This window comes from Sphaerisporangium sp. NBC_01403 (genome assembly GCF_045040145.1).
In the GTDB taxonomy this organism is placed as follows: Bacteria; Actinomycetota; Actinomycetes; order Streptosporangiales; family Streptosporangiaceae; genus Sphaerisporangium; species Sphaerisporangium viridialbum.
The window spans coordinates 2,297,452-3,195,137 of record NZ_CP109534.1 but is presented as its reverse complement, the minus strand read 5'-3'; the positions used below and the strand labels follow the sequence as shown (position 1 = coordinate 3,195,137).

The window sequence follows — 897,686 nt, the reverse complement described above, 5'->3', positions numbered from 1 at the left end:
GCGACGACGTGAAACGGCTCAACGCCCTGCTCTCGGCACCTGTCGGCGAAGAGGACGTCAGCGAGGAGCTCGCGTCGAGCTACCTGCGGTCCATCGCCAGCGTTCACGGAATCACGGACTCTGAGGAGAGAGCATGACGGTCGAAGCGCCGGAGAGGATCATCGAGTTCCCCGCGCTGAAGGAAGCGCAGGGCAAGCTCGACGCGAAGCGTAAGGAGCTGCGGGACCTCCTGCTGGAGGCCGGGCCCGAGTACGACATGTCCAAGGTGAAGTCCGTCCAGGGTGACACCCACGCGAAGGTCGCCCACATCGGCTCGCTGAACGCCGCGCTGGAGGACCTGAAGAAGGACGTCGACGAGAAGCTCGTCATCGCCCGCGCCGCGGGGGCGGCCAAGGCGGCCGAGCAGACCGAGCACGGCGCCAAGGATGTCCCCGACGAGCCGCGCACCAAGAATGGGCAGCGCAAGAGCATCGGTGAGCTGTTCGTCGCCAGCCAGGCGTGCAAGGGCTACAAGTCCGGGTCGGGCATGGGCCCGTCGGCGCAGCTCGACATCGAGCTGAAGACCCTGTTCACGACCGGCGCCGGGTGGGCACCGGAGTCGATGCGGACCGGCCGCGTCGAGATGTTCGCCACCAGGCCGGCGCCGCATGTCGTGGAGTTCTTCCCGCAGACCACCACCGCGCAGGCGTCGGTGGTCTACATGGAGGAGACGACTTACACGAACGCCGCGCAGGAGACGGCGGAGGGCGGCACCTACCAGGAGGCGACGCTCGCGCTGACCGAGCGGGCGCAGCAGGTCCGCAAGGTGGCGGTGTTCCTGCCGGTCACCGACGAGCAGTTCGAAGACGAACCGCGCGCCCAGATGTACGTCGAGAACCGTCTGCCGTTCATGCTGCGGCAGCGCCTGGACCTTCAGGTCCTGGTGGGCGACGGCACCGGTCAGAACCTGCTCGGCACCGCCTCGGTCTCGGGTATCCAGACACAGGCCAAGGGCGCGGACACCACCCCGGACGCGATCTACAAGCTGTTCAGGAAGATCCGCGAGGACGGGTTCGCCGAGCCCAGCGCGCTGTTCATCCGCCCCGCGAAGTGGGAGGAAGTCCGGCTGCTGAAGACCGCGGACGGCGTCTACGTGTGGGGCCACCCGTCCATGCCCGGCCCGATGACCATCTGGGGTGTCCCGGCCGTGGAGACGGTGGCGGCGCCGGCGACCAGCGCGGTCGCGGGTGACTACGCCAACTTCGCCGAGCTGGCTGTCCGGCGTGGCATCGACGTGCAGGTGTCCAACAGCCACTCGACGTTCTTCGTCGAGGGCAAGCTCGCGATCCGCGCGGATGTCCGTGTCGCGGCGGTCCACTACCGGCCCAAGGCATTCGGGGTGGTCTCCGGTCTCTAGACCAAGTGCATTCGAGGGCTGCTCTGTAGCAACTGCAACACCATGGTCGGGCTGGCCAAGGACAACCCCGAGCGGCTCGAATCGGCAGCCCTCTACCTACGGCAATCCGGGGCCAAGGTCCCGTAGAAGGATGAGGACAAATGCCAGTCATGGAAGGCACCCGGGGCATCAAAGAGGCTCGGGGCGAGTACGACTTCGCCGTGGACGGCGGCGCGGTGTCCACCATCACCCTGCGTTCGGCCCCCGGCGACTCCAACGGCAACGAGATTCCGGCCGGGTCGCTCATCATGGGCGGCTACATCGAGGTCGACACCGCGGTCACCTCTGGTGGCGCCGCAACCGTCGCGGTCAATTCCGAAGGGGCAGGCGACCTGCAGGCCGCGGCTGCGGTGTCGGGCGCCCCGTGGTCGACCACCGGACGCAAGGCCATCACCCCGGTGTTCACCGTCGGCACCTCGGTGAAGACCACCGTGCGGCGGAACCTCGCGGTCACCGTCGCCGCCGCGGCGCTGACCGCCGGCAGGTTCCGCGTCGTCGTGATGTACAGGTAGGGGCCGGAGATGGCACTCGAATTCGTGACCGAGCCCGAGGGTGAGACCAACTACGTCACCGCCACCGCGCGGCTGTGCCTCACCGAGGACGACCGCCTGGTCAAGGACACCGACCCGGACGCGCGCTGGCTGTACTGCGTGCCGGGGGCTCGCATTTCCCGCAAGGACGCCGAACGGTACGGCCTGCTCGACTCCGAATCCGACCAGGAGGCGGACCCCGACGCAGACGGCAAGGCCGATTCCCCCGCCCCGAACAAGGCGCGGCCGACGCCGCCGAACAAGGCGCGCAGCCGACCCGCCGATAAGTGATCTGACCAGCGCAAGGGGGCCGTCCATCGGGCGGCGGGCGCAGGAGGTTCCGGAACGCGCGGCGTCGAGGTCACGGGCCGGTCGTACCCGCAAGAGCTGAACCAAATCGAAGGGGTCGTCCCAGCGGGACGGCCCCTTCCGCATGTTCGTGATCAATCAAGGAGGGGCCTGCCATGGCCGTCACTGTCACCGTCTACGGCAAGCTCCAGCAGAGCCTATGGGAAGCGAAGATCAATTTCGCCTCCGACACCATCAAGGCGATGCTGCTCAGCGCCTACACCGTGGGCAGCACTCCGGACACCGCGCAGTACATGTCCGACGTCCTAGCCGCGGCCACCGAGGCCATCGGCAGCGGGTACACGGCGCGTGGTGCGACGCTCGGCACCAAGGCGATCTCCTACACCGCGGCGAACTCGTGGTCCACCAGCCGCGCGAACTCGACGGCGTATGCGGCGGGCGATGTCGTGCGCCCGGCCACGGGTAACGGGTACGTCTACCAGGCCACGAACGCGGGCACATCGGGCGGCACGATCCCGACGTACCCCACGGTGATCGGCCAGACCGTCACCGACGGTGGTGTGACGTGGGCGTGCGCGGGCCGGGGTGTGCTGCTACTGAAGTCAGCGGACCCGTCGTGGACCACATCCAACCCGGGGACGTTGGCGGCTGCGTACATCGTGTTCTACAAAGACACCGGTACCGACAGCACGTCTCCGGTGATCCTGATGTGGGATCTGGGTGGGACGCAGACGGCGTCGAATGGCGGTGCGTTCACCGCGCAGGAGGACGCCGGCGAGGGCCTCCTGGTCATGTTCACCGGCTGACCGGGTGGTACGCCTGGAGGTCACGCGGTGGGCCCGCCCGGGCGGTCTGGTGGCGGCGGTGTCGCTGCCGGGTCCTGCGGGCGGTGTCCGGGTGCGCGGCGGGCAAGGTGCGATGGCCGGTTTCCCCGATGCGACGAACACCGGCTTCGTCGCGTGGCCCGGGTACACCGGGTCGTTGACCACCTACAGCGGGCCTGACCCGATCCCGTCGAGCGCCTCGGGTACCACCTACCAGGGGTATCGGTTCAGCGGCGGCGTCACCGTCGGTGTGGCTGGGTCCTTCCCCACGGGCGTGACGTTCCGGGGTTGTGAGTTCGTCATCACCTCGCCGAACGACTGGAACGTGCAGGACTACGGCACCGGGACCACGTTCGAGTACTGCACGTTCCGCCCGTCGGCCGTGTCGACGCCGCCGGTCAGCCTGGCGCAGTCGTACCAGTACGGCATCAACCATGTCGGCTTGTCGCTCACGGTGCGCAGGTGCAACTTCTGGGGATTCGGCAACGGCATCCAGCTGGGCACCAGCACCCTGGCCAACCCGGTGCTCGTAGAGGACTCCTACTTCCATGACGCCGCGGATCAGAGCGGGTCGACGTATCACCACGACGGGATCTTGAGCAACAACGGCGGGTCCCAGATGCAGTACATAACGATCCGCCGCAACACCATCGTGTCCGGCGGCAACACCAATGGCATCGCCCTGCAGGTCGATTCCGTGGGCGGCGCCTACTACAGCAACATCGCCGTCGTCGGGAACCTGCTCGGCGGCTGGGGTTACAGCGTGAACATCGGCGGCAACGCCACCGGCAACAGCAACATCACGTTCACCGACAACGTGTTGACCACCGCGATTCAGCCCGGGTTCAGCGAGTTGTACGGGTGGGCCGACGGGAACGGCAACCTGTGGCGGCGCAACAAATGGCGGGTTCCCTCGGGTGCCCAGTACGGCTCGCCCGCCGACGACGGCAAATTCTGGTGGCCGGACGGCACCAGGCGTGTCACGGACTACACCGGTTAGGGGGTCGCCGTGCCCGCCGCCATCGTCCGGTCCAACAGTGGTGCGCAGAACACCGGCTCGGCCACCCCCACAGCGGCCTTGGGCGGCACGGCAACGGCAGGGAACCTCCTGGTCGCCGTGATCGGTGCCGACGACTACTTTCCTGGTCCCACCAGTCCGCGTAACCCGACCCCGCCCACAGGGTGGACGCTGTCAGCAGGGTGCTGGCAGGAGACGTTTCTCGGCCACTACCTGATCTGGAAAATCGCGGCAGGCGGCGAAACCGGGGTCACCTACACCATCGGCTCGGCGTCGCCGTCGTGCTGGGCGATCGCCGAGATATCCGGGATCAACACATCCAGCCCTTTTGACGTCTCGGCGGGCGCGTTCGATCAGTCGTCGGGGACGACGTACGCGACACCGGCGCTCACCCCGACGTCGGGTGACCGGTTCGTGATCGCCACCATCGGCGGCGCATTGAACAGTGCGTTCTCCGGCATGTCCGGGTGGACGAACTCGTTCACCGAGATTCAGGACGTGTGGACGACCATCGCGACCGGCACGCGTGACAGCGTCGGCATGGCCACCCTCGCTGTGACGGCCAATGGGTCCACCGCGTACAGCACGGGCATCACCTGGGACGGCGCTGTCACAGCACAGGCGCGCACCGGGATCATCATCAGCTTCAAGGTCGCGGGCGGCGCCTCTCCGACCAGCGTCACGGTGTCGGGGGCGGGCGGAGCGATACGGGTCCGCTCTTCAGCCGGCGTGGTGTCACCCGCCAGGTCGATCGCCGTGGCATCTCCCGCTGGTGTGGCGCGGGTGCGGGCCTCAGCGGGGTCGGTGGCGGTCACCGAGATCCTGCCCGCGGGCGGTGAGGCTGCGGTCCGTTTGCGGGCCGGGTCCGGCGCTGTCCTGGCCGTGCAGGTCGCTGTTGTGACCGGCGGGGCCGGTGTGGTGCGGCTGCGGTCCGGTCAAGGCGCGGTCGCCGCATCCCAGGCTGCTCCGGTCGCCGGCGCCGCAGGTTCGGTGCGGGTGCGCGGGTCTGCCGGTGCTGTGGCTGTGGTGCAGGCGGCTCCGCTTCCGGGGCCGTCCGGTGTGGTCCGGTCGCGGGCGGGTTCTGCGGCGGTCGTCGCCGTTCAGGTCGCTGGTGCGACCGGGGCCGGGGGCGTCATCCAGGTCCACGCCGGGGCTGGTGCGATCACCTCAGGGGTGAGCGCCACCGTCTCGGGTTCGGCCGGTGGCGTCCGAATGCGAGCGGGCCAAGGCCAGGCGTCCGCGGTTCAGCACGTCACGGTGGCCGGTTTGGGCGGCCAGGTCGTGCTGAGGGCCGGTTCGGGTGCGGTGTCTGCGGTGTCAGGCGGCTCGTCGGCCACCGTGTCGGGCCCGGCGGGCGGTGTACGACTCCGAGGTGGCGCTGGCGCTCTCTTCGTGGTCCAGCGGCAGCTTCTTCCGGGCGCGGCCGGCGCAATCCAGGTTCGGGGCTCCGCTGGGCTGGTGGCTGACGTCCGGGTCGCCCCTGTGGCCGGGGTGGCTGGCACCGTCCGGGCCGGGGCGGGTGCTGGTCTGGCGGTGGCTGTCGGCCATGTCGCGGCGGCCGGTGGCGCTGGTGCGGTGCGGGTGCGTTCGGGTGGCGGGGTGCTGCTGCTCGGCGGGGTGACCGTGATCGTCCCCGGTGCCGCCGGGGTCGTACGGGCCCGGTCGACGGCCGGGCCGGTGGTCGCCGTGGCGACGGTCACGCTGACCGGTCCAGCGGGTTCGGTCCGGGTGCGCCGCGGCGGGAAGCCGCGCGACCCGTCGCTGAGCCGAGGGGTGATGACGCCCCGGATTCGGCGCGTGGCGGCGATGTCCTATCGGGCGAGAGCGGGAGGCTGACGATGTTCGACCTCGGGGACCTTGTTCCGCTGTCGATCCAGATCCGCAACGCAGCCGGGCAGCCGGAGGACGCGACCTCGGTCAGCGTGACCATCACGCTGCCGGACGGCACCAGCGAGACGCACGGCCCGATCCCGTCGAGTGGGGCCGGCGCCTACGACTACGACTACCCGACGATGCAGGCCGGCTGGCATGGGGTGCGCTGGCTGGCGACCGGCCTCAACGCTTCAGCATTCACCGACTCCTTCGACGTGGCACCAGCAGCCGGGGCTGCGTTCATCTCGGTCGGCGATGCCAGGCAGCACCTGCGTAAAGACGTCGACGACGAACAACTCCGCTGGTACGTGGCCACCGCCTGCCAGATGATCACAGATCGGATGGGGGTGGTGTCCCCGACGGTCGTGGTGGCCGAACGACGAGCCCACCGCGGCACGGTCGTGCTGCCCACCCGCCCGGTCATCGCGATCACCAGCGTGCAACGCCTGCCCGGCCTGGAGGTCGTCCCGGCGGACGACGCGGCGACCAGCGCGCGAGGCTGGACCCTGGAGTCGCCCGAGGGCCTGCTGTCGGTGTCCGGCAGCAGCCTGGTCCGGGTCACCTACCTGGCGGGTCGTAACCCGTTGCCGCCGAACTTCCGGATGGCCGCACTAGAGCTGGTGGCGCACCTGTGGCGCGGTAGCCAGCACAACCAGGCGGGCGGTCGCCCGCCGCTGGGGGACGGCGACGCCCTGTCGGCGTCTGTGCGCCCGTTCGCGATGCCATACCGGGTGCTGGAGTTACTCGGCTTGAAGAAGGACCAGGAACGCGATGAGCCGCTCGTCGGATGAGCTTCGTCCCCCTGGAGGGCCTGACTGATGTCCACGATTCCCGCAGCGCTCGCCGCCTTGGTCGCAGCCGCCAGACGAGCCTGGCCGGACGTGCAGGTCCTCGACGGCGGCCCCACGATCGACATCAACGCCGACGTCATCTCGATCGGGTACAGCGGCAGCACCACGGACGCCGACGTGCGCAGCACCCTGACCCGCGACCAGCTGGACGTGCAGCCGGACCTGGAGCGGTACGACGTCATGTGCATGGTGTCGGCCTGGCGGGGCGACGCCTACGACGCCGACGGCAAACCCGACGCGGAGACGACCCGGCTTCGGGCGTTCGAACTACTGGCCGGGTTCCGCCGCGAGCTGGCGCGCGACCCGCGGCTGGGCGGCACGGTGATGATGGCCCACCTGTCCACCCTGGACATGGTGGCCGACCAGACCCCCAGCGGCCCGGTGTGCACCGTGCGGTTCGTCGTCCACGTCGACGCGTTCACGGACGCCTGATGGCGGTCGGGGACCCGGCCGAGGAGATCCGCAAGCTCGCCAAAGACCTCGGGAAGATCCCGGCCGAGCTGCGTAAGGAGCTGCGACCCGAGCTGAAGAAGGCCGCCGAGCCGATCGCCACCGACGCCCGGGGCAGGGCGTCGTGGTCGGCGCGCATCCCCCGGGCGATCGCCGTGTCCATGCACCTGAACAAGCGCGACCCGGGGGTGTCCATCCGGGTGCGCGCGTCGATGGCACCGCACGGGCGGGCGTATGAGGGCATCACGGGGGCCAGTCATTTCGTGCATCCGGTTCATGGTCACCGGGACCGCACGGTGTCCGAGGAGACGCGGCCGTACGTGGCGCCGGCCGTGGACGCCGCGACCGATGAGGTGGTGGACGCGGTGGCGCAGACCGTGGACCGAGTAGCGCGGGAGCAGGGCTTCCGATGACCGAAAGGAGGGGCAATGCCCCTTAGCGCGAGCCTGCTGGTACAACTGGCGGCCGACCTGACCAGCCCGCTGGACCTGACCACAGTCGATGTGCCGCTGAGCATCGGCAGGCAGATCAGTCTGATCAGCGGGACCGGCGCGGGTGCGGCCGACCAGATCTGGTCGGCGACACGGTCCATCAACAGCGGGGCCACCGACAGCCTGGACCTGGCCGGAGTGCTGACCTCCCCGCTGGGCGGGACGCTGACGTTCGCCCGGATCAAGGGAGTCCTGGTCGCGGCGGCGGCGACGAACACCACCAACGTTGACGTGGCGAGACCTGCGACCAACGGTGTCCCTCTGTTCTCGGCGGTGAGCAGCGCGATCTCCGTCCGCCCGGGCGGGCTGCTGGTGTGGATGGACCCCTCGGCGGCGGGGGTGGTCGTGACGCCCGGCACGGGTGACTTGATCAACCTGGTCAACGGGTCTGGCGCGACCGCCAAGTGCGACGTCGTCATCATCGGCGCGAGCGCGTAGGAGGCCCGCATGGAGACCGTGTGGATCTCACACCCCAATCTGGATGACAGGAAGGTCGAGGTACCCGCCTCGGCGCTGCCGCATCACCAGCGCGCCGGCTGGGTGGAAACCGACGCGCCGCCCCCGCCGCCACTCCCGGAGCCGGACCCCGGCCCAGGCGAAGACCCGCCCAGCGAAAACCCAGATCAGACCTCAGGAGCCCCGGCAGACGCCGGGGCTTCTGCTTTGCCAGAGTCGCCGAGGCGTCGGCGCGCGAGCACCAAGGAGGACGAGTAAATGCCCGCAACGCCGATCACTCCCGCGTCCCGGTTCTTCCGGCCCGGCACGACGAAGTGCTACTGGGTCGTGTCCATCTCCAACATCAACGCGCCGAGCAGGCCGGAGTTGAACGCAGGCTCCGACCTGTCCAAGGACATCGCCGACATCGCCGGGTGGATGGTGTCCGGTCAGAAGATCGACACCCCGGACCTCAACTCCACGTTCGTCTCCAACATCCCTGGCCTGACCAGCGCCGACGAGTCGTCGATCACGTTCTACGCGGGCGAAACCGGTGTGGACGTGCGCAGCCTGATGCCGCGAAACACGGCCGGGAACATCGTGTGGCTGGACGGCGGCGATGTCGCCGGGCGGAAGATGGACGTCTTCCCGGTGCGCATCCTCAGCGTCGGCAAGCAGCGCAGCATGGGCGCTGAGGCGGCGCGGATCACCATCCAGTACGCCATCAGCTCCGTGCCCGCTGAGGACGTGACCATCCCGTGAGCCTGCGTGAGCGGCTGCTCAACCGGCCCCGGCCGATGGCCGCCTACCCGCTGCGGGTCGACGACGACACCCAGGCGCGCAAGGACATGGAGCAGGCCCGCACCCTGCTGCGGCTCCTGCAGCTCCAGGGCGAGTCGGCCGACGAGTCGGCCGTCAAGGCGGCCAAGGCGGACCTGGCCAAGGCTGAGGCCGCTCTGGCGGCCTGCTACGAGCCGGTCACCCTGCGGGCGATGCCCCCGGACGACTTCGAGGCTCTGATCGCGCTGCACAAGCCGCGGGAGGGCACCGAGGAGACGTCATGGAATCTGGACACCTTCCCGCAGGCCTGCTTGATGGCGTGCGTGGAGTCCGACCTGACCGAGGCCGAGTGGGGGCAGGTCTGGAAGGAGGTCCTGTCCCAAGGTGAACGCGGCGAGCTGTGCACGGCGGCCATCCGGGTCAACGTGCGGGTTCCGGAGTCCACGCTCCCAAAAGACTGGACGCAGATCCTGGGCTAGCTCTTGAGCTGGCCGTCTGCCACCACTACCTCATCCCGCACTCGGCCTTCCTGTCCTGGTCGGCCGAGGACCGGGACAAGGCGATCTGGCAGCACATCCGTAAGCGCCAGGCGTGCGGCTCCTGCGGCACCCGCCCGGAGGAGTGGGACGAGACCCGCGGCGGCGACCGCAACGCCTACATCGCCGAGCCCGAGCGGTGCCGCGGCTGCGAGGTGAAACAGGCGGGCGAGGAAGCACTGGCCAGCGATAAAGACCGCGGCCGGGGCGCGCGCATCGTTCTCATCCGCAACCGGAAGGAGGTGACCGGGCATGGCCGTCCGTGACCTGATCATCGACATCAAGAGCCGGTTCGACGAGAAGGGTTCCAAGGCCGCCGAGGAGGGGCTGAAGAAGACCGAGGAGGCCGCCAAGCGTTCCCAGCGTGAGCTGGAGCGGATGGAGCGGGCGGCGGCCAAGCAGCGCGACGCGATGGAGTCCTCGGGCCGGACCCTGGCCACGTTCGGCGTGGCCGCGGTCGCTGGGATCGGCATGGCGGTGAAGGCCGCCGTCGACTGGGAGTCGGCCTGGACTGGGGTGACCAAAACGGTTGAGGGCACCCCTCAGCAGCTCGCCGCCCTGGAAGGGGCTCTGCGTGGCCTGGCCCGGGAACTTCCGGCCAGCCACAAGGAGATCGCCGCGGTGGCCGAGGCCGCCGGTCAGCTCGGCGTCAAGCGGGAGAACATCACCTCGTTCACCCGGACGATGATCGCCCTGGGGCAGACCACCAACCTGAGCGCTGAGCAGGCGGCTACCGCCCTGGCGCGGCTGTCCAACATCATGGGCACCCCGCAGGCCGAGATCGGCAAGCTGGGCGCCTCCCTGGTCGCCCTGGGCAACGCGGGCGCCTCGACGGAGTCCGAGATCGTCGACATGGCGCTCCGTATCGCCGGCGCCGGCAAGACCATCGGCCTGACCGAGGGCCAGGTCCTGGGTTTCTCCTCCGCGCTGAGCTCGGTGGGTATCAACGCCGAGGCGGGCGGCTCGTCAATCTCCCGCGTGATGATCACCATTGCGCAGGCGGTCGACGCCGGCGGCCAGCAGGTGGAGAAGTTCGCCAAGGTTGCGGGCATGTCCGCCTCGGAGTTCTCGACGGCGTTCAAGCAGGACGCGGGCGGCGCCCTGGCCGCGTTCATCGAGGGCCTCGGCAAGGTGGAGTCCAGCGGTGGCTCGCTGTTCCAAACCCTGCAGCAGCTCGGGTTCTCCGAGGTCGAGGTCCGGGATGCCCTTCTTCGTACCGCCAACGCGGGGTCGCTGCTGTCCGACAGCCTGCGGGTCGGCGAGCGGGCCTGGGCGGACAACAGCGCCCTGGTGGAGGAGGCGGCCAAGCGCTACGAGACGACCGCCTCGAAAATGCAGGTCGCCCAGAACAACGTCACCGACCTCGCGATCACGATCGGCCAGACCTTCCTGCCCATCCTGGGGCAGGTCGCCGAGCACACCTCGGGCTGGATCGCGATGCTGAGCGACCTGCCCGCCCCGGTGAAGACCGCCGGGACCGTGGTGGGTGGCCTGGCCGGGACCGTCGCCCTGGCGGGTGGCGCGGCGATGATCGCCGTGCCGAAGATGGTGGAGTTCACCAAGACCCTGACCGAGATGGGGCCGCGCGGCGCAGCCCTGGCCGGACGGCTGTCCAGCCTGGGCAGCTTTCTGACCGGCCCGTGGGGGCTCGCGCTGGGGGCCGCAGCCGGGGTGCTGCTGCTGTTCGCCGACGCCCAAGCAGAGACCGCTGGCCGGGTCGAAGACCTCACCCAGGCGATCGTCGCCGACCACGGCGCGATCGCGGATTCCACCCGGGAGAAGATCCTCAACAACCTGGTGTCCGACGGCATGATTGCTCAGGCCAAGCAGCTTGGGCTGAACCTGGACCTGGTCACACGGGCCTTCGGCGGCAACAAGGACGCGGCCAGCCTGCTGAACCAGCAGTTGGACGACATGCTCGCCAAGAAGATGGACCAGGCGCCGGCGTTCGCGTGGCCGTGGGACGAAGCAGGCCGGAAGATCAAGGATGAGACCGACGCGATCACCGGTCTGAAGTTCTCGCTCGGCGAGTACGGGCGGCAGCTCGACGCGGCCAAGGGCAAGGCCCAAGAGCAGATCGACGTGCAGGACAAGCAGGTCGTCAAGGTCACCGACCTTGAGTCGGCGATGCAGGGCATGACTGCGGAGATGAGCGGTCAGGGTGTCGCGGCCGGCGACCTGTCGGGGTTCATGCAGGGGCTGGCCAGCGCCTATGGGCTCGTGGGTGACGACGCGGCCAAGGCCGCCCAGAAGATGATCGACTCCTGGTCGCAGGCGTTCTCCCAGTTCGGCAACCTGGTCGGTGCCATCCAGGACATCGAGTCCTCGGCGTCCCAGTCGAGTACCTCCAACGCCGACCGGCAGGCGGCTGCCGTCCAGCGGCTCGCCGAGGTGCAGCGCGACGGCGCCGAGAAGATCAAGCGGGCGCAACGCGACCTGGCTGATGCGCATCGCACCAGCACCGAGAAGATCACCAAGGCTCAGCGTGACTTGGCTGACGCGCACGAGAAGGCCGCTGATCGGACGGTGCAGTCCCAGGAGCGGATCCGCTCCGCCCAGCAGTCCCTCGCCGACGCCATCGAGCAGGCGGCGCAGCGCGGGGCCGCCGCCCTGCAGCGCGTGGAGGACGCGCAGCGGCATGTGGCCGAGGTGGCCCAGGACTCCAGCCGCAAAATCGGGTCAGCGGCTCAGCGGGTCGCCGACGCGCAGACCGAGGCGGCTCAACGCCAGTTGGACGCCGAACGGCGGCTCCAGGACAGCCACGCCCGCACCGCTCAGGCTGTTGAGGACTTGACCGCTGCCCGCGTGCACGCCCAGCAGCGGCTGGAGGACCTCGCCCGGTCGGAGGCGTCCAGCGCCCTGGACGAAGAGGGCGCGCAGATCGCGATCGAGCGGGCCCAGCAGCGCCTGGACGAACTCGGCGCGCCAGACTCCAAGGCGACGGACCTGGACCGGCGAGAGGCGGATCTCGCCTACCGGCGGGCCAAGGACCGGCTGAAGGAGATCCAGCAGCGCAACGCCGACCTCCGCAAGGAGATCGCGGACGCCAACAGGGCCGGCGTCGAGGGCAGCGCGGAGGTCGTCAAGGCGAAGGAGCGCATCGCCCAGGCGCAGCAGGCCGAGCAGGAGGCGGAGGCGGCCCTCGCCAAGGCGCGCGAGGACGGGGCCCGTTCGGTGGCCGCGGCCGAGCAGGCGTTGGCTGATGCCCGCAGCGACGCCGCGCGGCAGCAGGAGGAAGCCCAGCGCGCCCTGGCCAAGGCCGAAGCCGAACTGGACCAGTCCCGTACCGCGAGCGCCAAGGACGTGCTCAAGGCCAAGCAGGACATCGTGGACGCCGAGAAGGCGGCTGCCAAGGCGACCCGGGACGCGGCGCGTGATGTCCAGGACGCTGAGCAGGCTGTCCGTGATGCCCATCGGAAAACGGCGCGTGACGTCCAGGACGCCCAGGAGGCTGTCCGTGCCGCACGTCAGGCGGCGGCGCGTGATGAGGTCAAGGCGAATCAGGACGTCCGCGACTCCTGGGTGAATCTGGGCGGCACCGTCGCGGTGACAACCGACCAGTACCTGCGCGAACTGGAGAAGCAGGTCAAGGACCAGGAGAAGTGGGCCGACAACCTCATCTCGCTGGCCGGGCGGGTGCCCGGCGCGATGCTCGACGAGCTGATCAAGCTCGGCCCCGGCGGGGCCAAGGTCGTCGCCATGGCCTCCCAGATGTCGGATGTGGAGCTCAAGAAGTTCATCGAGTTGCACGGCCGCTCGGGCAAGCTGGCCGGCGACACCTTCGCCGAGAACCTCGCAACCGCCGGACCGATCCTGCGGTACATCGCCCTGACGCGCGGCCAGGAGGTGGCCGACAAGGTGCGCGAGGGCATGGACGGCGGCCGTACCAGTGTGTTCGAGGCGGCAAAGCGCATCGGCCTGGACATCATCACCGGGATCGGCAAAGACCACACGATCACGATCTTCGTGAAGACCGAGTACCAGGACGACCTGTCGCGTGAGGCGCTGCGCATGGCCGTCCAGAACCGCGAGGCGGGCGGCATCGACCGGTACGCGGCCGGTGGGATCGAGCGGTACGCCATGGGCGGGTTGCGCCGCCCGGCGGGGCCGACGATCGCCGGTAGGCCCACGGTGCTGTTCGGCGAGGGAAAGGGGGATGAGGCGTTCATCCCCTACGACCAGCAGTACAGGGCGAGGGCCGAGGGTCTGCTGTCGCAGGTGGCCGGCGACTTCGGCGGGGTGTTCCTCAAACCGCTCGGCGCACCGGCAGGGGGCGGGGACGGCGGGTCCGCGATGGCCATGGGGCGGGGCGGTAACACCTACAACATCACCGTGCAGGTCCCGCCAGGCGGCGACCTGGCGGCGGCCGGGGCGGTGACGGTGAAGGCGATCCAGGCGTATGAAAGCCGGTCCGGGTCGAGCTGGCGGCGCACACCATGAGCCTGCCCGTCATCACGATCGAGGTGATGTTCAACGGTGTCTCCTGGACCGATGTCACCTCGTGGGGTAAGCACGGGATCTCGACCCGGCGGGGTTCGTCCCGGGTGGAGTCGCCGATCATCCGCTACGAGGCGGGCACCGCCACGGTGACCCTGAACAACAGCGACCGCAGGTTCGACCCCACCAACCTGGCCGGACCGTACGTCGGTAGCGGCAAGAGCCAGGTCACCCCGATGCGGCCGATCCGGATCCGCGCCACCTGGGCGTCGACCACCTACGACATCTTCCGGGGGTTCGTCGACATCTGGGATGTCGACTGGGTCGCCGATATCTACAGCGAGGTCACCGTCCGGGCCACCGACGGGTTCAAGGTGCTGCGCAACAAGAAACGCGCGGCCGTCACCCCGGTCGGGGCTGGGGAGGACTCGGGCGCGCGGGTGACGCGGATCCTGAACTCGGCGGGCTGGCCCGCCGGTGACCGTGTCATCGCCACCGGTAGCAGCACGCTGCAGGCCACCACCCTGGAAGGGGACGCGCTCAGCGAGCTGCAGGCCACCGCCGAGTCGGAGATCGGCGAGCTGTACATCGACGGTGCGGGCCGGGTGGTGTTCCGTAGCAGGTCGGCCCTGCTGTTGGACTCCCGCAGCACCACCGTGCAAGCCACCTTCGGCAACCCACCGACCGCGGCAGCGCCGTTCGAGACCCGGCTGAACACCGACGACGCCACCTTCTACAACGAGGTACGGGCACAGCGGACCGGCGGGGCCGAGTTTGTGACGGGCGACGCGGCGAGCCAAGCCGAGTTGCTGACGCGGACGTTCCAGGCATCGAGCCTGCTGCTGACCAGCGACACCGAGGTCCAAAGCTACGCCGGGTGGATCTTGTACGTGTCCAAGGACCCCGAGGTGCGGTTCGACTCGATCGTGATCCACGCCCACGCCGACCCTGCCAACCTGTTCCCGCAGGTGCTGGCGCGGGAGATCGGCGACCGGATCCAGATCGTCCGCCGTCCTCCCGGCGGCGGGGCGGCGATCACCCGGGAGGTGTTCATTCGGGGCATCTCCCACCAAACTTCCGGCGCCACCTGGTTCACCACATGGGCGTTGCAGAGCGCGACGAAGTACGGGTCGTTCTTCGCGCTGGACCATCCCGTGCTCGGCCTGCTCGATCAGAACGCGCTCGGATTCTAGGAGGTGGCAATGGCGGTGATTCGCGCCCGTCTTCGTTTCGCTGAACACGCATACCCGGCACCAGCCCCGATCCGTCGCTGGGAACACTTCTGGGACTACCTCGATTCGCAGCGCGCCCGCGCGGGCGGCGCGCTGGTGCCACGCCCGACAGGCCACAACCCGACGATGACGGCCCACGCCCGGGTGGACGACGGCCGGTGGCTGGTCGACTGCCCGTGGGGGTGCGGGGCGGCGTTCATCGCCCCGGCCGGTGAGACCCGCATGTGGTGCACGGAGTGCGCCGGCGGCGGATTCGGCCTGACCTCCGCCCTGGTGTGGCCGGACGGCATCGACAGGCTGACGGTAAACCTGGAGTCGCTGCCGACGATGCTCCAGTACTGGCCGTGCGTCCCGTGCCGCTCCCGCCTGGCCGACGGGCGCGATCTGTGCCCGACGTGTCGGGGGATGCAAGGATTGGAGGTCTGAGTGGTTGCCATTCCAACGCCCCGGACGTGGGCGGTGGGTGAACTTCTGACCGCCGCCAAGTTGAACACCGACCTGCGCGATGGGCTCAACGTTCTGCTGACGCCGCCGCTGGCGATCCTGCGTTCGACGACCCTGCAGAACATGACCAATGGCGCCGACACGGTGTTGAACTGGGCGCTCGAAGACCTGGACACCGACAACGGGCACAGCACCGTCACAAACACCAGCAGGTACACCGCGCAAACCGCCGGATACTACCTGCTCAACGCGAACGTCACGTTCGCTTCCTCCGGCGCCGTCACCGGAACCCGGCGTGGGTCCTTCCGCAAGAACGGCACGACGATGTTCAGCCGAGTCCGTCAGGTGCCGAGCGTGTCGGCCTACACGGGGGTCGTGGTGGTTGCCCGCGTGTTTCTCGCGGTGAACGACTACGTCGAGGTCATCGGCTGGCAGGACTCCGGGGGCACGCTGACCACCGACAACGAGTCCTTCAACGACCCGCGCTGGGAAATCCAGTGGACCTCTAAGTAGCCACCGGTCCGCACCCAGACACCTGATCGTGCCGCCCGTACGCCTCCGGCGGGCGGCACCCCAACCCGAAAGGCGGCCCGTGTGGACCTGGCGACCATGCCATGGCTGGCCCAAGGCGGCATCATCGGAGGCGTCATCGCCGCCCTCGCCGGCACCATGGTCTACGGGTTCCGCCTCGTCTACAACGGGCGGCTCGTCCCCAAATCGACGGTGGACGAACTCACCAAGGCCGCCGAACAACGTGTCGCCGCCGCCGAGAAGCAAGCCGCTGAACGGGCCGCCGAAGTCGCCGAATACAAGGCCGCGTGGCTGGCCAGTGAGAAGACACGGCATGAGCAGGACGCACAGATCGGCGAGCTCATGGAGTCCAGCCGGACCACCATCACCATCCTGCGGTCTATCGCCCCCGTCCCTCCCGGAGAGGCCCGCGATGTGGTGGCCCCGTAGGCGCCGGCCCGCACCGGAGCCGACCCCCGAACCGGAGATGTCGCCGGAAGCCCGCAAGCGCATCGCCGCGGCGCGGGCTGCGCGCAAACAAGCCGAGCAGCGGTTGGAAAGGGTGCGCGATCGCAGACCCGAGGTGGATGAGATTGCTGCGTCGTTGCGGCGGGCTCGCGCGCGGAACGGGTTCGCGGAGCTGTTCGCCCAAGCGTTGAGGGGGCAAGACGGTGATCCATCAGGCGGGTAGCGCGCTGATAGTGCTGTCCGCGGTCGAACTGCTGGTGTGCGCGGTGTTCTACGGCGGCTGGTTCCGCTGGTGGACATCCCCGGAGGGACGCCACCTGTTCGCGTTCATGGCGGTGTTCGGAACCGTGCTCGGGTTGTGGACGGCGTTGCTGCTGTCCAGCGGCATGGCGTGGGATGCGCAACCGGCCGGGGGTCGGGAGTGGGCGCGGCTGGTGGGGTTCGCCGCGGTCGCCGTGGTGCTGGCCGACCGGCTGCGGTTGCTGGTGAAAGGCAAACGCGACGAACTGCGTCAACGGAAAGCGAAAGGGGTCCGATATGGCGATTGACCTGGTGTCCCGCAAGGACTGGGGTGCACGGGCGCCCCGCGGCTCCTACACCACGATCACGTGGACCAAGGGCGTCAAGGTGCACTACACAGGCGGCCGTGTCGACCCGGGTATCGCGAACGACCACGCCAAGTGCGTGGCCATGGTGAAGTCCTTCCAGAGCTACCACATGGACGGCAACGGTTGGCTCGACCTGGCCTACTCCATGGTCGCGTGCCCGCACCGCAAGGTGTTCGTCGGCCGCGGCCCCGGGCACCTGACCGCCGCGAACGGGCCCGGGATGAACACCGGGCACTACTCGGTGCTCGGCCTGATCGGCAACTCCGGCCTGGTCGAACCGCCGGACGACATGCTCCACGGGATCCTCGACGCCATCGCCTACCTGCGCGAGCACGGCGGCGCGGGCAACGAGATCAAGGGTCACCGCGACGGGTACTCCACCGACTGCCCCGGAGGGCCGCTGTACGCGTGGGTGCGTCGTGGAGCTCCCCGCCCCGGGGGAAGTGCGCCGGCGCCCAAGCCGGACCCGGAGCCCGCAGCGGCGAAGCCGATCACAGTCGTGTGGGACGGGGATGTTCCCCGCTTCCCCGGCCGTGTGCTCGCGTACACGCCCGGTAGGCCGTACATGCGAGGCGAGGACGTCAAGGCGTGGCAGGCCAAGCTCCAGCGGCGGGGCTGGAACATCGACGTCGACGGCCTGTACGGGCGGGAGTCGACGAACGTGTGCGCGGGCTACCAGCGCGCGACCGGCCTGGACGACAGCGGCCGGGTCGACAGGCCCACCTGGGACATGACGTGGGCGTGGAAGAAGCCCGCCACCGAGAAGTAGTGGACCCCCTGATCTCCGGCGCCCAGCTTCCCGCTTTGCGCCGTCAGCTCCGCGCCCTCGAGGGAGTGGAGCACCCCCCTGAGCTCCCGCGTGACGGGGGCGTCATGCAACGGAGGTTGCGCATGTCCAACAACGAGCTCACCGGCGAACCGGCGCTGTGGGCTGCCCTGATCGGCAGCTTCATCCAGTTCCTCGCCGCGTTCTTCCTGCCGCTCACCCACGACCAGGTGGCCGTCATCAACGCTCTGGTCATCGCCGCAGCGGGCGTCTACGTCGCGTTCGCCACCCGGTCGCTCGACAACGGCGGCAGCATCAAGTCCGCGATCCTCGGCCTCGCGCAGGGTGGGATCTCGCTGGCCGTGACGTTCGGCTGGCAGGTGTCCAACGAGCAGACCGCCGCCCTCATGGGGTTCGTCGGCCTCGCCGTGGCCATCTTCATCCGGCAGACATCGCGCCCGAAGAACGCGTACGGCTTGGCGGCCTGACCTCTGGTCGCGATGCTGTCCGCACGGTAGCCTGCGGGTCACCTGCGGTGGGCGAACGGCCCCACTCTCCTTCGGGAGGGTGGGGCCGTTTCGGCATGTCCGGGGTCAGGCGTAGGCGATGGCTAGGCCGGGTACCTCCTGCGCGATGCGCGCCACCACGGCGCGATGCCATGAAGCGGGGAACGGGATCTCCGGGTGTGCGGCGTGGTACTCCTCGTCGGTCCGGTAGGTCAGCAAGGCGGGATCGGGTACGTCCATCAGAGCCTTAACGCAGCCGCCGATGAACTCGCCGGTTCGGTCCTCCAGATCCTCCAGCGCCAGCCGGACCCCGTCGGGGATCGGGTACTTGCCGTGCTCCCAGTGGCGCACCGTGCGAGGCGACACCCCCAGGTGGCCTGCGAGCCAGTCCCCGGTCAGGCCGAGGAACTCGCGTACCACCTTGAACTCGGCGTCGGTCATCCGCTCGTCTTCGGGCATGTCCGGCGGGTCGGTGTACTCGGTCAAGGGTGCCTCCAAGGGGAAAGCCCCCGGCGCGCTGCCGGGGGCGACTGGGTGTGCGGCCCGTCTAGGAGACGGGCCAGGAGGAAGGTGTCAGGCGTTCTCGATCTCCGCGCGCTCGGCGAACAGGGTGTGCAGTCGCTCGATGTCGCGCAGTAGCGCAGGCACGTGCTTGAGTACATCGCAGGTGTAGACCCCCGCCGGTGGCTCCTCCAACTGCGCCGCCTCGTATGCGGCCTTGATGCGGTCACGCTGGTCTTCGGTCAGTAAGCCGCTTGCCGCCTCTCCCGCGCGAGCGGACGGGCCGCTCCACTCTGGCTCCGGGTCGGGGTCAACATCGCGGTAGTGCTCGTGGTTGAAGGCCATATCGGCTCCTTAAGCGGGGATCAGGCGGTGGTGTCGTGCTCGGCGGCGATGGCCCAGAAGTCGATGCCCTCGACGATGGCCTTGATGTCGAGGCGGTCGTCCTCGTCGGTGGGGTAGCCGTCGAAGTCGCGGTCCTCGGCGTAGTAGGGGCCGATGAACTCGTCGCCGCATAGGGAGACGCTGGAGGGGAGGGCGTCGTTGATGGCCGCGCGGTAGTCGGCGGCGACGGCGTCGAGGTCGTAGTCGTCGGCGTAGTCACCCAGCGCGACGTAGACGGACTGCTCGACGGTCAGCTCGCCGTCCTGGACGCGGTTGTTCCAGGTGCCGAAGGTGGTGGTGGTGGTCATCGCCGGTTCCTTCCGGTGGGGTCTGGGGCTGTTCCCCTGACCTCGTGATACAGACTCTAGCTTCCTAAATTAGGAAGCACAAGGGTTGTTAGGGATGGGGATCGGCTTCTTGTTCGCAGGCCATCCGTTCGGCTTCCTCGTGGAGCGCCCACACGAGAAGCAGGGCGAGGCGCAGGTCGGGGTCAACGGGAGCGTGCATGGTGGTGCCTCCGCATATGGGACGCACCGGGCAGGCGGGACGTTGACCTTCGAACACGACGAAGCCCCGCCACCCGGAGGTGACGGGGCGAGGGGGAAGGGCTACGGCCGCCACTCCTGCCGATAGTCGCGGTGGTCGGCGTACGGTAGGGCCAGCATCTCAATGACGTCTTCTAGCGTCTCCCTGCGGGTGTACTCGCTCACCGTCTCGTCAAGGCGGCCGAAATCCTCGACGAGCACGCGGTGCATGTCGAGGATGCGCCGCTTGGCCTCAACCTCGGCCACCAAGAGGGCTGGCGATCCGAGAGGTGACCCTGGCGCCACAGCGCTTCGCGGCCGGGCTCACCCGAGCACGGCCGCCACGATCGGGGACGGGTCTCGCCGACACCGTCACCGCCGACGGCCCTGCATGTGACCCGCCTGGTAACCCTCGCGGCGCCCCAGGTGGTAGGCGACGATCGGGACGACCGTGCCGATCACCGCCCGCAGGCCGGCATCGACGTCTCCGTCGCCCGTCTCCCACGCTGCACGCGCGACAGGCAGCATGCTGTCGACGTCGGCGGCGGAAACGCGCGCCGGGTAGTTCACTGTGAAGCCGCCCTTCAGGAGTTCCTCCAGAGCCGCGCTGGCGGCAGCGGCGGCCTTCTCGTGGTCGATGCCCAGCTTGTCGCGTAGGGCCACAGTGATGTACGTGGCGGCCATCGGGTCGTGTGCTTCCAGGTCACGCATTGAGCACTCCTCACTCGGTGATTGCGTTGTGCGCCGTGGGGCTGAGTTCGGGCACGTACCGGTACAGCGTCGCCCGGGACACCCGTAGGAGCTTGGCGACGCTGGACACTGTGGCATTCGGCGCGGTGAGCATGTGCCGTGCCTGCGCAACCATCTCGTCATCCATGGCGGGAGGGCGTCCGAGCCGCTTACCCCTCGCCCTCGCTGCCTGCACTCCCGCGATCGTACGGTCGCGGATGATGTCCCGCTCGAGCTCGGCGAAGGCGGCCATCATCGTGAAGAAGAACTTGCCCTCTCCCGTCGGGGCGTAGCCGCCGGCGAGGCGTCCGGTCAGGATGCGGATGCCGATGCCGGCCTCATGGAGGTCGTCGGCGATGATCAGTAGGTCTTTGACGGAGCGGCCGAGCCGGTCCAGCTTCCACACCACGAGCGTGTCGCCCGGGCGCAGGTAGTTCAGCGCGGCGGCCAAGCCGGGGCGATCGAGATTCCGGGTGGAGACCTTTTCTTCGAACACACGGATGCACCCGGCTTGGGCCAGGGCGTCGAGCTGAAGCTGGAGGTCTTGCTCGTCAGTGGAGACCCGCGCGAGGCCGACCAGCGCACCAGGTGTCGCAGAAAGGTTCGGCGCGACTTGTTGCACACGATGATTTTCTACACCGTTTCTGAGACGCGGTTCGTCCGTCGCAGTGATCAACTTGGCGTCCTTTCGATCATGTCTCACAGGGGGTCGATTCTCAACACGCCTCGCTGGCGGGCACTTCCTCGCCGTACTGCAGGACCGCCGGCACCGGTTCGCCTTTGGCGCGGTGCTCGGCGGCGTGCTTGCCGGCCGCAGTCCGGGCGCCGCGGTCGGTGGTGTAGTTGCTGCCGGTCCATCGGCAGTCGCCGCACCGCCAGGCGAAGTCGTAACGGTGCGGGTTGCCCCACACGTCGATGCCGTGCCCCCACACGATCGTGCGCTTGGGGATGTCGACGGTGGCGGCGAGTTGCTTGACCAGACCCTCGACGGCGTCGCGGCGGCCTTGGGTGGCGTGGTCGAAGTGGCGCCGGGCGGTCTGCAGGTCGCGGTCGTCGAGGGCGGCGGTGATGTCGGTGACCGTCTGGGTGGTGGTCATGGTGTTTCTTCCTCGTGAGGGCGCCCCGCCCATGCGAGGCAGACGGGGCGCGGTGGTTGGGGGTCAGGTCCAGGGCTTGAGGAGCTGGTTCAGCTCCTCGCGGGTGACGTCGCCCTTCAGGTCGGCCGCGCGGTCCAGCAGCTTCTTGGCTGCCTGCGGGGCGGGCGTGTAGTGCGACGCCTGGGTCAGCTCGTCCTGCGCCTGGCTCTTGGAGACCTTGTCCATGTCGTCATCCTCGTTGTGCTGGTTGGCGACGGGGTTCAGCGGGCGTGGCAGTCGCGGGCGTGGGCGTTGGCTGTCGCCTTGCTGTCGCCCAACTCTTGGCAGCCGTAGCACTCCCAGGTGCCAGTGCCGGTGCCGGTGTCGTGGTCCTCGGTGAAGATGACCCGGCCGCCGGCCTGGTTCCTGTACGTGGTGTCCTTGCCCATGTCGATCTCCTTCGTGGTGGTGGGGCGGGGGCGGTTAAGGGATCAGAACCATCCCTTCCGCCCGCCCTTTGCGATCGGTCGTCCTAGTTGTTCTTGCTCAGGTGGTGTTGGGTGTTCGGGGTCAGCGCTTGGTCTTCTTGCGCATGGACGCGGGCTTGCCGAGCTCGGCCATGGTGACCAGGCAGGCGTGGGTGAGCGGGTTGTTGTGGTCGGCGCCGCAGCGCTTGCAGGTGATCAGGGCGACGGTGACGTTGACGCGGACCTTCATGTCGGGCTTCTCCTGTGGTGGGGGGTTAGGGGACCTGTCGGCAGTTCTTGGAGTGGTCGTTGGCTGCCTGAGAGAGGGTGTTGCCGGTGGACCAGCCGCAGCCCCCGCAGGTCGCGGGGCCAACCCAGTAGCCCCCGCCTCCGCTGTTCCGCTGCACGTGGTCTTCCGTCCAGGTGACGAGGGTTCCGCCTTGGGTGCGGAACCGTTTCGTGTTTGCCATTGCTGTCTCTTCTCTCGGGGGTGGTGGAGCGGCTGCTCCGGGCTACTTGGTGGGGTGGGTGACGTACGCACCGCCAGGGACCCGCACGTGCCTGGTCCCGGTGGCGGGCTCCTGGTGGACGATGTGCCAGCCGTCGCGGCCGCAGGTGAGCGGGTCGCTGCCGTCGTCGGGGACGAACTCCAGGTCGCACTTCTTCACTTCGCACCTCCTTCGCTTCGGTGGGAGCGGCTGCTCCGGGCGTGGCCACGGCGGCGGGACCGAAGGGCACACCCGCAGCAGCCGCGCGTCACCAGGCGGTGGACCGGTCGCGCGTCTCCGCCTGGCCGTAGTGGTGCTCGGCAGCTTCCAGCGCGGGCTGGGGGCGGGACGCGAGGATCTCGGCGTGCACCCGCCGCGGCGCGGGCCGGGACTGGGTGCGCACGATCTGGCGCACCGGGTCGGCACGGCGGCGCAGCAGCAGGATCGTGGAGATGGACGTGGATCCGACGAGCACCATCCACACGTAGGCGGTGAGCGCGGTGCCAGCGACCGCGTACAGGGCGAGCCCGCTGGCAAGAAGCCCGCCGACGACGAGCCCGGCCTTGCTGCACACAGCGCTCGCGATGATGGCGCCGGCGGTGACTTTCGGTGGTGGTGCACACATGTTGATCTCCATTCGGTGGTGTTCGTTGGGAGGTAGCGGGCTTCGAGATAGGTAGCGGGCCGCTACCTGATGCCGCTACCGGGTCTAGCTGCGAAAACGGGAGAAGGTAGCGGGTAGCGGCACCCTCCGTAGGCGGCCTCCAGAACCCCTCCAGAGGGGGTTCGGACCCACCGGCAGCCGCTACCCGCGGGTCAGCTCCCGCTGCTCCGCTGCCGCCTGCACCTCGGCCAGCAGGCACCCCTTCAGCACCGCACCGCCCGCCTTGACGTTGATCGGTGAGACGCCCAGTCCGCGCAGCAGAGCGCTCAGCGACTCCGCCGTCAGATCGCCGTACGCGTCCGGACGGAACTCGTTGAGCAGCTCGGCCAGGTGCTGCCACTGGGCGCGGTCGCGACCCGCCGGCCACACCCGGACGACGTCCACGAGGATGTCCAGGCGCGGCGCCTCTTCCTCTTCGACCCAGGACGCCACGCCGCCGCGGAGTTGCGCGGCGCGGGCCAGGATCTTCTTGGCGTCCGCCTCTGTGGGGTACTGCGCGCGGACCGCGATCGGCTCGCGCAGTCCGGTCACCATGGCCCACCCGGCGTCGATCTCCGGGCGGAACGCGGTGCCGGTGATGCCCGCCTTGTAGGCGCCGGTGCCCAGGATCATGTCGTTCTCCTGGTAGCCGCGGACCGCCAGGCAGGCGCGCATGGTGACGCATCGGGTGATGTTCGGCGGGACGCTCTTGGCGTCGGGGATCTGCGTGGCCAGGATCACGATGAGGTTCAGCGCCCGGCCGCGGCGGATGAGCCGCTCGGCCGCGTCGGCGACCTCGGCATTCGGCAGTAGCTCGTGCGCCTCGTCGATCACGATGACGACCGGGTGCAGCCCGGACTTGGGCATCGCGGCGAGCTCGGGGGTGACCTTCCCCTCGGGGGCCAGCCCCTGCTCGCGGAAACGCTTGATCCGCTTGCCGCGGCGCTCGGCTTCGGCCAGACCCCACGAGATGATGCGCGCGCCGCCTTCCAGGGCCTCGTCATCGACGCCGCAGTAGTACTCCGAGCACAGGCCGGCCTCGTAGAAGTCGGTGAAGTCGCCGGTCCCCTTGAATTCGGCGATCTTGTATTCGGTGGCCGGGTCCAGGGCGCCGCCGAGCGCGAGCGCCCGCGCGAAGAACGACTTACCGGATCCTGGCACCCCTCCGATGAGCCAGTTCCGCTGGAACAGCGGAGCCGAAACGGGGCGCTGCCGCTGGTCGGCGCCGAAGTCCATCGGCTCGAACACGCTGGTACGGGCGCCGTCGGCGGTGAGGGACCAGCGTGGCGGCTTCATCTTCGAGGCCGGCTCATACCCGACCCACAGGTCCAGTTGGCCGTCATGGTCGGGGCCGACACTGGGCCACACCTGGTCGACCGGCAGCCGTAGCGCCGAGCTGAGCTTGCCGCGCGCGCCGACCACCGCGGACGCCTCGACGCCCTGCGGGAGGTTGACCCGGGCGAGCTGACCGGGGCCGTCGCGGTGGATGTCCTGCGGAAACTTGATGCGCGCCGGGTCCTTCAGCCCAGGGACACTCAGCGAGCACAGCGCCTCCCGCACGATCTCCGCGGTCAGGCGCCGGTACTTGGTGGTCGTCACCTTCGCGCCCTGCACGAGCGGCTTGTCCGCGGGCCGGCCAACGCGGGCTAGCGCCGCGACCAGCGTGATGGCGGCGGCGGCCTGCCAGCCCACGGGCACGACATCGACGGCGATGCGAACCGCCAACGCGCCGGCTCCCGCGCCCACCCCGGCGACGATCAGGCGCTGCTTGACCTGCTCCTTGTGGTTGGCCTTCACCTGCATGTAGCTGCCGACATCACCGGCCTTGGCCTGCTGGGCACCGAGGCTGATCTGCTCGGCGTCGAACACCCACCGGCACCCGGCGGCGAGCAGCCGGCACGCGCCGATCGGCGCCCACATGAGCAGCCGTCCCGCGTACACCGGCGTGCGCACCAGGTGGTACAGCACCTCGTGCTTGACCCGGCCGCCCCACCAGCGGGTGGCGGCCTCCAGGTCGCGGCGCGAGCGCGCCCACGCGGGGAGGATCGGCCGTAGCTCGTGGTCACGGCGCCCGGTGACGGTGGCGTACACCGGGACCAGCTCCCGCCCGTCGTCCTCGGGGCGGTCGACCGGCTGGTCGGTTTCGACTTCGCGGGGCTCGGTGAGGACTTCGGCGTCGTGCTCGTCGATGGTGGCGGGTAGTTCCGGGCGCCCCTCGCCGGTGTCCGGGCCGCCGTGAATGACGCGAAATGGCCTGCTCATGCGAGGGATTCCTCCAGTCGGGGACGGGCGGTCAAGGCGTCGAGCTGTTGTGCGAGGGCGAGGAAGATCAGGCCGGTCGCGCGGCAGGTGTGCCAGCACATCCAGCACGCGGCGGCCAGCACGTACAGGGCGGGCACCCCGGCCAGGAGCAGGACCCGGCCGGTGCAGCAGGCCCATCCGGCGGAGCGGGCGGCGTCGCGCATCTGGGCGGGGGTGCGCGCATCCGTGGTGGGCTCGCGCAGAGAGCACAGGGTGAACGCGATGGCGGCGAGTACGACGGTGAGCATGGTGGTCATCACGCACCTCCGGCGATGATGAGCGCGGCGACGAACAGCCACGCGACGTGCCATGACTGGTCCAGGGCGTAGGCACCGGTGCCCAGGTGCGGGGCGTCGCCGGTGCCGGGGCGAGGTGCGCCGAGCCGGTAGAAGTCGCCCTTGCCTACGGCGTCGGCGAGGCGGGCGAGGGTGACGCGGCGGTCGGCCCAGTAGTGGGAGACGGCGTCCACGGTGAGGGCGACGGTGAGGGCGACCGGGTCCAGGCGCAGGTGGGTCACGGTCATGAGCGCGGCAAGGGCGAGCATCTTGGTGCCGGTCAGGGTGATGACGTGGCCGATGCACGCGGCCCGCCCGGCCCGCCCGGGGGCGCCCTTGCTGCACGCCTGCTGGTGGCTTTGCACCCAGTGGTCGCCGACCTGGTGGGCGGCGTACAGCGCTGCGAACACGGCGGCGAACGTGGCGACTGTGGAGGTCATCAGGCGGTCCTCCTGGTCGTGGGCTGGTATTCGGTGTTCAGGTCGGCGGCGAACACACCGTGGCCGGTCTGGCAGGTGTAGAGCACGGGGCCGCCGTCGAGGGCGGTGCCGCAACGGGGGCACGGGCGGGTCATGGGGTCCTCCTGCACGGGATGAGCTGGGCGGCGCGCGCGCACCCGTCGCAACCGCGGGCGTGGCCCCGGCCGTGGACGGCGCAGACGGGCGTGTCCTCGGTGCGGTGGATGCCGTGGCAGAACGGGCACTGGTAGCGCATCAGGCACCTCCGGCGGCGAGCAGCTTCTGGACCTCGCTGGCCTTGTCGGCACCCACGCCGAGCGCCTTCCGGATCTTGTGAACGCCCGGGTTCGGGGTCAACTCCCCGGCCGCGATCATGTCGCGGACGTGGTCGGCCAGGACCTGTACCGGGGCTGTACTGAAGGTGTACCGGTCGGACACGTTTTCCCTGTACCGAGCGTGTACCGGGGGTGTACCGGGGGGTGTACCGCGCCACGGCACCGGAAGGTCCGCAATGATCTTCCAAATGGTCGGCAGCACCCACACCGACAGCACCGCGGCGACCGGCCCCAGCGAGTGCACGATCAGCTTCAGGAGGTCGAACGGCAGGGCGAACGCCGGCCAGCAGTTCAGGGTCAACGTGAGACCGAGGAGCACCAGCTCGACGCGGAACAGCCGCCGGCCTTCGGGGCTCTTACGGTCCACGACCTTGCCGCGGATCGCCGAGTACGCCTGCACGCCAACCGCGGCGAGCAGCGGGAGGGACAGCACGGCTTCGACGCCGTACGCCGACCACCAACCGGCGCTGTACTCGTCCAGGTCGAGGGCTTTGGCGACGCTGCCCTGCACGCCGATGGACGACACGGCGAGCGCGATCCCAGCGGCGGCCATGGTCATGCGCGTGGTGACCCGCCGGATCTGCGCGTCCCGGTGGGCGACCGCCGCCGGGTGCTGGGCGAGCTCGTGCAGCCTCGCCGCTTCCCAGGTGCGCCGACGCAGCTTGCGCACCTTCGCGGTGTCGAGGGTGAACGGCGTCTCGTCGTCCTGCAAGTCGGCGAGCAGGTGCGCTTCGGCGACCTCCTTACGCAGGTGAAGGACGCGCTTGGTCTCCCCGTCGACCTCGCGCACGGCGGGCAGCGGGGCCGACCGGGGCGCCTGCTCGGCCAGGTGGCCTTCGATCTCGGCGAGGCCCTGCGCGACCTCCTCGGGGGAGGGTTCGCGCGGGGGCTCCGGCGGCGGGAGGGCGGTGTGGCTCATCGTGTCTACTCCGGTCTCAAAGGTCTGTGGTGGTCTGGCGGCGGGTGAGCCGCACCTGCGTCGAGGCGCGGCCGGACGCGCCGTCAGATGAACAGGGCCTTGCGGGCGCCCTCGTCGCCCTCCTCGCACTGGACCTCGCCGTCCCAGAACGCGACCTCCAGCTCGTCGATCAGGGCGTAGGAGTCGGGGTCGTTGGCGTCGTCGTCGGCGCGGCGGATCGGGGTGTCGTCGGGCAGGTCGGTGAGCTGGTTGAGGGCGGCGCGCAGCCCGCCGAGGGTGTGGTCCAGGCCGATGTAGGTGTGGCCCTTGTAGGTCTCCATGGCGTTCTCTCCTTGCTGGCTGGGTGGTGGGCGGTCAGTGGTTGGCGGCGTAGTCGAGCGCGGCGCGGAAGCACTCCGGCTCGAAGAACTGCATGTAGGCGAACATCGTCCGCGTCTGCACGGGGGTCAGGTCGGACAGCACGTCCTGCATCGCGGTGAGGGTCAGGTCAGCCACGGCGGGTCTCCTTCCGCTGCTGCGCGGTGAGCTTCTTGTGGAGCTCGTCCTCGCTGAGCGCGTCGAGGGTGGCGGGGAAAACGGCGGGGACGGCGCTGCGGGTGGCGTACCAGCGGCCGTTGGAGGACTGCCAGATGGTCCAGCCGGGGAAGTCGGAGGCGGTCACGCGGCCTGCTCCTCTTCGATCTCCCGCGTCACCGCGAGCAGCGGCAGGTGGTCGCGGAGGAACCCGTACAGGCGCTGCTCCTGCTCGAAGCTGTCGAGGCCGTTGAGGAACTCGATGAAGTCCTCGATGGGGTCGCCGGACACGACGATGGTCCGCACGCTGCGGGGGGCGTTATCGTCGATGGGAGGGCCGGGCAGGAAGAACGGCTCCGGCTCGCCGCTGGCGGTACTGTTGGTCATGAACGTCTCCTGTTGCGCAGTGGGGCGGTTCACAGGGCTCGTCTGGTGGTGGTTCACCGGGCGAGCCCGCTCTGGTTTTCGGCAGCGAGCTGCTCTTTCACGTCGGACTCACGGAATCGGTACTGACCTCCGGGGGTCCTGGTCGAGCGAAGCCGGCCGCCGCGCGCCCAGGAGGTGACCGTCCGCGGTGCCACCTTGAACACCGCCGCGACCTCCAACCGCGTGAGAAGCCGCTCCATGGAGTCGGCCGACTGGGTGCCGGTCACAGGGCATTACCTCCTGCTTGTCGAGCGCGAAAACGGACATCCGACCCTGTCCGTACGGGACTGTGCGGACAGAGACTCATGCTGTCTCCATGGCTCGCATAAGTCAAGCATTGCTGAAGATATGCGAGACATAGGTTAGGGTAATGTCTCGCCAGGTTCCGCATCACCGCACATGAGCCCCGTCCAGCCATCTGCTGGGCGGGGCTCTGTTGCATCTATGCGAGCAAATTGCGAGCATGGGGGGCGGTGATGCACCCAACATGAAGGGCGGAACCATGCAGATCAGCTTTATGTGGAAGGACGACGCCTCAGGCGGCGGCGGATGCCCCGCCATGTACGAAGCACCAGGTGGATACGTCGTCCAAGGCAAGAAACTGGACGCGGAGACGCGCGCCCAACTGCGGCAGCTCGCCATCGACGAGGACGCCATCTTTGTCCCGGCGAACGTCCTCGACCGCCTCAAGGGCCTGGCGTGACCGGTCGCGTCCTCGCTGCAACCGAGTTCGGCAACGTGCTGCACGACTTCGAGCACACCGCCTTCCGCCTCGAACTGCAGCCCAGCTACCTCGAAGCCGAGGAGGCCGGACTCCTGGCTGCGTTCTTGCGCGGAGACCCCGAGCCGCCGACTACGGTCGGCGGACTTCGGGAGTGGTACGACCGGATCGCCCAGCACGTCAAGCAGGGGAAGCGCATCGAACGGGTGCGCGTCCAAGAGGAGCCGCCCACCGACTACCAGAGATTCGAACGGTGGCTCGATCGATGGAACCTGCGCGCCGGCGAGACGATGAGATACATGACCAGGCAGCGGGCGCACGAGGTCGGCCTGCTGCCAGCCGCGGGCACCACCGACTGGTGGCTGCTCGACTCGTCCCGGCTGATCGTCATGCACTTCGACGACGAAGGCCATCGCATCCACAACGAACTAGTCACTGACCCCGCGGTCGTGATTCAGGCGTGCACGTGGCGGGACCTGGCAGTCCACCACAGCGACCTGGCCCAAAGCCAGGACGCGGCCGCCTAAGCAAGAAGGAACGCACCGTGGAATCCCTCGAGGAATGGCTGACACAACCGGACGGTTTGGGGACCCGACTGCGCGCCCTCCGCGCGCAGGCGGGCCTGTCTGGCAAGCAACTCGCCGACGCGAACGGCTGGGCCCAGTCGAAGATCTCGCGCATCGAAAACGGCCCCCAGATCCCATCTCCCGACGACATACGCGCATGGGTCGCCACCTGTCAGGCGGAGCCCGGCATGGTGGAAGACCTGCTTCGACTGCGCGATGAGGCTCGCGTCGCCCACGCCACATTCCGCAGCCGGATGCGCCAAGGCCAGGACCGTGTCCAGGGCAGCTACAACGACCTGGTCAAGGGCTCCCGCCTGATCAGGCACTTCGAAACGGCATACGTTCCCGGCCTACTCCAGGTGCCCGACTACGCGCGCCGCGTGCTGACGGAGATGGTCACGTTGCACGACCTGGCCATAGACGACGTGGACGCCGCGGTCGCCACCCGCATGCAGCGCCAGCAGATGCTGTACGACCCGGCCAAGGGCTTCGAGTTCCTGCTCTGCGAGTCGGTCCTACGCTGGCTCATCTGCACTCCCGCCGTCATGCGCGCCCAGCTCGATCGCCTGCAGACGGTGATCGGCCTGGAGCGAATCCGCTTCGGAATCGTGCCGATGGGGGTGGAGCTGGCCACGACCCCACAGAACAGCTTCCAGATCTACGTCGGGGAGGAAGCGATCGTCGCCGTGGAGACGTTCATCGGCGAGACTTTCCATCGGGATGAGGAAGCCGATGCCTATGGCCGGGCGCTTGACCGGCTCTGGGATGAGGCGGTGACTGGCGAGGCCGCGCGCCGGCTCATCATCTCGGCAACACAAGCCCTGCCCACGGCCTGACGTATGTACCCCGGCGACGGCGGTCACCGTCCCGGGGTATGGCCAACCCTTCGCAGGAGGATTGACGTGCCCGAACGTACCATCTCCACCCCGTCCAACCATGGTCAGATCTATGTGATCGCTTTCGACAGCGGCACGCTGAAGGTTGGACGCGCAGCCGATGCCCAGGCTCGCCTGGCGATGCACCGGCGGGAAGCTGCTCGCCACGGAATCGGCGTCACCTCGCAATGGTGCTCGGCCCCCTGTAGCCAGCACGAGGCTGTGCTCTATGAGAGGCAACTGCTCGCGTTCTGCGCCAGCCGGGGGACCCTTCGAGCCGGGGCGGAGTACTTCGTTGGCCTTGAGTTCGACGAGGTTCAGGGTCTCGCCGAAACGCTGGCTGGTGCGCCCGAGCCGCCGCCCGCCAAGAGGGAAGGTGCATCCACCGCGACAAATAGCCCGCCAAGTCACTACCGACCTCCGTACTGGAAGGACGGGGTGGAGTACATCGACGAAGAGGACGAGTTTCCCGGAGACCTTTGTCCGCTGGTCCCAGGCGAATCGTTCGTGCGGCATCGACCAAAGCCTGTGAAGGTCTTCCTATGGTCTTCCACGGGCCCGGAAGAGCTAACTTGACCATTGATCCGGTCGTCGGCCTGCCTGGCTGACTCGTCCCCTCGGTGAGTCGTAACCGGTGACGCGCGCCATGCCGGGCGCGGGGCGAACCGTCGAGGGCGTGGCCAATGTGCCCCCGCCCAGCCGGGCGCGCGCCGTATCCTGTGCCCCATGCCCTACATCGAGGACCGGGTGTCCACCGTCGAGAACGACATCGCGGAGATCAAGGAGACCCTCGTGACCCATTCCGAGGTGCTCGCCGGGCACACCCGTTCCCTGACCGCCCTGGAGCGGAACACCGCGCTGATGCGCGACGACATCGCCGAGTTGAAGGCCGGCCAGATCGAGGTTCGTGATCTGCTCGCCCGCATCGTGGCCCGGCTCGAAGGCGTACAGGCGTAAACCCGATCGAAGCCCCGCGCCCGGCGATGGGTGCGGGGCTTTCTCCTGTCCGGCCGCAGGTACCCTGACCTGCGAGGGCCCCGGTGCGGGGAAGCTCCGGGGCTCTCGTCGTGCCGGTAAGGTCAGGCGTCGGCGAAGGTGTAAGCCGCGTCAATGCCGCAGCTCCGCGCCAGGGTCACCATCGCGCCCCGTACCGCATATGCCATCACCCGGGCCTCGGCGCTGCCCGCCGGGCTGTCGAGGTAGCTCTTCAAACTGTCCCTAGCCTTGACTGTCGTCTTGTAGATGTCGAGCCCCGCCGCGTCTTCCACCCGGCTGAGAAACAGCCACCATGTGCCAGCCTCTGCTCGGTCAAGCTGGGCCGTTCCCTTCAGGGCGAACGCCCCCTGCTTGAACGCCTGCTCAACCCCGTACAGGACGTCGGCCAACTGGGGCATGTCGCACCCGGGATCGGACGTCGCGGACGGCGTTGCCGCGGACGCGGTGTGAGAGGCCGGTGGCGCAGTGCTCGCCGGTTGGGTGGGCGGACGCCATTCCGATGGCGCTGGCGGAGGGTTGGCGACATCTGGCGGGTTACCGCACCCGGATAACAGGATCGCGGCTGTGGCCAAGGCTGCGATGGTGCGCACGGGGGCTCCACGGAGGGGTGGGCGGACGGGTCGTCTCGGTGGACGGGCGGCCAACCGGCTGGGGTTACCAGTTTCGGCAGGGGAGATCGAATCGAGACCGCCTGTGAGAGCCCGGATACGACAAAGCCCCGCATCCGGTAACGAAGCGGGGCATCCTGCGGTATGTGTAGTGTCAGATCACATCGGCTACTCGACTCTAACCCACTCCCAGAGGTTCTTATTCCAGACCTGCCGTTCCCGGCGCGCGGAGACCGGGCATCGGGGGCACAATGGTGCACCATGCTGGAGACCGAGCGGCTCGTCCTGCGCCCCTGGCGCGAGGATGACCTCGCGCCCTTCGCCGAGATGAACGCCGACCCCGAGGTCATGGAGCACTTCCCGGCCACCTTGAGCCGGGGCGAGAGCGACGCGATGGTGGGCCGCATCACCGCGGGCCTGGAGGAGCACGGGTTCGGGCTGTGGGCGGTGGAGGTGCGCGAGAGCGGGCTGTTCGCCGGGTTCACCGGCCTGGTGTGGCAGCGGTTCGAGGCCCACTTCACCCCCGCCGTGGAGGTCGGCTGGCGCCTGGCCCGCGAGGCGTGGGGGCACGGCTACGCCACCGAGGCGGCGACCGCGGCCCTGGACCACGGTTTCGGGACGGCGGGGCTGGCGGAGGTGGTCTCCATGACGGTGCCCGCCAACGTGCGCTCGCAGGCCGTCATGCGGCGGCTGGGCATGACCCGCGACCCGCGCGACGACTTCGAGCACCCGAGCCCGCCGGCCGGCAGCCCGCTGCGCCCGCACGTGCTGTACCGCCTGAGCGCCGCCGCCTGGCGCGCCCGCCGCGGGTCGTAGGCGGCGTCAGCTCGTAGCGGCGGCCTCAGGTCCTGGAAGCCCGGGTGGGGTTCAGGGGCCGCCGGGGCGCAGGGGGCGGGCGTCGGGCATCCGCAGCCGGTCGACGGCCTCCCTGCGGCGGCTCTCAGGGCGCCGGTCGTAGCGCGCGGTGGTGACGGGGGAGGCGTGGCCGACCAGCGCCTGGGTGGTGGCCAGGTCGACTCCCGCGTCCAGGAGCTCGCCGATGAACGTACGCCGGAAGTCGTGCGGGGTCCGCTTGGTGGCCCCGGCGGCGGCCAGGCGCCGGGCCAGGATGTCGGCGATCGCCTGCCCGGTCATCGCGGCGGGTCTTCCCCCCGGGGCCCGCAGCCGCCCGGCCCTGCTGATGGGGGCGAACAGAGCGCCCGCCGCCCGCCCGCGCACGGCGAGCCAGGCCTCGGTGCGGGCCACCGCCTCCGCCGTCAGGTAGACCAGGCGTTCCTTGTCGCGCTTGCCGCGCACGCGCAGGGACCGCGCGGCGACGTCGTAGTCGGCCAGCGCGAGCCCGGCGACCTCGGCGCGGCGGCAGCCGGTGGAGTACAGCAGGGCCAGCAGCGCGCCGTCGCGCACCCCGGCGGGGGAGTCGTCGCGGTCGCAGACGGCCAGGGCCGCGCCGACCACCTCCGGTGGGACGTGATGGCCGGTCGGCAGCCGGGTGTGCTGGAGGGTGGGCAGGTCGGCGGCGCGCTGGTAGTCCTCGGCGCTCATCTTGCCGAGCCGCCAGGCCTCGCGCATCACCCGGCGCAGCGCGACCAGGTGCTTGTTGACATAGGCGGGCGACCATCCCTGCTCGGTGAGGATCGTGCGGATGCGCACCGTGTGCTCGTAGCGCAGCAGGTGCCAGGGCTGCCCGGCGCCGGTGGCGCCGGGGTCGCCGGTGATGACGCGGGCGACCCGGTCGAGGCAGCCGCGCATCGTGCGCCGCGACTCGGCGCTGGCCAGCGCGTCGAGGTAGACCACGTAGGGGTCGGCGGCGGGCGTGACGGCGCCCAGGCCGGGGTCGGGTACGGCGGGCACGTCCACGGTGCGATCTTAGGCCGGTCTTCCCCCGGCCGTTGTTAATCTACATTGTAAAGGCCTCGGGCTGGGTGCGAAGCGTCATCGACAGGTCGGTCAGCCTGCGGCTCTCCGCCATCAACCCCGCGAGGAGGCCGAGGTCGTCGCACCTGTGCCTGACCAGGGGATACCAGGCCTCACGCAGCTCTCTGAGCGCGGGTTCCACGCGGGCGCGGTGGGCGACGCGGTCGGGGTGCACCAGCACCCGGTGGCCGTCGGCCTCGCGGCGGCGCTCGGCGTAGCCGTCGTGCTCCAGGTGGTCGACCACCTCGGCGGCCTCCTCGTCGCTGAGCCCCACCAGCCCGGCCAGGCAGCGCACCGACATGGGGCCCTGGCGGCACAGCACAGAAAGGCACCGGAAGTGGGCGGCCTCCAGCCCAACGCGCGCGGCGAGGGACTCCACGAGCCGGTTGGCCTGCGCGAACAGGGCGGCGGTCTGGCGTTCGACCGCCTCCAGGACGTCGATGTTCTCGTCGTGCGGCATGGTGGTCACTCCATTCACAGGCGGCGGCGGGGCCGGGGCGGCGGGTGGCATGCCCGGGTCCCGGCCCGGCGCGGCGGCGAGCGCCGGCCCGCCGCCGGGTCCGCCTTGCGTGGCCGGTGTCACAGCCGGGTGGGGTGGGTCTCGCTGGACGACTGCGTGACGCACCGCATCATCGAGTTGCGGAAGAACGCGGCGAACCCCTCGGAGGTGGCGGTGTCGCGCGCGTCGGCCAGGAACGGCACGATCTTGTCCTCGATGATGTGGACGTGCCGCTGGCCGGCGAGGTGCCGGGCGATGCCGGCGAAGTCGCCCTCGTAGTGCACCAGCCGCACCAGCACGTCGTCCTTGACGAACACCCCGGTCCCGAGCAGCCGGGCGGTCTCCTGGCCGTCCTCGTCGGTGACGACCGGCGACTCCAGCGGCGGGGCGCCGCCGAACAGCTCGGTGAGCTCCTCCTCGTGTCCGGGTTTGATGCGGAAAGTGATCATCGCGTAGGGCATCGGATACCTCCGTCGTCGGTCCGGCGCGTGCGCACCGGATGGGTGGCCGGGGGGAGTTCCCGCGGCCGGGGGAGGAGTCCCCGCGGCCGGCCGGGACCTCCCCCGGGCCGCGAGCGGCCTCCCCGGACGGCGTGCGCCGTCCGGGGAGGCGGGCGGGCCGGTCAGTAGGCGGCCACGACCTCGTAGGAGCCGAAGATCCCAAGGCCCTTGTCGTGGTACCTGGCCAGCGGCGAGGTGGTCGGCAGGTGCTCGGGGCTGCGCTCCCACTCGCGGTAGGTGGGGACGTCGTCCCACTCGCTCAGCACGGCGAACCGGCGCGGGTCGCGCAGCGAGCGCAGCAGCTCGTTGCCGCGCAGCCCGGTCCTGCCCGCCAGGGTCGTGCTGATCTGGTGGTAGGCGTTCTCGATCGAGCCCCTGTCGTTCTCCGGCTCGTTCAGGTAGAGCGCGACGCGCACCCGGCCGGGGCCGGGCTGGGGTCCCATCCGCGAGGCCACCACCATGGGGGTCATCGAGGTGCCGGCCGAGTCGCGGTAGGGGTCCAGCCGCATGCGGTTGGCGGCGTGCTCGGCGCTGTGCTCGAACTCGTGGAACCGTTCCTCGCTCTCCCAGTCGCTGACGATGTAGTAGATGCCGTCCTCGTCTGGGCTCTTGGCCATCGACTGGCCGACGTTCGCCGGGTGGCGGGCGATGGTGGCGGCGACTTCGCGCCAGGTCTTCTCGAAGTCCCGTTCCATGCCCGGGTGGATCCGCATCCTGACCATGACGCGGTACACGCTGTCCTTCTCGTTCATGCCCACTCTCTTCTTTCCGTCGGACTTTCTTGCGTCGAAGGGGGTCGTGTCGCGAGGGGTCACATGCGCACGGGGGACTGGTCGGCGGCCTCCTCGACGAGCTGCCGGATCCGGTTCATCTGGATCACGGTGTTGTCGTTGAGCCGCTTGGTCATCTGCTTGTCGCTGAGCGGCGCGTCCGGCTTCATCTCGAAGTCCTGGACCCAGCGCATGCGCACGGCGTCGGGCACCTGCGTGTACTCCCAGAACAGGTTCATGTACTTGAACCAGCCGGGTTCGACCCGGTGGGCGCGCACGGTCCTTGTGGCCGGGTCGGGCGTGCGCTCCGACACCCAGCTCCACTCGTTGCCGTCGGCGTCCGGGTGCATGGTGAGCCGGAACCTGATGGTCGGCCCGCGCTGCTCGAGGATCTCCGAGGCGGAGTACTCGCTGAACAGCGTGGGCCACGACTCGACGTCGTTGGTCATGTTCCACAGAAGGTCCATGGGACTGGCGATGATGATCTCGTTGTCCGCGTGTCCTGCCATGACGTTCCTCCGGTATCAGGCCGCGAGCCGGCGGTTGACGTAGTCGACCGCGGCCTGCGGGGTCTTCATCTCGTCGACGGCGTCGTCGGGGATGCGGACGCCGAGCTGCTGCTGGATGCGCGCGGCCATCTCCAGCACCGCGAGCGAGTCGTAGCCGAGGTCGACGAACGACATCTCGCCGATGTCGTCGGCCAGGTCGACGGTGTCGGGCACGCCCGCGCAGCCGCCCATGATGCGTCTCATGTCGTCGAGGGTGAATGTGGTCATGTCGGTTTCTCCGTTATCGCGAGGTGGGGTGGGCTAGACGTCCGTGACGAGCAGGGCCGCGTTGAACCCTCCGTGGCCGCGTGCGAGCACCAGCGCCCTGCGCACGGGGCCGTCCCTGGCCGCGCTGCGGACCAGGTCCAGCTCGTAGGCGGGCGCGGCGGCGCGTACTCCCACGGTCGGCGGGATGACGCCGTCGCGGATGGCGAGCAGCGCGGTGGCCACGTCGAGCGCCGCGCCGCCGGCGTACAGCCGCCCGGTCATGGTCTTGGGCGCGGTGACCGGCACGCCGTAGGGGCCGAAGACCGCGGAGATCGCCCGTGCCTCGGCCAGGTCGCGCTCGGGTACGCCGAGGGCGTCGGCGAACACCACGTCCACCTGGTCGGGGGTCACCTCGGCCTCCCTGAGGGCCAGCGTGATGGCCCGGTGCAGGTTGGACCTGCTCTCCTCGCCCTGCACGGGGCGGGGGTCGAAGGTCGCGCCGTACCCGGCGATCGCGCCGTAGGGCCGGGCGCCCCGGGCCAGGGCCGCGTCGTGGCTCTCGACGATGAGCATGGCCCCGCCCTCGCCCGGCACATACCCGCACGCGTCGGCGTCGAAGGGCAGGTAGGCCCGCTCTGGGTCGTCGCGCGGGCTGAGCAGGCCGGTGGAGATCTGCGCGACCAGCCCGTACGGGCACAGCGAGGCGTCGGTGCCGCCGGTCACCACCACGGTGGCGTCCTGGCGGAGCAGCCGCCTGGCCTGCGCGACCACGTCCAGCCCGCCGGCCTGCTCGGTGCACACCACCCCGCACGGCCCGCGCATGCCGTACCGGATGGAGATCTGGCCGGTGGTGGCCGCGTAGAACCAGGCGATGGACTGGTACACCCCGACGTACTCCGGGCCCTGGCTCCACAGCTTCTCGATCTCGCGCTGGCCGAACTCGGTGCCGCCCGAGGAGCTGGCGGTGACGACGGCCATCTCGTACTCGGGCAGCTCGCCGGGTTCGATCCGCGCGTCGCGCAGTGCCATGTCCGCGGCGGTGAGGCCGAGGTGGCTCCAGTGGTCGGTCTGCACGGCAAGGCGGCTCGGCACGTGCTCGGTGTCGTCGAACTCCGACACCTCGCCGGCCACGCGCACCGGGTAGCGCTCGGAGTCGAAGCGGGTGATCCGGCCGATGCCGCTCTTGCCGTCCAGCGTGGCCGACCAGTAGGCCTGCGTGCCGAGGCCGTTGGGCGCCGCGACGCCGATGCCGGTCACCACCGGGCGGGCGCCGTGCCCGCCGGTCCGCTCAGTCATGGCGGTCACCTCCCGGGCCGGTGAGCCCGGCCCTGTCGCGGGCGAGCAGCATGGCCGTCTGGAACCCGCCGAACCCGCTGCCCACGCTGAGGACCACCTCCACGTCGCGCTCCCTGGCGGTGAGCGGCACGTAGTCGAGGTCGCATTCGGGGTCGGCGGTGTGCAGGTTCGCTGTCGGGGGGATGACGTTGTTCCTGATGGCCAGCGCGCAGGCGGCGACCTCGATGGAGCCGATCGCGCCGAGCGAGTGCCCGATCATGGATTTGATCGAGCTGACGGGTATCCGGTACGCGCGCTCGCCCAGGGCGCTCTTGAACGCCGCGGTCTCGTGGCGGTCGTTCTGCCGGGTGCCCGACCCGTGGGCGTTGATGTAGTCGACGTCCTCGGGACGCAGCCGCGCCTGGCGCATGGCGGCCCCGATGGCCTCGGCCATCTCGCGGCCGTCGGGCTTCAGCCCGGTCATGTGGTAGGCGTTGCTGCGGCTGGCGAACCCGACGATCTCGGCGTACACCTGCGCGCCGCGCCGGAGCGCGGCCTCGCGCTCCTCCAGGATCAGCACCGCGGAGCCCTCGCCGAGCACGAAGCCGTTGCGGTTCATGTCGAAGGGGCGTGAGGCGTGTTCGGGCTCGTCGTTGCTGGGCGAGGTGGCCTTGATGGCGTCGAAGCAGGCGACGGTGATCGGTGAGATCGGCGCGTCGGCGGCTCCGGCGACCACGGCCTGGGCCGTGCCCTCTTTGACGAGCTGGTAGCCGTGGCCGACCGAGTCCAGCCCGGCGGTGCACCCGGTGGAGATGAGCGCCACCGGGCCCTCGGCCCCGCCGGCCCAGGCGATCTCGGTGGCGATGGTGCTCGGCACCATGTACCCGTACAGCTGCGGCACGCCGTAGGCCGGGTCGACGAGCCAGTTCCTGCCGCCGTCGCTGAGGACGACGTACTCCTCCTCCAGGCCCATGGTGCAGCCGACCGCGCTGCCGATGGTGACCCCGAGGCGTTCGGGCGGCACGTCCTGCGTGGTCAGCCCGCTGTCGGCCAGCGCCTCGCGCGCGGCGACCACGCCGAGCTGGGCGGCGCGGTCCATGCGGCGGATCTCCTGCGGGGACAGCCCGTGCGCGCTCGGGTCGAAGTCGCATTCGGCGGCGATCCGGGACCGGAACCCGGTGGCGTCGAACAGCGTGATGGCGCGCGTCGCGGTGCGCCCGGCGGTGAGCAGGTCCCAGAAGGACTTGACCCCGATGCCGCCGGGCGCCGTGACGCCGATCCCGGTGATGACGACCCGGCGGTCGTGACGCGTGCGCGATACGCGCCCCGCGCCACCTCGCGCCCGGGTGCGGCGCCGGGTGGTCGGACGGGTGTCCACGACGTTCACCGCGGGCTCCCTGCCGCGGCGTCGTTCGCTGCCGGTTCGGTGTCCACGTGGCCGAGGTCGGGCCTCGGGGCCAGGGGGCCGGCGTGGAAGACCATGCAGGCCTCCTCCGCGCCGGTGTTCTGGATCCGGTGCCTGACGGTCTTCGGCACCATGAGCCCGTCGCCGGGGTTCAGGACGATCTCCTGCTCGCCGTCGACGAGCGCGAGGACCGTGCCGCGCACGACGTACATGAACTCCTCGGAGTACGGGTGGTAGTGCTCGACGAAGTGCTCTCCCGGCTGCAGGAAGGCGACGCCCATGAAGCCGGAGGTGGAGCCGACGGTCTTCGGGCTGAGCAGGACGCGGATGTCGCCGCCGCGGCGCCGGTTGGGCGCGACCTCGCCGACGTTGACCTTGGTGAGGCGGTTCTCAGTCACGGCCGTCCGCCTCCCAGGTGTAGAACGGCTCGGCCATGGCGTCCTTGGGCTCGCGCCAGCCCGGGTCGTAGGGCCGGATGTGCTCGCTGAGCCGCTGGTTGATCTCCCCGTACAGCGGGTGGCTGCGCGCCTTGTACAGGTTGGGCGTGATGTCGTGGTCCGCCTCGACCAGGTGGAAGTACAGGTCGTGGAAGCGGAACAGCGTGCGCCTCGACACCCCGATGAGATGCGGCAGGTCGCTCGCGTCCGAGTCGGCGAAGATCTTGGCAACCGCCTCCGTCTCGGAGGGTTCCATCCTCGCCACGATTAGCGTCCGATGCACCACACGTCTCCTTTCGTCCGTAGACGCCATGGTGTCCGGAACGTCTGGATTGCCGCTGATGCAGCGCTAGTGCCGGGATGAGCCCGCGCCACAGCGCGCCACCAGGTCCCGCCGCGGAGCCCCGGCGGGCCGCGCAGGGGGCCTACGGGCCGAGCACGCGGGCCGCGCTCCCGTTGACGCACTCGGCGGGCGCCATCAGCAGCGAGAAGGACCGCTCCTCCGCGTCCTGGTCTGCCAGGACGCCGCCGGGCGCGGCCGGCGCCGGGGCCCCGTTGCCGGAGAGGCTCGGCGCGGGCACATGGGCCTGCGCGGGCGGTTCCGGCACGGGCTCGCCGTAGGTGTCCAGCTCCCTGTCCAGGCACTCCCTGGCGTACAGCCTGACCAGCTCGTGGATCGCGTACCGCAGCTCGCCGAGCGACCCCGCCTGGGCCTTCAGCAGCGAACAGTCGGCGAGCCGGGCGAGCAGCCGTTCGGCGTGGTCGACCTCGCACCCCAGCAGCGCGCACGCCTGCCGCACCGTCACGTACGGCGTCTGCAGCAGGCCGAGCAGCCGGAACAGGCTCCGCTCCGGCTCGCCCAGCCGGTCGTAGGTGCCGGCGAAGGCCGTGCGCACGTCCAGGTCCGCGACCGACAGGTCCGACAGGCGGGTGCGCGGGTCCTCCAGCCGCTCGGCGAACTTCGCCAGCGTCAGCCCCTGGCTCGCGGCCAGCCGCGAGCCCGCGCACCGCAGGGCCAGCGGCAGCCGCCCGCACAGGCGGACGATGCGCTCGCCCGCCGCGCGCTCGCTCTCCAGCCGGGTCTGGCCGATGATCCTGGCCAGCAGCTCCAGGCCTTCGGCGGGGCTGAGCGGGTCCAGCTCCACCATCTGCGCGCCGGCGAAGCCGTGCAGCCCGAACCTGCTGGTGACGATCACCGCGCAGCCGGCCGACCCCGGCAGCAGCGGCTGGATCTGCGCGGCGCTGCTCGCGTCGTCGAGCACGATGAGCACCTGGCGGTCGCTGCACCAGGTGCGGAACAGCTTGCTGCGCTCGTCGCGGTCCGCGGGGATGTCCGCGGGGGGCACCCCGGCGGCGCGCAGGAACCCGGCGAGCACCTCGCCGGGGTCGGCAGGGGCGCCCGCGCCGCCCAGCTCGGCGAAGAACTGTCCCGAGGGGAAGCCGCTGCGGGCGCGGTGCGCGGCGTGGACGGCCAGGGCCGTCTCCCCGACCCCGGGCATCCCGCTGACGCAGATCACCCCTACGGCGGTGCCGGACTCGGCGGGACGCGACAGCACCGCGGCGATCCGCTCGCCCACCTCCCCGCGCCCGACGAAGTCGGCGATGTCGGCGGGAAGCTGCGCGGGCTTGACCGCGCCCGCCCGCGCGGCGGGCCGGGGCATGGTCTCGGGCCCGGGGTCGAGGTCGCGCTGCTCCAGTCCCGGCTGTTCCAGGCCGGGGTCGGCCGACAGCAGGCGCTGCTGCAGGCGGCACAGGGCGGGGGAGGGCTCCAGGCCGAGCTGCCCGACGAGCACCTGGCGCAGGTTCTGGTACACCTCCAGTGCCTCGCCACGTCGCCCCACCTGGTAGAGGGCGGTCATGAGCTTGGCGTAGAAGTCCTCGTTGAGGGGGTAGGTGGCGATGAGCTCCTTGAGCTCGCTGATGAGCTCGCGGTGGCGGCCCAGCCGCAGGTCGGCCGTAAGGCGCAGCTGCAGGGCGCGCAGGCGGCTCTCCTCCAGCCGGGTGATCTGCGCCGACAGCAGTTCCCCCGCCGCCAGGTTGACCAGGGCGGGCCCCCGCCACAGGGCCAGGGCCTGGGAGAGGGTCTCGGTGGCGCGCTCGGGGTCCTCGCGCTCCAGCGCGCTCCAGCCGTCGGCGACCAGCCGTTCGAAGCGGAACACGTCGATGGTCTCCGGCGAGGTGGCCAGCAGGTACCCGTACGGCTTGGTGACGACCGTGGCGGGGCCGGTGGTGCCGAGCATCTTGCGCAGCTTGTAGACGTAGGTGTGCAAGGTGGGCAGCGCGGTGGCGGGCGGGCGCTCGCCCCACAGCTCGTCGATCAGCTCGCGGGTGGACACGATCTGGTTGTGGCGCAGGACGAGCATCGCCAGGACCGCCCGCACTTTGGCGGCGCTCGGTGTCAGGTCGGTGGTGTCGTCGACGACTTGCAGCGAACCCAGAACCCGGAATTCCATGTGATCTCCGCAGATGATCGGCAACGTCGTCCAAGCCGACCGGCGCTCGGCGTCGGCGTGACCTCGACGCCTGGTGGACTTCTCGAATTTAGATGAACCCGCTTATCGGAACTTCCGGAAAAATGGCTCCTCAGGACAAAATCTCCGAAAAAGTCCTGGTCTAGTACTATATTCTTTACCTCGCGTAGGATTCCCGAATAGTGAGTTACCTAGTGCGGCCGTCTAAACCCGGCCCACCCCGCGTCCGATTTGATATGAAATAGCACATAATTTCGGCATAAAGGCGGTAGTTCGTGGTGGGGGGCACCCCCACCGGCCCCTCCTCCGGCCACCGCCGCCCCGCCGGGACCAGACAGCCTCCAGCGCCCTTCGACCGATCGACCAGCGGCCCGAGGGATCGTTTCCGGACAGGAGGCCCGCCGCGCGACGCCAACGGCCGGCGCGCCCCCGGGAGTCACAGGAGGAATGCACATGCGATCAGACGCCTGCCACGCGGCCACCGGTAAGGCCGTCGCGTGACCGCGACCACCGCCGGCCCCTCCTCCTCGCTGTGGATCCGCTGTCCCGGCTGCGAGGGCCCGACGTACGGCGAGCACTACCAGCGGAAACTGCGGGTCTGCCCCAGCTGCGGGCACCACGACCGGCTCAGCGCCCCAGAACGGGTGCGCCAGCTCCTCGACCCCGGCTCGATGAGCCCGCTCGGCGCCTCGCCCACCGTGCTCGACCCGCTCGGGTTCACCGACACCCGCCCCTACCTGACCCGGCTGGAGCAGACCCGCCGCGCCACCGGCCTGGATGAGGCCGTCGTGTGCGGGACCGCCACCGTCCGCGGCCACCCGGTCGTCGCCGCCGTCATGGACTTCGGGTTCATGGGCGGCAGCCTCGGCTGCGCCGTCGGCGAGCGCGTCACCGCCGCCGCCGAGCACGCCCTGGCCACCCGCACCCCCCTTGCCATCGTCACCGCCTCCGGCGGCGCCCGCATGCAGGAGGGCGCCCTGGCCCTGATGCAGATGGCCAAGACCAGCCAGGCGCTGGCCGACCTGGACGACGCCGGCCTGCTCACCGTCTCGCTGGTCACCGACCCCACCTACGGGGGCGTCGCCGCCTCCTACGCCACCCTCGCCGACGTCATCGTCGCCGAACCCGGCGCGCACATGGGGTTCGCCGGGCCCAGGGTCATCGCCGGCACCATCAAGCAGACACTGCCCGAAGGCTTCCAGACCGCCGAGACCCTGCTCGCCGGAGGCCTGGTCGACGGGGTACGCCGGCGCGCCGAGCTCAGGCCGCTGCTGGCCCACCTGCTGTCGGCCGCCGCCTGGGCCACCGGCGGCCGGGCCGTACCCGCCGCCTGGCGGGGGAGCGCGCCCCCGCTGGTGCTGCGCCCCGAGGAGCTGCCCGAACGCGACGCCTGGCAGACCGTCGCCCTGGCCCGCGACCCCGGACGCCCCACCACCCTGGACTACGCCTGCTACCTGCTGGAGGACTTCCACGAACTGCACGGCGACCGCGTCTCGGGGGACTGCCCGGCGATCGTGGCCGGCATCGGGCGCCTGGACGACGTGCCCATCATGCTCATCGGCCACCAGAAGGGTCACGACACCCGCGAACTCGTCGCCCACGACTTCGGCATGGGCTCCCCGGCAGGATTCCGCAAGGCCGCCAGGCTCATGCGCCTGGCCGGCAAGCTCGGCCTGCCGATCGTCACCCTCATCGACACCCCCGGCGCGTACGCCGGCGTCGAGGCCGAGGCGGGCGGCCAGGCCCACGCCATCGCCGAGAACCTGCGCCTGATGTCCCGCCTCCCCGTACCGGTGGTCGCCGTCGTCACCGGCGAGGGCGGCAGCGGGGGAGCGCTCGCCCTGGGCGTGGCCGACCGGGTGCTCGCCCTCGGCGACGCCGTCTACTCGGTGATCAGCCCGGAGGGATGCGCCGCCATCCTGTGGCGCGACGCCACCGCCGCCCCGCGGGCCGCCGCCGCGCTGCGGCTCGGCGCGCGCGAACTGCTGCGCCACGGCATCGTCGACGCCGTCATCCCCGAACCAGACGGCGGCGCGCACCGCGATCCCTCGCTCACCGCCCGCCTGGTCAGGCAGGCCGTCACCGGAACGCTGTACGAGCTCGCGCGGACCGAACCCGCTCAACTGGTGGCCGAGCGCAAGCTGCGCTTCCGCCGCTTCGGGACCCGCGCCTAGCCCTCGCGGGCCCGCCACCGCCATCGCTCCCGCGACCTCGTACGACCGCACCCGGCACAGCCGCCGCCGAAGGAGGAACCGCATGACAGCCGAACCCGCACACCCCGACGAGCGCGAGCAGGTGCTCGACTGGGTCGCCGGGCACGCCGTCCAGCTCGGCCAGGCCTGCCCCGCGCCCCTGCGCAGGATCACCGTCTCGACCGCCACCCTGGCCGTCGAGGTCGAGTGGTCGCCCACAGGGACCCGCGACCCGGAGCCCCGCACGCCCGGCACCGCGCTCCAGCGGCGCGACGACCAGCCCGGCATCGAGCCGGGCACGGCGGGCACGGTGCTCGTCACCGCGCCCATGGTCGGCACCTTCTACCGCGCACAGGAGCCCGGCGCCCCGCCGTTCGTCGAGATCGGAGACGTCGTCGAGGCCGGCCAGCAGGTGGGCATCATCGAGGCGATGAAACTCATGAACGCCGTCCAGGCCGAGCACCCCGGCCGCGTCAGCGAGATCGTCGCCACCGACGGCTCGCCGGTCCAGTACGAGGAGCCGCTGCTGGCGCTCGTGCCCTGCGACGGCCACTGATCCTTTCTTCCTCGGAGCTTGGAGCCTGGCGCGATGTTCACCACAGTTCTGGTCGCCAACCGGGGCGAGATCGCCCTGCGCGTGCTTCGGACGTGCCGCGAGATGGGAATCCGCACGGTCGTCGCCCACTCCACGGTGGACCGCGACTCCCCGGCGGTGCGCCTGGCCGACGAGTCCATCCAGATCGGACCGGCGGCACCCAGGCACAGCTACCTCAACCCGGCCGCGATCGTCACCGCCGCCCTGCAGACCGGGGCCGACGCCATCCACCCCGGCTACGGCTTCCTGTCGGAGAGCGCGGAGTTCGCCGAGATCTGCGAGGCCCACGGGCTCACCCTGATCGGCCCGCCGGCGCACGTGATCGCCCGGCTCGGCGACAAGGTCTCCGCGCGGGAGTTCGCCGTCGAGGCCGGGCTGCCCGTGCTGCCCGGCGGATCGGGCCCCGCCCGCGGCCCGGTCGAGGCCGCCCGGACTGCCGGCGCCGTCGGCTACCCCGTCGTGATCAAGGCCTCCGCGGGCGGCGGTGGCCGGGCCATGACCGTCGTGCACGAGCCCGGCGACTTCGCCCGCGCGTTCGCCGCCACCCGCCGCGAGGCGGTCGCGCTGTTCGGCGACCCCCGGGTCTACGTGGAGAAGTACCTGGACGCGGCCAGGCACGTCGAGGTGCAGGTCCTCGCGGACGGCCACGGCAACGTCGTCCACCTGGGCGCCCGCGACTGCTCGGTGCAGCGCCGCCGGCAGAAGCTGATCGAGGAGACGCCTCCTCCCAACCTTCCCGCGGCGACCATCGAGCACCTCGGCGAGATCACCGTGCGCGCGGCCCTTCAGGCGGGGTACGTCGGGGCGGGCACGTTCGAGTACGTCCTGGACGAGCGCGGCGCGTGCCGTTTCATCGAGGTCAACTGCCGGCTGCAGGTCGAGCACCCGATCACCGAGATGGTGACCGGGATCGACCTGGTGCGCGAGCAGCTGCTCATCGCCGCGGGGCAGCACCTGTCCCACCGGCAGTCCGACATCGTGTCCACGGGCGTGGCCATCGAGTGCCGGGTGAACGCCGAGGACCCCGCGCGGGGGTTCCTGCCCACGCCGGGGCTCATCGAGGAGTTCGTCCCGCCCGGAGGCCCGTTCACGCGCGTGGACACCCATGCCTCCGCCGGGCTGCGCATCACGGCGGACTACGACCCGCTGATCGCGAAGGTGTCGGTCTGGGCGCCGTCCCGCGACCAGGCCCTGGCCAGGGCGCACCGCGCGCTGGAGGAGTTCACCATCAGGGGAGCGGGGCTCTGCACCGACCTGGCGTTCCTGCAGGAGGTGCTGACCCACCCGCTGTTCCGGTACGCCAAGCACACCACCTCGCTCGTCGACCAGATGATGCCCACCCCGATCACCTGACCCGGCCCCGCCGCCTGGGCTCCGGCCGTCCGAACTTATAAATCTACAAAGTAAAGGCGGTGGGTGGGTGAAAACCCACACCCGCCCACCGCACAAAACCTCGGCAGCGTCATCAGGCCTGCAGTTGAGGCCGAGCACCCGTACCCGAGTACGGAGAAGGGACGTCCAAACTGTCACCGCTCATCCGAGGGTCACCTCGCGGGCAGCGTGTTGCGAGCTCACCGGAGGAGATGCTCTGATAGGTGGCCGTGACGGCCACCGATGCACATAGCGCGATCGACGCGGTCTGGCGGATCGAGTCGGCCAGGGTGATCGCCGGTCTCGCACGCATCGTGCGAGACGTCGGCCTTGCCGAGGAGCTCGCGCAGGACGCTCTGGTCGCCGCGCTGGAGCAGTGGCCCGAGTCCGGCATCCCACGCAATCCGGGCGCCTGGCTCATGGCCGTCGGCAAGCGCCGCGCCATCGACCTCATCCGCCGCGAGCAACGGCTGGAACGCAAGATCGAAGAGCTGGGCCACGAGCTGCGGGCCGAGGGGGAGGGCGCCGAGCCCGACCTGGACGCCGCCCTGGACGGCGACATCGAGGACGACCTGCTGCGCCTGGTGTTCACCGCGTGCCATCCGGTGCTCTCCACCGAGGCGCGGGTCGCCCTCACGCTGAGGTTGCTCGGGGGGCTGAAGACCGAGGAGATCGCGCGGGCGTTCCTGGTCGGGGAGCCGACCGTCGCGCAGCGGATCGTACGGGCCAAGCGCACGCTCGCCGAGGCGCGCGTCCCCTTCGAGGTCCCCCAGGCCGCCGAGCTGCCCGACCGCCTGTCGTCGGTGCTCGAAGTCATCTACCTGGTGTTCAACGAGGGGTACACCGCGACCGCCGGCGACGACTGGATGCGACCGGCGCTGTGTGAGGAGGCGCTGCGCCTGGGGCGAATCCTGGCCGGGCTGATGCCGAAGGAGCCCGAGGTGCACGGGCTGGTGGCGCTGCTGGAGATCCAGGCGTCGAGGTCCGCCGCGCGGGTCGACCCTTCGGGGGAGCCGGTGCTGCTGCTCGACCAGGATCGCACGCGCTGGGATCGGCTTCTCATCCGCCGGGGGCTGGCGGCGCTGGAGCGTGCGCAGGCGCTGGGCGGTCCGGTCGGGCCGTACGAGGTGCAGGCCGCGATCGCCGCCTGCCACGCGCGGGCGCACACTCCGGAGGAGACCGACTGGGGGCGCATCGCGGTGCTGTACGAGGGGCTGGCCCGGCTGGTGCCCTCGCCGGTGGTGGAGCTGAACCGCGCGGTGGCGCTGGGGATGGCGTTCGGGCCGGAGGCGGGGCTGCGGCTGGTGGACGAGCTGACCTCCGAGCCGTCGCTGAAGGGGTACCACCTGCTGCCGAGCGTGCGGGGTGATCTTCTGGCCAAGCTGGGGCGGCTGGAGGAGGCCCGCGCGGAGTTCGAGCGCGCGGCGTCGCTCACGCGCAACGAGCGCGAGCGGGTGTTGCTGCTCGATCGCGCGGCGGCCTGCGCTACTCCTGGGACAGGGCCAGGCGCAGGCCGAAGGTGATCAGGACCGCCCCGGTGAGCCGGTCCACGGCCCGGCGCACCCGCGCGTCGGCGAGCCGGCCGCGCGCCAGCTCCGTGCCGAGGATCAGCAGGGTGAACCAGGCCATGCCCTCGATGTTGTGCACCAGCGCGAGCAGGACGCCTGTCAGCAGGTGGGGGGCGCCTTCGGGGATGAACTGGGGGAGCAGGGCGACGTAGAAGACGCCGACCTTCGGGTTGAGCAGGTTGGTCGCCAGGCCACGGGCCCAGGCGCGGGCGGCGCCGCCTTCGGTGGTCGCCTGGGTCGTGGGCTCGGAGCCGGGGCCGGTGTGGCGGGCGCGCCAGAGCATGGCGGCTCCGTACCAGAGCATGTACGCGGCGCCGGCGTATCGCAGGAGGGTGTAGGCGAGTTCGGAGGCGGTGAGCAGGGCGGAGATCCCCACTGCCGCCGCGGCGCCCCAGACGAGCACGCCGGTGTTGATCCCGAGAGCGGTGGCGAAGGCCTGCCGTCTTCCGCCGGTGACCGCCGCCCGCAGCACCAGGGCGGTGTCGAGCCCGGGGATGATCGTCATCAGCCCGGCAACCAACGCGAAAGACGCAATCGATGAAATCACCCACCCATCATGCACAATCACCTACTCGCCGGAGGCGGGGCGTCGCAGGAGGGGGTGGGTGCGCATCGCCACTTCCAGCTCGCCCGGGAGCTCGTCGCGGTAGCGGCCCAGAGTGGACAGGTCGCTGTGCCCGAGCACCCGGCGCACGGCGTCCATGTCGACCGCGTCGGCCAGCAGGTGGGTGGCGGTGGTGTGCCGCAGCCCGTGTGGGGTCACCGAACGCCGCTGCGCGGGATCGACCCACCGCTGAACCCGGTCGATCACCGCCTGCACGTCGCCCCGGGCGAGCCGCCTGCCCCGCCAGGACAGCAGCAGCGCCTTCTCGGCCGTGGCGGGCCGGCTGCCGGAAAGGTAGGCGTCCAGGACCTCGGCCACATCGCTCGGCAGCGGCACGTCGCGGGTCTTGCCGCCCTTGCCGAAGATGCGCCAGTAGCGCACGCCGTCATTGGTGTAGAAGTCCTCGACGTTGGCCCGCACCAGCTCGGACACCCTGGGGCCGAGCGTGGACAGCAGCAGCACGATCAGCGCGTCACGCACCTCGGTGCGCTGGTCGCGCCGCCCGCCCTCGGGCTCGGCCACGGTGAGCGACCGGGCGGCCCCGACGAGCCCCTGGGCCTGCTCGCGGGTCAGCGCCCGCCGCTCGGCCCGCAGGCCGCCGCGCTCCTTGGCGGTGACCGTGGCGGCCGTCATGGGGTCGACCTGGACCCAGCCCGCCACGGTGGCGTACTTGAAGAACGCCGAGACCGACCTGCGGAAGCGCGACTGGGAGGAGGGGCTCTGCGACTCGCCGCCGGGGGAGGAGCGGCGCCCGTCGGGTTTGCGGGCGAACGCGAGCAGCACCGCGTCGACGTCCTCACCGGTGAGGTCGTCGAGCACCTGCTTGGCGCCGGCCAGCCGTACGAAGGTGGCCACGTCGCGCGCGTACACCTCGGCCGTGGCGGGGGACAGGGCCCCCGTTACGGTCTTGGCGCGGACCAGCTCGACGTAACGGTCGGCGGACTCCTCGACGGTGAGTCGCTTCAGCTCAGCGGGGCGCATCGATCAGCTCAGTCCTTTCGGCCATGATCCTGCCGACCGTACCGGGTCCCACCGACATTTCCGCGCCGCCGGTGGTGGCCGGTGAGCGGGATCAGGTGTGGGTGGAGCCGCGTGGCGGCGGGAAAACCAGGTGACACCGGGTGAGCGGCCCCTCGATGATGGCCGGTCGTAGGAGCTTCGCACCCTGGAGGAGACCGATGGTCCAGCGGACGACCGTGCCTAATCTGCTCTCGCCCCCCGGCTACGCCCATGCCGCGGTCGTCGAGGCGGGGGAGAGGCTCGCGTTCATGGCGGGCGCGGTGCCCATCGACGCCGAGGGCAACCTGGTCGGGGCGGGGGATCCTGTCGCGCAGGCCCGGCAGGTGCTCGCCAACCTGACCACGGCCCTGCGCGCGGTCGGGAGCGACCTGCGGCACGTGGTCGCGAGCACCGTGTACGTCGCGGCGGCCGAGCACCAGGATCTGATCCGGGTGTGGGAGGTGGTGGAGGCGTCGGAGCTGACGGACGGCCCGCACACCTCGACGCTGCTCGGCGTGTCCTTCCTCGGGTACTCCGGGCAGCTGGTGGAGATCACCGCCACCGCGATCGTCCCCTGAGGTCCCGCGGGTACGGCCGGTGGTTTGACCTCAACCAAGGTTCACCCCCCGACCCGCGGCCCGGGCCGGGGCAGGTCCGCGTACGGGTCAAGGCGGCGGGGGTCCAGCCGTACGACTGCGCGGTGCGGGCCGGGTGGACGCCGCCCGGCCCGCCGACCGGCTTCCCCCGCATCCCCGGCAACGAGTTCGCCGGCGTGATCGACGTGCTCGGCGAGGGCGTCACCGGTTTCACCGAAGGGCAGCACGTCCTTGGGTTCACGGTGGGTTCCGGCCACGCCGAGTACGTGGTCGTGGAGACCGGCCAGGTCGCCCCCCGGCCCGCCGCCCTGCCCTGGGAGGTGGCCGGCGCGCTGTCGGCGGCGCACACCGCCGACTCCGCGCTGCGGGAGCTGGCCGTCGGCGCCGGAGAGGTGCTGCTGGTGCACGCCGCGGCCGGCGGGGTGGGGTCGGCCGCCGTCCAGCTGGGCGTGCGAGGCGGAGCCACCGTCATCGGCACCGCCCGGGAGGACAACCACGACTACCTGCGCTCCCTGGGAGCCCTTCCCGTCGCCTACGGCCCCGGCCTGCTGGACCGCGTACGCGAACTGGCCCCCGCGGGGGTGGACGCCGCGCTCGACGGGGCGGGCGGGGACGCCCTGGAGGTCTCCCTGCTCCTCGTCCAGGACCGCGACCGGATCCTCACCCTCACCGAACACCGCAGAGCCCAGGAGCTGGGCATCCGCGTCGTGCGGACCGGGCACACCGCGGCCAGGCGCGCGGAGCTGGCCGAACTGGTGGCGCGCGGCGAGCTCGCCGTCCACATCCGCCGCACCTACCCCCTGGCGCAGGCGGCCGACGCGCACCGCGACGTCGAATCCGGGCACGGCCGCGGACGCGTGGTCCTGACCACGGAATAACCGGTGCGGGCGACCGCAGGAGCGTGCCGAGTTCGGAGGCGGTGAGCAGGGGAAGATCCCCACTGCCGCGGGCGCGCGGCCGGGCGGCTCATGGCCCGGTCGCGTCGTCGCCTCCGCGCGGGCGCAGCCGGTCCAGCACGCCGTACGCCGGATTGCCCCGCGCCGCGCTGCGCACCTCACGGGCCGTCGAGGCGATGTACGCCTGGCCGGTGACGATGGAGGAGTGGCCGAGCAGCTCCATCAGCTCGTGCGCGGAGGCGCCGCGCTCGGCCAGCCGGGTGGCGAACTCGTGCCGCAGCGCGTGCACGAGCGTGCCCTTCTGCACCTGGTCGTGGATCCCCGCGTACCGGTAGCACTGGCGCACCAGGTACTGCAGGCCGCCGCGCCGCAGGGGCTCGTTCCTGGTGTCGACGAGCAGCGCGGCCGAGCGGGGGAGCGTGGTGAGCCCGAACCGGCGCAGGCGGCTTTCCAGGTAGTCGCCGATCAGGTGCTCGATGGGCGGTTCGATCGGCAGGGAGCGGGTTTTGCCGCCCTTGCCGAGGACCTGGATCCTGCGGTCGCCGGGGGCGCCGCCGATCGAGCCGAGGGTCACGCTCAGCAGTTCGGCCGACCGCATCCCGGTGACCAGGGCCAGCGCCAGGACGACCAGGTCGCGTTCTACCCAGGGGTCGCGGGCCTCGCGGGCGCCCTCGGCGATCCGTTCCAGGAGGGTGGCGGACGCCGAGCCGTCGCCGAGCAGGGGTTTGGGGGCTTTGGGGGGCTGCTTGGGGCGGGGGACCGCGGCCATCGGGTTGCCCTCGAGCATTCCTTCGGCGACGCAGAAGGTGAGGAACTGGTTCCAGGCGCTCCAGGCGCGGTTGACGCTGGCAGGTGAGCGGGGTTCGGCGAAGTCGGCGAACGCGGTACGCACCAGGCGCCCGTTCAGGTGGCGTACCTCCAGGTCGTCTTCGGGTACGCCGGTCAGGTTGGCGGCGATCCCGGAGACGAGGTGGAGGTCGCGCTCGTACCCCGCGACGGTGTGGGGGGAGAGCTTCTTGGTGCGCAGCGAGGAGAGGAACTCGGTGACGGCTTCGGGCATGCGCATCAGCACCAAGGGGTCACGGTCCCTCATGACGCCCTCCGCGCCTGGCGTGCGGAGCAAACTCGAAAACGTGTCATAAGTGCCTGTGATTATGCATGAGAGCCATGAGACCGGCCCGCTGACACGCCGTACAGGCGACGGGGACCGCGACGGGGCTGTGGGTGCCGGCCTTCACCGCAAAGCGGCGGCCCGGCCCGAACGGCCCCGCCGCCGCCCGGTCGGCGGGAGAAAGCCCAGGAACGGCTCCGCCGCGCCGCCGGCTGACCCGCCGCCACCGCGCCGCACGCGGTCAGCGTTCCCGCGTACGTGTCGAGGCCGCACCCGCACAGCAGCAGGCGCGGCCTCGAGTGCCCCGGTCGGGGGGCTACGGCAGGGTGGCCAGGTGCGGCTTGACGGTGCGGGCGAAGTTCCAGTTGTTGGACGCGTCCCAGTTGATCGACCAGGTCATCGCCCCACGGATCCCCGGGTAGGCGCGCGGCGGGACGAAGGTCCCGCAGTTCACCAGTTTGGCCAGGCAGTCCAGGGCGTTGTTGACCAGGGACGGCGCCACGACCCCGCCGCCGGCCGCGCCGGGCCCCGCGGGCAGGCCCAGCGCCACCTGGTCGGGACGCAGCCCGTTCTCCAGCTGGATGCACGCCAGCGCGGTCATGAAGTTGACGCTGCCCTGGCCGTAAGCCTGGGCCTGGTCACAGCCCAGCATCGCGCCGGAGTTGTAGAACTGGGTGTGGACCACCGTGAGGATGTCCTTGATGGCCAGCGCGAGCTGGAAGTACCCCATCCCGGTCGACTGCATGTCGATGGTCTGCGGCGCCATCGTGATGATCAGGTCGGCCCCGGCCTTGGCCCGCAGCTTGCGCAGCGCGTCCGCCATGTAGGTGGGGTTCAGCCCGTTCTCCAGGTCGATGTCCACCCCGTCGAACCCGTAGCTCTGCATCAGGGCGTACGCGCTGTCGGCGAACGACGTCGCGGCCTGCGAGCTGGACACCTGCACCCGGCCCAGCTCACCGCCCACCGACAGGATCACCTTCTTGCCCCGGGCGTGCAGGGCCTGGATGTCGGCCTTGAACTGGTCCTCGGTGTAGCCGCCCACCGCCGTCGACAGCCCCTGGTCCAGGTGGAAGGCGAGCTGACCGGCGGTGGAGGTCGCCTCGGCGAACGCGATCGCGATCAGGTCGTACTCGGCCGGCACCGCGCTGAGCTTGAGCTCGACGGCCGGGTTGACGAAGTTGTGCCAGTAGCCGGTGAGGAAATGCTTGGGGAGAGGCCCGCCTCCGGTGCACCCGGTGGTCGTGGCGGTCACCGGGTCGCTGGCGGGGGACTCACCCTGGGCGTTGTACGCCTTGACGGTGTAGGTGTGGCTTTCGCAGGTGCCCAGCGAGCCGACCGTCGCGGAGGTGCCGGTGACCGTGGCTTTGACGGTCGCGCCCTCGTACACCCGGTAGCCGGTCACGGTGCCGGTGGAGGCCGCCCAGGACAGCGCGATCGACGAGGCGGCGGCCGTCGCGGTGGGCGTGCCCGGCTTGCCGGGACCAGTGGGAGTGGTCACCCCGCCGCAGGACGCGCCGTTGAGCGTGCAGTTCGCCGGCACGGCCGAGCCGGGAGCGGCGATGAACCCGAACGTGACCGAGGCGCCCGGCGCGATCGTGGCGTTCCAGCCCAGGTTGGTGAACGTGAACCGCTGGCCGTTGCGGGACATCGCGGCGTCCCAGGAGGAGGTGACCGCGGCGCCGGAGGGCAGGTCGAAGGCGACCGACCAGCCGTTGATCGCGGTGGCGCCGCCGTTGTTGATCGTGTAGGCGCCCTGGAACGCCGACCCCCACTCGGAGGTCTTGACGAAGGTCGCGGTGGGGGAGGCCGCGCTGGCGGCCGCGGGCGTGAGGAGCACGGCCGCCGCGGACAGCAAGAGCGTGAGGAGCAGGGCGATGGGATTTCGTCTGGGGCGCATGGGGGGTCCTCAACCTGTGGGGGGATGGGTCGCGCGCGCCTGGGCCCGCTTTCTCTTAGGAAAGTTTCCTAAGAGTTGCCGTGATCGTAGCTTTGACACCCGGTCGGTAACAAGACCTGAAAGCGCGCCGCCGCGGCCGAACCCCGCCACTCAAAGCCCATCCGGCCGGCCCTGCCCGCAAGCCCCGCAGGGGAGAAGGCGGCAGCACCCGCCGCACATAATGCGGCACATGACTCAGCAATCCGGAGCCCGCAGGGTGAAGCCGCACCCGAGGTGGGCGGTCTCCGCGCAGGCTGGGAGGCGCGGGCGGGCGGCCCGTTGGTGCTGCTCTACTCCGCCGACCTGGACGGGTCTGTGCAGACCGTGAAGAACGCGGGCGGTGACGCCGGTTCCGCTTCACCGATCCGAGCGGAACGAACCGGGCGTCTGGGCCGAGGCGTAAGCGGTATCCGGCGCCTCACCGTTGGTCACGGCAATGTGCAGGGGGTGTGGGGCAGTCGCTCGCCGGCCCGGGTGTGCTGTCTCATCCGGTCGGTGAATTGGCGTTGGACCGCATTGGATGAGACGGGCCACCCGGCCGGTTGCCGGCCGCTCAACGGGCGGCCGGGGAGGCGTTCGATGTTTGCTGCATAAGTGCGATTATGCAGCAAACAGTGGTAGATGGATCTTGAGAGGCCCTCTGGCGTCGGCTGTTCCGTATCGCAATGGATCACCGCGATCCGCGTTCCGCAGCAGCCGCGCGGCGCCCGGCGGGCTTGGGCGTCCCGGGTTCGCCCGGCGATCATGCGTGGCCGGCGACAGGCTTGTGTGGATCTTCTGTCGAATGGATCTTGGCGAGCCTGAGATCATGGATCTTGGTACCCCCATGGATCTTGGTGCCGCCGCCCTGGAAGGTCGCCCAAGGACGAAGGATGCCGCCTTTCGTCCTGATGCGTCGATTCACCGTTCGTCTCGGCCGCCGCGGGCCGCGCCTGCGGCCATCGCCCCTATCAGGCCCTGAACCACTCTCCCTCTTTAACCGTTCAGAAGCTCCATTCTGTATGGTTACAAGCGCTTATGTACTGTTAGGGGCGTTCTGTCGTATGGGGCCGGACTGGTCCCTGCCTCGACAACGTGGCCGCTACGCACGATCTTCGGCCCATACTGTGATGCTCGCAGCCAACGTCCCCTCTCTCCCCCGGCCGGATGCACAATGTGGACGCGGCAGCACGCCGAGCCGCCGTTCGGGTGTACGCGGCCAGGCGGAGGTCATTGACCATGGCTCAGGCCTCCCCCGGCGCTGATCAGGCGACTGATTTTGCCAATGCTCAGTGAGGCGATACGCGGCTCCGGCCGGCGATTTTTGTCAATCGGATCGATTTGGTCGCCATTGGAGTTGCCGCGCGCACAGAAACCCGCGGAATGGTTCAGCGTTCGGCTCATTCACCCCTGGAATGTCGATTACCGCTAGACCCTTCGACCGGTCGGGCCGTCTACAGGACGGCGGCGACGAGCTCGGCGAATTCTTGTGGCGTGGCGATCCGCACGCCCAGGGTCTCGGCCTTGGCTCGCTTGGAACCGGCCTTCTCTCCCGCGACCAGCAGGGAGGTCTTGGCCGAGATGCTCGAAGAGGCTTTGCCGCCCGCGCGCTCGATCAGCTCGTTCATCTGGTTACGTGACAGTGTCTCCAGCAGCCCGGTCATCGCGCCGGTGACCACGACGGACATGCCTGCCAGCGGCTGCTCGGCCGCACCGTCCGGTTCACCACTCGATGCGCCCCCGGTGTGTCCGGGCTCGGTCATGTTGACCCCCGCGATGATCAGCTTGTCGATGAGCTCCGCCAGCTCGGCCAGCTCTGCCACCACCACGGGAGCCTTCTCCGGGCCGATGCCGTCCACCGCCTGGATCGCCCCGGCGTCGGCGGCGCGGATCTCGGCCATGCTGCCGAAGTGCTTGGCGATCCGGCGGCTCATCGAACGACCGGTGCCGCGCACACCGAGCGCGCAGAACACCCGGCTCAACGGCTGGGACTTGGCGCGCTCGATGGCGTTCAGCAGGTTGTCGGTGCTGACCGCGCCCATCCGCTCCAGACCCAGCAAGGGGTCACGGGTGAGGAAGAACAGGTCGGCGAAGTCGGCGATCAGCCCGGCGTCCAGCAGTTGCTGGATGCGGTTGTCGGCCAGGCCCTCGATGTCGAGTTGACCACGGCCTGCCGCGTAGCTGATGGACGCGATCGCCCGGCACCCGCGGCCGCGCACGCACCGCCACCGCTCCTGGGAGGTGTCGATCGCGTCCCCGCACGACGGGCAGACCTCGGGGAAGACGATCGGCTGCTCGGCTCCGGTCCGCAGGTGCACGACCGGCGCCTGAACCCTTGGGATCACATCTCCCGCCTTGTAGACGGTGACCGAGTCGCCCAGCAGAAGGCCGCGGCGGGTGATGTCGGCGACGTTGTGCAAGGTGGCGTAGGTGACGGTGCTGCCGTCGAGCTCGACGGGCTCCAGCACGGCGCGCGGGGCGATGATCCCGGTACGGCCGGTGTTCCACTCCACCGCGACAAGTTTGGTGATCTTCTCGGTGGGCGGCAGCTTGTAGGCGATCGCCCATCGCGGCGCGCGTGAGCTGAACCCCGCCTGCTCCTGGTCGAGGGCGGAGTCGGCCTTGACGACGATGCCGTCGATGCCGAATGACAACTGCGCGCGGGCCGCGGCGATGTGCTCGATGCGCTGCCGCACCTGCTCCAGCGTGCCGGCCAGGATCGCAGCGACCGGCGTGCCGGCGGTGGTCTGCACGCCCTGCCCGGCGACCCAGCTCATGATCTGGCTGTGCGGCCAGGTGCGCAGCCCTGCCGCGAGCTCGGAGGTGTCCTCCAATGGGAACGGGAGTGCCCCGTAGCCGAAGAACGTCAGCTCGCACACATACGGCCGGTCCTGGGCGCGCAGCGTCCCGGCGGCCGCGCTGCGGGGGTTGGCGAAGGTCGTGCCGTCGTGTGCGCGACGCTTGCCGCAGGCTTCCTCGAATTGGGCGGTGGTCATCATCACCTCGCCGCGCAGCTCCACCGTGACCGGGTCGGCCAGCCGGCCGGGAAGCCCGACGATGGTGCCGATGGCGTGGCTCACCTCCTCCCCCGCGGTGCCGTCCCCGCGCGTGACCAGCTGGACCAGGCGGCCGTGACGGTAACGCGCGGAGATCGCCAGGCCGTCCAGTTTGGGCTCCACGCTCCAGACGGTGATCGAGCGGCCGAGTCTGCGCTCCAGTGCGGCGGCCCAGTCGTCCAGCTGCTCAGCGCCGAAGACGTTGTCCAGACTGAGCATGGGGACGGTGTGCGGGACGTCGCCGATCACGGCGCCCCCGGCCACCTTGCCGGTCGGCGAGGTGGGCAGCACATGGTCGGGGTGGGCCTGTTCGTAGGCGGCGATGCCGCGCACCAGCCGGTCATAGGCATCGTCATCCAACGTGGAGGTGCCGTCGCGATAGTAGGCGGCGGAAGCGTCCACGGCGAGCTGGACGGCTTCGGCGTAGGCGGTGGGATCGGTGAGAAGGGTGATCGGGGGCGCATCGCTCATGACGCCATCATGCCGGGCCGCACCGACGATTTCGCTACGAGAACAGGGTCCTGACCTGGGGTTGCTTCTGGGGTTGTCAGCCGGCCCCCGTGAAGACCCTGGTCGATCGCAGGCTCGATCAGGTAGGTGCGGCGGACGATGCTCGTTGCCGGATCGCCGGTGGGAGTGATCAGGTGGATGGTCTCCCCCGCTGCTCGGCGTACCGGGGCTTGGTCGGCGGCCGGATGGTCGGCGGGCATCGCACGCGCGGGCTGCGGCCGCTGTGACGGATCCCTCAGCGCGGCTCGGCGGCCGGTCGGGCGTCGACCGGCGAGGCCGGCGATGGGCCTCGGGGAGGGTCGGTACGGATCATCGGTGAAGGTGACCGTCAGGTGCGGTCCGGCCGCTGCGCCGTGGACGACGGCGGCCGGCAGGTGGGTGCGTACGGAGAAGTCGATCTGGTCGGCCGGGAGTGGGGCGTGTTCAACAGGGGCGGGTGACTCCGTTGAAGCAGTTGCGTGGTTCCGGGCCGGCGCTCGCGCTGGTCCTTGCGATGTGGCACGATCTCGCAGGTGACCAGCAGACCCGCCGCGGCGCAGCGCCTGAACGACCTTGCGCGGCTGCGGCGCGTCCGCGATCGGATCGACCGGGAGTACGCGCAGCCGCTGGACGTCGAGGCGCTGGCACGCGGGGTGAACATGTCGGCCGGGCATCTCAGCCGCCAGTTCCGGCTCGCCTACGGTGAGTCGCCGTACGCCTATCTGATGACGCGGCGCATCGAGAGGGCGATGGCGCTGCTGCGTCGTGGCGAGCTCAGCGTCACCGAGGTCTGCTTCGCGGTCGGCTGCTCGTCGCTGGGCACCTTCAGCACCCGCTTCACCGAACTGGCCGGCATGCCGCCCAGCGCCTACCGGCGCCGCGCGGCGGGCGCTGCGGCGGGGCTGCCGTCGTGCGTGGCCAAACAGGTGACCAGACCGGTCAGGAATCGACAAGCGCGGTCACCGGCCCGCACCTAGCCTGACCGCCATGGACATCACAGGAGCCGACCGAGCAGCCGTACGGGATTCGCGACTGCGCCTTCCGCGATCCCGCGGGCAACCTGATCCGCATCAACGAGCTTCGCTGAGCCGTCCGGCGATCGCAGCCATGACCTGCACAGACGGCACGCTGTAGCCGGCCGGGAACCGCGGCGGGGCCCGCACCCACGGCTCCGGCGCGTCCGGGGTGCGCAGGTTCAGGTACCGCCGCTGGTCTCGGCCCCGTGCCGGGTTGCCGGTTGGGCCCTGACCAGCACTAACGCAATCCGGTGTGCCTGGTGGGGCCAGTCTTGCCGACTGCCCGGGCGGCGGGGCCTGGGTTCGGCAGGATGGTCACATGACTGTGAGGAACGGCAAGCGGTGGAACCACAACATCCATTACCACCCCCGCATCCTGCGCGCGGTCCCCGATGGCGCCCAGCGCGCCCTGGATGTCGGCTGCGGCGAGGGCATGCTCGCCCGCGAACTCCGGCAGGCCGTGCCGCATGTCACCGGCATCGATCTTGACGCGCTCAGCATCGACCAAGCCCGTGAGTACCCGGACGACGTCGGCTACATCCTCGGCGATTTCCTCACCCACCCCTTCGAGTCCGCCTCGTTCGACGTCATCGCGTCGGTGGCCACCCTGCACCACATGGACGCCGCCGCTGGGTTGGCCCGCATGCGCGACCTGCTGTGCCCCGGCGGCGTCCTGGCCATCGTCGGCTTGGCCCGTAGCGCCATGCCCGACGACCTGCCGCGCGACCTGGCCGGCGTTGTCGCCGGTACCTTCCATCGCGCCACGAAGGGCCACTGGGAGCATCCCTCCCCCACAGTCTGGCCGCCGCCGGTGACGTACCCGCAGATGCGAGCGTTGGCCGCCGAGATCCTGCCCGGCTCCGAGTATCGCCGGCACCTCCTGTTGCGTTACAGCATCATCTGGCGCAAGCCGCGGGACTGATGTTCGGCTTCTGAACCGCCTAGTCTGGAGCGGTGCAGGGACTTCTGCTGCGCCTGTCGACGCTGGACGCCGACGCCGCGAGCGCCGTGCGTGTCATCGCCTACTTCGATTCCCTGGTGCGCGACCACGGCAGTGTGCCGGTGCTGTTGCGGGCGACGGCGCGGCTGGCGCAGTGCCCGGTGGGGTTGCTGGACGCGGCGACCGGGGAGCATACGCGGGTGTCGGCGGCCGGGGTGGTCGACCATCCTTCCGCGCCGGCCGCGCATGCTTTGGCCCGGGGGTTGAGCCCGGCGATGGGCACGGTGTGGATGGAGCGGGAGGGGCCGGCCCACGGTCTGGATGAGATCGTGCTGGAGCGGTTCGCGGCGGCGGCAGAGGTGGCGCTGGAGCGGGCGGTCGCGGGCGCCCAGGCGGTGAACGACCCGGCGCTGGTGGAGCTGGTGTTGTCGGCGCGGACCGGTGAGGCCGAGCGTGCGCGGGCGTTGCGGTTGCTGGGTTTCGCTCCGGCGGCCCGGGTGCAGGTTCTGGCGGCGCCGGCGGGTCAGGGTGCGGCGTTGCTGGCGCACCTGCGGGCCGGGGGGCATCATGCGCGGTCGGCGGTGATGGGTGAGACGGCGGCGGTGATCGTGACCCCGGAGGTGGAGGCGGTGCCGCGTGCGTTGCGCGCCGGCGTGGGCCCCTTGGGTGGGGGTGCGGAGGTCGCGGGGTCGTGGGCGGGGGCGCGGGTGGCGTTGCGGTTCACCGCGCAGGGCACCGGTGATCATCTGGTGAGGTGGTCGGAGCTGGGTGCGCTGGCGTTGTTCGCCGCGCATGTGCCGGGTGAGGCGATCGAGGGTCTGGCCGATGTGCGGGCGGTCCGGGAGCTGGCCGCCCGGCCGCGTGGTGGTGAGGTGCTGGAGGCGGTGCGGGCCCTGTGCGAGGAGGGTTCGGTGCGGCGGGCGGCGGTGGCGGTGCATCTGCATCACAGCTCGATGGCGGCGCGCATCGCGCGTGCGGAGGCGGCTTTGGGGTTTTCGCTGTCGGATTCGGCCGGTCGGCTGCGCGCGCAGCTGGCGCTGGCGTTGGTACGGCTGGGCGGTGAGGCCGCCGGGGCCGGTGGGGTCAGCGGGCCAGTGCCCGGCGCAGGGCGGCCGCGAGCTCGGCGGCGGAGCGGCGGCTGATGGTGGCCTGGGGCACGAGGGTGTCGAAGCCGTGGAAGGCGCCGGGGTACAGGTGGAGTTCGGTGGACACCCCGGCCCTGATGAGGCGGTGGGCGTAGTCGATGCATTCGTCGCGGAAGACCTCCAGTTCGCCGACGTTGATGTAGGCGGGCGGGAGTCCTGACAGGTCGGTGGCGCGGGCGGGTGCGGCGTACGGTGAGACCTCCTCGGTGCCGGCGGCGTCGCCGAGCAGGGCCTTCCATCCGAACAGGTTGGCCGCGCGGTTCCAGATGACGGCGTCGGTGAACTCGTGGCTGGAGGGGGTGATGTTGCGGTCGTCGAGCATGGGGTAGACCAGCAGCTGGAAGGCGATCGCGGGGCCGCCGCGGTCGCGGGCCAGTAGCACGGTGGCGGCGGCGAGCCCGCCTCCGGCGCTCGCACCGCCGACGGCGATGCGGTCGGCGTGGATGCCGAGTTCGGTGGCGTTCTTGGCGGTCCACACCAGTCCGGCGTAGCAGTCTTCGACGGGGGCGGGGTGGGGGTGTTCGGGGGCGAGGCGGTAGTCGACGGAGACGACGGCGCATCCGGCCTGCAGGACGAGCTCGGTCATTTTGGTGTCGTCGGCTTCGGGCATTCCGATGATCATGCCGCCGCCGTGGATCCAGTACAGGCAGGGCAGGTCGCGGGTTTCGCCGGCGGGCCGGTAGACGCGCAGCCGTACGTCGGGGCCGCCGTCGGGGCCGGGTACGTGCCGGTCTTCGATGGTGACGCGGGGGTCGGTGGGGGGTGCGGCGGCCAGTACGGCGTTCATCTGGGCGCGTACGCCGGGCAGGTCTTCGGGTGACAGGGTGGACAGGTCGAACGCCGGGAGTACGGCCTGGCCGAGGGCGGCGGCGAGTTCGGGGTCGAGGTTGGGGTGGTGGGCCATGTGGTCCGCCTTTCGCGGCAGGTCAGTGTGCTGTGCTGGTTCGATCCTTTCTGTCCTGTGGTGGTCTCACAACAGCAGGGTGGCCGCGATGAGTGGCCGTTCACCCGCCAGGTGGCGGTGTGGGCCGGCTTCGGGCGGCGGTGATCTCGGCGTGGCTGGACTCCACGCAGAACTCGTTGCCTTCGGGGTCGGCGAGTACGGCGAATCCGATGCCCAGCGGGCCGCGGATGTCGTCCAGGACGGTGGCGCCGAGCCGGGTGATCCTGGCGATCTCCTCGTCGAGGGTGGTGTCGGCCTGAAGGTCGAGGTGGACGCGGTTCTTGACCGTTCTGCTCTCGGGGACGCGGATGAAGGTGAGGGTCCGCGGGTGGTGGTCGTCCGGCAGGCGTACGCTCGACCATTGCTCGCCTTGCGGGCCGTCGGCGGGCCGGCCGCCGGTGACGGCGCTCCAGAAGCGGGCCAGGGTGGCGGGGTCGTGGCAGTCGAAGGTGATGCTGCGGACGGCGGCGCCCATGTGGGTCTCCCGGGGGTGGGTCGTCGGGCTGAGCGGATGGTGGCGCCGCCAACGTAGTCGGCGAGCGGGCCGGCCGGGTAGGCGACGGCGATCTCCTGCGGGCGGCCCATGTCGCGGGTGGCGGCGGGTGCGAGGTGTCTGCCCGGTCAGGGCCGGATCGCGGGTTCCGGCTTGTCGTCGGGGGCCCGTAGCATCGGGCGTCATGCGGGTGCTGGTTTTGGGTGGTGGGTCCTTCGTCGGCCGGGCGATCGCGGAGGACTTCCTGCGCGAGGGCCACGAGCTGACCCTGTTCAGCCGGGGCAGGACGGGTTCCGGGCTGTTCCCCGGTGTGCCGCGGCGGGCCGGCGATCGCGACACCGGGGACTACGCCTCGCTCCGCGAGGGCGCCTGGGACGCGGTCGTCGACGTCAGCGCGTACGTGCCGCGCCACGTGGCGCAGGCGGCGGGTGCGCTCGGTGAGCGGGCCGGGCGTTATGTGTTCATCTCCAGCAACGCGGTGTACCGGCCGGGTGGCGGGCCGGGGGCCGATGAGGACGCGCCGCGGCTGCCGCCCGAGCGGGGCACCGAGGAGATCGGCCGCGACACCTACGGTCCGCTCAAGGTGGCCTGCGAGGAGGAGGTGCTGTCCCGGTACGGGCGGCGGGCGACGATCGTGCGCCCGGGGATCGTGGCCGGCCCGTACGACCAGCAGGACCTTTTCACCTACTGGGTGCGGCGGGCCGCGCGCGGCGGGCGGGTGGCGCTGCCGGGGGATCCCGGGCAGCCGGTGCAGGTGCTGGACTCACGTGACCTGGCCCGCCTGGTGGTGCTGCTGGTGACCGGTGACCGGCCGGGGGTGTTCAACGCGGTGGGGCCTGCCGAGCCGGTCACGCTGGGCGGGCTCATCCAGGCGTGCGCGGCGGCGGCGGGCAGCCGCGTGCGGGTGGTGCCGGTGCCGTCCGGCGCGGTGCCGGGCGGGTTCCCGCTGGTGCGCGCCGACCCGGTGTGGGCGCTGAGCTTTCAGCGGAGCGCGGCGCGTGCCCGGGCGGCGGGCATGCCGGCGACGCCGCTGGAGGTCACGGCGGCGGACGTGCTGGCCTGGGACCGTGGGCGGGGTGAGCCGCCGCTGGCGGTCGGGCTGTCGCCGCGGGAGGAGGACGCGTTGCTGGCCGGCGCGGGGCGGGAGGGGCGGGGGTGAGCGTCGTGCTGCGCGCCGCCGCGAGCGAGCGGGGTCCTGCGCTGCTGTTGCGGCCGTGGGAGGAGCGGGACATCCCCGAGCTGATCGAGGCCTACCGTGATCCGGTGATGCTGCGGTGGACCCGGATGCACGTCACCGATGAGCAGGACGCGCGGCGGTGGGTGGAGGCCCAGTGGGCGGGGTGGAGCGGTGGCGGGCGGCTGAGCTTTGCGGTCCTTGAGCCGGGGCCCGTGGCCGGTTCCCTCCGGCTGGTCGCCAACGTGGTGCTGAAAGGGGTCACCCGGGGCGGGCCGCGCGCTGAGGTCGGTTACTGGACGGCGGCGTGGGCGCGGGGGCGTGGTGTGGCGGCGCGGGCCGTCGACAGGGTCACCATCTGGGCTTTTGAGACGTTCGGTGATGACGGGCTGGAGTGTGTGCGGTTGCTGCACCAGGTGGACAACCTCGCCTCGTGCCGGGTGGCGCACAAGTGCGGGTACGTCTTGGAGGAGGTGCTGCCCGCCCGTCCCCCGTTTCCCCGTGAGGGTCACGTGCACGCCCGGTACGCCGGTTGACCTGCGTCCCCTCCCCCGGTGGCGTCGCGGGGCGAAGGGGGCGGGCGGGGGCCGGTATGGTGGGGCCAGGTGCGCCGGGAAGTCTGGTCGGCAACGGATCCGCCTATGGACTGGAGCACCCATGACCGAAGCCCCGCGACGCATGCCCGCCCTGCTCAGCCGGGGGTCGTGGGCCGAGGCCCGGCGGATCGCCGGCATCCTGCGCGAGGAGACCGTCGGCGGGGCGTTGCTTCTGGCCGGTGCGGTGCTGGCGATGGTGTGGGCGAACTCCCCGTGGTCGCAGGGCTATGAGGCGTTGCGCTCGTTCAGGGTGGGGCCGGCCGCGCTGCATCTTGATCTGAGCCTGTCGGCGTGGGCGGCCGACGGGCTGCTGGCGGTGTTCTTCTTCGTGGCCGGCCTGGAGTTGAAACGCGAGTTCGTGGCAGGTGATCTGCGGCACGTGCGCCGGGCCGTGGTGCCGGTGGCCGCCGCGGCCGGCGGGGTGGTCGTTCCCGCCGTGCTGTACCTGGTGGTCGCCGCGGGGGCGGGTGGGGGCGCGGCGCGGGGGTGGGCGATTCCGACGGCGACCGACATCGCGTTCGCGCTGGCGGTGCTGGCGGTGGCCGGCCGGTTCCTGCCTTCGGCGCTGCGGACGTTCCTGCTCACCTTGGCCGTGGTGGACGACCTGATCGCCATCGTGATCATCGCCGTGTTCTACACCGCGCACCTGTCGGTGGTGGCGCTGGCGGCGGCCCTGGTGTCGCTGGGGGTGTTCGCGTTGCTGGTGCGGCGCGGGGTGGGTTCGTGGTGGGTGCTGCTGCCGCCGGCCGCTGTGACCTGGGGGCTGGTGCACGCCTCGGGGGTGCATGCCACGGTGGCGGGTGTGCTGCTGGCGTTCGTGGTGCCGGTCGCGGGCTGCCGGGCCGGGGACAAGGGGCCGGCGGAGCGCTTCGAGCACCGGTTGCGGCCGATCTCGGCGGGGGTGGCGGTGCCGGTGTTCGCGTTCCTGTCGGCGGGGGTGGCCGTGGGCGGGCCGGGCGGGCTGGTGGAGGCCCTGACCGACCCGGTGGCGGTGGGCGTGGTCGCCGGGCTGGTCGTCGGCAAGCCGCTGGGCATCATGGCCGCCACCTGGGTGGTGGCCCGGTTCACCCGTGCGAGTCTGAACGAGGGGCTGGGATGGATCGACGTGCTGGGCCTTGCGGTGCTCGGGGGTATGGGGTTCACGGTGTCGCTGCTCATCGGGGAGCTGGCCTTCGGTGACGGGGCGCGCGGCGACCATGTGAAGATCGCGGTGCTGGCGGGTTCCCTGGCGGCGGCGCTGCTCGCCGTCGTGGTGCTCCGGGTGCGCGACCGTGCCTACCGGCGCATCCACCAGGCCGAGATGGCCGGGCTGGGTGAGGAGGCGGCGTGAGGGGGCGGGGGCCGTGGTGAGGGTCGGGCAGGCGCGGCGGGTGGCGGCCCGGTGGGTGGCCGAGCACGCCGCCGCGGCGCCGGGGTTCGCGGGCGCGTTCCTGAGCGGGTCGGCGATCTGGTTGCCGGCGCAGGCCGAGCTGCCCGCGACCTCCGACGTGGACGTCATGGTGGTGACCTCGGGTGAGCGGGCTCCGGTCAAGCTGGGCAAGTTCCTCCGCGAGGGGGTGGTGGTGGAGGTCACCTACCTGCCGTGGGACCAGATCCGGTCGGCCGAGGTGGTGCTGGGGTCCTACCACCTGGCGGGGAGCTTCCGCGGCGACGGCGGTGACAGCGGTGGGGTCGTCGTCGCCGACCCCACCGGCCGGCTGGCCCGGTTGCGGGCGCAGGTGTCCGCGGAGTACGCCCGGCGGGCGTGGGTCCGGCGGCGGTGCGATGACGCCGAGCGCAGGATCGTGGCGGGGATCGGGTCGGTGGAGGCGTCGGCGCCGCTGCACGACCAGGTGATCGGCTGGGTGTTCCCCGCCGGGGTGACCACGCACGTGCTGCTGAGCGCGGGGTTGCGCAATCCCACGGTGCGGTCGCGGTATGTGGCGGTGCGGGGGCTGCTCGCCGAGTACGGGCTGCTGGAGGTTCACGAGCGGTTGCTGGAGCTGCTGGGGTGCGCGGAGATGACGCCCGCGCGGGCGGCGCACCATTTGGAGGCGATGGCGCGGGTGTTCGACGCCACTGTGCCGGTGGCAAGGACGCCGTTGTCGTTCTCCTCCGACATCACCGCGGCGGCCAGGCCGATCGCGGTGGACGGCGGCCGTGAGCTGATCGAGGCGGGTCTGCACCGCGAGGCGGTGTTCTGGGTCGTGGTGACCTATGCCCGGTGCCTGAAGATCATGGCCGGTGACGCCCCGGCGGCCGTCGAGGTGTTCTCCCCCGGTTTCCTGCGGTTGCTCGGCGACCTGGGCGTCGGCTCGCCGCGGGACCTGCGCGAGCGCGGGCGGGAGGTGCTGGGTTTCCTGCCGCGCCTGCGGGAGGTCGCGGGGGCCGTGATGGCGGCCAACCCGGGCATCCGCGACTGACCTTCGCGGCTCATCCGGACGATAACGATCTTTGCCCAAGGCGGTAAAGTCCGTATACTTCGTCAAGTACGTACTTTACGATGTGCTCGGAGTTGACGAGATGGATCCCCAGGAGAGCGAGTTCGTCGACCGGATGGGCCTGGTCATGGATCGTCTCGGCGCGACGCGGACGATGGGCCGTCTGTACGCGTGGCTGATGATCTGCGAGCCGCCGCACCAGTCGCTCACCGAGCTGGCCACGCAGCTCGGCGTGAGCAAGACCGCGATCAGCACGGTCGCCCGGCAGTTGGAGATGGCCGGGATGATCGAGCGCGTCCCCACGTCGAACCGCGAGCACCGCTACCGGGTGGTCAGCGGTGGATGGGCGCACGTCATGCGGGTCCAGCTGGCCGCCCTGCGACCGGCCCTGGAGGCGTTGGACTTCGGAATGTCGGTCATCGGCGACGCTCGGCCCGGGCAGCGGGCGCGGCTGAAGGAGACCAGGGACTTCTTCGCCTTCACCGAGCGCGACGCGGACGAGTTCCTCCAGCGCTGGCAGGAGTACCGCAAGAAGGAAGACGACAACCGGAGCGCCGGATGAACGCGGAAAAGGTCGACTTCCGCGGCCTCGCCGACGAGGGTGTGGCCTGGACGCTTGTCGGCACCCTCTACCTGCGGGCGTGGGAGAGCCGCCTGCCGGCGCCGATTCTCGGCGACCACTACGCGGCCGAGGCCATTGAGCGGATCGACTACGACATGGAATCCCCGCCTCACCTGCACGGAACACATGCCCTTCTCTACGCACTACCGCAGGATCCCGGTACGGCGCTACCGCGTCCTCTACCGGCTCATCCATGCCCTGCCGGCGCTGCGGAACATGGCCACGGAATACCGGTTCACGTTCTGAGCGCGTGTCTGCCGCGGTAAACCACGACCAAGGAGAGACGATGACCGACATCGTCAAGCGCTACAACGTCCCCGAACAGCTCTTCTGGCTGCGCGGTCCGCGATCGGGCCCGCCGGTCGAGTACGACGCCCGCGCCGGAATGTGGAACGTCTACGGCTACCCCGAACTGCAGGAGGTCCTCGGCGACCCCGCGACGTTCTCCTCCGACACCATGCGCGTGGTCCCCAAGAGCATGAAGCCGTCCAGCGAGGACTTCTCGCTGGACGGCTTCATCACCCAGATCGACCCGCCGGGGCACGGCAAGCTGCGCAAGCTGGTCAGCAGCGCCTTCACCCGCAAGGTGGTCGCGGATCTCGAGCCGAGGATCGCCGCCCTCACCCACGAACTGCTCGACGCGGCGCGCGATCGCGGCCGGTTGGAACTCGTGACCGATCTGGCCTACCCGCTCCCCGTCATCGTCATCGCCGAACTGCTGGGGGTGCCCAGCAGCGATCGCGCCCTGTTCAAACAGTGGGCCGACGCGCTGTTCCAGCGGGACGCCAAGGTCTCACTCGCCGAGCCCGCCGACGCACAGAAGGTGGACATCCAGGCCACGCTGCGACCGTGGAAGGAAATGTCCGGCTATCTCGCCGCCCACGCCACGGAACGCAAACGGCAGCCGCGCACCGACCTGCTCACCAGGCTGGTCGAGGCCGAGGTGGACGGCGAGCGCCTGCCCGACGACCAGGTGGTCAACTTCGCGATCGTCCTCCTGCTCGCCGGACACATCACCACGACGATGCTGCTCGGCAACACCGTACTCTGCCTGGACGCCTACCCCGAGCAGCAGGACAGGGCACGGGCCGACCGCGCCTCGATCCCGGCCGTCATCGAGGAATCCCTCCGCCTGTTCACCCCGTTCGCCCTCCTCGGCCGCGCCACCACCCGCGAAGCCGAACTCGGCGGCGTGACGATACCGGCCGATCAAATGGTCATGGTCTGGCTCGGATCGGCCAACAGAGATCCTCGGCAGTTCCCCGACCCCGTCGCCTTCGATCCCGGTCGCGCCCCCAACCCGCATCTCGCTTTCGGCCACGGCATCCACTTCTGCCTCGGCGCACCCCTGGCCCGGCTGGAGGGACGCGTCGCGCTGAACATCCTGCTCGACCGGTTCAACCCCCTGCGCACCGATCCGGACGACCCCGTGGAGTTCATGCCCGCACCGACCATGACGGGAATACGCCGCCTTCCGTTGGTCTGACTCCTCGCGTTCACAGTCAGTTACCAGGGGTCGCACGGTCAGCGGCTGCCCGCTGAACAGATGTGCCACCGTCTCCCAGGTGAGCGCGGTGGCACATGTCCGGGCCGTGGCCACCATCTTGGCCAGCGTGGCCACACCCGGCCGGATCGTCCTGGCCGCCATCAGATACTCGGTGGCCAGGTTGAACGGCAACGTCGGCGAGTCGTGCTCCATCGCCCGATCCTGCAGGAACCGCTCCAGCTCCTTCATCGCCGTGCTCCCGGCCGCCGGCGTCGCCCTGGTGGCCTCTGAGGCGAAGGATGATGCGCCCGAATTCGCGCGACCCGTAAGCACTTCAGTTGACGTACTTCAAACACAGTGCTTTACTTGAAGTACTTCAAGGAAGGAAGTGCGAGATGCGTCAGAACCCGGACCGTCGGGCCGCGCTGCTCGACGGCGCCATCGCGGTTCTCGCCCGCGAGGGGGCGCGCGGCCTGACCCAGCGCGCCGTTGACAAGGAGGCGGCGGTGCCCATCGGCACCGCGTCCAACTACTTCCGCAACCGCGACGATCTGCTCGTCCAGGCCGGCGCCCGCGTCTACGAGCGGCTCAGGCCCGGAGAGGACGCGCTCAGCGAGATGTTCGACCAAGCGCGGGACGCCGCGTCGTATGGCGCGATGCTGCGGGAGAGCGTCGGCAGGGTCGCCGCCTTCCAATCCGGGTACCTGGCGCTGCTGGAGCTTCGGTTGGAGGCCACCAGAAGGCCGGAGCTGCGTACGCTGCTCACCGAACGGGTCCGCGCCGACATCGACGAGAACGTCACCCAGCACGAGGCCGCAGGCCTGCCCGGCGGCGCAACCGCCGTCCTGCTGATGTACCTGGCCATGAACTGGCTGGTCGTCGAGCAACTCACACTGCCGGATGTCTTCACAGACGCCGAACGCGACGAGCTGGTCACGCGGGCAGTGGAGCGCATCGTCGCTCCGTTCTCCACCGCCACGAAGTGACACCCGGTGGCGCCCGGCCCCGGGCGGCGTACCCCATCACCGTCCACTGCGACCGATCGACAAAGGACTCATTTTGCGCAAGCTTGTGTACTTCATCGCCTCCACGCTCGACGGTTTCATCGCCGGTCCCGACGGCTCCGACCCCAGCGGCCCCAGCGGCTTCTGGTCCCCGTCCGAGGACTACATCCAGCACCTCATCGAGGAGTACCCCGAGACCCTGCCAGGGCCGGCCCGGGCCGCGCTCGGTGTCACCGCCGAAGGCATCCGCTTCGACACCGTCGTCGAAGGCCGCAAGAGCTATGAGATCGGCCTCGCGGCCGGCGTGACCGACGCCTACCCCCACCTCAAGCACCTGGTCTTCTCCAAGACACTGACCGAAAGCCCGGACCCCGGAATCGAACTCGTCGCCGACGACCCGGTGGCGACGGTACGGGAGCTGAAGCGCGATGGCGGCAAAGACATCTGGCTCGTCGGCGGCGCGGAACTGGCCGGCGTACTCTACGGCGAGATCGACCGCATGATCGTCAAACTCAGCCCGCTCACCATCGGCTCCGGCATACCCCTTTTCGGACGGACCACAGTCTTCGCGCCCAACGCCTGGGAGCTCATCGACCACACCATCCTCAAGAGCGGAGCGGCCTTCCTCACCTACGACCGGCGCCCCGGCACTCCGCAGTCCTCCAGCAGGTAGCGGTATGCCTGCCGGATCTGGCCCCGGCCGCCGTGAACAGATCGCGCGGGCCAGGCGGTGGCGGGACTCCTGGACGGTGAGCTGCCGGTTCATGCGCGCCGCTCTCCCTTCGGACCCGAAGAACATCTCCTCCTGGCCCACCTACGCCCGGCTGCTGCCGCACGCCCGCGCCGCCCTGCCCCAGGCTCACCGGGCATGGGCGCCGTCATCGACTACCTGAAGGCCAGCGGCGACTATCGCACCGCCAAAACCCTGCAGCAGCACCGCACCACCGCCCTGCGCACCACTCTTGGTCCCGAACACCCGGGCACATTGATCGACCGGGCCAGCCTCGCCTACTGCACAGGCGAATCGGGGGACTTGGGCGAGGCGCGGGACCTGTTCGCGGAACTGGTGCCGCTGATCGAGCGGGTGTTTGGCCCACAGCACCCGAACACGTTGATCGCCCGGTCCAACCTCGCCTACTTCACGGGCCGGGCGGGCGATGCGGCCAGGGCGCGGGACCTGTTCACGAAATTGGTGCCGCTGATGGAGCGGGCGTCGGGCCCACAGCACCCATTGACGTTCATCGCCCGGTCCAACCTCGCCATGTGGACGGGGGACGCGGGGGATTTGGCCGGAGCGCGGGACCTGTTCGCGGAGCTGGTGCCGCTGATGGACCAGACGTGGGGTCCGGAGCACCCATTGACGTTGATCGTCCGCCTTGCTCAGCGGGCGGAAGAGACGGGCGACGCGGCGGTCGCGCGGGACCTGTACACGGAGCTGGTGCCAGTGCGTGAGCGGCTGTACGGTCCGGAGCACCCATTGACGTTGATCGCCCGGTCCGACCTCGCCCAGTGGACGGGGAAGGCGGGGCAGGCGGCGGCCGCGCGGGACCTGTACGCCCCGCTGCTGCCGCTGATGGAGCGGGTGTTGGGGCCTGAACACTCGGACACATTGACCGCCGGGTCCAACCTCGCCTACTGGACTGAGCGGTGGGAGGGGCGTCCCTGAAATGGCCGTTTCCAGGACGCGGAAACGAGAACCGGCCACGCCCGGACATCGGGGCGCGGCCGCTCACCCGTCTATCGTCGCGCAGTCGAGGCCGCTGGGTCGTCACCGAACCGAAACGAAGATCAACTCTGTACCGCTTGCCCTCAAGGTAACGTGAGCTGGGAAAACGGCTCAGCTTCGATCGCTCACCGACTGCTCGTTGCCACCGCGCATCTCCTGGCAGGGTGCCCGTGATCAGCTCGCCACCGCGTGGGATGCACCGCGCCAGGCGGTCGCGGCCGAGTGGCAGCTTGCCCCCGTCGTAGCCGTGCAGACCGCCCCGCTCGGTGCCGCGCACGCTCTGGCTGTCGACCACCCCCGCACTCGGGGTGAGATCACGGCCCTGGCGGACGCGTTCCCGCTCCCGCAGCACCGTCAAGATCTGCTCCCAGCGGCCTTCGTTCCGCCATTGGCGCCAGTAGTGGTACACCGTCTGCCAGGGCGGAAAGTCATGCGGCAGCAACCGCCAGGCACAGCCGGCGCGCAACCAGTAGGCGATCGCGTTCACGATCTCCCGTCGGGGATGCAGCGCAGGGCGGCCACCACTTTTGGGAAAGGGATCAACGGCTCCAGCAGCGCCCACTCCCGATCGGTGAGATCCGTCGCGTAAGAACGTCGATGCTCAGGCACGGGGGTACCTCCCGCACCAGCACCTCACGCCACAACCGGCTTGACCAGCTACCTGAACGACAGCTTTCAGACACCCTCTAGTTGGTTCAACGGAGGCGCGACCTCTGGAAGGACTCGCTAGGACGTCATGGTGATCTTCGGGCAGATGAACCTGTTCGCCGCGGCCACGATGTCCTGCGCCTGATCCAGGCCCACGATCACCCCGTTGGATAACTGCTTCAACGCGTTGTCTTCCACCTTGGGTTTGGGCAGGCCCTCGGCGATGTCCAGGCACAAGTTCTGTCCTAGGCGCACCGCACGGTCAGGGTTCGAGGCGAACTGCCGGTTCATCTCTTCAAGGGTCTTGAGGAATGCGGCGCGCTGCTCCAGGTTCGGTTCGAGGATCTCCAGGAGGGCGGAAGTCGCAGTGGTCGGCTGGGCCGACGCTGCCGAGGGTGCTGCCGCCTTCCTGGCAACCGTGACGCCAGCGGCGAAGCCGGTCAGCAAGATTGCGATACCGAGCACCGCCAGACCGACCAACATACCGGAGTTCCTCCGCCGCTTCCGCGGCGGGTGCTGCTCCCGGGTGTGCCATTGCGAGGGTTGCCGCGTCGAAGGCTGCATGCCTTGGCATGGTACAGGCGCACATCGGCCAGTTCTCAAGTGGCTGCTTGGGCCGTTGGGACTGATCCGCGGGTAGGGGTCCCGGTAGAAATGGCGCAGGATTCAACGGATATGCCTCTGACCGTGTGCTTATGCAGAGGTTTCGAGCTGGTGGGCCAGACCTGAGCCCTGCCTATCAATGGAGGCCAGAGGCATATCTGTTGGATTTTCGGCCGAAGCTACGGGACCCCGGAGAGCTTGTTCAGATCGCCCAAAGAGAACTTCACGGTGTTGCCGGGCAACGAAATCGGATTGCCTGCCGCGTCCATGTCGCTGGTTCGGATTGAGAAGGTTTCCCGGTGCCGAGCTCGGCTGCCGGGCGGCCGGGGATCATGGACGGGCGTAATCTCCCTGGAGACAACCCGGAAGGCAGGAGATCCCCGGGAGGCGGGTGACAGGGCGTGCGCCGTCTTCCCGGGCATGGTCGATGTCGCCCGGTGTTCACGGCAGATGCTCGCTCGCGTGGTGCGTCACCTGGCCGGCGAGGCCGGTATCCGCCAGTTCCTGGACATCGGCACCGGACTGCCGACCGTGAACAACACCCATGAGATCGCCCAACGGGTGGCGCCGCAGGCGCGCATCGTCTAAGTGGACAACGACCCCTTGGTGCTGGTGCACGCCCGGGCGCTGCCCACCAGCGCACCCGAGGGAGCCACCGATCACATCGAAGCGGACGTACGCGACCCCGAGCTCATCCTGGAACAGGCCGCGAAGACGCTGGACTTCACACAGCCCACCGCGCTCATGCTGATGGGCATCTTGGGCCTGGTCAGCGACTACGAACAAGCGCGGTCGATCGTACGCCGGCTGATGCAGGCCCTGCCCTCGGGCAGCTACCTGGCGCTCTACGACGCCACCGACACCGACCCGGCGTACCTCCAAGCCATGCAACGCCACAACGCGAGCGCCGGCGTGGTCCCCCACACGCCCGCAGCCCAGAGCTGATCACCCGCTATTTCGACGGCCTGACGTTGCCGGACCCCGGCGTCGTACCGGTGCAGCGATGGCGGCCGGAACCCGGCCCCTCGGGCGAGGCTCCCGAGGTGGCCTGCGCCGGCGGCCTCGCGCGCAAACCCTGACCGCGCCACCACCCGCCGTACCGCCTCAGTGGTCGACCTGGTCGACCCCGCCCGCCCCCGGCACGCAATCCCAGCCGTCCCCTGCCCACGAGCCCCCCTCGCTCGCGCGAACCAGGTCGCGTCGACGCACCGCGCATGGGCATGTGCATCGAGTCCGTCACCACAGTGCGGCTCCTGGCCAGCGGCCTGGCCGGGCCCGATCTTCGCCGAGCACGGGGCGACGATCGGCCAGCCAGCGACCCGACGTACTCCGAGCCGATCGTGCGCGCCTGGAACCAGAAGGCTAAGGAGGCCGATGCCTTCATTGTCATCCCCCGGAATACGGCCGCAGCGTTCCGGATGGCCTGACGAACGCCATCGACAGCGTACGGCGGTCGTTCGGATCCCGGAACAAGATGGTCGCTGCCGTCGGATACAGCGGACTGGCGGGCGTGCGAGGCTCGAGATCGCGGATCGTCACGTCAGGGGCGCTGAAGTAGATCGACCAGCGCCAGGCGTGACATGGCCGTCATCCCCGACGCATCCGGGGTCTGCCAGGACACCGCGATGAGGTCTGCCCACTGCCGGGGGTCTACCTGATCGACGTCATCAATCGTCACCTCGGCCGGCCAATGGTTCGGGAGCCGTACAACGTCGCACGGAAGGCATTGGTACAGGCGCACCGGCCAGCCCCTGCCCTAAGGAGGCAGCGCGCGTGGCGAGCTGGATTCACGGCCCTGACGGCTCTGATGGCCGACCATCCCAATCTGGCGCACGTCCGGCTCGGCACAGCCGACTCGTCGTCTGGCTGCGCGAACGCGGCGGCCGTCGAGATCTCCTGAGCTCCGTCTGTCGGCGTACCGGCACAAGTACAAAGCCAGGTACGGCTCGAAGTGCAGACCCTGCACCAGGTCGGCCTGCCTCCAGTGATCGGCCACCTTGCCGACTGTGAGCTCTGGCGACGGTCCCGGTCGGTAACCGTACGTGGCAGATGTCCCCGAGTACCGCGAGCCGCTCGGCTTCCGCATCTGCCGAATTGAGTGCGCCGAAGGATTCACCATTTGCGGCCAAGCGCTTCCCGGACCTGGCTACGGTCCGTCCGCCGGTCGATGGCCCGCCGCGCCGGCATACCGACCTGGTCGCCCTGTCGTTGTGCTGTCAGTCCTCCATGTCCAGCCAGGATTCGATGAGGAGGTTGTCGATCGAGTCGAGGTTGCCGAGGTGACCGCGGGCTCGGCGCCGCTCGCGGAGCTCGGCCCGGGTGAACCAGCGAACCTCGATGAGTTCGACACCGTCGACGTGTGTGGTGTCGCTGGCCGCACGGGCGCGGAAGCCGACCATCAGACCGGCGGGGAATGGCCACGCCTGGGAGGCCTGGTATGTCACCTCATCGACGATGACGCCGGCCTCCTCGGCCACCTCGCGCCGCACGGCGTCCTCTAGGTCCTCGCCGACCTCGACGAAGCCGGCCAGGAGTGCGTACGAGTCAGGTCCGGCTCCGGCATGGCGGGCGAGCAGGCAGCGGGCTGGATCGTCGGGCGCCTCGACCAGCGTGATGACGGCCGGTTCGATGCGAGGGAAGTGCTGGCGTGGGCAGGCCGTGCACAGCCGCACGTGACCGCCGTCGCTGGGTCGGGTAGGTGCACCGCAAGCGCCGCAGTACCGCTGGCTGCGGTGCCAGTGACACAATCCGCGGGCGTAGCCGAGCACGGCGGCCTCGGCGTTGGCGAGGCGCCCGACGAGTTGACGCAGGTCCACGGCCGTGTCGGCAGCGGCCGTCGCGAGCGCATCCGCCTCGGTGAGGGCAGACAGGTCGACGGCGAAGACCGGCGCGTCACCATCTAGGCCGAGAAAGACCGGCTCGCCGCCGGCGTCGGGCAGGCTGAGCACGTCACGGTCGCGCAGATTCAGTACTTCACGGTCGCGTAGCAGGCACCGGTCTCGCCACAGCGGAATCATTCTGCGGGTGGGGCTGGCCATCTGGTCGCCAAGCCATCTGGCGTCGCGGCGGTTGCGGACTGCCCGATCCAGTCGGCCACCGCTGTAGGGCAGTGTGCGGCACTCATCCATGAGTGGTCGGGCTCTGCGGGTATCGGGCGCCGGTGACGTTGAGGCGCAGGGCGTAGAGCGAACTGGACGCGGTGATGTACAGGTCGTTGCGCTTCGGCCCGCCGAAGGTGAGGTTGGAGACGATCTCCGGGAGGTGCAGCTTGCCGATCAGGGTGCCGTCCGGGTCGAAGCAGTGCACGCCGTCGTGGGCGGCGGCCCAGACGCGGCCGGCGTCATCGAGCCGGATCCCGTCGAAGGTCCCCGCGTCGCAGGTGGCGAAGACCTGTCCGCCTGAGAGCGTGGCGTCCTCGGTCACGTCGAAGAGGCGGATGTGCTTGTTGCGGGTATCGACGATGTAGAGCCGCCGCTCGTCGAGGGAGAACGCGAGCCCGTTGGGGCGTAGGAAGTCGTCGGCGACGATGCGGACCTCGCCGGTATCCGGTGCGATGCGGTAGACGTGGCAGGCGCCGATCTCGCTGGCTGCCTTGTGTCCCTCGTAGTCGCTGTCGATGCCATAGCTGGGGTCGGTGAACCAGATTGAGCCGTCCGCGCGCTCGACCACGTCGTTTGGGCTGTTGAGGCGTTTGCCGTCGTAGCAGTCGGCCAGCACGGTGATCGAGCCGTCATGCTCGGTGCGGGTGACCCGCCGGGTGCCCTGCTCGCAGCTGATCAGGCGTCCCTGCCTGTCCACGGTGTGGCCGTTGGTGTATCCGGCCGGCGCCCGGAACACGCCGACCGTGCCAGTGGTTTCGTCGAAGCGCAGCATCCGGTCGTTGGGGATGTCGCTGAAGACGAGATAGCGGCCGGCGGGAAGGTAGGCGGGACCTTCGGTCCAGCGGCAGCCGGTGTACAACCGCTGCGTCCACTCGTCGCCGTTGCAGCGGCGGAACCGCTCGTCGAGCACCTCGAACGTCGTCTTGATGACATCGACCATGAAGGACCCTTCCCCGAACATCGTTCGTTAATACGCTAGCATGACCATATGAGGTATGGTCAACTAGCAAGAATTGCGAGCCGACATCACCGAGGGTGGGGCGATCGTGGATGAGGTCGACCGTGCGCTGCTGACCCAGCTCCAGCGCGATGCCACCCAGGCGTACGCGGCACTTGGCCAAGCCGTGGGACTATCCGCCGGATCGGCCCATGAGCGCGTCCGTAAGCTGCGCGAACGTGGCGTCATCCGGCGCACCACGGTCGAAGTAGACCCGGACGCTGTGGGCCGGGGCGTGCTGGCGTTCGTCATGCTCGATGGCAACGCCTGGATGGGAGGCGCGACCACCCGGGAGTCTCTCGCGGCTATTTCCGAGATCGAGGAGGCGCACATCGTCGCAGGCGCCGCCTCCCTGCTTGTGAAGATCAGAACTGGCACCACCAAAGGACTACAGGCAGTGTTACGCCGCATCTTCGACATCGACGGTGTCACCGGTACCCACACCATCGTTGTCCTGGAGACCGCCTTCGAACGCCCGATCAACCTCGACCACGACGCGCCCAACTAGAGCCACCGCATCCCCGAACATCCTCATCTGCCGCGATTCGCGCGCATCCCTCCGTCCTGCGGTGACCGAACGTAGTTAGATCAAGCAGCCGTCCTGGTGGACGATGGCAGTCCTCTATCCGGCCGACGTCGATCCGTCGCCATGTGGATCTTTTATGTCAGCGTGTACCTGGCTCTGCACTCCAAGCCGTACCCCGACACCGTCCCGGGAGACCTTCGGGATGTCAGCCGGTGGCGGTCAGCAGGGGCCCGAAGATGTGCTGCCCGAGCTCCAAGGCCTCTGCCTGGTTGAGGACCGTCCCGGTCACCTCGGCATGGTCTTCCGCCCAGGCGGCGGCACTCGTGCCGCTAGTGAAGAAGTTGATGAAGCCGCAGCACACATCCGCGGCGACCGACGGCACCGCGGCATCGGGCTCGCCGCAGGCTCTGCGGCTGTCCTGCTGGCCGGTGAAGACGACGGTGCTGGCCGGCTCCCAGACCGCCCGTCCGCCGTTTGCGGGGACGATCACGGTGATCGGTTGGCCAGTGCCGGGCTCGGCTGAGGAGATCGTCACGGCGGTGCCGAGCATCGCAGCGATCCCGAGCGCGTCGATCGCGCACATCGAGAACACCGTCGGGCCGTCCTGGATCCGGACAACGTGCGGGGTGGGCGCGGCGGAGAAGGGGTAGGCCGCGCTGATCGCTCCACCGGAGTCCAGGCGCAGGAAGTCCGCGGAGTGCAGCAGGGCCAGGACTGTTCGGCCGTCAGTGCCGAACGAGGCGGCTGCCTCGTCCAGTTCGGCCGTCGACGGTGGCTTTCCGGTCTCGGCGAAGGCCCGCAGCACCCGCTGATGGACCGCGCGCAGCCCGCCCTCGACCGGCGCGAGTCGTCCCAGTCCGGCACGGCCCACCGCGTCCGGGAGTACCGGGCCGGAAGGCTCGGCGGCCTGTCTGAGTGCGAGACGCAGGGCCGCCACCGAGGGAGCGCCCCCGGTGTTCCCGGTCTCGTCGCGGTAGATCCGGCAGGACACGCTGGTCAGGGCGCCCGGGGCGGCGAACGGGTCGACGCCGTTGACGAGCAGGGTCGGGGACCCGTGCATCTCAAGTCGGGCGGCGTCCGCCTCGTCCCGGACCACATGGCGGACCAGGTGGGCGTCCGGGTGATCGGCCAGGGCCTCGGCGAGGCGTTCCAGCATGACCGGATCGTTCGGGCAATCCGGCACGGTCAGGACCGTCAACTCCAGCATGATCGCCTCCCCAGTGGCTCGTCCAGAAATCTCGACCTCGACCATAGAGGTTCCAGCGCACTGGAAGGTCAACCGTAGGCTGGGAGCATGCGTATCGGCGTTCTGGCCGCCCAGGCGGGTCTCACCGCCAAGACCATCCGGTTCTACGAAGAGTCCGGGCTGCTGGCCAGCCCTCCCCGGACTCCGGCCGGCTATCGGGACTACCCGGCCGAGGCCGTTGCGCGGCTGGCGTTCGTCCGCGATGCGCAGGCGGCAGGACTCACCCTCGCGGAGATCCGGAGCGTCCTTGTGATCCGCGACAGCGGTCAGGCACCCTGCCAGCACGTCACCGACCTAATCGACCAGCACCTGGCCCAGGTGGAGCAACGTCTCGCCGAACTCACCCAGGCCCGCACCGTCCTGGGCGACCTGCAACGCCGTGCCTCGGCCACGGACCCGGGCGGCTGCTTTGCGGACCAGGTGTGCAGCATCCTCACCGTCGCGTCCCACGACTGACGGCGGGACTCAGCGCCCGGGCGCCGACCACTGGATCAGCGGTGGCCGCACAGCCGCGCACAACGGATGGCCGTGGGCGTCGGTCAGCCCCAGACGTGCCACCAACAGGCCACTCGTCAACGCGGCGGCCAGGACGTCCGGGTCGATCCCGTCGAACCACAGTTTCGCTCGCCGGAACAGCGTGAACGTCCCGGGGTCGCCCACCGTGCCCACGACAGGTAGACGAACCGGCCTCCCGGACGGCCCTGCACGTAAGGGCCGCGAAGATCCCAGCCCGTCTCGGTCGCGGTGGCGGTGACCGCCGCCGACGGCCGGGTGGACGTGATCGGGCCTGGCCAGAGTCTCGATCATCTTGCCGACGAGCATGCTGACAACGCCTCACCGGTCATATATAAGGGGCTGAATGGCGAGATTTCGGCCTTAAGTCGCCATCAGCGAGGCGGTCAGGTGGTCGCGGAAGCGGCGGGCCGCCTCGGACACGTAGGCCCCCTCCCGCCAGAACAGCCGCAGTACCCGCTCGGCGCCGGGAGCCGCCAGCCGTACGGGAGAAAACGGCAGCTGCGATGCCGCCAGCGGCGAGTGGAGATACCACGCGGGCCCGAACCCCACGCCGAGCCCGGCGATGACCATCTCGATGCCCGTGGTGGGCTCGTCGATCTCACAGGCGACCACCAGCTCCAACCCGGCCTCGGAAAACAGCCGCTCAGCCAGCGTGCGCTGCCAAATCCCCGGCCGGGTGGTGACAACGGGTTCGCCCGCGAGGTCGGCCATGGTCACCTCCCGCCGGCCGGCGAGCCGGTGCCCGAGCGGCACGGCGAGCAGGACTTCCTCGCGGAGCAGCACGTCATGGCCCAGCCCCGGCCCGTCAAGCACCTCGGAGGCCAGGCAGAAGTCGACCTGTCCCTCGCTCAGCCGCTCGGCCATGACCTCCGGTGTCGCCTGAAAAAGACGCACGGCGACACCTGGATGCTCGGCGATGAAGCTCTTGACCGGTTCGGTGATCGTGAGCAGCGTCTCCGAGGCGAGCGAGACGCTGCCGCGGGCGAGGCCGGCGGCGTCGGAGAGTTCGCGTCTGGCGTCGTCCAGCTCGGCCAGGGCCCTGTTCACCCGGCGCAGGAATGCGGCGCCGAACTGGTTGAGGCGGATCCGCCTGCCGTGCCGGTCGAACAGCGGCACGCCCACGTCGGCCTCCAGCCGCGCGATGGTCCGGCTGAGCGAGGGCTGGGCGACGCGGAGCTCCTCAGCCGCCCTGCTGATGTGCTCGTGGCGCGCCACGGCCTGGAAATAGCGCAGCGACAGCAGATCCATTATGCCTCTACAGCTATGAATATATGGAAAAACTAGTCTTGGACAGCATATAGCGACCCTTCTAGGATCATCCGCGAGGATGCGATCTTTGGAGGTTCCGTGCCCTTCGGGTATCTGTTCACTGTGGCGCTCGTCGCTATCGGCACGCTGTTCGCGCTACGGCCGGTGCCGTTCTCGCGCCCGCTCGGCCGCGTGAGCTACTACTTCGGCCTGGCCGCCAACGAACTGCCGTTCGCGGCCTTCTTCTGGATGCTGCTGCTCCCGACGTCGCTGGCGTTCGCCGAAGGTGACATCGACTCGGCGGGCGGCTGGGCGGCCGTCGCCCTGGCCGCCGTGACCGCGATCGGGCTCGCGGTCATCGCCTACCGCGCGATGGGCGAGCGGGCCAGGATCGAGCGCGCCATGGACGAAGGGCTGGGCGCGGGGTGGCACGCCGCCATCGACGCCGACCTCAGCGTTGGACTGCGGCGCCGTCCCCCGTTGGCCCGCATCCTGCTCCTGCCCATCTTCCGGCGCCGCCTGGACGTCCGGCGCGTGGCCAACCTCGCCTACGGCGACGCGGGTCGCCGCAACCTGCTTGACCTCTACCATCACCGCTCGCGCCCGGAAGGCGCGCCCGTCATGATCCACATGCACGGCGGCACCTACTCCGGCGGCCACAAGAACAGCCAGTCACTTCCCCTGCTCTACCACCTCGCCGGCCAGGGATGGGTGTGCATCAGCGCCAACTACCGGCTACGGCCCGAGGCCCAGCACCCGGACCACCTGATCGACCTCAAGAAGATCATCGCCTGGGTACGCGGGCACGCCCACGAGTACGGCGCGGACCCGTCGACGCTGTTCGTCGCGGGCAGTTCGGCGGGCGGGCATATGGCGGCGCTGGCCGCGCTCACCCAGAACGACCCCGCCTTCCAGCCGGGCTTCGAGGCCGCCGACACCTCCGTGACCGGCGCCATCTACTTGAACGGCTGGTACGGCACCTACTTCGGCCAGGGCCCCGAGTCCTCGCCGCTGGCCCACATCGCACCGGACGCACCGCCGTTCCTCGTGGCCCACGGCGATCTGGACCCGCAGGTGCCCGCGGCAGACGCCCGGCACTTCGCCGAGCACCTACGCCAGACCTCGGCCGCCCCCGTCGTCTACGCCGAGCTGCGCGGCGGGAACCACGCCTTCGACCTGTACCACTCGGTCCGCTTCGAGGCGGTCATCGACGCGATCGAGGGCTTCACCGCCTGGGTGAGATCACGGGAAAGAAGAGCCGTAGCCGGCTAGCCGGGACGTCCGCTAATGGGTCTTCTATCGGGTGCGCGTCGTACGCCGTGGTTCCGACGGCTCATCCCAACCACGCGCCCATGTACGTGATAATTGCCTATTAGCACGTACATGAGCCATTCCGTTCATGGCTGAGCTGCGAATCTGTCCCGCCGAGCGATGCGCGGCTCGGGCACGTTATCCGGTGCATCGCGCGCGACGGACGCGTCATGACCACGGCCGTGTCCGGGCGGAAGGTCACCGCGCCTACGCCTCCGCGATCGACCGGACCATCGCCGAAGTCGGCGGCGCCGACCGACTGCTGGCCGAGGTCTCCGACCACGAGATCGGCGAAGCGCTCCTGGCCTTGTGGGGCGGGTACACAGCGGCGACGTGGAACCGGAATCGGGCCGCGGTCTCCTCCTGGCTCACCTGGTGCCGCACCAAGAAGCGGTGGGTCGCCCCGTCGGTGCCCTCCGACGCCGAACGACGCCGCGAGAACGTCGACGAAACCAAAGCCGTCGGCAAGGCGAAGATTGAACGGCTGCTATCGCGGCGCGACCTCCCACTGCGGGAACGCACCCTGTGCCCCGGGATCCGGCCTCGGGGATCAATCGAACCGTGGTTATCGGTGAGATTGATCACGGCCTCGGGGGTCGATATCACGGAAGGGATCTTCCGCGCAGGGGTTCGAAGGACGGCTCACTGATCGGGCGGAGGCCCCGCTAGCCTCGCCACGTGCCGGTTGAGTTCTTAACTGATGAGCAGGCCGAAGCGTACGGGAAGTTCACGGATGAGCCCACGCGCCCTGAGCTGGAGCGGTTCTTCTTCCTGGACGACGTGGACCGGGACCTGGTCGCGCTGCGGCGAACGCAGCATCACCAGCTCGGGTTCGCGGCGCAGATGTGCACCGTCCGGTACGTCGGCCGGTTCCTGGTGGACGACCCGCTGGACGTGCCCTGGTCGGTGATCGAGCACCTGGCCGCTCAGTTGGGGATCGAGGACCCGTCGTGCGTGAAGCGATACGCCGAGCGTCGGCAGACGGCGTACGACCACGCCTGGGAGATCCGGGACGCCTACGGCTACCACCTGTTCGAGGACGCCGAGTGGGGCCGGAAAGTTCCGGGCGTTCCTGCATGGGCGGGCCTGGACGCACGCTGAGGGGCCGGTGGCGCTGTTCAACCAGGCGGTCGGCTGGCTGCGGCGCAACAGGGTGCTGTTGCCGGGCGTCTCGGTGCTGGCCAAGCAGGTCGCCACGGTGCGGGCGGTGGCGGAGAAGCGGCTATACGCCACGGTGGCCAACTCCGCGCGGCGGGCGGACCGGTCGCTGTCGGCGGACCTGGTAGCTCTGCTAAAGGTCCCGGAGGGACGGCGGGTGTCGGAGCTGGAGCGCCTGCGCCGGCCGCCGACGCGGACGACGGGCACGAGCCTGGCGAAGGCCCTGGAGCGGGTGGACGAGATCTCCGCCTTCCAGCTGGGCAGGGTGAAGCTCGACAAGGTGCCGCCGAACCGGCTCGCGACGCTGGCCCGGGTCGGGCTGGGCTCGAAAGCGCCGATCCTGGAGCGGACCCCGGAGCCGCGCCGCACCGCGCTGCTGACCTCGGTGGTGCGGCACCTGGAGGCGTCGGCGATCGACGACGCGCTGGACCTGTTCGCGCTGCTGATGCAGGTGAAGCTGATCAGCGTGGCGAAGCGGGCCACGGACCGGGACTGGCTGGCCGCCCGGCCGCGGCTGGCGAAGGCGTCGCGCACCGTGCGGTCCGCGTACCGGCTGTGGAGCGGGCAGCTGGCCCAGGTCGCCTCGGTTGGTGCCGACCTGGACGCGGCTGCGATGTGGCGGGCGCTGGAGGAGGAGGTCGGCCCGCGCGAGGAGGTGGAGGCCGCCGCCGCGCTGCTGGATGAGTTGCTGCCGCCGGGCGACGACGAGAGCGAGGCGGAGATGCGCCGCCAGCTGGCCGGCCGCTACAACACCGTGCGCCCGTTCCTGTCCCTGCTCGGGGAATCCTCGGCGCTCGGCGCGGCCTCCGGCGGCCAGCGGGTGCTGGAGGCCGTGAAGGGGCTGCCCGCGCTCTCGCGGCGCAAGGTGAAGCTCAAGCCGCTTCTACCGCGCGAGATCGACAAGAAGCTCGTGCCGCCGGCCTGGAAGAAGGCGGTGTACTCCAATCCCGAGCTGCCGCCTAGCGCGGTGGACCGCGATGCCTACTCGGTGTGCGTGTTGGAACAGCTCTACCGGGCGCTCGGGCGCCGGGACGTGTTCGCCTCCCGTCGAACCGCTGGTCCGACCCGCGGGCCCGGCTGCTGGACGGCGCGCAGTGGGAGGCGGTGCAGGCGGACGTCCTGCACGGGCTGAGCCTGCAGGAGCCAGTGGCCGAGCACCTGGCCGGCCGGGTGCGGGCATTGGACGCGGCCTGGCAGCTGATGGCCGAGCGGCTGGAGGAGGCCGGGCAGGACGCGAAGCTCTCCTTCGAGGTCCAGCCGGGCGGCCGGCTAAAGCTGAACGTGGACCGGCTCGGGGCGCTGGGGGAAAGCAAGTCCCTGAAGTGGCTGCGCAAGACCACCGCGGCGATGCTGCCGAAGGTCGACCTGCCGGACCTTCTGTTCGAGGTCGACGGGTGGACCGGATTCCTGGACGCCTTCGTGCACCTGGGGGACGGCCGCACCCGGATGGAGAACCTGAAGACGTCGCTGGTGGCACTGCTGGTCTCCGAGGCGTGCAACATCGGCTACACCCCGGTCATCGACGCGGACGAGGAAGCCCTCACCCGGGCCCGGCTGGTGCACGTCGACCAGTACTACCTGCGGGCCGACACCATCGCCACGGCGAACGCCCGGCTGATCGCGGCCCAGGGGCGGGTGCCGATCGTCGGTCACTGGGGTGAGGGCCTGCTGGCCTCGGTCGACGGGCTGCGGTTCGTAGTACCCAGCGGACGATCAACGCCGGGCCGTCGCCGAAGTACTACCACTTCAAGAGAGGTATTACTTGGCTAAATGCCGTAAATGACCAGGTTGCGGGCATCGGGCAGATGGTCGTGCCGGGCACCCCGCGCGACTCGCTGTTCATCCTGGACACCCTGCTGAACCTGGACAGCGGGGTGAAGCCGGAGATGGTCGCCACCGACAACGCCTCGTACTCCGACATGGTGTTCGGCCTGTTCAGCATGCTCGGCTACAACTTCTCGCCCCGCTTCAAGGATCTGGCCGACCAGCGGTTCTGGCGGGCCGAGCTGCCCGGGGTGGGGAGTGGCGGGTACGGGCCGCTGGAGCCGCTGGCCCGCAACAAGGTCAACCTGGGCAAGGTGGTCACGCAGTGGCCGGACATGCTGCGGGTGGCCGGCTCCCTGGTGACCGGTCAGGTCCGCGCCTACGACCTGCTGCGGATGTTCGGCCGCGAGGGCCGCCCGACCCAGCTCGGGCAGGCGTTCATGGAGTACGGGCGCATCGCCAAGACCCTGCACCTGCTGCGGGTGGTCGACCCGGTGGACGACACCTACCGGCGGCAGATGAACCGCCAGCTCACCGTCCAGGAGTCCCGCCACAAGCTCGCCCGCGACATCTGCCACGGCAAGCGCGGGCAGATCATGCAGGCGTACCGCGACGGCCAGGAGGACCAGCTCGGCTCGCTCGGCCTGGTGCTGAACGCCGCTGTGCTCTGGACCACCCGCTACCTGGACGCCGCCGTCGCCGCGCTGCGCGAGCTGCCGGCCGACCAGCGCGAGCACGACGTCCTGGACGAGGACGTCGCCCGCCTCTCCCCGCTCAAGCACGCCAACCTCAACGTGCTCGGCCGCTACAGCTTCCGCGCCTCCACCCCAGCCGGCGGGGGCCTGCGGCCCCTGCGCGACCCAGCGGCCGGCGACGACGAGGAGAGCGAGGACTGATCCGCGGCCGGGAACATCGGAAACCGGTGCTTGTTCAGTGGCCGATGCTGTCCAGTTCGGCCACATCCTCGTCGGAGAGGGACAGTCCGGCGCCCGCGGTGTTCTCGCGCAGGTGGGCGGTGGACGAGGTGCCGGGGATGAGCAGGATGTTCGGCGAGCGCCGCATCAGCCAGGCCAGCGCGACCGACATCGGCGTCGCCTCCAGCCGACTCGCGACCTGCGAGAGGGCTTGCGACTGGAGGGGCGTGAAACCGCCCAGGGGGAAGAACGGCACGTAGGCAATGCCGTCAGCGGCGAGCTGGTCGACGAGGTCGTCGTCGTGGCGGTGGGCGAGGTTGTACATGTTCTGCACGCACACGATCGGGGCGATCCCGCGCGCTTCAACGACCTGCTCCGCGGTGACGTTACTGACCCCGATGTGGCGGATCAGACCCTCTCGCTGGAGGTCGACGAGCGTCTCGAACGCCTCGGTGATCGAGCCGGGCTGGGGGCCCTGAGCGTCGCCCATGCGCATGTTGACCAGGTCGAGGGTCTGGACGCCGAGGGAGTCGAGGTTCTCGTGGACCTGCTTGCGCAGGTCTTCGGGACGCCGCGCCACGGGCCAGCCGCCCTGCGCGTCGCGGGTCGCGCCCACCTTGGTGGCGATGAACAGCGACGACGGGTAGGGGTGCAGCGCTTCGCGGATCAGCTCGTTCGTGATGCGCGGTCCGTAGGCGTCGCTGGTGTCGATATGGGTGATCCCGAGGCTGACCGCCTCGCGCAGGACGGCCAGGGCGCCGTCGCGGTCGGCGGGCGGGCCGATGACCCACGGGCCGGCCAGCTGCATCGCACCGTAGCCGAATCGGGTGACGGTCGAGTCACCCAGCATCCAGGTTCCGCCGGGAAGAGTGGAGGGCGTGATCATCGTGGTGCCTTTCGCTTCCTGCCAGGGGTGGTGCCTCCGGGCTTCTTGCACCAGTATTCGAGACATACTTCCTTTCGGGAAGTAGGCACCCTGAAGTGCGTAACTAACCCCAAAGGGTGAGAGGCGAGGCCAGTGGCGACGACGAAGGCCGCCGAGAAGGCGCAGGCCAAGGCGGAATACAACGCGTTCATGGCGGTGTGCCCCAGCCGTCAGCTCCTCGATCGGATCTCGGACAAGTGGGTCGTCCTGATCCTGTGCGCACTGGGAGGTGACGTGCCAGACGCATCCGACCAGTCCGGCGCATCGCACGCCCCGAAGGCAATGCGCTACTCCGAGCTCTCCCGACTACTGGCTGGCGTCAGCCAGAAAATGCTGACCCAGACCCTACGAGCCCTCGAACGCGACGGCTTGCTCACCCGCACCGTGACACCCACCGTGCCCGTCACCGTCACGTACCAGCTGACCGACCTCGGCCTCTCACTCCACCACCTGACACGCGGGCTCAGACACTGGGCACAGACCCACATGGACCAAGTCCTTGCCAACCGCGAGAAAAACGACGCACGAGCTTTCTAGCGTGAACAGCGCTCTCGTCTCTGCGGAGGGGAGCGGTCCGGGCACGCCGGGCTCGGCGGCGCCGAGCTGCAGGGGCCCCTCCCTGGAGCCGGTGCTCGCCCGGGATCACCGTGTACTGCCTTCGACCTGGGCCGGGACGCGGGTGGCCCGCAGCTCCTTCAGGTCCGGGATGTGGTTGTACAGCGTCCCCGGGCTGACGCCGAGCAGGCGGGCGATGGAGGTGATCGAGTGCTCGGGGTTGGGCAGCATGTCCCGGGCGGCCCGGATGATGTCCGCGTTGACGACGGTGGGCCGACCTCCGACCTTGCCGCGGGCGCGGGCGGCGGCCAGTCCCTCGCGGGTGCCGGAGACGATCAGCTCCCGGATGAACTCCGCCAGCGCGGCGAAGACGTGGAAGACGAGCCGGCCGCCGGGCGTGGTGGTGTCGAGCCGCTCGTGTAGCGAGGTGAAGCCGATCTCGCGCCTGCGCAGTTCGCCGACCATGGTGATCAGGTCCTGCAGGGAGCGGCCGTAGCGGTCGAGGGCTGGTACCACCAGGGTGTCGCCGGCGGCGAGGAAGGCGTGGCACGCCTTCAACTCGGGCCGCAGGTCGTTTTTCCCGGATTTCTTGTCCGCGAAGATCCGGCGGCAGCCGACCGCGTTGAGGGCGTCGAGCTGGCGGTCGAGCTTCTGCCCTCCAGTGGACACCCGGGCGTAGCCGATGCGGATCTCAGTCCGGACGGCGGGCTCGGCAACCAGGAGTTCGAACTGGGCGTCTTCAAACGGCGTACTCACGCCCGGAATCCTGTCAGAAAACGGCGAGCGGAGGTTATTGAACCGCCCAGGTTTCTGAAGGAGTTTTTGAAGGCTCAGGGGTCCTCCCGGCGGGCCACCCGGCGGTCTTCAAGAAACGTTGGTTTCTTGAAGATCAACCGCATGAGGAGTCGCCTCGAGCGCCAAGATCAATCTCACCGATAACCACGGTTCGATTGATCCCCGAGGCCGGGATCCGGTACGTGGAGGCGTCTGTACCCGCAAGGCGAGGGTGAACGCGGCGATCGCGAGCGCTACCGGGACGTTGATCCAGAACACGGCACGCCAGCCCATCTGCGCGACGAGAACTCCCCCGAGTACGGGGCCGGCCGCAGCGGCAACCCCGATCGCGCTGGTACGGATGGCGACCGGCGTACCGAGCCGGTCCGGCGGGTACGCCAGCCTCAGCAGCGCGAGTGTCGCCGGTTGTAGAAGTGCGCCGAACACGCCCTGTACGGCGCGCAGGACTATCACCCAGCCGGCTTGCGGCGCGAGCGCGATGCCGGCCGAGGCGGCCCCGAAGCCGAGTACGCCGACGAACATCAGCCGCGGGTGGCCGTATCGGTCACCAAGCCGCCCGCCGATGACGAGAGGCCCGGCCACCGCGAGCAGGTAACTGGTGCTGGTCCACTGGACCTGCACCACGCTCGCGCCGAGATCGCGTCGCAGGCTGGGCTGCGCCACGAGCAGTGCCGTGCCGTCCAGCGCGACGATCACCGCACCGGCCACGCTGACCAGGAGCGCGAGGTGACGCCTTAGGGTTCTGGTCATGCGGCCGCCGGGCCGAGATGAGCGTCCAGGGCCGCCGCGACGAGCTGTTCGAGACCACCAGGTGCTCCGCCTACCGACGGGGCGTCCAGAGGCCCGACATTTGAAGCCGAGTCTTTTGGATTGAGGCCGGGGGGATGCCGAGGCGGCCCGGATGTCGCTGTCGGGGGTGGGCCGTGCTCGTGGCGGTCCCGGCTCGTCTGGAACATGCGGTCACACCCGCCGACGGTTTTTATTGGCAAGCACATTTGAATCGTCGGCAGTCCGGAGTACGGATCGCCCGATAGTGCGACATATCGTGATCTTCATTGCCATGGGATGGTGAATCTCCCGATGGCCTCCCGCGTGTCCCGGTACAGGTCACGGGGCCAGGGGTACGGCTCGGAGCATGGATCGTTCCGAGGGCCACGGCCTCGAGCCCGGGGCCCCGCCACAGCACCGAGACCGCCTCCGCCGGGACGACCGGCTGCCCTCACCGGGCCCGGGCGGCACCGGCACGCGCCACCGGCCGCCGAACGCCCGGCTGATCGCCGCGTGCGCCGGTGTGCTCGTCTTCGTGACCCTGGCGGTCTACGGGGCGGTGCACCAGGTCTGGCCGCTGTTCTTCGCCTGCTGCGTGCTGACCGCGCTCACTTCGGCGTTCACGATCGTGGAGGCCGAGCGGTGGCGGCGGGGCGACGACGGCCCCGAGCCGGGCGACCGCCCGATCTGACCCGACCGGCGGTCAGGGGGTCTTGGCGGACGGGGCGGCGAGCATCGCGCGGTTGGCCTCCTCGACGATGTCGCGCATGGCGCGCTCGGCGGCCTCGCCGTCGCCCGCCTGCACCGCCTGCGCCACCTCGGCGTGCCAGCGGATGGCCGCGGGCTCGGGGTGGGCGGGCATCAGGTCGTGGTGGGTGCGGCCGGCCAGTACCTCGGCGACCACGTCGGTGAGCGCCCCCAGCATCTCGTTGCCCGAGGCCGCGAGCAGGGTGCGGTGGAAGGCGATGTCGGCGGCCAGGTAGGCGTCAAGGTCGCCCGAGCGGCCGTGCACGGCCATCTGCATGACCGCGCCGGTGAGCGCGCCGCACTGCTCGGGGGTGGCGTGCCGGGCGGCCAGGGCGGCCGCCACCGGCTCGACGCCGCGCCGCAGCTGCCCGAGTGAGGCCAGCAGCTCGTCGCGGTCGGCGCCGTCCAGCCGCCAGCGGATGATGCGGGGGTCGAAGAGGTTCCACTCCGGCCGCGGGGCGACGGTGACCCCGACGCGGCGGCGGCTGGCGACCAGGCCCATGGACTCAAGGACGCGGATGGCCTCGCGGATCACCGAGCGCGACACCCCGAAGCGGTCTTCGAGCTGCTCGATGCGCAGCACGTGACCGGGTGGGAACGCGCCGGAGGTGATCAGGGTGCCGAGTTCGTCGAGGACGCTGCCGTGCAGGCCCGCACTGGTCTGGTCTTTGGCTCCCACGGTCGCCAATCTTCCCACGGCACGCGGCTTCGTCGTCCCTGCGGCCTGAAAGATATGATTAATTGGGCGTTACCTCTTGATTACGGATGATTATTCGTGACACCCTGTCGGGCAGTTCCACCCGAGAGGCGCCCATGAACCCCACCGATCCCCCGCCCCCGACTCCCCCGGCCGCGCCGCGTCAAACCTTCGCGGCGCCGCTGCTGGTCGTCATGGGGGTGACCGGCTCCGGCAAGACCACCGTCGGCGCGGCCCTGGCGCAGCGCCTGCGGGTGCCGTTCGCCGATGCCGACGACTTCCACAGCCAGGCCAACGTGGACAAGATGTCGGCGGGCGTCCCGCTGGACGACGCCGACCGGCTGCCGTGGCTGCGCTCGATCGGCGCCTGGCTGGCCGGCCACGTGGCCGGCGGCGGTGTGGTGAGCTGCTCGGCCCTCAAGCGCTCCTACCGCGACGTGCTGCGCGAGGCGGCGCCGGGGGTGGGCTTCGTCCACCTGCACGGCGACCAGGAGGTCGTGCGGCGGCGGGTGGCGGGCCGTCCCGGCCACTTCATGCCCGCCTCCCTGGTGGCCTCGCAGTTCCAGACGCTGGAGCCCCTGGAGGATGACGAGCGCGGCGTGGTGCTGGACCTCGGCCGCACCGTGGACGAGCTGGTGGAGGACTACCTGGCCGCCGCGCCCCCGCCCAAGACCCTGCCCGAGACCCCGCCGCCCCCGGCGGGCCCCCGTCCCCTCGCGGGCGAAGGAGAGTGAGATGAGCAGTCAGGTGAGCACCGCGCTGTTCGCCCTGGCCGCGCCGGAGGCGGCGGCCCCCACCGGGCGGCTGCTGCCCGCGGCGCTGATCGGCATCGCGCTGATCGTCTTGCTGATCACCCGGTTCAGGCTGCACCCCTTCCTCAGCCTGACGCTCGGCTCGCTGGCCGTGGGCGCCGTCGCGGGCCTGCCGATGGCCGATGTGATCACGAGCTTCACCAACGGGTTCGGCAGCACGGCGGCGGGCGTGGGCACGCTGATCGCGCTCGGCGCGATGTTCGGCAAGCTGCTGGCCGACTCCGGCGGGGCCGACGAGATCGTGGACACCATCGTCGGCCGCTCCAGCCCCCGTTCCCTGCCGTGGGCGATGGCGGCGGTGGGCGCGCTGATCGGCCTGCCGATGTTCTTCGAGATCGGGCTCGTGCTGCTGATGCCGGTGATCTTCCTGGTGTCGCGCCGCTCGGGGCTGTCGCTGGTGCGGGTCGGCATCCCGGCGCTCGCCGGGCTGTCGGTCATGCACGGGCTGGTGCCCCCGCACCCGGGGCCGCTGGTGGCCATCGACGCGCTCAAGGCCGACCTCGGCATCACCCTGGGCCTGGGCGTGCTGATCGCGGTGCCGACGGTGGCGATCGCCGGCCCGCTGTTCGCCCGGTTCGCGGCCCGGTGGGTGGACGTCCCGGCGCCGGAGCTGTTCGATGCCAGGCGCGATGAGGACGACGTGCGGCGGCCCTCGTTCGGCGTCACCGTGGCCACCGTCCTGCTGCCGGTGGTGCTGATGATGGGCAAGGCGGTGGCCGACCTGTTCGCCGCCAAGGGCACCGTGGTCCGCTCGGCGCTGGACTTCCTCGGCACCCCGCTGGTGGCGCTGCTCATCGCGGTGCTGGTCGCGATCTTCACGCTGGGGCGTGGGGCGGGCATGGACCGCAAGGCGCTGGCCACCTCGCTGGAGCGGGCGCTGCCGCCGATCGCGGGCATCCTGCTGATCGTTGCGGCGGGCGGCGGGTTCAAGCAGACGCTGGTCGACACCGGCATCGGCAAGCTGGTGGCCGACTGGGTGCAGAGCAGCGGGCTTTCGGTGCTGCTGCTGGCCTGGCTGGTCGCGGTGCTCATCCGCCTGGCCACCGGGTCGGCCACGGTGGCCACCGTCACCGCCTCGGGGATCCTGGCCCCGCTGGTGACCACGCTGGACACCGGGCAGACCTCGCTGCTGGTGCTGGCCATCGGCGCGGGGTCGCTGTTCTTCTCCCACGTCAACGACGCGGGGTTCTGGCTGGTGAAGGAGTACTTCGGCCTGAGCGTGGGCCAGAACCTCAAGACCTGGTCGGCGATGGAGACGGTGATCTCGGTGGTCGGGCTGGTGCTGGTGCTCGCCCTGAGCCTGGTGGTGTGACCAGCCGGCCGGGCAGGGGTTTCCTCTGTTCGCTCCATGCTAATCTCACTGGTCGTCCCGTATATGGGTACAAATCCGTTGTCGGGCGAAGGCAATGACCGTCGTACAGCTGAATGGGGCGAGAGCTCGGTGGAGATCGAACAGACAGCGCTGCCGGGCATAGGGCTCAAACATGAGTTCACCACCCAGTCCGGCCGCAGGATCGCCGTGGTGTCCCACCGCGGCGGCCGGCGCGACCTTGTCATATACGACCGGCACGACCCCGACCGGGCGTGCGAGGCGGTCCAGCTGAACGACGAGGAGGCCGACGCGCTGGTCGAACTGCTCGGCGCGCCCCGCATCGTCCAGCGGCTCAACGCCCTGCACCGCGAGGTCGAGGGGCTGGTCAGCGTCCAGCTGCCGATCCTCGACGACTCCCCGTACGCGGGGCGGCCGATGGGGGACGCGCGCGTGCGCACCCGTACCGGAGCCTCCATCGTGGCGGTCGTGCGGGGCGGTCAGGTCCACGCCAGCCCCAACCCCGACTTCCCGCTCGCCAGCGGGGACGTGGTCGTGGTGGTGGGCAGCCCCGAGAGCACCTCTGCTGTCGCCGACATCCTGTCCCACGGATAAGCCGGCGTGCACACGGCAATACTTTTCATCGAACTCGGCGGTATCGTCCTCGCGCTCGGCGTGCTCGGAGCGCTGGCGCTGCGTGCCGGAATCTCCCCCATCCCTCTGTACCTGCTGGCCGGGCTCGCGTTCGGCCAGGGCGGCATCCTGCCCCTGGCGACCAGCGAGGACTTCATCGCGGTCGGCGCCGAACTCGGGGTCGTACTGCTGCTGCTGACCCTCGGCCTTGAGTACAACGCCGACGAACTGGTCACCAGCCTGCGCGGCAACGCCCGCGGCGGCCTGGTGGACCTGGTGCTCAACGCCGCCCCCGGCGCGGTCGCCGCCCTGGTGCTCGGCTGGGGCCCGGTCGCGGCCGTGGCCATGGCCGGAGTCACCTACGCGACCTCCTCCGGCATCACCGCCAAGGTGCTGTCCGACCTCGGGTGGATCGGCAACCGCGAGACCCCCGTGGTGCTGTCGCTGCTGGTCTTCGAAGACCTCACGATGGCGCTGTACCTGCCGATCCTCACCGCGATCCTGGCCGGCGTCAGCCTCATGGGCGGCGCGATCACCGTCGCGATCGCGCTGGCCACCGTCAGCGTGGTCCTGCTGGTCGCGCTGCGCTACGGCCGGTTCATCGAGGCGTTCGTGGCCAGCCCCAACTCCGAGGTGCTGCTGCTGAAGGTGATGGGCCTCGCCCTGCTGGTGGCGGGCGTGGCCCAGCAGCTGCAGGTGTCGGCCGCGGTCGGCGCGTTCCTGGTCGGCATCGCCCTGTCGGGCGAGCTCGCCCACGAGGCCCGGGCGCTGCTGATCCCGCTGCGCGACCTGTTCGCCGCGGTGTTCTTCGTGTTCTTCGGGCTGCAGACCGACCCGGCGGCGATCTGGCCGATGGCCGGTACGGCCGCGCTGCTCGCCCTGATCAGCATGGTCACCAAGCTGACCACCGGCGTCTACGCCGCCCGCCGCGCGGGCATCGCCAAGGCCGGGCAGGCCCGGGCCGGCATCGCGCTGATCCCGCGTGGCGAGTTCAACATCGTCATCGCCGGGCTCGCCGTGGCGGCCGGGGCGCACCCGGACCTCGGGCCGCTGGCCGCGGGGTACGTGCTGATCCTGGCGGCGTTCGGGCCGCTCGCGGCCCGGCTGCTGCAGCCGCTCATCACGGCCGTCGCCCGCCGGGCCTGACCCCTGCGCACCCGGTGACCGGGGCGCGCCCGCCTAGCCGGCGGCGCGCTCGGGCACCGGGCGCCGCCGCTGGGCGGGATCGGTCAGCGCCGGCGGGCGCCAGGCCCCGTCGGGGTTGTACACATCGGTGCCGGGCGGCACGATCTCGTCGATCAGGTCGAGCGTCGCGTCGTCCAGGGTGAGCGAGGCGCCCTTCAGCAGGTCCTCCAGCTGCTCCATCGTCCGCGGCCCGACGATCACCGAGGTGACGGCCGGATGCGCGGCCGCGAACGCCACCGCCAGCTCGGGCAGCGAGCGGCCGATGCCCTCGGCCACCTCCACCAGCCGCTCGACCACCTCCAGCTTGGCGGCGTTGCGCGGGATGGAGGGGTCGAAGCGGGCCGGGGTGAGCGCGGCGCGGCCGGTGGACAGATCGACGGGCCGGCCCTTGCGGTACTTGCCGGTCAGGAAGCCCGAGGCCAGCGGGCTCCAGGTCAGCACCCCCATCCCGTAGCGCCGGCACACCGGCAGCACCGAGGACTCCACCCCCCGGGCGAGCAGCGAGTAGGGGGGCTGCTCGGTCCTGAAGCGCGGCAGGCCGCGGCGCTCGGCGACGTGGTGGGACTCGGCGATCTCCTCGGCCGGGAAGGTCGAGCAGCCGAAGGCGCGGATCTTCCCCTGGCGCGTCAGGTCGCCCAGGGCCGACAGCGTCTCCTCGATGTCGGTGGTGTGGTCGGGGCGGTGGACCTGGTAGAGGTCGATCCAGTCGGTGCGCAGGCGCCGCAGGCTCTCCTCGACCTCCTTGACGATCCAGCGCCGGGAGTTGCCGCCTCGGTTGGGTCCTTCGCCCATCGGGAAGTGCACCTTGGTGGCCAGCACGACGTCGTCGCGGCGGCCCTGGAGCGCCTTGCCCACGATCTGCTCGGACTCCCCCGCCGAGTACATGTCGGCGGTGTCGACGAAGTTGATCCCCTGGTCGAGGGCGGCGTGGATGATGCGGGCGCACTCGTCGTGGTCGGGGTTGCCGACGGCGCCGAACATCATGGTCCCGAGGCAGTGGACGCTCACCTCGATGCCGGTGCCGCCGAGGACGCGGTAGCGCATGGTCATGCTCCCTTGCTGGTCGTCGCGGGCGCCGCCCGGCCCGGCCTTTCTGGGGCGGCCGGGGCCCGGCGGCGGCTCGTACCCTAGGAGCTGGAGTCGGCTCCAGGTCAAGCCGGTCCCCGGGTAATCGGACGCCGCACCGCATTTCCGGCGTTCGGCGTGGGTACACCGACCACATGGCCGAGTTTCTGACGGATATCCAGGCCTTGCGGGATCGCGCGCGGGCGGAGATCGACAAGGGCCCCGTGACGGCGGCGTACGGCGCCGACCTGCCACGGGTCATCCAGGTGTGCAACGAGGCCCTGGCGACCGAGATCGTCTGCGTCCTGCGGTACAAACGGCACTACTACACCGCCACGGGCATCCACGCGGAGCCGGTGGCCAAGGAGTTCCTGGAGCACGCCGCCGACGAGCAGCGGCACGCCGACATGCTGGCCGACCGCATCTCCCAGCTGGGCGGGGATCCGGACTTCGACCCGGCCAGGCTGAGCAGCCGGGCGCACACCCAGTACGACGGGAGCCTCAACCTCGTCGAGATGATCAAAGAGGACCTGGTCGCCGAGCGCGTCGCCATCGCCTCCTACACCGAGATCGCCCAGTGGATCGGCGACGGCGACCCCACCACGCGTCGGGTGTTCGAGGAACTGCTGGCCGACGAGGAGGACCACGCCGACGACCTGGCCAACCTGCTGGACCGGCTCCCGTCGCAGATCGGCGGGCGCGGCAGCTCCTGAGCCCTTCCCGCCCGGCGGGGCCGGAAGGGCTCGGCGGCGCCCCTAGTGGGGCCAGGTCCAGTCGCGGATCTCCGGGGCGTCCTCGCCGTGCTCGCGGGTGTAGGCGCGGGCGCGCTCCCGGGCGTCGGTCATCTCCTGCCGCAGGTGGGCGCACCGCTCCCCGAGCCCCGGCACGCGGTCGATGACGTCCATCACCAGGTGGAACCGGTCGATGTCGTTCATCATCGCCATGTCGAACGGGGTGGTGGTGGTGCCCTCCTCCTTGTACCCGCGCACGTGCAGGTTGTCGTGGCCGGTGCGCCGGTAGGTGAGGCGGTGGATCAGCCACGGGTAGCCGTGGAAGTTGAAGATGACGGGCTTGTCGGTGGTGAACAGGGCGTCATAGGCGGCGTCGGGCAGCCCGTGGGGGTGCTCGGTGGAGGGCTGCAGCCGCATGAGGTCGACGACGTTGACCACCCGCACCTTCAGGTCGGGCAGGTGGCGGCGCAGCAGGTCGGCGGCGGCCAGGGTCTCCAGGGTCGGCACGTCGCCGGCGCAGGCCAGCACCACGTCGGGTTCGCCTCCCTCGTCGGTGCAGGCCCACGGCAGGATGCCGAGGCCCCGGGCGCAGTGCGCCACCGCGTCCTCCATCGTCATCAGGTCGAGCACCGGCTGCTTGCCCGCGACCACGACGTTGACGTAGTCCCGCGAGCGCAGGCAGTGGTCGGCCACCGACAGCAGCGTGTTGGTGTCCGGCGGCAGGTACACCCGCACCACGGTGGCCTTCTTGTTGACCACCACGTCCAGGAAGCCGGGGTCCTGGTGGCTGAACCCGTTGTGGTCCTGACGCCACACGTGCGAGCTCAGCAGGTAGTTGAGCGAGGCGACCGGGCGCCGCCACGGGATGTGCCTGCAGGCCTCCAGCCACTTGGCGTGCTGGTTGAACATCGAGTCGACGACGTGGATGAACGCCTCGTAGGAGTTGAACAGCCCGTGGCGCCCGGTGAGCAGGTAGCCCTCCAGCCAGCCCTGGCACAGGTGCTCGCTGAGCACCTCCATCACCCGGCCGTCGGGGGCGAGGTTCTCGTCGGTCGGCAGCCGCTCGGCCATCCACGCCCGGTCGGTGACCTCGAACACCGCCGACAGCCGGTTGGAGTCGGTCTCGTCGGGGCCGAGCAGCCGGAAGTTGACCGGGTTGGCGGCGATGACGTCACGCAGGAACCCGCCGAGCACCCGGGTCGGCTCGGTGGTGGCGGTGGCCGGCGCCTTGACCTCGGTCGCGTAGTCGCGGAAGTCGGGCAGCACCAGCGGCTTGAGCAGCTCGCCGCCGTTGGCGTGCGGGTTGGCGCTCATCCGGCGCGGCCCTTGTGGCACCAGGGCGTCGATCTGCCCGGACGGGGCGCCGTGCCGGTCGAAGAGCTCCTCGGGCCGGTAGGAGCGCATCCACTCCTCAAGGGCCACCAGGTGGTCGGGGTCGTCGCGCACCCCGGTCAGCGGCACCTGGTGGGCGCGCCAGGTGCCCTCCACCGGGTGGCCGTCGACCTCCTTGGGCCCGGTCCACCCCTTGGGCGTACGGAGGATGATCATGGGCCAGCGGTCGTCGGACCCGGCCTTGACCTCGGCGATCTGGTCGAACACCGTGTCCAGGGTCTCGGCCATCAGCCGGTGGGTCCGCGCCGGGTCGTCACCGGCGACCACGTGCGGGCGGTAGCCGTACCCCTCCATGAGCTTGAGCAGCTCCGGCTCGGGGATCCGCGCCAGCACCGCCGGGTTGGCGATCTTGTACCCGTTGAGGTGCAGGATGGGCAGGACCGCGCCGTCCCTGGCCGGGTTGAGGAACTTGTTGGAGTGCCAGCTGGTGGCCAGGGCGGCGGTCTCCGCCTCGCCGTCCCCGATGACGCAGGAGACCACCAGGCCGGGGTTGTCGAACGCGGCGCCGTAGGCGTGGGCCAGCGAGTAGCCGAGCTCGCCGCCCTCGTTGATCGACCCCGGGGTCTCGGGGGCGGCGTGGCTCGGGATGCCGCCCGGGAAGGAGAACTGGCGGAACAGGTGCGCCATCCCCGTCTCGTCGCGCGAGACGTAGGGGTAGATCTCCGAGTAGGTGCCCTCGAGCCAGGCGTGCGCGACCGTGGCGGGGCCGCCGTGCCCGGGCCCGGCGATGTAGATCATGTCCAGGTCGCGCTGTTTGATCACGCGGTTGAGGTGGGCGAAGCAGAAGTTCAGGCCCGGCGTGGTGCCCCAGTGCCCGAGCAGGCGCGGTTTGATGTGCTCGGGCCGTAGCGGCTCCCGCAGCAACGGGTTGCCGAGCAGGTAGATCTGGCCGACCGACAGGTAGTTGGCCGCGCGCCAGTAGGCGTCGATTCGCTCCAGCTCATTCATGTCTATGAGGCTTCCCGCCTGGCGGGGGATATGCCAGAGACCTTGGTCCTCAGCTCGGCTGGGACGCTCCCTCGGCCGCGGTGTCCAGGGCGGCGGTGACCCGGCCGAGGACGCGGCGCAGGTGGCGCAGCTCACCCTCGTCCAGGCCCGTGGCGGCGAACACCCGGGCGGGCACCTGCGCGGCGCGCCGGCGCAGCGCCGTCCCCTGCGGGGTCAGCCGTACGCGCACCGACCGTTCGTCGCCGCCGTCGCGCTCGCGGCGCACCAGGCCCGCCGCCTCGAGCCGCTTGAGCAGGGGCGACAGGGTGCCGGAGTCCAGCCGCAGGGCCGCGCCGAGCTCCTTGACGGCCGGCGGGTCCCCCGGGCGCCTTTCCCACAGCACCAGCATCACCAGGTACTGGGGGTAGGTGAGGCCGAGCTCGCGCAGCTCGCGGCGGTACAGGCCGTCCATGGCGCGCGAGGTGGCGTGCAGGGCGAAGCAGACCTGGTTGTCCAGCCGCAGCGACTCGTCCTCCATACCCGTATCCTACAACTTGACTGCGCACAATTGAATTGTGCACAATCAATAGGTCGTCTTCCACGAGAGAAGGACCCCTGATGAGCGCGCTGTACACCGCGATCGCCACCGCGTCGGGCCGGGAGGGCCGCGCGGTCTCCTCCGACGGGCTGCTGGACGTCACGCTCGCCCCGCCCGCCTCCCTGGGCGGCAGCGGCCAGGGCACCAATCCCGAGCAGCTGTTCGCCGCCGGATACGCCGCCTGCTTCGCCAGCGCGCTCGGCCTGGTCGCCCGCCGGATGAGGCACGATGTGTCCAACGCCTCGGTCACCGCCGAGGTGAGCCTGGTGCCCGGCGAGGGCGGCGCCTTCGGGCTCGCGGTGACCCTGCGGGTCGAGCTGCCCGACGAGCTGCAGGGCGAGCCGGGCCGGGCGCTGGTCGAGGCCGCCCACCAGGTGTGCCCCTACTCCAACGCCACCCGGGGCAACATCCCGGTCGAGCTGGTCGTCGAGTGACACCGGGCTCGCCTCCCCCGCACGGCGCGGCGGGCGAAAACCTGTTGCGAGAATGTCGGTGAGGTTCGTTAGGGTTTTGCTCCGTGTCTGAGCAACCTCTGATCCATGCGCGTGGCCTGGTGAAACGCTTCGGCGACTTCACCGCGGTCGACGGCATCGACATCGACGTGGCCCCCGGCGAGGCGTTCGGCTTCCTCGGCCCCAACGGCGCCGGCAAGTCCTCAACGATGCGCATGATCAGCTGCGTGTCGCTGCCCACGGCCGGTGAGCTGCGCATCCTCGGCATGGACCCCGTACACCAGGGCGTCCAGATCCGCGGGCGGCTCGGCGTCTGCCCGCAGCTGGACAACCTCGACCCCGACCTCACCGTCCGGGAGAACCTCACCACCTACGCCCGCTACTTCGGCATCCCCCGGCCCGAGGCCCGCCGCAGGGCCGACGAGCTGCTCGACTTCGTGCAGCTCGCCGACCGCGCCGGCAGCAGCGTCGAGCCACTGTCGGGGGGCATGAAACGCCGGCTCACCATCGCCAGGGCCATGGTGAACGACCCCGACATCGTCCTGCTCGACGAGCCCACCACCGGCCTCGACCCGCAGGCCCGCCACCTGCTGTGGGAGCGGCTGTTCCAGCTCAAGCGGCGCGGCACCACGCTGGTGCTCACCACCCACTACATGGACGAGGCCGAGCAGCTGTGCGACCGGCTGGTGGTCATGGACGGCGGGCGCATCGTCGCCGAGGGGTCGCCCCGATCGCTCATCGCCACCTACTCCACCCCCGAGGTGGTCGAGCTGCGCTTCGGCGACGAGCGCCCCGCCGAGCTGGCGGACAAGCTCGCCGGCATCGGCGAGCGCATCGACCCGCTGCCCGACCGCCTGCTGGTGTACGCCGCGGACGGCGACGCGGCCACCGCCGAGGTCCACCGGCGCGGGCTCACCCCCTCCAGCGTGCTCGTGCGCCGCTCCACCCTTGAGGATGTCTTCCTGCACCTCACCGGCCGCACCCTGGTCGACTGATGGCCGCCCTCACCACCCAGGTCTCGGCGCGCTCGACGCTGGCGGTGCTCGAGCGTGCCCTCACGCTGTACCGCCGGCTGTGGCGGGCCTCGGCGTTCTCCTCCTTCGTCCTGCCGGTGCTGTTCCTGGTGAGCATCGGCGTCGGGGTCGGCAGCCACGTCGGGCTCATCGGCGGGGTCGACTACCTGTCGTGGATCGTCCCGGGCGTGATGGCCTCCACGGCGTTCCAGATGGCGGTCGGCGAGTGCACCTATCCGGTGCTCGGCGACTTCAAGTGGGTGCGGGCCTACCACGCCATGCGCGCCACCCCCGTCGAGCCCGGCGACATGGTGTCCGGCTGGCTGCTGTACATCCTGCTCCGCGTCGAGATCTCCGTGGTGGTGTTCCTTGGGATCACCGCCCTGTTCGGCGCGCTGCACTCGCCCTGGGCCCTGGTCACGCCGCTGGTCTGCGGGCTGGTGGCGCTCGCCGCGGCGGCGCCGACGATGGCCTTCGCCGCCACCATCCAGCACGACAGCTACTTCGCGCTGCTGTTCCGGTTCGTCCTGATCCCCTCCACCCTGTTCGCCGGGGTGTTCTTCCCGGTCGAGCAGCTCCCCGTGGCCGTCCGGCCGCTGGCCTACCTGTCGCCGCTGTGGCACGGGGTCGAGCTCGACCGGGCCGCGACACTGGGCACCGCTCCCCCGTGGCCGATCGCCGCGCACCTGGCCTACCTGGTGGTGTTCGCCGCCGCCGGGGCGGCCTTGGCCGTCCGCGCATTCCGCAAGCGACTTCAGGACTGACACATGGTGACCACGATGCTCGCCACCCGGATCTCCCCCCGCCGGGTCGGCGCGGTGATCAGCCGCAACGTGGGGGCGCTGCGCTCGGGCCCGTCCTACTGGCTGGTGCTGGTGTCGGGCCTGCTCGAGCCGCTGCTGTACCTGCTGTCCATCGGCGTCGGGGTGGGCGCCCTGGTCGGCGACCTGCAGGTCGGCGGGCGCACCCTGCCGTACGCCACGTTCGTGGCCCCGGCGATGCTGGCGGTGGCCGCGATGTCCGGCGCCCTGGCCGAGACCACCTACAACTTCTTCTTCAAGATGAAGTACATGAAGACGTTCGACGCGATCCTGGCCACGCCGGTGCGGCCGTTCGAGATCGCGCTCGGCGAGCTGGGCTGGGCCATGTTGCGCGGCTCCCTGTACACCGGGGTCTTCGTGATCGTCATGGTCGTCCTCGGCCTGGCCGCGCCGCTGTGGGCGCTGGCGGCGTTCCCCGCCACGATGCTGGTCGGGCTGGCGTTCGGGTCCCTCGGCATGGCGGTCAGCACGCTGATGCGCGGCTGGCAGGACTTCGACCTGATGTCCACCGGCCAGTTCGCGCTGTTCCTGTTCTCCGGCACCTTCTCACCGGTCGGCGACTACCCGGTGGCGATGCAGGTCCTCATCCAGGTCACCCCGCTCTACCAGGCGGTCGAGCTGGTGCGCGGCCTGGCCATCGGCGACCCCGGCTGGGGCCTGCTCGTGCACGCCGCCTACCTTCTGGCGATGGTCGCCGGCGGCCTGCTGTTCGCCGCGCGGCGGCTGCAGCGGGTGCTGTGCGTGTGATGTGACCTCAGCCGCAGCGGGTGACCTGACCTCGAAGCAGCGCTTGAGGTGTCAAGCTCACGAGCGGGCGGCCGGGCCCGTCCCTTGGACGGCGGCGCCCGGCCGGTCGCGGGTCAGCGGGCGAAGGGGGACACCGAGACGACCGCCTCCACCGGCAGCGGGCCGTAGATGTGCGGGAACGCCTCCTCGGCGCCCGGCGGAACCTCCAAGAGCACCGGGCAGCCCAGACGGCCCTGGTCGACGGTCAGCACGACCAGCGGCTCGGTGACCCCGGTGTAGTACCGCTCGGCGACCCCGCGCAGCTGGTCGAGGTCGGCGCACGCGTGGATGAACCCCTCTTCCGCGAGGGTGCGTCCCAAGGTGGACACGCGGTACTCGCCGGCCCGCGCGGCCTCGGCCCAGTCGCCGGCCAGCGCCAGATGAAGAATCGTCACCGTCCCCAGCGTAGATCAGCCCCGGGCCCCCGGCACAACGGCTTCGTGTGCCATCCCGGCGTGGCTCGCCGTGCTGACGGTCTTCGAGGCGGCGCGGGCGCGCACCCGCCTGCAGATCGACGGTTCGGGCGTCACGGTGCGGCCGCCCTGGCTGCCCGCCCTGCGCCGGATGGTGCCGTACTCGCTGGTGCGGTTCGCTGAGGCCAGGGACGAAGCTCCCCCCAGGCGGTACAAGCTGGACGACAGCGCGGCGGGCTGGGGTGTGGTGACGCTGGCCGAGCGCGTCGCGCAGCGTGGCCGGGTGGAGGCGCGTCACTCCGGGTCTGGTCACGCTATCGGGGGGTCAACACACAGAACTCATTGCCATCGGGATCGGCCATCACCACCTGACTGACCTCGCCCTGGCCGATGTCGATTCGAGTCGCTCCGAGGGAGATGAGACGGTCGACCTCCGCTTGCTGATCACCGTGCGCAGGTGGGGCGAGGTCGAGGTGCAATCTGTTCTTCCCGGTCTTCGGCGCCACTGGCGGACCGCCCCACGTGATCTTCGGACCGCCGTGCGGCGAGCGGATCGCGGTCTCTTGGTCCTGGTCCCAGACCAACGGCCAGCCCAGCGCTTCGCTCCAGAAGTACCCGACCTCCTGCGAACCGTCGGACGCGAGCGCGCCGATGAATCCGCAGTCAGCGAGGAATTTGTTGTCCGGCCCGATGACGCAGAACTCGTTGCCTTCGGGGTCGGCGAGCACCACATGACCCTCCTCCGGGCGTTGCCCGATGTCGATGTGCCGCGCACCGAGTTCGAGCGACCTCGCCACCGTCTGCCACTGGTCCTCGAGGGACGTGCTCGTCAGATCGAAGTGCATCTGGTTCGGGCCGGTCTTCTTCTCCTGGGACGGAAGACATCGGATCCGGAACCCGGTGTCATCGCCCGGCAGGAGCGTGATGCCATCGCGGGGGTCGTTGACCATCTCCCAGTCCAGGACTCCAGCCCAGAAGCGCGCGAGACGGAGCGGGTCGTTCGCATCGAAGCAGAGCGCGACGAGCTGAGAAGTCATCCCGCACCTCCAATCTATTGACTCACAGGCGCAGACAGGGCACGTCCTCCTGCGCATGACGGAGGCCAACGCTAGCCCGCTCGAGGACTGCGACGCCAACGCATTTGGGTCAGAGGGCGACGTTTCCGGCACGATCCGCGATCAGGACAGTGGACGACTGACCCAGGCGCCTTCGACCGCTTCACCCCCGACCTGAAGGCCGGAGCACTGCGGACGAATCGGGTAGCGCCTTGGGCGAGAGCGGCCGTACCGGTTACTCCGCGCCGGGGAGGGCGCGCAGGGTGCGGGCGAGGAGCGCGTGGGCTTCGTGGGTGGCCTCGGGGCGGCCCTCGACGAGGTACTCCATCCACAGCCCGGCCAGCAGTACGCCGACCGTCCGGGCCGCGTGCCGCCCGGACGGGTACCCCGCGCGGCGCAGCGTCTCGGCGACGACCGTGTCGCAGCCGTCGGTCCAGTCGCGGGCGATCGCCTGCAACGCCGGGTCGCGGCCGGCCTGCAGGTACAGCTCCCACAGGCCGAGCTGGCGCAGCCGGTCGCCTTCCGGGCCGGCCTGCGGTCCCATCGCCGCCGCCAGCGTGGCGGCCAGGTCCTCAGGAGTGGGCCGGCCCGCGGCCGTGGCGGCCTCGGCACGGGCGCGCATGCCGTCCAGCTCGCCGGCGACCAGCATGGCGAAGGCCTCGGCCACCAGCTCGTCGCGGGAGGTGAAGTAGTAGGTCGTCGCGGCCAGCGGGAGACCGGCCCGCGCGGCGACCGCCCGGTGGGTGACGGCGGTGAAACCGCCCTGCTCCAGCAGGCCCGTCGCCGCCGCCAGCAGCGCGGCGCGACGCCGCCGTCCGCGTTCCTGCGCCGGCCGGGTCGCCTGCGGGGACTCGGAAGCGGTCCTGGGGGAGGTCAATGCGTGCCCGCCAGGTTGAGCAGCACGACACCGCCGATGATCAGCAGGATCCCGGCGACCTTGACCAGGCTCATCGCCTCGCCGAGGAACAGCGCCCCGATCACGGCGATGGCCGCGGTCCCGACCCCGGCCCACACGGCGTACGCGACGCCGACCTCCATCTGGAGCTTCAGGGCGCGGGCCAGCAGGACGAACGAGGCGAGGTAGCCGATCATCACCACGACCGTCCAGCCCTTGTTGGCGAAGCCGTCACTCAGCTTGAGCGCCGAGGTCGCGAGCACCTCGGAAGCGATCGCGCCGACAAGCAGCAACCACGGCATGAACGGGCCCCCTATCATCACGACCGGCGGCACAGACCGGTACACACGTACCACTTTAGCCGCCCGCGGATCGGCTGGCTTCCCGTCCGAGCGTGGCGAGATCGCTTGCCACGGGTATCGAATGCGTGTTCCACTGTTGGTCATGCGTTTCGACGCCCTTCCCCTTGTCGAGAACACCCCCGCGGCGCGGCCGAAGATAGAGCGGCAGGCGGTCCGCCGGGCATCTGGTGACACGACCTTCTACGAGGTGCGGGCGCGCACGATCATCGACCGGGTGCCCGCGGCCATCGGGCTCGGCGTCCCCTGGGCGGTCAGTCCCTACCGGGGATGCGCCCACGCCTGCCTCTACTGCGCGGCCCGCCGCTCCCACCGCTACCTCGGGCTGGACGGCGAGCGCGACTTCGGCTCGGCCATCGTGGTCAAGACCGACGCCGCCAGGCGGCTGCGGATCGAGCTGGCCTCTCCCCGCTGGGCGGGCGAGGCGGTGGGCATCGGGCTGAGCGGCGACTGCTACCAGGAGGCCGAGCGGACCTACCGGCTGATGCCCGACATCGTGGCCGCGCTGCGCGACGCCGGCAACCCCTTCCGGGTGATGACCAAGAGCGCGCTGATCCTTCGTGACGCCGAGCTGCTCGCCGAGGCGGCCGAGGTGGCCGAGGTCGAGGCCCGGGTCTCGATCGGCTTCGTCGACGACCGGCTGCGCCGCGCGGTGGAGCCAGGGGCGCCGAGCGCGCAGAAGCGCCTGGAGCTGTGCGCCGAGCTCGGCGAGCGCGGGGTGCCGTGCGGGGTGCTGATGGGCCCCATCCTGCCGTGCCTGACCGATTCCGAGGACCAGCTGCGGGCGGTGGTGCGGCGCGTCGCCGAGGCCGGCGCCGTGAGCCTGACGCCGATGGTGCTGCAACTGCCCGCCGGGGCCCGCGAGTGGTACCTGCGGTGGCTGGCCGAGGAGCATCCACGTCTGGTGCCGCGCTACGAGGAGCTGTACGGGCGCGAGCCGCTGGCCGCCGAGGACTACCGCCGGCGGGTGGTCGGGCGGGTGGCCGAGCTGGCCCGCCTGTACGGCATCGGGGCCCGGCGCGCGCCGTGGCGAGCGCGCCGTTCGGCCGACCGCCAGCTCGCCCTGCTGTGACCGCCCCGGCCGTGCGAGCCCACCCCTAGGGGTGCGGCGCCGGGGTGGGGTCAGCGCAGGCGGGACTCGATGGCCTCGATGATCCGTGGGCGCAGTTCCGCGGTGCGGATGACGGCGTCGACGGAGCCGACCTCGACCGCGCGCTGGATGTTGTGCACGCGGTCGAACTCCGTGGCCACCTCGCTGAGCTTCTCCGCGCGGACCGACGAGCGGAGCTCGTCGAGCTCCGCGGCCAACGCGGCGCGGACGGCACCGGAGGCTGCCGCCACGCGGGCCTCCAGTTCCCGCACGCGCGGGTCGGCCGCGGTGCGGGCGTTGACGTCGCCGGAGAACACCACCGCGGCGGCGGGGGCGCCGCCGAGCACCGAGGCGAACGAGCCTTCCAGCGCGAGCACGGTCATGTTCGGGTTCAGCGCCTTCGAGAACACCACGAACGCGCCGCCGTGGTACCGCGAGATCACGCAGAACACAATGGGCCCGCGGAAGTTCACGATCGCGCGGCCGATCTCGGCGCCGTACTCCAGCTGCAGCTTCCGCATCGACTCCGGCGAGCCGTCGAAGCCCGACAGGTTCGCCAGCACCACCAGCGGCCGGTTGCCGCTGGCCGCGTTGATCGCTCGCGCGGCCTTCTTCGACGACCGCGGGAACAGCGTGCCCGCGGTGTAGGTGTCCGGGCCGTCGGTGGGCGGGAAGCCGCGCCGCGGCACCGCCCGTGACTCGATGCCGAGCAGGCACACCGGCATGCCACCGAGATGCACGTCCTGCACGACTGCGGTCTCCGCGTCGGCCATGCCCGCCCAGCGTTCCAGCACCGGGTGGTCCTGGTCGGAGAGCGCCCGCATCACAGTCCGGATGTCGAAGGGCTTCTTGCGGTCCGGGTTGGCCTCGGCGGAGAAGATCTCGCCGACGGTGGTGAAGTCACTGCCCACCACGGCATGCGGGAAGTCGGAGATGTCGCGGTCGACGGGGTCGGTGGTCTTCGCCCGCCTCGGCGCCTCCTCGCCGGGTGCGATGTACGTGTGGTCGTAGTACGACATCAGCACGCCCCGCGCGGCGGTCAGGTTCGGCGCCCAGTACTGCGCCTGCCCGTTCGGTCCCATCACCCGGTCGTAGCCGCCGATGCCGAAGTTGTCCTCGGCCGACACGCCACCGGAGAAGTCGAGCGACTGCTTGCCGGTGAGCACCATCGCCGAGTCCGGCGTCATCACCAGGATGCCCTTGGTGTGCATGAGCATCGTCGCCTCGGCGTTCCAGTACGGCTGCGCGCCGACGTTGATGCCCGCGACCACGATGTTGATCTCGCCGCCGTCCTGGGTGAACTCGACGATTCGCTTGAGCGCCGCGGCCACCCAGTCCATGTTCTCCGTGCCCGACTCCATGGAGATCCGGGCGCCTGCGGACAGCGCGTACCACTCCAGCGGCACCCGCATCCGCTCGGCCAGGTCCAGCGCGGCGATCACGCGGCGGCACTCCGGCTCCGACAGCGCGCCGAGCGACTTCGTCGGGTCGCCGAGCAGCACGACCCTGGTGACGCCCTGTGGGTGCCGCCGGGTCGGCGTGGTGACCACGCCCGCGACGATCGCCGCGGTGTTGCGCCCCTTCGGCCGGTCGACCGGCACCAGCGCGTGGCCGTCGTCGAGGTCGTGCTCGACGAAGTCGCCGAGCAGGCCGGTCAGCTCGTACGGGTACACCGTGTTGCGGCTGCTCGCGCGCAGCACCTTCTGCCGGTAGTCGTCGAGCGGCTCGACCGGCTCGTCCGACGGCTCGCCGACGGTCAGCTCGGTGCCGCCGGCGGCGTCGAAGGAGACGCGCACGGCGATCTTGGTCAGCTCGCCGGTCCTCCGGTCGCGCTGCCGCCCGATGAGCAGGATCTCCTCCAGCCCGGCGCCCGCGGTCGTCGGTAGCACGCGCCCGGCGATCATCTCCAGCTCCGCGCGGGTGATGCCGCTCGGCGGCCAGACGTAGATCACGATCCGGTTGGTGTTGAAGTGTTTCTTCGACGGCCGCCGCGACCGCGCGCGGCGGATCGAGTCGAGGCAGGTGGCGATGGTGTCCTCGGCCGTCGGCAGCGCGACCAGCCTGCCGTCGTGCTCGCGCAGCTCGGTCAGGTCGCGCACCTGTGCGAACGCGACGAGGCGGTCGTCCGACGGGTTCTCCCGCGCCACGCACTGGAAGAGGTAGACCTCCTCGTCCGACGACGGCAGCCGGGTGAGGTCGAACTCGCTCAGCCGCTCCAGCTGCATCCGCTGCGCGATGTACGGGTGCAGGCCGCGGATCAGCCGCTCCTCGGTCATCCCGGTGGTCGACGGGCGGAACGTGAAGTGGTGGTGCATCACCGCGCCGCCGCTGCCCGCGACGGTGGCGGTGAGTCTGCGGACCTGGTTCGGCAGCGGGTGCGCGCTGACGACCTCGTGCAACGCGGCCGCCATCGCGTCGGAGTCCTCCGGCTGCATCTCCCAGGCGAGATAGATGTCGGCGTCGATGGCCTCCTCGCCGCTCGCCAGCTCCGCGAGCCCGCGAAGCGCGCTGCCCAGCGCTTCGAAGCTCACCGCGGAGGAGACCACGCACGAGCCCGCGCGCTCGGCGACCACGAACGTGCAGCCCGCGACCTCGCTGGTGCGGACGCCGGTGAGACCCTTGTTGCCGTAGTACCGCCGGGTCAGCACTTCCAGCATGATCGCGTTGTCCAGGTCGTCGCGGACAAGCCGCTGGCCGAGCAGCCGCACCAGCGGCTCGGTGCTGCGCACCATCTCGGCGATGCGCTCGGCGCGGTCCGGCGCGTCCGGGTGCGCGTCCAGGTGGCGCAGGTGCTTGCGGACGTCGGCGTAGACGCGGGCGCGGTTGCGGCGCAGCAACGGCTGACCGAACCAGGCGAACACCACGCCGCGCGCGAGGTCGGAGACCACGGGGAAGCGGACCTGCGTCGCGGCCACCAGCCGCTCCAGCGCGAGACCGGCGGGCTCGCGCAGCGTCTCGTCCGGCGGCGGCTCCCGCAGCCACGCGCCCAGCAACGTCGTGACGACCGTGGCGTCGGCGGACGCGCGTTGCTGGGCGAGGAAGATCCGGAACACCGCGGCTTCGAGCTCGGCGGAGGGCTCCAGCTCGGTGACACCGTAGTGCCCGAGCGCCTTGGCGAGCTTGGCCTGGAACGCCTCCGGCAGCCCGGCGCGCTCGACGTCGAGGCTCTGCAGGTAGGTGTGGAAGTACTCGCGGGCGCTGTGCAGGTGGCCGTCACCGCCTCCGTCCTCGCCCGCCGGCCGGTTGCGGCTCAGCTCGGCGAGGTCGGCGAACACGTCGATGAGTTCGAGCTCCTCGGCCAGCGGCCGGTGGCCGTCCTCGGTGGCCGCCCGGCGCGCGGCGAGGTAGTCGTCGAGCACCCGGCGTTCGTCGTGCGGGTCGACGTCGAAGCCCAGCAGCAGGCTGCGCAGGTCCTCCTGGCCGCGCGTGCTGCGCTCCCGCGCCGGGATCTTCCCGGGCGCGGCGGGCAGGTCCAGTTCGACGGACTCGGCGGCCGAGGTGTCCTCGGCTTCGGCGTCGTCGTCGGCGAGCGGCTCCAGCCGCATCAGCGGCGAACCGGTCTCCACCTGGCTGCCCACGGACACGACGCATTCCTTCAGCCGCGCCTTGAACGGCGCCCGCAGCACCGTCTCCATCTTCATGCTCTCCAGCACCAGCACCGGTGCGCCCGCCTCGACCTCGGCGCCGACCTTCAGCGGCGTGGCGACGACCAGCGCGGGCGCGGGCGAGCGGACGACGCCGCCCTCGTCGCGGGTGACCCGGTGCGTCACGCCGTCCACCTCGGCCAGGTGGATCGGCCCGTGCGTGCCGGTGAGCAGGCGGTACCGGGTGCCGTTGACGACGATCTGCCCGGTGTGCCGGTCGAAGCGGTCGAGTTCGACTTCGGCGGTGCGGACGACGTCACCCGCTTCGACGCCGACGCGGAACCGATGCGCGCCGACCCGCGCGACGCGCACACGGTAGCCGACGCCACGCAGCTTGAGGTCCAGCGGTCGGCCGCTCTCGTGCTGCACCTGCGGGCGTCCGCCGAACGCCGTCGACAGCAGCCGCTGCCGCTCGACGCGCTCCTCCTCCTCGTACGCCTCGATGGCGGCGGCCGTCAGCGCGACGGCGGAGTGCCGGTGCGAGACGAGCCTGCCCTCGCCGCGGACGCGGTCGATCCAGCCGGTGTCCGCGCTGGCGTCGATCACCTCGGGCTGGTCGAGCAGCTCGAGCACGAAGCTCTTGTTCGTCGCGCCGCCCTCGATGATCACCGTGGTCTGCGCCATCGCCCGGCGCAGCCTGCCGAGCGCCTCGTCGCGGTCCCGGCCATAGGCGATGATCTTCGCGATCATCGAGTCGAAGTCGGCGGGGATGATGTCGCCCTCGCTGACGCCGGTGTCCACGCGGATGCCCGGCCCGGCGGGCAGGTCCAGCCGCACGATGCGGCCCGGGGAGGGCGCGAAGTCGCGGTCGGGGTCTTCGGCGTTCAGCCGGGCCTCGATGGCGTGCCCGCGCTCCACCGGTGGCTCGCCTTCGAGCCTGCCGCCGGATGCCACCCGCAACTGCGCCTTGACCAGGTCGAACCCGGTGGTGGACTCGGTGATCGGGTGCTCGACCTGCAGGCGGGTGTTGACCTCGAGGAACGCGAACAGCTTGTCGCCGGGGTGGTAGAGGAACTCGACGGTCGCCGCGCCGCGGTAACCGACCGCGATGGCCAGCCGTTCGGCCGACGCCTTGAGCTCGGCTGTCTGCGCAGGACTGAGCACCGGCGACGCCGACTCCTCGATGACCTTCTGGTTGCGCCGCTGCACCGAGCAGTCGCGGACGCCGAGCGCCCACGCGGTGCCCTCGCCGTCGGCGATCACCTGGACCTCGACGTGCCGGGCACCGGTGACCAGGCGCTCCAGGAACAGGATGCCGCTGCCGAACGCCCGCGCGGCCTCCTGGCCGGTGCGCTCGTAGGCGTCGGCGAGCTCGGCCTCGTTGGTGATCACGCGGATGCCGCGCCCGCCGCCGCCCGCGGTGGCCTTCAGCATCAGCGGGTAGCCGATCTCGGCCGCCGCCGCCAGGGCGGCGTCCAGGGTCTCGACCGCACCGCGGCTCCACGGTGCGACCGGCACGCCGACCTCCTCGGCGATCAGCTTCGAGCCGATCTTGTCGCCGAGCTTGCGCATGGCCTCCGCGCTCGGTCCGACGAAGGTGACTCCGACCTTCTCGCACAGCTCCGCGAACGCCGGGTCCTCTGCGACGAAGCCCCAGCCGACCCACGCGGCGTCGGCCCCGGTCTCCACCAGCGCGCGCTCCAGCACCTTCAGGTCGAGGTACGGGCGCGCGGACGCGGGACCGAGATCGTAGGACAGGTCCGCTTCGCGGACGAAGGTGGCCGTGCGGTCGATGTCGGTGTGCAGGGCGACGGTCTCGATCCGTGTCCCGGTCTCCGCGGCGATTTCCCGTACGGCGTGGATGAGCCGCATGGCGGCCTCACCACGGTTGACGATGGCGACACGTTTGAACACCCGACCGAGCCCTCCTGTAGACCAGCAATGTGCGCGCCGCGACACGGCGGCCTCCTGCAGTGTTCACCTTTCCCTGTAACGGCTCGCAGCGGCATGTCGCAGACAGTGCAGGCTACGCTGCTCCAGTTGTGGAGAACGACCAAAAGCCGTCGGCCGCCCGCGCCTGACCAGGCAGGTGCGAACGGAGCAGCGGCGCGCTTCGCCGCACTTCGACGGTGACACGAAGCAGGCTCGATGCGCGGTCGCGGTCGCCTTCCCCCTGCCGGCCCTGACCATCTTCGCGGCGTGGGCCCGGCCCACCGCGATGACGCGAGCTCAGCGGAACGTGCGCCGGTAGGTGTGGGGGCTGACGCCTGTGACGCGCTTGAAGCGGTCACGGAAAGCGGTGGAGGAGGCGAAGCCGACCTGAGTGCCAATGCGTTCGACGGTGTGGCCGGTGGTCTCCAGCAGGTGCTGGGCTTGGCGGACGCGGGCGCGGTGCAGCCATTGGAGCGGGGTCGTGCCGGTCTGCTCCCGGAAGCGGCGCATCAGCGTACGGGTGCTCATGCCGGCGTGGGCGGCGATGTCGGCCACCGTCAGGTCGCGGGCCAGCGAAGCCTGCAGCCAGGTGAGCAGGGGCTCGAGCGCGGAACCTCGGGTCCTGGACGGGAGCGGCTGGACGATGAACTGGGCCTGCCCGCCCTCCCGCTCCAGCGGCATGACCGACAGCCGGGCGGCGTCGGCCGCCACGGCGGACCCGTAGTCACGGCGGATCAGGTGCAGGCACAGGTCCAGCCCGGCCGCGGCACCCGCGGAGGTGAGGATCTGCCCGTTGTCGACGTAGAGGACGCCGGGGTCTACCTCGATGTCCGGGTATGCGGCGGCCAGCAGGTCGGCCGCGGCCCAGTGGGTGGTGGCACGCAGGCCGCCGAGCAGTCCGGTGGCGGCCAGAGGGAAGGTGCCCGAACAGATGGAAGCGATGCGGGTGCCGTGGGCGGCGGCGGCCGTGAGGGCGTGGTGGACGGCCGGTGACAGCAGTCCCATCGGGCTCGCGGTGCCGGGGACGATGATCGTGTCGGCGCCCTCCAGCCCGTCCAGCCCCCAGGGGGCGCGCAGGGTGAACGCGCCGGCGTCCACCTCCGGACGCTCGGCGCAGACGCGCACCTGGTAGCCGGGACGGCCGTCCGGCAATCGCGTACGGGTGAAGACCTCGATCGGGGTGGACAGATCGAAGGGAATCACCTGGTCGAGCGCGAGGACGGCCACAGTGTGCATGGCGGAACGCTACCCGTCCGCGTATATCCCGCCAAGGCTCTGGATCTGCTGCTACGGAGGAGTCTGCTGGTCAGCCGTATGGCGGTATCCCGGTGATAGGTGTCAGAAATGCCACTGGGAGATGAGTCGGCGGCCGGTTAGCGTCAGTGGCGCTTTCCAACATCGACGAGAGAAGGAACATGCGCCCGTTCGTCTCCCCCGGCACCGGCCCGGTCCAGGTACGCATCGGCTTCCGGCGCACGGGGGCCATCAGATGATCATGAATGTCGTCCCGCCGGTGCTGATCGGCCTGCTCTACGCCGTGGTGACGTCGCTGATCCGCGAACCGCACCGGCGCCGCTTCAACGCCGTCATGGTGGCCGGGGCGGGAGCCGCCTACCTCAGCGGCGGCGGCCTGGGCGGTTGGGAGTTCGCCTTCACCGCCGCCGTCACCTACTGCGCCTACCGGGGGCTGGAGTCGTGGACGTTCATCGGCATCGGCTGGCTGCTGCACACCGCATGGGACGTCCTGCACCACCTCAAGGGCAACCCGATCATCCCTTTCGCCCATGACTCGTCCCTCGGCTGCGCCATCTGCGACCCGGTCATCGCCCTGTGGTGCCTCCGTGGCGGCCCCTCGCTCGCGGACCTCATCCGTTCCCGGCGGGGACCGCTCAACCGGTCTCCAGGCGGCGCGGCATGAGGCCGTCCGGTTCGGCGCCGCGCGCCTCTTCGTCGAGCCGAGGGCGGCGCGCCGGATGCGGCCGGATAATTCGGTGGAGCGGGCATCGGCAGGGCGGGTAGCGTCGGGCGCCGTAGACGAGGGCACTGACCGGGAGGCCGCGTGCGGGTTTTCGACGACGCCGACATCGAGCGTTTCATCGAGGAGGGGTTCCTGCCGCTGCGCGAGGCCTTCCCGCGGGAGATCGCCGACCAGGCGCGGGCGATCCTCTGGGACAAGATCGGCCTGAGCCCCGACGACCGGTCGGGGTGGACGCAACCAGTGATGTGGGCGGCCGACGAGACCGGCGAGGGCCCGTTCAGGCCGGCGATCGACTCGCCCCGGCTGCGCGCCGCCTACGACGAGCTCGCCGGGCCGGGCCGCTGGCTGCCCCGGGGCTCCGTGGGCAACTTCCCCATCCGCTTCCCCGGCCTGCCGCCGGCCGACGACACCGGCTGGCATGTGGACTCCTGCGTCCCCCGGGCCGACGGCTCGTGGGGGGTCGCGCTGTACCCCCACACCATGCTCCTGCTGCTGCTGTTCTCCGACGTCGGCCCCGATGACGCGCCCACCCGCATCCGGGTCGGGTCGCATCTGGACGTGCCCGGGGTGCTGGAGCCGTACGGCGCGGCGGGGCCGGACTTCGCCGGTCTGTACCCCGCGCTGGTGGACGCGAGCGCCGCGCGCCCGCTGGCCCTGGTGACCGGCTCCGCCGGAGACGCCTTCCTGTGCCACCCGTTCCTGGTGCACGCCGCCCAGGCCCACCTCGGTACGGTGCCGCGGTTCATGTCGCAGGGCCCGCTGCTGCTGAAGGAGCCGCTGCGGCTCGACCGGCCCGACGGCGCGTACTCGCCCCTGGAACTGGCCGCCAGGCGGGGGCTCCGCCCCGCCGCCTAGGTGTGCCCGGCCCGCAGACCACGACGGCCCGCCGGCGGTGAGCCGGCGGGCCGTCGCATGAGCTGGTCGCGGATGGCCTCAGGCGTCGAGCGCGCTGCCCTTCTTCCACTGCTTGAACGGAAGCTGCCAGTAGCCCCAGCCGTTGTTCCACTCCAGCGCGCGGTTCGTGCCGACGATGTTGACGACGTCGCCGCGGTGGAAGTTGTCGTAGAACCACTTGGCCTGGTCGGGGCGGGCGTTGACGCAGCCGTGGCTGACGTTGGCGCGGCCCTGCGAGCCGACCGACCACGGGGCGCTGTGGACGTACTCGCCGCTGTTGGAGATGCGCACGGCGTGGTCGACGATCTCCTTGTAGTAGCCGGGGTCGCCTTCCTTCTTCCCGGGGGAGATCATGGTGACCGGGTTGCCGCGTTCCATGGTGAGGTGGACGCCGTTGGTGGTGGTGTACTCGCGGGAGGTGGCCTTGCCCGCGCTGATCGCCATCTTCTGGACGACCTTGCCGTCCTTGCGGACGACCATCGAGTGGCTGCGGACGTCGACGCTGCTGATCCACGCCGCGCCGACCTTCATCGTGGTGGCGTAGTTCTTGACGCCGTACATGTCCTTGCCTGCGCGCACGCCCTCGAGCCGGGCGGCGAACCGCACCTTCTGGTGGGCGGGCCAGTACTTGGCGGGCCGGTAGATGGCCAGCGAGTCGTCGATCCAGCGCCAGGCGCCGTCGACCGGCTTCTCGGCGGTGACCTCCAGTGACTCCTCTACGGCCTTCTTGTCGCCGACCGGCCGGCTGAACCTCACCATGATCGGCATGCCGACGCCGACGGTCTCGCCCTTGAGGTTCGGGGTGATGTCGGCGATCCGCAGTTCCTGGGCGGGCTTGAGCGTGGTGAAGGTGCTGGTCACCTCGGCCGGGCCGCCGTCGCCGCTGGCCTTGGCCGAGACGGTGTAGTCGCTGGAGAGCTTCAGCGGGCCCTTGGAGACCCACTTGGTGCGCGCGGCGTCGAACTCGCCCTTGAGGGTCTTGCCGCCGGCCTGGACGGTGACCTCCTCCAGTTCCCCGTTGCTGGCGGTGACCACGACGCTCTTGTCGGGACGGACCTTGTCGGCGCCCTTCGCCGGGCTGATCTTGATCAGGGGGGCGGGCTTCGCCGGCGCGCTCGTGCCGCCCCCGCCGGGGCCCGACGAGGACGGCCCCGCGCCGCTGGAGCACGACACCATCAGCAGGCCGGCGGTGACCACGGCCAGCCCGGCGATCGGAGTCCTCAGACGATGACGAAAGTCCCGCACAGACCTCTCCCCCACGGCGGCAAAGTGCAATGAAAAAACCCTAATAGGGATTGCCACCCGAACGTACATCTTTTGGGCGAGATAGATCACATTTCGGTCACCTTGAACTGGGAATGCGGACCAGGAAAGCCATCCGAGGCCGTCAAGAAGATCCAATGGGATTGTCAGGGTATGAGCCGGTCAAAGGGTGCACACGCGCGTGCGCGGATGGTGTTCACGCGTGAAACCGCCCCGTCTCGTGAACCGGCCGGCGGCCGGGCACGGACCCGCCACCGGGCCGGTGTGGGAGACCCCGCTCCCGGTCAGCCCTGGCTGAGCCGGTGGGTGAGGCTGGTGTGCCGGCGCCCCGCCCCGCGCGTCCGTACGGCCTGGGCCAGCGCGCGGCGCGAGCCGACGAGCACCACGAGTTTCCTGGCGCGGGTGACCGCGGTGTAGAGAAGATTGCGCTGCAACATCATCCACGCGCTGGTCGCCAGGGGGATCACCACGGCGGGATATTCGCTGCCCTGCGAACGATGGATGGAGACGGCGTAGGCGTGCGCCAGCTCGTCCAGTTCGTCGAAGGCGTATTCGACGCTCTCGTCCTCGTCGGTGAGCACGGTGAGTTTGCTTTCCTCAGGACGCAGGTCGGTGACGACGCCGACGGTGCCGTTGAACACCCCGGCGACGCCCTTGTCGTAGTTGTTCCGCAGCTGGGTGACCTTGTCGCCGATCCTGAACACCCGGCCGCCGTAGCGGCGTTCGGGCATGCCCTCCCGGGAGGGGGTCAGCGCCTCCTGGAGCGCGTTGTTGAGGTTGCCCGCACCGGCCGCGCCGCGGTGCATCGGGGCGAGCACCTGCACGTCGCGGCGGGGGTTGAGGCCGAACTTGCGCGGGATGCGCCGGGCCACCACGTCGACGGTGAGCGCGGCGATCTCCTCAGGCTCCTCGCAGGGGAACAGGAAGAAGTCGCCCATGCCCGAAAGGGCCGGATGCAGGCCGCTGTTGATGCGGTGGGCGTTGACCACCACCCCCGACTGCTGGGCCTGGCGGAAGATCTGCGTCAGCCGTACCCGGGGGAGGGTGCCGGCGGCGAGCAGGTCGCGCAGCACCTCGCCCGCGCCGACCGAGGGCAGCTGGTCGACGTCGCCCACGAACAGCAGGTGGGCTCCGGCCGCGACCGCCTTGACCAGCTTGTTGGCGAGCAGCAGGTCGAGCATGGACGCCTCGTCGACCACCAGCAGGTCGGCGTCCAGCGGGTTGTCGCGGTCGAAGGTGGCCTCGCCGCCGGGACGCAGCTGCAGCAGCCGGTGCACGGTGGTGGCCTCGTGGCCGGTCAGCTCGGCGAGCCGCTTGGCGGCCCTGCCGGTCGGGGCGGCCAGGATGACCTTGGCCTTCTTCGCGCGGGCCAGGGTCACGATGGAGCGCACGGTGAAGCTCTTGCCGCAGCCGGGCCCGCCGGTCAGCACGGCCACCTTGGAGGTGAGCGCCAGCCGTACCGCCTCGGACTGCTCGGGGGCCAGGTCGGCGCCGGTGCGGGTGCGCAGCCAGTCCAGCGCGGCCGGCCAGTCGACCCCGTGGAAGGCGGCGAGCCGGTCGTGACCGGAGTCCAGCAGGCGACGCAGGCCGCCCGCCAGCGACAGCTCGGCGCGGTGGAACGGCACCAGGTAGACCGCGGGCACCACGCCGTCGCCCGCCGGGACGTCCTCGCGGACCACGCCCTCGGCGGCGACCAGCTCCTCAAGGCAGCTCGTCACCAGCTCCGGCGGGACCTCGAGGATCTTCACCGCGTCGCCGGCGAGGTTGGGCGCGGGAAGGTAGCAGTGGCCCCCGTCCGCCGCCTGCGACAGGGTGTACCGCAGGCCGGCCTTGACCCGCTCGGGGCTGTCGTGCGGGATGCCGACCGCCTGGGCGATGGTGTCGGCGGTCTTGAAGCCGATGCCCCACACGTCGTCGGCCAGACGGTACGGCTCGTTCCGCACCACCGCGATGGAGCCGTCGCCGTACTGCTTGAAGATGCGCACCGCGATCGAGGTGGACACCCCGACGCCCTGCAGGAAGATCATCACCTCTTTGATGATCTTCTGTTCCTCCCAGGCGGCGGCGATCATCTTGGTGCGCTTGGGGCCGAGCCCGGGCACCTCCACCAGCCGCCCGGGCGCGGTCTCGATGACCTCCAGCGTCTGGACCCCGAAATGGCCGACGATGCGCTCGGCCATCTTGGGGCCGATGCCCTTGACCAGCCCGGACCCGAGGTACCGCTGGATGCCCTGCACGGTGGCCGGCAGGACCGTGGTGTAGGACCACACCTCGAACTGCCTGCCGTACTTGGGATGGGAACCCCACCGGCCGGTCAGGCGCAGGCTCTCGCCCACCTGCGCGCCGAGCAGCGGCCCCACCGCGGTCACCAGGTCGGCGCCGCCCCGCTCGACGGCCACCCGCGCGATGGTGTACCCGGTCTCCTCGTTGGCGTAGGTGATGCGCTCGAGGACGGCGGACAGCTCGACGCCGGGGGGACGGCCTGCCTCCTGGGTGGTCATGGCCGGTATTCTCCCGCAGCCCGCGCGTACCCGGGCGAGGGCAGGCCCTGGTTGATCCCCGGTAATGTGTCAGCTGTTTCCAAGCGGCTTACCGATTCGGGGAGGGCGGCCGGATGCCGGCGGTTCTGGAGGGTACGGCTCGCGCGCTGCTGCGCCGCGTGGCCATCGAGCAGGCCGAGACGCGGATGCCCTCGCTGGCCGCCATGGTGCTGCGCGACGGCGAGCCGGTCTGGTTCGGCGCCCGGGGCAAAGCCGAGGGCGCCGCCCCCACCCCCGCCACCCAGTACCGCATCGGCTCGATCACCAAGACCATGGTCGCCGTGCTGGTGATGCGGCTGCGCGACGAGGGCCTGCTCGACCTCAACGATCCGCTGTCCAAGCACGTCGCCGCGACCCCGGTCGGCGACGTCACCATCGCCCAGTTGCTCTCGCACACCGGAGGGCTCACCGCCGAGCCGCCCGGCGGGTGGTGGGAGCGCACTCCCGGCGTCGAGATGGACGCCCTGGCCGGGGCCCTGGACGTCCAGACCGCCCGCCACCGTCCCGGCCGCCGGTTCCACTACTCCAACCTCGGCTTCGCCCTGCTGGGCGAGCTGGTCGCGCGGCACCGCCGGGCCGGCTGGGCCGAGGCGGTGCGGGCCGAGATCCTCGAGCCGCTGGGCATGCGCGACACCACGACCCGCCCCCGCGAGCCGCACGCCCGGGGGTACGCCGTGCACCCGTGGGCCGACGTGCTGCTGCCCGAGCCCGAGCACGACGCGGGCGCCATGGCCCCGGCGGGGCAGCTGTGGTCCACCCCCGCGGACCTCGCCAGGTGGGCGGCGTTCCTGTCCGGCGGCGACGACAGGGTCCTGCGCGGCGCCACGCTCGCCGAGATGCGCGAGCCCGCCGCCGTGGAGGACGCCGACACCTGGAGCGTCGGCCACGGCCTTGGCGTCCAGCTGCTGCGCCACCGGGGGCGGCGCCTGGTCGGGCACGGCGGGTCGATGCCGGGGTTCCTCGCCGTGGTCTGGGCGGACCCGGCCGACCGGGTCAGCGTGCTGGCGATGGCCAACGCCACCTCGGGGCTGCGCGCCTCGGTGGCCACCGACCTGCTCGACATCCTGGACACCCACGAGCCGCCCATGCCGCGCGAGTGGGCGCCCTCCCCCGCCGACGCCGACCTGCTGGAGATCACCGGCCCCTGGTACTGGGGGCCCGCCGCCTACCTGCTGCGCCTGCTGCCCGGGCGTGACGTGTCGCTCACCCCCGTGGGCGGCCCAGGCCGGGCCTCCCGGTTCGCCGCGCAGGCCGACGGCACCTGGCTCGGCCTCGACGGCTACTACGCCGGGGAGACCCTGCGCCTGGTGCGCCGGCCCGACGGCTCCCCCGGCCACCTCGACCTCAACACCTTCGTGTTCACCCGCGAGCCGTACGACCCGGCGGCGCCGGTCCCCGGGGGCGTGGACACCTCCGGCTGGCGCTGACCTCCGGCGCTCACCCGGGCGTACGCGCGTGCGACTCCCGGCCGCTTGGGGGTACGTGCCGGAGCAGGGCCAGGGTGAGGACGGCGGTGCCGAGCAGCAGCACGGCGCTGCCCCAGGCGGCCACGTGCATCCCCGCGGTGAAGGCCTCGCGCGCGGCGGCGAGCAGCCGGGCGTCCAGCGGGCCGGCGAGGTCAGAGGCGGCGGTGAGGGCGCCCGCGAGGGTGTCGCGGGCGGCGGTGGCCGCCTGGGCGGGCACACCCTCGGGGACGGCTCCGGCGATGTGGGCACGGTAGACGGCGGTGCCGAGGCTGCCGAGCGTGGCGATGCCCAGGGCGTAGCCGAACTCCGAGCCGGTCTCGTTCATCCCGGCGGCGAGGCCGGCCTTGGCGGGCGGGACCGAGCCGATGACCAGGTCGAGGCTGAGCACCACCATCGGCCCGCCGCCGAGGTTGGTCAGGGCGAACCCGAGCGCCACCGCCACCAGGCCGTGCTGTGGCCCGGCCTGGGTGATCGCCAGCAGGCCTGCCACGCCGACGGCCATGCCGCCGCTGATGAGGTAGGCCGGGCGGACGCGGCGGGCGAGGATCGGGGACAGCAGGGCGCCGGCGATCGAGGTGGCCACCGCCGGCAGCATGGCGAGCCCGGCCCGCAGCGGCGACAGCCCGGCGACCAGCTGGAAGTACTGGGTGATGAACAGCATGATCGCGCCCATCAGCAGGGTGCCCGCCATCATGCCGCCCATGGCGGCGGTGAAGGACCGGTTGCCGAACAGCCTCAGGTCCAGCAGCGGATCGGCCAGCCGTCGCTGCCTGCGGGCGAACGCCACCCCGAAGGCCGCGCCGGCCAGCACCGCCGCGACGGGCAGGACCTGCAGGCCGTCTCTGGCCAGCTCCTTGAGGCCGTAGATGGCCGGCAGGATCGCGGCCAGGGACAGCGCCACGCTGGTCAGGTCGAGCCGGCCCGCGGCGGTGTCGCGGTACTCGGGCAGCAGCACCGGCCCGAAGACCAGCAGCAGGCCCATCGCCGGCACGCCCAGCAGGAACACCGACCCCCACCAGAAGTGCTCAAGCAGTGCCCCGCCCACCAGTGGGCCGACGGCGGCGCCTGACATGAAGCACACCATCCACACGCTGATGGCCACGGCCCGCTGCCGGGGGTCGCGGAACATGTTGCCGATCAGCGCCATCGTGGAGGGGGTCATTGTCGCCCCGGCGACCCCCAGCAGCGCCCGGGCCGCGATCAGCATCCCCGGGCCGGTGGAGTACGCCGCCAGCACCGAGGCGGCCCCGAACGCGGCGGCGCCGATCAGCAGCAGGCGGCGGCGCCCGATGCGGTCGCCCAGGGTGCCCATCGTGATGAGCAGCCCCGCCAGCATGAACCCGTACACGTCCATGATCCACAGTTGCTGGGTGGCGCTCGCGCCGAGGTCCTCGCTCAGCCGGGGCAGCGCCAGCAGCAGCACGAACACATCGATCGAGACCAGCAGGGCCGCCAGTGCCAGCACGCCGAGCCCCACCCACTCCCGCCGCCCGGCCCGAGAGCCGGTGACGCGCGGATCCGCCGTGGTCGCGGTATTGGTATCCATGGAAAGACCGCTCCTGTTTCGAGAGACGGCGAGGCGCCCCGTGCGGGCGCCTCACGCTATTGGGTCGGAGCGGGCGGGCGGAATTCGACACCCTCTCGCATGGGAGAGGATGGGGAACCGTCCGCGGCCCTCACCTGGTTGACTGCGAGGACCGGCTGGTTGACCGCGAGGACTTGGTCGACCGGACGACGCACGACCGGGCCGGCCACGACCAGGCCACCGAGGCCCACCGAGCACGCGGGACGGAGATGTGAGTACGGACACCCAGGTCGAGAACCTGCTGCGCGAGCTGGCGCCGCAGGTCGTCGGCGTCCTGGTACGGCGGCACGGGCACTTCGACACCGCCGAGGACGCCGTGCAGGAGGCCCTGCTGGCGGCCGCGGTGCAGTGGCCGGAGCAGGGCATCCCCGACAGCCCCAAGGCGTGGCTGGTCACCGTGGCCTCGCGCCGGCTGACCGATCTGTGGCGCAGCGACCACGCGCGCCGGGCCAGGGAGGTCGCGGTCGCGGCCATGGTCCCGGACGCCGACGCCGCGACACCGGGCCCGGGAGAGGACGCTCCGCCGGATCAGGACGACACCCTGACGCTGCTGTTTCTGTGCTGCCATCCCGCGCTGTCGCCGGCCTCCCAGCTCGCGCTCACCCTGCGCGCCGTCGGCGGCCTGACCACCGCGCAGATCGCCCGCGCGTTCCTGGTGCCAGAGGCGACCATGGCCCAGCGCATCAGCCGGGCCAAGCAGCGCATCAAGGCCACCGGCATCCCCTTTCGCATGCCCCCAGAGCCCGAGCGGGCCGAACGGCTGCGCGTGGTCCTGCACGTGCTGTACCTGATCTTCAACGAGGGGTACACCACCAGCTCGGGCCCGGACCTGCACCGCGCCGACCTGACCGGGGAGGCGATGCGGCTGACCCGGGCCGTCCACCGGCTGCTTCCCGGCGACGGCGAGGTGGCCGGGCTGCTGGCGCTCATGCTGCTCACCGACGCGCGGCGCATGGCGCGCACCGAACCCGACGGCACGCTGGTCCCGCTGGCCGAGCAGGACCGCGGCCGGTGGAACCGCGAGCAGATCGAGAGCGGCATCGCGCTGATCACCGGCGCGCTGTCGCACAGGGCGCTCGGCCCCTACCAGCTGCAGGCGGCCATCGCCGCGGTGCACGCCGAGGCGCCACGGGCCGAGGACACCGACTGGGCGCAGGTGCTGGCGCTGTACGAGCTGCTGGGCCGCGTCGCGCCCAACCCCATGGTGACGCTCAACCACTCCGTCGCGCTGGCCATGGTCAAGGGGCCGGAGGCCGGGCTGGACCTGCTGGCCGCGCTCGACGGCGACGAGCGGCTCGCCGGGCACCACCGTCTGGACGCGGTCCGCGCGCACCTGCTGGAGATGGCCGGTGAGCACGACGCGGCCCGCGACCGATACAGGGCCGCGGCGCGCGGCACCACCAGCATTCCCGAGCGGCGTTACCTGGAGACCATGGCCGCCCGGCCGGCGCCCGGGGATCCCGGCGCCGGGGACGGCTGAACCGACCGCGGAGACGACAGGTGCCGAACGACGAACCCCTCATCCGCCCGGCCGTGCCCGCCGACCTGGAGGCTGTCGCGGCGATCTACTCCCACTACGTGACCGGCAGCCTCGCCACCTTCGAGGAGGTCCCGCCCACCGTGCCCGACTGGGAGCGCAGGCTGGCGGACCTGGCCGGGCGGCGGCTGCCGTTCCTGGTCGCCGACGTGGCCGGCCAGGTGGCCGGGTACGCCTACGCGGGCCCGTTCCGCCCCAAACCGGCCTACCGGCACACGGTGGAGGACTCGATCTACCTCGCCCCCGGCTCGACCGGCAGGGGGCTCGGCCGCGCGCTGCTTGCCGCCCTGCTGGCCGGGTGCGCCGAGGCCGGTGCCCGGCAGGTGATCGCGGTCATCGCCGACACCGGGGAGACCGCCTCGGCGGCCCTGCACCGGCGCTTCGGCTTCACCGACGCCGGGCTGCTCAGGCAGGTGGGCCACAAGCACGGACGCTGGGTCGACACGCTCCTCATGCAACGCGACCTGTCCCCCGGCACGGGCTGACGTACATCCCGGCCAGGCTGCCCGCCGATGAGCTGGCCAGTACTGCCCGCACATCGTCGCGGCGGCGAGTGAGCTGCCGTCCAAGGAGCCACGTCACGGCCTCATGCCTTCGGGGAACCCGGTCCAGCGCAGGTCGGGCGGGAGGTGGCTCATGTCGTTGAACATCACGATCGTAGGCGGCAGGCCGTTGCGGTACTCGATGACCGTCAGTGCGGTGTTGGCGCTGTTCAGTCCGAGCCACCGGGATGGCGGCGCGTCCAGTGCGTGCCGCACCAGCCACGCGATCTGGTACGCGTGCGTCACCAGGACCTCGTGTGTGTTGGGTTGCGTCCCTTTCGCGGTCGCGTCGGGGGCCTTCGCGAACCGGGCAACCAGGGCCTCGGCGAGCCTCTGGCCCGAGGCTGCCTCGGTGTCGTCGTAGCCGTCGAAGAAGCCGGCCCAGGACGGGGGTGTTTCGGCCGCACCGGGAACGTAGGGCACGTGGTCAACGAGTTCGGCGGCCTCAGCCACGGGCACGTTCGGTAGATGCCGGGCGAGTTCGTGCGCGCTTGCTACCGCGCGTGGTAGCGGAGAGTGCCACACGGCGTCGACCGGTACGCTGGCGAGCCGTTCGCCCAGCAGGCCAGCCTGCCGGCGCCCAATGCCGATGAGCTCCCCGAACGCGTCGGCCGCGCCGTGGCGTGCTAGGTAGAGGTGTCGCGTTGTCATTAGTAGTTGGGGGCGCGGTGTCCGTGCGGGCCCGCTTCCCATCTCCTTTCGATCCGTGGCTGTGGGTTCGGCGGCGGGATGCTTGGGTGGGGTCGGCTCTTGATCTGGCAGACACCGAGGAGGCCGTGCGCGGCCGGGCGGCGCATCATCGTCAGCGAACGGGGCGGGGTCCGTGCCGTTGCGACTGCTGACACTCTTGCCACGTCGGCGGCGTGCGACTTCTGGCGATGACTCCCGGCCAGGGACGGAAGTGATCAGTCACGCGTTTGTCGCCGTGACGGTGCCGGTGGTGCCGTCGATGGTGATGATGGTGTCGTCGTGGAGCCTGCTGGTCGCGTTCGGGATGCCGAGGACGGCGGGGATGGCGTGCTCGCGAGCGACGATCGCGGCATGGGAGAGCACGCCTCCGGTTTCGGTGATGACGCCGGCGGCGATGCGCAGCAGTGGCGTCCAAGCGGGGTCGGTGAAGGGGCAGACGAGGATGTCGCCCGGGTGCACGCGTGCGAAGTCGCCGGGACCGCGGACGATTCTCGCGGTGCCGGTCACAGTCCCGTGGCTGCCTGGTGTTCCGGTGAGTGTGGCGGCTGGGGTATCCGAGGTGCCGGAAGGCGATGTTGGTGGCGGGGGTGCGGCGGTGACCGGCCGTGCTTGCAGAATCCAGGTGCGGCCGTCGACGATCGCCCACTCGATGTCCTGCGGTCCACCCAGTAGAGCAGCAATCTCCTTGCCCAACCTGGCCAGCTGTGTGGCGGTCGCGTCGTCGAGCGTCGGTTGGTTCCGGGTACGGGCGGGCACGTCGCGAATGACGAGCTGCGTGCCGCGCCGGTCGAGGCGGGTTCGTTTGTCGGCGATGGTGCGTGTGACCGACCCGTCGTCGGCGACGCGGTAGGCGTCAGGCGTGACCTTGCCCCCGACGATGCTGGGGCCGAGGCCCCAGGACGCCTCGATCTGGGTGGCGTCGTTTGGGTCTGCGGGTGTGAACATGACCCCGGATACCTCGGCGTCCAGGTGGCGTTGGACGATGACGGCCATCACAAGATCGTCGGACGGCTGGTCGTCGCGGCTGGAGGCACGCCGGTAGTCGATGGCACGTGGAGAAAACAGCGAGGCCCAGCAGGCACGTACGGCATCGGCGACCTCGCTGACTCCGTGTACAGCGAGGAAGCTCTCGTGCTGACCGGCCGCCGATGCCTGACCGGTGTCTTCATTTGCTGCCGATGATCTTACCGCCACGGGCGGATCGCCGAGCTCGTCGAGTGCGCGTCCCAGCGCATCGATCACGGTGGCGTGGACCGGGCGGGCCTCGATCACCTGCCGCGTGGCGTCAAGATCGTCCGACTCGCCAGCGAACCGCCCGAGGTCCAGGTCGCGGACAGCGGCGAGGTAAGCGGCGAACGAGACGACGTAGCCGTCAGGAACCGGCAGACCCGCGCGGAGCAACGCGCCGAGTGCGCCAGCCTTGCCCCCGCAGGTATCGGCGACAGCCTCCATGAGGGGTACGATCACCCATCCGAACCCTTCAACAGATGATTGACAATATTTTGTTGATTATGCATCGTGAGTTGCATGCAACGCAAGCACGACATCGCTCACACCGTGCACACTGACCACGACCAGGCCCACCGTGAGCAGGACGCGCGTGAGCGTCTCCTGAGCCTGGGCGCAGATGCGCTCGACGCCCGCCCGTGGCGACCCTCGCCCGCCCCGCTGTCGGCGGTCGACCTCGCGCAGTTCGCCGTCTGGCGCTGGGCCGACCTGGGCCCGGAGGACATCCTGAGCGCGCTCGCCCTCCTGCCCGCCGCACGCGCCGAGGTCGAAGGACTCGAAGCCGCCCTGCTGTTCACGGCCCGAAGCGCAGGACTGACCTGGGCACAGATGGCGCACGCGATGGGGTTCAACTCCCCGCAGGCGTGCCAGCAGCGGTACACCCGCCTGGCCGCACGACAGGACGCCGGCTCGTGACGCGGGACTCTCAGCCCGACCTGCTGGTCCTGCACGCCGTGCGCATCACCGGGTTCGCAGACACACCGGTGATCGCTCATCGGTACGGGCTCGATGCGGCCAAGACGAAAGGGATGCTGCGCGACGCCGAGGCACGTGGCTGGGTTGAGCACACCGCCTTCGCCGGCACCGGAGGTTGGTCGTTGACCGAACCGGGCCGGGCCGAGAACGAGCGCCAGCTCGCGGCCGAGCTCGCACGCGTCGGCGGTGCCGACGAGGTCCGTGACGTCTACCGCGAGTTCCTCCCGCTGAACGCCCTCCTGTTACGAGCCTGCACCGACTGGCAACTCCGGCCCACCGCCGGCGATCGGCTCGCCGTCAACGACCACTCCGATCCCGCCTGGGATGCCGGAGTCCTCCACGAGCTCGCCGGCATCGACCGCGCACTCACGCCATTCGCAGACCGGCTCGGGAGCGTCCTCACACGGTTCCGCGGATACGACACACGATTCACCACAGCCCTAGCGCGCGCCCGGGCCGGGGAGGGCGCCTGGGTCGACCGCACCGACGTCGACTCCTGCCATCGTGTCTGGTTCGAGCTCCACGAAGACCTCATCGCCACGCTCGGCCTCGACCGGCACGCGGAACCCTGACCCAAGGGTTGTAAATCCCATGGCGTGTCAACAAGCTGGGGGGTCGGCAGCGGCGGTCGTGGTGGTGTGGTACCTGTCTTCTTCGAGTGGACAAGAGAGGATCCGCATGGCGTGCCGGTGATCGGAAGCGCCGGCGGTTCCCGCATCCGAGGAGTGGTGGCGTGAGAATCCTGGTCGTGGGCGCCGGCGCGACCGGCGGCTACTTCGGTGGCCGCCTGGTCCAGGCCGGCCGGGACGTGACGTTCCTGGTACGGCCCGGGCGGGCGCGCCTGCTGCGCGAGCGCGGGCTGCGCATCGTGGGCCTGGGCGAGAAGACCGTGCTCACCCCGCCCCTGGTCGTGGCCGGGGAGATCGGCTCGGCCTTCGACCTGGTGCTGCTGACGGTGAAGGCCACCGGGCTCGGGCAGGCGATCGTGGACCTCGCGCCCGCGGTCGGTCCCGGCACCCTGATCCTGCCCGTCCTGAACGGCATGCGGCACATCGACGCCCTGGCCGAGCGGTTCGGCGACCGCACGGTGCTGGGCGGCGCGGTCAAGGTGGTCACCACCGTCGACGCCGACGGCGACATCGTCCGCCTCGCCGACCTGCAGACCCTCACCTACGGCGCCCGCGGCGCGTACGCCCCCGAGCCTCTGGCCGAGGTGGGACGCGTGCTCGACGGCGCGGGGTTCGACACGGACCTGTCCGGCGACATCACCGGCGAGATGTGGGCCAAGTGGGTGCTCATCGCCGCGACCGGCGCGGTGACGTGCCTGATGCGCGGGACGGTCGGCGAGGTCGAGGCCGTGCCCGGCGGCGCCGTGTTCGCCGAGGCGGTGGTCGCCGAGTGCGCGGCGGTCGCGGCGGCGGCCGGTCACGCCGTGCCGGAGAGGGCGCTGGCGTTCACGCGCGAGACGGTGAGCACACCGGGATCCCCCTTCGTCTCCTCCCTGTACCGCGACCTGGTGGCCGGCAAGGCCACCGAGGGCGAGCACATCGTCGGCGACCTGGTATCCCGGGCGCGACGGCTCGGCGTCACTGTCCCCCTGCTGGACGTGGCGGCCATGCACCTGCGGGTGCACGAGAACCGCGTCGCGAGGAACCGGCCGGAACCCGCTCCGGCGGCGTGACCGGGCCGCCTGCCGGGCATGCGGTTCGCGCGATGGCGGGGCGGCGCGAAATGATGCCCTGATGACCTGGACAGCACCGGAAATCACCCGCACCGGCGGCTCTCTCGTCGCCGGTGAGCGCGAGATGCTCGAAGGCTATCTCGCCTGGCATCGCAGCACCTTCCTGCTCAAGTGCGCGGGCCTGACCGCGGAGCAGCTCGCCCTGCGGGCCGCGCCGCCGTCCGGCCTGTCGCTGCTCGGGCTCATCCGCCACCTGGCCAAGGTCGAGCGCACCTGGTTCCGTCAGCGGTTCGCAGGCGAGCCGGTGGAGCCGCTGCACGCCGAAAGGAGGGACGCCGACTTCGACGACCTGGACCCCGCGCGCGCCGCCGAGGAGTACGCGTTGCTGGTCGAGGAGATGCGGCTGGCCGACGACGCCGCGGCGGGCGCGTCCCTGGACGACACCTTCACCTTCCGCGACGAGGTCTACTCGCTGCGCATGGTCTACCTGCACATGATCGGCGAGTACGCGCGCCACAACGGGCACGCCGACATGGTGCGCGAGCGCGTCGACGGCGTCACCGGCGCCTGACCGGGCCGGGGCAAGTTCGTCGGCCCGCGCGGCATCTGCCCCGGCACTGGATACGCCAGGCCGCCGTACGGTGGGTGCCGTTAAGAAACGTGCGATCAGCCGCCAAAGCACGCCTGAGCTGGGATCCCGCTATTAAAGGACGCCATCGGGCTCCCGTGATGTGGTCGTCCGGTACAAGCGATCTAACCATCGGGAATGCTCGGTCGCCGATGCCGACAAGCTGACCGACTGGCTGGCGGTCAACGTTGCGCACGCCGAGCGGCAGCCGGATCGGGTACGTGAGGAGTTGCTCAAGCAGTGCCGGTCCGAGCGGATCGAGCCGCCCTCGCCCGGCCAGATCAGCAGGATGGTCCGCTCGGCGCTGCACAACGCCGAGCGGACCTGGTTCGCCCGGCTCGCGGCACGGCTGGACGCCGAGACGATCGCCCGCATCCTCGCCCTGGTGGCCGCCGACCAGGCCCAGGAGACCGAGGAGGAAGACCGCGACGATGACCTGGACGAGGACCAGAGCTCGGTCTTATCGCTGATCAAGGCGATACCGGGCAACGTAGTTAGGGCGCGGGCCGCATCGCCGCCGGCTCCTGACCGGGTCGCGCTCAGGGTTGGTACGGCAGGACCTGGTCGTACTCGACCAGGAGGTGGCGCGGTCCGCGCAGCGTCGAGCCCGGGCGGTAGGGCGGCGGGTCGGTGACCAGGCGCGGGTTCACCAGCCGCTTCGCCAGCTCGCGGAGTGCGATCTGGGCCTCCAAGCGGGCCAGCGGCGCGCCGAAGCAGTGGTGGATCCCCCCGCCGAACCCGAGGTGCTGGATGTAGGGACGGTCGGGGTCGAACCGATCGGGATCGTGGACATGCGCGGGGTCGCGGCTGCCCGACGCGAGTGCCACGATGATGTTCGACCCCTTGGGAATGGTGACGCCCGCGATCGTGATGTCGTCGAGGGCGACGCGCTGCGGCAGGAAGTGCACCGGCGGCTCGAAACGCAGCAGCTCCTCGATGGTATGGATGATCAGGTCAGGCTCGTTGCGGATCCGTTCGATCAGCCCGGGGTTGCGCAGGAGGGTGAGCATGCCGTTCGTGATGAGGTTGACCGTGGTCTCGTGCCCGGCGACCAGCAGCATCCTGGCGGTGGTGACCACCTCCGCCTCCGACAGCGCTCCGTCGGGGCCTTCGTAGGTCACCAGTTGTGACAGCACGTCGTGGCCCGGGTTCTGGCGGCGGGCCTGGACGAGCTCCCCCAGGTAGGTCGCCAGAGAGAGCACGGCGGCCGTGCGGCGCCGGGCTCGCTCGTCCTGGTCGCCCTCGCCGGGGCCGAGGGTCTCGGCGATCTCCTCGGCCCACGTGTGGAACTTGGGCTCGTCCTCGCGCGGCACGCCGAGCAGGTGGCAGATGACCGTGACGGGGAACGGGTAGGCGATGTCCTCGACGATGTCGGCCTGCGTCCTGCCGGCGATGCCGTCGATCAGGTCTTTGACGATCTCGTGCAGTTGTCCGCGCATGCTCTCCACCACACGCGGGGAGTGGGGCGGCCCGAAGTGCCGCATCGTCAGCCGCCTGAGCTGGTCGTGCTCGGGCGGGTCGATGCCGATGAAGGGGGGTGGCAGCGGTTCGGCGGGCGGCGGGTGGGCCAGCTTCCGCTTGTCAGAGCTGACGCGCGGGTCGTGCAGCAGCGCGACGATCTCCTCGTAGGTGCTGACGACGTAGCTGCCGTCCTCCAGCCGCACCACGGGGGTCTTGCGGAGCTCGGCGTACAGCGGGTACGGGTCCGCCCGGTTGGCGAACTGGTGGATCTGCTCGTAGATGCTTGCCGGCTCCACGAAGGTGCCTCCCCTGTCTGGTCGTTCGAGGGTCCTACTGCCGATGCCGTAGGAGGGAGACGCGGCGTTCGGCCGGGTCATGACCGGTCACCACCACGGTGGCGCCCGAGGCGGGAGCCATGCGCTGCGGGACTTCGGCGGGGACGGGCCGCAGTTCGTCGGGCCTGCCGACCATGCGGTAGTCGGGCGGGAACGGTGTGGCCCGCTCGACGAGGTCCCGGTAGAAGTCCAGCCACATCGCCTGGTCGAAGGTGACGGCGGCGGTGATCCTTCCCTGGTAGCCATAGACGGCGACGAACCGGCGCTCCTTCACCGAGCCTTGCGCGATCACGACCTCGTCGGCGATGCCGGGCACGCCGACCGACTTGATGTTGGTGTTGAACTGGTTGGACCAGAAGACCGGCAGCGACAGGTGCGGCCAGCGGTGTGCCTGGTCGCTGAGCATGTTGTGGGCGGCGATCTCGGCCTGGGCGACGGCGTTGCCCCAGTGTTCCAGCGACATGAACTGGTAGTGGTAGACCGGATGCGGGAAGCGTGCCACGTCGCCCGCCACGAAGATGTCGTCGGTGACCAGGCCGTTGACGTCGAAGGCGCGGCAGCCCGCGTCGGTGGCCACCCCCCAGGGGCCTGCCGCGAGGCCCGAGCCTTCCAGCCATTCGACGTTGCGGATCGCGCCGAGCGCGACCACGGCCATGTCGGCCTCGACCGTGCTGCCGTCGGACAGCCGCGCGCCGGACAGCCGCCCTTGCGCGTCTCCTTCCAGCGCGGTGACCGTGACCCCGCAGCGCAGGTCCACGCCCGCGGCGCGCTGCATGGTCGCGGCGATGTCGCCGATCACCTTACCGAGCGCGCCGACCAGCGGGGCGGGCCCTGCCTCAACGACGGTCACCTCCAGGCCCAGGCCGCGGCAGACCGACGCCACCTCCGAGCCGGTGAATCCCGCCCCGACGACCAGCACCCTGTTGACGCCGGCGGCAAGCCGCTTGCGCATCCGGTCCGCCTGGTCGAGCGTGCGCAGCACGTACACGCCGTCGAGCTCCGCCTCCGCCTCCTTCGGCCACGGCCTGGCGCGCGCGCCGGTGGCGATCAGCACCTTGTCGAACCCGATCCGCCGGCCGTCGGCGAGGCTCACCTGCTTGGCGGCGATGTCCAGCCCTGTCGCGGGCGTTCCCGCCAGCCATTCGACGTCGATCTCGCGCAGGTGGGGAAGCATGGTGTGCTCGGCGTCGACCATGCCTGTCAGCACCTGCTTGGACAGCGGCGGCCGGTCGTACGGCTGATGCTTCTCGTCCCCGATGAGAGTGATCGTGCCCTTGAAGCCGTCCCTGCGCAGGACGCCGGCGGCCCGGCCACCGGCGAGGGAGGCGCCGACGATGACGATGTGGCCGTTGCGCTTGAACTCCCCCTCGCCGTCACTGGTCGGGTGGGACAGCTCGGGGTCCACGGTCCTGTGCTGGGTGACCATCCTGTCGACGTGGAGCGCTTGGACAGGACAGGCCGCGGCGGCTTGCAGGACGTGCTCGCGCTGGGCCTCGTCAGGGTCGGTGTCGTACATGAGCGCTTCCTGGCCGTGCATCGTGAAGACGTCCGGCGCCAGGAAGGCGCACTGCCCGTAGCCCTGACAGCGCGTGAGATCAACGACAACTCTCACAGCCACCCCCCCCGCCGATCTGGGCCCGGGATACGCCGACAGGCCGATCTGACACCCCCTTACCCGCGCTCCTTCTCGGCGATAAACGAGGAAGAGCATGGATTGGGTATTTTCGCGGCCAGGCCGACCTCCACCGTCGCCGGTTCCGGCGCTCACAATCCGTCGGTACGGAACAGGCGGGCCAGCGTTTCTTGATCTGAACACCAGGTCAGCCAGGAGCCGATCGCCGCCCGGTTGCGGTTCCAGGAAGCCGGCGCGCACTTGCCCCACAGTTCGGTGAGCGCATCCGCAACCTCGGCATCGGCGACCTCGGCAAGCAGGCGGTCACCGCTTGGATCACATCAGCAAGACCACGGTGCCGGCGATCGCTGAGGTCACCGGCCTGCTGTTCAGGCCGCCGCCCGATCTACTGGCAAGTGCTCCTGCGGAAAGGCGGCACACCGCCATGGCCAGGGTCAGCGGGTGTAGCGGCGGAGCACAGAGGCGTAGCGGTCGACGAAGAACCGCTGCGCCAGGGCGGCCATCGGCCAGGCGAGGCGCGTGTACCAGCGGCCGGGCCGGGTGAAGGAGGTGACCGTGAACGACATCGACCCGTCGCCCGCCACCTCCAGGAGGAAGGACTCCTCGCCGGACTCCGGGTGGCCGGGAAGCGTGCCGTACGCGAACCCCGCGCGGCGGTCCTCCTCGACGGTCCACACGACGCGGCAGGGCGCGACGATCGCGAGCGGGCCGAAACCGAGGCGGGAGACCACCACGACGCCCGGCGCGGCCCTCGGCGCTGTGGCCTGCGGCGACAGCCCGAGAGCGGCGTGCATGCGCCAGGTCAGCAGGGCGTCGGCCGCGCGGCCGAGGGAGGCGCCGTCGCCCATGGGATAGCGGCGCCTGAGGTGCCGGTACCCCTGCGGCAGCTCGCCCGCGCGGGTCGCCCCCGCCTCGGGGTAGGTGAGCTCCGCCTTGTCGTACCGTTTCACGTCCATCGTGCTCCTTGCCTGATGAGTCGTCGGATCACAGGGGCCGTGGCCGCAGCCTGCGCCAGGCGGCCACCCCGCACAGCGCGAACCCGGCGGCGTTGCCGACCCCGTGGGTGGCGGCCATCCACTCCACCGTGGGGTGGGGCAGCCCGGTCGCCTCGCCCAGCGCCCAGCTCAGCGCCAGCACCATGGTCGCCGCGAGGGTCGCGGCGGAGACGCACAACAGGACACGGGTCAGCCGGTCGGCGACGCCCCGCCGGACCTGGGTCCACGTCAGCCACCCGACGAGCCACATTCCCGCTGTGAGCACCACCGCACCCGCCAGCTCTGCCCAGTCGCCGGCGAAGTAACCGAGCAACACCAGCGCCGTGCCGCAGGGCACGGTGAGCGCGGCGGCCCTGGAGAGGGCGCGCTCCCCGGTGGCGCGGCACACCAGACCGGCGACCAGCGCGGCGGCGAATCCGGCGAAGTGGAAGTGCGCCACGGTGAGGGCGAGGATGGCGGGCTTGAAGCCGAGCAGGGCGTGACCGGCGCGCTCCCACACCAGGGCCAGGCCCGCGACCGCCGGTGTCACCAGTGCCGTGAGCACCGCCACCTCGCGCGGGGCGACAGACCGGTGCCGCCACGCCCGTACGGCCGCGTGGAAGGCGAGCACCGCGGTGGCCACCGCGTAGGCGACGGCGAGCGCCGCCGCGGCCGTACCCCGGGGAAGCCACAGCGAGAGCGCGCCCGGCACCGCGCCCACGACCCACACCAGCCTCACCAGTCGCGGCGTGTAGATCAGCCTCAGCCCGGCCGGCACCACGACCAGCATGCCGATCATGACGATGACATCGACCAGGGGGGTCACGGCGCCTCCGATTGAACGTGTTCAATTGGCTCCTGGTCGCAGGCTACCAGGCGGCCGGACGCGGGCAACGGGGGGCCACCGGTCCCTGGATAGGTGAGGCCTTCATCCGGTTCCCGGCGTTATCCAGGCTGGGGTGCGGTTCACCTCCTCGCTGCGCGATGCCTACTCGCGCCATGGAGCAGGCTCTCGCGCCGGCCAGGTCGCCGACGCGCTGCTGGAGCGGAGCCACGAGAAGCTCCGGCTCCTGTCGGGGTGGGACCGGAATACGCCAGAAACCTGCCGCGGCCGCCGGTAGCTGCTGGTCAGCCGCGTCGGCGTGGGCTGGACAGCGTTTCGGTGGCCTGGTGCACGGCGGCCTGGCCGGGTTTGACGTAGCGCTGCACGCTGCGCAGTGACTTGTGCCCGGTCTTGGCCATGATGACGTTGGCGGAGGTGTTGGCCTCGCCGAGGTGCGTGGCTGAGCTGTATCGGAGTTGGTGCAGCCGGAGCCCGTCGGCGTAGTGGGCGAGCAGGATGCGGGCGCGGTCGTAGCCCAGCCGGACCCGGCCGGTCTCCGGACAGATGTCGCCGGGGTCGGTGGTGGCCAGGCGGTGCGGGCCGGGCCGGTACTCGGACAGGAACAGCGGGCCGCGTTCCCGGCCGGAGATCAGCCGGGGCAGCAGATGCGCATGTCGGTGCCCCAGGTGATCCACATGATGTCGCCGCTCTTGGCGACGATCCGGGCCTGCTTGTTGGGCAGGTCCAGGTCCTCGAGGTTCAGCGCGAGCACCGCGCTGGCACGAAACGTGGCCTCCTGGTACTTGGCCCAGGTCCCGCGCTCTGCGACCGCCATCTTTCATTGCACTGCCGCGCACCCCTTCGCGACGTCAGAGTCGTACCATGATCATCTTGGTGGACAACAGAGCGTCACCACCGGATTCGCGCAGAGCCGAAAACCGTACAGTCCCGATCGGACGGGTTATCACTCCGCCAGTTGGTCCGGGCAGGGCAGCCGAAGGACGGGACTTCCGTGTAGGAGCTGGGACTCGGGGCGGGGTATGACCTGGGGGTATGCGGAAGGGAGGCGGACTCGATGGTGATCAGGGGCGGTCCCGGCTTCGCTCCGCAGGTGCTGCGGCTGTATGCCTTCCTCGGTGACGGGTATCGCGGGGCTTTGATCGGGCCGAGGGGAGACATCGCGTGGCTGTGCGTGCCGGGGTGGGATTCCGGCGCCGTGTTCAGCAGCCTGCTGGGCGGACGGGGCGTGTACGCCGTCACCCCGGCGGACACGCGTTTCGTGTGGGGAGGGTACTACGACAGCGGCTCGCTGATCTGGAACAGCCGCTGGGTGACCTCGTCGGGAGTCGTCGAGTGCCGCGAGGCTTTGGCGTTTCCCGGCGATCCGGACTGTGCCGTGCTGCTGCGCCGCGTACGGGCTGTGGAGGGCCCGGCGGAGGTCGTGGTGGTCCTCGACCCTCGGGCGGACTTCGGCAGGCAGGACCTGTGCGGGCCACATCGTGGGTCAGGGGTGTGGAGCGGGCGTACCGGCGACCTCCACATGCGCTGGACGGGCGCCGAACATGCCCGTCAGGGGGCGGAGGGTGAGCTGCGCGCCACCCTGCGCGTGCCCCAGGGAGGCCACCACGACCTCGTCCTTGAACTGTCCCGCCGGTCGTTCGAGAAGCCGCCCACCGATCCGGTGGACGCATGGCGCGCCACGGAATGGTCGTGGTCCAGTGGAACGCCCCACCTGCGCGGATGCCTCGCCCACCGCGACGTCGTGCAGGCCCACGCGGTGTTGCGCGGTCTCACCGCGCCAGGCGGCGGCATGGTGGCCGCGGCCACCACTTCGCTGCCGGAGCGGGCCGAGGAGGGCCGTAATTACGACTACCGTTATGCCTGGATCCGCGACCAGTGTTTCGCCGGCCACGCCGCGGCGGCCGCCGGCAGCGACGCCCTGCTGGACGCCGCCGTCGCGTTCATCACCTCGCGACTGCTGGCCGACGGCCCCCATCTGGCACCCGCCTACACCACCACCGGCGGCCGGGTGCCAGAAGAGCGCGAACTGCCGTTCCTGCCCGGCTATCCCGGGGCGCCACCCAAGATCGGCAACTGGGTGACCGGGCAGTTGCAGTTGGACGCGTTCGGCGAGACGCTGCTGCTCCTGGCCGCCGCCGCGCGCCGGGACCGGCTGGACATCGACCACTGGCGCGCTTTGGAGATCGCGGCCGAGGCCATCGCCGGGCGGTGGCGGGAACCGGACTCGGGAATCTGGGAGCTGCCCGCGCGGCAGTGGGTGCACTCCAAGCTGACTTGCGTCGCCGGGCTGAAGGCGGCCGCCGCCGTGGCACCCGCGGCGCAGGCGGGTCGTTGGGGGGCGCTGGGCGACACCATCCTCGCCCACACCGCACGCCACGGACTCCACGCTTCGGGGCGGTGGCAGCGCGGCTTCGAAGATCCGCGGGTGGACGCGGCATTGCTCATCCCCGCTGTGCGGGGCGCCCTGCCGGCGGACGATTCGCGTACCGTCGCCACCCGCGCGGCCGTACACGCCGAGCTCGAGTCCGACGGGTACCTCTATCGCTTCCGCCAGGACCAGCGACCTTTGGGCGACGCGGAGGGAGCCTTCGTGCTGTGCGGGCTGGTCGCCGCGCTCGCCGCCCGCCAGAGTGGCGACCAGGTGGGGGCGGTGCGCCTGTTCGAGCGTAACCGGGCCGCCTGCGGCTCGCCGGGCCTGTACGCCGAGGAGTACGACGTCGATCAACGGCAGTTGCGGGGCAACCTGCCCCAGGCGTTCGTCCACGCGCTGCTGCTGGAGTCGGCCATGACCCTGTCAGCGCCGGACTGAGACGGCGCGGGTGCCATCTGCCTTGGCGCTGTCGTCTGCCTTGGCGCTGTCGCGCAATCCGGTCAGGCTCCAGCCGAGGGCGACACCCGCGTCGGCCAAGGCGACGTGCCGCCACCGATCGTCCACTAGCCCGAGCGCCAGAGCGGTGCCCGCGTGTACGAGGTCGATCACGGCGCCACCGGCCAGCAGGGGTCTGCTGGGACGGAGCCCTGACACGGCCGCCTGGCCCAACTGCCGGGCTCCCAGCAGGCGGGCGACGATCTCCGTGGTGCGATCCCGTCTGCCTCCGAGCACACGGACCACCCGCGAGGGCATGGTGAGCAACGCCAGCCCCCACGCCGCGCGACCGGCCTCGATCGCCCGCACCGCCTGGGTTTCCTCGCGAGGACGACCAGCGGATGGCCCATGCCACGTCGTCCTGGTCGTCCTGGTCGCCTTGGTCGCCTTGGGCCGGTGGGCCCAGGCAAGGGCGCCCAGCCCCGTCGCGAGGGCCGCCGTCACCGCGGTGAGCAGTCCGTGGTGCTGGGAGGCCCAGAGCTGGACGCTGCGGGACTTGGCCTTGTCGTCGAAGGAGCCGTGAGCTCCCTCGTCGGTACCCGGCTCGGCGTCGGCTGGCCGCCACAGGTTGGGAGGGTCCCGATGCGTCACATCCTTGGTCTGCTGAGAGCGGTATCCCATCCAGGCCAGATACCGGTCGAGGACGCCGGGGGCCACCGCGTTGGCAAGGAGTGTCGCCGCGGTCGAGCCGCCCACCCAGTACTCACGCCGCCGCGGGTGGTCCGCCGCGTAGACGACCGCGTCGGCGGGGATCTCGGGCTGGTAGATCGGGGGAACAGGCTGAGGATGGCCGGGCAGGCGCGACAGCACCCAGTCGAACTGCGGGGTGTTGACCGCCGGCATCTGCACCATGGTGACCCGCACCTTGCTCTTGTCGTGGAGCAGTTCGCAGCGCACGGACTCGTTGAACCCCTGGATGGCGTGCTTGGCTCCGCAGTAGGCGCTCTGCAGGGGGATTCCCCGGTAGGCCAGTGCCGAGCCGACCTGCACCACCACGCCATGGTCGCGGGGGATCATCCTGTCCAGCGCGGCGCGCGTGCCGTTCACGTAACCGAGGTAGGTCACCTCGGTCGCGCGGCGGAACTCGTCCGGTGTGATCTTCATGAAGGGCGCGAAAACCGAGGCGAAGGCGACGTTCACCCACACGTCGATCGGGCCGAGCTCGTTCTCGACCCGGCCGGCCGCGGCGTCCACCTGCTCATGATCGGCGGTGTCGACCTCGATGGCCAGCGCCTCCCCGCCCGCCTGCCGCACGTCGTGTACCGCGCCTTCCAGACCGTCGGCACCACGGGCCAGCAGTGCCACGGCGTCTCCCCGTTCCGCGAAACGGCGCGCTGCGGCCCGGCCGATGCCCGCACTGGCTCCGGTGATCACCACGACGCGGCGTCCATCTGCTGTCGTCACAACTCGATCTTCCGTCCTGCCTGGGGCCGGGCACCGTGATGGATCCACACGGCGGAACCGGCCCGATGACGGCGCGGCGGCCTCGCGTACGCTCGGGTGTGGCCGCGTGAGGCGCGGCACATGGCACCCACGCATGACCCTTACCCAGCACAGACCGGCGACCATTACAAACGCCGCAATCTTCTGGCAGGGCGGGGTCAACTCCGCTGACGCGCGAAAGGGAGCCCCTTAGGAGGTGATGCGCTCCTGAGGCGGGGCATGACGAGCATCGGAACGAAAAGTCCCGTTAGCAGAGCTGAATTAAGCGGCTTACCGTGACTTTCCGCTCCGATGCGCCTCATAAGAGCGTTTTCGCAGTTCAGCGCTCGCGAGTAGGCTGGTGGCGTTGTGATGTGCGGCTTGGGCGGAGTGGATCCACGCGGCACGCGGCGACCTCACCGACCCTGGACTGTGGGGTCTGGTAGGAACGGAACGGTGAGCCCGGGTTGGTGTTCAGCCCTTGATGTAGCGGCGTGCCATGTAGCGGCGCACCGGGCCCAGGGATGCCAGGCGCAGGGGTACCTGGCTCAGCCACAGGACGAAGGGGTTGGCGGGGGCGTAGACGCCCTTGACCCGGCGGCCCAGCTTCTGTTTCCTCTCCACTTCCGGGCGGAGCCCGGCCTCCCATTGGGCCAGGGCCGCGTGGATGTCGCCCGGGTTGCTCTCCAGTGCGGTGCCCAGCAGGTCGGCGCCGCCGACGGCGAGGGAGGAGCCGTATCCGGCGAACAGTGTGACGCACCAGGCGGCGTCGCCGAGCAGGACCACCCGGCCACGGCTCCACGTGTCGAGGACCATCTGGCTGATCGTGTCGAAGTAGATGGAATCAGCCGTCTGCAGGCCCGCCAGAACCTCGGGCACCACCCAGCCCATGTCGCCGTAGAGGCGGGGCAGCGCCTTGTGCGGGTCGTCGGCCGGTGTGCCGGCGCTGCGATCGGTGCGGTATCCGAAGAAGGCGACGTTCCTGCCGTCCGCGACGCTGATGACGGCAACGGTGCGGCCACCTGCGGAAAGGGTGCCGGTGGTTCCCTGCGCGATGGCTGCCGGCCGCTTTTTGAGCATGTAGACGGCGACCATGTGGTCAAGGTCGAGGCGATAGTTCTCTTCGGGGCCGAAGGCCAGCGCGCGGGTGGCCGAATGCAGGCCGTCGGCGCCGATGAGCAGATCGGCGTGTTCGATCGTGCCGTCGCTGAGGGTGACATGCACCGCCTGCTCGTCCTGGTCGACGGCATCGATGGTGGTGGCGAAGCGGATCTCGGTCGTGTCGCGGACCGCCTCGTACAAGACGGTCTCCACGTCTCCGCGCAGAATGTTCATCGACCGGTTGCCCATGGTGGCCGCGATGGTTTCGCGGGTCAGGGAGAAGCTGCGATCCCCGTTGGCCTTGTGGTAGACGAGCTCTTTGGTGATGAAGGCCTTGTCCTTGAGCGCGGGCAGGATGCCCATCCGCTCGGCGGCGTCGTAGCCGATGCCGCCGAAGGAAACCCCGTAACCGCCGCCGCGGCGCTGGGGCGCACGCTCGATGACGAGGCTTTCCCAGCCGATCTGGCGCAGTCGCAGAGCGGCGGCCAGGCCGGCGATGCCTGCTCCGATGATGATGACGCGCATGAGGCTCCTTAGCTGTTTATCCGGGTGGCGATCTGGGGTGGCGTCAGAGCCGGTTGAGAACGTGCTGTTCTTTGACGGGATCGAGCCAGGTATCCGGTGAGGGTGCGTCGGGGCGCGGTGTGGGATCTCCTTCGGCCTGCAGCCAGGCCCAGGTGTCGGTGATCGTGTCCCGCAGCGGGCGGCAGGTCAGTCCTGCGGCGAAGGCGGCGCTGACGTCGGCGTCGTGCAGGCCGGTCGGCGCGGGGTCATGCGGGAATCGGAGCCCGAACTCCATACCCAGTGCCAGGCCCTCCGCCTGCAGCAGTTCTGCGGGCGCCCACACCAGTTCGGCGTCGGACCCGGTCACCTCCAGCGCCGTCTCCAGCAGGTCTCCGATCGTGACGGCACCCGGGTGGCCGGTCACGGTGAAGGCGCCCCCGATGCCGCGCTCGGCGGCGGTGAGCATCCAGGCGGCCATGTCGCGGGCGTCGATGTACTGCAACGGCGTGTCGGCCGGGCCCGGGGCCAGCACCCGGCCGCCTCTTTCCAGGCGGCGCAGCCACCACGGGACGCGGCCGACGTCCTCGTACGGTCCCAGGATCATTCCGGCCCGGGCCAGCAGGGCGCGCTCGGCGAACGCCTCGATGGCGGCCAACTCCCCGCCGCGCTTGTCGGCGGCGTAGTCGCTGTTGTCTTCGCTGGCCGGGTCGCCGTCGACCAGCGGAGCGTGTTCGTCCGCGGCCGGTGGCCAGGGCCAGCGGTGGACTCCGCGGCTGGAGACGTACCCGTAGTGTCCGGCCCGGTCGGCCAGCAGGTGCGCGCTGTCTTGGACCACGCGCGGCGCCCACGCCCAGGTGTCGATGACGGCGTCCCAGTCTTGTTGCCCCAGCACCGTGCGGACGGCTTCGGTGTCGGTGCGATCGGCGACCAGGGCTCGGATGCCGGGGGCCGGTGGGCGGCTGATGCCCCGGTTGAGCACGGTCACCTCATCGCCACGGCCGAGCGCGGTTTCCACGACGGCGCGTCCCACGTGATGGGTACCGCCGAGGACGAGTAGTTTCATGACACTCCAGAGAGATGGGAAGCCACAGCGCCGAGAGGCGAGCGTGGCCGGGGAAGGTTTCGTGGCGCGATGAACACGGCGCTCACATGGTCGCCAGCGGCTCGCGTTCACGGAGCGGGGCCGAGGCGAAGGCCGGCACCGCTGGAGATCTGCGGCCTGATCCGGTTGCCGTATCCGAAGCGGCGTGCGAGTGGCCGAGCGGTGGGAGGCGCTCCAGCGCCGTTGACGCCGTATGTGGTGCGGGCCGCCGGGCTGGTCATCGGGGTCATCTCCTGGTCGAGGCGGTTGTATCTCCATCGCCGACCAGGCTTCCCGGCACACCACTGGTCTTCCTCACGAAGCCCGGCAGTGAGCAACATAGCGAACTTTCGGAAATTTCTGAACACTAATGTTTCTCCGCTACCCTGTGATCCACAGGAGGTGGCACGTGGACGACAGGAAAGAGCAGTGGCAGGCCGCGGAACGGCTGGCCCTGGCCCTGACCGAGGGCGGATTGCAGCGCATGGCCGCGCGGACGCTGGCGGTGTTCCTGTTCACCGACCAGGAGACGGTCACCATGGGCGAGATCGCCGACCAGCTCGGCGTCAGCGCCGGCTCGGTCTCCGGTGCCCTCAAGTCACTGCTATCGGTCGGCCTGCTTGAGCGGCTGCCGGCCCCCGGCAGCCGCCGCGAGCACTACCGGATGCGCGACGACGCCTGGGCCACCTTGTTCTCCACCCAGAACACCCTCACCCAGACCATGCTCCACGCCGCCGAAACCGGGATCAAGACCACCGCGCCGCAGGACCCCGCCCACCGGCGACTGATCCAGATGCGCGACTTCTACCAGTTCATGCTCGGTGAGATCCCCACCCTGCTGCACCGCTGGCAACAGCAACAGCTCGGCTGATCAGACCCCCTCCGCGTCCTGGCATGGTCATGCCGACCTGAGCGGGTATGCGAGCATGACGATTCATGGCGGCCTCGGAGCAAAACACGATCACTGCCCGCCTGGCGGCAGGTGTGGTGGAGTACCGGCTGGACGGCGAAGGACAGCAGGTGGTCCTCGTGTTCCACGGGGGCCACATGCGGGCCGGACTGACCCTAGGTGAGGAGGTCTTCACCACCTCGGGGCATCGGGTACTCATCCCCTCCCGCCCCGGTTACGGCCGAACGCCCCTGGCCACCGGCATCACCCCGGCCGCCTTCGCCGACGTCACCGCCGACCTGTGCCACACCCTGGGCATCGGCAGGCTCGCCGCGGTGGTGGGCATCTCGGCGGGCGGGCGCACCGCGCTGGCCATGGCGGCGCGTCATCCGCACCTGGTGGATCGGGTGATCCTGCAAAGCGCGGTCGCCTTCCTGCCCTGGCCGGACCGACGCACCCGCCTGGGGGGCCGCCTGGTGTTCAACGCGAGCGCCGAGGCCGCGACCTGGGCGGCGGTGAGGCTGCTGATGCGCGTCGCACCGCAGGCGGGGTTGCGGTTGCTGTTGCGCGACCTGTCCACCCGGCCCGTCCGCCACGTCATGGCCGCCCTGAACGAGCACGACCGGGCCGAGCTGATCGCGTTGTTCACCCTGATGCGCTCAGGTGCGGGTTTCGTCAACGACATGCTGGCCGTACCGTACTGTGCTGATCAGGTCACCCAACCGGCTCTGGTCATCGCCAGCCGCACCGACCGCTCGGTCCCCTTCACCCACGCCGAATCCCTCGCCGCGACCATCCCCCGGGCCGAGCTGGTGGAAAGCCGGGCCGATGGCCACATGATCTGGTTCGCCCCCGACTACCCCGCGATCGCTCAGAGGATCAGGGACTTCCTCGCCACGATCTGAGCAACTGCGGAACTCTTCTGGCGGGAACATGCCGGCCCGCGCTGCGGCAGAGCGCTCAGCGCGGACTGCGCCGCTGGCCGGGGTCGGCTTCGGCGGTGACGCGGGCGGCGTAGGCTCGGTGCGCTTTGCGCTCGGCCGGTCCGGCGCCGTCGGCAAGGGCGGCGCTTTGCTCCAGCACGGCGCGGTGGAGCGCAAGCGGGGCCGCGAGGCGAACCGAATAACCGTGGCCGCGGCGGATGATCTGCCCGGACGCGAGGGCCTGGCGGACGGCTTCGTCGCCGATGGTGCGCAGGTGGTCGACCAGCAGGCCGGGCAGGTCGAGGATCACGTCCGGGTCGGGTGCAGGCTCGCCGGTGTCGGCCGGAGCCATGGCGAGGTGGTCGGGCAGGGCGCGAGCGCCGACGGCGTCCAGGACACGGCGGATGGTCTTAGGGGCGACCCGGTGCTGGCGAGCCAGGGCCTTGACGGCGCTGCCCTGCCCGTAGGCCTGTACGACGGAGGCCGCCTTGTCCTGGTCGAGGGCCGCGGGGCGGCCGAGGGTCTTGCCGGCGGCTTCGGCGGCGGCGACGCCCTCGCGGGTATTCTCGCTGATCATGTCGCGCTGGAATTCCAGCACGGCGGCCAGGACGGAGACCATCATCTTGGTGCCGGGGTCGTCGCTGGCCAGGTCGATGCCGGACAGTAGCCCGGACTCCACGCGCAGGTGCAGGCCCCGGCGGATGAGCACCGGGCGCAGGGCGAGGATGTCGGCGACGGAGCGGAACAGGCGGGCGGCGTCGGCGATGCGGATGGTGTCGCCCACGGCGGCCTGGTGCAGCAGCGTGGTGAATCCCGCGCGGTCGAGGGAGAACTGACGGCTGGAGGTCGCCGGGTCCTCGTAGACGAAGGCGCCCGCGGCCAGCCGGGCGGCCAGGACGTGCCGCTGACGGGCGTCGGTCTGCTTGTCGGTGGAGTGCCGCAGGTAGATGCGGTCAGCCATGCCCGACATCTCCGGAGCGGGTGCGGGTGAAGGCGCGAGCGATGAGCAGGGCTCGGCGCGCGCCGGTCGGGGCGTAGCCGCTCTGCTCGCGGGTGTCGTTCCGCGGGTCCAGTTCGACCGAACCGTCGGCCTCGTTGGCCCGGTCGAGTTGCAGGGCCTCGCGGTCGAGGAAGGCGGCGACCTCCTCAAGGAACGCGCCGCCCTCTGCGCGCATCACGCGTGCAGCGGCGCGGATCTCGCCGACCTCCACGCGATCCCGGGCGACTCGCTGCTCGTGGCGGGTGACGTCCGCCGCAGTGTGGGGGATCTCGTGGTCGTTCCAGTCGGTCTGCTTCAGCAGGGCCATGGTGTCCCCCTTCAAGATGGGCCAGGTGGCGTCCGGTGAGTCTCTGCGTCCTAACCTAGGGGGCGAAAAGGGGAGGCGTAAATCTGGATCAGATCCCATTGGATCGGCCTGCCGTTTCCGCAGGTGACGAACGTGTCCTGATTGGCTCCGAGCATGGGGGCGAAATCGACCATTTCCGCCCCCGCCTGGTCTTGACTTCACTCTTCGGGCGCCCGGGTGACTGCGACCATGATCTACAAGTTGTCCTCTTCCCAATCCGGCTCATCGGGGTTGCGGAGCTGCCGGACGCCGGTGGGACCAAGGTCAGGTTGGGCGAAGGAGTAGGTGCCGATCACGTTGATGTGCTGGCGGACGAAGGGCGACAGGCGCGCGACGTCTTCCTCGGCCAGGGGGTAGTCCTCGGCTTTGAGCTGGTCAAGGGCCCGGTCCATGTAGAAGGTGTTCCACAGCGTGACGCAGTTGAGCACCAGGCCGAGCGCGCCGAGCTGGTCCTCCATACCCTTGTGATAGCGCTGGTAGAGTTCGCCCTTCTTGCCGTGGAAGATCTTCCCGGCCAAGGCGTGGCGGGATTCCTGCAGGTTGCGCACACCCTTGATGTCGCGCCGGTAAGGCTCCTCGACCGCGTAAGTGAGAATGTGGAGGGTCTTGAAGATGCGTCCGTAGTGGGCGATCGCCTCTCCGAGCGGGGTGGGATTGCCGTCCCGTTGGATCATGCGCATCAGGTCGTAGGCGCGGATCTCGCCGGTGTAGATCGACACCACGCCGCGCAGGATGTCACCCCAGTGCCGCCTGATCTTGTCCAGATCGATCTTCCCGCGAGCGAAGCGGGACAGGCTGCCGTAGTCGGCGTCCTGGATGCGCCAGCCCTTCTGGTCGGGGATATCGGCCAGCGCGGGCCGGTACTGCATGCCCAGCAGGTGGACCAGGCCGAAGACGACGTCGCTGTAGGAGCCGGTATCAGTCACCAAGACCTCCGGGCGCGGCCCACCATCAGGCCGGAACGCCACGTCGATCATGTGCAGGGAGTCGCGCACGGTGCCGGTGACGACTTTCGCCCCGAGCCCCACTCCACGGTCATTGATCATGTTGAGCCAGGTCACTCCGTGCGAGCGGCCGAAGTACTTCTTGTTCGGGCGGGTATAGATCGAGGGCACCGGGACCACGAACCGCATCCCGTCGATCGCCGCGACCAGCCCGCCGCCGAGCGTGTGGGCGAACCCGATCCGGTCCTGCTCGTCGATGAGCGGGCCGTTGGCCAGGGTGTAGGTTTCGGCCGACAGGTAGTTCTGCGCCACGTGCGACAGCCGGCCACGCTCCAGCGCGGCGTCCCGGCTTTCACCACCGGCGCGTACCCGATGTTCAGCGCCTGGGCCGTCAAGCAGGCCGCAACTGAGACGGGGAAGTCGGCCAGCTTGCTCACCCCGCCGGCGACCGAGATGAACGCGGCCTCGAACGCCGGAACCCGGCCCATCACCTCCAGCAGCAGCTCGGGCAGGTCGACCCGCGGCAGCATCGCCAGAACACGCTTGCGCAGGTCAATCAGGGACGGCGGCTCCGGCAGGGCGCCCAGCTTGGCCACGTGCAGCCGTCCCTCCGCATCCACGCTCACGTCCACCCCGTCGCGCCCTGCCCGGCCCGCGACATCGTTCAGCGCCAGATGCAGTACCAGCGCGTGCTCGGCGAGCAATTGCCCAGGGTTCTCAGGCAGCTGCAGATCCACCAGCGCAGGCCCCTTGGCCGCCTCCCATCGCGCACCGTCCAGCAACTGCCCGCGCGGATCACGCCAGCGCGCCGAGGCCTCGGCGTAGAGGTCACGGCGCTTGAGGTGGCGGTGGAACTGGGTGAGCACGCACATGGCGTAGGCGTTCTTGTCCACGGTGCTGCCGTTCGGCAGGCGCTTGAACACCAACCGCTTCCAGGACCCGGTCACCAGCGCGGGATCGATGTCGGCATCGGTGACCTTCTTCTTACGACCGTCCAGCAGCCGGGGCAGCTGTTTCATCGCCGCCAGCGCCCGCGCGCCTTCGGCGTTGGTGCCGAACTCGATCACCGCGGTCAGCGTCTTGAGGAACCCCGACACGGTCGCGATCCGGGAGGCCAGCAGTGCCCGCATCTCGCCATCGGAGTCGGCGTCGGGCGGCGGCACCATCTCGGTCACCGCCGCGACCGCCTCGCGCAGCTCCCTCCTGGGCACGATGGCGTCGATGGCTTCCCACACCTGATCCAGCCGAAGCTCCTCACCGTACTCGGTGACCTCCAGCAGCATCTCCACCGCCGCGGCGAGCGTGGCCGAGTGCTTGGCCAGCTTCGGATGCTGGCGGGCCCGCTCCTTGCCTGCCGCGCTCTCGGCCTTACCGAGCAGCTCGGTGCTGACCAGCAGGTCCAGCATCTCCAGGCAGTCGTCGACCGCCTTGCTCTCCAGGTAGATCACCGTGGCCAGCAGCGTGGCGAGCTGGCGGGAAGGGCCGTGGCGGCGCAGGGTGGTCGCGGTGGCCTGCATGCCGTAGCGGGCCAGGTCCACCATCCGCCGGTGTGGCACCTGCGGTGGCAGCACCATCGCCCCCAGCCTGACCCCGAGGATCTCTGCGGCGCGCTCCAGCGCCTTCTCCAGGTTCCTGCCCGAGGGCACCGCCGGGCTCTTGCGCCAGCGTTCCAGGTCTGAGGCCCGCCGACTTTCGGGTACCTCCAGCAGCACCTCCAAGATCACCCGCTGCTGCGGCGACAACACCTCGTGCAGGGTGTCGTAGAGCCGGTCGGTGGCCTCATCACGCACCCGCGCGACCAACCGGGCCAGCGTGGTCACCCCCGGCAGCAAGACCTTGTTGGTGCGCAGCCACGTCACCCCGTCGTAGAAGATCGTCTTCTTGCCGTCGCCGGTGTTCCACGCCCGCGCGTCAGCCCAGGCGACGAATTCGGCTTCCGCCTGGGAGAACTCCTTCAACACGTAAGCGTCCCGGATCACCTCCTGGTGCTCGAACGGCGTGTTGCGCCGCTCGGTATATCGGCTGATCTGCGAGATCTCCTCGATCCCGAGCTGATCGCCGAGGTAGTTCAGCACCTCGTCGGGCACGTCCAGCGGATCGGTCAGAAAACGCCCGATGAACCGAGCGGTGGTCAGCTGGAGAGCGAAACCAAGGCGGTGGTGCGCCCCGCGCCTCTCGGTGACCAGCGCCCGATCCGCGTCGTCCAGGAAAAAGAACCGCTCCAGCTCCGCCTGCGACGGAGCCCCGGAGAACCGGCCGTACGCGGCCGCCTCATCATCACTCAAAAACTCGACTGGCATAGCCGCCGAAAAGTAGGGCACTCCCAGCAACCAAGGCGAGCAGAAGATCGAATAGTTAGCTGGAGCGGCTGCTAACGGGACTTTTCGTTCCGATGCTCGTCATGCCCCGAGGCCGCGACTGCGTCCAGACCATTTGAATTTCACAGAACGCCGACAGGGTAGACCCATGCGACTGAGGTGCCGGCTGGGCGCCTCTTCTCACAAGTGGGAAGACTCGTGGCTGCTCTCACCTCGCCCGTCGTGTCGCTCTTCGTTGAGGCGGGGACAGACGCGGGGGGCCGGTGGGGAGGCGGCGTGGGGCCCGGGCCCGGACGACCACGGCGTGAACGCGATCCTTGACGCGCTGGTTGGGGATCCCCAGCGCGCCCTGCATGCCGCCGTCAAGATACTGGCGTTGTTCCTCACCGCGGTGGTGGTGTTCCGGCTCAGCGGCCGTCGCTCGCTGGCCGAGTTCTCCCCGGTTGATTTCGTCACCGCCATCTCGGTGGGGGCGATCATCGGGCGTACCGCCACCGCCACCGACGCCTCGGCCATGACCGGGGTGGCAGCCCTGGTCACGTTGTTGCTCGCGCACCGTGTGGTCGTCCGTCTGCGTCTCTTTCCCGGGGTCGCCCATCTCGTGGACCCACCGCCGCGGGTACTGGTCCATGACGGCGTGGTGCAGCGGCTGGAACTGCGCCGCTGCCGCATCACCGGCCCGGATCTGGACGGCGTGCTCCGTCGGCACGGCGTCACCGACCTCGCGAACGTCCACCTGGCGGTTTTCGAGCCCGGGGGCTCGATTTCCGTCGTCACCCGGACAAGGCACCAGGCGGCTCGCGGTGGGCCCAGCCCGGCGGAGCCGGACGGCCCGGCCGGCGGGCAGGCCGACGTCTGATCCTCGACGGCACGGCCGGACCTTGACGACCGCCTCATGCCTCCCGCCGCGACCGGTGCGCCCGTACCACGTGACCTCGTCAATCCTCGGCAAGGACCGCACAAGGGCTGCGTACGCTGCGGTCGCCCCCTGGTTTGGCCGCTCCTCCGCAGGGAAGGGCGACGCGGGAACAGGTTCCAGAGCACGCCAGGTGCGCGCCGGTCAGCCGCACCCGAGCCCCCGCACCCCCCTGTAACGGCCGAAGCGCTGGCGAGAACAGGGACGAGATGACAGATCATTTGCTGAGTGGCGACGGGCCGCGCGAGCGTTTGACCTCAGCGCTGGGCAGTCTCGCGGGTTTCGTGGCCGATCCCAGGCAGGGGTTGGCCCGGCTGAGATCTGAACTGTCCTGGACCAAGGGCCTCATGCTCGGTGCGGGACTGCTGGCGGGCTACCTAGTCGGACGCCGCCGCGCCCGGCCGGCGCCACATGCCGCTGGCCGAGCCTGTGCTCGCAGTTCGCGGATCGGAGGGCACCGATGACGGAGATCGTAGGCGCGAGCGTTGCCAGAAGGCTGGTGGAGTGGGGAGTCGACACGATCTTCGGTCTTCCGGGCGACGGGATCAACGGCCTGATGGAGGGTTTCCGGCGGGAGCGGGCGAGGCTGCGGTTCGTGCTGGTCCACCACGAGGAGGCGGCGGCGTTCATGGCGACCGGGTACGCCAAGGCGACCGGGCGGCTCGGCGTGTGCGCGGCGACCTCGGGGCCGGGGGCGATCCACCTGCTCAACGGGCTGTACGACGCCAAGCTCGACCACGTCCCTGTGCTGGCGCTGACCGGCATGCAGGAGACCTCGGTGCTCGGCACGTACTACCAGCAGGAGGTCCATCTCGATCGGCTGTACCAGGATCTGGCCGCCTACAACCTGATGGTGACCAATCCGCAGCAGGTGCCCGGGGTGGTCGACCTGGCCGTGCGCGCGGCGCTGTCGAAACGGACCGTCGCCCACCTGACCTTTCCCAACGACATCCAGGTGGCGCCCGCCGCCGAGGATCCGTACCGGCACGTCAGCCCGGGAACTCCACCGAGCAGCGTCCCGACCTACTCCAAGCCGCCCCTGCGCCCGGCGGAGGAGGACCTGGACAGGGCGGCCGAGGTGCTCGACGGGGGCGGCAAGGTGGCCATGCTCGTGGGTGCCGGCGCACGGCATGCCCGGCAGGAAGTGCTCGCCATCGCCGACAGGCTCGGAAGCCCGATCGTGAAGACCCTCCCGGGCAAGGCCGTCGTTCCCGATGACCATCCCCTGACCACCGGTGGGCTGGGGCTGCTCGGCACCCGGCCGAGCGAGGAGCTCATGGAGGAGTGCGACACGCTGCTCATGGTCGGCACCTCGTTTCCCTACGGGAAGTACCTGCCGGAACCGGGCCGTGTCCGGGTCGTGCAGATCGACAGCGACCCCAGCTTGATCGGCCTGCGGTTGCCCGTCGAGGCGCCCGTGGCGGCCGACGCGAAGCTCGCCCTCCAGCGACTGCTCCCGCTTCTCAAAGCGAATCCGGATCGGTCGCTGCTGCGCCGGTACCAGCGCAAGACCGAAGCGTGGCGCGCCGACATGAAAGCGCTGGAGGACCCCTCGCGGCATCCGATCGCCCCGCAGTACCTCATCAGCTGTGTCGACCAGGCCGCCGCGGACGACGCCATCATGACCTGTGACTCCGGCACGATCGCCACCTGGGCGGCCCGGCACTGGATGATACGTGGCGACCGTGAGTTCTACCTGTCGGGCAACCTCGCCACCATGGCGCCCGGCCTGCCCTACGCGATCGGCATGCAGCACGCCTATCCCGGCCGTCAGGTGATCGCGTTCGTCGGGGACGGCGGCTTCGCCATGCTGATGGCCGATTTCCTCACCGCCGTACGGTATGGGTTGCCCATCAAGGTCGTCGTCAACAACAACAACGCCTACGGGCAGATCCTGTGGGAGCAGATCGTGCTCGGTTTCCCTGAGTACTCCGTGCGTCACCAACCTCCCGAGGCCGATTTCTCCGCCTGGTCCAGGGCCTGCGGCGCGTACGGGGCCAAGGTGACCGAGCCGGGGGAACTCCCGGAGGCCGTCCGCGGGGCGCTCGCCCACGACGGGCCCGCCCTGGTCGACTGCGACGTCAACCCCAACGAGCCGCCGATGCCGGGAAAGGTCAGCTACGACCAGGCCAAGGCGTTCACCGAGGCCTTCCTGCGGGGGCAGCCGCACAAGGCGACGATCCTGGCCACCGTCGTACGCGACAAGATCAACGAGCTGCTGTCATGATGGCGATCCGGGATCTCGCGCACCCGGTCACCCGGGCTCGTGAGCCGGTTCGCGAGGTTGATCTCGCCCGCCTGGAGCGCGACCTGGCCGCCGCCGTCGACGGCGAGGTCCGCTTCGACGACGGGACGCGCGGCGCGTACTCCACCGACGCCTCCAACTACCGGCAGGTGCCGCTCGGCGTCGTGGTCCCCCGCACCGTGGAGGCGGGCGTCGCCGCGGTCGCCGTCTGCCGGCGCCACGATGTGCCGTTGCTCTCCCGGGGCGGCGGCACCAGCCTGGCCGGGCAGTGCACCAACACCGCCGTGGTGATCGACTGGACCAAGTACTGCGACCGGTTGCTGGAGGTCGACCCCGGCGACCGGACCTGCCTCGTCGAGCCCGGCATCGTCCTGGACGTGCTCAACGAGCGGCTGCGCGCCACCGGCCTGGAGTACGGCCCAAGGCCCGCCACGCACAACCACTGCACTCTGGGCGGCATGATCGGCAACAACTCCTGCGGGGCGACCGCGCAGCGCGCGGGCAAGGTCGTCGACAACATCGTCGAGATGGAGGTGCTGCTCTACGACGGCACCCGGATGTGGGTGGGCCGCACCACCGAGGAGGAGTACGCCGAGATCCAGCGGGAGGGCGGTCGCCGGGCCGAGATCTACGAGCAGCTCCGCGCGCTGCGCGACGCCTACCTTTCGCCGCTGCGCACCCGCTATCCCAAGATCCCGAGACGGGTCTCGGGGTACAACCTGGACAGCCTGCTCCCGGAGAAGGACTTCCACGTCGCGCAGGCGCTGGTCGGCTCGGAAGGCACGCTGGTCGTGGTGTTGCGGGCCCGGCTCAAGCTGCTGCCGGTGGTCAAGGCGAGCACCCTGGTCTACATCTCCTACCCCGACATCGCCACCGCCGCCGACGCCGTCTCCTCGATCCTGCCGCATCGGCCGGTGGCGCTCGAAGGCATCGACGACAAGCTGATCGGCTTCGAACGGAAGAAGCATCTGAACCCGGAGGCGCTCCCCGAGCTTCCCCCCGGCGGTGCGTGGCTGCTCGTGCAGATGGGCGGCGAGGACCGGTCCGGCGCCGAACGGGCGGCCGAGGACATGCTGCGCTCCCTGGGCAAGAGACGTGGAGAGCACGGTGTGGGCTTCTTCGACGACCCCGAGCGCGAGAAACAGATGTGGGCGATACGGGAGTCCGGGCTCGGCGCCACGGCCCGGGTGCCGGGACTGCCCGACACCTGGCCCGGATGGGAGGACTCCGCCGTCGCCCCCGACCGGCTGGGGGACTACCTGCGCGACCTGAAGAAGCTGTTCGAGGAGTACGGCTACCAGCAGGCCTCCCTGTACGGGCATTTCGGGCAAGGGTGCGTGCACACCCGTATCCCCTTCGACCTCCAGACCGCCGGCGGGATCAGCAGGTTCCGGTCGTTCATGGAACGCGCCGCCGACCTGGTCGTCTCCTACGGGGGCTCGCTGTCGGGCGAGCACGGCGACGGGCAGGCCCGCGCCGAACTGCTGCCCAAGATGTTCGGCCCCGAACTGATCCGTGCCTTCGGGCAGTTCAAGGCCATCTTCGACCCGGGCAACCGCATGAATCCCGGCAAGGTAAGCGACCCCTACCCTCTCGACGGGTTCCTGCGGCTCGGCGCCGACTACAACCACGGCGACGTGGCCACCCATTTCCGTTACCCCGATGACGACGGCAGCTTCGGCCGGGCGGTGTCGCGCTGTGTCGGAGTCGGTCTCTGCCGCCGCCACGAGAGCGACGACGGCGGAGTCATGTGCCCGTCCTACATGGTCACCCGCGAGGAGGAGCACTCCACCCGCGGCCGGGCCCGGCTGCTGTTCGAGATGCTCGACGGCACCTCACGCGGCGGCGCGGTGAGCGGCGGCTGGCGCTCACCCGCGGTCCGTGACGCGCTGGACCTTTGCCTGGCCTGCAAGGGCTGCAAGTCCGACTGCCCGGTCAACGTCGACATGGCGACGTACAAGGCGGAGTTCCTCTCCCACCACTACCAGGGGCGGCTACACCCACGCGCCCACTACTCGATGGGCTGGCTGCCGCTGTGGGCGGCGATCGCCTCCCACGCCCCTCGAACGGTGAACGTTCTGTCCCGCACACCCGGGCTGGACCGGCTCGCCAAGAAGGCGGCGGGCGTCGACCCGCGGCGGGAGCTGCCGCTGTTCGCGGCGGGGACGTTCCAGGAGTGGTTCGGCCGGCGCCGCCCCACGGGCGACGGCTCCCTCGGTGAGGTGGTGCTGTGGCCGGACACCTTCACCAACCACTTCCACACCGGAGTCGCCCAGGCCGCCGTCGAGGTCATGGAGGCGGCGGGATGGCGGGTGCGGGTGCCACACCGAGCGGTCTGCTGCGGGCTGACGTGGATCTCCACCGGTCAGCTCGGTATGGCCAAGAGATCGCTGCGCCGCACCGTTGACGAGATGCGGCCCCACATCCGGGCCGGCACCTGGATCGTCGGACTGGAACCCAGCTGCACCGCGGTGTTCCGGAGCGACGCGGTGGAGCTGCTCCCCGACGACATGGACGTCCGGCGGCTCAGCCGGCAGACGCTCACCCTCGCCGAGCTGCTCCACCAGCACACACCAGGCTGGCGACCCCCGCGGGTGCCCCGGGCCGCGCTGGTCCAGACCCACTGCCACCAGCACGCCATCCTTGGATACGACACCGACCGGGCGCTGCTTCGCGACGCGGGCGTGGACGCTGACGTGCTCGACTCGGGCTGCTGCGGGCTGGCCGGCGACTTCGGCTTCGAACAGGGTCACTACGAGGTCTCCGACGCGTGCGCCGAGCGGGTGCTGCTGCCCGCCGTACGTGACGCCGGCGACTCCACCGCCATCCTCGCCGACGGGTTCAGCTGCCGCATCCAGGTCGAGCAGAGCGACTCCCACGGCCGTACCGCCATGCACCTGGCGGAGCTGCTGCGCGCCGGGCTGCACGGTGACACGGGACGATCCCCGCTTCCCGAGCGCGAGTACGCGTGCCGGCCGGTGTCCCCCTCGATCGCCGCCCGGGTCGCGGCCGGGGCGGCCGTGTTCGGCCTGTGCGCCGCCGTGGTCGCCACGCTACGACGCAGGCGCGAACCGTCCAGGTGAGTGTGGCGTCGTACGAGGCGATCACATGACGACAGTGCTGCTGGCCGCACGCGCCTACGAGGTCCCCACCGACGAGCCGGAGGCCGACGGCACGCTGAGCTGGTCCAGCACCACGCTCGTCGTCGTACACGCCACCTGCGACGACACCACAGGACTGGGATGGACCTATGGCCCCGCCGCCACGGCCGCCGTCGTGCGTGAACTTCTCGCACCGGCCGTACGGGACCTGGACCCCGACGACGTCCCCGGCGCCTGGCTCGCGATGCAGAGGCGGCTGCGCAACGCCGGGCGGCCCGGCATCGCCGGCATGGCCCTGTCGGCCGCGGACTGCGCCCTGTGGGACCTCAAGGCCCGCCGCCACGACCTCCCACTGGCCCGGCTGCTGGGAACCGCGCGAACCACCGTGCCCGTCTACGGCAGCGGCGGCTTCACCACCTACACCGCCGAGCGGCAGCACCGGCAGCTCGACCGGTGGACCCGCGAAGAGGGCATCCCACGGGTCAAGATCAAGATAGGGGAATCCTGGGGCCGGCGCATGGACCGGGATCTGGACAGGATGACAGCGGCCCGCCAGACGATCGGGGACGACGCGGAGCTGTTCGTCGACGCCAACGGCGCCTACACCCGCAAACAGGCCATCCGGCTCATGCACCAGGCAGATGACCTGGACGTGCGCTGGTTCGAGGAGCCCGTCTCCTCCGACGACCTCCAGGGCCTGGGCATCGTCAGGGACGCCGTTCGCGCCGACGTGGCCGCGGGCGAATACGGCTACGACCTCACCTACTTCGCCCGGATGGCGCCGTACGTCGACTGCCAGCAGATCGACGTCACCCGATGCGGCGGGATGACCGAGTTCATGAGGGCCTCCGCCGTGGCCGCCGCGAACGGCCTTGAGGTCTCCGGCCACTGCGCACCACACCAGCACCTCGCCGTGGCGGCGGCGATCCCCAACCTTCGCCACCTGGAGTGGTTCCACGACCACGTACGCATCGAGACGATACTGTTCCACGGAGTATCCACGGCCCGCGGTGGCGCTGCCCAGCCGAACCTGGACGCCCCGGGCAACGGCCTCACCTTCGACGACACCGCCGCCGAGCGCTTTCGCGTCGACTAACCCCACGATGCCGCGCTCCCGCAGATCAGGGATGTGTTTGTAGAGGGTGCCAGCGGAGACGCCGAGCAGCTTGGCGATGGAGGTGATGGAAGCTTTGTGGTGTCGAGCATGGTCGTTCGGCCCATACGCAGACGACGCCGAGTTCGACGCCGAGGAGGGGACTGTCCAGCGGAGGATTAATGCTCGGCGATCACATCGGCGGGGATGCCGTCGGTCAGCAGGTTCGGAGGGAGTGGGTGTTGAGCACGGCGTCGGACTTCAGCCGGCGGGGGCGGCTGTGCAGCACCTGGTCGCGGTAGGTCAAGGTGAGGGGATTCCCAGGTAGGCGCGGCCGATGCCGTCGTGCCAGGTGGGGTGTATGACGGTGGCGTCGGCATCGATGCACCAGGCGTGCTCGAAGGCCGGCTGCCCGTCCAGGTCAGGGACCGCGAACCCTCCACATAGCGCAGGCCAGGCACGGCGGCGGCCAACCGGCGCGCGTTGTGGTAACACGCCTGGTCCGGCCCTCGCCACCGATGGAGGCTGCTGGGGAACGCGGCGGGCCGGCACCACTGTCCCAAATCCAGGACGATGGCGTACGCGGACCCGTACCGGCGGCCGCGCACGGCAGGATGGCTTTTCGCCCACGCCCAAAGCGACGAAGCGAGTTCCCGCTCCGCCTTGGTCGCGGCGAATACGGGCTGTTCACCGCTCAAGATGGCCGACCGGCCCGGGGATGTCCGGCTCGGGGCGCGCCTGCGCCTTGCCCGGCAGGTGCCCGCAGACACGCCAGGCATCTACCGCCTCCTGCACCAGTCGGCGGCTCTGGTTCCTCGCCTCTGGGCGGCTGATCTGCGCCGAGGTCCGCCTCGTCGCCCCAGCCTGCCCGAGGTACCGGTGGATCAGGGCGTCCACGTACCCGAGCCCGGGTTGTTGCACGCCGGGGTTACTGTTTTCCTCGCCCATATAGGCGAGCATTCCACCCGAGGCACAGCCGCCACGCTGATCTGCGGCTATGTGTTCAGGAAAGGGGCGATCAGGCTCTGTCCGTCTCAGGGTCCGCGAACGTGACGGCGGTTGCATCGCTCTGGCCGGCCAGGCCGAGGTCGAGGTGATTGGTCATGTCGAGTTCGAAGCGTCCGTACAGGTTCAGATGCGTCCAGAACAGAGCCGGCAAGCCGCGCCGGTCAGCGTCGGTGAGCCTGCTTTCGCCACTTCGGCTCGGCCAGAACGATCTGCACCATCCTGGTGTTCAGGTAGACGATTGCGGACTGGACCAAGTGGAGGGCCAGGGCGGAGGCTTCGACGTGTTCGCGGTCGTCGCCGGTGAGGTCGCCGTCCTTGCCGAAGATGTCCCTGTTGGCCGAGTTCCAGTTCTCCACCACATTCAACCCTTCGTGGATCTCGCGGCGCAGTTCCTCCTCGGTCGGGCGTTTGGGCATGCGCGAGGCTCGTAATCCGCAGGGTGGGTGTCAGGAGTTGATGTCGCGGCGGTTGAACCAGATCAGTCCGGCTGTGATCAGGACCGCCGAGATGCCGAGCATGGCGCCCGCGTCGGCCCACCGCATGCCGTTCTTCAGCGGCTCGCCGCCGATGTAGTAGTGAAAGGAGGACAGGTACCTCAGGCCCTCGGCGCCGAGCCGAGCAGCCCCGCCCGCGAGCCGGTGACCGAAGACATGGTGTAGCTGGATAGGCCGGACTGGGGTGTCCGGAGCGAGCATCGGGCGACGCCGGTGCCGAAAAGATCGCGACTGAGGCGGTGCCGCCGACCCTGAGTCGTGTTTACGCTGGTAAAGACTGCATGATGAGTGGTATGCGGGGGAAGTGGGCTGGGTTCACCGCACACCACCGTGGCGAGATCGGGGACGTGCTGCTGGCTGCTGCCGTCCTGGCGTTCACGATCCCGACGACGCTCATGGGCGAGTCCTTCTCGCTGGTGGGTCGCGCGCCGCAGTGGCTGCTGATCCTCGTCGGCGCCGTCACGGCCGTGACCATGCTGCTGCGTCGTCGTACGGCCTGGCCGATGATCGTCGGCGCGGTCGCCTGCGCCGTGCTCGCCGGGGCGACCGTGCCGCTGGCCCTCGCCGCCTACTCGATGACGGCGGAGGCCAAGGTGCGCCGCTGGCGGTGGGTCGCCATGGCCATGACGGGCGTCTACATCGTCGTCGACTACGTGAACCCCCACACCGACCAGTTCCTTTACCTGACCACCGTGCGGGCGCTGACGCTGGTGTACCTGCCCGCGCTGGTCGGCACGTGGGTGCATGAATACCGCAGCATGAACGCCGAGCTGCGTACCGGGGTCAGGCTGCGTGAGGAGCACGCCGCCTCCCAGGAGCGGCGGTGGATCGCGGCTGAGCTGCACGACACCGTGACCCACGCGGTCACCACCATGGTGCTCAATGCGGGGATCATCCAGGACACCGAGGACCACGCCGAGGTCCGCAAGCTGGCCACCACCATCGAGGACAAGGGCGTGCAGGCGCTCACCGAGCTGCGCGGCCTGCTCACGGTGCTCCGGCGCGAGGAGGTCTACCAGTCGTTGCAAGGGATGGAGGCGATCCCCCAGCTGGTGGAGGAGGCGAGGGACATCGGCCTGCGGATCGACCTCCACCTCGACGTCCCGCAGGGCGCCCTGTCCCGGCAGCTGGGCCACGAGTGCTTCCGGGTGGTCCAGGAAGGGCTCAACAACGTCCGCAAGCACGCGCCCGGATCGCAGGTGCGGGTCGTCTGCGAGGCCAACGGTGACGTGGTCAACGTCTCGGTGGTGAACACAGGGGAGGGCCGGACGGAGACCGTCCGGGACTGCCCGGTGCTGGAGTCGGGCTTCGGGCTGGCCGGCCTGTGGGAGCGGATCACCCTCGCCGGAGGCCGGCTCGAATCAGGCCCCACGACCGAGGGCGGTTACGCCCTGACGGCCCAGGTCCCCTTCCAGCCCGTACGAGAAGACCAGACATAGATCAACTCGCGTGGCGCCCCGAGACGCGGTGTGGCGAACGACGCCGGTGTTCCCTCGGCCCGCCCGCGATTCTCAGGTCGGAGGAGATGCTCACCCGCCGGCCGAGCTGAGCAGAGGGACGGATACGGGCGCGATCGTAGCCGAGGCGGGCGCGGCCGGTGTGCGGGCAGACGTCAGCGGTCGCAGGCCGCCGGGCGGGGACCGGACGGCGGGGAGGGCATTCATGACGAAGAGCGTTGCCGGCGAACTCGCCGGCCTGGAACTGCCGGTCGAGATCCGCCAGGCCTAGCAAGGGGCAGGAGGAGCAGCTCGCCGTCCTCGGCCTGGTCGTGAACGCCGTCGTGTTGTGGAATTCGACGTACCTGTCGGCGATAGTCGACCACCTGCGGGCCCAGGGCTGGAAATCCACCGGGGGCGCTGGCGTGACCGACCAGGACGTGGCGCGCCTGTCCCCGCTCGGTCACGCTCACCTCAACTGCCTGGGCCGCTATGCGATCACCCCGTCGGGCCCCAGCCAGGGGCTACGGCCGCTGCACTCACCCGGCAGCGGCCCAGGCCGAGGAGGAAGACTGACCGTGAACCGGAGCGGTGGCGCTACGGGACCGCCGGTTCGGTCGCGGTGCCGGAGGCCTGGCGCATGACGTCGGCGAGCCTGGTGTTCTTGCCCGCGAGGATGGAGCTCACGTAACCCTTGACGAAGGGCACCCGGGTCAGCCCGAGCATCACGCGCCGGACCCGTAGATCGGTCGGCGAGGAGGGCAGGAACCAGCGGGCCATCGACCGGGCGTTGCGCTGCTTCTCCTCGACCACGGGCCGCCACAGGCGCTCGAACCCGGCGGTGGCCTGCTCGACGGCCGGGGCGTGCGCGAGCCGGTCCGCGAGCAGGAAAGCGCCGGAGATGCCGAGCGAGGCGCCCTGCCCGGCGAGCAGCGACACGGCGTAGGCGGCGTCTCCGAGCAGGACAACCCGGCCGGTGTTCCACTCCGGAAGCTCGATCTGCGCGACCTGGTCGTAGTAGATTTCCTCGGCCGGGGGGCACTGCTCCAGCGCGCGCGGCGTCACCCAGCCCAGGCCGGTGTAGGCCCGCTGGATCGCCTCCCGCGGGTCGTCCGGAATCGTGGGGTCGGCGCTGCGGTGGACCGCGAACGTGGCGACGCGGCCGTCGCGGAGAGCGTAGAAGCCCAGCTGCCGGTTGACGGAGTCGGTGAGGCAGAACGCGCGCTTGGTGGCGGCGTGCACGTCCGGCGCGTCGAAGGTGAACGCCGCCGTGTGCAGACCCAGGTAGCGCAGGTAGCGATCCTCCGGCCCGAACACCAGCCGGCGGACGGTCGAATGGATCCCGTCGGCGCCCACGAGCAGATCGGCGTCCAATACGGTGCCGTCCTCCAGCGTCACCGCCACGCCGTCGGTGCGGTTGGCCACCTCGGTCAGCGCCGTGTCGTAGCGCAGCTCGACCTCGGCCGGCAGGTTCTCCCGCAGCACGGCCTCGATGTCGGGGCGCATGAGGCTCAGCAGCGGGCCGCGCGAGAAGCTCTTGGTCCGGAGGGTGGCGCGGCGGCGACCGTTCCGGTCGACCAGGTGCCCCTCGTCATAGTGGTAGGCCGCCCGTTCGAACGCGGGCAGCAGCCCCATAGCCTCGACCGCCTCCAGCCCGGGGCCGAAGAAGTCGATCATGTATCCCTGGGGGCGGGGCCCGGGGGCCCGCTCGACCACCACGACCTCGCCGCCATGGGCGGCGAGCCGGTGCGCCAGGGCCAGGCCGCTGATCCCGGCCCCGCAGATCACTGTTCGCACTGTCATTCCTCCCTGGGGGACATGGAAACGAGCCTGCGCAGCACCGCCGAGGGGTCGTTCGCCTTCAGGCCAAGGCCGCGGTGCAGCAGAACGCCGTCCAAGGAGGCCGCCAACACGGCGGCGGTCGCGAAGGGGGCGGGCACCCCGTGCCGCTCCAGCCACCCGCCGAACCGCTGCCCGAATCAGCGACCAGCCCGGCGATCCGCTCGCGCAGCTCGTCGTCGCGGGTGCTCGCCAGATACGCCTCGATGAACAGCAGCGAGGTGGCGTCGGCGCCGGTGCACTCCTCGACCGACGCGAGCATCGTCTCGATCGCGTCGGCAGGCGACCGGGTGTTTTCCAGCAGATCGTTCAGCCCGGCCAGCAACTCCCGCATCCGGCTGGTCGCGGCCTCGTTCAGCAGACTCGACAGCGAAGGGAAATGGTAGTGCACCACGCTCGGCGTCACCCCGGCGCGCTCGGCGAGGATCCGGGTGCTCACCGCCGCCCAGCCGCGTTCGGGGATGAGCTCCGCCGCCGCGTTCAGCAGCCGTTCCCGAACGGCGCGCCCACGCTCGGCCGCTGGGGAGACCATCATTCACTCCCAACTAGGGCGATCGCCCTGTACGACTGCCCTGATCGTAGACCACACCCGACCACGCTCAAGTCGAACCGCGTTCAGGCAGGTCACGCGCGGGTGAAGGTGCGCTCAGACGGGTGGAGTCCGCGTTCGGGTGTGGCCGGGGACGGCGGGTTCAGCCGAGAATGACCTACTGGCCGATGTCGCCGCTCTTAAGAAATATCCCGTGAGTTCCTTGGAGCCTCTTCGGCCTCTATAGCCCCAGGACCTGGGCGACACGATCTCGCTCGCGACATCGACAAAAGTCCGTGGGTTCCCCGTGCGCATGTTCATTGGCGCTGAACCCGCAGGGATTGCGCCAGCAAAATATGTCATCCGGCGTCTGATCCCTTTCGGGGTCTCCCGCTCGGATGAGCTGCCCTCCTACCTTCGGAGGGGAGATGTTGCGCCGCCGGGCGGGGACGTCGGCTCCGGATGGAGGCATGCCGGGTGAGATCGGACGGCCGCGGGAGCGAGGGCCAGGAGCAGAGCGACACCAGCGCGAAGGAACGCCGCCCGGCGTTGTGGCGGAGACGGCAGGAAGGCGGCCGGCCACACAAGCACAGCGTGCGGCTGTCGGCCGTGGGAGTCAGCCCAAATAGACCAAAACCCAGGGGCCCGGTGATCGCACCTCCGTCATGCGATGCCGCCGGCGAGCCCCGCGAGCCAGCGGTGCGGGGCCGATCGGCTGCCAGGCGCCACCACGGTAGACCCGGGCGGTCACGGCCAGGCGGCGGCGCAGCAGTTCGAGGGCCGCCTGCGCGCGGCCTTTCTGCACCAAGCTCAGGCCGGCAACCTGGTCGAGATCTTCCAGCCCGCCACCCGGCCCGACGCACTCACACCCTGAGCCGCAGCTCACACAAGTGATCGGTGGCTGTCCCTCAGCGGTGCAGGCGTGCAGCTCACCCCGTCGCCGTCTTCATGATGTGACGCGGGGCCACGGGATCCTCGCTAGATGACGACGCGCCGTGACACGATGCCGCTGCCGATATCGTGTCCGCACCAGAGGTCGAAATGCTCGCCTGGGCGGAGGTATTCGGCGGCTTTGTCGTCGGTGACGACTATGGTCACGATGTGGTCTTTGTCCCCCGGGGTCAACGGCTTCCAGTCGTCGGCTGTGATCGCCGCGGCGAAGGGCCGGCTGCGGATCACGCCTTCCTCCTGATGATGTGCGCAGACGGTCAGTGACTGCGTACGGTGCGGCAGAGCGTGGGGTAGGCCGCCCTTCTCGGACGGCAGGAGTGTGATCAGCGCTCTTACTTTCATCCTGTTCATCAGCTACGACCTTCCCTTGCCATGTCGGCCCGTCCGGGCCGTGGTCGTGTTCTGCTGGCACATCGGTGATTCCATGGTCATCGTGGTCGTCACCGGCCGGCATCGGGTTGAACGGCGGTGACGGGTCCGTAGCGGGCCAGATCCACCAGCCGCCGCGCTGGAACCGCCGGATCCAGAGCCACCCGGCCCAGACCGAGGTGAGGATCTCCTCCACCAGGCCCAGCGCCTTCACCATCCCCGGCCCCGAGGCCTTCGACGGGCCGGGTCCGCCCCCGCTCCAGCTCCGACTTCCGCCTCCCCACCGGCACCTCCAGCAGTGCTTCCAGCCGCTCCACCTACTCAGGGGTCGGCAGCTCCGCCGACCTCTCATACAGCCGCTGCGTCGCCGCATCCCGCTCGCGGGCCACCAGCCGGGTCAGCGTGGTGACCCCGGGCAGCAGCACGTCGTGCTCGCGCAGCCACCGCACCGCCCACTGGAAACGCCGTCGGGCCGTCCCCGGAGTTCCACGCGTGCGCCCATCGCTCGGGCGGTCGCCGCGCCGACTGCCGAAGAAGCACCTGTGATGAACACGCGGGGGCACTGGCAAGTGCCCCCGGCCCTCGACGCTAAGTGGACGCCGGGCCGGCAGACCTGGATGACATCCCGCTCATCGCGGCTCCACCGCCTTGCGGCGAAGATCACCGGCTCCGGCTGCTGCCCAGGCCGGATACTACGGTGGACGGAGAGCTGTACGACACGCCCTCACGGAGCCTGCGGTACGGCGGCCTCCGGCTCGATCAGCGCGTTGACCAGAGGAGCCAGCCGCCGGAGCTCTTGCAGGTGGGTGGCGCCGAGCAGGGCCAGCTTGCCCTCGCCGGCTCTGGTGAGCTTCAGGCGCACGACGCGGCGATCCTTGCCTTCCCCGCGGTTGCGGGCGACGAGACCGAGCTGCTCGACGCGATCGATCAGCTGCACAGTGCTGTGATGCCGGGTGCACAGGTAGTCGGCGAGTTCTCCGATGGTGGGCCCACGCGAGTCGTCGTGGCCGCGGATCGCCAGCAGCAGCTGGTGCTGGGTGCCCGTCAACCCCACTTCGGCCGCCCGCTCCTCGCTCCACCGCAGGAAACGGCGTACGCCCACCCGGACCGCGAGCAACCTCGCATACTCCCGGTCGTCGAGGCCTTTGAACGGTGGCACCATGGGCCTACACCTCCTGAAGTGATATTATCATAATACGATATATGAGTAAGGCGAACTGCGGGACCGCGCTTCACCGCGCCCCTGGAAGCGGCCGTCTTGCTCGAAGCCACACGCACATACTGCGTTCGAGAAGGTGGTGGAAGACATGGCGGGTCAAGCCATGAAGCTGCACCCCGACATCGAGGAGTTGCGGGCGAAGTACGAGCTCGCCGCGGAGGCACCGGCCGCCAAGGCGGTCGCCGGCCTCACGTTCCTGACCGGGCTCTACCTGGCGATCTCTCCCTTCGTGGTCGGGTTCAATCGATTCGCGACCTTGACCGGGAACAACCTGATCGTCGGGATCGCCTTGGCGATGCTGGCCCTCGGGTTCGCCTCGGCCTACGGCCGGACTCACGGCATCACCTGGGTCGCACCGCTGATCGGCGTCTGGACGATCATCGCTCCCTGGGTCGTCAGCGGCGACGTCGCCTCCACGGCAACGATCTGGAACAACGTGGTGACCGGCGCGGTGGCCGTGCTGCTCGGGCTGGGCGCGATGTTCCTTGGGGGAAGCCGGGCCCGGTGACTCGCGGGACGACGCCCCTTTCTCGGCTGGAAGCCGGACCTGGCAGCCCGGCTTCCAGCCGAGGCCGGATCTCCCGGAGGTGAGGTGATGAAAGCGTTCGTCTTGTGGGGCGCGGGCAGCCTCGGCGCCGCTCAGGTGGGGATGTTGCGAGCGCTGACCGAGAATGGGATCCGGGCCGATCTCGTCGTCGGCGCGTCGGTCGGGGCGCTCAACGCGGCGCACTACGCGACCCACCCGAGCCCCGCAGGCGTCGAGGAGTTGGCGGGACTGTGGCTACCGGTGGGCCGTCACGACGTCTACCCCCTCAGCCTGCCCGAGATGGCGCAGGTCTTGGTCCAATCTCTGCCCTGGCACCCGCTGCACGGGGCGTTGCGCGCACTCGGCGCATTGAACTACGCCTTTCCGGTCAATCCGCTCACCATCGAGGCCGCGATCCAACTCGTACCCGTGTTCGCGCAGCTGGGCAGCTGGGGACTTCGCCACCGACCCACGAGCAACGCGCTGAACGCTCGCGCCGTGATGCTTGAACAAGGCGGCCCCCCGCTCTGGCAAGAGTTCATGACGAGCTTCGCCGCGAGCACCCTGGCTCCAAACTCCCAGCGCGATCACCGAGTATTCGCGAGCGCCTGAACGCGGCCTACCTCGCTGCCACCAACTCCCCGTAGCTGCCAGGCCGGCGGCCATGTCCCAAGGCGCCAACGGACGTCGCCCGAGATGATGGCTCACAAAGGAACGGCATACGGGACACTCCGCGCGGCCGCCCGAGTGCGCAAGATTCGTGTCGATGTCCTCAGTCGTGTGCACGGCTGTCGCGGAACCTTGGTTTGAGAGTGGCCGCTCGGCCCGTCAGGCGGAGGGTCCGCCGGGGAACAGGGCGCGCGGTTCGAGGTCCAGCCGAGTGGCCGGCACCGCGTCGGGTGGGTCCAGGTCGAGCACGAGGTCGCCGAGCCGACGAATGGTATGCGTGATGTACGGGGAGATGGTGGCCAGGTCGTCGTGGTCGACCGGGTGCCCCTCGGCGGCCAGCGCGTTCGCCGCGTCGGTGATGTCCAGCGCGGTGGAGTAGATGGCGCAGTTGGCCATCAGCTCGTTGAACTTCACCACCAGCTCCTGGTGCTCGGGGTCGTTGTGGCCGATCAGCTTCCCACCGACCATCAGCCATTCCGAGTAGCCGTGGAACGCCTCGGCCTTGTTGGTGATCGCGGTGATCTGCTCCCTGAGTTCGGGTTCGGACAAGTACCGCAATAGCGTGATCGTGCGGATGACGCGGCCCAGCTCACGGAACGCCCGGTACAGGCGGTTCTTGCGCGAGTGGTTCCCCAGGCGGCGCAGCAGCGTCACCGACGACACCCGGCCCTCGCGGATGGAGATCGCAGTGCGCAGCAGGTCCGTCCAGTGCTTCTCGATCAGGCCCCAGTCGATGGCATTGTCGCCGAACAGCGCGTCAATGTGCTGGTAGCGGGTGCGGGCGTCGGGACGGTAGAAGATCAGGTCGTGCCAATTGCGGATGCGCGGGAGAAGCTCGAAACCCAGCAACGTGGCCAGGCCAAACACCGGCAGCGACTGACCCTGGGTATCGGCGTGGATGGTAGCCGGCTGGATGTCGGACTCGTTGCGTAGTAACCCTTCGATGATGTAGACGGCCTCCCACACCCCACAGGGGATGAAGTGGGAGAACAGCGCGATGTAGGAGTCGGCGACGTGCCGCATGGCGATGCCGCCGTAGCCGCCGTAGCGGATGTGCGACTCGGCGAGCAGGTTGTTCTCCCAGGTGTCCACCTGCGATCCGTCGACCGCGACCACCTGGCCGTCGCCCCAGACCCCGGCCACGTCCAGCTTGGCGAACTCGTTGATCACGTCGGTGGAGCCGCGGTAGACCTTGCCGGGGTCGGAGTGCTTGTTGCCCGCGGTGTAGATCTCGTGCGCGGACACCTTGCCGCGCATGTGCCGGGCGACCTCGGCCGGGCCGAGGTTGGTGCCGTAGGCGTAGGTCGTGGTGACGTAGCGCCCCAGGGTGTCGCGGATCTTCGGGTCCGACCCGGACGCCGGGCCGAAGTAGCGGTGCCAGCCGGTCAGATACGCGGTGCGGGTGAGGATGTCCAGCAGGCTGCGCTCGGGCATCCGCTGGTGGATCGCGGCTTCCAACGCGATCGCCGAGGGCTGCCGATCAGCGCCCTTGCGGCGCTTGAGCACCGGTCGGTCGCCGTCCAGAACCAGGTCGGTGTTGGCCGGATACCCGGTGTCCACCTCGACGGCGGTGCGGGTCAGCTCGTGCCGGTAGTGCGCCACCAACTCGGCCGCGTCGGTCGGGATGCTGGCCTGGGCACAGAAGTCCACGGCGAGCGGCCGGCACTCGTCCCAGGTCATGAGCTGGGCGTGCAGGTTGGCGTAGGAGTCCGAGCCGGCGACCGCGATGTCCCCGGACCGCAGCTCGGCGGCCAGGTAGGAGAACACGCAGACCTCCAGGTGCCGACGGGCCAGCATCCCCGGCCGCTGCCGGTCACGCAGCACCTTGCGCCAGGCGTCGCTGGCGAAGCCGTCGACGTTCACGCTGACCGTGGTGTTCTGGCCGTCCACCTCGATCGGGGTGGTCTCCGGTATCCAGTCGCTGCGCCGGTCCCGGTTGGCGCGGATGAACTCCACCGCGTCCAGCACCGACGCATCCGCGCTGGTCGCCTCCAGTTTGATGGCGTCGACCAGGGTGAACAGCACCGGTCGGTGCGAGCGATAGAACCGCTCCAGCAGCGGCAGGTAGTTGTTGCCGTGGTAGGCCGACACGGATTCGGCTGCAGTGGCCAGGTCGTCGATGCCGCCGGCGTCCTCCAATGCCTTGAGCACCAGCCGGCCCGTTCGTTCTTCCACGCCCTCGGTGCCCGGACCCCGCCCATCCTCGGCGTTGGCCGGCGTTCCGGCGGTCGGATCGGTAGGCGTGGTGGCCTCGCGCGCGGCGGCCAACACCTCGCCGAGCACGCCGATCAACCGCTCGGTCTCGGCGCGGTTGGCCGCCTGGATCTCCTCCAGCCGATCCCGGCCCTTCTTGTGCAGGGCGGCCATGCGCTTGCAGAACATGGTCACCACCTCGTCGCGCGCCGTGGTCCGGCACTCGTGCACGAGGGTGATCAGCAGCGTCAGCCGCTTGTCGTTGTTGAGCACCTTGCGCATGTCCGCCGCGTCGGTCACCCGCGCCTCGCCGGCGAAATGCGCGATCTTGCCCGGCGGGATGCGCTCCAACCACGCCTCGGTCGGCCCCAGCGCGTCCAATGCGGCCAGGTGCGCCAGACGATCCTTGAACTTGCCCAGCGTCGCGGCCTGCGCCGACTGCTTCAGCCGATCGAACTCGCTGCGCCGGGTCGCCGGGTCAACCCACAGCAGCCGCTCCAGCCGTGCCCGCTGCATCCGGTCCGGCCGGGCCACCACCGCAGCGAACATGCCGCCGTTGACCTCGGTGCGGATCGAGGCGGTCATCGCGTCCAGCGTGGTGTAGCCGGGTAACTCGCAGCTCTGCCGCACCAGCTCGTCCAACGCCACGTTGATCAGGTCCGCGGGGTTGTCCTTGGACTGCACCGCCTTGCGGATCGCCGCCTCGGCCACCTTCCGAACCTTGGCCGGCGTGTACTTCACGCCCAGCCGCGTGCGCACGAAGTCCCGGTGCCGCCACAGCGTCCGGTTCGACTCGTGCGCCGCCTCCACGGCTTCGGCCAGCTCCAACCTGCCGCGCACGTGCTCGACCACCACCGCCGGCACCTCGGCCAGCTTCGGGAAGTACCCCAAACGCTGGTAGCACTTCAGCAGCACCATCAGCGCCAAGAAGTGCTGCTCCGTCGTGGTCTTCGGACGAGCCCACTCGGCCTCGTCCGAGGTGGGCGTGAACGCCTCCGCCAGCTCCCGTGCCGACACCACCCTCTTGAACCGCGGATACGCGGTCCGATCAATCGACGCCACCCAGAACCCCGGAAGATCACCCCATAGGACGTGATCACCATACCCGCACGATCACCGGAGACGGTGTCAGTGCCGTTGACCAGCGGCTACCGGCCTTCGCGGCAGGGTTCTGGCGTATTCCGGTCCCACCCCCTGTCCGTCGTCGGCGACCGGCGACCTCAGGCCTGACGGCTCCCGGACCGGTTACGCCATGTCCCAGAGCAGGCGGTAGTAGGCGATGCGCTCCGGGTCCGGGGCGATCCCGTACGCGTTGTACAGGACGCCGTCGTATCCGGGGCCGTAATTCCAGTCTGTGCTCCACGCCGCGACCGCGAGGTCGGCCCACCGGTCGGCCACCCCGAGCGAACCGAGGTCGACGTGCGCGGCGAACGTGCCGTCGTCGTGCAGCAAGGTGTTAGGAACGCACGCGTCGCCGTGACAGACGACGAGGCGGTCGATCGCGGGCGGCTCGCCGATGCGCGCCCGGGCCTCCTCAAGCTTCAGATGCCGGTGCTCTGGGAACCAGTCAGCCGGTCCCTCGCCGCCGGTGATGCGCTCGTCGGCGCGTGCGAGCCGTCGATCGATGCTCCAGTCGTACGGGCACCGCTCCACGGGCAGGGTGTCGTGGAGCAGGCGCAGCCCTCGGCCGATCGCGGCCGTCGCGGTCGCCGGGTCGGCGATCCACCGAGGGTCCACCGCCGAGAGGCCGGGGACCGCTGCCGTGACCAGCCACGCGCCGTCGGCGTCCGCGCCGTGCTCGATGACCCGCGGGACGGTCACCCATCGCCGCGCCCAGGCCAGGCGCTCCGCCTCGCCGGGAAGGTCGATCTCCGGGGTGCCGGCGGCGACCCATTTGACGTACCTGGTGCCGCCGCGCCCGTCCTGGAGGCGGAACGTCAGGCCGCCGAGCTCGTTGCGCCACACCGGAGTGACGATGTCGCCGCCGGCGAGCGCCGTGACGACGTCGGGAACGGTCACGGGGCCGGTCGGGATCTCGGAGATGGCGGGGCGGCTCATGGGGACGTAACCCTCCCAGGGAGCGGCGCCAGTAACAAATTGTTTCTCGAGCCCGAGCCGAAGAGGGCCTGTCGGTGAGAACTCGCGCCGGTAGGCCGGCTCTCCAGGACGTACAGCGAGTCGCGCGGGGTACCGGCCACGACCATGCCGATCATGCCGGACGCCTGGTCGTTCAGCAAGGTCGCGCCGCGGCCCCTGCCGAAGGACTTGGGGTTACGACAAGACCCTTGAAGGCTTCCGGTAGCGATCATTAGCGGTCAAACCGATGCTCACCACGACAAACGCTTAGCTCACGATCCGCTTCCGATGTTCCTCAGACCCCGACTCACCGAGGATTCAAGGACAGCTCGTACTCGACCTGGGCGATCAGGTTGCCGTCTCCGAAGTCGTAGCCGCGAGCCGCGCCCGACTGGGTGAAGCCGCTTTTGGCGTAGAACCGGCGCGACTGGGGCGTGTCGCGCAGTGTCCACAGGTGCACCTGGGCGAAGCCGTCCTCGCGCAGCCTGCGCAGGGTGGCGGCCATCAGGGCGCCCGCGACGCCGGTGCCCCAGCCGCGCGGGTGGCCGAAGAAGCTGAAGATCTGCGCCGAACCGGGGCGAGCCGGCGAGGAACCGAAGAAGGAGAGGGCCAGCGGCCACCCGTCCAGCGCGGCCAGCATGACGACGTCCTCCCCCTTGGCGAGCACGTCGTGCCACTTGACGCGCCGGTGTCCCACCGCCTCGGCGAAGAACTCGGGGGCGAAGAAGCCGGCGTAGGCCGCCTTCCAGGACTCAGCGTGGATCTCACCGAGCGCTTCCCCGTCGCCCGCGGAAGCCTGGAAAACCGTGAAATCTTGGGCCACAAGGTCACACTATGCACCCCTGCGGCGATCAAGCCAGAGTGGCTTTGGGGTGGTTTCTCCCGCGTCCATCCTGTCGCTCGGTGGCGCGATATGGCCCCGGACTCCTACCTCTGACCCAGCGAAGTGGCGGCCGGGACTTCGTGACCGCGGTCTTCTTTGGTCCTGCGGGTAGTGATCACGGGCCCGGCAGACGGTCGTTCCCTTGCGTGTCAAACGCCCAGGCCCGCGTCGATGGCGTCGAGGAGTTTGCCCAGGTCCATCAGTTGTTCCCGCTCCAGCATTCCGAACACCTCGCGCAGGACGCGCTCGCCCGCTGCCGTACCGGCGGCCAGCGCCTTGGCGCCCTCCGTAGTGAGGCTGACGAGCTTGGAGCGCCCGTCCTCCGGATCTGCCGTCCGGTGGACCAGCCCCTCGCGCTCCAGCGCCTCGACGGACTGGGTGACCGACCGAGGGGCGTGACCGAGTTCTTCCGCCAGTGACGACTGCCGCATGGCACCGCGTCGATCGAGCACCTGCAAGACCTTCGTACGGGCCAGCGACAGCCCTCCGGCTGTCATGCCGTCGTCGACGACTCTGCGCAGGCGGTATCCGAGCGACAGGTACCGCAGTCCGATCTCTACGGGCGTCGCCATCCGATCACCCATGGTCATCACTCCTTGCCTCCGCCCAACTGGTGAGGTACCTCATCGAGTGTTACGTTAATGAGGTACCTCAACATTAGCCTCCAGGGGGAACTCATGGACACTCGGCCCGTCATCGTCATGACCGGCGCAACGAACGGCTTGGGCCGCCTGGCCGCTCTCGACCTGGCCCGCACCGGGGCCCGCCTCGGCATCGTCGCCCGCAGTCGGCACAAGGCTGACACGCTGCGGCAGGAGATCGAACAGGTCGCCCCCGAGACCCCGGTCGATGTCTTCTTCGCCGACCTGTCCCTGCTCACCGATGTCCGACGGTCCGCAGAGCAGATCGATGCGCACTACCCGCGGATCGACGTACTGATCAACAACGCGGGTCTGCATGCCTTCTCCCAGCGGGTCACCTCCGAGGGATTCGCCGAGATGACCGCGGTGAACTACCTCGCGCCGTGGGCGCTCACCAACGCTCTGCGCGACAAGATCACGGCCTCGGCACCCGCCCGGATCGTCACGGTCGCCTCCCGGGCCTCACTCCGGGCCGGCATCATCGACCCGCTCAAAGACCTGACCGACACGGCGGACTTCACCCGCCGCGAGTCGAGTCTGCTGTACGGCCGGACCAAGCTGATGGACATCATGTTCACCCAGGAACTCGGCCGACGGCTTGAGGGAACGGGCGTCGCGGTCACCTGCCTGTGCCCGGGCTTCAATGCCACCGGGCTCGGGCGTGAACTCCCCCTCGCCGAGACCCTGGAGAAGGTCCTCACCCGGCTGAACATCGGCAACCCCCAGCACGGCGCCGACATCATCGTGAAGCTCGCGACCGACCCCGCCTTCGCCGGCATCACGGGAGGCTACTTCGCCGCCAAGACCGCCAGGCCATTGGAGTGCCCGGAGATCGGCCGCAGCGAAACAATCCAACGCGCGCTGTGGGATGCCACCGCCGAACTCCTCCACGACATCCGGCGGCCCAACAGCACTTGAAAGGCTCAGGCCGTGGCCGACCCTGTCGCCTCGCTGCAGACACGATCGACGCCGTAGAGGCCCCATCACGGGCCGTCCTGGGCCGATATCGCCTACCGGACGGAGCGATCGAGGCGGCACCGACAAATCTCCGGCGAGATTTTCGTTGGGTGGGCCAGGTGTTCGGGTTGTGTGTGTGCTGGGAGCGTTGGGTGGTGGTCTGAGGGCTTTCCAGGGGACGAAGGGGGTCGTTATGGCGGACGGGATGAAGGTGGGCGCCTCGGTGACGGGGCTCGGGGCCACGACGCCACTGGGCGGGGACGTGGCGTCCACATGGGTCGGGATGCTGGAAGGGCGGTCCGGCATCACCGTCATAGAGGAGGAATGGGCGGAGGACCTGCCGGTACGGATCGCCGGACGGATGCGGGTGGACCCCGCCGAGGTGCTGGGCCGGGTGAAGGCCCGGCGGCTGGACCGCTGCCAGCAGGCCGCCCTGATCGCCGCGCGCGAGGCATGGGCCGACGCCGGGGCCCCCGAGGTCGACCCCGAGCGCCTGGCGGTGGTCATCGGCACGGGAGTCGGCGGGGTGCTGACCACGCTCGCCCAGGACGACGTGCTCGAGGCGTCCGGGGCGCGGAGGGTCTCGCCGTACACGGTGCCCATGCTGATGCCCAACGGGCCCGCGGCCGTGGTCAGCATCGAGCTCGGCGCGCGGGGCGGCGCCCACACGCCGGTGAGCGCCTGCGCCTCCGGGTCCGAGGCGATCGCCATGGGGCTGGACCTCATCCGCCTCGGCCGCGCCGACGTGGTGATCGCCGGCGGGGCCGAGGCGTGCGTGCACCCGCTCACCATGGCCGGGTTCGCGCAGGCCAGAGCCCTGTCCACCCGCAACGACGCCCCGCAGGAGGCCTCACGGCCCTTCGACGCCGGGCGCGACGGCTTCGTGCTCGGCGAGGGGGCCGCCCTGGTCGTCCTGGAACGGGCGGGATTCGCCGCGGCGCGTGGAGCCCGGGCGCACGCCACGCTGGCCGGTGCGGGCACCACCTCCGACGCCCACCACATCACCGCGGCCGACGCGGGCGGGCAGGTGCGCGCGATGCGGCTCGCCCTGACCTCGGCGGGGCTGGACCCGCTGGACGTCGGGCACGTGAACGCCCATGCCACCTCGACCCCGACCGGCGACCTGACGGAGGCCCGTTCGATCACCGAGGCGCTGGGGACCCATCCCACGGTCACCGCCGTCAAGTCGATGACCGGCCACCTGTGCGGCGCCGCCGGGGCGTTGGGCGCCATCGCCACGATCCTCGCCGTCCGCGACGGGGTCATCCCCGCCACCTTGAACCTGGACGACCTCGATCCCGAGGTGAAGCTCGACATCGTCACCGGGCGGCCCCGCCAGGGCCGGTGGGCGGCGGCGGTGGCCAACTCCTTCGGCTTCGGCGGCCACAATGCGTCCCTGACGTTCACCGCAGCGGGTGCAGGGGACCAGCCTTGATCCAGGCGGGTGAACGCTCAGGCCGGTGATGCCTGGGGTAGGCGGAGGCAAAAGCAAGCACCTGCTTCCTCGCCCGGTTCGAAGTAGGCGTCTCCGCCGTTGGCCCGAGAGAGGCTGCGGACGATCCACAGCCCCAGCCCCGAGCCATCGGTCTCTCGTACGCGATGCGGGCTACGGCTGAAGCGCCCGAACAGGCTCGGCACGAACTCCTCGGGCACGCCGGGCCCGTGGTCGCACACCTTGATCTCCACACCACCGGGCTGCTCGGCCACATGTATCTCGATCGGCGGGGCTCCGTAGGAGAAGGCGTTCTCCAGGTAGTTGACCATCATCTCCGACAACTCGCCGCGATCTGCCAGGACCCGGACTTCGGGATCGCACGATACGTACACGTCTCGGGGCCGGTCAGCGAACTCGGCCAGTCGCTCGAGGATCATCTCCAGCACCGGCACCGGCTCCACATAGGCGCGCGAGACCTTCGCGTCGATCTTCGCCACGGTGAGGAGCTTCTTGACCAGGGACTGGAGACGGGCCGTGCGATTCGCGATGCGGCCGAGGACGTCGGCTCGCTCCTCCTCGGTGAACGTCTCCCGGGGGTCACGCAGCATGTCCACCAGCTGGCCGATCCCCGTCAGCGGGTTGCGGACCTCATGAGCCGCCACGGCGATCACCGAGCCCTGGCGTTCGAGTTCGGCTTCGAGCTGTTGTTCGGCCTGCCGCCGGAGGGTGACGTCGCGCAGCGCGGCGACGTGCAAGCGTTCTCCTGCCACCGTCGTGGTGGTGGCTCGCATCTCGACCACCCGCGTCCGGCCGTCGGGCAGCACCAGGTCGATCTCGGTCGACTCGCCGGCGACGATCGGGTATCCGAACGGGGTGCCGAGGAGTTCGCCCGTTGGCCGGCCGAGCAGCTCCTCGGCGGCGGGGTTGCAGATCCGGATCACACCGCGATCGTCGACCGCGAGGATCCCGTCCGCCGACGCCGACATGACCATCTGCCCGGCGTCGCGCTCGAAATTCGCGGGTCGTGTCGGTTCGGTGTCCGGCCTCCGTCCGCCGTCGTGAGGCTCACCCATCAGGCCTCATCCGGGTGGTTCCGTCCAGTCCTCGGCCGTTCCGCGGTCTGGGTCGATCGGCCCCCGTGGGTCGGGGGGCGGCACGGCGGTGTCGGAGAGCACGCGGAAGACATCGGGGCAGGGGCCGCCGATGTGCATGCCGGCGCTATCGATGCTGACCTGGCGGATGGCGTGGTCATGTGCCGACCCCCGCGTCTGCAGGACGGTGATGGCACGCTGGACCGCAGCCGCCCCCTCGATGTAGCGCAGCACGATCGTCACGTCGGTGAGGCTGGCGATCTCCGTGATCGGCGCCGTGAACATCGACATTCCCATGCCGGTCGGTGCGCAGGTGAACAGGGTCGTGATCTCGTGCTGCCGCACGACCCCGCCCAGTGCGATCACGAAATCGAGCAGCGTGCGTGGCGTCGCCCTCCGCTCGAGGGCGGAGAGACCGTCGACGACGAGGCGGGCGGGCGCGAAGTCCGTGATGCCGCTGCTTATCCGGAGGAAATACTCCTCCACCGAGGCCACTTCCGGATACCCGGCGGCGACCTGGAGCAGTCCCGAGGCCTCCATGACGTCCAGGTCCAGACCCCAGCCGGCGGCGTCACGGCTGAGTTGCTCGCGAGTCTCGTCGAAGATGTGGAACAGGCAGCGTTCGCCCGCCCGGAACGCTGCATCCGCGAACTGGAGGGCCGACAGCGTCTTTCCGGCGCCGAGCGGCCCGGTGAGCAGGACGACCGCGTCCCGGAAGATGCCGCCGCCCACCATGGCGTCCAGTTCGAGGTTGCCGGTGGAGACCCGCTCCCGCGACGCATGCTCGCGTGGGGCGAGGAACGCGAGGGGAATGATGACCAATCCGTCTTTCGGGTCGATGGTGAACAGCCACTCCCCGGTACGGTGCGTGGTGCCGCGGAACTTGACGATCTCGATCGTCCGGCGCCGTCTTTCACTCCGCATGACGTTCCGCATGATCAAGACATTGTCCATGACGAACTCCTCGACGCCATACCGGGAAACGTGGTCGTACTCGTCGTCGCGTTCGGTGGTCAGGACCGAGGTGACGTCGAGCGAATCCAGGACCCGGGCGAGCCGATGCAACTCGTGGCGAATGAGCTCGCGGTCGTGGAAGCGGACGAAGACCGCGCCGAGCGAATCCAAGGAGAGCCGTTTGGCGCCGACCTCGCGCACGGCGCGATCGACGCGGGCCATCAGCGCGCCGAGGTCGTACGTTCCGACGGTGAGCGTCTCCTCACCGGTGTCCGCCGAGGCGTCGACGAACATCCACTTTCCCTCGGCCTCCCAGCGCGCGATGTCAAAGCCCAGGGAGCCGGCGTTGCGGCGGATGTCGGCGGGCGTCTCGTCGAAGGCGAGGAATACCCCTGGTTCGCCGAAGCGCATGATGCCCCGGGCGAGGAACTCCAGGGCGAACAGCGTTTTCCCGCTGCCGGTCGTGCCGGTCACGAGCGTGGACCGGCCGGCGGGAAGCCCGCCGATGGCGACCTCGTCGAAGCCGCTGATACCGGTAGGTGTCCTCTCGATCGCGGCGCCGCCCGTCATGGTGCCCCCTCTTGGGGGGACGATCTGTCCACGTCGGGCAGGTCGAGGAAAGCGGCGACCTTGTCTTGGTCGGACAGATCCCCGATGACCCGGAACCTCGGGAGCGGCGTGATCCTGATCACGGTGGGGGTGGCCAGCACCCGTTCCTTCTCCGCGAGATCCGGCCTTGCGGCGGCATCGATGACCTCGATCTCATGGCAGCCGGGCAGATAGGTCTCGCACAGGACTCGCAGATTCGACACCGCGGTCAGCGACCGCGGTGTCTGTCCGACCACGTACAACTTGAACGAGTAGGTCGCCACCGACCTCAACACCACCATGTCGTCGATAACTCGTGATCCGAACCGAGCGGGTCCCCCTTATCGACACCTCCCACGTCCCGTCGACCTGTGGCGGCCGCCACGCTCATGACGCCCTTGGCCACGTTCGCCCGGCGCCTTTCCGACCGGTCGTTCCCGGCCGGTCCAGGCCCCCTTCAGTACCCGACATACCCCCGCTGACCGGCCCGGATACCATGGCCCGCCAGTGATCTCCGGCTGTGCGTTCGGAGGGGCTTACTTGGTCTGGCTCCTAGGTCAGCCGGTGGCGGTGAGGCTCTTGGCGATCTTCTTCAGCTCGCGGTCGATGGCCTTGGCACTGTGGAGCTTCTTGGCGTAGACGGGGCTGAACATCACCTCCGCCCGCCGTCCCTCGCCGACGTCGACGATGATGGTCGGGGTGCCCTTCATGCCGTCCTCGCCGACCCACTGCCTGATCAGGAAACCGGTGGCGTCGCCGACGGGCACCTCCTTGCCCTTTCCCTCGGCGCTGTAGGAACGTACGCGGTCGTCGACCTCCTGGACGGCCTCGCCTTCGTAGACGTAGATCTGGACGCAGTAGAAGCCCTCCGCGTCACCGTCGTAGTTCCACGAGGTCGTGTACCTGTCACCGAAGTCCACCGACCAGTGGGACCACTGCAGGCCGTCGGGCAGGTAACCCACCTTGACGCGCCCGAACGCCTTTCCGTCGCCAAGGTCCCCGAGGTTGGGAGGCTCGGACGGGATGGGCGTCGCGGGGTCGTCGATGGCGGGCGGTTCCGGCACGGCCTGGCTGGTGAGGTCCGGCCGCGGGGTCTCGGAGGCCGCCACCGGCCCGCCCGCGAGAACCTGCGGTACGGCCGCCGAGCCTGGGGCGAGGACCAGGTAGGCGGGGGCCACCGTTCCGACGACGGCGACCGCGGTGGCCACGGCGGTGAGCCTGATCCGCTTGGTCCTGTTACGACGCGAGGACCGCATGACCCGGTCCACCAGGTCGGGGGCGGCGTGCAGCCGCGCGGTCTCGTCCGCCATCATCTGGCGAAGGTCGTCCTCACTAAGCATGGACATTCCTGATCACTCCTTCCGCTGATTCCTCGCCGATCGCCAGGCGGAGCTTGGCGAGCGCCTTCGACGCCTGGCTTTTCACCGTGCCCGCAGAGCAGCCGAGGACCTCCGCGGTCTGTGTCTCGCTGAGGTCCTCCCAGTACCGCAGGACGATCACCGCACGCTGCCGGGGAGGCAGTGCGCGCAGGGTGTCCATGAGCATGTGGCGCAGGTCGACATCGGTCTCCTGCGCCGACCGTTCGGGAGGGGTGTGCATCGGGATGATCCGCAGGATCGCCCGGCGCCTGGCACGGCTGATGGCGCCGTTGACGATGATGCGGCGGATGTAGGGCTCGGGGTTGTCGTACCGCACCCGGTCCCAGTTCTGGTACGTGCGCTCCAGCGCCGTCTGCAGCAGGTCCTCCGCCTCCCTCTCGTCGCCGCACGCGAGGTAGGCCACCCGCAGCAGGCTCGTGCCACGTGCGGCGACGAACGCGGCGAACCCGTCGTCCTCGCCGCCGCTCACGTCTGTTCGTCCAATTTCATGACCTCTAATACGCGTGGGCCCCGCCAGGCGTTGCCCCGCGGCGGCGGCCAAGGATCCCGATGCCGGACCGACGGCGAGCCGCGCCTGTCAACCCAGCTTTTTCAGCCTGACAGCCTGCTTGAGGAAGACGATGCCGTCGATCATGTCGAGCTGGGCCGGGTCCAGCGGGAAATAGGCGAAATCGTGGGAGGTACGCCGGGCGGGCTTCGTGATGGCCTCGGCCAGGCGGCGGGCGTCGATGAGAGAGTGGTCCCACGGGAGCGTGGACAGGATGCCCTCGACGGTGTCCGGGGACGGAATGTCGTCGCCGACCGTGCCGAGGGCCGAGGCCAGGAAGGCGTACCGGTCGCCCAGGTGCGCTTCGGCGATCGCCCCCGCGCTCCACCACTCCAGCGTCTGGTCACCGAACGGCATGAGGCTCTTGTTCCGCTGCAGGTGAAGGTTGCTGGCGAAGACCAGGGCCGGGCCTTGCTCGGCGACGGCACGCAGGTTGGCGGCCATCATCGCGTCCCGCAGGGCCGACAGCCGGGTCCACCGTTCCGGGGAGGCGTCGGCCAGCCAGTAGTGGTAGCGGAGCAGGCCGACGGCGGTGCGCCCGTACAGCGCCGCCCGCTCCCTGTCCTTCGCGCTCAGCCGCGGCACCTGAGTGTCGAGCAGCGCCACCAGATCGTCGGCGAGCAGCCGCAGCCGCTGGGCGTCGGCGGACTGGCCGATCGACTGGGACGGATCCATGGCCGTGGCCTCGTTCGACCACCGGTCGTCCGGGCCCAGCAGCGCGTCGAGAGTTTCCATCGTGCACGGGAGCGGGCCGTCGAGGAGGGCGTAGAGGGCGGTGAGCGCCTGGCGCGGGCTCTCGGCCCAATACTCCAGCGGGCCGTCGAAGCCGAAGAACCGGAGCTTTTCGTCATGCTCCTCGTTGTACGCGCGCATCCAGCTCACGAGCTCGCGGTTGGCCGGGGACGCGCCGAAGCCGTGGCTGAAGCCGCGCTCCATGACGTCATCGAGCGTGCCCGCGCCCGTCGTGATGTAGTCGTCCACCACGAGGCCCCTGAGGCAGTCGCTCTCGATGGCGAAGGACCGGTAGCCCTCGTGCTCGACCAGATTCCGGAAGATCTCGTTGCGCAACTCGCCCAGCTCCCCCACGAAGTGCCTGGCCTCGCCCAGGCCGAGCAGCAGGGGCTTGGCGGGAAGCGACCGGAGGAACGCCGAGACGCCCGCGCCATCGAGCGGCCGGGCCGTGTCCTTGATATCCATACCTTCAACGGTATCTCTGAACACTCGGTGTAAACTTTTCCCGGAAAATGCCCGCTCTCGTCGCGACGGACCTTCAATCGGTGATGCATCCATGAGGCCAGTGGACCTGGCGCGCGAGCACGGCCTGTCCACCCAGGCGATCAGGAACTACGAGGACGCCGGCATCCTGCCCGCCGCCCAACGCACCGTCCACGGCTATCGCACCTATACGCCGCTGCACGCGCAGGCCCTGCGCGCGTTCCTCGCCCTCGTGCCCGGGCACGGTCACCAGACGGCCACGTCGATCATGCAGGCGGTCAACCGGGGTGCCACCGAGGACGCGCTGCGGCTCATCGACGAGAGCCACGGCCAACTCCTCGACGACCGCCGCACCCTCCAGGCCGTCGAAGCCGCGCTCCGCGATCTGGCGCCCGTGCCGCAGGAGCGCGGCGACACGTTCATCGGCCCGCTGGCCAGGAGGCTCGGCATCCGCCCTGCCACCCTGCGCAAATGGGAGAACGCCGGGCTGGTCCGGCCGCGCCGCGACCCGCAGACGGGCTACCGGATCTACAGCGCGGCCGACGTACGGGACGTCCGGCTGGCCCACCAGCTCAGGCGGGGCGGCTACCTGCTGGAGCAGATCGCCCCGCTGATCGCTCAGGTCCGCTCCGCCGGAGGCGTCGCCCCGCTGGAGTCGACCCTGCGCGACTGGCAGGCCCGCCTGTCCGCCCGGGGCCGCGCCATGCTCAAGGGCGCCGCCCACCTGGACGCGTACCTCTGCGCCCGCGAACCCTGAGGCCGAGTCACGTCCACCACAGGAAACGGCATGGCCACGGAAGGAAACCATGCATGAGTGACGGGGCATTCCGCCTGATCAATGGTTCAGCATTCGCTCAAAAGCAGCACGTGGTGCCGGAGAATGTCGCGCGGTGGCGTCGTTGAATACTCGCACGGTCAAGAGGCGGGCAGGCCGGTCGCCGGGTCCACCAGGGCGGTGAACACGTCGCCGTTGCCCGGTGCGGTGGCGCCGGCCGGTGTCCCGTAGGTGAGGCCGGTGACGAGCACCCTGCCGTTCGGCCCGGGGGCGGCGAACAGGTCTGGCTCGGCGAACGGGTCCACGCCGTCGTCGCGCGCCGACCCGAACTGCGCCGCCGCCGCCTGCTTGCCCTTTCCGGACAGGCGCACGGTCAGGACGTCGGCCTGCCCCGCCATCACACCGACCCGGCCGCGGGTGTACCCGATGACCTCGGCCTCGCCGCCGGGCAGCGGCACGACGGCCGCTCCCGCGTCCGTGGCCGGGGTCGCGACGGTGGTGGTCCACTTCTGCTTGCCTGCGGTGGTGTAGGCGACGGCGAGCAGGTCGCCGCCGACGGCGCCGGTCGCGACCACGAGCCCGCCGGTCGTGACCGTCACGGCGTTCAGGCGGTCGTCGCCGGCGCCGCCCGCCGTGGTCACCCAGCGCTTGGTCCCGTCGGCGTCATACCTCGCGATCCAGCCGTCCTGGCCGCCGAGCGCCGTGGTGCCCGGCAGCCCCGCCGGTCCGCCGCCGACCACGTACGCGCCGGTGGCGTCGGCCGCCACGCCGTACGCCTTGTCCTCGCCGGGGCCGCCGAGCTGGCGTACCCAGGCGACCTGCCCGCCGGGCGTGACGCGGGCGAGGATGGCGTCCTTGTCGCCGCTGTTCGCGCCGGACAGCGCGCCCTTGGTGTACCCGGCGAGGTACGCCCCTCCGTCGGAGGCGGCCGTCAGCCCGTAGACCCGGTCCGCGGCGCCGGCCGCGCCGAACTGGGTCAGCCACCGCACCTTGCCGTCCGCGTCCAGGCGCACCGCGAAGGCGTCGTCGGTGGTGTTGCCCGGGTGGTGACCGTCCAGGTCGCCCTTTGTGTACCCGGCGGCGAGGACGCCGCCGTCGGGCAGCGCGGCCACGCCGTACAGGCGCTCGTCGGCGGCCGTGCCGAACTGCCGGGTCCATCGGGCCGCCCCGTCGGGGCCGAGGCGGGACAGCACGACGTCCAGCCCGCCCGCGTGGCTCTGGCCGTTCACCGCGCCGCTCGCCGCGTACCCGAGGGTCGTCGAGCCGTCGGCGTGGGAGGCGGCGCCGCCCGCCCAGTCGGTGCCGGGGGTCCCGTGCAGCGGAGCGGGCAGCCCCGCCGGGGGGACGACGCTCAGCGCGGGGCCGAGATCGGCCATGCCCTGCTCGAACGCCGGTCCCCAGACACTCCAGTCGTGGCCCCCGTCGAGGATGCGCATCTGGGCCGAGACGCCGGGCACCCGGCGCGCGGCGTTGTAGAGGGCCTCGGACTCGAAGTCGAGATCGTGCCGGGCGTCGGCGGGGTCGGGGTTGGCGTACTCGTCGTCGCCCACCGCGATGAACAGCCGCACGGGCAGGTCGGGGTCGACCTCGGTCAGCAGCCGCGGGTAGTTGAGCCGCTGGTACACCTCGTCGTCGAACTTCTCGCCGCCGAGCCCGAACGCGCCGTAGTCGCGGGCCGAGGAGTCGCCCGGCGGCAGCGGGGTGTAGACGGCCGGGCTCAGCACCAGGGCGCCGCCGAACAGGTCCTGGTGGGCCAGCGTGTACCGCAGCGCGCCCGCGCCGCCCATGGAGTAGCCGCCGACGATCCGCGCCGTGCGGGTCGCCGCGGTGCGGTAGGTGGCGTCGACGTGGTTCACCAGGTCGCGGGTGAGCGCGGTCTCCACCGGCCTGCCGGGAATGTCGCCCCCGGTGTACCGCGAGTCCACGTACCAGTTGCCGCGCTCGCTCCAGGGGGCGTCGGGCATCACCGCGATGAGCGGGGGGATCCGCTTGTCCTGGATCATCTCGTCCAGGGTGTCCTTGGCCTGGGTCCAGGACTGCAGCGAGTCGCCTCTGCCGTGCAGCAGGTACAGCACCGGATAGCGCTGGCCGCCCCGCGCGTAACCGTCGGGCAGGTACACGTTGTAGGCGACGGGCTCGCCGAGTGCGGCGGAGTACGCCGAGGAGGCGGTGATCGTGCCGGTCTTCGCCTTCCCTCCCCGCGCCTCGGTGGGCATCACCGTGTACGCCGTGCACACCGCGAGCACCAGGGCTGCCAGAACGCCGAGCACCCGCCATCGCGAAACGACCATCTGGCCACTCCTTCACCGGGGCCGGAGGGGGTCCCCAGTCTGAGGGCCGGAGTGCTGTAAACGTTTACAGTCACGCTCCGGCCCGACACGTCTTGGGTTAAGAGGTTTCCGGTGAGTTTCGCGGGCCGTTTCGGCCGTGTCAATAGGGCAATTCAGTCACGACACCTGAAAACAGACCCGTCGATATCAGGCCCGGATCGGGGTGGCCTCCGCTCGGTCTGTTCACCTCGGAGGGAAAACCGCACTTCAAGAGTGGTTAAAGCGGGCCCGGTGGGTGATCGTCCGGCGATATCCGTAGCGTATGCCTGTCGCATTCCCGCAAGGTCTCGCCGCCGCCTGCCTGCCGGCACTGTTGCTGGCGCCCGCCGCCGGTCCGGCGGCGGCCCCGGCGCCGCTGCCCGAGCCGTCGCCGGCCTCGGTCGCGCGGGCCGAGCTCGCCGAGCTGGTGGTCCGCCGGCCGGGCTCCCTGAAGGGGTACTCCCCCGCGCAGTTCCCGCACTGGGTCGAGCAGGGCGGGAACTGCGACACCCGGGAGGTCGTCCTCGACCGCGACGGCGAGAACGTCAGGGAGGGCCGCCACTGCCGGGTGGTGTCGGGAATCTGGCACTCGCCCTACGACGGCACGACGCTGAGGTCCGCAGGGCGGGTGGACGTCGGGCACATGGTGCCCCTGGCCGACGCGTGGCGCTCCGGAGCGGACGCCTGGTCGATGACCCGGCGGCAGGAGTTCGCCAACGACCTGGTGCACCCGCAGCTCATCGCCGTGTCCAGTGCCTCCAACCGGGCCAAGGGCGACCAGAGCCCGGCCCAGTGGCGTCCGCGGCGTTCGTACTGGTGCGTGTACGCCAGGGCGTGGACGCACGTGAAGCACCACTACAGGCTGACCGTCACCGCGAAGGAGAAGACCGCGCTCGACCGCATGCTCGACACCTGCCCGGACCGCCAGCATCCGTGAGAAACCCGGCGCCGCCGGTGCTAGACGCCGCGCTCGGCCTGGCTGCGCTCGATGCAGAACTCGTTGCCCTCAGGGTCGAGCAACGTGACCCAGCCGGGCCCCTCCGCGGTGCGGTGGTCCTCGTACAGCTTGGCGCCGAGGGCGATGGCGCGCTCCACCTCCTCGTCGCGGGTGCGCTCGGTGGGCACCCAGTCGAGGTGCATCCGGTTCTTCACCGTCTTGCCCTCGGGCACCTGGATGAACAGCAAGCCGGGCACGGGCGAGGGAGCCTCGACGAGGACCTCGGGGTCGCCCGGCGCGTCCTCTCCGGACACCGGCCACCCGGTTACGGCACTCCAGAAAGTCGCGAGCTCGAAAGGATCGGCGCAGTCAATGGTCAGATGGCGAGGCATCATGACGCCGAGCCTAGTGTCGTGACCCGGCAGGCCGTCCGGGGCGGCGCGATCGGCCGCCGACGAGGCGGGCCCTACCGGAAGCGCGCGACGAAACGGCGTTGCCAGGGTGTCTCCACCGCGTGCGAGGAGTAATGCCTCCTGACGTAGGCGACCGCCTCGCGGTTGGGCACCCCGTCCAGTACGGCGAGGCAGGCCAGCGCCGTGCCGGTCCGTCCCGATCCCCCGGCGCAGGCGATCTCGACGCGTTCGGTCGCGGCGCGTGCCCATGCCTCGCGCAGCGCGTCCCCGGTGGCGGTGCGGTCGGACGGCAGCCAGAAGTCCGGCCAGCGAAGCCAGCGAGACTCCCACGGGACCGGGGGTGGTTCGCGGCCCAGCAGATACAGCGCGAAGGCGGGCTGCGGCCCTGACGGCAGGGGGCGGCGGAGCCCGCGGCCGCGGACGAGCCGGCCCGAGGGCAACCGCAGCACGCCCGCCATCGTGGGCTCCCAAGCAGCGATCATGGAGCGAGCCTAGCCCTCCCAGCTGTGCGGACCGGGATCCCAGGGCCGGTCGATCAGGCCTACCCGTTGAAGCTTCGCCGGGTTGACCACCAGGTTCATCTCGGTGATCTGGCCGGCGGACATCTCGATGCCGACCACGCCGATCACCTTGGTGTCCAGGCTCAGCAGGTACCCCTCGCCGCCGGCCAGCCGCACCGGCCGTACCTCCACACCGGCGTAGCGGCGAACGAGCCCGGCCAGCAGGGTCGCGACCCGTTCCGGGCCGTGCACCGGCACGCGCGCCGCGAGAACCTCTCCCCCGCCGTCGGAACGCAGCACGACCTGGGGATCCAGCAGGGGGAGCAGCTCCGCCAGATCACCGTCCGCAGCGGCCTTGAGGAATATGGCGGTGATGTGCCGATGCTCCTCGGCGGAGACCGGTACGCGTGGCGGCGCCTCGCCGCGTACCCGCCGGCGCGCCCGTGACGCGAGCTGCCGGCATGCCTGGGGGGTACGGCCGACCACGGTCGCGAGCCGGTCGAAGTCCATGCCGAACACGTCGTGCAGCACGAACGCGACCCGTTCGGCGGGTGTCAGGCTCTCCAGCACCAAGAGCACTGCGGTGCGCACCGACTCCCGTAACGCGGTGGCCTCGCCCAGATCCGAATCGTCGTACCCCGCCAGCGGTTCGGGCAGCCAGGTGCCGATGTAGGTCTCGCGGCGGGCGCGGGCCGAGCCGAGCATGTCGAGGCAGATGCGAGACGTCACCGTTGTGAGCCATGCCCGCGGGTGTTCCAGGTCGACGGGCGCGGAGGTGCGCAGCCGTACGAACGCCTCCTGGACGGCATCCTCGGCGTCCGTGGCGCTGCCCAGCAGGCGGTAGGCGACCGCGAACAGGTACCGGCGGTGCTTGCTCCAGTCGTCCATGTCACACGATTGTGGCCTACGTCGTCACCCGGTCATGCAGAGGATCATCACCGTTGCCGGCGGCGGGCTCGCCGGACTGGTCGCCGCCATAACCTGCGCCGAGGCCGGAGCGCGGGTCCGGCTCCTGGAGGCGCACCACTCTCTCGGCGGGCGAGCCCGCGCCACCGCACCGCCGTACGTGGCCCACGACGGCCCGCATGTGCTCTACTGCGACGGGCCCTGGTGGCGTTGGCTCGCCGAACGCGATCTGCTGGGCCCGTTCTCCGGGGTGCCGCTACGCGGCCTGGCCGGGTTCCGGTTCCGCCACGACGGCCGGATGCGGCGCACCCCACCGGCGGCCCTGCTGCGGGTGCTCGCGCGGCGCCGTCGACGCGCACCGGCCGACGTCGACTTCCATACCTGGATCCGCGGCCACCACGGTGAGCGGGCCGCGTCTGCCGCGTCGAACCTCATGGGTGTCGCCACCTTCGACGCCGATCCGGGCCGGCTCTCGGCCGCGTTCGTCTGGGAGCGGCTGCTGCGGGTGTTCGCGCCGAACCCGCCCGCCCGCTACCTCACGGGCGGCTGGACGGGTCTCGTCGACCGGCTCGCGGGCCGCGCCCGTGCCCTCGGCGTCGTCATCGAGACCGGTGCCCGTGTGACCGGCTTGCCCGCTTCGCCGGTCATCGTGGCCACCTCGCTGGACGCCGCCGGACGCCTGCTCGGCACGGCGCTGCCCGGAGTGCACAGCGGCCGGACGCTGCTGCTGGACCTGGCCGTACGCGCCGACCGCCGTGACGCCTTCGTCGTGTCGGACCTGGACGCCGCCGGCTGGCTGGAGCGCTACACCCTTCCCGACCCGAGCCTCGCGCCGCCCGGCGAATCGCTGATCCAGGCACAGCTACCCCTGCGGGAGGGTGAGGGCAGGGCCGGCGCGCTGGCCCGGCTGGAAGGCCTGGTCGGCCAGGCGCTCCCCGGCTGGCAGGAGCGGGTCACCTGGCGGCGCCACAGCATCGCCAACCGCCGCACCGGCGCGCTGGACCTGCCCGGCCGTACCTGGCGTGACCGGCCGGCCGTGGAACGCGGTGACGGCGTGTTCCTCGCCGGTGACATGGTCGCGGCGCCCGGCCTGCTCAGCGAGGTGTCCTTCCACAGCGGGATCGCCGCCGCCCGTGGCGCGCTCGCTCACCGGCCCTGAGCGGGGACCTGGCCCCGCTCCACCACGGCGCCGAGGTGCCGCAGGCCTTTGTCGCCGCGCTCGGCCCGCGCGTTGCTGCCGCCGGCGCAGGGCTCCCCCGGGCCCGCCGACCGGCTGGTCGCCGCGCTCGCCGGCCGCACGGCCCTCCTGGTCGTCGACAACTGCGAGCACCTCGGCGGGAACCCAGAGATTATTTCTTGACTGCGGCTGCCGGGTCTTCGGCATGCCGGTTGCGCAGACGAGTGAGCGCCTGGGGAGACAGGTGTCGCGCGAGCTGCTCCAGCAGGGAAACGACCTCGGCGACCAGGTGAGGATCGGCGGCGCCCAGGACTTTGGCCAGGGCGGTGTCGATGGAGGTCGAGCGGACCTGTTCCACCCGGCCGGAGATCTCAGGAGAGGGCAGGATACGCAGACGGCGGCGGTCGCGCGTATCGGGTTCGGTGACCACGGCGCCGGCCTCACGGAGCCGGGCCACCGCCGCCGACACGGCGCTTTGCGGCAAGCCGGTGCGGGTGACGATCTCGCTGATCGCACTGCCGGGATGTGCGCGGATGTCGCTGACCACGATCAGCACGCCCCGGATGCTGCCCGGCTGGTCGCCGAGTCCCTCGGTGGGCAGCGCCTCCTCGCCGATCTTCATCAGCGTGCGCCCCAACAGGAAGAGATCCACTCCGTTCATGCCTCAACTATACATCGGATTTGATGTATCAAAATTGATGGAATATGGTCGAAGCCATGAACTCCCTCCACCACGAGGTGCGTGGCACCGGTCCGATGCTCCTGATCTCCCAGAGCGGCGAAGGCGACGCCGACCGCACCGTCGACCTGGTCAACCAGCTCGCCGACGCCTTCACCCTCATCACCTACGACCGCCGCGGCCTGTCCCGCAGCCCGTCGAGCCGGGGCGTGGCGATGGCCGAGCACGCCGAGGACGTGCACCGCCTGCTGGCAGGGCTGACCGACGAGCCGGTGGCGATGCTCGGCTGCAGCCTAGGCGCGGTCATCGGCCTGCACCTGGCCGTCCGCCACCCCGGGCAGATCAGCACGCTCATCGCGCACGAACCGGTCGCCCCCCGCCTGCTGCCCGCCGGCGAGCGTGCCCGCCACGAGGCGGAGCTGGCCGAGATCCAGGAGCTCTACCGCCGCGACGGGCTGGCCCCCGCGCTCAAGGCCGTCGCCGCCGTGCTCGGCATCGATCCGGCCAACCCCGACGCCGAGCCCGGCCTGGCCCCGCAGCCGATGACGCCGGGGCGGATCGCCAACTTCGACTTCTTCATCGAGCACGACTTCACCGCGGTCCTTCAGGACACGCTCCCGGCCGGCGAACTGGTCTCCTCCCCGACGCGGATCGTGCCCGCGGCCGGCCGTACCACGCCGCGGACCGTCTTCGATTACCGCTGCGCCCAGGAACTGGCCGCACTGCTGGGCACGGAGCTCGCCGAGTTCCCCGGCGGGCACAACGGCAACACCAGCCACCCCCGCGCTTACGCCGCCCGCCTGCGCGAGCTTCTCGGGTGAGCCGGACTTCGGCCCTTCGCGCGAGTCAGGTGGCCGGGAGCGGGTCCTGGCCGCGTGTTCGCCGAGTTCGAGGTCGACCTCCTGCGGATGAGGACCCGGGAGGGCATGGCCGTCGCCAAGGCCAAAGGCAAGCTGCGCGGTAAGCAGCCCAAACTGTCAGCCCGCCAGCAGGCCGAACTACGCCGCATGCGCGACGCCACCCGCGACGGCGCGGAGTACACCACGGCCCTGCGCGCCGAACAGGCCGGGCTGACCGTCACGACGGGCGATGAGCTCGGCGAACCGTTCTGTGACGAGGACGTCATCAAGAACGGCCTGTCTGGCCTGGAAGGCCCTGACACAGCCCCCGGTGCCCGCTGGATCACCTGGAGCACCCCCTGAGGCCGACCGGCTGCGCGACGAGCGCGTCCCCGGGCCCGGCCTGACGGGGTCAGGCCGGGCCCGGGTGAGAGCTGGGGTCGGCGGCGCCGGTCTCGCGGCTGCCGTCGAACTGGACACCGCGGACGCTGAGGACCATCAGGAGGCCCGCGGCGCCGACGAGGAAGATGTCGGCGACGTTACCGACGAAGAAGCCCTTGTAGTCGATGAAGTCGACGACGTGGCCGTGGGCGAAGCCCGGGTCGCGGAACAGGCGGTCAAGGAGGTGGGAGGCGGCGCCGCCGAGCGCGAGACCCAGGCCGAGGGCCCAGGCGGGCGAGCCGAGTCGGCGGCCGTAGTAGAGGATGCCGGTGACTATGCTCGCGGCGGCCACGGCGAACACCCAGGTCGAGTCACGGCCGATGGAGAACGCGGCGCCGGGGTTGTAGAGCAGGCGGAAGTCGATGAGGCCGGGGATCACCGTGATCGGGGCCCGGTCGGTGAGCGCCGACACGGCCCACAGCTTTGACAGCTGGTCCGCCGCGACGACCGCCAAGCCGACGGCGACCATCCACAGCCACAGTCCGTGCGCCCGCGCCGGGGTTCGCTCGCCCGCCTCACCTGTCATGCCGCCTCCACCGTCGCGGATCCGTCACGCCCTGATCCTCCGCACCCGATCCTATGAGGAAGCATGACTTCGTCGACGCGGCACCAGATGACGAGAAAGGTCTTCACTGGAGCGACAGAGCAAAAGTAGTAGCTGTGAGTGATCGGCTCCCATCATCCGACGGAGAGTCCGGACCGCATCGTGGCTGTTCATCGGCCTCGCGAGAAGAGCGGTATCCCAGACGACTGCGGAGCGCTATGGCTTCGCATCCACTCGACGATTGGCGCGATGGCCTTTTCGACCGGCTGGGCGGCGAACCTGGCCAGCAGCTTGACGACGGTCTTGGCGGGCTGCTTGAGGCTGTCGGTGCCGCTGTTGGTGAAGCCGGGGTGGCGCAGCAGGTAGCGGGTGCGGGCGTCCGGGTGGTCGGCGGCGTACGCGACGCCCAGGAGGTCGGCGGCGCGCCCGCCCTACAGCATGGCCTTGATGCCGCCGTAGCCCTGCTTGAGCGACAGGTCGTCCCAGTGGATGCGGCCCTTGGTGACGCCGACGCCGCAGATGTTCACGATCACCGGGTGACTCGGACGCTCGCGCGGCGGCCTGACCAGGCACGCTCGCCGTTCAAGATCATCCCATTGCCCCTTTGGCGCGTATCTGGGTCACACCCCGAGCTGGGTGTCCAGGGACTGGCGGACGGTCGAGGCGCGGGCGTATCCGATCTGTACGTGCCCGGCCGGCTCAACCTCTGCCGCCGCGGGCCGGGGCGGCCGCGCCCGTGCGGTGAGCGTCGGCCGGGTCAGGCGTACAGGCCGGTGCCGGTCTCCAGCAGCGTCTTCAGGTCGCTGAGCACCTCCGGCCAGCCGCCGCCGGCGTTCTCGACCGCGCCCGCGACCTGCGCCCCCGTCTGCGGCGCGTCGTGCACGTCGTGGGTCAGGGTCAGCGAGCACACGCCGTTCTCGCCCTCTTCGATCTCGTACGTGAGCCGCGTGTGGACCTCGTCGAGCCAGGTCGGCCGCCAGGTCTGCACGAGCCGGCGCGGCGGGTCGGCCTCGACGACCTCGCCCTCCACGACGCAGTCGGTGGGGTTCATGCCGGGCATGTGGTCGCCGGCGAGCGCCCGGAAGCCGCCGCCGGGACGCAGGTCGTAGTCGACCGGGCTGCGGTAGCCGTACCGCCGCGTCCACTCCGGGTCGACGATCGCGGTCCAGATCGCCTGCGGGGTCGCCTTGATGTAGACGCGGTGCACCTGGACGGTCGTGCCGGTCTCGGTGGTGATCATGGTGTTCTCCAACTCGGTCTTCAGATGGGCGAGCGCCGACACCTGGAGCTCGGTGTACTTGTCGATCCAGCGGTCGTGGATGAGCCGGATGGGCACCACGTTCAGGAAGTGCAGCTTCTCCCGGCCCGACCTGCGCGTGATGACGAGACCGGCGTCCTCCAGCAGCCGGAGGTGCTTCATCACGCCGAACCTCGTCATGTCCACGTCGGACTCGAGGTCGGACAGTGTCCGGCCGTCGCGCGTGAACAGCCTGTCGAGCAGCCGCCTGCGGGTCGGGTCGGCCAGCGCCTTGAAGACGCGGTCGTCGTCGTTCACGCCTCGAAGATAGGTGACCAAATAGTCACATGTCAATCATCGCGGCCCGTAGGCGATGGGCATCCGACGAGCGCGCTACCGTGACCAGGGGCGATACCCTCGGAAAGGGCGGTCAAGGGTGCGGGTCGAGTTCGGGGTGCTGGGACCGGTAGAGGCCTGGGACCACGCCGGAGACCCGATCGCGCTCAAAGGGCCGAGGCACCGCGCGGTGCTGGCCCGGCTGATCGTCGCCCGCCGCCGCGTCGTACCGGTCGGCCACCTCGTCGAGGACCTGTGGGACGATCCGCCGCCGGGGGCGGTCAGCGCGGTGCGCACCTTCGTCGCCGCGCTGCGCCGCGCGCTGGAACCCCGGCGCCCACCCCGCACTCCGGCCCGGCTGCTGGTCACCCAGGGCCCCGGATACGCGCTGCGCGCCGAGCCGGACGCGGTGGACGCCTGGCGTTTCGAGCAGGCGGTGGCCGCCGCCGCGACGCTGCCGCCCAAGGACGCCCTCGCCCGGCTGGAGGAGGCGCTCGGATGGTGGCGCGGCCCCGCCTACGCCGAGTTCACCGAGGAGCCCTGGGCCCGCGCGGAGCGCTCCCGCGTGGGCGAGTTGCGGCTGCACGCCGTCGAGCGGCAGGCCGAGGCCCGGCTGGCCCTCGGCCTCGCCGCCGAGGCGGTGCCCGACCTGGACGCGCACGTGGCCGAGCATCCCTGGCGCGAGGACGCCTGGCGGCTGCTGGCCCTAGCGCTGTACCGCGCCGGCCGCCAGGGCGACGCGCTCGCGGTGCTGCGCCGTGCGCGAACTCTCATGGTCGAGCAGCTCGGGGTGGATCCCGGCCCGCCGCTGCGCCGCCTGGAGGCCGACATCCTCGACCAGGCCCGCCACCTCGACCCCGCGTCCGGTGCGGCCGGCGCGGCGGGACGGGTGTGGGCGCGGGCGGCCGCCGCCTACGACCGCACCGTGGCATCCGGCGCCCGGGCCCGGCTGGAGTCGACGGTGGGCCTGCTGCGCAATCTCGCGGTGACCGGAGGCGGCGGCCTTCAGGCGGCCCGCGAACACCGCGTGGCGGCCATCACGGCGGCGGAGGAGCTGGAGGACACCGAGCTGACGGCCCGCGTGATCGGCGCCTACGACGTCCCGGCGATCTGGACCCGCGTGGACGATCCGCCGCAGGCCGCGCGTGTCGTGGCGGCGGCCGAGCGCGCCTTGGCCCTGCGGCCGCCTGGCGCGCACCCGGCGGCGCGGGCCCGCCTGCTGGTCACGATCGCCCTGGAGTCGCGCGGCACCCGCTCACCCCGTGGGCCACAGGTGGCCAGGCAGGCGGAGGAGATCGCCCGCCGCCTGGACGATCCCGCGCTGCTGGCGTTCGCCCTCAACGGCGTGTTCATGCAGACCTTCGACCGGACGGGGCTGGCCCCGCGCCGGGACGAGATCGGAGCCGAGCTGGTCGCCCTGTCCGCCCGGCACGGCCTGGTCACCCACGAGGTGCTCGGGCACCTCATCCGGCTCCAGGCCCGCAGCGCCCTCGGCGACTTCCCCGGAGCCGACGGGCACGCGACCGCCGCCGACCGCCTGGCCGAGCGCGACGAGCTGCCGCTGGTGGGCGTCTTCACCCAGTGGTACCGGGCGCTGCGGCTCGCGGCTACGGGGCGGGCACCGGTGGCCGTGGTGGAGGCGGCCTATCGGGACGCCGCCGCGCGGCTGGACGGCGCGGGCATGCCCGGGCTCGAACGCGGACTGCTCCCGCTCGCCCTGCTGTGCCTGCGCCTGCGGCACGCGCTGCCCGTACAGGCCGCCGAGGACACCGACTGGGGGCCGTACGAGCCGTGGGCCCGCCCGCTGGCGCTGCTGGAGCAGGACCGCCCCGGCGAGGCCGCGGCCGCGCTGCGCCGGCTCCCGGACCCGCCCCGCGACCTGCTGTCGGAGGCCCTGTGGTGCCTCGCCGCGCGGGCGGCGGTCGCCGTCGGCGACCGGGAGACGATGGAGCGCGCCCGCACCGGGCTCACCCCCGCGGCGGCGGAGCTGGCCGGGGCGGGCAGCGGCCTGCTCACCCTGGGCCCGGTCTCCGAGCACCTCGACGACCTCGCCACCGCCCTGCGGCACCCCCGGTGAGCCGGATCGAGTGCTCGGGGCCGGCCGGCAGGATGAAGTCCCAGCTCGGGCCGTGGTGCCGGCCGAGGCGGGATCTCGTTGAAGTCGTACTCCCGTCTCCCTTGAAGAAGATCGTACGCGAGCTCCCAAGGAGCATGGCAGGCCGGAGCGAAGGCGGGGAGAGCCGGCTCCATACCCGTTTCGCAGGGTCACTTCACCGGAGATCAGTCCAGGCCGCCGACGACCAGGAACACCAGCAGGGCGGCCATGGCGAGAGCGAAGGCTCCGAGGGCTGTGACGGCGGCCACCGTGACGACGCTGGTCAGGCCGGCCCACCTGTCGAGATCGTGTTCCGCGACGCCCGCACCTTCGCGCTGCTCCACGATCGCAAGCTAACACCTGCAAGGACCCCGGACAACGGAGATCGCCTGCGCCGTGTGGCCGGCAGTGGTTCAGCCGCGGCCCTCCCGGTCGGCCAGGTGATCGCCGCCCACCGGCCCGCGGGTGCCGAGGGCGCGGTATCTGGCGTTGAGGGCTCAGTGCCCGGTGGCGCCGTCGATGCGTTCGCGTAGGAGGTCGGCGTGGCCGTTGTGGCGGGCGTATTCCTGGATCATGGCGGAGTAGACCCAGCGCAGGCTCATCTCGGCCTCGCGGCGCGGGTCGATGAAGGTCTCGTCCAGTGAGCGTCCCGAGGTGGTCTGGCGGACGAGCTCGATCTCGCGGGTGTAGGCGGCGAGGTCCGATGGCGCGTCGGCGGTCTCCACGTCGAACTCGGCGTCGAGGTCGTCGTCGCTGCAGTACAGGTAGCCGACCCGCTCTCCGGCGAAGCGGGTGCGGAACCAGTCGCGCTCGACCTCGGCCATGTGGCGGACGAGGCCGAGCAGCGACAGCCGCGACGGCTCTACGCAGCGCAGCTTGAGCTGCTCGGCGGTGAGCCCGGCGCACTTCCACAGCAGTGTCTGCCGGTGGAGGTCGAGCCACGCGTCCGCGAGCGTGTGCTCGTCGCCTGTCAGCGCGGCCAGCGGTTGGTTGACACGGGTGATCTGCGGAGCGGTCCAGGTCATGGCGATATCATGCCTTCGCGTCCCGCCCATCGCCTGCCGGATCAGAGCGTCTCAGGACCTTGGCAGCACCGGGGGCTTGGTAGTCGATCATCGCCTCGAGCGCGTTCGGCAAACGCTTGACGCCGGAGGCTCCGTTGGCGGCCGAGGGCATCGCTCGTAGGCGTGGAACGCGGTCCAGCACACCAGCAGGGCCAGCGCGAACACCGGCAGCCAGGCCAGGCGGGCGAGCAGCCAGCCGGGATCGTCAGGGACGGTGTGCAGGCCGGGCAGCGGGCCGTCGGCGAGCAGGCCGATCGCGGTGACCGCGATCAGGGCGGTCTGGTGCCACAGGAAGATCGTCATCGCGGAGAGGTTGACCAGCGCCACGACGGCCCACGCGGCGGGGTGGCGCGTCAGCACCCGCCGCAGCGGGCCGAGCAGGAGCAGGGCCGCCCCGCACTGGGTGAGGCCGAAGGCGACCGCCGCCAGCGTGGGCGGCGACTGGTTCGAGATGGGGGCGCCGGGCACGCCGACCATGGAGGCCGGGTAGCCGGCCCACAGGACGAGCGCCGCGGTGGCCGCGCCGCCGCCGAGCAGCAGCGCCCACCCCGTCGTACGGCCGCGCAGGTCGCCGCGGGCCCAGGCCGCGCCCAGGCAGTACGGGACCAGCCAGCCGGCCGCCACGTTGGTCCAGCCCAGCCAGGCGGGCCCGCCGAGGCCGTAGCGGACCAGGTCGACGAGCGCGACAACGGCGAGCGGCCACAGCGGATGCAGCCTGGCGACCAGCGGGGTCGCCGCCGTCAGCGCCGCGAAGACCAGCAGGAACCACATCGGCGACAGCACCAGCTTGACCAGGACGCGCACGGTGTTCGGGTCGGCCCCCGACGCGAGCATCGCGCCCGCCACCACGCTCCACACCGCCGCCACGACGATGACCGGCCGGAACAGCCGGGCCATGCGGGCAGTGAGCCACCGGCGGTAGGTCCGGCCACGGCCGAGGGCGTTGATGTGGCTGCGCGCCGCCATCTGCCCGCCCACCAGGAAGAAGACCGCCATCGTCTGCAACAGCCACGAGACGGGCGCGAGCTGGGGCATCTGCCGGAGGGGGCTGCCGACGCGTACCGTGCCGCTGTCGGCGACCAGGGCCGTCACCAGCCAGTGACCGAGCACCACTCCCAGGATGGCCACCGCCCGCAACGCGTCGGCGGCACGGTCGCGGTCGGGCGGAGTCGCCGCGTCGATGCGCCGGACGAGGTCACGCACTGGAGGGGGCCCGTCCGGAGATGATCCTGGCGATGTTCGCAAGGGCCACGCCGGGTCTCAGGTAGTCGCTGTGGCCGCCGTCGCCCGCCGCGAAGACCCGGGCGCCGAACTCCGGCGAGACCGGATCGGCGCCGAACCCGACGGTGGCGAAGGGAAGCCGGAGCCGCGCGTGCGGCACGCCGGCGATCCAGTCACCGGAGGCCCGTCCGGCCCAGACGGTGGCCCGGGTGCGCAGTCGCGCGGCGGTGCCGGCACCGGTGCCGGCGCTCGCGCACAGGATGATGTCGGCCACCTCCAGCCCGGGCGCGGCCCGCCCGCAGACCACGCTCCCGTAGGAGTGACACACGAGGGAGATCCGGGCCGCGGGCCTGACCGCGCGCAGTTCCCGCACGAACCGGCGCAGCGCTGGGGCGGCCTCGTCGGCGCGGCCGGGCGTCAGCGCCTGGAAGCTCACGGTGCTCGGTGTCCGGTAGCCGAGCCAGGCGATGACGGCGGACCGGTCGCCGAGCTCCTGCCGCAGCCTCATCGCGCCGCCCCGCAGGAGCCCGTACCTGTCGAGGTCGGTGTCGGCGCCGGGGACCACGACGGCGATCCGCTCGGCCAGGGACAGGTCGCCGAACACCTCGGTGGCGCGCCCGCCGTCGCGTCCGTCGAAGGACAGGAAGGTGCGCGCCGGGTCGGCCATGGCGCGCAGCATCGCGGCCCGCCACCGGTCACCATGACCTGCCGCGATCAGCTCAGCCGCCCGCATGTCCTCTCTGCTGGCGGCGTACCGTCCGGCCAGAGCCGCGGGAGTGGCGGCCCGCAGCGGGGCCAGTGCGGCGGGGGCGGGCGCCGGGACGGCCGAGGGGCGGGCCGCGCCCGCCACCGGCACCACCACCGAGGTGGCGACGAGTGCGGCGAGCAGGGCGCGGCGCGGAGGGGATTCGCTGACTTCCATCACCTGGCCGAAGGTGCCGCAGGCCGCATCCGCGCCGCATCGGACCGCCGGTGGCATTCGCCCGGGCGCGGGTGGACCGCAGGTGTACACCCGTGGTCCGATGCCCGGGCACGGGGCACGCCGTTACCCTCTGACCATGCACGTCACACCACCGCTGCCTCTGCTGAAGCGTGTGCCGCCCGGGGCCTGGACGGCTCTGGCCTGGTGTGCGGGCCTGGCGTTCACCTTCCTCGTGCGCGTCAGGCTGCCCGGTGAGTGGGAACCCACCGTGAATTCCGGGCCATTCTTCTACCGGTGGGACGGTTTGGCGTTCCTGGCGGTGGCCACTGCCCTGGTGCCGGCCGGCAGCGCTCTGCTGCGCCATCGGCCGCTGCCGGCTCTGGCCTTGTTGCTCGCCGCCTCGGCCATCGCGTGCGTCCCCCTGGGTGTGGGAGAGATCCCCCTGGCTCAGTTCCTGGCGGTCGATGTCGCGCTGTACTTCATCGCGGCCACCCGGCCGCGCCGCACCGGGATCGTCGCCGTCGCCATGGCGCTCGCCGTGCTCACCGGTTACCTGGCCACCCGGCTGCTGGCCGGGTGGAGCGTCGGGACCTCGGCGGAGCTGGCCGTCGCGATGACGGCCCTCATCGCCTGGCTGGTCGGCGGCTCGGTGCGCCAGGCCCACGAGCACGCCGAGAGGCTGGCCGCCCAGGCCGCCGCCCAGGTGGTCACCGACGAACGGCTGCGCATCGCGCGCGAACTGCACGACATGGTCGCGCACAGCATCGGCGTCATCGCCCTGCAGGCCGGCGCGGCACGGCGGGTCATCGACACCCAGCCCGTACGGGCGCGCGACGCGCTGGGCGAGATCGAGACGGTGGGCCGGGAGACGCTGTCAGGGCTGCGCCTCATGCTCGGCGCGCTCCGTACCCCCGAACCGGGACGGGCACCACAGGCGGCGCCGCTCGACCCGGAGCCCGGCCTGGCGGACGTCGACCGGCTGGCCGCGACCACGACGGATGCCGGTGTCCGCGTCGACGTGCGGTGGCTGGGCGAGCGGCGTCCGCTGCCCCCGGACATCGACATGTCCGCCTACCGCATCGTCCAGGAGGCGCTCACCAACGTGGTGCGTCACGCCGGCGCCTCGTCCTGCCTGGTGTCCGTCGACTACCGGGACGAGGAGCTGTCCATCGAGGTCCTCGACGGCGGGCCGGGGCGCGGGCGCGGCGGCGGGGAAGGATACGGCCTGGTCGGGATGCGCGAGCGGGTCGCCCTGCTGCACGGCGCCTTCTCCGCCGGGCCGCGTCCGGACGGCGGCTTCCGAGTGGCGGCCCGCCTGCCCGTGCCGGTGGTCGTGCGATGACGGTCCGCGTCGTGCTCGCCGACGACCAGCCGCTGGTCCGCGCCGCCCTGCGGATGGTCATCGCGGACGCCCCCGACCTCGAACTCGCCGGGGAGGCCGGGACCGGCGCGGAAGCCGTGCGGCTGACCGAGGAGCTCCACCCCGACGTGGTGGTGATGGACATCCGCATGCCGGGCATGGACGGCATCGAGGCCACCCGGCTGATCACCTCGGGTCCCGGCACGGCGCGCGTCATCGTCCTGACCACGTTCGACGACGACGACTACGTCTACGGCGCGCTGCGCGCCGGCGCGTCCGGGTTCCTCGTCAAGGACATGGCCCTGGACGACATCCTCGCGGCGGTCCGCGTGGTCGCGGCCGGCGACGCCCTCATCGCGCCGAGCGTCACCCGCCGCCTGATCGAGGAGTTCGCGGGACGGCCCTCCCCCGTCCCGCGCCACCGCGGGCTCGACGGCGTCACCGCGCGCGAGCGCGAGGTGCTGACCCTCATCGGGCGTGGGATGTCCAACAGCGAGATCGCCGCCGAGCTGGTCATCAGCGTCGCCACCGTCAAGGCGTACGTGACACGGCTGCTCGCCAAGCTCGACGCCCGTGACCGGGTGCAACTCGTCATCACCGCCTACGATGCGGGCCTCGCGTCACCGTCCCGCTGACCCGCGGCCCGCAAAAGATCATCGCCACCTGGAACGGATCCCCGACGTGGGACGCGACCTGTGCTCGTGAAACGGTCGTCCAGGGCATCAAGCCTGGGCGCCGATGCCTTCCAGCGCGTCGAGCTTCTTCCCGCGGGCCTTACGGCTTGGCGGCGACGCCGCAGAACGCCGTGACCTCGTCGGGCAGCCCCCAGGGGGTGGGTTCGGGCCGCCAGCGTGACACCGGCACCACGCCCGGCTCAAGTAGCCGCAGGCCGTCGAAGTAGGCGGCGATCTGCTGGGGAGTGCGCAGCTTGTAGGGGTCGCCCGCTTCGGCGCGGGTCTTCTCCGCCTGGGCCGCGGCCTCGGGGTCGACGGCGTTGGTGCCGTCCTCCAGGGCCAGATAGCTGCCCGGCGGCAGCGCGGCCACCAGGTGGTCGCGGATATCGGTCGCCTGCGCGTCGTCCCACACGTTGCCCAGGATGCCGAGCATCATCAACGCGATCGGCCGGGTGAAGTCCAAGGTGCGGGCCGCCTGCTGGAGGACGTACTCGGGATCGCGGACGTCGGCGTCCACGTAGTCGCACTCGCCCTCGGACGTGCTGGCCAGCAGGGCGCGGGCGTGCACCAGTACCAGCGGGTCGTTGTCCACGTAGACGATCTTGCAGGCCGGGTTGACACGCTGGGCGACCTCGTGGGTGTTGTCGACCGTCGGCAGCCCGGTGCCCAGGTCCAGGAACTGGGTGATCCCGGCCTCACCGGCAAGGTGCCGCACCGCCCGGCCCAGGAAGACCCGCGAATGCCGGGCGACGTCCACGATTCCCGGGTACACCTCGCGAACCTGGTCGCCGACCTGCCGGTCGATGGCGTAGTTGTCCTTGCCGCCCAGCCAGTAGTTCCACACCCTGGCCGAATGGGGGGTGGTGGTGTCGATGTGCGCAAATGTCGGTTCATCTGTCATGGGAGCACTCTTTGTCGTGGAGTCGGGGATGCCACCGGTGAGCGGGTGCTGGTGGTATGCGGACGAGTTCCCACAGATCATTTCAGGCCGCCACAGATGCCGCACGGTCCGCGAGGTTTCTATTGACTATTTCGGCAACCCGGTGCTGTCCGGCCTGCTCCAGCAGACCCGGGCGTTCAGCGACGCGGAGCGCTACGACTTGACCGTCCGGCTGCTGCGCGAGCGAGCGCCGGACAGCCTTCAGGCTGGGGAGCGCGTCAAGCCGGCCAGCAGTACGCCCCCTGATGCGAATGGTCCTGCCCGAGCCCGTCCAGTGACCGGTGCGTCCGTCAACGGCCGCCGGTGCCCGGGTGGCCGAAGGCGACGGTCACTTCGAGGCCGCCTTCGGGGAGGGCCCGGGCCTCCAGCGTGCCGTGGTGGGCCTCCACGATGGCGGCCACGATCGACAGGCCGAGTCCCAGACCGTCACCGCTTGCCTTCCTGCCGGTCTCCAGTCGCTGGAAGGGTCGCAGGAGCAGGTGGACCCGGTCAGGCGGTATCACCGGGCCGCTGTTGGAGACCCTCAGAGAGGGCCGCCCGGACCATACGGCGGTTTCCACGGTGATCCGGCCGCCGGGCACGTTGTACCGAAGGGCGTTGTCCAGCAGGTTCGCGACCAGGCGTTCGATCAGGGCCCGGTCGCCGGAGGCGGGCGCCGGACGAAGGGAGGACTCGACGCGCACATCCAGGGCGCCACGGTGGTCCAGGGCCTGACCGGTGATCGCGGCCAGGTCGAGGGGCTGGCGGTGGTGCAGCCCCTGCTGACTGCGGGCCAGCGTGAGCAGGGCCTCGATGAGCCGCTCCTGGTGCTTCCCCGCGGCCAGCATGCGTTCCAGTACGGCCCGCAGTGACCGGGCATCGGCCGCCGGATCGGCGAGCGCGACCTCGGTCATGGCCCGCTGGAGCGTCAGCGGGGTGCGCAACTCGTGGGAGGCGTTGGCGACGAACTGCCGCTGCGCGGTGAACGCGGCCTCCAGCCGGTCCAGCAGCTCGTCGAAGGTGTCGGCCAGTTTCTTGAGCTCGTCGTCCGGCCCGGAGGCGGCCAGCCGCCGATCGAGCCGGTCGGCCGTGATACGCCGGACGGCGGCCGTCATCTCGTCCAGCGGCCGCAGCACGCGCCCGGCCATGAACAGGCCCAGCAGCATTGCCGCGAACGCCATGACCGCCAGCGCGATCAGGGAGTTGACCAGCAGCCGCCGCAGGTGCTCCGACTGCTCCACCCGAGGGGTCTGGACGGGCGGACCGGCTCCGCCGGGCGCCATGGGAGCGGCCGGTGGCCCGGGGAAGGGCGAGTACTCGACCAGTACATAGATGAGGGCGACCAGCAGCACCCCGGCCAGCAGGAACAGGCCGCTGTAGAGCAGGGTCAGGCGCAGCCGTACGGTCTGCCTCATATGCGGTATCCGGCCTGCGGGACCGTCTCGATCAGCGGCGGATCGCCGAGCTTGCGGCGCAGCCGGCTGATCGTCACCTTCACGGTCTGCGTGAACGGGTCGGCGAACTCGTCCCAGCCGCGTTCCAGCAGCTGCTCGGCCGAGACCACCGCGCCCCCGGCCGCCAGCAACAGCTCCAGCACGGCGAACTCCTTGGGACTCAGCGGCAGCCGGTGCCCGTCACGGGTGGCGATGCGGGTGGCCGGGTCCAGACGCAGGTCGCCGTGGACCAGCACCGGCGGGAGGGCGCGGTGCGACCGCCTGGCCAGCGCCCGGATCCGGGCGACCAGCTCGGCGAAGGCGAACGGCTTGGAAAGGTAGTCGTCGGCGCCGACGCCCAGCCCGGTCACCTTGTCGTCGATCGTCCCGGCGGCGGTGAGCATCAGCACCCGCGCCGGGTAGCCCGTGCCGGCCAGCTCCCTGCACACCTCGTCCCCGTGCAGGCCGGGCAGGTCCCGATCGAGGACGACCACGTCGTAGTGGTTGGCCGAGGTGCGGTCGAGCGCGGCGTGGCCGTCCAGCACCACGTCGACGGCCATGCCCTCGCGGCGCAGCCCGCCGGCCACCGTCAGGGCCAGCTCCTCGTGGTCTTCGACGATCAATACCCTCATGATCTCCCCAGAATGCCCCGCCCCCGGTTACAGCGGGGTAACCGCCGTCGTTCCCGCCCTGTTACCGGCTTCCGGCTTTTCTGGGTCCCACGACAGAAGCGGAGGAACCATCATGTACGGCTTATCGATGCGGAACGCCATCCTCGTCGCCGTGATCCTCGCGGTGAGCGTGGGCGGGATGGCCGTCTCGGCCGCGAGGTCCAACGGCGACGGCAAGGAATTCACCGCCTGCATGCGCTCGCACAGGCTGCCCGACTTTCCCGAGGTCACGGTCTCCACGGACGGGCTGGTCAACTTCGACGTCAACGGCGAGCACGTCGACGTCCTGTCCAGTAAGTACGGGGCGGCGGTGCGGGCCTGCGAGTTCCTGTTACCCAATGGATTCCGGCTACCAGGTAGGCCCGCGGCACCGGCCGCCCCGTCACTTCCGTCCTGATGTCTGGCCGTCACTGAACTTGACAGCGGAACCTGTGACCGAGCTGGGCACTGTCATTTAGCTAAACATCCAAGCAATATGGCCGGACGGCATTCAAAGTGACAGTGCGGTCCGAACACGGTTCGGAGGAAGCTCTGAATGGTTGTGGGCCACTGCGTCGCCACACTACTGACTCTCTCCCGACCCTCTATTCCGTTCGATCTTGTCAGTCTTGGGTGGTCCTCCTCGACCTCGCCGCCCTGAACTGTTACCGGCACCGGAGCAATTTCTCCGGGGCCGCTGTCGAAGCCGGCTGTTCTCGTTCGTCGGGTGATAGAGAGGATGACCATCAAGAATGAGGAGGGCCTGATGCCCCAGTACGGAGTCCTGATCTACATGCCGGCGCCGGCCGACCCGATGAAGCTCTCGCCCGAGTACGAAGCGGCGCTCGAACGGTACCCGGCGCAGGTCGAGGAGCTGGGCGGGCGCGGTGTCGCGGGGTATGCGTTGCAGCCCAGCGTCACGGCCACGTCCGTGCGCGGCGGCGACATCGTCACCGACGGCCCGTTCATCGAGGCCAAGGAGGTCATCGCCGGGTTCTTCATCCTGGAGGCGCCCGACCTGGACGTCGCTCTGAAGATCGCCAAGCTCAACCCGGTTCACCTGGACGGCGGCGGCGTGGAGGTCCGGCCGCTGTTCGTCCCGCCGGCGGAGTGAGCGACGACAGCAGGGCCGCGGTCGAACGCGCCGTAGCGGACGCGCACCGTCGCGAGTGGGCCTTCGTGCTCGCCGCGACGGCGCGCGTCGCCGGCGATCTCGATCTGGCCGAGGAGTGCGTCCAGGACGCCTATCTCGCCGCGCTGGCGGCGTGGGCGCGCGACGGCGTGCCCCGCAAGCCCGGTGCCTGGCTCACTACCACCGCCAGATGCAAAGCGCTGGACGTGCTGCGCCGGGACCAGGTGTTCCGGGCGAAGATGCCGCTGCTGGCAGAACCGGACGAGGTCGACATGGACGAGTCTGACGACGAGGTGATCCCGGATGACCGGCTGCGGCTCATCTTCACCTGTTGCCATCCCGCGCTGGCCCGGGAGGCCCAGGTGGCGCTGACCCTGCGCCTGGTGTGCGGGGTCGGCACCGGGGACATCGCCAAGGCGTTCCTGGTCTCCGAGCCGACCATGGCGGCGAGGGTCACCCGGGCCAAGAAGAAGATCTCCGTAGCGGCGATCCCATACCGGGTACCGGACGCCGGCGAGCTGCCCGAGCGGGTGGACGCGGTGCTGACCGTCATCCACCTGCTCTACACCACCGGGCACACCGCCTCCACGGGCGCCGATCTGGTCCGCGCCGATCTGGTGGAGCGCGCGCTGGGTCTGGCCCGCATGCTCATGGCCCTGATGCCCGATGAGGCGGAGGTGCGCGGGCTGCTGGCGCTGTTGCTGCTCACCGATGCCCGCCGGGCCACCCGTACCGACACTCAGGGCCGGCTCCTGCTGCTGGAAGAGCAGGACCGCTCCGCCTGGGACCGGGCTGCCATCGGCGAAGGACGCCGCCTGGTCGAGGGCGCGTTCCGTGCCGGCCGGGCCGGCCGGTACGCGTTGCAGGCCGGCATCGCCTGCCTGCACGCCACCGCCGCCAGCTACGCCGCGACCGACTGGCGCCAGATCTTGTGGCTCTACGACGAGTTGCTGAAGGTTTGGCCCTCTCCGGTCGTCGCGCTCAACCGGGCTGTGGCGATCTCGATGGTGTACGGTCTCCAGGCCGCCCTCGATGAGATCGACGCCCTGGCACGAGATGACCGGCTCGCCGCCTACCACTACCTTCCGGCCATCCGGGCCGACCTGCTGCGCCGGCTCGGCCGCCCCCGCGAGGCCGCCGTCGCCTACCGCGCGGCGTTGGACCTCGCCGACAACAAGGCCGAACGGGAGTTTCTCGCCGCCCGCCTCGACGAGGCCGTCGATTCCGGATCCGGTCGCTCGTCGGAACGGTAGACGACCGACCGGAAAGGAGTCTCGCATGGACACGGCCACCGACGCCGGTTGTGATGTGCGAGCCGGGCGACAGGAGTGGACGGGACGCCGGCGCCGATCAGCGTGTCCGCGAACTTGGCGAACAGGGTGAGGTGCTCCGGCAGGTTCCGGCCCATCTCCTGGATGTGGGTGCGGTAGTTGAGCCCGGCGCAGACCACCTTCGACGGTCTGGGGACCACCGGCGCGAACTCGGCGCCGTCCACGGCGTATACCTCGCCGCGCCGGCCCGGCCCTCCTCTGTCAGCAGGGCGCCACGTCGGTGGCGCCGAGGTCGACCAGAACGTCGCCGTCGACCTTGACGGCCCTGGTCGTGCCGTTGGTCCGGATGGTGGCGAGCTTCATCGGGTGGTTCCCTCTACATGGGTGCGGTTGAGCTTGAGGGCTTCGAAGACCGGGGAGTCGCTGAAGCGGAACAGATCGAGGGCGCCGGAGTCCGAGTCGGTGGCACCGGCCTCGGAGCGGACGGAGAACGGCTGCCAGGACGGCACCACGAACAGGTCGCCGCGCGTCACGGACCAGGACGTGTCGCCGACCGTGACCGTGCCGGAGCCGTCGAAGACCTGGTAGACCGACGACCCCGTCTCGCGGACCGGCGCGCTCTCCGCGCCGCGCACGATGCGGTGCATCTCGGCGCGGATGGTGGGCAGCACGTCGGCGCCGGTCGCCGGGTCGGTGAACCGGACGGCGGCGTGGCCGGGCTCGACTGTGCCGCCGAACCCCTCCGCCTCAACGGTGAGTTGGTCGGCGAGGGCGCGGTCGGTGTGCTCCCAGCGGTACGCCAGCAGCGGCGAGCCGGGGGGCAGCGCCCCGGCCGAGACCGGCCGCAGGCCCGGGTGACCCCAGAGGCGCTCGGCGCGCGACCGCTCCGGGGTGATCCGCTCGGCGTCGCTGATCGTGTCCCGGCCGAACTCGAAGAACTGCGTCTCGGTGACGTACTGGAATGGGATGTCCAGGCCGTCGATCCACGCCATCGGCTCGGCGGTGGCGTTGTGGTGGGCGTGCCAGTTCCAGCCCGCCTGTGGCAGGAAGTCGCCGCGCCGCATCGCCACCGGGTCGCCGCCGACGACCGTCCACACGCCCTCACCCTCGACGACGAACCGGAAGGCGTGCTGGGTGTGCCGGTGCTCCGGGGCGTCCTCCCCCGGCATCAGGTACTGAATGGCGGCCCACAGCGTCGGCGTGGCGAACGGCCGGCCGCTCAGCGCCGGGTTGGCCAGCGCGATGGCGCGGCGCTCACCGCCGCGGCCCACCGGGACCAGATCGCCGGCCTGCGCGGCGAGCGCCCGGAGCTGCTCCCAGCGCCACAGGTGCGGCACAGCTTGGGAGTGCGGCCGGGCGGGCATCAGGTCGCCGATCTCGGTCCACAGCGGGATGAGCAGTTCCTTCTCGAACTCCCGGTACAGCTCTTCGAGCGCCGGGGTGACCTCCGGTTGGCCCTCCGCCGAAACGGCCTGCAGCCGGATGGGGGAGTCCGAGGCGATGTCTGGGGCGATGGGGATCTCAGTCACAGCGCTCAGTGTGCGTCCCGTCCGCCAGGAAGACATGTAGATTCTGGACAGCAGAATCAGGAGGTCCGCCATGGACAAGCCGCTCAAGACGCCGCCGCCGTACGCGATCGCCAGCGTCGACCACGCCCTCCGGGCGGCCGCCATGCTGCAGCTGGAAGGCGGGCTCACCGTCTCGGAGATCGCCGAACGGCTGGGCGTCGCCCGGTCGACCGCGCACCGGCTGCTGGCCATGCTCGTCTACCGCGACTTCGCCGTGCAGGACGAGCGTCGGGTCTACCACGCGGGCCCCGTCCTGGAACTCGCCGCGCATTCCCAGTCCGAGGTGTCCCAGCTGCGGGCCGCCGCGCTTCCCCACCTGGGCAGGCTGGTCGACCTCCTCAACGAGACCGCCAACCTGACCATCCGCACGGGCGACACCGCCCGGTTCATCGCCAGCGTCGAGTCCACCCGGGCGCTGCGCATCGGCTCCCGGGAGGGCATGGTCTTCCCCGCCCACCGCACCACCGCCGGCCTGCTGCTCCTCGCCCAGCTCGGCGAATCCGAGCTGGACGAGGTGTACGCCGCCGAGCGCTACCGAGACCGCCCGGCGGACCGCCCCGACCTCGCCCGGCTGCGCGCCCAACTGGCGCGGATCGGCCGCAGCGGGTTCGCCGTGAACCAGGGGCGCTCCGAGCGCGGGCTCGTCGCCGTGGGTGTCCCCGTGTACGGCCGGGACGGCACCGCGCAGGCGGGCCTGTCGGTGTCCATGCCGGGTGTGCGGCATGATCCGCGCCGGCTTCCGTTGCTGGTCGCCGCCCTCAACGCGGCGGCGCGCGCCCTGGAGGCCGACTTGGCGGCGGCGTCCTGATCCCGCCGGGCCCCGGGGCCGGGGTCAGTCCTCCGGCGTGTCCGTGCTCAGCAGGCCCGCCCAGCTCTCGGCCGGCACGTCGACCACCTGCTCGCGGTCGCTACTCCAGCGGCCCGGGGTCCGGCCGCGCAGCTCCGGGTCGACCGCGGCCGCGTCGAAGGCGGCGTTGAGGTAGGGGCGGATCGAGTCCCAGCGGCCAGCGGTGTTGCGCAGCCACCCGGTGATCGCCTCGCGGCTGCCGTCGTTGACGACCGCGACGAGCGCCCGCGCGGTGGAGCCGTGGATCGGCGAGGAGATGCGTTCGAGTGGTCGGCCAGACCGGGGGCGACGGTGGTACCCGAACCCCCGCCCCCCGGAGGCCGGCACCCGCGAAACCAGGTATGTTGACATAGGTATCTGAAGGTATCTATTGTGTGGGCATGCCCGCCTCTAGTGCGTCCTTCCAGGACACCGACCGCGTAGCCTCCGTGCTCGTGGCGATCCTGCCCGCACTGAACAGGGCTCTTGAGCGGCAGGTTGCCCGGGAGTTTTCTCACCCCAGGCTCCCGGAGGGCCAGCTCGCGCTGCTGTGGCTCGTCGAGGAGCGCGAGGGGATCACGGTCCGCGAGGCTGCTGACGCGCTTCTGATGAAGCCGAACAACGCCAGTGCCCTGGTCTCCCAGCTCACCGAGCTGGGGCTGCTGGAACGCAGGCAGGACACCGTCGACAAGCGGGTCGCCCATCTGCACCCGACGGCCACGGCCCGGCAGCGACTCGCCGAGGCCCAGCAGCTCAAGGAAGCCCACGTCGCGCGCGCTCTCTGCGCTCTCACCGACGGGGAGCTGGGCGCCCTCGGCGCGGCCACGGGTGCGCTGACGTCCCTGACCCGGCATCTCCACCCCACCGCCGACTGATTCCACGCCCTGTCTCCGTACAGGAGCCAGGTCCGCGTGCTGCGTACGCAGACCGAGCCGTCGGCCGATGGCGGTTTCCGACGTTGCTGAACGATGCCGCGCGCCCGCTGCTGCGACGCAGTCACCGGTCCGTCTCTACGAAGACCTGAAGTCATCTCACAGACAAGGCACTTCCATGCCCTCCACCCCGGTGGAACACGCCGCCCTGCCCGAACACTCTCCGCCGGACACCCCGCAGGGTAGGCGCTCCAACCCATGGCTGACGCTGATCGCCGTCGCGATCGGTCTCTTCATGGTCAATCTCGACGGGTCCGTGGTGTCGATCGCGAACCCGGAGATCGGCCGTGACCTGAACGCGTCCACCGCCGACCTGCAGTGGGTCACCAACTCCTATCTCATCGCGATGGCCGCCGCCTTGATCCTGGGCGGCAAGCTCGGCGACCGCTTCGGGCGGCGTATGTACTACATGCTCGGTACCGCCGGGTTCACCCTTGCCTCGGTCGCGATCGGCCTGGCCGGGTCGATCGAGGGCGTCATCGCCTTCCGCGCGGCGCAGGGCTTCTTCGCCGCGCTGCTGATCCCGAACACGCTCGGCTTGCTGCGCGCGGTCTTCCCGCCGAAGAAGTTCGGCATGGCGGTCGGCCTGTGGGCCATGGTGGCGTCCTGCTCCACCGCGCTCGGCCCGATCGTCGGCGGACTGCTGGTCGAACACGTCAACTGGGAATCCGTCTTCTCCATCAACGCCCCTATCGGCATCATCGCCCTCGTCATCAGCGCGCTCGTGCTGCCGCAGAGCAAGAATTCCACGGGCCACCACCGCTTCGACATCCCCGGCGTGATCCTTCTCGCGCTCGGCCTGGTAGCACTGGTCTTCGGCGTGATCAAGGGTGAGACGTGGGGCTGGACTTCCGGGAGAACGCTCGGCGTACTCGTCGCGGGCGTCGTCATCCTGGTGGTCTTCGGATGGTACGAGACCCGCGTCAGGCATCCGCTGCTGCCAATGCGGCTGTTCCGCAGCCCGGCACTCACCATCGGCACGATCGTCACCGCGATCAATTTCTTCGTGCTGCTCGGTGTGATCTTCTTCCTGATGATGTATCTGCAGAACGTACGCGGCTTCACGCCAGTCGAGGTGGGCGTGCGCACCCTGCCGCTGAGCCTGGCCACCGTGGTCGCGTCGCCACTCGGTGCGGCGCTGACCGAGCGGTTCGGCGCTCGCCTGTCCATGCCGACCGGCATGGTGCTCCAGGCCGTCGCGTCCTTCTGGATGCTGACATGGGACGCGCATTCCCCGTACGCCGCCATGTGGCCACCGTTCATCGCGCTCGGTCTTGGCGTCGGGATGGTGATGTCCGCCTCCTCCGACGCGATCGTCGGCAACGCGCCGGTCAGGGACGGGGGCGTGGCGAGCGGTCTTCAGGCCACGTCGCTGCAGATCGGCGGGGCGCTCGGCACGTCCGTGCTGGTCTCCCTGATCAGCAGCCGGGTCGGCTCGACACTCACGGGTGAACTGACCCGCGCCGGGGTTCCAGCCTCCGCGGCAGGCGGCTTCGAGAAGGCCGCGGACGCGGTGGCGATGGGCATTTCGCCGGTCTCGGACGGCATGGCCGCGCAGTTGAAGGCCGCCGTCGTCGAGGGCAGCGGCAGCGCGTTCATGAACGGTGTCCACTCAGCCGTGCTCCTCACCGGCGTACTGTGCATCGTGGGCGCGGTCCTGGCCATGGCCGGCCTACGACGCAGCCCCGAAGGCGCTCGCCACTGAGAACTGACGGGCCGGATGTGGCCCCGCCGGGAGACGCGGCATCACACGGAGTCAGCGTCCTCGCATCCGGCCGGGCCGGATTGGCTGCGAGGCGCGGCGGCGGACGGGCCGGCGGGTGGTGCTGGCGGTGCGGGCCAGGTCCAGGAGGTGGGCGCGCTCGTGGTGAAGCGGTACACCGACCCGGCGGCAGACGCTGTACGACCACGCGTGGGAGATCCGGGACGCCTACGGCTACCACCCGTACGAGGACGCCGAGTGGGGCTCCTGGCGCTCGGCGTGCCGCAAGACCGGATCTACATCGACCGCGGCTTCTCCGGAACCACCCGCCGCAACCGCGCCGGCCTCGACCAGACCCTGGCGGCCGTGTGGGACGGGTCGATGTTCACCGTCACCAAGTTCGACCGGTTCGCCCGCAACATGGCCGAAGCCAACGACCTGCTCACCGACCTGTCCAGCCGCGGCGTCCACTTCGGCCTCGGCGCATCCGTCTACGACTGGAGCGACCCGTTCGGCCGGCTGTTCCTCCAGACCCTCGCCATGCTCGCGGAATTCGAAGCCAACATCCACCGCATCATCCACGGAGCCCAAGAAAACCCCAGGTAGAACGCGGGATCACTGCCTACTCTGCCCCTCGCCGTAGCTATAGGAGTACCGAGCCGACAAGTCCCGGATCGCTAGATTCTTCCGCAGATCCATTCGACGATAGTGAGGGTCCCGCCTCCTACGCTGTTCGTCTGGACCGGCGAATGTTCAGGCTGGGATTCGTCCGGCAGAACGAACGTCGACCCGGCCCGTGTGCAGGTAGCGGGCACGGCCCGTACCGTCGTCGCCCAGGAACGCCACGGGGCCGTGACCGGGCTCGACGGGCAGCAGCGCATCACCGCGCCAGGCGACCAGCTCCGTCTGGTACGGCTCGTCGCCGAGCTCCGCCGTGATCCCGAGGGGAACGTAGTCGAGCCACAACCGGCCCTGGCCGTCCTCGCTCACCGTGGTCTCGTTCGTGCTCGACAGATAGGTGCCGGCGCAGCGCCGGGCGTTCAGGCGCGCCGCCGGATCCGGGACCGGCTCCTCGGGCGACTCGAGCACCCGGTCGATGATCTCCTTCATCAGCGGCTTCCGGTTCCCGCCGTTGGTGAAGATCGCCACGGCCAGATCGCGGCCGGGGTCGACGCGCAGGACCGCCGACTGGCCGATGGTGTTGCCATCGTGGCCGAAGACCAGGCCACCCGGCAGGTCGTACAGCGCCCAGCCCAGGCCCCAGGCCGTTCCCCAGCCGATGTCCGGCAGGACGACCTGCGGCTGCCGCATGTTCTTGAACGTGCCGTCGGCGAGGTGCATCCGGGCGAAGGCCAGCAGATCCCGGGGGGTCATGGCGAGCATCGACCCGGCGGGGGCGTTCGAGCGCGCCATCGCCCAGAGCCGGCTCGGAGTCCGGCCGAGGTGGCCGACCGCCGCGCGATGGATGATCGCCTCGTACGGGTCGTTCGCCGCCTGGGTCATGCCCAACGGGGTGAACAGGTGATCGCGCATGCACGCGTCGAACGGCTTGCCCCGCACGACCTCGACGATCCGTCCCAGCACGCAGTAGCCCGCGTTGTTGTAGGAGAACATCTCGCCGGGCTCGAAGACCTGCGGCACGTCCGCCAGGAGGTCCACGTACTTCTCCAGGCAGTCGTCGCCTTTGCCGGTGTCGGTGAAGACATCCCCCTCGAACCCGGAGGTGTGGCACAGCAGCTGGCGAACGGTCGCCTCCCTGAACCCCGGAAGGTACGTCCGCACCTGCGCGTCGAGGTCCACCTGCCCCTCGCCGACCAGCTGCATGACCAGGGTCGCGGTGAGCACCTTGGTGACCGACCCGATCTGGAACACCGAGTCGACCGTCGCCTCCACCCCCGTGGCGGTGCTCAGCACCCCGGCCGCGGCCTCGACCGTCTCCCCACCTGCGCTGATGGCGACGGCCACCCCCGGCACACCGTTCTCCGCCGACAACTCCGGCAGCCGATCGCGCAGCCACGCCCCGATCTCATCCAGCTCAGTCATCCGACCAACTGTAGGCCGCCCGGCCCCCTGCCCGTTTGTCCGCCTCGACCATCCTTCAGACCCTCGCCATGGTCGCGGAATTCGAAGCCAACATCGGGCACCAGCGCACCCGCGAGGGCATGGCCCTGGCGAAGAAGAACGGCAAGCTCAAGGGCAAGCAGCCCAAACTCCCCGAACCGGCGCGGCGCTCGATCCGCCGCCGCTACGCCGACGGCGAGGTCTCTCTCGCCGACCTGGCCACCGAGTACAGCGTCGGCCGCTCCACCATCCACCGCACCATCTACGGAGCCCAAGAAAACCCCAGGTAGAACGCGGGATCACTGCCTACTTGCGGCCCGCCGTGGCTATAGGAATGCCGGGCCGTCAAGTGCGGTCGGGTGGTAGAAGGGCGTCGGCTGGGGTGTGGGTGGCGGCCCAACTGGCGAGGAGCTTGAGGGCGTCGTCGTCGGGGTGCCGGGCGGCACACCGAAGACCACATCGTCGTGCACGGCTACGTGGTCGGCATGGACGGCCAGCTCCCGCAGATGTGGGTGTTCTTCGAGCACATCGAGCCTGCGCTGGTGTTCGGCCGCGCCGGGCGGATGTCCGGCTATGACATCAGCGGCTACGGCGTGTACGAGGCCGCGCGGGAGGTCCGCTACGACGAGCGCAGCCAGCGCGAGGTCCACACGCTGTACGTCGCCGGCGAATCGCTGGACCGCCGCGACGGCGAGGCGAAGGTGTTCAACCGGTGGGTGCGCGGGTGCGATCCGGAGTCATCGCAATTCGAGCCGCCCCGCCGCCAGGCCGCTGGCCCAGGATGAGAAGTCGTGCGCCTTAGCGCTAGGTAAGGTGATTGTCTGGGAGAGAGACCCAGCCGATCTCCGTGGCAAGAGCGTTCGGCTGAGTCCCCGCAACGGCCCCCTAAAGGGGGCCGTTCTCCTTGATCATCTGAATTAGGAGCGAGATCGCCTGCCCAACGCAGTGCACTCCGATGATGATCAGGTTCGTGCGGTCGTCGCCGTGCTTACGACGCCGCTTCCGATAACCCCGGTTCAATGTCTTCATCCACCTCCCTTCCTTCAGGCGGGCCGGCACTGCGTCGGTGAGGGCGTGCTTCACAGGGCATCCAGCCATCCGGCGTAGGTCCTCATGTCGTAGCCCTCTCGCCGACGTCGATGCTGCTCTTCCTGATGCGGCCGCCCGTAGCGCCACCAGAGGGCGTCCCAGGCGGCCATGGCCGCCTCACCCTCACCGCAGGCCTGCACGATGGCGGCCACCATCTCCGGTCGTGCGCTCCGTTCCCCCCGTAAGACGGCGCCGACCGTCGATCGCCGCAGTCGTCCGTTGGAGTCGTGGGCGAGCTTCCGCTGAGAGATCCCGTGCTGGCTGAGCAGGTCACGGAGCGCGCTGAGGAAGTCGGTGTAGCTCGCTATCCCGTTCGGAGGTCCTCCCCCGGCCTTGCTGACCCGGCCCTTCCGCCTGAGCGCATCCGCGGCCTTCCACCGACGCATCGCCAGGTCGACATCGGCTCCCAGTACCTGGGCTATCTGCTCGATGCGGTGACGTGGGGGGACCTCACGGCCGGAGAGCGCCCGGGACACCCTCGACCGTTCGTACCGGATCAGAATCCCCAACCGGGCATGGCTCATCCCGGACGCTTTCAGTCGTTCACGCAAGGGTGTGACCATGGCGCGCAGGACCGGCTCATACTCCGCCGCCCGGAGGTTCATCCGACCGCTCACGCAGCCCTCCTAACTCCTGCCTCGGGACTATGTGTCAGCCCGGATGCACCGAGCATGTGGGGTTGACGTGCCTGATGTCGAACGGAGGAGACCGCCGTTGTGCGGTTTTGGCCACAAACCCTCTTTGACTTCGTGCCCGCGAATCAGGCCAGGTCAAAGGGCCTCATAGAAGAAGCCGTGCTTATTCCGGCCGCGCCTCCGCCGGATGCCTTCCCACGCCGCCCGCCCCCGCCGGGCCCGCGGCGACGGCGGCGAGGTGCCCGGCGCCGACGTCGACACCGCCGACGCGCTGCCCGAGGCCGAATGGCGCACCGTCGCCGCCTGGCTGAAGGCGGGCAAGTCGGCCACCACCCGCCGCGCCCGGCTGGCCGACACCGCCGCCTTCCTGCGGTGGCTGGCCGCTGAGGCCCCCGGTGCCGGGTTGCTGGCGGTGAGCGAGGACCACCTGGTGCACTACAGCGACGGCCTGGCCACCGGGACCGCGCGCGCCGGCCTTGCCCGCCCCGGGGTTCCGCTCGCCCCGGCCACCGTGGCCCGGCGACTGTCCACCCTGTCCAGCCTGTACGGCTACGCGGTGCGCCGCCGGATCATCACCGCCAACCCGGCCGACGTCGTGGAGCGCCCCGAAGTCTCCGCCATCGGCACCACCCCGGCCCGCACCGTGGAGGAAGCCACCGCCCTGATCGACGGCGCCGAGGCCATCGCCGCGCGCTATCCGGCCGACGCCGCCGCGGTGGCGCTGCTGAGCGTGTGCGCGGTGCGCGTCGGCGAGCTGGTCGCGCTCACCGTCGGCTCGGTGGCCGTCGATGCGGGGCACACCGTCATCGTGTTTCGCCGCAAGGGCGGCAAGACCGACCGGATGCCCGTCCCGCCCCGGGTGCGCGCTCTGCTGCAGTCGCTGCTGGCCGACCGCTCCCCCGGCGAGCCGCTGCTGGTCCGCGACGACGGCCGCCCGTTCGACCGGTGGCGTACCACCACCGCGCTGCGCAGGGCCGCCACCGCCGCCGGCGTCGACCCCGCAAGGCTCACCCCGCACACCGCCCGGGCCACCGCCGCCACCGTTGCCCTGGATGCCGGGGTGCCGCTCGCCGACGTCCAGGAACTGCTGGGCCATGCCTCCCCGGTCACCACCCAGCGCTACAACCGCGGACGCCGCAAACTTGACTCCCACGCCGCCTACCGGATGGCCGCCCTCCTGGCCGGTGGCAGCTGATGCCCGGGCCAGCACGGCATGGCCACCCCGGCGACGGACCTCAGGCGGGCCTCCGGTGACGGGCGTGCATGAGGCCCTGGCCGTCATCGCCGCCTCCGCGCGGGCGGCCTACGACGGCACGCACCTGCGGGTCCGCTCCTCGGGCATCGTCCACCAGGTCGCGATGACGCGATGGCTAGGTGGAGAACTTATGCCGGGCCCGGCGTGCATGGTCGGAGTTAGCGGCTGGGATCCGGGCGCCGCTCACCCCGACCGCGGCGAGGTCACCTGCAGGCGATGCCCGAAGCTCAACAAGCTCGAACCGGCGATCGATCAAATGGAACTCTTCGACCTCCCCGGCCTGGACCGGGCACCGGCGCCAGAGCAACTTCCCGCCTGGTAAGCCGGTTCCTGAGCGCAGTATGTCCGGTAGTACAGCCCCGCCACTCTCTGGCCGGGCGACCCCGCGCCGGGCCGTGACCGGCGAACTCGCCGACCGCCTGGCCGCCCTGGCCGCCGGCACCCGCCCCGGCCCGGAACCCGCGCCCATCGGCCCCGGCCCGGCGCACCCCGCTGGAGGCTCGCTTGGCCGCCCTGGCCGACGGCCACCAGCGCAGGACTTTCCCCGCCTCCCGCGCCCCGCAGCGGCCCGCCGCGCCGGCCGGTCACCCTCTGAGCAGGGGCGCGTGGAGCGGCTCAGCCGCCCGCGTTGGTGTAGCGGGGGAAGGCGACGTCGAGGAGCTCGGCCAGCGCCGCCGCCTCGGTCACGTCGAGCACCTGCGGCGCGTTGCGGATCCAGCGGCGGACCGCGCGGGCCCGCATGAGCATCACGCCGCCGACGACGAGCGGGCCGCCCCACCGTGGCAGCCGGGCGCCGTGCACGGCCACGAGCGCCTGAACGCGGACGGGCCGACCGGTCACCCGGGCCAGCGCGGCGGTAACAGCAGAGGTCTCGAACTCACAGGCCCGCACGAGGGAGGTTGCCGGGCAGCCGCCGATCCAGAGCTTTGCGCCGTGGCCGGAGATGCTCGTACGGCGATGCCATGCCTTGCTGTCGACGACCCAGACGCCGGAGGGCCCGATTACGAGGTGATCGATGTTCGCGCGGGATCGGGGGATGGCGCGGTCGTGCATGACGGTGTATCCCTCGGCCGCGAGCGGCGCGAGGAGCCGCCCGGTACGGCGTTCACCGCCGGCGCCTTTGCGCCAACTCGCCGCGCTCGACGTCCGGTAACAGTAGGCCCAGTCTCCCGCAGCGACGCTCAGGCCGAAGATGAGGCCCGTGCGCCAGTCGAGCAGGACGCCGACGAGGAGCGCCGGGGCCGCGGCTTTGACCGCGCGCCAGATGAGCCGCGAGCGTCGGGTGAGAGCGAGCTCGGCGCGGTACTGCTCACGGGCCGAGGCGCCGGCGACGTCGCGGCCGCGCTCGCGGGTGTGGTGCTCGTGGGTGGCCATGGGGCGACTCCGGGAGCGTGGGGGGAAGGCCTCTTACGGTACGCGGGCCGGGCGACATTTTCCGGACGATCCCGCCGACCGCGCCGTGATCGGCGCGCGGCCTGAGCGGGCACCGTGGACATTGCACATAGCTCGTCTCGATCCACGCTAAGGATCAGGTCACCGGCCGCCATACGGTGTGCAGGAAACTACACACGCCGGCGCCACCGATCGTTCCATTCCTCCCCGAGGGCCGTTTCAGATGTCGAGCCGTTTGCAACAACCCATGAAGCGCGAAGAACCTGGACGATCGTCGGGCGGCGCGGTGTTTCACGAGTGACCACCTATGAAACGCGGGCGCTGCGCCTGGCCGCAGTCGGCGTCGGGTCACCACTGGCTGATGAGTGGCGTGTCCGGTCCGTGCTGCCGCCAGGCTTCGGTGAGGCGGACAAGGCGGGTGGGGGCGGCGATGCCGCGCACGGTTGCGATCTTGCCGCCTGTGATGTCGAACGTCACGGCGCCGATGACCTGGTCGCCGATCACGAAGAGGATGGCGGGGGCGCCATTGACGAGCGCGTAGTGGATGGCGGGCGTGCCGCCGGCAAGTCGCCGCTTCGCGGGTGTGGGTTTGAAGCCGGCCCGTACGACGGCGGCGATGCGCTGCGGAGTGTCGTACCGCAGCAGCTTCTCGGCCAGGCCGGCGACGTCGGAGATCGCGGTCGCGTCGTCGGTGAGCAGCGCCACCAGCCGTTCGGTGCGGCCCGAGGAGGCAGCGGCGAGAAATTCCTCGACGACCCTGCGGGCGGCTGCCGGGTCGACTTCGCCGCCGCCGCGGCGCGCGGCGGTGATGCGGCGCCGGGCCCGGTGGAGGTGCTGCTGGCTCGCGGACTCGGTGATGTCGAGGATCTCTGCGATCTCGGCGTGGCTGTAGGAGAACGCTTCGCGCATGACGTAGACGGCCCGCTCGAGGGGCGACAGGCGCTCCATGAGCGTCAGCACGGCCAGGGAGACCGATTCGCGCTGCTCGAACGAGTCGGCCGGGCCGAGCATCGGGTCGCCGTCGAGGAGCGGTTCGGGCAGCCAGGCGCCGGCGGTGCGTTCGCGGCGGGCTCGCGCCGAGCGGAGCCGGTCGAGGCACAGGTTGGTGACGACCTTGGTCAGCCATGCTTCCGGCACCTTGATCCGTTGCCGGTCCGCGGCCTGCCAGTGCAGGAACGCATCCTGCACGGCGTCCTCGGCGTCGGCGGCGGAGCCCAGCAGCCGGTAGGCCAGTGAGGCCAGCCGGTTCCGGCTGGCCTCGAACCGGCTGGTGTCGAAGCGATCCGTGGTGGTGCTGTCCACGTGGACCACCCTAGGCGGCAACGCGACCGCCTTCTCGGCGGGCGACCGCCTTCTCGGCGGTCGCGTCCGGCGCAGCGGCCAGGGGGTGCTTGCGCTTGGGCATGCCGAAGGTCGGGTGCGAGGTGGCCCACAGCGACATCTTGAGGATGCCCGCCTTGATCCGCGCGGGCTTCCGGCCGCCCATGTACTTCGGCTTTGCTTGCCCTTCGTCGTCGACCATCTGCAGGATCCCGTCCCGCCGCCCGAGGCTGATGTGGTTGTACGTGTAGACCAGCTTGGTGTTCGCGATCTTGCGGCCGGTCAGGCGTCCCACGATCGCCTCGATAGCCTGCCGGCCGGTGTAGCCGGCCGAAGCGCAGGACATCGGCAGCGGCCGGCCGTTGTCGCCGATGGCGTAGGCGCTGTCACCGATGGCGTAGACGTTCGGGTGCGAGACCGACCGCATGGTGCGATCGACGACGATCTGACCGTTCTCGGTGACCTCCAGCCCGCTGGCGGCGGCGATGGGGTTGACCGCGAACCCGGCCGTCCACACGGTTGCGTCGGACGCCAGGGCGGTGCCGTCGGCGCACAGCACCCGCGTCGCTTCGACGGCTTCGACGCTGGTGTGCTCCAGGACGGTGATGCCCAGCCGGTCGCAGGCCTGGCGCAGGTGGCTGCGGGCCCCGGCGGAGAGCCGAGCGCCCAGCTCGCCGCGGGCGACCAGCGCCACCGACAGGCCGGGCCGGGATTCGGCGATCTCGGTGGCGGTCTCGATGCCGGTCAACCCGTCGCCGACGACCACCACACGCCCGCCTTCGCCCCGCCTGCCCAGGCTGTCCAGGCGCTCGCGCAGGCGCAGCGCCGAGGGCCGGGCGGCGACGTCGAAGGCGTGCTCGGCCGCGCCTGGGACGGCGCGGTCGGCGCCGTGGCTGCCGAGCGCGTACAAAAGCGTGTCGTAGCCGAGTTCGCCGCCGCCGTCGGCATCGGCCACGGCGACGACCTGGCGCTCGGGGTCGACGGCGGTGACGCGGGCCACGCGCAGCCGTATCCCCGGGCCCGCGAAGACGTCGGCGAGCTTCGGAGCCTCGATGTCCTGGCCGGCCGCCAACTGGTGCAGCCGCATTCGCTGGACGAAGTCCGGCACGGCGTTGACCACGGTGACCTCGGTGTCCGCCGGGGACAGTCGGCGGGCCAGGTTCCCGGCCACGTAGGCCCCGGCATAGCCAGCGCCGAGGACGACGATGCGGTGCTTCATGTGATGCTCCTGTCGGTTCGCTTGCTCCCGGTGACTTGAGCGGAACAGCGCCCCGATCGCTGACAGGAACTGCATGTGGCATGGGTCACAGAGCGGCAGGAGCGCCGCCCAATGATGCTCGCGACGCCGAGGCGGCGCAGATGCAGGCCGAGCTGAACGAGGTGATCTGCCGATCACCGTCGACATCGACGTCATGCGCGCCAAGCGAAAGATGTCCGTGCGAACTCGCCGAAACATCCGCATCAGGTCGTAGGCGCGGACCTGGTTGGTGATGAGCGATCCGGCGACGCGGGGGCTGTACGCGGCGTGGCGGCAGATGGCCGACCGCCTGGAGGAGGCACACCACCCCTTCCGAGCACGAGCTCAACCAGACGGCGTGACCGAGGACCACACGCCGAACCACTGCTCGGCGCCGTACTCCTCCAACCGCTCCACCTCGGTGAACCCCAGCTTCGCCGCGAGGCGCATCGAGCGGTCGTTGGCGGTCTGGGTGCAGAGCACTACCGGCTCGCTGGGAAGCGTGGCGGCGAACCAGTCGAGTGCCGCCGCGCACGCCTCGGTGGCGTACCCGCATCCCCACGCCTCCGGCAGGAACATGTAGCCGAGTTCGGCCTCACCGCCATCCGGACGGACGTGACCCGGACGCTCCGCGTCGCGCCGGTCGAGCGTGATGATGCCGATCATCGCTCCGTCCAGATCGACCACGAAAAGGCCGGGGCGCCGCTTGGGCACCTCAGGCACCGCACGCTCGAACTCATCACGCGGTCGAGGGCCACCAATGTAGGTGCCCACCTCTGGCGAGGTGAACAGCTCGATGATCGCCGCACGGTCCCGGGCCTCGGGCTCACGGAGCACGAGCCGCTCGGTCCGTATCTGGGCAGGTGGCCAGGCAACGGATCCAAGCTCGGTCATGGCGGGCAACCTATCGCACGCCCGCCGAGCAACACGCGCTCTCACAACTCACGAACAAAGCCACGGCTCCTCTTGCTGGCCCCTCGGTATCGTGGCCAACGAGGGCCTGGCTGCCCCCCGCCACCAGTTCGTCCCCGCCTGGTGGCAGTGGAGCGGCGGCCACTGGGAGGTGCAGTACGGCCCGGCCGACGAAGCGGCCTGGCTGGACGCCGCCTACCGGGACCGAACGCTCGTCACCAAGATCGGCACCCTCCACGCCGACCAAGCCAAGGCGCATGACGAGCCGAGGCGCATGACGAGCCGACCGGACGGCCCACCTCCTCCTCCACGCTGCCGGGCCTGGTCCTGCAGATGTACCCGGCACGCCAGGATCGGCGACAAGCACACCATCCTCGACGTCGGCACCGGCACCGGCACCGGCTACGGCACCGCTCTGCTGTGCCACCTGTTCGGCGATGAGCAGGTGACCAGCATCGACGTGGACGACTACGTGACCTCCGTCGCCGCGTGGCGACTGGCCGAACTCGACCACAGCCCGCGAATCGCGCCGATGGTCGCCACCGGGGAGATCCCGTGGACGTTCGACCGGATCGTGGCGATGGTGTCGGTACGGCCCATCCCCGCATCGTGGTTGACCGCGCTCAACCCCGGCGGCCGTCTGACCACGACGATCAGTAACACCTCGCTGATCGTGTCCGCCGTCAAGACCGACGACGGCGGCGCGGTCGGTGTCGTCGAGCGGGACTGGGCGATGTTCATGAAGACCAGGACCGGCGCCGACTACCCGCCGGGCCTGGCCGGCCTGATGGAGACCGCGCGCACAGCGGACGGTGAGCACTTCTCGATCGGCCGGTTCCCCGTCATCGACATCGAGGAGAACGCCTGGGAGCTGCGTTCCATGCTGGAGGTCATGGCCCCCGGCATCGAGCACAACTACCGCGAGACCGGCGACGCCCGGATCGCGCTCATGGTTCACGAAGACGGGTCATGGGCGCGTGCCGAGCAGATCGGCCGGGAACTCCCGGCCGTGCACCATGGCGGACCCCGCAGGCTGTGGGACGTGCTCGACGAGGCCCGCGACTACTGGCTGCAGAACGGCATGCTGCCGCTGTACGGCGCGAACGTCCGCATCACCCCGGACGGGACGATCCAGCTGCAGCGCGGCCGGTGGAAGGTCACCATCAGCTGACTCTGTGCCTCCCCCGACATCTAGTCAGGGGCAACTGTCCCCTGTGAATAGCCATTACTACATCAGCGCAGTTCAGCAGCATAAGGAAGCATTTTGCCCATGTCAGCCCTTCCTGGGCATCAGATCTACGACGTGTGATCTAGAATCAGGGTGTTCCGTCGCCGTTCCGCCAGATCACGAAAGACAGCAGAACCACGACGAAAGCTGATCAGTCTCTATGATCATTCCTCCCGAGACCCCGCGATGGCGCGATTACCTTGCGACAGGCCCAAAAGCTTGGTGCTTTGCTCTACTCATGATTATTTTGGCGATCGTTGCCGGTGCGGTTGCCGTGAACGGCATCTGGCCGGACTTTCGCGCGTACCGCGGAGAGGCCTTGCCGGGGGTCTTCGAGCCGCAGTACACGGCATGCCCCAATGGGCGCCATTTGACGGTGTGCCATTGGTACGGCGAGTTCCGTTCCGACGACGGTTCGACCCAGCGTTCCGACGTATGGATAGACGGCATCGATCCACATGATCAGCCTTTGCTTGGCCGGATCCACGCAATCGACGCCGGTGCCGACGAGAAGGTGTACGTGCCCCGGCCCGGCAGCGAGAGCCTACTTTCATGGGGCGCCCTGCTCCTGGTCGCGATTGTGTGCTTAGTCGCAGGGCTCACCCAGATGGTGGATCGCCCGTTCGGTTGGAACTGGCGACGAGAATGGATCGGCGGCCCACTTGAAAATAACCGCCAACCGACCGCCCAACCACGAAAGAAGCGCAGAAGAGCAAGACGCCGGCGCTAGGCCGGCTGCCGAGGAAGTCAGGGGTGCGTGCCAGGTCGACGACCGGTAAGAAGGACGCCGCCTACTGCGTAACGAACTGCGCCACAACGCCGACAGAGCTACGGCTGAACAGGTCGAGGAACGGTTTGGTATTGCTGATAAGGAAGAAGTCCCAGGTTCAAATTTGCACAATCAGTCGTCGTTACAGGTCAGAACCGGAGTGGTAGGTTACGAGCCCGGCTATATCGTTGCGGTATCGCCACGGGTACGCCGCAGACTTCCCCATGGCCTCCCAGGCGACCAACTGATTGATTGAGAGGGCCAGCGCAGGGAGGCGGTGAGGCTGCCGCTCAGGCACAGGTGATGCCGCTGATCCGGGCCATACACTTGAAGTGCCCGTTCACCTTGGCCGCTGCGTCAGTGCCGGACGAGACCGCGGGCGTGGCGTTCCAGCCCGTGGCCTCTCGGCCCGAACCCGCCGTTCGCGTTGCCCCCGCATACGACAAGGATGTCATCCAATCTCATGGAATCCAGGCGAAGATGGCAGCGTCTGCCGGGTGGCGTGGTGGGCACATCGGGGTGGCGGGTGCCGGCGGGGATGGGCTGCTTGGCCCTGGTGGTCGTCGTCGTGAGCACGGTGGATGTGCTGGTGGGTGGCCCGTTGCGGCGGTGGGACCAGCATCTGATGCTGGGTGGCCACGGGCTGGCGGTGACGGGCTGGCCGTATGCGGTGTGGCGGGTGGTCGTGGTGGGCGGCCAGTTCTGGCTCGTCGGTTCCCTGGTGATGATCGCGGCTGCAGTGGCGGCTTGGCGAAGGCGCGATCTGGTGCTGGTGCCGGCCGTCGGCGGATGGCTCGTGGTGACCAACGCGGTGGTCTGGGTGCTGAAGCAGGTGATCGGGAGGACGCCCCCGGGGGCGGGCGTAGATCTGCTGGCCGGTGCCGGGCAGTCTTTTCCTTCTGGTCATGCCGCCCTGGGGGCGTCCTGCCTGCTGGTGATCGCCGCTTTGATGGCAGGCACCGCCGGGCGGTACGTGATCGGTGCGGTGCACGCGCTGGCCGTGGGGGTCGCGACGGCGACCGTGGCGTTGGGCTATCACTGGCCCAGCGACGCGATCGCCGGTTGGGCGGCCGGAGTCGTGCTGGGGCTGCTCGGCCAGTGGGTCGTCAGGCGCAGGGCTGAGCCAGGCCCGCGCCTCGCCTCCTGCGCTGAGGCTTAGAAGATTCTGGCCAGGACGCCGGATTCGGCGACGATGAGTCCGCCGATCAGCATGAACACCACCGGGACGATCCAGTGCCCGTAGCGTTCGACAACGTCGATGATCTTCTTGTGCGAGCTGAGCAAGGACCCGGCCAGGCACCACACGGCCACTGCGACGAAGAACACCGCGATCGTCACCACGGTGGACCCGGTGCCGATGGTGCGGAACACCGGTGTGTAGACCGAGATGTTGTCGGCGCCGTTGGCGATGGTCACACCGGCCACCGACAGCAGGCCGGAGGCAACCGCCACCGAGGCTTGCTCGCCGTCGTTGCGGGCGCGGATCGCCTTGATGAGGCCACGCACGCCGAGGGCGAATGGGACCAGGCCGAGCAGGCCGACCCAGTCGTCGGGAATGATCGTCAAGCCGAGCGCCGCGATCACCGACACGGCCACCAGAACGGCGATCCCGGCGTACTGCCCGGCCCAGATCTGCCACGCCTTGGGAGTGCCACCGGCCCGGAAGGACAGGAATAACACCGTGAGCACGATGATGTCATCCACGTTGGTTCCGGCCCACATCCCGGCGGCCGCCGCGATAGTGCCCATGACTTGGTCCATGGTCGCCGAATCTAACGAGCAGGACGACCACTGCGCGAACCCGAACAAGAGGGGGGCCCGGGCGAAAGCCCGGGCCCCCCTGCTTCCCTAGTCCTGATCACGATCGGCCTGCTCATCCAAGGTGACACCTTGGGCCTTTGACGGCCGGCGCTGAGGTCACCTGGCGGACCAGCGCGGGCTGCCGAATGGGTGAGGCCAGGGGAACCCGCGATTCGTGGGTCGGCGTGAACGGGGGACGCCTCAATCGGGCAGGCGGTGGATGGCGACCATGGCGGCATCGTCGCCCAGGTGCCCGCCGACGTGGGCCAGAAGGTCATCGTGCACGTGGGTGACCAGCGCGTCGGGGTCCTCTCCGGGGCAGGTGGTGACCCGCTCGGCCAGCGGGTAGAACACGCCGGAGGGGCAGCGGGCCCTGGCGATGCCGTCGGTGTAGAGCAGCAGGGTTTCGCCGGCCCTGAAGTCGAAGGTCTCGACGTGGTAGGCCGGTTCGCAAAGCTCGCCCAGACCCAGGGGTGGCGCGGGCTGGGAGACCTGCAGAGCGGTGACATGGTGGTCGCGGATCAGCAAGGGCGGCGGGTGCCCGCAGTTGATCACGTGGACGACCGGCTTGTCGTCAGGGATCTCCAGTACCACCGCCGTGATGAAGCTTTCCCAGGCCTCGGGCGATTCCCAGTCGCGTTCCTCCAGGTCGGCCCGAACGCTTTCGTCCAGGTGGGTCACCACGTCCAGCAGGATCGCACGGCGGCGGGCCGCCTCACGGAAGGCCCCCAGCAGCAGCGCGGCGTCGGAGATCGCGGGCAGGCCCTTGCCACGGACGTCGCCGATGAGGATGCGGGACCCTGAAGGGGCATGGACAGCGGCGTACAGGTCGCCGCCGATGTGGGCCTCTTGTTCGGCAGCCAGGTACATGCAGGCGAGCCTCAGCGGCCCAAGGCCGGCCGGCAGAGGCGGTAGCAGAGCCTGTTGCGTGGCCTTCGAGACCAAACGGACCTGGACCAGTTGCTGCCGGTTTCGGTCCCGGATGAAGGAGAACGACACGAGGAACGCCGAGACCACCACCAGAGCCGCCAACTGCCCCTGGATGACGTCGGTGCCCAGCGCGTGGAAGTGCAGGCCGATCAGCACCTGGTCGATCACGGTGATCGAGCCCACCACGGCGGTCAGCCTGGGGCCGGCGTACGAGGCGGTGATCGCGGGGGCCGCCACCAGCAACGGACTCAGGTGGACCTCGCTCGGAGTCAGGACCTCCGCCATGGTGATCGCCACGATCAAAGCGAGCGGGGTCGCCACCAACGCAGCCCCCGACCGCCACGCCCGGTACCAATCTGCCAGCCCCTGCCGACCTCTCACCCTTCCTGGATACACCTGCAGCCTCCCAGCCGAGGACACCGGTGCACCCACAGGGCCCGACGGACAACTTCGTGCGCGAACCACTGCCACTCTCACGCGGCTCGGTACAACTGCCGCAACGCGCCGCGCCCCCTCCGCCTCCGTACGATCCCTAGCAGTGGCCAGGCTTCAGCGGGTCCTGCAGGCCACCGGGTGTGAGTCACCGTGGTGAAGCTCACCGGTGAACGCTTCGGAGCCGTGAGCCGTGAGCCGTGAGCCGTGAGCCGTGAGCCGGCGCGGGGCCGGTCGGCCCGGAACGGCCAGGGGCTTTAGGCAAGCTCGCCGGTCGACTTGGCCCCCCGGCTGGCCAGCCAGTCGGCCAACTGCTCGGCACCGCTGCGGCGGGCGGCGTCCAGCGGGGTCAGTCGGTCGTAGCCCACCCAGTTGAGGTCGGCGCCGACCCAGGCTCCGCGGCCCGCCGAGTCCTCAATGATCTCAATGTCGCGCCCGGCGGCGGATGAGGTGCGGGGTGCCACGCCGCGGAGGCACAGCCCGGCCACCTCGCCTGGTGGGTGACGCCTCGTGGACCCGTCCGGGTGCCGTATCCACCATGATGGGGACGTGGACTTGGAGCCTTACCGGGGTGAGCTGGTGACGTACTGCTACCGGATGCTGGGCTCATTCCACGAGGCCGAGGACCTGGTACAGGAGACGATGCTGCGCGCCTGGAAGGCCCGCGACCGGTACGACCGCACGCGCGCGTCCGTACGGACCTGGCTGTACCGGATCGCGACCAACGTGTGTCTGACCGCGCTGGAGGGGCGTGCGCGGCGGCCATTGCCGTCAGGACTGGGCACGCCGAGCGATGATCCCGGGGCGCCGCTCACGCCGGCGTTCGACATCCCCTGGCTCCAGCCGTTTCCCGACGCGCGGTTCGACGCAGGGGTGCGGGCCGACATGCGGCTCGCGCTGGTGGCAGCGATACAGGTCCTGCCGCCGCGCCAGCGGGCCGTGCTCGTGCTCCGCGAGGTACTGGAGTTCAGCGCCGCCGAGGTCGCCGCGCAGTTGGAGACCACGGTCACGGCCGTCAACAGCGCTCTGCAGCGGGCCCGCGCCGCCCTCGCGGACGTGGGCGACGTGGGCGAGGTCACCGAGCCGGACGATCCCCAGGTGCGGGCGGTGATCCAACGGTACGTGCGGGCGTTCGAGGCGGCCGACGTCCCCGCGCTCGTGCGTCTCCTCACAGACGAGGCGGTCCTCGAGATGCCGCCGGTGCCGCTGTGGTACCGGGGCAGCCACGACTACGGCCTGTTCATGCGCCGCGTTTTCGAGATACACGGGACGGGCTGGGTCACCAGGCGCCTGACAGCCAACGGCCAGCCCGCGCTCGCCGCGTACGCTCCGGAGCCCGGCGGCGGCCATCGGCTGCACACCCTCCAGGTCTTCACGGTCACCGGCGGCCGGGTCACGCACAACGTTGTGTTCGCCGATCCACGCGTGTTCGAGGCCTTCGACCTGCCCCAACGGATTTCTTTCGACGAGTTTCGCCAGCCGCGATGAGTCGGGCCGATGCCGCCGGTATGTACGGGTGAGTATCGACCGAAGGGACACCCATCGTGAGCGTCATCGTCATTGAGTTCATCACCCTGGACGGGATCGTGTCCGACCCGGATGGGTCCACGGCCACGCCGACCGGCGGCTGGGCGTTTCGTCATGGCCCCGAGACGGTCGCTGGGGACAAGTTCCGGCTCGGGAGCACGCTGGACGACGGGGTCATGCTGCTGGGGCGTACGACCTGGCAGTTGTTCTCACGGCTGTGGCCGGGACGTGATGACCCGTTCTCCGCGCGGATGAACGCTGTGCCCAAGCTGGTCGCCTCCCGGACGCTGACCGACGCATCGGCGTGGATGAACTCGCAGGTCATCGACGGCGATCTGGTCGACGCCGTCAAAAGGGAGCGGCGCGATGTGATCATCACCGGCAGCCTGAGCGTTGTGCACGCGCTGATGGCCGCGGACCTGATCGATGAGTACCGGCTCCTGAGCTTCCCCACGATCCTCGGCACCGGCGAGCGGCTCTTTCCCGCCGGAGGCCCGCCCACATACCTGGAATGCCTGTCGGCCGAGCAGGCCGGCGCCGCCGTCCTGACGCAGTACGGGAGAGCGACACGATGACGGTTCGCTTCCTTGCCCTGTACGAGAGGCCGGCCGACCCCGAGGCGTTTGATCGGCACTACCGCGCTGCAAGGTCACCGCGCTGCACGGCAGTGACGTCACCCTCGCCGCGGCGGCCGATGACTTCCTCTCGACCCACCGGATGGCCAACGCCAACACCCACCGCGCCTACGCCTCGGCGATCGACCGGACCATCGCCCGGCCCGGCGGCCGCTGACCCCACCAGTACCTAGGCCGTACTGCCGTTGCCCGGCATCCGTGCGGTCTGCCTGACGCTGCGGCTATGGACCTGTCAGGACAGGCGGCGGCTGTCTCAGCAGGGCGCGCAGTTGCTCTTCTGCCGTGCCACCAGCATGTGAACTGGAAGTCCTGGTCGATCGAGACGGCATCGTACGCGGGGCCACAGCGTCGTACGGGAGAGCCGGCAACCGCAGGGTCGGGACGGGGTGTAACCGCGTCGCCGCGTTGTCGGGAAACGATCGCGGCCGTCTCGGCCGGGGATCTCTGGGCCCACGCCGGGTCGCAGGTCAAGACTCGTGAACGCCCCGATCATCCAGAGCCGTTCCTGAGGTGGCTGGGCTGGAGTTGACGGTGTCGCGTTCGCCGATCAGTCGCACGACGGCGGTGACAGCCGCGAAAAGCACCAGCAGCGCGACGATCGCGGGCCATGGCAGCTCCAGCACGACGTCCGGCGTGGCGGTCCCGCCCTGCCAGGCGCGTACGGCCCAAGGCACGGTGGCGTAGCAGAGCCCCAGCCCGAGCCCCAGCCCCAGCACCATGCCGCCGGCGGTGCGCCACAAGACCCGCCGACGGCCCGTGGCGGCGGAGGCGAGCAGGAGGCCGAGGGCCGTCACCAGTGCCAGGCCGAGCGCTTCGGGCAGCAGGCCAGGCGGCGGAGCCTCCAAGCCGAGCGGGTCGATCAGCGTGACATCCCAGCCAGATGCGGCCACCGCTGCGCGGACCCGGTTCCCGTCGGCGGCGAGCCACCAGTCGGTGGCGGGAAGCGGCGGGCGTGCCGCGGCCAGGTTCCACGCCTGCAAGGACGGCAGGTCCACGAGGGCGCCGGCCTCGTCGAGGGGGATGCCGGGCATGCGCTCGATGATCCCGACGAGTTCGACCTGGACCCGCTGACGGCCCAGCCCGAGGGAGCCGGTCCGGCCCGTGGTGAGCTTCGCGGATGCGGCCAGCTCGGCCGTGAGGACGATGGGCAGCGGCCGGTCAGGGGCGGTGCCCACCGGTACGGGCCGCACGACGGTCGCAGCGGCCTTCACCTTGAGCGAGAACAGCCCCACGCCACTCTCGGCATGTTCCGACCAGCGCTGATCCACCGGCAGGGTCACCTCTCGGCCGTCGGCGCGCAGCGCGGTCACGGTCAGTGCATGGGGGGAGTCGTCGATCGAGCCCCCCAGGAAACCGCGGATGGAAAGCGGGTAGGCGATCTTCCCGTCCCGGCCCGCCAGGCCGGCGAGGTCCACATCCACCTTCGTGACGCCCGGGCGCAGCGGTGCGACCGGCATGTCGTGCCAGACGCCGAGGGCGTCGGAGATCACCACACGCAGCTGCGGAGGGTCCGCGGGGGCCTCCACCTCGACGGTGAGCGTACGCGGGGCGCCGGGAAGCGGCATGGCACCGATCTTCGGCCGACCGGCGGCCATCGCGGCCGCCATCTGCGTAACCGTCCGGTCCGACAGGTCGGGTCGCAGGTGGAACACCTCGGGGAGGCGGGTGGCGTCGATGCCGAGCAGGGTGCTGTAGCGGAGGTCGACCTCGGTCCGATCGCGGTGGCCGGGTACGGCCGCGGTGACGCCCGGAAGAGCGGCGAAGGCGGTGCCGCGGCCGAGGACGTCCGGCGTGCCTCCTGCCGGAGGGCCGGTCAGCCGTAGGTCGGCGCCGGCCTGATGGCCGGCCTGATCCGCCCGCGACGTACGCCAGGTAGTGGCGCCGCAGAGCGCGGTCACGGCCACTGCGGCGGCGATCGCCACGGAGAGCACCCGGATGCCCGGCCTCGGTACCTCGACGAGTAGCAATACGGCCGCGAGCAGCGCCATAGAGATCGCCGCCAAGAGCGCCCCCGCGTCGAAGGCGGCGGGCGGCCTCAGTCCCGAGGTCGGCCACCACGGAACCGCGTCTGCCAGGGAGAGCAGTAGGCGGGCCGCGAAAGGTGCCGCGATCGCACAGCCTGCGACCACCGCCACCGTGCCCGGCGACCAGCCCGTCCCCTTGGGCCGAGGCAGGAGCAGCAGCGTGAGAGCCAGGACCGCCGCCAGGCCCAGGACCGTCCAGCGGGCCGCCGACGAAGCGGCCTCCAGCCGCGCCAGCGTGGCGGGCAGGGCGCTGAGAGGCGTGCATTGCGGGCACCCGTTCGCCTTGAATCGCTCCCGCAGGTCACCCAGCCGGGCGACCGCCTCGCGCATCTGCCCGACCGACATGCCGCGCAGGTCCGGCGTGACGGTCCAGGTGGCGTTGACCGTCGTCGCGAAGCGGTCGAGGAAGGTGGCCTGATCCACCATGAGTGGGCCGTAGGTCGTGTAGCCGTCCCGCTCGACGCCCCGACCGAACATCAGGTCGCCGGCCCAGCGCGGGCCGAGCGGGTCGTTCGGCGCGAAAACTCCGGTGATCTTGACCTGTACCGGTTTGGCGTCGATGCGGCCGATCGTGGTGAACACCTTCCCGACCTCAAGATTGCTGAACGAGGCGGCGGCCTCTGAGATCGCTGCCTCGACCGGCTCGGTACGCGACCGCGGCCACGAACCCGAGATCAGCCTGGCATGCCGTTGAAACCCGTCGAAACTGTCGAACCTGAGCCGCTCCGGCCGCCGGAACCGTACCTTCTCCTGGCCCGGCATCGCGTAGCCGTCAGAGCGGAGAAAGGTGGTCACTTCGATGGGCACGCCGCCGAACGCCACGGCCGTCTGCTCCCGCACGACCCGGTCATGCGTGGCGAAGTTTCCTGCGTTGATCACCCCGGCGACCGTGACGCCGACGGCCTGCGGCGGAGCGGTCTCCACGGCATGGCGCACTCCCGCATCGCCCAGGGAGAAGGCGCATATCCCTAGCCCGGCGAACAATGTGGTGACGAGCAGGAATAATGGGACCAGTTTCAACGTGGCCGGCTTGCCCCCGCCTTCCTGAATTCCCATGACGAGCCTTTTAGTTGTCGATGTCCCCGTGATCACCTCGGCAATCATGCTGAGGGCTTCGAGCCGGAGTCAAGCGATTGAGAGGGCGTTGCGTGGGTTGATGTCCGTAATGTCGTAGTGTGATCGGATGGATTCCTAGCGTTACCCCCTGTCGATGCGGTCTGGCCGGGCTGTGATGGCCGGGTGAGTGAGCGCAAGCCCTACCCGAGCGACTTATCCGATGAACAGTTGGGCGTTGATCAAGCCGGTCATCACGGCATGGAAGGCCGCGCACCGCTCCGTCAGCGGCCATCAGGGCAAATACGAGATGCGCGAGATCATTAACGCCATCCTCTACCAGGGCCGGACCGGTTGCCAGTGGACCTCCCGCATGACCTGCCACCCGGCAGCGCGACCTTCTATGTCTGGGGGTTGTGTCCATGCCGGGGTCGTGGCGGCACGCCGCCCCGGCGATCCGCCCGTACACCCCGGCGCCGTTCCGGCACGCCTACTGCGGGGGGGACGCGGTCGCAGTGCTATCCGCTTCGAGGGCGATGACCTGTTCCAGAGCGCGCCGCAGCATGGTGACCTGGTCCCTGCCGAGAAGCCGAGACCATCGCTGCTCGACGTCCGCGAGGATCCGGGCGGCTGCGGCCTGGGCCATCCTGCCTTGGTCGGTGAGCCGGATGATCTTCGCGCGGCGGTCGGCCTCGTCGACGACCCGCTCGAGGTAGCCGTGTTCCTCTAGTTCGCCGACAAGTTCGCCGATCGACTGCTTGGTGAGTCCGGAGCGTTCGGCGAGCGTGGTCAGCCGCGAGCCTTCGGCGTCGATGTATCGGAAGACCGAGCCGTGGACGTACCGGATCCCCTCGAACCCTTCGTCGGCCAGCTGCTGGTGAAGTCCCTCGAGCGCGATGTCCCTGACCTGTGTGAGCAGGGTGGGGAGTGGCAGTTTCGGCTCGTGTTGCCGCTCCCGCGTTCCTGAACGGGTCGTCATCGTCGTGCGGTCCTTCTTCCAGGCGAGTTCGTCAGGCTGCTTGACAGTATCAGCCGAGATGGTAAGGTCACCTGACTGTCAGGGAGCTTGACTAATTCCTGGAGGATGAAATGCCCAACATTGCCGAACGGCGCGAGCAGTTCGCGGCGATGTTCACCCGGCCCTTGCCTGCGGATGTCGGCTCGTCGGCGACGACACTCGGCGGGCGGCCGGCACTGGAGCTGCGGACCACGACGCCCGGCACGGCGGGCGAGGACGTGCTGCTGTATCTGCACGGCGGTGGGTTCGTGGTCGGGTCGGCGCGTGTCACCGCCCACGTCTGCGCCGCGCTGCTGCGGCACCTGGACGGCCGGGCGGTCTCGCTCGACTACCGGCTGGCGCCCGAGCATGCGTTCCCGGCCGCGCCCGATGACTGCCTGGCGGCCTACCGCGAGCTGCTGGACTCCGGTGTCGATCCGCAGCGGTTGGTGGTCGCGGGCGACTCGGCCGGTGCCGCTCTGGCTGTCGTCACAATGATGCGCGCCCGGGACGCGGGCCTGCCGATGCCGGCGGCGGCGGTTCTGTTCTCGCCGGCGGTCGATCTGACCCTCAGCGGCGCGAGCATGCGGTCCAAGGACGGGGTGGACCCGATCTTCGCTCCGGCCGATCTCGAGTGGCTCTTCGATCGGTACCTCGCCGGCGGTGACGGTGCGGCGCCTGAGGCGAGCCCGGTCTTCGCCGATCTCACCGGGCTGCCGCCCCTGCTGATCCAGGTCGGCTCGAGCGAGCTCCTGCTGGACGACGCCGTACGGCTGGCCGGACGTGCCGGGGCCGACGAGGTCGCGGTGACGTTGGAGGTGGTTCCGCGTCAACCGCACGTGTTCCAGCTGGACGACGCATCGGCCGAGGCGGCAGCGGCGCTGGAGCGTGCCGGCCGGTTTCTGGCCACCCGGCTCGGCGAGAAGGAGGAATCATGAACCGGCTGGCCGATCAGGTGATGGGGCCGGTACTCGCGCCCCGCGACGAGGGGTACGACGAGGAACGCGCCGGTTGGCAGACCGCCCGTCGGCATCGTCCCGACCTGGTGGTGGGCGCCGCCAGACCCGCCGACGTGCAGGCGGCGGTGACGCACGCGAGCGGCCGCGGGCTCCCGGTGGCGGTGCAGGGCACCGGGCATGCCTCGGCCGCCGTCGCCGCCGAGGGCGGAGTGCTGATCACCACCGCGCGGATGAGCGCCGTCCGGGTGGACGCCGATGCCGGCACCGCGTGGGTGGCCGCGGGAACACGCTGGGATCAGGTGATCCACAGGGCGGCACAGGCCGGGCTGGCACCCCTGTCCGGCTCGGCCCCGCACGTGGGCGCGGTCTCCTACACCCTCGGCGGCGGCCTGGCCCTGCTGTCCCGGAGCTTCGGTTACGCCGCCGACCACGTGCGCAGCCTCGACGTCGTCACGGCGGACGGCCGCCTGCGGCACGTCACCCGCGACTGCGAGCCGGACCTGTTCTGGGCTCTGCGCGGCGGCCGGGACAACTTCGGCGTGGTGACCGGAATGGAGATCGATCTGATGCCGGTCACCACGCTGTATGGCGGAGCACTGGTCTTTCCCGTTGAGAAGGCCGCCGATGTGTTCGGCACCTACCTGCAATGGGCCGCCACAGTGCCGGAGGCGATGAACTCCTCGGTCGCGCTGATCTCCCTGCCGGACGTTCCAGCGATCCCGGAGCCGTTGCGCGGCCGTCACACCGTCCATATCCGCATCGCCTGCGCGGCCGGCGATCCCGGAGCCGGCGAGAGCCTGGTGGCACCGCTGCGGGCCATCGGCCCGATGAGCGACACCCTCGGTGAGCTGGCCTACGCCGAAGCCGGGTCGATCTACAACGACCCCGTCGCACCGGGCGCGGTCGAGTCGGGCACGGCCATGCTCGGCGAACTCGACGCCACTGCCGTGCAAGCCATCCTCGACCTGGCAGGCCCCCATGCGCCGGTGCCGCACATCGTCGAACTGCGCCACCTCGGCGGCAGGCTCGCCCACCCGCCCGCCGTGGACAATGCCGTCGGCAACCGCGATGCGCGATACCTGTTCAACGTGGTGTCCCGGCTGGAACGCGCCGACATCACCCAGATCCGGCCGGCGCACGCGCGCATGTTCGAGGCGATCGCGCCATGGAGCACCGGCGGCCAGTTCCTCAACTTCATGAACGGCGAGAACGCCGCCACGCAGGTGCGCTCCGCCTACAACGCCACGGACTACCGGCGGCTGACCGGCCTCAAAGCCGTCTACGACCCGGAGAACATCTTCCGTCTCAACCACAACATCCCGCCCGGCCGAGGGCCAATCCGGGATTGAGGGGACAACTCATGCTCAGCAACATCGCCACTGTGCTCGCCGGACTGATCGGCGCGGGCATCATCTTCATGGGCGCCAGCGCCTTCTGGGCACCGCAGGCCGCGGTCGGCTTCGGGATCCCCGACACGCCGACCGAGGACCCCAGCTTCCACGCCTGGCTATCGGTCAAGGGCGTGCGCGACATCGCCGCAGGGCTGTTCATCTTCATCCTGCTGGTCGGCGGGACAACCCACCTGCTGGGCTGGTTCTTGCTGGCCGCCAGCGTTATACCCGTCGGCGACGCGGTGATCGTGCTGCGCAGCAACGGGCCCAAGGCGGCCGTCTACGGCATCCACGGCGCTACTGCAGTGGTGATGCTGGCGATCAGCGCGCTCCTGCTCATCGCGTAACCACTCGTCAAGCCGCCTTGGCCGGGGTTTCCGGTCCGCAGACGGATCGGTGAGGTCCAGGCGCCGCGGGCAGCCACCGCTGCCCGCGGCGCCGACCGCGTTTCTCCGCAGCCTTGCCGCGGGGCGCGACACAGACTGCGACGCTTCGCGACGGTGGGGTGCTGACCTCTCGCCGCGAGTGGAAGGCCGTGTACTACCGGGCCGATCCGGATCGGATCGGCCGCGCGCTGGCCGATCTGCAGATCAGCCTGCGCGCGTGCTGCCCACCGGACGACTGCACGCCGGCAACCGGGTGCGGCTGAGCCTCAGCCGGTAGGCGTGGGCATGAACACGGTCGTGCCGCAAAGGTCGGTACGGTTCGGTCACCATTCGGGCGCTCCCCACCCAGCTTTGCCCGCTGACTTCACACTCGTGCGCTTCGCCGTTCCATGAACAGCACGTCGCGCCATCTGCCGTGGTGCTGGCCGATGTGCTGCCGGGTGCCGACGACCCGGAAGCCGCAGGCCTGGTGCAGGAGCAGGCTGGGGCCGTTCTCGGGGAAGATGCCGGTCTGGATGGTCCAGATCCCGGCTGCCTCGCTGGCGCTTACCAGGGTGTTGAGCAGGTCGCGGCCGATGCCGCGCCCCTGGCAGGCGGGGTCGACGTAGACGCTGTGCTCGACCACTCCGGCGTAGACGGGCCTGCTGGATACCGGTGAGGCGGCGACCCAGCCCACGACGCGGCCGGTGTCGAAGTCCACGGCGACGTAGCGGAGCCGCTGCAGCTTGCCGTGGTCGAAGTTCTCCCAGGTGGGGGCGGTGGTCTCGAAGCTGGCGTTCCCGGTGTCGAGCCCGGCCTGGTAGATGGCCAGCACCTGGGTGGCGTCCGTCGCCCGCATCGGGCGGATGGTGATGCCGGGCGAGGAGGCCGGTTTGGTGGCCTGGACGATGGCCGAGTGCACACCGCCCCCGTGGTCGGCGGCCAGGGTGAGAGCGCCGCCGAGGAACCCGCAGTCCAGCAGCAGATCGCGGTACTCGCCGACGGCCAGGACGCCGGCCGTACACCCCACGCGTTGCGCGGCGGCGGTGCGCTGCGCGGGATCGGCGTCGTCTTCAGCGACCACGTCGCTGATCCCCAGACGCCCGCCGGGCTTCAGAACCCGGAACGCCTCGGCGAACACCGCGGGTTTGTCGCTGGACAGGTTGACCACGCAGTTGGAGACGATCACGTCGGCGGACGCGTCCGGTAGCGGGAGTTCCTCGATGGTTCCGTGGAGGAACTCGACGTTGGTCGCACCGGCTCGCGCGGCGTTGGCCTGGGCGAGCCGCAGCATGTCGGGGCTGGCGTCGACACCGTAGGCCTTGCCGTAGGGGCCGACCCTGCGTGCTGAAAGCAGCACGTCGAGGCCTCCGCCCGAGCCGAGGTCGACGACCGTCTCACCGGCGCGCAACTCGGCGACCGCGATCGGGTTGCCGCATCCCAGGCTGGCCCGCAACGCCTCCTCGGGTAGTTCGCTGGCGTGGTCGTAGCCGGCGCTGCCGAAGTTTCCCTGGGCGAAGGCGTCCGCTTGGCAGTCGATGATCGTCTGACCGGACAGCGCGGCCCTTGCCAGGCTGGAGTATCTCTGGACGATCGCTTCGTGGGCCATGGTGGGCTCCTCAGTCGCAGGTGGGTGCCACCGGAACGGGGTTGCCCATGACCACGTCGGCGGCGCTGGGGAAGCAGCTGACGCAGGCCTGGTTGATCCGGTACAGGCTGGAGGTGCCGCGATGCTCCACCAGCACGAACCGGACCTCGGACAAGATCTTCAGGTGGTGGGACACGGTCGACTGGCCGATCTGGACGGCCGAGACGATCTGCCCGACGGTCATCGGTTCGCGGTGCCTGGCAAGCAGCGACACGATCTGAATGCGAGTGGCGTCGGCCAGGGCCTTGAACCAGCTCGCGTACTCCTCGGCTGAGTCCCGTTCGAGCGGGACGGCATCACGCTTCATTGACAATCGACGATAGTCGATGAACCATGAGTTGGGAAGCTTCCGTCTGCGGGCGTCCCTGAGACCTGGACGCCGAAGCAGGCAGGCCTGTGGTGGCTGATTAGACAGTGACCTAACTTGACACTCATCTAATCAATGGGCCAAGCTACAGCCACTTGCTTAGACAGACTTCGAACCTGAGGTGTGAGATGCGCGCACTGTTCCGCCGTGTTCGCCCGATGCTTCCCGTCGTCACGTTCGACGAGGCCCGCTCGCAGGTGTGCGACGCGGCTTGCCGCAGGCACGGCCTGGTGGACCGCGCCCGCACCGACAGCCTGATGTCCCGCTAGCCCTTGACGATCGACACATGACTTCCAGGAGAGGCAATCATGAGTGATGGATGCTGTGGCCCGGCCGCCCTTGAGATCGAACCCTTCACCGCACAGCAGGACCCCAGTGCGCTGCCCATAGTGGTGATCGGTGCCGGTCCGGTGGGGCTGGCCGCGGCCGCGCACTTGGCCGAGCGCGGCCTGGACTTCCTCATCTTGGAGGCGGGCGAGCGGGCCGGCGCGTCGGTCGGGCAATGGGGGCACGTGCGGGTGTTCAGCCCGTGGAAGTACAACATCGACGCCGCCGCCGGCCGCCTGCTGGAGGCGGCCGGCTGGGTCGCGCCGGATGCCGACTGGCTGCCCACCGGCGCAGAGCTCATCGAGGACTATCTGGCTCCGCTGGCCACGCTGATGGGGACGCGGTTGCGCACCGGCGCGAAGGTCAGCGCGGTCAGCCGGCTCGGCTACGATCGGGTCCGCACAGCAGGCCGTGAGCAGGCGCCGTTCCTGATCCGGCTCGCGGACGGCAGCGAGCTGCACGCTCGCGCGGTGATCGACGCCTCCGGCACCTACACCAGCGCCAACGTACTCGGCGCCAGCGGCCTGCCCGCGCACGGGGAACAGAGCGTGGCAGAGCTGATCGACCACGCCCTGCCTGACGTGCTCGGCGCCGATCGGGAACGCTACGAGGGCCGCCGGGTGCTGGTGGTGGGCGCGGGCCACTCGGCCGCCACCACTTTGCTGGCGCTGGCCCAGCTGGAGAACACCCCGATCACCTGGGCGATCCGTGCGGGCAACGCGAGCCGTACCTACGGCGGCGGCGATGCCGACGCGCTGCCGGCCCGCGGTGCTCTCGGTACCCGCCTGCACGACCTGGTCACCTCCGGCCGCATCCAGCTGGTGACCGGGTTCTTCACCCACGCTGTCGAGCGGGATGGCGACCAGGTGCGCGTGATCAGCCGCGATCCCTCCGGCGCCGAGCACAGGGTGCTGGCGGAGAGGATCGTCGCCGCGACGGGCTACCGGCCCGACCACTCCATCGCCGCCGAGCTGCGCCTGGACCTTGATGCGATTCTCGGCTCCACCCCGGCGCTGGCCCCGCTGATCGACCCCAACGCGCATTCGTGCGGCACCGTCCCCGCGCACGGCGTCGACGAGCTGGCCCACCCTGAGCCCGGCTACTACGCGATCGGCGTCAAGAGCTACGGTCGTGCGCCGACCTTCCTGATGGCCACCGGATATGAGCAGGCCCGGTCGGTGGTGGCGGCGCTGGCCGGTGACTGGCAGGCGGCCCGCGAGGTGCACCTGGAGCTGCCGGAGACCGGCGTGTGTTCCTCGAACCTGGCCGAGGCGCAGGAGCAGGGGGTCGGCCTGGCCACCGGTATCAGCGGCGGCCTGCTGTCCACGCCGCTGCCGCTGGCAGGTGTCTCCGCCTCCGATGGCGAGGGGAGCTGCTGCGGCTGACCGCCGGGACAACGCATCGAGAGAGGCCGACATGTCTGAGGGACACCCCACCGCGGCGCAGCGGGAGGCCCTGCGCCTGATCTGCGCCCACGAGCCGATGCCCGCCGGCCGTTTGGCCGCCGAACTTCTCGCCGCCCGGCGGCCCAGCACCAACCCCGGCTACGGGTCGGCCGTTGCCCGCCAGGCCGACATGCTGGCCTGGCGGCTACAGGCTCAAGGGTTCATCGCCGAGGCCGCCGATGGGGTGTGGCGGACGACGGCGGGCGGCCGCGAGCTGATCGCCTGCCCGGGGGCAGCCGGGTGAGCGTGACCGCCCAGAGTGGACTCCCCGCCGCTCCCACCGACGGGAGCGGCGGCCGGCGGCGTTTCAGCCAGGGCTGGCGTATGCCCTCACCGCAGGGGAGGTGAGCGTGACCGCGTCGAGGCCGCTGCGGACGGTCACCGCCGGCGGGGTCAATGTCCACGCTCACCTGCCGATCGGGCTGGAACAGGGACTGGCGGGCAGCCCGCGGGTGCTGCTGACCGCGCACTTCGACGGGGTGGGCGATGACCCGGGCCGCCGATTGCCCGCCGCCGCCGCCGACAACGCCTCCGGAGTCGCCGCCGTGCTTGAGGCCGCTCGCGTCCTGCGCAGCGCCCTGGCCGCACCAGTGAACCTGGCGGTGTCCTTCCTGGACGCCGAGGAAGCCGGCGCACGGGGATCGGCCCACCATGCCCCCACCGTGCCGCCAGGTACGCAGGTGATCAACCTGGATGGGGCGGCGCAGCTGCACCAGGCCGCCTCCGTCGAGGCCCGCGGCCCGGCCCATGCCCTGCTTGCCGCGTTGGATCAAGCCGGGCGGCTGACCGGGGTGCCGCTGCGCGCCGGTGCGATGGCCCCCGACAACCGCCGCTACGCCGCCGCCGGGCCGGCCGCGATCGGCGTCGGCATGGGCATGCCGGGCTACCAGACCCGCGCCGAAACCGCCGACCGCGTCGAGCCGGGCACCCTGGTCGCCGCGGCCCACCTGCTCACCGCCACCGTCTGGCTGCTGGCCAGCGCCCCGGCCGAGCGCTCCTCAGCAGCGCGATCCGCTCGGCCGTCCTAAGTTGACAGACCTACCCCCGCTGGAACCACCCGGCCGAGTTCGGCGATGAGCGTGTCGGCCCGGTCGCCGATCTCATGGAGTTCGCCTTCGGAGTGCAGAGCACCACCCGTGCTGCACCTCCCGTCGAGGTACGGCCGGGTCGGGGCGGGGTGCGGCTCAGGATGGTGGGCTTCGCGGGCGACTAGGTGCTCGTCGGGTTGGCTTCACTTCCCCGCCATCGCGTATCATTTCGATATATGTCGAATCAGGGAGTGGTGTCATGACCGCCGGTGCTGAGTGCTGCGCGCCGATCACCCGCGAACCGCTGTCGGGGCCAGACGCGGCCGATCTGGCGGTGCTGCTCAAGGCGGTCGCCGACCCGGTCCGGCTGCGCCTGCTGTCGCTGATCGGCTCGCATGCGGGCGGAGAGGCCTGCGTGTGTGATCTGACCGACGCTTTCGACCTGACCGCTCCCACGATTTCCCACCATCTGAAGGTGCTGCGTACGGCGGGGCTGATCGACTGCCAGCGCCGTGGCACATGGGTCTACTACTGGATCGTCCCGGCCACCGTTGCCAGGCTGGGTGCGCTGTTCACCCCGCTGGCCGAGCCGGCAGCTCTTTGACACCGGTGACGCCGAGACAGGCCGACGTGCTGGTCATCGGCGCAGGGCAGGCAGGCCTGGCGGCCGGCTACTACCTGCGCCGAGCCAAGGCGGACTTCGTCATTCTCGACGCCCAGGACCGCCCCGGCGGTGCCTGGCGGCACGCGTGGCCGTCGCTGCGCCTGTTCTCCCCGGCCCAGTACAGCTCGCTGCCCGGCCGCATGATGCCACGCCCTGCCGGTGGCGGTTACCCCAGCGCAGCCGACACCGTCGGCTACCTCACCGACTACGCGCAGCGCTACGCCTTACCGGTGATCCGGCCGGCGAAGGTGCACGCCGTACGGCGCAGCGGCGCGCGGCTCCAGGTGGAGACCGACGCGGGCGTGTGGCGCCCTCGGGTGGTGATCAGTGCGACTGGCACGTGGTGGCGTCCCTATGTGCCGTACTATCCCGGCATCGGTCACTTCAACGGACGCCAACTCCACACCGCCGGCTATGACGGTCCCGGGTCCTTCCGTGGTCGCAAGGTGGTCGTCGTCGGCGGCGGCAACTCTGCCGCCCAGATCCTCGCCGAACTGTCCACCGTCGCTGAGACGACCTGGGTGACGCGGCGTCCACCGCGCTTGCTACCCGACGAGGTGGACGGCAAGGCACTGTTCGACTTGGCCACCCGCCGCCACCGAGCGGTCCTGGCTGGCGAGCCGGCCCCCGGCATCGGCGACCTGGGTGACATCGTCGCGGTGCCCGCGGTCCGCGAGGCCCGCGATCGCGATGCGCTCAAGGCCGAGCCCATGTTCAGCCGGATCACCCCCGAAGGCGTCACCTGGAGCGATGGCACCGCTCTCCGGTGCGACGTCATCGTGTGGTGCACCGGTTTCCGGCCCGCCCTTGGCCACCTGGCCCCGCTGCGGCTACGCGGCACTGACGGCATCATCCCCACCCGCGGCACCCGCGCCACCGCCGAGCCGCGCCTTCACCTGCTCGGCTACGGTGACTGGACCGGACCGGCCTCAGCCACCCTGATCGGCGCCGCTCGTACTGCCCGCGACGCTGTCACCGAGGTCATGGCACAGCTCTACACCGACCGCGCCCAAACCGTGCCCTAGTGCCAGCCGGCTTGTCGGTGCGCTGCAGAGGGCGCAGCACGCCGCAGTGGTCGCCCTGGCTCTGAGTGACTTATGCGGCTCGGCATTCGGCATGCCTGCCACCGTCGAAATGCTTGGCGACCTGGGGCCAGCGCCGTCGACGCCTGGCGCGGATAGGCCTGGGGGTTACCTGTGGACGTTGACCACGCCCGGCGCTCGTGGGGCTGGCCGGCCTCCGATCTGTCATGAGCCGGTCGCATCTGCCTTGCGTTGGGCGGTGTGCCACCGCCGTGCTGCTTGTTGCAGGGCGTCCCAGGGGCTGCCGAGCGGGGGTGTGTAGGCCAGGTCCAGGTCGGTGACGTCGTTGACGGTGATGCCGTGGTGGATGCCCGTGGCCAGGATGTCGACGCGTTTGGCGATCTCGGCCCCGAGGTGTCCGAGTAGTTGCGCTCCGAGCAGGCGCCCGGTGTGCCGGTCGCCTGTCAGGCGCATGCGAATGTGACTCGCGCCGGGATAGTAGGCCTTGTGGTCGTCAGCGACCGTCTCCACGGTCAGCGGGGTGAATCCCTCCTGGGCCGCTTCCCGTTCCTTCAGCCCGGTCGCGGCCGCGATCATGTCGAAGACCTTGACCACCTGAGTCCCGACCACACCCGCGAACAGCCGCTCACCCCCGACAGCGTTCTCACCCGCGACACGTCCCTGCTTGTGTGCCGTGGTTCCCAGGGGAAGGTAGCTGTTACGGCCGAGTAACCGGTGGTAGGTCTCCACGCAGTCCCCGGCAGCGTAGACGTCGGGCAGATCGGTCCGCATCCGACGCGATCGCGCCTGCTGCCCCGATCTGGGCTCCGGCCATGGTGGCGAGTTCCACAGCAGGAGCCACGCCGGTCACCACCAAGACGGCGTCGGCTCTGCGTGTCTGCCCGTCGGTGCTGGTCACCATCAGTTTGCCGTTCTCGCGCACCACCGAGGTGACCGTGACCCCGCAACGCAGTTCGACTCCGTGCCGTTGGAGTTCGGCGGCCAGGTGGGCGGCCATCTGCGCGTCGATCGAACGCGCCATCACCTGCTCGTACCGCTCCAGTACGCACACGTCCAGGTCTCTGGTCGACAGAGCCTCGGCCATCTCCAACCCGATGTAACCCGTTCCTACGATGATGACCGACTGGGTGCCGGGGTGATCCAGCTGCTCGGTCAGGCCGAAAGTGTCATCCATGCTGTGCAGCTCATGGACGCCATCGTCTGGACCGAGCTCGTCGATGCAGCTGGTGCAGCGACCAGCCGGCCCCGTGCGGGTCGAGCGCGGCGGAGGCCTGCTTGAACAGGTACTCGGCGCGCGGATAGGACAACCGGCCACGTCCGGTGGCCGAACAGACGTCGGCCGCTGCGGGGGCGCGTGGCCCGGAGACGGGAGCGCGCTGGCCGGCGAGGAACACCGGACCTGAGCTGCGTCCGCGCAGCAGGTGGGGCAGGAGCCGGGCGGTGCCGGTGGCCCAATGCACGTACTCGATCGCGCCGGTGAGATCGTTCAGCCCTAGTCCGAGGGCCATGCCGTCCATGAACGGGACCGTTCGTTGCGTGCCTGCCATGGCCATCAAGCTAAGCCTGATCACCCCTGTGCGCCCAGAGCACTCCCCTACTCAACCCCGCGAATTCTTTTCAAGATTTCTCTGTTCAGAGGGGGAGATTCGGGGGTCATCCCGCACCTATAGGCGAGTGGTGCCAGAAACGGCGCCGTGGTCGAGTCGGAGGCCTCGCCATGCGGGTGTTCGTGGTGTTCAAGTGGATAGCGGGAATCGCGCTGCTAAGCGTTTTACTCATGGGCTCGGGGCTCATTCCCGGGCCGCCGATCGCTGGGCTGAGCGACTGCCCGCCCTTGCGGGCAGGCCAGGCCGACCCGATCGACGGGAAGGACTGCGTGCGTATGCTCCAGCAGAAACTGCGCGACAGCGGCTATCCGGGCCAGCAGGTGGACGGCAAGTTCGGGCCGCTTACCAAGGCGAACGTAGTGGCCTTCCAGAAGGCCGCCGGGCTGCGGCCGGACGGCGTGGCCGGTAAGCAGACCCTTGCGGCGTTGACCCGCGGCGCCACGCCCGCGATTCCCGCCGGGCTGGACCTGGGCCCGCCGCACTGCGCGGACAACGTCTGCGATTTCTCCGTGCCCCAAGGTGCCACCCATGAGGTGGGGATCTGGCTGGCGGACCATCCCGGTCTCGCTGTGGACATGTCCATCAACCTGCTCGCAGACGGGGTGTGTGGCGCGGCCAGGATCTCGGCGATTGCCAGGTTTGGCTGCAAGAAGCTGGTGGAGAAAGAAATCAGCGATTTCATCGCAACGCTGAAGTCGGCTGCCCGGCAGAACGCCTGTGTGCGGATCTCTGTCGGCCTTCCCGGTCCCGGGAACTCGGAATTCCTCAGGTTCACCTCCGCGAAATGCCGGACCTGAGGGCATTGTCGCGCCTGCCGATCGGCCGCTCCCGAACAGGGCGGCCGATCATGGTCAGCGTGGGCCAGGCGGGGCACGTACCGTGACCTGCGTCTCCACGAAGACACCTGGCCCCTTGGCCGTGATCGTGTAGGTGCCCGAGGTGGTGAGCGGGGGCGAGTTCACCGTGAAGTCCCCGGAGCAGCAGCCGGTGCCGGGGTACCGTGGCTCGGCGTATGGAGTGAACGTGAGCGTGATCGGCGTATTCGCCGGGAAGCCCAAGCCGGTGATCGCGACGCTTTCCCCAGCAGCGCCCTCTCTGGGCGAAGTCCTCAGGACCGGTCCGACGGAGACGACCCCCATCGCGATCGTGCCCGACGTCTTCCCGGTGGCGGTGATGGGGTACTCGCCTTTGGTGACCAACCGCCCCACGGCCAGATACACGGTTCTGCTTCCGTCCGGGTTCGCCCGCACCGGCCTCGTGCGGGGGAAGGGGTCGCCTTGGATCTCGATGTCCTCATCCGGCCTGAACCCCGTCAAGGTGACGTCGTACTCCTGGCCCGGGACGAGTGTCAGTTTGGAGAACGTCATCGTGCCCGCAGGCGGCGTCGGAGTCGGCGTCGGGGTTGGCGTCGGGGTTGGCGTCGGCGTCGGCGTCGGCGTCGGGGTGGGGCTGCCCGGGATCGCGGCGGAAGGCACGACGACAACGGTGTTCGTCGCGGTGATGCGCGAACTCCGCCCGGTGGCGGTGACCTTGTACTCCTTGGCGTCGACGTCTGATCCGACGGTGAGGCGGACGACAACCCGGCCTGTCTGGTCGGCTGTCACGTCGTCGGCGGTGAAGCGGTACGGGTCGCCCTTGATGAAAATCTTCTCCCCGGGATCGAACCCGGTCAGCGTGATGGCGTAGGCCTGGCCCCGGCTGAGTCGATTCGGCGTGATCGTCAGCTCGCCTTGCTTCGGCGCCGTCGGGCGAGTGGGCTGGGCGGACTTCGTTTCCGTGCCACTGCTGGGCACAGTCGGGTCGGTGGAGGACGGGTCGGTGGAGGTCGGGTCGGTGGGGGCCGGCTCGGCGGGGCGTGTCTCGGCCGGGGCCGCGCTGTTGGGAGATCCTGACCCTGCCCACGCGTACACGCCGCCGGCCAGCAGGGCCAGGGTGAGAGCCGCGGCCAAGCCGTTGCCGAGCATCCGGTGCGACCGTCGCGGCCGGGGTGCGCGCCGGCCCGGTGCGGGAGAGGCCGCCGGCGCCGTGACGTCCTTCTCAAGGCGGGGCAGGGTTCTCGCCGGTACGCGCTGATCGGCGTACCCAAGCTCCTCCTCGGCCGAGACCCGCGCGAACTTCTCCCACATGCGTTCGGACAACGCCGGGAGGAGCAGCACCGGAATGAGACCGGGCAGGTACGGCCGGATCCTGCGTCGGCGCTCGCCCGAACAGTCGGCGCAGTTGCGCACGTGCTGGGAGACCTGGTGCCGCAGCGTGACGGGAAATGTCTTCGCGGTCCACAGGCCGTGCTCCTGGTTCCACTCCCGGATGATCTTTAAGAGACTCCGGCAGACCTCGGCGCCCCGGCCGGCCCGCCACTGGAACTGGGTGTGGTCCGCGAGCAGGAAACTGCCGAACCCATCGGTCATGACCTTCCTGACCTCGTTGCTCAACCGGCTGGCTTCGGCGGGGCTGGTCTCCAGGGCGGTCGCGAGCGCCTGGCCGCGCAATTCCTCTCGTACCGTCAACTGGTAGATCCGCCGCTGCCGTTCGGTGAGACCAGACGCCACGATGTCCAGCAAGCGCAGCACCTCCGCGCGCCGGCGCGCCTCGTCGGCCTGGTCGTGGGCCGCGCCGATCCATTCGGGGGACGCGTGCGCCTCCTTGGGCAGGTCAATCGGCGTCAGTCGCTGGTCGCGGTAGGACTCCCGCACCTTGTTGCGCGCCACCCCGTAGAGCCACGGCCCGAGCTTGCCCGATTCCGGCCCGCCGCCGCGCCCCACGGCGTCTATCATGACCAGGAACGACTCCTGCGCCGCGTCCTGGGCCCGCTCCGGATCGAGATAGGCGAGACATACTCCCAGCACGCGTTTTCCGTATCGCGCGTAAATGCGCTCGTGCGCCTCTCGCCGTGTTCTCGTGGATTTGGCCAACTCCACGAGTTCCGTGTCCGAATAGTCCCCCCGCATCGCCATCCAGTCCGCTCCTCCCTGGATTGTCAACGAGCATCCTCGCGCGTGCGTGCCGATCCCCCCGGATATCGCCAAACGCCTCTTTGCAAGCATGACGAGCAAATCCGACCTCGTCGATGAACACCGGGGGCACCCTGGCCTAGCCATCCCCGCCCTGCCCGCATCGAGTGGGGGCCCGCCGCCGGCCGGCAGTTGATCCCGGGTGTCAAGCGGACCAGAGTGTCGTCGCATCCGCGCACCCAGCTAGCGATTGCCCTGTCGCAGTAAATGCCGGATTTACTGCAGCCGAGCCTTTACCGTGATCAACGCCAGCTGCGGAGACCCGTTCCGGCCGCCGAGGTGAGGTGTACGCATTTACTACGGCCGCGCTTTCCACTGTTGCCAGGCGCCGTTGTGGCAGGACCACTGCAGGGCCTCGGCACCGTTCCCGAGGCCGCGAGACCCTTCCGCCTGGTGGATCTCGAGGCACTTGCCGCTGCGCCTGTTCTGGAACTGGAAGAAGCCGCCGCCCTTATAGATCTGCTTCCACTGTTGCTGGGCGCCGTGGTGGCAGGGCAACTGCAGGACCCCGGCACCGTTCCCGAGGCCGCGAGACCCATCCGCCTGGTTGACCTCCAGGCATTGCCCACTGAGTACTACCCTGAATGAGACGTATCGGAGATTGCCGTTCCCGTCCAACTCCTCGGCCCATAATGTCCACCGTTGGGCGCCGCTCTTGTTCAGGTTGTTTGCTTGCCACTGCTGGTCCTTGCCGCTTTGGCAATCCCACTGCTGGACCTTCGCCCCCTGGGCAACAGGAGGGCCCCAGTTGTACCTGCCGACTTCGAGACACTTGCCGCTGCGCCGGTTTTCGATTCTGATAGGGGCCGGGGCCGTTGACGTCATCGCCACAGATGGTGCCGCCGCCCAGGCGGGGCTAACCGCCGCTTCAGTGGTCGCGGCGTTCGCCGCTGTGGCTCCGGTCCCGAGCAGGAACGTCGCCGCCGTGAGGGCGCCTACGAGGCGACCTCTCATGATTGATTTCACTGACTCTCCTTCTGCTTACCGTTGATTGTCAGGCGCCGAGCGGACATGCGAGGGGATCGAAATACGGGAGGATCCTGACGAAGTCCGGATGCTAGTGAGGTGGCCAAGCCGATCATGGCCTTCCTTAACGGGTGACTTTGTTCTACGCGCATCGGCGGAGCGCGACCCCCTCCTCGTTCCAATGAGGAATCAGGTCTTGACAACTGCCGGAGACTTAAAGCAGCGACCACTGATTGATGTCCCTGACTCGGCGTCTTGGATCGGTCGCCCGGCTCATCCACCACGCAGGGGTGCGTATGGATCTGGATCTCGGTTTGGTCACTGACTTCTTGGTGCTGGTGCAGGAGCGGCACTATGGGCGTGCGGCCGTGCGGTTGCACATGACCTCATCGGCGTTGACCAAGCGCATCCAACGTCTGGAAGGACAACTCGGGGTCGCCGTCGTCGAGCGGGGCCCTGCGGGTGTGCTCGCCGTGACCTCCGCAGGCCGGCGGTTCGCGATCGCCGCCGAACCCTTGATCGCTCAGGCCCACGCGGATCCTGCTTTTGTCTGTGCTCGTGGCCGCTCGGTGTCCCCGTGTTATGGGTGTGAGCGCTAGAGGGCTAAGGGTGTGGGGGCGCCGTTCTTTTGTTTCCTGGCGGTGACGGACGGTCGGATATGTCGGAGGTATGAGGTATATCGATGGCGGCGGGTTGACTGCTCAGGAGCGGATCCGCCGGGAGCAAGTGCGGCTCCAAGCCACCGAGGGGTTCGCCGCCGGGGAGGGATTGAGAGGCGACGCGTGAGTTTCGAGTGTTCCCCACAGCGCTGAGGACAGACGCTCAGCCGCACCCTGACGTCCCGCACTCCGGCCTGCTGAAGGTCGCCTTCCACGCCTTCCAGTTCTCGGTGCGCTCGATCTGGCTTTTACGCCGGTCGCTATTCGCAGCGGGTCGTGGTGTCGGTGTCAGGGCCGCCGTTGCAGGAGTCGGTGCCGGCACCGCCGTCCAGTTGGTCGCGGCCGTTCCCGCCGTTCAGTTCGTCATCCTCCGCGTCCCCGCGCAGCTCGTCGTCGCCGGCACCGCCGTTCAGCTCGTCGGACCCGGTGCCGCCGCGCAGCTCATCGGTTCCCTTTCCGCCGGTGAGTTCGTCGGCGCCGGCATCGCCGCGCAGATCGTCGTCGCCCGCATCGCCGCGCAGGGTGTCGTCGCCGCCGTTGCCGCGGCGGCCGCATCGTGCAGGCGGTAAAAAGTAGGCGCGACCTGCTCGAGGGTGACTACATTGGCGACTCCGGGCTCCGCGGTGTAGCGGAGCTCCCCGTCCGTGAAGTCCGCGCAGATGCCGGCATCTCCTGGGGAGGCCGCCGCCGCGGCGGGAACCCCAGGACGGGAAGGAACATTATCGCGACCCGCAATCCCTTGAGCATGAATCGCGCAGGCACGGCTCGTTTCATGGATGAACCTCCCCTCACGCGTAAGGCGGCCGTCGATACGGCCGGTATGGATGCCGGGCGAGCTGGCAGAAGATGGCGCCAGGAGCCAGTCGGGTGAAGGCGTGGGGGGTCGTCATCATCAGGAGTTCCTTCTTTACACGGGTAGGGAAGGGCGGGGGTGGGGCAGTTCGAGGGGCGGGGATCACGGGGATGCCGCCACGCCATCGCGATTACGGCAGAGCACCGGAGCTTCGTGTTGGGCCGCGAATGCGGCCGCTGTGTTTAGTTCGCCGCCGAGTGGGGTGAGCCGTGTGCATTCCGCAGGTTTTCCGACCGCGCGAGTAGCTCGATCTTGCTTTCGCGTCTGATGGTGATCGATGGATAATCCTGCGTTATCGTCTCCTATCTTTGACGTGCAGTTTTTCGAACGCATCGGCGGCGATGGCGGCGTCTGCGGCAGCGCCTAGTTGTCGCCCCACCTGGGCGGCCCGCTCCCGCATGCCCATCGCCGCGTGGACGGCGTGGCGTAACCGGTGCGGGTTCAGCCGGTTGGCAGGCAGTCTGGTGCCGACGCCGGCGATCTGTACCCGGCGGGCCACTTCGGGTTGGTCCCGACCAAACGGCACGGTGCACACAGGCACACCGGCCAGCAGCGCGGCATGCACGGTGCCCATCCCACCAGGACAGACCACACAGGCTGCCCGGGGCAGCAACGTCCCGTGCGGGATGAAGCGCTCCACTCGCGCGTTGTGGGGAACATCCCCCGGTACCGTGTCGGCCCCGGCGGTGGTCACCACGACGTAGACGTCCTGGTCGGCGAACACCTGGAGAGCGGTCGTGGCCAGCACGTGGTCGGCCTGTCGTTCGGTGGAGCAGCTCACGAGGATCAGCGGCGCGGTGACCTCGGCCAGCCAGTCGGGTGGCGATGCGGGCGGCGACCATACGCCGGGGCCGACCAGCGCCACGGTCGCGGGCCAGTCCGAGCGCGGGTACTCCAACGGTTCGGCGGTGTAGACGACGGTCAGCGGTGCACGGGCGGACCACAACTCGGTCATGCTGGCGACCGCGGGCAGGCCGAGGCTGCCGCGCAGCCCGTTGAGCTCGGCCAGTACGGGTCGCCAGAACCGCTGCGAGACCAGGCCGACCGCGGCGTCGCGGAGCGTGCCCAGTAGGCCGGCTTGGGGGGCCAGCCCTAGTCCCGGTGGTGGCAGATCCCGCGACGCGATGCCGACCGGCCAGGGCGCCACCCACGCCCACGGCAGGCCGGAGGCCTCCGCGGCGGCGCCGGCACCCCAGGACAACGCGTCCACGACGACCACGTCCGGGGATTCAGCGGTCAGCGCCTCACGCAGGTCGGCGACCTCCAGTACGGCCCGGTCAAGGAACGTGCGCATCGAGAGGCGGCCGGCCGCGATCGGGTTGCGCGCCTTCCAGTCGTCCTGCTCCCGGGCGACAATCGCAGGGGCGACCGGGCCGGCGGCCACGCCGAGACCGGCCAGCAACTCGACGTGCTGCGGCTGGCACCGCACCGCCACCCGATGCCCTCGCCCGATCAGCTCTTGCCAGGTGGGGACCAGCGGGAACACGTGCCCCGTCTGAGGCGTGAGGTAAAACAGGAAACTGGTCACTGCTGGTTCTCCCTTGCTAGCACGCCTTCTACAAGGCCGCGGATGGCCTGCCCGGTCCGCGGCGAGGACAGGCCAAGGTCGTTACGCAGGACCTGCCACACCGCCAGGTCGGTAACCGTGAACAGTTGCGCGAGCAGCAGTTCACGGCCGGTGCCACGGCGCTGGGCCAGAAACGGCGCGAAGGTCTGCTCCACCCAGCGGCGGTGCTCGTCCCTGGCCATCTCCACGCCCGCGGCGATCCACGGCGAACGCTGCGCCTGGACCAGGTTGCGCAACGCCATCTGCCCCCACCGCTCGTAGTGCGCCATCAGGTTCCGCACGGCGGCGTCGATATCGCCGACCGGGGCCTCAAACCGCTGTTCGGCGATGCTGGCGGAGATCGTCTCGCCGGCCGCGCGCAGCAAGCCATCCCGGTTGCCGTAGCGACGCATCAATGTCTTGACCGACACCCCCGCCCGCTCCGCCACCCGCTCCAGGGTGATCTCGTCCAGCCAGTACTCCAAGTACAGGGCAAGGGCCGCCGCCATGATCCGCTGACCGGTCTCGGCCGCCGCCTCGGCCCGCGCGACCATCCGGTACGGGCGGGCGCCCTCCTCTTTCATGTCCACAATGATGGACATGAAATCTGGGCGGCGTCAACCCATCGTGCGGAACGGCCGCCGATCGCCGGCAGGCTGACGCGCTGCTGGCTCGCGTGCCGGGCCTGTCCGAGCGAGCCGCCGCCCACCCGGTCTTCGAGCACCGCCTGGACGAGGCGCTGACCGGCCTGTGCGCGCGCCATCCACGGGTCACCGCCGAGCCGGCGATCCAGGTGGTCACCCAGGTTGAGGCTCCCGGCCCGCTGCTGGCCGTACTGCAGCACTTGCTCGATGACCGCACCACCACCCCGGCCGACCTGGTGCGATGGTCCGGTGAACTTCCCCGCACCAGTTACGCGCTGGCCGGATGGGCTGCCGATCTGAGCACCCGCTTGGTCGACCACTACCGGGGACAAACCGATCCATCCGACCTGCCCGACCTCGCCGCCAGCCTGAAGGGTCCCAGTAGTCCTGTCGAAGAATCCAACGGATATAGCTTTGACCTGCAACGATTCGAGCGGCCTGTCGCTTGGGGTGTGAGATCGCTTACGGTGTGGTGATGAGCCAGGGCAAGCCGGAGTTCGGGTACGGCGAGGGCAGACGGCCGTTGTGGACGGTGCGTGACCGGGACACCGAGGCCGTCCGGAAGGCACTGCACAAGGCGGGGCGGCGGGAGTTCGGCCAGGGTCATGGCGGGTTCGTCGTTGAGGGTGGGGGCGAGGGGGTGCCGTTCCTGCTTGCCTGCGCCGATGACGCTGAGATCTCCGTGCAGGAGCTCGCGCAGTACGAGGCGGCGCTGATCAAGGCCCATCAGCCGCGTGAAAGGACCCCGCCGAACGTGCCGGGGCGGGGTCTTGGTGTGCATTGATGCCCTCAGGCCAGGAGGCCCAGGGTTTCGGGCGTTTCCCAGGCTGTCAGCTGCCGCTCGGGGTCGGTTTCCTCCTGCGCGCACTGGTTGATCAACTCGGCGAGGGCTTACCGGTCCTACTCGCGGGCGCGGACGGGGCCGCTGCCGCTCCCTGGTGCCCACTGCGTCGCGGCCCTGGGCCGTTTAAGGATTGGCTGCGTGCGGTTGATGCCCAGTAGGGTGCCGATCATGGCTTGTCGCATTTCTGAACTGATAATCCCTTGCCGAGATCCGCAACGGCTGGCGGCGTTCTGGTGCGAGGTGCTGGGCTTCATCGTGCTCGACACCGAGGACGAAGGCGCGGTGGAGATCGGACCACGGGAAGGGTTCGGCGGATTGCAGCCGACTCTGATCTTCAGCCCCACTACCGAGCCCAAGGCGGGCAAGCTGCGGCTGCACTTCGACGTCAACGCCACCGACCGCGACCAGGACGCCGAACTCGAACGCCTCCTGAAGCTCGGGGCGCGCCCGGCTGACGTCGGTCAGACCGGCGAGGAGCCCTGGCACGTCCTGGCCGACCCCGAAGACAACGAATTCTGCCTCCTGCGAGCCCGCCTGAGCTGAGCATCGGCCCGCATCGGCAAACGACCCCAACATGAGGACTTCGCGCGCATGACGCCGCCTGCTCTTTAGACCTGACACTTCCCTGCGCATCGGTCCGCCGACGACGCCGTCGGCGCTGTTTCCCGTGCTCTTCGTCAGGTCTTCAGAGAGATCATGTCTTCACATCCTCATATCGTGCTGCCCTGGGCGGTGCGGCGCACCCGCCTGCCTCTGCTCGCCCTCCAGTGCGTGGCCTCCCCTTCCGGCCGCGCCACCATCGGCAACGGCAGGTTCCGCGTCAACGCCAACGGCAAACTTCTCGACGTCTGGCTCCTGGTCAACTGCGTTTCCTGTGACCGGACCAGCAAGCTCACCGTCCACGATCGCGTCCCGGTCCGCTCACTGCCCGCTGATCTCCTGGACGGTTACTCGGCCAACTCGCCGTCCCTTGTCGTGGATACCCTTCTCGACCCGCTGATCGCCCGGCGCAACCGGTTCGCGCTCGATTGGGACGGGTGCTGGGAACTCCACGCACCTCCCGTTCCCGAGGATCCGTGGCCCCTCCAGATCACGGTCACCTTCGACGATCCCGTGCCAGTCCGTCCCGAACGGCTCATCGCTCATGGATTAGGCATCAGCCGCAATGAGATCGCTCACAGAGTCAAGATCGATATCCCGCTGAACCGCAGGACGAAACTGGATTTCTCATTCGTCCTGGTGTGGTCGGTTCAGTAGGTCCAGGTGTCCGGTGCGACGCTCGGCCAAGGCAGAAAAGGGCTGTGCCGTGTTCTGCCTTGGTCAGGTCGACGCGGATCCAGCTAGCTGTTGATCTTCTTCCAGGATGCTTGAGCAGCGATGTCCTTAGGTCAGGAGGCCCAGGGTTTCAGGCATTTTTCAGGCTGTCAGCTGCCGCTCGGGGTCGGTTTCCTCCTGCGCGCACTGGTTGATCGGCTCGGCGAGGGCTTGCTGTCTTACATGCCTGACTACCAAGAGTCACCCAAGATAACTGGTCATCCCGCCGGACCATCATCCTGCGGCTCTGTGCGCGCCGTCGGCCGGAGTGTTCGCGACGGCTTCGCCCGTGGCTTCGGCGGCCGTTTCGGACAGGCTGACCTGAGCCAGCAGTCCGTCGAGTGACAGTTCCAGAACCCCCGGCGACGGCGACGACCGTGAAGAAGGCCGGTGTAGGGATACGGCCCCTCTCGATCTTCCGCAGCGTCTCGGGGGAGATCCCGGCCCGGAGTGCCACGTCGGTGATGCTGCGTGAACCCCTGGCCTCGCGCAGCAGGTCGCCCAGCCGTTCCCCGCGCAGGCGGTCGGCGATCGACAACGGTTCGCGTACCATGAGCCCAATACTAATACCGGTATAGTTATCGGAATCTAGAAGGAGGCAGGAGTTGATCGAGCTCAAGACCGCTGGCGAGATCGAGATGATGCGTGAGGCCGGCCGGGTCGTCGCGGCGGTACACACGCAGGTCCGCTCGCACGCGACCGTCGGGGTGTCTCTGCGCGAGCTCGACGAGCTGGCCCGCCAGATCATGCACGAGGCCGGGGCCGGATCGTCCTTTCTCGGCTACCACCCGGCGTTCGGTGCCACTCCCTACCCTGGCGTGATCTGCACCTCGGTGAACGAGGTCATGCTGCACGGCCTGCCCACCGGCTACCGGCTCCGTGACGGCGACCTGCTGAGCATCGACTGCGGCGCCCACATCGACGGCTGGCATGCCGACGCCGCGGTCAGCTTCTGCGTCGGCCGGGCTCGCCAGGGCGACGGCGACCTGATCGCGACGGCCGAGCGCATGCTGGCCGCCGGCATCAAGCAGGCCGTGCCGGGCGCGCGGCTGGGCGATATCGGCCAGGCCATGTCCCCCATCGGCCGCGCGGCCGGTTACGGCATCCAGAACGACTTCGCCGGCCACGGCATCGGGCGGGCCATGCACGAGGACCCGTGGGTACCCAACGAGGGCCGTCGAGGGCACGGCCTGAGGCTCCGCCCCGGCATGGTCATCGCCATCGAGCCCAGCCTGATGGCCGGAGGCGGGGACGACTACGCGATGGCCGAGGACGGCTGGTCCCTGTGCAGCGGAGACGGCAGCCGCACGGTCCACGTCGAGCACTCAGTGGCCGTCACCGACGACGGACCGGTCATCCTGACCCTCCCCTAACGCCCGATGAGAGGGGGCCGGAGTTCGGTTGAGACCGGGTTCGAGGTCAGGGCCGGGCTGGGGTGAGGGCGAGTCTCACTCCGAAGGCCAGCAGGCCGTGCCGGAGGTTGCCTGGGTGGCGTGTTGAGGTCGGCCGGCCCGCCGACGTGTTCATATCGATCTCAGGTGTCGTCTTCGTCATCGTCTGAGGCGTCGGGGTCTCGCAGGTCGCGGATGGCGCCTGGGGCCAGGTCGGGCAGCAGGAAGTTGTAGGCGCCATGCACCCCGAGGTGTTTGTGCATCCTCATGGGACGCCACCGGGACCGCACCGACTCGGCCGGAAGTTCGGCGCCACGTCGTCTCCGCCCGCGGCGACGAAGGCATCGCCCAGGTCCGTGACCTCACGGGCGGTCGCGGCTCGCACGTGGTCATCGAGGCCGTCGGCCACATGCCCGCCTACGAGCAGGCAGTCGGAGTCGTCCGTGCAGGCGGCGTCATCAGCCGCGTCGGCGTCCCGCAGTACGAGGACGCGCCGATCGGCATGGGCAGCCTCTTCCGCCACAACATCCGGCTCGCCGGCGGACCGGCACCGGTCCGGATGAGGTCGGCGACCGCGGCGGGCTGTGAGACGTAGACGGCGTGGCTGCCCGCAGAAGTTCCGCGACCGGCGGGTCTTCGTATCGTCAGCGGGCAGCGGTCGCCAGGTCGTGGCAGCGGCCGCTCGCCTCGGCGTCGCCGATGGCCTCGTACACCTCGGCCGCCCGCGCATAGGAATGGCGGCTCTCGCCGGTCCGGCCCTCGTCGGCCAGCAAGGCCGCCAGCGTCTCCAGGGAGCGGGCCTGCGGGACGGGCAACTGAGCCTGCTCCATGAGGCTGATCGCCTCGGTGAGCTTGATGATCGCTTCGGTCCGGTGGCCGAGCGATCCCAGACATTCGCCGACGCGGGCAAGCGCGATTGGGCGGGTGAACGCCGCGATGCTCGGCGTAATCCCCGACCGGTCGTCGTTCAGCAGGCCCCACAAGTCGAGGTACTGCTCCAGTGCCTCGGCGTAGTGTCCGGCGTCGCGAAGGCAGGTGCCGAGGGCGCCGAGACACTGGCAGTACGCATCGATGTCGTCGTTGGCCTTGAACATCTCCGCCGCCTGGGTTTCCGACGCAGTGGCCTCATCGAGCCGTCCGAGCCTTCGAAGCGCGCCTCCCGCGTTGTGGTGGGCCCAGGCAATCTGCGCCGTGGCGCCACTGCGGGTGGCGAGGTCCATCGCCTGGGCTGTGTACCGCAGTGTGGTCTCCGGGTCGTCTCGCGGCACCAGATGGACCCAGGCCAGCAAGTTCAGCTGCGTGGCCTGCCGGGCCGGATCGCCCAGGGCGGCGGCGGCCTCGGCACCGAGGGTGAAGACCTCGTGCCAGTGCGGCGCGTGCATCCACCGGTCGGAGAACCAGTGCATCGACTCGGCGCAGTCGAGGACGACGGAGTGCTGGCCGCTGCTCGCCGCATACCGCAGTGCGCCCAGCCAGTTGTCCGCATTCACGCGGAGCCAGTGGTCGGCCTCCTCCGGGGAGGACAGGCCGGCGAGGTCGGCGTCAGGCCGGTCGGGACGGCCGTGGGCGGGTTCGAACCACCGCCCGGCGGTCGTGGCCATCCGCAGTAGCCACGACGTCATCCTGCCGGTGAGCGCGTCACGATCGGCCGCGACTTCCTCTGCGTGAAGCCGGTCGCGGGCGAACAGCCGCACAAGGTCGTGGAAACGGTAACGGCCCGACGTGCTGTCTTCCAGCAAACCGAGATCGACGAGCTCATCGAGGGCGTCCCAGGCGTCCCCGACCGAGATCCCGCCGAGCACCGCGGCGAGGGCGGCGTCGAAGTCCCGGCTGGGCACCAGGGCCAGCCGGCGGAAGACCCGCCGTGCGGATGCCGCCAGTTGGTCGTAGGACATCCCGAACGCGGTCGCGATCTTGAGGTCGCGGGCTCTGAGCTGCTCCAGGCGCCGCTCCTCGTCCGCCAACCGGCTGACGAACTCGGCGGCTGGCCAGCCGGGCCTGCTGACCAGCCGGTTCCCCACGATCCGCAAGGCCAGCGGCAGGCCCCCACAGAACTGGGCAAGCTTGCTGATCGCCGCTCCGCCGTCGGCCGACCCACGCCTTCCCAAGATCCCGGTCAGCAGCTCGGCCGCTTCCACCGGTGGCAGGGGGCCGAGGCTCAGCCGGTGCACGCCCTCCAAACCGGCCAGCAGCCGACGGCTTGTCACGAGCGCTCTGCTGGGGCCGCCACCTGGGAGGAGCGGGCGTATCTGCTCCTCCGACCCGGCGTTGTCGAGCACCACGAGAACGCGCCGATCCCGCAGCAGCGACCGATACAACGAGTCGCGCTCCAACGTGTCGTGGGGCATGTGCCGCTCGGCGGTGCCGAGCGCGCGCAGCAGTTGCGTCAGGACGTCGTCGACGGTGAGCGGCTGGACGGACATGCCGGCCAGATCGACGAAGAACACCCCGTCCGGAAAACTCGGCCGCAGCACATGGGCGGCGCGAACGGCGAAGGTGGTCTTGCCCAGACCGGCCGCGCCGGTGATGAGCACGACGCCGGCGGCTCCCGGCGCATCCCCGGCGTGCACGAAGTCGTCCGCCCAGGCCAGCTCGGCGGCGCGGCCAGTGAAGTCGTCCACCGATCGAGGCAGCTCGCGCAGACCAGAAGCACGCGTCCAGTGATCCCGCAACCGGCCCTCTCGAGCCAGGTCGATCAGCTGCTGACGGTCGTCCTCCCCCAACGAGAGCGCCTGCGCCAGCGCGGCGACGGTACGGTGCTGGGGTCCGCTGCTGCGCCCACGCTCCATGTCCGACAAGGTCCGGGCACTGACCCCGGATGCCTCAGCGAGTCGTTCCAGCGTCAGACGTGCCGCGTGCCGATGCAGGCGCAGCAGCTCCGCGAAGCTGGATGGGGCGGTGATGGGTCGCTCCTCGTCGTGTTGTGCCGCGGGCGGCTCCAAGATTGCCAGCCGGCCTGCTCCTCGCGGTGACCGCTAGAAGCGATGGGGTCCGGGGTGGTGCTCGAAGGGCAGACAGTAATCGGGGTCGTCGGGGTCTTCCTCGATCCCGGGCACGGGGTCGTCGTTGGTGGTGACCGGGCAGGACGGCAACTCCACCGGCTCCCGGGTACGGTCCTGCCAGCGGAGCCAGAAGTGCTGGTCGCCGCCCAGGATCCGCACGTGCGCCACGTGAGCGCCGGGGTGCTCGAACCGGCATCGTCTATGATCACAGCGTCGTTGTGGCTGAGGGGTACCTGGCTGAGCTGGTCGGCAAGCAGCTGCACGTGGGTGGCGAAGTGCCGGCAGGCGCCTGCCGGCACGGCCACCGGGTCGATGCTGTCCCCTTGAGGAACGCGTTGTCCCCGTAATCGGTCAGCCCGCCCCAGTGCGTGAAATCCTCGTTAGTGGCATCGACGAACGCCTTGAGCTCGTTCACGCTACCGTAGCCATTTCTGCGAATCACACACCGTCACCGTCGTCACACAGAGCTACTTCGATCTGGATGGTGCCGTACAGATCGGCGTGCGACCAGAATAGAGGACTGAGCGCGCGCCGGTCGGCGTCGGTGAGCCGATCTGCCCAGGCGGGATCTTTCAGAAGCGACTGAACCAACACGGTGTTGACGAACACCAGGGCCGATCGCAGCAGGCGTTCGCGGATCACCTCCCGAGGGGTGTTCTCCCGGGTGTCGACGGTGGAGAAGTCATCGGTGAACTGGGTGACGAAGTCGGACTCCTTGAGGAAGTCCAGCAGGTCGATGACGCCCCGGCGGGCCGCGACCCCGGCACGCAGCGCGCGCAGATTCTCCGGTGTCTTCAGTTTGCCCAGGTCCGGTACATGCCACATCGGCGCACCGCGGTGGGTCTTGACCTTCGTGCCGCACGAGGCCGTTGTTTGTACAGTCCCCGGCTCGGCAGGCCGTTTGACGAATCAAATGAACGGTCTTTTAATTCACCCATGGGGCGTATCGCCGGCGTCACCGCCGCTGAGACGCGCGAGCGGTTGCTGCGGGCGGCCGCCGACGTGTTCGCCGAGCGCGGGTACGACGGCACGCGCGTGGCCGACATCGCCGCAGCCGCGGGAGTGAGCAACGGCGCGCTGTACGCGCACTTCGGCTCGAAGGCCGAGCTGATCGTGACCGCGCTGCGGGCGCACGGGCGGCAGCTGCTGGCCACCCTGTTCGCCGCCGATCCCAACCGGTCGATCACGGAGCTGCTCCTCGTCATCGGCCGCTGGCTGCCGCGCCGTCGCGACGCTCCCGGCTACCTCATCGTCGAGGCGCTCGTCGCGGCCCGCCGCGACGAGGACGTCGCCCGTCCGATGCGCGACTACGTCGGCGAGCGGTCCGACTGGATCGCCGAGCTGGTACGCGCGGCCCAGGGCGGCGGCGAGCTGGATCCCGCGCTGTCGCCGGACGCGCTGGCCCACTTCTGCCTGCTGCTGGCGATGGGCAGCGCGCTGATCACGCCCGACCTGCACGCCGTCGACGATGTGGAGTGGTCGGCGTTGCTCACCCGTGTCGTGGGCGCCCTCGCCCCACCGACGACATCCCCGCACAAAGAGCGGAGCATCCCGCAGTGAAAGTACGAATCGGTCCTGAGCGCTGCCAGGGACACGGCCGCTGCTACGACCTGGCCCCCGGCCTGTTCAAGGAGGACGACGAGGGCTACGGGCAGGTCATCGGCGACGGCGTCGTGCCGCCGGGTGAGGAGCGGGCGGCACGCCTTGCCGTGTCCAACTGCCCGGAACGAGCGATCGACATCAGCGAGGAGGCGTGAGATGACCGTCGACGACCGCTTCACCCAGGACTTCCGGGAGACACGCGCGGACGCGCCTCTCGGCACGCGCAATGAGGTCATCACCGGTCCGGTCTCCGACTGGGCGACCGGCTTCTCCCACCTCGAACCCGAATGGGCGGCCGACCCGTACCCCATCCAGGACGACCTGCGGCAGCGCTGCCCCATCGCGCACACCGACCGCTTCGGCGGTGGCTGGCTCCCGACCCGCTACGGGGACGTCGCGGCGATCGCCTACGACACCGAGCGCTTCTCCTCGCGGTCGGTCATCATGAGCAACTTCCGGCCGCCCCGCGAGCTGGCGCCGGTGGGCGGCACGCCGCCGATCTCCTCCGATCCGCCGTTCCACCACGACGCGCGCAAGCTGCTGCTGCCCGCGTTCACCAAGGCCGCGGTCGCCAAGCGAGAGGCCGCGACCAGAGCGTTGTGCCACAGCCTCATCGACGCGTTCGAGGGCCGGAATGTCGTCGACGCCGCCCGCGACTACGCCCAGTACATCCCCATGCGGGTCATCGCCGACATGCTCGGGTTCCCGCCTGAGGACGGCCCGCGGTTCGGTGAGTTCATCGAGAACGCGCTCGAAGGCGTCAACCTGCCGACGGAGGAGCGCATCGCGCGCATGGGGCAGCTGTTCGACTACCTGCTCGCGCAGATCCGCGACCACCTCGACAACCCGCGCGAGGACCTCACGACGTACCTCATCAACGCCGAGCTGTACGGCCGCAAACTCGATCCGGCCCACCTGGCAGGCACGATGGCGCTGTTGCTCATCGCCGGCATCGACACCACCTGGAGCGCGATCGGCGCGTCACTGTGGCATCTGGCCAGGACCCCGGGCGACCGGGAGCGCCTGGTCGCCGAGCCCGAGCTGCTGCCGACCGCGATGGAGGAGTTCCTCCGGGCCTATGCGCCGGTCACGATGGCCCGGCTGGTCAAGGAGGACATGCACTGGAACGGCGTCGACATGAAGGCCGACGACTGGATCCTGCTGTCGTTCCCGGCGGCGAACCGCGACCCCGAGCAGTTCGACCGGGCGGACGAGGTCGTCATCGACCGCGAGGTCAACCGGCACGCCGCGTTCGGCCTCGGCATCCACCGCTGCGTCGGCTCGCACCTGGCGCGCATGGAACTGCGGGTCGCGCTCGACGTCTGGCTGGAGCGGATCCCGGACTTCAGCCTGGCGGACCCGGCGGAGGTGACCTGGGCCGCGGGCCAGGTGCGCGGCCCCCGCACGCTCCCCCTCCGCATCGGCTGACCACGGCCCCGGGTCTTCAGATAGTCGTCAACCCGTCGAAATACGCCTTCATCGCCGGATAGTAGGAGTCGAAATCCGGCTTGGGGGAACCGTCGAACACCATCTGGACCTCGATGGTCTTCCCGGGGGCGGCGTCGCCTGTTCACGGCCCGAACCACAGGGCCGTGCGATCGGACTCGGTCAGGCCGGCCCACACGTCCTCGGCGGGCGCGTGGAACGTCCGGTACAAGATGAGATCGCTTCCGGCGCTGGTGCGGAACAGCTGGCCCGTGGGTAACCGGCTCATGCCGTGGTCTCCTCAGTTCGAGAATCGGTGATCCTGGGCAGAACCATCTTTCCCGCCGGCGGATCAGGTCATCACACTCTTCGACGTTGCGGTGGTCCCCTGCCACCGTGGACAGGCGCCTGACCATGCAGGTTCTTCGACAGCGTGAACCGGAGCGCGCCACCCGATCCCGTGCTCAGGGGAAGCAGCTCGCGGGTGTGTCGCTCAGCGGGGAGACGCGGCGATCCGTACGCGGTGGCTGTCGTTGCCGGAGAGGAACGACGCCAGCGCCCGCCCCTGCTCGGCTACGGTGGTGCGGTCGGCTCGAGAGAAGCGGCGCAGCGGGGTGACGATCACGGTGGCGGCCTTGACGCTCCAGGTCGCGGCGACCCGGCCGTCGACCAGGACAACGCGAGCGCCGGCGACCGACAGGCCGCGGTGGACGTCGTCGATGATCCGGCTGCGGTCGTGGTAACCGAGGAGCGCGTTGTCGAACGCCGGCAGGAACCGCACCGGGGCGGGTGTGTCGGGGTCGGGGCGCGGCGCGTCGGGGAGGTCCAGCAGTTCCCGGCCTCGCTCGTCGCGGAAGGTGACCAGCTCCTCGCGTATCGCGGCCACCGCGGCCGGCAGTCCGGCGAGGCCGCACCAGGCGCGCAGGTCCGCCGCGGCGGCGGGGCCGAACGCGGCTAGATAGCGCCGTACCAGCGCTTCGCCGACCGGATCGGAGCCCTTCGGGGCCGGCGGGTCGATCTCGCGCCCCAGCCAGGAGGAGAGCAGGACGTTGCGCACCCCCGCCTTCGTGCGCCACAGCCCGCGCGGCGGCAGCTGCGCCACCGGGACGAGGGCGGCGATCAGCATCTCGCCCAGCGCCCGCGGTTCCGGCGCCGGCCAGCGCTCGGCCAGCGCCCGCGCGAGCTCGGTCATCGAGCGGGGCTCGTCGTCGGACATCACCGCCCGGCCTGCCGTCGCGAGCTCGTCGAGGTCTACCCCGGCGAGCTCGCGGCGGTAGTTCCCGAGTACCCGTTGGCGCAGCATGATGTCGTGGCGGGCCCGCCAGGCCAGGGTGTCGTCGGCGGTGAGGAGGTGGACGGTGCGGCGCATGAGGTGGGTCCGCACCACGCTCCGCCGGATCAGCAGGTCCGAGAGCACCGCCGGGTCGAACGCGCGCAGCCGCGACCAGAGCCCGACGAACGGTTCCTGCGGTTCCTGCGCCTGCAGGCCGCACAGGTGCGCGACGGCGTCGAGGACCGGCACGTCGGCGTGATCGAGCAGCAACTGCCGGGCGAGCGTCGCGCGGTTGAGCGCCTGGGTGTCGAGAACGGTCATCGGCTCATCCCGCAGAGCGCTCGTCGGCCGCTCGCGGGCGTGGTGCCGCTCGCGTGATGGCCGGCGGAGTGCGGAAGAAGTTGATCCCCGAGTCCGGTGCCCGGAGGATGATCCGGACGCGGTCGTCCTGGTCGGTGCTGGCCACCGAACATCATGGTGCCTAGGCAGTAGGGGCTGACCTCAATACCGGTCCGCCCCAGCTCGCGCCTCTTCACGGTGCCGCAGTTCCCTTCGATTTTCATGCAGGACCCGAGTGGGTGGTGAATCTACGGCCCGGGATCCACTGGGTCCGGTGGGTGACACCGGTCGGGACGATGCCCGATCCGGCAGGGCCCCCTCACCGCTCAGGTTGATTTCTGCCCGTCGAGCGTCTCGCGCAGGATGTCGGCGTGCCCGGCGTGCTGGGCGGTCTCGGCGATGACGTGCATCAGCACCCGGCGCACGCTGCGCACCGCTCCCGGCTCGTGCCAGGGTGCCTCCGGCATCGGGTGCGTCGCCGACAGGTCGGGGACGGCGGCGACGATCTCCTCGCTGCGGGCGGCGACCCGCTCGTAACGCGCGAGGATCCCGGCCAGCGTCTCGCCGGGCAGCATCCGGAAGTCGTTCTGGTGGTCGATCGCCCACCGCGGGATCTCGCGTGCGGTACCGGCCGCGAGGTCGGCCCAGGTGACACCGTCGGGCAGGTCGTAGCGCATCGCCGACGGGCCCTCGACCACGAAGCGCATCCACCCTTCCTCAATGGACGCGACGTGCTTGATCAGCCCGCCCAGGCACAGCTCGCTGACCGTCGGGCGCTCGCCGAGTCGCTCGTCGCTGAGCCCGCGGATGGTGCTGGTCAGGGCGGATCGCGCGCTCGCGAGCGCGGCGAGCAGGTCGCCCCGCTCGGCGTCGAGGGTTGAGGGAGGCGTGGTGGTAGCGGTCACGGCGTGCGGGCCCTTCGGATTGTTGTCGTTGACTGGCACGCGACAACAGTCGCAGGAGAAGCGGCCAGGGAGTGGCCGCTTCTCAGCGGGGGCGGCACTGAATACCCCAGAAAGGGGCCGCGGGCTGCTGTAGTCGCAGCTCAGCGGGTGCGGTGGTAGACGTGATTATCCCCAGTGGTTCAGGGTCAGCGGGCGCGGCGACGTTGGGCGGGGTCGGTTTCGGCGGTGATGCGCGCGGAGGTCTGTTCGCCGAGTCGCACGTAGCGGCCGAGGCCGGCCAGGTGCTGGTGGCGGCTCTTGGCCTGCAGTTCGGGCGCTGTCCGGCTTGGGCGAGATGCTGGAGCGCCGAATGGCGAAGCTGGTGCAAGGTCCACCCTTGCCGGTGCGGGTCGAGCTTGGCGGCCAGGCCGAGCCGGTGGTGATGCCGCACGGTCTTCACCGTGACACCGGCGAAGGCCGCTGCCTGGCTGATCGTCAGTCCGCTGGTCAGGTCTTCAGCGCCCCCCGCGGGTCGAGGGCGGCGACCTCGCGTACGGCCTCGGCGATGGCCGGGGAGTCCTTTTTCAGGATCGCACCGGACACCACGCGGCCAAACCGTGGATACGCCGTCCGATCGACCGAGGTCACAGCCAATCCCCGCAGACGCGGCCAACAAGACGCCTCCCGCCCTAACGATCACCTCAGCCTCGCGGCCCCTTTCCGGCGCACTCCGGCCGCCCTCCCTCAGGGCAATATGGGAATCATGCCGAAGACTTCAGCGCGACTGCTGTCGTTGCTCTCGCTGCTCCAGGTGCGCCGGGACTGGCCGGGGGCGCTGCTGGCCGAGCGGCTGGACATCAGCCCGCGCACCGTGCGCCGTGATGTCGACCGCCTGCGCGAGCTCGGCTATCCCATCGTGGCCTTCAAGGGGCCCGACGGTGGGTACCGGCTCGACGCCGGCACGGAGCTGCCCCCGTTGCTGTTCGACGACGAGCAGGCCGTCGCTCTGGCCATCGCACTCCAGATCGCCACCACCACTGGTGCCGGCATCGAGGAAGCCGCGGCGCGCGCGCTGAACACCGTCCGGCAGGTCATGCCCGCACGGCTGCGCCGCCGGATCGACACCCTCCAGGTCACCGCCGTCGAGCGGCCCGCGATCCGGCCGGACCCACAGGTCGACAGCAGTGTGCTCATGGCACTCAGCGCCGCCGTCCACGCCCGCGAGGTGCTGCGCTTCGACTACACCCCCGCATCCCCACCAGGGGTAGACGACAACGGCGTGCAGACCCCGCCGCGCCGGGTGCAGCCCCATCACCTCGTCACCTGGGGCGGGCGCTGGTACCTCGTCGCCTGGGACCTCGACCGCGAGGACTGGCGCACCTTCCGTGCCGATCGGATCACCCCGCGCACCCCTCCAGGGCCCCGCTTCACCCCGCGCGAGCTGCCCGGAGGTGAGGTGGCCGCCTTCGTGGCCAGCAGGTTCCGGGGCTCCGACGGCTCTGGCGACTGGGACTGGCCCTGCCGCGGCGAGGTGATCCTCGACCTGCCCGCCGCCGCCGTGTCCCGCTACACCCGCGACGGAGTCGTCGAGGAACTCGGCCCGAACCGCTGCCGGCTCGTCCTGGGCTCGTGGTCATGGCCTGGCCTGGCCGCCACCATCGGCAGGTTCGACGCCGACATCGAGGTCGTCGGCCCGGCCGAGCTCAAGGACGCCTTCGCGCGCCTGGCCCGCCGCTACGCCAGCGCCGCAACCGGCACGCCGCCCCCGATCCAATGAGCCAAGCGCACGTCAGAGCATCCGGTAGGGACTCGCAGCCGGCGCTCGGGGAACCGCTTGGACACCACGCGCGCGAAGAAGGCGTTCACTCCCGCCGGGCAACGCCGGCTGTCCGTCCTCCTGGCGAAGATCCAGGCCGCCTCGAACCCCTGAGCGGCCTTCCCCGCCGCCGAGATCACGGGGCGTCGCGACCTCGCCGCGGTGGTCCCCGAAGGAGCGGACCGCTCCGCCGTACGCCCCCGGGGGCTCAGACGGCGGTCAGGCACTCCCGTAGCGCCGCGATGAGCCGGTTGGCGCGGGCGTCACCATGGCCGATCATCCGGTTGGCGACATAGGCGAAGCCCACCCCGAACTCGTCGTCCCCGAAGGCGAACTGGCCGCCCGCGCCATCGTTGCCGAAGCTGCGCGCCCCGAGCATGGGCCGGAAGCGGGGCCCGTCGAGAAGGAAACCCGACCCCCATCGGGCGCCCAGGTCGGGGAAGCCCGACCACGACGCCCCGGAGGACAGTTCGCGCACGGCGTCGGTGACGGTGTCCGGCGTGAGCAGCCGCGCCGAGCCGTCGACTCCGGTCACGGCGGCGGCGTACAACCCGGCCAGGCCGCTCGCCGAGGAGACCGCGCCCGCCCCGGGGATCTCGGCGCCGAGCAGGGCGAGGTCGTTCCAGCCGTGCGGCTCCGAAAGGCCGGGGAAGACGAACGCGCCGTTCATCGTGACGATGCGCACGGGCAGGGACTCGGGGCCGGGCATCGGCGGGCGCCCCTCGGCCTCGGCGAGCCGGGCCAGGCGGCCGGCTTCGTCCTGCGGCAGGCCGATCCAGGTGCTAAGCCCCAGGTCGTCGGCGATGGCCTTGCGGAAGTACGCGCCCGGGGTGAGCCCGGTGATCCGCCGGATGACCTCGCCGACGAGAAAGCCGAAGACGTGCCCGTGGTACTCGTGGGCGGTGCCCGGCTCCCACAGCGGCTCCTGCTCCTCGATCGCCCGGATCACCGGAGTCCACTGGACGATCTCCTCGAAGCTGAGCACGCGGTCCAGGACGGGGAGCCCGGCGCGGTGGCCGAGCACCATGCGCGTCGTGATCGCCTCCTTGCCGCCCCGCGCGAACTCCGGCCAGTAGCGGGCCACCGGCGCGTCGAGGTCCAGCCGTCCCCGCTGCGCGAGCAGGTGGGCACATATGCTGACGACGCCCTTGGCGCACGAGAAGACCGGGACGATGGTGTCCTGCTCCCACGGCCGGCCACTGCGCTCGTCCGCGACGCCGCCCCACAGGTCCACGACCTCGCGCCCGCCGGCGAACACGGTGACGGCCGCGCCTAGCTCATCGAAGTCGGCGAAGTTCCTGGAGAAGGCGTCCGCGACCGCTCCGAACCGTTCGTCCGCCCATCCGCCGTGCTTGACCATGTCTCTTCCTCTCCTGACGCGTCACGCCATGACCTTGTTCAGGAACGCGGACAGCTTGGTCCTGGTGCGGTCGATCTGCTCCTCGACCGTCAGGGACTCCTCGAGACGCCCTCCGAGGTCCGGGATCTTCTTGCCTCGCACGTACAGCGAACAGGCGAGGTCGGTGCACACGTACAGGCCGACCGAGTTGCCGTCCCGGCCGGCCTGACCCGCTCGCCGGGCGGTCATCAGCGAGACGCCGCTGCCGGGGTGCGTGGTCAAGCACAGGGAGCACATGCCGCGGTGGAGCCCGCCGCGATGCTGGGCGGACAGGCGGAGCGCCACGCCGACGACCTCGCCGCCGCGTTCTGTGACGAGATAGCCGCGATCCGGCGCTCCGGGGTCGCACCAGCCCAGGAAGTCCAGATCGTCCCAGGGCTGCTCGGCCAGGCCCCGAGGGAGCGCCATCCGCGTGGCCTCCCCCTTGGAGCAGTTGACGAACGACGCGCGGATCTCCCGCTCACTCACTGCTTGCATGGCGCGGAACGCTACAGTTCCTAGATGCACTAGGCAAATGTTTTTAGACTGTAGGAAAAATGTGGGGTGCGAATGGCTCGTGCGGGACTGACGGCACAGCGTGTGACGGAGGCCGCCGCGGACCTGGCGGACACCGTCGGGTTCGAGAACATGACCGTGTCCGCGCTGGCACGGAGCTTCGGGGTCAAGGACGCGAGCCTGTACTCGCACGTCAGGAACCTCAAGGATCTGCGCGAGCGGGTCGCTTTGCTGGCCGCGGGCGAGCTCGCCGACCACATCGCCGCGGCGGTCGCGGGCCGGTCCGGGCGGGACGCCATGGCCGCCTTCGCCAACGCCTACCGGGAGTACGCGCTGGCGCACCCCGGCCGTTACGCGGCGACCCAGGTCCAGCTCGACCCCGCCGTCCTCGCCGAGTCCACCGCCTACGCGCGCAACATCGAGCTCACCCACGCGATGCTGCGCGCGTACGACTTCGCCGAGCCGGACCTGACCGACGCGGGCCGCCTGCTGCGCAGCGCCTTCCACGGTTACATCACCCTCGAGGCCAACGGCGGGTTCGGCCACTCCCGCGACGTGCAGGCGTCCTGGGGCCGGGCCCTCGACGCCCTCCACTTCACGCTGGAGCACTGGCGAACAGGGTGTACGACGGATCCCGGGGGTCCGGCTTCTGGCTCAGCTTGATCCGGAAGTTCTCGTGCCGCACTGCCCGGTAGGGCGCTCATCGGATGCTCATTCGAGCCCGGCAGGCTTCAGGGCATCCAGTCACCTACCAAGAAGGGCCAGACCATGGCGCCCGTCATCGCCGGTTTCACCTACCACCAAGTCCCTGTCGCCGACGGGGTGTCCCTGAACGCGGCCGTCGGGGGGTCGGGCAGTCCGATCGTGCTGCTGCACGGCTTCCCGCAGACCCACCTGATGTGGCGGCACGTCGCCGCCCGCCTGGCGGCCGACCACACCGTGATCTGCCCCGACCTGCGCGGCTACGGCGCAAGCGGCAAACCCGCCGAAACCGATCCCACCGTCTACGCCAAGCGCACCATGGCCGCCGACATCGTCGCCCTGGCCCGGGCGCTGGGGCATGAGCGGTTCGCGCTGGCCGGGCACGACCGCGGCGCCCTGGTCGCCTTCCGCGCCGGCCTGGACCACCCCGGCACGGTCACCCACCTGGCCTGCCTGGACGTGCTGCCCACGCGGGACATGTGGGCGGCGATGCACGGTGTCGGCGCCTCGGTCGGCTTCCACCTGTACCTGATGGCCCAGCCCCCGGGCCTGCCAGAGCAGCTGATCGCCGCGAGCCCGGACGCCTTCTTCGGGCACTTCCTGGACCTCTGGGCCAACGACCCGCAGGCGATCCCCGCCGAGGTCCGCGCCGCCTACCTGGAGGCCTGCCGCCAGGCGGTGCCCTCGATCGTGGCCGACTACCGCGCCTCCGCCGGAGTCGACGTCGAACACGACCAGGCCGACCTGGACGCCGGCAACCGGCTGCGGATGCCGGTCACCGTGCTCCAGCAGGACTGGGGCGCCGCCCTGGGCTTCGACGCGGCGGCCCTGTGGAGCGCCTGGGCACCGGACCTGCGGCACTCCACCGTCGGCTTCGGCCACTTCATGGCCGAAGAGGCCCCGGCCGACATCGCCGAGTCCCTCCGGGACCTCCTCACCCGCTGAGGCCGGCAGCCCCGCCGGCCGTACGGTGCCGAAGTGCGGTCACCGGGGGTCGTAGGCGAGGTTGGGGCGCAGCCAGTGCTCGACTTCTGAAAGGTCGACGCCTCGCCGCAGGGCGTAGTCCTCGGCCTGGTCTTTGCCGATACGTCCCACACTGAAGTACCGCGACGAGGGGTGAGCGAAGATCAGACCGCTGACGCTGGCCGCGGGGGTCATCGCGAAGGATTCCGTCAGGCCCATGCCGAGTCGTTCGGCGTCAAGCAGGTCGAACAGCTCCTGTTTCTGGCTGTGGTCCGGGCTCGCCGGGTAGCCGGATGCGGGACGAATGCCGCGGAAGCGCTCAGCGTGCAGGTCCTCGAGTGAGGGGTCGGCGTCCGGCTCGAACCAGGCGCGCCGCGCCTGGAGGTGGATGTGCTCGGCGAATGCCTCGGCGAAGCGGTCGGCCAGGGCTTTCACCATGATCGCCCGGTAGTCGTCGTGGCGCTCCTCGAAGGTACGAGCGAGTTCCTCGGCGCCGTGGACGGCCACGGCGAAGCCGCCGAGGTGATCCCCCGCCGGGGCCACGTAGTCCGCGAGGCACCGGTTGGGCCGGCCCGCGGGCTTGGCCGTCTGCTGGCGCAGCATCGGCAGCCGGAGAACGCGGTCACCCGCACCCGACCGGCCCGTGGTGATCAGGATGTCGTCGCCCTCGGAGTGCGCGGGCCAGAAGCCATAGACGCCCCGGGCCTGGAATGATCCGTCCGCGATGATCTGGTCGAGCAGGGCGTTCGCATCGTCGTAGAGCTCGCGGGCCGCCGGCTGTTCGAGGATCGCCGGGTACTTGCCCTTCAGTTGCCAGGCGACGAAGAAGAACTGCCAGTCGATCATCGCGCGGAGGGTGGCGAGATCCGGCTGGACGAAGCGGGTGCCGGTGAAGGCGGGAACGGCCAGGTCGTCGAACGGTACCCGCTCACGGTTCGCGCGGGCCCGCGCGAGGGTCAGCAGGGGACTCCGCTCCCTGGTCGCGTGCTGCTCGCGCAGGCGCTCCTGCTCGGCGTGGTTGCTCACGGCCAGTTCCTCGGCCCGTCCGGGATCGAGCAGGTCCGAGACCACGCCGACGACGCGGGAGGCGTCGAGCACGTGGACCGTCGTGCCGTCATAGGCCGGGGCGATGCGGACGGCGGTGTGCTGGCGCGACGTCGTGGCACCGCCGATCAGCAGGGGCAGCTTCAGCCCGCGGCGCTTCATCTCGGCAGCGACGGTGACCATCTCGTCCAGCGACGGGGTGATCAGGCCTGACAGGCCCACGGCGTCGGCGCCTTCGGCGACCGCGGTGTCGAGGATGACGGCGGCGGGGGCCATGACACCCAGGTCGATGACCTCGTAGTTGTTGCAGCCGAGCACGACGCCCACGATGTTCTTGCCGATGTCGTGCACGTCGCCCTTGACGGTGGCGAGCACCACCTTCCCGTTGCCGCGGCTGACCTCGGCTCTGCCCTCCAGCCGCGCCTGCTCCTTCTCGGCTTCCATGTACGGCTCCAGATAGGCGACCGCGCGCTTCATCACCCGCGCGCTCTTGACCACCTGGGGCAGGAACATCTTCCCGGAGCCGAACAGGTCGCCCACGGTCTTCATGCCGTCCATGAGCGGCCCCTCGATCACCTGGAGTGGGCGCGCCGCCCGCCCCCGGGCTTCTTCGGTGTCGGCCTCGATGAAGTCCACGATGCCGTGGACCAGCGCGTACGCCAGGCGCTGCTCGACCGGCGCCTCGCGCCACGACAGGTCCACCGTACGGCGGGTGCCCGTCCCGCTGACCGTCTCGGCGAAGGCGACGAGCCGGTCGGTGGCGTCGGCGCGACGGTCGAACAGGACGTCCTCGACGAGTTCGAGCAGGTCCGCGGGGATGTCCTGGTAGACCGCGAGCTGTCCCGCGTTGACGATGCCCATGTCCAGCCCGGCTCGTACGGCGTGGAAGAGGAACGCCGAGTGCATCGCCTCGCGCACGATGTCATTGCCGCGGAAGGAGAACGACAGGTTGGAGATGCCGCCGCTGGTCCGTGCTCCGGGGCAGCGCTGCTTGATCAGCGGCAGCGCGTCGATGAACGCCTTCGCGTAGCCGTTGTGCTCGGCGATGCCTGTGGCGACCGCGAGCACGTTGGGGTCGAACACGATGTCCTCAGGGGCGAACCCGGCCCGCTGGGTGAGCAGGTCGTAGGCGCGGGCGCAGATCGACACCTTGCGCTCGGCGGTGTCGGCCTGCCCCTGCTCGTCGAAGGCCATGACGACCACACCGGCGCCGTAGTCCCGGATGCGTGCGGCCTGCTCCAGGAACGGGCCCTCACCCTCCTTGAGGCTGATCGAGTTGACCACGCCCTTGCCCTGCACGCACTTGAGCCCGGCCTCCAGCACGCTCCACCGCGAACTGTCGACCATGATCGGGATGCGGGCGACCTCCGGCTCGGTCGCGACCAGATTCAGGAACGTGGTCATGGCCCGCTCGCTGTCGAGCAGGTCGGCGTCCATGTTGACGTCGAGCAGGTTGGCCCCGCCGCGCACCTGCTCCAGCGCGACGTCGACGGCGGCCTGGTAATCGTCCGCTTCGACCAGGCGCCGGAACCGCGCCGACCCCGTGACGTTGGTCCGCTCCCCGATCATGACGAATCCCGTGTCCGGGCCGATCGCGAAGGGCTCCAGACCGCTGAACCGGGTGCGCGCCGGAGGCGCCGGGACCGGGCGCGGCCGGAGATCGGACACGGTGGCCGCGATCTGCGTGATATGCCCCGGTGTCGTGCCGCAGCACCCGCCGACGATGTTGACCATGCCTGCCGCGGCGAACTCGCCGAGCAGTTGTGCGGTCTCGTGCGCCGTCTGGTCGTAGCCGCCGAACGCGTTCGGCAGCCCGGCGTTGGGATGACACGCCGTGTAGACGCCGGCGAGCCGCGACAACTCGGCCACGTGCGGGCGCATCTCCTCGGCGCCCAGCGAACAGTTCACGCCCACCACCAGGGGCTCGGCGTGTTCGATCGCGTTCCAGAACGCCTCGACGGTCTGCCCCGACAGCGTGCGCCCGCTCAGGTCGACGATCGTCACCGAAATCCACAGCGGCAGGTGCGGAGCCACGTCGCGTGCGGCGGCGATCGCCGCCTTCGCGTTGAGCGTGTCGAAGATCGTCTCGATCAGCAGCAGGTCGACCCCGCCGTCGGCCAGCGCCTGGACCTGCTCGGCGTACGCGGCGCGGACCTCGTCGAATGACACCGCCCGGTACGCGGGGTCCTCCACACGCGGCGACAGCGAGAGCGTGACGTTCAGCGGCCCGATCGAGCCGGCGACGAAACGCCCGCCCGCTTCGTCCGCGGCCTGCCGCGCCAGTTGGGCGCCCCGCAGGTTCATCTCACGCACCAGCGGCTGCAGCAGGTAGTCCGACTGGCCGATGCTCGTCGCCGTGAAGGTGTTGGTCGTGGTGATGTCCGCGCCCGCCGCCAGGTACTGCCGGTGCACGTCGAGGATGACATCCGGCCGTGTCAGGTTCAGCAGGTCCGGGTTGCCGGTCACGTCACGCGGATGGTCCTGGAAGCGCTCCCCGCGATAGTCGGCCGGAGTCAGACCCGCGCCTTGCAGCATCGTCCCCCAGGCCCCGTCGAGCACCGCGACCCGCTGGTCCAGAAGCCTCCGCAGAGCTTGAGCCCCGCCGCCTGCTCCGGCGTCGGGTGCCCGCCGGACAGTGTCACGCCCATGGTCGTCGCCGTGGTTCACGAAGCTGCTCACCGGACCGCCTTCCGTTATGGAAGGCGCCCTTGGGAACTGTGCTGGCCGAGCGTGGCGGACCTCGGCCCGTCGCAGCGCCTCTCGGCTTAGATCAAGGATATAAGAGCAAACGGTGGGACGAAACTTCTAGCGTGCTGGGCCGAACGGTCCCGGCAACGATCTTCACCCGAGCCGGCCAGGAGCCGAGGCGCTCATGACGCAGGTGGCGCGCACTGTCCGCGATCGGTCGCGTCACAGGTGAACCGGCGATCAGTGAGGTTCTTCAGCGTTTCATGCCGGGTACCGTGACAGGTCGCCGGAGCGTCATGCGAAGGGTCTGGGATTCATTGACCTTACAGCTCGGCGTTCGGAGAGCGATCATGCGCAGGACCTTGTTGACGGCGGCCGCCAGCGCGCTGGTGATATTCGGCGGGACCGTGGCCGCGTACGCGGGTGGCGGTTCCGACCATGACGGCCACGGGGACGGTGGCAAGAAGTACGAGATCGCGCTCATTGGCGACATGCCGTACGGCGACCTGGGACGCACCCAGTACCCGCGCGTCATCGACGAGATCAACGCCGACAAGCGCATCGCCTTCACCATCTTCGACGGGGACATCAAGAACGGCAGCGAGCGGTGCGACCAGCCGCTGTACGACCTGTCGGCGAAGAGCTTCGCGACCTTCCGCGACCCGCTGGTGTACGTGCCCGGTGACAACGAGTGGACCGACTGCGACCGGCCCAGCGCCGGCGGCTACGACCCGAACGAGCGGCTGGCCCTGGTGCGCCGCATGTTCGCCGCGACCCCGAGGTCCTTCGGCCGGCAGACGCTCGCGCTCCAGCGCCAGTCCGCCGCCTACCCCGAGAACGTCCGCTGGAAGTACGGCAGCGTGACCTACCTCGGCCTCAACGTCCCCGGCAGCGACAACAACGCGCCGCAGTTCGACGCCACCGGCAAGCAGATCGACGGCGACCTCGCCGAGTACACCGCGCGCAACGCGGCCAACCTGCAGTGGCTGGATCAGGGCTTCGCCGCCGCCCGCGCCGCCCGCTCCGCGGCGATCGTCATCGTCCTGCAGGCCGACATGTGGAGCACCGAGCCGACCGCGCACTTCGCCGACACCAAGCGCAAGCTGGCCCAGCTGTCCATCGGGTTCCCCGGCCAGGTGCTGCTGGTCAACGGCGACAGCCACGTACTTCGGGTCGACAAGCCGCTCAACGACGCCAAGGACCAGACCATCCAGAACGTCACGCGGGTGCAGACCTTCGGCAGCGGCCAGAGCCACTGGGTGAGCGCCGTGATCGACCCGGAGGACCCCCAGGTGTTCACCTTCCGCCAGCACGTGGTGAAGGCCAACCTCCCGGCCTACGTCAGCCCCTGAACTCCCCCGCCAACCTTCCGCCTACGTCAGCCCCTGAGCACCCGCCCGGACTCCCTCGCGCGACGCCCGATGACCGCGGTCATCGGGCGTCGCCCCGTCTCCGGCTAGGAGCCCACGCCGGAGATGATCCGGCCGCGCCAGCTCCTGCCCGTGATCATGCCCAGCTCCCGCAGTTCCCTGAGGCGCTCGATCCGGCCGCCGATCTCCACCATCCCGAGGCCCGACGCGCGCAGGCGGCGGGCCTCGGCCTCCAGATCGAGCCCGCGCAGATCGGCGAGCACGCCGGGGTCGAGCGGCCTGTCCAGATAATTGGTCACGAACGGGGATCGGATGGCGGATTCGGAGGAGGTCGGGCTGCTGAGGGCGTGGTCGTAGAACCTCAGCGCTTCATTCCGGTCGGTCAGGAAGTTGTTCCCCCGGTCCAGATTGCCGATCACGTAGTCGAAGGCGGCGCCCCGCTGCCGCTCGACCTCGGTCCATCGCCTCCAGCCGCCCCTGCCGTCCACATACAGCTGCACCGAGCCCAGGCCCCTCGGGCCGATGGCCATGCCGATGAGGCCGGCTCCCCACGGCGAGCGCCCGCCGCCGGAGATCGCGGTGAGCAGGGCGTCGGTGTGCCCGCCGAACAGCTCGGCCGAGTCCTCAAGGACCCGTGCGGCCGTGATGTACGAGCCCTCGTCGGCCCTGAGCTCCTGCTCCACCTTTGGGATGCTAGCGAGCCGGACTCGCAGGGAAGATCGACAAGGATGAACATTGGCGGACATCCCGAAGATCATCCGGTTACACCGGCCATGTCGCGGCGGATAGAAGGCCCGTTGCCCCTTTTATCCACTTTTGTGGGTCATAACCGGCTTTTTGTGCTTTTGGATTATGACGTAACGGTGAACGGAAGCGGAATTATCAATACTTCCTGGAAGCCTCGCTGCACCCTGTCGTGATAGCTCACATAATTCGGTGGGGGACGCCGATTTATGGCGATACGGGGCGAACTTTCGAGGAATCAAATGAAGCGTTGGATCGGCGTCGGGCTGGCGCTTCTCCTCGGCGCCGCCGTGGTGGCGGCGATCGTGATGGGCAACCGCGGCGGCACGGAAACGCGGGAGCTCACCCTGGTCCGCGGGGTGATCGGATCGGAGAAGAAGCCGTTCTTCGACGACCAGAGGGTGCGGGCCCTCTTCGCCCGGCACGGCCTCCGGGTGGAGGTCGACACCGCCGGCTCGCGGCAGATCGCGGCCTCGGTGGATCTGAAGAAGTACGGCTTCGCGTTCCCCTCCAGCGCTCCGGCGGCCGAGAAGATCAGGCGCGACCAGGGCGCCACCCGCACGTTCGCGCCGTTCTCCTCCCCCATGGCGATCGCCACCTTCGGCCCGATCGTGGACGTGCTCGCCAAGGCGGGCGTCGTACGAGATTCCGGCCAGGGCTACCAGGTGCTAGATATCCGGAAATATCTGGATCTGGCGGCCAAGGGCACCCGGTGGGACAAGCTCCCGGGCAACACCGTCTACCCGGCGCGCAAGCGCGTACTGCTCACCACCACCGACGTGCGCACCTCCAACTCCGCGGCGATGTACCTCTCGATCGCCGGCTACGTGGCCAACGGCGACGACGTGGTCACCTCGAACGCGCAGGCCTCCAAGGTCGCGGAAGCCGTCGCTCCTCTCTTCCTCGACCAGGGTTACTCCGAGACCTCCACCGAGGCCCCGTTCGAGGACTACCTGTCCCTGGGGATGGGCAAGACGCCCATGGTCATGGTCTACGAGGCGCAGTACGCCTCGCGGCTGTTCGCCGGGGACGGCGCGATCCGCCCCGACATGCGGCTGATCTACCCCTCGCCCACGGTCCTCAGCAAGCACACGCTCGTACCGCTCAGCCCGCAGGGCACCGAGGTCGGCCGGCTCCTGCAGGAGGACCCGGAACTCGGGCGCCTCGCCGCGCAGTACGGCTTCCGCACCGCCGCGGCCAAGGCGTTCGACGAACTGGCGGCCAAGGTCAAGGCGCCGCTGCCGGCCGGCCTGATCGACGTGGTGGAGCCGCCCGACTACGAACGGCTGGAGGGCATGATCGCCGCGATCGACCGGCTCTACCGGTCCGGTGCGGTCCCCTCCCCCACCCCCTGACCTCACCTTCCCCCCTTCGAGGAGAGACCACCGTGAGCGATCTCGTGCTCAGCCCGCCCGAACCCGTGGCCAAGGTGCCCACGGAGAAGGCGGCCACCATGCTGCCGGTCCCGGAGGGACGCACCTCCGAGCTGGCCGAGAAGGCCGAGGGCTTCGCCGAGGAGCTGAACGGCCTGGACCCCCGGTCGCCGGAGTTCACCCGCAAGGTGCGCGACATCACCTCCATGGGCGACTCGGAGATCCGGGCGTCCTCGCAGGTGGCGAACCGGATGCTGAAGCGCCCGGTGGCCGCGCTGGCGTCCGCCAGGGGCGAGGGCAAGGACGCGCAGGCGGCGGTGGCGGGGCAGTTGGTCGCGCTGCGCCGCACGATCGTCGACCTCGACCCCAAGCAGGCGTCCAACCCGGCGAAGAAGCTGCTGGGGCTGATCCCGTTCGGCGATAAGCTGCGCGACTATTTCGCGAAATATCAGTCGGCGCAGCGGCACATCGACGACATCATCCGCGCCCTCAAGTCCGGGCAGGACGAGCTCCTCAAGGACAACGCGGCCATCGAGGGCGAGAAGACCAACCTGTGGGAGTCGATGAAGCGCCTGCAGGAGTACGCCCTGCTGGCCGCCGCCCTCGACTCCGCGGTGGAAGACAAGATCATGCAGGTCGAGGCGGCCGACCCGGAGAAGGCCACCGCGCTCCGCTCGGACGCGTTGTTCGGCATCCGGCAGAAGCACCAGGACCTGCTCACCCAGCTCGCGGTGTCCGCCCAGGGGTACCTCGCCCTGGACCTGATCCGCAAGAACAACCTAGAGCTGATCAAGGGTGTGGACCGGGCGACCACGACGACGATCGCGGCCCTGCGCACGGCCGTGACCGTGGCCCAGGCCCTCGCCAACCAGAAGCTCGTGCTCGACCAGATCACGGCGCTGAACGCCACCACCTCCGACCTGATCGTGGCGACCAGCGAGATGCTGCGCACGCAGGCGGCCGACATCCAGACCCAGGCGGCGTCCACCACGGTCAACATGGACGCGCTACGCAAGGCGTTCGACAACATCTACAGCACCATGGACATGATCGACACGTTCAAGGCCCAGGCGGTGGAGAACATGGCGATCACCGTGGACAGCCTGACCGTCGAGCTCGACCACGCGCGCACGTACCTGGAGCGCTCCCAGCGCGGCGACGAACAGGCGCTCCCCCGATGAGCGAGCCGTCGCCCGGCGTACGGGCGGGTTCGCGGCCCACCAGGCGGGCGCTCGCCCTGCTGGCCGTGCTGCCCATGCTGATCGCGTCGGCCGCGTGCGGCGGGACGGACACGCCCGCCACCCCCGTGGACGCTCCCGACGCGCTGCGCGTCCTCGCGGGAAGCGAGATCAAGGACCTGGAACCGCTGCTCAAGCGAGCCCAGGACGCCGTCGGCGTGCGGGTCACCCTGTCGTACGCCGGAACGCTCGACGGGGCCGACCAGGTCGCGAGCGGCGGCGCGGATGGGACGTACGACGCGACGTGGTTCTCCTCCAACCGCTATCTGTCGCTGATCGACGGGGCGAACGCACGGCTCTCGACCCAGACCAAGGTCATGGTCTCGCCCGTGCTGCTCGGGCTGAAGGCGTCCAAGGCTCGCGAGCTCGGGTGGGACGGCAAGCCCGTGACCTGGAACGACATCGCCTCAGCCGCCCGCGCCCACAAGTTCACCTTCGGCATGACCAGCCCCGCGGCGTCCAACTCCGGATTCTCGGCGCTGGTCGGCGTGACGGCGGCGCTCTCCGACGCCGGGGAGGCCGTGGACAAGGCCCAGATCGACGCGGCCACCCCCAAGCTGAAGCGGTTCTTCTCGGCGCAGACGCTCACGGCCGGCTCCTCCGGATGGCTCGCGGACGCGTACGCCAAGCAGGGCACGGTGGACGGGCTGGTGAACTACGAGTCCGTGCTGCTCGGCCTCAACGCCTCCGGCAGGCTCAAGGAACCGCTCACGCTGATCTACCCGAGCGACGGGGTGGTGACGGCCGACTACCCGCTCACGCTCCTGAGCTCCGCGACGCCCGGCAAGAAGGAGCTGTACGGGAAGCTCGCCGCCTGGCTGCGCAGGCCCGAGATCCAGCGGGAACTCATGACCACGACCTACCGCCGGCCGATCGTCCCCGAGGTCAGGCCGGACGAGCGTTTCGGGACCGCGCCGCTGGTGGAGCTGCCGTTCCCCAACCGGCGCAGCGCGGCGGACGAGCTGATCGGCGTCTACCTGAACCAGGTGCGCAAGCCGTCGCGGACGCTGTTCGTGCTGGACACCTCCGGTTCGATGACGGGCGACCGGATCGACGCCCTCAAGCAGGCGCTCACCGCGCTGTCCGGTGCCGACACCTCCGCCAGCGGGTCGTTCTCGCGCTTCCGTGACCGCGAGACGGTCACGATGATCCCGTTCAGCACCGCGCCCGACGCCCCGCGGACGTTCGCGCTGCCCGAGCGCGACCCCGAACCGGTGCTCCAGCAGATCCGCTCGTACGGCGAGGGGCTGCGGGCGAGCGGCGGCACGGCCATCTTCGACAGCCTGCGGGCCGCCTACGAGCAGGCCGGGTCGGCGGCATCGGGAGACTTCACCTCTATCGTGCTGATGACGGACGGCGAGAACACGGACGGCAGCTCGTACGACGACTTCGCCACCTTCTACACGTCGCTGCCCGTGAAGTTCCCGACGTTCGTCGTGCTCTTCGGCGACAGCGACGTCGGCGCGATGCGGCAGATCGCCCAGCTCACCGGTGGAGCGACCTTCGACGCCCGCAAGGGGTCGCTGGCCGCCGCCTTCAAGGAGATCCGTGGCTACCAGTAGCCCCGGCGGGCGGATCCTCGCCTACGCCGGGTCGACCAAGAACATCGCCGGGTGCGCCCTGGCGCTCGCCGGGGTGGTCCTGGTCTTCTTCGGCCTCGCCGGGGCGTTCTGGCCCGTCGTGGTCGCCGGGCTGTACGGCGTCGGGGCGCTGCTGGCACCGGCGGACCGGGTGCGGCTCACGATCTCGCACGCGGAGGTGGAGTCCCGGCGGCTGTACGCCGACCTCGACACCCTGCTGGTCAAGGTCGGCGGCACCCGGTTCCCCGAGGACGTGGTGGCGAGGGTCGGCGCGCTCGCCGAGGTGCTGCGCGACATCCTGCGGCGCGCGGACGCGCTCACCTCCTCCCCTGACCACCTGCACATCGTCTCCCAGACGATCAGGGACTACCTGCCGTCCAGCCTGGAGGCGTACGCGAACCTGCCCCGCTCGTACGCGCTCACGCGGCGCGGCGAGCGGGAGCGCAGCGCCCACGAGGAGCTGCTCGCCCAGCTCGACCTGCTCGCCGCCCAGCTGAGCAAGGTGGCCGAGTCGGTCTACCGGGGCGACGAGCAGGCCCTGCGCGACCAGGGCAGGTTCCTGCAGGACCGGTTCGGCGGCTCCGGCCTGGACCTGTGACCATCCAGGCACTCGGGGCGTTTCGGCGCGAAAACCACGGCCGAGGCGGTCGAGCGGTTCCGGCGATCGCCGCGGGGATGAGCAGCCTTGCCCGGTGGCGCCTGGTGGTGGTGGGGGTGGTCATGGCGGTTCCTCGCGTATCAGGTAAGGGAGGGAGAAGATCGTGCGGCCACCGGCTGCGGAAGGGATGAGCTACGGGGTCAGTACGATCTTTCCGGCGACGGTGCCGGATTCGGCCAGCCGCAGAGCGTCGGCGATGTGGGTCAGCGGGAGCCGGGCGGCGATCTGGGCGGTGAGGTCACCGCGCTGGAGGGCTGCGAAGACCTGGGTGAGGTCGGCGTGCAACCGGGCGCGGAACCGGTTCTTTGTCAGCGCTCGCCCGGCCCAGATGTTGAAGAAGTAGGCGCGGCGGCGGTTGGGCAGCGCGTTCCACAGCCACACCCGGCCGAGCAGCTTGAGCATGGGCCACTGCTTGGACCCCTTGTCGTCCCGGGTGGAGGCGCTGCCGTAGGAGACGAGCGTGCCGCCGGGCGCGAGCAGGCGCCAGGAGCCGACGACGCTGCGGCCGCCGACGTGGTCGAAGACGGCGTCCACCCCGCCGGGGGCGAGCTCGCGGACGCGCGTGGCGACGTCCTCGGTGCGGTAGTCGACGGGGATGACGCCGCGTTCGCGCAGGGCGTCGTGGTGGCGCGCGGATGCTGTGCCGATCACCTTCACGCCTGCGGCCTGGGCGAGCTGGATCAGGACCGAGCCGACGCCGCCGTTGGCGCCGTGCACCACAATGGTCTGCCCCGTGCGGACCCGTGCCTTGCGGTGCAGCATCTGCCAGGCGGTGATGCCGTTGACCACCAGGGTCTCCGCCTCCGCCGCGCCGATCCCGTCAGGCACCCGCACCACGTCCGCCGCGTCGACGAGCACGTGGGTGGCCCAGCCGCCGACCTTGACCAGCGCGGCCACCCGGGTGCCGGCCAGGCCAGGCTCGACACCCTCGCCAGTTGTGAGAACCGTGCCGACCAGGTCGTACCCGGGCACGAACGGGAACGCCGGCTGGTCGTAGTAGCGGCCGCGGCGCATCTGCTGCTCGGCGAAGGAGACCCCGGTCGCCTCCATCCTGATCACGACCTGGCCCGGGCCCGCGGCGGGGACGGCTCCGTGCCGGATCTCCAGCCCTTCCGGCTCCACCTTGCCCGGCAGAACGACCTCGACGAGTCCTTCGGCGTTCATGACGACCTCCACTGCGTGGTGCATCGAGTTACGCATTTTCGCGTTCGTTATTAGTTGTAACGCAGACGAGAAGTGAGTGTCAATAGCTTTCGTGATAGCCTCTAACTAAATCTTGAGGATGTAGCCGTGCAGGCGCGGAAAGGTGGCAGGCCATGGCGGAAACGGGCACGAAGCCCCCGCGTGAGCGCTACCGCGTCCAGGTGCGTACGGAGATCAAGGAACGCGCGTGGGAGCAGATCGCCACGACGGGGGCGTCCGCGCTCTCCCCCAACGCGATCGCCAAGCAGTCAGAAAGGTGCAACACGCACACCAGTTGTCAGGGATTCCCTGACGGGCTAAGGTGTCAGGGACATCCTGACGCCTAAGGAGTGCGCTGTGACACCGCCTGACACTCTGACCGAACTCGCTCGGTGTTCCTTCTGCAGCAAGCCGGACACCAAGGTCGACAAGCTGGTCGCCGGCCCTGGAGTGCATATCTGCAACGAGTGCGTGGCTCTCGCCGCGTCGCTCATCGACGGCAGCCTCGGTAGCCCCGCAAGACCGCGCGTGCCCGTCTGGGAGTCGTTGACAGACGGCGAGATGCTGAGCCACATTCCGCGCGTAGCCGCGCACATCGACCAGGCCGAGGCCGACCTGCGCTCATGGGTGCAGGAACTGCGCCGACGCGGCGTCACCTGGATCAAGATCGGCGAAGCTCTCGGGATCACCCGCCAGTCCGCATGGGAGCGGTTCTCCGGCGAGGAGTGACACGACCCGGGGCCACCCGCCCGCATCTCGTGGTCTTCTATAACGTTTCAGGTTCGCCACGTAGCGATCACACTTGAGTGATACCGATCGGTAGCCGTGTGGTTACAGTTCATTTTCTTCCGACCTTCGGTGCAGATCGGAAGAAGACGTTCCCCGCGCTGCGGTGGACTTCGCGACGGCCTCGGTCTTGTCGTCGATGACGAAGACGGCGATTTCGTGGGCCCGCACCGTGGCGGTCTCGCCGTCGACCTCGATGACGAGGTTGGACTTGTTGTGCAGGGTGCGGACATACGTGCCGTGGCCCGAGCGCACGAGTGCGATGAGCGCCTCGATGCCGCGGGCCTCCCCGCGCGGGGACTTGACGACGACGTCCTCGGTGAAGAGCCGGTCGGTCTCGTCGTAGCGGCCCTCGTCGATCCACAGGCTGTGGCGGGCGACCAGGTCGGCAAGTTCGGCGCGGTCGGCGAGCGCGCGGATCAGGGTTTCGGTGCTGGTCATGACGGTCTCCTTCGAGTAGTTGGATGCCGCCAGTGACCGACGGTGAGCACGGCAGGTACCGGTATGCGAGACACCAGAAGCCCGCAGCATCGAGTTTCCTTGCGACACAACAAAACCAACTGGAGGCTTCCGCAATTCTCAAACACTGCCTTTGGAGCGGGTGGCGACCCGGTAGTCCTACTTGACGTGGGTAAGGAAGAAGTCCCGGACGTCCTCGGCGAGCAGCTCCGGCACCTCCATCGCGGCGAAGTGGCCGCCGCGCTCGAACTCCGACCAGTGCCTGATGTCGTACAGCCGCTCGGCCAGCGGTCGCACCGACTGCGTGATGTCGTGCGCGAACACCGCCACGCCAACCGGTACCGGGCACGGCTCGATCCGCCGCGGAGTATCGTGGTGCAGCCGCGCCGAGGAAGCCGCAGTGGCGGTCAGCCAGTACAGCGAGATGTCGGTGAGCATCCGCTCGTCACTGATCTGCGAGCGAGGGTCGGTCCACTGTGCGAAGCGCTCGGCGATCCAGACCAGCTGGCCGACCGGCGAGTCGGTCAGCGCGTAGCCGATGGTCTGAGGGGTGAGGGCCTGCAGAGCCTGGTACGGCGGACGATTCGCCATCATCTGCCTGACCTTGTCCAGCCGGGCTTCATCCGTTTCGGACAGTTCAATGTCGGCGTCCGGGACCGGCCGGGTCGGCAGGTAGTTGACGTGCACCCCGACGACCCGCTCGGGTGCCACCGCGCCGAGCGCCATTGAGATGCCCGAACCGAAGTCGCCGCCCTGCGCGCCATAGCGCTCGTACCCGAGACGGCGCATCAGCTCGGCCCAGGCCCGCGCGACCCGGACGATGTCCCAGCCGCGCTCGTGGGTCGGCCCGGAGAAGCCGTAACCCGGGATGGACGGAATCACCAGGTGGAAGTCGCGCGACAGCGGCTCGATCACGTCGAGGAACTCCAGGAACGAACCGGGCCAGCCGTGGGTGAGGATCAGCGCGAGCGCGTCCGGCTTCGAAGACCGGACGTGGACGAAGTGGATGTTCTGGCCCTCGATCTCGGTGGTGAAGTGCGGAAGCTCGTTGAGCTTGGCTTCGTGCTCGCGCCAGTCGTAGCCGGTGCGCCAGTATTCGGCCAGTTCCTTGAGCCGCGCCAGCGGGAAGCCGTAGTCCCACCCGGCGTCGGCGACCTCATTGGGCCAACGGGTGCGGGAGAGCCGGTCGTTCAGGTCGTCGAGGTCGGCCTGGGGGATGTCGATGCGGAACGGCTTGATCATGGTCCTGACTCCCAGGGTGGTTCATTCGGTGGCCGAATGTTCAGTCGACTAACGTTTACTCCACAAACGATAGCACGATCATTAGTGCATCCAACGATTCGTTAGACTTGTCACATGGAGAACCCATCCGAGGAGACGCCCGCCAGGTGGGAGAGCCTGCCCAGCTGGCTGCTCACCCAGACCGCCAACCACGCGCACCGCCTAGTGGCCGACGGGTTCTCGTCCGTCCGCGCCCGCGGCTACCACTACCGCCTGCTGGCGACGCTGGAGGAGTCCGGCCCGGCCAGCCAGGCCGCGCTGGGCCGCCGTAGCGGCATCCACCTCAGCGACATGGTCGCGACGATCAACGAGCTCGCCGATCGCAAACTGGTCGAGCGCGCCCCGGACCCCTCCGATCGGCGGCGCAACATCATCTCGCTGACCGCCGCGGGCAAGCGGCAGCTGCGGCGACTGGAGAAGCAGCTGGCCGAATGCCAGGACGAACTGCTGGCTCCGCTGTCACCCGAGGAGCGACAGTGGTTGACCGAGCTGCTGTCCAGGCTGTTGGACCACCACAACCGGCGAACCGGCACCCCCGAAGAGCCGTGGCGCTGACTGGGGTCGCCGTAGTACTCGCCGTAAATCGGGCGGATATGGCTGAATGGCTTCTTTGCTGGTGGTCTTGGGGCCTGGCTGGAGGTCGTTCGTGGCGACGCGGGTGTTTGCGGATGAGGAGCTGGAGCGTCTACGGGGGTTCCCGGAGATCGGCCGGGAGGAGTTGTTTCGGTTCTTCACCCTGACCTCGGCTGATGTCGCATTCGTGGATCCTGGCCGGGGGCGGGGGCCGGCGGACCGGCTTGGGTTGGCGGTCGCGTTGTGCACGTTGCCGTGGCTGGGGTTCGTCCCGGACAAGGTGTCGTTGGCGCCGCCGGTTGCGGTGGCCAGGCTGGCCACCCGGCTGGGCGTCGATCCGGGCGAGTTACGGTCCTACGGCCGGCGGGCGAAGACCCGGACCGAGCATCTGCGACTGGTGGCGAGATATCTGGGGTGGCGGCTGCCGACGACGGTGGAGCTGAAGGAACTGGATGAGTTCCTGCTCGCGCGGGCGCTGGAGCACGATTCGCCGACGCTGCTGTTCCGACTGGCGTGTGAGTATCTGATCTCGGCGCGGATGATCCGGCCCGGTCCGGTGACCGTGGTGGAAAGGGTCGCGCACGCCCGTGCCGAGGCGCAGCGGGAGACCTTCGACCGGCTGGCGCACGAGTTCACCCCGCAGCGGTGCGACCAGCTCGACGGGCTGCTGGTGACCGACCCTGAGGTCGGTACAACCCGGTTACGGTGGTTATCCACCGGCCCGGTTGAGGCCTCCCCGGCCGCGGTGAAGGCCGAGGTAGCCAAGCTGGAGTTCCTGCGCGCTGTGGGCGCCGATGCCCTTGACCTGTCGGTGCTGCCAGCCGAGCGGCGCCGGTTCCTGGCCACGGTCGGCCGCCGGTTGACCGCGCAGGCGCTGCAACGGCGCGATCCGCAGCGCCGCTACCCGATCCTGCTGACCTTGCTGGCGCAGTCGGCGACCGAGGTGCTGGATGAGGTTACCTGCTGACGCTGCGGCAGTGGTCCTCGCAGCGGGCGGAGTTCTGCCGGCTGGTCGGCAAACCCGCCCAGGCCGCCGGCGCCCTAGCCGAGGCCGAGCGGGAACTGGGTGAGGCGCTGGGAGAACTGGAGGAGGTCTTGGCCGCCGGGGACGGCCCGGTGCGCCTGGACGAGGAGGGCGACCTGGTGATCTCGCCGTTGACCGCGGAGGACGTGCCGGCGGAGGCGATCGCGCTGAAGGCCGAGCTGACCGAAATGCTGCCGTTCGCGCCGATCGTGTCGCTGCTGATCGAGCTGGACAAACGCACCGGATACCTGGATTGCTTCACCCACGCCGGCGGCAAGCAGGCCCGCAGCACGGAGTTGAGGCGCAACCTGATCGCGGTGCTGATCAGCCACTCCACCAATCTTGGGCTGACCCGGATGGCGGATGCGTGCGGGATCTCCTATGACGTGCTGGCCTGGACCAGCGAGTGGTACGTGCGGGAGGAGACCCTGCGCGCGGCCAACCTGACGCTCATCGGCTACCACCAGCGGCTGCCGCTCATCCCGATCTTCGGCGCCGGCACCTTGTCCTCCAGCGATGGGCAACGCTTCCCCACTCGCGGCAAGTCGGTCACCGCCAGGGTATTTCGCCCACGAGGGCCTGTCGACCTACACCCATGTGACCGATCAGCACACCCACCTACGGCACGAAGATCATCGTCGCGACGAACCGCGAGGCCCACTACGTGCTGGACGAGATCTTGGGCAACGCGACCGACATCCCGATCACCGAGCACGCGACCGACACCCACGGGGTGACGCTGGTCAACTTCGCGCTGTTCGACCTGCTGGGGTTACAGCTGTCGCCCCGCATCCGCGACCTGGGCAAGATCACCCTGTACCGGGCATGGCCACGGGCACGGGCCGAGGCCGACTACCCCCGCGCCGCGCCGCTGCTGACTCGGCGGCTGAACACCGGTCTGATCACCGAGCACTACGACGACCTGCTCAGGCTGGCCGGGTCGCTGAAGTTCGGCCACGCCACCGCATCCCTGCTGGTCGGCAAACTCTCCGCATCCAGCCGGCAGAACGCGCTGGCGGCGGCGCTGAAGGAGTACGGCGCGCTGCGCCGCACCATCTACGCCGCCCGCTACCTGGCCGACCCCGCCTACCGGCGCAAGATCTCCCGCCAGCTCAACAAGGGCGAGTCGCTGCACGCGCTCAAACGCGACCTGCTGTACGCCCACGAGGGCACCATCCGCGGCCGCCATCTGGAACAGCAGAGTGAACAGGCGTGGTGCCTGACCCTGGTCACCAACGCGGTGGTCGCCTGGACGACCGAGTACTACGGCCTGGCGGTGGAGTCGATGCGCGAGGCCGGGCGGCGCATCGATGATGAGGTCCTGGCGCACATCTCCCCGGCACACAGCGAGAACATCAACTTCTTCGGTTCCATCGAGGTCGACATCGAAGGCGAGCTGGCCCAGCTCGGACCCACGGGGTACCGGCCGTTGCGCGTGCGCGACACCCTGTTTTGACGCGCAGGGGCCCATCCGGGCAGACGGGCGACGAGGCCCGAAGCACCGGCCACCTGTTAGGCGGGTAGTGAAATGATCTTGGGGTGGTGGCCGGCCTGGTCGGGGCCGGGAGCAGATGCGATCACGATTCGGTTGTTCACTCGCGTTGATCTATCCGCAGTGGAATGATGACGTTATGTCACCGCGTGGAGCGAGGTGGGCCGGTGGGGTTGTGGCTGTTGTGGCCGTGGCCGGCCTGGTGGGCGCGCAGCCGTGCGCCAGGCCTGGGAATGGGCGGCTCCCATTAAGGCGTAGCCGACAATTCCGATACCCAGGGTGGGGCAGGGAACTCGTCGTCATGTGAAAGGCCCGTCACTATCTCTGCTCCGGAGTCAGGACGTGTCGGGTCCGGTCCCCGATCCAGGCCGCTTCGAGGATCGCGGTCAGGCTGGCGGTGTCGGTCGGGCCTGGATGGTTCTGGATCAAGCGGGTGACGCCACTGGCCATCTCCGCGAAGCGCGGGAGGTCGGCGCGTGCCACGCCGATGTCCGCCAAGGTGGTAGGGATGCCGATGTCGGCAAGGAGCCCGTCGAGCCAGGTGAGGAATGTATCTGCGGCCTCGGCATCCGAGGCGTCGGTCACGTCGAGCCCGCACACCCCGGCGAGGATGGTCAACCGGTCGCCGATGGCATCCCTGGCCGCGTCCAGCGCGTAGGGCAGCAGCAGCCCGACGCCCAGGCCGTGCGGTGTGTGGGTGGCTGCGCCGATGGGGTACTGGAGGGCGTGCGGAGCCGCGTTGCCTGCGTGGGAAAATGCGAGCCCGGCTAGCATGGACCCATAGGACATGTCCGCGCGCGCGTCCTTGTCGCCTCCGTCCCTGACGACACGGGGCAAGCTGCGGGCGATCCGCTCCGCGGCCAGGAGCGCGTAGTGATCGGTGATCGGGTTGCGGCCGAGGAAGACCTGCTCCACCGGGTCGCGCGGTCCGTGGGCCCGGGGTCGCGCGGTGTAGCTCTCCACCGCGTGACAAAACGCGTCGATGCCGGAGTGGGCAGTGACGGTCGCAGGGCAGGTGTAGGTGAGCTCGGGGTCGACGATGGCGAAGTCGGGCACGATGTGGACGCTGGAGACCCCCACCTTCAGCTCGCGGTCCGGGTCGGTCAACACCGAGACGGGCGTGAGCTCGGAGCCGGTGCCTGACGTCGTCGGGACCGCGACGAGAGGAATCGTCGGCCCCGGCACCTTCGACTCGCCGTAGAAGTCGCGCGGCGTCCCACCGTGGCGCCGGATGACGCCGACGATTTTGGCGAGGTCGATCACCGTGCCACCCCCGATGGCGAGGATTACGTCGGCGTCCACCTCTGCGGCGACCGAGACGGCCAGGGCGACATCGGCGAGTGGCACGTCCGGAGTCGCGTCGGCAAACACCCCGACGACTTCGACCTTCTCCCGCACGGCGGCCACGATCTCGGCCACGCCCGGCTGCCCCAGAAGAACCCGGTCGGTCACGATGAGGACTCGCGAGCCACACTCGGCCACCACTCGTGGGATGTTCTGCGCGACCCCTTCGCCCACTATCAGCTGGCGTGGTCCGCGGACGGTCTCAAGCATGTCAGTGCCTCTCTGGAACGTCGGCGGTGATTTGCTGGGCGGACGTCCAGGTCACCTGCGAGACCGGGACGGCGTCGGCAAGGTTGGCTGCCGGGTGGCGCAGGCGCGCGCCGGGCTCCCAGACTCGGTCGTGCCCGGGCGCCCTCGGGTCCATCGCGATGAAGACGTCGCCCTTGGTGGGCGGGTCAGTCGGGTCGAGGGTCCCGCGGACATCGTCGCCAAGGGCGGTACGAGTCAAGGTCGCGACCAGCACCTCGATCATGAGCCCGAGGGCGTAGCCTTTGGGACCGCCGAAAGGGCTGATCGCCCCATCCACCGCCGCGGCCGCCCCTGTGGCGCGCACACCGGCGGAGTCGACGGCGTCCCCGGGTGCCATCGGATTCGTGCCGACCATGGCCCGGGTCCCGCCCCACGGGTGGAGGCCGGTCAGGTCATGTGTGCACAGGGCGCGGTGATCCTCGGCGGGCACCCGGAGCAGCAGGCCGGTCACGGTAGGTCGATCGCCGCGTAGGTGACGTCGAGGTACTCAAGGATGCCCTCGTGCGACCCCTCCTTGCCGATCCCGGACTGCTTCACGCCTCCGAACGGAGCTGACGGGTCCGAGATCAGACCACGGTTGATGCCGAGCATCCCCGTCTCTAGCCCCTCGGTGAACCGGAGCGCCCGCTGGAGGTCACGGGTGAAGACGTATCCGACCAAGCCGTGCTCGGTATCGTTGGCCTTCGCCATTACCTCGTCGTCGGACGTGAACGAGATGATCGGCGCCACCGGGCCGAAGATTTCCGCCTCCAGCATCCGCGCGTCTTCGGGCACGTCGACGAGGACCGTAGGCGGGTAGAAGTGGCCCGGCCCATCCGGACGCTCGCCGCCCACCAAGACACGGGCGCCGCGATTGACCGCGTCGGCGACGAGCTCGTCGATCTTGGTGACCGAGGCCTCGTCGATCAACGCCCCGACGTCCACGCCGTCGTCGAGACCATGGCCCACCGAGAGCGCGCCCATCCGCTTGGCGAAGCGCGCCGTGAACTCCTCGCGCACCGGCTCCTCGACGTAGATTCGGTTGGCCGCGATGCAGGACTCCCCGATGTTGCGCATCTTGGCCACCATGGCACCGTCGAGCGCGACGTCCAGGTCCGCGTCGGCACACACGATCAAGGCCGCGTTGCCGCCCAGTTCCATGGAGGTGCGCAGCACGTTGTCCGCCGCCTGTCGTAGCAGCACGCGCCCGACCTCGGTCGACCCGGTGAACGAAAGCTTGCGGGTCCGACGGTCGGCTAGCAGTGCTGAGACCACCTCGCCGGCACGCTTGGTTGTCACGACGTTGACGACGCCCGGGGGAACGCCGACCTCCTCCATGATGCGGGCTAGGAACAGCATGGTGAGTGGCGTCTGGGATGCTGGCTTGGTGATCGTCGTGCAGCCCGCCGCCAGCGCAGGAGCGATCTTGCGGGCACCCATGGCCAACGGAAAGTTCCAGGGCGTCACGAAGACGCACGGTCCGACCGGCTTCGGCACGGTGAGGATGCGATACCCACCTGCGGGAGCGGTGCTGTAGCGCCCCTCGACGCGCACCGCCTCCTCGGCGAACCAACGGAAGAACTCGGCGCCGTAGGCCACCTCTGCCCGAGCCTCGGCGAGCGGCTTGCCCATCTCGAGCGTTATCAGCCGGGCGACCTCCTCGGATCGCTCGGTCAGTGCCCGGTACGTCGCGGTCAACAGCTCTGACCGTTTCCGCGGCGGGGTCGCCGCCCACTCCGCCATTGCCTTGCTCGCCACGTCCAGAGCGGCGAGCCCGTCAACGACGTCGGCGTCCGCCACCTCGGCGATGGTCTTGCCGGTGGCCGGGTCCTCGACGGCAAAGGTGGCTCCGCTGGCGGCGTCGCGCCAGGCGTCGCCGATCCGGAGCCGCCGGTGCTCGGGGGCCAGGACGTTCATCGGGTCACTCATTGCGTCGCCTCCTGTGATGTTCTTGGTGATGTCCAGCGTGACCTCAGCGATCGCGCCACGCGCGTTGACGAACGGGTCACACGACCTCGTCGGGATCGAGGTTGCCGAGCGGGTCGAACGTGGCCTTGGCCCTGGCTGCAGGGCGACGCCCCGCGCCACCGATCGCCTTCTCGGGCCATGGCTGCTTCAGCGTCGTCAGGCCGTGCTCACCGGTGACGGTCCGCCGAGGCTCGATTGCCACGTGCGGGCGCATGTTGACGTCGCCGCCCTGCGCGGTTACCTCCCGGCCTCGGACAGCGCCAGCCCGGTGCCCGCATCGAACAGGTGCGCACGGTCCAGGTCGACCGTGACATGCAGCCGCTCGCCCGGCGTACCGGTGACGGTGGGTCGTGCCTTGACCTTGAGGATCTCCGTCCCCACTCGGACGTCGACCACCGTTCGGTCACCGAGCGGCTCAAGGCCGTAGAGCTCACCCGACAACGACGCGTTCCCACGCTGCTCGACGGACAGGTCCTCCGCGCGCAGGCCCAGCAGCAGCGGACGACCGTCCTCAGCCGTGGTCCAGCGGGGCCGCGGCAGCGTCCAGCCTTCCGCCCCGACCAGACGATCTCCCTCGGCGTGGCAGGCGAGCAGGCTGATCTGCGGGCTCCCGACGAATCCCGCGACCCACTGGTTGGCTGGACGCTCGTACACCTCGGTCGGCGTTCCGACCTGTTGCACCTTCCCCTCCTTGAGGACCGCGACCTGGTCGGCCATGGACAGGGCCTCGACCTGGTCGTTGGTCACGTAGACGAAGGTTGCTCCGAGGCTCCGGTGGATGCGGGTGAGCTCGGTGCGCATCTCGACGCGGAGCTTGAGGTCGAGGTTCGTCAGCGGCTCGTCCATGAGAAACGCGCGCGGGCGACGGACCAGCGCCCGGGCCAGGGCGACACGCTGCATCTCACCGCCCGACAACTGCGCCGGACGACGCTGCAGCAGACGTTCGATGTGCAGCAGGCTCGACATCTGCTCGACGGCAGCGGCGATCTCGCTCGAAGAACAGCGGCGTGCCCGCAGCGGCGAAGCGATGTTCTCGTACACCGTGTGTCGCGGGTAGAGGGCGTAGTTCTGGAAGACCATGGCCAGGTCGCGTGCGGCCGGGGCGTCACCGGTCGCGTCCCTCCCGTCCAGATGCACCGACCCGGCGTCAAGCTTCTCAAGGCCGGCGATCGCTCGCAGGGTCGTCGTCTTGCCTGCCCCGGAGGGTCCGAGCACGACGAAGAACGATCCGTCCGGCACGTCCAGCGTCACCCCGTCCAGGGCCTGGACTTTACCGAAGGACTTGCACAGCCCGTGCACTGCCACGGTTCCCATCAGGCCACCAGCTCTTCCGTGCTCACGTCGTAGACCGCCGGGGGCCCGCCGGTGTGCCGCAGCCCGACCGGTGCGTCAGCGGCGAAACGGACAGTCGGTGGCATCCGAACCCGTACGTCGCGCTGGCCGCCGTGGTCAACCACGTAGATGATTTCGTCGCCCAGCCACTCCGCCGAGACCACGCGGGCCGGGACCGAACGTTCCGCCCCTGGTTCTGTGACTTCCAGCGCCTCCGGCCGGACGCCTGCGACCAGGCGACGGTCGCGCGGCAGGCCTGGCGGTGGCGTGAGGACCAGTCCGCCCTGACTGCGCAGCTTCCCGTCGGCCACCTCCGCCTCAATCAGGTTCATCGGCGGGGAGCCGATGAATGCGGCGCAGAAAAGACTCGCCGGACGGTCGTAGACCTCCAGCGGCGTGCCGATCTGCTCGACGCGGCCCTTGTTGAGGATGGCGATTCTGTGACCTAGCGACATCGCCTCGACTTGGTCGTGGGTGACGTAGACCATCGTCGTCCCCAGCTCCCCCTGCAGGTGCTTGATCTCCGTGCGCATGTCCGCCCTCAGCTCCGCGTCCAGATTGGTGAGAGGTTCGTCCATGAGGAATGCGCGCGGTCGTCGCACCAGGGCGCGAGCAAGCGCGACGCGCTGCTGCTCCCCGCCGGACAGCCGGCGCGGTCGCCGGTCCAGGAGCGGACCAAGCCGCATCAGCCGGGCGGCCTCGTCGACCCGCTCGTCCACCTCCGGCTTGGGCAGTCCCTCGGCCCGCAGTGGGAACGCCAGGTTGTCGCGGGTTCTCAGATGCGGGTAGAGAGCGTAGAACTGGAACACCATGGCGATGTCGCGCTCGGCGGGCGGCAGGTCGTTGACCAGCGTGTTGCCGATGCGGATGTCGCCCGTCGTCTGCCTCTCCAGGCCGGCTATGGCCCGCAGCGTGGTCGTCTTGCCGCAACCCGAAGGGCCGAGCATCACGAACAGCTCGCCGTCGCCGATGGACAGGTCCACGTGATCAACTGCGACCGTCCCGTCCGGGTAGCGCTTGTGCAGGGCGGTCACCTCGATGCCCGCCATCAGCGTCGCACCGCCCCGAGCGTCACACCGGCGACGAGGTGCTTGCGCACCAGGTAGGCGAAGACGAGCACCGGTAGGGCGAACACTACGGAGGCGGCGGCCACGAGACCCCAGTCCACAGTGGTTCCACCGATGAGGCCGGCGATGGCGGGTGGGGCCGTCCGCACGGTGTCACTGGAGGTAAGGAAGATGGCGAACACGAACTCGTTCCACGAGAAGATGAGTGCGAAGACCGCCGTCGCGGCGATGCCGGGCACGAGCAGGGGAAGGGTAAATCGCCAGAACGCCTGCAAGCGGGTGTAGCCGTCGAGCATGGCGGCATCCTCGTACTCTGCGGGCACCTCGTCGACGAACCCCTTCATCATCCAGATCGTGAACGGGACGTTGAACGCGGCGTAGATGAGGATCAGGCCGAGCTTGGTGTCGATGAGTCCGACTTGGCGGTACATGAGGAAGATCGGGATCACGACCACCACGGGCGGCATGAAGCGGGTGGACAGGATGAAGAACAGTTGGTCCTTCTTGGCCTTCACGGCGAAGCGCGAGTAGGCCCAGGCCGCCGGGACCCCCAGCACGGTGGCCAGCACCGTGGAGACCCCGGCGACCACGACGGAGTTGAGGAACGCGACGGACAAGGTCGAACGACCGCCGCCGGAGGCGACGAACACGTCCTTGAAATGGTCCAAAGTGACCTTGAAGTCGAAGAACTTGGCCGGGATGGCGTAGACGTCCCGGTTCTCCTTGATGGACGTCTCGATCATCCACAGCACCGGAAAGAGCATCACGACGGCCAGCACGGTCAGCAGCGCGACCTCCAGCACGGAGCGGCCCCGGCCGCCGAAGCGGCGCGCGGGGGGCGTGTGATCCCGGACAGGACCTGTGGACACGGCCTCGTCGACGGAGACGGCCATCAGTCCTCCTTGAGCTTGTTCAAGTAGCGCAGGTAGAGCTGCGTGAGGACAATGACGACGAGGACCATGAGGATCCCGTACGCCGAGGCGGTTCCGGTGTTGAAGCCCAGGAACGCGACCTTGTAGACGTGGAACGACAACGTCTCGGTGGAGACCCCCGGACCTCCGCTGGTGAGGATGTAGACGAGGTCGAACAGCCGGAAGGCCTCGATGGCCCTGAACAACACGGCAATGAGGAGCAGCGGCCACACCAGCGGAAGAGTGATGGTGCGGAACCGGAACCACTCGGACGCCCGGTCGATCGAGGCGGCCTCGTACAAGTACTTGGGGACCGCGGTAAGGCCCGCAAGTGCGATGAGCATGATGAACGGCGTCCATTGCCAGGTGTCGACCACGATCAGGGAAATCAATGCCGTTCGCTGCCGGGTGAGCCACTCCACCTGCCCCAGGCCGAGCGAGCCGAGCATGCTGTTGATCACGCCGAATTGCGCGTCGAGCATGAATCGCCAGAACAGCCCGACCACGACCTGCGACAGCATCATCGGAACCAGGAACAGAGTGGTCAGCAGTCCTCGCCCGTGCGTGCGCCGTGAGATCAGGTAGGCGATGGCGAAACCGAGCACGGTCTGCAGGGCGACCGCGCCGAACACGTAGATCAACGTCGTCAAGGCCCTCAGGTGGACCTGCGCCGAAGTCAGGATGGCGGTGTAGTTCTCGAACCAGACGAAATGGGCCGGCCCCCCGCGGGTGGCCGAGTAGTCGGTGAAAGACAGGTACAACGCCCACAGCAACGGGAACACCGACATTGCGAGCAACAGCAGCAGCGCGGGGGAGATGAAGGCCACGGCGAGCCCGCGGTCGCTCAACCGGCGGGACCGACCCGGTGCAGGCGGCGTCGCGGACGCCACCTGCCCGGGGTGGTCGGTCGTCAGAGGGACGGGGCCACTCACAGTCCGCCGCCGCCCTTGCGGCTGCCGGAGTCGAGTACGCCCTGCTGCTCCTTGGCGATGTCGTCGAGCGCATCCTTCGGCTTCTTCGCGCCGTTGAGAGCCGCGTTCACGTTGGTGTTCTCAATGTCGACGAGGCGCGCGTACTCGGGCACGTTCCACATGTCCCGCATCCGCGTAACCGAGTCGGTGTACACCTGGTTGAACGGCCCGGCATTGAGGAACTCGGGCGACTCCAGGGCGTCCGTACGCGATGGCACGCCACCAGCCGCGGCCCACTTCTTCTGGATGTCAGCCTGCTCGAACCACTTCATGAAGTTCAGGGCCTCCGCCTGGTTCGCCGCGGGGGAGTAGGCCGACACGTGCATCCCCATGCCGCCGAGAGGCACCAGGTTCGTCTTCTGGCTCGGCAGGGTGGCAAAACCCAGCTTGTCGAGAATCTGCTCCCGCGTGGTGCCGAGCGTCGACTGCTTCGGGTCAAGCAGGCCGCCGCTCGCGGCGATCCAGTTGAACGCGATGCATGCCTTGCCCTGGGCGACCGCCGCGTTCACCTCGTCGATGAACCAGTTGCCGGAGCCCTTGGCGGTCAGCGGCTTCATCTTGTTGACCAGGACGTCCATCGCCTCCTGGCCCGCAGCGTCGTTGATGACGCCCTCGATCTTGCGCGTCTTGGAGTCCCAGAGGTTGCCGCCGTAGACGCCGTTGACCGTGTTGTAGGTTACGGCCGCGGCGTCGGAGCCGTTGGCCTGGTGGAAAGCCAGCCCGCTGACGCCAGGGTTGTCCGCCTGGCACTTCGCGGCGACTGAGATCATCTCGTCCCACGTCTGCGGTGGCTTGTCGCCGATCAGGTCCTTGCGGTAGATCATCGTCCAGGTGTCGCCGAGCAGCGGCAGTCCGTACAGGCTGGCGTTTTCGTCGCGCTTGCCGGTTTCCGCCTGGGGGTACTGGCCGTAGGCCGCCAGGAGGTACGGGTTGTAGGCCTTGACGTCGATGTTCTTCTTGACGAAGTCGGTGATGTCGAGGATGTTGCCGTTCGTCACGGCCTCGCCGATGTGTTGCGAGTCCAGGATCGGGATGTCGAAGTCGGTCTTGTGCGCTGCGAACTGGGTGAACATCGCGTCGTGCCAGTTCGCGTTCGGTACGGTGTTGACCTTGATGGTCACGTTCGACCGCTCCTTGGTGTACTCCGCGTTCGCGAAGTCTTCCAGCGCGTGGGCGGGGGGCCAGTCGAACCAGATGAAGCTGAGGGTCAGCGGGTCCTTGGTGAGCTCCGGGATGGTCGCCGGTGCCTTGGGGGCGCTCGCCTTCGCGCCGTCGTCCTGGCCGCCGCAAGCCGCCACGGTCGTGGCCACCAACATGGCCGCCGTCGCCAGCTGCACCTTTCGACCGGGAACGGACAGTCGTCCTATTCGCTTTGGATACCGCATCTTCTTGCCTGCTTTCTGGGGGGTGGACTTCTGGAGCCTTGCTGCGTGCTTCGCCGAGCAGTTGCTGGGTTCAGGCGTGTTGCCGGCTGTCGCACGGGCTGACCCGCGGACCGGCGTCACGAGTACGCCGCGACGTAATGGGGCTTCAGGCAGTCGAGAAGTCCTTCGGTCCTTGTGCGGCCCGGTAGCGAACCGAGTACGACGTCGAGCATGCTCATGGGAGCTCCAACTGATCGAAGCGGAGCGATGGTGGGCGGTTCCTCGATGGGTGAAGGATGGCTGGCATCCGTCACCTTTCCTATACGATCTGAGTGGGGGCGTCAGCATCCCGCAGCGTTGCGACCGATGTCAACAGGTTCCCGAAGACGCAAGAAAGGACCTCACGTCACGATGGACGACGAAGCGATGATCGCGCGGCGCCGTGGGGCCATGACGGGCGGAATGCCGCCGGGAAGATCTCGCGGCCGGCTTGCCGACGAGGTGTACGACACGCTGCTCGGACAGATGATGTCGCTACGGATCGAGCCTGGCTCCCGCGTCACGATCGACGTCCTGGCGCGAGAGCTGGGGGTCTCGCAGACGCCGATCCGAGACGCTCTGAACCGCATGGAGGCCGAGGGCCTGGTCGTGCGTGTGCCCCATGCTGGCTATCGCATTCCCCCCCAAATCACCCGTCACCGATTCGAGGACATGCTTGAGGTCCGCCTGCTCCTCGAGCCGGCAGCGGCGCGCAGATCCGCCGAACGCGCATCCTCGAAGCAGGTGGCCGGTCTGCGACGAATGCTGGAGGAGATGGCGGAGCTGGAGGGGGGCAACGGGCCCATGGCCTATGGCGCCTTCGGGCTACGCGACGCCGCTTTTCACGATCTCGTCGCCCTGAGCGCGGAGAACCAGGTCATCCGCGAAGCGCTCGCTCGCCTGCACACGCACGTGCACCTGTTCCGGCTTCTCCACGACACCCAGGTCACTCACTTGGCCATGGCCGAGCACGAAGAAGTTCTGGCCGCGATCGCCGCGCGTGACCCCGACGCCGCCGCCTACGCCATGCGTCGGCACATCCTGCTGTCCGGCGAGCGGTTCCGACGATTGTTCGACGAGGCCAAGGGCGCGGACGGAATGGCGGTAAAGGCTTGACGGGCGGGCTGGGCCCAGGAATGCTAACCCAATCGGATCGGATTGGATCGGATTGGATCCACCTCACCGCCCCAGATGCGAGGAGAAGCAGGTGCCCAGAGCGCTGCTCCTAACCGGCGACGCCGCCGAGGAGCTCGACACCATGTATCCCTACTATCGCGTGCAGGAGGGCGGCTGGGACGTTGACGTCTCGTCACTGACGATGCGTGACATTCAGCTGGTCATCCACGAGTTCGACCCCAACTCCGACGCCTACGTGGAGAAGAACGGCCGAAAGTTGCCGGTCGACGTGCCCTGGGCCGAGGTCGACGTCGAGCGCTATGACGCCCTCATCATCCCTGGGGGACGTGCCCCCGAGTGGATCCGGGTCAACGCCGACGTCAGGCGCATCACCGAGCACTTCTTCGCGCGCGACCTCCCGATCGCGCTGGTGTGCCACGGCGCGCAGGTGCCAGCTGTGTACGGGCTGCTGAAGGGTCGAAAGACGGCGTGCTTCCCCCCCATCACCGGTGACATGGAGAACGCGGGCGCGACGGTCATCGACGCTCCCGACGTCGTGGACGGCAACCTCGTCTCCTGCCGGGGGTGGCCGGACATGCCGCAATTCGGCAAGGCGATGATGGAGCTCTTTTCGAAGTCCATCAACTCCGCATCGGCATGAGCACACCTGGCCTGTCTCGGTGACGGCACTTCGGACCGTCACAGTCGACGGCTCCCCCGTCCACGTCCTGGAGAGCGGCACCGGGCCCGCGGTGCTGATGCTGCACGGCTCCGGACCCGGTACGACCGGATCCGGAGCCTGGGCAACGACGGCACAGGCGCTGGGCACGTCCTGGCGCCTGGTGGCTCCTGACCAGGCGGGGTTCGGCCGTACACCAATCCCGGCGGGCTCCAGGGGTGGGCTCCGGCTGTGGACGGAGCAGGCCGCGGGCCTGATGGATGCTCTCGGTGTCGAGCACTACGCCGTGGTGGGCCACTCCATGGGCGGTGCCGTGGCGCTGGCGTTGGCGGCCGCGCGTCCCCAGCAGGTCACCCGTGTCGTGGCGGTCTCGACGATGGGCGCCCCCGGGGCGCCGCTGTCCGCCGAGCTCGACGCGATCTGGGCCGCCCCCGCCGGCCCGCTCGGGGCACGAGACATGTTGAGTCGCCTCGTCCTCGACCAAGCGCTCGTGACCGAGTCGGCCGTCGCTGCCCGTGCAGCTGCGATGCGAGCGGGGGCGGCCGCATTCGCGTCGTTGTTCCCTCCACCTAGGGCACGTTGGGCCGACGAGCTCACCCTCTCGGCGCAAACGCTGGCAGGGGTCCGCGCGCCCGTGCTGCTCGTCCACGGCGCCGAGGACCGAGTCACCCCGCTCGGAACGGCAGCCCTGCCCCTGCTCGAACACCTGGCCGATGTCCGTCTGTACGTGCTCGGCCGATGCGGGCACGTGCCGGCGCTCGAGCACCCGCACGACTTCAGGCGACTCCTGTCGTGCTTCCTCGGCCGGGAACGAGGTCACTAATTGCTGCGACAGGTCCGCAGCCCGTGCCTGCGTTCTCCCTGGTCGCCGCCAAGGGCGGCGTTCGCCGGGTATCGGTTTCCGGCCGAGGTGATCGTGGTCGCGGTCCGCCGTATTTCCTGGTGGTCGGGCTGGACAAGGCCGACAAGCTCGGCAGTGCGATCGGCGCGGTCCTCGGCCTGGCCGGGTTGTGCCTGTCGGTCTACGGCATGATCACCGGCCGCCCGAAACAGCCACCTGCCGGCCCCGGCGGTGGGTCAGCCGCTCCCGTGGCCCCCTCCCAGTCTCCTCAGCCGCTTGCCTCGGCCTCGCCGAGCCCGGGGGCCGGCCTGGCCAGGGTGCGCAACGACATCAGCGGCGGGGACTTCCACGCCCGGTGATCCAATCCGGATCGGTCGGCCCGGTCACCTTCGGCCCCCCAGTACCGAGGTCGCCGCAGGCCGGAGACACTGCGCCAGATCCCGCCTCCGGGCCTGAGGGTCCGGCCGGGTCGTGAGCAGCACGCCGGGTACGCACAATCAGATCACCGGCGGGTTGTTCCTGGCACCGGTGATCCAGGGCCAGCACGTCGTCCTTCACCTACCCGCACAGATCACCCCGGCGATGGCCGGGTTGCCGGCCGCCTCGGCGTCGTTCACCGGCCGCACCCAGGAGGTGACCGCCCTGCTGGAGATCCTGGCGCCCGCGCCGCCGGTGGGAGGGGCGGTTCCCGGGCCGGGCGGGGTGGTGCTGGTGAGGGCGGTCGGGGGGATGGGCGGGATCGGTAAGACCGAACTGGCCGTGCAGGCCGCCCGTACCGCCCTGGCCCGAGGCTGGTTCGCCGGCGGGTTGCTGTTCGTGGACATGTTGGGCTACGACCCCGCCCGCCGGGTGGACCCCGACCGCGCGGTGGAGGGGTTCCTGCGCGCGATGGCCGTCCCCGGCGAGCACATCCCCACCGGCCCGCATGATCGCCTGGCACTTGTACCGGTCGGTCCTGGAGGGGTACGCCGCCGCGGGCCGCCCGGTCCTGGTGGTCATCGACAACGTCTCCACAAAGGACCAGGCCACCCCGCTGCTGCCCGCCCACCCGGCCTGCAGGGCGATCGTCACCTCCCGCGAACGCCTGGACCGGCTCGGCGCCCGCCTACTCGATCTCGACATCCTGGACGAGCCCGAGGCGGCCGCCCTGCTCGACCGCGCCCTGCGCGTCGCCCGGGCCGGTGACCGGCGCATCACCGCCCACCCCGACCAGGCCCGGGAGCTGGCCCGGTTGTGCGGCGGGCTCCCGCTCGCCCTGCAGATCGCCGCCGCGCTCCTGGCCGAGAACCCCGCTCTGCAGCCCGCGGAACTGGTCGCCCAGCTTCAGCCCGCCGGCCGCCGGCTTGAGGAACTGCGCTACGGCGATGAGACGATCACCGCGGTGTTCGAGCTGTCCTACCAGCGCCTCACCCCCGACCAGCGCGCCCTGTTCGCGCTGCTGCCCCTCAACCCCGGCCCTGACATCTCCACCGACGCGGTCGCGGCGCTGACCGGCCTACAGGAGACCACCGCACGCCACACGCTGACCGAGCTGTCGCGCACCCACCTGACCGAACCCGCCGCCGGACGGCAACGATGGCGGATGCACGACCTCATCCGCCTGTACGCCGACCACAAAGCCAACCCCAGCGACCTGCCGGCCGGGCGGGACCAAGCCCTCACCCGCCTCCTGGACCACTACCAAGACACCGCCGAGCAGGCCGCCCGCCACCTCGGCAGGCCGAAAGCCGCAGCCTCTGCGCGGTTCCCCGACCGAGACAGTGCCCTGCGCTGGCTGGACACCGAACTGGCCAACCTCACCGCGACCATCCAGCACGCCGCCACCGGCACCTCCCACCACCAACGCGCCCTAGCCCGCGACCTGCCCCTCACCCTCGCGACCTACCTGAACTGGAGACGCCACTTCACCGACTGGATCACCCTCACCGCCATCTCCCTGCACAACGCCGAACACCTCAGCGACCGGCACGGCGAAGGCCAGGCGTTGAACAACCTCGGGAACGCACTGAGGCAGGTGCGGCGGTTCGAGGAGGCCATCACCGCCCACACCCAGGCCGCCCTGATCTTCCGGGAGACCGGCGACCGGCACGGCGAAGGCACCGCGTTGAACAACCTCGGGAACGCGCAGCGGGGAAAAGGCGATTGATCAAGGCGCTCAAGGCCGCCGACCACGCACAGCTGGTCCTGTGGGACCTTCAGCGTTCCGGGGTCGATAGCCGTCCCCGCGTCCTGGCTGTATACGCGAGGTGCAGGTTCCGTTCTGGCAAACGACCTATTCTGAGAGCAAGATCAACATTGCGTCGCCGATGGGCGGCAGGCACCGGATCTCTTCTCAGAACCCGTTCTCACCCAACAACCGGTGCAGGCTGTTCTGCGAATGGTTGGTGAGACGATCTCGGCATGAGCAAGCCAGGACCCGCCGCCGTGTCCGACGCCGATGAGGTGGAACGGCACCCGTGCCCGCGCTGCGCGGTCGAGCCCGGCTCGCCGTGCCGGTCGCGCTCCGGCACGGTCGCCGGCACCTACCACACCGGCCGGTTCACCAAGGTGCCGCAGCTGGCGAAACTGCTGCGCGTGCCGACTCCGGCCGACCGCGGGCCGGGGCAGCTGTGGCGGCCGGGCACCCCGCCGCCGGCGCCGATCGCCGCCGACACCCCAGCCACCGACATCCGCGTCGGCTACGCCCCTGCTCCCACCTCACCCAGGAACTCCAGTCCCAGCTCGACGCCTTGGCCGCACACGGGATCCCCCGCGACAAGATCTTCGCCGAGAAGGTCTCCACCCGCGTACGGGTCCGCCCCAAGTTCGAAGCCGCCCTGCAGGCCTGCCGCCAGATCAAGGCCCACGCCCCGCACTGCCGGGTCATCCTCACCGTGTACGAGATGAAGCGACTGGGACGCGACTCGGCCGAGCTCACCGCGCTGGCCGACCACCTCACCGCGCACGGCATCGCCCTGGAAATGCTCGCCGGACCGCTGACCGGGATCTACGACCCCTCCGGCACCGGGCGGGTGCTGTTCGCGTTCTTCGCCGCGATGGCCGAGACCGAACGCGAGAACATCCGCGAAGCCACCCTCGAAGGGCTCAACGCCGCTGCCCGCAAGGGAAACCATGGTGGCCGGCCGCCGGTCATCACCGACGACATGCTGCACACCGTGCTGCGCCGGCGTGCAGGCGGTGAGTCCGTCGAGGACATCCGCTCCGACCTGATCATCCCCACCGGCAAGCGCAGAGGAAAGAACCCGAGCCTGGCCAGCATCTACCGCGCACTCGCCGACCACGCCAAGACGCAGGCCTACCCTGACGCCGTCGACCAGGCCCACGCCGAGTTCGCCGCGCTCCCGACCAGGACCTGACACAAGCTCACCGCGGGTCAGCGATATCCGCCCGATTCCCGGCGAGTACTACGGCAACCCCGACTGGGAACGCGCCCAAGAATTCCTGGAAGGCCCGCCGGTAGTAAACGGCAAAAGGCCGGGCCTCAGTCGGGGATGATCGCGCCGGGTGTCGGGGTCGAGGTCGACGCGCGGATGGCCGAATGGGCGCGACAACGGGGGCTCGAGGTCGAGGTGGCGGCGTTCGAAGCCTGGGATCCCGCCGGCCGGCTGTTCGACGCGGTCGTCTCCGGGCAGACCTTGCCGCACAGGCCAGGCCCTGCTGCTGACGGGTGAGGACGACCCGGCCTGCGGGCGCTGGGGGACGCCTGGGCGGATCGAGTGAGCGTGACCACGGCGAAGTCAGGCCCTTCGATGCTGGTACGTCCCGATGGTCACGTCGTTGGGACCACCGACCCCGCGCCCGCCGAGCAGGCCCTCCGTACCTGGCTGGGCACACCAGCGCTCCACATCTGATCACACGAAAGGACGCTGCTCAGGAGCAGACCCCGACGAGGGACATCTCGCCGGAATCGGTTTCGACGACTTCGACTGGATCTTCGCTGTCAAGCACATCGGCGAGCGCGATCTGTCCCTGATCGGCCTGCTATGCCTTCGCCGTGGCACACCTGATTGCCATCCCTTGACCTGTTTCAGTCCAGATTCATGATCGACGGCTGGATAGCGTGGCAGCGGTCACAATCAGTGACTGCAATCGGACAGGAGGATACACAAGCATGATTCGCCAACTACTTCTGGCCAGTTCTGCCTGTGCCGCTCTCGCCGTCATGGCACCCGTCGCCGCCTCGGCGGACACGTCCACCCCGCACCACTCGGTCAACGCCGCTCAGGCCGACAGCGCCGCGGTCGGCGCCGACCGCGGCCCCGGCGGTGGCTGGGGTCGCGGCGGAGGCTGGGGCGGAGGCTGGGGCGGCGGCTGGGGCGGTCGTCCGTGGGGCGGCGGCTACTGGGGCCGTCCCTGGGGCGGGGGCTACTGGGGCCGTCCCTGGGGCGGCGGCTACTGGGGTAGCGGTTACTGGGGTAACGGCTACTGGGGCGGCGGCGTGGTCCCCACCGGCGTGGTGACCACGGGCCTGGTCCCCACCGGCGGTGTGGTCGTCGTCAACGACGGCACCACCTGCGGCGGCGGCGCCGGCTACTACGTGTCCCCCTGCGGCTGATCCAGCGCCAGGTCGTGGACGATCAGATCAAACGACTAATGCCCTACAGCAGGGCCTATCGGTAGGGCGGGTACGACCAGGTACACGCGAGGATGACCAAGCCAACCACGCTCACAGCAGGCCCGGAGGTCTCAATCCGGTTCCAGTGACGGGCGCGCGCCTCGTGCCTTCCGTAAGAGGGCGAGGAGTCGGTTGCGTTTCCCTGTCGCCATCGGCTCCGCGAGTGGCTCAATCATCTTCGCGTTTACCTGCGTTTCGCGGTGGTCGGCGTGGAAGCGCGGACTACGGCCTGCTCTGGGGGCGTACGACGCCCGTGGCGCGCCCGTCAGGTGGCCCCGTACGACGAACGTCCACGAAGCAGCGCCCGGTCATCCAGCGCGCGACCAGAGGGCCGGTTCCGGTGCCGCCCGTGGACGCACCCACGGGTCGCGGGGCTCTCAACCAGCACGAGTCATGCGCAGTTCCTCAGGTAGATCCGTTTGCGGGTCGACTCGCGGACCGCCGTCGGAAGCAGGTAAGCATCGGCGACCTTCCGGTCGTTCTCGGCCGAGTGGGGATCATTTCGACACGGCAATGGTCTCGGGGTGCGCGCCGATCACCGTTAGAGTGTGCACGGCAGGCGGTGATCTTCCTCGGCTGTGTCGGCGATGACGCGGATGCCCGCGGCACGCAGACGTACGTCGTCGATATCCGTGGAACACCACGCGGAGAGTTCCAGGTAGCGACCATCCGGGTGAGCCCGGCCCTCCATGGGGTCACGCCGGCGCCGTGAGCAGCGCCATCAGCGGTCTCCCCGCCGGTGCACGTTCGTCTTGCGGCTCCCCTTCGTTTCCTTCGCCGGCGGATGAGGCTCCTGGTCATGGATCGCCGTGGCCGAGAAGCGTGGAAACAGAATCTTGGACGTCACGGAAGAGACGTTCAGCAGGACCCTCCCGGAGCAGGGCCGACTGCGATGAACAGGGTCATCGCAGCCGGCGGCTCTGCCTTCACGCCAGAAGACCTCACCGGTCGTCGCGGAGCAGGAAGGGCACCGGGGCAAAGCCCCAGCCGCTGCGCTAAGGCTTCTCGGCGAGGCTTCGGACACAGATCGCAAGCATCTCGAGAAGTTCCTGTTGCTGTGCGGGGGTCAGATCGGCGCACATGCACGCGCTCGGCCGCGCCGCGGCCCAGGGCTCGCTCGACGCGCACGCGCTGCGCAGCCGGCCGCCAGAGGAGGCGCTCACGCACCTTCGGGCCCTTCCAGGTATCGGCCCGTTCTCGGCCGAGCTGATCCTGCTGCGCGGCGCCGGTGACCCCGGCGCGTTCCCCGCCCACGAGAAGCGGCTGCACCGTGCGCCCAAGGCAGACGTGCGGACACCCTCCCCAGCGAGATCAACCCGAACCCCGGTGACCCGCACTTTTCCCGCGTGCGCGACGACATCCGTGCCGGCAGGACCTGAGATGAGTAGTGACTGCTCATCCGGAGGCGGCAGGCCGGCGGCGATGATTCTTCACGTCGTCGACGCCGTTCGGGTGTCGCCATATCACACGATGGGCGAGAGAGATGTTACGTCGTACTTCCTGGCTGGGCCGGTGCACGAGGCTGGCGATGGGGGTGCTGGCCGCCGCCGGCGCCACCCTCCTCCTCCCCCTGCCGCCGGCGAACGCGGGTCCGGGGCATGGCGGGCCGGCGTCCTCCACCCGCGATGCGGAATGGGCTCGCCGGCAGGCGCCGATGCTCGCCCTGGCCGACGGCCTGGAGGCCTCCGGCGGAGCCGGCTTCGCCGGTGTGGTCCTGGACGTGCCGGACGGCATCGTCCACCTGTACTGGAAGGGTGCCGCGCCCAAGGCGGTCGACGCCGTGGCGGCGAGGGCGCCGCGTGGCATCCGCGTGCGGGTGCACCAGGCGGCGCATTCGGCCGTCGAACTGCGCGAGCGGGCGGAGGAGATCATCCGGACGCGGGGGCTCAGCGCCGGCGGCGACGTCCATCGCGTGACGCCGCTCCCGGACGGCAGCGGCCTGGAACTGGGGGTCACCCGCGAGGCGGGAACGGCCGCCAAGGCCCCGGCCGATCCCCTGGTGGTGAGCACCGAAGTGGAGCCGGCGCCGACTCCCTATGACGGCCGATGGGGCGGCGCCTCGCCGTTCGAGGGCGGCATCCAGATCAACGAATGCAGCACGTCCTTCGGCGGGCTGATGTCCCCGGCGGGTCCCGATTGGGTCTACCCCGCGAAGCTCATCACGGCGGCGCACTGCTACTCCGTCGGAGACGAGGTGCGCACCGGGAGCTCCTCCACGGGCGGCCCGGTGGTCATCGGCCATGTCGAGGCGGTCAACCCCGCGCTGGACTCCGCGCTCATCGCGGTGGACTCGGGCAAGTTCGTCACCGGCTGGATGTGGGACGGTGGCGTGCAGGACGGGTCGGAGTTCGCCAAGCCGGTCGTTGGGACCTCGGCGCCGCGAAAGGGCTCGCTGGTGTGCGCCTCGGGCGCGTGGAGCGGCGTCCACTGCGATATCAAGATCACCAAGACCGACTCGACACTCGACTGGGGAACCCACGTCTCCCGGGCGGTGTCCGTCGGCGACCAGTTGCAAGGTCAGCTCGCCGCGGGCAACGGCGACAGCGGTGGGCCCGTGTTCACCCTCACCGACAACTCCAGCAGCGTTCTCGCGGCCGGAGTGATCATCGGCGGGGATGACAGCCGCCCGGCGGGTTGCACCTTCAAGTCCAACCGCTGTTCCAGCAGGCTGTTCTTCACCGACTTTCGTACGGTGCGCTCCTTCTGGGGCCTGTCCTGGATGGCGGGCCAGGGCCCGGAAGGCCTCTGAATCGCTCAGGTAGGACCCACCGCCCACACCTGCGGTCCGAATGCCGCGCTCGCAGTGGTCTCCACGGTGAGCGCGGCTTTTCGCATCCTTCGCGGGACCGCGCATCTCGGCGCGGTGTCGCCGACGGGGCCCGGCCGTTGCTTCTCGGAGGAGGAGCAGGCGCGGCTTCGGGCCGCCCGGTCGTCCGGCGTCAGAGCTTGCCTCTGAACCAGTCGAGCAGGTAGGTGCGCAGTCTGGCGGCGTCATGCAGTGCCACGGATGTCACCTGGAAATCCTGAGCGTCACGCCGGCGGCCGGGCGAGTTTGGCGGCCACGGCGTCGAGGACCCAGTCCAGGCCGGTCGCGAAGGACGCCTCGGCGTCCACCTCCGTGCCGTCGTGCACGACCTTGGCCAGCGCCGGGAAGCGGCCCGTGGCCAGCATCCTCCTCACATGCGGGCCGGAGGCGCGCTGCCAGTCGCGCTTGGACAGGCCCGTGGCGCGCTCGGCCCGCAGGTTCGCGATCTCGCGCCTGATCGCGCCAGTGAAGTAGGCGCTGACGGTCTCCACGGCGCGCATGACGGTGTCGAGGTCGGCGAGGCCGTCGAGGGCGGCCAGCGTGGCCTCAGTCACGGCGAGGGCGTTTGGGCCCAGAGTCGGACGGCCGCCGAGCAGGTCGGCCAGCCATTCGTGACGGAGAGTGGCCTGCCTGGTGCGGTCGGCGCGGATGCGCAGCACCTCCCGCCAGTCACCGGGCTGCTCCTCGGGGAGGATCTCGGCGTGGACCTCGTCCACCATGAGGTCGAACAGCTCCTCCTTGGTGGAGATGTATCCGTACAGCCGCATCGGGCCGACGTCCAGCCGGGCGGCGACCTTGCGCAACGACACCGCCTCCAGCCCGCCCTCGTCGGCCAGCGCGATGGCGGCGGCAACGATTCGCTCCCGGTCGAGCGGCGCGGGGCGAGTCGGCGGCTCCGGCCGGTCCCACACAGTCATGGATACATCGTACTGTTGCGATACACCGTCTCAGCAAAATACAGTGTATCTACATGAGACATCGTATCGCCGTGATTGGAGGCGGCCCCGCCGGCCTTACCTTCGCCCGCGTCCTGCACCGCCACGATCACCCCGTCACCGTCCTCGAACGCGATCCCGCCCCCGACGCCCGTCCCCCGGGCGGCACGCTGGACCTGCACGAAAACCTGGGCCAGCTCGCGCTGGGCAAGGCGGGGCTGCTGGCGGAGTTCCAGGCGCTGTCCCGTCCCGAGGGGCAGGCCATGCGCATCCTGGACTTGGACGGGACCGTGCTTCGCGACTGGCAACCCCGTCCGGGTGACCGGGCCAATCCCGAGATCGACCGCGGGCAACTCCGTGACCTGCTGCTCGGCCCCCTGGACGTTCAGTGGGGGCGGGGCGTGACGGAGGTGGTGCCGGGGACCCGGGACGGCGTGCTGGTCCGTTTCGCGGACGGGCGACAGGAGACGTTCGACCTCGTGATCGGCGCGGACGGCGCCTGGTCCCGGGTCCGCCCGGCAATCTCGTCCGCGACGCCGCACTACACCGGCGTCACCTTGGTCGAGACCTCCCTGGACGACGTCGACACCCGCCACCCCGACCTCGCCCGGCTGATCGGCGACGGTTCCATGGCTGTGTACGGCGTGAACCGCGCCCTCGTCGCCCAGCGCAACAGCGGCGGTCACGTCAAGGTGTACGCCCAGTTCCGCGCGCCGCTGGACTGGCACACGAACCTGGACCGGCATATGGGCCTGAACCGGCGCGCGGGCCTGGACGCAGGCATGGACGCGGGCCTGGACCTGGCCGACGGCGAGGCCATGCGATCAAGCCTGCTGGCTCTGTTCGACGGCTGGGCCGCTCCCGTCCTCGACCTCCTCCGCCACGGCACCGCTTTCGTCCACCGCCCCCTCTACGTCCTGCCCGTGTCCCACACCTGGGCCCACGCCCCCGGGGTGACGCTACTGGGCGACGCCGCCCACCTGATGCCCCCATTGGGGGTGGGCGCGAACCTCGCGATGCTGGAAGGCGCCGAACTCGCCGAGTCCGTCGCCGCCGCCCCCGGCCCCGGCGATCTGGACGAGGCCGTCCGCGCCTTCGAGGAACAGATGTGGGCACGGGCCGGCAGGTGGGCGAAGATCACGACGGCCGGTCTGGAACGCCTCGTGAGCCCGGACCCCACCGAAGCCCTCGCCCTCTTCGACGAAGTTCAGCCATCCTGACTGCCAAACGCGAGAGCACTCAGCGCCAACGGCTGTCCACCGGTTCCTCGCCCCCGGGGGCTGCGCGGCGGCACCCTCGCTCGTGACGAGGGTGCCGCCGCCGGTCCGCGATCCCGGGCGCGTCACCGCGCCGTCACGGGGTCAGGAGGCGCTGCAGGTGAGGGTCGGTGTGGCGGCGGTGCCGTTGGCGGTGAAGCCGAAGGTGGTGGTCGCGTTGCCGGTAAGGCTGCCGTTCCAGGATTCGTTGCGGACGGTGACGCTGGCTCCGGAGCCGGAGCGGACGCCGCTCCACAACTGGGTGATGGCCTGGGATCCGGGCCAGCTCCAGTTGACCGTCCAGCCGTTGATGGCGCTGTTGCCGGCGCGGACGGTGACGGTGGACTGGAACCCGCCGGACCAGGCGTTCACCGTCTGGATCGTGGCCGCGCATCCACCGGGCACCGGTGTCGGGGTGGGCGTCGGCGTGATGGTCGGGGTGGGCGTCGGTGTCGGTGTCGGGGTGATGGTCGGGGTGGGCGACGGGCTGGAGTCGTTGAGGGTCGGAGTCTGCCAGTCTCTCCACTCAGACAAATTGCCCTGCGCCCTGGACGAGATTCTGATCGCGCCGGGAGCATTGCCCGTCTTCAGCAAGAACTTCTGGATGTTCTGCTGCAGGGGGGTCCTCCATTCAGGCCTGTTGGCGCAGTGATTACCGTCCTGGATGTCGGACCAGTAGGTGATATTGTCTCCTGCGCCGAGCGCCTTGTAGACCTCCGCTCCGCCCAGGGCCGCCACGCTCGCGGACTTGGGGCCCAGATTGGCAATGTGGGGATTATCCATGATGAATAGTCCCCGCGGCGCGACCATTGCCACCATTTCATGCGTGTCCACCGGCAGCCTGGTCGGGCTGCTCGTGAAGGAGCCGAACGCGTCGCCCAGCCACGGCTGCTCACCGTAGGCGCTGCTCAGACTCTGGGCGCCTTCTCCGGGAATCCCGCGGAAGATGGGAACACCAGCGCTACCCGACTCGATCGGCATGGTCAAAGCGATGCGCTGATCGAACGCACCGATCACGAAGGCGCCCTTTCCGAACCGCGAGCATCCCGTGACGCCGGTCGAATCCGCTTTGAGAATGCCGCCTCCCGACTGCTCGATGACGTCGATGATTCGGCTCACACCCCAGGCCCAGGCGAGGAGCAGCCCCGTGCTGCTCGAGGAGCCGTAGATGCTGTAGAACGCGCCTTGTTTGTTATTTCGTGGCGTGCCCTCTTTTCCAACCGCGTAGGGGTCGTAGTTGATGACGGCAGCACCAGCCGCCTTGATGGCGGCCGTGTCCGCTCCGAATCCTCCCAAGACGACGACGGCCGGGAAAGGTCCGGAACCACTCGGCAGTTCGACGCTAGCCGAGAAGCTGGAGCTCCTGCCGTTGTGCGTCACGTTCACAGTGATGCCGGTTCTCGAGACCGTCCCCGTGACACTTGCCGGCTTTCCGGGCTTCTCGCCGTAGACGAACTTCTCCGCCAGCTTCTTGATCTCTTCCCGTCGGCACCGCCAGTCGGACTTGGCGGAGATGCGCGTACCATCCAGCTTCTTGAAGGGATCGGGGAGGCGGGAGTTGGTAGGCAAAGATCCTGAGTCGGGCAGGCCGGGCACCGCGCAGTCGGCACCCTCGTCTTCAACACCGGCTGCAAGAGGCGCGGCGGCCTCGGCTCCTACCGTTACCGCTCCACCGACCGCGAGCGTCGCCGCTGCCGCCAGCACGGCGACCGTCGAACGGATCTTAGAGCGGACCGAGCTGATGATCACTAGGGCTCTCCTTCCGGGTACGGCGACGGAAGCGACGATCGGCGATCGATGATCACGGATGTCGAGTACGTCAGGCGTCGAGCAAGATCTTGCGGAGCGTCAATACCGCTCCAACGCTGTCGGTTCATCTCGCCGACCATCACTTGGTGACCGCACTCAGTGTGAGAAACGCCACGAAATGTGTCAACGATATCGCTGAAATGTTTCGGGGCCAATGCCACTCTCGGTGGCCTTGACTAGGGCATATCAAGAGGCTGGGCTTTGAAAGTTTCGCAAGCTCGGAGCGGAACAACGACAGCCAAGCCTGTTCTGACCTCGTTCCGAAATATTTCGAACTCCTGGCCTCCCCGAAGGACGCCGACTCGACGAGGTCGGCTCGGGCGCGCACGCCCGCACCGTGGCCCAGGCCGCGCAGCAGTAGCGGCAGTGCGGGGCGCGCGTTTTGATCTGCCGTGCGGTGGCCAGGGCCTTCTCGAATTCGGGCCGTACCTTGAGGCGGGTGGAGATCTTCTCGGCGAAGATCTTGTCGCGTGGGATGCCGTGGCCTTCGAGGGCGTCCAGTTGGGACTGGAGCTCCTGGGTGAACCGGCCGGTGTGGTAGATCCCGGCGACCGCCCCGGAACGGGACCGGCACGGCGATCCGGGCACGACGTCGCCGTTTATGAGAGGTGTCGCGGTCGGCGCATAAGGGGGAGGAAGATCGTGTCGACGATCTCTTCGAGGACGCGGTCGGGCACGGGGGCGAAGGTCGTGAGGATTTCGTGGCGCAGCAGGTCGAAGGGGAGGGACTTGATGCGTTCGCTGAGGTGTTCCGGTTTGATCTCGCCGCGTTCGACGGCGCGGTCGAAGAGCACGTCGGCGGTGTTCTCGCGTCCTGTGGCGAGGAGGTCGCCGGGGCGGGTGCCGGTCTCCTGGTAGTAGTCGGCCAGGTGCACGCTCATGACGGTGATGAGCTGGACGCGGGTGGTGTTGATCGTCCGCATGAGGGTGAGGAGGTCCTCGCGCAGGCTCCCGGTGTCGGGGACGTCGACTCGGGACTGCTCCAGGACGTGGGCGATGGCCGCTCGGACGAGTTCGTCGCGGTCGGACCAACGGCGGTAGAGCACGGGAGGGCTGGTGCCGGCGCGCTGGACGACGGCGTCCATGGTGAATCTGGCGTAGCCGTTGGCCGTGAGTTCTTCCCAGGCTGCATCGAGGAGCGCCTTCTCCAGTGCCGCTCCGCGGCGTCGCTCGGGCATCCGCACACCTCCATTGGATAGATTTGTCTATCTTATCTCAGCGACCTACTCTGGGAATCGCAAGATAAGACTCTCTATCTTAAGGAGGTGCTCGTGAGCGCTCCCAACCGGACCGGGACCGTGCCTGCGGCGCTGGATCCCGACCGCGTCGACCCTGCCGTGTGGCGCCTGGCGTTCACGGTCATCGTCGGTGCCCTCGCCGTCGTCTTCGACACCACCATCGTCACCGTCGCCATCAACGACCTGGCCAAGGACCTGGGCGCTTCGCTGTCCACGATTCAGTGGGTGAGCACCGCCTACCTGCTGGCCGTGTTCGTCGCCATCCCCCTCGCCGGATGGGCCCAGTCCCGGCTCGGCGGCAAACACCTGTGGATCGCCGCGCTGGGCATGTTCCTGCTCGGCTCGGTCCTGTGCGCCTCGGCGTGGAGCGCGACCAGCCTCATCGTCTTCCGCGTCGTCCAGGGCATCGGCGGCGGCAGCATGATGCCGCTCATGGTCACGCTGGTCATTCAGGCCGCCAAGGGCCGCAACATCGGCAAGGTCATGGCCACCGTCACCCGGCCCACCGCGCTCGGCCCCATCCTTGGCCCGGTCCTGGGCGGCATCATCCTGAGTCTGGCTGACTGGCGCTGGCTGTTCTTCGTCAACATCCCCTTCTGCGTCGTTGGCGGCTGGCTCGCCTGGCGCAACCTGCCCGACGACCGTCCCGCACCCGACCGTCCCCGCGCCCGCCTGGACATCGTCGGCCTGCTCCTGTTCTCCCCGGGGGTTGCCGCCATCATCTACGGACTGTCCCGGGTCGAGGGCAGCGCAGGCTTCACCAGTGCCGAGGTGCTCGTGCCGCTGATCGGCGGGCTCGCCCTGGTCGGCGGCTTCACCGCCTGGGCACTGCCGCGCGCCGGCGCGCTGGTCAACCTGCGGCTCTTCCGCCACCGCGCGCTGGCCTCCTCCTCCGCCCTGGTCTTCCTGGCCGGCACCACCCTGTACGGGGCGATGCTGCTGCTGCCGCTGTACTGGCAGCAGGTCCGGGGCGAGGACGCGCTCGGCGCCGGACTGCTCCTCATCCCGCAGGGCGTCGGCGCACTCATCGCGCGCACCCGGGCTGGCGACTACACCGACCGCATCGGCCCCCGCTGGGTCGCCTTCGCCGGATTCGCTCTCGCCACTGCGGCCACCGTGCCGTTCGCCGTCGCCACCGCCGACACCAGCAAGGTGCTGTTCATGGCCGCACTGCTCGTGCGCGGCATCGGCATGGGCGCCGCCATGATCCCGCTCACCGGCGCCGCCTACTTCGGCCTGGGACACAAGGAGATCCCCGACGCCAGCATCATCACCCGTGTCGCCCAGCAGATCGGCGGCTCGGTGGGCACCGCCGTGCTCGCCGTCATCCTCCAGCACACCACCGGCGGCCACACCCCGGGCACCGTGGCCGACGGCTTCGGCGACGCCTTCTGGTGGTCAGTCGCCTTCACCGCCGTCGCCGTACCGCTCTGCCTGCTCCTGCCCGGCCGCCCCAAGCCACAGGCCCCGGCTGACAAGGCCGAAGCCGAAAGCGCTGTCTAGGGTGTGTCTTTCCGATCATCTGCGACGGGACAGCGAGAATCGCGTCGGTGCAGTGCCGCAGCACACCGTGCCGGACCTAACAGCGCTATGACAGCCTCCGTTCGGCACGTGTTAGGGCCTTTTCCGTACAACCGAACGCATGCAAGCAACCATCGAAGTGTCCGGGCTGCGCAAGCGGTTCGGCCACACCCTGGCGCTGGACGGCATGTCCTTCACCGTCCAGCCGGGGCAGGTCACCGGGTTCGTCGGGCCCAACGGCGCGGGAAAGTCCACCACCATGCGGGTGATCCTCGGCTTGGACGCGGCCGAGGAGGGTCACGCGCTGGTCGGCGGCCGGCCGTACCCGAGTCTGCGCACCCCCCTGCGCCACATCGGCGCGCTCTTGGACGCCGCCGCGCTGCAGCCCGGCCGCAGCGCGCGCAACCATCTGCTGTGGCTGGCCCACTCCCAAGGATTGGGCGTCAGGCGAGTGGATGAGGTGCTCGAGCAGGTCGGGCTAACCTCGGCCGCCCGGCGCAAGGCGGGCGGCTTCTCGCTGGGCATGCGCCAGCGGCTCGGGATCGCCGCGGCGCTGCTCGGCGATCCACCGGTGCTCATGCTGGACGAACCGGTCAACGGGCTCGACCCCGAAGGCATCGTGTGGATCCGCGGCTTCCTGCGCTCGCTGGCCGCCGAAGGACGCGCCGTGCTGGTCTCCAGCCACCTGATGAGCGAGCTGCAAGATGCCGCCGACCATCTCGTGGTGGTCGGCCGCGGCCGGGTCATCACCGACACCAGCGTGGCCGACCTGCTCAACGCCAACGCGGTGCCGTTCTCCGAGGTGTCCGCCTACCGCGCGACGCTGGAGGAGGCGTACCTGGAGCTCACCAGGGACGCGGTCGAATTCCGGGCTGACCCGCTCCGGTGACACCCTCACCGGGTACGAGTCCACCGACGGCACGAACTGGGCCGAGGTCGGCACCGCCCGCCTGTCCGGGCTGCCGGCCACGGTCGAGATCGGGCTGTTCGCCACCTCCCCCGGCGATCTGACGGTGACGCAGGGAGATCTCGGCGGGTCCATTGACCGGGCTGATCGTAGTGATCGTGGTGGCGGTGATGTTCGTCACCGCCGAATACCGGCGCGGGCTCATCCGCACCACCCTGATCGCCATCCCGCGCCGCGGCCGGATGCTGGTGGCCAAGGCCCTCACGATCGGCACGGTCACCTTCGTCGCCGGACTCGCCGCCACCGCGATCACGCTGACGTTCGGTACCCAGATCTTGCGCGCCAACGGCAACTACATCCTTCCGGTGTCCTGGCTCACCGAGGTGCGTGTCGTCGTCGGCACGGCGGCACTGCTCGCCGTCGCCGCCGTGCTCGCCCTCGCCCTCGGCGCCCTGTTCCGGCGCAGCGTCGGGGGAGTCATCACCGCCATCGTGCTGATCGTGGTCCCGCACGTCCTCGCGACAACCTCCGTCCTGCCCGACACCGCGGCGCGATGGCTGCTGCGCCTCACCCCGGCCGCCGGTTTCGCGATCCAGCAGAGCATCCCCGAGTACGCCCACGTGCTCGGTCACTACGCGCCCATCGCCGGCTTCTACCCGCTGGCGCCGTGGGCCGGCTTCGCCGTGCTGGCCGGCTATGCCGCGCTCGCCCTCGGCCTGGCCGTCGTCCTGCTACGCCGGAGGGACGCATGACACAGCACCTGTACGCAGAATGGACGAAACTCCGCACGCTGACGGGAACCGGCTGGCTCCTGCTCGCCCTCGTCATGCTGACCGTCGCTGTGAGCGTCGCGGCAGCCGCTGTCGTGTCCTGCACCTCGTCGGGCTGCGGCTACGACCCCGCCAAGATCAGCCTCTTCGGCATCCAAGCAGGCCAGGCGGTCGTCGCCATCTTGGCCGTGCTGGCGATCAGCGGCGAGTTCAGCACGGGGTCTGAGGAACATCGGAACCGGATCGTGCGCTAAGCCCTCTCAGAGCAGGTCAGCGCTGCACAGCTTCTCCCGGCTCCCCTTTGGAAGCAGCTAGCCGCAGATACTCCACGATTATCTGCGATAGTGTCGGCGCCGTCCTGGGAAAATGGCCTCGCTGTAGTCCCGGGGAAATTTCCAACGGATTTGCCTGACCTGCGGCGATACACAGGGCCTGGACGGCAGTCGCGAGGCGTCTACGGTGGGATCATGGGCGATGACGAGCCGAGGTTCGGCTACGGCCAAGGACGGCGGCCGCTGTGGAGCGAGCGCGATCGCGATGCCGAGCGAGTCCGGGACGCACTGCGTGCTGCCGGGCTGATGGAGTTCAGCGACAGCCGGGCCGGGTTCGTGGTGGAGGGCGGGGGCGCGGAGCGGCCCTTCCTGGTGGCTTTCGCCGGGTCTGCGAGCGGGGCCGGGGAGCAGGTGGCCGCGTATGCGGCGGCGCTGAGGGCGGTCGGGATGCGGGTCGAGCCCGACTCCCAATGACGAGCAGGTTCTGCGGGTGTGGCCGGCATGCTGAGCGGTCGGCCGCCCTGGTGCGGTGCGGTCAGCGAGGGCGGCGCCGCCGGATGGGGTCGGCGTCGGCGGTCTTGCGGGCGGAGGTCTCCTCGCCCAGGTGCACGTAGCGGCCGAGGCTGGCCAGGTGCTGGTGGCGGCTCTTGGCCTGGAGCTCGGGCGCGGTGCGTCCGGCTTGCGCGAGATGCTGGAGCGCCGAATGACGCAGCTGATGCAAGGTCCACCCCTGGCGGTGTGGGTCGAGCTCGGCCGAAGCGGTCTTGAACAGGTATTCGGCGCGTGGGTAGGACAGGCGGCCCCGCCCGGTGACGGGACAGACGTCGCCGGATGCCGGCGCGCGGCGGCCGGAGGAAGGAGCGCGCCGGTCGGCCAGGAACACCGGCCCGCAGGTGCGGCCGGCCAGCAGACGGGGCAGCAGCCGGGCCGTCGTGGTGGCCCAGTGCACGTATTCGATGGCGCCGCCCTTGGACACGACCCGGGCGCGGCGGAACTCCAGGTCGAGGTCCTCGACGTTGAGGGTGAGGATCTCCTCGGCGCGGGCGGCCGTGTCGTACAGGAGCCGCCACAGCAGGCGTTCCCGCAGGGCGTGCGCGGGGTCGGTGAACAGCTTGTCCAGCCGGGTGGCCGGGATGGCGCGGTCGCCGCGGCGGGCGCTCTTGCGGCGCTCCAGCCGCCGGGCGGGGTTGGTGGCCAGCAGGTCCTGGCGCTGGGCCCAGGTGGTGAAGGAGACCAGGGCGGACAGGTGCCGGTTCCAGGTGGCGGCGGCCGCGGTCGTCCAGCGCTCCATCACCGCGGCGTACTGCTCGGGCGTCAGCGCGGCGACCGGATACGAAGGACACGACGGACACGGACGTCCTCCGGGCAGGCGATGTGACAGATAATTCAAGTTCTGTGTCACAGATGTGCGGCGCCGTGGGCAGAGGCTAGGTGGTCGTTCGCAACCGGGCCTCGGCGGCCCAGTGGGGTGCGTTCCAGTGGTCGGCGATGGTGGCGGCCTGGGTGAAGTCGGCGGCGGCCTCGTCGGTGCGGCCGAGGAAGACGGCCAGTTCACCGAGGGTGTGGGCGACCGGGCGCAGCGCCAACGACAGGCTCGCGGCGCCCGCCGGGGGGCCGTTGCGATGCGGAAGCAGCGTCGCGTAGATCTCCTCGGCGGCATCGCGGTCGTTCAAGGCGACGATGGCCATCGCGCGCAACGTTGTGAGGAAGGTGAAGAAGAAGTCGGGGCGGATCGGGCTGGGTGACGCGCGGACCTCGCGAGCTTCGGCGTCCAGGCCGTTGGCGTGGAGGGCGAGCGCGAGCAGGTCGGAGACCATGGGGCCGAGCACGGCGTGGAGGGCGCGAACGTCGTCCAGGTGCGCACCGAGCGTGCCCTCGTTCAGCCAGATCGTAGCCAGGGCGAGTTGGAAAAAGCCCGTGGCGTGCACCGATCCGATGCGCCGCATGCCCTCGTCGGCCTTGATGTAGAGGAGCTCGGCATCGGCGAATCGGCCTTCGATGAGCGCCAGGCTCGCCAGCGTGATCTCGGCGACGGCGATCGCCTCGCGCATTCGGTAGGTACGCGCGAGTTCCAGGGCCTCGGTGATCACCTGGTGCATGGTCACCGGGTCATTGGCGGCGGCGGCGACGCCGGCATGGTTGAGCAGCCCAGTGACGCGGTAGACCGGCAGGTCGTGTTCGGTGCCGATCTCCACGAGCTCCCGGCAGAGCTCCGCGTCGCCGTGGACTTCGGCCAGGATCTCGAGTGCCGCGGCCCGCAACCGGGGTTCGGTGGCGAGGTCGAGTGCCTCCTGCGCTGCCTCTACAACCGTCGGGTCGTCCTCGCCGACCAGTTCGTGCGCGTACGCCGTCAGGAGCCGGGACCGCACCGAAGGGGTCAGGTCACGCTTCAGCAGGCGGCTCAGGCGGTCGACGATGGGCCGGTCCACCGTGCCGTACGTACGGGCCTGCCAGGCGGTCGGCTCTGTCCACGCGGTGAATGCGGCGATCATCAGGTCGTCGCGGCCCAGAGACTCTGCGTACTCCACGGCTTCACGGCGCGTCTCGCGGGCGGCTCCGACGGCCCCCGCCCGGATCTGCGCGCGCAGCAGCCTGCCGAGCAATTCGACCCGTTCGTCCGGTCCGGTCGAGTTGGTGACGGCATCGGTGAGGAGGTCGGCCGCCACGTCGTGGGCGTAGCGGGCCTCGGCAAGCTCGGCGGCCTGGACGCAGTAGCCGACGGCCTTCGGTGAGCCGGCGCGCGCGTAGTGGTGGGCCAGCGCCGCGATGTCGTCGGTTCCTTCAAGAGCGGCGGCGATCCGGGCGTGCATCCGGGTAGCACGCAATCTGCTGACGTCGGCGATGAGCGTGTCCCTGACGAGGGCGTGGACGAAGCGGATGAGGCCTGGGCCGGGCTCGTCGAGGAGCCCGGCGATGACGCCCGCGTCCAGCGCGTCCATCACCCCGTCCTCGTCGGTGTCGGCGGCCTTGACGAGGACGTCCACTGAGCTTTCCCGGCCTGCGACCGCGGCCAGCCGGAGGACGGACACGCCTCCCTCGGGCAGGCGCGCGAGCCGTCGGCGCAGGACGTCCCGTACGCCTTCGGGGACCTCGGAGAGGGCGACCAGCACGCCTTCGCCGTTCAGCAGCCGGGCGCTTTCGCGCACGTAGAACGGGTTGCCGCCGGTGCGCTCGGCGATCCCTGCGATGGTCTCCTCGTCGGCCTCGCATTCGGCCCGTACGAGCTCCGCGACGGCCTCGTCGTTCAGCCCCGGCAGCGCTAGGCGGAGGGGCGTGGCGCGCGCGAGGGAGGCCAGCGTTTCGGTGAGGTGCCCGCTCTCGTCCGCGCGGTACGCGGCGACGACCAGGATCGGAGCCCGCATGCCGAGGCCGCCGCCGAGCAGTTCCAGCGTGGCGGCGTCCGCCCAGTGCAGGTCGTCCAGCACGACGGCGACCGGGCGTTCCGTGGCGACCGCCGCAAGCCACTTCCACACGGCTTGGCGCAGGCGGAACCGTCCAGCGGTGGCATCGGCGTTCACCGGCCCGGTGTCGGTGAGCAGCGGCGCGAGGTCGTCCGCGAACTCGCCCGGGGACCTGGACGCGGCGACGGCTCTCAGCGCCTCAGTCCAGGCCCACGCGGGCGGCGCGCTGTCGACCTCGGGGCAGCGGCCGACGGCGACCAGCCACCCGTCACGTTCGAGCCGCCTGCCGAGGTGTTCCAGCAGCGCCGACTTGCCGAGCCCGGCCTCGCCGGTGACAAGGGCGATACGGGCTCCGTCGGTGGCAGCCCCGGTGGCGGCCGTGACCAGTGCCGACAGCTGTGCCTCGCGTCCGACGAACGGCGCCTCGACGATCGGAGCCGCCCCCGGGAGAGGGGCCACCTGCGGCAGCGGGGCGGTCAGCAGGGGCGGGGGCACGGTCGCGCGTAGGACGTCTGTGCGCTGGGTGAGGATCGCCTCCTCCAACGCCGTCAGGTCCGGGCCGGGGTCGAGCCCGAGCTCCTCGGCGAGGATGCCGCGGGCGCGGCGGAGCGTCGCCAGCGCGTCGGCTTGGCGGCCGCTGCTCCACAGTGCCAGGGCGTGCAGCCGCCAGCCTTCCTCGCGGAGGGGCTCGTCGCGGGTGAGCCGGTCGGCCTCGGGAACCACCGCGGCGGGGTCGCCGATGCGCAGACCCGCCGCGACGTGCAGCTCGGTGGCGACCAAGCGTAGCTCGTTCAGCCGGGCCGTCTCGGCAGCGGCCCACGGCTCGTCGGCGACCTCGGCGAACGCCGGTCCCTGCCACAGCCCCAGCGCCTCGGCGAGCCGAGCCTGCGCGGCGCGTAGGTCGGTGTCCGTACGCGCTTGGCCCAGCAGGCCCTCGAAACGCCACGCGTCCACCGCCTCCGGTGGCAGCCGCAGCGCATAACCCGGCGCCGCGCTCACCAGCAGCCGGGCCGGCGTGCGCGGCGGACGTCCGGGCTCCAGCAACCGACGCAGGTTGGACACATACGCCTGCAGGGACATCAGCGCCCGCGCGGGCGGCTCCCCGCGCCACAGATCCTCGATCATCCGGTCGACCGGCACGACCTGCCCACGCGCCGCCACCAGCAACGCCAGCACGCCCCGCTGCCGCGGCCCGCCGAGGTGAACGGCCGCACCGTCTACCTCCGCTGCGAACGCGCCCAGCACCCGGATGAAGACCATGATCTGCACATCGTATGTGGACGTTCCAAATCGGCTCCAAGCCCCCTCCAAATACCCGGGAGCAGCCTGAACACGTCGCAACCGATGAAGGGCGGGAACAGATGAGCGTCAACACCCAGGACATGGAGATCGTCCACCGCGTGCTCCGCCGTGAGTCACGGCTGCTGGTGGAGCTCGTCGCGGCCGTCGCCCCGGGTGACACCGCTCGCGCCAAGGTGATCGCCGACCACTTCCGCGTCTACCGGCTGGGCCTGCACAACCATCACGAGGGCGAGGACGAGCTGCTGTGGCCGCCGCTGCTGTCCCGGGTGGACCTGGAGGCCGACATCGTCCTGCGCATGCAGGCCCAGCACGAACGCATCGCGGCCACCCTGAGCAGGCTGGACGCCGCGGTCCCCGCCTGGGAGGCCACCGCGGGCGCCGACGAACGCGACACCCTGGTGGCCGCCCTCTCCGAGCACCGCGCGGTCCTGCTGGAACACCTCGACGACGAGGAGGCCACCCTCCTCCCGCTCGCGGCCAAGCACATCACACAACAGGAGTGGGCCTCTCTGGGCGACCACCTGGTAGCCAACACGCCCAAGTTCACCCTGCTCACCCTCTTCGGCCTCGTCCTGGAGGATGCGAACCCGGCCGAGCGCGCCACGCTCCTGTCCGCCCTTCCCGCTCCGGTACGCGGCATCTGGCACATCATCGGCCGCCCCCGCTACGCCCGCCACATCAGCCGCGTCCGCGCCGCCTGACCAGACCCACACGACTCCCAAGCCCACCAAGCTCCACGAAGCTCACAAAGACTCGCAAGGAGAAGAACAATGTCGCTGAAGAAGATCAACACCGTCCTGGCCGCCGCCTTCATCCTCTTCATCCTCTGGTTCGGGGTGGAGTTCATCCTGAGCCCGGAGACGACGGCGCCGGGCTTCGGCCTGCCGAGCTGGCCGTCCGGCGACGGCGACGGCTTCCTGATCATCAAGGGAATCCGCGACGTCGTCTTGGCCCTGGTCCTGGGCATCCTGCTGGTGACGGGCCACCGCCGGGCGCTGGGCTGGGTGCTGCTGGTGGAGGCCCTCGCCGCGTACGGCGACATGACCACCGTGCTGGCCCACCACGGCTCCGTGGCCACCGCGCTCGGCGTCCACGGCCTGACCGCGACGCTGATGGTGGTCAACGGCCTGCTGATGATGCGCGAGACCCGCAAGGTCGCGGCCGCTCCGGCGACGCCCGCCCCGCAGCCCGCCTGACGCCACCTTGGCGCGTGTCGGCGTTCGCGTGCGCGACATCGCCTCAGGGCTGTTCATCTTCATCGTGCTGGCCGGCGGGACGACCCACCTGCTGGGCTGGTTCATGTTGGCCGCCGGCGCCATAGCCGTCGGCGACGCGGTGATCGTGCTGCGCAGCAACGGTCCCAAGGCGGTCGCCTACGGCATCCACGGCGCCACCGCCGCGGTGATGCTGACGATCAGCGCGCTCCTGGTGATCGCGTAAACCACGCGGTCCGGCGGCCGGAGCTCTTTGAAGCGTCCCGCCATCCAGCAGCCGGTCGAGCTGGACCAGAACAGCGCGGTCAGGGCGCAACACGGTGTTCCTTCGCATTTGTGAGAACTCAAAAACGGGAGACGACGATGACGATCAACGATTTGCGCGGTGTCCTGAAGGGGCGCGTGCTTCTGGCCGGTGAGGACGGCTTTGAACAGGCGGCCACCGCGTGGAATCTGACTGTCAGGCAGCCGGTGGCGGCCGTGGTGGAAGCCGCGGATGCCGATGACGTGGCGGCGCTCGTGCGTTACGCGCGGCGGGCGGGTATGACGGTGACCGCGCAGCCGAGCGGGCATGGCGCCTCCGGTGATGTGGAAGGCCTGATCCTGCTGCGTACCGGCCTGCTGAACGAGGTGGAGGTACGCGCGGAGGAACGCGTGGCCCGGGTGGGCGCGGGCGCCAAGTGGGGGCAGGTGCTGGCGGCGGCCGGTCCGCTGGGTCTGACTGGCCTGTCCGGCAGCGCGCCGGGGGTCAGCGTGACCGGCTACACCCTGGGCGGTGGGGTCGGCTGGTTCAGCCGCAAGTACGGCTTCGCCTCCGACAGCGTGCGGGCTATCGACATCGTGGACGCCAATGGCGAGCCGGGCCGGGTGACCGCCGAGTCCGATCCCGAGCTGTTCTGGGCGCTGCGCGGCGGTGGCGGGGACTTCGCGGTGGTGACCGCCCTCGAACTCGAGCTGTATCCCGTGCCAGTCCTGTACGGCGGGCGCGTGATCTGGCCGGAGCACCGGACCAGGGAGGTGTACGACGCGTTCCTGGAGATCACCGCCGAGGCGCCGCGTGAACTCAGTGTCTGGATCAACCGGCTCCAGCCACCCGGCGCGCCGCCGATGGTGGCGCTGGATCTGGCCTACCTGGGTGAGGCGGCTCAGGGGGAGGACCTGCTGGCGCGCATCGACAAGATCGAGGGCGCGATCTCCGACAGCCGCGGCGTCGTCCCGGTTGCCGACCTGGGTGGCATCGCCGCCGAGCCCACCGATCCGGCCCCGTCCATCGCTCGTGCGGAGCTGCTCACCGGCCTGGACGCGGACGCGGTGGAGCTCCTGCTGGCCAAGCCGGTCGAACCGCTCATCAACGTGCAGATCAGGCACCTGGGCGGGGCGCTCGCCGAGCCGGGCGGCGGGGCCGGTGCGAGCGGCGCGGTGGCTGAGCCGTACCTGCTCGGCCTGGTGGGTCTCGGCGTGCCGCACGCGGCCGATGCGACGCGCGCCAAGCAGGCCGAGGTCGTGGCCGACCTGGAGGCCTACATCAGCGGCCGCAAGCCGTACACCCTGCTGTCCCCCGGTGACACGGCGGCGAAGTCCTTCTCCGGCAGCGCGCTCGCGCGGCTGCGGGAGATCAAGCGGGCCCGTGACCCGCACAACGTGTTCCGCGCGAACTACCCGGTGCTCGGATAGATCGGTTCCCAGCAGGTCACGGCCCCTCCGCCCACCGGGGCGGCGGGGCCGCACCGAACCCGCGTGACAGATGTCGCCGCGAGCACTGTGAAGGGCACACCCACACAGGAAGGACTCGCACAATGAGAGGTATCCGGTGCACCGTGGCGATCAGCAGATCCGCCGGCGCATCGGTGACCTCCCGCTCCCGCTCCACCAACAGCGCGGCCAGCAACGTCACCGCGGACGCCTGCGAACTGCGCGCACGGCGCCGCAGATGCGACGGCGACTCGACCGCAGCCCGCGCCCGCCAGGACGCCAGCACCTTCGGTGCCACGTCCGCGAACAGGTTCTCGGGTAGCCCCGATCGCGCGGATCGCGGTCAGCTTGTCGATCTCACGCAGCATCGACTCCAGGCTGATGTTGCCCGGCATCGCCTTGATCAGCGCCACCACCGAATCGCCCGTCCGCAGTGACCGGGCCCCGCACGAGGCTGGGCGGGGGACACCGGCGCGGCGCGCAGGCCAGGCGCCGGGAAGTGTGGCAGATCTCACCGATGAACGCCGGGCTCGCCGTCCAAGCAACCACCCACCTGTCCAGCCTGCCCCTCAGCCCCTGGGCCGGCCTGAGCGTACTGGCCGCATGGGCCACCGCGGCGCTCCTGGGCGGCGGGCTGCTGCTGCGGGCACGCGATGCATAAGGATAAGAGGTCCCCATCGAGCATTTTGTTAGGGGCTCTTGAAGGCCTTGCAGATGATTAACCCGTAGCTTTCGGGGATATCGCTGGTTGATCTGGTGTGGGCGTAGCAACTGGGACTGTGGCGTTGCTGGCGGCGAAGTTCGAGGCGATCTTTCCGCATCTGGATGAGCGGCAGCGTCGGTTGCTGATGGGTGCCGAGGCGCGCGCTGGACGACGCTGTCTACCCGCCGCCTGGCCAGGGAGTTGACGGGTCAGGGGCGCCGGATCTCCGCGGACAGCGGACCTGCTGCGCGAGGAGAGTTTCAGCCTCCAAAGCGACGTCAAGACCTTGGAGGGCAAGCAGAACCTCGACCGGGACGCCCAGTTCTGTTACCTCAACGAGCAGGTGATCCTCAACCCGCTGGTTGGGGCCAGGGCCTCCCACGGGACGGTCAGTCCGGCCGGCAGCCGGGGGTCGGCGGGAGGCCGACGAGCTTGGCCAGGAAACGATCGACCTGTACCTCCAGTGGCGGCCACGGCAGGTCGGGCTGATTGACCCGCATCGACACGGCCCCGTGCACCGCCGCCCTCAGATCCAGTGAGACCGCTGCGGCGTCGTCGGCCGGGGCGAGCCCGGCGTCGATGCACCGCTGCACCGCGGCGGTGGTGCGCTCGGCCAGTTCTTGCTTGAACGACATGGCCACCCGCTGGTTAAGCGTGCTCTCGTGCAGCACCTTGTACAGACCGGGGTGCCGTTGGACCCACCTGCCCAGCAGCAGGACGCGGGCACGCAACTTCGCCGCCGGATCGGCGGCATCGGTCTCGGCCTCATCGATGGCCTCCACGAGTTCGCGATGGAACCTCTCCAAGGCGGCCAGTACGAGCGCGTCCCGGTCGGCGAAGTGAATGTATACAGACGTCGCCGCGACGCCGACCTCCCGGGCCACCGCGCGCATGGACAGAGCCTGGTCGTCGCCGAGTTCGTCCAGCAGCCGCAGGGCGGCGCCGACGATGTCCTCGCGCAGCTGCTCGCCCTGGCCGCGTGGGTTGCGGCCGCGCTTGACACCGCGAGGGCCGGCCGGGGCGGAAGAGGTCTTGTCCATGGTGGCCCAATTGTAGGCGAACGACCGTTGCACTACAGTTGTAGCGCTACATGCATTCACATACGGAGGAGTTCCCATGGAAAACCAGGTGAAGGTACTGGACTCGGTGTTCGCCGAGATGAGCGCCGCCACCGACCGCCTGCTCTGGGACGAGATCCCGGAGCTGACCATGCGCGAGAAGGTCCTGCTGTGCCTCACCGCCGACGTCTGCCAGCAGACCCTCGGCCTGCCCTTCCAACAGCACGTGACGATGGCGGCAGACTGCGGCTTGTCGGCCGACGACCTACGCGAAGCGCTCCGCTTCGTCGCCTACGACAGCGGCTACCCCGCCACCCTGGCGGCGCTCGCCCGCCTGACCGACCTGGAACGGGAGCACGCCCTACCCGCCCCCACCGGCCAGGGCCACGAGGTGAACGCCAACGGAACGGGCAGCCCGCTCCCCGACCCGATGCGGCAGGCCGTGGCCGCGCTCGACGCACCGTTCGGCATCTACATGGATCTGCAGTCGCGGATGCGCGCCGACATGCGGCTCCTGTCGGTCCGTGAGCGCGCGTTCATCACGATGACCGTCGACGTGCTCTTCCAGACCCTGCAGGAGAGCTTCCGCGCCCACGTGACGCGCGCCCTCGGCGCCGGCGCCACACCGGACGAGGCCCGTGCCGTCGTACGGTTCTCCGCACAGTTCGGCATGACCAAGGCATGGCGCGCCATGCACGTGCTCGACGCCCTGCTCACCGAACTCGGCGCCGCCCGGATCTGACACGCAAGGGAGGCGCTTTCGGCGGACCGTGGACGACGCGCCGGAGGTGCTGCGCCGGATCCGGCGGCCGCTGGCCCACTACCGCGCCACCGAGCCGGCGCTTCCCGCCTGGTGCGAGGCGGGGCAGCCTGGCCTCGGTGGACGCGTGGGTACCTCCATGGAGGGCGCAGTCGGCACAGTCGGCGTCCGAAGCCACGCCACGTCCGGCCCAGGTGCCCGCGGGGCCGGTGTCCGAGCTGCTGGTGGGGCATTCCGCGGCGTGCGACGCGGTGGCGGAGCTGCTCGGGTGCGACGGAGGGTGGCAGGCTCCCGTGGCCCGCGCGTCCGATCACCCGGAGGTGAGCGCGCTGCTGGCCGGGCATTCCTAGCCTGCCCTGGCCGTGGCGAGCTCCTCGCCTAGCCCTGCCTGGATCCAAGCAAGTTCCGGAGCTTCGGGAGCATATCGGACAATGATCTATGATTCTGGCTGAGTTGTTTGGGGGTTAACGGGTGGGACTCGAACTGGAAGTCGATCAGGTATCGCTGACCGGTGCCCGGCAGCGCATGCAAGACCCGGTTGACCTGTTCGGACGGCACACGGATGCGTTGATGAAAGCCGTCACCGGCGGTGCGCGCTCGCCATGGGGCATCGGTGTCATCGGCATGGCCATGGACCAGATCAACGAGACGCTCAGCGAGGCATGCGGTCACCTTCATGCGAATCTCGGTGAGACCGGCGCGTGCATCCAGGAGATGGCCGACCGGGGGCATGCCACGGAGCTCGCCAACACGGCCGCCATCCAGGCCGTCGGCCACGGTCTGGACCCCTCCACCCAGCAGCGCTCGGTATGAGCTGTTCATCGCGAACACCGCTGAGGTGGCGTGAGTAGTGGGCGGGGGCCGACCCGGTGGCGGTGATGCTTCCGGCCGAGCTGGAGACCGCGTTCCAGATGCTCGGTGCGCCGTGGCCCACCGAGGACGAGGACGGGCTGCGCGAGTGCGCCACCGCGTACCGATCGTGCGCCACCGCGCTCGCCACCGACGTCATCCCGGGCGCGCAGGGAGCGATCTCGTTCGCCGCCACGGAGAACATCGGCGGCCACATCGACGCGCTCACCTCCTTCTGGGCCGACTACCACCGCGACGGCGACGATTCGGCACACCTGCCCAGCCTCGCCACCACCCTGCACGCCCTCGCCGACAGCCACGACGCGGCCGCCACCCTCGTCGAGGCGCTCAAGATCGCCCTCATCGCCGCAGCCGGGATCGTGGCCGCCATCCTGGTGTGGGCCGCCGCGGCGGCCACGGTCACCGCCGGTATGGCCCTTGTCCAGGCGCGCACGGCCATCACCGGCTCGCGGGTGTTCGCCCAGCGCTCCGTGGCCGTCTTCCGCCGTGAGCTCGAACGGTTCTTCGGCAAGACCCTGATCCGAGGCGTCGAGAGCCGCCTCCGCCGTATCCTCAGGGCCAAGGCCCCCATCCAGCTGCGGATGCGGCTGGCCCGCCGCCCGGACCCGCTGAGGGCGGCGGCCAACCGGAACGTCGACGTCAAGGCGATCACGCCCACTCCGGTGTGGCGGACCGACCGGCTCATCGTCAGACGCGCCGACGACCGCCACCCCGACGAGGTCTTCGGGCCGGGCTTCCACCCGCGTAACCCCGGCAACACCGATCTCGAGTCCCATCTGCGGTTCGAGGAGTCGGCGTTCGTCGGCACCACCCGGCTCGACAATCCGATGGACATCTTCCCCATGAGATACCTGTACGACGTGGACGCGCCGGGAGGCATCGACATCGTCGAGACCATGGGAAGCGCCCTTCGCACCGGGCACCAGCGGGAGGTGGCGTTCCCCGGCGGCATCGAGGGACGGTTCATCAGAGGGGCACGCCCCTACGACGCCGCGACGGAGACATTCGGGGACTACGTGAACAACCCCCACTACAGTCCCTGATCACAGCCGGTGCCTCAGGGAGGAGCGATCTGCAAGCCGGTTGAGAACGATCTACAAGCCGGTGGAGAACAGGTCCGCGATTTCGGCCGCGCTCAGCGCTCGGCTGTAGACCCGCAGTGAGTCGACCGCTCTTGAAGCGTATGGGGTTGAATCAGCTCGCGCTGCTGGTACATGTCGATCCTTACCTCATGTCCTGCGCCGTTCAGGATCGGGTGCGCTCACCATTACTGAACGGCGGGATGTTGTGGTTGATACGGAATAGGTGGTTCGGGTCGTACTTCGTCTTCAGCGCGGCCAGCCGCCGGTAGTCCGCCTCGGTGTAGGCCCGCCTGACCCGCTCGGGAGCCGAGTCGTGGTCGAACAGGAACCCCGGAAGCATGGCGCCGGTGTCCCACCGCCGGAGCCGCTCCAGCATCTCGTCGGCGGCCTTGCGCACCGCGTCGGCCTGCTCGGCCGGAGCCGGCATCCGCATCCACAGGTGGAAGGCCGCGCCCTGGGTGCTGACCGCGTGCGAGCGGCCGGGCGGCCGGTTCAGCGCCCCGCCTAGGTGACGTAGCTCGATGCCGGGGAACGGGCCCCCGGGCGTCGACGGGTCGATGAACGAGACCAGCTCCTCCACGGCCTCGTCATCCAGTTCGTGCAACAACGCGCCGCGCAGGTGCGCCATGACCGGGTTCTTGGGGTCTTGATAGATCTCGGTGATCTGCGTGTACGGCATGGCGCCGCAGGTGTCCTTCTCCGGGCCGAGCGCACGCAACGGCTCCACCAGCCGCGCGCCCTGCTCCTCGTCCCCCATGTAGACCACCCGGACCTGCACGAACGAGCGGCCACGGAACCCCTCGGGCAGCTGCGGCGCGTCGGGGAAGCGCAGCAGCGTCACAGAGGACGACATCTCCTCCGGCTGCTCCTTGACCCAGGCCAGGTAGGAGCCGAGCACGTGGGCGGCGTGCCTGGGGTCCTCGCCCGGGTAGTAAAGCTCACCACCGTAGATGGTGCGCAGCGGCAGCAGCTCGATCTCGGCCGCGACCACGACACCGAAGTTGCTCTTGCCACCCCGCACCGCCCAGAACAGGTCGGGCTCCTGGGTGGGCGAGACGGTGCGGAGCAGGCCATCGGCGGTGACGATGTCGAGCGAGGGGACGTAGTCGGCGGCGAAGCCGTACGTACGGCAGGCCAGCGGGAGCCCGCCGCCGGTCAGGTAGCCCATCACCCCGACCTGGTCGGAGGAGCCGCACAGGGGCGCGAGGCCGTGCTCGGCTGCTGCGGTGAGCACTTCACCCCACCGCAGCCCGGCTCCGATCCTTGCGGTGCCGGCACGCGGGTCCACCGACAGCTCGCGCAGCTCCCCGGTGGCGATGAACACGGCTTCATCCGCAGGCACCGACTTGCCGTGCCCGGTCGACTGCACCGCGACCGGGCGTCCTGCCTCCGCCGCGAACCGGACGGCAGCGGCCACGTCATCGGCGTCGGCGGCGACCACGACCGCCGCGGGCCGGTGCTCGACCGTCAGCAACCAGCCGGAGCAGGCCTCCTCAAAGCCCTCGTCACCGGGGTAGAGCGTGCGCCCCCGGATCGGCGCGCGCAGGCTCACCACGCCGTGCCAGGCCGCCTGCCCGCCGGCGAGGCGGTCGCCGGTGAACGCGGCCGAGGTGGTGGTGTGCACCAGCACGCCGTCGGGGGTGTACACCCTGGCGGTGCCGATCCCGCGATATACGGCCCCCTCGAGGTGAGCCTCGACATGGATCCGCACGCGGCCCGAGTGGCCTGCGGCCGGAGTGAAAATCTCGGTGAGCTCGTAGGAGAACCGGCCGGGCTGCCATGCGCTCCAGACCCCGGTGCCCACGCTGAGGAGGGTGCGCAGCGCAACTGTGCCGTCGGGCGCGAACGAGATGGTGAAGGAGTCGGTCTCGTCGTCGCGGTGCATCAGACCGGTCCAGACCCCCACGAGGGTCTGGACCGCGTCGGCTGCGGGGTTCGTGTCCGGCATGTCAGTTATCCGCCTTCTCGAAGGACTTCGCCTGGTCGTCCGCGGGCGGCGGAGGGCTCGGCATCCGGGCGTTGCGCAGCAGGGTCGCGGCCGCGGTGGCCAGCAGCACGGCGAGCACCGCCCCAACGATCGCGGTCGTCTGCAGGCCGTGCACAAAGGCCTCACGGGCCACCGCCAACAGCCCGGAGCCCTGGGCGGCCGGTAGCTCGCGGGCGACGTTGACAGCGGTGGCGAGGGTGTCCTTGGCCATCTCGACGACGCGGGCGGGCAGCCCCTCGGGGATCCTGTCGGCCAGGTTCGCCCGGTACACCGCGAAGCCGACGCTGCCGATCACCGCGACGCCCAGCGCGCTGCCGAGCTCGGTGCCGGTCGAGGCCATCGCGGATGCGGCACCGGCCCGCTCGGGTAGGGCGGCTCTCACGATCAGTCCGGTGCCCAGCGAGACCATCGGCCCGAGCCCGAGCCCGATGACGGCCGCCCCGGCCACCGCGACATACAGGTCGGAGGGACCACTGACCTGGGTCAGCACCACCATGCCGACCGCGGCGACCACCAGGCCGCCGGCGAGCAGCGTGCTCAGCTTCATGCGGCCCGTGAGGGCAGGGGCCGACATCGCGCCGATCATGACCGCAATGGTGGTGGGCAGCGACCAGAGCCCGGCCTGGAGCGGGGTAAACCCGCGCACCAGCTGCAGGTACTGCATGACGAAGAACTGCGAGCCCGCGGAGAGCAGGGTCGCCAGCACGAGCATGCCAAGGGCGGTGCCGAACAGGCCGTTGCGGAACAGCGAGAGGTCGACCAGCGGCTGCTCGAGCCGGCTCTGGCGATAGAGGAAGAGCGCCGCCAGCGCCAGGCCGACGACGATGGCGATGCCCGACTCGGGGCGCAGGCCGTCCTCGGCGATCCGCTTGAGACCGAAGATCAGGGCAAGGATCCCGACGATGGACATGATCGCGCTGGTGAGGTCCGGGCGGGAGACCGACTCGTCCCGATACTCCGGCAGCACGAGCGGGCCGAACACGATCAGCAGCAGCATGACCGGGACGCCGAGCAGGAAGACCGAGCCCCACCAGAACAGCTCCAGGAATGTGCCACCGACCAGCGGTCCGATCACCGTGCCGAGGCCGAAGAAGCCGGTCCAGGCCCCAATCGCAGCACCCTGCTGCTTGGGGTCCTGGAACATGATCCGGATCAGGGAGAGGGTGGAAGGCATCAGCGTGGAGCCCGCGATGCCCAGCAGCGCCCGGGCAGCGATGAGCATCGCCGGGTTGACCGCGAACGCCGAGAGCACCGAGGCCGCGCCGAACGCGACCGCGCCGATCAGCAGCAGCCGCCGGCGGCCGACCCTGTCCCCGATCGCGCCCATGGTGATGAGGAAGCCGGCGATGACGAAACCGTAGATGTCCACGATCCACAGCAACTCGGTGTTGCCGGGCCGCAGGTCGGCGGTGAGGGTGGGCAGCGCCAGATGCAGCACGGTCAGGTCCATGGCGATGAGCATGGTGGGAAGCGCCAAGATCGCCAGCCCGAGCCATTCTCTTCGGGTCGCCCGCGGTGCGGCCTCCGTACCGACGTCGGTACTCAAAGGAATCTCCTTGCATTGTGGTTGAAGGTTGAGGTCTGGCCGGTGGCCACGGTGCCGAGCGCCATCCAGCGACGTGGTGGCGGCGCGCTGTCCGGCGCCTTGATGGTGGCTGTGCTCATGGGAGATCACACCTCTACACGACAAAAATGTTGGACTGGCCAACGTTGGCTCGGCCAACAATAAACCTAATCGTGGGCGCGGCCAACAACTTGCTAGATTGCTTCTGTGGACACCGCAGAGGGAACGCCACCGCCGCAGCGGCTGCGCACGCTGCCGAGCAGGTTGACCAACCAGGCAGCACTGACCGCCAACCGGATCGTGGATCAAGCGCTCGCCCAAGCCGGCGTTCGGCGCTACCACTACTCCCTGCTCGCCGCGCTAGAGGAGTACGGCCCGGCCAGCCAGGCCGCCCTCGGTCGCCGCACCGGCATCGACCGCAGCGACATGGTGGCGACCGTCAACGACCTCGCCGAACGGCAACTCCTCAAGCGCGCACCCGACCCAGAAGACCGAAGACGCAACATCATCACCATCACCGCGGCGGGCCGAAGGCAACTCACCCACCTCGACCGGCTACTCGCCGCCGCCCAAGACGAGTTCCTCGCCCCGCTGCCCGCGGCCGACCGGCGGAACCTGATCGACCTGCTCACCCGCCTCGTCGAGCACCGCGGCGACAAGCACCACTGATGCAGCCTTCCTCCAGGCCGGCCGAATGGACGTCCGACAGACGCTGCGCGCCGTTACCGTGCCGCTGAACGGCTTGTCTCGCGGATGGTTGAAACTCCGCCTTCAGAATCCGACGCCCGACTTCGATTGATCCATTCGCGAGTCCCCAGAGTCCTGGATGACCCATGTCGGTCCGAGGACTTCATGATCAACAGTTTGGCCCCTGGCCGCAGAGTTCTTAGTAGCGCCTCTCCAGTCCGGCGTCTGGTGCGACACGGCGTGGATCGCGGTACGGCCATTCTCGAGGGTCCAGATCTGCTCGTACCAGGGGTCATCGTTGATTGCGGCGATCTCAAGAAGCCACTCGTGATCCCAGGTAAATGCTGAAAGGGGGTCGGTGACACCGGTGGGGAGATGCAGCAAGGTGACGGGACGGGGAACCTCCCGCTCGGGGAGGCCCGGCCGTACCGTGACCCAGTCCCCCACGCCGTCCCCAGGTTGAGATCGGCTTCATGCGAGGTTCCAGCGCCAGCGCGCCACCGTCTCGGCGACCCTTTCGGACACAGTCGGCCGTCATGGGGTGCGACCGTGGGCCAGGGCGGCGGCCTCGCCTCGCGAGCTCACGCCGAGCTTGCTGAGGATGTTGGCGACGTGGAACTTGACCGTGTTCTCGCTGATGCTCAGCCGTGTGGCGATCACCCGGTTACGGTGGCCGAGCGCCAGTTGGTGAAGGACGTCGCGTTCGCGCGGGTTGAGGGCGTCCAGCGGGCCCGGGGGCTGGGGGCGTACCGGACCGAACGGAAGGTCTGCGGTGATCGTCGTGCCCCAGCCCGGGACCGCGTCCACGCCGAGCGTTCCGCCCAGCACCGCCACCCGGTCGCGCAGGCGGTGCACTGACAGGGCGTCGGCCGCCAGCGAGCCGGGACCGTCGTCGCGCATGGTCACCCGCAGCAGCGAGTCCTCCACCTCCCAGGCGAGCCTGACCCTGCTCAGCCCGCCCTGCTGGAGCATCGCCAGCACCGCACCCCGCACCACGGACCTGGCCGCTCTGGCCACCTCGTAGGGCAACGGCCTGCCCCGCTGATCCGGCCCCGCCAGCTCCAGCGTGAGATCGTGATAGCGGGTGAGCAGAGAGAGCTTCTCCGCCAGCACGTCGAACGCCCGGCCCGCCGCCTCCTCCCCCAGGTCGCGCTCGCCGCCCGCCCTGGTCTCGAGGAGCGCGGGCACGGCCAGTTCGATCGCGACGCGCCGGGCCGCGGCGTCGTCGAGCCGCCTGGATCGCAGGACGCCGAGCAGCGAGGTCAGCGTCGTGGCGTGGGCGTCGGCGAGGTCCTCGACGGCCGTGACAGACGGGCCCGTCACGTCATGCGGCTCGGCGTGCGACACGCGGTCGGCCAGGTGCACGGTCGTCAGCTCGACGAGCTTCGTCACGATCTCCCGCACGTCAGGTTCCGGTGGGCCGGTGCCGGTCGTGACGACGGCGAGCAGGCCGCCCGTGGTCTTCGGCGGCTTGACGGCCACGGCCAACACCGGCCGCTCGACCCCCGCCAGCGTGAACGGGCCGAACCAGGGACGATCGACGGCCACCAGGGGGACCAGGCGGCTCACCTCGTCGGCGCTCACCCCGTCGATCCCGTGGATGAGCAGCGGGGACATCAGCAGGCAGTCCCCGGTGAACAACACGAGCCCCTCGTGCGGCACCAGGGCGGACAGCACGGCCGACAACTCCGGCAGGACGCCGTCGAGCGGCGCCCGCACCACCCTCAGCGCCGCCGTCAGGGCGGCCGACCACGACTCCGCCATGGCCCCGATGGTAGTAGGTCCCTTCCCCTGGTCCGCCCACTCGTTCGGGTGGGTAGGCCCACCCGAACGGCCGGTCCGCGAAGGGGCCGTGGCGGCCAAGCTGTGCGCGTACGTCCTGACGAAAGGAATCGCAATGAAGAACGAGTCGACGCTGGTGGTGGTGGCCTACCACAGTGGGTACGGGCACACGGCCCGGCTGGCCGAGTCGGTACGCACGGGAGCGGCGTCCGTGGACGGCACCAAGGTGGAGCTGGTCTCGGTGGACGGCATCACCGAACAGGAATGGTCGCTGCTGGACACGGCGGACGCCATCGTGTTCGGGTCGCCGACGTACATGGGGTCGGCCAGCCCGCAGTTCCACACGTTCGCCCGGGACTCGGTGCAGCGCTGGACGGAGCAGGCCTGGACGGAGCAGGCCTGGACGGAGCAGGCCTGGACGGAGCAGGCCTGGACGGAGCAGGCCTGGACGAACAAGCTGGCCGCGGGGTTCACGAACTCGGGGTCCAAGAGCGGGGACAAGCTGCACACACTGGAGTACATGGCGCTGCTGGCGGCCCAGCACGGCATGCTCTGGGTCAGTCTCGGGCTGGTGTCCGGGTGGAATTCCAGCACCTCCGACGAGAACGCGCTCAACCGGCTCGGCGTCTGGCTGGGAGCGGCGGCGGCCTCGAACATCGACGAGGGTCCGGAGCTGATGCACGACTCGGACCTCCGGACGGCCGAACACCTGGGCCGCCGGGTCGCCGAGCAGGCCCGCCGCCTTTGCCAGGACCCGGCGCTCCCCACAGGGCGGGAAGCCCGGATGTGAATGGGAGTGGCGTTCGGCCCGGATGGGCGCACCCTGGCCAGCGGCGGCTGGGACGGGATGGTCCGGTTGTGGCGCATCGAGACCGCGTAGCGCAGCAGGGCACGCCCAGGCGCCGATACGAGTCCAGCCGAGATAGGGGTACGGCGCAGCCTGGATGTGATCATGGGTCGAGCCCGTCTTCCCGCGGTCGACTGGGCTCGGACCAGTGTTGGGCCTGCTGGGCTATGCGATGCCAGCTCATCACGACGCCACCCTCACCATCGCATCACTGCAGATGGCGGCCGTCACCCGGGCGGGAACGTGCTCAGCTGGAGTCCGGCCAGCGAGGCCGAGGAGCGCGCCGACATGAAGCAACTCCAAGCTCAGCGCGACGCTGTGACCGCGCCACCGCTGGTCTGAACCGTCGGTTAGGCGTCCTGTCCGACCTCGGCGAGGCCGCGCGGGTGACTGACCTCGCCGAGGCGGCGTCTGGTTTGGCATCGCGGTCGGAGGCGCGCCGATGCGGCCCCTAAGTAGCAGGCGCCGAGAAACAACGCTTAGCCGTGCTGGCCCCACCTCGACATCGAGGGTGTGCCCGACCCGGAGCACGTTCCCTGGATCGACCCCGACTCATCCGGCCTGGCGAACGGCCCGGTGTCAGCGGCTTCACCGATCAGAAATCCTCCGCCACGTCGTCAGTTCTGTTAGCCCTCGCACCGGTGGAAGGATTGATGACCATGACCGACACCAGACCGCTGGGCGCCGACGAGGCCACGTTCCTCGCGGCGGTCCGCTCAGGCGACACGGCGCGGTTCGCACTCATCACGGAGCGCCACCGGCGTGAGCTGCAGGTGCACTGCTATCGGATGCTCGCGAACTACGAGGACGCCCAGGACCTGACGCAGGAGACGTTCCTGCGAGCTTGGAACAAGCGGGAGTCGTTCAAGGGCCACGCGGCCCTGCGGACCTGGCTGTACCGGATCGCGACGAACGCCTGCCTCGACTTCCTGGAGAAGCGCAACGACCGCACACCCGTACCGTCCGAGCTGCCGGACCCCGGCTCCGAGGTGCTGTACCTGCAGCCCTACCCCGACCGGATGCTCCCCGAGGACCCGCAGGAATCGGTGGTGGCGCGGGAGACGATCGAGCTGGCGTTCATCGTCGCCGTCCAGCACCTGCCGCCGCGGCAGCGGGCGGTGTTCATCCTGCGCGACGTCCTCGGCTGGCCGGCGTCGAAGGCCGCCGACGCCCTCGAGCTGACCGTCGCATCGGTGACCAGCGCACTGCAGCGGGCGCGTGTGACGATGCGCGAGCAGCTGCCCGACCGCCGCCTCGACTGGCGGAGCCCCGCCACCCACGAGCTGTCGAATGACGAGCGCGGCGTGGTGAAGTCGTATATCGACGCCCATGAGCGCAACGACCTCGACGGGCTGATGTCCCTGCTGCGCGACGACCTGCGCTTCGCGATGCTGCCCGAGCCGGGAACCTCGGTCATCACGGCCAAGGACGCGGTGGACGGCTGGGTCTCCGGTGGGCTCTTCCAGCGCGGCCACGACGACTGGCGCTGTATCACCACGACGGTCAACCGCATGCCTGCCGCCGTGCTGTACCTCCGCACCCCCGACGACCCGGAGTACCGGCTATTTACCATCGCGGTCCTGCACATCGTCGACAGGAAGATCGCCGAGCTCACCGGATTCGACGCCACCGACAAACCATGGCTGGGCCTGCCCCCGACACTGTCATCAGACAAAAGCCCCATCGTCGACGAGTCCAGCGCACGGGCCGCCGTCACCGAAGTCACCGCGGAATGAGCACCCCGACCAGCTGAACACCAACGCGACACCGCGAACACCACCGCCCCGCCGGCGTTGCCGGCGGGGCATCTTCATGCCCGAAGAACATCGTCACAATCAACGACGCCGTCGCCCTCATCTCCAGCAAGTCGGTCAACAGCTCACTCGGAACGCAAGGAAGGGCCCGGGGAAGGTTCCCTCATAGCCGAGGGTCACGGTGAGCACGCCAGGAAGGATTTCGACCTGGCCTCACGAGCCCAGGACCTGGCCCCACGAGCCGAGCATCTGGCCCGTGCTCATCGCCTCGTCTCGTATCGGGTCAGCACCACGCCGCCGGGAAACGTCCGCGTCTCCACCAGGTTCAGGTTCACCCAGCTGTCCAGGGCCGTAAAGAACGGCGTGCCGCCGCCCACCAGGACCGGGTGGGTGACCAGCACGTACTCGTCGATCAGCCCGGCCCGCATGGCCGCCCCGGCGAGCGTGGCGCCGCCGATGTCCATCGGGCCGCCGTCCTCGGCCTTGAACCGGGTGATCTCGGTGACCGCGTCGCCGGTGACCAGGCGGGTGTTCCAGTCGACCGTGCTGGTCGTCGAGGAGAACACCACCTTCGGCATGTCCCGCCAGCGGCGGGCGAACTCGATCTCCGCCGGGGTGGCGCCGGGCTGCTTGTCGGCGGTCGGCCAGTGGGAGCTCATCGGCTCCCACAGTTTGCGCCCGTACAGCGCCAGGCCCGTCGCCCCCACCCGGTCGGACCACCACTGGAACAGCTCGTCGCTCGGTACGCTCCAGCCGAGGTCGTCGCCGGGCGCGGCGATGTAGCCGTCCAGGCTCAGGTTCATGCCGAAGATCAGTTTCCGCATCGTGCCAGCCTCTCGTGAGTCGATCTCACACGTACAGACGGGCACGGCGCGGAAACCTAATCGGTGCGCGATCTGCGTCCGCAGGTAGTCCTCGCGTTCCGGACTCGGCACGGCGTACTCGGCTGGGCTCGAGCACTACCCACCGGATCTCGACTTCACCCTCGTACGGGCAGCGGCGCACCCATGGCCAGCTCTCCCCGACCGCTGCTGCCGTCTGCCCGGACGGGAAGGCCTTCCACGGCCACCTGCAACAGAGGCTGTCTACTTTCGCAGAGGCGTTGCGGTAGCGCTCGACGCGCTCGCTGCGCGAGCAGGAGTGTGAGCGATCTGGGTCCCCGAACGCCTGATCACACAGCTATAGCGCCAGCCAGGCCCTCTCACCGCGCTGGAGATCGCCAACCAGTTCCCGACGCTTGGGCATCTCGCTCGGCGACCAGCGGCCGCACGTGCCCGGCAAGATCCGCGAGTACCTACCTCTCCCAGCGCCGACGCAGCTAAGCGTTGTTTTTTCGGCGCCTCCTACTGAAGGGGCCCCTGAGGGGGCAATGCCCCCGACACCGAGTGCGCCCCGTGAGGGAAGCCCGTCAGAACAGCGTGTCGCGGACGCGCAGCGGCCGATAGCCGGTGGGACCGAGCTGGGCGAGTTCACCTTCGATGTCGACCTCGATTGCGCCGAAGAAGTTGATGTTCTCGCTGTGCGCCGGGGAGATGTGGGCCAGGACCTCGTCGTCGATGCGGCGTCCCGCCCTGCGCATCGACTCGACCGCGAGGCCGTAGTACTCGGTGGTCCAGGCGACCACGGCGTTGGTGGCCAGCGTCAGGCACCACGCCTGCTCGGTCTGAGCTTCGAGGTGCCGCGCTCGGATGGCGCCCTCGTGGGCGTAGAGCAGGTCTCGCTTGAGCGCGTGCAGCGACTCGCCCTTGTTCAGCTGCCGGGAGATCTTGCGCCGGTAGGCCGGGTCGGCGAGGTATCGGGCGGTTATGTGGAATCTAATTTGTCAAGCGTGGCACTACGGCTCGGCGGTGGATATCGACTGTCCAGTTTCGCGATGAAACTGGACAATCGCCTGTCGTGATGGGTATCTCCGGCTTCGAGCCGACCTTTCTTGTCGGACTTGAAGCCATCCGCGATGAACGCGGACCGGGCCTGGCCGCGCTTGGTGGTCGGCGTCTGACTGGCTTCGCGATCGTACGTTTCATCGAGGACGGGGACTGGTATGCCGAATGCCCCGTCGTCTTGGACTTCGACGGCGTCCAGGTAGAGATCAGCCACTCGAAGTTCGATGAGCTGTCGATCAGCTGGAACACCATCGACACGACGGCTGCGATCACCGGCTGGGACTGGTTCGAGCTGACTCCGGCGTGGTCCAGCGCCGATGAACGGCTTAAGCCGTTCATCGGCCAGGAACTGTGCGAGGTGGCTCTACTCGAGTGGCGGCCATCACGTCGCGACGTGGCGGCCGGCACCCTCGCTGTCGAATTTGTCTTCGACACGGGCCGCTTCCACATCGCCAATGCTCTTGATGAGAACAGCATCGACCTCGGCGACGCCCATCCAGAGTTCGTGCGGCATCCACTCGGCTGTGGCGCAGCCTGACCAGTGCCGCGTCAGGCAACGTTTGCGACGTTCGTCGTTGGCCCTGAGCCGACGGTAGGTGACGTGGCACCGTGCATCGAAGTCGAGCGTTATGGGCGCCGTCCCGTTGCGAACCTGAACGCCCCGAGCGCCCGAATCGGTCGCGCGCTCGGTCTGCGGTCTGGTTCGCATCACGACGGTGTTGAGCAGGTGGGATCGGGCGCCGATGAGAAATGGCGCCGACAGCCGTCTAAGTAGACGTCCGGTGAAAACGCGCTGCGCGCATCAAGAGAGAGCAACGAGATGAGACCACTTCGATACTCGATCAACGTCACGCTCGACGGCTGCTGCCATCACGAGGCAGGGCTCCCCCCGGACGAGGAGTCGATGCGTTACTGGACCGCTGAGATGGAGCGAGCCGATGCCCTGCTATTCGGCCGGGTGACCTACGAGATGATGGAGTCGGCGTGGCGGAAGCCGGCCACGGACACGTGGCCTGACTGGATGGATGAGTGGCAGATCCCGTTCGCCGAGACCATCGACCGGGCGAAGAAGTACGTCGTGTCGAGCACGCTGAGCGCGGTCGATTGGAATGCCGAGCTGGTGCGAGGCGACTTCGGGCAAGCGGTTCAGCGGCTCAAGCAGGAGTCAGGCGAGGGCCTGTGGGTGGGTGGCGTGACGCTCCCCCTGGCGTTGGCAGATCTGGGACTGATCGACGAGTACGAGTTCCTTGTGCAGCCGGTCCTTGCCGGACACGGGCCGACGTTGCTCGCCGGTCTGCGCGAGCGCATCCAGCTCGAGCCCGTGGACCGCCGTGAGTTCCGGTCGGGGGCGGTCGCCCTGCGATACCGGCCCACGCGAGTTACGGCTTGACGTGATTTATCCTGGCACGTTGGCCGCTCCCTCGCGACGGAACGACGGCCCGGGGTCGCGTTGGCCGCGCTGGCCGTGCCCCCGAACGCGCGGACATATCGACGGGGGGACATCGCCCTGAGGTGCCGGTAGCGGACAGGGCAAACGTTGCCTGACGTGGCACTAGGTCGGCCTCCGGTTGATCTCGATGACCGGCAGCAGGGTCGCCTGGGCCGGTGTGCTGATTTCCCGGGGTGTGGGCCCCGCGGGGGTAGGGACATCGGCAAGTTGGCCGAGCAGCCGGTCTAGGGCCGCCTGGCCGTCGTCGACCGCGGCGCGTTCGTCGTCGGTGAGCGGGATGTTGGCGAGCATGTGCTGCAGGTTGTCCTTGGCTTCCAGCAGCAGCGCTTTGGACGAGGCCTTCGGGGTGTAGAAGTCGCAGCGGGCGCAGGCCATGCGGTGCGGGCACTGTTCGAAGAACGTGTATGTGCAGTAGCCGTGGCCCATGTCGTAGTACTGCCAGGGCTCGCCGGCCGCCGCCGCACCGCTGGTGACGGCGTCGCGGTCGACGAGGACTTCGATGGTGCGGACGTTGCGGGCGAAGTACCCGGCGTCCTTGTATGCCTGCGCGAGCTTGTTCGGGGTGATCTTGGCGTAGTGCTGGGTGGTCTCGGGCGAACGGTGGCCGAGCCATTCCTGCAGCTCGAACAGCGTCATAGGTTCCTTGGCGTTGTAGAGCTGGGTCGCGATGGTCGCCCGAGCCCGGTGGCTGGTGATGTTGCCGCGGACGTCAGCGGTCGGGACGCCGGCCTTGCGGCAGAGCGTCGGGATGATCGTCTCGTTGATGTATGCCTTGGCGACCCGTCGTGCCCGAGTCGCGAACAGCAGGTCGACCGGCTCGCCAGTCTTGTGGTCGAGCATCTTCGGCTGGTCGGGCCGGACGGCCTGCCATGCCTCGATGGCCTGTCCGAGGAGCGGGTCGACCGGCTTGGTGAACGCGGTGCCGGTCTTGTGGGTGGGAATGTCGAGCAGACATACGGCGTCCTCAGCGAGGACATCGCGGGAGTCGCCGGGGATCGATGTCCCGTCGTGTTGCCAGCGGATGCAGCCGATGCGAAGCCGGACGATCTCGTCGCTGCGCTGGCCGCTGAACAGCCAGGTCAGCGTGATGGCGCGGATGAGTTCTATCGGGTAACAGGGACCGCTGGCGTTGGCCGGGAGGTCGTCGGCTTCGATGTTGAGACCGGCCCAGAGGAGCTTGGCCCAGATGTCGTCGGCGATCACCCGGGGGTTCGGGCCGATGAGTGCCTGGATGGTGCGCGGGGTCGCCAGCGCCCGGGCGGGATCGAAGCGGCGTGGGAACCACTCCCATTCCTGACAGTCGCGGAAGAAGGTCCTGGTGGCGGCGAGGTAGCCGGCCTTCGTCCGAGGGGAGATCGGATCGCCTTTCCTCTTGTCCAGACCCGCGTGGCGTTGGACGTGTTCGCCAACGGTCAGCCGGTCGATAGTCGCGACCCAGGCAGCGCAGGTCTGGCGGGTCCACTCGCTGGGCTCGGTGATCTCCGGGTGCTCGGCGGCCAGCCAGCGGCCGGCCTTGGCTATCACGCTTCGGAAGATCGCCTGGACCTTCGGCGTCAGCGTCGAGGTCGAATGCCATCGGTCGACCCAGGTCGCCCATGACTCCGCGGTGCCCTCGATGGCGGGCAGGCCGGCGTGGATCGACGACGGCGGGTCGCAGAACCCGAGGCCGGCGGCGGCGCGTTGGATGCCGTGGATCTCGGCGACCTGCCAGCGACGCCGCATCCTCGGACGGAGCTGGATGAACGCTTCGGTGGTCAGGTCCGCCAGCAGTGGGCTGCCGTTGAGGAGCAGCAGTTGACTGAGCACGGTGGTCATCCGCTCGCGTTCGGAATCGCCGATGCGGTAGCCCCAACCGCCGAGGATCTCCGACACCTGCTGATAGGCGTGGTCGACGAGTTCGATGCCGAAGATGCGCCGGGCGAGGTTCACCCGTCCGAACGGCCCCATCCGGTCGAAGTCGGTGAACCCGCCGAGCAGGTAGGCCAGGGCGACGAGGTGAGGGCGTGCGGTTGGGTCGATGGTGTCCGGCCACGGGCGCTGGAACTCGGCGATGCTGACGCCGATCAGCCGGAGCCAGCCCTGCGCTGACCAGGCCCAGAACGAGGTCTTCTCCTCGGCACAGCGCAGCAGCACCAGGCCGGTCGCGTCAGCGACCGCCCGCCGGTGCAGCTCCGTGTCCGCGTGGTGCAGGGCCGCTGCCGCGTCGTCGAGCGGCCGGGTCAACCGTCCGAGCATGTTCCATTCGGCCAGGTCATCGATTCGGCTGGTGCGGTGGCGCAACCTCGTGTCGAGGCGCCGCATAACAGCCAGCTCAAGATGGCTGAGAGTAGTCCGGCGGTCGTAGCAGGTCACGTCCACCGGCCAGACCCACGAGCCTGCCGATCCGAGCTCGGCGGGCCGCCGCGACGCGGCGGTCACCGCCCCGCTCCAACCGGGGTGCCGTCGGCGGCGAGCTGGGCGAGCATGCCGATTCGCCAAGCGTGGATATGCTCCATCCCGCGGGCGAGCTTGTCGGCCAGGTCCCGGCCGGACAGGTGGATGTAGCGCATCGTCGACTCGGTCGACCTGTGCCCGGCGAACGTAGAGATGGCATGCAGTTCCCAGCCCATCCGGGCCAGATCAGTCAGGCAGAGATGGCGGGTGGTGTGCGTGGCGAACCGCGGAACTCCGGCGGCCAGGGCGATCCGGCGGACCACCTTCGACCAGGTCCACAAGCTCAACGGCTCACCGAAGTTGCGGCGCGACTCCGACAAGAACAACGGCCCCCTCGCCCGGCTGATCGCCGCCCGACGCACCAAGTAGCCCGACAGCAGTACTCCGGTCGCAGCCGAGTACGGGACGATCCGCTCGAGCCTGTTCTTCGTGGTCTCCGCTCGTACCCGCAGTGTCCGGTGCCCCGGATCCAGATCGTCGGTGCGCAGCAAGCACAGCTCCTCGCGGCGCAGCGCCGCGTCGTAGGCCAGCGCGAGCATCACCCGGTTACGGGCCGGCTCAAGCGCCGCGACCGCCAACACATCCAGCCACTGCCGCTCGTCCGGGATCCACGGCAACTTCGTCAACCGCGGAATCAGACCCCGATCGTGTCCACCGAAGTCACGGCCGGGCGTGTAGCGGCCCCGCCCGACCGGGTTGGAGTCCCGCAACCCGTCTTCCATCAGGAAGTCATAGAACAAGCGGACCGGCACCAGCCGCTGCTGCAACGTCGCGTTCGCCAGCCCCACCCCGGAGTCGATCGACACGACGTTGACGCCGCGCTTGCTCGGCCGACTCGTCAACTCCCGGACGTAGACGGCGACGTGCGCCCGGTTCGCCGACACCGGGTCGACGCCCTCCCGCTCGCACGCCTCCAGGTACTCGGCCAGCCCCCGGGCGTACGCATCGATCGTCCGAGGCGCCCGGCCCAGGTCCGCCCACACCTGCAACCAGCCGACGGCCAGCTCGTGCCGCAGCAGTACTGGCCACTTGCCTTCCAACACCTTCGAGATGCTCAACAGATCCCCTCAGCTCGTGGCGACGCCCCAGAGCAAGGATCATCCCTGAGGCGAGATTCCACGTAACTAATACGTAGATGGTGCGCCGCAGCGCGCCGTACTCCTTCAGCGCCGCCGCCAGCGCGTTCTGCCGGCTGGATGCGGAGAGTTTGCCGACCAGCAGGGATGCGGTGGCGTGGCCGAACTTTAGCGACCCGGCCAGCCTGAGCAGGTCGTCGTAGTGCTCGGCGATCAGGTGAGTGTTGAGCTTGCGGGTCAGCAGCGGCCCGGTGCGCGGGAAGTCGGCCTCGACCTGCGCACGCGATCCGGCCCGGTAGAGCGTGATCTTGCCCAGATCCCGGATCCGCGGAGAGAGCTGCAAGCCGAGCAGGTCGAACAAGCCGAAGTTGACCAGCGTGACCCCGTGGGTGTCCGTCGCGTGCTCGGTGACGGGAATGTCGGTCGCGTTCCCGAGAATCTCGTCGAGGACGTAGTGGGCCTCGCGCTTGGTCGCGACGATGACTTTCGTGCCGTAGGTGGTGTGCTGGTCGGTCACGTGTGTGTACGTCGAGAGCCCCTCGGACGCGAAGTACCGGCTCAAAGCCCTTGCGGTGACTGACTTTCCGCGCGTGGGGAACCGCTGTCCGTCTGATGAGGACAGGGTGCCGGTGCCGAAGATCGGGGTGAGTGGCAGGCGCTGGTGGTAGTCGATGATGGCCAGGTTCGCCGCGCGCAGCGTTTCCTCCCGTACGTACCACTCCGACGTCCAAGCGAGCACGTCGTAGGAGATCCCGCACGCGTCGGCCATCCGCGTCAGCCCGAGATTGGTGGAGTGGGCCCGGTTCTCCCGAAGCTACGGCGAAGTGACAAGTAGCTCTCTGTAATCAGAGGGACGCTCGGTCAGGTAGAGCGAGGCGGGGCCCGGGGAGTTCGCTGGCCAGGAGGGCAGCGAAGTCGGCGTGCGCGGCCTCGACGGCTTCGGGGTACGCCTCACGCTTGGCGTGCTCGGAGAGCGCCCGGTAGATGCTGGCCACCGATGGGCTTTGTCCCTTGCGCTTGCCGGTGGGGATGATCAGGTCGGGCTGGATCTGCTCGACGGACTCGCCGAGGGCCCGGCGGCGGAGCACGGTGTGGAGCATGTCGTCGGTGATGACCGGCGGCCGGCCGCCGTGTTTGCCCTTGCGGGCCGCGGTGTCGAGCCCTTCGAGCGTGGACTCCCGGATGTTCTCCCGCTCGGTCTCCGCCATCGCTGCGAAGAACGCGAACAGCAGCTTCCCCGGCCCGGTGGGGTCGTAGATGCCGGGCAGGGGCCCGGCGAGCATCTCCAGGACCAGGCCGTGGGCGGTGAGGTGGTCCGCCAGTGCGGTGAGTTCGGCGGCGTCGCGGCCGAGGCGCTTCATCTCGTACACGGTGAAGATGACCCGGCAGTGCGGGGCGTGGGCCTTGACCTCCCGCGCGGTCCGCAGCGCCTCCTCGAACTTGGGCCGCACGCGGATGCGGGTGCTGATCTTCTCGCTGAAGATCTTGTCGCGGGGGATGCCGTGCCCCGCGAGCGCGTCGAGCTGGGAGTCGAGTTCCTGCCCGAGGGTCGAGCAGCGGGCGTAGCCGATGCGGATGTCCGCGCTCGGCAGGTCCGGGTCGATCGGCGCTGGCGGCGGGGTGCCAGGACGCCACGGCCGGCCTGGGCCGCGGTCGGCCGGGGTCGGCACCCGCAGCGCCTTCTTCAGGCGGGGCACCATGGTGAAGCGGCGGGTGTGGTAGGCGGAGGTGACCGCGCCGGCGCGCGAACGGCAGGGCGAGCCGGGCTGGGCATCACACTTCGGACAGGTGTGTTGTTCAACGTCGTCGGCGTCCGACCGTTCGGCCGGGCAGGGCTGCTGAGGGTCCGTCATGGGGCCGGATTTTCGCACAATGCAAGTCTCAGAAGGGCCCCGTCCTGCTTCTGATTGAGAACGGGTTCTGAGAACCGATCGGGGGCCGGTAGGGGTCCGGCAGCCCGTTGTTGATCTTGCTCGCGCAAAGGACCGTGTGTGAGAACGCTAGCTGCGTACCGCAGCCAGGCCTTGGTCGTACAGGTCAAGGATGTCGCCCTGCCCGTTGCTCTCGAGCCACGTCGCAGTGGCGGCATCGAAGCACGCGAACGCTGTCGCCACGATGGCGCGGGCTTGCCCCCTGTCCGTCCCCGAGGGCGCCAGTCTGGCTTCGAGCAGTGGCAGTAGCTCCTCCTGGCAGCGCACGCGCTTCCCAAGATAGGCGGCGCGCAGCGAGTTGGTGTGGTGCACCAAGCGGAAGCGCTCCAGCGCCTGCTCGGGACTTTCATGGAGGGAGAGCGCGGCCTTGAACGCGGCACGCAACGCCTCCCAGGCGCCGGCATCGGCGGGCTGCTTGCGGACGGTTTCCGTCAGGAGGGTGGCGAACTGCTCCTCGGTGCCGCCGATGAGGTCTTCCTTGGTGCCGAAGTACCGGAAGAGGGTGCGCTGGGAGACGCCGGCCTCGCGGGCGATCTGCGCGATGGTCGTCTCGTCGTACCCCTGCTGTGTGAACAGGCGCAATGCGGTCTGGAGGATCTCCTGGGCGGCCAGCTGCCGCGTGCGATCCCACAGTGTGGACGTAGTCGCCCCTTTGCCTTGTGTTCCCTGCGTCATGCCATCAGCTTAGCGCGGCCTGCCAGCCTGACACCTGCAGGAGGTTTGGCAGTCGCTGCCAATCGGGCGTACGCTGTCATGGAAGCGAGACCGGGCGCCTGCACGGCGCTTTGCCTCTCAGTTCCTCTCTGCCCGTGGCGACAGGGCTGGAGGCGCCCCCGCGCAATCAGCAAGGAGAACAACCGTGGCAACAAAGACAGCACTCATCACCGGCGGAACCAGCGGGATCGGCAAGGCCACCGCAGAACTGCTCCACTCGCGCGGCTACCGCGTCATGGTCACCGGCCTCGGCGACCTCGACAACGCCGTCCTTCCCGCAGACGTCACCGCCGTCGAGGCCAACATCGGCTCCCTGACCGACATCGACCAGGCCCTGGACCAGGCGCGCGAGCACCTGGGCTCCCTCGACCTGCTCTACCTCAACGCGGGCCTCCCCCGTCCCGGCCTCTCGATCGAGTCCACCGACGAGGCCACCTTCGACGCCCTGTTCAACATCAACGTCAAGGGCAACTTCTTCACCCTCCAAAAGGCGCTCCCCCTGCTGAACGAAGGCGCGTCCGTGGTGTTCACCGTCGGCGCCGCAGAGGGACTCGGCGCCGCCATGACCGCCGCCAAGGGAGCCCTGCTGCCCCTCGTGCGCTCCCTGGCCATCGAACTCGCCCCCCGCCGCATCCGGGTCAACGCGGTAAGCCCCGGCGTGGTCAACACCCCCGCGTACAGCAAGATGGGCATCTCCCCCGACACGATCGCCTCCTGGGGCGAAGGCGTTCCCCTCGGTCGTGTCGGAGCCCCCGCGGACATCGCCGAAGCCGTCGCCTTCCTCGCATCCGACGCAGCCAGCTACATAACGGGCGACAACCTGCTCGTCTCCGGCGGCATCGGCGTCCACGCCCGCGCCATGTAGGTGATGGGGCCGCAAGCCGATCAGCGCCCTCGTAAGCTTCTGACGCTCCGCCGGGTCTTCAGACCTAGCCTTCCGTGGCGCCCACCGGCTGGGCAGTGGGCGCCACGGTTGCGCTACGGGGGCCGGGAACCGTGACCGCCGCGGCGACGGCCAGTTCGAGGTGGGAGTTCATGTCCAGCTCGAACCGGCCGTAGGGGTTCACGTGGGTCCAGAACAGCGGTGACAGGGCCCGCCGGTCGGCGTCCGTGAGCCGCTTCTGCCACTTCTCCTCGCTCAGGATGTCCTGGAGGAGCAGGGTGTTGACGTGTACCAACGCCGACTGGAGCAGGTGCAGCGCCAGCATCGAGACTTCCTGGCTCTCCTTGTCGGAGCCGGTCAGGTCGCCGTCCTTGCCGTAGAACAGGTCGTGGTTGGCAGAGTTCCAGTTCTCCACGACCTGGAGCCCGTCGTTGATCTCGCGCCGCAGGACCTGCTCGGCCTCGGCGGTGCCCAGGCGCAGGGCGGTGGTGTACTTCACGATCTGGTCGTACTGCTGGCGGATCAGGTCCCAGTCGATCGTCTTGGTCGACAGCACCGGCGCCAGGCGGGGCCAGGTGTCGTCCTCCCCGGCGGCCGGCCTTTACAGCCGCGCCGAGCCGACGTTCTTCAGCCTGGATGAAGCCGAGCATGTGGGCGAAGGCGAACCCGACGATGGAGGCGCCGTGCGTGTCGGTGTACTGCCGGTCGATCTCCACGTCCGTGCAGTGCCGCAGCACGCCCTCGATCATCGCGGCGACCTCGGAGGCCGAGCAGGACTTGAGCTGGCTGTAGACGCACAGCGATTTCTTCTCGACGTGCCAGTAGATCATCACTCCGGGGCCGCGGTACCGCTGGTGCCACTCGGTCATGAAGTTCGAGGACCAGGAGCCGAACTTCTTGGAGTCGCTTGCGCAGGCGGTGCCCTCGCCCCACCACGCCGCATCGCGCGCAGCGAAGGTGGCGTTGACCAGCCGCACCAGCGCTGAGCGCAGGTTGGCCCGGTTGACGAACAGGTGCCGTACCCGGCGCAGGACGGCCTCGCTCTCGCCGTGCTTGCCGGTGACCGCGACCCGCTTGATGCCCATGTTCGTCCCCAGCGCGAACAGCACCAGCAGCAGTCGGCGCCGCAGCACCGCCTTCGGTACGGCCTCCCTGCTTGCGACAACTCGCCGGTGAAGCCGGTGGCGAACTCGGCCTCCTTGAGGATGTCGATCAAGTCGATGGTGCCCCAGCGGCGTTCGATCTCCGCCTTCAGGGCGACGAGGTTCTCCGGCTCCTCCTGCTTGCCCAGCGGCGAGACCTTGATCCATGGCTCGCCGTGCTTCTTGACGATGTCCACCCCGCCCGTGGTGCCCAGTTCCAGCGCGGTGTTGAAGCGGGTCAGCGTCTCCCGCAGCCGCTTTTGAAGCGCCTCGATGAACTTCTCCGGATCCTGCGGCCGGCGGATCGCGTCGTAGTGCACATCGCGGTTGTCCTCGAAGTCCGGCGGCAGATCGTCCTCCGGGTTGCGCCACCGGTTCGCGCCCGGCACCCAGATCTCCCGCCGCCGCAGCGCGTCCCGTAGCGAGACAAGCACGCACAGCTCGTACGGGATGCGCTCGACCCGGCCGCGCTCGTCGACGACCGCCTTGCGCCACTCCTCGCGCACCACCCCGCCCAACGGGATCTTCTCCGCCTCGTCGAAGAACGCGCCCTCCTTGGCGATGGGCTGGTCCAGATACCTCTTGAGCAGGTCGATCGCGTCCATCACCGGCCGGTAGGCGGTGTTGTTGCACTCCAGCTCCAACGCGTTCAGCAGCGGCGAGAGCATCCGCCGCCAGTGGTTGGAGTACGACGAACGCAGCACCGTGCGCACCCGGGCCCGATAACGCGCCTCGTTCGCCGCGGCCTCCGCCGCCAGTGCCTTCAGCGTGGACTCCCCGGCCACCGGATAGATCACCTTGCGGACCGTGCCGCCCGGTTCCGCGACCGCTGCCTCGCCAGCCGCAGCAGGATGCCCTCCTTGCCCCGGACCCGCTTGAGCTCCTTGCTGAACTCGCCCTCGACCTTCTTCTCCGCCCGCGTGTTGATCTTCTGCACGAGCTGGATGAACAGCTCCACCAGCGAGTCGGTGATCTCCGTCTCCCGCACATGGCACAGCGTCGACAGCAGCGTGTACCGCACCGGCCCAGCCGCCGCCCGCAGGTCCGAGGGGTACTCCTTCGCCGCCCGTGCCCGCCAGGCCGCCACCAGCTTCTCCGACACGTCCGCGAACAGCTCCGACGGCAGCTGAAGCCCGCGGACCCGCTGGAGCTTGTTCACCTCCGCCAGCAGGCTGTCCAGCCCCAGCGCCCCGGGGTCCGCCTTCAGCTCGGTGAAGAACGTGCCCCCGCCGCCCGCGCTCTCCGCATCCGTGCCGGCGTCCTCGGCGATCAGGTCGTCCAGCCGCGACCGGGTCGCCGCCGACAGCCGGCCCACGGTGGCCGCGCAGAACCGTTCCTCGAAGGTGCTGACCGCCTTGCCCACCAGCCGGGCGATCTGTCCTGGGGCCGGCGGCTCCAGCCGGTCCTTGCGGCAGCGGGCCACCACCGCCTCCGCCAGCCGGTCCCGGTTCAGCTCCACCCCGCACAGCTCGACCGCCAGCCACTCGGCGAGCTGGGCCTGGTCCTCCTCGGTGCACTCACGGAAGCCGAACGCGCCCCGGATCTCCATCCGGTGCCGCTTGATCGCCCGCCCCGACCAGTCGTAAGCGGCCCACTCCTCCGCGGGCACCCTCACTTGCTGGGCGACGTACGACACCGCCGGCACCGGGATCTCCCCAGCGTCCTCCGGGAACCGGGCCTCCACCTCGAAGAACTTCAGCAACAGCGCGAACCCCAACCGGTTCGCCCCCGATTTGTTCCGCAGCCGCTCCTGGTCCTCCTCCAGCAGCGTCCAGACCTCGATCAGGTCCTCCGGCTCCCACTCCTGCCGCACCTCGCACTCCCTCCGGTCATCACGACCGGACCAACCTCGCCGAGCACAACCCCCGATGACCCCAGAAGATCAAAAACGCTGACAAGCACACCCCATATCCGCTAAGAGAGCTACTTGTCACTTCGCCGTAGCTTCGGGAGAACCGGGCCGAGTGGGCCAGCAGCACCGCGATCAAGTTCCGCTTCAGCTCGGGGCTGCGGGCCTGCTTGCCGCCGGCGTGGGTAAAGCAATCCAGGTAGCCGGTGCGTGTCCAGCTCGATCAGCAGCGACACGATCGGCGCGAACGGCAGCATCTCGGTCAGCTCCGCCTTCAACGCAGTCGCCTCGGCCGGGACGTCCTCGGCGGTCAGCGGCGAGATCACCAGATCACCGCCGTCGTCCAGACGCACCGAGCCATCCCCAGCAGCGAGGACTCCCTCCAGCTCGCCGAGCGCCTCACCCAGCTCGTCGGCGGCCGCAGCCAGCGCGCGGTCGGGGTCGGGGTCCCCGTAGTACTCGCCGAGTCGTTGCAACACTGCCTGCCGGCGCTGGGGCGTGGTGCGGTCGATGGGCAGGGTCGGCTGCGCGCTGGACAACGCCGCAGCCGAGTCGTTCAACTCCACCCTCAAGGTGGAGTTCGTGCACCGGCACTACTTCGCCACCAGGGCCGACGCCCGCGTGGAGATCGCCACCTGGATCGCCGATCTCTACAACACCCGCCGCAGGCACCGCCGCCGACGGGCTATCCCCGATCGACTACGAACAACGAATCATGACCGCCAGAGCAAGGCCTCAGAAGGCCATCGCCGCATAGAGACGTCTCCACGATTTCAGGGGATTGCCAGTTCAGGCGATCAGCAGGCGAAGGCCAAGCTCTGCCGCGTCGAGATCGACGAGGTCTCGGTTGCGTTCGGCCCACCGACCGGATGCGAGGTCATCGCGGAGGCTGTGCACTGCGCGCTGCTCGGCGTCCGGCCCGACTCTGGCCCAGACCGATATCCCGCGACGGACATTCTCCTCCAGGTATGCCTCGGGCCGACGCCAGTAGGCCTCGAAGAAGCCGTCAGCGCAGTCCCACGGGATGAGCACCGGTTCCATCCGGGCTCCGATCGCGCGGGCCTGCTCGGTCACCGAAGGCCGGCCGACAAGGAGGTCCGCGACCTCGGGCAGATAGTCGCGAGTGAGCCAGAACCGATGACGCCATCCGGTGTCACTGGTGTCGTGCGTGAACACCACCACGCGGCGAGCGACCCGCCGCATCTCACGCAGGCCGGCAATCGGGTCCTGCCAGTGATGAACGGAGGAAACAGCCATCGCGGCGTCGAAGGACTGGTCATCGAACGGCAGGTTCTCGGCAGATCCAACCAGGCACGGCGCCGCGTCCGGAAGGCGCTGCGAACGCATGAGCGCCGACGGTTCCACCGCGAGGACGTGGCGGTCGGGGGGCTCGTAGGACCCGGTGCCCGCCCCGACGTTCAGTATGGTCCGGGCATCGCCGAGCGCAGCCCAGATCCGCGCAGCGATGCGCGGTTCAGTGCGCCGTGTCACGGTGTAGGTGGCTCCGATGGTGTCGTACAACTGCGCGCTGGACATTGACACTGCCTTTCTGGCTGTCACCCATCGTCCCCGCACAGTGCCTGTGGCCTGGGTAACGTGTCACTACGCGGGATGTCGCTTGATCGCTATTTCACCATATTGATCGGCATGTGAGGAGCTGTCATTGAGTGGCGCTCATGTCTCGCGGTGGACGATGTCACGGGGCGAATCCGCGTAGGCCGTCAGGTCGAAGCGTCGCGGCTCATGACTCCTCCATGTCCGGCACCGGTGAGATCGTTGCACCGGCCATCAGCAGTCTCTCCGCCAGCGCGCGACAGCGCCTCCCGAGCTCCGGAGGGTCGAGTACCTCGAAGTCGTGCCCCAGCAGGAGCACGTGCATGAGCACGAAGTCGAGGCTGCCGGCGCCACTGAGCACCTCGCAGAGCTCGCTCCCTCGCCGTCGTACGACGGCCGCCGACGCCGGAATCTGCGCGCGCACCGTGTCGGCCGACGCGTGCACGAGGAAGCGCGCCTGGTGCGGGTAGACCCGGCTCGCCACGCCCTCCTGCACGTACGTCGCCGCGTCGGGCACCGCGCGCGGGCGGAAGCGCCAGGTCCGTGCAGACACATCGGTCATCCGGTCGACGCGGAAGCTGCGCCAGTCGTCGCGATCGAGGTCGTAGGCGAGAAGGTACCAGCGCCGGTCGGAGGCGACCAGGCGGTAGGGCTCGACCCGCCGCTGTCGCACCTCGCTCCCGGTCGGGTAGTCGAAGCCGGCCTCGACCTCGTCGCGGCAGGCTCTGGCCAGCGTCATGAGCACCTCGGGGTCGACCGGCGTGCGGCCTCCGCCGAAGGACTCCACCGAGCCGGAGAGCGCGCGCACCTCGTGCCGCAGCCGGGTGGGCAGCACCCGGTCGAGCTTGGTCAGCGCCCGGAGGGCGGCGTCGCCGGCGCCGGCGACCGCGCCACCCGCGCCGGCGAGCAGCGAGACCACTGTGGCGATCGCCTCCTCGTCGTCGAGAAGCAGCGGCGGCAGGTCCTGCCCCGGGCCGAGCTGGTAGCCGCCGCCGACACCCTGGCTGGCATGCACCGGATAGCCGAGCGCGCGCAGCCGCTCGACATCACGCCGCACCGTGCGCGGCGTGACCCCGAGCCGGTCGGCGAGCTCGGGGCCGGTCCAGATCTGGCGCTGCTGCAGCAGCCCGAGCAGGGTGAGCACCCGCTCCGTCGTACCCCGCTCGTCACCCCTTGCCACGTCCATGTCGCCCACCCTGCCAGAATGGCGGACCGATCCTGTCCGCTAGAGGTGTCAGGGTGGCTCCATGGATGCAGACGAACTCGACTGGAACCGGACGCTGCGCGAGCAGTGGGAGTTCCACTGGAACCATCAGCTCCGAGCCCGGCTCGACGGCCTCACCGACGACGAGTACTTCTGGTCGCCGGTGCCGGACGCCTGGAGCGTGCGGCCGCGCGGCAGCTCGACGGCGCCCGTGCGGCTCGGTGCCGGGGACTTCACGATGGACTACGCCTTCCCCGCGCCGGTCCCCGCGGCCTTCACCACGATCGCCTGGCGACTCGGTCACGTCATCGTCGGCGTGCTCGCCGCGCGCAACGCGGCGCACTTCGGCGCGCCGGCGGCGTCGTACGAGACCTGGGAGTACGCCGGCAGTGCGGCCACCGCGCTCGACCAGCTCGAGGCCCAGCTCGACCTCTGGCTGGCCGGGGTGCGCGGCCTCGGCGAGGCCGGGCTCCGGGTCCCGGTCGGCGCGAAGGAACCCTTCCCCGAGGCGCCCATGGCCGATCTGGTGCTGCACATCCACCGCGAGCTGATCCACCACCTGTCCGAGGTCTGCCTGCTGCGCGACCTCTACCTGCACACGAAACCCGGCACCTCTAGGGGAAGACTCATGACCGCAAGGACGACACACCTCGACCCTGAAGAACTCCACAGCAACCCTGCCTTCACGCAGGGCGTGATCGCACCCGCTGCCCGGACGCTCTATGTCGGTGGCCAGCTCGGCACCGATAGCACCGGAAACCTGCTCGACGGTATTGAGGCGCAGACCACTCAGGCAATGCGAAACGTGCTGACTGTGCTTGCTGCCGCGGGTACCGGTCCCGAGCATGTCGTCAAACTCAACATCTACCTCGTCAATGGGGTCAACGCACAGGTGGGATACGCGGCGTCGCGATCAGTGTGGGGCAATCACCGCACAGCCATCACGGTCGTTTCCACCGCAGGACACGCTCGCCCAGGCGCGCTCGTGGAGATCGACGCAGTAGCGGCCATCCCCGAATAGGACGAACCCACGGATCGAGGCTGCAAAGGCGCAACTCGCCGCGTGGCCGATGACAGCGCCCTAGCACGACCTCGCCGATCTTGGGTAAGCAACAGTTCTCGAGTTGAGGGCGCTGAATCCTCCTCACCGTGCACGCTCACTGCCTGCGAACTGCGTCTTCTCCCGTTTGCCGGATCGATCAGCGCACTCTGAAGTAGCTTCACTCTCCGTGAATAATCTGTCACCGAAGTGATGAGACGGCGGCGCTGGTGAAGTCGGGAGGCGCGGGTTGGCGCTGGGAGTCGTACGAGATCTACGCGAGCACCGAGCCCCTGGCAGCGAAGAAGATCTTGCCGCCTTTGAGACCGACGTCCTGGCGGGTTTCGTGCTGGCTCGGGCGTCGGCCGGGCTGACCGACAGCACCATCCGCAATGACGCCAATCATCTGGAGCTGATCCGGGATTGGTTCGGCCGGCCGCTGTGGGAGATGCAGCCCGAAGACGGCGACGTCTACTTCGGCAAGGTGTTGCGAGAGGCCAAGCCCTCCACTCGCACCGGGCGAGCGGCCGCTCTGACGGTGTTCTTCCGGTTTCTGGAGCTCCGGCACAAGGTTGAGCTGCACAACCTAACCGGCCGGGTCGTCGAGTGCCCTCTCGATGAGGTCAACCGGCCGCGGTTGTCCGTGGATCCGCAGTTGCGCGTCCCGCCGACTGTCGAGGAGATCGAGCAGCTGTTCGCCGGGTGGCGCGAAGAGCTGCTGAGCTGCCGCAAGTTCGCCCCGGCGGCCCGCAATTACGCCGTGGCCCGGCTGGTCGCCGATATCGGGTTACGGATCAACGAGGCCCGGATGCTGGACCTGGAGGACGTGCGCTGGGAGCTGGGCCGGTTCGGCAAGCTGAACGTCCGCCATGGGAAGGGATCTCGCCGCAAGGGGCCCAAGCCGCGGCTGGTGCCCCTGATCAACGGCGCCGATCGCAGCCTGCGCTGGTTCATCGAGGACGTCCTCGGGCTGTTCGAGCTCGACCTATCCAGCCATCGCACGCCGTTGTTCCCCTCGGAGCGGAAGAACGCCGAGGGCACCTGCACCCGTGCCACGGCGGACGTATTTCGCCGCGCCTTGATCGACGCCGTCGACCGGTATCTGCCGACGTGGTCGGGACGGCTAACGCCGCACGTGCTGCGGCACTTTTGCGCCTCCCAGCTCTACCTGGCCGGGATGAACCTGTTCGCGATCCAGGAACTGCTCGGCCATGCCTGGACCGGCACCACGGCCAGGTACATCCACGTGCATGCCACCCATGTCGAAGACGCCTGGGTCACCGGACAGCGCCGCGTCGCCGACCGATGGAAAGGACTCACCCGATGAAATGGAACCTGCGCCTGGCGGCCGCGAACCGTGGGATCTGGAAGGCCAGCGAGTTCCAGCGGATGCTCGCCGAACGTGGCCTGGTCATCAGTGCCGGGAAGATGTCGGGACTGTGGTCGGGAAGCCCCAACGTGGTCAAGCTCGACGAGCTCGACGTCATCTGCACCGTGCTGGGCTGCGGCGTCGACGAACTGCTGATCCCACAACCCGAGGCTGTCGCCGAACCACGGCACCACAACGATGACCAGACCACGGCGGTTGGCCAGGATCGGCCGGTCACCCCGCGCACCGGGGCCGGGCGGTCGCTTCCCCCACGATGAACTGCGCACACTGCGACACCCCGTTGCCGGAGAAGCGACGCCGGAATCAGGTCTACTGCAGCAACTCCTGCTCAGCGTTAGCCTCCTACTACCGGCGCAAGAACGGCCAGCCGGTCCCGCCACGCTGGCAGCACCCGGCGTTGACGGCAGATGATCCGGTGCTGCGTGCAGCGGCGCGTCACGCCCAGGAACTTGGCCAAATCGGCGGCTGGAACCCTTCGACCACCAGATGCGTCCTCGACGGGCTGGTCACGATGTTAACTGGCCTCCCCGCAGGTGAGTGCGTCCTGCTCAGCGAGGTCCGGACCCGGCCGCACCGCTGGGTGTCGCGGCCTCGGCTCATCGAAGTGCTCACCGATCTGGACCTGCTCCAAGATGACTCCGCTCCGGCGATCAGATCCTGGATTGACCGCGGCACAAGCCAGCTCGCACCCGGCTTCATCACCCCCGTCCGTCAGTGGCTGCTGGTCCTGCTCGACGGGGACACCAGGGCACGGCCCCGGTCCGCATCCAGCATCTATGTCTACTTCGGTTGCATCCGGCCATTCCTCGACGACTGGGCGGCGAGCTACGACCACCTGCGGGAGGTCACCCGCTCCGACATCAGCGCAGCGCTTGGACCGCTCAGCGGCTCACGACGCGCCACCGCGACCAGCGCGGTGCGATCGCTGTTCGGATTCGCCAAGAAGCACGGCCTGATCTTCTTCAACCCGACTACCGGGTTGAAGGCCCGCCCAGCAGACTTCGCCCTGCTCCCGATGGCCGATGAGGAGATTCGGGCCATCGAGCAACAGGCCGACGACCTCGCCGGAAGAGTCATCATCGTCCTGGCCGCGGAGAACGCCGCTCGCACTGGAGCCATCCGGCACCTGACGCTCGACGACGTAGACCTCGCCAACCGGCGAATCACTCTCGCCGGCCGCCGCCAGCGACTCGGCGACCTCAGCCATCGAGCACTACGCCGCTGGCTCCGCCACCGCCGCGCAACCTGGCCGCACACCAACAACCCACACGTCCTCATCAACGACAAGACCGCCCACGGCACCACCCCGATCAGCCAACAATTCGTGACGCTGCGGATGAACCACACCGGATGCAGCGTCGACCGGATACGCAAGGACCGCATCCTCCGCGAAGCGCTCACCGGAGGACCGGACCCGCTCCACCTGTCGCTGGTCTTCGGGATCTCCCACAGCACCGCCGCCAGATACTCCGCCGTCGCCGAGCACCTGCTTGCCGACGAACTTGAGCAGGCATGAGCGTGAGTGATGATCGCTAAGGTGATCGCCATGGCGCTGCTGTCTCACCTCGATCATTTCAACCGGCGGCACCCGTGGAGCCACAACGACCACTACGGCCGCTGGGTCGCCGACCGGGTGGCCGCATCCGGGGCCCGCCACGTCCTCGATGTCGGGTGCGGCACGGGCAACCTCGCCGCTCTGCTCCGCCGCCGCGCCGCCACCGTCACCGGGCTCGAACCCGACCCCGCGACCGCCCGCGCCGCGGCCGAGCGCTTCGCCGACGACCCTGCGGTCACCATCGTCCAAGCCGACTTCGCCGGGCGCGACCCGCAGCGGCGCTGGGACGCCGTCACCCTCGTCGCTGTCCTGCACCACCTCCCGCTGGTGCCCACCCTGCGCGAACTGCGCGGCTGTCTCACCCCGGGCGGGCGCCTCGTGGTCGTCGGCTGCTACCGGGAGGCCGGGCCCGCCGACCTGCTCGCCGCCTTGCCTGCCATGGCCGCTAACCCGATCATGGGGCTGGTCAAGCACCCGGCCCGTGCCGAAGCGCTGCCCTTGCACATGACGGCGCCTACCACCGATCCCCAGGAGACCCTGGCCGACATCCGAGCCGCGGCCGCACGGGAACTGCCCGGCGCCCGGATCCGGCGTCGCCTGTTCTGGCGATACACCCTGGTCTATGACGCCCCCAATGGACGCGGCGGGGCCTGACGCCCCGCCCGCGAGGCCCCCGAAGGCCACTAACCAGCCGGAACACGCCTCCAGCCCCCCTTTCCGCTGAATTCTGGCCATACCCTGCTTGACTGCGAAGCCCCGACGCTGGTCGAACTCCCCACGTTTTCGGATTTCACGAACCGAACTGGCGTGGGTTCCCGATGGAAGTCCTTCAGTCCGGCTGAACTCACGGCGGTCGTGCCGGTAAGAAACGTGTCATGAGCCGCGAGGTCGGTGAACGGTGGCTCATCCCCTTGCTCCGGTAGCGGTGATGTCAACCGGTGCGGACGCCGCGAGGTTCGGCGCGGAGGATTTCGATGGCGGTGTGGGCGCAGCTGCCGCAGATCCACACGCCGGGCCCGGCGACCAGCGGGCCGAGGTCTTTGCAGCCGCAGAACGAGCACGCGCGCTCGGTGCTCTTGGCCTTGCCAATGCGGCGGTGCCTGCGTTGGACGGGCGGGATCCACTCCTGCAGTTGCTTTTTGATCCTCTCGACGTCGACGCCGAGGTCGGCCAGGACGCGGCGGGCGGACGACCCGGGGTCGGCGGCCAGGCAGAACAGCAGGTGTTCGGAGCGGACCTGGGTCTGGCCGCGGCGGGCGGCCAGGCGGCGAGCCTGGGTGAGGGCCTCGTCGGCTTCGCCGTCCCCGACGACGCGGCGTTCCTCGCCATCGCCGCCTGCGATCACTACGGGTTCGAAGAGGCGGGCGTTGGCCTGGCGGACCTTCTCGCGGGTGACACCGAGCTGGTCGAGGATGTTGGCGGCAACGCCGACGTGGAGCAGCCCCAGGAGCAGGTGCTGGGTGCCGGGGACGCTGTCATCGGCGTCCGCGGCGGTGTGGGCGACCCGCAGGCAGGCCGACAGGCGCGGCACCATGACCATGTGTTCGGCCGCATCGCCGATGAGGTCGCTGACCTCCAGGCGGTGCGCGAACTTCTGCCGGGCGGCCTGCTTGGACACTCCAAGCCGCTCTCCGATCAGCGTCCACGATACGTTCGCCGCCCGCGCGGCACCGACGAAGTGTTCGATCACCTCGTCGGCCGCGGTGCTGGTCTCCCGGGCGACGACGATCGCGGTCTCCATCAGCACGAGCGGGTCGTTGCCGGCGGCGCGCTCCTGCACGGCCGCGACCAGCTCCCGTACGCCCACCTCAGCCATGCGACAAGCGTAGATTGTCGAAGTGGTATCGACAACCCTTGGTTGTCGATTCGGCCTATGGGAGGGGCTGGAGGAGCGGGCCGAAGATGGCCAGCGCGTAACGTCCGCCAGTGGATCAGCCCGTGGAGGCGGACCACTCCACCAGCGGCGGGCGCACCGCGGCGCACAACGGGTGACCGCGCGAATCCGTCAGCCCCAGCCGGGCCACCAGCATCCCGTCTTTCACCGCAGCGTCCAGCACGGCCGCGGGGATGCCGTCGAACCACAGCTTCGCCCGCCGGAACATCGCAAACATCCCGGCGTCATCGACTGTGCCCCATGACAGGTATACGAACCGGCCGCCCGGCCTGCCTTGCACAAACGGGCCCCGAAGATCCCATCCGGTCTCCCCGCGGGTCGCGGTCACCTCCAGCTCCCAGGCCGCCGAGGGAGCATCTCCCGGATGCGGGTTGAGCAACTCGTCACGGCGGTCGCGCCGCTGCACACCCACGTGGATGTTGCCGTAGCCGGGGAAACCGGGCGTCTGCCCGCATTCCCACCCTGGCAGGTCGGACGCCTCGATACGGATCAGCACGCCAGCATCATCCCCCGGACTCACGGCGGGGCGACTCCGCAGGGCATGGCGAATGCGGCTTCTGTTGGCCGATGAACGAATCCCAAGCGGACGGCAAGCAATCGCCAATCCATCTCTCGCATCGTTGGGAGCGTCCACCGCGGAAAGGCGAAGCGCAATGACCAAGGTCGCGTACCCTCGGCATCCGGTCGCTCTGGCAGGCCGCGGGTCGATGGGCGGAACGACGAGCCAAAGGACCCGCGATGCCACGGGCGAGACGGCCGCGGACCCGCACCCGCTGACGGGGCGCTGGCCGTTCGTCGGCCGCCACGCCGAGCTGACGCGGTTCTCCCAGGTGCTCGCGGACCGATGGAGTCAGGGCTTCGTGGTGTGCGGCCCACCTGGTGCCGGGAGATCACGGCTGGTGGAGGAGTGCCTGATCTCGGCGGTGGACGAGGGATACCACGCCGTGCGCGCGGCGGCGAGCGCGGCGGCGTCGACGGTTCCGTACGGAGCGATAGCCCACCTGCTCCCGCCCGACGTGGATCCCGCCAACCCCGTGGCGGGATTCGTCTCGGTGTCCAAGGCGCTCGCCGGAACGGCGCGGAACAGGCTCGTGGTGCTGGTGGACGACCTGCATCTGCTGGACGCGGCCTCCGTGGTACTGACGAGGCAGCTCATGGACGTGGGCCTGATCTTCCTCATCGGGACGATCCGTACGGACGGGTCCGTCACCGAGGCCATGGAAGTGATGCGGCGGGAGGACTCGATACACCGGGTCGACCTGGCCGAATTCGACCAGGACACGGTCGAGGAGTTGCTCCGTACCGTGTTCGGCGGACCCGTCGGGCGGCGCACACTGCACGAGCTGTTCAGCATGTCCGGCGGGAACGTGCTCTATCTGCGCGAACTGGTGCTCGGAGCCCTCCAGACCGGGGCGCTGGCGAGCGATGGAACGTTATGGGAGCTGGCCAAGGGCGCACGGCCGCTCACGCCACGACTGACCGAGCTGATCAACGCCCGGCTGGCGTCCGCGGGCGGCACGGGGCGCCCTCTGCTGGAGCTCCTCTCGCTATGCGAACCGCTGGGAGCCCTCGACGTCGCCGCCCGCCCGCAGACCCTGATCGATCTGGAACAGGCCGGGCTGATCCGCGCGTCCGGTGATGGGCGGCGCGTCAGCCTGACTCTGGCCCACCCGCTGTACGGGAAGGTTCTGCGAGCACAGACGCCCCTGATCCGGCGCCGGGCCATGCTGCTACGCCAGGCCGAGCGGATCGAGGCCCATGGTGCCCGCCGCGGCGACGACGCGCTGCGCGTCGCCTCATGGCGGCTCGCGGCCACCGGCACCGCCGACCCTGCCCTGCTCGTCCGGGCCGCGGCCACGGCTCACCGCGCCCATGACCCTGCCGGCGTCCTCGCCCTGCTGAGCAAGGTGCCCGCCGAACACCACACGACCGGATCCCGGCTCCTGTACGGCGAAGCGCTCATGGAGACGGGCCGGTGCCACGAAGCCGAGGCAGTGCTGGCCGGCGTGTACGAGCAGGCGTCCACCGACCGGGAACGGCGGGTAGCGACCAGGATGCGGACCCACAACCTGTTCTGGATGGGCGCGCGGACGAAGGAGGCCCTTGAACTCAACGACGAGGCACTCGCCCGCGCCCCCCATGGAGCCGATCGCGAACTCCTGCTCATCGACAGGGCAACCATGATCACGATGTCCGGCAGGCCCGCCGAGGGGGTGGAGCTGCTGGACCCGCTTCCACGGGAGGCACTCAGGACCCAGGACGTGAACGGGTGGCTGATGGGTACGTCGTCGAAGGCGACAGGGCTGGCGCTGCTCGGCCGTACCCGTGAGGCGTGGTCCCTGGCCGAGGCGGCCGAGCGGGCCCACCGGGCACATCGGCAGGACGAGCAAGCCCTGCTTCCCCCGGCGTTCACCTACGTGCTCCCGCTCACCCACGCGGCGGCGGAGAACGGCCGGCTGGCCCTGGCCCGTGAGATCGGAGCGCGCGGCACCGACGACCTGCTCACCGGGCGCGGCGGAGGTTACGGGGCGACGTGGAACGCCTTGAGCCGGGCACGGGTGGAGTGGCTGGCCGGAAGGGTGGCCACGGCGCGTCACTGGTATGCGGAGGCGGCGGCGCCGGCCCGAGCCCACCACCATCTCCGGCCCCTGCGTCTCATCCTCTCCGGGCTGTGCGCGACCAGCGCCGTGCTCGGTGACGTCGAGGTGGCCGAGGCGGCCCTGGACGAACTTCACACCTACCCGGGTCAGCAGCTCTTCGCCGGCGAAGAGCTGCTCGGGGAGGCCTGGCTGCTGGCGGTTCGGGGGCAGCTGGCCGAGGCGCGGAAGACCCTCGTTCGCGCCGCCGCGACGGCGCGGGACACCGGCCAGCTGACCTGCGAGGCGCTGCTACTCACCGACGTGGCCCGCCTCGGAGGGGCCAGGCAGGTGGCCGGTCGTCTCGCGACACTGGCCGGGATGTGCGACGGCCGCCTCAGGACGGTCCGGGCGCGAATGGCGGCCGCCCTGGCCGCGAACGACCCGGAGAGGCTTGTCGAGGTCGCCGACATGCTCCAGGACATCGGCGCGGACCTCCTGGCCGCCGAGGCCGCCACCACCGCCGCCCAGGCCTGGCGACAGAACGGCGCCCTCCGCCAGGCCGCCGCGGCGGTCGCACGCGCCGTGGAGCTGAGGACGCGCTGCGAAGGCGCGGACACGCCCCTTCTGGCCACCGGCCACGAGGCCGTTCCCCTGACCGCGCGCGAGCGCGACATCGCACTGCTGGCCGCCGGCGGCACGGCCAGCAAGGACATCGCCCGGACCCTGGTCCTGTCGGTGCGCACCGTCGACAACCATCTGCAGAAGATCTACACCAAGCTCGGGGTCACCACCCGGCGTGATCTCGCCCATGCCCTTCGGGGAAGGCAGGCTCAGCGGATCCCCACGCCCGCCCCTCCCCCTCGGCTCCCCCCTCTGCCAGGGAGACATCGCACGACCTGTCCGAACCCGGAGAGCCCGCAACGACTCCCACAGGGCCGGAATCGACAAGGGTGATCGTGTTCCGCTCCAACATCGTGTACGTGCGCACCCGGTCCCGGCTCGCCTGTCTCCAGGCGAGGCGGGCCTGACCCGGCAGTACTTCGTCGGCACCTCGCGGATGAACGCCCTCCGCCGCGCCGAGATGGACGAGGCGTTCCCGGCCTGCTCGACGCCCTCACCAGAGCGGCGGGGGAGGCCGGTGGTCTCCCCCGCCGCGATGGCACGGGCTATGGGCCGTACGCCTTGACCTCCAACATTCCGACCGAGAAGCCGGCGGCGCTCTGCAGCAGCACGCGCAGCCGGGTGGTGTTCACCGCGGTGAAGGTCACGGTGTTGTACTGGCCGGCGGAGACGGGGTAACCGCTCGCGCCGGCGACGTCGACGTAGGCGCTGCCGTTCCAGGACTGCAGCTTCCAGGACGCGGGCAGGTCGATGCCCTGGTCGTCGTCGAAGAAGTACACCTGCGCCTTGTTGAGCGTCACCGCCGACGGCCAGGTCAGGGCGCCCCACTGCTCGCCCTGCTCAGGCCAGGTGCCCCAGCGCGGGTTGACCGTGTCGTTGGAGGAGGACGGCTCGATGCCGTCGTTGAGGGCCGCGACCGACTCCCACGCCGAGGTGGTGGAGGCGGACGGCGTCGCCGACAGGGCGAGGTTGGCGCCGGCCGGCGGGGCCGTCCCGCCCCGGTTGTAGATCTTCACCTCGGTGAGGCCGCTCTTCGCGCCGGAGGCGTTGGTCATCAGCACGCGTACCCGCTGCGCGGTGATTGGGGTGAACCGCACCAGGTTGTAGTTGCCCTGCGGGGTGCTCGGCGTCTGCGCCTGAGAGCCGGCGTTGGTCCAGGTGCTGCCGTTCAGGTACTGGATCTGGTAGGAGGACGGCGGCCGGTAGGTGCCGCTGGCCGGGCGGCTGTCCTTGAAGTAGAGCCGGACCTCGTCGAGCGTCTTGGCGCTGCCCAGGTTCAGCTCGTACCAGTCCTGGGCGTTGGGCGAGCCGCCCGCCCCCCAGAAGGGCTCGTTGATCGGGTACCCGTCGACCGCGGAGCCGGTGCTGGTGCCCGAGCCGGTGTAGGAGGCCGACACGGTGGCGCCCTGGGCGAGGTTGGTCAGGTTGCCGGTGAGGTCGGCCCCGGCCTTGGCCAGTTCGTCGACCACGCGCGGGTCGGACTGGACGACCTGCTGCGGCGCCTGCATCCCCGGGACCGCCGTGTTGAAGGCGACCGTGCCGGCGGTGCCGGGGAAGGTGACCGCGCCGGTGCCGGGGTCGAAGACGAACGGCACGAGCTGGTTGACCGTGGCCGCCCGGCTGCCGTTGACGTAGATGGAGTACCCCTGGGGCACGCCGGGGTACTTGACCACGCCGTCGGCGGGGTCGTCCCAGACGATGGACAGGTCGGAGTTGCGGTAGCGGATGTTGTTGACCGCGAAGTTCGACCAGCCGATGTTGATCGGCGAGAGCTCCACCTTGTTGTCGTTGCGCGGGCGCAGCCCGGCGACGTCCTCGATCAGCGTCCAGTTGCTGCTGCCGAGGATGTTGTGGTGGATCCAGGACCGGTAGGTGATGGACGAGCCGTTCCAGTTGGCCCAGAACTCGTTGGCGTCCGGCCACTGGGTGTTGCCGCCGACGTACTGAGCCCAGGTGTTCCAGTAGAGCAGCTTCTTGTAGTCGTCTGTGGTGATGTACGAGCTGGGGTAGTTGCGAAGCGCCGAGGAGAAGAGCCGGAACTGCACGGTGGAGTTGATGGTCGAGAAGTTGTTGCTGCCGGGGTTGCCGGCCGCCGCGGCGGCGGCCTTGTCCTTCTGGTTGGCGGTGTAGAAGGGGAAGACCGGGTATTCGGCCGGGTCGGCGAACAGCCGCAGCGCCTCGCGGTAGGTCGCGGTGTTGGGCATGAGCCCCACCGCGTACGGATAGAAGTTGTTGATCTCTTTCCACGGGTCGAGCGTGTTGGTGGCCACGTGGCGGTGTTGCAGCACGCGCGCGGTCGGATTCCACAGCACGTTGACGACCGCGTTCTGCACGCGGGTGGCCAGCGCGCGCATCTCCGCCGCCTTGGTGGCGTTGCCGATCGCGTCGTAGGCCTGCGCCGCGGCGAGGGCTCCGCTGTAGACGTAGGCGGACTCGGTGCGGTCGAGGTTGCCGCTGCGCCAGTGGAACGAGACCGCGTCGGCGTCGTTGCCGGTCAGCGCGCCCCAGTCGTACTCGATCAGCCCGTTGTTGTCGTGGTCGTAGTAGCTGAGCTGGCCCTTGGCGTCGCCCTCGGCGTACTTGGCGAGGTTCGCCGCGATGGCGGGCTGGCCGCCGTGGATCTGATAGCTCCGCCAGGCCGCCTCGCCGATGTACTGGGTGTAGCTGTTGGACCAGTTGGCCGGGTCGCCGGGATTGTCGAGGAACCGGCCGCCCTTGGAGACCTGCCCGACCGAGAGCCAGTCACCGTAGGCGTAAAGCGGGGTGCGCAGGTACTTCAGGTCGTCGATGTGCATCGGCTGGGTGAGCGCGATGGCGTTGTTGTACCCGAGCGCGCCCTCGACCGAGGTGGGGAACTGGTAGGTCTGACCGGGCAGGTTGGCGTCGAGGTTGTTGAACCGCATCAGCCACCAGCGGTAGTAGTAGTTCTTCTTGATGGCCGGCTCGGGCGAGTCGAAGTACGGGATGTTCTGCGCCCACCACAGGTTGTACGCCCGTACGTGGGTGGCGAACGCGGTGGCGTTGCTGTAGCCCTTGTAGGCGTTGTACTCGCTCAGCGACTCCGGGATCTCGTTGGTGACGAAGCCCATCACGACCTTGGCGGTGACGGTGGCGCCCGCGGCGACGGTGACCGACCGGTTGAGCCCGCCGCCGGTGGCGGTGAACCCGTCGCCCGACAGGCGCGGGTATAGGGTGGTGAGGTTGTTGAACGCGTTGACGGTGCCGGTCAGCTCGTTGCCGCTGCCGGAGGTGGCGTACGGCGAGGTGGCCCGCAGTTGCAGGGTGGCGGCGGCGGACCCGTTGTTGGTGATCGACAGGTTGGCCACGGCGACGTTGTTCTGGGTGATGAACTTGGTCTGCTCGACCCGCACGCTGCCGCCGGTGTGCACGCTCCTGAAGTAGCCCGGCGCCTGCCAGCGCTGGCCGGCCTGCTCGGTGAAGGTGCCCGGCGTGATCGCGACGGTGAACGCGCTCTGGTTGTTGATGCTCTCGATGTAGGCCACGTTGCCGGCGAAGCCGAGCGTGCCGGGGTTGTGGGTCTTCATGAACAGCGCGCGGCCGCGGGTCATCAGGATGCCGCCGTCGGCGTCGGAGGGGTCGCTGCCGGAACGGCCGAGCAGCCGGTCGATCCAGAAGTCGGTGCCGGAGCTCTCGGAGTCGTAGATGGCCTTCATCATGTTGCCGGTGTTGTAGCCGACCGGCGGCGCGGGCACGGCGGGCCCGGTGAACGTGGGGTACCCGATGGTCTGCGCCGCGGACGCGTCCTGTCCGAGGGTGATCAGCGCGCTGATGACGAGACAGAGCACCGTCCCCACGGACAATGATCTCTGTCTGGATCGGGCGAAAGACGGCATCACGTCACCTCCTTTGAGGGTGCGGTCGCGGCCGGACGCCGCGCCTGAGTTCACGATCGGCTCCGAAAAGGTTTTCGGCAATGTTAACTTTCGGTAACGGGAGATCGCGTGGGCATGACGTTCAACCATGTAAGGCATCCGGCATCAGCTCAGGGCGTCCGCGCGCCCTGAGCCGATGCCCGGTATCTCGAAAAACTTCCCAAAGGATTTCGGTGAGGCGCCGCGCTCCGGAATGGCCGGCCGCCGGGAGCCTCAGGCGAGTACGACCGTCACGAGCCCTCAGCGGGCCTCCGGGAGCCAGACGCGCATGGTCGCGGGCCCGCGGTTGCCCCACCGGTAGTACGGGACCAGACCCAGGTCGAGCCGCTCCCCCGCGCCGCCGGCGAACGCGCCGTACGGCCAGCCGTTCCGCTCGGTCTCGACGCGGCGCGCGGCCACCTCCAGGTCGGGGCCGCGTTCGACGGGCAGGGTGGCGGTGCTGACCTCGATCTCCGACAGCGACGGGGCGTCACCGGGTGCCTCGGCGCAGTAGACGAGGGGGCCGCGCTCGACGGCGACGCACCCCCGTACGCCGTCGATGCGGGGATCGGGGCGGACCCAGCGGGGTCTCATCGGCAGGTCCACATGGATCTCGTCGCCGGGCCGCCAGGAACGTTCCCATTCGCGCACACCGCCGCCCGCCCACGCCGGGGTCCGCATGGTGATCCGGCGGGGGGCCTCGGGGGCGGCCTCGACGCGTAGGGTGACTCCCCCGGACCACGGGTAGCCGGTGTCCATTCGCAGCGACAGCCCGTCGTGGGCGACCGTGGCTGGGGTGATCTGGTGGATCTGGATGCCCCGGTCGTCCCCGGTCGCGATGTACGCGGCGAGGCTGGCGAACGTGCGGGCGATGTTGTTGGGACAGCACGACACCTCACGCCAGGGGGCGCGCAGGCCCCCCTCGGCGCGCGGACTGACGCCCTCCACGACCTCTCCGGCCACCCGGACCTGCAACGGATTGGCATAGAAGAACGAGTGGCCGTCCAGCGCCGGCCCCGCGGCGACGACGTTGTAGAGCGTCCGCTCGATCAGGTCGGCGTAGCGGGGGTCGCCGGTGGCGAGCAGCAGCCGGTGGGCCAGCATGACCGAGGCGACCCCGGCGCAGGTCTCGTTGTAGGCGCGGTCGGGCGGTAGCTCGTAGTCGTCGCCGAAGGATTCGCCGGAGTGCCGCGAACCCATCCCGCCGGTCAGGTAGGTGCGCCGGGCGACAGTCCGCTCCCACTGCCGTTCGACGGTCTCCAGCAGGTCCTTGTCGCCCGTCTCCACGGCCAGGTCCACCACGGCGCAGGCCAGGTAGAGGGCGCGTACGGCGTGCCCGCGGAAGACCTCGGCCTGCCGTACGGGAAGGTCGTCCTGGAAGTAGGCGCGGCCGAACTCGACGTCGGCGAGCGCGGGACCGCCGCGGCGCTCGACGAAGCGGCGGGCCATCTCCAGGTAGCGTTCGGCGCCGGTCTGGCGGTGGAGCTCGATGAGGGCCATCTCGATCTCGGGGTGGCCGCAGACCTCGTTTCCCTCCATGAAACGCGCGCACACGTGGTCGGCCGCCCGGCGGACGACCTCGGCGAGCTCGTCTTCGCCGTGGACGCGCATGCGGGCGACTCCGGCCTGGATGAGGTGGCCGTAGCAGTAGAGTTCGTGGCCCCATTCCAGGTCGGTGTAGCGGGCGGCGGGCCAGCGCGTGTTGAGGTAGCCACCGGGTTCCTGGGCCGCCGCGACGACCCGGGTCAGCTCCTCGACGCGTGGGTCGCCGGCCCAGGCCATGGCCTCCATCAGCTTGTACACCTCGGAGTCGCTGAACTCCCGGCCGCGCCGCGGCGCCCCTGCGAAGTTGGCGATCCAGCCGACCCGGTCCATCCACTCGTAGCAGTGATCAATGATCGTCTGTGTCGGCTGCGATCCCCAGAACCCGGGCAACAGGCGGACATCGGACAGGCCGAGGGGCGTGAGCGGGCCGGAGGACGGGACGACGGGACTAACCACGCAAGGCTCCTGACATGAATCCGCGGACGTAGTGGCGCTGCAGGACGAGGAAGAGGACCAGGCAGGGCACGGCCATGACCATGACGCCGGCCTGAAGCATGCCGTAGTCGATCGCGCCGAACGTCCGCTGCGTCATGCTGACGACGGCGACCGGCAGGGGGAAGCTGGACCCGTCGTTGAGCAGGATCAACGGGGCGAAGAAGTCGTTCCACGAGGCCAGGAACGCGAACAGCCCCACGGTGACCAGGCCGGGCCGTACGGCGGGCAGCAGGATGCGGGTGAGCGCGCGCAGCGAGCCGCACCCGTCCACCAGGGCCGACTCCTCGATCTCCCGGGGGATCGCCTCGAAGGAGTTGCGCATCATGTAGATGGCGAACGGCAACTGGAACATGACGAAGACGAGGGCCAGGCCTGCCAGCGAGTTCTGCAGCCCGACGTACCCGAGGAGTACGTACAGCGGGATGAGGATCGTCGGGTAGGGCACCATGAGGATCGCGAGCGTGGCCAGGAACAGCAGGTTCTTGCCGGGGAAGCTGAACCGGGCGAACGCGTAGCCGCCGAGGGTGGCCACGGCGAGGGTCGCGGCGACGGTCATCACGGAGACGGCCAGGCTGTTGCCGACGTAGCGGGGCAGGCCCTCGCCGAACCTCGCCATCTGCGCGTAGTTGCCGAGCGTGTAGCCGCCGGTCTGGTCGCGCACCGATGACCAGCCGCTCCACAGCAGCGGGAACAGGAAGAGCACGGCCAGCGCCGACCGTGAGGAGTAGTACCTCATTTGAGCACCTTCAACTGGATGGCGTTGAGCGCGACCAGCACGACGAGCAGCACGGCGGAGAGCGCCGCCGCGCCGCCGAGGTCGAATCGGAAGAACGCGTTGCGGTAGATCACCATCACCATCGACACCGTGCTGTTGTCGGGGCCGCCGTTGGTGAAGATGAAGAACTGGTCGAAGGCGAGCAGGGACCCGGTGACGCTGAGGATCAGCATCAGCGCGATCGTGGGGCGCAGCAGGGGCAGCGTGATCCGGGTGAACACCTGCCAGCGGGTCGCGCCGTCGCTCCTGGCCGCCTCGTAGACGGCGACGGGAATGGCCTGGAGGCCGGTGAGCAGGATCAGCATGTTGAACCCGGCGAACCGCCAAAGGACCAGCATGATCGTGGAGAACAACGCCATGTTCGGCGTTCCGGTCCATTTGACGCCGAGGAAGCCGAACGGCCCGACGTCGTTGTTGAGCAAGCCGTAGAACAGCAGGGCCGCCGCGGCGAAGCCGACCGCGCCGGGCAGGAAGAACGCCGTGCGGAAGAACCCGACGCCTGGCCTGCGCTCCTGGACGAGCAGTGCCAGGCCCAGGGCCAGCGCCGAGAGCAGCACCGTGATGATCGCGGTGTACTTCAGCGTGAACCAGACGGAGTCGAGGAACAGCGGATCCTCGGTGATCTTGGCGTAGTTCTTCGGCGCGTTGAACGTGGGCGAGCCGATCAACGGCCACTTGTTCAGCGACATCACGCCGACGAGCACGAGGGGGGCGACGAACAGGGTCGCGACGATCACGGCGGTGGGTGCCGCGTACACCAGCCCGGCGAGTTTGCGCAGGTCCCGGCGCCTGGCCACGGCGTGACCGCCGTGGCCAGGACGGGTGGCCGTGACACCGGTCATGCCGGTCACTGCTGGAGAGACTGGTTGACGGCGTCGTTGAGCCGGACCACCTTCGACGGGTCTCCGAAGAGGGCCTCGCGGGCCAGGCGAAGCCACGGCCCCTGCGGGTCGTTGAAGGTCTGGCCGAACTTCAGGGCGTAGGGCGTCTGCCCCTTGGCCACCAGCGAGTTGATCAGCACGACCCGGGGGTCGGCGGCGGAGTACTTGTTGCCGGACAGGTCGGTGCGGGCGAGCACGTCCTTGTTCTTGGCCATGACCTCGACCTGGGCCTCGTCGGAGACCGTCCAGGCGAGGAAGTCCCAGGCCGCGTCGGGGTGCCGCGAGGTGGCGGAGATGCCGACGGAGTCGCCGCCGACGAACGTGGACCCGCCGCCGTCGGGGCCGGCGATGGGCGCGACGCCGATGTCCATGCCGGCGGGCATGGATCCGAGCGTGGTGGACGGCATCGGCATGACGCCGATCTCCCCCTTGGGGAAGAAGCCGGTCCAGGTCGGGCCCTGCTCCTCCTTGGTGGTGGGCCCGGTGGCGCCCTTGTCGTACAGGTCGCGGTAGATCGAGAAGACGTCGGTCATCGGGGACCTGTCGACGAGTGACTGGGTGCCGTCGTCGTTCATGACCTGACCGCCCGCGGCCCAGACCGAGGGCCAGAAGGTGAAGACGTAGCAGCCGCCGCAGTTGCCGCCGAAGAACGTGCCGTGGACCTTGCCGTCCTTGCCCAGCTTGTTCTGGATCGTGGTGGCCTGCTCGGCGAACTCCTTGAGCGTGGCGGGCCCCTTGTCCGGGTCGAGTCCCGCCTTCTTGTACAGGTCCTTGTTCCACAACCAGACCGACAGGTCCAGGGTGTGCGGCAGCGTGTAGAGCTTGCCCTCGTAGGTACCGAGGCGCATGTGCGAGGGGGCGAGCGAGTCCTTGAACGGCAGCTTGTCGACACGGTCGGTGACGTCGAGGAACAGGCCCTGCGAGGTGTAGTTCGGGACGAAGATGACGTCGGCGGCGAAGATGTCGGGAAGCTGCCCTGCCCCGGCCGCGGCGGCGATTCTCGGCTGGTAGTTGTCGGTGGGGATGACGGTGAGCTTGACCTTGTTGGCGTGGCCGGCGTTGTAGGCGTCGACGAGGCGCTGGCTCTGCGCCTGGGTGGCGGCGCGCGTCCACATGGTGACGGTGACCGGGCCGCTGGAGGCATCCTTCCCGGAGGTTCCGGGCTTGTCGCCGCCGCTGCCGCAGGCCGCCAGGGCCACGGCCAGGAGCGCTGCGGCCGTGATCGACGGCAGTCTCGTGAACATCGGTGCTCCTTGTCAGGGGGGGTGTGGCCGTAATCGGCGAGGGCTGGTCTCTCCTCGAAAAGCCTGCAGGAGGACACGTAAAAGGTTTTCGGAAACGTAACCGCAACGTACGCCACCGTCAATGGCTGTGGAAGGACTTGTCCCGTTACGAACTGGCGACTATCTTCAGCAGCACCAGGACTTCTCAACGGAAAAGGCTTTCGTCGAAATGGAACCCCAACGACCCGCCACGATCACCGATGTGGCCGCCCGCGCCGGGGTGTCCATCGCGACCGTGTCCAAGGCGCTAAACGGGCGTGGCCAGGTGCGCGCGGAGACCCGCGAGCGCGTCTTCCTGGCCGCGAAGGAGCTCTCCTTCCAGCCGAACGCGCTGGCCCGCAGCCTGCTGTCCGGGCAGACCCGCACCGTGGGGCTGCTCACCAGCGACAGCGTGGGCCGGTTCGGCATCCCGGTGCTGCTCGGTGCGGAGGACGCCTTCGGCTCCGGCGAGATGGCGGTGCTGCTCTGCGACGCCCGCGGTGACGCGATCCGCGAGCAGCACTACATCCGCACATTGCTGGCGCGCAGGGTCGACGGCCTGATCGTGGTGGGCGAGAGCACCGACGCCCGCCCGTCGATCAGCCGCGACCTGGCGGTGCCCGTGGTGTACGCCTACGCGCCGTCCGACGACCCCGGCGATGTGTCCTTCGTGCCCGACGACGTGGACGGCGCCGCGCAGGCCGTCCGCCACCTGCTCACCCTTGGCCGTCGCAGGATCGCCCATGTCACCGGCCCGATCCACTACCAGGCCGCGCGCGACCGCGCCGCCGGTGTGATGGGCGCGCTGGAGGAGGCCGGGCTCCCCCTGTCGGGGGGCCAGGTCCTGTACGGGGAGTGGTCCCAGCGCTGGGGCCGGCAGGCCGCCGAGGTGATCTTCCGCAACGATCCCGAGACCGACGCGGTCGTGTGCGGCAGCGACCAGATAGCGGCGGGCCTGGTAGAGGCCGCGCGCGAGCGGGGCCATCGGGTGCCGGAGAACCTCGCGGTCGTCGGCTACGACAACTGGGAGGTCCTGTCCACCGAGACCAGGCCCCCGCTCACCACCGTCGACATGAGCCTGGAGATGCTGGGCCGCACCGCGGCGCAGCACCTGTTCGCGGCCATCGACGGCCGGGCGACCCCGGGTGTCCACCGGATGCCCTGCCGTCTGATCATCCGCGACTCCACGGTCTGACCGGCCACGGCGACGCCGCCCGCTTAGGCGAGGACCATCCCGCCACGCCGGTCATCCGGCGCCGCCTGGCCAAGGCCCGTCACGTGCCGAAGGCCTTGACCTCGAGCAGGCCGACCGAGGCCGCGCCGCTCTGGATCAGGACGCGCAGGCGGGTGGTGGTGACCGGGGTGAAGGTGACGTGGTTGTACTGGTTGAGAGCTCTGCCGTACGCGCTCGCGCCGGGCAGGTCGGCGTAGGCGCTGCCGTTCCATGACTGGAGCTTCCACGAGGCGGGCACGCGCACGCCGCCGTTGTCGTCGAAGAAGTAGACGTCGGCGGAGCTCAGCGTCTTGGCCGAGGGCCAGGTCAGCTCGGCCCACTGCTCACCGGTGTTGGGCCAGGTGCCCCAGCGCCGGTTGACGGTGTCGTTGGACGACGGCGGGTCGATGCCGTCGTTGACCGCGGCCACGCTCTCCCAGGGCGAGGTGTAGGACGCCGAGGCGGTCGCGCCGGAGGCCTGGTTCACCGGCGAGGGCGTGCCCGTGCCAACGCTGATCTGGAAGGTCTTGGTGACCGGCGTGCTCAGCTTGTCGTAGTCGCGCAGTTGCACGGTGAAGGAGTAGGACCCGGCGGACGCGGTGACCTGGCCGCTGATGGCGCCGGTGAAGCGGTCCAGGCTGAGCCCGGCGGGCAGCGTGCCGCCGGTTACCCGCCAGTCGTAGAAGGGCACGCCGCCCTTGGCGGCGAGCGTCTGCTGGTAGGCCTGCCCCGGCGTGGCCTGCGGCAGGCTGCCGGTGGTGATGGACGGCTTGAGGAACGGGGTGAGGTCGTGGTTGAGCTTCCATCCCGCGTTCTCGGCGATGAGCAGGGACAGCTTGGTCGGCATCCACCTGCGGGTGGGGAACATGTGCATCCAGCCGCCGTTCTGCCCGCTGATCCTGTCCCAGTAGGGCTCGGTGCCCGGGATGTGGTAGCTGGTGTCCAGCGGCACCGCCCGGCCCTGGTAGTCGATCACCTCCTGGTCGCCGGCCCCCGAGGCGTTGACGTAGGCGCGCATGCCGGCCCAGTCGCTGTGGTAGGCGACGGCGTGGCCGTACTCGTGCATGACCAGGCCGTAGACGTCCAGCACGGAGCCCTGGATCTCGGTCTTGTACCAGTCCTCGTCGGCCAGCGAGGTGAAGAGCTGCTTGCCCGCCTCGTCGTACTCGAAGATCATCGCGGTGGAGCGGTGCAGCGGCCCGGGGACCTGCTGGCCGTTCCTGGTGCTGTACTTGCCGTTGGCGGCGGGATACCCGGTGGAATAAGGGCTCTGGATACCCCGGAAGAAGACCCACATGCCGTTGTAGGCCTGGTCGTTGGTGACGGTGATGTTGTTCGCCCAGTCGTTGCCCGGCAGGTGGTTGTTCTCGGCGCCGGCGGCCACGGTGTCGAACGGCTGTACGTCGAAGAACCGGTACCAGTCCTTGACGGCCTCCTCGGCGGCGGTGCGGAAGGCCGGGGCGTTGAAGTAGCCGGTGATCGTGTCGTACCGGTAGTCGAAGTGGAGGGGGATGCCGGGTTCGATCGCGGTCTTCTGGTCTTGCTGGACCCTGATCGGCATGGTCTGCTGGTAGGTGGCGTTGCTCGCGTCCTTGCTGGTGAGCCTCAGCGTGTATTGCTCGTCGGAGCCGGGCGCGCGCTTGGAGTGGATCGCCAGCCGGAAGACCTTCTGGTCGCTCGCACTGGCGAACGTGAGGGTCTTGGTGGCCCCGGTGGCGGTGAGTTGGCTGGGCAGGTCCATCATGAGCCGGGACGTGCCCTCGGCCTTGAGGTTGATCGTCACCGGGTACGGCACACCCTGCGGGGGCTTGACGGTCAGCTCGACGTAGGGGTTGGCGATGTAGCCCTCCCAGTCGACCAGCTTGACGCCGTAGTCGTTGACGGTCCGGCCGAACATGTCGACGACCTGGGCGGCGGGCGCGGCCCCCGCGGCGGGGGTGCTGATCAGGAACGGCACGGCGAGCCCGGCGAGGGCCACCGCTATCGCTGATCTCCTCATTCCTTTACGCCTTTCTGAGAGGGGACGGTTCTGGGGTGGTCAGTTCTTGATGCCGGTGAGGGTCACGCCTTCGATCGGAGATCTAGGGTGCGGACCCCTGGCTTCAGCCATGGGGGTAAGCCCTTCTGTCGAATCTTTGAGCGATAGTCAGACCCCTGCTGTCTAGAGATCTGTGTGGCTGTGACCTTGCGCACGAACAGCGCAAGGGCCGCTCCTCCCGCGTCCTGCGCCAGGAGGCCGGGGGCGCCGGTCCGCCGCGCGGCGGGCCGGCGTCCACGTGCCGGTTCGGTGGTCAGTAGCCGTAATGGCTCTTGAGATGGCGCCACCAGTCCCGGAACATCCAGGCGTCGAAATCGGTGATCTGGGTGGCGCTGCCGGCCTTCATGAGGAAGCCGCCGACACCGGTGGGCGTCCAGTCGTAGAAGTCGTCCAGCCCGAAGCTGTGGCCCATCTCGTGCAGGAGTATGTGGATGTTGTCGGTGTTCAGCGCGCCGACGAAGTACTCGCTGCCGATGCGCTGCCCCCAGTCGCCGCCCGCTCCGCCGCCCATCCCGGCGGTGAGCCACAGGGACATGTCGTAGTGGCGGGCGGCCCCGCCCGGGCAGTTGGGATACTGGCCGTTCTGGTGGAAGAAGCGCCCGCACGGCTCGGAGCACTGCGGGGCGCCCTCGCGGATGTCGTTCACGTAGACGTCCACGGAGTTGTCGCTCCACTGCAGCGTGGCGCGGTCGCGCACCGCCCAGCCGACGACCTTGACGGGGACGCTGGTGTAGGGCCAGCCGTTGTGGCCGGCCATCAGGTCGGTCCACTTCTTCATCTGGCGGGCCAGGGCGGCGTGGATCTGGTCGCGCAGCGCGGAGGAGACGGGCGCGCTGGAGTCCCAGCGCACGCAGTAGTTGAGGCTGCCGCCGTTGGCCATGACCTGGTCCCACCCGTAGTTCCTGAAGGTGTTCAGTTGCGGGTAGGTGTCCACGTAGTGCTGCCACACCTCGTTGAGCGGGGTCACCAGGTTCGCGGGCGGGTTCCACCCGGTGGAGCCGCCGCCGGGGATGGTTCCGTTGGCCTTGACCTCCAGCAGTCCCACCGAGGTGGTGCCGCCCTGCAGGAGCACCCGGAGCCGGGTGGTGGTGACCGGGGGGAAGGTGACGTGGTTGTACTGGTTGAGCGCCCTGCCGTACGCGCTCGCGCCCGCAAGGTCGGCGTAGGCGCTGCCGTTCCATGACTGGAGCTTCCACGAGGCGGGCACGCGCACGCCGCCGTTGTCGTCGAAGAAGTACACGTCGGCCGAGGTCAGCGCCCGGCCGGTCGGCCAGGTGAGCAGGGCCCACTGCTCACCGGTGTTGGGCCAGGTGCCCCAGCGCCGGTTGACGGTGTCGTTGGACGACGGCGGGTCGATGCCGTCGTTGACCGCGGCCACGCTCTCCCAGGGCGAGGTGTAGGACGCCGAGGCGGTCGCCGCGGGCGCCAGGTTGGGATCCGCCGCCGCCGCCGGAGTCACGCCGGCGGGAGACAGCAGCAGGCCGAGCACCAACGCGGGGACGGCCGCCGCCCACCATCGTCTCATCGGGAACCTCCGTGATTCGTCGTGCCGCACCTTGGGTGCGACGGGAACGGGCAGGGTGGCGCGGGGTCAGGGGTGCTAGAGCGCCATCCACTCGAGGACGCCGGTGGAGTAGCCCGGCCTAGAGGTGATGTTCAGCCGCAGTCTGGTCGTGGAGACCGGGGTGAACGTGGTGACGTTGTAGGTGCTCCCGGCGACGCCGCAGGAGGACTGGCCGGGCACGTTGACGTACGCGCTGCCGTTCCAGTACTGGACCTGGCAGGAGGCGGGGAGGTCGATGCCCTGGTCGTCGTCGAACCAGTAGGTCGCGACCTTGCCGAGGGTGCGGGCAGTGGGCCACTGGTACTCGATCCACTCGGTGCCCTGGTGGCTCCAGTTGCCGTAGGCGCCGTGGCTGTGGTCGGCCGAGCCGCTGGGGACGTACCCGTCCTTGATCGCGCCGAGCGTCTCCCACGGGGAGACGTAGGAGGTGGACGCGGTGGCCGTCAGCGCGTGGTTGGTGCCGGACGGGGGCTGGCCGCCGCCTCCGCCGATCGGGCCGGTGGTCTGGACGACCTTCTGCATGGTGCCGTCGGCGTTCCAGTACAGCTTGTCCAGGGTGACCGACCGGCGGAAGTTGCCGCCGCCGGGGGCTCCGGCGTTGTGGTAGACCATGTACCACTGGCCGTTGAACTCGATGATGGCCGGGTGGTTGGTGGTCGAGGTGACCTGGTCGAGCACCACGCCCCGCTGGGTCCACGGCCCCATCGGGTTGCTCGCGGTGGCGTAGCGAACGCAGGCGTAGCCCGGCGCCGAGCAGCCCGAGTCGTTGGCCGCGTAGGCCAGGTAGTAGGTGCCGTTGCGCTTGAACATCCAGGGCGCCTCCCAGAAGTTCGAGACTCCCTGCGGGGTGACGACCGGGCCGTTCAGCGAGATCATGTCCGAGTTCAGCCTGGCCGCGCGCACCCCGTAGTAGGAGCCCCAGTACATGTAGACCTGGCCGTCGTCGTCGGTGAAGACGGTCGGGTCGATGTTGAGCGGGGACGAACCGGGGGTGCTGTCGCTGATCAGCGGGCCGCCCTTGGCGTCGGTGAACGGGCCGGTCGGGGAGTTGCCGACCGCGACGCCGATGTCCATCCATCCCGGGCCGTTGCCGTTGACCGGGGCGTACCAGTAGTACTTGCCGTTGTGCGGCTCGACCTCGCCGGCCCAGGCGTCGGCGCCGGCCCACGGGAAGGTCGCCAGGGACATCTTGGCCCCCTGGTCGGTGAACGTGCTCGCGTCGGTCGAGGTGAAGACGTGCCAGTCACGCATGACGAAGTTGGTGCCGCCGGCGGGCGCCTCGTCGTGGCCGGTGTAGAGGTACAGGGTGTTCCCGACGACCAGGGCCGCCGGGTCGGCGGTGTAGATCGCGGTGGTGATCGGGGCGGCGGCCTGGGCCGGCCCGGCGGTGGCGGGAACGAGTGCGGTCAAGGCGATCGCGGCCAGGGCGGTCGTCCATCGTCGTCTCATGCGGCGCTCCTAAGGGTGACTGGCGTTATCGCCTTTTGTTAGCGCTAACAATTCTTTTCGATCGCGCTCCGAATTCTTCTCGCGAAGGAACCGCCGCGCGTTTCGCCTGAGGCTGCACCGAGTGTTTTCCATAACATGAAGCCTGTCAAGCATTCGACTGTCAGTGTGCCGCGAGCTGCGCGAACGGCGAATAGTCACCGCGATTTTCCGGCTAACAAATATGTTATCGATAACATCAAATGGAACGCGGCATTTTCTATCCGGCATACCGCCGGACGGCCGCTAGGGCGCCCGTCCGGTGCTTCCTCTGACGACCAGTTCCGTCTTTATGATCTTGAAGCTCTGCACGGCCCCTCCTTCCATCCGCTGGAGCAGCAGGCGGAATGCCTGACCGCCGAGGTCGCGGAAGTCCTGGCGGACCGTGGTCAGCGACGGCCACAGGTAGCCGGCCTCGGGGATGTCGTCGAAGCCCACCACGCTCACGTCCTCGGGAACGCGCCGCCCCGCCTCGTGCAGCGCGCGCAGCACCCCCACGGCCATCTGGTCGTTGGCCACGAAGATCGCCGTGATGTGCGGATCGCCCGCCAGGTGCCGGCCGAGCCGGTAGCCCGACTGCGGGCTCCAGTCACCGGACAGGACCTCGGGCACGAGCCGGCCACCGGACTGGAGGGCCGAGCGCCACCCCTGGATGCGCCCCTGTGCGGCCATCCAGTCGACCGGGCCCGATATGTGCCACACCGTCTCGTGGCCCAGCCCCAGCAGGTGTCCGGTGGCTCTGGCCGCGCCGCCGGTCTGGTCGGCCATGACGACCGGCACGGGCATGCCCGATCCGGCGTCCACCGCGATCAGGGGGAGACCGGGGTGCAGTTCGCGCACACCGTCGGCGGCCGCTTCGTGCGGCACCACGACGATGACGCCGTCGACCTGCTGGGTGCGCAGCCGGCGCACTCCCTCGGCGATCGAACAGGGGTCGGGCGAGCCGAGGCCGGCGACGTCGACCGCGTAGCCGGACCTCCTGGCGGCCCGCTCGATCGCGTACAACGTGGCGGCCGGGCCGTACAGGTTGGTGTCGACGCCGACCACTCCCAGCACGCCCGATCGGCCGGTGACCAGTTGGCGGGCGGCCTGGTTCGGCCGGTAGTCGAGCCTTTCCACCGCCGCCAGGACCCGCGCCCGGGTGTCCGGGCGCACCCGTTCGGGGTCGTTGAGCGTGCGCGACACCGTCATGGTCGACACCCCGGCCAGCGCCGCGACGTCGCGCAGTGCCGCCGACCTGGTCCGCACGTTGCCCGTCTGGCCGGATGCCGTGCCGCCGCGCCGGGGCATCCCGCCTTCCATGATCGTCTCCTCTGCAGCCCTCGCGACGCACCGAAACCCGCATAAAACCTTTTCGGAAACGTAGGCGCAACCTGAGAGGCTGTCAATAGTCCTGATCATCTGGATGTTCTCCGCCGGGACGGAGGTCAGGGCCCCTTCTGCGGAAACCGCCCCCTGGGCACGGGGGTAACGATTCCGTTTCCCGTGAAAAGGATTTCTGTCTGCCGGTCATCGGCTGGGTGAGGGCGGGCCCAGGGCCTCCAGCCGGACACGGCCGGTGGCGATATCGCCTCTCCCCCACGCTTTCGGGGGGCGCCGGCTTCATTGACCCGGCGAACCAGAGCGCCGGTGCGGGCTCGCCCGGCGCTCTGGATTGATCACCTCGCACGGCCTGAGGGAAGTTCGCTCAGCCGGGTGGGGTCGCCGTCAGTTGTCGGAAATCCCGTCACGGGCGTTGCGGGTCTCCGCCGCGTCGAAGAACGCCTGCGCGACGGCCCGCCACTGGGCCGTGCCGTCGTAGAAGCCGGGCAGCGTACGGAACTCGGCGACCAGGCCGCCGCGGGTGTTCGCGCCGCCGCCCACGTTGCCGGCCGGGACAGTGGGCAACCCCTGAACCGCCGCGTTGCCCATGCGCCTGCCGCCGACTCCGGTCGGATTGGCGACGGGCTGACCGGCCAGCGCGACGCCGGCGACGCCGGCCGCCATGTTCGACAAGGTGGCGGCGTCGGTGTCGCCGGGTGCCGCGGCGAAGACGTCGACCGCGGCGAGCGGCGTGCCGACGTCGGCGGCTCTTCCTGTGGCGGTGAAGAGCGAGTTCATCAGAGCGGTCTGGTTGGCCGTGAAATAAGCCTGCTCAGCGGGGGTCATCCCATAGGTGGTGATGACGCTGTTCGGGCTCTTGATGAGCACCGGCGCGAGGTTCTTGGCGGAACCGCTGAGATCGCCCAGCGTCAGCGTGCCGCGGCGGAGGTAGAGCGCGAGGTGGGTGAGCCATCCGCGCAGCCCGCGGAAGTTGCCCGCCTGCGCGCGTTGAGCTGTGGTGGCGGCGTTGTACGCCTGGTCGGCGAGGTTGCGCCCGATGTCGACCGCCTCCCGGATGTGGTCCTTGATGTCGCGGTAGATGCTCTGCTCGGTAGGGGTCGGCACGCGGGTCGCGACGGCGTACTGCGATTCGGCGTACCACTTCAGAAGGCTGTGGTATTCGCGCAGGTCGATGCCGATGTTGACCTGGATGCTGCCCTCGAGGTTGTGCTGCGGTACCCGGATCGCAGGGTAGGCGCCGGTGTCGGTGTAGTCGAAAGGCCCCAAGCTGACCGGGAGGGGCATCGCGGGGGCGCCGAGCGCCGGAAACGCGCCGACCCAACGGGTGGTGAGCTGGTTGGTCTGAACACCGATCTGGGTGATGAAGGCGTCGATGTTGTTCATGGCCGCGGTGAGCTGGGCCTGGCCGACCGCCGGAGGGTCCATGACGATCTCGATGATCGAGTCCCGGCTACCCTGGCGGATCGGCCACCCCGCCCCCATCGGCTCCGGCGGCAGCACGCGGTCGTCGTGGTCGGCGTCGACCCGGTAACCGTTGGCGGGATTACGTATGGTCCCGTAGTTGACCCTGCCGTTCATGTCCCGCATGCCGACCGCGGTGATGCGGTGCCCCTGCTTCTTCGGAAGCCCCGCGACGGACTCCTTGGCGACTTCGGCCTTGATCTGCGCCACCTCGGCGGGGGTGAGCTTGTCGATGGGGATGGACACCTCGATCTCCAGGCCGATCGCCCGCTGGAGGACGAGGGCGCCACCGCCCCGGAGACGGTGGGCGGCCCGGTGCGCCAGGCGTGCGCGGCCGGTGCCGATGCCGGCTCGCTCCCCGCGGGCGAGGGCGAGCAGTTCGCCCGCGCAGATGTCGGCCATCGTCTCGTCCGGGTCGTCCGGACGGCCGATGACGAGCCCGCGCCCCGCCTGGTGGGCGCGCGCGCCGGCGTGCTGCTGTGCGACGTGCGTCGCCTCGTGGCACAGCAGCCGCAGCCCGTCGAGCGTGCCGGGGTCGTAGGCGCCGGACCGGAAGTACATCTCGCCCCCGGCGGCGAAGGCCCGCGCCCCGGCCGCGCCCGCGAGCCGGTCGGCGACGGGACCGGCATGGTATCGGACGGCCGAGAAGTCGACGCCGAAGTACGCCGAGAACAGGCGCGTCAGCCAGTGCGGCAAGAGGCTTCCGCGGCCGTGAGCGGCGTGTATTTCTCCTTCCAAGGCGGCGCGGGAAATCGGGCGGGACGCTTTTTGGGAAGTGGACACACGGGCTCCAGAGTGTGGTGAGCGGGTATGCGGTCGGGCGGCCTACCCGAAATCGCGGCCACACGGCTCACCGTTACAAACCCACAGCTCACGGCCCAGATGGCAATATCATGCGCTCCATCTCGTGTCCAATGCCCTTTTCGCTTCGGCCGCGTGTGCCCGGGTGGAAGGCCGCGTCGGCCCGCCGTTCTTTTCTCGCCATCAGGAGCCATGCAAATCTGTGCGAAAAGGCCAAATCATCTTATGTCAGCATTCATGGCACTATTCCATGAAAGTCGGGATCGGCTTCCGTAGGGACACGGTGGAGCGACGCGGAGTCGTGGGGCGGCCGACAAGCTGCCGTCGAGCCAGATTTAACCTGCTGGTTCAGTACAACTGTTAATCTGGTTCGGTTCGGACAACCAACCGGTTCACAAGTCGTGGCCTGCCCGCGCTGTCGTGCGGACCTTCCCGCAGGCCATGAACGCACCTGCGACCGCGGACTAAGGACACTGACTTGACGAAGACATTCGTGATCACGGGTGGCACCGATGGAATCGGGGCGGCCGTCGCTCGCGCGCTGATCTCCCGGGGAGATCACGCCGTAGTGATCGGAACGGACTCGAAGAAGGCCGACCGTCTCATCCGCGAGGCGGCCGATGCGCCAGGAAGTGCGGCCTTCTTCCCGGCGAACCTCAGTCTGGTGTCGGACACCCGGCGCGTCGTCGGCGATCTGCTCGAGGCCTACCCGAGAATCGACGGCCTCGTGATGTGCGCGCGCTTCTTCCGGACGTACCGGTCGGTGACCCCCGATGGCTTCGAAGACAACTTCGCGCTCTTCTACCTGAGTCGCGTCCTGTTCAGCTACGGGTTGCTCGGCGCCTTCGAGAAAGCGGATGGCGCGGTGGTCGTCAACGTGGCCGGCCCGGGCCACGACACACCGATCGACTGGGACGATCTGCAGAGTGCCCGGCAGTACGACGGCGTGCGGGCGATGTTCATGACCGGGCGACTCAACGATCTGCTCGGGGTCACCTTCGCCGAGCGCCACGGCAAGGGCCAGGTCAAGTACGTGCTGTTCCACCCGGGGACGACATCGACGGGCTTCGTCGGTGAGTTCGACCCGCCGACGGCGGCGTACATCGAGCAGCAGAAGGCACTGGCGAAACCCGCCACCGCCGTCGCGCCTCCGATCCTCCGGCTTCTCGACGACCCGCCCAAGGAGCCGCTCAGCGCGTTCAACATGTACGACGAGCTGAGCGTTCGAAGCAGGCTCTTCTCACCGGAGTCAGCGGCTCGCCTCGCGGACATCACGGCAGAGCTACTGGACCTCCACGCGAAATAGCGGGTCCCGGCGGACCTTGGCGGCCCGCCGGCCATCGCACACCCCGCCGTCCCGACCGGCCAGGGGCCCTGTCACACGGAAGTTCGCGTACAGGAGGTTCAGGGCCGCTGTCCGGCCACCCTCGTTTTCAACGGCGTCTCGGAGGTCCGCACCTCGCCTGCGGCAGGTTCGCCGGGAGACTGGTATCGCGTCTCGATGTAGACCCACTGGTCGGGGCGGGGGGCGGTGAACGTACGACCATGGGCAGCTCCCGTGTCACCGGAGCCATGGGGTGGGCTTTCGTGTCATCGCCTGCCTTCCGCGGTGTGGATGGTCACCCTTCCTTCACCGATCGGCCCGAGACTGTTCGGGCCGTCGGACAGCGCGCGCCGAACCTGCCGCATAAAAGGGGCAGCGCCCGCAGGGGTGCGGGCGCTGCCGAGGGTGTCGCGAGGTTGTGGTGTCAGCGGGTGTGAACGGGGCGGCCGATCTGGCGGAGCGGCCAGTTCCTCGTGGAGTCCGTCAGGGCGGATGGTTGCGCCGGGTACTCCGGGGCGCAGCGGGTGCCGTGCGGCGGCGTCTTGAGCTCGATCAGGTAGTTCACGATCTTGTCATGGGCGCAGACGCTGTTGCGGAACTGGCCATGCCCGACGCCCTCGTACTCGAGCAGGACCGACCGCGGGATCTGCTGCGCGGCCGCGTGGTTCCACGCCGCCGGGGTGCCCACGTCATGGCGGGCCGTGGCCAGCAGGATGGGCGGGTTGCCACTGATCTTGAGCCGGTACTGCGGATTGGACACCGGCCCCTGCCAGTTGAGGCAGTTCACCACGTCGGACCAGAACGGCGAGAGCTTCGTGTGCGGGGCGACCGTTTCGAGCCACCGCCGGTACTGGTCGAGCTGGGCGAAGTCCTTGACGTCCCACTTCCAGTCGGAGCACCAGATGGCGGGGTAGGGGTTGTTGACCACTGCCGCCTTGGTGGTGGCCGAGGGTGCCGGGGGCGTGCCCTCGGCGAGGGCCTTCAGCCAGTCGGCGGCCTCGAACCAGCCGCTCGGGTCGTACATGTAGTCGAACAGGCCCACCCGGAGCTCCTCGGCGGAGATCGGATGGCCGTCGGCGGGGTCCGTCAGGTCACCGGCCGTCGCCTTCGCGTGCAGCCCGTCCCACAGGCCGACGACGTTCTGGTCGTGCAGTGCGCAGGCCGTGGTCTCGTCGCACCACTTGCCGAACTCGAGGAAGCTGCCCTCGAAGTCCTCCGTCGTGGTCTTCAGGTACTGCCACGCGGAGGTGATGCTGTGGTCCATGTTGGAGTCGATGGCCATCGCGCGGATGTTCCCCGGGAACAACTCCGCGTACTGCTGGCCGACCTGCGTGCCGTAGGAGATCGCGAAGAAGCTGATCTTGCGCTCGCCGAGCGCCATCCGGATCGCGTCGACGTCACGGGTCGCGCTGGTGGTGTCGACGTGGTCGAACAGCGGGCCGGTCTGCTCGCGGCAGTCCTTCGACAGGTCCGCGTTGAACCGCAGGAACGCCTGGTACTCGGCCTCGCTGGCCGGGTAGGTGACCGGCGTGCGGTCGACCAGGTCCTCGCTGCACACCGCCTCGGTGCTGCGGCCGACGCCGCGCGGGTCGAGGCTGACGAGGTCGAAGTACTGCCGGATCGGGTCGCTGTCCGGGATGGCGCGGTTGAGGATGAACGGTCTGATCCCCGAGCCGCCGGGGCCGCCCGGATGGACGACCAATACGCCGATCCGCTTGGCCGGGTCCAGCGCCTTGAGCCGGCCGATCGCCAGGTCGAGGGTCGGCCCGCTCGGCTTCTTCCAGTCGATCGGCACCTTCAGGGTCGCACATTCGGCCGGGTGAGTGGTGCCGCACTCCGCCCACTGGATCGGTGCGGAGGGCCGCCATCCTGAGGCCGCGGCCTGCGCGACCGTCGGCTCAGCGGGGGCCGGCTGCGCGAGGACCGGCTGCGCGAGCAAGGTCGTCAGCGTGAGTCCCGCGAGTGCAATAGCGAGTAATCGCCTCTTCATGTGTTCCTTTCACAAATGCGCTTCGCTGCTCTTTACCGGTCGACAAGACCAAAAGTCGTAATATCTGTCGACCGGAATGATCATAGTCGCCGAATGGTGACCATGCGGCTATTTGTGCATCGAAGCCGAACATGCCGCCAAGCTCGCAATCCGGATCGGCGGCGGTAGCATTCCCTGGTCAACCGGCCATGTTCGTTCCTGTTGCCTTATGCCAGGCTGTCCAGCCAGGCGCGGTGGAGGCCGGCGAAGCGGCCGGCTTCGGCGATGAGGCGGTCCGGGGGGCCGTCCTCGACGATGAGGCCGGCGTCCATGACGAGCACCCGTTCGGCGATCTCGATGGTGGACAGGCGATGGGCGATGATCAGGGCGGTACGGCCGGCGAGGACGGTGCGCAGGGCGCGCTGGACGAGGCGTTCGCTGGGGACGTCCAGGCTGGAAGTCGCCTCGTCGAGGATCACCACGGCCGGGTCGGCGAGGAAGACCCTGGCGAACGCCACCAGCTGCCGCTGCCCGGCCGACATACGGCCGCCGCGCTTGCCGACCTCGGTCCGGTAACCGTCCGGCAGCGCCGCGATGAACTCATGCGCGCCGATCGCGCGGGCCGCCTCCTCGATCTCGGCCGGGGTGGCGGCCGGGCGGCCGAACCTGATGTTGTCCGCCACCGTTCCGGTGAACAGAAAGTTCTCCTGCGTCACCGTCACCACGGCCCGCCGAAGCGTGGCCTCGTCGAGGTCGCGCAGATCGACGCCGTCGAGCAGGACGCTGCCCGCCGTCGGGTCGTAGAAGCGGGCGATCAGTTTCGCCACGGTCGTCTTGCCCGCGCCGGTCGCGCCGACCACCGCGACGATCTGCCCTGGGGGGATCTCCAGGTCCAGCCGGGGCAGGACCGGCACGCCGTCGATGTAGGAGAACTCGGCCCCCTGGAACCGCACCGCGCCGCGCGGGCGCGGAAGCGGCACCGGATGCTCGGGCTCGGCCACCACGGGCCGCTCCTCCAGAACGCCGGAGAGGTTGGAGAGCGCCGCGCCGGCCGACTGGAGCGTGTTGTAGAACTGGGAGATCTCCTGCATCGGCTCGTAGAACTGCCGCAGGTACAGCAGGAACGCGGCGAGCACGCCGACCGTGACCGCGTGGTGGAGCGCGAGCCAGCCGCCGTACAGCAGGACCGCCGCGACCGTGACGTTGCCGATCAGCTTGATGCCCGGCATGAACACCGCGACCAGGCGCATGCTGCTCGCGCTGGCGTCCCGGTAGCCGGTGTTGAGCTCCTCGAAGATCTCCTGGTTGCGTGGCTCTCTGCGGAACGCCTGGACCGCCCTGATCCCGGTCATCGACTCCACGAAGTGGACGATGACCAGCGCCACCGCCTCACGGGTCCGGCGGTAGACGATGCTCGACTCACGCCGGAACCACCGGGTGAACAGGAACAGGATCGGCAGGGGCACCAGCGCGACCGCGCCGAGCGGGAGGTCGAGCACGAGGAGCAGGACGGCGGTGCCGAACAGCGTGAGGACGGCGGTGACGATGCTGTCGAAGCCCGACTGCAGCATCTCGGCGATCGCGTCGATGTCGGAGGTGAGCCGGGCGATGACCCGCCCCGAGGTGTATCGCTCGTGGAACGAGAGCGACAGTCGCTGGAAGTGGTCAAAGACGCGACGGCGCAGCTCCAGCAGGATGTCTTGCCCGATCTGTCCAGATATCTGGAGGAACGCCCGACGGGTGAACGCCTGGGTCAGCGTCGCGGCCAGGATCGCCGCGACGGTCACGAGCAGCGTCCTGGCGTCCTCGTGCCGCAGTATCGGCGGGATGCCGGTGTCGATGCCGACCTTCACCAGGTAAGGGATCGCGAGGCCCGCCGCGTTGGAGACCACGATGACCGCGACCAGCAAGGCGATGGGCCGCCGGTGCGGACGCAGCAGGTCGCCGAGCAGCCGCCGGGACCGCGCTCGCAGCAACACCGACACCTTGTCCGGCAGCTCTTCCTGCTTCTCCGTGGCGACGCCGCGCCAGCGTCCCGGTTCGACGGCCGTGCTCGGTCGCTCGCCGTCCTTCGTGCCGGTGGCCGTGCGGCTCATCGCAGCGCCTCCTCGTGGTCGAGGTCGGCGTCCTGCGCGAGCAGTTCCCGGTACTCGGGGACCTTCGACAGCAGCTCGCGATGCAGGCCGACGTGCGTGATGGTGCCGTCGCGGAGCAGCGCGACCTTGTCGGCGAGCAGCACGGTGGACGCGCGGTGCGCCACGACGAGGCCGGTCGCGTCCGCGAGCACCCCGCGCAGCGCTTGCTCGACCAGGGCCTCGGTCTCGACGTCGAGGGCCGACAGGGTGTCGTCCAGCACGAGGATCCTCGGCTTGCTGAGCACCGCGCGGGCCAGGGCGAGCCGTTGCCGCTGGCCGCCGGACAGCGACATGCCCTGCTCGCCGATCCGGGTGTCGAGCCCCCACGGAAGGTCGTAGGCGAAGGCGGCCTGGGCGATTTCGAGCGCCTCCCGCAGTTCCTCCTCGGTCGCCTCGCCCCGGCCGAGTGTGAGGTTCTCCCGCACGCTCATCGAGAACAGCGTCGGCTCCTCGAAGGCGGTGGCGACCACCGACCGCAGCGCCGGCAGCGCCAGGTCACGGATGTCCCGCCCGTCGATCGTGACCCGGCCCTCGGTGACGTCGGCGAGCCTCGGCACCAGGGCGGTCAGCGTCGTCTTGCCCGAGCCGGTGGCCCCCACGATCGCGACCGTCTCGCCCGGCCGCACGTCCAGCCAGACGTCCCGCAGCACCGGCCGTTCACCGCCGGGGAAGCGGAAGCCGACGCCCTCGAACCGCAGGTGCCCGCGCGGCCGCTCGATCACCTCCGCGCCGCCGACGATCTCCGGCTCGGTGTCGAGTACCTCCATGACCCGGTCGGCGGAGGTCATCGCCTCCTGCGCCATCGCCAGGATGTAGCCGAGCGACGCGATCGGCCACACCAGTTGGAGCATCAGCGTGGTGAAGGCCACCAGGGTGCCGAGCGTCAACGAGCCCGCACCGACGGCCAGCGCGCCGAGCAGGAGCACCATGGCCAGGGTGACGTTCGGGATCACCTCCAGGAAGGTGAAGAAGCGGGACGCCAGCCGCACCTTGTCCATCGAGACCCGGTGGACCTTGCGCGCGACGGCGTCGAACTCGGAGAACACATGCGGCCTGCGCCCGAACGCCTTGACGGTGCGGATGCCGACCGCCGCCTCCTCGACGTAGGTGGCGATGTCGCCTTGCATGTCCTGGACCTCACGCGAGATGCGGCGGTACTTCTTCTCGAACCGCAGCGACACGGCGAAGATCGGCACCGCGGCCGCCACGATGAGCAGGCCGAGGGGCCAGTACATCCGCAGCAGCAGCACGGTCACCGTGATCAACTGCAGGATGTTCATGACGAGGAACAGCAGGCCGAACCCTGAGAACCGGCGGATCGTGGACAGGTCGGTCGTCGCGCGGGACAGTAGTTGGCCCGACTGCCAGTCGCCGTGGAAGCTCATCGGCAGCTGCTGCAGGTGCCGGTAGAGATCGTCGCGGATCGCCGTCTCCAGTCCGAGCACGGCCTTGGTCTGCATCCACCGGCGTACGAAGGTCAGGAACGCCTCGGTGACGCCCAGGGCGAGTGCTAGGAGTCCGAGCGGGAGAAGGGCGGCGCTGCGGCCGTGGCCGACCGGGCCGTCGATGATCTCCTTGCCCACCAGCGGGATCGCGGTGGTGGTGGCGATGCCCGCCATGGTGGCGAGCCAGATGAGGAGCAGGCGGGGGATGTAGGGGCGCAGGTACGGCGTGAGCCGTCGCAGCGACCGGGACCTCCCGCTACGGGGTTTGTCTGGGGAGTCGGGGGCAGGGCCGGAGTCTTTACCGTCGGGAGGCATGAGGAAGCAGGGCATTCCTTACGAGTCGGCGCGATCGGCGCGATGGACAGGGCGGAGGGCGCTAGGTGTCGCGGCGGCGTCGGGGGCGCGCGTGGGTAGCCACAGCCGCAGGGGTTACCTTCACCTTCCAAGCCTGTTGCTCCCCGATCAACCGATTTTCGGGCGCTGGGATGCTCCCCGGCAGGTGTACCGAGTTGGCATACCCACTGCGCGGACGGGGCCCACCTGACCGGACGGCGAGCAGGACGAATGGCCCAGGCCGGACAGCGGTCGACCACGCGCCGCCACGCGCCGGGCGAGTCACAAGCACGATGGCTCCCGCGCCGGGCCGTACGGAGCCCGGCGACGGGTCACGGCCCTTTCACAAAGCGACGCCTGAACCACCCCGACTCGGCGTACGTTTCCGGGAGGGAAGTCTCCCCTTTCCCCCCAGGAGCGGAGGTTGGCATGTCGGCCGATGAGACAGGGACGACACGCCGGAAGGTGCTCTTCCGGAGCGTTGCCGGCGGGTTCGCCGCCATGCTGGGTCTGGTCGGCATCCGGCCGGCACAGGCGTCAGTGGACACGGCGTCGGACGCGACCGATGAGGCGGCCGGACCGATTCTCGCCAAGACCAGGAGCATCCCGGTTCGCGGCGGAAAGATCATCAAGGGTAAGTACGTCATCACCCAGCCGAAGAAGGGAGTGTTCCGGGCGTTCAGCGCGAAGTGCACCCATCAGGGCTGCACGGTGGCGAGCGTCAGCGGCGGCACGATCAACTGTCCCTGCCATGGAAGCAAGTTCAACTTCTCGACCGGAGCCGTGGCGCAGGGCCCGGCCGGCAAACCCCTTCCGCGTAAGAGGATCACGGTCTCCAAGGGCGTCATCCGCCTGAAGTAAGGTCGGCTTCCGGCGCTCCCACAGCGGCAGGGAGCGCCGGACCCCGCGCCGTCCGAGCACCTCGATCTGACGGGCCGGGGCGAGCGCGACCTCGAACCGGGACCGGCCACCCGGCTACGCCCGCACCGCGACGCAGCGGATCGGGGCCGGCGCGCGTTCATAGGGCATGAACCATGAGACGGTCGCTCGCGCGTCCGCGCCGCCCCGGGCTGACGCGGTGCTCGCGAGCCTGTATGGCGAGTACCGGCTCGCCCTGGTGCGCCTGGCCATGCTGCTCGTCGGCGACAGGGAAAGCGCCGAGGACATCGTGCAGGATGTCTTCTCCAGGCTGCACGGCAAGCGCCCCGAGACGTTGACGCCGGCGTACATCCGCGTCTGCGTGCTGAACGCCTCCCGCTCGGTCCTGCGCAGGCGCCGCGTGGCCACCAAGGCGGCACTGGGGCGGACGGCGGACGAGCCGGTGGACTCCGCGGAGACGGCCGCGCTACTGGGAGAGTCGCGGCAGGAGATGCTGACCGCCCTGAGCCGGCTGCCCAGGCGGCAGCGCGAGGCCCTCGTCCTGCGCTACTACCTCGACCTGTCCGACGCCGACATCGCGCGGGCGACGCGCGTCAGGGAGAGCACCGTGCGGTCCACCGTCTCCAGGGCCCTGGACCGGCTTCAGCGCGAACTGGGAGGAAAGGCATGACTGGCATCGAGGACCGGCTCAGAGACGCGCTGGCCGCCAAGGCCGAGACCATGCGGGACGATGGGCGGCCCCGCGCCCTGCCCGCGCCGCGTGGGCGAGAGCTCAGGTGGTGGGCGCCGGTGGCGGTGGCGGCCGCACTCGTGGTCGTGGTGGCGGGTATCGTCGCCGGGACGCGTACGGTCACGTCGCCCGCTCCAGCGGTACGGCCGACACCCTATATCGGCCCCTTCGCGCCGCCGGCCAAGCAGGTGTGGCCGGCCGCGGTGCACGAGATCCCGGCCACGGGGCCGGGCGGCAGGGCGTTCAAGCCGGACGTGTTCGTCACCGACCGGGTGGTGGTGGGCCGGGGGCTCACCAGGAACCGGCTCGACGGGATCTGGTCGTACGACGTGGACCGGCGGAAGTTCACCGGCATCGCGCCGCTCAAGGACCCGGACGTGGTGAACGAACCGGTGGTCTTCGGCGACGGGTACCTGGCGTGGTCGGCGTTCCGCGACCGCCTGACGGAGATCTGGGCGGTGCCGGTCACCGGCGGCGTCCCGCGCCGGATCGCCTCGATCACGGGCGTGCTGACCAGTGAGAACAGCTACTACGGGATCGACCTGGCCATCGCGGGCGGCATGGCCGTGTGGTCGCCGTTCGACGGCGGCGTCTACCGGGTCCCGCTGAAGGGCGGGAAGGCTTCCCTGGTCTCCGGCACGAGGGGCCACTACCTGGTCGAATGGCCGTGGGCCGGGTGGCCTCGGCTGGAGATGACGGACCACCCCATCCCCCGTCCCATGGAGCACCTGAAGAACGTGCTCACCGGCGAGCTCAGGAACGTGGCCCCTCCCACCGGGCGAGCATCGTGGGACGACTGCGGGGTCACGTGGTGCTTCAACGGCCTCGACGCGTGGCGACGCGACGGAACCGGCCTGCGCAAGCTTCCGGGGATGGCCCGCGGGGAGCTCTACTCGGGCCGCTTCGTCCTGCTCCAGCAGAAGGACCGTGACGGGAACCAGGCGAACGCCGCCGTACACGACGTCGCCACGGGACGCACCGGCCTGCTGTTTCCCATCCCGTCACGCTGGGGCGACAAGGCCTCTCCCACCCTTCACCTACAGGAAGGCATGTGCTGGTTCCTGACAGGGCGGGGTACGCAGGTTCTCGTCAACCTGGCCGCCGCCGGCCGATGAGACGTCGGCGATGCGGCGCGGCAGAGGGAACCGGCCCCCTGCCAGCCCCAGCATCGCGGGACCCGGCCGCCCGTCCGCCCTTGCGCGGCCTCGCGGGGACCGACGCTCAGCGGCGGAGTAGCGGTTCTTGCCGCTCGGCGCCGATGGGGTCCGGAGTGAGCAGGCTCCGGGCGTGGGTGATGGCCGCGGGGGTGCCGGGAAAGATCAGGCCGTCTCTGCGCAGGTGGGCGGCTACTCCGAGGGTGGCCAGGACCTGGTCGTGGGCGGGGCGGATGCCTGACAGCAGCACGATGATCCCGCGGTGTTCCAGGCGGGTGATGGCGTCGCCGAGGACCTGGGCGCCGGTGGCGTCGAGGGTGGTCACCCGGGACATCCGCAGGATGACCACGCGGACGTCGGCGATCTCGGTGAGCTCCAGCAGGAACCGGTGGGCGGCGGCGAAGAACAACGGCCCGTCGAACCGGTAGGCGACGATGTGCTCGGCCAGCAGCCGCTGCTCCTGCTCGCTGTGGTCGCCGGCCTCGAGCGGCACCTGCTCCAGCTGGGAAGTCCGGGAGATCGCCCGCAGTGCCAGCACGATCGCCATACCGACGCCTACGGCGACCGCGGTGACCAGGTCCAGGACCACGGTGACCGCGAAGGTCACGACCAGGACGACGCCGTCGCCGCGCGTGGAGCGGGCGATGGCGCGCAGCGAGCCGACCTCGACCATGCGGATCGTCGTGGCCAGCAGCACCCCGGCCAGCGCGGCCAGCGGAATCTGACCGACCAGGCTCGCGGCGGCGTACACGATGAGGGCGAGCACCGCGGCGTGGGCGAGGGCGGCCAGGCGCGAACGGCCCCCGGCGCGGACGTTCACCGCGGTCCGGGCGATCGCCGCGGTCGCGGGGACTCCGCCGAACAACGGGACGACGAGGTTGGCGATGCCCTGACCGAACAGTTCCCGGTCGGGGTCGTGTTTCTCACCGACGCTCATGCCGTCGGCGACGCTCGCGCACAGCAGGCTCTCCAGCGCGGCCAACGCGGCCACGGCCAGCGCCGAGGGGACCAGGGCCGCGAGCGATCCGATGTCGACGAAGCCCAGGGACGGGGCGGGCAGCCCGGCGGGCAGCGCTCCGATCCGGGCGACGTCGATCGGCCACACCGCGGCGACCACGGTCGCCCCGACGATCCCCACCAGGGAGAAGGGGATGGCGGGCCGGACCCGGGCACCGGCCACCATGAGCGCGGCCACCGCCAGCGCCATGATCAGCGGAGCGGCCCGCGGGTGTTCGACATAGCGGGCCAGTGCGTCCGCGGCGACCTTCCACACCTTGTCACCGTGCGCGCCGGTCACCCCCAGGGCGGCCGGCACCTGTTGGAGGGCGATCACCACGGCGATGCCGGCGGTGAACCCTTCGATGACCGGGGTGGGCAGGTAGCGGGCGTAGCGGCCGGCCCGCAGCGCTGCCGCGATCACCAGTACCAGCCCGGCCATCAGGCCGACCATGAGGACCCCGCCGGTGCCGTAGTGGGCGACGATCGGGACAAGGACGACGGTCATCGCACCGGTCGGACCGGACACCTGCAGGTTGCTGCCGCCGAGGACGGCGGCGAGCGCGCCTGCCACGATCGCGGTGACCAGGCCCGCCTGGGCTCCGAGTCCGGAGCTGACGCCGAACGCCAGCGCCAGCGGGAGGGCGACGACGGCGACGATCAGTCCGGCGAGCAGGTCACGGCCCGGGTTGCGGCGTGCGGCATGCCAGTCCGCCCGTACGGGCAGCAAGCCGGGAAGCCGTTTCAGCACGGTCGCTCGGTGGGCTCGGCTTCGGCTTCGCGCGCGGTCGTGTCCGCGACTCCCAGTTCGTGCCTCAGACGGTCCAGGTCGGTGCCGCCGCCGCTGTACTTCAGCTCACGGGCGACCTTCGTCTGCTTGGCCTTGGCCCTGCCGCGTCCCATTGACCTCGCCATTCCTGTCGATGTCGCTATCTATGCAATTGCTAATCTTAGCAACTGATGGACAGAGCCATGCGGGAAGCGGGCGCGGTCGGGCCGCTGGGCGCCGGTTGTGCTCGGCGCCCGGGCGATCACCGTGACGGGAGGCGGACGAATGCCACCTCCCGTCACGCGAGGACACCGGGCGCCGCGCTCCTGGCCGGCCGACTCCCGTGGGTGTCCCGACCTAGAAGTCCATGTCGCCGCCGGGCATGGCGGGAGCGGCCGGGTTCTTCTCGGGCTTCTCGGCGATGACCGCCTCGGTGGTGAGGAACAGCGCCGCGATGGAAGCGGCGTTCTGCAGCGCCGAGCGGGTGACCTTGGCGGGGTCGATGATGCCCGCCTCGAGCATGTTGACGTACTCGCCGGTCGCGGCGTTGAGGCCGAAGCCCACCTCGATGTTGCGCACGCGCTCGACCACGACGCCGCCCTCGAGGCCGGCGTTGATGGCGATCTGCTTCAGCGGCTCCTCGAGCGCCTTGCGGACGATCGCGGCACCGGTGGCCTCGTCGTTGAACAGCTCCAGCTTGTCGAACGCCTTGGCGCCCGCCTGCAGCAGAGCCACGCCACCGCCGGGCACGATGCCCTCCTCGACGGCCGCCTTCGCGTTGCGAACGGCGTCCTCGATGCGGTGCTTGCGCTCCTTGAGCTCGACCTCGGTCGCCGCGCCGGCCTTGATGACGGCGACGCCGCCGGCCAGCTTGGCGAGGCGCTCCTGGAGCTTCTCGCGGTCGTAGTCGGAGTCGGTGTTCTCGATCTCGGCGCGGATCTGGTTGACCCGGCCGGAGATCTGCTCGGGGTCGCCGGCGCCGTCGACGATGGTGGTCTCATCCTTGGTGATGATGACCTGGCGCGCGCGACCGAGCAGGTCGAGCGTGGCCGTCTCCAGCTTGAGGCCGACGTCCTCGCTGATGACCTGGCCACCGGTGAGGATGGCGATGTCACCGAGCATGGCCTTACGGCGGTCGCCGAAGCCAGGGGCCTTGACGGCGACCGACCGGAAGACGCCCTTCATCTTGTTGACGATCAGGGTGGCCAGAGCCTCGCCCTCGACGTCCTCGGCGATGACCAGCAGTGACTTGCCGGCCTGCACGACCTTGTCGAGCAGCGGAAGCACGTCCCTGTTGGCGGAGACCTTGCCGCCCACGATCAGGACGTACGGATCGTCCAGGACCGCTTCGAGCCGGTCGGAGTCGGTGATGAAGAGCGGCGCGATGTAGCCCTTGTCGAAGCGCATGCCCTCGGTGAGCTCGAGCTCCAGGCCAAAGGCGTTGCTCTCCTCGACGGTGATGACGCCTTCCTTGCCGACCTTGTCCATCGCCTCGGCGATCATCTCGCCGATCTGGGTGTCGCCGGCGGAGATGGAGGCGGTGGAAGCGATCTGCTCCTTGGTCTCCACGTCCTTCGCGAGCTTCGAGAGCTCCTCGCTGACGCGCTCGACGGCGACTTCGATGCCCTTCTTCAGGGACATCGGGTTGGCGCCGGCGGCGACGTTGCGCAGGCCCTCGCGTACCAGCGCCTGGGCGAGCACGGTGGCGGTGGTGGTGCCGTCACCCGCGACGTCGTCGGTCTTCTTCGCGACCTCCTTGACGAGCTCGGCCCCGATCTTCTCCCAGGGGTCCTCGAGCTCGATCTCCTTGGCGATCGAGACGCCGTCGTTGGTGATCGTGGGAGCGCCCCACTTCTTCTCCAGCACGACGTTGCGGCCCTTGGGACCCAAGGTCACCTTGACGGCATCGGCGAGCTGGTTCATCCCGCGCTCGAGACCGCGCCGGGCGTCCTCGTCGAACGCAATCATTTTCGAAGCCATTACTGCTCCTGCTCTTGATGGGGCTTGCCGGGACGGCGCCCGCGACGGACGGCCTGCCGGCGGGTGGATGACCCGCAGGCGGACCTCGCCGTCCCGGCACACGCCTTGCGGTTGGCACTCTCCAGGCGTGAGTGCCAGGCGTCCCAGCGCACTCTACCCACAACTTGCGTGGCACGCATATAGTGCGTGCCGCGCAATATCGGGTAGGGTCGGCCCATGAACGACGACGCTATGGACCTCCGGGCGCGCAACCGGCAGGCAACCCGGGAGGCGATCAGCCACGCCGCGCTGCGCCTGGCCATCGAGCAGGGCCCCAACGGGCTGGCCCTTGTGCGCGTCCACGACATCGCCACGGCCGCGGGAGTATCACCCCGCACCTACAACAACTACTTCTCCAGCAGGGAGGAGGCAGTCTGCGCCTTCCAGGCCGACCAGTCCAGGCGCGCGGGGCAGGCGCTGCGCTCCCGGCCCACCGGCGAGCCGCTGGACCAGGCCGTCATCGCGGCCATGATCGAGCTCTACACCGCCCCCGAGCCTGACAAGGCCGGCCTGCGCATGATCATGTCGACGCCGGAGTTGGAGGGCGAGGCGCTGAAGGCGTTCACCATGGCGGAGGGCCCGCTCGCCGAGGCGATCGGGGCGCGCACCGGCACCGACCCAGGACGCGACTTGTTCCCCGCCGTCATGGCCGCCGCGGTCGCCGGCGCCATCCGCGTGGCGGGGCGGCACTGGCTCGAACCCGGTAACACCGAATCCTTCGCCACCGTCCTGCGCAGTGCCCTGTCCTGCGTCATTCCCGCAGCGCCGCCCGAAGGCCCGCGGGGTCGGTGACCAGAACGCGCAGGCCCGGCGTTTGAGACATCGCCGAGCGGGAGGAACGGCTCAACCCTCAGCTCAGGACCCGGGCGAGCCAGTCGTTGCGCGTCCGGGGTGCCGCGGTCGCGCGCCATCAGTGTGAGTCCGGCGGCGAGGCCACCGCCGGCGCCGGCGCCCGCGACGACGATGCGGGCGGGATCGATGCCCAGGTCTGCCATCAGGCCGAATCGATGAAGGATTGACCTATTCACCAGCGATCTCAGAAGGCGGCCTTGCCGCCGACCGGCACCTCGTCGATGTACTGAGGCTCGCCGGCGAGCAGCGGCTGGAGCTTCGCGACCAGCGCCTTCGCCTCCTCGGTCGCGAAGAACCTGCCGTGGGCCTCTTCGCTGGTCCAGCCTTCGGTGACGTAGACGATGTCCCGGTCGCCGGCCGAGCGGCTGACCAGGAAGACAACGCAGTCCTCGTTCGGCAGGGACGGCGCGTTGAGCAGAAACTCGACCAGCTCGTCACCCTTTCCGGGCTGCGCGGTCATGGTGGCGTGAAAACCGTGGTTGACGGCCATGGGGGTATCTCCTCATTCGTGGAGCTGTAGTGCGCTCCTGGGATATCGACCAGCCCATGTAAGCATCGTGAACAGCGGAAATGCTAGAAAGATACTCCCGACCTCTTGCCTGATCCTATCGTTGCAGCGATTATCGGTTCGTGCTTCAATCGAATCATGGACCTTGATGAGCTGCGTACCTTGCTTGTCCGCCATGCCCGGCCCGACATGACCACCGCCATCGACGGTGTCCTGATCTCGAAGGTCGAGCAGTCGACTCCGCCGTCGCCGTCGATGTCGGGCACAGTGCTGGCACTCATCGCGCAGGGCGCGAAACGGATCGCGCTGGGCGACCGCGTTTACGAGTACCGCGCCGGGCAATACCTCCTCGCCTCGGTCGACATGCCGATCACCGGCCACTTCACCGAGGCCAGCCCCGAGCGGCCGGCAGTGGGCTTCGGCCTGATCCTGCACCCGGCCACCGTCGCCGAGCTGCTGCTGCAGGCGGCCCCCGGAGACCTCCCACCCGCCGGCGGCGGCGCGCCGTCCGGCATGGCCGTCAGCGACGCCCCTGACGCGCTCGTCGACGCGGTGATCAGGCTGCTGCGCCTGCTCGACCAGCCACGCGACATGGCGGTGCTCGCACCGCTGATCAAACGGGAGATCCTCTGGTGGCTCATCACCGGTGAACAGGGCGCCGTCGTACGCCAGCTGGGCCTCGCGGACAGCAGCCTCACCCACATCGCCCGGGCGGTCCGGTGGATCCGCGACCACTACACGCAGTCCTTCCGCGTCGAGGACGTGGCGCAGCTGGCCGGTATGAGCGTGTCCGCCTTCTACCGCAACTTCCAGGCCGTCACCGCGATGAGCCCCATCCAGTTCCAGAAACAGATCCGGCTGCAGGAGGCCCGGCTCCTGCTCGCCACACACCCCAACGACGTCACCGGCGTCAGCCACCGCGTCGGCTACGACAGCCCATCACAGTTCACCCGCGAGTACCGCCGCCAGTTCGGCGCGCCTCCCAGCCAGGACGCCGCCCGCCTGCGCGGCTCGACGCTCAGCACCGCACCATCCCTGGTCTAAGGCAGGGCGGCCATCGGTGCTGAACCCTGATGAAGTGCTTAGCACCCGCCGGTCAGCAGGACGGCGAACCCAGCGCGAGGGCGCTGACCAGACCGGCCGTGATGAACAAGCCGACCAGGCACAGCAGCATGCGCTTGCGCTGAGGACCGTAAGGAGCGGCGCCCCGACGACCATGCCGAGCGCGTAGATGCTCATTGATCTTCTAGTCGGTGTCGTGGGAGATCAGCAGGGTCAGCACGTTTCCGCGTGGGCTGAGCGCGCCGATCGCGAGCTCTTGATGCACCCAGTACGGCTGCCGCCTGGTGGTCCTGAACGCCATCCATCGCCATCGGGCGGCGAGCTCGTTGACCCGGTGGACGGACGCCTCGGCGGGGGCGCGCACGAGGCCCGCGACCGACTGCCACGCCCGCAGTCTGCCGTACCCGCCGCGGAGCCCTTGGGAGTGGCTGGCGTCGCAGTAGGCCATGGTGAACAGCTCGTCCACCACCGCGTTCAGGCTGACCCGCTCGCCGTTCAGGGCGACACGGGCGCGAAAGGTGTGCGGTAGGAACGTGTTCACCCCCAGGGGCACCAGTCCCTGGGGCTCGAAACACCGGGGAAGCTCGATGACCATCGCCTCCCCCGGCGAGCTCCAGTGTCGCACCGCGGCGGTGATGAGCCGCCCGTCCTCCCGGGTGCTCACGATCTCGGGCCCGCGGCCCGCAGACCCTCCGCGCGCGAGCCAGGCGTCCCACAACGGGGTGGGGCCATCCCCGTCTCCCCCGGTCGGCGGACCTTCCGGACCGGCCGGGCGCTGAAGGAGCCGCGCGATCTCCGGATGCTCCGGGGCGGGGAGCCGGCGGTAAGGCGTCCAGCCGGGATCGAGGAAGGCCGCGTCGATCCAGCGCTCTGCCCGGGTGCGCTTCAGGGGCAGCCCGGCCAGAGGATGCCCCAGTTCCAGCAGGACGGCCGCGCACCGCACCGCTGAGGGCACCCGGGCCAGGTTGACGCGGCGTACCACGAGTTCCTGCGTCAGGCAGGCGATCAGCTCCGCCCACGCGTCCGGCTCGTCGGGCACGCGCTCCAGCAGGGGCAGCAGATGGTGAACCGGCCGCCGCTCCGCCAGCAGCGCGGCCAGGTCACGGATCCGGCCGCGCTGCCGGTCGCCGCCGTACTGGTCGCCGCCGTACTGGTCGCGCACCAGCTCGGCCAGCGCTCCAGGGTCGCCTGGGACGTGCGACAGGGCTGGCGTGTGCAGCCCACTCATGATCTCGTGCGAGATCATGCATACCCCTTTGGCGATCCCGCCGTCACGATCGTTCCTCTCATCCCCGCATGGGCTGGACTCTCACCCCCATGAATAGACCGGTGGCCCTGCGCACCGGTTGCGGATGACTGGTGGACCCCACCTGAAGAATTCCTCCGCCTTCCATCTCGGTTTCGCGCATGCCCAGCGCCCCCGGGGAAACGCACAAGACACCGAGGCCACATCCACTCCGATGTGGGTGGTTCGGCCTCTTACGCTCTCGTCGGAATTCGGCACGTAGCACGAGGCCTCAAGCACGTAATGCGGTGGACGAGTCCCAAGGCCTTTCACTATCGTGTGGCCATGTCCAGTCCTGAGGCGTCAAGACGCTAGCCACCGGTCCTGAGGTGGCTTCTTGTGGTGTCACGCGGCAGCGCCATCGCTGAGGCCGCGCGTCTTTCGCCACCCTCGCCGCCGGATCACCGTCGTACGGACTGATTCTTCCCGGTAGTTCCGTCACCTTCGTCGTGTCGCTGGTGGCGGCCAAACCGGGTCTCCTTCACGCGGTAGCGCCCCCGTGTGCCCCGGATGAACGCACGCTTCGTGCGGCCGGTTCGGGAGTGCCGCGGTGGTGTGCCGTGTCCTTCGTGATCCCTTTCGACGCGGCTGCGGAGTGCTCTGCTCATGCCCTTTGCCATCTACATCCTCGGACTGGCGTTATTCGCCCAGGGAACGTCCGAGTTCATGTTGTCCGGGCTGGTTCCGGACATCGCCAGTGAACTGAATGTGTCCGTCTCGGCCGCCGGCGCGCTGACGTCAGCCTTCGCCGCGGGAATGATCGTCGGAGCCCCACTGATGGCGGTGCTCAGTCTGCGCTGGCCGCGTCGGCGGGCGCTGCTCGTCTTCCTGGTCGCGTTCATGCTCGTGCATGTCGTCGGCGCGGTCACCACCACCTTCTCCGTGCTCCTGCTGACCCGGGTCCTCGGGGCGTTGGCCAACGCCGGTTTCCTGGCCGTGGGCCTCGCGGCGGCGACCAGCATGGTCGCGCCGAACGCCAAGGGGCGGGCGACCTCCATCCTGCTCGGGGGCGTCACGCTCGCGTGCGTCGCCGGTGTGCCCGCCGGTGCCGTGCTCGGCCAGGCGTTCGGCTGGCGGGCGGCGTTCTGGGCCGTTGCCCTGATCTCCCTGCCGGCCGTCTTCGCCGTGCTGTGCTCGGTGCCCGACGCGGTTCAGGCGACCGGCGACCCGGACCAGGCCCGTCCCAGTGCCCGGCGCGAACTGCGTGCACTGCGCGGCCCGCGGCTGCTGGTCGTACTGCTGCTGGCCGCGCTGGTGAACGCCGCAACCTTCTGCACCTTCACCTATCTGACCCCGCTGGTCATCAACGTCAGCGGATTCTCCGAGCGCTGGGTGCCGGTGATGCTGGCGCTGTTCGGTCTCGGATCGTTCGCCGGCGTGACCATCGGCGGTCGCCTGTCGGACACGCGGCCGATGCGGGTCCTGATTCCGGGCGGGATCGCCTTGTTCGCCGGATGGGGTCTCTTCACGGCCACAGCAGGCAGTTCGATTGCCACGATCCTGCTCGTCTTCGTCCAGGGGACCCTCTCGTTCGCCGTCGGTTCGACCCTGATCGCCCAGGTGCTGTATGCGGCGACGCAGGCGCCCTCGCTCGGCGGCTCTTTCGCGACCGCGGCCCTCAACGTGGGTGCGGCCACCGGCTCCGCCATCGGTGGCCTCACCATCGCCGCCGGACTCGGCTACCGCTCGCCGCTGTGGGTTAGCGCCCTGCTGGTGGCGGCGGCGCTCGTCACAGCGGGCCTCGCCCAGGTGATACCCGGGCTCAACGGGTGCCGACGGCCTCCACGATCATCTCGCGGCGGTCGGCGGCTGCGTCCAGCCGCCTCTGGTGACCTTGTGCGCGTCCGGAGACGCGGGCGCAGCCGATCCGGATGTCCAGTCCGGCACCAAGGGACAGATTGAAAGAATAGGTAGATCGGTCTATTTTTGTGTCATGGGACAGAAGGGCGCCGAGACGCGGGACCGGCTACTGGATGCGACGCAGGAGCTGGTCGAGACCGGGGGATACTTCGGTGCCGGGCTCAACCAGGTGATCGCGGTCAGTGGCGCGCCCCGCGGCTCGCTCTACTTCCATTTCCCCGGCGGCAAGGACCAACTGGTCGGCGAGTCCGTACGGCGGGCAGGCCGGGCGATCGGCGATGCCTTGGAGGGCCTGGCCGACTCCAGTCCGTCCGTGGCGGAGTTCGTCGAAGGAGTACTGCGGCACCTGGGCGACCGGCTGGAGGGGTCGGGCTGGCGCAAGGGGTGCCCGGTGGCCACCGTGGCGCTCGAGATGGCCGCCACCAGCGACCCGCTGCAGGAGGCCTGCTCGGAGGTCTACACCTCGTGGGAGAGGGCCCTCCGTGCGCGTCTGGACGGCCATCCAGACGCCGACGACCTCTCGGTCACGATCCTGGCCCTGGTCGAGGGAGCGCTCCTGCTGGCCAGGGCGCACCGCAGCAGGGAGCCGCTGAGTCGTGTCGCCCGCCAGATCACCGCCTTGCTGCGCTGACACGGCCCGCCGCAACCGGCGGGCCTCTTTTCGGGCCTAAAAATATGTAGACCGATCTATTTGGAGCCTCATGGACGCGATCGTCTTCGGCGCAACCGGTTTCATCGGCCGTTCCCTCGTCGCCGAGCTGCTTGGCAGGGGGCAGCGGGTGGCGGCAGCCGTACGAAACGACACCCTCACCCCCTGGCTGACCTCCCAAGGCGTCGACACCGGCGGGCTGCTCATCATCGCCGCCGACATCACGCGACCGCTCACGGGCCTGCCCGAAGCGCGCGACGTCTACAACGCCGCCGCGCGCTTCGCGTTCGGCCTCGGAGTGGAGGAGGCGCGAGCGACCAACGTGATCGGGGCGCTCAACGTGCTCGAATGGGCCGCCGCGCTGCCCGGACTGCGGCGGCTCGTGCACATCAGCGGGTACCGGGTGAGCGCGTTCAGCGGTCGCCCCGACTACGCCAGGCTTGGAGCGTACGAGGCGTCGAAGCTCGAGGCCGATCTCGCGGTGCGGGCCCGGGCCCGCGAGCTGGAAATCCCGCTGACCATCGCCAATCCCAGCACCGTGATCGGGCCGGGCCAGTACATCGGCCTGGCCACCCTCGTCGAGGACCTGTGGAACGGGCGGCTCCCCGCGATCCCCGGCGGCCCCGACATCTTCCTGCCGATCGTCACGATCGACTACTTCGCGCGTTTTCTGGCGGAGATCCCCGAATCACCTGCGGGTGAGCACTACTGGGTGCTCGACGACACAACTCCCCTCCTGCCCGAACTGATCAGCACGATCGCCGAACACACGGGCGTGCGGGCGCCTCGCCGTACCATCCCCGTCGGCCTCGTACGGCGCCTGCCGCGCAAGATGACCGGCGCCGACCCCGAGACGCTGTCGTTCTTGTCGGCCGACCGCTACCCGACGGCCTCCGCCCGCGCCTTCGCCGCGACCGCCGGCTTGGAGATGCCCCCGGCCGCCGACGCCCTGCGCGCCTGGGCCGACGACCTGGTGGCCACCCGCTTCGGCGCCGGGTCGCCCTGGCTGAGCCCGTACGGCTTCCGCACAGTGGCGGGCAGCCGTACGTGGGTGAGTGGAGAGCGTCACCGCCCCGCCCACGTCCTGCTGCACGGGCTGCCGATGAACGCCGACCTCTGGGCGCCTCTGGCCGCCCGCCTCTCCGGCCCGATCCTGGCCCCCGACCTGCCCGGCTTGGGACGCTCGGCCGCCGCCGTCCAGCCGGTGGACGCGTGGCTGGCCGACCTGCTGAGCCCGGTGCGGACCCGCCCTGCGCTGGTCGCGCACTCGCTGGCCTGCGGGCCCGCGCTCCGCTTCGCCGTCGAACATCCGGAACGCATCAGCAAGCTCGTACTCGTCTCCCCGGCGTTCCTGCAGGCCCCCAGCCCACGGCTCCTCCGCTCGGGCCTGGCCGTGCCGATGATGCGCCGCATGTCCGCCGCTCACCTGGCCGGGGCGCTCGGCCTCCCGCAGGGGCCGGAGGTGGCGAGCGCCGCAGCGGACCTGCGCCGTCCCGGGGTGGCGCACCGGGTGATCACGGCTCTGCGCACGGCTTTCGCCGAGCGCGAGCGGTCGCGGGCGCTGCTGGACCGGGTGAGCGTTCCGGTCGAGATCGTCGTGGGCTCGGCTGACCCGCTGGTCGTGGGCGTCGACCACCCAGTGGCCGAGATCGCCGGGGCCGGGCACTACCCGCAGCTCACCCACCCGGCCCAGGTCGCCCGCACCTCGGCGTGGCATCCCACCCGATCGGCGGATGACTCCAGGAGCCACTGTCAGTCGCCGAGGAGCGCGGCGATGGCGTCGTTGCTGGAGGCGCTGATGGGTGATCGGATGGGCCCGCGCGAGCGCGATTCTGGTCAGCCGGTCTTGGTGGCGAATGGGCCGCCGGCGCCGAACGCGAGCCGCGCGAAGTTCTCGCCGATGCGGCGGTGTCCTGCGGGGTCGGGGTGGACCTCGTCGGGCAGCGGCAGTTCGGCGTAGTCCGTCTCGCCGTAAAGGTCACGGCCGTCAAGGTAATGCAGGTTCGGGTCGTCAGCCGCCCGCTGTTCGACGATCCGGGCGAGTTCGTCGCGGATGACGTTGAGCGTCAGGCGCCCGGCGGCGCGTTCGGCTGGGTCGCCCGTGGCCTTGAACCGCAAGGTCCCGCCGTCGAATTCGGGTGCGAGGGGGCCGGGGGTGTCCTCCTGGACCGGGCACAGGATGGAGGACGCGACCAGCAGCGGCGTGGTCGGATGCCCCTCGCGGATGGTGTCGAGGAAGCCATGGACCGCGGGGGTGAAGGCGCGCAGGCGCATCACGTCGGTGTTGACGACATTGATGCCGATCTTGACGCTGATCAGGTCCGCGGGGGTGTCCCGCATCGCGCGGGCGGTGAACGGGTCGAGCAGCGCGCTGCCGCCGAAGCCCAGATTGACCAGCTCCACTCCGCCCTGGGCGGCGGCCAGGGCCGGCCAGATGGCGGTCGGGTGGGCGGCGTTCGAGCCGTGGCTGATGGAACTTCCGTGGTGCAGCCACACCCTGCGCCCGCTGTCCGGCGCCGGCTCGACCGGGGCGTCGGTGCGCAGGGCGATCAGCTCGGTGATCTCCGTATGAGGAAGCCAGATCTCGACGTCCTTGTCACGCGCGGGCAGATCGGTGAACCGGGCGGTGCCGGGAGGCCCTTCGCGCAGTTCGACGGACTGGGTGGCCATGTCGATCGTGCGGAGTTTGCCGCCGGTCACCGTGGCCTGGGCAGCGAGACGGCCGTCGACCAGCAGGTCGTATACGCCGTCCGCCGGGGTCGGGAGACCTCGGTAGGCCCTCTTGGTGGGCAGTGTGTCCAGTTCGATGGTGGTGGCCCGGGTGCGGAAGGCCAACCGCACGCCGGACGGCTGGGCCTCGGCCACGGTCAGCTGGTCGTCAGGGATCTGCCGGCGAGCCCGCGCGGGCAGCCGGTGCGGCAGCAGGCCGTGCGCCGTGCGTTCCACGTCGAGGACGCCGCGCAGGATGTCCGCGGTGACGGGTGTGGTGATCCAGTCGTGCTCGTTGTTCATTGCCTCAGCCTGTTGATCAAGATTTACTGTTCAGATGCGCCGGTGCGCGGCGCGGCCGGCCGCGTCCGGCGGTGTGGCCCCCGATGGTCGGGGTGTGGTCCAGCTCCGCAGCAGGGCGTCGAGGGAATCCACGATCCAGGGCCAGGATTCCTGCGGGTCGACGGCGGTGTGGCTGAAGCCTCCGCCCATCTCCAGGCTGACGTAGCCGTGGAAGACGCTGCCCAGCATCCGGACCGCGTGCGTCTGGTCCGGCTCCGTCAGGTCGTAGCCGCGTAGGATCGCCCGCGTCATCTGTGCGTGCCTGACGCCGGCGCTGGCGGCCGCCGTCTTGGGGTCGAGCCTGAGCTGGGCGGCGGCGTAGCGGCCGGGGTGCTCCCGGGCGTAGTCGCGGTAGGCATCGGCGAAGGCGGCCAGAGCGTCCTTGCCGGCGCGCCCGGCCAGGGCGGCGGCGACCCGGTCGGCGAGTTCCTCCAGGGCGAACAGGGCGATCCTGGTCTTGAGGTCCTGGGAGTTCTTCAGGTGCGAGTACAGACTCGCGACCTTGACGTCGAACCGCCGGGCGAGCGCCGAGACGGTCACCTGGTCGAAGCCGACCTCGTCGGCCAGTTCCGCCCCCGCCTGGGTCAGGCGTTCCGTGGTCAGCCCTACTCGAACCATAACCTTCCTCCCATCTAGCGACAGCCATTATGCAATTGCCTAAGAGCTTTAGGCAAATCAGCCTGCCGTTCCGCTGCGTCGCCCCGGTCCCGCTGTTCGGCGGCGTCGGCACTGCTCGAATTTCCGTTCTCGCGCAACACGGCACCCCGAACGCCCTCGGTGCGGCGTGGGGGTGCACCAGTGGCGGCCGAAAAATCTGTCGCCGGAGGGCTCGACCCTGGGTATGGTCACCAGGTGCCTGACGCGATCTTCGCCCACCCTCGCCTCGCACCCGTCTATGACGCTTTTGACGGAGATCGCGACGATCTGATGGCCTACCTCGACATCGCCGATGAATTGAGGGCAGGCCGTGTGCTCGATGTCGGTTGTGGGACAGGATGCCTGGCGGTCCTGCTCGCGGACAGCGGCCGCACGGTTGTGGGCGTCGACCCGGCCGGGGCATCGCTTGAGGTCGCGAAGTCGAAGGATCGCACCGGAAGAATCACCTGGGTTCACGGCGATGCCACGACGGTGCCGGCGATCGGTGCCGAGCTTGCGATGATGACAGGGAACGTGGCGCAGGTCTTTCTCACCGATGACGGCTGGAGACGGACTCTCCAGGGCATCCACACCGCACTTCGCCCAGGTGGTTACCTCGTGTTCGAGATCAGGCGTCCTGAACGTCGGGCATGGGAGGAATGGGCTGTCAACGCCGCCCAGATCACTCGCGATGTTCCAGGGATCGGGTCAGTGGAGCGGCGTCTTGAGGTCACCGACGTGAGCCTTCCGTTGGTGTCCTTCCGCTATACCTACAGGTTCCTGGCGGACGGCGCCGTCGTCACCTCGGACTCGACCCTCCGGTTTCGCAGCCGCGACGAGGTGGAAACAAGCCTGGTCGCCAACGGCTATCGAGTGCTGGACGTGCGAGAAGCCCCTGATCGCCCAGGCCGCGAGTTCGTGTTCATCGCGGAGCGCGCGACCTGAAGGCGCCGGGCCGCTTCTCCCCTACTCGGCCATTTCTCAACGACGAGGTTTCACCCGTCGAACGAGACCAATCACCAGCACACAACCCACCCGTCTCGATGACGAGCGGCTGATCGAAGGCTCAAACCCGGTACTTGACACCTTGTCCTCCAGCGATGGGCAGCGGTTCCCGACGCGGGGCAAGTCGATCACGGCCAGGGCACTTCGTTGGATGTGGTGTTCGGGCTGTCGGCAGGGTGGGAGCCCGCAGGAGGTGGCGCCAGTCGGCGGGCCAGTTGGCCAGCGCGAGGATGCCCATGATGACGAGATGGGTCGGCGCTGCCCAGCTTTCCACCGCCGGGTCGTGGTTGACGATGTGGGTGGTGACAGCGCCGGTGAGCACGAACATGAGGGTCGTGGCGCCCAGGAAGCGTGTTCGCCGGTTGGGGATCACGAGCAGGACGGCGGCGACACCTTCCAAGGCGCCGACCACGAAGCGCATCCAGGACGGGTAACCCCAGTCGACGAACTTCGCGGAGTACGCCGTGCTGAATATCGTGTCTCCCGGCCAGTACTTGGTCACGGCGCCCAGCGCGAACTCAAGGGCCAGGAACCAGTACAGACCGGTCTTTAGGCGTTTCGACATATTTGTCCCTTCCGGGGGGTTGGGCAGGGCCAGGCCTCCGCGCGGCGATTGCACTGCCGACGGAGTCATTTCTTTCGGGTTTCAGCCCCGCAGGGCCAAGTCACCGCCGACGCCGACCCCGCCGCCCGCCGACGGCCCCGCTGACCGCTCCAGCGCGGCGACCTGCATCGGAACGGTGAACGGCGATAACTCCGCCCGCCCCGGCCCACTAACGCCGTTTCCGTTCGGTTGCAGCTCAAGCCCCGTGTCACGCATGACCATGGGAGGCTCGGCCGGGTTGATCAGCAGCTGACCATGTTCAGGTTCGGGGCGTCGAGGTGCCGGTCGAGATTGACCGCGGGAAGCGCAGTGGCACCTGGCCCGATACATGGACGAGGGCACCGGACCGTACAGCCGGCCACCGGCGGCACGACACCTGGCACCGCCAGCCCTAGCGCCGCGAGGCGCTGCTCCGGGTTCGCCATTGCGTGCTCTCTTCTCTCTCGCTCCGCGCGCCTGCGGTTCACACCGCGCCGGGTGGCAGCGGGCCGCCACGCCAGGTCGGCATGGGCTGCTCGCCGACGGCGACGTCGTAGGCCGCACGCGCCAAAAGGCGGGTGGAATCGAGTGTCGGAAGAGGGGCGATGCCGGGCGTGACCAGCAGCGGAATCTCCGTGCACACCAGGGCGACCGCGTCACATCCTCGCGCCGCCAGGCGTTCGATGACGCGGAGGTACGCCTGACGCGACGCCTCGGTCACCACGCCGTTCACCAGCTCATCGAAAATGATCCTGTTGACGATGTGGCGGTCTTTCTCATCTGGCACCTCGGCGGCGATGCCCCGCGCATTCAGCGCTCGCGGGTATAGCGGACCATCCATGGTGAACTTGGTGCCCAGCACCCCGACCCGCTGGTGACCGTCGCGGGCTGCCCGCTCGGCGACCACGTCGGCGATGTTCAGGCCGGGAAGGGCAAGATCGGCTCCCGGCACTTCGAGAGCCATGTGCGCCGTGTTGTCCGGGCAGACGAAGAAGTCCGCGCCCGCGTCGGCGAGCCGCTGCACGCTTGTGGCCAGGGTGGTCCGGATCGAGGCGTGATCCCCCGCCTCCCACGCCGGCATGCTGTAGCCGAAGGCGATGTAGTCGAGGGTCACGTCAGGGTGCTCGTGGCGGCCCGTCCGCAGGAACCCTTCCTGGCAATAGGTGAGAAAGCACAGCGCGGCCCCTTCAGTGCTGTGGGCAACGATGCCGAGGTGGCTCAAGACGGCTCCCGCGATAGAGAGGACGGATGGCTCCATCCTGCACCGATCAACCGCCAAGCCTTACTCTGAGGTATCAGTAGGTATCGAGCCCATGCCTTGGAGGTATGGATGGATCTCCGGTTGCTCGGTTATGTGATCGCCATCGCCGACGAGGGATCGATCAGCGGCGCGGCCCGTCGCCTCCACGTGACCCAGCCGACCGTAAGCCGGCAACTACGAGAGCTGGAACGGCGGCTGGGCACCGACTTGTTCACTCGGGCGGGTCGCGGACTCATCCCGACAGCGGCCGGTCAGGCGTTGCTGCGCCGGGCCGTGAAAGTCCTGGCCGAGGCCGAAGCCGCCGTAGACGAGGTACGGCTGGCCGCCCAGGGCAAAACCGGATGCCTCACGATCGGCTTCGCCGGATCCGGCATCAACGGCGCGCTGGGCGAAGCCCTCGGGCGCCTCCGGGTACAACTGCCCGACGTCGATCTCCGCTTGGTGGAGCTGTTCGACGACGCCGAGATGTCGGCCGGTGTCCTGGACGGACGTCTCGATGTAGCAGGGCAGCGGCTGCCCGTGCGCGACTCCAGGCTCGCCACCCGAGTCTGGACCCGCGAACCACTCACTCTTTTCCTCCCCACCGCCCACCCGCTCGCGATGACGCGCGAGGCGGTGCCGGTATCGGTGCTCGGCGACATCCCCTTAGTGCTGTGGCCAAGAGAGTCCGCACCCCACTCCCACGACGAGATCATCGCGATGTGCCACCGCGCCGGCATCGTGCCCCGTGTCGACGCCCAAGGACGCAGCGTGCAGACAATCCTGGCGCTGGTGGCCGCCGGCTTCGGCGCGGCCGTCATGGCCGATTCCTACCGGGTGCTGCACCGAGAAGGCGTGACGCCACGCCGGATCACAGGCACGGTCACCACGCTCCACCTGGTCTGGCGGGCCGACGACATCAGCCCACTCCTCGCCCACTTCCTGACCTCACTGGACGGGCACAAGCCTCTCGGCCGAGGGTGAAAGACGAGACCGCAGGTGCCGCCTCAGCCTGGAGGCCGCGAGGCCACACTGGAGGGCCTGGACGCGGCCGCCCGCAAGGGCGAACACGACGGCCGCCCACCCGTCATCGCTCGGGAGGAACCCGGTCACAGCACTCCTGGCGGGAGGCGTGGGCTCAATGGATGCGCTGGGCCATCGCGTGGATCGCAGGGTCGGCGAGGACGATGTCGAGCAGGCCGGGGAAGCGGGCGTCGAGTTCGTCGCGGCGCAGGGTGAGGTAGAGCTTGCGGCCCGCGCGGCGCTGGCGGATGACGCCGTTCTCCCGGAGGGAGCGCCAGTGGTGGGTCATGCTCGACTTCGGGACGTCGGGAAGAATTTCGCCGCAGAATCTCTCCTTCCCGTCCGCCAGCGCCTGAGCGATCTCCAGGCGGAGAGGGTGCCCCAAGGCGGCCAGGACCCCGACGAGCTCAATGTCGTCGATGTTGGGGTGATGCAGCACGGCCATCTGTCCACTGTACGTGATTCTCGTACGGATGGGGGTCGCCGTAGTACACAGGAAGAATCGGGCGGATATGGCTGGGCAGGCGCCTAGGCTGGGGATCTTCGGGCTCTGGCGGGGAGGTACCTCGTGGTCGCTCCGGTGTTCACGGACGAGGAACTGGAGTCCCTGCGGCGGTTCCCGGAGATCGGCCGGGACGAGCTGGCCCGGTTCTTCACCCTCGCTCCGTCTGACGTCGCGTTCATCAATCCTGGCCGGGGCCGCGGTCCGGCCGACCGACTCGGGCTCGCTGTAGCCCTGTGCACTCTGCCGTGACTCGGATTCGTGCCCGATGACGTGGCCTCCGAGATCGCGAAGCTGGGGTTCCTGCGCGGGGTCCGGGCGCCGCATCGACGGCGACGTGCTGGCCCACATCTCCCCAGCACACAGCGAGAACATCAACCTCTTTGGCTCCGTCGACGTCGACATCGAGGGCGAGCTCGCCCAGCTCGGCCCCACCGGGTACCGGCCGCTGCGCGTCCGCGACACCCTCTTCTGAGCGTCCCGCCTGGCAGGGCCGGAGCGCGTCCGATAGCGGAATCGGCTTGCGTGCGTGCGGGCGGGTTCTCGTTCGGCGGTGTGGGCACCCCAGGGAGGTGACGGCCAGAAGCAGGTCCCTAGAACTCAGCACGTTTCCGGGTGTCGAGAATGTGGCGCTGGCTCCGTCCCAGGTACACCAGTGGCCACGACGGGCCGCGCGACGAAGAAGGAGAACCACCATGACGATTCAGCGGATGGACAACGTCGGCATCGTCGTCGACGACCTTGAGGCCGCAATTGCGTTCTTCGTAGAACTCGGCATGGAGCTGGAAGGCAAGGCGCAGATCGAAGGCCTTTGGGCGGACCGCACCGTCGGACTCGACGGCGTCCGGAGCGACATCGCGATGATGCGGACCCCGGACGGCCACAGCAAGCTGGAGCTGACGAAGTACCACACCCCCGCGGCGGTCAGCGCCGAGCCGGAGAACCCGCCGCCCAACACGCTGGGCCTGCATCGTGTCATGTTCGCCGTCGACGACATCGACGACGTCGTCGCCCGCCTGCGCGCCCACGGCGCCGAACTCCTCGGCGAGCTGGCGCAGTACGAGGACAGCTACCGGCTCTGCTACGTCCGCGGCCCCGAGGGGATCATCGTCGCGTTGGCCGAGCAGCTCAGCTAACGGCCCGTCGCGGCCGACCTGCGACCAACCAGAACGATCCGCTGGATGGACCGAGAACGACAACGGGAGGAATAACCGTGCAACCGAACGAGATCACCGAGGTTCTGAACCGACCGATCAGTCAGGAACTGTTGGCTCGCGACGTGACCCGCTTTGGCCTACGTCGCCAACGACGGCACATCCCGCAATGTCCCGATCATCTTTACATCGACTTTGAGACGACTCTGCCGAGCGCGGTCGAGGAGCTGGTCCGGCAGCGGGAGGAGCTTCGGCGCGGCTGAGCGGCGGGCGGTCGCTCGCATTGGGTGGATCGCCCACGCCTCAACCCCACCGCGGTACGCGGAGTCTGTGAAGTCCGCCAGGAAATGTCGCGGTGGGATGTCGAGAACCCGCGCGCGGCTCCGTCCCCGACAGTGAACACGGCCACAATGGGCTGTACCGCACCAAGGAGAAATACGATGGCCAAGTACCTGCTGCTCAAGCACTACCGGGGCGCGCCGGCACCGGTCAACGACGTGCCGATGGACCAGTGGACGCCGGAGGAGCTTTCTGCCCACGTGCAGTACATGGTGGACTTCGCCGCTCGGCTCGAGGGCACGGGCGAGTTCGTCGACAGTCAGGCGCTCTCCCCGGAGGGGACGTTCGTCCGCTACGACGGCGAGGGGCGGCCGCCGGTCACCGACGGCCCGTTCGCGGAGACCAAGGACCTGATCGCCGGCTGGATGGTGATCGACGTCGAGACCTACGAGCGGGCGCTCGAGCTGGCCGGTGAGCTGTCCGCGGCTCCGGGCGCGGGTGGCAAGCCGATCCACGAGTGGCTCGAGGTGCGCCCGTTCATGGCCGAGCAGCCAACGGTGATCGAGTGAAGGAGCCGCTGCTGCGGGAGCTGGTGCCCGTGGTGATCGGTGTTCTCGTCCGTCGCGGAGCCGACTTCGCGGCGGCCGAGGATGCCGTGCAGGACGCCCTGGTCGAGGCCGTACGCGTGTGGCCGGAGGACCCGCTGCGAGATCCCAAGGGCTGGCTGATCACCGTGGCCTGGCGTAAGTTCCTCGACGCCGCCCGCGCCGAAGCCTCGCGACGGCACCGCGAGATACGCGTCGAGAGTGAGCCCGTGCCCGGCCCGGGCGAGGCGGCCGATGACACGCTCCAGCTGTACTTCTTGTGCGCGCACCCGTCCCTGACACCGGCTTCGGCCGTCGCGCTCACGCTGCGCGCGGTCGGCGGTCTGACCACACGTCAGATCGCGCAGGCCTACCTCGTGCCGGAGGCGACCATGGCCCAGCGGATCAGCAGGGCCAAGCGAACCGTCTCGGGCGTGCGGTTCAACCGGCCAGGTGACGTCACCACGGTGCTGCGCGTGCTCTATCTGGTCTTCAACGAGGGCTACTCCGGCGACGTCGACCTCGCAGGCGAGGCGATCCGGCTTACTCGCCAGCTTGCCGCAATGACCAAGCATGAGGAGGTCGCGGGCCTGCTCGCGCTCATGCTGCTCCACCACGCGCGGCGTCCGGCGCGGACCGCTCCCGACGGCAGGCTCGTGCCTCTGGCCGAGCAGGACCGCGGGCTGTGGAACACCCGCCTGATCGTCGAGGGCGTCGACGTGCTCCAGGCGGCCCTCGCCCGCGACCGGCTGGGCGAGTTCCAGGCCCAAGCCGCCATCGCCGCGCTCCACGCCGACGCCAGGACGGCCGCCGAGACCGACTGGGTGCAGATCGTCGAGTGGTACGACGAACTGGTGCGCCTCACCGACAACCCGGTGGCCCGCCTCAACCGGGCCGTCGCCGTCGGCGAGGCCGACGGCCCGCGGGCCGGCCTGGCCGCACTGGCGGAGCTCGACCCCGCCCTGCCCCGCCACACCGCCGCCGCGGCGTACCTGCACGAGCGTGACGGCGACCCAGTCACCGCGGCACGGCTCTACGCCCAAGCCGCCCGATCAGCGCCCAACCTCCCCGAACGCGACCACCTCACGCGACAGGCCGCACGACTCAACGCGCAACTGCGCAGTTGAGCGGCGGGCGCCAGGCATTCACCGCCCCGACCGGATGTCCGCCCGATTTTCCCGCGTACTACGGCGACCCCGGATGCTTGGGCAGCCGCTTGACATGCATCGTTCGACTGTACGAGTATCTCGTACAGTGATTGTACGAACTTCTCGTATAGTCGAACTGTTTCCGCGTGACGGCAAGGATGGCCTCATATGAACATGCTCACGGTCGACCCGCTCGGCGACGCCGCGCTGGCGCACTCGCTCGACGGCGACTTCACCAGCCACTACGCCGACGTCAACGACGTCCGCCTGCACTACGTCGAAGGCGGCTCCGGACGGCCGCTGCTGCTTCTCGGCGGGTGGCCGCAGACCTGGTGGCAGTGGCACAAGGTCATGCCCGCGCTGGCCCGCCGCCATCGGGTGATCGCCGTCGATCTGCGCGGCATGGGCGGCTCGGCCAAGCCCACGGGCGGCTACGACAAGAGGACCATGGCCCGCGACATCCGCGAGCTGGTGCGGCACCTTGGCCTGGAAAGCGTCGGCATCGCCGGCCACGACATCGGCGGCATGGTCGCCCAGGCCCATGCCGCCGCCTACCCGGAGGCGACGACCAGGATCGCGCTGCTGGACGTTCCCCACCCCGACGAGAGCTGGTCGGACATGAGGCTGCTACCCGAACCCGACCAGCACATCAACACGATAATCGAGAACGGCGCCCGCTCGTACCTGTGGTGGTTCGCGTTCAACCAGGTCCGCGGGCTGCCGGAGAAGCTGCTGGACGGCCGCAGCCGACTGGTTGTCGACTGGCTCTTCGAACGCCAGGCCAAGGATCCCGCCGCCATCGACGAACAATCCCGCCAGCGCGTACTCCACCGCGGACGCCATCCGCGCGGGCAACGGCTGGTACCAGACGTTCAACCTCGACATCGCCGACCAGCGCTCGCACGGCGAGCTCGTCCTGCCGATCCTCGCCCTCGGCGGGGACATGAGCAACTATGCAACCCTGCGCGACAGCCTGTCCACCAAGGGCACCCACGTGCGCGTGGTCGAAGTCGCCGACTGCGGTCACTACATCCCTGAGGAACGGCCCCAGGTCGTCATTGACGAGTTGACCGACTTCTTCGCCTGACCCCGAACCCCATGGCGCCGGTGCGGATGGGCACCGAGTTTCTATTAACGACGGTGGACTTTCGTCGCTGAATGAGAGAAGCGTCGAGGAGTCGACCGTAATATCTAGACAGTTTGTACGTAACATTCTAGGCTCGCACCAGAATGACCCGCAAAGTTAGCGAAAGTCAGCGAACCACCTCATCCATGGGGCTTGGCACCGTACGGCGGCGGCCGGGGCAGGCGCGCGCCGTACGGATCACCGGGGTTCCGCGACCCCGGCTCACTCCGTATCCGCACGACCGCACCTGATCATGCCGCTTGCCCCGGCCCCACAGCGCTCGAAGGCGAGGTGACTCACAACCCCTGACAGAGACCTGTTGACTGTTCCACCTGCAGCAGTTTGTCCGAACGACGTCGCTGACGGATTCCCACACCTCGCCGCGTCGTTGGCGTGATCGGCGCACGCCTGTCTGGACTCGTACGACAGGAAGCGAGACCACCGATCATGTTACGAAAACTAGCCTCATGCGTCGCCGTACTCACGGCCGCCCTCAGCCTGGCCCCTCCAGCACCCGCCGCGGCGCTCGCGGCGCCCGGCTACACCCAGGTGACGCTGGCCAAGGGCGTGGCGGAGACCGGCGAGCCGATGGGCCTGACCGTCCTGCCCAACCGGGGCGTGCTGCACACGTCGCGTGACGGCACGATCCGCTACACCGACGTGCTCGGCAACACCAAGGTGGCGCTCACCATCCCGGTGTACACGCACGACGAAGAGGGCCTGCAGAGCATCAAGGCCGACCCGAACTTCGCGTCGAACCGGTGGGTGTACGTCTACTACGCGCCGCCGCTGTCCACCCCGGGCGGTGACGCGCCGGCCTCGGGGACCCCGGCCCAGTTCGCGCCGTTCAACGGGGTGAACCGGCTGGCCCGGTACACGGTCAACGCGGACTACACCATCAACGCGGCCTCCGCGGTCACCGTCCTCGACGTCGCCACCAGCCGCGGCATGTGCTGCCACGTCGGCGGCGACATCGACTTCGACGCGGCCGGCAACCTCTACCTCTCCACCGGTGACGACACGAACCCGTTCGAGTCCAGCGGCTACACGCCGATCGACGAGCGGACCGACCGCAACCCCGCCTACGACGCGCAGCGCACCGCCGGCAACAGCAACGACCTGCGGGGCAAGGTGCTGCGGATCAAGCCGAGCGCGGCGGGGGGCTACACCATCCCGGCGGGCAACATGTTCGCGCCCGGCACCGCGAACACCAGGCCCGAGATCTACGCGATGGGATTCCGCAACCCGTTCCGGATGAGCGTGGACAGGGCCACCGGCACGGTCTACCTCGGTGACTACGGGCCCGACGCGGGCACCGCGAGCGGGACACGCGGCCCCGCCGGCACTGTCGCGTTCGAACGCATCACCCAGCCCGGCTTCTACGGCTGGCCGTACTGCTCGAACTACAACGCGCCGTACGTCGACTTCACCTTCCCGAACGGACCCTCGGGCGCCGCGTTCAACTGCGCCGGCGGGCCGGTGAACAACTCGCCCAACAACACCGGCATCACCCAGCTCCCGGCCTCGCGCGCGGCCTGGCTGCCCTACGGCGGCGGCCAGGACCGGCAGGAGCTGTGCTGCGGCAGCCTGTCTCCGATGGGCGGCCCGGTTTACAACTACGACGCCGCGCTCAACTCGGACGTGAAGTTCCCGGCGTCGATGAGCGGCAAGGTGTTCATCGGCGAGTTCGGCCGGCGGTGGATCAAGGCGGTCACCCTGGCCGCCGGGGGCGGGGTGGGCACGATCGAGGCCTTCCCGGCCTACACCGGCACCCAGGTGATGGACATGGAGTTCGGGCCGGACGGCGCGTTGTACGTGCTCGACTACGGCACCGGCTGGTTCGGCGGCGACGCCAACTCGGCCCTGTACAGGATCGAGTACAACACGGGCGGCAACCGGGCCCCGATCGCGGTGGCCAGCGCCAACCCGACGTCCGGGAACGCGCCGCTCACCGTGCAGTTCAGCTCGGCCGGGACCACCGACCCGGACGGCGACCCGATCACCTACGCGTGGGACTTCCAGACCAACGGCAGCACAGACTCGACCGCGGCCAACCCGACGTTCACCTACACGGCCAACGGCACGTACACGGCGACGCTGACGGTGAGCGACAACACCGGCCGCAGCGCCACGGCGAGCGTCACCATCGACATCGGCAAGCCGACGGTCACGCTGAACCTACCGGTCAATGGGCGGGTGTTCAGCTTCGGCGACGCGATCCCGTTCCAGATCACCGTCAACGACCCGAACGCCCCGACCGTCGACTGCAGCCGGGTGAAGATCACCTACATCCTCGGCCACGACAGCCACGGCCACCCGATCACCAGCGCGAACGGCTGCTCGGGCACCATCCAGACCACCGTGGACGGTGAGCACGACTCCGCCGCGAACATCTTCGGCGTCTTCGACGCGGAGTACACCCCCGTCGGCTCGACCACGGCCGTCCACGCGCCGCAGGCCGTCCTGCAGCCGCGGACCCGCCAGGCCGAGCACTACAGCGCCCAGCAGGGCGTGACGGTCGTGGCCAAGCCGTCGGCCAACGGCGGCAACGCGGTCGGGTACATCGAGAACGGGGACTGGATCTCGTTCACGCCGTACAACCTGAGCGGGGTCACCTCGTTCACGGCGCGGGTCGCGTCCGCCGGCGTCGGTGGCACGATCACCCTGCGGGCAGGTTCTGCGACCGGGACGGTGATCGGCACGGCCACGGTCGCGCCGACCGGTGGCTGGGAGACCTGGGCCAACGTCACCGGCACCGTGACGCCGCCGTCCGGGACGACGAACCTGTTCCTGGTCTTCACCGGTGGCGCGGGCTCGCTGTTCGACATCGACTCCTTCACGTTCGCCAGCGGCACGCAGCCGCCGCCCACGGGGACGAACCTCGCGCTGAACAAGCCGGCGACGGCGTCCAGCGTGGAGTCGGCCGCGTACCCGGCCTCGGCCGCGGTGGACGCATCGGCGACGACCCGGTGGTCCAGCGCGTTCTCCGACCCGCAGTGGATCCAGGTCGACCTGGGCGCCACGTACACCATCAACCGGGTGCGCCTGGTGTGGGAGGCGGCCTACGGATCGGCGTACCAGATCCAGACCTCGCCCAACGGGACCACGTGGACGACGGCCCGGTCCGTCACCGGCGGCAACGGCGGTGAGGATGACAACACCGGCCTGAGCGCCTCCACCCGGTACGTGCGCATCTACGGCACCACCCGGGCCACGGCGTACGGGTACTCCCTGTTCACCTTCGAGGTCTACGGAAGCTGAGCACCACGGCGGGCCGGGCGCCTCGCGGCGCCCGGCCCGCCCTCTCACGTACCGCCGCCGCGGGGCCTCCGAGCGATGGACGCCCCGCGGCGCCGCTCATCGCCTGGGCTTCTGCGGGATCCTCGGCAGGACGTACGGCGGGCCGGCGTACGCCAGGTCGGCCTTGACGGCGTTGTAGGCGCGCTTGGGCTGGTAGGACTCGTCGTACAGGGTGGCCATGCCCTCCGGGGGGTCGGAGAACCAGCCGGGCACCCAGGAGTGCCTGTCGGTGAATCCCCAGACGGTGTAGGACAGGCAGTGCCGGTTGGCCAGGCATGCCTGCAAGAGCACGCTGTAGTTCGACGCCGACGCCTGGAGGCGGGGGTTGATCTCGTTGGAGTCGCCCGCACGCACGCCGTCGGTCATCTGGCTGCGCACGTCCACCTCGGTGAACGCCGTGGCGAGCCCGAGGTCGGAGAAGGCGTCCAGCACTTCGCCCACCTGGAAGGCGTCGTAGTTGCCGTACTGGGTGCCAAGGTGCCCCTGGCTGCCTACGCCGTCGATGGGGACGCCGCTCGCGCGCAGTTGCCTGGCCATGGTGTAGACGTACCAGGTCTTGTCGGAGGGGCCGCGGTCGCCGAACGCCTCGATGTTGTAGTCGTTGTAGAACAGCAGGGCGCCGGGGTCGGCGGCGCGGGCCCAGCGGAAGGCGTCGGCGATGTAGCCGGGGCCGAGGTGCTGGGCCCAGAAGCCTTTCAGGTGGATCGACGACGGGCTGTCCCACGGGTCGCTGGCCGCCTCGTTGACGACGTCCCACTGCCAGATCTTGCCCTTGAAGTGCTTGACGACGGTAGTGATGTGGTCGCGCAGGATGTCGCGCAGCTGCGCGTCGCTGATCGTCCCGTCGTTGACGCCCTGGGTGAGCCAGGTGGGCAACTGGTTCTGCCAGACCAGCACATGACCGCGGACCTGCTGCTTGTTCCTGCGGGCGAAGTCGATCAACTCGTCGGCCGGACCCCACTTGTACACGCCCCGGGTGGGTTCGAGCGCCTCCCACTTCATGACGTTCTCGGCGGTGACGGTGGAGAACTGCGACGCGGCGAGCGCCCGGTACTGCGGATCGGCCGCGTCGCGCAGCGCGTCCATGTCGATCGCGGTGCCGATGGCGAGCTCGTGACGGGCGGCGAGCGCGCGCAGGCTCTGCTCGGCGACCGTGGGGTGCCGCTGAGCCGCGAAAACCGGCACGGCGGTCAGCGCGCCGGCCAGCGTGAGCACGGCGGCGCCGATGGCGAAGAAACGTCTCATTGAACTCCCTTGGGATCCGCCCCCGAAATTTTCGGCTCAATTGCGAAACATGATGGTAGTCAAGCGCTCAATCCTAGAAAAGACCCATGTTGCAAACCCGAAATATTTCGGTAACCGGGAAAACCCGCGCCACCACGGGCGGGGCGCGATCTAGCGCGCCTGCCTGCTGATCCCTCCCATTCACGGGTCGCGGCCGGTTCCCACTCGGCATGCCGCCGGTGGAACGGGGCTTCGACGCGTTGCCGAACGAGGCGGCGGGCGTGGGCGAGCCCGGAGGCTTGGTCGATCGAGCGGCACCGGGCGCAGATCCGCGCCGCGCTGGGTTTCCGGGAGTCGACGCGGGCCGATGAGGACGAGCCGATCGAGTGGCGGGCGGCCCCGATGGTGCTGACTGATGAGGGCTTGGGGCGGCGTTGTTGCCGCGGTGCTGCCGCAGTGGGCGCTGGTGTTCGTCAACACCAGCCTGGTCCAGTCGGTCCTGAACGACCCCGCCTGGGCCGACGGTACCGGCGTACGCGGCGCGCCGCCGCTTCGCGAGGAGCTTGTCCGTCCGCAGCGGACGACGAAGGGAAAGGAGAGTATCCACTCCTTTCCACTCTCAACGTATAGCGCACCGGGGGACTTGCGGCAAGACCCGGGTCATGCCGCAGAATCGTCGGCCGAGGCCAGCACCTGATCGCTGGCCGAGGCCAGCACCTACGAAAACGGGGAACGCGGAATGCGTGTGTTGTTGTCAGCGTATGGGTCGCGCGGGGACGTCGAACCGATGGTGGCACTCGCGGTGCGGTTGCGGGAACTCGGCGCGGAGGTGCGGGTGTGCGCGCCGCCGGACAAGGAGTTCGCGGAGCTGCCGGCCGGTGTCGTGCACCACGGCGGCGCGGGCACGAGTCACCGCCGTGGCCGGCACGATCCGACGGGGCGACGGTGGCCGCGACGCTGCTGCTCGACGCGATCAGCCGAGAAAGGCTGCCCGCGTCCGCGTGAACCACACGGGATCGTCGAGCCGGGAAAGTGCCTCGTCCACCTCAGATCGGAGCCGATGACGTGAACCCCCTGACTACCAGCGCGTTTGACCTTCCCGACCACCTCTCCCCCAAGGCCGACCCGACGCTGATCGCCGGCGACGAGCAGCACTTCGCGGTCATCGCGGAGAGCCTCGAGCAGTCGATCGCCGACCTGTCCGACCGCCTCGATGCCGAGCGCAAGGCGCCCGGCGGCATAGGCCGGCAGGCGATGGACCGTGACATGCAGATCCACCGGCTGACCGCTCGCCTGCGCGCACTGCGTCGCTTCGGTTTGGACCTGTGCCTCGGACACATGGTCACCGCAGACAACCCCGAGCCCGTGTACGTCGGACGACTTGGCCTCACGGACAGCGCGGGTCGTCGGCTGCTGCTCGACTGGCGCTCCCCCGCGGCTGAGCCGTTCTTCGGAGCGACCCACGCCAACCCGATGGGTCTGGCAAGCCGCCGCAGGTATCGCTGGACCCGCGGCCGGATCAGCGACTACTGGGACGAGGTGTTCACCTCGGACGGCTTGGTCGGGCACGCCGCGCTCGACGACCAGTCCGCCTTCATCGCCAGCCTGGGAAGCAACCGGTCGACACGGATGCGAGACGTGCTCAGCACCATCCAGGCCGACCAGGACGCCATCATCCGCGCGGGATCCCGCGGCGCTCTCGTCGTCGACGGCGGTCCGGGTACGGGGAAGACCGTCGTCGCTCTGCACCGCTCCGCCTACCTCCTCTACTCCGACCCTCGCCTCGGTCACCGCCGGGGCGGCGTGCTGTTCGTCGGTCCGCACCAGCCCTACCTGGCCTACGTCGCCGACGTCCTCCCCAGCCTCGGAGAGGAGGGGGTGCAGACCTGCACCCTGCGGGACCTCGTCGCCGAGGGAGCCGCAGCAGCGATCGAGGCCGACCCGAACGTGGCCCTCCTGAAGTCGTCCGCGAACCTGGTGAAGGAGGCCATCGAGACGGCCGTCAGGTTCTACGAGAACCCGCCCACCAAGGGGATGACGGTCACGACCCACTGGTCCGACATCTGGCTGAGCGCCGACGATTGGGCCGAGGCGTTCGAAGCACCAGAACCCGGTACTTCGCACAACGAGGCGCGCGACCAGATCTGGGAGGAGCTGCTCACGATCCTGGTGGACAAACACGACGGCGACGCCTCGGCTGGCCTGCTCCGCAAGTCGCTGCTGCAGAACAGGGAGCTGCTCACGACCTTCAACCGCGCGTGGCCGCTGCTCGAAGCCACTGACCTCGTCGGAGACCTGTGGTCGGTACCCGCCTACCTGCGGAAGTGCGCTCCCTGGCTCAGCCCCGATGACGTTCAGCAACTGCAGCGCGGGGACGCCCAGGCCTGGACGGTGTCCGACCTGCCGCTCCTGGACGCAGCACGGCAGCGGCTCGGCGACCCGGAGGCGTCGCGACGTAAGCGTCGGCACAACGCCTCTGTCGCAGCCGAGCGCGAGCACATGGCCAAGGTCATCGGCGACCTGCTTGAGGCCGATGACGACGGTGAAGGTGCGGTGACGATGCTGCGCGGACAGGACCTACAGGACACCCTGGTCGACGAGACCGCACCGCCCAGCACCGAACCGGACCTGCTCGCTGGCCCGTTCGCGCACATCGTCGTGGACGAGGCTCAGGAACTGACCGACGCAGAGTGGCAGATGTTGCTGCTCCGGTGCCCGTCCCGGAGCTTCACCATCGTCGGGGATCGTGCCCAGGCCAGGCACGGGTTCACGGAGTCGTGGCAGGAACGGCTCGAGCGGATCGGGCTCGACCGGATCAACCTGGCCACCCTGAGCATCAACTACCGGACGCCGGAAGAAATCATGGCGGAAGCCGAGCCGGTCATCCGGGCCGTGCTCCCGGACGCCAACGTGCCGACCTCCATCCGCAGCAGCGACGTCCCCGTCGTACACGGATCCGCTTCGGATCTGGGCTCGATCCTCGACACCTGGCTCGCCACGCATGCCGAAGGGATCGCCTGCGTCATCGGCGATCCCACGTTCCGGACGACGTCCCGCGTCCGGTCGCTGACCCCGGAGCTGTCGAAGGGGCTTGAGTTCGACCTGGTCGTCCTCATCGACCCAGAGGCGTTCGGCAAGGGCATCGAAGGAGCGGTCGACCGCTATGTCGCGATGACCCGAGCGACCCAGCGACTCGTCATCCTCACGAGCTCCTGACGTCGGCCAAGGCCTCCTCGAGCTTGTGCGGGACAACCTCACCACCATCCACCTGCACCAAACATCGGAGGCATCAATGGCCTTCGAGGAGGATCGGAACGGATTTTGGCGGTAGCGGGGTTGATGTAGCAGCGGAACGGAAAGTCACGGTAGGGATGTAGGTTCCGCGGCTCGGTGAACAATTCCGCGCTACCTGAACAGCATCGGCCGCGTGGTGTCCAACCTTGATCATTCATGGGGTGGGGCGTGTTTCGGGGATGCGTATCTTGCGTTTGCGTTGCACGCCGGATTCGCCCTGCAACCGCACGGGCCCGTTTGGAGTCATGATCACGTGGCCAGGAAAGGATTGGACGGGGTGATGCTCGGGCTTGTAGCTTGCAGTTGACCGTGACACCGCCCGAGGAGGTGAGACCCATGAACGCTGTATCGATGTGGGTGCTCCCCCTTCCCGTCACGGTCGGGCGATTGACGTAGGTGTCGCCGGGAGCGCCTCGCCAACCAGGCACTCCCGAAAGGCAACACCTATGCACTCTCAGCAGGTCACCGCCGAGCCGCCGTCGAACGGCAGGGTCGAGCGCGACTTCACCGTGGGCGACGTCCCCGAACTCTGGTCGCCGGCCTCCGGCGCAGATCGCGCGCCCCTCATGTTCGACGTGATCATTGCCGGGTGCGGGCCGACCGGTGCGATGCTGGCCGCCGAACTGCGGCTGCACGATGTGCGGGTACTCGTTCTGGAGAAGGAAACCGAGCCCGCGTCGTTCGTCCGCATAGTCGGTCTGCATATTCGCAGTCTCGAGCTGATGGCAATGCGCGGACTGCTGAATCGCATTCTCCAGCATGGAAGACAGCGTCCGGCCGGCGGTTTCTTCGCCGCCATCCCCAAACCCGCGCCCAAGGGCCTGGATTCCGCGTACGCCTATCTGCTGGGCATCCCACAGCCGGTCATCGATCACCTGCTCGAAGAACATGCGATCGAACTGGGTGCGCAGGTCCGGCGCGGTTGCGCGGTGGCCGATTTCGAGCAGGACGACGAGGGTGTGACCGTCGAGCTGGCCGACGGGGAACAGCTGCGTTCGCGCTACCTCGCCGGCTGTGACGGCGGGCGCAGTACGGTGCGCAAACTGCTCGGCGTCGGCTTCCCCGGCGAGCCCTCGCGGACCGAGACGCTGATGGGCGAGATGAAAGTGGGTGTACCGCAGGAGGAGATCGCCGCCAAGGTAACCGAAATCAGCGAGACCCATCAGCGATTCTGGCTCAGGCCCTTCGGCGAAGGGGTCTATAGCGTCGTAGTCCCCGCCGCGGGAGTCAGCGATCGCGCGGAACCGCCCACCCTCGAGGATTTCAAACAACAGTTGCGCACCATCGCCGGAACCGATTTCGGCGTGCACTCCCCGCGCTGGATGTCCCGCTTCGGGGATGCCACCCGGCTAGCCGAACGTTATCGGGTCGGGCGGGTGCTACTGGCCGGCGATGCGGCACACATCCATCCACCCACCGGCGGACAGGGCCTCAACCTGGGCGTTCAGGACGCATTCAACCTCGGCTGGAAACTGGCCGCACAGATCCGCGGCTGGGCGCCGGAAACACTGCTGGACACCTACCAGGCCGAACGTCATCCGGTCGCCGAGGACGTGCTGGACAACACCCGCGCCCAGATGGAACTGGTGTCCACCGAACCGGGCCCGCAGGCCGTGCGCAGGCTGCTCACCGAACTGATGGACTTCGACGAGGTGAACCGCTATCTGATCGAGAAGATCACCGCGATCGGCATCCGCTACGACTTCGGCGAAGGCCCCGACCTGCTCGGCCGCCGCCTGCGCGACATCGACGTGAAACAGGGCCGCCTCTACGGTCTGCTGCATCGCGGCCGCGGCCTGCTGCTGGACCGCACCGAACGCCTGACCGTCGGCGGCTGGTCAGACCGGGTCGATTACCTCGCGGATCCCACCGCGGAACTGGATGTCCCGTGCGTCCTGCTACGCCCCGACGGCCACGTCGCCTGGATCGGCGACGATCAGCAGGACCTGGACGACCACCTCTCCCGCTGGTTCGGCAAGCCCGCCAACTGATTTCGCCTGAGCAACCGAAAAGGCCCGTGAGGAGGATCGGAACGGCCAGTAGCGACTGACCATCGGAAGGCTGGAGGCAGCATTAGCCGTGGTGCTCTGGCGCCAGGGTCGGCCTGCGAGGAGGGTTAGCCTCCGAGTGACGACCGGAAGACGGCGGAAGAGCACCGCGGGGTGGATCGGCGCAGGCGGCGTCGTGCACAAGACTCTGACCGAGACCCGGGCGGAGGCCGAGCGGGTACAGCGGTGACGGCCAGGCCGCCGAGCCGTCAGCGCGGGTTGGTCAGCGTGCGTTGTCGGGCGTGCAGACGAGCCATCGACCGTTCGCAGCAGGTTGAATCTCCACCCTGATGAGGGTGAGCAGCGAGAATCGCTCGCTGAGAATGCCCTCGACCTGCTGCAGGGCCTCATGGGGCGGGAGTGGTTCCCAGGTCGGTCTGCCGACCAGCGGCTCGTCTTTGCCGGGTCCACGAACCGCAGCCCAGCGGCCGAGGCGATCTGCCCGCCGCCCCCGCAGTTGACGATGTCGATCCCGGACTGGGCGGCGATCAGGCGCGCGTTGGCCGCCGAGATCGTCTCGGCGCGCAGGTCAGCGTCGGAGCCTTGGACGCCATCCCGTACCGGGCCAGCGACGCCAGCTTCACCGCCGGTACCGGCTCGGTCTCGACCCGCCCGGCCCCGATCCCACCGATCTCGGCGACCCGGTCCAGCTCCCGCACCAGCACCCGCCCCGACGCCTTCACCGGCGAGGTCCGCAGCCGCTCCAGCTCCGACACCCGCCGGTCTTCCGGGGTGACCGGGTGAGAGCCGCGAATGATCCCTGGCGTGAGTCAGGCGCTCGCGTAGACGCGGTGGACGAACTCAGCGAGCTTGCTGTCGGGCAGCTCCTTGGCGATATCAGCCTCGCTGATCATGCCCACGATGCGGTGATTGCCGATCACGGGTAGACGCTTGATCCGGTGCTCTTCCATCATGTTCAGCGCTTCCTCGGCGCTGGTATCGGCGTCCACCCACACCAGCCCATGCGCCAGATCGCCGGCTGTGGTCTGGTCGAGGTCCTTGCCCTCGGCACAGCATTTGACCACGATATCCCGGTCGGTGATGATGCCCTTGAGCCGATCGTCATCTCCGCAGATCGGCAGCGCGCCAACGTCCAGATCGCGCATCATCCGCGCGGCCTCACGCAGGCTGCCGTGCTCGCCGATGCACTCGGCCCCTTGGCGCATTATGTCCCGGGCCCGCTTGCCGGCGCCCTCTGTGGTCATCGCAGCCTCCCCGAAAAGATCGATGAACACGTACTGGGTTTATACCCACTCTGACCTGGTCGCCCACCAGTTCTCACGCCGTCATTAGCCGCCGGCTGTCACCCACGTGAGCGCCCGCGAGCGGTTCCCGGATACGTCTCCGTTCCGCTGCTCCGCGAGGCCGTGCCCACGGGCAAGCGCCGGTCGGCGTGTGCCCGTGGGCATAGCGCGGACACACATCGTCATCGACCTGATCCACGTGCTGGATTCCCTTGGCGGCGCCGGACTGATCGCGGTACACGGTGCCGTACGGGTCGGCAAGGGTAGGGTGGCGGATCGTCGTGGGCGGGGTGGAGGTCGCCGAGCAGTCGGGCACAGGCGGGTCGCGAATCTCGGTCGCCTTCCAGCCAGCGGCTCGTCGCTTCTGTGGCCATGGTGATCAGGTCAGCGGTCTGCCGGAAGTCGATCGGCAGTACCTCGATCGGACACAGCGGCGGGAGCAGGTGCAGCCTGGTGTGGTGCTCGACTCGGGCGATGGAGGCCGCCATGCGCTGCTCGGCCAGGAGGTTGTACGCATGCAGCACCATGCCGATCACGTTGGACGGCAGGTTCGGTAGCCGGCAGGAGAATCCCGGGCTGAGCACGTACACCTCGTCGGCGCCGCACTTGACCGCGGCGTCCAGTGTGGTGTCTCTGGCGACGCCCCCGTCCATGAGCACCTGGCCGTCGACCTCCACGGCCGGGTAGAGGCCAGGGATCGCCGTGCTGGCCAGCAGGGCGGGCAGCGCTGGTCCGCTGGACAGCAGCACCGGGTCCCCGTTGCCCGCGTCGGCCGCCAGTACGGCTAACCGGATCTTCGTGTTCTCCAGGCGGTCGACGGGGAGGACCCTGTCCAGGAAACGCGCCAGCGCCTGGTTGTCGAAAAGGTAGCTGCGCCGACCGGTGGCCACGGCCTCGATGGTGAGCGGATTGACCGGAAAGGCGTAGTTCAATGCGCCGAGTGCGCGCAACGCCCCGTGCAGCGGGTGCCAGGGCAGAGATTGGACCAAGACCTGCGCCATCTCGGGCAGGCTGAGGGGGTAGACGTCGTGACGGCCCACCGGTAGCCACAGTCCCGCCAACTCCTCGACGCCTGCGGGGCTCGGGTGGGTCGCGTAGTGCGCCGCGTTGAGCGCCCCGACCGACGCGCCGACGACGAGATCGGCCCGGATCCCATTCTCGGTCAGCGCTCGCAACATCCCCACCTGAGCGGCGCCGAGGCTGCCCGCGCCCCACAAGACGAACGCTTTCATCACCTCACCTCCGGGAGATCCGGCCTCGGCTGGAAGCCGGGCTGCCAGGTCCGGCTTCCAGCCGAGAAAGGGGCGTCGTCCCGCGAGTCACCGGGCCCGGCTTCCCCCAAGGAACATCGCGCCCAGCCCGAGCAGCACGGCCACCGCGCCGGTCACCACGTTGTTCCAGATCGTTGCCGTGGAGGCGACGTCGCCGCTGACGACCCAGGGAGCGATGATCGTCCAGACGCCGATCAGCGGTGCGACCCAGGTGATGCCGTGAGTCCGGCCGTAGGCCGAGGCGAACCCGAGGGCCAGCATCGCCAAGGCGATCCCGACGATCAGGTTGTTCCCGGTCAAGGTCGCGAATCGATTGAACCCGACCACGAAGGGAGAGATCGCCAGGTAGAGCCCGGTCAGGAACGTGAGGCCGGCGACCGCCTTGGCGGCCGGTGCCTCCGCGGCGAGCTCGTACTTCGCCCGCAACTCCTCGATGTCGGGGTGCAGCTTCATGGCTTGACCCGCCATGTCTTCCACCACCTTCTCGAACGCAGTATGTGCGTGTGGCTTCGAGCAAGACGGCCGCTTCCAGGGGCGCGGTGAAGCGCGGTCCCGCAGTTCGCCTTACTCATATATCGTATTATGATAATATCACTTCAGGAGGTGTAGGCCCATGGTGCCACCGTTCAAAGGCCTCGACGACCGGGAGTATGCGAGGTTGCTCGCGGTCCGGGTGGGCGTACGCCGTTTCCTGCGGTGGAGCGAGGAGCGGGCGGCCGAAGTGGGGTTGACGGGCACCCAGCACCAGCTGCTGCTGGCGATCCGCGGCCACGACGACTCGCGTGGGCCCACCATCGGAGAACTCGCCGACTACCTGTGCACCCGGCATCACAGCACTGTGCAGCTGATCGATCGCGTCGAGCAGCTCGGTCTCGTCGCCCGCAACCGCGGGGAAGGCAAGGATCGCCGCGTCGTGCGCCTGAAGCTCACCAGAGCCGGCGAGGGCAAGCTGGCCCTGCTCGGCGCCACCCACCTGCAAGAGCTCCGGCGGCTGTCTCCTCTGGTCAACGCGTTGATCGAGCCGGAGGCCGCCCGCCCAAGTTCGACCCGGCCGACTACCGCGACCGGCACGCCGTGAAGTGCGGTATCAACCGGCTCGAACGCCATCGCGCCGTAGCCACCCGGTGCGACAAGCTCGCCGTCCGCTATGAGGTCACCGTCCACATCGCGGCCATCAACGAATGACTCTGACCTCCCCCAGAAGACAGCGCCACCAGCCCTTCGACGTCGCCCGCGTGAGCCGCTCCACGATTAACCGACCGAGATCCTCCGGTCGGGCAGCACGCTCCCGCCGGCGCAGCGTCCGGCGCGGCCGTCGGAGTCATCGGCCGGTTCCACGTCCTGGCCGGCGACTGCGTCGGGAATGGGAGCCTGAAGAGCTGATCGCGGCGTGGACGCTGTTGTGCGTGATGTCGGCGTACACGTGAACGTGCCTCATAACGTCACGCACGTCTCATCTGACTTGACAAGCACCGAACGCGGTGGACAGAGGGTGCCTGGTGATCTCGCGGCCTGACCCCGCTTGACCTTGACACAGTGACAAGGTCTTCACTGTAGCCAAGGAGGTGGTCCCGATGGCCATGCCGAAACAGGACACGGATACGATTCGAGCTTTCCAGGGGCTGGAGGACAGCCGCTCGTCAGTGCGGCTGCGGGCAGCGCTAGCGGTCGGCACGACCCCTGACCCGCGGTTCATCGACAAGCTCCTCGAACGATGCGCGATCGAACCCGAATTTTACGTGCGCGACATGCTTACGTGGGCACTCACCCGCCACTCAGCATCAATGACGGTCCCAGAGCTTCTCAATGAAGTCCGCTCGGAGCGTGCGCAGGCACGAAGCCAGGCGTTGCACACGCTGTCCAAGATCGGGGATCGGCAAGCGTGGCCGGCGATCACACGGGCGCTTCTGTCCGACGCCGACGATGAGGTGGCGCGGAGCGCTTGGCGGGCAGCGGTCGTGCTCGTGCCCGAAGGTGAAGAGCCCGAGTTGGCCGCAGTGTTGTCGACACAGCTAGGGCGCGGCGAACGTGAGATGCAGCTGAGCCTCAGCCGGGCGCTGATCGCGCTCGGCGAGGTGATTTTGCCAACTCTGCACGCTGCGATGACGGATCTCGACCCTCGCGTGCGCGCGCACGCGATCGCCACGGAACGGCTGTTGCGCGACCCGGATGCCGGATTCGAGTTCGCGATCGAGGAGGCGAAGCGCGTCGTAGCCCTCGGCAGGACCAGCCAGGAGGGGTGATAGGCAGTGTTGATCGGTGATGTGGCACTACGGTCCGGGGTCAGCGCCCGCATGCTCAGGCATTACGACTCGCTCGGCCTGGTGCGGCCAACGGGTCGTACCGGCGCTGGCTATCGAGAGTACTCCAGCGAGGACATCCGGCGGATCTTCCATATCGAGAGCCTGCGGTCATTGGGGCTGTCGCTGCGTGAAGTCAGGCGCGCGCTCGATGATCCCGGCTTCACGCCCTCAGAGCTCGTCGACGACCTCATCCGCCAGACGCGAGAACGCATTGCAGGTGAGACGGAGCTGCTCACGCGACTCCGTCGGATCGGTGCCGCAAAACCCGCCGGCTGGGAGGACGTCCTCCAGATCGTTGCACTCCTCCAGGCGTTGGGGTCAAAGAGCGCTGGGAAGCGCCAGCGCGCGGCCTTGTCCTCAGTCGAAGAGGTTCCGGTGCCAGTGGAAGCACTGGTCGAGGCAGCGCTGAGCGAGACGGACCCGAACGTCGCCGGAGCCCTTCGATGGGCTCTGGCGCAATTGGGCGATGGCGGATTGGCGCTGCTGGCGGAGGGCCTCGGCTCACCAGTAGCCGAGGTGCGGAAACGTGCCGTCCAGTCCATCGCTGAGATTCCGAACGGTGAGGCGACCGCACTGCTGCAGGACGCCTTCGCGAACCCCGACATCGTGGTCCGCAGGTATGCGGCTCTGGCGCTCGGGGCACGTGGAGTGGCCGACGCGGTCCCGACGCTCATCGATATGGTCGTCGAGGGGACGAATGACGTCGATGCAGCCGATGCACTGAGCGCGCTGGCGAGTCGTCCCGCGTTGGCGGATCAGATCGCTACCAGGCTCGTTGATTGCCTCGCCCACGCCACCGTTGAATCGTCTGCACGTCGACGGCTGACACAGGCGCTCGCGGATATCCCGGGAATCACAGCGTCACGTGCCCTCGCAGATCTGTCACATGACGAAGACCGTGCCATTGCGCTTACCGCGACATACATTCTCGGGATACGCAACGCACGATAACGGATCTTTCCTGGGGTGCTGTGTGCGTGGGGCCCAGTTGTTGCTGGTCACCGCCGACAGGGCCACGGCATCGCCGAGGACCCCGGCTGTACCGCGCTTCACCGCCGCGCGGTACAGCCGGGTGCCATCCGTCACGTCCCGGCCGGATTGGGCACGGCCGGGCCGGAACCGCTGGAACCTACCCGGGCGTGGACACCCCCTGGTCGAGCCGGTGCCTGACCTGCGGCGAGGCCGCCGGCCCCACCTTGAGCTCCCGGCGCCGCGGCCAGGGGTCACCCATGCGGTCGACGCAAGTCCGGCGCCGCCATCCGCCTGGACGCCGGCCAGGCCGCCGCGGAGATGCGCCCGGCGCGAGGGAGGCCCATTCGGAGGTCAGCGGGCCTTGCGCAGTCCCATGATCTGCAGTTCGGCGAAGATCCCGACCACGATGGCCTGGAGGACGGCCCAGACGGCGCCGAGGGTGGTGAACCCGGCAGAGCCCGTGACGACGGCGATGACGCTGCCCAGCGCCCACGCGAAGTTGAGCGTGATCACCGCCTTGACGGCGCCGGCGCTGATCGCCTTGCGGCGGGCGAGGACGCCGACCGCCGCGCCGTACAGCAGGAGGAAGGCGCCGATCCCGCGCAGCGGGCCCGCCCCGGGCCCGAGCAGATCGCTCACAGGGGCGGTGGCGGCGAGATAGACCAGGCCGTTCACACCGGTGACGGCGGCGTCGAGGGTCAGCGCGATGCGGAGGAATCTGGTGTGGTCGGTGGTGACGGTCAGGGTGGTCATCTCACGCTCCTCGATGTCTGTCGGCATGAGAACCATGGCATCCCGGCCGTGCCCGCGCGATTACGTGCCAGGTCATGCGCCCGCTCACCCGGGTCGGCCGGTCAGTGGTGGCGGCTCGGCCCTTGCGGGTGATGTTCTGCGGGTTCTTGTCGGCGCGCAGGCCGCGGCAGGAAGGGTGACGCAGCGGGCGGCCTGGCCGATGCTCCGCCCGGGGCACGCCACGGCGAAACAGCCTTCGACCAGAGTGAAGCGGCGGTCGGGTAGCAGGTCGGCGTACCGGTGGACCAGTTCGGCGCCTTTGGCGGGGCGGGATTGATCATGCGAGCCCAGCTTGCTGACCGAAGGCACCGCCCCGCCGGGTTAGGACGCCGCCCTTGCCCATGCCGAGCGGGAACCCGCTGAGGGCGGCACAGGGCCGGTAGTACGGGGAACTGTAGGATTTCGGGCGGTCACAGCGCCTCAGCCCCTGGAGTGCCGGCTTGCCCTCTATCTCTCGCGAACGACTCCGTGTCTTCGTGGACGCCCCGGCGTTCCAGCGTGCGGTCATCGCCGTCATCACGCTGAACGCGATCGCGCTCGGACTGGAGACCTCGCCTGAGTTCGCCGACCAACACGCCACGGCCCTCCTCGTGACAGACCGCCTCATCATCGCGATCTTCGTTGTCGAGATCCTTCTGCGGATCGCCGCGTATGGAAAGGCATTCTTCCGTGACCCGTGGAACTGGTTCGACCTGATCATCGTCGGTGTCGCCCTCGTGCCGGCCTCGGAATCGCTGTCGATCTTGCGCCTATTCCGGTTCCTGCGCATCCTGCGGCTGATCTCCGTGGTGCCGGGGATGCGGCGGGTGGTCTCGGCGCTGTTCACCGCGATTCCCGGACTGGCCTCGATTCTGGTCCTGCTGCTGCTGGCGCTTTACATCGCCGCCGTGATCGGCGAGCGGCTCTTCCACCAGGCGGCCCCGCAGCACTTCGGAGATTTCAGCACGTCGCTGTTCACGATGTTCACTGTGCTCACGGTGGAGAACTGGCCGCAGGTCGCCCAGGATGTGATGGCCACGGAGCCGCTGGCCTGGATCTTCTTCGCCGCCTTCATCGTGATCACGGCGTTCTTCATCCTCAACCTGCTCATAGGCGTGATCGTTTCCGCGATGGAGGCCGAGGTCAACGCGTCGCACTGGAAGGCGGACCAGGCAATCGAGTTGGAGCAGCACATCGCGGTGATGAACGAGATCCGGGCGCTCAACGAAAGGGTCGACCGGCTGACGGCCGCCCTGCCGGCCCCCGCGAACACCCGGCCGCCAGAGGGCTCCAGCTGAGCCCTGTTCGGCGCCGATGCCGAAACCCGGCGGATGGCCGGTGCCGGCACACCCGCGGCCGAACGTCCTTCACCTGATCTCGCTGACCGTGGCCATGGGGATGCGCCGCTCCGGGCGGTCCGATCTCATCGTGGTTGATCGGCCGGCGGCGTCGTCTCAGGCAGGCACCAGCCGCCATTGCTGGTTGACGCCCCCGGTGGCCGTCCACTGGACGACTCGGGCGCCGTCCTCCGTCGCCAGGCCGTACACGTCCGCCACCAGGCCGCTGTCGCGGCTGACGATGGTGAAGTATCCGTCACCGGTGGGCCGCAGGTACCACAACTGGTTGTTGCCGCCGTTGGCCGACCACTGCTGGAGCTGCAGCCCCACGGTGGGGTCGCCGCCGTTGACGTCGAGCACCTTGCCGGTGCCGGTGTTGGTCAGGGTGAAGGTGTTCCCCGGGGCGGAGTTGATCCTCCATGCGGCGTTCCCGGTCTGCTGGACGATCCCCGCGCCGTCCGCGGCCGAGTTCCCCGCCACGGCGAGGGGCTTGCCGCTGTTGCGGTTGACGATGCGGTACACCGTGCCGGAGACGGGTGCGTTGGTCACCTCGAACCGGTCGATGGTGGCCCAGTTGTGCGTCGCCTGTGCTCTCTTGTCGCCGGTGGCGCGCACGCGGATCGTGTGCGTGCCGGAGGCCAGCCGGGGGCTGCTCCACACCGCGACGTCGCCGGTCCGCGCCGCGGAGTACTCGTCCACCAGCGCCTCGGGCCCCCCGTCCACGGAGACGCCCACGATCCCATGGCCGGGCGCCGTCACCGCGCGCAGGGTGACTCCGGTGCCGAGGAAGTTCAGCGTCGCCGTGGCCCCCGCGACGTCGCTGTAGGAGTTGGTGCCGGCGAAGACGCCCTGCTCGCCGGTGGCGTGACCCCAGGACCCGGCGTAGGTCACGGCGGCGTCGGCGTCATCGACGCTCGTCGAGCCCTGCCCCAAGGTGAAGTACTCCGCCGTGTCGGTGAAGGTCGTCCCGCCCGGCTTGGTGGTGGACAGGACCAGGTACACCTTCGCGCCGCTCGCCGGTGTGGTGAACGAGATCGGGCGGGTCACCCGCGAGCCGAGCGGGATGGTGAGATCGGTGTTCCCGGACGCGATGACGGAGCCGTCGGGCCGGTCGAGCCGGGCCGTCCAGGCGAAGGCGACGGAGGTGTCGCGGAGGTCGTCGTTGAAGACGGTGATGTTCCGGGTGACGGGGGTGTTGTGGGCGTAGTTGTCCACGGCCTGCGGCAGCGGGAAGCTCCCGTTGGCGTCGGAGGGGCCGGACGCCGACCAGTAGGGCAGGTCGATCGCGGCCACCGGATGGAAGGCGGTCTGTATCCGCTGGATCTGTGGGTTGCTCCAGGGATCGGGCAGGTTGTCCGCTCCGTAGACGGGGTGGCCGCCCTCCTCCGGGACGAAGTCGGTGGTGCGCACGCCGGGCACGAAGCCCGCCCAGCCGGACAGCAGGGTGTACGGCCGCAGGTCACTGGCGTCCTTGCCGCGCTTGGCGGCGACCAACGTGGCGAACCATTCGAAGCCCTGCTTGGTGTTGCACTTCGGCCAGATGAACTCGCCCTCGCCGTCGGGGCGGCCGGCCACCACCTCGACCTTCTCGCTGTACGCGCCGAGGCCGTCGAGGTAGTGCGGCAAAACGTTGAAGTTGGGGTAGCTCATGTTCGGGTACTTGTTGGCCGGCTCGCCGTCCACGTGGATGGGCCGGGTGCCGTCATTGCCGTTCATGGCCGCGTACAGGTCCTGTTCGAACTGCTCGTAGTCTCCGCTGAGGCCGGGTTCGTTGCTCTGGCTCCACCGGATCACCGCCGGGTGGTTACGGTCGCGCAGGGTCAGCGCGCTGGCGTGGTCGACCATGTTGTCGTGCCCGGCGTAGAAGTCCTCTCCGCCGTTGGAGCCGCGGATGGCCGTCTCGTCGATGATCATCAAGCCCAGCTCGTCGGCCACGTCGAGCATGTACGGGCTGGCGGGCTCCTGGTGCACCCGGACCACGTTGTAGTTCAGCCGCTGGTAGTTGTCCACGGCCAGCGGCCAGCCGCCGTTGCCCGCCGACGGCGGAAGGAAGCCCGGCAGCGTGTCGTACGCGTCCCCCTTGCCGCCGTTGTCGATCCGGTCGTAATCCGCGCCCTGCAGGTTGTCGCCGCGCACGTTCAGCCGCACGCCGTTGAGGTAGTAATACTCACCGTTCTGGGTGCTCTGCCGGAACCCGAACCGGTAGGTGGCGTCACTGGTCCGTCCGTCATCGGTCGTGGCGTGAACCGCCAGGCGATGCAACTGGGCGCGGTACCCCGGCCGATAGGGGACGTTCGGCCACCAGTACGAGTCGGTGCCCAGGTTCCAGGCGAGGGGACCGACCGTGACCTTGGCCGTCGTGCGCGCCGCCACCGTGACCGTCCGGCCGGGCAGCGCCGGGTAGGCGAACGAGCCACCGCCGTCCGGCGAGAGCGCGCCGCTCAGTGTCACCGACCGGGCGCTGCCCGAGGTGTTCGTCACGTACACGTCGTAGGCGAGGGTCCGATCCGCCACGGACGTGCGGACGAACGCATCACTGATGTACACGGCCGGATACACGCGCAGGAACGCCGAACGGAAGATGCCCTGGGGAATCGCCTCGGACCACTCGGCGGCCGTGGGAACGACGTACTTGCCATTCGCCGGATTCTTCAGGGCGCCCCGGCCCTTCACGCGCACCGTGATCGTGTGAGTGGTCCCAGGCGCGGCGTAGGCGCTGATGTCGAAGTTCGAGGGCGTGAAGGCCGTGGTGCGGGTCGCGACCACCTGGCCGTCCACCGACAGCGTCGCCTGGTGGTTGACGGCCCCGAACTCGACCCATGTGGACTGCGGCTGCCCCGAGTTCGGCACTGTCACGCTGCGCGAGTACACCGCCTCGGTCACGTCGGTGAAACCCAGCTTGTACCAGCCGCCGCCGGGCACGGTGATCGAGGTGGCCGCTCGGCCCGCCGGGGTGAAACTCCACGTCCCGGCGAGGTCGACGGAGGTGATCGCGGCGTTGCCCGCGGTGAAGCCGTTGAGGTCCGGTGCCGCGGCGGCGGACGTGGTCGGCGCGTGCGCCGTCGAGGAGGCGGGCCGGTCTGCCGCCGCAGCGGGGGGACCACCGAGGACCGCGGTGAGGAGCGCCGCCACGGCCACCAGCGTGCGGGCAAGGCGCCGAGGGCTGTTCTCGTGCATGGAAAACCTTTCAATGGGGGTGAGGCCCCCCGCCGGTCGTGATGTTAGCGCTAACACAGCGGCCAGGGGCGTGGCGGAGCAGCAGGTTTTCGGACACGTCGACGCGGGTCCGCGCACGTGACGTGGGGCGAGCACTCCTGAGGGTCGGCGGACGAGATGATGTACGAGTACGGTCAACGAGCGGAGCCGCTCAAGACCAGGGATGACGCGTTTCCGGCGCCGACTCCGGGCGAGTCGCGTCATCCAGGTGAATCCGTTTTCGAGGCTAAACCGGCGCACATGTCTCGTCAAGGACGCATGCACGTTAAGGGCTTGGTCGTCCGCATCCAGCCGTCGCGTCTTCCGCCTCGAACAGGAAGATTCAGCGGGTGTCGAGCAGGCGGGTGATGCGTGCGGGCGAGTACACGTCGTCGAGCACGAGCCTTGCCAGGCCGTACACACCCGCGTGCTCGGCGAGGGTGCTGGGGACGATCTCGAGCTTGCGCGTCGCGAGAGGGAGGGAGCGCCGGTAGACGACCTCTCGTATGCCGGCGAACAGGAAGTCGTCGACGGCGGCGAGCCGGCCGCCGAGTACCACGATCCGTGGATTGAGCACGTTGACCAGGTCCGAGATCGCGGTTCCGAGGATGTTCATCGCACGCCTGAACAGCCGGGTCGCGTCCGGGTGTCCCTCGCGTGTCAGCTGTACGACGTCGCCCATGGTGGGAACGTGGTGTCCGAGCTCGCGCAGGTCCCGTTGCAGGGCCCAGCCGCCGGCGTACGCCTCGACGCACCCGACCTTCCCGCATCGGCAGACGGGCGGATCACTGCTTGCCTCGTGGGCGATCTGAATGTGCCCCACGTCCCCCGCGGCGCCGTCCGAGCCGCGGCAAGTCAACGCTGATCAAGTGTCTGACCGGCGCCGAGATCCCCGATGCCGGCAGGATCTACGTCGACGGCGCAGGGGCGCACTTCCGGCGGCCGCAGGACGCGCGCGAGGCGGGCATCGAGACCGTCTACCAGACCCTCTCGCTCACGCCCGCGCTCGACATCGCATCCAACCTCTACCTCGGCCGGGAACGCGGCCGCGCCGGTGCCCTGGGCCGGGTGTTCCGGATGCTCGACTACCGCGGGATGCGTCGCGACGCGCACGACATGGTCAGCGGTCTCGGCATCAGCACGATCCAGGACATCGGCCAGATCGTCGAGACGCTCTCCGGCGGCCAGCGCCAAGCAGTCGCGGTCGCGCGCGCGGTCGCCTTTGGCAGCAAGGTGGTGGTCCTCGACGAGCCGACCGCCGCCCTGGGGGTGCGCGAGACCGGCCAGGTGCTGCGCCTCGTCGAGGAGCTGCGCAGCCGCGGACTCGGGGTCATCCTGATCAGCCACAACATGCCCAACGTCTTCCAGGTGGCCGACCGCGTCCAGATCCAGCGGCTCGGCCGGTGCGCGGGCGTGGTGACGCCGCGGTCCCACACAATGGAGCAGGCCGTCGCCATCATGACCGGCGCGATGGCGCTGGAAGCGCACTCCGCAACGAACGCGACGAACCCGCCCGATCCTGCGACGCGCGCGGAAAGGAAGAGGCCATGACACGCCGAAAGGTCATCCTCGACACCGACCCGGGCGTGGGGATCCCGGGCACCGACGCCGACGACCCGCTCGCGCTGATGCTGGCCCTCGCCGATCCGCGTGTCGAACTCATCGGCGTGACCACCGTGTTCGGCAACTGCCCTCCCGATCTCGGCGCCCGCGGCGCGGCCGCCGTCCTGCGGGCCGCGGGCCGGCGTGACGTCCCGGTCGCCGTCGGTATGGCGCGACCGCTCAGTGGACGGCTCCCGGCGCAGCTCGTCGACGCCTACGCCGGCGCGCGCGGCGCGCCCGGCCGGATCCCGCTCCCGGAACTCGGCGAAGCCGGGCGACACGCCGTCGACTTCCTGATCGACACCGTTCGCGCCAACCCGGGAGAGGTGACGGTCGTCGCCATCGGGCCGCAGACCAACCTCGCGATGGCGTTGCTCAAGGCACCCGATCTCGCCGAGCTGATCGCCGAGATCGTGTTCATGGGCGGCGCGCTGGGCCTCGACCAGCAGTACGGACGCGGCAACATCACCCCCGTCGCCGAGTGCAACATGTGGTTCGATCCGCACGCCGCCGACATCGTGTTCGGCTCGGGCGTCGACCTCACGATGGTCAGCCTCGACGTGACCAACCCGAACAAGGGCGTCGTCCTGACCGACACGCTGCTGCGGTCGGTCGATCGCGGTGCCTCCCGGCTCGCGCCGCTGCTGCTGGACATCTGCGCCACCTACATGGAGTCGCCGATGTTCGACTGGGCCGACCACGCCGGCTGCGTGCTGTACGACCCGCTCGCCGTCGCCGTGGCCGCCGACCGCTCCATCGCCGACTTCGAGGCGATGCCGCTCGGCGTTGAGACGCGCGGTGAGCTCACCATCGGGCAGACCGTGCCCGTCCGCCGTGAAGAACCGAACGTCCAGGTCTGCGTCGACGTCGACGGGTCGCGCGTTGTCGAGGACATCCTCCGCACCATTCTCTCCGCCTGACATCTCCCCCCCGATGCGTTCATCCCTGCCGCGAAGGTACGGCGGGACGCCGGGGATCCGACGATAGGAATGACATGATCGAACGCGCACCCAACCCCCTCGGCGTCCACGCCCTGGTCTGGGCCGGTGACACATCAAGGGAATCGGTCAAGCGAGCCGTCGCCGAGACCGCTGCCGCCGGCTTCGACCTGCTTGAGCTCTCGCTGCACGACCTCGACAACCTCGACGTCGCGCACGCACGGCACCTCCTGGAGTCCGAGAGTGTCGCCGTGGCCTGCTCCCGTGGTCTCGCCTTTGACGCGGACGTCTCCAGTGACGACACCGCCGTCGTCGAGCGTGGCGCGCGGCTGCTCGCGGACTCGCTCGCGGCGACCGCCTCGCTGGGGGGTCGCATCCTCACCGGTGCGCTCTACAGCGCCCTCGGAAAGTACGCCCAGCCCGTCACCGAGCGTGGCCGCGCCAACGCGGTCTCCGTGCTGACCTCGCTGGCCCGCGAAGCGCAGGGCCACGGCATCACGCTCGGGCTGGAGATCTGCAACCGGTACGAGACGAACGTGGTGAACACCGCGCGGCAGGCGCTGGCCCTCGCCGACGCCATCGCCGAGGACAACGTGATGATCCACCTCGACACGTACCACATGAACATCGAGGAGGACGACCTGGTCAGGCCAGTACGTGACGTCGGTGACCGGCTCGGCTACGTACACATCGGCGAGAACCACCGCGGCTTCCTCGGCTCCGGTCACCTCGACTTCACCGGGTTCTTCCACGCCCTCGCCGACATCGACTACCGCGGGCCGATCACCTTCGAGTCGTTCTCCTCCGCGGTCCTGGCTCCCGGCCTCTCACACGACCTCGCCGTCTGGCGCGACCTGTGGGACGACGGCGCCCCCCTCGCGGCGCACGCGCGGCAGTTCCTCGCCGCTCACCTCGACTCCGCCGCCTTGGCCGCCCATGCTTGACGAACTCATCGCCCGGGCCCGCGGACTGAGCGGCGGCGACGGGCGGGCGATCCTCGGGATCACCGGTTGTCCCGGGGCGGGGAAGTCCACCCTCGCCCACCACCTCGTCCAGGCTCTCAGCGGCGACGGTTTCCCGGCCGTGTGCGTTCCCATGGACGGCTTCCATCTCGCGGACGCGGCGCTTGACCGGCTCGGCGCGCGCAGCCGCAAAGGCGCGATCGACACGTTCGACGGCCATGGCTACCTCGCCACGCTGCGGCGTCTGCGCGAGGAGCTCGATCACCCCGTCTACGCGCCGGACTTCGACCGCGAGATCGAGCAGCCGATCGCCGGCAGCATCGCCGTCGAACCGGCGACCCGCCTCGTCATCACCGAGGGGAACTACCTGCTGAGCCGTACGGAGCCGTGGCCGGGGATCCGCGCGCAGCTGACCGAGGTCTGGTACGTCGACGTCGACGACGACCTCCGCCGGACGCGACTCAGCGCACGTCATGTCAGGTACGGCAAGACTCCGGCCGCCGCGCGGCGGTGGGTGAAGGAAGTCGACGAGGCCAACGCCCGCCTCATCGCGGCGACGCGTGACAGCGCCGACCTCCGCATCGACCTGTCCCAGACCGAGATCGACTCCGGAGACGCCACCGGCGTCTCCGGCTAGCGCACCATCGGAGGACCACAATGGGCGTATTCCGTCGTCCGTCTTCCGGCGTCCCCGCCGGTGACGCCATCCCGTTCGAGCACCAGGGAACCACCCATCTGTTCTTCCTGTCCTCGCCGCCGGACACGTTGGACTACCCCGCCCGGGTACGCACGACGTGGCAGCATGTCGCGAGCGAGGACCTGGCCACCTGGCGGGAGCTACCGCCGGCGCTGGAGCCCGGCCCATCAGGCAGCGTGGACGGTGACGGTGTCTGGACGGGCTCCGTCATCGAACGCGACGGCACGTTCCACCTCTTCTACACCGGCCACCGCGTCGGGGTGCGCAACCCGCAGAGCATCTGCCTCGCCACCAGCACCGACCTCGTCACGTTCACCAAACACGAGGGCAATCCGATCCTGTTGCCGCCTCCCGGTTGCGAGCCCGTCGACTGGCGCGACCCGTACGTCTTCTTCAACGAGGCCGAGTCCCGCTACTGGATGGTCATAGCGGCGCGTCTCGCCGAGGGACCGCGCTGGCGACGCGGCTGCCTGATGCTCGCGACCTCCGACGACCTGCTCACCTGGACGGTCGAGCAGGAACCGCTCTACGTTCCCGGCTCCACGTATTGTCCTGAATGCCCGGAGATCTGGGAGCTGGACGGCCGCTGGTACCTGGTCTACTCCCGCTTCTCCGAACACGTGGGCACGATCTACCGCGTCGCGGACAACCCGCGCGGTCCGTTCCGCGCGCCGGCCGACGACGAACTGGGCGGCCGGCGGTGGTACGCGGCCAAGTCAGCACCGTCGCGGGACCGGAACGGCCGGGTGTTCTTCGGCTGGGTCCACGACCGCGCCGCGACCGGACGCTGGTGCTGGGGAGGTGACTTCGCCGCGCCGCGCGAGGTCCGCGCGGACGGCGACGGTATGCTCCACGTCCGCCTCGCGGAGTCGGTCGCCCGGCGCTTCGACCGCCCGGTTCCCCTTGACGGAGCCGACACGGCAACGATCACGCTGGATGCCGTCGGATCGTCGGCGGACCACATTCTGACGCCCGCCACCGTTCCGTCCGCCTACCTCGTCCGCTGTGCGTTCTCCGGTGACGACGCCCCCGCCGCGTTCGGCCTGACGCTGCGCACCGACGCCGACCTCGCCGGCTGGTACGTCACGTTCGACCGGATACGCGGGAGCGTTCACCTCTCCCGATCGCCGTATCCGCTGGACGACTTCTGGGCCGATCTCGTCGGACGGGGCGCCGAACGGCGCGAGGTGGACGGGGCACTCGCCGCCGAAGCCCGTGTCGCGCTCGCCGAGGGACCCGTCCGCGCGGAATGCGCGATCCTCGTCGACGGAAGCGTCGTGGAGGTGTACGTGAACGATGAGGTCGTGCTGACTCATCGCATCGATGACTCGGGTGACGACGAGCTCGGCCTGTTCGTCGTCGATGGCGCGGTGACCTGCCAGGTGGCTCTGGCGAGCGCGGATCAGGAGTGGTGAGGCCGGGCGGTCAGCGGTCAAGGAGGCGGTCGCCGTCGGCGGCGGAGTGGGCGGTGTCGAGGTACTCGCATCCCAGTCAGAGATGCGCCGCCTTGGATCGGGTAGTGCGTCGCCGCGTGCCGAAGCCCGGCCGCCCGGGTGGCGGTGGCGGCGGGCGTGTCGGTCTATACGCAGGGTGGCTGACTGGTCACCGTCACAGCCGGTGGACGATCTTCTTCGCGGAACGGCCGGGGTAGACGACGATCAGATGCTCCTCGACGGGCGCGTCGGGGTCGTCCTCGTCCCACTCGGACGCGCGGGCGTAGACGCGCATCCGGTAGCGGCCGGGGCCGTCGACGGCCAGGTTGGGCAGCGGCTGGATCGTCCCACTGTCGCCGCCCTCGGGGTACGGCGGTACGACCAGGCGGCCGCTGCGGCTGACGACGCCGACCTCGACCACCCGGTCCCAGCCCTTGAGCCGGAGCGGCGGGGCGGCGCCGAACGCCTTGACCGTGAGGCACATCGGCTCGTTCTCGCCGTAAGTCGTGATGGCGGCACTGCTGCCGGCGGCCTCGAATTGATCATCACCGGCGTCAAGGCTCTCTGTCGCGGCGTTCCCGCTGCCGGCGACGGCGGCTGATCGCTGTCCACCCAAGACTTCCGAGAACGACGCCTTCTCGTCCCCCCGCTCGGGTCGGCGTCACCAGGGGCAAAACTGCGCGCTCAGCTGACGGCAGCGCCGAACCACCTGGGCAGCCGGCTGAGCAGATCCTGCTGATCTTCACCGACCCACGCCACGTGGCCGTCCGGCCGCAGTAGCGCCGCGGGCACGTCCAGTTCCTCGCTGCCGTCGACGACGTGGTCGACCCGGTCCGCCCAGCCCGCCACCGAGAGCCGGCCGGTCTGGTCGAGCAGTAGCCCGCGGCCGCCGTGCGTCAGCTCGTAGAGGCGACCCCGCTTCAGCCCCACGTCCCGCATCCGCCGGCCGAGCAGCTCATGTCCCTCGCCGAAGTCGTAGTGGACCCCGATCGCGGTGATCTTCTCGATCAGGTACCGGTTCACCTCCTCGAAGTCCATCAGTTCCGCTATCAGCCGGCGCACTGCCTGGGGGCCCGGCTCGAGAGACAGCAGCTCGGACTGCGCGCGGGTGTTGTTGAGCACGTCGGCGGCCACCGGGTGCCGTTCGGTGTGGTAGCTGTCCAGCAGCCCCTCCGGTGCCCAGCCGCCGACCTCGGCGGCCAGTTTCCAGCCGAGGTTGAACGCGTCCTGGATGCCGAGGTTGAGCCCCTGCCCGCCCAGCGGCGGGTGGACGTGCGCCGCGTCGCCGGCCAGCAGCACCCGGCCGACCCGGTAGCGCTCGGCCAGCCGGGTGGCGTCGCCGAACCGGGAGAGCCAGCGCGGTGAGTGCGCGCCGAAGTCGGTGCCGGCGAACACTCGCAGCCGCTGCTTGAACTCCTCAAGGGGCGGCGGGACCGTGCGGTCCTCGGCCACCTTCTCGGCGGGCACGACGACGCGGTACACCCCGTCCCCGAGGGGCCCGGCGCCGAACCCACGATGGGTCTTGCGGACTTCCGCGACGATGGCGGCAACCGTCGCAGACTCCTCGGTCACCTCCATCTCGCCCAGCAGCCACTCGGCGCTGGCGGGCTCGCCGGGGAAGCCGACACCGAGCAGCTTGCGCACCGTGCTGCGGCCGCCGTCGCAACCGACGAGGTAGCGCGAGCGCAGCTGCGTGCCGTCGGCCAGCTCGGCGGTCACCCCGTGGTCGTCCTGGCTCAGCCCGACCAGCTCGCAGCCACGCCGGATCTCGACGCCGACCTCGGTGGCGCGCTCGGCCAGCAGGCGATCGGTGACGGTCTGCGGGATACCGAGGATGTACGAATGCGCGGTGTCCAGCCTGTCAGGCCGCGGCTTGTTGATACCGGCGAAGTAACCACCGAGCGCGTACTTTTGGCCGTGCGCGAGGAACCGCTCCAGCAAACCGCGCTGGTCCATCACCTCGATGCTGCGCACGTGCAGGCCGAGCGAGCGGACAATTCTGGCCGGCTCCGCGTCCTTCTCCAGCACGAGCACGTGCACGCTGTGCAGCCGCAACTCGCTGGCCAGCATCAAGCCGGTCGGTCCGCCACCGGCAACGATCACGTCAATCATGAAAACCCCCCGTTCAACAAGGTGCATTTTCGGCCGGCTGCTCCGCGCAGTCGCGCGACGGGCACACCCGCACCTCCGCGCCGAGTGCCGGCAACCGCACCGCGAGTCGGCGGTTCGACGTCCCGCGAGACCCACACGTCGACAAAGCACACGTACTTCGCGAACCTCTGATTTCCGCAGGTTCTGGCTTCGGTCGGAGATTCTGCAGCACGACCCGGGTCTTGCCGCAAGCCCCCCGGTGCGCTATACGTTGAGAGTGGCAAGGAGTGTGTAACCTCCTTGCCTTTGCCTTTTGCCGTCCGCTGTGGACGGACAAGCTCCTCGCGAAGCGGTGACGCGCCGCGTACGGCGATGCCGCCGCCAGCTGAACACACCTGGGGCTCATCCCTCCTCGTCCTCGTCGTCGTTGTCGGTGGACGGGTCGCGCAGTGGCCGCAGGCTGCCGCCGGCCGGGGTGGAGGCGCGGAAGCTGTGGCGGCCCAGCACGTCGAGGTTCGCGTGCTCGAGCGGGGAGAGCCGGGCGACGTCCTCGTTCGGCACGTCGTGCTCGCGTGCTTCGGCGGGCAGCGCCCGTAGCTGCTCGACGGCGGCGTCCATGTAGCGGGTGGTCCAGAGCGCGGCGTCGCTGAGGACCAGACCGAGCGCGCCGACCTGGTTTTATCCGAAATGATCTTCAGGTTCTCATCACCCGTGGGGCCGGTTTCGTCTTCACGCATTGTGGCCGGAAAGGATCTTGCCCTGCCCGTGGCAACGATGACTTGCTGTCGAGGAAAACGGAGTTGACGCTCCGAGGTGTGCTCGGGTTTCCTTCTGCGATGTCTGACATTCGCATCGAACGGCCGGACGACGACACCGAGCTCGAAGACTGGCGGTACGTCCACAACGTGATCATCCCTACCCACGTCCTGTCTCTGGACGAGGTACGGGAACGCGGTCAGCGGCACCACCTGGAGGTCGCATATCTCGGTGACGTTCTCGTGGGCTGCAGCACCGTGCGCCCGCCGACGGGTGATACGTCGACGGCCACGGTGATCGCCCGTGTGCTCGCCGATCACCGTGGGCAGGGGTTCGGCGAGGAACTGTATGTACGCGGACTGAAACGGGCGCGGGAGCTCGGTGCCGAGGTGATCGAGACCGTCGTCCTGTCCTCCAACGAGGACGGTGTGCGGTTCGCACATAAGCACGGGTTCGTCGAGACCGAGCGCTACCTGCTCCCGGGAGACACCATCCCCTGGATCGACTTGCGGCTTTCCCGACCCTGACTTGCCTGCGGCTTGCTCCGGAGGTGGAGACAGTCGTCCGGCTGGTGCCGGATGGATTGTGAAGCAGGACATCCTGATCAAGCAGGCTCCCGGGTTGGCGGTGGTGGCGGTTCGGGTCATGAAGGTGGGCATGCCGAGGCTGACCGGTCGATTCCTGCGGGGCTGGTCGGCGTCGAGCTGAGCGAGTTCGTCCTCGGCGCCGGCGAGGCTAGCCTGCAGGCCCTCGACTTCGCCGAGCCAGCCTTCGCGCTGGGCCTCGGCGATCCGGTCGAATGGGTTGTCGCGGATCTCCACCAGCCGTGCCCGCTGGGCCGGGTCCGGTCGGAGGAGTGCGCATCTGACACAAGCTTCTCTGAACTAGCGATAGCCCGGGCGAACGGACGGGAGGGAAGATCGTGATTCTCTCGGCTCGCCTCAGCGCCAGGAACTACTGTCGCGAGCATGGTCGAACACGATGCCCTCAGTGCCACCCGCGAGGCTTACGACGCTGCTGCCCCCACCTATGCGCAGCTGTTCCGCGACACGCTGCGTGACAGTCCCCTGGACCGCGCGATCTTGGGTGCCTTCGCCGAGGTCGTAAGTGCGAGTGGGGACGGTCAGGTCGCGGACCTGGGGTGTGGGCCTGGCCATATCACTGCTTATCTGGACGAGTTGGGGCTGGCGGCGTGTGGTGTCGATGCCTCTCCTGCGATGATCAAGTTGGCTCGACAGGCCTATCCGGGCCTGCGGTTCGACGTGGGCTCGATGGCCGCGTTGAACATCGCTGACGGCGTGCTGGGCGGCGTACTCTCACGTTGGTCCATCATCCACACTCCGCCGCAGGAACTCCCCGTCATCTTGGCGGAGTTCCATCGTGTGCTGGCACCTGGCGGCCACCTTCTGGTCGGCTTTTCGGCAAGCGATGATCCGTCTCACCCGACGCAGGTCTTCGATCACACAGTCGCGCCGGCCTATCGGTGGTGGCCTGATCACCTCGCCGCGATGCTGCGCAAGTCCGGGTTGGCCGAGGTAGCCCGGATGGTTCGCGAGCCTCAGCCCACCGACCGACGGCAGTTCCAGGAGATTCACCTGCTCGCCCGCAAAGCCTAGGCAGGGGCTGTCCGACCGAACACATCCAACCTGCCGGACGGGGAGCCGTCAGGCTCCAGGCGTCGACTCATGATCAGGGCCCACCGCCCGTTCGAGCTCCGATTTGTTCTCTGAACTTGCGCTTGAGTGGTGATCGAGTCAGGAGCTTCCTTGGTCGCGGTTGAGTTCGTGGCAGACACGAAAATCGAAGAACGCAGACCGCCGTTCACTGCTCCAGACTCGATTTCCCGCAGGGTCCAGGGGTGGGCGGAGCAGGCGGGGCTCGAACCTTGATTTGTCAGGTAATACGTTGCTATCTGACAGACTCCTGGCCATGGCAAATGCGACCGAGTCGCGCGGCACTAGTGGACGGGTGCGCGTCGGCGTCCTCGGTTCCCTGGTGCTGGACACCGCTACCGGCCCGACGCGGGTCGGGGGCGCGCGGCTGCGGGCGTTGCTGGCCCGGCTGGCGCTGGACGCCGGGCGTGCCGTCCGGCCGGCGACCTTGGTCGAGGCACTGTGGGGCGAGGCGGCACCAGACGCCCCCCTGCACGCGCTGCAGTCGCTGGTGTCCCGGTTGCGGCGCGTCCTGGGCGACCCCGGGCTGCTCACCTCGGGCCCGGCCGGGTACCGGCTGGCCGTCGAGCCGGACGCAGTCGACGCTGTCCGGTTCGAGCGGCTGGCCCGCGCGGGTCGGCGCTCCCACGCGGAGTCCCGGCCTGCCGAGGCTGCCGCCATCTTGCGCGAGGCCCTGAGCCTGTGGCGCGGCCCCGCCTTGGCGGACGTGCGGGAGGCACCGTTCGCCGCCGCTGAGGCCGAACGGCTTGAGCGGGCCCGGTTGGCCGCCCTGGAGGACCGGGTCGAAGCCGAGCTCGCGCTGGGCGCCGACCTCGACCTGGTCTCCGAGCTCGAGTCGCTGACCGCCGCGCACCCGTTGCGCGAACGGCTGCACGCCCAGCTGATCCGAGCCCTGGCGCTGAACGGTCGCGGCGCCGAGGCGCTGGCCGCCTACCAGCGGATCCGCGGCCTGCTGGCGGACAGTTTCGGCAGCGATCCCGGGCCGCAGCTCCAGGAGGCCCACCTGGCGGTGTTGCGCGGTGAACTTCCCCGATCCCGGCGATCGCCCGGCAACCTGGACATCCCGCTCACCAGCTTCGTGGGCCGCGACGACGACGTTCGCCGCGTGGTCGAACTGCTCGGTCGAGTTCGGCTGGTCACCCTGGTCGGTCCCGGAGGAGCGGGCAAAACCCGGCTGGCCAACACCATCGGCCGGCAGCTCACGCCGTCCGGCGGGGTGTGGTTCCTCCCGCTGGCCCCGGTCAGCGCGGACGATGTGCCCCGCGTGGTGCTCGACCTGTTGCGGGTGCGCGAAGAGGGCGCGCAGTCGCGACCTGTCACCCCGGACGAGGTCCTGGACCACCTGGTCGGGACACTCGCGGACGACGACCTGGTGCTGGTGCTGGACAACTGCGAGCACGTGATCGAGGCCGCCGCGGCGCTCGCCGGGTTCCTGCTCGGCCGGTGCCCGGGGCTGCGGGTGCTGGCCACCAGTCGGGAACCCCTGCGGATCGACGGTGAGACCTTGCACCCGGTGCTCCCGCTGGAGCTGCCAGAACCGGGGTCGACGGTCGAGCGGGCCCGTGCCTGCGCGGCGGTCCGGCTGTTCCACGACCGGGCCGCCGCAGTGCGGCCGGGCTTCACTCTGGGAGGCAGCGCGCTGACGGCGGCGGTGGAGATCTGTCGCCGCCTGGACGGCCTGCCGCTGGCGATCGAGCTGGCCGCGGCACGGTTGCGTGCCCTGCCGGTCGAGGTGGTCGCGGCACGGCTGGACGACCGCTTCCGGCTGCTCACTGGGGGCAGCCGCACCGCATTGCCGCGACACCGGGCCTTGAGCGCGGCGGTGGCCTGGAGCTGGGACCTGCTCGACACCGACGAGCGAGCGCTGCTGGAACGGCTGGCAGTCGTGACCGGCACCTTCACCGAGGACGCGGCGGAGGCGATCGGCCGGTTGGGCGACGTCCGGGAGCTGCTGACGGCGTTGGTCGACAAGTCCCTGCTGCACCCGGTGGAGCCTGCCGACCCGCTCGAGCCGCGCTACCGCGTGCTGGAGACCATCCGGGAGTACGGCCTCGAGCAGCTGGCCCGGCGTGACGAAGTCGACGTCGTACGCGGGCGGCACGCCAGGTTCTTCCTTCAGCTGGCCGAGACCGCGGACCCGTACCTGCGCACGTCCGACCAACTGCGCTGGCTGGTCCGCCTGTCCGCAGAACGGGACAACCTGTCGGCCGCGATCCGCTGGGCGGCCGAGTCCGGCGACGCCGACCTGGCGGTCCGGTTCGGCGTCGCGCTGTGCTGGTTCTGGTTCCTGCGGGACCACCCGCCGGAGTCGCTGGACCTGCTCGGCCGGGTGCTCCAGGCTCGCGGCTCGACCGAGCCGCAGGCACGCGCGCTGGTGGTCGCCGCGCACGCGCTCGCCACCACTGAGGCCATCAGCCGACCGGACGAGTCGGAAGCGGCCTTCGATCGGATCAGGAAGGCGCTGGAGCGCGTCGGCCCCAGCACCCACCCCATTCTGGAGATGGCCAGGTTGGCGCTCGCCGTAGGCTCGGGACGCGATCGAACCGCACCGGACACGCTCAGTCCCCCGGATGAGCGGACGGATCCCTGGAGCCGATCGTTGGCTCTGCTGGTTCGAGGCGTACTGACCATGAACACCGGGCACGCCGCCGAGGCGACGCACTTGTTGTCGCGCGCGCTGACCGGCTTTGAGGAGCTCGGCGAGCGGTGGGGCCTGGGGATCACGCTGAGCACCCTGAATTCGGCGTTGCAGCGGGCCGGCGACCCGGCCGGTGCGCTGGGGTTGGCCGAGCGCGCCAGCCGGTACTTCCGGGAACTCGGCATGCCCGAGCACACGATGGAGAGCGAGGTGGCGGCCGCACTGCATCTGGCCCAAGCCGGCGATGTGGATGGCGGGCGGCGGCAGCTGACGGACTTGCTCGACCAGGTCGAGCGGACCGGGTCGGCTGAGTCGCAAGCTCAGGTGTGCCTGGGCTTGGCACGACTGGAGTGGCGGGCCGGGCGGCCGGGGCCGGCCCGCGAACATGCCAAGGCCGGCTTGGCCGAGGCGCCACCCGGCCGGTCGACCCCGCACCTGTCCGCGTTGCTGCTGGGCGTGCTCGCCCAAGTGGACGTCGCGGAGGGTTTCCCGGACAAGGCGGCACGCCGGCTCGACCACCCGGCGGTGCACCTGACGCTGACCTGGCATACGCCGGTCGCGGCCTCGATCGCGGTCGTGGTCGCCGCGATCGAGCTGTGCCGCGATCGGCCGGAGCGGGCGGGACGGCTGCTCGGGGTCGCCACCGTGCTGCGGGGCTGCGACGACCTCGGCTACGTCGACGTGCGGATGATCACACAGCGGGCCACGGCTGCCCTGGGCGCTGACGGGTTCGCGGCCGCGCACGCCGCGGGTGCGGCGATGTCGCGGGCCGAGGCCGAAGGCCTGGTGTCCGCGATCATCACCGCACCCGTGGCCGGCCGCACCGGTCAGCCAGTGTGAGCCGCGGTCGGCACGGGCTTGCCGAACATCGTGCAGGTCACGGCGGTCTGGAGCGCGTGGGCGGCCTTGGCGATCTTCGGGTCGGCCTCGAACTCGGCCCAGAACTCCGTCGAGATGAGGACGGTCGCCGTGCGGCTGCCGGTGCGGTCAGTGAGGTTGGTGGTCAGGTAGCCGGGCATGCCGCCGTCGTGACCCCAGAACGTGCCGCACGGGGTGGCACCGGTCTGGATGCCCAGCCCGTAGCCGGGCCCGTCCGGCTGCCGTGAGTCCACCGGCACCGTGGTGCGCATCTGTGCCATCTGGGCGGCGGGCAGCAGCTTGCCGGACATCAACGCGGTGTAGAACCGGGACCAGTCCTGCGTGGTGGACACCACCGCCCCGGCCGCCCCTCCCCACCCGGGGTCGTTGTCGGAGACGTTCACGTGACCGTGGTGGCGCGGCCCGGCGAAGTGCCTGAACTCGGCCGGCACACTCGGTGGCATGCGGGCGGCATCCAGTTCGTAGCCGTGGGCCTGGGGGCCACGCCAGGTGGAGTCCGTGGCGTAGTAGGTGTGTTTGAGGCGGAGCGGCCGGGCGATCCGGCCCTGGACCAGATCGGCCAGGCTCGTCCCGGTGACCTGCTCCAGGACGGCGCCGATGGCGGCGTAGCCGGTGTTGCTGTACGACCATTTCGTGCCCGGCGCGAACAGTGGATCGTGCTTCACCCCCACAGCGAGCAGCTTCGCCAAGGTCCACCGCCGCCGATCTTTGCCGAGTATCGAGGGCCGGACCGCGGCGTCCTCGGTGTAGTCGAACAGGCCGCTGGTGTGGTTCAGCAGCATGCGCAACGTGATCGCCTTGCCGTTGGGCACCTTGCCCGGCAGCCACTTCTCCACCGGGTCAGTCAGGACGAGCTTGCCCTCGGCGACCAGTTGCAGCACGAGCGTGGCCACCACGGTCTTGGTGTTGGACCCCATCCGGAACTCGTCCCCCACCTTGAGCAGATGATCCCGTCTGGTCCAGGTTGCCTGCTCGGCGATCTCGACCGGCCGGCCGTGTCCGTCGTCGACCCGCACGATCACGCCGGGTGCCCCGGCCTCCACCAGCTTCCGCGCCAACTGCTGTAGCTGAGCGCGCTGCGCCTTGGTGCCGCTCCAGGTCGCGGACGGCGTGGCCGCGGCGGCAGCCGGGAACGCCGTGGCCACGGCCAGACTCACGGCCAGCGCGGAAGCCGTGAGCGTGCGCAGCCAACGTGGCCGCACCGAACGATCAGACGAAAAATCACGTTGGGACATTGACCCGTTCCTCCGGGTGACAGGTGACGCGGACGACCTCACCCTCCAACCCGCCGCTCACAAACCGCACACAGCACGCTGTCAGCCACCCGACCGGTATCGCCCTGACCCAGCACACCATCGCTGCCGCCGCAAGGGAGCTGCGGCCTGCCGGGCCCGATCCTGCGTACGCCGCTCACACTCCGCCCGCTCGGCCACGGACCGCAGACCCCGTATTCTCGCGCCCCGCCGACCGGGAGGCGTTCGCCGCCGAGCTGCGCAGCCTCGCCGGCGAACTCACCCAGGACCCCGGCGGGCTCTGACAGGGTTGCGTCACGGCGACCTCGGCGCGACCGCCGTGACGCAGCTATCGGGGCTTCGAGCTGGGGCCACCTCGCCGGCTGAGTGCGCTGATCGGCCAGCTCAGCGGACTCGGTCGTAGACCATGGCGATCTCCCCCAGCTCGCCGGTCTCCTGATGTGTGAGCGTCCACTTCGACGCCGGCAGGCCGTCGTCGAACAGTCGCTGCCCACCCCCGGCGATCTCGGGGAAGATCATGAGGTACAGCCGGTCGAGCAGGTCTGCCGAGAGGAGCCCCTTGATGACGCTCGCGCTGCTGTTGACGAGGATGTCGCCCTTGCCGGTGGCCTTGAGTTCGGCGACGACGTCGGCAGCGGGGGCGTTCACCACGCGGGTGCGTTCCCACGGCGCTTGGGTCAAGGTGGTCGAGAGGACCACCTTCTCCGTGTCGACCAGCCACTTCGCGTATCCGCGATCACGCGGATCGGCGTTCTCCTCTTCGGCGACCGACGGCCAGTACCCCATGAATCCCTCGGCATTGAGCCGGCCGAGGAGCGCCGTCGTCGCGCCCTCCCAGATGCGGGTCATGTGGTCTCGCGCGACCTCGGTGGTCACATACGGGGCGAACGCCCCGAAATCGCCGGGCCCGCCGGGACCGTTGTAACGCCCGTCGAGGGTGAGGCTCAGGTTCGCGGTCACCCTGCGGCCGGTCGAGTCGGTCATTTCGTGCTCCTTGTGTCGGTGTCGTGCCCGGTGTCGTCGGTGCTGTCGGAATCCGCGACGAGGGTCGCCGCGAGCTTGTCGAGGCTCTGGCCGAAGCCGATCTCGATGCCTGCGATGAAGTCCGCGGAGTCGACTGTGCTGTCGGTGATCCGGAAGTGGACGTCGAGGTCTGTGCCGGTGTCGGTGGGCCGGAGGCCGAGGTCGAGGTGGGCGGTGAAGGCGAAGCCGCCATCGGGAAGCAGCGGGGAGAGCCGATAGGCGAGGCGCTCACCGGGGCGTACGTCGTCGACCACTCCCTGCGCGCGCCCGGCGACCAGGTCGGAGCCGTCGGCGTCCTCGGCGTCGCGGTACTCGTGGACGATCCGCCCGCCCGGTCGCGCCTCGAAGACGAGCTCGGAGACCCGCAGGTCGTCCGGCGTCCACCATCGGGCGAGCAGGGAGGCCTCGGTCAGGTGGCGCCAGACCAGCTCGGGACGTCCTGTCAGCGACCGGAGGAATCTGAACGAGCGGCCGTCGGCCCACCCCGGCTCCTTCGCGGCGAGCCGCTCTGTGTGGAGGCTGAGCCCGTAGCGGTCGTAGGTCTCGCGCAGGCCACCGGCCTGGTCCGCGGTGTCGGCGAGCCGACTGAGCGCAGCCGCCAGGTCCCGCAGTGGAGCGGGCCGGAGCGCGTAGATGCGGCGCTGGCCGGTGCGCTGGGAGACGACGACGCCGGCGCGCTCAAGGGCCTGCAGGTGCTTGGTCGTCTGCGGCTGGCGCGCCTCGGCGAGCTGGGCGAGGACACCGACCGAGCGCGGCCGCTCGGCCAACAGGCTCACGAGCCGCCAGCGGGCCGGGTCGGCCAGTGCGGTGAGGAGTTCGTCCATGGACGTTAGTATTCTCCACAGAGAATATTCGTGTCAAGGAATATCTATAGATTGGTGAGGCCGCGTCGGGATCGGGCAGGCCGGGTTCGGGTGGAAACTCTCCTAGCCGTCACAGAACCATGCCCAGGGCGAACGCGGAGATCTCCTCCATCCGCTCCATCGTGCGGGCCATCGCCGTGCCCGTCGACTTCGTCGGCGGCGTCCGCAGCCGCTCCAGCTCCGAGACCCGCTTGCCCTCCGCCGCGTCCCCTCCGGCTCGAGCCAGCGCCCTACCTGGATAAAGAGCGACATCAAGCGGTGCCGGACGCCGAGCGGTTCGACACCGCTCCGAGGTCCGTTCGAGCTGCTCCTCCGCCGACACCGCCCGGATTCATGCCTCGGGACGCTATGGACCGGGCAGTGCGGCGGGGCTCATCGACTCCGTCACCACCCAAGTCGTCGGGCTGTCAGCGCCGGAATTCAGGACTCAGACGCAAGTCCAAGCACTACTCGGATACGCCTCCCTCGACGCCAGCGCCCGCTACTTCCGCTCCGGACCCGCCGAGAACGCCGCCGTCGTCGAGCGCGTCTTCGATCAGTAGGCCGTCTGATCTTCCCACTGGATTCACCGGCGCAGGCTTGGGCCTCGTGTCCTGGTGGCGTTTGTCGCGAGCGTAGATGACCCCCGGTTTTCCGTCGCCTGGCGTACGGCGTTCCAGCTCGAACAGTGTCGTTGCCGCCATCAGGTCACTCAGCTTGGCGTAGCCGTAGTTGCGGGAGTCGAAGTCCGGGCGTTGCTTGGTGATGATGTGGGGACGGGGTTAGAAGAACGTGGGCAGGCGCGTGACGTAGGGTTCTTCGAGGGAGTCAATCTCCTCAGCGGTGAGCTTGATGTCGAGCGCGGCGACGGCGTCGGCGAGGTGGTGCGGCTTGGTCGCGCCCACGATCGGGGCGGAGACCACCGGGTTTTTCAACACCCAGGCCATCGCAACCTGCGCCATCGACACGCCACGGGCCAAGGCGATGCGCTGGACGGCCTCGACGATGGCCCGGTCGCTGTCGAGGAATATCGGCCGGTCATGCAGGTCGACTGTCCGGTTGGTCTCCGCGCGCTGCGTGGAGCGTTCGCCCCAGGGGCGGGTGACCATTCCCCCAGCCAGAGGGCTCCACGGGATGCTTCCCACGCCCTGGTCGGCGAGCAGGCCGAACATCTCGCGTTCCTCATCGCGGTGGATCAGGCTGTACTGGTCCTGCATGGAGGCGAATTGGGTCCACCCGTGGGCCTGCGCGGCATGCTGCATCGTAGCGAACTGCCAGGCCCACATCGACGAAGCACCGAGATAGCGGGCCTTGCCTGCCTTGACCACATCGTGCAGCGCCTCCATCGTCTCCTCGACCGGCGTCTGCGGGTCGAAGCGGTGGATCTGGTAGAGGTCAACGAAGTCGGTGTCCAGGCGCCGCAGCGAGGCGTCGATCTGCTCCATGATGGCCTTGCGGGACAGACCCGCCCCGCCCGGGCCCTGGTGCATCGGCGCCCACAACTTGGTGGCCAGAACGATGTCCTCACGCTGGGTGTACTTGCGCAGCGCCCGCCCGACGATCTCCTCCGAGGTGCCCAGGCCGTAGATGTTCGCGGTGTCCCAGAACGTGATGCCGAGCTCGATGGCCTGGCGGAAGATCGGCTCGGCCGCGTTGTCGTCGAGCACCCAGGTCAGCCTTTTGGCGGGGTCGCCGAAGCTCATACAGCCCAAGGCGATCCGGCTGATCTTGAGCCCTGACGTTCCCAATCGCGTGTACTCCATGGCTTACTCCTCCTCGGTGATGCGGACCTGTGTACTTGCTCCAGAAGGCGGCTGCCTTCGCTCCCCACCGTGGCACGAACTGCTGCCTATGGCCTCCCACCAGGGGATTCCTGCTGTTACAGGTACTGCCAGCCCCCCCCCCCCCACGCACGCAGAAACGGACGTACCGTCGTAGGCATGGACGCCCGCACCGAGTTCCGCGACTTCCTCACCTCCCGCCGCGCCAAAATCACCCCCGAACAAGCCGGCCTGCCCGCCAACGGCGGAACCCGCCGGGTGACCGGTTTGCGCCGCGAGGAGGTCGCGCTACTGGCCGGAGTCAGCGCCGACTACTACATCAAACTCGAACGCGGCAACGCCCGCGGCGTCTCCGACAGCGTCCTGGAAGCCCTCTCCCGCGCCCTTCACCTCGACGAGGCCGAACGCGCCCACCTGTTCGACCTGGCCCACGCCGCCAACAGCAGCACACGGACACCCACGCGCACCCCCAAACCCCACGTGCGCCCCAGCATCCAGCGCGTCCTGGACTCCATGTCCACCACCCCCGCCTACGTACGCAACCGCCGCCTGGACATCCTGGCCACCAACCAACTCGGCAAAGCCCTCATCAGCCCGATCCTCGCGGCCCCACGCCGACCGCCCAACGTAGCCCGCTTCATGTTCCTGGACCCCACGGCCACCGACTACTACCCCGACTGGGAACGCGTGGCCGCCGGCACCGTCGCGATCCTGCGCGCCGAAGCCGGACGCGACCCCCACAACAAAGCCCTGACCGACCTGGTCGGCGAACTCTCCACCCAAAGCGACCTATTCCGCACCCGCTGGGCTACCCACAACGTCCACTTGCACCGCGGCGGCGTCAAACGCCTCCACCACCCCGTCGTCGGCGAACTCACCCTCGAGTACGACGCCCTGGAACTACCCGCCGACACCGGACTGACCATCATGGCCTACAGCGCCGAACCCGCCACACCCGCACGCAACGCCCTTAACCTGCTGGCCAGCTGGGCCGCGACCATCGACCAGAACAACATCTCCGATTCGGAGACTCATCCCACTTCCACTCCGTGGCCTGGACCCTCCGCCTAGTACTTCAGCCGTAGAGCGTGGTCGTCATGCCTGGGCGGCTTGTCGCTGGTAGTGGCTCGTCTGGGATCGGGCCTGGTGGCGGCGTCGCCAGATCGACCAGCGGAGCCGGTGGGCAGCGGTGTGGGCGCTGAACGACGAGGGTGGTGAACAGGCGCCGGATCTCATTGCAGGTGAGCGGCGTGAGTCCGTCCCACCCTGGGTGGCGGCGTGTTCGTCGGCGCGGAAGGCGTGCGCGAGCATGGCCAGGGTGACCCAGCGGGACCAGGACCGGTAGCGGCGGACCTGGTGCTCGTCCCGTGCTGCCAGGCCCTTGCCGGACTGGAAGAACTCCTCCACCCGCCATCGTGATCCGGCCACGCGCACCAGCGTGGTCAGTGGCACGGTTGTGGGCGATTTTGTTCGTGGGAACTGACCGCACTTGCTCGTGAGTTTTGACCGCGCTTGGTCGCCGTAAGCATGATCGATGTTCGCGAGAAGTAACCGCACTTTGGCGGCTGGGTTCCGCAGGCCCGAGTGCTGATGTCCCGTCTCTGGTAAGTCAGCCCTGTCTCATTTAAATCGGCCTATTACGGCCCGCGTCTTAATTAAGACGGCCCGCTGCGGTTGAGTGGGCAGAGTCAGCCCTGTGACCTCGCCAGCACCTCGTCGGCTAGCTCCGCCGGGGTGAGCTTGTCCGAGCGCAGCATGAGCGTCCCGACCGGCTGGCGGGCAGCGGCAGCCACCATCTCATCCACGCCGGTCATGCCGAACTCGCGGGCTGCCTGGTCCCACTCCTTGTCGGGGTGAGTCACGCGGGCATTAAGCCGCTCCCGGAGCACGTCGGCGTCCGCCTCAAGGAAGACGTGCAGGACCTCCTCGCCCGCGTCGGCCAGGCCACCGAGGATCTCGGCCCGGTAGGCGTCGCGGATCAGCGACATCGGGACGATGAGCGTCTCCGAGTGGTGCCTGCGCAGCGACAGCGCGGTCGCGACGACCAGTTCCCGCCAGCTCGGCAAGTGCTGGAAATCGCCGGCGGGCCGCATCCACTTCCACAGCATGAGGCCGACGTCTTCCGGGTTATACATGACCGCTTCCGGGAGTCGGCGGTGCAACTCCTCCGCCAGCGTCGTCTTGCCCGCCCCGAACGCCCCGTTAATCCAGATGATCACCGGCCCTAAGCTAGCTGGGAAGTCCCTGTTCCACTTGACATTGACGGCAATCGGATGCCCGGCGCTCCCCGGCCCGTTGTTGCCGGTGGGCCATGGCTGCGGTAGACCGCGTTCGCGGACCAGGTTCTCGCCCGTTGTCGCCGCCGAGGAGGAAGGCACAGCGGTTCAGGTCACAGCGGAGGGCGTGGAATCCGGAGGCTGATGGCGGGCATGGCCAGTTCTGATTAGGCTTGATGGGCTGCGCGGGTCTGGGCGAGGCGGTAGGAGTCGGTGCCGGTCTCGATGATGTTGCCACCGAAGGTGAGACGGTCGACGATGGCGGCGCACAGGCGGGGGTCGGTAAAGGTCTTGGTCCAGCCGCTGAAGGACTCATTGGAGGCGATCGCGACGCTGGCCTTTTCTTCGACGAGCTCGTTGACGAGTTTGGTCGCCAGGGTGTAACGGACGCGGTAGCCGGCCATCGCGGGTGCCCAGGGCGATGAACAGGTGGGCTTGCCGGTTCCCGAGTCACCGATCAGGCACAGCGGAAGCCCCTTTTTAACCCAGTCGCAGGTGGCGAGGGTGTTGATGACGGCAGGGTCGATACTGGGGTTGGCGTCGAAGTCGAACGAGCGCAGCGATTTCTCCCGGGAGAACCCGGCGGCTTTGATGCGCCGCTCGGAGCGTCGGCGCGCGCGATCGTCACACTCGGCCATGAGCAGCTTGGCGAGGTAGCCGCGGTAGGACATCTGCTCGCGGGCGGCGGCATCGGCCATCTCGGGGAACTGGGTGCGGATGGTGGGCAGGAGGCGTGCGGGCCCGCGGTCGGTGGGGGTGCGGACGTCGAGTTCGGCGCGTAGCCGGGGCACCAGCATGAAGCGCGGCGTGTGGTACTTCGGCGCGACCTCGCCGCCCCTGGTTCGGCAGGCGCTGCCCGCCGGCGCCGCACACATCGGGCAGTCGAAGCGTTCGACGGCGGCTGCCGGGTCCGCGAGCTCGCTCATGTCGCAAGACCTATCGCAACCTAGGTTCTGAGAGAGAGGTTTTGAGAGTGACGATCGGTGATGAACCGGACGCCGCGCGAGCAGTGGTCGCGTCTCGCAGAACTCCTCGTTTCTGAGAAGTGCGTGCCGGGTTCAGTGGTACAGCGCGTCCGCGATCACGTCGTCTCCGCCGGACGACCGGTGCCGCAGGTGAAGGCGTGGATGGCCGTGGTGAACGCGTCGGGTTGTTCGAGGTGGCCGAGGTGGCCGCTGTCTTGGAGGAGGAGGAACTGGGAGTGGGCGATGCCTTCGTGCAGCAGTCGTCCCCAGCCAGGACCGCAGATGAAGTCGTGGGCTCCGCTGATGATCAAAGTTGGCGTGGTGATCTGGCCCAGGTTGTCGCGGACGTCGAAGGGCGGTTGCTCGGCGCGCATCGGGTCGACCCAGGCGCGCAGGGAAGCCCGCAGAGGGGCCAGGTCGGCTTCGCGGGCCCAGTAGTCGGCGAAGTAGGCGGGCAGGACGGCACGCAGTGCCTGGGTGTAGGAGGCGTTGTCGGGGGCGGCGAGAGCTTGGCGGAACAGGTGCGGGATGGTGGCGGCCTCGGGCTGGTCGGCGTGGCGTTGCGGGAGGCGGTCGAGGTTGTCGAGCGCCTGATTCCAGAACTCCTGGCCGGTGCACGGCGAGGTGTCGTAGAGGATCAGGCCCGCCACGGCGGCAGGGTGGGTCAGCGCGTAGTGCTGGGCGACGAAGCCGCCGTGGGAGTGGCCGAGCAGGAACACGCTCGGCATGTTCAGGTGTTCCACGACGCTGTGCAGGAAGCGGGCGTAGGTGTCGATGCGGTAGTCCTGCGGCCGGGGCAGGTGCCCGGACCCGCCGGTACCGATCGGCTCCAGATAGACCAGCGTCAGATGCTGTTCCAGGTGCGGCATGCGCAGGTATTCCCAGCCCAGGCCGGGCCCGCCCGGATGGACAAGGCAAACGGGCCCGGTGCCGGCGACGTGGAAGCGCTGCAGGACTCCCCGGATGCTGATGGTGTGGCTGCCGGGTGTTAGCGGGTCGGAAGGGGGGCTCACAGGGTCCTCCTGAGTGCGAGAGTGCCGCCCTCGGGTCGCCGGGGCGGCACTCAGGTGGTGCAGCGGTGTGGGCTGTCGATCAGCGCGGGGCGTGGTTGCCGATCGGTGGTCCTGGGTGGGGCGTCGTGCCGGCAAGAGCGCGTCGTGGGTCAGTCAACGGCGCGGGCGGCGTCCTTGATGACGCGGGTCACCAGGCCGGGCTGGCTCATCATCGGCACGTGCGAGGCGCGCTTTGCCTCGTACACGTGGGACTTGGCGCGCTTGTAGAAGAAGCGCTCCAGCGCGGGCGGGATGGCCTTGTCCTCGGTGGCCACCACCGCCCACGAGGGGATGGTCCGCCAGGCCGCGCCTGCCGTCACATCGGTGTAGGAGGAGGCGGCGAACGGGCGCTGGGTGGCCTGCATCAGGCGCGTGGTGGAGACGGGCAGGTCGGCGGCGAACGCGGCACGGAACTTGTCCGGCTTGAGGTACAGGTCGACGCCGGTGCTGCCGTCGGCGTTGGTGTAGGGCACCTCGCGCACGGAGTCGGGGATCTGGCTGCCGGGGAACTTGCCGAACAGGTCGACGAGCTTCTCGCCCTCGTCGGGCGCCATGGCGGCGATGTAGACCAGCGCCTTGACGTTGTCGACGCCGACTGCGGCGTTGGTGATGACGGCGCCGCCGTAGGAGTGTGCGACCAGCACGATCGGTCCGTCGATCGACTTCAGCACGCTGTTGATGTACGCAGCGTCGGTCGGGATGCCGCGCAGCGGGTTGGCGGGGGCGATCGTCTTGTAGCCGTCGTGCTGGAGCCGGTCGATCACCGCGTTCCAGCCGGAGGCGTCGGCGAAGCCGCCGTGCACCAAGACGATCGTGGGCTTGGTGCCATCCTGCGTGGCGGCAGCTGTGGTCGCGGACGCCGACGGCACGGTGAGCAGCGCGGCGGCCAGGCCACCGGCAGCAGTGGCGAGCATGACGCGGCGAGGCATAGGACGGTTCATATCTGTCTCCAAGGGAGCTTCAGGGGAGAGTCGTTGACGCAGCGCGGTGCCGTCCCTTGAGGTCCAGCACCTCAGGGGTGGGCCCGCCCTGGCGATGACGCGCACCGCCAGGGCGGGCAGGATCAACTGGCTCGGCGTGATCTGCCGAGCGCTGTGTTCAGGCGGCGGCCTGGCGAATGAGGTCGGCGACGGTGGCGGGCTGGGAGACGTAGACGGCGTGGCTGCCGACGGCTTCGACGACGGTGGCTCCGGCGCGCTCGGCCATGGCGCGCTGGGCGGGCGGCGGGATCATGTGGTCCTCGGTAGCCACCAAGTACCAGGACGGCTTGTGTCGCCAGGCCGGTTCGGTGACCGTCCCGCCCAGAGCGTCCACGCCCCACGGGACCTGGGAGTCGGCCATGAACCCCGCGGCGTGTGCGGGCAGGTCGGCGGCGAAGGCGCCATGGAACTTGTCGCGGTCCAGGAACAGGAAACCGTTCACCGGGGGCAGGATCGGCGGCACCGGAGCCCCGGGCGGCGGGTCGGCGATCAGGCTGCTGACCGACTCGCCCTTGTCAGGGGCGAACGCGGCGATGTAGACGAGCGCCGCCACGTTGGGGTGGCTGCCGGCCTCGCTGACGACCACGCCGCCGTAGGAGTGACCGACGAGTACGGCGGGGCCGTCGAGGGAGTCGAGAACCTGGTGGGTCGCGGCGACGTCGCCCGCAAGCGACAGCGTCGGGTTCTGCACGATCCGGACCTGGAAACCGTCCTTGGCCAGGTCGTCGTAGACGCCCTGCCAGCCGGATCCGTCCACGAAACCGCCGTGCACCAGCACGATGTTCCTGATGGTCGTCATGGTCACTCCTGACCTGGGAGAACAGGCCCGATGCCTGTCCGACACCTCCTCATTCAAGCCGCGCCCAAGATCACCGGCCATGCAGAACAGCATGCAGAAGTTCTGCGTAACCAGTCCGTGGGCTCAGCGCAGAGCCGCCGCCAGATCGCGGCACCGGCCGGCAGACTCGACCTCACCGATCGTCTCGAACACCTCGGCCGCGCGAGCGTAGGTGTGGCGGCTTTCGTCGATCCGGCCCTCCTCGGCCAGAACGCCCGCGAGATTCTCCAGAACGCGGGCTTGTGAGCTGAACGCCTGGAATTTCTCCAGCAGCACGGCGGCCTCGCTCAGCACGTCGATCGCTTCGGCCGGGCGGCCGAGCAGGCTCAGACAGTGGCCGATCCGGGCCAGCGTCTGCGACCGGGTGAAGGAGGCGATGCTCGGCGACATGCCTGAGGCCTCGTCATCCAGCAAGGACAACACCTGCAGGAACTGCTCCAGCGCCGCCTCGCGGCGTCCATCGGCGACAAGGATGTCGCCCAGAGCATTCAGGCTCTGGACGTAGGCGTCCATGTCGGCGTCGGCTTGGAACATCCGCGCCGACTGCGTCAAGGAGGCGGCGGCCTCCTCGAGATGGCCGAGCTGTCGCAGCGCCGTACCCGCGTACTGGTGCGCCCAGGCGATCTGCGCCCTGGAGCCGCTGCGGGTGGCCAGCTCCAGCGCCTGATTCGCCAACCGCAGCACCCCCTCCAGATCCGTGGGCGGCACCAGATGCACCCAGGCCAGGTAGTTGAGCTGGGTGGCCTGCTGAGTCACATCGCCCAGGGCGGCGGCCGCCTGAGCGCCGAGCGTGAACACCTCCTCCCAATGCGGCCAGTACATCCACCGGTCGGAGAACCAGTGCATCGATTCGGCGCAATCCAGGACGAGGGCGTGCTGCCCGCCGCTGGCCGCGGACCGCAAGGCGGCCAGCCAGTTGTCGGCATCCGCGCGCAGCCAGCGCTCGGCCTCCTCCGAGGAGGTCAGGTCGGCCAGATCGGGGTCGGGCTGGCCGGGACGCCCGTGGGCGGGCTCGAACCAGCGCCCGGCCGTGATGGCCATACGCAGCAGCCACGACCTCATCGTCTGCAGGCTCGCCCCGCGATCGGCTGCGGGCTCTTCGGCATTCAGCCGCTCGCGGGCGAACAACCGCACCAGGTCATGGAAGCGGTAGCGGCCCGACGCGCCATCCTGCAGCAGACCAAGGTCGACGAGCTCGTCGAGCGCATCCCAGGCCTCCGCGATCGAAACCGTCGCGACCACCGCGGCCAGGGCGGCATCGAAGTCCCGTCCAGGCACCAAGGCCAGACGGCGAAACACCCGTCTCGCGAACGTCGCGAGCTGCTCATACGACATCCCGAACGCGTTAGCGACCTCCAGGTCGCCCGCCCGCAGCTGACCCAGTCGCCGCTCCTCATCAGCCAGCCGGACAGCGAGCTCGGCGGCGCTCCAGCCCGGCCTGCTGGCCAGCCGGTTGCCCACGATCCGCAACGCCAGCGGCAGACCACCGCACAACTGGGCGAGCTCACCGATCGCCGCCTCGCCCTGGGAGGAACCCCGCTGGGCCACGATCCCGGCCAGCAGCTCGGCCGCTTCCACCGGCGGCAACGGGCCCAGACTCAGCCGCTGCACCCCCTCCAGCCCAGCCAGCAACCGCCGGCTCGTCACCAGCACCCGACTGGGACCACCACCCGGCAGGAGCAGCCGGACCTGCTCCTCCGATCCGGCGTTGTCGAGCACCACCAGCACCCGCCGCTCCCGTAACAGCGCCCGATACAGCGAGGCCCGCTCCCGGACCTCGCGGGGAATCTGCCGCTCCGCGGTCCCGAGCGCGCGCAGCACCTGCGTCAGAGCGTCATCGACAGCCAGCGGCTGGGCCGACATACCGAACAGATCGACGAAGAACACCCCATCGGGAAAAGCGGAGCCCAAGACATGAGCGGCGCGCACAGCGAACGTCGTCTTGCCCAGACCCGCCGCACCGGTGACAAGCGCGACCCCGCCGGCACCCGCCGCGTCACCGGCATGCACGAAGTCATCCATCCACGCCAGCTCGGCGGCACGGCCAGTGAAGTCGTCCACCGACCTGGGCAGCTCACCCAGACCTGACGGACGCGCCCAGTGATCCCGCAACCGGCCCTCACGAGCCAGATCAACAAATTGCTTGCGCTCGCTCTCGCCCAACGAGAGCGCGTCGGCCAAGGCAGTAACCGTCCGCTGCTGCGGCCTCGTGCTACGCCCGCGTTCCATATCCGACACAGTCCGGGCACTGACCCCCGACGCCTCGGCAAGCTGCTCCAAGGTCAGACGTGCCGCACGCCGATACTGGCGCAGTAACTCCGCGAAACTCGACGGAATGGTGATGGCTCGCTCCTTCTCCGCGCCTTGACGCCGACAACCCCGAGCTTACGGATCAAGGCAACCGAGCCCTAGAAGATCGGCTCCGGCGCCGTCGCCGGACGATCCTCCCAGCGGCCAACAACTCCAGCCGGAGTCGTCGCGCTCCGCTGCATGTTGACCCCCGCGGCCAAGGCCTGACGGAACGCCTGCGGGAGGCCGATCGCCTCGGCATGGTCGGGGCGTCGCTCTGGGAGGTGGTCGAGGGCATGCGGCCGAATCACCGCTGTCCCTCCGGTAGCGGCGTGGCTCCCTGTACCGGGTTGCCGTCGATGGCGGTCACCGTGTACGGCGTGCCGCCGATGTGCAGCCGGTGCGGTTCCTCCGAGCTGTTGACCAGCCGCAGCAGCACCGGCTTACCTGCGTCGATCGCTTCCTTGGCCGGTTGGTCGGCGGTGCCGAACGCGGCGATTGGATCGTCGGCGGGCATCGCCGAACGATGGCCCCTGAGCGACACATATCAGCACTGCCATCACCCGCCTGCAGGCACTACCCACACCAACCTGACCAGCATTAACCCACCCCGACGACCAGGAATGGACACCAGCGGGCCCATGTAACCCCGCCTACCCGGCGCGACAGCCGGGCACTCGCGCTGACCACGACCGCGGAATCAACCCCAGCCGAACCGCTCAACCGACCACACGAAGATCGCGAAAGATCGAGGCTTACATCCGTAGCGGATCGTCTGGCAGGCGTCGATCTAGTACGACGGCTTATGCGGTAATTGTGGCGCCGCATTCATGCTCAGCTCTGAGGATTCTCAGGTGATAAATTCCGATTTGGGGAGTAATTCGCCGCCTCTCGCTATGCCGCTTTCTATTTGCTCACTTGTGGGATGGCCTGTCGTGTTGGTATCCGGAGGCGTGGGTATTCGTGCCTCGACAGGCCATCTCTGATGATAAAAGGCCGAATTGCAGATATATCGGACGTTGGCCTGGAAGGGAAAAGCAAGTGATCGTTCGTAATGCCACCGGCCATGACGTCATCTCGGGCGCCTCGGCCGTTTCGGCGGACTCCAGCGTCTCGGCGGATGAGGGCGGCCGTTCGCGGATCGCGCCGATATTGGGTCCGGCGTTCGTGGCGGCCATCGCCTATATCGACCCAGGCAACGTCGCCACCAATCTCACTGCCGGCGCCACGCACGGATACTTGCTCGTGTGGGTGGTCGTGGTCGCCAGCCTCGTGGCCATCCTCGTCCAGTTCCAGGCCGCCAAGCTGGGGATGGCGACCGGCCAAAGTCTGCCGCGACTGTGCCGGGAGCGACTCCCGCGGTGGGGGACCCGACTCCTGTGGGCCCAGGCCGAGATCGTCGTGCTCGCGACTGACTTGGCCGAGTTCGTCGGCGCGGCTATCGGGATGAGGCTGCTGTTCGGGATGCCCGCAGCTCTCTCCGCCGCGGTGACGGCCGCGGTGTCGCTCCTGCTGCTACAACTGCGGCGGCAGGGCCGTACCCGCCGGTTCGAGCTGATGAGCGCGGCCGCACTCGTGATGGTGGGCGCGGGCGTCTGTTATGACATGGTCGCGGTCGGCCACCAGTCAGCCGCCGGGCTCGCGGCCGGGCTCGTCCCGGGCTTTGACGGCCCGGGCTCGCTGGTCCTCGCGATGGGAATCGTCGGCGCCACGGTCATGCCGCACGCCGTCTACCTGCACTCGGCGCTGGTCCAGGGCCGCGGGCTGTCGACGGACGCCGCGCGCCGGCAGCCTGGGCTCGTGCGTCGTGCGCTGGGGCTCGACTGCGTGCTCGCCCTAGGCATCGCCACCGGCGTCAACGTGTCGATGATCGCCCTGGGTGCCGGGTTCGGTGCCGCGACGGGCGGGACGTGGACCGGCGACCTTATCGACGCACACTCCGAGTTGGCCGGCCGGGTCGGCGGCTTCGCCGCCCTGGCGTTCGCCGTGGCACTACTGTCTTCCGGGATCTCGTCGGCCGGGGTCGGCACGTTGGCGGGAGATGTGGTCATGCACGGATTTCTCGGCTGGCGGGTGTCCCCCCACGTGCGCAGGATCGTGACGATGGCGCCGTCCGTGCTGGCGTTGAGCATCGGCGTGCCCCTCACCGGCTTGCTGATCGCGAGCCAGGTGGTGATCTCGCTGGGGGTACCGGTGGCGTTGTTCCTCCTCGTCTGGTTCTGCCGGGACCGGGCGTTGATGGGCCCGCTCGTCAACGCCCCGCTCACCACGCGGGTCGCCGGGGTGACGGGCACGATTGTGGCCGCGCTCGGCGCCTGCCTGCCGTTCACGCTCCTTTTCTGAAGCCCCCGTTCACTTCCGAAACAGCGCGGAAAGTCGCTGCCAGTCGCCCTTCACCCGCGCCATTTGTCCATCGCACCAATACAAAGGATGAGCTCGCATGCGTGACCGTACGTACAAGAACATTCCGCAACCCCAACGAGACGGCCAGGGAGGCGTCGACACGGGCCCCCGGAACATCGAGTTGGACATTCAGAATCCGGATCTGCTCACGCCGCCGGTCACCGACCACGGCACCGTGCCCAACATGAAATTCTCCTTCTCCATGGCGCACACCCGGATCGAGGAGGGCGGATGGACCCGGGAGGTCACCGCGCGTGAGTTGCCGATCGCCACCACGCTGGCCGGCGTCGACATGCACCTCAACCCGGGCGCCTACCGTGAGCTGCACTGGCACAAGGAGGCGGAGTGGGCCTACGTACTGGAAGGCAGCTGCCGGATCGGCGCCGTCGACCAGGAGGGCTGCAACTTCCTCGACGACGTGCAGAAGGGCGACCTATGGTTCTTCCCCAAGGGTGTGCCGCACTACATCCAGGCACTCGAGGAGGGTGTGGAGTTCCTGCTGGTCTTCGATGACGGATCGTTCTCCGAGAACTCCACCTTCATGATCAGTGACTTCTTCGCGCACACGCCGAAAAGCGTCCTGGCGAAGAATTTTGGCTGGACGCTCGAGCAGATGGAGAACATGCCGGAGAAGGAGAAGTACATTTTCCAGGGCCAGGTGCCGCCTCCCCTGGAGTCCGACCGGGTGGTCAGCCCCACGGGTGACGTGCCGCGGACGTTCAAGCACCGGATGCACGCACAGGAGCCGATCCGGTTCGACGGCGGCACGGTGCGGATCGTCGACTCGAGGACCTTCACGGCGGCCACCACCATCTCGGCCGCCCTGGTGGAGATCGAGCCGGGCGGCCTGCGTGAGCTGCACTGGCACCCGACCGACGACGAGTGGCAGTACTGGATCTCCGGGTTCGGCCGGATGGGCGTGTTCGCCAGCTCCGGCCTCGCGCGGACCTTCAACTTCCAGGCCGGGGACGTCGGCTACGTGCCGTTCGCCTACGGGCACTACATCGAGAATCTCGGCAACGAGCCACTGGTCTTCCTCGAGATGTTCCGCAATCCGCTCTTCGAGGACATTTCAGCGATGCAGTGGATGGCCAACACTCCGCCGCAAGTCAGCGCCGATACGCTCAACGTCCCGAGGTCGATGATCGAGGCACTCCCGAAGACCAAGCACAGCGTCGTCAGATGATCTCGTTACATCGGACGTGTCCGCTGGGGGCCGGGACGGCGCCAGTCGCGCCGTCCCGGTGGGTTCGGTTGAGGCCAGAACAGGGGGCGGCGGCGGGTCCACCCCGGCGGATGGTGCAGCGCCGAACTCTGGGACTTCCTGTCCGGTCTGCTCAAGTCACCAGGTCACAAAGAGGGTTTTGTGGCCACCAGGCGCCCTCTGGGTTGAGACGGTCGAAGCACAGTAGAGGATGTCTATGGACTGGGTCATCGCGACGCTCCTTGAATACAGGGCCTGGCCGCTGGGATGGGCATGCCGCGCTCGACGATGGTCATCTCATGCGCCGCCGGGTGCAGAGCTTGGAGGATCACCTGCGCGGCGGCCTCGGGGCGGGTCTGACGTCCGCAGGTGAACACATCCACATAGCAGGCGCCCTGCTCGGGGATAGGTGTGCACGGCTGCGTGGGATTCGGACAGAATCGCCGCGACGGTCACGCCGTGCGGGTGGAAGCGATGGCTGCGCATGTCCAGCAGCGTCGCCTTGGCTTGGTTGACTGCTGTTTCTAGCAGCTGGCGCAAATAGCTCTCATCGTTGAGGAGGTGAGCGTCCACACCTGCCAGTTGTGCCATCACGTGCCGCCCCCAGAACTCCCCGACCTGCTCTGCGGCGTTCATGCGCCCTGCCCAGAGTCGACGATGAGGACCGGCAACGGCGGATGCCCTTGAAGCCGGCTGAGCTATAGGAGGCGGTGTAGGCGCCGGCGTTGCCGATGAGCACCCGGTCGCCCTCGGTGAGGTTCAGCGGCAACCTTGGCTGATGGTGGCGGTAACAGACGATGTCCCCGTCGGCGGTCGGGCCGGCCAGCACCACCGGCCCGGTTGCGGTGGCGTGCTCCGGTACGGCGGATGAAGACCCTGTCCGCCTATGGCGCGGGCAGTAAGGCGCCGGCGTTGGACCAGCTGGTCGAACCGCGGCGGACCGCGACGCTGCTGGCGGTCACCCGGAGCCTGGAGGCTGAGGCGATCGATGACGCGCTGGATCTGTTCGCGCTGCTGATGGCCACCAGGTTGATCAGCCCGACCCGCCGTAAGTCCGCCGAGGAGCGGCTGCGGATGCTGCCCCCGTTGGAGCGCGCCGCCAAGCTGGTGGCCAAGGCCGGCCGGTCCTGGTCGACCAGCTGGACCTGGTCGATCAGGAGGACGCGGACCTGGATGTCGCGGCGGTCTGGGTCGCGGTGGCCGAGCGGGCCGGGGCCGGCAAGGAGCAGGTGCGCGCGGCGCTGCAGGTGGTGGAGGAGCTAGGGACTGTCCCGTGGATCTATGACAGTTGGTTGTTTAACCTTGTTCGATGTCGGTTGAAGGTACGGCAGCGTATGCCGATCTGGTGGGATTGCCGCCATTGGTGAGGCGGGCGGTTCAAGTCGCGCGGCGGGTGGGCTTTGGGCCTTCCTGTCGTCCTGAGCAGGGTCGGTTGCTGTACGCCCTGGCGGCTGGTGCCGAGGCGGTTGGGGAGACCGGGACCGGGTGTGGGGTGGGGCTTGCCTGGCTGGCATCAGGAGCCCGGCCAGGGACCCGGTTGGTCAGCGTTGAACTGGATGCTGATCGGGCGGCGCTGGCCGCTCAGGTGTTCTGTGGTCACCCACAGGTGTCGGTGATTCAAGGTGACTGGCGGGAGATTTACCGGGACGGGCCGTATGACCTGCTCGTGCTCGATGGAGGTGGGCAGGGCAAGCGCGGTGAGCAACCGGCCGATCCGCACCGGCTGCTCAGGCCTGGGGGGATCGTGGTCATCGACGACCTGGCCCCGGCTCGGCACTGGCCGCCGCGGTTTGACGGCGCTGTCGATCAGGCTCGGATGCACTGGCTGGATCACCCCGGTTTGGACACGGCGGAACTTCGGCTCGCGCCCGACCTGGCCGCGCTCGTGGCCACCCGCCGTTTCGCTGACGCGCCCAGCTCGGTAGATCACTGAACGGGGTCGCGGAGCCAGATCCTGATCGAGGCAACGTCCACGGTGCCCCGATAGATGCGTTCGCGCTTGTCGGTGCGAAGGGCCGACCGCACGGTGGCCCTTCAACATGTTGATGCACCGCTCGGCGGTGTTGCGCTGCTTGTACCACTCGGCGTTGAAGCCGGGCGGCCGCCCGCCTTTGCGCCCTTGTATAGGTCGGCGGCGATTTTGCGGATGGACTCAGGAGGTGCCGGCGCGTACGGCGGTCGCGGCAAGCGTGGTGTAGTTCATCGTGAAGCGTCCACCCAGGGAGTCGATGGCGCCCCCGACCGCGTCCAGTATCTCGGCCAGCTGATCGGGACGGAGTTGGGTGAGGCCGCCGGTGGTGGGTAGCAGGTCCAGCCATTGGTCGCGCGTGTAGGACTGCTCCCAGTCGAATCGCCACTGTTCGGGATCGTTGAACTGTTCGGTCTCGCGGATCTTGTCGGCGAACTTCGCGTATGCCGCCTGGTAGAGGTCGAGCGGACGTCGGGCCGGTTGGCCGTTGAGCGGGGAGTCGGGCGCCGCCCGCCGGTAGGCAGCGGCGAACGGTTCGGCCACCTCGGCAGGCGGCTCGTACACGTGCCCGAAGATCGCCAGCCGTCCCCCTGTACGCAGCACACGTGCCGCCTTCACGGCGCCGACGACCGGATCCACCCAGTGCCACGACTGGGCGGCTATGACCGCGTCAAACGTCCGGCCGACCGGCTGCCAGGCTTCGAAGGCCGCCACCTCGACCTGCAGGCCACGTGATCGCGCGAAGTCGGCCATCCGCGCATCGGGCTCGACGCCGAGCACGGCGCAGCCGGCGGCCTGGAACTGGCAGGCTGCGATGCCGGTACCGCAGCCGACGTCGAGCACGTCAGGCCCGGGGCTCCCGGCGACGATCCGCGCCACCAATGCATCGGGGTAGCCGGGCCGGGCTTGGTCGTAGCGTTGCGCGTCCACGCCGAACGACTCGGCCATCCGCCGGGCCTTGTGCGGCTCCGCTGGGGACGGTTCTGGTTGCTCTCGCGGTAGTATGGGCATGCGCCCACCTTAGTGGGCGTGCGCCCACTGGGCAATGGATGCCAGCGGGTTGACGCACGAAAGGATCTCTTAAGTGCCGACTGGGGTACACCTTCGCGACGCACGGCGGCAGCTATTCGACGCTGCCGAACGCGTGCTTCTGCGGGACGGGCCGAACGGGCTGACCAGCCGGGCCGTCACCGACGAGGCGGGCTGCGCCAAAGGCGTCCTGCACCGGCACTTCACCGACTTCGACGCCTTCCTCACCGACCTCGTGCTCGACCGGGCCGCGCAGCTCGAGACGCAGGCGAGTGCGCTGCGCGAGTCCGCCGGTACCGGCACAGTGGCCAACAACCTCACCAGCGCGCTGATCACCCTGTTCGGACCGATTCCCGTGGCAATCATCCCGCTCATCACCTTCCGGGACGAGCTGCGCGCACGGCTACGGCAAGCCAGGCCCGGAGGCGGCATCGCGATCCTCGCCCAGGCCACGACCGCGATCTCGGCCTATCTGGCCGACGAGCGTGAACTGGGCCGCATCGCGGCCGACGCCGACGTCGACTCACTCACCCTCTCCCTGGTCGGTGGCGGGCATCTCCTGTTTGCAGACCGCGACCCCGGCCCGCCGGCCACGGCAGTGGTCAACAAGCTCGTGACAGCGGTCATCGCCGACGCCGTGCAACGACGACCGGCCTAGGGACCCCTGAGTGTCGGCAAACGATCGTTATCTTGAGCCGCCCGAAGGGTGTCCTTCACGTCCGGTAAGGGCGTTGAAGGGCCCGTGATCTGCCTGGTGGACGCGGTTATCTACCGCCGTCCATGAAGCAGATCCCCCGAAAAGGACTGGTTCACCTTCCTTGGCCTGGGTGGGCTGGACTGGCGCGAGGTCCGCCTGGAGGACGTCGGCGAGTTCGTCGCCTGGCTGCGCCTGCCTCCGGCGGGCCGTGAGAGCGCGGTCACGGTCTTGCCGTCGGTGGAGCATCACTGTGCTGAGAGCACGAATCGGCAAGCTCAAGAGCCACCGCGCTGTGGCCTTACGCACCGACAAACGCCAGCGCATCTACCAAGGCACCATCGACGTCGCCTCAATCAGAATCTTGCTCCGCGCTCCCGTCCCGTGATCCACGGGACACGCCTTCCGACATAGCGGACCTCGGCTACAACCGCGGCTGGCGCACCCTCACCGTCACCCGCAAGGGCGGCAAACGCCAGGCACTCCCCCTGGCCCCGCCCGTCGCCGACGCCCTCGATCACTACCTCGCCAGCAGGGCCGACAGCAGCCAGCCGCATCAAAGCCGGCTACAGGGGCCACTGTTCGTCACCGGAGCATCCGGCCCCCACCAGGGCGGAAAGCGCCTGGACCGCTGGGCCATCACCAAACTCATCCGCCGCATCGCCCAGGCTGCGGCCATCCCCTCCGCGGCCAAACTCACCCCGCACTCGCTGCGGCACTCCCTCGCCACCCTGTCCCTGGACGCCGGCGCCGCCCTACGGGACGTCCAAGACACCATGGGCCACGCCGACCCCCGAACCACCCGCGCCTATGACCGCGCCCGCTACGCCCCCGACCGCCACCCCGCCACCCGCCTGGTCTCCTTCGTCGCCACCATCGACACCGACATCTGAAGACCGCCGGATCGTGAACGCAACGCCGCTCCGCGGTCTGATCTCGAAGACACGGGCAGCGACAGCGGCAACCGGTCACCGAAGCATCACCGCAGAGCGACGGCGTTCGCTCCATCATGTTGGTATGGGGGCGCTGTGTGGAGTGCCTCCAGGCATGAGACCTTCCCCGGCCTCCGCTGCAGCGGGGCAACAGGCCCATGGCCGGACGCCACTGACAAAACTCTGCGTTTCCGCTGGTAGACCGGGCGCCGAGTTACAGAATCGCGATCACACGCGCACGCTCTCTTCGGCGGGGCTCAGTGACCGTCCGTTACCGCTTCACAGACTTTGCGCCAGAATCGCAACTCACCTACAGAGCCAGGCGGCCAGGGAACAGCCAGGCCGAGGCCGGGGTCGGATGGATACCTGCCCATTAAGTACGTGTGAAGAATGTCACTTTGGCCTTACCGAGCAACCTGGACGGTGGGTTGTGCATGGAAGAGGTATGCCATCTGAGATTCAACGAGTGGTAGTGGAACCACCGCCACCAGGGCGGCCGCCCGCTGAGAGCACGGGTGATGCCGTCGTGGCCGAGGTGTTTTCGGCCCACCGGCTTGGCCTGGTCCGTTTGGCGTTCCTGCTGGTAGGAAGCCAGGAGACTGCCGAGGACGTCGTCCAGGACGCCTTCGCGGCGCTCCATCGTCGGTGGAGCCGATTGGTCGACCACGATCGGGTGCTGCCCTACCTGCGGACGGCCGTGGTGAACGGGTGCCGCATGGTCCATCGGCGGCGGGCGATCGTCGGCAGGTTCGTCGGCGACCGGGAGACACCGTTCTGGTCGGCGGAGGCCGCCATCCTGCTGGGCGAGACGCGCCGGGAGGTGTTCCTGGCCGTGCGTGCGCTGCCGCGCCGCCAGCGCGAGGCCGTGGTACTGCGCTATTACCTCGACCTGTCGGAGGCGGAGATCTCTGAGGCCATGGGGATCAGCCGCGGAACGGTGAAGTCGACCGTCTCCCGAGCCCTTAAGGCACTCACCGCGAAACTGGAGGGGAACCGATGAGCCCACGGATCGAAAATCGACTTCGCGATGCCTTCGCCGTCGGCGCCGAACTGGTCCGCGCCGAGACTCTGCGCCCGGCCGAAGAGACCGTGCGGGCGAAAGTCATCGCGCCGCGGCACAAACTCGTCCTGGCGGTCCCGCTGGCGGCCGCCCTTGTCGTCGTCGTCATAGGCGCGGTCGTCGTCATGGTGGCCGGGGTACGCGCTCCGGCCGGGCCTGCGGCGAAGGCCCTCTTGGGCCCGCGTTTTTTGCTGGCCGCCGACAATGACGGGATGACGGTCCGCGACGCGCAGACCGGGAAGATCACAGGCCGGGTCGGGTTGCCCCGAGCCCCCGAGGGGAGCCTTCGGGAGCCCGGTGGATACCTGCTGGCCGGGACCGGCGAAGGCACGACGTTCTACGTCGCCCAGAGCGTGACATCCCGCCAGACACAGGTGAGCACCACCTGGTTTCATCGGGTGCGGGTCGATGAGCGGGGAAGAGTGGCCGAGCTGGCCCGCGACGTGATTCCCGCGGTGACCGGTACGACCGCGAGTTCCCTCGCCGTCACCGGTGACGGCACTCAGCTGGCCTACAGCCTCGACGGCAAGGTGTGCGGTCAGGACAAAACGCTGCGCTTTTGTCCCGGAGCACGGCTCACGGTCGTCGATCTGCCCGCGGGGACGAGACGCACCTGGACGACGAACGCCGCGGGACAGATCAGGAACCTCTCATGGGCGGCTGATCACCGCGTGCTCGGTTTCGTGGTGAAATCCGAGGCCCGGGTCCTGGACACCGCCGCCGCCGGTACCACGCTCGCCATCAGCCGCGTCGTGGCCCCAGGGCAGGAGGCCACGACTTCAGCGATCAGTCCGGATGGCCGAAGCATGCTGATCGGCCGCACCCATCTGTCCGACGGCCGGCAACCGCATCGCTACACCATCGATGAGTACTCCGTCACAGACGGCCGCAAGATTCGCACGCTGCTCAGCGCGGACCGCTACGGCATGACCATCGCCTGGTGGAACCTGATCCGCTATGACGCTACCGGGCGCCACCTGCTGGTCGTGGGTAACTTCTACCCGCTGAGCAGGCTGGACGACGGACAAGTCACCCCCTTGCTCTACCACGGGCCTTCAGATCCGCATCTCTCGGACTCCTCGCCGCCGGCAATAGAAGCGGCCTGGTGAATGACTACCAGTTGGCCCTCCACTCGGGTCCGTGCGATGAGGCCTAAGTAGCTCTGTGTAATCGTGAGTCAGTGTCGACAGGCCCTCGTTTGCCGACACACTCGCACTGCGAGGAACATTCCAGCCGAAACGTGCTCCTACACTCCGAGTAATCAAAATCACGGAGAGTACTACCACTGATGGTGGTGCGGCATCCTCAGGCACCGGGCGCGTCAATCAAAACGCCCTACCTTGCGGCTCGCCGGAGCCCAGGGATTTTGTCCGCCAGCCACCCGGCCAGCACATCCTCATCTTGTTCCCCACCAGCTCCCAGTCGCCGTCCAGCAGCGTCCACGCCGCGATCAGCTCCTCCGGCTCCCACTCCCGACGCACCCGAACCCGCCCTCCATCCGACCGTCTCCGACACGAACACGATCAAGCAGAAACTCCACCCAACCAGCCACATTCACCGCTCCGAAACGATCACGAACCGCAATCGTGGCCTCTCACTCCGCTACCTGGCGGCTGGGGACATGTTCGGGAGCGGAGGGCCGTGTCCATGGTCGCGGGCGGCATCGGCGATCGTCGCGGCGAGTCAGGAGCAGTCGCGGGCGGCCTGGGCCAGGGCCTGCTCGGCGCGGGCGCGGGCCCGGTGTGGGGGTGTCGGTAAGACTCGTGCAACCAGGTACACGCGATTGAGTTCGCCCAGCTCAGCAGTAGTGCTCAGACAGCAGTGAGGGATCTTTCACCAATCGTCGGACGCCGGTGATCGTGCGCGGCCAGTATTGATCCGGATTCGTGGGGTTTGCGGCGGCATGGCTGCCCGCTTCGTGAGAGAGCCGGATGCCGCGTGGCGCGTGTGCTGGACGAGGATGAGCTCACTGCGGTCAACTCGGCCTTCATAAGGTCTTGTGCTTCATCCACCAGCAGCGCGAGGCCGTGCCCGTCCTCGGCAGCAGCGGCGGCGAGGTCCCGCCCAACTGGCCGAGGTCAAGCGTGTCGGCTCCTCCCAGCTGGTCAGCAAGATCCACCTGCGTTGGAGCGGGCGCCGCTGGACGGCGACACCCGCCGCGCCTACGACTCCCGGGTGCGGACCTTCCTGGCCTGGCTGGATGGCAGCGGCCTGGACGGCGACCCGCTCACCGACGGCCACGACCGCGACTTCGCCGTCCGCGACTACAAGACCCACATGAAGACCGTCCTCGGCCGTACAGCCAACACGGTCAACGCCCACCTGACGGCCCTGGACCACTTCTTCACCCAGCTCGGTCTCGGCCCCGCGATCGTCCGACGCGACGACGCCCCCAAGCTCGCGCCCCGCGCCTTGGACGCCCGCCAGCAGAAGCGCTACCTGCGCGCCGTCGAACGCCGCTCGCACGCCCGCGACCGCGCCATCGGCCGGCTGCTGTTCTACTCCGGCCTGCGCATCGCCGAACTCGTCGCCCTGGACGACAACGACGTCCCCCTGTCCGCCCGCAAGGGCAAGGTCATCGTCCGCTCCGGCAAAGGCGAGACCTCCCGCGAGGTCCCGCTCCTGGACACCACCGCCCGGACCTCCGTCACCGAATGGCGGACCGAACGCGCCTCATGGCCCGGCGCCGACAGCCCGGCTCTGTTCCTCAACCGCCGCGGCGGACGCCTGTCCACCCGAGCTGTCGACCAGCTCATGGACGAACTCGCCGCCGACGCCGACATCGTCGACGAAGCCGGTGCCCTCGCCCTGTCTGCTCACACCCTGCGGCACACCCTGGCCACCAACCTGCTCCGCGCCGGCGTCGACATCGTCGTCGTCGCCGAGATCCTCGGCCACGCCAGACTCGACACCACCCGGCGATACACCTTGCCCACCCGCGCCGACCTCGAAGACGCCGTCAGCCACCTCCCGAGCGATCAGTAGGACACCGCTGAGCTGGCGAATTCAATCGCGTGTACCTGGTTGCACGAGTCTTACCGACACCCCGCCTGCAACCGCTTGATCTCGGCGGTGAGCGGCGCCCGCACCGCGACGGAGAGCTTGACTTACAGCTCGTCCATCTCCGTGCACTCCGCTGCGGTCAGGTAGTGCGCGGCGCCCTCGGGGACGCGCTGCAAGGGCTCGCAGAGGGTGCCGACGTAGTGCTCGGCGGCGGCGGCCCACTCCGCCCGGGACGGCCACATCCGGGGCCCGATCCTGTCGCTCATCGGCGCCGGACTCCCCGCATGTACTCGTCGACGCTCTGTCCGCCGAGCCAGTCCGGGTCCGCGCCCAGCAGCTCCGACACCGGGGCCCGGTGCATGCGGTCCAGGTTCCGCCACCCATCCGGGATGGGCTCGTCCCGGATGAGGAGACGCGAGGCCTCCAGGGCGAACCGGCCGACGCCCATCGTCCACTGGTCGAGCTGGTCGTGATTGGGGTTGCCCTCGGACGTCGGCCAAACGCGCCGCCACTGCGGCCGGCCGTGCTCGACCCACGCCTCGTCGAGGTGCTCCTCGACGTCGGCTCCCTGCTGAGCCGGGTGGTACTCCAGAAGGGTGAGCGGCACGCCGTACTCCAGCGCGGCGTAGATGTCCTCCATGCCGTTGGTGACGGTCAAGCCCTCGCCGATGTCGGAGACGACAGCGAGGTACCCGAGGTGGGCGTTCCCATAGTCGGCGGTCCAGACGCTGAGGTGCGCCGACTCCCTGGTGGGCGATCCTCGATCTGGTAGAAGGTCTGTTCGTCCGGCGAGATCAGCGGAACCTCCATCGGGAGCGCTGCCACGACTTCCGCGAGCTGCTTGGCCATGGCACTCGCGGCCGCGCTCGTGGCCGCCTGTGCTCCCGCCGCGTCCGTGACGGCGAAGCCGGCGATCGAAATCTCCGGCGGGCTCACGCAGCCCGTCTTCTCCTACAAAAACGCCATCCGCGAGCACGTCTGGGTGCGGTCGCCGGTCGACGGCGACGGCGCAGTGTGGCCAGCTCGGCGGGGCCGACCACGCGGGGCCAGCCAGCCGGCGGTGCTACGCCTGGCCCGGTGGCCATCCTGCGGCGTCGAACACGGCGACCGGGTCGAGGTAGTCGCGCCAGTGGGCCACCTTACGGTCCTTGACGGTGATGACGGAGACGAAGCGGTTGTCGTAGGGCCGACCGGTCTGCACCGACCTGCCGTGGACTTCGTACTCCAGGACGACCACCGAGGTCTCCGCGGCCCGGTGCACGCGGAGGTTGCCGGCGCTGTGTACCTCCATGAAGTCGCCGTAGCCGCCGTACAATTCGGCGATGTTCCGCCGTCCTTCGACCTGGCGGGGGTACCCCGGCACGGAGATCACGAACTCGAAGACCACGTCGTCGGCGAGGAGGTCGAAGAAGTCCTCCCCGTCGGCGAGGCCGTCCAGCCCCTCCTTGATGATCAGGAAGAACGGGCTGAGCGCGCCGAACGGAGCAGTGTCGGCGACGGTCTTGCTCACTTCGCCTCCCGGGTCCAGGAGTGGGCGTTGCGTTCGGCGAACTCGCGGAAGGTGCCCGGTGGCCGGCCGGTGACCTTCTCGATGTCGTCGGTGGGCGTGGCGCCGTTGCCGGAAATGATGGCGCCGGTTAGCCAGCGCAGCATCACCGCGTAGTTGGCGGGGACGCCCGCGGCGAGCGCGCCGCTGATCCAGGCTTGCTGGTCGATGTCGTGGTGGACGACGGGCCGGCCGCTCACGGCGGCGATGATGTCGGCGACCTCGCCGAAGCTGAGGGCCTGCGGGCCAGTGAGCGTGTACTGCGCGCCGGCGTGGGCGCCGGGATCCAGCAGCGTCTCGGCCGCGACCGCCGCGATGTCGTCCGCGTCGACGAAGGCTTCCGTGCCGCCGCCGCTGGGGGCCGTGATCGCTCCGTCGGCGAGCGGGAGGTGGTCGTCGGTGAAGTTCTGCATCACCCATGCGGGGCGCAGGACGGAGCGGGTGAGGTCGTGCCGGGCGGCGAGGTCGGCCTCGACGGCGGCGATGTCTATCTCCTGCGGCGCCTGGTCGGCGTTGTGGGTGCTCAGGAAGGTGACGTGGCGTACGCCGGCGGTCTCGGCGAGGTCCAGGAAGCCGGCGACCTGGTCGGCGTACCTGACGCGCAGGACGGGGGTCACCAGGTAGAGGCGGTCCACGCCGGCCAGGGCGTCCGCGTGGGTGGCCGGGTCGTCCCAGTCGAACCGGATGTCGGCTCCTCGGCGGGCCGCGGTACGGGTGGCGATTCCTCGTCGGGGGAGCTTCCCGGCCAGCAGCGAGCCGGTCCTGCCGGTGCCGCCCAGGATGAGTGCGGTGGGTGCTTCGTTGCTCATGACTCGATGATTGGCGCTCTAGGCGAGTTAATCCATGCGTATTTCGCTCGAATTTTTATGTGAAGCTCTCGCTGCCTTGACCCTGACGCTCGTTCTGTTCAGTCTGCTGCCATGGACCTGCTGTATGACTACCTGGTGCGGGCGCGCGCCACCGGCGCCGTCTTCGCGCGGACGGTTGCCGAGCCGCCGTGGGGGCTGCGGCTGGGCGGTTCGATCCAGCTTGCGGTGCACACGGTCGTCCGAGGGCGGGGATGGCTCTGGCTGGACACCCCTGGGAGTGCTGTGGAGCTCTCACCGGGAACCGTCACGCTGGTGCGCGGCGGGCCGGACCACTACATCGGGCACGAGCCGGGCGCCGACTGCCTGGGCCCGGAGGAGTTCCGGACCCGGCACGCCCAGGCGGGCCCCGGTGACAACCCGCAGGCCACGGTCTTCTTGTGCGGCGCCTACCAGTTCTCCGGCGATGTCGGCAGCGGACTCCTCGACGCGCTGCCACAGGTCATGACCCTCTCGGCGGCAATCGACGATCCCCTCCGGGACGTGGTCACCCTGCTCTCACGTGAGCTGGTCCGTACCGAACCGGCCCAGCAGATCGTGCTGGACCGCCTTCTGGATCTGCTTCTCGTGCTGGCCATCCGCAGCGACTTCCGCCGGAGCGCGACCGCACCGCGCTGGTACCGGGCGTCCGCGGACCCGCGGCTGAGCGCCGCGCTGCAGGCCATGCACGAGAACGCGGCCCACCCGTGGACGGTGCCCGAGCTCGCCGCGATCAGCGGCCTGTCCCGGGCCGCCTTCGCGCGGGCCTTCCGGGAGGTGCTCGGCCAGGCCCCCATGCAGTACCTGACCGAATGGCGGATGACCCTCGCCCGCGACCACTTGCGCGCCGACGATCTCAGCCTGGCTCAGATCGCCGACGCCGTCGGTTACGGTTCGCCCTTCGCCTTCGCGGCGGCCTTCCGCCGCCACCACGGAGATCCGCCCGGAGCCTGGCGGCAGCGGGAACGGGCAGCCGCAGACACGCGTCCGCTCGCCACGCACCCCGGCTCGTGAGTCGTTGTCTGACACCGCTCGTGCCTTGGAGTACGCCGATGCGGTCGACGCCCACGTGAAGGCATCTGACTCTGCGTGGAGTAAGGCGCTGGTGCGGTTGGATGTGGCCAGTTCGGTACTTCAGGGCGCGGCTCCAGATGTTGAGCGCGCGATGCAACTGGGGCATGAGGCGTTGGATGCCGCTGCCGGCAAGCCGTTCCCGGTGGATCCGCCGCCTGATCTGGTCGCCCCGCAGGTGATCGCCGCGCATGACTGGTCGGCTTTCCAGGCGTTGCCGCGGATGGCTGATCATGAGCGGGCCGGTGAGGGGCTAGAGTTCAGATTCAAGATGACCGAGGCCGCGCTGGAGGCACCGACCGAGACGGTCGAGGACGTCATCTATCCCGCGGTGCCCGGCGGCTACAAGACTCTGGTGACGCTGCTGCACGAGTACAAGGCCAAGGGATCTTCGTACCGGCAGCACAAACAGCGCGTGTTCAAGGCCTCCTACACAACCACTACCGCACGGGCTTGATTCAGATCATCGAGGCGCTGGAGTTCGGGTCGACGGGTGTTACTTCTCGGCCGTGCCGGGTTCCCCTCTGATGGACTCCTGATAGATGTCCGCGTAGGTGCGCGAGTCCTTGACCAGGTCGTCGCAGAAGGCAGCGACATCGTTGCCGATGAGTTCCAGGACTCCCTTGCCGGCCGCGACGCCCTCCTCGAAGAAATCGATGATCCCTGAGAGCAGGGACCCGTCAAGCAAGTCGATCGGTCCAACCTTGAAGATGTACCTCTGAATCTCCTTGTAGACGATCTGATAGTCCGGCGGGAGCGCCTTGACCCGCGCCATGTGCGCCCGCCACTGCTTCTTGCCCTCGATGATGTCTTGGATGCCCACGTCAGCCTCCTAGCCGGCCCAATTTCCTTGCGACGTTCCTGTTCAACTGCTCGCGCCACCGGTCGCGAAAGCTCCGACCCCCTTCTCCGCCGGCCAGCGCCGCGCAGAAGCCCTCGATGTCGTCACCCAGCACCTCGTGAATGCTCCGCCCATCGGCCGCTGTCTCTTCGAGCAGCCCCAGAGCATTGTCGAGAATCGGCATCAGGTTTCGACCTGTGAAGTCCGAGTAGGGAGAAAGATGACCCTTGATCTCTTCCCACGCCGCCCGGTAGTCGGCCGGCAATGCCTCGGCCCGAGCTTCGAACGCCTTCCATTCCCTGGTGAGATCGCTGCCTGTCATGGTCTCCCAGAAGTTCATCTCCCGCCCTCCTTGAGCTTGTCGATCCGTGATGTGATGTACTCCCATTTCGCCCAGAACGTCGCGAGTTCCTCGCGCCCCGCGTCGTTGAGCGCATAGAACTTGCGCGGCGGGCCCAGCCCGGACGGTCGTTTCGTCACCTGGACGAGCCCGTTCTTCTCCAGTCGCAGCAGGATGGTGTAAACCGTCCCCTCGACGACGTCGGCGAAGCCGAGTTCGTTCAGCCGACGCGTGATGGCGTACCCGTAGGTCTCCTCGCTGCCGATGATTTCAAGCACGCAGCCCTCAAGCGTGCCCTTCAGCATCTCCGTCAGGTCGTCCATCGTGGGTCCTCTTCCGCCCTCCTGGTACTCTGTGGTACCGAGTACCACTACACGGTACCACAGAGTAGTGGACCGTGCCCAGCAAGCGGCGAGCACAGGCCACGGAAGGTGTGGCGCGGCCGTTCGCCGTCGGGACTGCACCGTGTCATGCGAGTTGGAGGTCAGGTCGGAGACGCGCCGCCTGCCTCCCGGTCGATGGAATCGTCGGCCCGCGCACGTTAGCTGTGACCCTCGACGCATGACGGCGAGGCCCTGCCTTGCGTGATGAGGGGAATGTGTTCAGGACGCACAGGCCGGAGTGTTTCAGGACATCGTCGGGTTTACTCACCACTGCTTTCCCTCGAACAGTCACTAGCCCTACTTGAGGCCGAGTCCTATGGTTCTGGACATTCGACGCCGAAACTCATCAAGACCTTTACCTAGCCCCATCGGCGAGACGCAGATGGGCGTTGAGTTGAGCTGGATATGCTTGCGAAACTTCAGTGCTTCCTCGAAGTTGTCGAGGGAGGTGCCCGAAAAGGGGAATCGTATGCTCATGAATAAAAAGGTTCGCGCATCTATCTGGATGAGCGCGGCGGTCAGTCTAGTCGCGGGGGTTGCGTGGACAGGCATCGCAGGGGCGGCTATCCCTGCCGTGACCAGGGCAACGGCCCCGTATGCGCAGGCGGCTGCTGTGGTCAACTCCGACGGGAGTATCAACCGTGCCAAGGGAATCAAGGCAGTAACGAAGCCTGCCGTCGGACATTACTGTGTCGAGCTGGAGGACACGGACCTGGACATCACGAAGCTTGTTCCGGTGGCCACCCTGCAGTACACGTCCTTCGAGTATGGAATCCGTGTGTCAATGTGGCCGGATCCCAGCTGCGGAACCCGAAAGGACACGTTCCTTGTCATCACCGGGATACCAAACAAGTGGGAAGACCGGGCATTTTCGATAGTCATTCCGTAACCCTGAGGCCGCTTCATGGAGGTGGCCACCCGGCCGAGGTAGTTACCCGGCCGGGCATAGATGAGGCCGAACACGAAGCGTCCCTGTTCTCCTGGTCCAAATGGACACCGGAGGAGACGGGGGCGCTTCGTGCTGCGTGGGGTCAGACGCCAGCCACGGCGTCCTTGAAGGCCTTGGCCGCCCGGAAGGCCGGCACCCTCTTCGCGGACACGGGGACGGTCTCGCCGGTCTGTGGGTTGCGGGCGGTGGTGGCCTTCCGGTCCGCAGGGACGAACTTCCCGATGCCGGTCTCGACGGTCCCCCCGGACGCGACGGTCGTGACAATGGCCAATTCTCGAACGGCAGGGTCACGGTGCGCGCTGGGCGCGAGATCGTGGCGGAGCCGGCGTAGTAGTCCGATGCTGCGGACAGAGCTGACGGATGCAAGCCTGGTCAGCGTGCGTCGGCCCACGGCGACGGCCTGGTCGAGATTTCCAGCGTGGGTGTAGGCAAGGCTGAGCCAGGCGCCGTGACGGAGAGCCGATCGTTGATAGGCGTCGGCGTCAGCCAGGGCTCGGCCTGCTAGCAGGGCCGGGGCCTGTCCTGGTACCGCGCCGCCGCCCGGGCCCGCACCGACGACGTGCTCGCCGAGGTTGGCCTCCGCCGGCTCTGACCTGGCGCACCGCCAGGCCATTGTCGAGAACGGCGACGGGCCGCCCTTGCCGAGCCCTGGCCAGCGCGAACTGTACGGGCCGGGTGGGGCGTACCGATACCTCGCGCAGTGGACCGGGCGTTCGGGCGGCCAACGCGCCGAGGCGGCCGGGTAGGTGCGCGGGGCCCGCCAGGAGACGAGCATCAGGCTCGTCGCCACGACGGCAGCCATCGCAGTACACAGCAAGACCGAGACGGCACGCTCAGAGAGCATCTGAACCCTTCCTCCGTTGACATCGGGGTGTTTGCAGAGCCCTGCGACATCATCGGTCTCGGGGAACATCGGTACAGCGGTTGGCGCTGAGATTGATCATGGCCGGTTAGCACACCGGCTGGGGGCTGCGCTGGGGTTCGCGAAAAGGCCGCCGTGCGGGTGCCGGGGCTGGTTACGGTCCGCCTCGTGCCGGTGGAGTTTCTGACTGATGAGCAGGCCGAGGCGTACGGGAAGTTCGCCGAGGAGCCGACCCGCCCTGAGCTGGAGCGGTTCTTCTTCCTGGACGACGTTGACCGCGATCTGATCGCGTTGCGACGCTCCCGCGCACCACCAGCTCGGCTTCGCGCTCCAGATGTGCACGGTGCGCTACATCGGCCGGTTCCTCCCGGACGACCCGCTCGACGCGCCGTGGCCGGTGGTCGAGCACTTGGCCGGGCAGCTCGGGATCGAGGACGCGTCGGTGGTGAAGCGGTACACCGAGCGGCCGAAGACGGCGTACGAGCACGCGTGGGAGATCAGGGACGCCTACGAGTACCACGAGTACGAGGATGCGGAGTGGTCGCAGCGGTTCCGCACCTTCCTGCACGGGCGGGCGTGGACGCATGCCGAGGGCCCGAAGGCGCTGTTCGACCACGGGGTGGGCTGCATGCGCCGCAACCGGGTGCTGCTGCCGGGGGTGAGCGTGCTGGCCCGGCAGGTGTCGGAGGTGCGGAAGGTCGCGGACAAGCGGCTGTACGCCACCGTCGCGGGCGCCGCCCGCCGCGCGGACCCGGCGCTGCCCTGTGACCTGGTGGCGACGCTGAAGACGCCGGAGGGCTCCAGGTTCTCGGAGCTGGAGCGGCTGCGCCGGCCGCCGACGCGGACGACGGGGACGGCGTTCGCCCGCGCGCTGGAGCGGGTGGACGAGATCGGCGCGTACCGGCTCGGGCGGTTGAAGCTGTCGCAGATCCCGCCGAACCGGATGGCGGCGCTGGCCCGGTACGCGCTGGGGTCGAAGGCGGCGTTGCTGGAGCGGGCGTCGGAGCCGAAGCGCACGGCGATGCTCACCGCGGTGATGCGGCACCTGGAGGCGAAGGCGATCGACGAGGCTCTGGACCTGTTCCAGGTCCTGATGGCCACCCGGCTGCTGAATGTGGCGAAGCGGAAGACGGAGAAGGAGCGGCTGTCCACGCTGCCGCAGCTGGAGAAGGCGTCGCGCACGCTCGCGCGGGCGGCGAAGGTGCTGCTTCAGGAACTGGAGCTGGTCGAGGAGCACGGCGCGGATGTGGACGTGGCCGCGCTGTGGGCGGTGCTGGAGGAGGTCGCTCCGCGCGCCGCCGTGTTGACCGCGGCCGCCACGGTGGTGTCGCTGGTGCCCGAGGACGAGGGCTCGGCCGAGGTCGCGATGCGGGCCGCGCTGGCGACCCGGTACGCCACGGTTCGTCCGTTCCTGTCGCTGCTGGGCGAGTCGAAGGCGCTGGACGCGGCGAGCGCCGGCAAGCGGGTCCTGGCCGGGGTGCGCGGCCTGCCGGCGCTGGCGCGGAAGGTGGGGGCGAAGCCGCTGCTGCCGCGCGAGGTGGACGACAAGCTCGTGCCGCCCGCGTGGCGCAAGGCGGTCTACGCCAACCCGGATCTGCCGCAGGGCGCGGTGGACCGGGACGCGTATGTGGTGTGCGTGCTGGAGCAGCTGCCCCGGGCCCTGAACAACCGTGACGTGTTCGCCGCCCCGTCGCACCGCTGGTCCAACCCGCGGGCCCGCCTGCTGGAGGGCCCCGAGTGGGACGCCGTGTGCGAGGACGTCCTGGCGGCCCTGAGACTGGACATGCCCGTCACGTTGCTGGTGTCCGAGGCGTGCAACATCGGCCTGGCCCCGGTGGTGAACCCTGCTCACGAGGCCCTGACGCGGGCACGGCTCGTGCACGTCGACCAGTACTACCTGCGCGCCGACACCATCGCCGCGGCGAACGCGCGGCTGGTCGAGGCCCAGGCCGCCGTGCCCATCGTGAAGTTCTGGGGCGAGGGCCTGCTCGCCTCGGTGGACGGGCTGCGGTTCGTCGTGCCCGTCCGCACGGTCAGCGCGGCGCCGTCGCCGAGGTACTTCGGGTTCAAGCGGGGCATCACCTGGCTCAACGCCGTCAACGACCAGGTCGCGGGTATCGGGCAGATGGTCGTGCCCGGCACCCCGCGCGACTCCCTGCACATCCTGGACGCCGCGACTCCCTGCACATCCTGGACGCGCTGCTGAACCTGGACGGCGGCGTGAGGCCGGAGATGGTGGCGACTGACAACGCCTCGTACTCCGACATGGTGTTCGGCCTGTTCAAGATCCTCGGCTACAACTTCTCACCCAGGTTCCGCGACCTGGACGACCAGAGGTTCTGGCGGGCCACGATGCCCGGCGTCGAGACGGGCAGCTACGGCGCGGTGGAGGACCTGGCCCGCAACCGCGCGAACCTGAACAAGGTGATCACGCACTGGCCGGACATGCTGAAGGTCGCCGGGTCCCTGGTCACCAACCAGGTCCGCGCCTACGACCTGCTGCGCATGTTCGGCCGGGACGGCCGCCCGACCCCGCTGGGTGCGGCGTTCGCGGAATACGGGCGGATCGCGAAGACCGAGCACCTGCTGCGGGTGGTCGACCCGGTGGACGACACCTACCGTCGTCAGATGAACCGGCAGCTCACCGTGCAGGAGTCCCGCCACAAGCTGGCGAGGGACGTGTGCCACGGCAAGCGCGGCACCATCCACCAGGCGTACCGCGACGGGATGGAGGACCAGCTCGGCGCGCTCGGCCTGGTCCTCAACGCCATCGTGCTCTGGACCACGAAGTACATCGACGCCGCCGTCGCCCGGCTGAAGGCCGAGGGCCACGAGATCCGTGAGGAGGACATCGCCCGGCTCTCCCCGCTCAAGCACCGCAACCTGAACTTGCTCGGCCGCTACAGCTTCACCGCCAGCGTCCCGGCCGCCGGCGTCCTGCGCCCGTTGCGCGACCCGGACGCGCCGGAGCTGGACGAGGATGACGACGGGGACGGGGACGGGCCGGACTAGTCGTGGCCGACCAGGGCGGTGAAGAGCTTGCGGGCCCTCGCCTTGGCCGGCCTCCGGTGTCGTGTCTTTGACCCACGGTGCAAAGTCCCAGACCTACCGACGGGCCCGGGTCGGTGGTGCGCTCATTGCTGCCGTCAGGAACGTGATCGCCCAGCGCCGGGCCTCCTCGCCCGCCGTCACCGTCGGGCAGGCGGGGGAGGGCCGGTGGTAGACCTCGACGCGGTCCACGGCCGTCACGGCGAAGATCCCCCGCATCCGGAACAACAGCTCCTGTGGGGCAAGGCCGGGCAGTGCGCGCGCGAAAGCCGCCAGGTAGCGCTCACGGACCGTGTCCTCGTCCGGGCCGGTCCAGCTGCGCGCCTCCTCGGCCGGGTCGCTGAGGATCGTCACGATCAGCCGGGACGTCCGGGCTCCGCTCTCACTGCCAGCGGGCATCTCGTCGAAGAGCGGCCCTGCGAATGCTTCCACCAGTTCGGCGACCTGCGGGTCCGCAGTCCGGGCGAGCAGTTCGTCGAGCCCGGCGCTCTGGGCGGCGGTGATGGGCTCGGTCACGCGGCGGGCGACCGCGGCCAGGAGTTCCGCCTTCGAGCCGAAGTGATAGCCGACGGCGGCCAGGTTCGCTCCGGCGAGGTCGGTGACCGCGCGGACCGAGGTGCCGCTGTAGCCGTGCTCGGCGAAGAGGTGTTCGGCCGCGTCGAGGATCCTGGTCCGGGTATCGGGTAGCGCCATGTGCCGTATTATACAGACGTTCGATTGAAACGAACGTTTGACTCTGTGGAAGAGGCTGTCATGAAACTGCTCGTATACGGCGCCGGGGTCTGCGGCAGCCTGTTCTCCGCCCGCCTGCACGAAGCCGGGCTCGACGTCTCGCTCCTCGCCCGGGGCGAGCGCCTGGCCTCCCTGCGCCGGCACGGCGTGCAGCTCGCCGACGGAGACGGCACTGCCGTCAGGCGGGTACCGGTACCGGTGGTCGAGCACCCGGCAGGCGGGTACGACCTGACCGCCGTCCTCGTGCGCACCCATCAGGTCGACGCGGTGCTGGAGTCGCTCGCCGGCCTCGAAGGCGACGTGCTGTTCCTGCACAACTGGGCGGCCGGCGCGGAGCCGCTGGGCGAGGCGATCGGCCACGAGCGAGTACTGCTCGGCTTCCCCCCGGCACTGGCCGCCGGCACGATGGACGGCGACGTGGTCCGCCCCCGCGCGACCACCTTCATGACCAGCCGGGTCCCGATGCCGATCGGCGAACCCGACGGCCGGACCACCCCGCGACTGGAACGGATCGTCCGGGAGTTCCGCACCGCCGGGATCAACGCCAAGGCCGAGCCGCGGATGGATGCCTGGCTCAAGACACACGCCGCGTTCGAGGTGCCACTCGGGCAGGAGGTGCACGCGGCGGGCGGCCCGGTGGCGTTGGCCGACGACCCCGACGCGGTCCGCGGCATGCTCCACCTCGTGCGGCAGAACCTGGCCGCCATGCCGACGTCGCCGGTCCCCCGCACGTTCGCTGCACTGCAGACCCTGCCGGAAGGGCTGCTCGTGGCCCTGCTGCGGCGCTTCCTGCGCAGCCCGACCGCCGTAAACAGCGGGCTCAGCAACGCCTCCCCGGCAACGGTCGCCGAACTCGGACGGCTGGCCGAACAGATGCGCGCCCATGCGAAGGTCCGGTAGACCAGCGGCGGCAGTAGCTCCTCGGCCGCACCGCAGCCGAGTGCGGTCCGGGGACTTCCACCGGACCTCCGGCACCCTTGCCCTCGGTCGACGACTGGCGAACCGACACCTCGGACACCCCGCACGCACAGCACTTCGAGCGCAGCTGCCGCACTCTGTCTCTGTCGGTAAACGGTCGTTTGACGACAGGCAGGTGGCGCGTCCAATGAACCCGTGCAGTCCGTGCCCCGCACCGGAGAACTGCTGTCCACCGTGAAGTTCATGGTGCAGACCCTCGCCGCCGCCGGCGAACTCCAACGCGACCTCCAGCGCGAGCTGACCTACGACGGGCTGCGCGCCGCCGAGGCCAAGGGCAGCAAGGGCGGCCGCCGCCCCGCCGTCCCGGCCGACCAGACCGGCGACGTGCGCACCGCGTACCTGGAAGGCCGCCCCATCGCCGCACTCGCCCGCGACCACGGCGTCAGCCGCGGCGCCATCCGCACGGCCGTCGCCGACCTCCTGCCCGACCACACCGCCACCGAGCAGGACGCTCCGGCCCCGGAGCTGCCGGTCACCCTCGACATGCCGGGCAAGGTCGCCGACTTCCTCCGCACCACCGAACTGCACGACGCCGAGCGCGCCGCGCTCGACCAAGGGGTGACCGTACGACGCGGCCAGGGCTACACCCTGCGCGTCACCGCCGCCCCAGCCGTGCACCGCCAACTCCTCGACCGCTGCCAGCCCCTCGACGGCAGCCAAGGCGTCCCGGTCATCCCGGCCCAACGTAAGGCCCGCCGCGAGTACGAGAACCGGGTCAGCACACTCACGCCCTGACCATGATCGTTCTCAGCGCCAACCGCTGTACCGATGTTCCCCGAGGCCGGACGAGCCGCAGTTCTTCCAGTACGGCACGGACGGGTTCCAGCAGGCTGGATGGCACGGCAGGCACGGACACCCCGGTGATCACTGAGCGTAGACAACTCCATGATCACTCAGTCCGTGCCTGTTCGCATCTCACGTCGACTCGCAGGCGAACCGCCGTCCCTTTCGCCGGGCGCTCTAACATCTAAATCATATATAGCCAAAGGCGAAAATCCGGTACCATCTGCCTTGATGGTGATCCCACGCCACTGAGGAGAACCCGGACAAAGATGACGGACTGGCAGCTTCTAGCCCCGGACGAGGACACCCTCGCCCTCGCCGACACCGCCCGCGCCCAGTTCCGATCGCTGCACGGCCCGGCGGCCATGCGTGCCGCCCTCGACGGCGGCGTGCCGGACGGGTGGAAGACGGTCGCGGACGGCGGCTACGCCGACATCGGGATACCCGAGGACCTCGGCGGGATCGGCCGGGTGATCGACCTGGTGGTCATGCTCGAAGAAGCCGGGCGCGCCCTGCTGACCGCTCCCCTGCTGGCGTCGGCGCTCGCGTTCCGGACGCAGGTCGCGGCCGGGGTGCACCGCGAGGACTTCCGGCGGGCGCCCGCGGGCTTCGGGATCGCCGAGGGGGTCGTCGACGGGGACGGCCGGTGCCACGTCGAGCGGGCGCACGTCCTGGGCGGCCCCGGTGCCGCCGCGTTCACCCTGATCGTGAAGGGCCCAGACCGGGCGTGGGTCGTCGTGGTCGATCCGGAGGCCGAGGGGGTCGAGCCGGTAGGGCAGGCGACCCTGATCGACCCCTCCCGGCCGCTCCCGGCGTTCCGGCTCGGGGGCGAGGCAGGCGTGGCCTGCGCCGAGTGCCGGGAGCTGCCGCTCGGCGACCTGGACCGGGTGCTGGCGGGAGCCCGCGCCTGTGTCGCCGCCGACCTGGTGGGGACCGCCGCGGGTGCCCTGGACGCGGCCGTCGGGCACGTGCTCCAGCGCAGGCAGTTCGGCCGGGCCATCGGCACCTTCCAGGCGGTGAAGCACCAGCTCGCGGACGCCTACACGGCGGTCGAGCGGGCCCGCAGCCTCGCCTACGGCGCGGCCCTGAGCCTGGCCGGGGAGCCGCCCGGCGACGCGGCCACCCGGGACTGCCTGCTGGCCAACGCGGTCGCGGCCGAGACGGCCGTCCGGGTCGCGTCGCTGTTCACCCAGCTGATGGGTGCCATGGGGGTCACCTTCGAGGCGGACTGCCACCTGTTCCTGCGGCGCGCCCACCAGACGGCCTGCCTGCTCGGGGAGCCGGACGACCTGTACCTGGCGGCGGCGCGGATCGAAAGGCGGATCTCCCGATGACGGATGTGACCTCCGAGTTCGAGGCGTTCCTCGACGGCTTCCTGCCCGCCGACTACGCCGAGAACTACCGGCGCTACCGCCGCGACGTGAAGCTCCGCACCGAGTACCAGGCCGCCGCGTTCGACGCGGGCTGGCTGATCCCCGAGTGGAACTTAGGCGAGGGCGGGCGCGACCTGAGCGTCCCCGACGCGCTGGCCGTCAAGCTCGCCAGCGCGCGCCGCCGGGTGCCGCGGCTGATGAACATCCAGGGCGCCGGGGTCGCGGCGCCGGCCATCCGGGCGTTCGGCACCGCCGCCCAGCGGGAGCGGCTGCTCCGGCCGGCCGCGCGCGGGGACGAGTGGTGGGCGCTCGGCATGTCGGAGCCCGGCGCCGGGTCCGACCTCGCCGCGCTGCGCACGACGGCGACGCTCGCCGACGGGGTGTTCACCGTCAACGGCCAGAAGGTGTGGACGACGCAGGCGGATGAGGCCCGGTGGTGCGCGCTGTACGTCCGCACCGACCCGGAGGCCAGGCCGCACCGCGGCATCTCCTGCCTGGTCCTCGACCTGCGCAGCCCCGGGGTGGAGGTCCGGCCGATCCGCACCGCCGGGCCGGCGGTCGAGTCCTTCGGCGAGGTCTTCCTCGACGACGTGAAGGTGCCCGAGGAGGCGCTGCTGGGCCCGCTGCACGGCGGCTGGGGCGTGGCCATGTCCAGCCTCGAACACGAGCGGGACATGATCTGGATCAACACCTGGCTGGAGACCACCCGGGCGCTGGAACCCACGCTGACGGCGCCGGAGCTGTCGGAGCACCAGCTCGTCCGGCTGGGCCGGTCGCTGGCGGACGCGGAGGGGGTGCGGCTGACCGGGCTGCGGACCGCCGCCCAGCGGTGGGCGGGCCTGCCGTCCCCCGCGTCGTCGATCCTCAAGCTGCTCGGCTCGGAGTCGGTGCAGCGCGCGGCCCTACTGTCGCTGGAGACCGCCGGGGCGCGGGCGTTCGACGACCCCGCCCTCTTAGACGAGCGCCTCGAATCGCTGGCCGCCACCATCTACGGCGGCACGTCGGAGATCCAACGCAACATCATCGCGGAGCGTACGCTCGGACTACCGAAAGGCACGCCATGACAGACACCCACCCCCTGCTGGGCAGGACAGCCGTCGTGTCCGGGGCCGGGCGCGGACTGGGCCGGGCGATCTCCACCGCGCTGGCCGGGGCGGGCGCCGTGGTGTGCGGCGTCTCCCGCAACGCGGAGGAGCTGGAGAGCCTCGCGGCGGAGATCAAGGCCGCGGGCGGCCAGGCGTACGCCTTCCCCGCCGACATCCGCAGCTCCGCCGACCTGGACCGGCTGCGCGACGCGGTGCTGGCCGAGGTGGGTGGCGTCGACATCCTGGTGAACAACGCCGGCAACCTGGTCAAGCGGCCGGTCGTCCCGCTGCCCGTGGACGAGGCGTCCGGGGAGAAGGTGGGGCAGCCCGGCTCGGGGCCGGCCGGCGTCGCCATGACCGACGAGGACTGGGACTCGGTGCTGGACACGCACGTCCGCGGGTCGCTCCACCTCGTGAGATCATTCGTTCCGGGGATGCTGGAGCGGGGGCGCGGCCGGGTGATCAACATCGCGTCGAGCAGCGTCGCCCGGTCGGCCAACCTGACGGTGAGCTACCAGGTCGCCAAGGGCGCCATCGCCCAGCTCACCCGGGCGCTCGCCAAGGAGTGGGCGGCGTTCGGCGTCACCGTCAACACCATCGCTCCGGGGCACTTCCGCACCAGCATGACGCAGGCTCTTCACGACAGTCCCGAAGGTCAGGCCTGGCTGAAGGAGCGCATCCCGATGCGGCGCACCGGCGACCCCAGGGAGCTGGGGGCGCTGGCCGTCCACCTGTCGGGGGACCTCGCTTCGTTCATCACCGGCCAGACCATCTTCATCGACGGCGGTGAAACACTCTGATGACCGAGTCCGAGATCCCACCACGCCCCCGCCGCATGCCGTTGCGGACACCCCGGGTGGCCGAGGCCCTGGCGGCGCAGCTCAGGCTGCGCATCCTGGAAGGTGATCTCGCCGACGGGGCGGAACTGCCCACGGAGCCGGTGCTGCTCCAGGAGTACCCGGTCAGCCGGCCGAGCCTCCGCGAGGCGTTCCGCATCCTCGAGACGGAGGGGCTGGTGGTCGTCCGCCGCGGCAAGCGCGGCGGCACCGTCATCAAGGCCCCGACCCCCGGGTTCGCCGCGTACCACATGGGGCTGCTGCTGCACGCGCGCGCCACCCCCATGCGGGACCTGGCGGCGGCCCGCAACCTGCTGGAGCCGCTGTGCGCGGAGCACGCGGCCCGCCGCGACGACCACTCGGCCGTCGCCGAACGGCTCCGGCAGCTCAACGACGAGGCCGCGCAGGTCGTGGAGGACGGGCCGGCGTTCACCGGGGCGTCGGTCAGGTTCCACGAGGGGCTGGTGGACGCGGCCGGCAACGAGACGCTCCGGGTGGTCGTCGGGATGCTGGAGAGCGTCTGGAGCGTGCAGGAGCGGGGGTGGGCCCGCCGGGCGTCCGACGAGGCGAGCTACCCGGCGGTGGACCGGCGGCACGCGGTGCTGCGGGCGCACGGCGCCATCGAGAAGGCCATCGAGGCGGGGGACGCGGCGCTGGCCGGCAAGCTCATGCGGGCGCACCTGGAGGCGTCGCAGCTGTACGTCTCCTCGGACGACGCCCCGCCGGTCCAGGTGCTGGACGAGTACGGCAACCCGCGCATGGATCCCCGGGACTGACCGGAGACCACGAACCGGTACGCGAAGGCCGGCCAGGTCCTGGACCTGGCCGGCCTTTCCCTTTGCGGGCTACCGCCACGCGGCCACCGGGTAGATGCCGTCGAACCCCTCCGCGGCGACGGCCCGCGCCAGCAGGTCGGTCGACCTGATCCGCCCGGCCGGCCGGTGCAGCACGCTCTGCAGGTGGCGGTCGATCACGGTGAGGTCGTGCTCCTCGCACAGGCCCATGGCGCCCAGCACCTGGTGCCCGTTGGCCAGTATCGTGTTCGCCGCCTCGATCATCTGCACCCGCAGCGCCAGCAGGTCGGCGGACCGCGCCTCGCCCCGGCGGACGAGCCACCACGCGTGCAGCGCCAACTCCTCCAGCCCGTCGAGCGCAAGGGAGATGTCCGCGACGCGCCACCGGATCTCGCCGAACTTGCCGATCGGCTTGCCGAACTGCTGCCGATCCCGGGCGTGCGTCACCGCCAGCTCGGCGGCGGCGGCGAGCGCGCCGGCGACCCAGAAGGCGTCGAGCAGCATGCGCATCGCCGTGACCCGCGCCGCGTCCACGCCCGGCACCTCGGCGCCGAGGACGACGTCGGACGCGAACGGGTCCAGCGGCGCCGGGCGCGGCGCACCGGCCGTCACCCGGCGGGCGACACCCCGGTCCAGGTCGACGGCGACCGCGTCGCGCAGCAGGTCCGCGTGGTTCAGCCGTTCGGTGTCCCCCGAGGTCAGGTGGACGCCGCCGACGTCACCGCGCAGGTCCGCGGGTACGGCCAGCTCGTGCGCCAGTGGCCAGGGCAGCACGACGGCGCCCGCCGCCCGGGCCGCCAGCATGACGGCGGCCGACTCGTCCTCCTCGCCCCACGGGTCGAGGCCGTGCAGGTCGAGCCGGTCCAGGGCGGGCGCGACGAGCGCCTCCCGCCGGGTCCGGTCCGCCTCGGCGGCGCGCGCGAGGTCCACCCCGCCCAGCGCGTCGAGGGCCCTGGTCACACTCTCCTGGTAGGCGACGGCCGCCTGTGGCCAGTCACGACGCACGCCGGTCCCCCTCGATCGACGACCGGGCGACGAGCATGCGCTGCACCTCGATGGTGCCGGACGCGATGGTCGCCGAACGGGCGTACCGGAACACGTCCTCGACGTGGCCGAGCAGGCCGGCCGACGGGTCGGGAACGAGGGCGTCGGCGCCGGAGACGTCGAGAGCCAGCTGAGCCACCTCCTGGTCGAGTTGGATGGAGGCCAGCCGCGCGGTGGAGGCCTCCCGGTCGGTGAGCCGGCCGGCGTCGTTCAGCGCGACGGCGCGGTAGTTGAGCAGCCGGGCCACCCGGGCGTGCACCAGTGCGCGGGCGTACTCGTGCAGCGCGGCCGGTTCGGCCAGGGACGGGTGGCCCGCCAGCGCGGCGAGCACCCGCTCGTCCCGGGCGTACCGGGAGATGCCGATCCGCTCGTGCTTCATCACCCGCCGGATGACGTCCCAGCCGCGGCCGACCTCACCGAGCACCGCGCCGGGGCCGACCCGGACGTCGTCGAAGAACACCTCGTTGAGGTGCTGCTCACCCATGATCGAGTCGATCGGGACGACCCGGATGCCGGGTGAGTCCATCGGCACCAGGAAGACGGTGATGCCGTCGTGCTTGGCCGTCCCCCTGCCGCTGCGGGCGGCGAGGAAGCACCACTGTGCCAGTCCCGCGTACGAGGTCCAGATCTTCTGGCCGTTCAGCACCCACTCGCCGTCATGGAGCTCGGCGTTCAGCTGCAGCGAGGCGAGGTCGGAGCCCGCGCCGGGTTCGCTGAACCCCTGGCACCACACGGCCGTGCCGGAGGAGATGGCGGGCAGGTGGACGGCCTTCTGCTCCGGCGTGCCGACCTCCATGATCACCGGTCCGACCCAGTTCAGGCCCATGTACTGCGGTCCGCGGGGCTCGAAGTGCGCCCACATCTCCTCCCGCAGGACGGCCTGCTGCCAGATGTCGGTTTCGGCGCCCCCGTACTCCTCGGGCCAGCTGAGCGTGAGGAGCTGCTCCTCGGCGAGACGCTCGACGACCCTGGTCACCACCGACTGGACCGCCGGGTCCGGCGAGAACGACGTCGTCCAGTCGTCGGGGAGGAGCTCCGCCAGCAGGGCCCGCAGGCGGACGCGCAACGCGTCCGCCCGCGTTCCCAGCCGGAGATCCACTGAGGTCTCCTCGGGCATTACTCCCCCGCACTCACGGCGGCTTCGACACACTTGCCGTCCGGGCACGGCTGAGCGGGTACGAAGACGCCGAGCTGGTCGGCATCGATTCCGATGCGCTTGTCAGGACCGAACGTGTACGTGCCGTTGGCGCCCTGGAAGGTTCCCCCGGAGACGAGCGCCTTCTTGATCGCGTCGGCGTCGGTGGACTTGGCCTGCTGTGCCGCCTGGGTCACCAGCAGCGCCCAGTCGAAGGAGACCGCGCCCACCGAGTCGAGGGCGTTGAACTCGGTCTTGCCCTTGGCCTTGAGGTAGAGCTTGACGAAGTCCGCCGTGACGCCCGAGGCGTCGCCGGCCGAGGACGACAGGAACGTCTTGGCGATGGGCCCGGCGGCGAGCGTCTTCTTCATCCCCTCCGGGATGAGCTCGGTGGTCGCCGGGTCGCCGATGCCGAGCACCGCGGACATCTGCGGGTTCCAGCCGATCTTGTTGAGGCTGGACATGGTGGCGACCAGCGGGGCGCCGTACGACCAGACGATGAGCGATTCGGCGCCCGAGTCCTTGAGCTTGGTGAGCTGCGCGGTCACGTCCGAGGCCGTGGACGGGAAGCTCTCGTGCACGATCTTGACGTCCGGGAGCCTGCTCTGCGCGATGGCGAGGGTGTCCTTGGTCTGCGCGGTGCCGTAGGCGGAGGAGTCGTCGAGCATGGCCACCGTCTTGCCGGCCGACGCCGCGTACTCCAGCAGCGGCGTGATCGAGGTCTCGCCGGAGGTGCCGGCGCCGGTGCTGAACGCGTACTTGTACCGCTTGGAGTCGCCGACGTCGGCCGCGATCGAGCCGATGCCGCCGGCGGTGTCGCCGGGCACCTTCACCTGGTTGAGCACGTCCTGCACGGGCGGGAACGCCTCGGTGGTGAAGTACAGCGCGGACACGCCGTCCTGGGCGAGCGCCCGGGTGGCGGCGACGGCCGCGGTCGGCTCGCCCTTGGTGTCCCGCTGCTCGATCACGATCTTCGTGCCGGGGTTGTGCTGCTGCACGTACTCGGCGCCGGCTTTGAGCCCGGCCAGCGAGTTCTGACCGCTCGGGGAGAGCGGGCCGGTGAGCGCCCCGACGAAACCGATCTTGATGGTGGAGCCTTCGGCCTGGTCGCCGGAGGATCCGCCGTCGCCACACGCGGCGAGCGCGAGCAGCGCCGCGCACACCATGGCTGTGCCCACTGTGGCACGTGTCCTCATGGGGGTCGTCCTTCCTGGGGGTTTCCGTGGGGGTGGGTCAGGAGAGGTAGGCGGCCTGCAGCAGGTCGGGCAGTTCCGGGTCGGTGCCGCGCACCCGGTGCGCGACGTGCCCGTGCCGCAGCACCACGACCTCCGCCTCCAGCTTCTGGGCGACCTCGACCCGCTGTTCGACCAGCAGGACGGCGAACCCGGCGTCGCGCAGGTCGGCGAGGATCTCGATGGTCCGGCCGACCAGCTTGGGCGACAGGCCGTTCGTGGGCTCGTCCAGCATGATCACGCGGGGTGCGCCGGCCACCGCGCGGGCGATGGAGAGCATCTGCTGCTGGCCGCCGGACAGGCCGCCCGCGAGGCGCTGCAGCATCGGGCGCAGCTCGGGCAGCAGGTCGAGCGGGTCGAGTTCGGGCTTGCGGGCCGCGCGGGCCGCGGCGACCCGGAGGTTCTCGGCCACCGACAGGCTCTTGAACACGTGCCGGCCCTCCAGCACGTGGCCGAGCCCGGCCCGGGCCCGCTTGCTCGCCGGGAGGTTGTCGAGGCGCAGGTCGTCCAGCCAGATCCCGCCGCCGGCCGACTCCAGCCCGCCGATGCCGCGCAGCGTGGAGGTCTTCCCGGCGCCGTTGGCGCCCAGCAGGGCCAGGCAGGTGCCGGGCTCGACGGTGAGGGACAGGTCCTCGACGGCGGTGACGCCGCCGTACCGGACGCGCAGCGCGTCCACCTTGAGCCGGCTGCCGTTCACGCGACCCCCATGTACGCGGCGCGGACGCTGTCCACGCTGTGCAGGTCCCCGGGCTCGCCCTCCCACAGCACCTTGCCGAGGTCGAGGACGACGACCCGGTCGACCAGGCGGCTGATCATGTCCAGGTGGTGTTCGACGATCACGACGGCCACTCCCGCTGCGGCGACGTCACTGACGACGCGCTCGAATCCTTCGATCTCCACGGCCGACAGCCCGGCCGCGGGTTCGTCCAGGAGGAGGACCTCCGGACAGGTGCCGAGAGCCATGGCGGCCTCAAGGAAGCGGAGCTGGCCGTGGCTCATCACCCGGCTCTCCCGGGTGCCGGCGGCCGGGTCGTGCGGGTCGAGGCCGCCGAGCTCCAGCAGGGTGAGCGCGCCGCGCCGGCAGGCGTCCCGCATCGCCTCGTCACGTTCCCCGTGGACGGCCGGGAGCGCGAGGTGCTCCTCGATGCTCATGCCGGGGAACGTCTTCGGGGTCTGGAAGGTGCGGGACACGCCGCGCTTGGCGACCGCAGCGGCGCCCAGGCCGCCGAGGTCCGTCCCGTGCAGAGTGATCCGGCCGGCGGCCGGCGGGTAGTGCCCGGACACGACGTTGAGCAGCGTCGTCTTGCCCGACCCGTTCGGCCCGATGAGGCCGACGATCTCGCCGCGCCGCAGCTCCATCGACACCCCGCCGAGCGCGTCCACGCCGCCGAAGCTGCGCCGCAGGTCGGTGACCTTCAGGATCGGCTCGCCGGGCCCGCGCTCCGGCACCTCCACCTCCGGAGTGGCGGCCAGGTCGCGCAGCGCCTGGGGGGCGGGCGCCGCGGTGCGGCTGAACAGGCCGCGCGGCCGCAGCCGCATGAGCACGATAAGCAGCGCGCCGTACAGCAGGTTGTTCAGGTGCGGGTACGCGTCGAGGCGCAGCGGGATCAGCACGAGCAGCACCGCGCCGACGACCGGGCCGAGCCGGGAGCCGCTGCCGCCGAGCACCACCATGACCAGGAACAGGATGGACAGGTTGGAGGAGAAGGCGTCCGGCGAGATATAGGCGGACAGGAACGAGAACAGCCCTCCGCTGAGCGCGCCCAGCGCGGACCCGGCGGCGAAGGCGACGACCTTGGTGAGGTAGCCGGAGACGCCGAGCGCGGACGCGCCGATCGGCTCGTCGCGGACCGCGACGGTGGCCCGGCCCAGGCGGGACGTCCGGTACCGGGCGTGCAGCCAGTAGCTGACGCTCGCCACGACAACGATCACGATCGCCACGACCCACGGGGTCGAGACCGGCTCGCCGCCGAACCAGAACCGGGCGTCGATGCCGGCCAGGCCGTTGTTGCCGCCGGTCACCGACTGGAACTGGATGAGCATGTCGTTGACGACGAGCATCAGGCCGAGCGACATCATGGCCAGGCCGATCGCGCCCAGCCGTCCGGCCGGGAACCCGGCCAGCGCCCCGGCGGCGAGCCCGGCCAGCGCGGCGACCGGCAGCGCCGCCCAGATCGGCCAGCCGTACGAGACCACCAGAACGGCGGTGACGTAGGCGCCGATGGCGAACGACGCGCCCTGCCCGAGGGACAGCGCGCCGGCGTAGCCGGTGGTGATGTTGAGTCCCAGCGTGGCGACCGCGTACAGGCACACCAGTTGCAGGACGTAGCCGTTGTAGGACAGCGGGCCCCACAGGGCCAGCAGCGCCGTCGCCATGACCAGCAGCGCCGCGCCGTGCGCGGCGGGCCTGGCGAGCACCCGCCGGACGGGCGCGGGGGTGGCGTCGCGGCCGCGTGCCGCCGCGGCGCGCAGGGTCCGGGACAGGGCGGAGAGCCGGTACGACATCACACCGCCCGCACCGGTGCCGCGCCGAACAGGCCGTGCGGGCGCACCACGTAGACGACGACCAGCAGCAGGAACACCGCCAGGTTCACCGTGAGGCTGCCGACGTGGACCCCGGCGAACTGGCTGACCACGCCGATGACCAAGCCGCCGACGACGGCGCCGCCGATGCTGCCCATGCCGCCGATCGCGGTGGCCACGAACCCGTAGAAGGTGTACGACAGCCCCAGCGACGGGGTGACGAGCTGGGTGGAGGCCACCAGCACCCCGGTCACCGCGGCGACCAGCGCGGACAGCACCGTGGCGATCTGCGAGGCGCGGGCCCGGGAGATGCCGATCGCCTCCGCGCCGTCGAGGTCGTCGGCGATCGCGCGCAGCTCCAGCCCGATCCGGGTGCGCCGGTAGAACACGACGAGCAGCCCGGCGACGACGAACAGCGCGGCGACCGCGGTCAGCTCGGCGGGCGACACCGCCAGGCCGGCCAGGTCGAACCGGTGCTTGCTGACGCCGTACGTGAAGTTGCGGGACTCCCCGCTGTAGGGGACGGCCAGCAGTTCGGCCAGGACCACGCTGACCGCGAGGGTGGACAGCAGCCAGGAGACGGACTGGCCCGACTGCACGAACGGCCGCACCGCGGTCCACTCGACGGTGAGCGCCACCACCACCATCACGGCGAGCGCGGCCACGTAGGCGAGCCAGACTGGCAGGCCGGCGCCCACCGCCACCAGCACCGACATGGGCATGAGCATCACCATCTGCCCGTGGGCGAAGTTGATGACGCCGGTCGTCGTGAACAGTGTGGCGAAGCCGACCGCGACCAACCCGTAGATCGCGCCGTCCGCCAGACCCGGCACGAGCACCGTCTGGAGGAACTCATGCATGGGGGGACCCGCTCCCGGCGCGTGACGTGACGTCTCTCTTCACCATGGCGCGAAACGTATATATGATTTGGATGACAGTCAAGAAGGGCGTCTCGGCGCCCGTGGGGAGGCGCCCGTGTCGGGGAAGAGCGGCCGAGCAGGCCTGGAACGTGCGGATGGGGTGCTGCTCAGCACGGTCGTCGGCGGGACGCTGGTCGTGACCCTCAACCGTCCGAAATCCGCCAACGCCCTCGACGACGAGCTCATGGACGGGCTGGCGGACCTGTGGCGGGCGGCGGCCGGGGCGCCGGAGCTGCGCGCGGTGCTGCTCACCGGCACCGGCAAGGCGTTCTGCGCCGGGGCGGACGTGTCCATGCTCTCGGTGCCGAGGGTGAAGGTGGGCGACACCGCGGCCGAGGAGCTCAACTTCCTGCCCGGCCCGCGCCTGGGGATACCGGTGATCGTCGCGGTGAACGGGGTGTGCGCCGGAGGCGGCCTGCACTTCGTGGCGGACGCCGACATCTGCATCGCGTCGCCGGCGGCCCGCTTCCTGGACCCGCACGTCAGCGTCGGCCAGGTGTCCGCGCTGGAACCGCTGCAGCTGCGGATGCGGATGCGGCCGGACCTGCTGACCCGCCTCGTCCTGCTCGGCCGGCACGAGTCGCTGTCGGCCGAACGGGCCGAGCGCGCCGGTCTCGTCTCCGAGGTCGTCGAGCCGGACGCGCTCGTCGACCGGGGGATGGAGCTGGCCGCGATGATCGGGCGGAACTCGCCGGAGGCGATGCGGCTCAGCCGCCGGGTGCTGCGCACGTTCGAGGAACGGCTCATCGCCACCGACATGGACCTCGGCTGGGAACTGATCCGGCGGCACCGGTACCATCCGGACGCCGTCGAGGGCCCGGCCGCCTTCCTGGACAAGCGCGAACCGAAGTGGACGACGTCGTGAAGACAGCCGACTGGAACCGCAGGCCGCGGGTGGTCACCCCCGAGCTCGCGGACGTCTGGCGCCGCCGGGGCTTCCTCACCGAGGAGCGGATCGGCGACCTGCTGGACCACGGGGCGACGCGGTGGCCGGACCGACCGGCGATCATCACCACGCACGGTGAGACGAGCTTCGCCGAGCTGGCCGCGAAGTCCGCCGCGGTCGCGCGGACCCTGATCGCCGGCGGGGTACGGCCGGGTGACGCCGTCTGCTGGCTGCTGCCGACCGGCCCGGACGCCGTCGCCGTCGCGGCGGCGATCTGGCGGATCGGGGCGATCAGCAGCCCGATCGTGCCGCTGTACGGCCCGCGCGAGATCCGCACCGTGCTGGACCAGATCCGGCCCGCGGCCATCGTCACGTACGCCGACGACCGGCGCCGGGCCTACCCGGACGAGTTCGACGAGGCGCTGCGCGACCTCTCGCACGAGCCCGCCGTACGGCTGCTCACCACCGGCCGGTCGGCGGGCTGGCGGGCGGCGGACCAGGCCGGGGCCGGTTCGCTGCCGTCCGGGATCGAGCCCGCCGCCCCCGCGGACCCCTGCCTGGTGCTGTTCACCTCGGGCACCGAGTCCGAACCCAAGGGCGTGGTGCACTCCGTGGCAGGGCTGCGGCACGAGCTGCGGACGACCATCGTGGAGTGGGGCCTGACGTTCCGCGACCGGATGGTGATGGCCTCCCCCATCACGCACATCACCGGCCTGCTGCAGGGCTTCATGATCCCCTGCCGGGTCGGGGCCACCGCGGTGCTGATGGAACGCTGGGACCCGGCCGCGTGCGCCGAGCTGGCCGACCGGACCGGCGCGACCTACATGGCGGGCGCGACGCCGTTCCTGCGCGAGCTACTCGACGTGTACGCCGCCGACGGGCGCGACCGGTCGCCGCTGCGCCAGTACTGCTGCGGCGGCGCGGCGGTGCCGCCGGACCTCATCCGGCGCGCCGACGAGCTGGGCATCGCGGCGTACCGGGCGTGGGGCATGACCGAGCTGCCCACCGCGACGCTGCCCAACGAGCTGGACCCGCTGGATTTCCGGGCGGAGACCGACGGCCGGCTCGCGCCGGGCGTGGAGCTGCGCGTCGTGGACCCCTCGGGCCGGGACGTCGAGCCGGGCGAGGTGGGCGAACTGCTGCTGCACGGCCCGGAGATGATGCTCGGTTACGTGCGCGAGGAGCTGAACGCGCACGCGTTCACCCCTGACGGCTGGTTCCGCACCGGGGACCTCGGCTCGCTGGCCGCCGACGGGCAGGTGCGGATCACCGGGCGGCTGAAGGACGTCATCAACCGCGGCGGCGAGAAGTTCTCGGCCAGGGAGATCGAGGACGCCATCGTGAGGCACCCCGACGTGGCGGCCGTGGCGATCGTCCCGGTGCCCGGCGGCCGGCTCGGTGAGCGGATCGGCGCGGCCGTCCTCTCGGACCGGGAGGACCTGACCCTGGAGGAGGTCGGCCGCGCGGTGACCGGCCAGGGGCTGGCCCGGCACAAGCAGCCGGAGCTGCTGCGGGTGGTCCGCTCGCTGCCGACCAACCCGACCGGCAAGATCAACAAGGCCGCGGTGGTCGAGCTGTTCGACCCGGAAACCGACTGATGGGCGGCCTGCTGGACGGGCGCTGCGTCGTCGTGACGGGCGCCGGGAGGGGCCTGGGCCGCGCCTACGCGCTCGCGTGCGCGGCCCACAGCGCCGGGGTCGTGGTCAACGACGTGGACGGGGCCGCCGCGCACGCCGTGGCCGCGGAGATCGCCGCCGCCGGCGGGCACGCGGTGGCGGAACCGGGCTCCGCCGGGTCGTGGGACGTGGCGGCCCGGCTGGCCGGGACGGCGGAGCTGGAGTTCGGCCGGCTCGACGGCCTCGTCGCCAACGCCGGGATCACCCACCACGCCCCGCCGTGGGAGGAGGACGAGGCGCGGCTGCGGCGGATCACCGAGGTCAACGTGCTCGGCGTGCAGTTCGCCGCGGTGCACGCCATGCGGGCGATGGTCCGGCGGGGCGCCGGCGGGTCGATCGTCACGGTCGTGTCCGGCGCCCGGTTCGGCATCCCCGGCATGAGCGCCTACGGCGCCACGAAGGGGGCGGTGGCCGCGATGACCGCCGGCTGGGCGCGGGACTGCGCGTCCGCCGGCATCCGGGTCAACGCCGTGTCGCCGCTGGCCGAGACCGGCATGGCGGCGCTGGACACCCGGCCCGACCGGCCCGCGATGGGCGCGCCCGGGGACGTTGCGCCGGTGGTGGTCGCGCTGCTCAGCGACGCCACCCGCGGCGTGACCGGCCGGATCGTCCGCTTCGACGGCACCGATCTCGGCGTGTACACGCCGGAAGCCCTCACCCCGGTCACCGGCTGGACGGCCAGGGATCCCGCCGAGTCGATCGCGGGGGTCCTGGCCAGGCTCGGCGGCCCCGCCGCGGCCTGAACCCCCCCTGTCCACCCCGGCCCGGGTCCGCGGCCGGACCACCGTTCGAGACGAAAGCCACCGCTGAAATGATCACTACTGCCTTCACCGAGACCTTCGGCGTGCGGCACCCACTGCTGTGCGGCGGGATGACCGGCCTGGGCCGGGCCGAACTGATCGCGGCCGTCGCCGAGGCCGGCGCCCTCGGGTTCCTGACGGCGCTGACCCAGCCGACGCCCGAGGCGCTCACCCTGGAGATCAAGCGCACCCGCGAGCTGACCGACCAGCCGTTCGGGGTGAACCTCACCATCCTGCCCACCATCCGCCCGGTCCCCTACGACGAGTACCGGGCGGCGATCATCGAGTCGGGGATCACGGTCGTCGAGACGGCCGGTGGCAACCCGGACGCGCACCTGCCCGACTTCAAGGCCGCCGGGATCAAGGTCGTCCACAAGGCGGTCGCGGTACGGCACGCCGTCAAGGCGCAGGCGCTCGGCGTGGACGCGGTCAGCATCGACGGCTTCGAGTGCGCCGGCCACCCCGGCGAGGACGACATCGGCGGCCTCGTGCTCATCGCCGCGGCCAGCCGGGCGCTGGACGTCCCGGTCATCGCCAGCGGCGGCATCGCCACCGGCGCCGGCCTGGTGGCGGCGCTGGCCCTCGGGGCATGCGCGGCGAACATGGGCACCCGGTTCATGGCGACGGCCGAGGCGCCCGTTCACGACAACGTCAAGCGGCAGATCGTGGCGAACTCCGAACGGGACTCGATCATCGTCTTCCGTGAGTTCCACAACTCGGCGCGGGTGGCGCGCAACTCGGTGTCGGAGGAGATCGCCGAGATCTCACGCCGGCCGGGCTCGTCCTTCGAGGACGTCGCCCACCTCGCCTCGGGGGTACGGGGACGGGAACGCGTCCTCGGGGCGGGCGACATGGAGGACGGGCTGTGGTGGGCCAGCCAGGCCCAGGGGCTCATCACCGAGGTGGACAGCTGCCGGAACGTGGTGGACCGGATCGTCGCGGACGCCGAGGAGATCATCCGCCACCGGCTGCCGGGGTTCCTGCCGGCGGCCTGACCCGGGTCGGCACTGCGGTGTGGCCGCTCCCGGCACCGGAGGCGGCCCCCGCCCATGGCCCACCCCTGCCACTGGCCCGCCCCGCCTACCCACCCCCCGGCGCCGGCTCACTCTGCCGCCAACGCCGCCTTCAGTGGGTGGGTACGCGCCCGATCAGCCACGACGCACCCGCACGGGTGGGAATTACGGCGCGCAACCGAGCACGCCCGCAGAGCCGAGCTTGCGCAGAAGGCCACCGGTCGCGTCCTTGGCGCGTTCTTTCTCGCTGGTCCCGGACAGCAGGGCCATCTCCCCATGATGGTCGAGACGACCATCGCGCCGAAGTTGGCCAGAAATGGCAGGGGGTCCCCCAGCGGCTCGGCGGCCGGTTCCGGTGCCACCGGGCGGTCAGTTCCCCGGCTGCCCCCACTCGCGCAGCACGTCCGCCGCGTCAGCCGCCGTCCGCGGCACCGGGGCCACCGGGGCGGCCGGGGTGCGGGAGAACCTGGGCGCCGGGGCCGCCTGGACCACGCCGTCCGCCTCGGCGTACGTGCCGCGGGCCGCCAGGTGCGGGTGGCCGGGGGCCTCGGCGAAGCTGAGCACCGGGGTGACGCACGCGTCGGTGCCGGCGAAGTGCGCGGCCCACTCGTCGCGGGTGCGGGAGGCGAACGCGGCGGTGACCCGCTTGCGCATCGCCGGCCAGTTGGCCGGGTCGTTCTGCTCGCCCAGTTCGGCCGGGTCGATGTCCAGCCCGGCCAGCAGCTCCGCGTAGAAGTGCGGCTCCAGCGCGCCCACCGCGACGAACCCGCCGTCGGCGCAGGTGTAGGTGTCGTAGAAGGGCGCGGCGCCGTCGAGCAGGTTGCCCTCCCGTTCGTCGCGCCAGGCCCCCATGCCGCGCAGGGCGAGGGTCATCTGGCTGAGCAGCGCGGTCCCGTCGACCATGGCGGCGTCGACCACCTGGCCGCGGCCGGACCGAGACCGTTCGAACAGCGCGGCCAGCACGCCGACGAGCAGCAGCATGGACCCGCCGCCGAAGTCGCCGACCAGGTTGAGCGGCGGCGCCGGGGCCCGGTCGGCGCGGCCCATGGCGTGCAGCGCGCCGGTCAGGCCGATGTAGTTGATGTCGTGGCCGACCTGGCCGGCCCACGGCCCGTCCTGGCCCCACCCGGTCATCCGGGCGTAGACCAGGCCGGGGTTGCGGGCCAGGCAGGCGTCCGGGCCCACGCCGAGCCGTTCCACCACGCCGGGGCGCAGGCCCTCGATCAGCACGTCCGAGCGTTCGGCGAGGCCGAGGACGACGGCCCGCCCGTCGGCGGACTTCAGGTCGGCGTGGACCGGGCGCCGGCCGCGCAGCACGGCGTCGGTCGCGTCCGGGGCGCCGAGCCGGAGCCCGCGGCCCGCCGGCCGTTCGATCCGGACCACGTCGGCGCCGAGGTCGGCGAGCACCATGGCCGCGTGCGGGGCCGGGCCGAGCCCGGCCAGTTCCACCACTCGCAGTCCCGCCAGGGGGCCGTCCTTCATCGGGTTCCCGCCTCTCTACTTACGCTTGCCGTTCACGAACGCGTCGAGCCGGGCCCCGGCCGCGGCGGACGCGGCGGCCTCGGCGATCGTCGCGGCCTCGATGCCGAGCTGGTCGGCCAGCGACCGCGCTGGGGCGTTCCGGAGCAGGCGCCGGGTCCGGCCGAGCGCCGGGAACGGCCCGGCCGCGATCCGCGCCGCGGCCTGCCGGGCCGACTTGGCGAGCTCCTCGTCCGGGTGGACGTCGGTGACCAGCCCCCAGTCGGCGGCCTCCCCTGCCGTCAGCCGGCGATCGGTCAACGTCAGAGCGAGCGCCCGGCGCAGCCCCACCACCTGCGGCAACAGCCAGGACGTGCCGCAGTCCGGGGTCAGCCCCGCCTGGGCGTACGCGGTCAGGAACGTCGCCGACTCGCCGGCGAGCACCACGTCGGCCACCAGGGTGAGGGCCAGTCCGGCGCCCGCCGCCGCGCCCTGGACGGCGGCCACGACGGGGACCTCCAGCCCGGCGAGGGCCAGCACCGCGCGGTGCGCCGTCCGGGCCAGCTCCAGCACGTAGCCGGCGCGGTCCGCGGCGCCGTACATCGCGGTGACGTCCCCGCCGGCGCAGAAGTCGCGGCCGCGGCCGAGCAGCAGCACGCAGCGCACCCCCGGGTCGGCCGCCGCGGCCTCGGCGGCGTCGCCGAGCGCCCGCGCCATGGGCAGGTCCAGCGCGTTCGAGGACTCCGGCCGGTCGAGCTCGATGGTCGCCACCCCGTCGGCGACCTCGTACAGCACCGAGGTCCCGGTGACCGCCTGCTCGTCCACCGGTGCGGTGGACAGGCCGGCGAGGACCAGGTCGGCGAGGTGCCGGTAGGCCTGCGCGGCGTCGAACCCGGTGGCCGACTGGATGGCGCCGCGCTGGATGGAGTTCATGACCTCGGCCACCGCGGCCCCCACGAACGACGCGTGGATCGGGCGCAGCACCCCGGCCCTGACCCCCTCCGTCACCAGGCTCTGCACCCGCTTCGCGGCGTACCGGGTGTTCTCCTGGTAGACCTCGTTGGCCGGGCCGAAGGCGGCCACGTCCGCGAGGAACGCGGCCGAGGTGGGCTGCAGCTCCGCGGCGACGGCCTCCAGGTAGACGGCGAGCTGCCGGGCCGGGTCGCCGGAGGCGGCGACCCGGGCCTCGATGCGCTCGGCCGCCGCCTTGAAGAACGAGCCGACGGCGGCCACCACGATCTGCTCCTTGCTGGGCGCCACCGCGTACAGGGTGGTCCGGGAGCAGCGCAGCCGCTCGGCGAGGTCGCCGATGTTGAACGACGCGAATCCCTCGGCCAGGAACAGCTCGCGGAGCTGCGCCAGTGTCTCCTCGCGCCGGGTGCGAGTCCTGTCGGGCGACGGCATGGCACCGACTCTACGGCAGCCCCTGGCAATCAGTACAGTTTCTGATACTTTGGTACTTGATTTCGTACTCCAAAGGAAGCTTCGATGCCCGCATCGCGTGTCATGCCAAGCGAAGAGAGTGCCGACCTGATCGAGATCGTCCGGGACCTCGCCGACGTGAAGCTGGCCCCCCGGGTCGCGAAGGCTGAGGCGGACGAGGACTTCCCGCGCGACGTGTTCCGCACGCTCGGCGCGATGGGCGTCCTCGGCCTGCCGTACCCCGAGGAGTACGGCGGCGGCGGTCAGCCCTACGAGGTGTACCTGCAGGTGCTGGAGGAGGTCGCCCGGGTCTGGTCCAGCGTCGCCGTCGGCACCAGCGTGCACGTGTTGTCGTGCTTCGGGCTGTTCAACTTCGGCACCGACGAGCAGCGGCGGGCCTGGCTGCCCGACATGCTCGGCGGCGAACTGCTCGGCGCGTACTGCCTGAGCGAGCCGCACGCCGGCTCCGATCCCGCCGCCATGAGCACCCGCGCCGTCCGCGACGGCGACGACTACGTACTCACCGGCGCGAAGGCGTGGACCACGCACGGCGGGCGCGCCGACTTCTACACGGTGATGGCGCGGACCTCGGACGACCGCAGGGGCATCTCCTGCTTCCTCGTCCCGGCCGGCGCCGAAGGCCTGAGCGCCGACCCGCCCGAGCACAAGATGGGCCTGACCGCCTCTCCGACCGCGACGATGCGGCTGGACGGCGTGCGGGTGCCGGCCGAGCGCAGGATCGGCGCGGAGGGCGACGGTCTCGGCATCGCGCTGGCCGCCCTCGACTCCGGCCGGCTGGGCATCGCCGCCGTCGCCACCGGCCTGGCCCAGGGTGCCCTGGACCACGCCATGGCGTACGCGAAGGAGCGCTCGACGTTCGGCAGGCCGATCATCGAGCACCAGGGCCTGGCGTTCCTGCTGGCCGACATGGAGGCGGCCGTGCAGACCGCCCGCGCGATGACGCTGCACGCCGCCCGGCTGAAAGACCTCGGCCTGCCGTTCGGCCGGGAGGCGTGCATCGCCAAGATGGTCGCCACCGACAACGCCATGAAGGTCACCACCGACGCCGTCCAGGTGCTGGGCGGCTACGGCTACACCCGCGACTTCCCGGTGGAGCGTTACATGCGCGAGGCGAAGGTCATGCAGATCTTCGAAGGCACCAACCAGATCCAGCGCATGGTCATCGGCCGCTCGCTCGCCGGGAACACCCCACCCGTGATCACCGCAGTCAACAGGGAGAAGCACTGATGCAGGTCGCCGACAGCGCAGTCATCGTCACCGGCGGGGCCTCCGGCCTCGGCGCCGCGACCGCCGAGCTGCTGGCCAAGGAGGACGCGCACGTCTTCGTGTTCGATCTCAAGCAGAGCATCGACGCCGTGGACCCGGTGCCGGGGGTGGAGTACCTCCCCACCGACGTCACCAGCCCCGAGGAGGTGCGGGCCTCCGTCGCGACGGCCGCCGCCGGCCGGCCGCTGCGCGCGGTCGTCAACTGCGCGGGCATCGGCACGTCGGCGCGGATCCTGGGCAGGAACGGCGTGCACGACCTCGACCTGTACGCGCGCGTCGTGCAGGTCAACCTCGTCGGGACCTTCAACGTGCTCGCCCTGGCCGCCGAGGCGATCGCCCGCACCGAGCCGGACGAGCACGGCCAGCGCGGCGTGATCGTCAACACCGCCTCGGTCGCCGCCTACGAGGGGCAGATCGGGCAGGCCGCGTACTCCTCGTCCAAGGGCGGCATCGTCGGGCTGACCCTGCCCGCGGCGCGCGACCTCGCCCAGTACGGCATCCGGGTCAACACCATCGCCCCGGGCATCGTGGAGACGCCGATGCTGGCCACGGTCTCCGCGGAGTTCCGGGAGGGTCTGGCGGCCGGCGTTCCGTTCCCGCGGAGGCTGGCCCGCCCGGACGAGTACGCCCACCTGGCGATGACGATCATCCACCACGACTACCTCAACGGCGAGGTCATCCGGATGGACGGCGCGCTCCGGATGGCACCCCGCTGACCTCAGCAGTCACGAACCCGGCAAAACTCTCCAGAAACCAGAGATGGCCCGATAGAGGCACATCCAGCCACACAGCACCCAAACCGACCCTCTACCCTGTGCCTCGTGCCAAGGACAACGAGCGAGGACCGTGACTGGATCGCCGAGGCCGTCCGCGTGCAACGGGCGAACGACAAGCGGAGGCTGATGTGAAACGCGGCAGGCAGGACGCGTCGTCGGCCGTCGTGGACGAGGACGGCGTCTAAACCCTTGCAGTGATCTCGGTGCAGCGGTCGTCGGCCCCTGTGAGAGGTCGGGTCGAAGCCTTCCGCGTGGCTCGTGGGCCGTGCTTACGCCGGTCTGGGTGAGTATCTGTTCCCGAACCGTCGATCTTGCCCTTGGTGATCAGCAATGGTTCTGCGGCACCTCGCCCATGAGGTCGTCAATCACCGGGGCGGCACGGATGGCGACCAGTGCGGCCTGCAGGCGTGGCGGTCCACGAGCCGAAAGCGGCAGTGGCTGGTGAACATGGGCCGGTAAGTGGGTCTGTGCGGACTTGTGGTAGCACCCTCTGATCCGTCGGTCAGATGCGGGGCGGAGCATCCCCGCTCCAAGAGGGCGACACCGTGTTGTGCTGGGCTGTTGCCGTGGCGATCGCAAGAGTCGGTTTGCCGCGGTGGATCCATAGGAGGGCTCCTGTCAGCAATACGGCTCCTCCCAGCAACCAAGGAATCGGGCCGGGCGGCAGGACACCTATGAGTAAGCCAGTGAGGGCGCCGGCAAGTTGCAGGGCGAGAGACTGGACGGATAAGGCGGTAGCGCGGCCCGCGCTTGTGACACGGCGGTGCAGGAGGTCATTTTCGCTCGGGCTTGCCGAGCCGCGCCCGAGGTACACCAGGCCGTAGCCGGTGGCCGCGAGGGCCGTCGCGGGTGCGCCGGTGGATGCCGCGGTGGCGCCGAGGAGTAGCAGGCCGCTGGCGCTGGTCCCAAGACTTGCCAGGACCGCGCGCTCGCCGCTGCCTGCGAGGCGGGCGATGAGCGGTGCGAGGTGGCTCCCGAGGCCCGAGCAGAGGAAACCGGCACAGGCAAGCGAGGCGAAGACCACCGCGCCAGACTCGGATGCGCCGGTCAGGGTCGCGACGCGGCCCGGTGTGAGCAGTTCGATGACGGCCAGGGCACTGCCGGCGGCCGCCGCGCTGAGGAGGATGCGGCGGGCCAGCGCGTCGCGTGCGCCCAGGCGCAGTCCGCCTGCGATGGTGGTCGGGATACCTCGCAGTACGCCGTACAGAGTGGCCGCCGGCCGAGGTGGCTCGCGCAGGGCTGTCAGGACGTACAGCACGAAGGCGATCTGGATAGCAGCGGCCAATAGCAGCGGGACCGACAGAGGAAGAACCAGGCCGGAGGTTGCTTCACTCAGCCGCGTACCCACGTCCGGGCCGGTTGCCAGCAGCCAGGGCACGGCGCCGCCGAGCAGGGTGCCGGTGGCGAGCGCAGCCGATGTCGCGGACTTCCCCCGGGCTAGACCGGGACAAAGGTCGGCGCCAGGGCCAGAGTGCGCATGAACGATGTCGACGTACCAGGCCTCGGCCGGCCCGCTGGACAGGGCTCGGCCCGCGCCCATGAGGACCATGCCGCAGGTGAGGACCCAGGGCGTGGTGCCCAGACCTTGGAGTAGGAAAGCGGCCAGATTCAGCAGACCGGCGGCGGCCAGGACGGTGCGGCGTCCCAGGACGTCGGACAGCCCTCCTGTGGGCAGCTCCAGCACGGCAGCGGTGAGAGAGTGCGCGGCGAAGAAGCTGGCGATGGCCGCGAGGGGCATGCCACGTTCGGTGAAGAGCAGGATCAACGGCGCGATGGCCAGCCCGGCCGGAAGCCAGAAGAGCACGCAGGCTGTGACGTAGCGGCGACGGGCGGAGCGCATGTCCGGCGGCTCGGTCACGATGCGTCCTCGTCCGCAGACACGGGAACGGAGGCGTCCGGATCCAGGGGATCGTACGGTGCGAGGGGCAGCCCGGCGATGAGGAAGACGACCTGCGCGGCGCGTGGGTCGCCCGCGTCGCGGGTGGTCAGTTCCTCCACTTTTCGATCGAGCACCTGTCGCAGCTCGGTGAGAGACTCGGGGGTCAGCCGGAGCAGCAGGTCTGTTATGTCTGACGGTTCCAGCCACTCTTGGCCGAGCCGCCCGGCGGCGACGTCGGCCTCATGCCGGACGAGAGACGCCTCCAAGTGCTCAATCTGGCGCCTGCGTGCGAAGCTGACGAAGGCGCGGCTTTGCGGCGCAGCGTCCATCGCCTTGTTGCTCCAGGACGTCACCAAGTGCACCGCCCGCCAGCGGCGCTCTCGCCTGTCGCGGTGCTCAGCCTCGGCGACGAACGCATACTTCGCCAGAACCCGCAGGTGATAGCTGGTGGAAGCGGATGTCTCTCCAGTCCTGACCGCGAGTTCGCTCGCGGTGGCAGGTCCGTCCTGGCGCAACAACCCGAGCAGCCGAATGCGCAAGGGGTGCGTGAGCGCTTTCAGCGCTGCGGCATCGTGCTCAGGATCGAGAACGCGCTTGTGCTCCTCGCCGACCATGACAGGAGAGTAGGCCCATCGACAGTCTTTCCCAAAGTGTTTTTGCAAAAATTCTTTGGGAAAGTGCGGTAGAGCTCAACGCAAGGGCGGGGTGGCGAGGTTCTGTTGACCCGGAAAGCGAGTTTCTGGACGCTGCGGTTGCGGCAGATCTACCGCCTACGCCGCACTCGCAGGCCACTGACCAGCAATTACCTCAATCCGCGGCCCGTTTCCGCCGTATTCCGGTGGCACCCCTTGAGGGCTCCCTTACCCAGACCCTCATGGGCTGGTGTAGCGGGCGGCGAGGGTGGTCTCCGCGGCGAGCAGCGCTTCGATGCGGGTAGCAGGGTGCCGCCCTCGCGCAGTCGTTCCCTGACGTTAAGGATGGTTCGGATGAGATTCGGGCGCGAACTGCACGGTGATGGACAGGCCGCCTTCGGGGCGTGCGCTGGTGGCGAGGGTGGCGCGGTGAGCTTGGGTGACGGCGTTGACGATGGCGAGGCCGATGCCGTAGCCGTCGCGGCGGCCATGACGATCGGGCGCCAGTCTCTGGAAGGGTTGAAAGAGGCGCTGGATCTGGTCGTCGGGGATGACTGGCCCGCTGTTGGTGACCGTAAGGGCCACCTGCGTGCCGGAGGTCTGAGTGGTGATCTTTACGTGCCCGTCTGGGTGGTTGTGGCGGATGGCGTTGTCGATGAGGTTGGCGACGAGGCTTTCGATCAGTCTCGGGTCCCCGACCGTCACTGCGGGCGTTAGGTGTTCGGCGAGGTCAATGCCTTTTTCCGTGGCTTGGCGGCGGCGGGAGGCGAGCACTCCTTCGACGATGTGGGCGAGGTCGAGGGTGTCCCAGCGGGTGACGCCGCGCTCGCTGGTGGCCAGGGCGAGCAGTGCTTGGACGAGCCGCTCCTGGTGTCCGCCGAGAGCGAGGGCCTCCTGGCAGGCCGAACGCAGGGTGTCGGTGTCGGCATCGGGGTCGGCGAGGGCGACTTCAAGGAGGGTGCGCAGGCCGGCGAGAGGGGTGCGCAGCTCGTGGGAGGCGTTGGCGACGAAGTGGCGTTGGGCGTCGAAGGAGGCTTGAAGGCGGGCGAACAGGTCGTCGAGGGTGTGGCCGAGTTCGGTCAGCTCGTCCGCAGGCTCGCCGAGGTCGAGGCGCCGGTGGAGGTTTCCGGCGGAGATGATTTTGGCGGTGGTGGTGATGGCGCGCAGCGGGCGCAGGAACCGGCCGGCGACGTACCAGCCGAGAGCCAGGGCGACGGGAATCAGAAGGATCAGGGCGACGGCGGATCCCGTGAGGAGTTGGGGCAGGCTGATCCCGGGCCCGGTTTCGGTGATCGCGCTCGATGAGGGGCGGCCTATGGGTGTGGCCGCATTGATGCTGGCGAGCGGGAGGTCGACGAATACGACCACCAAGATCCCGGCGGCGTAGATGCCCGCCGCGTAGGCGAGCGCGAGCCGCGTCTGCAAGGATTTTCTGGCGAGCTGCTGGGAGGTCATGACGGTCCGATGCGGTAGCCGCCTTCGCGGATGGTCTCGATCACGGGCGGGTCGCCGAGCTTGGCCCGTAACCGGTGCATGGTGTGCTTGACGGCGCTGCTGAAGGGGTCGGCGGCCTCGTCCCAAACGCGTTCGAGCAGTTCCTCGGCGGAGATGACCAGGCCGGGTACGGCCAGCAGGCATTCGAGCAGGGCGAACTCCCTGGGGCTCAGCTCAAGGCGCCGGCCGGCCCGGAACGCGGTACGGCGGGCCGGATCGAGGGTGATGTCCCCGCATGCCAGGGTGGGCGGTAGCGGCGGGGTGGCGCGGCGGGCCAGGGCACGGACGCGGGCGACCAGTTCGGTGAACGCGAAAGGCTTGGGCAGGTAGTCGTCGGCGCCGAGGCTGAGTCCGTCGACGCGGTCCTCGATCGTGCCGGAGGCGGTGAGCATCAGTACGCGGGTCTCGCAGCGGCCGTGGGCGAGTCGCCGGCAGATCTCGTCCCCGTGGACGCCGGGCAGGTCGCGGTCGAGGATCACCACGTCGTAGCGGGTGGCGGCCAGGCGGTCGAGGGCGGCGGTTCCGTCCAGGACGACGTCGACGGCCATGCCCTCGCGGCGCAGCCCGGTTCCGATGGAGCGGGCGAGGACCTCGAAGTCCTCGACGACGAGGACCCTCACCGCCACTCACCGCCGGTCGTCGTGCGGGCGGGGCGGCCGAACCGGCTGCCGGGTCGAGGTGCCATGGCTCAACGATGCCAGATCCCCGGTCGCAGCCGGGTCGCAGCGGCTGCGACCGTGCTGGAACCGGGTGCCGCGTACAACCGTCGGCATGAGTCCATTTACGGCTTACCGATCCCGCCGACGGGTCGGGCGGGACGGCTTCTCCCAGGTGCTGCGCGCGGAGTGGACCAAGTTCCGCTCCGTGCGGGGCTGGGTGCTCGCCATGGCGGCCTCCGTGCTGGTCACCGTGTCGCTCGGACTGCTGATCGCCGGGGGTGCCCGCAGCACTTGCGTGACCGGGAAGGGCGAGGGCCCCTGCCCTGCGCCTTTGGTGGGTCCCGATGGCACGGCGGTGATGGACAAGTACTACTTCGTGCACCAGCCGCTTAAGGGGAACGGCGGCATCACCGCCCGCGTGTCGGACATGACCGGGCAGATGCGGCTGCCGGACGCCGTACCCGGGGTGCGCAACATCAAGGAGGGGGTGGTGCCGTGGGCGAAGGCCGGCCTCCTGGTCAGGCAGAGCCTCAAACAGGGCACACCGTATGCCGCCGTCATGCTCACCGGAGATCACGGCGTGCGGATGCAGTACAACTACATCCACGACGTGCCCGGCGGTCCTCACAATGGCCCGCAGTGGCTACGGCTGACCAGGTCGGGCGACACCATCACCGGCTACGAGTCAGACGACGGCAAGACGTGGACCGAGGCCGGCACGGTCAAGTTGACCGGGCTGGCGGAGACGGTCGAGATCGGGCTGTTCGCCACCTCGCCAGGCGCCTTGTGGGGCATGGCGCAAGCCTTCGCCCAGGCCACCGCCACCTTCGACCAGATCAAGCTGCAGGGCGCGAACGGTTCGTGGCGCCGCGACGACGTCGGCGTCGTCATGGAGTCCGACGGCAAGACCCCCCATCACCCGGGCGGGGTCGTCGAGTCCGGCGACAAGCTCATCGTGACCGGGAGCGGTGACATCGGGCCCGCCACGGCAGAGGGCGGTCTACGCGCCGACCTCATGCTGATCGGCGGGGCCGTGGGACTGATCCCGATGCTCGTGGCGGCGGTCACGTTCTTCACAACGGAACACCGGCGCGGACTGATCAGGACCAGCCCGCCGGCCGAGCCGCATCCAGCGCGGCTGCTGGCGGCCAAGGCCGTGGTGGTCGGCGTGGTCGCGTTCGTGGCGGGGCTGGTGACCTCGGGGGTCGTGGTCCCTGCCGGCCTGGCGATGTTGCGTGCCAATCAGAACCCGATCCAGCCGATCACCCTGGGTACCGAACTGCGGGTGATCGTCGGCTACGCGGCGCTGACCGCAGCCGCCGGCGTGCTGGCTCTGGGCCTGGCCGCGCTGGTCAAGCGGGCCGTCGTCGCCATCGGGCTGGCCATCGCGCTGGTCGTCGTGCCCTACCTGCTGGCGACCGCGGGTCTGGCGCCATGGCTGCTGATGATCACCCCTGCCGCCGGGTTCGCGATCACGCAGAGCGTCCCCACGTTCGCGCATGTGGACGTGGACCTGTCACTGCTGGGGGGCTATTACCCGCTCCCGCCATGGGCAGGTTTGACCGTGACCTGCGGATATGCCGCCTTCACCCTTGGGGTGGCAATTGCCGCATACCGCAGGAAAGTGCGGTAGGTACGGGGTCCTGGGGAACCCCGACGTACCCGATCAAGCCCCATGCTCCTCAGAGGGGCCGGCGGCGACCCGCAGGGCCAGCTGGGTGCGGTCGCGAAGCCCGAGCTTGCGTAGGACGCTGGAGATGTGGTTCTTCACCGTGCCCTCGGTGACGAATAGCGCCTCGGCGATCTCCCGGTTGGCCGCGCCGATCCCCACCAGCCGGGCGACCTCGCTCTCCCTGGCTGACAGCAGCGCCTCGCCCCGGAAGTCGGCCCGCGAGGGTGAAGCGACGCGCGACAGCCGGGCGATGACCTTGGTCGCGGCCGGATCCTCCAGCACCGTCCCGCCCAGGCCGACCTTGCGGATCGTCTCGACCAGGACGCTTGGCGAGGTGTCCTTGAGCAGGTAGCCGCGGGCTCCCGCGCGCAGTGCGCCGAACAGGTAGTCGTCCTCGTCAAAGGTGGTCAGCACGATGCAGGCCACCTCGGGATGGTCGCGCGCGAGCTGCCTGATGAGCTCCACCCCGTCCATCCGGGGCATTCGGGCGTCGACCAGGGCGACCTGCGGCGCGCAGCCCGCCACCAGCTCAAGCGCCTCGACCCCGTCGGCGGCCTCGCCGACGACCTGGAGATCCGGCTCGAACTCCAGGAGTTTGCGTAGGCCCTGACGCATGAGGAGCTGATCCTCCACCAGCATGATGCGCAGAGACTTCACGGCACCTGCACCCGTAGCGTGAGCCCCCGGCCCTCCGCGCCGTGCACCGTGAACGTCCCGCCTACGTCCTGGGCGCGCTCAGCCAGCGCGGAGAGCCCGAACCCACGGGCCAGCGCCGCCTCGGAGGCACCCTTGCCGTCGTCGCCCACGGTCAGGGCGACCCATTCGGCGTCGAAGTCCAGTACGGTCCACACCTGGCTCGCCCCGGCGTGACGCAATGCGTTGGTCAGCCCTTCCTGCAGCGCCCGGTAGAGCACCAGCTCGCTGGCGCGCTCCAACGGCCGTTCCCTGCCTTTCACCTCGAACCGCACGTCGATGCCGGTGCCGTCGAAGGACAGCGCCAGCTCGCGTAGCGCCGCCCCGCCCGCCCCGTTCTCCAGCGCCAGCGGGCGCAGGGCCCTGACCCAGCGATGGGCTTCGGCGTAGGCCTGCTGGGTCAGCTCCTTGGCCTGGCCCACCTCCTGCCAGGCGGCCTCAGGCCTCAGGTGGCGGAAACGTTCGGCGTTCTCCAGCCCGATCTTGATCACGGTCAGGTGGTGGCCGAGAGAGTCGTGCATGTCACGAGCCATCCGCGCGCGCTCCTGGGTCACCGCGTTCTCGCTGGCCCGCTGAGAGTGCCTGCGCAGCTCACGCAGCAGGCCCTCGGCCTTCCTACGTTGGTTGCGGGCCTCCAGCACCGCCGCCGACACCGCCAGGACGAAGCCCGCCATCAAGGCGGTCACTCCGCACTGACGCAGAACATCGAACCAGGTGGCGTCGTAGAGGAGGATCATGCTGCCCGCCATCACCCCCGCCGCGGCGGCCGACAGAACCGCACCCGTGGTTACGCCGTACATCAAGGTCACGTTCGCCAGGGCGATGAGCAGGATCGGCGAGGCCACGCCGTACCCATCGAGCACCGCCGCGGCGAAGGCAGTCAGCAGGAACAACGGCGGTAGCAGCCTGCGGCCGCCCATGATCGCCGAGTCCCACGGCAACCGGCGCCAGAGCACGACCAGCACAGCCAGCGTGAGCCCGAACGGGACCGGCTCCCAGCCGAGCCTCGGTCCCATCCCTATCGCGACGACCGCGGCGACGTCCACCCAGAACACCAGCCCGAAGAACGGCGGCCGGGCCCCCATTTCCATCACCAACCGAACATTAACCGCCCGGACCGACCCACCACATCATCCTGCGGGCGTAGCACCGGCCATGACCGCAGTCATGGTCGAAGACCTGTCGCAGGCTCGATGCGCCGCCCACCCGCCCTCCCTAGCGTTGCTGACATGACGATCTTCCGTACGGCAGGCGGACGATTGAGGCCCGGCTGGTACTGCCTCCTAGCCTTCTTCGCGCTCATGGCCACCACCCTCGTCGGCATCACGCTCGATCTGCTGCTCCGATTAGTCCCCGGGCTACCCGAGACACTCCACTTCACGATCCCGGTGCTGGCCGTCGCCGCCATCGCTCCATTCCTGGTCGCCGGCGCCCGGCGCTTCATCGACCATGTGCCCGGCTTCGAACCCGGCCTCACCCGCCCCCGCACCGCCCTGCCCCACTTCCTCACCGGCCTGGCCATCGGCGTCGGAGTGATCATCGCCGCCGATGCCGTCTGCGTGGCCCTCGGTGTAGCGGCATGGCACCTCAACCTGCCAGCAGACCGGCTGATCCCCTTCGTGCTGGGACCACTTCTGGCCCAGGCGGTGCCCGAGGAGCTGTGGTATCGGGGCTACCTGTTCCGCAACCTGAGCGCCGCACTACCGCCATGGACCGCTTTCGCGCTCACCACCCTGGCATTCGGCGCCATCCACCTCATCTCCAACAGCGACGCGACCGGCATCGGCGAAAAGCTCCTGTACATGGTGCAAGCAGCCGCCTTCGGTGCCCTGCTCCTCGCCTGCCGCATCATCGGCAAGAACCTATGGCTGCCGATCGGCGCCCACGCGGGACACAACATGGCGATGCAAACCTTCATCACTTACACCCCCGGCCTCTACACCGTCCTCCTTCTCACCGAAACCACCATCATGATCATCACCGCGGGCCTCCTCCTCTTCAACCGAAGAGCCCCCGCCCTCACCAAATCCATCCCCTTTTGAACGGAGGTGCGCGATGTCCTCTGCCGTCCCCTGCATGGCGGCCGGTCAGGCTGGGCGCACGCACAGCGGCAGGGGGCCGCGCGGGGATGTGTCGCATAGCTGCGCGGGCTGGCAGGGGAAAGTGATGGCGCCATGACCGGGTACTCGCGGGTGAAGTTCCCGCACTGGACCGATCAAGGTGCCCCACTGCGGCACCCGGGAGGTGGTGCTGGAACGCGACGGTGCGGGAGTTCAGCGTGACTCCGAATGCCGGGCGATCGCCGGTTCGTGGCATTCGGAGTACGACGGCAAGCAGCTGACCGCGGCGGGCCAGGTCGACATCGACCACATGGTGCCCCTGGCCAACGCCTGGCGGTCCGGCGCGGACGCCTGGTCCACGGCCAAGCGCAAGGAGTTCGCCAACGACCTGGCCAGCCCGCAGCTCATCGCCATGTCCGCCGCGAGTAACCGGGCCAAGGGCGATCAGTCGCCGGCGCAGTGGCGCCCGCCGCTGCGGACCTACTGGTGCACGTACGCGCGGGCGTGGACGGACGTCAAGTACCGTTACGGGCTCGCGGTGACCGCTTCGGAGAAGGTCGCGCTGGGTGAGATGCTCGACACCTGCTCAGATCCGCAGCATCCGTGATGACGAAGCGATGCGAGTCTCAGGTGGAGGCGGGCGCAGGTGGGGTCATGACCGACGAGGTCGGCGTCGTCACCGGAGATCTCACCGTGGTCACCGAACTCATCGGAGACCAGGCCCATATCCGCGTGCAGTACACCGGAGCCGAGGAGTGGTACACGGTCACCGGAGGGCCGCTCAAGGGAGTCGCCGGCGATCAGAGGCGGCTGCACGCGGCGATGGTGCGAGCTGTGCAGAACGGTCTGCCCGAAGGGCTGGAAGGGGTCGAGCTCGACTGACATGTGCCCCGCCATCCAGGGGGATGCCGGCCGCTCGACATGTGTACGGTCCGGCACGGTGCCACCGCCCGCGCGGTGGCACCGCCCGCGCGGTGGCACCGGCGGGATGTAGGTGCCGTTGAGCTGGCGGTTCGTCGACTTGGCATCCAGGGGTGAGCCGTGCAAAGGATCACGGGCAATCCCATACTGCAATGGGTTCTACTAGCGTTCCGCTGAGCTAATGTCCTTCTCGGGCGTCTATATCTCTGGCTGGGATGTGGCGCTAGACGAAAGACGGTCCCTTTCGGAGGTGGAAGCCCGAAGGGCCGTCCTTCGTCATGCCCCTAACCATTTGGTTATAGATGGGCTTCTCACCCTTCTTCCGAAGCGTCCGCGTGAGCTACCGTCCCGATCAACTCGGCTGTCGGCCAGCGCGGGGATCGAAGGTTCCACTGAAGCCCGTTCAGGGCCTTCACCTTCGTCTCTGAGCGTGCCGGTTGCGGAGCAAGCCCACATCCCAGCCACGAGGTCGGCAAGGAGACGCTTCGATGCAACAGGCTTCCTCGATGATGACCATGGCCGGAGCCCTGGTGACTTTGGCCTTATTCGTCCTCATTGGCTACGTGGTACACACGCTAGGTACTTCGCACTCACGGCTGGCGGGCGTACTCGCCGCGATAGCCAGCCTTATCATCGCCTTCCCGGCAGTTCTGTACGCGTTGCACGGCGGATGAGCTGAGCATGGCGGGGCGTTACACGGGGCCGGCGGTGGATACTCATGGCCCCATCCCGCTCGCTGAGGACCGCAGCACCGCGACGGTCGGGGATCTCGCCGAGCCCAGGGCAAGAAAAGTCCCTGTCACAGCTGACAGATGGCCATCGGGCACTCTGCTCGGCGGTCTCAACGAGGTTTCCAGAGAGCGGCTTCTCACCGAGGGAGTACTACGCCAGTTCCCCGCCGGTGAGAATCTGATCTGGGAGGGAGACCCCACCACCACCGAGGTCTTCGTGCTGCTTGAAGGATGCGTAAAGGTCATCGCTAACACCGAGGACGGCAAAGTGGTCTTGCTCGGGATACGCGTGGGGGGCGACCTGGTGGGAGAGCTCTCCAGCCTGGATGGCCAGCCACGGTCATCCACGGTCACAGCGGCCGGCCCGACGTTAGTGCGGAGACTGTCCCAGTCCATCTTCATCGAGCTCCTCAGTAAGGACCCGGGCCTATCACTGGCCGTCCATCGCGCCGTCGTCGGAAAGCTCAGGGCAATGACCCGGCGTCGCATCGAGGTGACGAACTACCCTGTCCGGACCCGGCTAGCACGCGTTCTCGTCGAGCTCGCAAGCTCATACGGGGAGAGAGTCAGTGAAGGCATCATGATCGGCGTAGCGCTCACCCAGCCGGAGTTGGCGGCGCTGGTGGGCGCAACCGAGCCAAGCGTGCATAAGGAGCTGAGCCAGCTACGACGTGAAGGGATCATCGGCACTGGTTACCGACGCATCGTCGTCCACGACATGCCCGCTCTGTTATCCATCACTGGTCTAGGACCGAGCAGGCAAGACGAAGCAATCTCCTGATTGCCCGGCCACCTGGGCACGGTTTGACCGTCCGAACGCTTGGGCTCCCGCTCGGACGGTCACCGATGACCAGCACCGACCACACCATGGGCGAGCAGCTGCGCCGCAACGGGGTTCTGCTGGACCTCTGACGGCGTGCTCGACGGGTGCGCCAGGATGAACTGGTCGCGCTGCTGCGCCGCCACCCCAGACGAGCCGCAGGCCCTGGCGGGACCATCACCGCCGCCTCCCCCGGCGCGCGCCGCCGTACTCCCTGTGCCCGTCTCCAACCACCCCACCCGGCGTTCCCCTCGCCCGGTGGTGTTGGCCGTCTCGTTATCGATTGCGGCTGCCGCTTGCCGCCACTCAAGCGCTCCCTACGCTCACGCCCCGGGCCTTGACCGGCGGCGGACGCTGGCGGCCGGGAGAAGACCCACGAGAGACGACAGCAGCGATGATGGCCCGCTTCACCGAGCACCATGACGAGCTGGTGCCGGCAACGACTGCGAAGTCCACCAAACCATCGACAGCATGCACACAGCCAGCGAGCCCATCTAGCGACGGACACACCAAGATCAAACTCTAGTGCTAAGACATCCGATCTGCCTAACCTGGGTCACGTCCAGCGAAGTGGTGTATGAGTTATCTCTGCGTGATCCCGTTTCTGCAGGTTAAGCGGTAAGTGTCTGTGGGAGCGGGTTCTGATGGGGTGTGTCGCCGGGGATGACGCGTAGCCGGGTTTTGGCCAGCACATCCAGCCCCATGTAACGGCGGGCTTCGGTCCACTCGTCGGTCTGCTCGGCCAGTACCGCGCCGACCAGGCGGATGATCGAGGTGCGGTCGGGGAAGATGCCGACGACGTCGGTTCGCCGGCGGATCTCCTTGTTCAGCCGTTCCTGGGGATTGTTGGACCAGATCTGTTTCCAGATCTCGCGGGGGAAGGCGGCGAAGGCGAGTAGTTCCTCGCGGGCGGCGTCCAGGTGGTCGCAGGCGGCCGGGTATTTGGCCGACAGGGCTTCGATGACCCAGGCGTGCTGGGTGCGGACCTGCTCGGCGGTGGGCTGGTCGAAGATGGTACGCACCAGGGTGGCCACCCACGGCTGAGCGGACTTGGGCACGCAGGTCAGCAGATTGCGCAGGTAGTGGGTTCGGCACCTTTGCCAGCACGCGCCCGGCAGCGCGGCGGCGACCGCGGCCACCAAGCCGGTGTGGGCATCGGAGATCACCAGCTGCACCCCGTTCAACCCGCGGGCCACCAGACCGCGCAGGAAGGTCAGCCAGCCCGCGCCGTCCTCGGCCGAGGTGACCTCCAGGCCCAAGATCTCCCGGTTGCCGTTGTTGTTGACCGCGGTGGCGACCAGCACGTGCACGTTGATGATCCGCCCGCCCTCGCGGACCTTCTGGGTGAGGGCGTCCAGCCACACGAACGCATACGGCCCGGCGTCCAAGGCACGGGTACGGAACGCCTCCACCTGACCGTCCAGCACCTTGGCCATCTCCGAGACCTGGCTCTTGGAGATGTGCTTGATGCCCAGCTGCTCCACCAGCTTGTCCACCCGCCGGGTGGACACACCCAGCAAGTAGCTGGTCGCGACCACGCTGATCAGGGCCTGCTCGGCCCGCCGTCGACGCTCCAGCAGCCAGTCGGGGAAGTAGGAACCGGTCCGTAGTTTCGGGATCGCCAGCTCCACAGTCCCGGCGCGGGTGTCCCACTCGCGGGTGCGGTAGCCGTTGCGCCGGTTGGTCCGCTCGCTGGTCCGCCGGCCGTATCCGGCACCGCACAGGCCGTCGGCCTCGGCCGACATCAACGTCTCGGCCATGGTCTGCACCATGGATCGCAACAGATCCGGATCCTGGGTCTCCAACTGCTTGGCCAGCCAGCTCGCAGGGTCCACACTGTCGTTCACGGCCATCGCGTGATCCTTCGATCTTGAACTACGCACTCGAAGGATCACGCGATGGCCGTCCTCATTTCACGACGCCACGCTGACTACCAGCGGAAACTCGTACACCACCTCCGTGGACGCAACCCCTAACCTGTCAAGTCATGTCCGACTGGTTGCTTCTGCAGGTCCTCTTCAGGGAAGGTTGCGGAAGACGCCTGAAGCTTTGCCGATCAGTCCGGTGGCCAGGAGCGGGCCGCCGGGGACGGCCGACAGCAAGGTCAGTTCACCGCCGGACGGAACGCTGGTCCAGTGGCCGGAGGGGTCGCGGTGGGCGAGGGCGGAGTCGTAACCGTTGATGTCGGTGGAGCCGAGAAACCAGTGGCCGCCCCTGCCGTCGGGGACGGGTGGGAGGTCACGGATCATGCGTCCGGCCTTCGCGGAGGTGTCCTCGCTGCGCCAGCCGGAACCGGTCTGGGAGAGCAGGAACGACGACGACCCGATCTCCCCTGTGATCCAGATGCCGGATGGGTCGGCGGTGATGGCGGTCAGCCGAGGACCGGTCGGGTCGGGCGGGAAATCGTCGGACGGGGGCGGGGCCTTGGGCAGAGCCGCGGTCACGTCGACTCGGGTCCAGGCCTTGCCGTCGAAGTGGTGGACCCAGGGGGCGTCGCCATCGAGGGCCCAGATGTCGGAGGCGGAGCGGGCGCTGGCTTGGTAGGCGGAAAAGGAGAGGCTCTGTTCGGACCAGGTGGCGCCGTTGTAGTGCCAGGCCTTGTAGTCGCCCAAGACCCACACGTCGTTGTCAGCGGTGACGGCGAGGCACGTACCGGGCAGCTTCTGGGCGATCGCCCAGGTGTGTCCGTCCCAGCGCAGGACGGAGGTGCCGCTCTCGTCGTTGGCCAGGGCCCACACGTTGGAGGGGGCGGACGCGGCGACTGAGCTGATGTTGCCGCGTCTCACTGGGAAGTCGCTTTTCGTCCAGCGGTCGCCGTCCCAGTGGAAGACCGTGGGGCGGTGCGGGCCGTCGGCCATCGGCAGCCAGGCGCCGATGCCGAGGATGTCCCAGCCGAAGGCCCAGGCGTCGTGCTCGCCGGTGGCGATGACCTGTCCATAGGTGACCGACGGCTGGGCGGCCACCACTTTCCAGCGGTCGTTGCCGACGTCCCGAGGGGGCGTCCACCGGAGCCAGAGGCCAGCGGCGGCTGCGACCGCCGCGACGGCGGCTGCCCACCCGAGCCATCGCCCGGTGGCGGTCAGCTTCACAAGCATGATCGAAGCGTATGAAGGCCGCCAGAACGGCGCATGAGTATTCGTACTCAGTTGCGTGAGCGTAGGGCCGAGCCGTTCGTGGCGATGGGGGCGTTGCCGAGGAGCCGACGGCCGGGAAGTCCACGAAGACAGAGCGGGGCTACGCCAAGGCCGCGGTCAACGTCTGCCGAAAGGTGACCGCCGCTGCAGCAGGAGGCTGATGTGTTACACGTGATCGGCGCGGGATTCCCGCGTACCGGAACCAGATCGATGAAGGCCGCGCTGGAAGGCTGGGATTCGGTCCCTGCTACCACATGGCCGAAATCGGGAGCAATCCCGACCACGTCGACCGGTGGCTGCCCGCCGCCTCCGGCCTGCCGCTGGACTGGGACAGCGTGCTCGACGGCTACCGATCCACCCAGGACTGGCCGGCCAGTTTCTTCTGGCGCCAGCAGGCGGAGGTCTACCCGGACGCGAAGGTCGTGCTGACCGTCCGCGATCCGCATCGCTGGTATGTCAGCATGCAGGCTCTGATCGCCACCCGCCGGGACATGCCGCCGGATCTGCCTGAAGCGGGGGCCGCGGTACTCAGGACGATGGAGAGGCTCCGCCCGGTTCTCGATCTCATCGGAGAGTCCACCTTCGGCGACACCTGGGACTTCCAGCGGGGCATGCCCGACGAAGAGATCGCGGTAGCGGCGTTCCACCGTCACGTGGCCGTTGTCCAGAAGAGCCTGCCCGCGGATCGCCTCCTAGTGTCCGACGTCCGCGAGGGCTGGGAGCCGCCCTGCCGGTTCCTGGGCGTCGACACTCCCGCCGGCGAGCCGTTCCCGTACCTCAACGACTCCGAGACCATGCAGCGCGCGCTGCAACAACGGCACCGGCACCGGGAGAAGGAGGGGCATCGTGGCCCTGGCTGCGGGGCTGGCCTGCACGGTCATCGGCGGGCTGGTTGTGGCCGCCGCCGACGGTGGTCCCGGCACCGGCTACGGAATAGTAGGGGGCTACGTGGACCTGGTGGTCGGGCCGATCGCCATGGTCCTCGGTGGGCTGGCTCTGGCCCGCTCCCGCCGCACCGCCTGACCCGGCCCCGGCGCCGGGCCAGTGCCCATGCCGTTCACCAACGGCACCGCCTGGTTCGTGCTTGGTCCCGGACGTGCCGTATCAGGAGGTCTGCCGTAGCGGTTCGGCTGGAGCGTCTGCAGGCCATGCACCGCCGCTTGGGGTGGTGGCGGCGGGGCACGAGCTGAGCCGGCCTACCTGCGTGCCCCATATCCGTTGGATTGCGACGAGGCCGAACTGGGACAGCCTCATCAGGCGCTCCTTCGGTCAGCCGCTCATCTCCTGCGTGCGGTGCGGCGGCCTCGCACTCCTCATCGAACGGGGGCCCGCCGTCGGCCGTGACGTTAACGCCACGGACATCAGAAGCGCAGCCGCCCTGCGTCGTTGATCCCGTATCAGGTATGGGCGACTGCCGTTGATGATCGGCGTGGGTTCACCGCGCTGGTTAGCCGGATATTCAGGCGGTTTTCTCATGGGGCCTGGGATCCATGGTGAAGGCGGCACGGTCGGGTGCCGGCAGCCATTGGTGTCTCGGGTCGAACGGCCGGAAGTTGCTCTCGATGAAGCGGGTGAGCAGGGCCAGCACCGGGTGATGGTTCTGCCGGTGGTGGAGCAGTGAGCACGGGTACATGGGCGCGGGGTCGACAATCGGGATTTGGACGGTGCGCGGATGGCTGGGCAGGCGGCACCACTCACCCGCGAGCCCGATGCGTTCGCCTGAGCCGATCTCCTCCACGAAGTACTCCCAGCCGAAGTCGGGGCCGGAGGTGTCGATCCGGATGTCGAAGGCGGCGCCGAAGAAGTCCCAGAACTCGGCCCACTCGCTGCCGGTGGCGTTGCCGGGCATCCACACGGTCATCCCGGACAGCCGCGCCGTCTCCACCTGTGGCAGCCCGGCCAGGGGGTGGTCGCGCCGCACCAGCAGGTGCGCCTGCTCCAGATAGGCCGGCATGGACACCAGATCGTCCTCCAGTGTCCCGCTGACCCGAGCGAAGGCGGCGTCGACGGACCCGTGGGCGAGTGCGCTGCGCGCGGATCTGAGCCCGTTGGAGGTGATGATGTCGATCTCCACGTCCTCGACGGTCCGGTGGAATGCCCGGATCACATCGACGGACGCCAGCCGCGTGTCCAGTACGTCGACGCGCAGTGACCGGCGCCGGCCGTGCAGCATCTCGAGGGCCTGGTCGGCGATGCCGACCAGGGCACGCGCGTGGTGGAGGAACGCCCCGCCGTCCTTGGTGAGCTCGGCCCCTGTGCGCGTACGGGAGAGCAGCCTCACGCCGAGGTCGGACTCCAGCTTCGCGATTCGCTTTGAGACGGCCTGCTGGGTGATGCCCAGGGTGGCCCCGGCCTCGCTGAAGTAGCGGTCCTCGGTGACGGCGACGAAGGCCCGGACCGTGGCGAGATCCAGGTCGGCGGGTTGGACCACCGTTGGTTGTGGATCGTCGGCGTGTCGATTGTTGGACAACCGCTCCTGCTCTCGGGTCGAATGCTCGGGTTCGCGGCCGAGCCTACAACCAGGGGGCGTGGTTCCCGGTGGGATCCTTCGTGCATCTCCACGTGCACACCGAGTACAGCATGCTCGACGGGGCGGCCAAGGTCGGCCTGCTGATGGACGAGGTGGCACGGCTGGGCATGCCGGCCGTGGCGATGAGCGACCACGGCAACGTGCATGGGGCGTATGAGTTCTACCAGACGGCACGCAAGACGGGGATCAAGCCGATCATCGGCATCGAGAGTTACGTCGCTCCCGCCTCGCGGCACCATCGCAAGCCGGTGTACTACAGCGACAACCTCTCGTTGCGCCGGTCCAACGAGGACACCGGCGAGGGTGGGGACGTCTCCGGGCGCGGCCTGTACACGCACATGACGATGTGGGCGGCGAACGCCCAGGGCCTGCGCAATCTCTTCCGCCTGCAGTCCCGGGCCTGGCTCGAAGGGCACGTCCAGAAATATCCGCGCATGGATGATGAGCTGCTCGCCGAACACGGCCACGGGATCATCGCCACGACCGGCTGTCCGTCCGGGGAGGTGCAGACCAGGCTGCGGCTCGGCCAGTACGCACAGGCCGTCGAGGCCGCCGCGCGGTATCGCGACATCTTCGGCAAGGGCAACTACTTCCTGGAGCTGATGGACCACGGCCTCGCGATCGAGCACCGGGTCCGCCAGGAACTGCTCAAGGTGGGCAGGGAGCTCGGCCTGCCGCCCCTGGCCACCAACGACTCCCACTACGTCACCGAGAGCCAGGCCGGGGCGCACGACGCGCTGCTGTGTGTCGGCACCGGCAAGCGACTGGCCGACACCGACCGCTTCCGCTTCAGCGGCACCGGCTACTTCATCAAGCCGGCTGAGGAGATGCGCGCACTGTGGGACGGCGAGGTGCCGGGCGCGTGCGACAACACGCTCCTGGTGGCCGAGCGCGTCGGCGACTACGGCGAGGTGTTCGCCCACCGGGACCTGACGCCGCGCTTCCCCGTGCCCGAGGGCGAGAGCGAGTCCAGTTGGCTGCGCAAGGAGACCCTGCAGGGGGCACGCCGCCGCTACGGCGGGCACCCGCCGCAGGGGGTGTTGGACCGCATCGACTACGAGCTGTCGGTCATCGACACCATGGGCTTTCCCGGCTACTTCCTGGTGGTCGCCGACATCTGCCGATACGCCCGCGAGAACGGAATCGGCCTGGGCCCCGGCCGCGGGTCCGCCACCGGCTCGATCGTCGCGTACTGCACGGGCATCACCCAGCTCGACCCTATCGAGCACAAGCTGATCTTCGAGCGGTTCCTCAACCCCGAGCGGATCTCCATGCCGGACGTCGATCTCGACTTCGACGACCGGCGGCGCGACGAGATGATCGACTACGTCACCCGCAAGTACGGCGAGGACCGGGTCTGCCAGATCGTCACGTTCGGCACCATCAAGGCCAAGGCCGCCATCAAGGACTCCTGCCGGGTGCTGGGCCTGCCGTACGCCCTGGGCGACCGCATCACCAAGACCTTCCCCGCGGCGGACGGCGGCAAGGAGATCCCGCTAGCCGCTATCCACGACACCCGCCACGCCCGCCACGGCGAGGCGGCCGAGCTGCGCCAGCTCTACCAGCAGGATGCCGACGTCAAGCGGGTGATCGACACCGCGGCCGGCCTCGAGGGCCTCACCCGGGGTACCGGCATCCACGCCGCGGGCGTGATCCTCTCCAGCGAGCCTCTGGTCGACGTGGTCCCGCTGGTCAAGCCCAAGGCCGACGGACCGGTCATCACCGGCTTCCCGTTCACGCAGGCCGAGGACATGGGCCTGCTGAAGATGGACTTCCTCGGCCTGCGCAACCTCACCGTCATCGGTGACGCGATCGCGAACGTCCACGCCAACAAGGGCGTCGACATCGACATCCTGGAGATCCCGCTCGACGACGCGACGACGTACGAGCTGCTGGCGCGCGGTGACACGCTCGGGGTCTTCCAACTGGACAGCGGCGGCATGCGGGTCTTGCTGAAACTCATGCAGCCCACCACGTTCACCGACATCGCCGCGGTGAACGCGCTGTACCGGCCCGGCCCGATGGAGATGAACGCGCACACCAACTACGCGCTGCGCAAGACCGGCAAGCAGCCGGTCGAGCCGATCCACCCCGAACTGGCCGAGGCCCTGGAACCCATCCTCGGCGACACCTACCACCTGGTGGTCTTCCAGGAGCAGGTGATGGCCATCGCCCAGCAACTCGCCGGATACTCCCTCGGCGCCGCCGACATGCTGCGCCGGGCCATGGGCAAGAAGAAGAAGGAGGTCCTGGACGCCGAATGGGACCGGTTCTCGGCGGGCATGCGCGGACGCGGCTTCTCCGAGGAGGCCATCAAGGCGGTCTGGGACGTCCTGCTCCCCTTCAGCGGCTACGGCTTCAACAAGTCGCACACCGCCGGGTACGGCCTGGTCTCCTACTGGACCGCCTACCTCAAGGCCAACCATCCCCAGGAGTACCTGGCCGCGCTGCTCACCTCGGTCGGCGACGACAAGGACAAGATGGCCGTTTACCTGGCCGACTGCCGGCGCCTGGGCATCAGGGTGCTGCCCCCCGACGTCAACGCCAGCCGACTGGACTTCGCCGCCGTCGGGTCCGACATCCGCTTCGGACTGGGAGCCGTCCGCAACGTCGGCACCGGCGTCGTGGACGCGATCGTCACCATCCGGGAAGCCAAAGGCCACTACACCGACTTCAACGACTTCCTCACCAAGGTGCCCTCCATCGTCTGCAACAAGCGCGTCATCGAGTCATTGGCCAAGGCCGGCGCCTTCGACAGCCGGGGACACCACAGGAAAGCCCTGGTCGCGGTGCACGAACCCGCCGTGGACGCGGTCATCGACGTCAAGCGGAACGAGGCCCACGGCCAGGACTCGCTGTTCGGCGAGGCAGCGCGTGGCCAGAGCAACGCCTTCTCCGTCGCGATCCCCGAAGGCGAGTGGGACAAGGCCACCCTGCTCGCCTTTGAACGCGAGATGCTCGGCCTGTACGTCTCCAGCCACCCGCTCGACGGCGCCGAACGCGTCCTGTCCGCCAACCGCGACACCACCATCGCCGACCTGCTGGCCTCCGGACGCCAGGACGGCGCGACCCGGATCAGCGGCATCGTCTCCGGCCTGCAACGCAAGGTCACCAAACAGGGCAGCCCATGGGCGATCGTCACCCTCGAAGACCACGACGCCTCCGTGGAGTGCCTCGTCTTCCCCAAGACCTACACACTGTACGGCGAGGCGCTGTACGAGGACCGCGTGATCTCCGTCCGCGGCCGGATCAACGTCCGCGACGAGACGATGAGCGTCTACGGCGAGGAGATCACCCTGCTGAACGTCTCCCACACGGACGCAGAACCACCCGTGGTGATCTCGGTCCAGGAGGCCCAGCTGAACCTACGGGTCGTGCAGGAGTTCAAGCACATCCTTACCACCCATCCTGGACGCGCGCCCGTGCACCTACGAGTGCACCGCCCCGGCGCCGCGAGCGTGCTGTGGAACCTCCAGCCGTTCCAGGTGGCCCCGTCGCCGGCGTTCTACGGCGACGTCAAGGCACTGCTCGGCGCCGGCGCGATTGGCGGCGCATGACCGGCAGGTGGGCCTGTCCGCGCTGCCGTACCGGCGAGGTCCTGGCCGTCGTGCGCCTGCCGCACACCTGGACGAATGCGGCGGGCGACCCGGTCCGCGGCAAGGTTTGACGGCGTTCCTGGGACGGGTGATGATCAACGCGTGTTTCCTCGCGCAGCCGTTGCCGCGGCAGGGTTGCTGGTGCTGACCCTGGTGGGAGGCTGCGGCGACTCCCCGGCCGCCGAACGCGTCTCCATCCTCCCCCGTGGCGCCGCGGCGACGCCGTTCCCGGTCCCGCCCTCGTCACTACCGCCGACCCCGTCACCGTGGGGCGGGTCGGCGGGACCGTCGGCCACGATGCCGGCGCGGCCGGACCTCGCATCGTCCCTGGCGGTGCCGATGGCGACCGCCGCTCCCTTGGCCGGGACCGGGCCGCCGCGCTTCTTCGTCTCCGCGAGGGTGCCGATCGCCCGGTTTTCCGAGCGTTCCAAGACGCCGATCGGCACGCCGGTGCCGCCTTCCGTAAACGACGCCAGGACCGGGAGGTTCATAGCGGCCGTTCCGCTGCCGCCGGGGATCGAGTCGTCGTGGAAGCTCGCGGCGGCGGCGCCGGACAACCGAACGTTCCTGCTCTCCGGCACCTGCGGGCAGGAGTCCGGTGTCCGATTCTTCCGGGTCCGTCTTGACGAGAACGGGCGGCCGGGCACACCCGAGCTGGTGCCGGACTCCGGCGGCTGCGTGCCTGGGACGCTGCCGGTGCTCACCCTCAGCCACGACGGAACAAGGTTCGCCTTCGCCGACACGCTGGTCGGAGGGACGATCGTTTCCGTGGTGGAGATCGCCACCGGGGCGCGACGCGATTGGTTCGCCGGGAACATACCGGTGACCGGCCTGTCCTGGGCCCCGGACGGGCGGCGGATCGCCGTGGCGGTGCACAACTGGGGCCTCGGCGTCATGGACCTCGCCGCCCCTGGGCCGGACCTGCTCGCATCCACCCGTCTCGTCAGGCCGATGAAGGGTTTTCCCCTGGAGTCGGTGGCCTACACCCCCGACGGCGGCTTCCTGATCTACTCGGCCGGCCACGATATCGAGCGCATCCCCGTCGGCGGCGGGACGCCGGTGGTGCTCGCCCGGCTGTCGCCGCCGAAAAACGCGTCGCTCACCATCCGGTTCGACCTCGACGGGACCGGCCGATATCTGCTCTACACGCACGACTGGCGGCTCTATCGTGCTGACCTGCACGACGGCTCCACCAGCTCGGTGCCGGTCGAGACGGGCGACCTGCCGCTCGGCGGCCAGACGCCCGACGCCGCCTGGTGAGGATCACGCTGCTGGGCGCCTGGTTCGGCTTGCCACAGGTTGCCCAGGAACGGAACGGTCGCAGGCAGACGCTGCCCCTTGGGTGGCTCACTCGCTGGGGTCGCACCCCTCCCGCCCTCGCGATAGGAAAGTGCTTTGTCACCTGGTGTAGTAGAGGAACTCACTGACGATCGGAGTGTCTGGGTGGTCGGCGAGCTTGCGGCGAAAGTTGGTGAGGGTACCGCTGCCGCGAGCTGAGGTAACAACCTCCCATGTGATCCACAGTGTTTTGTACGGCTGGTTGGTGCGCGTCAACTGCTGCTCTCGGTAGGCGGTTACGCGTGTGCTGAGTCGCAGGAGGTGACGAGGCCGGTAGTGCCGTCGACGATGACGTGGGCTCCCTCGGGGGATGGTCAAGGCGTTGGCGACAGCGGTGATGCAGGGGATACCGAACTCGCGGGCCAAGATCGCGGTGTGGGATAGCGGGCCTCCCGTCGTGGCCACGATGGCGCTCGGCTGGTGGGACAGCACCAGGACGGCCTCGGGGCCGAGTGGGCCGCAGACGATGACCGCGCCCGTGGCATCGCTGGGGCGCAAGGTATGTGCGTTGGCGGTAGTGAGGTGCAGCACCGGACCGCTGCCCAAGCCCGGGACTAGCGGTATGCCGCGCCTGAGGATGCTCGCGTTTGGGGTCATCAGAGCGGATGCGCGCTCCATCGCGGCGGAGGTCGTGCCCAGCAGGTCGGTGAGGAACCGCTCCCAGGCGCTTTCGGGCAGTAGCCAGTTGACGATGTGGGTGGACATGACGGCACACCGCCGGACCCTCTGGTCTTCCGGCCGCCACGGCGGCTGGCCGCCCTGGCTCTGGTGCCCTTCGCCCTGGGGTGCGCCATCGTCTGGTGGGGCGTCGAGTTGTACGCATGGTCGGCGATGGCCGCCGGGGCCTGGCTGATCCTCCTGGGATCACTGACCGCCACGGCTATGTTCAGCTCGGTCGAGCTCAGCCGCGACGGTGTCCGGACCTTTCCTCTGCTGTCCACCCGGGTGTGCTGGCCGTCCGTCCTGGCGATCGACGTGCGGCCGACACCGACCGGACGTACGGTCGCGCTTCGCCGTGCCGACACGAGCCTGTCGCGCCGTCTCCTGCTCCCGGCTCCGCGGACGCATTTACTCGCCCGCAATGTGGAGTTCGACGAGCAGGTGTACTCCTGACATCATGAGCGCTGTGCTGTCGAGTGCGACAATCACGTGAGACATCACCGACCTCGGCTACAACCGCGGCTGGCGCACCCTCGCCGTCACCCGCAAGGGCGGCAAACGCCAGGCACTCCCCTGGCCCCGCCCGTCGCCGACGCCCTCGATCACTACCTCGCCAGCAGGGCCCGACAGCAGCCAGTCGCATCAAAGCCGGCTACAGGGGCCGCTGTTCGTCACCGGAGCATCCGGCCCCTACCGCGGCGGAAAGCGCCTGGACCGCTGGGCCATCACCAAACTCATCCGCCGCATCGCCCAGGCTGCGGCCATCCCCTCCGCGGCCAAGCTCACCCCGCACTCGCTGCGGCACTCCCTCGCCACCCTGTCCCTGGACGCCGGCGCCGCCCTGCGCGACGTCCAAGACGCCATGGGCCACGCCGACCCGCGAACCACCGCGCCTATGACCGCGCCCGCTACGCCCTCGACCGCCAGCCGTACCGGCCGCTCTGCGCCTCGGTCGACTCCCGGAGACGTCGCAGTCCGCGAGTCGACAGAAGACAGTCACTGGCGCTGCGCCATGCGAACCCCCAGGTCACCGGCCCTCTCGCTAGGCTTCACTGTCGAAACCGTGCGCCTCCAGTGACAGACACGCTGCGCTCAACACGGGTGTGGCCTACTGACATCTGATGACCAAGCCACTGACACCAGTGACGAAACCCCAGGTCAACGAAATGACCATTCACAACTCACAGTGCTGAGCGTTCGCCGGTGAGGCGTGGTGGAGTAACTTGCGGGAAGTCTCCTTCTCGTGAGTTACTCAGGCTCACAGACACGCAACAGATCTTCTTTTCTGATTTTGAATTTCTGGAAATTCGAAATCTGTTAGAGTCCGGCTGTGGCGGTGAAGGCGCGGAGTGGCGGGCAAGGCGCGCGCGGTGGCGGCGCGGAGGATGCGGCCGAGGGCGGCGATACGGCGGGAGTGACGCCGTGCAAGCACTGTGGCGCGGCGATCGAGCGGCGGCCCGGTCGCGGCCGGCCGAAGGAGTACTGCCCGCAGAACGACTGCCAGGCGGCGGCCAAACGTGCGCGGGAACTGCGCCGCGCCACCCCGGGCCTCGAAGGCACGCTCGCCCGCGCCGAGGATCTTTACGACCGGATGGAGAAGGGCCTGGCGGCGGCCATCGCTCCCCTGGCGCAGGTGCTCGCCGACGAGCTCAGCCCGGCGGGGGTGGAGGCCAAGCTGAGCGCGGTTCAGGCCGAGGCGCACACCCGCGTGGCGATCGCCCGCACCGAGCGGGAGCAGGCCTTCGAGCAGGTACGGCTGGCGCGCGAGGCCACCGAGCACGCGCGCAGGCAGCGCGAGAACATGCGCGAGCAGGTGCGCGACGCCCTCGCCGAACGCGACACCGCCCTGTCGGACGCCGAGAACGCGCGCGAGCAGGCCCTGGCGGCCCTGCGGGAGGCGGCCACCACCGAGCGGCACGCCAAGCAGGCGGCCGAGGAGGCGAACCGGCGCGCCACCAGAGCCGAAGCCGCCCGTGACCAGGCGACACGCGAGATGAACGAGCGCGTGGAGGCCGCCGTCGCCGAGGCCAAGGACGCGCGTGCCGAGGCCCAGCAGGCCCGGCAGGCCGCCGAACAGGCCTCGGCCGAGCGGGACGCCGCGCGTACCGAGGCCGAGCTGGCCCGGCGCGCCCGGGTCGAGGCCGAGCAGGCCGCGGCCGGGGCGATCGCGCGAGCGCAGGCGGCCGACGCCGAACGCGGGCGGGCGCAGGCCCGCGCCGAGGCCGCCGAGCAGGCCCGCGCGGAGGCGATGGGCGAGGCCGCCCGTTCCGCGGCCGACGCCACCCAGGCCGCCACGCGAGCCGTGGACGCCGAACGCCAGGCCGCCACCCGCGTCCAGGCCGCCGAGCAGAAAGCGGAGGCGGAGACGTCCGAAGCGCGGGAACGCGAGCGTTCCGCGATCGCCGAGCGCGACCGGCTGGCCGCGCTGCTCGAGGTGGAACGAGCCCGGGTGGCGGACCTGCGAGCGCAGACCGAGACCCTTCGCACCGAATCCGCCCAGCTACGCGAGCGGGCGGTCACCGCCGAACTCCACGCCGCCGCCCAACAGGGACCCGGCGCCCCTACGCCGACCGGAGCCGGCCAGTGAGTTCTCACCGGTGAAGACGGGTCGGGCAAGAAGGAGCGACCTCGTTCACCCGACCCAGCGGAGACGCCCGCATGGCCGTTCCACATGACCTGGCCGACCCACCCGATCTCCGGGACGGCTTCGAGCAGATCTTCAACGCGCACTTCGCCGAGATCCACCGCTACATCGCCAGGCGGCTGTCCGAGGCCGCCGGGCCCGCACCCGTGCTGGTGCCCCGAAGGAACATGGCGAACTCGACGCAGAGGACATGGGCTGTCCAGCTGAGGATCAGCCGACCGGGGGCGGCACTCGCGTCACAGCGGGTGATGCGCCACCCAAAGGGGTCATTTCGGCGCCCCATGCCCATCATCTCTCGCTACCAGGACCCCCCATACACGGCAATTGGCCACCAAAATCGCAGGTCCGCGTCTTGCGTGGTGATCGTGAGCTTCTTAGCGTGAGGGCATGTCCCACTCATATTCTCGGCGCTCGTTCATGGGAGGGACGCTGGCCACCGGGCTGATCGGCGCGGCGGCCGGAAAGCCGGTGCGGGACGCCCGGGAGCGCTCTCCGATCGCCGGTGACGTCGTACCCTTCCACGGGGTCCACCAGTCCGGGATCACGAGTCCGCCGCGCGCGCCGCAGCAGCAAGGGATCTTCGTCACCTACGACGTGACGGCCGGCAACCGCCGGGAGCTCACCGAACTGTTCCGCGTCCTGACCGCTCGCGCCCGCTTCCTGACCAGCGGCGGCCCCGCGCGACCCGCCGAGGGCTCCTCGGGTTCCGGTCTTCTCGGCAGCACCCTGGTACCCGACGGGCTGACCGTGACCGTCGCCGTCGGGTCCTCGCTGTTCGACGATCGCTACGGGCTGTCCGGCCGCAAACCCGTCGAACTGGTCCCCATGACCGCCTTCGCCCACGACGACCTCAACCCGGCCGAATGCCACGGCGATCTCCTCCTGCAACTTTGCGCCAACCACTCCGACGCGCTGGTGAACGCGCTGATCGACTTGCACACGCGTACCGAGGGCCTGATGCGGCAGCGGTGGCGCATCGACGGATTCCGCAGCCCGCAGCGGCCGAGCGGCACTCCACGTGATCTGCTCGGATTCCACGACGACGTGGCCAATCACTTCCTGACCGACGTCAAGGGGCGGATCGACAAGTTCGTCTGGGCCCACCCGCCGTCCCCCGAGCCGTCCTGGACGACCGGCGGCACCTACCAAGTGGTCCGCATCGTCCGGTTCGACCTGGACAAATGGAACCGGGTACCGATCGAACAGCAACAGCGGGTCATCGGCCGGCACAAGGCCACCGGCGTACCGCTGAACGGCGGCACCGACGAGAACTCACCGGTGGTCTACGACCCTGCGGGCGCGGTGATGCCGTTCAACTGCCACGTCCGCCTCGCCAACCCGCAGACCACCGACTCCCGCTTCGCAGCGCCCAACCCGTACGTCCCGGCCAAGGTGCCGCCGGTGCACATCTGGCGCCGCAGCTACCAGTACATGCGCGCCCCCGACGTCGACGGGCACATGGACGCCGGACACGCCTTCTGCTGCTTCCAGCGCGAACTGCGCACCTACGTCGAGATGCAGCGGCGGCTGGAGAACGAGATGCTCGTCCCCTACATCACCCCGACCGGTGGCGGCTATTTCTTCGCCCTCCCGGGCGTGACCAACGACCAGGACTTCTACGCCCGCGCCCTGTTGAGCTGACTCGCGGACTCCGCAGGAGAGTAACTATCCCAATAGTCAGCAAATGGCCGCATCTGTACCGATTCAGGTAGGTGCTCATGGTGACGAACCGACCGGACCGCGGCGAGGACGACGCCCTCCAGGAGAGCCCATCGACGGCACAGTGCTCGCGGCGGCGGTTCCTGGCCTGCTCGGTGGCAGGCGCCACGGCGCCGTTCCTCGTCGGCGAGGGGTCCTCCGCCGCCGGCACGGCCGCTCCTCCGTCCACGGAGGCGACGAACTTCGTCGTTCAGCCGACGCCGTCCTGGTACTTCGTTCACCGGGAGAACGGCTCGGAGGAGATGAAGTGGGGCCCGGTCGGCCGGGCACCCCTCAGCGGCCAACCCGAGGGACACGGAGAGCTGACACCCAACGACCGGCTGTATATCCACAACAGGGCCCGCCCTCCACAGCTCGACCGCCGGACCTGGCGGCTCAAGCTCACCGGCGACGCGCTCACCCACCCCCGGTCGTTCACCTACGACGAGCTGCTGGCAATGCCGTCGGTGACGCTGAAGCGTACGATCGACTGCGGCGCCAACTGCGCCGCCTTCTTCCCCAAGCTGCCGCCCGGCGGAGCCGACAATCGCTGGCTTCCGGTCGGCTACACCCAATGGCACTTCGGTGCGGTGGGGGCCGCCGAGTGGACGGGGGTTCGGGCCAAGGACGTACTGGCGGCGTCCGGAGCCCAATCGCCGGTGGACGTGAAGTTCATCGGCCTGGACGTCATCGTCAACCGGAGCTTCCCCGGCGGGAGGATCCACTACTCCCAGGTCGCCCCCGCCGACAAGGTGCTCAGGGACGACACCCTGCTGGTGTACCGCATGAACGGACGGGAGCTGCCCGTCGACCACGGCTACCCGTTCCGCCTGCTGCTGTCGGGATGGAGCGCTGTCACATACGTCAAGTGGCTCGGCGAGATCGAGGTATCAAAGCATCACATTCCGCCGACAGGCCTGCAGACAAGACACGTGCTCACCGGTCCCGCCTATCCCAAGCCGGTCCCCCTGATCGTCAGCCCCATCCGCAGCGCCATCGAGCACGACCCGGAGATCACCCTGTATCCCGGCGACATCACCCTGCGCGGACGGGCCTGGTCCGGATCCGGCGCGATCGACCGCGTCGACGTCTCGGTACAGAAACTGGCCTCACCCGGGCGATGGGTCACCGAGATGCCATGGCGTGCGGCGAGACTGCTCAGCACGCCCGAACCCTACATGTGGGTACGCTTCGAGGTGCCGTGGCCAGGGGTCAAACCGGGACAGTACCGCGTGATGTCGCGCGCGAAGGACAAGGCCGGCAACATCCAGCCCCGCCCGGAGGACGTCGTATGGAACCAGCACGGCCTCGGCTACAACGGGCACTACCCACTGGACCTGATCGTGGTCCCAGACAGCGACATGCCATGACAAGCACGAACCCCGTGACGCTCCGCGCGAACTACTGACAACAACTCCGCACGCAACACGTCTCCTGTTCAGCGGGTGGGCGTGACCGGGGCAAGCAGCAGGCCGACCAGCGCGTCGACCAGGCCGGCCGCCGTGGCGTCCCAGGCGGCCCGGGGGTCGGCGGCCTCCTCCTGCAGGGCGCGCTCGCGTTCGGCGCGTATGCACGATCAGCACGCGCGGAATCGCTCCCCCCGGTTTATGAGAACCATGGAGCATTCCACGCGGGGTTCACCGTCCTCGCCGGGACAGGCCGACCGGTCCGTCCCATTACCTCTGCCTTCCCGCCATCCCTCAGTTGGCGGCGGGCCAGTCCAGGAGATCGCCAGGTGTAGCGTTTTGACACCTCTTATGGCTAACCGCTATCTATTGGCTAGCCGTTAGGGGGATGGAGTGCAGGACGCAGTGCTGGCGATGCTCGCCAAAGAGCCGACGCATGGATACGGTCTACGCGCTCGGCTGCGGCGGAGTCTTGGCCCGCTGGGCGAGTCGATGAACCCCGGTCAGATCTATGTGACCCTGGCCCGACTGGAAAGAGCGGAGCTCGTGGTCTGCGAGCGGGCTGATGGCCTGCCCGAGCGGCCGGAGCGCAAGGTGTATGCCCTGACACCGGCCGGGCAGCAACGGGTGGCCGCCTGGCTGGCCGAGGTGGGCTGGCCGAAACCGGACCTGGCGGAGTTCCATCTCAAGCTCGCCGCGGCCGCCGCGGCCCGGCTGGCCGACCCGGTGGAGCTCGTGGCGGCGCAGCGCCGTGAGTTGCTGCGCCGCTTGCGTGAGGCGCAACACGCGGCGCTGGCCGGGCCGGCGGGATCACCCGCCGGCCTGCTGCTGGAAGGGGTCGTGCTGCGGCTGCAGGCAGACCTGCGCTGGCTGGATGCCTGTGAGCGGGCCTGGTCCAAGGTCGATGACGAAGTTGAGGGTGGATGAACGTGTCAAGTGCGGTCCGGGCCTGCGGCCTGGTGAAGACGCATGGTCAGGGGCAGAGCCGGGTCCGCGCGGTGGACGAGGTCAACCTGGAGGTGCCTCAGGGGCAGATGCTGGCGGTGATGGGGCCCAGCGGCTGCGGGAAATCCACTCTGCTGCACCTGCTGGGTGGCCTGGAGCGGCCTACCGATGGAGAGGTGTGGATGGCCGGGCGTCGCATCGACACGCTGAGCGAGCGAGCTCTGGCGCGCATGCGGCGCCGGTCGGTGGGGTTCATCTTCCAGGCCTTCCATCTGGTGGAGGAGTTGTCGGCGGCCGAGAACGTGGAGCTGCCCGCGCTGCTGGCCGGGCGCTCGCGCCGCCAGGCCAGGCGGCGCGCGAGCCTGCTGCTGGAACGGGTCGGGCTCGCCGCGCGCGCCCGGCACCTGCCGTCGCAACTGTCGGGCGGTCAACGCCAGCGGATCGCCATCGCCCGCGCCCTGGCCAACGACCCGCTGATCGTCCTGGCCGACGAGCCCACCGGCAACCTCGACACCGCGGCGACACTCGACGTGCTGCGAATCTTCGAGGACCTGCGTGCCGCGGGACAGACCTTCGTGATCGTCACGCATGACGAGCGGGTGGCGGCCACCGCGGACCGGCTGGTCTCGATGCGCGACGGGATGTTCGTCGACGACACCCGGCTGGCCGGCTCCCACACGCGCGGGCTCGGCGGGCTGATCGGGCTGGAGGGCTGAACGTCATGGGCTCCATCGTGCTCGTCGTGCGCCTGGTGCTGGCTGACGTGCGCCGGCACAAGGTCCAGGCCGCGATGCTCCTGCTCGCGGTCACCGTGGCCACCGCCACGATGGCCCTGGGCCTGTCCCTGCGTGGCATGAGCGACGCACTGTACGAGCAGACCCGTGCGGCCACCGCCGGGCCGGACGTGGTGGCACTCTCCGGCGACACGGGCCCCGCCGTGACCTCGGCCCTGGCCTCGCTGGCGGACGCTCCCGAAGTAGTCGCCCACCATGGCCCCTATCGCATCGTCTACGCCACCCTCACCACGCGCGATTCCACGTCGTCCCCAGTGGTGGTGCACGGCTTCGCCGAGAAGCCCGGCGCGGTCAACCGCCCGCTGGTGACCTCGGGTCATTGGGTACGCTCCGGCGGCGCGGTCCTCGAACGCGGCTTCGCCACCGCGCTGGGCGTCGGCGTCGGCGACCACGTCACCATCGCCGGCCGGTCGTACCCCGTCGTCGGGATCGCCGTCACCGCGGCCACCTCCATCTACCCCTGGGCGGCGCAGATCGGCCCGTACGGCGGCCCCAGCGACAACAGCGGCCTGGCCTGGATGACCCGATCAGATGCCCGGGCCCTGGCGTCGTCCCAAGATCTCCCGGTGACCTTGGCCCTGGACCTCAAGCTGCGCGACCCCGCCGCCACCGAGGTCTTCCGCGACGCCCACCACGTCTCCACCATCAGGATCAACTTCCGCTCCTGGCAGTTCACAGCCGAACAGGACATGGTCATCCTCAGGGGCAGCCAGCCGATCCTGGTCGTCGGTAGCTGGCTGCTCAGCTTCCTGGCCATCACCGGAGTGGCGGCGCTGGCCGCGGGACGCGCCGTCGAGCAGACGCGCCGGGCCGGGCTGCTCAAGGCCGTCGGCGCCGCCCCGGGTCTGATCGCCACCGTCCTGCTCACCGAGTACCTGGCGCTGGGGCTGGTCGGCGACGCGCTGGGGCTGGTGATCGCCCGCCTGACCGTGCCCGCCATCGCCAGCCCCACCGCCAGCCGGATCGGCGACGCGGCCGGGCCCGGCGGCGCCACCGTTGCCACGGCGACCGTCCTCGCCGTAGCGGTGGCGGTGCTGTCCACGCTCCGTCCAACGCTGCGGGCCATGCGTACGGCGACCGTCACGGCGCTGGCCGCCACCGCGCACCAGCCCCGTCACCGCCCCTGGCTCACCGCGCTGTCCGCGCTGCTGCCCACGCCGCTGCTGCTCGGGCTGCGGCTGACCGCCCGCCGACCGGGCCGCGCCGTGCTGCAGGCGTGCTCCACCGCCACCACAGTGATCGCGATCGTCGCCGTGCTGACCCTCTACGCCCAGCCGGAGAGGGGCTACGGCCTGGATGGCTCCTCCGCCCTGCCCAACCTGCGGGGCGAGCACGACCGCCGGCTGATGCTCGCCGTCACCATCCTGCTGATCGCACTCGCCGTCGTGAACACCATCACGTTCACCTGGACCACTGCCATAGAGGCCCGGGCGAACATGGCCATCGCACGTACGCTCGGCGCCACCCCAGGGCAGATCTCCGCAGGGCTGTCCACCGCCCAGCTCCTGCCCAGCCTGCCCGGCGCCATCATCGGCGTTCCCCTGGGCATCGGCCTGTGCTCGATGTTCGCTCTCGGGAAGTGGACCGAACCCCCCTCCTCCTGGCTGCTCGGCGCCGCACTCGCGACTCTCCTGGCGACGGCGGCACTCACCGCCCTGCCCGCACGCCTGGCGGCCCGCCGGCCCGTGGCACAGGCCCTCAGCGCCGAAACAGCGTGATCGGACCGGAGCGCCGGTCGTCGCCGGGCTGATCGGGCTGGCGCTCGGGGCGCTGTTCCTGCCCGACGCGGTCACTGCCGAGCCGGTTCCGCCCAGCGCGGCCGACGCTGAGCGGGCATGATCCGAGTCCTGTGCCTCGCCGCCGCCCTGGTGCTGGTGCTGGCCGCCCCCGCCGCTGCGCACAACGTCACAGCGGGGGCGGACCTGCGGATCGCCCAGACAATCGCCGGCTCCGAGGTGACAGTGGTGGTCAAAGGAACAACCCGGGTGCCCGGGCCGCTGCGGATCGGCGTCATCGCGTACCAGCCGGTGTCCGGGCTGCCCATCGGCCTCGAGGTCCACTCGGTCGAGGACGGCCACACGGTAACCGGCACCGCCCAGGCGGCGGCGAACCCGCAGTACACGCAGCTCCAGGTGGAGCGGACCGGGCCGCACGAGCTGAGACTGAGGACCGGGAACGAGACCGCCGTCATCCCGTTCCGCGTCCTCGTCGAACGCGAGTCGGCCGGAGACTTCCTCATCTACGGCGGCCTGTTCGTGGCCGCGCTCCTGCTGGTGGGCGGCCTGCTCAACGGGGCGCTGACCCGACCGGGACCGGCGATGGTGCTGGCCGCGGGTGCCGCGGCAGGGGTGACGGTCGCCGCCATGGTCATCGTGTTCGAATCGCAAGTACCTGCGCCCCCACCTGACGGCGCCGCCCCCACCCCCACGACATCGACCGCGCAAGGGCGGCCGTACGTGCAGGTCCGCATGGATACGGTCCCAGCCCGGCCGGCGGCGGGAGAGGAGTTCGCTCTGCGCGTCGATCTCATCGACGGCTCCACCGGGCGGCCCGTCGACGACCTCACCGCGCACCACGAGGCGCTCGCGCACGTGATCGTCACCAGCGAGGACGGACGCTACTTCCGCCACGTGCACCCTCTGCGCACGGCGCCCGGGCACCTGGAGGTCAGACTGAGCGCCGACCGCCCCGGCCGGTACCTGGCCCACACCGAGCTCGAACGGGAGGACTCAGGCGGGCAACTCCTCGCCGCGGACTTCACCGTCGGAGGGACAGCCAAAGCATCGCAGAAGGCCGACACGGTCAAGCGGTCCGGTCAAACCGGCGCACCCGCCACACAGGCCGGCACGACCGTCACACCGCGACTACAACCTGCCGTGCCCGTCGCGGGCCGCCCCACGACCATCGAACTGGACACCCCCGCCGGCGTCCGGACCTGGCTCGGCATGACCGGCCACCTGCTCATACGCAGCCAGAACGGCGAATTCTTCGGCCACGTGCACGAGATGGGCGCCCCGGGATCCCGGGTGCGCTTCACCTTCAACTTCCCCGAACCGGGCCGCTACCTCGCCTGGGTCCAGTACGCCACCGCCAACCGCATCGTGACCGTACCCTTCACCGTGAACGTGACCGCATCGGAGACCCAGTGATCACGAGGCGGCACGCGGTGGCCGCGGCCACGCTCGCGACCGCGGCAGTGGCGCTGTTCGTCGTGGGCAGGAGCACGGCCGCCGAACCGGTCAACCTGACCACCACGGGCACCCGCTACGCCGCCACCGTCCTCATTGCGGACCCGGCTCCCGGCCAGGTCACCGTGGAGATCAAGGTGAGCAAGGGCGACGCCGACACCGTGGCCCTGTCGGCGGTCATGGCCGAGATGGGACACTCCACACCCGAGATCTCCGCCACCAAGCGTGAGCCCGGCCGCTTCGTGGCCGTAGGCGAGCTGTTCCCGATGAGCGGCGCCTGGGAACTGTCGATTCGCCTCGACGGCCCCACGGGCGAGGAACAACTCGCCGTCAAGACGCTGATCACAGAATAGACAACGGCAGGACGATCGATACGAAGCAATCGCAAAACCGGCAGGCGCTCGGATGTTCCTACAGGCGTTTCTCCTCACCGAAGCCTCGGGCCAACCGCCGATTCCCAGGCCACGACGTCAGCGGGCCGCCTCCGCCACCGACGAGGTGAACTTCTTGCGCCAGGCCAGGGAGACGTAGACCAGGGCCACAAGGACGGGGACCTCGATCAGAGGCCCGACAACACCTGAGAGCGCCTGCCCGGAGGTGACGCCGAAGGTGGCGATGGCGACCGCGATGGCGAGTTCGAAGTTGTTGCCGGCCGCGGTGAAGGCCAGGGTGGCGGTGCGATCGTAGGGCAGACCGATGACTCGGCCGAGGGCGAAGGAGCCACCCCACATCACGGCGAAGTACACCAGCAGCGGCAGGGCGATGCGTACCACGTCTGCGGGCTGGTTCGTGATCGTCTTCCCCTGCAGGGCGAACAGGATGACGATGGTGAACAGCAGCCCGTACAGCGCCGCGGGGCCGATCTTCGGCAGGAATCTGGACTCGTACCAGTCGCGGCCCTTGGCCTTCTCACCGGTACGGCGGGTGAGGTAGCCCGCCAGGAGCGGGATGCCGAGGAAGACCAGCACATTGATCACGATCTTGGTGACCGAGAAGTGCAGGTCGTCGGTCTGCAGACCCAGCCATCCCGGCAGGACGTCAAGGTAGAACCAACCGAGCACGCCGAAGGCGAGAACCTGGAACACCGAGTTCAGCGCGACCAGGACGGCGGCCGCCTCGCGGTCGCCGCAGGCCAGATCGTTCCAGATGATGACCATCGCGATGCAGCGAGCCAGGCCGACGATGATCAGTCCGGTGCGGTACTCGGGCAGATCGGGGAGGAAGATCCAGGCGAGCGCGAACATCAGCGCCGGGCCGACGATCCAGTTGAGCACCAGCGAGGAGACCATGAGGCGCCGGTCCCCGGTGACGGTGTCCAGGCGGTCATACCGAACCTTGGCCAGCACCGGATACATCATCACCAGCAGGCCGAGGCCGATGGGCAGGGAGACCCCGCCGATCTCGACCTTGCTCAGCACGTCGTTGAGGCCGGGAATGGCTCGTCCAAGCCCGAGGCCGATGGCCATGGCGGCGATGATCCACACCGGCAGGAAGCGGTCCAGGGTGGACAACTTGCCCACCAAGCCCGCTTCGGAGGCGATGGTCGGTTCGGTGGTCACGTACAGGGCCTCTTCTTCTCGGCGGTAGCGGTCTCGTAGGCAGCCGCGGCCAGTTCGCCCAGTGCGGCGGCGAGGGCTTCCACGGTGGCGGGGCGGAGCTTGTAGTAGGTGAAGCGTCCGCACGGCTCGGTCTCCACCAATCCGGCCTGACGTAGCACCTTCAGGTGGTTGGAGAGGTTGGTCTGCTTGGCGCCGGTCTCTTCGGCGAGGTGGCAGACGCACAGCGACTCCGTGGCCAGCAGAGTGATGATCTGCAGACGCAAGGGATCGGCCAGGACCCGCAACGTATCACTCACAACTGATATCACGCCAAAATGATACGTTGCCCGGGCGCTGCCGACACCTGCCAGTCGCCGGCCCCCTGCCTTAGGTGCCGCCCGCCATGGGACCGGTCCGCAGGCTGGCCGTTTGAGTTGCTCCGAGACCGTCCGGTCACAGCGCTGAGGTCACCACAAGGCATGAGCGGCATCTGGGCGGCTGGGCACCTGGGGCCACCCCTAGGACTCGGCCATAAGTTGACAGTAGCTGGACGACTCAATAGATTTTGAGTCAATGAATGATGAGTGGATTTCTGGGTGAGGGTGCGAGGCCCGGGAGGGCCACATGCCTACGCCCGCGGAAGGGATTTCGATTGAGCACCACCAAGCCCAGCGTTCTGTTCGTCTGCGTTCACAACGCCGGGCGCTCCCAGATGGCCGCCGGGTGGCTCACCCACCTTGCCGGTGACCGGATCGAGGTGCGGTCCGCCGGCTCCGCACCTGCTGAGACGATCAACCCGATCGCCGTCGAGGCGATGGCCGAGATCGGGGTCGACATCACCGGTGAGCAGCCCAAGGTCCTCACCCCTGAGGCTGTTCAAGCGTCGGATGTGGTCATCACCATGGGGTGCGGCGACGCCTGCCCCATCTTCCCCGGCAAGCGGTATGAGGACTGGAAGCTGGACGACCCGGCTGGCCAAGGCATCGACGCCGTGCGCCCCATCCGCGACGAGATCCACACCCGGGTCGAGGAGCTCATCGCTCAGCTCGTGCCGGTGGCGCATTCCGGGTCGCGCCGTTGACCTGCGGGCGTGCACCTGCCGCAGATGCCCATGCACGCCGGCCACTTGACGCGGCAAACTGTGTCAAAGAGTATTGAGTCAATGAACGCTGATTGGTCTTCCTCGGTGCGGGCGCGAGCCCGCGTGCACGCGGCACTCGGCGACCCGGCCCGGTTGTCGATCGTCGAGCGGCTGACCCTCGCCGACGCCTCTCCCGGGGAGATCGGGCGAGACTTCGGTCTGCCCACCAACCTGCTCGCCCACCACCTGAACATCCTGCAGGAGGCCGGCCTGGTGGAGCGGTGCCGCTCGGAAGGCGACCGGCGGCGCACCTACCTGCGCCTGGTCCCCGGCACGCTCGACGGCCTGCTGCCGGTCAGCGAGCGGCAGGCACCCCGGGTGGTGTTCCTGTGCACGCACAACTCGGCACGCTCACAGATCGCCGCCGCGCTATGGGCCCGCAAGAGCACGGTGCCCGCAGCGTCCGCCGGCACCCAGCCCGCCGACGCGGTGCACCCGGACGCGATCGCCGTCGCCCGCCGCCACGGGCTGAGGCTGCACAAGTCCCGGCCCGTCCATCTCGAACAGGTCGCGCGTCCCGGAGATCTCGTGATCGCCGTCTGCGACAACGCCCACGAGCAACTCGGGCACGACGATCACCTGCACTGGTCGGTGCCCGACCCCGTTCTCGCCGGCACCCCCGACGCCTTCGAACGCGCCTTCGCCGACCTCGACAGCCGGGTCGACCGCCTGGCCTCGGCCATCCACCCCCCGCAGGAATAACGCCATGCCTGTGCCTCGCGGACTCCAGGACCTTGGCGTGGACCAACTGCCCCAGGACAGACCGCAGGCACGGCGGCCTGCCCTCCGGTCAACGACACATCTCGAGGCCGTACCGAAAGGATGATCTCCTTGAGCATTCCAGCCGCGCCCGAGACTCACCGCCCGAGCGGCCGAACGGAGACTGCCATGATCGGTCGCCTGCTCGCCGTGTGGCAGTGGTGCGCGAACCACCGTCTGATCTGGGGAGCCATCGCAGCGGTCATCTGGGCCGCCGTCATGTACCAGTTCGTCGACGGACTGCTCATCGCGGCCCTATGCGGAGCGGCTTTCGGCGTGGTCTCAGCCGTGACACTGCCCCGGCCACCTAAGTGACCCTGCTCGTGCCCTCCCTTCTGCGGAGCCGGGGAATGGCGCCGTTCGCACTCACCGTCGCGGCCTGACGCTCGGGCCCTGACGTGCCCCGCGGTCTCGACTCCGCGGGGCATCGCCTCGGCCCGACAAGATCTCCTCGGCCCGACAAGCGGGACGGCTCTGGCTAGGGCTTGCGCGCGACCCCGCCGGCGCAGGCCACCTCGGGAGCCTCACCCCACGGGTTGGGGTCCGGCCGCCACCGCGTCACCGACACGATCCCGGGCTCCAGCAGCTCAAGACCCTCGAAGTACCCGGCGATGAGCTCCGGGCTGCGGGGGGTGTACGGAACCACGCCGCTTCCCGAGTTGTGACGTCGCATGGCCTGGACGTACGCGGGGTCGGTGTCGGCGCCGTCGTAGAGCGCCAGGTAGCTGCCCGAGGGCAGAGCGCTCATCAACCGGTTCACAATCGAACGCGTCTCGTCGTAGTCGCTGACCAGGCCCAGAATCCCCATCAGCATGAGCGCGGTCGGCCGGCTGAAGTCCAGCGTCTTCCCGGCCGCCTCCAGGATGAGCTCGGGATCGCGTACATCCGCCTCGATGTAGTCGGTGGCGCCCTCAGGAGTGCTGGTGAGCAGCGCCTGGGCGTGCACGAGCACCAAGGGGTCGTTGTCCACGTAGACGATGCGCGACTCCGGCGCCACCCGCTGGGCGACCTCATGGGTGTTGTCCACGGTCGGCAGTCCGGTGCCGATGTCCAGGAACTGGCGGATGCCCGCCTCACCGGCCAGGAAGCGCACGGTACGAGCGAGCATGTGCCGGGAATGCCGGGCGATGTCCACCATGCCGGGGAAGACTTCGCTTACCTTGTCACCCGCCAGGCGGTCGACGGGGTAGTTGTCCTTCCCGCCCAGCAAGTAGTTCCAGATGCGCGCCGAATGCGGCACGGCGGTGTTGATGCGTGCCGCGTTCAACCTGTTCGCGGCGTCCGATGTCCGCGCGGAATCATCGGGCTCGGATAAGGGGTTGCGGTCGTCGGCCATCGGTAACTCCCTACCTCGCGGTGTCTCTGCTGGGAGGTTACGCCCCTACGCGAGAGCCGGACTTGCGGCCGGCGGGCTTGGGCTCCCCTGCGGGCGCTGGTTTTGGGTGCTCGTTTCTGTGTGAGATCACAAAAGCCACGCCCTTTACAAAGTAGATCATAACCGACCCGAGTCGATCACCCAGCGACCTCCGCCGCGCGTCGGCGTACAGGTCGAGGATGCGGCGGCACTCCCCAAGCGGCGTGCCGCCTCCCTGCTCGCCGAAGGTCATCGTCCCGAGGAACAGCTCGGAGACCCGTAGCCCGGTCTGCCCCAGCAGTCTGTAGCGCATTCGCCGGTCCTTGTCGTCTCAGTGCAGATAGCCGTGCAGGAAGGCGCGGACGCCGGAGGTCACCATCTCGTCGATCTCCTTTTCTCCGGGGACCGCGCCCAGGTAGGAGGGGTTGGCCACCGAGATCAGCACGGCGTGGCCGGCGGCGTCCGCGCCGTGGAGCACCTGCGGCTGACGATGACCGAGCTGCGGGTGGCCAACGTGCGCACGCAGGTCGCGCTGTCGGCGTTCACCGACTTCGAGATCACCGATCCGGCCGAGCCCGGCGTGATCACCCCCGGCGAGCACCAGGAGCCGGCCCTGGTCGAGATGCTGGACGAGGTCATCGCCTGGTCACGGGCGCTCAAGTCCCTGCGCGGCGCCATCGCGAGCGCCGAGCCGGAAGCGGTACGGGCGTGACGCCCGAGGCCCGCTCTTCAACGTCCGCCACTCCCCCGTCGAACCCATTCAGGGACGTGTACGTCATGAGGGCATGAGACACCGGCTGCTCTTCGTCCTGCTCCTCGTCACCGCGACCCTGGTGACCGCTCCGGGCACGGCGTGCGCCTGCGACTGCGCTACCCGGGAGCCGGCGGAGCTGGTCAGGACGTCGGCCGCCGTCTTCACCGGGACGCTGGTGTCCGCCCGGCGGCTCGAAGGCGATCCTCTCGGTCCCAGGCCGCCGATCATCTACACCTTCCGTGCCGACCAGGTCTACAAGGGGCAGGCGAGCGCCGGGTTCGAGGTGGCCACCAACGCGGACGAGGCCTCGTGCGGGTACCACTTCCTCACCGGGTCGCGGTACCTGGTGTTCGCCTCCACGGGCGAGTCCGGCCTTTTGGCGGTCGATCCCGGCGTGGCCCTGCACACCTCACTGTGCGCCGGGAACCGCATGGTCCGTCCCGGTGGGGACCCCCTGCGACCAGAGGACGGGACGCAGAGCGGGGAACCTCTGGCGACCGGGCTCATTACCGCTCTCGGGGCGGCGACACGCCCTCCGGTGACCGCCGCCATCCCGCGTTCCGGCGATTCCACCGGTCGGCCGGCCCCGCTCTGGATCTACGCCGCGACGGCCATGGCAGTCCTCGTCCTAGCCTTCGCCGGATGGCGGATCTCCAGACGACGCAGGCCATAGGGACGCCGGCGTAGGCGTAGGCGTAGTCCTGGGCATAGCGGGCGAGGAACCGCAGACCGGACGGCACGGCCACGGTCAGGCGGGTTCCACGTCCAGGACGGCCTTGCCGGCGATGCGGCGGGCGAGGAGGGCCTGGGCGGCCTCGGTGACGCGGTCCCAGGGGCCGCGCCAGTCGACCTCCGGCGAGAGGCGGCCGGCCGCGAGGAACGCGAGGAGGGTGGCGAGGTCGGGCCCGACCTCGGTGACGTCGCCGAACGTGCTCATCGTCTTGGCCGGGCCGATGGAGAACAGCGAGTACGGCGCGAACACCGCCGGTTCGTCCGACGCCCAGCCGATGTTCTGCACGTGGCCGCCGGGGGCCAGGAGGGCCCAGGCGGCGGCGAGCTGCGGCCCGCCCACGGTGTCGAGGACGAGGTCGACGGGCCGGTCGATGCCCTCCAGGCCCACCACCACCTCGTGGGCGCCCAGCCCGGCCAGGCCGCCGGCGCGGGCGGCCGACCCCACCGACGCGATAACGTGCGCGCCGCCCAGTGCCGCGAGCTGGACCGCGTAACGGCCGACGCCGCCGGCGGCCCCGGTGATCAGCACCCGCCTGCCCAGGATGGAGCGGGAGCGCAACGTGCGCAGCGCCGTGATGCCGGCCATCGGCAGCGCGGCGGCGTCGGCGAGGTCGACCTGGCCGGGGACCTCGGCCACCGCGGTGGTGTCCACGGCCATCCTCTGCGCCCACGCGCCCGCGCCGAAAGCCGCCACCCTCGCGCCCTCGGCCGGCCCGGTGCGCGCCGAACGCGCCGACGCGGCGCGCAACCGCCGCGCGGTTCTGCGCGCGACCGAGCGGCTTCTGGCCGAGGGCGGTGGCGACCATGTGTCACTCGACCGCGTCGCCGCCCTCGCCGAGGTCGGGAAGGGCACCGTGTTCCGCCGCTTCGGCAGCCGCGCCGGGTTGCTGCGGGCCCTGCTGGAGGAGCGGTCCGGCGACCTGCGCGAAGCGGTCACGAACGGTCCACCGCCGCTCGGCCCCGGCGCGCCCGCCCGCGAGCGGTTGCTGGCCTTCCTCGACGGGCTCGGGCTGATCGCCGAGCGCAACGCCGTGCTGCTGTCCGCGCACGGGCAGGCCTGCGCCGACGACAAGTACGGCGACCCCAGCTACAGGTTCTGGCACCGGCATCTCAGCGCCCTGCTCACCGCGGAGCGCCCCGATCTCGACGCCGGCTTCCTGGCCCACGGCCTGCTCGCGCTCTTCGACGGCGGCCTGATCCGCCACCTGACCCCGCCAGGGGACCCCCGCCACTTCACCCGTTCTGTGCAGCGGATGGCCATGGCGCTGCTCGACCGCGACTGACCGGCTCGGCCATCGCCGCGTGCTCACCCGGGGTGGCCTGGCCGGGGGCGGCGCCCGGGGGTCACACCCCGGCCGGCCGGGCTCCGGGGATCGGCTCGCGCAGCGCCTTGGTGACGGATCCGGTACGCGGCGCGGTGCCCCACAGCCACTCCAGCTTCGCTTCGTGGCGCCTGCCGGCCAGCCACTGGTCGAAGAGCGCCTTCTCGATCTCGCGTCGCGTGGCGTCGTCGAGCACGGCGGGCCGTACCTCCAGGACGCAGATCACCTCGGCGCCGTGCTCCGGCGGGCCCAGCACGTCCCCCGCGACGGCGGTGGCGGCCATGGGGCCGAGATCACGCCGGAACGCCCGTCCCATCTCGCTGTCCGCGCCGTGGTCGAGCGTCTCGCCCGACGCCAGGCCGAGCAGGCCGGCCGCCTGGAACGGGCCGGCGCCACCGAGCCGCGCGACGGCCGCGCGGGCGGCCTCGGGGCGGGGGTAGCGCAGCCGCAGCACGCACAACCGGTCGTGACCGCCGGGGTCGGCCGCGAACACCTCCGGCGCGGCGTCGCCGGCGACGCGGCGGCGCAGGCGGGCGATCGCGGCCTCGGACGCGACGATCTCCTCCAGGTGGGCGTGGTCGAGCCCGCGCTCCGCCATCCAGTCCCGCGTGGCCTGGACGGTGAGCAGGCCACGCGCCCGGCGGAAGGCGTCAAGGGCCTCCTGCAGCTCGTCGGAAGGCAGATCGACGGGGTCACCGGCCAGTTCCTGCTCCACGAGACCGGCGTTCACCAGGCGCGTCGCCATGCCGGTGTCGTTCCACAGAACGTCCAGGACGGCCAGGGCGTGCTCCATCGTGATGTCCATGCCGTTGAGGCGCAGGACGACCTGCTCGCCGGCGTGACGGCTGCCGCGCAGCGGCCAGGGCAGGGCTCGGTCGGGGGCGAAGGCGACCGAGACGGCGCCGTCCTCGGCCGTGATCAGCACGTCGTAGTGGCGGCTGCCGCCGGGGAAGTCCCGCTGCCACACCAGGCGCATCGGGACGCCGTGGCGTTCGCGAAGCTCTCCCAGCAGCTCCCTGGCCTCGGCGGGTTCGAGGTCGGCGATCCTGCGCAGGTACGCGAGGACGTCAGGCAGCAGGCGGTCGGAGGGGAAGGGCACGGTCAGGCTCCTTCGAGCAGGAAGTCGCGGATGGCCTCGCTGATCGGCAGGCCCGTGAGGTTCTCGACCCACAGCCATTGGGCGTTGGGGTTGATCTCCAGGAAGACGTGGCGGCCGTCGGGCGTGAGGATCAGGTCGATCGCCCCGTACATCAGGCCGAGCCGGTCCATCAGGGCCAGGCAGCGCGTCGCGACCTCGCCGGACAGGTCGTGCGGGCGGTACGGGGTGACCTTGGTGTCGTAGCGCCGCCAGTCGAGGCTGGACCGGTTGGACACCTGGGAGTGGATCTCCGCGGCGAAGATCCGGCGCCCGACGATGGTGACCCGCAGCTCGACCCGCTTGGGCACCCGTTCCTGGACGATGACCGGGCAGAACCGCAGCCCCTGGGCGTGGGCCACGTCCCTGGCCGACACCGGCTCGCAGAACCGGGTCACGGTGACCGCGCCCGCGACGTCTTCGATGTAGGGGACGTAGAGCGGCTTGGTGATGACGCGGCCGTCGTGCCGGTCGTGGAAGTCGAGGAACGACTCCGCGTCCGTGGTGATCACCGTCTCCGGGATGGGGAACCCGAGCTCGGCCGCGTGGGCGAGCTGGGAGGCCTTGTGCCCGGCCCGCCGGAAGACCGACTCACGGGCCGGCAGGTGGGGGCAGGGCAGGTTCTCCCACAGGTCGGTGACCAGGCTGTCGCATTCCCTGGCGACGTGCGCGGCGACGGCCGGATCGAGGATCTCGGGGTGCGGCGCGGGCCGCGTCGGGCGGCGCCACCACAGGGCGGTGACCGCGTCGAGGTCGATGTCGTGCTTCCCGGTGCGCAGCGTACGCCGGATCGGGCCGCCCGCCGCGTACGTGAGGTCGACCCGCGCGGAGACGGGGAAGTCGCGGGGGTTGAAGACGGTGACGCGCGCGCCGCGCTCGGTGAGCAGACCGCCGACGCGGTCGGCGTGCGGGTCGTCCTCGCCGGTGAGGATGAGTACGTGCGGGTGCGACACCTCGCCCCTTTCGTGGTGTTCGAAGGGGCGGGGACCCCACTCGGTGAGGCCCCCGCCCTCGCGCCCTACAGGGCGATGTCATCCCAGGAGCACATGTTCCCGCCGTAGCTGCCGGTGTTGTACTCCGGCCACATCGCGCCGGAGACACCGCTCAGTCTGCTCTTCGTTCAGTTCCTTGCCCGCCGCGCTGATGTCGGTCAGGCTGGTACGCGTCTTCATGATCGTTTTCTCCCTAACACTGCATGTCGTCGTGCTGCGGCCGTCCCGAGAAGCTCAGCGCGGCCTGGGGGTCCCTACCGCCGCTGACGCCCTGGAGCTGGCTTTCGTCCAGTTCGGCGCCGGCATCGGAGATGTCACGCAGTTCGGTGCGCTGCTTTCCCATCCGGTTCCTCCTTCCTGAAGAGCTTCCTGAAGAGCCGGGCGGCTCTCACGGGCACAGCCTGTCCACGCCGACTTGCAATCGGCTGGGAGCACAGAGGGATCTTGCTTGTGACGCCGGCCGGCTCCCCCCCGTCGCGCGGTTGAGCATCGCTTACTCATGACGCCTTCCGTGGGCTCCACGACGCTTCGAGGTGATGGAGACCTGACCCCGATCCCGGGCGCGCGTGGCGCGGGATCGGACACACCACCAGGGAAGGAACGACCCCAGTGACCTGGAAGAAAGCCATGGCAGTGACGGTGGCGGCGTTCGCGGCCTGCCTCACCGCCTCGACGCTGCCCGCCCAGCCGGCGAGCGCCGATCCGGCGGGCGTGTCAAGGACGCTCGACTGGGAGAACCCGGCCGACCGGACCGTCCCCGGCACCCCGCCCAGCGGGTTCCTCACGCATATCGGCGTCGCCCACGGCGTCGGCGTGGTGGGGAGCCCGGTGCGGGACGGCTCGTACGCGGCGCGGTTCCAGCTCGACAGGAGCGATCCGATCACCTCAAGCAGCAAGCGCGCCGAGATCACGCAGTTCGACTCCCAGCCGCTCAACGCGGACCGCTGGTACGGCTTCAGCATCAACCTGCCGTCGAGCTGGGTCAGCGACGTCGCGGCCGAGATCGTCAGCCAGTGGCACCATTGCGACACCTGCGGAGGCGGCTCTCCCCCGCTGGCCCTGCTCACCCAGAACGGCCACTGGAAGATCGACTTCCGGGGCGACATCATCGACCTCGGCCCGTACAGCACGGGCGCGTGGACGGACTGGGCCTTCCACGTCAAGTGGCGCACCGACACCAACGGGGTGCTGGAGGTGTGGCGGAACGGCGCCCCGGTCCTGAGCCGCTCCGGGGCCACGTTCGCCGGCGGGCCCCGCTCGCCGTACTTCAAGTTCGGCATCTACAAGTGGGACTGGGCGGCGTCAAAGCCGAAGTCCACCCTCACCCAGCGCGTCATGTACTACGACGCGCTACGGCTGGGCGACGAGCGCGCGGGTCTCGCCGACGTGTCTCCCGGCTCGAACTGCGGAGCCACCGTGCCCGTGGCGGGCGCCTCCGCGTCGACCTACGAGCCGGTCAACCCGCCCTCGCAGGCCATCGACGGCGACCTCGCCACCCGATGGTCCGGACAGGGATTCGGCGCCTCCCTCATCCTCGACCTCGGAACCACCCGCACCCTGTGCGGCACCAAGGTCGCCTGGCACCGAGGCGACACCCGCTGGAACGACTACACCGTCTACGTCTCAACCGACGGAACCACCTACACCAAAACCTGGGAAGGCCGAAGCACCGGAACCACCACCACACCAGAAACCCGGCTCTTCACCACCGGCCCCCGCACCGCCCGCTACGTCAAGATCTCCTTCTGGCAGAACCCGGAGAACGACTGGGCCAGCATCACCGAAGCCGCCGTACTCGGCTCCTGACCAGTGGCCGCGCCGCCTTCCCGGCGGCGCGGCCCCTCCCGCCGGGTGGGGGGCTCCGGCTCCCCGCCCGGCCGCACCAGAGGTTTCCCCCGCTGAAAGGCGACTTCGATGCGAAGCTCCCGCTTCCTCACCCTGATGGCCCTGGTCCCGTTCTGCTCCTCCCTGCTCACCGGCGTCGCCTCGGCTCCCGCCGCGGCGGGGGCCGCCGCCCCAACCGCCGGGACCGATCCGGTCGACGGGGTGGCCATGATCTATCCCAGCAAGGCGGGAGGGCAGGCCTGGCACCTGTCCCCCGGCCCGTCCCGCGATCCCCGCCTCGACGGGACCGCCCTGAAGCCGAACCCGGACGGCACCTTCAAGGTCCGCGACGTCAAGACCCGGATCGGCGTGTCCACGACGACCTACGACGAGGACACGCAGGAGAACGCCCTCGTGTGGTCCCAGCCCGCCCTGCGCTCACGCGGCTACATGCACGACGTCAACGACTGGCGGGACGTCGAGATCACCGGCTACGTCCGCTACCTCTCCGGCGACGACGGCGACGCCTTCACCTGGTACGCGCGTGGCGGCCGGCACACGGGTACGGGCGGGCCCCCGCAGGCGTGCTGGGGGACGGCTTACAAGGGCAACCTGCGCTACCGCGACGGGGCGGTGCGATTCGAGAAGGAGCTGTACCACGACGGGGGCGCCGGTTACGCGCAGGATCCGTACCAGAACGGCGGCGCCTCCCTCAAGGGCAGGATGACCGGCTTCAAGGTGGTCATGTACAACATTCCCGGCGGGGTGCGGATGGAGGCCTACCTTGACCGCGGCGGCGACGGCCGCTGGACCAGGGTCTCCACCCGGGACGACACGGGCACCTGGCCCATCGGCACCGCCAACCGCTGCGGCGGCGGGAACTCCGAGACGATCACCTGGGGCGGCCCCAAGGCGGCGTTCCGGTGGGACGCGGCCACGGACGTCGACGTCGCCAGGCTGAGCGTCCGCGAGATCGACCCGAGCGGGGGCTCCTGCGGCACCATGCTCAACCCTGCCGGGGTGTCGGCAACCACCTACGAGCCGGTCAACCCGCCGGCGAACGCGGTCGACGGGAACCTGGCCACCCGATGGTCGGGACAGGGGTTCGGCGCCTCACTGATCCTCGACCTCGGATCGCTCCGCCGCCTGTGCGGAACCAAGGTGGCCTGGCACCGGGGCGAGGCCCGCTGGAACGACTACACCGTATACGTCTCATCAGACGGGACCACCTACACCAAGACCTGGGAAGGCCGGAGCTCCGGAACCACCGCCGCACCCGAGACCAGGCTGTTCACCAACGGCCCCCACGACGCCCGCTACGTCAAGATCTCCTTCTGGCAGAACCCCGAGAACGACTGGGCCAGCATCACCGAGGCCGCCGTACTCGGTCCCACGTGATCGGGGACGTCAGACGGGCCGTCCCCAGACCGGTCCGACCGGCGTGACCAGCCGGGGCAGTCCCAGTGCGTCCGGCAGCTCGTCCCTGCCCCGGATGCCCAGCTTGCCGTAGGCCCGGTGCAGGTGGTTGGCCACGGTCCGCCGGGACAGGCCGAGCCGGGCGGCGATGGCGTCGTTCGCCAGGCCGGCGGCGGCCAGCTCGCACGCCTCCCGCTCGCGACCGCTGAGCACCGCCGCCGGCGCCGCACTGTCCCAGGGCGGGCGGTACCCCTCGCACAGCTCTACGAGCCGGCGGCTCCGTGTCCGCAGCCGGGCCGCGCGGCGGGCGTCGCCCCGTGCCTCGGCGACGCCCGCGGCGGTGGACGCGGCCTCGGCCGCCAGGCTGTTGTACCCGCGATGCTCCAGCGCGCCGGACGCCGCCTCCAGCCCTTCGACGTCCGACTCGGAGGCGGCACGGGCATGCCGGGCGAACAGCCGGAACAGCTCGCTGTCACCGCGCTCGGCGACGTCGTGAAGCGCCCGCGCGACGTGGGAGGAGGGCCGCAGCCGCGCGGAGTAGTACAGGGTCTCCGAGGCCTTGGTGAGCCACCCGGCCGACTCGTACCGGTGGGCCAGCAGGGCGGCTTGGGGGGCCGAGGCCCGCCAGGCGCCGGTGTGGGCCCTGATGCGGATTTTCGCCAGGTGGAGGTGATCATGCAGGCTCGACTCCGCCGGCAGGCGGCGCGTGATCTCGCCGAGCACCCGGCGTCCTTCCTGCGCGCGGCCGAGGGAAGCCAGGCAGGCGGCGTACTCGGCGAACACGTAGACCTGGATCGGGAAGGGGATGTGATCCTCCAGCAGCGCGCGTGCCTCCTGGAAGTGCGGCAGGGCGCGGGCGGGACGCCCGGCCCACGTCTCGCAGATGCCCAGCTCGAAGGCCAGCAAGGTGACCTCGGCCGAGGCGGCGTGCTCAACGGCCGTCCGGTAGCCCGACCCGGCGGCGGCGAAGGCCTCGCCGAGCCGCCCGGCCAGGACGAGCGCCTGGACGCGGCAGGCCGTCGTGGCCGCCTCCATCGCGCCCCAGACGGACGGGACCCCCAGCCGGCCGTTCGCGTAGTCGTCGGCCACCCGTGCCGGGCGGCCGAGGTAGAGGTCCAGGTAGGCGCGGAGCGGCTCGCACACGCTCGCGATCACGGGGTCCCCCACCCGCGAGGACAGTTCCCGCAGGCCGGTCGGGGCGCGCTCGTTCCCGTCGGCGCCGAAGGTGGCCAGCGCCAGCTCCGCGACCCGCAGCTCGGCCGCGGCCGAGCCCTCCAGGGGGCCGAAGGTGCGGGCACGCCGTACGACCGCCTGCGCCTCGGCGGGGCGTCGCAGGTTCCAGAAGAGGTTGAGCGCCCTCAGGGCGGCGACGCGCGCCCGCTCGCCCGGCGCGTCCACGCCCTCTCCCTCGGCCATCCGCCCGGCGAGCAGATCCTCGGCCTCGGCCGCCTTGTCCTGGGCGACCAGCGCCCGTGCCAGTGCGTCGGCGCCGGCCTTCGGACGCGCACGGCGGGCCAGCCGTTCGGACAGGGGCGCGTCGCGGCGGGCCAGCGCGTCGCGGGCGGCGCCGAGCACCTCCTCGTCGGGCACCGGGTCGCCCGCCGCGAGCCGCCAGGTCACCGCCCGCAACCCCGCGTCACCCGCAACCCCCGGCTGCGAGGTCACCGCGCGCGGCTCCGCGTCGTCCGGCGCCGGCCGCCCCCGCGTCACCGCGCGGGCGAGCGAGCGGTAGATGTCCCTGCGGCGGCCCTCGCCGGTCTCCGCCCTCACGACCTCGCCGTACAGCGGATGCCCGACCCGTACGACCAGGTCGCGGCGGACCCGTTCGACGGCGATGAGGGAGCGCCGTTCGAGCTCCTCCAGCACGGGCGTGCCGACGAGCGTCTCCACCACCTCCAGCGGCACGGGCTCGGCGTGGGCCACGCACGCCAGGGCGTGCGCCTCCTCGGCGGTGAGCCCGTCGAGCAGCGCCGCCACCAGGTCGCGCAGCCCCCGGTGCTCCGGCATCCGGCCCTCCCATCGCCACACCGCGCTGACCCTGCGCAGGCCGCCCGAGGCGAGGCACGCCTCAAGCAGGTGCCGCAGGAAGAGCGGGTTGCCCTGGGTGGCGCGCCACAGCTTGTCGACGGTCAGCCCGTCGACCGGTCCCTCCAGCGCCTCGCCCAGCAGCGCGGTGACGGCCTCGCGGCTCAGCGCCTGCACCGCGAAGGTCTGGACGTACGGCCGTCGGAGCAGGCCGAGGACGGCGGGCGTCCGCATGGCGCCGGTCCTGGCCGCGGCGACGATCCGCACTCCCGCGGTGGCCGCCAGGTGCTGCGCCAGCACGATGGACGCCTCGTCGAGATGGTGCGCGTCGTCGATGGCCAGCACGCACGCCCGGTCACCGGCCGCCTCGAGCAGCGCGCTCCTGGCCGCGCCGAAGATGTTGGCCATGCCGTGGTGTTCGCCGTCGGGCAGCAGCGCGGTCACCGCCGCGAACGGCAGGCCGCTCGACGCCTCGGCTCCCGCCACCACGACGACGTGCATCCCCTCGTCGCGGCAGCGGGCCACGATCGAGTCCAGCAGCCGTGACTTGCCGATCCCCGCCTGCCCCACCAGCAGCACACCGGGCACGCCGTGCGCTCCGAGCTGCTTCACCACGGCCCGGGTCTCGGCCGTCCTTCCGACGAAGGGCCAGAGGAGACGCGGCGGGGGCGTGCCGCCTCCAGAGGGCCTCTCGTCCCGCACGTCGCCGCACAGCCGCACGTGACCCTCCTCGCCGGGCAGGAAACCCATCCGCGTCAATCTCCCCCATCGAATATGGGAAAGCAACGAGAGCCGAACCGAGATCCCCCATCGGCCGGGGGACGCCGGTGGGAGCGCCGAAGCGGAGGCCGGGAGGCGAGCACCGACCATGCCGACACATATCGGGGAATGGCCTGCCGTGGGCCGCGACGAGATCGTGCGGGAGATCCACCGTGTGCTGGCGCTCGCCTCGGGGCCGGGGGTGCTTCTCGTCGGCGAGGCCGGGGTGGGCAAGACCCGGCTCGCGGACCTCGTCCTGACCCGGCTCGCCGGCACAGGGGCGCTCGTCCTGCGCGGGGCCGCCACCGAGGCGACCACGGGCATCCCCGGCATGGGCCTCGCCAGCCTGCACGTCCACGGTGACGTCCGCGAGCCCGCCGCCGGACGGCTCGCGGACGCCGCCGCCCAGGGACGCCAGGTCGTCATCGGGATCGACGACGCCGACCATCTCGACGCGTCGTCGGCCGCGGCCATCTCGGGCCTCTCCGAGACCATGCGCCTCAAGCTGGTGCTCACCGCACGGCAGGGCACGATCCCCGACGTGGGCGGGGGCGGGCGGCCGGCCGTACTCCCCCTCGGCAGGCTCTCCCGGGACGCCCTCTCCGACCTGCTCACCCGCGTGCTCGGCGGGCAGGTCGACGGGCTCACCGCGCACATGCTGTGGCGGCTCACCCGGGGCAATCCGAGGCTGCTCCGGCGCGCCGTCGAGATCGGCCTCGAAACGGGCCGCTTCGCGCGTGAACGCGAGGTCTGGTCGTGGCGCGGGCGGGAACTCGGCCATCCTCGCGTGCGCGAGCTGGCCACCGCCGACCTCGGGACGTTCGAGGACGACCAGTCCAGGGCGCTGGAATACGTCGCGCTCAGCGGATCCCTCCCCCTGGAGGTCCTGGACTTCCTGGTCGGCCGGGAGGTCACGACCCGGCTGCTGGACCGCGCCGTCATCGCCCCCGCGGCCGGGCGCGTCCGCTTGGTCACGATGGCGCACCCCTTCTATGGGCAGGCCCTGCTGACCGGGCTCGGCACCCTCCGCCGCCGCCAGGCGTACCGGGACCTGGTGACGGCCGCCGGGCAGGCCGGCGTTCCCGGGCCTCACGACCCGCGGCTCGTGCTGTGGCGCCTCCGGGCCGACCTGCCCGTACCTGTCCACGCGACCGTCGCGGCGGGTGAGGCCGCCCTGGACGCCGGGGACGTCACGCTGGCCGGGGACCTCTCCGACCACATTCCCGGCCCACGCGGCGCGGCCCTGCGCGGGCAGTCGCTGATCGCGCGGGGGCGGCCCGGGGAAGGCGAGCGCCTGCTCGCCGAGCATTGCCCCGGCGGCGAGACCAGCGCCCTGCGGTCGCTCAGCCTGTTCTGGGGGCTGAACAGGGCGGCCGACGCGCGGGCCGAGCTGAGCCGGGCAAGGGAGTCACAGGCGGGGGCCGGCGAGGACCTCGACGTGGCGGACCTGTCGCTCGCGATCTTCACCAGGCGAGGCACCCGGCGCTCGCTCGACTTTTCGCCCCTCACCCCGCCCCGCGATCGCCGGCTCAACCCGCTGGTGGCCGAGGCGGCCGTGGCGCTGCGGGCGTACCACCTCACGTTCGGCGGCAGTCCCGCGCGGGTGGCAGGCGCGTTCGACGGCGAGACGCCGTTGCCCCTGCGGTGGCCCGCCATGCGCGGGTCCGCCGTCGCCTGCCACGTATACGCCCTCGTGCTGGCCGGCAGGCTCCGCGAGGCGGTCCCGCTCGCCGAGCGCCACTACGAGGAGGCCGTGCGGCGCGGGGAGCCCACCGAGGCCGTCCTCCTGAGCCACCAGCGGGGCCTGTGTGCGATGTGGGCCGGTCAGCCGAGACGCGCCCTCGCCCCGCTCCGCGAGGCGCGGGCGCTGGTGGACGACCACACGCCGTTTCCTGTCCGGGTGTTCATCGGCTGCGAGTACGCCGTCTGCGTCGCCACCCTGGGGCACCTCGACGAGGCGTACCATGAGCTCGACCGGCTCCGCGAGCGGATCCCGGATGACCTGGGCGTGCGTGACCGGGTCGAGTTCAGCCGGATCCGCCTGCTCGCGTACTCCGGCAGGCTGGCCTACGCGGCCGACCTCGCCGATCGGCTCGCGGATCAGTACCTGTCCGAGGCGCGGCTGACCACCGCCGTCGAGTGCGCCTACTTCCACGCCCGGCTCCGCCCCACCTCCCAGGCCGCCGAGCGGCTCCGCGCGGTCGCGGGCCGATGCGACAGCCCCCTGTTCGAGCTCTTCGCCCGCCACGCCGGCGCGCTGGCCACGCGGGACGCCGGATCGCTGCGCGCGGTCGCCACCGAGTTCACCGCCCTCGGCTACCTCGGCCTGGCTCTCGAAGCGTCCCTCGCCGCGAAGGCACGGCTCCCTGAGCAGCCCGCGGACCGGCGGCTCGCGGACCTCGCCGAGCTCTGCGACGGGTTCCACAGCCCGTGGCTGGACGCGGTGCCGCGCGCCTTTCCCCGGCTGACCAGCCGAGAGCGTGAGGTCTGCGAGCTGGCGGCCTCGGGCCTGAGCAACCCGGCGATCGCGGCGGATCTCGGCGTATCCGTGCGCACCGTGGCCAACCTCCTGGGGAGGGCCTACGAGAAGCTCGGCATCCGCAGCCGCCGGCACCTGGCCTCCGCGCTCGACCTGAAGCTGAGCGACCGCACCCCGGGGTGAGCACGGGCGCCGAGTCGGGCGGGGGTGTCATCTGTGTTCGCCGCCGAGCAGGTAGCGGCCGAGCGGCCTGACGGCGGCGGTCAGCCGGCGAAGCTCGTCCGGGGTGCAGGGGGCCAGAGGCGGGGCCGCGTGCGGCGGGCACAACCCCCATGAGGCGAGGAGCGCCTTGACCGAGGGCACGCCGGGCCGTACCGAGTGCAGGCCGGTGAGCTCGGTGACCAGCGACTGCAGGCGGCCGGTCTCGGCCCGGTCCCCCGAGTCGTGGGCCGCCACCAGGTCCAGGGCCAGCCTCGGCGCGAGGTTCGCGATGCCCGGCACGATGCCCCTCGCGCCCGCGCGCAGCGCGTCGGCGAGGCCCTGCTCGTACCCCTGGCTGACCGCGAAGTCCGGCCTGCGCCGCGCGGCCTCGATGACGTACGCCAGCAGCGGCCCGTCGCCGGAGGAGTCCTTGACGCCGGCCACGCCCGGCATCTCGATGAGCGCGTCCACGCAGGCCGGTGTGAGCGGGGTGGCGTAGCGGGGCGCGTTGTAGGCCACCACCGGCAGGCCGAGCCCGGCCACGGCCCGGTAGTGCGACAGGACCTCGCTCTCGGAGTGCCGGAAGTAGATGGGCGGGCTGAGGACGAGCGCGTCGGGTGACGCCTCGGCGGCCAGCTTCGCGCGGTACAGCGCCTCGTCGGTGCCGGGGGCCGTGACGTTGACCAGGATCACTCCCCCGGGCACCCTGGCACGCCAGAGCGCGGCCGTCTCGGCGACGAAGTCCCCGGTCAGGCCGGCGCGCACCAGCGGGCCCTCGCCGTTGCTGCCCAGCAGCATCAGCCGGCGCACGCCCGTGGCCGCGAGCGCGTCCAGCAGCGGGGCCGCCTCCGGGGCGGAGGGCACGCCCGGCCGGGACATCGGCGTCACCAGCGGCACCACGACGCCGTCCAGCAGTCCGGTCATGGCTAGTACCCCCTTACCTGGGGCCAGGACAGCTCGACGCCGTCCCTGACCAGCTCGGCCCGGAACCGTTCGAGGGCCGCGGTGTCCTCGTACACCTGGCCGGGTTCCAGCCGGTGTTCCAGGCAGTGCGCCGCCAGGGCTCCGGCGACCTCCCCCGCGTTCCACTCGACCGGGTGCAGCCGGTAGCAGCCGTTGGTGATGTGCGTGGTGCCGATGTTCTTCCCGGCGGCGAGCAGGTTGCGCACGCGCACCGGCAGCAGCGCCCCGAGCGGGATCTGGAACGGGCAGCTTCCGACGTCGATGTAGTTGTCGCCTCCCGTGGAGGGATGCAGGTCGATGCGGTACATGCCGACGCCGACCGAGTCCGCGTAGGACACCGCGCCGTGCTCGCCTCGGACCGCCAGGGAGAGGTCCTGCTCGACGACGGTGCGCCGGGCGCGGATCCGCCGCGACTCGCGGATGTACGGCGCCTTGGCCAGCCCGTCGGCGGTGCCCATGACGTCGGGGCGCAGGCGCAGGCCCGGCCATCCCGTGCCGCCGTCGGGCCTCGGGGCCTCGGTCTGCAGCCAGTAGAGCATGCTCAGCGAGAGCTGCCGCGCCCCGTCGAGGTGCTTGTCCCGCTCCGCGCCGGACACCCCGATCAGCGGGCCGGGGAGGTAGTCGATCATCGGCCAATTGACGGTGACGACGTCGCTGTCCAGGGCGCCGGGCTCGAACAGCTCCCTGGCCAGGATGCGCCGGAAGACCCACAGATCGCGGTCGCCCGCGTCGAGGCTCTGGTCGGCGGTCACCGGCCCGGTGGGCGCGTGGGGCACGAAGGTGCGGCCGATCGGCGCCAGCGTCCGGGGGTCCGGGGCGACCAGGCTGAGCAGACGGTCCGGCCAGAACGGCGGCCGGTAGTCCCGCCAGAAGCCGTACTGGTCCGGCCGGTCGATGGTGTGGTCCTCCCCCTCGCGGTGCTCGATCGCGAACGTCCAGGAGAACGCCTGCATGTTGTCCGGCTGCGCGACCACAGGAGCGCTCGGCTCGCCGGTGTCGGACCTGGACTCGAAGCCGGTCACGTGCTCGACGTTCGCGAGCGGCAGCAGGTCGCCCAGTTCGGTCGCGTCCAGGATGTACGGGGCGGTGGCGTGGACCACCTCGCCGTCCGGTCCTTCGAGGGACACGCCGCTGATCCGGTCGCCGTCCACCTCCGCGGCGACGGGGCGGTGCCGGTAGAGGATCCGCAGCCGGCCCGCGGCGAGGTGGCGGCCCACCATCGCCTCCAGCACGGCCGCCGCGACCCTCGGCTCGTGGCAGAGCCTGCTCACCCTGCCGAGGCCCGGGTTGAGGTCGGGCAGCGCGCGGGCGTCCGGGGTGAGCGGGTACCAGGCGCGGTAGTGGTCCCTGATGGACTCGCGCAGCGCCCGGTAGGACCGGGTGGCGCCGAACTGCTCGATCCAGGGGTGCTCGTCCGGCGGCACTCCCTGGCTGGTGAGCTGCCCGCCGAGCCAGTCGGTCTCTTCCGAGAGCAGCACGCGCCGCCCGCGCCGCAGCGCCGCCAGCGCCGCGGCGACGCCGCCCAGCCCGCCGCCCACCACCAGGACGTCACTCCACACAGCCGTTTGGCCGGCCACTCGCCCATCACTCCTCATGATCGAATACTCAGACTGAACGCGGTGGCCTCCGGGCTCGGCACGCCGAGGCGCACCAGTCCCCGGGCGTCGGCCCCCGCCCGCCATGCGGCGTCGCCCACCCGTACCTCGACCACCACGCCCGGAGCGGCGTCCGACGGGACCCCGGCGAGGAAGTCGCCCGGCTCAGGGAGCGTGACCACCCCCCGCACGCGGCGGGAGGCACGCTCGTACCCCGTCACCTCGGCACCGGCGGGCAGGTCGAGCAGCGGGCGGCCGTCGAGCTCGACGGCGAGCCGGTCCCCGGCCCGTACGGCGAGGCGGCCCTCCGACAGCGCGAGGCCTTCGACCGACGCGTGCCTGCCGGGGTGGGCGAACCGCCACCCCTCCGGCCGGGGGTCGGCGAGCTCCTGGACGGCCAGGTAGCCGAGCAGGCCTCCCCAGCCCATCAGCCCGTCGGAACGGGCCTCGAGCGCCCGCACGTCCTCCCCCGGCACGATCGGGTAGTTCTCCCGGACGTGGCTGTGCTCGGTCCACTCGCGGAGGAACAGCCGGAGCAGTGCGTCGACGATCGGCCCGCTGTGCCCGTCGAGCCCGTACCGGCGCAGCCCCTCGACTGCCAGGAACGCCATGGGCGCCCACACCCGGCCCCGCCAGTAGCGGGTGCTGAACCCGGGGTCGTCGCGGGCGGTGCTGGGCAGCGGCGGGTCGCCGCCGAGCGTGCCGGGCGACAGCAGGTCGTTCACCAGCGCCTCGGCCCGCTCCGGGTCGGGCAGGCCCGCCAGCAGCGGGTACAGCAGCGTCGGCGAGGTGTGCCCGGAGAAGCGGCCGTCCGCCCACCGGTTGCCGTACCGGCCGCGCTCGGTGTCCCAGAGCAGGTCGCGGGTGCGCTCCGCGAGGCGGTCGCCGTCCCGCGCGAGCGTCTCGGCCGCCTCCGCGTGGCCGAGGAGTCCCGCGATCCGGGCCAGCGCCTCCGCGTCGGCGACGTACAGGGCGTTGAGCCCGGCGTCGGCCAGGTTCATGGTGTGCGTGGCCTCGTCGAGCACCGCGTCGTCGTACATCGGAGAGTCGTCCAGCCCGGACTCCCTGCGCGCCCGGTCGATCGTGGCCGACCCCGGGTCGCCTTCGACCGGGTCGGACCCCCAGGCCAGCAGCCCGTGCGGGCCGCGCCGGGCGGACGCCCACCAGGCGTGCCAGTCCCGCAGCACCGGGTACGCCCGCTGGAGCAGCTCGCGGCGGCGGGACTCGCCGGACAGGCCGCTGCCGAGGTAGGCCTTCAGCACGGTGTAGGCGCCCACCGGGGGCTGGGAACGGTCGTCGGTGCGCCCGAGGTCGTCGCTGACGCGGTTCGGCAGCATGCCGTCCGCGCCCGCCTGGTCCAGGATCTGCGCGAAGATCCCCTCGGCGTAGGCGGGATCGGCCCACGCGGCGACGAGCCCGGTGAAGAACGTGTCCCACGTGTGCAGCGCCCACTTGCCGTAGAACCCCTCCCTCGCGCGGCAGACGAAGTCCCGCGAGGTCGGCGTGAGCACCCTGCCGAGGTCGGGGACGAAGATGGTGTTCCAGGTCAGCGCCCGGGTCATGGCGTCGCCGGCGTCCCCCAGCCAGCCGGAGGTGCGCAGGCGGGCCGCGTCGGCCTCCTCCATCGCCCGGCCGACCCGGGCGCGTACGCTCCCGGCGGCGCCCGTCCTGCTCAGGCGGATCTCGGCGGCGTCGCCGCGGAACACCAGGCCCTCGGGGAGCACGCCGGGCGCGGAAGAGCACTCCAGCAGCCAGACGCCGCCGCCGTGCTCCACGACGATGCCCTTGCCCGGCTCGTCGCGGACGGCGACGGCGGCGCCGCCGAACCCCGGGGCCTCGTCGAGGAGGAGGACGAGTTCCGCCGCGCCCGGGCCCCGGTCCGCGAGGACGTCCAGCTCGTCGTCGCCGCCGCGCGCCTGGAGACGCAGCTCGGTGCCGTGGGCGTGGACGGTGACGGCGCAGTACCCGCCGTCCGGCGTGTGGTGGCCGAGCCGGACCAGGCCGCAGCGCCAGGTGAACGCGTCGAAGACCTCTCCCCGCGGGGAGCGGAGCGCGAACCGGGCGCGCAGGCCGGTGGGCAGGTGCACCCAGGCGGTGTGGTGCTCGACGTCCCAGGTGTTCCACCCCCTCGGCTCGGGAATGGTGGCGGCCATCAGCCCTCCGCTCCTTCGATGTCGAGAGCCGCGTCGAGCAGCTCCCTGGTGTACGGGTGCCGGGGTTCGGCGAACAGCGTTTCGGTGTCCCCGGTCTCGACCAGCTCTCCGCGCCGCATGACCGCCACCCGGTGGGCGATCTGCCGCACGACGCCGAGGTCGTGGGTGATGAACAGGATGGACAGGTCGTGGCGTTCCCGCAGGTCCACGAGCAGCCGCAGGATCTGCGCCTGCACCGAGACGTCCAGCGCCGACACCGCCTCGTCGCAGACCAGCAGCCTCGGCCTCAGCGCCAGCGCCCTGGCGATGCTGACCCGCTGGCACTGCCCGCCCGACAGCTCGGCGGGGCGCCGGCCGATGACGGTGGCGTCCAGGCCGACCTGGTCGAGCAGGGTGCGGACCGCGGCGGCGCGGTCTCCGTCCGGCGCCGCCGAGGGGTGCGCCTCCCAGCCCTCGGCGACGATCCGCCCCACGGTCAGCCGGGGGTTCAGCGACGACCTGGGGTCCTGGAACACCATCTGGATCGAACGGCGCAGCGCGGGCGGCCGGCGGGCCTCCAGCCGCCGGCCGTCGAAGGTGAGCCCACCGGCGCTCGGCCGGGTGAGGCCGACGACGCACCGGGCCACCGTCGTCTTCCCCGAGCCGGACTCGCCGACCAGCGCCAGCGTCTCGTTCCTGCCTATTCGCAGGTCGACGCCCGCCACAGCCTCGACCCTGGTGCCGTTCGGACGCCAGGGCCGCCGCGCCCGCCCGAAGGCGGCCCGCAGGCCCCGCACCTCCAGCAAGGGGTCAGAGGACGCCCACAGGGGTGTCACGCCGCGACCTCCTCGGCGAAGTGGCAGGCGCTCCAGCGGCCCGGCGCGACCTCTCGCACGGCCGGCACCTCGGTCGCGCAGCGCTCGCGCGCCATCGGGCAGCGCGGGTGGAAGGCGCACCCGCCGGGCCGGGCCAGCGGACTGGCGGGCGCGCCGGGCAGCGGGGCGACGAGCGGGCTCGTGGCCCGCACCGCCGGCACGCTGGCGGCCAGCGCCTTGGTGTACGGATGCCGTGGCGCGCGCAGGAGCTCGCGCGTGGGGCCGCGCTCACAGACCCGGCCGGCGTAGAGCACCACCAGGTCGTGCGACACATGGGACATGACCCGCAGGTCATGGCTGACCAGCAGCATGGACATGTGGCGCTCGTCCTGCAGGGTGCGCAGCAGCCGCAGGATGCGGGCCTGCACGGTGACGTCCAGCGCGGTGGTCGGCTCGTCCGCGAGCACCAGCGACGGCTCGCCGGCCAGCGCCAGCGCGATCATCGCCCGCTGCCGCATGCCGCCCGAGAACTGGTGCGGGTAGTCACGTGCCCGCCTGCCCGCGTCCGGGATGCCCGCGAGGCTCAGCAGCTCGACCGCCGCCCTCGCCGCCCGGCGGCGGGACGCGCCGTTGCGCCGCAGGAACTCGCCGACCTGGCGGCCGATGCGCTGGCTCGGGTTGAGCGCGGACACGGGGTCCTGGAAGATCATGGAGATCTCGCTGCCGCGCACCTGCCTGCGCCGGCGGTCGCCGGCGGCGAGCAGGTCCTCCTGTCGCAGGCGGATGCTCCCGGTCGTGGCCGCCCTCGGCGGCAGCAGGCCGATGACCGCCATCGCGAGCATCGTCTTGCCGCTGCCCGACTCGCCGATGAGGCCGGTGGTACGGCCGGACCGGACGGTGAAGGTCACGTCGTCGAGGATCGGAGCCGCGTTCCCCCCAGCCGGGAGGAACACGCTGAGGCGCTCCACCCGCAGCAGGTCCCCCGGCTCGGCCGGCGCCGCCCCGGGCATCAGGGGCACGCTCGCGGGCGAGCTCATGAAAGCGTCACGGTGGAGAAGTCCGGCAGGTAGCTGGGGCTGGGCTCAAGGCCGTGCACATTCGACCGCCAGGCGTAGGCGATCTTCAGCGACATCGGGTACATGCCGACCGCGTCGGACCAGATGATCTGCGCCGCCTTGGCGTACAGGGCCTTGCGCTCGCCGACGTCGCTGGTGGAGCCCGCCCCGCCGAGTACGCGGTCGAGCTCGGGATTGCAGTAGCCGTTGCGCTTGGCCGCGCAGGTGTACAGCCGCCCGAGGTTGGTCGCCGCGTCGAACGTCGGCGTCGACAGCGACTGGAAGTTGATGTCCCAGTTCATGGCGAGCAGGTCCTTGAGGAAGACAGCGCTCTCCTTCTCGGCCGGCTCCGCCTTGACGCCGATCTTCGCCAGGTCGGCGGCGACCGCCTGGGTGAACTGGCGGAACTCCGCGCCGCTGAACTGCAGCTTGAGCGGCTTCGCGAAGTCGAACCCGGCGGCCTTCAGCGCCGCGCGAGCGGCGTCCGGGTCGTACCGCACCGGGTCCTGCGGCGCGTAGCCGAGCACGGAGGGGGCGACGACGGACTTGGACGGCTCACCGGTCTGCGGGTACAGCGCCTTGATGATGGCCTCGAAGTCGACCGCCTGCCACAGCGCGCGGCGCACCTCGGGCCGTTCCAGCGCGGGCCGCGACGAGTTGAACCACATGGTGTACACCGACGTGGCGGGGACCGTCTTCACGGTGACGTTCCCGTCGCCCGAGAGCTGGCCGAGCTGGTCGTCCGGGATGCCCCAGGTGGCCTGGATCTCGCCGGTGCGCAGGGCGGTCATCCGCGCGGAGATCTCCGGGATGACCCGGAGCACCAGCCGGCCCACCTTCGGGACGCTGCCGTAGTACCGCGTGTTCGGGACGAGCTCGACGACCTGACCCGGCGTGAACCGGTCGACCACGAACGGCCCCGAGCCGACGGGCTTGGCGAACGAGGTGTCGGCGACGCCGGAGGGGGTGATGAAGAAGAGCGTGAGCTTGCCGGGCAGCGCGGGCTCGGGAGCGGCCACCGTGAACACGACGGTGTCCGGCCCGCTCGCCTTGACGCTCACCCCGGGGAAGTTGCCCGCGTTGGGCCCCTTGAGGTCGATCATCCGGTTGAAGGACGCGACGACGTCCTCGGAGTCCAGCGCGGACCCGTCGGAGAACGCCGCGCCGCCACGCAGCGCGAAGGTCCACTCCGTGGCGTCGGCGTTGGGCTGCCACTTCGTCGCGAGGTCGCCGACGAGCTCACCGCTGGTGGACGCCCGCACCAGCCGGCTGTAGATGGCCTGGCCGGCGATCTGCGTGCCGGTGGCGGCGCCCGCGGCGCCGTGCGGGTCGAGCGCCTCGGTGGGGTACGGGCTCGCGACGGTCAGCGTGCCGCCACCGGCTCCGGCCTCGGGGGTGGACGTGGTGGAACATGCGGCGGAAAGGCTCAACGCGACGACCACTGCGAGGGTCGCCTGCGCGCGTCGGCGCACTGCCATCGGTTACTCCTTACGGGGGCCGTGAGCGCGGCCGCTCGCGGTGGTGAGGGTGAAGCTGGGGGCGCCACGGCGGGCGCCGGTCCGGAAGAAGGCGTTGAACTGGTCGCCCAGCAGGCCGACGCTCACGACCAGGAGCGCCAGCGCGAGCCCGGGGAACAGCGAGATCCACCAGGCGGTGGACAGGTACTCCTTGCCGGTCGCGATCGTCTGGCCCCACGAGACCGACGAGGGCGGAAGGCCGATGCCGAGGAAGCTCAGCCCGGCCTCGGCGAGCACGACGAGGCCGAACTCGATGGTGGTCAGGGCGACCACCGGCCCGACGACGAAGGGAAGGACGTGGCGGGTCATGATCGTGCGCCGCGGCAGTCCCATGACCCGGGCCGCCGCCACCCACTCGCGGTCGCGCAGGGCCAGGGCCGAGCCGCGCGACAGCCGGGCGAACGAGATCCACCCGGTGAGGGCGAGCGCCACCACGACGACCGCGACGCTCCGGCTGAACAGGCCGGCGACGACGATGGCCAGCACGATGCCGGGGAACGCCAGCAGCACGTCCACCGACCGGCTGAGCAGCGCGTCGACGAGGCCGCCCGTGTAGCCGGCGACGACCCCGACGGTGACCCCGACGACGGCGGACAGCGCCACGGTCAGGGCGCCGATGAGCACCGAGGTCCGGGCCCCGTGGATCACCTGGCCGAGCACGTCGCGGCCGAGCGGGTCGGTGCCGAGCCAGGCGGTCGTGCCGTGGCCGGTCACCGAGCCGGGCCCGAGGAGCCGGTCGGCCAGGGACGTGGCCACCGGGTCGTAGCCGACCAGCAGCGGACCGGCCAGCGCGACGGCCGCGTAGAGACCGACGATCACGGCGGGGATCCAGCGCACCCACCCGCCGCGCCTGGGCCTCACCGTGCGGGCCGGGGTCGCGGGCAGGCCGGGTGACGGCTTGGTGAGGGCGCTCGTCATGATCTCGCTCCGGTGCGGATGCGCGGGTCCAGGAGGGCGTACGACAGGTCGGCCAGCAGGTTGAGCACGACGACGATGCCCGCGACGAGCAGCGCGGCCGCCTGGACGACGGCGTAGTCACGGGTGCTCACAGACTCGACCACCAGCGAGCCGAGGCCGGGCCACGCGAAGACGTTCTCGACGATGACCGCGCCGCCGAGCAGCGCGCCCATCTGCAGGCCGATGATGGTGACCACAGGGACCAGCGAGTTGCGCAGCGCGTGCCCGGTGAGGGCCTGCGCGCTGGTCAGCCCCTTCGACCGGGCCGTCTGGATGTACGGCTCCTGCATCGCGTCGGCGACGCTCGTACGGGTGATGCGCGCGACGATGGCGGTGAACGGCAGCGCGAGGGTGACCGAGGGCAGGATCAGGTGCTGCGGCGACCCGACCCCCGAGCTGGGCAGCAGGCCGAGCGTCGCGGTGAACAGCAGCACCAGCATGATGCCGGCCCAGAAGGTCGGCATGCCCTGCAGCAGGATCGTGATGGCGGAGACCAGCCGGTCGAGACGGCTGTTCGGGCGGTAGCCCGCGAGCATCCCGAGCGCGAGGCCGGCGACCGTGGCGATCAGGGTGGCGGCCACCGTCAGCTCGGCGGTCGCCTGGACGCGGTCCAGCACGACGTCCATGGCGGGCATGCCGAACCGGTACGACTGCCCGAAGTCCAGGTGCGCGAGCCGGCCCAGGTACGACAGGTACTGCGCCACCAGACCCTGGTCGAGCCCCATGCGCTCCCGCAGCGCCGCGACCTCGTCCGCGCCCGCGTCCGGCCCCAGCAGGAGCGAGGCGGGGTCGCCGGGCGCCAGCCGGATCAGGGTGAACATCAGCGTCACCGCGCCCCACAGCACGAAGACGCCGACGGCCAGGCGGCGGGTGACGAGGGAGCTCACCGCCGTCCTCCCGGGCGTCGCGGAGCCGCGACCGTCTGGCCGGGGATCTGGACGCAGTCCAGCAGCACCTGCCGTGCCTCGCCGTCGTCGGCGTCGAGGAGCTGGATCAGCAGGCGTACGGCCTGCCGCCCCATCTCCGGCCGGGGGATGGCGAACCTGGTCCAGTCGTGCGCCCTGCCGGCGAGGGACGGGTCGCCGAGCAGGGCGACCGACAGGTCGTCCGGAATCGACAGCCCGGCCGCCGCCGCGGCCGCCTCTATGCCGGCGGCGACGGAGTCGTCCTCGCTCGGCTCGGCGACGATCGCCGTCACTCCGCTGTCGGCCCACGCCCGCAGGTCGGCCTCGGTGACGGCGCCTGACGCGGGCAGCCGGTGGACGACGGCGGCGTCCGCGCCCAGGCCGGACGCCTTGAGGCCCTGCCGGTAGCCGCGCTCGCGGTCGCGCGTGGGCTCGGCGCCGCCGCGTTCCCGGGCGAACAGGATGCGCCGGTGGCCGAGCTCGGCGAGGCGGCACACCAGGTCACGGGTGGCGGAGGCGTAGTCGGCGGCCACGTACGACAGTTGCGCGCCGGGCACTGCCCTGCGCCCGATGAAGACGAACGGGTAGTCCTCCCGTACGAGCTCGGCCAGCTCGGCCCTGCGCACGTGCCGCCCGAGGAGCACGGCGCCGTCGGCCAGCTTCAGCCGGTTGACGCCGTCGACGTAGATCCTGCGAGGTCCCGAAGCGCCCGCCGAGCTGAAGAGCACCAGGTCGTAGCCCTGGTCGGCCACCTCCTCCTCGACGCCGAGGAGGAAGGGGAAGTAGAAGTCGCGCTGGTCGGTCGGGAAGACCGCCTCGAACGTGAAGAGCCCGAGCAGCTGGTTCCGCGCGCCCTTGAGGCTGCGCGCGGCGGCGTTGACCCGGTAGCCGAGCTCCCGCACGGCGTCGAGCACCCTGGCCCGGGTCTCGGGGCTCAGCCTGGCAGGTCGCTCCGGCGTCTCGTTGATGACCTGCGAGACCGTGGCCTGGGAAACCCCCGCGTGACGCGCCAGGTCGACCTGCGTCGGCGGCCGCCTGCGCCGCCCCGATGCCGGATTGCCCGGTAGGTGCTCGCTCATGGGCGCGCCTCCCTTCGGTGATACGTATCAGCATCTATACGTATTACTTGTGATACGTATCACCGAAGTTAGGACACAGATCGACAAGCCGTCCAGACAGCGGCCGGAAACGTTTCGGTAACACCGGAAGCCTTCGCGCGACCCCGTGCGGCGGGCATGAAGAAGGGGCCCGGCTCATGCCGGGCCCCTTCCCATATGCCAGTGGAATCAGTGCGCGAGCACCGGGATCGCTGGGGTGTCGTCCTGCTCGCCCTCGGCGGACGCGGCGGGGTTGCCGCCCTGGTGGCCGGTGGTGACGAGCGTGAGCACGATGGCGGCGGACAGCACCAGGATGCCCACGGCCCACCAGATCGCCGCGGCATAGCCGTGCACCGCCGCCTGGTTGGCGAAGGCGGCCGTGCCGAGGCCGCGCGCCTCGGCGGCGTGCGAGGTGGCCCAGGTGGTGGCGGCGCCGGCGGCGATGGTGTTCAGCAGGGCGGTGCCGATGGCGCCACCGACCTGCTGCGAGGTGTTGACCATCGCAGAGGCCACACCCGCGTCGCGCGGCTTGACGCCGTAGGTGGCCAGGCTCATCGCCGGCATGAACGCGGTGCCCATGCCGAGGCCGAGCAGGAGCTGCGCGGGCAGCACCAGGCCGACGTACGAGCTGTCGGTCTCCATCTGGGTGAGGATCAGCATGCCGAGCGCCGCGAGCAGGAAGCCCGGTGCCATCAGCAGCCTCGGTGAGACGCGGGTCATCAGGCGGGCGCCGATCTGCGTCGAGCCGGTGATCATGCCCGCGACCATCGGCAGGAAGGCGAACCCCGACTGCACCGGCGTGTAACCCTTGACGATCTGCAGGTAGTAGGTGAGGAAGAGGAACAGTCCGAACATCGCGATGGTGGCCAGGCCGAGCGACAGGTACACGCCGGCGCGGTTCCGGTCGGTCAGCACGCGCAGCGGCAGCAGCGGCGCCCGTACCTTGGTCTCGACCAGCACGAAGGCGGCGAGCAGCACGACGGCCGCGACGAACAGGCCGATGGTGACGCCCGCGGTCCAGCCGTCGGACTGGGCGCGGGTGAAGGCGTAGACCAGGGAGACCAGGCCGAGGGTGGCGAGGACGACGCCGGGGATGTCGAGGCTGCTGCCGTTGCGGGTGCCGGCGGGCTCGCGGATGAGGAGGAAGGCGCCCGCCGCGGCGACGGCGGCGAAGGGGATGTTGACGAAGAAGGTCCAGCGCCAGTCGAGGTACTCGGTGAGGAAGCCTCCGAGGATCAGGCCGACCGCACCGCCGCCGCCCGCGACGGCGCCGTAGATGCCGAACGCTTTGGCACGTTCCCGTGACTCGGTGAACATGACCGCGAGCAGCGACAACGCGGCCGGGGCCAGCAGCGCGCCGAACGCGCCCTGGAGCGCGCGGGCACCGAGCAGCATGGCCTCGTTGGCCGCCGCGCCGCCGAGCGCGGAGGCTCCCGCGAAGCCGATCAGGCCGGCGGTGAAGGCACGCTTGCGGCCCCACAGGTCCGCGATGCGGCCGCCGAAGAGCAGCAGCCCGCCGAACGCCAGGGCGTAGGCGGTGATCACCCACTGGCGGTTGGCGTCGGAGATGCCGAGATCCGCCTGGGCGGAGGGAAGCGCGATGTTCACGATCGTCGCGTCGAGCACGACCATCAGCTGGGCTATGGCGATGATTGCGAGGGCTTTCCAGCGGCGGGGGTCCAAGGGGACCTGGGCCGTTTCAGGCATGGGTCAACTCACTATCGGTGAAAGCGAAAAATGGCGTAAGAGAAGTGATCAGTGGTAGGGGGACTCAGACGGTCGGCGTGATCCTGGTCAGCCGCGTCCCTTGAGGTCCTCGAAGGTGGCGGGGGCTCCGGGCAGCGTGGACCGCGCGGGAGCGCGCAGGCCGTCGAGGAAGAGCTGCAGATGACGCTCCACGAACCTGTCGAGACGCAGGCACGTGGTGCCCGGCAGCGGCCGGGTGAGCTGTGGCAGTGCGATCAGGATGTCACCGGCGCCCACGTCGGACCGGAGCAGGCCGGAGTCGCGCGCCTGCTCCATGATGTCCTCCAGGGCCCTTTCGAGGCGAACGCGTTTCTCGGCGAGCTCGGCGGCGATCGGCTCGCAACCGTCGGACAGCATCGGGCAGAGGGCCCCGATCCGCTCGCCGGCCGCGCCGTGCACGAAACGCCGAAGCGCCTCGAACGCGTCCGGCGCCTCGGCGAGCGCCGATTCGGCCAGCTCCACTATGCGGTCCATGACCTCCAGGGTCACCTGGCGGATCAGCTCCGGGCGGTCGGTGAAGTGCCGGTAGATGGTCGCGTTGCCCACCCCGGCCCGCCGCGCGATCTGGTCGAGGGTCACCTCGGCGCCGTACTCCACGAACGCCTCGCGCGCGGCGGCCACGATCCGCTCCCGGTTGCGCGACGCGTCCGCCCGCATCCGGGGACCGTGGCTCCGCTCGGCGGTCGTGTTCACGGTGCCCATGGCGGCAACCCTTTCTGTTCACCTGCCGTACGAATCGGGGACTTGTTCCCCGTTTCCCGAACGTAGGTGCAAACGGGGACACCCTCCCCGGAAATTTCACGAAGCCCTGTGACCTGCATCACATCACGCTGAGTACGCCCAGTTCACCCGTCTCGGGCACCCGCCGCCGGTGTGCGCGGATCGCCCTCAGGGGTCACCACCGGCCTCGTAGCGGAAACAGCGCAATGTAGTCGTTACATTGCAGGGAACCGCTGAAATCTTGCAGACATCTGTTCGTCATTTTAAGGTGTGGGTACCCCCCGGGCACCACCGGTCTGTGTCACTGGCCGCGAAGCGTCCGGCTCTTCGTTGGATGAAGGGTCAGTCGATGAACAAGTCCGGCAGGCTGAAGGCCTGGACGATCGCCACGGTCGTGGCGCTGACGGCGGGAGGGCTGGCCTTCGTGCCGGGCACCTCCGCCTCGGCGGCCACACGAGCCGACTCCCCGTTCGACTTCCCGGGACGCGGCGCCACCGTGCCCTTCGCGGAGATCGAAGCAGAAGACGCCGTCACCTCAGGCCAGGTGATCGGCCCCGACCGCATATACGGTCATCTCCCCTCCGAGGCGTCGGGCCGCAGGGCGGTGACGCTCAGCGGGTCCGGCCAGTATGTGGAATTCACCCTCACCAGACCGGCCAACGCGATGTCGCTGCGCTACAGCGTGCCGGACAACGCCGCAGGAACCGGCCAGAACACCACCGCCGACCTGCGGGTCAACGGCACGCACCTGAAGGACCTCGCCCTTACCTCGCGGTACGGCTGGTACTACGGCGGCTACCCGTTCAACAACAACCCCGGCGACACCAACCCCCACCACTTCTACGACGAGACGCGGACCATGTTCGGGTCCACGCTCGCCGCGGGCGCCAAGGTCCGGGTGCAGTCCAACGGCGGCATCCCGATCACCGTCGACCTGGCGGACTTCGAGGTCGTGCCCGGCCCGATCGCCCGGCCCGCCGGGTCGCTGTCGGTCGACGACTTCGGCGCCGCGCGCAACGGCACCACCGACTCCACGGCCGCCTTCCAGGCCGCGGTGGACGCCGGCAAGGCGCAGGGCAAGGTCGTCTACATCCCCGAGGGCACCTACACCCTGTGGGACCACGTCGTCGTGGACGGCGTGACCCTGGCCGGAGCGGGCCCCTGGTACAGCGTGCTGACCGGGCGCCACCCCACCCAGCGCAACCGGGGCGTCGGCGTCTACGGCAAGTACGTCCAGGGCGGCGGCTACGGAGGCGAGATCCGGCCGCAGGAGGCCGGCGGCCCGAGCCGCAACGTCACGCTCAAGGACTTCGCCATCATCGGCGAGATCACAGAGCGTGAGGACAACGACCAGGTCAACGCCATGGGCGGCGCGATGACCGACTCGGTCGTCGACAACGTCTGGATGCAGCACACCAAGGTCGGCGCCTGGATGGACGGCCCGATGGACAACTTCACCATCAAGAACAGCCGCATCCTGGACCAGACCGCCGACGGCGTGAACTTCCACACCGGCGTGACCAACTCGACGGTGACCAACACCTTCGTGCGCAACACCGGCGACGACGGCCTGGCCATGTGGCCGGAGCGGGTGCCGAACGTCAACGACTCGTTCACGCACAACACGGTGATCCTGCCGATCCTGGCGAACAACATCGTCACCTACGGCGGCAGGGACATCAAGATCACCGACAACGTGGTCAGCGACACGATCTCCAACGGCGGCGGCATCCACATCGCCAACCGCTACCCGGGCGTCAACTCCGGCCAGGGCACCGCGGTCGCCGGCACGATCACCGCCGCGCGCAACACCCTGCTCCGTGCGGGCAACAACGACTTCAACTGGCACTTCGGCGTCGGCGCCATCTGGTTCAGCGGGCTCAACGAGCCGGTGAACGCGACCATCAACGTCACCGACACCGACATCCTGGACAGCTCGTACGCCGCCATCCACTTCATCGAGGGCAGCACCAAGACCGTCAACTTCAACAACGTCAACATCGACGGCACCGGCACGTACATGATCCAGGCGCAGTCGGGGGCCACGACGACGTTCACCAACGTCAAGGCCAACCACATCGGCGCGGGCGTCGCCATCCACAACTGCGTCGGCACGAGCTTCACACCGACCGTCGGCACGGGCAACACCGGCTGGAGCCCCACCTCCACCACCTGCACCGGCACCTGGCCCGACCCGAACTACATCTACCCCGGCGGCGGCGGCACCACGGGCGGCCTGTCCGGCTCCCCCGGCCTCGTCTCCTTCGAGGCGCGCCAGGTCGGCAGCACCAGCCCCGCACAGGCCGTCACCATCTCGAACGGAGCCACCACGGCGGCCCCGATCGGCTCGGTGACCGTCAGCGGCGACTACGCCCAGACCAACAACTGCGGCAGCTCCCTTGCCGCGGGCGCGTCCTGCACGGTCAACGTCACCTTCAAGCCGACCGCGACCGGCACCCGCACCGGCACGCTCACGGTCGCCAGCAGCGCCCCCGGCGGTCCCGTGACCGTCAGCCTCACCGGAAGCGGCACCAACGGCGTCGCGCTGACCGCCTCCCCCGGCAGCCTGTCCTTCGGGGCGCGGCAGTCCGGCACGACCAGCCCGGCGCAGGCCGTCACCGTCACCAACAGCGGCACCGCGGCGGCGACCCTGAGCGGCGTCACCACCACCGGTGACTACGCCCAGACCACCACCTGCGGCAGCTCGCTGGCCGCGGGCGCGTCCTGCACGGTCAGCGTCACCTTCACCCCGACCGCCTCCGGCAGCCGGCCCGGCACCGTCAAGGTGGCGAGCAACGACGTGAACAGCCCCCTGACGGTGAACCTCTCCGGCAGCGGCATCACCTCGACCACCAACCTCGCCCTCGGCGCGACGATGACGGCGAGCAGCTCCAACGGCGGGTTCCCGCCCGGCAACGCCAACGACGACAACACCGGCACCTACTGGGAGTCCAACAGCAACGCCTTCCCGCAGTGGCTGCAGGCCGACCTCGGCAGCGCGCAGAGCATCGGCTCTGTCACCCTCAAGCTCCCGCCGCCCGCGGCGTGGGCGACCAGGACGCAGACCCTGTCCGTCCAGGGCAGCACCGACGGCACGACCTGGACGACCCTGAAGGCCTCCGCCGCCTACACCTTCAACCCCGCGAGCGGCAACACCGTCACCATCCCCCTGACCACCGCCACCGCGCGGCAGGTCCGGCTGAACTTCACCGCCAACTCCGGCTGGCCCGCGGCGCAGATGGCCGAGTTCCAGATCTTCCCCGGCGGCGGCGGCCCCGCCCCGACCGTGTCACTGGCGGCCTCCCCGGCCAGCCTCGCGTTCGCCGCGAGGACGGTCGGCACCACCAGCCCGGCGCAGGCCGTGACGGTCACCAACAACGGCACCGGATCGGCCACGCTCGGCACGGTCGCCACCACCGGTGACTACGCGCAGACCAAGACCTGCGGCGCCACGCTGGCCGCCGGCGCGTCCTGCACGGTCAACGTCACCTTCACCCCGACCGCGACGGGCACCCGCACGGGCACCCTGAGCGTGGCCAGCAACGACCCGAACGGCCCGCTGACCGTCGCCCTCACCGGCACCGGCGGCACCGCTCCTGCCACCAACCTGGCGCAGGGCAGGCCGACCACCGAGACCAGCCACTCGCAGGTGTACGGCTCGGGCAACGCCGTCGACGGCAACGCGAGCACCTACTGGGAGTCGGCCAACAACGCCTTCCCGCAGTCGATCACCGTCGACCTCGGGTCCGCCGTCAGCGTCAGCCGGATAGTGCTCAAGCTGCCCCCGGCCACCGACTGGGCCACCCGCACCCAGACGCTCACCGTCCTCGGCAGCACCGACGGGACGAACTTCACCAACGTCGTCGGCTCGGCGGCGTACACCTTCAACCCGGCCACCGGCAACACGGCCACGATCACCTTCCCGGCCACCAGCAGGCGCCACCTGCGCCTGACCTTCACCGCCAACAGCGGCTGGCCCGCCGGCCAGCTGTCGGAGTTCGAGGTCTACGCCTCGTAGTCCTCGTAACAGGCCCGGGAGTGCCGGAGGGGGCGTGCACGCCTCCTCCGGCACTCCCTTTCCCGTTCCAGGGACGCGTTCAGAACGGCCGCCCGGGCGTCGCCGCGGTGACGAAGACGGGCGTGACCGACACCGGCAGCCGCAGCATCCCCCCGCCGACCTCGACGGCGGGGGTCCCGCCGAGCGCGTCGACCGCGGTCGCGGCGGGCGCGGACCACGGCCACGAGACGGTGACGGGCGGGTCGTCCTCCCCGTCGAACATGTCGCGGTCGTCCCAGAGCACGAGCAGCGGTTCCCGTCCGGCGCGGTCGACCTCGAACGCGTACAGCGCCGGCCGGTCGGCCACCTCCACGCGGGTCACGTTCCGCACCCCGGCGAGCTGCCCGGCCATCAGGGCGAAGGTGTCGCCCGCCGGATTGCGGGCGTCGAGCGCGGTGCCCCGGTAGTCCATCAGCGGCAGCTTGCCGAACATCAGGTGCATCATCTGAAGGTGGTCGACCGGCCCGGGCACCTCGTGCGCGAGGTTCCAGTACGCGGTGCGGCGCACACCCGCGGCGAGGGCCAGCAGGTTGCACATGACGAGCCGACGGCAGTTGATCCGGTGCCGCCTGGCCTCCAGCTCGTCGGGGCAGCCGGCCATGAACATCTGGAGTTTCCGCGGCAGCTGTGGCATCCGCCCGTACAGCGCGGTCATCGCGCGCTTCTCCGGGGTGTCCTGGCTCGCCCTGGCCGTGAGCTCCGCGGTGCTCTGGGTGGCGGGGGCCTCGGTGAACGCCTCGGTGAACACCTGCCTCATGACCGCCTCGACCTCGGGGATGTCGAACGGCACCGGCCCCGCGTACTCGCCGACCACGACAGGCTTGGCGTACCCGTGGGCGCGCATCATCCGCCGGGCCGTGTCGATGCAGGCCGGAGCCGTCGCGGGGTCGCCGTACAGGTGCACGTCGAACAGGTCGAACGCGTCTCGGCCCTCGGACACCAGGTGGTCGAAGAACCGCCGGGGCTCGCCGTCGTCGCCTTCGCTGAAGACGTCGTAGCCGCAGCCGCCGAGCACCACCGCCGCGGCGGGGTCGGCCTCCTTCACCGCCGCGTACATCACCCGGAGCTGCGTGACGTACTCGCCCGCGGTGCCCGCCCACAGCAGGCCGGTGTTGCTCGGCTCGTTGTCACACTGCCAGTAGCGCACCCGTCCCGCGCAGTGGCCCACCACCTCGCGGACGAACCGGCCGTACGCGCCGAGGTCGAGCGCGGGGGACGGAGGCAGGAAGTCGGTCGGCTCCCGGGTCGCCCACGGCGAGCTGGAGCACAGGGTGATCCAGACCTCCTCGTCGCCGTCCAGCTGGTCCAGCAGTGCGTCGACCGTGTCCCACACGTAGTCGCCGGGGCTCGGCTCGACCTGGCCCCAGTACACGTACGCCCGCACCAGCGTGGCCCCGAGCGCTCTGGCCTGGGGGGCGAACTCGTCGGGCTTGCCGAACAGCCCGTAGCTGATGCCGCGCACGACCCCCAGCCGGATGCCGGACGGGTCGAAGGGACCGGTTGTCATCGGCGGACCTCCTTGGAGGAGAGTTTACGTAATAAACTAGGGTTTATACCGTACACTTCGAATATGGGAGAGTCCACCGAGAGCCCGGTCCCGCTGGTCTGGAACCAGCCACCGCCGCCGCCGCGGCAGCGCGCCCTCGGGCGGGAGGAGATCGTGACCGCCGCGATCGCCCTCGCCGACGAGGCCGGGCCGGCCGCGCTCACCATGAAGGCGGTGGCCGCCCGCCTCGGGCCGTACTCGCCGATGGCGCTGTACCGCTACGTGCACAGCAAGGAAGGCCTCGTCGACCTGATGCTCGACACGGCCACCGCCGAGATCCCGATCCCGGCGCGGCCGAGCGGCGACTGGCGTGCCGACCTGCTCGGCCTGGCCACGGCCACCAGGGAGATGAACCGGAGGCACCCCTGGTACGCGCTGCTGATCCACACCCGCCCTCCTGCCGGTCCGAGCATGATGCTCCGCCTGGAGTTCATGCTCACCGTGCTCACCGGGCAGGGCGCGACCGTCGCCGAGGCGATGACCTACGCGGCACTCGTCGACCGGCACATCTTCGGCAGCGGGATGCAGGAGGCCGAAGAGGCAAGGATCACCCGGCGCCACGGCCTGGACGACGGCGCGAGGCTGCACGCCGCGATGACGGCGGTGCACGACCTGGCCGCCGCGGACGGGCGCCTCCCGCACCTGGCGTCCTGGCTCGCCTGTCCCAGCGGCCCGACCGTGGACGAGCAGTTCGGTCTCGGGCTCGAATTCCTCCTCGACGGCATCGCCCGGCGGCTTCCCGCCCCAGGTCCCCGCCCCTCACCCGGCTGATCACCCGTTTGCCGTCTTGGCAACGAATTTTGTCATACGCGCGGGCATGAGCGGATCATCTCCAGTGAACGGAGGTACCGCACATGACCGAACAGACATTGCCCGATATTCCGATAAGCGAGGAACGCCACTACGACGTGGTGGTGGTCGGCGGTGGCGCCGCCGGGCTGAGCGGGGCGCTGACCCTGGCCAGGGCACGCCGCTCGGTGCTGGTGATCGACGCGGGCCGGCCGCGCAACGCCCCGGCGGCCCACGTCCACACCTACCTGGCACACGAGGGGATCGCGCCCTCACGGCTCCTGGCCGACGGCCGCGCCGAGGTGACCGGCTACGGCGGCGAGATCGTCACGGGGGACGTCGTGGCCGCCGAGCGCCTGGACGCAGGGGGCTTCAACGTCGTGCTCCGCGACGGGTCCATGGTCGCGGCGGACCGGCTGCTGGTGACCACCGGCCTGGTCGACGAGCTGCCCGAGGTGCCGGGCATGGCAGAGCGATGGGGCCGCGACGTGCTGCACTGCCCGTACTGCCACGGCTGGGAGGTGCGCGACCAGGCGATCGGCATCCTGGCCACCGGGCCGATGGCCGTCCACCAGGCCCTGCTGTGGCGGCAGTGGAGCAAGGACGTCACCCTCTTCCTCCACACCGCGCCCGAGCCAGGCGAGGAGGAGCACGCGCAACTGGCCGCCCGCGACATCGCCGTGGCCCGTGGACAGGTGACGAATCTGGAGGTGACGGGCGACCGGCTCACCGGCGTACGCCTGGACGACGGCAGGGTGATCTTCTGCCAGGCTCTGGTTGTCCTGCCACGCCTGACCGCCCGCGCCGATGTCCTCACCAGCCTGGGCCTCGGCACCACCGAGCAGGAGATCGGAGGACAGGTGATCGGCAGCTACGTCGCCGCCGACGCCTCCGGGGCCACGGAGCTCCCCGGGGTGTGGGTGGCCGGCAACGTCGCCAACCTCACCGAGCAGGTCGTCGGCGCCGCCGGCGCGGGTGTGCGCGCCGGCGCGGCGATCAACATGGACCTGGTGGGCGAGGAGACCCGCCGGGCCGTCGCCGCCCGCCTCGCCCCCTTCTCCGCCCAGATGGAACGCGAAGCATGCGAACGCGTGCTCGGCGACCGCCGGCACGGCCTGTGACCCCGCCCCGGCCCGAAACCAGCAAGGAGAACGCACACATGACCGACATCACCTCGGACGCGGAGTTCTGGGACGACCGCTACAGCCAGAGCGACCAGATCTGGAGCGGGAACCCCAACACCGTGCTGGTCCACGAGGTCACCGGCATGGAACCGGGCAGAGCCCTGGACCTCGGATGCGGCGAGGGAGCCGACGCGATCTGGCTGGCCCGGCAGGGGTGGCAGGTCACCGCCGTCGACATCTCCCGCGTCGCCCTCGACCGCGCGGCCAGGCACGCGGCCGAGGCCGGCGTGGCCGGCCGCATCGAGTGGCAGCGGCACGACCTCGCGTCGTCCTTCCCCGCCGGGGTCTTCGACCTGGTCTCCGCGCAGTTCCTGCACTCCCATGGCGACATGCCGCGGGAGAAGATCCTGCGTAACGCGGCCTCGGCCGTCGCGCCGGGCGGGGTCCTCCTCGTCGTCGGGCACGCGGGGTTCCCCGCCTGGGAGCACGACCACCATCCCGACATCCACTTCCCCACCCCGGAAGAGGTCCTCGAATCCCTCGACCTGCGGGACGGGGAGTGGGAGGTGCTGCTCAGCGACGAGCACGAGCGGATCCAGAACGACCCCGACGGGAAGCCGACCACCCGCACGGACAACACGCTCAAGATCCGGCGCCTGGCCGGGTGAATCGATAAAACGGTTGCTCGTCGTGGTCGCCGTCTGCTGCACTGACCCACAGAGCCGATCAACCAAGGAGACCGAAATGCGTGAAACGTCGATGTCCACCAGAAAGGAAGTTTCCATCTACCTAGAGGACATGACGTTTAGTGCGCACTTTGAACCTGGGGATTCTGGCACACGTAGACGCCGGTAAGACCAGCCTGACCGAGCGGCTGCTCCACGCCGCCGGCGTCATCGACGAGATCGGCAGCGTCGACGACGGCAGCACCCAGACCGACTCCCTGGCGCTCGAACGGGAGCGCGGCATCACGATCAAGTCCGCCGTCGTGTCGTTCGTCATCGGCGACGTCACCGTCAACCTGATCGACACGCCCGGCCACCCGGACTTCATCGCCGAGGTCGAGCGGGTGCTGGACGTGCTCGACGGCGCCGTGCTGGTCGTCTCGGCCGTGGAGGGTGTGCAAGCCCAGACCCGCGTGCTGATGCGCACGCTGCTGCGGCTGGGCACGCCCACGCTCGTCTTCGTGAACAAGATCGACCGCGGTGGCGCGCAGTACGAGAAGGTGCTGCGGGAAATATCCGACAGGCTGACGCCGTCGATCATCCCGATGGGATCGGTGCGCGGCCTCGGCACGCGCTGTCCGTCCTTCACGCCGCACGGCGCCGACGAGGCGGACTTCACGGCCAGGCTGGCCGAGCTGCTCGCCGACCACGACGACGCGTTCCTCGCCGCGTACCTCGACGACGAGAAGCCGGTCTCCCGCGAGCGGCTAAGGGACGAGCTGGAGGCGCAGGCCAGGCGGGCGCTGGTGCATCCGGTGTTCTTCGGCTCGGCGATCACGGGTGCGGGCGTGGACTCGCTGATGACCGGCATCAGCGAGCTCCTGCCCGCGACCGAGGGCGACGCCGCGGGCCCGCTCTCGGGCGCCGTCTTCAAGATCGAGCGCGGCCCGGCCGGGGAGAAGATCGCGTACGTTCGCGTGTTCTCCGGAACCGTCCGGGTGCGCGACCGGCTGCGGTTCCGCCAGGACCAGGAGGGGAAGGTCACCGCGATCAGCGTCTTCGACCGGGGCTCCGCCGTCCCGCGCCCGTCGGTCTCCGCAGGAGAGATCGGCATGCTCTGGGGGCTCGTCGGGGTGCGCGTCGGAGACACGATCGGCGTGCCGCGGACGACCTCGGCGCGCCACCGTTTCGCCCCGCCGACGCTGGAGACGGTCGTCGTCTCCCGCCCCGCCGACAAGGGCGCGCTGCACGCGGCGCTCGTCCAGCTCGCCGAGCAGGACCCGCTGATCGACCTGCGGCAGGACGACGTCCGGCAGGAGATCTCCGTCTCGCTCTACGGCGAGGTCCAGAAGGAGGTCATCCAGGCGACGCTGGCGAACGACTTCGGGGTGGAGGTCACATTCCGCGAGACGACCACCATCTGCGTCGAGCGGCCGGCCGGCACCGGCGCGGCCGTCGAGGTCATGGGCAAGGAGCCGAACCCCTTCCTCGCGACCATCGGGCTGCGCGTCGAACCGGCTCCGGTGGGCTCCGGAGTGCGGTTCGGGCTGGAGATCGAGCTCGGGGCGCTCCCGCCCGCGTTCCTCAAGGCGGTGCAGGAGACCGTGCACGAGACGCTGCGCCAGGGGCTCCACGGCTGGCAGGTCACCGACTGCATGGTCACCCTGACACACTCCGGGTACGCGCCACGGCAGAGCCACGCCCACGCCAGCTTCGACAAGAGCATGTCCAGCACGGGCGGGGACTTCCGCAACCTGACGCCGCTGGTGGTGATCGACGCGCTCAGGCGGGCCGGCACCACGGTGTACGAGCCCATGCACCGCCTCAGCCTGGAGATCCCGGCGGACACCTTCGGCTCGGTGCTGCCCGTGCTGGCACGGCTGCGCGCCATCCCGCGGACGCCGGCGATGCGCGACTCGTCGTGCGTGATCGAGGGTGAGATCCCCGCCGCCTCCGTGCACGAGCTGGAGCAGCGGCTCCCGGCGCTGACCCGCGGCGAGGGCGTGCTGGAATGCGCCTTCGACCACTACGAGCCGGTCCGCGGCACTCCCCCGGCCCGGCCCAGGTCGGACCACAATCCGCTCAACCGCGAGGAGTACCTCCTACAGGTGCAGCGGCGCGTCACCAGCCGGGGGGAGGGCGGCTGACCGTCACCAGTCGGCGGCGTCCCCGTAGGGCCGGGTCCAGAGAGCTCGCCGAGCTGGCCGCATTCCAGACTTCGTTCCAGAAGAACCGTACGGGGGTGAATTCCGGTACATTCGCCGCCGTGGGAACCGGCACCGATCACCCGCAGCGTGGGCTCGACCTCGGCTACGCTCGCGTGTCCGCCACCAAGCGGTCCCTGGAGCGGCAACTCGACGCGCTGACCGCCGCCGGCATCCCCGCTGGGCGGATCTACACCGACGACAAGACCGGGACCACCCCCGGACGTGAGGGCCTTGACCGGCTCCTGGCCCGCGCGCGTGCCGGCGACACGATCGTCGTGCACACCCTGGACCGGATCGGCCGCAACCTCCGCGAGGTGCTGAACCTCGTGCACGAGCTGTCCGAGCGCGGCATCGGTGTCCGCTCGCTGGCCGACCCGCTCCCCATCGACACCGCCGGCGAGGGCGTGGGCCGCATCGCCTCCCTGCTGCTCGCGCTGTTCGCCGAGATGGAACGGACCTTCGCCGCTGAGCGCGCCGCCCACGCCCGCGCCGTCGCCGAAGCGGGCGGCCGGCACGTCGGACGGCCCGTCGCCCACCCCGCCGACAAGATCGAATACGCCCGGTCGCTGAAGGCCCAGGGCGACTCCCTCGGCCGGATCGCGGCCGAGACCGGCATCCCCAAGACATCCCTGCACCGCTACCTCTCCGATGTCGTCCCTCCGGCCGGCAGCGGTCGAAGCGCCGGCGTGAGCAGCCGCGGCCGGCGGCTCGCGGGAGCCGAGGGAGATGGGGCGAGCCTGAATGACGAGGCCGCGACCGTCGCCGCGGCCCGGGGTGGCGACGAGTCGGCGTTCGCCGGGCTTGTCGAGCGATATCGGCGGGAGCTGCGGGTGCACTGCTACCGGATGGTCGGCTCGTTCGAGGAGTCCGAAGATCTGGTTCAGGAGACGTTCCTGCGGGCGTGGCGCAAACGCGAAGGCTTTCAGGGCCGTTCCAGCTTCCGCGCGTGGCTCTACCGGATCGCGACGAACGCCTGTATCGACTTCCTCGACCGGCACCCGCGCCGCCCCCTCCCGCGGGAGGCCGCGCAGGCGAGCGACGCACCCGGGGCGCCGCCGGACGAGATCCGGTGGCTGCAGCCCTTCCCGGACCGGCTGCTGGAGCCGACGGCGCCGGGCGAGGTGGAGCCGGACGCCGCCGCGGTCGGCAAGGAGACCATCGAACTGGCCTTCCTGGTCGCCATCCAGCACCTGCCTCCCAGGCAACGTGCGGTGCTGATCCTGCGGGACGTGCTCGGCTGGTCGGCCAAGGAGTCTTCCGCGGCGCTGGGGTTGAGCGTCGCCTCGGTGAAGAGTGCCCTGCAGCGGGCGCGACCCACCTTGAGGACGCACCTTCCACGGCGCCGGGAGGAGTGGGCGCCGTCAACGCCCGCGACCGCGCAGCAACGGGCATTGCTGCGGCGCTTCATGGACGCCCACGAGCGAGCCGACACGGCCGCCTTCGCACGGTTGCTGAGCGAGGACGTACGGGTGACGATGCCTCCGCTTCCGTTCTGGTTCTCCGGTCGCAAGGCGGTCGCGGACTTCACCGCACATGTCTTCGGACCCGGCTCGCCGCTGTACCAAGCACAGTGGCGGAGCGTGCCCACCCGGGCGAACCGCCAGCCGGCGGTGGCGGGGTACGTCCGGCTGCCGGGAGAAACCGAGTATCGGGCTCAGGTGCTCAACGTGCTGCGGGTCGAGGACGGGAAGATCGCCGAGATCACCGTCTTCGAGCCGCACTTGTTCCCCGCGTTCGATCTGCCGCTGACGCTGTCCTAGCTTCCCGGCCCGGGTGCGGGCGGTGATTCCTTTCCGGCCGCCTCACCGTCTCAACAGCGGACGACCTCGATCCGCGAGGTCGACGACGGTGAGGAACGCTGATGGGGCCCGACGATCGCGAAGATGTGACGGCGCTGGATTTCCAGACCAGGCTGCCCGGCGGCACCGGCATGAAGGACTTCGAACGCCGGGGCCGACTGTGACGACCGGGACCGGAAGCCGCCCTGACCGTCACCACTGCCAGGAGGCCGACCCGTCATGAGCACCTATGTCCTGATCCCCGGCGCCGCGTCCGACTCCTGGTACTGGCATCTGCTGAACGCCGAACTGCGTGCGCGGGGCCACGACGTGGTCGCGCCCGACCTGCCCTGCGACGATGACTCGGCCGGGCTGGCCGAGTACACCGACGCGGTGATCGACGCCATCGGCGACCGCACCGGTCTCGTCGTGGTCGCTCAGTCCTTCGGCGGATTCACCGCACCCCTGGTGTGCGAACGAGTACCGGTCGATCTGCTGGTGCTGCTGACGGCGATGATCCCCGCGCCGGGTGAGTCGCCCGGCCAGTGGTGGACCAACACCGGCTGGGAACAGGCCAGGCACGAGCAGGACGAACGCGACGGCAGGGCACCCGGCGACGACACCGCCCTGTTCCTCCACGACGTGCCACCCGAACTGGCGGCGGACGCGGCCGAGAGGCGCCGTGATCAGTCGGCCACACCTTTCCTGAAGCCATGGCCGCTCCAAGCATGGCCCGCGGTGCCGACGAGATTCCTGCTCTGCCGCGACGACCGCTTCTTCCCGGCGGAATTCATGCGCCGGGTCGTCGGGCAACGCCTCGGCATCCCCCCGGACGAGATCGACGGCGGCCACTGCATCGCCCTCAGCCGCCCCAAGGAGCTGGCCGATCGACTGGAGGCCTACCAGGCCGAGCCGGCGTGACCCGCGCTGAAGGAGCGGCGGGTAAAGTCGTCGCCATGGGCACCGCACGCGGGTCCGACCGGGCCCTTAGATGGGCCGTCGCCGCCCTCCTCGTCGCGGTCGCCGACGCCGTCCTGCTCTACCCCGGAGGCCCGCACGGCTGGGTGACGGCCGCCCGGGTGACGGGCATCGCCGTGGTCGCGGCGATGGCGTCGCGGCTGCCCGTGCCCGCTTTCCTGGCGGCGCTGGCGCTCGCGCCGCCCGGCGGGCCGAGCGCGCTGCTCGTGTGGACCGCCTATCAGACCGGGCGGCTGGTCGTGTCGCGATCGGGCATCGCCGTCGCCGCGGTGGGCGTCGTCTGCGGCCTGGCCTGGCAGCTGCTCCTGCTGTCCGCGCCGGCGGGTCCCGTGGTGAGCGGATACGTGGTCTTCGTGGCGTTGCCCATGGTGCTCGGGCGCTATCTGGCCCAGCATCGCAGCCTGCGGTCGGCCCGGGACGCCCACAGGCGGCAGCAGCGCAGGGAGCACGCCCTCCTGGCCGACCAGGAGCGGCTGCGCGAGCGGCTGCGGATCGCCAGGGACGTCCACGACTCCCTGGGCCACCGGCTCAGCCTGATCTCGATCCAGGCCGCCGCGCTGGAGGTGACGCACCTGCCGCCGCGCCAGCGAGAGGCCGTCCGGGAGCTCGCCGCCACCGCCCGGCACTCGCTCGACGAGCTGCACACGCTGGTCGGCGCGCTCCGTGGACGCGCGGAGCCCGGCACGCGCTCGCTCGGCGCGCTCGACGGGCTGGCGGCCGAGTTCCGCGCCGCGGGCACCCCGGTGACGGTGCTGCGCGAGGGGACCGCCGGCGTGCCGGCCCCGGCCGCCGAGCACGCCGCGTACCGGGTGGTGGAGGAAGGGCTGACCAACGCGGCCAGGCACGCGCCGGGGCAGCCGGTCACGGTGGCGCTGCGCGGGGAGGGCGACACCCTCCTGGTGAGCGTCCGCAACCCCCTTCCAGCGCACCCGGCCGCCTCGTCCGGGCGCACCGGGCACGGGCTGGCCGGGCTGGACGAGCGGGTGCGGCTCGCCGGCGGCGTCTTCCACACCAGAACCTCGGACGCGGAGTTCCGGCTCGTCGCCATGCTGCCGCTCGCCGAGGCCGTCGAGGAGGCCGGGCCCCCGGCGGCGGCCCCGGGCCGCGACCGCCTCTGGGTGGTCGCGCTCGCGCTCACCGCGGCGGTCCTCGTGCTCGTCACCGGCCCCACGGGCGTTCCAGGAGGATGATCACGTGATCCGGGTCCTCGTCGCCGACGACGAGCCGCTCATCACCGCCGGCATCAGGACGGTGCTGGAGTCCACGCCGGACATCGAGGTCGTCGCCGAGGCGCGGGACGGCAGAGCGGCCGTCGAGAAGGCGCTCGCGCACCGCGTCGACGTGGCGCTGCTGGACATCAGCATGCCCGTGCTCGACGGGCTGAGCGCGGTGGACGAGCTGCGGCGGCACGCCCCCGGCATCCGGGCCGTGATGCTGACGGCCTTCGGCGAGGAGTCGAACGTGCTGCGCGCGCTGCGCAACGGCGTCGCCGGGTTCGTGCTCAAGAACTGCACCCCCGACGAGCTGATCCGCGCGGTCCGCGCGGCGGAGGCCGGAGACGCCTACCTCTCCCCGGCGGTGACCCGCGTCGTGCTCGGGATGGTCACCCCGCTGGCGGCGGGGCGATGGCAGGAGGCTCGGCGGCGCATGGCGGCGCTGACCTCCCGCGAGTCCGAGGTCCTCGATCTGGTGGCCGAGGGGCTGTCCAACGCCGACATCGGCCGGCGGCTGCACATGAGCGAGACCAGCATCAAGACCTACGTCAGCCGCGTCCTCGCCAAGCTCGGCTGCGCCAACCGCGTCCAGGCCGCGCTGCTGGTCCGGGACGCGCGCACCGTCTGACCGGCGGGCGCCGCTCGCCCGCCGGGGAATGCCGCTCAGGCGTCGCGACGCCGCATCACCAGGTAGCCGCCGACCAGGGCGGCGGCGGCCCAGAGCGCGAGGATGCCGAGCCCCGTCCACGGACCGTAGTCGCGCGCCCAGCGGGGGTCGTCCTGCGGGCCGGCGATATGCATGATCACCATGCCCGCCTGGTCCGGGAGGTACTGGGTGACGGCCTTGATCGCCGGTACGTTGCCGAGCCCCTGCGAGCCGAGGAAGAACAGCGGCAGCAGGATGCCGAGCGAGAGCGTGGAGCCGCGCAGCATCGCCGTCACTCCCATGGCGAACATGCTGATCAGCGTCAGGTACAGGCACGCGCCGGCGAAGGCGGCCGGCATACCGTCCGCGAGCAGGGAGGTGCCGTACGGGCCGAGGCCCGCCTGCGCCGCGAAGAAGGTGGCCGTCACCGTGACCACCGAGACCGCGAGGACCGGCACCGTCCCTGCGAGCATCTTGCAGCCGTAGAACAGGCCGCGCCGCGGCACCGCCAGCAGCGAGGCCCGGATCGTCCCCGAGCCGTACTCGCCGCCCACGACGAGCACCCCGAACACCACCAGCGCGAGCTGGCCCAGGGTCAGGCTGTAGAAGGTGGCGAAGATCGGATCGAGCGCCTCCTGACGCCCGGGCGAGCGGGTGGCGTAGGAGTCGCGCAGCATGCCGGCCAGCAGGCGGCCGAGCCCGGCGCTGAGCGCCAGAGCCAGCACCGGCGTCCAGACCGTCGACGGCACGGTCCTGATCTTGGTCCACTCGGAGACCAGGACGGCTCGTACGGTCGCGACGCCCACCCCCGCGTCCACACTCTTCGCGGTCATCGCACGTCTCCCCGGTGATCGACGGCGTCCCTGGTGAGCCGCATGAACGCCTCCTCCAGCGAGCCCGGCCGCGTGCCGGCCTCGTACAGCGTCAGGCCGTGAGCCTCGGCCAGCTCGCCGATGCGCGTCTCCTCCGCCTCGTAGACCTCCAGCGCCCCGTCGGCCGCCTGCCCCACCTCGAGCCCCGCCGCAGCGAGCACGTCGCGCATCCGTTCGGGCTCGGGCGTGCGGATCCGCACGTGCGAGCGGGCGCCCGCCTCGACGAACTCCCGCACGGAGGTGTCGGCGAGCAGCCGGCCCCGGCCGATCACGATGAGGTGCCGCGCGGTCAGTGCCATCTCGCTCATCAGGTGGCTGGAGACGAGCACCGTCCGGCCCTCCTCGGCCAGCCTGTGCATCAGGGTCCGGATCCACAGCACGCCCTCCGGGTCCAGCCCGTTCACCGGCTCGTCGAAGAGCAGGACGGGCGGGTCTCCGAGCAGCGCCGCCGCGATGCCCAGCCGCTGCGCCATGCCGAGCGAGAAGCCGCCCGCCCGCTTCCCCGCCACGCCCTCCAGCCCGGCGAGCCGCAGGACCTCTCGCACCCGCGCCTTCGGGATCCGGTTGCTCTGCGCGAGCCAGAGCAGGTGGTGGTACGCGCTGCGCCGCCCGTGCACCGCCCCGGCGTCCAGCAGCGCCCCGACCCGTCGCAGCGGCTCGGGCAGTGCCCGGTAGCTCCTGCCGTCGATGCGAACCCGGCCTCCGGTGGGGCGGTCGAGGCCCAGGATCATCCGCATCGTGGTCGACTTGCCTGCGCCGTTGGGCCCGAGGAATCCGGTGACCTGGCCGGGCCGCACGGTGAAGGTCAGGCCGTCGACCGCCACCGTGTCCCCGTATCTCTTGCTGAGGTTCTCCACTTCGATCACGTGGTTCACGCTAGGGACCGGGGCCATCGCGTCGCAGTCCTCGAAAGTCGCCGCCTGGGTCGACCGAAGTCGACACCCAAGTGCGTCACTACGGCATGACCGAGGTCGCCAGGCCGCGGCAGGGCCGACCTGGCATTTGCGCGGAGCCCAGCTTTGCGTGGTAGCGATCAGGCGGCGGCGCGGCCGCGGGAACGGTCGCGGTGTTCGGTGGGGCGGATGCCGAGAGTGCGTTTGAAGGCGACGCTGAGAGCGGAGGAGCTGGAGTAGCCGACCTGGCGGGCGACGGCATCGACGGTGGCGTCGCTGTTGGCAAGCAGGTCGGCGGCCTGGCAGATGCGCCACTCGGTGAGGTAGGCCATCGGTGGGCGGCCGACGAGGCTGGTGAAGCGCTGCGCGAAAGCCGCTCGGGAGATACCGGCCTGCGCGGCCAGCCGGGCGACCGTCCAGGGGCGTGCGGGATGATCGTGGATGGCCCTGAGGGCGGGGCCGACCACGGGGTCGCCGTGCGCGCGATACCACGCGGGTGCGTCTGTCGTGGAGAGCTTGAACCATTCGCGCAGGCTGGAGATGAGCAGGAGGTCGAGGAGCCGGTCGAGGATGGCCTCCTGCCCGGGGGAGTCCTCGCGGATCTCGCTGGAGATCATGTCCAGGGTGGGGCAGCCGCCGGGGAGTGCGGGGATGCGGGCGAGCCGGGGCAACGCGTCGAGCACGCGCTGCCCGACCTGGCCGCTCACCTGATAGGTGACCTTGAGCAGCACGGTGGACCCGCCGGTGAGCCCCCCTGGGCGGCACATCGGCAGCTCGCCGGTGACCTCGTCTCCGTCAGGCGTGGTGCAGGATCTGGACGCGTCGACCACGGCCAGCGGCGCGGTGGCCGGGTCGTCGGCGACGGTGAAGGAATCGGGGCCGAGAACGAGCGCCACGTCTCCGGTGCTCAGGAGTACGACATCGCCATGATCAGGCACGATCCAGGCCTGGCCACTGAGCATGGTCAGTAGCGTGAGCGGTGCCTCCTCGGCGAATCGCAGCGACCACGGCGGGCTGACAGTCGACTGGTCGAACAGTGCCCCCACCGGACGGATGTCACGCAGCAGGCTCGTCAGAGCGTCTCCCATGTCGGACAGCTTAGACGCTCAAACATCAAGAGCAGACGATGAGCCATCGTCCGTCCAGTCTGGCGCCGGTTGACTGGGCGACATGTCTATTTCATCGACACTTGTCACTGGTGGCACCGGCAAGACGGGGCGGCGGGTGGCCGCCCTGCTAGATCGGCGTGGCGTGCCCGCACGGGTGGCGTCTCGATCGGGCCCGGTGCGATTCGACTGGGTGGACGAGACGACCTGGGAACCGGCGCTGGCCGGAGTCCGCGCCGTCTACCTGGTCGATTCCCAGGACGCGGGCGCCGAGGCCGAGGTGCGTGCCTTCACCGAGCGGGCCGTCGCGCGCGGTGTGGACCGGCTGGTCCTGCTGTCGGCCAGGGTCTGGGCCGAGATGGGCGACCCGGCCGGGCTCGCCGTAGAGAACGCGGTACGCGAAGCGGGAGTGGCCTGGACGATTCTGCGGCCGTCCTGGTTTGCCCAGAACTTCGGCGAGGACCCGCTTATCGCAAGCGCGATAGCCCGGGGGGATCTGCGGCTACCCACCGGTGAGGGACGCGAACCGTTCATCGACGCCGAGGACATCGCCGAGGTCGCGGTCGCCGCCCTGACTGGCGGCGGTCACGCCGGAGAGATCTACGAGCTGTCCGGCCCCAGAGCACTGACCTGGGGACAGGCCGTAGCCGAGATCGCCCGCACGACCGGCCGCGCCATACGCTTCACACCGATCAGCGATGAGCAGTACCGCACCGAACTGGCCGCGGCCGGACACCCAGACGACTACGCCGAGATCACCTCGGCGCTGTTCGCCCACATCCGCCACGGGCGCGGCGCTGCGCTGTCGGACGGCGTGCGACGCGCCCTTGGTCGCGAACCCGCCGACTTCGCCTCCTACGCCCGACGCCTGGCGCAGGCAGCCGATGTCTGACCACTCTCGCCGCCCCTGGCTCGGCCTGGCCGTACTGCTCTTCCCGACCCTGCTGATGACCGTCGACCTCGGAGTCCTCTGGCTGGCCACACCCGCGCTGGCCGCCGATCTCGGCCCGTCCAGCACTCAACTGCTGTGGATCAACGATGTGTACGGCTTCGCCGTAGCCTCCCTACTGGTCCTGTCGGGCAACCTCGGCGACCGGTACGGGCACCGCAGGCTCCTGCTGTTCGGCATCGCGGTCTTCACGCTCGCCTCGATCATGGCCGCCTATGCTCCCGGCCCGGGCGTGCTGATCGCGGCCCGGGCGATCCTGGGCGCGGCGGGCGCCGCCATCGTCCCGGCAACGCTGTCGCTGATCAGCCACATGTTCACCGATCCGGTACGGCGGGCCCGGGCGATCGCGCTGTGGGTGACGGCACTGTCGAGCGGCATCGCCATCGGGCCCGTGGTCAGCGGGGTGATGCTGGAGCGCTTCTGGTGGGGCTCGGTGTTCCTGGTCGCCGTGCCGATCATGCTGGTCGTCCTGGCCGTCGTGCCGCTACTGGTGCCCCGGCACGCGAATCCGCAGGCCGGGCGGCTCGACCGGGCCGGCGCTTCGCTGCTCCTGCTGGCCCTGATGCCTCTCGTGTACGCGATCAAGAGCCTGGGCGAGAATGGCTTCGCCCCGGTGACCTTCGCGGCGCTGGCCGTGGGGCTGGCCTTCGGCACGCTGTTCCTGCGCCGACAGCGGCGAGCTGCGACACCGCTGCTGGACGTGCGGCTGTTCGCTCATCGCACCTTTGCCGCCGCCTTGGCTCTGATGTTCATCGGCCTGGCAGCGATGAACGGCGTGGAGTACCTGATGCCGCAGTACCTCCAGCTGGTCAGCGGCCTGCCGCCGGTCCAGGCCGGCCTGCTCATGGTGCTGCCCGCGCTCGGCCTGGCCGCCGGATCGCAGCTCACCCCCGTGCTGACCCGGCGGGTACGGCCCGCGTACGTGATCGCCGCGGGCGCGGCCCTGGCCGGCGCGGCCTTCGCCATGATGGCCGCACTCCCCAGCGACGCCTCGGGAGCGGTCCTGGCGATCGGCGCGGCAACCGCCATGATGCTGGGCCTGGCACCGGTCACCGTGCTCGGCACTGCCATCGCGGCCGAGGCCGCCCCGCCGGGCAAGGCCGGCCAGGCCTCCTCAGTCGGGCAGACCGCCTACGAGCTCGGCCTCGCCTTCGGCATCGCCGCCACCGGCAGCGTGATGGCAGCCGTGTACCGCAACCACGTGCAGGCCGCCTCCCCAGCAGGTGCGCCCGCGGACGTGGTGAGGGAGGCGGCCGGCAACCTCGGCGGCGGCCTGGCCATCGCCGAACGCCTCCCCGGCGAGCTCGGCGAGGCGATGGCTGCAACCGTGCGCAACGCTTTCGCCTCCGGACTACACGCTGCCGCGATCATCAGCGGCAGCCTGGCTGCGGCGCTGCTCGCGCTCGCGCTCCTGCTCCTGCGGCGCGTCGCACCCACCGGCGCCCGAGAGACCCCTGCCGCACAAGCGCCAGTGCCGACGACGGCTGGGAGTTCGGGCCGGGGACGATCTTCGCGACTCCTTGGGCGCACCGGGCCCGCCGCGTAGGCTCGGCTTCCACCAGGTCGCGGAGAAGGAGCAGTCCATCACCACCCCATCCAGTTTCGCGGACCTGCTGCGTCGCCATCGGCACGCGGCGCGCCTGACTCTCGAACAGCTCGCCGAGGCCTCGGGGGTCAGCGCCCGAACCCTGTCGGACATGGAGCGCGGACGCAGCACAGGACCCCGGCACCGGACCGTCACCGCCCTGGCGGAGGCGCTCGCTCTAGCGGAAGACGACCGCGAACAGCTCATCGACCTGGCTCGATCCGGCCGTCTGAGGGATCACTGGACGCGCCCGACCGGCCTGTGTGAGCTGCCCCGATCGGTTGACGATTTCACCGGCCGGGCCGCCGAACTGGCCTGGACGAACGATTTCGTCCAGGCCGGCGACACACTGGGCGACGCCGGCGTCGCCCTCATCACCGGCTCGGCCGGCCTGGGCAAGACCACGCTTGCCGTCCGCCGTCCGCCGGCCCGGAGACCACGCTGCGGTACGCAGCTGAGGCGTTGGACCTCGCTACCCAGAGCGGCGCCACGGCGCAGATCGCCTGGGCCCACATGTACGCCGGAGTCGCGCTGAGACGGCTCCAACGGCTCGATGAGGCCGTTGCGTCGATATCCCGGGCGACGGAGATGTTCAAGGCCAACAGCGACATCGATGCCTACTGTTCGTGCCTCAGCACCCTCGCTGACTGCTTTCGCGACGACAGCCGCCTTGAGGAAGCGCTGGAGAAGTACCGCGAAGCGTGCGCCATGCAGGGCGACGAGGGGTCTGGGATGACACCGAGCATCGCGGCGCTCACCCGGCCATACACACTGGCCCAGGTCGGCGAATGCCTGGGACTCCTCGGCCATCGGGCCGAAGCGATCACCACGCTCACCGAGGCGATCGCTCTCATGGAGCAGTTCCAGTTGAACTACCGGCAGGCCCGCGCCCTGGAGGCACTCGCGGCCGTCCTGACCGAGGAAGGCCGGACCGGCGAGAGCCGCCGAGCCTACACGCGTGCGGCGGAGGTGTTCGAGGCGATCGGTGACGTCGAGGCGAGCAGTCGCTGCGCGACCTGGCGCCCGCCGCATCCTGACACGCCGAAGGCCGGTGTTCGCGGTATTTCCGCGTGCTGTTCTGCGTGGTCTGGACCCTTCCGCACGACTTGGATTGAGCGCACAGGACAGGCGTTGGGCCTGTCCATCCAGGTCAGGAGTGACCATGACGACCATCAGGAGAAGGCGAACAGCTCGGCGTCCTGATCAACAAGTACCCCGGCACCCAGATCCCCGCCGCCGTCCAAGAGGTCCCCTACGCCAACCCGGACGGCACCACCGGCACCGACCTTTACGGCCCGGAACTCCTATAGCTCCGGGCAGCCGCCACTCGGTTGATCAGTGGGTACGGCGAAGGGGTGCCAGGACCTCGGTGACCTTGGCGATGGCCTCAGCGCCGGGTTTGACGTAGCGCATGGCGGTGCGGGGGTTCTTGTGGCGGGTCTTGCCCATGATGAGCTGGAGCGGGACTTCGGCGTCGCCGAGGTGGGTGGCCGCCGAATGGCGCAGTTGGTGGAGGTCGAGCCCGGCGTAGGTGTCGAGCAGGACGCGGGCGCGGTCGTAGCCGAGGCGGGCGTGGCCGGTGTGCGGGCAGATGCCGGCGGCGGCCGGGCGGCGGGCCGGGACCGGGCGCCGCTCGGACAGGAACAGCGGGCCGCGGGTGCGTGAGCTGCCGTCCGGGAGCCGGAGTAGGCGGGGCAGAAGGTGGGCGGTGCCCGTCTCCCAGTACACCCACTCGACGTCTCCGCCCTTGGAACGGACGGGGGCGCGGCGGTGCTCCAGGTCGAGGTCCTCGACGTTCAGCGCCAGGATCTCCGAGGCTCTGGCCGCCGTTTCATAGAGCATCCGCCACAGCGTCTTCTCGCGTAGCGGGATGTCGCGGCGTGACAGTAGCTGGTGGATCGTGGTCTTGGCCACGGCGCGGGTCTCGTCGGCGGTTTCCTTGCGGCGTTCGGCGTCGGCCGGGACCGACGGCGCGGCCCAGTGCTTCTTGGCCTGGCACCAGGTGAGCCAGGAGGCGACGGCGGCGCGGTTGCGGTTCCAGGTCGCCGGCGCGCTCGCGCCCCACAGCTCGGCCAGCGCGGTGCCGATCTCGGCGTCGGCCACCTCCGCCAGCGGCCGGTCGCGGCCCAGCCGGGCGATGACGCGGTCGATGGCCGAGGCATAGCAGCAGGAGGTGTCGTTCTCGGTGAAGGTGGCCAGCCCGGCCTCGGTGAGCCGCTGGGTGGCGGCGGCCGAGGTGGTCCATGCGGGTGTCCTGACCCTCCTCGCCCTCGATGAGCACCAGCTTGAGCGGGCGCTCAGCTCAGGCGGTAGGGATGATTCCGAGCTGCTGAAGGACCTTCACACCATCGTCGAGCCCGAGCTCCTCGACGATGAGACCGTCCTGGATCTTGAGCACCGTCGTGCCGGTGAAGCGGAGCGTCTTGCCGGACGCCGCCGGCGCGGAGCCGATGGGAAGGTCATCGAAGATGATCGGCCCGGTGTGCGTGCCGCCCCCCTCCCACTGGCCGACGACGTAGTCGCCCTCGGCGATGAGGTCCGCGGTGCCCCAGAAGTTGAGGTCCGGGAAGGCGGTGCGGAAATTGGTCGCGAACTCGCGCACCTCGTCGCGACCGCGCATGGGCTTGTGCAGCGAGTACTCGAACCGGATGTCCGGAGCGGCGAGCTCGTCGATGATGTCGGGGTTGAAGGGGTTGCCCCAGAACTCCGTAAACCATCGGCCGACAATGGCCTTGTTCTTCTCGAGCGACATGGGTTTGTCCTTTCTGTCGGTAGCCGCCACCGGTCCGCCAGCAGGCGTGGTGACATTTTGAAGACGCTGGTCGAAGCCGATACGTGAGATTGGCGGTGAAGATACGAGGTGTCGAACGCGGTGCTGAGCATTCGCGAGTCGGGCCGCTGAACGACCACGGATTGAAGAGGCGAAGCCTGCTGCGACAGGAATCTCCTCTTCGATGTGCAGACGCGTCCGGTCTAATCCGGTGGGGGCGTGGACGTCCGTGATGCCTCGGTCATGCGATCACCTCGATGGGTGCAGGCCAAGGGCCTTGTAGATGGCCTCTGTCGCCGTGCCGTCCCGGACGATCACTCGGTCGATGCCCGCCTCGCGGGCGTTACGCAGAAGTTCGATCTTGAGCACCTGCTCCACCCACGCCGCGTGGGTCGGCTCCATCCATGTCACGACGTCGCGTGGGACATCGCCGGTTGGGTCGATGATCGAGATGCCGACGGTCTCGTAGCCTCTGCACGCTACGACGACGAGGCTCTCGTCGCGGATCGTGAAGGGCATCACGTCGATGCCACCGCAGATCATGGCGGATTGGAGGAGGTCTCCGACCGCCATGCCGAACTGAGCCGATCGGGCGCTCTTGTCCGCGAGACTCGGGAAGTAGTACGTGGCAGCGGTCGCGCGGTGCGTCTCGATCCAGTAGTTGTCGGCGTCGAAGTCGGTCAGGTCGTATTCCTTGTCCTGTCGACTGGTCATTCGCATTGTCCCCTGCACGCCCAGCTGTAGCAGCGGTGCCCGCGACCGCCGGGCGCGTGACGGCCGCGGGCATGCTGAGCTGACTGAGGTCAGCAATGCCGGGCGATTGCTTCCCGGCACGTGGAAGACGCCGGGTCGCACAGGAACGTGAGATTGGGGCCTGGCTTCAGGATCGCGTCAGTCCGGCCTGGCCGCGCCGTAGGCGACGTCCGCCCACAGATGCATGAGCGCGTAGGAGCGCCACGGTGCCCACGCCGCAGCGATGGTCCGCGCCCGGTCAACGGTGACGGCCCCAAGCGCCCTGCGGGCGACCAAGTCGCCGGTGCCGGGCCGGCGCTCGACCAGCGGCCGGATCAGCGGGTCCGTGGTGAGGTGATCGGCGATCCGCTCGGTGTCGGAGTCGAGGTCCAGCCAGCGTCGAATCGCGACCGCGATGCCGTCGGGGTCAGGCACCTCGTCAGGGAGGTTCGCGACGACCCCATCCTCGGCGAAGGTCATCTTCACCCGTGCAGGGCCTCCTGCGTGGGTCAGAAGCCGGGTGTAGGTGCGGCCCGGGATGTCGACTTCTTCGGCTCCTGGGATCGCGTGGGCAGCCAGCATCCGTAGAGCGATCTCAAAGTCAGTGGGACCGTTCGGGATCAGGTGCAGGAGGGTCACGATGTCCAGATTCCAGAGCTGCCCCGTCGATGCGAGCCGAGCAGATGGGTGTCGACGATGCCGATCGCCTCCATGAGCGCGTACATGGTAATCGGGCCGACGAAGGCGAATCCGCGTCGGCGCAGCTCCTTTGACAACGCGACCGACTCGGCGGACTTCGTGGGGATCTCTGCAAAGGTCTGGGGGCAGGGCGTGCTCTCGGGTCGGAAGGACCACACCAGCTCGGCCAGGCCCATCTCCTCGCGCAGCGTGATGGTGGCGCGGGCATTGGTGATGGTCGCCTGGATCTTCTGCCGGTTGCGCACGATGCCGACGTCGGCCATCAACCGCTCGACATCGGTCTCGGTACGCAGCGATCGCGTCCGGGAGGAAGTTGTCGAATGCCGCACGGAATGCGGGTCGCTTGCGGAGGATCGTTGCCCAGGACAGTCCCGCCTGAAATCCTTCGAGACTGACGCGCTCGTAGACGCCGCGTTCGTCCGTGACCGGCATTCCCCACTCTGTGTCGTAGTAGTCGCGCAGCAGAGGGGCAGCGGCTGCCCATGCGGGCCGGGCGAGCCCGTCGTCCCCGACGACGACGCCGGGGTCGGCGGTGGTGCTGCTTGCATCTTGTGTCATTCGATCACCCGTCAAGCCCGGTCATGCGCATCGTGATGTTGATCCGGCCGCGACTGAGTCCGCATCCCTCGGGGGCGGTGCTCTCGTGCACCTTGGTGACACCGTGGTAGGCCAGTCGGGCGGGTCCGCCGAAGACGAAGAGGTCGCCGGAGGCCAGCAGCACGTCGGTATAGGGTTTGCCGCGGCTTTCCGTGTTGCCGAATCGGAACGTGCAGCTATCGCCGATGGACAGCGATACGACCGGGGCGCGGGAGATCTCGTCCTTGTCCTGGTGCATTCCCAACCGGGCCTCCGCGTCGTAGTAGTTCACCAGCGCGGTGTCGGGCGTATAGGAGCGGATCGCGGCTGCGTCGTGGCCAGTGGCCTTGAGGGCATCCCGTCCCAGGCGGATCATCCAGTCGGGGAACGGAAGGACACGGGCGCCGTTCACGTCGGTGGCCTCTCGCGTGTACTTGTACGGTTGCCAGTGCCAGCCCAGACATACGGTGCGCACCGACATCTCGTGTCCGCGGACCTTCGCGGCGCGGATGGGGACAGGGCCTTGCACCCACTCGCGGAACTGATCCACGATCCACTTCTGCTGTTCCCGAGTCAGCCAATCAGGGACCAGGGTGGCGCCCGGGGCGACCTCTCCTCCGTCACGCTCGGGGATCTCCGGAGTGAACAGCGCTGTCATCGCTTGCCCTCCGTGTGTGTGAGGTGCACGAGGGAATCGTGCGCAACGAGCCAGGAGGTACCGTCTGCGTTTGCGCCGGTCAGGCCGTCCAGATTGGTCAGTCCGACGAGTGCGAGAGTGCGCGGGTCGCCGATTCCGGTGGTCGCGAGGGTGCGTGCGGGGCTCCAGGGAGTCGACCACAGCAGCCGCCGGGTCATCTGTGCCCAGCCGGTTGCCGGCCCGACCATCACCCACAGGTCGGGGTCGGCGGCGGCGAACCGTGACGCGTGACGCAGCCAGGAGGCCCCGGTCTCGGGCCAGGTGATCGTATCGAGAGTTCCGCCTCCTGTGCGATCCCAGGCCGATTCGATCAGGCGTGAGGTCGCAAGGGCGTGAGGGGTGCGGCCGGAGCCGATCACGATAGTGCGGGCACGGCGGTCGCGAGCAATTCTGATGACGGTCGCGACCTCGGCATCCGTAGCCGTCAGGTCCGCGTCATAACTCGCTGACGCCTTCAGTAAGGGGCTGGTCAGGGCTTCCATCGTTCGCCGTTCTCCCGGGTGGTCTTCCACGTCTGATGGCGGTCCCTGCAGCAGGCTCCGCAGGGGCGGAACCCGGCGGCGACCGCTGTGGCCTCGTCAGCGAAGAAGACCCGGTGCTTCACGTAGCCGCCGCGAGCGATGGCGCGCAGCGCGGCGGGACAATCGAGTCGCCCGTAGATCTTCGAGCACCGATGGCCGCCCCACAGCCCCTTGACCGCAGACCGATAGGGACGGCCGTCCGCCCCCAGAAGGGTGTACGTCTTCGTTGCGTCGCTCATGCGGCGTCATGGAAGACGAGAGCGAGGGTGTGACGTTCGCCGGACCGGATGGCGGATACGCCGTGCCGAACCGGCGCGGCGGACCATCCGCGGGCGGACTTGACGGGTCGGTCGCGGGTGGTGAAGAGGTATCCGTGACCGTGCGGCAGCAGCGTGGCCGTGCCCCGGGACTGGGCGCGCGGGCGCTGTTCCAGCAGCAGGAACTCGCCACCCGTGTGATCCACGCCGGGCTCGTTGAGGTTGATCACGACCTGCAACGGGAACACGAGGTCGCCGTACAGGTCGCGATGCAGAGCGTTCCAATCCTTCTCGCCGTAGTGGAGCAGGATCGCCGAAGACTTCGTCTGGCCGGCGTCGTGGCACATCTGAAGCCACTCATCAAGCGAGTCCGGCCACGGTGCGGGCCGGCCGAGCTTGGTCCACCAGTCGCGGGCGATGGGAAGCAGCCGCGGGTACAGCGCCTGCTTGAGCCGCTCGATCGGTTCTGGGTACGGCGCGTTGAAGTATCGGTACTGGCCCTCACCGAAGCGGTGCCGGCCCATGTTGACGGTGCTGCGGAACAGGCCGTCCTGCTCGTACAGCTCCCTGATCTCCACGGTCTCCTCCGGGGTCAGCAGTTGCGGCAGCAGTGCGCCGCCATACTCGTTGACCTCTGTGGTGATCGCCTCCCAGTCGCCGGACTCGACGCGGCTGTACCACCGATCCGTCTTCCTCCCGGTCGCCTTCGCGATGCTCATGCCGCGGCCTCCAGGTTCAGCAGCATGGTCTTGGCCTCGAGTCCGCCGATGTAACCGCCGAGCGTGCCGTCGGTACGCAGCACGCGGTGGCACGGGACGACGATCGGCAGCGGGTTGGTCGCACAGGCGGTGCCCACCGCTCGGACGGCCTTGGGGTTGCCGACGAGCTCGGCCATGTCTCGGTAGCTGCGGGTCTGGCCGTACCCGATCTCGGGCAGATGCGTCTGCACGAGGCGCCGGAATCCGCGAGACAGGGACAGGTCCAGCGTCAGGTCGAAGACCTGGCGGTGCTTGGCGAAGTACTCGTCGATCTCGCGAGCCACTTCGTCCAGCCGCTTCGGGGCGCGCAGGATGCGCGGGCTGAGCTTCTGGCCGAGGGCTTCCAGAACTCGATCGTGGTCCTCGCTGGCGTACGCCACGCGGACCAGCCCCTCCGGGGTGGCGGCGAGCAGCAACTTGCCGACAGGTGAGTCGATGGTGGTGTAAGCGACATCGACGAGATTGGCTCGCTCTGCCGCCTGCTCCAGACGGCGGTGGAGCCGACTGAGAGTGCCGGCGTCCACAGGCGTCGAAAGCAGGGCGGCCATGTCGTCATCGTGGCGGATGTCGTTCATGATGATGCTCCTCTCGTGATCGCGCCCGGATATTTCTTCCTGAGATTCTTGAGCCCGTCTGCGGCGGCTCTTCGGGCCGCCTCAACGGTGCCGCCGAGGATCTCCGCGATCTCGGCGTATGCCAGCCCCGCCACATAGCGGTAGGCGACAGCCTGGCGTTGTTTGCTCGGGAGCCCTTTCACCGCGGCCCACAGGTCAGAGTCCCCAGAGTCCGGGATGTCCCGCCCCGTCGGTGCTTCCGGTACCTCGTCGACGGGCAGGGGATTCCTTTTCGCGACACGCAGCACGTCGATCGCCTTGCGATGCGCGATCGTCACGAGCCATGCCTCCACGTTCGCCGTCTCAGGCAGGTCGGGATAGGCGCGCAGGGCGGAGAGGAAGGTCTCCGACCATGCGTCGTCCGCGTCGTGCGGGCCGAGGACGACCCGGCAGACGCGCAGCACGGTTGCGCCGTGCTGCGCGACCACGTTCTCGAACGGTTGTTTCATGTCCATCCCATTGACGACATACTTTCGGTGACAAACGTGAGGTTTACGGTCAGAACAACCGTCCAGCGCTGACCGCAGGCGGCTCCTCAAGCTCCAGCAGCGCCTGCTTGCGTTCCAGTCCGCCGGCGTATCCGGTGAGGGAACCATTAGAGCCGACGACGCGGTGGCACGGCACGAAGACGCACAGCGGGTTCGCACCCACGGCCTGTCCGACCCGTTGCGCGAGACTGCGGTCTCCGACCTGCTCGGCGATCCGACCGTAGGTGGTCGTGTCACCACACTGAATGCTCTTCACGATGTCCCAGACGGCGTGCTGGAACGCGTCACCCTCGGCGGCGAGCGGAAGATCGAACTGCCTGCGCCGACCCGCCAGGTAGTGGCGCAGCTGTCGGGCAGCTTCGTTCAGCAGCGGGTCCGTGGAGCCGGCCACCTCGGGGCCGAACGTCTCCTGCGAGGGCCGGCGGACGTGGTGCCTGAAGTACAGGCCGGCAATCGTCTCGCCCTTTGCAACGAGCGTGATCGGTCCAAGGCGGGTCTCGATCACGATGTGTCGAGTGCTCATCTGCGTTTCCCTTCTCCCGGCTGGTAGACGTGCGCCGCCCGCAGAACGTGAGATTTCAGATGGTGTCGTTGCCGGTCGCCGTGCTAGGCGGCTGCAGGAAGCCTGCGGAGCTTCTCGCGAAGAAGCGTGCTCGACACGTCCGCGGCGTAGGGGAAGCAGACGACTCGCACACTGATCTCGGCAAACAGCGACTCGTAGGCATCCCAGCCCGCCGTGCCCTTCCAATCGCAGAATGCGACGGACCAGCCGCTGCCCCGTGCCCTACGAGAAGCTGTACAGGACGGCGAACGACACGCTCGTGGACTTGGTCTCCAGGCCCCTGAAGGTCACCGGCAACCAGTAACCGGCACCAACGGTCCAGGACGGCTTATCGGAGGCCGTCCGCACGCCCGGGACAGGTCTGGCCGACGGGTGCTGTACGGACCGCCCGGCGCGCTTTCGGGGGCGCCGGGCTCGCAGGGTCGGTCCCGTGGATTTCCTGACCAAGGTAGCGCCGGCCCAGGCGGCTCCGACGTCGGCCGACGAACCGGGCTGGTGGTACGAGCCCAAGTCCGCGTGTTTGTATCGGCGCCCTCAAGTACGTCCTCGCCCTGAATGAGGGCCACCGCTTCCACCACCTCAAGTGGGCCGGCATCGGCGACGTCACCCTGCAACGGCCCGGTTAGCAACTCCAGGCCGATGTCGGCTCCGACATGCTGGAGCTGGCCCGGCGCAACGCCGGGTAGGCCGGCGTGAGCAACGCCGAGTCGCCGGATCGAGCAGGTGCCGCGCGTGTCGGGCCCATCGCGCAGGCTGAAGTCCTGACAATCTTGGATACGCCGCTTTCGCGGCTTGTCGGACGTCAGCGCTCGTAGACATGGACGCAGCCGAGGCTTCTCGGCCAGGTGGTCAAAGGAGACCGCTCGCTCATGTTGTACAGCCCCCGCCGCTTGGAGGCCCTGTTCGGGGCCCCGCTGCACCTGCTCACCTACGCCCAGATCGCTGCTGTCATCGGTAATCCCGATGCCTGCGAAGCTGAGGACCTGGACTACAAGGGCGATATCCCATCCGGGGAGAAGGGCAGCGAGGACACCGCCGTCGACGTCGCCACCTTCGCCAACCACATCGGTGGACTGATCGTGGTCGGCATGGCCGAAGTCGGAGACATCCCCCTCCAAGGCACTGAACGTGTCCTTCAGCAAGCTGCAGAACCGGGTGCGCAACGTGGTGGCCACGCGAGTGCATCCGATGCCCCGCTTCGAGATGCGGGAGGTGGCCGACCCCTCCGACCCGGGCAAGGGCTTCTTGCTCATCTCGGTACCACCCAGCCCGCAGGCTCCACACGCCGTCTCCCTGCCCAGCGCGAAGGACAGCCCGCTGCGTTGGCCGCGCCGACACGGAGCCGACAAGGTGTGGCTCGGCGAGTCAGAGATCGCCGCCGCCTACCGGCGGCGCCTGATGGCGGCCGATGACCAGACCCAGCGACTGCGCCAGGAAGAGCAGAACGCCGTCCTGGCCACCGCGAGAAGTCCGAGGGAGTTACCGGAAGGTATGCCCTACCTGAGACAACTACGTGCTGAAACCGATAACTGACTCTTCGCATATCTCCTCATTGGCCCTCAGGGCTGGCCGGGGTGGCGGCTCGCCGTAGCTATAGGAGGTCCAGGCCTTTACCTGCGGGCCGACAGGTTCCGGGCCGCGTTCGCCGCCGACCTGCCCGTGTCCACCACCCGGCTCATGCAGGCCACCCAGCGGCCCTTCAGCGCCTCCTCCTTCACCGAGGTGACCAAGGCCGCCGCCTGGCACTCGATCCCCTCCTGGGGGCTGGTCGCCACCCAGGACAAGGCCATCCCGCCCGCCCTGGAACGCTTCTTCTACAAGCGCGCCAAGGCCCACATCGTCGAGGTCGCCGCCTCCCACGTCGCCATGATCAGCCACCCGGGGACCACCACCCGCCTCATCGAGGACGCCGCGCGTATGGCCGACTGAACCGGCCGGGCGCGCACGGCACCCCCGGTTCGCGTGCGGGCGCGCCTCACGCGTTCGCGGGCCCATCGGTCCCGGCGGCCCTCCCGGCAGGCGGCCGGGCCTGCCGGACCGCCTCGCGAACCGCCGGCGCGATCTCGCGCGCCCACCGGCCGAGCGCGACGTCGGGCGGCGTGCGGTCGGCGACGGGGAAGTAGGTGAATCCCGCCGCCCCGTGTTCAAGGACCGCCGTGGTGAGCTCGTCGGCCCACTGCTCGGGCGAGCCGCCGATCCAGCGTCCGGAGTCGTCGCGCGTGGCCGGCAGCGGCGAGGTCGTGATGCGGCCGGGGAGGTTGTAGACGGTCGCGATCTCCGAAGGGTCCCTGCCCACGGCCGCGGCCGCCTCGTCGATGAGGGGGCGCGACTGGGCGAACCGCGAGCTCCGCCAGTCGGCGGCGTGACCGGGGATCCAGCCGTCGGCGAGCCGGCCCGTGACCGCCAGTGACTTCGGGCCGAGCGAGCCCGTCCAGATCGGCGGGGTCGGGACCTGCGCGGGAACCAGGCCCGCGACCTGGTAGAACTCCCCGTCGAAGGTGACCGGGCCGCCACCGCCCGACAGAGCCCTCACCACGGTGATCGCCTCCTCCAGCGCCCGGACGGCCGCCGCCGGCGAAAGCGGTTCCACGCCCAGCTTGGCGATCTCCTGCCACAGCCCGCCCGCGCCCATCCCGAGCACGACGCGTCCGCCCGACAGCGCCGACAACGCGGTGACCGTCCGGGCCAGCATGGGCGCGGGACGGCTCGGCAGGTTGGTGACGTTCACGGCCCCGGCGATGCCGGTCGTCCGGCCGAGGACGACGCCCAGCGCCGCGTACGCGTCCAGCCTTTCGGCGAAGTACGGGTGGTCGGACACGCTGACGAGGTCGAGCCCCTCGCGATCCGCTCGCACCGCGTGCCGGAGTAGCGCGTCCACCTCGCCGGCCCCGGTCTCGAGCCCGAAACCGAACAGAACTTTCCCGTCCGCCGTCATGGCACGCCTCCTCATTAGTTCGTGTTACGAATAGTTCCTATCACGAACTAGATCGGTGTCAAGCCGTGGACCCCTCGGCCCCAACGGGCCGGCGCGCCTGGGAGGTCTCGCCGGGGCGGGTGAGAGCGCGCCGGCATGAGCCGTCGGAGCAAGCAGCTTTGCCGATCTGGCAAGCTGAGAGGATGGAAGACGAACTGGACAAGGTCCTGACCGCGGTCGGGCCCCGTCTGCGCGCGCTCCGCCAGCAGCGCGACGTCACGCTGGCCGACCTGTCCGCGGAGACCGGCATCTCGGTCAGCACGCTGTCGCGGCTGGAGTCCGGCCGGCGCCGGCCGAACCTCGAACTGCTGTTGCCGCTGGCCAAGGCCCACGGCGTCCCACTGGACGAGCTCGTCGGCGCGCCTCCCACCGGAGATCCGCGCATCCACCTGCGCCCGATCACCCGCGTCGGGCGGACGATGGTGCCCCTGACGCGCCGGGCCGGAGGCGTCCAGGCGTACAAGGTGGTCATCCCCGCGAGCCCGCGCCCGCAGGTACCCGAGCCCAAGGTGCACGAGGGCTATGAATGGCTCTACGTCCTGAACGGGCGGCTGCGGCTGGTCCTCGGCGAGCAGGACCTGGTGCTCTCCCCCGGCGAGGCCGCCGAGTTCGACACCCGTGTGCCCCACTGGTTCGGCAGCGTCGGCAGCGAACCCGTCGAGTTCCTGTGCCTGTTCGGCAGGCAGGGCGAGCGCGCCCACGTCCGCGCACGCCCCAAGGCGAAATAACGCCCCCGGGCCGGCATCGCCGGTGGCCAGGAGTTCATCTCTATCCGACACGGGCGAGCTTGTCGGGGTTGGTCACGGCGTAGACACCGCGCACCTGGCCGCCGTCGGGGGTGAGGTCGAGGACGATGACCGCGAAGACCACGTCGCCCGACATCAGCAGCGCCGACGGATCACCGTTGACCCTGCGGTGGCGGACGCCGAGGTCGGGGATGGGACGCCGGGCAGCGTCGCCGATGATCAGGCGGGCGACCTTGTCGCGGCCGTGGACCGGCCGCAGGCCCGCCGCGCGCGCCTTGCCGCCGCCGTCGGCCCACAAGGTGACCTCGGGCGCCAGGACCTCCATCAGCGCGTTGAGGTCGCCGCCGACCACGGCGTCGAGGAAGCGTTCTGTCACCTGCCGCCGGACCCGCGGATCCGCCTGGTAGCGGGGGCGCCGGGCGTGCACGTGCTCGCGGGCGCGGTGGGCGAGCTGGCGGATCGCCGAGGGGCTGCGGTCCAGGATCCCGGCGATCTCGGTATGGGCGTAGCCGAACACCTCGTTCAGCACGAACACCGCGCGCTCCAGCGGGGTGAGCGTCTCCAGCACCACCAGAAGTGCCATCGACACCGACTCGGCCCGTACCGCCGGCTCGGAGGCGTCACCGCCGCCGGCCGCCGGCGGAGCGCCGTCCGGCGGGGTGACGAGCGGCTCGGGCAGCCAGGGCCCGACGTACTCCTCCCGGCGGCGGCTGATGCTCGCCTGGCGGGCCAGCGCCCGGTTGACCGCGATGCGCACCAGATAGGCGCGCGCGTTGTCGATCCGCTCACCGGACGCCGACCGGCTCCTCCGTGCCCACGCCAGCCACGTCTCCTGCAGCACGTCCTCGGTGTCGGCGACGCTGCCCAGCATGTTGTACACGACGGAGAACAGCAGCTCTCGATGGCCGACGAAGACCCGCGTCGCCGTCTCCTCCGGGGTGTCGGACATCCTGGGTTCCTCCTGCCGCGGTCGCTACCGTCACATCGTCAGAGCGCCGGCGGCCCCAGGAGTGTGACACCGGTTGCCGTAAGTCGCAGTTTTCGGGCACCACCCGGTAGTACGCGAACGGGCGGGAGAGCGGAGGCGACCGGTGGAGGAGCCGGCGGTGGACGCGTCGGGCACCGCGCCGGCCGCGTTCCCACCCTGCAAGGAAGGCGCTCGCTGCGGCATGCTCCAGGCACTCGACGCCGCGAGCCGGCCTAGGCGCTCTGAGCGGCGGGGCCGAAGGCCCGGAGGAACGTGTCGACGGCGCCGCGGGTCACCTCGCGTAGTTCGGCGTCGCCGATCTCGCGGGTGCCCATCTTGGAGCGTGCCTCCATCGGGCCGGTGAGCAGGGCCAGGAACTGCTCGGCCGCCTGCGCGGGGTCGGCGGCGCGCAGGCGCCCGGCGAGCGTGAGCCGGGCCAGCCGGTCGGCCAGCGCCTGGCTGAGGCGGTGCGCTCCGTGCTCGCGGACGATGTCGAGCACGTCGGGAAGCCTCGCGACCTCCGCGTAGAGCAACCGCCGCAGCGCGCACGAGCGGTCGCCGCAGTGGTGGCGGAGGAGGGTGAGGCCCACCTCCTCCAGCGTCGCGCGCAGGTCGTCGCCGGGCTCGAAGAGCGGCTCCAGCGCCGCCAGCCTCTCGTCCAGCGCGGTGCGCGCCGCGGCCTCCATCGCGTGCCTGAACAGGGTGGCCTTGTCGGTGAGGTGGTTGTACACGGTGGGCTTGGCCACGCCCGCCTCATCGGCGATCTCCTGCACGCACGCCTGGGCGTACCCCTGCCGGGCGAACACCGTGAACGCGGCCTCGACGATGGCGTGACGCTTGTCGATCCGTCCGTGCGAGGCGGCCGTGGTTCTGGCTCCGGTCATACGCCGATTGTACTGACCGGTTCAACTGACCGGACAGGCCGGTTGCGCATGAACCAAGTTGATAACTAGATTGAACGCATGAGTTCAACTACTCCGGATGACCATCTCGATGCGCAGTCGTCGCGGATGATCGCCGTGATCCTTCTCGGCGGGCTGCTCGGCATCCTCAACAGCACGATGGTCGCCGTCGGCACCGGCACCCTGGCCACCGCGTTCGGCACCTCGCTGAGCACGATCGGCTGGGCCTCCACCTGCTTCCTGCTGGCCGTCACGGCCACCATCCCCTTCACCACCTGGGCCGTCGACCGGTTCGGCGGAAAGAGGCTGTGGCTGTACGGCCTGACCGTGTTCCTGGCCGGATCGCTCGCCGCGGGGCTCGCCTGGGACGTCGGCAGCCTGATCGTCTTCCGTGTGGTGCAGGGCGCCGGCGCCGGCATCCTCGACCCGCTCGTCCTGATCCTGCTGGCGCGCGCCGCCGGCCCCCACCGCGCCGGGCGGGTGATGGGCCTGATGGGCGTGGTCCTCTCCCTCGGCCCGGTCCTCGGCCCGATCGCGGGCGGGCTCACCCTCAACGTCCTGCCGTGGCGCTGGATGTTCCTGCTCAGCGCGCCCGTCGCCCTCATCGCCATCGTGCTCGCCATACGGGTGGTGCCCGCCGACCCGCCGCCGGAGCGGCAGCCGCGTGCCCGGCTCGACGTCATCGGCCTGACCTTGATCGGCCCGGGCTTCGCGGCCCTCGTCCTGGCCCTGTCGCAGACGGCCGAGCACGGGACGTTCTCCGCCTGGCAGGTGCTCTCCCCCCTGGCCGCCGGCGCCGCGCTGCTGATCGGCTACGCCGCGCACGCGCTCCGCGCCCGGCGTACGCGGCCCCTGATCGACCTGCGGCTGTTCGCCAACCGCGGCTTCACGGCGAGCGTCGCCATCATGGCCCTCGTCGGCCTCGCGACCTTCGCCACCCTGTTCGCGCTGCCGCTGTACTACCAGCGGGCGCACGGGTACGGCGCGCTCGCCGCCGGGCTGCTGATGGCGCCGGTGGGCCTCGGCGGCGCCGTCGCCATGCCCCTGGCCGGACGGCTGTCGGACCGGCTCGGCGCCCGCGGGCCGGCCTGCGGCGGCGCGCTCGCGGCCGTACTCAGCGGGCTGGGCTTCACCCTGATCGGAGCGGAGACCGCGGTGCCGTGGCCCGTGCTGGCCGCCCTCGTCATGGGCCTCGGCCTCGGCTTCGTCGGCGCGCCCACGATGGGATCGCTGTACAGGACGCTGCCCGCGCCGCTGGTGGCACAGGGCAGCTCGGTGCTCTACATGCTCAACCAGCTCGGCGCCGCGATCGGCATCGCCGTCGTCACGCTCATCCTGCAGACCAGCGACGACCTGATGCGCGGCTTCCACGGCATCTACTGGTTCGCCGTCGCCATGATCGCGGTCGTGCTGGCCGCCATCCCGCTCCTGCCCGGCCGGCCCGGGGCGCCCGCCGTCCAGGACGCGCCCGCGATGTCCGGGAGGACACCCTGATACCGGTCAGGCGAGCACGGCGAGCGCGTAGCCCGCGGCGGCGGCCAGGACTCCGAGGAGGAGGCCGCCCACGGCGTTGAGCCCGGCCGCGAGGAACGAGCCCTCCTCCAGCAGGCGCGTCGTCTCGAAGCCGAAGGTGCTGAAGGTGGTGAGTGCCCCGCAGACGCCGGTGCCGACGAAGATCGGGACCTCCTGGGGGATGTGAAGCCTCGTTCCCAGGCCGATGAGGAATCCTAGGACGAGCGAGCCGACGAGGTTGACGGTGAACGTGCCCCAGGGGAAGACGGTGTCGTGGCGCTTCTGGATGAAGCGGTCAAGGAGGTACCGGGCGGGCGCGCCGAGGGCTCCCCCGGCGAAGACGAGCAGCACCGTCATCCGCCGGCCTCGCTCTCGGCCTTCCTGCCGACGTAGCGGTAGACGTCCACCGGATCCACGATCACCAGGCCTTCGGTCACGAGCGCGTCCAGCTCCGCCATGAATTCGTTGATCTTCTGCTCGGCGTCCACGATGACGATCGCCACCGGCAGGTCCTCACTGAGCGACAGCAGCCTGGTGGTGTGGATCAGCGAGGACGCACCGAAGCCCTCGACCCCGCGGAACACGCTGGCACCGGCCAGGCCATGCCGGTGAGCGCGGTGCACGATCTCGGTGTACAGCGGCCGGTGCCGGTACTGGTCCGTCTCGCCGATGAAGATCGTCAGGCGGACGGCCCTGCCGTGCAGTCTCATCGGGAACTCCTCTCGCCAGAGCGTCGTACCGGGATGCCGGCCAGGGCGCGGGCCAGCGCCATCCCGCACCAGACCGCCACCAGCCCGGCCAGCAGGCTGCCCGCCGCGTACGAATCGGCCACGGCCCAGTGTCCACCACGGGCGAGCTGCAGGATCTCGGTGGTGAAGGTGGAGAACGTCGTGTAGCCCCCGAGGAAGCCGACCCCGAGAAAGGGCCGCACATAACGGCTCGGCGGCCACACGTCCAGGACGAACACCATCAGCAGGCCTAGCGCGAAGCAGCCGGTCACGTTGATCAGGAAGGTCGCCCACGGGAACCCCCCGGCGGGGGTCGGGATCGCCCGGCCCACCAGATAGCGGGCGACGCTGCCGAGCCCGCCGCCCAGGGCGATCACCAGGAGCACGCTCGCGGCCCCTCCCGTACGCCTCCCGGGACGGGCCTCGAAGACGTCGCGCTCCGGATGCGCCCGCTCGTCGGCGACGTCGACGTCCGAGTCGATCGGCAGGTCACTCCCGCTCGGGGCGTCCGGCTCGGACGGCTCCCCAGACGGATGCGCTGTCACACGCCACTCCCTTCCGTGATGGACCATGCTCCCGGACGCGTCGGCCGGCACGTTACGGGTGCGGCGGCGCGCGGGCACCATGATGTGGCCGTCGGGAGGTCTCATGAAGTGCCCCCACTCAATGCCTGACGGATCGTCAGGAACCATCAGCCGGGAGGCGGTTCGGGCGGCGGCTGTGCGGGCAGCGGCACCGTCCCGGCGGGATCCATCGCCGTAGCAGGCAGTCTACCGCCGGGGCGGTTCTGGGCCCGCGGCTCGGGTGAGGCGGGCGGCGAGGGCGCGCAGGTGCCCGGCGAGCTCGGCGAGCTCACCGCCGGGCCACTCGCACCCGCTGGGCAACCTGTGGTGGATCCAGACCCGCGTCGAGGAGGTCGGCCCGCAGGAGATGGAACGCCGGCTGACCGACCCGGTGTTCACCAGGGCGATGGAATACGTCCAGAGCGCCGACTTCTTCCCCGGCCGGGTCCGGTGAATGAGAGCACCAGGCCCGCTCAGCTTCGCTGGATACGATAAGATCTCCGTGCGGTACCGGCTGAACCACGCCACCCGCGGCCCGTCTGGACCCGTTCACCGTCCACCGCCGCGCGTGCTTCGCCAGGGTGCCGTCTCGCGGTGAGGCTCATCTCCACCGGGTCCCGCGTCCTTTTCGCGACCACACCGGTCGGCCATGCCCGCCCACCCAGGCGCCCCTTCCACGGACCTGCCCGGGGGCAGGTACGTCCCTCCCTCGACCATGCCCGCAGGCTCCTTCGGCGACCCGCGGGGATGGTCCCCCTCGACGAACCAGCGCGACACGGCGCTGGTCGCACCCTGGCAACCCCCGCGACAGGGCGGGCCTCCGGCATGCCCTGAAGCTCGGCCTGCCTCGAAAAGGAGCACTCGATGAAACTCGGTCTCACCTGCCCCCGCTTCAGCTGGCCCGGCGGCGACACCGCCATCGCCGGGAAGTTCGCGGCCGTCGCGCGCGGCGCGGACGAAGCCGGCCTGCACAGCCTCTGGGTGATGGACCACCACTTCCAGATCCCCAACTTCGGCGCCGCGGAGGACCCGATGCTGGAGGCGTACACCGCCCTGGCCTACGCCGCCGCCCTCACCAGCCGGGTCACGCTCGGCACGCTCGTCACCGGCGCCACCTACCGCGAGCCCGGCATGCTGGTGAAGCAGGTCACCACCCTGGACACGCTGTCCGGCGGTCGCGCCGTCCTCGGGATCGGCGCCGGCTGGTACGAGCAGGAGGCCCGCGGCCTGGGCTTCCGCTTCCCACCGCTGGCCGAGCGCTTCGAGCGCCTGGAGGAGACGCTCCAGATCGCCCGGCAGATGTGGAGCGACGAGGACAAGCCCTACCAGGGACGGCACCACACGCTGGAGCGGACCCTCAACTCGCCGCAGGCCCTCTCCAGGCCGCACCCCCCGATCCTGGTCGGCGGCAGCGGGGAGAAGAAGACGCTCCGTCTCGTCGCCGAGTACGCCGACGCCTGCAACCTGCTCTTCGGCGCCGACGTGCCGCACAAGCTCGGCGTACTGCGCGCGCACTGCGAGCGCCTCGGACGGCCCTTCGAGGCCATCGAGAAGACGCTCCACATGCGCGTGGCCGACGGGCAGAGCGTCGACGAGAGCGTCCAGCGCTGCGGCGAGCTGGCGGCCCTCGGCGTCGACCATGTCATCGTGGCCTTCGGCGACGCCGCCGCCGACACCTCACTGGCCCACCTCGCCGCACTCGCCCCGCAGGTCTCCCTGATCACCCCAGCGGGCCGCTGACCGGCGTCCACCGAGCCCGGCGCCGTTCTTGTCGGTGCCGGGTGACACGATGCGCCGGTGCTGGAAGACAACACCGCGTCGATCGCGTCCTTCTGGGATGCCGCCGCCTCCTCCTTCGACGACGAGGCCGACCACGGTCTTCGTGATCCCGAGGTCAGGGCCGCGTGGGCGGAGCGGCTGCGTTCGTGGCTGCCTCCGTCCCCGGCCGACGTCCTCGACCTCGGCTGCGGCACCGGTTCCCTGACCCTGTTGCTGGCCGAGCAGGGGCACCGGCCGGTGGGGGTCGATCTGTCGCCGCTCATGGCCGAGCAGGCCAGGCGCAAGCTCACCGCGGCGGGCTTCGAGGTGACGACGCTGGTGGGCGACGCGAGCGACCCGCCTGCGGAGGCGGGGGCGTCATTCGACGTGATCCTCTCCCGTCACCTGCTGTGGACCCTGCCCGATCCCGAGGGCGCCCTGCGCCGCTGGGCCGGCCTGCTGCGGCCGGGCGGGCGCCTGGTCCTCATCGAGGGCCGCTGGGCCGCCCCTGCCGAGCCCGGCGACCGGCCCCTCTACGGGGAGGCCCCGTCACTGCCGTGGATGGGCGGGGTGGGGGCCGAGCGTCTCCTGCGGGCGCTGCTGCCGATCGCCGCGCACTCCCGCGCCGAGCCGCTCACCGATCCCCGCCTGTGGGGTCGCCCGATCCACGACGAGAGGTACGCCGTCATCGCCCACCCGTGAAAGCAGGGTTCGACGCGGCGACCCGGCCAGTCCGCCCGTGAACGCGTGGCCCGGCGCGCGAGCCGGCGGGCGGCGGGTCGACGCCTGCTTCCGCGCGGCCGGACTCGGCGACGGCGACCTCGCCGCCGTCCGCGCCCGCCTCGTCGCCCCCCGGTGAGGCCACCACGGCCGTACGCGGGCCCCGGGACCAGGCGACCCGGCCCCAGGCGGCCCCGCGCGCGGGCGCAGGAGGAAAATCACGAATTGTTCGCGGGGGGATGTCCGGGGCGGGGCCGTAGTCTCGACGTCTCTGGTGAGAGGCACCGAACGGGTGCCGGCGGAGAGGAGAGATCGTGAAGTACATGATCTTGACTTACGGGTCGCAGCAGGACTACGACGGCATGGCGGGGAAGACCACAGGCACGCCGGCCTGGTCCGCGGAGGACTTCGCGGCGATGGGCGCGTTCATGGAGTCGTTCAACAAGGACCTGGAGGAGTCCGGCGAACTCGTCGAGACGCGAGCGCTGGCCGCTCCGGTCCACACCAGGAGGCTCGGGTCGCGGGGCGGCGTTCCGGTCGTGACGGACGGTCCGTACGCCGAGACCCAGGAGGTCCTGGCCGGTTACTGGATCGTGGAATGTGAGAGCTTCGATCGGGCGACCGAGATCGCCGCCCGGCTGGAGCGCTGCCCGGCTCCTGACCACGTGGCCGCGAGGGCCTACGCGGACGTACGGCCGATCGCGGAATCCCAGGCCGAGCTGGACCTCTGACCCTTTCGTGCCCGACACCGAGGTCGAGGACCTGCTGCGCCGGCTGGCGCCGCAGGTCCTCGGCGCGGTCGTACGGCGCTACGGGCACTTCGACACGGCCGAGGACGCGGCGCAGGAGGCGCTCCTCGCGGCCGCCACGCGGTGGCCCAGGGACGGCGTCCCTGACAACCCGCGAGGGTGGCTGATCACGGTCGCGTCGCGCAGGCTCACCGACCTGCTGCGCGGCGAGCAGGCCCGCCGCCGCAGAGAGGACACCGTCGCCAGGTGGGCACCGCTGGAGCCGTCCCCGGCCCCCGCGGCGGGCAGGACGCCGTCCGGCACCGACGACACGCTCATCCTGCTGTTCATGTGCTGCCATCCCTCACTGTCGCCGGCGTCGCAGATCGCGCTCACCCTGCGGGCGGTCGGCGGCCTGACCACCGCGGAGATCGCCCGGGCGTTCCTGGTGCCCGAGGCGACCATGACCCGGCGCATCAGCAGGGCCAAGCAGCGCGTCAAGGAGAGCGGCATCCCGTTCGGCATGCCCCGGCATCCGGAGCACGCCGAACGGCTCGGCGCGGTCCTCCACGTGCTCTACCTGATCTTCAACGAGGGATACGCCAGTACTTCGGGGCCTGACCTGCAACGCGGTGAGCTGGCGGCCGAGGCGATCCGGCTGGCCCGCATGGTCCACCGGATGCTGCCCGGCGACGGCGAGGTCGCGGGGCTGCTCGCGCTCATGCTGCTCACCGACGCGCGCCGCCCGGCACGTACCGCGCCGGACGGCGGGCTGGTGCCGATGGCCGAGCAGGACCGGAGCCTGTGGAACGCCGCGTACATCGCCGAGGGCGTGGCGCTCATCACCGAGGCGCTCCCGCAGGGAGCACCCGGCCCGTACCAGCTCCAGGCGGCGATCGCCGCGGTCCACGACGAGGCGCCGAGCGCCGAGGCGACCGACTGGCCCCAGATCGCGGCGCTGTACGAACTGCTGCTGCGGATGTCCGGCAACCCGGTCGTGGCGCTGAACCACGCCGTCGCGGTGGCCATGGCACAGGGCCCGCAGGCGGGGCTCGACCTGGTCGCGAAGCTCCAGCACGACGAGCGGATCGCCGGGGACCACCGGCTGCACGCGGTGCGCGCGCACCTGCTGGAGATGGCCGGTGACCGCGCGGCGGCGCGTCACTCCTACCAGGAGGCGGCCCTGCGGACCACCAGCCTCCCCCAGCAGCGCTACCTCCACGCCAGAGCCGCCCGCCTGGCGGACGACCACTGAACCTGCCCGCCCGGCAGCGACGGGAGACGCCCGTCCGGCCGGCCCTTCGCCATCGACACCGCGACCGCGCGGTTGAGCGCGACGACGGACCCACTGCGGGCGGCCCGCCGCGGCCGGAGGATACGCCGCACCGATCCCGCCATCGCCCGGCCGACCCCGTCCACCAGAGTAAAGTCCCAGCCTAGAACGCCCAGAAGCGGTGCTCTCGACCCACCAGGAGACCACGCACATTGTCCGAGAAACGCGATCACGCCGAAGCCCTCGCCGGCAGGGGCCGCCTCGACCTGCGAGCCGACTGCGAGCGCTGCTTCGCGCTGTGCTGCGTCGCGCCGGCCTTCTCGGCCTCGGCGGACTTCGCGATCGACAAGGCGGCCGGGCAGGCCTGCCCGAACCTGCGCCCGGATTTCCGCTGCGGCATCCACGACGGCCTCAGGCAGCGGGGCTTTCCGGGGTGCACCGTCTACGACTGCTTCGGCGCGGGGCAGAAGGTCGCCCAGGTCACCTTCGGCGGGCGCGACTGGCGGCGGGCCCCGGGAACCGCCAGGCGGATGTTCGAGGTGTTCACGGTCATGCGGCACCTCCACGAGCTGCTCTGGTACCTGGCGGAGGCGCTGACGCTGGAGCCGGCCAGGGCGATCCACGGCGAGCTGAGCCTCGCGTACGACCGCACAGAACGCCTCACCCTCGACGAGCCCGGCGCGCTCGCGGAGCTGGACGTGGCCGCGCACCGGCAGGAGGTCAACGCCCTGCTGCTGCGCGCGAGCGAGCTGGTGCGGGCCGGAGCCGGCCGCAGGAGGAAGGATCGCAGAGGAGCCGACCTCATCGGGGCCGATCTCCGAGGCGCCGACCTCAGAGGCGCCAGCCTGCGCGGGGCCTACCTCATCGGAGCCGATCTCACGGGCGCCGACCTGAGGATGGCCGATCTCATCGGGGCCGACCTCCGGGACGCGAACCTCAGCGGCGCCGACCTCACCGGGAGCATCTTCCTCATCCAGTCCCAGCTCCACGCCGCCAGGGGCGACGCAGGCACGAGGCTTCCTCCCTCGCTCACCCATCCGGCGCACTGGGAGATCGGCTCCCCCGCGGCGGGTCAGGTGTAGTAGCCCTCGACCGGCACTCGCGCCTCGTCGAACAGCGCCGGGCCCTCCTGGCGCGCGCCCGCGGCGGCGGCGGCCGGCTTGAGGCCGGTGAGCTGCTCGGTGGAGAGCGCGAAGACGACGCGGCCGAGGCCGGATCGTTCGATCGCGCCCGCGCACATGCCGCACGGCTGGCAGCTGGTGTACATCGTGGTGGCGGCGGCGGTCGCGGGGTCGAGCTCGCGGGCCGCCCACCTGGCCAGCTTCAGCTCGGGGTGGGCGGTGATGTCGCCGTCGGTGAGCACCGTGTTGTGGTCTTCTACGAGCACGGTGCCGTCCGGGCCCGCCAGCAGCGACCCGAACGGCGGGTTCCCGCCCGCCCTGGCCGCGCTCGCGAGCTCGATGGCCCTGCGGAGAAGGCGTTCGTCGTCGTGTGTCACTGTCGCTCCGTTCGTGGGTTTCGCGCGCCGAGGTCCCAGCGGGCGGACACGGCCGCGAGCGCCTGCCACGCCGTACGCGGGTGGCAGGTCTCGCGCGGGTCGCCGTTGAAGGGGTCGAGCACGACGGTGCCGGCGCCGAGAAGGCGCAGCCGTTCGAGGTCGTCGGCGATCTGGTCGATCGTGCCCTCGCCGGCGAGCCGTTCCGGGCCGGTGACCTGCGACTCGGTGAGCCGCAGGGCGATGCGGGGGGCCAGTGCCGGGACGGGCCGTCCGAGCTCGGCCGCGACGGCCTTCAGCCGGTCCACGGACTCGGCCAGCCAGCCGGGGGTGAACCGCAGGGGGTGCCAGGCGTCTCCGAGGCGTACCGCCCGGCGCAGGGCCGCGTCGCTGTTGCCGCCCACCCAGATCGGTATGTGCCCGCTTCGGTAGTCGTTGTCGTTCTCCCAGGCGGCGCGCACCGCCCGGAGGTGGTCGTCGGTCAGCCTCCCGCGCCGCTCGAAGGGGACTCCGAGGGCCTCGAACTCCTGCCGGGCCCAGCCGATGCCCACGCCGAGGACCAGCCGATCACCGCTGAGCCGGTTGAGGTTGGCGGCCATGCGGGCGATGAGCAGCGGGTGCCGGTACGGCACGACGAGCACGGTGGTCCCGAGCCGGATCCGGTGGGTGACGCCGGCCAGCCACGCCAGCGTGGTGAAGGGCTCGTAGAACGGCGCCGGGTACTGCTCGGCGACGTCGGGCGTCACCGCGACGTGGTCGGAGACCATCAGCAGGTCGAAGCCCAGGCCCTCGACCGTCTGCGCCCAGCTCCGCAGCACGTCAGGGTCGGTGCCAGGCCCGAAGTTCGGAACGTTCACCCCTATTTGCACTGGTCAAGGCTATCGAGTGATCACTTGCGGCCGGAAGGGGCTTCTCCCGGCGTACCGGCCGATCAGCCGTGGATCTGCCGGTATCTTTGCCCGATGACCGAGAGTCTTGACGCCACCGACTGGTCGATCCTGGTCGAGGTGCAGCGGGACGGCCGCATCCCGCTCACCGAGCTCGGCCGGCGGGTCAACCTCAGCGCCTCCGCGGCGACCGAGCGGGTCAGGCGGCTGGAGGCGGCGGGCGTCATCACCGGCTACCACGCGAGCGTCGACCTGGTGAAGGTCGGTCTGGCCGTGCTCGCCGTGGTGCGCCTCAAGTACCCGGGGAGCCGGCACGAGCCCCTGCACCGGCTGCTCGCCGAGCGCTTCGAGATCCTGGAGTGCCTGCGGACCACCGGCGACGACTGCTACACGCTGAAGGTGGCCGCGGCCTCGATGGCCCACCTCGAACAGCTGGTCAACGAGCTGGCGCAGCTCGGCAGCACGACCACCAGCATCGTGTACAGCCAGACGCTCCCCTACCGCGGCCCCCAGGGGCCCTAGCTCACTTCTTGGGCGTCAGGACCCCGTCGATCAGGTAGAGGGTGGCGTTCCGGGTCTGCAGGTTGCCGCAGACCGCCTGGGCGTCGTTGACCTTGATCTTGTCACGGGAGTTCCTAGTGGTGATCTTGTCGCCTTCCAGGGAGGTGAAGCTGCCCCTCTTGAGGTCGTCGGGCGTCTTCCTGCCCTGCACGACGTGGTAGGTGAGCACCTTGGTCAGCGCGTTCTTGTCCGCGAGGAGCTTGTCGAGCTTCCGCTTCCCGAGCTTCTTGAAGGCGTCGTTGGTCGGCGCGAACACGGTGATGTCCTTGGTGGTGTTCAGCTTGTTCACCAGACCCGCCTTGTTGACGGCCGAGTAGAAGGTGGACAGGTCCGGGCTGTGCGCGGCGGCGGTGACCACCCGCAGCCTCGCCAGGTCGGCGACGCTCCCGGGGCCCGACTGCGGCAGGGACGAGCACCCCGGGCCGACCGGTGAGGAGGCCGGCGTGGGATTCGGCGCCTGGACGACGCCCGCCGTCACCGCGGCCTCGCTCGCGCCGGTGGCGGCGCCGGCCGAGGTGCCGTAGGCGGTCGTGAGCGACAGAGCCGCCACGACCGGAAGGGCGAGAAGACGAGTGTTCATGTGCCTGTCCCCTTTTGCGCTCTTTGAAAGGGCGGCCACCTGGCGCAACGAGTCGTTCACGGCACGGCCCCCGCAGACGGTGACACTCCCATTCTCGCCGGACGGTTCCCATCCCCACCCAACGCCCGGGGCGACATGCCCTAAAACGTGCTCCATGCCGCCTTAACTCCATCGACATCGTTTTAGTGGCGTTTAACGGGGATATTTCCGTAAATTACGCCATGAAAATCCCAATGCGGGTGGGAGAGTCCTTTGCCGTGTACCTGGCAACAAGGGATTGGGTCAGTGGAGGCCAAGAGTGTGGGCGAGGTCGGTGGCTTCGCGGGTCCAGCGGGCGCAGAGGGAGAGGCCGGCCGCTCGGGCGGCGTAGCCGGCGTCCGGGTCGGCGGTGGTGACGTCGCCGTAGCCACGGTGCCGGTCGGCCGAGGCCGTTTCGAGGCTCCTGACCGTGAGCCAGTCGTACTTCACCGCGCCGGCGCAGATGCCCAGCCGCACCACGCGTTCGTCGCCGGACCAGCCGGCCTCGCGAAGTCCTTCGAGGTAGGCCCGCGTGGCCCGGACGTCGAGCTCGTCGAGCACGTCGTGGGGCAGCAGCAGGTCGAAGACGCAGTCGGGGACGAGGTTGCCGATGTCCTCCCCGAGAGCCCCGTCCCCGGCGAAGGCCCAGTCGAGCAGGACCACCTCACCGTTCGGGCGCCGCACGATGTTGTTGGGCCAGACGTCGAGGTGGCAGACCGTGCGGGGCAGCGCCTCCATGATCGACAGCAGGCGTTCACGGTCGCGGTGCAGGCGCAGCAGGCCCTCGCGGAGTTCCCGCGGGAAGTGGTCCTCGATCAGTCGCTGGGACCACGCCCGATCGTCGTCGAGCAGGTGCCACTCGGCAGGGCGTGAGGTGCTGTAGTCCCGGAGGAAGCCCGTGCTGAGCCAGGGGTCCCGGGGAAGGTCCGCGCGTCCCTGGCTCCGCCCGAGGGCTCGGGCGGTCGCGACGACGTCCTCCACGGACAACGCCGACGAGTGCCGGCCTTCGACGTCCTCCAGCAGCAGTTCTATGTCGCCTTCACCGGTCTCCCTGACGTCGAGCACGGCCGGCGCGCCTAGGCCGAGCCGCCCGGGAAGTCCCGACCGGTAGGCGAGGGCTTCCCTGCGCCAGTAGTTCCAGTGCCTCGGGTCGGCGGAGGAGGACCAGTGTCCGGGGGCGTCGTCGCGGCGGTGGGTGAGGATCTTGTGGACGACGCCGCCCTCGCGCCAGATGCCACCGGTCACCCCGTTGGACCGGTTGTGGGTCAGCCGCTCGACAGGCACCCGATCACTCTAGGACCCGCGCGCCTCCAGGCCATCCCGGTGCCCTGGAGGCGTGTTCGCCTGGTCTCGTCCGGCGCCGGTCACACGAAGCGCTTGACGAACTCCAGTGCGGTGTCGGCGACCTCGCGCCAGCCGCTGTCGATGGTCAGCGCGTGGCCTCGGCCGCGGATCTCGACGATCTCCGTGATCGCCTGGTCGTCCTTCTGCTGCTTGTAGGAGGCGTTGGCGATGGCCCAGGGGACGGTGTGGTCCTTCTCGCCGGAGATGATCAGCAGCGGTCCCCGGTCGGGGTTGCCGGTGCCGACCTTGGCCTCGGTCCAGGGGTTTAGGTTGGCGGCTGCCGCCTGGAACAGCGGCGCGCCGGGGGCGGGCACGGCGAAGGCGTCGTACAGCTCCCTGGCCTCCTCCTCGCTTGCGTTGGCCTCAGGGTGCCTGGCCTAGCCGTTGGCGGCCGTGTCGAGCGCGGCGCCCACCTGGTCGGCCAGGGTGACCGCCACCAGGCGCGCCTGCAGGGGCGGGACGGCCCCAGGTGTGGGGTCGAGCAGGAACCGGCCGTAGAAATGGCCGTTGCCGAGCGTGCGCAGCTCGACCTCCTCGTCCGGTAGGCCCAGCCGGTCGACGTCCCAGCGCCTGCGTCCCCAGACCACCGAGCCGTCCTGTTCGAGCCGGGGCGGGTGGCCGATCAGGATCCCGTACTGGAAGCGGCAGCCGCGCAGCTGCAGCAGGTCGGTGAGCTGGGCCCTGACGTGGTCGACCACCACCTCGGGTGACCTGGACGACTGGGCCAGCTCGGCGGTGTCGTGGATCTGGGCCAGGTAGCCGGCGTCGGTGACCGCGACCACCCGCAGGCGCCGCGCCCGGGCGGCCAGCTGGGACACGGCCAGGCCCACGATGAGCAGCAGGGCGGCGGTCTGGATGTCCGCGGGGCTGGTGACGGTGAACCGCTGGTAGGGCGGGGCGAAGAAGAAGTCGAACCACAGGGCGGCCGACACCGCCGCGAGCGCGCCCGCCAGGCGGTGCCCGTTGGCGGCCACCGCGACCACGACGACGACCAGCGCGAGGGCCACGTTGGTGTTCGACAGGCCCGCGCGGAACGGCACGAGCACCGCCGAGACGGCCAGCGGGGCCACCAGTGCCGCCACGATCGCGAGGCGGTCCCTGTCCAGGTAGCGAAGCACAGCCGCACCCCCGTCCTGTGCGCCAAGGCCGACGCCCTACCCCTACCCGGCCGCACCCTCTCCGACCAGGCCATCCGAACCCGTCATTCGTCGAGTGCGAGGTCCACGTGGAAGCCTCGACGCGGGGGGTACGCCCTGGTGGCCGGAGAGTGGTGGCGCACCACCCGCGGGGACGACTCCGTACGGACGCGCGGCCGCTGAGGCGCCCTGCGGTAGGCGAACTCCACTCCATGCTGATAGTTATCAGCCGAAATTCCAGGCGTTTTACCCATTTCGTCGCCCATCTTGACGCCGGTTAGACGCCGCCGCATTTCTTGCACTGCCCCATCTCACCGGTGGTCACTTTGGCCAGGCGGTGAATGTGAGCCGCGTGAACGCCGGCACCCCGGCGTCACGTCGCCATGGGCGAAAACGGGGGCGGTCAACGCGGCGGGGGGCCGGCAATACCGGCCGGGGACATCCGCAGGGCCGGCGGAACGGAAATCCACCGAGCGCCTCCAGGACGTGATCGGCAGGACCTACTCCTTCTTCAACCCGGACGTCAGCATTGAGACCGCGCTCGAGCCGTTCCTCGACGCCTTCAGCGCGGCGTACGACAAGTGCAAGCCCACGCCCGCTCCGGCGACCCGGAACGGCTGTTAGCAAGTGACCCCGGGATGACGACGGCCGGGACACCGGCCGCGATACCGTTCCACTCGTGACGCACAACCACGAAGGCGAAGGAATGGCTGTGGCGACGTCCCTGGCCGGTCACGCGGCGGGCTCCTCCCGCGTGGCCCTGCGCCGGCTCACCCTCCACGACCAGGACCGGTTCGTCGAGCTGGTCCGCGCCAGCACCGGCCTGCACCACCCGTACATGTCACTGCCCGCCACACCGCAGGAGTTCCAGACCTACCTCGCGCGGTTCGACGACCCGCTGTCCGCCGAAGGCCTGCTGGTCCACGTGCGGGAGACCGGTGCCATCGCCGGCACCATCAACATCAACAGCATCATCCGCGGACGCTTCCAGAACGGCTCCCTCGCCTACGCGGCCTTCGCCCCCAGCGCCTGCCAGGGGTACATGTCCGAAGGCCTCGCCCTGGTGCTGCGCTACGCCTTCGAGGAACTGCGGCTCCACCGGCTGGAAGCCCAGATCCAGCCCGGCAACCACGCCTCGCTGAAGCTGGTCCGGCGCCTCGGCTTCCGCTACGAGGGCCTCTCCCCCGATCTGCTGTTCATCGACGGCGCCTGGCGGGACCACGAGCGCTGGGCCATCACCAGCACCACGGCCGGCGACAGCCCGCATCCGACCCTGCCCCACCGCTGACAGGCCCGGGGCCTGGATCGGTGATTGATGAAGCACAGATCGTTATCTAGGCTCGCCTCATGGGCATTCCTACCGAACCTATCGGCAGCATCCCCCGACCCCCCGCTCTGCTGGCCGCGCTCGCCGGTCACTCCGAAGGCCGCACCGGCGACGCCGAGCTGGCCGCACGGCAGGCCGAGGCCGTCGCCGACACCGTCGCACGCCTGGAGCGACTCGGCTGCCCGGTCCTCGTCGATGGAGAGCAGTCCAAGCCGAGCTTCGCCACCTACCCCATCACCGGGCTGGACGGGCTCAGCCCCGACGGCGCGGTCATCCCTTTCGCCGACGGCCACACCCGGCAGCTCCCGCGCCTGACCTCAGGCCCGTTCCGATACCAGGTGCACGCCGAGACCTACCTGCGGGAAGCGCAGCGCCACACCGGCCTCCCGGTGAAGCAGGCGGTCATCGCACCGTCGGCGCTGAGCCTGCTCTACCCGGCCGACGGCATCGCCGACTACCCCCGCAAATCCTTCCTGGACGACCTGACCGCCGAGGCCGAGGCGGACATCCGCGGCTGCCTGGACGCCGGCGCCCACGTCGTACAGCTCGACTTCACCGAAGGCAGGCTGTCGCTCAAGCTCGACCCGAGCGGGGGCCTGCTCGACGACTTCGTCACCCTCAACAACCAGGTGCTGGAGCGCTTCAGCCCGGCCGAACGGGCCCGCATCGGCGTGCACACCTGCCCGGGCGGCGACCAGGACTCCACCCACAGCCTGGACGTCGACTACGCGGGCCTGCTGCCGAAGCTCTTCCGGCTGCGGGCCGGCAACTTCTACATCCAGCTGGCCAGCGAGCCCGACCCCGACCGGGTGCTGGCCATCATCCGCGACAACCTGCCCTCGGGGGTGCGGGTCTTCATCGGGGTGACCGATCCGATCGACCCGCGCATCGAGACACCCGAGCAGGTACGCGACCTGCTGCTTCGGGCTGCCCAGTACATACCGGTCGACCAGCTGGGCAGCTGCGACGACTGCGGATTCGCCCCGTTCGCCGACGACACCTCCACCTCTCGCGAGATCGCGTTCGGCAAGATCGCCGCCCGGGTGGAGGGCACCAGGCTCGCCGCCGAAGCCCTCGAAGTCTGACACCCCGCATCCCGGCCGACGGGCACCCGCGCGGCGTCGCGGGTGCCATCTCTCCAGCCCCCGGCCTCAGGCCTGGACGGCGCCGAGCGTGGTTCCGGGGTGTGGTTCCGGGGTGTGGTTCCGGGGTGTGGTTCCGGGGCGAACACACCCTCGCCACGGCCCGGAAAACCGGTTGCGGGCCCGGCGCGGGCACGCCCACGATCGCCCCTATGACGATCACGTTCGAATGGCGCGGCGCCTTCGGCAACACCGAGGTCAACGCCCTGCACGCGGAGGGCTTCCAGCATCCGCCACTGGACGACGACTGGTGGGCACAGGTGAACCGCCACAGCCTGGGATGGGTCTGCGCCCGGCAGGACGGCGCCGCCGCCGGTCGCGAGGCGGCAGGCCTCGGTGCGCTCGCCGGTTTCGTCAACGTGGCCTGGGACGGCGGCGTCCACGCCTTCCTCCTCGACACCCTGGTCACCGCGCGCCATCGACGCCACGGCGTGGCCACCCGGCTCGTCGCCATCGCGACCCAGGAGGCGCGCGCCGCGGGGTGCGAGTGGCTGCACGTCGACTTCGAGGACCACCTGCGCGGTTTCTACCTCGACGCCTGCGGATTCGCGCCCACCAACGCCGGGCTGATCGCCTTGTAGTCGCCGAACCGGCACCTCGCCGACCAAAGCGGAGGAAGCACGGCGCGCCCTCGCTCACGGCTACGCCCGTGGTGAATTCGAGGCGCTGCTGGTCCCGATGGAACCAGGATGGCCGCTATGAGGCTTCTTGTTCTTGGTGGAACGCATTTCGTGGGACGGGCCGTCGTCGAGACCGCATTGGCGGCCGGCCACGACGTCACCACGCTGAATCGCGGTGTGAGCAGGTCCCCCGCCCCGGGCGTCGAACCGCTCATCGCGGACCGCACCGACCCCGGCGCGCTGCGCCGCGCCCTTGGAGACCGGGAGTGGGACGCGGTCGTGGACGCCTGGAGCGGCGCCCCGCGCGTGGTCCGCGACTCCTGCGAGCTGCTCGCCGGCCGCACCGGTCACTACGGATACGTGTCCAGCCGGTCGGTCTACCACTGGCCGGTCCCCCTCGGAGCCGACGAGCACGCCCCGGTGGTGGAGGGCGATCCCGGCGGCGACAGCGAGGACTACGCCGCCATGAAACGCGGCGGCGAGCTCGCCGTCCTCGGCGCCTTCGGCGATCGGGCCCTGCTCGCCCGCGCCGGGCTGATCCTCGGGCCGTACGAGAACATCGGACGGCTGCCCTGGTGGCTTCGCCGGCTTGAGCGCGGCGGCCGGGTCCTCGCGCCCGGCCGCCCCGCCCGCCCGCTCCAGTACATCGACGCCAGGGACCTGGCGGCGTGGATGCTCGCCGGCGCCGGGCGGGGCCTCGGCGGCACGTTCAACACCGTGAGCCGCGCCGGGTACACCACCATGGGCGAGCTGCTCGAAACCGCGGTGAAGGTCACCGCGTCGGACGCCGAGCTGGTCTGGGCCTCCCCCGAGGTGCTCGACGAGGCGGGCGTCAGCCCCTGGACCGAGATGCCGATCTGGCTGCCCGAGGACGCCGAGTACGGCGGCATGCACGACTCCGACGTCACGGCCGCCCACGACGCGGGGCTTACCTGCCGCCCGCTCCACGAGACGGTCGCCGACACCTGGGCCTGGCTCCAGGCCGAAGGAGACCCCGTGCCACGGTCCGACAGGCCCCGGCACGGCATCGACCCGGCCAAGGAGCAGCGCGTGCTGGACATGCTCACCTGACAGCCCAGCGGGCGAGGGTAGGGATGTCCCGCCGCGGCGGCGGGACCAGGGGTGCGGGTCAGCCGATGTCCCGCCGCAGCGGAGCCGCCACGGCGATCACGGCCGCCACCAGGGCGTACGCCAGCAGCACGGCGCCGCCGACCGGCGCGGGGAGCAGCCGGGCGGCCTCCGTGCCCGTCTGACCGGCGACGGCCTCGGCCAGGTAGGTGAACCCGGTGAGCGCGGCGGTGGCGCCGCCGGGCAGGTAGGGGTAGACCGCCTTGATCCCAGGTACGAGCATCAGGGCGGTCTCGACCATGTAGAAGTAGGCGCCGACGACCACCAGCGCGGTCACCTGGTTGCGCAGGAGGGCCCCCACGGCCACGCCCAGCAGCGTGTAGACCGCCATGGTCAGCGCGATGCGGCCCAGCAGCGCCAGCACCGTGCCCGCGGGCAGGCCGAGGGCGATCCCCTTGAGGGCGGCCACCGCGAACAGCGCGCCCGCCGCCACCCCCGCCGCGACCACGCCGTAGGCGAGCCCGCCACCGGCGTAGGCCACCAGCTTGGCCGCGAGCCAGGTCCAGCGCCTCGGGGCGAACAGCGCCGTGGTGGTGACGGTCCCGTGGCGGTACTCCGAGGCCACGGCCGCGGTGCCGATCAGGGCGGGGACGAACATGGTGAAACCCAGCAGCCCGAGCAGCACCCGGGTACCCTCCTCGCTGGCCAAGCCCGGCAGCGGAGGGGTGAAGTTCTCCGGGCCCACGAGCGCGAGCAGGCCGACGAGGGCTCCGCTGCCGAGCGCGGCCAGCAGGCCCCACAGCCACAGCCTGGACGAGGTCAGGCGCGTCCACTCCGCCGAGACGAGCGCGGTCATCGGGCACCTCCGGTCATGTTCAGGAACGCCTCCTCGAGAGTGGGACGTTCGAGGGTGATCTCGTGCAGCGGAATGCCATGCGCCGCCGCGACGGCGGCGACCTGTGCGGTGGTCATGCCGTGAACGCGCAGGACACCCGGTCCCGGAGCCTCCACGCGGATCACCCCCCCGGCCTCGCCCTCGCTGTCCAGCAGGCGGGCCCTGAGCAGGTCCGCCTCCGGCGACCGGACGAGCACGGCCGCCGCGCCGTACAGCCCGGTGATGGGCCCGGTGGCGACCAGCCGGCCCTCGCGGATCACCACGACCTGGTCGGCCACCTGCTCGATCTCGCCGAGCACATGGCTGGAGACCAGGACGGTGCGCCCCTCGGCCGCCAGGTCGAGCAGGAACCGGCGCAGCCAGGCGATGCCCTCGGGGTCGAGGCCGTTGCCCGGCTCGTCCAGCAGCAGCACGCGCGGATCGCCCAGCAGGGCGGTGGCCAGGTTGAGGCGCTGCCGCATCCCGGTGGACAGAGTGCGCGTAGCCCTCCCCGCGAACGCCGACACCCCCGTCAGCTCGGCGACCCGCGCGGCACGGGCCGTGCCGTACCGGCCCATGCGGGCGTACACGCGCAGATGGTCAAGCGCGGTGTGGCCGGGGTGGAAGCCCGAGCCGTCCAGCACCGCGCCGACCGTCGCGGTCGGCCGGGCAAGGTCGGCGTAACGCCTGCCGCCGATGGTGGCCGTGCCGGAGGTCGGCGCGACCAGGCCCAGCAGCATCCGCATGGTGGTGGTCTTGCCCGCGCCGTTCGGCCCGAGGAAACCCGCGACCGTGCCGGGCGCGACGCCGAAGCTGAGGTCGGTGACGGCGGCCACGGGCCCGAAGGTCTTGGTCAGGCCGCGCACCTCGATGCCCCAGGAGCCCTCGCTCATGTCAGCACCGCCGCCAGGTGGCGCCGGATCTCACCGGCGTCCCGGACGCTCAGGATCAGCTCGTCGTAGCCCGCCACCCTGCCCTTCAGGACGATGCGCAGGCCGGGCACGCCGCGGCGGGCGGCCACCAGCCGCCTGACGCCCTTCAGGGACGTCCAGGTGCCGACCTTGGCGAAGCCGCTGACGAGCAGGCCGGAGTGCACCCCCGTGGCCGCCGTGAGCGGCCGGTCGAGGTGGTGCGCCTCGGCGATGGCCTCCAGCGGCACGCGCACCGCGTCGGTCCTGGTGAACGGCCGTGTCCACGGGGCGAAGAACACGGTCAGCGTCCCCTCGTGGATCCCTACCTCGATCACGATGTCCTCCTGTGTCGTGTTGGCGAGTGACATCTGTTCTATAAGTTGTATATCAGATAGTCTGTCGGTGTGCAGCTGACCCTTGACCTCGACAGCGAGGTCCCGATCTACCAGCAGATCCGGGACCGCATCGTGGAGGCGATCGCCCGCGGGCAGGCCACGGAAGGCGACCCGCTGCCCTCGACCCGGCAGCTCGCCGCCGACTTCGGCATCAACTTCCACACCGTGAACAAGGCCTACGACCTGCTACGACAGCAGGGCGTCATCCGCATCAACCGCAAGAGCGGCGCGGTCGTCAGGCGCGACCCCGCCACCGGCCCGCCCGAGGCCGGGTTCACCGACGACTGGGAAGAGCGAATGCGCGTGCTGCTGGCGGAGGCCACCGTCCACGGCCTGGGCCTGGAGGACGTGATGCGACGCTGCGAGACCATGCTGACCGAATTCAAGGAAACGCCATGACCCCGCTCATCGCCGCCCACCTGGCCCTCCTCGCGCTGGTCACCTGCCTCGCCCTGGCCCTGCCCGCGCTGGCCAGGCCGACGCTGCCGTTCGGCGTCCGCGTGAGCGCCGAACGCGTGGCCGACCCCGACGTCATCGCCCAGCGCCGGAGCTTCGCCCGCCTGACCGTCACGGCGGCCGCGATCGCCGCGACGATCTCGACCGCCGTGCTGCTCGCCACGGGTGAACCGGCCGTGACCGGCGCCACCGCCACCGCCCTGGCCGCGGCCGACCTGCTGCTCTACCACCGCGCCCACCGAAACGTCCGCGCCGCCAAGGACGCCGGGCGCTGGCAGGCCGAGCGGCGTCAGGCCGTCACCGCCGACACCACCTTCCGCACCGACCCCGTCCGCGTGCCCTGGCGCTGGAGCCTGCCCGCTCTGGCGATCACGCTGCTCACCGCCGCCATCGGCTGGTCACGGTACGGCGGGCTGCCTCCCACGCTGCCGCCGTTCCTCGCGTACGGCACATCCCCCGCACCGCGCGAGCCCACCACGTTCCTGAACGCCTTCGAACCGGTGGCCTACCAGGCCGCGACCACCCTCCTGGTCCTCGTGCCGGTCCTGGTGGTGCTGCGCGCCCGGCCCGACCTCGACGCGGCCAGGCCCACGGGCTCGGCCCGCCGCTACCGCGTCTACCTGCGCGGCATCGCCGCACTGTCGCTGCTCTCGGCCGCCTGCCTGAACCTGGGCCTGCTCATCTCCGCCCTGCTGCTCTGGGAGGTCATCCCGCCCACGATCGCCTGGCAGGCGGCCACCTGCCTCCCGCTCGCCGCGATGGTCGCCGGATGGCTGGTCTGGGAGACGAAGGTGGGCCAGGCGGGGCACCGCCTGGCCGCCCTCCCCGGGGAGGACCAGGAGGACTCCGGGGTCGCGCAACGCGACGACGACCGGCACTGGTTCCTCGCGGGCACCGTCTACGCCAACCGCCGCGACCCCGCACTCCTCCTGCACGCCCGGCTCGGCTCCTCCTGGACGATCAACCTCGGCCACCCGGTCGCCTGGCTCCTCATCGCCGCCCTCGCCGGATTCGTCCTGCTCGCCCTCCTCGGCGTCATCGACCTGCCCCAGAAACGAAGCCTCTTCTAGGGCGGCACGGCCTTCCCGGACGGCCGGACCGGCGACATACCAAGGGCCGAGCGAACCGATCGGCCTCCAGCGGCGTCTCAGCGTTGTGAGGCTTCTTCTCAACGCGGCCGGCATCGCCCTGGCCTCGATCGCGATATGCGCGTCGGCCGTACTCATCTCGCGCTCGCCGGGCGGCGCGCCGTCCGCACCGGCGACGTGCCCGCAACGATGGGGCGGCGCCGGGATCGGCGGCTGGGTGCCCCAGGCCACCGGAATCGACGGAGCCGAGGCGTCACTGGTACCCGGCGAGCCCGTCGCCGCGACGATCTGCGCCTACCCGGGGGAGAACTTCCGCCCGGGAGGCGAGCGGCTCGCCGGCACCCGTACCCTGACGGGCCAGGCCACGGCGATGGCCCGCGACCTCGCCTACCTCCCGGTGACCACAGAGAATCGCGACGGCCCCTGCACAGCGGTGGGCGGCCCCATGACGAACTACCTCATCCGGTTCGCCTACCCCGGCGGCGAGGCGATCTGGGTGGGCACCGCCGAGGAGGTCAATGCGTGCGTGACGACCACCAACGGCACGACCACCAGCGAGGCGTACATGGGGCCGAGCATCACCGCCGCCTACCGGACCGGAACGTGGAAGGTCGTACGCCCCGACGACCCCTGCGACGGGCCAGCCCAGCGCCGGGGCCAGAACGAGTGGATGGTGCCCGGCCGGCCCGTCTCGGTCCTGGTGTGCGGGGAGGCCGCCTCCTCCGGCGCGCGGCGTCCCCGGGCGCAGCACGGCCGCCAGGCGGCCACGAGCCTGGCGGCGGCGCTGAACTCTCCGGACACCCGGCCGAGTGACCACACGTGCCAGGGTGGCGAAAGCACGCATAGCCGGGTATTTCACTACCTGTTCGGCTACGCGGACGGGCCACCCGCCGGTGTCGTCGTCTGGATCGGCTGCGTCCCCGGCCTCGACAACGGACTGCTCCAGGCGGACGTCGACGACTCCATCCTGAACCAGGCGATGCGACTCACCCCGCGAGGCTGAGACCTCCTCCTGAACCGATGAGACTCACCCCGCGGAATCAAGTCCTCAGGCCATTCGCACCACCGGACCAGGTACCGGCGGTGCGTCCGGGGGGTTCCCCGCCCGGGTCAGGCACGGAAGTCGTCGGGGCGTTCGGGAGTGGCCTTGGCCAGGAGGTCACGGATCGCGTCGGCCTCCACCGACTGGCCGTACACGGGCGATCCGGGCTGCTGGCGCCACGACTCGTCGAGCCCTCCGGCGTCGACGGTGTCGAAGCCCAGCTCGTCGATGAGGTCACGGACGACCCGCTTGGCCGCCTCGTCGTCGCCGGCCACCGGCAGGGCGACGCGGCCGGGGGTGCCCTTGGGCCGCGGCAGGTCGAGGATGTGCTGGGCGTAGGTGCCGTTGAACGCCTTGATCACGGGGTGGCCGAGGTGCTGCTCGGTCCAGCGGCTCTCGGTCACGCCCTCCTCGATGGGGGCGATCAGGCCGTCCCGCTGCGGGTAGTAGTTGCCGGTGTCGATGACGGCGACGCTGTCCGGCACCCCGTCGAAGAGGCCGGCGGGCAGCTTGGGGACGCTCTTGACCGGGATGGCCACGACGACCACCTCGACACCACGCGTGGCCTGCTCGACGTGGACGGGCGTGGCGCCGGTCTCCTCGGCGAGCTCGGTGAGGGTCTCGGGACCGCGCGAGTTGGCGACGGCCACCTCGTGCCCGAGGGCGGTGAGACGGCGGGTGAGGTTGCCGCCGATGTGGCCGGCTCCGATGATGCCGATCTTCATATGATGTGCCTTTCCCTCGTGTCTGGCCGCGGTCACTCGGCCGGCGGCGACGAGCGTCTGGTCGGTTCACTGACACAGGTGTGCTGCCGGTTGACCGTCGTATGTTGAGCCTCGGCGACCGCGGATGTATTCCGGTCTGTAGTCGGTGTTCATTCCCCACTACGGCGCCCTTTACTTTGTAGATCAAAAGAGCGGCCGACTGGCCCGACCTAGCCGGCATCGCGGACGAGGAGTGCGATCTGCACCGATTTGGATCATGACCGTGTTGAGGTAGGCGATCGCGGCCTGGACCAGGTGGAGGGCGAGCGCGGACACCTCGACGTGCTCACGGCCATCCCCGGTCGGCTCGCCGGCCTTGCCGCAGAAGATGTCCCTATTTGCCGAGTTCCAATTCTTCACCACGTTCAGGCCCTCACCGAATCCAGCAGATGCGCGAAGGGATAGCCGCGCTCGGCAGTCTTCATGCTCGGAGCGCTCGTGCCCCGGAGCAGCGGCACGCGACGGACGTTGGAAACGCCGAGGAAACGCGCCTACGTGTGGTCTGGCCTCGCGTCCGCCGTGGTCATCTCGGCGGTGCGATTCTGTGGGAGCACGACGCAAGGAACACGGCATGACCTCTCGAGACGATTTCCACCACCCTGACCGGCGCGGGTTCCTGCGGCGAGCGGGCCTGGCCGTGGCCGCGGGCGCGAGCCTTGCCCTGCTGGATTCCGCCCCGAGCCCGGCGTTCGCCTCCCCCGGGGATCCTGATCAGCTGTTCAAGGAGGGCAGGTTCGTCGAGGCCGAGCGCGGCTATCGGCGCCTCCTGCGCAAGGATCCGCGGAACGCGCACGCCTCCGCCCAGGTTGGCTACATCGCTCTGCTGTCCAACCGCTTCGGCGACGCGGAGAAGCACCTGTCCAAGGCCGTCGCTCTGCAGTCCGGCGACGTCGCCTCGGCACAGCGGCTGGCCGAGTGCTTCGTCCGGCAAGATCAGCTCGCCCGTGCGGTACCGCTGCTTCAGAGCACCGGCCGCCCTCGTGACAAGGCGTACGCCGACCTCTACTCCCACATCAGCGGCACACCATGGCAGATTCACGGCGCGCAGAGCGCGCACGTGAAGGAGCAGGCGGGCGAGGCGTTCACCCTGGGCGACGCGCTGCTGCTGGAAAGACTGGTGCACAATCTGGTGGAGAACGCCGTCAGGCACAACGTCAAGGACGGCGGCTGGGTGAGCGTCCTCAGCCGCACCCACCCCGACGCCACTGTGGAGGTGGAGGTGAGCAACACCGGGCCCACGGTGCCGCCGTACGAGATCCCTTCTCTGTTCGAACCGTTTCGCCGGTTGGGCGACGAACGGCTGGTCACCGCCAAAGGCGCCGGCTTGGGCCTGTCCATCGTCCGCTCGGTCGTCAGAGCCCACGAGGGTCATATCAACGCCCGCCCACGCGAAGGCGGCGGCCTCACCGTGAGCGTCACCCTGCCGGCCTGCGAGCCCTCCTGATCCGCAGATCAGACATTCGCTGGGCACGCGGCAGCGGACCTCACGTCAGCGCCAATTCGTCCGGGACTGTGTTGTGGTATTTAGTGATCGATTAGGCGCGGAGGCGATACTGCCCGGACCGGCGGCTGGTGACCTGCCAACGCGTAAAAGGGGATGAACCTCTCCAGGTTCGGTGCAAGGCTGGGCTCGTGAGCGACACGCGAACCGTGGTCCTGGTCGAGGGAGCCAGTGACAAGTCGGCCATCGAAGCGTTGGCCGAGCGCCGTGGCCGGAACCTAGCGGCCGAAGGCATCTCCCTTGTGGCGATGGGCGGTGCCACGAACATCGGGACGTATATCGGCAGGTTCGGCCCTCCCGGTCGCGATCTCCGGCTGGCCGGTCTGTGCGACGTCGGGGAGGAAGGCGCCTTCCGGAGGGGTCTCGAGCGCGCCGGCCTTGGATCCGATCTCAGCCGAAGCGATCTGGAGGCGCTCGGATTCTTCATGTGCGTCGCTGACCTGGAAGACGAGCTGATCCGCGCCCTCGACACCGCCACGGTTGAGCGCGTTGTCGATGCCGAGGGCGAGCTCAGCTCATTTCGCACGCTCCAGAAGCAACCCGCATGGCGCGGGCGCGCCACTCACGACCAGCTACGCCGGTTCATGGGATCAGGCGGTGGCCGCAAGATCCGCTACTCTGGCCCGCTCGTCGCGGCACTCGATCTCGATCGCGTGCCGCGGCCGCTGGATATGCTGCTGGCCCACCTATTAGGCACTCGGAGCTAGGGACGATGACGACCGGCGGTCGCCGCCGCGTGGCACGCGCCCCGGCCGTCCGCCCGGGCGACGACGCTGCCACCCTCGACGCGGATCGCGGCCTCGGTACCGTCCCCGACGGCGGGCACGCCGGCCCTCGCGGCGAGGGATCCGGTCTCGTCGTACACCACCCGCAGGCGGGGCCACGCCGACGGCGGGAAGGCCGCGCGCAGGCAGGTGCGGATCTCTGCGACGGCCAGCCGGGCCAGCGGCATGAGCTCGTCGGGGTCGCCGGTGACCAGGACTGCGGTGAGCTCCGCCCCGGGCGGCGCGGCACGCACCGCCTCCTCGACAGCTTCGAGCCGGTGCAGCCCGAGGATCGCCACGACACCGTCCACGGCCGGCCGCGCGGGCTCGCCACGCACCGCGTCCAGCATCTGTGGCGGTGACCACGGCTCGTCGGCGGGCCGCGCCTCAGGGATCCAGGGCAGGTGCGGGGGCGCCCACACGTCGTCGAGCTCAAGGCCGGCGAGCCGCTCGCAGACGCTGACGACGTCGAAGGGATCGCCGAAGCCGGGCGCGGCGGCCGCCATCTGGCTCGTGCCGTGCAGGGCCGTGAGCACGGCCTCCGCGACACGCACCCGCCGCCCGGCCGCCGCGCCGGACGATCCGCCGGTTGGGCTCAGGCGTTCCAGGGCGAGCCCTAGCAGGATCGCGTCCAGCTTCATCAGCTGCGCGAACGGCCGCCGGGTCTGCTCGTCGGCGAGGATCTCCGGCATCAGGTCCATGCCGAGCCTCGCCGGGCCGTTCCACTCGTCGCCGGCGAGAGGAAGCCTGGCGACCCAGGCACGGGCGAACGCCCCGAGCGCCTCACGGGCACTGCGGCCGGGATCGGAGAGAGACCCCTTGGAGGCACGCCCGGCGAGGTCGCGGTCCGGGTAAGGCATGTCGGGCATGCGCCGGGCATGCTCGTGCTCGGAGCCTGGGAAGGGCGCGTCGGGCGGGTGTTCGGCGAGGTCGGCCAGGACGGCGAAGTAGAGGGCTCGCTTCCCGGGGAAGTTGGAGTAGACCGCGCCGCGGGTGAGCCCCGCGCGCTCGGCGATGCCGTCGATCTTGGCCTCGCGGAAGCCGCTCTCGGTGAACTCGTCCCTCGCGGCGGCCAGCACCTTGGCGCGGTTGAGCTCGCGCATCTCGGCCCTGGTGAGCCGGCCCATCGCCTCCCCTTCCCCCTCGACGACCTCGTGACATTTCGCGACATTTCGTGACATCTCCGGCGGCGTCCGCCGATTGCCGCGCGCGCCTAACCAAGATACCGTGACCATCCAGATGTTGGGATCATGTGTTCATGCCATTTCAAAGGAGGATCCATGAGCGGCGTTCCCGAGATCGACCTCACCGACCCCGAGGTCCTGCGCGACCCCTTCACGGCGTACGGGGACGCCCGCGAGCGCTCACCGCTGGCGCGACTGCTGATCCCCGGTCTAGCCCCCATGTGGGCCCTCACCCGGCACGAGGACGCCAGGGCGATGCTCGGCGACCCTCGCTTCGAGCTCAACGCCGACAGCTTCATGCGGCCTGACGTGCCCGAGGACTGCCTGCCGTACATGCGGACGATGACCGAGATGGCCGCGCCGGAGCACGCCCGGCTGCGCAGGCTGGTGTCCCCCGCCTTCACCGCGCGCCGCGCCGCCGAGTTCCGGCCGCGGATCGAGCCGATCGCCGGGAGACTGCTCGACGACCTGCCCGGCCATGCCGAGAACGGCTCGGTCGACCTGCTGCGGCACCTGGCACGGCCGTTGCCGATGGAGGTCATCTGCGAGCTGGTCGGCATCCCCGAGCCCGACCGCCCGAGTTGGCGCGCGTACGGGGCCATCGTGGCGGCGGGGTCGGGCCAGGGGTTCGCCGAGGCCGTGCCGGGGATCATGGACGGCGCCAAGGCCGCGACGGCGCGACGGCGCGCGGAGCCCGGCGACGACCTGCTCTCCGACCTGATCCGCGCGCAGGCCGAGGACGGGGACCGGCTCGACGACACCCAGATGGTCACGCTCGTCTGGCACCTCGTCCTGGCGGGACAGACCCCCACGAACCTCATCGCCAACGCCGTGGTGGCCCTGCTCTCCCACCCTGCGCAGCTCGCCGCGCTGCGTGCGGATCCCGGGCTGATGCCGCTCGCCGTCGAGGAGCTGGTGCGCTGGTGCGGGCCGACGCTGCTGTCGATCCCCCGCTACGCGCGGGAGGACGTCGAGCTCCACGGCACGCAGGTGCGCAAGGGAGAGGCCGTCACCGCCGCGATCGCCGCCGCCAACCGCGACCCGCGCGCGTTCGCCGATCCCGGCAGGTTCGACGTCGGCCGCGCCGCCGGGCCCGCGGGCCATCTGGGCTTCGCCCACGGCCCGCACTTCTGCCTCGGGGCGTCGCTGGCCCGCGTGCAGACCGAGGTCGCGCTCACGGCACTGCTGCGCCGCTTCCCCGGCCTCGCGCTCGCGGTCCCCCCGGACGGGCTGCGCGCGCCCGATCCTGGCACCTGGCGGCTGACCGCCCTGCCCGTGACCCTCTGACAGCCGGGCCCCACGACCTCAAGGAGACTTCTCGCGTGCCACGCACCGGTGACGGCGACCCGCTGAAGTGCACGTTCTGCGGGAAGAGCCAGAAGCAGGTCAGGAGGCTCATCGCGGGCCCCGGCCACATCTGCATCTGCGACGAGTGCGTCGAACTGTGCAACGAGCTCATCGAGGAGGAGCTCGACGAGCACTCCGAGGCCGGGCCACGGGACCTGCCCAAGCCGAGGGAGATCCACGCGTTCCTGGAGCAGTACGTCGTCGGGCAGGAGAACGCCAAGAAGACGCTCTCGGTGGCGGTCTACAACCACTACAAGCGCATCCAGGCCGGAGCGGAAAGGGAGGAGCCGGTCGAGCTGGGCAAGTCCAACATCCTGCTGGTCGGCCCCACCGGCTCCGGCAAGACCTACCTGGTCCAGACGCTCGCCCGCATGCTCGACGTCCCGTTCGCGATCGCCGACGCCACCGCGCTGACCGAGGCCGGGTACGTCGGTGAGGACGTCGAGAACATCCTGCTCAAGCTGCTCCAGGCCGCCGGCTACGACGTCAGGAAGGCCGAGAGGGGCATCGTCTACATCGACGAGATCGACAAGATCGCCCGCAGGAGCGAGAACCCCTCCATCACCCGCGACGTCTCCGGCGAGGGCGTGCAGCAGGCGCTGCTGAAGATCCTCGAAGGCACGACCGCCTCGGTCCCGCCGCAGGGCGGCCGCAAGCACCCGCACCAGGAGTTCATCCAGATCGACACCACCAACGTGCTGTTCATCGTCGGCGGCGCGTTCGCCGGCCTGGAGCGGATCATCGAGCGGCGGACCGGCCACAGGGGCGCCGGGTTCGGCGCCGCGCTCCGCACCGGGCAGGACCGCGAGAGGGCGGACCCCTTCGCCGAGGTCATGCCCGCGGACCTGGTCAGGTTCGGGCTGATCCCGGAGCTCACCGGCCGGCTCCCCGTGGTGTCGACCTTCCAGCCGCTGGACCGTACGGCGCTGGCGCGGATCCTCACCGAGCCGCGCAACGCGCTCATCAAGCAGTATCAGCGGCTCTTCGAGCTCGACGGCGTGGAGCTGGAGTTCACCGAGGACGCCGTCGGCGCGATCGCCGAGCAGGCGCTGCTCCGCCGCACCGGCGCCCGGGCGACCCGCGCGATCCTGGAGGAGATCCTGCTCAACGTGATGTACGAGGTGCCGAGCCGGGACGATGTCGCCCGCGTCGTGATCGACCGCGACACCGTGCTCCACAACGTCAACCCGACCCTGGTCCCCCGCGACCACCCCGGCCCAGAAGGCCATCGCGAGAAGTCCGCCTGAGAGGCGTCCGCTTGCCCGTCCTGCCACATCGGTGGAACATGATTGCGGGCCAGTTGTGGCAGTTCCCGATCGGAATGGTGGGAAATATGCGGGTCATCGGCGCGGGGTTCGGCCGTACAGGAACGCTGTCCCTCAAGACCGCCCTGGAGCGGCTCGGTTTCGGGCCGTGCTACCACATGACGGAGGTCTTCAAGAACCCCGGGCAGATCCATGACTGGCTCGCGATCGCCCAGGGCCGGCCGGTCGGCTGGGACGCGCTCATGGGCGGCTACCGCTCCTGCGTCGACTGGCCCGCCGCCGCCTACTGGCGCGAACTGGCCGAGCACTACCCCGAGGCGAAGGTCCTTCTGACCGTGCGGGACCCCCAGCGCTGGCTGGCCAGCATGAACGCCACCATCCTCAAACAGCGGGGTCGTGGCGGCACGCTGATGGGAAAGACGATGCTGCGGCTGTCCTCCCTGCTGGGCACCGACTTCGCGGCGTTCACCAAGATGAGCGGGCTGACCGTCGACCGGCGGGTGTTCGGCGGGCGCATGAGCGACCCCGAGCACGCGCTGAAGACCTTCCAGGCGCACATCGAGGAGGTCACGGCGGCGATCCCGCCTGAGCGGCTGCTCGTCTTCGAGGTCCGCCAGGGGTGGGAGCCGCTGTGCGAGTTCCTGGAGGTACCGGTGCCGGACGAGCCCTTCCCGAGGGTCAACGACGCCGACGACTTCCAGAAGCACGCCCGGTCGAGGTTCGGCCCGCTGCTCCTGCGCCGCAGCAGGTAGCGCGGCTCGGCCAATGAGGACGGCAACTGGCCTAAATGCGGCCTAGCGTCGGCCACGTCGTGGTTCGCCGCCCGGGTACGGGTGGCGAACGCCGTCCGGCCACACCAGGGAGTTCCGCATGACGACCGACCGTCCGGTGAGGGTGCCGCGCCTGTCATGGGCCGAGGTGTGCGCGCGGCGCCTGGCGCGGCACGCCCTGGCGGCCCCCGGCAAGGAGGCCGAGCCCGCCGACATCGCCGCCGCCATGGCGGGCACTCACGCCCAGGTGATGCCGGCCGCCGAGCTGTCGATCGGGCTGCGCATCGCCGGCGCCACGCGACGCGACGTCCGCGAAGCGCTGTGGAGCGAGCACAGCCTGGTCAAGACCTTCGGGCCGCGCGGCACCGTGCACCTGCTGCCCGCCCGCGACCTCCCCCTGTGGGTCGGCGCGCTGTCCGCGATCCCGCTCTCCCCCAGCCCTTTTCCGGACGGCGTGCGGCTGACGCCCGAGCAGGCCGAGCAGGTCGTGCGGGCGATCGCGGACGCGCTGGAGGACGCCGAGCTGACGGTGGACGAGCTCGGCGACGCGGTGGTCCATCGCACCGGCCCGTGGGCGGGCGACCTGGTCATGCCCGCGTTCCAGGGGATGTGGCCACGGTGGCGCCAGGTCATTCACCTGGCGGGGATACGGGGCGTGCTGTGCTTCGGGCCCGGCCGCGGGCGCAAGGTCACCTACACCAGCCCGCGCCGCCATCTGCCCGGCTTCCGGCCCGCCGAGCCTCGGGCGGCCCTGGCCCACGTCGTGCACGGCTACCTGCACGCGTACGGCCCGTCCACGCCGAAGCGGTTCGCGCACTGGCTGGCCGCGCCGGCGCGGTGGGCGGGTGACCTGTTCGACTCCCTGTCCGGGGAGCTACGGGAGGTGGAGGTGGAGGGCGCCCGCGCCTGGGTGACGGCTGGGGACACCGAGGCTCCGTCCGATCCGCCCCGGGGCGTACGGCTGCTGCCCTACTTCGATGGATACGCCTACCGGGTGGGCAACCAGCCCCCCGAGCTGCTCTATCCCGGACGGGCCGCACAACGCGTGCTGCCCGGCAACTTCCAGGCGATGCTCGTCGACGGGGTGGTGGCCGGGCTGTGGCACCAGCGCCGCTCCGGCCGCACGCTGCACATCACCGTGGAGCCTCTCGTCTCACTCACCTCCGCACAGCGCGACGAGCTGGACGACCAGGTGCGACGCGTCGGGGAGATCCTCGAAGGCACTCCCCGGCTGACGATCGGCCAGGTCACCGTGGGCGGCCACGCCTGACTCGAAGCGGTTCACTGGGCGCCGCCCCGCTCACAGCGGCGTTCACGTCCCGGTCAGGCACCGCGCCACAGACGCAGGACCACTCGCGCACGTCAAGCGGCATCGACGTGGCGATCGCCCCGCACCCCGAGCACAACCTGGAAGAGGCGGTGGCACTGGCCGATGATCCGGTAGCAGCCATCGTCTTATGCTCGTGCGACGGGTACAAGCGGGAGGGCCGAATGGACCTGAGAGACGTGGACGCCGTCCTCCTCGACACGGACGGCACGCCGGTGGACTCCGACGCCGCCGTCGAGCGCGCGTGGACGGCATGGGCCGCCGAGTACGGGGTGGACGCCGCAGCGGCGGTGGTGACGGCATGAAGGGCATGCCCGCTTCGCCCACTCCCGAGGCACCGGCGAGCGGGACGGGACCGGCCCGTGACGCGCGCGGCGACCTGCAGGTCGGGATCGCACAGGCCGCGCTGGGTTTCTGTGTGACCAGCCTGGGCGCCACCCTGGTGATGCTGTCGCGCGACCTGAGCGTCCCGGTGGGGAGCATCGCGTGGCTCGCCTCCGCCTTCGGCGCCGGCCTGCTGGTGGCCGCCGCCGCGGGGCCCGTCCTCCTGCGGCGCGGCCCGCGGCCCACCCTTCGCGCCGGCGCGCTGGTCCTCGCCTCCGGTGCCGCGCTGCTCGCCCTCGCCCCCTCCCCCGCTCTGGCCGTCGGCGGCGCGCTGCTCCTCGGCCTCGGCGGCGCCGGGCTCGTCCTGGTCACCCCGGCGCTGCTGGACGGCCCCGGGGTGGCGGTGCGGCTGACCAGGGTCAACGCCGCGTCCAGTACCGCGGGCGTCCTCGCCCCCTTGGCCCTGGGCGCGCTCGACTCCCTCGGCCCCAGCGGGCGCCTCGTACTTCTCGCGGCCGTCCCGCCCCTGCTGATCGCCGCGTCACTCACCACACGCCACGGCACGACTGGTGCGGGTTCGAGGGGTGTCGGTACGGCCGGTGTGGATTTGGGGAGTGGGCGTCGGGAGCCGGTGTCGCGGCGGGAGGTGGCCAGGCGGTGGACGCGCGTGACACTGGCCGTGTCGGTGGAGTTCTGCTTCGCCGTGTGGGCGGTGGCCCGGCTTCAGGAGACCGGCGTGACGCCCGGTGAGGCGGCCGGGCTGGGCGGCGCGTTCGCCATCGGCATGGCACTGGGACGCATCGGCGCGCCCCGCCTGATCCAGCGCGTCCGCATCGTCCCCCTCTGCACGGTGACGATCGCCGCCGGGGCGCTGCTGGTCGTCGCCACGAACGGACCCGTGCCGGTCGCCGCCGGCCTCGCGCTCGCGGGCCTCGGCGTCGCGCCCCTCTACCCCGTGACCCTCGCCGACCTCGTCGCGACCCCGGACCTGCGTGGCTCGCACTCGGCCTCCCTTGGCGCCCTGGCCTCGGGTACGGCCGTCCTGCTCGCGCCGGCCGCCCTGGCCGCCCTCGGCCAGGTGGCCGACCTCCGCCTCGCCTTCCTCGTCACCGTCCCCCTCCTGGTGGCCCTGACCGCGATGAGCCCGCGCAAGGCCCCTTGACGGATGATCACTCGGAGCCCGCGCTGGAGGTCGGGTCACCAGCCCATAGACCCGTCAGTACCCCTGGGCGCCCCCTCGCGTACGCCCCCGCCCGCCGGGCGCCGTCAGCCGGACGAGGAACGACTGCGCCCCGGAGACCCGTACTCGCTGGACGTGCACGGGGACGAGTTGGTGCCGGATCCCCATGGGCAGATCGCCGACGCCCGGCAGCAGGACCACGGCCGTCCCACCGGGTGCGAGGACGCGGCGGAGCTCCGCCCACCAGGGTGAGGAGGACGCGGCGAGCAGGCCTCGGGCGGCGACCTGACCACCCCAGGGCGGATTGCTCAGCACCCGGTCGGCACTCCCGTCCGGCACCGGCAGGCGGCCGGCGTCAGCCCGGCCGACCGTGATGGGCAGCCCGGCGAGGTTCTCTCCCGCCGCCCGCAACGCCTCCGAGGCCAGGTCGAAGCCGCGGAACCGGGCCTCCGGCTGTTGCCGCCAGGCCTCGATCAGCAGGGTCCCGGCTCCGCAGCAGGGGTCGAGAACGGTCTGACCTGGGCGGATGTCGGCCATCCCCGCCATGGCGGCGGCCAGCGGAGGATGCAGGGTCCCCGGCACCGAACACCGTTTGTAGTCGCGTCGATGCAGGGGCCGGCCGGCGATCCGCAGCATGAGGGTGGCCCGCGTACCGTCGAGGGTCACCCGCCAGCCACTGTGGGCGGACGGGGGCGCGGCCCCCTCCCGCCGCGAGTGGTAGCCGATCCCCAGCCGGCGCGCCAGGGCGTGCCCGACGGCGTCCTCGACGTCATGGCGGTTGAAGTTGCGCCTGCCCAGGAACGACGCCGACACCTCGACGCCGGTGAGCGCGCCCGGCCCTCCATGGCTCTCGCGCTGCCGCGGCAGCGAGCCGAGATCGGCGAGGTCGGCGAGCCGGGCGAGCGCCGCGGCGCCCTCCTTGGCCGCGCCGACGTCGGCGCACCGCGCGGCCAGCAGGAACACGTCGTCGGCGGTGCGCAGTTCGACGGCCCGCGACTCCGATCGGCACGTGCGGAAGTGGACCTCGCGATGCCCGAGATGGGTGATCACGCCGAGTCCACGCTGGAGTACTTCGGCCGCGACCGTCGGCTCCAGCCCGTGAACGCACCGCGCCACCAGGTTCGCCGCCGTCACGAGACGGCGGGGACACTGGGACGCGGGGCGGTGAGAAAAAACGCGCGAATGCGCATAGTGATCGTTCTTCTCCCACGTCAGCCCGGGGCAGCGCTCCGCCGCCCCGCCTCGCCGACGACGGGTCCTGCCTCGCTTCGCCGGCGGGGACTAACGCAGGTGGAAGAAGAACGTGAACGTCACAGCTCACGATCTTAGGGCAGGGAGGGTCGCGCGCTCAACCGAGTCCCGCAAGACCTCGCGCCGGCGCGGGTCGCGGAGGAGCGACCCGGGACGCACCCCGCGCTCACGCGGAGGACTTGGCCAGCGACGTCGAGGACAGGTGCGACAGCACCTCGCGGAGCCGCTCGCGGAACGCGGGGTCGGCGATCCTCCCGGCGGAGTCGAACTGGCCGAGACCCGGGGCGACGGTCGCGTCGGCGCCGTACACGACCGCGCCCGCGGCTCCGAGGGCTCGGCGCAGCTGGGTCTGCGTCCACAGCGCCTCGTAGGGACGCAGGCAGGACGTCACCACGACCACCGGCTTGCCCAGCAGCACCGTGCCGCCATGCTGGGAGGACATCCAGTCGAGCGCGTGGCCGAGCTGGGGCGGCAGCACGCTGTGCCCCGGCGCGGTGACCAGCATGCCGTCCGCGCCGGACAGGGCGTGGCAGAGCTCGTCCACCGGGCGCGGGAGCGGGCCGTCCTCGAAGGGCGGCACCTGGTCGAGCCCGTCCCAGATCTCGAACACCGCCGGCGCGGGCAGCTCCCGTCCCGAGGCCTCCAGCAGCCTGCGGACGTACGCCTTCGACAGCAGGCTGCCCGCGATTCCCACGACCCTCATCATCGACCCCGCCTCTGTCGCGACCCCGCGACGTAATGAGCGAGGGGGCGTCTCATCGGCCCGGCCACGCCACGGCGGCCGCCGGCACGTGAGCCCCCCAGCTGTCCGGCACAACCGCTCAACCGCGTTGTGGTGATCCGCCACGGAGCGTCTGTCCACGGCACCGTCAGAGGTCACCCCGTCCTGCGATAGACCCTGCGATGGGCCCCGTGAGAGACACGGGACACCGGCGACGCCGCCCTCCGCGGGCTTCACGATCAACCACACCTGCCCGCTGCCCACGAAAACGGGTTGCGAACGCGCCGCACGCGGAGATTTCGCATCTGTACCGTCTGCGGTATGAGCAAACTGAGCTTCTCCACCCTCGGCTGCTCCGGGCTCCCGCTGGCCGAGGTCGCCGCGATGGCCGCGCGCACCGGCTGGCCGGGCCTGGAGTTGCGTTCCGCACCGGACGAACCCGTCCACCGGGGGCTCTCCCCCGAAGGCAGGAGGGCGGCGCGGTCCGCGCTGGCGGGCGCGACCGTCCTGTGCGTCGCCTCCTACGTGAAGGTGGCGGCGGCCGGCGTCGAGGACGACGAGGTCGTGACCGCCCTGCTCGCCGAGGCGGAACTGGCGCGCGACCTCGGCGCGGGCGCGGTTCGCGTGTTCCCCGGAGGCCTTCGTGAAGGTGATGACGATGCGCGCGCGGTACGCCGGCTCCGCGCCGCGGCGCGCGGGCTGCCGCGGGGCGTCGAGATCTGGCTGGAGACGCACGACTCCCACCCGAGGGGCCGGGACGTCGCCCGCGTGCTGTCCGAGGTGGGCAGCCCGGAGGTGCGCGCCATCTGGGACGTCGCCCACCCGTGGATGGCCGGGGAGACGGTCGCGGGGACGGCGGCGGCTCTGGCGCCGTGGCTCGCCCACGTGCAGGTGAAGGACCGGGCCTCGGCCGAGGACCCCACGCCCGTGCCGCTCGGCGACGGCATGCTGCCGCTGCGGCCGGTGCTCATCGCCCTGCGTGACGCCGGTTACGGTGGGTGGCTGAGCCTGGAGTGGGAGCACAAGTGGCACCCCGCGCCGACACCCCTGGAGGACGCGCTGCGCGCCGGCCGCGCCTGGCTGGCCGCCGTAACCGGCCCCGAACAGGATCACCAGCCCGGCCGGTTCTGATACGCATTGTGCGGTACTTCTCGCAGGGCGTAACCGTATCTACCCGCGTGCCCGCCCCCCCACGGCCACCCGCATCTCCCTGGTGTGGTCGACTGCTATGGGGGGTTTGGGATGAATTTTCGTCATCGACTGCCGGTCAGGACCCGGCTCACGCTGTACGCCGGCGCGGTCGCCGCGCTGTTTTCCGCCATGCTCGCCACCGTCCTGCTCGTGGCAATCCAGCGCCTTGCCACCGAGTACCTCACCGAGGAGGTCGTCGGCTCGGCCGGACGGATCGCCGCCGACACCGATCGGGGCCATCTCCACAGCCCGATACGGCACGGCGTGGTCCGCAAGCACCAGGTGATCGATCCTGCGGGCAGGGTGGTGGCCGCGTCCGAGGAGATGCGCGGCAAGCCCGCCATGGCGCGCCTCGAGCTGATGGACGAGCACGACAGCGGCACCTCGATCGTGTGCGACCACGCCTTTCCCCGAGGGGAGTGCGACATCGTGGCCGCCCGGCAGGTGGAGCGCTCCGGCGAGATCTGGACCGTCTACAGCGCCGCCCCGGTCATCCCTCCCCTGGTCCATCCGATGATCTCCGCGCTCGTGATCGGCAGCGCGCTGCTGCTGACCGCCGGCATCACGTACGGCGCCCACCGGGTCGTCGGCGCGTCCCTGGACCCGGTGTACGCCATCCGGTCGGAGCTGGACGAGATCAACGCCACCTGCCCTGGCCGCAGGGTCCCCGTTCCCAAGGGCGAGGACGAGATCCATGACCTGGCGCAGAGCGTCAACCACACCCTGGGGAGGCTCCAGGCGGCGATGGAGCAGCAGCGCAGGCTCGCCTCCGACGCCTCCCACGACCTGCGCAGCCCGATCACCGCCATCCGCGCCGAGGTGGAGGACGCGCTGATGGCCTCCCAGAGCCACAACTGGCCCGCGACCGGCCGGGCCGTACTCGGCGGCCTGGACCGGCTCCAGGCGATCGTGGCCGACCTGCTCACCCTCGCCCGGCTGGACGCCGGCACGCCCGGCTCCCGCGACCCGATCGACCTGGCCGAGCTGGTCACCGCGGAGATGGAGGCGCGCCACCCGGTCAAGCGGCTCGAATGCGTCCTGGGAAAGGACGTGCTGGTGATGGGTGACCGGATCCGGCTCGCCCGGCTGGTCACCAACCTGGTCGACAACGCCGAGCGGCACGCCGACACCACGATCACCGTCACGGTGTCCCGGGCCCCGGGCACGGGCGCCGGGCCCTTCGCCGCCGGGGCGGCGGTGCTGGAGGTCCTCGACGACGGCGCCGGCATCGCCCCCGACAAGCGCGAGCTGGTGTTCCAGCGGTTCGCCCGGCTGGACGCCGCGCGCAGCAGGGACTCCGGCGGCACCGGCCTCGGCCTGCCGATCGCCCAGCAGATCGCCGAGATGGCGGGCGGCACCCTGACCATCCAGGACAGCGCGCGCGGCGCGCGGTTCGTCCTGTGCCTCCCGCTCGCCTTCACCGTGCCCGGCGGGAGCGATGCGGCACTCCCGCCGGAACCCGAGCAACTGGGCTGAGGATCAGGGCAGGCGGGGGTCCAGCTCCACCTCCTGGGGCCTCCAGGTGCCCGGCCGCAGGGCCGCGCGGTCACGTGGCCGGGTCGCCGGCGGACGCCACCGCCGCGGCCAGGCCGGCCGAGCGGACGTGCGCGGCCACGCCTTCGGCGTCGGACCTCCGGGCGAGGATGAAGTCCTTCTCGCAGGCGTTGAGGGGATAGCCGTCGTCGGACTTCCGATGGCGAGCGGGGTTCCCATGGCCTTGACGATCTGGGAGATCTGCTCGCCGAAGCGGTCTGGTTCCATCGTGGTTCCGTTCGGATGTGTGGCCGCCATCCGGCCTTCGTCGCCGAGTAGGACCCGGATGGCCTCCGGCTGATACATCGTGGCCGCCCCTCACCACCGTTGCCAGTGCAGGACCTGCTCGCGCGGGATCCGCCTGGCGGGCTTGAAATCGGTGCCGACGGTGAAGGCCAGCGGCGTGAACGCGGCCAGCATGACCTCGTGGTACGGCACGCCCAGCGCCTTGGACAGCTCACGCTCGAGCGGGGCCTGCGCCGTTGTCCATACGGTGCCGAGCCCCCTGGCGCGGGCGGCGAGCATGAAGCTCCACACCGCCGGCAGGATCGAGCCCCAGGTCATGGACTGGTCGAGCACCGAGGCCCCGTCCGTGCGGCCCTCCACCGCGGGGATGACGAAGGCGGGCACGCGGTGGATGTTGTCGTACAGGTGCCGCAGGCCATCGGCGATCCGCTCCATGGAGCCGGGGTGGGCGTACATGCGGGGCAGATCCCTCTCGTGCGGAGGACGGCCGCCGCCGGTGGCGAGCGCGCGGCGGAAGATGTCCGCCACGACCTGCCGCTGTGCCTCTTCTGTGACCACCAGGAAGTGCCAGCGCTGCCGATTCCGGCCGGTGGGGGCCTGGGTGGCCAGGTCCACGCATTGCTCGATCAGCTCGCGCGGCACCGGTCGGGTGAGGTCGAGCCGCTTACGCACGGCCCGGGTCGTGCTCAGCAGTTCGTCGGGGGTGAGATCCAACGTCATGATCTGTTCCTTACGCGGTGGCGGTCGACACGAAATGGCGGGCGCGCAGGCCGAAGTGCGCGATGAGACGATGGCCAGGCCCATAGGGACGATCCCGAGTCCGGTGTTCGGCGCGGTGTAGCCGAGAACGTGCTGCAGGTAGAGGACGGCGACGAACCCGGCCAGCGAGTAGACCCCCGTCGGTTCGTGTCACGATCACTCTCCATCTGAGCGCGAACAATCTGTTGACAGACGATGCGTACCGTATGGGCGCCGATTATCTACTGTCAAACGATTGGCATACAGACTATGCCTGGTAGGCTGGCCATCCACCAGAAAAGGAGATCCATGTCGACCAAGACAGCCGACCAGGCGCGGCCGTCCTACTTCCCGCGGCTCGCGGCCGAGCGCCTGGACATCGCCCTGTGCCGGGCCTCCGCCGCCGTGGCACGGGCCGCCGACGCGCACGCCGCCGAGGAAGGGCTGGGCGTCGGGCCGCACCTGGTGCTGCGGATGCTCGACGCCGTCGGCCCTTGCTCTCAGCAGAGGCTCAGCGAGGAGCTGCGCATTGACCGCAGCGTCATGGTCAGCGTCTGCGACGACCTGGAGCAGGCGGGCTACGTGCGCAGGGAACGCAATCCCCATGACCGGCGCTCCTACGCCGTCACCATCACCGACTCGGGACGGCAGCGGCTCGCTCAGGCCGAGACGTCGATCGCGCCCTTCCTCGATGACACCTTTCAGGCCCTCACCCCTGAGGAGCGCGGCCAACTGGGCGCGCTCCTCGGCAAGCTCCTGCGCCTCGGCCCCTGACGGTCGATGAGCGCCTCATGGACCGGGAAGCCTCGTCGCGCCAGAAGGCGAGGGCTGGGCATGGCGGGCACCACCTTGTTTCGCGGTCAGACGGTGCGCTCGCGCGGAAACCTCTCCCCCACGGACGGGTGCGGGCTCACGTCCTCGATCTCCTTCTTCAGCCGGCGGCGGGACGAGGCCACCGACCGGGTGGCGGACTCCACGGTGTCGCCGACGCCGACCATCAGGGTGGTCAGCTGGGCCTCGAACACCACGTCGGCGTTGCAGGGGTCGATGAGGTAGTCGCCCAGTTCGAGGGTCACCAGCCCGTGGATCGCGGTCCACAGCTGGTGGGCGACCAGCTCGGCGTCCCCTGTGCGGAACCGGTCGGCCGCGATGCACCGGTTCGCGCACTCCACCACGGTGGTCAGGGTGTACCGGCCGTACTGGCGGTCCTCCGCGGTGAGACAGAAGCCGGCCAGCGACGCCCCGCCGAACATGACGGCGTACAGGTGCGGGTTGGTGAGGGCGTTGTGCCGGTACGCCCGCCCGAACAGGGTCATGTCGGCGACGGGGTCGGAGGTCGTGGCGACGTGGGAGAAGTAGGCCTCGAGGCGGGCGAACCCCTCGTACACCATCTCCCGCACCAGCCCGCTCATCCCGCCGAAGTTCGTGTAGACGGCCATGGTCGAGCTGCCCGCCTCGGCGGCGATGCGGCGGGCCGACAGCGCCTGGGGACCCTCGTCGGCGAGCAGCCGTGCCGCGATGTCGACCAGGGTGGAACGTGTCTGCGGGTTCGATCGGCGTGGACTCACCTTGACAGTATGGCATAACACCGTTATTTTTTACATAACGCTGTTATGCCAGCTTGTCAGGCCTCACGAGGAGGTGCTCGAAAATGACTGTCACGGAGCACGTGGACCCGCTCAACTCCGGCCGCCTGCCCGACGACGAGCCGCTGCCCGTCGACGGCGTCCTCCCCCTCGGCCTCGACGGCACCTTCCTGTCGGCCTGCGCGCCCCCCGCCGGCTCTCACGTCTCGGCCGGCGCGCTGCTCTCCGGCGTGCGGCTCGGCGGGGGCACCGCCCGGTGGCACCGGGCCACCGGGGAGCCGGGCGGCCGGCCGCCCGGCCCGGCGATCTGGATCCGTCCCACCGGGCCCGCCGAGCCCCCGCCGGACGGGCCGTGCCGCGCGAGCGTCGCGCCGCCGGTCCGGGACCGCGCCGCGGCCGAGTGGCACACCGTCGCCACCTATCCGGGCCTCGACCTCGCCGAGCACCTGGTCATCGGGCCGGACGGCCGTGTGCTCGGCTCCCGGCCGTTCGCGCTCGACGGCGCCCCGCTCATGCGAGCGGTCGCGCTCACCGACCGGTTCGTCGTGGTGTTCGACCTGCCCGTGACGTACCGGCGGGCGGCGGCCATGATCGGCGAGGGGTCCCCGTACCGCTGGCAGCACGGCCGGCGGGCGCGCATCGGGCTGCTGCCGCGCCGGGCGGGCGGCGAGGCCGAGCCGCTGTGGTTCCCGATCGACCCCTGCTTCGTGACGGAGTCGGTGAACGCCCACGACGACGGCGGCCGCGTGGTCGTCGACGCCGTGCGCATCGCGCGGGCCTACGACACCCCCTCCTGGACCCCCGGCGACGCCGCCGGCACCTCGCGGGTGCACAGGTGGACGCTCGACCTCGCGAGCGGCACGGCCCACGAGCGCGAGCTGACCGGCGCCCTCGACCAGGCGTCGGTGGACTCCCGGCGGGCCGGGAGCAGGCACCAGCTGATCTTCGGCCACGCCCCCGGCGGCCGGGCGCTGGTCGGCAACGACCTCGCGGCCGACACCACCCAGGTACGGGCGCTCGCCCCCGGGTGGCGCGCGGGCCGTCCCGTCTTCGTCCCGCGCGGGATCGCCGAGGGCGACGGCTGGATCCTGGTCCTGGTGCGGAACGCCGCGCTGCGGCGCGCCGAGCTGCTGGTGCTCGACGCCCTGAACCTCACCGGCCGCCCGGAGGCCGTCGTCCACCTCCCGGGCACGCTCCCGGACGCCGGGCACACCACCTGGGTGCCCGCAGGCGACCACTGAACCACCTGGGTGCCCGTGCGCGACCGCTGAACCCGGCGTCCCGCGTCCGTCCCGGCCGCCGCGCGGGCTCCCGGCGGGCGTGGGCGATAATTCGTGAATGCTCCTGTCGACGGCCCGTCTGACCCTGCGCCGCTTCCGCGCGGGCGACGCCGTCGCGCTGGCCGCCTACCGCTCGGATCCCGGCGTGGCCCGCTACCAGTCGTGGGACGCCCCGGTGGCCGTGGAGCAGGCCAGGGCACTGATCGCGTCGTCGCAGACCCGGGGACCTCTCACGCCCGGATGGTTCCAGTACGCCATAGACCTGGAGGGCGTGCTGATCGGCGACATCGGCGTCAACCTGCACGCCAACCTCATGCAGGCGGAGATCGGGTTCACCCTGGCCCCCCGCTACCAGGGGCACGGGTACGCCACCGAGGCCGTGGGGCGCGTGCTGGAGCACCTGTTCGAGGACGAGGGCCTGCACCGGGTGTCGGCCGAATGCGACGCGCGCAACCTGCGCTCGGCCCGGCTGCTTGAGCGCCTCGGCTTCCGCAGGGAAGGCCTCCGCCGCGCTCACACCTGGAGCAAGGGCGAGTGGACCGACGACCTCCTCTACGGGCTGCTGGCCGAGGAGTGGCGGCGCCCTCCTTCCACCGCCTGACCTCCTGACCCACCCTCCGCCGGATCGGCTCAGCGATCACGGCGGCCTCCGTCATGCCTTCGTCGCAGCCGACAACTCCAATCGCCTTGACAAAAAAAATGTTCGGTGGGAACGTTGAGTCATGTTCGAAGTGGCGGTGATCGAAGACCCGGCGGCGGCCGAGGCCTCGCTGGACCCGGTGCGGTGCCGGCTGCTGGCCGAGCTGGCCCGGCCGGCCTCCGCCGCGACGCTGGCGGCCAAGATGGGCATGCCTCGGCAGAAGGTGAACTACCACCTGAAGGCGCTGGAACGGCACGGCCTCATCGAGCTGGTCGAGGAGCGCCGCAAGGGCAACACCGTCGAGCGGGTGATGGCCGCCACCGCGGCGTCCTACGTCATCTCGCCCGTGGCGCTGGCCGCCGTCGCCCCCGACCCCGCCCGCTCACCCGACCGGCTCTCGCCGCGCTGGCTGCTGGCCGTCGCCTCCCGGCTGGTGCGCGACGTGGGCGAGCTGGTCACCGGCGCCGCCAAGGCCCGCAGGAAGACGGCGACGTTCGCGATCGACGGCCAGGTGCGGTTCGCCTCCGCCGACGACAGCGCCGCCTTCGCCGACGACCTGGCCGACGCGCTCGCCGCCCTGGTGCGCGCCTATCACGACGAGACCGCCGGCACCGGCCGCGACCACCGCGTCATCGTCGCGGTCCACCCATGGGCCGGCGACCGGCCCGAAGAGACAGAAACGATCGACACCCGCGTGGTCGACACCGAGACAAGGGAGCTTTGAGATGCCGCACGACTTCGAGCTGCGCAAGCAGGTGACGCTGGAGGCGACGCCCGAGCAGGTGTGGGAGGCGATCGCCACCGGCCCGGGAATCGACTCGTGGTTCATGGGACGCAACGAGATCGAGCCCCGCGAGGGCGGCGCCACCCGGCAGTACTTCGGGGACTTCCCCGTGGAGGCCACCGTCACCGCCTGGGAGCCGTCCAAGCGGTTCGCGTTCAGGAGCGACAAGAACCCTGACGGGTCGTTCATGGCCTTCGAGTACCTCATCGAGGGACGCGACCAGGGCGGCAGCACCGTGCTGCGGATGGTGCAGAGCGGCATCCTCGGCGACGACTGGGACTCCGAGTACGACGCGCTGAACCGCGGCTGGGACATGTACCTGCACACCCTGGACCAGTACCTCAGGCACTTCCCCGGCCGGTCCGCGGTCGTGGTCTTCGGCGCGCGGCCGAAGACGGGCGGCGGCGAACCCGTGTCGCGGGTGCTCGAACGCGGGCTCGGCCTGACCGGTCCCGTGACCCAGGGCGAACCGGTCAGGCTCACCCCTGAGGGTCTCGAACCGATCGAGGGGGTCGTCGACTACGCCAAGCCCGGCTTCCTCGGCGTTCGCACCGGTGACGGTCTCTACCGCTTCATCCAGGGAATGGACGAGACGCTGGTCGTCGGGCACCACGTCTTCGCCGGTGTGGACCCCAAGGAGACCGAGCGAGCCTGGCAGGAATGGCTCGGCAGGCTGCTCCCCTGACGCCCCGGCTGCACCTCCCCCCGGCCCGTTCGCGCCCGGGATCCACCCCCCATACATGCGCCTGTCGCAGGCGCGGTCCGCTGTGTCGCGGACCACCGATCACGAAGGAATGTGCGATGAATGCGAACCTCGAGACCGGCCCGGGTTCACGGGCCGGGCGGCGTGAATGGATCGGGCTGGCGGTGCTGGCCCTGCCCACCCTGCTGCTGTCGCTGGACATCAGCGTGCTCTACCTGGCCCTGCCGCACCTGAGCGCCGGACTGGGCGCCGACTCCACCCAGCAACTGTGGATCCTGGACATCTACTCGTTCATGCTGGCCGGGTTCCTGGTCACCATGGGCACCCTGGGCGACCGGATCGGCCGCCGCAAACTCCTGCTCACCGGCGCCGCCGCGTTCGGCGTGGCCTCCATCCTGGCCGCCTACTCGGTCAACCCGCAGATGCTCATCGCCTCACGCGCCCTGCTCGGCATCGCCGGCGCCACCCTGATGCCCTCCACCATGGCCCTGATCCGCAACATGTTCAAAGACCCCAAGCAAATGGGCTCGGCCATCGGCGTCTGGTTCGCCTGCTTCATGGGCGGCATGACCCTGGGCCCCCTGGTCGGCGGCCTGCTCCTGGAGCACTTCTGGTGGGGCTCGGCCTTCCTGCTCGGCGTCCCGGTCATGATCCTGCTGCTCATCGTCGGCCCCCGCCTGCTCCCCGAATACCGCGACCCAGACGCCGGACGCCTCGATCTGGCCAGCGTCGCCCTGTCCCTCGGCGCGATCCTGCCCGCCATCTACGGCCTCAAAGAACTCGCCCGCACCGGCATCCACCCCACCCCCCTGGCCGCCCTGGCCGCCGGCATCACCCTGGGCATCATCTTCACCCTGCGCCAGCGCACCCTGACCAACCCCCTGCTCGACCTGCGCCTGTTCGCCAACCGCTCCTTCAGCGCCGCCATGGGCATCGGCCTGATGGCCGGCATCGTCATGGCCGGCGCCAGCCTGCTGTCCAGCCTCTACCTGCAAACCGTCCAAGACCTCAGCCCCATGAACGCCGGCCTGTGGCTCCTGCCCCAGAACATCGCCATGGTCATCGGCTCCATGGCCGCCCCCGCCCTGGCCCGCACCATCCGCCCCGCCTACGTCATCACCGCCGGCCTGCTCCTGGCCGCCACCGGACTGATCATCCACACCCAACTCGCCCCCACCGGCGGCCTGCCCTACCTGGTCACCGGCCTGATCCTCGCCTCCCTGGGCATCGCCTTCCCCATGTCCCTCACCATGAACCTCATCATGGCCTCCGTACCCCCCCACAAAGCAGGCTCAGCCGCCTCCATCAGCCAGACCAGCGGCGAATTCGGCATCGCCATGGGCATCGCCTCCCTAGGCAGCCTGGCCACCCTCATCTACCGCACCGACCTCACCACCCACCTGCCCACCGGCCTGCCCACCACCGCCGCCCACACCGCAACCGAATCCATCACCGCCGCCCTCACCACCGCCCACCACCTCACCGGCACCATCGCCACCGACCTCATCACCACCGCCCGCACCGCCTTCACCACCGGCCTCAACACCGTCGCCGCCGTCGGCGCCACCATCTTCATCCTCCTCGCCCTCATCTCCGCCACCATCCTGCGCAACAGCCACCAACCCACCACCACCCCCCACACCGACCACACCGACCACACCGACCACACCGCCGACCCCCAGCCCACCCACCAGCAGCCGAGCCGGCCCGCCACCACCGGCCACACCCAGCACGACCACACCCCCACCCACCACCCCGCCAAAGACGACCACCCCGTCCTGGCCACCATCGACTGACCCCCCCAACCCCGCAAAAACCGGAGCTGGGCGCCCACGGAACCACCCGTGGCCGCCCAGCTCCTTCCATATGCGCAGGTCGAACGCCTCGCGCGGTCACACCTCCATGTCGACCGTGTTGATGATCGGACGCACTTCCATCGCCCAGTACTTGGCGTCCGGCCAGCGGGCGGCGATCTCGATCGCCCGCTCAGCGCTCTCGCAGTCGACGATCAGGTAACCCGCGAACTGCTCCTTGGCCTCCGCGTACGGCCCGTCGGTGGTCGCCGGGATGCCGCTGCGCACCCGTACCGTGTGTGCCTGGGAGGCGTCGGCCAGCGCCGCGCCGCCCGCGAACTCCCCCGACCTGGTGAGCTCCTCGATGAGCGTGTCCACCTCACCCATCAGCCCGTCGCGTTCCTCCTCGGGCATGGCCCCCAGGATCGCCGGGTTGTTGTAGATCATCAGCATGTACTTCACGGGTTCCACCCTCACGGTCGAGGCCCCGGAGCGGGCACCTTCGGAGATAGGTTCGAGCAGGCGGCGAGTCTACGACGCCCCCTCGGGAATCGTGAGCGACGCGACAAGAGTGAGCGATCCGTCCGGCGGGTTCCCGTTCGTCGTACAGGTGACTTTGTAACTGGGAAGGAACTGGCTCTGGCTCAAAGTCCGAGTCCGTGAAGCGGTCAAGGACGGTGATCCAGAGCCGCTTGTCACCGCCATAACCATCGTGGTGGCCGATCTCGGCTGATTGTCGGCACGGCCTGCCACCATGGCCCGGATGACGACAACCGACCCCCTAGCCCCGTTCCAGTGGCTCAACGTGTCCGAGAACAAGGGCGGCGGCCCACTGGGCGTGATCTTCAGCGTGGCCTTCTTCCGCGGGCTCGACCCGGCGGAGGTGGTGCGCCGCTTCAGCTGCGACGAGGACTCCGGCCAGGAGTCGGACTTCGGCGGACTCGACGACAAGGCCTACGAGTTCGTCAACGAGACGGAAGGCGGTGATGGCGGTGGCTACGTGGGCGTCTTCCAGACCGGCGAGTGGTGCGTGGCCATTGAGCCCTACGGCTGGATGGTCACGCTCCACGAGGTGGTGACCAAGCTGTCGCGGGGCTGCGAGGTGCTGGCGGTCACCCGGCATGACTACGCCGCCGAGCACGGCTTCGAGTACGCGATCGATGGCACGATCGTCACCGGCTACCGGCTGCGGCACCCATACGAGCGTTACGGCTCCGACCCTGACCGGCTCAACGGTTTCATGCTGGAGCTGGGCATGGGGCTGGGCAAGCCGGAGGACGAGGCCGCGTGGGACGCCGCCTGGGAGGACAACTACTACACCGCCGTGCCAAGGGGCTTCGCCCTGGCGGAGAAGGTCACCGGGGTGCCGTTCACGCCGGACCTGCTCGGCCGCCCGATGCTCGTGGGGCCTATCAGGGAAAGATGACCATCAGGTGGTGAGCAGCACTCGTTTGCGGAGGAGGGGGAAGCCGGCCCGGCCGAGACCTTCACCAAAGTCCGGCTCTGCGCAGCGATCGTCGATCGGCTCACCTATGGCGGCAACATCATCGAGACCGGCACCCACTCTTACCGGCTGGCCCAGGAAGCTGAACCACCCGGCGACGAGCGCCGTCACCGGCGTCGCCGAGGACAGGGCTTCCCCATGCCCCTTCCCTGCCCCGGCACGACGTTCGCCCACCCCTGCACGGGGCGGGCCCGCCCCGTGCAGGGGTGGGCCCGCCGTGCCGGCTAGGCGAACGTCGTGGCGAGCCAGGACTTCCAGGCGCCCTCCGTGGCCTTCTCGTCCACGCCGGGCACGAAGCTGTGCTGCTCCACGACCACCGTGTCGCGGTAGCCGTGCATGAACGTGTACAGCGCGTCGCCCGTGCAGACGCTCGGGATGCTCGGGTAGTCGGCGCTCTCCACGACGCCCTCGGCCTTCGGGAGCCCGTCGACGGAGAGCACCACCCGGTCGCCCCGGGTGACCTCGCCGGTCAGGCCGAGCGCGCTCTTGAACGCCTCCCACACGCGGTCCTGGTCGGGCACCTGCGGGCCCGGGATGAGCGTGTTGAACGTCGAGGTGCGGCCGGGGAAGTGCTTGAGGTAGGCGGCCAGCTTCTGCAGGTACATGCCGTCGCCCTTCTTGAGGGCGTCGTACTGGGCCTCCCAGTCGTCACTGAGGAACCCGCTGTGCACCAGGCGGAGCGCGGTGCTCCCCCCCTCGCGGCCCTCGATGAGGTAGTCGAACGCCATGAACGTGCCGTCCGGCAGCTCGTCACTCTGGTAGGTGAACCGCTTGGAGGGCTCCCAGGCGGTCACGGTGGAGGTGTAGGTGGTACCCCCGATGCTCTGGGTCACCGTGCCGCCGTCACGCCGCTGGACGTCGTTGCGACCCATGAACCACGAGTCGATGCCCGGACCGGTGGAGATGGCCTCCCACACCTGCTCGGGGGTCGCCTCGATCGCGATCTCCGCACGCACCTCGAATTCGCGCCGCATATTACAACTCCTTGGTCGGTGTCTCGTGTCCGTCGTTTTCGACCTTTTTGGCCGTGATGCTTGGGTGGACGGCGACGATGACGCGGTGGTCGCGCCCGCCTTCGGCCGTCTCGTCGTGATACTTGCTCACCAGAGCGGTCACCGCGCCGGCCAGCTCCTGGGCGAAGGCGGCGCGGTCGGCGGCGGTGGCGAACCGGATCTCGCCGTCGATCGCGAAGGTCGCCACCTTCTTGCGGGCCTTGGCCGCCCCCGTGATGAGCTCGCCGACGTCGCGTACAAGCCGGGCCGCGACCGCGAGCAGCCAGCGCGCCGACAACTGGTCGGGCGACCGCGACGGGTCGGGCTGCACGTCGGCCAGCGCGACCGGCGAGATGACGTACGACGCGGCGGTGGCGCGCATCACCCGCTCGGTGACATTGCCCTTACGCCGCTCCTCCACCAGCTCGACCAGGCCATGACGCTCCAGGGCCTTGAGGTGGTAGTTCACCTTCTGCCGAGGCAGGCCCACCCTGGCCGCCAGCATCGTGGCCGACCTGGGCTCGGACAACTCGGCCAGCAGCCGCGACCGCACGGGGTCCAGCGAGACCTCGGCCGCGGCCGGATCCTCAATCACCGCCACATCCAACATGCCGCAACACTCTCAGCGACAATATTGTTCGTCAAGGTGATCGAAATCGTCGGCATGGCGACCGGTGGCGGCACACCCGGGAAGGCCCGGCCGGCGGCCGGTGACGTGAGAGATCAGCCGACGGCGCGCCCGAGGTAGGCGGCGAGGCGGTCGGCGGCGGTGGCGCCGGGAGGCGCCTGTCGCTCCGGGGCGAACGAGCCGCCGGGGGTCCGGGGCAGTTCCCCGTAGATCGCCCGCACGGCGGGCAAGATCGCCTCGGCGACGTCCGGCGCGAGGTCGGCGGGCCGTCCTGTCGCCGTGGCCAGGTCCCAGCCGTGCACGAGCATCTCGATGACCACCTGCTCCACCAGCCGCCAGCCGGGCGCGGGCCCGAACCGCTCCTCCAGCATCCCCGGCCTGCCGAACGCCGCCATCGCCGCCCCCGCGGCGGCGCGGAAGGCGGCCACGTGGTCGCCGCCGAGGTGGTCGGCCGTGAAGTCGGAACGCGGGCTCCCCTCGGCGAGGCTCGTCCACATCAGGTTCTCGTACACCAGGTGGTTCAGCAGTGCCCGCACGTCCCAGCCCTCGCAGGGGGTCGGGTCGCCCATCTGCCCGGGGGCCACGGCGGCGACGAGCGCGTCCACCTCGGCGAGGGTCCGGGCGCAGCCGTCCAGAAGCCAGGCCGGGCCGCTCGCGGACGTGTCCGCGTCGAGCGTCTCGGCGATGCCGTCGGCCCGGGCGCCCGGCTCGGGGTTCGTCCGCAGCGCGGTGATCAGCCACTGGCCGGGCCCCGCGATGCTCGGGCGCACCGGCCGGCCGTTGATGACGCACATCAGCTGCCAGTACCGCTCGGCGCGGGCGTCGGCCGCGATCTCCAGCTGCTCCAGCAGCCGCCGGCGGGCCGCCGCGCCGTCGCCGCCCGGCCGGAAGCCGGTGGGCGCCTGCGACGGCAGCCAGGCCTCGACGACGCCGGCCACGACCGGGTCGGCCGCCGGGGAGTCCGCGGCGATCCCCGCGGCGATCGCCTCGGCGACCCGCCGCACCCACAGGTCGGTGAGGTCCGCCGCGTCGTGCTCGCCGGCCGTCTCGGGACCGCCCGGCGCGTGCTCGGCGGCATAGGCGGCCATGCGGCGCATCGCGGCGCGCAGAGCGGGGTCGCCGATCAGCCCGCCCAGCTCGATCCAGGCGTCGACCTGCTCGGGCGTGGGATCCTCCGGCAGGTCGGGGGTGACGGCGAGAAGCCCCTGCCGGTAGGTGGAGTGGTCGAGATCGCCCATCGTCTCCGCCACGAAATCATGGATGATCGCGTTGCGCTCGGCGGCGGACAGTCGCGCCAGGTTGGTCATCAGGGTGAGCTCCTCTGTGGTGGGCCTTCGGCCGGTGACCGATCGCAGCACGGCCTGCTGCAACCGGAGCGTGCGGATCCGTACCTCCAGCGCGTCGGCGTGGGCCGCCGCGACCTCGGCGAGGCCGCGCTCCCGGTTGACGACGTCGCGGATCGCCGCCATGCCCATGCCGAGCTCGCGCAACGTCCGCGCGAGCTGGAGCCTGGCCACCGCCTCGGTGTCGTAGAGGCGGTAGCCGGCCGGGGTGCGGCCGGCCGGGGGGACCACGCCGATGTCGGACCAGTGGCGGATCAGCTTCACCGACATCCCGGTTCGCTCCGCCAGCTCTCCGATGCTCAACAGGACGGTGTCGTCGTGCACGCGTCCCAGCCTCCTGTCTCCCACGATGGGAGAGTCAACACCACCCTCCGCGGTCCGGCACCTGATCACGTCCTTTCAGGAAAGAAACTTGTCTGTTAGCTTTCTCGGGTGGACTCTCGCGCGGTGAGCAGGGCCCGGGTGGCGGTCTCGGTCACCTTCGCGGTCCACGGGGCGGTGACGGGCAGCTTCGCCACCCGCATCCCCTGGTTCCAGGACCACCTGCACGCGGGACCGGGCGAGCTGGGCCTCGCACTGCTGGCCCCGGCGGTCGGGTCCCTGGTGGCGATGCCGATGGCCGGGCGGATCATCCACCGGTTCGGCGGGCGGACGGCCACCCGGTGGCTCATCGCGATGTGGTCGGCCGCGCTGGCCCTGCCCGCCCTCGCGCCGAACCTCGCCGTGCTGTGGTTCACGCTCCTGCTGTACGGGGCGGTGGCGGGCATGAGCGACGTCGCCATGAACGCCCAGGGAGTGGTGGTCGAGCAGCGGCTGGGACGTTCGATCATGTCGGGGCTGCACGGGATGTGGAGCGTCGGCGGGCTGGCGGCGGGCGGCGTCGGCGTGCTGGCCGCCCAGTACGGGCTGGACGCCCGCGTCCACCTGGGCGCCATGGCCGTGGTGCTGCTGGCGGTGGGGGGCGCGATGGGGCCTCTCCTGCTGGACATCCGGGCCGAGGAAGGCGAGGCCGCTCCCCCGAGGTTCGTGCTGCCGTCCCGGCACGTGCTCGTCCTCGGCCTGATCGGCTTCTGCGCGGTGTTCGCCGAGGCGGCCAGCCAGGACTGGTGCGCCGTCTACCTGAGGCAGGTCACCGGGACCTCGGCCGGGGTGGCGGCCACGAGCTACACCGCGTTCGCGTTCACCATGGCCGCCGGGCGGCTCTGCGGGGACATGGTGGTGCGAAGGCTCGGCGCGGTGACGACCGTGCGGATCAGCGGGCTGCTCGCCACGCTCGGCGGAGCCCTGGTCGTGTTCGCCCGCACGCCCCTGCCGGCGATCACCGGGTTCATGCTCATCGGGCTCGGGGTGGCGGTGGTCGTGCCGCTGGTCTTCGGGGCGGCCGGCAACGCGGCGCCGACGCCGGGCGAGGGGGTGGCGGGCGCGGCGACGATCAGTTATACGTCGGGCTTCGTCGCACCCAGCGCGATTGGCGGCATCGCGGCGCTCAGCAGCCTGTCGGTCTCGTTCATACTGGTCACGGCCCTCATGGTGGCGGTGCTGATGAGCGCGGGGGTGCTGGGGCGCCACCAGGTCTCCAGGGAGCCCGAGTCGGCCACGGCCGCCTGACTCTTAATTTCGCCTCGTCGCGGAAGTTATCGTTCATCACTTTTGCTAGAGTGGCGTGCGTACGGCTCGTCCGCCGGGAACCGGCGGGCGCGAGTCTGGACGGCGGAGGGAGACGGTCGTGACGCCGACGGACGGAGGGCCCCGGGCCCGCTACCGCGAGCAGACGCGCGGGGAGATCAAGGAGATCGCCCTGAGGCAGCTCGCCGAGGGCGGCCTCGCGGCCATCGCGCTCACCCGCATCGCCAAGGAGCTCGGCCTGTCGGGCCCAGCCCTGTACCGCTACTTCGCCAGCCGCGACGATCTGGCCAGCGCCCTGATCCGCGACGCGTACGACGACCTCGCCGCGGCCATCCGCCGGGCCGCGGAGTCCTCCGCCGGGCTGCCTCCCCGCGAGCTGCTGCGCGCGCTGGGAGGCGCCTACCGCGCCTGGGCCCTGGACCAGCCCCAGCGCTACCTGCTGCTCTACGGCTCGCCGCTCCCCGGTTACACCGCTCCGCCCGACACCCTGCTGCGGGCGCGCGCGGCCCTCGGGCCCATCCTGCGAGTCTTCGAGGGCGGGCGGCCCGGCCCCGCGGTGCTGCCGGTGGTCCGGCAGATGGAGGCCTGGGCAGGACGCGACGCGCAGGTCGCCGGCTGGGTGGCGGAGTACGTCAAGGACGCGGCGAGCACGGCCGGATGCGCGCTCGCCGGAGCCGTGATGTCCTGGACGCGCATGCACGGTGTGATCAGCCTGGAGGTCGAAGGCCAGTTCACCGGCATGGGACACGACCCGCGAGCACTCCTCGACGCCGAGGTCGACACCCTGGCGGAGACGTTCGGCCTCGACTGACACCTCCTCGCGAGCCCTTCCGCGAACGCGCGCGGCCGCAGCCAGGCGCTCTAGCGGCCACAGCCGGGCGCTCTTGGGGAACGTCCGCGTCACCTCCGCCCTCGTGGCAAGGCCTCGGCGGCGGTGCGCCGGGGGACGGGCCGGGGTACGGCACCAGGGGGTGAGCGGGGAACGCGGCCCCTGACCGGGACGGGCGCCAGGACACCCTTCCCCGCGACCTGGATCGCGGGAGGTGGCGACGGCCGCGCGTCCCGGGCCGGGTCGCGTAGTGCGTGCGGGGATCGGGGCCGAGGTTCCGGATCGCGGGGGGGTTGATGAGTGCGCGTGCCTGGGTGGCGTTCGCGGTGGTCTCGGTGCTGTGGGGGATCCCGTACCTGCTGATAAAGGTCGCGGTCGACGAGGGCGTGCCGCCCGGGTTCGTGGCGTGGGTGCGTGTCGTGCTGGGCGCGGTCGCGCTGCTGGTGTTCGCGCCGCGTGCCGGGGTTCTGGGCGTGTTGCGCGGCAGGACGCGCTGGGTCGGCGTGTTCGCGCTGAGCGAGATCGTCGTGCCGTTCCCCCTGATCGCGATCGGGGAGCAGCACGTGTCATCGTCCCTCACCGCCGTCCTCATCGCCGCCGCGCCGCTGTTCGTCGCCTTGCTTGCCCTGCGCTTCGACGCGAGCGAGCGGGTGCGGGGCAGGCGACTGGCCGGGCTCGTCATCGGGCTGGCCGGGGTGGTGGCGCTGATGGGGGTCGACGTCGCGGGGCGCGCGGCCGAACTCTTCGGCGCCCTGGCCATCCTCACCGCCGCCCTCTTCTACGCCACCGGCCCGATGGTGCTGAAGCGCCACCTGTCCGGCGTCGACTCGCGGGCGTCCATGGGCGCGACCCTGATCGTGGCGTCGCTGCTGCTGTCCCCGGCCGCCGTGCTGACGCCGCCCGCCACGATGCCCACCCCGCCGGCGATCGCCGCGCTGCTGGTCCTCGGGCTGCTCTGCACGGCCGCCCCGCTCGTCCTGTACAGCGTGCTCATCGCCGAGGCGGGAGCCGGTCGCGCGGTTCTGATCACGTATGTGAACCCGGTCGTGGCGGTGGCGCTGGGCATGGTGGTCCTCGGTGAGCGGCCAGGGGTGGGGGCGATCCCGGGATCCGTGCTGATCCTCGTGGGCTCGTGGCTGTCGGGTGGCGGCCGGCTGCCCTCCCGCCGCCGGGAGACCGGTCGCGTCGCGGACGCGCTCGACGCGACTCCAGGAGGCGCTCCGCCCGGCGGCGCGTAGAAGACCGGTCAGCGGATGGTGCGTGGACGGTCAGCGCCCTGGCCGAGGCTGCGAGCAGGGAGATCCCCGCACCTGACGCACAAGGAGCTCGACATGACCGACATCAACCCCAAAGCCGGGCGTAAGGAGTGGATCGGGCTGGCCGTGCTCGTGCTGCCCTGCCTGCTGGTGTCGATGGACATCAGCGTGCTGTTCTTCGCGCTGCCGTTCATCAGCGCCGACCTCGCGCCGACCGGCGCCCAGCAGCTATGGATCATGGACGTCTACGGGTTCGTGCTGGCCGGGATGCTGATCACGATGGGGTCCCTCGGCGACAGGATCGGACGCCGCAGGCTGCTGATGATCGGGGCGGGAGCGTTCGGCGTCGCCTCGGTCGTCGCCGCGTACTCCACCGGCGCCGAGGTGCTGATCGCCACCCGCGCGCTGCTCGGGCTGGCCGGGGCGACGCTGATGCCCTCCACCCTCGCGCTGATCCGCAACATGTTCCACGACGGCGGCCAGCGCAAGACCGCGATCGCGCTCTGGACCGGGGGCATGACCGGCGGCGCGGTGATCGGCCCGATCGTCGGAGGGTTCCTGCTGGACCACTTCTGGTGGGGTTCGGCCTTCCTGGTCAACGTGCCGGCCATGGTCCTGCTCCTGGTTCTCGGGCCGATCCTGCTTCCGGAGTTCCGCGCCCCCGCCTCAGGCAGGTTCGACCTGGTCAGCGCGGTGCTCTCGCTGGCCGCCGTGCTGCCGGTGATCTACGGGATCAAGCAGACGGCCGTGGACGGGATCCGGCCGCTCCCGGCGCTCGCCGTCGTCGCGGGCCTGGCGGCGGGCGCGGTGTTCGTCCGCAGGCAGCGCACCAACGCCGCCCCGCTGATCGACGTCGCACTCTTCCGGCACCGGACGTTCAGCGCCTCGCTGGCCGTGAACGTGGTCACGATGTTCGGCTTCATCGGGATCACGCTGTACACCAACCAGTTCATGCAGCTCGTGCTCGGCCTGCGTCCCTTCACCGCCGCGCTGTGGTCGCTCATCGTGATGCCCGCCGTCGCGGCGGCCATCGCGGTCTCCGGCATCCTGGCGAGCCGTGTCCGCCCCGCCTACGTCGTCGGCGCCGGCCTGCTCGTCACCACCTCGGGGTTCCTGGTGCTGGCGTGGGTGCGGGTGGACTCACCGCTGTGGGTCGTGCTCGTCGCCGCCGGGGCGGTGGCCGCCGGCATCCTGATGGTCGTGACCCTGACGTCGGACCTGATCCTCACCGCCGCTCCCCCGGAGCGGGCCGGTGCCGCCTCCGCCCTGTCGGAGACCGGCAGCGAGCTGGGCGGGGCCCTCGGCCTGGCGATCCTGGGCAGCGTCGGCGCCGCGGTCTACCACCACCGGATGGCCGAACCGCTCCTGGCCGGGCCGGGCCTGCCGTCCGAGGCGCTGAGGGCGGCGGGCGAGACCCTCGGCGGGGCGACCGCCGTGGCGGCGCGGCTGCCCGGTCCCGCGGGCACGGCGCTGCTGGACGCGGGAAGGGAGGCCTTCACCCAGGGTCTGAACGTCACCGCGGGCGCCGGCGCCGTCGTGATGGCCCTGGCCGCCGTTCTCGCCGTCGTCGTCCTGCGCCGCCTGCCGGCCGGCCAGGCACCGGCCCCGCAGGCCGCTCACCATCGCGAGCCCGTCGCCCAGCCGTGACCGCGTCCCCGTGCGCCGGGGGGCGCGGGGGCGGCGTCCTCACCCGCCGGGGACGGCCGCGCGGCCGACGGCGGCGAGCAGACCTCGCAGGGCGCCGTCGAACTCCGCGGGCCGCTCCAGGTTCGGCATGTGCGCGGCGCCCTCGACCACGGCCAGCGTCGCCCCGGGGATGCGCCGGCTCATGAACTCCGCGTCGGCCACCGGGGTGAACTCGTCGTCCCGTCCGACCACGACGAGCGCGGGCACCGAGACCTCGGCGAGCAGATCGCCGTAGTCGGGACGCTCGGCGCGCCCGCGCAGCGCCGCCGCCGCGCCTTCCGGGGGCGCGCCGCGCATCATGCCGAGCACGTGCGCGGCCACCTCGGGCAGCGCCTCGATGTTGTACGGGGCGACCATCTTCGGCAGCACCTCCTCGGCGTAGGGCCGCATGCCCTCGCGAAGGAGGCGGTCGGCCTGGGCGGCGCGCAGCTTCCTGCCCTCGCCGGTCTCGGCCTGGGCGAAGGTGTCGGCGAGCAGCAGCCCGCGTACCCGGCCTGGGAACAGGCGGTAGAACTCCATCACGATCTGGCCGCCCATCGACAGCCCTCCGATCACCACCTCACCCAGCCCCAGGTGATCGAGCAGCGCGGCGATGTCGCGGGCGAACGTCTCCAGCGGGGTCTTCCCGGGTACCACGGTGCTCTCGCCGTAGCCCCTCAGGTCCGGCGCGATCACCCGCAGCTCCGGGCCGGCGAGGGCGGCGACCTGCGGCGCCCACATCGAACGGTCGAACGGGTGGCCGTGGACCAGCACCAGCGGCGCACCCCGGCCCTGGTCGTCGTACCCGACGGTGATCCCGTTCACCGAGGCCCTGCTCACGATGCCCACTTCCTCCCGCGTCGGCGCCCGCGCGGTCCCGCGCTGACGGCGATGCTAGGCCGGGCACTCAGGTCAGTGCAATACAATCATTGCTCTCGGTGCAATCCAGCACTTTGCAATCGATGAGGTGCCTGATGGAGGACTACCGGCTGATCGCCGACGCCGTGGCCGCCGACATCGCCGCCGGGCGGCTGCGCCCGGGAGACCGGCTCCCGCCGCAGCGCGCGTTCGCCCGGCGGCGGGGCATCGCCGGCTCCACGGCCGCCCGCGTGTACCGCGAGCTGGCCGGGCGCGGGCTCGTGGTCGGCGAGGTGGGGCGCGGCACGTTCGTACGGGCGGGCGAGCGGTCACCCGGGCCCGCGCTGGTCGAGCCGGGAGGCGCCCGCGTCGACCTGGAGCTGAACTACCCGATCGTGCCCGAGCAGCACGCCCTGCTCGCCGAGGGGCTCGGCCGCCTGCTGCGTCCCGACGTGCTGGCCTCGGCCCTGCGGCCGGTCGGCGCGTCCGGCACGCCCGGGGCCCGCGACGCGACGGCCCGGCTCCTGGCCCGCGGCGGCTGGGAGCCCGACCCGGCGCGCGTGCTGTTCGCCGGGAACGGCCGCCAGGCCATCGCGGCGGCGGTCGCCGCGCTCGTCCCCGCGGGAGGGCGGCTCGGCGTCGAGGCGCTCACCTACCCGGTGGTCAAGGCCATCGCGGGCAGGCTCGGCGTCACCCTGGTCCCCCTCGCCACCGACGAGGCGGGGCTACGGCCCGACGCGCTCGCCGCCGCGCACCGGCGCGCCCCGCTCGCGGCGGTCTACCTGCAACCGACCCTGCACAACCCGCTCGCCGTCACCATGCCCCTGTGGCGGCGAGCCGAGCTGGCCGCCACGCTGCACGACCTCGGCCTGTGCGCGATCGAGGACTCCATCTGGGCCTTCCTCCACGAAGGGGACGAACCCCCGCTCGCGGCGCTGGCGCCCGAGCACACGATCCTCCTGGACAGCCTGTCCAAGCGGCTGGCCCCCGGCCTGACCCTCGGGTTCGCGGTGACGCCGCCGTCCCGCACCGCGCCCGTCACCGCCGCCCTGCGATCGGGGGCGTGGACGGCGGCGGGGTTCGCGCTCGACGCCGCGACCCGCTGGATGGGCGACGGCACGGTGACCGCCATCGTGCGTGCCAAGCGTCACGACGCCGCCGCCCGCCAGGAGGTCGCCCGCCGCCACCTTTCCGGCTTCACCGTGCTCGCCGACCCGCATTCCTACTACTGCTGGTGGGAGCTGCCCGAGCCGTGGCGCGCCGAGACCTTCGTGGCCGCCGCCGCCCGTGAGGGCATCGCGGTCACCCCGGCCGCCTCGTTCGCCGTCGCGACCCGGAGCACGCCGGCGGCGGTGCGGGTCGGGCTGGCCTCCCCGCCGGTGGACGTGCTGTCCCGGGCCCTGGAGGCCCTGGCCCGGCTCGCCCGCGGCACTCCCGAGGACGCCGCCGCCGACTGAACCGGTCACCATGGGCCTTCAGCCCTGCCGGGTGGCCCGGCGTCGGGCGCGCCGTCGCCCAGCGTCGTGAGGTCCGCCGACACGGCGGGGAGGGCGGCCGAATAAGGCCCGACTTCCTTTGACACACCCGATTCGCCCGATTACCTTGGCGGGAGAAACACTTGCTATAAAAAACAGCTGCTACATTCCGGGAGTCCAGGTGCCGGGCGCGACATGGGGCCTGACGGCCTCCACCTTCACGGCCTCGTTCGTGGAGTTCGTCGAGGCCCTAACCATCGTCCTGGCCATGGGCGTCACCCGGGGGTGGCGATCGGCGCTGGCGGGCACCGCCGCCGCGCTCGTGGCCCTCGCCGCCTTCACCGCCGCCGCCGGGTACGCCCTGAGCACGTGGCTTCCCCCCGCCGTCCTGCAGCTCGTCGTCGGCACCCTGCTTCTCATCTTCGGCCTCCAGTGGCTGCGCAAGGCCGTGCTGCGCTCCTCGGGCCTGAAGGCCAGGCACGACGAGGCCGAGGAGTTCGCCGCGCAGACCGCCGCGGCGCGGCGGGCGGCCGCGGACAGCCGCTTCGGCGTCGACGCCTTCGCCTTCGTGGTGTCGTTCAAGGGGGTCTTCCTCGAAGGCGTCGAGGTCGTCTTCATCGTGATCACCTTCGGCACCGGCGCCGCGAACATGGGGGCGGCGGTGGGCGGCGCGGCGGTCGCCGGGGTCCTGGTGCTGATCGCCGGTGCCGTCCTTCACCGGCCGTTGGCGATGATCCCCGAGAACACCCTGAAGTACGGCGTGGGCCTGCTGCTGGCCGGCTTCGGCACGTTCTGGGCCGTCGAGGGGCTCGGCGTGTTCACCGAAGGCGAGAGCCTGGCCTGGCCGGGCGGCGAGTGGGCCATCCCCGTCCTGGTCGCCTGCTGGCTGCTGGTCTCGCGCGCGCTCGTCCTGGCGCTTCCCCGTCTCAAGCTGGAGGCCGCCCAATGAGGTTCCTCAAGGCATTTGCACGGTTCTGGTATGACTTCATCATCGGCGACGACTGGAAGATCGCGGTCGCGGTGGTCTCGGCCCTGGCGTTGGCGCTGGCCGCGCTGCTGCTGGCCGGGCTCAGCGGCACGGCCGCCGCCGTGCTCGGCGGGGTGCTGCTGGCCGGCTTCTTCGTCATCAGCGTCGTCGTCGACGTCAGGCGATCGTGACGTGGTCCCGGCCACGGGCGCATGGCCGTAACAGTTGAAAACCGGCACGGACGCCGCCGGGCCGCAGCGGGCAGGGCGGCCCCGGCCTGAAAGGAACCCCCGATGACCTCCGTTTCCGTGCACGCCGCCGAGGTGCACCACAACCACAGGGACGTGACCGGCGGCTGGCTGCGGCCGGCGGTGTTCGGCGTCATGGACGGGCTGGTCTCCAACGCCTCGCTGATCGCGGGTGTGGTGGGCAGCGGCGCGAGCACCCCGGCAGTCGCGATCACCGGGCTGGCGGGGCTGGCCGCCGGAGCCTTCTCCATGGCCACCGGCGAGTACACCTCCGTACGCTCGCAGACCGAGATGACCCTGGCCGAGATCGCGGTCGAGCGCCGGGAGATCGCCAGGAACCCCGAGGCCGAGGAGCGGGAGCTTGCCCTGCTGTACGAGTCCCGCGGCCTGACGCCGGAGCTGGCCGGCGAGGTGGCCCGCCAGCTGCACGCCCACGACGATGTCGCCTGGCGGGTCCACGCCCGCGAGGAGCTCGGCGTCGACCCCGACGACCTGCCCTCGCCGTGGGTGGCGGCCGGGTCGTCCTTCCTGGCCTTCGCGCTGGGAGCGCTCATCCCGCTGCTGCCGTTCCTGCTCGGCTTCGGCTCGGTGGTAGCGGCGGCGGCGCTGACGGCCGCCGGGCTGTTCGGCACCGGAGCGCTCGTCGCCCGGCTCACCCGCAGGTCCTCGGTGTTCGGCGGCGCCAGGCAGCTGCTGCTCGGCGCGGCGGCCGCCGCCGTCACGTACGGGATCGGCCACCTCGTCGGCACGGTCATCTCCTGACCCCTTCGCACCGCGCCCCAAGGGGAAGGGGGTCAGGTTAGGGGGGCCGAACGGCCTCCGACCGGCCGGTCTTTCGGCATCGTGGCTCATTGTTGTCTATTGTTTCGACGTGCCGATGAAAGAGAACGACTTCCAGGTCGCCATGCCGCCGCTCCAGCCGGACCGCTCGGTGCTGGTCGTGGCACCCCCGGAAGACGCGCCGGGCCACTGGGCGGGCGCGCCGAGCTCCGTGCTCAGCGACGGTGTGATCTACCTCGCCTACCGCCTCCGCCGGCCGGTCGGCGAGGGACGCGGCTACGCCATCGTCGTCGCGCGCTCCCTCGACGGCGAGCGCTTCGAGACGATCTACACGCTGGGCCGCGAGGAGGTCGACACCGAGTCCCTTGAGCGGCCCGCCCTCGTGCGCACCCCCGAGGGCACCTGGCGGCTGTACATCAGCTGCGCCACCTACAACACCAAGCACTGGCGGGTCGAGGTGCTCGAAGCCGACGACCCCTCGCGGTTCGACGCCACGCGGCGCGAGGTCGTGCTGCCCGGCGACCCGAAGACCGGGGTGAAGGACCCCGTGATCGTGCACCACGACGGCCTCTGGCACCTGTGGGCCTCCTGCCACCCGCTGGCGGACGCGGGCGAGGAGGACCAGATGGTCACCGACTACGCCACCAGCCCCGACGGCCTCGAGTGGACCTGGCAGGGCACCGCCCTCAGCGGGCGGTCGGGCTGCTGGGACTCGCGCGGCGCCCGGGTCACAGCGGTGGTCCGCACCGGCGGCACGATCCTCGCCACCTACGACGGGCGGGCCAGCGCCGCCGAGAACTACGAGGAGCGCACCGGGCTCGCCGCCGGGGCCGAGTTCTCCACCCTGACTCCCGTCGGCACCGAGCCGGTCGCCCAGTCACCGTACGGGGGGCTGCGCTACCTGGACATCCTCGACCTGCCCGGCGGCGGGCAGCGCGTCTACTACGAGCTCACCAGGCAGGACGGCGCGCACGAACTCCGCACCGAACTCCGCTGACCGGGTGGCGCGGGCCGCGGCCCGCGCCACCGTCCACGGGGCCGCGCCCGTTCAGGGGAGGCGCGGGCGGCCGTTCCTGGCCTGCCGTTGACCGGCGGGCCTGTCCCCCATCAGCCCGCCCGACTTGTCGCGGGGTCCGAGCCAGTCGCCGAAGACCTCCCCGGTCACCCGCTCCAGCAGGGTGACGTCGTCCTCGAACCTCGGGATGAGGGCCTGACGCTCCTCCCAGCTCAGCGGGCGGCGCGGGCGGCCCTGGTCCTGGAGCGCCTTTTCGAGGGGCTCGGTCAGGCGCGCGGCCAGCGAGCCCGGCAGGTGGCGTCCCACCGTCGCGCCCACCCGGAGCACGCGTGACAGCGCCTGATGGCGCAGCGTCGGATCGGGATGCGCCGTGACGTTCTCGCGAGGCACCTCGGTGATCAGGCCCTTCTCCACGCCGAGGAACGCGCAGATGCGATCGAGCGTGGCCACGGGATCGTCGACCAGCTCACGGTAGCGGAACAGCAGGACGTTCTCCCGGGGGAACAGCCCGAAAAGGTGCTGCAGCTGCTCGCCGTACCGGCCGAGGCCGACGTAGTGCCAGAAGGCCGACCAGCCCGCGGCGACGCGGCGCGCCTCCTCCGCGCAGGCGCGGACGACGTCGCCGACGGGTTCGAGCCCCGCCGACCACAGGTGCGTCCAGTTCGAATGCGCGCGCTCGACCGGGTCACGCAGGATGACGATCAGCTTGGCGTGCGGGAGCAGCGCGTGGATGCGGCGCTGGGCGTCGCGGTCGTACAGGTAGAACGGTGTGGACTCGCCTTTCAGCGTTCCCGGAGGCGCGTCGTCGAACAGCGCCTCGTACTCCGCCCGGCGCCAGACGTGCTCCTTGAAGGTCAGCGCGTCGCCGGGACCGCCCCGTGCCGGCGGGGGCCCGTCGCTGAGGAAGAACTTGGGCTCCTTGACCGCGGACATGAACAAGGAGGGGTGTCGTGCGAGCGCGGCGTGCAGGGCGGTCGTCCCCGTCTTGGGCGCTCCGATCACCAGGAAATCCGGTAGGGCCATCCGATCTCCTCGGCACAGTCGACATCAGCGTGCATTATACCTACTCAATACGTAGGAAATAGAGGTTTTACCCTCCCATGCCCGCACCTTGGTCGACGATGCCTGTACCTCCCCCGGGAAGCGAATGGCGGGTAAGTAACCGTTCGATCGTTCACATTGCTACTCTGCTGCTCGATGCCACGGCCCCGGACGATCAGCGACGAGGAGATCCTCGCGGCCGTCTCGCGCGTCGTCGGCCGGGTCGGCCCCGCGAGGCTGACACTCGCCACCGTCGCCGAGGAGGCGGGCATCGCCCCTGCGACCCTGGTGCAGCGCTTCGGCTCCAAGCGCGCCCTGATGCTCAGCCTCCACCAGGACGACGCGGGGCTCGTCCGCGAGCGGCTGCGCGAGACCCGCGACGAAGGGGTCTCCGCCCTGGACTCGCTGGTCACGAACCTGGTCGGGCTGTCCGCACCCGTGGCCGACCCCGTGGCCTTCTCCAACCACCTCGCCGTCCTGCACCAGGATCTCAGCGATCCGGAGTTCCACGCCCAGGCGCGAAGGCACGCGCGGGCGATGCTGGAGGAGATCCAGGCCCTGCTCGGCAGGGCCGTGGACGCCGGCGAGCTGCGGCCGGTGGACCTCACCCAGCTCGCCCGCTCGGTGCAGACCACCTACAACGGCGCGCTGATCACCTGGGCGATCCACCGGGAGGAGCCGCTGGAGAGCTGGCTGCGCCGCGAGCTCGGCGCCCTGCTGGCCCCCTGGCGGGCCGGCGGCGCCTGAACCTCAGTAGAGACCGTTCATGGCCACCCGCACCTCCGCCAGGGTCGCCTCGGCGACGACGTTCGCGCGCTCGTTGCCCGCGCGCAGGACCCGGCGGATGTGGGAGCGGTCCCGCGCCAGCTCGGCGCGGCGAGCCCTGATCGGGGCCAGGTACTCGTTGACCGCCTCCGTGACGGTCCTCTTCAGTACGGCCGCTCCCCCGGCGCCGACCTCCTCGGCGACGCGGTGCGGATCCCGTCCCTGGCAGAGGGCGGCCAGCAGGACGAGGTTGGACACCTCGGGCCGGGTGGCGGGGTCGTAGGTGATGCGCCGTTCGGCGTCGGTCTTGGCGCCGCGGATCAGCGCGGCGGTCTCGTCCGCCGTCGCCGCCAGGGCGATGGCGTTGCCCCGGCTCTTGCTCATCTTGCCGCCGTCGGTGCCGAGGAGCAGCGGCGCGGCCGACAGCAGCGCGTCCGGCTCGGGGAACACCGCGGGGCCGCCCGTGCCGTAGCGGTCGTTGAAGCGCCGGGCGATGGTGCGGGTCACCTCAAGATGGGGGAGCTGGTCCTGGCCGACCGGCACCAGGTTGGCCTTGCAGAACAGGATGTCGGCGGCCTGGTGGGCGGGGTAGGTGAACATCAGGCCGCTCACCGACGCCTGTCGGGAGTGGGCGATCTCGTCCTTCACGGTGGGGTTGCGGCCCAGCTCGGCGACGGTCACAAGGCTGAGGAAGGGCAACAGCAACTGGTTGAGGGCCGGGACCGCGCTGTGGGCGAAGATCGTGGTGCGGTCCGGGTCCATGCCGATGGCCAGGTGGTCCAGCACCAGGCTCTCGACATGATCACTCACCTGGTCGGCGACGTCGCGGTCGGTCAGCACCTGGTAGTCGGCGATGATCACGAACATCTCGGCCCCGAGGTCCTGCAGACGGACCCGGTTGTGGAGGGTGCCGAAGTAGTGCCCGAGGTGCAGCCGGCCCGTGGGACGGTCACCGGTCAGCACGCGGAAGCGCCCGGGCTCCTCGCGGATCATCGCTTCGAGCTCGGCGCTGCGGCGCCGGGCCGCGGACATCCCGAGCAGGTCCCGGCCGCCGGACGCTCCGGCGACCTCGGTGGTGGACACGGCGTTCATGGTGGTTCTCCTGTGACGGTGAGAGAGGGATACGCCGCCGGGGACGGCCTGGCCCGCTTCATCCAGGGAGAACACGAAGGGCCGTCCATCCGAACGGCCCGGTCATGTCGAAGAGGTGGCCGCTCCTACGAGGAGCGCCACCAGCTCGGACATGACGAACGGTGCACAGGACAAGCATACAAAAAGATCATGGATCACAGCCACAGGACGAGCCCGGCCCAGCGCAACGCCGTTTGATCCCCGACCCGGACGTCCAACAGGCATGGGGCCGGTGGATCAGGCTGGGCTGGGCTCGCGGTGGTCGCTCAGGGAGGCGTGGTGGTCAGCGTCGCTCGGGCCGTCGGGGTCGGCGTGCACGGTGGCCGCGCGCAGGCGGGCCACCTGGTGGATGAGCCGGTGCTCGGCCTCGACGGCCACCGCGTGAGCCTCGATGAGGGACAGGCGGTGGCCGACCGCGATCTCGACCTCGGCACGCAGGACATGGCCCACCCAGCGCATCCGCACCGAGCCCACCGCCCGCACTCCGGGGGTGGCGGCGAGGACCCGCTCGGCCTGGTCCAGCAGGGCGGGGTCGACCGCGTCCATCAGCCGGTGGTAGATCTCCCGGGCGGCGTCGCGCAGCACCAGGCAGATCGCCACCGTGATCAGCAGGCCGACGAGCGGGTCGGCGAGCGGGAAGCCGAGCGCCGCCCCACCGGCTCCGAGGAGCACGGCCAGGGAGGTGAACCCGTCGGTACGGGCGTGCAGGCCATCGGCCACCAGAGCGGCCGAGCCGATCTCGCGGCCGACTCTGATCCGGTAGCGGGCCACCCACTCGTTCCCCGCGAACCCGATGAGCCCGGCCGCGGCCACCCAGCCCAGCGCGTGGACGTCCTTCGGGGTGATCAGCCGTTGGACCGCCTCGTACCCGGCGAATGCCGCGGAGGCGGTGATGATGCCCACGATGAGCAGCCCCGCGAGGTCCTCCGCCTTGCCGTACCCGTAGGTGAAGCGGCGGTTCGCGGCGCGCCGCCCGACCCAGAAGGCGATGGCCAGCGGGACGGCGGTGAGGGCGTCGGCGAAGTTGTGCAGCGTGTCGCCCAGCAGGGCGACCGATCCGGAGAAGGTGACGACCACCGCCTGGGCGACGGCGGTGACGACCAGCACCACGAAGGACAGGCCGAGCACCCGCATCCCCCGGCTGCTGGACTCCAGCGCCGTGTCGGTCTTGCCGGCGCTGTCATGACTGTGCGGGGTGAGGACGTGCGCCACGCGCGCGGCCAACCCCCCGGCCTTGCCCCGCCTGACCGGCTCCCCGTGACCGTGCCCATGAGCATCCTCATGACCATGGCCGTGACCGTGGGGTTCGTCAGGGGACGTCGAATCGGACCGCTTCTGTTCGGACATGGGCTTCCTCGCTTGCGGACGTTGACCCTCGCGGGGATTATATGTAGTCATGTACGCACGCGACAACGAATCAGGTGCGCATCCGTTGCAGGAGCAACCGACTACCGCCCAGGTGGAGACGGCCGTGGAGGCCTTCCGCATGCTCAGCGACGGCACACGGTTGCGGCTGATGTGGCTGCTCGCCTCGGGCGAGTACGACGTCTCCTCGCTCGCCGGGGCCATCGGCGCCGCACGGCCCTCGGTGTCGCAGCACCTGGCCAAGTTGCGCCTGGCCGGGCTGGTCGAAGCCCGTAGGGACGGCCGCCGCGTCCTTTATCGGGCCCGCGACGCCCATGTGCGCCGCTTGATCGCCGAAGCGCTGTTCCATGCCGACCACGAGGTGTCCGGCATCCCCCGCCACGAGACCTGACCACGGCCCGGGCCTGGCGAACACCGGCCTTCGGCACCTCGGACGGCAGGCCCGATCAGGACGGCCGGCCCGAGGCGAGGGGTGCGGGGTGGAAAGCGGATGCCAGGGCCTGGGTCTCGGCGTAGGAGGGCAGGCCCGCCAGAGCGACGTCGTCGTGCTCGACGGCCCAGGCGAGTTCCACGGCGTTGTGCACGGCCGCCCGGAAGAGCAGGGAGCCGCAGCTGACGCGCCGTACCCCGAGGTCCGCGAGCCGCCGGAAGGAGCGGCCGCCCGGCGTGAACAGGATGTTCAGCGGAGCCTCCAGCCCGCCGGCCAGCGCGGTGATCACCCGCTCGTCGTCCAGGCCCGGTACGAAGACCCCGTCGGCCCCCGCCCGCACGTAAGCCTCGGCCCTGTCCATGGTGACCCGCAGGGGTGGCGGCTCGCCGCCGCTCAGCCAGTAGGTGTCGGTCCTGGCGTTGACGAACAGCCGTGGCGCGGCCCCCTTGATCGCCGTGATCAGCGCGCACTGGCGACCCGGCGCGGTCAGGGTGCCGTCGGCGCGCCCGTCCTCGATGTTCACCCCCGCGACCCCGGCCTCGGCGAGTTCGGCCGCCAGTTCGGCGACCCGCCCGGGGTCCTCGCTGAAGCCTCCCTCGATGTCCACACTGATCAGAGCGGGCAGCCGGGAGAGCCCCCGGGCCAGCCGCACGGTCTCCTCCAGGGTGACGGCTTCCCCATCGGGCTTCCCGGCCGCCGCCGCCACACCGAGGCTGGTGGTGCCGACGGCGGTGAACCCCCTGGCCACCAGCGCGGCGGCGGAGGCGTGGTCCCAGGCGTTGGGCAGGAACAGGGGCCGGTCCCCGTGGTGCAGGGCGCGGAACCGCTCGAACCGGTCCGTCATCGCGGTCATCGGAGCTGGACCTCCAGTCGTAGCGGAATGCGCAGGTTGGCCGACGGCTCGTACGCGACCTCGCGGTCGGCCGGCTCGTAGCCCGCCAGCAGTGGCTCAAGGACGCCACAGGCCAGCGCCAGGCCGTGGCCGTCGCCCGGGCACGGACGCCGCCCGTACCCGAAGGTCAGGTGCCGGGGTCCCGGCCGGGAGGGGTCGAATCGGTGCGGATCGGGGAACACACGCGGGTCCCGGTTGGCGGCGGCGAAGTCGAGGACCACCAGCGTGCCGGGCGGGACCTCCCGTCCTCCCAGCTCGGCGCCTTCGCGGGACGTACGCCGGGTCGACCGCACGGGAGGGTCGAGGCGCAGGGTCTCGGCCGCGAACGCGTCGACCGGCCATTCGGCCCGCAGGGCGGGTGGCGGCCGGAGGGCGGCGTTGAGGGTGTTGCCGATCAACCCGGCCGTCGCGTCGCAGGCCTGCACGAGCAGCCCGATCCGGTTGGCCACCATCTCCGGGTCACCGGGCCCCAGCAGGGCGGCCAGCTCCCCCACCGAGGTGTCCGCACGCGCGACCCGCTCCGCGCCGGCCCCCGGATGGTAGGCCGCCGCGACCGCCGTCACGGCTCTGACCAGGGCCTCCAGGTCGGCTTCCGCCACGCCGAGCGCGCTCCCGAGGACGGCGACGGGGACCGCGCGAGCCAGCCTCGCCATGACGTCGAGCGGCTCCTCACCGGCTCGCTCCAGCTCGGCGACCGTCCTGTCCCGGGCGGCGGAGCGCAGGGACCCGGGATGCACGCGGTGCAGCTCAGCCCGTACCAGGGCCCGGCGGCGTTCGTGCGCACGCCCGGAACTGAACCGCGACACATGCCGTCGCAGCCATCCCAAGGTCCCCGGCGGTTCCTCGTCCCCGGCGCGGCCGGGAGCCGGCGGAACGATGAAGCGCGGGTCGTCCAGGACGGCGCACACCTCGGCATGACCGGTCACGGTGAGACCGTGATCCGAAGAGGGCTTCATGCCTCCGACGTTAGAACCGCATCATTTCGACGTGCACCGAAACATCCCACGGCTCGCGACGAAACAGCAGGCACATTCCGAGCCGGGTGGAGCGGCGTGCGGCCGCTCCACCCGGGGCTTCGGTCAGGGCCAGGTGAAGTTGAGTTCGCGTTCGAAGTTGACGTAGCCGGCCCGCTCGAACGCCCGGGCCATCGGGACGTTGCCGGTGTCGGTCGACGCCCTGATCCGGGGGACGTCCTCGGCCGCGAGGACGCGCGTGCCCTCGGCGAGGATCTCGCCGACGTAGCCGTTCCCCCGATGGGCCGGCACGACTCCGATGTAGGCGATGATCGGGTTGTAGGAATTGTGCGCGGGGATGACGAAGCCCACGGGCTCGCCGCCCGGCAGCGTGGCGATCCGCCACCAGTCTCGCGGGCTCGCATAGCCCATGAGCTCGTCCTCGTACTGCTGGGCCGCCGCCTGCTCGGCCGGCATCCTGGTCATGTCGTCGCGGCTGTGGGCGTCCAGGGTTCCTTCGAGGACCTGGGCCATCAGCGCCACGAGCTCGTCGCGGCCGCGCACCCGGCGGAACTCCAGCCGCCCGCTCGGAGCCTGGACGGGCGTTCCCGGCCGCCATTCGAGGCGCAGCCGCTCCACGAACAGCCGGGCGCCGGTACGCTCGACCGCCGCGGCGCGGTCCTCGACTGCTCGCCTGGCCACCGCGTCGTCGCGCCAGTCCGGCGGGACGTACCGGCCGTACTCGGGCGGGCGGGTGCCCTCCGGGACGACCTCGGCCATCGCGGCCGTGAGCAACCGGACGCCGATGTCCACCCGGTCGGGGTCGTCGGCGAGGTCGAAGACGTCGAGCAGGAACGGCGTCGCGTCGCCGGATCTGCTCCACCACGCGACCCGGGCGACCAGGCGGTCACCGCGCAGCGCCACCCACATCCAGTGGGGATGCCTGCGGCCGGAGTCGAGGTCGGCGGCGAGCTCGTCGTTGAGCCCGTAGGGCAGCCGGCGGAACAGGTCGAGTTCTGCGCGTCCGGTGATCGGACGCATGGTCAGGTCATGCTGTACTGCGGCCAAGGCACTCTCCTGCGAAGGCGCGCCCGTCCGCTCCGGGATTCAGCCGAGCTGCGCACCCCGGGAGGACACAAGCGCGGTGATCATGGGGTTCACGGCTCATACCTCCTCTCGTCTCGCCGCCCCCGCCGCGGTCGCCGGGGGTCCAGGCGCAAGTTCTACGGCATCCCACCGCCGCCGGCAACCGCTTTTCCGCCGCCTAGCGAGCTCGATGATCGGTGTCCCGAGCCGTGACCGCGACCAGCTGTGCCGGTCCGGACGGTGAGCGCCTGTCTCCGCGGTGGCCGCCATCGCGGGCTGACCCGTCGCGGTAGCGCCATCGGGGGGGACTGCTGCGGTGGCCGGCTCGGGTCGACGGTAGCGGCGGCCACCGCGCGGCGGGCCCTGACGGGCGGGGCCTAGCGGGGCGGCGTCGGCGACGTGTACGCGGGCAGGGGCAGCGGCCGGTCGAGGAGGAAGGACTCCAGCAGCGCGGTGTATGTGGCGGGCTGGTCGGCGGCGACGGCGTGACCGGCGCCCTTGATGTAGACCAGCGTCGACGCGGGAAGGGTACGCCGGTAGTCGTACGTCGCCTCCCATTTGATGAAGTCGCACTCACCCCGCATGATCAGGGCGGGAACGCGAACCTGCCGCAACCTGGGACGAGGATCGGCCACCTGCTGGAAATCCGCGCTCGTGACCTGGTTGACGTAGAAGCCTTGGCGGTTCTCGTGGGGTGTCCTCGGCGGCGTGCCGGGGCATGAGGTGGTGTCCTTCCCGACGAGCGCCAACTCGTGGAATCTGGCGTCGGCTTCGTCGTCGCCGACCAGCGCGTGGGCGGCGCGGGGGTTGACGCCGAGGAGGAGGAACGCCGCGAGCATCCGCGGGGCGGAGGACAGTTCGTCGTACCGCTCCTTCTGCGCGGACGTGAGCCGGTCCCATGGCTCGCCGTCGCCGCCGGGCAGCGCGCCGGGCCACAGGGCTCCCGGTGCGGAGAAGACGACCTTGGCCACGTGCTCCGGATACGCGGCGAGGTACTGGGCCGCAAGCGACCCGCCCCATGACTGGCCAACGATGATCAACTTGTCGGCGCCGATGGTACGGCGGATCGCCTCAAGGTCGGCGACATGCCTGGCGACGGTGTAACCCATAACGTCGGGGAGCCGGGTGGAGCGTCCCGCACCGAGCTGGTCGTAGGCGTACACCTCGAAGCCTTTCGCCGCCAGGACCTTACCGGCCGCGGGTATCCCCTCTCCGGGGGTGCCTGGACCACCGTGAAGGAACACCACCGGCGTTGGCCTGGCGTTGCCGTTGGCGGGGGCGTGAACGTACGCGATCCGGGACCCGGTGGGCAGATCCCAGTACCGGACGCCCGGGGCGGTGGAGGCCGGGCCGGGGAACGGTCCGGGCCGGAAGACGGCGACGGACGCCAGCCCGGCGACCGCGACCGTCAGTCCGACCGCGAGAAGGATCGCGGCCTTGCCGCCCCGGCGCGCCCCGATCAGATGAAACGCCGGCCAGGCGAGGAGGAACCCCGCACTGGTCGCCGCCGCCAGCCCGACGGCCGCGAGCACCGGTACGGCGGCGGTCATGGCTGCAGCGCCGAGAAAGCCGGCGACACCGGCGAGCGGAGCCACCACGACGCAGACGAGAAGAAGAACGCCACCGATCGCGCGGCGCGGGAGAGTAGATGCCATACGCGTCACGCTAGAAGCGTGCAAACGTCCTTCCTTGGCACTCCGGAACGAGATTCCCCAGCTCACGACCCCGCCGCACGGCGGATACCCACCCCGCTCCACGGCGGATGTCCACCCGGTGACCACGGGCGGCGGCTCGCCAGTGGGGTGGCGGCACCCTCGTGCGGCGGTTGCTCGCTCTGATGGGGTTGGCGGGACACCCTTGGCAGGGCGGCGGCTGGGGGGGTGGCGGGGTGGCGGCACCCCCCGCTCAGGCTGGTGCGTGGTGGGCAGGGGTGGGTATCTCGTGCCGGTCGCTGGTCGTGTCAGGGGACGCCGGGGCGGATGAGGCCGGTCTCGTAGGCGACGATCGTCGCCTGCACCCGATCCCGTACGCCGAGCTTCCCGAGAACCGCCGCGACATGGTCCTTCACGGTCGCGGGACTGATGCCGAGCACGGCGGCGACCTCCACGTTCGTCAGGCCGCGTGCCACCTGCCGCAGCACCTCCGTCTCGCGGGGGGTGAGCACGGCGAGCCGGTCGGTGTCGGCCGGGCCGGGTCCGGCGGCGAAGTGGTCGATCAGGCGGCGGGTCACGGAGGGGTCCAGCAAGGCGTCACCCCGCGCGACGAGCCGGACCGCGTCGATCACCCGCTCGGGGTCGGCGTCTTTGAGCAGAAACCCGGCAGCACCGGCACGCAGGGCCGCGAACACATACTCGTCGAGATCGAAGGTCGTCAGGACGACGACGCGGACCGAGGGGATCTCGGCGCTGATCCTGGTGGTCGCGACCAGCCCGGTGACGCCCGGCATACGGATGTCCATGAGGACGACGTCGGGACGGAGTGAGGTGGCAAGGGCGACGGCGGCCTCGCCGTCCACCGCCTGGCCCACGACGGTAAGGTCGAGCTCCGCGTCCACGATGGCCGCGATCCCCGCGCGTACCACGGTCTGATCGTCGGCGATCAACACACGGATCACGAGTCGGGCACCCTAACCTGCACCCTGGTCACGACAGGGACACCTCCGGCGGTCAATGCACCACAGGCACGGCTGTTCTCGGAGTCACGGTACGAATGCCTCTGGCAGCCATACCCGCACCGGGCCGTCGTGGGCGGTCATGAGCGTACCGTCGTATGCGTCGAGCAGGGCGCGCAGTCGCCGCTCCAGGGAGGGGTCGACGGACGTAGGACCTGACGACAGGGTTACGCCTTCGCCGGGAAATGTCACCGTGACGGTGTCTGCGCTTGTCAGCAGTTCCCTGGCGACCTGGTAGGCGGCGACCTCGACGGCAGGCGCTAGCGGGCTGCGCGTACCGACATAACGGGCCACGGCACCCCGCCGGGCCGCCAGGGCGGCGATGCCGTCCACGGTGGGAGGCGGGTCGTCACCGTCGTCCAGACTGCGCAGCTCCGCCAGGAGCTTCCGCAGTGCGGCCAGACCTGCCTTGGCCTCGGCCAGTACGGAGTCGAGGTGGCCCGCGTCGGCTTCCTTGATCACGTTCTCTGCGTGCCGCCGTGCCGTGTGGCGCAGCCCGTCGGCGATCCGCCTGCGCTCCGCCGATGCCGCCGAGGCGGCGTCACGGTCGAGCAGGTCGCGATCCCGTACGGTGGCCGCGCCGCGCCGCCGTCGCCGCGCGGCGACGTACATGCCGAGCGCCCACACAGCGACACAGGGGATCGCCAGTGCGGTGGTGAGGACCGCCCATACCGCTGGACGGTTGCCGTGGATGCCGTCGCCGACGGTGAGCACCAGGCCGCCGACGCCCGCGACGGAGAGGGGCGCGGGCCAGCCCCGAGCGCCCGTACGGTAGACGCCGACCGCGTAGAGCAGCGCCAACTCCACCCACCAGTACCACAGGAAGGTGTCGCTGATACGAGGTCCGGGCCAGCCGGCCAGGTCGAGGCCGAGCCAGACCACGAGGGTGGCGAGCGTGACGGTCAGGCTGCGGCGGGCTGCGTTCCTCCGCCACCACAGGGGCAGAGCGTGCAGAGAGAACAGCGTTGTCAGCAGCAAGCCCGGTAGCGGCGAGGCGAAGGGGTCGGGATCGTCGCCCGGCGGAAGCCCCGCGCCGAGGGACAGCGCGATGGCGAGTACGACCAGCGCGGCGTCGAGCGCCGCCGCCCCCCGCCACTGCTCACGGCGCGGAGGCGGTGTCGAATCGGCGGAGGAGGCGATGGGGGCGCAGGGGAGGTGGGCTCGTACTTCCCAGCCGTGCTTCGTCGGGCCCGCTGTGAAGGACCCGCCGAGGCGTGACACCGCTGAGCGCAGCCCCGCCAGTCCGTTTCCCGTGCCGAGGCCGGGTGCGGCGGCCGTACCGCCTCGGTCCGTCGCGGTGACGACAAGCCCTCCGTAGGTGCTCTCGACGCGGACCCGTGACGCGCCCGAGGCGTATCGCATCGCGTTCGTCAGTGCCTCGCGCACCACCTTGTAGGCGACGGCACTGACCTCTGGAGGGGCGGTCACGGCTGTGCGCAGGTAGTCCAGGCGCCCTTGTCCGGCGACCAGCGCGTCGATGTCCTCCAAGACAGGGGTGTCATTGTGGTTCGAGCTCGTGAACTGGCTCGGAGGCTCGGTGTGGTTCTGCGTCGCGGTCCGATTCAGGCTCGTGGTCTGGTTCAGGCTCGTGGTCTGGTTTGGGATCCCGGTGCGGTTCGGCGGCGTCGTGTGGGCCAGGGTGGTGCTTTGGTTCGGGGGCTCGGTGTTCTTCGGGGGCATGGGACCGGCTGAGGCGACGAGGCGGTCCAGTTCGGTCAGGGCCTGGCGTCCGGCGTCGGCGGCGTGACCGATCGCCTCAGCGGCGAGCCGTGAGTCCCCGAGGCGCGTCGCGGCGGCCGCGGACACGACGATCCCGGTGAGCCGGTGCGCCGCCACGTCGTGCAACTCCGCGACGAGCCGTTCCCGTTCGGCGTCCGCCGCGAAACGCGGCACCAATGAGGCGCTCGCGCGGTAGGCGGCGACCCCCGACCGGCCCGCCCGTCTGCGCCGCCTCGACCGGCCCGCCACCCAGAGCATCGCGGCGGCGCCGGCCACCAGCAGCGTGATCCCCGCGACGGTCCTCGGGACGGCCTCGGTGGTTGTGGCGACCACGGCGGCCACCAGCGAGGTCGCCGTGGCTCCGGCGGCGGCGACCCCGGCCGTACGGTGAACGGCCAGGGAGTACAGCGCCAGGGTCGCGGCGAGTGGCCATACCACGGCGGTGCCGCCGGTGCCGATACCAAGCAGGGCTGCCGCAAGGATGCCGCCGAGTGCCCACTCGGGCGCGACGCGCCGCAGGGCGAGCGCTACGGAGGCGAGGGTGGTGCTCAGCGTCACGAGCATGATCCGCGCGGCGCCGTGGGTCACCCCGAAGAAGTCCGGGGCGAGCACCTGGGCGACCGCCGCGGACATATCCGGCGATGCCGATACGAGCACCTGCGTGACGGCGAGGAACGCGGGCAGCAGTGTGTCCTGCCATCTCCACTTCGGCGCGGGATCGCGCGAGAGGGCGAGAACACCGGGGGTCGGCGGCACGTCGCGCCGCTCCGCCTTGCCGTCTCTCACACCGTCAAGCGTATGGGCCTATGCCATCCAGGGGTGCGGCACTGGCGACCTCGCGTAACCAACTGTCACCTGTTCGGCCGTGATTCAGTTCGTGGCAGTCACGGTGAGTGGTGGTCAGGTCGAGGCGCTGGCCAACGCCGACATCCGACAACGCACAACCCAAACATCGGCATGCGGAGTCCGGCCGGAGACCGCCGCTTCGGTGGATCAGCGCAGCGTGGTGGATGACCGTCTCCCAAGATCTGAGTGGACTGGGGGGCATGGTGGGCGGGGATGATGGTGGGCACCGGCGGGCACTTCCCCCGACTGGCTCGGCCGGGGCAGGAGAGCGGTGAGCCGATGGATGATCGCCGAACAGGCGCAGGTACCCAAGAGCACCGGCCGTGGCGAGGACCGGCTGGTGGTGATCGGCGACGAGCACGGTATCTGGTGCGCGGCCGTCATCGACGGTGCCACCGACAAGTCCGGACGCATCTACCAAGGACAGAGCGGCGGTGCACTGGCTGCTGAATGTGTTGCCGCGACGCTGCGACAGCTACCGCCGGGAACCGCCGAACAAGAGCTGGGCGCATCCCTGCGCGCCGACCCCCTACGCATCGGCGCGCACCCCTCCACTAAAGGACTGGCCCCGGGTGCGACCAGTTTCGACGACCGCACCTACATCCGCGTGCACCGCTCAGCGGATGACCCCGTGGCGGCCACATGAACACCGGCGGCCCTGGCCACCTGCCCAGACCGCATAAGGGCGTCGTCGTGCTCAGGTGAGGTCGAACCCCGCCAGCCCGTCCGGCAGGCCCTGCTGTACGGCGCGGACCATCGCCGCGTGAACGCACGCCCCGTCATCGCCACCCGCGATCACCAGCGGGCCGCCCGTCACCGTGTAGCTCTCCTCGGCCCCGGTGTAAGCCACCTGCACCACGGCCTGGCCCTCGCGGATGTCGGTGACCACGGTCAGATCTCCCGTGACGATCCCGACCTCATCGGTCATGACCCCACCGGGCCCGGCCGTGACGGTGGACTCGCGTCGTACGCTCACGAGTGCTGCGGCTCGGGGCAGGTGTCGAGCATCTCAGCGAGCGCTGTCTTCTCGGGGGCGGTGACCGCGAGCCCGTACCGGTGCTTGACGTCGGTCCACGCCCGGGCGTACGTGCACCAGAAACCGCGCAGCGGGGGCTTCCACTGGGCGGGGATCTGGTCACCCTTGGCCCGGTCGCTGGTGGCGGACACGGCGATGAGCTGCGGATTGGTCAGGTCGTTGGCGAAGTCCCGGCGCTTGGCCGTGGACCAAGCGTCCGCGCCCGACCGCCACGCATTCGCCAGAGGCACGATGTGGTCGATGTCCACCTGGGAGGCCGCGTTCAGGTCCTTCCCGTCATATTCGGAATGCCAGGTCCCGGCGGTGGCCCGGCATTGCGCGTCGCGCAGCACATCGGTCCCGTCCCGTTCGAGCACGACTTCCCGGGTGTTGCACGAGTCGTCGGGTAGCGGGGACGCATTGCTGCGTCCCCGCCCCCTCAGAACCGGCCTTTCCCCGCAGCACGGCTCAAGCAAGCCCTGTGGCCCGCGGGCTGTTAGAAGCGCTGGGCCTCGTCCGGTGGCGGTGGTCAGTCGCCGGTGGCAGTGGGTGTGGATCAGGCATGGGGCGGCAGGTTCGTCCGGCGTGCCGTGCCCCGGGTCGGCGGTGATCGCGTGTTTGCGGATCGCCTTGCTGGTGGCCTTGAGTCACTGTTTCCATTCTTCGGGGCTACGACTCGTCCAGCGGGACCAGAGGAGTCATTTGAGCTCCGGTAGGCCCTTCACACGGCTGTCCATGATCATCGACCCTGCACGTGACCATGGCGTCGGCCTAGCCGGCATCGCGGACGAGGAGGGCGATCTGCACCCGGTTGGCCAGTCCAAGTTTGGCGAGTGAGCGGCTGACGTGGGCCTTGACCGTGGTCTCGCTCATGTTGAGTTCGCGGGCGATCTCGGCGTTGGCCAGCCCTCGGGCCACTGCCTGGACGACCTGCCGTTCGCGGTCGGTGAGGGCAGCCAGGCGTTCGCGCGCGGCGCGGACGTCTGGTGCCTGCTGCTCGACGAAGGCGTCGATGATCCGCTTGGTCACCGTAGGCGCGAGCATGGCGCTGCCGTCGGCCACCGTGCGGACGGCAGCGATCAGGTCACGGGGCGCGGTGTCCTTCAGCAGGAATCCCGCGGCCTTGGCGCGCAGGGCGCTGTAGACGTACTCGTCGCGGTCGAAGGTGGTGAGCATGACCACCTTCGGCGGGTTCGGGGACCGGTTTATCTCCTTGAGCGCGGCCACGCCGTCCATGCGGGGCATCTGCACGTCCATGAGCACGACGTGCGGCCGGTGGCGCGCGACCGCTGTCACCGCCTCCACTCCGTTCTCCGCCTCGGCGACCACCTCGAGGTCATTGGCGGCCCCCAGGATCATGCGCAGCCCAGTCCGCACCAGGGCCTCGTCGTCGACGATAAGCACCCGGATCACGTCGGCAACCTCGCGGACACGAGGAAGCCGCCGTCCGGCTCCCGCCTGGCGGTGAACCCGCCGCCCAGCAGTTCGATGCGCTCTCTCAGGCTGATCAGGCCAAGCCCGCTGCCGGGCATGGTCGGCGTGCGATCCGATGGGAGGGAGTTCTTGATCGTGACCTCCAGCGCCGAGGGCAGGTAGCGCACCACGACCTGGGTCGCGGCCATGCCCGCATGCTTGTGGATGTTGGTGAGGGCCTCCTGCACCATCCGGTAGGCGGTGTGCTGCACCATGACGGGCACCTCCCGCGCCGTCCCCTCATCGCGCCGTTCCACCGGGACGCCAACAGACCTCGACTGATCGAGCAGCCAGTCGAGATCGGCCAGCGTCGGCTGAGGTTCGAGGACTTCCTCCCCGATCATCGGCCGTCGCCGGGGAACTTCGGTGAGGATCCCGAGAACCGCTCGCAGCTGCTCAAGGGCTTCCTTGCCCGTGACCCGGATGAGCTCCGCCTCCGCCGCAATCTTCTCGTCCACAGCGTTGATCTCCAGCGCTCCCGCGCGCAGGACCATCAGCGATACCCGGTGCGCCACCACGTCGTGCATGTCCCGCGCGATGCGGGCACGTTCCTGCGCGCGAGCCCGCTCGGTACGGGCGGCCTCCTCCCGCTCCAGCCGTTCGGCGCGCTCACGCAGCCCGGCCACCACCTGCCGGCGCGCACCCACCCACAGCCCGATCACCAGCGGAAACCAGACGAACAGCGGCGCGCCGCCCAGAGAGGAAAGAATGTCGGCGCCGGGCCGGGGCACCACCGCCAGAAGGCTCGCGACCACCGTGAAGACCATCAGGTGCAGGGGCCGCCGATACGTGGTTGCCGCGACGTAGGACGCCACGGACAGCAGGAACCCAGGAGACCGCACCACCGAGTCGACGGCCGCGACGAGCAACAGCGGCCAGAGCCGCCGCGGTACCGTCCAAGCCGCCGCGGCGGCCAGGAGACCGACCGCCGCGCCTTGGATGTACAAGGGCACCGAGGCGAGGCCCAAGAAGATGTACGGCCTCGCGCCCGGCACGAAGGCGGCGCAGAAGGCGGCGGCGGGAAGCGCCACCGCCACCAGCCGATCACGTATCCCCTCGATCCCCACCTGATCAGCCTAGACAGCCGTATCCGGTGCGCGTGCAGCTCACCAGCTCACCAGCCGCAGGGGCTTGCGGCCGGGGGCGGGGAGCCGCTCGGTGCGCAGCTCGGGAACGGCCTTGCGCAGCACCTGGATGCCGAGCGGCACCAGTACCAGACACAGGACGCCTGTCGAGACGACGTCGAAGAAGGTGCTCTCCTTGAGATGGCCGGTCCACAGTGTTCCCGACCAGAGGAACAACAGGAGACGCCCCACACCGAACGTGCCCGACCGGTAGGCCCCGATGGCCAGCACAAGTGTTCCGATGTACAGGCCGAAGGCAGCCGTGACGGGAACCCTCCACGGCCCGTAAGAGACGTCCACATACGTGTCCATCACGATCTTGGTCGTCTGTTCAAGGCCCAGCTGCCCGATCAGCTGGAAGGCGGTCTGATCAACGCCCGCCCAATACAGGCGCGAGAAGAGGCCCAGGACGAGGAGCGTGCCGCCCACGAAGGCGGACCACGTAGATCTCGCGGCGACGATCCGGGCGAGCGTGATGACGGCGGGACACAGCAGGATGGTGCCGAGGGCGAAGCACGCGTAGCCGGCGGTGACCAGTGCGGGATTCTCCACATACACGGCCAGCTGCATCGGGGCGGCGAACGGCTGCCTGTCGAACTCCTCCAACTGCTCGGGCGTGAAGGCCACTGAGTTCAGCGCCAGGTACCGCAGAAGCAACCCGGCCGACCATACGAGGGGGGCAAGGATAAGCGCCGCCCCTCCGATGATCCGGCCTGGGAACCAGGCGTTGCGATGAATGAGAGCAGGGGTCTTCCATGTGCCGCTTGGTTGCGCAGCCGTGTCTGTTTGTGGCATGACGACCACCTTGGATCACGGATGGCACGATCACATCCTTCAATCGATGCGGCAGGCGTCTCTTTAGTAGGCCCTCCGCTCGGGTCGGTGTCATAGGACGCAAAGTAGGTGCGTATTCCGAGGTCAGGGCGTCGGCATCTACGCCTGTCGGAATCCACTCACCGAACCGTTCACCGACGTTGATTCTCGGCACGAGTTCTTGACGCTCACCACCTGCGACCTCGCGGTTTCCCAGCGGTCGAAGGCATCCGGCCCGCTGATGTTCCGGGGACCTTGTTCGAGCTCGGCGCCCGCACGCACGGACCCCACGGCAGCGACCTGGCGACCTCACTCATTGACCAGATCCATCGCTGGGACAAAGAGCACCGCGACACCGCCCCGCGGATCGACGCGCACCTCAAGCCCTGCGATAAGGCGCGCATCGCCGCGATGACGGTCATCGAGAGAGTCCACACGGTGCTGGCCGTCACCTGGTGACCTGATGACATCCTTCCGCAAGGACATCGCCCGCCGGTTCCCCCTCGTGGCGCGCGGCCGGCCCGCCTGTCATCCCCTCGACGTGCGTATCCGCCAAGTCGGCGACTTGGCGGACGCCGCAACCAAGCACCCGGACCACGCCCTTAGGAAAGCCGCCGAAGCGCATAACCTCGCTGCTCTGATCGCCAGCGACTGCGGCCTGCCCTCGCTCGCCAGACTCTGGTGCTGGTCCCAGTTCGCGATCTTCCACGACGCTCAGCCCTTCGAAGCGGCGACAGCGAAACTCGCGCTTCAGCCCCTCATCAACCTCGGCCGGCTCCTCACCCGAGACGGCAACAGCACCGCCGCACACCACCTGATCGAAACACTGTTCAACGCCGTCCAGAACAAGGTGACCGCTCAGATCGACGACAAGACCACCGCCCTCGGCAACCTGACCCGCACCCCCGAGGCTCACCGGGAACTCCTCCAGTGGCTGTGGACCGTACTCCTCGCCGATGGAAGCCGGGCCCTGGCCCAGGCGGGCCGATGGGCCCGAGCGCTCCAGCACCTCCAAGACCACCACGGTGTCGGGCAGCGGCTTCTCGACGGCCGCCAAATCGCCATCATCGCCCACCATGCGGCCGGAGATCACCGGCTCGCCGCGCACCTCCTGGCCGAAACCTCCATGCAAACCCCCTGGGAGCAGGCCGTGGCAACCTGCCTGGCGGTCCTGACCAGCAATCGCAGCACCGACACCATGGCCGACGGCTTTCTCGCACTCGACGACGCACCCGGGCAGGTACTTTTCCGCACCCGCCTCAGACTGACCGCGATCGACCTCACCGACACCGTCTCCCCTCTGGCTCACGCCATCGAGTCCGACGTACTGCGCTCAGCGGTGGCAAAGAGGCGAAGGGTGGGGCATAATCTCGCTTCGTCGAGCAGCTCCGGTGTGGAGGTCAGGACCCTGGTGTACGCCTCCCCTCCGGATGCCGCTGCCACTGCGAGATGCGGCAGGCGCATCCTCGTACTGCGTCGCTGGAACGTTGCATCGGACGAGGCAGCCTTGGGTCTGTCCACCACTGACCCCGACTGACCGCCGGCAGAGACCCGAACGGTGCGGGACAGTCGCACTGCCCGCTGATCGATCTTGAGAGAGGTCACATGCGAATCCCCCCACGTGGCTGGCTTACGGCCCCCTTGTAGGGCCTTCCTCCATAGCTGCCGCCTCTGCCGTCGGCGAGGCCGCGGTGCCGGGTGGAGCGCCCGCAGCGAAGCGAGGACGTACGACCTGGAGGTGCGGCGAGCGACGGCCATACTCGGCGCCCCCGGGGGTAGGACGACATACGGGACTGGACACTGGCCAAGATCGTGTGGGTGGCCGACCGCGGGTTCGCCTCCGCCGCCAACCGCCGCTACCTGCGCAAGGGCGACCACCACTACATCATCAAGCGCTACACGATCACGCCCCCGCTGGCGGGCCAGGTCTACTCGGGTAAGAAGTAGATCGCCGAAGGGGCGGCACGGGGTCTGCTCCCCGGGGTTCCTGGACCCCGACCAGGAGAGGGATGATCCTGCGGTGGACTTCCGGCAGTTGGAGCGGTTTCTCGCGGTCGTCGACCACGGCGGTTTCCATCGTGCGGCGGAGGTCCTCTATGTCGCGCAGCCGTCGTTGTCGCAGTCGATCAAGCAGCTCGAGCGCGAGCTGGGCGAGGCGCTGTTCCATCGGGTCGGCCGCGGTGTGGTGCTGACGGAGGCGGGGCGGGCGCTGGTGGAACCGGCGCGGGCGGTCGTCCACGCGCGGGGCCTCGCCGTCGAGTCCGTCGAGGCGGTGCAGGGCCTGCGGACGGGACGGTTGGAGATCACGGCGATGCCGTCGCAGGCGATCGACCCGCTCGCGGGGGTGATCTCCCGTTTCACGGCGGAGTATCCGGGGGTGCGGGTGGTGGTCCGCGCCGCGGCGACCGCGGAGCAGGTGGTGGAGGCCGTCCGCACCGGCCGGACCGAGCTGGGCCTGCTGGCGGCGATACGGCTCCCGCAGCGGCCCGGCGTGGGTCTGCATCCGGTCGGGCGGCAGCGGTTCGTGGTGGTCTCGTCAGCCGGCGGGCCGTTCTCCGCCGGCGCCCGGGTGAGTCCGGGCGAGCTGTCCGGCCTGCGTGTGATCGCCGGCCAGACGGGCACCGGGATGCGCGCGGTGGTCGACGAGCTGATCCGCTCGGGGGTGCGGCTGACGATCGCGGTCGAGACAGAGCACCGCGAGGCGATCCTGCCGTTGGTGCTCGGCGGGAGCGGCGTCGCCGTGCTGGCCGACTCGTGGCGGGAGCTGGCCGAGCGGTCGGGCGCGCTCGTGGCCGACCTCGATCCGCCCGTCCATCTGGACGTCGCCTATGCCGTCCACGCGGGCGGGCTCGGCCCGGCGGCACGCACGTTCCTGCGCATGGCGACGGATCGATAGGCGGCGCCGATCGGTGGGGTAGGCAGCCGATCTTGGACCGCGCCCGGGCCCGGCTGGTGGAATCGAGGGCATGAGATCGCATCGCATCGCCATGATCCCCGGGGACGGGATCGGCACCGAGGTGTGCGGCGCCGCCCGCGCCGTACTCGACGCCGTGGGCCGCAAGCACGCCCTCGGCCTCACCTATGACGAGTTCGACTGGTCGTGCGCCCGCTATCTGGCCGAGGGCGCGATGATGCCCGGGGACGGCCTCGACCGGGTGCGCCACCACGACGCGATCTTCCTGGGCGCGGTGGGCGCGCCGGGCGTGCCCGATCACGTGTCGCTGTGGGGGCTGCTGATCCCGATCCGCCGAGGCTTCCAGCAGTACGTGAACCTGCGGCCGATCAAGGTGCTAGACGGGCAGCGGGAGATCGATCTCGTGGTGGTGCGCGAGAACGTCGAGGGCGAGTACAGCGAGATCGGCGGCCGCCTGTACCAGGGGACGCCAGCGGAGATGGCGGTGCAGGAGGCGGTCTTCACCAGAAGCGGAGTCACCCGCATCGTCGACTACGCCCTGGACCTGGCCGAGCGGCGCACCGGGCGGCTGACCTCGGCGACGAAGTCGAACGGGATCATCCACACGATGCCGTTCTGGGATGAGATCGTCGCCGAGCGGGTGGCTCAGCGCTCCGGTGTCACCCTGCAGTCGGAGCACATCGACGCGCTGTGCGCCAAGCTGGTGCTCGACCCGGCGCGGTTCGACGTGATCGTCGCCTCGAACCTGTTCGGGGATATCCTTTCCGATCTCGCCGCCGCGGTCGCCGGCAGCATCGGTCTGGCGCCCGCCGCGAACATCGACCCGACGCGGGCCCACCCGTCGATGTTCGAGCCGGTCCACGGGTCGGCGCCCGACATCGCGGGCCGCGGCATCGCCAACCCGGTCGGCGCGATCTGGACGGCCGCGATGATGCTCGACCACCTGGGCCACCCGGAGGCCGCAGCCGCCATCCTGGAGGCGATCAGTCACGTGTTCGCCACGACCTCCATGCGCACCCCCGACCTCGGCGGCACGGCCACCACCGTGGACCTGACCCACGCGATCCTCGAAGCACTCTGAGGGAGTCATGAGCGTTCCGCTGCCCAGCCCGTTCCAGCCGCGCACGGTGGACGCCGGCGGCGTCGCCGTCCACACAGTCGTCGGCGGTGAGGGGCCGCCCGTGCTCCTGCTGCACGGCTACCCACAGACGCACCTGATCTGGCACGACGTCGCGCCCGCGCTGGCTTCCCGCCGCACGGTCGTGCTGACGGATCTGCGCGGGTACGGCGACAGCGCCAAGCCCGCGCCGGTCACCGACGACCTGTACTCCAAGCGGGCGATGGCCGCGGACCAGCTCGCGGTGATGCGGGCGCTGGGTTTCGACCGCTTCGCCGTCGCCGGCCACGACAGGGGCGCGCGGGTGGGCCACCGGATGGCGCTCGACCATCCCGAGGCCGTCGAGGCGCTGGCCGTCCTGGACATCGTGCCGACCAGGCACACGTTCGCCCACGCCGACGCGGCGTTCGGCCTGGGGTACTACCACTGGTTCTTCCTGGCCGCCGGCAACGGCATCCCGGAGAGGCTGATCGGCAACGACCCCGAGTTCTGGATTCGCAGCCGGATGGACGCCAGGCACGCGGGCGGCGCCACGTACGACGAGGCCGCGGTGCGCGAGTACGTGCGCTGCTTCTCCGACCCCGCCGCGATCGCCGCGTCGTGCGCCGACTACCGGGCGGCCGCAGGCGTCGACCTCGAGCACGACGAGGCCGACGCGGCGGCGGGCCGTAAGGTGCGCTGCCCCGTGCTGGCGCTGTGGGGCGCGCACAGTTTCGTCGGACGCACCTACGACGTGCTCGCGATCTGGCGCGAGTACGCCGACGACGTCTCCGGTACGGCGCTGCCAAGCGATCACTACCTGCCCGAGGAAGCGCCGGCCGAGGTCGTCAGGGAGCTAGCGGGCTTCCTGCCCAGGTGACCAGCGCTCGCCGCGCAGCGCCTTACGTGCCAGTTCCAGCTCGAGCTCGATCTTGCCGACCACGCCGTCGTTGCCGACGGGTCCGTGGCCGCCTTCGAAGAACCGGAGCACCACGTCGCCTCCGGCCTCACGCAGCCGCCGCGTGTACTCCTCGGCCTGCCGCGCGGGCGTACGGGTGTCGTAGCGGCCCTGGTTGATCAGCACGGGCGCCCGCACGTGCTCGACGTAGGTCATCGGCGAGCTCAGCCTGAACCGCTCGCCCGCGGTCTCCGGGGTGCCGCCGATGAAGCCTCTCCAGGCCGCCTGCAGCGCGGGGTGCATGTCCTCGTAGGCGAGCTTCCAGTCGGCCAGTGCGATGAAGGCGAAGCCGCCGGCGAACAGCTCGGGTAGCCGGCCCAGCGAGAGCAGCGTCAGGTAGCCGCCGAACGAGGCGCCGGTGATGAAGACGGCCGAAGGGTCGGCGACGCCCTCGTCGACGAGCCAGCGCCAGGCCGCCTCGACGTCCTCCAGTTCGCGGTCGCCGACGGCGCCCCAGAACCCCTCGCGGAACTCCCGGCCGAACGTGACGGAGCCGCGGTAGTTCAGCGAGGCGTAGGCGAAGCCCTCCTCCAGCCACGCCTGCGCGACGGGATTGTATCCGCCGACCTCGGCGAGGTTCGGCCCGCCGTGCACGTTCAGCACGAGCGGCACTGGGCCGCTCGCCTCACGCGGGGCCGCGACCCACAGCTGCAGTACGGTGCCGTCCTTCGAGGTGACAGGCACCGAACGCAGCGGGATGCCGGGCACGACGGGCTCGGAGGCGAGGAGGGTGCGCGGCTCGCCGTCGCCCCGGTCGAGCGCGAGCACCTGGAGCGGCAGGTCGGCACGCTGCCGCAGCAGCCTGATCTGGCCGCCGGGGCCGTAGTGGGAGGCCCATGTGTTGCTCACCGCGCACGCCACCTCGGGGAAGAAGTAGGCCCCGTCGGGGTGCGGGACGCGAAGCAGCTCACCGGCCGGGATGTCGTACTCGTACACCCGGTGGATGCCCTGGTCCACGTGGACGAGCAGCAGCCTGGCGGCGTCGTCCGACCAGTCGAGCGGGACGAGCTCGCCGGCTAGCTCCGGCGCGTCGACGTCGGTGCGCTCGCCGGTGAGCGGGTTCCACACGCTGGGCCGGGCGTATCCGGTGCGTTCGGTGCTCACCAGCAGCCGCGGGTCCCCCTCGACCGGCGAGAACCTGACCCCGCGCACCGGCCCGAGCGGGCCCTCCGAGAGCGAGGCGAGCACTGCGCCGTCCGAGGTGTCGAGCACGGTGACGGCGAAGCGGCGGACGCCGGGGTTGTGGTCGGTGGTGTCGATGCTCGCCAGCGTGCCGTCGGCGGTGACCAGGCTGTTCCACGCCTCGTTCCTGCTGCGGAACAGGCGGCTGACTGCGCCGCCTGCCAGGTGGTAGAGCGTGAATCCGGCGTCCGTGACCGTCGCGATGACCACGGCCGAGCCGTCGCGCGCCACGTCGAGGCCGCGCAGCGTGTAGGGCGGAAGGTCGGGGGTGAGATCCACGGGCTGGCCGCCGCCGACCGGATACGACCACAGGTGGCCGACCTCGCCGCCGTCCTCGTCGTGCAGGACCAGCACCGAGCGGCCGTCGGCGGCCGGTAGGGGGTCGGCCACGTGCGGCGGCAACTCGGGCAGCGGCGTGGTCGCGCCGGTGGCCGGATCCCAGATCGACACCTCGGCGTCTCCCACGCCGGCCGCGAAGATCATTTCCAGGTCGAGGTCACCAGGGCAGGGACGCGCGGAGTTCAGCACGGGTAGGGAGAAACGCGAGCGCCAGGTGCGGGCTTCAGAAGACATCGATCAACTCCGGTTTGTGACAGGCGACGCCGTGCCCGCGCTCGTCCGTGACGAGCGGAGGGACCTCGGCGGCGCAGATCTGGCTGGCCTTTGGGCAGAGGGTCCGGAACCGGCAGCCCGACGGCGGATCCGTCGGGCTCGGGACGTCGCCGGTCAGGATGATCCGGCGGCGGGCGCGTTCGGCCCGCGGGTCGGGGATCGGCACGGCCGACAGCAGTGCCTGGGTGTAGGGGTGGAGGGGGCGCTGGTAGAGCTCGTCCGGCGGCCCCTGCTCGGCGATCCGGCCGAGGTACATGACGGCTACCTGGTCGCTGGCCTGCCGTACCACGGACAGGTCGTGGGCGATCAGCACGTAGGTGAGGCCGAGCCGGTCCTGCAGGTCCTCCAGCAGGTTGATCACGCCCGCCTGGATGCTCACGTCCAGCGCGCTGACCGGCTCGTCCAGCACGATCACGTCGGGTTCGACGGCGAGGGCGCGGGCGATGCCGACGCGCTGGCGCTGGCCGCCCGAGAACTCGTGCGGGAAGCGGCCGGCGTGCCCGGGGTCGAGCCCGACGAGCTCCAGCAGCTCGGGCACGCGCGCCGGGTCGCGCGCGTGGGTGTCGAGGGCCTCGGTGAGGATCGCGCGCACGGTCATGCGGGGGTTGAGCGAGGCGTACGGATCCTGGAAGACCATCTGGATCCGGCTGCGCGCGTGCCGCAGCTCCGCGGCGGGCAGCGCGGTGAAGTCGGTGCCGTCGAGCAGCACCCGGCCGGCCGTGGGCTCCACGAGGCGCACCAGGCACGCGGCCAGCGTCGACTTCCCGCAGCCGCTCTCGCCCACGAGCCCGAGCGTGGTGCCGCGCTCCACGCGCAGGTTCACCCCGGACACGGCCTGGACGGTGCCGACGCGGCGGCGGAACACCCCGCTGCGCACCGGATAGGTCTTGACGAGGTCCACGACCTCCAGCGCCGTCATATTGAGCGAACCTCCTCTATCCGCAGACACGACGCCGTGTGCCCGGCGCCGATGGGGACCGGCGCGGGGACGGTCGTGTCGCACAGGCCCGCCCTCGCGTGCTCGCAGCGCGGGTGGAACGCGCACCCGGGAGCCCGCGAGGGCTGGCCGGGGATCTGGTAGAGCCGCTCGCCGCGGCGAGCGTCGAGCCGCGGCAGCGAGGCCAGCAGCCCTCGGGTGTACGGGTGGGCGGGCTCGTAGAAGATCGGCTCGACGGCGGCCTCCTCGACCTTGGCGCCCGCGTACATCACGAGCACGCGGTCGGCGACGCCGGCCACCACGCCGAGGTCGTGGGTGATCAGCATGAGCGCGAGGGCCGTGCGCTCCTGGATCCTCCTGATGACGTCGAGGATCTGCGCCTGCACGGTCACGTCGAGCGCGGTCGTCGGCTCGTCGGCGATGAGCAGGTCGGGCTCGTTGGCGATGCTCATCGCGATCATGACGCGCTGGCGCATGCCGCCGGAGAGTTCGTGCGGGTACTGCTCGGCGCGCTTGGCCGGCGAGGGTATACCGACCAGGTCGAGCAGCTCGGCGACGCGCCCGCGCAGCTCGCGGCGGGAGCGCGACGGGTCGTGCACGCTGATGGCCTCGGCGATCTGCGCTCCGACGGTGTGCACGGGGGTGAGCGCGGTGAGCGCGTCCTGGAAGACCATCGCGATGCGGCTGCCCCGCAGCGTGCGCAGCTCGGCCTCCGATCGGCCCAGCAGTTCCTCGCCATGGAACCTGATCGACCCCGTCACGCGGGCCCGGCCCGGCAGGATGCCCAGCACGGCCATCGAGGTGATGCTCTTGCCCGAGCCCGACTCCCCCACGATGCCGAGCGTCTCGCCGGGCGCGAGGGAGAACGACAGCCCGGTGACCGCCGTGACCTGGCCATCGTCGGTGGGCAGCTCGACGGTGAGGTCGTCGACCTCCAGCAGCGCGCTCACGGGCGGCCTCCCTTCGGGTCGAAGGCGTCGCGCAGCCCGTCGCCGAGAAAGTTGATGGCCAGCGCCGTGAGCAGGATGAACAGGCCGGGGAAGTACAGCAGGTAGACCTTGCCCGTGCCGATCAGCCCGGCCGCCTGGCTCAGCAGGTTGCCCCAGCTCGACTCGGGCGGCTGCACGCCGTACCCGAGGAAGGAGAGCGTGGACTCGACGATCACCGCGTTGGCGGCGCCGAGCGACGTGCTCACGGCGATCACGCCGGTGAGGTTGGGCAGGATGTGGCGCACGATGATGCGCCGCCTGGTCACGCCGAGCACCGTGGCCGCCGACACGTACTCCTTCTCACGGAGCGAGAGCACCTGGCTGCGGACCACCCTGGCCACCGTGGTCCAGCCGATGGCCGCCAGCACCGGGACGATCACCGCGGGAGACCGGCCGGCCCCCTGCAGCACGACGGCCAGCACCACGATCGCGGGCAGGACGATGAACAGGTCGGTGACCCGCATGGTGATCTCGTCCACCCAGCCGCCGAAGAAGCCGGCGGCCGCTCCTAGAGCAGTGCCCATCGCGGTGGCGAGCACGGCGACGGACAGACCGATCGCCAGCGAGATCCGCCCTGCGTACAGCAGCTCGGTGAGGTAGTCGCGGCCCAGCTCGTCGGTGCCGAACCAGTGTGCGGCTGACGGCGGGGTCGGCCCGAGCGTCAGGTCCTGCACGCCCCGCTCGTACGGGGCGATCACGTCGGCGCCGAAGCAGCCGATCAGCAGCACGGCGAGCACGCCGAGCCCGGCGACCGCGAGCCGGTGGCGCAGGAACCGCCTGCGGGCCAGCTGCCACTGGGTCCGTTCCTGCGCGGGCGCCGCCGGGGCGGTGAGCGTGGTCATCGGAGCCTCACTCTCGGGTCGAGTACGGCGTAGGCGATGTCAGCGAGCAGGTTGAACACGATCACGACCACCGCGATCACCAGCGTCCACGGCACCAGCACGAACACGTCGCCGGCGAGCAGGGAGTCGAGGAACAGCCGGCCCATGCCCTGGATGGCGAAGATCTGCTCGGTGACGACCAGCCCGCCGAACAGCAGGCCCGCGTCCACGGCGGTGATGCTGACGAACGGGCCGAGCGAGGTGCGCAGGGCGTGCCGCACCACGATGCGGCCTCTGGGCACCCCCTTGGCCCGCGCGGTGCGCACGTACTCGCTGGAGAGCGCGTCCAGCATGGTCGCGCGGGTGAACCTGCTCCAGCTCGCCACCAGGCCGACGGTCAGCGTCAGCACGGGCAGAACCAGATGGCGCAGGTAGTCGAGCGGGCCACCGCCCTGCGCCGAGTGCAGCCCGACGAAGTAGAGCGGCGGGTCGGCCAGTCCGAGGAGCTCCTGCGGCCAGGCGGCGAGGACCTGGATCAGGATCAGCCCGAGCCAGAACGGCGGCATCGCCACGCCGAGGTAGGAGAGCCCGGTGAAGGCCAGGTCACCCGCCGAGTACTGCCGCACCGCCGAGTAGACGCCGATGGCGAGCGCGATCAGTGCGGCGGCCAGCACGCCCCAGACGATCAGCTGCAGCGTGGTGCCGAGCGCGGGCAGGATCAGCCCGTGGACCGAGCCGGCCGTCCGCGAGCTGACTCCCCAGTCGCCGGTGACGAACTGGGTCAGCCACCGCCAGTACTGCTCGGGGATCGACCGGTCGAGCCCGAGGACCTCGGTCATGCGGGCGATCGCGCCCTGGTCCTGCCCGCCGCGCAGCTTCGCGAGCGGGTCGAAGGTGGTCCTGACCGCCCAGAACAGCAGGAACGAGGCGATGAGCACGACGGGGACCGAGTAGAGCAGTCGCCGTCCAACGTAGGCGAACATCGGTTCTCAGTTCACCAGGCCCCACTGGGCCAGGTTCCAGAACGGGCCGCGGGCCGGGTCGATGGCCAGCGGCCCGCCGACCCTGTTGTTCCACAGCAGGATGTTGGGGATCACGTCGAGCGGCAGCAGGGCGGCCGAGTCGGCGAGGAGCTTGTCGGCCTGGTGCGACAGCTCGATCCGCTCGTTCTCGTCGAGCGCCGAGGCGGCCGTGCCGAGCACCTTGTCGAGGCCGGGCAGGTCGATGCGCGACATGTTGAGGCCGGAGAAGCCGTTGTGATCGCTGGGGATCGCGCCCGAGGAGAAGGAGCCTTCGAGCGCGGGTTGCGGGAAGGTGTCGACGAGGGTCCACAGGCCCATCTGGAAGTCGCCCTTGGGCAGCTTGGCCGCGAACAGGTCGGTGGCCGAGGTGTTGTCGACGGTGACCTCGAAGCCGGCGGCACGCAGCTGCTCCTGGAGGATCTGCTCGGTCAGCTCCCGCCGCTTGTTGCCGGTCATCGTGCTGACGGTGAAGCTCGCCCTGGTGCCCGCCTTCGCCCAGATGCCGTCGGCCCCCTTGACCCAGCCGTCAGCCTGCATCAGGGAGTCGACCTTGGCCAGGTCGAGGGTGTACTGCTCGAAGTCGGTGCCGCCGTACCTGCCGACGAGCGGGGTGTGCGCGCTCTGCGCCGGCTGCGTGACGCCGAGCGCGCCGTACAGGCGGGTGACGATGGCCTTGCGGTCTAGCCCGTGTGACACGGCCTTGCGGAACGTCGCGGAGTCGAAGGGCGGCTTGGCGTTGTTGAACCAGACGGCCTCGAGGTTGCCGGACTCGGGGTCGACGATCGAGCTCGCGTTGGGCAGCCCGCTCATGATCTGGTCGATGGAGTCGAGCTGCGGCGTGGGGTAGAGCGCGTCGAGCTGGCCGGTCTTGAACGCCTGGAACGCCGCCGCGGTGTCGGCCGTGAACTGGAAGGTGACCTTGTCCAGTTTGGGCTTGTCCCCCCAGTAGCTCGGGTTCGGCACCAGGACGACCGAGACCCCCTTCGTCCAGGATTCGATCTTCCAGGGGCCGCCGCTCCAGGTGTAGCCGTCCTTCATCAGCGCGCTGCGGTCCTTGCCGTCGAGCAGGTGGCTAGGCAGCACGCCGCTGCCGTCGCTGAACAGGCCCTTCCAGTTGGCGTACGGCGTGTCGAAGGTGACGACGGCGGTCTTCTCGTCGGGCGTGTCGACCTTGGTGATGTGGCTGTACCCGGTCCTGTTCAGCACGTCCTTGCCGTCGCGGATGGCCAGGGCCGTGTAGCGGAAGTCGGCCGAGGTGAGTGGCTTGCCGTCCGACCAGACCGCGGCGGGGTTGATCCGGTAGGTGACCTTCTGCGGCGGGCCCGCGGCGACCTCGGGCTCCGACGCCATCAGGTTGGTGGCCACCGGCGCCCACGTGCCGCTGACCTTCCTGGGCTCGAACACGCGGGGAATGGTCGGGACGTCCATGATGTACGTGCCCCAGATCGAGGTGGCGCAGCTGGCGATCCAGTCGGCGCAGTCGGGCTCCTGCTCCGCGCCGATCACGATGCTCCCGCCCTGGCGCACCGGAGCGGCCGTGCTCGGGACCGCACTCGACGTCCGGCCGGCACCCCCGCTCGTGCACGCGGCCGCGAGGAGTGCGAGGGCGGTGGTGAGCCCGATGACCCCGAGTCTGATCCGTGTGCTCATGCTCTGGCCTTTCTGGAGGTGATGAGGGAAGGGTAGGCGCAAGTCAGAGCGCAAGCAATGGTCTTAGGCACGTTTCTAGTCAGGCTCATTGACTATGCTGTAGGCCGGCACGCCGATCAGCGGGTGCGAAAATGCCAGCACCAGCGGTGCACAGTGGTCGACTACGGGAGGCTTTCGGTGGCAACTGCACGCCAGTCCAAGGAGAAGCGAGCAAAAGGCGAGAGCCGGCCGCGCCGTGCTCGCGACAGCCTCAACAGGGAGACGATCCTCGCGGCGGCAGAGAAGATCGCCCTGCGCGACGGCCTCGACGCGCTGACGTTCCAGGAGATCGGCAACGAGCTCCAGGCGCACCCGACCTCGCTCTACCGCCACTTCAAGGACAAGGACGAGTTGCTTCTCGAGCTGGTGGACGGGCTCAGGGCCCGCTCGTACGGCGGCAGCGTCACGCCGACCGACGACTGGCGCGCCGACCTGCGCACCATCGCCCAGCGAGTGCGCGAGCACTACCTGCGCTACGCGCCGTTCGCGCAGCAGATGGTCATGCGCACCACGCGCCGACCCATGGAGTTCTCCAACGTCGAGTTCACTCTCGACGCCGTAAGGCGGGCCGGAGTCGACGACGACGAGGTGGCGGCCGTGCAGCGCGCGTTCGGCAACTTCGTGCGCGCCGTGGCGAGCCTGGAGGCGGCCTTCCACGCGCTCGACCCCGACGTGCGGCGCAGGGACGAGCTCGCGTGGCAGGTCGAGTACCGCCAGCTCGACCCAGAGAAGTACCCGACGATCGCCCACTTCGCCGACCACCTGCCCAGCCTCGGCGGCCCCGTCGCCTTCGACCTCGGCCTGGAGATGATGCTCGACGCGATCGAGGCGCGCGCGGCGCGTTCACGGGCGCGCCAGGGCGTCGATCAGACCGGCGACGAGCCGGGCCCGCTCGGCGAGTGAGGCCAGCTCGACCCACTCGTGCTCGGCGTGAGCGCCGTCGCCCAGCGGGCCGAGCCCGTCGAGCGTGGGGACGCCGAGCGCGCCGGTGAAGTTGGCGTCCGAGGCACCCCCGACCGCCACCTCGTCGAGGTCGGGCAGCCCGAGGTCGGCGGCCACCTTGCGGGCCGTGGCGTAGAGCCCACGCGAACTCGCCGGCTCCAGCGGCGGGCGGTTGATCGTGCCGTCCACCCTGACGATCGCGCCGGCGATGCTGGGGGCAAGCGCGTGCATCCGCTCGTCGACCCGCTCCAGCTCGGCCAGCTCCCAGGCGCGCACGTCCACGCGCAGATGGGCGTGCGCGGGCACGGTGTTCGTGGTGGTGCCCGCGCGGGCGACCGTGGGCGTGACGGTGGTCCCCCGTCCGGGGTCGGCAAGCCGCGACACGACCCCGACCTGCTCCGCGAGCTCGAGCAGCGCGTTCACCCCTCGCTCCGGCTCGAGCCCGGCGTGCGCCGCCCGGCCGGTAATGTCGACGCTGTAGAACGAGCCGCCCTTGCGCGCGGTCTTGACCGCGCCCTCCTGGCTGGGCTCCAGCACCAGGACGGCGTCCGCGCCGGCCGCCACCTCCTCGATCAGCGCCCGCGAGGTCGGCGAGCCGACCTCCTCGTCCCCGGTGACCAGCACGCTCACGCCCGCCGGATCACGGCACTCGGCCAGCGCGGCGAACGCCGCGACCAGCCCCGCCTTCATGTCGAAGACGCCGGGGCCGAACGCGCGGCCATCCTCGACGCGGAACGGGCGGTGAGCCGTCGTCCCCAGCGGCCACACCGTGTCGACGTGACCCAGCAGCAGCACGCCGCCCTCCCCGGGCGCCCGCCAGAGCAGGTGCGGCGTGCCGCCGCCGTCGACGACCTCCGCCCGCCTGCCGAGGACCGGCTCCCCCCAGGCCCGCATCAGGGCGTGACACTGCTCGAGACCCTCGAAGTGTCCCGAGGGCGACTCGGCGGAGACCAGGGCAGCGAGGCGCTCGCACAACAGGGTGTGATCCATGGCCAGCAATGTAGTCAGGCTCATTGACTATAGCAAGGGCTACTCATCTGCCATGCGGCAGGTGGGCGTGGGAAGTGTGACTGTGACGATCAGCCCGCCCTCAGGCCGGGCATTGGCGGCGACGGTGCCGTGGTGGGCACGGGCGATCGACCTGACGATGGACAATCCGAGGCCGCTCCCCGCCGCGTCATGGCGCAGACGCTCGCCGTCGCCCCGGCGGAAGGGCTCGAACAGCTGCTCCACCTGCTGCGAGGTGAGGTCGGGGCCGGTGTTGGCGACGATGAGCTTGGCGCTGTCAGCACCGGCGCGGGTCGTCACCTCGACCCAACCGCCCGGGACGTTGTACCGCACCGCATTGTCGATGAGGTTGCCCAGCAGGTGGTCCAGCAGGACGACGTCACCCTGGACCCAGGCACGGCGCAGTCGCAGCCGGAGGTCCACCTCCGCCGCCGCCGCCGGCTGGGCGCGGACCTCGGCGACGTCACGGGCGACGTCCGCCAGGTCGAGCCGCCGGGTCTCGGCGAGTCCTCGGTCGCCGCGAGCGAGCAGGAGCAGGTTTTCGATGAGGTGCTCACTGCGCCGTGAGGCGGAAAGGACGCGGTTCATGGCCGGGAGCAGGTGCTCGGGGACCTGGCCGCTGGTGAGCGGGACCTCGACGGCGGCGCGCTGGATGGTGAGCGGAGTGCGCAGTTCGTGGGAGGCGTTGGCCGCGAACCGGCTCTGACTGTCGAAGGCGGACTGCAAGCGGGTGAGCATCGCGTCGAAGGTGTCGCCGAGTTCCTTCAGCTCGTCGTGCGGCCCGGGCAGGGCCAGCCGCCGTCCGAGGTCGTGCTCGGACAGGTGGCGTGCGGTGTCGGTTATATGGTGCAGACGGGCTAGGGCGCGCCCGGCGATGTACCGGCCGGCAAGGGCGGCCAGCGCGATGATCACGAGCATGGCGACGGCTGAGCGCAGTAGCAGGTCCGACAGCACCGCAGAGTTGTAGCTGGCCACGACCTGCTTAGGAGCAGAGGCGCTGTAGCTCGCGGGGGCTCCCGGGCTCTTCAAGATCTGTCCGGAGCCGGTCTGCCCGGACAGCCAATCGTCGTTGGGGACCACCTGGACGGCCTGCACCAGCTCATCACCTCGCGACGCGAGGCTGTCGGCGACGATCAGGTAGACGTAGCTGAGAAGCAGCAGTCCGCCGATCGTGAACACGGCGGTGTAGATCAAGGTCAGCTTGCCCCGCACGGTGAGCCGGAAACGTGGGAAGGTCCCCATGTCAGCTGGCGCCGATCCGGTAGCCGTGAACGGGAACGGTCTGGATGACGGGCGGGTCGCCGAGCTTGCGCCGCAGCCCGTGCACGACCACCTTCAGCACGCCGCTGAAGGGATCGAGGTTGGCGTCCCACACCTTCTCCAGCAGGTTGACGGCGGGGACGGGGGCGCCATCGGCGCGCAGCAACTCCTCCAGCACGCCGAACTCCTTGGGGGTCAGCTCCAGCGCCCGGCCGTCCCGGCTCGCGATGCGCCGGTGCACGTCCAGGACCAGGCCGGCCCGGGTGAGGACCGGCGGCGCCGCAGGCCGTGCCCTCCGGGCTAGGGCGTGTACGCGCGCCAGCAACTCGGGGTAGGCGAACGGCTTGGTCAGATAGTCGTCAGCGCCCAGGGTGAGTCCGCCCACCCGTTCGCCGAGGGTGCCGGCGGCGGTCAGCATGAGGATCCGCGCCGTCACCTCCGGCATCCCCACTAGGGCGCGGCAGATGTCGTCTCCGTGGACGAGCGGCAGGTCACGGTCCAGGATGATCACGTCGTAGTCGTGGACGGTGGCCATCTCCATGCCGGTGCCGCCGTCGTAGGCGATGTCGGTGGCGATGCCCTCGGCACGCAGGCCCTCCCCGACGATGTCGGCCAGCGTGGCCTCGTCCTCGACGATCAGAACGCGCATGTGGTGCCTCTCCCGATGTGTGACCTCGTCGTCCGATGCAATCAACCGGGAGGTTAAGTACTGGTTAGTGCCGCTCACCCACTGTGAACGGGGGCGGTCCTGCCTAACCACGGCGTAACCGCGTATGCGCTTACCTGATGGCCGCCGGTCGGCTTCACACCGGTTTCCTCGGGCACAAGGGAGAGACCCATGCGTATCAGCAGAACGCTCGCGTTTGTGGCGTCGTCGCTGGCTCTGGCGTCAGCGCTGGCCGCCTGTGGCCAGAGCGCGCCCAACGATACCTCGGCCGGCAAACCTCTTGGGGCCGGCTCGGGCTCCGCACAGGACAAGGCGTCTCAGGACGCAGGACTGAAGTACGCCAAGTGCATGCGAGAGAACGGCATCGACATGCCGGATCCGAAGCCGGGAGCGGGGTCGGGTCAGGCTGCTTTGAAAATGGACGACAAGACTACGAAGGCGCTGGAGAAGTGCAAGCAGTTCATGCCGGTCGACCCGAACGCGCCAAGCGAAGATGAGCAGTTCCAGCAGATGGTGACATGGGCGCGTTGTATGCGCGGCAAGGGCTTCGACGTCCCGGATCCCAAGCGGGGAGAGGCCCAGAGCATGCCTTCTGGCGACCCGGGCAAACTTCAGAAGGCAGTGCAGGAATGCTCGCAGAAATGACGACCGTCGCCTTCATACCGCGGTCGGCCGTCCGGGTCACGATCACGACGACGGTACGCCATGGCGGTCCTGCATAACCCAGTGCCGGCAAGCGGCTCTTCCCAAGCCTCCCGCCTTCCTGGCACGGCTCCGGGTTGCGTTGACGGAGGTGGGGTAAGAGTTTCCGCTGGTAGAGGCGTGGCGTCGTGAGATGAGGACGGCTGTCGCGTGCCGCTTCAGCGCACGGTCGCCGAAGGGGTTGAGTCGATGGCGGGTGTTCTTGCCGCTGCCGGCCTCGATGGGACTGACGCCGGTCAGCGCGGCAAAGGCCGCCTCACTGCGGAAGCGGCCGGGACCTGACCAGGAAACCCGGCATTGGGCTGCGGTGATGACCCCGACGCCGCGCATCTGCAGCAGATGGCCGGCGTGCCCGGCGAGGAGCTCGGGCCGGCTCCTCATCGGCGGCACGACCTCGTTGGTCAGGTCGCGGATGCGGTGGGCCAGGCGCTGCATCACGGTGCTCCGAGTGCGTTCGGGGCTTCACCCAAGGCCGGGTAGTCAAGGTGCTCGTGGCGCTGTCAAGTACGTGAGTTCGCAGGACGTGGGAACGGAGATCCAGTAGACAGGTGTTCTTCCACAACCATCTGTCGGAGAACTGGATCTCCGTTGATTACTGAGTCCGCCAGGTCCATCGCGCCCAGCGCCATCGAGACAGGCCCCGCCGAGGCGGTGTTCGCGCCCGGGCATTTGGGTGAGCTGACCGCGCTCGTGCCGTTCGAGCTCGTCGACGCGATCCTTCATGAGACGCGCAACGTGCAGCGCCGCCTGCGTTCTCTGCCCTCGCGTGTCGGGTCTACTTCCTGCTGGCGATGTGCCTGTTCCCCGAGGTCGGCTACCAGCTGGTCTGGCAGAAGCTGACGGCGCCGCTGACCACCCCAGGGCGATGGTCAACGCCGCCGAGTCCCGGCCCGGCACCGATCCGGACCGCTGCGGCTTCTCCATCGCCCTGCACACGGCCCGCGATCTGGTCGTTCAAGCCGCAGGCGTCACCGACCACGGCACCAACCTGGTCGGGGTCATCGGGCGCCGCGTCCTGGCCCATCTGCTTCCGCGCCGCCGCCCGCCGATGAGCACCCGCAAGGTCAAGTCACCGATCTCCCGCTACAACGAACGACGAGACGACGGCCGGCCCGACCGCAGCCAGCCCGTCACCGCTCTCACCATCGCCGTCCTTGCAGCCCCCGCCGGAGCCGCCGCTTCCCACGGCGTCCCGGGACGACCGACTCGCTAACTACCCGGCCTTGGGTGAAGCCACCACTACGGTCCGCACGGCTTTGGTCTGGCTGGAGTAGGGCGTGACCACCTGCAGCCGGTGGTGCCGCAACCGCAGATACTCCGCGATCACCGCGGCGTCCCGGCATCGGACTTGGCGCCCGACAGTACCTGCCCTTCCCCGCCAAGTCTTGATCGCGTTCGGGCTGGCCGGCACAACCGCGTGCCGCGCCTCTAACAGCAGGTCGACCAGGCGGCCGTTGGACCCTTCGATCACGATGGGAACCAACTCGGGGTCACCGTACTTCGCCAGCCGTCGTATCAGCTGCGCGATTCCCTCCGCCGAGTGCTTGATGGAAAACCTGGCCACCAACTTCCCGGCCTCGTGCGCACCTTGGCCAGGACGTCGTCACCGCCCTGGAGAAGGCTGCCGAACAGGAGAAGGCCTAGCAAAAGGCGGCGGCCCGGAAGGAAAAGGCGGACAGAACGCCCGGCAACGACCCCGAGCGGGAAGAACGGCAACGCATCCGGCGCCGGCGCAAGCTCCGGCTGAAAGCTGCCCTGCTCGGATCCCAGAAAAGAAGGACCAGGCCGCCAACCGGAAGAAGAAGGGCAGCAAGGGCGGCCGGCCCGTCAGCCACGACGCCGACCTCTACAAGGAACGGAACACCGCCGAGCGTCTAATCAAAAAGCTGAAGGCCTGGCGAGGCATCGCCACCCGCTACGGCAAGACCCCTGAGAGCTACCTCGCCGGCCTCCACCTTCGCGCCGCGATGATCTAGATCAAAGACCTCGCCCGAACCAACCCTTGATCACAACCAAATACGCGCCCTAGCAGGCCAACTCCCGGGTGGTCACTAAGCGGCGCTCTGCGGCGCATCTCCCTGTCGCCGGTCCCTGGCCTCCAAGAGCCGAGGGCGGCAGTGTGGATGTGGCCCTCATAAGGCGACCACTCCAGGCCGTCACCCCGACTCCCGCCAAGTCACCAGACACCTTCTTGCCGTCTGGCAAAGCCATGGCGCGTTCCATGCCAGGCCCGGCAGCCTCAAGGAGTTGCCAGCGCCTCGGTGGGCGACAGGCGGGCGGCGCGCACGGCGGGCCAGAGGCCAGCCAGCGTCCCGATGAGGGCGGTGGCGGCCACGCCGACGGTGACGGCGTCGGTGGGTACGACGATCTGCCAGCCCTGTGCCATAGCGTACCCGGCCGTCACCAGGCTGCCCAGGACAGCACCGGCCACCCCGCCCAACGTCGAGAGTACGACGGCCTCGACCAGGAACTGCCCGCGGATGTGACCCCGGTTGGCCCCAAGTGCCCGGCGCAGCCCGATCTCGCTTCGCCGCTCCAGCACGGAGATGACCATGGTGTTGACCACGCCAACGCCGCCGACGACCAGGGCGACGGCACCGAGCCCCAGCAGCAGCCCGGTGAAGGTCGCCTCGGCCGCCTGCTTGGCCGCTAGCGCGTCGGAGGGACGGGAGACTTTGACCTCCCCGGGCTGCTGGGGATTGGCGGTGGGGGCGAGCAGTTCCCGCACCTGGCCCAGCAGGTCCTCCTTGCCACGGATGAAGACGGTGGTGGGGTGGCCCTTGTGGCCAAACAACTTTCGTGCGTTCTCGGAGCCGACCAGGACGGCTGTGTCGAGTTCGGGGGCGAGTTCGACGGGCTCGAGGATGCCGACCACGGTGTGGTAGACCTCCCCGATCAGCACCTGGACACCCGGGCCGGTCCGGCTGACGCCGAGGCGGGCGGCACTGGTGTAGCCCAGGACCACCGTTGGGTAGCGAGCGGTGGCGGTGGTCAGCCATTTGCCGAGGGCGAGGCGAGCCTTCAGGACCGGCAAGAGGTTGAGATCGGCGACGCAGACGGAGATGCCGCCGCTCTCGCCCTTGGGGATCTTGTCGGTGCGGTAGACGGGCTCTTCGTCGAGCTTGGCGATCGAGGTGACCTGCTGGACGCCGCCGATCCGGCGGATCATGGCCGGCGCCTCCGGCGGCAGCTTCGCCTCGCCGCCGAAGACCCCCTGTCCTGGGGCGACGGTGAGCAGGTTCGTGCCGAGCCTGCTGATCTGGGCGTCCAGTGCTGCCCGGCTGGAGGCGGAGATGCCCACCACGGCTACCATCGCCGCGATCCCAATCGCGATGCCCAGCGCGGACAGGAATACCCGCATCGGACGGGCGCGTAGGCCGCTGGCGCCGACACGCAGCAGATCGGCGGGGGACAGGTGGATCCGGGTCGGCCTGCTCACGGCTGATCCTCCAGGCGTTCGTCGGCCACGACCTGTCCGTCGCGCACCTGGATGCGGCGGGGCAGCGACGCGGCCAGTTGACCGTCGTGCGTGATGATAACCACGGTGGAGCCCGCCGCGTTCAGCTCACGCAGCAGCTCTATCACGGCGGCGCCCGAGGCCGAGTCGAGCGCGCCGGTGGGCTCGTCGGCCAGGAGCAGCACCGGTTGGCCGACGACGGCGCGGGCGATGGCGACCCGTTGCATCTGGCCGCCCGACAGCTGGTGCGGCCGGTGGTGCATCCGGTCGGCCAGCCCCACCCGCTCCAGCGCGGCCTCAGCCTCGTTCCTGCGCTCCCTGCGGTTCATCCCCGTGTACAGCAGCCCGTCGGCCACGTTGTCCAGCGCACTGATCCCGGGCGCGAGGTGGAAGCGCTGGAAGACGAAACCGATGGAACGGGCGCGCAGCGCGGCGGTCTGGTGGTCGCCGAGGGTGCCCACGTCATGGCCGTCCACCAGGACGGTCCCAGAGGTGGGGACGTCCAGCGTGCCGAGCAGGTTCAACAGGGTCGACTTGCCCGACCCAGAGGGACCGACGATGGCGACCAGCTCTCCCCGGTGGACGGTGAAGCACACCTCGCGCAAGGCATGCACACCTCCGGGGTAGACGCGTGAGACGCCGACGAGCTCGACGGCCGGGGTCGCCTGCCGGATCAGCGGGTGCGGCGTCGACTGGACGGCCGAGGAGAGCGAAGTCACTGCGCCACCTCCACTTGCGCTCCGGCGACCAGGCCCTGGCCCGACACCTCCACTTTTCCGGCGGCGAACATGCCGGTGGTGACCTTCACATCGCGCGTGGTCCCACCAGGCCCGACGAGCGTCACGCCATAACCGCCACCGGGCATCGCGATCAGCGCTGACACCGGTACGGCCAGCACGTCCTTTCTGCGGTCGCTGACCAGGGTGACGTCCACCGGGGCGCGCTCGAACCGCCGTACCGATCCCGGCACGGAAACGGTGACGTCCACAGTCGACTGCTTCTCCCCGCTGCCCTCTTGGCTGTCCTTGACGGTGGAGCCGATCTGCGTGACGCTGCCTTTCACCGTTCTGCCGTCGGGGAGGGTGACGGTGACCCGGGTTCCCTTGCGGGCCAGCCGGTAGTCGTCCACCTTGAGCGGGACGATGACCACGCGCCGAGAGGAGGTGACGCTCAGCACCGGCATGCCCGGGGTGACGGACTGGCCGGGAGTGGTCTTACGGCTCTCCACGCGCACCGGGCCCGGAGTGAACCAGATGGTGGCCGGGTCCACCGTTCCGGTCTTCTTCAGCTTGCGATCTCCCTGCCAGCGGCGCACCGCGTCGGCGGTGGCCTTACTGTAGGTGTCGTCGACGGTGAATCCCGTGTACCCCAGGATGGAGAGGCTGGTCTCGAGCTCCCGGACGTCCTTGCCCTTGAGGCCCTCCTTCAGGACCCGGTAGGCGGGGACGTCGCCGTACAGAAGGACCACGTCCACACCGTCGACCTGGTAGACGCGCTTACCTATATCAAGAACGCGGCCCGCTGTCGGTCGCCAGGTCAGTCTGCCCGTTCCCGCGGCCAGAACGTCGCGGCGTCCGGCGTAGCCCAGTGTGCCTTGCACCGTCTTGTGCTCCAGCAGAGTGGTCCGCACGATGGGCGCCACCGCCCGCTGGGGGGCGGTGCGTGGCACCTCCTGAAGCTGTCGCCCGGTAAGGGCCAGTGCCGCGGCGGACGCCACCATCACACCGGACAGCATGGCCGCGCCCACCAGCAGGACGCGTCGGCCACGACGGCGTTCGGTCATGGCTTCACCACCGCTTGGCACTCTCGCGCTGCCTTGAGCACCTTGTCCTGGTCACCGCTCGGCAGGGCGATTCCCTCCCCAGGCTTGGGGTCGGCGATGTCCACGCCCTTCTCGCGCATGCAGCGGGCGAGCTTCACCTGCCTCTGATACATCTCCTCAGGGTCGCCCATGTCGGGACTGGCGGGCATGAGCTTCGCGCACGCCTTGATCGCCTTCTCGGTGGTGGCATCGGGCTTCGCCGCGGCGATCGCCTGGCCGGGCTTAGGGTCTGGCATGTCGACCCCGTGGTCCCGCATGCACTTGGCGTACTTGATCATGCCCTCCTGGTAGGCCTTGTCCTGCTGGCCGCTGGTGGCTGCGCTCCCCGCGCCGGCCACGGCGGTGGCCAACTGCGGCTGTGCGGCGGCCTTCTGTCCCTGCCCGTGGGCGGCGCAACTGGCCGCGATCAGCGCCAGGGCGACCGACGACAGTGCTAGGGCCAGGGGTATCCGGTATCGCATGGAGGCCCTCCTAGATAGGTGGTGGTGCCCGGGGTTCATCAGGAAAACAGGGGAGCGGTTACCTGCCGGTTAGCGCCAGGCGGGCCAGTGCGGCAAGCGCCCGCACTGGCCCGCCGATCGGACTTGCCCTGTCGGCGGCGGGCTTTGCGGTCGGGCTGGTCGGCCTCGACCATCGCCACGCCTCGGGCGTGCAGATGACCGGCCAGGGCGAGCTCGGCCCGGCGCATGTCGGCGCCCTCGCAGCTGCGGCGGGAACGGCGCGGGGCGGCGCGGCGGCAGGGTCTCCCGGTAGCTGTTCAGGACGCTGCCCAACGGCAGCACCATCGACAAGCTGGCGGCGTGCTCCGCTTGCCCCATCTTGATCGTTCGCGGTGAGGCGCTGGAGGGTGGCGATGTCGTGGTCGGGGTCGCCGGGCGCTCAGGGGAGAAGACCGTGCTGGAGTTCGCCTTCCAGGAGGCGTCGCTGAGGCACACCAGGCTGCCTGCAGTCCACGCCTGGACCCATCCGGTCTCCGTTGGGCCTGGTGACATGCTCCCGCTGGTCCACGACGTCGGAAGCGTCGGTGAGGAGGAGGCGCGGTCGCTCGCCGAGACGCTGGCCGGCTGGCGGCGAACGTACCCCGATATCGACCTGGTCGAGGAGGTGGTCCACGGCTCTGCGGGAGAAGCTCTCGTCGAAGCGTCGTCGAATGCCGATCTGGTCGTGATCGGAGCCCGTTCGGGTCTGCGGGGAACGGTATTACCGCCGCCGTCGAAACGCCTGGCTGAGCACCGTCCACACCCGCATCTACGGGCAGATCGGCATCTCACCCCACGACGTCTCAGTCACCCATTGGGTCACCGATTGGACACACTACGCACGGGCAACAGCACACGTGAGACATCGACGGGCGGGGAAGCGGCGCACGCCCGCGCGGCATCACGCCCTGACTGGAGTACCGAAAGCGCAGCGTCGCTGCGCCGAGCGTTGACGGTGGGGGCGAAGGATCAGTCCTCATCGCCAGAGCTGTCCAGCAGGCGGGGAAGCACCCCAAGGGTGGCGCCACCGCCCCCGCCGCAGGTGAGCAGCGCGGCCGGCCCCCCCGCCCCGGCGGCCAAGGCGAGCGCGCAAGCGATCGCCGCGACCAGCGCGGGTGGGGTGAGCGGGGATCGCGAAGCACGGCATGGAGGCCTGCCCTTTCAACGGCGATGCGGATTTCCACCCTGCGCGGCTCGGCGGCGAGCGGCCACCACTCCAAACATCTGCGGACAACCCCGGATCAGATGCCCCACGCCCCGGCAGGCCGCGTCCTGCTGCCCGGCGAGGCGGCCCGGGATCGTCCGACCCGCTCCGTTGTGGTGCGGTGTCCTGCGGCCCTCGCCGAAGTTATCCGGGGCTATCCGGTGACATCCGGAGCCGTGCGCGGCTGCGGACCGGCCGCCACCGCCATTCCCCCAGCCCACCCAGCGGTCGACGGCGGGGTCGTACGGGGCTGGTCCGGTTCATTCTGTGGCGCGGGCGTATCTGGCCGAGAGCTCGCGCAGGTGGGCGACCAGTTCGGGCGGATCTGTGACGGTGAAGTCGTAGCCGAGCATCCCGAGGTGGACAGCGAGCGTCTCGACGCTGTCGGCCCCGGTGTCCAGGACGCAGGTGTGCTCGTCGACCGGCTCGACCGTGCCGACGGCGGGGTTGATCCGCGCCGCGACCGCCTGGGCCTGCGCGTGCACGGTGACCCTGGCCCGGTGGCGCCACGCCGCCGCCGAGACGCGCCGCGACACGTACGCCGCGACGTCGCCGTCCGGCGGCTCGCGTGGGGCGAAGCGGGGCCCGGTGGGCGTACGCGGCTCGATCCTGTCGACGCGGAACGACCGCCAGTCGTCGCGGCCGGTGTCCCAGGCGACGAGGTACCAGCGGCGCCCCCAGTTGACCACGCGGTACGGCTCGACCACGCGGAGGCCGGCCGTGCCGCCGTGGTCGCGATAGTCGAAGCGCAGCCGCTCGTGGTCGCGGCAGGCCGCCGTCAGCACGGTCAGCACGGCGGGGTCCACCGTCGGGCCGGTACGGTCGGCCGGGACCCTCACCGTGTAGGCCTGCAGGGCGTTGACGCGGCGGCGCAGCCGTGACGGCAGGACCTGTTCCAGCTTGGCCAGGGCGCGCAGCGAGGTCTCCTCGATGCCCGCGATCGCGCCGCCCGCCGCGGTGCGCAGCCCCACGGTCACCGCGACGGCCTCCTCGTCGTCCAGCAGCAGCGGCGGCAGGGCCGAGCCCGCGCCGAGCCGGTAGCCGCCCACCGAGCCCCGGGTCGCGTTCACCGGGTAGCCGAGGCTGCGCAGCCGCTCGACGTCATTGCGCACCGTGCGGGTGCTCACGCCGAGCCGTTCGGACAGCTCGGACCCGGTCCAGTCGCGGGGGGTCTGCAGCAGTGACAGCAGGCGGAGCAGCCGCGCCGAGGTTTCCAGCATGACCGACATCCTGCCAGCCAATTAGGAACCAGCCCGTCCTAATGGATGTCTAGTGTCGGGGACATGGCAGACACCCAGGTCCGGCGCCGCCCCGTGACCACCTCCTCCCCGGCCCCGCTGCTCAGCCGGAGGGCGCTCAACCGCGCGACACTGGAGCGGCAGTCGCTGCTCAGCCGCTCCGCCATGCCGGTGACCGAGGCCGTCGAGCACCTGGTCGGCATGCAGGCCCAGACGCCGCACACCTGGTACACCGGCCTGTGGACCCGCCTCGCCGGGTTCCGCCCCGAGCACGCCGCCGACCTGCTCACCGGCCGCCGCCTCGTACGTATCCCGCTCATGCGCTCGACGATCCACCTGGTCAGCGCCGCCGACTGCCTCGCGCTCCGGCCGGTCGTCCAGCCGGTGATGGAACGCGGCCTGAACGCCAACTTCGGCAGGGACCTGGCCGGAGTCGACCGCGAGGAACTGGCCGCGGCGGGCCGGGCGCTGGTCGAGGAGCGCCCACTGACGTTCGGGGCGCTCGGGAGGCTGCTCGCCGAGCGGTGGCCCGGCCGCGACCCGGGCTCGCTGGCGCAGGCCATGCGCGCCTGGGTGCCGCTGGTGCAGGTGCCGCCGCGCGGGTTGTGGGGCCGCAGCGGGCCGATCGCCCACACCACCGCCGAGTCCTGGCTCGGCGCCGGCGTCACCGCCGAGCCGTCGCCGCGGCGTATGGTCCTGCGCTATCTGGCCGCGTTCGGGCCCGCGACGGTGATGGACATCCAGACGTGGTCCGGGCTGACGCGGCTGAGCGAGGTGGTCGAAGCGCTGCGGCCCGAGTTGCTCACCTTCCGCGACGAGGAGGGACGGGAGCTGTTCGACCTGCAGGAGGCCCCTCGCCCCGGGCCTGACACCCCCGCGCCGCCGAGGTTCCTCTACGACTTCGACAACCTGCTGCTCTCCCATGCCGACCGCCGCCGCGTGGTCACCGAGGACTACCACCGGCAGGCGTACGACCGGCACGGGCCGGTCCCCCAGCTCCTGCTCGTCGACGGGTTCACCGGGGGCGACTGGAAGATCACCGGTCAGCGGGGCGCGGCCGTGCTCACCATCCGCCCCTATCGGCCCCTGTCAGGACCGGACGCCGCGGCGGTGACCGAGGAGGGCGCCCGGCTGCTCGAATTCGCCGCGCCGGACGCCGAGTCCCACGACGTCCGGCTCCTGCCCGCCCCCTGACCCACTGGTGCCCGCCCTGGCGGCAGGGCGTACGCGGACGTTCAGGCGGCCGGCACCTTGTCGAGGAAGCCGTGAACGTCGCGCAGGTGGCCATCCTCGGTCAGCACCGCGACATCGAAGCCGTCCACGAGCGACTCGGCATCGGCCGCCGGGGCCAGCTCCCAGGTGAACCGGACCAGGTTGTGGTGGGCGTCGGCCAGCCCACCGAGGCGGAACACGAACCCCGGGAACTGGCCCTGCACGGCCGCGATGGTGGCGTCGATGGCCGCACGCCCCTCGGCGACCGCGAGCGGGTCGACGTAGGTGCCGTCCTCGGCCCAGAGGCGGTCGACCGCCGCACGGCGTGCCGCCGGGTCGGTCTCGTTCCAGGCCGCGATGTACTGGTTCAGCAACTCGTTGACGTCGCTCATCGTCATGGCTCCTAAGAAAGGGCCGGATGGAACCGGCGTTGTCGGTGGGATAGAGCGGGGCGAATCGCCCCATACCGTCAACGATGGCGGTACCGGGCGCGAGAGTCGATTACGCCACAGGTAACCGGGGCTGGTCGGGCGGCGCGACCCGGTGGCAGCGGTATGAAGGGCTCACCCTCGCCGTGGACCTCGCCCGCCGAGGCGTCGGCTTCCGCATCGTGGACCGCTCTCCCACCCACCCGGCCGGCTCGCGCGGCAAGGGCCTGCAGCCGCGGACCCTGGAGGTCTTCGACGACCTCAGTGCCGTTCGTGATGATGAGTTCCGGCGCCAGTGATCGGCACAGGGCCCCTTGGAGGCGGCGCCTGCCGGTGACTACGCTCGGAGACACCGCCCGGCCCGCCGCGATCGTATCGAGAGGATCCAAGTGACTGAGCCCGCCCGCTCCTGGCCACGCCTGCTCGCAGCGCTCCTGCGCGGGCAGGACCTCCATGCGGACGACACCCGATGGGCCATGCGGCAGGTCATGGACGACGCGGCCGGCCCCGCTCAGCTCGCCGGGTTCCTGGTCGCCCTGCGCGCCAAGGGTGAGAGCACCGCGGAGCTCCGCGGAATGCTCGACGCCCTCATGGAACGGGTCGTCCCCCTGCCCATCGACGGCGCGGACGGCGCGGACGTCGTCGACGTCGTCGGCACCGGCGGCGACGGCGCCCACACCGTGAACGTCAGCACCATGGCGGCGATCGTGGTCGCCGCCGCCGGCGCCCCGGTCGTCAAGAACGGCGGCCGATCGGCGTCCAGCAAGGCCGGGGCCGCCGACGTCCTCGAAGCCCTGGGCCTGCCGCTCGACCTCACGCCCGACGACATCACCCAGTGCCTGCGCGAAGTCGGCATCGGCTTCACCTTCGCCCCGCGTTTCCACCACGGGCTGCGGCACGCCGGTCCGGTGCGCAAGGCGCTCGGCGTTCCCACCGCCATCAACTACCTGGCGCCGCTGACCAACCCCGCCGGTCCCCGTGCCGCCCTCGTCGGCTGCTCCAACTCCGCCCTCGCCCCCGTCCTCGCGAGCGTACTCGCCGAACGGGGCGCCGACGCCCTGGTCGTGCGCGGAGAGGACGGCCTCGACGAGATCACTACCGCCGCACCCACCAGCGTCTGGATCGCCGACAGCGGCGGCGTCCGGCAGGAGACGCTGGATGCCGCCGACTTCGGACTCGCGCGCAGCACACCGGACGCGCTCCGCGGCGGTGACGCCGCGTACAACGCCTCGGTCGTCCACCGGGTCCTGGCCGGTGAGCCGGGCGCCGCCCGCGACGCCGTCCTCGCCAACGCGGCCGGAGCCCTCGCCGCCCACCGCGGCTTCGGCGGCGGCCTCCATGACGCCTTCGCGACCGGTCTGGAGGAAGCGCGCCACGCCATCGACAGCGGCGACGCCACCACCACCCTCGAGAACTGGCTTAAGCTCGCGTCATCCCTGGCCGACCGGCAACGCTGAACGCAATACGACCGGCCATGCTGTCCCGACTCACGCACGGGCCGGCCCCGCCTCGGGCACCGAGCGGAGGACCGACCGGTGACCGTCAGCGGCTCAGGAGACGATAGCGGCGGGCCGACAGCGGGAAGAAGACCGCCAGGAGCAGCACCGGCCAGACGACCGCCATGAGCGGCGCGTGCTGCGCGGCCCAGGAGTCACCGCCCCAGCCCGGGTTGCCGAACAGCTCCCGGGTCGCCGCGACCGTCGCCGACATCGGATTCCACTCGGCGATCGCGCCGAGCCACCCCGGCATCGTGGCGGGCGAGGCGAAGGTGTTGGACAGGAACCCGAGGGGCCACACCAGGATCTGCACCGCCATGACGGCCTCCGGGCTCTTGATCACCAGCCCGAGGTGGATGCCGATCCACAGCAGGGCGAAGCGCAGCAGCAACAGCAGCCCGACCGCCGCCAGCGCCGCCCCGGGGCCGTCGTGCCAGCGCCAGCCGACCGCGAGCCCGCAGGCGACCATGACGGCCAGGCCGAGGACGGAGTTGAGCATGTCGGCGACGGCGCGCCCGACGACCACGGCCGAGGCGGCCATCGGCATCGAGCGGAACCGGTCGGTGACTCCCCTGGCCGCGTCGGTACTGACCGAGGTGAACGTCGTCTCGATGCCGAAGACCATGGTCATGGCGAACATGCCGGGCATCAGGAACTCGCGGTAGTCCCCGCCGCCGGGAACCGTCATCCCGCCGCCGAACAGGTAGCCGAACATCAGGACGACCATGACGGGAAACAGCAGTCCGACGATGACCTGGGACGGCTGGCGGGCCCAGTGCGACAGGTCGCGGAGCGTGATCGTCCAGCCGTCGGCGAGGGCCCACCGCACCCTGCTCAGCCGAGCCCGCGGCATCGCGGGGACCTCACTGGTGGTGATCGTCACGCCTGCACCTCCTGTCCCGGTTCGGCGTGCTCGGAGCGGTGCCCGATGAGGCGCAGGAACACCTCGTCCAGCGTGGGGCGGCGTAGCACGACGTCCTCGGGGGTGATCCCCGCGTCGTCCAGCGCCCTCACGATCTCGGTCAGCGCGGCCACGCGGTCGCGCACCGGGGCGCTGATCCGGCGGGTGTCCCGGTCGGTCTCCGCCTCGGTTCCCGCCACCCGCGCGACGATCGCCGCGGCGGCGGGGAGTTCCCCGGCGGTGCGCAGCACGACGTCGATCCGGTCGCCGCCGATCGCCGACCTCAGCTCGCCGGGGCTGCCCTCGGCGATCACGCGCCCTGAGTCGATCACGCAGATCTTCCCCGCGAGCTGGTCGGCCTCCTCCAGGTACTGCGTGGTCAGCAGGACGGTGGCGCCCTCGGCCACCAGCGAGCCGACCGCCGTCCAGACCTCGTTGCGCCCACGCGGATCCAGACCCGTGGTGGGCTCGTCGAGGAACAGCACCGGCGGGGAGAGGATCAGGCCGGCCGCGAGGTCGAGCCTGCGGCGCATGCCGCCGGAATACCGCCCGACCGGCTTGCTCCCCGTGTCCGCCAGCCCGAACCGCTCCAGCAGCTCATCGGCCCTGCGGCGGGCGCGGGCCACGGAAAGGTGGTAGAGCCTGCCGAACATCACCAGGTTCTGCCGGCCGCTCAGCACCTCATCGAGGGCGGCGTGCTGGCCTATCAGCCCGAAGCGGCGGCGCGCCTGCGCCGCCTGCCGTACGACGTCGAACCCGGCGACCTCAGCACGGCCGCCGTCGGGCCGCAGCAGCGTGGTGAGAATGCGCACGGCTGTGGTCTTGCCCGCACCGTTGGGGCCCAGCAGCCCGCACACCGTGCCCTCCGGCACGGCCAGATCGAACCCCGCCAGAGCCTCGGTGTCGCCATACCGCTTACGCAGCCCCTCGCCCAGGACCGCATAACCCGAAGAACCCACTTCGCCCTCCCGTTCACCGTTCCGTACGACGTACCGTACAGCATACGATTCATGCGGCGAACGCTAAGGAACGGCAAGGCGAAAGGAGGCACGGAGCCGCACACGGAGAGCCGCATGAGCACGCCGAGCAGAACAGCGAGACCACGAGACCGGCTCGGGAGGATGGCCGACGTGGACGATAGGATCGGCCCACGATGACGACCGAGTACACCGGCGCGGGAGATCCCGCACGCAGCCTGGCCCTGCTGTGGCGCACCCGGGAGAAGTCCAGCAGAAAGGGCAAGCCCGACCTCAGCGTCGACCGCATCGTCCGTGCCGCGATCGAGGTCGCCGACGCCCAAGGCCTCGCCGCCCTCTCGATGCGCCGCGTGGCCGAGCACCTCGGCGTCGGCACCATGTCGCTGTACACGTACGTCCCCGGCAAGGCCGAACTTCTCGATCTCATGCTCGACCTGGTCTACGGCGAGCCCGCCAGACCCGCCGTCGTCGAAGGCGGATGGCGCGTCCGGCTCGAGCTCATCGCCCGCGAGAGGTGGGCGCTCTACCAGCGCCATCCGTGGATGCTGCACGTCGCCACGAGCCGCCCGCTATTGGGTCCCAACGCCGTCGCCGCCTACGAGTACGAGCTGGGCGCCGTTGACGGCATCGGCCTCACCGACGTGGAGATGGATTCGGTCGTCACCCTGGTGTCCGGTTACGTCCACGGCGCGGCGCGGGGGGCGGTCGAAGCCGAGCAGGTCGAGCAGAGAAGCGGCATGACCGACGAGCAGTGGTGGTGGGCCCACGCCCCCTACCTCAGCAAGGTCATGGACGCGAGGCGCTTCCCCCTGTCCGCCCGGGTGGGCACCGCCGCCGGCGAGGCCTACGGCGCCGCCTACGACCCCGGCCAGGCCTTCGAGTTCGGCCTCGCCCGCATCCTCGACGGCATAGAAACCTTGATCAACACCCGCACCTCCACTCCCGAATGCCCTTAACCCCGCCTCAACTCCCGTCATCGGCTTCCAAGGAATGGGCTCAACGCCCAGGACCGTGTAGCGGCCGGTGTGAGCGCTTTGCCACCGGTGCGAGCGCTTTGCCGCCGGTGTGGAGACGCGGGGATGTGTCGACCACGCGCTGACTTCCCCGCTCCTCCATGCCTCTCAAGCTTGACGCGGCTCCCAGCGCGGTTGCGGCCCGTTCCGCCTGCCCGACGGCCAGGCGCCATTCGGCCACGCCCTCCAGCACCGTGGCTCTCGCCGTGTCGTCCTCGGTTCGCGCGATCAGCCGCAGCGCGCGCCGCAGCGGTTCGCGGGCACCGTCCGGGTTCCCCGACAGGGTCTCCACCCTGGCCATTTCAAGCTCGACGAACGCCACCAACTGCGGCGGCACGCCATACACCAGTGATGCTTCGCGCGCCCCCGGCACCAGCGACAGCCAGTACAACGGATATCGACCGGAGTCTAGCCTCGAGAATTTCGTTGGCTTTGTCGGCTGATAAAGAAAATTCCGTCAAGGGTGCCGGATATGATGTTGGTCACTCCTGGATTTGTGTGACTCGTAAACGCGCCGAGCTGCTGACCTGGCCTGATGCCGCGAGGCTGGCGCTTTATGAAAGAGCAAGACCGTTTCCCCTGATTTAGTCATCGCACCCGCGGCCGGGTTGGCCAGCGCAGCGAGAACGCAGAAACGTCCGACTGCACCGATCCACGAATTCGCGTCAGGAGATCGAAAGCGAGCAGCTGCGGCTATGCTCCATGGCGGCATCTGCTCCCTCCGATCCAATTGCCAAGGCCGCAACCCGTTCATGGCTGGTTTTGTTCGTGGGAACTGACCGCACTTGCTCGTGAGTTTTGACCGCACTTGGCAGCCGGAAGCATGATCTATGTTCGCGAGAAGTGACCGCACCTTTGGCGGCTGCGGGTCTGCGGCCGTGGTCGCCCTGGTGCGGGGTGAGCGGAACCGTGCTCCCGCCAGGTCGCGGCCGCTCGGGCATAGCCGGACCACGTGGGGAACGTGGTGAGCGGTTGGCGCTTCTGCTTCGGCGGTAGCGGGGCGGTGGCTAGTCGGACATGATGTAACGAATGACCACTGTGCGCATGATTGCGGATCAAGAACCCGTTGAGATCGTCATTGCGGATGAGAGCGATCTCCCCGGGATCGTCGATATCTTGAACGACGTGGCGGCAAGCTCGATCGCAACCTTCGATACCCGGCCGACCAGCGTGGCCGAGCGGCAGGCCTGGTTCGAGCAGTTCTCCCCGACAGGCCCCTACCGGCTGCTGGTCGCTCGGCGTCACGGTCGAATAGTCGGTTACGCCTGTAGCCAGCCCTACCGGAACCACGAGGCGTTCCGGGACACTGTTGAGCTCAGCGTTGCTCTCGACGCTGGTTGCCGGAGCGGGGGCGTGGGAACGTCGCTGTATCGAGCCTTATTCGAAAGCATCGCCGACGAGCCGATCCACGCCGTCGTCGTGGGAATCGCCATGCCTAACGACGCGTCGGTCGCCCTCCATCGCAAGTTCGGCTTCACAGAAGTCGGTACCTTCCGCGAGTACGCCACCAAGAACGGCCAGTACATCAGTTCGCTGTGGATGCAGCGGCTCTTCTGACTGTCGACTGTTCGCGCCTCGAAGGATGAGTTGTCGGCCAGGTGGGTCTACCAAGGCTCTGGCGATGGGATGGGGACCGATGAGGGTCAGCCGGCGGCATGTTCGGCTCGAGCGCGGGTCTGGGCGAGGCGGTAGGAGTCGGTGCCGGTCTCGATGATGTTGCCGCCGAAGGTGAGGCGGTCGACGATGGCGGCGCAGAGGCGGGGGTCGGTGAAGGTCTTGGTCCAGCCGCTGAAGGACTCGTTGGAGGCGATCGCGACGCTGGCCTTCTCCTCTCGCTCGGTTAGTACCTGGAAAAGGAGCTCGGCGCCGCGCCGATCGAGTTCCATGTAGCCCAGCTCGTCGACACAGAGGAGGTCGACGCGGCCGTAGCGGTTGATGGTCTTGGTCAGCTGCTTTGTCGTCGGCGGCCTCGACGAGCTCGTTGACGAGCTTAGTAGCGAGGGTGTAGCGGACGCGGTAGCCGGCCATGGCCGCCTCGGTTCCCAGGGCGATGAGCAGGTGGGACTTGCCGGTGCCGGAGTCGCCGATCAGGCAGAGGGGAAGGCCTTTCTTGACCCAGTCGCAGGCGGCGAGGGTGTTGATGACGGCGGGGTCGACGTTCGGGTTGGCGTCGAAGTCGAAGGCTCGCAGGGACTTCTGGCGGGGGAACCCGGCGGCCTTGATGCGCCGTTCGGAGCGGCGGCGGGCGCGGTCGTCGCACTCGGCCATGAGTAACTCGGCGAGGAAGCCACGGTAGGACATCTGCTCGCGGGCGGCGGCCTCGGCCAGGTCGGGGAACTGGGTGCGGACGGTGGGCAGTCGGAGCATCCGGCATGCCTGGTCGACGGCGGCATCGGCGGCCTGCTCGGTCAATCCGCGGCGGGGCTTTGAGGTCATGGCCTGGCGTTTCCTTCCTGCGCGATTCCGGTTCGGCGAAGCAGCTGGTCATAGGCGGCGACGGAGGGCAGCGGGCGGGTGTCAGGCGGTAGCTTCTCCAAGCGGCGGGCTGTCAGGGATGCGACTGCGGGCGGGGTAGCTGGCCCGGGCCTTGGAGATACCACCCCAGAAATCTCAGCGGGCCGCCCCGCTCACCGCCCAGCAACGTCTCGCCCTTCTCGGACGCGTACTCACCGACGACACCAGCCCGCCGCGCACGCGGGTCGCCGCGATCCTGCTACTGCTCTACGCCCAGCCCGTCAGCCGAATCATTCGCCTCACCCTGGAAGACGTCATCCACGACAACGGCCAGATCTTCATCCGGTTCGGGCAGCCGCCCTCACCCGTCCCCGAACCATTCTCGGCCCTGCTCCTGGACTACCTCGCCACCCGCGCCGACATGAGCACCGCCACCAACCCCAACTCGCCCTGGCTATTCCCCGGCCGGCGAGCCAGACAGCCGCTGCGACCCGAAGCACTCGGCAGACAGATCACCAGGATGGGAGTTCCCACCATCGCAGGCCGCAGTGCCGCGATCCGCCAACACGTCCAGGACAGCCCCTCACCGATCGTCGCAGACGCCCTCGGTTACCACCCCGTCACCACCGCCAAGCTCGCCGCCGAGACCGGAACCACCTACAGCCGCTACGCCCCTGGCGACCACGGACAGTCACCGCGCCCCTTGCCAAAGCGACGAACTGACGACAGTTGAATACGCGAGCTCACCAGTCCCGAGGGCCGTTGCCGCGCGAATCGGTGACCGAGGTGACGCGGCGGTGAGGTGGAGGTGATGGCGCGTCTCACGACCTGGGTGAGGCCGTTTCGCTGGGCCAGCGCCGTGACCACCGGGCGAGAGCGAGCCCGGCCACGAGCAGGAAGGCCGCCCCGGCATAGGTGGTGAGCTCGATGAGCTGTTCGCGGCCGAGCTGCGGCGTCTGGGTGACGGTATGCCTGACGACCACCGACAAGATATGCCGGACCAGCGCGATTATGCCCACGATGATGAAGGGCTCCAGCAGGAGGTGCCCGCCTTGGAGGTGGGTGAGCACCGTGACGAAGATCTCGAGCACTATCAGCACCAGGAGGAGCTCCTCGATGGTGATGATGATGGCCTCCGGCCAGGAGGAGTGGCTTTGCACGATGCTGAAGCCGAGCTGCACCAGGACGCCCGTCGCCAGGATCAGCAGGAAGACGCAGACCGCGTAGAGAATCGCGTGCTCGGCGTTCGCGAGAAGTTGCAGAGCCCGCCTGCTAGGTGTGCTCATGGTGTTCGGCGGTGGTGGTGCTGCTAGCGGTGGCGCGTCCCGCGCCTGCGGTTCGTCCGGCATGACGGCCCCCTTGACCAGAATTCAGGGGGAGTGCACACAACAACCTTAGTCCGCCGCTTCCGGATCTCGGTCTCCCCTCCGACGGGGCTCCGGGAGGCGTCGCAGCCCCACTAGGCGGCCCGGTCCGCATGCTCAAACAATAGGCATATAACCGGTTTCATTGAATATGCACCGGTTTGTCGGGTTTTAGCGGGGGTAGGGCATGCGCGTCCTCTCAAGGAGGCGGTAGCCATGTCGAACCGCTTGTTCCAGAACCGGCGCGACGCGGGCCGGGTTCTCGCCGGGCTCCTTGAAAAGTACCGAGGCCGGTCTGACATCGTCGTTCTGGGGCTGCCGCGGGGCGGCGTGCCGGTGGCATACGAGATCGCCATGGCCCTGGACGCCCCGCTCGACGTCTTCCTGGTACGCAAGCTGGGCGTTCCCGGAAGGGAAGAGCTCGCGATGGGAGCGATCGCGAGCGGGGGAGTGGTCGTTCTCAACGACGACGTCATCAGGGGCCTGGACATCCCGCCGGAAACGATCCAGCAGGTGGCCCAGCGCGAGGGCCAGGAACTGCTGCGTCGTGAACGGGTCTACCGGGAGGGACGCCCGCCGGTGGATGTCGCGGGCAAGACGGTCATCGTGGTGGACGACGGCCTCGCGACGGGGGCGAGCATGCGCGCCGCCATCCACGCCCTGCGCCGCCAGCGGCCCGCCGCGATCGTCGTCGCGGTACCGGCCGCTCCCGAATCGACCTGCCAAGACTTCGCCGCCATCGTGGACGAGATCATCTGCGCCACCACGCCGTCGCCCTTCCTGGCGGTCGGGCGGTCGTACTGGGACTTCGACCAGACCACCGACGAGGAAGTGCGCGATCTGCTGCGCGCCGCGTCCAGGTCGCGCCCGGTGACGACGGACACCCGGGCGGTCAGCGACGTGGCCGTCATCCGATCCGAGGCGCTTCCCACCGAGGACGGCACGCCGGATGATCGTACGCTGTTCGATCTTGTCGGGGACGCTCGCTTTGTCCTGATCGGCGAAGCGTCCCACGGTACCCACGAGTTCTACGCGGCCCGCGCGCGGATGACCCGCCGGCTCATCGAGGAGAAAGGGTTCTGCGCCGTGGCCGCGGAGGCGGACTGGCCGGACGCCTACCGAGTGAACCGGTACGTTCGCGGCCGCAGCGACGACGCAACCGCCGAGGAGTCGCTGCGCGGCTTCGAGCGCTTCCCGACGTGGATGTGGCGCAACGCGGTGGTGCTCGACTTCGTCGGGTGGCTGCGCGATCACAACGACGACGTCGGGGAGGAGCGGGCGAAGGCGGGGTTCTACGGCCTGGACGTCTACAGCCTCCACCGGTCCATCCACGAGGTCGTCTTCTACCTCGAGCGGGTCGACCCGGCGGCCGCGGCCCGGGCGCGCGAGCGTTACGCCTGCTTCGATCACCACTCGGGTGACGACGGCCAGGAGTACGGCTTCGCCGCGGCCTTCGGGGCGGGCGAATCGTGTGAGCGGGAGGTGGTCGAGCAACTGGTCGACCTGCAGCGCCACGCGATGGACTACGCGCGGCGTCATGGGTTGCTCGCCGAGGACGAACTGTTCTGCGCCGAGCAGAACGCCCGGGTGGTCAGGGCGGCGGAGGAGTACTACCGCACGATGTTCGGCGGGCGGGTCTCCTCCTGGAACCTGCGTGATCGTCACATGACGGAGACCCTGGAGGCGCTGGCCGACCACCTGAGCCGCCAGCGGGGCCGTCCGGCGAAGATCGTCGTGTGGGCGCACAACTCCCACGTCGGTGACGCCCGGACGACCGAGGCGGCGACCCGTGGCGAGTTCACCATCGGTCAACTCGTGCGCGAGCGGCACCCCAACGACTGCCGCCTGATCGGATTCACCACCTACACAGGGACGGTGACCGCCGCCGACGACTGGGGCGGTGCGGCCGAGCGCAAGCGGGTGAGGGCGGCGCTCGCCGAGTCGATCGAGGAGTTGCACCACGAGGCCGGGCAGAAGGAGTTCCTGCTCTCGTTCGGCGTGGCCCCGAGGACCGCCGAGGCGTTGCGCAAGGCACGCCTGGAACGGGCGATCGGCGTCATCTACCGGCCGCAGACCGAGCGGCAGAGCCACTATTTCCGGTGCCGGGTGTCCGAGCAGTTCGACGCGGTGATCCACATCGACGAGACGCGGGCCGTCGAGCCTCTCGAACGCACCGCCCAGTGGGAAAAGGGAGAAGTACCAGAAACCTACCCATTCGCCGTTTGAGGCATCGGGGGATACGCGGCGCCGGATCAGCCGGCTCTCGCCTGCCCGAGCCCGCGTCACCCGGCCGCAGCCGGCGTACATCAGCAAGGAGGCAGAGCTGATGGCGGAAACGGGATACTCGTCTTTCAACACCACCGTCGACAAGACCAACCACCTGCTGAAGCAGATCGAGCAGGCGTACGGATGGCCCAAGGAGCGGCGAAATCAGTCATATGCCGCTTTGAGGGCGGTTCTACATGCGTTGCGTGACCGCCTGACCGTCGAAGAGGCCGCCCAGCTGGGAGCCCAGCTGCCGATGCTGGTCCGCGGCATCTATTACGAAGGCTGGAACCCCACCGATGTCCCCGTCAAGATGGACAGGGAAGAGTTCCTGGCCCGTGTACGGAAAGAGTTTCCGTACGCGGTCAAGGGCGGTGCCGAACACCTGATCGAGACGGTCCTCAACGCTCTGAGGATCTATGTCACCGAGGGCGAGTGGGACGACATCAAATCGAGCATGCCGAAAGAGCTGGCCGAGGTCCTTCCGTAGCGGACGCAAGGCTTTCGCGTCATCGAGGAACCGGCGGCTCCGCGCCGCCGGCACCCGTCACATCAGCTCGTCCAGCATGCCGTGCAGGTGGGCGGCGGCCACCTCGACGTCGGTGTACTTCCGCTGCGCGGCCCGGACCTCCGCCGCGATGACGCCGCACCGGTGCACGTTCTCGAAGTCACCGTAAGGGAATTTGTACCTCCCCTTGGTGTCCTCACCCATCTCGTCGTCCACGCCGAGATGCCACTTCCCGTACTCATCGAGCCCGTGCTTCTCGATGAACTCGTTCTCCTGCGCGGCCGACGGCTGATGCTCACTCCAGTCGTCCATCACATCGAGCACGACCCGCTTCTCCTTGACCAGGCTCTTAGCGTTGTCGAACCCCCGCTGGTTCAGCTTCACCGCCATGGCTCTTCCCCTGTCCGCAGTGCTGAGCATCCGCCTCTTTACTGGGGATGTACCCATCGGATCGCCGCGGTCGCGCCCGCCGAAGAGCCCGCACCGGCCTGCGCCCCCGGAGGCCGACATCGAGCCGTTTCAGCAGCTCACGTAGCTTGGGGGTATGGGTTCATGGTCGTTGAGACCGCGCCCACGGTCGATCCGCGGACGGATCACCCTGCTGACCCTTGTGATCACCACGCTGGTCCTGGTGCCCATGGCAGTGATCACAAGCATGGCCATCCACCGAACCGGATGGGTCGATACCGCCATCGGCGCCGAGACAGTCACGCTGATCACGCTCACGGGCGCGGCCACCTGGATGCTCGTCGGCCAGGCACTGGAGCCGGTCGACGCCATCCGGGCACAGCTCGCCGAGATCACCTTCAACGACCTCAGCGATCGCATCCCCCAGCCGTCCGGCGATGACGAGGTGGCCAGGCTCGCCCGCACCGCCAACCAGACCCTCGGCCGGCTGGAGGAAGCCGTGCATGTACGACGGCAGACCGTCTCCGACGCCACGCACGAGCTGCGTACTCCCCTGGCCGGGTTACGCCTCCAACTGGAGGAGGCCCGGCTGCATCCCGGCGAGACCGAACTGCTGGAGCTGCTGGACCGCCTGCTGGGCGACGTCGACCGGCTGCAGCAGATCGTGACGGACGTGCTCTATCTGGCAGGCGTCGAGGCCACCGGCGCCGTCGGCCGGGAACAGGTGGACCTGGCCGAGTTCGTGCGCAGGGGGCTGAAGCACCGCCGCGATCCTCTTCCGACTCAGCTCTTCCTGCAGGAGGGAGTCACCGTGGACGCCGTACCTGATCAGCTCGGCCGGGCGCTGGGCAACCTGCTGGACAACGCCCAACGACACGCCGATCAAACGGTGGGAGTGGAGGTGCGAGCTGAGGGGGACACCGCCTTGCTGGTGGTCTTCGATGACGGCTCGGGGATCGCCGAGCCCGACCGCGACAAGATCTTCGAGCGTTTCATCCGGCTGGACGCCGCCCGAAGCCGCGACCGTGGCGGCAGCGGCCTGGGCCTGGCGATCGCCGCCGTTGTGGTGCGCGCCCACGGAGGGACCATACGCGTGCAGGAATCTCCCACTGGCGGTGCGACCTTCGAAGTGCAGCTACCCCTCGGCGGTGTTTCCTGATGCGGAAGGCTCTCAGCCATCTCACCCCGGGCGAAGGGCGCCGCGAGGTCAACGACTGTCAGGTTGGAGGATGTGGGGCTCCTCGGCTGGCAAGGGTCGACAGTATGTCTCGTACGAGGACACCGCAGGCGGCCGGGAGCAGGCGCGGGGAACCGCGCGGAACTCCGCCTGGAGAAGGGAGCAGACGCCGATGTCATCCTCGTCCATCGTGAAGTGCCGCGAGTGCGGGCGCGGGAACCGTGTACCCGCGGCGTCCGGCGGGACACCGCGCTGCGGTGACTGCCACGAGCCGCTGCCGTGGGTCGCCGAGGCGGGTGACGACGACTTCGCCGAGTTCGTCGAGGCGGCGTCCATCCAGGTTCTCGTGGACTTCTGGGCCGAATGGTGTGGTCCGTGCAAGATCGTGTCCCCGATTCTGGAACAGCTCACCCCGCCCTTAAAGCCGGGTGAGGAGCGCCGGGCTTCAGCGTCCAGGTCGGCGGTGTCGCCATGGTAACCCTTGGCGATGTCTCCGGCGGTACGGCGAAGCCCCGGCAGCGCCACCCCGCACGCGCCGACAACCCAGGCCGGTTGGCGGCGGACTCGTTCGACGCCGAGCAGCACGCCGCTGAGCGGGTCACTCGACGACGCCGAGCCGAGATGACCCACTTAACACCACACACCTAGACCGCCGGCCCAGCAGTACCCGCCCGCGTTGTCCGGGCATGACCGGACCGGACCACGCGGTCGGCCGCCGTTACAGGCTCGCCAGGTAGACCTGGCCGCCGATTCCGACAGGCGCCGCTCGTACAGGCTCCGTCCGCGCCGGGCGAAGGCGGCGTCGTCGGCAGCGTCCCCGTCCAGGCCGGTGCCCAGTATGGGATCTGAACCGGTGAGCTTGAGAAGGACGACGCCGTGCTTGGGCACCGTGGCGGTGTAGGACGGCTGGACGGTTCCGGCGTCCTCGCGCTCCCGCAGCAGGCGTGTCGTGACCGGACCGGTGCTCCGCGGGGATGAGTTCAAGGACCAGTTCTACCGCGAGGGCTACCGTCCCCGATGCGCGCACGTCTCCGTGAGCATTCAGCCGCCCGCCTGCGACCCCGACTCGAACTGCCAAGTTCACCACCGCTGTTACCGGCGGCCCGACTCATGGAGAGCATGGCCAGCGGGCCATGGCGGGCAACTACCACCACGTTATCCGCCCGCCGGTGGCCGCCGTAGGGGACGGGTCGGTCCGCATGATCGTACGGCGCGAGTCCGAGGAGGACCTGCTCCGCCTCTACCCGACCCCTCACCGCAAGCCTGCTCACGCTCTGGCGGGTTCGGCCCGCCCGTGCCGAACGACAGCCGCCTACGTGATCCCCCGGGTACGGAGAGGTACTCTCGGGCGAGGAGGGGGCGATCGGGGTGCCCGGCGAACAAGCAGCTCAGACCGAGGTGCGTGTCGGCATACTGGCGTCACCCGGCGTGGTCGCCGAGCTGGCCGCGACCTTCCTGCCTGAGCTCGCGGAAGAGCTTTCGGCGCGCCTGCCGGACCTTCGATGGAGCGTCGAGGTCGTCGAGGAGCGGCTCGTCGACCCGCCGGTCGAGCTCAGTGAGCTGATCGCCGCCGGGCGCAGGGCCATGCTCGATCGCGGATGGCACCTCGCGGTCTGTGTCACCGATCTTCCGCTGCAGACGGCCAGGCGACCCGTGATCGCCCATGCCAGCGCCGCGCACGGAGTGGCGGTGCTGTCCCTGCCCGCGCTCGGCCCGGTGGGGGTCCGTCGGCGTGCCATCTCCGCCAGCGTGCGGCTGGTCGAAGCCATGCTCGGAGCAGCGAGCGCGGCGGGCGGCAAGGAGGCGGGCGGCGGGACGGCAGGACGGCGGCGGTCCGCCGCCGTCGTCCGGCGGGCACGGGAGCTCGGCGGTCAGGTAGAAATCGACGACCGAGGCGTGCATCTCGTGGCCCGGGTGATCACCGGCAACGTGTGGCTGTTGCTGGGCATGCTGCGTGCCAACAGGCCCTGGCGGCTCGCGATACGACTCTCACGCGTGCTGGTGGCCGCGGCCGCGGCGGTGGCCGCGACGCTGGTCACCAGCGACATCTGGCGGCTCGCCGACCACCTCGGACATGTGCGGCTGAGCGTGCTCACCGTCGGATCGGCGCTCGCCATGACCCTCACCATCGTCATAGGCGCGAACCTCTGGGAACGGCATCCCAGCGCGAATGTGCGCGAGCAGGTCATGTTGTTCAACATCGTCACGGTGATCACGGTGATCATAGGGGTGGTGGTCTTCTACATCGCGCTCTTCCTGATCGCGCTTGCCGGGACGGCGGTGCTCGTACCGGACGGGTTCTTCGCGAGCGTGCTCCGCCACCCGGTCGACTTCTCGGACAACCTCGATCTGGCCTGGCTGGCGGCTTCGATCGCGACCGTCGGTGGCGCGCTCGGCGCCGGGCTGGAGAGCGACGACGCCGTGCGCGAGGCGGCTTACACCTACCGCCCGGACACCCCGCTCACCAGGAGCACGTGATCCCAGCCCACCCGTCACCTCCGTGCGGGTGTGTGGGTAGAGGTAGCAATCTCACGCCCGTTTATGGGCAGGGAGGGCGCACTAAGCGTTTATGTCTCGTTTGTCGTTTCGCCATTTCCGTCAGGAAGTTCACGCAAGACCCGGGCCTGAAGGGCGAGGAGGATCCCGAGCTTGCGCTTCGCCGGCATGTTCATCGCGTCGAACGCCGTGAAAAGCCACTCGCCGTCGGGCGTGTCCTCGGCGACGGTGGGTTCGCCACCACGCAGGCACGCGCACGGCGACCAGATACTCGAGGCGCCGTTGGTCTGACCACGGCGCCCGATAAACGATCTAGGTCCTCGACCAACTGCGCCTGACTGCCGCCGGCGGCGTGGACGGTGAGAGCGCTTGGGCTGTTCAGGTGAGCCATTCCAGGATCACGATGATGAGTCGAGCCACGATCGGGATCCACTCCCGCAGGTGCTGTCGTTTGGTCATGCCTGCAGCGTGCGGCAGAGCACCGGGGCCTCTGCTGGGGTAAATCCTCGGGAGCTTCCTGGGGTGGATGGTGGGGGGCCACGAGCCAGTGCTGAGATCGGCACCCCGCCCTGCCTGAACCTCGCGCCGTCGCCCGGGCCCGGCTCGCTGGGGAGTCGGCGGCTGCTGGGGTGGATGGGGGTGATGTTCGGCGGTTCGGTGGTCGGTGCGGTGATCTCACACCGGTGGGGTTACCCGCCCATGTGGGCGCTGGCGATGGTGGTCGCCGTGATGGCGCTGCGGTCGCCGGTCGGACGCCGCGCTCTGGTGGTGCTGCTGCCGATGGCGGGCGTGTACGTGGGAGGGTTTCCGGGAGCCGGGTATCTCTTCCAACGCGTGCTGAACACGATCCGGATCGTGCGCCGGGGCCCGGGCCGCCCCGCAGCCGGCCGGCGACCGTGTTGGCGGACAAGGCTTACTCCTCCCGGAGCAACCGCGCCTACCTGCGCAGGCGCGGCATCAAGGCGGTCATCCCGATCAAGAAGGACCAGCAGGCCGGCCGCCTCAAGCGGGGCAGCAAAGACAGGCGGCCACCCACCTTCGATGCCGAGCGCTACAAGGAGCGCAACACCATCGAGCGGTGCATCGGCAAGCTCAAGACCCACCGCGCTGTGGCCTTACGCACCGACAAACGCCAGCGCATCTACCAAGGCACCATCGACGTCGCCTCAATCAAAAATCTGGCTCCGCGCTCCCGTCCCGTGATCCACGGGACACGCCTTAAGGCTTCCTTCCCATCAAACGACTTCAGCTCCCGGGCAGCGGCGCACTCGGACTGCTGTGACCTTGTACTCCGGGCATGCCATGACGGTGTCGGCGTGACTGGAGGTGAGGGTGTTGACTCCGCTTGAGGGGAAGTGGAAGGCGCAGAAGGCCTGGCCGGGCACGGTATCCTCGCTGAGTCTCGTGACGAGCTCGGCCCGCCCGTGGCGGATCTCCCCGGCGCGCGGCCACCTCGCTCGCGGCGCGAGCACGCCGGGCGTCGGCGGCGAGCAGGGCCACCGCACCGACGACCGGCGCGAGGCCGAAGCCCGAGCCGGCCAGGAGCCCGGCGCCGTCTGTTTCGAGCTGCCGCCTCCAGAGCAGCTCACCCCGCCACGCGCACAGTCTCCCCGCCCTTCTGTCCGAGCCCGGCCTTCCCCCATTCTCCTCGTCTCTTGGACGTAGCGGTCCGGGGCTGTGGATAACCTCGGGACGGTGCCCGCGAGCTGGGCGGACGGTCCTCAAAGATCTCCGCGCGCTCTTGCGGGACCCCCGGCGCCATGGCCGGGTGAAGGGACCACTCGGGCAATGGATGAGGATGGTAGGGGTGGCCAGGGCGTGAGCAATGCCTCGCAGGCGTTATGGTCATCGCGGTGGCGAGTCTTGCCAGGGTGGACGACGAGCGGCGTTGGAGGGTGCCGGTGGATGGCAGTGGGCGTGTTTCCGCGTACTGGCCGATCACCGATGATCTGAGTGTGTTGCGGGGGCTGGTGCGGAACTATGCCGGGGAGGCCGGGCTGTCCGGTGTCCGCCTGCAAGATCTGGTGCTGGCAGTGAACGAGGCCGCCGCGAACGTGCTCGACCACGCCGACGGCGAGGGAGACGTCCAGGCCTGGTACGACGACCGGTTCGTCACGGTGGAGGTGCGCGACTGCCTCGGGCGGCTGGTCCCCGCGCATGCCGACGCGGGCAATCCTGGAGTGGCCACCTTACGCGGCCGGGGCCTCTGGCTCATGCGGCAGCTCTGCGACGAGGTCCGGATCACCAGGGACGCCCAGGGGTCGGCGGTGCTGTTGCGGCAGGCGCTCGGCGACGTCCCCACCCACGACTGACCCGCCGATGAGCCAGGAGCACATCGGTGACGCACCTCGAGCACGGGGCACAGGCACCACTTCCACCGGCCCGCGATCCGCACGAGACTTTCATGGTCATCTCCCCCACCGCTCGCAAGAACGAGTGTCGCGGCGTCGTCTCGCGCGCGAGCCGGCCGGAAGGTCCCTGGGGTTCACCCACGACCACACACGAGGAGAGGTGGCATGGCATCCCGTGGCCTTGGTGCGCGGTCGCCTGCCCGAGATCGTCTATGAGTGGGCAGGCATGCCCGCTTCGCATATCGTCACCGACGTGGAACATCTGCTGCCGGGAACCGGGCCGGGTCCGGGCGGTGATGGCGCGGCGCGCAGTGTCGTGAGCCCGCCATCCTCTGCCAGATCCGCGACCGCCTCGTGAATGGGTCACCAATGAACTTCACCGTGCACATCGACGCCGGGGCCGCGGACGCCGGCCCTTCCAAGGTGCGCACCCTGGTGCTCACCGGGGAGCTGGATCACGGCAGCGCACCCCATCTGCAGCGGGCTCTCGAGGACGCTTACGCCGAACGCTGCCGCCACCTGGTCATCGACGTCACCGGCCTGGCCTTCTGCGACTCCACCGGCATCAGCGTCTTCCTCGGCGCGCGCCGGGCCATGACCGCCCGCGAGGGGAGCGTCGCGCTCGCCGGCCTCAACCCTCGCATCGAGAGGATCTTCCATCTCACCGGGCTGGCCCGGGCCTTCTCGATCTACCCCACCGCCGAGGAGGCCCGCGCGGCGGTCATAGCCTCGTGAACACCGGCTTCCTGAGCCGATCCATCGTCCGGCCGACACTCGTAACCCTCAGGCCCCGAAGGTTGCAGCCATACCGCGGTGTCCGGCGGCAGCGAACGATCTTCCAGGGCCCGCCGGCCGGCAGCGGCGCGGGGACGGCGGAGAGGTTGACCACGCAGCGCGGCCCGTCCCCTGGCCCTGCCATACATCGCCGGCATGGCCCGCCGTCGCCTCGGCGGGCCATGCGGGGGCCTCGGCGGGGGTCAGGCGAGTAGGTGGGCCACCCGGGACAGGGTCTCGCGCACGTTCTCCTCCGTCGTCAGGGCGTACGCCTCTTCGATGGACAGCCACCGCAGGAGCGCCGACGGGTTCTCCGGCCGGACCGCCTCTGGCGTGCCGGTCGTGAGGACGAACCGCAGGTCGGCGTGCTCGTGGGCGGCCTCGTGCGGGGCCGCGGGCACCGGGACGATGACGACGTGCACGATCTCCGCGCCCGGCCAGGGTGCGAGATCCGCCAGACCGGTCTCCTCCCTGCCCTCGCGGAGCGCGACGGACAGAGGGTCGGCCTCGCCCGGATCGCCGTGCCCGCCGACCTGGAGCCATGCCTGCTGGCGCGCGTGCCAGCGCAGCAGCACTCTGCGGGTCGGCGGGTGGACGATCAGCGCGGACGCGGTGACGTGCAGGGCCGTCGAGCGGTGCCACGGATCACCGGCCGCAGGCAGCGCGAGGGTCCGCTCCAGGTCGGCCGCCTCCCCTGGGGTCAGGGGCCGGTACCGGGACAGCGACTCGACCAGCGGATCAGGTGCGTCGAGATCATTCGCCATTGCCATGCCACTCCCCGAGGTTCATCGTTTCCACGACGCAACGCCACGTTCCGTGTGCGGAACGAACCGGACCGAGCGTACGGAGCGCGAACCGGGCCAGGCCGCGTGGGGACGGCGCAGGCAGCGCGCGCGGGCTCGCTGAGGCTCGCATACGCGGAAAGCCTCTCGCAAACGATTTAGGCGGCCACCGCTCGTCTACCCGGCCAGCCTGCCGGGGCCGTACCGCGTCGTGTGCTCGGCGCAGACCGCGGCCAGGGTGTCCAGGGAGATGCCGAGCGCCTCGGCGAGGGCCGAGACGGTGAAGAACGCGGGCGTCGGGATCCGGCCCGTCTCGATCTTCCGCAGGGTCTCAGCGGAGATCCCCGCGGCGGTCGCGACCTCGGCCATGCTTCGGTCGCCACGCGCCTGACGGATGAGGGAGCCGAGCAGCTCACCGCGGCGTCGTTCGGGCCCGGTCAAGGGGATGCGCACCATGAGACCTATAGTAGCGTGATTATTATACCGGTATTTAAATTGGAGGCCCGAACGAGATGGTGGAGATCAAAACCGACGGCTACCGGCTGCGCGACGGCGACCTCGTCATGGGCATGATCGGCAAGCCCGGGTCCACGAAGGCCGGGGTCAGCAGTACCGCAGCTGCTTGACGCTGAGCCTGCACAGCCGCGCGAACCTTCCGATCGGCATCAGGTCGTTCATGGGCCCAGCATGTCCTCTCCCCCGGCGGGAGATCCAGCCGGACTTGGAGAGGCCGCCCGGCCCGCTCACCGGCGGCACGAGCGCCTCGGCGGGGCCTTTACGATCGGGGTTGTGGAAAACCGTGAACTGGGCAGAACGGGCAGGCAGGTCGGGGTCGTCGGCCTCGGCGCGTGGCAGCTGGGCGCCGACTGGGGCGAGGTCGGGGAGGACGAGGCGCTCGCGACGCTGAACGCCGCCGTCGACGCCGGGGTGACGTTCATCGACACCGCCGACGTGTACGGCGACGGCCGCAGCGAGCAGATCGTCGGCCGGTTGCTCAAGGAGCGGCCGGGTCTGACCGTGGCCACCAAGATGGGCCGCCGCGTGCCGCAGGAGCCCTCGGCCTACACCCTGGACAACTTCCGCGCCTGGAACGACCGGTCGCGGCAGAACCTCGGCGTCGACACCATCGACCTGGTGCAGCTGCACTGCCCGCCGACGGCGGTGTACTCAGACCCGGCGGTGTACGACGCCCTCGACACCCTCGTCGAAGAAGGCAGGATCGCCGCCTACGGGGTCAGCGTGGAGACCTGCGAGGAGGCCCTCACCGCGATCGCGCGGCCGAACGTCGCCACCGTGCAGATCATCCTCAACGCCTTCCGCCTCAAGCCGCTGGAGCGCGTCCTTCCCGCCGCGATCGAGGCCGGGGTCGGCATCATCGCGCGGGTGCCGCTGGCCAGCGGGCTGCTGTCGGGCCGCTACGACGAGCACACGCGGTTCGCCGACGACGACCACCGGGCGTTCAACCGCCACGGCGAGGCCTTCGACGTCGGCGAGACGTTCTCGGGGGTCGACTACGCCACCGGTCTCAAGGCCGTGGACCGTCTCAGGCCGCTGGTGCCGGAAGGCATGACGACCGCCCAGTTCGCGCTGCGCTGGATCATCGACCAGCCCGGCGTGAGCGTCGTGATCCCCGGTGCGCGCAACGAGCGTCAGGCCATGGGCAACGCCGCCGCCGCGGACCTGCCCCCGCTGGACGACGCCACCCGCGCCGCGGTCGCCGAAGTGTACGACGACCTGATCCGCCCCCAGGTCCACCACCGCTGGTAGACCCCGGTGCACCCGGTTCCTGAGCCAGGTCCGCCTCCCGGACCGGAGGCGCGTCCCCGCCTGGACCCGCTTCCGCTGAACGCACCAGGACCGGGACGAGGTCACCCGGGCACCGGTGGTGTCCCCGAGCCTCGGCGACGCGTGCCTCTCGCGACACCGGACACTCAGGCGATTGACCAGGTCAGGCGGGGGCGTGGACGGCTCGGGTCAGGGCCAGCGATCGGGTGGGGTCGCTGAGCACGTCGGTGCTGTCGCAGAACTGGTCCACCGATCCCGCCGGTGACAGGGACCGCACCGACGGGCCGACCGTGTCCAGCAGCGCGTCGGCGAACCGGCCCGCGCCGATCACGCGGAACGGCCGGTCGAAGTACGGCCGTACAGAGGCGTCCAGCGGCTCGGTCAGCGCCAGCCGGTTGTGCAGCGCGGCGACCCGCTGGTACGCGCGGCTCAGATGCTCCTCGCGTTCGCGCCACCCCCGCGCGGACAGCGCCGACGCGAACATCTCCCCCAGCTCCGCCGACCCGGACATACGGGCGAACGCGCTGCCCAGCCACTTGGCGTACGGAGGGTAGCGGCGGCGCATGAGCAGGCACAGCCGCATCAGATCCTCGATGAGCCGGGCGGTGACCACCACCGACCCGAGATCGTCGCCCACCTCGCCGCACCGGCCGGGGAAGCTCTCGATCTGGGCGACGCGCCGCCATTGGCAGGCCAGCACGTACCGCCAGATCTCGCCGGGATACCAGCGCAGGTTCGCCCGTGCCCTGCCCAGCTCGCCGAGCCCGTCGTGGAAGACCTCGCCGCTGGTCATCTCCGCCAGGCGCTGCCAGGACGCTCCCAGCCAGTCGGCCGTGGTGATCTCGCCGCGCGGGTCGAAGCCGAGCCGTGCGCGCGCCCATGACCCGAACCCGGTGACGAGGACGCCGTGCCGCACCGGGTTGCGGTCGGACCCGAACGCCGTCGGATATCCCCCGAACCGTTCGGGCAGCCCGCCGTCCAGCCGGGCCGACAGCCCGGCCACCAGGGATGGTTCCACGAACACCAGGACCCGTGGGCCCCAGTCGTGGTCGGTCGAACGTTCGGTGTCGAAGGCGAGCACCTCCGAACCGGGGCCGATCAGCGCGGCACCATGGGGCACCTCGCCGATGAGCGGTTGGACCACCTCCGCGTAGAACGCACGCGACAACTCTCGGCCGGGAACGAAGCCAGGAACGAAATCGGACATCACTCAATAACTGTGCATGGCGAACCTTCAAGCTTCACCTGGTTTTCCCACGCCCTCTTGCGGCACCCGATCCCCCGGCCGAAAGCGTCAGCCAGATCAACCGACCAGAGCCACGAAGCTCCGCCGCTTCCCAAGGTCTCCCCGCCCGCCCATCGCCCCTGGTCCCGGCCCACATCGGCCGCCCCGGCAAACCCCCAGTGCGGTCCACGTCTGGAAGGTGTCAGGGGTCCTGGTGGAGGGCGAGTTGCCGGTCCATGGCGGTGTTGTCGCGGAGGGCCCGGTGTCCTACGACCCTGCCGTCGCGTACGTGGACCATGTCCATGCCCGTCACCTCGTAACGCCGGCCGGAGGCCGTGTGGGTGCCCCGGCTGGTGTACTCGTCCACCGAAGTGCCGCCGGACCGAATGTCTCAAGGGTCGGTGCGTCAGGTGGTGTGGGCGGCGGCGACGCTTCGGCGGCGCATGCCCAGGCGTTCGTAGACGCCGATGGCCGTGTGGTTCCAGGAGTCCACGATCAGGGCCACCCGGCCGTGCTCGGCCAGCAACGTGCCGAGCAGGAACCGGCAGACCGACTCGGCGTGCCCCCTGCCGCGCTCCCGTACGGCCGTCGCCACCCCCGCGATGAACCCCGCCCCCGGCGCCGTCCAGGCGTCCGCCCCCACGGAGGCGAGGGCCCCCGCGTCCGTACGGACGCCCGCCCACCTCCGTACGCCCGGGACGCCGGGCGCCGCGTAGGAGCCGGGGTTGGCGTCGGCGAGCAGCGCGGCGACCTCCGGCGACTCCTCCTCGGCCAGCCAGCTCGCCTTGCCAGGGTCGACCGGCGGCGGGCCGCCGGTGTCCATCCAGTCGAACACGCCCGCCAGCCGCAGCCCGCCGACCCGCTCGGCCAGGCCGCGCACCAGGGACTCCTCCCCCAGCGGGCGGAACGAGGGCCCCGACTCGGCCAGGGCATGCCGCACGAGCGGGACCGCGTCATCGAGCGGCCCCGTGACGAGCATCCGGTCCCGGCGCGACAACCCGGGGCTCACGACGGCGATCGCCTCGCCGGACGTGAACACCCGCACCCCGGGGCCCATCCCCTGCGCCGCCCACACCGTCATGAAGTCGTCCCCGGAGGCCGAGACGACGTCGCCGGCCTCGGTGAGCTCTCGGATCACAGGATGGCGCCCGGACGGTAGGCGGCGGCCTCCGGGTAGCGGGCGGTCACGGCGCCGACCCGCGACACGACCTCGGCCACCTGCCCGGCCGCCGCACCGGTGAACGGCGCCGGGTCGGCCAGCAGCGCGTCCAGGGCGGGACGGTCCAGCGGGAAGCGATCGTCCGCCGCCAGGCGATCCAGCAGGAGGTTCGGCGCGCCGCTCTCGCGCATCGCCAGCGCGGACGACACCGCGTGCTCCTTGATCAGCTCGTGCGCGGTCTCCCTGCCCACTCCGGCACGCACCGCCGCCATGAGCATCTTGGTCGTGGCCAGGAACGGCAGGTAGCGGTCGAGCTCGGCCGCGATCACGGCGGGGAACGCCCCGAACTCCGACAGCACCGTCAGCATGGTCTCCACCAGCCCGTCGAAGGCGAAGAACGCGTCGGGAAGCGCCACCCTGCGCACCACCGAGCACGACACGTCGCCCTCGTTCCACTGGTCGCCGGCCAGCTCGCCCGCCATCGAGGCGTAGCCGCGCAGCACCACCGTCAGGCCGTTGACCCGTTCGCAGGACCGGGTGTTCATCTTGTGCGGCATCGCGCTGGAGCCGACCTGGCCCTCCTTGAATCCCTCGGTGACCAGCTCGTGCCCGGCCATCAGCCTGATCGTCTTGGCCAGGCTGGACGGCGCCGCCGCCAGCTGCACCAGCGTCGTCAGCACCTCGTAGTCCAGCGACCGGGGGTACACCTGCCCGACGCTGGTGAGGCCGGTGGCGAACCCCAGGTGCCGCGCCACCCGCTCCTCCAGTGCGGCCAGCTTGGCCTGGTCGCCGCCGAGCAGGTCGAGCATGTCCTGCGCGGTGCCCACCGGGCCCTTGACGCCGCGCAGCGGATAACGGGCGATGAGCTCCTCAAGCCGGGCGAACGCCACCAGCATCTCGTCGGCCGCCGTGGCGAACCGCTTGCCGAGTGTCGTCGCCTGCGCCGCCACGTTGTGCGAGCGGCCCGCCATCACCAGATCGGCGTGCCCGGCCGCGAGGTCCGCCAGGTGGGCGAGCAGCGCCACGCAGCGGTCCCTCACCAGGACGAGGCTGTCGCGGATCTGCAGCTGCTCGACGTTCTCGGTGAGGTCGCGCGAGGTCATGCCCTTGTGCACGTGCTCGTGGCCGGCGAGGTCGTTGAACTCCTCGATGCGCGCCTTCACGTCGTGGCGGGTCAGGCGCTCGCGCTCGGCGATGGAGCCCAGGTCGACCTTCGCGGCCACGGCCTCGTAGTCGTCGACGACACCGGGGGGCACCTCGACGCCCAGCTCGGCCTGCGCTCTCAGCACGGCCAGCCACAACTGCCGCTCGGCCAGCACCTTGTGCTCGGGCGACCACACATGGGCCAGCTCCGGCGAGGCGTAACGGGCGGCGAGGACATTGGGGATACGCGGCTTGGCGGTCACGTTGCCTCAGTCTATGGGGCCCGGCCGCTGGTGGCGGCGACCGGCCCACCACCTCCCGCCGTCCCGCCCGGGAACGACGGCGGGCCCCGTCCTCCCCGCGAGCGGAGGGACGGGGCCCGCGTACGACCTACCGGGAGGCGAGGGCCTCCTTGTCGTACACCGTCACCTCCGGGTCCTGGGTCCCGCCGGAACGGCCGCGGAAGCGCTCCTTGGTGCGCTCGACGATCGTGTACAGCGTCGGCACCAGCACCAGCGTCAGCAGCGTCGAGGACACCAGGCCCCCGATCACCACGATCGCCAGCGGCTGGGAGATGAACCCGCCCGACCCGGTCAGCCCGATCGCCATCGGCGTCAGCGCGCAGATCGTCGCGATCGCGGTCATCAGGATCGGCCGCAGGCGGCGCCTGCCGCCCTCCACCACCGCGTCGACCACGCCCATGCCCTGCTCGCGGTACTGGTTGATCAGGTCGATCAGCACGATCGCGTTGGTCACCACGATGCCGATCAGCATCAGCATGCCGATCAGCGCGGGGACGCCCATCGGAGTGTCGGTCACGCGCAGCAGCCCGATCGCGCCGGTCGCCGCGAACGGGATCGACACCAGCAGGATCAGCGGCTGCACGAAGCTGCGGAACGTCGCCACCATGATCATGAAGACGATCGCGATCGCCGCCAGCATCGCCAGGCCCAGCTGCGCGAACGCCTCGTTCTGGTCGGCGCTCACCCCGCCGATGGTGTAGGTCACCCCGGCGGGCAGCGTCAGCGACTTCATCCTGTCGGTGATCTTCGCCGTCACGCTGCCCAGGTCGCTCGCCGTCGCCGCCGCCGAGACCGACGCCGTGCGGTCGCCGTCCTTGCGCGTGATCTGCGTCGGGCCGGCGACCTGCCGCACCTCCGCCACGCTGGACAGCTTGACCATGCCGGACGCGGACGGCAGCGTCAGCGCCCGTATCGCGGCCAGGTCGCCTGGGGCGTTGCCGCCGGCCCGCAGGATGATGTCGTTCGCCCGGCCGTCCAGCGTGACCTGGCCGATCGGCGCGCCACGGAACGCCTGCGCGACGGCCTGCCCGATGCCCGCCTCGGTGAGCCCCTTGGCCGCCGCCTTCCGCCTGTCGACCCTGACCTCGACGCGCGGCGCGCTCGCCTCCAGGTTGGAGGTCACGTCACGCAGTCCGTCGATGCGCTTCATGGCAGCCACCACGGTGTCGGAACCCGACTGCAGCGACGACTGGTCGGGACCCTGAAGGATCACCTCGGCCCGGTCGGAGGCGAACCCGCCGCCGCCCTGGCCGCCGACGGTGACCTGGCCGACGTCCCGCAGCGCGGCCAGCCGGTCGCGCAGCGTCTGCTCGAGCACCGGGGTGTCCACGCCCTCCGCGACCGTCACAGAGAACGACGCCCTGTCGGCCGAACCGCCGACGCCACCGGAGAACGCGCCGCCCGTGCCCACGTTGACCTGGTACGACGCGATGTCCCTGATGGCGGAGAGCACTTCCTCCACCTTCTTGGCCGCCGCGTCGGTGGTCGCCAGATCGGTGCCGGGCGGCATCTTCTGCGTCACCGAGATCGTGTCGTTGCCCGAGGAGTCGATGAAGTTCGTCTTCAACCCGGGCGCCAGCGCCAGCGTCCCCAAGAAGATCGCGAACCCGACGAGCAGCGTCACGAACCGCCGCCGCGTCGCGAACCTCAGCACCGGCAGGTACATCCTCTGAAGAGGACTGCGCAGCTCCTTGGCCTCCGCCCGCGCCCGTACGGCCCGTGCCTCCTCCGCGGAGAGCCTCGGCGCCCTCAGGAACCAGTACGCCAGCACCGGGATCACCGTCAGCGCGACCAGCAGCGACGCGAGCAGCGCCACCGTCACCGTGATCGCGAACGGCGCGAACAACTGGCCGATCATGCCGCCCACGAACGCGATCGGCAGGAACACCGCCACCGTGGTGAGCGTGGACGCGGTCACCGCGCCGCTCACCTCGCGCACGGCCGTCAGCACCGCCTGGCGCTTCTCCTCGCCGTACGCCAGGTGCCGCTTGATGTTCTCCAGCACCACGATCGAGTCGTCCACCACCCGGCCGATCGCGATCGTCAGCGCGCCCAGCGTCAGCAGGTTCAGCGAGTAGTCCCCCACCCACAGCGCGATCAGCGCGATCACCACCGACAGCGGGATCGACACCGCCGTCACGATCGTCGAGCGCAGCGAGAGCAGGAACAGCAGGATGACGATCACCGCGAACACCAGGCCGAGCAGGCCCTCGGTCGACAGGTCCTCGATCGACCGCTCGACGTACGGGGCCTGGTCGAACACCACCGTGATCTCGGAGGCGTCGCCCAGCGCCCGCGTCAGCCCGGCCAGCTTGCCGTTCACGTCGTGGGAGATCTGAACGGCGTTGCCGTCGGGCGTCATGGTGATCGACATGCCGAGGCTCGGCTTGCCGTCGGTGCGGGTGACCGTCGTCGCGTCGGCGGGCTTCTCCTCGATCGTCGCGACGTCGCCCAGCTTGACCGGCTTGGGTGCGGCCGGGGCCGCCTGAGCCGGGGCCGCCTGAGCAGCACCGGTCCGCGAGGCGCCCGCCGCCGCCTGCCCCTGGCCGCCCGACCGGCCCTGGGCCCGCGAAGGGGTCTGGGGTTGCGCGGCCTGGGCCTGCGGCGTCAGGTACAGGTTCTTCAGGTCGTCGATGGAGGAGATGCGCCGCCCGATCTGCACGGTCAGCGCCTTGCCGCCCTCGGTGAGCGTGCCCGCCGGGATCGGCGTGCCGTTGGCCCGCAGGACCTCGGGGATCGAGGCCGGCGACAGCCCGAGGAACGCCATCTTCAGAAGGTTCGGCGTGATGACGACCGTCTGCTTGCTCGCCCCGGTGACCGCGACCTCGCGCACCCCGGTGACGCCCTGCAGGTCGGGGACCGCGATGCGCTCGAGCTTGTCCAGCATGCCGCGCTGGTCGCCGCCGTCGCCCACCGCCAGCACCATCACCGGGATGTCGTCGGTATTGCCAGCCACCACCGTCGGCTCCACGCCGCTCGGCAACTGGGCACCGAGCCGCGCGACCGCCTGCTGCAGCTTGCCGACCGCGGCCTCGACGTCGGTGCCGTACTCGAACGACACCTGGATCTGGGCCGAGCCCTCCCGGGAGGTCGAGGTGATCTCGGTGACACCGGCGATGCCCTGCAGGCTGTTCTCGACAGGCTTGGTGACCTGCTCCTCGACGATGTCAGGAGAGGCGCCGGGGTAGGGCGCCACGACGAACGCCCCCGGGAACGACAGCGAGGGCAGCAGTTGCTGCTTCAGCGAGGGGATCGCGAAGGCACCGAACGCGCTGATCACAACCGCGATCATTATGACCAGGCTGCGGCTGGCGAGGCTCAGCCTTGCCAAAGCAGTCATAGACGTGGACCTTCCGGGACTTTGCGAAAGACAGGAGTTTTGGGCAATGCTAACACTTCGCCTTGCACGAATATTTAGCTCCGCCGTGAACTCCTGGTAACCTGATCAAGCCCGGGCGAGAGGTAGAAGTGGACGAGAGAGAAGAGCTGATCGCTCGGATCGGCGAGTCGCAGGACGCCCTCGCGCGAGTCTTCTCCCACGACCGCTCCATGCCGCTGCTCGCCCTCAACCTGACCATGCAGCAGCTCAAGGTCGCCCTCATCCTCGCCAACCGCGGCTCGGTCTCCGGCCAGGAGCTCGCCCACACCCTCGGCACCGGCCTCGGCACCGTCACCGGCATCGTCGACCGCCTCGTCGCCCAGGGACTCGTCACCCGCCGCGAGGACCCGAGCGACCGCCGCATCCGCAGGGTCGAGCTCACCGACGCGGGGCGGCGCATGACCGAGGAGCTCGCCGACGCGGGCCTCGCCAGCTACCGCCGCCTGCTCGACCGCCTCGACCTCGACACCCTCCGGCAGCTCGAAGACGTCATGCGCAAGCTCCGCACGGCCGCCGCCGAGCTGTACGGCACCTGGTGATAACTTCTGGCCCCATGATCTCCCCACGCGACGCGACAGGCCCGGGAGGCTACCTCAAGGAGCTGTTCTCCCTGTCCGGCCGCACGGCCCTGGTCACCGGCGGCAGCTCCGGCATCGGGCACGCCATGGCCGAGGCGATCGGCCGCGCCGGGGCCGCCGTCGTCATCGTCGCCCGCAGGGAACGCGAGCTGGCCGACGCCACCGAACGCCTGCGCGACCACGGGGTGCGCGCCGCCGCCATCAGCGCCGACCTCGGCGACCCCGAGGCCGTCCAGCGCGTGTGCGACCAGGCCGCCACGTTCTTCGGCGAGATCGACATCCTGGTGAACGTCGCCGCCAACAACATCCGCCGCCCCATGAGCGAGCTCACCCCCGGCGACTACGACACCACCATGCGGGTCAACATCACCGCCCCGTACCTGCTCGGCCAGCACTTCGGCCCCCGCATGGCCGCGCGCGGCTGGGGCCGCATCATCAACGTCGGCTCGCAGCAGTCGATCAGCGCGTTCGGCGACAGCGGCGCGTACGGCGTCAGCAAGGCCGCGATCACCGGCCTCTCCCGCTCGCAGGCCGAGGCGTGGTCACCGCACGGGGTGTGCAGCAACACCATCGTGCCCGGGTTCGTGCTCACCCCGCTCACCGAGCCCGCACAGGCCATCCCCGGCCGCGTCGAGGCCCTCGCGGCCCGATCCATGACCGGGCGCAACGGCCTGCCCGCCGACTTCACCGGGGCCGCCGTCCTGCTGGCCGGCGACGCGGCGGCCTACATCACCGGCCAGACGATCTGCGTCGACGGCGGCTTCTCCGTCCACTAGATGAGTAATTCCAAGGGATAGACACCGGTCGGTGATCAGTCGGCCACGTCGATGCGCACCGACCAGGCCGCACGCGACATCCGCAAGGAGAAGACCGAGCACATCTCCGACGCCGCCCAACGCCAGCGGATCGGGCAGATCGAGGACGCGCGGCAGGGCGCCGGGTACTACGACGTTCTCCTTGCCTGACAAGGGTCAGCCAGTCTCGTCGGGGCGCCGGGCCGTAGCTTCCATTTGAGTGGACGAATCGAATCTGCCCTGCGGGCTTGACCTTGACGCTGCGTCAGCCCTCCATGCTGGCTGTCATGAGCATCCCGCCAACAACCAATCAGGTCCAGGGGCCTGCGATCCACGTGCAGGGCCTGGAGAAGTCGTACAAGGAGCTGCGTGTGCTGCGCGGTGTGGACCTCGACGTGGCGCGGGGCAGCATCTTCGCCCTGCTCGGCTCAAACGGGGCGGGCAAGACCACGGTGGTGAAGATCCTGTCCACGCTGCTCAAGGCCGACGCAGGGACTGCCCGAGTCAACGGCTTCGATGTCGCGACGCAGGCCGCCGACGTACGCGAGTCCATCAGTCTCACCGGGCAGTTCGCGGCGGTCGACGAGATCCTCAGCGGGCGGGAGAACCTCGTTCTGGTCGCCAGGCTGAGGCACGTCAAGGACCCGGGCGCGATCGCGGATGACCTACTGAGGCGCTTCTCACTGACCGAGGCGGGCACCCGGAGGGTAGCGACGTACTCCGGTGGCATGCGCCGCCGCCTGGACATCGCGATGAGTCTCATCGGGAATCCGCCGGTCATCTTCCTTGACGAGCCGACGGCCGGGCTGGACCCGGAGGCGCGCATCGAGGTGTGGCAGGCCGTCAAGGAGCTCGCCGGGCAGGGTACGACGGTGCTGCTCACGACGCAGTATCTGGACGAGGCCGAACAGCTCGCCGACCGGATCGCGATCCTCCACCAGGGTCGGATCATCGTGAACGGCACCCTCACCGAGCTCAAGCAGCTGCTCCCGCCCGCCAAGGTCGAATACGTCGAGAAGCAGCCCTCCCTCGAGGACGTCTTCCTCGCCATCGTCGGTGACGACGGCAAGGACGGCGAACGCCGGGCAATGACCGCAGCGTCGGCACGGACGAGTAGGGAACAACGATGACCAAGCATTTCGTCGGCGACACGACCGTCCTGCTGGGACGATCCCTGCGCCACATCACGCGCAGCGTGGACACCATCATCACGACCGTGATCACGCCGATCGCTATGATGCTGCTGTTCGTCTACGTGTTCGGTGGCGCGATCAAATCAGGGTCGGATTCGTATGTGAACTACCTACTGCCCGGCATTCTGCTGATCACGATTGCTTCGGGCATCTCCTACACCGCATTCCGGCTCTTCCTGGATATGAAGAGCGGCATCTTCGAGCGATTCCAGTCCATGCCGATCGCGCGGTCGTCGGTGCTGTGGGCGCACGTGCTGACCTCGCTGGTCGCCAATTTGATCTCGCTCGTGGTCGTCGTGCTCGTCGCCCTCCTCATGGGCTTCCGCTCGGGGGCGGGAGTGCCGGCGTGGCTCGCGGTCGCCGGCATCCTGATCCTGTTCACCCTGGCATTGACATGGATCGCTGTCATCCCCGGCCTCACCGCGAAGAGCGTGGACGGCGCGAGCGCGTTCTCCTACCCGCTCATCTTCCTGCCGTTCCTCAGCTCGGCGTTCGTGCCCACCGACACCATGCCCGGCCCGGTGCGCGCCTTCGCCGAGCACCAACCGGTGACATCCATCGTCAACACGATCCGAGACCTGTTCACCCAGCAGCCGGTCGGTACCGCCATCTGGATCGCCCTCGCCTGGTGCGTCGGCATCCTCATCGTTGCCTACATCTTCGCCAACATCTCCTACCGTCGCAGGATCTCCTGAGCCGGGTCGACCGGCTCTGGGCGAGTTGAGGGCAGGATCAGAGCATGCTGACGATCGGTCAACTGGCGGCGTATGCCGGCGTCACGGTGCGGGCGGTGCGGCACTATCACCAGATCGGACTCCTGCCCGAGCCGGAGCGGGATGCTTCGGGTTACCGGCGGTATGGCGCGAGGGCAGTCGTGTCCCTCATCAAGATCCGCACCCTCGCCAACGCTGGGGTGCCGCTGTCTCGGATCGGTCAGATGCTCGAAGCCGACGCATCGACCTTTGCCGAAGCGGTCCAAAGGATCGACAGCCACCTGCGCGAGGAGATCGAACGGCTTGAGATCAGCCGCAAGCAGATCGCGCAGCTCGCTGCCGGGGACAGTCTGGCGCTCCCGCCGGAAGTGGTCGCCTTTCTCGATCGGCTTCGGGAGATCGGGGTGTCAGAGCGGGTGGTGGAGGGTGAGCGGGACGGGTGGATCCTGGTTTCGGCTCGCTGGCCCGATCGCATCCGCGAGATTATGCCCGGGAAATTCGCGCAGCTCGATGACCCGCAACTCGTTCGGCTCTATCGGGTCCTGTCGGAGATCTCTGAAAGCGACGCAGACGACGACCCGCGTCTGGAGGAAGTCGCAGACATCATGGCCGGCATGGCCGAGCAGGCATACACCTCCGGCGAGATCAACCTCGGCGACGTGGCGCACGACGGTCTACCGTTTGACCTTCTGGACGCACTTGCCGTCGAGTCCGACCCGCGGGCGGAGCGGATGCTGGACCTGATGCGCGAGCGTGGCTGGGTCAGTTGGACCCGGCTGGAGCGGCTGGCGGAGCCGCCCGACTAACCTCCGGGCGCCGTTTCACACCTGGACGTCGACTACTCATGTCGGCAGGAACTCATCTAGCGTGATCGAGCCTTCGGGGAACTCCCAGGACATGGCGCCTTTACAAAGTAAGTCCCCATGATCGGTTTGACTTGGAGTGCGCTCCAACACCGAGACTGGAGGATATGGACGAGGGGATGACCATCGCCGAAGTCGCGCGCCGCACCGGACTGACCGCCCACACGCTGCGCTACTACGAGCGCGCGGGCCTGCTGCCCTCCCCGCCCCCGCGCGGGGTCAACGGCCACCGGTGCTACACCCAGCGCCACCTCGACTGGGTGGTCCTGCTCTCCCGGCTCCGCGCGACGGGCATGTCGATCGCCGGCATGCGGCGCTACGCCGAGCTCGCCGGCAGCGGCGTCCCGACCTCGGGCGAACGCCTGGAACTCCTCCTCGCCCACCGCGCGCAGGTCGCCTCCCGCATCGAACAGCTCCGGGACGACCTGACGCTCATCGACCACAAAATCCAGATCTACCGCAAGAGCATCGAGGAGAACCACGTATGAAGCAGCGAACCCTCGGACAGGGCCTGACCGTCTCCTCTCTCGGCCTCGGATGCATGGGCATGAGCGAGTTCTACGGCCCGGGCGACGAGGCCGAGTCCATGGCGACCCTCCACCGGGCCCTCGACCTCGGCGTCACCTTCCTCGACACCGCCGACATGTACGGGCCGTTCACCAACGAGCGGCTCGTCGGCAGGGCGATCGCCGGACGCAGGGACGAGGTCGTGCTGGCCACGAAGTTCGGCATCCAGCGCGCCGAGGACGGCACCCGCATCGGCGTCAACGGCCGGCCCGACTACCTCCGCCAGGCGTGCGACGCCTCCCTCGATCGGCTGGGCGTCGATCACATCGACCTGTACTACCAGCACCGCGTCGACAGCACGGTCCCCGTCGAGGAGACCTGGGGCGCGCTCGCCGAGCTGGTCGCCGCGGGCAAGGTGCGCCACCTCGGCATCTCGGAGGCCTCGCCGGACGTCGTGCGCCGCGCTCACGCCGTGCACCCGATCACCGCAGGCCAGTACGAGTACTCCCTGTTCACCCGCGACCCCGAGGACCAGATCCTCGGCACCTTCCGGGAGCTCGGCATCGGGCTCGTCGCCTACAGCCCGCTCGGCCGGGGGCTCCTCACCGGCGCGATCACCAGCACGGACCAGTTCGACGCCACCGACTTCCGCGCGCACAACCCCCGCTTCCAGGGCGAGAACTTCGACGCCAACCGCCGGCTGGTCACCCAGATCCAGGAGGTGGCCGAGGCCAAGGGGGTCACCCCGGCACAGCTGGCCCTGGCCTGGGTGCTCGCCCAGGGCGAGGACGTGGTGGCCATCCCCGGCACCAAGCGCCGCACCTACCTGGAGCAGAACGTCGCCGCCCTCGACATCGCGCTGACGCAGGACGAGCTGGCCGCCCTGGAGAAGGCCGCCCCGAGGGACGCCGTCGCCGGCGAGCGCTACCCGACGAACACCCTCCCGCAGATCAGGTCCTGAACCCGCCGCGTGACACGGTTCTCCCGGCCCTGCCCGGGAGAACCGCACGGCCGGGCCCGGCTAGCCGGCCAGCTTCTTCATCGAGGAGACCGACCAGGTCATGGTGAGGGCGCCCAGGGCCAGGGTGAGGCCGAAGGCCAGCGGGATCGAGGAGTCGGTGAAGTCGCCGTCGAAGAGCGACCTGCCCGCCTCGACCGCGTGGTAGAGCGGGTTGAAATTGGCCAGGGTGCGCATCCACTCCGGCGCGAGCGACATGGGCAGCATGATGCCGGTCAGCAAGATCAGCGGCAGCGCGAAGAACTGCATGATCTGCCCCATGCCGTTCTCGTCGCGCAGCGCGAGCGCCATGCCGTACGAAAGGCCGGAGGCGAGCAGGCCGGTGGCCGCCATGAGCAGCAGCATCACCGCGAGGCCCGGCACGCTGGCCCGCATGCCCATCAGCCACGCCAGGCCGACCACCAGCAGCGCCTGCACGACCAGCACCAGCATGTCGCGCAGGGTGCGGCCGAGCACGATCGCGGGGCGCCAGGCGGGGCTGACCGCGAGCCGCTCCAGATAGCCGTTGCGGATCTCGTTGATCATGCCGAAGCCCACGAACAGCGAGCCGAACAGCGCGATCATCATCATCACGCCGGGGGTGAAGAGCTTGAGGGTGTCGGCCATGGTGCCGCCGACGGTCGTGTTGGCCACCAGCGGGGCGAACAGCAGCAGGTACATCACCGGCTGCAGGAGCCCGAACAGCGGCCACACGGGGTTGCGCAGGGTGAGCCTTAGCTCGTAGTCGAGGAACAGCAGGGTCTGTCGGAACACGGGGGGTCCTATCGGTCAGTCCGCGTCGCGGAGCGATCGTCCGGTGTGGCGCAGGAAGACGTCGTCGAGCGTGGCCCGGTCCAGGGAGATCGACCGGATGGCGAGGCCGCCGTCCTCAAGAGCCCGCAGCAGATGCGGGAGGTGGTGCTCGCCGTCGTCGACGTAGGCGCGCAACGTCTCGTCCTCGGTGCGGACCTCTCGCACGTACGGCTGCGCGGACAGCAGCGCCCGGGCGGACTCGTTCACGCCGGGCCCTCCCGCCGAGAGCGCCCGGCCGGGCCCGGGGGCGACGTCCTCGGCGCCGTCTCCCAGCTTGAGGGTGACGACGTCGCCCGCCACCTCCTTCTTGAGCTCGGCCGGGCTGCCCTCCGCCACCACCAGGCCGTGGTCGATGATGACCAGCCGGTCGCAGAGCGCGTCGGCCTCCTCCAGGTAGTGGGTGGTCAGCAGCACGCTGGTGCCCTGCCTGCGCAGGGAGCGCACCTCGTCCCACAGGTTGGCGCGGTTCTGCGGGTCGAGCCCGGTGGTCGGCTCGTCCAGGAAGAACAGCGGCGGGCGGTTCACCAGGCCGACGGCGAGGGAGAACCGGCGCTTCTGGCCGCCTGACAGCGTCCTGACGGGCCGGTCGGCGAACTCGGCGAGGCCGAACGCGGCCAGGAGCTCCTCGCTCCTGGCCTCCGCCTGCCTGCGCGACATGCCGCCGAGCCGCCCGGCGAACACCAGCCCGGCGCGCCCCGGCGAGTTCTCGTCCAGGCCCCCGGCCTGGCCGACGTAACCGATGCTCCGGCGCACCTTGCCCGGCTCCCTGGCCACGTCGTGGCCCGCGACCCTGGCGGTGCCCGCCGTCGGCGGGATGAGGGTGGCCAGCATCCTGATGGTCGTGGTCTTGCCCGCGCCGTTGGGCCCGAGCACGGCGAAGATCTGCCCGGCCTCCACCTCGAGGTCGACGCCCCTGACCGCCTCCACCTGCTCGGTCCTGCCACGGCCCCGCCGGGCGGTGAACGTCTTGCGCAGCCCACGCGCCTCGATGATCAAAGGATCCTCCGTCCAGGACGGCTCGCGCCGTCCGCTCGATCGGCCGGCGAGCCCGGCGTCAGACGTGGGGTCGAACCCCACCGGGAGGGGCTCACCTGCCTCCTCAATGTCAGCCGTTCTCGGGGGCCTGGGCGTCCGCCGACATCTCCCGCGCACGTGCCAGCAGCTCCTGCGCGTCGGCGAGGTCCTGCTGGGTGGGGGCGTCGTCCTGGGTCAGCCTGAGCCGCCAGTAGCCGGTGAAGTCGATCGACCGCTTGTCCACGCCGCGGTCGCCGACCAGGTGCCGGCGCAGCGCGCGTACCGTGCCCGCCTCGCCGGCGAGCCACGCGAACACCCGCCCCGAGGGGAACTCCGCCCCGCGCACGGCCTGGAGCAGCGCGTCGCCGTGACCGGGCGGCACGTGCCCGCGGTGCACCCAGTGGACGCTCACCTGGCCGCGCGAGGCGAACGACTGCTCGTCGGCCGCGCCGCCGACCTCGACGTAGGCCACGGCCCGGAAACCCTCGGGCAGCGACTCGACCAGCGTGCCGATCGCCGGCAGGGCCGCCTGGTCCCCGGCCAGCAGCAGCCAGTCGCTCGCGCCGATGGCGGCGCTGAGCGGGACGGGCCGGGCGAACATCGCCGACGGGCCGAACCTGCCGAGGACGTCACCGGGCCGCGCCGACTCCGCCCACCGCGCCGCCGGGCCGGCGTCCCCGTGCAGCACGAAGTCGATGTCGACCGTCTTGCGCTCACGGTCGGCGGCCCGGATGGTGAAGCTGCGCATCCACGGCCGCTCGTCCTCGGGGATCGCGTTGAAGGCCTCATACCAGCGCATGAAGTCACCGCCGGGCTCGGGAAGCCTCGGCACCGCCTGGCCCGGCTTCGGGAAGTAGAGCTTCACCTGCTGGTCGGGCTCGTCGCCGATCGCGGCGGCGAGATCACCCGCGTCGAAGGTGACCCGCGCCATGTGCGGGGTGACGCGCCTCACATCGGTGACCGTGATCAACGAGACGGCCAGGTCCATCGAATCCTCCATAAGACAATAGGTGGGGTCCGCTATGCTCCGGCGCCCTTGAGATAGGCGCGCAGGTGCTGGGCGGTGAGCGAGTCCCCATGGGCGACGAGGTCGGCGGGGGTGCCGGTGAACACCACCCGGCCGCCGTCGTGACCGGCGCCGGGGCCGAGGTCGATCAGCCAGTCGGCGTGGGCCATCACGGCCTGGTGGTGCTCGATCACGATGACGGTGTCGCCGTCGTCGACGAGCCGGTCGAGCAGGGCCAGCAGCCGGCCCACGTCGGCAAGATGCAGGCCGGTGGTCGGCTCGTCCAGCACGTACGTCGTGACCTTCTCGGCCATGTGGATGGCCAGCTTGAGCCGCTGCCGCTCGCCCCCGGACAGGGTCGTGAGCGGCTGCCCGAGAGCAAGGTAGCCCAGGCCCACGGCGTCGAGCCGGTCGAGGATGACCCTGGCGGGACCCGAGGGGAAGAACCCGAGTGCCTCGGCCACCGGCATGCCGAGCACCTCGCTGATGTCCTTGCCGCGCAGCTTGTAGGTGAGCACCTGGGGGGTGAACCGCTTGCCCTCGCACTGCTCGCAGACCGAGGCCACCCCGGCCATCATGGCGAGGTCGGTGTAGACCAGGCCGATGCCCTTGCAGGTGGGGCACGCGCCTTCGGAGTTCGCGCTGAACAGGGCGGCCTTGACCCCGTTGGCCCTGGCGAAGGCGGTTCTGATCGGGTCGAGCAGGCCGGTGTAGGTGGCCGGGTTGCTGCGGCGGGAGCCGCGGATCGCGGACTGGTCGACCACGACCACGCCCTCCCTGCCGCGAAGCGAGCCGTGGATCAGCGAGCTCTTGCCCGATCCGGCCACACCGGTGACCACGGTGAGCACGCCGAGCGGGATGTCGACGCTCACGTCCTTGAGGTTGTGCAGGCTCGCGCCGGTGATCGGCAGCCGCGCGTGAGAGGTGCGCACGTGCTCGCGAAGCTGGGCCCGGTTGTCCAGGTGGCGCCCGGTCAGGGTGCCCGAGCCCCGGAGCCCGGCCAGGTCACCGGTGAAGCACACCTGCCCCCCGGACGGGCCCGCCCCCGGGCCGAGGTCGACCACGTGGTCGGCGATCTCGATCACCTCGGGCTTGTGCTCGACGACCAGGACGGTGTTGCCCTTGTCGCGCAGGCGGAGCAGCAGGTCGTTCATCCGCTGGATGTCGTGCGGGTGCAGCCCCACCGTGGGCTCGTCGAAGACGTAGGTGACGTCGGTGAGGCTGGAACCGAGGTGGCGGACCATCTTCACCCGCTGGGCCTCTCCCCCGGACAGGGTGCCCGACTCGCGGTCGAGGCTCAGGTAGCCGAGGCCGATCTCGACCAGTGAGTCCAGCGTGTTGAGCAACGTGCCGAGCAGCGGCGCGACCGACTCGTCCTCGATGCCCCTGAGAAAGGCCGCCAGGTCGCCGATCTGCATGGCCGAGCACTGGGCGATGTTGAGCCCGCCGATCGTGGCGGCCAGCGCGGCGGGGTTGAGCCTGGTGCCGCCGCACGCGGGGCAGCCGGTGAACTTCACGGCCCGGTCGAGGAACGCCCGGATGTGCGGCTGCGCCGACTCGCGGTCCTTGTCGAGGAAGACCCGCCGCACCTTGACGACGAGCCCCTCGTAGGTGGTGTTGACGCCGCCCACCTTGATCTTGGTGGCGGGCTTGTACCGCAGGAGGTCCTCCCACTGGGTGGGGCTGTAGTCCCTCAGCTTGACGTCGGGGTCGAAGAACCCCGACTGGGCCACGATCTGCCAGTACCACGAGCCGACCGCGAAGCCTGGGATGGTGATCGCCCCCTCGTTGAGCGAGAGGCCGACGTCCACGAGCTGGGTCACGTCGATGTCGGACACCCGGCCGAGCCCCTCGCACTCGGGGCACATGCCTTCCGCGCTGTTGAAGCTGAAGGCGGACGAGGTGCCGGCGTGGGGGGTGCCGAGCCGGCTGAACATGATGCGCAGCATGGTGTGGGCGTCGGTCGCCGTGCCGACCGTGGAGCGGGAGTTGGCCCCCATGCGCTCCTGGTCGACGACGATCGCGGCGCTGAGGTTGCGCAGGGCGTCGACGTCGGGCCGGCCGAGGCTCGGCATGAACGACTGGACGAACGCCGTGTAGGTCTCGTTGATGAGGCGTTGCGACTCGGCGGCGATGGTGCCGAAGACCAGAGAGGACTTTCCCGACCCCGAGACGCCGGTGAAGACCGTGAGCCGCCGCTTCGGGATGTCCAGCGAGATGTCCGCCAGGTTGTTCTCCCTGGCCCCGCGCACCTCGATCACGTCGTGGCCGTCCGCGGCGTCCCGCCCGTACCCGCTGGGCTGATCGGGATCCATATGATCGCTCCTGATATCCTTACGCCATAAAGAGATAGCCTGACAAAGTTACTTTATGCCATAAGGAGTTGCAAGTGGTCGTCTACGCGGGACAGGGCGATACGCACCGTTCGATGGCCCTGCTGTGGCGCGCGGCGGGATCCGGGCCGGTCCGCACCGGCCCGGGCCCCAAGCCGGGGCTGAGCGTGGACCTGATCGTGGACACCGCCATCGCCGTCGCCGACGCCGAGGGCATGGCGGCGCTGTCCATGCGCGCGGTGGGCGAGCGGCTCGGGCGCACGGCCATGGCCCTGTACACCTACGTCCCCAGCAAGAGCGAGCTGGTCGACCTGATGTACGACCGGGCGCTGGCCGAGCTGCCCACCGGGTACGAGCTGGGCACGGGCTGGCGGCCGGCCACGACGGCCTGGGCCGAGGACACCTGGGCGTTCTACCTGCGCCATCCCTGGGTGCTGCAGGTGTCGCAGGCGCGCCCGGTGCTCGGCCCCAACGAGTACGTCTCGCTCGAGACGCTGCTGCGCGTCCTGCGCGAGACCGGGCTGGACGCCGGGGTGCTGCGGCGCCTCGTCGGCACGCTGTTCCACTTCGTGCGCGGCGCGGCGCAGACGATCGCGGAGTCACGGCAGGCCGCGGCGGCGACCGGGGTGTCCGACGAGGAGTGGTGGTTCGCCCGCTCGTCCCTTCTGGAGCAGGTCGCGCCCGACTTCGCCGAGCGGTTCCCGATGGTGACCTGGCTGCAGCTCAAGGCCGCCGAGGACGAGCACGCGGCGGGGGACGACACGGTGCCCTATCTGGAGCGGGAGGCGAGGAAGACCTTCGAGGCCGGCCTCGCCGTCGTCCTCGACGGCATCGAGGCCGCCGTGAACGGAGCCGGGCCACGTTCCTGACGCCTTTACTTTGTAGATTCAGAGCCGGGATCCCCCGCCGGGCACGGGCTTCCAGACCCTCACAGAGAGCCGTCACGACCTGTGCAGAAAATGTGACATTTAGTGGTGATTTTCCCAGCACTTTGGCGGGACGTCACTCCGGGCAGGCGATGCTCGATGGGGAGGAGGTTCCCGTGACGCACAACACGACCCGGCCACGCATCGTCGTGGGCGTGAGCCACTCCCCCGCCGCGACCGCCGCACTGCTCTGGGCGCTCGGTGAGGCCCGGCTGCGAGACGCGGTGCTCCAGCCCGTGCACGCCTGGCAGTGGTCCGGGCAGCATCGCGCCTCGTACGCGCCGATGGGCTCCTGGCGCTCCCATGACGACGAGTACGAGGCGGCCAGGGCGCAGACGCGCGCCATCGTGGCCCAGGTGGCCCCCTCGATCGAGCCCATCGTGGCGCAGGGCCCTCCCGCCCAGGTGCTGCTCAACCACTGCGAGGACGCCGAGATGCTCGTGCTCGGCATTCGCAGGCCCGAGCCGGGCACGCCCGTGACCGCCGCCCCGGTGCTCGCCGCGTGCGTCATGGGGGCCCGGTGCCCGGTCGTGGTGGTCTCTCCCCACGCGGTCGGCGCGCCGGCGTTCCAGTCGTACGACGAGAGCCTCAGCGCGGTGCGGGCCGTGTGAGGTCCCGGCCGTACGACGCGGGCCTCAGCGCGGTGCGGGCCGGGTGAGAGACGCGGGGGCGCCCGCGCCGTACACCGCCGCCAGCTCCGACACGGTCGAGGCCATCATCTCGCGCAGCTCGGGCGGGCCGAGCACCTCCAGGCTCGCGCCCATCCTGAGCAGGAGCCAGCAGGCGTGCCTGACCGACTCGACGGGCAGCCGCAGCACCCTCCAGCCGTCCTCGCCAGGCGGGCCCGCGTCCGCCAGCGCGGTGTCCACCGGCCGGGTGCCAATGGTCACCCGCAGCAGGCCCTCCGCGCCGGGCGCCAGCCGTACGGTGGCCTCGGCGGTGTACATGCGGTCGCGGAAGTCGGCCGAGTAGGCCTGCCAGAAGTCCGCCAGGTCGAAGTCCTCCGGGCGGGCGAAGCGCTCGGCCAGCACCTCCACCGAGATCACGCGCGCGACGCGGTACGTGCGCGCCGGCGCGTCGTCCGGAGCCGCGACCATGTACCACGAGCCTCCCTTCAGCACCAGGCCGTACGGGCGCACCTGCCGCACGACCTCGGACGGGCCCCAGCGGCGGTAGACCATGCGGATCTCGCGCCCCTCCCACACGGCGTCGGCGACGGTGCCGAGGTGCGGGACGTCGTCGGCGTCGCGGTACCAGCCGGGCACGTCCAGCAGGAACCGGTCGCGCATGCGCGAGGCGTGCGAGCGGGGCTCGGGCGGCAGGGCGGCCAGCAGCTTCAGCTCGGCGGCGGCGGCCACCTCGCCGAGGCCCAGCTCCGCGGCCGGGCCGGGCAGCCCCGCCAGGAACAGCGAGGAGGCCTCCTCGGCGGTCAGGCCGTTGAGCCGGGTGCGGTAGCCGTCGAGGAGCCGGTAGCCGCCCGCCGGTCCGCGGTCGGCGTAGACCGGGACGCCGGAGGACGAAAGGGCCTCCACGTCGCGGTACACGGTGCGCACCGAGACCTCCAGTTCCTCCGAGAGCTCGGCGGCCGTCATCCGGCCGCGCGTCTGGAGCAGCAGGAGGAGGGACAGGAGCCTGCTTGCGCGCATACCGCCCAGTCTCCCTGATTTGCCAAACTAACACCAACAATGTTCATATGAACGCATGGATCGCTTGCGGGCAATCATGGATGCCCTGATGACGTCGGACAGCGTGTCGGTCGCGGAGCTCGCCGCCGAGCACGGCGTGTCGGAGATGACCATCCGCCGGGACCTCGACGAGCTGGCCCAGCAGGGCGTCGTCCGCAGGATCAGGGGCGGGGCCCAGAGCCTGCTGCTGCGCGGCGAGGAGCCGCCGTTCGGCGTGCGCGAGCACGAGGCACCGGAGGCCAAGCGCCGCATCGCCGCCGAGGTGGCGCGCCTGCTCGCCGATGGGGAGGCGGTCGTGCTGGACGGAGGCACCACGGCGCTGGCGGTCGCCAGGGAGATCCACGACCGCAGGCTCACCGTGCTCCCGCTGTCGGTCCAGTCGATCCAGGCCCTCAGCGACGCCCCGCGCGTACGGCTGGTGCTCCCCGGCGGCGAGGTGCGGCACGGGGAGCTGAACATCACCGGGCCCCTGGCGGTGAGCACCATCGGCTCCCTGCGCTTCGACACCGCGGTGATCGGCTGCTGCGGCCTGTCGGCCGAGCACGGGCTGACCGCCCACGACCTTTCGGAGGTCGCGGTCAAGCAGGCCGCGATCGGCTCCGCCCGGCGGGTGATCGTGGCGGCCGACTCCTCGAAGTTCCGCCAGACCGCGTTCGCCACGGTCTGCCCGCCCGGCCGCGTCGACGTGCTCGTCACCGACGCCGCGATCCCCCGCGACCAGCACGAGGCGCTCACCGCCGCCGGCGTCACCGTTCGCGTCGCCGCATGACCGTCCTGGCAGAACGCGGCCCCGCCCTGCGCAGGGCCCGCCTCGCGGTGTACGTCATGTTCCTGATCCCCGGAGTCTCCGTCGGCGTGTGGACGGCCCGCATCCCGGCGCTGAAGGAACGGCTGGCGCTCGGCGACGGGCAGCTCAGCCTCGCCCTGCTCGCCATCGCGGCCGGAGCGCTCGCCGGGATGCAGTTCGTCGGGCGCCTGGTCGACCGGTACGGCAGCGCCCGCGTCATGATCCCGCTGGCCGTGGCCCAGGGCGCGGTGCTGCTGCTCCCGGCCGCCATGCCGGACCTGCTGACGCTGGCGGCCTCGCTGGCGCTGTTCGGCGCCGCCCACGGCAGCCTCGACGTGGCCATGAACGCCGGCGCGGTGGAGGTCGAGCGGGCCTGGGGACGGCCGCTCATGTCGTCCTTCCACGCGGTGTTCAGCATCGGAGGCTTCGCGGGCGCCGCCCTTGGCGGCGTCCTCGCCCACGCGGGGGTCGGGGCCTGGCCGACGCTGGCCGCCACCGGCGTCGTGCTCGCGGCGGCGGCGCTCCTCACCGCCCGCTGGGCGCACCTCATCCCCCCGGCCCCCTCGGAGCGCCCGACGGCGCCAGAGCCGGGAGAGGGTCGCCGTCCCGCCTCCCGGGTCAAGGTCCAGGGGGCGCTGTTCCTCGGCGTGCTCGGCTTCTGCTGCATGGTGGGCGAGGGCGCCTCCGCCGACTGGGGGTCGGTCTACCTGCGGGAGAACCTCGGCAGCTCGGCGGGGTTCGCCGCCGCCGCGTACGCGGCGTTCTCGATCATGATGACCGCCGGGCGCCTGGTCGGCGACCGCCTGTCGGCGCGGTTCGGCCCGGTCGCGCTGGTGCGGTGCTGCGGCCTGCTGGCCGGGGCGGGGCTGTCGGCGGCCCTGCTGATCGGTCACCCGCTGGCCGGAGTGATCGGTTTCGGCTGCTTCGGCGCGGGCCTGTCGTGCATCGTCCCGCAGGTGTTCTCGGCGGCCGGCTCGCGCGACCCGGCCCGGGCGGGGCAGGCGCTCGCCCGGGTGGCCAGCCTCAGCTACCTGGGCTTCCTCACCGGGCCCGTGCTGATCGGCGCCGCCTCCGAGGTGCTGGACCTGCCCCGCGCGCTCGCCGTCCCCGCCCTGCTCGCGATCTTCGTCGCCCTGGCGGCCCCGGCCGTGCGCAAGCCCGCGCCGGCCGCGGCCCTGGCCGGGAAGGCCCCCGACCGCGCGGGCTAGTCGAGCCAAGCTCGAGGGCGGGCGCGGAGCCGCCCAGGGCGCTTACCGTCGTCAGATCGCCTGGCCCGGGTCGTCGCCGGGGAGGCTCGGGCCGGGCGAGGCGCTGCCGCTGTCCCCCGGGGAGGGGCTCGGCGAGGGCTTCCGGGTGTCGTCGGGCGAGGGAAGGGGCGGCGGCGTCGGCACGAACATCGTCGGCGGCAGCGGCCTTGCGGGCGGCGGGAGCTCGTCACCCCGTCCGAGCAGCAGCCACGCGATCGCCCCGGTCAGCGTCAGCAGCACCACGAGCGCCGACATGGCCACCAGCACGGCCCGGCGGGTCTCGGTCGCCGGCGGCGCGGGCGGCGGCGGCAGCGGGACGGCCGGGGCGCGGTCGCCCAGCCAGTACGGCACGAAGTCGGGCCCGTGGGACTCGCCGATCAGCGTGCCGCTCACCAGCACCGACTCAAGGAACCACTCGGCGCCCACGCCGCCCGGCGTGTAGGGCACCGCGACCCACGGCGCGGGCCCGTCGTCCGTGGCGATGACCTGCGGGGCGGCGGCCACGCCCCGCCCGCGGGCACGCGCGACCCAGCCCCGGACGCCGCGCGCGGGACCGGCCTGGCGGATCGAGGTGAGGAACCGCTCGCGGGCCGCCGCGTCGAGGGCGGCGCCCCGGGTCAGCAGCGCGATCGACACCGCGCGCCCGCCGGCGTCCTGCGCGAGGTAGACGAACCCCGTGGCGAGCGCCTGGAGCCGCGCCTGCACGACGAAGGCGCCCAGCCGGGGCGGGTCGCCGTACTGGAGCGGAGTGGCCACGGTTGCCATGAAAGCACACCTCGACACTCGGCTCACCGCGACGGTGCCGTGCACCTTTGCGCCGTGTTTGATGGAATGGCCGCATGACCGTTGCGGAAGAACGCAGTGACGGATCCGGACCGGACGAAGGTGCCGACGCGGACCTCCGTCTCCTCCAGCAGTCCCTCACAGAGGTCCGGCGCGTCATCGTCGGCCAGGACCACATGATCGAACGACTGCTGGTGGCGCTGCTCGCCCGCGGTCACTGCCTTCTCGAAGGGGTGCCGGGCGTCGCCAAGACGCTCGCGGCCTCCACGCTCGCCACCGTGGTGGGCGGCACCTTCGCCCGCATCCAGTTCACCCCCGACCTCGTGCCGAGCGACATCGTCGGCACCCGGGTGTACCACCCGTCCAGCGAGAGCTTCGACGTCGAGCTCGGGCCGGTGTTCGTCAACTTCCTGCTCGCCGACGAGGTCAACAGGGCGCCCGCCAAGGTGCAGTCGGCCCTGCTGGAGGTCATGGCCGAGCGCCAGGTCAGCCTGGCGGGGCGCACCCATCCGCTGCCCCGGCCGTTCATCGTGCTGGCCACGCAGAACCCCATCGAGTCCGAGGGCGTGTACCCCCTTCCCGAGGTGCAGCGCGACAGGTTCCTGTTCAAGGTGCGGGTGGTCCACCCCACCGCCGGGGAGGAGCTGGAGATCCTCCACCGCATGAGCGTCTCGCCGCCGCTGCCCGGCCGGGTGCTCGACCCGTCGCGGCTGCTCGCGCTGCAGAAGCTCGCCGACCAGGTGTCGGTCCACCAGCTCGTCGCCGACTACGTCGTACGGCTGGTGATGGCCACCCGCTCCCCCGCCGAGTACGGGCTGCGCGAGCTGGAGGAGGCCATCGAGATCGGGGTCAGCCCCCGCGCGACGCTCGGCCTGGTCGCGGCGGGCCGCGCGCTGGCGCTGCTGCGCGGGCGCGACTACCTGCTCCCCGACGATGTGCGCGACGTCGCGGTGGACGTCATGGGGCACCGCCTCATGCTCACCTTCGACGCCCTGGCCGACGGGGTCGACCCCGAGGACGTGGTGCGCCAGGTCCTGGCCGCCGTGCCGCCCCCGCTCGTCGTCTGGAACCAGGCCCAGCGGTGACCGCTCCGACGGGTCCCGGCGCCGGGCGCGAGGTGAGCCCCGAGCACGCCCTGCGCCGCCTGGAGCTGACGGTGGTGCGCCGCCTCGACGGGCTGCTCCACGGGCAGCACCAGGGCCTCGTGCCGGGTGCCGGCAGCGAGATCGGCGACAGCAGGGTGTACGTGCCGGGAGAGGACGACGTGCGCCGCATGGACTGGTCTGTGACGGCCCGCACGACGATCCCGCACGTCCGCGACCTGGTCGCCGACCGCGAGCTGGAGACGTGGGTGCTGGCCGACCTGTCGCCCAGCATGGACTTCGGCACCGCCGCGATGGAGAAGCGCGACCTGGTGGTCGCTGCGGTCGCCGCGATGGGCTTCCTGACCAGCCGCATCGGCGACCGCTTCGGCGCGTACGTCATCCACGGCGACCAGGTGCACCGCCTGCCGGCCCGCACCGGGCGTCCCGCGATGTACGCGCTGCTGCAGACGCTTCTGGACGCGCCACGGGGGATGCCCGCGCCCGGGCCGACGCGCCTGGCCGAGGCCATCCAGCTGCTCGGCGCCGCGCGGCGCAAGCGGGGGCTGCGCGTGATCGTGTCCGACTTCCTCGACCTCGGCCGGGGCGGCGACCCGGGCGCCGAGCGCGAGTGGGAGCGGCCGCTGCGCCGCCTGGTCGCCCGCCACCAGGTGCTCGCCGTGGAGGTGATCGACCCCCGCGAGCTCGATCTGCCCGACGTGGGCCTGGTCGCCCTCACCGACCCGGAGACCGGGCGGACGCGCGAGATCCACCTGTCGCCGAAGATCCGCCGCGACTACGCCGAGGCGGCGGCGGCGCAGCGGGAGGCGACCCGGCTCGCGCTGCGCCGGTGCGGCGCCGGCCACCTGGTGCTGCGCACCGACCGCGACTGGGTCTACGACATCGCCCAGTACACGCTCAGGCACCGTCGCACCGCCCACCTCGCCGGGCGGCACCCCACCAGGAGGGCAGGCGCGTGATCTTTCTCTCTCCGGGCTGGCTGTGGCTGTTCGCGGCGCTCGCCCTGATCGTGGGCGCGTACGTCTACCTGCAGTTCGCCCGCCGCCGGTACGCCGTGCGGTTCACCAACCTCGCCCTGCTCAGCCTCGTCGCCCCCGAACGGCCGGGATGGCGGCGCCACCTGCCCGCCGCGCTGTTCCTGCTGATGATGAGCCTGCTGGTGCTGGGCGCCGCGCGGCCGGCCGACGCCACGCGGGTGCCGCGCGACCGCGCGACGATCATCGTCGCGGTGGACATCTCGCTGTCGATGGAGGCCGCCGACGTCTCCCCGACCCGGCTGGTCGCCGCCCAGCAGGCCGCGCAGCAGTTCGTCAAGGATCTCCCCGAACGGTTCAACGTGGGCCTGGTGTCCTTCGCGCGGTCGGCGTCGGTGGTGATCTCGCCGACCACCGACCACCTGGCGGTGATCAGCGCGATCGGCAACCTGTCCACCCGCCCCGGCACCGCCATCGGCGAGGCGGTGTTCAACTCGCTGGACTCCGTGCGCTCCTTCGACCAGCGGGCCGTGACCGACCCGCCGCCGTCGGCGATCGTGCTGCTGTCGGACGGCGACAACACCTCGGGCCGGTCGGTCAACGAGGCGATCCAGGCGGCGGCCGGGTTCCACATCCCGGTCTCCACGATCGCCTACGGCACGCCGGAGGGCACGGTCAGCATCGACGGCCGCGACGTGCAGGTCCCGGTCAACAAGGCCACGCTGCAGTCCCTGGCCGACGGCACCAGCGGGCGCGCCTACACCGCCGAGTCGGGGGACGAGCTGCGCGACGTCTACAGCCAGATCGGAAGCTCCCTGGGATACCGCGTCGTGCACCAGGAGATCGGCCAGTGGTTCACCATCGCCGGCATCCTCGCCGGCCTCCTGGTGGCCGCCGCCGCCATGCTCCTGGGCTCCCGCCTCCCCTGACCGGCGGGCGGGCGCCGCAAGGAGGCGGGCGCCGGCGGGCCCGCCCGATCACGACCACCGTCCCGCGGTTGGTAACGTCTCCACGTGACGTCCAAGGGGGCACATTACTTCGAGGAGCGGCCGGGCGCGGCCGCCCGGCCGGGCACGGTCGACGTGGTCCTGCCCGACCTGCACCTGCGCCTCGCCACCGACAGTGGCGTCTTCTCCCCCAACCGGCTCGACGCGGGCACGCGGGTGCTGCTCGAGAGCGTGCCCGCCCCTCCCCAGCGGGGCGACCTGCTCGACCTCGGCTGCGGGTACGGCCCGATCGCGCTGACCATGGCGTCCCGGGCGCCGGAGGCGACGGTGTGGGCGGTGGACGTCAACCGGCGCTCGGTGGAGCTGTGCGACCGCAACGCACGGGCCGCCGGCCTTGACAAAGTAAGGTCGCTGCACGTGGACGACGTCCCGCCCGGCGTCCGCTTCTCGGCGATCTGGTCGAACCCGGCGATCCGCATCGGCAAGCCCGCGCTGCACGCCATGCTCACCCGCTGGCTCGACCGGCTCACCCCCGACGGGGCGGCCTACCTGGTGGTGCAGAAGCACCTCGGCTCCGACTCCCTGCAGCGATGGCTCGGGGATCAAGGCTGGGCCACCACCCGGGTGGCGTCCCGGTCGGCCTACCGCGTGCTCCGGGTCGCCGCCCGCCCCGCACCGGACGCGACCCGCCATTCGACAGATGACGTTTCCCCAGGTGGCGGTGCCACCGACGACCAGGAGCGATGAACGCCCGATGAGCACAGGCACCCGCAGGCAGCTACGCCCCACCGACGTCAAGCGGCTCAACCGCACCTGGCGCCGGGGCACGGAGAACCGCCTGTCGCTGATCCTGGAGTCCGTGACGGGCCCGTTCAACGTCGGCTCCATCTTCCGCACCGCCGCCGCCTTCGGCGCCGACGAGCTGTGGCTGGGCGGCAACGCCACGCCGCCCACCAACCCCAAGGCGCAGAAGACCGCGCTCGGCACCGACCGGCTGGTCCCCTGGCACGAGCCGGTCCCCGCCGTCGAGGCCGTGCGGGCGGCCAAGGAGGAGGGCTACACCGTGATCGCGGTCGAGCTGACCGGCGACGCGGTGCCGCTCCACGAGGCGAGGCTCGACCGCGACGTGTGCCTGGTGCTCGGCAGCGAGGACCACGGCTGCTCCCCCGCCGTGCTGGACGCCGCCGACGAGGTGCTCTACATCCCCCAGATCGGCCGCGTCGGCTCCTTCAACGTCGGCGTCGCCGCCGCCATAGTCCTCGCCGAGGCCCGCCGCCAGGAATGGGCGTCCCACCCGACCCCCACCGGCTCCTGACCACCCACCGGCACGCCGGGGCGGGCGGTCGGTGGGGCCGCTGGGGGCATGGGCGGGTACAGATGCCTTTGTGACCCAAATGTTCATGGGCGTAGGCTGACGTGGCAACCTTTAGGGGGGATACTCCTGCTCGTGCAGCAGCGCTTCCCGTTTCTCGATCACCCGGGCCCGCTCGCCTTCGCCCATCGCGGCGGGGCGGCAGAGGGCCGGGAGAACACCATGGCCGCCTTCTCCAGGGCCGTCGAGCTGGGGTACACCTACCTTGAGACCGATGCCCACGCGACGGCCGACGGGGTGCTGCTCGCGTTCCACGACCACACCCTCGACCGTGTGACCGACCGCCACGGCCGCCTCGCCACCCTGCCGTACCGCGAGGTGCGGCGGGCCCGCATCGGGGGCGTGGAGGAGATCCCGCTGCTGGAGGATCTGCTCGGCACCTGGCCGGACGTGCGGGTCAACATCGACGTCAAGGAGGCGCAGGCGATCGGCCCGCTGGCGGAGGCCGTCCGCCGCACCGGTGCCTACGACCGCGTCTGCCTGACCTCGTTCTCCGACGTGCGGCTGGCGAGGGCGCGCATGGCCATGGGCCGCCCCGTCTGCTCGGCGCTCGGCCCGCGCGGCGTCGCCAGGCTGCGCGCCGCCGCCGTCGGCTCCGGGTACGGCCGCCTGCTGGGCGGCCTGGCCAAGGAGCGCATCCCCTGCGCGCAGGTGCCCGTCGGCTTCCGCGGGATGCGGGTCACCACCCGGGCCCTGGTCCGTACGGCCCACGCCCTCGGGATGCAGGTGCACGTGTGGACCGTCGACGATCCCCATGTGATGGAGGACCTCCTCGACCTGGGGGTGGACGGCATCATGACCGACAACATCTCCGGTCTGCGGGACGTCCTCAGCGCCCGGGGCCAGTGGCATCCACGCCGCCCCGCCGCGCACGCCTGACCCACTCACCCGCCCGGGCCTGACGCGCACGCGTGACCCCGCGCCGACGCCGTAACCTTCCCCCCATTCCGCCGTGCCCCCGACGAGGCCAGGAGCATCCCCCATGACCACCTCCATCGCCGCCGAAGAACTGCCTGAGACGCGCAAGCGCGAGCAACGGGGCTGGTACTGGTACGACTTCGCCAACTCGGGCTTCCAGACGACGGTCATCACCGTCTTCCTCGGCCCGTACCTCACGACGCTCGCCGAGAAGGCCGCGGGCGGCGAGGATGGGTTCGTCGGCTTCCTCGGCTTCGACTTCCGCGCCAAGGCGTACTTCTCGGCCATCGTGACGATCTCGGTGGTCCTGCAGATCGTGATCATGCCGGTGGCCGGCGCCCTGGCCGACCACACCGGCCGCAAGAAGGAGCTGCTCGCCCTCTTCGCCTACCTGGGCGCGGCGGCGACCCTCGGCTTCTACTTCGTCTCGGGCGACGCCTACGTGCTGGGCGGGGTGCTGTTCATCGTCGCGAACGTGGCGTTCGGCGCGGCCATGGTCGTCTACAACTCGTTCCTGCCCCAGATCTCCCGCCCGGACGAGCGGGACGCGGTCTCCTCGCGCGGCTGGGGATTCGGCTACCTCGGCGGCTTCCTGCTGCTCGCGGTGAACCTGTTCCTCTACGAGGGCAGCGGCATCGACCAGGGCCTCGCGGTGCGGATCAGCCTGGCCTCGGCGGGCCTGTGGTGGGCGGTGTTCACCGTGATCCCGCTGCTGCGCCTGCGCAACCGCCGGGTCGCCTCCCACGACACCACGCCCGCCCAGGCCGTCGGCGGCAGCTTCCGCCAGCTCGGCCGCACGGTCGCGGACCTGCGCCGCTACCCCCGCAGCCTGCTGTTCCTGCTCGCCTACCTGATCTACAACGACGGCGTGCAGACCGTGATCTCGTTCTCGGCGACCTACGCCGACCAGGAGCTCGGGCTCGGCAAGAGCGTGCAGATCACGGCGATCCTGATGGTGCAGCTCGTGGCCTTCTGCGGGGCACTGCTGCTCGGGTGGCTCGCGTCACGGTTCGGCACCAAGCGCACGGTGCTGGCCAGCCTGGTGGTCTGGACGGCCGTGGTGGGGGTCGCGTACTTCCTGCAGAAGGGGGCGGCGATCCAGTTCTACGCGATCGCGTTCCTGATCGCGATCGTGCTGGGCGGCACGCAGGCCCTCTCGCGGTCGCTCTACTCGCTGGTGATCCCGGCGGGCAAGGAGGCGGAGTACTTCAGCCTCTTCGAGATCAGCGACAAGGGGTCGGCCTTCCTCGGATCGCTGACCCTTACTCTGGCCCTCCAGCTCACCGACAGCTATCGCCTGGCGATCTTGTCGCTGGTGATCTTCTTCGTGATCGGCTTCGCGCTGCTCACGCTGGTCAACCTGCCCAGGGCCATCCGCGAGGCGGGCAACGAGGTGCCCGCGCGGGTCTAGCCTGGAGACGCGCCCGCCCGTAACGCCACGAAGATCAGCTTTGCGTCGCCGAGGGCCCGAGACGAAAAGCGCGATTGGATCACCCCAAGGGTGGGAATCCATCCACGGTATCAAGCGTTGTAAGCCGTGGAGACCCACCCCTCAAAATGGGGCCCTCAGGAGGCATTGAAACATGGGCGAGCGTGCACTTCGCGGTACCCGGCTCGGAGCCACCAGCTACGAGAACGACCGCAACACCGATCTGGCCCCGCGCCAGGAGGTGCCTTACACCTGCCCGAAGGGCCATCGCTTCGACGTGCCCCTTGCCGCGGAGGCGGAGATCCCGGCTACATGGGAGTGCCGCAGTTGCGGCGCCACCGCCCTAAGGGTGGATGCCGAGCAGCCTCAGCAGAAGAAGGCCAAGCCGCCGCGCACCCACTGGGACATGCTACTGGAGCGCCGGACGATCGAGGACCTCGAAGAGGTGCTCAACGAGCGTCTGGCGATCCTCCGGGCACAGCGGCGTAAGAGCGCCTGAACCAAACCTAGCGGCGCCTTCGGTCCACCTCAGGGTGGCACCGGAGGCGCCATTACTTTGCCCGGCACCGGGCGGCGCGTCTCGGCGCCCGGTGCCTCATGAGCGCGTCTCTTCCCAAGCCCCCGCCAAGGGGGCCTAGCCGTTGTCCGGGGATCCGCCGTGCGGGCGCAGGGACGGCCGTGCGGGCGGGGCACCGTACGCGCCCTGACCCCGGTCGCCGGGCGTCTCGTCGTCGAGCACCTGCCCGCTGACGACCCGGGCACCGTCCCGCCGCGGCTCGCCGGCCGCGCCCGGGCCCCTCGGGAACATCATGCCGAAGGGCGGCCCCGCGGCCATGACGCGCACGCGGCGGCCGAGGAACCAGCTCAACCAGCGCCGGGCGATCGGGCGGGTGAACGGCAGGATGAGGAAGAGCCCCACGACGTCGCTGAGGAAGCCGGGGGCCACCAGCAGGGTGCCGCCCACTACCACCAGGGCGCCGTCGGTGAGCTCGCGATCGGGCGTCCGGCCGGAGTTGAGGGCCTCACGCAGCGCCCGCCAGGCGCGCCGGCCCTCCAGCCGCACCAGCCAGGCCCCGAGCACGCTGTCGAGAATGAGCAGGCCGACGGTCTGCCAGCCACCGATCACCTGGCCGATCTGGATGAGCACCCAGATCTCCAGCACCGGCACGACCAAGAACGCTATGAACAGCAGCACACGCAGCATGGCTTCACCATCACCTCGCGACGTACAACGCCCGGACCCGCCCCGGTGGTTCCCCACGGGAGGCGACGCCCCGAGCGCGGTCGGTGAAGGCGCGCGCTCACTGATCGTCGACGGGCCGGTGGACGTCCTCGACATCACGGCGTCGCGGGACGCCGGGGTCGCAGGGCCTGGATGAACCAGTCGAGCGCCGGCGCCAGGCTTTCCGGGGGCGGCCAGCCGTTGATCACAGCGAGCAACTGGAGGTAGCGGTCCTTGCGGGGGTCGTTCGCGGTCTCCAGCCGGGTCAGCAGCCGGTGCCGGAGGCCGGCGTCGTCGGGGCCCCCGAAGACGCGCGCGTATTGAGCCATGACCGCCGCGACCACCGGATCGGCCTGGGGCGAGGCCGGGTCGAGACCGGCTACCAGCGCCGGGGCGACCTGGTCACGGACCATCGCGGCAGGGTCCCGGCGCGGGCGCGTGGTGCCGCCCTCGGCCCGGTCGGCCGCATGGTGCTCGGCCATGCGCCGCACACTGGCGCGAAAGTCCGGGTCCTGGGACAGTCCGGCCAGCTCCACCCATGCCTCGACCTGCTCGGCCTCGGGGTTGTCGGGCAGCTCCGGGGTCAGCGAGCGCATGATCCCCACGAATTCGTGGTCGGCGTCCAGGCTGCCGAAGGCGGTGTCGAGGAACTCGCCGATCAGACGTCGGCGTTCTTCCTCGGAGAGCTTGGCGAGCTTGTGCATGAGATCCATCTCCTCAGGGGTGCACCCGCGCCTGGCCACCGCCGTCAGCACCGCGCGCCGCAGGCGCAGCGTTCGGATCTGCACCGCGAGTGCCTCGGCGTGCGCCGCGGCGACCTCGGGAAGCGAGATCTCCCGGTCCACGACCTTCCGGATCGTGGGAAGGTCCAGTCCCAGGTCGCGCAGCGTCCGTACGAGGTCCAGGCGTGCGACGGCGTCGATGCCGTAGAGGCGGTAGCCGGCCGGGCTTCGGTCGGCCGGCGGCACGATTCCAAGGTTCGAGTAGAACCGGATGGCCTTGACCGTCAGCCCGGTCCGCCGGGCCAGATCACCGATCGAGTAGAGCGTGCCGCCGTCCATGCCCCCACCCTCGCGCCTCCCCTTAGAGGAGACTCAAGCCCATTCACCCTGGCCGCACAACCATCCGGCCGCCCGGCCTGGCCGACGGCGAGGCGCGCCGGCCGCCGCGCTTCGCTGTCGTCCGGGGGCTAGCGGTCGCTCCACCTGATCTCGTAGGGCCGCAGAGTGAACTGCTTGCCGTCCACGGTCGCGGTGATCTGGGCGCCCGCGGTGTTGACCATCACCAGTTGCCGGGGCTGCGCCAGGGCCCGCACCTTGGGATCGGAGGTGGCGACCTGCTCCACGTCGGCTCCGGCGGGGAACCACCTGGCGAAGTCGCTCACCAGCCGGCCGGTCGGGAGCGCGGCGCCGGTGAGGGGGTCCCACATGCAGCCCTGGCAGGCGCCCTGCTTGGCCTGCGGATTCCAGTACAGCGCCGTGGTGGCGCCGCTCCTGGCGAACTCCATCATGGAGGCGGCCTGGACGGCGAGCCGCATGGGCTCGGACCACGTGGTGCCGTCCTCGGGGACGAAGTACCACTCCGACCACCAGACCGGCAGGTCACCGGTCTTCTGGCGCAGCCAGGTGGTGACCGCGCTGAACTTGCTCAGCGCCCCGAACGCGTCGGGGAGCATCTGGTGCGCGTCGGTCAGCGAGGCGCCGTCGACCACGACGAAGTCGGCGCCCTTCTTGTTCTTGAACCAGTACTCGAAGGCGTCCAGGGCGTTCTGGTTGACGACCCCCCACGGGCCCCGCAGCTCGGAGCTCCCGGTCTTGTTGCTGTCGAAGCCGATGTAGGGGCCGCCGATCTTGGCGTCGGGCCGTACGGCCTTCACCGCGTCGTAGACCTTGTTGTAGAGCTCGGTGTAGCCCTTGATGTCCGCGGGCTTGGAGTGGTCCTTCCAGAAGCCCTTGAGCTCGTTCCACACCATGAAGTACCCGACGTCGGGGTACTTCGCGGCGACGGCCGCCGACAGCTTGGCGAAGTCGTCGAAGTGCTCGGGGTAGGGAGCGTCCTCCAGGTGCTCCTTCCAGGCGGACTCCTGGGTCGGGCCCTCGGGGCCGCCCTTCATCCAGTCGGGAGCGCAGCAGAGCGTGAGGATCTGCGTGCCGCCGGACTGCCTCATGAGGTTCGTGCGGCTGTCGAGGTCCTCCCAGAAGAACTCCTGCGGGCGCGGCTCGGGGTTGAGCGCCCCGAACCCCATGATGTGCTGGTTCTGCAGCATCGGGGTCTGGGCGAGCGCCCGCGCCACGTCCTGCTCGAAGCGATCGGTGACGTTGTTGGCGCTGACCCCTGTGTGGGTGAACCCCCAGCGTGGCCACGCGGGGTCGGCTCCCGGCGGTTTGCGCACTCCGGCGCCGGGCGTCGGCGCCGGCTGGGCGGGAGCCGCGTCGCCCGCGGTGCCGCCGGAGGCGCAGCTCGCCAGGACCAGCGCCACCGCGAGAGCCCCCGCGGCTGAGGCGATCTTCCGGGCGGCGCGCCGCCATGCCGATCCCCCGCTACCCGATGACACCTGATCCTCACCTGATCCTCACCGCTCGCCTGGCTAGAGCGTTCCACGGGCGGCGGCGTATCGGCGAACCGGGACCATGATTCACAGGCAAGCGTTATGGCGCGATCAGATTACCTACTTAACCTATAGGAAAACTCTGCTAAGCTGGCCGCGTGGCGAGCTCTCCTGTGGTCGCGGTCGTGGGCGGCGGCGCCAGCGGCACGCTGGCGGCGATCCACCTGCTCCACCTCGCCCGGGCGCGAGGGACGCCGCTGCGCGTGACGCTGATCGACCGGTACGGCAGGCACGCGCTCGGGCAGGCCTACTCCACGACCGACCCGCACCATCTCCTCAACGCCTGCGTCGACAAGATGAGCGCTCTGGAGGACGACCGCGGCCATCTGCTGACGTGGGCCCGTGAGAGCGGCCTCGACGTGGCCGCGTCCGACTTCTTCCCCCGTGAGGCCTACGGCCGCTACCTGCGCCATGTCCTGGACGCCGCGACCGGGCCCGGCCACCGGGTGACCCGGGTGACCGGCACGGCGCGGGCGATCACCCGGCAGGGGTCGCTGTGCGTGCACCTGTCGGACGGGCGGTCCGTCGAGGCCGACGCCGCCGTGCTGGCCACCGGCAACCCCACCGGCGACCCCGCGGGCACGGCCTGGCCCCACCTCGCGGGCGACGACCGCTACGTCCCCGACCCCTGGGCCCCCGCCGCCCTCGCCGGGATCGGCGAGCATGGCGACGTGCTGGTGGTGGGCACCGGCCTGACCATGGTGGACATCGCGGTCACCGTGACCCGGGCGTCCCCCGAGGCGGTGGTGTACGCGGTGTCCCGGCACGGGCTGCTCCCCCGGCCGCACCGGCGCCCCTCCCCGCCCTGCGTCGAGACGCCGATACCGGACGGCCCCCTGCGCCTCGCGGCTCTGCTGCGAGCGGTCCGCGCCGCCGTCCGGGACAACGACGGCGACTGGTACGGCGTGGTCGACGGCCTGCGACCCCGCGTACCTGAGCTGTGGTCGCGGCTTCCCACGGGCGAGCAGCGGCGGTTCCTGAGCCTGGCCGCCCGCTACTGGGAGGTCCACCGCCACCGCGTCCCGCCCGCGACCGCCGACCGCGTCGCCGAGTTGCGGGCGACCGGCCGCCTGCGGGTGCTCCGCGGCCGGGTGACCGGCGCAGCGCCCGAGCACGGAGGGCTGGCCGTCCAGGTGGACGACGGGGTCACGGCTCGCGAGCTGCGCGTCGGCCGGCTGGTGAACGGCACCGGCCCCGCGTTCGGCATCGCCCGGGACCCTCTGGTGGCTCGCCTGCTCGGCGACGGCCTGGTGCGGCTCGACCCGCTGGGGCTAGGGATGGACGCCGATGCGGGCGGCAGGGTGCTGAACGCGGCGGGACGGCCGGACGACCGGATCGTCACGCTCGGGCCGACGCTTCGCGGAACGCGCTACGAGACCACCGCGATCCCCGAGATCCGGGCCCAGGCGGCGGCCCTCGCCCCTCACCTGCTCAAGACGGTCACCTCTGGCGACCCGCCGGCGCGGTGGGGCCCGGCCCCGCTCCGCGGTGGGCGGGGAGAGGTCAGCGGGCCCTGCTGATGCGGCGCGGCAGCCCGGCGACACCCCACAGGGTGACCCGCCACAGGGCCTCGGCGACGACCGAGCGGCTCATCTTGCTCGCCCCGACGATGCGGTCGACGAACGTGATCGGCACCTCGACGACCCGCAGGCCGTTGCGGATGGTGCGCAGGGTCAGGTCGACCTGGAAGCAGTAGCCCTGGGACTCCACGTCGTCCAGCCCGATCTTCTCCAGCGTCGAGGCGCGGTAGGCGCGGAAGCCCGCCGTGGTGTCGCGCACCGGCAGGCCCAGCATGAGGCGGGCGTAGGTGTTGGCCCCCCGCGACAGGAACTCCCGCCGGGCCGGCCAGTTGACCACCTTGCCCCCGGGCACCCAGCGCGACCCGATCACGAGGTCGGCGCCGTTCGACAGCGCGTCGAGCAGCAGGGGGAGCTCCTCGGGCTTGTGGGAGCCGTCGGCGTCCATCTCGACCAGCACGTCGAAGCCCTGGGAGAGGCCCCAGCGGAACCCGGCGATGTAGGCGGCGCCGAGCCCCTGCTTGCTGGTGCGGTGGAGCACGTGGACGTGGTCGTCGCCGGCGGCGAGCTCGTCGGCCACGGCCCCGGTGCCGTCGGGGCTGTTGTCGTCGGCGACCAGCAGATGGGCGTCAGGCACCGCCGCCCGCAGCCGTCCCGCGATCATCGGCAGGTTCTCGCGCTCGTTGTACGTGGGAACGATGACAAGTACCCGCCCGAGGATCCGCTCCATCACCCGTCCTCTTCATCGGTTCGGTCCTGTTGTGGCGCCGGGCGCCGCCGGAGGGCGGCGGCAAGGGCGCCTGCCCCGGCCAGCAGCAGGGCCCACTCAGGCAGGGCCCCGACTCGGGTCGCGAGGGTCTCACCAGTACGGGCCGGGACGGTCACCACGGCCATGTCCGCGACCCGCTCGGCGGTCCGCCAGTGCACCTGGCCGCCCGGGTCGACGTAGGCCGAGATGCCCGTCGTGGCGGCGGTGATCACCGCCCGGTTGTGCTCCACGGCCCGCAGCTGCGACATGGCGAGCTGCTGGGGCGGGAGGTTGGTCAGGGCGTAGGTGGCGTTGTTGGTCTGCACCACGATCGGGGTGCCGCCGGCGCGCACGGTGCTCCGCACGATGTCGTCGAAGGCGACCTCGTAGCACTCGACCGCGCCCACCGTCACCGGCCCCATCCTCAGATCACCGTCGCGGGTGCCGGCCAGCGACTGCAGGCCGACGAGGTTGATGCGTTTGATGAACTTCGCGAGAAGGTCCTTGAAGGGGACGAACTCGCCGAACGGCACAAGCTTTCGCTTGTCATAGTAGGCGCCGGGACCGCTCGCCGGGTCCCAGACGATGCCTCGCGTGTACCTGTGCTGCCCGTCCGCTGATCGCACCACCGCGCCCACCAGCACCGGCACCCCGATGTCGCGCACGGCCGAGTCGATGATCCCGTAGGCGAAGGAGCTGCGGTAGGGGTCGATGTCCGTGGAATTTTCAGGCCACACCACGATGTCGGGCCTTTGGACCTTCCCCGCCCGGACCGCCCGCGCCAGCTCGTGGGTCTTGTCGGCGTGGTTGCGCAGCACGACGGAGGGCTCGTCGCCGAGGAAGCCCATGCCCTGGCCCGGAACGTCGCCCTGGATCACGCCGACCCGCACGCTCCCCGCCTCGGCGCCGGGCCGCGGCACGGCGTACCCGAGCAGGGGCACCGCCACCACACCGGCCAGCAGGAACGCGATCTCCCTGGTCCACCGCCGGGGCGCGAGCCGTACGGCGAGCAGGGCCAGCAGGGCCCCGCAGAGCACCACCGCGAAGGTGACCAGCGGCGCGCCGCCGAGCGCCGCGTACGGGGTGAACGCCGAGCGGCCCTGGCTGAACGCGACGCGCACCCAGGGGAAGCCGCCCACCGGGAACAACCCCCTGGCCCACTCCTGCGCGACCCACAGGGCGGCGACCCACAGGGGCCAGGCGCGCAGCCGGGCGACCAGGGCGACCCCGGCGGACATCGCGGCGAAGAACAGGCTCTCGACCGCCACCAGGATCAGCCACGCGTCGTCGCCGATCGGCCGCACCCAGGCGAGCGCGGGGAACAGGAAGGCGGCGCCGCCGAGGTACCCGAGCCAGGCGGCCCGGCGGGCGCGGACGCCGCGGACCGCGAGCGTGAGCAGCGCGACGCCGGGGGGCGCGAGGAACCACAGCCCCGCCGGGGGGAAGGCCAGGAACAGCAGCACCCCGCCCACCAGGCAGGACGCGAGCCGCCACAGGACGCGCGAACGGGACGGAGCGCCGGAAACGGCCGGCGCCCGCTGGTCGTCCTGCACCGTTCGCTGGGCCACAGGGGCGGGGTCTTCTCTCACGGGTCCATCGGTAACCACCGAACGCTACCGCCCAGCGGACCCGGCTCCAACCGCCGGGCTGGCGCGGCGGCGAAAGATCACGCATGGTGATCCCTGGGTCTCCCCCTGCTTGCGCGGGGAACCCAGGAACCACACTGCGGTTGCGGCACGGGACGGGAAGAGGGCCTGGACGACCCTTCGGACCGGATCCGTCCCGTCGGCGGCGAGCGCGGAGTTCCGTTGTCTACTGGGTGTCCAGGCCCCTCCCGGGTCCAACCCCCCATCCGGCTGGGGTGCCCCGACTCGACGGAACGCCAGCGCTGCGCCTGGCTGAGCAGACGGAGTCGTGCTCCGTCATGACGCAGAATCCGACGATGTCTGAAGACGGCCAACCGGTAGTCCCGTGCTGGACTGTCCAGCAAACTACCGACCTCAGCTCAGATGTCAACCGTGTCCCGATCAGCGGAAACACCAAGTTTTCGCAGCTAGGACAGGCGACGTGAGTGCCGTCAATGCCGTCATGTGTACCGATGTCCGCACTCGGGGAGGCGTATTTATGGCGCTCGCTCCACTCGCGCGGCGTGACGCGGGCCCCCGCCGGTCACGTGCCGGCGCACCTGGACAGCACGGCGGGCAGTTCCCCGGTGTGGACGACCCCAAGCCTCCGGGTCGCCCGGGTCAGGGCGACGTAAAGATCGCTGGCCCCGCGTGGCGACTCGGCCAGGATCTCGCCCGGTTCAACGACGACGACTCCGTCGAATTCCAGGCCCTTGGCGTCCGCGACGGTCAGCACGGCGACCGGGGCCTCCAGCGCGTCGGCTCCCGGCCCGGCCACCGCGCCGGGGACCGACGAGGTCACGGCCTCGCCGAGCTCGGCCGCGCGGGTCTCGGGGACGATCACGACGAGCCGCCCGCCCTCGACGATCTCGCCGCGCACGATCGGGCCCAGCTCGCCGGTGCCGCCGACGCGGCGCGCCCAGGGCCGTACGCCGGTCTCGCGGACCGACTCGGGGGCCCTGAGGTCCGGGCCGACCAGCTTGAGCACGTCGGCGGCGACGGCCATCAGCTCCACAGGGGTGCGGTAGTTGACGGTGAGGGTCTCCTCGCGCCAGCGCCCGCCCGCGTAGGAGTCGAGGACCTGCCCCCAGGAGGCGGTGCCCGCGACCGAGCCGGTCTGGGCGATGTCCCCGACGATGGTCATCGACCGGTTCGGGCTGTGGCGCATCAGCATGCGCCAGGCCATGGCCGACAGCTCCTGCGCCTCGTCCACGATGATGTGCCCGTACGCCCACGTGCGGTCGGCGGCGGCGCGCTCGGCGGTCGTCAGGTGGATGTCGTCGCCCCGGTGCCTGGCGGCGAACCGCTCGGCGTCCATGATGTCCGACATGCCGGTCAGTTCGAGGACCTCGCGGGCGTAGGTCAGCTCGGAGTCGCGTTCGGCCTCCTCGGCGCGCCGGGCGGCGGCGAGCTCCTCCTCGGCGTGCATCGCGGCGGCGCGGAGCACCCCGGCGTCGATGTCGCCGAGCAGCTCGGCGGCCTCGTCCAGCAGCGGCACGTCGGCCTCGGTCCAGTGGTCGCCGCCGCCGCGCGGGACCTCGCGGTACAGCGCGTCCTGCTCGGCGGGGGTGAGCCCGGCGTACGCCATGCGCTCGCGGGAGCCGAACAGGCCGATGAGGAGCCGCTGGGGGGTGAGGTAGGGCCACAGGCGGTTGAGCGCCGTCTTCACGGCGGGCTCGGTGCGCAGGTCCTCGCGCAGGTCGGCGAGGTCGCCCTCGTCGAGCATGCCACGGCCGAGCGCCTTGGCGGCCTGCTTGGCCAGCGCGTTCAGGATGTGGCGGACGAAGACGGCCCTGGCCTGGTTGTGCGGGCGGCGGCTGCGCGCGGCGCGGTTCCTGGCCGCGTCGCAGGTGCGCTGGTCCAGCCGGAGGGTGTACCTGCCGAGGTCGATGTCGATCGGCCGCCTCGGCACCCGCTGGCGGTCGTGCACGGCCTTCGCCACCACGTCGGCCATCCGGATGGAGCCCTTGATCTCGGCGGCCCGGGCGGACTCGCGCGCCGTGGCGGTGATCCCGGGGTACAGCTCGGCGACCGTGGACAGCAGGACGTCGGTCTCGCCCAGGGAGGGCAGCACCTGCTCGATGTAGCGCAGGAAGGTGAGGTTCGGGCCGACGATCAGCACGCCCCGGCGCGCCAGCCGTTCGCGGTGGGTGTAGAGCAGGTAGGCGGCGCGGTGCAGGGCGACGACGGTCTTGCCTGTGCCAGGACCCCCCTGCACCACCAGCATGCCGTTGAGGTCGCTGCGGATGACGCGGTCCTGCTCGCCCTGGATGGTGGCCACGATGTCGCGCATGCGCCCGGTGCGCTTCTCGTCCAGGGCGGCCAGCAGGGCCGCCTCGCCGTTGAGCGTGGCGCGGTCGGCCTCGGTCAGCCGGTCGAGGTCGAGCAGGTCGTCGTCGACGCCGATGACGCGCCGTCCCCTGGTCTGCAGGTGGCGCCTGCGGGTCACGCCCATCGGGACGGCGGGCGTGGCACGGTAGAACGGCTGGGCCACCGGGGCGCGCCAGTCGATGAGCAGCCGTGCCTGGTCGTCGTCCGACAGGCCCAGGCGGCCGATATAGAGGGGTTTCTCCCCCGTAAGGTCGAGGCGCCCGAAACACAGGCCGTTCTCGACGGCCCACAGCCGCGCGAGGCGCTCGGAATACATCCCGGCGAACGAGTCGCGCTCGGAGCGGTTCTGGTGGGTGCCGCCACCGCCCTGGGCGAGCACGCCGTCAAGCTGCTTCCGCGTGCGCGCCCGCAGCAGGTCGAGCCGCTCGTAGAGCCCGGTGACGTATTCCTGCTCCTTGGCGAGCTCGATTTGACGGGTAGCCCCTGCTTCATTATTATTGGTAGTAATGTGAAACTCCGGGCCTTTTATGCTATTTATGTTTAATGTGACGACAAGGCCTCAGAATAGCAGATCGATCCGAGGACATTCCGTTCACTCCGCCGCCCTCCGAGGCGGCTTTTTCGTTTTCCCCGCCAGGCCCGCCGGCGGGATCACGGCACGTCAGCCCGCCCTCGCCCGCTACCAACCTGGTCACAGGTTGGTAGCGGCTATTGACCCTGCTCGGGGCCGTGCCTGTACGTTCCTTACAAGTTAGGAACCTTTCCTAACTTCTGCCGGAACGGTCCCGTGCATAGGGCGCGCCGGCGGCTGGAACGAGGAGCGGTACGGTGAACACGCAGCCGGGAACGCCGAGTCTGTTGCGGGCGATCAACGATCGCGCCGCCCTCCAGGTTCTGCTCGAACGCGGGCCGCTCACCCGTCCCGAGCTCGGAGCGCTCACGGGCCTTTCCAAGCCCACCGCCTCCCAGCTGCTCTCACGGCTGCAGGACGCCGGCCTGGTCGTGCTGGACGGCATCCGGGAGGGCCTGCCCGGCCGCACGGCGGAGCTGTACCGCATCAACCCCCTGGCCGCGTTCGTGGTCGCGCTCGACGTGACCCCCGCGCGCATCGCGGCCTCGGTCGCCGACATCACCGGCGCCGTGATGGCGGAGTACCGCCTGCCCACCCCCGGCAGGAGCGCCGGCGACGTGGTCGAGAAGGTGCGCAACGCCGTCAACGGGGCCTGCCTCCAGGCGGGGGTCGACCCGGCCGCCCTGCACCGCGTCGTGATCGGCATCCAGGGAGCCGTCAACCCCGCCACGGCCAGGCTGGGCTACGCCGCCCACATCCCCGGCTGGCACATCCCCGACCTCGTGGGCACGCTGCGCGACGGGCTCGGCGTGCCGGTCGACGTGGAGAACGACGTGAACCTCGTCGCCCTGACCGAGCAGGCCCACGGCATCGCGCGCGGCCACGACGACTTCGTGCTGCTGTGGGCCGACGAGGGCATAGGGGCCGCGCTGGTGCTCGGCGGGAGGCTCCACCGGGGGGCCACCGGCGGCGCCGGGGAGGTCGGCTACATGCCCACCGTGGGCGCGCCGACGTCCAGGGAGACCGGCAAGCGCGGCGACCACGGCTTCCAGGCCCTGGCGGGCGGCCCCGCCGTGCTGAAGCTCATGCGCTCCCACGGCCTGCGCGGCCAGGACCCCGCGCACGCCATACGCAACGCCGTACGGGACGCCGCGCTGGGCGGCGTCCGGGGCGAGCGCGCCGGGCGGGCGCTGCGCGAGATCGCGGCGCGCCTGGCCATGGGCCTCGCGCCGATCACCGCGGTGGTCGACCCCGAGCTGGTCGTGCTGACCGGCGGCATGCTGCTCGCCGGTGGGGACGTGCTGTCCGAGCTCGTCGAGCAGGAGCTGCACGCGCTGACCTTCCCGCGCCCGCCCGTGCGGATGTCCACCGTCGAGACCAACCCGGTGCTGACCGGCGCCCTCGGCCTCGCCCTCGCCACGGCCCGTGACGAGATCTTCAGCTCGACCGTCCCCTCCTAGCCCGACCCTCCTGATCATCCACCACCCCATGGGAGGCATCCCCCGTGAAATCACCTCTGCTGCTCGTCGCGGCGGCGGGTCTCGCCGTGCTCGCGCCGGCCGCCTGCACGGCGGGCACCGAGAACGCGCCGAAGCCCCCGGCCGCGGGAAGCACGCCGGACCGGCAGCCCGTCACGATCACCATGTGGCACGGCTTCAGCGCCGACAACGAGCTCAAGGCGTTCGACGACGCCCTGGCCGGGTTCAAGCAGAAGTATCCGTGGATCACGGTCAACACGACCAAGGCGATCCAGGACGACCAGATCATCCAGTCGGCCCGCGGCGGCAACCCGCCGGACGTGGCGCTGTCGTTCACCACCGACAGCGTGGCGACCTTCTGCAAGACCGGGATCTTCCAGGACCTCAAGCCGTACCTGGCCGCGAGCAAGATCGACGAATCGATCTTCCCCAAGGTGATCGCGGAGTACACCCAGTACGAGGGCAAGCGCTGCGTGATGCCCATGCTCGCCGACACCTACGGCCTGTACTACAACAAGAAGCTGATGAAGGGCGCCGAGCCGCCGAAGACGCTCAGCGAGCTGACGGCCCTGGCCAAGAAGCTCACCGTGCGCGACGCGCAGGGGAACATCAAGGTCGCCGGCTTCGTCCCCAGCAGCCAGATGTACGAGAACGCCCCGATCCACACCGGCACGATGGTCGGCGCCAAGTGGACCAACCCCGACGGCACCTCGGCGATCGGCTCCGACCCGGCGTGGAAGCAGCTCATGACCTGGCAGAAGGACCTGGTCGACTGGTTCGGGTACGACAAGCTGGAGAAGTTCCGCAAAAGCCTGGGCGACGAGTGGTCGGCGGACAACCCGTTCAACAAGGGCAAGGTCGCCATGGCGATCGACGGCGAGTGGCGCAACGCCATGATCGCCGCCGACGCCAAGGACCTCGACTACGGCACCGCCCCGCTCCCGGTGGCCGATGACAAGCCCCAGCTTTACGGGGGCGGCTTCATCGCGGGCACGGTCATCGGCATCCCGCGCGGCGCCAAGCACCCCGAGGCGGCCTGGGACCTGGTGAAGTACCTGACCACCGACACCGACGCCGTGGTGAGCCTGTCCAACGCGCTCCGCAACGTGCCGAGCACGCTGCCCGCGCTCCAGTCGCCGAAGCTGGACAAGGACGCCAACTTCCAGACCTTCCTCGACATCTTCGCCAACCCCAACAGCAGCACGCTGCCCGCGCACATCAACTCGGTGTTCAACCAGCAGACCCTGCAGGAGGCGCAGATCAAGTGGGAGTCCGGCCGGGCGCCCGATCTGGGCGCGGTGCTGACCGAGGCGGACAAGAAGATCAACGACAAGCTCAAGCTGACCGCGGGCAACTGATCACATGGCCACGACGACGCTCGGGCGCGGGGGGACCGCGGTGCCGGCCAGGCACAAGGGCCGGTACCGCGGGGGCCTCATGGCGCTGCTCTACCTGTCCCCCTGGCTGGTCGGGTTCACGGTCTTCTTCGCATATCCGCTGATCGCGACCGTCTACTTCTCCTTCCAGCGCTACGACCTGTTCACCCTCGAACCGGTCGGGTTCCTGAACTACAAGTACTTCTGGCAGGACGAGGCGGCCTGGACGTCCATCAGGAACACGCTGTGGCTCGTCGCGGTCATGGTGCCGCTGCGGGTGCTGTTCGGCCTCGGCGTGGCGCAGCTGGTGACCAAGCTGAAGGCGGGCGTCGGGTTCTTCCGGACGATCTTCTACCTTCCCTCGCTGGTGCCGCTGGTCGCCGGGACGCTGGGCTTCGTGTTCCTGCTCAACCCGGGCACGGGGCCGGTGCCGACGATCCTCAACGCGGTCGGCATCCCCTCCCCCGACTGGTTCGGCGACCCCGCGTGGTCCAAGCCGGGGCTGACGCTGCTGGCGCTGTGGTCGGTGGGCGACCTCATGGTCATCTTCCTGGCGGCCCTGCTGGACGTGCCCAAGCAGCTCTACGAGGCCGCGGCCCTGGACGGGGCCGGCGGATGGCGGCAGTTCTTCCACATCACCCTGCCGGTGATCAGGCCGGTGCTGATGTTCGCCACCATCACCGGAGTGATCCAGACGCTTCAGTACTTCACCCAGGCCATGGTGGCCGCCCGGGTGGCGTCGGGGTCCACCGACTCCGCCGGGTCGGTCTTCACCCCCGGCTATCCCGACCAGTCCACCCTGACCTTCCCCGAGTGGCTCTTCCAGGAGGGTTTCCGTGACTTCGCGATGGGTTACGCCTGCGTTCTGGCGCTGATCCTCTTCGCGGTGTCGATGGTGTTCACGATCTTCCTGCTGCGCCAGTTCCGTGGCCTCGCCGAGGAGGAGGCATGACCGTTGCCCTCACGCCGTCTCCGACGGCCCGCGAGACCGGCGCGCGCCGGCCACGCGACCACCGCAGGCGCGCCGCGCTGGGGTGGATCGCCACCCACGCGCTCGCCCTCGCGCTCGCGATCATGTTCCTCGGCCCGCTGGTCTTCATCGGCCTGACCGCCGTCATGACCGACCACCAGGCCCTCACCTCGCAGCTGTGGCCCGCGGACTGGGAGTGGGGCAACTTCGGCGACATCTTCGTGAAGGCGCCCCTGCTCACCTGGATCCTCAACACGCTGATGTACTCGGTGCTCGCCACCGTGTTCATGCTGGTCTCGTCGATCCCGGTGGCGTACGCGCTGGCGCGGTTCCGCTTCCGGGGGCGCAAGCTGGCGTTCCTGCTGGTGATCACCACCATGATGCTGCCGCCGCAGGTCGTGGCCGTGCCGATCTACCTGATCTGGGCGCGGTTCCACCTCACGGGGACGCTGTGGCCGCTGATCATTCCCATGCTGCTCGGCGACGCGTTCTCCATCTTCCTGCTCCGGCAGTTCCTGGTGACGATCCCGAAGGAGTACTCCGACGCCGCGCGCGTGGACGGCTGCGGCGAGTTCCGCACCCTGATACGGGTCATCCTGCCGATGGCGCGGCCCGCGATCGCCGCCGTCGCGCTGTTCCAGTTCTTCTACTGCTGGAACGACTACTACGGGCCCCTGCTGTACGCGGGGACCGACACCTCGCACTGGACGCTGTCGCTCGGCCTCGCATCCTTCAGAGCCGTGCACCGCGTCCAGTGGAACCTGACCATGGCCGCCACCCTGCTCGCCATGGCACCGGTGATCGTCGTTTTCTTCTTCGCCCAGAAGGCATTCATCGAAGGCGTAAAGCTGACGGGAGTCAAGTGATGAAACTGGCCGTTGTCGGGGGCGGCTCCACCTACACGCCGGAGCTGATCGACGGGTTCGCCCGCCTGCGCGACGAGCTGCCGCTGTCGGAGATCGTGCTCATCGATCCCGACGAGCGGCGCCTGTCCCTGGTGTCGGCGATGGCGTCGCGGATGCTGCTGCGGGCCGGTCATCCGGCCACGGTGAGCACGGCCACCACCGTCGAGGACGGGGTCGCGGGAGCGCAGGCCGTACTGCTCCAGCTGCGGGTCGGCGGACAGGCGGCGCGCGACGTCGACGAGACGCTGCCCCTCGCGTGCGGCTGCGTCGGGCAGGAGACCACGGGGGCGGGGGGCCTGGCGAAGGCGCTGCGCACCGTGCCGATCGTGCTCGACATCGCCGAACGGGTGGCCAAGGCCGCCCCGGACGCGTGGATCGTGGACTTCACCAACCCGGTGGGCATCGTCACGCGGGCGCTGCTGCGGGCGGGGCACCGGGCCATCGGCCTGTGCAACGTGGCGATCGGCTTCCAGCGGCGCTTCGCCGCCGGCCTCGGGGTCACGCCGGACCGCATCTCGCTGGGCCACGTCGGGCTCAACCACCTGACCTGGGAGCGGGCCGTCTACCTGGACGGAAAGGACGTGCTCCCCCAGCTGCTCGCCGAGCACGGCGAGGAGATCGCCGCCGACGTCGGCCTGCCCGCGCCGCTCATCCGCAGGCTCGGCGTCGTGCCGTCGTACTACCTGCGCTACTTCTACGAGCACGACGCCGTGGTGGCCGAGCAGAGGTCCAAGCCCTCGCGGGCGGCCGAGGTCGCGGCCATGGAGGAGTCGCTGCTCGCGATGTACGCCGACCCGGCCGTGGACACCAAGCCCGAGCTGCTGGAGAAGCGGGGCGGCGCCTTCTACTCGGAGTCGGCGGTCGCGCTGATCGCCTCACTGGTCAACGACCGGGGGGACACCCAGGTCGTCAACCTGCGCAACGACGGCACGCTGCCGTTCCTCCCCGACGACGCGGTGATCGAGGTGCCGGCGCGCGTCGGGGCCTCCGGAGCCGTGGCACTGCCCGTCGACCCGGTCGAGCCGCTGTACGCGGGGCTCATCGCCCACGTCACCGCCTACGAGGCGCTCGCCCTCGAAGCGGCGCTGCACGGCGGCGTGGACCGCGTCACCGACGCCCTGCTCGCCAACCCGCTGATCGGGCAGGCGTCCCTGTCGGCGGACCTGGCCGAGCGGCTGGTCGCGGCCAACCGCTCGTTCCTTCCCTGGGCCGGCGACGGGGCGGTGCGGGCGTGAGGACCGTGCTCGCCGTCGACGGCGGGAACAGCAAGACCGACGTGGCCCTGGTCGGCGAGGACGGCACCGTCCTCGCCCGGGGCCGGGGCGCGGGGTTCGTCCCGCAGAGCGCGGGAGTGCCCGCCGCGATCGACGTGATCGGGGAGGCCGTGCGGCTCGCGCTCGGCGCGGGCACCCCGCCCCCGTACGCCGACCACGTCGCCGCCTACGTGGCCGGGGCGGACCTTCCGATCGAGGAGGACCTGCTCCGGGAGGAGATCCTCAGCCGGGGGTACGGCCGCGAGGTCGTCGTCGGCAACGACACGTTCGCGCTGCTGCGCGCGGGGGCGTCGGAGCCGTGGGGCGTGGCGGTGGTCTGCGGCGCCGGTATCAACGCGGTCGGGGTCTCCCCCACCGGCGAGGTGGCCAGGTACCCGGCTCTCGGCAAGATCAGCGGGGACTGGGGCGGCGGCCTCGGGCTGGGCGAGGAGGTGCTCTGGCACGCCGTGCGCGCCGAGGACGGCCGGGGCCCGGCGACCCTCCTGCTGGACGCGGTCCGCCTGTTCTTCGGCGCACGGCGGGCCGAGGATGTGGTCCTCGGGCTGCACTTCGGCGACCTGTCCTCGGAGCGGCTCCACGGCCTTGTGCCCGACCTGTTCGCGGCGGCGGCCGAGGGGGACGCCGTCGCGAGGGCGCTGGTGGAACGCCAGGCCGACGAGGTGGCCGTCATGGGGGTGGTGGCGCTGCGCCGCCTCGGCCTGCTCGCCGAGCCCTGCGAGGTCGTGCTCGGCGGCGGCGTGCTGACCGCCCGCGACCCGTTGCTGATGGAGCTGGTCGGGGCCAGGTACGCCGCGCAGGCCCCCCGGGCCACGCTGGTGGTCGCCGACGTGCCGCCCATCGTCGGCGCCGCGCTGCTCGGCCTGGACCGGCTCGGCGCCGGGCGGGCCGCGGCGGAGCGCCTGAGGGCGGCCTTCACCGGGGCCGTGTCCACGCCGGTCTGAACCCGTTCCGGGGAGTGAGCGGCGGCGGGGACCCCCGCCGCCGCGCGACCGCTAGGAGGTGCCGGCCGTGAGGTCGGGCGTGCGGTGCTCGTACGGGGTGCTCAGCACGATGGTGGTGCGGGTGGAGACGTTGGCCGAGGCCCTGATCTGCTGGAGCAGGTGCTCCAGCGCGATCGGGGACCTCACCCGCACCTTGAGGATGTAGCTCTCGTCGCCCGCGACACTGTGACAGGCCTCGATGGCGGTCAGGTGCTCCAGCTTCTCGGGGGCGTCGTCGGGGGCGGAGGGGTCGATGGGCTTGATCGACACGAACGCGGTGAGCGGCAGGCCGATCGCGTCGTGGTCGACCAGGGCGGCGTAGCTCCTGATGACGCCGCGCTTCTCCAGCCTGCGCACCCGCTGGTGCACGGCCGACACCGACAGGCCGGTCTCCTTGGCGAGGTCGGTGAAGCTCATGCGCCCGTCCGCGGCCAGCAGCGTCACGATTTGGCGATCGATCTCCTCCACTCCGTAAACGGTAGTCCCCCCTGAGCCCGTTTCGCCGTCCAAGTGGTCACGGCATGGTCCCAACCGGAGCCACCGGCCACGGGCGCCTGGACAAGCTGCTGTAGAACCCCGGCCGGGGCGTCATGCCGAGGGAGGCGCCGGCTGGAGCAGGCGGCCGGTGCTCTCCAGCCTGGCGAGGCCGGCCGCGCCGCACAGGCCGACCACGGCCATGGCGATCCAGGGCAGCCGGTGGACCCCGTGCCCGCCCGCGAAGTCCCACATCGCCCCCGTCGCGAGGCCGCCGAGCGTGATGCAGACGCCGGACACGGTGGCGTACAGGCCGTAGTGGGTGGCCACCAGCCGGCCCCGGGCCAGGACGACGATCACGTCCATCTCGAACGGGCAGATCAGCATCGTGCCGAGCGCGAGCAGCACCGCGGTGAGCAGGATCGGCGTGATCCCGACCAGCTCCCCCAGCTCCTCGGGGCCGGTGCGGAGGGCGGCGGGCGAGCCGACGACCACCAGCGGGACGAACGCGGCCCCGGTCACCGCGAGGCCGCGCACCAGGCTCTGGGTGGAGGACCAGCGCCGGCGCGCCCAGGCGGTGACCCTCGGCTGGCCGACGATGACGACGAGGGCGGACAGCGCGAACATCTGGCCCATGCCGATGTCCTGCTCCTCACCGAGCGCGTCCCCCATCACCAGCGGCAGCGCCAGGTAGACCTGGAAGGACAGCACGTACGACGTGGTCATGGCGAGGGAGAACGCCAGGAACAGGCGGTTGGTGAGCACCGTCCGCCAGGCCTGTCCCTGAGCGGGCGCGCCGCCCGCCCGCGCGGGAAGCGCCCGCGCCTGGAGCACGGTGAGCACCGCGAACAGCGCCGCCGCCACGACCGAGACGGCGCGGAAGTCCAGGCCCGCGAGGGCGAGCCCGGCCAGCGGGCCGAGCAGCAGGCCGGCCTGCCCGGCGATGTTGAACAGCCCGAACGCCTCCACCCTGCGGTCGCCCGCCTCCTGCGCCAGGTACGCCCGCACGCCGGGGTCGAACAGCGCCCCGGCGAACCCGGTCAGCGCGGAGGCGGCAAGCAGGGTCGGAATGGTGCAGGCCACCCCGAGCAGCGCGAAGCCCGCCGTGCGCAGCGCGCAGCCGGCCACGATGGCCCGCTTGCAGCCGAGCCGGTCGGCGAGGTGCCCTCCGGCCAGGCACATCCCCCGCTGGCTGATGTTGCGCACGCTGAGCACCAGGCCCACCACCCACGCCGCGTACCCGAGCCCCTGGGTGAGGTGGCTCGCCAGGTACGGCATCAGCAGGTTGAAGCCGAGCTTGACGGTGAACTGGTTGAGCAGAAGCAGCCGGACCCGCCCGTTGAAGCCGGCCAGCCGTCGCCAGGCAGTGGCCAACGGACGTCCCTCCTATCACTCTGAGTAGTCACGAAACTACAGAGAGATAGGTGAACGGCCGCGCAGCCGGCGGTTAGCGCCGCGCTCACCTCCGGATCAAGCCCGCCCACCACCCCCTGACGCGTCTAGAGGAAGGCGACGCCCGCACGCACCCCGAGCACGAGGAGCAGCAGGCCGAAGCCGGCGAGGAGCGCTCCGAGCAGGGCCCCGCCGCCGAGCACGCTGTCGATGCGCACCTGCGTGGGGTCGGCCGGGTCGTAGATGATCGGAACCCGGTCGCCGGGCCTGGCGGGCGGCGGGTTGCTGCCCACAGGGGACTCGGCCTCGATCTGCTCGCCATCCTCGGTCGTGAACCGCAGAACCGGGTGGTAGACCGAATTGAGCCGCCTCTCCCTCCGGGTGCCGCCGGCCCGGACCGCGTGCAGCCGCACCACCTGGGCGCGCCCGCGCCGCCCCCGCCTGCGGAAGTCGCGCGCGTTCAAGATGACCGCGCCTCCGAGAACGGCCATGATCGCGCCGATGGTCCCCACGATGAACGCCGCGTTGTCCGACACCCCGCGACCGTAGCGCCCGGCGCTTGATCACCGCTTGCACCGGGCCGCCGGGCCCGGACGGCGGCCGTGAGGGGCGGGCGCCGGTGATGGCACCCGCCCGTCACGGCCATGTCCCCCGGCTGTCCCCGGGCGGCGTCAGCCGCGCCTGGTCGAGCCGTTCAGCACGATGTCGTCGACGGCGATGGCGCCGCCCTTGTTCAGCCCCCAGATCAGGTAGTAGTCGGCGAAGTTCTTGGTCGTGAACGTCACCGAAGCCGTCTTCACGTCACCGTCAGAGGTCTCGTCCCACTTGGTGAACCCGGCGTCCTGCGCGATCCCGCCGCTCGCGGTGCGCGCGAGGACGTACGGGTGGGCCGGGGATCCGTCCGGCCCGAGCAGCCGGTACTTGAAGGTCACCGTGTAGGAGGTCAGCGGCGCGAGCTTCAGCTTGGCCGGGTCCGACCACAGGAACTCCTGCCACTCCTGCGTCGCCGGGGCCTCGCCGTACGAGGAGTACTTGCCCGACACCAGCCTGGCCGGGTCCGCCGTGAGCTGCCCCTGCGCCCGGAAGTACAGCGACTTGCCCAGCGAGCCCGACTCGAAGTTCTCCCTGAGGCAGCGGCACGGCCCCGACGAGCCGTCGTAGAGTTTGCTCCACGTCACGTCGGCGCCCATGGCGATGTTCTTCGCCGTGACGCTGATCTCCTGCTCGTCCAGGGCGGCGGGAACGGTGGCCTCGAAGCCGTGGAGCGCTCCGTACTGCGGGAAGGCGGCGCCGATGTCCGGACGGGAGACGTTCGCGGGGACGGTCTTGACCATCCTGCCGCCCGCGCTGATCGACACCCAGAGGGAGTCGGTGGTGTCGAGGTCGAGCGTCCAGCCCCTGACCAGCACGTTCTCGCCCTGCCAGGTCACCTCGTCCAGGGCTCCCTGGACGCCGTGGTCCTCGTCATGGTCCCTGCAGCCCAGGGAGGTCTTCACGCCCCCCGCGGAGCCGTCGAGGCAGATCGTGTGCTTCCCGTTCGGCAGATCGTGCCTCACCCACACCTCGAAGCCGTGGCTCGGCCCGTAGGCCGGGTAGGCCTGAGCCGCACCCTGGTGCGTGAGCTGAGCGGGCACCGTGAGCACCTGCGTCCCGTCCCTGATGACGCCGACCTGCGCCGGGCCGTAGGTGTAGGGGTCGATCAGCCACCCGCGCAGGACGGAGAACCGCCCGCTGGAGACCGGCACCGTGTCCTGCCGCTCGATCATGCCGAACGGGCGCGTGTCGTAACCGATGCAGCCCAGGTTCGTGTACGTGTAGCTCACGTACGCCTGCACGCAGATCGTGTGCGCTCCCCTGGCCGCCGGGAGGGGGACGGTGAAGTCGAAGCCGTGGTAGTCGCCGTTCCCGACGTCGGGCCTGTAGGCGTTGGCCACACCCCAGTTCTGCTCCCCCGTCTCCTTTCTCGCGACGACCTGGACGGCGTTGGCGGGAGCCGGCTGGTTGAGCGCCCACCCCCTGAGCCGGGCCAGTCCGGGCTCGAACCTGATCTCGTCGAAGTACCCGGCGACGGTGGCGGCCAGGGAGCTCTGCCCGGGAGCCGCGGATTTCGGCGGCTCGGCCGAGGGGAAGCCGGCCGGGGGCTTGTCCAGCCTGGTCGTCGCCGGGCCGGCGGCCTTCTTCCCGGCGAGCGCCGGGAGCGCCCTGCGGTCGGCCTCGGTGGGCGTGTACGGCTTGGTCTTTCCCGGCCCCTTGGACTTTCCTGATCCCTTGGTCTCGCCGGTTCCCCCGGGCTTGCCGCCCGGGTCCTTCCCGGCGGCCCGGACGACGTCGACGGGAGCGGTCGCGGACGGTGCCGCGTTACGGGCGGACGTGCCGGCCTGGGCCGGGAGGACCGCCATGGCCAGCAGGAGCGGGGCCAGCAGGCCCGTGGCGAGGCCTGCCGCGGTTCTTCTTCGCATAGGTCTTCCTCTGGTTGCCCTTCGCGGGCGGTGGGTTGTGCGAGCGGTTCGCCGGTGACGAGGCGCGCGGGCCGTACGGCCGGCCCGCGCGCCTCGCGGATGCCGGTTCCTACGCCGCCGGGGCGCGCAGGACGGCGTCGAAGCTCTCCACCACCGCGATCATGTTCTTGACCTCGGGGACGCCCTCGGCGTAGACGCCGGAGGCGAGTTCCTTGGAGTGCTTCTCGTACCGTGAGAGCAGGACGTCCGCGGCGTGCCGCGAGAAGCCGAGGACGGTGTTGGCGAGCGGGTCGCCCGTCCACAGCTCCGCTGGCAGCGGGCTCCTGTCGTACCAGCTCAGGCAGTCGCGCAGCCATTCGTGCGACTGCCCCACGAACGGGTCGAACGAGACGGGGCTCGCGCAGGCCGAGCCGGCCCCGCCCACGGGGTCGCACCCCGCGTAGCTCTGCTGCGCCCTGCGGAACACGTCGGTGATCAGCGGGTCGCCGCCGAGGTCCGAAGGCAGCCGCTCGGTCCCGCCCAGCATCAGCTGCATGATCTCGTCCTGGCGGAGCGCGGTCGCCCAGCCGGACTCGGTGTAGGCCTGGAGCAGTCGCATGCTCTTGGTCACCTGGGCGTTGGCGTCGGACAGGGGCCGGCCGGGGGCGGTCAGCTCGGCGACCACCCTGTCGTAGTAGGCCTTCTGGCGCCCGGTGAGGAACCTGGCCACCTTGTCCCGCGCGGCGGCGAGCACCGCGTCGTCACTGGTGAACGTCGACTCGGCGTCGAAAACCTGCCGGTAGCCGCCGGTCACCCACGTGTCGAGGTAGTACGCGAGATCGTGGCAGAAGTAGACGGTGGGGTCACCGGGGAGCGGCACCCCGAGGCGGGTGCGGCAGATCACGCCGAGAGGCTGGGTCTGCGTCCAGGTGCGGAACGTCTCCACCTTGCCGTCGGGCCAGGTGAGCCGCATCTTCACGGTGACCGCGAGATCGGCCCACTGCTCCAGGATCTGACCCTCCCCGTGCGCGCCCTTGTTCGTCAGCAACGCCTGGTAGCACAGCGACAGCGCGGGACGGTCGGCCTCGGGCAGGGCGTAGTTCGCCATGAGCACCGCGTTCGGCATCTGGGCCAGGGAGACGACGCCCGGGGTGCGGATGTCCTTGGTCACGGTGGTCCCCGGGCACGTCGAGAGGTTCTCGGGAGTAGCGGGCGACGTGCCGGCCGGCGGTGCCTGGTCGGGCGTGCCGAAGAGCTTGTAGCCCTTCGCGTCGGTGTACTCCTTTTGGAGCGGGACGAGCTTCGCCGACAGCCCGGCGACCGCGTCCTTGTAGTCCCTGGTGAGCCCCTTGAACAGCGGGTTGGTGTACGTACCATCGGCCGCGGGCGGGTTGAGGGGCTCGCTCAGCTTCTGGGCCGCCTTGTCGATGTCCAGGCCCGCGGCGACGATGTCCGCGGTGCGCTGGGCGTTGATGCGCTTCGCGTAGCCGGGGTTCTCCGAGGCCAGCCGCGTGAAGCCGTTGGCCATGGTGAGCCAGGCGGCCAGGTTGGGAGAGCCGGACGCCTGCTGGGGCCAGGCGTAGTTCTGCCTCCCGTACCAGCTCAGGAAGCCGTTGGCCCCGCCGGAGCTGCCGTAGGTGTCGATCACAGCGACGGGACTGCCGGCATGCTGCTGGTAGGAGGTGGGGCTGGGGACGAACGGCTCCTCGCGCGCCTGCGTGACGGCCGCGAAGTGCAGGTCGTTCACCACGTGGGCGTACTCCTCGAACGTCGGGATCGGCTGCGAGTGCGTCGCCTCGTAGCCGATGTACTCGTTCATCCCGGCGCGGGCGTCCTTGAGCTCGCCGTTCTGGAGCGACTTGATGATCTCGGCCGCCCAGACGTCCACGCTCTGCTGGATGCCCTGCAACTGCCCCTGGATCGCCGTCAGCTGGGCTGCCGACGCCTGCTGGAGCTTTAGCACCTCGTCGAACCTGCCCATCAGGCCGTCGTAGATGACGTTCAGGTTCTGGTTCACGCGGGCGAACTGCTCGTCCATGGCCTTGTGCAGGTCGGCGACCTCCTGGCGGAGCTTGCCGAGCTGTTCGAGCATCATCTGCTCGGGGCTCGGCTGACCGGCCTTGAACAGGGGCAGCAGGCCGCTGATCGCGGTGATGATGTTCCCGGTGAAGGCCGCGGTCCCCGCCGAGAAGATCGCCTCGACGGCGCCCATGGCCGCGATCTTGGGAAGGTACTCGTTGATCGCCGAGGCGATCTTCACGGCCGCCTTTCCGACGATCTCGATCCGCTTGGCCATGGGTGGATCGGCCAGGCCCACCAGCTTGGCGAGGATGGTCACGCCCACGTCGACACCGCTGATCACCTTCTGGCGCGCCTGCGACTCCTTGAGGATGCGCTCCTTCTCGGCGTCGGGGGCGCTCGGCGCGGTGCTCGACCACTTGTAGGCGCCTTCGTACTTGAGCTGCAGGTCGTCTATCGACAGGACCGCGTTCTTCACCTCCCAGTTGGCCTTGTCGACCAGGCGATGGAACTGCTTGAGGATCTCCTCCTTGTACCGGGGGTCGTCCTTGCCGTAGACCCAGATCGCGTCGAAGTTCACCACGTCCTTCAACGGCGACCCGGCGAGCAGCTCGTCGGTCGTGGCGCCGGCGCTGACGCCGGAGGGATCCCCGACGCGCGCGTCCCAGATCTTGACGTAGGCGTTGTCGTCGCCGAGTGCGGCGCCCATGCCCCGCACCGCCTTGGCCGAGGCCTGGTTCAGCACTGAAAGGGCGACGCCGGCCGAGTCCCCGAGGGACTGGTTCGCGGCCACGGCGTTCTGCCAGCTGTCGTACTCGTGGCCGGGTGTCGCGCCGAACCCGGCGAACGCCTCCTTGAGCGCCGCCGCTGCGGGCGCGAGCCGGGCATCCCCGGAGACCGCGCGGTTGATCGTCGTCAGGATGGCGACCTTGTTCTCCCACGGGGACTTCCCGACGTCCTTGAGCCGCGCGTCGAGGTAGTCCGACAGGCTCTGGAACTCGGCGGCGACCTCGGCCTCCGGCCTGCCCGGCGCCGCCTGCGCCCGGGCCGGGAGCACCAGGCCGAGGATGACGTCCCTGTAGTAGTGCGGGTCGTTCAGGCTGAGGCTGATGGCGTGCAACTGCTGGTTGATCGCGTCGGGGTCCTGGGCCTCCGGCTCGCTGTAGGCAGAGGCGGGGACCCCGTGGAGCAGGGTCGCGGTCACCACGAGCGTCAGCATCGCCGCGAGCGCCCGGGACAGCCGGGCCGCTCTCCTGCGGCGGCGGCCTTCACCTCTTCGACTTGGTCTCATCGATCATCTCTCTCGGCGGGAAGCCCGCGTATCGGGGCTTGGCGACCGGGTGCCGCACCGGGCTGCCGGGGAGTTCCGGGCAGCGGAAAGCCCGGCCGTGTCCCCACGGCATGACAGGAGAGCGGCACCGGAACGCCGTGGCCCGGCGAGCGGGTGGATTCGGACACGTGTGAAAGCGGTTCCAGATAACCGTCACACCAGATGGATCATTTGCAGGGTAATCCCAACCGGTTCCGGCGCTATCCACCTCGGGGCTGATCTGCGATCACCCCACAGGTTGACGATCCTCCGGCCCGATGGGCGTCCGGGCGTCGCCACCGCCGAGGTCGAGTGGGCCGCCGGCTCCCTGTGTCGCTACGATTCCGGGCATGTTCCCCACCGTTGAGATCGCGCCGGGCACGGTGTGAGCGTGCGCTGGAGCGCTCAGGCCTGGTTCAACCTGGTGCTCGTCGTGATGGTCATCGTGCTGGGCGTGTCCACGGTGGCGGGTTCGGCGGTCCTCCGGCACACCACGCAGGTCTCCAACCGGCTGACCGATGTCATCTCCCCCGCCAGGCTCCAGGCCGAGCGCATCCAGACGGCCCTGCTCGACCAGGAGACCGGCCTGCGCGGCTTCCTCCTGTCGGGCAAGGAGGAGTTCCTCGATCCGTACCGGCGCGGGCAGGTGACCGAGAAGCAGGCCGCCACGGCCATCCGCGACCTGGCGCCCGGCGCGCCGATGCTGCGTGACCTCGACCAGATCGAGCGGCTGAGCGCCGACTGGCGCACGCGGCACGCCGAGCCGATGATCGAACGCGTCCGCCGCCAGGGCGCCGAGAGCGTGCCCGCCGGCCAGACCGAGGCCGGCAGGCACGCCTTCGACGCGCTGCGGGCCGCGCTGACCGCACAGGAGTCGGCGTGGGGGCGGGCCCGCGAGGACGCCCGCGCCGACCTGGCCTCGGCGAGAACCTCCAGGGATCTCAGCTTCGTCACCATCGTGGTGGCCTTCCTGCTGACCATCCTCGCGCTCGCCGTGCTGCTGCGGCTGGTGGTGTTCCGGCCGCTGACCCGGCTGAGCGTCGCCTCGCGCAGGGTCACTGCGGGCGACTTCGGCCACCACGTGGACACCGGCGGTCCCGCCGACGTCGCGGCGCTGGCCCGCGACATGGAGGCGATGCGGCGGCGGATCGTCACCGAGCTGGAGGAGACCCGCCAGTCGCGCGAGCTGCTCGCCCAGCAGGCCGAGGAGCTCAGGCGATCCAACAGCGAGCTGGAGCAGTTCGCCTACGTGGCGAGCCACGACCTGCAGGAGCCGCTTCGCAAGGTCGCGAGCTTCACCCAGATGCTGGAGCAGCGTTACGGCGAGAGCCTCGACGAGCGGGCCAAGCAGTACATCCACTTCGCCGTCGACGGCGCCAAGCGGATGCAGGTGCTCATCAACGACCTGCTCAACTTCTCGCGCATCGGCAGGCTCAACGCCGAGTCGGTGCGGCTGGACCTCAACGGCGCCGTGGACCTGGCTCTGCGCAATCTCGGCGCCCGGCTGGAGGACTCCGGCGGCAGGGTCGACGTGGGCGACCTGCCGGTGATCAGCGGCGACCCCACCCAGTGGGTGATGCTGTGGCAGAACCTCATCGGCAACGCGCTGAAGTTCCGCCACCCCGACCGCGAGCCCGTGGTCGTCATCGAGGCCGAGCGCGCCGAGGAGGTGTGGCGCATCACCGTGACGGACAACGGCATCGGCATCGAGCCGCGCTTCGCCGAGAAGATCTTCCTCATCTTCCAGCGGCTGCACAACCGCGACCAGTACGGGGGCACGGGCATCGGGCTCGCGCTGTGCCGCAAGATCATGGCCTATCACGGCGGCCAGATCGAGCTGGACACCGGCTACACGGGCGGCACCCGCTTCGTCCTCACCCTGCCCGCCGAGGAGGAGCCGCCGGAGAAGCCGGAGTGAACGACGCGGCTCACTCGCCGGGGAGAAGGTTCATCACGAGGATGACCCCCCTCGGCGAGGCGTCCTCGGCGTACAGCCACGAGAGCTCGACCTTGATGCGGGCGGGCCGCCCGCGCCGGTTGACGGCGTCCACGACGATCTCGGTGGTGCGCCGGCTCGCGGGGGGCGGGGCGCCCGGGGGCCGGCGCAGCTGGGGCAGGAACGTCGCGACCGGCAGGCCGATGTCCAGCTCGGTCAGCTGACGGCCGACCGCCTCGTCGTGCCGCAGGCCCCAGAGGTCCTCGGCGCCCGAGCTCCAGACCAGCACCCGCAGGTCGGCGTCCACCACCGTGACCGCGTCGCCGAGGCTGCGCACGACGGAGGAGACGAAGTCCTTGGCCTGGTCGAGCTGCTCGCTGCGGGAGTTCAGCGCGTCGTTGATCTGCTGGAGCTCGTCGTTGGTCGACTGGAGCTCCTCGTTTATGGTCTCCAGCTCCTCGTTCGTGGACTGGAGCTCCTCGTTGGTGGTCTCCAGCTCCTCGTTGGTCGACTGGAGCTCCTCGTTGGTGGTCTCCAGCTCCTCGTTCAGCGACTGCAGCTCCGCGTAGGCGTGCTCCAGCTCCCTGTTCGCCTGCTGAAGCTCGTCGCGGAGCCTGCGGTAGTGCGTCACGTCGTGGAAGTTGATGCCGACGCCCGCCAGCTCTCCGCCCGGCCGGTCGAGGAGGGGGACGACGGAGATGTCGAAGACCCTCGCCTCCTTGTCGCTCGGGCGGTACCAGGTGATGTCCTGGAGGTCGGCGGGCCGCATCTCCAGCCGCACCTGCTCGATCACCGAACGCAGCTCGGCGGGCCGGTAGGAGACCTCCAGGTCCTGGAACGGCTTCCCGATGTCACGCGGGTTCAGGGTGAACAACATCTCGGCGAGGGAGTTCACCATCGCGACGTTCCCCGAGCGGTCGATGACGATCTGGGCGACCGGGCCGGAGGCGAGCGCCACCGCCTGGAGCGCCAAGTCGTGTGGTTGCCGATGCGGCGACATCGTGCCGCCTCCCCATGGTGCCCGCGCACCGATCGGTGACGCTCCGACCTTCTTGAACACCCGCATGCGCAGCTCCACGGGCGCGAACTTGTCGCCGTGGTTCAGCAGCATCTCGGCCTTGCCGAGGAACAGGTAGCCGGGATCGGACAGCGCGAAGTGGAACCGCCGGACGATGCCGCGCTGCGTCTCGGAGTTGAAGTACATCAGGGTGTTGCGGGCCAGCAGCAGGTCGACCCGGGAGATCGGCGCGTCCCGCGTCAGGTCGTTGCGCCCGAAGATCAGCTGGCGCCGCAGGTCACGCCGGAAGGCGAAGCCCTCCTCCACCGGTTCGAAGTAGGCGGCGCGCAGCTCGGAGGGGACCTCGTCCAGGCTGCGCTCGCTGTACAGGGCGGAGCGGGCGACCTGCAGGGCCTTCTCGTCCAGGTCGGTGGCATAGATCTTGACCCGCCGGCGGAACTGCTCCATGCCGAGCTCCTCGGCCAGTAACATCGCCAGGCTGTAGGCCTCCTCGCCGGTGGCGCACCCGGCGCTCCAGACACGGATCGCCGAGCTCTCTCCCTTGCCGGCCAGCAGGGACGGGACCACGACCTCGCGCAGGGTCTGCCAGGCGGTGGGATCGCGGAAGAAGCCGGTGACGTTGATCAGCAGGCTGTCGAACAGCCTGTTGTACTCATCGGGCTCAAGCTCCAGATAGTCGCGGTACTCCCCGTAGTCGCGGAGGTTGAGCGCCTCGAGCCGCCGGCCGACGCGGCGCATGAGAGTGGTGCGCTTATATCCCGAGAAATCAAATCCCCGAGTCTCCCTCAGCATGAAAAGGAGATCGTGGAACTCGCGGTCCTGGCCCGGCGTCACGGTGCTCTAGCCTAGGCCCGCCGGCGACCGTACCGAGGGGACTGCGCCGCTCCCCGCCCCTCCGATACGCGATTGACGCCTCCGCATGGCGCGGCGCCTCCCTGGCCTGCTCGGCCTCCTCGGCCATGCCGTCGGTCGCGTCGGCCACATCAGGCCGATATCCGGTCGTCGTGCGCCTAACATTGAATCGCGGGACCGAGCAAGCGTCTTTTAGATGATTTGAGGCTCAATGGAGATGTCCGTTCATCTTGTTCACCGTCATGCGGACACGGCTGTGGTGACGCTGACGGGTGAGGTGGACGCCGCCAACTGCGACCGCCTGGACTCCGCGCTGCGGCGCCTGGTGGCCGGCGGGGTCCTTCACATCCTGGTCAACGCCGGCGAGCTGCGGTTCTGCGACATCGCAGGAGCCAGGGCGCTGGCCCGCACCCATTCCGACCTCCTCGCGGCCGGGGGCAAGCTGGTGATCGCCGCCTCCCCGAAAGTCGCCAGGCTGCTCGGCATGCTCTGGCCGCCGGACGACCCCGGCTTCCCCCAGGTCATCGCCCGCGAGCAGACCGGGATGGACGCGGGCGGGCCCGTGGCGCCGAGCCGGCACGTCGGGGTCTTCCGCCGCCTCGGGCCCGAGCGCGCCACCCGGGCCCGCACCGGCGCCCCGGCCCGTACGGACGCGGTGCCCACGCCCGCGGGCACGACGTGGCCGGAGGCCGCCGGACAGGGCGGCCCGGTCGCAAGGGATGCCATGCGACCGGTGCTCGAAAGGTCCGAGCGGCTGCGCAAGGAGGCCGGGCAGCGGCTGGAGACGCTGCATGCGCGCATCCAGGTCACCTTGGCGACGCTCGCCGAGGTCCACGAGCGACTGGCCGTCTCCCACGCCGCCCTGGAGGCGGGAGCGGTCCCGCGCACCGGAGCCCCCGCCCGTGAAGACGACCATTCCCATCACGCCAGGGCCGAGCAGATCCGCCGGCGCGCCGCGGTGTTCGCGGGGGAACGGCCGGGAGCGCCCGGCACCTGAGGGCGGGCCACCCCCGGATGCCCTCAGGCGGTCAGCGCGCCGCTCCGGCCCCCTGCGCTCGCCGGTCGGCCTGCCCCTCGGAGCCTTCCGCCCTGCCGTCGCCGTTCCGCGGCGGCTCGGCCGTGCGGGAGGCGCTCGCGTACGGCCTCGCCCTGATGTGCCGCACGGCGGCGGGAGCCTCCGCGGGAGCGCCTGCCTGAGCAGTCGTGAAGTCGGCCCGCTCACCGGCGCACTGGCAGTAGCCGTGGGTGAGGATGAGCCGCGCCCGGACCAGGGTGTAGCGGCCGGGATCGATAGCGGTGAGAACTCCGCGACATCTGCCGCACTGGCCGCCCTTAACTGCCATTGCCGTCCCTCGCGTTCGATTCGTCGTCCGTGCGGACGATGGCGACCCGGCTGCACACCCCTTCAGAGCCCGGGCCGGGTCATCGCCGGGCAGTGATCACCGGTCACGCCGAGAGGGGGCATCCCCGATAGGCCACAGCATAAGGTGACGACGCGAATACGTCTGGTTGATGCCTGTTTTGTTCTTACACCCCCGGCCGCCGCCGGGATCTGATCGCCCCTCGCGGCCTCGCGGGCCCTCGTCCGAGGCTGACGAGTTCCGGCGTTTTATGACAAAGCCCAGGTAATCATCGTCGCCGTGGATCACTCGGCCTGCGGGCGCGGGTATGGAGTTGACATCGCCCAAATGCCGACCAATCCAAGTACCCGCCGCCATAAGACCTGAAGGGGCAGGTGCCCAGCGAGATGACTCGTCACCGCGCGGAGAGCCCGCTTACCGATGTGCCCGTCCACGTACGGCGGCTGGCGCTGACCGCGCTGGTGATCGCCGCGGCGGCGGCCGTCGCGTCACCGTCACAGGCGAGCGCGGGGACGGGGGCGGCTCCCCGGCGCTCCCTGGCGGCCCTCGTGACCGACGACCACGGCCCCATCCACATGCGCAACGGAAACGGCCGGGGCAACAAGAGCTATTCGGAGATCCTCAGCCCCACGGTCATCACCGGCCTGCAGAACGTGTCGAACACCACCCTGGGCGGAAACAGCCACACCGAGTCGGCCATCTGCAAGAAGAAGGTGCGTATCTGCAAGATCGTCCAGAAGGCCCGATTGAACCTCCGGAAGCATCGGTAGTGCGTCGCCCGGAAGGTCCATTCCGGCACGTGGTCTATTTCGTTATTCATCAGGTTTGCAGATAGCTTGTCGGATTTAACCATTACCCAGGGCAATGATGCGGTAATAATCTGGGGGTGAATCACCGGGAACGCGACCTACGCCCCGATAGCCGGTATGTTGGCGATCGGGTCTGGATCGAGGGAACTCCCTGCCTGGACTCAGTCCGATCCAGCAGGGGGCGACAAACAATGATTTGTCAGCATTACCGGATTAGTCTCGCCCGGAGAACCGTCGCTGTGTGCTTTCTTGCGGGTGTAGCCGCTCTGACGACGCTCATCGGGGTGATCACGCCGTCCCCGGCGAGCGCACGCGCGGAACGCCCCTCCACGCAGCACACCGCGAGAGACGGCGGCGGCGACGATGACGACCGCGGCGGGGTGCGCAGCCACGACGGGAACGGCACCCGCAACCGCAACATCTTCTCCGTCAATAGCCCCTCGAGCAACCGCGGCTTCCAGCACACCTCGGCCAGCACCGCGGGCGGGGCGACCACCGTCCAGAACGCGCTGTGCAAGCACGCCAAGATCTGCAACATCACCCTCAAGGTCATCGTCATCGTCCCGAAGAAGCACAGGAAGCCGAGCTCCAAGAAGGAGAAGGCGGAGGAGGACGCGCCGGGGCAGGACGACGACGAGGAATGCGACGACGACTGACGTGACCGCTTAGGCGGGCCGGTCCCGTTTACCGGTCCGGCGCCCGGGCAGCGGCCTGGTCATGGCTACCTTGTTGTGGATCCTCGCAGTCGTCCTCGTCATCTCTGGCATCTACGTCCTGCTGGCCCGCCGTGACATCCTGTGGGGCGTGGTACTCATCGTGGTCGGCCTGCTGGTCGGGCCCGGAGGAGTGAGCATCTTCAATGTCTAGGCACGGGAGACCGTGCCCAGCGGATCATCCAGGAATCGCCGGTCCTTGACCGCTCGCCCGGCCGGCGAAGGCGCCGGGGCCGTGGGCGGGCGGTGACACCGATATGCGGGGCCGGGCGCCCTCCCCAGCGGAGGGCGCCCGGCCCTTACTCATGGCGCCTCGATGCCGCCGTCGGGACGGCGGACGGTGGCTGCCCAGCGCTCGAACAGGTGCGTCACCGGCGGATGGGCGGCCGCCGCCGCCTCGTCGAGGTCGACGCCCCAGCCGGGCGCGTCGCTCGGGTACAGGTAGCCGCCGCGCGGTACGAGCGTGCCGGGGAAGACCTCCAGGGTCGCGTCGTTGTAGACGTGCCCCTCCTGGATCGCGAACGCCGGGGTCGTCACGTCGAGCGCCACGTTGGCCGCCGCGCCGACCGGCGAGACGTCGGCGGGCGCGTGCCAGGCGGTGCCCACGCCCATCAGCTCGCACAGCGCCACCAGCTTGCGTACGGGAGTGAGCCCGCCCACCGCCGACACGTGCACGCGCAGCAGGTCGACGCCGCCCCCGGTGACGAGGCGGGCGGCGTCGGCGACCGAGGAGACCTGCTCGCCGACCGCGATCGGCATCGGCGCGGCGGCCCGTACCTCGGGAAGCCGGTCGTACAGCTCGAGCGGGATCGGGTCCTCCAGGAAGAACAGCCGGTAGGGCTCCAGCGCGCGCACCAGGCCGACGGCCTGCTTCACCGTGAGCCGGTGGTGCACGTCGTGCAGCAGCTCGATCTCCTCCCCCAGCTCGGCCCGTGCCCTCGCCATCAGCTCTGGCGTGGTGCGCAGGTAGTGCTGGACGTCCCAGCCGTCGGGGTTGGGGCGGCCGGGGTAGCCGCCCCCCTTCCCCGGCGCGCCGTAACTACCGAGCCCCGGCTGCCCGACCTGCACCCGGACGTGCCGGAACCCGTCGGCGATGATCCTGTGGGCCTCGGCGATGGTCTCGGACATCGAGGCGCCGCCCGCGTGCAGGTACAGCTCGGCCGCCGCCCGCACCCGCCCGCCCAGCAGCTCGTAGACGGGCATGCCCGCACGCTTGCCCGCGATGTCCCACAGCGCCTGGTCCACGCCGGACAGCGCGCTGTTGAGCACCGGGCCGCCCCGCCAGTAGGACGACAGGTGCACCATGCGGGTGATGTCCTCGATGTCGGCCGGGTGCCGGCCGATCAGCATGGGCGCGACGTGCCGCTCGACGGTCGTGGCGACGGCGTGGAACCGCTGGGTGAAGGTGGCGCACCCGAGGCCGTACAGCCCGGGGTCGTTGGTGTCGACCCGCACCACGACGAGCGGGACGCCTTCCGGCGCGGTCACGATCGGCCGTACGCCGGTGACGCGGAGGCCGTCGCGCGCCGGCCAGGGCGCCTGGGTCTGCGGCATCACGCCGTCCACGGGCGCGCTCACGGGATCACCAGGTCGGAGGCCGGCTCGACCGGGTACAGGTGCTCGGCACGGAAGCCGAGCAGGGCGGCGGCGGCGCTCACGTCGATGGGCGCCGTACGGCCCGGCAGGGGTGCCCGTCGTTCGGCGCCGGGGTGGAACCGGTCGAGGAGCTCCTCGGTGGGCTGCGGGGCCAGGGTCGTCGGCGCGGCGACGAACAGCACCTGGGCGCCCGTCACCGGGCGGGTCGCGGCGAGCCAGTTCGCCCGGGCGGCGTCCCTGGTGTCGAGATAGGTCCACAGCTCGTGCGCGCCCGACCGAGGATCGGCGGCGTAGTTCGCCGCCCGGCCGGGAAGCTGGTCGGCCGGTCCGCCGAGCAGGGGGAAGCGCAGCGCCACCGAGTCCATGCCGTAGCGGCGGGCCATCATCGCGGCGGTCGCCTCGTCCACCTGCTTCGACAGCGCGTACGGATCCTCCACCTGGAGCGGCAGGTTCTCGTCGATCGGCACGTACGCCGGATGCAGCTCGCGCGGCGACCAGGGCAGGCCGAGTACCGAGAAGCTGCTGGCGATCACGGCCCGCCGCACGCCCGCCTGGGCCGCCTCCTCAAGGACGACGAAGGTGGCCCGGGTGTTCCCGGCGAACACCTGCTCCGCCGTGCCGAGGCTCGGCGCCGCCAGCGCGGCGCAGTGGATCACGGTGTCCACCCCGTCCAGGGCGGCGCGCACGGCCTCCACATCCTCCGCGCTGCCGGTCACCACCCGGTCGGCCGGAAGGTTCCCGGGGTCGTCGAGGTCCAGTGCGGTCGCCGGGACGCCTTCATGGGCGAGCAGGCCGAGCGTGGCACGCCCGAGCCTGCCCGCCGCGCCGGTCACCAGGATCCGGCGCGGGTCGCGGATCAATCAGTTCACCACCTGAACAGTCGCGGGTTGATGCGTTCTCGCCCAAAGCTATGCCTTCCCCCGCGACCGGCCCCTGCCCGGGTGCTCCTCACCCGGAGAGCCGCCGGCCTTCCGCCGGCTCTGACCGGCACGCCGCCGCTTCACCGACGACGTCACCAGGTCCCCGGCCGGCTGCTCTGCGCCACCCCCCTGTGGGTGTCCTGGTCCCTGGCCCAGGCCCGGGGCGGTCCAGGACGACACGATCGTGGCGTCCCGGGCGTGTGGCCGTCAGGAACGGCGTCTCAGCAGGTAGGTGTCCATGATCCAGCCCTTGCGTTCGCGTGCTCGCGTCCGTAGCTCGTGGATGTGCTCCGCGACGTCGCGGACACGGCCGGACACCAGGATCTCGTCCGGCGTGCCGAGATAGGCGCCCCAGGAGATGTCGAGATCGGGAGCGTCCGGAAGCCCGGCGAAGGCGCAGTGGGCATCGAGCATGACGACGACGTCGCCGGCCGTCTCGGAGGCGGCTTCGGAGAGCCGGCGGCCGGTGGTGATGCGTACGGGCCGGCCGACCTGGGTCAGGGTGGTGCGGTGCCTGGCCGCCAGGGCGGACACGCTGCTGATCCCGGGAATCACCTCGTAGCCGAACCGCGCGCCGCCTCGGCCCGCAACGTCCTCGATGATGGCCAGCGTGCTGTCGTACAGGCAGGGGTCGCCCCAGACGAGGAAGGCGCCGGTCTGGTCCTCGCCCAGCTCGTGGAGGATGAGCCGCTCGTAGAGGTCGGCGCGGCGCGTGCGCCAGTCCCGCACGGCGGTGGCGTAGGCGGGGCTGGTGCGGTCGCGGTCGGGGTCGCGGGCCTGGACGACGCGGTAGGGTCCCCGGGCGTACTCCTCGATCATGTCCTGCCGCAACCGGATGAGCTCGTCCTTCTCCTCCCCCTTGTCCAGCAGGAAGAAGACGTCGGCCCGCTGGATGGCCTTGACCGCCTGAATGGTCAGGTACTCGGGGTCCCCGGCGCCCACGCCGATGATGAGGATTCTCTTCACAGGGGCAAGTCTGCCGTTCCCGCACGGCCGGCCCACCAGGCGTGCGTGGCGCCGAGTTGTCCGGGGTTGCTCTGTCACCGGGTGCGCGGATCAGGATGTTGGCCTGGGAGCCGGTTGCGCTTAGGCTGGACGCGCAGTCGGTTCGCCCTGCCGGCCAGGCAGTGGCGTCGTAAGAGGGAACCCGGTGCGGAAGCGCTTGCCTGCTCTGCTCGCAAGCTCGTCCAATTCCGGGACTGCCCCGCAGCGGTGAGTGGGAACGACCGCCGTCACACGCACTGGATCCGGATATCGGGTCAGGGAAGCGACGGCCAGTAGGTGCCCGGGCTCGGTAAGCCCCGGCGTGCTCGCGAGTCCGAAGACCTGCCACTGCCCGCGCGCGACCGCGCGCGGCGACGTCGATGGCCTCGAGGGCGGGCCGGCGGACCAGCAGGCTTGCACCCGCACGCGTGCCGATCGGCCGTATCTCCGCCTCTCCGGGGCCGCGATGTCCATACGTGACTCGCGAAGGAGAGTTCGTGGCTGAGATTTCCACCACCCCCTCATCGATCGCCACCGTCCACGGCTACCCGCGTCAGGGGCCGGACCGTGAGCTGAAGAAGGCGATCGAGGGCTACTGGGCGGGCCGGGTCACCGCCGGCGACCTGCGTCGCATCGCCGCGCAGTTGCGCCTGGAAACCTGGCGGCAGCTTGCCGACGCCGGCATCCAGGAGGTCCCCACCGGGGACTTCTCGCTCTACGACCACGTGCTGGACACCACCGTCATGCTCGGGGCGATCCCCGAACGCCACCGCGCGGCCGTCCGGGCCGACGCGCTCGACGGCTATTTCGCGATGGCCCGTGGCACCCAGGATGTCGCGCCCTTGGAGATGACCAAGTGGTTCGACACCAACTACCACTACCTGGTCCCCGAGCTGGGGCCGGAGACCGCCTTCACCGCCGACCCCGCCAAGGCCGTCGGCGAGTTGCGCGAAGCCCTCGCGCTCGGGCACGATCCTCGGCCCGTTCTGGTGGGTCCCATCACCTACCTGCTGCTCGCCAAGCCCGCGCCCGGCGTCGCACAGGACTTCGAGCCCGTCACCCTGCTGGACCGGCTCCTCCCCGTCTACGCCGAGGTGCTCGCGGCCCTGCGGACCGCGGGCGCCACGTGGGTGCAGCTCGACGAGCCCGCCCTGGTCCAGGACCAGCCGCCCGCCGTCCTTGACGCCGTCGCCCGCGCCTACCGGGAACTCGGCGAATTGGAGGGCCGGCCGAAGATCCTCGTGGGCAGCTACTTCGGCCACCTCGGCGAGGCCCTTCCGATCCTGGCCGGCGCGCCCGTCGAGGGCTTGGCCCTGGACTTCACCGGGCCCGCGGCGGCCAACCTGGACCTGCTCGCCAGTGCGGGAGGCCTTCCCGGCAAGCGGCTCGTCGCCGGCGTCGTGGACGGCCGCAACATCTGGATCAACGACCTGGAGGCGTCGCTGGCGACGCTGGCGACCCTGCTGGGCCTGGCCGACCGCGTGGACGTGGCGACCTCCTGCTCCCTGTTGCACGTCCCCCTCGACGCCAGAGCCGAAGCAGAGCTCGAACCGGAGGTCGCCCGCTGGCTGGCCTTCGCCCGGCAGAAGACCGCCGAGGTCGTCACCCTCACCCGGGCACTCACCCAGGACACCCCCGCCATCGCCGACCAGCTCTTCGACAACCGGGCCGCCCTGGCCTCCCGCGCGAACTCGCCGCTCACCCGGGATCTGGCCGTACGGGCCCGCAGCGCGGCCGTCACCTCCGCCGACGCGCGCCGTCCCCAGCCGTACGCCGAACGGGCCGCCGCCCAGCGCGCCCGGCTTGATCTGCCCCTGCTGCCGACCACCACCATCGGCTCGTTCCCGCAGACCGCCGAGCTCCGGGTCGCCCGAGCCGACCTGCGAGCGGGACGCATCGACGCCGCGGCCTATGACGAGCGCATCGCCGCCGAGATACGCGAGGTCCTCGCCTTCCAGGAGCAGGCGGGAATCGACGTCCTGGTGCACGGCGAGCCGGAACGCAACGACATGGTCCAGTACTTCGCCGAACAGCTCGACGGGTACCTGGCCACCCAGCACGGCTGGGTCCAGTCCTACGGCACCCGGTACGTTCGCCCGCCGATCCTGGCCGGGGACATCTCGCGTCCCAAGCCGATGACCCTGGCCTGGACCCGCTATGCCCAGTCCCAGACGAGCCGCCCGGTCAAGGGCATGCTCACCGGGCCCGTCACCATGCTCGCCTGGTCCTTCGTCCGCGACGACCAGCCCTTGGCCGAGACGGCGCGCCAGGTCGCCCTGGCGCTACGGGACGAGGTCGCCGACCTGGAGGCCGCCGGCACCGCGGTCATCCAGGTCGACGAGCCCGCGTTGCGCGAGACCCTGCCCCTGCGCGCCGCCGACCGGCCGACCTACCTGGCCTGGGCCACCGAGGCGTTCCGCCTGACGACCAGCGGCGCCCGCGCGGACACCCAGATCCACACGCACATGTGCTACGCCGAGTTCGGCGAGATCCTGGCCGCCATCGACGACCTCGACGCCGACGTCATCAGCCTGGAAGCCGCACGCTCTCACATGCAGGTGGCCCACGAACTGGCCGGGGCGGGCTACCCGCGTGAGGTGGGCCCCGGGGTCTACGACATCCACTCCCCGCGCGTACCGAGCGTCGAAGAGGTGTCCCTCCTGCTGTCCAAGGGGCTCGACGGCATCCCGGCCGAGCGGCTGTGGGTCAACCCCGACTGCGGTCTGAAGACCCGCGGCTGGCCTGAGGTCCGCGACTCCCTGAACAACCTGGTCACCGCCGCCCGTAAGATCCGAGCCGAAATCGCCAGCCGCATCGCCGGCTGACCTCCTCCAGGCCCGGTGCGCACACCTCCGGTGCGTACCGGGCCCGACGCGATGGCCCGGCACCAAGATCGACAAGGCGTGCGTGGACGTCCCCGGGCACACCATCCACCGCGAGCACGCCGCTCATCCCGAGTACATCGCTCGTTCGCGAAGGAGGACCGTCATGTCCTTCACCCTTGACCCCGAGGTCGCCGAGGCCCTCGCCCCCTTCGCCGCCGCGGCCGCCGACAGCACGCCCCGCCGGTCGGGGACGTCGCCGCCCGCCGCGCCACGCTGGAGGGCGTCTTCCAATCTCCAAACAGGAGTTGACTTGCCTAATGTCGTTAGGTTTTACTAGTGGCATGAGGGAAGATCGTAGGCTCCGTCGGCGCAACGAGACCGTTCAGGAGATCCTCGACACCGCGATCGAGGTCATGGGCGAAGAGGGCGTGGCCGCGCTCAGCCTTGCGGAGGTCGCACGGCGCGTAGGCATGCGCCCACCGTCGCTCTATCAGTACTTCCCGTCGAAGCTGGCCATCTACGACGCGCTGTTCGAGCGCGGGACGCGACAGATGGTCGAAGTCCTGGACCCGTACCTACCGAGGCTCGCCGAGGATCCGCGAAGGGCCATCGCCGCGGGCCAGGAGGCCACCATCGCCTGGGTGGTGGCCAACCCGGTGCTCGCGCAGCTCCTGTACTGGCGACCGGTGCCCGGATTCGAGCCTTCCCCTCAGGCGTTCGGGCCCGCCGTACGGCAGCTGGAGGTCCTGGGTGAGGCGCTGAGGGCGGCTGTGGACGCCGGACAACTGGCGCCTGCCGCCGCGAGCGAGGAGGGCGTCGCCCTCTTCACGGTGCTGATGTCCGGTGTGATCAGCCAGCAGCTCTCCAACGAACCGTCCGCGCCGGCCGGAAAGGGACGCTTCACCCGGCTCACGCCTAAGGCACTGGATATGTTCTTCCGTTACTACGCCGCTGAGAAGGGCGAGCCCGATGAGTGAATCCTTCACGGAAGCCGCGCACCTGCCGCAGACCGACCGCGACCAGTCGGCCGTGATCGCCGAGGCCGAGGGCCGCGCCACCCTCGCGTTGCTCGGAGCGCTTCGCGACGGCGACTGGAGGCGTCCCACCGACTGCGGCGAATGGGACGTGCGCACCATGGTCGCCCACCTCGTCGCCCAGTGCGAAGACAACATCCACCTCGGCACGATGCTGCGGCGGGAACTGGTGGGACGACGCCGATACCCCGGCAAGATCGCTTTGGACGCTCATATGGCCGTGCAGATCGACGACCACGCCGCCGAAGCCGGACCGGCACTGGTCGAACGCTTCGCGCTGCTGTGGCCTCGCGCCGTACGCGCCCGCCGGCAGAGGCCGAGCCCGATGCGCCGCATCAAGATCAACGCTGGCATACCCGGTGTACCGCCGCTGGCCGTCGGCTACCTGCTCGACGTCATCTACAACCGTGACCTGTGGATGCATCGCATCGACCTGGCCCGGGCGGCGGGGCGGCAGATCACCATCGGGGATCACGACCGGCAGATCGTCGAGCAGGTCATCCGCGACCTGGCCCTGGCCTGGTCCGCGGCACCGGTCGTGTTGGAGCTCGCCGGCCCGGGGGGTGGCTCGTGGCTGATCGGCTCGGGCGAGCCGACGGCGGTCGTCCGAACGGACACTGTGGCATACATGCGTGCGTTGTCCGGTCGCGACGACGACGTGCCGCTGGAACTTGTATCCGGCACAGAGGCCGCCCTCACCGTCGTCCGCCAAGCCAAAGTCGTCTTCTAGAACGTACGGGTGCCAAGAATTCGATCCGGCAGTCGGGCTGGAGCGCCGCCCGGCGGACGGGCTGGTGGAGATCATCCAGAGAAACCCTGACCATCCAGAAGGGAGCCGCCTCGATGACGGCGAACAGTGACCGACCGGCCGATACGCGAATAATGGGCATCATCCACGGCGCGTTACGCCGCGACCTCGAGCGGACCACGAGGGCGCTCTCGTCTACGCCGCCCCCGCTTGAGCGGCAGCGGGTGGCCATCGCGGCCCATGTCGAGTGGCTGATGAAATTCCTGCACGGCCACCACATCGGCGAAGATCAGGGCCTGTGGCCCATCGTGCGGGCGCGCAATCCCGCTGCCGGCGACCTGCTGGACCAGATGGATGCCGATCACGCTCGGATCGCTCCGGAGATCGACCGGGTGGAGAAGGCCGCCGCTGCCTACGCGGCCGACGGCTCCAGCACGGCCCGGGAAGGTCTCGTCGGTGTGATCGAGTCGCTGCGATCCGTTCTCGACCCGCATCTGCGACGGGAAGAAGAGGAGATGATGCCGATCGTCTCGCGCAGCATCACCCGGGCACATTGGGACGCCTACACGAACACCCATCATGTGGCGACGAGGTCCAAGAGGGAACTCGGCCGGGAGGGCCACTGGCTGATCGACAGCCTCGATCCGGAGGGCTATGACGTGGTCGTGCGGGTCGTGCCGGCGGTGCCCCGCTTCATCCTGCTGCACGCCTTCGCCAAGCCGTACCGGCGGGAATGCGCCCTCCGATGGGGACCACACATCCAGGTCACCCCGCTGAGCCGACAGCGTCCTCGGCCGACCCCGAGCTGATCGGGCGGAAGCGTCTTCGATTCCCTGTAGTTGTCTGAGGAAACGTCACGCTCGTCGAGGGCCTGACCGGCGATGAGACTGCGGGTGGCCAGGCTCAGTGAACGTGCCGCGTCCACCGGTTCCCTGTCGCATGGGCGATCATTGATGAGATCACGGTTATAGCGGCACGGGTTGCCGGGCACGGTGATTTTCATGTGGCACACCGTGTCGAGCACATCACAACGTTCTCCTGATCATCGCGACGCGGCCGCTCGCCAGTCATCGACCTCGTTCACCTCGGGACCGCCCGAGACGGCTCTCATGCCCGCGTCGGGGCGGCTTTTGACCGAGCTCGGATGGGGCCGACTTGGCGAGCAGGAAGCTGCCATAGATGATCAAAGCGATGCCTGTGGCTTCGAGCAGGATCCAGGTGCCCGTACGGACATGCTCTCCGAACATCGTGGTGCCGTAGAGGATGCTGGCCACAGGATCGCTGACGGTCAGTGCCGGCTGTGCGGCAACCAGGGGGCCGCTCTGTAGCGCGTTCTGCAGCAGGAACAGGCTGCACAGGCCCGCGACCACCATCGCGTACAACTGCCAGGAGGCGAGCAGTGCGGCCGGATCACTCTGGAAGATGGAAGTGCTCTCCTTGATGAAGGTGGCGGTGAAGGCGAACCCGACACCAGCGGCCACCCCGAGGGCGGCGGCCCGGCCGGCACTCGTGAACAGTCGTGCAACCATCACCAGCCCGATGGCGGTGCCGATGGTCACGACGGTGGCCATCACCCATTCCGCCGAGGTGGGGGTCTGCCGTCCGGGGCCGGGCGCGGCGCTGGCGAGGAACATACTCACTCCGAGGGTCATCGTCCCCACCGCCAGCCAGGATCGCCGATCGAGTTTCACACCCAACATCCGTGACAGCAGAACCATGGTGAACGGGAGTTCGATGACCAGAACAGGTTGCACGAGGGCCAGGGCTCCGGCCGACAGCGCGGCGGCCTGGAAAACGAAGCCTCCGATGAGCGCGGCGATCCCGCCGAGCCATACCCGGTTGCGGATCAAGGCGAGGACGAGGGCCGGCCGGAACGCCTTGTACTGGGGCACCGACCGTGCCGCGCGACGTTGCAGCACCGAGGCGGTCGCGTTGCAGGCCGCGGCGAGCAACGCCAGCACCACGGAGATCATTGAGCCCCCTCGTCCCGGCGCTGGACAGCGTCCTGCTGCGACTTGGCCAGGAACGGGGACCGTCCAAGGATGACGATTCCCACCACCATCGCGATCAAGCCGATCACCTCGGCCGCAAGCGCCTCTTGGCTGACTCGAAGGCGCTCGGCGAAGATGGCGACGCCCAGGACGACTCCGGTGATCGGTTCGGCGGCGGTGGCGGCCGGCAGCGAGATCCGAAGCGGTGCCGCGTCGAACGCGCTCTGGTTGAGGAGCAGCCCCACCACGGCGACGCCGGGAAGGAGGTACGGTTGCCAGGTTTCGGCCACCGCATCGAGCCCTTTGCCCAGCGTGAGCAGTGAGCTGCGAGTCAGCACGTCCCGGAGTCCGTACAGCAGTCCGGCGGCGGCGGCCGGCAGCATCGCCTTGGTTTGCAGGGAACGCCGCAAGCCGTAGAGCACGAGTCCTGCCGCGACCATGCTCACCAGGAGCAGCGTCAGCCACCGCGGGGAAACCGGATCAGGCAGATGGCCCGCGCGGGGTTCCCCGAAAAGCAGGAAGAGCGCCACTCCCCCGCTCACCAGCACCGCGCCCACCCACTCCATGGGGCCGAAGTGCTCTTGGTAGATCACGTGGGCGGCGGTCAAGGCGAACAGCAGATTCGTCGCCAGGAGCGGTACCACCCGTGCCAGTTCCGTTTCCCGGAGGGCGATCGCGTCGAGGATCTGGCCGCAGAGCATCAGGCCGATCCCGATGAGCCACAGCGGTGTGCGGATGAGGTCCAGCAGCAGGCGGGGATGCAGTATCTCTTCCAACGGCTCCCGATACGCGGCGCGTCGCTGGGCGACGAAGCCCAGCCCGAGAAGGCACGCCACACCCAGGCAGATCACGATGATCACCAGAGGCGCCCCTCTCCGATGTCCGGTTCAACAGCACAGGCGCAAGTACAGGGGATCCCCCCTGTCTTGATCACCAGTACCCGGAGCCCTGCGTGGGTTCGTCTGCGAACTCCCGGTGAGCAACCATCAACCCATCCCTTCCCTGAACGCCGGCTTCACATCTGACCTGCCGGAGCATCGCTCAATGACACTGGCCTACCCGGTGTGACGTGATCGTTCGCCAAGAAGACAAAAGGGGTCCAGGAAGCTCGACCATGCGGCTGACGAGCCACCGCAGGCTCCCGACTGCCGGGCGGCCCGTCGCGAACCTTCAGGCCCGGCGCAGTGTGCCCCTGAGATCGGACGGGAATATGCCATCCAAGTGGTGGCCAGGACGCAGGTCCTGCTACAGCTGGATGTGGGGGGGGGGGAAGGCAGGACCGGCCTCAGGGACCTCTGCGTTGGGGCCGCGACGATGTCGTCGCATGCGGGTTCACGAGCCCACCGGTGTGAGGAAGCCTTCGAGGACCACCAGGCCCTTGCCGTACTTGTCGTCGACCTCGCGCTGGAGCTGCGGCGTGGCCACCCAGACTCCGATGGTGACGTGGCCCGCCCGCTCGTCCGCCGAAGCGGAGTACATGCCCTTGATCTCTTTCTGCGCCCTTTCCTGGAGCGACCGCAGCTCCGCCGCGCTGCGCTGGGCGCGGCTCAGGCACAGCCCGCCACCCCAGACCTCACGGATCGCGCGCTCGTGAACTGTCGGATCGCCGGTGAACCGCAGGTTCAGCACCAGCCGCTTGGGGTCGTTGGCGAGCCGCTCCACCGATCGAGGGTCGCCGGGGTCGAAGCCGTCGATCTCCTCGAGATAGCTCTGGTCCAACCAGCTGCCCCCGTACCCGGGGAGCTTCTCGGCCCTGGCGATCGCGGCGGCCATCGCCTCCTCGGTGGCCTTCGCCGGGTCGACCGGACGCCAGCCGCCCGCGGGCCTCGGGCACGGTGTGGTGAAGGCCGACCGGTCACCTCGGGCGTCGCGGCGCCCGGCGGGGCGCGGAGGCTCGGTCAGCGTCAGCCTTTCACCATCCCAAGTGCCGACCACGTGATATTCGCCCCAGCGCACGCCGCCCTGGGCCGAGTGCTCGACCGCGTTCCAGTCCCACCCGATGATGTCGGGCCCGCCGCACTGGGGCGGCAGAGATTCGGCGACGTTGGCGCAGAGCTGAGGGCCGTGCTGGGCGTTGGCGAGTACGGTCCCGTCGGCCTGGTACCGCATCGCGGGAGCGGTCGCCGCCGGCTCGGTCCCGCAGGCGGCGAGCGTCACGAGCATGGCCACGAGCCAGATGCCTCTCATGCCCACTGAGACGGGCGAAAGCGCTCAGGGGTTCAATGACGGCGTACCGACCTGGGACTGCTCACCGAGGTCTTCGGCCCCGGCCTGGGCCTCGATGCCGGCTTACCCCGGCACCTCCCGCCCGGATCGGCCCCACGTGACGGCGAGCCGCCTGGTCACGAGAGTTCCTTGATGGGTTCGACGTCCGGGTCGCCGATGTCCGCGTGGTAGTCGTCCGCCGACGTCCGGTCGCGGCCGGACGACAGGCCCGCCGCACGGAACAGCATGGTGGCGGCCACGGAGACGGCGGCGTTCAGTACGAACGCGGTCAGGGCGATGTAGCCGGATCGGCCGTCGCCCATCAGGGGGATCTCGGCGAGCGAACCGCCGAAGTGTTTGCCGGACACCGGGTTGACGTTGCCGTACGCGGCGACGGTCCCGTACGTCATGCCGGTGACCCAGCCGGCCAGCAGTGCGCCGGGATGGAACCAGCGCGTGTAGAGCCCGGACACGATCGCCGGAAACGTCTGCAGGATCCAGATCCCGCCGAGAAGCTGGAAATCCAGCGCGAACCTCGTGTCGAGGAACAGGACGAAAGCCAGCGCGCCGAACTTGACGAGAAATGAGACGCCTCTGGAGACGACGAGTTCCTGGCGGGGGCCGGCGGCCGGGTTGATGAACTCCCGGTAGATGTTCCGGCTGAAGATGTTGGCGGCGGCGATCGACATGATCGCCGCGGGTACCAGGGCGCTGATCGCGATGGCGGACAGGGCGACACCCGCGAACCAGCTCGGGAACAGGTCCGACAGGAGCCGCGGGACCACGAGCTGGGGGTTGGTCCTGCCGTCCATGCCGATGGGCCGGGTGCCGGCCCTTATCGCCAGGAATCCGAGCAGCGCGAACAGCCCGAGCACCAGCGTGTAAGTAGGCAGGAGTGCCGCGCTTCGGCGTACGACGTCGCGGCTCCTGGTCGCCAGGACCGCGGTCACCGTGTGGGGGTACACCACCAGAGCCATCGCCGACCCGAGAGCGAGCGTCGCATAGGGCCACAAGCCGTCGGCTCCGGGGATGAGGACACCCCTGGGCCGCCCGGTCCGCGGGTCGATCGCCGCCATCTTCTGTCCCGCCGAGTGGAAGACGCCCTCGAATCCCCCCAGCCGCTGGGGAAGGTAGATGAGTGCGACGATCGCCACCAGGTACAGCAGGAAACCCTTGAGGAAGGCGATGAGCGCCGGCGCCCGAAGCCCGTTGGAGTAAGTGAAGGCTGCCAGCACGGTGAACGCGACGGCGAGAGGCAGGTCCTTGGTGATGGCATCGTCGCCTCCGAGTCCGACGGTCTCGAAGACGGCCTGAATGCCGACGAGTTGCAGGGCGATGTACGGCAGCGTGGCGAGGAGTCCGGTGACGGCGACGGCGAGGGTGAGTCCTCTGCTCTGGTAGCGGCCGCTCACGAAGTCGGCGGGCGTGACGTAGCCGTGGCGATGGGCGACCGACCACAGCCGCGGCAGGACTACGAAGATCAGGGGATAGACCACGATGGTGTACGGAACGGCGAAGAAGCCGCTCACCGCGCCGGTCGCGTACATCGCCGCGGGTATCGCGATGAAGGTGTACGCCGTGTAGATGTCGCCGCCCAGCAGGAACCATCCGGCGAGGGTGCCGAAGCCGCGACCGCCCAGTCCCCAGTCGTCCAGCGTGTGCACGGGTCCGGCCGTATGGCGCCCCCGCCTGCCCTGAACGGCGGCGAAGCCCACGATCGCGACGATCAGGAAGAAGATCACCAGGATGGTCAGGGCAGTCCAGTCGATGCCGCTTCGGTTCATCGGAGTCCTCCGCCGGAACGGGTTCTCCGGCGCGCCTCGGCGCCCGGCGAACCGGCAGGGGTCATCAGGAGATAGGCGCACCAGGTCGCGCCGGAGGACAGCGGCACCCACAGCAGCTGGTACCAGTAGAAGAACGGAACGCCGAACAGCGACGGGTCGGGACGCGCGTAACTGTCGACCCAAAGCAATGCCACGAAGGGTGCGACCAGCAGCGCTGTGGCGATCATCCTGGCCCAGGGGCCTGGGCCGCCGGATCGGATCGCCTGGACGGGCGGCGACAAGGGGCCCGCCGGTTCGTCCCACCATAAGGTTCGCCGACGGACAGGCAGGGCCGGAATACGTTCTCGAGGCATCGGTTACCTTGCTTTACTTGTGAGAAATCAGGTACGACGGTGTGCACACCGCCCCGATACGGCGTGCACACCGCGCGAGGACGTCGCTGGGACGGCCTGGTCCCGCTCAGCAACACCTGATGTCAGGGCTGCCGCCCCGCCGGTCGGCTCGTCGCCGTTCGTACTCCCGCCGGGAAAGCGCCGGCACGTTCGGGTCGGAGCGGTGCTCGGCGAGGTAACGGTCGTACTCGCCCTCACCGGTGAGCTCGCGCAGGTACCACCGGGCGAAGCGGAACAGGGAACGCACGGTCATCAGCGTTCCGCGCCTGTTTCGCTGGTACTCGCACCCACTTGCGCAAGCTCATGACGTTCCATGGCAGTGGTGAACAGCCCTGCGGAAGCGACGAGGCTGGACTCGACGTAGGGCGCCTCGGCCAGGGGCAGCGGCTCCCGCGAGCGCAGCGCACGGATGCACGCGACCGTCGCGCTGCCGATCACGACCAGGACCAGGACCGCGAACAACGCCGCGAGGACGCCGTCCACGGTGGAATTGACGACGACCGCATGCATGGCGTCGAGGTTCTTGGCCGGGGGGAGCACCTTGCCCTCGGCCAGCGCGCCGGCGTAGCGCTCCCGTTGGGCGAAGAAACCGATCTTGGGGTCGTCATGGAAGACCTTCTGCCAGCTCGCGGTCAACGTCACCGCCGCGTCCCAGGCGAGTGGGACGCCGGTGACCCATGCCCACCTGAGCTTGCCCGACTTGATCAGGATCGTGGTGCAGAGAGTCAGCGCGATCGCGGCGAGCAGCTGGTTCGCGATACCGAACAAGGGGAACAGCTGGTTGATGCCGCCCAGCGGGTTGTTGACACCGGTGTAGAGGAAGTAGCCCCAGGCCAGCACGACCACGGCGCCGGTCCCCCAGAGGCCGGGCTTCCAGCTGACCCGGCCGAGCGGCTTCCAGATGTTGCCGAGCGTGTCCTGCAGCATGAAGCGCCCGACCCTGGTGCCCGCGTCCACGGTGGTCAGGATGAAAAGCGCCTCGAACATGATCGCGAAGTGGTACCAGAACGCCTTGAGCCCCGCGCCGCCGAAGACTCCGGAAAGGATCTCCGAGATCCCGACGGCGAGGGTTGGGGCACCGCCGGTACGGGCGATCACACTGTTCTCGTGGACCGCCGCGGCGGCGGCTCGGAGATCGTCCGGAGTGATGATGAAGCCCAGTTTCGCCACCGCGGCCGCCGCACTCTCCGGCGTGGTGCCGAGCAGGGCGGCCGGCGCGTTCATCGCGTAGTACAGCCCTGGTTCGAGTACGCAGGCGGCGATCAGCGCCATGACGGCGACGAACGACTCCATGAGCATCGCGCCGTACCCGATCAGGCGGACCTGCGATTCCTTCTGGATCATCTTCGGGGTGGTGCCGGAGGCGATGAGCGAGTGGAAGCCCGAGAGCGCGCCGCAGGCGATGGTGATGAACAGGAACGGGAACAGCGTCCCGGAGAAGACCGGCCCGCCGCCACTGACGGCGAACTTGGTGACCGACTCGGCCGAAAGGTCCGGCGCGGCCACCAGCACACCGACCGCGAGCAGCCCCATCGTGCCGACCTTCATGAACGTCGACAGGTAGTCACGCGGGGCCAGCAGCATCCACACCGGAAGCGCCGATGCCAGGAAGCCGTACACCACCAGGCAGATGACCAGGGCCTGGGGACTGAGAGTGAAGGCGTCGGCCCAGCGGGAGCCCTCGACCCAGCCGCCCCCCACGATGGCCAGCAGCAACAGCCCGACACCGATGACCGAGGTCTCCATAACCCTGCCCGGCCGCAGCACTCGCAGGTAGAAGCCCATGAACAGAGCGATGGGAATGGTCATCGCGATGGAGAAGGTGCCCCACGGTGATTGGGCGAGAGCGTTCACCACCACGAGGGCGAGGACCGCCAGCAGGATGATCATGATGGCGAACACCGCGAGCAGCGCGGCGGCGCCGCCGATCGGGCCGATCTCCTCACGGACCATCTGCCCGAGGCTCTTGCCGTCACGGCGCATGGAGAAGAACAGGGTGACCATGTCCTGAACGGCGCCGGCCACGATGGCCCCGACGATGATCCATATCGTCCCCGGCAGGTAACCCATCTGCGCGGCGAGGACCGGCCCGACCAGCGGCCCCGCGCCGGCGATGGCGGCGAAGTGGTGACCGAGCAGCACCCGCCGGTCGGTCGGGTGGAAGTCGACCCCGTTGTCCAGCCGTTCCGCGGGGGTCGCGCGGCGGTCGTCGACGCCGAGCACGCGCCTGGCGATGAAGCGGGAGTAGAAGCGGTACGCGATCGCGTACGAGCCGAGGGCGGCGCCCACCAGCCAGATCGCCGAGATCGGCTCACCGCGGGACAGGGCCAGGACGCCCCAGGCCAGGGCGCCCGCTACCGCGACCACCGTCCAGACGAGTATCGACCTGGGGGTGACTCTCGAACCGGCAGTACCAGGTCTGGGCATACGTGATCCTCCTCAATCAGGGCAGCACAAAGCGATGGAACGGTGCTGTTGTCCGCGGAATACGACCGCTCAGAGGCCGGACGGCGGCCGAGCGGCGTCGATGACGATGACGACCGTGCTAGAGATGATCACGATCTCGGGGTGGGCGTTTCCCTCCACGCCGGAGCAGGTAGGCGGCGCCCATGAAAACGATGCTCCCCGGCACCCACATGAGCTGATACCAGAAGAAGAACCTCATCCCCGCCAAGTGCGGGGTCTCATGTGGATACCAGGGCACCCATAGGAGCGCCGCGACGGGGATGGCGAGGCAGACACCCGCCGCGACGCGCCGCGGTGATCGAATCGGCTTCGCCATCACACCCTCCGGAATCTTCTACGGGTCTCGTTGCAAGGGTTGCGAAGGCCGGCGATCCGGATTACACGGATTTCACGGAGATTTCGTGTCAACCAACTGTGAGAACTACGCAACATAGGGATATTGCGAAGGCGTGCTGGACGGTGGCGAATGATCGACCCGATGAGTGCAGTGACCTTCTTCGGCGTGCTCGGCGGCACCTCCCTCATCGCGGTCACCGCACGCCGTTTCCGGCCGCCCCCCGAGCTGCCGACCCTGGAGAGCTGGGCACTGGCGGATCGCCGGCTCGGCACGCCGATGACCTGGTTCCTCCTCGGAGGGACGATCTACACGTCCTACACCTTCGCCGCCGTACCAGGCCTGGTGTACGGCACGGGGGCGCTCGGATTCTTCGCGCTGCCGTACACCGTGATCGTGTACCCCCTGGCGTTCGTCCTGCTCCCCCGGCTCTGGTCGCTGGCACGGCGGCACGGCTACATCACCGCCGCCGACTTCGTCAGGGGACACTACGGCTCCCCGGCGCTCGCGCTGGTCGTCGCGATCACCGGTGTGCTGGCGACCATGCCGTACATCGCGCTGCAGATCGTCGGCATCCGGGCGGTGCTGTCCGCCGGCGGGCTGTACCCGCGGGGGGTGCTGGGCGACCTCGCGCTGGTCGCGGTGTTCGCGGTGCTGGCCATGGCCACCTACCGGCACGGCCTGCGCGCCCCGGCGATCATTTCGGTGGTGAAGGGCGTGGCCGTCTTCAGTTCGGTCCTCGCCGTCTCCTTCCTCGTACTCGACCGGCTCGGCGGACCCGGGCCGATGTTCGACGGCGCGGAGCGCGCACTGTCGTCCCGGACGACACCCCAGGTCTCGCTGACCCTGGAGCCGAGCCTGTTCCCCGTGTACTCCACGCTCGCGGTCGGCTCGGCGCTCGCCCTGCTGATGTACCCCCATGTGCTGACCGCCGCCTTCGCCGCCTCAGGTCCGGACACGCTGCGCCGCACGTCGATCGCGCTGCCGGCGTGGACCGCGATGCTCGGGCTGTTCGCGATGCTGGGCGTCGCGGCTCTCGCGGTCGGCGTCCAGGCACCACCCGGCAACGCCGAAGCCGCCGTCCCCCTGCTGGTCAGGGAACTGATGCCTGCGGCACTCACCGGCCTGGTCTTCGGCGCCCTCGCCGTGGGCGCGCTCGTACCGGCCGCGGTCATGTCGATCGCGGTGGCGACGTCGTTCGTCCGCAACATCTACGTCGAGTACTTCCACCCGACGGCCACGCCCAAGCACCAGACGCGGATCGCACAGATGATCTCACTCGGCGCCAAAGCAGGCGCGGTCGTCTTCGTGTTCGGGCTTCGCGACCAGGACGCCATCAACCTGCAACTGCTCGGCGGCGTCTGGATCCTGCAGATCTTCCCCGCCGTCGCCATCGGTGCGTTCACCCGCCGGCTCCACCACCAGGCGCTGCTGGCCGGCTGGGTGACCGGCATGGCCGCCGGCACCCTCATGGTGGTCTACAGCGGCTTCTCGTCGTTGGTACCCCTGGGCCTGGGCGGACAGGGCGTACAGGCATACGCCGCGGTCGTGGCGCTGGCTCTCAACCTCGCCGTCGTCTTGGCACTCACCCCGGTCCTCAACCGGCTGAGCGGATCACGCATCCAGGCCGAGCGCGGTCCGATCAACACGCCACCTGAAGCGGAGACGGTCCCATGACGAGGATCCTGCCGGACACCCGGCTACGGGCGCCGCGCGAGACGGACCCGATATCCCGGGAGATGTCCGCGGTGATGACCGAAGAGCCGCCCGCCCTCGCGGACCGCTCAGCCCCCCTCCCACCGGCCGCGGACCCGGAGACCGCGGTGACCCGGCTGTTCGAGACGCACTACACCGGTCTCCTCAGGCTGGCCGTGCTCCTCGGCGCCGACGACGCCGAGGACATCGTCGCCGAGGCGTTCTGCCAGTTGCACCACCGATGGAATCGACTGCGGTCGGCCGAAGCCGCCCTGCCGTACCTGCGCTCGGTGGTCTGCAACCTCACCCGTATGCGGCTGCGCCACCTCCAGGTGGTCCGAAAACACGCGGATTGGAACACCGGATCAGAGCAGTCGGCTGAGAACATCGCCTTGCTCCACGACGAACACAAAGCACTCATCACCGCCCTCCAGGAACTATCGGTGCGTCAACGCGAGGCGCTGGTGCTGCGATATTGGCTCGGCCTACGCGAAAGCGACATCGCCGTGGCCATGGGCATCTCCTGCGGAGCGGTCAAGGCGCACACTGCTCGCGGCATGGCCGGCCTCACCAAGAGCCTGCAGGAGCGACGATGACCACCGGCCCGTCCAGCACGGAAGACCAGCTGCGCGCAGTGCTCAGCATCCTCGCCGACAACGTCGAGGCGGCACCGGACGCCTACCGCAAGGTTCAGGGTGAATGGCGACGCCGGGAACGCAGGCGCCGCCTCACGCTGGCCATCCTGATCGCGGTCGTCTTCGCCGTCGCCGACATCGCCGGCCTCTGGGCACTCAACCACTCCCCCGACCAGCCGCACATCGTCTTCAACGAGCCGGCCCCGCCCCTGTCGCACGCCCCGCTCCCCGGCAGGCCATGAACCTCGCCGCCAGAGACCGAACGCGCGCTCTTCGGAGCGGCCTGGTTAACCGACGGATGGATAAGAAGCAAGTTCGTCCAGCCTGTCCCGGGGTGCCGCGGCCGGTGCTAGGCGAGGGGGACCCGCCATTCCAGGTGGGTGCCTCCGGTTGGGGGTGAGGTCACCTGGAAGGAGCCGCCGAGACGGCTGGCGCGTTCTTCGAGGTTGCGCAGGCCGCTGCGTCTGCCTTCCGCCGGGACTCCGACCCCGTTGTCCTCCACGACCATGGTCAGCCACCCCTCGTGGACACGGGTCGTCACGTCGGCTCGGGAAGCCTTCGCATGGCGTACCACGTTGGACAACGCCTCACGCAGCACGGCCGGGACCTGTTCGGCGATCTCTGGGGACACTCCGTTGTCCAGCTGGCCTTCCATGCTCAGTCCCGGCATGAACCCCAGGTGGCCACGCGCGGCCTCCACCACGTCCACGATCTGGGCGCGCAGGCTTGGCGTGCCCGGCTGGCTAGGGGTCTGGAGGGCGAAGATGGTGGAGCGGATCTGCCGGATGGTGCCGTCGAGTTCGTCGATCGCATTCTGCAACCTGGTGGAGGCCTCCGGTCGTTCAACCAGGCGGACCGCGCTCATAAGCGTCATGGCCACCGCGAAGAGCCGCTGAATCACGACATCGTGCAGATCCTTGGCGATACGGTCGCGATCCTCCAGCAGCCCCAGCCGCTCGGCGTCCCTGCGGGTCTCGGCCAGTTCCAGCGCGACGGCCGCCTGCCCGGCGAAGGCATGAAGGGTGCGCAGCTCGGCGTGACTGTATGGACTGCGCCCCGGACGCTTTGCCAGGGACAGCACACCACGCACGACACCCGGAGCGCCGAACGGAACAGCCGCTACCGGGCCGACCGGAACAGACTGGGCGAAGGCGATGAGGACATCGCTTTCCGCTGGGCTCTCCACCATGAGCGGCTCACCGGTCACGAAGGCCCGGCCGGCGAGTGAGCCGGCGACCTCTTCGGTGGTGTACTGCTTCTCGTCCTGGCCGTCCTCGAGAAGGAGGCGGAGGGTGCCCACCTCGTCACCGGGGAGCAGCAGCGCCACCACGTCGGCATTGGCCATCTCCCGGGCCCGCCGTGCCATCAACGCGAGCACCTCTCGCGGTTCGGCTCCGGACAGCAAGCGGGTGGTGATCTCCGAGGAGGCCTCCAGCCAGCTCTCGCGACGCCGGGTCTCCTCATACAGCCGGGCGTTCTCAATGGCCACACCGGCCGCGGTGGCCAGGGCGACGACGATCGCCTCGTCTTCGTCGTCGAACTCGCCGCCTCCCCGCTTCTCGGTGAGGTACAGGTTGCCGAACACCTCGTTTCGGACCCGGACCGGCACGCCGAGGAAGCTGCCCATCGGCGGATGCCCCGGAGGGAAGCCGTAGGACTCGGGATGCTGGGAGATATGGGTCAGCCGCAGTGTCTGGGGCTCCTTGATGAGCAGCCCGAGCAGTCCGAGGCCGTGCGGCCAGTGCTCGATCCGGGCGATCTCCTCCTCACTCAGCCCTACCGGGACGAACTGCACCAGCGTGTTCTCATCGCCGATCACTCCCAGCGCGCCGTAGCTGGCATCCACCAGGGTGGCGGCGGTTTCCACGATCCGGTGCAACACGGTTTCCAGATCGAGATCGCTCCCTACCGAGACGACCGCGTCCAGCAACCCGTGCACGCGGTCGCGGGTGGCCAGCACGGCCTCCAGTCGTGTCCGCAGCTCCGACAGCAGATCGTCCAGCCGCATGTGCGGCAGAAGCGAACGAAGCTTGTTGTCCGTCATACCAGGGAGTTTGACACCAAGTAGTCGTCTAGGCCCACGCGCCCTCTAGCAAAGTGCCCTCAGGGCGAATCAGCCCGGCTCCGTTCTCTTTCAGCACGCTCCGCTGCAGGCGGATGGAGAACGGTTTCGGGGTCAGGAACGGACGACGGCCACGGGACAGGAGGAGTGGTGCAGGAGAGCTCGGCTGACGGAGCCGAGGAGCAGCGCACCGACCGTGCCTCTGCCGTGGGAGCCCACGACCACAAGGTCGGCTCTCTTGGACGCCTGGGTGAGCGCGTCGACGGGGTGGGCGCACTGAACGTCCTCTATAACTGTGACGCGGGGATACTTGCCGCCCAGGGTCGCCAACCTCTGAGCCAGGAGTTGGTGCTGGGCCCGTCGGACGTCGTCCATGTCGTAGGGGATCCCGGGGACGTAACCGTGCCGGGGCGACAGCCACGCATGGAGGGCACGAAGCGTGGCGCCACGGAGCAGTGCCTGCTCGAAGGCGTAGGCCAGGGCGGGCTCGCATTCGGCGGAGTCGTCCACTCCGACGACGATCTCGCCGTGCGTGGCCTCGGCGTCCGGGCGTACGACGACCACGGGGCAGTGAGCTTGCCCTGCGACGTGGCCGCTGACCGAGCCCAGCATGGCGCCGGCGAAGCCGCCCAAGCCCCTGCTGCCGACCACGATCTGGGCGGCGTCCTTCTCCTGGTCGCGAAGTACCGCGGCGGGGTACCCCTCGATCATCTCGGTCGTCACCGTGGCCTCCGGCCGGTGTCGCAGAGCGCGGGCCGCGGCATCGGCGAGTATGCGTTCAGCGGCATGAACCAGCGTGTCACCGGCATCGGGAGGAGCGGGGTACCTCGCGATGCTGTAAGGCCAGCGCTCCACCACCGAGACGATGTGCAGGGGTACCTTCTTGCGCGTGGCGTCATCGACGGCCCACTCCACAGCGGCGGCTGCGGAGACCGAACCGTCAGTACCCACCACGATCCTCTTGGACATGATCCCTCCCTTGCCTGGCCATCCGCCCAGCGGATGGGGCCATTTCTGTTGGGTCAGGCGAAGCATCTTCCGTTCCCACGAGCGGCCTTTTGTGGCTAACTCGCGGAACCGGTGGGATGATCAACACTGGGCACTTCGCGTGATGCAACCCTGTTCAGAGCGGATTCACCACAGACATGATGACCCTCCTTCGGGTCCTCGCGGGCCCGCTGTGAGGGCGGGCCCGCGAGGGAACGTCTTCAGCTCTTCTTCTCGGCCTTGCCGGCCTTGCCGGCGGTACTGCCGACGAAGATGCGCCTGCCTTCCTGCTTCTTCTCCGCGAGCTTGACGCTGACCTCGAGGATGCCCTGGTCGTAGACGGCCTTGACGTCCTTGTCGTCCGTCCCGGGCGGCAGCGCGATGGACCGGGTGAACGAGCCGTACCGGAACTCGGTGCGGTGCCCGTCCTTCTCCTCGTGGTGACGCTCGGCGTGAATCGCGAGGATCCCGTCCGTCAGAGTGATCTCGAGATCCTTGTCCGGATCGACGCCGGGCAGCTCGGCACGGACCACATACCGGCCATCCATGACGTAGTCCTCGAACCGGATCGACTGCCCCATCGCGGGCCTCAGGCCCGCCAGTGGGGCCTCAAGCCAGTCGATGAGGTCGGGGAGGAATCCCCTCGGCTCTCTGCGCACCGGTGTGCTCATCGGTCCACCTCCATCTTCTGTTCGACCTTCAACCCCATCCCATCTATCGGCCCGCGTCAGGCAAAGAAGGCGGAGGTCCTCAAGGGCAGGGTCTTTGGGCACGACCGGTCCGTAGTTCTGCCGGAAGGCGGCGCGGCGCGCGCGGCACGGCGGGGCCGTACCCCAGCCTGATGATCATCTGGGGATGTCCGCGCCGGTGGTGGGGATCAGCGCGGTGGCGCATGTCCCGCAGATCGAGGGGCTGGTTCAGGAACGAAGCCGAGACGCCATGCGCGCTCGCGAGGAGCAACACCCGCTGCAATGCCTGCCCGGCTCGCAGCCAGTCTGCGGGACGGTCGCCGGGAGTGGTGAGCACCGCGATCTGCGGCTGATGCTCGAAGTGCTCGGCAGGCCGGTCCGGATGCGCGCCGAAGTCACGGATCGCAGTCGAGTCGCCGGCCGGGCGTGGGCCGAGGACGTAGGAGGGCAGGCCGTCGTAGTGGGTTCCTCTCATCGTCCACGCCCGCAGCTCCGCCAGGTAATCGTGGTCCCCGGTCAGCTCCTCCTGGGCGATCGCGACGTAGTCGAGCAGGTCCGCTGCCCCGCGCCCGTTCAGGGGGACGAGATTGGCACCTTGTCTGGATGCCGCGATCCGCAGCTCCGCCAGCACCCCGGGCGGGACTCGCCTGTCGCTGAACGGCTCGCGGTTGGTACGTCGCCGGCCGATGTTGGCATACAGCTCCTGTTCGGTCACAGACGGCGTCCGTGGCTCCGGCATGTGGACGGTGGCCAGCAGGTGCCGCTCGCACCGGGGGTCGGGCAGCAGCAAGGTCAGGGGTTGGTATCCGGCCACACGGATGGCCAGGCGCAGGTTGAACAGGGCGGCGCCACAGCTCACGTGCAGGGAGCGGCCACGCGGGTCGCTTGTCCTGAGCCTGCGGTCAGGATCGGCGAGCACCTCGATGCACTTTCCGGGTACGACCCGAAAGCGCCACGGCTGGGTGTTGTGGACCGAAGGTGCCTGGCCGGCCGCGGCCAGCAACCAGCGGACACCGAGGTCTGTGGCACCGGGAAAGGGCATGACGTACCTCCTTCAGCGACGTGCATCGACGTGCATCGACGTCTTGAGGCTCGTGTCCTGGCCGGGCGGGTGACAGAGCCTAAGGTCCCGGATCGATCAGGACGTCCGGCTGGACAGGCCAAGCCGGACGGCACTGCCTGATGGAACGGCGAAACGATGTGATGAGGGCGGAAGAAAACAGTGACCCCCGCACTGAAAGGGAGGGCCAGCCATGGCACTCACCGAAGGGCGCCACCAGAATGACGCCGCTGCCCATACCCCCGTCGTAAAGGTCGAGCGCCCGCGCGGGGAGGCCCGGCCCGTCGAATACGCTTGGGCCGTCGCCCGCATCGCCATCGGGTGGGTCTTCCTGTGGGCCTTCCTCGACAAGCTCTTCGGCTGGGGCTTCGCCACCCCGGCCAACCGCGCGTGGATCCACGGCGGCAGCCCGACCACCGGCTTCCTCAAGGGCACCACCGAGCACACCTTCGGCGGGTTCTTCGCCGGCCTGGCCGGCCAGCCCTGGGTCGACTGGCTGTTCATGATCGGCCTGCTGGGCATCGGCACCGCCCTCATCCTCGGGGCAGGCATGAAGATCGCCGCCACCACCGGAAGCCTGCTCCTGGTGTTCATGTGGGCGGCCGAACTCCCCCTGGCCACCAACCCCTTCATGGACGAGCACATCATCTACACCATCGTGCTGGTCGGCCTTGCGCTGGTGGGGGCCGGCAACACGCTCGGCATCGGCGAATGGTGGGGCGACACCCGGCTCGTCAGGCGCTACCCCATCCTCAAGTAGGCCTCTGATCAACCACGGCTCGCCCGCTCTTCACCGACGAAGGGCGGGCGCCGACGTTTACACATGCCTGGTATGCGGACCCCTGCCCACCGCGGACTCCGCCGTACCGGCCACACCGACGACCTCGATATCGTCCTCGGCCCCCGGCAGGGCCAATACGCCACGTCGCACTCGCTTCCCTTCCTGGTTATCCGAAGAAAAGCACCGGCGAATTCGGTTGAATCTCTTATAGCGACATGACCTGGTCCCAAAGGCCGACGAACGTCCTTTGACTCGGGGACCTTTACCACTGACCAGGTGAATCCTTCCTTAGACATCGTTGGGATGAGGAAAAGGAGGTCCGTCATGACGATGAAAGTCAAAGATGTGATGGGGAGCGTAGCCATCACCGTGCCGCTGGACGCGCCGTTCGTGGAGCTCGTCGACACGATGCGGCGATTCGATGTGGGCGCCGTCACCGTGATCGATTTCGACCGCCGACCCGTTGGAGTGGTCACGGCCGACGACGTACTGCTGAAGGAGATCCATCCCGAGGCGAAAGCCGGCGCTCTCTTCGAGAGCCGCAGGCGACGCGGCGAGCAGCGGAAGGCCGCAGGCACCACTGCCCAGCAACTGATGACGAGCCCCGCCATCACCGTGACCGAAGGGACGTCGGTCCGCGAAGCGGCTCGGCTGATGCACGCCAGGCACATCAAGCAGTTGCCAGTGATCAATGTCATGACCGGTCGCGTGACGGGGACCGTCCACCAGAAAGACCTGCTGAAGGTCTTCACTCGTCCGGCTGGTGACATCGAGCGCGATGTCAGGCAGATGATCGAGCAGGCCAACGTCACCGGCGACGGATTGGACGTGGCCGTCGATGCGGGAGTCGTGACGCTGACCGGACGGACGGCTCTGCGCTCCGAGGCCGCTCATCTCGCGAGGTCGGCCGAGACGGTCGACGGCGTTGTCGGCGTCATCGCCGATCTCACCTTCATCCAGGATGACCAGGCATTTGTCCCCCCTGTGTACCTCTAGCGGCCAAGGGCCCGTCCGCATCCGGGGGCGCTTTCTAGGGATCGTCGCAACACAGTGATCACTTACTGGCAGCGGTCAGCATAGCGCGAGCCGACTGGGTCTCCGTGTTCTCCGCGTTGCGGGAAGGCGAAAACCCAGTCGGAGGCCAGGGGGTCGGTCAACGTGGGTGACGTGAAGCTGACCGAGCTCATCCTCGGCATAGTGCTCGACGAAGAGCTGTACGAAGCGGCTGGTACGGGGCTCAGAGAGATTTGGAACGGAATCCGGCGTTTACGCGGTTCCCGCTGGTCACCAGGCTCCCCCACCTTTGGGTGAGGAGCCCGGCTCTTCGTGCACTGTCGACGTCAGTCCCACCAGAAGGACCAATGGCCGGAGCCGATCAGTGCTTCGGCATAGTCCTCGAAGTCTCCGCAGCCCTGCCAGATGGTGTCCGGGGAGAACGCCTCATGCTCGGCCGCCACCTGGTGGGCGTGCTCCAACGTGGTCGGTGGTGCGGCCACGGACAGCTCGAGCGTGTCGTAACCCACGGCCACCACACGAGCCCCGAACCGCTCTTCCCACGAACGGACCACGACCGAGATCTCCTCCGTCTCGTTGGTGTGGTTGCATGGTCCGGTCCATCCGCACAGCGTCAGCGTGTCCGCGCCGCGCGTGGCTGGGACCAGGCCGAGCAACCGGGGGCAGGCTGAGCCGAGGGACTCGGCGAGCAGCGCGGCAGCCGTGTCCGGATCCCGGCCCGACACGCCCGGCGGTGCCAGTCCGGGCCAAGGGCCGAGCGGACCGGAGGTCCAGAACCCGATCAGTACGTTCTCGGCGGTCAGCGCGTCGATGGCACCGATCGGCGCGGCATTGAGTTCGCCGTCGTGCCACGGTCGTCCGGAGTTGTCCTCGAGTGCGTCCAGCAGCAGCGGGTAAAGGCCGGTCTTGTCGCGAAGTTCGAAGAGTCGCCGCCAGTGTCGTCCCGCGTCAGGAAGCTGTTGGTCCGAGACCCACATGACGGGGCTGTCAGAGCCGCGTTCGGGCGTCACCAGACGGCCCGGTGGCAGTCCGTCGGGCAGCGCGTTGAGTGGCGATTCGTGGTGCATACCGCAGAAGTTAGCGACATGCTCTGACGTTCTGGAGCGCTTTTGAAACAGGCCCTCGGTCAGGCGCAGGTCGTCAGGAGCTCCGTGAGGCGTTCAGCCGGGGTGTCCCAGTCGAGCGTCTTGCGAGGTCGGGAGTTCAATTCTGCGGCAACGGCGTCGAGCTGGTCGCAGGTGTGGACGGACAGGTCGGTGCCCTTGGGGAAGTACTGGCGGAGCAGGCCGTTGGTGTTCTCGTTGGAGCCACGCTGCCATGGGCTCGCCGGGTCGCAGAAGTAGACCGGGATGTCGGTGGTGAGGGTGAAGGCGCCGTGGGAGCCCATTTCTGATCCCTGGTCCCAGGTGAGGGATCGCAGCAGGTGGCGTGGCAGGGTCGTGACGGTCTGGGTGAGAGTCTCGCGCATCAGTTCGGCGCTGCGGCCGTGAGGAAGGTGGATGAGCATCACGTAGCGGGTGCTGCGCTCGACGAGGGTGCCGATGGCGGAGTTGCCGTTCTTGCCGATGATGAGGTCGCCTTCCCAGTGGCCGGGCACGGCTCGGTCGTCGGCTTCGGCGGGTCGCTCGCTGATCATGACCATGGGCGTGCTGTAGCGGGGTTGGCGCTGCTGGGCCAGGCGGCGGGGCTTGCGCATGGCGCGGCCGGTGCGCAGGGCCCGGGTCAGCTCGCGGCGCAGCTCGCCGCGGCCTTGGACGTAGAGCGCCTGGTAGATGGTCTCGTGGCACACATGCATCTCCGCCTGCTCGGGGAAGCTCTTGCGCAGGCTCTGGCAGATCTGCTCAGGACTCCAGCGCTTGTGCAGGTGGTCCTGAATGTATGCCCGCAACTCGGGGTTTTGCCCGATCTTGCTGGGCTTGGGGCGAGGCCGGCGCGCGTCGGCTCGGGCCTGGGCCGCGTGCGGCCGGTACTGGCCGTTGCTGGGGTGGCGGTTGCGGCGGATCTCCCGGCTGATGGTGGAGGGCGCGCGGCCGAGCTCTCGCGCGATCTCACGGATCGATACCTTCTCTCGCACCCGGTCGGCGATGTGGATCCGGTCGGTCTCGTTCAGGTAGCGGCCACGCACGTCTGGGGGCGCCGCCGAGGTGATCGGCGGCGCCCCCACGTTCTTGCCGGTCGGATTGCGTCCGTTACGCCATCGTCGTCCGGTCCGGGAGTTGATGCCGATGATCCGGCATGCCTCCTGGTTACTCAAGCCCTGCTGCACGAGCCGCAAGTATGCCGCCCGCTCGCGGGACAGCGCCCTGCGGCCCCGAGTGCGTTCCCGGTCCTCTCGGATCTCGAAGTCCATCGCATCCCCTCATCTGGGGTGTTGCGACGACCACTAGAAGAGAAGCTCGTGGGACGGGCCCTTGTGCGTACAGGTGACTCGCCTTAGGGGATGGACCCGCGGTCTGAATGTCGTCGTCCACGGCCGGCGTCAGCACGTGCGGCCCTCGTTGGAGGGGACCTTGGTCCCTACCGGTAAGGCCCAGCGCAGCCTAAATTTCGCGTCATGTTTCGCGTTTTCCTCCTCGACGACCACGAAGTCGTCCGCCGCGGCGTCGCGGCCTTGCTGAATTCCGAGGACGACATCGAGGTCATCGGCGAGGCCGGTACGGCCGAGTCGGCGATCGCCCGCATCCCGGCGCTACGCCCTGACGTGGCGGTGCTCGATGTTCGTCTGCCCGACGGCAGCGGGGTCGACGTGTGCCGCGAGGTACGTTCCCGGTTGCCGGAACTGGCGTGCCTGATGCTCACCTCGTACGCCGACGACGACGCGCTGTTCGACGCGGTCATCGCCGGGGCCTCGGGGTATGTGCTCAAGCAGATCCACGGCTCCGACCTGGTCGGCGCGGTTCGCACGGTCGCCGGCGGCCAGTCGCTGCTGGACCCGCAGACCACCGCCGCGATGCTGCAGCGACTGCGCGACCAGGCCACCAGGCGGGACCCCCTGGCCGCGCTCACCGACCAGGAGCGCCACATTCTTGAGCTGATCGGCGAAGGGCTGACCAACCGGCAGATCGGCGAACGGCTCTTCCTGGCGGAGAAGACCGTGAAGAACTACGTGTCGAACCTGCTGAGCAAGCTCAGCATGCAGCGCCGTACGCAGGCCGCGGCCCTGGCGGCGCGGATGAAGGCGGAAGGGCACGGCTGAGGTGACTTTCGTCCCTGAGCACGGGCCGCCGAAGCAGCCGAGCGCGGAGGCCATGAAACTCGATTCCGCCGGCCTGCAGGTGCTGACCCGTGAGGAGTGTCTTCATCTGTTGTCGCTGACGCCGATCGGGCGAATCGTCTTCACCGACCGCGCCTTGCCCACCGTGCAGCCCGTGAACTACCACCTCGACGGCGAGGACATCGTCATCCGCACTGCCGCCGGCTCGAAACTCGCCGCCGCCACCCGCAACGCCGTCGTCGCCTTCGAGGCCGACCAGATCGACGTGGGCATTCGGAAGGGGTGGTCGGTCACCGCCGTCGGGCACGCCAGGGCGGTGACGGAGTCCTCGGAGGTCGAACGTCTCGCGGCGTTGCCGCTGGTCCGGTGGGCGCCGGGCGGCCAGCACCATTTCATCGTCATCCAGGCGGAACAGGTCTCCGGGCGGCGCATCATCTGAGCGGGACACGCGTGGTGAGACTCCGGCCGCGGTTCCGCCGGAAGACCTCCTGCTCAGCTCGCTGTGAGCCGCTTGCGGAACACCCAGTACGTCCACGCCTGGTAGGCCAGTACCACGGGTGTGAACATCCCGGCGACCCACGTCATGACGGTGAGCGTGTACGGGGTCGAGGAGGCGTTGTCGACGGTCAGGCTGTGGACGGCGTCCAGGGCGGGCATGACGTCCGGCCACAGGTTCCCGAACAGGGTCGCGGTGACCGCCACGATGGCCACCGCGTTGGCGGTGAACGCCCAGCCGTCCCTGCCGCGGATCGTCGCGGCCAGGGCGCCGGCGACACCCACTGCGGCCACGGCGGCGGTGACCCAGGTGGCGGGCTTTCCGGAATCGAGCTGGGTGACCAGCAGGAACGCCCCGCCGATGACCAGGGCCAGAAGCCCGAGCCGCCGGGCTACCCGGGCGGCGGCCTCACGCAGCTCTCCCTCGGTGCGCAGGGCCAGGAACACCGCGCCGTGCAGCGTGAACAGCGCTAGAGTGGCCGCTCCGCCGAGCAGGGCGTAGGGGTTGAGCAGGTCGAGCAGCGTGCCGGCGTACTCGTGCCTGGCGTCCAGCGCGACGCCGTGGACGATGTTCGCGAAGGCGACCCCCCACAGGAACGCCGGGACGAGCGAGCCCCAGAACAGGGCGCGGTCCCAGCCCCGGGTTCCGTCACTCTTGCTCCGGTACTCCAGTGCCACCCCGCGGAGGATGAGGGCCAGCAGGATGAGGAAGAGCGGCAGGTAGAAGCCGCTGAACAGGGTGGCGTACCACTCCGGGAACGCGGCGGGACGAACAAGAAGTGGTAGACGGTCGTGATGCCGAACTGCCATCGGGACAGGTCAAGGACGTCCATCAGAGCTCCGGGATTGGTAGGCGCTCCCGGAAGGGTCCGGCACCCGATGGCACCGGCCCCAGGGCCCACGGGCCTCACGCGGTGGGACCTTGGTCCCTTCGAGCCCGGTGAAGTACGTCCGCGCGGGGCCGGTCGTCCGGCACACGGCGGCCGGCGGACCAAAGTCCCCGTTGCGAGGGCCGTCTGGCACTGCCGGCCATATGCCGGTGGACGGGACGGTGGCGGTGGACTTCCGAAGGATGACGCGATGACCGCTTCAGGACCGGGCACGTGCCGACCCGGGCACCTCGTCGTCCTGCCACCGAATTGGAGACCTGTCATGTCCGAGGAATGCGACGTCCTGCTCCGTGACGGCGGCATCGCCCACGTGCGCCCGCTCGCGCCCGGCGATCTCGCCGCCCTCCGGGAACTCGTCGACCGCACGTCGGAGCGTTCCGCCTACCTCCGGTTCTTCACCGGTGGCCGGGCGACGGCACACGCCCACATGGACCGGATCACCGGCCAGGACCGGGAGGGCCTGGTGTTGATGGCGACCGTCCACGACCGGGCGGCCGCCGTGGCGGAGTACACCCCTACGGCCGACCCGGGTGTCGCGGAGATGGCGATCCTGATCGATGACGCCGCCCAGGGACTGGGGCTCGGCACGCTGCTGCTGGAACACCTGGCCATGCGGGCCGCGGCCGACGGCATACGGCAGCTGACCGGCGAGGTGCTCGCCGAGAACCATGCGATGCTGGCGCTGCTCCATGATCTCGGGCTGCCGGTGGACCTGCGTTTCGACGGCGCCCTGGTACATCTGCGCATCGACCTGAAACCCGGTGGCCGGCTGGTGGAGAGTGTGGCGGCCCGTGACCACGAGGCCGAGCGGGCATCACTGACACGCGTGCTGACCCCGACGTCCATCGCGGTGGTGGGCGCGGGCCGCGACCCGTCGGGGACCGGGCACAAGGTGCTGCGCAACCTGATCGACGGCGGTTTCCCCGGCCCCGTACATCCGGTGAATCCAAAGGCGACGCAGGTGGCGGGGATCCAGGCGTACCCGGACGTGCGCGCCGTCCCCGGACCTGTCGACCTGGCCGTGGTCGCCGTGCCCGCGCATGCCGTCCTCGGTGTGGCACGGGACTGTGCGGCGGCCGGCGTCAAAGGTCTCGTGGTCCTGACGGCCGGGTTCGCCGAGAACGGCGGCCGGGACGCCGAGCGGAAACTGGTGGCGATCTGCCGGTCCGCGGGCATGCGCATGGTCGGCCCCAACTGCCTGGGGGTCGTCAACACCTCGGCCCGGATGAACGCCAGCTTCCTGCCCCAGGCCATGACCGAGGGGCACATCGCCGTGCTGTCCCAGTCGGGTGCGGTCGGCGCGGCCCTGCTGGAACGGCTGCCCATCTCCTCGTTCGTCTCAGTGGGCAACAAGGCCGACGTGAGCGGCAACGACCTGCTCGAATACTGGGAGGACGACGAGGCCACCCGCGTCGTCGCGCTCTACCTGGAATCGTTCGGCAACCCGCGCAAGTTCGCCAGGATCGCCGCACGTGTCGGCCGCCGCAAGCCGGTACTGCTGGTCAAGAGCGGCCGATCCGGGGCCGGTGACCGCGCGGTGCGCTCGCACACCGCGGCCGCCGCCACACCCGACGTCGCCGTGGACGCCCTCGTGCGCGCGGCCGGAGTGATCCGCCTGGACAGCGTGCGCGACATGCTCGACATCGCCAGGCTGCTGGCCGCCCAGCCGCTGCCCGCCGGCCGCAGGGTCGCCATCGTCGGCAACTCCGGCGGCCCGGAGGCGATGACCGCCGATGCCTGCGAGAGCAACGGCCTGATCGTCCCCGAGCTCACGCCCTCATCCCGGTTCGCCGCACGGGTGTCGCCCTCGGCCGCGCTCGGAAACCCGGTGGACCTCACCGCCGATGCCTCGGCCGAGCAGATCGGCCTGGCCGTCGAGGAGTTCCTGCGCGAGCCGGACGTCGACTCCATCCTGGTCGTCTACACACCGCCGTTCGGGTCCGGCCTGGAGGCGACCGAGAAGGCGATCGCCGAGGCGACGCGGACGGCGGCGAAACCTGTGGTGGCCTGTGTGATGGGCCAGGACGGAGTCATCGACGACCGCATCCCCGTCTACGCCTTCCCCGAGCAGGCCGTCCACGCACTGGCCCGCGCCGCCGCCTACGCCGAATGGCTGCGTACGCCGGTGGAACGCACCGAGCCCACCGGCCGCGAGGGCGACCGGCGCGCCATGGAGATCGTCCGATCCGAACTCGCCGCCCGGCCGGACGGTGGCTGGCTCGACCCGGCCACCACCGAACGGCTGCTGCGCTGCTACGACGTGAGCATCGCCGAGTCGATCGACGTGGACGACCCGCAAGGTGCCGCCGAGGCCGCGGCCGCGCTCGGGCTACCCGTCGTGCTCAAGGCGACCGGACCCGTGCACAAGAGCGACGTCGGCGGCGTCCGGACCGGACTCACCACGCCCGCGGCGGTGCGGCAGGCCTACCTCGACATGAAGGCGGCCGTCGGGACCACCATGACCGGCGCGATCGTGCAGCGCATGGTCCCCGAAGGCGTCGAGATCATCGTGGGCGGAGTCAACTACCCCGCGTTCGGCCCGCTCGTCATGGTGGGCATGGGCGGCGTCACCGCCGACCTGCTGGCCGACCGCGCCTTCCGGGTGCCGCCGCTCACCGTGGACACCGCCGCCGAGATGATCGCCGACCTTCGCTGCTCGCCCTTGCTCTACGGCTACCGCGGCCGGCCGAAAGCCGACGTCGGAGCGCTCGCCGGCCAGATCACCCGCGTCGGCCGTCTGCTCGACGCCCTCCCCGAAGTAGCCGAGCTCGACCTCAACCCCGTCATTGTCACCCCCGGTGGCGCGATCGCCGTGGACGCCCGCGTCCGGCTGGCCCCATGCGGCCCTTCGCCATCGCCGTACACCCGTCAGCTCCGCTGACGACGGCTCATCCCCGGCGTCCACCGCAGCCGATCGCGCCCGGCGCCGTCGCCGCCGGAGGACCTTCGTCCCGCTGATCAGGGACCTCCGATCGATGAGTCCGGGGTGGCGGTGGACGAGGTTTGAAGCGAGACATCGACACGAGGAGGTTCGCGAGATGACGGTCACAGCGGATCGGCCGCAGGCGGTCGGGCATGAGGCCTGGCGCGGGTTCCTGGGGACTGCGTGGCGTACGGCCATCGACGTGCGCGCGTTCATCCAGGACAACTACACGCCCTATGAAGGCGACGAGTCGTTTCTGCGGGGGCCGACGGACCGCACCCTGGCCATCTGGGCGAAGATCTCCGGGATGCTGCCCGAGGAGCGGCGCCGCGGCGTGTACGAGGTCGACGCGGCGACACCATCGTCCATCACCGCGCACCCCCCGGGATACATCGACCGAGCCCGCGAACTGATCGTGGGCCTGCAGACCGACGCGCCGCTGAAGCGGGCGATCATGCCCGCCGGCGGCCTGCGGATGGTGGAGAACGGGCTGGCCGCGTACGGCCATACGCTGGACCCGCGGGTGCGGGAGGTCTTCACCAAGTACCGCAAGACCCACAACGACGGCGTGTTCGACGCCTACACCCCCGAGATCCGCGCCGCCCGCCGCTCCGGGGTCATCACCGGCCTGCCCGACGCCTACGGCCGGGGCAGGATCATCGGCGACTACCGGCGGGTCGCCCTCTACGGCGTCACCCGCCTGGCCGAGGCCAAGAAGGCAGAACTGCACAGCCTCGACGACGCGTTCTCGACCGACGCCGTGATCCGGGACCGGGAGGAGTTGTCGGAGCAGCTCCGCGCGCTGGACGAGCTGGTGCGGATGGCCGCCTCCTACGGATGCGACGTCTCCCGGCCCGCGGCGAACGGGCACGAGGCCGTCCAGTGGCTGTACCTCGCCTACCTCGCCGCGGTGAAGGAGCAGAACGGCGCGGCCATGTCGCTCGGCCGTACCGCCACCTTCCTGGACGTGTACCTGCAGCGCGACCTGGCCGAGGGCACGATCACCGAGGAGCGCGCCCAGGAACTGGTCGACGACTTCGTGATCAAGCTGCGCGCCGTCAGGTTCCTGCGCACGCCCGAGTACGACCAGCTCTTCTCCGGCGACCCCACCTGGGTGACCGAGTCGATCGGGGGCATGGGCGAGGACGGCCGCACCCTGGTCACCCGGACCGGTTACCGCTATCTGCAGACGCTGCGCAACCTCGGCCCCGCGCCCGAGCCGAACCTGACCGTGTTCTGGTCGCCGCGGTTGCCCGAGCCGTTCAAGCGGTTCTGCGCCCGGCTGTCGATCGAGACCAGCGCCATCCAGTACGAGAACGACGACCTGATGCGCCCCTGCCACGGCGACGACACCGCGATCGCGTGCTGTGTGTCGGCCGCTCCGGTCGGCAAGCGGATGCAGTTCTTCGGCGCTCGCGTCAACCTGGCCAAGACGCTGCTGTACGCGATCAACGGCGGCCGTGACGAGATGACCGGCGAGCAGGTCGGCCCCGCACTGCCGCCGGTGACGGGCGAGTACCTCGACTACGAACAGGTCGCCACCGCGTTCGACCGGATGATGGACTGGCTGGCCGCCACGTACGTGAACGCGTTGAACGTCATCCACTACATGCATGACAAGTACGCCTACGAGCGCGTCGAGATGGCCCTGCACGACTACCCGGTCAAGCGCACCCTCGCATGCGGCATCGCCGGGCTCTCGGTCGCCGCCGACAGCCTCTCGGCGATCAAGCACACGCGGGTCAGGGTGATCCGCGACGAAAGCGGCCTGGCGGTCGACTACGAGGTCGAGGCCGGCTACCCGGCCTTCGGCAACAACGACGACCGCGCCGACGGCATCGCCACCGGCCTGGTCCGCTCCTTCATGGCGAAGCTCCGCCGTCACCCCGCCTACCGCGACGCCGAGCACACCCAGTCGGTGCTGACCATCACCTCCAACGTCGTGTACGGCAAGCACACCGGCAACACTCCCGACGGTCGCCGCTCCGGCGAGCCGTTCGCGCCGGGCGCCAACCCGATGAACGGCCGCGACCGGCACGGCGTGGTCGCCTCCGCCCTGTCGGTGGCCAAACTGCCCTACGACCAGGCTCGGGACGGCATCTCACTCACCACCACGATCACCCCGGAAGGCCTCGGCCGTACCGAAGAGGACCGGGTGACCAACCTGGCCGGCGTGCTGGACGGCTACACCGACGCGGGCGGGTTCCACATGAACGTCAACGTCCTCACCCGCGCCGTGCTGCTGGACGCGATGGAGCACCCGGACCGGTACCCGCAGCTCACCATCCGTGTGTCGGGATACGCGGTGAACTTCGTCCGCCTCACCCGTGAGCAGCAGCAGGACGTGGTGAACCGCACCTTCCACGGATCGCTGTGAAGACCGGCGAGACGGCGCGGCCGGAGGGGGCGGGCGAATCCGGCCCACCCCTTCCGGGTGGCGGCGTCATCAGCTCCTGGGACACCTCGGTCGGCGTCGACGGCCCGGGAACCCGGTTCGTCGTTTTCACCTGCGGCTGCCCGCTGCGCTGCCTGTACTGCCAGAACCCCGAGACCTGGCGGATACGCGACGGCCACCGCGTCACGACCGACGAGGTCATGGCCGAGGTGGAGAGATACCGCCGCTTCATCACCGTCGCCGGCGGCGGGGTCACCCTCAGCGGCGGCGAGCCGCTGTCACAGCCCCGGTTCACCGCCGAACTGCTGCGCCGCTGTCATGACAGCGGCCTGCACACCGCGCTGGACACTTCCGGCTTCCTCGGCGACCGCGCGACCGACGCGATGCTCGCCGATACCGACCTGGTCCTGCTGGACATCAAGTCCTCCGACCCCGTGGGCTACCGCCGGCTGACAGGCGGCGAGCTGGAGCCGACCCTGCGCTTCGCCCGCCGCCTGGCTGCTCTGGGCCGTCCGGCATGGGTCCGTTTCGTGCTGGTTCCCGGGATCACCGACGACCCTGGGAACGTGGACGGCGTCGCCCGCTTCGTGGCCGGCCTCGGCAACGTGGAACATGTCGACGTGCTCCCCTTCCACCGCATGGCGGTAGAGAAGTACCGGCGCCTGGGGCTGACGTTCCCGCTGGGTCATGTGAGCGGGCCGGGAGCGGAACTACTCGACCGCGTCCACGCGCAGTTCCGTGCGCATGGGGTGCCAAGCCTGTGAGGGTGCCATCGAGCACTCGGCGAGCACGTGGTTCGAGGAGCCCGTCCCCTCCGATGACCTCCAGATCCTGGACACCTCCAGGGTGCACCGCTGCCCGGGGCAGGCGGTCACGCCTGGCTCCGGTCACCCGCCGCAAGGCCCTCGCGGGTGACCGGAGCTCGCGGTCATGTCATGAACCCCCGCTGGTAGGCGCGGACGAGGCGGCGGGGCACCAGCAGGTCCCGTCCGTTCACGCGGACTGGGACGAGGGCGGGGGTGGCCGCCTTCCACTGGCTGCGGCGGTGCCGGGTGTTGCCGCGGGAGGTTCTGCTCTTGGGCACGGCCACGGCTACCAGCTCGCCTTCCTGATACCCGGGAGCTCGCCCCGGTGGGCCATCTGGCGGAAGCGCACGCGGGAGAGCCCGAACTTGGTCAGATGGCCGCGTGGGCGGCCGTCGATCGCGTCGCGGTTGCGGATGCGCGTGGGGCTGGCGTCGCGCGGCTGCCGGTTCAGCTCACCGGCTGCTCGCGCCCGCTCCTGCGGTGTGCCGGTGCGGATGGTCTCCTTCAGCTCGGCCCGGCGGACCGCGTAGCGCTGGACCACCGCCTTGCGCCGCTCGTTGGCCGCGATCTTGCTCTTCTTGGCCATCAGACCCTCTCCCCCCGGGCCCGGATCTCGGCGACGGCCCTGTCGATGCCGATCTTGTCGATGGTCTTGATCGCTCGGGTGCTGAGCGTCAGCCGGACGAAGCGGCCCTCGCTCGGGACCCAGTAGCGGCGATGCTGGATATTGGGGTTCCACCGGCGACGAGTGCGCCGGTGGGAGTGCGAGACGTTGTTGCCGAAGACCGGTTCCACGCCGGTGAGCCGGCAGTGGGCGGACATCAGTTCCTCCCGTAGCGCTGGTTGAACCGCTCGACACGGCCGGCGGCGTCGAGGACGCGGCTGCGGCCGGTGTAGAACGGGTGACTCGCCGAGGAGACGTCGACGTCGACCACCGGATAGGTGTTGCCGTCCGCCCACTCGATGGTCCTGTCGCCGCTGATCGTGGATCGCGTCAGGAACGCGACCTTCGCGCCGGGGTCGCGGAAGACGACCGGGTGGTAGTCGGGGTGAATGCCCTTCTTCATCGTTCCTCCCGGAACAGCGTGTGCCGCCGGATGGTCGGGTCGTACTTGCGGAGCGTGAGCCGGTCGGGGTCGTTGCGCCGGTTCTTCGTGGTCACGTAGGTGTAGCCGGTCCCAGCGGTCGATCGCAGCTTGATCACTGGGCGGAGGTCGTTTCTAGCCAAACCAGGCCTTCTTTCGCTGTCGCGTGCCAAGGTGTGGCACCATAATGACAACGGTTATCGTTTTTAACAACTCGGGAGGCCTCGTGTCCATTCCTGTTGTCCTCGTCGCGGGCCTGCACGCCTCGGCCCGTACGGCCACCGTCGACCGGCTGCTGTCCGCACACCCCGGATCGGTCGCGGTCCACCACGATCTGCGCACGGTCACCCTGGATCGTGTCGAACGAGTGGTCCGCGACCGGTCGGGCGTGCTCGACCTGGCCGAGGTGCGGCTCGCGCACGGGTGCGTCACCTGCGCCGTCCGCGAAGACCTGCTTCCCCAGCTGCTACGACTCGCGGCGACGGCCTCGTTGCTGGTGGTGGAGCTGTGGGACTCGGTGGAGCCCCGCTCGGTGGCCGAGGCCGTCGACTGCGAGCAGGCCCGCGACATCCTGCGGCTGACCTCGGTGCTCACCGCGTTGGACGCCGAGCACATGCCCGTCGACATCTCCCGCGGCGATCTTCTGGCCGACATCGACAGGCCCGCGGCGACGGGCGACCGACGCTACCTGGCCGAGGTGCTCGCCCGCCAGATCGAGTACGCCACCGGCCTGGTGCTGCACGGCGGCGACGAGGAGGACGCCGACCTGTCGCGCGCGGTGCTCGCCCACCTCGCGCCGGTCACGCCGGTCCACCCGGTCACCGGGCTGCCGCGCGTCACCGGGGCCGCGCTGTGCACCGGAGAGCTGGCCGAGCGGGTCGACCCGGCCACCGCCCAACTCCCGTGCGACGCGCGGACCGGCGAGATCACGACGGTGGTGTGGCACCGCCTGGGCCCCCTCCACCCCGCGCGGCTGTTCGAGGCCGTCGACGAGCTGGTCACCTGCTCGGTGCGCTCACGTGGCCGGTTCTGGCTGGCCACCAGGCACGAGCAGATGCTGGCCTGGGACGCGGTCGCCGGAGTCATCTCCGTGGAGGACGCCGGGCCCTGGCTGACCACGCTGCCCGAGGCCACCTGGGACACGGTCTCCCCCGCCCGCCGCATGGCCGCCGCTCTGGACTGGAATCCGATCATGGGCGACCGTGTGCAGCATCTGGTTTTCACCGGCCCGGACCTCGACCGTGCGCGCATTCACGAGCTGCTCGACTCTTGCCTGCTCACCGAGCGGGAGGCCGCCGCCGGATCCGACGCCTGGGCCGCCTTCGACGATCCGTTCGCCCCCATCCTGGACCTGGAGGCCGTATGAGGCCGCGGGTCGGAGGCGTCGTTGACGATCGCCGCCGAGCTCCGCGAGGCGCGCAGGTGTGGCAGCTCGCGGGTCCCTTCACGCGGGATCCGGCGGGTTTCGCCGTGACGGCATGGCCACCGCCATCATCAGCCCGGCCAGCACCACGACCGCCGTGGTGACGAAAGCCGTCTCGTACGAGTACGAGGCGAGCTGGCCCGCCACCAGCGGGCCGACGGTCATGCCGAGATCGGCGGTCATCTGGTAGGCCGCCACGGCGGTGCCGCCACGTCCCTGGGTGACGTCGCCCACGGTGGCCGCCCCTCCCGTGGTGCAGAAGGCGGTGCCGAGTCCCATCAGCGCGAAGGCCGCCAGGTACCCGGGCAGCGTCTGCCAGGCGGTGACCAGGACGAGGCTGCCGAGGACCAGGCCCTCGCCCAGCAGCAGCGAGGGCCGGCGGCCCCACATGTCGGCAGCCCTGCCCGCGACGGGCAAGGTGACGGCCTGGAGCACCGCACCCACCGCCAGGCTGACCCCGACCCAGGTGGGCGCGGCCTTGACCACGAACAACAGGAACAGCGGCAGCACCGAGACCCGTACCCCGAAGACCGCCCAGCCGAGACCGAAGTTCGTGGTCAGCGCCGCCCGGTAGGGCTGGTGCCTCAGGGCGTGCGCCACCGATATCCGCTGCCCGGCGGAGCCGGCGGGCCGTGCCGGCGTGCTGAACAGCGCGGCGCGCGCCAGCGCGACCGTCGCGATCGTCCCGGCGACGGCGACCGCCGCGCCGTACACGAAGAACGGCAGCCGGGGCGAGATCCCCATCAGCCCTCCGCCCAGCGCGGGCCCGGTCACCGTGCCGAGGTAGTAGCCCCCCTGGAAGTACCCGCTGGCCCTGCCCCGGTGCGAAGCGGGGGTCACCCGCAGCAGCAGGTTCATCGCCGACACGGTGTACAGCGCCGAGCCGATGCCGCAGGCGCCCCGGAAGATCAGCAGTTGCGGGTAGTTCCAGGACAGGCCCGCGAGGACGCTGGTCACCGCGAGCAGCGTCATGCCGGTGGTGAGCACCGCCCGCTCCCCGAACCGGTTGACCAACCGGCCACCGGGCAGGCCGGTGGCCAGGCGCATGAACGCGAACGCCGACACCACCGCGCCGACCGCCGCGCTGCCCACGCCGAACTCGCTGGCGAAGACCGGAATGGCCGGTGACTGGATGCCGAAGCCGACCGCGACGGTGAACGCGACGGCGGTGAGGATCTTGACTTCTCGTGGCAGCTCCCGGAATCCGCCCACCTAGGCCCGCCGCCCGGCGATCTCGTCCAGGAGTTGTGGCACCACCTGGAACAGATCGCCCACGACCCCGTAGTCGGCCAGCTCGAAGATGGGCGCCTCGCCGTCCTTGTTCACCGCCACGATCGTCTTGCTGGTCTGCATCCCGGCACGGTGCTGGATGGCGCCGGAGATGCCGACGGCGAGATAGAGCTGCGGCGAGACGGTGGCCCCGGTCTGGCCGACCTGGTGCGCGTGCGGGTACCAGCCGGCGTCGACCGCCGCCCGCGACGCGCCGACGGCGCCGCCCAGCGCGTCGGCGAGCCGCTCGATGAGCGCGAACTGCTCGGCCCCCGCGAGGCCACGGCCGCCGGCCACCACGACCTCGGCCTCGGTCAGCCCCGGCCTGCCGGTGCTCTCCCTGACCGTGCGCGACACGACGCGGGTGCGCCGCTCCGCCTCGTCCGGCTCCAGGGTGCTCCGGCTGACCGCCGGCGTGACCGGCGCGGGCGAGGGCGCGACGGCGTTCGGTTTGACCGCGATGATCGGGATGCCCCGGACCACCCGGGAGGTGACCACGAAGCCTGCCGCGAAGGCCCACTGGGTGACGACGGGACCGGACGGACCGGCCTGTACGTCCACCGCGTCGGTGAGCACGCCGCCGCCCAGCCGCACGGCGAGGCGTCCCGCGATCTCCCTGCCCTCCGGGGTGGACTCGGTGAGGACGGCCGCCGGCGTCGTCTCCGCGGCGAGGCCGGCGAGCACCCGCACCCAGCCGACCGGATACTCCTCGATCTCCTTGGACTCGATCACATGCACCCGCTCGGCGCCGTACCTGCCGAGCGTCTCCACCGTCTCGTCGCCGGCCGCGCCGGCGCAGACCGCCACCGGGGTGCCGAGCCGGCGCGCCAGGGTGAGCAGCTCAAGACTCGGCTTGCCGGCCTGTCCCGCGATGTGCCCGACGAGCACCAGAACCTCCGCCACGGTGATCCCTCCTCAGATGAACTTGTGCGTGGACAGGAAGCCGGCGAGCAGCCGGCCTCCCTCGCCGTCGTCGGGCACCGCGGTCCCGGCCACCCGGGCGGGCCTGGCCGTGATCTCGTCGACCACCGTCCTGGACGCGGCCCCGACCTGGTCGGCGGGCACCCCGAGGTCGCCGAGGGTCCAGGTCTCCAGTGACTTCTTCTTCGCGGCCATGATCCCTTTGAACGACGGGTACCGCGGCTCGCCGCTGCGGTCGGTCACCGAGACCACGGCGGGCAGCGCCGCCTCCCAGTGCTCGGTCGCCCGCGCGGCCTCCCGGCGGATGCGGACGGTGCCGCCGCCCGGATCAAGGGCCACCTCGTTCGCGAAGGTGAGTTGCGGCAGCTCCAGGTGCTCGGCGAGCATCGCGGGCACCACCGAGGTGCCGCCGTCGGTGGAGGCCATGGCGCACAGCACCAGATCGGGCGAAAGGCGGCGCAGCGCGGCGGCGAGGACCAGGGCGGTGGCGGGCGCGTCGGAACCGGCGATCGCGTCGTCGTCGACGTGGACCGCCGCGTGCCCTCCCATCGCGAGGGCCTTGCGCAGCGCCTCGGCAGCGCCCGCCGGACCGACGGTCAGGTGGGTGACGTGCGTGTCCGGCGCCGCGTCCAGGATCTGGAGCGCCTGTTCGACGGCGTACTCGTCCAGCTCGGAGAGCCGGCCGCCCGCCCCCTCCCGGTCGACCGTGTGGTCGGCGCCGAACCCGGGCTGGGAGCTCAGGTCGGGGACGTACTTGACACAGACAACGATCTTCATGGGTCACCGTCCCCGGAAGGTGGGCTTGCGCTTCTCCACGAAGGCGGCGGCGGCCTCCTTGTGGTCGTCGCTGACGAAGGTTCCGCCCTCCAGCGCGAGCCCGAGGTCGATCAGCAGGTTCAGCCGTTCTTTGACGATCTTGTTCACCGTGGCCTTGGTGCCCTGGACGGCCAGCGGCGCGGCGTCGGCGAGCCGTCGCGCGATCATCGTCGCCTCGTCCAGCAGGTCGCCGGCCGGAACCGCACGCAGCGCCAGCCCGAGCCGTGCCGCCTCGGTCCCGCTCACGCGGTCGCCGGTCATCAGGTAGTACCGCGCCGCGCCCAGCGGCATCGCCAGCGGCCACGCCACCGCTCCACCGTCGCCCGCGACCAGCCCGATCGAGACGTGCGTGTCGGCGAACTGGGCGTCCTCGGCGGCGACCACCACGTCGCAGAACAGCGCGATCGTCGCGCCCAGCCCCATCGCGTACCCGTGCACGGCCGCGACGATCGGCTGCGGCACCGACAGGATCGTCTCCAGGATGCGGCGGCCGTGCAGGAGCTGGTACACCTGCTGGGCGGGGCTCGGCGCGATCTCGCCGGCCGCGCGCCCGGCCATGTCCTTGACGTCACCGCCGGCGCAGAACGCCCGTCCTTCGCCGCGCAGGAGCACCGCCCGCACCGCCGGGTCATCGGCCACCTCGGCCAGCGCCCTGCCCAGCTCCTCCTCCAGGCCGCCGCCGATCGCGTTCAGCCGTTCGGGACGGTTCAGCGCGATGGTGGCCAGCCCGTCGTCCCGGCTCACCAGCAGTGTCTTGTACTCGCTCATCGATCCTCCTTGGTAGCGGAAAGGCGGCCGACCACCTCGGCACGGGCCTGCAGCCGCCCGGGCGCCGCGACGGCCAGAGCCTGCAGCCGCGCCTCTTCGTCCAGTAGTTCGGCCAGCCCGTGGTTCAGGCCGTAGTCGAGCAGCCGCTTGGTGAGACCCACCGCGCGACCAGGGGTGGCGGCCAGCTGGTGGGCGAGCCGGGTGGCGCGCGGCAGCAGTTCGCCGGCGGGCACCACCTCGGAGACCAGTCCCCACGCCAGCGCCTCGGCGGCGGTCAGCCGCCGGCCGGTTGCCAGCCACTCGTAGGCGCGGGCGTAGCCGAGCAGCCGCGGCAGGAAGTACGCGCCCCCCGCGTCGGGCACCAGGCCCACGGCGGTGAAGGCCGGGACGAACTTGGCCTCCTCCGAGGCGATCCGCAGGTCGGCCGCGGCGGCGAGGGACAGCCCCGCGCCGGCGGCCGCGCCGTTCACCGCGGCGATCACGGGTTTCTCCAGCTCGGCCATGGCGAGCACATGCGGATGGTAGGTGTGCCGCAGCCCGCTGCTTCCCGGCCGGGAACGGTCCCGTGGCGCGCGCAGGTCGGCGCCCGCGCAGAACCCCCGCCCGCTCCCGGTGACCACGACCGCCCGGATCTCCGGATCGGCGGCCTCGTGCCAGGCGTCCGCGAGCGCGTACAGGGTCTTGGCGTCCAGCGCGTTGAGTGATTCGGGACGGTTGAGGGTCACGGTCAGGACAGGGCCGTCGCGGGACGTCAGGACGGTGCTCACAGGCTGTTCCTCCCTCCGAGGATGGCCGTCACCTGGCTGGAGAGCTGGCCGCCGTTGCCGTGCGCGAGCGCGATCGTCACGTCCGGCTGCTGTCTCCGGCCCGCCTCGCCCCGGATCTGGCGCGTCGCCTCGATGAGGGGGAAGATGCCGTACATCCCCGGGTGGCAGTAGGAAAGGCCGCCGCCGTTGGTGTTGACCGGCAACGCCCCGCCCGGCGCGATCCGCCCGGCCGAGACGAAGTCGCCGCCCTCTCCCTTGGCGCAGAAGCCCAGGTCTTCGAGGAAGAGGATGGTGTTGATGGTGAAGGCGTCGTAAAGCTGCACGACGTCGACGTCTCCGGGCCCGAGCTTGGCCATCGCGTACGCGCGGGCCGAGGACTCGGTCGCGGCGGTGACGGTGAGGTCGGGCATCTGGGAGATGGCACGGTGCCAGTGCGCCTCTCCCGCGCCCAGCAAGTAGACGGGCGGGCGGGGCAGGTCCCTGGCGCGCTCGGCACTGGTCACCACGACCGCGCCACCGCCGTCGGTGACCAGGCAGCAGTCGAGCTTGGACAGCGGGCTGGAGACGACGCGGCTGTCCAGGACGTCCTGGATGGTCAGCGGGTCGCGGACGAATGCCTTGGGATTGAGCCTCGCCCACCCGCGTGCGGCGACCGCCACCTCGGCGAGGTGCGTACGGGTGGTGCCGTACTGGTGCATGTGCCGGGCGGCGGCCAGCGCGTAGCCGGTGACCGGCATGCGCGGGCGGTAGGCGGCCTCGTAGGAGGGCAGCTCGGGCGGGCCGGTGGGCAGCCGGCCTCGGCCGCTGTCCGACCGCGCGGTGCTGCCGTAGGCGATGAGGGCCACCTCGCACGCCCCCGACGCGATCGCCAGCGCCGCGTGGTGCAGATGCGAGACGAACGAGCTGCCGCCGACCATCGTGCCGTCGGTGTACCTGGGCCGGACGCCCAGGTACTCGGCCACGTCGAGCGGCGCCATCCCACGCCCCGCGATGGCGCAGAACAGCCCGTCCACGTCCCGGGTGGACAGTCCCGCCTCGGCGAGCGCGGCGGCGGACGCCTGCGCCGCCAGCTCGATCGCGTACCTGTCGGGCCCGGCCTCACCGAGGTCGGACTCGGCCACTCCCACGATCGCGGCGGCGCCGCGCAGGTCAGGCCCGCTCATCGTTCACCTCTCCATCGGTCGCGACCGTGAACACGACCCGGGGTCCGGCCGGATCGGCCGAGTCGATCCGTGCCCTCACCCGCGTCCCGATCCGCACGTCCTCGGCGGGGACCCCGACCACCGTGCTCATCATGCGGAACCCCTCGTCCAGGTCGACCAGCGCGACGGTGTAGGGCGGCCCCTCACGCGGGGACAGGACGCTGACCGAGTAGACCGTGCCGAGCCCGGCGCTCTCGCTCCAGCTCAGCTCGACGGCCCCGCACGCCGGGCAGATCACCCGGGGGTGGAACACCGCGGCGTGGCAGCGGTCGCACGTCTGGAACGGCACCGCCCCGGCGGCCAGCCGGTCGGTGTACTCACGGTGCGGCGCGAATCCGGTCATGGCCGCCCTCCCCCGGTCGAGGAGGCGTAGACCGCTGTCGCGCCGCCGCGGAGGACCAGCCGCGGCGCGGCGCCGCCGGCCGCGCTGTGCACCGCCAGCCCGACCTCGACCTCGGTGGCGCCGTCCGGGCCGCTCTCAGAGCGGAGCACCTCGCCGCTGAGCGTCAGCGTGTCACCCGGCCAGACCTGGCCCACGTAGCGGACGCTGAACGTGCGCAGGTTCCCGCGCCCGAGCCAGTCGGCGACGTAGCCGCCGAGGATCCCGGCCGTGAGCAGCCCGTGCCCGAACACCGACGGGTAGCCGGCGGCGTGGGCGAAGGTCTCGTCGTGGTGGATCGGGTTGAAGTCCCCACCGGCGCCCGCGTACCGCACGAAGTCCGTGCGGGTCAGCGGGCCGACCCGCCGCGCCGGGGCCTTCGGCACCGGCGCCGTGGCGCGCGCCCCGGTCTCCGACTCTGTCACTGCTCCCCCAATTCGATCACCGTGCTGCGCAGGCGCATCACGGTCTCCGCATGCTGGTTGACGAACTCGTGCTCGGTGACGATCAGCGTCATCGGACCGCGGCTTCCGCTCTTGTCCAGCACGTCGGCGATGCGCGACCGCACGGTCAGCACGTCGCCGACGACGACGTCGCCCAGGTACTCCCATTCGGCGCCGCCCGCCAGCACTCTCCGCAGGTTCAGCCCGAGCACGTCCTCGCCGTCCCTGACGGCCCAGTGGGCGGTCACGGCGGAGAAGGTCGGCGGCACGGGCAGGTGCGCGTACCCGGCGGACCTCGCCTTCTCGACGTCGAGGTACACCGGATCGCGGTCCTTGACGGCGAGGGCGAACTCGCGCACCTTGCCGTGCTCGACGGGGAAGCTGTACGGCGGGTAGGCGTGGCCGATCAGGCCGGTGCGGTCAGCCATGCCGCACCACGATCAGCGCGTCGGCCGCGAGCACCAGGCCGTCGGCGACGCGAAGCGGGTTCACGTCCACTTCGGTGACCTCGTCCAGTTCCAGGGCCAGCTCGCCGAGTGCGACCATCACCTGGGCCACGGCGCTCTGCTCCGCCTCCGACAGCCCGCGACGCCCGCTCAGCAACCGGCCGCCGAGCAGCCCGCCGAGCGCCGCCCTGGCGGTGGCCGCGTCGAACGGCGGGCGCAGCAGTGCCGCCTCGCTGAGCACCTCGACCAGCACCCCGCCGAGCCCGATCGCGACCATGGGCCCGAAGACCGGGTCGCGCTGCACCCCGCAGGTCATCTCCAGCCGGGCCGGCGCCATCTGCTGGACCAGGACGCCCTCCACGACCGCGTCCGGCGCGCGGACGGCGACCTCGGCGAGCATCTCCTCATACCCCGCCCGCACCGCGTCGGGGCCGCGCAGGCCGAGCCGGATCGCCCCGGCGTCCGACTTGTGCGGGAGCTGGTAGGACATCACCTTGAGCGCCACCGGGCCGCCGACGCGCTCGGCCGCCTCGACCGCGCCGTCGGCGCCGGTCACCAGCTCCTCGCGGGTCACCGGCACTCCGTACCGCGCCAGGATGCTCTTGCCGGTCGACTCCAGCAGGGTCGTCTCCCCGCCCGCGGCGGCGATCAGCTCGCGTACGTGCCGCGCCCGGCCGGCGTCGGGGGCGAACCGTGCCGGGCCGGCGGGCTGCGTGCGGCGGGCGGACTGCCGGACGAGGGCGGCCAGCGCGGTCATCGCCCGGCGCGGGTCGGTGTAGGTGGGCACACCCGCCGCCTGGAACTGCTCCGACCAGGCGGTCGACAGGATCGCGACCGGCTTGTCGGTGTTCTGGTACATCTCCACGATCGCGTCGTTGGCCGGCCCGGGCCGGGCCCAGGTGACCGCCGTCACCAGGTCGGCGGATGGGCTGGCCGCGACCGAGAACAGCACCTTGCGGTACGCGCCCGGCATCGCGGTGGTCTGCGCGGTGGTGTCCACGGGGTTGGCGGTGCTGCCATAGAACGGCACCGGCATGTCGGCGGCCAGCGCCGCCTGCTCCTCCTCCGGCAGAACGGGGACCGACAGTCCCGCCAGCCCCGCCTCGTCGGCGAGCAGCACGCCCGCGCCTCCGGAGGAGGTCATGACGATCACGCGGTCGCCTCGGGCGCGCCGGCCGTCCTGGAAGATGGTGCCGAGGTCGAGCAGTTCCTCCATGGTCGAGGCGACGAAGACGCCGTACTGCTCGCACACCGCGTCCAGCACCTGGGCCGAGCCCACGATGGAGGCCGTGTGGCTCATCGCGGCCCGCGCCGCCTCGTCGGAACGGCCCGCCTTCAGCAGGACCAGCGGCTTGTCCAGCTCGGCGGCCCGGCGCGCGGTCTCGACCAATACCTCGGGGTCGCGCAAGGTCTCGGCGAAGGACAACAGCACGCCCACCTCGGGGCGTTCCACCAGGTGGCGCAGCACGTTCGCCACGTTCACGTCGGCCTCGTTGCCGGTGGAGACGAACCAGCCGAGCCGAAGGCCGGCCAGCACGGCCTTGTTGGTGATGTAGGAGCCGAAGCCGCCGCTCTGTGAGACCAGGGCCACCGGTCCCGGCTGGGGCAGTGGCTCGTCCACGGTCACCATGAAGTTCGCCATCACGCCGTCGTGGGCGTTCATGTAGCCGATGCAGTTGGGTCCGACGACGCGGATGCCGGTGTCGCGCGACACCTCGGTGAGGCGGTCCTGCAGCGCGCGTCCCTCGGGACCCGCCTCGGCGAAGCCCGAGGTGATGACGGTGGCGCCGCCGATGCCACGGGCGGCGCACGCGGCGACCACGTCCACCACGGCGGGGGCGGGCACCGCGATCACGGCCATGTCGACGGCTTCCGGCAGGTCGCCGACGGTGCGGAACGCCTGGCGGCCCTGGACCACCTCGTCCTTCGGATGGACCGGGTGGACGTCGCCGGGGAAGGCGCGCAGCAGGTTGGCGAAGACGGTGCCGCCGATGCGCGTCGGGCTGTTGGAGGCGCCGACCATCGCGAGCGAGCGGGGAGAGAGAAGCCGGTCGAGCGCCGGCCGGGGAGCGGGCGTGGTCATGAGTTGCCTCCGTAGGGTACGGCCGACGCGCCCAGCTCGCGTAGGACCGAAGCGGTGTGCTCGCCCAGGAGCGGGGCGGGGGTGGGGGCGGGGGTGGCGTAGGCGCTCAGGCGCAACGGCTGGCGGACATACCGCTGTCTCGCCCGTCCTGACAGGGACCCGACGACCTCGCGCGAGAGCGCGTGCGGGTCGCGGAGCGCCTCGCCGAGGCGGTGGACCGGGCTCGCCGGGATCCCGGCGCGGTCGAAGGTCTCCTGCCACCCCGCGCGGGTGCGGGAGGCGAGGACGCGGGCCAGTTCGCCGGTCAGCTCCCCGGCCCTCGGCCAGCGCTCTCGCCGGCTCAGCGACGCGTACTCGGCCAGCCCGGTCACCTCGCACAGCCGGGACCAGAAGTGGTCCTCGAAGCCGATGCCGAGGCAGATGAGCAGGCCGTCCGCGCAGCGGTAGAGCCCGTAGCCCGGTTCGCGGCCGTGCGTGGCCGTGGCGGCGGCCGGCGCGTTGAGCTCCCGCTCGAACCGCAGCGCCAGCAGGGACATCAGCGCCTCGTGGGTGGACAGGTCGACGTAGGTGCCGCGCCCGGTCGCGCCCCTGCCGACCAGCCCGACCAGGGCGCCGAGCGCGGCGTAGAGCGCGCCGGCCATGGCGCCCGTCTCGGGACCGGGCGGCGGGGGGATCGCCGGCTCCGGCCGGTCGCACAGGGCGTCGAGCGCGCCGGCCGTCGCCTGGTACATCAGCTCGTGCCCGGGCCGGTCGCGGTACGGGCCGTCCTGGCCGAAGCCGGAGACCGACACGTACACCAGCCCGGGGTGGGCGGCGCTCAGCCTCGGGTAGCCGAGGCCGAACCGTGCCATCGTGCCCGGCCGGTAGGACTCGAAGAGGACGTCCGCCGTACACGCCAGCCGGAACGCCGTCTCCTGGTCCTCCGGTGACTTGAGGTCCAGGGTCACCGAACGCTTGCCGCGGTTCAGCGCCGCGAACATGCCCGGCTGGCTCCGGGCCGGGTCCCCCGTGGCGGGCCGCTCCACCACGATGACGTCCGCGCCGAGGTCGGCGAGCACCATCGTCGCGTAGGGCCCCTGGAAGTTCTGGGCGAAGGTGACCACGCGGACGCCGTCCAGTGGACGGCGTCCGGGGCCCGCGGCCATGGTCAACGGACCATCATCCCGCCGCCGTCCACCGAGATCACCTGGCCGGTGACGAAGCTGGACGCGTCCGAGGCCAGGTACACGAAGGTCGGCGCGATCTCCTCGGGCTCGGCGTGCCGGCGCAGCGGCAGTCGCTTGACCGCGTCGGCGAAGCGCGGATCGGTGCGCACCTTGAGCGTCATCTCGGTCGCGGCCGCCGGGGCCACGGCGTTGACGAGGATGTTGTAGCGGCCGAGCTCGCGTGCCGCGCTCCGCACCATGCCCAGCATCCCGGACTTCGCGGCGGCGTAGTTGATCTGCCCGATGGAGCCGTTCTGCGCGGTCGACGAGGACGAGAAGATGATCCGTCCCCGCTCCCGCTCGATCATGTCGTGGACCACCGCCTGCAGCCAGTAGAACGAGCCGGAGAGGTGGACCGCGATGACCTGATCCCACTCCGTGTCGGTCATCTTGTGCAACATCGCGGGCCGGGTGACCCCGGCGTTGTTCACCAGCACGTCGATCGGGCCGTACGCCTCCTTGACGTCCGCGGCCGCCCGGTCGACCTCTGCGCGGCTCGACACGTCGCAGAGCACCGCGAGCGCCTCCCCGCCCTGACGGCGGATGCCGTCGGCCACCTCCTCGGCGGCCTCGGCCCGCACGTCGGCCACCGCCACCCGCGCGCCCTCCCGGGCGTACGCCTCGGCGACCGCACGGCCGATGCCCTGAGCGGCACCGGTCACCACGGCGACCTTGTCCTTCATCTGCATCCTGTCTGCTCCTGCCCTTACACGTTTCCTATGGTCAGCCGCTCGTCCGACCGGCCCAGATACACTTCGCGGATCACCGCGCCGTCGTCGAACTCGGATTTGGGGCCCGCGGCGACGATCCGCCCGTTCTCCATCACCGCCACGTCGTCGGCTATCTCCAGCGCGTGCTCGATGCGCTGCTCGACGAGGAGGATGGACAGCCCTTCGTCGCGCAGCGCCGAGACCATCGCGAGGACCTCGTTGACGATGGCGGGCGCCAGACCGGCGGAGGGCTCGTCGAGCATCAGCAGCTTCGGGCCCGGCATCAGCGCCTGGCCGATGGCGAGCATCTGCTGCTGACCACCCGAGAGGCTCCCCGCCGGCACGCGTCGCCGCTCCTTCAGCAGCGGGAAGCGCTGGTATGCCTGTTCCAGCGCCTCCCGCCTGGCCGGGCTGCGCAGCCCGCGGCCCGGAAGCAGGTACCCGCCGAGGAGCAGGTTCTCCTCGACGCTCCTGGCGTGGAAGACCCGCTTGTTCTCCTGGACCAGGGCCAGCCCGGCGCGTATCCGCCGGTGTGCTCGCGCACCGCTGATGTCCTGCCCGTCCAGCTCGACCTTGCCCTGGCCGACGTTCGGCAGCAGTCCGGCGATCGCGCAGAGAAGCGAGGTCTTCCCGGCGCCGTTGCGCCCGAGGACCACGGTGATCTTCCCCGCGCGGACCGCCGCGTCCACTCCCCACAGCACGCGCAGGTCTCCGTATCCACCGGTGATCCCGGCCGCGGACAACATCACTGGGCTCCCTTCGGTGCCGTGGGCCGGCCGGCCGGCTCCGGTTCTGGGGTCTCGGCCGGGGGCTCGTGGTCCGTCGCGCCGGTGTACTCGGCGAGCACCCGGCGATCCGCCTGGATCTCCGCCGAGGTGCCGGAGGCGATGAGCGTGCCCTGGCTGAGTACGTGGATGCGGTCGGCCAGCTTGAGCACCAGCGGGAAGTTGTGCTCGACGAGGATCACGGTGCCGCCCGCCTGGCGGATCTTCTCGATCGCCCGTTCCAGCACCACCAGGTCGCTCTCGTCCAGCCCGGAGCCCACCTCGTCGAAGAGGAAGACCCTGGCCCCTGACGCGAGCGCGCGCGCCACCTCGACCAGCCGGCGGGTGCCCAGTGCCAGCGAGTCGACCGGACGGTCGGCGACGTCGTCGATACCAAGCCACCGCAGCAGCTTGAGCGCCTCGGCGTTGTCCGCCGCGTACCCTCGGCGGAACACCGGGAGCCTCAGCACCGCGGCGGCGATCCCCACGCGGTGGGTCACGTACCGGCCGGTGGCGACGAAGGCGACCGTGCTCATGTGCTTGGGGATCAGCGGGGTCTGGAAGGTACGGGTCACCCCGAGCCGTGCGATCCGGTACGGCGGCCGGCCGCCGATCTGCTCGTCTTCGAGCATCAGCGACCCGCCCGAGGGTTTGTAGAAGCCGCTGATGAGGTTGAGCAGGGTGGTCTTTCCGGAGCCGTTCGGGCCGATCAGGGCGGTCACCTCGCCGGGGTGGGCCTCGATCGAGACATCCTGCAGCGCCTTGTTGCCGCCGAAGGACTTGCTCAGCCCCTCGGTCCGCAGCACGGCGCCGTTCAGGCGGTCGAGCTCGACGCTCGCGGGGGCACCGGCCGCCGGGTCACGGCCGGGCTCTGCGGTGGCGGAGGCGGAGGCGGTGGCGGAGGCGGTGGCGGAGGCGGTGGCGGAGGCGGTGGCGGAGGCGGTGGCGGAGGCGGGCGGGAGCGTGGGCAGCCAGCCGCGCCGCCGCGCCGCGGCCAGCCCGTCGTGGGCGATCCCCGCGAGCCCGCGGTTGAAGATGACGCCCGCCAGCAGCAGGAACGCTCCGTAGATCACCAGTTGCCAGTCCTGGAACTGGGTGAAGGTCTGCTGGCCGAGCTGCATCACCGCCGCGCCCGCGATCGCGCCGTAGACGGATGTCGAACCGCCCACCACCGAGGCGGCGAGCACGCTCAGCGCCAGCGCGAAGGTGAAGGTCTCCGGGGCGATGAACCCGTCGATCATCGCGAACAGCGCGCCGGCCAAGGCGGCCGGGATCGCGCCGATGACGTAGGCGAGCAGCTTCAGCCGGTAGACCGAGACGCCGAGGACCGAGGCCAGGATCGGGCTCTGCCGCAGCACGAGGAAGATGTCGCCGTGCCGGGAGAGCAGCAGGTTGCGGGCGATGGCGAACCACCCCGCGGTGACCAGCAGGATCAGCACGTACAGCCGGTCGCCGATGATCTCCATGCCGAACAGCGTCGGGACCGCGGCGGCGAGGCCGAGCGTGCCCCCGGTGAAGGAGTGCAGGATGTCGATCAGGTTCGGGATCAGGGTGACGAGGAAGAAGGTCACCATCGCCAGCGACCAGCCGCCGAGCCGCAGGCCGGGTATTCCGGTCACCAGCCCGACCACGACCGCGGCGGCCGTCGCCGCCGCGAGCGCCAGCAGCACGTTGGTCGCGCCGAACTCGACGCCCAGGTAGCCGGCGACGTAGGCGCCGACCGCGTAGAGCGCCACCTGGCCGACGGCCAGCTCCCCGGCGTAGCCGAGGACGACGTTCAGGCCGCTGACGAGCAGGCTCAGGATCGCGATCAGCATCACCGTGCGCGACCAGTAGGCGTTGATCAGGCCCACCCCGGGCGCGGCCATGAGCAGCACCACGAGCAGTACGGCGATCAGCGGGCGGTACCGGTGGATGAGTGCGGTCATGGCTACACCCGCCGTTCGAGCGCGGCGCCGAAGAGCCCGCGCGGTCGCAGGAAGAGGATCAGCAGGAACACCCCGAAGACCACGAGCTGCGGGTATGCCGCGCCGATGTAGCGCGCGGCGAACGCGTAGATCAGCCCGGTGGCGAAGCCGCCGATCAGTCCGCCGAGCTGGCTGCCCGAACCGCCGATCGCGATCGCCACGAAGCCGAAGAGGGACAGCGCGTGACCGAGGTCGAAGGTCGCGTAGGTGCGCGCGCCGACCAGCAGTCCGAACGCCCCGGCGATCACTCCGGCCAGGACGAACGCCCCGACGCCGAGCAGCCGTACGTTGATGCCGCGGGCCGATGCCGCCTGCCGGTCCTCGGCCGAGGCGAGCGAGGCGAGGCCGAGCAGGGAGTACCGCGACCACAGGTGCAGTCCGACGCCGAGCAGCAGGGTGAGCGCGATCAGCACCAGGTCGACCGGGCGGACCGTGCCCCCGAGCAGTTCCAGCGGATGGTCCGGGAGGCCCGACGGCACGGTCAGGGGCTGCCGGCCCCAGATCGCCGCGGCCAGGCCGTCCAGGATCGTCGCGGCGCCGACCGTGGTGATCAGCGCGCCGTGCGCGTCCGAGCGTCCGAGCAGCGGCCGGATCGCGATCCGCTCCTCCAGCAGCGCCACCACCCCAACCCCGACGGCGGCGAACAGGACGGTCACCACGACGGGGAGGCCGAAGGTGACCGCGCCGGCGTAGGCCAGGAAGGTGCCGACCATCAGGAGCTGGGCGTGCGCGAAGTTGAACGTGCCGGAGGCGAGCAGCACCACGTTGTACCCGATCGCGATCAGCGAGTAGATCGCGCCCGTCGCCAGCCCCGCCCATACCGTCGTCATGGCCGCCTCACGCCTTGTCAGGTGTGTAGAAGCCGTCACCGTTGTAGGTGCCGGGGGGCACGTACTGGAAGGTGTCGGCGCCGGCGGTCGGGAAGTGGTCGGTCGGCGAGTAGCTGAACTTCAGGTACTGGCCGTTCGGGCCGGCGTAGTACCAAAGCGGCGCGCCGGTCGGCTCGGGCAGGTTCTCCAGCGTCGCCTTGACCTTGGCCGAGTCGTTCGACTTGGCCTCGCGCGCGGCGTACACGACGACGGCGAGCGCGTCGTGCCCGGTCGAGTAGAGGCCCCAGCCGGTGCTGGAGATCCCCTCGGCCACCGGACCGGACTTGATCTTCTGGATGAACCCGGCGAGGCCTGGGTGCTGCTCGCTGGAGGACAGGGTGGCCGAGGAGACGACCACGTTGACGTTCTTGAGCTGTTCCGCGCCGAGGTTCTTCAGGTACGGGAAGCTGGAGGCGAGCTGGTCGCAGTAGGCGGGGATGTCCCAGCCGATCTGGGCCCGGCTGCGCATGACGTAGAGCGCGGCGGTGCCGTACCCGTTGAGCAGGAGCGCGTCGGGGTCCTGCGCCTTGAGCTGGTTGAGCTGCGAGCTCATGTCCAGCGCGGTCGCCTCGTAGCGCGCCTCGATGAACTGCATCCCCGCGCCCTGGACGGCGGACTTGTAGATCTCCGCCGAGCTCTGGCCCGTGGCGTCGTTGGAGTACAGCATGGCGATCTTCTTGTAGCCGTTGGACTTCGCGATCGAGATCAGCGCGGGCGCGTAGTCCTTGCCGGGCGAGGAGATGCCGAAGTGGTAGGGGAACTTGGCGGGGTCGTTGAGCAGCGTGCTCACCGTCCCGCCGACGGACACGATCTTCTGCCGGGTCAGGATGGGCAGCAGGGAGAGCGAGACCGCGCTAGAACTGCCCGGGTAGACCAGGTCCGGCTTCCTCCCTTGGGACAGGCGTTGCTGCAGGAGGCTGACCGCCTTGGTCGGGTCGTTCTGGTCGTTGGCCGTCTCGACCACGATCTTCCTGCCGTTGACGCCGCCGGAGGCGTTGAACTCCTCCGCGGCGATCTTGATGCCGGCGTCTATGCTCTTGGTGTTGGTGGAGATGGGACCGGAGTAGTCGCCGGTGATGTAGACGATGTAGGGCTCGGCGCCTCCTCCGGCGCCGGCGGCGTCACCGGAGCCTGAGCACGCGGTGAGCGGAAGCGTCAGCAGCGCGCTGATCGATACCATCGCGAGACGGATGTGTCGTGGTCTCATTGCGGCCTCCTCAGCCAGGGGAATCCAGCGGCTGAATCATGTTCAGGAGGTAGTACGGGGGGTGTGGTGCGGTGATCGGCGAGATCACCCACGGGCGAACGGCTGCATTGAAGATCACTCGAAGGGGACGCCGCTTTCGGACGTGCGGCGGCGACCTCAGGACCAGCCGAGGCAGGACGTTCTTGATGGATCAGCGTCGTGAGGGGGATTCAGGGTTCTTCCGGAAGACGGCCCTCCCGGTGAACCCGACGTCGATCGGCGGAACCGGCCGGGGGTGAACGGCGTCCCGGCGGAACAGGCGCACTCGACCGGAGGGGCTCAGCGCGGCAGGTCGAGCATCCGCGCGATGATGTTCTTCTGGATCTGCGCCGACCCGCCGTACACGCTGACCGGCCGGGAGGTGAAGTACGAGCTGAGCCACCCGTCGGCGGCACCGGTCAGCTCGTCGGCGCCGAGGATGTCCATGGCCAGATGCTGCAACGACTGCTCGGCGTCCGCCCACAGCAGCTTGGCCACCGAGCCCTCCGGGCCGGGGGGCCGTCCGGAGACCCGAAGCGACAACTGCTCCATGCAGTTGAGGCGCAGCACCTCGCCGCGCACGTACGCGCGGGCGAGCGCCTTGCGCGTCTCCGGCTGCTCCAGCAGCCCGCGTTCGGCCGCGAGCCGCTCCACCTCGCGCAGGGTGCGCCGGTAGTTGGCGATGAAGCCGATGTCGGCCGGGCCGCGCTCGTAGGCGACCGTGGTCATCGCGATCCGCCAGCCCTCGCCGGGGGCGCCGAGCCGCTGCTCCACCGGGATTCGCACGTCGTCCCAGAAGACCTCGGCGGTCTCCGCCTCCCCGCTGGCGATCACGATGGGCCGTACGGTGACGCCCGGCTCGCTCATCGAGACCAGGAAGGCCGAGATGCCCTTGTGCTTGGGGACGCTCGGGTCGGTGCGGGCCAGCAGCAGGCACCAGTCGGCGTACTGGCCGCCGCTGGTCCACATCTTCTGGCCGTTCACCACGTAGTGGTCACCGTCCAGCCGCGCGAGCGTGCGCAGCGAGGCCAGGTCGGAACCGGCCTCCGGCTCGCTGAAGCCCTGGCACCATGACATCTCGCCGGACAGCAGAGGGGGCAGGAAACGCCTCTTCTGCTCCTCGGAGGCGTAGGTGAAGATGGCCCGGCCGATGTACCCGACCGAGGGCAGGGGCGGGGCGCCCAGGTTGCCCGACTCCTCGTTGAGTATCGCGTCGTAGACCGGGCTCAGCCCGCGCCCGCCGTACTCCACCGGCCAGCTCAGCCCGACGTAGCCGGCCTGGTAGAGGGTGCGGTGCCAGGACTTGCGCAGCTGTACGGCCTCCTCCTCATCCTCGATCTTGTCCCAGCCCGCCGGGATGTTCTCGGTCAGCCACCGGCGCAGGACCGCGCGGAACTCCGCCTCATCGGGGGTGTCTCGGTAGTCCATGGTCACTCTCCCGTCAGCCGGACGTCGGCGATAAGAAGCAGTTGGGCGCCCTCGTCGCCGAACAACTGGCGATCCATCAGCGCGCGGCGGGTGTGCACGTGCGCGATGTGCTCGTAGGTCTGGCCGATGCCGCCGAACACCTGCATGACCGTCTCGGTCACGTCACGCGCGACGGCGGCGCACTGCGCCTTCGCGGTACGCGCGGCCAGCACCGCCTCCGCCGGGTCGAGCGCGTCCACCGCCCACGCGGCGTAGCTCGTGGCGCTCGCCACGGACTCCGCGCTCACGTACGCCTCCGCGCACATGTGCTGGACCGCCTGGAAGGAGCCGATCGGCGCCCCGTACTGCACCCGTTCCTTGGCGTAGCCAACGGCCCGCTCCACCGCGGCGCGCATGACACCGACCGCGTCGGCGCAGATCGCGGCGAGCGTGAGCGCCTCCCACCGGAGCAGGTCCTCGGGGGCCAGCGCGTCGCCCACCGTCGTCAGGCGTCCCGGGTCGATCGGCCCGTCCGAGCGGACCAGCGCACGGGTGAGGTCGGCGCTCGCCACCGGGGCGAAACCGGCGTCCAGCGAGATCCGTACCACCCGCGTGCCCGCGGAGGAGTCCGCCAGGGCCAGCACCGTGTCCGCGCCGTCGACGTCCCAGCCGTATCCCGAGCCGCCTTCCGGCGAGCGGACCAGGCCGGACAGGTCGTGGTCCAGCAGGACCCCGGCCCGGGTCGTGCCCTCGGCCAGCTTCTCGGCCTCGTCATGCGCGCCGGCCAGGGCCAGCAGCTCCGTGGCGAGAACGGCCGAACCGAGATAGGGCACGGGGACCAGCCCGGCGCCCAGCGCCTCGGCCACCACGGCGACCTCGACTCCGGAGCCGACCGGCAGCCCGTCACCGTCCCGTGTACGCAGCGCCAGCAGGCCCGCCTGGGCCAGCGCCCGCCAGGCCGCGTCCCGGTCCCGGGTGGTCAGGTCACCCGGGTTCGCCAGGCCGGCGGACCCGGCGATCTGCCGGGCCACCTCTTTGAGCATCTGCTGCTCGTCACTGAGCAGAGCGAGCACAACCACACCTCCTGTCCCTCCACATGACCGACATAAACTGAATGTCATTCAAGGGATGTCTAGCATGTGGCCGAGAACGGCGTCAACGGAAACAGGCCCGTCACATTGGCGCAACAGGGTGGCCGTACCGCCGCGCGACGGTTGACCGCCTTCCTAGCAGCGTGTTTAGCTGCATCCCAGGCCGAAGGACCCACCCGGAAGACCAGGCACACCTCCACCGCCACCCACCCTTGCCATAGTGAATGGCATTCAGATAGGACTTTCAGCGACCGCCGGGCCGATCAGAGGAGGACCTGTGCTCATGGTGGCGATAGCCGGACTGGCCATGACCGTGGCGGGGGTGATCGCGACCGGGCTGCGCGTCCGGTTCCTTCACCGGCTCGCTACCAGCGGCCGGCCCGCTCCCGAACGGGTGCAATACGCCAGGGAGAACATCGGCGCCGAGGTCAAGGCGCAGCTTGTCGAGGTGTTCGCTCAGCGGAAGCTGCTGAAGTGGACCCCGTCGGGTGTCGCGCACTTCCTGGTGTTCTGGGCTTTTGTGATCCTGGCGACGGTCTACCTGGAGGCGTACGGGGCGCTGGTCCAGGGCGCGGTCACCGGCAAGCCCAACTTCCACATCCCCCTGGTCGGTACCTGGCCCGTGCTGGGGTTCCTCCAGGACTTCATCGCGGTGGCGTGCGTTGTGGGCCTGGCGGCCTTCGCGGCCATCCGCCTGGCCAACTCGCCCAAGAAGCTCGGCCGCGAGTCCAGGTTCGCGGGCTCGCACCTCGGCGGCGCGTGGCTGATCCTGTTCATGATCTTCAACGTGATCTGGTCGCTGTTCCTGTTCCGGGGCGCGGCGATCAACACGGGCAATTTCCCCTACCGCGCCGGGGCCTTTGGGTCCGAGGCCGCCGCCGCGCTGTTGCGCTCGCTTGGTCACACCGCCAACGAGGTGCTGGAGAAGGTCGGCCTGCTCCTGCACATCGGCGTGATGCTGGTGTTCTTGGTGATCGTGGTGAACTCCAAGCACCTGCACATCTTCACCGCGCCGCTGAACGTCATGTTCTCCCGCCGTCCTGATGGCCTGGGTGCGGTGCCGGAGATGCGCAGCAATGGCAAGGTGCTGGACTTCGAGGAGGCCGATCCCGACACCGACGTGTTCGGCCGGGGCAAGATCGAGGACACCACCTGGAAGGGGTTCCTGGACTTCTACACCTGTACCGAGTGCGGGCGGTGTCAGTCGCAGTGCCCGGCGTGGAACACCGACAAGCCGCTGTCGCCCAAGATGCTGATCCTGGACCAGCGTGACCACGCCTTCGCGATCGCCCCGTACCTGCTGGCCAGTGAGGAGGAGCGGGCGAACCTGCCCGAGGACGTTTTGGCGCTGGCGGGCAAGCCGCTGGTCGGCGAGGACGGTGTGATCCACCCTGATGTGCTGTGGTCCTGCACCAACTGCGGCGCGTGCGTCGAGCAGTGCCCGGTCGACATCGAGCACATCGACCACATCATCGACATGCGCCGCTACCAGGTCATGATCGAGTCGAACTTCCCCTCCGAGGCGGGCGTCATGCTCAAGAACCTCGAGAACAAGGGCAACCCGTGGGGGGTGCCGGAGACCAAGCGGGCCGAGTGGATCGAGGAGCTGGCCTCCCGCGAGGTCGACCCGATCGAGGTCCTGCTCATCGAGGAGAAGGTCCCCGACGACCTGGAATACCTGTTCTGGGTCGGTTGCGCCGGCGCTCTGGAGGACCGGGCCAAGAAGACCACCAAGGCCGTGGCCGAGCTGCTGCACATCGCCGGGGTGAAGTTCGGGGTGCTGGGCCCGATGGAGGCGTGCACCGGCGACCCGGCGCGCCGCCTGGGCATGGAGTTCCTGTTCAACATGCTCGCCCAGCAGAACATCGAGACCCTCAACGAGGCCGGGGTCAAGAAGATCGTGGCCACCTGCCCGCACTGCTTCAACACCCTGGCCAACGAGTATCCCCAGCTCGGCGGCATGTTCGAGGTGGTGCACCACACCCAGCTGCTGGCCAAGCTCGTCGAGGACGACCGCCTCACCCCGATCACCCCGATCGAGGAGAAGATCACCTACCACGACCCGTGCTTCCTGGGCCGCCACAACAAGGTGTACGCCCAGCCGCGCGACATCATGGCCAAGGTCCCCGGGGTCCAGACCCAGGAGATGCACCGCTGCAAGGACCGCGGCTTCTGCTGCGGCGCGGGCGGCGCGCGCATGTGGATGGAAGAGCGCATCGGCAAGCGCATCAACACCGAACGCGTGGACGAGGCGCTCACCACCGATCCCGACACCGTCTCCACCGCCTGCCCCTTCTGCCTGGTCATGCTCGGAGACGCGATCAACGAGAAGAAGAACAGCGGCCAGGCCAAGGAATCGCTGGAGGTCGTGGACGTCGCCCAGCTCCTCATCACCTCGGTCAAGGGCGGCGCCTGAGGCTCGGCCGGCGAAGGAGGTCGGGAGAGCACACCGGCCTCTTCGCTCGGATCCGCCATCCTCACCGGGGATGTCTCCCCGGTGAACACGTCAGTTGTCGGGCTGGCGTTGACCCTCCGAAGGCACGTTCGCGAGCCGCGCGAAGACATCGACGGCCCGGGCCACCAGTTCCTCGGCCTCCTCGCGGGTCGCGCAAGCGGCCACCTCACGGCAGATCCCGCCCATGGCGTCGGTGACGATCGCGACCATCGCGCGGACGCCCAGCGCGTCGTCCTGTCCGAGCAGATTCGAGCTCTCCCGCAGCAGGGCGGCGTTCTGCCGAAGCCAGTCCTGGTTGATTCGGCGCATCCGCAGCCCGAACCCGGGAGGCGTGTCGCCGTCGGCGACCAGTCGCACCACGTCGCGATGCTCCCAGGCGCCCAGAAGGTAGGCGCGTGTCCCGGCCAGGAACAGACGCAGCCCGTTGGTGACCCCGGCGGCGCGCACGGCCACGACCGTCTCGCGAGCACGTGCCTCCTGGCTGCGCTGGTACGTCAGCCAGATGGCGAGGTAGATGTTGGTCTTGCTCCCGTAGTGGTAGTACAGAGAGCCCACGCTCATGCCCGCGCGCTCGGTGATGTCACTCACGGTCGTCGCCGAGAAGCCCTTCTTGACGAAGAGCTCGCGTGCCGCGTCCGCCAAGCCCTGGGCGGCGTCCGTCTGCAACCGCGTGTCGTCCAGATCGATGGTATCGGTCTCTTCGACCGCCCGCGGCGACGTGCCCTGCTTTCTGGGCCTCGTTCCGGCCTTCACCATATGCTCTCCGATCCAGGTCGGCGGCCGCATTGACAACCGATCGGCTCACGCCGAAAGGTCTGAATAAGATTCAGTCTAGGGCAACCGCACGGCCTGATGGAGACGCTTGCCGCGATCCGGCCAGGGCGAATCCGGGACAAGCCTCCAGCAGGTGATGCCCCTGATGTCGGTTCTCCTGCCGAAGCCCAGCGCTGACCGCCCTCTTGACGTGCCTCTGACTCGCTCCTATATTTCCGAAATATTAATGCGACATCTTGAAAGTTTCGGAACCACCACCGTGACACATTCCGCTGACGGCGTGGGATGACGCCATCGTTGGCTGAGGGGATGGCATGAGCGATCAGCCGTCGAACGACACGAGCGCCGCGTCGGGCGACTCCGCACTATGCCGAGATACGCGGCCGTCTCCCACTGGGCGGGCCGAGACGCTCGTCCCGCCCAGGACGCGAGTGGAGAGGACCGCCCGGCCTGTGCGGGGCGACCGTGCACCCGGCGCCGCCGTGCCCGAGTCCACAGCAGGCGCTTGGTGAAGCGCAGGGACGTCGAGTCGCGGTTCGCGTCGCCCGGCACCCGAGATCCGCGTGAGGCGACGCCCGATCCCGTCTATGGAAAGCGCTCTCCTGGTCGTACCTGGCGTCAGGCGCTGCGTCGCGACTGGCAACTGTACTCGCTGGCGATCCTCCCGCTGTTGTTCTTCGCGATATTCCGGTACCTGCCGATGATCGGCAACGTGATCGCCTTCCGGAAGTTCGAGCCCGGTGGCAGCGTGCTGGGCGAGGAGTGGGTCGGCCTGCGCTACGTGCGGCTGTTCCTGAACGACCCGACGTTCTGGCACGTGTTCACCAACACGCTGGTCCTCGGCGCGCTGACACTGCTGTTCTGCTTCCCGTTGCCGATCGTGCTCGCGTTGCTGATCAACGAGGTCCGGCACCAGCGCCTCAAACGGTTCGTCCAGTCGGTGTCCTACCTGCCGCACTTCCTCTCGATGGTGGTCGTGGCCGGCCTCGTCATCGAGCTGCTGTCGGTCGACGGGCCGGTGAACCAGGTCCTGCGCGTGGTGGGCGACGACCCGATCGCGTTCCTTCAGCAGCCGGAGTGGTTCCGGACGATCTACATCTCCTCGGAGATGTGGCAGACCGTCGGGTGGGGGACGATCCTCTATCTCGCCGCGCTCACGACCATCGATGACCAGCTGTACGAGGCGGCTCGGATCGATGGCGCGGGCCGATGGCGGCAGACCTGGCACGTGACCCTCCCCGGCCTCCGGCCGACCGCGGTCACCCTGCTGATCCTGAACATCGGCGCGTTCATGGCGGTCGGATTCGAGAAGATCCTTCTGCTCTACAACCCGTTGACGTACCCGACCGCGGACGTGATCTCCACGTACCTGTACCGCATGGGCGTGGTCTCCAACAACTTCAGCTACGCCGCGGCGATCGGCCTGTTCGAGGCCCTGATCGGGCTGACCCTGGTCATGTCGGCGAACCTGATCTCCCGCCGCTCAGTTGGGACGAGCCTGTGGTGACAGTGGACAGAAGCCGGGGTTACCGCGTTTTCCAGGGAGTCAACGCCGTCATTCTCGCCAGCGTCGTGATCGTGACCCTGTACCCCTTCATCAACATCATCGCCCGCTCGTTGAGCGACGAGAACTTCATCCGGTCGGGTCAGGTCAACCTCATCCCACGCGGGTTCACCCTCAAAACGTACGAGTACGTGGTCTCCGACCTGACGTTCTGGACGAACTACCGCAACACCGTGGTGTACACGGTCGTGGCCACGTTGATCTCGATGCTCCTGACCACCTGCTACGCCTACGTCTTGTCCAAGAAGCACCTCAAGGGCCGCAAGGCCCTGGTCGGGATCGCCGTCTTCACCATGTTCTTCTCCGGCGGCATCATCCCCAACTACGTCCTGATCACCGGCATCGGGCTGAAGGACAGCATCTGGGCCGTCGTCCTGCCGAACGCCATCAGCGTCTTCAATCTCCTGATCATGAAGACGTTCTTCGAGGGACTGCCGGTCGAGTTGGAGGAGGCCGCCGCGATCGACGGCATGAGCACCTACGGCATCCTGCTCCGGATCGTGCTGCCGCTGTCGAAGGCGGTGATCGCCACGATGGTGCTCTTCTACGCCGTCGCGTTCTGGAACTCCTGGTTCACCGCCTTCCTCTACATGAGTCAGTCCGACCTCTTCCCGGTGACCGTCTACCTGCGCAACCTGATCGCCGGCGCCACCACCGCGACGTCCGTCGGCGCCGACGCCAACGACCTGACGGTGGCGGCCAACATCAAGTCGGTGACGATGGTGCTCACCATCCTCCCCATCGTCGGGATCTACCCCTTCGTCCAGCGGTACTTCGTCTCAGGAGTCATGCTCGGCGCGGTCAAGGGATAGCCCTTCGCCGACTCGCCTCCGGCGCTCTCCGCACACCCCCCGTTCCGCGCGAAAGGACTCCCATGTACCAGATGAACCGGCGTCAGGCGATGGTCGCCATGGGCGCGTTCCTCGCACTCGCCGGCTGCGGCAGTGACGATTCCAAGAAGAAGGGCGACGACTTCTCGGCGAACCGGGACGGCGCGATGCCCAACTACGGTGCCGGCGGCCAGTTCAAGGCCGCCGTGCCGCTCTCGTTCAGCGTCCTCTACAACAACCACCCGTTCTATCCGATCAAGAACGACTGGCTGTTCTGGTCGGAGCTCGGCAAGCGGACCAACGTGACGCTCCAACCCAGCGTGGTGCCGCTCAGCGACTACGAGAACAAGCGCAGCCTGGTGATCGGCGCCGGCGACGCCCCGTTCATCATTCCGAAGACGTACCCCGGTCAGGAGACCCCCTTCGTCGCCTCCGGCGCCATCCTCCCGGTCAGCGACTACATCGACCTGATGCCGAACTTCAAGGAGAAGGTCGCCAAGTGGAACCTCCAGGCTGACCTGGACACGCTCCGGCAGTCGGACGGCCGCTTCTACGTGCTCCCCGGGCTCCACGAGGACTACTGGGTGGACTACTCCCTGGCGATCCGTACGGACATCCTCGACGACCTCGGGCTCGAGCTTCCGCAGACCTGGGACGATCTGCACACCGTGCTCAAGGCGATGAAGGAGGCGTTCCCCGACTCCTACCCCCTGTCCGACCGCTGGGGAACCCTCACGCCCGGCGCCAACCTGCTGAACATCATCGGCATCTCCTACGGCGCCCCCGGAGGCTGGGGCTACGGGGATGGGCTGGCGTGGGACGCCGGTGCCCAGAAGTTCGCCTTCACCGGCACCATGGACCAGTACAAGCAGATGCTGCGGTACCTCCGCACGCTGGTGGAGGAGAAGCTGCTCGACCCGGAAAGCTTCACGCAGCCCGACGACCTGGCGATCCAGAAGCTGGTGTCCGGCAAGTCCTTCGTGATCAGCACGAACGCGCAAACGCTGGTCAACGAGTACCGGCCGCCGCTGGAGAAGGCGAATCCGAAGGCCAAGCTCGTCAAGATCCCCCTGCCCGTCGGGCCGCTCGGACCCATCAAGTACGGCGCGGGGAACACCCGCCTGGAGAACGGCATCATGATCTCCAAGAAGGCCCGCGACAGCAAGAACTTCGTCGCCATGATGCAGTTCATCGACTGGCTCTGGTATTCCGACGCGGGCGAGGAGTTCGCCAAGTGGGGCGTCGACGGGGTCACCTACACCAAGGACGCGTCGGGGAAGTACAAGCTGGCGTCGGACGTCGACTTCGTCGGGCTCAACCCCAAGGCGCCGAAGCACTTGCAGAAGGACTTCGGCTTCTCCAACGGCGTGTTCGCCTACGGCGGGCGGACCGGGCTTCTCGAATCGACCTTCTCCGACGAGGAGGTGGCGTTCCAGAAGGTGATGAACGCGAGGAAGCCCCTGCCGGTGCCACCTCCGCACCCGCTCACCGACGAGGAGCGCGAGCAGGTGACGCTGTGGCAGACACCGCTGAAGGACCACGTCACCCAGAACACCCTCAAGTTCATCATCGGCAAGCGCGACTTCGGCGACTGGGACGCCTACGTCAGCGAACTCGAAGGGAAGAACATGTCGTCGTACGTCAACCTGGTCAACAACGCCTACGAGCGCTTCAAGAAGCAACACGGCTGACCGCCCCCCTTGATGGCCGACACCACCGCCGGACCCCGGTTCGGCGAAGGACCCCTCTCACGCGCCTCCGCGCTCGTCTACACCCTGCTCGTGGTCGAGCTCCTGCTCCTGGCCGCCGTCGTGCCCGGCCTGATCGGGCTCGTCCTGCTCGACCGTGACGCCGCCAACGTCCCGCTGGCCGCGGCCTGCCTGCTTCCGGTAGGTCCGGCACTCTCGGCCGCGCTGTACGCGTTGCACAACCGTCGCCTGAGTCTCACCGACCTTCGTCCCACGGCGGCGTTCTTCCGCGGCTACAAGGCCAACTTCCGCCAGGTCGTGAAGCTCTGGATCCCATGGCTGGTGTGGCTGACCATCATCGGGTCGAACCTCGCGAACTTCACCGCCGCCGGCGTCCCGGGATGGTGGGCCGTGCCGTCGGTCCTCATCGCGGTGTTGGCGACCCTCTGGGTCGCCAACGCACTGGTGATCACCTCCCTGTTCGAGTTCCGAGCGAGGGACGTGGCCCGCCTGTCCGCGTACTTCCTCACCCGCTCCCCCCGCGTCGCACTGGGCAACGCCTCCCTTCTGGTCGTGGCGGCCGGCATCACGCTGGCCGCCTCCGAGATGGCGCTGGCGCTGCTGGCCTCGGCGCTCGCGTCGGTGCTCCTGCTGAACAGCCGCCCCATGATCGCCGAGGTCCGGAAGAGGTTCACGGTTGAAGCCGCAGACGCCCGCCCCTGAAGACCACACGTCCCGAGCGGCCACCCCGATGGCCCCCGAACGCCGGCCGAAGGAGCCTTGTGACCATTCTCGAACCGAACGACGTCCACCCGGCGTGGCTGCCGCCGGAGGCGTTCCGGGTGATCGGCTCGGGCCGTACGCTCGTGCGCGGCGACGGTCCCCTCATCGATACCGTGCGGGACGAGGTGGCGCGGGCCTGCGCCCGGTACGGCGGCGGCGTACGGCATTCGGCGCCGGGCAGGACCGGCGACCAGGGGACGCGCGGTGACCGGACCGGTGCCGAAGATGGACCGTTCGACCTCGTGCTCGCGCTCTCCACGGCGGAGCCCCTGCCCGCCGTCGTCGAGACGGTCCAGGCCGAGTTCCGGCGACGGCACGGACAGGCCGATCGCGCGATCGGCGACGAGGGGTTCGTGATCGCCCGCCACGACGGCGTGACAGTGGTGCTCGCCGACGAACCGGCCGGCCTGCTCTACGGCCTGTTCCACGTGGTACGGCTCGGCGCGCCGGCGTTCGGCGCCGCACGCTCGGTGGAGCATCACCGGCCCGCGATACGCCGGCGCATGCTCGACCACTGGGACAACGTCGGCGTGCATCCGGTGATGGGCCAGGTCGAGCGCGGCTACGCGGGCGGCTCGATCTTCTGGCGGGACGGCGCCCGGCGCGGCGACCTGAGCCGGGTGCGGGCCTACGGGCGGCTGCTGGCCGCGTGCGGGGTGAACGCGGTCGCGGTGAACAACGTGAACGTGCATGCTATGGAGACCCACCTGCTGACGGACCGGCTCGGTGACGTCGCCGCGATCGCCGGCGAGCTGCGGCCGTACGGGATCAGGGTTCACCTGTCGGCCAATTTCGCCTCGCCCGTCGTCCTCGGCGGGTTGCCGACCGCCGACCCGCTCGACGAGGACGTGCGGAAATGGTGGGTGGGGATCTCCGAGCGGGTGTATGAGACGATCCCCGACTTCGGCGGCTACGTGGTGAAGGCCGACTCTGAAGGGCAGCCCGGTCCGTTCGCGTACGGGCGCACCCACGCCGAGGGCGCGAACGTGCTCGCCGAGGCGCTGGCGCCGTTCGGCGGGGTCGTCCACTGGCGCGCCTTCGTGTACGACCACCGGCAGGACTGGCGCGACCGGTCGACCGACCGGGCCCGCGCGGCCTACGACCACTTCGCCCCCCCTCGATGGGCTGTTCAGGGACAACGTGATCCTCCAGGTGAAGCACGGTCCGATCGACTTCCAGGTGCGGGAGCCGGTGTCGCCCGTCACCGCGGCCATGCCGGCCACCCGCTCGCGCAGGCCAACCTCTACGCTTTCGGCCGGCTCGCCTGGGCGCCGTGGACGGACCCCGTCGCGATCCTCGACGAGTGGATCGACCTCACCTTCGCGGCGGCGACCGGCGTTCCCGAAGGGCTGCGGCGCACCCTGCACGCGATCATGAACGACTCCTGGCGCACGTACGAGCGGTACACGGCGCCGCTCGGCGTCGGGTTCATGGTGCGTCCCGGGGACCACTACGGTCCCGACGTGGACGGGTACGAGTACACGCCTTGGGGCACCTACCACTTCGCCGACCGCGACGGCGTCGGCGTGGACCGCACCCGCGCCACCGGGACCGGGTTCACCGGCCAGTACCCGCCGCCCTGGTCGGATGTGTACGAGTCGCTCGAGCGGTGCCCCGACGAGCTGCTGTTGTTCTTCCACCATGTCCCGTACGAGCATGTGCTGCACAACGGGTCCACCGTCATTCAGCACATCTACGACACCCACTTCGCGGGAGTCGAGCAGGTGGCCAAGGCCCGGTCGCTCTGGGAGGATCTCGCCGGCACCGGATCGGTGCCCCCGGCCATGCGCGCTCGCGTGAAGGACCTCCTCGACGAGCAACTCCGCTGCGCGCAGGAGTGGCGCGACCAGATCAACGCCTATTTCCTCCGCAAATCGGGGGTGCCCGACGCCCACGGCCGTCGCATCCCGTGACGCCTCGACCTGGTCCGCGTCATCGCCGGCTCGCAGATCGGCACCGGCCCGCATGTCGTCCTGTTCTTCGACCCTTCAGCAGTACCGGCCCAGCGGCATCACCACGGGAGAGCTCGAAATGACGAACCCTCGAATGGACGGCTTCAGGAACCGCGTCGGTGGCCTGGCGTTCGGCGGCGACTACAACCCCGAGCAGTGGGATCCGGACGTCTGGCGCGAGGACGTGCGGCTCATGCGGCAGGCCGGCGTCAATGTCGTCTCGCTCGGCGTCTTCGCGTGGGCCTCGCTCGAACCCGAGCCGGGCAGGTACGAGTTCGGCTGGATGGACGAGGTCATGGACCTCCTCCACGACAACGGCATCGCCGTCGACCTGGCCACCCCCACCGCGGCGCCGCCGGTCTGGCTGACGCACCTGCACCCGGAGGTCTTCCCGATCATGGCGGACGGCGAGCCGTTCGGTTTCGGGAACCGTCTGCACTACGACCCCTCGTCGCCGATCTACCGCCGGTACGCGGCGGACATCACCACCAGGCTCGCCGAGCGTTACTCCTTTCACCCGGCACTGGTGATGTGGCACATCAGCAACGAGTACGGCCCCACCGCGTACAACGAGGCGAGCTCGGTCAACTTCCGGCATTGGCTCAAGCGCAGGTATGGCGACCTCGGCACCCTCAACGAGGCGTGGACGACCCGGTTCTGGAGCCAGGTCTACACGGACTGGGACCAGATCGAGGTGCCGGACATCCCGCGTGCCTGGATGAATCCCAGCCGCATTCTGGACTTCAAGCGCTTCACCTCCGACGCCCTTCTGGAGTGCTACGTCGCTGAACGCGACATCGTTCGCTCCTTCCGCGACGACATCCCGGTCATGACCAACTTCATGCGCTTCTACCGGAACGCCGACTACTGGAAGTGGGCTCCGGAGGAGGACGTGGCGGCCCTGGACATCTACCCCGACCCCGCCCGGCCGGACTCGCACGTGTCGGCTGCCTTCCAGTTCGACCTGTTCCGTTCCCTCAAGGGCGGGCAGCCGTGGATGCTCATGGAACAGGCGGCCAGTGCGGTCAGCCAGTGGAAGCTCAACGTGGTCAAGGAGCCCGGGCGGATGCGGCTCGGCTCGCTCCAGGCGGTGTCACGCGGCGCCGACTCGGTCATGTTCTTCCAGTGGCGGGCCGGCCGCGGCGGGCAGGAACGCTTCCACTCGGCGATGCTGCCGCACTCCGGGCCCGGCTCGCGTACCTTCGGCGAGGTCACCGCCCTCGGCCGTGAAGTCGAACTCCTCGCAGCCGTGGCGGGGACGACCGCGCGTGCCGAGGTCGCCGTCCTGTTCGACTGGAACGGCTGGTGGGGACTGGAGGAGGTGGGCGGGCTGCCCCGTAACGACTTCAGCTACGCCGACACGGTCATGCGCCACTACACGCCACTGTGGGAGCACCACTACGCCGTCGACGTCGTGTCCCCGCGCGGCGACCTCGCGCCCTACAAGGTGCTGATCGTCCCGAACGCCTATCTCATCGACGACCACGGTGTGGAGGCCATCACCGCGTTCGCCCACGCCGGCGGCACCGTCGTGATGTCGTTCTTCTCCGGGGTGGTGGACGAGTGCAACCGCGTCCGCCCGGACGGCTACCCCGGCGCGTTCCGCCACCTCATCGGCGCGAAGATCGACGAATACTGGCCGGCGCGTCCGGGCGAGCGGTTCACCGTCCGGTTCGCCCACGGGCGCACCGCGAGCGCGGACTGGTGGCGCGAGGACGTCCACCTCGAAACCGGGACCGCCTTGGCGACCTACGCCGACGGCCTGCTGGAGGGCCGCGCCGCGGTCATCGCCAACGCCTACGGCTCCGGCCGGGTCGTCTACTTCGCCACCCTGCTAGAAGAAGCCGCCTTCGGCGCCATGCTGCTCGGCCAGGTCGAAGCGGCGGGCGTGGAGAACCGCTTCGGCGACGTCCCCGCCCACGTCGAATGCTCCGTACGCCAGGACGCACAGCACGAGTACCTCTTCCTGCTCAACCACGATGCCGAGCGCGGCGCCGCCGTCCGCCTCCCAGGCGGAGGACGAGACCTGCTCACCGGCACGCCGGCCACCGGAGAGGTGACCCTGCCCCCCCTTGGCGCAGTCGTCATCCAACGAGCACTGCAGGCGTCTCAGGCCGCATGAAACCGGGTCTCGGCAGGACTCACGGCTCGGAGCGTCGAGCAGCGGCGCGCCGGGCGTCTGACGGGGCAGCAAGGTCAAGACCGCGTCACGCCGCCACCACGCCCCATTTCAGTGACCCCGGCGGCCGTTCATTCCTGCTTCGTGCCGGACTTTCCGCCCTTCCCGGACGTGTGGACCGCCCATCCGAGGAGGGCTCCCGCGGCGTACCAGAGGAGGTCCGGCGGGTTGAAGGTGGAGCCGAGGACCAGCCGGGCGATCGAGCTGCGGGCCGACAGCTCGGCCGGGACCCCGGTGAGCTGCGCGAACTCGATCAGCCAGCTCACGCCCAGCGCCACGGCGGCGGCCCATGCCGGGCGCGTCCGCGGCGCCGCGGCGATGACCAGGGTGTACAGGAGAAGGGTGTAGAGCAGGTCGCCCGCGTACTTGGCCGGCACGCCGTCGGACGCCGCCCGCACCGCGAGCCCGGCGGCCACGGTGACCAGAGCGGCGGCCAGGGCGACGAGCCGGGGTTTCAGCATCCGGACACAATAAGCCCCTTATGTCGCCTCCGTCGCGTCCAGGCCCGTGAGGCCCGCCCTCTGGTCGCCCGGGCGACCGCACAGGCGCGCGTCGCGTACGACCAGATCGGGAACCCTCATGAGGGAACGTCATGGCCGCGGGCACGGCGGGACCACCCCAGCGCGTGCCACACGATCGCGTGGCAGGCCAGGATCGCCGCGCAGCCGTCCATGGCACCCAGCAGCACCGAGCGCACCAGGTCGTACAGGCTCGGCGCGCCGCCGCTCCCGAGGACGGCACCCGCGGTGGCGGCGGCCGTGGCGGCCACCAGGACCAGGGCGCGCTCACGGGGCGCGGCGGCGGGCCATCGTCCCGGCCGTACGGGTGCGCGCCGGTACCAGGTGGCGATCCGGCCCGCCAGGACCGCGAGCCCGCCCAGCGAGCTGACGTACATCACCACGTTGAACACCCGGTGCACTCCGGCGACCGGGACGCGCATCGCCTGCCAGTGGACGACGGCGAAGCCGTCCACGTGCGTGAAAGCGTCCCACAGCAGGTGGGTCGCCACCCCGGCGAGCAGCGCGGCGGCCACGGTGACCCCCCGTCCGTACGGCGCGCGGCCGGACGGCGCCGGCCCGGACGGCGCGGACGGCGCGGGGCCGGGCAGCCGCGCGCGCAGTCCCTCGGGGGCGAGCGCCGTGAGGGGCGTTCGCAGCACCAGCTCGAACAGCACGAGCAGCGCGGCTCCGGCGGGCAGGTCCACCAGCACCGCGCCCTGCCAGCCGTGGGTGGAGCCGGCGGAAACGGGCAGCGGTACGTAGTAAGGCAGATCAGGCACCATCGCGCCGACCACCAGCGCCGCGAGGGGCAGCCGCCTCCGCAGCGGCAGGACCGCGGCGGCGTGGCTGAGCGTCAGCGGCACGCCGCGCCGCCGGAGCCCGGCCCGCGCGTCCCGCCGATCATCAGGCTCCGCTGGGGGCGAGGGGCGTGCCGTAGGTCTCGGAGAAGACGATGTCCTCCACCGGCGTGCGGGACAGGCGGGTGGGAAAGCCGTGCGCCGGGTAGCCGACGGCGATGTGCGCGGCGGTGATCATCCCGTCGGGGATGCCCAGCAGCTCCTTGACCTGCGGCTCGTAGCCGCACAGCAGCGTGGTCAGGGCGCTCGCCACGCCCTGGGCGCGCAGGGCCAGGCAGAAGTTCTGCGCGGTCGGGTAGATCGAGGCGCCGCCGACCACGCTGAGCCGCCCGAGGGCGTGGTCGGTGGGGTGCAGGCCGTCCAGCTCGGCGCAGCAGACGACGATGGCGGGCGCCTCGTCCAGGTGCTCGGCGAAGTGGTCCGCGTCGGTGACGACCTTCGGCAGCGTCCCGACCTGGATGTCACCCGTTCCGATGCCCTTCAGGTAGGCCTTCCAGGGTTCCAGGTACCAGTCCCGCAGCCGCCGCTTCCGTTCCGCGTCACGGACCACCACCCAGCGGACCGGCTGCCGGTTGCCGCCCTGAGGCGCGAAGCGCGCGGCGTCGAAGGCGGACAGCAGCACCTCCTCGGGCACCGGGTCGCCGCTGAAGTAGCGGCAGGTACCGGTCGTTCTCATCGCGTCGACGACGTCCATCGCACACCTCGGGGGGAAGGGAGAACGGGAAGGTTCGTACTGAGGGTGAATCCTCCGGGGCCGCCTAGGGCTTGCGGGCGACCCCGCCGTACATCCAGATGCGGTCGAGGTCGAAGATCGGGCCCTCGTTCCGCCAGAGCGGGACCTGGACGAGCCCGGGGTCCACGAACTCGAAGCCGCCGAACACGCGCTCGATCTCCGCCCTGGTCCTCGGCACCGCGGGCGCCTTGGCACGGGTGTAGGTGTCGGCCACCTTCAGCACCTCGTCCTTGCGGAAGTCCTGGGTGGGGTGCGAGATGGCCAGAAAGCTTCCCGGCGCCATCTCCTCGCGCAGGGGCCCGACGATGTCCTCGGGGTCCATGTCCGGGATGAACTGCAGCACCGAGATGAACATCGTGGCCATGGGCCTGCTGAAGTCGATCAGCTTGCGGACGTCGGGGTCGCCCAGGATCGCCTGGGGGTCCCGCGCGTCCGCCGTGATGACCTTCGTCTGGCCCTGCCCGTACCCGGCGAGCAGTGCCCGCGCGTGCACCAGGACGATCGGGTCGTTGTCCACGTAGACCACGCGCGCGTCGGGGGCGAACTCCTGGGCGACCTCGTGCGCGTTGCGCTGCGTGGGCAGCCCGGCACCGATGTCGAGGAACTGCCGGATCCCGGAGGCGACCAGGAATCGCACCGCCCGCTGCATGAACGCCCGGTTCTCCCGCGCGATGTCCCGGATCTCCGGCGCCGACCTCAGCGCCTCCTCGGCGGCCTCGCGGTCGGCGGCGAAGTTGTCCTTGCCGCCCAGGTAGTAGTCGTACATCCGGGCCGGGTGAGCGATGTGCGTGTTGAGCTCGACTGGCCCAGATCGCCGGGACATCACTGGCCTCCATCCGGATGGACCACAACGCGCACCGGCCACGACGGCCGGCGACGGCTTATGGCCGCGCTATCTGCCTCCACGACCGTAAAGATCATATATACGAATCTTCCCGCGATGATGGGTGATGTCACCAAACTTCCGTGGAATCGACCCGGTCACTTCCGTCTTTCCGTCGACAGACACCCAGCCGGGCCGTCCGGTCGGCCGGACTCGCCTGAGATCGACATGAGCGCACGCATATCGTGGAGCGATGTATCCCCCGATCGAGCCCTACGACCACGGGTACCTCGACACCGGCGACGGTCACCTCGTCTACTGGGAGGCCTGCGGGAACCCCTTGGGCAAGCCCGCGCTGGTCGTCCACGGCGGCCCGGGCTCGGGGTGCACGCCGGGCCAGCGGCGCTCCTTCGATCCCGAGCGCTACCGCGTGATCCTGTTCGACCAGCGCAACTGCGGCCGTAGCCTGCCCCACGCGAGTGACCCGGCCACCGACCTGACCACCAACACCACCCACCACCTGGTCGCCGACATGGAACGGCTGCGCGAGCACCTCGGCGTCGACCGGTGGCTGCTCTACGGCGGTTCGTGGGGTTCCACGCTCATGCTCGCCTACGCCGAGGCCCATCCCGAGCGGGTGTCGCGGATGGTCGTCGCCGGGGTCACCACGACCCGCCGCTCCGAGATCGACTGGCTCTACCGCGGCGTGGGCCGCTTCTTCCCCGAGCAGTGGCAGCGCTTCCGCCAGGGCGTCCCCGAGGCCGAGCGCGACGGCGACCTGCTGTCCGCGTATTCGCGCCTGATGTCCGACCCCGATCCCGATGTACGGGCCAGGGCGGCCCACGACTGGACGGCGTGGGAGGACTCGGTGATCTCCCTGGAGGCCAACGGCAAGCCCGACGCCTACAGCGACCGCCCGCCCGCCGCCCTGCTGGCCTTCGTCCGCATCTGCAGCCATTACTTCTCCAACGCCGCCTGGCTGGAGGAGGACGTGCTGCTGCGCGACGCGCACAAGCTGGCCGGCATCCCCGGCGTGCTCATCCACGGCCGCCTCGACCTGGGCTCGCCGCTGGAGAACGCCTGGCGACTCGCCCAGGCCTGGCCCGGCGCCCGGCTCGTCGTGGTGGACGACTCGGGCCACACCGGCAGCGACACCATGCGCGAGGAGATCCTCGCCGCCCTGGACGCCTTCGCCACCTAGGTCGCCGACCCGCACAGCTCACCGCCACGCCACGGCAGGTTAGATCCGGCCCGATCATGCCGATGAAAGGCATAGGAACGGATTCGGGAGACGTGGCCCGTACCGCCGGGAAGGCAGGGCCGGCGGTCGCGTGGCAGCGTGATCACTCAGGAGGCCGCCGCGGCGGCGACTCCGGCCCAAGGGGGCGAGCACATGTGAACGAGGTAGGGATGATCGCCCTGCGCGCGCTGTTCGGTGGCCTGCTCGTCACGGTCTTCGCGCTGATCGGCGAGATGGTGAGCCCGAAGCGGTTCGCCGGCATCTTCGCCGCTGGGCCGGCCGTCGCGCTGGCGGGGATGACCATCACCCTGGTGTTCATCGGCGGCCGGCAGGTCGCGGAGTCCGCGCAGGGCATGATCGTCGGGTCGGTCGCGCTGGTGGCCTTCTGCGCGTCGGCGGCGCCTCTCGTGGAACGCCTCGGCACCGCCGCCGGCTCGGTGGTCGCGCTGGCGATCTGGGCGGCCGTCGCGGCGCTGGGCTGGCCGCTGATCTCATGAGCGCCTCGGAGAAGATCCAGATCGAGCCTTCCAAGCTGCGCCACATCTCGCCGGCGGCCATGGCACTGCGCTTCGCCTTCGGCGCGGCCGTCTCGGTGGTCGCGGGCTTGGTCGGCGACCACTGGGGACCGGTCGCGGGCGGAATCTTCTTCGCCTTTCCCGCCGTCCTGGCCGCCACTCTCACGCTGATCGAGACCGAGGAGCACAGCAGGATCCTGGCCGCCCAGGACGCCCGTGGAGCCGTGCTCGGCGCGATCGGCATGGTCGCCTTCGCCCTGTGCATGTGGGCGCTCGCGGCCCGCATCCCCACGGTCGCCGCGATGGGACTCGCGACCGTGGTGTGGGCGGTCGTCGCCACCGCCCTGTACCGGCTCATCTGGGGCACTCGCCGGAGCCGATGACGGTCATGCGTGCCCCGGACCACGCTCGGTCAAACCGGCCGTGGCCGGGGAACGCCCCTGGGTATGACTTCCGAATCGGACCTGCTCCAGGATCTCGACCCGTTCGACATATTCGACGCCGAGGCGGAGCGGCTCGACCGCTTCTTCTCCTCCCTCGGCGAGGAGGGCTGGAATGGCCCGACCCGGTGCGCGGGGTGGTCGGTCCGCGACGTCCTCGCCCACCTCGCGGGTGAGGAGCTCTACAACCACGCGTGTCTCACCGGGGATATCGAGGGATTTTTCAGGATGCTGGAGCGCGAGGGCATCCCCGTCGACGACGCGTACGGGTGGGTCGACCGATTCAACGACTGGTGCGTACGGCGGCGCCGGGGCCTGCCGGTCGAGCAGGTGCTGCGCGAGTGGCGGGAGAAGAACGGGGAGACGCGCCGGCGGATGCGCGAACTCGGCCGCGACACGCTGATCCGGACCGCCGCCGGGCCCTATCCGGCGGGCCTGCAGACCTTCCACTACGACTCCGAGTACGCCACGCACGCCGATGACGTGGGGGCGCCGGTATCAGCGGAGGAGGCGGGCTTCCGCCTGGAGTGGCGGGTTCGGTTCGGCCTGGTCGCCCTCGCGGAACGGAAGTCGAACGCCCAGGTGGAGCGCGACGGCGACCGCATCCGCGGGCGGGTGGACGGCCTGACGGTGGAGCTGTCCGCGGCGGACTTCGTCGAGGCGACGGTCGGGCGGCTGCCCGAGGGCCACCCGCTCGACCCGCGCGTCCGCAGCGCTCTGCGCTGCCTCGCCTGAGCCGTGCGGGCGGCTCGTGCGACCGGCGTGAGAGCCCTGCCCGCCGGCATCAGGGGTGCGGGTAGCGCATGAGGAGGCTGGCGTGGACGTCCTGGCCGCCGATCGCGGCGTAGCTGTGCTGGACGTCCGACGGCCAGGTGATGTGCTCGCCGGGTCCGGCGAGCAGAGGTGAGTCCACCGGCCCCGCCTGGAGGGTTCCGGAGAAGACGGTGATGTGCTCGGTGACGCCCTGGTGGTGGGCCGGGGAGATCTGCGTGCCCCCCGCCCGGACCACCAGCCGGTAGAGCTCGTAGGTCACGGCCTCGTCCTGGAAGACGTGGAGCAGCACGCCGTGCACGGCGGTGCCTTGGATGAGGGGGTTCGGGCCGAGCGCGACCGCCAGCGGGACGCCGAGCTGGGCCGTGACCGCCCAGAGGGTCTCCAGCGTGGGGTTCCGGGTGCCGTTCTCCAACCCGGACAGCGTGGCCTTGCCGACCCCGGCGCGCCGGGCGAGCTCAGATAGGGATATGCCGCGTTCCTGGCGCAACCTGCGGATTCGCCGTCCTAGGTCGGTCGCGTCGGCGTTCACGGGGGGATGGGGCTTTCGTGCGCGCGGTCCATGAGGCTATGGTGCCAGCATGACGGCGTTCCGTATACGGAACACTCTGAGGGGATCATGGCATGACTCGCCTGTTGCAACCCGTGCTGGCGGGGGTGGTGACGGCCATCGTCGGCTTCGCCAGCTCCTTCGCCGTGGTCCTGGCCGGGCTCCGGGCCGTGGGAGCCGACCAGGCGCAGGCGGCGTCAGGGCTGCTCGCGCTCTGCCTGGCCAACGGCGTGGTCGCCATCCTGCTCAGCGTGCGGCGGCGCCTGCCGATCACCATCGCCTGGTCCACCCCGGGCGCGGCATTGCTGGTGTCCACCGGTGCCGTGGAGGGCGGGTTCCCCGTCGCGGTGGGCGCGTTCGTGGTCTGCGGGCTGCTCATCACCGCCGCGGGCCTGTTCCCCGCGCTGGGCCGCTTGATCGCGGCCATCCCCACCCCGATCGCCAGTGCCATGCTCGCCGGGGTCCTGCTCGACCTGTGCGTGGCTCCGGCGCGGGCGCTCGGCGAGATCCCGTGGATGGCCGGTCCCGTGGTGCTCACCTGGGCGCTGCTCAGCCGCTTCGCCCGCAAGTGGGCGATCCCCGTGGCCCTGCTCGTCGCGATCGCGGCGATCACGCTGGCGGGGCCGGGGCTGGGCACGGTCGACGCGCGGCCGGTCGCCGAGCTGACCGTCCCCGCGTGGAGCGCCTCGGCGATGGTCAGCATCGCCCTCCCTCTCTTCCTGGTCACCATGGCCTCGCAGAACGTCCCGGGCATGGCGGTCCTGGCCGGCTACGGCTACCGTCCGCCGCTGCGCGGGATCCTGGTCGCCACCGGCCTGGCCGGCGTCCTCGGGGCTCCCCTCGGCGGCCACGCGGTGAACCTGGCGGCCATCACCGCCGCCTTGGCCGCCGGACCGGACGCCGAGGCCGACCCGAGCCGCCGGTGGATCGCCTCGGTGGCGGCCGGGGGCTCAATGATCGTCCTGGGCGTCGGCGCGGGCCTGGCCACCGCGCTCGTCGTCCTCTCCCCGCCCTTGCTGATCGAGGCCGTCGCCGGCCTGGCGCTGATCGGCGCGCTCGCCTCGGCGGTCACCACGGCCGTGGCCGAGCCCGAGGGCCGGGAGGCGGCGGTGGTGACCTTCGTGGTGACCGCGTCGGGGTTGACTCTGCTCGGAGTGGGCGCCGCGTTCTGGGGGCTCGCCGCGGGAGGCCTCATGACGCTCCTGCACCGGAGGAGGAACCCCGTGCGGACCGCACCGGTGCAGGAGGAGGAGGAGGCTCAGACGGCCATGCGATGATCAGCCCGGCGGACCGGGCTCTCAGTGCCCGCCGCCCGCGGCGCGGAGGTCCTCCAGTATGTCGGCCTGCCCCGACAGCACCCCGGTGAGGATCTTGCGCGCGACCGCGAGAAGTTCCGCCACATGCGGGCTGGTCAGCGTGTAGAAGACGGTGGCGCCCTCCTTGCGGGTCACCACCAGGTTCGCGCGGCGCAGCACCGCGAGCTGCTGGGACAGGTGCGCCGCCTCGATGCCGACCTCGGGCAGCATCTCGGCCACCGCGTACTCACGCTCGCTCAGCAGCTCCAGCACCCTGATCCGCGCGGGATGCCCAAGCGTCTTGAAGAACTCCGCTTTCAGCTGGTACAGGGGCGCGCTCAACGCGGCGCCCCTCTTCATCGCCTCGTTCACGCCCCCATCCTCTCCGACCACCGCGACCCCTGATCACCGTCGCCGGCGCCATGCCGCGTCGAACACCGGCAGGGGAGGATCCGGCGGCTCCCGGACTCAGCCGGCGTGGCCGTTCTCATCGGCGTCGCCGGAGAGTCCGTCGGCGGGCTCGGCTTCGCGTCCGCGCGCGGCCCTGTCCGCGACTCCCAACTCGTGCCTAAGACGGTCCAGGTCGGTGCCGCCGCCGCTGTACTTCAGCTCACGGGCGACCTTCGTCTGCTTGGCCTTGGCCCTGCCGCGTCCCATTGGCCTCGCCACTCCTGTCGATGTCGCTATCTCTGCAATTGCCAACCTTAGCAACCAAAATCCCCGACGAACCCGTGGTTGCGGTCACCCCTCGGCGGGGTCGGCGGTCGTTTCCGCGATCGCCGCGCGGTCCTGCGCCATCAGGGGGACGTCCAGGGCGGCGCGCATGGCCGCGAGGTGCTCCGGCGTGCGCGGGGCGATGATCGCCGCCGCGACGGCCGGGTCGGAGATCACCCATGCCACCGCGAGCGTCGCGGGCGTCACGCCCCGCTCGGCGGCGGCCTCCTCGAACCGCGCGACGATCCGGAATGTGGCGTCCCTGGGCAGGTGGCCATACCAGTCCGGCATCAGCGCGAGCCGCGAACCGGCGGGGACCTCGCGGCCGGCCCGGTACTTGCCGGTCAGCCAGCCTCCCGCGAGGGGACTGTAGGCGGTGAAGCCGATCCCGTGGCGGGCGCAGGCCGGGAAGTCGGAGGTCTCGGGCCCGCGGTCGAGCAGGTTGTAGCCGGCCTGCAGGTTGACCGGCGCGGCGCCGCCGGGCCGGACGGCGGCCACCGCGTCGTCGAGCCGCGCGCCGCTGAAGTTGCTCATCCCGTAGTGGCGGATCTTTCCCGCCCGCACGAGCTCGTCGAAGGCGCCGACCGTCTCCTCGATCGGCGTGGCCGGGTCGAAGACGTGGGTCAGGTAGAGGTCGACGCGGTCGGTTCGCAGCCGCCGCAGGCTCACGTCGATCTGCTGCCCGATGTGGCGCGCGGACAGCCCGGCGTCCCGAGGGTCCCGGCCCACCGGGTTGCCGACCTTCGTCGTCACCATGACCTGATCACGGACCCCGCGGCCGGCCAGCCACCGGCCGAGCCACTCCTCCGACCTGCCGCCCCCGTAGGAGTTCGCCGTGTCGAACATCGTGATGCCCTCGTCGAGCGCGGCGTCCAGCATCGTGAAGGCGGACCGCTCGTCGTCCCCCTTGCCGAACAGGCGCGGCGCCGAGCCGACGCCGCCGAAGTTGCCGCAGCCGAAGGACAGGACCGGCACCCGCAGATCACTGTTCCCGAGCCGTTTGTAGCGCATGCGCGAACCTAACACCGCCACCGGCTCACCCGAGCCACCGGGCTCGCCCTAGGCGGGCGGACCGGCGGTCATCGGGTCACCTGGACGGGCCTGTGGTGGTCCGGTCCGGTGGGGTGCCGGCGTGCGGGGACGTCACGATGGGCCGTCCTTGGTGAGGGCGCGGCTGATCACCAGGCGCTGGATCTGGTTGGTGCCCTCGACTATCTGGAGGACCTTGGCCTCGCGCATGAGGCGTTCGACCGGGAAGTCCTCGACGTAGCCGTACCCGCCGAGCACCTGCACCGCGTCGGTGGTGACCTTCATGGCCGTGTCGGTGGCGAACAGCTTGGCCATCGCGGCCCGCGTGCCGTACGGACGGCCGGCGTCGCGCAGCCGGGCGGCGTCCAGGTACAGCGCACGCGCGGCGGCGACCTGGGTGGCCATGTCGGCGAGCATGAAGCCGAGGCCCTGGAAGTCGGCGATGCGCGAGCCGAACTGGCGGCGCTCGCGGGCGTAGGACGTGGCGGTGTCGAGGGCGGCCTGGGCCACTCCCACCGCGCACGCCGCGATGCCGAGCCGCCCGCCGTCCAGCGCCGCCATCGCGATGCGGAACCCCTCTCCCGCGGACCCGACCAGCGCGTCCGGCGCGAGCCGTACGGAGTCGAGACGAACCTGGGCGGTCGGCGAGGACCGCATGCCCATCTTGCGCTCAGGCCGGGCGAACGACAGGCCCGGCGAGGACGCGGGCACGTGGAAGCACGAGATGCCGCGGGCCCCTTCGCCCGAGGTGCGCGCCATGAGGGTGTAGAAGTCGGCCACGCCTCCGTGGGTGGTCCAGGCCTTCACGCCGTTCACGATGTAACCGCCGTCGTCACCGGCCACGGCCCGGGTGGTGAGGGCGGCGGCGTCCGACCCGGACTGCGGCTCCGACAGGCAGTACGCGCCGAGGAGCTCGCCGCCGATCATGCCGGGCAGGAGCGCGGCCCGGCGTTCCCGCGAGGCGTACGCGGCGACGGGGAAGCACGACAGCGTGTGCACCGACAGGCCGAGCCCGACGGCCAGGAACGCGCCCGCCAGCTCCTCGACGACCTGCAGGTACACCTCGTACGGCTGCTCGCCCCCGCCGTACTCCTCGGGATAGGGAAGGCCGAGCAGCCCCGCGCGGCCGAGGGTCGCGAACACGTCGCGGGGGAAACGGCCCTCGGCCTCGTCGCCCGCCGCGCGGGGCGCGACCTCCTTGGCGATCAGGTCTCTGACCAGGTCGAGCAGGTCATGGGCTTCGGGGGTGGGCAGGGCGCGGTCGACCGCCATCGATGCACTCCGGGTCACAGGGGGTCACTTCTCATGGGGGGTCATGCCCTCGGTCACACGATGACGAGGTCGCGGGGCTGGTCGTTGAGGCGCTCCCCGCCCGTCTCGGTGCAGACGAGGATGTCCTCGATGCGGGCGCCGTGCCGGCCGGGAAGGTAGATGCCCGGCTCGACGGAGAACGCGAAGCCCGGCGCCAGCGGCTCGGCGTTGCCCGAGACGATGTAGGGCTCCTCGTGGGTCTCCAGCCCGATGCCGTGGCCGGTGCGGTGGATGAAGCGGTCACCGTGGCCGGCGTCGGTGATGATCTCCCTGGCCGCGGCGTCGACCGCCTCGCACGGCACGCCGGGCCGTACGGCCTCACAGGCGGCGTCCTGGGCGCGGCGCAGCACCTCGTAGTACGCCGCGAAGTCGGCGGGAGGCTCGCCCACGCAGTAGACGCGGGTGGAGTCCGAGCAGTATCCGCTCGGCATCTGGCCGCCGATGTCGATCACCACGGGGTCGCCCGCCTGGATGACGCGGTCGGACAGCTCGTGGTGGGGGCTGGCGCCGTTCGGGCCGGAGCCCACGATGACGAAGTCGACGGTGACGTGCCCGGCGGCGATGATCGCCTCGGCGATGTCCTTGCCCACCTCGCGCTCGGTGCGGCCCGCCTTGAGCAGGCCGGGCACCTGGGCGTGCACGGCGTCGATCGCGGCGCCCGCCTCGCGCAGCGCGGCGACCTCGGCGGGGCTCTTGCGCATGCGCAGCTCCCGCAGCGCCGACCCGGCCAGCACCTGCTCGGTCTGCGGCAGGACGGAGCGGAAGCGCAGCGACTGCATGGCCCACATGCGGTCGGCCAGCCCGACGGTGGCCACCCGGCCGATCCTGTGCGCCACCAGGGAGTACGGATCGTCGGTCTCGTCCCAGGGGACGAACTCCAGCCCGAGGCGCGCGGCCGGCGAGGCCTGCGCGGCGGCCAGCTCCAGCCTCGGCACCACCATGAACGCCTCACCGCCGGCGGGCACCACCAGGCAGGTGAGCCGCTCGAGCGGAAGCGCGTCGTAGCCGGAGACGTAGCGGAGGTCGGGGCCCGGGGTCAGGAGCAGGGCGTCGATGCCCGCGGCGGCGGCGGCCTCGCGCACGTCCGCGACGCGGCTCACGGGGTAGAGATCAGAGGACGTCGTTGTCACACCGACCAATGTATTCCACCGGTATTCCCACGCCCGCACCACCTGCCTCCCCGGCCCCGGCACCCCGGCGCCGGGAGGTCCACCCCCACGTCATCCGCCGGGGACACCCCTGTCACCACAGGAAACACCCCTCACCGTTTCCCCGGACTGACTACTATTCGCATAGGAGCGATCACGATCCGCTCCTTAATACTCCAACTACCCGGTGTTTTGAGAGCGAGCTGCTACATGGTCGGCGTAGTGGGCGGCTCACCGCCACCCCTCCCCCCACCTAACGACCCAGAGGCTGCACTCCCCCACGGCCCCGCGCCGCTGACGACCACCGAGACGGTCCTGCGGCTGCGCGCGCGGCTCGCCCACGCACAGCGGATCATGTGGGAGTCCCGGAGGCAGCTCCTGCAGGCACGCCAGAAGGCCGCCGAGGCGCGGCGCGTCTCGGCGGCCCTGCGTGACGCGATCCTGCCCGATACCGGCGGGTCGATCCTGCTGCCGAGCGCCCACATCGCCGTGCGCTACGTCCCGGCCGAGAAGACCTCCAGCCTGGGCGGCGACTGGTACGAGGCGACCACGCTGCCCGACGGGCGGGTGCTGCTGGCCATCGGCGACGTCGCAGGGCACGGCCTGCCCGCGATCGCCCAGATGGCGCAGCTCCGCCACGCCCTGGTGGGGCTCGCCATGACCGGGGAGCCCCCCGACCGGCTGCTGGCCTGGCTCAACCGGCTGGTGTGCCATCGCATGGGCGAGGGCACCGCCACCGCCATCGTCGGCCATCTCGACCCTCTGACCGGCCTGTTCACCTGGGCGCAGGCGGGCCATCCGCCCCCGATCCTCGTGCGGGGCGGGGTGGCCAGGCAGCTGAGCCCTCCCGAGGGCGTGGTGCTCGGCGCGAGCCTCGAGCTGCCGTACGCGCTGGGCAGCCTGAGCCTGTGCCCCGGCGACCTGCTCCTGCTGTTCACCGACGGCCTGGTGGAGCGGCGCGGGCGCGACATCGACGAGGGCCTGGCGCTCACCGTCGCGGCGGCCGAGACCCTGACGTGGGACGCCTGCCTCGCCGAGAAGCTCGACATGCTGGTCGAGTCGGTCGGCGGTCCGAACCCCGAGGACGATATCTGTCTGCTCGCCGTGGGAGTGCTGGAAGGATAGGCCCATGCCAGGGCTGATGCTTCTCGACACCCCATCGCTGTACTTCCGGGCGTTCTACGGGATCCCGGAGTCGATGACCGCCCCCGACGGCATGCCGGTCAATGCCGTCAGGGGGCTGATCGACATGATCGCCACGCTGGTCCGCGGCCACTCCCCCGACGAGATCGTGGCATGCATGGACGCCGACTGGCGGCCCGCCTTCCGGGTGGCGGCGATCCCGTCCTACAAGGCCCACCGGGTGGCGACCGGCCACCAGGAGGAGGTCCCCGACACCCTCGTCCCGCAGGTTCCGGTGATCGAGCAGGTGCTCGACGCCGTGGGCATCGCCCGGGTCGGCGTGCCGGGGTACGAGGCCGACGACGTGATCGGCACGTACACCGCACGCGCCGCCGGGGAGGTCGAGATCGTCACCGGCGACCGCGACCTGTTCCAGCTCGTGAACGACGATCAGCCGTGCCGCGTCCTTTACACGATAAAGGGCATTCGCAACCTCCAGGTGATCGACGAGGCCGAGGTGTCCGCCAAGTACGGCATCCCCGGCCGCGCCTACGCCGACTTCGCCACCCTGCGCGGCGACCCCAGCGACGGCCTCCCCGGCGTCCCCGGGGTCGGCGACAAGACGGCCGCCGCCCTCGTCACCCGGTTCGGCTCCCTCGACGCCATGCTGAAGGCGATCGACGAGGGGGTCACCGACGGGTTCCCGGCGGGCAGCCGCCTCAAGCTCGGAAAGGCCCGCGACTACCTCGCGGTCGCCCCGGCGGTGGTGAAGGTCGCCCACGACGCGCCGCTGCCCGAGGTCTCCATCGCCCGCCCGTCCGCGCCGCGCGATCCCGAGAGGCTGGTCGCCCTGGCCGACCGCTATGGCCTGGACAACCCCTTGAATCGCCTGCTCGCCACGCTGGCCCCCTAGGATCCTCGATGTGCGTCCCAAAACGATCCATGTGTCCGACGCGCCGCGGCTCGCCGAGGGCTTCGAGCGCATCCGCGGCGAGCTGGACCTCCCCGGGGAGTTCCCCCTTCCCGTGCTGGAGGAGGCGGCCCGGGTCGCCTCGGCTCCGCTGCCCTCCCTGCCAGACCGCACCGACCTGCCGCTGCTGACCGTCGACCCCCGCGGGTCGATGGACCTCGACCAGGCGGTGTGCATCGAGGAGCGGCCCCGCGGCTACCGGGTCTGGTACGCCATCGCCGACGTCGCCTGGTTCGTGCCACCGGGCGGGGTGATCGACGGCGAGGCCAGGAAGCGCGGCGAGACCGTCTACATGCCGGACGCGCGCGTCCCGCTGCATCCGCCGGCGCTGTCCGAGGGGGCGGCCAGCCTGCTGCCCGGCGTCGTGCGGCCGGCCGCGCTGTGGTGCGTCGACCTCGACTCCGACGGGCGCACCGTGGGGGCCGACGTGAGCCGGGCGCTGGTGCGCAGCCGCGAGCGGCTCGACTACGACTACGTGCAGGCGGCGATCGACACCGGCACCGCCGACGGCACCCTGCGCCTGCTGCCCATCGTCGGCGGGCTCCGCTTCGAGCTCGAACGCGAGCGGGGCGGGGTGAGCCTGCCCACGCCCGAGCAGGAGGTCGTCGGCCACGGGGACGGCTACCGCGTCGAGTTCCGCACGCCGCTCGCCGCCGAGGACTGGAACGCGCAGATCTCCCTCATGACCGGCATGGCCGCCGCCGCGATGATGCTCGACGCCGAGATGGGCGTGCTGCGCACGCTGCCGCCCGCCCCGCAGGACACCGTCGCGCGCGTCCGCAGGATCGCCGCGGCGCTCGGCGTGCCCTGGCCGGAGGGCGCCGCCTTCGGCGAGGTCGTGCGGAGCCTCGACCCCAAGATCCCCGGCAACGCGGCATTCCTCCAGGAGTCGACGGTGCTGCTGCGCGGCGCCGGGTACACCGCGTTCAACGGCGAGCCGCCGAGGGACGCCACCCACGCCGCCGTCGCCGCGCCGTACGCCCATGTGACCGCTCCCCTGCGCCGCCTGGTCGACCGCTACGGCACCGAGGTCTGCCTGGCCGTGGCGGAGGGCGTGCCGGTGCCGGAGCCGGTGCAGGAGGCCCTCGAAGGGCTTCCCGCGCTCATGGCGGGCACCGGGCGCCGGGCCGCCGCCGTCGAGCGCGCCTGCGTCGACCTGGTGGAGGCCTTCGTGCTGCGCGACCGCGTCGGGCAGACCTTCGACGCCGTCGTGGTGGACGCCGAGGACGGCAAGGCGGGCGGGGTGGTGCAGGTGGCCGACCCCGCCGTGGTCGCCCGGTGCGACGGCGAGGGGCTGCCCCTCGGCGCGAGGGTGCAGGTGCGGCTGACCCGGGCCGACCTCGTCACGCGAGAGGTGCGGTTCACCCTCGCCTGACCCGCGCCCCTCCCGCATTGCGCGCGGAGGGGCGCGGAGGGCAGGTCAGGCCACGGAGGAGTAGGCCACGACGCCGCGGCGGAGGGCGTCGATGGCCTTGGCGGCGTTCTGCTTGACCTTGCTGCCGGGGGGCGCCGCCTTGCCGACCTGGTCGAGCAGGTCGAGCAGCTGCTTGACCCAGCGCACGAAGTCGCCCGCGGCGAGGTCGCCGTCGGTGAGCACCGCGTCGAGGCTGTGGCCCTTGGCCCAGCGGAAGGCGGCCCAGGCGAACCCGAAGTCGGGCTCCCTGATGAACGACAGCCCGTGGTCGCGCTCGATGTCCTCCAGCTCGGCGAAGATGCGCACCGTCGAGGCCAGCGCCTCCTTGGCGCCACCCGCCGGGATCTTCGGCTGCCGCGCGTCGTCGGCCTGCCGGGACTCGAACACCAGGGACGACACGCACGCGGCCAGCTCTGCCGGGTCCAGCTCCTCCCAGATGCCGGCGCGCAGGCATTCGGCGGTGAGCAGGTCGAGCTCGGTGTAGAGCTGGGCGAGCCTGCGGCCCTCGGGCGTGACGGCCTCGCCCTCCAGGTAGCCGAGCTGGTCGAGGACCCCGCAGACCCGGTCGAAGGTGCGGGCGATCACGTGGGACCTGCTCTCGACCCGCCGCCGCAGGCCCTCGGTCTCGCGGAGCAGCTTGTAGTAGCGCTCGGCCCAGCGGGCGTGGTCCTCGCGCTGGTCGCAGCCGTGGCAGGGGTGGGCGCGCAGCCGGCGGCGCAGCTCGGCGATCTCCCACTCGGGGGTGCCGGGCGTGGCGTCCCTGGCCAGCATGCTGTCGGCGTCGTGGTCGCGGACCCGGACGGGACGGCCGAGGTCCCGGTCGCCGATCTTGGCGTGCAGGGTGGCGACGAGGTTGGCGCGGTCCTTGGGCGCCCGGGGGTTGAACCCCTTCGGGATGCGCAGGCGCTCGACCGGCTCCACCGGCACGGGGAAGTCGGCCGCCGACAGCCGCTTGACCTGCTTGCCGATCGTCAGCACCAGCGGCGAGGGGCCCTCGGTGCGCATGGTGAGCCCGGGATCGAGGATGACGGCGAGGCCGGCGCGCCTGCCGCCGGGGACGCGGATCACGTCACCGGGCTTCAGCGCCTCCAGGGAGCGCACGGCCTGCGCCCGCCGGGCCGTACCGCGCTGGCGCGAGAGGTCGGCCTCCTTGTCGGACAGGTCCCTGCGCATCCGGGCGTACTCCTGGAAGTCGCCGAGGTGGCAGGTCATCGCCTCGGAATAGCCGTCGAGCGCCTCCTCGGCCCGCCGCACCTGCTTGGCGATGCCGACGACCGCCCGGTCGGCCTGGAACTGGGCGAACGAGGCCTCCAGCAGGGTGCGGGCACGCTCCCTGCCCACCTGGCCGACCAGGTTGACGGCCATGTTGTACGAGGGGCGGAAGCTGGAGCGCAGCGGGTAGGTGCGGGTGCTCGCCAGGCCCGCCACCGCCACAGGGTCCATGCCGGGCTGCCAGGCGACCACGGCGTGGCCCTCGACGTCGATGCCGCGCCGCCCGGCACGCCCGGTGAGCTGGGTGTACTCGCCGGGGGTCAGGTCGGCGTGGGTCTCGCCGTTCCACTTGTCGAGCTTCTCGATGACGACGGACCTGGCGGGCATGTTGATGCCCAGCGCCAGGGTCTCGGTGGCGAACACGGCCTTGACCAGGCCCCGGGTGAACAGCTCCTCGACGACCTCCTTGAAGGCCGGGAGCATGCCGGCGTGGTGGGCGGCGAGGCCCCGCTCCAGGCAGTCGCGCCATTCGAGGTAGCCGAGCACCGAGAGGTCCTCGTCGGGCAGGTGCGAGGTGCGCTCGTCGACGATCTGGCGGATCTCGTGGCGCTCGCTGTCGGTGGTGAGCCTGATGCCGGCGTGCAGGCACTGCAGTACGGCCGCGTCGCAGCCGGCCCGGGAGAAGATGAAGGTGATCGCCGGCAGCAGGCCCTCGGAGTCGAGCTTCTCGATGGCGTCGGAGCGGCTGACGCCGTTGGCGGAGCGGCGCGGCCTCGAGTAGCCGCGCCTGCCGCGCGCCTGGGCCAGGCGCTGCTCGTCCCTGGAGATCCGAATGAGGCCGGGGTTGATGCGGGGCCGGTTGTCCTCGTCGACGAACAGGTCGTACAGCTTGTCGCCGACCAGCATGTGCTGCCACAGGGGGACCGGCCTGTGCTCGTCGACGATCACCGTGGTGTCGCCGCGCACCTCGCCGAGCCACTCGCCGAACTCCTCGGCGTTGCTGACCGTCGCCGACAGGGCGACGACCCGCACGGACTCGGGGAGGTGGATGATGACCTCTTCCCAGACGGCGCCGCGGAAGCGGTCGGCGAGGTAGTGCACCTCGTCCATGACCACGTGGCTCAGCCCGGCGAGCGTCGTGGAGCCGGCGTAGAGCATGTTGCGCAGCACCTCGGTGGTCATCACCACGATGGGCGCGTCGCCGTTGACGCTGTTGTCGCCGGTGAGCAGCCCGACGTTCTTGGCCCCGTAGCGGCGTACAAGATCGTTGTACTTCTGGTTGGAGAGCGCCTTGATCGGCGTGGTGTAGAAGCACTTGCTGCCCTGCTCCAGGGCGAGGTGGACGGCGAACTCGCCCACGACGGTCTTGCCTGAGCCGGTGGGGGCCGCTACCAGCACGCCGTCCCCCGCCTCCAGCGCGCGGCAGGCGTCCAGCTGGAACTCGTCCAGCTCGAAGTCGTACAGGCCGCGGAAGGAGGTGAGAGCCGGCCCGCTGTCTGCATGCTTTTCACGGAAGGCGGCATAGCGTTCCGCAGGCGTCGTCATGCACTTCAGCCTACCGATAACCGAATTCCGGTCCTGTCGGCTGCACCGCCCTTTCCGTACGCCCGGCCCACACCGGTGATCAGGGTCCATCGGCGGAACCCTGATCATTCAGTCGTCGGAACCGGTCCGGTTCTCGTCACTCGATGCGGGCGACCAAGCGGTACTTGAACCCCTTGCCGGGGGGAGTCGAGGCGTCGATCATCTGCGTGCCGCCCATGACGGTCACCGGGATGCTCAGCAGCAGGTCATCGCCGATGACATCGTCCTCCCACACCTCGATCGTGAACCGGGCGCCGGGGACCAGGGTCAGGTGGACGTACGGCCCGGCGGGGAGCGGAGACGATCCCGGCGAGCAGTTCGCGGCGGTGCTCGTCAGGACCCAGCAGTTGCCGGCATAGGTGTTGGCCTCGGTGCCGTTGGTCGGCCACATCTTGTACCACTCACCGCCGCCGGCCTTGACCTCGATGCGGACCTCGTCCCGGCCGCTCTCCTCCAGGGCATATGCCTCCAGGGAACCGAGCACCAGCTTGAGCGGTCCCGGGGTGAGCCCTGACTTCTCTGAAATGATCTTCCTTGGCCCCGTCTCCGGATTCGGTGCGGCGGCGTGGGCGGGCGGCGCCAGGACCGCGGCCAATGTCAACGCGGCCGCGGTGGCGGTGATTCTCGACAGGAACGTGCTCATGCTGTCCTCCCTCAGGCCCAGGCCGGTTCGAGCCGGAAATTGAGCTCATAGTGGTAGCCGTTGATGAAGGCGCGCTCCCGGTGGTACTCGTTCTCGCTGATCGGGTGCGGCCAGAGCGGCACGCTGACGAGCGCGTCGTCGCCCGCGAGGTCGTCGTCCCAGAGGACCACCGACAGGAGCTGGCCGTCGGCCGGGTAGGACGGTGTGTTGACGGCGCTGAAGCTCCTCAGGCGGCTGCCCACGGGGCAGGGGGCCCCGTTGATGGAGACGCAGTCGTACCTGGCGACCGACAGGTAGGAGTCCGACTGCGGGAAGAGCTTCTGAGCCTTGCTGCCCCGCTGGGCCGTCACGTAGATCTCGTCGTGGCCGCTCTCCTCCAGGGCCCAGGCCGTGAAGCTCTCCAGCACGACCCGGACCCTCGGCGCGGTGTCGGCGTGCGCGGTGCTCCCCGTCAGCAGCGACCCCGCGACCAGCGCGCCGCCGAGCGACACGCGAGTGAGTAAGCGGATCAACCTGTACATCCCCGTTCCCCGTCCTTCGTTGATCATTTGAGACCAGCCTGGACGGGGAGACTTGTCGATCTCTTGGAATCCGCTGGAATCCGGGTGGTCCGGCTGCCACACGAGCCTCCGACGGGCCCATTCGTGTACGTTCCTGGTATCGGAGCCAGCAGAGGAACAGCCCGTGAACCGGCGCATATTCGTGACCACCACGGCACGCCGGCATCCCGAGGGTGCGCGGGCCGCGGTCCCACGCGGGGACGCCGGTGAGCATGGCGGCTAGCGTGCTCTTCGCCGGGCTGACGACCTTGGATCTCGTCCAGTCGGTCGAGCGCATGCCGTCCCCGGACGAGAAGGTCACCGCCCTCGGCCAGGCGATCTCCGCGGGCGGGCCCGCGACCAACGCGGCGGTCACGTTCTCCTTCCTGGGCGGATCCGCGACGCTGCTCAGCGCCGTCGGCGCGCATCCGCTGGCCGAGGTGATCACCGCCGACCTCGCGGAACACGCCGTACGGCTCGTCGATCTCACCCCCGGCGCCCGTGACGCCCCCGCCATGTCGACGATCATGGTGACCAGGGGCACGGGAGACCGCGCGGTGGTGTCCGTCAACGCCGCCCGCCATGACCTCGGACCGCCTCCGGGCCTCTCCGAGCTGATCTCGGGGAGCCGGGCGGTGCACGTCGACGGCCACCATCCGAGGGTGGCCAGGGCCGCGGCCCGCCTCGCCCGCGATCTCGGCCGTCTCACGGTCCTGGACGGCGGAAGCTGGAAGCCGGGCACGGCCGAGCTGCTGCCGCACATCGACGTCGCCGTCGTGTCCGCGGACTTCCGTCCACCCGGCGCGGAGACACCTGAGGCGACGCTCGCCTTCCTGCGTGCGTCGGGAGTGCGCTGGGCCGCGGTGACCCGGGGCCCGGGCCCGGTCCTGTGGCAGGGGCCGGGCGAGGCGCGTCCGCTTCCGGTGCCCGCCGTCGACCCGGTGGACACCCTCGGCGCCGGAGACGTGTTCCACGGCGCGCTCACGTTCGCGCTGCCCCCGGTGGTGACCGATCTGACCGAGGACGCCTTCGCCGGCGCGCTCGGCTTCGCGGCCTCGGTCGCCGCCGCCTCGTGCGGATCCTTCGGCACCCGATCGTGGATGCGGGCGCCCCCCGGCTCAGACCGGGGCTAGGACGCGCAGGGCGCCGGGGTGGACGGTGAGGGTCAGGGGAAGAGGGGCGATGCGCTCGCCGTCGGCGTAGGCCACGATGCCGGGAGCCTCCAGCGTGACCGTACGGGCGCGGCGCACGGTCACGGCGGGGTGGCCGAGGTGCGTGCCCCGGTAGACGCGGGGGAAGGTCCGCAGGAAGGCGCCCTTGGGGATCCTGCCGACCACCAGCACGTCGAGCAGTCCGTCGTCCGGCACGGCGCCCGGGCAGACGCGCATGCCCCCGCCGTAGGAATCGGTGTTGCCCACGGCCACCATCATGGCCTCCTGCTCGACCACCTCGCCGTCCACGGTGATCGTGAAGGGGACGGGGACGAAGGAGCGCAGCTCGCGCACCATGGCGAGAAGGTACTTCGCCGTTCCGGGCGGACCGGTCATCTCGTTGGCCCGCTCGTTGACCCTGGAGTCGAAACCGCAGGCCACCACCCCTGCGAACCACTCGTCCTCGCCGATGCGGGCGGCGTCCACCACCCGGGTCCTGCCCGCCGCCACGATGTCCGCGGCGGCGAGCAGGTCGCGCCTCGGGATGCCGAGGGCGGCGGCGACGTCGTTGCCGGTGCCCGCCGGGATGATCCCGAGCGGGACGTCGGTGCCGGCGACCGCCTGTACCGCGAGGTGCACGAGCCCGTCGCCGCCGAAGGCGACCAGGGCCCCGGGCTCCTCGGCGACGGCCGTGCACGCGCGTTCGAGGGAGTCCTGGGCGGAGGTTCCCACGATGACCGACACCGGGCGGTCACCGGCCCGCAGGCGGCGCACGACCGGGTCGAGCAGTCGCAGGGTGCGGCCGCCACGGGCCGCGGGGTTCACGAGGACTACCAGCTCACCAGCCACAGCCGGAACCTATCCGGACACACCCCGCTAATCCAGTGGTAAAGCGCCGCATGCCGCGGAGAGATTGCGTCAGTGGTGCATGCCCATCGAGCCGCCCGGCGTGCCCATCGGGTGATCCGGCATGTTCCCGTTCGCGTCGGCCACCATGAAGACCCCGGCCATCCCCATGTCGGAGTGACTCTGGACGTGGCAGTGGTACATCCACGCCCCGGGGCCGACGCGCTCGCCCGCGATCACCTGGAAGCCGAACGACTCGGCCGGCCCCGTGATCTTGGTGTCGATGATCCGGCTCACGTCCTGAGGGCCTTCCAGCAGGCCGGTGCGGTGTAGGTGCGCCGGCCTCCTGGTTCCACCACGCTGTCGTTCATCCTCGTACCGTCGCTGGTCGTTTCGTAGTCCACCCCGTGCACATGCAGGCTGGCGGTCACGTCCAGATTGTTGACCATCTCGATCTCAAGGGTCTCGCCTTCCACCATCTCGATGAGAGGTCCGGGGATCGTCGCCTTGCCGGGCTCCAGGCCGTAGCCCAGCTGACCGTCCGGCAACTGCTCGGCGTAGAGGGTGATGCGGCGGACGTCGCCGCCGCCCGGCTTGCCGACACCGAGTCCGGAGTCGACAAGGTGGAGTACTCACTCGACGGGCAGCCGTTCGCGGTCTACACCAAGCCGCTGGCGGTCGACCAGCCGGGCACGAACGTGAGCTACCGGGCCACCGACAAGGCCGGGAACACCTCCAACGTGAGCACGGCCAAGTTCATGGTCGTCAAGGCCGACTCGGGCGCCGGATGCCCGAAACCCGGTAAGGGCAACTGCAAGGACAAGTGAAACCATCAGGCGGCGGGCGGCCTCGATCCATCAGCGGACCGAGGTCGCCCGCGGCGACGTCCCACTTCGGGAGCGCCCACGTCTGTCAGGCGCCGAGCCTGCCGAAGGCGGCGGCGATGTCGGAACCTATCCGGACACACCCCGCCATCCGGGGTAAAGCGCTGGAACTACTCGGGAGCGCGGGCGGCGGGGCCGTCCAGCTCCTCCTCGATCTCCCTCTCGCGCTGCGCGTCCAGCTCGTCCTTCTTGCGATCGTGGAAGTACATGATGACCTCCGCGATCAGGAACATGCCGACCATCGGCAGCGCCAGCGCCAGCATGGTGATCGGATCCTGGCTCGGCGTGGCCACGGCCGCGAACACGAACATCAGGAAGATGACCATGCGCTGGTGCTTGCTGACCAGCCGGAACGGCAGGACGTTGACCAGGTTGAGGAAGACCAGCAGCAGCGGGATCTCGAACGACAGCCCGAAGATCACGAGCATCGCCATCATGAACCCGACGTACTGGTCCATGCTGATGAGCGGGATCACGTTCCCGGGGGCGAAGCCCAGCAGCAACGCGAGGCCCTTGTCCATCGTGAAGTAGGCCAGCGCGGCACCCGCGGCGAAGAGCGGGACCGAGATCGCGAGGAACGACAGCGAGTAACGCCGCTCGTTGCGGTAGAGGCCCGGGGTGACGAACGCCCAGATCTGGTAGAGCCAGATCGGTGCGGAGACCACCGCGCCGAACATGAGGGCGACCTGGAGGTTCACCATGAAGCCCTCGAACACCCCCTGCACTACGAGGGTGCACTCACCGGGCTTGAGCTTGTGGGCGTCGGGCAGCCGGCAGTAGGGCCCGGTCATGAAGACCCAGAGCCGGTCGAAGAACACGAAACCGACCACCGTGCCTACTGTCAGGCCGAGGATGGCCTTGATCAGGCGGTTCCGCAGCTCACGGAGGTGATCCATGAGCGACATGCGCCCGTCCACGTCGGATGCGACCGGGCCGTCGCCGGCCGGGCTTGACCGTTTCAGCAGTGCCATCGGACGTCCCGATCTAGTCCTGGTCTAAGGGGGGCGGTCAGGTCAGCGGGCTCGCGTCAGACGGAGCCCTGGTCCTTCGGCGCGGCCGCCTGGGCGTTGCGCAGCTTGGCGTTCTCCTCCTCAAGGGCGCGCAGCCGGTCTTCGACCGAGGGCGTCACGGGCGGGAGGGACTGCTGCGGGGCCGCCGCGGGCTGGGCGGTAGCGGTCGTGGTCGTGGACTGGGCGGCCCTGACCTCGTCCTCTTCGTGGAGCTTGGTGGTCTCCTTCTTGAAGAGCCGCAGCGACTGGCCCAGCGCCTTAGCGGTGTCCGGAAGCTTCTTGGCACCGAAGAGCAGGACCAGGACCAGCAGAATGAGGATCCATTCCATGGGACCAAGTGATGGCATGACACATCCTTACGCCGAGCGACGTGCAATCTCAAGCTCGATCGTACGCTGCCGCCACCACTTCATTCACCCCTCCCACCGGGCCGATGCGCCGATCGCCGCGCTGAGCCGCCTTGAAACGACCTTGGACGGGCGCGAGACGGGTGGTGGCCCGCTCGATTTCACGTGCCAGTCCACGCATGCCCACCAGCACCCGGGCCCCCAGCACCACCAGTGGCACCAGCCCCGCGACGCCCACGCCCACCGCCACGTAGATCCAGATCATGACCTGGAACTCTAGCGAAGGCACGATGTGATGACATCCCCCCGGGAGGCCGCCCCCGGGTCAGGAGACGGACTCGTAACGGGCGAGCGCCGCCGAGGCCTCCTCGCGCACCCGGTCGATCAGGGACACCGGCGAGATCACCCGCCCGGCGTCGCCCAGGCGCAGCGCAAGCCGTACGAGCCAGCCCTGGTCGCGGGCGCGGAGGGTCACCCGCAGGCGGCCCTCCCCCAGCTCGGTGACCTCCTCGCACGGGTAGTACTCGGCGACCCAGCGGCCGGAGGGGGTCAGCTCCAGCTCCACCAGCTCGTCGGTGGGCGAGGGGCGGAAGACCCCGTCGGTGACGTCGATCGGCTCGGCCCCCGCCGGCGGGTCGGCGGCCACGTCGAGCATGTCGACGCCGACCATGCGGTCGAGCCGGAACAGCCGCATGCCGTCCGCGCGGTAGCACCAGCCCTCAAGGTAGGAGCGGCCGTCCGCCATCACCAGCCGGGTGGGGTCGACCTCGCGGGGGGTGATCTCGTCGCGCCCTGGGACGTAGTAGCGCAGGGACAGGCGGCGCCCGGCGCGCAACGCGGCTCTGACGGTGGCCATGGCGTCGGGCGCGGCGTCCAGCTCGAAGGCCACCTGGCTGCTGACCGCCGCCGCGCCCTCGCCCGCGGCGCCCTCCAGCTTGGCGATCACCCGGGCCAGCACGTCGCCCTGCTCGAACTCGGGAAGCTCGGCGAGCATGCGCAGCGCGACCAGCAGCGCGCTCGCCTCGTCGACGCCGAGGCGGAGCGGTCGCGCGATGGTCTCGGCGTTGTCGATGAGGATCTCGCCGCCGTCCCAGGAGACGTCGATGAGGTCGCCCGGGGTGTGGCCGGGCAGGCCGCACATCCACACCAGCTGCAGGTCGTCGACGAGCTGCTTCTCTGTGAGCCCGAACAGCTTGGCCACCTCGGGCACCTGCGCCCCGGGATGGGACATGAGGTAGGGCACCAGGGCGAGGAGCCGGGGCAACCGGTCGGCGGTGCTCACGCCAGCGCTCCCTTCAGTCGGCGGATGACCGCGTCGCGGACGTCGGGCGGGTCCAGCACCTCGGCGTCGGCCGCGAACCCGACGATCGACCCGGCGAGCCACTCGGGGTCGGCGAAGTCGAGCGTGACGAGGTCCCAGCCGTCCTCGCCCGGCCGCACGGCGCCGACCTGGCGGAGCCACTGGCAGGTGCCCTCGCGGACGCGGACGGTCGCGGCCCGCTCGGGGACCAGGCTGTCGCGGTGGCCGACCATCGAGCGGATGTCGACCCCCTCGGGCACGGTGACCGCCCCGGGACGGCCGACGGGCACGACGGGCCCGCTGATCCGGCTGAGGCGGAAGACCCGGGGCGCGTCGCGCTCGCGGTCGTGGCCGACGACGTACCAGCGGCCACGGCGGCTGACCACGCCCCACGGCTCCACCGTGCGGGTCAGCAGCACCTCGCTGCCGGCGGCGCGGTAGTCGAACCGGACGACCCTGCGGTCGCGTACCGCCTCCCACAGGCCAGGGAAGGCGGGGTCGCGGGTGTCCACCCGGAGCTCCAGCGGCCCGGCGGCGGACTCGTCGGTCTGCACCCCGGCGGCGCGCAGCTTGAGCAGCGCGCCGCTCGCCGCCTCGGCGAGGTTGGCCCGCTGCCACACCTGGGCGGCCAGGCCGAGCACGGCGGCCTCGTCGGCCTCCAGCGTGATCTCGGGCAGCTCGTAGGCCTGGCGCATGATGCGGTAGCCGGGCTCGTCCTCCCAGGGGTCCTTGTGCACCTGGACGGGGATGCCGATCTCGCGGAGCTCGGTCTTGTCGCGCTCGAACATGCGCTGGAAGGCCTCGTCGTTGCCGGCGTCGTAGCCGGGCACGGCGTGGCGGATCTGCTCCGCGCTGAGCGGGCGTCGTGTGGCGAGCAGGCAGATGACGAGATTCAGCAGCCGCTCGGTCTTGCGCCGGGACATCAGGCCTCCCTTCTCAGGTGACGCTACCCTTGCCGCGTGATCAGATGGCGCAAGGGCGAGGTGCTTTCGGTCCGGCGCGAGTGGCCGGGCGCGATGGAACTGGACGTGACGCTGCCCGAGGGGCGGTGCCGGGCGCTGGCCTACCCCCCGCTGGTGGGCCGCCCCCAACCCGGCGACACGGTGCTGCTGAACACGACCGCACTCGCCATGGGCCTCGGTACGGGAGGTTACGCCATGGTAGTGGCCGTGCCGGACCGTTTGCCCGAAGATCCCGAAGGACCCGGCCACCTGGTCAAGGCACGATACACGCCCCTGCAGGCGACCGTGCTGGGCGCCGACGAGCAGGACTCCCCCTTCCACGAGACGCTGCGCGACGCGGACTCCGTGGACGGCATGCCGGTGATCGTCGCCGACCTGCACTCGGCCCTTCCCGCGATCCTGTGCGGCCTGTACGGCTCGCGCTCCCCCGCGACGCTCCGGGTCGCCTACGTGATGCTCGACGGGGGCGCGCTGCCGGGCTGGTTCTCGATGTCGGCCGCGAAGCTGCGGGAGATCGGCTGGCTGTGCGGGGTCGTCACGACCGGGCAGTCCTTCGGGGGCGACGTCGAGGCGGTGACCGTCCACACGGGGCTGCTGGCGGCCAGGCACGTCCTTGCGGCCGACGTCGCGATCGTCACGCAGGGCCCCGGCAACCTCGGCACCGGCACCCGGTGGGGCTTCTCCGGGGTGTCGGCGGGCGAGGCGCTCAACGCGGCGGCGGTGCTGGGCGGGCGGCCGGTCGGAGCGCTGCGGGTCAGCGAGGGCGACCTGCGCGAGCGCCACATCGGCGTCTCCCACCACTCCCTCACCGCCTACGGCCGCGTGGCGCTGGCCCCCGCACAGGTGGTGGTGCCGGAGCTGCCGGGCCCGTTCGGCGAACGCGTCAGCGCCCAGGCCGCCGAGCTCGCCGCACGCCACGAGCTGGTCGGCGTGCCGGTGGACGGGCTGGAGGAGATGCTGAGGAACAGCCCGGTCAAGCTGTCGACGATGGGGCGCGGCCTGTCGGAGGACCTGGCTGGGTTCCTGGCCTCAGCCGCCGCCGGAAGACACGTCGCCTCCCTTCTGGCCTGAGCCCCGGCAACTGGCCTCCGCCGTCAGCCTGTGGAGAAGTCGAATTCGCCGGCTTTGACGCCCGCGATGAAGGCTTGCCATTCGCCGCGGGTGTAGAGGATGACCTCGCGGTCGGGGTGGTGGCTGTGGCGTACGGCGACGGTGCCGTCGGCCAGCGGCCCGGCTTCGACACACTCTCCACCGCCATTGGCGCTTTTTGTGCTGATGTGCCAGGCGACACCGGCAAGCTCCTCGGGGGTGCCCATGCTCTGGGCAGGCGGCCAAGTCGAGGTGAGGCTGATCGGCGTCGCTGAGCCAGATGCCGTGACGGGTGCAGACCTTCTGGTGGGTGGGCAGGTGGACGGGGACGGGTTGGTGGACGCCGCGGCGGGCGGCGCATCGGCGGCAGGCGGTGGTGGCTCGGACGGGGCGGTGCGCGTCAATGGCGCCGAAGGCAGCGGACGCCGGGACGGGACATCCCAGCTGCGGGTCGTGCGGAGAGTCCTCCTGGAGGTGGGATTGAGGGCGGTCGGGTGGTGACGGCAGGCGACGGGCCGGCTCGCGGTAGAAGGTCGCGCGGCTTGCCTGGAAGCCGAGCTCCGGGGGGAGGCAGCGTGATCTTGCGGTAGTGACCTTCAGCCAACGGAAGTAACGTGGCGGATCATGACTCGGCCGTGGGAGCGGTTTCGGCAACCTGTTTGACGTGCTGGTTCCGGGCTCGGATCAGCCCGGGCAGGTAGCGGCGGAGGGCCAGGACTTCAGCGATGGTCCCGAGAGGGCCAAGCGGTGCGGCGAAGTCGATGACGTCGCGCATCACCGTGCCGCCATGGCCATCCGACTGGAACTGGTGAGCGTGGTGCCAATGCTTGAAAGGGCCGGACAGCTGCTCGTCGACGAAAAACCCCGGCCGGTCGTAAGCGCTGATCGCGCATGTCATCCGCCACCGGAAGCCGAAGTGCCGTGCCTGCCAGGTGACGCTCTCGCCGAGTTCCAAGCGACCGGCGGTCACTCCACCGACAACCTTCTCCGACGATCCCGCCATCGAGGCGGTATGGAGCCCCACATCCAGCGAGAGATCGAAAACCCTACCCGGCGACGCGATGACATGCGTAACGACCTCGAAGCGCGGCATGCGCGAAGCCTAAGAGGTCCCAACAAAATGATCTCTGCCCGTACCCGGGCAGGCTGCCGAACTTAGATCTACGCGTAAGGGTAAACAGCCGCCGTGGATCGTGCCGGACGAGTTGTGGGAGCGGATCGAGCGGCTGCTGCCGAAGGTGGAGCGGCAGCGCCGCCCCCGGGCCGTAAGCGAATGGCCCGGCCGTCGCACCCCGCATGGCTCCGGCTTGGTACGCGTCGATGATTGAGTCGGGGGTTCTTGGTGGACTCAGGGCACGAGGAGGACGCGGCCGAGTTGGGAGCGGCTTTCCATGATCCGATGCGCTTCGGCCGCCTTGTCGAGCGGCAGCCGGGCGTGCAGCCTGGCCCGTAGTCTCCCCTCGACCGCGTGCTGTGTGACCTGGTCCATGTCCTCGCGTGCTTGCTTCGGTGCGGCGGCGCGCCAGGCGAGCAGTGAGAACCCCGCTACCGATCTCATTGCGAAAAGGCTGGTCAGCGGGATGTCGGTTGCCCCGCCGCTGGCTGCTCCGTAGACGACGGCCCGGCCGAACGGTGCCAGGAGGTCGAGGCTGCGCGCCAGGATACGGCCGCCGACGGAGTCCAGGACGACGTCGACTCCTCCTGGCGCGGCTTTGCGCACTCGTTCGGGCCAGTCCTCCGCGGAGTAGTCGACGGCCGCGTCGGCGCCGAGCGTGCGGGTGAAGTCCAGCTTGGCGGGGGAGCCTGCTGTGGCGATCACGGTGCCGGCGCCGGAGATCTTGGCGAGTTGTACGGCCAGGTGGCCGATGCCTCCCGCAGCGGCGTGAATGAGCACGGTCTCGCCGGGCGACAGCCGGGCGGCGCGCAACGTGCCCAGCGCCACGGGGGCGCCCATCGGCAGCATGCTCGCGGTGGCGTCGTCGATTCCCTCTGGCACGGGCGCGAGCCATTCGGCGTCGGCGAGGACGTGGTCGGCGAAGGCGTCCTCGGCCAGCGCGGCGACCCGCCGGCCGGTGAGGCCGGGGTCGACGCCGGGTCCCACCGCGTCGACCGTGCCGACCACGTCGCCGGTGAGCACGGCGGGCAGGTCGCGCCGGTAGATCCCGCCGGTCTCCGGCCCCTGGCGGAACTTCACGTCGACGAAGTTGGCGCCGATCGCCTCGGCGCGGATGCGCACCTGGCCGGGGCCCGGGCGGGGGATCTCTGTCTCTTCCATGGTGAGCACCTCGGGGCCGCCATAGGCGTGATAACGGATTCGGCGCATGCCGTCCTCTCCTCATTGAGGATAAAGTGGACCTGCGGTCAAGTTCGATTGGAGCGTACTTGACCGGCGGTCCAGTTGTCCACGGAAAGAGGAGCCGATGATCGAGGAGCGTCGCGAACGCGCTGACGCGGCACGCAACCGTCGCGCCATCCTGCGGGCGACCGAGGACCTTCTCGCCCGGCACCGGCCCGAGCAGATCTCCATGGAACAGGTCGCCGCCGCGGCCGGGGTCGGTAAGGGCACGGTGTTCCATCGTTTCGGCAGCCGGATGGGGCTGATGGTCGCACTGATGCAGGAGCGGGCCTACGCCCTGGAGGAGACCGTGGCGAGCGGACCTCCGCCACTGGGGCCCGGCGCCCCGCCCGAGGAGCGGCTGACGGCCTTTCTGGACGCGATCGTCGACGTCGTCGGCCGCAACAAGGGGCTCCTCGCGGCGCTCGGCCACGCCGCCACGGCGGCGCCCAGGCCGGAGTGGAAGGAGCACGGCGAGCACCGGGGCGAAGGCGGTGACCACGTTCCGAACTCGCGGGACGACCACCCCGTCTACCGGTTCTGGCACGGCCACACCAGCGCACTGATCGCCGCGCGGCGCCCCGACCTGGACGGAGAGCTGCTGGCGCACATCCTGCTGGGCAGCCTTCAAAGCGAACCGGTCCTGCGGCTTCTGGAGCGCGGAGAGGCGCCGCGGCTGGCCGCGTCGCTGCGCGTCATGGCCGCCGGGATGCTCGCGGCCCCTGCCCCCTCCTGAGGCGAAGGCCGAGAAGCCATACATCTCCCCGATCGCTACAGCGCCTGGTGCTTGATGGTGCACGGCACCAAGGCAGACGCCGAAACGCTACGCGAAGAGATCACGGAAGTCCTCTCCTGGCGGGCATTGCTGCTCGAAGACCGGTCCATGGCCTCATTCCTGGGGCGGAGATGGGTGATGACCAGCGGGGCTAATGTTGAGCCCATGGTCGAGCGGCGTCCCTTGATCGTGCGCAGGCTCCGGCCAGGCCACTGGGTGGCCGTCGACGCGGTCGCCGCCGTCGTGCTCGCCACCGCCTTCGGCGCGGCGGCCTGGCTGCCGGCGCGGTACGCCACGATCCCGCTGATCGCCGTCGCCTGCCTGCCGCTCGCGGTGCGGCGGCTGTGGCCGGTGCCGGTGTTCCTGGTGGTCCTGGCGGCGACGGCGGTCGCGCCGCTCACCGGGTGGGCGGAGGCGTACCCGGCGCTGGGGGTGGCCTTGTACGCCGTCGCTCTCCTCGAACCGCGGCGGCCCGCGGCGGTCGCGTTGTCAGCCGCCCTGACGCTCACCTCGGCGGGTCAGGCCGTCGCTTCGGCCTCGTGGGCCTCGGCGCTGTCGGCGTGCGGTTTCGCCTGGTTGGTGCTCGGTCTCGCCTGGACCGTCGGTGTCGCGGTCCGGGAGCAGCGCGCGCACGCGGCGCGTGCGGTCGTCCAGTCCGCCCAGGCCGCGGCCACGGCGGAGCGGCTGCGGATGGCTCGCGAGGTGCACGACGTCGTCGCGCACAGCATGAGCCTGATCTCCATGCGCGCCGGCATCGCCAACCATGTCGCCGACACCCACCCGGCCGAGGCGCGTGAAGCGCTCACGCTCATCGAGGACACCAGCAGGAACGCACAGGTCGAACTACGGCGGCTGCTCGGCCTGCTCCGCGACGACCCGGCCGACCGCGAGACGTCCTACGGGCTGGCCGCGCTACCCGGGCTCGTCGCCGGAGCAGTCTCGGCCGAGGTGGACGTGGACCTGTACGTCGAGCCTGGCCTGACCATCACCGACGGGCTCGCCTTCGTTGTCTACCGCCTGGTTCAGGAGTCGCTCACCAACGTGATCAAGCACGCGGGCCCCACGCGCTGCCGCGTCGCCGTCAGCACGTACGGCCGACGGGAACTCGTGGTCGAGGTGATCGACAACGGTAGGGGGGAGGCGCCCGGCTGGAGCGACGGTCAGGGCTTGGCCGGAATGAGAGAGCGGGTGACCATGTACGGCGGAACCTTCTCAGCGGGCCCGGAGCCCGGGGGCGGCTTCGCCGTGCGTGCTCGGTTGCCCTGGAAAGGCGAGCGGTGAGCGTGTCCACGGTGCTGGTCGCCGACGACCAGGCGCTCCTGCGGGCCGGGCTGCGCATGCTCATCGACTCGGCGCCCGACCTGGCGGCCGTGGGCGAGGCGGCTACCGGACGGGAGGCGGTGGAGCTCGCCGACCGCCTCCGCCCCGACCTCGTGCTCATGGACGTACGGATGCCCGACCTCGACGGGATCAAGGCCACCGAGCTGATAAGGACCGACCCGGCCACCGCCGCGGTCAAGGTGGTGATGCTCACCACCTTCGACCTCGACGAGTACGTCTACGCCGCGTTGCGCGCGGGCGCCAGCGGATTCCTGCTGAAGGACACCAGGCCGGGCGACCTGCTGGCGGCGTTGCGGGTGGTGGCGGATGGCCAAGCCCTGCTGGCTCCCTCCATCACCATGCGGCTCATCGAGGAGTTCGCCAAGCGCGAGCCGGCCGGTGTCCCCGGGGCGTTGGCGGCCAGGCTCGCCCAGGTCTCCGCCCGGGAGCGGGAGGTGCTCGTGCTGGTGGCCAGGGGGCTGACCAACCCGCGGATCGCCGAGCGGCTCGGCCTCGGCCTGGCCACCGTCAAGACGCACATCCGCAGCCTGCTGGCCAAGCTCGACGTCCACGACCGGGCCCAGCTGGTCATCGCCGCCTATGAGAGCGGAGTGGTCACGGCCGGTTCAGCGCCGGTAGCCGACCTCGGGGAAGGCGGGTGACGGCCCGTCCAGCAGCGGCTCCTTCTGCTCGCGCAGGTGCAGGTCGAAGAAGGCCAGCGGGTACGCTTTCTGGAAGGCCAGCGCCCGCTCGGCCGGGATCGTGCCGACGACCTCCTCCACCTCGGCCTTGCTGAGGCCCAGCAGTTTGGCCGCCATCGGGATCAGGAGGACATCGTCGCCGAAGGAGTTGTGGGCCGCCCCCTTGAGTGTGAGGTTGAGCCGCCAGCCGCGCAGGCCGTCCCAGAACGTGCGCAACGCCGGATTGGTCGACATCCCGCCCTTTCCATCGGTGTCGACCACCAGGTAGGGCCGGTCGAGCCCCGACTGCGCCACCTTGCCGAACACGGCGCCGTCCAGGCCCAGCCCGGCCCTGATGCGTTTGTCGGCGTACATCGCCGAGGAGGTCGCCGCACCGCCGAGCGAGTGGCCGAACATGCCGATCCGCTGAAGATCGAAGACGTGTGCCCTGTCCAGCGTGGGCAGCTGGTCCAGGACGAACCGCACGTCCGCCACCCGGACCTCGACCGCTTTGGCGAAGTCGGTCACCTCGGGCCCGGTCTCCACCCTGCCATCGGGGAACTCGACCACCGCCGCGTCGTAGGTGTGGTCGATGGTGACCACCACGTAGCCTCGGCTGGCCAGTTCCTCCACGACGCCGGTGCCGTACGCGCGTGAGGCGTTGGCGCCGGGGGAGTAAAGGATCACCGGCAACCTGCCGAGGCCCTGGTCGATGGGGGCGCCCTCGTGACCGTCGGTCGTGTCCAGCAGAACGGAACCCTGCTCCAGCCCGTTGTCCTCCAGGTACCGGTCGGCGGCCGCCTTGGGCAGCCAAGGAGCGACCTTGTGGTTCCGCACATCCTTCGCCGGATACCACAGGCTGACCATCAGCTCACGCTTGCCGCCCGCCTTGGTCCAGGGGTTCTGGCGCGACTGGTCGACCAGGTGTACGGACACGGTTCCCACGGGATGCGGCCCCGTCGGTGAGGGGATCATCAGGCGCTGCGCCTGTACGGCCGTCGGGGCGCCACAGGAGGTAAGCGGCAGGACCAGCGCGAACGCCAGAAGGAGAGCTCGTTTCATACCTTTCACGATGTCGGCCACGACCGGCCGCGGCCTCGGTCGCCGGCACGACCTTCCGCTCAACCCGGGAAGGTAGCGCCCGAGTCCGACTCCACCCCTGGAGCTAGTTCCGGACTCGGGTTCGCGCGACGGGATGCGAAGTATGGACGTCGCCCCGGGTCGGCCTGGAACTAGCTCCGGGGAGCCGCCACTTACTTGATCGGGTCCTCGGCCGGGGCCAGCTGGAGTTCTGGGCGCGCGGTGGGGACCTCGATGGCTTGGTGGTCGCTGCCGGTCTTGAGCTCGGGGATGTACTTGTAGATGGTGGAGCGGCTGACGCCGAACAGGCGGGCGATGGAGACGATGGTCGCGTCGGGCTGGGTGAGCAGGGCGCGGGCGTGCCGGATCTGTTCGGCGGTCATCGCGGGGGGCCGGCCGAGTTGCTGGCCGCGGGCGCGGGCGGCGGCCAGGCCCTCGTTGGTGTCCTCGATGATGAGTTCGCGGATGAACTCGGCGAGGGCGGCGAAGACGTGGAAGACGAGCCGTCCGCCGGGGGTGGTGGTGGTGCGGTGGGTGTCGAAGAATCGAACGTTTGCGGGACACCGGCCTCGCTGGTAGGGGTGCCGGTGCGGCGACACCACTCCGCGCTGAGCTCGCACGGGCGTCCTACTCCCGAAGCTGGCCTCAGCCCCAAGGTAGGGAGAGCGCCGCAGGTCACAGGGCGTACACGCGGCGCGGCCAGCGGACGGGTTCCGGTCCGGGCGCGCCGGGCGCCGGTCCCCGGCGCGGATAACGCGCCGACACGGTACACACGAGGAACGCCGTCACAGGTCGGCGACCGGTTCGGGCCGCCAGTGCGAGGCCCTGGCGGTGGTTGCCTTCGGACGTTACGTCGAGTCGGCCGTCACGCTCCGCTACTTGGCGGCTGGGGACTGGTTCGGGAGAAGGACGCCGGTCTGCTCGGCGCCGATCGCCCAGGCCCGTACCGGACGCCCGGCCCGGTACTGCGGGGCCCCGTGCCGGCAGGCCGCGCACCGGGCCCGCGCCCGCGCCGAGCAGGCCCTGGCCCAGGCCGCGCACATCCGGGACCGGCTGACCAGGAGCTGACCGATGCCGGAGTCGGGGACATTGAACGACATAGTTGGCGGGCGGCCGAACTGCAGCAAGATGCGCGTAAGACAGCCGTACGCCACCGCGTCTTGGCACCACCTCGTCAGCAACCAGGGGATCCGGCAAGGTCCGAGTTCAAAACGGCTCCGGGGCGTTGCGGAGTCATCCGACGTCGGGCAGGCAGTGTGTCTGTCCCATGGCGGCGACGTCTTGTGCGCGGTGACGGCAAGCTACCGGAGCCCAAGAAGGTCAGGGCGGGGGCCGTTCCGTCACCGTTAATCGACGTGTTCTTGCTCGGCGGCCGCGGCGTAGGCGGCGTCGAGGCGCTCGAACGGGCCTGGACCGTCGTGCGGCTTCGGAGGGGCGCCGAGGTGGCGGACGCGAAGCTCGTCCATGAGCTCCTCGATGAACGCCGGACCCTCATCGCGCATGAGCTGCTGCCGGCTCCGGAGCTCGTCGCTGCCCGGGCGCCAGTCGAGGCTCCAGTTGCCGAGGGCGTAGATGATCGGAAGAGTCTGGATACCGGCTTCAGTGAGACTGTAGCGAGCGCGCTGCCCCCGCGCGGCGGTGCCGCGGGTGAGGATCCCTGCGTCAACGAGCCGCACGAGGCGGTCGGCGAGGATGTTCGAAGCGATGCCCTCGATCGACCCGGTGAGCAGCGCCCGAAAGTAGCGGCGGTCGCCGAAGATGACGTCACGAAGCACGAGCAACGACCAGCGATCTCCGAGCACCTCGACGGCGGCATTGATCGGACACCCGGACCGTGGTTCCACGATTCCTCCTTGACAGGTATTTCGCCCTACCTATAGTAGTTGCAGAATACAATCACTCTTGGGAAGAGGAGCTGATGGGCCGCTTCGTCTATTCGATGCAGGTGTCCCTCGACCTGCGGATCGAGCAAGTTCCTGGGGACAACGGTGCTGGCGAGTGGCTGCGCATCGACGAGGAACTGCACCGCGAGTGCAACGCGCTGACGCAGGCGCTCGCGCTCATGGTCCAGGGCCGGGTCTACTACGAGGTCATGGAGGAGTACTGGCCACGGGCGCACGAGGACGCGTCGCTGCCGGATGTCATGCGTGAGTACGGCGAGATCTGGACCGCCAAGCCCAAGGTGCTTGTCTCCCGCACCCGCCGCAGCGCCGATCACAACACCCGGATCATCGGCGGAGACGACGCGATCGAGCAACTCGCCGCCCTGCGGGCCGGGACCGACGGCAGCATCAGTGTGGGCGGCGCGGCGCTCGCGACGCAGCTGCTCCGGGCGGGGCTTCTCGACGAGCTGCTGCTCTTCACCCATCCCGCGATCCTCGGCTTCGGCAGGCCGCTGTTCGACGACTACGACGTGCCGATCGAGCTCGACCTGCTCGAGCAGCGATCGTTCGAGCAGGGTGTCACGATGCATCACTACGCCATCCTGGATGCAAAGGAGGCGAACTCGTGCTGAGGCAGGTCGCGGAGGGTGTGCTGGTCCACGAGAGCGAGTTCGTGCAGAGCAACGCCGTTGTGGTGCAGGGCCGGGCCGGTGTGTTGCTCATCGACCCCGGGGTGACCGGCTCCGAGATCGACTGCCTCGCGAGCGACCTTCACGAGTTGGGTCAGCCCGTTGTGGCAGGGTTTTCTACGCATCCGGATTGGGATCACCTGCTCTGGCACGCCCGGCTCGGCGAGACGCCCCGTTACGGCACGGCGCGCTGCGCGGCCGCTGTCCGAGATCAGCTGTCGGACGCAGGAGCGAAGGCTCGCATCGCCGCCCACCTGCTCGAAACGGAAATCGCCGGGCAGGTACCGCTGGACCTACTCGGCCTCATTACCGGCCTGCCCGCCGAAACTGCGCAGATTCCTTGGGATGGCCCTCAAGTCCGGATCATCGAGCATCAAGCGCATGCCCCGGGCCACGCGGCGCTGTTGATCGAGGAACGCGGGGTTCTCGTCGCCGGCGACATGCTTTCTGACGTCCTGATTCCGATGCTCGACTTGAACGACACCGCGGACCCGATCGAGGACTACCTCACCGCGCTGCGGCTGCTCGAGGGCGTGGCGAGCGACGTCGATGTCGTCGTCCCGGGCCACGGTTCCGTCGGCGGATCCGACCAGGTACAGGCACGGATCGACCAGGATCGGGCGTACGTACTCGCGTTGCGGAACGGCCAAGTCCCCGCCGACCCACGGGTCGGCCCATCGGCCAAGCCTGGCTGGGAGTGGGTGAGCGACGTGCACGAAGGGCAACTCCAGCGCCTCGCCCGATGAAGCGAGCGCGACGGGGCGCCCCGCCAGCGATCGGTGTGCGACACAGCCAGTACGCGCGGGTCGCCGGTCGGGATCTGGGGCACCGGCACGACGTTCTCCAGGGCGGTCGGGCTGCTCAGCGGGGGTTGCCCTCTGCGGCGGCGAGCTGGGCTTGTGCGAGGGTCTTGTGGACGACGCCGACGGAGACTTTCACTCCGGCGGCGATGGTGCGGATGGATTCGCCGCGCTTGCGGCGGTCGAGGATCGCGGCGCGTTTGTCGTCGTCGACAACGGGTCGGCGGCCGCCGACCCGGCCGCGTGCGCGGGCGGCGTCCAGACCGTTCTTGGTCTTGCGGATGATGTCGCGGCGCCGGTCCTCGGCCAGGGCGAGCGCGATGTCGAGGATCAGGGACCGTTCGGTGTGCTCGCCGGCCGCGATGCCTTCCAGGACCTTGACGCCGATGCCTTGCTGGAACAGGTCGTTGAGGACGATCAGCCCTTCCAGGAGCCCGGTTCCCGGAGTTCATCGAGGAGTTCCCGCAGCCCGCTGTGGAGTACGTTGCCGGTCTAGTGAAGGTGCCGGCGACAGAGCTTACGAAGTACGACCTGCCGGGTGCGAAGCGTCACCGGAAGCAGATCCGCGAGGCCCTGGGGTTCCGGCCGTCGACCCTGGAGGACGAGGAACAGCTGACCGCGTGGCTGGCCGCGGGGTGTGCCCAGTCGAGCTGGTGGAGGACCGGCAGCGGGCCCTGCCCACGGCGCCTCATCCCCGTACGTCGGCCAGCACCACCGACCGGCCGGCATCGGAGTCCCGTCATGCCCGCTGAACAGTACGGACGCTGGATCAGCGCCGCCGACACCGCCGACTTCGGGCAGGATGGCTCTCCGGCTGCGGCGCTTGCACTCGCGTGCGCCCTGCGCGTCCTCAACGAGGTCTCCAGGACCGGTGCTCGTCTTGACGAAGGCCAGGCATCGGCGCTCCTCAGTCCAGTACGAAGGTGCCGCCTGCGGCCGTCGCCAGGTCCGCCCCGAGGGCGGCTGCCGGTGTCCAGGCCCCGGGCCTGCCGATGCCACGGGCCAGCAGTTCGGTGACGGTGGCGGTGACGTCGGCTGTAAAGTCCATGCCATCGTCGGCGCGGAGCCATCCCTCGTGCCGGGTGCCGTCCCCCCACTCGACGACGGCGTGCCCCCAGGAGTGCTTGCGCGGACGGGGCGCGGCTTTCACCGGGACCCGGCCGAGCCGGTCGACGGCGAGGCGTCGCAGCGCCGGAACGGACAACAGGCGGCCGAGCAGCGGGAGCAGGGCACGTATCAGCGGAGCGGTGGGCGCGAGAGCGGAAGTGGCGGTGACGAACGGTGCTCCGCTCACCGCATGCGCCGCGACGAGCTCGCCGGACGAGACACCTGCCGACTTCGCTGACTCCCCGTCCGGGAAGGTGAGTTGCTGCGGATCCGCGCCGAGGCGCGATGTCATCAGCCGCCCGTTCTCGTACCGCCGTCCGCCGGTGGTGAGCACGTCCACGATGCTGGCCGCCAAGGCGGCACCGAGCGCGCCCGCCTCGACGGCCACCGAGGCCACGGCGTCGACCCGCACCCGGTGCGGCGTGGGCCACCCTTCGCACAGCTTCGCCACCACCGCCTCCGTCGCCAGCACGCCGAATCCGGCGCCGGTGACCAGGGTGCTGCCCGCCCGCACCGCTTCGTCGTGCAGGGCGAGCAGCCCCTCCACGGCGACCACGTCGTTGGCCTGGTCGACGTAGTGGCCGCCGGGCATGCAGGCACGGGCGATCACCGGTGCCGTGGCGGCGAAGGCGCCCATCGTGTTCACCACCACCCGCGGGCGCTTCCGGACGATCTCGTCCGCGATCCGCTCAGCCGAGTCGGCAACGACCACCTTCGCGTCCCCGGGCAGACCGGCTTCGGCCCCGGCGGCGAGCATCCGTTCCCGGCTGCGGCCTACCGGCACGACCTTCAGTCCCCGCGCGGCCAGTCGCGCGGTCACGCCTCGGCCGATACGACCGGTGGCCCCGACTATCCATACCTCGTCGTTCGTCCTGCTCTCGCCGGTCGTCCCGCCGGTCTCGCTGGTCTCGGTCATGCGAACGTCACCCTGCCTGCTCCGGGCCGCACCGGGGACGGGTGCCCCCAGTGATGACACAGTGTGTCGTGATTGCAGGCTAGCACTGATGGCACAGCGGGACATCACCTGTTACCGTCGGCGTATGGCGAGGTGGGATCCGGGTGCCGAGGAGCGCCTGAAGCGGGCGGCCCTGGAGCTGTGCCTGGAGCGCGGCTACGACAACGTGACGGTGACCCATATCGCCGAGCGGGCCGGCCTCACCCGGCGCTCCTACTTCCGCTACTTTCCGGACAAGCGCGAGGTCCTGTTCGCCGGCTCGGAGCGCCTGCCCCCGGCGCTGGCGGAGGCGGTCCTGACGGCAGACCCGGACGCGGCTCCGCTCGCTGCTGCCCTCGACGCGCTGGCGCGAGTCGGTGCCCAACTCGTCGAGCAGGTGGACGGCGCGGCGGAGCGCCGGGCGGTGATCGACGCCAGCCCGGAGCTGCAGGAACGTGAACGGACCAAGACGGCAGCGATCACCGAGGCGATCCGCGATGCTCTGATGCGGCGTCAGGTGAACGCCGGGACGGCCGAACTGGTCGCGCAACTGGCCACGGTGGCCTTCCAGAACGCCTTCCGGCACTGGATCGAGGCCGAGGGACATGCGAGTTTCGGCTGCTGCCTGGACGCGGTGACCGACGAACTGCGGGCCGCCCTCGCCGGGACGTGAGAAGGACGTCCGTCCAATAGCCCTCAACCAGGGCAAATGCCCGCCGTCACTGAATCGTCGTCAAGATCGCGTTCCTAGCGCCAAAATCCGGACCGACACATCAACTTCCTCGGCCGCTACCAGTTCAATATCACCGCCAGCGGCCCCGGTCAGGGACTGCCCCCCTTCCGGGATCCGGACGAGCCTGCGGATATTGACGACAGCGACTGAGAGCTGGGGCCTCGACACCAAGGCCAGCGGCAGATCCTCGACCGCCTACGCGGACGCAGGCGGCAACTTCATCGACACCGCGACACCTATACCGCCGGCAGTTCGGAGACCATCCTTCAGAACCCGGGCGGGCGATGTGAACGCGGCCGGCAACCACCGCAAGAACCTCCGACAGGCGGTAGGGGCGTCGCTGCGCCGGCTCCGCACCGACCACCTGGACATTCTGTGGGTGCACGCGCGCGAGGTCGAGTAGCCCGAGGAAGTCTCACCCTCGGGCTACCCGACCTGGCGACCTTGGGCTCAAGCGGACGGCGTGACCGGGGACCGCAGGCCGAGCCACTGCTCGGCGTCCCAGGCCTGGAACCGCTCTACCTCGGTGAACCCCAGCTTTGCCGCGAGGCGCATCGAGCCGACGTTGGCGGTCTGGGTGGTGAGCATCACCGGCTCGCCGGGAAGGACGCCGTCGAACCAGTCGAGTGCCGCCGCGCACGCCTCGGCGGCGTACCCGAATCCCCACGCTCGCGGCAGGAACAGGTAACCGAGATCGGCCTTCCCCGCGGCAGCCGGGCGACGGTGCTCCGTTGCTCTCCTGAGCAGGATCTGACCGATCATCGCCCCGTCGAGATCAACGACGAAACTCCCGGGCCACCGCTCGGGCACCCCGGGCATCTCGCGCTCAAGCTCGTCACGCGGGCGGGGGCCGCCGAGGTAGGTGTGCACCTCTGGCGACGCCAGCAGCTCGATGAACGCCGCACGGTCCCGGGCCTCGGGCTCACGGAGCACGAGTAGTCTCTCGGTCTTGATCGGCTCAGGCGGCCAGGCGATGGGCCCCAGGTCTGACATGCGCGCAGGCTAACAGCCCGAGAGGCGCTGGAAATAGGTTTCCTCTCGACTGCCGCCCGGCCAGCGCGGCGCGCCAGGCGGTGGCCGCACCCACCGCTCCGCCCCCCCGGTCGAATCCGCCGCCGGCCGAACCACGGAGACCGTCAGACTCCCAGAGCTGCAGATCTTCAATAAACGAAGGTTATCTTGAGCTCCGAAGCGGCGTGCGTCGTTGGCCTGGGGCGATGCGATGAGGAAAGCGTCCATGATGCAGCTCAGGAAGGCTGCCCGTGGCCCTGTCAGCAGGGCCCGATCGTTGCTGAACCGCGACCCTGGCGGCGGTGATGAGCTCCTCGAAATTGGCTCTGACCGCACTTGCGTGAATGATCTTGCTCGTAGCCTGACGCCGCAAGTCGAGCTACGCCTGGGTATCAGGCTGCCGGCGCGCGAAGAGAATTCCCCCGAGCGTGCTCTCAGCTGAGCTGAGAGTCATCTGTGCCTCGACCGTGAAGCCGGCATCGTTGAGCCAGGCGGCCACTTGGCCAGGCTGGCGGCGATGGATGTAGACCTTCATCGGGTGACCACCGTAGCCCTGCGTCTTCAGCCGCGACTCATCACCGACGTGGAAGCTGAGCAGCAGTGGGCCACCGGGCCGCAACACTCGCCGGAAGTGCGTGAAGACCGAGCCGATCTCGTCGTCGGGGACGTGGATCAGCGAGTACCAGGCGACCAGGCCAGCCATCGAAGCGTCGGCGAGGTCGAGGCCCGTCATGGAACCGACCTCGAACCGTAGGCTGGGGTGATCACGCCGAGCTACCTCGATCATCGCGGGCGACAAGTCGATCCCGAACGTGTCCACGCCCAGTTCACGCAGGTAGGCCGTAATCCTCCCTGACCCGCATCCCACGTCCGCAACTGGCCCCCCGCCGGTGGTCTGCACCAGGTCGGCGAACAGCGCCAGGACGGCACGCTCGTAGGGCGTTTGATCCAGGAGGTCGCGCACCTGGTCCGCATAGCTGGTGGCGACGGTGTCGTAGGACGTCCGGGTGTCTGCCAACCAGCCTCCAGTGTTCATACCCGGACACGGTAGTTCAGTGACCAAGGCGCACGCCCGGTCAGAGCCGTTTTCAACGACCGCCATCAGCGGGCCGCCGGCACGGTCAGGTTCTGGAGCCGGGCGGCGCGGAGATCGCGGCGGCCAAGAACACCACCTACCCGCGGTGCCCTGCGGGTGGCCGGGCCTGCCCTCCCGAAGACAGCGGCGGCCCCGAGGGGTTCGCCGCGCACCTGCGGGCGCTTGGGCACCGCAAGGGCTGGAAGTACGCCCAGGCGCGTGAGGTCTTCGGATCGGGCAGGTGGGTGGGACGGCGCCGCGTGGGACAAGGCGGAGGTGAACGACCTGGTGGACGAGATGGCTGCGTGCGTCGTCGGTGACTGCGACCAGGCGGCCCCGGTCCTCGCCCTCTGCGGCCAGTTCGTATTCAACACCGACAGAGCGCCGCCGGGTCCGCGCCCCGGCCACGGCCAACCGCCGTCCGAGCCCGTCGGCCATCTCCTCGGACTGGGGCAGGGGCGCATCCGTGACGCGGCCCGCATGAAATACCTCGCCTTTTCCTATAAATAGCGAAATAGGAACAATCATGCATGTGGTGCCATAGATCATATTTATACTCTCCGATATCACCATGAAGGCCTTGTGAATTTTCCTCGGCATTGACTTCTCGAGGTTGACCCATGAAAAATCTCGTGGGTAATACCTCGATTCGGTCCACGGGGTGCTGATCCGTCACCAGGGGCGGAGAACTCGGCCGAGTACGCAAGGAGAGTCGATGGGAGTAGCGAAGAACACGGACGCGGGAGAGCGCGTCCTGTACACGGTCGCCGGGCTCGCCGATCTGGTCGCCACCCGGCTCAACGCACAGGCGCGAAGTCTGCGCGGCCTGCTGGGCAGAGCGGACCTCAAAGAGCTGATCCTGCAGGCGCAGAACGATCTCATCGCGCGTGGCGACCTCGTGATGAAGCGCCGGACCGACGGCTCGGTTCCTCATCTGGAATTGCTGGCCCAGCGGGCGATCAGCCGTCAAAAGCGGGCGAATGCCTGACCACGCCCTGTTCAAAAGGCGCGTCG

897 protein-coding genes, 33 pseudogenes and 3 riboswitches (2 of these 933 only partly in view) are annotated in these 897,686 nt (G+C 70.2%); of the genes and pseudogenes, 456 read left to right on the top strand and 474 right to left on the bottom strand.

The features are described from left to right. The 23 genes from OG589_RS14675 to OG589_RS14565 form a co-directional block, all read left to right on the top strand. Positions 1-137 carry the final stretch of an HK97 family phage prohead protease gene (locus tag OG589_RS14675; protein WP_405149448.1) on the top strand. 976 nt of this gene lie to the left of the window's left edge, so 137 of the gene's 1,113 nt are visible here — the last part of the coding sequence; its start codon lies beyond the left edge, outside the window; it ends in the stop codon at positions 135-137. Then, positions 134-1,396 (top strand): phage major capsid protein, encoded by a 1,263-nt coding sequence (locus OG589_RS14670; RefSeq protein WP_405149447.1) that lies wholly within the window; start codon positions 134-136, stop codon positions 1,394-1,396. Before OG589_RS14675 ends, OG589_RS14670 begins: the two co-directional genes overlap by 4 nt. Before the next feature lie 9 nt (positions 1,397-1,405). Next, the gene (locus OG589_RS14665; RefSeq protein ID WP_405152046.1) at positions 1,406-1,522 is read left to right on the top strand and encodes an endonuclease domain-containing protein; all 117 of its coding nucleotides are present in this window, start codon (positions 1,406-1,408) and stop codon (positions 1,520-1,522) included. 14 nt (positions 1,523-1,536) lie between these two features. Further along, a complete protein-coding gene (locus OG589_RS14660) occupies positions 1,537-1,947 on the top strand; it encodes a hypothetical protein (RefSeq protein WP_405149445.1) in 411 nt (136 codons plus the stop codon). 9 nt (positions 1,948-1,956) lie between these two features. Further along, the gene (locus tag OG589_RS14655; protein ID WP_405149444.1) at positions 1,957-2,256 is read left to right on the top strand and encodes a hypothetical protein; all 300 of its coding nucleotides are present in this window, start codon (positions 1,957-1,959) and stop codon (positions 2,254-2,256) included. 173 nt (positions 2,257-2,429) lie between these two features. Continuing rightward, a complete protein-coding gene (locus tag OG589_RS14650; RefSeq protein ID WP_405149442.1) occupies positions 2,430-3,080 on the top strand; it encodes a hypothetical protein in 651 nt (216 codons plus the stop codon). Between the two features lie 4 nt (positions 3,081-3,084). After that, entirely contained in the window at positions 3,085-4,098 is a 1,014-nt protein-coding gene (locus tag OG589_RS14645; RefSeq protein ID WP_405149441.1) for a hypothetical protein, read from the top strand. Positions 4,099-4,107: 9 nt separating this feature from the next. Further along, positions 4,108-5,952, top strand: a complete 1,845-nt coding sequence (locus OG589_RS14640) for a hypothetical protein (protein ID WP_405149440.1) — start codon at positions 4,108-4,110, stop codon at positions 5,950-5,952. 2 nt (positions 5,953-5,954) lie between these two features. Continuing rightward, positions 5,955-6,779 carry a hypothetical protein gene (locus OG589_RS14635; RefSeq protein ID WP_405149439.1) on the top strand — a complete coding sequence of 275 codons (825 nt, stop codon included), beginning with the start codon at positions 5,955-5,957 and terminating at the stop codon, positions 6,777-6,779. A gap of 27 nt (positions 6,780-6,806) precedes the next feature. Continuing rightward, positions 6,807-7,271, top strand: a complete 465-nt coding sequence (locus OG589_RS14630; protein WP_405149437.1) for a hypothetical protein — start codon at positions 6,807-6,809, stop codon at positions 7,269-7,271. After that, positions 7,271-7,702 carry an HK97 gp10 family phage protein gene (locus tag OG589_RS14625; RefSeq protein WP_405149435.1) on the top strand — a complete coding sequence of 144 codons (432 nt, stop codon included), beginning with the start codon at positions 7,271-7,273 and terminating at the stop codon, positions 7,700-7,702. Before OG589_RS14630 ends, OG589_RS14625 begins: the two co-directional genes overlap by 1 nt. Positions 7,703-7,717: 15 nt before the next feature. Beyond that, positions 7,718-8,218 (top strand): hypothetical protein, encoded by a 501-nt coding sequence (locus tag OG589_RS14620; protein WP_405149434.1) that lies wholly within the window; start codon positions 7,718-7,720, stop codon positions 8,216-8,218. Positions 8,219-8,494: 276 nt separating this feature from the next. Then, entirely contained in the window at positions 8,495-8,977 is a 483-nt protein-coding gene (locus OG589_RS14615; RefSeq protein WP_405149432.1) for a hypothetical protein, read from the top strand. After that, positions 8,974-9,474 (top strand): hypothetical protein, encoded by a 501-nt coding sequence (locus OG589_RS14610; RefSeq protein ID WP_405149430.1) that lies wholly within the window; start codon positions 8,974-8,976, stop codon positions 9,472-9,474. The genes OG589_RS14615 and OG589_RS14610 overlap by 4 nt, the downstream gene beginning before the upstream one ends. Beyond that, a complete protein-coding gene (locus OG589_RS14605) occupies positions 9,396-9,797 on the top strand; it encodes a hypothetical protein (protein WP_405149429.1) in 402 nt (133 codons plus the stop codon). Before OG589_RS14610 ends, OG589_RS14605 begins: the two co-directional genes overlap by 79 nt. Beyond that, positions 9,784-13,971: a phage tail tape measure protein gene (locus OG589_RS14600; RefSeq protein WP_405149428.1), complete on the top strand. Its 4,188-nt coding sequence runs from the start codon at positions 9,784-9,786 to the stop codon at positions 13,969-13,971. Before OG589_RS14605 ends, OG589_RS14600 begins: the two co-directional genes overlap by 14 nt. After that, positions 13,968-15,161, top strand: a complete 1,194-nt coding sequence (locus tag OG589_RS14595) for a hypothetical protein (RefSeq protein ID WP_405149427.1) — start codon at positions 13,968-13,970, stop codon at positions 15,159-15,161. Before OG589_RS14600 ends, OG589_RS14595 begins: the two co-directional genes overlap by 4 nt. A gap of 165 nt (positions 15,162-15,326) precedes the next feature. Then, complete coding sequence (locus tag OG589_RS14590) at positions 15,327-15,626, top strand: hypothetical protein (protein WP_405149426.1); 300 nt, start codon at positions 15,327-15,329, stop codon at positions 15,624-15,626. Positions 15,627-15,659: 33 nt separating this feature from the next. Continuing rightward, entirely contained in the window at positions 15,660-16,157 is a 498-nt protein-coding gene (locus OG589_RS14585; RefSeq protein ID WP_405149425.1) for a hypothetical protein, read from the top strand. Between the two features lie 81 nt (positions 16,158-16,238). Beyond that, positions 16,239-16,604 (top strand): hypothetical protein, encoded by a 366-nt coding sequence (locus tag OG589_RS14580; protein WP_405149423.1) that lies wholly within the window; start codon positions 16,239-16,241, stop codon positions 16,602-16,604. A 221-nt stretch (positions 16,605-16,825) separates the two neighbouring features. Further along, positions 16,826-17,170, top strand: coding sequence for a hypothetical protein (locus tag OG589_RS14575; protein WP_405149421.1), 345 nt, complete (start codon positions 16,826-16,828; stop codon positions 17,168-17,170). Beyond that, positions 17,160-17,999, top strand: coding sequence for an N-acetylmuramoyl-L-alanine amidase (locus OG589_RS14570; RefSeq protein WP_405149420.1), 840 nt, complete (start codon positions 17,160-17,162; stop codon positions 17,997-17,999). The genes OG589_RS14575 and OG589_RS14570 overlap by 11 nt, the downstream gene beginning before the upstream one ends. Before the next feature lie 122 nt (positions 18,000-18,121). Next, positions 18,122-18,484: a hypothetical protein gene (locus OG589_RS14565; RefSeq protein ID WP_405149418.1), complete on the top strand. Its 363-nt coding sequence runs from the start codon at positions 18,122-18,124 to the stop codon at positions 18,482-18,484. Between the two features lie 105 nt (positions 18,485-18,589). Here OG589_RS14565 and OG589_RS14560 read toward each other — a convergent pair whose 3' ends face one another. From OG589_RS14560 to OG589_RS14455, 22 genes are all read right to left on the bottom strand, one after another. Continuing rightward, complete coding sequence (locus OG589_RS14560) at positions 18,590-18,988, bottom strand: helix-turn-helix domain-containing protein (protein WP_405149417.1); 399 nt, start codon at positions 18,986-18,988, stop codon at positions 18,590-18,592. 87 nt (positions 18,989-19,075) lie between these two features. Then, complete coding sequence (locus OG589_RS14555; RefSeq protein WP_405149415.1) at positions 19,076-19,348, bottom strand: hypothetical protein; 273 nt, start codon at positions 19,346-19,348, stop codon at positions 19,076-19,078. A gap of 20 nt (positions 19,349-19,368) precedes the next feature. Next, complete coding sequence (locus OG589_RS14550; RefSeq protein WP_405149414.1) at positions 19,369-19,695, bottom strand: hypothetical protein; 327 nt, start codon at positions 19,693-19,695, stop codon at positions 19,369-19,371. A 300-nt stretch (positions 19,696-19,995) separates the two neighbouring features. After that, positions 19,996-20,217: a DUF6221 family protein gene (locus OG589_RS14545; RefSeq protein WP_405149412.1), complete on the bottom strand. Its 222-nt coding sequence runs from the start codon at positions 20,215-20,217 to the stop codon at positions 19,996-19,998. A gap of 66 nt (positions 20,218-20,283) precedes the next feature. Then, positions 20,284-20,622, bottom strand: a complete 339-nt coding sequence (locus OG589_RS14540) for a hypothetical protein (RefSeq protein WP_405149411.1) — start codon at positions 20,620-20,622, stop codon at positions 20,284-20,286. A gap of 10 nt (positions 20,623-20,632) precedes the next feature. Then, complete coding sequence (locus OG589_RS14535; protein WP_405152045.1) at positions 20,633-21,220, bottom strand: recombinase family protein; 588 nt, start codon at positions 21,218-21,220, stop codon at positions 20,633-20,635. A gap of 136 nt (positions 21,221-21,356) precedes the next feature. Then, entirely contained in the window at positions 21,357-21,737 is a 381-nt protein-coding gene (locus OG589_RS14530; protein ID WP_405149410.1) for a hypothetical protein, read from the bottom strand. Positions 21,738-21,800: 63 nt separating this feature from the next. Beyond that, on the bottom strand, positions 21,801-21,962 hold the full coding sequence (locus OG589_RS14525; RefSeq protein ID WP_405149409.1) for a hypothetical protein: 162 nt from the start codon (positions 21,960-21,962) through the stop codon (positions 21,801-21,803). Positions 21,963-21,997: 35 nt separating this feature from the next. Then, complete coding sequence (locus OG589_RS14520) at positions 21,998-22,165, bottom strand: hypothetical protein (RefSeq protein ID WP_405149407.1); 168 nt, start codon at positions 22,163-22,165, stop codon at positions 21,998-22,000. 121 nt (positions 22,166-22,286) lie between these two features. Continuing rightward, positions 22,287-22,433, bottom strand: coding sequence for a hypothetical protein (locus OG589_RS14515; RefSeq protein WP_405149405.1), 147 nt, complete (start codon positions 22,431-22,433; stop codon positions 22,287-22,289). A 262-nt stretch (positions 22,434-22,695) separates the two neighbouring features. Then, positions 22,696-22,851, bottom strand: coding sequence for a hypothetical protein (locus OG589_RS14510; protein WP_405149403.1), 156 nt, complete (start codon positions 22,849-22,851; stop codon positions 22,696-22,698). Positions 22,852-22,939: 88 nt separating this feature from the next. After that, positions 22,940-23,296 (bottom strand): hypothetical protein, encoded by a 357-nt coding sequence (locus OG589_RS14505; RefSeq protein WP_405149402.1) that lies wholly within the window; start codon positions 23,294-23,296, stop codon positions 22,940-22,942. Between the two features lie 180 nt (positions 23,297-23,476). Beyond that, complete coding sequence (locus tag OG589_RS14500; protein ID WP_405149400.1) at positions 23,477-25,576, bottom strand: hypothetical protein; 2,100 nt, start codon at positions 25,574-25,576, stop codon at positions 23,477-23,479. Next, positions 25,573-25,872 (bottom strand): hypothetical protein, encoded by a 300-nt coding sequence (locus OG589_RS14495; protein WP_405149399.1) that lies wholly within the window; start codon positions 25,870-25,872, stop codon positions 25,573-25,575. Before OG589_RS14495 ends, OG589_RS14500 begins: the two co-directional genes overlap by 4 nt. After that, the gene (locus OG589_RS14490; protein ID WP_405149397.1) at positions 25,872-26,330 is read right to left on the bottom strand and encodes a DUF3307 domain-containing protein; all 459 of its coding nucleotides are present in this window, start codon (positions 26,328-26,330) and stop codon (positions 25,872-25,874) included. Before OG589_RS14490 ends, OG589_RS14495 begins: the two co-directional genes overlap by 1 nt. After that, on the bottom strand, positions 26,330-26,464 hold the full coding sequence (locus OG589_RS14485) for a hypothetical protein (RefSeq protein ID WP_405149396.1): 135 nt from the start codon (positions 26,462-26,464) through the stop codon (positions 26,330-26,332). The genes OG589_RS14490 and OG589_RS14485 overlap by 1 nt, the downstream gene beginning before the upstream one ends. Positions 26,465-26,603: 139 nt before the next feature. Beyond that, positions 26,604-27,602, bottom strand: coding sequence for a hypothetical protein (locus OG589_RS14480; protein ID WP_405149394.1), 999 nt, complete (start codon positions 27,600-27,602; stop codon positions 26,604-26,606). An 83-nt stretch (positions 27,603-27,685) separates the two neighbouring features. Further along, positions 27,686-27,922: a hypothetical protein gene (locus OG589_RS14475; protein WP_405149392.1), complete on the bottom strand. Its 237-nt coding sequence runs from the start codon at positions 27,920-27,922 to the stop codon at positions 27,686-27,688. A 34-nt stretch (positions 27,923-27,956) separates the two neighbouring features. Continuing rightward, a complete protein-coding gene (locus OG589_RS14470) occupies positions 27,957-28,097 on the bottom strand; it encodes a hypothetical protein (RefSeq protein WP_405149390.1) in 141 nt (46 codons plus the stop codon). Further along, complete coding sequence (locus OG589_RS14465) at positions 28,090-28,263, bottom strand: hypothetical protein (protein WP_405149388.1); 174 nt, start codon at positions 28,261-28,263, stop codon at positions 28,090-28,092. The genes OG589_RS14470 and OG589_RS14465 overlap by 8 nt, the downstream gene beginning before the upstream one ends. Next, entirely contained in the window at positions 28,260-28,502 is a 243-nt protein-coding gene (locus tag OG589_RS14460; RefSeq protein WP_405149386.1) for a hypothetical protein, read from the bottom strand. The genes OG589_RS14465 and OG589_RS14460 overlap by 4 nt, the downstream gene beginning before the upstream one ends. 53 nt (positions 28,503-28,555) lie before the next feature. Next, positions 28,556-28,768, bottom strand: coding sequence for a helix-turn-helix domain-containing protein (locus tag OG589_RS14455; RefSeq protein ID WP_405149384.1), 213 nt, complete (start codon positions 28,766-28,768; stop codon positions 28,556-28,558). Between the two features lie 275 nt (positions 28,769-29,043). Here OG589_RS14455 and OG589_RS14450 point away from each other — a divergent pair, with 275 nt between their 5' ends. The 5 genes from OG589_RS14450 (at position 29,044) to OG589_RS14430 (ending at position 31,660) form a co-directional block, all read left to right on the top strand. Then, the gene (locus tag OG589_RS14450) at positions 29,044-29,244 is read left to right on the top strand and encodes a hypothetical protein (RefSeq protein WP_405149382.1); all 201 of its coding nucleotides are present in this window, start codon (positions 29,044-29,046) and stop codon (positions 29,242-29,244) included. Further along, on the top strand, positions 29,241-29,789 hold the full coding sequence (locus tag OG589_RS14445; RefSeq protein WP_405149380.1) for a DUF6879 family protein: 549 nt from the start codon (positions 29,241-29,243) through the stop codon (positions 29,787-29,789). The genes OG589_RS14450 and OG589_RS14445 overlap by 4 nt, the downstream gene beginning before the upstream one ends. Before the next feature lie 17 nt (positions 29,790-29,806). Then, on the top strand, positions 29,807-30,664 hold the full coding sequence (locus tag OG589_RS14440; protein ID WP_405149378.1) for a helix-turn-helix domain-containing protein: 858 nt from the start codon (positions 29,807-29,809) through the stop codon (positions 30,662-30,664). A gap of 66 nt (positions 30,665-30,730) precedes the next feature. Next, entirely contained in the window at positions 30,731-31,279 is a 549-nt protein-coding gene (locus tag OG589_RS14435) for a hypothetical protein (protein WP_405149376.1), read from the top strand. A gap of 150 nt (positions 31,280-31,429) precedes the next feature. Beyond that, complete coding sequence (locus OG589_RS14430; RefSeq protein WP_405149374.1) at positions 31,430-31,660, top strand: hypothetical protein; 231 nt, start codon at positions 31,430-31,432, stop codon at positions 31,658-31,660. Between the two features lie 122 nt (positions 31,661-31,782). On the opposite strand, the gene OG589_RS14425 is transcribed toward OG589_RS14430, so the two are convergent. Further along, entirely contained in the window at positions 31,783-32,088 is a 306-nt protein-coding gene (locus tag OG589_RS14425; protein ID WP_405149372.1) for a hypothetical protein, read from the bottom strand. A 480-nt stretch (positions 32,089-32,568) separates the two neighbouring features. Here OG589_RS14425 and OG589_RS14420 point away from each other — a divergent pair, with 480 nt between their 5' ends. Further along, positions 32,569-33,123 (top strand): GNAT family N-acetyltransferase, encoded by a 555-nt coding sequence (locus OG589_RS14420; RefSeq protein ID WP_405149370.1) that lies wholly within the window; start codon positions 32,569-32,571, stop codon positions 33,121-33,123. A 51-nt stretch (positions 33,124-33,174) separates the two neighbouring features. Here the strand turns inward: OG589_RS14420 and OG589_RS14415 are convergent, their stop codons facing one another. The 11 genes from OG589_RS14415 to OG589_RS14365 form a co-directional block, all read right to left on the bottom strand. Then, positions 33,175-34,164: a tyrosine-type recombinase/integrase gene (locus OG589_RS14415; RefSeq protein ID WP_405149368.1), complete on the bottom strand. Its 990-nt coding sequence runs from the start codon at positions 34,162-34,164 to the stop codon at positions 33,175-33,177. 40 nt (positions 34,165-34,204) lie between these two features. Then, entirely contained in the window at positions 34,205-34,681 is a 477-nt protein-coding gene (locus OG589_RS14410) for a MarR family transcriptional regulator (RefSeq protein ID WP_405149366.1), read from the bottom strand. A gap of 119 nt (positions 34,682-34,800) precedes the next feature. Then, positions 34,801-35,181 carry a SchA/CurD-like domain-containing protein gene (locus OG589_RS14405; RefSeq protein WP_405149364.1) on the bottom strand — a complete coding sequence of 127 codons (381 nt, stop codon included), beginning with the start codon at positions 35,179-35,181 and terminating at the stop codon, positions 34,801-34,803. Positions 35,182-35,342: 161 nt separating this feature from the next. Further along, positions 35,343-35,972, bottom strand: a complete 630-nt coding sequence (locus OG589_RS14400) for an antibiotic biosynthesis monooxygenase family protein (RefSeq protein WP_405149362.1) — start codon at positions 35,970-35,972, stop codon at positions 35,343-35,345. 59 nt (positions 35,973-36,031) lie between these two features. Next, positions 36,032-36,499 carry an SRPBCC family protein gene (locus tag OG589_RS14395; RefSeq protein WP_405149360.1) on the bottom strand — a complete coding sequence of 156 codons (468 nt, stop codon included), beginning with the start codon at positions 36,497-36,499 and terminating at the stop codon, positions 36,032-36,034. Positions 36,500-36,514: 15 nt separating this feature from the next. Next, positions 36,515-36,766, bottom strand: a complete 252-nt coding sequence (locus tag OG589_RS14390) for an acyl carrier protein (RefSeq protein WP_405149359.1) — start codon at positions 36,764-36,766, stop codon at positions 36,515-36,517. A gap of 33 nt (positions 36,767-36,799) precedes the next feature. Then, positions 36,800-38,041 carry a ketosynthase chain-length factor gene (locus OG589_RS14385; protein WP_405149357.1) on the bottom strand — a complete coding sequence of 414 codons (1,242 nt, stop codon included), beginning with the start codon at positions 38,039-38,041 and terminating at the stop codon, positions 36,800-36,802. After that, entirely contained in the window at positions 38,034-39,407 is a 1,374-nt protein-coding gene (locus OG589_RS14380) for a beta-ketoacyl-[acyl-carrier-protein] synthase family protein (RefSeq protein ID WP_405149355.1), read from the bottom strand. Before OG589_RS14380 ends, OG589_RS14385 begins: the two co-directional genes overlap by 8 nt. After that, positions 39,404-39,823: a cupin domain-containing protein gene (locus OG589_RS14375; RefSeq protein WP_405149354.1), complete on the bottom strand. Its 420-nt coding sequence runs from the start codon at positions 39,821-39,823 to the stop codon at positions 39,404-39,406. Before OG589_RS14375 ends, OG589_RS14380 begins: the two co-directional genes overlap by 4 nt. Then, complete coding sequence (locus OG589_RS14370; RefSeq protein ID WP_363916365.1) at positions 39,816-40,145, bottom strand: TcmI family type II polyketide cyclase; 330 nt, start codon at positions 40,143-40,145, stop codon at positions 39,816-39,818. Before OG589_RS14370 ends, OG589_RS14375 begins: the two co-directional genes overlap by 8 nt. A gap of 142 nt (positions 40,146-40,287) precedes the next feature. Then, positions 40,288-42,315: an AfsR/SARP family transcriptional regulator gene (locus OG589_RS14365; protein ID WP_405149352.1), complete on the bottom strand. Its 2,028-nt coding sequence runs from the start codon at positions 42,313-42,315 to the stop codon at positions 40,288-40,290. A gap of 515 nt (positions 42,316-42,830) precedes the next feature. Between OG589_RS14365 and OG589_RS14360 the strand changes: the two genes are divergently transcribed. The 4 genes from OG589_RS14360 to OG589_RS14345 all read left to right on the top strand — a co-directional run bounded on the left by OG589_RS14360 (position 42,831) and on the right by OG589_RS14345 (position 48,014). Then, on the top strand, positions 42,831-44,507 hold the full coding sequence (locus OG589_RS14360; RefSeq protein WP_405149350.1) for an acetyl-CoA carboxylase carboxyltransferase subunit alpha: 1,677 nt from the start codon (positions 42,831-42,833) through the stop codon (positions 44,505-44,507). An 82-nt stretch (positions 44,508-44,589) separates the two neighbouring features. Beyond that, a complete protein-coding gene (locus tag OG589_RS14355) occupies positions 44,590-45,081 on the top strand; it encodes an acetyl-CoA carboxylase biotin carboxyl carrier protein (RefSeq protein WP_405149348.1) in 492 nt (163 codons plus the stop codon). Between the two features lie 33 nt (positions 45,082-45,114). Then, a complete protein-coding gene (locus OG589_RS14350; protein WP_405149347.1) occupies positions 45,115-46,473 on the top strand; it encodes an acetyl/propionyl/methylcrotonyl-CoA carboxylase subunit alpha in 1,359 nt (452 codons plus the stop codon). 248 nt (positions 46,474-46,721) lie between these two features. Further along, on the top strand, positions 46,722-48,014 hold the full coding sequence (locus OG589_RS14345) for an RNA polymerase sigma factor (protein ID WP_405149345.1): 1,293 nt from the start codon (positions 46,722-46,724) through the stop codon (positions 48,012-48,014). On the opposite strand, the gene OG589_RS14340 is transcribed toward OG589_RS14345, so the two are convergent. Both OG589_RS14340 and OG589_RS14335 read right to left on the bottom strand, forming a co-directional pair. Next, complete coding sequence (locus OG589_RS14340) at positions 47,977-48,564, bottom strand: LysE family translocator (protein ID WP_405149344.1); 588 nt, start codon at positions 48,562-48,564, stop codon at positions 47,977-47,979. The genes OG589_RS14345 and OG589_RS14340 overlap by 38 nt on opposite strands. A 63-nt stretch (positions 48,565-48,627) precedes the next feature. Further along, a complete protein-coding gene (locus OG589_RS14335; RefSeq protein ID WP_405149342.1) occupies positions 48,628-49,644 on the bottom strand; it encodes a tyrosine-type recombinase/integrase in 1,017 nt (338 codons plus the stop codon). Between the two features lie 197 nt (positions 49,645-49,841). Between OG589_RS14335 and OG589_RS14330 the strand changes: the two genes are divergently transcribed. After that, positions 49,842-50,240, top strand: coding sequence for a RidA family protein (locus OG589_RS14330; protein ID WP_405149340.1), 399 nt, complete (start codon positions 49,842-49,844; stop codon positions 50,238-50,240). After that, positions 50,237-51,136, top strand: coding sequence for an NADP-dependent oxidoreductase (locus OG589_RS14325; protein ID WP_405152044.1), 900 nt, complete (start codon positions 50,237-50,239; stop codon positions 51,134-51,136). Before OG589_RS14330 ends, OG589_RS14325 begins: the two co-directional genes overlap by 4 nt. Positions 51,137-51,224: 88 nt before the next feature. Here OG589_RS14325 and OG589_RS14320 read toward each other — a convergent pair whose 3' ends face one another. The 3 genes from OG589_RS14320 to ligA form a co-directional block, all read right to left on the bottom strand. Next, a complete protein-coding gene (locus OG589_RS14320; protein WP_405149338.1) occupies positions 51,225-52,247 on the bottom strand; it encodes a tyrosine-type recombinase/integrase in 1,023 nt (340 codons plus the stop codon). 334 nt (positions 52,248-52,581) lie between these two features. Next, a complete protein-coding gene (locus OG589_RS14315) occupies positions 52,582-54,162 on the bottom strand; it encodes a chitinase (protein ID WP_405149337.1) in 1,581 nt (526 codons plus the stop codon). Positions 54,163-55,634: 1,472 nt separating this feature from the next. Then, entirely contained in the window at positions 55,635-57,707 is a 2,073-nt protein-coding gene (gene ligA, locus OG589_RS14310) for an NAD-dependent DNA ligase LigA (RefSeq protein ID WP_405149336.1), read from the bottom strand. A gap of 551 nt (positions 57,708-58,258) precedes the next feature. On the opposite strand from ligA, the gene OG589_RS14305 reads away from it, so the two are divergent. From OG589_RS14305 to OG589_RS14290, 4 genes and pseudogenes are all read left to right on the top strand, one after another. Then, the gene (locus OG589_RS14305) at positions 58,259-58,702 is read left to right on the top strand and encodes a helix-turn-helix transcriptional regulator (RefSeq protein ID WP_405149335.1); all 444 of its coding nucleotides are present in this window, start codon (positions 58,259-58,261) and stop codon (positions 58,700-58,702) included. A gap of 20 nt (positions 58,703-58,722) precedes the next feature. After that, positions 58,723-58,812 (top strand): annotated as a pseudogene (locus tag OG589_RS14300) (VOC family protein); the annotation flags it as partial. Positions 58,813-59,060: 248 nt separating this feature from the next. After that, the gene (locus OG589_RS14295; RefSeq protein WP_405149334.1) at positions 59,061-59,663 is read left to right on the top strand and encodes a class I SAM-dependent methyltransferase; all 603 of its coding nucleotides are present in this window, start codon (positions 59,061-59,063) and stop codon (positions 59,661-59,663) included. A gap of 32 nt (positions 59,664-59,695) precedes the next feature. After that, positions 59,696-60,823, top strand: a complete 1,128-nt coding sequence (locus OG589_RS14290) for a helix-turn-helix domain-containing protein (RefSeq protein WP_405149333.1) — start codon at positions 59,696-59,698, stop codon at positions 60,821-60,823. On the opposite strand, the gene OG589_RS14285 is transcribed toward OG589_RS14290, so the two are convergent. Together OG589_RS14285 and OG589_RS14280 are read right to left on the bottom strand one after the other, a co-directional pair. Beyond that, positions 60,765-61,730 (bottom strand): alpha/beta hydrolase, encoded by a 966-nt coding sequence (locus OG589_RS14285; protein ID WP_405149332.1) that lies wholly within the window; start codon positions 61,728-61,730, stop codon positions 60,765-60,767. The two genes, OG589_RS14290 and OG589_RS14285, sit on opposite strands and share 59 nt — an antisense overlap. Positions 61,731-61,830: 100 nt before the next feature. Next, positions 61,831-62,244, bottom strand: a complete 414-nt coding sequence (locus tag OG589_RS14280; protein WP_405149330.1) for a VOC family protein — start codon at positions 62,242-62,244, stop codon at positions 61,831-61,833. Between the two features lie 202 nt (positions 62,245-62,446). On the opposite strand from OG589_RS14280, the gene OG589_RS14275 reads away from it, so the two are divergent. From OG589_RS14275 to OG589_RS14250, 6 genes are all read left to right on the top strand, one after another. Continuing rightward, the gene (locus tag OG589_RS14275; protein WP_405149328.1) at positions 62,447-63,421 is read left to right on the top strand and encodes an NAD-dependent epimerase/dehydratase family protein; all 975 of its coding nucleotides are present in this window, start codon (positions 62,447-62,449) and stop codon (positions 63,419-63,421) included. Continuing rightward, positions 63,418-63,972: a GNAT family N-acetyltransferase gene (locus tag OG589_RS14270; protein ID WP_405149326.1), complete on the top strand. Its 555-nt coding sequence runs from the start codon at positions 63,418-63,420 to the stop codon at positions 63,970-63,972. The genes OG589_RS14275 and OG589_RS14270 overlap by 4 nt, the downstream gene beginning before the upstream one ends. A gap of 121 nt (positions 63,973-64,093) precedes the next feature. Further along, positions 64,094-65,362, top strand: a complete 1,269-nt coding sequence (gene nhaA, locus OG589_RS14265) for a Na+/H+ antiporter NhaA (RefSeq protein WP_405149324.1) — start codon at positions 64,094-64,096, stop codon at positions 65,360-65,362. A 13-nt stretch (positions 65,363-65,375) separates the two neighbouring features. Next, on the top strand, positions 65,376-66,434 hold the full coding sequence (locus OG589_RS14260) for a hypothetical protein (protein WP_405149323.1): 1,059 nt from the start codon (positions 65,376-65,378) through the stop codon (positions 66,432-66,434). A 100-nt stretch (positions 66,435-66,534) separates the two neighbouring features. Continuing rightward, positions 66,535-67,014, top strand: a complete 480-nt coding sequence (locus tag OG589_RS14255) for a GbsR/MarR family transcriptional regulator (RefSeq protein WP_405149322.1) — start codon at positions 66,535-66,537, stop codon at positions 67,012-67,014. 346 nt (positions 67,015-67,360) lie between these two features. Continuing rightward, positions 67,361-68,560 carry a cytochrome P450 gene (locus OG589_RS14250; protein WP_405149321.1) on the top strand — a complete coding sequence of 400 codons (1,200 nt, stop codon included), beginning with the start codon at positions 67,361-67,363 and terminating at the stop codon, positions 68,558-68,560. A 114-nt stretch (positions 68,561-68,674) separates the two neighbouring features. Here the strand turns inward: OG589_RS14250 and OG589_RS14245 are convergent. Beyond that, positions 68,675-68,809 (bottom strand): annotated as a pseudogene (locus tag OG589_RS14245) (DUF4158 domain-containing protein); the annotation flags it as partial. A gap of 146 nt (positions 68,810-68,955) precedes the next feature. On the opposite strand from OG589_RS14245, the gene OG589_RS14240 reads away from it, so the two are divergent. The 4 genes from OG589_RS14240 to OG589_RS14225 all read left to right on the top strand — a co-directional run bounded on the left by OG589_RS14240 (position 68,956) and on the right by OG589_RS14225 (position 71,230). After that, entirely contained in the window at positions 68,956-69,546 is a 591-nt protein-coding gene (locus OG589_RS14240) for a TetR/AcrR family transcriptional regulator (RefSeq protein WP_405149320.1), read from the top strand. Positions 69,547-69,619: 73 nt separating this feature from the next. After that, the gene (locus tag OG589_RS14235; protein WP_405149319.1) at positions 69,620-70,237 is read left to right on the top strand and encodes a dihydrofolate reductase family protein; all 618 of its coding nucleotides are present in this window, start codon (positions 69,620-69,622) and stop codon (positions 70,235-70,237) included. Positions 70,238-70,241: 4 nt separating this feature from the next. Continuing rightward, positions 70,242-70,457 carry a hypothetical protein gene (locus OG589_RS14230; RefSeq protein ID WP_405149317.1) on the top strand — a complete coding sequence of 72 codons (216 nt, stop codon included), beginning with the start codon at positions 70,242-70,244 and terminating at the stop codon, positions 70,455-70,457. Beyond that, positions 70,433-71,230: a tetratricopeptide repeat protein gene (locus OG589_RS14225; RefSeq protein WP_405149315.1), complete on the top strand. Its 798-nt coding sequence runs from the start codon at positions 70,433-70,435 to the stop codon at positions 71,228-71,230. The genes OG589_RS14230 and OG589_RS14225 overlap by 25 nt, the downstream gene beginning before the upstream one ends. Positions 71,231-71,660: 430 nt before the next feature. Here the strand turns inward: OG589_RS14225 and OG589_RS14220 are convergent. Together OG589_RS14220 and OG589_RS14215 are read right to left on the bottom strand one after the other, a co-directional pair. After that, positions 71,661-71,852: pseudogene (locus OG589_RS14220) on the bottom strand (transposase); the annotation flags it as partial. A 164-nt stretch (positions 71,853-72,016) separates the two neighbouring features. Further along, the gene (locus OG589_RS14215; protein ID WP_405149313.1) at positions 72,017-72,421 is read right to left on the bottom strand and encodes a DUF732 domain-containing protein; all 405 of its coding nucleotides are present in this window, start codon (positions 72,419-72,421) and stop codon (positions 72,017-72,019) included. Positions 72,422-72,808: 387 nt separating this feature from the next. Here OG589_RS14215 and OG589_RS14210 point away from each other — a divergent pair. From OG589_RS14210 to OG589_RS14200, 3 genes and pseudogenes are all read left to right on the top strand, one after another. Further along, positions 72,809-73,486, top strand: a pseudogene (locus tag OG589_RS14210) (SAM-dependent methyltransferase). A 26-nt stretch (positions 73,487-73,512) separates the two neighbouring features. Further along, positions 73,513-73,620, top strand: coding sequence for a hypothetical protein (locus OG589_RS14205; RefSeq protein ID WP_405149311.1), 108 nt, complete (start codon positions 73,513-73,515; stop codon positions 73,618-73,620). 135 nt (positions 73,621-73,755) lie between these two features. Next, complete coding sequence (locus OG589_RS14200) at positions 73,756-73,968, top strand: hypothetical protein (protein WP_405149309.1); 213 nt, start codon at positions 73,756-73,758, stop codon at positions 73,966-73,968. A 789-nt stretch (positions 73,969-74,757) separates the two neighbouring features. On the opposite strand, the gene nudC is transcribed toward OG589_RS14200, so the two are convergent. Beyond that, positions 74,758-75,579, bottom strand: coding sequence for an NAD(+) diphosphatase (gene nudC, locus OG589_RS14195; RefSeq protein WP_405149308.1), 822 nt, complete (start codon positions 75,577-75,579; stop codon positions 74,758-74,760). A gap of 82 nt (positions 75,580-75,661) precedes the next feature. Continuing rightward, positions 75,662-76,582: an SMP-30/gluconolactonase/LRE family protein gene (locus OG589_RS14190; protein WP_405149306.1), complete on the bottom strand. Its 921-nt coding sequence runs from the start codon at positions 76,580-76,582 to the stop codon at positions 75,662-75,664. 106 nt (positions 76,583-76,688) lie between these two features. Here OG589_RS14190 and OG589_RS14185 point away from each other — a divergent pair, with 106 nt between their 5' ends. Then, positions 76,689-77,147 carry an Lrp/AsnC family transcriptional regulator gene (locus OG589_RS14185; RefSeq protein WP_405149305.1) on the top strand — a complete coding sequence of 153 codons (459 nt, stop codon included), beginning with the start codon at positions 76,689-76,691 and terminating at the stop codon, positions 77,145-77,147. A gap of 223 nt (positions 77,148-77,370) precedes the next feature. Here OG589_RS14185 and OG589_RS14180 read toward each other — a convergent pair whose 3' ends face one another. Continuing rightward, the gene (locus OG589_RS14180) at positions 77,371-78,372 is read right to left on the bottom strand and encodes an alkylmercury lyase family protein (RefSeq protein WP_405149304.1); all 1,002 of its coding nucleotides are present in this window, start codon (positions 78,370-78,372) and stop codon (positions 77,371-77,373) included. Between the two features lie 87 nt (positions 78,373-78,459). Here OG589_RS14180 and OG589_RS14175 point away from each other — a divergent pair, with 87 nt between their 5' ends. Then, entirely contained in the window at positions 78,460-78,867 is a 408-nt protein-coding gene (locus OG589_RS14175) for a heavy metal-responsive transcriptional regulator (RefSeq protein WP_405149303.1), read from the top strand. 9 nt (positions 78,868-78,876) lie between these two features. Here OG589_RS14175 and OG589_RS14170 read toward each other — a convergent pair. Beyond that, positions 78,877-79,118, bottom strand: a pseudogene (locus OG589_RS14170) (DUF5990 family protein). A 169-nt stretch (positions 79,119-79,287) separates the two neighbouring features. Next, positions 79,288-80,175 (bottom strand): LysR family transcriptional regulator, encoded by an 888-nt coding sequence (locus OG589_RS14165; RefSeq protein WP_405149301.1) that lies wholly within the window; start codon positions 80,173-80,175, stop codon positions 79,288-79,290. A gap of 99 nt (positions 80,176-80,274) precedes the next feature. Between OG589_RS14165 and OG589_RS14160 the strand changes: the two genes are divergently transcribed. The 5 genes and pseudogenes from OG589_RS14160 (at position 80,275) to OG589_RS14140 (ending at position 85,304) form a co-directional block, all read left to right on the top strand. Next, positions 80,275-81,447: an alpha/beta hydrolase gene (locus OG589_RS14160; RefSeq protein WP_405149300.1), complete on the top strand. Its 1,173-nt coding sequence runs from the start codon at positions 80,275-80,277 to the stop codon at positions 81,445-81,447. Between the two features lie 127 nt (positions 81,448-81,574). Continuing rightward, positions 81,575-82,135, top strand: a complete 561-nt coding sequence (locus OG589_RS14155; RefSeq protein ID WP_405149298.1) for a hypothetical protein — start codon at positions 81,575-81,577, stop codon at positions 82,133-82,135. Between the two features lie 29 nt (positions 82,136-82,164). Next, entirely contained in the window at positions 82,165-82,587 is a 423-nt protein-coding gene (locus OG589_RS14150; RefSeq protein WP_405149296.1) for a DUF4158 domain-containing protein, read from the top strand. Between the two features lie 7 nt (positions 82,588-82,594). Then, positions 82,595-83,776 carry a hypothetical protein gene (locus OG589_RS14145; protein WP_405149294.1) on the top strand — a complete coding sequence of 394 codons (1,182 nt, stop codon included), beginning with the start codon at positions 82,595-82,597 and terminating at the stop codon, positions 83,774-83,776. Positions 83,777-83,844: 68 nt separating this feature from the next. Further along, positions 83,845-85,304 (top strand): annotated as a pseudogene (locus OG589_RS14140) (transposase). Between the two features lie 34 nt (positions 85,305-85,338). Here the strand turns inward: OG589_RS14140 and OG589_RS14135 are convergent. After that, positions 85,339-86,208, bottom strand: coding sequence for an aldo/keto reductase family oxidoreductase (locus OG589_RS14135; RefSeq protein WP_405149293.1), 870 nt, complete (start codon positions 86,206-86,208; stop codon positions 85,339-85,341). A gap of 132 nt (positions 86,209-86,340) precedes the next feature. On the opposite strand from OG589_RS14135, the gene OG589_RS14130 reads away from it, so the two are divergent. Then, entirely contained in the window at positions 86,341-86,784 is a 444-nt protein-coding gene (locus OG589_RS14130) for a winged helix-turn-helix transcriptional regulator (protein WP_405149292.1), read from the top strand. A gap of 105 nt (positions 86,785-86,889) precedes the next feature. On the opposite strand, the gene OG589_RS14125 is transcribed toward OG589_RS14130, so the two are convergent. Both OG589_RS14125 and OG589_RS14120 read right to left on the bottom strand, forming a co-directional pair. After that, positions 86,890-87,492, bottom strand: a complete 603-nt coding sequence (locus OG589_RS14125) for a recombinase family protein (RefSeq protein ID WP_405152043.1) — start codon at positions 87,490-87,492, stop codon at positions 86,890-86,892. Between the two features lie 174 nt (positions 87,493-87,666). Then, complete coding sequence (locus OG589_RS14120; protein ID WP_405149291.1) at positions 87,667-88,347, bottom strand: MFS transporter; 681 nt, start codon at positions 88,345-88,347, stop codon at positions 87,667-87,669. Between the two features lie 385 nt (positions 88,348-88,732). Between OG589_RS14120 and OG589_RS14115 the strand changes: the two genes are divergently transcribed. Beyond that, positions 88,733-89,056 (top strand): hypothetical protein, encoded by a 324-nt coding sequence (locus tag OG589_RS14115; RefSeq protein WP_405149290.1) that lies wholly within the window; start codon positions 88,733-88,735, stop codon positions 89,054-89,056. Positions 89,057-89,068: 12 nt separating this feature from the next. On the opposite strand, the gene OG589_RS14110 is transcribed toward OG589_RS14115, so the two are convergent. Next, the gene (locus OG589_RS14110; protein WP_405149288.1) at positions 89,069-89,791 is read right to left on the bottom strand and encodes a FadR/GntR family transcriptional regulator; all 723 of its coding nucleotides are present in this window, start codon (positions 89,789-89,791) and stop codon (positions 89,069-89,071) included. Between the two features lie 212 nt (positions 89,792-90,003). On the opposite strand from OG589_RS14110, the gene OG589_RS14105 reads away from it, so the two are divergent. The 4 genes from OG589_RS14105 (at position 90,004) to OG589_RS14090 (ending at position 93,709) form a co-directional block, all read left to right on the top strand. After that, entirely contained in the window at positions 90,004-90,543 is a 540-nt protein-coding gene (locus OG589_RS14105; protein WP_405152042.1) for a gluconokinase, read from the top strand. A gap of 1 nt (position 90,544) precedes the next feature. After that, on the top strand, positions 90,545-91,933 hold the full coding sequence (locus tag OG589_RS14100; protein WP_405149287.1) for a GntP family permease: 1,389 nt from the start codon (positions 90,545-90,547) through the stop codon (positions 91,931-91,933). Between the two features lie 129 nt (positions 91,934-92,062). Further along, on the top strand, positions 92,063-92,545 hold the full coding sequence (locus OG589_RS14095) for a cation:proton antiporter regulatory subunit (RefSeq protein ID WP_405149285.1): 483 nt from the start codon (positions 92,063-92,065) through the stop codon (positions 92,543-92,545). Positions 92,546-92,551: 6 nt separating this feature from the next. Next, entirely contained in the window at positions 92,552-93,709 is a 1,158-nt protein-coding gene (locus OG589_RS14090) for a cation:proton antiporter (protein WP_405149284.1), read from the top strand. Positions 93,710-93,742: 33 nt separating this feature from the next. Here OG589_RS14090 and OG589_RS14085 read toward each other — a convergent pair whose 3' ends face one another. Beyond that, the gene (locus tag OG589_RS14085; protein ID WP_405149282.1) at positions 93,743-94,903 is read right to left on the bottom strand and encodes an aldo/keto reductase; all 1,161 of its coding nucleotides are present in this window, start codon (positions 94,901-94,903) and stop codon (positions 93,743-93,745) included. Positions 94,904-94,968: 65 nt separating this feature from the next. On the opposite strand from OG589_RS14085, the gene OG589_RS14080 reads away from it, so the two are divergent. Continuing rightward, positions 94,969-95,526 carry a bacterioferritin gene (locus OG589_RS14080; protein WP_405149280.1) on the top strand — a complete coding sequence of 186 codons (558 nt, stop codon included), beginning with the start codon at positions 94,969-94,971 and terminating at the stop codon, positions 95,524-95,526. Between the two features lie 42 nt (positions 95,527-95,568). On the opposite strand, the gene OG589_RS14075 is transcribed toward OG589_RS14080, so the two are convergent. Continuing rightward, positions 95,569-97,884 (bottom strand): phosphoketolase, encoded by a 2,316-nt coding sequence (locus OG589_RS14075; RefSeq protein ID WP_405149279.1) that lies wholly within the window; start codon positions 97,882-97,884, stop codon positions 95,569-95,571. Positions 97,885-97,933: 49 nt separating this feature from the next. Beyond that, positions 97,934-98,401, bottom strand: a complete 468-nt coding sequence (locus OG589_RS14070; protein WP_405149277.1) for a MarR family winged helix-turn-helix transcriptional regulator — start codon at positions 98,399-98,401, stop codon at positions 97,934-97,936. Between the two features lie 80 nt (positions 98,402-98,481). Between OG589_RS14070 and OG589_RS14065 the strand changes: the two genes are divergently transcribed. The 4 genes from OG589_RS14065 to OG589_RS14050 all read left to right on the top strand — a co-directional run bounded on the left by OG589_RS14065 (position 98,482) and on the right by OG589_RS14050 (position 101,494). Then, positions 98,482-98,895, top strand: a complete 414-nt coding sequence (locus tag OG589_RS14065) for an organic hydroperoxide resistance protein (protein WP_405149276.1) — start codon at positions 98,482-98,484, stop codon at positions 98,893-98,895. Positions 98,896-98,978: 83 nt separating this feature from the next. Next, entirely contained in the window at positions 98,979-99,908 is a 930-nt protein-coding gene (locus tag OG589_RS14060) for an ABC transporter ATP-binding protein (RefSeq protein ID WP_405149274.1), read from the top strand. Continuing rightward, positions 99,908-100,690 carry an ABC transporter permease gene (locus OG589_RS14055; RefSeq protein WP_405149272.1) on the top strand — a complete coding sequence of 261 codons (783 nt, stop codon included), beginning with the start codon at positions 99,908-99,910 and terminating at the stop codon, positions 100,688-100,690. Before OG589_RS14060 ends, OG589_RS14055 begins: the two co-directional genes overlap by 1 nt. Positions 100,691-100,693: 3 nt before the next feature. Beyond that, entirely contained in the window at positions 100,694-101,494 is an 801-nt protein-coding gene (locus OG589_RS14050; protein WP_405149270.1) for an ABC transporter permease, read from the top strand. Positions 101,495-101,607: 113 nt separating this feature from the next. Here the strand turns inward: OG589_RS14050 and OG589_RS14045 are convergent, their stop codons facing one another. The 4 genes from OG589_RS14045 to OG589_RS14030 all read right to left on the bottom strand — a co-directional run bounded on the left by OG589_RS14045 (position 101,608) and on the right by OG589_RS14030 (position 104,198). Continuing rightward, entirely contained in the window at positions 101,608-101,928 is a 321-nt protein-coding gene (locus OG589_RS14045; protein WP_405149268.1) for a DUF952 domain-containing protein, read from the bottom strand. 332 nt (positions 101,929-102,260) lie between these two features. Further along, positions 102,261-102,983, bottom strand: a complete 723-nt coding sequence (locus tag OG589_RS14040; protein WP_405149266.1) for a VOC family protein — start codon at positions 102,981-102,983, stop codon at positions 102,261-102,263. A 253-nt stretch (positions 102,984-103,236) separates the two neighbouring features. Continuing rightward, entirely contained in the window at positions 103,237-103,878 is a 642-nt protein-coding gene (locus tag OG589_RS14035; protein WP_405149264.1) for a TetR/AcrR family transcriptional regulator, read from the bottom strand. Continuing rightward, positions 103,875-104,198: a DMT family transporter gene (locus OG589_RS14030; RefSeq protein ID WP_405149262.1), complete on the bottom strand. Its 324-nt coding sequence runs from the start codon at positions 104,196-104,198 to the stop codon at positions 103,875-103,877. Before OG589_RS14030 ends, OG589_RS14035 begins: the two co-directional genes overlap by 4 nt. Positions 104,199-104,340: 142 nt before the next feature. Between OG589_RS14030 and OG589_RS14025 the strand changes: the two genes are divergently transcribed. Next, complete coding sequence (locus OG589_RS14025) at positions 104,341-105,327, top strand: radical SAM protein (protein WP_405149261.1); 987 nt, start codon at positions 104,341-104,343, stop codon at positions 105,325-105,327. A gap of 50 nt (positions 105,328-105,377) precedes the next feature. On the opposite strand, the gene OG589_RS14020 is transcribed toward OG589_RS14025, so the two are convergent. Beyond that, entirely contained in the window at positions 105,378-110,843 is a 5,466-nt protein-coding gene (locus OG589_RS14020; protein WP_405149259.1) for a carboxyl transferase domain-containing protein, read from the bottom strand. 315 nt (positions 110,844-111,158) lie between these two features. Further along, positions 111,159-112,097: a GlxA family transcriptional regulator gene (locus OG589_RS14015; protein ID WP_405149257.1), complete on the bottom strand. Its 939-nt coding sequence runs from the start codon at positions 112,095-112,097 to the stop codon at positions 111,159-111,161. Positions 112,098-112,350: 253 nt separating this feature from the next. Between OG589_RS14015 and OG589_RS14010 the strand changes: the two genes are divergently transcribed. Then, positions 112,351-112,779, top strand: coding sequence for a DUF6010 family protein (locus OG589_RS14010; RefSeq protein ID WP_405149255.1), 429 nt, complete (start codon positions 112,351-112,353; stop codon positions 112,777-112,779). Positions 112,780-112,920: 141 nt separating this feature from the next. Continuing rightward, complete coding sequence (locus OG589_RS14005; RefSeq protein WP_405149253.1) at positions 112,921-113,694, top strand: phytanoyl-CoA dioxygenase family protein; 774 nt, start codon at positions 112,921-112,923, stop codon at positions 113,692-113,694. Positions 113,695-113,772: 78 nt separating this feature from the next. On the opposite strand, the gene OG589_RS14000 is transcribed toward OG589_RS14005, so the two are convergent. After that, positions 113,773-114,978: an Ig-like domain-containing protein gene (locus tag OG589_RS14000; protein WP_405149251.1), complete on the bottom strand. Its 1,206-nt coding sequence runs from the start codon at positions 114,976-114,978 to the stop codon at positions 113,773-113,775. 302 nt (positions 114,979-115,280) lie between these two features. Then, positions 115,281-117,497: an ATP-dependent RecD-like DNA helicase gene (locus tag OG589_RS13995; RefSeq protein ID WP_405149250.1), complete on the bottom strand. Its 2,217-nt coding sequence runs from the start codon at positions 117,495-117,497 to the stop codon at positions 115,281-115,283. A gap of 113 nt (positions 117,498-117,610) precedes the next feature. On the opposite strand from OG589_RS13995, the gene OG589_RS13990 reads away from it, so the two are divergent. After that, positions 117,611-118,963 carry a serine hydrolase domain-containing protein gene (locus tag OG589_RS13990; RefSeq protein WP_405149248.1) on the top strand — a complete coding sequence of 451 codons (1,353 nt, stop codon included), beginning with the start codon at positions 117,611-117,613 and terminating at the stop codon, positions 118,961-118,963. Between the two features lie 10 nt (positions 118,964-118,973). Here OG589_RS13990 and OG589_RS13985 read toward each other — a convergent pair whose 3' ends face one another. Beyond that, positions 118,974-120,548, bottom strand: a complete 1,575-nt coding sequence (locus tag OG589_RS13985; RefSeq protein ID WP_405149246.1) for an MFS transporter — start codon at positions 120,546-120,548, stop codon at positions 118,974-118,976. A gap of 250 nt (positions 120,549-120,798) precedes the next feature. Here OG589_RS13985 and OG589_RS13980 point away from each other — a divergent pair, with 250 nt between their 5' ends. Together OG589_RS13980 and OG589_RS13975 are read left to right on the top strand one after the other, a co-directional pair. Beyond that, a complete protein-coding gene (locus OG589_RS13980; RefSeq protein WP_405149244.1) occupies positions 120,799-122,067 on the top strand; it encodes an RNA polymerase sigma factor in 1,269 nt (422 codons plus the stop codon). Between the two features lie 20 nt (positions 122,068-122,087). Then, positions 122,088-122,609 carry a GNAT family N-acetyltransferase gene (locus OG589_RS13975; protein ID WP_405149242.1) on the top strand — a complete coding sequence of 174 codons (522 nt, stop codon included), beginning with the start codon at positions 122,088-122,090 and terminating at the stop codon, positions 122,607-122,609. 93 nt (positions 122,610-122,702) lie between these two features. Here OG589_RS13975 and OG589_RS13970 read toward each other — a convergent pair whose 3' ends face one another. Next, positions 122,703-123,317: a histidine phosphatase family protein gene (locus OG589_RS13970; RefSeq protein ID WP_405149240.1), complete on the bottom strand. Its 615-nt coding sequence runs from the start codon at positions 123,315-123,317 to the stop codon at positions 122,703-122,705. A 258-nt stretch (positions 123,318-123,575) separates the two neighbouring features. Beyond that, a complete protein-coding gene (locus OG589_RS13965) occupies positions 123,576-124,808 on the bottom strand; it encodes a PEP/pyruvate-binding domain-containing protein (protein WP_405149239.1) in 1,233 nt (410 codons plus the stop codon). A gap of 75 nt (positions 124,809-124,883) precedes the next feature. Between OG589_RS13965 and OG589_RS13960 the strand changes: the two genes are divergently transcribed. The 5 genes from OG589_RS13960 (at position 124,884) to OG589_RS13940 (ending at position 128,282) form a co-directional block, all read left to right on the top strand. Then, the gene (locus tag OG589_RS13960; protein WP_405149237.1) at positions 124,884-125,279 is read left to right on the top strand and encodes a DNA-binding protein; all 396 of its coding nucleotides are present in this window, start codon (positions 124,884-124,886) and stop codon (positions 125,277-125,279) included. Then, a complete protein-coding gene (locus OG589_RS13955) occupies positions 125,276-125,911 on the top strand; it encodes a transcriptional regulator (RefSeq protein ID WP_405149236.1) in 636 nt (211 codons plus the stop codon). Before OG589_RS13960 ends, OG589_RS13955 begins: the two co-directional genes overlap by 4 nt. A gap of 161 nt (positions 125,912-126,072) precedes the next feature. Continuing rightward, positions 126,073-127,020: a 2-dehydropantoate 2-reductase gene (locus OG589_RS13950; protein WP_405149234.1), complete on the top strand. Its 948-nt coding sequence runs from the start codon at positions 126,073-126,075 to the stop codon at positions 127,018-127,020. 61 nt (positions 127,021-127,081) lie between these two features. Then, positions 127,082-127,591: a DinB family protein gene (locus OG589_RS13945; RefSeq protein ID WP_405149232.1), complete on the top strand. Its 510-nt coding sequence runs from the start codon at positions 127,082-127,084 to the stop codon at positions 127,589-127,591. Between the two features lie 160 nt (positions 127,592-127,751). Continuing rightward, on the top strand, positions 127,752-128,282 hold the full coding sequence (locus tag OG589_RS13940) for a hypothetical protein (protein WP_405149231.1): 531 nt from the start codon (positions 127,752-127,754) through the stop codon (positions 128,280-128,282). Here OG589_RS13940 and OG589_RS13935 read toward each other — a convergent pair. The 6 genes from OG589_RS13935 to OG589_RS13910 form a co-directional block, all read right to left on the bottom strand. Beyond that, positions 128,188-129,405 (bottom strand): cytochrome P450, encoded by a 1,218-nt coding sequence (locus OG589_RS13935; protein WP_405149230.1) that lies wholly within the window; start codon positions 129,403-129,405, stop codon positions 128,188-128,190. The two genes, OG589_RS13940 and OG589_RS13935, sit on opposite strands and share 95 nt — an antisense overlap. Positions 129,406-129,439: 34 nt before the next feature. After that, the gene (locus tag OG589_RS13930) at positions 129,440-131,056 is read right to left on the bottom strand and encodes an FAD-dependent oxidoreductase (protein ID WP_405149228.1); all 1,617 of its coding nucleotides are present in this window, start codon (positions 131,054-131,056) and stop codon (positions 129,440-129,442) included. 455 nt (positions 131,057-131,511) lie between these two features. Beyond that, on the bottom strand, positions 131,512-132,033 hold the full coding sequence (locus OG589_RS13925; protein WP_405149226.1) for a DUF1990 family protein: 522 nt from the start codon (positions 132,031-132,033) through the stop codon (positions 131,512-131,514). 28 nt (positions 132,034-132,061) lie between these two features. Next, positions 132,062-132,877, bottom strand: a complete 816-nt coding sequence (locus OG589_RS13920; RefSeq protein WP_405149224.1) for a YndJ family protein — start codon at positions 132,875-132,877, stop codon at positions 132,062-132,064. Positions 132,878-133,179: 302 nt separating this feature from the next. After that, positions 133,180-133,569 (bottom strand): tyrosine-type recombinase/integrase, encoded by a 390-nt coding sequence (locus OG589_RS13915; protein WP_405149223.1) that lies wholly within the window; start codon positions 133,567-133,569, stop codon positions 133,180-133,182. Then, a complete protein-coding gene (locus OG589_RS13910) occupies positions 133,524-133,709 on the bottom strand; it encodes a hypothetical protein (RefSeq protein ID WP_405149221.1) in 186 nt (61 codons plus the stop codon). Before OG589_RS13910 ends, OG589_RS13915 begins: the two co-directional genes overlap by 46 nt. A 240-nt stretch (positions 133,710-133,949) precedes the next feature. On the opposite strand from OG589_RS13910, the gene OG589_RS13905 reads away from it, so the two are divergent. Further along, on the top strand, positions 133,950-135,704 hold the full coding sequence (locus OG589_RS13905; protein WP_405149219.1) for a glycoside hydrolase family 15 protein: 1,755 nt from the start codon (positions 133,950-133,952) through the stop codon (positions 135,702-135,704). On the opposite strand, the gene OG589_RS13900 is transcribed toward OG589_RS13905, so the two are convergent. The 3 genes from OG589_RS13900 to OG589_RS13890 form a co-directional block, all read right to left on the bottom strand. Then, positions 135,690-137,165: an SDR family oxidoreductase gene (locus OG589_RS13900; protein WP_405149218.1), complete on the bottom strand. Its 1,476-nt coding sequence runs from the start codon at positions 137,163-137,165 to the stop codon at positions 135,690-135,692. The two genes, OG589_RS13905 and OG589_RS13900, sit on opposite strands and share 15 nt — an antisense overlap. A gap of 492 nt (positions 137,166-137,657) precedes the next feature. Further along, positions 137,658-138,809 carry an FAD-dependent oxidoreductase gene (locus OG589_RS13895; RefSeq protein ID WP_405149216.1) on the bottom strand — a complete coding sequence of 384 codons (1,152 nt, stop codon included), beginning with the start codon at positions 138,807-138,809 and terminating at the stop codon, positions 137,658-137,660. Positions 138,810-138,852: 43 nt separating this feature from the next. After that, positions 138,853-139,851, bottom strand: coding sequence for an NAD-dependent epimerase/dehydratase family protein (locus tag OG589_RS13890; protein ID WP_405149214.1), 999 nt, complete (start codon positions 139,849-139,851; stop codon positions 138,853-138,855). 427 nt (positions 139,852-140,278) lie between these two features. Here OG589_RS13890 and OG589_RS13885 point away from each other — a divergent pair, with 427 nt between their 5' ends. Together OG589_RS13885 and OG589_RS13880 are read left to right on the top strand one after the other, a co-directional pair. Then, a complete protein-coding gene (locus tag OG589_RS13885) occupies positions 140,279-140,740 on the top strand; it encodes a GbsR/MarR family transcriptional regulator (protein ID WP_405149212.1) in 462 nt (153 codons plus the stop codon). Positions 140,741-140,805: 65 nt separating this feature from the next. Continuing rightward, positions 140,806-141,663 (top strand): alpha/beta fold hydrolase, encoded by an 858-nt coding sequence (locus tag OG589_RS13880; protein ID WP_405149210.1) that lies wholly within the window; start codon positions 140,806-140,808, stop codon positions 141,661-141,663. A gap of 55 nt (positions 141,664-141,718) precedes the next feature. Here OG589_RS13880 and OG589_RS13875 read toward each other — a convergent pair whose 3' ends face one another. The 4 genes and pseudogenes from OG589_RS13875 to OG589_RS13860 all read right to left on the bottom strand — a co-directional run. Further along, the gene (locus OG589_RS13875) at positions 141,719-142,642 is read right to left on the bottom strand and encodes a recombinase family protein (RefSeq protein ID WP_405149209.1); all 924 of its coding nucleotides are present in this window, start codon (positions 142,640-142,642) and stop codon (positions 141,719-141,721) included. Next, positions 142,635-142,988 (bottom strand): hypothetical protein, encoded by a 354-nt coding sequence (locus tag OG589_RS13870; protein ID WP_405149207.1) that lies wholly within the window; start codon positions 142,986-142,988, stop codon positions 142,635-142,637. Before OG589_RS13870 ends, OG589_RS13875 begins: the two co-directional genes overlap by 8 nt. A gap of 233 nt (positions 142,989-143,221) precedes the next feature. Next, positions 143,222-144,283, bottom strand: a complete 1,062-nt coding sequence (locus OG589_RS13865) for a transposase (protein WP_405149206.1) — start codon at positions 144,281-144,283, stop codon at positions 143,222-143,224. A gap of 1,535 nt (positions 144,284-145,818) precedes the next feature. Next, positions 145,819-146,271 (bottom strand): annotated as a pseudogene (locus tag OG589_RS13860) (DUF4158 domain-containing protein); the annotation flags it as partial. A 322-nt stretch (positions 146,272-146,593) separates the two neighbouring features. Here OG589_RS13860 and OG589_RS13855 point away from each other — a divergent pair. The 4 genes from OG589_RS13855 to OG589_RS13840 all read left to right on the top strand — a co-directional run bounded on the left by OG589_RS13855 (position 146,594) and on the right by OG589_RS13840 (position 153,647). Beyond that, positions 146,594-147,148: a DUF421 domain-containing protein gene (locus OG589_RS13855; protein ID WP_405149204.1), complete on the top strand. Its 555-nt coding sequence runs from the start codon at positions 146,594-146,596 to the stop codon at positions 147,146-147,148. A gap of 517 nt (positions 147,149-147,665) precedes the next feature. Next, the gene (locus OG589_RS13850; RefSeq protein ID WP_405149203.1) at positions 147,666-149,432 is read left to right on the top strand and encodes a thiamine pyrophosphate-dependent enzyme; all 1,767 of its coding nucleotides are present in this window, start codon (positions 147,666-147,668) and stop codon (positions 149,430-149,432) included. Continuing rightward, positions 149,429-152,533 carry an FAD-binding and (Fe-S)-binding domain-containing protein gene (locus OG589_RS13845; protein WP_405149201.1) on the top strand — a complete coding sequence of 1,035 codons (3,105 nt, stop codon included), beginning with the start codon at positions 149,429-149,431 and terminating at the stop codon, positions 152,531-152,533. Before OG589_RS13850 ends, OG589_RS13845 begins: the two co-directional genes overlap by 4 nt. A gap of 25 nt (positions 152,534-152,558) precedes the next feature. Beyond that, positions 152,559-153,647, top strand: a complete 1,089-nt coding sequence (locus tag OG589_RS13840; RefSeq protein ID WP_405149199.1) for an enolase C-terminal domain-like protein — start codon at positions 152,559-152,561, stop codon at positions 153,645-153,647. Positions 153,648-154,331: 684 nt separating this feature from the next. Here OG589_RS13840 and OG589_RS13835 read toward each other — a convergent pair. The 4 genes from OG589_RS13835 to OG589_RS13820 all read right to left on the bottom strand — a co-directional run bounded on the left by OG589_RS13835 (position 154,332) and on the right by OG589_RS13820 (position 155,347). Next, complete coding sequence (locus tag OG589_RS13835) at positions 154,332-154,592, bottom strand: hypothetical protein (protein WP_405149198.1); 261 nt, start codon at positions 154,590-154,592, stop codon at positions 154,332-154,334. Positions 154,593-154,662: 70 nt separating this feature from the next. Further along, a complete protein-coding gene (locus OG589_RS13830; RefSeq protein WP_405149196.1) occupies positions 154,663-154,803 on the bottom strand; it encodes a hypothetical protein in 141 nt (46 codons plus the stop codon). A 10-nt stretch (positions 154,804-154,813) separates the two neighbouring features. Further along, positions 154,814-155,068: a Tn3 family transposase gene (locus OG589_RS13825; RefSeq protein WP_405149195.1), complete on the bottom strand. Its 255-nt coding sequence runs from the start codon at positions 155,066-155,068 to the stop codon at positions 154,814-154,816. A gap of 30 nt (positions 155,069-155,098) precedes the next feature. Continuing rightward, positions 155,099-155,347 (bottom strand): hypothetical protein, encoded by a 249-nt coding sequence (locus tag OG589_RS13820; protein ID WP_405149193.1) that lies wholly within the window; start codon positions 155,345-155,347, stop codon positions 155,099-155,101. Between the two features lie 92 nt (positions 155,348-155,439). Between OG589_RS13820 and OG589_RS13815 the strand changes: the two genes are divergently transcribed. After that, positions 155,440-156,585: a sensor histidine kinase gene (locus OG589_RS13815; protein ID WP_405149191.1), complete on the top strand. Its 1,146-nt coding sequence runs from the start codon at positions 155,440-155,442 to the stop codon at positions 156,583-156,585. A 281-nt stretch (positions 156,586-156,866) separates the two neighbouring features. After that, positions 156,867-157,226, top strand: a pseudogene (locus tag OG589_RS13810) (Tn3 family transposase); the annotation flags it as partial. On the opposite strand, the gene OG589_RS13805 reads toward OG589_RS13810, so the two are convergent. Together OG589_RS13805 and OG589_RS13800 are read right to left on the bottom strand one after the other, a co-directional pair. Next, entirely contained in the window at positions 157,180-158,385 is a 1,206-nt protein-coding gene (locus tag OG589_RS13805; RefSeq protein WP_405149189.1) for an FAD-dependent monooxygenase, read from the bottom strand. The pseudogene OG589_RS13810 and the gene OG589_RS13805 overlap by 47 nt on opposite strands. A gap of 58 nt (positions 158,386-158,443) precedes the next feature. Then, positions 158,444-158,956 (bottom strand): TetR/AcrR family transcriptional regulator, encoded by a 513-nt coding sequence (locus tag OG589_RS13800; RefSeq protein ID WP_405149187.1) that lies wholly within the window; start codon positions 158,954-158,956, stop codon positions 158,444-158,446. A 664-nt stretch (positions 158,957-159,620) separates the two neighbouring features. Here OG589_RS13800 and OG589_RS13795 point away from each other — a divergent pair. Next, a complete protein-coding gene (locus OG589_RS13795) occupies positions 159,621-159,824 on the top strand; it encodes a hypothetical protein (protein ID WP_405149185.1) in 204 nt (67 codons plus the stop codon). Positions 159,825-159,928: 104 nt separating this feature from the next. Here OG589_RS13795 and OG589_RS13790 read toward each other — a convergent pair whose 3' ends face one another. The 3 genes from OG589_RS13790 to OG589_RS13780 form a co-directional block, all read right to left on the bottom strand. Further along, the gene (locus OG589_RS13790; protein WP_405149184.1) at positions 159,929-160,252 is read right to left on the bottom strand and encodes a hypothetical protein; all 324 of its coding nucleotides are present in this window, start codon (positions 160,250-160,252) and stop codon (positions 159,929-159,931) included. Between the two features lie 335 nt (positions 160,253-160,587). Next, positions 160,588-160,719: a hypothetical protein gene (locus tag OG589_RS13785; RefSeq protein WP_405149183.1), complete on the bottom strand. Its 132-nt coding sequence runs from the start codon at positions 160,717-160,719 to the stop codon at positions 160,588-160,590. A 275-nt stretch (positions 160,720-160,994) separates the two neighbouring features. Further along, positions 160,995-161,432 (bottom strand): MarR family winged helix-turn-helix transcriptional regulator, encoded by a 438-nt coding sequence (locus tag OG589_RS13780; RefSeq protein WP_405149182.1) that lies wholly within the window; start codon positions 161,430-161,432, stop codon positions 160,995-160,997. Positions 161,433-161,577: 145 nt separating this feature from the next. Between OG589_RS13780 and OG589_RS13775 the strand changes: the two genes are divergently transcribed. Continuing rightward, positions 161,578-161,997 (top strand): SPW repeat protein, encoded by a 420-nt coding sequence (locus OG589_RS13775; protein WP_405148818.1) that lies wholly within the window; start codon positions 161,578-161,580, stop codon positions 161,995-161,997. A gap of 87 nt (positions 161,998-162,084) precedes the next feature. Continuing rightward, complete coding sequence (locus OG589_RS13770) at positions 162,085-162,627, top strand: patatin-like phospholipase family protein (RefSeq protein WP_405149180.1); 543 nt, start codon at positions 162,085-162,087, stop codon at positions 162,625-162,627. Positions 162,628-162,843: 216 nt separating this feature from the next. On the opposite strand, the gene OG589_RS13765 is transcribed toward OG589_RS13770, so the two are convergent. From OG589_RS13765 to OG589_RS13750, 4 genes are all read right to left on the bottom strand, one after another. After that, positions 162,844-165,939, bottom strand: coding sequence for a Tn3 family transposase (locus OG589_RS13765; protein WP_405149178.1), 3,096 nt, complete (start codon positions 165,937-165,939; stop codon positions 162,844-162,846). A 183-nt stretch (positions 165,940-166,122) separates the two neighbouring features. Then, complete coding sequence (locus OG589_RS13760; protein WP_405149176.1) at positions 166,123-166,935, bottom strand: aminoglycoside 3'-phosphotransferase; 813 nt, start codon at positions 166,933-166,935, stop codon at positions 166,123-166,125. A 325-nt stretch (positions 166,936-167,260) separates the two neighbouring features. After that, on the bottom strand, positions 167,261-167,776 hold the full coding sequence (locus OG589_RS13755) for a GNAT family N-acetyltransferase (protein ID WP_405149174.1): 516 nt from the start codon (positions 167,774-167,776) through the stop codon (positions 167,261-167,263). 209 nt (positions 167,777-167,985) lie between these two features. Then, a complete protein-coding gene (locus tag OG589_RS13750; protein WP_405149172.1) occupies positions 167,986-168,420 on the bottom strand; it encodes a MarR family winged helix-turn-helix transcriptional regulator in 435 nt (144 codons plus the stop codon). 93 nt (positions 168,421-168,513) lie between these two features. Here OG589_RS13750 and OG589_RS13745 point away from each other — a divergent pair, with 93 nt between their 5' ends. After that, positions 168,514-169,395, top strand: a complete 882-nt coding sequence (locus OG589_RS13745) for an SDR family NAD(P)-dependent oxidoreductase (protein WP_405149170.1) — start codon at positions 168,514-168,516, stop codon at positions 169,393-169,395. 232 nt (positions 169,396-169,627) lie between these two features. Next, positions 169,628-170,869 (top strand): beta-ketoacyl-[acyl-carrier-protein] synthase family protein, encoded by a 1,242-nt coding sequence (locus tag OG589_RS13740; RefSeq protein ID WP_405149168.1) that lies wholly within the window; start codon positions 169,628-169,630, stop codon positions 170,867-170,869. A 17-nt stretch (positions 170,870-170,886) separates the two neighbouring features. On the opposite strand, the gene OG589_RS13735 is transcribed toward OG589_RS13740, so the two are convergent. The 6 genes from OG589_RS13735 to OG589_RS13710 all read right to left on the bottom strand — a co-directional run bounded on the left by OG589_RS13735 (position 170,887) and on the right by OG589_RS13710 (position 176,625). Continuing rightward, complete coding sequence (locus OG589_RS13735) at positions 170,887-171,942, bottom strand: ATP-binding protein (RefSeq protein ID WP_405149166.1); 1,056 nt, start codon at positions 171,940-171,942, stop codon at positions 170,887-170,889. Between the two features lie 6 nt (positions 171,943-171,948). After that, entirely contained in the window at positions 171,949-173,484 is a 1,536-nt protein-coding gene (kaiC, locus tag OG589_RS13730; protein ID WP_405149164.1) for a circadian clock protein KaiC, read from the bottom strand. Next, the gene (locus OG589_RS13725) at positions 173,481-173,804 is read right to left on the bottom strand and encodes a circadian clock KaiB family protein (protein WP_405149162.1); all 324 of its coding nucleotides are present in this window, start codon (positions 173,802-173,804) and stop codon (positions 173,481-173,483) included. The genes kaiC and OG589_RS13725 overlap by 4 nt, the downstream gene beginning before the upstream one ends. Positions 173,805-174,059: 255 nt before the next feature. Beyond that, entirely contained in the window at positions 174,060-174,848 is a 789-nt protein-coding gene (locus OG589_RS13720) for a hypothetical protein (protein ID WP_405149160.1), read from the bottom strand. Beyond that, complete coding sequence (locus tag OG589_RS13715) at positions 174,835-175,350, bottom strand: SigE family RNA polymerase sigma factor (RefSeq protein ID WP_405149158.1); 516 nt, start codon at positions 175,348-175,350, stop codon at positions 174,835-174,837. The genes OG589_RS13720 and OG589_RS13715 overlap by 14 nt, the downstream gene beginning before the upstream one ends. Positions 175,351-175,458: 108 nt before the next feature. Beyond that, positions 175,459-176,625 carry an erythromycin esterase family protein gene (locus OG589_RS13710; RefSeq protein ID WP_405149156.1) on the bottom strand — a complete coding sequence of 389 codons (1,167 nt, stop codon included), beginning with the start codon at positions 176,623-176,625 and terminating at the stop codon, positions 175,459-175,461. 91 nt (positions 176,626-176,716) lie between these two features. On the opposite strand from OG589_RS13710, the gene OG589_RS13705 reads away from it, so the two are divergent. Then, a complete protein-coding gene (locus tag OG589_RS13705) occupies positions 176,717-177,400 on the top strand; it encodes a TioE family transcriptional regulator (RefSeq protein WP_405149154.1) in 684 nt (227 codons plus the stop codon). Positions 177,401-177,558: 158 nt separating this feature from the next. Here OG589_RS13705 and OG589_RS13700 read toward each other — a convergent pair whose 3' ends face one another. After that, positions 177,559-179,709, bottom strand: a complete 2,151-nt coding sequence (locus OG589_RS13700) for an alpha/beta hydrolase-fold protein (RefSeq protein WP_405149152.1) — start codon at positions 179,707-179,709, stop codon at positions 177,559-177,561. Positions 179,710-180,010: 301 nt separating this feature from the next. Here OG589_RS13700 and OG589_RS13695 point away from each other — a divergent pair, with 301 nt between their 5' ends. Beyond that, entirely contained in the window at positions 180,011-180,664 is a 654-nt protein-coding gene (locus tag OG589_RS13695) for an HNH endonuclease family protein (protein ID WP_405149150.1), read from the top strand. 20 nt (positions 180,665-180,684) lie between these two features. On the opposite strand, the gene OG589_RS13690 is transcribed toward OG589_RS13695, so the two are convergent. The 3 genes from OG589_RS13690 to sigJ (OG589_RS13680) form a co-directional block, all read right to left on the bottom strand. Further along, positions 180,685-181,059 carry a VOC family protein gene (locus OG589_RS13690; protein WP_405149148.1) on the bottom strand — a complete coding sequence of 125 codons (375 nt, stop codon included), beginning with the start codon at positions 181,057-181,059 and terminating at the stop codon, positions 180,685-180,687. A gap of 71 nt (positions 181,060-181,130) precedes the next feature. Next, a complete protein-coding gene (locus OG589_RS13685) occupies positions 181,131-181,559 on the bottom strand; it encodes a protein phosphatase (RefSeq protein WP_405149146.1) in 429 nt (142 codons plus the stop codon). 9 nt (positions 181,560-181,568) lie between these two features. After that, positions 181,569-182,465: an RNA polymerase sigma factor SigJ gene (sigJ, locus tag OG589_RS13680; RefSeq protein ID WP_405149145.1), complete on the bottom strand. Its 897-nt coding sequence runs from the start codon at positions 182,463-182,465 to the stop codon at positions 181,569-181,571. A 34-nt stretch (positions 182,466-182,499) separates the two neighbouring features. Here sigJ (OG589_RS13680) and OG589_RS13675 point away from each other — a divergent pair, with 34 nt between their 5' ends. Beyond that, complete coding sequence (locus OG589_RS13675; protein WP_405149144.1) at positions 182,500-183,642, top strand: FAD-dependent oxidoreductase; 1,143 nt, start codon at positions 182,500-182,502, stop codon at positions 183,640-183,642. Here the strand turns inward: OG589_RS13675 and OG589_RS13670 are convergent. Next, entirely contained in the window at positions 183,630-183,803 is a 174-nt protein-coding gene (locus OG589_RS13670) for a hypothetical protein (protein WP_405149142.1), read from the bottom strand. The genes OG589_RS13675 and OG589_RS13670 overlap by 13 nt on opposite strands. Positions 183,804-183,832: 29 nt before the next feature. Further along, positions 183,833-184,321: a MarR family winged helix-turn-helix transcriptional regulator gene (locus OG589_RS13665; protein WP_405149140.1), complete on the bottom strand. Its 489-nt coding sequence runs from the start codon at positions 184,319-184,321 to the stop codon at positions 183,833-183,835. Positions 184,322-184,377: 56 nt separating this feature from the next. Between OG589_RS13665 and OG589_RS13660 the strand changes: the two genes are divergently transcribed. Together OG589_RS13660 and OG589_RS13655 are read left to right on the top strand one after the other, a co-directional pair. Continuing rightward, entirely contained in the window at positions 184,378-185,160 is a 783-nt protein-coding gene (locus tag OG589_RS13660) for an alpha/beta fold hydrolase (protein ID WP_405149138.1), read from the top strand. A gap of 54 nt (positions 185,161-185,214) precedes the next feature. Continuing rightward, on the top strand, positions 185,215-185,541 hold the full coding sequence (locus OG589_RS13655; protein ID WP_405149137.1) for a hypothetical protein: 327 nt from the start codon (positions 185,215-185,217) through the stop codon (positions 185,539-185,541). Positions 185,542-185,590: 49 nt separating this feature from the next. Here the strand turns inward: OG589_RS13655 and OG589_RS13650 are convergent, their stop codons facing one another. Next, complete coding sequence (locus OG589_RS13650; RefSeq protein WP_405149135.1) at positions 185,591-186,145, bottom strand: signal peptidase II; 555 nt, start codon at positions 186,143-186,145, stop codon at positions 185,591-185,593. A gap of 775 nt (positions 186,146-186,920) precedes the next feature. Further along, positions 186,921-187,718: a metalloregulator ArsR/SmtB family transcription factor gene (locus tag OG589_RS13645; RefSeq protein WP_405149134.1), complete on the bottom strand. Its 798-nt coding sequence runs from the start codon at positions 187,716-187,718 to the stop codon at positions 186,921-186,923. Between the two features lie 118 nt (positions 187,719-187,836). On the opposite strand from OG589_RS13645, the gene OG589_RS13640 reads away from it, so the two are divergent. Next, positions 187,837-189,813: a BTAD domain-containing putative transcriptional regulator gene (locus tag OG589_RS13640; RefSeq protein WP_405149133.1), complete on the top strand. Its 1,977-nt coding sequence runs from the start codon at positions 187,837-187,839 to the stop codon at positions 189,811-189,813. 203 nt (positions 189,814-190,016) lie between these two features. Here the strand turns inward: OG589_RS13640 and OG589_RS13635 are convergent, their stop codons facing one another. From OG589_RS13635 to OG589_RS13620, 4 genes are all read right to left on the bottom strand, one after another. Continuing rightward, positions 190,017-190,175 carry a hypothetical protein gene (locus tag OG589_RS13635; RefSeq protein WP_405149132.1) on the bottom strand — a complete coding sequence of 53 codons (159 nt, stop codon included), beginning with the start codon at positions 190,173-190,175 and terminating at the stop codon, positions 190,017-190,019. A 153-nt stretch (positions 190,176-190,328) separates the two neighbouring features. After that, the gene (locus tag OG589_RS13630; RefSeq protein ID WP_405149131.1) at positions 190,329-190,856 is read right to left on the bottom strand and encodes a DinB family protein; all 528 of its coding nucleotides are present in this window, start codon (positions 190,854-190,856) and stop codon (positions 190,329-190,331) included. Positions 190,857-190,943: 87 nt separating this feature from the next. Beyond that, positions 190,944-192,098 carry an acyltransferase gene (locus OG589_RS13625; protein WP_405149130.1) on the bottom strand — a complete coding sequence of 385 codons (1,155 nt, stop codon included), beginning with the start codon at positions 192,096-192,098 and terminating at the stop codon, positions 190,944-190,946. Then, on the bottom strand, positions 192,091-193,038 hold the full coding sequence (locus OG589_RS13620; RefSeq protein WP_405149129.1) for an alpha/beta hydrolase: 948 nt from the start codon (positions 193,036-193,038) through the stop codon (positions 192,091-192,093). The genes OG589_RS13625 and OG589_RS13620 overlap by 8 nt, the downstream gene beginning before the upstream one ends. Before the next feature lie 136 nt (positions 193,039-193,174). On the opposite strand from OG589_RS13620, the gene OG589_RS13615 reads away from it, so the two are divergent. After that, on the top strand, positions 193,175-194,380 hold the full coding sequence (locus OG589_RS13615) for a sensor histidine kinase (RefSeq protein WP_405149128.1): 1,206 nt from the start codon (positions 193,175-193,177) through the stop codon (positions 194,378-194,380). Continuing rightward, complete coding sequence (locus OG589_RS13610; protein ID WP_405149127.1) at positions 194,377-195,033, top strand: response regulator; 657 nt, start codon at positions 194,377-194,379, stop codon at positions 195,031-195,033. Before OG589_RS13615 ends, OG589_RS13610 begins: the two co-directional genes overlap by 4 nt. A 139-nt stretch (positions 195,034-195,172) precedes the next feature. Here the strand turns inward: OG589_RS13610 and OG589_RS13605 are convergent, their stop codons facing one another. The 3 genes from OG589_RS13605 to OG589_RS13595 all read right to left on the bottom strand — a co-directional run bounded on the left by OG589_RS13605 (position 195,173) and on the right by OG589_RS13595 (position 198,056). Beyond that, a complete protein-coding gene (locus tag OG589_RS13605; protein ID WP_405149125.1) occupies positions 195,173-195,973 on the bottom strand; it encodes an SAM-dependent methyltransferase in 801 nt (266 codons plus the stop codon). Positions 195,974-196,302: 329 nt separating this feature from the next. Continuing rightward, positions 196,303-197,406 carry a sensor histidine kinase gene (locus tag OG589_RS13600; protein WP_405149124.1) on the bottom strand — a complete coding sequence of 368 codons (1,104 nt, stop codon included), beginning with the start codon at positions 197,404-197,406 and terminating at the stop codon, positions 196,303-196,305. Next, positions 197,403-198,056, bottom strand: a complete 654-nt coding sequence (locus tag OG589_RS13595) for a response regulator transcription factor (protein WP_405149122.1) — start codon at positions 198,054-198,056, stop codon at positions 197,403-197,405. Before OG589_RS13595 ends, OG589_RS13600 begins: the two co-directional genes overlap by 4 nt. A gap of 112 nt (positions 198,057-198,168) precedes the next feature. On the opposite strand from OG589_RS13595, the gene OG589_RS13590 reads away from it, so the two are divergent. The 3 genes from OG589_RS13590 to OG589_RS13580 all read left to right on the top strand — a co-directional run bounded on the left by OG589_RS13590 (position 198,169) and on the right by OG589_RS13580 (position 200,459). Next, entirely contained in the window at positions 198,169-198,492 is a 324-nt protein-coding gene (locus OG589_RS13590) for a hypothetical protein (protein ID WP_405149120.1), read from the top strand. A gap of 321 nt (positions 198,493-198,813) precedes the next feature. Beyond that, positions 198,814-199,188 (top strand): YciI family protein, encoded by a 375-nt coding sequence (locus OG589_RS13585; protein WP_405149118.1) that lies wholly within the window; start codon positions 198,814-198,816, stop codon positions 199,186-199,188. After that, on the top strand, positions 199,185-200,459 hold the full coding sequence (locus tag OG589_RS13580) for an RNA polymerase sigma factor (RefSeq protein ID WP_405149116.1): 1,275 nt from the start codon (positions 199,185-199,187) through the stop codon (positions 200,457-200,459). The genes OG589_RS13585 and OG589_RS13580 overlap by 4 nt, the downstream gene beginning before the upstream one ends. Positions 200,460-200,836: 377 nt before the next feature. On the opposite strand, the gene OG589_RS13575 is transcribed toward OG589_RS13580, so the two are convergent. Beyond that, the gene (locus tag OG589_RS13575) at positions 200,837-201,997 is read right to left on the bottom strand and encodes a cupin domain-containing protein (RefSeq protein ID WP_405152041.1); all 1,161 of its coding nucleotides are present in this window, start codon (positions 201,995-201,997) and stop codon (positions 200,837-200,839) included. A 79-nt stretch (positions 201,998-202,076) separates the two neighbouring features. Between OG589_RS13575 and OG589_RS13570 the strand changes: the two genes are divergently transcribed. Then, positions 202,077-202,853 (top strand): IclR family transcriptional regulator, encoded by a 777-nt coding sequence (locus OG589_RS13570; protein WP_405149114.1) that lies wholly within the window; start codon positions 202,077-202,079, stop codon positions 202,851-202,853. Positions 202,854-202,877: 24 nt separating this feature from the next. Here the strand turns inward: OG589_RS13570 and OG589_RS13565 are convergent, their stop codons facing one another. Beyond that, on the bottom strand, positions 202,878-203,243 hold the full coding sequence (locus tag OG589_RS13565; RefSeq protein WP_405149112.1) for a hypothetical protein: 366 nt from the start codon (positions 203,241-203,243) through the stop codon (positions 202,878-202,880). A gap of 29 nt (positions 203,244-203,272) precedes the next feature. Between OG589_RS13565 and OG589_RS13560 the strand changes: the two genes are divergently transcribed. The 3 genes from OG589_RS13560 (at position 203,273) to OG589_RS13550 (ending at position 206,111) form a co-directional block, all read left to right on the top strand. Next, positions 203,273-203,746 (top strand): MarR family winged helix-turn-helix transcriptional regulator, encoded by a 474-nt coding sequence (locus tag OG589_RS13560; protein WP_405149111.1) that lies wholly within the window; start codon positions 203,273-203,275, stop codon positions 203,744-203,746. A gap of 175 nt (positions 203,747-203,921) precedes the next feature. Then, positions 203,922-205,508: an MFS transporter gene (locus OG589_RS13555; RefSeq protein ID WP_405149110.1), complete on the top strand. Its 1,587-nt coding sequence runs from the start codon at positions 203,922-203,924 to the stop codon at positions 205,506-205,508. Between the two features lie 255 nt (positions 205,509-205,763). Then, positions 205,764-206,111, top strand: a complete 348-nt coding sequence (locus tag OG589_RS13550) for a recombinase family protein (protein WP_405149109.1) — start codon at positions 205,764-205,766, stop codon at positions 206,109-206,111. Positions 206,112-206,258: 147 nt separating this feature from the next. Here OG589_RS13550 and OG589_RS13545 read toward each other — a convergent pair whose 3' ends face one another. After that, on the bottom strand, positions 206,259-207,548 hold the full coding sequence (locus tag OG589_RS13545; protein ID WP_405149108.1) for a serine hydrolase domain-containing protein: 1,290 nt from the start codon (positions 207,546-207,548) through the stop codon (positions 206,259-206,261). Between the two features lie 35 nt (positions 207,549-207,583). On the opposite strand from OG589_RS13545, the gene OG589_RS13540 reads away from it, so the two are divergent. Both OG589_RS13540 and OG589_RS13535 read left to right on the top strand, forming a co-directional pair. Further along, positions 207,584-207,856, top strand: coding sequence for a hypothetical protein (locus OG589_RS13540; RefSeq protein WP_405149106.1), 273 nt, complete (start codon positions 207,584-207,586; stop codon positions 207,854-207,856). Positions 207,857-208,030: 174 nt separating this feature from the next. Then, positions 208,031-208,351, top strand: coding sequence for a hypothetical protein (locus OG589_RS13535; RefSeq protein ID WP_405149104.1), 321 nt, complete (start codon positions 208,031-208,033; stop codon positions 208,349-208,351). A gap of 100 nt (positions 208,352-208,451) precedes the next feature. Here OG589_RS13535 and OG589_RS13530 read toward each other — a convergent pair whose 3' ends face one another. Both OG589_RS13530 and OG589_RS13525 read right to left on the bottom strand, forming a co-directional pair. After that, complete coding sequence (locus tag OG589_RS13530) at positions 208,452-208,649, bottom strand: hypothetical protein (RefSeq protein WP_405149103.1); 198 nt, start codon at positions 208,647-208,649, stop codon at positions 208,452-208,454. Beyond that, a complete protein-coding gene (locus OG589_RS13525) occupies positions 208,646-209,272 on the bottom strand; it encodes a helix-turn-helix domain-containing protein (protein ID WP_405149101.1) in 627 nt (208 codons plus the stop codon). Before OG589_RS13525 ends, OG589_RS13530 begins: the two co-directional genes overlap by 4 nt. A 205-nt stretch (positions 209,273-209,477) precedes the next feature. Here OG589_RS13525 and OG589_RS13520 point away from each other — a divergent pair, with 205 nt between their 5' ends. Together OG589_RS13520 and OG589_RS13515 are read left to right on the top strand one after the other, a co-directional pair. Further along, positions 209,478-210,485 carry a tyrosine-type recombinase/integrase gene (locus OG589_RS13520; protein WP_405149100.1) on the top strand — a complete coding sequence of 336 codons (1,008 nt, stop codon included), beginning with the start codon at positions 209,478-209,480 and terminating at the stop codon, positions 210,483-210,485. 55 nt (positions 210,486-210,540) lie between these two features. Beyond that, on the top strand, positions 210,541-210,867 hold the full coding sequence (locus OG589_RS13515; RefSeq protein WP_405149099.1) for a hypothetical protein: 327 nt from the start codon (positions 210,541-210,543) through the stop codon (positions 210,865-210,867). A 293-nt stretch (positions 210,868-211,160) separates the two neighbouring features. Here the strand turns inward: OG589_RS13515 and OG589_RS13510 are convergent, their stop codons facing one another. From OG589_RS13510 to OG589_RS13495, 4 genes are all read right to left on the bottom strand, one after another. Further along, complete coding sequence (locus OG589_RS13510) at positions 211,161-211,919, bottom strand: nuclease-related domain-containing protein (protein WP_405149098.1); 759 nt, start codon at positions 211,917-211,919, stop codon at positions 211,161-211,163. A 366-nt stretch (positions 211,920-212,285) separates the two neighbouring features. Beyond that, complete coding sequence (locus OG589_RS13505) at positions 212,286-213,239, bottom strand: sigma-70 family RNA polymerase sigma factor (RefSeq protein WP_405149097.1); 954 nt, start codon at positions 213,237-213,239, stop codon at positions 212,286-212,288. 10 nt (positions 213,240-213,249) lie between these two features. Next, on the bottom strand, positions 213,250-214,476 hold the full coding sequence (locus OG589_RS13500; RefSeq protein WP_405149095.1) for an NAD(P)/FAD-dependent oxidoreductase: 1,227 nt from the start codon (positions 214,474-214,476) through the stop codon (positions 213,250-213,252). Positions 214,477-214,839: 363 nt separating this feature from the next. Continuing rightward, positions 214,840-215,388 (bottom strand): GNAT family N-acetyltransferase, encoded by a 549-nt coding sequence (locus OG589_RS13495; RefSeq protein ID WP_405149094.1) that lies wholly within the window; start codon positions 215,386-215,388, stop codon positions 214,840-214,842. 91 nt (positions 215,389-215,479) lie between these two features. Here OG589_RS13495 and OG589_RS13490 point away from each other — a divergent pair, with 91 nt between their 5' ends. From OG589_RS13490 to OG589_RS13480, 3 genes are all read left to right on the top strand, one after another. Further along, complete coding sequence (locus OG589_RS13490; RefSeq protein WP_405149093.1) at positions 215,480-216,577, top strand: protein-L-isoaspartate(D-aspartate) O-methyltransferase; 1,098 nt, start codon at positions 215,480-215,482, stop codon at positions 216,575-216,577. 295 nt (positions 216,578-216,872) lie between these two features. After that, positions 216,873-217,364 (top strand): hypothetical protein, encoded by a 492-nt coding sequence (locus tag OG589_RS13485; RefSeq protein WP_405149092.1) that lies wholly within the window; start codon positions 216,873-216,875, stop codon positions 217,362-217,364. A gap of 595 nt (positions 217,365-217,959) precedes the next feature. Beyond that, positions 217,960-218,562, top strand: coding sequence for a phosphatase PAP2 family protein (locus OG589_RS13480; RefSeq protein ID WP_405152040.1), 603 nt, complete (start codon positions 217,960-217,962; stop codon positions 218,560-218,562). Here OG589_RS13480 and OG589_RS13475 read toward each other — a convergent pair. Continuing rightward, positions 218,559-219,212 (bottom strand): cadmium resistance transporter, encoded by a 654-nt coding sequence (locus OG589_RS13475; RefSeq protein ID WP_405149090.1) that lies wholly within the window; start codon positions 219,210-219,212, stop codon positions 218,559-218,561. The two genes, OG589_RS13480 and OG589_RS13475, sit on opposite strands and share 4 nt — an antisense overlap. Positions 219,213-219,404: 192 nt before the next feature. After that, complete coding sequence (locus OG589_RS13470; protein ID WP_405149089.1) at positions 219,405-220,454, bottom strand: PP2C family protein-serine/threonine phosphatase; 1,050 nt, start codon at positions 220,452-220,454, stop codon at positions 219,405-219,407. Positions 220,455-221,114: 660 nt separating this feature from the next. Between OG589_RS13470 and OG589_RS13465 the strand changes: the two genes are divergently transcribed. Both OG589_RS13465 and OG589_RS13460 read left to right on the top strand, forming a co-directional pair. Further along, on the top strand, positions 221,115-222,053 hold the full coding sequence (locus tag OG589_RS13465) for a sigma-70 family RNA polymerase sigma factor (RefSeq protein WP_405149087.1): 939 nt from the start codon (positions 221,115-221,117) through the stop codon (positions 222,051-222,053). A 56-nt stretch (positions 222,054-222,109) separates the two neighbouring features. Further along, positions 222,110-222,667: a dihydrofolate reductase family protein gene (locus tag OG589_RS13460; protein ID WP_405149086.1), complete on the top strand. Its 558-nt coding sequence runs from the start codon at positions 222,110-222,112 to the stop codon at positions 222,665-222,667. A 527-nt stretch (positions 222,668-223,194) separates the two neighbouring features. On the opposite strand, the gene OG589_RS13455 is transcribed toward OG589_RS13460, so the two are convergent. Next, positions 223,195-225,855 (bottom strand): hypothetical protein, encoded by a 2,661-nt coding sequence (locus tag OG589_RS13455; protein ID WP_405149084.1) that lies wholly within the window; start codon positions 225,853-225,855, stop codon positions 223,195-223,197. Positions 225,856-226,027: 172 nt separating this feature from the next. Here OG589_RS13455 and OG589_RS13450 point away from each other — a divergent pair. Beyond that, positions 226,028-226,159: pseudogene (locus tag OG589_RS13450) on the top strand (transposase); the annotation flags it as partial. 135 nt (positions 226,160-226,294) lie between these two features. Here OG589_RS13450 and OG589_RS13445 read toward each other — a convergent pair. Then, positions 226,295-226,783, bottom strand: a complete 489-nt coding sequence (locus OG589_RS13445; RefSeq protein WP_405149082.1) for a MarR family winged helix-turn-helix transcriptional regulator — start codon at positions 226,781-226,783, stop codon at positions 226,295-226,297. Between the two features lie 110 nt (positions 226,784-226,893). Between OG589_RS13445 and OG589_RS13440 the strand changes: the two genes are divergently transcribed. The 4 genes from OG589_RS13440 to OG589_RS13425 all read left to right on the top strand — a co-directional run bounded on the left by OG589_RS13440 (position 226,894) and on the right by OG589_RS13425 (position 229,800). Beyond that, complete coding sequence (locus OG589_RS13440; RefSeq protein WP_405149081.1) at positions 226,894-227,739, top strand: alpha/beta hydrolase; 846 nt, start codon at positions 226,894-226,896, stop codon at positions 227,737-227,739. Beyond that, positions 227,736-229,109 (top strand): FAD-binding oxidoreductase, encoded by a 1,374-nt coding sequence (locus OG589_RS13435; RefSeq protein WP_405149079.1) that lies wholly within the window; start codon positions 227,736-227,738, stop codon positions 229,107-229,109. The genes OG589_RS13440 and OG589_RS13435 overlap by 4 nt, the downstream gene beginning before the upstream one ends. A gap of 11 nt (positions 229,110-229,120) precedes the next feature. Then, positions 229,121-229,498, top strand: a complete 378-nt coding sequence (locus OG589_RS13430; RefSeq protein WP_405149078.1) for a DUF4267 domain-containing protein — start codon at positions 229,121-229,123, stop codon at positions 229,496-229,498. 158 nt (positions 229,499-229,656) lie between these two features. Then, positions 229,657-229,800, top strand: coding sequence for a hypothetical protein (locus tag OG589_RS13425; RefSeq protein ID WP_405149077.1), 144 nt, complete (start codon positions 229,657-229,659; stop codon positions 229,798-229,800). 101 nt (positions 229,801-229,901) lie between these two features. Here the strand turns inward: OG589_RS13425 and OG589_RS13420 are convergent, their stop codons facing one another. Together OG589_RS13420 and OG589_RS13415 are read right to left on the bottom strand one after the other, a co-directional pair. Further along, positions 229,902-231,125, bottom strand: a complete 1,224-nt coding sequence (locus tag OG589_RS13420) for a GNAT family N-acetyltransferase (RefSeq protein WP_405149075.1) — start codon at positions 231,123-231,125, stop codon at positions 229,902-229,904. Positions 231,126-231,135: 10 nt separating this feature from the next. Next, positions 231,136-231,471, bottom strand: coding sequence for an ArsR/SmtB family transcription factor (locus OG589_RS13415; RefSeq protein WP_405144372.1), 336 nt, complete (start codon positions 231,469-231,471; stop codon positions 231,136-231,138). A gap of 188 nt (positions 231,472-231,659) precedes the next feature. On the opposite strand from OG589_RS13415, the gene OG589_RS13410 reads away from it, so the two are divergent. The 6 genes from OG589_RS13410 to OG589_RS13385 all read left to right on the top strand — a co-directional run bounded on the left by OG589_RS13410 (position 231,660) and on the right by OG589_RS13385 (position 236,020). Further along, positions 231,660-231,800, top strand: a complete 141-nt coding sequence (locus OG589_RS13410; RefSeq protein ID WP_405149074.1) for a hypothetical protein — start codon at positions 231,660-231,662, stop codon at positions 231,798-231,800. Between the two features lie 39 nt (positions 231,801-231,839). Next, positions 231,840-233,243 carry an FAD-dependent oxidoreductase gene (locus OG589_RS13405; protein ID WP_405149072.1) on the top strand — a complete coding sequence of 468 codons (1,404 nt, stop codon included), beginning with the start codon at positions 231,840-231,842 and terminating at the stop codon, positions 233,241-233,243. 31 nt (positions 233,244-233,274) lie between these two features. Then, the gene (locus OG589_RS13400; RefSeq protein WP_405149070.1) at positions 233,275-233,547 is read left to right on the top strand and encodes a hypothetical protein; all 273 of its coding nucleotides are present in this window, start codon (positions 233,275-233,277) and stop codon (positions 233,545-233,547) included. Positions 233,548-233,653: 106 nt separating this feature from the next. Beyond that, on the top strand, positions 233,654-234,331 hold the full coding sequence (locus OG589_RS13395) for a M28 family peptidase (RefSeq protein ID WP_405149068.1): 678 nt from the start codon (positions 233,654-233,656) through the stop codon (positions 234,329-234,331). Between the two features lie 259 nt (positions 234,332-234,590). Continuing rightward, a complete protein-coding gene (locus OG589_RS13390; RefSeq protein WP_405149067.1) occupies positions 234,591-234,935 on the top strand; it encodes an ArsR/SmtB family transcription factor in 345 nt (114 codons plus the stop codon). Positions 234,936-234,940: 5 nt separating this feature from the next. Beyond that, positions 234,941-236,020: an ArsO family NAD(P)H-dependent flavin-containing monooxygenase gene (locus OG589_RS13385; RefSeq protein WP_405149066.1), complete on the top strand. Its 1,080-nt coding sequence runs from the start codon at positions 234,941-234,943 to the stop codon at positions 236,018-236,020. A 222-nt stretch (positions 236,021-236,242) separates the two neighbouring features. On the opposite strand, the gene OG589_RS13380 is transcribed toward OG589_RS13385, so the two are convergent. The 3 genes from OG589_RS13380 to OG589_RS13370 are packed head-to-tail and all read right to left on the bottom strand — an operon-like array spanning position 236,243 to position 237,585. After that, positions 236,243-236,809, bottom strand: coding sequence for a hypothetical protein (locus tag OG589_RS13380; protein WP_405149064.1), 567 nt, complete (start codon positions 236,807-236,809; stop codon positions 236,243-236,245). Then, a complete protein-coding gene (locus OG589_RS13375; RefSeq protein ID WP_405149063.1) occupies positions 236,736-237,212 on the bottom strand; it encodes an FAD/NAD(P)-binding oxidoreductase in 477 nt (158 codons plus the stop codon). The genes OG589_RS13380 and OG589_RS13375 overlap by 74 nt, the downstream gene beginning before the upstream one ends. Positions 237,213-237,222: 10 nt before the next feature. Beyond that, positions 237,223-237,585 carry a hypothetical protein gene (locus tag OG589_RS13370; protein ID WP_405149061.1) on the bottom strand — a complete coding sequence of 121 codons (363 nt, stop codon included), beginning with the start codon at positions 237,583-237,585 and terminating at the stop codon, positions 237,223-237,225. A 170-nt stretch (positions 237,586-237,755) separates the two neighbouring features. Here OG589_RS13370 and OG589_RS13365 point away from each other — a divergent pair, with 170 nt between their 5' ends. Next, complete coding sequence (locus tag OG589_RS13365; RefSeq protein ID WP_405149059.1) at positions 237,756-238,442, top strand: peptidoglycan-binding protein; 687 nt, start codon at positions 237,756-237,758, stop codon at positions 238,440-238,442. Between the two features lie 54 nt (positions 238,443-238,496). Here OG589_RS13365 and OG589_RS13360 read toward each other — a convergent pair whose 3' ends face one another. Continuing rightward, a complete protein-coding gene (locus OG589_RS13360) occupies positions 238,497-240,593 on the bottom strand; it encodes a sigma-70 family RNA polymerase sigma factor (RefSeq protein WP_405152039.1) in 2,097 nt (698 codons plus the stop codon). Between the two features lie 360 nt (positions 240,594-240,953). Further along, positions 240,954-241,622 (bottom strand): RICIN domain-containing protein, encoded by a 669-nt coding sequence (locus OG589_RS13355; protein WP_405149058.1) that lies wholly within the window; start codon positions 241,620-241,622, stop codon positions 240,954-240,956. A 296-nt stretch (positions 241,623-241,918) separates the two neighbouring features. On the opposite strand from OG589_RS13355, the gene OG589_RS13350 reads away from it, so the two are divergent. Beyond that, positions 241,919-242,221, top strand: coding sequence for a LysR family transcriptional regulator (locus OG589_RS13350; protein WP_405149056.1), 303 nt, complete (start codon positions 241,919-241,921; stop codon positions 242,219-242,221). A 320-nt stretch (positions 242,222-242,541) separates the two neighbouring features. Here OG589_RS13350 and OG589_RS13345 read toward each other — a convergent pair whose 3' ends face one another. The 3 genes from OG589_RS13345 to OG589_RS13335 form a co-directional block, all read right to left on the bottom strand. Continuing rightward, positions 242,542-242,775, bottom strand: coding sequence for a calcium-binding protein (locus tag OG589_RS13345; protein WP_405152038.1), 234 nt, complete (start codon positions 242,773-242,775; stop codon positions 242,542-242,544). A gap of 651 nt (positions 242,776-243,426) precedes the next feature. Beyond that, positions 243,427-244,662: a glycosyltransferase gene (locus OG589_RS13340; RefSeq protein ID WP_405149054.1), complete on the bottom strand. Its 1,236-nt coding sequence runs from the start codon at positions 244,660-244,662 to the stop codon at positions 243,427-243,429. Beyond that, positions 244,659-245,282: a TetR/AcrR family transcriptional regulator gene (locus tag OG589_RS13335; RefSeq protein ID WP_405149052.1), complete on the bottom strand. Its 624-nt coding sequence runs from the start codon at positions 245,280-245,282 to the stop codon at positions 244,659-244,661. The genes OG589_RS13340 and OG589_RS13335 overlap by 4 nt, the downstream gene beginning before the upstream one ends. 74 nt (positions 245,283-245,356) lie before the next feature. Here OG589_RS13335 and OG589_RS13330 point away from each other — a divergent pair, with 74 nt between their 5' ends. The 4 genes from OG589_RS13330 to OG589_RS13315 all read left to right on the top strand — a co-directional run bounded on the left by OG589_RS13330 (position 245,357) and on the right by OG589_RS13315 (position 247,425). Then, entirely contained in the window at positions 245,357-245,800 is a 444-nt protein-coding gene (locus OG589_RS13330; RefSeq protein ID WP_405149051.1) for a hypothetical protein, read from the top strand. Beyond that, positions 245,800-246,108, top strand: coding sequence for a hypothetical protein (locus tag OG589_RS13325; RefSeq protein WP_405149050.1), 309 nt, complete (start codon positions 245,800-245,802; stop codon positions 246,106-246,108). Before OG589_RS13330 ends, OG589_RS13325 begins: the two co-directional genes overlap by 1 nt. Positions 246,109-246,336: 228 nt before the next feature. After that, a complete protein-coding gene (locus OG589_RS13320) occupies positions 246,337-246,711 on the top strand; it encodes a VOC family protein (RefSeq protein ID WP_405152037.1) in 375 nt (124 codons plus the stop codon). 174 nt (positions 246,712-246,885) lie between these two features. Further along, the gene (locus OG589_RS13315; RefSeq protein ID WP_405149048.1) at positions 246,886-247,425 is read left to right on the top strand and encodes a DUF1062 domain-containing protein; all 540 of its coding nucleotides are present in this window, start codon (positions 246,886-246,888) and stop codon (positions 247,423-247,425) included. A 148-nt stretch (positions 247,426-247,573) separates the two neighbouring features. Here OG589_RS13315 and OG589_RS13310 read toward each other — a convergent pair whose 3' ends face one another. Beyond that, complete coding sequence (locus tag OG589_RS13310; RefSeq protein ID WP_405149047.1) at positions 247,574-248,035, bottom strand: helix-turn-helix domain-containing protein; 462 nt, start codon at positions 248,033-248,035, stop codon at positions 247,574-247,576. A gap of 52 nt (positions 248,036-248,087) precedes the next feature. On the opposite strand from OG589_RS13310, the gene map reads away from it, so the two are divergent. After that, positions 248,088-248,855, top strand: coding sequence for a type I methionyl aminopeptidase (gene map, locus OG589_RS13305; RefSeq protein ID WP_405149045.1), 768 nt, complete (start codon positions 248,088-248,090; stop codon positions 248,853-248,855). Positions 248,856-249,016: 161 nt separating this feature from the next. Here map and OG589_RS13300 read toward each other — a convergent pair whose 3' ends face one another. After that, a complete protein-coding gene (locus tag OG589_RS13300) occupies positions 249,017-249,142 on the bottom strand; it encodes a hypothetical protein (protein WP_405149044.1) in 126 nt (41 codons plus the stop codon). Between OG589_RS13300 and OG589_RS13295 the strand changes: the two are divergent. Beyond that, a pseudogene (locus OG589_RS13295) lies at positions 249,135-249,432 on the top strand (zinc-binding dehydrogenase); the annotation flags it as partial. The gene OG589_RS13300 and the pseudogene OG589_RS13295 overlap by 8 nt on opposite strands. Before the next feature lie 85 nt (positions 249,433-249,517). On the opposite strand, the gene OG589_RS13290 reads toward OG589_RS13295, so the two are convergent. From OG589_RS13290 to OG589_RS13280, 3 genes are all read right to left on the bottom strand, one after another. After that, the gene (locus tag OG589_RS13290; protein ID WP_405149042.1) at positions 249,518-251,815 is read right to left on the bottom strand and encodes an ATP-binding protein; all 2,298 of its coding nucleotides are present in this window, start codon (positions 251,813-251,815) and stop codon (positions 249,518-249,520) included. A 33-nt stretch (positions 251,816-251,848) separates the two neighbouring features. Then, a complete protein-coding gene (locus OG589_RS13285; protein WP_405149040.1) occupies positions 251,849-252,034 on the bottom strand; it encodes a hypothetical protein in 186 nt (61 codons plus the stop codon). Between the two features lie 279 nt (positions 252,035-252,313). Then, a complete protein-coding gene (locus OG589_RS13280) occupies positions 252,314-252,700 on the bottom strand; it encodes a Tn3 family transposase (RefSeq protein WP_405149038.1) in 387 nt (128 codons plus the stop codon). 111 nt (positions 252,701-252,811) lie between these two features. Between OG589_RS13280 and OG589_RS13275 the strand changes: the two genes are divergently transcribed. From OG589_RS13275 to OG589_RS13265, 3 genes are read left to right on the top strand one after another with little or no spacing between them, the layout of a single operon-like run. Then, entirely contained in the window at positions 252,812-253,435 is a 624-nt protein-coding gene (locus tag OG589_RS13275; protein ID WP_405149036.1) for a TetR family transcriptional regulator, read from the top strand. Then, entirely contained in the window at positions 253,432-253,632 is a 201-nt protein-coding gene (locus tag OG589_RS13270) for a ferredoxin (protein WP_405149034.1), read from the top strand. Before OG589_RS13275 ends, OG589_RS13270 begins: the two co-directional genes overlap by 4 nt. A 1-nt stretch (position 253,633) precedes the next feature. Continuing rightward, positions 253,634-254,905 carry a cytochrome P450 gene (locus OG589_RS13265; RefSeq protein WP_405149032.1) on the top strand — a complete coding sequence of 424 codons (1,272 nt, stop codon included), beginning with the start codon at positions 253,634-253,636 and terminating at the stop codon, positions 254,903-254,905. Positions 254,906-255,047: 142 nt separating this feature from the next. Here OG589_RS13265 and OG589_RS13260 read toward each other — a convergent pair whose 3' ends face one another. From OG589_RS13260 to OG589_RS13250, 3 genes are all read right to left on the bottom strand, one after another. Further along, positions 255,048-255,191, bottom strand: coding sequence for a hypothetical protein (locus OG589_RS13260; protein ID WP_405149031.1), 144 nt, complete (start codon positions 255,189-255,191; stop codon positions 255,048-255,050). 204 nt (positions 255,192-255,395) lie between these two features. Then, positions 255,396-256,496, bottom strand: a complete 1,101-nt coding sequence (locus OG589_RS13255; RefSeq protein WP_405149029.1) for a winged helix DNA-binding domain-containing protein — start codon at positions 256,494-256,496, stop codon at positions 255,396-255,398. Positions 256,497-256,840: 344 nt separating this feature from the next. Continuing rightward, on the bottom strand, positions 256,841-257,458 hold the full coding sequence (locus OG589_RS13250; RefSeq protein WP_405149027.1) for a DinB family protein: 618 nt from the start codon (positions 257,456-257,458) through the stop codon (positions 256,841-256,843). 703 nt (positions 257,459-258,161) lie between these two features. Between OG589_RS13250 and OG589_RS13245 the strand changes: the two genes are divergently transcribed. Next, positions 258,162-259,175, top strand: coding sequence for a helix-turn-helix transcriptional regulator (locus tag OG589_RS13245; protein WP_405149026.1), 1,014 nt, complete (start codon positions 258,162-258,164; stop codon positions 259,173-259,175). Between the two features lie 247 nt (positions 259,176-259,422). On the opposite strand, the gene OG589_RS13240 is transcribed toward OG589_RS13245, so the two are convergent. Next, on the bottom strand, positions 259,423-260,574 hold the full coding sequence (locus tag OG589_RS13240; protein WP_405149025.1) for a serine hydrolase domain-containing protein: 1,152 nt from the start codon (positions 260,572-260,574) through the stop codon (positions 259,423-259,425). A gap of 21 nt (positions 260,575-260,595) precedes the next feature. Then, positions 260,596-261,090, bottom strand: coding sequence for an FBP domain-containing protein (locus OG589_RS13235; RefSeq protein ID WP_405149024.1), 495 nt, complete (start codon positions 261,088-261,090; stop codon positions 260,596-260,598). 72 nt (positions 261,091-261,162) lie between these two features. Between OG589_RS13235 and OG589_RS13230 the strand changes: the two genes are divergently transcribed. Together OG589_RS13230 and OG589_RS13225 are read left to right on the top strand one after the other, a co-directional pair. After that, positions 261,163-261,771 carry a TetR/AcrR family transcriptional regulator gene (locus tag OG589_RS13230; protein ID WP_405149022.1) on the top strand — a complete coding sequence of 203 codons (609 nt, stop codon included), beginning with the start codon at positions 261,163-261,165 and terminating at the stop codon, positions 261,769-261,771. A gap of 105 nt (positions 261,772-261,876) precedes the next feature. Continuing rightward, complete coding sequence (locus OG589_RS13225; protein ID WP_405149021.1) at positions 261,877-262,755, top strand: alpha/beta fold hydrolase; 879 nt, start codon at positions 261,877-261,879, stop codon at positions 262,753-262,755. 39 nt (positions 262,756-262,794) lie between these two features. On the opposite strand, the gene metH is transcribed toward OG589_RS13225, so the two are convergent. Then, positions 262,795-266,406 (bottom strand): methionine synthase, encoded by a 3,612-nt coding sequence (gene metH, locus OG589_RS13220; protein ID WP_405152036.1) that lies wholly within the window; start codon positions 266,404-266,406, stop codon positions 262,795-262,797. Between the two features lie 104 nt (positions 266,407-266,510). After that, positions 266,511-266,585: riboswitch (S-adenosyl-L-homocysteine riboswitch) on the bottom strand. Between the two features lie 270 nt (positions 266,586-266,855). Here metH and OG589_RS13215 point away from each other — a divergent pair. Then, positions 266,856-267,857: a hypothetical protein gene (locus OG589_RS13215; protein ID WP_405149020.1), complete on the top strand. Its 1,002-nt coding sequence runs from the start codon at positions 266,856-266,858 to the stop codon at positions 267,855-267,857. A gap of 104 nt (positions 267,858-267,961) precedes the next feature. Here OG589_RS13215 and OG589_RS13210 read toward each other — a convergent pair whose 3' ends face one another. Continuing rightward, complete coding sequence (locus OG589_RS13210; RefSeq protein WP_405149018.1) at positions 267,962-268,558, bottom strand: hypothetical protein; 597 nt, start codon at positions 268,556-268,558, stop codon at positions 267,962-267,964. 303 nt (positions 268,559-268,861) lie between these two features. Here OG589_RS13210 and OG589_RS13205 point away from each other — a divergent pair, with 303 nt between their 5' ends. The 4 genes from OG589_RS13205 to OG589_RS13190 are packed head-to-tail and all read left to right on the top strand — an operon-like array spanning position 268,862 to position 273,408. Further along, positions 268,862-269,974 (top strand): hypothetical protein, encoded by a 1,113-nt coding sequence (locus OG589_RS13205; RefSeq protein WP_405149016.1) that lies wholly within the window; start codon positions 268,862-268,864, stop codon positions 269,972-269,974. Positions 269,975-270,006: 32 nt separating this feature from the next. Beyond that, positions 270,007-271,173: a toxic anion resistance protein gene (locus tag OG589_RS13200; RefSeq protein ID WP_405149015.1), complete on the top strand. Its 1,167-nt coding sequence runs from the start codon at positions 270,007-270,009 to the stop codon at positions 271,171-271,173. Further along, positions 271,170-272,792 (top strand): extracellular solute-binding protein, encoded by a 1,623-nt coding sequence (locus OG589_RS13195; protein ID WP_405149014.1) that lies wholly within the window; start codon positions 271,170-271,172, stop codon positions 272,790-272,792. The genes OG589_RS13200 and OG589_RS13195 overlap by 4 nt, the downstream gene beginning before the upstream one ends. Beyond that, on the top strand, positions 272,779-273,408 hold the full coding sequence (locus OG589_RS13190; protein ID WP_405149013.1) for a hypothetical protein: 630 nt from the start codon (positions 272,779-272,781) through the stop codon (positions 273,406-273,408). Before OG589_RS13195 ends, OG589_RS13190 begins: the two co-directional genes overlap by 14 nt. A gap of 192 nt (positions 273,409-273,600) precedes the next feature. On the opposite strand, the gene OG589_RS13185 is transcribed toward OG589_RS13190, so the two are convergent. After that, the gene (locus OG589_RS13185; protein ID WP_405149011.1) at positions 273,601-274,632 is read right to left on the bottom strand and encodes a medium chain dehydrogenase/reductase family protein; all 1,032 of its coding nucleotides are present in this window, start codon (positions 274,630-274,632) and stop codon (positions 273,601-273,603) included. 375 nt (positions 274,633-275,007) lie between these two features. On the opposite strand from OG589_RS13185, the gene OG589_RS13180 reads away from it, so the two are divergent. Next, the gene (locus OG589_RS13180; RefSeq protein ID WP_405149009.1) at positions 275,008-275,379 is read left to right on the top strand and encodes a ClpX C4-type zinc finger protein; all 372 of its coding nucleotides are present in this window, start codon (positions 275,008-275,010) and stop codon (positions 275,377-275,379) included. Positions 275,380-275,481: 102 nt separating this feature from the next. Here the strand turns inward: OG589_RS13180 and OG589_RS13175 are convergent, their stop codons facing one another. Beyond that, the gene (locus OG589_RS13175; RefSeq protein ID WP_405149007.1) at positions 275,482-275,877 is read right to left on the bottom strand and encodes a nuclear transport factor 2 family protein; all 396 of its coding nucleotides are present in this window, start codon (positions 275,875-275,877) and stop codon (positions 275,482-275,484) included. Positions 275,878-276,054: 177 nt separating this feature from the next. Then, positions 276,055-277,137 (bottom strand): epoxide hydrolase family protein, encoded by a 1,083-nt coding sequence (locus tag OG589_RS13170; protein ID WP_405149005.1) that lies wholly within the window; start codon positions 277,135-277,137, stop codon positions 276,055-276,057. A 114-nt stretch (positions 277,138-277,251) separates the two neighbouring features. Between OG589_RS13170 and OG589_RS13165 the strand changes: the two genes are divergently transcribed. From OG589_RS13165 to OG589_RS13150, 4 genes are all read left to right on the top strand, one after another. Then, entirely contained in the window at positions 277,252-277,731 is a 480-nt protein-coding gene (locus OG589_RS13165; protein ID WP_405149003.1) for a MarR family winged helix-turn-helix transcriptional regulator, read from the top strand. 91 nt (positions 277,732-277,822) lie between these two features. After that, a complete protein-coding gene (locus tag OG589_RS13160) occupies positions 277,823-278,716 on the top strand; it encodes a DUF4158 domain-containing protein (RefSeq protein ID WP_405149001.1) in 894 nt (297 codons plus the stop codon). Between the two features lie 149 nt (positions 278,717-278,865). Then, positions 278,866-279,510 (top strand): Tn3 family transposase, encoded by a 645-nt coding sequence (locus OG589_RS13155; RefSeq protein WP_405148999.1) that lies wholly within the window; start codon positions 278,866-278,868, stop codon positions 279,508-279,510. Further along, positions 279,438-280,229 carry a Tn3 family transposase gene (locus tag OG589_RS13150; RefSeq protein ID WP_405148997.1) on the top strand — a complete coding sequence of 264 codons (792 nt, stop codon included), beginning with the start codon at positions 279,438-279,440 and terminating at the stop codon, positions 280,227-280,229. Before OG589_RS13155 ends, OG589_RS13150 begins: the two co-directional genes overlap by 73 nt. Before the next feature lie 354 nt (positions 280,230-280,583). Here OG589_RS13150 and OG589_RS13145 read toward each other — a convergent pair whose 3' ends face one another. From OG589_RS13145 to OG589_RS13105, 9 genes are all read right to left on the bottom strand, one after another. Beyond that, positions 280,584-281,819, bottom strand: coding sequence for an iron-containing alcohol dehydrogenase (locus OG589_RS13145; protein ID WP_155340576.1), 1,236 nt, complete (start codon positions 281,817-281,819; stop codon positions 280,584-280,586). Position 281,820: 1 nt separating this feature from the next. Next, positions 281,821-282,309 (bottom strand): Ldh family oxidoreductase, encoded by a 489-nt coding sequence (locus tag OG589_RS13140; protein ID WP_405148994.1) that lies wholly within the window; start codon positions 282,307-282,309, stop codon positions 281,821-281,823. Further along, complete coding sequence (locus OG589_RS13135; protein ID WP_405152035.1) at positions 282,306-283,766, bottom strand: NAD-dependent succinate-semialdehyde dehydrogenase; 1,461 nt, start codon at positions 283,764-283,766, stop codon at positions 282,306-282,308. Before OG589_RS13135 ends, OG589_RS13140 begins: the two co-directional genes overlap by 4 nt. Before the next feature lie 76 nt (positions 283,767-283,842). Further along, positions 283,843-284,007 carry an FAD-linked oxidase C-terminal domain-containing protein gene (locus tag OG589_RS13130; RefSeq protein WP_238499846.1) on the bottom strand — a complete coding sequence of 55 codons (165 nt, stop codon included), beginning with the start codon at positions 284,005-284,007 and terminating at the stop codon, positions 283,843-283,845. Positions 284,008-284,042: 35 nt separating this feature from the next. After that, positions 284,043-285,119, bottom strand: a complete 1,077-nt coding sequence (locus OG589_RS13125; protein WP_405148991.1) for an ABC transporter ATP-binding protein — start codon at positions 285,117-285,119, stop codon at positions 284,043-284,045. After that, positions 285,119-286,186: an ABC transporter ATP-binding protein gene (locus OG589_RS13120; protein ID WP_405148989.1), complete on the bottom strand. Its 1,068-nt coding sequence runs from the start codon at positions 286,184-286,186 to the stop codon at positions 285,119-285,121. Before OG589_RS13120 ends, OG589_RS13125 begins: the two co-directional genes overlap by 1 nt. Next, on the bottom strand, positions 286,186-287,097 hold the full coding sequence (locus tag OG589_RS13115; RefSeq protein WP_405148987.1) for a carbohydrate ABC transporter permease: 912 nt from the start codon (positions 287,095-287,097) through the stop codon (positions 286,186-286,188). The genes OG589_RS13120 and OG589_RS13115 overlap by 1 nt, the downstream gene beginning before the upstream one ends. Continuing rightward, the gene (locus OG589_RS13110; protein WP_405148985.1) at positions 287,097-287,963 is read right to left on the bottom strand and encodes a carbohydrate ABC transporter permease; all 867 of its coding nucleotides are present in this window, start codon (positions 287,961-287,963) and stop codon (positions 287,097-287,099) included. Before OG589_RS13110 ends, OG589_RS13115 begins: the two co-directional genes overlap by 1 nt. Before the next feature lie 80 nt (positions 287,964-288,043). Then, a complete protein-coding gene (locus OG589_RS13105; protein ID WP_405148982.1) occupies positions 288,044-289,591 on the bottom strand; it encodes an extracellular solute-binding protein in 1,548 nt (515 codons plus the stop codon). Between the two features lie 270 nt (positions 289,592-289,861). On the opposite strand from OG589_RS13105, the gene OG589_RS13100 reads away from it, so the two are divergent. From OG589_RS13100 to OG589_RS13085, 4 genes are all read left to right on the top strand, one after another. Continuing rightward, a complete protein-coding gene (locus OG589_RS13100; protein ID WP_405148980.1) occupies positions 289,862-290,605 on the top strand; it encodes a GntR family transcriptional regulator in 744 nt (247 codons plus the stop codon). Positions 290,606-290,696: 91 nt separating this feature from the next. Then, positions 290,697-291,266, top strand: a complete 570-nt coding sequence (locus OG589_RS13095; protein WP_405148978.1) for a DJ-1/PfpI family protein — start codon at positions 290,697-290,699, stop codon at positions 291,264-291,266. 19 nt (positions 291,267-291,285) lie between these two features. Continuing rightward, entirely contained in the window at positions 291,286-292,107 is an 822-nt protein-coding gene (locus tag OG589_RS13090) for an alpha/beta fold hydrolase (RefSeq protein ID WP_405148976.1), read from the top strand. Positions 292,108-292,130: 23 nt separating this feature from the next. Next, positions 292,131-292,484 (top strand): hypothetical protein, encoded by a 354-nt coding sequence (locus OG589_RS13085; RefSeq protein WP_405148974.1) that lies wholly within the window; start codon positions 292,131-292,133, stop codon positions 292,482-292,484. A gap of 195 nt (positions 292,485-292,679) precedes the next feature. Here OG589_RS13085 and OG589_RS13080 read toward each other — a convergent pair whose 3' ends face one another. Continuing rightward, the gene (locus OG589_RS13080; RefSeq protein ID WP_405148972.1) at positions 292,680-292,949 is read right to left on the bottom strand and encodes a hypothetical protein; all 270 of its coding nucleotides are present in this window, start codon (positions 292,947-292,949) and stop codon (positions 292,680-292,682) included. A gap of 101 nt (positions 292,950-293,050) precedes the next feature. On the opposite strand from OG589_RS13080, the gene OG589_RS13075 reads away from it, so the two are divergent. The 6 genes from OG589_RS13075 to OG589_RS13050 all read left to right on the top strand — a co-directional run bounded on the left by OG589_RS13075 (position 293,051) and on the right by OG589_RS13050 (position 299,489). Then, the gene (locus OG589_RS13075) at positions 293,051-294,271 is read left to right on the top strand and encodes a tetratricopeptide repeat protein (RefSeq protein ID WP_405148970.1); all 1,221 of its coding nucleotides are present in this window, start codon (positions 293,051-293,053) and stop codon (positions 294,269-294,271) included. 583 nt (positions 294,272-294,854) lie between these two features. Then, positions 294,855-295,481 carry a recombinase family protein gene (locus OG589_RS13070; protein ID WP_405148968.1) on the top strand — a complete coding sequence of 209 codons (627 nt, stop codon included), beginning with the start codon at positions 294,855-294,857 and terminating at the stop codon, positions 295,479-295,481. 135 nt (positions 295,482-295,616) lie between these two features. Next, positions 295,617-295,796, top strand: a complete 180-nt coding sequence (locus OG589_RS13065) for a hypothetical protein (RefSeq protein WP_405148967.1) — start codon at positions 295,617-295,619, stop codon at positions 295,794-295,796. 12 nt (positions 295,797-295,808) lie between these two features. Continuing rightward, complete coding sequence (locus OG589_RS13060) at positions 295,809-295,976, top strand: hypothetical protein (RefSeq protein ID WP_405152034.1); 168 nt, start codon at positions 295,809-295,811, stop codon at positions 295,974-295,976. A 311-nt stretch (positions 295,977-296,287) separates the two neighbouring features. After that, the gene (locus tag OG589_RS13055; RefSeq protein WP_405148966.1) at positions 296,288-296,680 is read left to right on the top strand and encodes a hypothetical protein; all 393 of its coding nucleotides are present in this window, start codon (positions 296,288-296,290) and stop codon (positions 296,678-296,680) included. 1,543 nt (positions 296,681-298,223) lie between these two features. Further along, a complete protein-coding gene (locus OG589_RS13050; protein ID WP_405148965.1) occupies positions 298,224-299,489 on the top strand; it encodes a hypothetical protein in 1,266 nt (421 codons plus the stop codon). A gap of 281 nt (positions 299,490-299,770) precedes the next feature. Here OG589_RS13050 and OG589_RS13045 read toward each other — a convergent pair whose 3' ends face one another. Beyond that, entirely contained in the window at positions 299,771-300,463 is a 693-nt protein-coding gene (locus tag OG589_RS13045) for a TetR/AcrR family transcriptional regulator (RefSeq protein WP_405148963.1), read from the bottom strand. Between the two features lie 53 nt (positions 300,464-300,516). On the opposite strand from OG589_RS13045, the gene OG589_RS13040 reads away from it, so the two are divergent. After that, complete coding sequence (locus tag OG589_RS13040; protein WP_405148961.1) at positions 300,517-301,701, top strand: FAD-dependent oxidoreductase; 1,185 nt, start codon at positions 300,517-300,519, stop codon at positions 301,699-301,701. Positions 301,702-301,842: 141 nt separating this feature from the next. Here OG589_RS13040 and OG589_RS13035 read toward each other — a convergent pair whose 3' ends face one another. Continuing rightward, positions 301,843-303,486, bottom strand: coding sequence for a cellulose binding domain-containing protein (locus OG589_RS13035; RefSeq protein WP_405148960.1), 1,644 nt, complete (start codon positions 303,484-303,486; stop codon positions 301,843-301,845). Between the two features lie 659 nt (positions 303,487-304,145). Then, positions 304,146-304,724, bottom strand: a complete 579-nt coding sequence (locus OG589_RS13030) for a TetR/AcrR family transcriptional regulator (protein ID WP_405148958.1) — start codon at positions 304,722-304,724, stop codon at positions 304,146-304,148. A gap of 93 nt (positions 304,725-304,817) precedes the next feature. Here OG589_RS13030 and OG589_RS13025 point away from each other — a divergent pair, with 93 nt between their 5' ends. From OG589_RS13025 to OG589_RS13005, 5 genes are all read left to right on the top strand, one after another. Beyond that, positions 304,818-306,287, top strand: coding sequence for an MDR family MFS transporter (locus OG589_RS13025; protein ID WP_405148956.1), 1,470 nt, complete (start codon positions 304,818-304,820; stop codon positions 306,285-306,287). A gap of 139 nt (positions 306,288-306,426) precedes the next feature. After that, positions 306,427-307,194, top strand: coding sequence for an ABC transporter ATP-binding protein (locus tag OG589_RS13020; protein ID WP_405148954.1), 768 nt, complete (start codon positions 306,427-306,429; stop codon positions 307,192-307,194). 152 nt (positions 307,195-307,346) lie between these two features. Then, the gene (locus OG589_RS13015; RefSeq protein WP_405148953.1) at positions 307,347-307,964 is read left to right on the top strand and encodes a hypothetical protein; all 618 of its coding nucleotides are present in this window, start codon (positions 307,347-307,349) and stop codon (positions 307,962-307,964) included. Then, positions 307,961-308,236, top strand: coding sequence for a hypothetical protein (locus OG589_RS13010; RefSeq protein WP_405148952.1), 276 nt, complete (start codon positions 307,961-307,963; stop codon positions 308,234-308,236). Before OG589_RS13015 ends, OG589_RS13010 begins: the two co-directional genes overlap by 4 nt. A 213-nt stretch (positions 308,237-308,449) precedes the next feature. Then, positions 308,450-308,728 carry a hypothetical protein gene (locus tag OG589_RS13005; protein WP_405148951.1) on the top strand — a complete coding sequence of 93 codons (279 nt, stop codon included), beginning with the start codon at positions 308,450-308,452 and terminating at the stop codon, positions 308,726-308,728. A 61-nt stretch (positions 308,729-308,789) separates the two neighbouring features. On the opposite strand, the gene OG589_RS13000 is transcribed toward OG589_RS13005, so the two are convergent. Both OG589_RS13000 and OG589_RS12995 read right to left on the bottom strand, forming a co-directional pair. Beyond that, positions 308,790-309,545 (bottom strand): tyrosine-type recombinase/integrase, encoded by a 756-nt coding sequence (locus OG589_RS13000; RefSeq protein WP_405148950.1) that lies wholly within the window; start codon positions 309,543-309,545, stop codon positions 308,790-308,792. A 136-nt stretch (positions 309,546-309,681) separates the two neighbouring features. After that, positions 309,682-312,915: a BTAD domain-containing putative transcriptional regulator gene (locus tag OG589_RS12995; protein ID WP_405148949.1), complete on the bottom strand. Its 3,234-nt coding sequence runs from the start codon at positions 312,913-312,915 to the stop codon at positions 309,682-309,684. 101 nt (positions 312,916-313,016) lie between these two features. Here OG589_RS12995 and OG589_RS12990 point away from each other — a divergent pair, with 101 nt between their 5' ends. The 7 genes and pseudogenes from OG589_RS12990 to OG589_RS12960 all read left to right on the top strand — a co-directional run. Beyond that, positions 313,017-313,658: a hemerythrin domain-containing protein gene (locus OG589_RS12990; protein ID WP_405148948.1), complete on the top strand. Its 642-nt coding sequence runs from the start codon at positions 313,017-313,019 to the stop codon at positions 313,656-313,658. Positions 313,659-313,727: 69 nt separating this feature from the next. After that, complete coding sequence (locus OG589_RS12985) at positions 313,728-314,153, top strand: DUF4267 domain-containing protein (RefSeq protein ID WP_358145873.1); 426 nt, start codon at positions 313,728-313,730, stop codon at positions 314,151-314,153. Positions 314,154-314,181: 28 nt separating this feature from the next. After that, positions 314,182-314,397, top strand: a complete 216-nt coding sequence (locus OG589_RS12980; RefSeq protein WP_405148946.1) for a DUF4267 domain-containing protein — start codon at positions 314,182-314,184, stop codon at positions 314,395-314,397. Positions 314,398-314,534: 137 nt separating this feature from the next. Beyond that, a complete protein-coding gene (locus OG589_RS12975) occupies positions 314,535-315,845 on the top strand; it encodes an FAD-binding oxidoreductase (protein ID WP_405148944.1) in 1,311 nt (436 codons plus the stop codon). Positions 315,846-315,988: 143 nt separating this feature from the next. Next, positions 315,989-316,300: a hypothetical protein gene (locus tag OG589_RS12970; protein WP_405148942.1), complete on the top strand. Its 312-nt coding sequence runs from the start codon at positions 315,989-315,991 to the stop codon at positions 316,298-316,300. A gap of 62 nt (positions 316,301-316,362) precedes the next feature. Further along, positions 316,363-316,524: a hypothetical protein gene (locus OG589_RS12965; RefSeq protein ID WP_405148941.1), complete on the top strand. Its 162-nt coding sequence runs from the start codon at positions 316,363-316,365 to the stop codon at positions 316,522-316,524. A 148-nt stretch (positions 316,525-316,672) separates the two neighbouring features. Next, positions 316,673-316,909 (top strand): annotated as a pseudogene (locus OG589_RS12960) (ISAzo13-like element transposase-related protein); the annotation flags it as partial. A gap of 46 nt (positions 316,910-316,955) precedes the next feature. On the opposite strand, the gene OG589_RS12955 reads toward OG589_RS12960, so the two are convergent. After that, positions 316,956-317,606 (bottom strand): TetR/AcrR family transcriptional regulator, encoded by a 651-nt coding sequence (locus OG589_RS12955; protein ID WP_405148939.1) that lies wholly within the window; start codon positions 317,604-317,606, stop codon positions 316,956-316,958. A gap of 76 nt (positions 317,607-317,682) precedes the next feature. Here OG589_RS12955 and OG589_RS12950 point away from each other — a divergent pair, with 76 nt between their 5' ends. The 4 genes from OG589_RS12950 to OG589_RS12935 all read left to right on the top strand — a co-directional run bounded on the left by OG589_RS12950 (position 317,683) and on the right by OG589_RS12935 (position 320,297). Continuing rightward, positions 317,683-318,366, top strand: a complete 684-nt coding sequence (locus tag OG589_RS12950) for a carboxymuconolactone decarboxylase family protein (RefSeq protein WP_405148938.1) — start codon at positions 317,683-317,685, stop codon at positions 318,364-318,366. Positions 318,367-318,503: 137 nt separating this feature from the next. Next, positions 318,504-318,734, top strand: coding sequence for a hypothetical protein (locus OG589_RS12945; protein ID WP_405148936.1), 231 nt, complete (start codon positions 318,504-318,506; stop codon positions 318,732-318,734). A gap of 121 nt (positions 318,735-318,855) precedes the next feature. Then, positions 318,856-319,197: a hypothetical protein gene (locus OG589_RS12940; protein WP_405148935.1), complete on the top strand. Its 342-nt coding sequence runs from the start codon at positions 318,856-318,858 to the stop codon at positions 319,195-319,197. 65 nt (positions 319,198-319,262) lie between these two features. Continuing rightward, complete coding sequence (locus OG589_RS12935) at positions 319,263-320,297, top strand: hypothetical protein (protein WP_405152033.1); 1,035 nt, start codon at positions 319,263-319,265, stop codon at positions 320,295-320,297. A gap of 202 nt (positions 320,298-320,499) precedes the next feature. Here the strand turns inward: OG589_RS12935 and OG589_RS12930 are convergent, their stop codons facing one another. From OG589_RS12930 to OG589_RS12920, 3 genes are read right to left on the bottom strand one after another with little or no spacing between them, the layout of a single operon-like run. Continuing rightward, positions 320,500-322,284, bottom strand: coding sequence for an FAD-binding oxidoreductase (locus OG589_RS12930; protein WP_405148933.1), 1,785 nt, complete (start codon positions 322,282-322,284; stop codon positions 320,500-320,502). Position 322,285: 1 nt separating this feature from the next. Next, positions 322,286-323,869: an MFS transporter gene (locus OG589_RS12925; RefSeq protein WP_405148932.1), complete on the bottom strand. Its 1,584-nt coding sequence runs from the start codon at positions 323,867-323,869 to the stop codon at positions 322,286-322,288. Next, a complete protein-coding gene (locus OG589_RS12920) occupies positions 323,866-323,988 on the bottom strand; it encodes a hypothetical protein (RefSeq protein ID WP_405148930.1) in 123 nt (40 codons plus the stop codon). Before OG589_RS12920 ends, OG589_RS12925 begins: the two co-directional genes overlap by 4 nt. A gap of 106 nt (positions 323,989-324,094) precedes the next feature. On the opposite strand from OG589_RS12920, the gene OG589_RS12915 reads away from it, so the two are divergent. Then, positions 324,095-324,556 carry a MarR family winged helix-turn-helix transcriptional regulator gene (locus tag OG589_RS12915; protein ID WP_405148928.1) on the top strand — a complete coding sequence of 154 codons (462 nt, stop codon included), beginning with the start codon at positions 324,095-324,097 and terminating at the stop codon, positions 324,554-324,556. Between the two features lie 552 nt (positions 324,557-325,108). Here the strand turns inward: OG589_RS12915 and OG589_RS12910 are convergent. After that, entirely contained in the window at positions 325,109-326,338 is a 1,230-nt protein-coding gene (locus OG589_RS12910) for a LuxR C-terminal-related transcriptional regulator (protein WP_405148927.1), read from the bottom strand. Positions 326,339-326,471: 133 nt separating this feature from the next. Between OG589_RS12910 and OG589_RS12905 the strand changes: the two genes are divergently transcribed. The 3 genes from OG589_RS12905 (at position 326,472) to OG589_RS12895 (ending at position 328,939) form a co-directional block, all read left to right on the top strand. Beyond that, on the top strand, positions 326,472-327,146 hold the full coding sequence (locus OG589_RS12905; RefSeq protein ID WP_405148926.1) for a flavodoxin family protein: 675 nt from the start codon (positions 326,472-326,474) through the stop codon (positions 327,144-327,146). Continuing rightward, the gene (locus OG589_RS12900; protein WP_405148925.1) at positions 327,147-327,236 is read left to right on the top strand and encodes a hypothetical protein; all 90 of its coding nucleotides are present in this window, start codon (positions 327,147-327,149) and stop codon (positions 327,234-327,236) included. It begins immediately after the preceding gene. A 626-nt stretch (positions 327,237-327,862) separates the two neighbouring features. Continuing rightward, on the top strand, positions 327,863-328,939 hold the full coding sequence (locus OG589_RS12895) for an RNA polymerase subunit sigma-70 (RefSeq protein ID WP_405148923.1): 1,077 nt from the start codon (positions 327,863-327,865) through the stop codon (positions 328,937-328,939). Positions 328,940-329,217: 278 nt separating this feature from the next. Here OG589_RS12895 and OG589_RS12890 read toward each other — a convergent pair whose 3' ends face one another. After that, positions 329,218-329,781: a dihydrofolate reductase family protein gene (locus tag OG589_RS12890; RefSeq protein ID WP_405148921.1), complete on the bottom strand. Its 564-nt coding sequence runs from the start codon at positions 329,779-329,781 to the stop codon at positions 329,218-329,220. 584 nt (positions 329,782-330,365) lie between these two features. After that, complete coding sequence (locus OG589_RS12885) at positions 330,366-330,764, bottom strand: Tn3 family transposase (protein ID WP_405152032.1); 399 nt, start codon at positions 330,762-330,764, stop codon at positions 330,366-330,368. Between the two features lie 89 nt (positions 330,765-330,853). On the opposite strand from OG589_RS12885, the gene OG589_RS12880 reads away from it, so the two are divergent. Both OG589_RS12880 and OG589_RS12875 read left to right on the top strand, forming a co-directional pair. Next, a complete protein-coding gene (locus OG589_RS12880; protein WP_355530067.1) occupies positions 330,854-331,378 on the top strand; it encodes a hypothetical protein in 525 nt (174 codons plus the stop codon). Positions 331,379-331,660: 282 nt separating this feature from the next. Next, a complete protein-coding gene (locus OG589_RS12875) occupies positions 331,661-332,230 on the top strand; it encodes a dihydrofolate reductase family protein (RefSeq protein WP_030925166.1) in 570 nt (189 codons plus the stop codon). Positions 332,231-332,392: 162 nt separating this feature from the next. Here OG589_RS12875 and OG589_RS12870 read toward each other — a convergent pair whose 3' ends face one another. The 5 genes and pseudogenes from OG589_RS12870 to OG589_RS12850 form a co-directional block, all read right to left on the bottom strand. Continuing rightward, positions 332,393-334,708: a tyrosine-type recombinase/integrase gene (locus OG589_RS12870; RefSeq protein ID WP_405148919.1), complete on the bottom strand. Its 2,316-nt coding sequence runs from the start codon at positions 334,706-334,708 to the stop codon at positions 332,393-332,395. After that, positions 334,705-335,529 (bottom strand): tyrosine-type recombinase/integrase, encoded by an 825-nt coding sequence (locus OG589_RS12865; protein WP_405148918.1) that lies wholly within the window; start codon positions 335,527-335,529, stop codon positions 334,705-334,707. Before OG589_RS12865 ends, OG589_RS12870 begins: the two co-directional genes overlap by 4 nt. Beyond that, positions 335,453-336,586: pseudogene (locus OG589_RS12860) on the bottom strand (Tn3 family transposase); the annotation flags it as partial. The gene OG589_RS12865 and the pseudogene OG589_RS12860, both read right to left, overlap by 77 nt. 58 nt (positions 336,587-336,644) lie before the next feature. Beyond that, positions 336,645-337,652 (bottom strand): recombinase family protein, encoded by a 1,008-nt coding sequence (locus OG589_RS12855; protein WP_405148917.1) that lies wholly within the window; start codon positions 337,650-337,652, stop codon positions 336,645-336,647. A gap of 147 nt (positions 337,653-337,799) precedes the next feature. Next, positions 337,800-338,405: a TetR/AcrR family transcriptional regulator gene (locus tag OG589_RS12850; RefSeq protein WP_405148915.1), complete on the bottom strand. Its 606-nt coding sequence runs from the start codon at positions 338,403-338,405 to the stop codon at positions 337,800-337,802. Between the two features lie 184 nt (positions 338,406-338,589). On the opposite strand from OG589_RS12850, the gene OG589_RS12845 reads away from it, so the two are divergent. Further along, complete coding sequence (locus tag OG589_RS12845; RefSeq protein WP_405148914.1) at positions 338,590-339,309, top strand: SDR family NAD(P)-dependent oxidoreductase; 720 nt, start codon at positions 338,590-338,592, stop codon at positions 339,307-339,309. Positions 339,310-339,373: 64 nt separating this feature from the next. On the opposite strand, the gene OG589_RS12840 is transcribed toward OG589_RS12845, so the two are convergent. The 3 genes and pseudogenes from OG589_RS12840 to OG589_RS12830 form a co-directional block, all read right to left on the bottom strand. Beyond that, on the bottom strand, positions 339,374-339,883 hold the full coding sequence (locus OG589_RS12840; RefSeq protein ID WP_405148912.1) for a Tn3 family transposase: 510 nt from the start codon (positions 339,881-339,883) through the stop codon (positions 339,374-339,376). A 142-nt stretch (positions 339,884-340,025) separates the two neighbouring features. Then, positions 340,026-340,637 (bottom strand): annotated as a pseudogene (locus tag OG589_RS12835) (Tn3 family transposase); the annotation flags it as partial. Positions 340,638-341,262: 625 nt separating this feature from the next. After that, on the bottom strand, positions 341,263-342,282 hold the full coding sequence (locus OG589_RS12830) for a DUF4158 domain-containing protein (protein ID WP_405148911.1): 1,020 nt from the start codon (positions 342,280-342,282) through the stop codon (positions 341,263-341,265). Positions 342,283-342,828: 546 nt separating this feature from the next. Between OG589_RS12830 and OG589_RS12825 the strand changes: the two are divergent. Then, positions 342,829-342,939 (top strand): annotated as a pseudogene (locus tag OG589_RS12825) (hypothetical protein); the annotation flags it as partial. 168 nt (positions 342,940-343,107) lie between these two features. Here OG589_RS12825 and OG589_RS12820 read toward each other — a convergent pair. Together OG589_RS12820 and OG589_RS12815 are read right to left on the bottom strand one after the other, a co-directional pair. After that, positions 343,108-343,854, bottom strand: coding sequence for a class I SAM-dependent methyltransferase (locus OG589_RS12820; RefSeq protein ID WP_405148909.1), 747 nt, complete (start codon positions 343,852-343,854; stop codon positions 343,108-343,110). 205 nt (positions 343,855-344,059) lie between these two features. After that, positions 344,060-345,058, bottom strand: a complete 999-nt coding sequence (locus OG589_RS12815) for a helix-turn-helix transcriptional regulator (RefSeq protein ID WP_405148908.1) — start codon at positions 345,056-345,058, stop codon at positions 344,060-344,062. Between the two features lie 61 nt (positions 345,059-345,119). On the opposite strand from OG589_RS12815, the pseudogene OG589_RS12810 reads away from it, so the two are divergent. The 6 genes and pseudogenes from OG589_RS12810 to OG589_RS12785 all read left to right on the top strand — a co-directional run. Then, positions 345,120-345,677: pseudogene (locus OG589_RS12810) on the top strand (DinB family protein); the annotation flags it as partial. A 27-nt stretch (positions 345,678-345,704) separates the two neighbouring features. Beyond that, a complete protein-coding gene (locus OG589_RS12805) occupies positions 345,705-346,097 on the top strand; it encodes a RidA family protein (protein WP_405152031.1) in 393 nt (130 codons plus the stop codon). A 268-nt stretch (positions 346,098-346,365) separates the two neighbouring features. Continuing rightward, entirely contained in the window at positions 346,366-347,442 is a 1,077-nt protein-coding gene (locus tag OG589_RS12800) for a tyrosine-type recombinase/integrase (protein WP_405148906.1), read from the top strand. Next, positions 347,439-347,762: a helix-turn-helix domain-containing protein gene (locus OG589_RS12795; protein ID WP_405148904.1), complete on the top strand. Its 324-nt coding sequence runs from the start codon at positions 347,439-347,441 to the stop codon at positions 347,760-347,762. Before OG589_RS12800 ends, OG589_RS12795 begins: the two co-directional genes overlap by 4 nt. 254 nt (positions 347,763-348,016) lie before the next feature. Beyond that, entirely contained in the window at positions 348,017-349,021 is a 1,005-nt protein-coding gene (locus tag OG589_RS12790; protein ID WP_405148903.1) for a hypothetical protein, read from the top strand. Between the two features lie 30 nt (positions 349,022-349,051). After that, entirely contained in the window at positions 349,052-349,714 is a 663-nt protein-coding gene (locus tag OG589_RS12785) for a class I SAM-dependent methyltransferase (RefSeq protein WP_405148902.1), read from the top strand. A gap of 277 nt (positions 349,715-349,991) precedes the next feature. On the opposite strand, the gene OG589_RS12780 is transcribed toward OG589_RS12785, so the two are convergent. After that, on the bottom strand, positions 349,992-350,876 hold the full coding sequence (locus tag OG589_RS12780) for a Clp protease N-terminal domain-containing protein (protein ID WP_405148901.1): 885 nt from the start codon (positions 350,874-350,876) through the stop codon (positions 349,992-349,994). Positions 350,877-350,991: 115 nt separating this feature from the next. Then, positions 350,992-351,450 carry a DUF5990 family protein gene (locus OG589_RS12775; protein ID WP_405148899.1) on the bottom strand — a complete coding sequence of 153 codons (459 nt, stop codon included), beginning with the start codon at positions 351,448-351,450 and terminating at the stop codon, positions 350,992-350,994. A gap of 157 nt (positions 351,451-351,607) precedes the next feature. On the opposite strand from OG589_RS12775, the gene OG589_RS12770 reads away from it, so the two are divergent. Beyond that, positions 351,608-354,487: a LuxR C-terminal-related transcriptional regulator gene (locus OG589_RS12770; protein WP_405148897.1), complete on the top strand. Its 2,880-nt coding sequence runs from the start codon at positions 351,608-351,610 to the stop codon at positions 354,485-354,487. A gap of 212 nt (positions 354,488-354,699) precedes the next feature. Here OG589_RS12770 and OG589_RS12765 read toward each other — a convergent pair whose 3' ends face one another. The 5 genes from OG589_RS12765 to OG589_RS12745 form a co-directional block, all read right to left on the bottom strand. Continuing rightward, the gene (locus OG589_RS12765; protein ID WP_405152030.1) at positions 354,700-357,969 is read right to left on the bottom strand and encodes a discoidin domain-containing protein; all 3,270 of its coding nucleotides are present in this window, start codon (positions 357,967-357,969) and stop codon (positions 354,700-354,702) included. Positions 357,970-358,287: 318 nt separating this feature from the next. Beyond that, positions 358,288-360,027: a glycoside hydrolase family 127 protein gene (locus OG589_RS12760; protein ID WP_405148896.1), complete on the bottom strand. Its 1,740-nt coding sequence runs from the start codon at positions 360,025-360,027 to the stop codon at positions 358,288-358,290. After that, positions 360,020-360,802, bottom strand: coding sequence for a carbohydrate ABC transporter permease (locus tag OG589_RS12755; RefSeq protein ID WP_405148895.1), 783 nt, complete (start codon positions 360,800-360,802; stop codon positions 360,020-360,022). The genes OG589_RS12760 and OG589_RS12755 overlap by 8 nt, the downstream gene beginning before the upstream one ends. Then, positions 360,799-361,683, bottom strand: a complete 885-nt coding sequence (locus OG589_RS12750) for a carbohydrate ABC transporter permease (protein ID WP_405148894.1) — start codon at positions 361,681-361,683, stop codon at positions 360,799-360,801. The genes OG589_RS12755 and OG589_RS12750 overlap by 4 nt, the downstream gene beginning before the upstream one ends. Positions 361,684-361,688: 5 nt before the next feature. Next, positions 361,689-362,966, bottom strand: a complete 1,278-nt coding sequence (locus OG589_RS12745) for an ABC transporter substrate-binding protein (protein ID WP_405148892.1) — start codon at positions 362,964-362,966, stop codon at positions 361,689-361,691. 208 nt (positions 362,967-363,174) lie between these two features. Between OG589_RS12745 and OG589_RS12740 the strand changes: the two genes are divergently transcribed. Next, positions 363,175-364,179, top strand: a complete 1,005-nt coding sequence (locus OG589_RS12740) for a LacI family DNA-binding transcriptional regulator (protein ID WP_405148891.1) — start codon at positions 363,175-363,177, stop codon at positions 364,177-364,179. A 79-nt stretch (positions 364,180-364,258) separates the two neighbouring features. Here the strand turns inward: OG589_RS12740 and OG589_RS12735 are convergent, their stop codons facing one another. The 5 genes from OG589_RS12735 to OG589_RS12715 all read right to left on the bottom strand — a co-directional run bounded on the left by OG589_RS12735 (position 364,259) and on the right by OG589_RS12715 (position 372,764). Further along, entirely contained in the window at positions 364,259-366,196 is a 1,938-nt protein-coding gene (locus OG589_RS12735) for an Ig domain-containing protein (RefSeq protein WP_405148889.1), read from the bottom strand. 292 nt (positions 366,197-366,488) lie between these two features. Beyond that, entirely contained in the window at positions 366,489-367,760 is a 1,272-nt protein-coding gene (locus tag OG589_RS12730) for a hypothetical protein (RefSeq protein WP_405148887.1), read from the bottom strand. Positions 367,761-367,835: 75 nt separating this feature from the next. After that, complete coding sequence (locus OG589_RS12725) at positions 367,836-369,248, bottom strand: glycoside hydrolase family 43 protein (protein ID WP_405148885.1); 1,413 nt, start codon at positions 369,246-369,248, stop codon at positions 367,836-367,838. A 282-nt stretch (positions 369,249-369,530) separates the two neighbouring features. Further along, positions 369,531-370,586, bottom strand: coding sequence for a LacI family DNA-binding transcriptional regulator (locus OG589_RS12720; RefSeq protein ID WP_405148883.1), 1,056 nt, complete (start codon positions 370,584-370,586; stop codon positions 369,531-369,533). A 405-nt stretch (positions 370,587-370,991) separates the two neighbouring features. Then, positions 370,992-372,764, bottom strand: coding sequence for a DUF4157 domain-containing protein (locus OG589_RS12715; RefSeq protein ID WP_405148881.1), 1,773 nt, complete (start codon positions 372,762-372,764; stop codon positions 370,992-370,994). A 583-nt stretch (positions 372,765-373,347) separates the two neighbouring features. Between OG589_RS12715 and OG589_RS12710 the strand changes: the two genes are divergently transcribed. Further along, complete coding sequence (locus tag OG589_RS12710) at positions 373,348-374,175, top strand: SDR family NAD(P)-dependent oxidoreductase (RefSeq protein ID WP_405148879.1); 828 nt, start codon at positions 373,348-373,350, stop codon at positions 374,173-374,175. 442 nt (positions 374,176-374,617) lie between these two features. On the opposite strand, the gene OG589_RS12705 is transcribed toward OG589_RS12710, so the two are convergent. The 3 genes from OG589_RS12705 to OG589_RS12695 all read right to left on the bottom strand — a co-directional run bounded on the left by OG589_RS12705 (position 374,618) and on the right by OG589_RS12695 (position 380,057). Beyond that, the gene (locus OG589_RS12705; protein ID WP_405148877.1) at positions 374,618-376,183 is read right to left on the bottom strand and encodes an alpha/beta fold hydrolase; all 1,566 of its coding nucleotides are present in this window, start codon (positions 376,181-376,183) and stop codon (positions 374,618-374,620) included. 206 nt (positions 376,184-376,389) lie between these two features. Continuing rightward, complete coding sequence (locus OG589_RS12700) at positions 376,390-378,258, bottom strand: ABC transporter ATP-binding protein (protein ID WP_405148875.1); 1,869 nt, start codon at positions 378,256-378,258, stop codon at positions 376,390-376,392. Beyond that, positions 378,255-380,057: an ABC transporter ATP-binding protein gene (locus OG589_RS12695; RefSeq protein ID WP_405148873.1), complete on the bottom strand. Its 1,803-nt coding sequence runs from the start codon at positions 380,055-380,057 to the stop codon at positions 378,255-378,257. The genes OG589_RS12700 and OG589_RS12695 overlap by 4 nt, the downstream gene beginning before the upstream one ends. A gap of 447 nt (positions 380,058-380,504) precedes the next feature. Here OG589_RS12695 and OG589_RS12690 point away from each other — a divergent pair, with 447 nt between their 5' ends. The 3 genes from OG589_RS12690 to OG589_RS12680 all read left to right on the top strand — a co-directional run bounded on the left by OG589_RS12690 (position 380,505) and on the right by OG589_RS12680 (position 382,799). After that, positions 380,505-380,936 carry a Rieske (2Fe-2S) protein gene (locus OG589_RS12690; protein WP_405148871.1) on the top strand — a complete coding sequence of 144 codons (432 nt, stop codon included), beginning with the start codon at positions 380,505-380,507 and terminating at the stop codon, positions 380,934-380,936. Positions 380,937-381,102: 166 nt separating this feature from the next. Continuing rightward, positions 381,103-381,624, top strand: coding sequence for an RNA polymerase sigma factor (locus tag OG589_RS12685; RefSeq protein WP_405148869.1), 522 nt, complete (start codon positions 381,103-381,105; stop codon positions 381,622-381,624). Continuing rightward, positions 381,621-382,799, top strand: coding sequence for a hypothetical protein (locus OG589_RS12680; RefSeq protein ID WP_405148867.1), 1,179 nt, complete (start codon positions 381,621-381,623; stop codon positions 382,797-382,799). The genes OG589_RS12685 and OG589_RS12680 overlap by 4 nt, the downstream gene beginning before the upstream one ends. Before the next feature lie 106 nt (positions 382,800-382,905). On the opposite strand, the gene OG589_RS12675 is transcribed toward OG589_RS12680, so the two are convergent. From OG589_RS12675 to groL, 3 genes are all read right to left on the bottom strand, one after another. Beyond that, positions 382,906-384,585: a SulP family inorganic anion transporter gene (locus OG589_RS12675; RefSeq protein WP_405148865.1), complete on the bottom strand. Its 1,680-nt coding sequence runs from the start codon at positions 384,583-384,585 to the stop codon at positions 382,906-382,908. Further along, positions 384,579-384,737: a DUF3073 domain-containing protein gene (locus tag OG589_RS12670; RefSeq protein WP_405148863.1), complete on the bottom strand. Its 159-nt coding sequence runs from the start codon at positions 384,735-384,737 to the stop codon at positions 384,579-384,581. Before OG589_RS12670 ends, OG589_RS12675 begins: the two co-directional genes overlap by 7 nt. A 223-nt stretch (positions 384,738-384,960) precedes the next feature. Continuing rightward, positions 384,961-386,583 carry a chaperonin GroEL gene (gene groL / locus OG589_RS12665; RefSeq protein WP_405148861.1) on the bottom strand — a complete coding sequence of 541 codons (1,623 nt, stop codon included), beginning with the start codon at positions 386,581-386,583 and terminating at the stop codon, positions 384,961-384,963. Between the two features lie 216 nt (positions 386,584-386,799). Between groL and OG589_RS12660 the strand changes: the two genes are divergently transcribed. Further along, the gene (locus OG589_RS12660; RefSeq protein ID WP_405148859.1) at positions 386,800-387,414 is read left to right on the top strand and encodes a TetR/AcrR family transcriptional regulator; all 615 of its coding nucleotides are present in this window, start codon (positions 386,800-386,802) and stop codon (positions 387,412-387,414) included. 74 nt (positions 387,415-387,488) lie between these two features. Here the strand turns inward: OG589_RS12660 and OG589_RS12655 are convergent. Both OG589_RS12655 and OG589_RS12650 read right to left on the bottom strand, forming a co-directional pair. Continuing rightward, positions 387,489-387,617, bottom strand: a pseudogene (locus OG589_RS12655) (alpha/beta hydrolase fold domain-containing protein); the annotation flags it as partial. Positions 387,618-387,658: 41 nt separating this feature from the next. Further along, positions 387,659-387,964 (bottom strand): putative quinol monooxygenase, encoded by a 306-nt coding sequence (locus OG589_RS12650; protein WP_405148857.1) that lies wholly within the window; start codon positions 387,962-387,964, stop codon positions 387,659-387,661. 156 nt (positions 387,965-388,120) lie between these two features. Here OG589_RS12650 and OG589_RS12645 point away from each other — a divergent pair, with 156 nt between their 5' ends. Next, positions 388,121-389,026 (top strand): AraC family transcriptional regulator N-terminal domain-containing protein, encoded by a 906-nt coding sequence (locus tag OG589_RS12645; protein ID WP_405148855.1) that lies wholly within the window; start codon positions 388,121-388,123, stop codon positions 389,024-389,026. A 202-nt stretch (positions 389,027-389,228) separates the two neighbouring features. Here the strand turns inward: OG589_RS12645 and OG589_RS12640 are convergent, their stop codons facing one another. Then, positions 389,229-390,290: a DUF6183 family protein gene (locus OG589_RS12640; RefSeq protein WP_405148854.1), complete on the bottom strand. Its 1,062-nt coding sequence runs from the start codon at positions 390,288-390,290 to the stop codon at positions 389,229-389,231. Positions 390,291-390,935: 645 nt separating this feature from the next. Here OG589_RS12640 and OG589_RS12635 point away from each other — a divergent pair. The 3 genes and pseudogenes from OG589_RS12635 to OG589_RS12625 all read left to right on the top strand — a co-directional run. Then, positions 390,936-392,066 (top strand): annotated as a pseudogene (locus OG589_RS12635) (Cmx/CmrA family chloramphenicol efflux MFS transporter); the annotation flags it as partial. A 196-nt stretch (positions 392,067-392,262) separates the two neighbouring features. Next, positions 392,263-392,820 carry a TetR/AcrR family transcriptional regulator gene (locus OG589_RS12630; protein ID WP_405148853.1) on the top strand — a complete coding sequence of 186 codons (558 nt, stop codon included), beginning with the start codon at positions 392,263-392,265 and terminating at the stop codon, positions 392,818-392,820. 70 nt (positions 392,821-392,890) lie between these two features. Next, a pseudogene (locus OG589_RS12625) lies at positions 392,891-394,183 on the top strand (alpha/beta fold hydrolase); the annotation flags it as partial. Positions 394,184-394,674: 491 nt separating this feature from the next. Here OG589_RS12625 and OG589_RS12620 read toward each other — a convergent pair. Together OG589_RS12620 and OG589_RS12615 are read right to left on the bottom strand one after the other, a co-directional pair. Then, entirely contained in the window at positions 394,675-395,850 is a 1,176-nt protein-coding gene (locus tag OG589_RS12620; protein ID WP_405148851.1) for a GDSL-type esterase/lipase family protein, read from the bottom strand. 30 nt (positions 395,851-395,880) lie between these two features. Beyond that, positions 395,881-396,507, bottom strand: a complete 627-nt coding sequence (locus OG589_RS12615; protein ID WP_405148849.1) for a TetR/AcrR family transcriptional regulator — start codon at positions 396,505-396,507, stop codon at positions 395,881-395,883. Positions 396,508-396,741: 234 nt separating this feature from the next. Here OG589_RS12615 and OG589_RS12610 point away from each other — a divergent pair, with 234 nt between their 5' ends. Further along, positions 396,742-397,470: a class I SAM-dependent methyltransferase gene (locus OG589_RS12610; protein ID WP_405148848.1), complete on the top strand. Its 729-nt coding sequence runs from the start codon at positions 396,742-396,744 to the stop codon at positions 397,468-397,470. Between the two features lie 121 nt (positions 397,471-397,591). Here the strand turns inward: OG589_RS12610 and OG589_RS12605 are convergent, their stop codons facing one another. After that, entirely contained in the window at positions 397,592-398,095 is a 504-nt protein-coding gene (locus OG589_RS12605) for a DoxX family protein (protein ID WP_405148846.1), read from the bottom strand. A gap of 502 nt (positions 398,096-398,597) precedes the next feature. Next, on the bottom strand, positions 398,598-399,335 hold the full coding sequence (locus tag OG589_RS12600; RefSeq protein ID WP_405148844.1) for an aspartate/glutamate racemase family protein: 738 nt from the start codon (positions 399,333-399,335) through the stop codon (positions 398,598-398,600). A gap of 108 nt (positions 399,336-399,443) precedes the next feature. On the opposite strand from OG589_RS12600, the gene OG589_RS12595 reads away from it, so the two are divergent. Next, positions 399,444-400,337, top strand: coding sequence for a LysR family transcriptional regulator (locus OG589_RS12595; RefSeq protein WP_405148842.1), 894 nt, complete (start codon positions 399,444-399,446; stop codon positions 400,335-400,337). Between the two features lie 154 nt (positions 400,338-400,491). Here OG589_RS12595 and OG589_RS12590 read toward each other — a convergent pair whose 3' ends face one another. After that, the gene (locus OG589_RS12590; protein ID WP_405148840.1) at positions 400,492-400,821 is read right to left on the bottom strand and encodes an ArsR/SmtB family transcription factor; all 330 of its coding nucleotides are present in this window, start codon (positions 400,819-400,821) and stop codon (positions 400,492-400,494) included. 123 nt (positions 400,822-400,944) lie between these two features. On the opposite strand from OG589_RS12590, the gene OG589_RS12585 reads away from it, so the two are divergent. The 8 genes from OG589_RS12585 (at position 400,945) to OG589_RS12550 (ending at position 408,430) form a co-directional block, all read left to right on the top strand. Then, positions 400,945-401,130: a DUF4158 domain-containing protein gene (locus OG589_RS12585; RefSeq protein WP_405148839.1), complete on the top strand. Its 186-nt coding sequence runs from the start codon at positions 400,945-400,947 to the stop codon at positions 401,128-401,130. A gap of 16 nt (positions 401,131-401,146) precedes the next feature. Beyond that, entirely contained in the window at positions 401,147-401,353 is a 207-nt protein-coding gene (locus OG589_RS12580; RefSeq protein ID WP_405148837.1) for a hypothetical protein, read from the top strand. A gap of 235 nt (positions 401,354-401,588) precedes the next feature. Then, positions 401,589-402,014, top strand: a complete 426-nt coding sequence (locus tag OG589_RS12575; RefSeq protein ID WP_405152029.1) for a VOC family protein — start codon at positions 401,589-401,591, stop codon at positions 402,012-402,014. A gap of 77 nt (positions 402,015-402,091) precedes the next feature. After that, on the top strand, positions 402,092-402,295 hold the full coding sequence (locus OG589_RS12570; RefSeq protein ID WP_405148836.1) for a hypothetical protein: 204 nt from the start codon (positions 402,092-402,094) through the stop codon (positions 402,293-402,295). A gap of 177 nt (positions 402,296-402,472) precedes the next feature. Continuing rightward, complete coding sequence (locus tag OG589_RS12565) at positions 402,473-402,880, top strand: YciI family protein (protein ID WP_405148835.1); 408 nt, start codon at positions 402,473-402,475, stop codon at positions 402,878-402,880. Beyond that, a complete protein-coding gene (locus OG589_RS12560; protein ID WP_405148833.1) occupies positions 402,877-404,022 on the top strand; it encodes an RNA polymerase sigma factor in 1,146 nt (381 codons plus the stop codon). Before OG589_RS12565 ends, OG589_RS12560 begins: the two co-directional genes overlap by 4 nt. A gap of 189 nt (positions 404,023-404,211) precedes the next feature. Next, a complete protein-coding gene (locus tag OG589_RS12555; protein WP_405148831.1) occupies positions 404,212-405,081 on the top strand; it encodes an alpha/beta fold hydrolase in 870 nt (289 codons plus the stop codon). 535 nt (positions 405,082-405,616) lie between these two features. Further along, on the top strand, positions 405,617-408,430 hold the full coding sequence (locus tag OG589_RS12550; RefSeq protein WP_405148829.1) for a carbohydrate-binding protein: 2,814 nt from the start codon (positions 405,617-405,619) through the stop codon (positions 408,428-408,430). A gap of 96 nt (positions 408,431-408,526) precedes the next feature. Here OG589_RS12550 and OG589_RS12545 read toward each other — a convergent pair whose 3' ends face one another. After that, positions 408,527-409,714, bottom strand: coding sequence for an endo-1,4-beta-xylanase (locus tag OG589_RS12545; RefSeq protein ID WP_405148827.1), 1,188 nt, complete (start codon positions 409,712-409,714; stop codon positions 408,527-408,529). A gap of 718 nt (positions 409,715-410,432) precedes the next feature. Here OG589_RS12545 and OG589_RS12540 point away from each other — a divergent pair. The 3 genes from OG589_RS12540 (at position 410,433) to rox (OG589_RS12530) (ending at position 414,978) form a co-directional block, all read left to right on the top strand. Further along, positions 410,433-410,762, top strand: a complete 330-nt coding sequence (locus OG589_RS12540) for a glycosyltransferase (protein ID WP_405148825.1) — start codon at positions 410,433-410,435, stop codon at positions 410,760-410,762. Further along, on the top strand, positions 410,759-412,909 hold the full coding sequence (gene helR, locus OG589_RS12535; protein ID WP_405148824.1) for an RNA polymerase recycling motor ATPase HelR: 2,151 nt from the start codon (positions 410,759-410,761) through the stop codon (positions 412,907-412,909). The genes OG589_RS12540 and helR overlap by 4 nt, the downstream gene beginning before the upstream one ends. 644 nt (positions 412,910-413,553) lie before the next feature. Beyond that, positions 413,554-414,978 carry a rifampin monooxygenase gene (gene rox, locus OG589_RS12530; protein WP_405152028.1) on the top strand — a complete coding sequence of 475 codons (1,425 nt, stop codon included), beginning with the start codon at positions 413,554-413,556 and terminating at the stop codon, positions 414,976-414,978. 545 nt (positions 414,979-415,523) lie between these two features. Here the strand turns inward: rox (OG589_RS12530) and OG589_RS12525 are convergent. The 4 genes from OG589_RS12525 to OG589_RS12510 form a co-directional block, all read right to left on the bottom strand. Next, positions 415,524-415,751: a hypothetical protein gene (locus OG589_RS12525; RefSeq protein ID WP_405148822.1), complete on the bottom strand. Its 228-nt coding sequence runs from the start codon at positions 415,749-415,751 to the stop codon at positions 415,524-415,526. A gap of 54 nt (positions 415,752-415,805) precedes the next feature. Next, positions 415,806-416,240, bottom strand: a complete 435-nt coding sequence (locus OG589_RS12520; protein WP_405152027.1) for a CBS domain-containing protein — start codon at positions 416,238-416,240, stop codon at positions 415,806-415,808. A gap of 221 nt (positions 416,241-416,461) precedes the next feature. After that, positions 416,462-417,511 carry a patatin-like phospholipase family protein gene (locus tag OG589_RS12515; protein ID WP_405148820.1) on the bottom strand — a complete coding sequence of 350 codons (1,050 nt, stop codon included), beginning with the start codon at positions 417,509-417,511 and terminating at the stop codon, positions 416,462-416,464. Positions 417,512-417,598: 87 nt separating this feature from the next. Further along, positions 417,599-418,018 (bottom strand): SPW repeat protein, encoded by a 420-nt coding sequence (locus OG589_RS12510; protein WP_405148818.1) that lies wholly within the window; start codon positions 418,016-418,018, stop codon positions 417,599-417,601. 145 nt (positions 418,019-418,163) lie between these two features. Here OG589_RS12510 and OG589_RS12505 point away from each other — a divergent pair, with 145 nt between their 5' ends. From OG589_RS12505 to OG589_RS12495, 3 genes are all read left to right on the top strand, one after another. Beyond that, complete coding sequence (locus tag OG589_RS12505; RefSeq protein WP_405148816.1) at positions 418,164-418,628, top strand: MarR family winged helix-turn-helix transcriptional regulator; 465 nt, start codon at positions 418,164-418,166, stop codon at positions 418,626-418,628. Positions 418,629-419,124: 496 nt separating this feature from the next. Beyond that, a complete protein-coding gene (locus OG589_RS12500) occupies positions 419,125-419,793 on the top strand; it encodes a HEAT repeat domain-containing protein (RefSeq protein WP_405148814.1) in 669 nt (222 codons plus the stop codon). A gap of 6 nt (positions 419,794-419,799) precedes the next feature. Then, positions 419,800-420,804 carry a HEAT repeat domain-containing protein gene (locus tag OG589_RS12495; protein WP_405148813.1) on the top strand — a complete coding sequence of 335 codons (1,005 nt, stop codon included), beginning with the start codon at positions 419,800-419,802 and terminating at the stop codon, positions 420,802-420,804. A 372-nt stretch (positions 420,805-421,176) separates the two neighbouring features. On the opposite strand, the gene OG589_RS12490 is transcribed toward OG589_RS12495, so the two are convergent. Beyond that, on the bottom strand, positions 421,177-421,578 hold the full coding sequence (locus OG589_RS12490) for a hypothetical protein (protein WP_405148811.1): 402 nt from the start codon (positions 421,576-421,578) through the stop codon (positions 421,177-421,179). A gap of 479 nt (positions 421,579-422,057) precedes the next feature. On the opposite strand from OG589_RS12490, the gene OG589_RS12485 reads away from it, so the two are divergent. Then, a complete protein-coding gene (locus OG589_RS12485; protein WP_405148809.1) occupies positions 422,058-422,894 on the top strand; it encodes an ion transporter in 837 nt (278 codons plus the stop codon). 156 nt (positions 422,895-423,050) lie between these two features. Here the strand turns inward: OG589_RS12485 and OG589_RS12480 are convergent, their stop codons facing one another. Next, positions 423,051-426,110 (bottom strand): RICIN domain-containing protein, encoded by a 3,060-nt coding sequence (locus OG589_RS12480; protein ID WP_405148808.1) that lies wholly within the window; start codon positions 426,108-426,110, stop codon positions 423,051-423,053. Between the two features lie 361 nt (positions 426,111-426,471). Beyond that, positions 426,472-426,951 (bottom strand): ROK family protein, encoded by a 480-nt coding sequence (locus OG589_RS12475; protein WP_405148806.1) that lies wholly within the window; start codon positions 426,949-426,951, stop codon positions 426,472-426,474. Between OG589_RS12475 and OG589_RS12470 the strand changes: the two genes are divergently transcribed. The 5 genes from OG589_RS12470 to OG589_RS12450 all read left to right on the top strand — a co-directional run bounded on the left by OG589_RS12470 (position 426,921) and on the right by OG589_RS12450 (position 431,742). After that, the gene (locus OG589_RS12470; RefSeq protein WP_405148805.1) at positions 426,921-427,679 is read left to right on the top strand and encodes an ATP-binding cassette domain-containing protein; all 759 of its coding nucleotides are present in this window, start codon (positions 426,921-426,923) and stop codon (positions 427,677-427,679) included. The two genes, OG589_RS12475 and OG589_RS12470, sit on opposite strands and share 31 nt — an antisense overlap. Then, positions 427,676-428,650 (top strand): nucleoside hydrolase, encoded by a 975-nt coding sequence (locus OG589_RS12465; protein WP_405148804.1) that lies wholly within the window; start codon positions 427,676-427,678, stop codon positions 428,648-428,650. The genes OG589_RS12470 and OG589_RS12465 overlap by 4 nt, the downstream gene beginning before the upstream one ends. A gap of 74 nt (positions 428,651-428,724) precedes the next feature. Next, the gene (locus OG589_RS12460; protein WP_405148803.1) at positions 428,725-429,612 is read left to right on the top strand and encodes a sugar phosphate isomerase/epimerase family protein; all 888 of its coding nucleotides are present in this window, start codon (positions 428,725-428,727) and stop codon (positions 429,610-429,612) included. Further along, on the top strand, positions 429,605-430,267 hold the full coding sequence (locus tag OG589_RS12455; protein WP_405148801.1) for a nucleoside/nucleotide kinase family protein: 663 nt from the start codon (positions 429,605-429,607) through the stop codon (positions 430,265-430,267). The genes OG589_RS12460 and OG589_RS12455 overlap by 8 nt, the downstream gene beginning before the upstream one ends. Before the next feature lie 20 nt (positions 430,268-430,287). Continuing rightward, on the top strand, positions 430,288-431,742 hold the full coding sequence (locus OG589_RS12450) for a family 43 glycosylhydrolase (RefSeq protein ID WP_405148799.1): 1,455 nt from the start codon (positions 430,288-430,290) through the stop codon (positions 431,740-431,742). A gap of 193 nt (positions 431,743-431,935) precedes the next feature. Here OG589_RS12450 and OG589_RS12445 read toward each other — a convergent pair whose 3' ends face one another. The 3 genes and pseudogenes from OG589_RS12445 to OG589_RS12435 all read right to left on the bottom strand — a co-directional run. After that, positions 431,936-432,376, bottom strand: coding sequence for a hypothetical protein (locus OG589_RS12445; RefSeq protein ID WP_405148797.1), 441 nt, complete (start codon positions 432,374-432,376; stop codon positions 431,936-431,938). Between the two features lie 68 nt (positions 432,377-432,444). Further along, on the bottom strand, positions 432,445-433,872 hold the full coding sequence (rox, locus tag OG589_RS12440) for a rifampin monooxygenase (protein ID WP_405148796.1): 1,428 nt from the start codon (positions 433,870-433,872) through the stop codon (positions 432,445-432,447). 381 nt (positions 433,873-434,253) lie between these two features. Beyond that, positions 434,254-434,514, bottom strand: a pseudogene (locus tag OG589_RS12435) (hypothetical protein); the annotation flags it as partial. Positions 434,515-434,687: 173 nt separating this feature from the next. On the opposite strand from OG589_RS12435, the gene OG589_RS12430 reads away from it, so the two are divergent. From OG589_RS12430 to OG589_RS12415, 4 genes are all read left to right on the top strand, one after another. Continuing rightward, positions 434,688-435,134, top strand: a complete 447-nt coding sequence (locus OG589_RS12430) for a GNAT family N-acetyltransferase (RefSeq protein ID WP_405148794.1) — start codon at positions 434,688-434,690, stop codon at positions 435,132-435,134. Between the two features lie 58 nt (positions 435,135-435,192). After that, positions 435,193-435,315, top strand: a complete 123-nt coding sequence (locus OG589_RS12425) for a hypothetical protein (protein WP_405148792.1) — start codon at positions 435,193-435,195, stop codon at positions 435,313-435,315. 260 nt (positions 435,316-435,575) lie between these two features. Beyond that, the gene (locus tag OG589_RS12420) at positions 435,576-436,223 is read left to right on the top strand and encodes a class I SAM-dependent methyltransferase (RefSeq protein ID WP_405148790.1); all 648 of its coding nucleotides are present in this window, start codon (positions 435,576-435,578) and stop codon (positions 436,221-436,223) included. A gap of 313 nt (positions 436,224-436,536) precedes the next feature. Further along, positions 436,537-439,758, top strand: a complete 3,222-nt coding sequence (locus OG589_RS12415) for a BTAD domain-containing putative transcriptional regulator (protein WP_405148789.1) — start codon at positions 436,537-436,539, stop codon at positions 439,756-439,758. Here the strand turns inward: OG589_RS12415 and OG589_RS12410 are convergent. The 5 genes from OG589_RS12410 to OG589_RS12390 all read right to left on the bottom strand — a co-directional run bounded on the left by OG589_RS12410 (position 439,746) and on the right by OG589_RS12390 (position 444,678). Further along, positions 439,746-440,999 (bottom strand): serine hydrolase domain-containing protein, encoded by a 1,254-nt coding sequence (locus OG589_RS12410; protein WP_405148787.1) that lies wholly within the window; start codon positions 440,997-440,999, stop codon positions 439,746-439,748. The genes OG589_RS12415 and OG589_RS12410 overlap by 13 nt on opposite strands. 435 nt (positions 441,000-441,434) lie before the next feature. Further along, complete coding sequence (locus OG589_RS12405; protein WP_405148785.1) at positions 441,435-442,034, bottom strand: dihydrofolate reductase family protein; 600 nt, start codon at positions 442,032-442,034, stop codon at positions 441,435-441,437. After that, positions 442,031-442,897 carry a metalloregulator ArsR/SmtB family transcription factor gene (locus OG589_RS12400; protein ID WP_405148783.1) on the bottom strand — a complete coding sequence of 289 codons (867 nt, stop codon included), beginning with the start codon at positions 442,895-442,897 and terminating at the stop codon, positions 442,031-442,033. The genes OG589_RS12405 and OG589_RS12400 overlap by 4 nt, the downstream gene beginning before the upstream one ends. Positions 442,898-443,382: 485 nt before the next feature. Beyond that, a complete protein-coding gene (locus OG589_RS12395) occupies positions 443,383-443,682 on the bottom strand; it encodes an OST-HTH/LOTUS domain-containing protein (RefSeq protein ID WP_405152026.1) in 300 nt (99 codons plus the stop codon). Positions 443,683-443,697: 15 nt separating this feature from the next. Further along, on the bottom strand, positions 443,698-444,678 hold the full coding sequence (locus tag OG589_RS12390) for an aldo/keto reductase (protein ID WP_405148782.1): 981 nt from the start codon (positions 444,676-444,678) through the stop codon (positions 443,698-443,700). A 177-nt stretch (positions 444,679-444,855) separates the two neighbouring features. On the opposite strand from OG589_RS12390, the gene OG589_RS12385 reads away from it, so the two are divergent. Continuing rightward, positions 444,856-445,767 (top strand): helix-turn-helix transcriptional regulator, encoded by a 912-nt coding sequence (locus OG589_RS12385; RefSeq protein ID WP_405148780.1) that lies wholly within the window; start codon positions 444,856-444,858, stop codon positions 445,765-445,767. Between the two features lie 24 nt (positions 445,768-445,791). Here the strand turns inward: OG589_RS12385 and OG589_RS12380 are convergent. The 8 genes and pseudogenes from OG589_RS12380 to OG589_RS12345 all read right to left on the bottom strand — a co-directional run. After that, a pseudogene (locus OG589_RS12380) lies at positions 445,792-446,169 on the bottom strand (IS701 family transposase); the annotation flags it as partial. A 215-nt stretch (positions 446,170-446,384) separates the two neighbouring features. After that, positions 446,385-446,915, bottom strand: coding sequence for an AAA family ATPase (locus OG589_RS12375; RefSeq protein WP_405148778.1), 531 nt, complete (start codon positions 446,913-446,915; stop codon positions 446,385-446,387). Positions 446,916-447,139: 224 nt separating this feature from the next. Next, on the bottom strand, positions 447,140-447,898 hold the full coding sequence (locus tag OG589_RS12370; protein ID WP_405148776.1) for an ATP-binding protein: 759 nt from the start codon (positions 447,896-447,898) through the stop codon (positions 447,140-447,142). A gap of 155 nt (positions 447,899-448,053) precedes the next feature. Next, positions 448,054-448,950 carry an alpha/beta fold hydrolase gene (locus OG589_RS12365; RefSeq protein WP_405148775.1) on the bottom strand — a complete coding sequence of 299 codons (897 nt, stop codon included), beginning with the start codon at positions 448,948-448,950 and terminating at the stop codon, positions 448,054-448,056. Positions 448,951-449,099: 149 nt separating this feature from the next. Next, complete coding sequence (locus OG589_RS12360; protein WP_405148774.1) at positions 449,100-449,918, bottom strand: alpha/beta fold hydrolase; 819 nt, start codon at positions 449,916-449,918, stop codon at positions 449,100-449,102. 169 nt (positions 449,919-450,087) lie between these two features. Further along, on the bottom strand, positions 450,088-450,768 hold the full coding sequence (locus tag OG589_RS12355) for an alpha/beta fold hydrolase (protein WP_405148772.1): 681 nt from the start codon (positions 450,766-450,768) through the stop codon (positions 450,088-450,090). 123 nt (positions 450,769-450,891) lie between these two features. Next, on the bottom strand, positions 450,892-453,120 hold the full coding sequence (locus OG589_RS12350; RefSeq protein WP_405152025.1) for an ATP-binding protein: 2,229 nt from the start codon (positions 453,118-453,120) through the stop codon (positions 450,892-450,894). Between the two features lie 283 nt (positions 453,121-453,403). Further along, complete coding sequence (locus tag OG589_RS12345; protein WP_405148770.1) at positions 453,404-453,613, bottom strand: hypothetical protein; 210 nt, start codon at positions 453,611-453,613, stop codon at positions 453,404-453,406. A 524-nt stretch (positions 453,614-454,137) separates the two neighbouring features. Between OG589_RS12345 and OG589_RS12340 the strand changes: the two genes are divergently transcribed. After that, a complete protein-coding gene (locus OG589_RS12340; RefSeq protein ID WP_405148769.1) occupies positions 454,138-455,439 on the top strand; it encodes an Nramp family divalent metal transporter in 1,302 nt (433 codons plus the stop codon). A 97-nt stretch (positions 455,440-455,536) separates the two neighbouring features. Beyond that, positions 455,537-456,685, top strand: a complete 1,149-nt coding sequence (locus OG589_RS12335; protein ID WP_405148768.1) for an oxalate decarboxylase family bicupin — start codon at positions 455,537-455,539, stop codon at positions 456,683-456,685. 245 nt (positions 456,686-456,930) lie between these two features. Here OG589_RS12335 and OG589_RS12330 read toward each other — a convergent pair whose 3' ends face one another. Continuing rightward, positions 456,931-457,110 (bottom strand): S-adenosylmethionine decarboxylase, encoded by a 180-nt coding sequence (locus OG589_RS12330; protein ID WP_405152024.1) that lies wholly within the window; start codon positions 457,108-457,110, stop codon positions 456,931-456,933. Next, positions 457,109-457,339 (bottom strand): annotated as a pseudogene (locus tag OG589_RS12325) (S-adenosylmethionine decarboxylase family protein); the annotation flags it as partial. The pseudogene OG589_RS12325 and the gene OG589_RS12330, both read right to left, overlap by 2 nt. A gap of 231 nt (positions 457,340-457,570) precedes the next feature. On the opposite strand from OG589_RS12325, the gene OG589_RS12320 reads away from it, so the two are divergent. After that, on the top strand, positions 457,571-457,966 hold the full coding sequence (locus tag OG589_RS12320) for a hypothetical protein (RefSeq protein ID WP_405148766.1): 396 nt from the start codon (positions 457,571-457,573) through the stop codon (positions 457,964-457,966). A 46-nt stretch (positions 457,967-458,012) separates the two neighbouring features. Continuing rightward, a complete protein-coding gene (locus tag OG589_RS12315; protein WP_405148765.1) occupies positions 458,013-458,636 on the top strand; it encodes an O-methyltransferase in 624 nt (207 codons plus the stop codon). A gap of 219 nt (positions 458,637-458,855) precedes the next feature. Here the strand turns inward: OG589_RS12315 and OG589_RS12310 are convergent, their stop codons facing one another. Next, a complete protein-coding gene (locus OG589_RS12310) occupies positions 458,856-459,620 on the bottom strand; it encodes a class I SAM-dependent methyltransferase (protein WP_405148763.1) in 765 nt (254 codons plus the stop codon). A gap of 136 nt (positions 459,621-459,756) precedes the next feature. Here OG589_RS12310 and OG589_RS12305 point away from each other — a divergent pair, with 136 nt between their 5' ends. From OG589_RS12305 to OG589_RS12290, 4 genes are all read left to right on the top strand, one after another. Beyond that, complete coding sequence (locus OG589_RS12305) at positions 459,757-460,359, top strand: TetR/AcrR family transcriptional regulator (protein WP_405148761.1); 603 nt, start codon at positions 459,757-459,759, stop codon at positions 460,357-460,359. 329 nt (positions 460,360-460,688) lie between these two features. Continuing rightward, complete coding sequence (locus tag OG589_RS12300; protein ID WP_405152023.1) at positions 460,689-461,288, top strand: tyrosine-type recombinase/integrase; 600 nt, start codon at positions 460,689-460,691, stop codon at positions 461,286-461,288. A 565-nt stretch (positions 461,289-461,853) separates the two neighbouring features. Continuing rightward, entirely contained in the window at positions 461,854-462,327 is a 474-nt protein-coding gene (locus OG589_RS12295; protein WP_405148760.1) for a SigE family RNA polymerase sigma factor, read from the top strand. Next, positions 462,324-463,496, top strand: a complete 1,173-nt coding sequence (locus OG589_RS12290) for a hypothetical protein (RefSeq protein ID WP_405148758.1) — start codon at positions 462,324-462,326, stop codon at positions 463,494-463,496. The genes OG589_RS12295 and OG589_RS12290 overlap by 4 nt, the downstream gene beginning before the upstream one ends. A gap of 216 nt (positions 463,497-463,712) precedes the next feature. Here OG589_RS12290 and OG589_RS12285 read toward each other — a convergent pair whose 3' ends face one another. After that, entirely contained in the window at positions 463,713-463,868 is a 156-nt protein-coding gene (locus OG589_RS12285; protein ID WP_405148756.1) for a hypothetical protein, read from the bottom strand. 643 nt (positions 463,869-464,511) lie between these two features. On the opposite strand from OG589_RS12285, the gene OG589_RS12280 reads away from it, so the two are divergent. Beyond that, on the top strand, positions 464,512-465,372 hold the full coding sequence (locus tag OG589_RS12280) for a tyrosine-type recombinase/integrase (RefSeq protein WP_405148754.1): 861 nt from the start codon (positions 464,512-464,514) through the stop codon (positions 465,370-465,372). Between the two features lie 122 nt (positions 465,373-465,494). Here OG589_RS12280 and OG589_RS12275 read toward each other — a convergent pair whose 3' ends face one another. The 4 genes from OG589_RS12275 to OG589_RS12260 form a co-directional block, all read right to left on the bottom strand. Further along, a complete protein-coding gene (locus OG589_RS12275) occupies positions 465,495-465,656 on the bottom strand; it encodes a hypothetical protein (protein ID WP_405148753.1) in 162 nt (53 codons plus the stop codon). Continuing rightward, positions 465,653-466,048 carry a hypothetical protein gene (locus OG589_RS12270; RefSeq protein ID WP_405148751.1) on the bottom strand — a complete coding sequence of 132 codons (396 nt, stop codon included), beginning with the start codon at positions 466,046-466,048 and terminating at the stop codon, positions 465,653-465,655. The genes OG589_RS12275 and OG589_RS12270 overlap by 4 nt, the downstream gene beginning before the upstream one ends. Before the next feature lie 405 nt (positions 466,049-466,453). Continuing rightward, on the bottom strand, positions 466,454-466,900 hold the full coding sequence (locus OG589_RS12265; RefSeq protein WP_405148749.1) for a nuclear transport factor 2 family protein: 447 nt from the start codon (positions 466,898-466,900) through the stop codon (positions 466,454-466,456). Further along, complete coding sequence (locus OG589_RS12260) at positions 466,897-467,745, bottom strand: NmrA family NAD(P)-binding protein (RefSeq protein WP_405148748.1); 849 nt, start codon at positions 467,743-467,745, stop codon at positions 466,897-466,899. The genes OG589_RS12265 and OG589_RS12260 overlap by 4 nt, the downstream gene beginning before the upstream one ends. 111 nt (positions 467,746-467,856) lie before the next feature. Between OG589_RS12260 and OG589_RS12255 the strand changes: the two genes are divergently transcribed. Both OG589_RS12255 and OG589_RS12250 read left to right on the top strand, forming a co-directional pair. Further along, positions 467,857-468,795, top strand: coding sequence for a cupin domain-containing protein (locus OG589_RS12255; RefSeq protein WP_405148747.1), 939 nt, complete (start codon positions 467,857-467,859; stop codon positions 468,793-468,795). Between the two features lie 25 nt (positions 468,796-468,820). Beyond that, positions 468,821-469,309 carry a hypothetical protein gene (locus OG589_RS12250; RefSeq protein ID WP_405148745.1) on the top strand — a complete coding sequence of 163 codons (489 nt, stop codon included), beginning with the start codon at positions 468,821-468,823 and terminating at the stop codon, positions 469,307-469,309. Positions 469,310-469,348: 39 nt separating this feature from the next. On the opposite strand, the gene OG589_RS12245 is transcribed toward OG589_RS12250, so the two are convergent. Genes OG589_RS12245 through OG589_RS12235 form a run of 3 tightly spaced genes read right to left on the bottom strand, consistent with a single transcriptional unit; the run spans position 469,349 to position 470,356 of the window. Continuing rightward, complete coding sequence (locus OG589_RS12245; protein ID WP_405148744.1) at positions 469,349-469,675, bottom strand: DUF1048 domain-containing protein; 327 nt, start codon at positions 469,673-469,675, stop codon at positions 469,349-469,351. A gap of 1 nt (position 469,676) precedes the next feature. Further along, a complete protein-coding gene (locus OG589_RS12240) occupies positions 469,677-470,033 on the bottom strand; it encodes a DUF1048 domain-containing protein (RefSeq protein WP_405148743.1) in 357 nt (118 codons plus the stop codon). Then, positions 470,030-470,356: a PadR family transcriptional regulator gene (locus OG589_RS12235; RefSeq protein WP_252841205.1), complete on the bottom strand. Its 327-nt coding sequence runs from the start codon at positions 470,354-470,356 to the stop codon at positions 470,030-470,032. Before OG589_RS12235 ends, OG589_RS12240 begins: the two co-directional genes overlap by 4 nt. Before the next feature lie 442 nt (positions 470,357-470,798). Between OG589_RS12235 and OG589_RS12230 the strand changes: the two genes are divergently transcribed. Continuing rightward, entirely contained in the window at positions 470,799-471,305 is a 507-nt protein-coding gene (locus OG589_RS12230) for a hypothetical protein (RefSeq protein WP_405148740.1), read from the top strand. Positions 471,306-471,447: 142 nt separating this feature from the next. Here OG589_RS12230 and OG589_RS12225 read toward each other — a convergent pair whose 3' ends face one another. Further along, positions 471,448-472,167, bottom strand: coding sequence for an HU family DNA-binding protein (locus tag OG589_RS12225; protein ID WP_405148738.1), 720 nt, complete (start codon positions 472,165-472,167; stop codon positions 471,448-471,450). A gap of 195 nt (positions 472,168-472,362) precedes the next feature. Here OG589_RS12225 and OG589_RS12220 point away from each other — a divergent pair. The 3 pseudogenes from OG589_RS12220 to OG589_RS12210 all read left to right on the top strand — a co-directional run. Continuing rightward, a pseudogene (locus OG589_RS12220) lies at positions 472,363-472,521 on the top strand (DUF4158 domain-containing protein); the annotation flags it as partial. A gap of 40 nt (positions 472,522-472,561) precedes the next feature. Next, positions 472,562-472,858, top strand: a pseudogene (locus OG589_RS12215) (DUF4158 domain-containing protein); the annotation flags it as partial. Between the two features lie 930 nt (positions 472,859-473,788). After that, positions 473,789-475,239, top strand: a pseudogene (locus tag OG589_RS12210) (transposase); the annotation flags it as partial. Between the two features lie 93 nt (positions 475,240-475,332). Here OG589_RS12210 and OG589_RS12205 read toward each other — a convergent pair. Beyond that, the gene (locus OG589_RS12205) at positions 475,333-475,968 is read right to left on the bottom strand and encodes a TetR/AcrR family transcriptional regulator (RefSeq protein WP_405148737.1); all 636 of its coding nucleotides are present in this window, start codon (positions 475,966-475,968) and stop codon (positions 475,333-475,335) included. Between the two features lie 60 nt (positions 475,969-476,028). Between OG589_RS12205 and OG589_RS12200 the strand changes: the two genes are divergently transcribed. From OG589_RS12200 to OG589_RS12175, 6 genes are all read left to right on the top strand, one after another. Beyond that, positions 476,029-476,907 carry a ketopantoate reductase family protein gene (locus OG589_RS12200; protein WP_405148736.1) on the top strand — a complete coding sequence of 293 codons (879 nt, stop codon included), beginning with the start codon at positions 476,029-476,031 and terminating at the stop codon, positions 476,905-476,907. A 213-nt stretch (positions 476,908-477,120) separates the two neighbouring features. Beyond that, positions 477,121-477,720, top strand: a complete 600-nt coding sequence (locus OG589_RS12195; RefSeq protein WP_405148735.1) for a hypothetical protein — start codon at positions 477,121-477,123, stop codon at positions 477,718-477,720. Between the two features lie 317 nt (positions 477,721-478,037). Beyond that, positions 478,038-479,102, top strand: coding sequence for an acyl-CoA dehydrogenase family protein (locus tag OG589_RS12190; RefSeq protein ID WP_405148733.1), 1,065 nt, complete (start codon positions 478,038-478,040; stop codon positions 479,100-479,102). Further along, a complete protein-coding gene (locus tag OG589_RS12185) occupies positions 479,099-480,205 on the top strand; it encodes an acyl-CoA dehydrogenase family protein (protein ID WP_405148732.1) in 1,107 nt (368 codons plus the stop codon). The genes OG589_RS12190 and OG589_RS12185 overlap by 4 nt, the downstream gene beginning before the upstream one ends. Continuing rightward, entirely contained in the window at positions 480,202-481,026 is an 825-nt protein-coding gene (locus tag OG589_RS12180) for an SDR family NAD(P)-dependent oxidoreductase (protein ID WP_405148731.1), read from the top strand. The genes OG589_RS12185 and OG589_RS12180 overlap by 4 nt, the downstream gene beginning before the upstream one ends. Further along, positions 481,026-481,838, top strand: a complete 813-nt coding sequence (locus OG589_RS12175; RefSeq protein WP_405148729.1) for a FadR/GntR family transcriptional regulator — start codon at positions 481,026-481,028, stop codon at positions 481,836-481,838. The genes OG589_RS12180 and OG589_RS12175 overlap by 1 nt, the downstream gene beginning before the upstream one ends. A gap of 69 nt (positions 481,839-481,907) precedes the next feature. Here OG589_RS12175 and OG589_RS12170 read toward each other — a convergent pair whose 3' ends face one another. Genes OG589_RS12170 through OG589_RS12145 form a run of 6 tightly spaced genes read right to left on the bottom strand, consistent with a single transcriptional unit; the run spans position 481,908 to position 488,650 of the window. Then, positions 481,908-482,861 carry an acyl-CoA dehydrogenase family protein gene (locus OG589_RS12170; protein ID WP_405148727.1) on the bottom strand — a complete coding sequence of 318 codons (954 nt, stop codon included), beginning with the start codon at positions 482,859-482,861 and terminating at the stop codon, positions 481,908-481,910. Continuing rightward, positions 482,851-483,999 carry an acyl-CoA dehydrogenase family protein gene (locus OG589_RS12165; protein ID WP_405148726.1) on the bottom strand — a complete coding sequence of 383 codons (1,149 nt, stop codon included), beginning with the start codon at positions 483,997-483,999 and terminating at the stop codon, positions 482,851-482,853. Before OG589_RS12165 ends, OG589_RS12170 begins: the two co-directional genes overlap by 11 nt. Before the next feature lie 17 nt (positions 484,000-484,016). Further along, the gene (locus OG589_RS12160; protein ID WP_405148725.1) at positions 484,017-485,231 is read right to left on the bottom strand and encodes an ABC transporter substrate-binding protein; all 1,215 of its coding nucleotides are present in this window, start codon (positions 485,229-485,231) and stop codon (positions 484,017-484,019) included. 37 nt (positions 485,232-485,268) lie between these two features. Then, a complete protein-coding gene (locus OG589_RS12155; protein ID WP_405148724.1) occupies positions 485,269-485,964 on the bottom strand; it encodes an ABC transporter ATP-binding protein in 696 nt (231 codons plus the stop codon). After that, complete coding sequence (locus tag OG589_RS12150; RefSeq protein ID WP_405148722.1) at positions 485,961-487,772, bottom strand: ABC transporter permease subunit; 1,812 nt, start codon at positions 487,770-487,772, stop codon at positions 485,961-485,963. Before OG589_RS12150 ends, OG589_RS12155 begins: the two co-directional genes overlap by 4 nt. After that, positions 487,772-488,650, bottom strand: a complete 879-nt coding sequence (locus tag OG589_RS12145; RefSeq protein ID WP_405148720.1) for a branched-chain amino acid ABC transporter permease — start codon at positions 488,648-488,650, stop codon at positions 487,772-487,774. The genes OG589_RS12150 and OG589_RS12145 overlap by 1 nt, the downstream gene beginning before the upstream one ends. 115 nt (positions 488,651-488,765) lie before the next feature. On the opposite strand from OG589_RS12145, the gene OG589_RS12140 reads away from it, so the two are divergent. From OG589_RS12140 to OG589_RS12125, 4 genes are all read left to right on the top strand, one after another. Next, a complete protein-coding gene (locus tag OG589_RS12140; RefSeq protein WP_405148718.1) occupies positions 488,766-489,575 on the top strand; it encodes an enoyl-CoA hydratase/isomerase family protein in 810 nt (269 codons plus the stop codon). Beyond that, on the top strand, positions 489,572-491,194 hold the full coding sequence (locus OG589_RS12135) for a class I adenylate-forming enzyme family protein (protein ID WP_405148717.1): 1,623 nt from the start codon (positions 489,572-489,574) through the stop codon (positions 491,192-491,194). Before OG589_RS12140 ends, OG589_RS12135 begins: the two co-directional genes overlap by 4 nt. Continuing rightward, positions 491,194-492,015: an SDR family NAD(P)-dependent oxidoreductase gene (locus tag OG589_RS12130; protein WP_405148715.1), complete on the top strand. Its 822-nt coding sequence runs from the start codon at positions 491,194-491,196 to the stop codon at positions 492,013-492,015. The genes OG589_RS12135 and OG589_RS12130 overlap by 1 nt, the downstream gene beginning before the upstream one ends. Positions 492,016-492,083: 68 nt before the next feature. Continuing rightward, a complete protein-coding gene (locus tag OG589_RS12125; protein ID WP_405148713.1) occupies positions 492,084-493,067 on the top strand; it encodes an NAD(P)H-dependent flavin oxidoreductase in 984 nt (327 codons plus the stop codon). Positions 493,068-493,454: 387 nt separating this feature from the next. On the opposite strand, the gene OG589_RS12120 is transcribed toward OG589_RS12125, so the two are convergent. Both OG589_RS12120 and OG589_RS12115 read right to left on the bottom strand, forming a co-directional pair. Further along, entirely contained in the window at positions 493,455-494,567 is a 1,113-nt protein-coding gene (locus tag OG589_RS12120) for a CaiB/BaiF CoA transferase family protein (RefSeq protein ID WP_405148711.1), read from the bottom strand. 15 nt (positions 494,568-494,582) lie between these two features. After that, complete coding sequence (locus OG589_RS12115) at positions 494,583-495,947, bottom strand: enoyl-CoA hydratase-related protein (RefSeq protein ID WP_405148710.1); 1,365 nt, start codon at positions 495,945-495,947, stop codon at positions 494,583-494,585. Positions 495,948-496,031: 84 nt separating this feature from the next. Between OG589_RS12115 and OG589_RS12110 the strand changes: the two genes are divergently transcribed. Both OG589_RS12110 and OG589_RS12105 read left to right on the top strand, forming a co-directional pair. Next, the gene (locus OG589_RS12110; protein WP_405148708.1) at positions 496,032-497,213 is read left to right on the top strand and encodes an acyl-CoA dehydrogenase family protein; all 1,182 of its coding nucleotides are present in this window, start codon (positions 496,032-496,034) and stop codon (positions 497,211-497,213) included. Beyond that, positions 497,213-497,968, top strand: a complete 756-nt coding sequence (locus tag OG589_RS12105) for an SDR family NAD(P)-dependent oxidoreductase (protein WP_405148706.1) — start codon at positions 497,213-497,215, stop codon at positions 497,966-497,968. The genes OG589_RS12110 and OG589_RS12105 overlap by 1 nt, the downstream gene beginning before the upstream one ends. A 562-nt stretch (positions 497,969-498,530) precedes the next feature. Here OG589_RS12105 and OG589_RS12100 read toward each other — a convergent pair. From OG589_RS12100 to OG589_RS12085, 4 genes are all read right to left on the bottom strand, one after another. Continuing rightward, positions 498,531-499,886, bottom strand: coding sequence for a hypothetical protein (locus OG589_RS12100; RefSeq protein ID WP_405148704.1), 1,356 nt, complete (start codon positions 499,884-499,886; stop codon positions 498,531-498,533). Further along, positions 499,883-500,521: a helix-turn-helix domain-containing protein gene (locus tag OG589_RS12095; protein ID WP_405148703.1), complete on the bottom strand. Its 639-nt coding sequence runs from the start codon at positions 500,519-500,521 to the stop codon at positions 499,883-499,885. The genes OG589_RS12100 and OG589_RS12095 overlap by 4 nt, the downstream gene beginning before the upstream one ends. A 357-nt stretch (positions 500,522-500,878) precedes the next feature. Then, positions 500,879-501,994, bottom strand: coding sequence for a sensor histidine kinase (locus OG589_RS12090; RefSeq protein ID WP_405148701.1), 1,116 nt, complete (start codon positions 501,992-501,994; stop codon positions 500,879-500,881). After that, on the bottom strand, positions 501,991-502,653 hold the full coding sequence (locus tag OG589_RS12085) for a response regulator transcription factor (RefSeq protein ID WP_405148699.1): 663 nt from the start codon (positions 502,651-502,653) through the stop codon (positions 501,991-501,993). Before OG589_RS12085 ends, OG589_RS12090 begins: the two co-directional genes overlap by 4 nt. Before the next feature lie 151 nt (positions 502,654-502,804). Here OG589_RS12085 and OG589_RS12080 point away from each other — a divergent pair, with 151 nt between their 5' ends. Beyond that, positions 502,805-504,325: a hypothetical protein gene (locus OG589_RS12080; protein WP_405148698.1), complete on the top strand. Its 1,521-nt coding sequence runs from the start codon at positions 502,805-502,807 to the stop codon at positions 504,323-504,325. Between the two features lie 33 nt (positions 504,326-504,358). Here the strand turns inward: OG589_RS12080 and OG589_RS12075 are convergent, their stop codons facing one another. Then, on the bottom strand, positions 504,359-505,021 hold the full coding sequence (locus OG589_RS12075; protein WP_405148696.1) for a response regulator: 663 nt from the start codon (positions 505,019-505,021) through the stop codon (positions 504,359-504,361). Next, entirely contained in the window at positions 505,018-506,148 is a 1,131-nt protein-coding gene (locus OG589_RS12070) for a sensor histidine kinase (protein WP_405152022.1), read from the bottom strand. Before OG589_RS12070 ends, OG589_RS12075 begins: the two co-directional genes overlap by 4 nt. A gap of 210 nt (positions 506,149-506,358) precedes the next feature. On the opposite strand from OG589_RS12070, the gene OG589_RS12065 reads away from it, so the two are divergent. The 5 genes from OG589_RS12065 to OG589_RS12045 all read left to right on the top strand — a co-directional run bounded on the left by OG589_RS12065 (position 506,359) and on the right by OG589_RS12045 (position 509,550). Beyond that, a complete protein-coding gene (locus tag OG589_RS12065) occupies positions 506,359-507,099 on the top strand; it encodes a CPBP family intramembrane glutamic endopeptidase (protein ID WP_405148694.1) in 741 nt (246 codons plus the stop codon). A 205-nt stretch (positions 507,100-507,304) separates the two neighbouring features. Beyond that, positions 507,305-507,724 (top strand): HNH endonuclease family protein, encoded by a 420-nt coding sequence (locus OG589_RS12060; protein WP_405148693.1) that lies wholly within the window; start codon positions 507,305-507,307, stop codon positions 507,722-507,724. Between the two features lie 47 nt (positions 507,725-507,771). Beyond that, positions 507,772-507,999: a hypothetical protein gene (locus OG589_RS12055; protein WP_405148692.1), complete on the top strand. Its 228-nt coding sequence runs from the start codon at positions 507,772-507,774 to the stop codon at positions 507,997-507,999. Positions 508,000-508,526: 527 nt separating this feature from the next. Continuing rightward, on the top strand, positions 508,527-508,712 hold the full coding sequence (locus OG589_RS12050; protein WP_405148690.1) for a hypothetical protein: 186 nt from the start codon (positions 508,527-508,529) through the stop codon (positions 508,710-508,712). A gap of 7 nt (positions 508,713-508,719) precedes the next feature. Then, complete coding sequence (locus tag OG589_RS12045) at positions 508,720-509,550, top strand: Crp/Fnr family transcriptional regulator (protein ID WP_405148688.1); 831 nt, start codon at positions 508,720-508,722, stop codon at positions 509,548-509,550. A gap of 650 nt (positions 509,551-510,200) precedes the next feature. Here OG589_RS12045 and OG589_RS12040 read toward each other — a convergent pair. Both OG589_RS12040 and OG589_RS12035 read right to left on the bottom strand, forming a co-directional pair. Then, complete coding sequence (locus OG589_RS12040) at positions 510,201-511,442, bottom strand: IS256 family transposase (protein ID WP_405147674.1); 1,242 nt, start codon at positions 511,440-511,442, stop codon at positions 510,201-510,203. Positions 511,443-511,607: 165 nt separating this feature from the next. After that, on the bottom strand, positions 511,608-512,684 hold the full coding sequence (locus OG589_RS12035; RefSeq protein WP_405148687.1) for a hypothetical protein: 1,077 nt from the start codon (positions 512,682-512,684) through the stop codon (positions 511,608-511,610). Positions 512,685-512,885: 201 nt separating this feature from the next. Here OG589_RS12035 and OG589_RS12030 point away from each other — a divergent pair. Both OG589_RS12030 and OG589_RS12025 read left to right on the top strand, forming a co-directional pair. Next, positions 512,886-513,508, top strand: a pseudogene (locus OG589_RS12030) (sulfotransferase family protein); the annotation flags it as partial. Positions 513,509-513,569: 61 nt separating this feature from the next. After that, positions 513,570-513,746, top strand: coding sequence for a DUF6223 family protein (locus OG589_RS12025; protein WP_405148686.1), 177 nt, complete (start codon positions 513,570-513,572; stop codon positions 513,744-513,746). 436 nt (positions 513,747-514,182) lie between these two features. On the opposite strand, the gene OG589_RS12020 is transcribed toward OG589_RS12025, so the two are convergent. Next, the gene (locus OG589_RS12020) at positions 514,183-515,193 is read right to left on the bottom strand and encodes a LysR family transcriptional regulator (protein WP_405148684.1); all 1,011 of its coding nucleotides are present in this window, start codon (positions 515,191-515,193) and stop codon (positions 514,183-514,185) included. Positions 515,194-515,273: 80 nt separating this feature from the next. On the opposite strand from OG589_RS12020, the gene dnaE reads away from it, so the two are divergent. Together dnaE and OG589_RS12010 are read left to right on the top strand one after the other, a co-directional pair. Then, positions 515,274-518,810: a DNA polymerase III subunit alpha gene (gene dnaE, locus OG589_RS12015; protein ID WP_405148682.1), complete on the top strand. Its 3,537-nt coding sequence runs from the start codon at positions 515,274-515,276 to the stop codon at positions 518,808-518,810. A gap of 141 nt (positions 518,811-518,951) precedes the next feature. Further along, positions 518,952-520,109 (top strand): hypothetical protein, encoded by a 1,158-nt coding sequence (locus OG589_RS12010; RefSeq protein WP_405148681.1) that lies wholly within the window; start codon positions 518,952-518,954, stop codon positions 520,107-520,109. 138 nt (positions 520,110-520,247) lie between these two features. On the opposite strand, the gene OG589_RS12005 is transcribed toward OG589_RS12010, so the two are convergent. Beyond that, positions 520,248-520,892 carry a PEP-utilizing enzyme gene (locus OG589_RS12005; RefSeq protein ID WP_405148680.1) on the bottom strand — a complete coding sequence of 215 codons (645 nt, stop codon included), beginning with the start codon at positions 520,890-520,892 and terminating at the stop codon, positions 520,248-520,250. Here OG589_RS12005 and OG589_RS12000 point away from each other — a divergent pair. The 10 genes from OG589_RS12000 (at position 520,881) to OG589_RS11955 (ending at position 531,875) form a co-directional block, all read left to right on the top strand. Continuing rightward, positions 520,881-521,300, top strand: a complete 420-nt coding sequence (locus OG589_RS12000) for a hypothetical protein (protein ID WP_405148679.1) — start codon at positions 520,881-520,883, stop codon at positions 521,298-521,300. The two genes, OG589_RS12005 and OG589_RS12000, sit on opposite strands and share 12 nt — an antisense overlap. Before the next feature lie 43 nt (positions 521,301-521,343). After that, positions 521,344-521,925, top strand: coding sequence for a tyrosine-type recombinase/integrase (locus OG589_RS11995; protein ID WP_405152021.1), 582 nt, complete (start codon positions 521,344-521,346; stop codon positions 521,923-521,925). Between the two features lie 252 nt (positions 521,926-522,177). Further along, positions 522,178-523,434: a hypothetical protein gene (locus OG589_RS11990; protein WP_405148678.1), complete on the top strand. Its 1,257-nt coding sequence runs from the start codon at positions 522,178-522,180 to the stop codon at positions 523,432-523,434. Between the two features lie 444 nt (positions 523,435-523,878). Continuing rightward, positions 523,879-525,132, top strand: a complete 1,254-nt coding sequence (locus OG589_RS11985; protein ID WP_405148677.1) for a Dyp-type peroxidase — start codon at positions 523,879-523,881, stop codon at positions 525,130-525,132. Between the two features lie 77 nt (positions 525,133-525,209). Next, the gene (locus tag OG589_RS11980) at positions 525,210-526,559 is read left to right on the top strand and encodes a molybdopterin-dependent oxidoreductase (protein ID WP_405148675.1); all 1,350 of its coding nucleotides are present in this window, start codon (positions 525,210-525,212) and stop codon (positions 526,557-526,559) included. A gap of 450 nt (positions 526,560-527,009) precedes the next feature. Further along, complete coding sequence (locus OG589_RS11975) at positions 527,010-527,522, top strand: PadR family transcriptional regulator (protein ID WP_405152020.1); 513 nt, start codon at positions 527,010-527,012, stop codon at positions 527,520-527,522. Continuing rightward, positions 527,519-528,256 (top strand): ABC transporter ATP-binding protein, encoded by a 738-nt coding sequence (locus OG589_RS11970; protein ID WP_405148673.1) that lies wholly within the window; start codon positions 527,519-527,521, stop codon positions 528,254-528,256. Before OG589_RS11975 ends, OG589_RS11970 begins: the two co-directional genes overlap by 4 nt. 5 nt (positions 528,257-528,261) lie before the next feature. After that, a complete protein-coding gene (locus tag OG589_RS11965) occupies positions 528,262-530,052 on the top strand; it encodes an FtsX-like permease family protein (RefSeq protein WP_405148671.1) in 1,791 nt (596 codons plus the stop codon). A 117-nt stretch (positions 530,053-530,169) separates the two neighbouring features. Then, positions 530,170-531,483 carry a hypothetical protein gene (locus tag OG589_RS11960; protein WP_405148669.1) on the top strand — a complete coding sequence of 438 codons (1,314 nt, stop codon included), beginning with the start codon at positions 530,170-530,172 and terminating at the stop codon, positions 531,481-531,483. After that, positions 531,480-531,875, top strand: a complete 396-nt coding sequence (locus OG589_RS11955; RefSeq protein WP_405148667.1) for a hypothetical protein — start codon at positions 531,480-531,482, stop codon at positions 531,873-531,875. The genes OG589_RS11960 and OG589_RS11955 overlap by 4 nt, the downstream gene beginning before the upstream one ends. A 117-nt stretch (positions 531,876-531,992) precedes the next feature. Here OG589_RS11955 and arsB read toward each other — a convergent pair whose 3' ends face one another. Together arsB and OG589_RS11945 are read right to left on the bottom strand one after the other, a co-directional pair. Beyond that, positions 531,993-533,081, bottom strand: coding sequence for an ACR3 family arsenite efflux transporter (arsB, locus tag OG589_RS11950; protein WP_405148666.1), 1,089 nt, complete (start codon positions 533,079-533,081; stop codon positions 531,993-531,995). Next, complete coding sequence (locus tag OG589_RS11945; protein ID WP_405152019.1) at positions 533,078-533,365, bottom strand: ArsR/SmtB family transcription factor; 288 nt, start codon at positions 533,363-533,365, stop codon at positions 533,078-533,080. The genes arsB and OG589_RS11945 overlap by 4 nt, the downstream gene beginning before the upstream one ends. Positions 533,366-533,712: 347 nt before the next feature. Between OG589_RS11945 and OG589_RS11940 the strand changes: the two genes are divergently transcribed. The 3 genes from OG589_RS11940 to OG589_RS11930 all read left to right on the top strand — a co-directional run bounded on the left by OG589_RS11940 (position 533,713) and on the right by OG589_RS11930 (position 535,275). Beyond that, a complete protein-coding gene (locus OG589_RS11940; protein ID WP_405144355.1) occupies positions 533,713-534,141 on the top strand; it encodes an arsenate reductase ArsC in 429 nt (142 codons plus the stop codon). Positions 534,142-534,222: 81 nt separating this feature from the next. Then, positions 534,223-534,903, top strand: coding sequence for a helix-turn-helix domain-containing protein (locus tag OG589_RS11935; RefSeq protein ID WP_405148664.1), 681 nt, complete (start codon positions 534,223-534,225; stop codon positions 534,901-534,903). Between the two features lie 186 nt (positions 534,904-535,089). Next, a complete protein-coding gene (locus OG589_RS11930; RefSeq protein ID WP_405144358.1) occupies positions 535,090-535,275 on the top strand; it encodes a hypothetical protein in 186 nt (61 codons plus the stop codon). Between the two features lie 163 nt (positions 535,276-535,438). Here the strand turns inward: OG589_RS11930 and OG589_RS11925 are convergent, their stop codons facing one another. The 3 genes from OG589_RS11925 to OG589_RS11915 are packed head-to-tail and all read right to left on the bottom strand — an operon-like array spanning position 535,439 to position 536,792. Continuing rightward, positions 535,439-536,296 carry an SAM-dependent methyltransferase gene (locus OG589_RS11925; protein WP_405148663.1) on the bottom strand — a complete coding sequence of 286 codons (858 nt, stop codon included), beginning with the start codon at positions 536,294-536,296 and terminating at the stop codon, positions 535,439-535,441. Positions 536,297-536,333: 37 nt separating this feature from the next. Beyond that, the gene (locus tag OG589_RS11920) at positions 536,334-536,627 is read right to left on the bottom strand and encodes a hypothetical protein (protein ID WP_405148661.1); all 294 of its coding nucleotides are present in this window, start codon (positions 536,625-536,627) and stop codon (positions 536,334-536,336) included. Positions 536,628-536,645: 18 nt separating this feature from the next. Continuing rightward, a complete protein-coding gene (locus OG589_RS11915; protein WP_405148659.1) occupies positions 536,646-536,792 on the bottom strand; it encodes a hypothetical protein in 147 nt (48 codons plus the stop codon). Between OG589_RS11915 and OG589_RS11910 the strand changes: the two genes are divergently transcribed. Next, a complete protein-coding gene (locus OG589_RS11910; protein WP_405148657.1) occupies positions 536,784-537,026 on the top strand; it encodes a hypothetical protein in 243 nt (80 codons plus the stop codon). The two genes, OG589_RS11915 and OG589_RS11910, sit on opposite strands and share 9 nt — an antisense overlap. Positions 537,027-537,099: 73 nt before the next feature. Beyond that, positions 537,100-537,741: a hypothetical protein gene (locus OG589_RS11905; protein ID WP_405148655.1), complete on the top strand. Its 642-nt coding sequence runs from the start codon at positions 537,100-537,102 to the stop codon at positions 537,739-537,741. 75 nt (positions 537,742-537,816) lie between these two features. On the opposite strand, the gene OG589_RS11900 is transcribed toward OG589_RS11905, so the two are convergent. Beyond that, positions 537,817-538,452: a zinc-binding dehydrogenase gene (locus OG589_RS11900; protein WP_405148654.1), complete on the bottom strand. Its 636-nt coding sequence runs from the start codon at positions 538,450-538,452 to the stop codon at positions 537,817-537,819. Positions 538,453-538,516: 64 nt separating this feature from the next. Between OG589_RS11900 and OG589_RS11895 the strand changes: the two genes are divergently transcribed. Continuing rightward, entirely contained in the window at positions 538,517-539,083 is a 567-nt protein-coding gene (locus OG589_RS11895) for a TetR/AcrR family transcriptional regulator (protein ID WP_405152018.1), read from the top strand. Positions 539,084-539,144: 61 nt separating this feature from the next. On the opposite strand, the gene OG589_RS11890 is transcribed toward OG589_RS11895, so the two are convergent. The 4 genes from OG589_RS11890 to OG589_RS11875 all read right to left on the bottom strand — a co-directional run bounded on the left by OG589_RS11890 (position 539,145) and on the right by OG589_RS11875 (position 541,592). Next, positions 539,145-540,221 (bottom strand): TIGR04500 family putative peptide maturation system protein, encoded by a 1,077-nt coding sequence (locus OG589_RS11890; RefSeq protein ID WP_405148652.1) that lies wholly within the window; start codon positions 540,219-540,221, stop codon positions 539,145-539,147. Positions 540,222-540,223: 2 nt separating this feature from the next. Next, complete coding sequence (locus OG589_RS11885; protein WP_405148650.1) at positions 540,224-541,210, bottom strand: MvdC/MvdD family ATP grasp protein; 987 nt, start codon at positions 541,208-541,210, stop codon at positions 540,224-540,226. A gap of 78 nt (positions 541,211-541,288) precedes the next feature. Next, positions 541,289-541,429 (bottom strand): hypothetical protein, encoded by a 141-nt coding sequence (locus tag OG589_RS11880; protein WP_405148649.1) that lies wholly within the window; start codon positions 541,427-541,429, stop codon positions 541,289-541,291. 13 nt (positions 541,430-541,442) lie between these two features. Continuing rightward, on the bottom strand, positions 541,443-541,592 hold the full coding sequence (locus OG589_RS11875; protein WP_405148647.1) for a hypothetical protein: 150 nt from the start codon (positions 541,590-541,592) through the stop codon (positions 541,443-541,445). Positions 541,593-541,858: 266 nt separating this feature from the next. Between OG589_RS11875 and OG589_RS11870 the strand changes: the two genes are divergently transcribed. After that, positions 541,859-543,055, top strand: a complete 1,197-nt coding sequence (locus OG589_RS11870) for a heparin lyase I family protein (protein WP_405148646.1) — start codon at positions 541,859-541,861, stop codon at positions 543,053-543,055. Between the two features lie 108 nt (positions 543,056-543,163). Continuing rightward, a complete protein-coding gene (locus OG589_RS11865) occupies positions 543,164-544,471 on the top strand; it encodes a discoidin domain-containing protein (RefSeq protein ID WP_405148645.1) in 1,308 nt (435 codons plus the stop codon). Between the two features lie 9 nt (positions 544,472-544,480). On the opposite strand, the gene OG589_RS11860 is transcribed toward OG589_RS11865, so the two are convergent. Beyond that, positions 544,481-547,264 (bottom strand): LuxR C-terminal-related transcriptional regulator, encoded by a 2,784-nt coding sequence (locus tag OG589_RS11860; RefSeq protein ID WP_405148644.1) that lies wholly within the window; start codon positions 547,262-547,264, stop codon positions 544,481-544,483. A 148-nt stretch (positions 547,265-547,412) separates the two neighbouring features. Here OG589_RS11860 and OG589_RS11855 point away from each other — a divergent pair, with 148 nt between their 5' ends. Further along, the gene (locus OG589_RS11855; protein ID WP_405148642.1) at positions 547,413-549,935 is read left to right on the top strand and encodes a LuxR C-terminal-related transcriptional regulator; all 2,523 of its coding nucleotides are present in this window, start codon (positions 547,413-547,415) and stop codon (positions 549,933-549,935) included. Positions 549,936-549,962: 27 nt separating this feature from the next. Here the strand turns inward: OG589_RS11855 and OG589_RS11850 are convergent, their stop codons facing one another. From OG589_RS11850 to OG589_RS11800, 11 genes are all read right to left on the bottom strand, one after another. Next, complete coding sequence (locus tag OG589_RS11850; protein WP_405148640.1) at positions 549,963-550,877, bottom strand: dihydrodipicolinate synthase family protein; 915 nt, start codon at positions 550,875-550,877, stop codon at positions 549,963-549,965. Between the two features lie 2 nt (positions 550,878-550,879). Further along, on the bottom strand, positions 550,880-552,493 hold the full coding sequence (locus tag OG589_RS11845) for an FAD-dependent oxidoreductase (protein ID WP_405148638.1): 1,614 nt from the start codon (positions 552,491-552,493) through the stop codon (positions 550,880-550,882). A gap of 14 nt (positions 552,494-552,507) precedes the next feature. Beyond that, positions 552,508-554,664, bottom strand: coding sequence for an amylo-alpha-1,6-glucosidase (locus OG589_RS11840; protein ID WP_405148636.1), 2,157 nt, complete (start codon positions 554,662-554,664; stop codon positions 552,508-552,510). Continuing rightward, on the bottom strand, positions 554,664-555,479 hold the full coding sequence (locus tag OG589_RS11835) for an ATP-binding cassette domain-containing protein (RefSeq protein WP_405148635.1): 816 nt from the start codon (positions 555,477-555,479) through the stop codon (positions 554,664-554,666). The genes OG589_RS11840 and OG589_RS11835 overlap by 1 nt, the downstream gene beginning before the upstream one ends. Further along, a complete protein-coding gene (locus OG589_RS11830; protein WP_405148633.1) occupies positions 555,476-556,495 on the bottom strand; it encodes an ABC transporter ATP-binding protein in 1,020 nt (339 codons plus the stop codon). The genes OG589_RS11835 and OG589_RS11830 overlap by 4 nt, the downstream gene beginning before the upstream one ends. Further along, the gene (locus OG589_RS11825; protein WP_405148632.1) at positions 556,492-557,991 is read right to left on the bottom strand and encodes an ABC transporter substrate-binding protein; all 1,500 of its coding nucleotides are present in this window, start codon (positions 557,989-557,991) and stop codon (positions 556,492-556,494) included. Before OG589_RS11825 ends, OG589_RS11830 begins: the two co-directional genes overlap by 4 nt. Before the next feature lie 3 nt (positions 557,992-557,994). Beyond that, positions 557,995-558,948: an ABC transporter permease gene (locus OG589_RS11820; RefSeq protein WP_405148630.1), complete on the bottom strand. Its 954-nt coding sequence runs from the start codon at positions 558,946-558,948 to the stop codon at positions 557,995-557,997. After that, positions 558,945-559,874 carry an ABC transporter permease gene (locus tag OG589_RS11815; RefSeq protein WP_405148629.1) on the bottom strand — a complete coding sequence of 310 codons (930 nt, stop codon included), beginning with the start codon at positions 559,872-559,874 and terminating at the stop codon, positions 558,945-558,947. Before OG589_RS11815 ends, OG589_RS11820 begins: the two co-directional genes overlap by 4 nt. Next, positions 559,871-560,971, bottom strand: coding sequence for a LacI family DNA-binding transcriptional regulator (locus tag OG589_RS11810; RefSeq protein ID WP_405148627.1), 1,101 nt, complete (start codon positions 560,969-560,971; stop codon positions 559,871-559,873). Before OG589_RS11810 ends, OG589_RS11815 begins: the two co-directional genes overlap by 4 nt. A 207-nt stretch (positions 560,972-561,178) precedes the next feature. Continuing rightward, complete coding sequence (locus OG589_RS11805) at positions 561,179-562,696, bottom strand: MFS transporter (RefSeq protein ID WP_405148625.1); 1,518 nt, start codon at positions 562,694-562,696, stop codon at positions 561,179-561,181. A gap of 87 nt (positions 562,697-562,783) precedes the next feature. Then, positions 562,784-563,437, bottom strand: a complete 654-nt coding sequence (locus OG589_RS11800; RefSeq protein WP_405148624.1) for a TetR/AcrR family transcriptional regulator — start codon at positions 563,435-563,437, stop codon at positions 562,784-562,786. Positions 563,438-563,804: 367 nt separating this feature from the next. Between OG589_RS11800 and OG589_RS11795 the strand changes: the two genes are divergently transcribed. Beyond that, a complete protein-coding gene (locus OG589_RS11795; RefSeq protein ID WP_405148623.1) occupies positions 563,805-567,473 on the top strand; it encodes a choice-of-anchor D domain-containing protein in 3,669 nt (1,222 codons plus the stop codon). Between the two features lie 79 nt (positions 567,474-567,552). On the opposite strand, the gene OG589_RS11790 is transcribed toward OG589_RS11795, so the two are convergent. Next, on the bottom strand, positions 567,553-569,019 hold the full coding sequence (locus tag OG589_RS11790) for a hypothetical protein (RefSeq protein ID WP_405148621.1): 1,467 nt from the start codon (positions 569,017-569,019) through the stop codon (positions 567,553-567,555). Between the two features lie 63 nt (positions 569,020-569,082). On the opposite strand from OG589_RS11790, the gene OG589_RS11785 reads away from it, so the two are divergent. The 8 genes from OG589_RS11785 to OG589_RS11750 all read left to right on the top strand — a co-directional run bounded on the left by OG589_RS11785 (position 569,083) and on the right by OG589_RS11750 (position 578,441). Next, the gene (locus tag OG589_RS11785; protein ID WP_405148620.1) at positions 569,083-569,829 is read left to right on the top strand and encodes a TetR/AcrR family transcriptional regulator; all 747 of its coding nucleotides are present in this window, start codon (positions 569,083-569,085) and stop codon (positions 569,827-569,829) included. 83 nt (positions 569,830-569,912) lie between these two features. After that, positions 569,913-570,968, top strand: a complete 1,056-nt coding sequence (locus tag OG589_RS11780; RefSeq protein ID WP_405148619.1) for an NAD(P)/FAD-dependent oxidoreductase — start codon at positions 569,913-569,915, stop codon at positions 570,966-570,968. 38 nt (positions 570,969-571,006) lie between these two features. Next, complete coding sequence (locus tag OG589_RS11775; protein WP_405148618.1) at positions 571,007-571,639, top strand: class I SAM-dependent methyltransferase; 633 nt, start codon at positions 571,007-571,009, stop codon at positions 571,637-571,639. Between the two features lie 140 nt (positions 571,640-571,779). Continuing rightward, positions 571,780-573,783 (top strand): GTP-binding protein, encoded by a 2,004-nt coding sequence (locus OG589_RS11770; RefSeq protein ID WP_405148617.1) that lies wholly within the window; start codon positions 571,780-571,782, stop codon positions 573,781-573,783. Positions 573,784-573,902: 119 nt separating this feature from the next. Continuing rightward, positions 573,903-575,603, top strand: a complete 1,701-nt coding sequence (locus OG589_RS11765; protein ID WP_405148615.1) for an RNA polymerase subunit sigma-70 — start codon at positions 573,903-573,905, stop codon at positions 575,601-575,603. A 258-nt stretch (positions 575,604-575,861) separates the two neighbouring features. Beyond that, a complete protein-coding gene (locus OG589_RS11760; protein ID WP_405148614.1) occupies positions 575,862-576,542 on the top strand; it encodes an alpha/beta hydrolase in 681 nt (226 codons plus the stop codon). A 35-nt stretch (positions 576,543-576,577) separates the two neighbouring features. Continuing rightward, positions 576,578-577,789 carry a sensor histidine kinase gene (locus OG589_RS11755; RefSeq protein ID WP_405148613.1) on the top strand — a complete coding sequence of 404 codons (1,212 nt, stop codon included), beginning with the start codon at positions 576,578-576,580 and terminating at the stop codon, positions 577,787-577,789. A gap of 4 nt (positions 577,790-577,793) precedes the next feature. After that, positions 577,794-578,441, top strand: coding sequence for a response regulator (locus tag OG589_RS11750; protein WP_405148612.1), 648 nt, complete (start codon positions 577,794-577,796; stop codon positions 578,439-578,441). A gap of 35 nt (positions 578,442-578,476) precedes the next feature. On the opposite strand, the gene OG589_RS11745 is transcribed toward OG589_RS11750, so the two are convergent. The 3 genes from OG589_RS11745 to OG589_RS11735 all read right to left on the bottom strand — a co-directional run bounded on the left by OG589_RS11745 (position 578,477) and on the right by OG589_RS11735 (position 581,312). Further along, positions 578,477-579,292 carry a hypothetical protein gene (locus OG589_RS11745; protein WP_405148610.1) on the bottom strand — a complete coding sequence of 272 codons (816 nt, stop codon included), beginning with the start codon at positions 579,290-579,292 and terminating at the stop codon, positions 578,477-578,479. After that, on the bottom strand, positions 579,289-580,197 hold the full coding sequence (locus tag OG589_RS11740) for an ABC transporter ATP-binding protein (RefSeq protein ID WP_405148609.1): 909 nt from the start codon (positions 580,195-580,197) through the stop codon (positions 579,289-579,291). Before OG589_RS11740 ends, OG589_RS11745 begins: the two co-directional genes overlap by 4 nt. Before the next feature lie 167 nt (positions 580,198-580,364). Then, positions 580,365-581,312, bottom strand: a complete 948-nt coding sequence (locus OG589_RS11735) for a cupin domain-containing protein (protein WP_405148608.1) — start codon at positions 581,310-581,312, stop codon at positions 580,365-580,367. Positions 581,313-581,394: 82 nt separating this feature from the next. Between OG589_RS11735 and OG589_RS11730 the strand changes: the two genes are divergently transcribed. The 4 genes from OG589_RS11730 to OG589_RS11715 are packed head-to-tail and all read left to right on the top strand — an operon-like array spanning position 581,395 to position 585,067. Further along, positions 581,395-582,222, top strand: coding sequence for an NAD(P)H-binding protein (locus OG589_RS11730; protein ID WP_405148607.1), 828 nt, complete (start codon positions 581,395-581,397; stop codon positions 582,220-582,222). Beyond that, a complete protein-coding gene (locus OG589_RS11725; RefSeq protein ID WP_405148605.1) occupies positions 582,215-583,825 on the top strand; it encodes an MFS transporter in 1,611 nt (536 codons plus the stop codon). Before OG589_RS11730 ends, OG589_RS11725 begins: the two co-directional genes overlap by 8 nt. Continuing rightward, positions 583,800-584,399, top strand: a complete 600-nt coding sequence (locus OG589_RS11720) for a helix-turn-helix domain-containing protein (protein ID WP_405148603.1) — start codon at positions 583,800-583,802, stop codon at positions 584,397-584,399. Before OG589_RS11725 ends, OG589_RS11720 begins: the two co-directional genes overlap by 26 nt. Further along, positions 584,378-585,067: a tetratricopeptide repeat protein gene (locus OG589_RS11715; RefSeq protein WP_405148602.1), complete on the top strand. Its 690-nt coding sequence runs from the start codon at positions 584,378-584,380 to the stop codon at positions 585,065-585,067. Before OG589_RS11720 ends, OG589_RS11715 begins: the two co-directional genes overlap by 22 nt. 132 nt (positions 585,068-585,199) lie before the next feature. On the opposite strand, the gene OG589_RS11710 is transcribed toward OG589_RS11715, so the two are convergent. From OG589_RS11710 to OG589_RS11650, 13 genes and pseudogenes are all read right to left on the bottom strand, one after another. Further along, entirely contained in the window at positions 585,200-585,967 is a 768-nt protein-coding gene (locus tag OG589_RS11710) for a tyrosine-type recombinase/integrase (RefSeq protein ID WP_405152017.1), read from the bottom strand. 54 nt (positions 585,968-586,021) lie between these two features. Beyond that, positions 586,022-586,166 (bottom strand): annotated as a pseudogene (locus tag OG589_RS11705) (glyoxalase/bleomycin resistance/dioxygenase family protein); the annotation flags it as partial. Next, positions 586,167-586,616: an ester cyclase gene (locus OG589_RS11700; RefSeq protein WP_285704414.1), complete on the bottom strand. Its 450-nt coding sequence runs from the start codon at positions 586,614-586,616 to the stop codon at positions 586,167-586,169. A 267-nt stretch (positions 586,617-586,883) separates the two neighbouring features. Then, complete coding sequence (locus tag OG589_RS11695) at positions 586,884-587,348, bottom strand: hypothetical protein (RefSeq protein WP_405148601.1); 465 nt, start codon at positions 587,346-587,348, stop codon at positions 586,884-586,886. A gap of 177 nt (positions 587,349-587,525) precedes the next feature. Next, the gene (locus tag OG589_RS11690; protein WP_405148600.1) at positions 587,526-588,005 is read right to left on the bottom strand and encodes an AlkA N-terminal domain-containing protein; all 480 of its coding nucleotides are present in this window, start codon (positions 588,003-588,005) and stop codon (positions 587,526-587,528) included. Continuing rightward, positions 588,002-588,497: pseudogene (locus OG589_RS11685) on the bottom strand (DNA-3-methyladenine glycosylase I). Before OG589_RS11685 ends, OG589_RS11690 begins: the two are co-directional and overlap by 4 nt. A 130-nt stretch (positions 588,498-588,627) precedes the next feature. Next, the gene (locus tag OG589_RS11680; protein ID WP_405148598.1) at positions 588,628-589,299 is read right to left on the bottom strand and encodes an alpha-ketoglutarate-dependent dioxygenase AlkB family protein; all 672 of its coding nucleotides are present in this window, start codon (positions 589,297-589,299) and stop codon (positions 588,628-588,630) included. Next, positions 589,296-589,820: a hypothetical protein gene (locus tag OG589_RS11675; protein WP_405148597.1), complete on the bottom strand. Its 525-nt coding sequence runs from the start codon at positions 589,818-589,820 to the stop codon at positions 589,296-589,298. Before OG589_RS11675 ends, OG589_RS11680 begins: the two co-directional genes overlap by 4 nt. Then, positions 589,808-590,098: an Ada metal-binding domain-containing protein gene (locus tag OG589_RS11670; RefSeq protein ID WP_405148596.1), complete on the bottom strand. Its 291-nt coding sequence runs from the start codon at positions 590,096-590,098 to the stop codon at positions 589,808-589,810. Before OG589_RS11670 ends, OG589_RS11675 begins: the two co-directional genes overlap by 13 nt. After that, the gene (locus tag OG589_RS11665) at positions 590,095-590,835 is read right to left on the bottom strand and encodes a 2OG-Fe(II) oxygenase (protein WP_061258002.1); all 741 of its coding nucleotides are present in this window, start codon (positions 590,833-590,835) and stop codon (positions 590,095-590,097) included. Before OG589_RS11665 ends, OG589_RS11670 begins: the two co-directional genes overlap by 4 nt. Continuing rightward, complete coding sequence (locus OG589_RS11660; RefSeq protein ID WP_405148594.1) at positions 590,832-591,449, bottom strand: methylated-DNA--[protein]-cysteine S-methyltransferase; 618 nt, start codon at positions 591,447-591,449, stop codon at positions 590,832-590,834. Before OG589_RS11660 ends, OG589_RS11665 begins: the two co-directional genes overlap by 4 nt. Continuing rightward, the gene (locus OG589_RS11655; protein WP_405148592.1) at positions 591,446-591,943 is read right to left on the bottom strand and encodes an RNA polymerase sigma factor; all 498 of its coding nucleotides are present in this window, start codon (positions 591,941-591,943) and stop codon (positions 591,446-591,448) included. Before OG589_RS11655 ends, OG589_RS11660 begins: the two co-directional genes overlap by 4 nt. 43 nt (positions 591,944-591,986) lie before the next feature. Next, entirely contained in the window at positions 591,987-592,499 is a 513-nt protein-coding gene (locus OG589_RS11650; protein ID WP_405148591.1) for a methylated-DNA--[protein]-cysteine S-methyltransferase, read from the bottom strand. Between the two features lie 1,167 nt (positions 592,500-593,666). On the opposite strand from OG589_RS11650, the gene OG589_RS11645 reads away from it, so the two are divergent. Both OG589_RS11645 and OG589_RS11640 read left to right on the top strand, forming a co-directional pair. Further along, positions 593,667-594,071, top strand: a complete 405-nt coding sequence (locus OG589_RS11645) for a hypothetical protein (protein ID WP_405148590.1) — start codon at positions 593,667-593,669, stop codon at positions 594,069-594,071. Positions 594,072-594,089: 18 nt separating this feature from the next. Next, entirely contained in the window at positions 594,090-594,467 is a 378-nt protein-coding gene (locus OG589_RS11640) for an alpha/beta fold hydrolase (RefSeq protein WP_405152016.1), read from the top strand. Between the two features lie 46 nt (positions 594,468-594,513). Here OG589_RS11640 and OG589_RS11635 read toward each other — a convergent pair whose 3' ends face one another. Then, entirely contained in the window at positions 594,514-595,473 is a 960-nt protein-coding gene (locus OG589_RS11635) for an LLM class flavin-dependent oxidoreductase (protein ID WP_405148589.1), read from the bottom strand. Positions 595,474-595,655: 182 nt separating this feature from the next. Here OG589_RS11635 and OG589_RS11630 point away from each other — a divergent pair, with 182 nt between their 5' ends. Beyond that, on the top strand, positions 595,656-596,240 hold the full coding sequence (locus OG589_RS11630) for a helix-turn-helix domain-containing protein (protein ID WP_405148587.1): 585 nt from the start codon (positions 595,656-595,658) through the stop codon (positions 596,238-596,240). A 40-nt stretch (positions 596,241-596,280) separates the two neighbouring features. On the opposite strand, the gene sigJ (OG589_RS11625) is transcribed toward OG589_RS11630, so the two are convergent. Further along, a complete protein-coding gene (sigJ, locus tag OG589_RS11625; RefSeq protein WP_405148586.1) occupies positions 596,281-597,207 on the bottom strand; it encodes an RNA polymerase sigma factor SigJ in 927 nt (308 codons plus the stop codon). 251 nt (positions 597,208-597,458) lie between these two features. After that, on the bottom strand, positions 597,459-598,109 hold the full coding sequence (locus OG589_RS11620; RefSeq protein WP_405148584.1) for a TetR/AcrR family transcriptional regulator: 651 nt from the start codon (positions 598,107-598,109) through the stop codon (positions 597,459-597,461). A gap of 78 nt (positions 598,110-598,187) precedes the next feature. Between OG589_RS11620 and OG589_RS11615 the strand changes: the two genes are divergently transcribed. Next, positions 598,188-599,621: a DHA2 family efflux MFS transporter permease subunit gene (locus OG589_RS11615; protein WP_405148582.1), complete on the top strand. Its 1,434-nt coding sequence runs from the start codon at positions 598,188-598,190 to the stop codon at positions 599,619-599,621. Between the two features lie 6 nt (positions 599,622-599,627). Here OG589_RS11615 and crcB (OG589_RS11610) read toward each other — a convergent pair whose 3' ends face one another. The 3 genes from crcB (OG589_RS11610) to crcB (OG589_RS11600) are packed head-to-tail and all read right to left on the bottom strand — an operon-like array spanning position 599,628 to position 600,912. Beyond that, positions 599,628-599,996: a fluoride efflux transporter CrcB gene (gene crcB / locus OG589_RS11610; RefSeq protein ID WP_405148580.1), complete on the bottom strand. Its 369-nt coding sequence runs from the start codon at positions 599,994-599,996 to the stop codon at positions 599,628-599,630. Continuing rightward, a complete protein-coding gene (locus OG589_RS11605) occupies positions 599,993-600,349 on the bottom strand; it encodes a DUF190 domain-containing protein (RefSeq protein ID WP_405148578.1) in 357 nt (118 codons plus the stop codon). Before OG589_RS11605 ends, crcB (OG589_RS11610) begins: the two co-directional genes overlap by 4 nt. Next, complete coding sequence (gene crcB / locus OG589_RS11600; protein ID WP_405148577.1) at positions 600,346-600,912, bottom strand: fluoride efflux transporter CrcB; 567 nt, start codon at positions 600,910-600,912, stop codon at positions 600,346-600,348. The genes OG589_RS11605 and crcB (OG589_RS11600) overlap by 4 nt, the downstream gene beginning before the upstream one ends. Positions 600,913-601,042: 130 nt before the next feature. Then, positions 601,043-601,134: riboswitch (Fluoride riboswitch) on the bottom strand. Positions 601,135-601,171: 37 nt separating this feature from the next. Here crcB (OG589_RS11600) and OG589_RS11595 point away from each other — a divergent pair. The 6 genes from OG589_RS11595 to OG589_RS11570 all read left to right on the top strand — a co-directional run bounded on the left by OG589_RS11595 (position 601,172) and on the right by OG589_RS11570 (position 606,491). After that, entirely contained in the window at positions 601,172-601,384 is a 213-nt protein-coding gene (locus OG589_RS11595) for a hypothetical protein (protein ID WP_405148575.1), read from the top strand. 410 nt (positions 601,385-601,794) lie between these two features. Then, positions 601,795-602,670, top strand: coding sequence for an LLM class F420-dependent oxidoreductase (locus OG589_RS11590; protein WP_405148573.1), 876 nt, complete (start codon positions 601,795-601,797; stop codon positions 602,668-602,670). Positions 602,671-602,727: 57 nt separating this feature from the next. Further along, on the top strand, positions 602,728-603,390 hold the full coding sequence (locus tag OG589_RS11585; protein WP_405148572.1) for a class I SAM-dependent methyltransferase: 663 nt from the start codon (positions 602,728-602,730) through the stop codon (positions 603,388-603,390). Between the two features lie 341 nt (positions 603,391-603,731). Further along, entirely contained in the window at positions 603,732-604,139 is a 408-nt protein-coding gene (locus tag OG589_RS11580) for a YciI family protein (RefSeq protein WP_405152015.1), read from the top strand. A gap of 7 nt (positions 604,140-604,146) precedes the next feature. Further along, entirely contained in the window at positions 604,147-605,391 is a 1,245-nt protein-coding gene (locus OG589_RS11575) for an RNA polymerase sigma factor (protein WP_405148571.1), read from the top strand. 230 nt (positions 605,392-605,621) lie between these two features. Further along, positions 605,622-606,491, top strand: a complete 870-nt coding sequence (locus OG589_RS11570) for a pentapeptide repeat-containing protein (RefSeq protein ID WP_405148569.1) — start codon at positions 605,622-605,624, stop codon at positions 606,489-606,491. Here OG589_RS11570 and OG589_RS11565 read toward each other — a convergent pair. Together OG589_RS11565 and OG589_RS11560 are read right to left on the bottom strand one after the other, a co-directional pair. Continuing rightward, on the bottom strand, positions 606,482-606,907 hold the full coding sequence (locus OG589_RS11565; protein WP_405148568.1) for a nucleoside deaminase: 426 nt from the start codon (positions 606,905-606,907) through the stop codon (positions 606,482-606,484). The two genes, OG589_RS11570 and OG589_RS11565, sit on opposite strands and share 10 nt — an antisense overlap. Continuing rightward, entirely contained in the window at positions 606,904-607,773 is an 870-nt protein-coding gene (locus tag OG589_RS11560; protein WP_405148567.1) for an LLM class flavin-dependent oxidoreductase, read from the bottom strand. The genes OG589_RS11565 and OG589_RS11560 overlap by 4 nt, the downstream gene beginning before the upstream one ends. Before the next feature lie 93 nt (positions 607,774-607,866). On the opposite strand from OG589_RS11560, the gene OG589_RS11555 reads away from it, so the two are divergent. Further along, entirely contained in the window at positions 607,867-608,313 is a 447-nt protein-coding gene (locus tag OG589_RS11555) for an Lrp/AsnC family transcriptional regulator (RefSeq protein ID WP_405148565.1), read from the top strand. 1 nt (position 608,314) lies between these two features. Here the strand turns inward: OG589_RS11555 and OG589_RS11550 are convergent, their stop codons facing one another. The 4 genes from OG589_RS11550 to OG589_RS11535 form a co-directional block, all read right to left on the bottom strand. Then, positions 608,315-608,932: a fasciclin domain-containing protein gene (locus OG589_RS11550; RefSeq protein ID WP_405148563.1), complete on the bottom strand. Its 618-nt coding sequence runs from the start codon at positions 608,930-608,932 to the stop codon at positions 608,315-608,317. Positions 608,933-609,214: 282 nt separating this feature from the next. Next, the gene (locus OG589_RS11545; RefSeq protein ID WP_405148562.1) at positions 609,215-610,234 is read right to left on the bottom strand and encodes a hypothetical protein; all 1,020 of its coding nucleotides are present in this window, start codon (positions 610,232-610,234) and stop codon (positions 609,215-609,217) included. Positions 610,235-610,314: 80 nt separating this feature from the next. Beyond that, entirely contained in the window at positions 610,315-610,608 is a 294-nt protein-coding gene (locus OG589_RS11540; protein ID WP_405148561.1) for a hypothetical protein, read from the bottom strand. A 63-nt stretch (positions 610,609-610,671) separates the two neighbouring features. Then, positions 610,672-611,412 carry a DUF4118 domain-containing protein gene (locus OG589_RS11535; RefSeq protein WP_405148560.1) on the bottom strand — a complete coding sequence of 247 codons (741 nt, stop codon included), beginning with the start codon at positions 611,410-611,412 and terminating at the stop codon, positions 610,672-610,674. Positions 611,413-611,916: 504 nt separating this feature from the next. Here OG589_RS11535 and OG589_RS11530 point away from each other — a divergent pair. From OG589_RS11530 to OG589_RS11510, 5 genes are all read left to right on the top strand, one after another. Further along, positions 611,917-612,054, top strand: a complete 138-nt coding sequence (locus OG589_RS11530; protein WP_405148559.1) for a hypothetical protein — start codon at positions 611,917-611,919, stop codon at positions 612,052-612,054. Positions 612,055-612,142: 88 nt separating this feature from the next. Then, positions 612,143-612,718: a GNAT family N-acetyltransferase gene (locus OG589_RS11525; protein ID WP_405148557.1), complete on the top strand. Its 576-nt coding sequence runs from the start codon at positions 612,143-612,145 to the stop codon at positions 612,716-612,718. Between the two features lie 59 nt (positions 612,719-612,777). Then, positions 612,778-613,842, top strand: coding sequence for a cobalamin-independent methionine synthase II family protein (locus OG589_RS11520; protein ID WP_405148555.1), 1,065 nt, complete (start codon positions 612,778-612,780; stop codon positions 613,840-613,842). 209 nt (positions 613,843-614,051) lie between these two features. Further along, the gene (locus tag OG589_RS11515) at positions 614,052-614,480 is read left to right on the top strand and encodes a GNAT family N-acetyltransferase (protein ID WP_405148553.1); all 429 of its coding nucleotides are present in this window, start codon (positions 614,052-614,054) and stop codon (positions 614,478-614,480) included. A gap of 117 nt (positions 614,481-614,597) precedes the next feature. Further along, entirely contained in the window at positions 614,598-615,590 is a 993-nt protein-coding gene (locus OG589_RS11510; RefSeq protein WP_405148552.1) for an NAD-dependent epimerase/dehydratase family protein, read from the top strand. A gap of 58 nt (positions 615,591-615,648) precedes the next feature. On the opposite strand, the gene OG589_RS11505 is transcribed toward OG589_RS11510, so the two are convergent. Genes OG589_RS11505 through OG589_RS11495 form a run of 3 tightly spaced genes read right to left on the bottom strand, consistent with a single transcriptional unit; the run spans position 615,649 to position 617,707 of the window. Continuing rightward, positions 615,649-616,443 (bottom strand): ABC transporter permease, encoded by a 795-nt coding sequence (locus tag OG589_RS11505; RefSeq protein WP_405148551.1) that lies wholly within the window; start codon positions 616,441-616,443, stop codon positions 615,649-615,651. Further along, a complete protein-coding gene (locus OG589_RS11500) occupies positions 616,440-617,354 on the bottom strand; it encodes an ABC transporter ATP-binding protein (RefSeq protein WP_405148549.1) in 915 nt (304 codons plus the stop codon). Before OG589_RS11500 ends, OG589_RS11505 begins: the two co-directional genes overlap by 4 nt. Next, positions 617,351-617,707, bottom strand: coding sequence for a hypothetical protein (locus tag OG589_RS11495; RefSeq protein ID WP_405148548.1), 357 nt, complete (start codon positions 617,705-617,707; stop codon positions 617,351-617,353). The genes OG589_RS11500 and OG589_RS11495 overlap by 4 nt, the downstream gene beginning before the upstream one ends. 69 nt (positions 617,708-617,776) lie before the next feature. Here OG589_RS11495 and OG589_RS11490 point away from each other — a divergent pair, with 69 nt between their 5' ends. The 3 genes from OG589_RS11490 to OG589_RS11480 all read left to right on the top strand — a co-directional run bounded on the left by OG589_RS11490 (position 617,777) and on the right by OG589_RS11480 (position 620,314). After that, complete coding sequence (locus OG589_RS11490) at positions 617,777-618,166, top strand: GntR family transcriptional regulator (RefSeq protein ID WP_405148546.1); 390 nt, start codon at positions 617,777-617,779, stop codon at positions 618,164-618,166. Then, on the top strand, positions 618,163-619,293 hold the full coding sequence (locus OG589_RS11485) for a DUF1648 domain-containing protein (RefSeq protein ID WP_405148544.1): 1,131 nt from the start codon (positions 618,163-618,165) through the stop codon (positions 619,291-619,293). The genes OG589_RS11490 and OG589_RS11485 overlap by 4 nt, the downstream gene beginning before the upstream one ends. A gap of 85 nt (positions 619,294-619,378) precedes the next feature. Next, complete coding sequence (locus OG589_RS11480) at positions 619,379-620,314, top strand: hypothetical protein (RefSeq protein ID WP_405148543.1); 936 nt, start codon at positions 619,379-619,381, stop codon at positions 620,312-620,314. A 107-nt stretch (positions 620,315-620,421) separates the two neighbouring features. Here OG589_RS11480 and OG589_RS11475 read toward each other — a convergent pair whose 3' ends face one another. Then, a complete protein-coding gene (locus OG589_RS11475) occupies positions 620,422-621,114 on the bottom strand; it encodes an NADPH-dependent F420 reductase (protein ID WP_405148541.1) in 693 nt (230 codons plus the stop codon). A gap of 147 nt (positions 621,115-621,261) precedes the next feature. Further along, entirely contained in the window at positions 621,262-621,690 is a 429-nt protein-coding gene (locus OG589_RS11470; protein ID WP_405148540.1) for a Tn3 family transposase, read from the bottom strand. On the opposite strand from OG589_RS11470, the gene OG589_RS11465 reads away from it, so the two are divergent. After that, on the top strand, positions 621,689-622,561 hold the full coding sequence (locus OG589_RS11465) for an ATP-binding protein (RefSeq protein WP_405148538.1): 873 nt from the start codon (positions 621,689-621,691) through the stop codon (positions 622,559-622,561). The two genes, OG589_RS11470 and OG589_RS11465, sit on opposite strands and share 2 nt — an antisense overlap. Positions 622,562-622,749: 188 nt before the next feature. Continuing rightward, on the top strand, positions 622,750-623,325 hold the full coding sequence (locus tag OG589_RS11460; protein WP_405148537.1) for a TOPRIM nucleotidyl transferase/hydrolase domain-containing protein: 576 nt from the start codon (positions 622,750-622,752) through the stop codon (positions 623,323-623,325). Here the strand turns inward: OG589_RS11460 and OG589_RS11455 are convergent. Next, positions 623,322-624,509, bottom strand: a complete 1,188-nt coding sequence (locus OG589_RS11455; protein ID WP_405152014.1) for a TetR family transcriptional regulator — start codon at positions 624,507-624,509, stop codon at positions 623,322-623,324. The two genes, OG589_RS11460 and OG589_RS11455, sit on opposite strands and share 4 nt — an antisense overlap. Before the next feature lie 153 nt (positions 624,510-624,662). On the opposite strand from OG589_RS11455, the gene OG589_RS11450 reads away from it, so the two are divergent. The 4 genes from OG589_RS11450 to OG589_RS11435 all read left to right on the top strand — a co-directional run bounded on the left by OG589_RS11450 (position 624,663) and on the right by OG589_RS11435 (position 629,218). Next, on the top strand, positions 624,663-625,853 hold the full coding sequence (locus OG589_RS11450) for a cytochrome P450 (protein WP_405148535.1): 1,191 nt from the start codon (positions 624,663-624,665) through the stop codon (positions 625,851-625,853). Positions 625,854-625,888: 35 nt separating this feature from the next. Beyond that, on the top strand, positions 625,889-627,160 hold the full coding sequence (gene clpX / locus OG589_RS11445) for an ATP-dependent Clp protease ATP-binding subunit ClpX (RefSeq protein ID WP_405148533.1): 1,272 nt from the start codon (positions 625,889-625,891) through the stop codon (positions 627,158-627,160). 86 nt (positions 627,161-627,246) lie between these two features. Next, complete coding sequence (locus tag OG589_RS11440; protein WP_405148532.1) at positions 627,247-627,930, top strand: sulfotransferase family protein; 684 nt, start codon at positions 627,247-627,249, stop codon at positions 627,928-627,930. Between the two features lie 118 nt (positions 627,931-628,048). Continuing rightward, entirely contained in the window at positions 628,049-629,218 is a 1,170-nt protein-coding gene (locus tag OG589_RS11435) for a winged helix DNA-binding domain-containing protein (protein ID WP_405148531.1), read from the top strand. On the opposite strand, the gene OG589_RS11430 is transcribed toward OG589_RS11435, so the two are convergent. Further along, positions 629,196-629,399 carry a zinc ribbon domain-containing protein gene (locus OG589_RS11430; RefSeq protein ID WP_405148529.1) on the bottom strand — a complete coding sequence of 68 codons (204 nt, stop codon included), beginning with the start codon at positions 629,397-629,399 and terminating at the stop codon, positions 629,196-629,198. The genes OG589_RS11435 and OG589_RS11430 overlap by 23 nt on opposite strands. A gap of 40 nt (positions 629,400-629,439) precedes the next feature. Here OG589_RS11430 and OG589_RS11425 point away from each other — a divergent pair, with 40 nt between their 5' ends. Both OG589_RS11425 and OG589_RS11420 read left to right on the top strand, forming a co-directional pair. Further along, positions 629,440-629,580, top strand: coding sequence for a hypothetical protein (locus OG589_RS11425; RefSeq protein WP_405148527.1), 141 nt, complete (start codon positions 629,440-629,442; stop codon positions 629,578-629,580). Beyond that, on the top strand, positions 629,577-630,761 hold the full coding sequence (locus OG589_RS11420) for a hypothetical protein (RefSeq protein WP_405148526.1): 1,185 nt from the start codon (positions 629,577-629,579) through the stop codon (positions 630,759-630,761). The genes OG589_RS11425 and OG589_RS11420 overlap by 4 nt, the downstream gene beginning before the upstream one ends. 54 nt (positions 630,762-630,815) lie before the next feature. Here OG589_RS11420 and OG589_RS11415 read toward each other — a convergent pair whose 3' ends face one another. After that, complete coding sequence (locus tag OG589_RS11415; protein WP_405148524.1) at positions 630,816-631,913, bottom strand: TRM11 family SAM-dependent methyltransferase; 1,098 nt, start codon at positions 631,911-631,913, stop codon at positions 630,816-630,818. A 283-nt stretch (positions 631,914-632,196) separates the two neighbouring features. After that, positions 632,197-632,736: an NADPH-dependent FMN reductase gene (locus OG589_RS11410; RefSeq protein WP_405148522.1), complete on the bottom strand. Its 540-nt coding sequence runs from the start codon at positions 632,734-632,736 to the stop codon at positions 632,197-632,199. Positions 632,737-633,072: 336 nt separating this feature from the next. Here OG589_RS11410 and OG589_RS11405 point away from each other — a divergent pair, with 336 nt between their 5' ends. Together OG589_RS11405 and OG589_RS11400 are read left to right on the top strand one after the other, a co-directional pair. Continuing rightward, positions 633,073-633,882 (top strand): sugar phosphate isomerase/epimerase family protein, encoded by an 810-nt coding sequence (locus OG589_RS11405; RefSeq protein ID WP_405148521.1) that lies wholly within the window; start codon positions 633,073-633,075, stop codon positions 633,880-633,882. A gap of 111 nt (positions 633,883-633,993) precedes the next feature. Then, positions 633,994-635,418, top strand: a complete 1,425-nt coding sequence (locus OG589_RS11400) for a sensor histidine kinase (RefSeq protein WP_405148519.1) — start codon at positions 633,994-633,996, stop codon at positions 635,416-635,418. A 375-nt stretch (positions 635,419-635,793) separates the two neighbouring features. Here the strand turns inward: OG589_RS11400 and OG589_RS11395 are convergent, their stop codons facing one another. Then, entirely contained in the window at positions 635,794-636,441 is a 648-nt protein-coding gene (locus OG589_RS11395) for a nitroreductase family protein (RefSeq protein WP_405148518.1), read from the bottom strand. 327 nt (positions 636,442-636,768) lie between these two features. Between OG589_RS11395 and OG589_RS11390 the strand changes: the two genes are divergently transcribed. After that, on the top strand, positions 636,769-637,233 hold the full coding sequence (locus OG589_RS11390) for a MarR family winged helix-turn-helix transcriptional regulator (RefSeq protein WP_405148517.1): 465 nt from the start codon (positions 636,769-636,771) through the stop codon (positions 637,231-637,233). An 86-nt stretch (positions 637,234-637,319) separates the two neighbouring features. Here OG589_RS11390 and OG589_RS11385 read toward each other — a convergent pair whose 3' ends face one another. Beyond that, on the bottom strand, positions 637,320-638,027 hold the full coding sequence (locus OG589_RS11385) for a TetR/AcrR family transcriptional regulator (RefSeq protein WP_405148515.1): 708 nt from the start codon (positions 638,025-638,027) through the stop codon (positions 637,320-637,322). Positions 638,028-638,110: 83 nt separating this feature from the next. On the opposite strand from OG589_RS11385, the gene OG589_RS11380 reads away from it, so the two are divergent. From OG589_RS11380 to OG589_RS11360, 5 genes are all read left to right on the top strand, one after another. Beyond that, positions 638,111-639,286 carry a carotenoid oxygenase family protein gene (locus OG589_RS11380; protein ID WP_405148513.1) on the top strand — a complete coding sequence of 392 codons (1,176 nt, stop codon included), beginning with the start codon at positions 638,111-638,113 and terminating at the stop codon, positions 639,284-639,286. A 97-nt stretch (positions 639,287-639,383) separates the two neighbouring features. Beyond that, on the top strand, positions 639,384-639,926 hold the full coding sequence (locus tag OG589_RS11375; protein ID WP_405148512.1) for a GNAT family N-acetyltransferase: 543 nt from the start codon (positions 639,384-639,386) through the stop codon (positions 639,924-639,926). 121 nt (positions 639,927-640,047) lie between these two features. After that, entirely contained in the window at positions 640,048-640,689 is a 642-nt protein-coding gene (locus OG589_RS11370) for a winged helix-turn-helix domain-containing protein (RefSeq protein WP_405148510.1), read from the top strand. A 1-nt stretch (position 640,690) separates the two neighbouring features. Then, positions 640,691-641,434, top strand: coding sequence for an SRPBCC domain-containing protein (locus OG589_RS11365; RefSeq protein ID WP_405148508.1), 744 nt, complete (start codon positions 640,691-640,693; stop codon positions 641,432-641,434). A gap of 116 nt (positions 641,435-641,550) precedes the next feature. Further along, positions 641,551-643,248 (top strand): MFS transporter, encoded by a 1,698-nt coding sequence (locus OG589_RS11360; RefSeq protein ID WP_405148506.1) that lies wholly within the window; start codon positions 641,551-641,553, stop codon positions 643,246-643,248. A 96-nt stretch (positions 643,249-643,344) separates the two neighbouring features. On the opposite strand, the gene OG589_RS11355 is transcribed toward OG589_RS11360, so the two are convergent. Continuing rightward, positions 643,345-643,698, bottom strand: coding sequence for a YciI family protein (locus OG589_RS11355; protein ID WP_405152013.1), 354 nt, complete (start codon positions 643,696-643,698; stop codon positions 643,345-643,347). 310 nt (positions 643,699-644,008) lie between these two features. Between OG589_RS11355 and OG589_RS11350 the strand changes: the two genes are divergently transcribed. Then, a complete protein-coding gene (locus tag OG589_RS11350; RefSeq protein WP_405148504.1) occupies positions 644,009-644,671 on the top strand; it encodes a DUF6461 domain-containing protein in 663 nt (220 codons plus the stop codon). A gap of 3 nt (positions 644,672-644,674) precedes the next feature. On the opposite strand, the gene OG589_RS11345 is transcribed toward OG589_RS11350, so the two are convergent. The 4 genes from OG589_RS11345 to OG589_RS11330 form a co-directional block, all read right to left on the bottom strand. Next, the gene (locus tag OG589_RS11345) at positions 644,675-644,860 is read right to left on the bottom strand and encodes a hypothetical protein (RefSeq protein ID WP_405148503.1); all 186 of its coding nucleotides are present in this window, start codon (positions 644,858-644,860) and stop codon (positions 644,675-644,677) included. Between the two features lie 113 nt (positions 644,861-644,973). Continuing rightward, positions 644,974-645,723: an SRPBCC domain-containing protein gene (locus OG589_RS11340; protein ID WP_405148501.1), complete on the bottom strand. Its 750-nt coding sequence runs from the start codon at positions 645,721-645,723 to the stop codon at positions 644,974-644,976. Position 645,724: 1 nt separating this feature from the next. Then, positions 645,725-646,336: an ArsR/SmtB family transcription factor gene (locus tag OG589_RS11335; protein ID WP_405148499.1), complete on the bottom strand. Its 612-nt coding sequence runs from the start codon at positions 646,334-646,336 to the stop codon at positions 645,725-645,727. 128 nt (positions 646,337-646,464) lie between these two features. After that, positions 646,465-648,036 carry a TIGR03086 family metal-binding protein gene (locus OG589_RS11330; protein WP_405148497.1) on the bottom strand — a complete coding sequence of 524 codons (1,572 nt, stop codon included), beginning with the start codon at positions 648,034-648,036 and terminating at the stop codon, positions 646,465-646,467. A gap of 108 nt (positions 648,037-648,144) precedes the next feature. Here OG589_RS11330 and OG589_RS11325 point away from each other — a divergent pair, with 108 nt between their 5' ends. The 4 genes from OG589_RS11325 (at position 648,145) to OG589_RS11310 (ending at position 653,070) form a co-directional block, all read left to right on the top strand. Beyond that, positions 648,145-649,320, top strand: a complete 1,176-nt coding sequence (locus tag OG589_RS11325) for an MFS transporter (RefSeq protein ID WP_405148496.1) — start codon at positions 648,145-648,147, stop codon at positions 649,318-649,320. Positions 649,321-649,438: 118 nt separating this feature from the next. Continuing rightward, entirely contained in the window at positions 649,439-650,149 is a 711-nt protein-coding gene (locus OG589_RS11320; protein ID WP_405148495.1) for a TetR/AcrR family transcriptional regulator, read from the top strand. A 314-nt stretch (positions 650,150-650,463) separates the two neighbouring features. After that, a complete protein-coding gene (locus OG589_RS11315) occupies positions 650,464-651,405 on the top strand; it encodes a DMT family transporter (protein WP_405148493.1) in 942 nt (313 codons plus the stop codon). Positions 651,406-651,498: 93 nt separating this feature from the next. After that, positions 651,499-653,070, top strand: a complete 1,572-nt coding sequence (locus tag OG589_RS11310; protein WP_405148492.1) for an MFS transporter — start codon at positions 651,499-651,501, stop codon at positions 653,068-653,070. Positions 653,071-653,109: 39 nt separating this feature from the next. Here OG589_RS11310 and OG589_RS11305 read toward each other — a convergent pair whose 3' ends face one another. Further along, complete coding sequence (locus tag OG589_RS11305; protein WP_405148490.1) at positions 653,110-653,928, bottom strand: alpha/beta fold hydrolase; 819 nt, start codon at positions 653,926-653,928, stop codon at positions 653,110-653,112. Positions 653,929-654,050: 122 nt separating this feature from the next. Here OG589_RS11305 and OG589_RS11300 point away from each other — a divergent pair, with 122 nt between their 5' ends. From OG589_RS11300 to OG589_RS11280, 5 genes are all read left to right on the top strand, one after another. Next, entirely contained in the window at positions 654,051-655,403 is a 1,353-nt protein-coding gene (locus tag OG589_RS11300; RefSeq protein WP_405148489.1) for a PLP-dependent aminotransferase family protein, read from the top strand. A 199-nt stretch (positions 655,404-655,602) separates the two neighbouring features. Further along, the gene (locus OG589_RS11295; RefSeq protein WP_405148488.1) at positions 655,603-656,370 is read left to right on the top strand and encodes a COG4280 domain-containing protein; all 768 of its coding nucleotides are present in this window, start codon (positions 655,603-655,605) and stop codon (positions 656,368-656,370) included. Further along, entirely contained in the window at positions 656,367-656,579 is a 213-nt protein-coding gene (locus OG589_RS11290; RefSeq protein WP_405148487.1) for a hypothetical protein, read from the top strand. The genes OG589_RS11295 and OG589_RS11290 overlap by 4 nt, the downstream gene beginning before the upstream one ends. Before the next feature lie 102 nt (positions 656,580-656,681). Then, on the top strand, positions 656,682-657,398 hold the full coding sequence (locus tag OG589_RS11285) for a VIT1/CCC1 transporter family protein (protein ID WP_405148485.1): 717 nt from the start codon (positions 656,682-656,684) through the stop codon (positions 657,396-657,398). 115 nt (positions 657,399-657,513) lie between these two features. Continuing rightward, positions 657,514-658,413, top strand: a complete 900-nt coding sequence (locus OG589_RS11280) for a hypothetical protein (RefSeq protein WP_405152012.1) — start codon at positions 657,514-657,516, stop codon at positions 658,411-658,413. A gap of 51 nt (positions 658,414-658,464) precedes the next feature. Here the strand turns inward: OG589_RS11280 and OG589_RS11275 are convergent, their stop codons facing one another. Further along, on the bottom strand, positions 658,465-659,454 hold the full coding sequence (locus OG589_RS11275) for a sulfotransferase family protein (protein WP_405148484.1): 990 nt from the start codon (positions 659,452-659,454) through the stop codon (positions 658,465-658,467). 174 nt (positions 659,455-659,628) lie between these two features. On the opposite strand from OG589_RS11275, the gene OG589_RS11270 reads away from it, so the two are divergent. Continuing rightward, positions 659,629-660,219, top strand: a complete 591-nt coding sequence (locus tag OG589_RS11270) for a TetR/AcrR family transcriptional regulator (RefSeq protein ID WP_405148483.1) — start codon at positions 659,629-659,631, stop codon at positions 660,217-660,219. Positions 660,220-660,222: 3 nt separating this feature from the next. On the opposite strand, the gene trpS is transcribed toward OG589_RS11270, so the two are convergent. Beyond that, the gene (gene trpS, locus OG589_RS11265) at positions 660,223-661,329 is read right to left on the bottom strand and encodes a tryptophan--tRNA ligase (protein WP_405148482.1); all 1,107 of its coding nucleotides are present in this window, start codon (positions 661,327-661,329) and stop codon (positions 660,223-660,225) included. A 276-nt stretch (positions 661,330-661,605) separates the two neighbouring features. After that, positions 661,606-662,592, bottom strand: coding sequence for a cation diffusion facilitator family transporter (locus OG589_RS11260; RefSeq protein WP_405148481.1), 987 nt, complete (start codon positions 662,590-662,592; stop codon positions 661,606-661,608). A 172-nt stretch (positions 662,593-662,764) separates the two neighbouring features. Between OG589_RS11260 and OG589_RS11255 the strand changes: the two genes are divergently transcribed. Then, positions 662,765-663,124, top strand: a complete 360-nt coding sequence (locus OG589_RS11255; RefSeq protein WP_405148479.1) for an ArsR/SmtB family transcription factor — start codon at positions 662,765-662,767, stop codon at positions 663,122-663,124. Between the two features lie 55 nt (positions 663,125-663,179). Here the strand turns inward: OG589_RS11255 and OG589_RS11250 are convergent, their stop codons facing one another. The 6 genes from OG589_RS11250 to OG589_RS11225 form a co-directional block, all read right to left on the bottom strand. Then, complete coding sequence (locus OG589_RS11250; protein WP_405148478.1) at positions 663,180-664,016, bottom strand: isocitrate lyase/phosphoenolpyruvate mutase family protein; 837 nt, start codon at positions 664,014-664,016, stop codon at positions 663,180-663,182. Continuing rightward, positions 664,013-665,011 (bottom strand): cytochrome P450, encoded by a 999-nt coding sequence (locus OG589_RS11245; protein ID WP_405148477.1) that lies wholly within the window; start codon positions 665,009-665,011, stop codon positions 664,013-664,015. The genes OG589_RS11250 and OG589_RS11245 overlap by 4 nt, the downstream gene beginning before the upstream one ends. A gap of 123 nt (positions 665,012-665,134) precedes the next feature. Continuing rightward, positions 665,135-666,076 (bottom strand): GNAT family N-acetyltransferase, encoded by a 942-nt coding sequence (locus OG589_RS11240; RefSeq protein ID WP_405148476.1) that lies wholly within the window; start codon positions 666,074-666,076, stop codon positions 665,135-665,137. Positions 666,077-666,471: 395 nt separating this feature from the next. Further along, the gene (locus OG589_RS11235) at positions 666,472-667,749 is read right to left on the bottom strand and encodes an alpha/beta hydrolase (RefSeq protein WP_405148474.1); all 1,278 of its coding nucleotides are present in this window, start codon (positions 667,747-667,749) and stop codon (positions 666,472-666,474) included. Between the two features lie 305 nt (positions 667,750-668,054). Next, on the bottom strand, positions 668,055-668,708 hold the full coding sequence (locus tag OG589_RS11230) for a response regulator (RefSeq protein ID WP_405148472.1): 654 nt from the start codon (positions 668,706-668,708) through the stop codon (positions 668,055-668,057). Positions 668,709-668,792: 84 nt separating this feature from the next. Next, positions 668,793-671,270, bottom strand: coding sequence for a histidine kinase (locus OG589_RS11225; RefSeq protein WP_405148470.1), 2,478 nt, complete (start codon positions 671,268-671,270; stop codon positions 668,793-668,795). A 343-nt stretch (positions 671,271-671,613) separates the two neighbouring features. On the opposite strand from OG589_RS11225, the gene OG589_RS11220 reads away from it, so the two are divergent. Next, a complete protein-coding gene (locus tag OG589_RS11220) occupies positions 671,614-671,976 on the top strand; it encodes a hypothetical protein (protein ID WP_405148469.1) in 363 nt (120 codons plus the stop codon). A gap of 51 nt (positions 671,977-672,027) precedes the next feature. Here OG589_RS11220 and OG589_RS11215 read toward each other — a convergent pair whose 3' ends face one another. The 5 genes from OG589_RS11215 to OG589_RS11195 all read right to left on the bottom strand — a co-directional run bounded on the left by OG589_RS11215 (position 672,028) and on the right by OG589_RS11195 (position 675,599). Further along, on the bottom strand, positions 672,028-672,258 hold the full coding sequence (locus OG589_RS11215; protein ID WP_405148467.1) for a hypothetical protein: 231 nt from the start codon (positions 672,256-672,258) through the stop codon (positions 672,028-672,030). Positions 672,259-672,302: 44 nt separating this feature from the next. Further along, positions 672,303-672,722: an HNH endonuclease family protein gene (locus OG589_RS11210; protein ID WP_405148466.1), complete on the bottom strand. Its 420-nt coding sequence runs from the start codon at positions 672,720-672,722 to the stop codon at positions 672,303-672,305. 394 nt (positions 672,723-673,116) lie between these two features. Further along, positions 673,117-673,758: a response regulator gene (locus tag OG589_RS11205; RefSeq protein WP_405148464.1), complete on the bottom strand. Its 642-nt coding sequence runs from the start codon at positions 673,756-673,758 to the stop codon at positions 673,117-673,119. Continuing rightward, a complete protein-coding gene (locus OG589_RS11200; RefSeq protein WP_405148462.1) occupies positions 673,755-674,885 on the bottom strand; it encodes a sensor histidine kinase in 1,131 nt (376 codons plus the stop codon). The genes OG589_RS11205 and OG589_RS11200 overlap by 4 nt, the downstream gene beginning before the upstream one ends. A gap of 39 nt (positions 674,886-674,924) precedes the next feature. Continuing rightward, positions 674,925-675,599: a hypothetical protein gene (locus OG589_RS11195; RefSeq protein WP_405148461.1), complete on the bottom strand. Its 675-nt coding sequence runs from the start codon at positions 675,597-675,599 to the stop codon at positions 674,925-674,927. Between the two features lie 411 nt (positions 675,600-676,010). On the opposite strand from OG589_RS11195, the gene OG589_RS11190 reads away from it, so the two are divergent. The 6 genes from OG589_RS11190 (at position 676,011) to OG589_RS11165 (ending at position 680,645) form a co-directional block, all read left to right on the top strand. Beyond that, the gene (locus tag OG589_RS11190) at positions 676,011-676,214 is read left to right on the top strand and encodes a hypothetical protein (RefSeq protein WP_405148459.1); all 204 of its coding nucleotides are present in this window, start codon (positions 676,011-676,013) and stop codon (positions 676,212-676,214) included. A gap of 4 nt (positions 676,215-676,218) precedes the next feature. After that, on the top strand, positions 676,219-677,292 hold the full coding sequence (locus OG589_RS11185) for a hypothetical protein (RefSeq protein WP_405148457.1): 1,074 nt from the start codon (positions 676,219-676,221) through the stop codon (positions 677,290-677,292). 281 nt (positions 677,293-677,573) lie between these two features. Further along, positions 677,574-677,702 (top strand): hypothetical protein, encoded by a 129-nt coding sequence (locus OG589_RS11180; protein WP_405148456.1) that lies wholly within the window; start codon positions 677,574-677,576, stop codon positions 677,700-677,702. Positions 677,703-677,775: 73 nt separating this feature from the next. After that, positions 677,776-678,651 (top strand): LysR family transcriptional regulator, encoded by an 876-nt coding sequence (locus OG589_RS11175; protein ID WP_405148454.1) that lies wholly within the window; start codon positions 677,776-677,778, stop codon positions 678,649-678,651. 70 nt (positions 678,652-678,721) lie between these two features. Then, positions 678,722-679,750 carry a tartrate dehydrogenase gene (locus OG589_RS11170; protein ID WP_405148453.1) on the top strand — a complete coding sequence of 343 codons (1,029 nt, stop codon included), beginning with the start codon at positions 678,722-678,724 and terminating at the stop codon, positions 679,748-679,750. A gap of 7 nt (positions 679,751-679,757) precedes the next feature. Further along, positions 679,758-680,645: an alpha/beta fold hydrolase gene (locus OG589_RS11165; protein ID WP_405148452.1), complete on the top strand. Its 888-nt coding sequence runs from the start codon at positions 679,758-679,760 to the stop codon at positions 680,643-680,645. Here OG589_RS11165 and OG589_RS11160 read toward each other — a convergent pair. From OG589_RS11160 to OG589_RS11135, 6 genes are read right to left on the bottom strand one after another with little or no spacing between them, the layout of a single operon-like run. Next, complete coding sequence (locus OG589_RS11160) at positions 680,622-682,478, bottom strand: S9 family peptidase (RefSeq protein WP_405148451.1); 1,857 nt, start codon at positions 682,476-682,478, stop codon at positions 680,622-680,624. The genes OG589_RS11165 and OG589_RS11160 overlap by 24 nt on opposite strands. Then, positions 682,468-683,436 carry an ABC transporter ATP-binding protein gene (locus tag OG589_RS11155; protein ID WP_405148449.1) on the bottom strand — a complete coding sequence of 323 codons (969 nt, stop codon included), beginning with the start codon at positions 683,434-683,436 and terminating at the stop codon, positions 682,468-682,470. Before OG589_RS11155 ends, OG589_RS11160 begins: the two co-directional genes overlap by 11 nt. Further along, on the bottom strand, positions 683,433-684,404 hold the full coding sequence (locus OG589_RS11150) for an ABC transporter ATP-binding protein (protein ID WP_405148448.1): 972 nt from the start codon (positions 684,402-684,404) through the stop codon (positions 683,433-683,435). Before OG589_RS11150 ends, OG589_RS11155 begins: the two co-directional genes overlap by 4 nt. Then, positions 684,401-685,285 (bottom strand): ABC transporter permease, encoded by an 885-nt coding sequence (locus OG589_RS11145; RefSeq protein WP_405148446.1) that lies wholly within the window; start codon positions 685,283-685,285, stop codon positions 684,401-684,403. The genes OG589_RS11150 and OG589_RS11145 overlap by 4 nt, the downstream gene beginning before the upstream one ends. Further along, positions 685,282-686,247 (bottom strand): ABC transporter permease, encoded by a 966-nt coding sequence (locus OG589_RS11140; RefSeq protein WP_405148444.1) that lies wholly within the window; start codon positions 686,245-686,247, stop codon positions 685,282-685,284. The genes OG589_RS11145 and OG589_RS11140 overlap by 4 nt, the downstream gene beginning before the upstream one ends. A 6-nt stretch (positions 686,248-686,253) precedes the next feature. After that, a complete protein-coding gene (locus tag OG589_RS11135) occupies positions 686,254-687,936 on the bottom strand; it encodes a peptide ABC transporter substrate-binding protein (protein WP_405148442.1) in 1,683 nt (560 codons plus the stop codon). Positions 687,937-688,113: 177 nt separating this feature from the next. Between OG589_RS11135 and OG589_RS11130 the strand changes: the two genes are divergently transcribed. Then, positions 688,114-688,878 (top strand): TetR/AcrR family transcriptional regulator, encoded by a 765-nt coding sequence (locus OG589_RS11130; protein WP_405148440.1) that lies wholly within the window; start codon positions 688,114-688,116, stop codon positions 688,876-688,878. On the opposite strand, the gene OG589_RS11125 is transcribed toward OG589_RS11130, so the two are convergent. The 3 genes from OG589_RS11125 to OG589_RS11115 are packed head-to-tail and all read right to left on the bottom strand — an operon-like array spanning position 688,819 to position 691,834. Continuing rightward, complete coding sequence (locus OG589_RS11125) at positions 688,819-689,907, bottom strand: M20 family metallopeptidase (protein ID WP_405148438.1); 1,089 nt, start codon at positions 689,905-689,907, stop codon at positions 688,819-688,821. The genes OG589_RS11130 and OG589_RS11125 overlap by 60 nt on opposite strands. A 39-nt stretch (positions 689,908-689,946) precedes the next feature. Then, positions 689,947-691,167 carry a sensor histidine kinase gene (locus OG589_RS11120; protein WP_405148436.1) on the bottom strand — a complete coding sequence of 407 codons (1,221 nt, stop codon included), beginning with the start codon at positions 691,165-691,167 and terminating at the stop codon, positions 689,947-689,949. A 1-nt stretch (position 691,168) separates the two neighbouring features. Continuing rightward, entirely contained in the window at positions 691,169-691,834 is a 666-nt protein-coding gene (locus OG589_RS11115; RefSeq protein WP_405148435.1) for a response regulator transcription factor, read from the bottom strand. A gap of 189 nt (positions 691,835-692,023) precedes the next feature. Between OG589_RS11115 and OG589_RS11110 the strand changes: the two genes are divergently transcribed. After that, positions 692,024-692,497: a hypothetical protein gene (locus OG589_RS11110; RefSeq protein ID WP_405148433.1), complete on the top strand. Its 474-nt coding sequence runs from the start codon at positions 692,024-692,026 to the stop codon at positions 692,495-692,497. 42 nt (positions 692,498-692,539) lie between these two features. Here the strand turns inward: OG589_RS11110 and OG589_RS11105 are convergent, their stop codons facing one another. Further along, complete coding sequence (locus OG589_RS11105) at positions 692,540-692,989, bottom strand: transposase (RefSeq protein ID WP_405148431.1); 450 nt, start codon at positions 692,987-692,989, stop codon at positions 692,540-692,542. 177 nt (positions 692,990-693,166) lie between these two features. Between OG589_RS11105 and OG589_RS11100 the strand changes: the two are divergent. Together OG589_RS11100 and OG589_RS11095 are read left to right on the top strand one after the other, a co-directional pair. Further along, a pseudogene (locus tag OG589_RS11100) lies at positions 693,167-693,405 on the top strand (transposase domain-containing protein); the annotation flags it as partial. Between the two features lie 14 nt (positions 693,406-693,419). Continuing rightward, entirely contained in the window at positions 693,420-693,767 is a 348-nt protein-coding gene (locus OG589_RS11095; protein WP_405152267.1) for a hypothetical protein, read from the top strand. On the opposite strand, the gene OG589_RS11090 is transcribed toward OG589_RS11095, so the two are convergent. Next, positions 693,768-694,118, bottom strand: a complete 351-nt coding sequence (locus OG589_RS11090; protein ID WP_405148429.1) for a transposase — start codon at positions 694,116-694,118, stop codon at positions 693,768-693,770. Between the two features lie 193 nt (positions 694,119-694,311). On the opposite strand from OG589_RS11090, the pseudogene OG589_RS11085 reads away from it, so the two are divergent. Further along, positions 694,312-694,530, top strand: a pseudogene (locus OG589_RS11085) (IS5/IS1182 family transposase); the annotation flags it as partial. A 263-nt stretch (positions 694,531-694,793) separates the two neighbouring features. Here OG589_RS11085 and OG589_RS11080 read toward each other — a convergent pair. From OG589_RS11080 to OG589_RS11065, 4 genes are read right to left on the bottom strand one after another with little or no spacing between them, the layout of a single operon-like run. Then, positions 694,794-695,993 (bottom strand): ABC transporter permease, encoded by a 1,200-nt coding sequence (locus OG589_RS11080; RefSeq protein WP_405148427.1) that lies wholly within the window; start codon positions 695,991-695,993, stop codon positions 694,794-694,796. Beyond that, entirely contained in the window at positions 695,990-696,685 is a 696-nt protein-coding gene (locus tag OG589_RS11075; protein WP_405152011.1) for an ABC transporter ATP-binding protein, read from the bottom strand. The genes OG589_RS11080 and OG589_RS11075 overlap by 4 nt, the downstream gene beginning before the upstream one ends. 41 nt (positions 696,686-696,726) lie before the next feature. After that, positions 696,727-697,794: a peptidoglycan-binding protein gene (locus tag OG589_RS11070; RefSeq protein WP_405148426.1), complete on the bottom strand. Its 1,068-nt coding sequence runs from the start codon at positions 697,792-697,794 to the stop codon at positions 696,727-696,729. Further along, positions 697,791-698,294 carry a hypothetical protein gene (locus OG589_RS11065; RefSeq protein ID WP_405148424.1) on the bottom strand — a complete coding sequence of 168 codons (504 nt, stop codon included), beginning with the start codon at positions 698,292-698,294 and terminating at the stop codon, positions 697,791-697,793. The genes OG589_RS11070 and OG589_RS11065 overlap by 4 nt, the downstream gene beginning before the upstream one ends. 397 nt (positions 698,295-698,691) lie before the next feature. On the opposite strand from OG589_RS11065, the gene OG589_RS11060 reads away from it, so the two are divergent. Continuing rightward, positions 698,692-699,681: a universal stress protein gene (locus tag OG589_RS11060; protein ID WP_405152010.1), complete on the top strand. Its 990-nt coding sequence runs from the start codon at positions 698,692-698,694 to the stop codon at positions 699,679-699,681. A 95-nt stretch (positions 699,682-699,776) separates the two neighbouring features. Here the strand turns inward: OG589_RS11060 and OG589_RS11055 are convergent, their stop codons facing one another. Beyond that, positions 699,777-700,736: a helix-turn-helix transcriptional regulator gene (locus OG589_RS11055; protein ID WP_405148422.1), complete on the bottom strand. Its 960-nt coding sequence runs from the start codon at positions 700,734-700,736 to the stop codon at positions 699,777-699,779. 63 nt (positions 700,737-700,799) lie between these two features. On the opposite strand from OG589_RS11055, the gene OG589_RS11050 reads away from it, so the two are divergent. Next, positions 700,800-701,948, top strand: a complete 1,149-nt coding sequence (locus OG589_RS11050; RefSeq protein ID WP_405148420.1) for a winged helix DNA-binding domain-containing protein — start codon at positions 700,800-700,802, stop codon at positions 701,946-701,948. Positions 701,949-701,989: 41 nt separating this feature from the next. On the opposite strand, the gene OG589_RS11045 is transcribed toward OG589_RS11050, so the two are convergent. Continuing rightward, positions 701,990-702,358, bottom strand: a complete 369-nt coding sequence (locus OG589_RS11045) for a nuclear transport factor 2 family protein (protein ID WP_405148418.1) — start codon at positions 702,356-702,358, stop codon at positions 701,990-701,992. Positions 702,359-702,441: 83 nt separating this feature from the next. Here OG589_RS11045 and OG589_RS11040 point away from each other — a divergent pair, with 83 nt between their 5' ends. Together OG589_RS11040 and trpD are read left to right on the top strand one after the other, a co-directional pair. Continuing rightward, positions 702,442-702,693, top strand: coding sequence for an FAD-dependent monooxygenase (locus tag OG589_RS11040; RefSeq protein WP_405148416.1), 252 nt, complete (start codon positions 702,442-702,444; stop codon positions 702,691-702,693). Between the two features lie 90 nt (positions 702,694-702,783). Further along, the gene (gene trpD, locus OG589_RS11035) at positions 702,784-703,851 is read left to right on the top strand and encodes an anthranilate phosphoribosyltransferase (RefSeq protein WP_405148414.1); all 1,068 of its coding nucleotides are present in this window, start codon (positions 702,784-702,786) and stop codon (positions 703,849-703,851) included. Between the two features lie 85 nt (positions 703,852-703,936). Here the strand turns inward: trpD and OG589_RS11030 are convergent, their stop codons facing one another. Both OG589_RS11030 and OG589_RS11025 read right to left on the bottom strand, forming a co-directional pair. After that, positions 703,937-704,743 carry an ABC transporter permease gene (locus tag OG589_RS11030; RefSeq protein ID WP_405152009.1) on the bottom strand — a complete coding sequence of 269 codons (807 nt, stop codon included), beginning with the start codon at positions 704,741-704,743 and terminating at the stop codon, positions 703,937-703,939. Between the two features lie 26 nt (positions 704,744-704,769). Then, positions 704,770-705,750, bottom strand: coding sequence for an ATP-binding cassette domain-containing protein (locus tag OG589_RS11025; protein ID WP_405148412.1), 981 nt, complete (start codon positions 705,748-705,750; stop codon positions 704,770-704,772). A 194-nt stretch (positions 705,751-705,944) separates the two neighbouring features. Between OG589_RS11025 and OG589_RS11020 the strand changes: the two genes are divergently transcribed. After that, entirely contained in the window at positions 705,945-706,724 is a 780-nt protein-coding gene (locus tag OG589_RS11020; RefSeq protein ID WP_405148410.1) for a TetR/AcrR family transcriptional regulator, read from the top strand. A gap of 40 nt (positions 706,725-706,764) precedes the next feature. Here OG589_RS11020 and OG589_RS11015 read toward each other — a convergent pair whose 3' ends face one another. Continuing rightward, positions 706,765-707,172: a hypothetical protein gene (locus tag OG589_RS11015; protein ID WP_405148408.1), complete on the bottom strand. Its 408-nt coding sequence runs from the start codon at positions 707,170-707,172 to the stop codon at positions 706,765-706,767. Between the two features lie 638 nt (positions 707,173-707,810). Between OG589_RS11015 and OG589_RS11010 the strand changes: the two genes are divergently transcribed. Continuing rightward, positions 707,811-708,338 carry a GNAT family N-acetyltransferase gene (locus tag OG589_RS11010; RefSeq protein WP_405148406.1) on the top strand — a complete coding sequence of 176 codons (528 nt, stop codon included), beginning with the start codon at positions 707,811-707,813 and terminating at the stop codon, positions 708,336-708,338. Between the two features lie 86 nt (positions 708,339-708,424). Here the strand turns inward: OG589_RS11010 and OG589_RS11005 are convergent, their stop codons facing one another. Then, positions 708,425-708,676 carry an ATP-binding protein gene (locus OG589_RS11005; RefSeq protein ID WP_405152008.1) on the bottom strand — a complete coding sequence of 84 codons (252 nt, stop codon included), beginning with the start codon at positions 708,674-708,676 and terminating at the stop codon, positions 708,425-708,427. A gap of 100 nt (positions 708,677-708,776) precedes the next feature. Continuing rightward, positions 708,777-709,148 (bottom strand): annotated as a pseudogene (locus OG589_RS11000) (ATP-binding protein); the annotation flags it as partial. Between the two features lie 220 nt (positions 709,149-709,368). On the opposite strand from OG589_RS11000, the gene OG589_RS10995 reads away from it, so the two are divergent. Continuing rightward, positions 709,369-709,968, top strand: a complete 600-nt coding sequence (locus tag OG589_RS10995; RefSeq protein WP_405148405.1) for a hypothetical protein — start codon at positions 709,369-709,371, stop codon at positions 709,966-709,968. Between the two features lie 88 nt (positions 709,969-710,056). On the opposite strand, the gene OG589_RS10990 is transcribed toward OG589_RS10995, so the two are convergent. Then, positions 710,057-710,521, bottom strand: a complete 465-nt coding sequence (locus tag OG589_RS10990; RefSeq protein ID WP_405148403.1) for a phosphate-starvation-inducible PsiE family protein — start codon at positions 710,519-710,521, stop codon at positions 710,057-710,059. A gap of 294 nt (positions 710,522-710,815) precedes the next feature. Between OG589_RS10990 and OG589_RS10985 the strand changes: the two genes are divergently transcribed. Both OG589_RS10985 and OG589_RS10980 read left to right on the top strand, forming a co-directional pair. After that, positions 710,816-712,825, top strand: coding sequence for an erythromycin esterase family protein (locus OG589_RS10985; protein ID WP_405148401.1), 2,010 nt, complete (start codon positions 710,816-710,818; stop codon positions 712,823-712,825). A 100-nt stretch (positions 712,826-712,925) separates the two neighbouring features. After that, positions 712,926-713,354 carry a DUF2267 domain-containing protein gene (locus OG589_RS10980; protein ID WP_405148399.1) on the top strand — a complete coding sequence of 143 codons (429 nt, stop codon included), beginning with the start codon at positions 712,926-712,928 and terminating at the stop codon, positions 713,352-713,354. A 57-nt stretch (positions 713,355-713,411) separates the two neighbouring features. On the opposite strand, the gene OG589_RS10975 is transcribed toward OG589_RS10980, so the two are convergent. Beyond that, on the bottom strand, positions 713,412-713,762 hold the full coding sequence (locus tag OG589_RS10975) for a hypothetical protein (protein ID WP_248966318.1): 351 nt from the start codon (positions 713,760-713,762) through the stop codon (positions 713,412-713,414). A 265-nt stretch (positions 713,763-714,027) separates the two neighbouring features. Between OG589_RS10975 and OG589_RS10970 the strand changes: the two genes are divergently transcribed. The 4 genes from OG589_RS10970 to OG589_RS10955 all read left to right on the top strand — a co-directional run bounded on the left by OG589_RS10970 (position 714,028) and on the right by OG589_RS10955 (position 717,744). Continuing rightward, complete coding sequence (locus tag OG589_RS10970; protein WP_405148397.1) at positions 714,028-714,939, top strand: ATP-binding protein; 912 nt, start codon at positions 714,028-714,030, stop codon at positions 714,937-714,939. A 190-nt stretch (positions 714,940-715,129) separates the two neighbouring features. Then, a complete protein-coding gene (locus tag OG589_RS10965; RefSeq protein ID WP_405148396.1) occupies positions 715,130-715,435 on the top strand; it encodes a thioredoxin family protein in 306 nt (101 codons plus the stop codon). Between the two features lie 920 nt (positions 715,436-716,355). Next, positions 716,356-717,435 (top strand): hypothetical protein, encoded by a 1,080-nt coding sequence (locus tag OG589_RS10960; protein ID WP_405148394.1) that lies wholly within the window; start codon positions 716,356-716,358, stop codon positions 717,433-717,435. A gap of 171 nt (positions 717,436-717,606) precedes the next feature. After that, the gene (locus tag OG589_RS10955; RefSeq protein ID WP_405148393.1) at positions 717,607-717,744 is read left to right on the top strand and encodes a hypothetical protein; all 138 of its coding nucleotides are present in this window, start codon (positions 717,607-717,609) and stop codon (positions 717,742-717,744) included. Between the two features lie 398 nt (positions 717,745-718,142). Here the strand turns inward: OG589_RS10955 and OG589_RS10950 are convergent, their stop codons facing one another. Then, complete coding sequence (locus tag OG589_RS10950) at positions 718,143-718,298, bottom strand: hypothetical protein (RefSeq protein WP_405152266.1); 156 nt, start codon at positions 718,296-718,298, stop codon at positions 718,143-718,145. A 45-nt stretch (positions 718,299-718,343) separates the two neighbouring features. Between OG589_RS10950 and OG589_RS10945 the strand changes: the two are divergent. Then, positions 718,344-718,802: pseudogene (locus OG589_RS10945) on the top strand (transposase); the annotation flags it as partial. Here the strand turns inward: OG589_RS10945 and OG589_RS10940 are convergent. After that, a complete protein-coding gene (locus OG589_RS10940) occupies positions 718,689-719,096 on the bottom strand; it encodes a molybdopterin dinucleotide binding domain-containing protein (protein ID WP_405148391.1) in 408 nt (135 codons plus the stop codon). The pseudogene OG589_RS10945 and the gene OG589_RS10940 sit on opposite strands and share 114 nt — an antisense overlap. A gap of 312 nt (positions 719,097-719,408) precedes the next feature. Between OG589_RS10940 and OG589_RS10935 the strand changes: the two genes are divergently transcribed. Both OG589_RS10935 and OG589_RS10930 read left to right on the top strand, forming a co-directional pair. Beyond that, positions 719,409-719,765, top strand: coding sequence for an ATP-binding protein (locus OG589_RS10935; protein ID WP_405148390.1), 357 nt, complete (start codon positions 719,409-719,411; stop codon positions 719,763-719,765). 408 nt (positions 719,766-720,173) lie between these two features. Next, positions 720,174-720,539, top strand: a complete 366-nt coding sequence (locus OG589_RS10930) for an STAS domain-containing protein (protein WP_405148388.1) — start codon at positions 720,174-720,176, stop codon at positions 720,537-720,539. 242 nt (positions 720,540-720,781) lie between these two features. Here the strand turns inward: OG589_RS10930 and OG589_RS10925 are convergent, their stop codons facing one another. After that, positions 720,782-721,348: an NUDIX hydrolase gene (locus tag OG589_RS10925; RefSeq protein WP_405148387.1), complete on the bottom strand. Its 567-nt coding sequence runs from the start codon at positions 721,346-721,348 to the stop codon at positions 720,782-720,784. 189 nt (positions 721,349-721,537) lie between these two features. Then, a complete protein-coding gene (locus tag OG589_RS10920) occupies positions 721,538-721,816 on the bottom strand; it encodes a helix-turn-helix transcriptional regulator (protein WP_358551594.1) in 279 nt (92 codons plus the stop codon). 333 nt (positions 721,817-722,149) lie between these two features. On the opposite strand from OG589_RS10920, the gene OG589_RS10915 reads away from it, so the two are divergent. After that, a complete protein-coding gene (locus OG589_RS10915; protein ID WP_405148386.1) occupies positions 722,150-723,127 on the top strand; it encodes an aldo/keto reductase in 978 nt (325 codons plus the stop codon). A 181-nt stretch (positions 723,128-723,308) separates the two neighbouring features. On the opposite strand, the gene OG589_RS10910 is transcribed toward OG589_RS10915, so the two are convergent. The 5 genes from OG589_RS10910 to OG589_RS10890 form a co-directional block, all read right to left on the bottom strand. Further along, entirely contained in the window at positions 723,309-724,352 is a 1,044-nt protein-coding gene (locus tag OG589_RS10910) for a DUF4037 domain-containing protein (RefSeq protein WP_405148385.1), read from the bottom strand. 220 nt (positions 724,353-724,572) lie between these two features. Further along, on the bottom strand, positions 724,573-724,737 hold the full coding sequence (locus OG589_RS10905; RefSeq protein ID WP_405148383.1) for an ester cyclase: 165 nt from the start codon (positions 724,735-724,737) through the stop codon (positions 724,573-724,575). 39 nt (positions 724,738-724,776) lie between these two features. Then, complete coding sequence (locus OG589_RS10900) at positions 724,777-725,508, bottom strand: GNAT family N-acetyltransferase (RefSeq protein WP_405148381.1); 732 nt, start codon at positions 725,506-725,508, stop codon at positions 724,777-724,779. Continuing rightward, positions 725,505-726,935 (bottom strand): adenylosuccinate lyase, encoded by a 1,431-nt coding sequence (purB, locus tag OG589_RS10895; RefSeq protein ID WP_405148380.1) that lies wholly within the window; start codon positions 726,933-726,935, stop codon positions 725,505-725,507. The genes OG589_RS10900 and purB overlap by 4 nt, the downstream gene beginning before the upstream one ends. Positions 726,936-727,062: 127 nt before the next feature. Beyond that, the gene (locus OG589_RS10890) at positions 727,063-730,266 is read right to left on the bottom strand and encodes an efflux RND transporter permease subunit (RefSeq protein ID WP_405148379.1); all 3,204 of its coding nucleotides are present in this window, start codon (positions 730,264-730,266) and stop codon (positions 727,063-727,065) included. Between the two features lie 176 nt (positions 730,267-730,442). On the opposite strand from OG589_RS10890, the gene OG589_RS10885 reads away from it, so the two are divergent. From OG589_RS10885 to OG589_RS10850, 8 genes are all read left to right on the top strand, one after another. After that, complete coding sequence (locus tag OG589_RS10885; protein ID WP_405148378.1) at positions 730,443-730,892, top strand: MarR family winged helix-turn-helix transcriptional regulator; 450 nt, start codon at positions 730,443-730,445, stop codon at positions 730,890-730,892. A gap of 14 nt (positions 730,893-730,906) precedes the next feature. Next, the gene (locus tag OG589_RS10880) at positions 730,907-731,707 is read left to right on the top strand and encodes an SDR family NAD(P)-dependent oxidoreductase (RefSeq protein ID WP_405148376.1); all 801 of its coding nucleotides are present in this window, start codon (positions 730,907-730,909) and stop codon (positions 731,705-731,707) included. A 51-nt stretch (positions 731,708-731,758) separates the two neighbouring features. Next, entirely contained in the window at positions 731,759-731,896 is a 138-nt protein-coding gene (locus OG589_RS10875; RefSeq protein ID WP_405148374.1) for a hypothetical protein, read from the top strand. Positions 731,897-732,012: 116 nt separating this feature from the next. Beyond that, positions 732,013-732,855: an ABC transporter ATP-binding protein gene (locus tag OG589_RS10870; RefSeq protein ID WP_405148373.1), complete on the top strand. Its 843-nt coding sequence runs from the start codon at positions 732,013-732,015 to the stop codon at positions 732,853-732,855. Continuing rightward, complete coding sequence (locus OG589_RS10865) at positions 732,852-733,613, top strand: ABC transporter permease (protein WP_405148371.1); 762 nt, start codon at positions 732,852-732,854, stop codon at positions 733,611-733,613. The genes OG589_RS10870 and OG589_RS10865 overlap by 4 nt, the downstream gene beginning before the upstream one ends. A 44-nt stretch (positions 733,614-733,657) precedes the next feature. Next, positions 733,658-734,437, top strand: coding sequence for a MerR family transcriptional regulator (locus tag OG589_RS10860; protein WP_405148369.1), 780 nt, complete (start codon positions 733,658-733,660; stop codon positions 734,435-734,437). Between the two features lie 176 nt (positions 734,438-734,613). Further along, positions 734,614-734,982, top strand: a complete 369-nt coding sequence (locus tag OG589_RS10855; protein WP_405148367.1) for a MerR family transcriptional regulator — start codon at positions 734,614-734,616, stop codon at positions 734,980-734,982. After that, positions 734,979-735,962 carry an aldo/keto reductase gene (locus OG589_RS10850; RefSeq protein ID WP_405148365.1) on the top strand — a complete coding sequence of 328 codons (984 nt, stop codon included), beginning with the start codon at positions 734,979-734,981 and terminating at the stop codon, positions 735,960-735,962. Before OG589_RS10855 ends, OG589_RS10850 begins: the two co-directional genes overlap by 4 nt. A 60-nt stretch (positions 735,963-736,022) precedes the next feature. Here the strand turns inward: OG589_RS10850 and OG589_RS10845 are convergent, their stop codons facing one another. From OG589_RS10845 to OG589_RS10830, 4 genes are all read right to left on the bottom strand, one after another. Next, positions 736,023-736,772 (bottom strand): ABC transporter permease, encoded by a 750-nt coding sequence (locus OG589_RS10845; protein ID WP_405148363.1) that lies wholly within the window; start codon positions 736,770-736,772, stop codon positions 736,023-736,025. 15 nt (positions 736,773-736,787) lie between these two features. Beyond that, positions 736,788-737,804 (bottom strand): ATP-binding cassette domain-containing protein, encoded by a 1,017-nt coding sequence (locus OG589_RS10840; RefSeq protein WP_405152007.1) that lies wholly within the window; start codon positions 737,802-737,804, stop codon positions 736,788-736,790. A gap of 112 nt (positions 737,805-737,916) precedes the next feature. Further along, positions 737,917-738,813 (bottom strand): siderophore-interacting protein, encoded by an 897-nt coding sequence (locus OG589_RS10835; RefSeq protein ID WP_405148362.1) that lies wholly within the window; start codon positions 738,811-738,813, stop codon positions 737,917-737,919. Positions 738,814-738,845: 32 nt separating this feature from the next. Then, complete coding sequence (locus tag OG589_RS10830; protein ID WP_405148360.1) at positions 738,846-741,146, bottom strand: ATP-binding cassette domain-containing protein; 2,301 nt, start codon at positions 741,144-741,146, stop codon at positions 738,846-738,848. A 74-nt stretch (positions 741,147-741,220) separates the two neighbouring features. Here OG589_RS10830 and OG589_RS10825 point away from each other — a divergent pair, with 74 nt between their 5' ends. Together OG589_RS10825 and OG589_RS10820 are read left to right on the top strand one after the other, a co-directional pair. Continuing rightward, the gene (locus OG589_RS10825) at positions 741,221-742,033 is read left to right on the top strand and encodes a TetR/AcrR family transcriptional regulator (protein WP_405148358.1); all 813 of its coding nucleotides are present in this window, start codon (positions 741,221-741,223) and stop codon (positions 742,031-742,033) included. Positions 742,034-742,206: 173 nt separating this feature from the next. Further along, on the top strand, positions 742,207-742,701 hold the full coding sequence (locus OG589_RS10820; protein WP_405148357.1) for a universal stress protein: 495 nt from the start codon (positions 742,207-742,209) through the stop codon (positions 742,699-742,701). A gap of 24 nt (positions 742,702-742,725) precedes the next feature. Here the strand turns inward: OG589_RS10820 and OG589_RS10815 are convergent, their stop codons facing one another. Next, positions 742,726-743,736: a helix-turn-helix transcriptional regulator gene (locus tag OG589_RS10815; RefSeq protein ID WP_405148355.1), complete on the bottom strand. Its 1,011-nt coding sequence runs from the start codon at positions 743,734-743,736 to the stop codon at positions 742,726-742,728. Between the two features lie 55 nt (positions 743,737-743,791). On the opposite strand from OG589_RS10815, the gene OG589_RS10810 reads away from it, so the two are divergent. After that, positions 743,792-744,544 carry a DeoR/GlpR family DNA-binding transcription regulator gene (locus OG589_RS10810; protein WP_405148354.1) on the top strand — a complete coding sequence of 251 codons (753 nt, stop codon included), beginning with the start codon at positions 743,792-743,794 and terminating at the stop codon, positions 744,542-744,544. Next, positions 744,541-745,770, top strand: coding sequence for an MFS transporter (locus OG589_RS10805; protein ID WP_405148352.1), 1,230 nt, complete (start codon positions 744,541-744,543; stop codon positions 745,768-745,770). Before OG589_RS10810 ends, OG589_RS10805 begins: the two co-directional genes overlap by 4 nt. Positions 745,771-745,821: 51 nt before the next feature. Here the strand turns inward: OG589_RS10805 and OG589_RS10800 are convergent, their stop codons facing one another. Then, the gene (locus OG589_RS10800) at positions 745,822-746,574 is read right to left on the bottom strand and encodes a hypothetical protein (protein ID WP_405148351.1); all 753 of its coding nucleotides are present in this window, start codon (positions 746,572-746,574) and stop codon (positions 745,822-745,824) included. A gap of 74 nt (positions 746,575-746,648) precedes the next feature. On the opposite strand from OG589_RS10800, the gene OG589_RS10795 reads away from it, so the two are divergent. The 8 genes from OG589_RS10795 (at position 746,649) to OG589_RS10760 (ending at position 753,834) form a co-directional block, all read left to right on the top strand. Then, on the top strand, positions 746,649-747,677 hold the full coding sequence (locus OG589_RS10795; protein WP_405148349.1) for an AAA family ATPase: 1,029 nt from the start codon (positions 746,649-746,651) through the stop codon (positions 747,675-747,677). Further along, positions 747,674-748,654 (top strand): DUF58 domain-containing protein, encoded by a 981-nt coding sequence (locus tag OG589_RS10790; protein WP_405148348.1) that lies wholly within the window; start codon positions 747,674-747,676, stop codon positions 748,652-748,654. Before OG589_RS10795 ends, OG589_RS10790 begins: the two co-directional genes overlap by 4 nt. Further along, a complete protein-coding gene (locus tag OG589_RS10785) occupies positions 748,651-749,598 on the top strand; it encodes a VWA domain-containing protein (RefSeq protein ID WP_405148347.1) in 948 nt (315 codons plus the stop codon). The genes OG589_RS10790 and OG589_RS10785 overlap by 4 nt, the downstream gene beginning before the upstream one ends. An 84-nt stretch (positions 749,599-749,682) precedes the next feature. After that, complete coding sequence (locus OG589_RS10780; protein ID WP_405148346.1) at positions 749,683-750,363, top strand: class I SAM-dependent methyltransferase; 681 nt, start codon at positions 749,683-749,685, stop codon at positions 750,361-750,363. Positions 750,364-750,370: 7 nt separating this feature from the next. Continuing rightward, complete coding sequence (locus OG589_RS10775; protein WP_405148345.1) at positions 750,371-750,931, top strand: RNA methyltransferase; 561 nt, start codon at positions 750,371-750,373, stop codon at positions 750,929-750,931. A gap of 132 nt (positions 750,932-751,063) precedes the next feature. After that, positions 751,064-751,867 (top strand): glycerophosphodiester phosphodiesterase, encoded by an 804-nt coding sequence (locus tag OG589_RS10770; protein WP_405148344.1) that lies wholly within the window; start codon positions 751,064-751,066, stop codon positions 751,865-751,867. Positions 751,868-751,970: 103 nt separating this feature from the next. Beyond that, entirely contained in the window at positions 751,971-753,317 is a 1,347-nt protein-coding gene (locus tag OG589_RS10765; RefSeq protein ID WP_405148343.1) for an MFS transporter, read from the top strand. A 172-nt stretch (positions 753,318-753,489) separates the two neighbouring features. Beyond that, positions 753,490-753,834: an RNA polymerase-binding protein RbpA gene (locus tag OG589_RS10760; protein ID WP_184981820.1), complete on the top strand. Its 345-nt coding sequence runs from the start codon at positions 753,490-753,492 to the stop codon at positions 753,832-753,834. Positions 753,835-753,969: 135 nt separating this feature from the next. Here OG589_RS10760 and OG589_RS10755 read toward each other — a convergent pair whose 3' ends face one another. The 3 genes from OG589_RS10755 to OG589_RS10745 all read right to left on the bottom strand — a co-directional run bounded on the left by OG589_RS10755 (position 753,970) and on the right by OG589_RS10745 (position 757,111). Next, a complete protein-coding gene (locus tag OG589_RS10755) occupies positions 753,970-754,539 on the bottom strand; it encodes an FxsA family protein (protein WP_405148341.1) in 570 nt (189 codons plus the stop codon). Positions 754,540-754,673: 134 nt separating this feature from the next. Beyond that, positions 754,674-755,618, bottom strand: a complete 945-nt coding sequence (locus OG589_RS10750) for a MerR family transcriptional regulator (protein WP_405148339.1) — start codon at positions 755,616-755,618, stop codon at positions 754,674-754,676. 128 nt (positions 755,619-755,746) lie between these two features. Next, entirely contained in the window at positions 755,747-757,111 is a 1,365-nt protein-coding gene (locus OG589_RS10745) for a xylan 1,4-beta-xylosidase (RefSeq protein ID WP_405148338.1), read from the bottom strand. Between the two features lie 152 nt (positions 757,112-757,263). Between OG589_RS10745 and OG589_RS10740 the strand changes: the two genes are divergently transcribed. Beyond that, on the top strand, positions 757,264-758,685 hold the full coding sequence (locus tag OG589_RS10740; RefSeq protein ID WP_405148336.1) for an FAD/NAD(P)-binding protein: 1,422 nt from the start codon (positions 757,264-757,266) through the stop codon (positions 758,683-758,685). Here the strand turns inward: OG589_RS10740 and OG589_RS10735 are convergent. The 3 genes from OG589_RS10735 to OG589_RS10725 form a co-directional block, all read right to left on the bottom strand. Next, positions 758,669-759,412, bottom strand: a complete 744-nt coding sequence (locus tag OG589_RS10735; protein ID WP_405148334.1) for a polyprenol monophosphomannose synthase — start codon at positions 759,410-759,412, stop codon at positions 758,669-758,671. The two genes, OG589_RS10740 and OG589_RS10735, sit on opposite strands and share 17 nt — an antisense overlap. After that, positions 759,412-761,019, bottom strand: a complete 1,608-nt coding sequence (gene lnt, locus OG589_RS10730; RefSeq protein ID WP_405148332.1) for an apolipoprotein N-acyltransferase — start codon at positions 761,017-761,019, stop codon at positions 759,412-759,414. The genes OG589_RS10735 and lnt overlap by 1 nt, the downstream gene beginning before the upstream one ends. Before the next feature lie 580 nt (positions 761,020-761,599). Then, positions 761,600-763,765: a HelD family protein gene (locus OG589_RS10725; RefSeq protein WP_405148330.1), complete on the bottom strand. Its 2,166-nt coding sequence runs from the start codon at positions 763,763-763,765 to the stop codon at positions 761,600-761,602. Positions 763,766-764,214: 449 nt separating this feature from the next. Between OG589_RS10725 and OG589_RS10720 the strand changes: the two genes are divergently transcribed. The 6 genes from OG589_RS10720 to OG589_RS10695 are packed head-to-tail and all read left to right on the top strand — an operon-like array spanning position 764,215 to position 770,901. After that, the gene (locus OG589_RS10720; protein WP_405148328.1) at positions 764,215-765,417 is read left to right on the top strand and encodes an ROK family transcriptional regulator; all 1,203 of its coding nucleotides are present in this window, start codon (positions 764,215-764,217) and stop codon (positions 765,415-765,417) included. Positions 765,418-765,461: 44 nt separating this feature from the next. Beyond that, on the top strand, positions 765,462-766,793 hold the full coding sequence (locus OG589_RS10715; protein WP_405148327.1) for an ABC transporter substrate-binding protein: 1,332 nt from the start codon (positions 765,462-765,464) through the stop codon (positions 766,791-766,793). A 4-nt stretch (positions 766,794-766,797) separates the two neighbouring features. Further along, on the top strand, positions 766,798-767,763 hold the full coding sequence (locus OG589_RS10710; protein WP_405148326.1) for a carbohydrate ABC transporter permease: 966 nt from the start codon (positions 766,798-766,800) through the stop codon (positions 767,761-767,763). Then, positions 767,760-768,647, top strand: coding sequence for a carbohydrate ABC transporter permease (locus tag OG589_RS10705; protein ID WP_405148324.1), 888 nt, complete (start codon positions 767,760-767,762; stop codon positions 768,645-768,647). Before OG589_RS10710 ends, OG589_RS10705 begins: the two co-directional genes overlap by 4 nt. Next, the gene (locus OG589_RS10700; protein ID WP_405148323.1) at positions 768,647-769,921 is read left to right on the top strand and encodes a 6-phospho-beta-glucosidase; all 1,275 of its coding nucleotides are present in this window, start codon (positions 768,647-768,649) and stop codon (positions 769,919-769,921) included. Before OG589_RS10705 ends, OG589_RS10700 begins: the two co-directional genes overlap by 1 nt. Next, complete coding sequence (locus OG589_RS10695) at positions 769,918-770,901, top strand: N-acetylglucosamine kinase (RefSeq protein WP_405148321.1); 984 nt, start codon at positions 769,918-769,920, stop codon at positions 770,899-770,901. The genes OG589_RS10700 and OG589_RS10695 overlap by 4 nt, the downstream gene beginning before the upstream one ends. A gap of 51 nt (positions 770,902-770,952) precedes the next feature. Here the strand turns inward: OG589_RS10695 and OG589_RS10690 are convergent, their stop codons facing one another. The 5 genes from OG589_RS10690 to OG589_RS10670 all read right to left on the bottom strand — a co-directional run bounded on the left by OG589_RS10690 (position 770,953) and on the right by OG589_RS10670 (position 778,554). Next, positions 770,953-771,408, bottom strand: coding sequence for an Lrp/AsnC family transcriptional regulator (locus OG589_RS10690; RefSeq protein ID WP_363921502.1), 456 nt, complete (start codon positions 771,406-771,408; stop codon positions 770,953-770,955). Positions 771,409-771,528: 120 nt separating this feature from the next. Continuing rightward, on the bottom strand, positions 771,529-772,788 hold the full coding sequence (locus OG589_RS10685; RefSeq protein ID WP_405148319.1) for an MFS transporter: 1,260 nt from the start codon (positions 772,786-772,788) through the stop codon (positions 771,529-771,531). Positions 772,789-772,913: 125 nt separating this feature from the next. Then, positions 772,914-773,342, bottom strand: a complete 429-nt coding sequence (locus OG589_RS10680) for a DUF3592 domain-containing protein (RefSeq protein WP_405148317.1) — start codon at positions 773,340-773,342, stop codon at positions 772,914-772,916. Between the two features lie 135 nt (positions 773,343-773,477). Then, a complete protein-coding gene (locus tag OG589_RS10675) occupies positions 773,478-775,265 on the bottom strand; it encodes a hypothetical protein (RefSeq protein ID WP_405148315.1) in 1,788 nt (595 codons plus the stop codon). A 109-nt stretch (positions 775,266-775,374) separates the two neighbouring features. Next, positions 775,375-778,554, bottom strand: coding sequence for a hypothetical protein (locus OG589_RS10670; RefSeq protein WP_405148313.1), 3,180 nt, complete (start codon positions 778,552-778,554; stop codon positions 775,375-775,377). Positions 778,555-778,963: 409 nt separating this feature from the next. Here OG589_RS10670 and OG589_RS10665 point away from each other — a divergent pair, with 409 nt between their 5' ends. Next, positions 778,964-780,490, top strand: coding sequence for an ATP-binding protein (locus tag OG589_RS10665; RefSeq protein WP_405148311.1), 1,527 nt, complete (start codon positions 778,964-778,966; stop codon positions 780,488-780,490). A 10-nt stretch (positions 780,491-780,500) separates the two neighbouring features. Here the strand turns inward: OG589_RS10665 and OG589_RS10660 are convergent, their stop codons facing one another. Continuing rightward, positions 780,501-782,360: a CheR family methyltransferase gene (locus tag OG589_RS10660; protein ID WP_405148310.1), complete on the bottom strand. Its 1,860-nt coding sequence runs from the start codon at positions 782,358-782,360 to the stop codon at positions 780,501-780,503. Positions 782,361-782,589: 229 nt separating this feature from the next. Here OG589_RS10660 and OG589_RS10655 point away from each other — a divergent pair, with 229 nt between their 5' ends. Continuing rightward, a complete protein-coding gene (locus tag OG589_RS10655; RefSeq protein ID WP_405148309.1) occupies positions 782,590-783,375 on the top strand; it encodes an STAS domain-containing protein in 786 nt (261 codons plus the stop codon). Positions 783,376-783,406: 31 nt separating this feature from the next. Here the strand turns inward: OG589_RS10655 and OG589_RS10650 are convergent, their stop codons facing one another. After that, the gene (locus tag OG589_RS10650; RefSeq protein WP_405148307.1) at positions 783,407-783,721 is read right to left on the bottom strand and encodes a hypothetical protein; all 315 of its coding nucleotides are present in this window, start codon (positions 783,719-783,721) and stop codon (positions 783,407-783,409) included. 404 nt (positions 783,722-784,125) lie between these two features. Here OG589_RS10650 and OG589_RS10645 point away from each other — a divergent pair, with 404 nt between their 5' ends. From OG589_RS10645 to OG589_RS10635, 3 genes are all read left to right on the top strand, one after another. Then, positions 784,126-784,509 carry a hypothetical protein gene (locus tag OG589_RS10645; protein ID WP_405148306.1) on the top strand — a complete coding sequence of 128 codons (384 nt, stop codon included), beginning with the start codon at positions 784,126-784,128 and terminating at the stop codon, positions 784,507-784,509. A 323-nt stretch (positions 784,510-784,832) separates the two neighbouring features. After that, positions 784,833-785,204, top strand: a complete 372-nt coding sequence (locus tag OG589_RS10640; RefSeq protein ID WP_405148305.1) for a hypothetical protein — start codon at positions 784,833-784,835, stop codon at positions 785,202-785,204. 61 nt (positions 785,205-785,265) lie between these two features. Then, entirely contained in the window at positions 785,266-785,415 is a 150-nt protein-coding gene (locus OG589_RS10635; RefSeq protein WP_358552277.1) for a GPGG-motif small membrane protein, read from the top strand. Between the two features lie 149 nt (positions 785,416-785,564). Here OG589_RS10635 and OG589_RS10630 read toward each other — a convergent pair whose 3' ends face one another. From OG589_RS10630 to cobF, 3 genes are all read right to left on the bottom strand, one after another. Then, positions 785,565-786,839 carry an enolase C-terminal domain-like protein gene (locus OG589_RS10630; protein ID WP_405148303.1) on the bottom strand — a complete coding sequence of 425 codons (1,275 nt, stop codon included), beginning with the start codon at positions 786,837-786,839 and terminating at the stop codon, positions 785,565-785,567. Further along, the gene (locus OG589_RS10625; protein ID WP_405148302.1) at positions 786,836-787,717 is read right to left on the bottom strand and encodes an NAD-dependent epimerase/dehydratase family protein; all 882 of its coding nucleotides are present in this window, start codon (positions 787,715-787,717) and stop codon (positions 786,836-786,838) included. Before OG589_RS10625 ends, OG589_RS10630 begins: the two co-directional genes overlap by 4 nt. Before the next feature lie 267 nt (positions 787,718-787,984). Then, a complete protein-coding gene (gene cobF / locus OG589_RS10620) occupies positions 787,985-788,743 on the bottom strand; it encodes a precorrin-6A synthase (deacetylating) (protein WP_405148301.1) in 759 nt (252 codons plus the stop codon). A 160-nt stretch (positions 788,744-788,903) separates the two neighbouring features. Beyond that, a riboswitch (cobalamin riboswitch) is annotated at positions 788,904-789,111 on the top strand. Positions 789,112-789,258: 147 nt separating this feature from the next. Here cobF and metE point away from each other — a divergent pair. Beyond that, entirely contained in the window at positions 789,259-791,586 is a 2,328-nt protein-coding gene (metE, locus tag OG589_RS10615; protein WP_405148299.1) for a 5-methyltetrahydropteroyltriglutamate--homocysteine S-methyltransferase, read from the top strand. Between the two features lie 123 nt (positions 791,587-791,709). Here metE and OG589_RS10610 read toward each other — a convergent pair whose 3' ends face one another. Then, positions 791,710-791,877, bottom strand: coding sequence for a hypothetical protein (locus OG589_RS10610; protein ID WP_405148297.1), 168 nt, complete (start codon positions 791,875-791,877; stop codon positions 791,710-791,712). 50 nt (positions 791,878-791,927) lie between these two features. On the opposite strand from OG589_RS10610, the gene OG589_RS10605 reads away from it, so the two are divergent. The 3 genes from OG589_RS10605 to OG589_RS10595 all read left to right on the top strand — a co-directional run bounded on the left by OG589_RS10605 (position 791,928) and on the right by OG589_RS10595 (position 794,177). Further along, on the top strand, positions 791,928-792,563 hold the full coding sequence (locus OG589_RS10605) for a TetR/AcrR family transcriptional regulator (RefSeq protein ID WP_405148296.1): 636 nt from the start codon (positions 791,928-791,930) through the stop codon (positions 792,561-792,563). Continuing rightward, positions 792,556-793,350, top strand: a complete 795-nt coding sequence (locus OG589_RS10600; RefSeq protein WP_405148294.1) for a maleylpyruvate isomerase family mycothiol-dependent enzyme — start codon at positions 792,556-792,558, stop codon at positions 793,348-793,350. The genes OG589_RS10605 and OG589_RS10600 overlap by 8 nt, the downstream gene beginning before the upstream one ends. A gap of 113 nt (positions 793,351-793,463) precedes the next feature. Beyond that, complete coding sequence (locus OG589_RS10595) at positions 793,464-794,177, top strand: hemerythrin domain-containing protein (RefSeq protein WP_405148292.1); 714 nt, start codon at positions 793,464-793,466, stop codon at positions 794,175-794,177. A gap of 258 nt (positions 794,178-794,435) precedes the next feature. On the opposite strand, the gene OG589_RS10590 is transcribed toward OG589_RS10595, so the two are convergent. The 8 genes from OG589_RS10590 to OG589_RS10555 all read right to left on the bottom strand — a co-directional run bounded on the left by OG589_RS10590 (position 794,436) and on the right by OG589_RS10555 (position 802,522). Beyond that, positions 794,436-795,341 carry a DMT family transporter gene (locus OG589_RS10590; protein WP_405148290.1) on the bottom strand — a complete coding sequence of 302 codons (906 nt, stop codon included), beginning with the start codon at positions 795,339-795,341 and terminating at the stop codon, positions 794,436-794,438. After that, positions 795,338-796,219 carry a DMT family transporter gene (locus OG589_RS10585; RefSeq protein ID WP_405148289.1) on the bottom strand — a complete coding sequence of 294 codons (882 nt, stop codon included), beginning with the start codon at positions 796,217-796,219 and terminating at the stop codon, positions 795,338-795,340. The genes OG589_RS10590 and OG589_RS10585 overlap by 4 nt, the downstream gene beginning before the upstream one ends. A gap of 472 nt (positions 796,220-796,691) precedes the next feature. Beyond that, the gene (locus OG589_RS10580; RefSeq protein ID WP_405148287.1) at positions 796,692-797,546 is read right to left on the bottom strand and encodes a hypothetical protein; all 855 of its coding nucleotides are present in this window, start codon (positions 797,544-797,546) and stop codon (positions 796,692-796,694) included. A gap of 155 nt (positions 797,547-797,701) precedes the next feature. Next, positions 797,702-799,348: a monocarboxylate uptake permease MctP gene (mctP, locus tag OG589_RS10575; protein WP_405148285.1), complete on the bottom strand. Its 1,647-nt coding sequence runs from the start codon at positions 799,346-799,348 to the stop codon at positions 797,702-797,704. After that, a complete protein-coding gene (locus OG589_RS10570; RefSeq protein ID WP_405148284.1) occupies positions 799,345-799,575 on the bottom strand; it encodes a DUF3311 domain-containing protein in 231 nt (76 codons plus the stop codon). The genes mctP and OG589_RS10570 overlap by 4 nt, the downstream gene beginning before the upstream one ends. Positions 799,576-799,807: 232 nt before the next feature. Next, entirely contained in the window at positions 799,808-799,993 is a 186-nt protein-coding gene (locus OG589_RS10565) for a CstA-like transporter-associated (seleno)protein (protein WP_405148282.1), read from the bottom strand. After that, on the bottom strand, positions 799,993-802,167 hold the full coding sequence (locus OG589_RS10560) for a carbon starvation CstA family protein (protein ID WP_405148280.1): 2,175 nt from the start codon (positions 802,165-802,167) through the stop codon (positions 799,993-799,995). Before OG589_RS10560 ends, OG589_RS10565 begins: the two co-directional genes overlap by 1 nt. Before the next feature lie 118 nt (positions 802,168-802,285). Continuing rightward, positions 802,286-802,522: a DUF3311 domain-containing protein gene (locus OG589_RS10555; RefSeq protein ID WP_405148279.1), complete on the bottom strand. Its 237-nt coding sequence runs from the start codon at positions 802,520-802,522 to the stop codon at positions 802,286-802,288. A 162-nt stretch (positions 802,523-802,684) separates the two neighbouring features. Here OG589_RS10555 and OG589_RS10550 point away from each other — a divergent pair, with 162 nt between their 5' ends. The 3 genes from OG589_RS10550 to OG589_RS10540 are packed head-to-tail and all read left to right on the top strand — an operon-like array spanning position 802,685 to position 805,112. Beyond that, on the top strand, positions 802,685-804,217 hold the full coding sequence (locus OG589_RS10550; protein ID WP_405148277.1) for a sodium:solute symporter: 1,533 nt from the start codon (positions 802,685-802,687) through the stop codon (positions 804,215-804,217). Then, positions 804,214-804,831: a sigma-70 family RNA polymerase sigma factor gene (locus tag OG589_RS10545; RefSeq protein ID WP_405148275.1), complete on the top strand. Its 618-nt coding sequence runs from the start codon at positions 804,214-804,216 to the stop codon at positions 804,829-804,831. Before OG589_RS10550 ends, OG589_RS10545 begins: the two co-directional genes overlap by 4 nt. Next, positions 804,828-805,112 carry a hypothetical protein gene (locus OG589_RS10540; protein ID WP_405148274.1) on the top strand — a complete coding sequence of 95 codons (285 nt, stop codon included), beginning with the start codon at positions 804,828-804,830 and terminating at the stop codon, positions 805,110-805,112. The genes OG589_RS10545 and OG589_RS10540 overlap by 4 nt, the downstream gene beginning before the upstream one ends. Before the next feature lie 107 nt (positions 805,113-805,219). On the opposite strand, the gene OG589_RS10535 is transcribed toward OG589_RS10540, so the two are convergent. From OG589_RS10535 to OG589_RS10520, 4 genes are all read right to left on the bottom strand, one after another. Further along, positions 805,220-806,914: a GAF domain-containing protein gene (locus tag OG589_RS10535; protein ID WP_405148273.1), complete on the bottom strand. Its 1,695-nt coding sequence runs from the start codon at positions 806,912-806,914 to the stop codon at positions 805,220-805,222. Positions 806,915-807,046: 132 nt separating this feature from the next. Beyond that, a complete protein-coding gene (locus tag OG589_RS10530) occupies positions 807,047-807,901 on the bottom strand; it encodes a universal stress protein (protein WP_405148272.1) in 855 nt (284 codons plus the stop codon). Positions 807,902-808,140: 239 nt separating this feature from the next. Continuing rightward, complete coding sequence (locus OG589_RS10525) at positions 808,141-808,590, bottom strand: Hsp20/alpha crystallin family protein (protein ID WP_405148271.1); 450 nt, start codon at positions 808,588-808,590, stop codon at positions 808,141-808,143. Positions 808,591-808,669: 79 nt separating this feature from the next. Further along, entirely contained in the window at positions 808,670-809,650 is a 981-nt protein-coding gene (locus tag OG589_RS10520; protein ID WP_405148270.1) for an Acg family FMN-binding oxidoreductase, read from the bottom strand. 211 nt (positions 809,651-809,861) lie between these two features. Between OG589_RS10520 and OG589_RS10515 the strand changes: the two genes are divergently transcribed. Beyond that, positions 809,862-810,428 (top strand): hypothetical protein, encoded by a 567-nt coding sequence (locus tag OG589_RS10515; RefSeq protein ID WP_405148269.1) that lies wholly within the window; start codon positions 809,862-809,864, stop codon positions 810,426-810,428. A gap of 345 nt (positions 810,429-810,773) precedes the next feature. After that, on the top strand, positions 810,774-811,445 hold the full coding sequence (locus OG589_RS10510; RefSeq protein ID WP_405148268.1) for a CBS domain-containing protein: 672 nt from the start codon (positions 810,774-810,776) through the stop codon (positions 811,443-811,445). 344 nt (positions 811,446-811,789) lie between these two features. Here the strand turns inward: OG589_RS10510 and OG589_RS10505 are convergent, their stop codons facing one another. Continuing rightward, entirely contained in the window at positions 811,790-812,530 is a 741-nt protein-coding gene (locus OG589_RS10505) for a DUF4253 domain-containing protein (RefSeq protein WP_405148267.1), read from the bottom strand. A 59-nt stretch (positions 812,531-812,589) separates the two neighbouring features. After that, positions 812,590-813,813: an IS30 family transposase gene (locus OG589_RS10500; RefSeq protein WP_405148265.1), complete on the bottom strand. Its 1,224-nt coding sequence runs from the start codon at positions 813,811-813,813 to the stop codon at positions 812,590-812,592. Between the two features lie 204 nt (positions 813,814-814,017). On the opposite strand from OG589_RS10500, the gene OG589_RS10495 reads away from it, so the two are divergent. Beyond that, the gene (locus tag OG589_RS10495; protein ID WP_405148263.1) at positions 814,018-814,659 is read left to right on the top strand and encodes a response regulator; all 642 of its coding nucleotides are present in this window, start codon (positions 814,018-814,020) and stop codon (positions 814,657-814,659) included. A gap of 52 nt (positions 814,660-814,711) precedes the next feature. Further along, positions 814,712-815,116, top strand: a complete 405-nt coding sequence (locus OG589_RS10490; RefSeq protein WP_405148262.1) for a pyridoxamine 5'-phosphate oxidase family protein — start codon at positions 814,712-814,714, stop codon at positions 815,114-815,116. A gap of 53 nt (positions 815,117-815,169) precedes the next feature. Here OG589_RS10490 and cydB read toward each other — a convergent pair whose 3' ends face one another. Beyond that, positions 815,170-815,982: a cytochrome d ubiquinol oxidase subunit II gene (cydB, locus tag OG589_RS10485; RefSeq protein ID WP_405148261.1), complete on the bottom strand. Its 813-nt coding sequence runs from the start codon at positions 815,980-815,982 to the stop codon at positions 815,170-815,172. 342 nt (positions 815,983-816,324) lie between these two features. On the opposite strand from cydB, the gene OG589_RS10480 reads away from it, so the two are divergent. The 3 genes from OG589_RS10480 (at position 816,325) to pflA (ending at position 822,144) form a co-directional block, all read left to right on the top strand. Next, the gene (locus OG589_RS10480; protein WP_405148259.1) at positions 816,325-818,943 is read left to right on the top strand and encodes a GNAT family N-acetyltransferase; all 2,619 of its coding nucleotides are present in this window, start codon (positions 816,325-816,327) and stop codon (positions 818,941-818,943) included. A 157-nt stretch (positions 818,944-819,100) separates the two neighbouring features. Continuing rightward, a complete protein-coding gene (gene pflB, locus OG589_RS10475; RefSeq protein WP_405148258.1) occupies positions 819,101-821,362 on the top strand; it encodes a formate C-acetyltransferase in 2,262 nt (753 codons plus the stop codon). Next, complete coding sequence (pflA, locus tag OG589_RS10470) at positions 821,359-822,144, top strand: pyruvate formate-lyase-activating protein (protein ID WP_405148256.1); 786 nt, start codon at positions 821,359-821,361, stop codon at positions 822,142-822,144. The genes pflB and pflA overlap by 4 nt, the downstream gene beginning before the upstream one ends. Before the next feature lie 164 nt (positions 822,145-822,308). Here the strand turns inward: pflA and rpmF are convergent, their stop codons facing one another. The 5 genes from rpmF to rpmG are packed head-to-tail and all read right to left on the bottom strand — an operon-like array spanning position 822,309 to position 823,414. Continuing rightward, the gene (gene rpmF, locus OG589_RS10465; RefSeq protein ID WP_405148254.1) at positions 822,309-822,470 is read right to left on the bottom strand and encodes a 50S ribosomal protein L32; all 162 of its coding nucleotides are present in this window, start codon (positions 822,468-822,470) and stop codon (positions 822,309-822,311) included. A 2-nt stretch (positions 822,471-822,472) separates the two neighbouring features. Beyond that, positions 822,473-822,772: a 30S ribosomal protein S14 gene (gene rpsN, locus OG589_RS10460; protein ID WP_405148252.1), complete on the bottom strand. Its 300-nt coding sequence runs from the start codon at positions 822,770-822,772 to the stop codon at positions 822,473-822,475. Then, positions 822,772-823,008, bottom strand: a complete 237-nt coding sequence (rpmB, locus tag OG589_RS10455; RefSeq protein ID WP_405148250.1) for a 50S ribosomal protein L28 — start codon at positions 823,006-823,008, stop codon at positions 822,772-822,774. Before rpmB ends, rpsN begins: the two co-directional genes overlap by 1 nt. Next, the gene (locus tag OG589_RS10450; protein ID WP_405148248.1) at positions 823,008-823,253 is read right to left on the bottom strand and encodes a type B 50S ribosomal protein L31; all 246 of its coding nucleotides are present in this window, start codon (positions 823,251-823,253) and stop codon (positions 823,008-823,010) included. Before OG589_RS10450 ends, rpmB begins: the two co-directional genes overlap by 1 nt. Then, positions 823,250-823,414, bottom strand: a complete 165-nt coding sequence (gene rpmG, locus OG589_RS10445; RefSeq protein ID WP_405148247.1) for a 50S ribosomal protein L33 — start codon at positions 823,412-823,414, stop codon at positions 823,250-823,252. The genes OG589_RS10450 and rpmG overlap by 4 nt, the downstream gene beginning before the upstream one ends. 83 nt (positions 823,415-823,497) lie before the next feature. Here rpmG and OG589_RS10440 point away from each other — a divergent pair, with 83 nt between their 5' ends. Next, complete coding sequence (locus OG589_RS10440) at positions 823,498-824,637, top strand: CobW family GTP-binding protein (RefSeq protein WP_405148246.1); 1,140 nt, start codon at positions 823,498-823,500, stop codon at positions 824,635-824,637. 78 nt (positions 824,638-824,715) lie between these two features. On the opposite strand, the gene OG589_RS10435 is transcribed toward OG589_RS10440, so the two are convergent. From OG589_RS10435 to OG589_RS10350, 18 genes are all read right to left on the bottom strand, one after another. Beyond that, the gene (locus OG589_RS10435) at positions 824,716-825,906 is read right to left on the bottom strand and encodes an MFS transporter (RefSeq protein ID WP_405148245.1); all 1,191 of its coding nucleotides are present in this window, start codon (positions 825,904-825,906) and stop codon (positions 824,716-824,718) included. Beyond that, the gene (locus OG589_RS10430; protein WP_405148243.1) at positions 825,907-826,866 is read right to left on the bottom strand and encodes an electron transfer flavoprotein subunit alpha/FixB family protein; all 960 of its coding nucleotides are present in this window, start codon (positions 826,864-826,866) and stop codon (positions 825,907-825,909) included. A gap of 12 nt (positions 826,867-826,878) precedes the next feature. Continuing rightward, the gene (locus OG589_RS10425; RefSeq protein WP_405148241.1) at positions 826,879-827,661 is read right to left on the bottom strand and encodes an electron transfer flavoprotein subunit beta/FixA family protein; all 783 of its coding nucleotides are present in this window, start codon (positions 827,659-827,661) and stop codon (positions 826,879-826,881) included. A gap of 3 nt (positions 827,662-827,664) precedes the next feature. Further along, positions 827,665-828,468 carry an enoyl-CoA hydratase/isomerase family protein gene (locus OG589_RS10420; RefSeq protein WP_405148239.1) on the bottom strand — a complete coding sequence of 268 codons (804 nt, stop codon included), beginning with the start codon at positions 828,466-828,468 and terminating at the stop codon, positions 827,665-827,667. Further along, a complete protein-coding gene (locus OG589_RS10415) occupies positions 828,465-829,235 on the bottom strand; it encodes an enoyl-CoA hydratase/isomerase family protein (RefSeq protein WP_405148238.1) in 771 nt (256 codons plus the stop codon). The genes OG589_RS10420 and OG589_RS10415 overlap by 4 nt, the downstream gene beginning before the upstream one ends. Continuing rightward, positions 829,232-830,398 (bottom strand): acetyl-CoA acetyltransferase, encoded by a 1,167-nt coding sequence (locus OG589_RS10410; RefSeq protein ID WP_405148237.1) that lies wholly within the window; start codon positions 830,396-830,398, stop codon positions 829,232-829,234. Before OG589_RS10410 ends, OG589_RS10415 begins: the two co-directional genes overlap by 4 nt. After that, positions 830,385-830,780 (bottom strand): Zn-ribbon domain-containing OB-fold protein, encoded by a 396-nt coding sequence (locus OG589_RS10405; protein ID WP_405148235.1) that lies wholly within the window; start codon positions 830,778-830,780, stop codon positions 830,385-830,387. Before OG589_RS10405 ends, OG589_RS10410 begins: the two co-directional genes overlap by 14 nt. Further along, positions 830,777-831,241, bottom strand: a complete 465-nt coding sequence (locus OG589_RS10400; protein WP_405148233.1) for a MaoC/PaaZ C-terminal domain-containing protein — start codon at positions 831,239-831,241, stop codon at positions 830,777-830,779. The genes OG589_RS10405 and OG589_RS10400 overlap by 4 nt, the downstream gene beginning before the upstream one ends. Beyond that, the gene (locus OG589_RS10395; protein ID WP_405148231.1) at positions 831,238-831,687 is read right to left on the bottom strand and encodes a MaoC family dehydratase N-terminal domain-containing protein; all 450 of its coding nucleotides are present in this window, start codon (positions 831,685-831,687) and stop codon (positions 831,238-831,240) included. Before OG589_RS10395 ends, OG589_RS10400 begins: the two co-directional genes overlap by 4 nt. Further along, entirely contained in the window at positions 831,680-833,788 is a 2,109-nt protein-coding gene (locus OG589_RS10390) for an acetate--CoA ligase family protein (RefSeq protein WP_405148230.1), read from the bottom strand. The genes OG589_RS10395 and OG589_RS10390 overlap by 8 nt, the downstream gene beginning before the upstream one ends. After that, entirely contained in the window at positions 833,785-834,933 is a 1,149-nt protein-coding gene (locus tag OG589_RS10385) for a CaiB/BaiF CoA transferase family protein (RefSeq protein WP_405152006.1), read from the bottom strand. Before OG589_RS10385 ends, OG589_RS10390 begins: the two co-directional genes overlap by 4 nt. Positions 834,934-834,935: 2 nt before the next feature. Beyond that, positions 834,936-835,682 carry an SDR family NAD(P)-dependent oxidoreductase gene (locus OG589_RS10380; protein WP_405148228.1) on the bottom strand — a complete coding sequence of 249 codons (747 nt, stop codon included), beginning with the start codon at positions 835,680-835,682 and terminating at the stop codon, positions 834,936-834,938. Between the two features lie 17 nt (positions 835,683-835,699). After that, on the bottom strand, positions 835,700-836,449 hold the full coding sequence (locus OG589_RS10375) for an ABC transporter ATP-binding protein (protein ID WP_405148227.1): 750 nt from the start codon (positions 836,447-836,449) through the stop codon (positions 835,700-835,702). After that, positions 836,449-838,395, bottom strand: coding sequence for an ABC transporter permease subunit (locus OG589_RS10370; RefSeq protein WP_405148225.1), 1,947 nt, complete (start codon positions 838,393-838,395; stop codon positions 836,449-836,451). Before OG589_RS10370 ends, OG589_RS10375 begins: the two co-directional genes overlap by 1 nt. A gap of 2 nt (positions 838,396-838,397) precedes the next feature. After that, on the bottom strand, positions 838,398-839,264 hold the full coding sequence (locus tag OG589_RS10365) for a branched-chain amino acid ABC transporter permease (RefSeq protein WP_405148223.1): 867 nt from the start codon (positions 839,262-839,264) through the stop codon (positions 838,398-838,400). 7 nt (positions 839,265-839,271) lie between these two features. Next, the gene (locus tag OG589_RS10360) at positions 839,272-840,510 is read right to left on the bottom strand and encodes an ABC transporter substrate-binding protein (protein WP_405148221.1); all 1,239 of its coding nucleotides are present in this window, start codon (positions 840,508-840,510) and stop codon (positions 839,272-839,274) included. Between the two features lie 318 nt (positions 840,511-840,828). After that, positions 840,829-841,956 carry an acyl-CoA dehydrogenase family protein gene (locus OG589_RS10355; RefSeq protein WP_405148219.1) on the bottom strand — a complete coding sequence of 376 codons (1,128 nt, stop codon included), beginning with the start codon at positions 841,954-841,956 and terminating at the stop codon, positions 840,829-840,831. 2 nt (positions 841,957-841,958) lie between these two features. Next, positions 841,959-843,008: an acyl-CoA dehydrogenase family protein gene (locus OG589_RS10350; RefSeq protein WP_405148217.1), complete on the bottom strand. Its 1,050-nt coding sequence runs from the start codon at positions 843,006-843,008 to the stop codon at positions 841,959-841,961. Positions 843,009-843,309: 301 nt separating this feature from the next. Between OG589_RS10350 and OG589_RS10345 the strand changes: the two genes are divergently transcribed. Next, positions 843,310-845,442 carry a (Fe-S)-binding protein gene (locus tag OG589_RS10345; RefSeq protein WP_405152005.1) on the top strand — a complete coding sequence of 711 codons (2,133 nt, stop codon included), beginning with the start codon at positions 843,310-843,312 and terminating at the stop codon, positions 845,440-845,442. A 90-nt stretch (positions 845,443-845,532) separates the two neighbouring features. On the opposite strand, the gene OG589_RS10340 is transcribed toward OG589_RS10345, so the two are convergent. Beyond that, positions 845,533-846,237: a TetR/AcrR family transcriptional regulator gene (locus OG589_RS10340; RefSeq protein WP_405148215.1), complete on the bottom strand. Its 705-nt coding sequence runs from the start codon at positions 846,235-846,237 to the stop codon at positions 845,533-845,535. A gap of 526 nt (positions 846,238-846,763) precedes the next feature. On the opposite strand from OG589_RS10340, the gene OG589_RS10335 reads away from it, so the two are divergent. From OG589_RS10335 to OG589_RS10305, 7 genes and pseudogenes are all read left to right on the top strand, one after another. Then, entirely contained in the window at positions 846,764-847,762 is a 999-nt protein-coding gene (locus OG589_RS10335; protein ID WP_405148214.1) for an ABC transporter permease, read from the top strand. Beyond that, entirely contained in the window at positions 847,759-848,631 is an 873-nt protein-coding gene (locus OG589_RS10330) for a carbohydrate ABC transporter permease (RefSeq protein ID WP_405148212.1), read from the top strand. Before OG589_RS10335 ends, OG589_RS10330 begins: the two co-directional genes overlap by 4 nt. A 71-nt stretch (positions 848,632-848,702) precedes the next feature. Next, entirely contained in the window at positions 848,703-850,340 is a 1,638-nt protein-coding gene (locus OG589_RS10325; protein ID WP_405148210.1) for an extracellular solute-binding protein, read from the top strand. A 12-nt stretch (positions 850,341-850,352) separates the two neighbouring features. Continuing rightward, positions 850,353-851,060, top strand: a complete 708-nt coding sequence (locus OG589_RS10320; protein WP_405148209.1) for a DUF624 domain-containing protein — start codon at positions 850,353-850,355, stop codon at positions 851,058-851,060. A gap of 59 nt (positions 851,061-851,119) precedes the next feature. Next, positions 851,120-852,223: pseudogene (locus OG589_RS10315) on the top strand (alpha-glucuronidase); the annotation flags it as partial. Between the two features lie 126 nt (positions 852,224-852,349). Continuing rightward, positions 852,350-853,033, top strand: a pseudogene (locus OG589_RS10310) (alpha-glucuronidase); the annotation flags it as partial. Positions 853,034-853,151: 118 nt separating this feature from the next. After that, positions 853,152-855,194, top strand: a complete 2,043-nt coding sequence (locus OG589_RS10305; protein WP_405148207.1) for a beta-galactosidase — start codon at positions 853,152-853,154, stop codon at positions 855,192-855,194. Between the two features lie 128 nt (positions 855,195-855,322). Here the strand turns inward: OG589_RS10305 and OG589_RS10300 are convergent, their stop codons facing one another. The 4 genes from OG589_RS10300 to OG589_RS10285 all read right to left on the bottom strand — a co-directional run bounded on the left by OG589_RS10300 (position 855,323) and on the right by OG589_RS10285 (position 858,164). Continuing rightward, positions 855,323-855,712: a DUF2809 domain-containing protein gene (locus tag OG589_RS10300; RefSeq protein ID WP_405148205.1), complete on the bottom strand. Its 390-nt coding sequence runs from the start codon at positions 855,710-855,712 to the stop codon at positions 855,323-855,325. 116 nt (positions 855,713-855,828) lie between these two features. Then, positions 855,829-856,614, bottom strand: coding sequence for a DUF4184 family protein (locus OG589_RS10295; protein ID WP_405148203.1), 786 nt, complete (start codon positions 856,612-856,614; stop codon positions 855,829-855,831). A 40-nt stretch (positions 856,615-856,654) separates the two neighbouring features. Then, complete coding sequence (locus tag OG589_RS10290) at positions 856,655-857,302, bottom strand: nitroreductase family protein (protein ID WP_405148201.1); 648 nt, start codon at positions 857,300-857,302, stop codon at positions 856,655-856,657. Between the two features lie 64 nt (positions 857,303-857,366). Then, on the bottom strand, positions 857,367-858,164 hold the full coding sequence (locus tag OG589_RS10285) for an SAM-dependent methyltransferase (RefSeq protein WP_405148200.1): 798 nt from the start codon (positions 858,162-858,164) through the stop codon (positions 857,367-857,369). Positions 858,165-858,417: 253 nt separating this feature from the next. On the opposite strand from OG589_RS10285, the gene pip reads away from it, so the two are divergent. The 4 genes from pip (at position 858,418) to OG589_RS10265 (ending at position 861,094) form a co-directional block, all read left to right on the top strand. Further along, the gene (pip, locus tag OG589_RS10280) at positions 858,418-859,365 is read left to right on the top strand and encodes a prolyl aminopeptidase (protein WP_405148199.1); all 948 of its coding nucleotides are present in this window, start codon (positions 858,418-858,420) and stop codon (positions 859,363-859,365) included. A 194-nt stretch (positions 859,366-859,559) separates the two neighbouring features. Continuing rightward, positions 859,560-859,901 carry a DUF3147 family protein gene (locus OG589_RS10275; protein WP_405148197.1) on the top strand — a complete coding sequence of 114 codons (342 nt, stop codon included), beginning with the start codon at positions 859,560-859,562 and terminating at the stop codon, positions 859,899-859,901. After that, positions 859,898-860,302, top strand: a complete 405-nt coding sequence (locus tag OG589_RS10270) for a DUF3147 family protein (protein ID WP_405148196.1) — start codon at positions 859,898-859,900, stop codon at positions 860,300-860,302. The genes OG589_RS10275 and OG589_RS10270 overlap by 4 nt, the downstream gene beginning before the upstream one ends. Before the next feature lie 63 nt (positions 860,303-860,365). Next, positions 860,366-861,094: a maleylpyruvate isomerase family mycothiol-dependent enzyme gene (locus OG589_RS10265; protein WP_405148194.1), complete on the top strand. Its 729-nt coding sequence runs from the start codon at positions 860,366-860,368 to the stop codon at positions 861,092-861,094. 49 nt (positions 861,095-861,143) lie between these two features. Here OG589_RS10265 and OG589_RS10260 read toward each other — a convergent pair whose 3' ends face one another. Beyond that, the gene (locus tag OG589_RS10260) at positions 861,144-861,662 is read right to left on the bottom strand and encodes a helix-turn-helix domain-containing protein (RefSeq protein WP_405148193.1); all 519 of its coding nucleotides are present in this window, start codon (positions 861,660-861,662) and stop codon (positions 861,144-861,146) included. A 92-nt stretch (positions 861,663-861,754) separates the two neighbouring features. On the opposite strand from OG589_RS10260, the gene OG589_RS10255 reads away from it, so the two are divergent. Further along, positions 861,755-862,957, top strand: coding sequence for a benzoate/H(+) symporter BenE family transporter (locus OG589_RS10255; RefSeq protein ID WP_405148192.1), 1,203 nt, complete (start codon positions 861,755-861,757; stop codon positions 862,955-862,957). Between the two features lie 21 nt (positions 862,958-862,978). Here the strand turns inward: OG589_RS10255 and OG589_RS10250 are convergent, their stop codons facing one another. The 5 genes from OG589_RS10250 to OG589_RS10230 form a co-directional block, all read right to left on the bottom strand. Then, positions 862,979-863,335, bottom strand: a complete 357-nt coding sequence (locus OG589_RS10250) for an ArsR/SmtB family transcription factor (protein WP_405152004.1) — start codon at positions 863,333-863,335, stop codon at positions 862,979-862,981. A gap of 108 nt (positions 863,336-863,443) precedes the next feature. Next, entirely contained in the window at positions 863,444-863,632 is a 189-nt protein-coding gene (locus OG589_RS10245) for a DUF3073 domain-containing protein (protein ID WP_405148191.1), read from the bottom strand. Between the two features lie 84 nt (positions 863,633-863,716). After that, entirely contained in the window at positions 863,717-864,700 is a 984-nt protein-coding gene (locus OG589_RS10240) for an aldo/keto reductase (protein WP_405148190.1), read from the bottom strand. 132 nt (positions 864,701-864,832) lie between these two features. Continuing rightward, a complete protein-coding gene (locus tag OG589_RS10235; RefSeq protein ID WP_405148188.1) occupies positions 864,833-865,990 on the bottom strand; it encodes an acyl-CoA dehydrogenase family protein in 1,158 nt (385 codons plus the stop codon). A gap of 53 nt (positions 865,991-866,043) precedes the next feature. Then, complete coding sequence (locus tag OG589_RS10230; RefSeq protein WP_405148186.1) at positions 866,044-867,159, bottom strand: M24 family metallopeptidase; 1,116 nt, start codon at positions 867,157-867,159, stop codon at positions 866,044-866,046. A gap of 228 nt (positions 867,160-867,387) precedes the next feature. On the opposite strand from OG589_RS10230, the gene OG589_RS10225 reads away from it, so the two are divergent. Genes OG589_RS10225 through OG589_RS10215 form a run of 3 tightly spaced genes read left to right on the top strand, consistent with a single transcriptional unit; the run spans position 867,388 to position 870,644 of the window. Next, positions 867,388-868,302 (top strand): PP2C family protein-serine/threonine phosphatase, encoded by a 915-nt coding sequence (locus OG589_RS10225; protein WP_405148185.1) that lies wholly within the window; start codon positions 867,388-867,390, stop codon positions 868,300-868,302. 4 nt (positions 868,303-868,306) lie between these two features. After that, a complete protein-coding gene (locus tag OG589_RS10220; RefSeq protein WP_405148183.1) occupies positions 868,307-869,212 on the top strand; it encodes a 5'-3' exonuclease H3TH domain-containing protein in 906 nt (301 codons plus the stop codon). A 10-nt stretch (positions 869,213-869,222) separates the two neighbouring features. After that, complete coding sequence (locus OG589_RS10215) at positions 869,223-870,644, top strand: RNB domain-containing ribonuclease (RefSeq protein ID WP_405148181.1); 1,422 nt, start codon at positions 869,223-869,225, stop codon at positions 870,642-870,644. A 45-nt stretch (positions 870,645-870,689) separates the two neighbouring features. Here OG589_RS10215 and OG589_RS10210 read toward each other — a convergent pair whose 3' ends face one another. The 3 genes from OG589_RS10210 to OG589_RS10200 form a co-directional block, all read right to left on the bottom strand. Further along, entirely contained in the window at positions 870,690-873,440 is a 2,751-nt protein-coding gene (locus OG589_RS10210; protein ID WP_405148180.1) for a DEAD/DEAH box helicase, read from the bottom strand. 136 nt (positions 873,441-873,576) lie between these two features. Next, positions 873,577-874,122, bottom strand: coding sequence for a hypothetical protein (locus OG589_RS10205; RefSeq protein WP_405148178.1), 546 nt, complete (start codon positions 874,120-874,122; stop codon positions 873,577-873,579). An 11-nt stretch (positions 874,123-874,133) separates the two neighbouring features. Beyond that, positions 874,134-874,643 carry a hypothetical protein gene (locus tag OG589_RS10200; RefSeq protein WP_405148176.1) on the bottom strand — a complete coding sequence of 170 codons (510 nt, stop codon included), beginning with the start codon at positions 874,641-874,643 and terminating at the stop codon, positions 874,134-874,136. Between the two features lie 251 nt (positions 874,644-874,894). Between OG589_RS10200 and OG589_RS10195 the strand changes: the two genes are divergently transcribed. Next, on the top strand, positions 874,895-875,794 hold the full coding sequence (locus OG589_RS10195) for a PfkB family carbohydrate kinase (protein ID WP_405152003.1): 900 nt from the start codon (positions 874,895-874,897) through the stop codon (positions 875,792-875,794). Here the strand turns inward: OG589_RS10195 and OG589_RS10190 are convergent. The 3 genes from OG589_RS10190 to OG589_RS10180 form a co-directional block, all read right to left on the bottom strand. Next, complete coding sequence (locus tag OG589_RS10190) at positions 875,780-876,661, bottom strand: YegS/Rv2252/BmrU family lipid kinase (protein WP_405148174.1); 882 nt, start codon at positions 876,659-876,661, stop codon at positions 875,780-875,782. The two genes, OG589_RS10195 and OG589_RS10190, sit on opposite strands and share 15 nt — an antisense overlap. A 69-nt stretch (positions 876,662-876,730) precedes the next feature. Further along, on the bottom strand, positions 876,731-876,955 hold the full coding sequence (locus tag OG589_RS10185; protein ID WP_405148172.1) for a multicopper oxidase domain-containing protein: 225 nt from the start codon (positions 876,953-876,955) through the stop codon (positions 876,731-876,733). Then, a complete protein-coding gene (locus OG589_RS10180; RefSeq protein ID WP_405148171.1) occupies positions 876,952-877,206 on the bottom strand; it encodes a multicopper oxidase domain-containing protein in 255 nt (84 codons plus the stop codon). Before OG589_RS10180 ends, OG589_RS10185 begins: the two co-directional genes overlap by 4 nt. On the opposite strand from OG589_RS10180, the gene OG589_RS10175 reads away from it, so the two are divergent. Beyond that, on the top strand, positions 877,096-877,485 hold the full coding sequence (locus tag OG589_RS10175) for an OmpL47-type beta-barrel domain-containing protein (RefSeq protein ID WP_405152002.1): 390 nt from the start codon (positions 877,096-877,098) through the stop codon (positions 877,483-877,485). The genes OG589_RS10180 and OG589_RS10175 overlap by 111 nt on opposite strands. A 167-nt stretch (positions 877,486-877,652) precedes the next feature. On the opposite strand, the gene tatC is transcribed toward OG589_RS10175, so the two are convergent. From tatC to OG589_RS10150, 5 genes are read right to left on the bottom strand one after another with little or no spacing between them, the layout of a single operon-like run. Then, positions 877,653-878,513, bottom strand: a complete 861-nt coding sequence (gene tatC / locus OG589_RS10170) for a twin-arginine translocase subunit TatC (RefSeq protein WP_405148170.1) — start codon at positions 878,511-878,513, stop codon at positions 877,653-877,655. A gap of 56 nt (positions 878,514-878,569) precedes the next feature. Next, entirely contained in the window at positions 878,570-878,899 is a 330-nt protein-coding gene (gene tatA, locus OG589_RS10165; RefSeq protein ID WP_405148169.1) for a Sec-independent protein translocase subunit TatA, read from the bottom strand. 31 nt (positions 878,900-878,930) lie between these two features. Next, complete coding sequence (locus OG589_RS10160; protein ID WP_405148168.1) at positions 878,931-879,164, bottom strand: hypothetical protein; 234 nt, start codon at positions 879,162-879,164, stop codon at positions 878,931-878,933. Between the two features lie 60 nt (positions 879,165-879,224). Next, positions 879,225-880,181 (bottom strand): helix-turn-helix transcriptional regulator, encoded by a 957-nt coding sequence (locus OG589_RS10155; RefSeq protein ID WP_405148166.1) that lies wholly within the window; start codon positions 880,179-880,181, stop codon positions 879,225-879,227. After that, positions 880,178-881,122: a helix-turn-helix transcriptional regulator gene (locus OG589_RS10150; protein ID WP_405148164.1), complete on the bottom strand. Its 945-nt coding sequence runs from the start codon at positions 881,120-881,122 to the stop codon at positions 880,178-880,180. The genes OG589_RS10155 and OG589_RS10150 overlap by 4 nt, the downstream gene beginning before the upstream one ends. Before the next feature lie 36 nt (positions 881,123-881,158). Between OG589_RS10150 and OG589_RS10145 the strand changes: the two genes are divergently transcribed. Further along, positions 881,159-882,232, top strand: coding sequence for a DUF3866 family protein (locus OG589_RS10145; protein ID WP_405148162.1), 1,074 nt, complete (start codon positions 881,159-881,161; stop codon positions 882,230-882,232). A gap of 23 nt (positions 882,233-882,255) precedes the next feature. Here OG589_RS10145 and OG589_RS10140 read toward each other — a convergent pair whose 3' ends face one another. The 3 genes from OG589_RS10140 to OG589_RS10130 form a co-directional block, all read right to left on the bottom strand. Continuing rightward, positions 882,256-882,477 (bottom strand): DUF397 domain-containing protein, encoded by a 222-nt coding sequence (locus OG589_RS10140; RefSeq protein WP_405148161.1) that lies wholly within the window; start codon positions 882,475-882,477, stop codon positions 882,256-882,258. 395 nt (positions 882,478-882,872) lie between these two features. Next, positions 882,873-883,343: an SRPBCC family protein gene (locus OG589_RS10135; RefSeq protein WP_405148159.1), complete on the bottom strand. Its 471-nt coding sequence runs from the start codon at positions 883,341-883,343 to the stop codon at positions 882,873-882,875. Between the two features lie 255 nt (positions 883,344-883,598). Continuing rightward, the gene (locus tag OG589_RS10130) at positions 883,599-884,573 is read right to left on the bottom strand and encodes a zinc-binding alcohol dehydrogenase family protein (RefSeq protein WP_405148157.1); all 975 of its coding nucleotides are present in this window, start codon (positions 884,571-884,573) and stop codon (positions 883,599-883,601) included. 97 nt (positions 884,574-884,670) lie between these two features. On the opposite strand from OG589_RS10130, the gene OG589_RS10125 reads away from it, so the two are divergent. From OG589_RS10125 to OG589_RS10115, 3 genes are all read left to right on the top strand, one after another. After that, positions 884,671-885,321, top strand: a complete 651-nt coding sequence (locus tag OG589_RS10125; RefSeq protein ID WP_405148156.1) for a TetR/AcrR family transcriptional regulator — start codon at positions 884,671-884,673, stop codon at positions 885,319-885,321. Positions 885,322-885,525: 204 nt separating this feature from the next. Further along, positions 885,526-886,641: a sensor histidine kinase gene (locus OG589_RS10120; protein ID WP_405148154.1), complete on the top strand. Its 1,116-nt coding sequence runs from the start codon at positions 885,526-885,528 to the stop codon at positions 886,639-886,641. A 2-nt stretch (positions 886,642-886,643) separates the two neighbouring features. Next, entirely contained in the window at positions 886,644-887,342 is a 699-nt protein-coding gene (locus tag OG589_RS10115; protein ID WP_405152001.1) for a response regulator, read from the top strand. On the opposite strand, the gene OG589_RS10110 is transcribed toward OG589_RS10115, so the two are convergent. The 4 genes from OG589_RS10110 to OG589_RS10095 form a co-directional block, all read right to left on the bottom strand. Continuing rightward, a complete protein-coding gene (locus OG589_RS10110; protein ID WP_405148152.1) occupies positions 887,307-888,422 on the bottom strand; it encodes an alpha/beta hydrolase family protein in 1,116 nt (371 codons plus the stop codon). The genes OG589_RS10115 and OG589_RS10110 overlap by 36 nt on opposite strands. Before the next feature lie 191 nt (positions 888,423-888,613). Further along, positions 888,614-889,060 (bottom strand): helix-turn-helix domain-containing protein, encoded by a 447-nt coding sequence (locus tag OG589_RS10105; RefSeq protein WP_405148150.1) that lies wholly within the window; start codon positions 889,058-889,060, stop codon positions 888,614-888,616. A 255-nt stretch (positions 889,061-889,315) separates the two neighbouring features. Then, positions 889,316-889,540, bottom strand: a complete 225-nt coding sequence (locus tag OG589_RS10100) for a hypothetical protein (RefSeq protein WP_405148148.1) — start codon at positions 889,538-889,540, stop codon at positions 889,316-889,318. A 246-nt stretch (positions 889,541-889,786) separates the two neighbouring features. Further along, entirely contained in the window at positions 889,787-890,284 is a 498-nt protein-coding gene (locus tag OG589_RS10095; protein WP_405148146.1) for a winged helix-turn-helix transcriptional regulator, read from the bottom strand. A gap of 74 nt (positions 890,285-890,358) precedes the next feature. Between OG589_RS10095 and OG589_RS10090 the strand changes: the two genes are divergently transcribed. Both OG589_RS10090 and OG589_RS10085 read left to right on the top strand, forming a co-directional pair. Beyond that, entirely contained in the window at positions 890,359-890,955 is a 597-nt protein-coding gene (locus OG589_RS10090) for a dihydrofolate reductase family protein (protein ID WP_405148144.1), read from the top strand. Beyond that, positions 890,949-891,758, top strand: a complete 810-nt coding sequence (locus OG589_RS10085; RefSeq protein WP_405148142.1) for an MBL fold metallo-hydrolase — start codon at positions 890,949-890,951, stop codon at positions 891,756-891,758. The genes OG589_RS10090 and OG589_RS10085 overlap by 7 nt, the downstream gene beginning before the upstream one ends. A gap of 115 nt (positions 891,759-891,873) precedes the next feature. Here the strand turns inward: OG589_RS10085 and OG589_RS10080 are convergent, their stop codons facing one another. Next, on the bottom strand, positions 891,874-892,176 hold the full coding sequence (locus OG589_RS10080) for a hypothetical protein (RefSeq protein ID WP_405152000.1): 303 nt from the start codon (positions 892,174-892,176) through the stop codon (positions 891,874-891,876). 110 nt (positions 892,177-892,286) lie between these two features. Between OG589_RS10080 and OG589_RS10075 the strand changes: the two genes are divergently transcribed. Then, positions 892,287-892,829, top strand: a complete 543-nt coding sequence (locus OG589_RS10075) for a hypothetical protein (protein WP_405148140.1) — start codon at positions 892,287-892,289, stop codon at positions 892,827-892,829. Here OG589_RS10075 and OG589_RS10070 read toward each other — a convergent pair. Then, positions 892,720-893,835: a saccharopine dehydrogenase NADP-binding domain-containing protein gene (locus OG589_RS10070; protein ID WP_405148139.1), complete on the bottom strand. Its 1,116-nt coding sequence runs from the start codon at positions 893,833-893,835 to the stop codon at positions 892,720-892,722. The genes OG589_RS10075 and OG589_RS10070 overlap by 110 nt on opposite strands. 124 nt (positions 893,836-893,959) lie before the next feature. Between OG589_RS10070 and OG589_RS10065 the strand changes: the two genes are divergently transcribed. Further along, positions 893,960-894,526: a TetR/AcrR family transcriptional regulator gene (locus tag OG589_RS10065; protein WP_405148138.1), complete on the top strand. Its 567-nt coding sequence runs from the start codon at positions 893,960-893,962 to the stop codon at positions 894,524-894,526. A gap of 193 nt (positions 894,527-894,719) precedes the next feature. Further along, positions 894,720-894,989, top strand: a complete 270-nt coding sequence (locus OG589_RS10060; RefSeq protein WP_405148137.1) for a hypothetical protein — start codon at positions 894,720-894,722, stop codon at positions 894,987-894,989. A gap of 47 nt (positions 894,990-895,036) precedes the next feature. Here the strand turns inward: OG589_RS10060 and OG589_RS10055 are convergent, their stop codons facing one another. Both OG589_RS10055 and OG589_RS10050 read right to left on the bottom strand, forming a co-directional pair. Further along, positions 895,037-895,579 (bottom strand): GNAT family N-acetyltransferase, encoded by a 543-nt coding sequence (locus tag OG589_RS10055; protein WP_405148136.1) that lies wholly within the window; start codon positions 895,577-895,579, stop codon positions 895,037-895,039. A gap of 397 nt (positions 895,580-895,976) precedes the next feature. Then, positions 895,977-896,633 (bottom strand): class I SAM-dependent DNA methyltransferase, encoded by a 657-nt coding sequence (locus tag OG589_RS10050; RefSeq protein WP_405148135.1) that lies wholly within the window; start codon positions 896,631-896,633, stop codon positions 895,977-895,979. Positions 896,634-896,725: 92 nt separating this feature from the next. On the opposite strand from OG589_RS10050, the gene OG589_RS10045 reads away from it, so the two are divergent. From OG589_RS10045 to OG589_RS10030, 4 genes are all read left to right on the top strand, one after another. Next, on the top strand, positions 896,726-896,992 hold the full coding sequence (locus tag OG589_RS10045; protein WP_405151999.1) for an IS1096 element passenger TnpR family protein: 267 nt from the start codon (positions 896,726-896,728) through the stop codon (positions 896,990-896,992). Then, the gene (locus OG589_RS10040) at positions 896,949-897,182 is read left to right on the top strand and encodes a hypothetical protein (RefSeq protein WP_405148133.1); all 234 of its coding nucleotides are present in this window, start codon (positions 896,949-896,951) and stop codon (positions 897,180-897,182) included. Before OG589_RS10045 ends, OG589_RS10040 begins: the two co-directional genes overlap by 44 nt. Positions 897,183-897,387: 205 nt before the next feature. Then, complete coding sequence (locus tag OG589_RS10035) at positions 897,388-897,660, top strand: hypothetical protein (protein WP_405148132.1); 273 nt, start codon at positions 897,388-897,390, stop codon at positions 897,658-897,660. Then, positions 897,653-897,686, top strand: the 5' portion of a protein-coding gene (locus OG589_RS10030) for a polyprenyl synthetase family protein (RefSeq protein WP_405148131.1). Its footprint extends 1,007 nt past the window's final position; only the first 34 of its 1,041 coding nucleotides appear in the window; its start codon is at positions 897,653-897,655; its stop codon lies beyond the right edge, outside the window. Before OG589_RS10035 ends, OG589_RS10030 begins: the two co-directional genes overlap by 8 nt.

Excerpts from the sequence above, each read along its gene's own strand:
- OG589_RS10565 (WP_405148282.1), bottom strand. The coding sequence starts at position 799,993 with ATGACCGTGCGTTCCCTGTTCCGCTTCGCCCGGTGGTACCTGCGCGAG.
- OG589_RS13080 (WP_405148972.1), bottom strand. The coding sequence starts at position 292,949 with ATGTCCACGAACAGCAACCCGCCGGCGAACCAGCCTCGGGCCAGGGCG.
- OG589_RS14450 (WP_405149382.1), top strand. The coding sequence starts at position 29,044 with ATGCAGATCAGCTTTATGTGGAAGGACGACGCCTCAGGCGGCGGCGGA.
- OG589_RS12785 (WP_405148902.1), top strand. The coding sequence starts at position 349,052 with ATGGCGCTGCTGTCTCACCTCGATCATTTCAACCGGCGGCACCCGTGG.
- OG589_RS11380 (WP_405148513.1), top strand. The coding sequence starts at position 638,111 with ATGACTGTCACGGAGCACGTGGACCCGCTCAACTCCGGCCGCCTGCCC.
- OG589_RS13605 (WP_405149125.1), bottom strand. The coding sequence starts at position 195,973 with ATGACAGATGAACCGACATTTGCGCACATCGACACCACCACCCCCCAT.
- OG589_RS12480 (WP_405148808.1), bottom strand. The coding sequence starts at position 426,110 with ATGCACGAGAACAGCCCTCGGCGCCTTGCCCGCACGCTGGTGGCCGTG.
- groL (WP_405148861.1), bottom strand. The coding sequence starts at position 386,583 with ATGGCTTCGAAAATGATTGCGTTCGACGAGGACGCCCGGCGCGGTCTC.
- OG589_RS10760 (WP_184981820.1), top strand. The coding sequence starts at position 753,490 with ATGGGCGAGCGTGCACTTCGCGGTACCCGGCTCGGAGCCACCAGCTAC.
- OG589_RS12820 (WP_405148909.1), bottom strand. The coding sequence starts at position 343,854 with ATGTCCAGCGCGCAGTTGTACGACACCATCGGAGCCACCTACACCGTG.
- OG589_RS13850 (WP_405149203.1), top strand. The coding sequence starts at position 147,666 with ATGACGGAGATCGTAGGCGCGAGCGTTGCCAGAAGGCTGGTGGAGTGG.
- OG589_RS13775 (WP_405148818.1), top strand. The coding sequence starts at position 161,578 with ATGGCGGGTCAAGCCATGAAGCTGCACCCCGACATCGAGGAGTTGCGG.
- OG589_RS13510 (WP_405149098.1), bottom strand. The coding sequence starts at position 211,919 with ATGGCCACCCACGAGCACCACACCCGCGAGCGCGGCCGCGACGTCGCC.
- OG589_RS13770 (WP_405149180.1), top strand. The coding sequence starts at position 162,085 with ATGAAAGCGTTCGTCTTGTGGGGCGCGGGCAGCCTCGGCGCCGCTCAG.
- OG589_RS13910 (WP_405149221.1), bottom strand. The coding sequence starts at position 133,709 with ATGGCGGTCGCAGAGCGCGGGACCTGGGCCAAGTACCAGGAGGCCACG.
- OG589_RS13780 (WP_405149182.1), bottom strand. The coding sequence starts at position 161,432 with ATGGTGCCACCGTTCAAAGGCCTCGACGACCGGGAGTATGCGAGGTTG.
- OG589_RS10410 (WP_405148237.1), bottom strand. The coding sequence starts at position 830,398 with ATGAGCGGGCCTGACCTGCGCGGCGCCGCCGCGATCGTGGGAGTGGCC.
- OG589_RS14100 (WP_405149287.1), top strand. The coding sequence starts at position 90,545 with ATGAGCAGTCAGGTGAGCACCGCGCTGTTCGCCCTGGCCGCGCCGGAG.
- OG589_RS13485 (WP_405149092.1), top strand. The coding sequence starts at position 216,873 with ATGATTATTTTGGCGATCGTTGCCGGTGCGGTTGCCGTGAACGGCATC.
- OG589_RS11145 (WP_405148446.1), bottom strand. The coding sequence starts at position 685,285 with ATGACCACGCTCACCGCCCCGGCGGCGCCCGCGCAGGAACGGACCCAG.
- OG589_RS14365 (WP_405149352.1), bottom strand. The coding sequence starts at position 42,315 with ATGGAATTCCGGGTTCTGGGTTCGCTGCAAGTCGTCGACGACACCACC.
- OG589_RS10370 (WP_405148225.1), bottom strand. The coding sequence starts at position 838,395 with ATGACCGCACTCATCCACCGGTACCGCCCGCTGATCGCCGTACTGCTC.
- OG589_RS10195 (WP_405152003.1), top strand. The coding sequence starts at position 874,895 with ATGGCGGCTAGCGTGCTCTTCGCCGGGCTGACGACCTTGGATCTCGTC.
- OG589_RS14200 (WP_405149309.1), top strand. The coding sequence starts at position 73,756 with ATGGGCATGTGCATCGAGTCCGTCACCACAGTGCGGCTCCTGGCCAGC.
- OG589_RS10670 (WP_405148313.1), bottom strand. The coding sequence starts at position 778,554 with ATGAGACCAAGTCGAAGAGGTGAAGGCCGCCGCCGCAGGAGAGCGGCC.
- OG589_RS13495 (WP_405149094.1), bottom strand. The coding sequence starts at position 215,388 with ATGACCGAGCTTGGATCCGTTGCCTGGCCACCTGCCCAGATACGGACC.
- OG589_RS11920 (WP_405148661.1), bottom strand. The coding sequence starts at position 536,627 with ATGCGCTACAGACTGCTGGGGCAGACCGGGCTACGGGTCTCCGAGCTG.
- OG589_RS10710 (WP_405148326.1), top strand. The coding sequence starts at position 766,798 with ATGGCCACGACGACGCTCGGGCGCGGGGGGACCGCGGTGCCGGCCAGG.
- OG589_RS12345 (WP_405148770.1), bottom strand. The coding sequence starts at position 453,613 with ATGCCCGCCGACGATCCAATCGCCGCGTTCGGCACCGCCGACCAACCG.
- OG589_RS13690 (WP_405149148.1), bottom strand. The coding sequence starts at position 181,059 with ATGATGCCTCGCCATCTGACCATTGACTGCGCCGATCCTTTCGAGCTC.
- OG589_RS10970 (WP_405148397.1), top strand. The coding sequence starts at position 714,028 with ATGGCCATCCACCGAACCGGATGGGTCGATACCGCCATCGGCGCCGAG.
- OG589_RS14570 (WP_405149420.1), top strand. The coding sequence starts at position 17,160 with ATGGCGATTGACCTGGTGTCCCGCAAGGACTGGGGTGCACGGGCGCCC.
- mctP (WP_405148285.1), bottom strand. The coding sequence starts at position 799,348 with ATGAACCGAAGCGGCATCGACTGGACTGCCCTGACCATCCTGGTGATC.
- OG589_RS12050 (WP_405148690.1), top strand. The coding sequence starts at position 508,527 with ATGCAACAGGCTTCCTCGATGATGACCATGGCCGGAGCCCTGGTGACT.
- OG589_RS10515 (WP_405148269.1), top strand. The coding sequence starts at position 809,862 with ATGGCACTCACCGAAGGGCGCCACCAGAATGACGCCGCTGCCCATACC.
- OG589_RS14530 (WP_405149410.1), bottom strand. The coding sequence starts at position 21,737 with ATGACCACCACCCAGACGGTCACCGACATCACCGCCGCCCTCGACGAC.
- OG589_RS14405 (WP_405149364.1), bottom strand. The coding sequence starts at position 35,181 with ATGCCCTACGCGATGATCACTTTCCGCATCAAACCCGGACACGAGGAG.
- OG589_RS11485 (WP_405148544.1), top strand. The coding sequence starts at position 618,163 with ATGACCCCGCTCATCGCCGCCCACCTGGCCCTCCTCGCGCTGGTCACC.
- OG589_RS11395 (WP_405148518.1), bottom strand. The coding sequence starts at position 636,441 with ATGACGTTGGATCTCACCCCCGACGAACTGCTGAGCACGACCCGGGCC.
- OG589_RS13815 (WP_405149191.1), top strand. The coding sequence starts at position 155,440 with ATGCGGGGGAAGTGGGCTGGGTTCACCGCACACCACCGTGGCGAGATC.
- OG589_RS12875 (WP_030925166.1), top strand. The coding sequence starts at position 331,661 with ATGAGACCACTTCGATACTCGATCAACGTCACGCTCGACGGCTGCTGC.
- OG589_RS13225 (WP_405149021.1), top strand. The coding sequence starts at position 261,877 with ATGGCGCCCGTCATCGCCGGTTTCACCTACCACCAAGTCCCTGTCGCC.
- OG589_RS10815 (WP_405148355.1), bottom strand. The coding sequence starts at position 743,736 with ATGCGCGCAAGCAGGCTCCTGTCCCTCCTCCTGCTGCTCCAGACGCGC.
- OG589_RS10355 (WP_405148219.1), bottom strand. The coding sequence starts at position 841,956 with ATGGACTACCGAGACACCCCCGATGAGGCGGAGTTCCGCGCGGTCCTG.
- OG589_RS11435 (WP_405148531.1), top strand. The coding sequence starts at position 628,049 with ATGACGACCGACCGTCCGGTGAGGGTGCCGCGCCTGTCATGGGCCGAG.
- OG589_RS11980 (WP_405148675.1), top strand. The coding sequence starts at position 525,210 with ATGGTGACGAACCGACCGGACCGCGGCGAGGACGACGCCCTCCAGGAG.
- OG589_RS13800 (WP_405149187.1), bottom strand. The coding sequence starts at position 158,956 with ATGATGGTCTCCCCAGCGGCCGAGCGTGGGCGCGCCGTTCGGGAACGG.
- OG589_RS13415 (WP_405144372.1), bottom strand. The coding sequence starts at position 231,471 with ATGAAGCGTGATGCCGTCCCGCTCGAACGGGACTCAGCCGAGGAGTAC.
- OG589_RS13595 (WP_405149122.1), bottom strand. The coding sequence starts at position 198,056 with ATGAGGGTATTGATCGTCGAAGACCACGAGGAGCTGGCCCTGACGGTG.
- OG589_RS10205 (WP_405148178.1), bottom strand. The coding sequence starts at position 874,122 with ATGAGCACGTTCCTGTCGAGAATCACCGCCACCGCGGCCGCGTTGACA.
- OG589_RS12055 (WP_405148692.1), top strand. The coding sequence starts at position 507,772 with ATGACCGACGAGGTCGGCGTCGTCACCGGAGATCTCACCGTGGTCACC.
- OG589_RS11960 (WP_405148669.1), top strand. The coding sequence starts at position 530,170 with ATGATCCGAGTCCTGTGCCTCGCCGCCGCCCTGGTGCTGGTGCTGGCC.
- OG589_RS14040 (WP_405149266.1), bottom strand. The coding sequence starts at position 102,983 with ATGACTTCTCAGCTCGTCGCGCTCTGCTTCGATGCGAACGACCCGCTC.
- OG589_RS13445 (WP_405149082.1), bottom strand. The coding sequence starts at position 226,783 with ATGACGACCCGTTCAGGAACGCGGGAGCGGCAACACGAGCCGAAACTG.
- OG589_RS12035 (WP_405148687.1), bottom strand. The coding sequence starts at position 512,684 with ATGCTTGTGAAGCTGACCGCCACCGGGCGATGGCTCGGGTGGGCAGCC.
- OG589_RS14255 (WP_405149322.1), top strand. The coding sequence starts at position 66,535 with ATGGATCCCCAGGAGAGCGAGTTCGTCGACCGGATGGGCCTGGTCATG.
- OG589_RS11985 (WP_405148677.1), top strand. The coding sequence starts at position 523,879 with ATGTCCCACTCATATTCTCGGCGCTCGTTCATGGGAGGGACGCTGGCC.
- OG589_RS12275 (WP_405148753.1), bottom strand. The coding sequence starts at position 465,656 with ATGAGCGACAGGATCGGGCCCCGGATGTGGCCGTCCCGGGCGGAGTGG.
- OG589_RS13055 (WP_405148966.1), top strand. The coding sequence starts at position 296,288 with ATGGCACCCGTCGCCGCCTCGGCGGACACGTCCACCCCGCACCACTCG.
- OG589_RS13500 (WP_405149095.1), bottom strand. The coding sequence starts at position 214,476 with ATGAAGCACCGCATCGTCGTCCTCGGCGCTGGCTATGCCGGGGCCTAC.
- OG589_RS11790 (WP_405148621.1), bottom strand. The coding sequence starts at position 569,019 with ATGACAACCGGTCCCTTCGACCCGTCCGGCATCCGGCTGGGGGTCGTG.
- OG589_RS13430 (WP_405149078.1), top strand. The coding sequence starts at position 229,121 with ATGCTCAGCAACATCGCCACTGTGCTCGCCGGACTGATCGGCGCGGGC.
- rox (WP_405152028.1), top strand. The coding sequence starts at position 413,554 with ATGTTCGACGTGATCATTGCCGGGTGCGGGCCGACCGGTGCGATGCTG.
- OG589_RS12595 (WP_405148842.1), top strand. The coding sequence starts at position 399,444 with ATGGATCTCCGGTTGCTCGGTTATGTGATCGCCATCGCCGACGAGGGA.
- OG589_RS12005 (WP_405148680.1), bottom strand. The coding sequence starts at position 520,892 with ATGTCCACCCACATCGTCAACTGGCTACTGCCCGAAAGCGCCTGGGAG.
- OG589_RS10210 (WP_405148180.1), bottom strand. The coding sequence starts at position 873,440 with ATGACGACGCCTGCGGAACGCTATGCCGCCTTCCGTGAAAAGCATGCA.
- sigJ (WP_405149145.1), bottom strand. The coding sequence starts at position 182,465 with ATGGACGACTGGAGCAAGCACCGCCGGTACCTGTTCGCGGTCGCCTAC.
- OG589_RS10365 (WP_405148223.1), bottom strand. The coding sequence starts at position 839,264 with ATGACGACGGTATGGGCGGGGCTGGCGACGGGCGCGATCTACTCGCTG.
- OG589_RS12670 (WP_405148863.1), bottom strand. The coding sequence starts at position 384,737 with ATGGGACGCGGCAGGGCCAAGGCCAAGCAGACGAAGGTCGCCCGTGAG.
- OG589_RS12905 (WP_405148926.1), top strand. The coding sequence starts at position 326,472 with ATGAAGAACGAGTCGACGCTGGTGGTGGTGGCCTACCACAGTGGGTAC.
- OG589_RS11635 (WP_405148589.1), bottom strand. The coding sequence starts at position 595,473 with ATGACGGCGGACGGGAAAGTTCTGTTCGGTTTCGGGCTCGAGACCGGG.
- OG589_RS13005 (WP_405148951.1), top strand. The coding sequence starts at position 308,450 with ATGGGCGATGACGAGCCGAGGTTCGGCTACGGCCAAGGACGGCGGCCG.
- OG589_RS11365 (WP_405148508.1), top strand. The coding sequence starts at position 640,691 with ATGCCGCACGACTTCGAGCTGCGCAAGCAGGTGACGCTGGAGGCGACG.
- OG589_RS10985 (WP_405148401.1), top strand. The coding sequence starts at position 710,816 with ATGTCGAACCGCTTGTTCCAGAACCGGCGCGACGCGGGCCGGGTTCTC.
- OG589_RS12450 (WP_405148799.1), top strand. The coding sequence starts at position 430,288 with ATGGGCGTATTCCGTCGTCCGTCTTCCGGCGTCCCCGCCGGTGACGCC.
- OG589_RS11170 (WP_405148453.1), top strand. The coding sequence starts at position 678,722 with ATGAGATCGCATCGCATCGCCATGATCCCCGGGGACGGGATCGGCACC.
- OG589_RS10540 (WP_405148274.1), top strand. The coding sequence starts at position 804,828 with ATGACCACCGGCCCGTCCAGCACGGAAGACCAGCTGCGCGCAGTGCTC.
- OG589_RS14525 (WP_405149409.1), bottom strand. The coding sequence starts at position 21,962 with ATGGACAAGGTCTCCAAGAGCCAGGCGCAGGACGAGCTGACCCAGGCG.
- OG589_RS11500 (WP_405148549.1), bottom strand. The coding sequence starts at position 617,354 with ATGAGCGAGGGCTCCTGGGGCATCGAGGTGCGCGGCCTGACCAAGACC.
- OG589_RS12230 (WP_405148740.1), top strand. The coding sequence starts at position 470,799 with ATGGGCGTTGAGTTGAGCTGGATATGCTTGCGAAACTTCAGTGCTTCC.
- OG589_RS13945 (WP_405149232.1), top strand. The coding sequence starts at position 127,082 with ATGACCTGGACAGCACCGGAAATCACCCGCACCGGCGGCTCTCTCGTC.
- OG589_RS10555 (WP_405148279.1), bottom strand. The coding sequence starts at position 802,522 with ATGGCGAAGCCGATTCGATCACCGCGGCGCGTCGCGGCGGGTGTCTGC.
- OG589_RS14395 (WP_405149360.1), bottom strand. The coding sequence starts at position 36,499 with ATGGCAGGACACGCGGACAACGAGATCATCATCGCCAGTCCCATGGAC.
- OG589_RS12605 (WP_405148846.1), bottom strand. The coding sequence starts at position 398,095 with ATGTCGAAACGCCTAAAGACCGGTCTGTACTGGTTCCTGGCCCTTGAG.
- OG589_RS13760 (WP_405149176.1), bottom strand. The coding sequence starts at position 166,935 with ATGAGCCGCCCCGCCATCTCCGAGATCCCGACCGGCCCCGTGACCGTT.
- OG589_RS12615 (WP_405148849.1), bottom strand. The coding sequence starts at position 396,507 with ATGGTTCGAGTAGGGCTGACCACGGAACGCCTGACCCAGGCGGGGGCG.
- OG589_RS13600 (WP_405149124.1), bottom strand. The coding sequence starts at position 197,406 with ATGAGGCAGACCGTACGGCTGCGCCTGACCCTGCTCTACAGCGGCCTG.
- OG589_RS10345 (WP_405152005.1), top strand. The coding sequence starts at position 843,310 with ATGGTGGCGATAGCCGGACTGGCCATGACCGTGGCGGGGGTGATCGCG.
- OG589_RS11745 (WP_405148610.1), bottom strand. The coding sequence starts at position 579,292 with ATGACCGCGAAGAGTGTGGACGCGGGGGTGGGCGTCGCGACCGTACGA.
- OG589_RS14320 (WP_405149338.1), bottom strand. The coding sequence starts at position 52,247 with ATGAGGGACCGTGACCCCTTGGTGCTGATGCGCATGCCCGAAGCCGTC.
- OG589_RS12700 (WP_405148875.1), bottom strand. The coding sequence starts at position 378,258 with ATGAGCCGCACGGCCACCGGCACGAAGGACGGCGAGCGACCGAGCACG.
- OG589_RS12355 (WP_405148772.1), bottom strand. The coding sequence starts at position 450,768 with ATGACGACCATCAGGAACATCGTGCTGGTGCACGGCGGTTTCGTGGAC.
- OG589_RS11160 (WP_405148451.1), bottom strand. The coding sequence starts at position 682,478 with ATGTCTTCTGAAGCCCGCACCTGGCGCTCGCGTTTCTCCCTACCCGTG.
- OG589_RS12950 (WP_405148938.1), top strand. The coding sequence starts at position 317,683 with ATGGAAAACCAGGTGAAGGTACTGGACTCGGTGTTCGCCGAGATGAGC.
- OG589_RS10300 (WP_405148205.1), bottom strand. The coding sequence starts at position 855,712 with ATGCTGAAACCCCGGCTCGTCGCCCTGGCCGCCGCTCTGGTCACCGTG.
- OG589_RS12040 (WP_405147674.1), bottom strand. The coding sequence starts at position 511,442 with ATGGCCGTGAACGACAGTGTGGACCCTGCGAGCTGGCTGGCCAAGCAG.
- OG589_RS10395 (WP_405148231.1), bottom strand. The coding sequence starts at position 831,687 with ATGGCTGACCGCACCGGCCTGATCGGCCACGCCTACCCGCCGTACAGC.
- OG589_RS14635 (WP_405149439.1), top strand. The coding sequence starts at position 5,955 with ATGTTCGACCTCGGGGACCTTGTTCCGCTGTCGATCCAGATCCGCAAC.
- OG589_RS12130 (WP_405148715.1), top strand. The coding sequence starts at position 491,194 with ATGGGCGGCCTGCTGGACGGGCGCTGCGTCGTCGTGACGGGCGCCGGG.
- OG589_RS14010 (WP_405149255.1), top strand. The coding sequence starts at position 112,351 with ATGATCATGAATGTCGTCCCGCCGGTGCTGATCGGCCTGCTCTACGCC.
- OG589_RS12555 (WP_405148831.1), top strand. The coding sequence starts at position 404,212 with ATGAACATGCTCACGGTCGACCCGCTCGGCGACGCCGCGCTGGCGCAC.
- OG589_RS13280 (WP_405149038.1), bottom strand. The coding sequence starts at position 252,700 with ATGTGGCATGTACCGGACCTGGGCAAACTGAAGACACCGGAGAATCTG.
- OG589_RS10705 (WP_405148324.1), top strand. The coding sequence starts at position 767,760 with ATGACCGTTGCCCTCACGCCGTCTCCGACGGCCCGCGAGACCGGCGCG.
- OG589_RS11660 (WP_405148594.1), bottom strand. The coding sequence starts at position 591,449 with ATGAACGACATCCGCCACGATGACGACATGGCCGCCCTGCTTTCGACG.
- OG589_RS11410 (WP_405148522.1), bottom strand. The coding sequence starts at position 632,736 with ATGATGAGGGTCGTGGGAATCGCGGGCAGCCTGCTGTCGAAGGCGTAC.
- OG589_RS13720 (WP_405149160.1), bottom strand. The coding sequence starts at position 174,848 with ATGTCCATGCTTAGTGAGGACGACCTTCGCCAGATGATGGCGGACGAG.
- OG589_RS12630 (WP_405148853.1), top strand. The coding sequence starts at position 392,263 with ATGGGACAGAAGGGCGCCGAGACGCGGGACCGGCTACTGGATGCGACG.
- OG589_RS11810 (WP_405148627.1), bottom strand. The coding sequence starts at position 560,971 with ATGAGCGAGCACCTACCGGGCAATCCGGCATCGGGGCGGCGCAGGCGG.
- OG589_RS14025 (WP_405149261.1), top strand. The coding sequence starts at position 104,341 with ATGCGTTTCGACGCCCTTCCCCTTGTCGAGAACACCCCCGCGGCGCGG.
- OG589_RS13165 (WP_405149003.1), top strand. The coding sequence starts at position 277,252 with ATGGAGAACCCATCCGAGGAGACGCCCGCCAGGTGGGAGAGCCTGCCC.
- OG589_RS11800 (WP_405148624.1), bottom strand. The coding sequence starts at position 563,437 with ATGGGCACCGTGAACACGACCGCCGAGCGGAGCCACGGTCCCCGGATG.
- OG589_RS13240 (WP_405149025.1), bottom strand. The coding sequence starts at position 260,574 with ATGGTCAAGCACGGCGGATGGGCGGACGAACGGTTCGGAGCGGTCGCG.
- OG589_RS10795 (WP_405148349.1), top strand. The coding sequence starts at position 746,649 with ATGACCGTTGCGGAAGAACGCAGTGACGGATCCGGACCGGACGAAGGT.
- OG589_RS11840 (WP_405148636.1), bottom strand. The coding sequence starts at position 554,664 with ATGGCCGCCACCATTCCCGAGCCGAGGGGGTGGAACACCTGGGACGTC.
- OG589_RS11140 (WP_405148444.1), bottom strand. The coding sequence starts at position 686,247 with ATGTTCGCCTACGTTGGACGGCGACTGCTCTACTCGGTCCCCGTCGTG.
- OG589_RS10140 (WP_405148161.1), bottom strand. The coding sequence starts at position 882,477 with ATGGGCACCCCCGAGGAGCTTGCCGGTGTCGCCTGGCACATCAGCACA.
- OG589_RS11420 (WP_405148526.1), top strand. The coding sequence starts at position 629,577 with ATGAAGGGCATGCCCGCTTCGCCCACTCCCGAGGCACCGGCGAGCGGG.
- OG589_RS13840 (WP_405149199.1), top strand. The coding sequence starts at position 152,559 with ATGACGACAGTGCTGCTGGCCGCACGCGCCTACGAGGTCCCCACCGAC.
- OG589_RS10830 (WP_405148360.1), bottom strand. The coding sequence starts at position 741,146 with ATGGATCCCGATCAGCCCAGCGGGTACGGGCGGGACGCCGCGGACGGC.
- OG589_RS10125 (WP_405148156.1), top strand. The coding sequence starts at position 884,671 with ATGATCGAGGAGCGTCGCGAACGCGCTGACGCGGCACGCAACCGTCGC.
- OG589_RS12045 (WP_405148688.1), top strand. The coding sequence starts at position 508,720 with ATGGCGGGGCGTTACACGGGGCCGGCGGTGGATACTCATGGCCCCATC.
- OG589_RS11675 (WP_405148597.1), bottom strand. The coding sequence starts at position 589,820 with ATGGAAGCCCTGACCAGCCCCTTACTGAAGGCGTCAGCGAGTTATGAC.
- OG589_RS11620 (WP_405148584.1), bottom strand. The coding sequence starts at position 598,109 with ATGACCGGAGCCAGAACCACGGCCGCCTCGCACGGACGGATCGACAAG.
- OG589_RS13735 (WP_405149166.1), bottom strand. The coding sequence starts at position 171,942 with ATGGGTGAGCCTCACGACGGCGGACGGAGGCCGGACACCGAACCGACA.
- OG589_RS12520 (WP_405152027.1), bottom strand. The coding sequence starts at position 416,240 with ATGACCACAGAGGGCGCCGGCAAGCGGGCCCGGGACATAATGCGCCAA.
- OG589_RS12090 (WP_405148701.1), bottom strand. The coding sequence starts at position 501,994 with ATGACCTCCCAGCAGCTCGCCAGAAAATCCTTGCAGACGCGGCTCGCG.
- OG589_RS11805 (WP_405148625.1), bottom strand. The coding sequence starts at position 562,696 with ATGCCTGAAACGGCCCAGGTCCCCTTGGACCCCCGCCGCTGGAAAGCC.
- OG589_RS10535 (WP_405148273.1), bottom strand. The coding sequence starts at position 806,914 with ATGACGGACAACAAGCTTCGTTCGCTTCTGCCGCACATGCGGCTGGAC.
- OG589_RS13590 (WP_405149120.1), top strand. The coding sequence starts at position 198,169 with ATGTACGGCTTATCGATGCGGAACGCCATCCTCGTCGCCGTGATCCTC.
- OG589_RS11850 (WP_405148640.1), bottom strand. The coding sequence starts at position 550,877 with ATGACCGGACTGCTGGACGGCGTCGTGGTGCCGCTGGTGACGCCGATG.
- OG589_RS10130 (WP_405148157.1), bottom strand. The coding sequence starts at position 884,573 with ATGCGCCGAATCCGTTATCACGCCTATGGCGGCCCCGAGGTGCTCACC.
- nhaA (WP_405149324.1), top strand. The coding sequence starts at position 64,094 with ATGACCGAAGCCCCGCGACGCATGCCCGCCCTGCTCAGCCGGGGGTCG.
- OG589_RS10360 (WP_405148221.1), bottom strand. The coding sequence starts at position 840,510 with ATGAGACCACGACACATCCGTCTCGCGATGGTATCGATCAGCGCGCTG.
- OG589_RS12260 (WP_405148748.1), bottom strand. The coding sequence starts at position 467,745 with ATGAGCAACGAAGCACCCACCGCACTCATCCTGGGCGGCACCGGCAGG.
- OG589_RS13835 (WP_405149198.1), bottom strand. The coding sequence starts at position 154,592 with ATGGGCGAGGAAAACAGTAACCCCGGCGTGCAACAACCCGGGCTCGGG.
- OG589_RS12370 (WP_405148776.1), bottom strand. The coding sequence starts at position 447,898 with ATGAGCGAGCTCGCGGACCCGGCAGCCGCCGTCGAACGCTTCGACTGC.
- OG589_RS11760 (WP_405148614.1), top strand. The coding sequence starts at position 575,862 with ATGAGCACCTATGTCCTGATCCCCGGCGCCGCGTCCGACTCCTGGTAC.
- OG589_RS11370 (WP_405148510.1), top strand. The coding sequence starts at position 640,048 with ATGTTCGAAGTGGCGGTGATCGAAGACCCGGCGGCGGCCGAGGCCTCG.
- OG589_RS10590 (WP_405148290.1), bottom strand. The coding sequence starts at position 795,341 with ATGATCTCCGTGGTGCTGGCGTTGCTCGCCGCGGCCTGCAACGCGACC.
- OG589_RS13610 (WP_405149127.1), top strand. The coding sequence starts at position 194,377 with ATGACGGTCCGCGTCGTGCTCGCCGACGACCAGCCGCTGGTCCGCGCC.
- OG589_RS12490 (WP_405148811.1), bottom strand. The coding sequence starts at position 421,578 with ATGACCACCCTGACCGTCACCACCGACCACACCAGATTCCTCCGCATC.
- OG589_RS10375 (WP_405148227.1), bottom strand. The coding sequence starts at position 836,449 with ATGTTGTCCGCGGCCGGGATCACCGGTGGATACGGAGACCTGCGCGTG.
- OG589_RS12750 (WP_405148894.1), bottom strand. The coding sequence starts at position 361,683 with ATGACCGGTGTCACGGCCACCCGTCCTGGCCACGGCGGTCACGCCGTG.
- OG589_RS10490 (WP_405148262.1), top strand. The coding sequence starts at position 814,712 with ATGAAACTCGATTCCGCCGGCCTGCAGGTGCTGACCCGTGAGGAGTGT.
- OG589_RS10150 (WP_405148164.1), bottom strand. The coding sequence starts at position 881,122 with ATGTCCCGGCGCAAGACCGAGCGGCTGCTGAATCTCGTCATCTGCCTG.
- OG589_RS13410 (WP_405149074.1), top strand. The coding sequence starts at position 231,660 with ATGCGCGCACTGTTCCGCCGTGTTCGCCCGATGCTTCCCGTCGTCACG.
- OG589_RS11095 (WP_405152267.1), top strand. The coding sequence starts at position 693,420 with ATGGTCAACGCCGCCGAGTCCCGGCCCGGCACCGATCCGGACCGCTGC.
- OG589_RS10735 (WP_405148334.1), bottom strand. The coding sequence starts at position 759,412 with ATGGAGCGGATCCTCGGGCGGGTACTTGTCATCGTTCCCACGTACAAC.
- OG589_RS10775 (WP_405148345.1), top strand. The coding sequence starts at position 750,371 with ATGAGCACAGGCACCCGCAGGCAGCTACGCCCCACCGACGTCAAGCGG.
- OG589_RS13985 (WP_405149246.1), bottom strand. The coding sequence starts at position 120,548 with ATGGATACCAATACCGCGACCACGGCGGATCCGCGCGTCACCGGCTCT.
- OG589_RS11450 (WP_405148535.1), top strand. The coding sequence starts at position 624,663 with ATGAGCGGCGTTCCCGAGATCGACCTCACCGACCCCGAGGTCCTGCGC.
- OG589_RS11680 (WP_405148598.1), bottom strand. The coding sequence starts at position 589,299 with ATGACAGCGCTGTTCACTCCGGAGATCCCCGAGCGTGACGGAGGAGAG.
- OG589_RS10550 (WP_405148277.1), top strand. The coding sequence starts at position 802,685 with ATGAGTGCAGTGACCTTCTTCGGCGTGCTCGGCGGCACCTCCCTCATC.
- OG589_RS12105 (WP_405148706.1), top strand. The coding sequence starts at position 497,213 with ATGCAGGTCGCCGACAGCGCAGTCATCGTCACCGGCGGGGCCTCCGGC.
- OG589_RS12755 (WP_405148895.1), bottom strand. The coding sequence starts at position 360,802 with ATGAGGTACTACTCCTCACGGTCGGCGCTGGCCGTGCTCTTCCTGTTC.
- OG589_RS13995 (WP_405149250.1), bottom strand. The coding sequence starts at position 117,497 with ATGACCACCCAGGAGGCAGGCCGTCCCCCCGGCGTCGAGCTGTCCGCC.
- OG589_RS11350 (WP_405148504.1), top strand. The coding sequence starts at position 644,009 with ATGACGACAACCGACCCCCTAGCCCCGTTCCAGTGGCTCAACGTGTCC.
- OG589_RS11070 (WP_405148426.1), bottom strand. The coding sequence starts at position 697,794 with ATGACCGAACGCCGTCGTGGCCGACGCGTCCTGCTGGTGGGCGCGGCC.
- OG589_RS12705 (WP_405148877.1), bottom strand. The coding sequence starts at position 376,183 with ATGAAGAGGCGATTACTCGCTATTGCACTCGCGGGACTCACGCTGACG.
- OG589_RS13000 (WP_405148950.1), bottom strand. The coding sequence starts at position 309,545 with ATGGAGCGCTGGACGACCGCGGCCGCCGCCACCTGGAACCGGCACCTG.
- OG589_RS11125 (WP_405148438.1), bottom strand. The coding sequence starts at position 689,907 with ATGGATCACACCCTGTTGTGCGAGCGCCTCGCTGCCCTGGTCTCCGCC.
- OG589_RS10425 (WP_405148241.1), bottom strand. The coding sequence starts at position 827,661 with ATGAAGATCGTTGTCTGTGTCAAGTACGTCCCCGACCTGAGCTCCCAG.
- OG589_RS13615 (WP_405149128.1), top strand. The coding sequence starts at position 193,175 with ATGCACGTCACACCACCGCTGCCTCTGCTGAAGCGTGTGCCGCCCGGG.
- OG589_RS13010 (WP_405148952.1), top strand. The coding sequence starts at position 307,961 with ATGACACAGCACCTGTACGCAGAATGGACGAAACTCCGCACGCTGACG.
- OG589_RS11775 (WP_405148618.1), top strand. The coding sequence starts at position 571,007 with ATGACCGACATCACCTCGGACGCGGAGTTCTGGGACGACCGCTACAGC.
- OG589_RS14385 (WP_405149357.1), bottom strand. The coding sequence starts at position 38,041 with ATGACTGAGCGGACCGGCGGGCACGGCGCCCGCCCGGTGGTGACCGGC.
- OG589_RS13880 (WP_405149210.1), top strand. The coding sequence starts at position 140,806 with ATGGCGGCCTCGGAGCAAAACACGATCACTGCCCGCCTGGCGGCAGGT.
- OG589_RS11700 (WP_285704414.1), bottom strand. The coding sequence starts at position 586,616 with ATGTCGCTCGAGAAGAACAAGGCCATTGTCGGCCGATGGTTTACGGAG.
- OG589_RS11455 (WP_405152014.1), bottom strand. The coding sequence starts at position 624,509 with ATGGGCCGGCTCACCAGGGCCGAGATGCGCGAGCTCAACCGCGCCAAG.
- OG589_RS13065 (WP_405148967.1), top strand. The coding sequence starts at position 295,617 with ATGATCGCGCCGGGTGTCGGGGTCGAGGTCGACGCGCGGATGGCCGAA.
- OG589_RS10875 (WP_405148374.1), top strand. The coding sequence starts at position 731,759 with ATGCGCACCGACCAGGCCGCACGCGACATCCGCAAGGAGAAGACCGAG.
- OG589_RS14485 (WP_405149396.1), bottom strand. The coding sequence starts at position 26,464 with ATGACCCGCCCGTGCCCCCGTTGCGGCACCGCCCTCGACGGCGGCCCC.
- OG589_RS13040 (WP_405148961.1), top strand. The coding sequence starts at position 300,517 with ATGAGACATCGTATCGCCGTGATTGGAGGCGGCCCCGCCGGCCTTACC.
- OG589_RS14190 (WP_405149306.1), bottom strand. The coding sequence starts at position 76,582 with ATGGTCGATGTCATCAAGACGACGTTCGAGGTGCTCGACGAGCGGTTC.
- OG589_RS12095 (WP_405148703.1), bottom strand. The coding sequence starts at position 500,521 with ATGGTCGGCGAGGAGCACAAGCGCGTTCTCGATCCTGAGCACGATGCC.
- OG589_RS12730 (WP_405148887.1), bottom strand. The coding sequence starts at position 367,760 with ATGAGACGATGGTGGGCGGCGGCCGTCCCCGCGTTGGTGCTCGGCCTG.
- OG589_RS12185 (WP_405148732.1), top strand. The coding sequence starts at position 479,099 with ATGACGGATGTGACCTCCGAGTTCGAGGCGTTCCTCGACGGCTTCCTG.
- OG589_RS12065 (WP_405148694.1), top strand. The coding sequence starts at position 506,359 with ATGGCCACCACCCTCGTCGGCATCACGCTCGATCTGCTGCTCCGATTA.
- OG589_RS10070 (WP_405148139.1), bottom strand. The coding sequence starts at position 893,835 with ATGACCGAGACCAGCGAGACCGGCGGGACGACCGGCGAGAGCAGGACG.
- OG589_RS13115 (WP_405148987.1), bottom strand. The coding sequence starts at position 287,097 with ATGGCCGTCTCCGTCGACGAGGCCGTGTCCACAGGTCCTGTCCGGGAT.
- OG589_RS11045 (WP_405148418.1), bottom strand. The coding sequence starts at position 702,358 with ATGAGCGACGTCAACGAGTTGCTGAACCAGTACATCGCGGCCTGGAAC.
- OG589_RS13195 (WP_405149014.1), top strand. The coding sequence starts at position 271,170 with ATGAGCGAGCCGTCGCCCGGCGTACGGGCGGGTTCGCGGCCCACCAGG.
- OG589_RS10265 (WP_405148194.1), top strand. The coding sequence starts at position 860,366 with ATGACTTCCGAATCGGACCTGCTCCAGGATCTCGACCCGTTCGACATA.
- OG589_RS10635 (WP_358552277.1), top strand. The coding sequence starts at position 785,266 with ATGGCTACCTTGTTGTGGATCCTCGCAGTCGTCCTCGTCATCTCTGGC.
- OG589_RS11965 (WP_405148671.1), top strand. The coding sequence starts at position 528,262 with ATGGGCTCCATCGTGCTCGTCGTGCGCCTGGTGCTGGCTGACGTGCGC.
- OG589_RS14555 (WP_405149415.1), bottom strand. The coding sequence starts at position 19,348 with ATGGCCTTCAACCACGAGCACTACCGCGATGTTGACCCCGACCCGGAG.
- OG589_RS12290 (WP_405148758.1), top strand. The coding sequence starts at position 462,324 with ATGAGCCCACGGATCGAAAATCGACTTCGCGATGCCTTCGCCGTCGGC.
- OG589_RS13420 (WP_405149075.1), bottom strand. The coding sequence starts at position 231,125 with ATGGCCCACGAAGCGATCGTCCAGAGATACTCCAGCCTGGCAAGGGCC.
- OG589_RS11735 (WP_405148608.1), bottom strand. The coding sequence starts at position 581,312 with ATGGGAGACGCTCTGACGAGCCTGCTGCGTGACATCCGTCCGGTGGGG.
- OG589_RS11440 (WP_405148532.1), top strand. The coding sequence starts at position 627,247 with ATGCGGGTCATCGGCGCGGGGTTCGGCCGTACAGGAACGCTGTCCCTC.
- OG589_RS11510 (WP_405148552.1), top strand. The coding sequence starts at position 614,598 with ATGAGGCTTCTTGTTCTTGGTGGAACGCATTTCGTGGGACGGGCCGTC.
- OG589_RS13360 (WP_405152039.1), bottom strand. The coding sequence starts at position 240,593 with ATGCGGGGGGACTATTCGGACACGGAACTCGTGGAGTTGGCCAAATCC.
- OG589_RS13695 (WP_405149150.1), top strand. The coding sequence starts at position 180,011 with ATGCCTGTCGCATTCCCGCAAGGTCTCGCCGCCGCCTGCCTGCCGGCA.
- OG589_RS14615 (WP_405149432.1), top strand. The coding sequence starts at position 8,495 with ATGCCCGCAACGCCGATCACTCCCGCGTCCCGGTTCTTCCGGCCCGGC.
- pip (WP_405148199.1), top strand. The coding sequence starts at position 858,418 with ATGTATCCCCCGATCGAGCCCTACGACCACGGGTACCTCGACACCGGC.
- OG589_RS14250 (WP_405149321.1), top strand. The coding sequence starts at position 67,361 with ATGACCGACATCGTCAAGCGCTACAACGTCCCCGAACAGCTCTTCTGG.
- OG589_RS13075 (WP_405148970.1), top strand. The coding sequence starts at position 293,051 with ATGATCGCCTGGCACTTGTACCGGTCGGTCCTGGAGGGGTACGCCGCC.
- kaiC (WP_405149164.1), bottom strand. The coding sequence starts at position 173,484 with ATGACGGGCGGCGCCGCGATCGAGAGGACACCTACCGGTATCAGCGGC.
- OG589_RS14540 (WP_405149411.1), bottom strand. The coding sequence starts at position 20,622 with ATGCGTGACCTGGAAGCACACGACCCGATGGCCGCCACGTACATCACT.
- OG589_RS12770 (WP_405148897.1), top strand. The coding sequence starts at position 351,608 with ATGACCAAGGTCGCGTACCCTCGGCATCCGGTCGCTCTGGCAGGCCGC.
- OG589_RS13390 (WP_405149067.1), top strand. The coding sequence starts at position 234,591 with ATGACCGCCGGTGCTGAGTGCTGCGCGCCGATCACCCGCGAACCGCTG.
- OG589_RS14015 (WP_405149257.1), bottom strand. The coding sequence starts at position 112,097 with ATGCACACTGTGGCCGTCCTCGCGCTCGACCAGGTGATTCCCTTCGAT.
- OG589_RS12110 (WP_405148708.1), top strand. The coding sequence starts at position 496,032 with ATGCCCGCATCGCGTGTCATGCCAAGCGAAGAGAGTGCCGACCTGATC.
- OG589_RS14480 (WP_405149394.1), bottom strand. The coding sequence starts at position 27,602 with ATGAGCCACACCGCCCTCCCGCCGCCGGAGCCCCCGCGCGAACCCTCC.
- OG589_RS14155 (WP_405149298.1), top strand. The coding sequence starts at position 81,575 with ATGGCTGAGCTGCGAATCTGTCCCGCCGAGCGATGCGCGGCTCGGGCA.
- OG589_RS10420 (WP_405148239.1), bottom strand. The coding sequence starts at position 828,468 with ATGAGCGAGTACAAGACACTGCTGGTGAGCCGGGACGACGGGCTGGCC.
- OG589_RS13120 (WP_405148989.1), bottom strand. The coding sequence starts at position 286,186 with ATGGCGGGCATCGAGGTGACCGCCCTGCACAAGCGCTACCCGGACGGG.
- OG589_RS11970 (WP_405148673.1), top strand. The coding sequence starts at position 527,519 with ATGAACGTGTCAAGTGCGGTCCGGGCCTGCGGCCTGGTGAAGACGCAT.
- OG589_RS12660 (WP_405148859.1), top strand. The coding sequence starts at position 386,800 with ATGAACGACGACGCTATGGACCTCCGGGCGCGCAACCGGCAGGCAACC.
- OG589_RS11605 (WP_405148578.1), bottom strand. The coding sequence starts at position 600,349 with ATGAGACTGCACGGCAGGGCCGTCCGCCTGACGATCTTCATCGGCGAG.
- OG589_RS14670 (WP_405149447.1), top strand. The coding sequence starts at position 134 with ATGACGGTCGAAGCGCCGGAGAGGATCATCGAGTTCCCCGCGCTGAAG.
- OG589_RS13750 (WP_405149172.1), bottom strand. The coding sequence starts at position 168,420 with ATGGGTGATCGGATGGCGACGCCCGTAGAGATCGGACTGCGGTACCTG.
- OG589_RS12590 (WP_405148840.1), bottom strand. The coding sequence starts at position 400,821 with ATGGCCGTGCTGCATCACCCCAACATCGACGACATTGAGCTCGTCGGG.
- OG589_RS11905 (WP_405148655.1), top strand. The coding sequence starts at position 537,100 with ATGAGACACCGGCTGCTCTTCGTCCTGCTCCTCGTCACCGCGACCCTG.
- OG589_RS10810 (WP_405148354.1), top strand. The coding sequence starts at position 743,792 with ATGGATCGCTTGCGGGCAATCATGGATGCCCTGATGACGTCGGACAGC.
- OG589_RS14285 (WP_405149332.1), bottom strand. The coding sequence starts at position 61,730 with ATGGCCCACCACCCCAACCTCGACCCCGAACTCGCCGCCGCCCTCGGC.
- OG589_RS14650 (WP_405149442.1), top strand. The coding sequence starts at position 2,430 with ATGGCCGTCACTGTCACCGTCTACGGCAAGCTCCAGCAGAGCCTATGG.
- OG589_RS10520 (WP_405148270.1), bottom strand. The coding sequence starts at position 809,650 with ATGCCCTTTCCCGGTGCCACAGACCTCGGTGTCCGCTGGTTGCTGGCC.
- OG589_RS11590 (WP_405148573.1), top strand. The coding sequence starts at position 601,795 with ATGAAACTCGGTCTCACCTGCCCCCGCTTCAGCTGGCCCGGCGGCGAC.
- OG589_RS11695 (WP_405148601.1), bottom strand. The coding sequence starts at position 587,348 with ATGACCAGTCGACAGGACAAGGAATACGACCTGACCGACTTCGACGCC.
- sigJ (WP_405148586.1), bottom strand. The coding sequence starts at position 597,207 with ATGTCCGACACCCCGGAGGAGACGGCGACGCGGGTCTTCGTCGGCCAT.
- OG589_RS12505 (WP_405148816.1), top strand. The coding sequence starts at position 418,164 with ATGGTGCCACCGTTCAAAGGCCTCGACGACCGGGAGTATGCGAGGTTG.
- OG589_RS14520 (WP_405149407.1), bottom strand. The coding sequence starts at position 22,165 with ATGGGCAAGGACACCACGTACAGGAACCAGGCCGGCGGCCGGGTCATC.
- OG589_RS13970 (WP_405149240.1), bottom strand. The coding sequence starts at position 123,317 with ATGACAACGCGACACCTCTACCTAGCACGCCACGGCGCGGCCGACGCG.
- OG589_RS12690 (WP_405148871.1), top strand. The coding sequence starts at position 380,505 with ATGTCGGCCGATGAGACAGGGACGACACGCCGGAAGGTGCTCTTCCGG.
- OG589_RS10090 (WP_405148144.1), top strand. The coding sequence starts at position 890,359 with ATGGGCCGCTTCGTCTATTCGATGCAGGTGTCCCTCGACCTGCGGATC.
- OG589_RS14335 (WP_405149342.1), bottom strand. The coding sequence starts at position 49,644 with ATGCGCCCCGCTGAGCTGAAGCGACTCACCGTCGAGGAGTCCGCCGAC.
- OG589_RS12790 (WP_405148903.1), top strand. The coding sequence starts at position 348,017 with ATGTTAACTGGCCTCCCCGCAGGTGAGTGCGTCCTGCTCAGCGAGGTC.
- OG589_RS12180 (WP_405148731.1), top strand. The coding sequence starts at position 480,202 with ATGACAGACACCCACCCCCTGCTGGGCAGGACAGCCGTCGTGTCCGGG.
- OG589_RS11785 (WP_405148620.1), top strand. The coding sequence starts at position 569,083 with ATGGGAGAGTCCACCGAGAGCCCGGTCCCGCTGGTCTGGAACCAGCCA.
- OG589_RS11715 (WP_405148602.1), top strand. The coding sequence starts at position 584,378 with ATGTACGCCGGAGTCGCGCTGAGACGGCTCCAACGGCTCGATGAGGCC.
- OG589_RS13125 (WP_405148991.1), bottom strand. The coding sequence starts at position 285,119 with ATGGGAACCGTGGCAGTGCACGGGCTGTGCAAGTCCTTCGGTAAAGTC.
- OG589_RS13030 (WP_405148958.1), bottom strand. The coding sequence starts at position 304,724 with ATGCCCGAGCGACGCCGCGGAGCGGCACTGGAGAAGGCGCTCCTCGAT.
- OG589_RS11795 (WP_405148623.1), top strand. The coding sequence starts at position 563,805 with ATGAACAAGTCCGGCAGGCTGAAGGCCTGGACGATCGCCACGGTCGTG.
- OG589_RS12460 (WP_405148803.1), top strand. The coding sequence starts at position 428,725 with ATGATCGAACGCGCACCCAACCCCCTCGGCGTCCACGCCCTGGTCTGG.
- OG589_RS11555 (WP_405148565.1), top strand. The coding sequence starts at position 607,867 with ATGACCGAGAGTCTTGACGCCACCGACTGGTCGATCCTGGTCGAGGTG.
- OG589_RS11165 (WP_405148452.1), top strand. The coding sequence starts at position 679,758 with ATGAGCGTTCCGCTGCCCAGCCCGTTCCAGCCGCGCACGGTGGACGCC.
- OG589_RS13050 (WP_405148965.1), top strand. The coding sequence starts at position 298,224 with ATGTTACGTCGTACTTCCTGGCTGGGCCGGTGCACGAGGCTGGCGATG.
- OG589_RS10965 (WP_405148396.1), top strand. The coding sequence starts at position 715,130 with ATGTCATCCTCGTCCATCGTGAAGTGCCGCGAGTGCGGGCGCGGGAAC.
- OG589_RS11030 (WP_405152009.1), bottom strand. The coding sequence starts at position 704,743 with ATGCCGCGGGCTCGGCTGAGCAGGGTGCGGTGGGCCCTCGCCGACGGC.
- OG589_RS14165 (WP_405149301.1), bottom strand. The coding sequence starts at position 80,175 with ATGGATCTGCTGTCGCTGCGCTATTTCCAGGCCGTGGCGCGCCACGAG.
- OG589_RS10580 (WP_405148287.1), bottom strand. The coding sequence starts at position 797,546 with ATGAGAGGCATCTGGCTCGTGGCCATGCTCGTGACGCTCGCCGCCTGC.
- OG589_RS13700 (WP_405149152.1), bottom strand. The coding sequence starts at position 179,709 with ATGGTCGTTTCGCGATGGCGGGTGCTCGGCGTTCTGGCAGCCCTGGTG.
- OG589_RS11400 (WP_405148519.1), top strand. The coding sequence starts at position 633,994 with ATGAATTTTCGTCATCGACTGCCGGTCAGGACCCGGCTCACGCTGTAC.
- OG589_RS13145 (WP_155340576.1), bottom strand. The coding sequence starts at position 281,819 with ATGCTTGAGACCGTCCGCGGACCACGCCAGCTGATAGTGGGCGAAGGG.
- OG589_RS10545 (WP_405148275.1), top strand. The coding sequence starts at position 804,214 with ATGACGAGGATCCTGCCGGACACCCGGCTACGGGCGCCGCGCGAGACG.
- OG589_RS12500 (WP_405148814.1), top strand. The coding sequence starts at position 419,125 with ATGGCCATGCCGAAACAGGACACGGATACGATTCGAGCTTTCCAGGGG.
- OG589_RS10305 (WP_405148207.1), top strand. The coding sequence starts at position 853,152 with ATGACGAACCCTCGAATGGACGGCTTCAGGAACCGCGTCGGTGGCCTG.
- OG589_RS13175 (WP_405149007.1), bottom strand. The coding sequence starts at position 275,877 with ATGACCAGCACCGAAACCCTGATCCGCGCGCTCGCCGACCGCGCCGAA.
- OG589_RS14500 (WP_405149400.1), bottom strand. The coding sequence starts at position 25,576 with ATGAGCAGGCCATTTCGCGTCATTCACGGCGGCCCGGACACCGGCGAG.
- OG589_RS12580 (WP_405148837.1), top strand. The coding sequence starts at position 401,147 with ATGACGTGGCCTCCGAGATCGCGAAGCTGGGGTTCCTGCGCGGGGTCC.
- OG589_RS14660 (WP_405149445.1), top strand. The coding sequence starts at position 1,537 with ATGCCAGTCATGGAAGGCACCCGGGGCATCAAAGAGGCTCGGGGCGAG.
- OG589_RS10920 (WP_358551594.1), bottom strand. The coding sequence starts at position 721,816 with ATGGTGCGCATCCCCTTGACCGGGCCCGAACGACGCCGCGGTGAGCTG.
- OG589_RS12465 (WP_405148804.1), top strand. The coding sequence starts at position 427,676 with ATGACACGCCGAAAGGTCATCCTCGACACCGACCCGGGCGTGGGGATC.
- OG589_RS11830 (WP_405148633.1), bottom strand. The coding sequence starts at position 556,495 with ATGAGCTCGCCCGCGAGCGTGCCCCTGATGCCCGGGGCGGCGCCGGCC.
- OG589_RS11065 (WP_405148424.1), bottom strand. The coding sequence starts at position 698,294 with ATGCGATACCGGATACCCCTGGCCCTAGCACTGTCGTCGGTCGCCCTG.
- OG589_RS13320 (WP_405152037.1), top strand. The coding sequence starts at position 246,337 with ATGGCTTGTCGCATTTCTGAACTGATAATCCCTTGCCGAGATCCGCAA.
- OG589_RS13650 (WP_405149135.1), bottom strand. The coding sequence starts at position 186,145 with ATGACAGGTGAGGCGGGCGAGCGAACCCCGGCGCGGGCGCACGGACTG.
- OG589_RS10675 (WP_405148315.1), bottom strand. The coding sequence starts at position 775,265 with ATGCGAAGAAGAACCGCGGCAGGCCTCGCCACGGGCCTGCTGGCCCCG.
- OG589_RS13820 (WP_405149193.1), bottom strand. The coding sequence starts at position 155,347 with ATGCTCGCTCCGGACACCCCAGTCCGGCCTATCCAGCTACACCATGTC.
- OG589_RS12175 (WP_405148729.1), top strand. The coding sequence starts at position 481,026 with ATGACCGAGTCCGAGATCCCACCACGCCCCCGCCGCATGCCGTTGCGG.
- OG589_RS13325 (WP_405149050.1), top strand. The coding sequence starts at position 245,800 with ATGAGCCAGGGCAAGCCGGAGTTCGGGTACGGCGAGGGCAGACGGCCG.
- OG589_RS13790 (WP_405149184.1), bottom strand. The coding sequence starts at position 160,252 with ATGAACAGGATGAAAGTAAGAGCGCTGATCACACTCCTGCCGTCCGAG.
- OG589_RS11665 (WP_061258002.1), bottom strand. The coding sequence starts at position 590,835 with ATGAGCATCGCGAAGGCGACCGGGAGGAAGACGGATCGGTGGTACAGC.
- OG589_RS10930 (WP_405148388.1), top strand. The coding sequence starts at position 720,174 with ATGAACTTCACCGTGCACATCGACGCCGGGGCCGCGGACGCCGGCCCT.
- OG589_RS10500 (WP_405148265.1), bottom strand. The coding sequence starts at position 813,813 with ATGGACTTCGAGATCCGAGAGGACCGGGAACGCACTCGGGGCCGCAGG.
- OG589_RS10050 (WP_405148135.1), bottom strand. The coding sequence starts at position 896,633 with ATGAACACTGGAGGCTGGTTGGCAGACACCCGGACGTCCTACGACACC.
- OG589_RS14075 (WP_405149279.1), bottom strand. The coding sequence starts at position 97,884 with ATGAATGAGCTGGAGCGAATCGACGCCTACTGGCGCGCGGCCAACTAC.
- OG589_RS13570 (WP_405149114.1), top strand. The coding sequence starts at position 202,077 with ATGGACAAGCCGCTCAAGACGCCGCCGCCGTACGCGATCGCCAGCGTC.
- OG589_RS10805 (WP_405148352.1), top strand. The coding sequence starts at position 744,541 with ATGACCGTCCTGGCAGAACGCGGCCCCGCCCTGCGCAGGGCCCGCCTC.
- OG589_RS11405 (WP_405148521.1), top strand. The coding sequence starts at position 633,073 with ATGAGCAAACTGAGCTTCTCCACCCTCGGCTGCTCCGGGCTCCCGCTG.
- OG589_RS14565 (WP_405149418.1), top strand. The coding sequence starts at position 18,122 with ATGTCCAACAACGAGCTCACCGGCGAACCGGCGCTGTGGGCTGCCCTG.
- OG589_RS12080 (WP_405148698.1), top strand. The coding sequence starts at position 502,805 with ATGAGTCCATTTACGGCTTACCGATCCCGCCGACGGGTCGGGCGGGAC.
- OG589_RS12920 (WP_405148930.1), bottom strand. The coding sequence starts at position 323,988 with ATGAGCACAGCCACCATCAAGGCGCCGGACAGCGCGCCGCCACCACGT.
- OG589_RS13905 (WP_405149219.1), top strand. The coding sequence starts at position 133,950 with ATGGTGATCAGGGGCGGTCCCGGCTTCGCTCCGCAGGTGCTGCGGCTG.
- OG589_RS13440 (WP_405149081.1), top strand. The coding sequence starts at position 226,894 with ATGCCCAACATTGCCGAACGGCGCGAGCAGTTCGCGGCGATGTTCACC.
- OG589_RS12575 (WP_405152029.1), top strand. The coding sequence starts at position 401,589 with ATGGACAACGTCGGCATCGTCGTCGACGACCTTGAGGCCGCAATTGCG.
- OG589_RS10390 (WP_405148230.1), bottom strand. The coding sequence starts at position 833,788 with ATGACCACGCCCGCTCCCCGGCCGGCGCTCGACCGGCTTCTCTCTCCC.
- OG589_RS10755 (WP_405148341.1), bottom strand. The coding sequence starts at position 754,539 with ATGCTGCGTGTGCTGCTGTTCATAGCGTTCTTGGTCGTGCCGGTGCTG.
- OG589_RS10880 (WP_405148376.1), top strand. The coding sequence starts at position 730,907 with ATGATCTCCCCACGCGACGCGACAGGCCCGGGAGGCTACCTCAAGGAG.
- OG589_RS11300 (WP_405148489.1), top strand. The coding sequence starts at position 654,051 with ATGAGGTGCCTGATGGAGGACTACCGGCTGATCGCCGACGCCGTGGCC.
- OG589_RS10385 (WP_405152006.1), bottom strand. The coding sequence starts at position 834,933 with ATGGCCGCGGGCCCCGGACGCCGTCCACTGGACGGCGTCCGCGTGGTC.
- OG589_RS14330 (WP_405149340.1), top strand. The coding sequence starts at position 49,842 with ATGGTCCAGCGGACGACCGTGCCTAATCTGCTCTCGCCCCCCGGCTAC.
- OG589_RS14515 (WP_405149405.1), bottom strand. The coding sequence starts at position 22,433 with ATGAAGGTCCGCGTCAACGTCACCGTCGCCCTGATCACCTGCAAGCGC.
- OG589_RS10325 (WP_405148210.1), top strand. The coding sequence starts at position 848,703 with ATGAACCGGCGTCAGGCGATGGTCGCCATGGGCGCGTTCCTCGCACTC.
- OG589_RS13705 (WP_405149154.1), top strand. The coding sequence starts at position 176,717 with ATGAGGCCAGTGGACCTGGCGCGCGAGCACGGCCTGTCCACCCAGGCG.
- OG589_RS13555 (WP_405149110.1), top strand. The coding sequence starts at position 203,922 with ATGCCCTCCACCCCGGTGGAACACGCCGCCCTGCCCGAACACTCTCCG.
- OG589_RS12360 (WP_405148774.1), bottom strand. The coding sequence starts at position 449,918 with ATGCCTCGCCGCGTCATGCTCGCCACTGCTGCCGGTGGCCTGGCCGCC.
- OG589_RS11670 (WP_405148596.1), bottom strand. The coding sequence starts at position 590,098 with ATGAGCGACGCAACGAAGACGTACACCCTTCTGGGGGCGGACGGCCGT.
- OG589_RS11235 (WP_405148474.1), bottom strand. The coding sequence starts at position 667,749 with ATGGCATCTACTCTCCCGCGCCGCGCGATCGGTGGCGTTCTTCTTCTC.
- OG589_RS11465 (WP_405148538.1), top strand. The coding sequence starts at position 621,689 with ATGACCTCTCGAGACGATTTCCACCACCCTGACCGGCGCGGGTTCCTG.
- OG589_RS13560 (WP_405149111.1), top strand. The coding sequence starts at position 203,273 with ATGCCCGCCTCTAGTGCGTCCTTCCAGGACACCGACCGCGTAGCCTCC.
- OG589_RS12550 (WP_405148829.1), top strand. The coding sequence starts at position 405,617 with ATGTTACGAAAACTAGCCTCATGCGTCGCCGTACTCACGGCCGCCCTC.
- OG589_RS10380 (WP_405148228.1), bottom strand. The coding sequence starts at position 835,682 with ATGCAGATGAAGGACAAGGTCGCCGTGGTGACCGGTGCCGCTCAGGGC.
- OG589_RS12995 (WP_405148949.1), bottom strand. The coding sequence starts at position 312,915 with ATGGTCTTCATCCGGGTGCTGGGCGCGTTCGCAGCGGAGGTAGACGGT.
- OG589_RS11550 (WP_405148563.1), bottom strand. The coding sequence starts at position 608,932 with ATGAACACTCGTCTTCTCGCCCTTCCGGTCGTGGCGGCTCTGTCGCTC.
- OG589_RS10340 (WP_405148215.1), bottom strand. The coding sequence starts at position 846,237 with ATGGTGAAGGCCGGAACGAGGCCCAGAAAGCAGGGCACGTCGCCGCGG.
- OG589_RS10530 (WP_405148272.1), bottom strand. The coding sequence starts at position 807,901 with ATGTCCAAGAGGATCGTGGTGGGTACTGACGGTTCGGTCTCCGCAGCC.
- OG589_RS13455 (WP_405149084.1), bottom strand. The coding sequence starts at position 225,855 with ATGATTGCCGAGGTGATCACGGGGACATCGACAACTAAAAGGCTCGTC.
- OG589_RS14065 (WP_405149276.1), top strand. The coding sequence starts at position 98,482 with ATGAGCGCGCTGTACACCGCGATCGCCACCGCGTCGGGCCGGGAGGGC.
- OG589_RS12200 (WP_405148736.1), top strand. The coding sequence starts at position 476,029 with ATGAAACTGCTCGTATACGGCGCCGGGGTCTGCGGCAGCCTGTTCTCC.
- OG589_RS12890 (WP_405148921.1), bottom strand. The coding sequence starts at position 329,781 with ATGCGGAAACTGATCTTCGGCATGAACCTGAGCCTGGACGGCTACATC.
- OG589_RS10405 (WP_405148235.1), bottom strand. The coding sequence starts at position 830,780 with ATGACCGGATTCGCGCCGCACCGTGAGTACACCGACCGGCTGGCCGCC.
- OG589_RS14410 (WP_405149366.1), bottom strand. The coding sequence starts at position 34,681 with ATGCCGCACGACGAGAACATCGACGTCCTGGAGGCGGTCGAACGCCAG.
- OG589_RS14475 (WP_405149392.1), bottom strand. The coding sequence starts at position 27,922 with ATGGAGACCTACAAGGGCCACACCTACATCGGCCTGGACCACACCCTC.
- OG589_RS14340 (WP_405149344.1), bottom strand. The coding sequence starts at position 48,564 with ATGACGATCATCCCCGGGCTCGACACCGCCCTGGTGCTGCGGGCGGCG.
- OG589_RS11290 (WP_405148487.1), top strand. The coding sequence starts at position 656,367 with ATGAGGTTCCTCAAGGCATTTGCACGGTTCTGGTATGACTTCATCATC.
- OG589_RS10850 (WP_405148365.1), top strand. The coding sequence starts at position 734,979 with ATGAAGCAGCGAACCCTCGGACAGGGCCTGACCGTCTCCTCTCTCGGC.
- OG589_RS10225 (WP_405148185.1), top strand. The coding sequence starts at position 867,388 with ATGGTCGGCGTAGTGGGCGGCTCACCGCCACCCCTCCCCCCACCTAAC.
- OG589_RS12780 (WP_405148901.1), bottom strand. The coding sequence starts at position 350,876 with ATGGCTGAGGTGGGCGTACGGGAGCTGGTCGCGGCCGTGCAGGAGCGC.
- OG589_RS14390 (WP_405149359.1), bottom strand. The coding sequence starts at position 36,766 with ATGACCACATTCACCCTCGACGACATGAGACGCATCATGGGCGGCTGC.
- OG589_RS12335 (WP_405148768.1), top strand. The coding sequence starts at position 455,537 with ATGCGTGACCGTACGTACAAGAACATTCCGCAACCCCAACGAGACGGC.
- OG589_RS12205 (WP_405148737.1), bottom strand. The coding sequence starts at position 475,968 with ATGGCGCTACCCGATACCCGGACCAGGATCCTCGACGCGGCCGAACAC.
- OG589_RS13685 (WP_405149146.1), bottom strand. The coding sequence starts at position 181,559 with ATGATCGCTGCTTGGGAGCCCACGATGGCGGGCGTGCTGCGGTTGCCC.
- cydB (WP_405148261.1), bottom strand. The coding sequence starts at position 815,982 with ATGGCAGTTCGGCATCACGACCGTCTACCACTTCTTGTTCGTCCCGCC.
- OG589_RS10975 (WP_248966318.1), bottom strand. The coding sequence starts at position 713,762 with ATGGCGGTGAAGCTGAACCAGCGGGGGTTCGACAACGCTAAGAGCCTG.
- OG589_RS11865 (WP_405148645.1), top strand. The coding sequence starts at position 543,164 with ATGCGAAGCTCCCGCTTCCTCACCCTGATGGCCCTGGTCCCGTTCTGC.
- OG589_RS10065 (WP_405148138.1), top strand. The coding sequence starts at position 893,960 with ATGGCGAGGTGGGATCCGGGTGCCGAGGAGCGCCTGAAGCGGGCGGCC.
- OG589_RS12415 (WP_405148789.1), top strand. The coding sequence starts at position 436,537 with ATGGCAAATGCGACCGAGTCGCGCGGCACTAGTGGACGGGTGCGCGTC.
- OG589_RS11250 (WP_405148478.1), bottom strand. The coding sequence starts at position 664,016 with ATGACCGCGATGACGGACCGGTTCGAGCGGTTCCGCGCCCTGCACCAC.
- OG589_RS12805 (WP_405152031.1), top strand. The coding sequence starts at position 345,705 with ATGACCGCAAGGACGACACACCTCGACCCTGAAGAACTCCACAGCAAC.
- OG589_RS12150 (WP_405148722.1), bottom strand. The coding sequence starts at position 487,772 with ATGTCGTACCGGCTCTCCGCCCTGTCCCGGACCCTGCGCGCCGCGGCG.
- OG589_RS14430 (WP_405149374.1), top strand. The coding sequence starts at position 31,430 with ATGCCCTACATCGAGGACCGGGTGTCCACCGTCGAGAACGACATCGCG.
- OG589_RS11930 (WP_405144358.1), top strand. The coding sequence starts at position 535,090 with ATGATCGGTCGCCTGCTCGCCGTGTGGCAGTGGTGCGCGAACCACCGT.
- OG589_RS13185 (WP_405149011.1), bottom strand. The coding sequence starts at position 274,632 with ATGAACGCCGAAGGACTCGTCGAGGTCGTTCTGCCGGGCAAGGTGGAG.
- OG589_RS13350 (WP_405149056.1), top strand. The coding sequence starts at position 241,919 with ATGGATCTGGATCTCGGTTTGGTCACTGACTTCTTGGTGCTGGTGCAG.
- OG589_RS10120 (WP_405148154.1), top strand. The coding sequence starts at position 885,526 with ATGGTCGAGCGGCGTCCCTTGATCGTGCGCAGGCTCCGGCCAGGCCAC.
- OG589_RS13665 (WP_405149140.1), bottom strand. The coding sequence starts at position 184,321 with ATGAACGGAGTGGATCTCTTCCTGTTGGGGCGCACGCTGATGAAGATC.
- OG589_RS14240 (WP_405149320.1), top strand. The coding sequence starts at position 68,956 with ATGCGTCAGAACCCGGACCGTCGGGCCGCGCTGCTCGACGGCGCCATC.
- tatA (WP_405148169.1), bottom strand. The coding sequence starts at position 878,899 with ATGCCATCACTTGGTCCCATGGAATGGATCCTCATTCTGCTGGTCCTG.
- OG589_RS12795 (WP_405148904.1), top strand. The coding sequence starts at position 347,439 with ATGAAATGGAACCTGCGCCTGGCGGCCGCGAACCGTGGGATCTGGAAG.
- OG589_RS12645 (WP_405148855.1), top strand. The coding sequence starts at position 388,121 with ATGGACCTTGATGAGCTGCGTACCTTGCTTGTCCGCCATGCCCGGCCC.
- OG589_RS10100 (WP_405148148.1), bottom strand. The coding sequence starts at position 889,540 with ATGTCGTTCAATGTCCCCGACTCCGGCATCGGTCAGCTCCTGGTCAGC.
- OG589_RS12695 (WP_405148873.1), bottom strand. The coding sequence starts at position 380,057 with ATGCCTCCCGACGGTAAAGACTCCGGCCCTGCCCCCGACTCCCCAGAC.
- OG589_RS12240 (WP_405148743.1), bottom strand. The coding sequence starts at position 470,033 with ATGAACTTCTGGGAGACCATGACAGGCAGCGATCTCACCAGGGAATGG.
- OG589_RS12160 (WP_405148725.1), bottom strand. The coding sequence starts at position 485,231 with ATGAGGACACGTGCCACAGTGGGCACAGCCATGGTGTGCGCGGCGCTG.
- OG589_RS13245 (WP_405149026.1), top strand. The coding sequence starts at position 258,162 with ATGCCGAAGACTTCAGCGCGACTGCTGTCGTTGCTCTCGCTGCTCCAG.
- OG589_RS14055 (WP_405149272.1), top strand. The coding sequence starts at position 99,908 with ATGGCCGCCCTCACCACCCAGGTCTCGGCGCGCTCGACGCTGGCGGTG.
- OG589_RS11315 (WP_405148493.1), top strand. The coding sequence starts at position 650,464 with ATGAGTGCGCGTGCCTGGGTGGCGTTCGCGGTGGTCTCGGTGCTGTGG.
- OG589_RS11975 (WP_405152020.1), top strand. The coding sequence starts at position 527,010 with ATGCTCGCCAAAGAGCCGACGCATGGATACGGTCTACGCGCTCGGCTG.
- OG589_RS12745 (WP_405148892.1), bottom strand. The coding sequence starts at position 362,966 with ATGTTCACGAGACTGCCGTCGATCACGGCCGCAGCGCTCCTGGCCGTG.
- OG589_RS10135 (WP_405148159.1), bottom strand. The coding sequence starts at position 883,343 with ATGCCGCGCTTCGAGGTCGTTACGCATGTCATCGCGTCGCCGGGTAGG.
- OG589_RS10160 (WP_405148168.1), bottom strand. The coding sequence starts at position 879,164 with ATGATCTGGATCTACGTGGCGGTGGGCGTGGGCGTCGCGGGGCTGGTG.
- OG589_RS14630 (WP_405149437.1), top strand. The coding sequence starts at position 6,807 with ATGTCCACGATTCCCGCAGCGCTCGCCGCCTTGGTCGCAGCCGCCAGA.
- OG589_RS12405 (WP_405148785.1), bottom strand. The coding sequence starts at position 442,034 with ATGACCGACTCGACCGGCCGCAGGGTGACCGCGAACCTGAGCCTCACC.
- OG589_RS12850 (WP_405148915.1), bottom strand. The coding sequence starts at position 338,405 with ATGACGCAGGGAACACAAGGCAAAGGGGCGACTACGTCCACACTGTGG.
- OG589_RS12855 (WP_405148917.1), bottom strand. The coding sequence starts at position 337,652 with ATGACGGACCCTCAGCAGCCCTGCCCGGCCGAACGGTCGGACGCCGAC.
- OG589_RS11155 (WP_405148449.1), bottom strand. The coding sequence starts at position 683,436 with ATGACGGCGCTGGAGGTCGTGGACCTCGTCAAGACCTATCCGGTGCGC.
- OG589_RS13045 (WP_405148963.1), bottom strand. The coding sequence starts at position 300,463 with ATGACTGTGTGGGACCGGCCGGAGCCGCCGACTCGCCCCGCGCCGCTC.
- OG589_RS13875 (WP_405149209.1), bottom strand. The coding sequence starts at position 142,642 with ATGGCTGACCGCATCTACCTGCGGCACTCCACCGACAAGCAGACCGAC.
- OG589_RS13585 (WP_405149118.1), top strand. The coding sequence starts at position 198,814 with ATGACCATCAAGAATGAGGAGGGCCTGATGCCCCAGTACGGAGTCCTG.
- OG589_RS10655 (WP_405148309.1), top strand. The coding sequence starts at position 782,590 with ATGGAGATGTCCGTTCATCTTGTTCACCGTCATGCGGACACGGCTGTG.
- OG589_RS13660 (WP_405149138.1), top strand. The coding sequence starts at position 184,378 with ATGAACTCCCTCCACCACGAGGTGCGTGGCACCGGTCCGATGCTCCTG.
- OG589_RS13960 (WP_405149237.1), top strand. The coding sequence starts at position 124,884 with ATGCAACGCAAGCACGACATCGCTCACACCGTGCACACTGACCACGAC.
- OG589_RS13870 (WP_405149207.1), bottom strand. The coding sequence starts at position 142,988 with ATGGCCCTGCTGAAGCAGACCGACTGGAACGACCACGAGATCCCCCAC.
- OG589_RS14420 (WP_405149370.1), top strand. The coding sequence starts at position 32,569 with ATGCTGGAGACCGAGCGGCTCGTCCTGCGCCCCTGGCGCGAGGATGAC.
- OG589_RS11615 (WP_405148582.1), top strand. The coding sequence starts at position 598,188 with ATGAGTTCAACTACTCCGGATGACCATCTCGATGCGCAGTCGTCGCGG.
- OG589_RS13135 (WP_405152035.1), bottom strand. The coding sequence starts at position 283,766 with ATGAGTGACCCGATGAACGTCCTGGCCCCCGAGCACCGGCGGCTCCGG.
- OG589_RS10910 (WP_405148385.1), bottom strand. The coding sequence starts at position 724,352 with ATGTCCGATTTCGTTCCTGGCTTCGTTCCCGGCCGAGAGTTGTCGCGT.
- OG589_RS12640 (WP_405148854.1), bottom strand. The coding sequence starts at position 390,290 with ATGATCTCGCACGAGATCATGAGTGGGCTGCACACGCCAGCCCTGTCG.
- OG589_RS14655 (WP_405149444.1), top strand. The coding sequence starts at position 1,957 with ATGGCACTCGAATTCGTGACCGAGCCCGAGGGTGAGACCAACTACGTC.
- OG589_RS13375 (WP_405149063.1), bottom strand. The coding sequence starts at position 237,212 with ATGGATGACACTTTCGGCCTGACCGAGCAGCTGGATCACCCCGGCACC.
- OG589_RS13895 (WP_405149216.1), bottom strand. The coding sequence starts at position 138,809 with ATGCGCGTCATCATCATCGGAGCAGGCATCGCCGGCCTGGCCGCCGCT.
- OG589_RS14355 (WP_405149348.1), top strand. The coding sequence starts at position 44,590 with ATGACAGCCGAACCCGCACACCCCGACGAGCGCGAGCAGGTGCTCGAC.
- OG589_RS13825 (WP_405149195.1), bottom strand. The coding sequence starts at position 155,068 with ATGCCCAAACGCCCGACCGAGGAGGAACTGCGCCGCGAGATCCACGAA.
- OG589_RS11780 (WP_405148619.1), top strand. The coding sequence starts at position 569,913 with ATGACCGAACAGACATTGCCCGATATTCCGATAAGCGAGGAACGCCAC.
- OG589_RS13845 (WP_405149201.1), top strand. The coding sequence starts at position 149,429 with ATGATGGCGATCCGGGATCTCGCGCACCCGGTCACCCGGGCTCGTGAG.
- OG589_RS12990 (WP_405148948.1), top strand. The coding sequence starts at position 313,017 with ATGAGCGTCAACACCCAGGACATGGAGATCGTCCACCGCGTGCTCCGC.
- OG589_RS13965 (WP_405149239.1), bottom strand. The coding sequence starts at position 124,808 with ATGGAGGCTGTCGCCGATACCTGCGGGGGCAAGGCTGGCGCACTCGGC.
- OG589_RS14490 (WP_405149397.1), bottom strand. The coding sequence starts at position 26,330 with ATGACCTCCACAGTCGCCACGTTCGCCGCCGTGTTCGCAGCGCTGTAC.
- OG589_RS11055 (WP_405148422.1), bottom strand. The coding sequence starts at position 700,736 with ATGCTGGAAACCTCGGCGCGGCTGCTCCGCCTGCTGTCACTGCTGCAG.
- OG589_RS11040 (WP_405148416.1), top strand. The coding sequence starts at position 702,442 with ATGGCGGTACCGGGCGCGAGAGTCGATTACGCCACAGGTAACCGGGGC.
- OG589_RS12070 (WP_405152022.1), bottom strand. The coding sequence starts at position 506,148 with ATGGAAATGGGGGCCCGGCCGCCGTTCTTCGGGCTGGTGTTCTGGGTG.
- OG589_RS13745 (WP_405149170.1), top strand. The coding sequence starts at position 168,514 with ATGGACACTCGGCCCGTCATCGTCATGACCGGCGCAACGAACGGCTTG.
- OG589_RS10320 (WP_405148209.1), top strand. The coding sequence starts at position 850,353 with ATGGCCGACACCACCGCCGGACCCCGGTTCGGCGAAGGACCCCTCTCA.
- OG589_RS10290 (WP_405148201.1), bottom strand. The coding sequence starts at position 857,302 with ATGGACGTCGTCGACGCGATGAGAACGACCGGTACCTGCCGCTACTTC.
- OG589_RS13215 (WP_405149020.1), top strand. The coding sequence starts at position 266,856 with ATGCGCAGGACCTTGTTGACGGCGGCCGCCAGCGCGCTGGTGATATTC.
- OG589_RS12900 (WP_405148925.1), top strand. The coding sequence starts at position 327,147 with ATGGGAGTGGCGTTCGGCCCGGATGGGCGCACCCTGGCCAGCGGCGGC.
- OG589_RS13620 (WP_405149129.1), bottom strand. The coding sequence starts at position 193,038 with ATGGAAGTCAGCGAATCCCCTCCGCGCCGCGCCCTGCTCGCCGCACTC.
- OG589_RS10800 (WP_405148351.1), bottom strand. The coding sequence starts at position 746,574 with ATGGCAACCGTGGCCACTCCGCTCCAGTACGGCGACCCGCCCCGGCTG.
- rpsN (WP_405148252.1), bottom strand. The coding sequence starts at position 822,772 with ATGGCCAAGAAGAGCAAGATCGCGGCCAACGAGCGGCGCAAGGCGGTG.
- OG589_RS13710 (WP_405149156.1), bottom strand. The coding sequence starts at position 176,625 with ATGGATATCAAGGACACGGCCCGGCCGCTCGATGGCGCGGGCGTCTCG.
- OG589_RS10285 (WP_405148200.1), bottom strand. The coding sequence starts at position 858,164 with ATGTCCCGGCGATCTGGGCCAGTCGAGCTCAACACGCACATCGCTCAC.
- OG589_RS13260 (WP_405149031.1), bottom strand. The coding sequence starts at position 255,191 with ATGAGCCGGTTACCCACGGGCCAGCTGTTCCGCACCAGCGCCGGAAGC.
- OG589_RS12310 (WP_405148763.1), bottom strand. The coding sequence starts at position 459,620 with ATGGCCGAGTCGTTCGGCGTGGACGCGCAACGCTACGACCAAGCCCGG.
- OG589_RS12120 (WP_405148711.1), bottom strand. The coding sequence starts at position 494,567 with ATGAAGGACGGCCCCCTGGCGGGACTGCGAGTGGTGGAACTGGCCGGG.
- OG589_RS10035 (WP_405148132.1), top strand. The coding sequence starts at position 897,388 with ATGGGAGTAGCGAAGAACACGGACGCGGGAGAGCGCGTCCTGTACACG.
- OG589_RS12515 (WP_405148820.1), bottom strand. The coding sequence starts at position 417,511 with ATGAAAGCGTTCGTCTTGTGGGGCGCGGGCAGCCTCGGCGCCGCTCAG.
- OG589_RS14215 (WP_405149313.1), bottom strand. The coding sequence starts at position 72,421 with ATGTTGGTCGGTCTGGCGGTGCTCGGTATCGCAATCTTGCTGACCGGC.
- OG589_RS12955 (WP_405148939.1), bottom strand. The coding sequence starts at position 317,606 with ATGGACAAGACCTCTTCCGCCCCGGCCGGCCCTCGCGGTGTCAAGCGC.
- OG589_RS11860 (WP_405148644.1), bottom strand. The coding sequence starts at position 547,264 with ATGGGTTTCCTGCCCGGCGAGGAGGGTCACGTGCGGCTGTGCGGCGAC.
- OG589_RS14550 (WP_405149414.1), bottom strand. The coding sequence starts at position 19,695 with ATGACCACCACCACCACCTTCGGCACCTGGAACAACCGCGTCCAGGAC.
- OG589_RS12985 (WP_358145873.1), top strand. The coding sequence starts at position 313,728 with ATGTCGCTGAAGAAGATCAACACCGTCCTGGCCGCCGCCTTCATCCTC.
- OG589_RS13170 (WP_405149005.1), bottom strand. The coding sequence starts at position 277,137 with ATGATCAAGCCGTTCCGCATCGACATCCCCCAGGCCGACCTCGACGAC.
- OG589_RS10990 (WP_405148403.1), bottom strand. The coding sequence starts at position 710,521 with ATGAGCACACCTAGCAGGCGGGCTCTGCAACTTCTCGCGAACGCCGAG.
- OG589_RS10270 (WP_405148196.1), top strand. The coding sequence starts at position 859,898 with ATGAGCGCCTCGGAGAAGATCCAGATCGAGCCTTCCAAGCTGCGCCAC.
- OG589_RS11010 (WP_405148406.1), top strand. The coding sequence starts at position 707,811 with ATGACCACTGTGCGCATGATTGCGGATCAAGAACCCGTTGAGATCGTC.
- OG589_RS12255 (WP_405148747.1), top strand. The coding sequence starts at position 467,857 with ATGGACCTGCTGTATGACTACCTGGTGCGGGCGCGCGCCACCGGCGCC.
- OG589_RS11280 (WP_405152012.1), top strand. The coding sequence starts at position 657,514 with ATGAAAGAGAACGACTTCCAGGTCGCCATGCCGCCGCTCCAGCCGGAC.
- OG589_RS10110 (WP_405148152.1), bottom strand. The coding sequence starts at position 888,422 with ATGAAACGAGCTCTCCTTCTGGCGTTCGCGCTGGTCCTGCCGCTTACC.
- OG589_RS14175 (WP_405149303.1), top strand. The coding sequence starts at position 78,460 with ATGCGTATCGGCGTTCTGGCCGCCCAGGCGGGTCTCACCGCCAAGACC.
- OG589_RS14030 (WP_405149262.1), bottom strand. The coding sequence starts at position 104,198 with ATGCCGTGGTTGCTGCTTGTCGGCGCGATCGCTTCCGAGGTGCTCGCG.
- OG589_RS12420 (WP_405148790.1), top strand. The coding sequence starts at position 435,576 with ATGGTCGAACACGATGCCCTCAGTGCCACCCGCGAGGCTTACGACGCT.
- OG589_RS11650 (WP_405148591.1), bottom strand. The coding sequence starts at position 592,499 with ATGAGCACTCGACACATCGTGATCGAGACCCGCCTTGGACCGATCACG.
- OG589_RS11580 (WP_405152015.1), top strand. The coding sequence starts at position 603,732 with ATGATCTTGACTTACGGGTCGCAGCAGGACTACGACGGCATGGCGGGG.
- OG589_RS10600 (WP_405148294.1), top strand. The coding sequence starts at position 792,556 with ATGAGTGAATCCTTCACGGAAGCCGCGCACCTGCCGCAGACCGACCGC.
- OG589_RS10055 (WP_405148136.1), bottom strand. The coding sequence starts at position 895,579 with ATGTCAGACCTGGGGCCCATCGCCTGGCCGCCTGAGCCGATCAAGACC.
- OG589_RS14080 (WP_405149280.1), top strand. The coding sequence starts at position 94,969 with ATGGCCGAGTTTCTGACGGATATCCAGGCCTTGCGGGATCGCGCGCGG.
- OG589_RS13380 (WP_405149064.1), bottom strand. The coding sequence starts at position 236,809 with ATGCGGACCGATCTGCCCGACGTCTACGCTGCCGGGGACTGCGTGGAG.
- OG589_RS14105 (WP_405152042.1), top strand. The coding sequence starts at position 90,004 with ATGGGGGTGACCGGCTCCGGCAAGACCACCGTCGGCGCGGCCCTGGCG.
- OG589_RS14400 (WP_405149362.1), bottom strand. The coding sequence starts at position 35,972 with ATGAACGAGAAGGACAGCGTGTACCGCGTCATGGTCAGGATGCGGATC.
- OG589_RS11120 (WP_405148436.1), bottom strand. The coding sequence starts at position 691,167 with ATGGGGACCTTCCCACGTTTCCGGCTCACCGTGCGGGGCAAGCTGACC.
- OG589_RS10855 (WP_405148367.1), top strand. The coding sequence starts at position 734,614 with ATGACCATCGCCGAAGTCGCGCGCCGCACCGGACTGACCGCCCACACG.
- OG589_RS12115 (WP_405148710.1), bottom strand. The coding sequence starts at position 495,947 with ATGCCGTCGCCCGACAGGACTCGCACCCGGCGCGAGGAGACACTGGCG.
- OG589_RS13400 (WP_405149070.1), top strand. The coding sequence starts at position 233,275 with ATGTCTGAGGGACACCCCACCGCGGCGCAGCGGGAGGCCCTGCGCCTG.
- OG589_RS12190 (WP_405148733.1), top strand. The coding sequence starts at position 478,038 with ATGACGGACTGGCAGCTTCTAGCCCCGGACGAGGACACCCTCGCCCTC.
- OG589_RS11430 (WP_405148529.1), bottom strand. The coding sequence starts at position 629,399 with ATGGCTGCTACCGGATCATCGGCCAGTGCCACCGCCTCTTCCAGGTTG.
- OG589_RS13925 (WP_405149226.1), bottom strand. The coding sequence starts at position 132,033 with ATGGACGTGAAACGGTACGACAAGGCGGAGCTCACCTACCCCGAGGCG.
- OG589_RS13795 (WP_405149185.1), top strand. The coding sequence starts at position 159,621 with ATGCCGCCGGCGAGCCCCGCGAGCCAGCGGTGCGGGGCCGATCGGCTG.
- OG589_RS13405 (WP_405149072.1), top strand. The coding sequence starts at position 231,840 with ATGAGTGATGGATGCTGTGGCCCGGCCGCCCTTGAGATCGAACCCTTC.
- OG589_RS11255 (WP_405148479.1), top strand. The coding sequence starts at position 662,765 with ATGTACGCACGCGACAACGAATCAGGTGCGCATCCGTTGCAGGAGCAA.
- OG589_RS10605 (WP_405148296.1), top strand. The coding sequence starts at position 791,928 with ATGAGGGAAGATCGTAGGCTCCGTCGGCGCAACGAGACCGTTCAGGAG.
- tatC (WP_405148170.1), bottom strand. The coding sequence starts at position 878,513 with ATGGCACTGCTGAAACGGTCAAGCCCGGCCGGCGACGGCCCGGTCGCA.
- OG589_RS12385 (WP_405148780.1), top strand. The coding sequence starts at position 444,856 with ATGGACGCCCGCACCGAGTTCCGCGACTTCCTCACCTCCCGCCGCGCC.
- OG589_RS10495 (WP_405148263.1), top strand. The coding sequence starts at position 814,018 with ATGTTTCGCGTTTTCCTCCTCGACGACCACGAAGTCGTCCGCCGCGGC.
- OG589_RS13990 (WP_405149248.1), top strand. The coding sequence starts at position 117,611 with ATGCCGGCGGTTCTGGAGGGTACGGCTCGCGCGCTGCTGCGCCGCGTG.
- OG589_RS11390 (WP_405148517.1), top strand. The coding sequence starts at position 636,769 with ATGTCGACCAAGACAGCCGACCAGGCGCGGCCGTCCTACTTCCCGCGG.
- OG589_RS11135 (WP_405148442.1), bottom strand. The coding sequence starts at position 687,936 with ATGAGCACACGGATCAGACTCGGGGTCATCGGGCTCACCACCGCCCTC.
- OG589_RS10235 (WP_405148188.1), bottom strand. The coding sequence starts at position 865,990 with ATGGCGGTCGACCGCGCCCTGCCCACCCCCGAAGCCCATGACCTGCTC.
- OG589_RS14600 (WP_405149428.1), top strand. The coding sequence starts at position 9,784 with ATGGCCGTCCGTGACCTGATCATCGACATCAAGAGCCGGTTCGACGAG.
- OG589_RS11880 (WP_405148649.1), bottom strand. The coding sequence starts at position 541,429 with ATGAAGACGCGTACCAGCCTGACCGACATCAGCGCGGCGGGCAAGGAA.
- OG589_RS11875 (WP_405148647.1), bottom strand. The coding sequence starts at position 541,592 with ATGGGAAAGCAGCGCACCGAACTGCGTGACATCTCCGATGCCGGCGCC.
- OG589_RS10650 (WP_405148307.1), bottom strand. The coding sequence starts at position 783,721 with ATGGCAGTTAAGGGCGGCCAGTGCGGCAGATGTCGCGGAGTTCTCACC.
- OG589_RS10250 (WP_405152004.1), bottom strand. The coding sequence starts at position 863,335 with ATGAAGAGGGGCGCCGCGTTGAGCGCGCCCCTGTACCAGCTGAAAGCG.
- pflB (WP_405148258.1), top strand. The coding sequence starts at position 819,101 with ATGACGGTCACAGCGGATCGGCCGCAGGCGGTCGGGCATGAGGCCTGG.
- OG589_RS13435 (WP_405149079.1), top strand. The coding sequence starts at position 227,736 with ATGAACCGGCTGGCCGATCAGGTGATGGGGCCGGTACTCGCGCCCCGC.
- OG589_RS12320 (WP_405148766.1), top strand. The coding sequence starts at position 457,571 with ATGAAGACCCTGTCCGCCTATGGCGCGGGCAGTAAGGCGCCGGCGTTG.
- OG589_RS11355 (WP_405152013.1), bottom strand. The coding sequence starts at position 643,698 with ATGCTGATGATCTACAACAACCCGGCGATCCTGGGGGCCATGCCCGAG.
- OG589_RS11360 (WP_405148506.1), top strand. The coding sequence starts at position 641,551 with ATGAATGCGAACCTCGAGACCGGCCCGGGTTCACGGGCCGGGCGGCGT.
- OG589_RS12545 (WP_405148827.1), bottom strand. The coding sequence starts at position 409,714 with ATGAGACGTTTCTTCGCCATCGGCGCCGCCGTGCTCACGCTGGCCGGC.
- OG589_RS10765 (WP_405148343.1), top strand. The coding sequence starts at position 751,971 with ATGACCACCTCCATCGCCGCCGAAGAACTGCCTGAGACGCGCAAGCGC.
- OG589_RS14315 (WP_405149337.1), bottom strand. The coding sequence starts at position 54,162 with ATGCGCCCCAGACGAAATCCCATCGCCCTGCTCCTCACGCTCTTGCTG.
- OG589_RS13565 (WP_405149112.1), bottom strand. The coding sequence starts at position 203,243 with ATGTCAACATACCTGGTTTCGCGGGTGCCGGCCTCCGGGGGGCGGGGG.
- OG589_RS10220 (WP_405148183.1), top strand. The coding sequence starts at position 868,307 with ATGCCAGGGCTGATGCTTCTCGACACCCCATCGCTGTACTTCCGGGCG.
- OG589_RS12725 (WP_405148885.1), bottom strand. The coding sequence starts at position 369,248 with ATGAGACGACGATGGACGACCGCCCTGGCCGCGATCGCCTTGACCGCA.
- OG589_RS14275 (WP_405149328.1), top strand. The coding sequence starts at position 62,447 with ATGCGGGTGCTGGTTTTGGGTGGTGGGTCCTTCGTCGGCCGGGCGATC.
- OG589_RS13725 (WP_405149162.1), bottom strand. The coding sequence starts at position 173,804 with ATGGTGGTGTTGAGGTCGGTGGCGACCTACTCGTTCAAGTTGTACGTG.
- OG589_RS14180 (WP_405149304.1), bottom strand. The coding sequence starts at position 78,372 with ATGCTGGAGTTGACGGTCCTGACCGTGCCGGATTGCCCGAACGATCCG.
- OG589_RS10200 (WP_405148176.1), bottom strand. The coding sequence starts at position 874,643 with ATGTACAGGTTGATCCGCTTACTCACTCGCGTGTCGCTCGGCGGCGCG.
- OG589_RS12430 (WP_405148794.1), top strand. The coding sequence starts at position 434,688 with ATGTCTGACATTCGCATCGAACGGCCGGACGACGACACCGAGCTCGAA.
- OG589_RS14295 (WP_405149334.1), top strand. The coding sequence starts at position 59,061 with ATGACTGTGAGGAACGGCAAGCGGTGGAACCACAACATCCATTACCAC.
- OG589_RS12400 (WP_405148783.1), bottom strand. The coding sequence starts at position 442,897 with ATGGACGAACTCCTCACCGCACTGGCCGACCCGGCCCGCTGGCGGCTC.
- OG589_RS14625 (WP_405149435.1), top strand. The coding sequence starts at position 7,271 with ATGGCGGTCGGGGACCCGGCCGAGGAGATCCGCAAGCTCGCCAAAGAC.
- OG589_RS13740 (WP_405149168.1), top strand. The coding sequence starts at position 169,628 with ATGGCGGACGGGATGAAGGTGGGCGCCTCGGTGACGGGGCTCGGGGCC.
- OG589_RS13890 (WP_405149214.1), bottom strand. The coding sequence starts at position 139,851 with ATGAAACTACTCGTCCTCGGCGGTACCCATCACGTGGGACGCGCCGTC.
- OG589_RS11425 (WP_405148527.1), top strand. The coding sequence starts at position 629,440 with ATGGACCTGAGAGACGTGGACGCCGTCCTCCTCGACACGGACGGCACG.
- OG589_RS11630 (WP_405148587.1), top strand. The coding sequence starts at position 595,656 with ATGGAAGACGAACTGGACAAGGTCCTGACCGCGGTCGGGCCCCGTCTG.
- OG589_RS10480 (WP_405148259.1), top strand. The coding sequence starts at position 816,325 with ATGTCCGAGGAATGCGACGTCCTGCTCCGTGACGGCGGCATCGCCCAC.
- OG589_RS13310 (WP_405149047.1), bottom strand. The coding sequence starts at position 248,035 with ATGGTACGCGAACCGTTGTCGATCGCCGACCGCCTGCGCGGGGAACGG.
- OG589_RS13630 (WP_405149131.1), bottom strand. The coding sequence starts at position 190,856 with ATGACCTGGACCGCTCCGCAGATCACCCGTGTCAACCAACCGCTGGCC.
- OG589_RS12740 (WP_405148891.1), top strand. The coding sequence starts at position 363,175 with ATGGAACCCCAACGACCCGCCACGATCACCGATGTGGCCGCCCGCGCC.
- rpmB (WP_405148250.1), bottom strand. The coding sequence starts at position 823,008 with ATGTCCGCCCACTGCCGGCTCACCGGCGTGGAACCGGTCTTCGGCAAC.
- OG589_RS10560 (WP_405148280.1), bottom strand. The coding sequence starts at position 802,167 with ATGCCCAGACCTGGTACTGCCGGTTCGAGAGTCACCCCCAGGTCGATA.
- OG589_RS11730 (WP_405148607.1), top strand. The coding sequence starts at position 581,395 with ATGTCTATTTCATCGACACTTGTCACTGGTGGCACCGGCAAGACGGGG.
- OG589_RS10570 (WP_405148284.1), bottom strand. The coding sequence starts at position 799,575 with ATGATCGCCACAGCGCTGCTGGTCGCACCCTTCGTGGCATTGCTTTGG.
- OG589_RS11115 (WP_405148435.1), bottom strand. The coding sequence starts at position 691,834 with ATGCGCGTTCTGATCGTCGAGGACGAGGCCACGCTGGCCGACATCGTC.
- OG589_RS14460 (WP_405149386.1), bottom strand. The coding sequence starts at position 28,502 with ATGACCAACAGTACCGCCAGCGGCGAGCCGGAGCCGTTCTTCCTGCCC.
- OG589_RS14230 (WP_405149317.1), top strand. The coding sequence starts at position 70,242 with ATGCCTGCCGGATCTGGCCCCGGCCGCCGTGAACAGATCGCGCGGGCC.
- OG589_RS12620 (WP_405148851.1), bottom strand. The coding sequence starts at position 395,850 with ATGAACAACGAGCACGACTGGATCACCACACCCGTCACCGCGGACATC.
- OG589_RS11505 (WP_405148551.1), bottom strand. The coding sequence starts at position 616,443 with ATGACCGCGCTCGTCTCGGCGGAGTGGACGCGCCTGACCTCGTCCAGG.
- OG589_RS13235 (WP_405149024.1), bottom strand. The coding sequence starts at position 261,090 with ATGCAAGCAGTGAGTGAGCGGGAGATCCGCGCGTCGTTCGTCAACTGC.
- OG589_RS11245 (WP_405148477.1), bottom strand. The coding sequence starts at position 665,011 with ATGAAGCCCTCTTCGGATCACGGTCTCACCGTGACCGGTCATGCCGAG.
- OG589_RS13100 (WP_405148980.1), top strand. The coding sequence starts at position 289,862 with ATGGACGACGAAGCGATGATCGCGCGGCGCCGTGGGGCCATGACGGGC.
- OG589_RS14115 (WP_405149290.1), top strand. The coding sequence starts at position 88,733 with ATGGATCGTTCCGAGGGCCACGGCCTCGAGCCCGGGGCCCCGCCACAG.
- OG589_RS10245 (WP_405148191.1), bottom strand. The coding sequence starts at position 863,632 with ATGGGACGCGGCAGGGCCAAGGCCAAGCAGACGAAGGTCGCCCGTGAG.
- OG589_RS12565 (WP_405148835.1), top strand. The coding sequence starts at position 402,473 with ATGGCCAAGTACCTGCTGCTCAAGCACTACCGGGGCGCGCCGGCACCG.
- OG589_RS10890 (WP_405148379.1), bottom strand. The coding sequence starts at position 730,266 with ATGATCGCGGTTGTGATCAGCGCGTTCGGTGCCTTCGCGATCCCCTCG.
- OG589_RS14280 (WP_405149330.1), bottom strand. The coding sequence starts at position 62,244 with ATGGGCGCCGCCGTCCGCAGCATCACCTTCGACTGCCACGACCCCGCC.
- OG589_RS11725 (WP_405148605.1), top strand. The coding sequence starts at position 582,215 with ATGTCTGACCACTCTCGCCGCCCCTGGCTCGGCCTGGCCGTACTGCTC.
- OG589_RS11935 (WP_405148664.1), top strand. The coding sequence starts at position 534,223 with ATGAACGCTGATTGGTCTTCCTCGGTGCGGGCGCGAGCCCGCGTGCAC.
- OG589_RS13335 (WP_405149052.1), bottom strand. The coding sequence starts at position 245,282 with ATGTCCATCATTGTGGACATGAAAGAGGAGGGCGCCCGCCCGTACCGG.
- OG589_RS13520 (WP_405149100.1), top strand. The coding sequence starts at position 209,478 with ATGCCTTCCCACGCCGCCCGCCCCCGCCGGGCCCGCGGCGACGGCGGC.
- OG589_RS11520 (WP_405148555.1), top strand. The coding sequence starts at position 612,778 with ATGGGCATTCCTACCGAACCTATCGGCAGCATCCCCCGACCCCCCGCT.
- OG589_RS14120 (WP_405149291.1), bottom strand. The coding sequence starts at position 88,347 with ATGACCAGAACCCTAAGGCGTCACCTCGCGCTCCTGGTCAGCGTGGCC.
- OG589_RS13545 (WP_405149108.1), bottom strand. The coding sequence starts at position 207,548 with ATGACTGAGCTGGATGAGATCGGGGCGTGGCTGCGCGATCGGCTGCCG.
- OG589_RS13205 (WP_405149016.1), top strand. The coding sequence starts at position 268,862 with ATGAAGCGTTGGATCGGCGTCGGGCTGGCGCTTCTCCTCGGCGCCGCC.
- OG589_RS13230 (WP_405149022.1), top strand. The coding sequence starts at position 261,163 with ATGGCTCGTGCGGGACTGACGGCACAGCGTGTGACGGAGGCCGCCGCG.
- OG589_RS10870 (WP_405148373.1), top strand. The coding sequence starts at position 732,013 with ATGAGCATCCCGCCAACAACCAATCAGGTCCAGGGGCCTGCGATCCAC.
- OG589_RS12975 (WP_405148944.1), top strand. The coding sequence starts at position 314,535 with ATGACGATCAACGATTTGCGCGGTGTCCTGAAGGGGCGCGTGCTTCTG.
- OG589_RS10925 (WP_405148387.1), bottom strand. The coding sequence starts at position 721,348 with ATGGCAATGGCGAATGATCTCGACGCACCTGATCCGCTGGTCGAGTCG.
- OG589_RS13020 (WP_405148954.1), top strand. The coding sequence starts at position 306,427 with ATGCAAGCAACCATCGAAGTGTCCGGGCTGCGCAAGCGGTTCGGCCAC.
- OG589_RS12935 (WP_405152033.1), top strand. The coding sequence starts at position 319,263 with ATGCTTCCGGCCGAGCTGGAGACCGCGTTCCAGATGCTCGGTGCGCCG.
- OG589_RS14620 (WP_405149434.1), top strand. The coding sequence starts at position 7,718 with ATGCCCCTTAGCGCGAGCCTGCTGGTACAACTGGCGGCCGACCTGACC.
- OG589_RS14350 (WP_405149347.1), top strand. The coding sequence starts at position 45,115 with ATGTTCACCACAGTTCTGGTCGCCAACCGGGGCGAGATCGCCCTGCGC.
- OG589_RS12455 (WP_405148801.1), top strand. The coding sequence starts at position 429,605 with ATGCTTGACGAACTCATCGCCCGGGCCCGCGGACTGAGCGGCGGCGAC.
- OG589_RS12930 (WP_405148933.1), bottom strand. The coding sequence starts at position 322,284 with ATGCCGGACACGAACCCCGCAGCCGACGCGGTCCAGACCCTCGTGGGG.
- OG589_RS10505 (WP_405148267.1), bottom strand. The coding sequence starts at position 812,530 with ATGCACCACGAATCGCCACTCAACGCGCTGCCCGACGGACTGCCACCG.
- OG589_RS11050 (WP_405148420.1), top strand. The coding sequence starts at position 700,800 with ATGGCAGACACCCAGGTCCGGCGCCGCCCCGTGACCACCTCCTCCCCG.
- OG589_RS12235 (WP_252841205.1), bottom strand. The coding sequence starts at position 470,356 with ATGGACGACCTGACGGAGATGCTGAAGGGCACGCTTGAGGGCTGCGTG.
- OG589_RS10860 (WP_405148369.1), top strand. The coding sequence starts at position 733,658 with ATGCTGACGATCGGTCAACTGGCGGCGTATGCCGGCGTCACGGTGCGG.
- OG589_RS11285 (WP_405148485.1), top strand. The coding sequence starts at position 656,682 with ATGACCTCCGTTTCCGTGCACGCCGCCGAGGTGCACCACAACCACAGG.
- OG589_RS11825 (WP_405148632.1), bottom strand. The coding sequence starts at position 557,991 with ATGGCAGTGCGCCGACGCGCGCAGGCGACCCTCGCAGTGGTCGTCGCG.
- OG589_RS10510 (WP_405148268.1), top strand. The coding sequence starts at position 810,774 with ATGACGATGAAAGTCAAAGATGTGATGGGGAGCGTAGCCATCACCGTG.
- OG589_RS10255 (WP_405148192.1), top strand. The coding sequence starts at position 861,755 with ATGACTCGCCTGTTGCAACCCGTGCTGGCGGGGGTGGTGACGGCCATC.
- OG589_RS11310 (WP_405148492.1), top strand. The coding sequence starts at position 651,499 with ATGACCGACATCAACCCCAAAGCCGGGCGTAAGGAGTGGATCGGGCTG.
- OG589_RS12125 (WP_405148713.1), top strand. The coding sequence starts at position 492,084 with ATGATCACTACTGCCTTCACCGAGACCTTCGGCGTGCGGCACCCACTG.
- OG589_RS11755 (WP_405148613.1), top strand. The coding sequence starts at position 576,578 with ATGGGCACCGCACGCGGGTCCGACCGGGCCCTTAGATGGGCCGTCGCC.
- OG589_RS12145 (WP_405148720.1), bottom strand. The coding sequence starts at position 488,650 with ATGCATGAGTTCCTCCAGACGGTGCTCGTGCCGGGTCTGGCGGACGGC.
- OG589_RS11020 (WP_405148410.1), top strand. The coding sequence starts at position 705,945 with ATGACGACCGAGTACACCGGCGCGGGAGATCCCGCACGCAGCCTGGCC.
- rox (WP_405148796.1), bottom strand. The coding sequence starts at position 433,872 with ATGATTGACGTGATCGTTGCCGGTGGCGGACCGACCGGCTTGATGCTG.
- OG589_RS10835 (WP_405148362.1), bottom strand. The coding sequence starts at position 738,813 with ATGGACCTGGCCGTCTCGTTGATCACGGTCACCGATGTGAGGCGCGTC.
- OG589_RS13370 (WP_405149061.1), bottom strand. The coding sequence starts at position 237,585 with ATGGCAGGCACGCAACGAACGGTCCCGTTCATGGACGGCATGGCCCTC.
- OG589_RS10450 (WP_405148248.1), bottom strand. The coding sequence starts at position 823,253 with ATGAAGAAGGGCATTCACCCCGACTACCACCCGGTCGTCTTCCGCGAC.
- OG589_RS14070 (WP_405149277.1), bottom strand. The coding sequence starts at position 98,401 with ATGGAGGACGAGTCGCTGCGGCTGGACAACCAGGTCTGCTTCGCCCTG.
- OG589_RS12680 (WP_405148867.1), top strand. The coding sequence starts at position 381,621 with ATGACTGGCATCGAGGACCGGCTCAGAGACGCGCTGGCCGCCAAGGCC.
- OG589_RS11515 (WP_405148553.1), top strand. The coding sequence starts at position 614,052 with ATGACGATCACGTTCGAATGGCGCGGCGCCTTCGGCAACACCGAGGTC.
- OG589_RS13805 (WP_405149189.1), bottom strand. The coding sequence starts at position 158,385 with ATGACAGTGCGAACAGTGATCTGCGGGGCCGGGATCAGCGGCCTGGCC.
- OG589_RS14050 (WP_405149270.1), top strand. The coding sequence starts at position 100,694 with ATGGTGACCACGATGCTCGCCACCCGGATCTCCCCCCGCCGGGTCGGC.
- OG589_RS13255 (WP_405149029.1), bottom strand. The coding sequence starts at position 256,496 with ATGACCGTTCTCGACACCCAGGCGCTCAACCGCGCGACGCTCGCCCGG.
- OG589_RS10595 (WP_405148292.1), top strand. The coding sequence starts at position 793,464 with ATGACGGCGAACAGTGACCGACCGGCCGATACGCGAATAATGGGCATC.
- OG589_RS12910 (WP_405148927.1), bottom strand. The coding sequence starts at position 326,338 with ATGGCGGAGTCGTGGTCGGCCGCCCTGACGGCGGCGCTGAGGGTGGTG.
- OG589_RS12540 (WP_405148825.1), top strand. The coding sequence starts at position 410,433 with ATGCGTGTGTTGTTGTCAGCGTATGGGTCGCGCGGGGACGTCGAACCG.
- trpS (WP_405148482.1), bottom strand. The coding sequence starts at position 661,329 with ATGAACGCCGTGTCCACCACCGAGGTCGCCGGAGCGTCCGGCGGCCGG.
- OG589_RS13300 (WP_405149044.1), bottom strand. The coding sequence starts at position 249,142 with ATGAGGATGCACAAACACCTCGGGGTGCATGGCGCCTACAACTTCCTG.
- OG589_RS14590 (WP_405149426.1), top strand. The coding sequence starts at position 15,327 with ATGACGGCCCACGCCCGGGTGGACGACGGCCGGTGGCTGGTCGACTGC.
- OG589_RS12650 (WP_405148857.1), bottom strand. The coding sequence starts at position 387,964 with ATGGCCGTCAACCACGGTTTTCACGCCACCATGACCGCGCAGCCCGGA.
- OG589_RS11110 (WP_405148433.1), top strand. The coding sequence starts at position 692,024 with ATGCGTATCAGCAGAACGCTCGCGTTTGTGGCGTCGTCGCTGGCTCTG.
- OG589_RS14225 (WP_405149315.1), top strand. The coding sequence starts at position 70,433 with ATGGGCGCCGTCATCGACTACCTGAAGGCCAGCGGCGACTATCGCACC.
- OG589_RS11375 (WP_405148512.1), top strand. The coding sequence starts at position 639,384 with ATGCTCCTGTCGACGGCCCGTCTGACCCTGCGCCGCTTCCGCGCGGGC.
- OG589_RS10980 (WP_405148399.1), top strand. The coding sequence starts at position 712,926 with ATGGCGGAAACGGGATACTCGTCTTTCAACACCACCGTCGACAAGACC.
- OG589_RS10700 (WP_405148323.1), top strand. The coding sequence starts at position 768,647 with ATGAAACTGGCCGTTGTCGGGGGCGGCTCCACCTACACGCCGGAGCTG.
- OG589_RS13275 (WP_405149036.1), top strand. The coding sequence starts at position 252,812 with ATGGGGCGTATCGCCGGCGTCACCGCCGCTGAGACGCGCGAGCGGTTG.
- OG589_RS12895 (WP_405148923.1), top strand. The coding sequence starts at position 327,863 with ATGACCGACACCAGACCGCTGGGCGCCGACGAGGCCACGTTCCTCGCG.
- OG589_RS11925 (WP_405148663.1), bottom strand. The coding sequence starts at position 536,296 with ATGGCCGACGACCGCAACCCCTTATCCGAGCCCGATGATTCCGCGCGG.
- OG589_RS14595 (WP_405149427.1), top strand. The coding sequence starts at position 13,968 with ATGAGCCTGCCCGTCATCACGATCGAGGTGATGTTCAACGGTGTCTCC.
- OG589_RS11470 (WP_405148540.1), bottom strand. The coding sequence starts at position 621,690 with ATGCCGTGTTCCTTGCGTCGTGCTCCCACAGAATCGCACCGCCGAGAT.
- OG589_RS12735 (WP_405148889.1), bottom strand. The coding sequence starts at position 366,196 with ATGAGGAGATCAGCGATAGCGGTGGCCCTCGCCGGGCTCGCCGTGCCG.
- OG589_RS11270 (WP_405148483.1), top strand. The coding sequence starts at position 659,629 with ATGCCACGGCCCCGGACGATCAGCGACGAGGAGATCCTCGCGGCCGTC.
- OG589_RS11105 (WP_405148431.1), bottom strand. The coding sequence starts at position 692,989 with ATGCAGCGCCTGGCCCACCGCATCCGCGACCTGACCAACGAGGTCGTG.
- OG589_RS11275 (WP_405148484.1), bottom strand. The coding sequence starts at position 659,454 with ATGGCCCTACCGGATTTCCTGGTGATCGGAGCGCCCAAGACGGGGACG.
- OG589_RS12510 (WP_405148818.1), bottom strand. The coding sequence starts at position 418,018 with ATGGCGGGTCAAGCCATGAAGCTGCACCCCGACATCGAGGAGTTGCGG.
- OG589_RS12685 (WP_405148869.1), top strand. The coding sequence starts at position 381,103 with ATGAACCATGAGACGGTCGCTCGCGCGTCCGCGCCGCCCCGGGCTGAC.
- OG589_RS14495 (WP_405149399.1), bottom strand. The coding sequence starts at position 25,872 with ATGACCACCATGCTCACCGTCGTACTCGCCGCCATCGCGTTCACCCTG.
- ligA (WP_405149336.1), bottom strand. The coding sequence starts at position 57,707 with ATGAGCGATGCGCCCCCGATCACCCTTCTCACCGATCCCACCGCCTAC.
- crcB (WP_405148580.1), bottom strand. The coding sequence starts at position 599,996 with ATGACGGTGCTGCTCGTCTTCGCCGGGGGAGCCCTCGGCGCGCCCGCC.
- OG589_RS10750 (WP_405148339.1), bottom strand. The coding sequence starts at position 755,618 with ATGGACGGCGGCACGCTCTACTCGATCGGTGATCTGGCCCGGCGGACC.
- OG589_RS12225 (WP_405148738.1), bottom strand. The coding sequence starts at position 472,167 with ATGGCTGCCGTCGTGGCGACGAGCCTGATGCTCGTCTCCTGGCGGGCC.
- OG589_RS14505 (WP_405149402.1), bottom strand. The coding sequence starts at position 23,296 with ATGTGTGCACCACCACCGAAAGTCACCGCCGGCGCCATCATCGCGAGC.
- nudC (WP_405149308.1), bottom strand. The coding sequence starts at position 75,579 with ATGGCCAGCCCCACCCGCAGAATGATTCCGCTGTGGCGAGACCGGTGC.
- OG589_RS13675 (WP_405149144.1), top strand. The coding sequence starts at position 182,500 with ATGCAGAGGATCATCACCGTTGCCGGCGGCGGGCTCGCCGGACTGGTC.
- OG589_RS10525 (WP_405148271.1), bottom strand. The coding sequence starts at position 808,590 with ATGAGCACACCGGTGCGCAGAGAGCCGAGGGGATTCCTCCCCGACCTC.
- OG589_RS14135 (WP_405149293.1), bottom strand. The coding sequence starts at position 86,208 with ATGATCACGCCCTCCACTCTTCCCGGCGGAACCTGGATGCTGGGTGAC.
- OG589_RS11340 (WP_405148501.1), bottom strand. The coding sequence starts at position 645,723 with ATGCGGCGCGAATTCGAGGTGCGTGCGGAGATCGCGATCGAGGCGACC.
- OG589_RS10940 (WP_405148391.1), bottom strand. The coding sequence starts at position 719,096 with ATGGGGGAAGGCCGGGCTCGGACAGAAGGGCGGGGAGACTGTGCGCGT.
- OG589_RS10645 (WP_405148306.1), top strand. The coding sequence starts at position 784,126 with ATGACTCGTCACCGCGCGGAGAGCCCGCTTACCGATGTGCCCGTCCAC.
- OG589_RS12315 (WP_405148765.1), top strand. The coding sequence starts at position 458,013 with ATGTCGGTTGAAGGTACGGCAGCGTATGCCGATCTGGTGGGATTGCCG.
- OG589_RS10240 (WP_405148190.1), bottom strand. The coding sequence starts at position 864,700 with ATGCGCTACAAACGGCTCGGGAACAGTGATCTGCGGGTGCCGGTCCTG.
- OG589_RS11820 (WP_405148630.1), bottom strand. The coding sequence starts at position 558,948 with ATGACGAGCGCCCTCACCAAGCCGTCACCCGGCCTGCCCGCGACCCCG.
- OG589_RS11220 (WP_405148469.1), top strand. The coding sequence starts at position 671,614 with ATGATCGCCGAACAGGCGCAGGTACCCAAGAGCACCGGCCGTGGCGAG.
- OG589_RS11215 (WP_405148467.1), bottom strand. The coding sequence starts at position 672,258 with ATGACCGATGAGGTCGGGATCGTCACGGGAGATCTGACCGTGGTCACC.
- OG589_RS13365 (WP_405149059.1), top strand. The coding sequence starts at position 237,756 with ATGCGGGTGTTCGTGGTGTTCAAGTGGATAGCGGGAATCGCGCTGCTA.
- OG589_RS12390 (WP_405148782.1), bottom strand. The coding sequence starts at position 444,678 with ATGGAGTACACGCGATTGGGAACGTCAGGGCTCAAGATCAGCCGGATC.
- OG589_RS12815 (WP_405148908.1), bottom strand. The coding sequence starts at position 345,058 with ATGGACGTGGCAAGGGGTGACGAGCGGGGTACGACGGAGCGGGTGCTC.
- OG589_RS10865 (WP_405148371.1), top strand. The coding sequence starts at position 732,852 with ATGACCAAGCATTTCGTCGGCGACACGACCGTCCTGCTGGGACGATCC.
- OG589_RS11185 (WP_405148457.1), top strand. The coding sequence starts at position 676,219 with ATGACATCCTTCCGCAAGGACATCGCCCGCCGGTTCCCCCTCGTGGCG.
- OG589_RS12720 (WP_405148883.1), bottom strand. The coding sequence starts at position 370,586 with ATGGAAGGCGGGATGCCCCGGCGCGGCGGCACGGCATCCGGCCAGACG.
- OG589_RS13265 (WP_405149032.1), top strand. The coding sequence starts at position 253,634 with ATGACCGTCGACGACCGCTTCACCCAGGACTTCCGGGAGACACGCGCG.
- OG589_RS11655 (WP_405148592.1), bottom strand. The coding sequence starts at position 591,943 with ATGGACATGAAACAACCGTTCGAGAACGTGGTCGCGCAGCACGGCGCA.